We start from the raw sequence: 922746 nt of genomic DNA, 5'->3' as shown, positions 1-922746 counted from the left end.
GTCAGCATTTCGCTTTTTAAGGGCCTGTAGCCCGGGTTGATCTTCATTATGCTCAATAATGCTCGAAACGATCGACGGGAAGTACGAATACGGTAGCTCCGCCCACCTGCACTTCAACAGGAAGCGGCAAATAGGAATCTGTCGTGCCGCTCATCGGCGTGACCGGAGTGACCAGTTGCTCGCGTACTTTGCAGCTGTTACGGATTACACTGAGTACGGCGTCTACCTGAATATCATCTACCCCAATCAAAAAGGTAGTGTTACCCGCACGGAGAAATCCGCCTGTACTGGCCAGCTTGGTGGCACGGAAGTTCGCCTTCACCAGTTCACTGGATAGCCGGTTGCTGTCTTTATCCTGGATAATTGCAATGATCAAATTCATCTTCGTATCCCCTCCTATTAGTTATGTTCACAGGCTATCCGCACAACATTGATTCAATCTGCGGAGAAGCCCTGTTCAATCATTATACCTCTATTGTTTATTTGACAAAACACCTTAGAAATCCTTTAATATCCTGTCCTTCAGTACACGTACAATATCCTGCTCCACCATATGGATGGGACGACCCGCATCAAGCACCACAATCCGCTGCGGATCAGAGCTGGTTACCAGTTCATAGCCCGCCCGCACCTTCTGATGAAACTCCAGGCTCTCCAGATCCAGCCGGTTCACTTCCCGGTTCTGATTGGCCGCTATCCGGGACAGGCCCACCTCAGGATCTACATCCAGGTAAAAGGTAAGATCGGGCATTCTCCCGCCAGTCGCAAACCGGTTAATCCCCCTCACCTCTTCGATGCCAAGCCCTCTGGCGTACCCTTGATAGACCAGACTGCTGTCTACAAAACGGTCGCAGAGCACGGTAATTCCCTCCTGCAAGGCAGGCTCGACCACCTCCGCCAGATGCTGGCTTCTTGCCGCCGCATACAGGAGTGCCTCTGTCCGGGCATCCATAGCCGTATGCGCCGGGTCGAGGATAATAGAGCGGATCTTCTCGGCAATCTCAATCCCTCCCGGTTCGCGGGTGATTAAATAGGGCATGGAGTGGTTCTGCAGATAAGCTGCCACCCTGCCCAGTACGGTTGTTTTGCCGGAGCCGTCGCCTCCCTCCAGTGTAATGAAGAATCCTTCTCGCTTCACTTATGCTTCTCCGCCCTTCTGAATGTTGTATACCATAATATGCTGTAAGGCCGGATCAGCACAGGCCTGAAATTTCGCCCCGCCTATTCTCAGACGGATCAGCCTGTCACAGACAGACGCTGTAATGCTCTCTCCGGGATATAAGAGCGGGATGCCTGGCGGATAGGGAATAACCATCTCTGCCGCAATCCTGCCCGCGCTTGCCTCAAGCTCTATACTCTCTGTCTCCCCGGCAGCCACCGGCCGGATAGAGAACGCGACCGGAGCCGATACTGCCGGAATATCGAAATTGTTCCACGTGGAAATATGACCCGGGAAGGTTGATTCCCCTTCTCTGCTATTATATGACGCTGCCTGGGCTGCGGTCCGTGCGCTGGAGAAGGATTCTCCGCCTTGGGGAGCGGGAGCTGCGGCAGTGTCTGAGTAAGTAGACTGGCCAGGACCGGAATCAGCGGTAAGATCTAGGCCGGAGACAGGTTCAAGATCAGAGATATGATCAGATCCAGCAGTAGGTTCAGGGCCAGTGACATGATCGGCGCCAGTGGTAGGTTCAAGGTCTGAGGGAGATGCGCTCCCGCCTGTCTGCGGCGCTGCCAAGGAGGTCTGCGCTGCAATGTCCTGCAGCGCTGTCAGCAGCGCAGCTGCCTCCTCAGCCTTCGAGCCGAGGCTGAAGGCCAGAACCACGTGCCGGTCGTCGCTCATCTCCGGCACGATTCCCCTCTCTTCGAGCCTGCGCTGCAGCTCGAAGCCCCCCAGGACCCCCGCGGCGTCATATATGACCGCCTTGAAGGGGTCCTGGGTCACGTACGCCGCCCCGCGCAGCGGCGGCGTATTCACTCCTGCGGCGCCCGCCTCGCCGCAGACAGCCTGCTGCGGCTGCGCTGGTTGCAGCAGCCCGAAGCGCGGCAGCGCCGCCAGGCCGCGCCGCAGGACATCCACGGCGGCGAGCCCCGCCGTGAAGGCACCGGCGCCCTGGCTGTGCAGCAGGCGCCGGGCCAGATCGAGCGAAGCCATCACGGGGTAGGATGGGCTGGAGCTCTGCACCATGGCCAGGCGCTGCCGCAGCAGCGCGCGGTCCAGCCATGGCCCTTGCACATGCAGCATGGCGCCCATCGTCAGCGCCGTCAGCATCTTATGCGTGGACTGCACCACGCCGTCCGCGCCCCCGGCAAGCGCCCCGGCCGGAAGCGCCGGGTGCTGCCCGTAATGCGCCCCGTGCGCCTCATCAACCAGCAGCGGAACGCCGCTGGTATGACAAGCCTGCGCGAGGGGCGCTAGGTCACTGCCCATGCCGTAGTAATTCGGCATGGTGACTAGGACCCCGGCAGCCTCCGGGTAAGCGGCCAGCGCCGCCTGCACCGTCTCAGCAGACGGTGCCACCGCAAGGCCGCTGCCCGGGTCGATCTGCGGCTCCAGGAAGACTGCACGTGCTCCCGCCAGCATCAGTCCATGGATCACGGACTTGTGGACGTTGCGCTGCAGAATAAGCAAACTTCCGGGCTCAGAACAGACCGTCAGGATCAGAGCCAGATTACCCGCGGTGCTTCCGCCCACCAGCATATAACTCTCCTCCGCGCCGTAACAATCGGCTGCCAGCTCCTGGGCTTCCCTTATTACCCCTCCCGGATGATGAAGGTCATCCGTTCCGGTAATCTCCGTCACATCGTAACGCATCACTTCCGTGAGATACCCCGCACTCTCTGCACTGACAGTACTCCGGTAAGCCTCCCCGTTCTTGTGACCCGGCACATGATAAGATATATTACCCTTATGTCTATATTGTTCCAGCATTTCGTATACAGGTGCCCTGCCAGGCTGTAGCTTGTCCATAGATTCTTCCTCCCCTGGGGGTTACCTTCTATTTTAACGCAAATGCACCCAAACGCCTATCACTTCCGCAAAGGATTGCACGCAATAAAACGGCTTCCCTCACCCGGTCAGGGCGGAGAAGCCGTTAAGAAGAACCTTGTATTTGCAGCCAACGCGACACAGATTCACCGCCCGCTCTTTATATGTTGCTTGTTACAGGTACTGCAATTCGAACATTAAGCATGCATACGCAGATTGATCTTCTTCATCCGGTTAATGAAAAAGTTGTACTTCACATCCTCAGCCTCCGTACGCACCATCTCACTCTCACAGTCCTCACAGATGAAGTGCGAGACAATCACAATGCCTTCTTCCTTTTGCTGCCCGCAGATAATGCAGGCCTGCCCGGTTTGCTGTTCCATTTTCATCCCACCTTGACTCTTTTAAGAACAGTATGCTACACCTTCTATCATTTTAAACCTTTTCATAGTTTTTTCCTAATCCTTCATAGCCTAAAATATATATATTCGCCCGCTGCCCATTCGGTGAATCTGAGCCCGTTGTTTAATAAAACGCAGGAGCAGGCCGATAATAATAACAAGAGAACTTGCGAGGAGGTCCGAATTCCAGGTATGGAACCAAACACCAAAGGTGCCGCTACATTCTATCAATACAAGCTTATCAAAAAAATTACTATTACAGCATTCCTGCTGCGGGTCTATATCACCCTGCCCTTTATATGCCTTGTGCTCGAAAGTGTCTTTCTCTCCTGGCTTAGTGTTCTGTTCATGATTATAGCCGGACCTGTCATGCTGTGGATTCAGTATGTCATCTCACGCTCTGTGCTGCTGATTAGCGGACACCCTATCGCCAAACGCTGGAGATTATCCCTGCGCCTGCCCTGGCCCGGTTACATGCCCGATCAATATATCAATTACGGCATCTTCCGTACCGTACAGCTGCATAACCTCTGGATCGGTCTTTGTATAGCCGCACTCTTCATCGTCTGGGCTCCGCCAGCCTTCACGGTTTCGCTTGCGGTATGCCACCTGTGGCTGCTGCTACCCCGTCTGTATGCGCTGCTGCGGTTAACAAGTGTAGGCAAAGACGGGATGCTCAAGTTCAATGCGGCAGACGCCTCTTATTACGCCCAGTAATCCCAACCAGATATACATAGCGCTGTATTTAAGCGGCCAAGCATGCTCACACAAAAAATCGCCATCCATAACCGGACGGCGATTTTTTATCTGTTCTTCAAGCCTTTGGTTGTAACCTTCTTTTCCTTCGGAATCATCACGATAAAATAGTCATCATGCACGGTCAGGTGTACAATAAGTCCTTCTTTCTGAAAAACACGGGAGCTCCCGGAATCGTCTGCTTTCTGTTCCTGCTCTTCCCAGCCCCACGCTTTAATGGCTGCAAGATAAGGCTCCGGCACGCCTTTCTTCTCCTTCAACCCCGGCAAGGAATACCGTACATAGTCCATGGCTACATTTGTAGTTGTTCTGTCGGGTGAGCTTGCCTCTTTGGGAACGGGGAAGTCTTCCTCATTAAGTGCACCGTTAAAAGTATCCCAAGCCGGCTCCTTCGTTCCGCAACCCGCCAGCATTACTCCGACTATACAAAGAATAACTAATATCCACAAAGGTTGAGTTCGCTTCATACCTTAAATCCTCCTTACCTCTACCATGCATCTAAAGACGCAAGAAAATTCCAAGATAGAATTTATACGTAGTTCATTCGTATTAAGGCTTTTGCTTATTTATTGCACTTTTCCATTATACTTGGAACCATCGCCTCGTCGGTAACAAAAATGTCACTCGTTTGTAAGCGTTTTTATAATAAAATACCGCACTCCTTCCCGCTTTTTATATATGCGGGTATACAAAAAAGCCATTGTCGACAATTCGACAATGGCTCATGTGTGCTTGGCAACGTCCTACTCTCCCAGGACCCTTCGGTCCAAGTACCATCGGCGCTGGAGGGCTTAACGGTCGTGTTCGGGATGGGTACGTGTGGAACCCCTCCGCTATCGCCACCAAACGGGCATTTACAGCGTAAATGCTTCAGGAAATTGATTCCTGAAAACTGAATCCGAAACGAACCTGCGTGTTAGAAATTTGGATAAGCCCTCGACCGATTAGTATTGGTCAGCTCCATGCATTGCTGCACTTCCACCTCCAACCTATCTACCTCGTCGTCTTCAAGGGGTCTTACATACTGGGAAATCTCATCTTGAGGGGGCTTCACGCTTAGATGCTTTCAGCGCTTATCCCGTCCGTACGTAGCTACTCAGCCATGCTCCTGGCGGAACAACTGATGCACCAGCGGTACGTCCATCCCGGTCCTCTCGTACTAAGGACAGCTCCTCTCAAATTTCCTGCGCCCACGACAGATAGGGACCGAACTGTCTCACGACGTTCTGAACCCAGCTCGCGTACCGCTTTAATGGGCGAACAGCCCAACCCTTGGGACCTACTTCAGCCCCAGGATGCGATGAGCCGACATCGAGGTGCCAAACCTCCCCGTCGATGTGGACTCTTGGGGGAGATAAGCCTGTTATCCCCAGGGTAGCTTTTATCCGTTGAGCGATGGCCCTTCCATGCGGTACCACCGGATCACTAAGTCCGACTTTCGTCCCTGCTCGACTTGTAGGTCTCGCAGTCAAGCTCCCTTATGCCTTTGCACTCTGCGAATGATTTCCAACCATTCTGAGGGAACCTTTGAACGCCTCCGTTACTCTTTAGGAGGCGACCGCCCCAGTCAAACTGCCCGCCTGACACGGTCCCCGTACCCGATAAGGGCACTAGGTTAGAACCTAGATACGATCAGGGTGGTATCCCAACGGCGCCTCCGCAGAAGCTTGCGCTCCTGCCTCCACGGCTCCCACCTATCCTGTACAGATCGTACCCAAATTCAATATCAAGCTGCAGTAAAGCTCCATGGGGTCTTTCCGTCTTGTCGCGGGTAACCTGCATCTTCACAGGTATTAAAATTTCACCGGATCTCTCGTTGAGACAGCGCCCAAGTCGTTACGCCATTCGTGCGGGTCAGAATTTACCTGACAAGGAATTTCGCTACCTTAGGACCGTTATAGTTACGGCCGCCGTTTACTGGGGCTTCGGTTCACAGCTTCGGGTTTAACCCCTAACCGCTCCCCTTAACCTTCCAGCACCGGGCAGGCGTCAGCCCGTATACTTCGCCTTACGGCTTCGCACAGACCTGTGTTTTTGCTAAACAGTCGCTTGGGCCTTTTCACTGCGGCCCCCTCGGGCTATTCACCCTACCGAGGCACCCCTTCTCCCGAAGTTACGGGGTCATTTTGCCGAGTTCCTTAACGAGAGTTCTTCCGCGCGCCTTAGAATTCTCTTCTCGCCTACCTGTGTCGGTTTGCGGTACGGGCACCTTCTCCTGGCTAGAGGCTTTTCTTGGCAGTGTGAGATCATGACCTTCGCTACTATAATTTTCGCTCCCCATCACAGCCCAGCCTTACGATGTGCGGATTTGCCTGCACACCAGCCTCACTGCTTAGACGGACATCCATCAGTCCGCGTCACTACCCTCCTGCGTCACCCCATCGCTCATAGCGGATTACGGTGGTACAGTAATTTCAAACTGTTGTCCTTCGACTACGCCTGTCGGCCTCGCCTTAGGTCCCGACTTACCCTGAGCGGACGAGCCTTCCTCAGGAAACCTTGGGCTTTCGGCGGATCAGATTCTCACTGATCTTTTCGTTACTCATACCGGCATTCTCACTTGTGTAGTGTCCAGCGCTCCTTACGGTACACCTTCAACCCCTACACAACGCTCCCCTACCCCAGATGCAAAGCATCTAGCCATAGCTTCGGTGGTGTGTTTAGCCCCGTTACATTTTCGGCGCAGAGTCACTCGACCAGTGAGCTATTACGCACTCTTTCAATGGTGGCTGCTTCTAAGCCAACATCCTGGTTGTCTGTGCAACTCCACATCCTTTCCCACTTAACACACACTTGGGGACCTTAGCTGATGGTCTGGGCTGTTTCCCTTTTGACAATGGATCTTAGCACTCACTGTCTGACTCCCGGCAAGAAGTAAATGGCATTCGGAGTTTGACTGAGCTTGGTAACCCTTGCGGGCCCCGCACCCAATCAGTGCTCTACCTCCACCACTCCATTCACCGAGGCTAGCCCTAAAGCTATTTCGGGGAGAACCAGCTATCTCCGAGTTCGATTGGAATTTCTCCGCTACCCCCACCTCATCCCCGCATTTTTCAACATGCGTGGGTTCGGGCCTCCAGTGCGTGTTACCGCACCTTCACCCTGGACAGGGGTAGATCACACGGTTTCGGGTCTACGTCCACATACTAAATCGCCCTATTCAGACTCGCTTTCGCTGCGGCTCCGGCTTCTCACCTTAACCTTGCATGTTAAACGTAACTCGCCGGTTCATTCTACAAAAGGCACGCCATCACCCATAAAGAGGGCTCTGACTTTTTGTAAGCACACGGTTTCAGGTTCTATTTCACTCCCCTTCCGGGGTGCTTTTCACCTTTCCCTCACGGTACTGTTTCACTATCGGTCGCCAGGTAGTATTTAGCCTTAGCAGATGGTCCTGCTGGATTCATACGGGGTTTCACGTGCCCCGCACTACTCGGGATCCGTCTCGGAGAGAACACAGTTTAGGCTACAGGGCTTTTACCTCTATCGCGGGCCTTTCCAGACCTCTTCGCCTACTCTATTCCTTTGTAACTCCATGTGAGACGTCCCACAACCCCAAGAGGCAAGCCCCTTGGTTTAGGCTGTTCCGCGTTCGCTCGCCGCTACTGACGGAATCACTATTGTTTTCTCTTCCTCAGGGTACTTAGATGTTTCAGTTCCCCTGGTCTGCCTCTGCGTATCCTATGTATTCAGATACGAGTAACTGCGAATTACCACAGCTGGGTTTCCCCATTCGGACACCCCCGGATCAAAGCTTGCTTACAGCTCCCCGAGGCAGTTTCGTTGTTCGCCACGTCCTTCGTCGGCTCCTGGCGCCTAGGCATCCTCCGTGTGCTCTTAGTAGCTTAACCAATGCGTTTTCCCTAAGGAAAATCGCTAGTATCGCCATTAATATGAAACTTGTTTACACAAGTTCAGCTTAAAGGAATGTTCTAAAACGCAAATTCGTTTCGGTATCCAGTTTTCAAGGATCAAGTTGCTGTTATTACGGGACAATCACGGCTGTGATGTTCGGAATAACAGACAGTGTTACTTGAGAGTTTGAGCTCTCAAAACTGACCAACGAGTGAGTATTCGACCCAAGGGTTCTATTGTGGAAGCAAAGCTTCCGATTTGAATGTTTCCGTTGCAGGAAACGATTCTCCATAGAAAGGAGGTGATCCAGCCGCACCTTCCGATACGGCTACCTTGTTACGACTTCACCCCAATCATCTACCCCACCTTCGGCGGCTGGCTCCCTTGCGGGTTACCCCACCGACTTCGGGTGTTGTAAACTCTCGTGGTGTGACGGGCGGTGTGTACAAGACCCGGGAACGTATTCACCGCGGCATGCTGATCCGCGATTACTAGCAATTCCGACTTCATGCAGGCGAGTTGCAGCCTGCAATCCGAACTGAGACCGGCTTTGCTGGGATTGGCTCCACCTCGCGGCTTCGCTTCCCGTTGTACCGGCCATTGTAGTACGTGTGTAGCCCAGGTCATAAGGGGCATGATGATTTGACGTCATCCCCACCTTCCTCCGGTTTGTCACCGGCAGTCACTCTAGAGTGCCCAGCTTCACCTGCTGGCAACTAAAGTCAAGGGTTGCGCTCGTTGCGGGACTTAACCCAACATCTCACGACACGAGCTGACGACAACCATGCACCACCTGTCTCAACTTTCCCCGAAGGGCACCTGATGCATCTCTGCTTCGTTAGTTGGATGTCAAGACCTGGTAAGGTTCTTCGCGTTGCTTCGAATTAAACCACATACTCCACTGCTTGTGCGGGTCCCCGTCAATTCCTTTGAGTTTCAGTCTTGCGACCGTACTCCCCAGGCGGAGTGCTTACTGTGTTAACTTCGGCACCAAGGGTATCGAAACCCCTAACACCTAGCACTCATCGTTTACGGCGTGGACTACCAGGGTATCTAATCCTGTTTGCTCCCCACGCTTTCGCGCCTCAGCGTCAGTTACAGCCCAGAAAGTCGCCTTCGCCACTGGTGTTCCTCCACATATCTACGCATTTCACCGCTACACGTGGAATTCCACTTTCCTCTTCTGTACTCAAGTCACCCAGTTTCCAGTGCGACCTCAGGTTGAGCCCAAGGTTTAAACACCAGACTTAAATAACCGCCTGCGCGCGCTTTACGCCCAATAATTCCGGACAACGCTTGCCCCCTACGTATTACCGCGGCTGCTGGCACGTAGTTAGCCGGGGCTTTCTTCTCAGGTACCGTCACTCCGGCAGCAGTTACTCTACCGGACGTTCTTCCCTGGCAACAGAGCTTTACGATCCGAAAACCTTCATCACTCACGCGGCATTGCTCCGTCAGGCTTGCGCCCATTGCGGAAGATTCCCTACTGCTGCCTCCCGTAGGAGTCTGGGCCGTGTCTCAGTCCCAGTGTGGCCGTTCACCCTCTCAGGTCGGCTACGCATCGTCGCCTTGGTGGGCCGTTACCCCACCAACTAGCTAATGCGCCGCAGGCCCATCCCCAAGCAGCAGATTGCTCCGCCTTTCATTCTTCTCTCAGGAGAAAAAAGAAATTATCCGGTATTAGCTACCGTTTCCGGTAGTTATCCCAGGCTTGAGGGCAGGTTGCCTACGTGTTACTCACCCGTCCGCCGCTAAGTCTGAAAGGAAGCAAGCTTCCTCTCAAACTCCGCTCGACTTGCATGTATTAGGCATGCCGCCAGCGTTCGTCCTGAGCCAGGATCAAACTCTCCAAATTGGTATTTAGAAAGAGCGATTGCTCATTTTGAAACATCTGACGAGAATTTACATTCTCATTTTTGGATCTCACCGAAGTGATTTCCAGATACTCACTCGTTGTTCAGTTTTCAAAGATCAAGCTCGTTGTTAGTGTCGATGTTGTCGTCACCAGCAACTCTTATAATATATCACATCCAACCGATCAATGCAAGCTCTTTTTTAACTTCTTGTTCGAGCCAGGACTTGATGTTTCGCGGCCAGAAATAGAATATATCACGTATAGAGATTCAATGCAAGCATTATTTCTAAATCATTATCTAAAGCTACGCTTCCCCTAACCGGCCCCTAACCCGGCAAGCAAGTTAGCATAGCTCTACTCCTCTGTCCGCGTGCTTAAGCAATAATTTCTTGAATATGAAGCTCGCGTTCATTGATCAGATTAACGATATTTCCTTCAACCTGAACCATGGGTCTTGTCGGGTTGTTACGATCGGTAAAGATGATTTCCCCATGACGCCCATCGCTGAGCCGTATCCGTGTACCGTTATATAGGTCTGTCGTCTTTTGAATGAAGGTCTGTACGATTACCGGATCGAGCTTCCCGAAGCTCTCCTTCTGCAGCTGCTCCAATACCAGATAAGGCGACTGTGCCTTTCTGTAGGCTTTTCCCAGCGTCATGGCATGGAAGATATCGGCGACTGCCACTATCTTGGCGTAGAAATGAATCTGGCTGCCATCCAGCCTAAGTGGATACCCTGAACCATCTATCTTCTCATGGTGCTGCAAGGCGGCGAGTCTAACCCCTTCGTTAATGGCTGTAACATTGCGCAGCAGCTGATAACCGTATGTAGTGTGCCTGCGTACCTCGTCAATCTCTGCACCGCTTAGAGGGGTTGGCTTCTGCAGCAGCGCTTCGTCTACCTTAATGTTACCTATATCGTGCAGCAAGCCGGCAAAAGCAGCCTGCATCCAGTCCTTCTGCGGATATCCGCACCACTGGGCAATTCGATAGGAGGTCAGGGCAGACAAGACCGCATTATGATAGTTATATTCCTGGTCAATCAGCACACGCGGCGCAAACTTTAAGACATGATAATCCTTCAAATGGGTAATCAGCAGCTCCAGTTGACTCCGCAGTTCGAAGATCGGAAGAGCCGCTGCGGCCGCTGCACGGTAGCTTTGCTTGATAAGCACCAGCATTTTCTCATACTCATCGTGAAGCGGAGAATTACTCTTGGCCAGCACCGACTCATTAATCAGAGCACCCGCCTTAGCCGCTTGCTGCTTCACTGCCGGTTTAGCGCTCTCTGCCGATTTGTCTTCCCCTTGTGCCCCTTCAATCTCAACCTGTCCGATCAAAAAAGCCTGCAAAATCTCAATATCCCGGGGGAGAATGATTTTGCCCTTCCCGAACAATACTCCTCCTAAAGGAGTAATTACATCCTTTATAATCTTTGAACCCGCTTTAATCTCTCCAACGGATATGTTTGGCATTAGCCCAAGCCCCTTTATGTCGGTGACACCTATGATGCTCTAATTATAGTATGGAACCCGGGAAGCGGCTAGATAGAGAATTCCCCGTCCATCAGTTGATAGGATATAAAAAAAAGAGCATGGATTTCTATACATCAGAAACCCATGCTCTTCTGCAATCCTTATTCGAGGCTGTCGTCTTCGTTCACGGCATCCGCTTCAGGCTGGCTAGCTTCAATATCGCCGTCGCCTTCCACAGGAGCTCCTTGAATGTCTTCGCCATCCTCATGCTCAGACAGCTCTTCATCCTCTTTGTCCGCTCTGCACAGTGTAGCTACAGCATCATCCTCACGGATATTAATCAGCTTAACGCCCTGCGCATAACGGCCCATGGTGGATATTCCGTCCATGCTGGTACGGATCAGGGTACCGCTGGTCGTAATAATCATCAGATCCTCGTCCTGCTTGACGACCTTCAGCCCGACAACCGGCCCGTTCTTATCCGTAAGGTTAATGGTCTTGATGCCTTTACCGCCGCGGGTCTGGGACCGGTAGTCAGCAGCAGGTGTCCGCTTACCATAGCCCTTGGTGGTTACGATCAGCACCTCAAGCTCCTGGTCTACGCAGTCCATGCCAATAACATGGTCATTGGAATCAAGCGTGATTCCCTTAACCCCGGTAGCGCTGCGGCCCATGGAACGCACATCATTCTCCGAGAAGGTAATCGACATTCCGCGTGCAGTACCGATAATCAGATTCTGCTCACCGTCTGTCAGCTTCACCTCAATCAGTGAATCCTCCTCACGGAGATTGATTGCAATCAAACCACCCTTACGGATGTTGTTGTAATCTTCCAGAGGCGTCTTCTTCACAATTCCCTCGCGGGTCGCGAAGAACAGGTACTTGTCACTGTCCGCTTCCTCTACCTGGATGACCGCGCTGATCTTCTCGCCCTGCTCAATTTGAATCAGGTTGATAATCGGCGTTCCCCGGGCAGTCCGTCCAAGCTCCGGAATCTCATAAGCCTTAATCCGGTACACCTTACCCTTATCAGTGAAGAACATCAGGTAGTTATGGGAGTTACTCACGAAGAGATGCTCCACAAAGTCCTGGTCCTTGGTGTCCATCCCGATGACACCGCGTCCGCCGCGCTTCTGGCTGCGGTAGGTGTTGACCGGAAGACGTTTGATGTAACCGGTGTGGGTAATCGTGATAACAACCTCTTCACGCGGAATCAGATCCTCGTCAAGGATGCTTTCTTCCCCAACCGTAATTTCTGTACGGCGGTCATCGGAGTACTTATCCCGGATCTCCTGCAGCTCATTGCTGATAATATCCAGCACAAGATGCTCATTGGCCAGAATCTCACGGTATTCGGCAATTTTGGCCAAAAGCTCGTTATATTCGTTCTCGATCTTCTCGCGTTCCAGACCGGTCAGGCGCTGCATCCGCATATCGAGGATCGCCTGGGCCTGCTCTACGCTTAGACTGAAAGTCTCCATCAGACCTTCCCGGGCAATATCGGTAGTGCGTGAGGCGCGGATCAGGGCAATGACCTCATCCAGATGGTCCAGGGCAATACGCAGACCTTCCAGAATATGCGCCCGTGCTTCCGCCTTCTTAAGGTCGAAGATCGTCCGGCGGCGGATGACTTCGATCTGATGCTGCAGATAGTGATACAGCACATCGCGCAGATTCAGAATCTTGGGTTCATTGTTGACAATAGCCAGCATGTTGATCCCGAAGGTGGACTGCATAGAAGTATGCTTGTAGAGATTGTTGAGTACCACACTCGGATTCACATCCCGTCTCATTTCAACCACTACGCGCATTCCGTTACGGTCAGACTCATCACGCAGATCTGTTATGCCCTCGATGCGCTTCTCACGCACCAGCTCCGCAATCTTCTCCACGAGCCGGGCTTTGTTGACCTGGTAAGGAAGCTCATGCACAATAATCCGGGCCTTGCCGTTATTCTCTTCAATGACCGCTTTGGCACGCATGGTAACCGATCCGCGTCCAGTGCGGTAGGCCTGACGGATGCCTTCACGGCCCAGAATATATCCGGCCGTCGGGAAATCCGGGCCTTGAATATATTCCATAAGCTCCATAGGCGTAATATCAGGATTCTTAATCATCGCCTGCACACCGTCAATAACCTCACCGAGGTTATGTGGAGGAATGTTGGTTGCCATCCCCACCGCAATCCCGCCTACACCATTGACCAGCAGATTGGGATAACGCGCCGGCAAGACTACAGGCTCGTTCTCTTCACCGTCATAGTTGGGCGCGAAGTCAACGGTCTCCTTGTTCAGGTCACGGAGCATTTCTCCGGCAATTTTGGACAAACGTGCTTCTGTATAACGCATTGCAGCCGCCATGTCTCCGTCTATGGAACCGAAGTTACCATGACCGTCTACAAGCATATAGCGCATGGAGAAGTCCTGTGCCATACGTACCATTGTTTCATAGACTGCAGAGTCACCGTGCGGGTGATACTTACCGATAACCTCACCGACGATTCTCGCTGACTTCTTATGTGGCTTATCCGAGGACATACCAAGTTCCGACATCGCAAACAAAATGCGTCGGTGAACAGGCTTAAGTCCATCCCGCACATCCGGCAAAGCCCGGCTTACAATGATGCTCATTGCGTAATCCATAAAGGATTCGCGCATTTCCACGCCAATGTCCCGATCTTTGACTTGCGGGTTATTTTGTTCAGCCATGAGTTGGTGGACCTCCTTCAGTTAAAAACCGCTACCCTATATTATATTACTTTCACAAAACCAGCACAATTAAACATGATAGCCTGTTATCGTCTATATTGATTTTCTTTTAGTACGGATAAGGGTATACGCCCTCTCCGCTGCTGTCTTCAGTACATAGACTGTAGAGACAAGAGAATTGGCTTCATGCCCATGTTTTCGTCCCAAAAAGCATAATCTCATATCCTTATATTATAACATTATTTTGCTTTCTTGTCCTGAAAATTCGCTATGCGTAAAGAAACGGAGGCAGAACATGAAGATTCAACGCGTGTCCAGCAAATGGGCAAAAACGAAAGTCATTCTGCAAAACCGTCAGCTCTCGGTCTATATTCCGGAAACGCGCAAATACGGCCTGGAGGATCTGAAAGAAATGCTGCATCTGCATGGCACGGTATATATAAAGCCCGACCGCGGCACCTATGGCAGCGGAGTGATGAGAGCCGAGCAGAGGGTTGTACACTTAAGTCCCAGCGGGCAGCAGCCGGAGAACCGTGAACCGGAGACAGCAGCTGCAGGCATTGAAGCAGAAGTACCGGCAGAGCCGAAGCTGATGTATATTCTAAGGTATGCGAAGGACGCCGAGGTCTTTAATAGCCCTGAAGAGCTTCATGCCGCACTGGTGCCCCGGATTAAAGACCGCAGCTATCTGGTCCAGCAGGGCATTGATCTGCTGCAGCATCAGGAGCGCCCCTTCGACCTGCGGGTGCTTACCCAAAAGAATCCCCAGGGCAGCTGGGAGACTACAGGCATGCTTGGCCGGGTCGCCGCACCGCAGAAGGTGATCACGAATTATCACAGCGGGGGCAGTGTTTTTCCGGTAGGTGCCCTGTTCAAGGAGCATATGACCTCTGACGAAATGTCTGCAACTACCCAGCAGCTCAAATCGCTGGGCGTCCGAATCGGCGCGCAGCTCGAAACGGCTTATCCAGGCCTTAAGGAGCTGGGGCTTGATGTCGCCATAGACCAGCATCACGATCTATGGCTGCTTGAAGTAAACACCTTACCCTCCATCATTGTCTTCAAATTGTTCCCGAACAAAGCAATTTACCGCAAAATCCACCGTTACGCTGTGGCCTATGGACGGTTGAAGCCTAACCGGAAGTCCGTGACCAGCCGCCGCAAGCGAATATCGAACTTATAGCTCTATGTATTCAAACGGCAGACTATATACCCTCTGTATTACTAAAAAACCTCCGGCTTCATCCGCAAGGGATAATCCGGAGGTTCGCTATGTGCGGCTTAAATATCCAGGTTCTTAACCGATTGCGCATGCTCCTGAATGAATTCACGGCGCGGTTCGACATTGTCACCCATCAGGGTATCAAAGATGCTGTCCGCCAGCATGGCATCCTCAATGGTCACCTGCAGCATGGTACGGCTCTCAGGGTCCATCGTCGTGTCCCACAGCTGAGCGGCGTTCATCTCACCCAGACCTTTGTAGCGCTGAACATTAACCTTCACGTTCTCACCGAAGGCAGCAATGATCTCATCGCGCTCCTTCTCGGTCTGTGCATAGCGCACAACCTTGTTGCGCTCGATCTTGAAGAGCGGCGGCTGGGCGATATAGATATACCCTGCGTCAACAATCTTCCGCATGTAGCGGTAGAAGAAGGTCAGCAGTAGTGTTCGGATATGGGCGCCGTCGACGTCCGCATCCGTCATAATGACAACCTTGTGGTAACGCGCCTTCGAGAGGTCGAAATCATCGCTAATCCCGGTTCCGAGTGCGGTGATAATCGCCCGGATTTCCGCATTGGACAAGATCCGGTCCAGCCGGGCCTTCTCGACGTTCAGAATCTTACCGCGCAGCGGCAGGATCGCCTGAAAATGACGGTCCCGGCCTTGCTTGGCTGATCCACCCGCCGAGTCACCTTCGACGATGTACAGCTCACTGATCGACGCATCCTTGGAGGAGCAGTCCGCCAGCTTACCCGGCAGGGCGCTGACTTCAAGCGCACTTTTGCGGCGGGTCAGCTCACGGGCCTTTTTGGCCGCTTCACGGGCACGGGAAGCCTGCAATGACTTCTCCAGCACCTTGCGTGAGACGGCAGGATTCTCTTCCAGGAACTCCTGCAGCTTCTCGCCGAACAGTGATTCTACAATCCCGCGGACTTCACTGTTGCCGAGCTTGGTCTTGGTTTGGCCTTCGAACTGCGGCTCAGGGATTTTGACGGAAATAATCGCCGTCAGACCTTCACGGACATCATCACCGGTCAGATTCTGGCTGCTATCCTTGATCACACCGGCCTTGCGTGCGTAATCATTAATGATCCGCGTCAAAGCGCTCTTGAAGCCGGATTCATGCGTTCCGCCCTCGTGGGTATTGATATTGTTGGCGAATGAATAGATATTCTCTGTATATGAATCGTTATATTGGAGAGCTACTTCAACCGCGATCATATCCCGTGAGCCTTCCACGTAGATCGGATCCTCATGAAGAGCTTCTTTTTTCTCGTTAAGGTATTTCACATACTCCACAATACCGCCTTCATACTTGAACGTATTGTTGACTCCGGTCCGTTCATCCAGCAGTGACAGCTCAATGCCCTTGTTCAGGAAGGCCAGCTCTCGGATACGGGTAAGGAGCGTGGAGTATTCAAAAGTAGTGGTTTCGGTAAAAATATCCGGGTCCGGGTGGAAGGTGGTGGTGGTCCCCGTCTCCTCTGTATCCCCGATCACTCTGATGTCATATTGCGGCACGCCGCGGTTGTACTCCTGCTGATAGACATGCCCGTCACGCTTGACGGTCACTACTACCTTCTCGGACAAAGCGTTAACCACAGAGATCCCCACGCCGTGAAGACCGCCGGACACCTTGTAGCCCCCGCCGCCGAACTTACCGCCTGCATGCAGGACAGTCATGACCACTTCAAGCGTGGACTTCTTCAGCTTGACGTTCTCACCGACAGGAATTCCCCGCCCGTTGTCAATAACAGTCACACTGTTATTCTCAGTAATTATGACTTGAATCCGGTCGCAAAAACCTGCCAGCGCCTCATCGATACTATTATCGACAACTTCCCAGACCAAATGATGCAGACCTTTTGAGCTGGTGGAGCCAATGTACATGCCGGGACGTTTCCGAACTGCTTCCAGCCCTTCCAGTACCTGAATCTGGCTCTCATCATATGTCGGTTGATTCATTGACATGCCTTCACCTACTTCTTTCAGATTATCTCTTGTAACTTACGAAACCTATATTTCTAACAAGATCTTGGCTCTTTTTTTGAGAGTGGAGGAGGAGATCGGGGAGTAGTAGACAGTATTCCTGGTCACGACAATAGACTTCGCTTCCTCTTCACCAATGCGTTCCAGCTTCTTATCCTGCTGGGAATGAGTCATAAACTGCTTCGATACCTTGGAGGACTTCTCAATCGATATATCAAATATAGCAATCAGCTCTGAGGATCGAATAATTTTTTCTCCGCCCAAATGAATATACATGGTCTTCCTCCGCTCTTTATAACCCCACTTTGCCGCCATGAACATGATACAGGATTGCACCCTTTAGTTTATCAGCGTTCAGTCCCTCAACACCGGTGGCAGTGATGAAGGTCTGCACCTTGCTCTGAAAGGTTTCGATAAGCTGGGTCTGACGATAGGGATCAAGTTCGGACAAAACATCATCAAGAAGCAGCACAGGGTATTCTCCGATCTCCTCATGGATCAGTTCAATTTCCGCCAGCTTGAGCGATAAAGCTGCCGTACGTTGCTGCCCTTGGGAACCGTAGACCTGAGCTTCTCTTCCGTTGATAAAAAAGGACAGGTCATCCCGATGGGGACCCGTCAGCGTCATGCCGCGCCTGATTTCCTGATCTCTTGTTTGTGATAACTTTAACATAAATTTGTCCAATAAGACAGCTTCATCTTCCTCTTCACGCTCACCAAAGGAGGGGACATAGAGCAGCTTGAGCTCTTCTCCGCCGTTTGTGATGCCCCGGTGGATGCTTTCTGCCCATATCTGCAGCTTCTTTATGAATTGTTTCCTTTTTTTGACGATTTTAACACCATGTTCTACAAGTTGGGCATCCCAGATATCCAGAAGCTCCCGGCCGCCAGCCTCCTTGCCCCATAACTGCTTCAGCAAATTGCCCCGCTGGAGGAGGATTTTCTGGTACTGCTGCAGATGAAACAGGTAGCTCGGCTGAACCTGGCCAATCTCCATGTCAAGGAACCGGCGCCGGATGCCCGGGGTGCCTTTAACAATCTCCAGATCCTCCGGAGCAAACATTACAACGTTCAGCGAGCCTACGAATTCACTGAGCCGCCGTTGCTCCAGTCCGTTAATTCTGGCCTTCTTGCCCTGCGGGGACAGGGTCAGCTCCAGCTTAAGATCCCCGTATTTGCGCTCTACTTCAGCAACAATCTGTGCGGAGCCCGCCGGGGCATCGAAGGAGATCAGCTCCTTGTCCTTGGAGGTCCGGTGGCTTTTTGTCATCGCAAGGACAAACAAAGCCTCCATGAGATTGGTTTTGCCCTGAGCGTTCTGTCCGAGAATGAGATTCACATCGCCCAGATGCTCAAGACGCAGCAGCCCATAGTTGCGGTAATCCTGCAGTCCGATATTTTTGACAAACAAGAGCCTGTTCCTCCTTAGGGTTACTCCTCCTTGACGCCGCCGCCCTCAACTTCAAAGACGCCGTTATCCTGTACCTCGATTGTATCACCCGGGTAGAGCTTCCGGCCACGCCGTTCTTCCACCTCACCGTTCACCTGCACATGCCCTTCCTGCAGCAGTGCCTTAGCCATCCCCCCTGTGGATACACAATCGGAGAGCTTCAGGAACTGGTCGAGCTTAATATATCCACTGTGGATAACTATTTTTTTCATGTTTTTGATCCTCTCAGCCACTTATCCACATGTTCATGAACAGGGCGTTAATTAGTTGTCCGGTACGGCAGAATCACATACAGGCTGCGGCTCTCATCGAGCGGTCTGAGAATAATCGGGCTCATCATGCCGGTGAAGGCGATCACGAGCTGCTCACTCTCCACCACCTTTAGCACATCGAGCATATATTTGGAGTTGAAGGAGATACGCAGCGGCTCGCCTTTGAAATCGATAACTTCCAGCTCTTCACGGACCTTCCCCAGTTCGGAGGAGCTGGAAGAGATCTCTACATCACCGTTTTCCAGGGTCTGCATCCGGACGATGTTCGTTTTCTCTTCGCGGGACAGCAAATAAGCACGGTCAATCGATTCGCTTAATTTTTTTGTGTCCAAAGTTAGTTCTGTTTTGTAGGTGGTTGGAATAATTCTAGAAGTATCCGGATAAATGCCATCCAGAATCCGCGAATAGAACAGCACTTTGTCGATTTTGAACAGCACCTGGTTATCGGCGACGACAATATCCACCAGCATATTCTGATCAGGGATAATTTTGCTCAGCTCGTTCAGCGTTTTGCCAGCAATGACAATATTCGCGAACTGGATATTCTCTGTGCCTTCCAGGTGTGCAGCTCTGGTTGCGAGCCGGTGGCGGTCGGTAGCCGTGAACTTGAATTCATTGTCGGCCAGATTCCACAGAATGCCTGTCAGGATCGGTGTGGTCTCTTGGGTGGAGATGGAGAAGGCAGTCTGCTTGATCATATTCTTCAGCAAATCACCGGGCATGGAGATGGTTTCATTCTCTTCAATGCTTGGCAGAACAGGGAATTCTTCAGGATCGAGGCCCACAATCTGAATCTCCGTAGAGCCGGAGGAGATGTAGGTCTGGAAGCCTTCCTTGACTTCCATGTGAATTTCTTTGGAGGGAAGCTTCTTGATAATCTCTACGAAAAATTTGGCGGGAAGCACTACGCTGCCCGGCTGCTCTACCTTGACGATCGTCTGGCTGTCATTCTCGGCAGGGATGAAGGACTGAATGGAAATATCCGTATCACTTGCAGTCAGTGTAACGCCCTGATGGCTAACCTCAAACTTAATACCGGTCAGAATAGGGATAGTTGTTCTGCTGGAGATTGCCTTGGAGACATGGCCGATGGATTCGTTAAGCTCGTTTTTGAGAATGCTGATTTTCATGATTTCACTCCTAGCTGAAAAATTGGGAAATGGGTGTACGTAAATGCTCTTTGAAACCTGCTCTTAGAAGATGAATTATTATAGTTATTTAATAGTATTAGTAGTAGGGGCTCCGTTTATGTGGATAAGTGGCTAAACAGCATAAAATTAAGCCTACCCACATGTGTATAGATTGTGTATAGGCTCTTTGTTCCTCTTAGGAAGGATTTTTAATTTTCTCCGAAAGATTATTTACCACTTTATAGAGCTCCTGGTCCACCTTTAATTGCTGCGTAATCTTCTCATGGGCATGGATAACGGTCGTATGATCGCGTCCTCCGAAGGCCTCGCCGATCTTAGGAAGCGAATAATCCGTCAGCTCGCGGGAGAGATACATGGCAATCTGCCTTGGAAAAGCCACAGCCTTCGTGCGTTTCCGCGCTTTGAAGTCCTCCATGCGCAAATTGTAGTATTCACCGACTTTTTGCTGAATATCATTAATGGTGATCATCTTCGGACGGCTCGAAGGGATGATATCCTTCAGCGCTTCGGCTGCCAGATGTGTCGTCACATCCTGGTTCGTCAGGGAAGAATAAGCCACTACACGGATCAGCGCGCCTTCAAGCTCCCGGATATTCGTGTCGATCTGGTTGGCAATGTACATCATGGCTTCGTTCGGGATATCCAGGTTCTCCGCCTTGGCCTTCTTGCGTAGAATGGCAATTCGCGTCTCAAGATCGGGGGGCTGGATATCTGTGATCAGTCCCCATTCGAACCGGGAACGCAGCCGTTCTTCCAGAGTAGGAATTTCCTTGGGAGGCCGGTCGCTAGAGATGATAATTTGCTTGCGTTCTTCGTGAAGAGCATTGAACGTATGGAAAAATTCCTCCTGCGTGGACTCCTTGCCGGCCAGGAATTGGATGTCGTCAATCAGCAAAATGTCAACATTGCGGTACTTGTTGCGGAAGCTTTCGCCGCGGTTATCACGGATGGAGTTGATGAATTCATTCGTGAATTTCTCGGAGGAGATGTAAATCACCTTGTTGTTGGGGTTATGCTCCAGCACATAATGGCCGATCGCATGCATAAGGTGAGTCTTTCCGAGACCTACGCCTCCATACAGAAACAGAGGGTTATAGGCTTTGGCCGGCGCTTCGGCTACAGCAAGGGAGGCTGCATGCGCAAAACGGTTGCCTGAGCCGATCACGAATGTGTCGAAGGTGTATTTGGGATTGAGCAAATGTGTCTGTGCCTCTTCGCGCGAAACAACGGGAGTGGGCGCACTTTGCTGAACCACAGGCTCAGAGGGCTTGTTCTCCTCAATGACAAATTTGACTTCCACTTGCTGTCCGGTAACTTCATATACCGTTGCTCCTACCAGTTTGGTATAGCGACTTTCCAGCCATTCTACGGCAAAGGTTGTAGGCGCCGAGATGATAAGAGCCTGGGAATTGAATGTCATGGCCTTGGTGGCCTTGAACCAGGTATCGAAGCTCGGCTTGCTTAGTTTGGTTTGAATAATCGATAATATTTGCTGCCATAATTCGGAAGTATGGCTGTCCACAGACTGTCACTCCTTTAAATCTTCCAAATGTGGCATCAGCCATGAAGTGGAAATGTCGAAGAAAATGGGTTGGCGATTAATCTTATCCCCAGTATGCAACTTCAAGAGACAAAAAAATATGGATAGATTTGAATTGTTCACAACTTTATCCACAGCTTGTTGATAATTTATTGAACAAACAAATCTATTCACATTCAAAAGTAATACTATCATAGCAAAACGCCCCTTATTTTTCAATGAGCGACGCCATTTTATCCACAAATTCAATCACTTGTGTATAATTTTTAGGCACACCACTACATATTGTTGATAATTTGTTTACCGTTCGACAATTTCCGCGACTGCGGCAATTTTTTTATACACAGGTTGTGCTCACCTGTGAGCAAAATCCGCCCGGAATTAATCACAGGTGGATAACTGGACAAGCCTGTGGATTATTATTTTGGATGTATTCCTTTGTGGATAAGCGGTTAGGGTTAGGATTAGTGAAGAAGCGGGACACGCTGGGGATAAGATTCCGGATTCCGGCTGGTCCCAAAAAACGGGGGCAAAAGTGGAGCAGCCGGAAAAAGAGGGAGAAAGAGACATGGTTGACTTTTGGCGCATTAATGTGTTTAAATATATAAAGGTGTTTTCTGTGAGGATATGTCTCCAAATTAAATTGATAATACTTGTAGATACTGTCCCTACTTTAAGGACGGCTTAGTCCGTTTCTGCTTATATGACAGTAATTATGTTCCTGTAAGGGAGGTGCAATACATGAGACCGACGTTCAGACCAAATGTGAGTAAACGCAAAAAGGTGCATGGTTTCCGCAAAAGAATGAGCACGAAAAACGGCCGCAAAGTGCTGGCAGCCCGCCGCTTGAAAGGCAGAAAAGTTTTGAGTGCGTAAGATAGGCCACTTTGGGACCACTGCTGTGGTCCTTTTTTACGCTTTATTTGCAGAATGCATCAGCTGTTTTTATTTCTCTTCTATATATAGCGCAGAATGGGATGATGCTCAGTGAGCAGAAACCCACGCATTACTTCTGCTGCTGCAACAATAAACGATAGGCTCTGCAGGGGATGTTAACGCTACTGCGGGGCTTTTTTTTAAGATATAAGAATTCAATTTCACTAGATTGTAGCTTCCACAAGCTGTCTATGTTTGTTGGCAGGGGATCTCCAGGGCCGGCGCAGTAACTGTTTATGGTCTCCCTTGAATGACAATACTAATTAGAAGATGAAATTCCGGAGCCTGGAGCAATTCCGGTATTTGAATAGGAGATTTCCGTGCACAAAAGTTTACGATTACGAAACCGTGCCGACTTCAGCCGCGTATACCGCCATGGGAAGTCATTTGCGAATCATCAGTATGTGGTGTATTGGTTCCCCAGAAGAGAAGTGGAACGATTCCGGGTGGGCATATCCGTCAGCAAGAAGGTCGGGAATGCCGTAGTCCGCAACCGGATGAGAAGGCTGGTCAAGGAGATTGTCCGTCACCACGAGGCGGAAATTGCCGGCAATCTGGATATCGTTTTCATTGTCCGAAAAGGAGCGCTCTCCAAGGATTACGCCGAACTGGAGAAAAGCGTGCTGCATGTGCTGCGCAAAGCCAAGCTGCTCAAGGCTTTACGCAAGTAAAAGAGCCTGAAGAGGGCTTGTTTATTTGTATCCATAATTATGTTATGATTTACGGTGCAATGGAATGTTTATGAGAGGGGTTTTGAAGTGTCTCTAATGAAGACTAAGCGAGGAAAAATGTTTCTTCTCCTCGGGTTAATGGTTCTAATGATTGCTGTTCTGTCGGGATGCTCTCCGTCTGCGACAACAGTGACGCACACTACGGAGGATTTGAAAAATGGAGGCTTCTGGCAGAGTAATGTTGTGTATTATTTCGCCATTGCCCTGGATACTTTTGCGAAATGGTTCAATGGCCAGTATGGCCTAGCCGTTCTTGTAATGGTTATCATTGTCCGCACGCTGATTCTTCCGCTTACGATTAAGCAGGTGAAGAGCTCACGTGCCATGCAGGCAATTCAGCCGGAACTTGAGAAGATTAAGAAAAAATATAAAGATGAGCCCGAAAAGGTACAGCAGGAGACAATGCGCCTGTTCCAGGAGAACAAGGTCAATCCGATGGCGGGCTGTCTGCCGCTGATCGTGCAAATGCCAATCTTCATTGCCCTATACAACTCGATCTACTACAATCCGGATCTTAGATTACATGACTTCCTGTGGCTGCAGCTCGGCAAACCCGATCACCTGTTCATCCTGCCGCTCCTTGCCGCTGCTACGACATTTATCCAGACCCGTATGATGACCAAAATGAACCCGGTACAACAGCAGGGTCCAATGCAGTTCATGATGATGGTATATCCCGTTCTGATCTTCATCATGTCCTACAACTTCCCGTCTGCACTTCCGCTGTACTGGTTCTATAGCAATCTGTACACCATCATTCAGAACTACTTCTTGTACCGCAACAATGATAAGCACAAAGCAGCACTTGCCGCTGCCAGCGCTACGGTGAGTGCAGGCAACAGCAAGGCTAAGGATGTTAACCTGACGAAGAGCAAGAACAGCAACTCTAACGCCCGCAAAGATGTAACTCCTGCTGCTAAAGGAAACGGAAGCAATGGGAAGAAGGGGGTCAAAAAGTCAAAATGAGCAAAGTCGTCGCGACAGGGAAAACCATTGAAGAAGCTGTAGAACGGGGACTTAATCAGCTTGGAGTTCACAAGGACCGGGTAACGGTCAACGTACTTGAACAGCCGTCAAAAGGATTCCTTGGATTGATCGGTGCGAAGGGGGCCAAGGTGGAATTGACCTTGATCCCGGAAGCCGCACCGGCATCAGCGGCGAGTGCTCCGCTACTGTCTCAGCAGACAACAAGAGAGAGCAATACAGAGGCGATCAGCGGTGTACCGCGCCAGGATTCCGGACACCCGGTAGAAGAAGCATACGGTCAGGCCGTTCATTTCATTGTAGATGTCGCCAAGAGCATGGGGCTTGAGGTGGAAGTTGAAATCGTTCATGCCAAGGAATCAACTGTTCTGCAAATTTCCGGTCCGGAGCTTGGGCTGCTGATTGGCAGAAGAGGACAAACTCTCGATGCTTTGCAGTATTTGGCTAATATTGTGGCCAACCGGTATTCTGACAGCTTCATCCGGCTCGTGCTGGATGCGGAGAACTTCCGGGAGCGCCGCAAGAAGACACTGGAGGAGCTGGCTGACCGTCTGGCCGGGCGTGTGGTGAGGACCCGCAAAGAGGTGGTCCTTGAGCCCATGTCCCCGCAGGAACGCAAGATCATCCATTCCAGATTACAGGATCACAAGCAGGTGAACACCCTCAGCAAGGGTGAAGAGCCGAACCGCCGCGTCGTTATAACTTTGAAGTAGAACCATATGCCGCAATGACTCCTTGACCTATGCGAGGAGTCATTGTTTTTTTGAAGAGACCAAAACCAGAGGTGAATTACAAACATGCTTAGTGATACTATTGCCGCTGTATCGACAGCCTTGGGCGAGGGCGGTATTGCCATCATCCGGGTTAGCGGACCGCAGGCAATCCCCCAAGTGGCCCCTTTGTTCAAAAGCCGTATCCCCCTTACGGAAGCTGATTCTCATACGGTGCATTATGGACATATCGTAAGTCTGCAGGACGGGGAACAGCTGGAAGAGGTACTGGTAACCGTCATGAAGGGACCACGCTCCTTTACCACGGAGGATGTGGTGGAGATCAGCGCCCATGGCGGTGTAATCTCTGTAAGAAGAGTAATGGATCTGCTGCTGCAGCAGGACATCCGGCTGGCCGAGCCGGGAGAGTTCACAAAGCGTGCCTTTTTGGGCGGACGGATTGATCTCTCGCAGGCCGAGGCCGTAATTGATCTGATTCGTTCCAAGTCGGACCGGGCCTTCTCGGTTGCCCTCAAGCAGGTTAGCGGCTCGTTATCCGCACGTATTCATGAGCTTCGGCACACGCTAATTGAGACACTGGCCCATATAGAAGTGAATATTGATTACCCCGAGCATGATGTGGAGTCCTTAACTGCCGATTTCATCAAGGATAAGAGTCAAGAGGTTATGCAAGGCATAGATAAGCTGCTTCGAACCGCCAATGAAGGAAAGATTCTGCGCGAAGGGATTACGACAGCTATTGTGGGCAGGCCCAATGTCGGGAAGTCCTCGCTGCTGAACGCGCTTGCCCGCGACAACAAGGCGATTGTGACCGACATTCCGGGAACAACGCGTGATGTGATAGAAGAGTATGTAACGATTAATAATATCCCGCTGAAGCTGCTGGATACTGCGGGTATCCGTGAGACGATGGATGTGGTGGAGAGAATCGGTGTGGAGCGCTCGAAGGCGGCTTTCAGCGATGCGGATCTGATTCTGCTGGTGCTGAATGCCAATGAGGAGCTTCATGAGGATGAACTGGCACTGATGGAACAAATCCACGGTAGACAAGCGCTGGTCATCATGAATAAAATGGACTTACCGTCCCGTCTGGACACGGGGAAGCTGCGCTCCTTTTTCGATGAAGCGAGTATTGTACCGATGTCGGTGCTGGAAGAGGAAGGACTCGATAGACTGGAAGAGGCGATCTCCGCACTGTTCTTCGGAGGCAAGCTGGAATCTGGCGATCTGACTTATGTAAGCAATGTAAGGCATATAGCCTTGCTTAAGAAGGCACATAAATCACTACAGGATGCCTATGAAGCAGCGGAGATGCTGATTCCTATAGATATGATACAGATTGATGTCCGTCTGGCCTGGGAGCAGCTCGGGGAGATTATTGGAGATACGGCGGCGGATTCGCTGCTGGACCAGATCTTCTCGCAATTCTGCTTGGGCAAATAAGAAGGAGGAACCGTTATGAATTATGATGGAGGCAGCTATGATGTTATCGTCATCGGCGCCGGTCATGCCGGCTGCGAAGCAGCTCTGGCTGCTGCACGGATGGGCTGCCGCACACTGATGATCACAATTAACCTGGATATGGTGGCCTTCATGCCATGTAATCCATCGATTGGCGGACCCGCTAAGGGCCATGTGGTGCGTGAAATTGATGCACTCGGCGGAGAAATGGGCCGCAATATAGACAAGACCTTCATTCAACTGCGAATGCTTAATACAGGCAAGGGGCCTGCGGTTCATGCTCTGCGTGCACAAGCCGACAAGTTCCTCTATCAGCACGCAATGAAAGAAACGATGGAAAAGACTCCTAACCTGACTCTGCGCCAGGGGATGGTGGAGGAGCTGATCGTCGAAGACGGACGCTGCGCCGGAGTGGTGACGAAGACAGGGACGGTGTATCACAGCAAGACCGTTATTCTGACAACGGGAACCTACCTGCGCGGCAAAGTGATCATGGGTGAGCTGACATATGAGAGCGGACCAAATAATCAGCAGCCGTCCGTACGCCTGTCCGAGAATCTGCGCGAACTGGGGTTCGATTTGGTCCGCTTCAAGACCGGAACGCCGCCGCGTGTCCACAAGGATTCGATTGATTTCTCCAAGACAGAAATCCAGCCGGGCGATGAGAAGCTGAAATTCTTCTCTTTTGAAACCAAATCCTCGGATAATGAGCAGTTGCCTTGCTGGCTGACCTACACCTCCCCGGTTACTCACCAGATCATTAATGACAATCTGCACCGGGCGCCGATGTTCACGGGTATTATTGAAGGAACGGGTCCGCGTTATTGCCCTTCCATTGAAGATAAGGTTGTCCGGTTCAGTGATAAATCACAGCATCAGATCTTCCTGGAGCCGGAAGGTAAAAACACATCGGAATACTATGTACAGGGTCTGTCGACAAGCCTTCCTGAGGATGTGCAATTGGCGGTCCTGCGGTCTATTCCCGGTATGGAGAAGGTAGAGATGATGCGCAACGGCTATGCCATTGAATATGATGCCATGGTTCCGACGCAGCTCTGGCCGTCTCTGGAAACCAAACGTCTGCCGGGACTATTCACTGCGGGACAAATCAACGGTACCTCCGGCTATGAAGAAGCGGCAGGGCAGGGGGTTATTGCCGGTATCAATGCAGCGCGTAAAGTACAGGAGAAAGAGCCGGTCGTGCTGGATCGTTCGCAGGGTTATATTGGCGTTCTGATCGATGATCTTGTCACTAAGGGAACGAATGAGCCTTATCGCCTGCTGACTTCCCGTGCGGAATACCGGCTGCTGCTCCGTCATGATAATGCGGATCTCCGCCTGACACCAATCGGTTATGATATTGGGCTGATTACAGAGCAGCGCTATGAAGCCTTCCTTGATAAGAAGGGCCGGGTCGACCGTGAGATTATCCGTCTGCAGGAGACAAAGGTCAAACCGGTTCAAGTGAATGAAGCGCTAGCCAGTTATGGATCTGCACCGATTGTTGACGGAAGCAATCTGCTGACCTTAATGCGCCGCCCTGAGCTAGCCTACAGTTTCGTGGATCTGATCTCTCCTTCTCCAGAAGAGCTGGATGAAGAGATGAAGGAGCAGGTGGAGATTCAGATTAAGTATGCCGGCTATATTGAGAAACAGCTTCTGCATGTGGAGAAGCTTCAGAAGATGGAGAAGAAGAAGATTCCAGACGACATCAACTATAATGAGATTCATGGACTGGCAATGGAGGCCCGGCAAAAGCTGACCAAAATCGCTCCCATCTCCATTGGGCAGGCTTCGCGTATCGGAGGCGTTACCCCGGCAGATATCTCGATTCTGCTGGTCTATCTGGAGCACTATAACCGTGTAACAGCGGCGAAAGGATAACCTATGGATACAACGGTAGCTGAGTTCACCGACCTGCTCAAGGAGCATGGGCTGGAACTCTCAATGAAGCAGCTTGAACAATTTGAACTCTATTATCAGGAGCTGGTCTCCTGGAATGAGAAGATGAATCTAACCGGGATCACAGAGCGGAGCCAGGTATATACCAAGCACTTCTATGATTCTTTATCTTTAGCCTTCTACGTGAATATGCAGGAGACGAAGAGTCTTGCTGATATTGGTTCAGGGGCAGGGTTCCCTGGTATTCCGCTAAAAATATGCTTCCCGGATCTTAAGCTGACGATTGTGGATTCACTTAGCAAACGGATCACCTTCCTGCAGCATGTCTGTGATACCCTGGGGTTGAAGGGTGTACAGCTCATTCACGGCCGGGCAGAGGATGTGGCCAGACAGTTTGTTCACCGGGATGCTTATGATGTAGTTACTGCCCGTGCGGTGGCCCGTTTATCGCTTCTGAATGAATTCTGTCTGCCATTCACCCGCAAGGACGGCATCTTCGCTGCCATGAAGGGGAGCGATCCGACGGAGGAACTGCAAGAAGCCAAGCGCAGCTTCAAGGAGCTGCGTGCTGAACTGCACAAGGTAGAATCCTTCAGTCTGCCGGTGGAAGAATCTTCCCGGCATATCATTCTTGTACGTAAGACTGGGGCCACACCGTCCAAGTATCCGCGCAAGCCCGGCGTACCTGCGAAGTCGCCGCTCATCTAATTGTTTCACGTGAAACAACATTTGACAGTCTTCTGTTATAGTGGATCAAGCTCATCTTTAATGAGCTTGGTCTTTTTATTTGTGCGGAAAGCTGCTCTAGTTCAGGCTGGTGTGCAGGAAAAATAGGTCATTATGGAGAATAGGATTATTAGCAGAAAAGTGATAGAATAATATAGTAAGACTTTTAATAGATGTGATCAGAATAAATGCCAGGCCGTCTTTTAAGAGAAGTGGCTCAGAATGACTTAGGGATACTTTTCTTACGCTGTACGATAAGCTTTTCGCATGAAAGGTTAAGATGATCGTACTATAACGAAATTAGGTGGTTATGAACGGAATGAAAGAACAATTCACCAAGCTTTTTGGATTTACCGAGCGGAGCAGCGGAGAAGAGATCAAACAAATCCCGGTTCATGAGGTCATCAGCAGTCCGTATCAGCCACGGACGATTTTCGATGATGAGAAGATCGACGAGTTGTGTCAGACTATCAAAACTCATGGCGTGATCCAGCCGATCGTTGTGCGTATGCGTGATTCCCAGTATGAGATTATTGCAGGCGAAAGACGCTGGCGGGCAGTTAAAAAGCTGGGCATGGACACCATTCCGGCACTTGTCCGCGAATTCAATGATTCACAGGCTGCATCGATCGCACTGATAGAGAACTTGCAGCGTGAGGGCTTAACCTCTATTGAAGAGGCGATCGCGTATCAGAAGCTGATTGACTTGCATCAATTGACCCAGGAGAGTCTGGCTCAGCGGCTTGGCAAAAGCCAATCCACCATTGCCAACAAAATCCGTTTGCTGAATTTGCCTGAACAGGTCAAAACTGCTTTAATGGAAAGAAAAATCACCGAGCGTCATGCACGCTCGCTCTTGTCGCTGGACACTGAGGAGATGCAGCTTAAGGTTCTGGCTGAGGTTATTTCCAAAGAATTGAATGTAAAACAAACAGAAGCACGTATCGCCTTCTACAAGGCCGTTACCCAGACCAAAAAATCAAAACGGACCTCCTATACCAAAGATGTCCGTCTCGCTCTTAATACAATTCGTCAATCTATAGACATGGTGACCGGCTCAGGAATGGAGATTAAGACCTCCGAGAATGACCGCGGAGATCATTATGAGATTGTGATCCAAATTCCAAAACGATAATGGCAACAAAAGCTGAAGGCGGCCCTGAGGTGTTGGCCGCCTTTTCTATGACTAGCTCCGAACGTTATCACATATACACTCTAAGGATAAGTTGTTGTCTATTTGCTTATTTACCTACATCTCCGCAAACGTGATGCCGTAGATCCAGATTATTATGCCGTTAACAGCTAAGAACTACAAGATGATTCTTTCTAAACAATTCGAGGTGAAATAAGTGTCCAAGATTATTGCCATAGCAAATCAAAAAGGCGGGGTAGGTAAAACAACAACCTCTGTGAACCTGGGTGCCAGCATGGCTACTCTGGGGAAGAGAGTGCTGCTTGTTGATATTGATCCGCAAGGCAACACTACGAGCGGCGTTGGCGTCAACAAAGCGGATGTAGAAAATTGCATTTACGATATTCTTATTAATGAAGTGGATCCGCAGGATACAATACAGGAGACCCGGATTGAGGGCCTTCATATTATTCCGGCAACCATTCAGCTGGCAGGAGCAGAGATCGAGCTGGTCTCCACGATATCGCGGGAACTGAAGCTGAAGAAGGCACTGAATGCAGTGAAGGCGAATTATGATTACATCATCATAGATTGCCCGCCATCATTAGGGATTCTTACCATTAACTCTCTAACGGCTGCTGACTCAGTGATTATCCCTATACAATGCGAATATTATGCGCTTGAAGGATTAAGCCAGCTGCTCAACACTGTACGACTGGTTCAGAAGAATCTTAATCCGCATCTCAAAATAGAGGGAGTATTGCTCACGATGCTGGATGCCCGGACGAATCTCGGGATTCAGGTTATCGAAGAAGTGAAAAAATATTTCCAGGAAAAGGTATACAGAACGATTATCCCGCGTAATGTACGCCTAAGCGAAGCCCCTTCACATGGACAGTCAATTATTACCTACGATTCCCGTTCCAAGGGAGCGGAAGTATATTTAGAGTTGGCAAAGGAAGTGATCTCTTATGAGTAAGCGTTTGGGGAAAGGCTTGGATGCATTAATACCTTCTCTGTCGATCAATGAAGACGATAAGGTAGTAGAGATTCCGTTGACGCAGCTTAGAGCCAATCCTTATCAGCCGCGCAAGGATTTCAATGAAGAGGCCATTCAGGAGCTTGCAGAATCCATAAGACAGCATGGTGTGATCCAGCCGATCATTGTTCGCAGTGTTTTGAAAGGGTATGAGATTATTGCCGGGGAACGCAGATTCAGGGCCTCGCAATATTGCGGCAAAGCTACGATTCCGGCAGTGGTCCGCAGCCTCAGTGATCAGCAGGTGATGGAGATTGCCCTGATCGAGAACCTGCAGCGTGAGAATCTTAACGCGATGGAAATAGCGGTTGCTTATCAAGGACTGATGGATCAATTCTCACTAACTCAGGAAGAGCTTTCTCTTAAAGTCGGAAAGTCCAGATCGCATATCGCCAACTTTTTGCGGCTGCTTAGCTTGCCGGAAGAAGTGAAGGATTATGTTTCACGTGGAACAATTTCGATGGGGCATGCCCGGGCAATTGTGGCTCTGAAAGATCCGGAGGTCATCAAGCAATTGGCTGCCCAGTGTGTGGAGCTTCAGTGGAGTGTTAGAGAACTGGAAGAGGTAGTGAAGAATCTCGACCGCAAACCGGCTAATGGAATTAAGGCCAAGGTTGTGAAACGTGATCCTTATATTGATAATGTAGAGGAAGTATTACGGGAGCGATTCAAGACAACAGTCAAAATTAAACAAGGCAAGGAAAAAGGGAAAATCGAATTAAACTATTACAGTGCCCAAGACCTGGAAAGATTGCTGGAGCTGCTGGGGAACTGATTTGGATATTTGTACCGAAGACATATCCTGAGATATCCTTAATACGGATATGGAGGGGTATGTTTTTTAAATCGAAAAGAGGGAGGGTGGAAGATGGAGAGGCTGGTATATCTCGATCACGCAGCTACTTCGTGGCCCAAGCCGCCGGAGGTGGCTGCAGCTATGGTGGAGGCCTTGGAACAGTCAGGGGCCAATGCCGGGCGGGGCAACCACTCACTGGCTATCGGGACGGGGCGGGTATTAGTTCGTGCACGAATGCTGCTGGCAGAGTTGTTTGGTGTAGCGAATGCTCAGGATATTGCGTTCACCCATAACACAACTATGGGGCTAAATATGGCTATTAAGGGTACACTTCAACCAGGGGATCATGTCGTTTCAACGATGACAGAGCATAACTCAGTGCGCAGACCCTTGGAGTATTTGCGCCGGAGCATCGGGATTGAAGTGGATTATATACAGGCGGACCGCGAGGGCCAAATCAATCTTCACGAGCTCCAGCGTTCTCTGCGTCCTAACACCCGGATGGTGATCTGCAATCATAGTTCCAATCTGCTGGGAAGTATTCTGCCGATTGGGGATATCGGTGACATAGTGAAATCGCATGGGGCTGTGTTCCTGGTAGATGCCGCTCAAAGTGCAGGGGCGCTTAATATTAATGTGGCGGCTATGAATATTGATCTGCTGGCATTTCCGGGACATAAAGGGCTGCTCGGTCCGCAAGGGACCGGGGGGCTGTATATCTCTCCTGGGATGGATCTGGAACCGCTGATGCATGGAGGGACTGGCAGTCAGTCGGAGAACAGCGAGCAGCCAAGTGTTCGCCCGGACCGTTATGAGGCAGGGACACAGAATGCCGTCGGAATAGCTGGTCTGCTGGCTGGCGTGAAGGCGGTTAAGGCGCTGGGAGTGGAACAGATTCATATGCAGGAATGGAAGTTGACACAACTGTTGATGGAGGGCTTGGCTGCTATTCCGGGCATGCGGATTCTGGGTCCGGCACCGGGCGCTCCACGCAGCGGAATTGTGGCTTTTGTTGTAGAGGGGCAGGAGTCGGCGCATATTGCCCACCGGCTGGACCGCGAATACCAGATTGCTGTGCGGGCAGGAATGCACTGTACACCGCTGGCCCATCAAGCAGCGGATACTCTGGCTAGCGGAGCGGTAAGGGCGAGTGTGGGAGTCAGTTCCACGGAAGCGGATGTTCAGCGGCTGCTGTTAGCCATGGACGAAATGTACGGCGTATCGCGTTCAAGCTAATAAGTGGATAAGGATTCAGGTGGATTATACAGGTCGGTGTCGTTACAGCGTGGGAATTCTTATTTTTGTATAAAGGATGATTCAACATGTCGGAGTTAAATGAAATCATAAGCGAGTATTTATCGGCGTTCATCATGGGCTTTGCCGGAGTAATCATACTGATGGCCATTATGATGATCGTCCAGGGTGCCAGGCTTCGCAGAATGCGGAGCCGGTACGAAGCCATGATGGGTGGGAATGGCATAGAGGATCTGGAGAATCTGCTGGTCAACCTGAAGAATCAGGGGGATATGCTGGAGGAGGTCCAGCTGGAGCAGAAGACACTGCTTGAAGCGGCACATACCAAAATGCGCGGCATGAAGTCGAAGGTGGCCATGAAGCGCTATAATGCTTTTGGAGAACGCGGTAATGACCTGAGTTTCTCGCTTGCCATTCTGGATGACAACCACAGCGGGATTGTGCTGAGCAGTCTGCACAACCGCGAGAACTCATATATCTATGCTAAGCCGATTGAACAGGGAGAGACCCCGTATGCTCTGTCACCGGAGGAGAAGGAAGTTATTGCTCTCGCGTTGCAGCAGATCTAGCATGCAGGTTCCACTGCTTCAAGGCAGAGTATAGGCTGGATGAAATAATATCCGACAAGCGCATCACCAGGCTTAATCTGGTGTTCTGCAATACGAAATATTCCATGAATCCTCCCACATTAACGATGCCGGTCAAATGGATATCGCCAACGGGGGGAAGCTGCTTGTTGACCCCTGCGCCAGGACGCAGCGGACCTTCAACCACCTGAATGCAGCCGACGCTGGTGGACTGGCCGAGGCAGGCGTCAATGGCGATGATGAACGGGTTGGCATGCTTTTGGTACACAAGGCTAACTGTCTCTTCCAGGTTAATGGCATGTACCGGCTCCTCCAGCGTTCCGTAGAGATGGAACAGCGGGCTGTGAAAGCGGGCCAGTGTCGTGCCGACCAGGGGGCCAAGAGAATCGCCGGTCGAGCGGTCCGTGCCCACGCAGATAATGACAATGGGCGTATCCGGACGGGTGCGCGAAAAGTGGAACAGCAGACGGTGGGTAATGGCAGAATAGATATTGGGGTCGGCATGTGATATTTTTAAACAGGATGGTTCTTGCAGCGGTGGAGCTTTGGAAGAGAAATTCATATAATCGTCCTTTCTGAGGCGGCGACTGCAAATCACGGGAAAATCAGCTAAAAAGCAGAGTCAGGCTGCCAGGCTGCTGATTACGCAAGGCTTACGTCCGCGGGAGCGTGTTCTGATGATCCTAGTATATGGATGGAAGTGGTTTTTTATACTATGGCGGCAATAGATAGGACCAATAGCCCAGAGGAGGCGTGGAGTGTGGAGGAGGAACTGCTGCTAGCGTTTGATTCGACCCAGCAGGCGCTGCGCGCCGAGATGCTGCTTGAATATGCGGAGATCGAAATCGATATCTTCCCTACGCCCAAGGAGATCACCGCCGGCTGTGCGATGTCGATCCAATTCTACCGGAGTGCGCTGGATGAGGTAAGGGTCCTGGTCGAAGAGCAGAACGTAGAGATCCGGGGGATCTTCGCCAAGGCCGTTGAGGGTGCAGGGTATGTGGAAATAACGGAGAAGGAGGGGTTTGATGATTAACAGCTTACTGGCGGCCGACGGCGTTGACGGTGTTGTTAATGATGCCGTCCGCTTCAAAGATAAATTATGGGACTGGTTCACCAATACGGATATGTGGGCCGCGGTCCTGTTTTCGGGAATCAGAATTCTCATAATTTTCATTCTGACCCGGGTGATTATCAAGGTGGTCTCCAATGTGATTGACCGGTCGCTTGAGCGGGAGACGAGGGGGAGGGCATTAGTCAATAACCGGCGCTTCTCCACGGTCGGCGGACTGATGAAGAATGTGGTTACCTTCTTCTGTAACTTCACCATGATTCTGCTGGTTCTGTCGGAGTTCAACTTCGATCTGAAGCCGCTGCTCGCCGGAGCAGGGGTAGTCGGGCTGGCTATAGGGTTCGGCGCACAAAGTTTGGTCAAAGATGTGATTACGGGCTTCTTTATTATTTTTGAGGACCAGTTTGCAGTCGGGGATGTTATCCAGAGCGGAACCTATAAGGGAACGGTAGAGATGATTGGCCTGAGGACGACCAGACTGCTAAGTGCTACGGGCGAGGTACACATCATTCCTAACGGCACGATTGTTAATGTGACGAATTATTCGTTGGCGAATGCACTGGCTGTAGTAGATGTTCCGGTTAAAATCGAACGCGGGCTCGAAGCCACCCTGGCACTGATCGGCGAGGCGCTTCAGGGCATCGAGGAACGCAGCTCCAGTGTCATTGCCTACCCTAATATTCTGGGAATCCAGTCGATGAGCACCTCAGAGTATGTCATCCGCATAGCGGCGAATTGCCTGCCTAATGCCAGAGACGCTGCCGAGCGGCAGATTCAGAATGATATCAAGCATGCTCTGGAGAAGCAGAGCGCCCTGGAGGCTGCTAAGGCCGAGCAGGAGGCGCGTGAGCAGGCGGAGAGGGAGGCAAGAGAGGCTGAGACGGCCCGTGAGCAGGAACGCATAGAGGAAGCCCGTAGAGCCCGTGAGGAGCAAGAGACCAGCCCAAGAAGGCAGGTAGCTGCTGCGCAAGAGGCAGAGGAGGGGGAAGAGTAATGGAACGCAAGGTATTCGGGCTGGGTGATATTGTGCAGATGAAGAAGCAGCATCCCTGCGGAAGTAACGAGATGGAGATTATCCGTATGGGGATGGATATCCGGATTAAGTGCACCGGCTGTCAGCACAGTGTCCTCATTCCCCGCGCCAAATTTGAAAAGAATCTGAAGAAGGTCCTGCATTCAGCGGATAGTGGAGCGGAGAATAATTAAGCTGGCGCAGGAAGCGAAACGCAAATGAATAACGCTTGCAATTGTGCGATTAGCATGATATGATAATTCTTGCTGCGGAGAGGTACCCAAGAGGCCCAAGGGGGCTGACTCGAAATCAGTTAGGCGTGTCAAAGCGTGCGTGGGTTCGAATCCCACCCTCTCCGCCACTTCAGCAATTATATTCTTAATTTATGAGACCTCCGTTCTGATACGGGGGCTTTTTTGTTATATAAGAAAGTATAGTTTCTGTGTATTGTGGGGAAATAACGGTTTTATACGGAAGACTATAATTAGGCAAGTGGCATCGATGTATGCGGAAAACCGAATACAATCAGCAGCCAAAAAGGTGCATATGTCGGATGTACGGGGATAAGACAACAGCATCTGTCATCCTTTAGGGTGATTTTGTGTTTGTTGATCTTCAACGCAAAAAGAGAGACCTTCGCAGGTCTCTCTTCCAGAGGCAGTACATCAATGACGTTCGGAAATCTCTGTCTATAGCTACTACTGTGATTGGGTAATGCCAAAGCTGTTACTCCTTTTTACAGAGCCAGCCTCACTCTCCCCGGGTACGATAGCTGCTGAATTCAGAATCCCTGTGATCGTGTTCGTCTGCGACGTTCAACGGAACCACACCTCTCTTTTGTACTGCCTGGGTCTAGTATGCGCAGCCTTCAAGGTTTTATACCTGGCTGCTGAAATTAATGGACACGGGCCTTCTCGACTTTTTTCCACTTGCGGTTCTGGTTGCTGGTCTCCGGGAAGGTGTCGCCTTTCTCCATTGTAATGCGCTTCGGATTCTGAATCTCCGTGTGGAAGCTCCGCGCTTCGCCTACCTCGGTGTAAACGCCCGGGTTGGGGGCTTTGTCGCCCTTTTCATGCTCCGTCTGTTCGCCCATTGGTGAATAACCTCCTGTTATCGAATGATGAAGCTGTTATATTGTGGCCTTGACGATGAGGGATTACTCAGAGGTTCTTTCGGAATCCGCCAACATTTTTTTGGGGTCCAGCATCTGGTACGTATTAATAAAACTTGCAATCCTCTGCTGGGTTTGGTATATTAATTTGGTGCGAGTCTATGTTTGTGCTCGTTCCTTGCTCCTGACCTGATCAGGGGCCGCAGACCATAAGGAGGTGAAAATTATGCGCAAATATGAAGTCATGTACATTATTCGTCCTGACATTGAACAAGAAGCCGTTCAAGCAGCAGTCGAAAAATTCCAAGGCATCATCTCCAACGGCGGAGAAATTACAAAGCACGATGTGCAAGGTAAACGCCGTCTTGCGTATGAGATCAAGAAACATCGTGATGGCGTTTTTGTTTTGGTTAACTTCAATGCAGAACCTGCAGTAGTTACTGAGCTTGAGCGTATCATGAAGATTTCTGACGAAGTAATTCGTTATCTCATTACGAACGACGTTGCCTAAGATATTGACAAGCTTTGTAACGAATCGCGCTATTAAGGAGGGGACCTAATTGTTGAACCGTATCATTCTGATCGGTCGGTTGACCCGTGACCCGGAACTTCGTTATACTCCTGCTGGTGTTGCCGTAACACAGTTTACGCTTGCCGTAGACCGTAACTTTACGGGCCAGAATGGTGAACGCGAGGCGGACTTTATCCCGGTAGTAACCTGGAGACAGCTGGCTGAGACCTGTGCCAATTATTTGCGCAAAGGAAGACTGGCAGCCGTGGAAGGACGCATCCAAGTACGGAATTACGAGAATAACGAAGGCAAACGTGTATACGTTACTGAAGTTATTGCCGATAATGTCCGTTTCCTGGAATCCGCGCAGAGCCGTGAAGGCGGAAATGCATCAAGTGGTGGAAGTATGCCTGAAGAGCCAGCCTTCGGTGGCGGCGGTAACGGCGGGAACAGTGCTCGCGGAAATGGCAACAACAATAATTTCTCGCGTAACAACAATACCCAAGATCCTTTTTCGGGCGATGGAAAACCGATCGATATATCGGACGATGATTTGCCATTTTAATAAGGAAGGACTGAACTGAACATGGCTTTCAAACCAAGAGAAGGTGCGGACAACGACAAAAGACCGGCACGTCGTGGTGGACGCAACAAGCGTAAAAAAGTGTGCTATTTCACTGTGAACAAGATTACTCACATTGATTATAAAGACACTGAGCTTCTTAAGAAGTTCATCAGCGAACGCGGAAAGATCTTGCCGCGTCGTGTAACGGGTACAAGTGCAAAATACCAACGCGCTCTGACTATTGCTGTAAAGCGCTCGCGTCAAATCGCGCTGCTGCCTTACACAACAGAATAGGACGTTTTATGAAGCAGCCGGCTAAGCCGGCTGCTTTTTGTATGGGATAACCCATAATTGACAAACGGATTCTAGGTGTAGTAAATTACAGGTATCCTATAACTAAAGGGGAAATTTTGATGTTGGTGAGCGTTCTTAACTAAGCAATTTCATATCGTTCCGGCTGTTAGCCGCCGCATGCTCTGATTTTGCCGGGGGCATGTCTTGTTGGAGTCTGTCCTGATGACATCTCTGACTGAGTAGACTGCGGGCTGCTGGAATGAATGATTTAGTTAAGAACACACGCGAAGCGTCATGATGGCCTCTTGATCCGGCTATTGTTCTCTTTGTGATTAACCGTGCTCTTGCAGCACGGTTTTTTCTGTTTTCAGTCGTCTTCCCGTAAGGGGCGGGACTCTGAAGCCAAAGAGAAGCAGCAGCAAAAAGAGGGCGAAGACTGCCGTGGTGGCGGTTCTTTGCCCTCTTTTTGCGTTTTGCGCAGTGGATTGGGATAAGAAATATACTTGTATACAAGGAGGAACTCAAGTTGAATCTGCAAAGTCTGCACACATTGGAATATGAGACAATTAAGCAGGAATTGATGCGTCATGCGGTATCTTATGAGGGAAGAAGGGTTGTCAGAGAGCTTCAGCCAATGATCTACCTGCCGGCGATACACCGGGCGCTTGAGGAGGCGCAAGAAGCGAAGGAGCTGCTGGAGCGCGGAGCCAGTGTGCCGATTCCCTCGCTGGAGGGCATTGAATGGGTGCTGTCACTGCTCGGGACCGGCTATATGTACAATGAGCAGGATTTCACCGCAGTCTCGCTGTTTCTGAACAGCTGCGGACAGCTCAGGAAATACATGGCCGCCAAGGAGCAGATAGCGCCGCGCATCGCCGCTTACGGGGCATCCCTTCAGGAGCTGAATAGGGTTCGGGACGAGATAGAACGGTGTATCCGGCTGGGCGTCATTGATGACCACGCCAGCAAAGGACTGGAACGGGTCCGCAAACGGCTGGCAGTCGCCAAGGAGCGCCTGCACCGGAAGCTGGAGAGTATCATGAACCGCCACAAATCCATTTTACAGGAAAGTCTGGTCAGTATGCGCGGCGGGCGGTATGTCATTCCGGTGAAACGGGAGTATCACAAGCAAATTAGGGGCTCGGTGCTGGACCAGTCCACCAGCGGGCAGACGGTATTCGTGGAGCCGGATGAGGTGGCCTCGTTACAGGGAGAGATCGAGCTCCTGACTGCTGACGAGGCCCGCGAGGAAGGAATAATCCTGAGTATGCTGACAGGGCTGATAGAGCAGGAGCAGGCCGCTATCCGGCTTAATATTGAGGTGACGGGCATGTATGACTTTATTTTCGCCAAAGGGAAGGTTGCCCGGGTAATGGATGCGGGGCCGGTTGCACTGAACGAACGCGGTTATGTAAGGATGAATGGAGGCCGTCACCCCCTGCTGAAGGATATGGTGCCGGTCAGTCTGGAGCTCGGTCAAGGGTATAAATCGCTGATCGTGACCGGGCCGAATACAGGCGGCAAGACGGTGGTGCTCAAAACCCTGGGCCTGCTCGTATTAATGGCGCAGTCCGGCCTGCTGGTACCGGTTGATCCCGGCAGTGACTTCGCGGTCTTCACCAATGTAATGAGCGTTATCGGAGACGGACAGAGCCTGACACAGTCCCTAAGCACCTTCTCGGCACAGATGAAGAGTATTGAAGGAATGCTCTATGATGCCGGCAGAGGCGTGCTGCTGCTGATTGATGAGCTGGCTGCCGGCACAGACCCTGGTGAAGGGTTCGCGCTGTCCATCGCGATTCTGGAGGAGTTGAACCGAAAGGGGGCTAATATCGTGGTAACGACCCACTTCAATGAGCTGAAGGCCTTCGCGGCGGCAACGGCAGGCTTCGAGAATGCACGGATGGAGTTCGATAAGAACACGCTGCAGCCGCTGTATAAGCTAACGATTGGCGAAGCTGGCGAGAGCTACGCGCTGCAGATCGCCGAGAAGCTGGGTATTGTCCATTCCGTTATCGAGCGGGCCAAACAGCTTGTGACAGAGCAGCAGGGACACAGAGGCGGCCACAGCCCGTGGAAGGACGCTATCAGAGCTGCTGAGAGAGCTAAAGCAGCGCAGAATGAAATAACTGCAAAAGCGGATAGAACGGCTGAAGGACAGCAGGGAAACGTTGCATTACAGGAGGCGCATACTCCAGTACCTGAATTTGCGATAGGGGATGCTGTCTATGTCAGCTCTTTAGGGCGGACGGGAATTGTCTATGAGAAGAAGGACAGCCGGGGGAGGGTCGGAGTGATGATCCAGAAGCAGAAGCTGAGTATTAACCACAAACGGCTGAAGCCTTATCTGTCCAAGGAGGAGCTGTACCCCGAGGATTATGATTTTGATATTATTTTTGAGAGCAAGGAGACCCGGAAGAAGCGTAAGCTGATGCGGAAAAAGCATGTAGAGGGCCTGAGCATCATCCATCCGGGAGAGGAAAATTAAGGCGCTGCTGTAGCTGAAGTCTGCCCGTCAGGGCAGGCTTTTTTCAACACCGGAAGGGTTCTGGGCTGCCCCTAAATAAATTAAAGACTTCACTTTACAGTGAATATTGTATATCCTCTATAATGTGGAATAATTATTTGTCCATAATCTGCATAATAGGCATTACAGTAAAATCTAGTGTAGAAACCGCTTACATTACTGTGTGATCCAACCCGGGAGGGAAGAAATATATGTCAAACCGACTCATCGGCAGACTGATGCTACCGCTTGTGCTCTTGGTGGCATTGTCGGCATGCAGCGGGCCAAGCCCGGCCGTCAAGAATGTTGTGGCGCGCCTTAGCCAAACAGCCGATGAACCCATTACAGGCGGGACTGTGACCTTCGGCTACCCGTCCGCTTTTCAAGGGATCTTTGAACCGGCATTCTTCGAAGGAGAAGATGATTCCAATGTGCTGGAGTTCACCACTGAGGCGATGTTCACTGTGAAGGATGATTTGTCCACCGCTCCTAATATCGCCAGCTGGCAGGAGTCCGAGGATCATACGGTGTTCACATTCACCATTAAGCCCGGGGTCCGCTGGCATAACGGGGATGAGCTGACCGTGGAGGATTGGAAGTTTGCTCTGGAGACTATCGCCAGCCCGGAGTATACGGGTTCCAGATATTATAGCGTTGAGATGATCAAGGGCGCAGAAGCGTACCACCAGGGCCAGGCGAAGGAAATTACAGGGCTTAAGGTGATGGACCCGTATACGCTGCGCATTACAATGAATTCAGCACGTGTGAACGTGATTGATAATCTGTGGGCCTACCCGATGAACAAGCGGTACTTCGCGGGAGTGGCAGTTAAGGACATGCTGGACAGCGATCAGGTGCGCAAGCGGCCAATTGGCACGGGTCCGTTCATGGTAACCAGCATTGTGCCGGGCCAGACGGTGGAAATGAAACGGTTCGATAATTATTACAAGGGCGGAGCGCTTCTGGACGGGATTACTTATAAGGCGATCGACAGCAAGGATATTACCTCTCTGCTTGAAGCAGGAACTGTCGATATGGCGGCTTTGCCGCGTGATGCCTATGAGGCCGCAGGGCAATTGGATAACGTAGAGATTAGGGTCACACCAGGAATGTCGTTTGAATATATCGGGTTCAAGTTTGGACACTGGGATGAGACAGACGGTCAGGTGGTAATGGATAATCCCAAGTTCAAGGATAAACGACTGCGTAAGGCAATGTATTATGCACTTGACCGGCAAGGGATTCTAGATAAATATTCCTATGGCCTTGGGACGCTTATCGAGACACCTATCCCCAGCTCCAGCTGGGCCAAGATCGCGGATGAGGAGATCGACACCTATCCCTATTCTCCGGAAAAGGCTGGGCAGCTGCTGGATGAGGCCGGGTATCTGGATCTAGACGGGGATGGACTCCGCGAAGATCCCGGCGGCAAGAAGCTCGTTATTCACTATGATGCGATGAGCGGCAGCAAGACAGCTGAGGCCCGGACGGCAGCCATTCTCCAGAATTGGCGTGATGTCGGGCTGGATGTGCGGCTCAGCGGAGGAAGCCTCAAGGAGCTGAATACCTTTTATGAAGCTGTGGAGTCGGATGATCCGGCAGTGGAGCTGTTCAACGGCGTGTGGGGACTGGCCAGCGACCCTGATCCTTCGGGCCTATGGCGCGCTACCGATTCGTGGAATTACCCCCGGTGGACGTCGAAGCGCAGTGAGGACCTGATCCGGGAAGGGGTCAGCCTGAAGGCGTATGATAAGGACTTCCGGAAGGAAATCTATTATGAATGGCAGAAGCTGATCAATGATGAGGTTCCAATGATCTTTTTCGCTGAACGCTCGGATATTACTGCGGTGAATAAGCGCCTGCAGGGGGTAACAATGAACGCTTTAAGCAATATCATCAATCCGCAGAGCTGGTGGATTAAGGATACTGAATAGGCTAAGAGGACGGTCTGATCTGCTGTGTTAAGTGGCTGAACAGACTGTCTTTTTTTATTTTTTTTGGCTGAAAAAGAATCAAAACGCCGTTTGCTGCGTCATATACTTTATGGAATATAAGCGGCCTAAGTGTCAAAGTTGTCGTTATTTGTTGTTTCTTTTTAGTGGTGAAGTGATTACAATAGAAATATTGTTTATGTGTCAAAGCCGTTTTCCAGGTTTATTCTACAATTAGAACGACCCGAATCCCGGAAAGGGGGAATAATACCATCTGAAGCAGGGCGGCGTACAGCAGCTAGAACAGCCCACTCATGACTGCCTTGGAAGCCCAGGCGGCCATTGTAAATAGATTACGTTCATAATATGTACATTCCACCATAAAGAAGGAATCAAAAATGATGAATAAGCTTAAAAAAATAAAAAAAAGATACATTGCGCTCATTCTGGTACTGGTGATTGCAGCCGGAGGGTTTCTGTTCCAGAAGCCGCTGGCTGTGCTGGCATTCGACCTCTTTTTATCCGATCAGGTGGAGCAGAAGCTGACGGATGCATCCTATGTGCCTCTGGAGAATAACACCAGCAAGACACCGACTTCCGTTAAGGCTGAACCCGTGGCACTCAAAAGCGACCCGTTCTCTCTGATGCTTCTTGGTACAGATCAGCGGAAGAATGAAACCGCACGCTCAGATACCATGATGTATGCGGTGATCCGGCCGGAGGATTATAAAATTCTGCTGATCTCCGTTCCCCGGGATACCTACACGGAAATTATCGGATACAAGGATAATAAGAAGGATAAAATTACACATGCGTATGCGTTCGGCGGTCAGCAAATGTCCAAGGACACACTGGAAGCGCTCCTCGGCCATGATATTCAATATTATGCCACCATCAACTTTCAGGGGCTGAAGGATGCTGTCGATGCCATTGGCGGTGTGCCGCTCCCGATCAAGAAGGATATTGTCAACAAAGGCAAAGACCATGAGAAATTCACCATTAAGGCCAATAAGTCGAACTATAGCGGCGAAGAGGCACTTAACTATACCCGCTACCGTGAGGATAGCGACTTCAACCGGACCAAACGTCAACAGGTCTTTATTGATGTCGTAGCGAATAAAATGTTATCGATCAGCCAGATCGGCAATATTCCTGAGCTGCTGGATATCATGGGCGACAACTTCAAAACGGATATTCAGCCCTCGATGATCATCAGTCTCGCCAAGAAGTTCATGGGCGGCAAGGACATGGATATCTCCAGCTTCACGGTGATGGGGGAAGGCAAACGGATGGACGGGGTCTACTACGATATAGTGAACGAAGAGGATCTGAATAAAGCCAAGGCGCTCATCGACAATTGGATGAACCCCAGCACACCGGTTGACCAGCTGATTGAGCCAGGCAAGGCCGGCAATGCGCTTGAGCCTTCGGCCACACCTGCAGTACAATAAGGATCAGAACCGATTTTCTTGACCCGTTATAAAAACAGCAGCCATTCCCTCAAGGTTAATGGCTGCTGTTTACTGTCTTCATGCTATAATGGAATGGAACTTATTGCTGAGGGCAGACGTATAACTACGGTGGGCTTTAGTGCAAGGAAGGTAAAGTAGCATTCCTTCGGAATTCTTTGAGGAGGATTAAGAGATGAACATTGCGTTTTTTTTACTTCCGAAGCAGGAGGTCGCATGTGTTACCATGGATTCGACGCTGCGGCAGACCCTGGAACGGATGGAGTTTCACCGCTATACAGCAGTGCCGATCCTGAACCGCAACGGAGAATATGCGGGAACGGTTACAGAAGGTGATTTGCTCTGGTATATGAAGGAGTCGGGCGGCGCGGTCACCTTTGAGAATGCTTCCAAATTTCTGCTTAAGGATGTCCCGCTGCGGATGAACAATCTGGCGGTCTCGATTGATGCGGATATGGAAGATCTGATTAATTTGGCCAAGGTCCAGAACTTTGTACCGGTGGTCGACGACATGAAGCGGTTCATCGGCATTGTACGCCGGAGCCAGATTATTGAATACTGCGAGAAATTTGTCTCACGGCAATCGCTCGAATCGTTATAAGGTACCAGGGCCTGTATTTCCGGCGAAGCGGAATGCGGGCCTTTTTTGAAAGATGGAAGGCGGTATTCAGGGGCGGCAGGCGTCCGTGTGGCTCGGAAATTTTTATGCTATAATGGAGAATAATGCTTTTTGCCGGAGGTAGAGAGACAGTGCCCAATGTGCCGAAGGATCTGGATGTGGCCAAACGCGCCAAGGTAATTGAGTGGTTAAAGACGGAAGTTATTGATCAAGTCTCAAGGTTATTCAAAGCGCTGTGGGAAGGCAGTACCACGCGTGTCGGCGACAGTCTGGCCAGCCTGATTATGAGCTCGTACATCTTGGGGCGCAGACTCGGTATTCCTTATCGCGAGCTGGATGATTTACTGCTGGAGAAGCTGCGAAAGCACAGGCAGGAGGGCCATCAGCTCGAAGAATGGTACCAGGATATATCTGCATTAGAAGAACATATGCGTAAGAGGTGAATACTGTTGAAATTTCGCTGGACATCTGTGGCTTGGAGCGTAGCTTATCTGTTGCTGCTGTTATCCCTGTCAACCCCGCTGCTAATTATTACAACATTCTTTATGATTATTCCGGCCATAGTGCTCTTTACGACCCTTAACACCAAGCAGTTCATTCTGCATCTGTTACCGGTTCTGCTGATTGTGGGCCTGATTACCCCGATGTATATCCTGATTGCGGCTTATTTCTTAATCCCGGCCCTTGTGATGGGACGATGGTACAAGAAACGTGCTTCAGCGATTTCTACACTGATTGCCGGTATGGTCGCTATACTAGCTGAATTCCTGCTGATCCTGCTGATCAGTACGACGTTCCTTAAGTTCAATTTGTACGACTACGTCTATGATGTTCTGAAGACCTATGCAGACTGGCTGGCAAGTATGGGGGCAAGCAATCCGCTGCTGTCCGAGATCGCCCTCTCCTCCGATCAGATTGGCCAGATGAGCTGGCTGACGATCCAGGCGATTCCGATGACGCTGATCCTCAGTGCGTTCGTGATTGCGGTCATTACCCATTCCATTGTCCGCCCTATTCTGAACAGTATGGAATATGCGGTGCCTAAGCTGAAGCCGGCGCGGGAATGGAGACTGGCCAGATCGTTCATCTGGTATTATCTGCTTGGCGTCGTCATCAGCCTGCTGTTCGGCGGTGCCGACAGCGGCTTCATGCTAATGGTCTCGGCCAATCTGCTGCCGCTGCTGCAGATTGCGTTCAAGATCCAGACCATCGGCTTCCTCTTCTTCCTGGTGCATGAACGGAAGTGGAGCAAGATCATCGCTCTTCTGCTGGCAATCCCTGTTATTGCTCTGCCGGGATTCTGGATTATTGGTGTGGTGGACCTGGCGTTTCCGCTGCGGGAGCTTGTGAAGAAATCGAAACGATAGGGTGAGGGCTCATGCCAAAATTTCTGCAAAGACGCTGGCACGGCTATCATACCGTGTGGGCGTTCTTACTGCTGCTGGTCCTGATTATAGTAGTCAGTATCTATAACTGGGTCCTCGGTGTTGCCAGCCTCTTCCTGGCCGGCACATTGTGTTTCACCATGCTGCAGGCCGAGCTGTCGTTCCGCCGCAACCTTGTAGATTATATCAACGGCCTGTCCTTCCGCATCAAGCGGGTGGAGGGGGAGGCTGTAAGCATGCTTCCGCTCGGGATTATCCTGTACAGTGAGAGCCGGGCGGTGGAATGGCATAACCGGAATGCCGGCCAGATCTTCTCCCGCAAGTCGCTTGTGGGTGAAGATATGCAGGAGCTGATGCCTGAGGTTATGGCTTCTCTGCAGAACCTGCCGTCCAAGCGGGAACCGGTTAAGGAAGGGGTATTGAAGGAGCAGCGCCATGAGCTTACGGTGGATGACCGTTATTATGAGGTTGTAGTGATTCCAAGCGAACGGCTGCTGTATTTATTCGATATTACCGAGCTTGTGGTGCTGCGTGAGCGGTATGAGGAAGAGAAGCTGGCGATTGGAATTGTCATGATGGATAATCTGGATGAGGCCGCCCAGGGGATGGATGATCAGCAGCGTACTTCGCTAATCGCCAAGGTTGCCAGTGAGATTACCGAGTGGAGCAAGCAATTCGAGGTATATCTGCGCAGGTTGTCTTCCGAGCGGTACCTGATGCTGCTGAATCACCGCAGCCTTCAGGCCCTGGAGGAGAGCAGGTTCGTGGTGCTGGATGAGGTCCGTGAGATGACGGCAGACCTCAAGGTGCCGATGACGCTGAGCATAGGCCTTGCCTACGGCTCGGAATCGGCCAGTGAGCTGGGAGCGCTTGCCCAGTCGAGTCTGGACATGGCGCTCGGCAGAGGCGGGGACCAGGCCGCTGTGAAGGCGGGCCAGCGGCTCTCCTTCTACGGCGGCAAGACCAATGCCGCCGAGAAACGCACCCGCGTCCGGGCGCGGGTAATCGCCCACGCCCTGCGGGATCTGATGCAGGAGAGCGACCGGGTGCTGATTATGGGGCACCGGATACCGGATATTGACGCGGTGGGAGCGGCGATTGGCCTGCTTAAGGCGGCACAGATGTACAATGTGGAAGCCAGCATTGTGATGGAGACACCGAATCCTTCGATTACCCGGATGATGGAGGAGATCCGCAAGGATGAGGCGCTCTACAAGACCTTCATCACGCCAGAGCAGGCTCTCCAGATGATGACGGAGCATACGCTGCTCATTGTTGTGGATACACACAAGGCTTCCATGACTATGGAGCCGAGGCTGGTGCAGGTTGCCAGCCGGATTGTGGTGGTTGACCATCACCGCCGGGGTGAGGAGTTCATCAATGACGCTGTGCTCGTGTATCTGGAGCCGTATGCGTCATCGACCTGTGAGCTGGTGACGGAGCTGCTGCAGTACATTCATGACAAGATTAAGCTCAGCCCGCTGGAGGCCACGATGCTGCTGGCCGGGATCACGGTCGATACGAAGCATTTCGCGCTGCATACAGGCTCGCGGACCTTCGAGGCCGCCGGGTTCCTGCGCCGGGTCGGGGCGGATACGATTCTCATTCAGCGCATGCTGAAGGAGGATCTGCAGGAGTACATCTCGAAGGCGGAGATCATCAAGCATGCGCGTATGGTGTATGACCAGATAGCACTGGTGGTCACACAGCCCGGGATGAAGATTCCGCAGCTGCTGATCGCCCAGACGGCGGATACGCTGCTTGGGATGACGAATGTGGTGGCGTCCTTCGTCATCAGTGAACGTCCTGACGGCCTGATCGGCATCAGCGCCCGTTCTCTGGGTCGGATGAATGTGCAGGTAGTCATGGAGAAGCTGGGCGGCGGCGGACATCTGTCCAACGCGGCTGTACAGCTTGAAGGAACAACCAAAGAAGCGGAAGCCAGACTGCTCGCAGTGCTGGCCGAAATTGAAGCGAAAGAGGGGTTATTTGAATGAAGGTCATATTCTTGAAGGATGTTAAGGGTCAAGGCAAGAAGGGGCAGGTTAAAGAGGTGTCGGAGGGCTATGCAGCCAATTTCCTGCTGCCGCGCGGGCTGGTTCGTCCGGCTACAGACGGTAATGTGAAGACACTGGAGAACCAGGCGGCAGCCGAACAGCGCCGCAAGGACCAGGAGAAGGAGGAAGCGGTACAGCTGGGCAAGAAGCTGGATGAGCTGACCCTGACTCTAAAGGCCAAAGCAGGCGAAGGCGGCCGTCTCTTCGGCGCTATTACCAGCAAGCAGATCGGCGAGACACTGGCAGCTACTCAGGGCATCGTCATCGACAAGCGCAAAATTGAGCTGAGCGATTCGATCCGCCATGTAGGCACGTTCCAGGCAACAGTTAAGCTGCATACTGAAGTAAAGGCTAACCTCACGGTTCAGGTAACGGAGGAGTAGGATGGGTGGAGATCTCTTTTTCGATCGGGTTCCCCCGCAGAATCTGGAGGCAGAACAGGCCGTACTGGGTGCAGTTCTACTGTCGGATGAGGCGCTAATTACCGCGATGGAGCGGGTGAATACCGAAGACTTCTACGACAAACCGCATCAGATGATATTTGAGGCGATGGTGCAGCTCGGAGAAGAGAGCCAGCCGATTGACCTGATTACATTGACATCCCGGCTCCAGGATAAGGGGGAGCTTGAGGATATCGGCGGTGTCAGCTATCTGGCGAAGCTGGCGCATGCGGTGCCGACTGCGGCCAACGTCGATTATTACGCCCAGATTATTGAGGAGAAGGCGATGCTGCGGCGGCTGATCCGCACAGCCACGCAGATTGTCAGCGAAGGCTATACCGGCGGCGAAGACGTAGGCATTATGCTGAGTGACGCCGAGCGGCGAATCCTGGAGATCTCGAACCGCCGCAGCGGCAGCGGGTTCATTGCCATCCGCGATGTGCTCATGCAGGTATTCGACCGGGTCGAGCTGCTCCATCAGAATAAAGGCGGAACCTCGGGGATTCCAACCGGGTTCGTTGACCTGGACCATATGACGAACGGCTTTCAGCGCAATGACTTGATTATTGTGGCGGCCCGTCCTTCCGTCGGGAAGACGGCCTTCGCTCTGAATATCGCGCAGAATGTGGCGGTGCGGGCGAAGGAGACGGTAGCCATCTTCAGTCTGGAAATGTCGGCGCCCCAGCTGGTTCAGCGTATGATCTGCGCAGAGGCCAATCTGGACGCCAATATTATGCGTACCGGTGATTTCAAGAGCGATGATGACTGGTCCAAGCTCACGATGGGCATCCAGTCGCTGTCCGAGTCCGAAATCTACATTGACGATACTCCGGGCATCACAGTTACCGATATCCGGGCGAAATGCCGCCGGCTCAAGAAGGAAAAGGGACTCGGAATGATTGTCATCGACTACCTGCAGCTGATCCAGGGCCGGGGCAAGGCCGGCGAGAACCGCCAGCAGGAGGTATCGGAAATCTCCCGTACCCTGAAGCAGATCGCCCGTGAGCTTGACGTTCCGGTTATTGCCTTGTCCCAGCTCAGCCGCGGTGTGGAGCAGCGCCAGGACAAACGGCCGATGATGAGTGACCTTCGTGAATCAGGCTCTATCGAGCAGGATGCCGATATCGTAGCGTTCCTGTACCGTGATGATTATTACAATCAGGATACCGAGAAGAAGAACATTATCGAAATTATTATTGCCAAGCAGCGTAACGGTCCGGTAGGGACGGTGGAGCTTGTGTTCCTTAAGAACTTCAACAAGTTCGTCAACTACGAGCGGGCCCATGCAGAACCGTTTGCAGGTTAGGCAAACTTCGCACAATACACGAACGATCGCACATTTCAGTCTGTGATCGTTCGTTTTTATTTGACTTTAAAAAGTGCCGCTGTTACACTGATTATTGTGCTTTGGCGGCCTGCCCGCCTGGTGTCCGGAGGGCTGCGTACAAGATGAAGCGCGTACAGAGCCCCTATGATAAGCGGAAAAATAATGGTGCTTGCTAGCACCTACGGAGGAATGTACATGTCAACGGTAGTCGTCGTGGGAACACAATGGGGAGACGAAGGCAAAGGCAAGATCACGGATTTTCTGGCGGAAAGTGCAGATGTGGTCGCCCGGTATCAAGGGGGTAACAATGCCGGTCACACGATTCTGATTGACGGAAAGAAGTTCAAGCTGAGCTTGATTCCATCTGGTGTATTTTATAAAGAGAAGACTTGTGTTATCGGCAACGGAATGGTCATTAACCCGGAAGCGCTGATCCAAGAAATTAATTATATTCATGACAATGGCTTCGATACGAAGAACCTGGTAATCAGCGATCGTGCGCATGTCATTATGCCTTATCATATGGTGCTGGATGCGCTTGAGGAAGACCGCAAAGGCCCGAACAAAATCGGTACAACACGCAAGGGGATCGGCCCGTGCTACATGGATAAGGCTGCCCGTAACGGCATCCGGATTGCTGATCTGATGGACGCTGAGGAATTCGAGCTGAGACTTCGTCCATTGATGGAAGAGAAGAATCAGGTGATCACTCAGGTATACGGCGCTGAGCCGCTGAATGTGGAAGAGATTCTGACCAAATATCTGGAGTATGCAGAAGTGCTGCGCGGCTATGTAACCGATACTTCGGTGGTACTGAATGATGCGATTGATGCGGATTCCCGGGTGCTGTTCGAAGGTGCGCAGGGCGTGATGCTCGATATCGACCAGGGAACTTATCCGTTCGTTACTTCATCGAATCCTTCGGCTGGCGGCGTCTGCATCGGTTCGGGCGTGGGTCCGTCCAAGATCAAGCAGGTTATCGGTGTGGCGAAGTCTTATACTACCCGCGTAGGAGACGGCCCGTTCCCTACAGAGCTGAACGATGCGACCGGTGATTATATCCGCGAGACCGGGCATGAGTACGGAACCGTAACCGGACGCGCCCGCCGCGTGGGCTGGTTCGACAGTGTGGTTGTGCGTCACGCCCGCCGCGTCAGCGGAATCACCGGCCTGTCGCTGAACTCGCTGGATGTCCTGAGCGGTCTTGAGACTGTGAAGATCTGCACCGGCTACAAGTACCGTGGAGATATTATCACACATTACCCGGCAAGCCTGAAAATGCTGGCAGAGTGTGAAGCGGTCTACGAGGAGCTTCCAGGCTGGAGCGAAGACATCACTGGGGCGAAGACGCTGGAGGATCTGCCGGCCAACACACGCAAATACGTGGAACGTGTATCGGAGCTGACGGGGATTCCAATCTCGATCTTCTCTGTGGGCCGCAACCGTGAACAGACTAATCAAGTACTGCCAATCTATATCTAGACTGAAGCAGAACTAAATAGATACGTATAGGAGCAGGGGCCTCGGTGAGGCTCCTGTTTTTGTTTTGTCAGGATTATTGTTCAGCAGGTAATCAGCTTTAATGTGCTTCGGGGACGTTTCCCGGACGTTGTTCTAGTCAATACTGTGAGAATGGGAGCATAGCGAACCGATTCTTCTGAGATTGAATAGAGCAGGGTGTAAGGGAGTGATGTTGGTGAAAATAGTGAAGCGTGCGCTGAGCATCTGCCTGATTGTGGTGCTGGCGAGCGGCCTGTCCATGCTGACAACGGCCTATGTGGTGAATACGTATATCCAGTCGGTGCTGGCCAGCTTCGATATCAAGCTGGACGGGCCGGGGCCGGGAATCGGCGGCTTCGTGAAGAGTCTGACCGGTATGGGCGGCAGCGGGGCTGCCCCCAAGGAGAATTCCAAAGCGGCCTCAAACGAGACTAAAAACTCCACTAAGGAGGCTGATTCAAGCAAGACGGAGGTAGAGAAGAAGGACAGCAGTGGCGGAAAAGCCGGGAATCTTCAAGAGAAATCGGTAGACGAGACGGTGCCCGATAATGCACTGCCTGTGATGGGACAAGCCGCTTCGGGAGAAGAACAGAGTGAGCAGGGGCTGGACCAGAATCTGGTGATGACGCCGGAGGCTATGAATGATCTAAAGGAGAACCTGCCTGCTAATGCGAAATCCAATATCTTCAATATTCTGATGAATAAGCTTCCCCAGGAGGAGATGATCAAGATCTCTGCTGCCCTGGAGGGCGGCTTGACAGAGAGCGAAGTAACGGAACTGCAGGGTATCATTGCGAAGTACGTAGATGAGGATGAATATAAGGCGCTGATGAAAATGCTTACACCAGATAGCGGAGGGACGAATCAGAATTAAAAATTGTCATTTTTTGGACACGAATTCGCCGTTTAAAACGCATATTTTGGGAATAAACCCGCGAAATTGGCGGGTTTTGCTATGGGAGCAAAGTTGAAATTTTTCTTCAGGCTATGGTACAGTAAAAAAGGACTAATAAGGGTTAATATTTTGTAACCTTTTTCGTATGCGTCATACAGTCATATTCGTACTCATGCAAATCGGATGCGCGAAGCATATACATTCTTGTTTTTACAGCCGAAAGGGAGAGTTTCATGAAAGGATTTAAGTTTATACGCCGGATGGGGAACCTGCGGAACCGTGCAGAAGCATCCGCAGGATCTGGTGCAGCAGGTGAACAAGGTAAGGATGCAATGACTTCGGGTGAATCCCGTGTCTTTCAGCCGGAGATGAAATCCCGCCGCCGGCGTTCATGGATACTGGCTTCTGCCGGTCTGGTTCTGCTGACCACCTTCCTGGTGGGGGCACAGAAGAAGCAGGTAGCAGCGAATACAGTAACCTATTACAAAGTGCTGGTGAACGGTGAGGAGATTGGAGCGCTGAACCAGCAGGCGGATTTGAACAAGCTGTTCGAGGAGAAGAGACGGGAATATCAGCTCAAGTATCCTGACTCTGTGATGGTCCTACAGACCGGCGGTATTACGACCGAGGCCCAGCAGGCTTACAAGCCGGAGATTAACAGCGAGGCTACACTGGACAAGCTGGATGGTATGCTCAAGGCTTATGCCGTAGGCGTACAACTGGCTGTGGATGGGGAACCACTCGGGATTGTGAAGGATCAGGAGACGGCGGCGGCGGTGCTTCAGGCCGTTAAGTCGCATTACGCTCCGCAGAAGGCGGCAGCTCCGGGTGCGAAGCTGAAGAAGACAGCGGCCAAGGCGGGAGCGGCTGGTTCAGCCGCCAATGATCAGGTGGAGTCAGTCAAGATCCGGGAGGAAGTTAACATTGTTCCGGTGAAGGCCGATCCCAATAAGGTGCTTAGTGTAGAAGAGGCAGTGAAGGTGCTGACCGAAGGCAGGGAGGCGCCGCTGCGCTATGCGGTTCAGGAAGGCGACACAGTCTCTGCTATTGCTTCCCGGTTTAACATTACCCAGGCGGAGATTTTCCGCAATAATCCTGAGGTGAAGGAGCTTAGTCTGCAGATTGGGGATGAATTGCAGCTAACGGTGCCGCAGCCTGATCTTACGGTAGTGACCGTAGAACAGGTAACTGAAGAGGTGGTCACGGAGCCTGAGGTTATTATCCGCAAGAGTGACCAGCTGCCGGCAGGCAAGCGGAAGGTAGTCCGTCCCGGACAAACCGGGCTCAAAACGATGAAGTACAGACTGACCAAAGAGAACGGACAGGTGGTCCAGGAGGAGTGGCTGGGTCAGAGCGTAGTGAAGGCTTCTCTGCCTGAAGTGGTCTATTCCGGCACCAAGGTTGTAGGTGAAGGAACAGGAATGTTCGCCTGGCCGGTTAGCGGAGCGATGATCTCCAGCAGCTACGGCGAGCGTTGGGGACGCACACACAAGGGAGTCGATCTGGTATCGGGCAACCGCACGATCAAGGCTGCGGACGCTGGGACGGTCAGCTTCGCCGGTGTGCAGAACGGGTACGGCAATGTGGTGATCGTTAACCATAATAACGGATACGTTACGTACTATGGGCATTTAAGCAGTATTTCGGTCTCTACCGGACAGAAGCTGGGACAGGGCAGCCCCATCGGAATCATGGGCAGCACCGGGCGCTCGACGGGGACGCATCTGCATTTCGAGATCCGCAAGAACGGGACGGCCATCAATCCAATGAAATACCTGAAGTAATGGATAAGAGCTAGACCACCATTCTATAATTCTTCTCTGCCGTCCGGATCATTTCGGGCGGCTTTTATTTCTCTTTGAACTGGCATCTTATATAGATGTGACGCTAAGGCAGGTATGTTAAAATAAAGGAATCAGGGTTTCGAGTATCGTTAGAAAGGTGAAGCTGAGCATATGCAAATGGGAACGATTCTTGTAGTGGATGATGAACAACCTATTGCTGATATATTGAAATTCAATCTGGAAAAAGAGGGCTACGAGGTCATCTGCGCCTTCGACGGCAACAGTGCGGTGGAGCTGGCTCTGTCCAAACGCCCCGATCTGATGCTGCTGGATCTCATGCTGCCCGGCAAGGACGGAATGGATGTTTGCCGTGAGGTGCGCTCTGCCCATTTGGATATTCCTATCATTATGCTTACCGCCAAGGATGGGGAGATTGATAAAGTGCTGGGTCTGGAGCTTGGTGCGGATGATTATGTGACCAAGCCGTTCAGTACCCGTGAGCTGCTGGCCAGGGTTAAGGCTCAAATGCGGCGCCAGCATAAGCCGTCCCCGTCGGAAGCGCCGAGTGAGACAGTGGAGAGCAAGCAGGGGGTCTATCATTTCGGATTATTTATTGATACGGATATGTACATGGTCTACAAGGATAGTGAGCCGCTGGATCTGACACATCGTGAATATGAGCTGCTCTATTATATGATCCGCCATGCGGGCAAGGTAATGACCCGGGAGCATCTGCTGCAGGCTGTGTGGGGCTTCGAATATTTCGGCGATGTGCGTACGGTGGATGTGACCATCCGCCGGCTCAGAGAAAAAATTGAGGAGAATCCCAGCAAGCCGGAGTATATTCATACCCGGCGCGGACTCGGTTATTTGATGCATAGCCCCAAAAACGGAGGGTTGTAATGAAGGCACTGTCCTTTTTCCGGACGATTCAGGCCAGGCTTATCGTAATCTACGTGCTGCTGATTCTGATTGCGATGCAGCTGATCGGCGTATACTTTGTCAGCTCGATGAAGAACTCGCTGACGGATAACTTCACCAAGGACCTGAAGGCCCGGGCCGAGATGCTCTCGATCCTCACCGCTGACAAATTCGGCAGTGAGACGGGAACAGCCGATGAGGAATCGGCGGTAGAGAGCCTGCGCGGCATGGTGAACAATCTGTATATCAATGGTGCAGAAATTCAGGTGCTGGATGCGAGCGGCAAGATTATTACCACCTCAATCCCTTCGCAGAATGACTATGTCGGCCAGCGGAACACGCAGACCGTGGTCAGCCGCGCCTTGCAGGGGATCAGCGATAATGAGGAATATATCATCGCTGATGATAATGTGCGCAAGAAGGTAGTGGCGAAGCCGGTAATTTCCGGTGATAAGGTGGTAGGCGCCATCTATATAGCTGCCGATATGAAAGACTTATATGCCACTATGAGCCGGATTAACAGTGTGTTCCTCTCGGGGTTGCTGCTGGCGCTGGCGTTGACAGCCGTACTGGGTGTCATTCTGGCCCATACGATCACACATCCGATTAAGGAGATGACCAAGCATGCCACGGCTGTGGCCGAAGGGCGCTTCAACCGGAAGGTACCTGTGTTCGGCAATGATGAGATTGGCCAGCTGAGCCAAGCCTTCAACTATATGACGGACCGGCTGCGCGAGGCGCTGCTACAGAACGAAGAGGAGAAGGAGAAGCTGTCGTCCATTCTCGCCAATATGAGTGACGGTGTCGTAGCCACAGACGAGAGCGGCGCGGTGATTCTAATGAATACACGCGCTGCCCTGATGCTGGGCGCGGAAGGACCGCTTCCGGCAGGAGCCTCGCTTGGCGGGCTGTTGGGTCTGGAGCCTGAGCAGTCTGTCTCGGTGACCCAGGGCGTTCCCCAGTCTGCTATGCTCCATCTGTCTCCTATGGTCGGCGAGGATCCCAATATTGTGCGGGTGACCTTCACCCCGATTCACCGCCGCGAAGGCGGACGGATCGCCGGGACGATTGCGGTGCTGCAGGATGTTACGGAGCAGGAGAATCTGGAGGAGTCCCGCCGGGAGTTCGTGGCGAATGTGTCGCATGAGCTGCGGACGCCGCTTACGACGATCAAGAGCTATGCGGAGGCGCTGGATGACGGCGCACTTGAAGATCCGCAGCTCGCCGTGCGGTTCGTCGGCGTTATCCGCAATGAGACGGAGCGCATGATCCGGCTGGTTACGGATCTGCTGCATCTGTCGCGGCTGGATTCCAAGGAATCCAGCCTGCGTATTCAGCAGACGGATATCACCGAGATGCTGGAGGATGTGGCGGACCGCTTCTCCTTCCAGATCCGCCAGAAGCGGATTCACATCAGCACCAGGGTGCGTAAGGATGTCGCTACAGCCTGGCTGGACCGCGACCAGATTGATCAGGTGCTGGGCAATCTGGTTTCCAATGCCCTCAAGTATACGCCGGAGGGCGGGACGATCCAGCTGGAGGCGCATAAGAGCGAGGACGGCATGCTGGCTGTGTCTGTCCGCGACTCCGGTATAGGGATTCCGAAGAAGGATATTGAGCGCATCTTTGAACGCTTCTACCGGGTGGATAAGGCACGCTCGCGGAACATGGGCGGAACAGGTCTGGGGCTGTCCATTGCCCGGGAAATTGTCAAAGCCCACGGCGGCTCCATCTCCCTGCAATCGGAGCTGAATGAGGGCTCGCTGGTCACGTTCACACTGCCTTTGATGAAGCAAAGGGGGAGTGAGGCGTGAAGGAGAGAATCAAGTCATGGATGCTGGTCCTGCTTATACTCGGAAGTCTCGTGGAGAGCTATTACCTGATCTACAGGCTGCCCGGCAGTGATTCGGCAGTGTTGTCGAAGACCTTATATGTGAAGACGGATAATATGGGGCCGGAGGAGAAGGTGGAGAACCTGCTCTACCCCGATAAAATGATTATTCATATGGGCGGGGACAAGCATACGCTGTTCTACCCCAGCTCCACCTTCTATAATCTGATTATGAACCGCCTGAAGGGCCGCAGCTTCGAGAGCTTCCAGCGGCGGTCCGTACAGGACTTCGACTGGGACAAGATCCGCAGCGAGAATCCGGGCATTGAGCTGTCGTTCGGGGCAGGCATTCCGGTAACGCTGCTACAGCGGGTCATGCAGATCTCACCGGATTCGCTGTTCGAGGGGGAGAGCATTGACCGGATCTGGATCTATAATATCAAAAATGACTCCAAAGCCCATGCCATCTTCTTCAGCACACGCGGGGATATTGTGTACGAGGCGGCCAAGGCGGACCTTACGGTCCAGGATGTGCAGCAGCATGTGGACTTCGGCAAGAATCTGACTTTGTATACATCCGTGAACGGTGAGTATTATGTTCCTGAGGCGGATGTTCCGCTGGTTAAAGTTGTGATGCCTGCGGGTATGTATACCATTGAGCAAATGCAGAGCAATCTGTTCTTCGATGCGGGCAGCACCAGATACATTCCGGAGAAGGATGGCTCCAAGATTTATACGGACAGCAAGCGCAGCCTGCAGGTAGACCAGGAACAGAACTGGATGAGCTATAGCGACCCGGCTGCACTTCCGGATGGCGACAGTACACCGGCAAAAGATGCGCTGGAGGCGGTGGATTTCGTGAACCGGCACGGTGGCTGGAACGGAACCTACAGGCTGGCTGCTACGGAGGAGGGCCGGCAGGACCGCAAGGTTTCTTTTCAGCAATATTATGGCGCTTATCCGTCCGGCTCCTATCCAATTATGAGCAACCCGCAGCTTCAGTATGGGGTAATCCATCTGGAGCTCCAGCAGGGAACGGTCTCTTCCTATGAGCGCTCCCTGATGTATACGAATGAGGACAAGTCTGAGAAGACCATTGTCGAGCTGCCCGGCGGCGAACTGCTGAAGCAGCGGCTGGCGCAGATCGGCAGCTCCTTGCGGATTATTGAGCTTACGCCTGCTTATATGCCTGCGCTGGCCGGGGAGAAGCTGCAGCTTCATCCCGTCTGGCGGGTTACGCTTAGCGATGGCAGTGAGCTTACATTGAATTAGGGCGGAGTTAAGCCAAGCGGACAGAATACCGATTCGAGGAGGGACGTTATGGACTGGGGAAGGGCCAAGAGTGTATTGATATATGCCTTTCTGGTGCTGAATCTGCTGCTGTGCTATCAGCTATGGATCGATGTGCGCGATCAGGTCAGTGCGGGACTTGACTTCACTTCCCTGTCCGCAGAGACTCAGGCGGTGATGGAGGAGAAGAACATCCGGCTGCTATGCCCGATTCCGGCTGCTACTCCGCAGCTGCCTGATATCACGTACCGTTATTCGGCCGAAGAGCAGAATGAACTGCCTGTGAAGCTTAAGGAGCCGATCGACAGCAAGCTGATGTACTCCTCGTTCTCGGAGCTGAGCAATCTGCTGAAGAGCCAGATTCCCGACATTGCCAATTACCGGTTCGATTCACAGGAGAGTGAGGTCGGCAAGTTCGTCCTGCATCCGCTGGTGGATAACAAGTGGTCTCTCTTCAGAGTGCGGCTGGAGCTGATTAACAGTGACCAGAAGATTGTGGCCTACCGCTGGCCGAAGATTGAGATCGGGGCAAGCCGGAGCGAGGATTTGCAGAAGGTGCTCCCGGCATCGCAGGCGCTTAGCAGTCTGATCGAGAAGTATTTTCCTGCGGATGCCGCAGTGAAGGAGATTGAGCTGGGCTATTATGGCGAGCTGTTCAACTCCGAGAGCCAGGTGGCTTCGCCGATGTGGCGGTTCATGCTGGAGGACGGCAGCGCTTATTATATGGATGCGATCAGCGCGGACATTATCAGTCCGAAGACAACAGAGTAGAAGGAGCAGGAGAGATATGGGGATTTCATTTACAGTACTGTCCAGCGGTTCTACCGGGAATGTGACAGTGGTGCGTAACGGCGAGACTACACTTATGATTGACGCGGGTCTGAGCGCGAAGCGGATTGACGAGCTGCTGGCCATGCGCGAACTGACGGGAGCAGAGCTGGACGGAATTCTTGTGACCCACGAGCATTCGGATCATATTAAGGGGCTAGGCGCGATGGCCCGCAAATATAATCTTCCGATCTATGCGAATTCGAACACCTGGGGAGCGATTGAGAAGGGGATTGGCAAGATTGAGGAGCATAACCGGGTCATTATGGAGACCGGGCAGCACCGGGATTTCGGCAGTATGCGGGTGGAATCCTTCGCCATCTCCCACGATGCCGCAGAGCCGGTAGCTTACAATTTCTATGACGGCAAGGAGAAGCTGTGTGTTGCGACAGACCTCGGGTATGTCAGCGACAAGGTGAGAACGGCCATATCGGATGCCGATGTACTGGTGCTGGAGTCGAATCATGATATCGAAATGCTGCGGATGGGGCGTTATCCCTGGAATACGAAGCGGCGGATTCTCGGCGATCTGGGGCATCTGTCCAATGAGGCGGCAGGCGCAGCGCTCAGCGAGATTCTGAGCGGGCGGACCAAGCGCGCCTATCTGGCACATCTGAGCAGAGACCATAATATGATGGATCTGGCGAAGATGTCCGTGCGCGGGGCGATGGAAGACCGGGGCTGCTTTTACAAAGACAGTGAGTTCAGGCTCTGCGACACCTACTATGACCGGCCTACGCCATGGGATAAGGTGAGCCAGTCATAAGACGGTCAACCTCGGTAATCTTGTGCTCCAGCTCCTGGCGGGAGAATAGCCCTTTATCAATTAACAGCTCAATCATTGCATGCTGGACAAGAATCAGCTGATAATGCTCATCCTTCAGGTCCCCCAGCTTGCCAATGAATTGCACCAGATCCTTACTTGTTGAAAAAGACTCCATAGTCCGGCCCTCCTTGTGAAATGGATAGTAATGAAGCTGTGAATAATTTACATTTATTTAACATAGAAAACATGTGGGCAGCGCGGCTGCCTGTGATACAATCATATAGAGCGTTCTAATCCTATTGTAGTCTTTTAAGTTGCAAAATATTCCGGATACAAGCTGTTAAACTTTTTAGTAGCTTATTAGAATAATAGACATCCCTTGCGCTTAGAACCCACTGGAATGTGGTGAATAAATCAAGTGAAACCTTTTAGTACTTCGTGAAGTCTAAGAGATATAGCGGTTAAGCTCGGGCGTGGTTGCTTGGCGTTCAGGTCGTGAATGCGGTGGCAATAGAGGGGAGAGAGTGTAACATGGGATTATTTGATGATGATTTCTATTCAACCAAGGTGTCACGGCGCAAAAGCGGCAAATCGAAATCAACCGGCGGATATGCTGACGGCAAGTGGGCTGTCCGCAAATCGAAGCGGTCGCTGGCAACCTGGCAGATCTCGCTGATCAGCTCTGTCTGCAGTGCTGTAGCGGCTGTGCTGCTGTTCAGTCTGGTAACGGGACAGTTCGCCGCTGAGAGAGCTCAGGCTCCGGTGGTTATTGATAAGGTGGCTGCGAGCAGCGCAGATCCGTATGACCGGATTATTCAGGCTGCTGCACATATCCGCCCTGCGGTAGTGAGCATCATTAATCATAAACAAGATAATAAGGAACTTAATATTCTCGATGAATCCGCGCTAGGCTCGGGAGTTATCTATAAGAAGGATGACAATAAGGCATTTATCATTACGAATAATCATGTCATTGAGGGTGCCGGTAAGCTGGAAGTGGTTACAGTAGACGGCGTGACACACAAGGCGGAGCTGGTAGGTGCCGACAAGGTGAGCGATATTGCTGTGCTCTCCATTGACGGCAAGGGAATCGACCGGATTGCTGAGATCGGGGATTCCTCCAAGCTGCGTCTGGGTGAGACTGTCATTGCCATCGGCAACCCGCTGGGGCTTGGAGATACACTGACTTCCGGTATTGTCAGCTACACAGAGCGGACGATACCGGTGTCACTGAACCAGGACGGCGTGTACGATTGGGAGCAGGAAGTGATCCAGACGGATGCGGCCATTAACGAGGGCAACAGCGGGGGCGCACTAGTGGATCTGGACGGCAAGGTGATTGGTATCAATACGATGAAGATCTCCGATACGGGGGTAGAGGGACTGGGCTTTGCGATTCCCTCCAATCATGTGGTGGATACAGCCAATGAGCTTACCTCCAAAGGCCGGATAGCCCGGTCATACCTGGGCGTCTATTCAGTGGATCTGAATAATCCTTATGTACCGCTGGCCGATGACCAGCGTAAGGAGCTCAATCTTCCGTCTCTAGTGACCGATGGGGTTGTGGTTCTGGATGCTGTGGGACCGGCGAAGGAAGCGGGTCTGCAGCTTAACGATGTGATTACCAAGTTCAACGATAAGCCGATTACCTCCACGCTGTCGCTGCGCAAATATCTGTACGATCATACCAAGATCGGCGATAAGCTGAAGATTACCTTCTACCGCAATGGTGAAGTGAAGCAGACCACAGTCCAGCTTCTTGAGAAGCCAGAGGAATAAAATTGGAAATGACCGTATATAATAATGAGGCAGTCACGATTACGGAAACAGTTCAAGCCGTCCTTTTCAGGAAAAAAAGAAGAGGGCGGGGCTGTTTCAAGAATAAATAAATGGGGTAATTGGTAGCAATGGGTATAAATATTACAATTTATTCTGACTGGTAGCCCTTACATTGGGAAGTAGTCCTTATAAGGGAAAAAACGGAGGAATTAGGATAGAACAGCTTGCCTTTGTTATTAAGGTGTGGTAACATGAAATTGTTCTTACATTGATACCTTATTCTCGCATTGAAAAGGGCTGTCAACCAAAGCTACAACCTTTCTCAATGTGTGAATTTTTTCTTTGTCTGAAGATAAAAAGAACATATTAATTTAAATTTGTGGAGGTAACACACATGCAAACAGGTACAGTTAAATGGTTCAACGCAGAAAAAGGATTCGGTTTCATCGAAGTTGAAGGCGGAAGCGACGTATTCGTTCACTTCAGCGCAATCACTGGCGACGGCTTCAAAACTTTGGACGAAGGCCAACGCGTTGAATTCAACGTTGTTCAAGGCAACCGCGGACCACAAGCCGAAAACGTTGTAAAACTGTAATTAATAGAAGGTACCGTCCCCGCTTGTGAAAGTTGGGACGGTCTTTTTTTATCATCACTTGCTTGCAACATAAAGGAAGGGAGGAACGGCAATGAACTACCGGAAAAAGCCTTTGGAGGAAGTACCGGAAGAAAATACCGCAATTTGGGCCTGTACCAACGAGGATTGCAATGGATGGATGAGGGATAATTTCGCATTTGAACATGCGCCTTCCTGCCGTCTCTGTCATTCCCCAATGGTTCGTAGCATGAAGATGCTGCCGCAATTGCTTAATTCAAATGGCGATCTCAAATCGCTTAAGAAAGGTATTTCCATTACCTAGACCAATACCTTTATGAGTCAAGACAACTATATATGCAGGACACCTTCAAGACGGTGAAACCGTCTTATTTTTTTTGCTTTTAAATGCAAAATTGTGATATTTGTCACAAATTTATTGTTTTTTATGCCTAAACGGGGCGTATAATGTGATAATTATCACACTTTGAGTGATGGGAATTTGACAAAATAGACATAACGAAATGGGGAGAAGGAAGGGGAGAAATATGGATACAGTACTGCTGTCGCGTATACAATTTGCGTCGACGACAATTTTTCATTATTTCTTTGTGCCAGTATCGATCGGACTTGCGCTCATAATTGCCATTATGGAGACCATGTACGTAAGAAAGGGCAATGAAGAGTACAAAAGAATGGCGCAATTCTGGGGGAAGCTATTCCTGATTAACTTCGCAGTAGGTGTAGTAACAGGGATCTTGCAGGAGTTCCAGTTCGGGATGAACTGGTCGGATTATTCGCGCTTCGTCGGTGATGTGTTCGGGGCTCCGCTTGCGATTGAAGCCTTGTTGGCCTTCTTCCTGGAGTCCACGTTCATCGGAATCTGGATCTTCGGCTGGGATAAGGTATCCAAGCGGATTCATCTGTTATCCATCTGGCTGGTCGCCTTCGGAACGATGCTGTCGGCATTCTGGATTCTGCTGGCTAACTCGTTCATGCAGCATCCGGTCGGCTTCCAGATGAACAATGGCCGTGCTGAGATGAATGACATCTTCGCACTGATTACAAACGGCCAGCTGCTGGTGGAATTTCCGCATACAGTCCTTGCCGCTTACGCTACAGGCGCCTTCCTGGTAACAGGGATCAGTGCATACAAATTGCTTAAGAAGCAGGACGTTGCCTTTTTCCGAAAATCATTCGAGATTGCAGCAATTGTAGGGGTTATCTCTTCCTTCGGCGTTGCGGTTGCAGGACATGCACAGGCTCAATATCTGGTAGAGACACAGCCAATGAAGATGGCCGCATCCGAAGCGCTGTGGGGCGAGAGCGGCGACCCGGCACCTTGGACGGTGTTTGCCAATATCGATGTGAAGAACCAGACCAACAGCAATGAAGTTCAGGTTCCGTATCTGCTGAGCTTCCTGTCCTACAGTAAATTCTCCGGTGAAGTGAAGGGGATGCTGGAGCTGCAGCAGGAGTATGAAGTGGCCTATGGGCCAGGAGATTATATTCCGCCGGTCAAAACAACCTTCTGGAGCTTCCGGATCATGGTGGCTGCAGGCTCGCTGATGATACTGTTTGGGGTATACGCGATCTACCTCATGTGGCGTAAAAAGATGGACAGACCCAATACCTGGTTCATGCGCTTCATGTTCTGGGGACTGCTGCTTCCGCCGATTGCCAACACGGCCGGCTGGATTATGACAGAGATCGGGCGTCAGCCATGGACTGTATTCGGACTTATGACTACAGAAGACAGTGTATCACCTAATATTACCAGCGGACAGGTACTGTTCTCGGTGATTTCTTTTACCGCGATCTATGCCATATTGGGTGCAGTGCTAGTCGGCCTGTTCGTCAAAGTGATCAAAAAAGGTCCTTATGCTATGGATAACGAACACGGTGAATCCCACGATCCGTATAACAAGGAGGGCTAACCTATGTCACTTAATGAATTATGGTTTCTGCTGATTGCGGTGCTGTTCGTCGGGTTCTTCTTCCTGGAAGGCTTCGACTTCGGTGTAGGGATGGAGACGCAGATTCTGGCCAAGAATGATACGGAGCGACGGATACTGATCAATTCGATCGGGCCGTTCTGGGATGCGAATGAGGTATGGCTGATTACGGGTGCCGGTGCCATGTTCGCGGCCTTCCCGCATTGGTATGCTACGCTGTTCAGCGGTTTCTATATTCCGTTTGTATTTGCTCTGCTGGCGCTAATCGCCCGTGGTGTCGCCTTCGAATTCAGAGGCAAGCGCGATTCCAAGGCTTGGCAGAAAACATGGGATGTCTGCATCTTCTTCGGCAGCTTCCTGCCGCCGTTCCTGCTCGCCGTGGTCTTCGCCAGCTTCATCAAGGGCTTGCCGATCGACAAGGATATGCAGATGTATGCCGGATTCTTCGATATCGTCAATGCTTATACAGTGGTTGCAGGGATTACGGTTGTCCTGCTGTGTCTGGTGCACGGGCTGATGTTCACTACGCTCCGCACGCTTGGAGATCTGCAGGAACGGGCGCGTAAGCTGGCCCAGAAGCTGCTGATTCCACTGGCGGTGCTCTTGGTAGCCTTCGTTGTGATGACATATACTATGACGGATATCTTCGATAAACGCGGAACGTTGCTATGGATTGTAGTCGTTCTCGCTGTAGCCGCTTATCTGCTGGCCGGATATTTCATGACTAAGAAGAAGGACGGCTATGCCTTCGGGATGACTGGTGCTGTGATGGCGCTGTCTGTTGCATCGATCTTCATCGGACTGTTCCCGCGGGTGATGATCAGCTCGCTGGATCAGGCATTCAACCTGACGATTACGAATGCGGCCTCCGGCCAATATTCGCTGAAGGTGATGACGATTGTAGCGCTGACCCTGCTGCCGTTCGTGCTGGGCTATCAAATCTGGAGTTATTTCATCTTCCACAAACGGGTTCATGAGAAGGAGCATCTTGAATACTAATGGATAAAAATTTGCTTGGGTACAAAGGAGTTAAGCCTGTCTTTCTGCTGGTTGGCTTCCTGACCCTGGTGCAAAGCTTCTCCATTCTTCTGCTGGCGAAGTCGCTGGCAGAAGCTGTCTCTGCGCTGTTTGCGGGAGAACCGCTGAAGGAACAAGGGGCTAGAGCGCTCTTGTTCCTTCTTGCGTTTCTTGTGCGTCATGCCTGCGCTATGCTGATGAGCCGGGCGGCGTACCGCTTCGCGGAAGCGACTGGCAGCAGCATGCGGAGACAGATGATGGACAAGCTGTTCCAGCTGGGACCAAGGCTGGCTGGCGACCGGGGGACCGGAAATATGGTCACATTAGTGCTTGAAGGAGTAACGAAGTTCCGCACATACCTGGAGCTGATTATTCCGCGGATGGTCGGTATGGCGGTAACACCCGCTCTGCTGCTTATCTATGTATTCACCCTGGATACGTCCAGCGGTGTCATTCTTACCTTAACGATGCCGATCATTATTGTATTCATGATCCTGATCGGGATGACGGCCCGCAAGCAGATGGACCGTCAGCTGAAGTCCTACCGTACCTTATCGAATCACTTCGTGGATTCACTGCGCGGTCTGGAGACGCTGAAATATCTTGGACGCAGCCGCAGCCACAGTGAGAGTATTGCTAAGGTCAGTGACCGCTACCGTTCAGCAACCATGCGTACGCTGCGAGTCGCCTTCCTGTCATCGTTCGCACTGGACTTCTTCACCATGCTGTCTGTCGCTTCGGTAGCGGTAAGTCTCGGTCTGCGTCTGGTCAATGAGCAGATGACGCTGGTTACCGGACTGACGATCCTGATTCTCGCGCCGGAATATTTCCTGCCGGTGCGCTTGGTGGGTGCAGACTTCCATGCCACACTGGATGGCAAGGAAGCCGGTGAAGCGATGAAGGACATCATTGACCGTGACACGGTCCAGGCGAAGCTGCTGGAGCCGGGTGGGCAGGGAGCGGTGAAGGGCGATGGAGGAGAGCTGCCGGGAGGCGTTTTCACGTGGAACAATGATAGTGAACTTCGGCTTCATGCGGTGGGCGTACAATATGAAGCTGACGGTGTATCCTCGCTCGAAGGGGTGAATCTCGACTTCAGGGGATATGCCAGAATCGGTATTATCGGGGAGAGCGGGGCAGGCAAGTCTACGCTTGTAGATATTCTGGGCGGCTTCCTTCATCCAACCTCCGGAAGCCTTACGATCAATGGAAGCCTGGTCAGTGCGCTGACCGATGAGGGGTGGCGGAAGCAGACGGCTTATATTCCGCAGCGCCCGTATATCTTCAGCGGCACTCTGGCTGATAATGTCCGGTTCTATTATCCTGAGGCTTCGCAGGAAGCGGTAGCTGCCGCGCTGGAGTCGGCAGGTTTATCGAAGCTGGTGTCCTCGCTGCCGGAGGGATTGAACGAAATGATCGGCGGCGGCGGCCGTTCGCTCAGCGGCGGACAGGAGCAGCGTGTGGCTCTGGCCCGCGCTCTGCTGAGCAGCCGCCCGATCATGCTGCTGGATGAGCCGACGGCCCATCTGGACATTGAGACGGAATATGAGCTGAAGGAGACGATGCTGCCCCTGTTCGAAGGCAAGCTGGTATTCCTGGCTACACACCGCCTGCATTGGATGATCGACATGGATCTGATTGTCGTTATGCAGCAGGGACGGGTGGCTGAAATAGGCACACACGACGAGCTGACTGCACGGAGGGGTGCTTATTATGAGCTTATTCAAAGTCAATTGGAGGGAATCCATTGAAACGTGAAGGATGGTTTGCTCCCTATTATTCTGCCTACTTCTGGCGGTTCGTGTTAATTATCTTGCTGGGCGCGCTGACCATCTTCTCGGCGTCTTCGCTGATGTACACCTCAGGCTTCCTGATCTCGAAGGCCTCGATTCCGCCGGAAAATATACTGATGATCTATGTCCCCATTGTTGGTGTGCGTACCTTCGGGACCAGCCGGGCTGTCATCCACTATGTGGAACGGCTGGTGGGACATGACACGATTCTGCGCATTCTGTCGAAGATGCGGGTCCGGCTGTACCATATGCTGGAGCCGCAGGCACTGTTCTTATCCACGCGCTTCCGTACCGGGGATATTCTCGGTATGCTTGCCGATGATATCGAATATTTACAGAATGTGTATCTGCGTACGGTCTTTCCGAGTATTATCGCGCTATTGATCTATGCAGCGGCAATGATTGCGCTCGGGACGTTCGATGTGGTCTTTGCTCTACTTATGGGACTCTATATGCTGGTGCTGGTAGTCGTATTACCGCTGATTTCCCTCTTGTTGACCCAGAAGCGTCAGCGTCAGGTGAAGCAGGAGCGGAACCGGCTGTATCAAAAGCTGACCGATGCTGTCCTCGGCTTAAGCGACTGGGTTATCAGCGGGCGGCAGAGCCAGTTCGTCGATACGTATGAAGCGGACGAGCAGGCGGTTGCCCGCATAGACGGTTCGCTGCGGCGCTGGGCACGGCTGCGTATGTTCATCGGGCAGGCCGTTGTTGGCCTGGCCGTGTTGTCTTTGTTATACTGGGCCGCTGGACAGTATGCTGAAGGGGCGATTGCCGGAACGCTGATTGCGGCGTTCGTGCTGGTGGTCTTCCCGGTGGCAGATGCCTTCCTGCCCGTATCCGAGGCTGTGGAGAAAATTCCGCAATACCGGAATTCACTGGAGCGGCTGGAGGGCGTGGAAGCCGCAGCGGGAGATCCCCCGCTTAGCGCGGGAACTGCTGCTGGGAGTGCCGGAGCGGAAGCTCAGGCTGCCGCTGCGCTGCAGGCGGCTAAGGCCAGCGGACAGGTTCAGATTGAACTGAAGTCGGCGGGCTACCGCTATGCGGCAGGTGACGACTTCTCTGTTCAGCAATTGGACCTTGCGCTGCCGCAGGGGCGGAAGGTTGCAGTGATCGGCCGCAGCGGAGCGGGTAAATCGACACTGCTCAAGCTGGTGCAGGGCGTGATTGCGCCCACCATCGGCTCCGTGACGATTAACGGTATCGATGCTGCGGCTTACGGTGAGCGGATTCCGCAGCTCATCGCGGTGCTGAACCAGAGCCCGCATCTGTTCGACACCACGGTGGCGAACAATATCCGGCTCGGGGACCCGGGGGCTTCGGAGGCAGCGGTCCAGCAGGCGGCAGCCCTGGCAAAGCTGGATACGCTGATCTCTTCGCTGCCGGAGGGCTATGATACTCCGGTACGCGAGGCGGGGCAGCGCTTCTCCGGCGGAGAGCGCCAGCGAATGGCCTTGGCCCGTATTCTGCTGCAGAATACGCCGGTGGTTGTGCTGGATGAGCCAACCGTTGGCCTCGACCCGCGCACGGAGCGCGAGCTGCTGGCCACGATGTTCGAGGCAATGGCCGGCAAGACGCTGATCTGGGTCACGCATCATCTGGTGGGCGCCGAGCAGATGGACGAGGTCATTTTCATGGAGAACGGCCAAGTGGAGATGCGCGGCACCCATGCCGAGCTGATGGAGCGGCAGCCGCGTTACCGCAAGCTCTATGAGCTGGACCGCCCGGGTCAGGCTATGAATGCGGCGGATAGTAAATAAGGTGAATGGAAGAAGCTCTTTCTGTCTGGTGTGGACAAGGAGGGCTTCTTTTAGCATGTGGGCCGGATGTATGCGGAGAACCGAATACAATGGTCTCGGCGGAGGGGCGTGGTCCGGGTGTATGGGGGAAAAGTGCCTAGCTGTGGATGGGAGACGTTCAGGAATTAAGTTATACTGAAATGGATGATCCTTACAGGATCAATTAGAACGGGGTGGAAGCATGTGATAACGGAGGGCTCCTGCGATTATAAATAAGGAGAGATTAATCAATGGAATCAACAACATGCGAATTAACATGGAATCTGGACCGGATCTATCCCTCGTTCGAGTCGGAGGGATTTCAGCAGGACCGCAGGCAGGTGGAGAGCCTTGCCGGGGATTTGAATACATGGTCGGCCTCGCAGCCCGTTAGCGGGCAGGCTCCTGCAGAACTGATGGAAGAGTTCCTTAAACAATATAATGCGTATCAACAGCTATATTTGCGTCTGTTCAGCTACGCGGAGCTGCGATTCAGTGCGGACAGCCAGTGTGAGGAAGCCGTCAATCTGATGGACGAGCTGGAAGAGGTGACCAGCGGGGCGGGTGAAGCTCTGGTCAGCTTCAGCAAATGGCTGGCAGGGGTAAGCGCGGATGAACTGGAGCGGAATCTCCGTTTCAGCGCTTATCTGGAGCAGCATAGCTTCTATCTGCGCGGATTACAGGGGAAATCGCAGCATATGCTCAGCGCAGAAGGCGAAGCGGTGATTGCCCGGATGCAGAATACAGGCTCCAAAGCGTGGGAGCGGCTGTACATGCAGACGCTGTCTACACTGCGGACCGATCTGGAGCTGGCCGGAGTGACCCGCAGTGTGACACTGGCGGAGCTGCGGAATCTGGTCTACGACCCCGATCCTGCGGTACGGCGGGCGGCGGCTGAAGCAGAGCATGAGGCTTGCCGCAGCGTAGCGGAGCAGAGTGCCGCCTGTATCAATGCTGTCTCCGGTGAGGCGGCAGCCATCTATGAGCTGAGGGGCTATGCTTCCCCGCTGCATAAGGTGCTGGAAGCAGCGCGGATGGATGAGGAGACGCTGGAGGTGATGCTTCAGGCCATCCGGGAGAGCCTGCCGGTCTTCCGGGAGTATTATGCCGAGAAGGCTGGGCGGCTGGGGCATTCGGGGGGACAGCTGCCGTTCTGGGATGTTTTTGCGCCCATTGGCACGGAGTCTTCAATCCGCGTCACCTATGCTGAGGCCCAGGCGATGATTATCGCGGGGTTCAGCAGATTCAGCCCCGAGCTGGGCGGGTTCGCCCGCAAGGTGTTCGGGGAGCGCTGGATTGATGCCGAGCCGCGCAGCGGGAAAGGCAATTTCGGGATGTGTGTCGATATCGTCCCGATTGGAGAGAGCCGGATCATAACAAGCTTCCACGGCCAATATATAGATGTGAGTGTGCTGGCTCACGAGATTGGGCATGCATATCATACCAGCCGCCTCGCAGGACATACGATGGTCAATATGGATTATCCGGTGCCGATTGCGGAGACGGCGTCGATTTTTTGCGAGAGTCTGATTCATGTTGAACTCCTGAACTCGCTGCCTGCGGAGGAAGCGGATGCGATCCTGGAACGTAGTCTCTCGGATGCGGGGTATTATATTGTCGATTTCTATGCCAGGTACTGCTTCGAGAGCGCGCTCTATGCCCGCCGGTTATCCGGTCCCCTCCCATTAGAGGAACTGAACGCACTGATGCTGGAGTCGATGGCTGCCGCTTACGGGGATAGTGTGCTGCCCGGGTCCATTCACCCTTACCAGTGGATTAGCAAGGCCGGGTATTATATGGCAGGCAATGAGTTCCTGAACTTCCCGTATTCCTTCGGGCTGCTGTTCTCCAAGGGGCTGTATGCCCAGTACCAAAAGCAGGGGCAGGCGTTCGTGAGCCGCTATGAACAGTTCCTCTCAGCGACCAGTACCCGGAGCATCGCAGACGCTGCGAAGCTGATGGATATTGATGTGCATTCCCTGGATTTCTGGCAGGAGGCGCTCGGATTCATTGCCGGGGATGTCCGGAAGTTTGCGGGGCGGGAATAAGAGTGTATTTTGCGCTGCGTGAGGTTCCTTTTTGCAGGGAAGTGTGGTAGAACAGTAGTATAAGTCTACGCCGCAGCGGCACAGAAAGGGATGCTTGATTGAATGTATGTAGTCTGTAAGGAACACGTAGAGCTGGCCATCGACAAATTTGTGGACGAGTACGAGGATGCACCAGATGTAGTCGATCTGAAGGAGACGGAGTTCTCGGACTGGGACCCGCCGGCGAAATGTGCGGAATGTGAACGAAATGCGGAATATCTGGTCGTCTGAGGACGGTTGGAATAAGAAACACCCTGTGGCCGTGAAGGCTGCAGGGTGTTTTGGCGTGCGGTGTATGCGTGAATGGTGCAGTTGCGGATTTAGCAGTCTGCGGCTTTCGCCATCTCGGCCAGCGGGCTGCGCTGACTGCTCCGCAGGTAGATGAAGGCGGAGCCGATCGCCACGATTGCTGCAACTGACAATCCCCAGTAGATGTTGGAGTAAGCGGCCTGAAGCGGCAGGCTGCGCTGCCATTCCAGGGCGCTGGCGGCCATCGCGACGCTGAAGGCACCGCTGAAGAACTGCAGCAGCTGGAAGAGCCCCATCCCGGAGCCGATCTGCGAAGCAGGCAGGATACGCGAGATTTCATTCGATACACTGCTCGACAGTACAGTGAATGACAGGCTCATAATCATGTAGACGAGCATGACGGCGATCCAGGATTGTCCGGCGAATAGGGCGAACAATACGGTGGCGGCCAGAACGAGCAGCGGTGCGAAGCGCAGAATTCCGGTGTTGCCGTAGCGGTCGATCATCCGTCCGACCAGGCGGGAGACGAAAATGGCCAGCAGTGAGCCCGGGAAGATGACAAGCCCGGCATGGCTGGCGCTGAAGCCGAAGCGGTGAGTCAGAATCTGCGGCAGCAGGAACAGGGTAGCGAAGCTGCACAGGTAGGAGGCAACCCCGATCAGCGCCAGTACCAGATATGGCCGGTTGCTGAACAGCGCTGGCAGCACGAATGGATCAGGGGTCGTGCGGATACGCCCTACAAATAAGGCAATCGCGGCGATGCCGGCGATCAGCGCGATCCACAGTCCGCTGGTCAGGAACAGGAGCAGACCGGTGGTACCCACGCCGAGGAAGATCCCGCCCAGAACGTCGAATGAGCCGCGAGCCGGAACTTCCTTGGGCAGCAGGATCAGGAACAGCGGCACCAGCAGCAGAATGGCGGCAGTGACTGCGAACAGCCAGGTCCAGCCGAGGTATTCCACAATGGAGCCGCCGGCTACCGGACCCAGACCCAGTCCCAGGGAGACGGCCGACATAATCGTCGCCATGGCTTTGCCGCGCCGGGCCTGCGGAATGTAGCGGGTGAACAGGACAAGGGACAGCGACATCACGGCGCCTGCCCCCGAGGCTTGCAGAATACGCACAATCAGCAGGAAAATGAAGCTGGTGCTGAAGAATCCGGCCACAGCAGCAAGCCCTAAGGTGAGCAGCCCGATAACCAGCAGCCGGCGGATCGGCAGGAAGTCCGAGAGCCGGCTGTATGTGATTGAGGCAATAGAGAACATGATGGAATACCCGGTTACAATCCAGGAGGCGGACGCTGCGGTGATGCCGAAGGTCTCGGTTACATCAGGCAGGGCCAGATTGAACATCGCTGTGTTCATAATAACGAGGACGACAGCAACGCTGAATAGCAGAGTTAACAGTCCTTCCCGTGGAAGAGCCGCTTGCGGAGCAGCCATTGAATGCTCTTGATCGCCCTCAGAAGCAGGTGATGAGGTCATGAGAAAGCCACTCCTTCATTCTTTTATTGTATTGTTCGATTACTTACGAACTATTGAAATATAGCATGCGCTAATGTAAAATGCAATTAGGAAATCATCGTGACAAGAAGTACTATTATATACTCTGAAGGAGTCTTATTCATGAAGCAGCTCCATCATCCGGACCGCAAGGACATTCAGCTCGCCTCGGTGCTCTATGCGCTTAGCGACCCGATCCGTCTATATGTAGTGTCGGAGATCTGTAACCACGGCCCGCAGTCCTGCAACAGCTTCAAGGTGCCGATTGCCAAGTCCACGCTGACCCACCATGCCCGGACGCTGCGCGAAGCGGGTGTCATTCATACCCGGGTGCAGGGTACCCAGCGCATTCTGTCCCTGCGGACGGAAGATCTGGACGAGCGGTTCCCCGGACTGCTGGATTCCGTATTGCAGGCTTACGTCAGACCCGGGCCGGATGAGGGATTCGGGGAGCCGGAAGAGGAAGGGCAAGAGCAGGGATAAACAATCATATACCGTATGACATCATCGCCACTCCAGATTCTGGGGTGGTTTTTTGAAAATATAAGAATGTATATGTTTCACGCTATACATTATCCTTCTATTTCTCGCCGAAACGGTACCGTCCTTTAAAAGGACGGCAAAGCCGTTTCCACTTGTATGTACAGAGCATACAACCGTTACCATTGACAGAATTGTGTCAGGTGAAGTAACATTTTAAATTGTAATGATAATCATTCTCGATTAGAAAAGAGGAAGTCAACGCTATGTTCGCATCTAAAGGTAAGAGGCTGCTGCAAGGCCTGCTCGTATTATTGGTTATATCGATGGTCGCTGCAGGCTGTTCATCGAATACTACGGAGAAATCATCGGCTGCCGGAGACGCGCAAGCTGCGAAGACCCTTACAATGGCGTGGCCCCGGGATATCGGACCGATGAATCCGCATTTATATAATCCGTCCCAGCTGTTAGCCCAGTCTATGATCTATGAGCCGCTGGTCAGTTATCAGGACGGGAAGCTTGTTCCGGCTCTGGCTGAATCCTGGACACTGTCGCAGGATGGCAAGGTATACACGTTCAAGATCCGCAGCAACGTCAAGTTCTCGGACGGAACGGCTTTTACCGCACAGCTGGTGAAGAAGAATATGGATGCGATCTTACATAATAAGAAGCTGCACACATGGCTGGGCATGATCCCGCTGATTGAGAAGACAGAAGCGGTTGATGACACTACGTTCCGGCTCACGCTGACAGAGTCGTATTATCCGGCACTATACGATCTTGCGGTGGTGCGGCCGGTACGCTTCCTTGGCGAGGCGGGCTTCCCCGAGGATGGCGATACGTCCAAGGGCATTCGTAGCCCGATTGGAACCGGACCTTGGGTGCTAAGCGAGTATAAGAAGGATGAATCGGCAACCTTTACACCGAATCCTTACTATTGGGGAGAGAAGCCGAAGGTCGACAAGGTGGTGGTGAAGGTGATCCCGGATGCGGAGACCCGTGTGCTGTCTTTTGAAAAAGGGGATCTGGACCTGATCTACGGCGAAGGTCTCATCAGCTATGACGCTTACAAGGAGCTTGAGAGCACCGGGAAGTACGTCACTAAGCTGTCTGAGCCGATCGCAACCCGCAATCTGGTGCTGAATACCATGAACGCGAAGCTCGCTGATCTTAAGGTCCGTCAGGCACTTAGCATGGGCTTCAATAAGGAAGCGATGGTCGAAGGGGTGACGCTGGGGCTGGAGGAGAAGGCGGACAATATCCTGCCTCCGAATCTGCCTTATGCCGATATCAAGGTGAGCCCGGTGAAATATGATGTGGAGCAGGCGAATGCGCTGCTGGATGAAGCGGGCTGGAAGCTGCCTTCAGGTGTGGGCGTGCGGGAGAAGGATGGACAGAAGCTTGAGCTGGAGCTGATGTATGACAAGGCGGATCTGACGATGAAGTCCATGGCGGAGACTCTGCAAGCTGAATGGGCGGGGATCGGTGTGAATCTGAAAATCACCGGCGTCGAGCTGACCGTCTACATCCAGCGCAGAAAGGCCAATGAGTTCGACATGAATTTCTACTCGACGTTTGGTGCGCCGTATGACCCGCATTCCTTCATGACTGCCGTTGTACAGCCGGGCTACGGGGTCTCGGATACTCTGGCGGCCTTGCCGATGAAGGCTGAGATCGACAAGAAGATTAAGGAAGGTATGGCTACCACAGATGACAAAGCCCGTACCGGGCTGTTCGGCTCTGTGCTCACTACGCTGCAGGAGCAGTCTTCGATCCTTCCGATCTCCTACATCAAGCAGATGGCAGTGTACCGGGACAATGTGGCTGAATTCAAGTTCCCGTCCAACCGGGATGAATACCCGCTTCATGGTATTGAGAAGAAGTAGTAGTCACGCAGGAGGGTTCTAAGTGGGCGTATATATCGGAAAAAGAGTGCTGGCGATCATCCCCATCATTCTGTTCTCCTCATTGCTGATGTTCGTGATGATCCGGGTGGGGCCGGTGGACCCGGCTGAAGCCTATCTGGCTGCGGCGCATATCCAGCCGGATGATGAAGTGCTGGCCGCCAAGCGGCATGAATTCGGGCTGGACCAGCCGTTGCTGACGCAATATGTTCAATCGGTGGGCCGGCTGCTCCGGCTGGATTTCGGCCATTCCTACCTGTCCAATATGCCCGTATGGGGAGAGGTTGCCCAGAAGCTGCCCGCAACGCTTCAGCTTGCGTCCGCCAGTATCGTGCTGGCGCTGGTGGTTAGCATCCCGCTTGGGGTGCTAGCGGCGATTTACAAAAACCGGCTGTTAGATCATGTGATCCGGGTATTCGCCTATATCGGCGCCTGTGTTCCGGTCTTCTGGATCGGCTATCTGCTGATGTTCTTCATCTCGGTTAAGCTGGAATGGCTGCCTGTGGAGGGCAGAGGGTCTGTGCAGCACCTGATTCTTCCGTCTATTACCCTGGCACTCTGGCTGATTGCCATCTACGCGCGCCTGCTGCGGACGACCGTCCTGGAGGAGCTGAAGGAGGCTTATGTCCGGTATGCCCGGGCAAGAGGGATTAAGGAACGTGTAATTCTGTATAAATACGTGCTGAGAATTGCCATAGCGCCGCTTATTACAGGACTGGGCATCAATCTGGGGAAGCTGCTGACAGGGGCGATTATCGTAGAGCAGGTATTCTCTTGGCCGGGCTTCGGCCGGTACTTCATTGAAGCGATCATTAACCGTGACATTCCGGTGATTCAATGCTATGTCATGCTCTCGGTCTGTGTGATTGCCGGGAGCAATCTGATAGCCGATCTGCTGCAGCTCTTCCTGGACCCGCGAATTGCGCGTAAAGGGAGGGCCAGCCAAGGATGAATAACTTAAGCAGCCGTTTCAAAGGCAAGAGAGTGATCATGATCTGCGGCAGCCTGCTGATCCTGTTTGGTCTTGCTGGCCTGTTGGCCCCGTGGATCTCACCGCATGACCCGATACGGGTGAACCTGGCAGCGAAGCTCAGTCCGCCCTCGTGGGAATATCTTCTGGGGACAGATCAGCTGGGCCGGGACAATCTATCCAGGCTGCTGTATGGAACACGGATCTCGCTGGGCTTTGCCTCGCTTATTTTTGCCGCTTCCTTAGGAGTGGGATTGCTCGCAGGAGTGGTTTCGGGGTACATCGGCGGGTGGCTGGATGCTGCGCTGATGCGGTTGTGCGATGGCATTATGTCTTTTCCCAGTATGATTCTGGTCTTCGGTCTGATCGGGATCCTGGGGCCGGGCCTGTCTCAATTGGTTATTGCTCTGATGCTGGTGCAGTGGGTGTACTTCGCCCGGATGTTCCGGAATATGATTGTCAGCCTGAAGGAGCGGAATTTCATTACGGCAGCGCGGATCAGCGGCTCTTCCCCCTGGCAGATCATGAGCAGGCACCTTATTCCCAATATTCTGCCGTCGATTGTGGTGATTGGGACGCTTGAGATGGGCTGGGCGATTATGGATATCTCGGCGATGTCCTTCCTGGGCCTGGGCGTCCAGGCGCCTACACCGGAATGGGGGGCGATGCTGAACGAAGGGAAATCCTTCATCCGCAATCATCCCGAGCTGATGCTCTATCCGGGCCTGATGATTATTATGGTTGTAGCTTCGTTTAATCTGCTGGGCGAGGCGCTGTCTGAACGGTACGGGATCAAACGAGGCTCCTGAAAGAAGGTATGAGCGAATCATGGAACAAGCGGAATATGTGCTGCAGGTGAAGGATCTGAAGGTATCTGTGGAGACAGCGGCAGGATATCTGACCCTCATAGAGGATGTTAACCTGGAGCTGAAGCCGGGGCGTGTGCTGGGTCTTGTGGGAGGCAGCGGCAGCGGAAAAACCGTAACATCGCTGGCGCTCCTCCAGATGCTGGACCGGCAGACGAGTGTGATCGAAGGCAGTATCCGGCTGCATACCCGTGAGCTGAACGGACTTCCGGAGAAGGACATGCGCAGGCTTCGCGGCAGTAGTCTTGCCCTGATTATGCAGAATCCGATGACAGCCTTCTCTCCGGTGTACACCATCGGCGTGCAATTCGTGGAGTCGATCCGTACACATGTGAAGCTGGGAAAAAAAGAAGCCAGAGCCTGCGCGATCCGCTCCCTGGCTGATGTGAATCTGCCCGATCCCGCAGCGCTGCTGGGAAAGTATCCGTATGAGCTGAGCGGCGGGATGCTCCAGCGGGTGATGCTGGCGCTCACCCTGTGCCTGAAGCCCTCCGTGATCATTGCCGATGAGCCTACTACGGCTCTGGATGTGACCAATCAGCTCCAGGTGCTGCGGCAGCTGGATCGGATGCGGCAGGAGCATGGGACCGCTATTCTGCTGATCTCCCATGATCTCGGCGTCATTGCGGAGCTGGCTGATGAAGTTGCGGTTATGCAGCACGGGCGGATTGTTGAGACCGCCGATGTATTCGAATTATTCGATCATCCCCGGCATGAATACACCCGGGAGCTGCTGGCAGCAAGGCCGCTGCTTCAGCTTAGTCCGCAGTTAGGGGGCCAGCTATGACTGGAATAGCGGCAGAATACATGCTTGAGGTCAGGGAAGTTACCCATACCTATGCTGCATCCCGCCGGTGGAGGCGTCCTGCGAAGCAGGATAATGTGTTGTCCGGCGTGTCTCTTCATATAGAGGAGGGAACCTGCCTGGGGCTGCTGGGATCAAGCGGAGCCGGTAAAAGCACACTGGGCCGGGTTATTCTCGGGCTGGAGCCGCCCCGCGCGGGCCAGGTGCTGATTCAGGGCCAGGATCTGTATAAGCTGAGCCCGCAGGCGCGCAGGACCATCCGCCGCGATCTGCAGGTGGTCTTCCAGGATTGTTATTCTGCCGTGAACCCCCGGATGACAGCAGAGCAGATTATTGGTGAGCCGCTGTCCAATTACGAGTCCTTGAGCGTTCAGGAGCAGAAGCGGGCGGTAGGTGAACTGCTGGAGTGTGTTGGACTAAGTGCGGCGGACATGCAGAAGCAGCCCTACCAGTTCAGCGGAGGACAGCTGCAGCGGATCAATATCGCCAGATCGATTGCGCTGAAGCCTAAGCTCATTGTATTGGATGAGGCGGTTAGTAGTTTAGATATGATTAACCAGGCGAATATTTTGCGGCTGCTGGGGGAGCTGCGGGTTGCGTTCGGTCTGTCATATCTGTTCATCACCCATGATATTAAGGCCGCCTGTATGATCTCAGACGCACTGGCTGTCATGGATCAGGGCAAGATAGTGGAATATAACGACAGCAAGGAGCAGTTCCTGCAGTCCTCTCATCCTGCGGTTCGGGGCTTACTCGATTCCATGCTTGCGGAGCATCCGCGGAACCGGCACAGGGAGCTGCCCAGGAACGCTGTACAATAACGGTAAACATCCCGTGAGCAATGGAGCAATAGAGGAGACTACACTCTCGCCGAAACGGTACTGCCCTTTTATAGGACGGTACCGTTTTCGCTTTATATGTTTTGGGGCCCCCGCAAAGTACCTGAGTCATCATCGAAGCTAAAGCCTCACTTTGTGGGGTTATTTTATGGATCAAGCTTCTTATAGGACTCATTTGCTTCCGCTAGTACCTCCGCTCCGCCCGCCGCCAGGAACTCCTCGACGAACTCCCCGAATTCCTCAAGCGGACGCTCCCCGGTGATGAAGGCAATATACGCCTGGTCTCTTAGGTTAATTAGCCCAGCGCTGTTCCTGATCAGAGAGGGCGTAGCCACCTCCAAGGCATTATAGATGCCGTCGTGATCCAGCCCCAGGGTTGCCGCCCATTGCTCGCTCCGTCCGGCAGGAAGGATGGGCAGGGTCATGCCGATCCCCGCGCCGATCGTATTCTGGTAGCTGAACTTATGGTTATACGGCGGCAGCAGGATGATATCCTTCTTGTCCGTTCCGGCCCAGTCCCAGTGTGTCCCCTGAATACCATACTGCAGAGATGCCGCCTCATCGGGGTCAGGATTTGCGCTGACGTAGTCCAGCAGCTGGAGGATCTTCTCCAGCTTGCCCGGCTCCTGGGTAGCATCCGCGCCAATGGCGGTGAAGCTCATCAGCATATCGTAGGCTTTGGAGCCGCGTCTGCCGTCCGGACCGCTAACCGGCCGCCCGAAAGCGATCTTGGCCTGCGGATGCTTCGCGGTTAACTCCTTGACGTTAAACATTGCTTCTACCGGAACCAGTCTGGCTGCCTTCTGGTCATCCAGTCTCCAGTCTGTATAATCCCCTGCCTGTGTCCAGTGATAATAATTGCCCATGGAGGTCATGCCGATCCGTCCGTTAATGAAGGCGTGCGACAGATGCTTGTAGCCTCCGCTATTCTCCCCGGTGATGAACTCGGGATCAATGACCCCGTCCCGGTACCATTTGCGGAGATAACGCAGCGCTTCCTGCATATCCGGCTCAAGAGCGCCAATAACCAGTCCCTGATCCTTCCGGCTGAAGTAGAGCTGATCCGTGAAGACCATCTGCCCGAAGGCGCCGAAGACAACATTCATGCCCTCCTGCGACAAGCCGTAGGTGTCCCGGATACCGTTGCCGTCGGGGTCTTCGTTCGCAGCCGCATAGATGAATTTCTCGAAATCGGCCAAGGTATCCGGCACCTTAAGGCCGAGCTTGTCCAGCCAATCCTGCCGGTAGACCACGGGGACCCGATAGATATTGGTAGGATTAATGACCGGAATGCCGTAATAGGCCCCGTTAATGCGGCCATATTGCTGATAGGCGGGTGCATTCTCGCGGATGGCCTTAAGAATATTGGGAGCGTAGGTGTTCAGCAGTTCCTCAGGAATAGGGGCGAGCACGCCCTGCTGCTGGTACTTCAGCAGATCCTGGGTCTGCCGGACCCGGAACAGGTCGGGAATGCTGCCTTGCACCAGCCTCTGGTCGAGCAGGGATTCATATTTGTTATTCGGCAGATTCCAGAAGTCCAGATCTACCTTGAACTTCTGCTCCAGCTCCCGCACCATTACGGCATCCTCCGCAACCGGCAGATTCTGATGCATGGTCCAGGAGATTTTGAGCTTCGGGGCAGAGGAAGCGGGAACAACAGAATCAGCAGAATCAGAAGCGGAAGCGGATGGATCCAGCAGCTCTTGTCCAGGCGCAGACGAGAGGGAAGCTGGCTGCCCGCTGCAGCCGCAGATCAGCCCCAGGAGGGGCAAGAGCATTATTCTTTTATACATATACATAAGGCACCCTCCTTATCCCAAGCTAATCTCCGCCTGCGGCGGCAGTGTATTCACGGTTCGCAAATAATTCCCCGGCGTACAGCCATAGATCTCCTTGAAGCGCTTGATGAAGTAGGGAGTCGTTCCATAACCGACCGTACCGGCAATCTGTTCGATCGACATGTTGTTGTTCTCAATCAGCCGCCGGGCCTCTTCCATCCGTATGCCGGTAATATAGTCGGTGTAGGTGATCCCCAGCTCTTCCTTGAACAGCTTGCTTAGATACTTGGGACTGATGAAGACCTTGGCGGATACGGCATCCAGCGATAGATCCCCGGACAGATGCGCCCCGATATAGGCTTTGGCCGCTTCAATGGTCGAGAGTGCGCGGTCACTGTTCCGCTTCTGCGTCTCCATAATGAAGATGCCGATGGAAGCGGCGAACCACTCCTGCAAATGCCGGATATCCGGCAGGGCAATATATTCGTTATACAGATCCAGAGGCCCGTGGGCGGAAGGGGTGTAGCGGATGCTTTTCAGATAATCCGAGTACATAAATACGGTGTTCGCCAGCACGAAGTGGCAATAATCCGCCGGGTAGCTGCCTTCCCGCATGACGGCTATCAGCTGCTCCAGCGCGGCCAGAGTCTCATCCAGCTGCCGGTTCTGCAGCTTGTCCTTGAATCTCATCAGCACAGGCTGCGGAATCTCGTCAAGACTCTGTTCCCTCTTCAGCAGCTCCCGGTCCTTCAAGACCCTGCTCTCTGGCAGAAAATAAGCATATTTCATTAAGGTCTGCGCTTCAGCGTAGCTGGTGTGAAGAAGGCTGATGGCATCCACCCAGCAGCCCTGCGAGAGCTGAATATTCAGCTGGAACTGCTGCTCCGCCGCTGCTGTAATCCGGTCCGAGAGCTGTTCGAGCAGCGTCCCGGAGGCTTCGTGCGCGCTGATAATGACAACCGTCTGCTTGTCCGGCAGCTCCTCGGCCAGAATGCGGATTCCGTGAAGCCGGATCGCCTCAAGCGTCCCGGTCATCCCGCTCATGGCTGCCTGCAAGCCACTTAGACTCATGCGGGCGTAAGCTCCACGGGTGTTGAGGAGCAGGCAGCAGTAATGACGGTGCTCCAGAGAGAGTCCCAGAAATTGCGGATCTATGGTTACGCTGCCTTGGGCAGGGCTGTCCTGAAGGAGATTCAGGATCATGTTCTGCCGGATATGCGGACTGCTGGCCTCAAGCGTCCCCTCCAGTGTGGTCACTTTGTCGTTCAGACGGTTGAAGGCGGAATCGATAATTCCGAATTCGTTAAGGGCTGGTCCCCGCACTCCTGGCACCTCAGGCCCCGGGCCGTAGAGGTCCTTAATAGTGCGAAGCAGCCGCTTAAGCGGACTGTAATTCAATTTGGCCAGAATGCCGGACAGACAGATTCCTACCAATAGAGCAAGCAGACACAGGGAGAGGATGACCCTCTGGACAACGAGCCATTTCTCATAGAACAGGTTCGCCGGAGCCGCACTGAAGAGCTTCCACCCGGTGGTCGGCAGGTCCTGATAGGAGATGACGTAGGTGCTGCCCCCGATCTCCTGGCTCATGTTCCCGGATGTCTCAGGAGAGGCTAGTGCATTCGAGATACTGGCAGCATAGGTGTCAGCCTGAGCTGCAGCATCCGGATTCGATCCGGCTACAATCCCGCCAGTGGGTGTAGCAATGAAGCTGCTCTGATAGCGGGCAGGCATCATATTCTGCAGAATGGCGCGCAGCGCACTCTCCTTCAGATCAATGGCAATCAGCAGCTCACTGGCTGCCCCGGGGGACTGGAACGGATAGCTGTGCACATAGGTGATCAGCTGGCTGCCGCTGCCGCCGGGGATGCTGGAGACGATATCGTCCGGCACGAACCGGGCCTCTGTCCAGAGGCTGTTACGGGAATTAAGGTTCATGCCGTTCACCCAATCCATCCAGTAGGCGGCACCCGCCTGCTGATCCGCACGGAATTTCAGCCCATACAGCGAGGACAGCAGGAGATGCTGCCTGGGAGCATATAGATGTACGGCTTGTATCAGGTCCGAATGATTGGATACCTGCATGTTCAGCGACTCCTGGAGACTGCTCACCTTGCTGAGATTCGCTGGAAGTGAAGCATCTGGCAGCATACGGAGCGCAGCCCGCTGGTTCAGTGAGACTTCCAGATAGATCTGCTGCACCCGCTGAAGCACGGAGGCTTCAAGGGTACGGGCGGTATTGTCAAGGATGAGCCGGTTGCGGCCCTGAAGCTCTTCCTTATAATGGTTCGAGAAATACAGATAGAAGGCAGAGCAGAGTAAGAGGACAATGACTAACACAACAGAGATGTATGAAGCGGCTAGGGCGGCAAAGGCAGAGTTCCATTTTCGCAAGATGTATTCTCCTCCCAGGCGGATTATACACTAGCCCCTCACCAATCTGTTCGGGATTCATGTTAAATCCATGTTAAATGGCCGGAAAAAAGCTGAATTGTTCCCAAAATCATAGAATTGCGAAATTGTGTTATTGAGCGGCGGTGGAGGCAGGTGCTATATTGAGTCCGATTCAGGCAATCAAAATAACAAGATAGGGGCTGACACATTGAACTTGAAGTCGAAAAGAAAGCTGTTGTCTGTTACGGCAGGTCTGGTACTCCTCACGAATTCTATCGCGGTACATCCTGCAGAGGCGGCCACGGGTAATTCATTAACTGAGCTGCCAGCTGCTCCGGCTTGGGGACATTTCGTAGATACTTATAAGAATAACACACCTGTGAATATGGCGGTGTATTCCAACCCCTCGATCGGTGTTCTCTCCGGCTTCCTGGATCTCTGGACACCGGGTGTCACTTGGGATACCGGGACGAAGCTGAATAGCAGTGTGTTGGATTACAACATTCAATATGTGGCGGATCTGTCTAAGACCCGTACTCCGGCAGAGGAGGAGGCAGCGTATTACGATGACCGGCGGAACCAGACTTATGGAGCGGCTGACGGCCTTGGACCTTTGTCTGAGTTGTACCGTTCGATGTCAGGAACTTACACGACCATTAACAGCATCCCAGATGATGCGACTTCCGTGAAATACAATGATGGCAATGACAGTAACAAGGCGGGTGATTCCAATTCCCAGCTTGGCAAAATGGTAGACCTGATCGGAATCATCCGCGGCAATTATGCTTCAACCAGCCAGGCCAAGAACTTCTACAGCTACAAGCGTCCGTTCCGCTGGAAGGATACCTCTGTCATCGTACCGACACTGGTGCCGGCGATGAGCAAGACGCCTGCCACAGACGGCGGCTTCCCGAGCGGACATACCAACGCTTCCTATCTGGCAGCCCTGGCTCTGGCATATTCTGTACCTGAGCGCTTCCAGGAGCTGATGACCCGGGCCTCGGAGATGGGCAACAACCGTGTCGTCGCCGGGATGCACTCACCGCTGGATGTTATGGGCGGACGAGTGACAGCCATGGCCTTCGCAGCAGGTGCGCTGACAGACCCGGACAATATGGCATTGAAGCAGGCGGCCTATACTCAGGCTCATGAAGTGCTGCTCACACAGACGGGTACCGCAGAAGACCGGTTCACGGATTATGCGAAGAATAAGGCCCAGTATACCCAGCGGCTGACCTACGGCTTCCCGCAGATTCACTCCACGACTGAGCCTGCTGTTGCTCCTAAGGGAGCAGAGGTCTTGCTGGAGACCCGCCTGCCTTACTTGACTGCGGATCAGCGTAGAGCAGTTCTCGTAACAACGGCACTCCCATCCGGTTATCCACTGTTGGATGATCCCGAAGGCTGGGGACGATTGAACCTGTTCGCCGCTGCCGACGGGTACGGTGCATTTGCTGAGCATGTAACGGTAGCTATGGACGCTGCGAAAGGCGGCTTCCACGCCGCAGACCGCTGGCGCAATGATATCTCCGGGACGGGCGGACTGACCAAGGAGGGTACAGGCACGCTTAAGCTGGCGGGCAGCAACACGTATTCCGGTGGTACTGAAGTGAACGCGGGTGTTCTGGAAGGAGACTCGGCAACAGCCTTCGGCAAAGGGAATGTGACGAATACCGGCGGTTCTGTAGTTGAGAACGTCTACGGTAAAATGGTGATCGGCGGCAGCTTCACCCAGGCCTCCGAAGGTACGCTTGTACTGGGCCTTACTGGAGCAAACGATATCCTTGAGGTTGAGGGCGCGGTGAAGGCTGACGGGAAGCTGAAGGTGAACTTCGCGAACAGCTACGTTCCAGGCAGCGGCCTGATTCCGCTCATTACGCATGGCGTCAGCCAGCGCAGCGGGCAGTTTGCTTCCGTGCAGGTTGAAGGATTGCCAAGCAAATATAACGCCCAGGTCGTCTACCTGAGCGATCAGATTGCGCTTAGTATTACAGATACGACAAGCGGCGGAACTGGCGGCGGCAATCCGGGCGGAACGCCAGGTACTCCGGCTGGAAATACCGGAACGGTACCAGGGACCACCACCGGCACAACACCAGGGAACGGCAGCACTCCTACTGAGCCAGAGAAACAGCCACAGGGTGGAGTTAATCCGTTCCAATCCGGAGTGGTGAGCCGCGAGACAGTATACAAGACCGTGACTGAAGCTATTGCGGCTTCGAAGAATGAGAGCATCAGCTTCAAGGATACCGCAGGCCACTGGGGCAGCAGCACCATCGCTACAGCCGTGAAGCTGCAGATCATCAGCGGCTATGCGGACGGCTCCTTCCGTCCGGATGCACCGGTGACCAGAGCCGAATTCGCAGCGATGATCGCCCGCTCCTTCGGGATAGGCACTACATCGGCGGCCTCTAAATTTGGGGATACAGCCTCCAATTGGGCGGCTGGCTATATCGGTGCCTTGGCGGACAAAGGCATCTTAACCGGCTACGCAGACGGCAGCTTCAAGCCAGGGGCGACCATTACCCGAGCTGAGATGGTCACGATTATCGGCCGTGTGCTGAATCTCGGTGTGCTTCAGACTGGCACCCCGGCGAGCTTCACCGATGTCAGCAGCAGCTACTGGGCAGCTGACGCCATCCGCCAGGCCGCTTCGGCTAATCTGGTGAAGGGCATCTCTGCTTCAGCATTCGCGCCAAAGAGTCAGGCTACCCGCGCCGAAGCGGTGGCCGTGATCATCCGCGCGCTGGAGAGCGACAGCTCGGTTAAGGCTTTGATTACGGGCTTGTAGGCAGCGGGGTTGTTAACTGCAAGTGAGTGAGAGGTAGGCTGTAAGTAAGAATTCTTATGGACAGAAAGCAGGAAGTACAAGCCGCTGGCTTGTGCTTCTTGCTATGGTTACGGCCACTTAGCCACTTTGGGTGCCGTTTCGCGTTCAATCGTTACAATGTGGGCATATTTGACAAATTCAATCTACAAGTGTAATGTATAGAACAGAGCTTGTATTTACACTTGTAGATTGTAAGACGCCGCGATGGAATGGAGCTGTTATGATGAGTACAACGCCGAAGATTTCGGAAGCTGAATGGGAAATTATGAAGATTATCTGGGAGCATCATCCGCTCACCTCGGAACAAATCACCCGGCTCCTGCCTGCATCTGTGGAATGGAGCGAGCAGACGGTGCGCACCTTCGTCACCCGGCTGCTTAAGAAGAACGCGATAGCGTATGAGAAATCCGGCCGGAGCTATCTCTATTATCCGCTGGTGTCAGAGAATGAGTGTGTCCGGGCCGAGAGCCGCTCCTTCCTGAAGCGCGTATTTGGCGGGGCTACGCAGTTAATGGTGACCAGCTTCCTGGAGGATGTCGAGCTGTCCAAGCAGGAGATTGAACAACTCGAACAGCTGCTCAAGGAGAAGAAGTCGCAGGGTACCAGCGGCAACTCAGGTAAGCAGGAATGAATATGGTCTACGGATGGTTTGCCGGTATCGCAGAACAGACACTGGCGGCAAGCATGGTGATTCTGGCTGTGTTGTTCATTCAATATGTTCTGCGAAGATTCATCAACGCCCGGGTGCGTTACCTCCTGTGGCTGCTTGTTATCGCCCGGCTGTTATTGCCTGCTGTACCGGACAGCCCTGTCAGCATGCTGCATATTCTGGGCAATAGTAAACATTTGTTAACAACTATCCTGGACAAGGGGCCGGACACCGGAGCTTCTAAGGGTGAGTATCAGGAGCTTCCGCCGGGAGGGGGAGATCAGGTTACATATCCGGCTAATAACACCGCTCTGAATGTACAGGGGCAGACAGACACAGCCCGGCAGGAGGATGGAGCGGCAACGGTTAACCGCAGCTCTGCGGGGGCCGCAGGCTACCCGCTCTGGATGAAGATAGGCACTGTGATCTGGCTGCTGGGCGTCATGCTTATGTTGCTGAATGGACTCCTGTACATCCGGCGGATGCACCGCGAACGCAGACGGCTTAGACGGGTGAGTGCCCCAGAGATTCTTAAGGTGGTTCTTACCACCAGACGCCAGTTTGGAATAAGGAGAGCGATACCTGTTTATACCGGAGGTTCGGCTAACAACCCCTATCTGTCAGGATTAATGCGTCCATGGATTTTTGTCCCTGAGCAAGCTCTGCGGGAACTGGATGCTTCCCGGCTGCGGCACATCCTCGCGCATGAGCTTGCCCACTACAAGCGGAGGGATATGCTGTGGAACCTGCTAGGGAGCCTAGCCGCAACGATACATTGGTTCAATCCCCTGATGTGGCTGGCGATCCGGCGGATGAAGATCGATCGGGAGGTTGCGTGCGACGCCTATGTGCTGGAGGTATTGGGAGAAGAGGAGGCAATTGATTACGGGCTTACTCTGGTAGAGTTCCTGAAGCGCTTCTCACGAGTCCGGGAGCGGAGGGGGCATCTTTATTTCTCTAACCCGCACCAGCGGCAACAGATCAGGAGAAGAATCAGTATGATTCAATCCTTCAAAAAAGGCTCCTACCGCATCTCCGCAGCAGCTGTAATTCTGGTCGCTCTGCTCAGCGTCGTGACGCTAACAGGTGTCTCTGGGGAGCCCGGTGACTCTGCTGTCACGGAACCTGAGGCCAATTCCGCTGGCACGCATGCAGAAGTCGTTGCTGCTAGGGAACGCGTAGAAACGGCAACGGAGCAAGGGCAGACACTGGTGCCGTTAACGAGCATAGATGAACAACAGACGGAGTATGCCATCAGGCATAATCTTCTGGTGCCGATGAATGCGGAGATTGAGCAAGACGGTTATCAGGTCACAGTGACAGGCTTCATGGCAGACAAGAACCAATTCCTTATCTTCTATACTGCGAAAGTGGACGGCGGTAGGTCACTATTCTCCGGTGATCCTCGTTTTGTAGAATGCATCATTACGGATGGTATTACCGGCAAGGTGATCAACGGCCGGACCCATGCGCTGGTCAGCAGCAGCAGCCCGGAGCCGCATATTGCATATGCGGTTGCCAGACTTAAGTTCGCGACTCCTTTGACGGACCTGCCCTCAAAGATTAAGGTGGAGTTCCATTTGCGCACACTGGCAGCCAACGAGTCCAACATGCAGGAGTCTCCGGCACTCCAGACAACCTTTGATGTGAGGGCAAATTACTGGAAGCAAGAGACGCATACCATCACATCGCCAGAAACGCTTAATGTAGCGGGACACAAGATCAGAGTGAAATTACAATTGACACCGTTAACAACCATCGCCACTTTTTATTCAGATGAACCTTTGTTTAAGAATAAGGAATTTATTAAATCATTCCATGAGAAGTACGGTTCTCCATTCCTGTGGTGGAGCAAGACTGGAACGGGAGACTATAGGCAGAAGCCAGGCACTTCATCAATTACGTTCACAGACTATGAAATGAAGATGGTTACAGAAAGCTATTATTTGTTGGATAAGCTGCAATCTCTGCGGCTGGAATTCATGAAGAGTCCGGCGAAACTTACTGGAATGAAGGATCTTGAGCATACATACCAGATGACCTTTGATGTCCCCGGACAGGATCAGAGCTGATCCGGATGAAACAACCAACTTGTATTGAAGGAGAGTGCAACAATGTTTAGAATGAAGTGGAATGAACTGGGGATCTCACATACGGCGCAGATGCAGCCTATACAGGAACAAAAGCAAGGGTCAGCGCCAAATAAACGGCGGTCCTCCAGGAACCGGCTATCTACCGCCATCGTCGCAGTCATGACAACCGCAGCGCTGGTGCTTAGCCCTTTTGCCGTGACAGGTCAAGCTTTGGCCGCCTCGGCAACCGCCGCGAAACCGTCGGCAGCGCTTGCCCCCTTTGTAAATCCCGAGATTCAGGGTTATCGACAGGTTGAGTATGCCATCAAACACAATCTGGTGCAGCCGCTGAACACAGTCGTCAAAAAAGACGGTTACCAGTTGACGGTGAACGGCTTCATCGCAGACAAATATGAGCTGATCATCCTTTTTACAGCCCAGGCTGACAGCAAGAGAGCATTCGTGTTCATGCCGCCCAAGGGTCATAGTCTCCAATTGTCTGATGCGGTTACGGGCAAGGTCATCAGTGGCAAGAAATTCAATGATGCTCTAGTCATCGGCGCAAGTCCGGCAAAGAAAGATCATATTCTATATGGAATTGCTAAAATCCGGTTAAGCAGTCCATTGACCACGCCTCCCAAAAAAGTAGCTGCTGAGTTTCAGCTAGGCACATTAACCGCCATTGAGCTGAACCAGCTAAAGGCACTGGATGCTGAAATGCTCGCTGCCACCGAAAAGGCCCATGCGGACAACCCGGACCAGACCTCATCGTTCAGCTACAGTCCTGAACTGCTGAAGAAGTATGATGCAATCAAGTCCAACGTGAAGTATAGCCCTGTGCTGAAGGTGGCTTTTGATATCAATCCCAAGGTCTGGAAGCAGGAGACCCGTACACTGACGCCGGAGGAAACGATTGATGTGGCAGGGCACAAGATTAAAGTAAAGCTGGAATTGACACCGTTCACGACGATAACCACACTATCCTCAGACGAAGCATTGTTTAAAAACAGAGAGTTTATGGAGACCTTCTATATGGAATATAATCCATCGCTATTGGTCAAGAACGGAACCGGTGATTATAAATCGCAAGAGGGAGCTTCTGTCTATACCTATGCAGACCATGAGATGAAAATCGTGTCAGAGAGCCACTTCTTCTTGAATAAACCGCAGTCGCTTCGCCTGGATTTCACCAATATGAAAGACCGTAAGATTACACAGCAGCTGATTGTTGATATGTCTAAGCAGTAAATTACAGGCTATCTGAAGTATCTTAGGGCCATCCGTGAAGGGTGGCTCTTCTTTTGTTGGGTACAGGGTGTGCGGGGAATGTCTTCTAAGCAGGGCATGTTATGGGCAGGGATGTGATAAAATACAGGGACATGACAAGATCAGACCGATGGAGGAATTATGTTAATTCAACTGATAAGCGTAGGCAAATTGAAGGAAAAGTATCTGACGCTCGGCATCGCGGAATATGCCAAACGGCTCACGCCCTACCTCAAGTTCCAGATGATTGAGGTGGCGGATGAGAAAGCCCCTGATAACCTCAGCGACGCAGAGATTATTCAGGTGAAGGTGCGTGAGGGCGAGCGTATCCTCGCGCAGATTAAGAGCGAGGCGCATGTCATTGCGCTCGCGATTGACGGCAAGCTCTGGAGCTCCGAGGAGCTTGCCGCCGAGATCGACCGGCTCGGCACCTACGGGACGAGCCATGTCGTCTTCGTCATCGGAGGCAGCCACGGCCTCTCCGATGACGTCATGCGCCGCGCCCAGCAGCGCATGAGCTTCGGCCGCATGACGCTGCCCCACCAGCTCATGCGGCTGGTTCTGGTGGAGCAGGTGTACCGGGCGGTGAAGATTAATCGGGGGGAACCGTATCATAAGTAGGGCGAATTTTCTAATAATAACCTCGAATTTGCAATAATAGATCATAAGCCTTAGTTCTTTTTTTTCAGAATTTCGTGAGGCTGGTAGGAGAAGAATCCAACGATATTGAAATTAGTGTATGGCATCAAAAAATATAGTAATAAGGAGAGGTTGATATGGTTACAATGTGGACGGAACGCGCATATGAAATCGATCAATACATCGATAATGGCGGTGAAGGTGTAATCAACTCACGTGAAATGCTCCTATTTATGGGGCAGCCACAGGTATTGCCGGTATACAAGTTGCCAATCAATTTCCTTAGCTTCAATATCGATAATGGCCGTTTTGCCGCTGAGAAACGCTTGAAGGAGCAGGAGCTGGGCTTTGAATTAGACAACCGTAACCCTGCACATGAAAATTATTTTATCGATTTACTGATTCCGGATAATCCAAAGTCCCAACGTTTGTTGGATGACCTGGAGCGTCACAGCCAATTACGACCAGGCGTTATCACACATGATGGCTTCCTGGTGGATGCAAATCGTCGATTGGCCTGTATGAAGCGTCTCAACTCCAGACATCCTAATTCCCGCTATCAATATTTGCTGGTTCATAGATTACCTGCGAATGTGCCTGCTAAAGAGATCTACAAGCTAGAAGTACAATTTCAGATTAAAGCCGATTTGAAGGAAGAATACAATCCGATCAACGATCTGCTAAAGATTAGAGAAGGATTGGAGTATATGAGCGAACAGGAGCTCTGTGAAACGCTCGACTGGACAGCAAAGAAAATAAAGGATTATCAAAATCGCCTCGACCTAGTTGACGGTTTTTTAGAGTATATCGGCCAACAGGAGAACTATACATTATTGCTGAATCTAAACGAGCATTTTGTAGAAATTCAGAAGGAAATTGCAGCGATGAAGACGCTTGGGCTCAACGCCTTTAAAATTCAGGAAGCGGTTGACGTGATGTACCGTATGCTAGAAGTAAACCTGGACAAAGAATTCGATAAATCGATCACACAACGTGATCATATCCGTTATATCCGCGAAGCTTTTGTCAACGAAAAGATTCATAAGGTACTAACACAGAACATGTTCAACAACGAAAGTGCCACCTCACAGGATATTTTCAACGACGTAACTGCAGCAGCAGAACTGTCGCGAATGCAGCGAAACAATGTACGTCCAGTTGAACAACTAAAGAAGGCCATTTCACTGCTAACTCAGATCCAGGACGATGACAGTGATACATTTACCAAGCAGGATTTTAAAACTGCCTTTGAGGAATTAGACGAGCTGATGGAAGTGATTCGGCAGCAAATGGGGGCCTAAAACCGATGGTACATATTGAGTTCGACCAAAATGTACTTATTATCGACGTAACCGACCGTCCCGAGTTATTTGTCGGTCAATTTTCGCTTATGTTCCGGGAGCAGGGTTTTGTGAAAAGTGAGTTCTCCCAGAAATACATAATGGATGATCCGATTAAAATTCGGAGTACAGTTGATGATCTCATTGCGTTTTTCAGGCGGAAACGAATTCCAGTGCATATGAGTGACAATTTTGATCGGCTTAACGAACAGATCGGAGAAGAGAGAAAGGTATTCGAAGCGGCGTCGGAACTGGGTCTTGTCGTGAAAGAGGAGGCTAGCGAAGCAAATGCTCTAGACCTACCCGGATTTAAGAGAATGTTGAAGCCTTATCAGGAGAAAGCGGTTCGACACATGCTAGCTGTGTGGCATACAGCCAATTTCTCGGTTCCTGGTAGTGGTAAAACAACGATGCTGTACGCAGGTTTTTCGGTTTGGCGTGAAATGGGGGAAGTCGATAAAATCCTCATAATAGGTCCTCCAAGTTCCTTTATGGCTTGGGAAGAAGAGTATGCTGGCTGTTTTGGTCAACCAGCGATAAGCTACCGACTTATCGGACCGGACCGGGAACGTAGATACAAAATGTCCGATCGTGCTGACATTTTTCTGACTAGCTTTCAAACGGCAGCAATCGATGTTGACCGACTGATTGAACTAATGCTACGATACCGCGTCATGTTGGTAGTCGATGAGTCCCATTACATTAAGCGATTTGAAAATGGAATGTGGGCAAATGCACTATTGAAACTGGCGCCTTACGCAAAACGCCGTGCGATTAGCACGGGCACACCGATGCCAAACGGACTGTTTGATCTATATTCGCAAATGACCTTTCTTTGGCCAGGGAAATTTCTGCTTGGTGAGCAGATTCAATATAAAGCCGAAGTAAAACGTTACGAAGGTGATGTCGAGTGGATTCAGAACAAGATCCGTCCTTACTTCTACCGCGTCAATAAGAAAGACTTGTTGTTGCCTCCTTTCGAGATTCAAAGGGTAAAAGTGCCAATGTCTGAATTACAACAACAGATCTACGACGTTTTAGCCGCACGCACCCTTGAGGAATTGGAGCGATTTTCCTCAAGGGAAATTGCTGAGATAGCCCGGTTTCGGCGGGCAAAAATTATCCGTCTCATGCAGACTGCGTCAAACCCCGCACTGTTGGCGGACTTTTCACACGAGTTCCAGATTCCGCCTCTGACATACGATGGAGGCGATATTGTCAAATTGATTGAGCATTATCCGACTTACGAGAAGCCAAGCAAGCTACAAAAAGCGATTGAACTGGCACAAGCTTTAATTGAGCAGGGACACAAAGTACTATTGTGGAGCACGTTTGTCAACAACATTTTTCAGCTACGACAGGATTTCTTTCGCCTTGGGATCCCGACTTACCTCATTTTCGGTGGCGTGCCAAAGAGCGATGAAGACGATGAGGAGTTCAACCGCGAGCAGCAGATTCGGTTGTTCAAACAATCCGATAAACCATGTATTCTTATTGCGAATCCATCAGCATGTGCGGAGTCGATTTCCCTGCACAAGGATTGCCACCATGCGATATACCTAGACCGGAGCTTCAACTGTGGGCATTATCTCCAGTCACTCGACCGCATTCACAGGATCGGCTTACCTGATGACCAATTAACGACGTATTATTTTATCGAGAGTGAAGGGACAGTCGATGAAGTCATCCATCAGCGGCTACAGGAAAAGGCATGGTTAATGCGTAGTGTCATCGATATGGACATGCCGATTGGTTCTCTAGATCTGGAACAGAATGAGTGGAATCAGGAAACAGAGCTTCAAAAAGATTTTGACACTGTGATTCAACACATCAGGAGTAAGCGTCCATGAAGAAGTTCTGCGACCTGCTGTGGACAATTCGCACCGTGGAGGAGTATGAGAGTAAATACCAGTGCCATATCACCCGAAGCCATCTTCTTCGGATATTGGAGGGGGCTTTCCTTGGTGGTAGAAAAACTAAAGCCCAGCCTACATTGGAGCTTTTATTTTGTTTGAACCTACTCGGGATTGATGATCAACATCAAGTTTACGTGCTACCACGTGGCAATCGTTTGTTGGCAACCGGCGAAGTTGGTGGTGGTGGTTATGATCTGAACGACGGACAAAAAAAGCTCCTGGCATCATGGTATTTCCCTGCGGCGGGCGAGAAAAGCCGAAAGTGGATAGGATATTTTTCCACAGTAGATTCAGGCAAACAACAGATCATCCGTTCGCTAATCATTAAACCACTGCAACAGTGGACGGAAGAAATGCTCTATCTTGGTGTCGTAATACAGTCTGGTGATTATTTAGAGCTGAGTGGTGAACACGCTTGGATACGTGCCTATTCAATAGAGCAACCGCCATTAACGCTAGAAGAACTGCAGGTTAAATTGGAGTTACAATTGCAAGCAGGCTTGGAAGCAGAAGAGAATGCGCTACGCATTGAAAAGAGACGGTTACTACAATTGGGACTTGTTGAAGAGTCAAACCGCGCAGAACGTGTATCGGACCGGTTAGTGAACGCGGGGTATGACATATTATCATTTTCATCTTCATCGCCTGATCCGAACCGATATATTGAAGTGAAAAGTGTCGGACCAGATCGCTCTTTTTATTGGTCTCGTCATGAATTGGAAGTAGCCAAAGTGCTAGGGAGCCAATATTTTTTGTATTTAGTCAATCAGACCGATCCGATAGTAGATCCAATTATCGATATAATTCAGGACCCCTTTTCGTACCTTTCCTTATATGCACTTATGGAGCCGACTCAATATAAAGTGTCTTTTTGAGAAATCAGTTATGAATCAGGTGAGAATTATGGAGCTATCAACAGTAATATCAACTTTTAAACAATTGGATGCAGAAAAATTTTATTGTTCGTTCACAAGGCTATTCGAGCTATCTTTTCGCATCGACGACTTGATGTTTTGGTGTGAAGTGACTGGTATTAATGAAAAAAGCGCTTGGAGTACTTTGCAAGCACATGGATGGAAGCTATTAAGTAGGGAAATCTATGTGTACGGAACCATCGAAACTATTGTGGAATTGGAAGAGCTTTGTAGCGTTTATGGCTTACAGAAGAAGGATATAATTAGTGCAGTTATTGAAGTTGTAAATATGTGCAAATGGTATCTTCCCAAAGCACTGAAAGAGATACCCTTGTCCTATAAAGTCGTATATATCTTGCTTGAATTGCAGGATGAACTCATTCCTTTAAATTGTAATAACTGGATGCCGAAATCCGCTTTGCCTGATCAAGTCAAGGTGATATCACGGTATGCTCATTCTCTGCAGAGGCCATGGGATGAGTCAATTATCTCGACATTTGTAAAGTCTGGAAGACCCCTAAAGATAGAGGAATTAATCTATCAAAGTATGGCAATCGTCCCGGCAACAGTTGGATTAAAGCGTATGTTCACATTTATGTTAAATCTACTACCAGTTATCAAGATTGATGATACAGAGTTTTGGATCTTAAAAAAGTGGGAACATCAAGTGGATTTGAAGCTGGTCGACAGGATCACAAACCTACTAAATGAGAGCGGAACTTTACCTGTAAATGAAATTGTAAAGGAACTCAAGGGTTACGAAGTAGCCGAAATAATCAAAATATTAGAATTTTGGCCTGAATTTAAGGGGCATTCAAATGATACATTTGGGATGAACATTAGCCCGTTGGACGATGAACTGTTGGGGATCATCGTACCATCATTATTAAAGTATTTAGCGGAAGCGAGGGAGGGAATACCTATTACTCAGTTATTTAAGCATGCTGAGATGATTGCTAACTCTCACGGCTTAAATATGCACACAAGGGATTTCAAACCGTTCCTGAAAAGTTGGGGTGAAGTTGCAATTGTAGGTGGGTATGTGTACGCGATGCAGCATGCTCCATTTCACCGAATGCGTCTTGGTGACGTAGCATATTTAGTGCTTAAGGAGAATGGTTCTCCCATGCCATACACCGAATTGGAGGCCCAGATTCGGCGACGAAGGAATTACAATAACTCAATCTCCTCCGTTTTTCTGACAGAGCCGAAGCTTTCACGCCCAAGCCGGGGTTATTGGGCATTACGCGAATGGGGCCTGATCGAATATGATCCACAGATTCATAACCGGATAGGAGATATACTAATTTCAATTATCGAAACGGCGGGCAGGCCAGTTCATAAGTCTGAAATGCGTCGACAATTGCGGCGTCGAGGGATGAATATGAATGAGGGGACGCTGCATCTTGATCTCACGGATAATGAGCGCATCCATCAAGTGGCGCGTGGTGTTTATGCACTGACCGAATGGAAGTTGTCTTTCCGTGATCTATTCCGATTCAAATTCCCTTTTCGTTTATCTCTTCCAGATGGCAACCCTACGATATACGAACTTGAAAACGGTGTTATGGTCGAGTACTTTATATCAAAACACTGCCTTGAGTTGGGCCGCATACTAATTAAACGGTATATCATTGAACATTTCCCCGCCTTACAGCAGTATACCAAGTATACCGTGATGGACATCGCAGGTGCCAGATATGAGGGCTGGGTCGACCGCTTGGATGAAGGTCGATATCAGATTCTAGGCTTGCAGCGATGGTATAAGTCACATAAGCCAAAATATGGAGAGAATATATATTTGTACATACCAAGTAAAGGGGAATATACATTCTCACTATTAACTGCAGATCAGGCGGATGTTTGGATGTATGAGAGTAGTGAATCGGGACATAAGGCATGAGTTTATCTAGCTTTGAAGAAAGTGAGAGAACTAGTAGTCTTCAAGGAGATGTCGTGGCGACATCTCCTTTGTCATTTCGCCGTTAGAATGATACGGTGAGCCGTATCATAAGTAGGGCGAAAAGTAATGAAATTGAAACTACTGGTGACTTTTGGATTTTATAAAAGTAGAATCTAAGATAGATACTGTCGTAAACGGGGGGGCGAATAATTTGGAAGCTACTAAGGTAGATTTATTTGAGTTGACCGAGTTGAGAGAAATTGATTTGAGCGAAAATGAAGAGAGAGTTAAAGCTATATTTAAGGCATATGAACCAGAAGTCGAAAAACTAACAAACTTAGATGATGGTCAGATTAGTGAGCAAATTTCCAAGACTCTTAGTAAAGATGACCCGTGTTATAAATTTGTAGAGTCTAATTTGCTTTATTTAAAGCAATCATATTTTATTCTCCAGAAAGAGCAGCAGATAGATGAAATTGATATAAGTATTCTTAAAGAGCTAAAAATAGGTGAAATATTCGATGCAGAAAGCTTGGAGAAATTAAGTCGTAAAACAGATTCATCAGTAGATTTCGAAAAATTGGAGAGGATTGTAAGCCTTAAATTTGAGGAAGAGGAAAAGTACAAAGACTACAATGTTGTTAATACAATTGCTAGTAAATTTGAAATGCCTGAAACTAATGTTAAGTTTATTTCAAGACTGAGCGAATTTATTTCATTTGTTTCTGAGCTAGATAATGCGGTCAATTATGTGTCTAGAGGACAAAAGGATTGTAGTTTTGATTTATTGCCTTCATTGCACAGAAGATTCGAGAGGGATTACGAGATACATTCAGATATTTATGAGGGTGCTTTTAAACAAAAGATCATATATTACGATAAGGAAATTAAAAACAAATCGGGGGAGGAGTTACGAGCCGAAGGGCAACATTTTGGTTTGCCTACTGATTATTTAGATTTTACAGAGGCTCATTTGATCTCATTACTTTTCGCGATTGAAGATTATAACTATAGTCAGCAGCATTCTATTGTTTTTTTTATTGATTCTTTAGCATACAATAAGGACGCTGTAAGCTTAGAGGAAAAATTATTAGATTATTCTGTACCAACTGTCGTGGACTCTGTGAGAAGATACTCAGCAAGATCTTATTTTATTAAATTGGGTAACTCAAACGAACGGATTCATTTCCAAAAAGGTTGTTTTTTAAAGGTATCTCCTCAAGATCGAGAAGACTTCAAAAGAAGACTATCAAATTTTTGTAGGATTGTAATTATAAATAAAGATTGTAAAAAAGAAATACTGAAGGAATTGTTTAATTTGGGTATTACATTTGAAAACATATACCCGGATAAAGATAATGTCGTGAAATCGATAAAATTTAATTATGAAGAAGTGATGGGGGGTTACCGGGGAAGATGAGAGAGAAAATAAAAGAATCAATAATGAGAATTAAATCGAATCGGCCACTCATTTCAGTTCAAGATATAGTTAAGTTTATAGACAAAGGAGAGAAATATTTAAAATTAAATATTGAGGATATCAATGATGAAACAGAGATGGAAGTTCTACAAGGAATTGTTTTGAGCCCAGATTACCAAAGAATTTATAGATCATCTGTAAAAGAGGAAAGTTCAATAATTGAATCATTATTAGTTGGAATACCAATACCAGAGATTTTCCTGGTGATATCGGGTAAAAACGAGATGCAAATACGACATGTAATGGACGGGCAGCACAGACTTAACGCAATCTATAGATACATTAACAATAAGTTTCCCCTTAAAAGTCTTGATATCTTAGGTGGAGACGCTAACTATGAAGGAAAGAAGTTTTCAGAGCTAGACAAGAAGGATAAAATTAAAATATTGGGAAGTCATTTGTCTATCCTAGAGTTCGAAAGCTTTGAGGATTCAGATACTGAAATTGAGTTATTTAAAAGATATAATAGAAACACGAAGCCGCTAGAAATTCAGGAAATAGAGATGGCTACATATTTTTCCGAGACAAGTAAATATATAAGTCACTTTATCAACACTCTTATACAAAGAAATGAAGAAAAGATGGAGCAGGATAATGAAGGTGAGGATACAGTAGAGGACAAATTATTTAAGATATATAACATAACAAAATCCCGCAATGATAAACAAAAAAATCACCAGGAGATCTGTGTAATCCTTAGTATCTTAGAATCAGGATTACAGGAAAATGTTAGAGATGGTGTGACCGCCTCAAAGAGGTTTCTTGAAAGAAAATCAAAGCTATACAAAAGTGTTGGTAACGAAGAACTAGACGAACTTAAAATTAAGTTCAATAAATTTAATAATTTGGCCTTAAAAATATCTGAAGCTATAGAGTATCCTTTCTCTACGAGTATGATAAATGAGGAAAAGGATAGGCAAAGTAAATTTCTTATGGGTGTATCAATTGTATTAGCTACCATAAGCTATTATTTTGATTATGTCATTGAAAATGAAGGACTCATCTCAGATATTAAATTAATCTTATCTTTATCCCCAATTGCTGATATATCATATAAGGCATCCTCTACTAATATGAAAAATGTAATAAATTATTTATTCTTACGACATCAAATTCATAAGATGCAATTTACTTCATTGAATTTTTTAGAGTCTAAGATAAGCGAAGTCGAAGTTTTTGAAGAAAATAACCGCTACACAGTTCCGCTGTTTTAGCAATTTGAAGCCTGCATTGTTGTTAAGGATGCTTTTGAAAAAGCATCCTTTTTTCGCAGTTAGAGTGGTACGGTGTACCTTATCATAAATGACGGCGAAAACTTTTGTGGAATAGTGCTAAGAAAGATGTTGGACAGAGTGATATAAAGGAATAATAGAGACGATGAGAGAGTACTTATAAGGGGGATCCCATGTCGATCTCAGATAAGACTAGAAAGATACTATGGGGTAGATCAGGAAATAGATGTTCCATATGCAAGCTAAAACTAATTATTGATGAGACTGAAAAAGATAATTCGTCAATTGTCGGCGAGGAATGCCATATTATTTCTGGTCAAAAGAATGGGCCTAGACACGATCAAAACCGTCCTAAAGATGTAATAGATACTTATGATAACTTAATTCTGTTATGTCGCATTCATCACAAGATGATTGATGACCAACCTGAGACATTTACCGAAGACATTATTAAACAAATTAAAGTCAACCATGAGCTTTGGGTATCTAAAAGCCTTGACCAGCAAGAAGATAAACCTCCGAGAATTAAAAGGATAAAGGAAAATATTCCTGAAAAATTACCTAGGATTACAGGCGGAAAAGAAATCATTAATATTTTGGATAGAGCAATGGGGTATGAATTTGATCATGATGAACCAAAAAATGAAAATGAAGTTGAATTGATTTCAGGGTTTCTACAATACCTACATGATTTTGGAGATTTACTAAGCGATTTTGAATCGGGTGAAAGAGTTAGATACGGTTTTGAAATAACTAAAATGATAAAGGAATTATTAGATCATGAATACTACGTTTTCGGTGCACGTGAAGTCAGGGTGTTAGAGGGGGGAAAGGGTGCTCCATCAAGCTTTCCTATAGCGATTGTTTATTTGAGACACAAAGATAATCTACTGATGATGAATTAAAAAGCATAACCCATTTTAGTGAAACTATATTTCCGAAATCACTTGAGCTATTCACTGGGCTTGATGTTCTCCCTAGCTGATATACCTTCTAACCAATTGATTTAAGAAGTTGTTATTTATCACCTTTTCTCCAAAAAAGTAAATTGAAAATGAAAAATAAAACGACACAGGGGGTTTAAAATGGCTATGCCAACAAAAGCCCAGATTTTTAAACATTGGATGGAATGGTTGGACAAGAGGGGATTTGACTGGGGGGAGCCTTGTTGTTGGGCATGTAAACGACATTTTGATGCTAAATATGATTTGAACAAGCCCAGTGCTACACGTGAAGATATAATAAATAACTGGGATAGGGTACCTCTTCAACGTTGCCACATAATTGCCCGTCAGTTCGATGGAGAGGATATCCCAGAGAATCTATTTCTGATGTGTAAGAGCTGTCATGACCGCGCTCCGAACACGAAGTCTCGCGAGGCGTTTTTGGATTGGGTAGAAAAGCAAGATTACACATCCTTGGTTCAAGAAGATATCATGAGAGAATTAAGAACTTTTTAACTTGTAGATCGCGTAGATGATGTAAATGAAATGCTGGCAGATAAGGAGCTAATAAAACGTTTTTTTAGTAATTCTGGTTTTCATATGAATCAGGCTAAAGGCGGGTTGGAGATTACCCTTTCAAGTATATTTTCTCAAATTGCTCATGAACTAAAGAGGCAATAATAATTGAATCCTGCTATTAGGCACATCATTGTTATGGCCGATGAGTATAAAAAAATCAAAGAAGGCAATTTCTTACTGAGTGATATTCACGTCATATAATGCAAAAAGCACAAGCTACTGACTTGTGCTTTTTTGAGCAGACATATAGTCTTAATTTAATCTTACGTTGAAGACCCAAGACGAGGTAGGTCACACTATTTTAGGTATTGGACAACATTCTGTAGGATAGAGAGTAACCCTTTAAAGGGGTTGTGTAACAGAGACGGGCACATTAGCGCCAAAAGGTAAATTTATCGCCATGATGCCTTCCATCTACATTCCCATTTCCCCCCCCCCCATCCTCCAACACAACTCATCTAAAACCTCACCCGCCCGTCTCATCACTCTCTTCATATCCTCGTCCGTTATCATCTCTAACTCCTTCCCCTCCCCATTAACGAGATAATTCAATTCACCCACAAACGCCACAATCTCTAGCCCAGGATGATAGTCGGTATGTATCAGGAGTAACAGATCATTTAATGATATCTCCGAGCCGAACTCTGTCTTATTCTCATAGATGTATAACGCACGAATCATGGAGATGAGGGCTGAATGACAAAGAAAGAATGCAGTCTTGTATTGCTTGTGATTTCTCATAATCTGAGCTAATTTCATGTGATAACGGGCTAGACTTATATAGTCAGTGATTTTCTCTTGCAAGCTTTTTCCCATAGTGAAAGCCTCCCATAGCATATTTGGAAAAGTATTACACCTATTATAATACCTATAAATATTATAATAAATAATAATATCTATTAATTGGTGTTTACCTTTAGGAAACTTGTCTACACTTTGGACATGGAGAGGTGAATACTGTGATGGATAAGGAAATATTGAAGCAGGTGGGAGCGCGGATTCGTGCTCTGCGGAAAGAGCGGGGCCTGTCGCAGGAGGCGCTTGGGGAGATAGGCGGGTTTCATTTTTCATACATAGGGCAGATTGAACGTGGGGAAAAGAACGTTTCTTTATTGAATTTACATAAGATTGCAGAATCGCTCGAGGTGAATGTCATTCAGTTGTTTGCATACCAGGGTGAAGAGTTCATGGTTACCGCAGCAGAGCGTGATATTCAGGATATGGTAGGCATGCTCCGTGAGGCCAATGAGGAGAAGGTACGTGTGGCTAAAAATGTACTGAAGGAATTATTATAAAGAATCATTATGAAGCAAACCAATTTATTCATAGTATAAACAACAGTGGCGGCCTTCCAGGCCGCCCTTTGTTTCCGCCGATAGACCCGTTAAGCTAAAAGGATCAAGGCTGCATTAAGTTTCATGCAGCGAATGATAACTGTCGCTCTCACCCTGGTGCCAAAGAATTCCGCAGATTTGACTGGACCGCAAGGCGAAGCGGGCTTCGGACAAAGCATGCTGAAAAAGGATGCCCTCCGGATGCTAATCATTCAAAGAACTGCCACCTTCTGCCACTGTCCATTACGCAGCATTTTTATTTTTTCATTATATATAGGGGCCACTTCATCCAAAAATCCACGGCCTGCCATATTAGATTGACCCAGCATTAAAAATGATTTTATCATTTAATTTTCATTCCTTTACATAACTAATATAGACTAATTGAGTCATTATATAGTCTGATTAGACTAATTAATGATCATTATGCCTGGAATTAGAGCATCAAGGTCCACAGGATTTCTACACTATTTTTTTCATAGGGATGTTGACTTTGACGCCGTGTCGTACTTTATGCTTTTGATGGAAAGGAGGGCTCACGGAATGCAAACCATTAGCGAGGTTACCAAAAACTATCCAGTTTCCACAAGAATGCTTCGATACTATGAGCAGATCGGGCTGCTTAAAAGTGTGAAGAAGGAGGGATATGCTTACCGCACGTATGAGGAGAGTTCATTGGTAAGATTAGAACAGATTTTAGTTCTAAGAAAGCTGAGAATTCCGTTGAAGGAAATTCAAAGGATTCTGCAGAGTGATGAGTCCAGGATCGCACTTGCTGTGTTCCAAGAAAAGATCTATGAACTATCCAGCGAAATGACGGCATTGTCTGTCATTCACAATGTACTGCAAAACTTGGTAGATCAACTCAAGCTCCATGCCGAAGTGAAGCTGAACCCGGGAGTCTGGATGGATAAAACTCTGCTACAGATCGTTGAAGCCCTTCCTTTATCCAAAAGTAATCTCAAGGAGGACCTATCCATGAACGATTTGATCAAGGCAGATCAACATTTATCCACGCTTAAGGATGTACGGATTGTTTACCTTCCGCCTTCACCAGTGGCTTCGATCCAAGTAATTGGAAAATTACCGGAGTATGAAACGGGGATGAGTTGCAAAAGTTTATGATGGACACGAAGCTGGCCCAACTCAAGCCTGATCTACGGCATTATGGATTTAATCATCCGAATGGAGTCCAACCGGATGGATCGGACCATGGGTACGAGAGATGGGTAACGATACCTGATGATCTAGAGGTACGTGAACCGTTCGTGAAGAAGCATTTTACCGGTGGCTTATACGCAGCTCACATGATTCCCATGGGCAACTTCGAGGAATGGGGATGGTTGACCGAGTGGGTCGAGCACCATGAGGAGTATGAACCGAACTGGGGAGATCCCGATTGTATGTATGGTTCAAAGGAAGAGCATTTGAATTACATCAACCAGTATCATTTAAGCAATGAGGAAATCGACAAGGTGGTACAATTGGATTTACTACTTCCGATAAAGTCAAAGTTGAACCGGTAAATGATACAAGGCCATCCCGTAAAGGATGGCCTTAAAACTTTTGAAGAGAGAGGGCGTTCAGCTACCAGAAGCTTGCTTCATTTAGTTTGATCGGGATGCCGAATTCCATTTCGCACTGTCCATCCGGATGGTGAAGGGAGTTGGGGAAGTAAATCTCCAGGGCCGGACGTGAAACGTCCCATATATACGGGCTTAGGGGAAGCCACTCGATGGAGACCAGGTGCAGCAAATCTTTCGCTATATCCTGTCTGTCTGTTAAAATCCGCACCATGGCGTACTTGCCTCCAGGAATCGTCCGGATGCCCAGATCGCCAGTCGGCGTCATCTGTTGCTCCGTTGTAATGCAGGCATCATACCTGTGTCTGCCATCCGGCGTGATGAAAGGGTCGTCGAGGATGAGTCCGACCGTCAAACATCCTTTTTTCAGTGCTTCTCTCGCGTCCAACCACGAGGCTAACCGCTCAAAGAGCCCTTTAATGTCCGAATTGATTTCTCCTTCATTGATGGTTCCCCTATACCGGGCGTAGATAGCATTCATTGGAGTAAGGTTGCGAATCTCAATCGGGAGATCCGCCAGCTTGCGGGACAGTTCAGTGGACTTTTCAAAGGTTAATCGGGCCCTGAACCGTTCCGCAATCGTCTGGAGAGGAAACCTGTCCCGGCATTCGGAAGCGCTCAGCCCGGTATGCTCACGGAACACTCTGCAAAAGTGGGCCGGGGTTTGCAGACCACAATCCAAGGCGATATCAGTTATGCTCCGGTTTGGGTGGAACAACAGTAGCTTGATTGCCTTCTCGATGCGGATCCGCCGGGTAAACCCGTGCACGTTCTCGCCCATCACCACTTTGAACACCCGATGGAAGTGAAAGGGGGAGAAGGCGGCCACGTCCGACACTTCTTTAAGGGTTAAAGGCTCCGTAAGATGCTCCTCCATGTAGTTGACGACATGGTTGACCCGGTATCGGTATTCCAATTCCAACGCTTTGGCTACCACCATCCGTTTCACCGTCCCCCCTTATTTTCATTATTGATTCAATCCTATCTCTATTATAGCAAGAATTGTTAATCGGGTAGCAAGAAATTGGAAGATGATACTCGCCCATTACACTACCATAAGGGAAGCAAGAATAATAACCTTAAAGGGTGTGTTAATGTATGACCGAATTATTCCGTTATGCCAAGCTGGCCATGTTGGCAGGGGCAGCTAGCATGATCCTTACCATGTCCGCTTGCTCTTCCGAAAAGTCCTTAGCCCCTGTGATGTCCCCCGGCAACTCCAAGGTGATCAACTTGCCAAACGGGGAGTGGCCGATCGGCACTCCAGAGCAGGTTGAGATGGATCCCAAGGAAGTCGAAGCAGTGATGCAATATGCCAAGGAATCGCCGGTTCTCTCCATGCTAGTTGTTAAGGACGGCACAATTGTCTCCGAGTATTACAAGGATGGCATGTCGGATTCCAAGCTGGCTATAAACTCGATCACCAAGAGCGTGACATCGCTCTTGATCGGGATAGCTATCGACAAAGGTTATCTGAAAGGAATAAATGAGCCGATAGAGTCATTTTTCCCCGAATATAAGGAGTTGTTCGATTCACCCGATAAGAGATCCATTACATTAGAGCACTTGCTCAGCATGACAAGTGGCTTGCATTTCCCGGAATGGACTGATTGGAATTATATGATCCAGCCTATGACGGAGACCAAGGACTGGAACCAATTTGTACTCAGCCAACCGATGGATTCTAGGCCAGGTGAAATATGGAACTACAATACAGGCGGTTCCCAATTAATGGCGGCGATTCTCAGGAAAACGACTGGGCAATCCGAACTCGATTTTGCCAAGGAGCATCTGTTGGGTCCTCTCGGAATTGATAGCGTGAAGTGGCCCCGTTCACCGGACGATTCGAATTCAGGGGGCTTCGGCCTGAAGATGAAGCCAAGGGATCTGGCCAAGATTGGCCAATTGGTGCTTAACCGTGGCGTATGGGATGGCAAGCGCATCGTCTCGGAAGCATGGATCCGGGAATCGACCTCTCGGCATTCGGAGGGGAATGTGTCTTTCGGCGAATATGGCCACCATTGGTGGATGAATCAGTACGGCGGGCACAAGGCAGTTTTCGGTATGGGTTATGCCGGCCAATATCTGACCATCGTACCCGACCTGAATCTAGTGATCGTCGTGAACTCGGCTGCTACCGGGAATCCCCAGGATACCCTCCTTCCTATCCAGTTTATCGAGAGCTTGGTTAAAGCGGTGAAGAACAAATAGAGGACATAGTCCTAGCCTGCCGCTGTTTTATTGAACTCCAATCAACGTTGAAATTCGAATTTATACGACAATTAAAGGGCACCCACACGAATGCTCTTTAATTTCGCTGTTAGAGTGTTACGGTGAACCATATCATAACTACCCCTCGATCATGGAGATTATGACCCAAGTGTTTGATAATGAAGCATCACGATCTGACCCATTCGCTCGGAATGGGTTAAAGTTAGATTCTCTGGCGCTGTTCCGTCAGGGAATAAGGGAATGCCTTCTCCCAGAAGGGTGGGAATAAGCGCAATTTGGAGCTCATCCAGCAATTGCAGCTTCAGGACGCTCTGGACAAGCAATCCACCGCCTACAATCCAGACCTTGCCTTCTGAGGTTTGCTGTAACCGGGGGATAAGCCGGTCAATGGATTCGCCTGTAAAAACAACATGTGGCGCAGGGGGGTGCCCGGAACGCGTAAGGACAAAAGCCGGTTTATCTGCATAGGGGAATTCATCGGCTAGCTTCAGTACCTCTTCATAAGTATTTCGCCCCATCACTACGCTTCCTACTGTTCCATAGAATTCACTATACCCGTTATCCCCTCCATTTCCTTCGATCTCATACAACCAATCGACAGAGCCATCGGGCCTTGCAATGTAACCATCCAGACTCATAGCGATGTACAGCACAACTTTATGTTTTGACATTGTTAATCGCTCCCTTCTAGATTCAATGATACACTTGAACTATGACAAAATATGACGTAGTTAGGTGAAGCTATTGATTAATCGAAGACTGGAAATTATGCGGACATTGGATTCAAGGACCAAATTTACGGCCCGCCAGCTGGCAGAACGATTCGGAGTATCGCTAAGGACGATCCAACGCGATCTGGATTATCTGCAGCAGATGGGGGTTCCTCTGTATTCAGAGGTAGGCATACACGGGGGGTACCGGGTGCTGCCGAACCGGATTTTGCCACCCCTTCAATTAACACAGCACGAGGCGTTGGGATTGTTCCTGATGATTGAATATTTGGAGCATATTCCGGACTTTCCCTATGGAATCATCCGGGCTCAACTGGCAGATCAGTATTATTCCGGATTGCCGGATGATGTGCGGGATCTGATTAGGCGTTCGAAGCAGCATCTTGCCGTTCTTCAGCACTCTTCGATACGCCCAGCGCCGTTAACGACCCAGGTGTTAGGTGCAGCCATGGAGAAGAGAGAGATTACATTTGCTTATCATTCCCGCAGCGGCAAGAAGAATGTGCAGGTCTATCCGCTCGGGATTTATTATGAACAAGGGTATTGGTATATGCCCGCCAGCAAGCAGGGTGAGATTCGCCTGTATCGGGTTGATCGGATGGAGCAGCTGGAGGAAGGGCCTCACCGAATAGAGGATTCACTTCCGACGCTCGCAGCATGGATGAAGGCCGGGGAGACCAGGGATAGCACCGAAGTCATATTACATTTTACGGATATGGGCGTAAGGCTAGCGGAGTCGGACCGGTTATTCGCATCAGTTCTGGACAGGGAATGGCGCGGCTATATTCCTGTGGAAGAGTTCCCGTTCACGGCGCAGAAGCTGCTTGCATACGGACCGGAAGTAAAGGTGGTCTCTCCAAGGGAATTGCAGGAATCCGTCAGAGAGTTACTAGAGAAGACTATAAGTCAGTATTCATAAAATACTCAATATCCATTTTCTCGGGGTGTTGACAGTGATGCTGATGCGATCATTCCTGTCGGGATCAGTGGTCAAAAAGCGCATGAGCGGATCGCAGACGACATGAATTAAAGATAGCTGGTTGACACGAAAGTAATTAGGTACCATACTATATCTATGAACAACAATAGAAAAATAAATGACATGGAGGCTATTCCCTCCCTTGTACAATCTCAGCGTCAGATTGATCGCTATAACCTAGACATAGACGCACAGGCTATACTCGTCGCATCTAGGCTAATGGCAGCGGGAGCCCAGCTTGGTCAGGCCTCGGAGATTCATTTCTCCAGATTCGGCTTATCAACAGGTCGATATCGTGTATTGGCAGATCTCGAGGATTACGAAGGAGAAGAGCTGCCTTCGCAATTAGCAGAGCATCTAGGCGTTACACGTGCTACAGTGACTGGTCTGATCGACATTCTTGAACGAGATGGCCTAGTATCTAGGCGGTTAAGCTCAAAGGATGGCCGCCAGAGATCGGTTATTTTGACGGAAGAAGGAGCGAAGAAGCTACGTGAAATGGCTCCTGAGCATTTCGCTTGGCTGGAGGCCACGGTGGGCTTACTCAGTATAGACGAGCGCACCGTATTCCTCGACTTGCTAGGCCGGGTTACACAAGGCATCTCTGCACTTACGGACGAACCAGGCTCGAAACCAAAGTGAAACATCAGTATTGAGTAGAATGGGCTAGTCATGCTAGCCTATTTTTACTCCTATATAGTTAGGCTCCTAATTATATCTCGCTGAAAGCACTCAAATGGATTGATCTCGAAGAAAGAAGGGGCAACGAAATGAACCAGATGAAATACCCGAATCCAACAGATGATGCTTACGGTATCAAGACTGTGGGTTCCAGGAAAAAGCCCTTTGCACTATGGCGTGAAGTTGTAATGGCCTATGCTGCTCCTGCCATCATGGCAGGTATTGGGGGATTGGTTACTGCTGATAGGGGGCTTCAAATCGGAGCATTAACCACAATCGGCGGTGCATCGGCCTTGATGGCCTTGATAATTGGCCTTTTGTTGCGCAGCCGAGTGGGCCATATGCGATGGGTCACAGGTGCACCTCGCTTGGTTGTGGTAGGAGGGTTAGCAATAGCCGGGTCCTTGTTTGGCCTATGCGCGGCATGGGTGACATCTGGTGTACTAGAACTTATGATACCGGGCCATCACATGGCCTGGGTCGATCGCGCCTGGATCGATTTCCCGTTGTCTGGATTCATAGCCAGCACGATAGTGACATGGCGGTGGCGTCTTGCCGCCACAACCCATTTGACATCCAAAAGGAGAAGAAAAAAATGATAGTTATTATGGGAGCAACAGGTATGATAGGCAGTGCGCTGGTGGAACGTTTGGCTGATCTTGGCGTGCCCGCCAGGGCTCTGAGCAGAGAGCCAGAGAAGTTGCGTAAGCAGATCGGAGAAAAGGGGTCGTGGGCTATCGAGGTCGTATGGGCAGATGCTGCTGACCCCGAATCGCTGCGCTGCGCCTTTACAGGTGCCAGCCAGCTCTTCCTCGCTATGTCCAACAGTCCAAGACAAATCGAATTGGAAACTTCAATCATTCAGATTGCAGGCGAATCTGGAATCGAGCACATCGTGAAAATATCCAGCCCTGCCTTTGAGCAGAGCTCCCCAGTAGCAGTGGCGGGCTGGCATCAAGAAATTGAGAAAGTGCTAAGGGAATCAGGTCTTACCTCCACCGTGTTGCGCCCATATGCATTCATGCAAAATCTAATGCGCTTTGCACCAACGATTACAACTCAAAATGTTTTCTTCGGCTCCATGGGCAATTCTCCGTGTAACTTCATTGACTGCCGTGATATCGCAGATGTTGCCGCAGAAGCTCTAACTAACCCTGAGGTCTCAGGCCAAATATATACGCTTACGGGTGCAGAGCTTTTCAGCTATCCACAGATCGCGGAACGACTATCCGCCTTGCTCAATCGGCCAATAAGTTACATCAATATGGAACCCGAAGAACTACTCCGTAATCTTATTGAACACGGGAATATGCCTCCATGGCTTGCGAACCATGTTGTGGAGATTCAATCCATGTCCAGGGTGGTTCCAGAAAGTCCAAATGACACTGTGAGTCGCCTGCTCGGCAGAGAGCCGCGTAAGCTGGAAGCCTTTCTGCAGGAGTGTGTAAACAATTTCCGGTAGAGGTACCTTAGTTTAAGGAACATTCCGGTGAACCGTATCATAAGTAGGGGCAAGTTTTTCGGAAAATCCCGCAGCAGGCTTGGAACGGAGCCTTGAAGGACATGGGTTGAGGCGGGGTCACGCGTAGCAGCGAAGATGGAGCAAACGGACTTTTGCGAGCTTTTTGGAATTACAAAATAATGGAGGATTTTAAATAAAGTACTTTTACGGAGTATTATCTTTTTTGGGTTCATATACACTTGGAGAAAAACATTCTAAAATAACATCAAAGGTGGGAACGGAAACATGGTTAAACGAATCCGTTTAAAATGTTCGGTATTTCTTTAACGTCAGGAGGTGAATATAATGGACAGCCAATTAGTTGATCCCTACGAGTTACAGTTACGCAAAGCGCTTGACAAAGTACTCCCGGATGCCTATGAAAGTCTAAAAACCCTCGACCAGATGCCAATTGAAATTGGAATGAAAGTGCTTGGGGTTCTTGTTAATTATGCTTGCGAGAGTCAGAACATAACTGTAATTACTTTAGCAAGAGATGCTATTAAGAAAATACCACTCAAGTGGTTGACACAATACTATCCTGAAGTTGTTAATAGAAGTATTGATTGGGCGGACGAATGGCAATACATTAGATTACTAGAAGTGACACGAGAGGTAGCTCCAGAATTATTAAAAGTATTTATTGATCGAGGATTATTCTCAGAAAATGATGAAATTCATGAAACAGCAGAGTATTTTAGGAGCAAGCAGAACTGAAGCTGAATGCATAATTGCAAAGGCTGCCGATTTACTTCGGTGGCCTTCAGTACATATTATAAGTAGGGGCAAGTTTTTTAACCTGTGTAAAGTCGCTTTAAGCCATTGATTGCCTATTCCCTAAATCTATCCAATGCTATGATTTTACATATCAGATGCGCACCTGATGGCAGTGAGTTGTGAATCAAGTTAAGGAGATGAGAAGATGAGTAAAGATGATTTTTTGCGGTCCATGCTATCCGATAAGGTCAATATGACCCCAAATGGGTTCGTGGCCGATCAATTAAGCCCCGAACAATTCAAGGATTGTCACGAGCTGATATTTGACAGTCTATTTGAAATTCATACGTCTGACATATCGGGAATAGGGGGCTACGGACGGTTCAACGAGGATGGCACACCTGAATATGAGAGTTGCAGAGATTTTCTGATCGACACGTTTGCTGAGCACAAAGAAGGGTATTGGTATAATTGGAGGGACATGTTCGGAACGACGGTTTTGCAACGGGATTTCTTTGAACAGTACTACAAAGAGATGGAGGCGCGAATTCCTTATTGCGAGGGCAGACGTTATTTAGTAAATAACTTTACGTTTTTCATCAACATGATTACGGATGGGAAAACCACGGTGGGGTTTCCCGACTGGAGCTACTCTGGCATTGGAGACTGCCTGATCGATTTTGCAATCATGGACTTAAACAAGCCTTATCTGCGAATACCGGAGCTTCTCATGGAGTACTGCAAGAATCGGAAAATCATCATTCCCGACTTCAAGGAAAGGTTCTTATGTATGGCGTATTATAAAGGGATAGATGGATTGCGCTGGCACGCATCGATCGACGATACAGAATCGTGTACAAGTATGATGAAATCTATCAGCGAACTAAAAGATCGAATTTACGCTTTGTAGACGGTGATAACATGAAATATGAGAATGGCAGTGACATCCTTCCAGAGGAACTATTGAGAGAAGTTCAAAAGTACGCCTCAGGTAAACTTATTTACATCCCCGCTGGAGAGGAAAAGAAAGCTTGGGGTGCAGCCTCCGGTTACCGGGAGCAGTTGCAGAGAAGAAATCGTATGATTCGCAACAAGTACGCCCATGGACGTACCGTGTCGGAGCTTGCTGACGAATACTTCTTATCTTTGGATTCAATTAAAAAAATCCTTTACTCGAAGAAACAGACTGACTACGCAGCATATGCCCCGACTATTGAGTCAGCTGTGGAATATGCGAATGGCGGGATACTTGAAGAGTGGATGTACTGCTATTGGCAGCTTTCTAAAAACGCATCTGTCCATACAGAAAATGCCGTTGTAGACCAAATCTATTTTGGGGTCGTAAAGTTTCCATTGCGTCTTATTCAAAGGGATGAATTCGATATCAGTAACTCCCATGTGAATGTAACCGAAGATCATTCCGCTCTACCGCCTCTTATCATTGAGTATCATCAAGGGAAGTTTTACTGTACCGAACAGAAGGAGATATTGGCTGGACTAATCCAACGCAAGGTTAATTCGTACCCGACCATTATCGTGTTGCGGGAGGTTACCGATTATAAGAGGTTTACGAATCATTTTGGAACTGTATTATTTTTTGTCAAATAAAGCATGAAATGGGTCATCCCGCCAAGGACTGAAGGAATTACTATAAAGAATCATTATGAATCAAGCCTATCTATTCATAGTATAAACAACAGTGGCGGCCTTCCAGGCCGCCCTTTGTTTTCGCCGATAGACCCTTTAAGCGAAAGGGATCAGGGCTGCATAACCTTCACCATCTGCGCCTCGAATTCGGCGTAAGTAATTTTACCCAAAGCCAAATCCATGCTATGAAGGTAGATCTGTTCTGTTTTCGAATAGTCGCGCTCCACTTTCAGCGATTGCTCCTCTCCCCGGAGGGGCTCCAAGACATGACACTTGTTCGAAAAAGCTTCGAAATAGCGGTAGCCGAATTTGCGCTGCGATACCGCGTTTATATGAATTCCATCAGGATTCGCGGTTAACTCTGCCGCTGTTACAAAATAACAATTTGGCTGTTCGTTAGCGAAGCGCTGCAATTGTTCATTGATCTGTCTATACTCTGTTGCTTGCTGTCCAAAACCAGTCTTCCCAAGGAAATCACCAAGTCCGCCAATGATCAACGGCACCTCATCAAGCTTCAATTCGTTTCTTAGGGTCTCGATGATCAGGGTTAATTTCTCGTAATAAGTTTCATGCAGCGAATGATAACTGTCGCTCTCACCCTGGTGCCAAAGAATTCCGGAGATTTGACTGGACCGCAAGGCGAAGCGGGCTTCGGACAAAGCATGCTGAAAAAGGATGCCCTCCGGATGCCAATCATTCAAAGAACTGCCGCCTTCTGCACAAGGAATCAAACCAATTTCTTCATTAGGATTGGCGTTCGACCAGGCATCGGCGAAAGACGCCGCCAGGCTTACACCGGAGACCGGACGGTCATAATTAATCGGCTCTGTCATCATCTGCCACTGTCCATTCCGCAGCATTTTGATTTTTTCATTATATATAGGGTCGACTTCATGCAAGAATCCACGGCCTGCCATATTAGATTGACCTAACATTAAAAATGATTTTATCATTTAATCCTCATTCCTTTACCTAACTATTATAGACTAATTGGATCATTGCTGTGGAATTAAGGAAATCTATTTTGAGAATGTGGTTAGAAGAAATCAGAATGATTATAATGAGCAAGAAGGGCAGCTGCTAATCGGAGGATATGGCGGCATTTATCACTATAAAGAAACGAATCCGTGGAATTCATTAAATGTTCTAAAATCAATCATAAGGATGACCTTCAGATGAAAATATTATTAGTTGAAGATGATAAGACGATCGCGTCGGGACTGGAATATTCACTGCAGCAAGAGGGTTATTGGACTGTTCTCTGCCATAATGCCGCTTCAGCCCGAAAGATGCTCGCCGAAGACATCGATCAGTTCACTTTGTGCCTGTTCGATTTACAGCTTCCAGACGGAACTGGCTATGAATTATGCAAGATGGTGAAGGAACGGCGGGATATTCCGGTCATTTTCTTAACGGTGATTGATGATGAGGTCAATGTCGTGATGGGGCTCGATATGGGAGCCGATGATTACATTACCAAACCATTTCGGGTTCGCGAGCTTCTCTCCAGGATCAAATCCGTCTTGCGGAGATACCAGAAGCTGTCCCACGCCGGAGCGGTCATCGACATTGACAATGTGCGCATCCATACACTGGAAGGCAAAGTATATAAAAACGGTGCCGAAATTTCGCTAACCGCCCTGGAATACCGCTTATTGCTGATCTTTGGCAACCATGTTGGACAGGTCCTCACCAGGAATCAGCTCTTGGAGCAAATCTGGGACGTGGCGGGCGACTTCGTGAATGACAACACGTTAACGGTCTATATCAAAAGGCTAAGGGAAAAGCTGGAGGATAATCCGGAGCAGCCGGCTCTGATCAAAACGGTACGCGGTTTAGGCTATAAGGTTGGTGATTAGATGCTGCGCAATCGGGAAAATCTATTGTTATTGCTCGTCATGGGCTCAATCAGCTTATCGGCGATCGTCATTGCTGCTTTCATTTCGTCTGCCGCCGCAGCCCTGGTTATTATTGTATCCGTGCTGCTTACCGGCACCGCTGTATTATTCACAAAACGGAGATATTACGAGCTAGAGAAGCTGTCCGTCTATTTGCGGGAGATTAGCAGCGGCCAGGCCTCCCTTGACCCTCGCGATAATCAAGAAGGGGAGCTTAGCATCTTAAAGAATGATATTTACAAGGTGACACGCATGCTCTCCGAGCATCGTTCGTTATTGCAGCAGGATAAGCTTCAACTGACCGATGCCATCTCCGATATTTCACATCAACTCAAAACACCGATCACCTCTATGACAGTCATGGCAGATCTGTTAAGTGCCCCTGATCTGCCTCCACTCAAAAGAACGGAGTTCACCCATCATATCCGCATTCAGCTTGAACGGATCGATTGGCTGGTTTCATCCTTATTAAAGCTAGCGAAAATGGATGCGGGAACGATCCCGTTCAAAAAAGATCGAATACACATGAAAACCCTAATCCAAAAGGCACTGGAGCCGGTTATGATTCCGATGGATATTAAGGGCCAGACCGTCTCCATCACAGGGGATGACAACGTCTCTTTTGACGGCGATTTCCATTGGACTGCTGAAGCGGTTATCAATATTTTGAAGAATGGAGTGGAGCATACCCCTGAGGGCGGTGCGATTACCATCACATTTTCCGACAACATGCTATTTACGGAAATCGTTATTGCTGACAACGGAGTGGGCATACCGAAAGAGGATTTGCCTTATATATTCAAACGTTTTTATAAAGGAAAGAATGCTAATGAAGGAAGCATCGGTATAGGGCTTGCGATGGCTCACAGCATCATTGCAAGCCAGAACGGCGTGATTGATGTAACGAGCGACAGCGGGACCGGTACAGAGTTTCGGATCAAATTTTATAAGCATGTCATTTAACAGCACTCCGTAAGTGACTGAATTGTCACCTCCATCGTCACTGTAAAGTCATTTTGGACAGGTAAAATGATATTCATCAGATGAACGATGGAGGTACAACCATGCAAATGAAGCAGCAGCGCAAGATTACTTTTTTTATCACGATAGGTTACACCCTGATTATTCTTTATTTTATGCTTTTTGCTTTCGGCAGAGCGGATACGGTAGATCAAACCAGTCAGTACACCTTTATTTTTTTGCCGGACGGTTTTTTTAGGGTGCCGGGTCTTTCCGATCTTCTACATCCGACACTGATGGACTTGGTAGGTATTGGAAACTTTGCAGCCTTCATACCTTTTGGCATACTGTTTCCGCTGTTATACCGCACCAGCTTTGTTCGCTTCATGGCAGGGTTTATCCTGTCCATTCTTGTGCTGGAGACCATCCAGGCCCTAACATTCCTCGGCAGCTTTGACATGAACGACGTCATAACGAACTCAGTGGGCGCTGCTATTGGATTCGGGGGCTACAAGATTGGCTTCCGTACAAAAAACTACTGGAGAAATATCACTGCTACGGGAATTGCCAGTGCTGTCTTAATGCTCGGCGTGTGGGGGGTCTTCGGAGTAGTTGATCAAGTGTTCACCAAAGAGTTGGCCCCTTTTGTAGCGATAAACGAATGGAAAGATAGTACTGGAAATCGATTAACGGGAACCAAACAGGACCGTCTTAAGATTGGCGGTAAAGACGTGACACCTAAGTATAATGTGTATGGCACCGAAGGTAACAAGAAGGAAACATATACGTATTCGCTAGACAATAAGGGAGAACTGTATCTTAGCTTGAATTATGGAATTCCTGATCATAAGGATGTTCAGGGCAGCCTAAAGGTTACCGTTGACGGGCAGGAGCTCCTGTCTGTATCTGCAGAAGATCAGTCCCATGAGCCGGATAATAGGATCCTTCATCTCACCGGGGCTAATGAGCTTAAGATAACCATTGAGGGGAATGAAACCCTGTGGGATGTTGGATATAGAGAGATGGTGTATACCTGGAATTGAGCATCTGGGGAAGGAGGGATGGGAATGGAGATATTAACCATTGAAAATTTGTCCAAAATATACGGCACAGGCGAATCGGCGGTAAAGGCGCTTGATGATGTTTCCTTTTCGGTCCAAAAAGGTGAATTCGTCGCAATTATCGGACCTTCCGGATCGGGGAAATCGACACTCCTTCATATGCTGGGCGGTGTGGATCGACCGACTGGCGGGAAAGTGTATGTTCAGGATACGGATATGTATACCTTGGACGAAACACAGCTGGCCATCTTCAGACGCAGGCAAATCGGGCTGATCTACCAGTTTTTCAATCTGATTCCCGTCCTGACGGTGGAAGAGAATATTACGCTGCCGCTCTTGCTGGATCAACAAAAGGTAGATCAAAAGCAATTGGCTGATCTTGTGAATACGCTGAATTTGCAGCATCGGTTAAACCATCTGCCGAATCAGCTATCCGGTGGACAGCAGCAGCGTGTCTCGATTGGCAGGGCGATCATCGGCAATCCTGCGATCATGCTGGCCGACGAACCCACCGGGAATCTGGACAGCAGGAATAGCAGCGAGATCATCGTTTTATTGAAAATGCTGAATAAGACGTATCATCAGACACTGATCGTAATCACGCATGACGAACGGATTGCCCTGCAAGCCGACCGAATCATTTCGATTGAAGATGGGAGGATTGCCAAAAACGAGGTGATCAGGCGATGAATATTGTCAACACATTAACCATCCGGCATCTGAAGCAGAACAAGAGACGAACACTTGTGACTATTTTTGGCGTAATTATTTCGGTATCCATGATGACCGCTGTCATTACGCTTATTTTTTCCTTTGCAGATTTAATGATCAGACAAACGATCTCAGATACAGGGGAGTGGCATATTCAGTATCAGGATATAACCAAGAAACAGCTTGCAGCGATACAGGGCGATGATGCAACCAAAACGGTTGCCATCACAAGAGACCTTGGGTATGCCCCATTAGAAGGGGGACAAAATTCCAATAAGCCGTACTTGTTCATTAAGGAATATGATAAGCAAGGGTTCACACAATTTCAGATTGAAATAAGCAAGGGACGTCTTCCGCACACGGACAAGGAGATTGTGATCTCCGAGTCTGTTGCAACAAATGGCAAAGTGAAGTACGAAATCGGTGACCGTCTAACGCTTCGCGTCGGCGACCGATTCGAACAAGGGGGCGATCATCCCCTGGATCAGACGGCACCGCTGCGCAGGAAAGACGGCACATTGACCGAGACATTACAACATAGCGTAATTAAGGATTATACGGTGGTAGGTTTCATTAAACGTCCGGTGTCGGAAACGGCTTGGGCCCCGGCTTATACGATCATTAGCTATGTCGATGATCAAATCATCGGGGGAGAGGATCGGGTCGATGCGTCGGTGGTCTTGAAGCAGGTCAATCCGTTCTTGTTCGCACATGCGGAGAAGCTGGCTGAGACAAACCAAATTCACACTGTCCAATATAATAACGATTTGCTTCATTATTATGGCTTGTCCAGCAGCGGAGCCTCATCCAGCATGATGTTCTCATTATCGGCAATCCTTATGGGGACCATTATCATTGGCTCGGTTGGACTCATCTATAACGCCTTTGCGATATCCGTCTCGGAACGTTCCCGCTATTTAGGGATGCTCGCGAGCGTGGGGGCGACGAAAAGGCAGAAGCGAAATTCCGTATTCTTTGAAGGGATCATCATTGGTTTGATCAGCATTCCTATTGGCATCTTATGCGGTCTTGCCGGCATCGGAATCACCTTCTCGTTCATGAACACAATGATTGAAGGGGCATTATGGACCAGTGAAAAGCTGAGGCTGATCGTCACGCCGTTATTGCTCTTGATGACTTGTCTTGTTTCGATGCTGACGATTTTCGTTTCGGCGTATCTCCCGGCGGTTAAAGCCTCCAGGGTATCTCCCATGGACGCGATTCGCCAAACCACTGACGTAAAGCTTACGGGCAAAGCAGTGAAGACGTCGAAGATCATTCGTAAGCTCTTCGGAATCGAAGCCGAAATCGGGCTGAAAAACTTAAAAAGGAACAAACGAAGACATCATGTTATTCTTTTTTCGCTTGTCATCAGCATCGTTTTGTTTTTGACGATATCGTTTTTCACGGCTGGCCTGACACAATCTCTGGCATTGTCGCTGCAAGGCATCGATTACGATATTGAAGTGTCGCCCAGTAATGGCGAAAGACTAGATGAGCGGTTGATGCAATCGCTTGTATCTCTGGATGGCGTCACGGAATACAACGTGAGTCATGAAATAGTCAGGAACGCTTGGGTCGATGCAGCAAGCATCGCCGACGAATTGCAGGAGAAGGTTAAGCAGGATAGGAGTATGCTGCAAGACGGGAAATACCCTTACGAAATTAAGCTCTATGCACTGAATGATTCGAGCCTGCAAGCCTATGCCAGAGCGGCTCACGCAGATTACGAACAGCTTACGGATCTGGATCATCCCGCCGCAATCGTGATGGATACGATTCATTACAAAGATATAGATACGGGGAAATATATTCAGACGAAGTCCATATATGCGAATATCGGACAACCTATCGAGCTAACGAGTTTTTTTAAAGCGAGCGGGGAAGAAGCGAAGACAAATCAAGTGATAATTGCCGCATTGACGGATAAGGCACCGATGGGGATGAGCCCGTTAGGCGTAGGCGGGTTAAATATGATCGTGTCGGAACGCGTCATGAAGCGGCTGGCAGACGGCGAGGAGCTGGCTAACGCTCCGATGTACCTCCATTTGAAGAGCACGGAACCGGTGAAAACGCAGCAGGAAATTGAAGCGATGAACGAGACCCATCTGAATGTCTACAATGCATATCAATTCAGAATAAGAGAAGAACAACAGATTCTGCTGATGAACGTCTTTTCTTACGGATTTATCGTATTAATCTCTGTGATTTCCGTTGCGAACATCTTTAATACGATCTCAACAGGGCTGGCTCTTCGCAAACGGGAATTTGCGATGCTGAAATCCGTAGGCGCGACGCCAAAGGGGTTTGCCAAAATGCTGAACTATGAGAGTGTTTATTATGGGGTCAAGTCGCTCTTGTATGGGCTTCCTGTCAGTTTCGCCGTGATGGTTCTGATCTATAGAGCCTTTGCGAACAAATTCAGCTATGGGTTCACCCTGCCCTGGATGAGCATTCTGTCTGTCATTGTGTGTGTATTTGTCATTGTCAGCTCTGCGGTTGTTTATTCCGGAGCTAAAATAAAAAAGGAGAATATTATTGATGCATTAAAGCAAGAGAATATATGATTTACTTGGGATACAGCAACCATCTTTAAAATACCCTGCAATGCTTGCCTAAGTTTGCAGGACTATGCGTGAGGACAATGATCGTTATCATCGCGTTGGTGATGTTACTTGTTGTATATCTATACAACCGTTATAGCTACAAGAAAAGGGAGCTCCGGTTCCCCCCGGCGGGGAAGTTTGTCAGGGTCAATGGCCTTCCAGTTCATTATCTGGATGAAGGTGAAGGGAGGCCGATTGTTTTCTTGCATGGGGGTGGAGAAGCCGGTTCTGGTCGGCCATTCCTGGAGCGCACTATTGGTGTTGATGTATGCGTCCTTATATCCCAATCAAGTGGCAGGGGTGGTCACGGTGGCGGGCGGGATGTATAAGGAAGGGTATCCGGCTGAAAAGGGAGATCCCCTCTCCCGGTTGGTGATGATGCCTGTTGTGGGACATGGGATGATGAACATTTTGTTCCCCTTGGTGGGCAAAATCATGGTGCGGAGCATAATGAAGGCTACCTTTGCGCCGGAGCCCGTTCCGGCGGATTACGAGGACGAGGTCTATGCCTTATGTAGCTTTAAGCTTAACCGCGGACTACCTCATGCTGAGCTTAAGGTACTGCCCACAGCGGCGCATATGATTCCGCACCATCAGCCAGAAGAGGTAATGAAGGCCGTAGATACACTCATGGAGAAGTTGAAAAAAGCGAAGCTTACTGAGATTTATCCTACACCGTAACTATTGTAGAGAGCGATCATATGGCCATCCCGATTCCGCTCCATATATCCGTAACAAGCTGCAAACCATTGGCTTGTGCTTTTTGCCGCAGCTTAAGTGCAGTTCTTATTCTATGATCAATGGTGCTAAGTTTAAGCAGTTATTGAAGCAGGAGGTAAGGATCATTTATGACTGAATTATTAGCGCCGGCAGGGAATATGGAAGCTTTGAAGGCTGCGATATCTAATGGTTGTGATGCAGTATACTTAGGCATGCAAAAATTTGGTGCACGCGCCTACTCCTCTAATTTTGATGTAGAATCGTTACAAGAGGCTGTGACGTATGCGCATCTGAGGGACATTAAAATCTATGTTACGATGAATACCATCGTGTACGAAAACGAAGTTGAAGAGATGAAACAGCAGATCCGCAAATTAAATGAAATCGGTGTGGATGGCATTATCGTGCAGGACCTGACGGCTTTCAATTATATCGTTAACAACTTTCATGATATGGAAGCGCATTGTTCCACTCAGATGGGAATCGACGATGTAGACGGAACTTTATTATTTAAAGAGCTTGGTGCGAAAAGAGTGGTTCTGTCCCGTGAGGTTGAGATTGAAAAAGTCAAAGAGATCAAAAGGGTGGCTGACATTCCTTTAGAAATTTTCGTGCACGGTGCTTTATGTGTATCTTATTCGGGAAACTGTCTGATGTCAGGATTAACCGGGTACCGGTGCGCAAATCGCGGAAGATGTGTGGGTTCATGCCGTAAGGCTTACGAGCTCATCGATAAGACAACAGGCACCTCTTTAGGGACAAGCTATATTTTATCGACTAAGGACTTGAACACGATCGATTATACCCATGATTTACAAGAAATTGATTCTCTGAAAATAGAAGGCCGGATGAAAGTGCCTACGTATGTGGCTAATGTGGTATCCAAATACCGCATGGCCTTAGATCATAAAATCACCGCAGAAGATAAAGAACATCTGAAAAAAACCTTCAATAGAACCTTTACCAAAGGCTATTTGTTTCACGAAGACCGGAGAAATATTACAAACATCTCAAGACCTAATAACTTTGGTTATGAGATTGGAACCATCAGCAAGATGATTAAAGATACCTATGAAATAACACTTACCCGCCCTTTGAATCAGAACGATACCATCCGAATCAGTCACAACAATGAAGATGTTAATCTAATGGTTGCCAAGCTGTACGATAAAGCTGGCGAATTAATCAACAAAGCGGATGATGTCTGCTATATCAAAATCAAAGAAAAGATGTCTGTGGGAGATGTAGTCTATAAAACGAAGGATTATTTCTATAACAAAGAATTAGAAGCCTCACTGGAAAAAGAATTTAAGCGGTTCAACCTGGATATTAGAGTATATGCATATCCAGGTTCAAAGCTTGTCATAGAGGCGGAGGGCTTAGGCTGTAATTATTCCTATGAAAGCGAGGAAACACTAGGCGAAGCCATTAATAATCCAACAACCAAAGACCAGGTCATCAAGCAATTCTCCAGATTAAATGATACGATATTCGAGCTTAATCAGGTCGATTATGAGGAATGCAATGCGTTTATTCCAGCTAAACTGTTAAACGCCGCAAGAAGAGATATTGTACTGGGCTTATATGATTTGAAGCTTAACAGCCAGCAGAGAAGAACCAAGACTGCGAACGCAAAAGAGAAAATAAGCTTTGCCCCTGTAACGCCGTACCTTACGGCCACTGTAACGAATCAGGAACAGTATGATGCCTGCGTGAGCTGTGGAATTCAGGAGATCTATTTTGAGAATGTGGTTAGACGAAATCAGAATGATTATGAGGAAAAAGAAGGGCAGCTGCTGATCGGCGGATATGGCGGAATTTATCACTATAGAGATACCAATCCGTTTGTTACGGACTATTCTCTAAATGTTATTAATGCGACTAGCTGCTATGAATTATATAAATTAGGTGCCAAGCGGGTCACTTTATCGTATGAACTGAATAAGAGCCAAATTGAAGATTTAATGAATGCCTATGTTGAAGAAAATGACGGCTATCCCGCGCTGGAAATGATCGTATATGGCAAGACCCCTTTGATGTTCACCAAATATTGTCCGATGAGAAAGATGAATCAATGCAGAGTCTGCAGAACGAAGAGCTATGAGTTAAAAGATGAGCAAGGAACGTTCCCGATCCTGTCCCATGAGGATTGCACAGCGACTCTTCTTAACGGGAAGACGCTTAATCTGTTAGATGAGCTGCCGAACATCCAAGGAATCGAGGCGCTGAGATTAAACTTCACCGTTGAATCTAAAGAGCAGGTTGTGGACGTCATTCATATGGCCGCAGGCAAATTAAACGGCTCCATGAATCATGCTGTCTTTAATCAGGAAACAGACACAAGAGGGCATTATAATAAAGAGATTGTGTAGGTAGGTTGAAAGAAGGTCATTCGAAGAAAAGCTCGCAGTTGCTTACATTTACAGCATATCGACGATAGGAGCAGGGCAGTCCCACTCCGGTCGGAACGATGCGTAAACGGGCTTCTGCGGGTTTATTTGTACTGGCGATTATCTAGTATTTACTATGTCTTCTTTCGTAAGTTTCTGGTATAGGGTGAGTTTCTCTTCGGCTAGAGAAATCATGTAATCAATTTCTTGTCGCTTGGATTCCAGTTCCATCAGATGCTGCTCAAGGATTTCAATCCGCTTTTTTAAAGTAGGACTATAAGTAGAAGGTTTCTCCCCTTGTTGAATTTTATCCATGACACAGCCCTCACGAGTAAATTCCGTAATCTCCTCAAGCGATAAGCCCAATTTTTTTAGTTTATTTAGACATTGAATGTAGGAAACCTCGCTTTCTTGGTAGACACGTGCCCCTCCATTGTTACGCATGGGTTCATGTAGTACGCCGATTTTTTCATAATAACGAATGGTATACGGAGTTAGTCCTGTTTGTTCTGACACTTGACTGATGGTGAGCATCGGATTTCTGTTCCTCCTTTTTGAAAGCTGATATTGAAAGATATTATACAGCCTTTAGTTAGCTCAAAGCCAATGTGTACCTTCGCCCCAACCTTATACTGAATAAACTCTTGACTTCCAGTTGACTCTAACTTGTAAGTTAACGTTACTCATTCGAATGCAGGAACAAACACTAAAGGGGTGTAACAATGAACAACGAATATTTCACGATTCAGCAAGCATCGGAGGGTATCTGGGGGGCTATTTCGGTTCCCGGCAGCGGCTCTCTGGGGAATGCAGCCATTATTGATCTTGGGGATTTAACCGTGGTAGTGGATACAACCAACCTGCCGCACTCTGCTGCTTTGTTACGTCATACTGCCGAACAATTAACGAACAAACCGGTCAAATATGTAGTGAATACACATTTCCATGGAGATCATGTCAACGGCAATCAGGAATTTATGAGCAGCGAATTGATATCTACCGTGTGGACAAGAGATTTGCTTGCTGATATGGGTGAAGTGAATATTGATGTCATGCAACAAAATATTCGCAGGTTAATAACTAGTCTAGATCACATGCGTTCACAGGAAAGAGATCCTCATATGCTCACTGGAATCGGCTATGATCTTTCCGTGCAGCGTGCGCTGTATGATACGGTCCCTTCCCTGCGCAGGGTGATCCCCAAGATAACCTTTGATGATAAACTCGTGATTCGGGGAACAAAGCGAACCATCGAAGTGTTGTCTTATGGAGGCGGTCATTCTTTAAGTGATGCTGTGGTGTACGTTCCAGAGGAGCGGACTTTGATTACAGGTGATTTGGTATCGACTAAGACCATTCCGGTCATCCCCTACGGTAATCCGTACGCCTGGATACGCATCCTTAAACGCATGCAGCAAGATCTCAAGATCGACACTGTCGTTCCGGGACATGGAGATATATCTAATTCAGATCGTATCACAGATGTCATACACTTTTTGGAGAAAATGATCGCTTATGTTGCTGGAGCTGTAACAAGCGGGCAATCAGAGTCTTACTGGCTGGAGCAAGGTGTATTAAAAGGGTATGAGGATTGGCATCTGCCCCAGTATTTCAGATGGAACTTTCGCTGGCTCTTTAACAGTATGCTTGTTCAAAACAACAGATGAGACAGCCGGCAATCTTACAATAAGATTCTACCAAGTTGTAGAACATCAGGTTTGGTCCTGATCAACAAGGTTATTCTCTATTTATATAGTATATAAATGAATGAACACAGGGAGGATACTAGGATGAAGATGCCAAGCGACAGCGAACTGACATTAACATACAAGCGTTCTGGCTGAATCCAATGAAGGAAGCGGGAAATATCAATTTGCTTGGTCAAGGACAAGGAATCAATTTCGTCATTGTAATGCTTGTTGAACTCGCTGATCACCCGAAGTCGATTCCAGAGAATCCTTACCTCTTCTGATGACGTTGTCCATCCAGCTGATATTCTCGGTGAGACGCTCTCTGGAGGCTTCCTTGTGCATAATAATGCAAGCATCTTCAAACACTTTGTTTCCCCAGGCATGATCACTGTTATAGTGCGAGTTCACCACATATGCGGGAGAGCCGCCGTTGCTTACTTCCTTATAAGCCTCCCGCATTTCCCGTGCATGGAACAAATCGAAAAACGTGTCATACACCAGCCCTTCACCCTTGTTGATGAACCCGGCATTAGCCCAACTGATACCGCGATACGGCGAAATACCGGCAAAGACGCCAGCTGCGACTTCAAAAAATTTGACGCTGGGTTTTTGGATGATCCGCCAGTGAAGCTGCACTCCCTGCTGGTTGAATATTTTGAACGCCTGCAGAAGAAAAAAGTGATCGCTAGACAGGATGAGCGCCTTACCGCTATGTCTTTTCTCTCGATGTGTTACGGATTTCAGATGAGCGAGCTGATTCACCGGCAATATCAGTCCCATCTCATCACTGAGGAAGAGTTCTACAAGCACAGTGTCTCATTGTTTGTTAAAGGAATATTGTCTCAGTCATAAGCTTTGTGAGTACCATTTACTAAGGTTTCATGCTGTATATCAGTTACTTCAAAAAAATTTCAGGGTGAGTCAAAAACACTGACCGTAACTGTCAGTGTTTTTTTTGTATGCTTGTCGAGTGTTAGTCAATAATGGAATGGAGGAACAAAAATGTTTACGAAAATTGAAGACTTTACTGCGGAATGGACTAGCGAGGCGGAATTAACCGCTTCCGTACTGGATGCACTTACGGATGATTCTCTTGGACAGGAGGTTATCGAAGGCCGACGAACGCTGGGACAAATCTCCTGGCATCTGGTTCGATCGCTGCACTACATGACATCTTTGGGGCTCGCGTTCGAAGCTCCCTCCAGAGGCGAAGAAGCTCCGGATTCTGCTGCATTTATAGCTTCGGAGTATCGGCGGATCAGCAATAATCTGCTGAACGCGGTTCGAACGCAGTGGAATGACGAATCCTTGCGCGAGTCGGTCATGATTGAGAAGGAAGCCTGGCTGAACGGAAGCTCCCTTCGTTATACAATTATGCACCAAGTGCATCATCGCGGACAGATGACCGTTCTCATGCGCCAGGCCGGACTTCGAACGCCTAATGTTTACGGTCCGACTTACGATACTTGGGTCGAGAAAGGGATAGCGCCTCTGATCTAAGTTCCTTTACAATGAAATAAATGGTCTAGGGAGTGAAGAACGGTTTGTCAAAAGCGGATAATATGCTGTCCATACTATGGTTGCTTCGTTCGGGAAAGCGGGTGACGGCGCAGCAGCTTGCGGACGATTTGGAGATTCATGTTCGCACTGTATACCGGTGCATTGATTCATTGTGCGCGAGCGGAGCCCCTATTATTGCCGATGCCGGTCCGAACGGCGGTTACCGGCTTCTCGGTGAATTCGTTGATTCTCCGCTGCTCTTCGATTCCGAAGAGCAGAAGGCGCTCGTACATGCATCCGTCTTCGCACGGGAAGCGGGCTATCCGTTCACGGATGCGCTTTCCCGAGCGGTCGATAAGCTGAAGCGATACACGAATGAAGAGCAGCTTGAGCGGATTAATAGACATAGCAGCGGGCTTGCCGTCATCCAAACACCCACGGACGCGAGAGAAATTGAATTGCTCAGAGGGTTAGAGGAGGCCATAGCCCGGGGAGAGTCGCTGAACATGGACTATGCCAAAGGACCGGAGCTTACTCCAAGCCATCGAGTCCTCGACCCCTACGGCATCGTGCATTGGAAGGGACTATGGTACGTTGCAGGGTTTTGCCGGTTGCGGCAAGAGATCCGAAGCTTCCGGGTGGATCGCATTATCCGTTTGGAGGCGGCGGATACCCGCTTCGAACGTCCAGCTGCCTTTTCCGCGAGGGATTTCCTCTTGCATTCTTTACTTCCGGATTCGCTCGAAGCTGAGACGCTAGTCACCGTAAGGCTTCAGGGACACGAACATGCGCTTAACGAGCTATGCAAGCATTGGCTGTTCGGTCATGCGCTGATCGAACGCAGGCGGCCCGGCGAAGCTCTTTTTAAGCTGGGGGAACTGTCGCTAAAAACATATGTTCCGTACTTTCTTCTTCCGTATGGGAAGTCACTCAAGATACTTGAGCCGCAAATACTAATTGATCGAATGGCTGAGGTCAGCCTCGAAATGTTTAAACACTACGAAGCGATGCAAATAAAATCAGAGGATCAGAAGGGATGAAGAGTGGGTATGAGCAAATTTGCGATGTACGGAAAATTGACGGCCAGCCCCGGGAAACGGGATGAACTCGTTCTAATATTGCTGGAAGCTTCGCGTAGCTTGAAGGATATGGCGGGCTGTGAGCTCTATATTATCAATGAATCCGTAGATGATCCCGATACGATCTGGGTCACGGAGCTGTGGAGCGATGGAGAGGCTCATGCCGGCTCTCTCAAGAACGAAGAAGTGCTGGCCGTTATTCAACGCGCACGTCCTTTAATCGCAGGCGCAGAACAGGTTAGACTCCGTCCCGTTGGCGGGAAGGGGTTAGACGTATCGATGTTCAGGAATAACCAAACAGGCACAGCCAGTTAGTCCTAGTATTTGATAGGACCCGGGCGGGAGTGTGTTTCCTATTTCAGAAATAGCTCTAAGGCTTATCCTGAATCCACCAAGCGAAGCCATATTTGCGATCAAAGGTTAGGAGGTCCCCTCTTTTTTCTTAACCTACATGCGCCACAGCCCGAACCTCTACCCACTGTTCTGGAAATGCCAGGTAAGTCACCCCGATCATGCTCCCCGCGGGCCGATGCTCTCCGACATACTTTTTGAACAGTTCGATCGCGGTTTCCCCGTGCTCCTGCGCATTCGTCAGATACAGCTCCACGTAAGCCAGATTATCCTTTGTCGCTCCGAACTCTTGTAGCACGGTATCCAAATTCTTCAGCGTCTGCGTCATCTGTGCCTGAATATCGCCTGCTCCGACGAAGTTGCCCTCCGCATCATGGGAGAACTGTCCCGAGATATACAGCGTGTTGTCGACAAGGTACCTTAAGGAATTGGAGGCTGATGGGCTGGTGAAGCGCGTGGAGTATCCGCAGATTCCGCCCAAAGTGGAGTATTCGCTGACACCGAAAGGGCAGACCCTGCTACCTGTGTTGGAGCAGCTGTGCGAGTGGGGAGTACAGAATCGGTGAGGTTCCTACATTCACATTAGCGCCAAAATCATACCCATGGGCACGGGCTACCAGCTAGGGCTGGGGATTTCATAGACAACATAGGAGTTCCAATTTATAAAGTGTATGGAAAGGGTACCAGATTAATTAGTCCTGCCTCATTCACAATTCCTGTAATGCTAGGGCTCTTACAGCAGCTTGTTTTAATGCACCCATCAAGATCAAATACGGATGTGGGCCGTAGCTGATGCGAGCGACGCCTAATAATGCCAGCTTCTGGAGTGGGGGTGAGTCCGAGGAAATCATAACATTAACAGGGATTGAAGACTGCTGGCATAATTTCTCGATCAGCCTCTCGTTACACAAACCCGGCACAAAAATTCCGTGAGCTCCGGCCTCTGTATAGGCATGTACCCTTTGTAGGACAGCATCCAAGTGAGCCTCGTCATGCTCATCTGTTGGTGTCTCTAAGAAGACATCAGTTCGAGCATTAATAAAAAGGGGAATCGAAGTATGCTCAGCGGCTTCCCGCACAGCTGCGATACGCAAGGCTTGCTCATCTATGGCGTATAATCCCGGCTCATGGATCTTTTGATCTTCAAGATTGACTCCTACGGCTCCACACCCGATGATCTTTAGCACATTGTTCTTGATCATTTCGGGAGAAGATCCATAACCGCCTTCTATATCAATTGTAATGGGCAGATCTACGCTATTGCTTATCCGCTGAAGATTGGATAGAACGAGGTCGAAAGGAAGCTTCTCTCCATCCTCGTATCCATGTGCAGCAGCTACAGACCAGCTGCCGGTGGCAATGACTTGGCCCCCTGCTCCTTGAATAATTTGCGCGCTTCCTGCGTCCCAGGCATTGACAAGGACTAGCGGATTGCCGCTTCTGTGCAGATCGTGTAACTTCTGTGCCTGTTCAAGTTGATTTTTCATTTTTTTGACCCCCGATTTTCTCATGATTTAGCAGCCATTCTTTGCGTGCGACTCCGCCGCCATACCCGCCCAGTTCACCACTGACGTTAATTACACGATGACAGGGAATGACGATCGCCAGTTGATTGGCCCCATTCGCTTGTGCTACCGCACGATATGCGGTGGGCTTGCCAAGCGCCAGTGCGATATCAGCGTAAGAGCGGGTTTCGCCCGGTGGAATCTTCATTAACTGTTCCCACACGCTCTTCTGAAATGGAGATCCCATTAGATGGAGAGGCGTCTTAAATTCGGTTAACGTTCCTTCAAAAAACTGACTCAGTTCATTCTCAATTGACTGAATAGGGGTGGTCTCCCCAGGTATAATTGCCGCTTGTAGTCTTGTCCTTAACCGTTCGACCTCGCGTTCTAAACCCCGGCGATCTACGAATTCCAGGAGATATAGCTCATTGTCGTCCGCTATTGCCATCATAGGGCCGAGTTGCGTGTCCAGCCACGATGCTCTAAGAATAAGGCTATCATCTAACCGCGTAGGCGTTGCGCCCATAATGCGGGAGAAGGCGTCCCGGAATCCGCTGCTGGAATCATAGCCAGAAGCTAATTGTGTATCAATTAGCTTTCCCCCCGATCGGATGCTCTTCAAAGCCAATCCCATTCGACGGGACCTGGCATATTCAACGAATGTCATGCCAAAGCGCTTTTTAAATTGACGGCGGGCGGTCGATTCATCAATGGATAGTGCCTTGAAGTCTTGTCCCTTCCACCGCTTCTCCGGGTTTTGCTCAACGGCCTCGACAAGTAGCCGGACGATATCGGAGACTTGATTCGGATGGGACAAGGGCCGACAGCGCTGGCATGGGCGGAAGGAAGCTAGAAGTGCCTGCTGTGCTGTCTCGTAGAACTCGCAGTTATCGTACTTTGGTTTCCTGGCTGGACAAGTAGGCCGGCAAAATACGCCGGTGGAGGTGACCCCCACATAGAAGACGCCTTCATAGTCAGATTTTTTCTCGATAAGGGCTTTATAATACTCTAATTTGCGTTCCTCATTTTGAATCATGATTACACCTGCATGTTTTAGGATGAGTATAGTATACCTCTTGCTAACCACGTCCATAGCCGAAAATCAGGCACTTATTCTCTTTTCAAGAAAAATGCTGGGCGATATTAGTTAAATACTCTTCTTCATCCGTATTTTCTTTCATCTGAATGAGCATCTTTGCATCATCTCCGACGATGTACCGGAATTGACTTGTGCCGTCTGTGGCCGCTTGGTATATGGTTTCGGCAACCATTTCTGGAGGCGAGGCGTAGGCCGGTTGTTTTTCCATATCACCCAATTTAGCCCGAAACGCAGCAGTAAATAGCTTGTAGTCTGTTAACGCATCATCAAAAAAGAATTCCATCGATCTTCCACCAAAGTCCGTATGAATAGCACCGGGTTCAATCAACTTTACTTTGATATTTTGTGATGCTAATTCATAAGATACGGACTCAGAAAAACCCTCCACTGCAAACTTGGACGAATGATACAGAGACATCGTAGGAAAGGTAACTTTCCCACCCATAGAAGAGATGTTGATCAGCATCCCTTTTTGATTAGACCGGAAATGTGGCAGCATGGCTTTAGTCATACGGATCAGACCGAAAACATTCACTTCAAACTGTCTTCTAATCTGCTCCTCCGTAGCGGCTTCTATTAGACCCATTGTTCCATATCCGGCATTATTGAGAAGAACATCAATAGTACCGAACCGCTCAATCGCTTCCGCTAACGCAGTTTGAATAGTAGTTTCTTTTTCAACATCAAGCTTTAGCACTAACACATTATCCAGTGTAATAAACTCAGTTTCTTGTTCAGGTGAACGCATCGTGGCTACTACGTTCCATCCTCTTTCAGCAAAATGCTTTGCTGTAGCTCTCCCAATGCCTGATGAAGCACCCGTGATAAAAATTGTGTTCATATCCATTCCTCCTATAAATTCTGCTCTTGCACTAACTTCTCCAGGCTTACCAATCCCTCAGCAATGGTTGTAAGTTTAGCCTTGTATTCTTCTATCCCAATTTGGATGCAGATGATCTGTGCTGGATGCATTTCATCTTTATATAGCGAATATTGCTCAAGTAATTGATCTAATTTTGTATGAGAGTCCTCTTGAGCTTGCTTCAACCAAGCAATCACTTTGTCATATCCAACGAATTCACCAAAATAAAGCCTCATCATAAAATCGGATTTCCTGATGCTGTCTGCTTCTAGCGGGCCTAGTAAATAGGCGTTAAAACATTCTCTGCCTTTAGGCGTTATAGTTAGAAGATTCTTATTAGGCTTACCGTCCTGGAGCACATTTTCCTTAGTGATTAACCCCTCCTTTTCCATTCGGGCAAGAGTGGGATAGATCGTTCCATAACTGGAACTATAGAAATTAGAGAATACATTTTCTAATGACTGTTTTATTTGGTACCCAGTCGACGCTTCTTTCATAAGTATGCCTAAAATAACATCCTGACTGTTCAAAATTTGGCCTCCTTATAGGTTGGGGAAATTTGTATATCACAACCACAATATATCATCTTGATATATATCAAGTCAATATATATTCATTAGATATATAACGTTTTATTGGGCGAATACAACCTCCGCGCTTAATAAGCATTCAACCGAAAAGATTTTAACCGCCAATTCTCACTTGCGGATGCACTTGTACATGTGTTGGAATCCATCCCCAACTCCCGCATTATATTAATAACGGACAAGATGGGGGCAATGATAGGTTGGGCGCATTATCGCTATCTCAGCGGGAGCGGATAAGCGTTCATCATGGACATACGAGTATAGCGCTGCTATAATAGGCGTATGAACACATATGACAAAATATTGGCGGCTGCTCTTAAGGTACTTGAGGAGGAGGGCGGAGCCCAATTTTCGACGCGGGCCGTAACTGCGATCGCGCAGGTTACGGCTCCTACACTCTACCACCATTTCGGCAGTGCCGATGGACTCCTGAGTGCAGCTATAGTGGAAGCATTCAAACAGTTATTTGAAAGTAAGATTACCGCAGTGGAGTCCACCATTTCAGAGATGGCTCTTCGTCAAGGATGGGATGACTATGTCCGCTTCGCGGCTGCCCGTCCCCGGATTTATGCGGCGATGATGGGGCGGTTGCTCGAGGGCGCCCATATCGAGGCGGCAGATCAATCGCACCAAGCCCTAGTGCAAAATGTTCAGAGAGTTGCCGCCGAGGGCAAACTGGCTGTGTCCGCTCAAGCAGCCGCAGATCTGGTCTGGGCTTCCGCCAATACGGCCGCTTGGCTGTATGTGACGGCCCAGTTTCGTAAGTCACCCCCGCCCCAACCCGACGTTATTGATCTTATTCGGGAAAGCGTAATGCAGATCATTTTGACAGAGCCTGGAGATATATAAGAAAGATCGCCTATCCAACCTGGACCTTCAGGAGGAGGGCGATCTTTTTTATGTTTTGCCAGGGTACTTCGTGTGCGCCGAGTGCATCATGCAATGCCCGCCAAACCAATGTCCAGGCCGAAGGATAACACTTCGAAAAAATATATAGCACCGCTATAGACAACTTTGTATAGCGGCGCTATAATATACGTATAGCGGTGCTATACAGCGAACCATATCTTATCAAACTCAGGAGGGGTACGATGTCACTTAATACTCAAGAACTGGTCGTCGTCACAGGTACGTCCAGCGGCATCGGGAGGGCTACCGCAGAGCAGCTCGCCACTGAAGGATTTCACGTATTGGCGGGTGTTCGCCGTCAGGAAGACGCCGACAAAATCAAACGCAATAATATCGAGCCGGTGATCGTCGATGTTACCAATGTCGGCACACTTAAGACGCTGGCCGAACGGGTGGAGCAAGATCCGTTTGGCCGCCCTTTGCGGGCAGTAGTTAACAATGCCGGTATCGCTGTTAATGCGCCTCTCGAGATGGTCCCGCTTGATGAATTGCGCCGTCAGATTGAAGTCAGCGTGATCGGACAGGTCGCAGTTATTCAGGCGCTCACCCCGGCCTTATTGAACAGCGGCGGACGCGTGGTCAATATCGGCTCCGTTGGCGGCAAGGTCTCCATGCCTGGATTCGGAATATACTCGGCTGCGAAGTATGCGATGGAAGCGATCAATGACAGCCTTCGCAGGGAGATGTCCTCGTTTGGAATCAAGGTTATCATGATCACTCCGGGGGGGGTCAGCACTGGCCTGTCGGAGCAAGGAATTACAACAGCGGAGCGGTTGGCCAGGTTGATGACCCCGGACCAGCACCGGCGCCATGATCGTCTGTTTGACGCCGTGAAGGCTCAGGCTGAAACATGGGCAAAGGACGGTATTCGCCCTGAGAAGGTAGCAGCAGTGATTTCACGCGCAATCCACGCAAGAAAGCCACGCACCCGCTATACGGCTGGCCGTGATTCGGCACTGCTGACCCGGCTGGTCCGTATTCTCCCGGACAAAGTCCTCGACCGGATGCTCCGCAGCCAGATGAAGCTGCAGTAACGGGCGTTTCACGAAGATACTGTTATCATTATGGACTCCATTACACAGTATCCGAATTCGATAACAAAAGCTTTGGGTGAATAAATTAGGAGGAATTAGCATGAACGATACAAAGAACCGTTACGTTACTGTACTCTGGGAGGCGAGAGCTAAGGCAGGAAGAGAAGCCGAGATGAAGGCATTTATGACTGCTGCTGTCACCCCGTCGCGCAACGACCCGGGTAACATTGACTACGAGGCTTATGAGGTAGAAGGCCAGCCGGGCACATTCATCATCTACGAGCGCTGGGAGAACCGGGATGCCCTCGACCGGCACCTGAGCGCCCCCCGGATGCAGGAACTGGTGCCCCAGCTCTTGGACATGATGGAGGGATCCATTGAGGAAGGGATTCGGCTCCTGCAGCCATTCCGTCCAGCGCAGTAAAACAAAAAAATTTAGTAGAGGAGGCAAAACGTTGGCAACGATCGATGATTTTGCAGCACTGGATATTCGTGACGGAACGATTAAGGAAGCGGAGTTTTTTGAAGAAGCAAAGATCCCGGCGATCAAGCTTAAGATTGATTTTGGACCGGAAATCGGGATGAAATCCTCAAGTGCACAAATAACTAAGCGTTACAAGGCTGAGGAGATTGTAGGAAAGCAAATTATAGGAATCGTCAATTTCCCTCCCCGGCGCATTGCGGGATTCAAATCAGAAGTATTAGTGTTGGGAGGAGTCCCGGAAAAAGGAGATGTTATTCTATTAAAGCCGGATATTGAAATACCTAATGGTACTTCTATTGCGTGAAAATAAGACTCTAAGAGCGACTCAGCCTTAAAATGTTGATCCCTAAAAAGTTATAGTATACTTGCTTATATGAATAACTGAAGAAAGGGCAGAGGAGAATCTTATGCTCAAGGAACGCATCGAGCTTCTGTGCAAGAAGAAGCAAATATCGAGGAAAGACCTCGTGGAGGGACTCGTTACGCAGGCCCATTTTGCCAACATTTTGGCAGGCAGGTACCCGTTGGCGGACGATTTGTCGGAGCATATCGCAGGGCGTCTCGGCGTCCACGTCACCTATTTGACTGCCGCAGCAACTGCTGATGAGCAGGCACTGCAGCGGGCGGAGCACATTTTCCAGACGATGTCCGGGGGGGCGGTATCCGATAGCTACGTGGATGCTCTGGACGATCGGGATGATGCGCTCGTCGTAGAGTTGACGACTGCCCTTATGAAAGCCGTATACTATCAGCAAATCAACGATCTGACCGCTTACGACTACTTGCATCAGTCCTACTTGAATCATTATTTGGAGAAGTACGGAAGGCCCGACGAAGTTGATCTGCCGGTACCCTTAAAAAAAGCGCTTCTGCTGTACAAAATCCAGTATTTCCGCTCCAAAAGCCGTTACTACGATGTGCTGAATGATGTGAACCGCTTAAGCGGGCTTGTGGAACCGGGGACGGAAGTATGGTTGATGGCGCAAAATATCAGGATGGAAGCATGCATCCTGCTGAAGCAGTTCGAGCAGGCGAAACAGGTATTCGAGCAGACCATGCGGCAAGTCGTCGATGATCGGCTGTTTCACCGTCTATCCGGCCTGTATGTGGCATACAGCGGCTATTGTTTCGCGATGGGCCTTGTGCAGGAAGCGTTGCATTCGCTTTCGATGGCCGAAGCCAATCTCGTTTATTTGCAGCAACCGGGCGATGTGGTCACGACGATTATGAACAACCGGATTGTTATGCTGACGATGACTGGAGAACTGGATAAAGCGTTGGACGAAATCGCCCGTTTCGAGGCGATGATCGCCAATGAGCCGGAGGAAACCCGGAAGAAGCTTGATCCGGTTACGACCATTTATCGGTGTGAGGCCGCTTTTGCCCAGAAAAATTGGGGATTGCTCCTGCAAGGGATTGAGCGGTTGCGAATATCCGGAACCAATACGGATCAGGAGATGGCGTTGGCTTTCTATGAGAGCCAGCTGGCGCTGTCCCAAGGGGACATGGAGAGATTTCAGAACCGCGCGCTGGAATGCTTGCCTTATTTCGAATCCAACCAGCATTCAATGCGTCTTGAGCAGTTGTACGAAGCGTTGGCGGTCGTGTGTGAGGAAGGCCGCCGCTATAAGGAATCGTCCATGTATTATCGGAAGCTGGTGTATCTATTAAGGAATAACGGCGGGGGAGGGCCTTCCCGTCAGGTTTAAATACAAAAATGTTGAACCAAGTGGAGCCTTCAATAACGTCTGAGGCCCGCAGTTTTGCAAGAAAGCCCTATTTGGGGAAAAACGCAGCGTAAATTGGAAGGAAAACCCGCGCTATCCCTCACTTGTTTGTATGTCGCTGATACTATTGTCAGGTTTACTGGCAATCGTATACATTGGAAATACAACGACAAATCAAACGAGGAGAGGCGTGAAGCGTATGTGGGGATTGTTCGGAAAGAAGAAGGAACCGCAGGATCGTCTGGAGCAGGCAGAAAAGCTAATGAACAAAGGAATGTCGGGGCTGGTTATGAAAACTATGGTCTCCAAAGAACAGAGGGATCTGATCAACCAAAGTCTGGATACGGCAAAACAGGCGCAATTGGCATCGAGCGGCACCGTGCCGCTTAGCGCAACTGCCATCGTCATATCCGTGACGGATACCGGAAAGCTCATCAATTTCGATCCGATCGTCGTCCTTGTGTTGAACGTGACGGAGAACGATGGAAGCACGTATCAGAAGACTTTGGAAACACTCGTATCAAAAATCCAAATTCCGCGGGCGGGAGATCGAGTCGGCTTGGGCCACAACCCAGCTAATCCGTCCGAGCTTATGTATATGGGACTGCTGCTGTAGAAGTTGTGAGGAGCAGTTCTGTGGAGAGGCGGATTGAGCCGCGTTCCATTATTAATGATAAGGAAAGTTTCAAGAATTCTCAAAATACTAAAACGCTACTGACAAACCGCTGTCAGTAGCGTTTTAGTATACTGGATTCAGCTTAAGTAAAAAGGAGTTGCGTTCGGCAATGGATACGAAGGAAACGCTGCGTAAATTCGAGGATACGGAAAATGGAAGTCCTTCATATTGGATAGGGGTCGTCTCAGCGAACCACGCGCAGGGGGGCGTTAGTGGCGGCTTTGCTCAGATGTGTCACGGAAAAGCAGCACCGTTGCGCAGGATGAAGCCGGGGGATTGGCTTGTGTATTATTCTCCCCGCATGGAGATGGGAGGCGGCGAGCCGTTGCAGGCATTTACCGCCATTGGCCGGGTTATAGACGACCGTGTATACGAATATGCGATGTCCGCGACGTTCGTACCTTACCGCAGGAATATTGAATATGTTCCCTGCCAGGAGGCGGGAATCAAGGGCTTACTGGATCGGTTGGCCTTCACACGCGGCCAGCGGAATTGGGGCTACCCCTTCCGTACCGGCCACTTCGGGATAAGCCGTGAAGATTTCTTGATTATCGCGGAAGCAATGCATGTGGCCATCCCGTAAAGGAAGGCCTTTTCTGATTTACAGCAAAAAAATATTACTGATAACTAGACACGCAGCTGTCAGGTTCTGTTGGTTATACTAGTCTTGTATTGACACCGTTTAACAAAATTACAAAGGAGTTGATCATATGGAGCCTAATCTTAATCTGCTTCCGCAAGTAATACTAGATTTTATAGCCGCTACCAATAAACCCGATCCGGATGCTTATGTCGGCTGCTTTTCGGAAGATGCACTTGTTCTCGATGAAGGTAAAGAGTGGGCAGGCAAAGCTGCTATCAAACAATGGAGTGCCGAATATCATTTTGGAGCTAACATAACACTTGAACCCATACAGAATAAACAGCAAGGGGAAGAAAACGTAGTAGTTTTCAAGGTTGATGGGGATTTCGACAAAACCGGCCTCCCGGACCCTCTCTATTTGGATTTTTATTTTCAGATTCGCAACGATAAGATTAAGCAGCTTGCGATCCGGCTGTCTAAAGGATTGGAATAAGTAGACAAAGGCTAATCAGATAGAAGTTAGCTACCAATGTCTCTTCAGTCGCATAACTGCGAAATATTAACAGCGCCATGTTCTTCATTAGTGAAGAGTATGGTGCTGTTTTCATTTAAGTAAGGTCTTAAAAGGGTTTCATGGTTATCGATCACAGTGATTTAGAATGTTCACAGATTGTATTATTACCTGCGGTGATCCCCTCTCTTTTAAGATGGTTATCGCCAGCATCACACATTTCTTTTAATAATGGAAGGAATGTCCGGCCATAGTCTGATATTGAGTATTCTACTCTAATGGGAACCTCGTCTGCATATACCGCACGATGCACTAATCCATCCTGCTGCATTTGCTTTAATTGTTCGTTTAAAACTTTATGTGAGACACCTTCACAAATCTTGAGTAAGTCTTTTGTACGCTTTTGCTCATATCCTAATTGATACAGAATAATGCTTTTCCATTTACCACTAATGATATTTTGTACCACATCAAATCCTGTATTTATTGTATTCATGAGATCCTCCTTACTTTGAAGTAACCTAGTGACTATAAAGTGCAGTATTTTCAATTGTATACGCTCCAGATAATATGATTATAACAAATCTAAGATATGGGAGGCGTTAAAATGAGTCTGCAAGATATTATTTTACAAAGGAAATCAGTCAGACATTATGATCCTAACTATACGATTGAAAGAAAGGAAATACTTGATTCGATTGAACTGGCTGCCAAATCACCCAACGGAAATAACATTCAGAGTACACGTTATTTACTCATTGAAGATAAGGAGTTGCGCGCCAAAGTTAAACCACTTGCATATAACCAGGAGCAGGTTGAAACCTCCAGCTATTTGATTTTGATCTTGGGGGATTACCGTGCTTTTCATAGTGAAAATATCCATGCTATTCAAGACAAGGCTTTGGAGAAAGGTTATTTCACTCAAGAGACTAAAACGTATTTAACAAATGCAGCCATTGGTTATTATCGAAACATGTCTAAGCAAGATTATTTAAAAGAGCTGGTCCGCGATGGCAGTCTGGCTGCAATGACCTTAGTCCTTATTTTGAACGAAAAAGGTTACCAGACCATCACGATGTCAGGTTATGATAAAGCTGCTCTTTTTAAAGTGCTCAATATTCCCCAGCACTATGAAGACATTATGTTATTAAGTGTGGGCAGAGGGATTCAAGAGGGTCATTCCACAGTAAGACATGATATTGAGGATATAACGTTTATAGATAGGGTACCTTCGTTGCTACTTGGCAATGACGGGAACCCATAATTCCTGCTCTATTTTGTCTCCTTGAGCCAAATAGTTCTCTATACAAGGAAGATTTGCAAGCTCGTATCCAGATGTAGGAAGCCATTCTGTATATAAGCGCTGCCAAGCATTAATGTTTGTTGTAGAGCATTTGGTTTGGGCCTGATCAACAAGGTTATTGTCTATCTATATAGTATATTAATTAAGTGAACACAAGGAGGATACTGGGATGAGGATGCCAAGCGACAGCGAGCTGACATTGCTATTCGAAGGAGATGAGCAACAGCTGCAGCAATTTGTTTTTGCGAACAGCGTCATTGTAGATTGGGGAGAGGAGGACGAGGAGATCGTCCGCTTGTTCGGTAAACAGCTTCCCGATGAAACGGTCGAGGTGACGCCTACGGACAAAGGACTGGATGTTACCTACAATGGACAGATGCATTCGATTGCGCTTACCTTTAGCGGAGATGACCGCTACATCACGATTCGCGGCTTTCAGGAGCTGATCCGGGACAAATACGAAATCCGGCTTTTTGAGGCCTCATATTTTTCGGATACGCACGAATTTTTGATTTTACCGAAGCGGAAGTGGGAGGAACTGGATGCCCGTTATCCGGTGCGGAGTAGGGAGATATTCCGTATCCTCGATGAGGAGTTGGATTTTCCGTAACTGGGCAAGTGGTTAACCAAGCTTCAGCAAGAATTCGAATAGTGTACGGGTTACCTGAAAAACATCTAAAACGGCTCAGGAAGGATATGCTTATGAAAATAATTACATTATGCGGTTCTACAAAATTCAAGAAGCAATTTGAACAGGCTAATGCATTTCTTACACTACAAGGAAACATAGTGATTAGTGTAGCCTTCTTTGAACAATCTGAAGGTTTTGAAATCACGGAAGAACAAGCGGAGTTACTGGGAGATCTGCATTTTAGAAAGATTGATCTTTCTGACGAAATCTTCGTGATTGATGTAAATGGCTACATTGGCAACAGCACAAGAAATGAGATTGAGTATGCTGGAAAAACGGGTAAGGCCATCCGCTACTACTCTGATGGAGAGATTCCGCAAATTCTAAAACGCTACTGACATTACTCTGCCAGTAGCGTTGTTTAGTTGAACCCTACCTCTTTTTCTTAACCAACATGCGCCACAGCCCGTACCTCTACCCACTGTTCCGGGAATGCCAGGTAAGTCACCCCGATCATGCTCCCCGCCGGCCGATGCTCTCCGACATACTTTTTGAACAGTCCGATCGCGGTTTCCCCGTGCTCTTGCGCATTCGTCAGATACAGCTCCACGTAAGCCAGATTATCCTTGGTTGCTCCGAACTCTTGTAACACGGTATCCAAATTCTTCAGCGTCTGTGTCATCTGTGCCTGAATATCGCCTGCTCCAACGAAGCTGCCCTCCGCATCATGGGAGAACTGTCCCGAGATATACAGCGTGTTGTCGACAAGGTACCCCTGCGAAATCCCGTGATCCCAGAGGGTATGGTTGTACGTTCGGATGGTTGTCATTGCTTTAGCCCCTTTACTTCAAAGTAAAGCTATTATAGACTGAGCAAAAATAAAGGGATAGTACGCACAAAGAAGTGGGCTACTATCCGAAAGGATAGCGTGAACATGGGCATTTCAGATTTGAAGGGCAAGGAGACGGTGATCCAAGACACACCATTCGGTTATACGATGTCGGTGATCGGCGGGAAGTGGAAGATGGCGATTCTGTATCTGCTGTCCGCCAAACCCTCGATTCGATTCAATGAAATGCATAGACAGCTCGGAGCGGTGACATACAAGGTTCTCAGCGCGCAGCTTAAGGAATTGGAGGCTGACGGGCTGGTGAAGCGCGTGGAGTATCCGCAGATTCCGCCCAAAGTGGAGTATTCGCTGACACCGAAAGGGCAGACACTGCTACCTGTGTTGGAGCAGCTGTGCGAGTGGGGAGCACAGAACCGGTAAGGTTCATACATTCACATTAGCGCCAAAAGGTAATTTCCTCGCTACCCAGGCGCACGGACTCATGGCCCTCATCTTTGGCCTTGCCGATGGATAAGATCATGACCGGAACATACCTGTGCTCGTCCAGATCAAAGGCGCTAACGATCTGATCACGTTCAAAGCCTGCCATCGGATTGGTGTCATACCCATGAGCACGGGCTACCAGCATCAGTTGCATCGCGAATAAACTTGCATCGATTTTGGCAATTTCGATCTTTAATTCTCTAGGTATTTGCGGATACATGCCCAGAATTTGCGCAACCTGCTTGTCGCGTATGTCTTTGGGCATTTTTCCTTGCTCCACAGCAGTATCATAGATTTTCTCTACATATAAATCGCTCTGCGTATCTCCCAAAATGATGAGCATCGCCGCAGATGTATCATTTTGCCGCGTATTGAACTGGACCAGAGGCCGAAGCTTGTCTTTCCCTTCAGGGGAGTGAACCACGATTATACGCCATGGCTGCATATTCGCAGAAGAGGGCGCAAGGCTTGCTTCTTGAATCATAGCGTGCAGCTCTTCCTCCGAAATTTTGACGTCCTCATCGTACTGTCGTATGGAACGGCGGCCGGTTAGAATGTTGACAAAATCATTATTTTGAATAGATTCCAGCATAAATGCACTCCTTCTGATGTAACCCATTATTTTGACAGTAGCGCTGCCCCGGGTTATCATATTTTTATTTTGAACTATGAACCTTGGTTTATAGCAAATATAAATGAATGATTTATTTAGAAGGAGCAGAATATGAGAGCGAATGAAGTTTCCAGGCTGACGGAATTACCCATATCCACCTTGCGCTTCTATGAACGTAAACAGTTGATTCCTGAACAGTTTATTTCGAGGGATGAAAATAATTACCGCGTATACAATGAAGGAGTGGTCACCTATTTGCAGGATGTGAGAATGCTACTTACTTTAGGTTTAACGATCCAAGACTTAGTTTTACTTATCAATGAGAGCTCGTATATTAAGAAGGAAGCATTGGTAAAGGAGAAAATCAAAGAAATCCAGGAGTTAGAAGCCAAGTTGAATGCATCCCAAAAGTTTTTGGGTGATGTGCTGGAGGGCAGAGCGCATTTTCAGACCGGATGTAAATCGCAATAATGGCGCTTATTTTGTATTAGCAGTATGCCCGATAAAAGCATAGTAAAAAGAGCCGCCACTTTTATGTTAGTGAAGGCTCTATGCTACGTAGTGAGATAAAAAATAAGTTTTAATGAGTCCTTTCAAGACGACGGCCATTGATAAACCAACTTGGCACCAAAACAAGAATTGTGAGAATACATTCAATCCCAAAAACCGTTTGCAAACCGGCAACAATACTGTGTGCTCTATCTTGAATCGCAGCGGGATCAGGTGAATGGTGAAGATAACGATTGGCTCTGGATGACATGATGCCGACGAACAAAGCGATGCCAATTCCTCCGGCAATCTGTTGGAGCGTATTGTAGATGGCTGTGCCGTGGGGGACCAGGTGACGCGGAAGCTGATTCATTCCTGCTGTCTGAGCCGGCATGACGACAAACGATATGCCTAAGAATAATAGGACATGATTGAACAGAACGGAGCCTCGGGTTGTATCGCTATCGATACCGGCAAACAGCCACAGTGATAGGGCGATCATGAGCAGTCCGGGCATTATGACGAATCTCGGCCCGAATTTATCGAACAATTTTCCCGTTACAGGCATCAGTATTGCGTTCAAAATACAGCCTGGCATCAGAAGTAACCCTGTCCCGAAGGCCGTTAACTGCATCACATCCTGCATATAGATCGGCAGCAATGTCGTGGTGGCGAATAAAACCATCATGAGCACCACTATCAATACAGCTACCAAAGAAAAAGCGGGATACCGGAATACGGAAAGATCAATCAAAGGCTCTTTAATTTTGAGTTGCCGCCAAATAAGTAAGAGCAAGAAGAGCCCGCCTATAGCAATCAAACTGTAACTCCCAGGACTAGCCCCGACACCGGTCTGGCTAAAACCGTAGGTGATAAAACCAAACCCGATGGTTGACATCACAATGGATAGAAGATCGACCCGTGGTTTTGTTATTTCTGTAACATTCTTTAAATTTATGAATGCATAAATAATTGAAAACAACACGACAGGAATCACCATGTAGAACAGCCACCGCCAGTCCAAGGTATCGATAACTAAACCTGACAAAGCCGGTCCGATGACTGGGGCGACCATGATGACAAGCCCCATGAGACCCATGGCAGCCCCCCTGCGTTCTGGAGGATAGAGGGCAAGAATTGTATTCATCATCAGCGGAATCAATAATCCTGTCCCGCAAGCCTGAACAACCCTGCCTATCAGCAAGACTTCGAATCCAGGGGAGACTGCACACAAGCAGGTACCTGCTAAAAATAACGTCATTGCGGACATAAACATCCGGCGAGTCGTGAACCATTGCTGCAGCAATGCGGTCACCGGCACCAGTATGCCGATCATCAGCATATAACCGGTAGATAACCATTGTATGGTTGAAGCGGTAACGTTGAACTCACGCATTAATCCGGGAAAAGTATTAGTAAGTAAATTTTCGTTAAGGAATGCAATAAACGCACCGATGAGCAGGGCGGCTAGCATCGCCCCACTCTTCATTCTGCTTGTCTCTTGAACCTGTTCGTCCATCTTCCACCTCCAGAGAATATTCATTATCAAATCTTCACCTGTCTGATTGTGCTGATTATCCTACACCATCACCTTCTAACAAGGAGTAGAAATTATCGCGGTCTTCATCATCAAATTTGCCAAGCGCCTGTACCCTGACAAATTGATGTCCGCCATACATATCGATCTCCTCACCATTACTATTGTAGAGGGCGATTCTATGGCCATCCTGATTCCGTTCCATATACCCGTAACAATCTGCCTCGGGCTCTTCGCCGAAAAAGAGTAAAAATCTGATTTTGTCCACGCTATTCATACAGATCTCCCTTCCGTATTTCTCATTAATCTGAAGACTATTTTACGTGACACCGTCTCAAATGGAAAAAGCGATATCACTCTGCATACTCGGAAATCCATTCCTATTTTAATAACATAAGGGGGTCTCCCTCGCTATGCCGCTCATTCTCAAATTATTTCTTGACGGGACGCGATTAGGGGAGTATTATAACGTGCCGGTTAACTCAACGGGGCCCTTTATAGTTTTATATCCCAAGTATTTCCTCCCTGTGTTAATATTATTGAGACAGCACGAGCCATTAAATGGATTGGAGTGGTTGGAGTGAATCAATTTCTGCAAATGGGAGCAAATACAACTTTAAGTGCCGCAAAAGGTAGCATTACGATTAGCCACGAAATCTCTACTCTGGTAGACGTTTCTTTAACAGCCTTCCTCTTAACGGATGCTGATAAGGTGCAAGGAGATAGCGGAATCATCTTTTATAATCAGCCCACAAGTTCCTCAGGTGTAGCCACGCTTTTACCAGCCGAGCAAGCCGGTAATACCAAAGTTTATAAGCTGAATTTCGACATGGATAAGGTCCCTGAAGGTATAACCAAAATAGCTGTAACTCTGACAGAGGATAACAGCACAGGATTCGCGAATGTGAAGAATCTGGAAGCAGAGATATGTACGCAAAATACGATCATTCACTTATCCCCATCCAGTTTCACGAACGAGAATGGAATTGTAGTGCTTGAATTATATCTAAGGAACGGTCAGACCAAGGTAAAATCAATCTGGCGCGGATTTGATTCCGGGCTTGAAGGGTTATGCAAAAACTATGGTGTTGAAGTAGAAGCGGATGAGCCAAGTGAGCATTCTAAACCTCAGATCATTCAAGAGCCTGTATCAAAGGAACCTGGTTCGGCTATGTCCATCAACCTTGAGAAGGTAAAGGGGAAGATCAATCTCGATAAAGGGCAGAAGCCGGTTATCATTGAGAAAACACCAGAAATTACGGCTACGGTATCTTGGGAGACTGGAACGGATTATGACATTTATGCTTTAGTCTATACAAAGGATGGAAAGCAGATTGATGTAGCTATGTTTGGTGCAACGGGAACACCTCCCCTCAAAAATTATGGTAAAGGGACAGTTGAGCATATGGGCGATGTGGGGAGAGGTAAAAAATCAAAGAAGACAGAGGTCATCAAGTTAAGACTAAGAGATGATGTTCTTGCGGTTGTTCCTGTAGTTTATTCAGCGCAATCCAATGGAACCGGTTCATTTTACAGATATAAGGTGTCCATGAGTATAGATAATCATAACGGAACCTCAGTTACGATCTCCGCCAAGAATGCAAATAATAATGATACGATCTATACCTGTGTACCCGGGATACTTCATAATACGCCAGCTGGCGTAATGATAAGTCCATTAGAGCTTTACAGTAGTCCAAATTCAGAGTATAGGCCGATTCTTAAGGTAGGGGACTCCAATATGGTAGAAGTGATAATGGATCAAGGACCTTTAAATGATTATAAATAGGTTATCGCGAAAAGCTATGACCAATCATGCCTTTTTCATATAACCTGCATTCTTTGCCCTCATGCTATACTCAGTACACTAAAAAGTTGTAAGGAGATGTAGCGATGATACCCTTTCGCAATGATCATGTAGGCAGCTTCCTGCGTCCTGCGAATTTAAGCCAGGCGCGTGAACAATATAAAGCAGGCAACATCACATATGAAGCCTTAAAAGCGGTGGAAGATCAAGAGATTATCCGGATTATTGAGAAGCAGAAGGAGAATGGCGTATTCGCAGTGACGGATGGGGAATTCCGCAGAAGCTGGTGGCATTTTGACTTTCTGGGCGGCCTAGACGGCGTAGAGCTGTATGAGGAGATCGACGGGCCCAAGTTCCATAATATGCAGACCCGTAAGGGTGGCATTCGTGTGGTGGGTAAGGTTGATTTCTCGAGCCATCCCTTTGTGGAGCATTTTGAGTTTTTGCTGAAGCATGCAGGTGACGCCGTAGCGAAGCAAACCATTCCAAGTCCCAACATGCTGATCTACCGGCTGGAGCCTGGGGCCAATAGTTATAACGACCGGGAGCAATTCCTTCAAGATACGATTGCGGCGTACCAAAAAGCCATTCAAGCGTTCTATGATGCCGGATGCCGGTACCTGCAACTGGATGATACAGCCTGGGCCGACCTGTTCTCCGAAGCGGGTCACGATAAGCTGCGTGCAAAGGGGCTGGAACCGGCGGAAGAGCTCAAAATCATGCAGCGCATGATTAACGAAACCTTGGCCCATAAACCGGCAGACCTAGTGGTGACGATGCACATTTGCCGGGGGAACTATAAATCCAACTATTTCTCAACCGGTGGTTATGATTATGCTTCTGAGGTCATTTTTGGAGGCTTAGACGTAGATGGCTTATTCCTGGAATTTGATGATGAGCGTTCAGGCAGCTTCGAGCCACTGAAATATGTGAACCGGCCGGATTTGAAAATCGTGCTGGGTCTGCTCACATCCAAAACAGGCGAACTAGAAGATAAAGAGCATATTAAAGCCCGGATTGCCGAAGCAGCAACCTATGTGCCCCTTGAGCAGCTGTGCTTGAGCCCGCAATGCGGGTTCTCCTCTACAGAGGAAGGCAATATTCTTACGGAAGAACAACAGTGGCGCAAGCTTCGTTATGTGAAGGAAATTGCCGAAGAAGTGTGGAAGGCAGACCAAGAGACCGTTGTTGTGGAGGCCTTCATTAATGGTCACCATGTGCCCTCCCTTTCGCAGTCAGCCAAAGAGAATCCGGCGAACCAGGCTGAAATCGTAGGCTATTTCCCTGTCACTACGAAGGAACAAGCGGTGGAAGCGATTGAAGCGGCGGCAGAAGCTTTTAAAATATGGAAGAAGACCTCGATTGATGAACGTATTACCCGGATGCGTAAGGCAATAGAGAAGATCAGAGCAGCTGAGCCAGAAATTGTCCATCTGCTGTCCAGAGAGCATGGCAAGCCCCTGTATGATGCCCATGGTGAGATTTATGTCTCGTTAATGTGGATGGAGTTCGCTTGTAATGAAGCTGCCTCCGTTCTACAGGAAGAGGTCCAGGAGCATGACCATGGTAAAACCATCCTGTCCTATGATCCAATGGGTGTGGTGGCAGCGATCAGTCCATGGAACTATCCAATTGCGTTATCTACGATTAAAATCGCTCCTGCCTTACTTGCGGGCAATACGATTGTGCTCAAACCGAGTCCGTTTGCGCCACTGGCGGCGGCGAAGGTAGCAGAGTTGATCGCAGGTGAGTTCCCGGCGGGTGTCATCAATGTCGTTCATGGGGATGCAGATGTAGGCATTGAGCTGACTAGTAATCCTCTTGTCACCAAAATCGCCTTCACAGGCGGAACCGCAACTGCCAAGCACATCATCAAAGCGGCTTCGGAAACGATTAAGGATATGACGCTGGAGCTGGGCGGCAATGATGCGGCGATCTTCCTGGATAGCTTTGATGTTCAAGATGAGCGGGCCATGCGCCGGATTGTTATTTCTAACTTCCTGACGACAGGCCAGATCTGTATGATTGCCAAGCGTGTATATGTACACCGTTCTATCTATGATGGTTTTGTTGAAAAATATATCGAGGCGGCTAACCGCTGGATTCGCATCGGTGATCCCTTTGATGCCAATACGACAGTAGGTCCGGTGAATAACCTGAAGCAGAAGAATTACGTGCAGGGTCTGATTGAGGATGCGCGCCAGCGCGGAGCTAAGGTCATTCCGCTCGGCCAAATTCTGGATCAGCAGCGGTTTGAACAAGGGTATTACCTGCAGCCTACGCTTGTTCTGGACTGCGATTACCATGATCCGATTGTGGTGGAGGAGCAGTTCGGTCCTACCGTTCCGATTCTGCCCTTTGACGATGTGGAGCAGGTGATTCATCTGCACAATGAGAGCATCTATGGATTGACGAGCTCGGTGTGGGGGCGGGAAGAGGAGGCCATCTTGGTCGCACGTCAGCTCGAAGCAGGAACGACCATGATCAATACGGCTGCTGTGCAGGGGCTCGATGTCCGGTTCCCGTTCGGTGGCTTCAAGCAGTCCGGTATCGGCCGTGAATACGGCGCCGAAGGCATCCGTACGTATACAGAGCTGCATGTGATCAATGTTCCGAAGACACTGGATCTTCCTTATATCCCAGAGTAGAAAAGAAAAAAATGTAAACACCTTCAAGAGAATAAACTCTGTCGTAAGATAGAGAGATCCTTGGAGGTGTTTTTTGCGTTGGCAACTAGAGTGAGTTACCCGGTAGACCAGCATTACGAACGATTTAGGAAAGCTGCTGCAAACTGGGCGTTTGCCGTTACTAGGACAGATCTCCCAACATAGACATAAGCTGATGAGGAATGCTTATGTCATGTGTAGGGATGGTGTAATATAGATGGCACAAAAGTTGAAAAAGAAAAGTACGCGGTTAACCGGAAGGATCGTTATTCCAGGCAATCCGTCGTACAATACGGCTAGAATGGAGTTCAATAGGCGCTTCTCTAAATTTCCAAGGGTCATTGTTTTTTGCCAACGAACTCAGGATGTGATCAACGCAGTCAAATGGGCACGTGAGCGGGGCATACGGCTGCGGGTACGTAGTGGACGGCATAGCTATGAAGCCTTCTCGGCTGTAAGTGGCGGTATTATTATCGATGTGAGCGAGATGAATAAGGTTAAGGTTGATCGGAAAAACAGAGTGGCCATTGTCCAAACGGGTAATCCGCTTGCCCGTGTGTACAAAAAACTGTGGAATAAGCGGGTGGCAATTCCGGCGGGGACTGCTCCGGATGTAGGCGTAGCTGGGCTTACCCTTGGAGGGGGCATTGGACTACTTTCCCGTAAATTTGGACTTACGTGCGATAACTTGAAGCAAGTGAAGATGGTCGTAGCTTCGGGGCGATATGGGGCAAAGACGATTGTGGCAAACAGGAAAAAGCATTCCGATCTGTTGTGGGCATCACGAGGCGGAGGGGGAGGGAACTTTGGTGCTGCTACAGAATATACATTTCGGGTTAGACCGATTTCATCAGTTTCTATATACAGTATTACGTGGAAATGGCGTGATCTTGAGAAGGTGTTCCCGGCATGGCAACGCTGGGCCCCATCTGTCACGAACCGTCTAACCTCAACCATCGAGGTGTCTGCCAAACAAGTGGGCACCATTGTATCTACCGGGCAATTGCTTGGCGGTGCAGAGGAGCTGCGCCGATTGATTAGACCGCTCTTGCGAGCAGGCACTCCGGTGAAGGTGAAGGTGAAGACAGTGCCTTTTATTGAAGCAACCAAATTTTTTGCCGAAGCGGACCTGAATTTGGAACCAAAGTTTAAAATAACCGGGGCCTACGGATTCCAACCATTGCCGCCTGAAGGAGTACGAATTATACGCGACTTTTTATCTAAAGCACCCAACAGGCACTCTAGCGTGTGGAGCCAGAGCTTAGGTGGTGCAGGAAGCGCGGTGAGTCGAGTATCGCCTGCTGAAACGGCCTATCCTCACCGGAAGGCTGAGACAATCTACGAACTGTCAGCCCGGTGGAGAAACAGCAGGGAGCAGGAGCGGAATATTCAGTGGGTGGAAAGGTTCCGCAGAGCGTTGCGTCCCTTTGTTAAAGGGGATTATGTGAATTTTCCCGATTTGGAGATTAAGAACTGGCCCAAGGCGTACTATGGCGAGAACTTTGGCCGATTGAAGCAGGTGAAGCGAAAGTACGATCCTCATAATGTGTTTCGTTTTGCTCAGAGTATTCCAGTCGGTAAACAGATCAGAAAATGACAATATGTTCTCCACGGTGAATTTGGAAAACTAATCAACAAAGATGCGGCTGGAGCGTAGTACACTAAATCCGGTCGTATCTTTGTTAACAATCATTAAGCAAACGGGCAGTTTTTTGGAGAAACCTGATATCATTAAGGAGCGGGACTGCTCAAAGTATGGGTTAAAGGAGATAAAATCATGAAGAAAAAGAAGATTGCTTGTTTACACGCCCACTATTCAAATATCCAGTATATTCAAAACGCTCTTACCTCTGATGAGTTGGAATTGGTTCATTTTGTGGATCCTGGTTTGATGAGTAGAATTACATCAGATAAAAATTTCGATGAAGGACAAGCCAAAAATAAAGTCATCGAACAAATAGAATGGATATCACAAGCAAATGTTGAGGCTATTCTTATCACATGTACTAATTATATTGCTCTTCTTGAAGAAAACCGGCTTCATACATCTATTCCTATAATAAAAATTGATGAGCCTTTCTTTAGTTCGGTCTGCAGTATTACAGAACCACAGGTTCTATTATTCACTAATCCAGCAACCGTCGCAGGGACAATGAGCAGGCTTAATGAATTTGCTTCTATACAGGATAAGCCAATTCATATTGAGGCACGTGTCATAGAGAATACATTTGAGCTAATCATGCAAGGTAAAAATGAGCAATACGTTGAAGAATTATCAAAGTACATAAAGGGGATATTTGCATCAGAAAAAAACAAGAAAATTTCTGTTGCACAATTATCTATGGTGGAATCAGCCGTTAAAGTTGAGCAAGAGTTAAATGTGAAAATCGGGAATCCGTTGGATTCACTGATAATACATTTCGAGAGCTTGTTGCTCAACTAACGGGGAATGTGAACGTTAGGCAGACAACATTAAACCGATCAAAATCCTTAGTGGACTTTGATCGGTTTATTCTGTATTTTTCCGAAGAAAAATCGAACGAAATATTCTTTATTCCCCAATATATAGTGTAAGACCGAAGGGAGGGGTGATGAATGGAGCATCCAAAAGAATATTCTCAGCTCATTATGCTTACGCTAGCCGGCAGTCGTGAAGCATTTAGTGAGCTATATGAAGCTACGATTAGGGATGTATATCAAACCGTTCATTTCCTCGTTCGCGAAACAACTGAGGTGGATGATATCGTTCAGGAGATTTATATTCAAATGCGCAGATCTCTTGACCATTTTGACATCAGCCGTCCCTTTAGACCTTGGCTTATGGGAATAACAGTGCGACAAATTCATGCCTACCGGAGAAAGAGATGGACGCATCTCCGAATTCTTAAGAAGGCAGAGCAGGTCAATTTGGTGGTGGAGCCTGAATTCACAAGTAAGATTGTCGACAAGATCTCTAACCACTCCTTGCTTGCTAGCGTAGATAGTCTTCCGTATAAGCTGAAGCAGGTGATTATTCTGCATTATTTAAATGAATTATCGCAGGAAGAAAGTGCTGCAATCCTTGAGATCCCTCTGGGTACCGTGAAATCCCGTATTCATGCTGCACTGCGCAAGCTTCGTCAGAAGCCAGAGAATCAGACTCTTTTTAAGGGAAAGGTGGAGGATCTGCATGAATTTCAATGAAAAGCTGCGAACAGTTCTGCAGGAAGAGGCCAGAAATTTAAATGCCCCACCGGAACTGAAGGAGAGAATACTAAATCAGACCGTAACCGGACAAGGGGGAAGACGAATGAAAAAGAAGTGGATCGTAGCAGGCGTTTTGGCAGCTACTTTATTAATTCCTACTGGAGCGTTTGCCGGATATCATTATCTGGCGGATAGTATGTATGGTTCGAAAGAAGCAGCTGCTACGATTGGCCTAAGCCAGCAGAAATATGAGGAGTTTGGGGCCAAGCTTCAGAGGTTGAAGCATAATTTTAGCGAGGAAGAAGCTGCCACGGTTATGTCCTTATTGAAGGAATTAGGCGATTACAATCTGCTGGCGGCAGATTCCAAGGGGAGTTTTCACATAGAACGGCTTAATGCAGAAGATCAGAAGGCTTACAAGAAATTACTGGTGGAGCTTGAACCGTATTTCAAGAAAATGAACGAAACGGATAAATCCAAGGCAAAGGCATCTGGCACAGATCGTGGCGCTTTCTGGGATAGCTTGCTTGAGAAGGCTGAACAGAGGCTTACAGAACAGGAGTATAGGGAGCTTGAACCCATAATAAATGAGTTGAAAAGCTATGATGCCAAGGTAACTGATGCAGACGGAAGTGTTCATATGGATCGGTTGTCGACAGAAGAAATACAAAAGCAAGAGAAGTTATTGGAGGCGCTCACTCCTTACGTTGATAAGATAGACAAAATGATGAAACCGAGCTCTTAACCCTTACTCTCTCAGTATGGTTTAAAAATCAGTCATTATGATCCAAAACTCGCAGAAGCTTTATTTACCAGCAAACCGACCATAGAGCAGGGTAGGTCGGGAGGGTGCGTAAATGGGCTTTTGCGAGTTTTTTGTGCTACAAAATTTCTTAGCAAAAAACTACATGAAGCCGATAGATAAAGAAGAAGAAATGAGTAGGAGAGGGATACTCTTGGCTAATTTTTCATGGAATCACCAAATGAAAATGAAGTACATCTTTTTATTCCTGGGGTTACTATTAGTTGTTCTATCAGGCTCACGCTTATTATGGATGGAGTTGTTTGGCGGTTTACAACAGGATTCGATAAAAAACGGGGAACTCCATTTGCGTAATTGGAATGCAGAAGACGGGCAGATTGTTTTGCTTGACGGGGAATGGGAATTGTATTCCTCACATTGGTTCAAGGATAGCAAAAAGCAGCAGGGCTTGGCTTTGAGTGAGCCAAGGATGATTCAAGTTCCAGGGGGATGGAATCAAGCTGTGCATCCCGGGACCTCTACTCCATATGGATTTGGCTCGTACCGCTTACGAATATATGTGAATCCGCAGCAGGATCTCAACTATAGTATTCGTGTGCCAAGTATACGCACTTCGTCGGAAGTATACGTAAACGGCCGGTTACTGGCTAAATCCGGGCGGGTAGCGGATTCGGAAGAAGCCTCTATCGCTAAGAATCTTCCGTATTCTACAACCTTTAGGGCCGATAAAGATGGTGTAATCGAATTGGTAATTCAAGCGTCCAATTATGTGGATAGCCGGAGCGGTGGCATTGTCCGGTCTATTAAATTCGGGACAGAAGAAGCAATTACCCAGGAGATGAAACTTTCGGTATCTATGCAGGTTCTGACAACGGTTATCTTTCTGATCCATTCTGCCTATGCGTTTATATTATTTGTATTGGGTAACAAGCAGACAAAGTTGCTGTATTTCTCTTTACTGACATTCTCTTTCACACTAAGCGGTGCGTTAAGCAGTGATGAGAAGCTGTTCCATCAAATCATTTATATCGGCAACGTATGGGATTTCCGGCTATCCAATGTAGCTTTTTTAGTTGGAGCCTATGCATTATTGGAGTGTACGAATCATCGCGAACTAGCTCTTTGGCACAGAATATATCCTGTATTTAGGGCACTGATCTTGGGGACCGCAGGGATTACGCTATTGTTGGATACATATCAGTTAACCAGCATCTTCCCTGTGTATAATCTGCTAGGCGGTACTGCTGGAGTCGTTGCAACGATTGCGATCTGTAGAACAGTGGTCAAGGATATGAGAGGGAATCTGTTATTGTTGTTCTCCATCCTTGCGTTGATCCATCATGTGATCTGGATGCTCTTCTGGCGGGAGGGCGGTTATAATCTTCTCTATTATCCGTTTGATTTGATTATTTCAATGGGGTGTTTGGCCTCAGTATGGTTTAGGAATTATTTTAAAATGTACGAAAACACGAATGAGCTAGCAACAACCTTGCAAAGAATGAATGATCATAAGGATCAATTCCTGGCGAATGTTTCACATGAGTTCAAAAATCCGCTGCACAGCATGCTCAACCTATCACAATCTGTTATGAAACGGGAACAGCATGTAATGCAGGCAAGAAGCATCAAAGAGCTGGAAACTGTTTTTTCTGTAGGGCACCGGCTAACCTTGATATTAAACGATTTGATTGATGTGATGAGCCTGCGGGAAGGCAATCCCCGTATCAGCAAAAAGGTTATACCGATCCAGCCGATCGTGACGGGAGTCCTTGATATGCTGCAATTGAATGCAGAGGTGAAATCTATACAAATTACAAATCAAATTCCTGAAGATTTTCCTCTGGTCCATGCAGATGAGAACCGGATTATTCAGATCCTCTTCAATTTACTTCATAATGCTGTGAAATACACAAATGATGGAGTTATCTTGATTTCGGCTTATGTAAACGACGGGAGGGCTTATATCGTTGTTGCTGACACCGGAATTGGAATGGATGAGGACATGCTTAAATGCCTATTCCATCCATACGAGCAAGCCAACACAACGGAGACCATGATTGAAGGCGGCTTCGGGTTAGGGCTGAGTATAAGCAAACAACTGGCAGAGCTTCATGGGGGCACATTGGATGTAACCTCCATTAAAGGAGAAGGTTCGCAATTCAGCTTCTCTTTACAACTGGCAGGCTTGGAAGCGGAGGCGGAGAGTGCGCCGGCGAAATCTTTTGAACCGTTACCCATATCTGCTGTGGCAATTCAAGAACCTGTTCCAATGAACATGGACAACGCAAACCCCCTGAGTGATGAGACACCGGCAACGTTCTTCAAGATGGATTCCGACCGTCCGGTTCTATTAATTATTGATGATGATCCTGTTAACCTTCAAGTGCTTGAAGCCATACTGCCACCAGACGAATATGATACAACCATGGTAACCAGTGCCAGACAGGCGTTGGCTATTCTGGGTACGAAGGAATGGGATGTGGTAATCTCTGATATCATGATGCCGATGATGTCCGGATATGAACTGACACGAAGGATTCGTGAGCGATTTACCTTCACAGAGCTTCCTGTTCTGCTTCTTACTGCAAGAAGCCAGCCACAGGATATACATAGCGGTTTCCTGGCGGGAGCAAACGATTATGTGACGAAGCCGGTAGAAGCCATAGAACTTAAATTGCGGATACAGGCGCTAACGACGATTAAGCAATCCATTCGGGAACAGCTGCGACTAGAAACTGTATGGCTGCAAGCCCAAATTAAGCCTCATTTCTTGTTTAATGCTTTGAATGCTATATCAGCATTAACGGATATTAATCTGGAGAAGATGCGTGATTTGCTTGATGAATTCACTAATTATCTGCGAAACAAATTTAAATTCCAGAACATTGAAAGTCTTGTTCCGGTTGCAGAAGAGCTGAGTTTAGTGCGTTCTTATTTATATATTGAACAGGTGCGGTTTGAAGAGAGGCTGCAGGTGATTTGGGAGATTGATGATCACAGGTGCATCAAAGTCCCGTTTCTTACGATTCAGCCTCTCGTTGAGAATGCAATTAAACATGGAATCATGAAGCGCAAGCGTGGAGGCAGCATTGTCATACGTATTTCCTTCGTGGAGACCCGGGCAGAGATCACAGTTAAAGATGATGGGGTCGGAATGGATGAGGTTCAATTGCAGCGATTATTGGAAAGGCGTAAAAGCAGTAGTTCCGGCGTCGGATTAATCAATACGGATCAGCGCTTGAAGCGGCATTTCGGAACAGGCCTTCATATCACAAGCTCGCTGGATGCAGGGACAACGGTAACTTTTCACGTTCCGCTCAGCAGTAATGAATAACAATGATGAGATCGGCCGGAAGGATGAAGTGGTAACGGTACCGTCCTTTAAAAGGACGGCAAAGCCGTTTCCACTTGTACAGTTTAGTTTCGTACGAAGCGTTAATGTTATCCACCTTTCGTTATCCACGCGATTTAGACTTCGGCTTCTCCAACCGGCTACGTTCACGCATAGCGTTGATTTGTCTGGCATGTCTTTCGTCCCGGCGGCCTTGTCTCGTTCGGAGTTGGCTCAGCATAACGAGCAGGCCCAGGGTGCCGAGTACATAAGAGACGATGGGATTCACTTCATTCCACAGGTTAACCCCGGCCAGAAGTAATACTGCGCCAATGATGGTGGCAATTAACCGCTGTGTATTTTTATTCTGCGTCTCGATTAATTTTTGCTCGAGGGAGCTCGCCAGCTTGACCCTTAAGCCTCCGCTATCCATTTTATCGATTGCAGACATGAACTTCTTGGTCGTTGGAAGGATGTCTTTGAGCATATTCTTGCCATCCTCTACAACTTTGGAGATAACACTTCCCCGCAGATCCCTCCGCACCACCTGTTCCACATAAGGCTTAACCGTCCCGACCAGATCAAGGTCCGGGTCCAGTCCGGTACAGAGACCGTACACGGTGCCTATGGCTTTGCCCAGGAATGTGGTATTGGCAGGTAATTGAAAAGGCTGGGAGTAGAGGAAATGACGCAGTTCTTCCACATTGTCGCCTGACGTCACAAAACTCAGATCGAACGTATCGCCGTTGATTTGTTCGAATAATAACGTAAGATTCCTGGAGAAGACCTCCAGATCTACATTGCGTCTTAAAAATCTCAACCGGTTCAGGGCATCGATGGCACCGTGGGCGTCTTTTAAATATACGGCCAGCAGAAGGGCTACCATCTGGGTCTTCATATCACGGGCGATCCGCCCGACCATTCCAAAATCAATCAAGGCGATGGTGCCGTCAGGCTGCACGAGCACATTGCCCGGGTGCGGGTCTGCGTGAAACAAGCCATTCAATAAAATCTGTTCCACGAACATTTCGATCAGCGATGTTGCCAGTTGGGTCCGGTCTACCCCCCAAGCCTCGAGCTTGGCGAAATCATTGATTTTGACACCTTCCATAAACTCCATGGTCAGCACCTGCGATGTAGTACAGGACCAATGGATGTGCGGAATCACGACATCCTTCCGATGGGCTAGCTGCTGCTTGAACTCTTCGGCATTACGCCCTTCTTGCTGATAATCGAGCTCCTCCATAATAGTGTCATGAAACTCATCATACACGGCATCAAGGTCCATGAAGTCTGTAATCAGCTTCTGGCGCTTCAATAACGAAATAGCGACCTGAATGGATTTCCAATCAATCGCGATAATGTCCTCCACCCCGGGCCGCATCACCTTCACGGCGACTTGCTCACCTGTCCGTAAGGTGGCCCGGTGGACCTGTCCGAAGGATGCTGCTGCAATAGGAGTCTCGTTGAACTCAGCATACATCTTGCTGATGGATACCCCGAGTTCACGCTCTACCTTCTGCTGGATCTCGGAGAAATCTACGAATTCTACAGAATCCTGCAGCTTGGACAATTCTTCAATAACTTCCTTCGGCAGCATATCCACCTGCGCACTCACATGCTGCCCAAGCTTGATAATTAGCCCGCCCATATCCATGGCGGTAGTCGTGAAATACGCTGCCTGCTTGCGGTATAAGGCCCGTTGCTTCGCTGCAAAGCGCCGCCTTGACATCACAACCTTCAGCTTGCCCAGCCACCAGAAATCCCAGGCGAACTTGAAAATCATCCGCATGGTTCTTCTGAACCTTGCATCCTTCATTAATTTCAGGAATTCGCTCATACTTGTTCATCTACCACAGAGTTATCATGCTGCATCCCAAATCTCTCCTTCTAATCATCCATGAGCCTAATTGTATGATATTTCATACCAGACAGATATACAATTAAAGGCTTGGGCGGCTGGCTGCTGATGACTCAGGTTCGTCCCTGAATGCCCGGCGGCCGAGCAAGCCGACCACCAAAGCCAGCGATGTCAAAACCGCCGCCAGCAGATACAGGTTGACGATCCCGAACCGTTCGGCCAGTCCCGCCATGACCAGCAGCGAGATGCAGAACACCAGATGCAGCAGCGAGGCTTGCGCCGACAGCACCTTGGGCAGCATCTGCTTACTGGTGCTGCGCTGGATGAGGGTACGCCGGTTAATCACCGACAGCTCCGCGAACGGTCCCATCAGCAGGACAAGGACCAGTGCTATATACGGCTGGGTATTCAGAGCATACACCATGGTGAGCAGGCCATAGCCCGCCATACCGATGAGCATCGCCCCCAGATAACGGTTGCCGATGAGACGCACTGCCGACAGGACCAGCAGCCCGCCGCCGACCGTTCCTGCGAAATAGGCTGCGTTAATGAAGCCCCACCATTCTTCGCCTTGCTTCAGCGCCACCTGGACGAAGGCCAGCGTGAACGCACCGACCCAGACCGAGCCTCCAAGCATGTCGATGATGTCCATGAAGGTCAGCATCCGCAGGCGGGGCATACGCCAGATGACTTGCCAGCCTTCGGTCAAGGTCTTCCACTTCGAGGCGGATGGGGGTACCGGCTCCAAGCCCGCCGGCTGCCCCTGCATCTGAGCCATTGCTTCTGCTGGCTCTCTCACGCCAAGCGTAAATGCGGCCGCCAGCCCATAGATGGCCGCTGTCAGCAGCAGCGCCGGGCTGGGCCCAAGGAATGCGACCAATAGGCCGCTCAGTCCCCAGCCCGCAAACTGCACGACCTGATCGCTAACGCTGATCAGACCGTTAGCCTTAAGCAGCCCCTCCTCCCGCGTTACGAGCCGCGGCACCAGCGCATTACGGGCTGGAACGGTCCAGCCGTCGAGGAAGGACATGACGAAGACCAGAGCAAAGACAAGTGTGAGTGAAGCAGCCGCGCCGTTAAGCTGCAGATACAGAGCCAGCAGCACAAACAGCAGGAACTGGCCTGTCTGTGAGATCAGCAGCAGCGAGGGCAGCTTGATCCGGTTGATGAGCAGCGGCGCAATGAAGCCGCTCACCATCTGGGCCGAGCTGCGCATCAGCGGCATCAGGGCCGCCGAGACAAGGGAATCCGTCCGGTCCAGCACCAGCACTGTCAGGGCCATAATATACAAGACATCGGCAGCATTCGCTGCCGTCTGGGTCGTCCATAGATAATAGAAGGAACGTGTTAATAACCGTGGTCTCAAGAAATTCCGGGCCTCCATTTCTGCATCCATAACGTCAAATGTAAGATAAGGATAACAATAATGGAAATTTAAGATTTTGACAAACCTCACTAAGGGAATATGAAGCCGTTAGATTGTTCATTTAATATGACGGGTTAACGCCCAGAATATCAGAGCCAGAGCACTGGCCATTGCACCGAGCAGACACACTCCGTTCCAGCCCGAGTATGCATACATACTGGTAGATGCAATAGATCCGGTGGCGCTGCCAATCGAATAGAAGACCATATAACCGGCAGTAATTCTGCTGCGGGCTTCCGGGCGCAGATGAAGGATCATGCTCTGGTTGGTGACGTGTACGGCTTGTACGGCCAGGTCAAGAAGGATAATCCCAATGATTAACGCGAGCAGCGAATGCGGAGTATAACTGATTGGCAGCCATGAAAGAAGCAATAAAGTTAGCGCTACGCCGGTGGTCTTTTGCCCCAAACCCCGATCGGCCAGACGGCCTGCCCGCGCTGCTGCTAACGCCCCGGTAACTCCGGCGAGACCAAACGCTCCAATCGCGGTATGGGACAGAGACAGCGGCGGAGCGCTGAGCGGCAGCACCAGAGAAGTCCACAATATACTGAACGCGGCGAAAATCAGCAGGCATAACACAGCACGGACTCGCAGCAGCCGTTCTTGTGCGAATAGCGTGAACAGTGAACGGAGAAGCTGCGGATAGGATAAGGATTCTCTCCGGGGCTCAGATTGCGGCAGCACCCTGAACAATACACCTGCCATGATTAACGTGAGTCCTGCGGAGACAAGGTAGACCGAACGCCAACCGGCCAGATCCGTTAACGCGCCGGCGAATGTCCGCGCCAGTAGAATACCAATGACAATTCCGCTGGTCACCACACCCACCGTTCGTCCGCGTTCAGCCGGGGCAGCCAAGGTGGCTGCGAATGCAACAAGCGTCTGTGTCACTACCGCAAGCAGTCCGACCGTAGCTATGCCTATGAATAACACCATGCTGGTGGGGGCAGTGCCCACAACAACCAAAGCCAGCACGGATACCAGCATCTGTCCGGTAATCAGCCAGCGCCGACCCAGCAGATCGCCCAGCGGCACCAGCAACAGTAGTCCAAGGGCGTAACAAATCTGAGTCACTGTAATCACGATGCCGACGGAAGAATGCGTAATCCCGAATTCGCTGGAGATCGCGTCCAGTAAGGGCTGGGCGTAATAAATGTTGGCTACCGCCAGTCCGCAGGTGATGGCAAATAGGAGTGCAACCTTACGGGACATTGAAGATGCAGGCGTTGGCCCGGATGGTGCGGTAATGGCTTGCGGTTCTTTTACAAAGTTAACCAGAGATAACGCCTCCTTCGATATATGGATATAATAATATACTGAACGGTATGAAATAATTCCTGATAAATATACCGCTAACCAAAATTAATTGTCAAGGGGAAAGCGGGAAGAGTCGGATATAAATTGCTCTAATTGACAGGGGCTACTTAGTCAAATACAATCGTAATATACCATTCGATACGAAATGAGGGAGATCTATGGCCCGGCCGCGTGAATTTGATGAGGACAAGGCGCTGGATGCAGCGCTGCATGTATTTTGGGAAAGAGGGTTCGAGGCTGCCTCCTTAAGCGACTTAACCGCAAGAATGGGCATTCAGCGTCCAAGCCTATACTCTGCCTTTGGAGATAAAAAAGGATTATTTGAAGCTGCCTTGCGAAAATATACAAGTTCCCATGCCGCCTATGTCCGGGGCAGTCTGCACAAGCATTCTTCGGTGAAAGAGGCATTCCGTACTTTTTTTGAAGATGTGGTGTCCAAAGAATATGAGAAAAGCCCGAGCACGGGGTGCTTCTGCATCAATTCAATGGTGGAACTAGCTCCCCATGATGAGAAATTTGAGATCCTGACCAGGGAACATCAGATGTACCTCTCGGTCATCTTCCAGGAAACGATTGAACGGGGCTTGCGGTCAGGGGAGCTAGCTGCCGGGATTAATGCCAAGAATCTGGCGCAGACACTGGTCATTTCGTTAATAGGACTTACGGTGTTCCTGAAGTCCCGTCCTGACAGAGCAGTTGTTGATACTTTTGTAAAAGAGATACTTAACTTATTAACCATATCCTAATCAAAAGAGGAAAGGTGATGACCATCTTCATGGAATCAACTAAAGAGAGGGAGCTCTCCTTCGATATCCGCAGAACCCTTATCTTGGGTGCCTATATGCGGGAGTGGCAGATGCCGGAATACCGGGTCATTCTGAAGAAGCCTGAAACAGGAGCCTATGTTGAGATCTATTATTTTCCTGCAGTGGAGGGGGAAGAGATTGCGAGGTTTGCAACAGTAGGGTTATCCGCGACTCACCGCCTAAATGGGCAAGCTGTGGGTACAGAGTGGGTGATGGCTCTGACCTCTGACTTAGGCGGAGAGTCTATGGACCGGATATTTACCTATCTCAGTGATCTTATCGCCCATCATATAGAGGGCGCAGGTGATTCACGGATACCTAGAGTGATGGAAGAGAGTCCGCTGGCCCCGGCTAACTGGACAACCACTGCTTTTCTGCTGGATGAGCTGAGGGGAGAAAGTGAAGAGCTGGAGGAGATTCAGGTCGGGAGCGAGAAGGCTGAGATCGTATGGGCGCTACCAGTCACGGCGCAGGAGGCCGCATTAATCTTAAGTGAAGGCGTGGAGGCCTTTGATTCCTACATCGAAGAGATCGAGCATTCTATTATTGATCCGCGGCGCTAGTCAGACTCCAGTTCGCCGATACGTTCAGCACCATATAACTGGTTCAGATGCTCGATGTGGGTGACTCCCCAATCATTCATGGCCTGCATGATGCCGGACAAGCTTCGTCCGTATTCCGTGATGGAATACTCCACTTTCGGCGGGATCTGGTGGTAAATCTCACGGTGAACAATATTATGGTATTCCAGCTCACGCAATTGTTGTGTGAGCATTTTTTTGGTGATCTCAGGAATGGCGCGCTGTAATTCGCTGAATCTCATAGCTCCGTTATTGAACAGGCGCAGCAGAATGACGGGCTTCCATTTCCCCACGAAGATTTCTAATGCGGACTCGAATTTGCAGTAGGTCATATCGCTGCCCCCTTGATTCACGTAAGGTATCTTTGAAGTAACTAGGTTTAATTAAAGTGTCTACTTCTCATGGGAAACCCTTCATATTATTATGCAGCTAAGGTTTCTGTAGCGCAAGAAGAACCGCCTGCCCGAGTGGAGGGCCCGGATGCGGCTTGCGTAAACATATGAGAAGGAGTGACATTGTATATGAATTTCGTGTTATGGGTCTTACAGATTGTTCTAGGTGCGGGGTTCTTGTATTCGGGTTGGCTGAAGGCATTTCAGTTGGACTCGGCCCGGGCGGCCTGGAGCTGGGTGAATGATGTGCCGCAGGGGTTGGTTATGGGTATCGGCATCGCTGAGCTGCTGGGGGTCTTGGGGTTAATTTTGCCGATGGCTCTTCGCATCCAGCCGCAGCTTACCCCGCTCGCCGCTATGGGTCTGGCTGCTGCCGCAGGCTCCGGTCTGGTCTTCCATCTATTGCGGGGCGAACCGAATGTGTGGATCAACATCATCTTTATAGTACTGGCGGTCATTATTGCTGCCGGCCGATTCCGGCTGTTGCAGGGAGGCTAAGCCCCGTCCCTTGACCATACTAAATGGATTACTACAGCTATCATTATTAATGATACTCACCTTCTCTTCTAGTCATTTTACCTAACCGCTGGAACAGCCTACACTTTGTATGAAGCCACTATAGCGTAACAGGAGGATATGAAGATGAAGGCAATTACACTTGGACCGCAGGGTCTGCAATATACGGATCATCCGGACAAGCGTCCTGAACAGGGACAGGTCAAGGTAAGGTTAAAGACAGCCGGACTCAATCACCGGGATTTATTCATTATAGCTGCTGCTTCTGCTACAGAAGGTGCACCGGGTCCGATTCATCCTTGTGTGCTGGGTTCAGACGGGGCTGGTGTTATTGAAGAGACGGGTGAAGGGGTAAGCGGCCTGGCTCAGGGGATGGAAGTCATTATTAATCCATGTCTCGGATGGAATCGGGCGGATGAGGTACCTGTGGTTCCTGACATATTGGGTTACCCTGCAGACGGGACTTTTGCGGAATATGTGATTGTGCCTGAGCAGAATGTTGTGCCTAAGCCAGTGTATCTGTCCTGGGAGGAAGCGGGTGTCTTACCCTTAGCGGCACTTACTGCGTATCGGGCGTTATTCACTAGAGGGGGCCTGAAGTGGGGCGACCATGTACTGATTCCGGGCATTGGCGGCGGAGTGGCTACGTTTGCTGCTCTTATGGCGGCAGCGGCAGGGGCGCGGGTTACAGTTACGTCCAGAAGTGAAGCGAAGCGTGCAGAGGCCCTGCAATTACCGGTTACTCAGGTTATAGACAGCAACACCCGTTGGAGGGAAGAACTCGGGAACCATCCTGTAGACCTGATCCTGGATAGTCTAGGTCCAGCCACATTCGGGCAATACTTCGAGGTCATCAAGCCGGGCGGGAGAATCGTCATGTTCGGCGCAAGCTCGGGCGATGATCTCACCATTCCGGCCAGAGCGATCTTCTTCCCGCAGCTTCAGTTGCTTGGAACATCCATGGGCAGCCATGAAGAGTTCACCGCGATGCTTCGGTTCATGGAGCAGCATCAGATACACCCTATCATGGATAGCGTGTATTCCTTAGCGGAGACCCCGCTTGCCCTTCAGCGGATGGAACGTGCGGAGCAGCTCGGGAATATTGCCCTGAGAATAGGCTAAGGGTAGAGATACAGGACATGCAGGCGCTACTGATTCGGCCCGATTGCCTTGCACCCGCTGAATGTGATCGGTTTTTCGATTACATTTGGAGCGGATAACCTTTCGTCAGCCGAATGTGATCGGTTTTTCGTCTACATTAAAAACGCTACTGACATAACGTTGTCAGTAGCGTTTTTTTATCATTAGACATGTACACATTCAAGAGAGGATGAACACTTATGAATTTCGCTTCGATACGCATCATTACTGACGACATCGATCGTCTGGTTGAGTTCTATGAGCAAGTGACAGGGGGGACGGCAGAGCGGCCCGCTCCGGTATTTGCCGAATTCGTTATGCCCACATGTACTCTGGCCATCGGCCACTCCAAGACAGCACAGCTATTCGGCGCAGATGCTGTAGTGGCGGGAAGTAACCGCACGGTTATTATGGAGTTCCGCGTTGACGATGTTGAAGCGGAGTATGCACGCTTGAAGCCAGCTGTTGAGGATTGGGTACAGGAGCCAACCACGATGCCGTGGGGGAACCGCTCGATGCTGTTCCGTGATCCCGACGGCAACCTGGTGAACCTTTTTCAGCCGGTGACGGAGGATGCGGTTAAACGGTTTGAGGGCAGGTAATAACAGAGGTGCAGGCGGGTTAGATCATAACGCTCCTGCATCTCTTGCCGTATAGAACGTCGGATAGATCGGGCGGTAATGCAGTTCGTCTCTGATCCGCGAGGTATCGACAATCATGTCCCATGGATCATATGGCTGCTGCAGAGCTTCAGGCGCGGGTTCGGCCTGATGAAGCTGAAGCATCTCGGCCACGGAGATCGGTGCATCATCAGCCACATTATAGATGCGTCCGTCGATGCCCGGCGTGAAGGCGGCGAGCATCAGTGCCTGGCTGATATCCGCATGATGGGCCATATGGATGCGTCTGGCCGGATTCCATTGGCTGAAATAAGGCAGTACCTCCGCGATATGGGGGTCGCGCTCACCGTAGACGAAGGGAAAACGTACAATACGCAGCCCTAAGCCCTGTTCACGGTGAAGTGCCAGCAGCGCCGCTTCAGCTTCCGCCTTACTCTGGGGATAGGCAAAAGCAGGCCGGAGGTCATCCTCCTCCCGGCTGGGCCGGGAATGACCTCCTGGTCCGTAGACGTGGTTGGTGCTTGCGAATACGAACCTTGGCACATCCGCATCCAGCGCTGCACGGGCCAAAGCCACAGCGCCGTCAATATTGGCTATTCGGGTGGTCTGCTCATCCACGCCGCGGAACTGGGCGGCTAAGTGAACCACAACGCCAATGTCCCGCAGTGCCTCAAGATATCCTTCCGGCTGCAGAAGATCGCCTTCTACGCATTCAGCCCCTTGCTGGCGAAGCTCCTCCACCCTGGCAGTATCCCTGACCAAGAGTTTAACCTGATGGCCGCGCTGGAGCAGACGCGGAACCAGACGGCTTCCTACCTTACCTGTTGCTCCAGTTACAAAAATCTTCATCCTCAGATCCTCCTAAGTTGTTAAGTCATAGGAGGAGTATAATGGGACGCGCGAATAGCATCCTTCCTGCCTTTATCGTATGATTGGGAGTGTCAGGATAAGGAGGCGATTCTATTCTATGGAGAACGTTTCTTCCAAAATATCATTGGGTGAATTTCTGCGTACGCGCCGGGAACGCCTTACGCCGGAGGATGTGGGGTTGAAATCTTATGGGCGACGGCGGATTACAGGGCTGCGCCGGGAAGAAGTAGCCCAGCTTGCCCATATCGGAACCTCGTGGTACACCTCCCTGGAGCAAGGCCGGAACGTCAATCCATCGGAGGAAGTGCTTAATAATATAGCCAGAGCCTTGCGGTTAACAGAGGATGAACGCCAGCATCTGCATCTTCTTGCCAGACCGGTACAACAGGACAGGGAAGCGGATCTGCACATTCCTGCGGGCATTGAACGGATGATCCAGGCGCTAGGTCCGCATCCGGCATTTGTGCTGGGGAGATATTGGGATATGCTGATGTGGAATCAGGCGGCTGAGCTTGTGTTCCGGTTACCTTCGTGTGCGGATGCGGTGCCGGAGAGAATCAACTGGGTCAGATATCTTTTGACAGGGCTGTGGCCATCCGTAGAGGGTTGGGGAACTGGAGCCAAAGTCCTGATTGCCCAGTTCCGTGCGGATTACGCGCGCTTCCCTGATGATGCGAGGTTTAAGCAGCTCATCGAAGAGTTCATGCAGAACAGTCAGCTCTTTCGCGAGATCTGGCCGCTTCATGAGGTTCAGGCCGTAGCAGACCACCACAAACAGAGATATGATCCCCGGATCGGCGAGATGGAGTTTGAGCATGTGACCCTGCAGCCTCCGGGTAATCCGGATCTGAAGGTAATGATCTACACAGCTTCAACAGAGACAAGTGAGCGGCTGCAGCGTATGCTGGAGACTCTTGGGGCACAAGTGAAATAGATAAAAAGCTGGAGGCCTCCAATGGGGCCTCCAGCTTTTTTGTACATAAATCGGACCTAGTAGGGGTAGTCCTAATTGCAATTTGTACAACTAAATCGCCGGATGTGCCGCCAAATCTCTTTTTAGATGTATTTCGTGCAATTAAAATGCCTCTAGTTCTGGATTTTTGCCCATCCAGTCAAATTTAGTTGTACAGACTACAATTAGAAGAAGATGGACTTCCGTTTCACTGTTTTTAGTTGCACAGAATACACTTACCCCTGTTTTTTCGCTACAGATACAGCCTCATCCCTTACCGCATTTATGGACTGAAATCACTTGATTAATTAGGATGGTCTTTTACCCTTGAGAAGGGAAAACGGGGCGGTTAACAGAAATGGTATATGTACAGGAAATCAGCGAAACGGAAGGATAGAGCCATGAGTAACTTAATCCTGAAGCATTGGACGGAGGAGTGTGAGCTGCCCGGGATCAATTGTATTGCTTGGGCAGATGGCAGCATTACGATTCTGAATATTGAGACCTGTTACGACCCGAATACCCGTCAGCGTACAATGCGCTGTTCCCCCTTGTGTGACACAACGATTGAGAGCATTGTGAAGCATAACGATGATCCTTGGACCATTGTTGATGCATGGACGAGTCTGGATTATGAGGGCGGTACAATCTACGGCGGGGACGGGCAGATGGGGAATGAGGGCTTCATTGCCTGCACCGATGCGGGCGGCAATATGGTTTGGGCTTTTTTCTCGGATGTCACCAATCCTATCAAGCAATTAAGTATTGAAGACCGGACATTAATCGCGATGAATGAGCATGATGAGCTGAGGATCGAGATCAATCTGGATCATCTTACAGAGATGAGGCTGATCCCATGCCGCAAGTAGAATCAAGAAATACCTTTTCCAGTATTCTAGAATGAACATAGAGCGGTTGGAACGAGGGGGTGAGCGGACGGTGTACGAGTGGCACAGGCAGATCCAGACCATTGTCGATGATATGGACCAAAGCATTAAGCAGCATAACAGTGAGGCCATAACGCTGCAATCTCTTGCTGACAAGCTGGGTTATTCGGAGTTTCATACGACGAGGAAATTCAAAGAGATATCCGGGATGCAGCTTAGGGATTACCTTCGCCACCGGAAGCTGGCTTTTGCACTGAAGGAGGTGCGGGACAGCGGAAAAAGCATTCTGGATATTGCGCTCGACTATGGATTCTCCTCCCATGAAGCTTTTACGCGCGCGTTCAAGGTGACCTATGGTGTGGCCCCAAGCGAGTACCGGAGACACCCGTACCCTGTCGTCCTGCGGACCAAAATCAACCCGTTTGACCGCTACTTTTTCGGACTAGGAGAGGTTGGCATGGTAAAATCTACAGAAGAGGTTAAGATTTATTTCGTGACCATTCCCGCACACAAGTTCCTGTACATCGAGAACGTGGAGAGCAACGGGTATTGGGATTTCTGGCAGAAGCAGAGCCTGATTCCTGGGCAGGATTGCGAGACCATCACCGGCTTGCTGGACAGTATCAAGGGCAAGCTGGATGATGACGGCGGAAGCGACACGAACAGCGGCAACGGCCAGATTATGGCCTATATGAATGACCCGGACGGCAGACTCTGCGATTGGGGATTTCCGCGTACAGAGTGTTACGGTGTGCGTCTCCCTTACGAGTATGAAGGTGAAGTCCCCGCGCAGATGCTGATGGCGGATGTCCCCGAGGCCGAGTATATCGTATTCGAGCACGGGCCATTCGATTATGAGCAGGAGAACCGCAGTGTCGAGGAACGGATGGAGCAGGCGATGGCTGCTTTTGACTATACAGGCACTGGCTACTGCTTCGACTCTACCCCCGGCCGGATCATCTACTTCTATTTCAACCCGGATCGGTACTTCAAGTATGTCCGGCCTGTTCAGAAGTCATAATTGCTGCCAAGCGCCTGCTGCTCTCATAGGGTGGGTGCTTTACTGATTAGTAATGTAACTCTATGCATGACATACAGCACTGAGGACATCCATAATTTGTGATTAACTTGTAAGAGTTGATGATGAAAGGGTGATATTCCTTATGGATGTAAAAAATTCCAATACATATGGCGGCGTAGCGGCTCAGGCGCGAATAAGGTATACTCGTCCTCTGCTGCTTGCCCTAATGGCGATACTGCTGATCAGCAGCCTGACAGCCTGCAGCGGCAACTCTTCTGCGGGCGAAACAGCAAGTCCGTCTGCACAATCAGCCAGTCCATCGGCACCTCCTGCCCGATTGGCCCAGGCAACCCCTGGAGCAACCCCGCTAACGACCAAAGCGACCGGCCAGATTTATCTGTATGGCGAATCCCATGGCGTTGCCAAGATTATGGACAAGGAATATGAAGCTTGGTCTGATTATTACCACAACAAGGGCATGAGACACCTATTCGTGGAGCAGTCCTATTACGCTGCCGAATACTTGAACCTGTGGATGCAGTCGGACAATGATGACATTTTGGAGGAGCTTTATCAGGATTGGGAAGGGACTCAGGGTCACATTCCCTATACGAAGACTTTTTTTAAGAAAATAAAAAGCGGATGTCCTGAGACAATCTTTCACGGAACAGATATTGGGCATGGACCTGATACTACCGGCGAGCGGTTCTTGTCTTATCTTAAGGCCAACGATTTGACCGGATCGGAGATATACACCTTAACAACCGAAGCGATTCAGCAGGGCCAGAGGTATTACAGGAGTTACGATAATGTATACCGGGAAAATAAGATGACGGAGAATTTCATCCGAGAATTTGAAAAGCTGGGCAACGAGAGCATCATGGGCATTTACGGGGCAGCGCATACCGGAGTCAATGAAATGGAACTTATTACCAAGTCTGTTCCTTGCATGGCCAATCAATTACATAAGCACTATGGAGGCAACCTGCACTCCGAGGATATTAGCTGGATGGTGAAGGATATTGAACCGCTCAGAGTAGAAGAAATCACTATGCAGGGTAAGAAGTATGCAGCATCGTATTACGGGAAGCAGGACATGAGTGGATTCAGGGATTATGTTTACTGGGATTTTTGGCGATTAGAAGATGCTTACGAAGATGCCAGCAAGCTGACACAGACGGGTAATGTTCTTCCGTATGATCAATACCCGATGCAAATCGCAGAAGGTCAGGTATTTGCCATTAGTTTTACCAAAACAGATGGGTCGGTGGAAAGAGAGTACTATGTGGCTAACGGTAAGCAGTGGGAAGGCAGGGAGGCAACGTGGCAGCTTAAGGTAAAGGAATGATCTGCTGTATGTAAGCAGCCCTGCGGAAATGGTATATTAGTGTGGTAGTTTCCATTTCTTAAGCAGATGGGCGGGTGTATCTTTTGGACACGAATAGTGGAAAAGGAAAAGCTCTTATCAGGGAATTTATGACTTGGGCGGAGGCAAACGGCTGGGAGATTAGGAAGAAATCCGGTGCTCAGCTGCATTTGAATAGCGGCATTACTTCCAGATATAAAGGACTGCCCAAAGAGTACTCAGAGTTTCTAAGTGTAGTTGAAACCTGCGTTGCACCGGATGAGCAAACCTGGTTTATTTGTGAGGCTGAGTTCAATCATAGCGCGGAAACCGAATTCCGGTGGAATGAATTTGAAATGCTTAGTGTGGAGGCAGCAGCGGGTGATCCAGCTTGGCAGTCCGAGATCACGGCCTGGTGGGATCATCACTTGCCGATCGTAATGTCTGTGAAGGACGGATATTCCTTCTACGCCATCGACTTAACGACAGACAGCGGGGCTATTGTCCGTGGAGTTGAGCCTGAATTTGAAGAGGTTGAGCAGGTAGCCGATTCGTTTGGAGAATTCCTGGCCTGGCTGATGTCGGATTCGAGTAGATAGATTGTAAGATGCGAAAAGATCAGAGCCTGAGGGAGTAGGTTCTGATCTTTTTTATTGATTAGGAGATTATGACTTTCGTCCGATGTGGATAAGTTGTGCATAAAGTTGGGGGTAAGTGTCTTGGAGCATCGGCAGGATGACTATATTCTGGTTCAGTAATAGGAATGACTTCGCTGATTTCACCGAACAGCCGGATATGGTCGAAAAACCGACCACATTCGGTGCGGCGGAGGCGTGTGGGCCGGATATGGTCGAAAAACCGACCACATTAGGTGCGGCGGAGGCGTGTGGGCCGGATATGATCGAAAAACCGATCACATTAGGTGCGGCAGAGGCGTGTGGGCCGGATATGATCGAAAAACCGATCACAATGGGGATGCCGCAGGCATTTTATGCTTGGATAGAGCTAGAGAGTTGTTTCATTCCTGCTCCCGGTCTCTGTCATACTCAAGTTCAACCAATTTAATGAAGTAGGAGGGAGTAATCTTTAAACCTCTGCAAAGCTCAAATATTTTGGTGATGGATGGCTCGTTGCGGCCGACTTCGATCATAGAGATATAGGAACGATCTACGTTACATTCGTGAGCAAGGTCCTCTTGGCTCAAGCCTTGTTTGATTCGTATCGCTTTAACGGTTTTTCCGATAATTTGTTTAAGTGTGTTGGGTGTATCGTTCAAGGAAAATACTCCTTTTATCATTATCTATCTCTGCCCCACCACCTCTACAAACCTGCACATTGCACTGGAAAGCACCGAGTTGTGGCGGTATATCAACCATACTTCTAGCTTCCGGTAATCTTCGGGCAGGCGGTGGGAGGTGATTCGTCCGGCCTCTTCTGCCTTGCAGATCGAGGACTTCGGCAGCAGGGATACGCCGAGTCCGGCAGATACTCCGTTCAGAATCATTTCAAGCGTGCCGAATTCCCGGATCTGAACCGAGTGCATCCCGCTCTCGCGCAGGAAGCGCTCCGCTTTGACCCGGTGCGTGCAGCCAACGTCGAAGAACAGCATGGGCTTTTGCAGCAACTCATGCAACTCAGTTGTCCCCGGTTCAGCAATGAGCACCAGCTCCTCCTCGTAAGCCGCAACATGCCCGATATCCGGCTGGTCTATGGGTCCATAGACGAAAGCACCATCTAATTTATGATCAAGCACTTTGTGGAGAAGGTCATGCGTTTCACCCGTGATGAGCGACAGATGGACATCGGGGTAGCGGGAATGGTAGTCAGCGATCATGGATGTGAGATGAATGACCGCTGTCGTCTCAATAGAGCCGATCCGCAGCGGGCCGGCCGGGTGCTCTGAGTATTGTGTTGATTGTACAGCCTCGTCCATTAGCATTAGTATGGCATTCGCGTATTCCAGCAGGTTCTCCCCCGCAGGCGTTAATGTCATCCCCCGGTTGGACCGGTGGAACAGCGGGACCTTCAGCTCGGCCTCCAGGAACTGGATCCGGCTGGTCACATTGGACTGAACATAGTTCAGGGCTTGCGCAGCCTTCGTAATCGTACCCTCACGGGCAACAGCCTGAAAAATCCTCAAATCTCCACTTTCCATTGCGGTGTCACCTTCTGTATATCATAATCTATAGTAGTACCTTCCGATGCTGATCATTGTACTGAATTCCATCCTTGATGACAAATTAAAAAGGGAAGCCGGGAGCTAGAGCCTGCTGGCCGAAAGGAGACCCGTATGGCATATGACCGGATCGATTGGCATTCCGGGGGAGATTATCCTGCAGATCTGCCGGAAGAGAATGGCGGGATTCATATCGGCATGTTTCTGGCCTGGGCCTTGGGCCGCGGTATGGCGGGGGAAATTCACCTTGAGGAGTCGGCGGAGGCGCTGAAGGGGCTTAAACGCCGTGAGCTTACAGGGCTGGAATACCTGCTGGAGTACTGTGACGGGAAGTTCTGGGATGAGGATCTGGACGAGCGCGGCAATGCCTTCGCCGCCGATTATTATGACGGTCAATCGGCGTTCGCCGCACAGTATGGAAGCTATCTCAATGATTACGGTGAGGTGTTCAACCGCCTGGCGGCTGAACAAGGCCGTGAATATCCAAGCATCTATCATGTAGAGAACAGCTGGGAGAATTACGACCGCCTGAAGCCCGTGCTGGATGACCGTTTTGCCCAGTGGGAGGTCTGGTCTGAAGGCCCTTCTAACCGTAAGCTTGATCCCAAAGCTCAATTCCTTCAGGCCTGCCAGCAGACCGGGCAGCAGTTTCTCCAGGCAGAGGGCTTCAAATCCAATAAGGCGGGTACGGTATGGAAAAAAACAGCGGCCGACAAAGATACCATATTCGAGCTCTCTTTCCAACCGCAGTCTTACAACACCCGCACCGATGTACGGATGACCGTGAACCTGCGGATTGCCAGCAAGTCCGTCAAAAAATGGCTTGCCGGACAAACCGGCAGAGGGGACGATACCGTTCTGTTCGGCTCGCTGCGCAGGCCGCAGAAATCGTCAAGCGCTATCGTCTGGCAGGTCGCCGGCTCACAACTGGATTCCTCCCGGCAGGAGATCGGTCAGCTGATTGGGGAACGTGTCCTGCCGCTGTTCGAGCTGTTCGCAGACCGTCCCCGCGCACTGGAGCAGCTTGCCGCTTGCGGCGCAGGATTCCCCGGCATCTGCGATGCTGAATCCAGTCCGCTGGCCTATCTGCTGTGCTTCGGCACACAAGAGCAGGCGCAGCGCTTCTTTACGAATTATTTCAACAGCCGGCCGTCGCCTTGGCGCCGGAATATTCATCAGACATACAAGCGGCTGCAGGAGGGAGAATCATGGGACTATTCCGCCTATGTCCGTGAGAATGATGTGAAGCTGGCGTTCAAGAACGGCCTGGTTATCCCTTGATGCTGTAGACAGGCAGCAGGGATGTTACCACACTCCGAAGCCCGGATCATACTCCCGGACGGCTGAATAAATCCCCTCCACTATACGGGGAAGGTCTTCTTCCGGGTAGCCATAGTCCTCGGGCATGGCCTGCGGGGGAACAATAGCAGATACGCTGCCGGGGTACAGCTCAATCTTATGCCTTTCCAGCCCAATCTCGAAAGAATCCTTGAATGTCAACCCGTCATGGACCAGAAAAAAGTACATGTCGTGTATATCATCCTCTTCAACGATGAGCACACCTTGTTCGTTCAGCTTCATGCGGCTAACCCCCTGCTCGAATAGTGTTGTATCTATTATACCGGATCGGGCGGAGGCTGAGAATGAATTCAAGCCAGCTATCCCATTCATCTTCCCCTCAATGTCTGTCCTTAAGTGCAGCACGGTAGGACAGGGGAGTTGCCGACTCGTATTTCTTGAAGATCTTAATGAAATAACCGGCATCGCAAAAATTCAAGTGATTGCTGATCTCGTTGACTGACCAATCCGTTGTTGCCAGCAGCTCCTTCGCCCACCCGATCTTCATGCGTGCGACATATAGGGAGAAATGCTCGCCCATCTCCCTGGTGAACAAGCGGCTGAAGTAGCTAGGGCTGATATGGCATAGCTGCGCCAGCGATTTCAGCGAGAAATTCTCCTCCCGGTGGCTTAGCATATAGTCCAAAGCAGGCTGTAGAGTAGGACTTATGCATTCCGTCTTGTATGCGCTTCCCGAAGAGGCCGGAGTCTTGGGAGCCGAGGGCGGCTCTAGGGGCAGCGCAGACCGTTCGGGCTTCGGCTTGGCCTCATGCTGCGGGTTCAATGCCTCATGCTGCCGGCTTCGCTCCAGCAGCTCATGCTTCAGGATCGATTCCTTGACCACATAGTTGCACAAATGATAGAGCATATCGGCGGTGGCTACGACCTCCTCATACGTCATGACGGGCAGCAGCTCGTACTTGCGGGCCCGATCCTTCGTCATGGCGTCCTGGTGCGGACGGGACACAATCTGCTCCAGATTCGGGCCGCTTCCCTCCGCCAGCCGGATCTGTCCGGCCATCAGCGCACCGATGTACTGATTATCGACAATGATAGGGATAGCAATGTCGAGAATATCGAAGTGGCAGCGGTAGATATAGGGCCGGCTCAGCCGCACAGCCTCCAGACCTCCGCGCGCGTCACATTTTTGACAATAGGCTGAGAATTCCTTGTCGCTGCGCACGGTCTGGCAGAAGGCCTGGCATCGGCTATGTGCGGTAACCGGCACACCTTTATAATCGACCATAATGATGGCCATGCGCGTCACCAGGGACAATGATTCCTGAAGCTTGCCCCATTCATCCATATCAATGATATATTTCAAATCGAATTTGGATTGCATCCGGCTCACTCCTTCCATTTACAGTGACAATGAGAACAAGATAATTATAATTCAGATGCTGACAACATAATAATACTATTTTGCAGCATATTAATTCGTTTGCTTTGTCCCATGCGCCGCGCTATCCACTTGTCTATAATGGGGACATACGACTCGAGGAGGAATGAAAGAATGAGAAGAACCTTTATCAGCCCGGCTAAATACACACAAGGTGAGGATGAGCTGCTTCAATTGGGATACTTCGTCAGTACTTTCGGCACATCGGCTCTGCTGATTGCGCACCCGGATGATGTGAAGCGTGTGCAGGCCAAGCTCGATGCCACCAGCAGTCAATTCGGCATTACCCTCGTGAAGGGGGATTTCCAGGGCGAATGCTCCCGGCAGGAGATTTCCAGACTACAGGAGCTGGCCCGTGAGCACAAGTGTGCTTGTACAATCGGTCTTGGCGGAGGCAAAGCGATCGACACGGCCAAATGTGTGGCAGAAGGCGATGCGCTGATTATCGTTCCTACCATTGCGGCCACCGATGCACCCACCAGCCATTCCGCTGTGATTTACACTTCTGAAGGCGCTTTCGAGGATTATGCTTACTTCAAAGCCAGCCCTTCGGTGGTGCTGATTGATACGACTGTTATTGCGCAGGCTCCTACCCGCTTCCTGGTATCCGGGATGGGCGATGCCCTCTCCACCTACTTCGAGGCCAGAGCTACTGCGGCATCCTATTCCAATGTCAATGCGGGGCTTCCTTGCGGAGTGCATGCAGGCGTGATTACGGAGGCCAAAGGCACCAAAGCCGCGCTGGCCCTTGCCCGCTTATGCTACGATACACTGCTGGAGGATGGCGTCTTAGCCAAGCTGGCTTGTGATCAGAACGTGGTGACACCGGCGCTGGAGAATATAATCGAAACGAACATCCTGCTGTCGGGACTTGGCTTCGAGAGCAGCGGTCTGGCTGCCGCACATGCCATCCATAACGGCCTGACGGCGCTTGAAGGCACCCATCATTATTACCATGGCGAGAAGGTGGCCTTCAGCACGATTGCACAGCTCGTTCTGGAGAACGCGCAGCAGGCAGAGATCGATCAGGTGTTGTCCTTCTGCCACTCTGTTGGCCTTCCCGTATGCCTAGCCGATATTGGTGTCGCTTCTATCTCCCATGAGGAGCTGCTGGAAGTGGCCCGCAAGGCGTGTATCCCGGAAGAGTCGATTCATTCCATGCCGTTCCCGGTTACCGCTGAAGCGGTTGCCGCTGCCATTGCTGTCGCTGACAAGCTGGGCGAAGCCTTCAAGAAGAGTAAGGAGCAGCGCGTATGAAAAAGATAATCAACGATCCGGCCAATCTCGTCCGTGAGATGTGCAGTGGACTGGTGATGGCTCATCCGCAGCTGACATTCGACAGCAAATACAAAATTGTCTCCAGGTCTGCGCCGAATCCTGACAAGGTAACGCTGATCAGCGGCGGGGGCAGCGGCCATGAGCCGGCGCATGCCGGGCTGGTCGGACCGGGAATGCTGGATGCCGCAGTCTGCGGGGATGTCTTCGCCTCCCCGTCACAGATTCAGGTCTACCAGGCGATCCGCAACCATACCGGCCATAAGGGCGCTCTGCTGATCATCAAGAATTACAGCGGCGATATGATGAACTTCCAGAATGCGGCTTATCTGGCGGCTGAGGACGGCCTCGCTGTGGACTATGTCAAGGTTGATGATGATATTGCAGTAGAAGACAGCCTGTATACGGTGGGACGCCGAGGGGTTGCTGGCACGATTCTGGTGCATAAGGTTGCCGGGGCGGCTGCCGAGGCCGGACTGCCGCTGGCCGAGGTGAAGCAGGCCGCGCAGCATGCCGCAGAGCATGTGCGTAGTCTTGGTTTTGCTTTTACCTCCTGTACCGTTCCTGCCAAGGGTACGCCTACCTTCCAGCTTCAGGAGGATGAGATGGAGTATGGGGTCGGCATTCATGGTGAACCGGGCATCCGCAGAGAAAAGCTGTTGACCGCCGATGAGCTGGCGGAACGTATGATCTCTGCCCTGCTGGCCAGTCTGAACCTGGATCAGCCGGACGGCGGAGAGGTAGTGGTGCTGGTCAACGGCTTCGGCGCAACGCCTCTGCAGGAGCTGTACCTGCTCAATCACTCTGTGATCCGTAGTCTGGGAGAACGGGGGATCATCATCCGCCAATCTCTTGTAGGCAACTATATGACCAGCATAGATATGGCCGGCGCTTCCATCAGCCTGATGAAGCTGGATGATGAGCTGCGCAGATGGCTTGCTGAGCCTTGCGATACTCCGGCGCTCCGGTTAACGGGTGAGCTTGCGCCGGTGCAATACGTCAGCCCTCTTCCGCAGCAGGAGGCTCAGGCTGAGGTGAGCCTGACGGCCGAGACAGATCCGGGCTTCGCTGTCCTCCGTGACGAACGGCTGCGGCTTACGAACATCATCTATCTGGTGGATAAGATGAGTGAGATTATTATCGCGAATGAGGCTCCCTTCTGTGAGCTGGATGCTCATGCGGGTGATGGAGACTTCGGGATGAGTGTCGCCAAAGGCTTCAAGCAATTGAAGCGGGAATGGAAGGAGCTTGTGCAGGATCACGCTACGGATATCGGAAGCTTCCTTCAGGCCTGCTCCCTGATCATTATGGAGCATTGCGGCGGAGCTTCCGGTCCAATCTGGGGCTCGGCCTTCCGCTCAGCAGGCAAATATGCTACAGGCCGGACCTCGCTGAATACGCTGGAGATGGCCGGGATGCTGGACGCGGCGGCTCAGGGCATCCAGGCTACTGGTGAACGCTCCTTCGGACGGGGAGCAGTCGTGGGTGATAAGACGCTGATCGATGCGCTGATTCCTTGTGCTGAAGCCTGGAAGAGCAGCGCGCAGCAGCAGCTGTCCTTGAAGGAGGCCTTCGCCAGGGGGGCTGAAGCCGCTGTCACGGGGGCGGAGCGTACGAAATCCATCGTTGCGCGGATGGGCCGGGCCGGGACAGTAGGTGAGCGCAGCATCGGCCACCCGGATGCGGGCGCATTTGCCCTGGGGGTTATTTTCACAGAGCTGTCTAACGCTGTCCAATAAGTGTTGCCTGGGTATAAGCCCGCCTGTCACTTCATCGTGACGGCGGGCTTATTTGTTGTGGAAGTAAACGAGGAGCCTGGGATATATGCTTGGTGTGATATGATGGAAGACAATCGGCCAGGCCATTATGTGACATTCTTTGAATATGCAGGAGGGATCATCATGGAATTAGAGAAGCAGGCTGATCAGCTTGAGCGGATCAGGACGAAGCTGGAGCAGGCCCTGCGCAAGGATGCGGAGTTCGCGGAATTTGGGGCTTCATCGCATCGATATAAGCTGAAAGAGAAGCTTACAGCAGGCGAGCTGGCGGACTGGGAGGCACAATATGGGATCAGGCTTCCTGAACCGTTCGCCCGGTTCTTGACAGAGATCGGGAACGGCGGGGCCGGACCGTATTACGGGATCTATCCGCTTGCACAGGCCACCTCCTATACCGAGCTTCCGGCACTCCAGGGCCGGGCGGCGCTTCATCCCGGAATGACCGCAGAGGAATGGAATCTATTGACGGAGCCTCTGACGGGGGAGCGGGACATCTCGGATGAAGAGTACGAGGAAGCGAGAAACAAGGCGCTTGGCGGAATGCTGTGTATCGGCACCCAGGGCTGCGAATATGAGATGTATCTCGTGCTGGAAGGGGAGCACCGGGGGAGGATTGTGTATACCTCGGAATTTTTCCCTGACCGCCCGTTCTTCTTCGTCTATGAAGATAACTTCCTGGACTGGTACGAGCGCTGGCTGGATGAGATTATTCTGGATTATGACAACGCATGGTTTGGCAGCCGGCTGCCGGGTGACGAGAATACGCTTATTCAGCTGTATCGGAACACTCCTGACGGGAAGCTGCAGGCCAAGGCGCTGGAGGCCATGTTCAAGTTCAAGCGAATCGCCCCGTCGACCTTGGAATTCCTGAAGCATGTGACGGAGCATAGCCCCCGGGATTCCAAAACAGCCATCTCGCTGCTCTGCAAAACGTCCTTTGCGGCGGGCAGGCCCTATCTGCAGAAGCTGCTGCAGTCGGATGACGCTGAGGGAGCGCTCCGCGCCTTAACCATTCTGCATACTTACGGCAAGAATGAGGACCGGACCGAATTCATTCCGCTGATCCGGCAGAGGCTTGAGAGGCTTGAAGGGATTAATGATGCGGAAACTCTGCGTTATGCCGGTTATATTCTAAAAGACTGCGATGCTGTGAACCTCCGCGATTTCGCACCCTTCCTGTGCCATACCAGCCTGGTTATGCAGACGGCTGCGATCTATGCCGTGAGAGACTGCGGGAATAAGCAGGAGAGCTGGCAGATCATTGAGCAGATGTTCCGTACCGGAGGTACAGAGGTACTGCGCAGCTCCATTTCACATTGGGACGTTATTCCACATGAGAAGCTGCTGCCTTACTATAAGGCGATATGGCCCGAATACAAAGGAAATCCTAATTTCAGGGAGAAATTCACCGCTTGCTTGCGGGAGCTGCACCTGCCGGATGATTATTTGGGCTGAGCGGATGGGGCGGATCAGCAAATAGCAGGATAAACATTCTTGGAGGATATACGTATGCTTCTTTCAGAAATTTTGCCTCATGTGGCCCGGTTACAGCCAGATTACTATGCTACAAAGTACAGAAATGAGTATCTGACCTATCAACAATTACTGCATCAGGTGAGCTGTGTGGCGGGAGGTCTGAAGAACTTGGGAATAGGACCCGGTGAACGGGTGGCGCTTGCAGGTGATCCTTGTCCATATCTTGTGATTGCAGAATGTGCCGTAATTGCTATAGGTGCCATTCCAGTTACAATCTTTCCAGGTCTGGCCTCTAGAGAGATGAATCAGATCCTTGATGATGCTGCCCCAACAGCTATCGTGTATGATGCTGATCATCCGAGAATAGCCTCTTCTCTTTCAGCGCCCAGTATAGCTTTTACCATCACGTTCAAGCCGGTCAACGGCGGCCTGTCCTTAGAAGATTTAATCGCGACTTCCTCTCCATTAACAGCATGGTACACAGCACAGCCGGATGACATTGCTCTTCTGATTTATACCGGGGGCACAACGGGACGCTCCAAGGGAGTGATGCACTCCCATCGTGCGATCAGAAAGTGGGCCTTTATGAGCCCGGCAAGAGGCGGAGGGCATAATCCGGCCAAAAAATCGCTTGTTCCCAATCAAGCCCATCTTACCGGACAATTTATCCTTTGGACAACTCTTTTTGAAGGAGGCTGTCTCATTTATCCGGACTCCTATCCGCTGCAGGCTAACGAGGTTATAGATATTATTGAGCATGAGCAAATCAGATTTCTGGGAACCGTCGGACTCCTATTTAGGGATATTACTGCCTTGGCAGGTAACCGTTCCAGAGAAGTCGGGTCCGTGGCAGGCATATCCTGCGGAGGTGCTCCGATCAGTGAGAAGACCTTGCAGCAAGCTCTGGAAGTATTCCCTAACGCGCAGATATCCGAGGTGTATTCACAGACAGAGAGCGGTCAATTTATCAGCTTTTTATCTGTACAAGAGTGCCTTGCAGAGGGGAAGCTTCATCGGCTGCAGTCGGTCGGGAATCCATCCCATATGGAGCGCTGGGGCCAGAAGCCGTTTGAGGTGCGTATAGTCAATGACTCAGGGCAAGATGTAGAGCAAGGAGACATTGGCGAAATCATATGCAGAAGTGAACAAATCATGCTTGGTTACTGGAACAATCCGGAAGAGACAGGCAAGACCATCCGAAATGGGTGGCTTCATACGGGTGATCTCGGCAGATTGGATGAAGACGGTTATCTATATCTTATGGACCGGAAGAAAGACATGATTATAGTGGGAGCTTCTAATGTCTACTGCTCTGAAGTGGAGCAAGCAATCAGCGCACATCCCTCCATCCTTGAGGCTGCTGTGGTAGGAATGCCCCTGCCGGATAAAGGTGAAGAAGTCACTGCGGTAGTTGTACTTAAGGATAAGCAGACACTCGCTCTAGAGGATTTGCAACAATTCTGCGGTCAATCGATAGCCGAATATAAGTTGCCTACCCGCTTAGTGATTACTCAGTCACTTGCCAGAACATCCGTAGGCAAAATAGATAAGAAGGCGATAAAAGAAACTATGTACTAGAGGGGGATCTCAATGAGACTTCGAGATAAAGTCGTTCTCGTAACAGGCGTTACGGGCACGGCAGGAGATAAAATTGCCAGAAGATGTGTTAGCGAGGGAGCAGAGGTCAAAGGACTTATCCGAAATGCGGACCAGATTGCACTATGTGAAGAGCTCGGCATTACACCCGTCATCGGAGACTTGACAGATAGAGCTTTTATTGTGGAAGCGCTTCGGAATGTGGATATTGTCATTCACGCTGCGGCGTATCTGGGGGAGGACCTGGCGATTGCCGAGGCGTCCAATGTTCAGGGGGTCCAGAGTCTGGTTGACGGTGCTGTATCTGCGGGAGTGGAGCGCTTCGTGCATATTTCTACAGTATCGGTCTATGGTCATTTTGATGGAGAGGTGGAGCTGGATGAGGCCAGCAGTCTTGCCTTCGGCCACGGGGAGGTATACATTTCAACCAAATGTGAATCGGAACGGATTGTACAAGCTGCAAGGGCTAACGGTTTGACAAGTGTGATCCTGCGTCCTGGAGTGATCTGCTCCGAATCCAACTCGCACTGGGGCGACCGACTGATCACTAAGCTTGCTGATTCCGGGGAAGTGGACTGGATTCATCCAGAGGACTTAACGCCCTGGGTGCATGCGGACAACCTGGCTGAGATGTGTGTACTGGCAGCGACGCAGCCTGCGGCTGGGAACCAGTGCTATAACGCAATTGACGGAAATTATCCGGAAAAAGATTTTACGATGCGTATCGGTCTTGCCTTGAACAAGAAGTTCATTATACCGGGTGGAGACCCTATAAGAACGGCGTATAGCTGCGACAAAATAAAAAACGAGCTGGGCTACAGCCCGGTCAAAACGTTCGAGGAGACCGTTGTCCGGCTGGAGCAGCAAGCTAGGGGAGAGCAAAATGTATAAAAAACCGACGGCCATGCGTTCCGTTCTAGATCCAAAGTATTTGGAATATTGCCTTAGTCCTCTGTACGACATTGGAGATTGGCGAGATTGCTTGTTCTGGTTACGCGGCTTGAACGATACTTACAGAATCCGTACCGGCAGAGGCACTTATATTCTTCGGATCTACCGCCAATCGATAGCTGAAAGTGATGTTGTCTATGAATTGTCCCTCCTGACTCAGCTGGAACACCAATTAAGCGCAGTAAATACAAAGGTTTCCGTTCCCCTCCCTCAAAAGAACAGCAGCTTATATACGGTCATCGATGCGCCGGAGGGCCCGCGAGTTGCCGTGATTTACAGCTATCTGACAGGCACTGAGAACGTGCTGCATGATGAGGAATCATGTGCTTCCTTCGGAAAATCCGCTGCTGAATTGCATGCTGCCATGGACAGGGTCTCCTTAGATTTGCCTAGACCGGATCTGGATACCCGCGCTCTGATCTCCCTGCCGCTGGACCGTATTGTGGATTATCTCGGTGAGGGACACCGCTCTGCTGCGTACCTGCGCGAGTTCGCCGGTGCATTAACGGAGCGGATCAACGCTGCTAGTCCGGGCCTGGACTGGGGCATCTGCCACGGAGATTTGCACGGGAATAACAATGCCTTCCAGGAGGGCGATACGTTCACGCATTATGATTTTGAATGGGCGGCAAAAGGTTGGCGCGCCTACGACTTGGCCCAGGTCCGGCACAGAAAACGTCTGCCGCAGGAGAAGAAGGAACCGCTGTGGCAGGCGTTAATGTCGGGTTACCGCTCGGTCAGAGACTTCTCCGAACAAGATGAATCTGTAATTGATCTGTTTATGATTGCCCGCCGGTTGTGGGTGATGGGACTTGATGTCGAGTTCATCAGTGATAGCGGGGCGCTGGATTACACGGAAGACTGGCTGGAGGAGTTCATTGATGAGTTCCGCTCTTACGATATAGTCTGATGATCCATGAGGAGGAGGAAGACGGGGATGTACACCATGACCAAATCCATCGACGCTGCGGAAGTACGCAGGACTGTTCTTACAGGGCAGGGGTATATTCCGCTCAAGAAGTTCGAGTTATCGGATTATTATGGCCGCGTACAAAAGGAGCTGTAACACCGATTACCCTCCGCTAGGCGGGATGCTGTTAAAAGCCCATTGCACCTGGGCATCCGCCCAGGCATCTTCTCCGCGAATGCATATGATGATTATGCCTAATGAAACGAAAGAGGAGCGATAGATATGGGATTTATACCAGTGCCGGGAGGCGGCGGAGGATTTCCGGGGATACCGGGATTTCCGGGTGGACCAGGCTTGCCGGGAGGGCCGGGGATTCCAGGCGGAGGGCCCGGAGGATTTCCAGGGACGCCCGGGGGTGCGCCGGGAGGAGTAGCCGCACCGACGGCGCCACCGCCGCAATTCGTACCGCAAGCACCAGCGGTCACGGCTTATGCGGTTGACCCCGGGGGCATCAGAGGATGCCTGTTCCGCAACACTTATATCTGGCTGAATAATGGTGAGCAGTTCTGGTTCTACCCGGTATTCGTGGGCAGAAGTTCGGTCGCAGGCTTCAGATGGAATGGCTTCTTCTGGGGATACTACGGCGTTGATTTGAACCGGGTTAGCTCGTTCACCTGCTTCTAGTTGAATTCTGGAAGGAAGCCACCTTTAGCAAGTAAAGAACCCCATGGAGTAAAGGATGCATTCAGTTCGTAGCGAACCATGAGAGATAAATGTATTCGGTGCAACTAAAAACAGTGAAATGGAAGGCTTTCCTCTTCTAACTGTAGTTTGTACAACTACATTTGCCCGAATGGGCGAAAATCCAGGTATAGAGGCATTTTAATTGCACGAAATACAGCTAAACAGAGATTTGGCGACATATCCGGCGATTTAGTTGTACAGATTGCAATTAAGCCTCTCCCTTTACCTTAATCGCGGCGCGGTAAACCCTCAGCAAGCGATTAGTTAAAGTAATTTTCAAAAGCTGAACTTTGATGGGCTTCTAGCCTGGCGGCATCTCCCTGTTTGGCGTACCGTGACTTGGTTAAGTATAGATCAAGATCACGGACAGGGAGGTGTACTATGGACAACCTGTGGATGGCATTCGTCTACCCTGGCAGCTTCTTGAGTCTGCTGGGGATTGTATTACTCATTATTGGCTATCAACGGCGGCGCACGGGCAGGCGTACCCGTCTGGAAGGCGCGGTAGCCCAGCCCGGCCCGCCGGCACCTGGAGGCCCAGGCACCGCATCGTTTCAGCGGGAGGTACGGTATTCGCTGATGGGAGGCATTCTGCTGGGGCTGGGCTTGCTCCTATTTGCTGCATTGGGCGTTACCTCGCTGTTAGAATAGGACAAGCGTATTGAGCTGGAAACGGCTTAAGCGGGTAGCGGGCAGTACGATACACCTTGCTAAATTCGGGAGCAGGGTGTATTCTTAGTCTAATATGTCAGTTAGTACTGACAGTCAACTTTTTGAAATGAGGAATATGATGATGGAGAGCAAATCGCTAAGTACCAGTGATAAACTCCTGACCGCTGCCATTGATCTGTTCGCAGAGAAGGGCTACAAGAGTGTGACCACCCAGGAGATTGCGGCGGCGGCAGGCTTAAGCGAGAAGACGCTGTTCCGCCAGTTCGGAACCAAGCTGAACCTGCTGGAGCGGGCCTTCGACCGGTTTCATTATACCGAAGATATGGCCAGGCTGTTCAAGGAGAGCATTGTATGGGATCTTCATACCGATCTGCTGCTGGTCAGCCGGACGTATCATGAGATTATGAACCGCAACCGGAAGATGAACATGATATTTATCAAGGAAGGGGATCAACTCCCCGGTCTTAAGGAGTATAGCAGAACCGCCCCGGAGCAGTTGATGCGGAATCTGACGGATTATTTCAAGGCCATGACCGAGCGGGGGAAGCTGATTCCCGGGAATCCCAGAGTGCAGGCTGTGCAATTTATGGTGATGAATTATGGCGCATTCCTGAACAATCTGGACGATGAGGGGAATTTCACTTCGGTGTCGCTGGAGGAATTCATCACGGCAAGTGTCCAGACCTTTACTAGGGCTTTAACACCCTAGTTGTTTTTTTGAATGAAATGACAGTAAGTACTGACTTACCTTATCGAATAGATATATGGAGAGAGGAGCACCACCTATGAAGAACCATGTTGTAGCCCCTGATATCAAAGGGAATGTGTTAATGCGCGCGCTCGTTTTTATCCTGGTGATTTCATCAATGAATGCGAATATGTTCAATATTGTGCTGCCGACGATCAGTAAGCAATTTGAATTATCTCCATCTCAGGTAAGCTGGGTCATTACCAGTTATATGATTGTATATGCTGTTGGTGCCGTTACCTTCGGCAAATTGACGGAGAAGTACCGGCTGAAGAACCTGTTGACCTATGGATTACTGCTCTTTGTCCTGGGGTCTATGGCTGGCGTTGCCGCCACCGAATACTGGATGATTATTGCGGGTCGTGTAATTCAGGCAGCCGGGGCTTCCGTGATCCCTGCTATGGCTATGATCATCCCGATCCGTTACTTTTCTCCCGAGAAAAGAGGCCGTGCGCTGGGTACGTCTGCCATTGGGATAGCCTTGGGTACCGCGCTGGGGCCGATTATTGCCGGTATGGTCATCAGCGCCTGGAGCTGGCGGATTCTGTTCCTCATTCCGTTGCTGTCGCTGCTGACACTGCCGGTCTACCGCAAATATCTGCAGGATGATGAATCAGGAAAGGCGGGTCCGATGGACTGGCTTGGCGGCATATTGCTGGCTGGGGCGGTAACGGCAACCTTATTGGCATTAACGAGCGGGAGCTTCCCGTTTGCGCTGGCAGCGGTTCTGATGCTCCTCCTGTTTATTCTGCGTATCCGCTCCGCTGCGGCTCCGTTTATCCATCCCGATATTTTCCGCAACAGGCAGTATTCGATCATCCTGATGATTACCTTCTGCATTACAGGAATCAGCTTCAGCTCTCCATATCTCATCCCGCAGCTGCTGACACTTGTAAACGGTCTGTCTCCCGCCTATGTCGGGATCATCATGCTGCCGGCAGCTATCGTTACCACGGTTCTGGGCCGTAAGGGCGGCAAGCTGGCAGATGAGCACGGGAATCCTCGGCTCGTGTATACGGCGGCATTGCTTTTAAGTATAGGCTTCCTGTGTTTGTCTTCCGTAGCTGGAGGCTCTGCGGTTCTGGTCTCCATCTCGCTGATCTTCTGTGTGCTGGGCCAGTCGTTCATGCAGATTGCTATGTCAAATACGGTTTCGCGGACGTTGACCCCAGAGCAGACAGGAGTGGGGATGGGGCTGTTCTCCATGCTCACCTTCATCTCAGCCGCTACATCGACGGCGGTCCTGGGCAAGGTGCTCGACTCCGGTGCCCCGGCAGCGGCGTTCAATCCTATACCTGGAAATGAGACTTCCTTTGTGTTTAGTAATATTTTTGCGGTGCTTGCTGTTCTGGTTATTGCGGTGAGCATGGTTTATTATGTGCAGTTTGGGCGCAAGGAGAGCAGATCATCCGGGACCATAAGCAGGGGCTTATAATAACAGCCCGGCCAGCCGGTGAATCCCCTGCTCAATCAAGGTCTCATCCACCTTGGCGAACCCCAGCACCCAACCCTTCCTGCGGCTCTCCAGACAGTAGTGTGCAAGCGGATATACCCGGATTCCCTGCTCCAGGGCTAACCGGGTCACGGCTTCCTCATCGTAGTCTGATTCTGCCTCAAGGAAGACATGCAGTCCCGTCTCTGCTCCGCTCAGGGTGAACCGCTCGGCTAGACCGCTTGCGGTTATCGCCTTGGTGATGGCCTCATGTCTGCGGCGGTACACATTGCGGACTCTGCGCATATGGCGCATGAAGTGCCCTTTTTGAATAAAATGGGTCAAGGTGAGCTGGTCCATCACCGGAAGGTGGCGGTAGGTCAGCTCCTGTACGCGGGCCAGCTGGGCAATGGCCCGCGCCGGGCCGACAATCGCCGAGATACGGATGGCCGGGGCGATCATTTTAGAGAAGCTCATCATATACAGGGTATTATTCGGCGCCTGGCTATAGAGCGTGGGCAGCGGGTCGCCACGGTAGCGGAATTCACTGTCATAGCCGTCTTCTATAATCCATAGCTGCTCCTGCACGGCCTGATGCAGCAACTGCTGCCTGCGCGGCTCTGACATCACGGAGCCTATGGCGCACTGGTGCGATGGAGTTACGAAGACCAGACGCGATTCCGTGTGAAGCTGGTCAACCACAAGGCCATGTCCGTCTACCGGGACAGGGGCTACGTGCATCCGCCGGTAATTCATCGCCATCCAGGCCGCAGGGAAGCCGGGATCTTCCACAGAGACGGTATCTCCTTCCGTGAGCAGGGATTGGGCAATCAGGTCAAGGCTGTGCTGCGCTCCTGAGGTCAACAGAATCTGATTGAGCTCAATCCGTATGCCCCGCTCAAGCAGCAAGTAACGCTGAATCTGTTCCCTGAGCGGCAGGAGACCATAGGGATTGCCGTAGGACCAATCGGATACGTCCATTGCGGCAGAGGCGTGAAGCAGAGATTGCCGCCAGTGGTTCTGGAAGGTCCTATCCACATAAGGCTCGTGGGGGGTGAAATCGATCATCACCTCCTGAGGCTGATGGCCTCCGAACCAGTCTTGCAGCTGATCTACCGCTGAGTTCAGCAGGGGAATTGAAGGTGGAACAGGTCCTTCCGGCACCGACTCCTCCTGTGCCGCTTCAGGAACCGGGTTCCATTGGCTTACCCGTGTTCCGCCCCGCCGGGAGGTTATGGTATACCCTCTGCTCAGCAGTTCCTCATAGACGAGCTGCACCGTGGAGCGGGAGACTCCAAGCTGCTCGGCGAGTTCACGGGAAGGGAGCAGCAGCTCACCCGGGGTCCAGATGCCTTGTGTAATATTGTGAATGGCCTGATTCAGCAGTTGCTGCCAGATCGGACTTGGGTCGTTGCGGTTGACGAACATTGTGAGAAGTCCCCTCCCGTTTGTTGTTTCGGTGCAGTGCCTAAATTATGGATTGGTCGAAACTATGTTCTTTGGATATTTTAGCACAATCCAATAGCTGATATACTACCGAATAACGTATACGCGGAGGACGCGGGAAGGAGAGGGTTCGATATGAATCCGGTTCGTTACAAGGTCAGGGAATGTAAGGATGAGGCGAGGATTGAACAGTTTTTGAAGCAGGCGAGAATTGGGTTTCTGGGATTAGCGGATGGTAATCTCCCGTATGTTGTGCCGCTTAACTATGTGTGGATGGACGGGAAGCTGTATATCCACGGGGCCGGGGATGGAAGACGCAATCAGGTGATGAGTGAGAACTCAGAGGTATGCTTCACAGTCTGTGAGGAGTATGGGACAATCACGAATCCCGTGCCCGCCAAGACGGATACTGCCTATATGAGCGTGATGGTCTTCGGGCAGGCAGAGCCAGTGACGGATCTGGATGAGGCTACGCAGGTCCTGCAGGAGATGATGAACAAGTATGTGCCCGGATACTATAACCGGCCTCTGTCCAAGCAGCATGTCGAGAAATATCGGTCTGCTGTGTACGGCGGGCCCGTACAAGTGTACCGGATCACTCCGCAGCATCTGACAGCCAAAGAGAATCCGGTTGAAGCAGAGAGTATGTACAAGGCAGGGACGAATGAAGGGCAGAGCGTGTAATAGCTGCACTCCAAACTAAATAGAGATGAGCCGCTTGGGCCGGTAACGGCCCGGGCTTGTTTGCGTTATGGCATGGGCGGAGTGTATGCGAAAAACCGAACACCATTGCGCGGGGCGGGGCGAGCGATGTGCTGGGGCGGATGTAATCGAAAAACCGATTACAATGCGCCGCGAGGGGGGGGATGGACGGAAATGTAAGTGGAAAACCGATTACAATGGGCCGGGTGGGCGCGCGTGGGCCAAATGTAATCGAAAAACCGATTACAATGCGCCGCGAGGAGGGCATGGACGGAAATGTAATCGAAAAACCGATCACAATGCACCGCGAGGAGGGCATGGACGGAAATGTAAGTGGAAAACCGAATACAATGGGCCGGGCAGGGGCGCGCGGACGGAAATGTAATCGAAAAACCGATCACAATGCGCCGCGAGGGGGGGATGGACGGAAATGTAAGTGGAAAACCGATTACAATGGGCCGCGAGGGGGGGATGGACGGAAATGTAAGTGGAAAACCGATTACAATGGGCCGGGTGGGGGCGCGTGGGCCAAATGTAATCGAAAAACCGATTACAATGCGCCGCGAGGGGGGCATGGACGGAAATGTAATCGAAAAACCGATTACAATGCGCCGCGAGAGGGGCATGGACGGAAATGTAAGTGGAAAACCGATTACAATGGGCCTGGTGGGGGCGCATGGGCCAAATGTAATCGAAAAATCGATTACATTTGGATGAGACTGCAGGTGGCATAGGATATGTACAGGATAGAGGGCCGTCAAAGTTGCTGTGAGCCCCAGGATATCGTATGGTTGAGTTAGAATAGCAAACAAAGGTAGTATAGAGAATATTAGTAGGATCGAGAATACAGGTAGGATCAAGCAGAAAGGATGAAGCAAATGTCCACAGATAACCAAGCTCTTCCCCCGGCTCCGATTACAGAACCCGGACGGTATGTCCTTGATCTGACGGGGCCCGGCAGCCACACGCTTGACCGCAAGCCCGGTATGGGCAGCTTATCAATCGGCCCCAGGGAATCGAAGCAACCAGCGGAGTTGCTGGTCGCTGCGGATGAGCGCATCAACTGGTCTGTCTTCGAGCCCTTCGCCACCCCGGCCGGCTCCCCTTGGCCGCGTTATCTGAGCTATACCGGCGGTGACACGGGCTTCCTGGAGTGGGCGGAGCGGCGGCCTATTGAGAGTATAAGCTGGACCCCGGTGCTGCCGGAGGCTACACCCTTGGACGGTAGCCGGGCGGATATCTATACCCTGGGTATCAAACTGGGTCCTCTGGCAAATGGACAGCTGAGCCTGGTTCTGCCGGAGAAGCTGTACAACCTGAGCCTGTCCGGCGATCTGACACGCTTCTCGGCTTCCGGCCATCTGCCGACTACGTTGGCCTTAGTACCGGATATGAGCCGGCGCAGCAGTGATGCGCCGTACCGGCTGCCGGATCTGGGTGAGCTGCAGGGTGTGACCAACCTGACGCTGAATAGCCCGCCGCTGGGCCAGCCCATCTCGCTTGCGGGTCTGGAGCAGTTCCCGAACCTGGAATCCCTGAGCTTGTGGGGCAGCTTCTGTGATCTTGACGCACTTGCACGCCTTAGCGGGCTGACCAGCCTGGAGCTCCGCTTCATGCCGGAGCTGGATGGCTTGCCTTCCCTGGATACGTGGCCGCTGCTGAACCGGTTCATTGCCTTCAATGTGGAAGAGGCCGGCGGCAAGCGTCTAAGACAACAGATGAAGGCGCGGGCCAAGGTGCGTCCTTGGGATGAGTATGCCTCGGTGAGCCAGCTGAGAAAGCCCGAGTGGTGGATAATCGAGTACGGCCGCCCGTTCTCCGCCTGGCCGAAGCGTCTGGCCAAGCTGGCGAACGAAGCCTACGATGCTGCACAAGCAGCTATGGCGGAGGCCCGCAATCTTGAAGAGGCGGAAGCAGCCATTACCGCCTTCACCCTGCGCTTCAATTCACTGAAGGGTATCGAGACTACCGAGAGGGAAGACCTTGGCGAAGCCGTATGGCAGCTCAGCCAGTCAGAGCACCAGATCGGGCAGCCTATAACAGAGGAAGCGGCGCAGGGCTGGTTCGATGCGGCCCGTGATTATTAATTAAAAAGTTTATAAAAATTAAGATAAATCTTAAAATTTAGTTTCATTAGTGATAAACTAGGATCAGGATTGATCCAAACGGTGTGTGACTTGGTCCGCGCTGGCTTGCTATGGCGCCTAAGCAGGAGTGCCTGCATCCTTCCTGCAAATCGTAGGGTAGAAGGACGGTATAATATGAGCAACCAACAAACAAAAACAGACGTTATTTTAATTGGTGCTGGAATCATGAGTGCAACACTTGGTTCACTGTTAAAGGAATTAGTACCGGATTGGCAAATAACCGTGTTTGAGCGGCGTGCGGGTGCCGGGGAGGAAAGTTCGGGGGAATGGAACAATGCGGGAACGGGGCATTCCTCACTCTGCGAGCTTAACTATACTACAGAGCAGCCGGACGGATCGATTGACATCAGCAAGGCGATTAAGGTGAACGAGGAATTTCAGTTCTCCAAGCAATTCTGGTCCTATCTGGTGAGCCAGAAACGAATACACAATCCGCAGGATTTCATTGTACCTGTGCCACATATGAGCTTTGTGGAAGGACAGAAGGACGTTGCATTTTTACAAAAACGATATGAAGCGCTTTCAAATAGTCCGCTATTTCAAGGCATGGAATTCTCCGATGACCCAAGGCAGCTGATGGAATGGATTCCGCTGATGATGAAGAACCGGAAGCTGGACCAGCCGATAGCGGCTACCAAAATCGATTCGGGAACGGATGTGAACTTCGGCGCCCTGACCCGTATGCTGTTCAACCACTTGCAGAGCAATAACACCGATATTAGGTATAATCATCAGGTGGATGACCTGAAGCGCGCGAAGGACGGCTCCTGGGAGCTGAAGGTGAAGAATCTCGCCAGCGGCGTAACAGAGCGTCATAACGCCAAGTTCGTCTTCATCGGCGGCGGGGGAGGAAGCCTGCATCTGCTGCAGAAATCCGGCATCCCGGAAGGTAAGAAGATTGGCGGATTCCCGGTAAGCGGACTGTTCATGGTCTGCAAGAAGCCGGAGATTGTAGCCCAGCATCATGCCAAGGTGTACGGTAAGGCTGCTGTAGGTGCGCCTCCGATGTCTGTTCCGCATCTGGATACCCGGGTGATCGATAAGCAGGAATCCCTGTTCTTCGGGCCGTTTGCCGGCTTCTCGCCCAAGTTCCTGAAATACGGCTCCATGTTCGATCTGATTACCTCGGTCAAGCCGGATAATCTGGTTACGATGCTTGCAGCAGGAGCGAAGAACCTGTCATTGACCAAGTATCTGATCGGGCAGGTCATGCTGTCCAAAGAACAGCGCATGGAAGCGCTGCGGGAGTTCATCCCGGATGCCAGCAGCGAGGATTGGGAGCTGGTGGTGGCGGGCCAGCGGGTGCAGATTATTAAGGATACAGCAGCCGGTAAAGGCATGCTTCAATTCGGAACGGAAGTGATCAGCAGCGCGGACGGCTCCATCGCCGCATTGCTGGGAGCCTCTCCAGGGGCGTCAACGGCCGTCTCTGTCATGCTGGAGGTAATCACCAAGTGCTTCCCGCAGCAGATCAAGGCCTGGGAGCCGAAGATCAAGCAGATGATTCCTGCCTACGGCATGTCCCTGTCGGCTAACCCGAAGCTATTGAACGACATTCATGCTTCCGCAGCGCACACGCTGGGCCTGACGAATGGAACAGATGGGCATGAGCCGCCAGCCGCGGTCAACCATCTGTAGGCAATAGAGAGCGTACGGCTGACCACCAGCCTGTCAGCTCTTATATACATGCAAAGAGGCCATCCCTTGGGATAGCCTCTTTGTCTTCCTGTGTCCATCTCTGAGTACTTCAAGGGCGATCAAGCCTTATGAGTCTTGAACAGCCGGATGGCCAGAATCAGAGCTACCGCTACAGCGGCGAGACCCGCCCAGTTCAGGTGGAGCACAGAGGTACGGCTGATCACATAGCCGCCTAGGCCCGATCCCAGCGCGAAGCCGAACTGGATGAAGGAAGTATTGACGCTCAGGGCCATATCCGGGTTCCGGGGAACCAGGGTGACCAGCAGGAGCTGTTGCGCGGGGGAGATGCTCCAGGTCCCCAGCATGAAGATCATCAGGATCAGGAGGAGGACGATCACATGAACGCCTGCCATTGCGAACAGGAGGAGCGTGGCTGCCTGTAACAGAAGTCCCGTAATTATGGTGAACTTCGATCCTTTGGAATCAGCCAATTGCCCGCCTAACTTGGAGCCCATGAAGCTGCAGACTCCCGCCAGGAAGAGCACCCCGCTGATTTCGGTCACAGACAGTGAGGATGCGGCCTGCAGGTAAGGGGTAATATAAGTGAAGAGTGTAGCGTAACCCCCTACATATAGTAAGGTGATCACCAGAGCAGTAACAATTCTGGAATCCTTCAGCACAGACAGCTGCATCCTGAGGGTGACGGCTTCTTTTTCTTTGATGGCAGGGACCTTGGCAGAGATGATGAACAGCGGAACAAGGCTCAGCCCCCCGACGATGATGAACAGAGCCCTCCACCCAAAGTGTTCACTGAAAAAAGTACCAGCCGGAACGCCCAGAACCAGCGAGCTGCTCAGTCCCATCAGAATAATGCCAATCGCATTGCCTCTGCGCTCCTTCTCCACGAGCCGTGTAGCTACAGCCATAGCGACTACGGTAGCTATGCCCCCGCTTGCCCCTTGGATAACCCGTACCCCCAGCATAGCTTCATAAGGCAGGTTCAGAAGCATCAGCCCGTTGCTGGCAATGAACACGCCGAGGGCGGTCATCAGCAGCTTTTTGCGGTCCATATTGAGGGTGAGTGCAATGAGAACCGGTGCAATAATCGCTGCGGACAGCGCGAATACAGTCACCATTAGCCCCACTTCGGAGGTGGATACGCTAAGATCTATCGCCATCATCTCAATGACGCCGGTAATAATATATTCAATCGTCCCGATCAGAAAAACGGCAAGTGCCAGAATATATATCGTCAATCGGTTATTCAAGTTCATTCGCTCCTTGTGGTTTCATATCCTTGTACATTCATAACGGAATCGGCCGCCGTTCTTGTCATCACTCTACGATGCTGCTAAGGTTAAGTCAAAGAAACGTTTCTGAATGGAACGTTCATTTTTTTTGAACAAAGGAGTGACAACAGATGGAATTGCGCCAACTTAAAACCTTCTATACGCTGGCTTCCACGCTCAATTTCGCCCGCGCCGCCGAAGCGCAGAACTACGTTCCCTCAACGGTTACGATGCAAATGAAGGCCCTGGAGGAAGAATTAGGAGTGAAGCTGGTGGACCGGCTCGGCAAAAATGTGACGTTAACCGATACCGGAAAAACGTTCCTGCGTTATGCGGATAACATCCTGTGTATGGTGGAGGAGGCGCAGCACGCGCTCAAGCAGCCCGGCGAGCTGACAGGGACCATCGTGATTAGCGCAGATGAGACATTATGCACCTACCGGCTCCCCGCTGTGTTGCAGAAGTTCCGGCAGCTTCATCCCGGAGTCCGCTTGATCTTCCTGCCGCTCGTGAGTCCAAGCCTCAGACAGAGTCTGCGGGACGGGGATGTTGATGTTATCTTCATGCTGGATGAAGTGAAGGGAGAGAGCGGATTTTGCGGAGAAAAAATAAGGGAGGAACGCTTCTGTCTCCTGGCTGCTCCCGATCATCCGCTGGCGTCGCGTCCGGCGCTGGCTATCGAGGATTTCCACGGTGAAACGTTCTTACTGACGGAGCAAGGGTGCTCCTACCGCAGCTTCTTCGAGCGCAGCCTGTCGCAGAAGGGGATGGCGGGCATTACGGAACTTGAGTTTCACAGCGCAGAAGCCATCAAACAATGTGCGAAGCTGGGCATGGGTATCGCCATCCTACCTGAAATGGCTGTAAGCGAAGAATTGAAGCGGGGGGAGCTGATCTCCCTGCCGTGGGATTTGACCGCAGTATCTTTTGCCACCCAAATGTTCTGGCATGAGGAGAAGTGGCTCTCCCCGGCAATTGAGGCTTTTCTCCGTCTGGCCCGGGATCTCGAATCCTCCCCTTGACCTTAGGTCTGACCCAGGGTGTATCGTAGAGATATTCCAAGCCGCAGTCCGGGGAGTGATTAGGATGAGAAATGAAATAACAATTAGTGAACTGGCCAAGCTGATGAATGTATCGGTTCACCAGATCCGGTATTTTGAAGAGAAGGGTGTTCTGCAGCCTGCTTATACCGGTGAGAATCAGTACAGAATGTACAGTATGGATCAAGTGTATCAGCTCGCGCATATCCTGCTGCTCCGCAAGCTTGAAGTGCCTGTTCAGTCGATTAATGAATGTATGGGCTATAGTCCGGAGCAGCATCGCGGGCTGCTGGAGCATTCTCTGGAGGGGATTGAGCAAGAGCTGCGCCGCCTCCGGGAGCTTCGGCAGTTCATCCGTAAAATGCTGGAGGAACAGCAGAGCTACAGCACCTCACCTGAGACCTTTCAGATCAAGAAGTGTAAGGCTACAAGACTTATGCAGGTGATGAAGCTGGATTCACACAGGAAGCTGAGTGCAGCGCTGCTTGCGGAGCAGGCGGCAGGGATACCGGATCTGTTCGAATCGGATATGTATTATGTGCTGGAGGAGCCGGGCGCTGTGACCTTGTGTCTGGAACAGCCGGAGGCGGGCGGAGTTATTTTACCGGAAGGGGAGTATCTGACTCTGCAATGTGTGGCCCGCGAGGAGGAGCTGGAGCAATGGACCGGCTGGCTGCTGGAGCATGCTGCTGCACAAGCGATTCCTCTCGCGGGACCGCTGGTGGTCATTGAACGTTCTTATCTCTCCCTGTTCGTTCAAGACAAGCTGCATTATGAGCTGAGGGCCTGCATCGACCCGGCTGCACCCGTGGAAGGGAGAGGTTCCGTATGAGAACGATGCCAACAGGTACAACGTCAATAAGCACAGCGCCAGTAACTATCGAACCTATGGAGGCGAGGTATAATCGTGCGGTGGGGGGGCTGCTGGCTCAAGCTTTTCAGGGGAAATTCCAGAACCGGATCAGGCTGAAGGAGGGAGAGCTGGCAGGGTGCTTCGAAATGCTGCTTCAGTATGCTCCGGGTGATCCCTATACACACAGAATGGTAGCTGTGCAGCAGGGCGAGGTGATTGGCAGCATCGCGATTAAGTGTACACCTGAAGCCCGCCTTTTGGGGAAAAGGCAGACGCCTCCGTTACCGCGAACCTCACAGCTATTAGGCAAACGGGGCATGATCAGAATGCTGATCGGCCTCTATGTACTAGACCATACCCCGGCAGCAGGCGAGTGTTATATTACCGACCTCGCGGTTCACCCGGAGCATCAGAACAAGGGGGTGGGAAGGCTGCTTGTAGAGTGGGCGCAGAAGCTTGTAGAAACCGACCCGGGACTGAATAGACTTAGCCTGCATGTATCAGCCGGTAATCCGCATGCCCGTCAGCTATACGGGAAGTGGTCCTTCCATACGGAGGCACGGGAGACTCGTTATACCCTGTATTTATTGTTCAATGAATTGCGCTGGGAATACATGGTTCAGAAGAGAGGCAGATGAAGAAATGAAGACAACGAAGAAACTATGGATTTCTCTGCTAATTATAGTGCCACTCCTTGGCGGTGCGGGGATATACATTGTGCAGCAGAACCGCTTTGAGATGACTGAGCAGGCCATCCGGATTGCGTCGCCCGAAGGCAAGTTGACGGGTACGCTGGTACTGCCTAAGGAGGCTTCGCAATCTTCCGGCAAGCTGGGACTTGTGCTCTTCATCCATGGGGACGGGCCGATTAATGCCTCGCATGATGACGGGTATAAGCCGCTATGGGAGCGGTTAGCCAGTCTGGGGTATGCCTCCTTGTCGCTGGATAAAAGAGGTATCGGTGGTTCCGCAGGCAATTGGCTGGATCAGAGTATAGATGACCGGGTGGAGGAAGCCCGCGAGGCTATCGCATGGGCCCGGAAGCAGCCGAATATCGATCCGGACCGGATCGGGGTGTGGGGTGCCAGTCAGGCAGGCTGGGTGATTCCCAAGCTGGCGGGCAAGGAGCCGCTCGCCTTCAGCATTCTGGTCTCACCGGCCATCAACTGGCTGCGCCAAGGAGCCTATCATACCCGGCAGCAGATGCTGCAGGAAGGGAAATCTGAGGCGGAAATCGCAGCCGAAGAGGCGGCTAACAACGAGGTTAGGCAGATTTTGGCGCGGAAGGCGGGCTATGAAGACTATCTGGCTGCGGTGAAGGAAGATGACCTGATGACGCGGGAACGGTGGACTTTTGTCAGCAAGAATTACCTGTCGGATGCCGGGCAGGATCTTAAGCAATTCCATTCCCCGGTGCTGTTGCTGCTGGGCCAGCAGGATATTCATGTAGACTGGCAGGAGACAGAGCAGGTGTACCGCAAGCTCGTCCAGCCGGAGCTGCTGAGCGTGGCGGTCTTCCCGGAGGCCGAGCATTCGATGCTGAGCAAGAAGACGGCGGATTCCAGCGTCAAGGCGCTCATGATCAGTCTCTTTGCCCCCCGCCATATCACAGTTCCGGGCTATATGGACCGGATTGGGGAATTCCTTAAGGAGCTGGACTAACAGCCTGCTCCCTTAGCACCGTAATTACTACGTATACCGGCTCATCATTTCAAGCAGATACTTACGGAATTCTTCACGGTAGGGCTTCGGCTCCATAATCTCCAGACGGGTGCCGAAGCCGGCCAGGAATTGATATCCGATCGGGTGCTGCGGAATATAGAACGTAGCCAGCAGTTGTTCAGCGTTATAGGCTTCGATGCTCTTGCGGCCGTACCGTTCAATGAATTGATCCTTAATTCCCGGCGAGATCAGCGCCTTCACTTCGGTTAACTGCGGCGGAACTTCAGGATCCTGTGCCTGATTCAGCATGCCCGCTCTGGGGCTGAAGGTCTGTTCCTTCCGCTCAAGCTGCTCCATCCGGGAGAGCTTGAACATCCGCGTCCCCATCCGCTCCAGGCAGAAGCCCTTCAGATACCAGCTCGATTCACTGAAATGAAGCTGATAGGGCTCCACTGTCCGTGTCGTCGGAGTGCCGGATCTGTCGGTGTAGCCGAAGGACAGCAGCCAGCTCCCGGCGATGGCCTCCTGGCAGGTCTTCAAGGCTCCGGCAAGCTCTGCGCGGCCCTCCCAATCATAGAAGGTAAGCTGAACTGACCCCTTAGGAGCGATTGGACTCACCATCGCTTCTATTTTTCGTAGCGTCATGGCAACGTCTTCGCTGATCAGAATTTGCTCCAGCCCGCCGAGCGCAGCCAGTATATTCTCCAGATCGGAACTGCTCAACAGGCGCTTATCCACCTTGTATTCTTCCATAATGCCATAGCCGCCCTGCACGCCGGGTGTGGCGTATATAGGTATGTGCGCCAGGCTGAGCGCTTCCATATCGCGGAGAATCGTCCGTTTGGACACGCCGAATAATTGGGCGAATTCACTGCTGGGCACAATGTCTTTTTTGAGCAGAATCATAATGATGGTAATCAGCCGTTCGACCTTGTCCATCCGCTTCCCTCTTTCTTGAGTTGAGTATGAAACGGTGACATACAGCCGTCACCTATCGTGTATTATACTACATTTATCTTACGAAGGAGGTTATGCTCAATGTCAGCGATTGCTTATCTTAATTTCGATGGTGTTGCCGAACAGGCGATTGAATTCTACACAGAGGCTCTACAGGCCACCCAGGTGAAAAAGGTCAAATTCGGAGATATGCCGCAGGACCCGAACTATCCTCTGTCCGAGCAGGAGTCAGCGATGATTATGGAATCCTCTATAGAATTCGCAGGCGGCAAAATTATGATGTCCGACCTTCTGCCCTCGATGCAAGCGGTAATGGGAAAGCTGGTGAAGGGGAATGCCATGCTGATCAGCCTGGTGATGGAGGACAAGCAGAAGCTGGAAGAGTACTTTAAGGGCCTGTCTGCGGGCGGACATGTCATCATGCCTTTATCCGCTACACCATGGTCTTCGTGCTTCGGCTTGCTGGTGGACCAGTATGGTGTAGGGTGGAAATTCAACAGTGATGCCGAGCAGTTTCTGGATGCGATTATGGAGGGGAATTCAAGTAAATTGCAATAATGGGACGTAAATCACAGTTTGTAAAATTTTCTCCTCTAAAGCCCTAAATCGTTGAAGGAATTGGCCTGAATCTATGGAAAGATAGAGTACCTGAGACCAGTCTGCGTCATATATTCAGGAATTCACTCATGAAAAGAGGAATTTGAGCTGATGTCAACGATTCGTCTGGGCAATACCCGGCTAACAGGAGCGGATGGCGTTCGTGCGATCGCCTGCCTGTCAGTCATCCTGCATCACTTGTCGCAAAAGCTGATCATGCCCGCACAAAAGCCCTGGCTGCAGGAGCTGCAATCCGTGCTGCTTCTGGGGAACAGCGGGGTCAGCTTGTTTTTTCTGCTAAGCGGCTTCCTGCTGTCGTTTCCCTTCTGGAGTGCATATCTCGATAACAGGCCGTATCCGAGTTTGAGGACGTACACCCTGCGCCGTGCCGCAAGAATTATGCCCGGCTTCTATGTATCCCTGCTGGTCTGCCTGCTCCTGACCTGGAGGCTGGATATTCCGATGGAGTACTTAGGGCGGCGTATTGTCACAGCCTTCACCTTCACATCGGGCTTCCACTATACCACGTTCTTCCCCTCCGACTTGAACGGCCCGCTCTGGTCGATCAGCTTCGAGGTCTTCTGCTACCTGCTTATGCCCCTCTTCATGGCTGCACTATTCATGCTAGGCAAACTTCATTCCTTTAGTAAGGCGATCATGTTCTGGGTCGCCATATTTGGGTTGGTGCTGGCCGCCAATGCCCTCATTCATCATTGGTTTACACCAGGCGAGCAGGGCCGGGGCTGGGACTACGGCCAGGTCGGCGGAGCGAAATTCTGGATGCCCAACTACAATCCGGTCGGCTTCTTCGGCCACTTCACCATCGGCATTCTGGCGGCGGGCATCACGAATGCCTTGCTGCAGCGCCGCTCCAGAGTGGAAAGGCTCAGCAGGCTGGGCGTGTTCGATGCGGCTGCTGCGCTCGCACTTGGCCTGGCCGGCCTCCTGATCTGGCGGATGCGCCACGCGGGCGAATTCGATTTCAGTCTCCAGCAGCAGCCGTATCTGTTCCCGGTCTACGCCATACTATTTGGCATTGTGCTATTCACAGCACCGTTCAGCCGGGTGGCCGGGCGTGTGCTGGATAACCGCTTCTTCCGGTTTACGGCGAAGGTCTCGTTCGGCCTGTACATATGGCACTACCTGTTCATTACTCTGATCGAGAAGTACGGGCTTCAGGATTACCACTTTGCCGGGGTCAGGGATGTGTGGCGCTGGCTGGGCATCAGTATGTCTGTTGTGGTCATTTCGTATGCAGCGGCCACTATTTCGTATTACGCCATAGAACAGCCGTTCATTAACTGGTCTAAGGGCAAGCCGCTCTTCCGGCGCAAGCCGAAGGATAAGCCTGCGGAGACGGCAGCCTAATCTTCACCCGACTGTTGACTTTGTGAAATCCCCGTGATACATTGTGTATACACGGAATACACAATTTATTGGGGAGGGTTGTTATGCTGGCCTTGGATGTTAGACACTTGAATAAGAAATACCCGAATTTTCAGCTCAAAGACGTATCTTTTCAACTGGAGCAGGGGTATATTATGGGCTTCATCGGCGTGAACGGCGCCGGCAAAACAACGACGATCAAATCGATTCTAAATATGATTCAGATGGACAGCGGCGAGATTCACATTCTGGGCAAGAATATCGCGGAGCATGAGATGGAGCTGAAGCAGGACATCGGCTGTGCCTTCGGCGATATTAACTTCTACACCCGCAGCCGGATCAAGACGCTCACAGGCATCACGAAGAAGTTCTACAAGAATTGGAATGATGACACGTATTACAAGTATCTGAAGCGGTTCAAGCTGGACGAGAACAAGAAGATCGCTGAGCTGTCCACCGGTATGAAGGTCAAATACAGCCTGACTCTCGCTCTGTCGCATGGCGCCAAGCTGCTCATTCTGGATGAGCCGACCAGCGGACTCGATCCGGTCTCCCGGGATGATCTGCTGGATATTTTCCAGGAGCTTATCATGGGCGGCGAGATCAGCATCCTTTTCTCCACTCATATAACCTCTGACCTCGAACGCTGTGCGGATTATATCACCTTCATTGAGCAAGGAGAGATTGTGGCAAGTAGCGAGAAGAACGAGTTCAAGGAGTCATACCGGTTACTTAGCGGCAGCGAGTCGCAGCTTAACGAATTGAAGGAGAAGCTGATTTCCTACAAGATCAACTCCTTCGGCTTCACCGGATTGATTCATGCCCGGGATATCGATCCCGCCTGGACGCTTAACACGGCCATCCCGACTCTTGACGACATCATGATCTACTTTACCAAAAAGGAGGGTGTATATGTATAATCTGGTGCTGAAGGATTTGAAGTTAGGCGTTAACCCCTGGTTCTTTGTATTACCTTTAATTCTAGGCGGTCTGATGCTCATTCCGGGCTGGGTCTACTTTATAGTCCCGCTGTATTTCTGCTTCATCACCGTACCGAACATGTTCGGCGGATTCAAGAGCCAGAATGATCTCATATTCAGCACGATGATGCCTGTGACCAAACCGGACATCGTGAAGTCCAGAATAGCTGTGATTGTCATTCTTGAGCTTATGCATCTGCTCATTGCCATGATCTTCAGTATCTTTACGTTCCGCCTGTACCCGCATTTGACTTATATTTTCTTTCCGCCTTATATGGGCTTCTGGGGCCTATGCTTCATTATGCTGGCGGTGTTCAACCTTATATTTATCTCGATGTATTACAAGACGGCATATAAGTATGGCGCGGCTACGACTGCATCGACGGCTGCGGCGATCCTGTTCGCGGGCCTGGTCCAATGGGCCGGAATTCAGAATAGCTGGATGCACGGCATTTTCTACGGCTCCGGGACCGGCAATGCGGCGCTTCAGTTCTCGATTCTGATCGGAGGCATCCTCATTTTCGCGGTCTTCACCCTGCTTGCCTACCGGATTGCGGTGAAGAGATTCCTCAGAGTGGAGATCTTATGAACGTAACCATCTCCAGCACCTCCGACAAGCCGATTTACCAGCAGCTGCACGAACAGATCAGCGCACAGATTCTTAGTGGCGAGCTGGAAAGCGGCTATTGCTTACCCCCCATCCGGCAGGCTGCCCTAGAGCTGCATGTCAGTGTCATCACGGTGAAGAAGGCCTGGGAGGAGCTAGAGCGGAGTGGCTTGATTAATACGGTAACGGGCAAAGGCTGCTTTGTGGCCGAATTCTCACCGGATGAGATGCTGCGGATACGTAACGAGATGGTCTTGAAGCAGATGGAGGGCGACATTCAGTATTACAAGTCCTTCGGCCTTACGCTTGATGAAGTGATCGCGCTGCTGGGGAAGATCTACTAAAGCGCGCAGAGATTAAACGCAGGAACAGGCTTTTCACGATCCCTTGGGGAGGTGAAAAGCCTGTTTTGTTGTGTGTGTCACGGATCACGTATCCTATTTCCCCTGGAATTTCTCCGGGAACTGTTTCACAATGCCTTCCGTCAGCAGGTCGGCAAAATGAATCATGTGGACCTCGTTTTTATCGGTGGCAGCAATGGAAGCAGCGTAGTCTCCCTTGAGGATATCAAGCACGATGTCCGTGACGAGCTGAAGATGCTCGTACAGCATGTCCTGCACTCCTTTGAAGGGCCAGTTCGGATTCAGTCCGCTCAGGAAGCGGGCAATCTCATCGGCGTTCCTGTGCCAGTCCGTCTGGAGCTTCTGTACCTCGCCCGCATTGCCTTTCTGGGCGGCCGCGACGATCTGTCCGGCTATCTGAATATGCTCCTTGAGCAGTCCGGCCAGCTTATTGCCGTTCGCCTCCCCGTAATAACGCTTGAAGACATTGCCGATATCTTCCTGGTTCCTTAGCAGCCGCGCCAATACTTCCTTCTGATCCGGGTTATTGTTGAGGGCGCTCACAATATAGCTGTGCGTCCATGTGGTGTGGTCAATCCACACCTGTTGCATCTCACTTCTCAGCTGCACCTTCTGCGGGCTCCAGCAGGCCGCCGCCTTTTTGCTGCCGCCTGCCTGGGCCTGCACCGTTCCTCCGGCTTGCGCAAGATTGAATACGAGCGTGAGGGTGAACACCATTAGCCATAGCTTTTTCAAGATCAACTGCTCCTTTGGGTGGGATGGGATAATCTGTATTATTATGGCTAAGTTGGATGGTTATATGCGGATCTATTGCAGGCTACATCACTCCTCAAATTTCACATGATCCAGTATCGTATTCCCCCACTCAGGCAGCAAGTGTGCCTCTCCCGCAAAGCGGCTTCCAGCTATGGAGCCGTCTTGAAACAGCGCCCCCTCAAAGCTGCATTCCTCGAACCGGCAATACAGGAATAAGGCACCGCGAAAGTTGGCGCCGTCAAAGCGGCAGCGGGTGAAGGATACATCATTAGCGATCGCTTTGCTGAAGTTGCAGCCGGTGAAATCACAATCATGGAACTCCTTGCTGATTCGGGCACGATTCAGCTTCGCTCCCCGGAAGGAACAGTGGCTGAAGGTATGGGTCACGAATCTGTTGTCCAGCTTGACCCCGTCCAGGCAACAATGGGTAAGCGTTGAGGTATTGAGGCTTGCCGCATCCTCGAAGCGTGAATAAGAGAAATCAATGCCCTGTAGAGTGAGGTACTGTATGCTCTCTATCAGAGTAACCCCCCGGTAATCTTCCAGTCCTGCCTCCGTCTGTCCATAAGGGGAGATGGGAAAGGAGCGGTCCTTTTGATGGAGATTATGTTTGCCTGAAATAGCGGCCAGACGCCGGTTCACTTCAGAGAGCTGGTCGTCCTGCCATCTGGCCAAGAGGAATTTCTTATTCAAGGTAGCCCCTCCTTACATTAATTTGGTAAAATGAATGAAATCTAGTTTATATGTTAGTATGCCAAGTAACTATAGACAAGCCATTAAAGGAGGCCATCCACCCGTGGGAAGATCGTTTGCAAATCTGCATATCAAGTCAGGTGACCTGGACAAGACCCTTCAAGCCTTGAAAGAGCTGATCGCCAAGCATGGCAAGGTTCTGGGTTATCCTGATTCTGAGACGCCGGAGCGTAAGGCAGTTATCTATGTAAGCCAAAGCAACGAGGGCTGGATCAGCGTGCTTCACGATTATTTCGTATGGGGTACGGTGAAAAAGGTTGGCAGAACGTTGTCCGGGCTGCTGGAGGAGCCGGTGATGACGGCGGGATACATGAATGAGGAGATCTTCGAGCTGTCTTTCTTTGAACAGGGGGAGATCCAGGCCGAACGAATCTTCTGTGAGCCGTGGACCCGGGAGGAATACGAACACCTGCGGGAAGAGCGTATAGCTGACGAATATATGCAGCGGGTGCTCGGGATGCAAGCTGAGGAGGAGAACTTCGGCGCATTCATCAGCCTTACCAGCCCCGGGCAAGCGGTGGAGCGGCTGTCCGAAATTACTGGAATGTCTCTATGGAGCGATGCGGAATGGCTGCCGTATGAAGAGACGCTCAGAGCACGGTTTGTTACCTATGAGTGGTAGAAGAAGATGCTAAAAAACAGCGGATTCTACAAGCAGCGCTTCTTCATCACGCCCGAGGAGTTCAAGAGAGTCGTAGAGCTTCTGGAGCCTACGCAAGTGCGGTACTATTTAACCAATTATACCCATACAGAGCATGATCAGAATCAGGTGGTGGAGGCGTATCGCGCCTTCTATCAATATTATACAGCTACGGAAAAAGAGAGCGGGGTGCGCCCCTTCTTCATCTATTCGATGTCGGTTCTGCCGGATACGGAGAGCTTTGGTTTTTTTGCGAGAAATGAGGGGGTTTCTATTCCCTATCACGGGCAATGGGCAGAGAATGAGCTGCCCTGTATTCTGATCTCCTGCCCTAAGGGGCACCGGGTCAATGCTCAGGATGAGCAAGGGGAGTATTATCTCTATGAGGATGTCCGGGAGCACAAACCGCTGAGCTATGCCCTGTATAAGGAAATCACCGGCTCTATTCAAAAAATAACCAAGCCTCTCCGCTTCTCGGCGCAAGATACGGAGGCGATGGACGAACAGAAGCCCTCTGTACGCATAAGCCGTGACGCGGCTCAAGACTTAAGCGACTCGTGGATGGTCAGACAATATGGACTCGTGATCCATGGGCAACCAGGGCCTAGCTGATCTATTGGATTACTCATGAAAGGGAGGGGAGCAGATGGCGCTGAAGTTCATCTGTACCTGGGGCGTGCTGGCTCTATCGTGCTGTGCGGTATGGTGGAGCTTCAAGACCGAAAAGCTGATCACCGTCTCCTGGCTGATGTTCCTGCTCCCTGCGATTCTCCAGCTCGTTGCTGCTGTACGGATCGGGCCAGGCAAAGCCAAGTTATTTCTTGTATTCGGCTGTATTAATCTGCTGTTCGCAGCCCTGACCGGTGCGGCCGTCTGGTATCTGGTCCAGCTGGCAGATGCCTATAGAAGGGGGAAATAGTTCAAGCGTGTCTTAAGCTGGGGAGGGGTGCTAATATGCAACTGGGTTTTACGCTGGATACCCATGGAACATGTGTGGGTGTACTCAGAGATGAATTGCTGCCGTTAGAGGAGCTGGCGAATACATTGGAGTTCCCCTACGATATCTTCGTTGTGTTCCGGGTGTTACCTGATAGCTACGAGCGGAGAACGTTCAGACGCTTTGACAGCGGGGATCATACCCTCTATTTGGATATCAGCCTCAGCTATGAGCAGTACCAGCGCATGTCCAAGAATGAGCAGCGCGAGGCTCTGGGCATTCACCTGTACAGCTATCTGGCAGAATCTATTGCCAAGTATACCAAGCATGCCGGTAAAACTGCCCAAGCAGAGCTACTGGAACGGGTGAAGAGCTGGATGCTGGCCAACAACTGGCTGGAAGGGAAAATCCATCAGGCACGCCTCCTCCTCTCCCGGGAGATGGGACTCCATGAGGTTAGCCGGACCTTGAAGCTGCCGCTGGAGGAGATTGAGTATATCCTGCTGCGCATGAATAATGATGCGCCAGCTGCTGTTCATCCTGACAATCTATAATTATCCCTTAGCAGGGAGAGGGGAGCACACCAATGTATGAACGTCTGACAGAGTTATTAAGCAAGCCTTCCCCGGTCCGGTGGTTTCCGGGCCATGGGGCCGAGGAGAGCTGGATTGCCGAAGCCGAGGAGGAATTAGGCTTCAGGCTGCCGCCGTCTTACCGCTGGTGGCTGAACCGTTATGGGGGGGCCAGCCTGGGGGACGGGCAAATTCTGACGCTGGTTGCTCCCGAGGATAGGGAGTATACCGACTGGGATCTGCTGTATATCCACAGGCTGAATCTGGCGGAGGATTGGTGGGTCAGCCGGTTTCCGCACCGGCTGGATCTGTTCGTGCCGGACAGCGATGAGCTGTATTACTTTGACACCTCTGCCCCCGATGTGCAGGGGGAATTCCCGGTCATGCGTTATGACCTCATGAATGATCTGATCGAGGAGTATGCTCCCACGTTCGCCGGATTCCTGGAACAGCTGATCGACGAGAGGAAGTAGCCATGAATACGGCACAGAAGGAAGTGGAGCGGCTGGCCGCTGAGATTGCGGATGCGGCCCGGAGGTCTTTTCGCGAGCTTTTTGCGAATGGGGAGCATTATTATTACTGTACGCTATATACAACGGGCGAGGGACATGCGCCAAGCCTCTCCGCTTGGTCACGGGAGGCCCTGGAGCAGGAGGCGGACAGACAGGCAGAGTGCGGCAGCATACCGGCAGCAGAGATCGCCGAGCTGATCAAGTGGTCATATGCCGATTCGCCTTATTGCTGCTTCGGAGATGAGTATTTCGATGAGGTCAAGCGGTTATTCCAGGCGCGTCCGTCTATTGCGGAGCTTGAGGATGAGGCATGGAACGATGAGTTCACTATGAGGCTGGGGGCCATAGAGCTGGCGATGCGGATGCTGGATGCTGAGGGTCTGTTCGCGCTCAATCAGCCCAGGGAGGACGTATGTGTGCTTGCCGAAGTGATGCCGCCGGATGAGGGGAATACGGAGATTGCCCTGCGGCTGAACCGGGCGGAAGCTCCGGCGATGCGGGCCTGGCTGGCGGAAGCGGCAGAATAAGGTTATTGATGAATAACTCACGCAGGAAACCGGGGGAATGATGAATGTATATCGTATCTGAGCCCAAGGGGCTGTCAGAGCATCACAGGCGCCTGCTTGAAGTGGAGAACGCAGGTCTGTATCCTCCAGCCTATATCCGGTTCTTGCAGCAGTACGGCGAAGGAACGTATCGGGGCTGGATGAATGTGCAGACCCCTGACACAGAGGTGCTGGGGCCGTTTGCCGAATACGGATTATGGGAGCATGATCAGGATAGCCCTATAACGGAGCAGCAGATCGGCGAGTGTACCGCTATCGGGACCACTGTGGACGGTGATTTCCTGGCGGTTCATTCCAAGGTGGACGGGCTGCTATGGCTGCCCCGTCATGCGGAACAGATTCAAGCAATCCCGCTGCCATCCGGGGAACAGGAGAAGGGAGAGAGCTATGCCCTGATCTTGGACGGCATCTACCGCCGGATGTATGGGCGGAGCCAGGAGGAGAGCGTCTATTATGAGCCATGGACGGGAACCCGCGAGCATCTTTTCCTGCGGATGCCGCCGGGAGAGGGCCAGCTGGCGCTCACGGAGCTGGCTGGCCTGTGCCGGGCGGAGTCTGCGCCGGATCTCTTCATTGAGAATCCTTACGTCTGCTACCTGTTCTACCGGAATCTGGGCGGCTATATCCGCCTGAATCTGGCGGGTGGGCAGGAGGTAGCCGTCTTCTATGAGCAGGCTGCCGGGCAGGTATCGGCCAAGATGAAAGAGTGGCTTCTGTCGAAGGGATGCGAGCAGTATTCATGGGAGTGAAGAATAAGGAGGAGTGCGGATGATTGTCCTGAAGGACATAGGGAAATTCGAGGTGCTGCCGGCGCGGGCGATGCAGATCTATCAGGGGGATGTTCCGGCCTTGCAGGCGACTATTGCTGCAGGCTGGGATATTGAAGCGGGGCTAGAGCTTAGCAAGCATACCACAGTCAGCCCGCTCGACCTGGCGATTATCACACAGCAGACCGAGGTGGTGAAGCTGCTGGTGGAGCATGGCGCGAAGCTGAATGTACCTCAGAATCCGGCCTTCCTGAGGGCGGTCCGTTACGGCAAGGAGGAACTGGTCCGATACCTTGCTGCACAGGGCGCGAAGCTGGACCTGCTGAACCGGACGGGATCGGGCGCTTATTCACAGGCCTACTACGGCAACAAGAAGAATATCCCGCTGATCCATGAGCTGGGTCTGGACATCCGGCAACATGCCGGTGCCGTGTTGCGGCAAGCCGCCTCGGACCATGATCTGAAGACGCTTACCTATCTGCTGGATCAGGGAGTGGATATCAACTACAACAAGCCGGATATGGTCTATCCTTACGGGGCGACGCCGCTGACAGTGGCTGCCCGGCTGGGCAATCTGAACATGGTCCGCTTCCTGGTGGAACGCGGTGCGGACCTTATGATGACGGAGAAGGACGGCGAGCGGCCGTATACGATTGCGGTCAGCAGCAAGCATGCCGCTATGGCGGAATACCTGAAAGCGTTGGAACCGCCGGATGTTCATAATGTGGAGAACAAGAAATACGAGCTGGCCAAATATAAACTGCCGGATGAACTGGTCCGCTTCCTTACAGGGGACGAGCTGCGCCTGACGCTGGCCCCGAATGAATATAAGATCGGGTACATCGACTTCTTCAGCTTCACCGACACCCTTCAGATGAAGGCCGGCCGGCGCAAGCTGTTGCGGCTGTCTGCCGATATCGATAATTACTCCGGTCTTGTGCTGGTCTGGAATCCGCAGAAGAAGGGGCAGCTCGGCTGCTATGATCTGGAGCATCAGACGTATGCGGATCTGTGCAGCTTCCCGGAATTTCTTGCCCAGCCTGAACGCTACCTCATACAGTTCATGGAGGGAGAGCTGGACGGGTCATGAAGGAGAGACTGTCTAAAGTGAATCATAACCATGAGACCTGCGAGACCCTGGACGGGCTGGAGGACATGCGCTCCGAGCTAACAGGGTACTGTTACCGGATGATGGGCTCCATCTTCGAGGCGGAGGATGCCGTCCAGGATACCATGATCCGGGCCTGGCAGCACCAGGAGCAGATGAGGCAGCAGGCCTCTCTCCGAGCCTGGATGTACCGGATTGCCACCAATGTCTGTCTCGATCGGCTAAGGAGCGCCAAGCGGCGGGCACTGCCGATGGATCTCTCGGAACCGGCCGCTGTCGTTACGGAGCCTAGGGAGAGCCTGCCTCAGCATTCCTGGATCTGGCCCGCTCCGGGCTATGTGGATGACCCTGGTAATATTCTGGTCAGCAGAGAGACCCTCCGGCTGTCCTTCATTGCACTGCTTCAACTGTTGCCGCCCCGCCAGCGTGCCGTGCTGATTCTGCAGGAGGTGTTCCGGTGGTCGGCAGCCGAGACCGCCGGGGCACTGGAGATGACCGTGGCAGCGGTGAACAGCGCGATGCAGCGGGCACGGGCAGCCATGGCCAAGGCACAGCTCCGGTCCGAGGCCTTGCAGGCTGATGATAATGAAGTGGACGAAGGACTGATTACCCGGTACGTGGAGGCTTTTGAACAATACAATATTGCTGCGTTGTTAGACCTATTCCAGGAGAACGGCAGCCTGTCGATGCCGCCATTTACGATGTGGGTGCAGGGCGGCGCGGATCTCGCGGCCTTCTACCAGATCACACGCAGTCACTGTGTGGGATCACGGATGGTGCCCGTCCAGGTGAACGGGAACCGGCCCGCATTTGCCCAGTATGTTCCCTCTGGAGAAGATGGATTGCTGGTTCCGTGGGCGATTCATGTGCTTGAGCTGAGCGGGGGGAAGATCGCGCATGTTCATCATTTTATAGATGCTGAATTATTTATTCGCTTCGGATTGCCGGAACACCGATGATTCTGCCGCGGCCGGAACGTCTATACTAATGAATCGCACAAGCGAGACCATTCCGAACTTAAGGAGGAACACACAATGACAATCAAACTTACTCCCTACATTACCCTGGAGGGGCGCACGCGGGAGGCTATTCAGTTCTATGCACAGACTATGGGTGCCGAAGTCCTCTCCATCCTGACGTACGGTGATATGCCGGACCTCCCGGACACGTTCCCGGATGAGGTGCGGAGTCTGGTGGCACATGCCAAGGTCCAGGTGGGCGGCACGGAGCTGATGTTCTCGGATACTCCCGGCGGTACGCCAGTTGAGAGCGGGAAGCGGGTAACGGTCTGCGTTACTACGGACAGTGTGGAGGAATCACGGAGAATTTTTGATGCGCTGCAGGAGGGCGGTCAAGTCAATATGCCGTTTCGGGAGGAGCCGTTCAGCCCCGGCTTCGGCGATCTGACGGACAAGTTCGGGGTGACGTTCCAGATCTATACGGAGCTTGGATAGAGTGGAGATATAACGGCGGAGAGGATCAATTATGAATAAGACGAACGTAGAAGTTCCCATACGTTGTACAGGTGTTGCCGTAGTATTGCTGAAGAATACACCCTCTGGTCATCATGTCCTGTTACTGAAGCGGGCCGGTTCGGTACTCAGGGATGCCTGGTGCTATATCGGCGGGGGCATTGAAGAAGGGGAGCAAGCGTGGGAAGCTGCACTAAGAGAGGTTCGGGAAGAGACGGGGATTACCCAAGTCACTCTCTACACTTCCAATACCTTCGACCAGATCTATTCGGCAAAAGAAAACTATATCTACGTCGCACCAGTGTTCGTGGGATATGTGAATGACGACCAGGATGTCATTCTTAATCATGAGCATAGTGATTATGAATGGCTGCCGGTGAATGAAGCCATAGACAGGGTCGCTTTACCGGGGAATGATGTAGTGCTTGCTTCGGTAGAGAAGCATTTCATGAGGAAAACTCCAGCAGCATGGTTACGTGTTGGCACACCATAAGAGGGCTTGAGAAGGGCTGCACGCGATGAGCGTGCAGTTTTCTTGTGCTCTCTGGCGAGTGCATCGATCAAAATGTAATCGAAAAACCGATCACAATTGGCGTTGCGTGGGCGCGTGGGCCGAATGTAATCGAAAAACCGATTACATTGGGCGTTGCGTGGGCGCGCGGGCCAGATGTAATCGAAAAACCGATCACATTCGGCATTGCGTGGGCGCGCGGGCCAAATGGTAGGTCTATTTCTATCATTTTCGCAAAATAGCCAGTCCATGCAAACTATACCCGAGCAGACTCTTGTCCTCACAGGTCCGCAGATGAAGCTGAAGCCAGCGTTCAAAATCTTCTTGCTGTGCCTCATTGATGTGCTTGGCAAACAGATAACCGACGCCGTCTGTTCCAATATGGGCCACAAGCTCTGTGTGATAGGCCGCTGCTATGCGTTCCATTTCCAAGGGGGACATATGTAGGAATAGACCATCTTTCGTCTGGTTAGTATGCCAGGTAAGCACATCATCCATATTCCTAACCTATCGCCTATGCTTAATAACGAAACGGCAGCATTGTTAATATATGAGACTGCCAGCAGCCCTCCCGGCTTCAGCACGCGCAGGCATTCGGCCATGGCCAGCTGCCGGTCTTCATTGCCGATATGATAAAAGGCTCCCATGTTCAAAACAACATCAAAGGTTTCACTGTCAAAACGGGATAAATCCGTGATGCTTCCTGCATACATATCGGCCAATACCGGATGCTTGCTCTGCTTCTCTCTTAGGATATCTACATGATAAGGAACGAGATCTCCAGCTACAACCTTATGCCCCAATTCTGCCAGTGGAAAAGAGTAATTCCCTGTCCCTGCGCAGCCGTCAAGAATGTAGGCTTCCGGCTTAAACAGCTTCTTGAAGTAGGCCATCGTTGTGATCCATTCTATCTGATGACCGTTATCCCTGGACAGCCTTCCTTCTTCATCATAGGAATCATAGTAATCCGTTATCGCATTCGCCATATTGCCCTCCTTAAAGTTGGCCGGGCCTTATCAAGAAAAACTGCCCTCCCCCAACCATAACGGATCGGGAGAGGGCAGCCTATGACCTAAATTACTTGAAGATCCGCTGCGAGAACTGGTACAGTCCGCTGCTCCAGACCTTGCCTTCATGTCCGCCGACATCCAGATACCACAGATGCGGAACATTCATGCTGGTTAGGCTGTTATGGAAGTTCTGGCTGATATACAGCAGGCCGTCGGAAGCACCGCAGGAGAGCCAGAGCAGCTTCAGCTGGCTGGCCGTCTGCGCCGGATTCGTGATCAGCTGTGAGGCCGGCTTCGTATTCGGAGCAGAGGAGAACGCGCCGATCCAGGAGAACTTGTCCAGATGCTTGAGCCCGAAGTTCAGCGTCTGGCCGCCGCCCATCGATAAGCCGGCCAGGGCGCGGTTTTGCTTGTTTTTGTATACCGGGAAGTGGGAATCGACATAAGGAATGAGATCATTGATCAGGTCGAATTCAAACCGCTCGAAGGCGGCTACCTTGTCCGGTGCATAAATATCGCCGATCGGGCGGTCATCCGCCATCGCGCGGCCATTCGGGAACACGACAATCATCGGCTCCAGCTTGTTCTGGGAGTACAGGTTGTCCAGAATGTTCCGTGGATTCATCCCGTTCAGCCATTCGTTCTGATCTCCGCCGATGCCGTGCAGCAGGTAAAGAACATTGTAGGTCTTGGAAGGGGTATAGCCCGGAGGGGTGTATACCATTGCGTTTCTTGACTTACCTACGGTAGTCGAATAATAAGAAATCTGCTGTACGTTGCCGTGGGGAATATTATTGCGGTATCCGTCATAGCCTTGCGGAGCGGGAGTGATGGTACTGGTTATAGCCGCAGCGGCATCCGCAGAGAGGCTCAACTCCTGCTCTTCGGCTACCGGCGAGGCATAGGACATAGCGGGCAGCATCAGCGCTGCCGTCAGAGCCAAAGCGGCAATACGAGTCATCATCTTCTTCATTTCACATATCCTCCTTAGTTTAAATAGATTAGGCCAAACCTGATTCATCCGTCCTCTTATGTCCCTCTATGAAGCAGAGCTCTTCTTTTACGGCATAAAATGTAAGCGCATCCACCATAAGGATACCATATATAACATATTATGTAAATTGTATTTTTGGGATTTTTTGATAGATTTTAGAGTCATCCAGCGGCTAAGCTGTAGTCATACCGGAAGAGGCAGGGTAATAGACAGATATAGAAGCTTTAACTGTAGCCACAGCAATCCCGGCGCGGAAACGTTACAGGCACGATCATCCGGAATGCGGCGGGACCCAAGGACTGGAGGGATGGATCATGATAGGACAGAGTGTATCAGGAATCAGTCCGGTACAGGTCATCATGGCCTACGGCGGCACACAGAGCGATGTCAGCTCACTGGAGAAGCAGCGGGATCGGCTGATGCTGGAGCTGGACCGGGTGAACGCGGGACAGAGCAGCGAGGCCGTGCCCTACCGCCGTGAGCAGCTGCAGCGGCAGATCCGGCTGCTGGAGGTTCAGCTTGCACGCAAAGCCGGCAGCAGTACTTCCACCGACGTAAGCACAGCCTTCCAGAATGTCCAGGGTCCGCTGATGAGGACCGAGTGGAAGGGGTTCCTGAAGGGGATCGGCCAGACGGATCCGCAGACAGCGACAGTAAATGCAGAGGGGCGTTTCGAAGCATTCATCTAATGCATAACATCTAAGGTTAACAGATGGTGCAGAACAGTATAATTGTGTCCCTGGAGAGTGGGTTTGCCACCCTCCTTTCTTTTTGGCCCGGGATTATAGTAAGGAATGACTCTATGTATCCTGCTGGAAATTGAAAGCGGTTGCCTGGAGCCAAATCGATCTGGAGGAGGTATTTATGCTTACTCGCAAAGTATTGAGATTGCTGCTGGTGCTTGCCGTCGCATTCACGGGGTTCATCCCGCAGACCGCCGGTGCGGCTGAACCGGAACCGGGAACGGAACCGGTGCCGCAGGTGGCCGCCGCTGGCCCGGCAACCATCCAGAATTACCCGATGCCGTCTATCTATACTCCGTCTTCTGTTTACTCGTTGAAGGTGAACAATGAGGCGGTCCCCGTCGTCAAGTATTTACCCGACTATGATTATGCCCAGTTCTCCTTTGAAGGAACCATTAGCCTTGAGGTGACGGCAGACAAGCCAATCACCTCGTATTCGATCAGCCCGCTGGCCAAGAACATCACGGGAACGGTCAACGGCAACAAGCTGACCTTCACCCTGTCGGCCTCTACCTATGTGATCGTCGACATTAATGCACCTGCGAACGAAGACCCGAATGAGAAGGACCCGGACAAGCGCCGCAAAAGACTCGTGATCGCCGCCGATCCGCTGGAGACAGACATCCCCGCGTCCTCCGGCCCGGGAATCTACAATGTGACCGCTGCACCGTACAACGCAGACAAGACGGGGGCAACGATCACCTCGGGCGCCATCCAGCAGGCGATTGATGCTGCCAATCAGGCCGGAGGCGGTATCGTCTATATTCCGGCGGGCGTATATAAGAGCAGCAATCTGACCCTCAAAAGCAATGTTACGTTCTATCTGGCCGGGGGTGCAGTCATCGTCGGTACAGGCCGGGGCGAGGACTACCGGAATGACTTCCGCAAGGATTCGATCTCGGATGGAACCTATTTCATCCGCACCGCCACCAATTCCGTGAATATCACCATGCGGGGGCGCGGAACGATCGACGGAAAAGGGATAGAAATGCGCAAACGCAAGATGACCAACCCGCCTGCAACCCATAAGCAGGGAGAGGGATTCATCAATAACCTGGTGGTGCCGATGGCGACCAGCAACTTCAAGTTCGACGGGTTAACCCTGCGGGACGGCGGCTTCTGGGCGTTCCTGGTGGTCCGCTCCGATAACGTGACCATCACCAACTATAAGGGATACCAGGATTTATTTACGCTTGAGGATGATGCCATCGATATTAACGAGAGCCAGAACGTGCTGGTGAAGCATGTCCTTGCCATCTCGGATGACGATACCTTCTCCACCAAGACCTGGCCGCAGAAAGGAATGTCCAAGGACTGGCCGGGAGCCATCGAGCATCTGGAGAATGTGGTCTTTGAGGACTGCTTCGCCTGGACACGCTGCGCCGCCTTCAAGCTGGGGATGGGCATATGCACGCCGCAGATTGGCGTAACCATCCGCAATTCGTATGTCTATCAAAGCGCGCGGGCGCTGCTGGTGGATCATGCCTATACAGAGAATCCGCTCCCGGTCGAAGGCTGGGCCCAGGATGTGACCTTCGAGAATATCGATATTGAACGGGTGGGCATCAACCAGTTCGGCAATTACTGGCTGCGGGTCTCCACCAGTACATCCGGTGATGTAAGCAATGTCATTCTCCGGAACATCAATGTCCGCGAGACGGGAGGAGATTCCCCTATTCAGGGCAATCCCACCAGAGGCGGGATGGTGAACGGGGTAACTTTTGAAAATGTGGTGGTCAAAGGAACGCTGGCGAAGAATCTCAGTGACCTGAAGGTGAGCATCAAGAATGAGAATGTAAGCGGGGTAGTCTTCGCGAATACGGATCAGGCCTGGTTCAGCGATCACTTCACCTCCGGGCTGCTCCCGGATTGGACCGTGGCTTCAGGTGCCAACAGTTGGGCGGTAACCGATCGAACAGGGAACCGGGTGCTGTCCACCAGCCAGACCACGACGGCGCTGATTACCGCCAAGGCCGGTATATCCTGGACAGATTACACGTATGAAGCCAGAGCCAGACTGCCTCTCATTAATGGAAGCGAGAACGCAGGCATTGTCTTCCGGGTGCAGGATCAGAACAACTTCTATATGTACCGGATTGATGCCAGCACAAGCCAGCTGCAGCTCTACAAGGCTGTAGCCGGAACGTTGACGCAGGTCTCGAACACCTCGTTCGTGCCTGTCAAGAACCAATGGTATACCCTTAAGGCGACGGTCCAGGGCAACACTATCAAAGGGTATGTGGACGGAGTGCTGAAGACAACATGGACCAATCCGGTCAATGAATTAACCTCGGGCGGAATCGGCTTCCGCACCACTTCAGCCGGGGTCTGGTATGATGATGCCAAGGTGACCGCCATTCACAATCCGCCCACGGATATCACTCTCAGCGCTACCCAGGTGCCGGAGCTGACTACTCCAGGCGGTGTAGTGGGCACCTTCACTACAGCACATCCGGATGCGGGCCAGACCTTTATTTACGCGCTGGTTCCGGGGCAAGGAGACGCCGATAACAGCAGCTTCTCCATTGCCCCGCAGGGAGACAGGCTGACCCTCCGCACTACGCCGGATTATGAAGCGAAGAGCAGCTACAGCATCCGGGTGAAGAGCATTGACGCCAATGGCCTGTCTCTGGAGAAGAGCTTCACGATTCAGGTTACAGATGTGGACGAGACTCCGATTGATGCCAATCCGAATTCCGTCCGGTTCACGGATAACTTTGAGGATGGGAATACGACGGGCTGGACGGCTGCCAGCGGGACCTGGAGTGTAACCACAGATGGCAGTACGAAAGCCCTGATCCAGACAAAAGGAAATGGGGCGGGGCTCATTACAGCCGGGGATTCATGGCAAGATATTGCTATGGAAGCCAAAGTGAAGGTTCCCATCGCGAATGCCAATGCCGGAATTCTCTTCCGGGTGCAGGACGCCAACAACTATTACATGTACCGGATCAATGTCAACGACAAGAAGCTGGAGCTGTTCAAGGCAGTAAACGGAACGTTGACCCCCGTGTCCAGTTCACTTTTTGCCGATGCGGCTGCGGGCCAGTGGTATACCCTGAAGGCGGTCATCAAAGGGAATAGAATTCTAGGCTTTGTGGACGGCCAGTTAAAGCTCGAATGGACGAACCCGCAAACGGAATTAACTGCAGGGAAGATCGGCTTCCGAACAACCTCCCAGAATGCGGTGTTCGATAATGCCCGTGTTACAGGGATACAAAAGGTGACGGCCAATGCGCTTAAGACGGTAACACAAGATGTGTATGAAACGGTTACGCCTGAAGGCAACCGGCTCAGCGTTAGCCCGGGCAGCCCTTTTGCAGGGGAAACACTTACCCTGACGGCCGAAGGCCATAACCAGAGCCTGGTACCTGCCAACCCCGGAGATGAACGTTATCATCCGGAGGCCTGGAGCTCCACAGAGGAAGGTATGGCAGGCGTCTTCACCGTAACGGATGATGTGTATCAGGCTGCATATGTTCCGTCTGCTGTAGGTGATTACAAGATAACCGTTATCTACCGCAAGCAGATATGGGACGGCTCAGCCTGGGCCGATACGGAGCTGACGGATACCCTGATTGTGGACATTAAGGTAATTACTAAACCGGCAGACGTAGAGGATGACAGCACCACTGAGCTGAAACCGCCGGTCCTCGGTTAACAAGAGATTTATATCCCCATCCTGGTGTGTAAGCAGTGATGCTTATGTGCCAGGATTTTTTTGTGCTAAAAATAATTAGCGTATAAGTGCAACCGTTACCCGGAATTCTCTACTATATAGATAAGAGGATGCTAAAGGAGAAACTAGCAGATGGAAGATCAGGGAATCATTCAGCTATACTTGCAGCGCTCACAGCAGGCCATCACGGAAACCCGGAACAAATATGGTGCTTACTGCCGGGCGATCGCCAGGAACATTGTCGCGAACCCTTCCGATACCGAAGAGTGTGAGAACGATACATACCTGGCTGCGTGGAATGCTATTCCGCCTAACCAGCCGAGGAGGCTGCCGGTGTTCCTGGGGCGGATCACCCGCAATATCGCGCTCGATAAGTATGGGTATAATACGGCCAAGAAGCGGAGCCGCCAGCTTGAGGTGATTCTGGAGGAGCTGGAGGACTGCCTGCCCGCAGCAGAGACGGTGGAGACCGAGTATGCCGCCGGTGAAACCGCGCGGTTGATCAACGAATTTCTGTACGGGCTGGAGGAGGGCACACGAAATTTATTCATCAGGCGGTATTGGTATGCGGATTCCATAGAATCCCTCGCCGGCAGGTTCGATATGAGCAGCAGCAAGGTGAAGTCGAGCCTGTTCAGGACCCGGAACAAGCTTAGAATTCATTTAGACCAGGAGGGCGTTCACCTATGAAGCGGGAGGACTTGTATAAGGAGATCGGACTGATTGACGAGGAATTGATTGCGGCGGCCGAACACAGCGGAGTAAGAGGAAGGGGCAGGAGAGGCCGGTTCTCCAAAAGATGGATCGCACTGGTCGCCTGTCTGGTCGTGTACAGCTCAACTTCTACAGTGCTGCTCGCCACAGAATACACCAGAAATAAAACGGAGGAGCCCTACATCCGTTATTTAACAGTGGAGGATATGGAGTTGGCACCTCCCGCGCAATATCAGGCGGACAAATTCCTCCAAGCCTTAGCCAGCGGCAACGATGAACATGTCTACATTGCGGTAAACCGGCTGGTGGAGAGCTTCAATGATCCGAAGGCGCGGGAGCTGGCGTTGCAGAAGCTTCAGCCTTTGCTGAAGGATGATTCTCCGAAGATCGCGGGTGCGGCTGCTTTTGCCACAGATATCCTGTCGAAAAGCTACCAGAGTCCGTATCTCCACAAAATGGCCGACGGGAGCATCGTATTCGCCTTATTCAACAACTATTCGGATTACGGTACCCAGAATGTACTGTGGCGCATACAAGATGATGTGCTTGAACCCTATTTCAGCTTCGCGGCCCCTTCCATGTACATTAAGGAAATCCTCCCGTCACCGGACCGGAAGCTCCTGGCAGTGGTCACCGGCTCTAACAAAAGTGAATTCGTGCAGATCCTGAATGTGGAGAAGGGGACGATCAGCCCGGAGCTGGTAGAGTCGGCTAGGATCAGACACGGCGCGCAGCGCAAGCTGGATACCTGGGTCCGCCCGGATCATGAGAATTACAGCTATCCGAGTCAACTTGTGTGGAAAGATAATGACACGTTAGCGTTCGAGGGCTCCCTGGCCTACGACGACACAGCGGTTATCGAGAATGTTAGTGTGACGTACCGGTTCAAGGATAAGGTCATGGAGATTGCCGACCTGAAGTAAAGTATGCGGTGCCTTGCAAGAGCTGCGAATGGATAATACATCCGTCCGCGGCTTTTTTGATGTTTTGGGGTCCCCGCAAAGTACCTGAGTCATCACCTACGCTAAAGCCCCACTTTGTGGGGTTATTTTGCTATGTGGTGGAGACAATTTAAGAAAGTTTTAATCTTTACCCGACTTGTTCTTAAACAGTTGAGCCTATTCTTGAGTACAGGGAGGGAGCAACTTGAAGAATTGGGCCCGTAAAGATTCATCGATTGCATGGTTATTTCTGGCACCCAGTGTGGTTGGGTTCGCCCTATTCTATCTGATTCCGTTCGGCATGGGCGTGTTCTACTCCTTCATGGACCGCACGGTGGGGGGCCACTATGTGGGACTGGATAATTACTGGGAGGTCATTGCGGGCGAATCCTTCCGGAAGGCGGCCTCTAATACCTTCTACTTCAGTATGGTGAGTGTTCCCCTGCTGATTGTGCTGTCGCTGGGACTAGCGCTGTTGCTGCACAGGAAATTGTATTTTCAGAAATGGCTGAGAACTGCGTACGTACTCCCGCTGGTCGTGCCTGTAGCCTCGATTATCTTGGTCTGGCAGATCCTGTTCGACTGGAATGGGGTGCTTAATGCCTGGCTGAGCGGCTTCGGCCGGACGCGGGTGGACTGGATGAAGACGGAGGCTGCGCGGAATGTAATCATGCTGATGTATGTCTGGAAAAACATCGGGTATAACGTGATCCTGTTCCTGGCCGGCTTGCAGCAGATTCCGAAGGATTATTACGAGACCGCCCAGATTGAGGGGGCCGGCCGTCTAAGGCAGTTCCGGAGCATTACGCTGGTCTATTTAACCTCTACGATGTTTTTTGTCGTCATTATGTCGGTCATTAATTCCTTCAAGGTCTTCCGGGAGACGTATCTGATTGCCGGAGCTTACCCGCATGACAGTATCTATATGCTTCAGCATTATATGAACAACATGTTCCTGTCGCTCGACCTTCAGAAGATGACGGCTGCATCCACCCTGATGGTCGGCGGCATTCTGATCATCGTGCTGGGATTGTTCGCTATGGAACGCCGCTACCGGCGGTATATGGAATAGAGGTGAAAGAGGTCTTGGCAGTTGGTAAAGTCATACAAAAGCTGACGTTAACCGTCCTGATGGGGGCGGTTGCCCTCCTGATGCTGTTCCCGATCGGGGTGACCCTCATCAATTCGTTCATGAGCAGCCGCGAAATCGGGATCAATTACGGCCCCATCGGACAGATGAATCCTGTCATTCAAGGCAGGAGCGATCCGTTCGCCAATCTGAAATGGCTGCCGGATCAGGTCTCCCTGGAGCAGTATGGCAAGGTGCTGATGGACAGCCCGATGTACCTGTCGATGTTCTGGAATTCAGTATTCCTGGTGGTGCCGATCATTGCCGGACAGACGGTGATCGCCGCGCTCGCGGCCTATGCGTTCTCCAAGCTGAGATTTCGGGGCCGGGAATTCCTGTTCCTGGTCTATGTCCTGACGATGCTGATGCCCTTTCAGGTCACGCTGGTGCCCAATTATATTATGGCTGACCGGCTGGGGTTATTAAATAGCCCGGGGGCCATTATCTTGCCCGGAATTTTTGCCGCCTTCGGAGTATTCATGCTCAGGCAGTTCATGCTGGATATCCCGTATGCCTATATTGAAGCGGCTAAGATGGATGGGGCCGGACACTTGCGGATTTTCTATACGATTATTGTTCCGATGGTCCAGCCGGGCCTGGCCGCTCTGACGATTCTGTTATTCGTCGATTATTGGAATATGGTGGAGCAGCCGCTTATTTTCCTGGACGACCCGCTCAGACAGCCCTTATCTGTCTACTTATCGAATATCAGCAGCGAGAAGGGCCTGGCGTTCGCCGCATCTATGATCTACATGGCACCGATGGTTCTGCTGTTTCTGTATGCGGAGACGTACTTCATCGAAGGGATTCAACTGTCGGGAATCAAGGGCTGATGTTCGTGTGTGAGGGATTTTAATGGCAGGAGGAGATAGAAGGAATATGGAGACTACAGGAGTGCCCGCAGACCGCAGGCGCAAAAAAAATATCAGAACAGCCTTCCTTCTGCTCATGGGCGTGTTACTCTTCTTCACCTTCTTCAGCAATACGCTGCAGTCGTTGACCTTGCCCAAGGTGACCACGGTCAAGCCGCAGACCAAGAGCCTCGAATTCACGCTGGAGGGCAGCGGGAAGCTTACGCCCGTGAGTGAAGCGAAGCTCCTGAATGCCAGCGGCTGGAAGGTCCGGCAGGTTCTTGTGAAGGAGGGGGACCGGGTCACGAAGGGGCAAACACTGATCCGCTATGACAGCCAGGCCGCCGAAGCGGAGCTGAAGGATGAAGTCGCGGCGCTCGATAAGCAAAAGATCGCGCAGCAGACGCTGCAGGATCAGTTCATTCAGACGTATGCGGAAGGCGATGAGCTTCAGATTCGCAAGGCCCGGCGCGAGATTGAAGCGGGTAAGGTCGATCAGGTCACCCAGGCGCGGAAAATTGCCGGATTGAGAGAGCGGTTAACGGCGCAGCAGCAGCTTACGGCACCCTTCGACGGGGTGGTCACCCAGGTGAATGCCATTGCGGGAATGCTGTCCGCGGGGGAAGCGGATCTGGTCCTGTCGAGCAGCAGCAAGGGGTATCAGTTCGGCTTCACGGCGGACGCGGAGCTGTTATCCAGCCTCGGGGTTACCTTAGGGGAGCAGCTTGAGGTGCAGGTTCATCCGGCACAGGGCCAGCAGGCCCGTTCCTTGCAGGGTAAGGTTGCAGAGATCAAGGACGCTCAGGCGCGTACCGACAGCGCATCCGCTGAGGAGAACGTCAGGGTGGAGCAAATTGCGCAGAAGAATGTCTTCATTGTGCTGAATGAAGAGTCGCTTAAGGGGGGGGAGCAGGTTCAGATTAAGCTGAAGAAGCCTTCCTGGGAGGAGGGACTCCTCGTATCCAATAAGGTTATCCACCAATTGGGTGAGCGAAGCTATATCTATAAGATCGAGGAGCAGAGGGGGGCGCTGGGCAATACCTTTATCGCCCGCGAGGTTACGATCCACTCCAGTACAACCAATGGCATAGACAGCATCATCCAGACGGATAATCTGTATGAGGATGAGCTGATTATTCTGGAGAGCAGCGAGCCCCTGCAGGACGGGAACCGTGTACGTCTGCAGTAGCCATAGGAGTAAGGCATTTTCTACGAATAATTATTGGGAGGTATTTGAGAATGAAGATGAAGAAGATGGGCTTTCTAGGAATGATTCTTGCTTTTACAACGGTGATGACCGCATGCAGTTCGGGGAGCAGCGCGGAAGCTCCAAGCACAGACGGCAAGACCGTTCTGACATTATCGGTTAGGCAGGACAGTGAGTTCTACCGTGCGCTGGAGAAGAAGTTTGAACAGGCCTACCCTGATATTGACTTGCAGGTGCAGGCTTACAAGGCGATCGGTGAGAAAGCGCAGGATTATGAGAAATACATCAAAAGCACCGGAACGGCACTGCTCTCGGGCAAAGGCGCCGATATTTACGAGACCAGCACTCTGCCGGTCAGTGATTACGTGAACAAGCAGCTGTTCCTGAATATGGACGATTACCTGAAGCAGTCACAAACGCTGAAGCAGGAGAATCTGGAGCTTAATGTGTTGAACGCCCTGAAGCTGAACGGGGGCACCTATCTCATCCCTTCCGGGTACAATCTGAGAGCTTTCATTGGAGACGGGGATGCGCTTAAGAATGCGAATGTGGACGATAAGAGCTGGACCTGGCAGCAATTCAGCGGGATTGCCAAACCGATGATTGAAGCCGGGCAGAAGGCAGGGTCCGGGCACCGCTTCGCACTCCAGGAGTATCCGCCGGAGATGCTGCTTCAGGAGATGGTCGTGGACGGCTATAACCAGTTCGTAGACGCTGCGGCACGCAAAGCCAAATTCGATTCCCCTGCCTTCATATTTATGATGCGGCAGATTAAAGAGATGTATGACGATGGAGTGATGAGCGCCGGCTCGGGGGAAGCCGATAATCAATTGTTCTATTCCGCCGTTCTGCAAACCCCGGCTGATTTCGTCAATGTTCCGTATACTTACTTCACCAATCCGCAGCTGCTGGATAAGCCGCATAGCGGAAATTCCGGCACCATGCGGATTATTCCGGTCTCCACCTTCTCGATCCAGGCCAAATCGCCGGTGGCAGAACAGGCTTGGAAGTTCATGGAATTCCTGCTGTCAGAGGAAGTGCAGAACCTGCAGCGTGAAGAAGGCTTCTCCCTGCTGAAGTCGGTAAACGACAAGCAGCTTGGCGAGCTTCAGCAGGAAGTGAAGGGCGGGACGTATAAGCTTCCAGACGGCAAGTCTGCAAGTGTGCCTGACGAGCAATTCAAGGTATTCAGAGAGATGATGAATACTGCGGATAACTTCGCCATGCTGGATGTCAAAATTCTTTCGATTGTCGGAGAAGAGGCGGGAGGCTTCTTCAGCGGACAGAAGACCGCGGAGGAAGTGGCGAAGCTGATTCAGAACAAGGCGACTACCTACCTGAACGAATAGATTCAGGCCTAGGAGGGTTCCGGTATGAAGCGAGTTACTATTCTGATCGCAGAGGACGAGAAAGAGATTGCCGGCCTGATTGCCCTGCACCTGGAGAAGGAAGGGTATCACTGCATTCAGGTATTCGACGGCCAAGCGGCCGTGCAGGCTATTCAGTCCCAATCCATTGATCTGGCCATCCTGGATATTATGATGCCGAAGCTGGACGGATACGAGGTCACCCGCCAGGTGCGGGTGAAGCATAATCTGCCGATTATTTTCCTCAGTGCCAAGACCTCTGACTTCGATAAGATTACCGGTCTTGTCATGGGCGCGGACGATTATATGATCAAGCCCTTCAATCCGATGGAGCTGCTGGCCCGGGTCAATTCCCAGCTACGGCGCTCCCTGCAGTTCAGCCAGCCTCAGGGTGCCCATCTGACTTCGGTTCTGGAGCTGGGCGGGCTGATCATCTCCCCTGACCAGCACACCGTTACGCTGTATGGCGAAGAGATTGACCTTACGCCGAAGGAATTCGACATCCTCTATCTGCTGGCGAGCCACTCGAAGCAGGTGTTCAGTGCAGAGAGTATCTTTCAGCAGGTATGGGGCGAGGCGTACTATGAGAGCGGGAATACAGTGATGGTACATATCCGCACCCTGCGCCGGAAGCTGGGAGAGGATCAGAACAAGGAACGGTTCATCAAGACCATCTGGGGTGTCGGGTACACGTTCAATGCCTAAGAGACGCCGGGGATTCAGAACCAGACTGGTTCAGTTACTGGGCGTAAGCATGCTGCTCTCTGCCGGGATCACCTACGGGATCTTCAAGCTGCTTCAGCTCTATTACGCCGGGGTGAAGTGGGAGGACCCGGAGGCGGAAATCCGCCGGTTCATCTACAGGATCGGAGACTTCAATGTGTCTCTGATGCTGTTCATTCCAATCATGCTGATCTTATTCTTCATGTTCACCAAGCCGTACATCCGCTACCTTAACGAGATTTCCAAGGGGATTCATCATCTGGCGGGCGGAGATTTCCAGAATCAGGTGCGGATTGCCTCCAGGGATGAGTTCAGCGCAATCGCAGAGGATCTGAATGTGGCCGGAGCCAAGCTGCAGGAGGCCGTACAAAGAGGTGATTTCGCCGAGAGCAGCAAGGACCAGCTAGTCGTCAATCTGGCGCATGATCTGCGTACACCACTGACGTCCGTTCTCGGATATTTGGATCTGATTCTGAGGGATGAGCAATTACCAGTGGAGACGATCCGGCATTACGCGACGATTGCCTTCACCAAGTCCCAGCGGCTGGAGAAGCTGATTGACGGGCTGTTCGAGATCACCAGGATGAACCATGGCACACTGCCTGTGGTGAAGACATATCTGGATATTACCGAATTGCTGCGGCAATTGAACGAGGAGATGTACCCGGTATTCGAGCGCAATGGCCTGACCTCCCGGCTGAATGTGACTCCTGGCCTAATGATCTACGGGGACGGGGATCTGCTGGTACGCGTATTAGGCAATCTGCTGACCAATGCCGCCCGTTACGGGCAGGAAGGCGGTTATGTGGATATTAACAGCCGCCCAGATTCAGGTTCAGTAGCGGTTGAGGTCATCAATTACGGAAATCCCATTCCGCCGGAGGAGCAGCCGCATATCTTCGAGATGTATTACTCGGGGGACCGGGCACGGACACATCAGGAGGGCGGGACCGGCCTGGGGCTGTTCATTGCACGCAATATTGTAGAGCAGCATGACGGTAGCCTGTCTGTAGAGAGCAATGAGCTGCGGACGAGGTTCGAGGTCCGGCTGCCGCAAGCTTAAGCGAAGTTAAGGGAGGAGAGAATTATGAATCATACCACTAGAAAATATGCTGTAGCCATGCTAAGCCTGGCGGTTCTCAGCCAGTCCATCGCCTTCGGAGCCTATGCGGCAGCCGGGCCTTCAGCGGGAAAGGCGGCTACAGCCTCCGTGTCCACGCTGGAGGGACTGGGGGCGGTCTCATTGAAGAGCGGGGTGAGCGTGAAGCTGCTGGACGCTGCCCTTCAGCCCCAGGAGAGCGGGAATATGATTACGTATACCCTGAATTACGTTAACGGGAGTAACAGCAACGTGAGCCTGATTGATTATTTCTCCAAGGTTACTACCCCAAGCGGCGCAGTTATTCAAGGCAAGCCGGTGACGGGCAGTGCTGCCGTCAAATCTATTCCGGCTAATAGCAGCCAGTCGGTCACGTATTATGTCAATGCGGGGAAGGCTGCCAAAATAACCGGAGTCCGAATCGCCCTGTTCGGCTGGGACTTCAGCCAGGCGAATTACCAGAAGAAGCTGGGGATGTTCACGATTCCGGGTTCCTACTCGGTAGCCACCGCCAGAGGGCAGAGCAAGAAGCTGGTCCTGGCGGGTATGCCGGTGATCAGTAAGGCCGAGAGCCTGCAGATCGTTAAGGCTAACGGAAAAGTGTATGCCAGGGTGGGCATCAGCTTCGCCAATTCGGGCACCAAGGTGCTTAAGGACACGGGCCTGAAGGGATATCTGATATCCTCGGGAGGCTCCAGATTTGAACTGAATGCCGCCCCTGCCGATTACCAGATTCAGCCCAAGGAGAAACGGACCGTGCAATTTCTGGCGGACATTCCCTCCTATACGAAGACGGATAATATGTCCCTGCAGTTCATCCAGGAAGACAGCGAGCTGCAGCTGAACCTGCCTGTGGCTGAGTATAAGCTGCCTGCCGCGGTGTCGCCGAACTTCACCGTACCCGTTAACGCCGTCGCCAAGCTTAAGGTTGCCAACAATACAATTGAGACACAGCTCGCAAGCGCGGCGGTGTATTCGGAGGATCATCTGGCGAAATGGAGCCTGAAATTCCGGGTGCGCAACACAGGCAACCAAGCGGTGACGATTCCGGCCTATTCCTTCAGCCTGACGACTGCCGAAGGGTACAGCTATCCGGTCAGCAATAAGGCACTGGCCGGTCTGAGTCTGAAGCCGCTGGAGGAGCGGGTAGTCGAACTCAGTGCAGAGCTGCCCCTGAAGCTTAATCAGGGAGTGCTCCAGCTACAGATGAACGAGCCGGCAGAAGAGGGCCGGATCGCCTTCCCGGCGGCTTACTATCAGATTCCCTACTCCTTGCAGCCGAATCATCTGCTGGCGACTGAGTACCCCGTGCAGAACAGTCTGGGTACCTTCGTGGTGAAGCTGGAAGCGGTGGAACGCCTGCCGTGGTCGGACCGCGATCAGGTCGTGACCAAGCTCAGCCTCCGCAACTCAGGCATGGCGAATGTTCAGCTTCCGGCCCTTACAGCGCTTCTGAAGGCGGGGGATCTCGATATCAGCGGCAGTTCGCAGATGGTGATCGAAGGCTCCAAGAGCCAATTGGCCCCGCAGGAGACAGCGGTTCTGTATATTACGGGGAACCTTCCCTATTCTTATCATCTGACGAAGCTGAAGGTGATCCTCCAGTATCCTTCGGAAGAGACCCAGGCGAATTTCCTCACGCTATTCACCAGCCAGGTGGAGAATACCTTAAGAACCGTGGCGGCCGGTGAACCCTTCCGTCTGGAGCTGGCCGGGAAGAAGGCAGAGATTCTGGAGCGGCAGAGCCGGATCTATCCGGGCACGGATTCCAAGCTGATCTATACCGAGCTGGTGATGACCAACGAGGAACTACGCAAGACCCAGCCGGCGCAGCTGGTGGGGTATTACCGGACCCCGGATCGACAGTATTTCGAGGCGGTAATCTCGCAGTCCGCCGCGGCCCTGAACCCCAAAGAGAAGAGTCTCGTAACCGTCTGGAGCAAGCTTCCTACGGAGATCAATGCGTCAGATCTAACCCTCTTCCTCGGGGAAGGCATCGCCGAAGGCAAGCTGACCGCACCCGGCGCAGTGCCGACCGCTTACATCCAGACCGTGGGCCTGGGGCTGAGTCCGGCCAATCCTGCTCCGCAGCCGTCCCTTCAGAAGCTGGACCTGTTCCCCTACTCCCTGTCCGTGAACCAGGTGACTGCCACGATGCCTGAAGACCGGGAGTCCATAGAGGTACAGATGAACTACCGGTTAACCCGAAGTGAGCAGTATGTTGCTGAGGCAAATGAGCATAGGCTGGTGGCCGAACTGATTGATCCGTTTGGTCAGCCGTCGGAGCAGCTTCTGCCTCTGGGAGACGGACCGGCTGGTGCGGGAGCCACGGGCAGCTTGTCCTTCCCGCTGAACAACAAAGCGTACAAGTCCCTTAACGGCGCAACGGTGCGGGTGAATATTTACGATGAGTTCCAGGGCAAACGGATACTACTGGGCAGCCAGAATTATGCTGTGGTGTATGAGCGGCCTGCGCCGAAGAAGGGGGAGGGGGAGTGATATTGCAGATTAAAGAACAGGCTGCTTTCCAATGATGGAGAGCAGCCTGTTTTTTCATATCATTTTAACTGGTTGGATTATTATTGTTTTTATCTGCTTGGAATCATGAGTCCTGTTATAGTTCTTACAGAATGCATCAACATTTGTAATGATTCTAGCTTTATCATAGATGAAGAAATAGATGTGCTTTTTGGGATAATGAAATGCATCTGACCCGATCTCTTCGGTGAGCTTCCTCTCAGTCATATTTGGACGCGAGCATTTAACTTCAATTACAGTTTCGTAGGAATCTATAAATATATCAAAGCGATAACCCTTGTATCCTCCGTCAGTGGGCACCTCGACCCTTGCTTCAGGGAAAATGGGACGGAGCAGTGAATATAGCAACCGCTGCACATCATATTCGTTACCCAGTGAAATGTCAGCAAGGCTCTCTAGCTTCAGTGTTCCATTTCCATGGACTGGCTTCTGATACATTTCGTAAATATGCTTATCGAAATTATGAAGAACTCTGCTTATGATAAGATGAAAATGTGCTTCATCTATTTCATTAAGTGGTTTGGCATCATCGAAAAGCCCAGCGTTAATATCTGTAATTAAATTCTCCAGGTATAATTGTGCCTGGAGTATACCTGCTCTGGTGAGCAAGACAAATTTCTGTGCTATGGACTGATCGGAGAAGAGACGCTCTAACATGCGGCTGGTAGTATCTACCCATCTGCTGAAGTCAGCCGATTGTCCCTGTGGGAAAGATTGAATTTGCACTTGAAGCGCACCTATAGCTTGTAGTCTATCCTCATTAATCGTAGTCAAAATAATCCCCCTTCGATTAGTTGAGATTACCCCAGCGCAAAAAGAACAGGAATAACGGTTCTAAAATGTAAACTTCATCGTCCTTATATTCAAAAACCTGATACATCGGTTCGCTGCTCTGCATAATAGCCTGCATCTGATCAATAGCTGCTTTGATTTTCACCCGATCCGGTTTGTCAGCATGATTACCTAGCAACACATCAATTCTTCGCTTGATGCTGTCGATAGAAAGGCTCACAATGGGCGGATCATCAGCAATTGCCTTTAGAAGTAACTCATAGATATCGGTTTGTTCACCTTTTATAGTCAAATAAGTTTTTCTTTTTTGTCCCCGGGGATTTGGACCTGTTTTCAATTTCCTGGCAACCTCTTGGTAAGCAAGAAGGTTCAATGAGGTCATTCTGTAGGCCTGGTTGAGGGTCTCCTGATCAGGCATTGCCGGATAATCTGTATTGTCGATATCGAGTATCATACTAAGGTTATAACAGATAGATTGCATGAGTTGGGGAGAAGATAGACTCTCCTGCGCAATGTTATCGGCGATCCGCAGATCAATCTGCATATTTAGTTTGTTGAATCCTCCTACAGCAATTTCACGCAGTTCATCTGGATTCCAAGGCTCGATATTAATCAGGTTCAGTCTCCCGCTTAAATCGGCATTCTTTCGAATGGCATCATCCGAACGGTGAGGTAAGGATATGATGATGGCTCGAAGCCCTTTGCGGATCGCATCTTTGAGCTGATAGGCAATCTCAAACTGTTTGCTGGGTGAAGCGTAATGGAAGTCATCTAGTAATAGAACTAAGTTGTTTGCTATAAAATATTTAATGACTTTATCTTTGCCGGAACGGAAAGACTCTGTGATGGAGGTGGTGATTCCTTCTGTTGTTCCGGCGAGCCCCTGACCTTCAAGCGTGCGTATTTCTGTATGGTCTCGTTCGAGGGGAATACCAATTTTATTTGCAACCGTCTCCCAGAAATCTACGGTATCCTTAAAGTCGCTTCCTATAAAATCGACGTATCCGTCCAAGCCGATTACCTTGTCACACAGTACGGTTTTTCCTGTTTTCGATGGACCTATAATTGAAGTTAAAAATCCGACCATATCGATCACATTATGAAGACGGAATTCATAGGTCAGCCCAAATTCCGATTTGCGCGAAATATAGGTGTGAATCGGAAGGGCACCAGCAATAAAAACATCTCTAACTCTGAGCTTCAAACAATCACCCCTCAGCAGCATTAAATGGTTGTAGATATCTTAGTTCCGTATTCTGTTCTAGTATATCCCTAAGTGGAATGATTTAACAACGTTATCTAACCTTTTAAGAAAAACGACATTAAAATCCTCTTAAATTATCTGATGCACATCAATAATACACCTTTATCTCTTAATTACCCGCAGCGCAGAAAAAAACACCCAAAACAAGCCTCTAGAATACTTCTAGGGCTTGTTTTGGGTGTATTAATTTACGCTACGCTCTAACCTGCGGCCCACACATCCAGCTCGATTTTGAGTTCAGGCAGACCTAATCCCTGGATGTAGGCCACCGTCATGGAAGGAGGCGTAGGGCCGAACACTTCATTCCAGATGGAATAGAAATGATCCCAATCGATTTCCTCCGTGGCCCAGATGTTGATTTTGATGACATGATCGGGAGTTAGCCCTTGAGAGGACAAGATGTCTACAATATTGCTCATCGTATTGGTTACTTGCTGATTGAAATCGGCAGGGATATTGTTGTTCTGATCGATCCCGATTTGACCGGAAAAGACATACATTTCAGCGTCTCTGCTGATCTTAGTGACATGGCTGTAGCTTCCAACAGGTTTTGCTATATTTTCCGGATTATATCTTTGAATGACATTGTTATTTAGTCTCATTGCTTATAAGTCTCCTTTTAAATGGGCTGTTTTTTATAGTATTACTTCATATTGGACAGACCTATCCCGTCAACATGAATTCTAGAAAAAAACAGCAGTCGAATACCCGATTCCAGCAGACAGATATTGAATAGATCTCTTTTTCATCAGGTATCCCTCCTAAACATTTAAAATTTAACTTACTGTAAGAATGATAACATACCCTCAATGAAAAGCCAAAATACAGGGTGCGATAAGAGGCGGGATGTGCCATAAGTTAAAAATTCCCTTTGTCGTAATACTTCCGCCCTGTTGGCCCGCTGGACCGTGTGCGATGATGGATTCATCAAACGGCGGCAAGATCGCCGGGAGATCTTCAGGCTATTGCGGTTCTTCCTTCTACTCAATTGGATGAATTAGAGCCGCAGCTCTCCTGAAGGATGCTTATCCAGAGAGGAGGCGTCCAGGCTATTGTATTCCTTCCTTCTACCCATGGACTGAAACCGAGTAGGGATACAGCTCTCCTGGACACTTTTACTATGCAAATAAACCGAATCTACCTGCGTAGAGCAGGCAAAATGATGCTGAAACACACACCTGATGCTGCTGACACGAAGAAGCTACCGAAGGGGTACTTGGCCGCAGCCCTCCGCAATCTGCAGGGGCTTGGGTATACCCTGTCGCCTGCCTTGTTCCGGGCGGTCCAGAAGATGCCCCGCGAGGCCTTCGAGCAGCTGTATTATCCGCTGATTGCCGATGTAAGACGGATGGTTGGCGCGCATGTGCATTATGCACCGATGTATCCAGGGTTCCCGGAGCAGGTCATGCAGGAGGATGAAGCGGAGCTGTATTTCAATGCGATGTTCCATTATTACACCTGGGAGCTTCCATATGCTGATTCCGTGCAGCGAACGCCCCTTGAGGAACAGGTGAAGATGAAGGTCATTGACCTGGGGAGCATCACGGAGTTCCGGACCCTAATCCGCCAGCTGATGGAGGCCAGAGGCTCGATCTCGGCAGAGGATCAGAAGGATATCGATGCTGTGATTGCGAATACAGCCAACGAAGAGCTGGATGAACTCCTGCCGAAGGAGATCCCGTTCAAGGAGAATGCCGGATTCGTGGCAGCGTCGCTGCTTAGGCATGATAAGGCGGATGTAGCCAGAATAAGCCCCTATTTCATGACAGCAACCGATGTGCTGCGGCTGGCGGTGGCCTGGTCGGAAGGCGATGTTAGTCTGGCCTTGCCCACCCGCTTCCGCAAGTTCAAGCGTAGTGAACGCCGGCTGTTACTGGGGCTCTTGGAACGGTGTCAGACGATCACCGAGGATATGCTGCGATACAGGGAGCGCTGGATTCGTCTCGGCGAGATCCTGCATCCATCTGAATACAAGCAGCGGTATAAACGCTGTGAGGAAGCTTTTGATATCCTGCGCAACAACAAAGCCTTCACGACCTTTAACGGAAGTGTGGAGCTGGCCCTTCAGTATCACCAGATGTGGACGGCGCTGGATCTGCTGGTGAAGCGTCCGGGCGAATTCGCACGAAGATTGGCGAAGCTGCTGCGGATGACCCGCGAGCCGGAGTACGTGGTGATGGCCTTCGCAGAAGTGGCAGACCAGGTATCGACCCCGGTGCTGCTGCAGGTGAAGAGCTACTTCGCGCGACAGCGGGAGCTGCCGGAGCTTAGGGTGTTTTTCCCCAAGGGAAATGTCGCCAAAGCCTGGGCCACTCCTAATACCCTGCCGGAGATCAGTGAAGAAGCCTGTCGGGACATGGTGGACCTCTGTGAGCAGACTCTGGTCGCCCGCTTCGCAAGCCAGCCTTCCCTGGGAAAAGTATATGTGGATGAGCGTCTGAAGGACTATCTGGTGCCGTTCTCCCAGCGGTCGGCCAGTAAAGCGCTGCATACTCTTGTACGGGGAAGCCGGATTCCGCTGGAAGAAGGGAACACGGTCCGTTTCTTCTGCTGGTGGAAGGAAGGGAAGATGGACGGTACCTCTACAGGCCGAGTTGATATTGATCTGTCAGCAGTGATGTATGATAAGAATTGGAATTATGTGGAGCATATTTCTTATACGAATCTTCGCTCGGCACAATATCGTGCAGTCCATAGCGGCGATATAGTAACGGCGCCTTACGGGGCCAGCGAGTTCATTGATCTGCATATTCCTTCTATTGTTGAGTATGGCGGAAGGTATGTAGTGGCGACTCTCCATTCCTTCACAGGACAGCCGTACTGCAATCTGCCGGAGTGCTTTACGGGCTGGATGATGCGGAAGAAGCCGGGGTCCGGTGAAATCTATGAGCCAGCCACGGTATCGAACAAGATTGATGTCACGGCGGATACCCAACTCGCCATTCCTGTGATACTCGATCTGGTGGAGCGGACCGTGATCTGGACAGACTTGTCCCTGACCAGAGATCCGTTCCATGTGAATAACGTGGAAGGGAACCAGAAGGGGATGGTGATCATCGGCAAGGCGATGACCTCCTTGAAGAAGCCCGATCTGTATGATCTGTTCACGCTGCACGCCAAGGCCCGCGGTCAGCAGGCCGCATCCCCACAGCAGGCCGATACCGTATTCTCGGTGCATCAGGGAGTGACTCCGTACCATATCGAGCAGATTATGGCCGAATATGTGGTGTGAGCAGAGCGGGTAACCGGTTTGTTCAAAAGAAAGGGATGTCTCAGCCATTACACATGGCGTGGGACACCCCTTTTTTAAATTACTCTATCTCAATCCCATACCAGCCGTCTGCAAGTGGAGTCAGCTTATACTTAACCGGCTCTGTCGCATACGCCTGCTCCATCATGCTCTGACTTGCGCAATACACGATATGATAGGTGGGACCATGCTCCCTTTCCCAGTCGAATATGAATCTGAGGAGCGGCTTCCCGTCCTGTTTGCTATAGCGCACGAAGTCCAGGCTGTCCCCGGACCATGCGGCGATCTGCCGGATCTTGTCTTGCAATTCCGTATTCATACTGTCATGGAATGGAGGGACGGCATTATTAGAGTAGATGAAGGTATTCCCGATATTACTCCGTTCATCCAGGCTGTCCATCAGCAGCAGGGTCTTCGTCTTCACAGCATCAAACTGCGCGCGGTGCTCCCGGAATAGTTCATATTTCATCTTGGAGGAATCGTAGCCGATGATGAAGCCTGCCGCTGCAAGCAACAGTATAATGGTAATGCCAAGTAAGATTCGTGTCCTGCGACTCAATAGCTTCACCTGCCTGCTCCATTGAAATTAGTTAACGGAGCCGCTAAAAGGCAGCTCGTAGTCAATCGTTGTAATGAACGGTACATATTTGCCGTTGAACCGTTCGTAGTGCTGCAAAGTGAACCAGTCCACAAATCCCGGATTATTAATCTCATCATCAGCATCCAGGCCGAAATGATCATAGAAATGGAACACCAGCTTGCCGCTGAATTGACCTCCGTTGTTGTTGAAGTCCTTAATGGTAATATTATGACCATGGAAGGCATGGATAGCCAGAGATAACGCCAGATTGGTCTTCTCCGTAAATAACGGATACGGGCTGGTCGAGAATTGATTCACGTAACTATACACCACATTCCGGTTGCTGTTCGGATCAAATTTTAGTCTGGACAGATCACCGTTATTACTGCGCAGCTCCTGCACAACAAAATTCTTGATTAATTGTACATAGTTCTGGGTACTGGCGTCCGTGATGACGGCATTATCCAGCTGGCTGTTATGATACTTGATATATTTGCTGGTATCGAAGGTGTCGCCAAGGGTTACCGAAGATCCCTCATTAATGGTTTTGCTGTATTTGAACGTTGAGATCAGATCGCCAAGAACGAATTTCATATCATCCGTTGCACCTATTGTGCCGACAACGAACAGGAGGGCCATCTCGCCCCAGATCATGGGCTCGGGCGTAATTCTGGCCACCGAGAATACCGGGCCCAGCTTGAGTAATTCAAAATACGTATAGTCATTGAACGTCAGGTCATCGGAGACTGGGGAAGTTCCCTGCGGTGCTTTCTTAAGAATTCCTTCTCTGTTATCAGATTGAAGGATCAGGGCCTCCCTTACATCTGGAACCAGTCTTCTGCTGTCCACCGCATCGTTCAAGCCGTCGCCGTCCGTATCGGCCAGGTTGGGATTGGAGTACAAATAGGCGTAGACCTTGTCGCCGGATTTAACAATACGGATCTCTTGTCCGTCCTTAAGCCCGTCGTTATCGCTGTCTGCATCCAGATAATTCAACCTTATTGCCGCACCGCCAGTACCAACACGCAGTCTTCCGGCCTGCATCTCCTTCTCATGATAATCGCTGATGCCATCCTGGTCTGTATCCTTGTACAGATCGGAAGTCTCGGCAATGGTATCGAAGATCCCATACAATTGGCTGGCATTACTTGCATGATAATAGCTGCCGCCGGTGCCCTGGGCCATGCTGGTCAGGACACTCGTCGAAATGCTGCTGCCCAGGCCTACCGTATAAATCACAATACCCTGATCGGCAGCCCGTTTGGTTAGTGCGGTATCATAAGAGCCTTCCCCGTCAGTAAGCATAATAATGTACTTCAGAACATCCGCTCTGCTGGTGGTGGCGAACAGATTAATTGCACTTGAAATCCCGCTGCTCAGAGTCGTTCCGCCGTTCGCATCAATCCGCCCCGCAGCCTGACTCAGCACGGTCTTGTCTGAAGTGAAGCCGGATAACACCTTGGCAGAGTCGTCAAAATCAACAATAGCCCCGCGGTCACTGTCCGTCAGCAGATTGACGAACTGTCTGGTTACGCTGATTCTCACATTGCTCCGGTCATTATCTGACATACTGCCCGATGAATCGATGACGAAGGCAATATCCATCCCCGCATAATGCTCCTGTCCCTCATCATACAGGAACTTATATAACCAGACCTGGTCGTATACTGTCTTGTTTAACAGAATGTATTTGGAGAAATGAACCGTCTGGACCGAGATCATATTCCCGGCCACCTGCTGATCCGGTAGCTCTTCGAACAGCTGCGACTCCTCATTGTAATAGTAGATTCGCGGCACAAAGCCTGCCTGACTCAGTAAGCTTTTGTCAAACTCAAAGGAGATTGTGGCCTTCTCAAAGCTTCCGTCGATGGAGAAATTATAGCCTTGATCAATATATCCGGGAATAGTTGTATCATTAAGAATGCCATCTTGGACCGGCTGGACAGACAAGCTGTCTACCTGCTCCGCAGTGATCCCTTCTACAGCTACCGTTGGAACAGCCTTGCCCCCGACATCCTCTGCCTTCATTGTTCTTGCGAACTTCGTCTCAGGCACAAGCGGGTCGCTTCCGATCTGGAGTTCCCACGCGTCAGAGAGTCCGTCTCCATCGGTGTCGGCCTTCAGGGGATCGGTCTTGTGCTTATGGATCTCTTCGCCGTCCGTCAGGCCATCGCCGTCACTGTCCTCGCTGCTGAGGCTGGTGCCCAGCATCAGCTCCTCCAGGTTGGTTAATCCGTCCTTGTCGTAGTCTTCATCACCGTCAGCAGTCCCGTTCTTATCACTGTCCGGTTCAAGCGGATTCAGCTTCAGCACGAGCAGCTCATCCCGGTCGCTTAACCCGTCGCCGTCGGTATCCTTGCTGGTAGCGGAGAGGCCATAATGCTCCTCATAGTAATCGCTAATTCCGTCATTATCGCTGTCCTTCTCCCGGTCAATCCCGAGGTTATCCAGATTGCTCTCGTCGAAGTTCACGATAATATACGTCTTGGAGACCTCTGAGCCATCGTTTAACTGCGCGCTTAACTTCAGCAGATTATATCCGATGCCAAGTCCGATTCCTTCCACAGACCATGCTGCACTTACAGGGATCGTCCCTTGCTGGAGGACTGCTTTGTTTTTGTCCGTAATCTCATAATTGAAGGCCTTGACCTGTGATACTCCTCCTAGCGTTCCCGTCAGCTTGTCCATCTTGGAGGTCAGGAAGTAATAGTCTCCGTCCGGACTGTTCTGAAGCTGGAGACTGTACGTTTCAAGCTGCACGGAGACCCTGCCCGGCTCAGGCTCCGGGGATTCTTCCCCGGTTGAGATCTGCGTTAGCTGATAGCCCGAAGGCGCACTTACAACATTCCCCGGGTTCCCGGAGAAGCCCAGGATCAGAGTCTCGCCCGGCTGAATATTGGCATTATAGCCCGCATTATGTATAACGTAATGATTGCCGGTATGCCCGGTAATTTCAGCCGTCCAGAACCGGTCCAGGTTCCCGTCATAATCGAACCCCAGCGTCCAATCCTCTATGGTAGACTGCGATGTATTCTTAATGGCAATCTCGCCGTTAAAAGCGCTCCCCCAATCACTTGTTACCTTGAAGCCTGTTTCGTATTGCCCCGCCGGTACGATCTGTTCCGCGCCCTGCATTTCAAATGCTACAGGCAGCTGAAGCTCTCCTTCAAATGAAGCCGTGAAGCCGAAATTCACACTGCCACCCACCGGAATGTCCTGATTGCTGCCTGCATTCTTGATGGTATAAACTCCGTTCTCGTAGGACTGTACTTGTCCGTTCCAGATATTCGTAATCTCATAAGGGGATGTAAAATCAATACTCCAGTTCTCCAGCGTCCGGTTACCCGTATTCCTGATCGTGACATCTGCGTTAAAGGCGCCTTCCCACTGGGAGGAAATTGTGTAGATTACCTCGTACCCCTCTCCTGTGTAGATTGTTTGCTGCTTGCCGCCCGTGTCTTCCTGAGCTAGAGCGGGCCTGAGCTGAAGAGAAGAGAATACCAATACCAGAATGGCAAATAAGATGAAGCTTCGTTTCATGATCCTTGTCTTGAACATTGCTGCCGTTCCTCCTTATATGATCGCTAATGGGGTGGATAATATGTAAGATCTTGGGGTATATGAATCTATCATATTTGCATAAAGAGGTTTAGGCAACAACAAATGGAAGAAAAGTAGAGGGACGTCAAAAATAGCCAGCTCATAGGCTGACTTGTACGTGTGAAGGAGGTTTTAATAGCTTCCTAATACCGCCGTTATCTAATCCTCCAAATGATTGGTTCTCAACAGGCGGCCGAAGACCGCTATCTCATAAGCTGTGGAAAATCGGGCTTGCATCCCGCCATAAATTCTGTTATTTTGATATTAACAAAATGTAATTATCAATTAGTTAATAAGTATTCAATTTCTTAGGATACAGAGGAAGCGGAGGGATGAGCATGAAGAAGGCACCCGGCAACTGGAGCGGGTTTGAACTCGCCTGGCTGGTGATTTTTACGCTGATCGCGGTTGTTTTTACGGTAATGTCCAAGGATTCGCTCTTCGGGTTCACGGTCTTCATCACCGGGGTACTATGCGTGGTGCTGACGGCGAAGGGGAAGCTGGCGAGCTATGGATTCGGGATGTATAATACGTTCGGATATGCTTATTTGGCCTATATCAACGGATTATTCGGCGAGGTTATGCTGAATCTGCTATTCTTTGTGCCCATGAATATTGCAGGCTTTTATATGTGGAAAAGAAACATGCACGGCGGCAAGCTATCCATGCGCCAAATGGAAACGAGGGGCATCCTGCTCACCGTTGCAGTCTGTGTGGCGGGAGCGCTGCTGCTGGGCTTCGGCTTATCGTTCATTCCCGCGCAGAATTCACCTTACATCGACGCCCTGACTACCGTGTTATCGGTAGTGGCAACGATTCTGATGGTGCGTCGTTTCAAGGAGCAGTGGCTGGTCTATATTGTGCTGAATATGTTCACAGTGCTGCTCTGGGTGATCCGGACGCTGGAAGGCAGCGGGGAGGGTCTGCTGATGATCGTGATGTGGAGCGCCTATCTGATTAATGCGGTCTACGGCTACTACAACTGGAACAAAGGGGCTAGGGAGGCGCTGTCATGAAAACACTTGGATTAACACTCGGGAAGTTCGCCCCGCTGCATAAAGGGCACCAGTTCATGTTCGAGACGGCGCTGCGGGAGGTTGACGAGCTGATTGTGGTGATCTATGAGACCAAGGTCTCTCCGGTACCGCTGCAGATCCGGGCCAACTGGATTCGCAGGCTCTATCCTGCGGTCCGGGTAATCGAGGCCTGGGATGGCCCCGATGGATACTCGGATGACAGGGAGCATGAAATCCGGGAGGAGCAGTATATTCTCGGGCTGCTGAAGGGCGAGCAGGTGACCCATTTTTATTCGAGTGAATTCTATGGAGAGCATATGAGTCTGGCGCTGGGTGCTATTGACCGGCGGGTGGATGAGGCGAGGGTGCAGGTTCCGGTATCGGCCACGATGGTCCGCTCGGACCCTTACCAATACCGGGGTTATGTCAGTGGGCTAGTGTACCGCGATCTAATTACCAAGGTCGTATTTGTAGGGGCGATGTCTACCGGTAAGTCGACGATCACCGAAGCGCTTGCCCGGAAATACGGTACGGCCTTTGCCAGTGAATACGGGCGGGATTACTGGGCAGAGCATCAGGTGGACCGCCGGATTGGGTTGGAGGCTTTTGACGAGATCGGGGTGGGGCATCTGGAGCGGGAAGAGCAGGCATTGCTTGATGCCAACAGGTATTTATTCGTCGATACGAATGCGATTACCACTTATATGTATGCGCTGGATTACCATGGGAAGGCACCCGAGCTGCTAACCCGGCTGGCCTTGGAGAACGCGCAGCGCTACGACCTGTTCTTCCTGTGCGACGATGATATTCCCTATGACGATACGTGGGACCGCAGCGGGGATCAGAAGCGGCATGTGTTCCACCAGCAGATTATCGCAGATCTGAAGGAGAGGCGGATTCCCTATATAACCCTTAGGGGCACGCTTACGGAACGTATAAGCAAGGTGGACAGTGTACTGGCAAAATTCAAGCCGTACGGGAATTATTTCGGAGAGCTGGAGCATTGAGCCAGAGACAGAAGGAGGCGGAGAATGTGGAATTGAGAGATGCTAACGGACTTACAGAGCGTGAATTCCTGGAGCAGTACCGGGCCGGGGACTATGAACGGCCTTCCGTGGCGGCGGATATGGTGATCTTCACCGCCACGGATACAGCGGCAGACTATGAACCCGGGGCTACGGCGAAGGAGCTGCGCCTCCTGCTGATCCGCAGAGGCGGGCATCCCTGCCTCGGGAAGTGGGCACTGCCGGGCGGCTTCGTCCAGCCGGACGAGACCACAGATCAGGCGGCCGCGCGAGAGCTGGAGGAGGAGACCGGCGTGGCCGGTGTCTATCTGGAGCAGCTGCGCACCTTCAGCGACCCCGGGCGCGATCCCCGCACCTGGGTGATCAGCAGCAGTTATATGGCGCTGGTCGACAGCCGCCGTAGCCAATTAGAGGCAGGGGATGATGCCGAGGCTGCGGCCTGGTTCAAGGTAAGCTACCAGCTCCGGCAGGAGCATAAAGAGCTGCTGGAGCAGGGCTGCATCCGCACCCGTACCTATGAGCTTCGGCTGGAAGCGGGCGGGCAGGAGCTGGCAGCAGTGATCGAACAGACGGTGACGGCGACACCGGCTGCAAGATCGGTGCAGTATGCCGTCTTGTCCAATGACGGACTTGCTTTTGATCACGCCAAGATCATTGCCTATGCTATTGAACGGCTGCGTCAGGAGACGGAGAGAACCGGAATCGCGCTGCTCTTAATGCCTGAGCAATTCACCCTGGCCGAGTTGCAGCAGGTCTACGAGGTGATTCTCGGCCAGGAGTTGCCGAAGGCGGTCTTCCTGGACAAGGTGGCTGCGCTTATAACCGCGACCAACCTGTACACAGAGCATACGGAACACACACCCTCCCGCCGCTTGTATCAGCGGAACTGGGGAGAAGTCTGAATTTTTAATTAGGAGGAACCATCCATGAATGCAGGAAGAGCAATATTAAGAACAATGGAATTCAGCCACGAGCTGGATGTGCTGCACAACTACATTACACAATCCAAGATGCCGGTACGCAAAAGCGACTCCTTCGATAAGCAGGTCATGCTGCTCGAAGAAGCCCAGGGTGAGAGCGCGTTTCAATCCACCTACAAAAAGATGAAGAAGGTCAACATGCTGTCCGGTCTGTTCGCCCTGCCGGTGCTGCTGGTGGTTGCCATCGCCGCGATCTACGGCAGGTATATTAACCGGGGTTATGATGTGTTCGGCTACTTCGTGGATCATCCGGTGCTGTATATCGTACCTGCCGCGCTGATCGTGGTGACGCTGGTGCTGGCCTTGTACCATTCGGTACTGCGGCGGAAGCTGTACGGCCAAATCTACCCGGAGCTGAAAGGAAAGCTGGGGATGCATGCCGCCTGAGCATAAACGGCCTAATTCTTGTTTTCATCCGGATAAAGAATCTTGTGTTACCGAACATGAATAGAGAAGCATTTCTTCAACGTACGGAAGAGATGCTTCTCTATTTGTTGTGACTACATCTTTTTAAATATTACGGTTTGCCCGCATACTCATGCGCTGCGGAAGCTTCCTGAATGGCCTGGAAGGCCCAATGTGCAGCAGGCACATCACTCCAGGAAGACTTGCTCCAGCTCTCGCTGTTCCGCTGCAGAATAGTATTGATGATCGTAACGGCTTCCGCACGTGTCAGCGGCTGGTCTGGACGGAAGGTACCGTCAGGGTAACCGGTTATGAGCTTCTTCTGCAGAAGCGCTCCGATCTCCGTACCCGCCCAGTGCGTAGCCGTATCTGCGAAGGTTGAACCATCGCCGGCCGGCAGGTTCAGCCAGCGGCTGGCAATAGCGGCAAATTCGGCTCTGCTGACAGCAGCCTCTGACTTGAAGGTTCCATCCGGGTAACCTTGGATCAGACCGGCTGCTGCTGCGTATTGCACCGCCGCATCAGACCAGCGTTTGCCGGTAATATCGGCCAGTGCCGCAGCAGCCGGGGCCTTCGGAGCCGCCCCTTCCGCCTTCAGCCGCTGAAGGATTGCGGCCAGCTCTCCACGGGTAATTCCCCGTTCAGGCCGGAACGTCCCGTCCGGATAGCCCAGAATATAGGCATCATGCCGGGCAGCGGCCCCGAGGCCTTCCAGCTTGAGAATCGTAAACGTACTGAATTTGTTGATGCCGAAGGACAGGCCGGATAATCCCTGCTTGTACTGGACGAATTCAGGTCTGATCAATTCGCGGTCGCCGTCGCTATGCTCGATGAAGACAGCCAGCTTAGCCAGGAAGGCCGTCCGCTCTCTACCGTCTGCAGGCAGCTGAACCCCCTTAAGCGGCAGCGTGATTTCAACAGCCCGGCTGCTCAGATTAGTCTCGATGGTCATCGGGCGTGCAACAACCTGAACCTCCTCGCCGCTCACGGTTTCCCTGACAACACGTTCCACTCTGGCCCGCTCCTCAACTTCAGCGCGCTGTGCCGCATCCTTGATCGGCACAAGCCGGAAGTACAGGTCCTCCGTGATCCCGGATAACGATGCGTTGGGAATCTTAATTGCCGCATTATCCGAGTAAATCTCCAGCTCCAGACCGCCCTTGAACAGTACATCCAGAGCCGCTGCCGGAATCTGCAGCCTCAGCTCGGACACCTTATCCTCGGCGTCCGGGATGACGATTCTTGCCGCACTCCGTCCGGCAGCCTTGGCGCCCGCCACACTTGCGGCGGCCTGCTGCGCATCAAAGGTCACCTGGTCGGTAATGCGTCCGGCAGCATCTCTGGTCCGCCGCACCGCCGCGCCGGAGATCGTAGTGCCGTCTCCATTGTCGACGATAACCGTCAGCAGCTCACTTCCGCCTGGGCTTACTGCACCTGCGGCCGGTGCGCTTGAAGGTTGAGGTGTAGCCGTAGGCACACTCGTAGGTTGAGGTGTAGCTGTAGGCGTACTGGCAGGTTCAGGTGAAGCAGTTGGCGTGGCAGTAGGTGCAGTTGTAGCTTCTGGTGCAGTTGTAGGTTTAACTTCTGGCTGCGTAACCGTGAATGCCATCTCCAGTTCATTAGAGACGACATTCGCCAGCCCGGATGGAGGGCGGTTGCCCTCAGACGCTAATACCGCAGTCGTGCAGGCAAGCAGGACGAGGAGCAGGGAGACGGTATAGAGTACAATCCTTGCTTTTTTCATGATCACCATTCCAATCCTGTGTCATTCCATTCGTTAGGGAATCATGGTCGTAGTGTAGGTTACCTTCACTTCATCGCTGAACGTATAGACGGTTTCTTCGCCGTCCTGGTCGAACTTCGCTGTCATCTGTGAATTAGGTGTCAGAGAATACGTAGGGTAGTTCAGCCGGAATACCTCTAAGGAATCGCCTGCTGCCAATTCTACCGGAATCGTGAAGGTGTGGGCGGCTGCATCATAATATTCTGCCAGCAGCGGGATGCCTTTTTTATCGGTATACAGGAATCCATCATACTGGCCATCGCTGAAATTCGGAGTCATTTCACCGATATTAATAACGAACGTTCCCGTTGAAGCGGCTGTTGCCGGCGCTGAACTCAGGTACATGATCATATCTCTATGCTGATAAGGATTCGGCTCTTGCAGATTTCCGCTAAAGGTTGTCTTCTGCGCCGGCTTCACCTCTTTAACAGCGAGCAGCTTGGCTGTAAATGGAGCGTTCTGCGGGGATACAGCCTTGAAGGTAATATCGAATTCATTGGAATCCGCAGCATCGCCGACATTGACTTCGAGGCCTTTATCAATGTAGTAATAGGTATAATTGCCTTCCACAAAAGATTCTGGGTGGTTGTCCAGCTCTACGGCACCCGCAGCAGCGGTTGGAATCTCCAGCAGTACGCTGACCTTCAGATTGTCGTCATTCTCCGCGCCAGGACTGATGAAGTATTCAATCTCCTTGGAAGTATCCTTGGTCAGATCATAGGCCTTCTTGTCCAGCTTCAGAGCTGAAGAATCCCAGGATAGAACAACGGTATCCTCGGCATTTACTGCCGTTACGTTGAATTCTGCCTCAAGCTCATTACCGATCCTGTTGTCCAGCAGACTGCCGGGTCCGGCATAAGCGGATGGAACTGCGCCAAGCACCAGACAAGCGGATACAGCCGCGCTGATGTACAGCTTCTTGCGTGTTTTCTTCAGTTCTTGCATTTTCGCAACTCCCCTTTTTGTACATGAATAGAATGAACCGGGTTTCGCAGTGAAATGACATCATTCGACGCGATTCCCTATATTTCGATATGGTTCATTGTATCATTGGGCAAAAAAAGCCCGTAACGCCTATCTTTTATAGGACCTACGGGCAGGGGAATTCGTTATATGGAGGAGCGCTTTATTTTTCGGAGATACAGGTAAAAGCAGGTGCCCTGCCCCGGTTCACTCTCTACACGGATGGAGCCATCAAGCTTCATCATCACATTCTTGCAGTAATACAGGCCCAGACCATAATGAGCGGTCATCTTCTTGGTGGAGTAGAAGGGATCGAAGATATACGGGAGTGCCGTCTGCGGAATCCCTTTGCCGCTATCCTGAATGGAGATGACCGCTTCCCGGGAGGTCTCCGACAACCGGACGGTAATCGCTCCTTGATGCTCTATGGCCTCGGCCGCATTGTTCAGCAGATTGGTCAGCATCTCCTTCAGATGAAGGGGATCGAAGTATACGTCCTGGACGGGATGCAGGGAATGATGGAGGTGAATCTCCGGCGGAGCTACCCTTGCAAAGGCTGCAAGACAAGCTTCTAATACAGGCGCAGGATTCATTGTCTGAGCCTGAATGTCAATGGCTTGTACGGACTCGTTGATCTTGCCCATCATATTTTGCACATGGCCGATGGATTCGGCAGCCGAAGCGACCATTCCGAGAGTTTCCCGGTGGCCGCCGCCAGTCTGCTCACCGCTCTGAAGCTCCCGCCGGATCTGATGGAGCAGGATGTCTATTTTGCCGATCTCATTCTTAATGGTATGGTTCAGCAGATGGGAGCCTCCCTTCAAGGTGTGCAGGGACGCGTCTATCTTCAGCATCTCCACCTTGAACCGGACTCCAAGGATGCCCCTTGTCAGACCGATCAGCAGGAACACGGACAGGAAGCCTATGCTAACGAGGTGGTTGAATTGAAACAGGTCAATCCCCCGCATATAAAAGGCATAGCTCACTATAATATACACCATCACCGGCAGCGCCAGCATGTTCGTCAGCATCCGCTCGCGGCGCTTGAACGGGTGCTTCTCACGGAGATTCGCCAGAATAAGCAGCACGGCGCTGATTCCTAACGCACAGCCGATGAACAGCAGCATAGGCAATTCATTTCTGCCGCTGTAATTGATGAGCCGGCCGGGCGTGAGCGGGGTAGCAGCAAGTCCCGCTAACGCCGCAATGATAAGAATAAAGCCGTACATCCGCCGCTGCCGCCTGTGCAGCAAATCCGAATATACAGCACCAAACATGCCGAACGTATAGGCAATTGTAGCATCGGAAACGGCATATAGTGTATTAATCCATACATCGTACTTGGTCTGCGGATAGGCTGCGCTAAGCAGATAGGTGATAATGCTGCTGCTGGACGCAAACAGAGCAATACTGAACCAGCGGAACGAGGCGTTGCCCGAATTGAGCCAGAGAACCACCGAAGCTACTAACAGAGTTATGAACAAGGCGGGGATCATAGCTCAAGTTCTCTGTCGGTTAATCCTCTGCTCTTGATAGCCCGGACGACCTCCTTCAGGGATTTGGAGTTGAATTTGCGGAGTATACTGGTAATTTGATTCTTCAGCGTCCCTTCCGATTTGCGGAGCGAGCGCATCATGGCCTGTCTGCCGTTGCCTGCTTCGCTAAGCGAGATAATTTCCTTCTCGGCTAACGTCAGGCGGTTATATTGTTCGGCTTCTTTGAGCCGCAGGAATTCCCTGACCAGAACAGACTGGGGAGAACGGGAGCGCATCGCTTCCCGGATCGTGCCCGGGATGAGGCGGAAATCCGATTTACTTACATATTGAATGGCACCGGCCGTAAAAGCATCCAGAATCGTACGCTCATCCGTAAGGGAGGTGAGTACAATCACCCGGGCCTCGTTGCCCGTCAGGCTCAGCTCCAGCGTAGCCTGGAGGCCGTCCAGATGATGCTCCGTCAGGTTGAGATCCATCAGCACCACATCTACTGTATGGCTTGTACAAAAGGTGAGCGCCTCTTCTTTGGTAGCTGTAGTGTGAATAACCTGCAGACCGGGTTCGCTATTCAGGAACCGGGCGAGCATGCTTCTCCATACCGCATCATCTTCGACAATCAGAATTTGGATCTCCATAGACTTCTCCTTTGAGCAGAAGATTAGCGGTACCTCTTCATTCTACTACGGATAGAGAAGGAACGTAACAGTGAATTGAGTGGATTTGTCTATTAAAATAATCACAAAAACCGCTTGAGATGAAGATTTCTATGAAGTCGCAGACGGGGTAATCAGACGCTCCGGATTGGTAATGCGCATCGTGACTTTGGCGCCGCCGGAGACGGAGTCGTTGCTGAGGCTCAGCGTGCCTCCGTGCTGCTCGGCCACAGAGCGTGCAATATAGAGCCCCATTCCGTGATGATTCCCGGAGCTGCGGCTCGGGTCGCCCCGGTAGAACTGGCTGGTGGCCTCCCGGAGGTCGGCCGCCGAGAAGCCGCTGCCGGTGTCGGTAACCGTGAACTGAACCGCATCCGGCCCGCTCTGGACAAGCAGGGCAATGCTGCCCCCGGGCGGGGTATGCTCGGCGGCATTGGTAATCACGTTCATCATGCCCCGCAGCAGCAGCTCCTTGTGAATGAACAGGTATTCCGGCAGCTTCTCCTGCCGGATAGAGGTCTTCAGGTTCCTGCCTGCCTTGAGGGCATTCATCTGCAGCTCCAGCTCAGCTATGATCTCTGCTGCCGGGACCAGCACCTTCTGGCGGGAGGAGCCGGCCTGCTGGTTGGACAGATCAATGACTTCCTGCACGAAGGCTTCAATGTCTTCAGCGCTGCGGCGGATATAGCCGCTGTATTCACGCTGCGGCTCCGTCTCTACAATCTCCTGCAGCAGCTCGGCGTTGCCCCGGATAATGGTCAGTGGCGTCTTGATGTCGTGGGCCAGCGCGGAGATCTGCTCTCTGCGGGAGCGCTCCAGCTCCCACTGCTTCTCCAGTGAAGTCTGCAGGGCATCCTTCATCCGGTCCAGCGAGCCCAGTACCTCATCAATCTCCACAATGCCGCTGGGATGGACGGCGAACTCCAGATTCTCGCGCCGGATGTTCTCGGTCGCTTCCTGCAGTCCGGCCATCCGCTCCGAGAGCTTCCGGCCGAACCGGGCCGCGAGCAGGGCGGCCATCACCAGGAATCCGAGCACGAAGAGCAAGGGGCCCAGGAGCTGGGGATTCGGCAGCGCGCTGCGCAGCACTGGAGAAGCATACTGCGGTGTCAGGACATAGCGGAAGATCCATAGCTCCTGCCCATGCTCGGCGGTGGTATAGTAGTAGGCGCTTCTGTTGTTCCCCTCCCGGATTATTCTCCAGGCTTGCTCCGCCTCCTTAGCTGTCAGGTTGCCGGCCAGCGGCTTCCCGTCCAAGGTGAATACGGTGTAATTCAGCCGGTCTGGGACCCGGGGAACCGTATCTGTTACATCAGCAGCTAACTGCTGCTTGAACTGGGCAATTGCCTTCTCCTCATAGTTGGCAGGCAGCAGCGCCCCCTGGGCGAACGCCAGCGCGAATACACCGAGCAGTCCTCCCAGCAGCAGAATGGTGCCCAGACTAAGCAGCAGCAGGTATTTTAGGAAAAAAGTACGCAGTCGCACGGCTTTACGTTGTTTCACAGCTTCCACTTGTATCCGATCCCCCAGATGGTTTCTATGGCCTCCAGCCCGTGCCGGGCCAGCTTAGCGCGGATATTCTTGATATGCTCGGTAATCGCACTGCTGTCACTGTCCCCGTCCATCCCGAAGACCCCTTCATAGATATGGTCCTTGGAGAAGACCTGTCCGCGGTGGCGGGCCAGGAATTCGCAGATTTCATATTCGCTTTTGGTCAGCGGCACCTTGTCCTCCCGGGCGTACAGCTCTTTACCGGAGAGGTTCAGGCGCACAGGGTCCATGTACAGAATGTTGCGCTTCTCCCGGCTCTCCCGCCGCAGATGAGCGTTGATCCGCGCCCGCAGCGCACCTATGCCGAAGGGCTTCATAATATAGTCATCCGCCCCCAGCCCCAGTCCGTACATCAGGTCACTTTCCAGCGTCTTTGCCGTCAAAAAAAGAATGGGACAATCCACCGCCATGCGGATCTCCCGGCACAGGGTGAAGCCGTCCACGCCGGGCATCATCACATCCAGCAGAATCAGGTCATACGCACCGAGGTCAGTCCGGCGCACCAGCGCGGAATCAGAGAAGGTGGTTACCAGATGGCGGTCGGTACTGAGCGCGTTGGCTATCAGAGACAGGATGGCGGGTTCGTCGTCTACCACAAGTATTTTGGCCATATCATGGATTCCCTCATTTACAGATTAGTAGGCTAGGCCTCATCATGCCCACTGCACTATTTTAATTCCATAATTGCCGTAAGGTATGAAGCTGCGTTCGCAGCGAATAATCAGAGATAAGTGTATTCGGTGCAACTAAAAACAATGAAAAGGAAGTCATACCTCTCCTAACTGTATTCCATACAACTAAATTTGCCGGTATGGGTGAAAAGACGGGTACAGAAGCATTTTAGTTGCACGAAATACAGCTAAACAGAGATTCGGCGGCACATCCGGCGATTTAGTTGTACAGATTGCAATTAAGCCTATCCCTTGCACCTTAATCAGGCACAGCAACCCTCAGCCAGTGATGAGTTAAAAGTGATTTTCACACGTTTAAATCTGATGGTCTACTAGTTATCCGCAGAGCGGCCCTCCCATTTGTTGAACCATAACATACTGAGAAGGCCAGCGGCTATTGTTGCTCCTGTACAGATGGATATGCCGGTGGCCAGTCCCGTTTCAGCCCGGGGCAGCCGGAGTCCCGAATGCTGAATCTCCAGCAGGGAGAGGAAACGTCCACCCCAGGCGAAGGGGATATACGGCCACAGGATATCGCCAAGACCAGTCAGCATCAGGGCGGCGAGCAGGCTCCCCGTGATTCCTATGCCGATGGAGACGCCCCGGCCGAACCGCAGGCTGACAGCGAAGTGAACCAGATAGAGCAGGATATTGCTTGCGAACAGGATCACGGCCCCGGTCAGATAAAAGACTATGCCGTGCCGGTCCTGCCCCAGCATTCCGGCAAAGCCCAGGCTGAACAGGACGAAAATCAGCAGGACAGCCCCCAGGCTGAAGCCCAGCAGGAGCAGCAGCTTGCTTGCATAGGTGGTGCTTCTTGCCGCAGGCAAGGCCAGCATTCCCTGGAATTCTCCGGCGGCAGCCTCCTGCTCCGCTGCCATCGCACATAGCAGCCCGATGAGGGTAGGAAACGCACAGGCGACCGCCTGCATGAACGCCATCACCTTAACCCCTTCGCTGGCAGAGGAAATGGAGTAGTAAGCTATGAATAGGGCAGCCCCGATCAGCGGAGTCAGCAGATGGGTCAGGAGAAACGGGGTGCGCCGTGTTTTGAGCAGATCAGCTCTGAGCAGACCCGGCAATGTACTCATGCTACTTCGCCTCCTGTTTACGGAACCATAAGGTGGTCAGCAGGAACAGAAGGGCGAACCATCCGAGGGAGACCAGCGTACCGGGAAGAATCATATCTGTGCTGCGCAGCGGGCTGTCCGCCGGGACCGGCAGGCCGTTCGGCAGGATGGACAGCACCGGACACATGAGCCTTGCGGTAATTGTATAAGGAATGTAATCCCATAAGCCGCCCTTGTCGAATTGAACTACACCTAGAATAGTACCGAACAGGTTCAGCAGGATGGCTGCGAATAATCCGAGCCGGGCAGCCAGGAACAGGCACAGCGGAATCTGCCACAGGAAGGTGAGGAAGATCAGCGCGCTGCCTGCCAGACTGCTTGGCAGTGTAATCATCTGTCCGAACAGCAAGCCACCGGCTGTAACGCCGGTCAGGAACACGGCTAGAGTAGTGAGCAGCCAACCGGTGCAGGCAAGGATTTTGCTGGTCCAGAGCGTACCCGGTGTAAAGGGCAGGGCCAGCAGGCTGCGGTATTTCAGCTTGGCATCCTTGAGCAGCGCCAGCGAACAGGCCAGGCTCAGCGCACCGGGCAGGAACAGGGTGTACCACCAGTTGTAGGAGCCGCTCTGGAACAGGCTGCCGCCCATGAGCACCGCACACAGCAGAAGCGCAACCGCCGGGGCAAGCCAAGTCAGCTTGGGAATGAAGGTCCGCCGCCATTTCAGGCGTTCGGCCTGTATGACATTAAGCATGAACCGCACCGTCCCTCCGGTGGGCCGCAGCAACCTGCATGAACAACGCCTCCAGGTCCTGGTCCGGGGAGATTGGACCCTGATAGCCCAGCACGCCGCCCGCGATGATACCGATATGATCTGCCGTCTGCTCTACCTCGGAGAGCAGGTGGCTGGACAGGATGACGGTGATTCCCTGCTCCGGGAAGGAGCGGATCAGCTCCCGCAGCTCCTGAATCCCGATCGGGTCCAGCCCGTTCGTCGGCTCGTCCAGAATCAGCAGCTCCGGCTGGTTGAGGAGCGCAATGGCGATGCCGAGCCGCTGCTTCATCCCCATGGAGAATTGTCCGGCCCGCTTCTTCCCGGTTGCGGTCAGATCGACAACGGCAAGCACCTCTTCGATACGCGACTGCGGGAGTCCGAGGGCCAGCGTGCGTACCTTCAGATTCTCCCGGGCGGTCAGATTATCGTACAGCGGAGGTGCTTCAATTAATACGCCGATCCGGCTTAAGTCCTTCCGGGTCCATTCCTGGCCCTGGAAGCGGATTGTCCCGGAATCGGGCCGCAGCATGCCGGTAATCATTTTGAGCAGGGTCGATTTGCCTGCACCGTTCGGACCGAGCAGCCCGTAGACCGAATTGCGTGCAACAGTTAACGATACGTTGTTTACGGCTGTCTGGCGTTTGAAGCTTTTACATAGATCCTGTATTTCCAGAATATGTTCCTGCATAGTATATCATCCTTTCTCTCCCTCTACTCTAAGGGCAGATTCTAAGGATTCTGTAAGGATGACATGGCAGAGCCCCTGCCTGGTTGAACAGGAGGGGCTCTGTGTTGACTTTGCAGCAGCCGGCAGGAAGGATTAACGACGCCGGAAGGCGCCGCCGCGGGCCAGGGCAAAGAAGATCAATAGCGCAACGATGGAGCCGATAATGGCCGGAACAATGTGGAAGCCACCTACTACAGGGCCTCTTGGACCAAGCAGCTCGGAGCCCAGCCAGGAACCGATGAATCCGGCGATTACATTGCCCAGTACGCCTCCCGGAACATCACGCCCGATTAGATTGCCGCTTAGCCAGCCGATGAGTCCCCCTACGATGATTACCCAGAGCAGATACATTGATTTGTCCCCTTTCTAGTTGGTTTATTCAAGGTATGTTGGAAAATGCGATAGGTGAACCGCCTGCCGAAGGTTTATTTTTGGAAAGGATATAGCTAGCGGTCCGGCAACAGCAAAGGCTCCGGGTACACCAGGGTGCGCGGACCGAATGTATGCGAGAAACCGAACACAATTTGCTGGCGACGGGTTCACGGGCAGTGATAACAGGTGATCTGCGCTGCGGGGAGATTAACGTCCTTTGCCGGTGTTAATATTAAGTATAGGAGGAGGGATCGGATGAACAAAATTCTCGTAATCGATGATGAAGCTGCCCTTAGAGATTTGATCGAACTTGTGCTCCGCAGAGAGAATTATGAGGTGCGGACAGCGGAGAACGGGAGTGCGGGACTAGAGGCCCTGGATGCTTTTCAGCCAGACCTGGTAGTACTGGACCTGATGCTGCCCGATTGCTCCGGCTATGACCTGTGTAAGGAGATCACCAAGCGGCAGGCCGTTCCCGTCATTATGCTGTCGGCCAAGAATGAGATTATCGATAAGGTGCTGGGGCTTGAGCTGGGGGCCGAGGATTACATGACCAAGCCGTTCGATAACCGGGAGCTGCTGGCGCGGATCAAGGTGGTGCTCCGGAGAGCCCAGAACAGCGGTCTGCCCGCAGAAGCTGAAGATACCCGGATCACTCATGAGGAGCTGACCTTCGATCTGGAGACCCGGGTGGTGCAGAAAGGCGGCGTTCCGGTGGCTCTGACAGCCAAGGAATTCCGGATTCTGGAGACCCTGCTGAAGCGCCCGGACAAAATCTATACCCGGGATGAGCTGCTGGAGATTGTCTGGGGCTATGACTTCATGGGCGACAGCCGCAGCGTGGATATGACGATCATGCGCTTAAGAAAGAAGCTGGAGGATGATGCCGAGAATCCGAAATATATCCGCACCGTCTACGGCTTCGGTTATCAGCTGGGAGGTGGCTCCGCCTGAAATACGCGACCCGGCTGGTGCTAATGTATTTGCTATTCTCGGTGCTGTCCTTTGCCGTTATCATTATTTCGGTTAATAAGGCGATTGACTATTTCAGCTTCGTAACCATAGAGAAGCAAATGATGGAGAAGGCCGATCTTGGTGAGATGTCCTTCAGGGAGGTGCTCTCCAGGCACGAACAGGAGGTAGATGCGGGGCAGATGGAGGAGGTGGCGAGAAGCGCGCTGGAGACGTTAAAAGCCTCCGTCAAGGAGGTGCGTATCTACGACAGCAGCCAGAAGCTGCTGGGACTCGCCGTTGACGGGATTGTGATCAATAACAAGACCCCCGTCATTTTCCCCGGGAATATCCAGAATGCCCTTAAGGGCAATTATGCGTATACGGTCTCCGAGGATCATCTGCTCTACTTCGCGGTTCCGATCCAAGACAAGTATTATCAGAATAGCTATGTGTACGAGTTCGTGGAGGATGTCTCTTATTTCTATACGATGATGGACCAGATCCGCTATATCCTGTTCGCCGGTGCGGGGGGATTCATTATTCTGATTACGCTCTCCAGTCTGTTCATTGCCCGGAATACGACGAAGCCGATTAAATATCTGCTGGGTGCTACGGAGAGCTTCTCCAAGCAGCAGTTCCGCGAGGTTCACCTGAATCGGAAGGATGAGCTGGGCATGCTGGCTGCGGGCCTGAACCGGATGGGCATCCAGCTCAGCGACTATATCCAGTATCAGAAGCAGTTTGTCTCGAACGTATCCCATGAGCTGAAAACGCCGCTTGCTGCGATCAAGGGGTTCTCTCAATATTTGTACGAAGGTGAGGACGAGGATGAGGAGCTGCAGCGGATCTACTTCCATCTGGTGAATGAATCGGACCGCCTGACCCGGCTGGTCAATGAGCTGCTCATGCTGTCGCGCTTCGACAAGGCAGGGCAGGATGGAATCGATGCCGAGAAGACGGACCTGGCACAGCTGGCTACGGGGGTAGCCGCCGGAATGCGGGCCAAGGCTGACAGTAAGGGGATAGAGCTTACGATCCGGCAGGGGCCGCCGGCCTTCGTCAATGTCAATCAGGTGCTGATGTCCCATGCCATCGCGAATGTGCTGGACAACGCGATCAAATACTCCGGTCCCGGTACCCGGGTAAGCATTGAAACTTTGGTCCGGGAGCAGGAAGCTGTCGTGCGGATCAGCGATCAGGGCATTGGAATCAGCGCGGATGAGCTTACCCGTGTGCAGGAGCGGTTCTACCGGGCAAGCAATGCAGGCGGGGCAGGAGGAACGGGGCTGGGGCTGTCCATATGTAAGGAGATCGCTGAGAAGTTCGGCGGGCACCTGGATATAGAGAGCCAGCTCGGCGCGGGAACCACAGTCTACATCCGTCTGCCGCTCCTGTGAACAGGCGTTACAAGACTGATACAACTCTGTTATTACACTAATAAATGCTTTTCGTATACTAACCTCATACCAAACAAACAACGCGTCCATCGCGTACATTCATGGAGGGATTACTTATGGGAACATTTAAAAAACCGGCAGCGCTGCTGCTGCCCGCAGTATTATTAATGACACTTCTGGCCGGCTGCCAATCCGATTCGGCCGCTCCGGCGGCCACTCCTTCGGCAGAACCTACAACTGAAGCGGTGGCCACGGCGGCGCCGGAGGCTACCCCTGCGGCGACTGAAGCTGCTACGGCCGAGCCAACCCCTGCGGCTTCAGCGGGCAGCTCGGAGGCAATCAAGGAGGGAACCATTGAGAAGGAAGGGAATGTGGTTCTGAAGGAGCTGGCTTTTGTCTATAAGGACCAGACTATTGCCCTCTCTGACATTGTGGATGATGCTAAGCTGGAGAGTATGCTTGGCAAGGCAACGGCGAAGAAATCGCACACTTATTCCTTGGATGACGGTAAAAATATGGATACCCTGATCGGCAGAACAGAGAACACGTATACCTTCCCGGGCCTTGAGATTAAGACCATTGATTCGGGTGACGGCAAGCAGTTCTACATCTTCAACATGAAGATCACTGATCCGAAGTACACTACGGTCCGTAATATCAAGGTCGGAGACAGCCTGGATACGCTCAAAAAAGCCTATCCCGAAGGCAAGCTGACCGGAGACGGTGCACCTGAGGAAGAGGATGACTTCCGGTTCGCCCCAAGCAACTATGTGGATTATATGCTGTTCCACGTCAAGGGCGCTAAGATTGAAAGCATAAGCATCTCTACTCTGCTGGACTAAATCAGTCCCCTGAATCAGCAGAATACTGAACAGCCCTGCCGCTTCACGGCCTGTAACGGTCATGAAGCGGTCAGGGCTGTTTGTCTTTTGTCTGCATATTCCCGGGCGGACTTCCTATTCCACTGGAGCCGGCTCCAGCACCCGCACCGTCTCCCCCTCTACCAGCTCGGGCAGATAGTAGTTGCTGTTCTTCAGATCTTTTTTACCCTGAAGCTTCTTAATGACCCATTCGGCGGCGTCACGGCCCATTCTCTCCTGCGGGTGGGTCAGCGTCGTCAGCTTGATCCCTGCATTCTTGGCGATATAGGAATTGTCCTGCCCGATAATCGACAGCTCTCCAGGAATTGAGATCCCCAGTTCGCGGCACACCTTGACCACTTCCAGGCCCACTTCATCGTTATAGCAGACGATAGCGGTCAGCACCTCTCTGTTATCTGTCAGGAATTGCTCCAGATTGGCCGACAGCGCCTGCTTCGATTCGGTATCGAAGGAGAGGACCTGCTCCGGGTGGAAGCGCAGCTTGGCCTCGCCGAGTGCCTTGATATAGCCCTTCATGCGGTATTTGCCCTGGAGATCGTCCATTTTGGCGATAATCCCGATCTGGGTATGGCCCTTCGCAATCAGCTCCCGGGTCGCCAGATAACTCGACTGTACGTCATCCAGACAGAAGAACGGCACCTCCAGCTCCTCATAATAAGCGTTAATCATGATGAACGGGACGTCCTGCTCCTTGAACGACAAGTAGTAAGCGATGTTCGGATTGTACAGGTTGCTCTTGGTTGGCTCAATGATCAGCCCGTCTACCCCGTAGGACAGCATCATCTCCAGCGCTTTCTTCTCCTGGGCGACATCGTTATTGGTGCTGGCAAGCAGCAGCGAATAATTGTCTTCATTCAGCCTGCCTTCAATGCCCCGGATAATAGATGGGAAAATATAATCGGAGAGGTAGGTTGTTATTACGCCGATGGTCCGCTTGCCCGCGCCATTCCCGGATTTGGACCGGAACTGGTGGCTGACATAGGTGCCCGAGCCCTTTTCGCTGCGCAGAAACCCCTCATTGGATAGCTCCAGAATGGCCTTCCGCACGGTCTGGCGGCTGACGCCGTACATCTCCTGCAGCGCCGACTCCGTAGGAATTTGCTCGCCTACACTGTAGGTGCCGGACAGGATGTTGCTTTTGAGTTCATCGAATATGATCTGGTACTTGGTTCGCACATGGGTCACTTCTTTCATAGTTGTTCTTATTTGGAGTGGATAAATTATTGTAGTTGTACGTACATATTATAGCTTGAATATAAGCTTAATATCCTCCGGTGTCTACCATATATCATGATTTGCGTAAAATACGGGTGATTTTCCGGTAAATTTGTAGGTATATCTTATATCTATTATTGACAAATGTACGAACAAAAAATATACTAAACCTGTTCATAAAGGAAGCGCATTCTTTAAATTCGTAAGTAACACAGTTTGGTTCAGAGAGGAGTAACGTGGGCATGGATCAGAACATCAAGCAAGCGATACTTAAGGGAGAGACATCACTGGGTATCGAATTTGGGTCCACACGTATCAAAGCCGTCCTGATTGATCAGCGATTCGAGGCGGTTGCATCCGGAAGCTACGAGTGGGAGAACCTGCTGGAAGGCGGGTACTGGACGTATCCCCTCACCGATATCATCAAGGGGCTGCAAGCGGCTTACCGCGAGATGAAGCAGGAGGTTGCACAGAAATACGGGGTTACGCTTACTACTGTCGGTTCGATCGGATTCTCAGCAATGATGCACGGATATATGGCCTTTGACAGCGCGGGCGAGCTGCTGGTTCCGTTCCGGACCTGGCGTAATGCTACAACCGGTGCGGCGGCCAAGGAATTAACAGAGCTGTTCCAGTTCAATATTCCGGAGCGCTGGACCATTGCCCACCTGTATCAGGCGATTCTGAACGGGGAAGAGCATGTTCCGCAGGCAACGTTCGTAACGACGCTGGGCGGATACATCCATTGGCTGCTGACCGGCAGCAAGGCGATCGGGATTGGCGATGCCTCCGGGGTCTTCCCTATAGATGAAGCTTCACAGGATTACCACCCGGCCATGGTCAGCCAGTTCGATGAGCTGATTGCCGCTAAGAATTACCCTTGGAGGCTGAGTGATCTCCTGCCCAAGGTCTACGCAGCAGGCGAGCAGGCTGGTGTGTTAACGGAAGCCGGAGCGAGACTGCTGGATGAGTCCGGGGACCTGCTGGCAGGCATTCCGCTCTGTCCTCCAGAGGGCGATGCCGGAACAGGAATGGTCGCTACGAACAGTGTGCGCAAACGGACCGGTAATATCTCTGTAGGCACCTCCGTGTTCGCCATGATCGTGCTGGAGAAGGACCTTACAGCGGTATACCCTGAGATTGACATGGTGACTACCCCCGATGGCAGTCCGGTAGGGATGGTGCATGCCAACAACTGCTCCAGCGATATCAATGCCTGGGTCGGCTTGTTCCGGGAATTCTCGGAGGCGATGGGCTTCAAGGCTGATCCGGCCCAGCTCTTCAGTGTTCTGTTCAATAAAGCGTTGGAGGCGGACGCTGATGGCGGCGGACTGCTAAGCTACGGCTATTTCTCGGGTGAGAACATCACCGGGCTGGAGAAGGGACGGCCGCTGTTTGTCCGCTCGCCTGAGAGCCGATTCACGCTGGGCAACTTTATGCGGACGCATTTGTTCTCCGCTTTTGGCGCGCTGAAGATCGGGATGGATATTCTGACCTTGAAGGAGCAGGTGTCCATCGACAGCATTCTGGCGCACGGCGGCTTGTTCAAGACGCCTGTTGTCGGACAGAGAATCGTGGCTGCTGCGATGAATGTTCCGGTCTCTGTGATGGCAACAGCCGGAGAAGGCGGCGCGTGGGGCATGGCGATTCTGGCTTCTTATATGAAGAACAGAGCGCAGCAGGAGCGTCTGGATGATTTCCTCGACCAGAAGGTCTTCAAGGATATCGAAGGCGAGACCATTCATCCGGTTGCGGCGGATGTGAAGGGCTTTGAATTGTTCATGGAACGCTACACGGCGGGTCTGGCGATTGAGCAGGCCGCTGTAGATCATCTCGTAGAGAACGGGGGGAATTAACACATGCTGGAGCAACTGAAGGAAGAGGTGTACGCGGCCAATCTGGAGCTGCCTAAGCACGGGCTGGTCAAATACACCTGGGGCAATGTGAGCGCGGTGGACCGGGCGAGCAGTCTGTTCGTCATCAAGCCGAGCGGAGTCAGCTATGACAAGATGAAGCCGAGCGATATGGTCGTTGTGGACTTCGATGGCAATGTGGTGGAGGGAGAGATGCGGCCTTCCTCGGATACAGCGACCCACGCTGTACTCTACAAGCACTATGCCGAAATTGGCGGCATCGTGCATACGCATTCCACGTGGGCAACCATCTGGGCTCAGGCCGGACTGGATGTTCCGGTTATGGGCACGACGCATGCAGACACCTTCTATGGTTCTGTACCGTGTACACGGTTCCTGACCCAGGAAGAGATTGACCGCGGTTATGAAGCAGAGACTGGGCATGTGATCATTGAGACTTTTGAACAGCGGGGGCTGGATGTGATGGCGATTCCCGGCGTTCTGCTGAAGGGGCATGCGCCGTTCACATGGGGCAAGGATGCCCACGCTGCTGTCATGAACAGTGTGGTACTGGAGGAAGTGTCCAAGATGAACCACTTCGCCCGCCAGCTGAATACGTTCGCCGAGGAGCTGCCGCAGCGGATTCTGGACAAGCATTATCTGCGCAAGCACGGCAAGGATGCGTATTACGGACAGAAGTAACGACTTTTACCAAACTAATAGAGAAGAGGATGAATGATATGTCAACAGTAAGCGACAAGCAATTCTGGTTCGTCGTAGGATCTCAGCACCTGTATGGAGATGAAGCGCTGGGTGAGGTGAAGGCACATGCCCAGGAAATGACTGATGCGCTCAACAACAGCGGGGTGCTTCCTTATCCGCTGGTATTGCAGGATCTGGCCGTTAGCGCAGACAAAATCACCTCCATCATGAAAGAAGTGAACTATCGTGATGAGGTTGCCGGTGTAATCACCTGGATGCACACCTTCTCCCCGGCCAAAATGTGGATTCGCGGCACGAAGCTGCTGCAGAAGCCGTTGCTTCATCTGGCTACCCAGTACAATGAGAGCATCCCTTGGGCAACGATTGACATGGACTTCATGAACCTGAACCAGGCTGCCCATGGCGACCGTGAGTATGGCTTCATCAATGCCCGCCTGAAGAAGCAGAATAAGGTCGTTGTAGGATACTGGGAACGTCCGGAAGTCCAGAAGCAGATTGCTGAGTGGATGGACGTTGCTGTAGCTTATAACGAAAGCTTCAACATCAAGGTTGCCCGCTTCGGCGACAACATGCGCAACGTCGGCGTTACCGAAGGCGACAAGGTAGAAGCCCAGATCCAGTTCGGCTGGACCGTAGATTACTTCGGCATCGGCGATCTGGTCACTTATGTGAATGAAGTGAAGCAGGAAGAGATCGATGCCCTGTTCGCAGAATATACCAAGCTGTATGCCGTTGATTATGGCACGTACAGCAAGGAAGATTGGGAAGCCAGCGTGAAGGTGCAGGCGAGCTACGAGATTGCCCTTAAGCGCTTCTTGGATGCAGGCGGCTACAATGCCTTCACCTCTAACTTCGAGGACCTGCACGGCATGAAGCAGCTTCCGGGTCTGGCTGTTCAGCGCCTGATGGCCCAAGGCTACGGCTTCGCCGGTGAAGGGGACTGGAAGACTGCGGCCCTGGACCGCCTGATGAAGGTGATGAGCCACAACCTGAACACCGGGTTCATGGAGGATTACACTTACGAAATGGCTGCCGGACAGGAAGCAATTCTCCAGTCCCACATGCTGGAGGTTGATCCGAGCCTGGCCAGCAATCAGCCGAAGATCATCGTATCTCCGCTGGGGATCGGCGACCGTGAAGACCCGGCCCGCCTCGTCTTCGACGGCAAGGCAGGCGAAGGTGTCGTGGTATCGATGGCCGACTTCGGCACCCACTACAAGCTGCTGATCAACGAAGTTACCGCGTTCGAGCCAACCGTTCCGGCTCCGAATCTGCCGGTAGCCCGTGTGCTGTGGCAGGTGAAGCCTAACTTCCAGGACGGAGTCAGAGCCTGGATCGAGAACGGCGGCGGACACCACACCGTTGTATCGCTGAACCTGACTACCGACCAGATCGTTACCTACGCGAAGCTTGTGGGTCTGGAATACGTGATTATTAAGTAATAAGAGTTACTTGTTAAAGTAAACAGCGAGTAGATGTTAAAAAGAGCGAAGGGGCATATAGCCCTCTCGCTCTTTTTGTTTGGCAGGTATGATGAGTACGAAGACCAGTTCCAAAGGACATCTGCCTGCCCCGCCGGAAAGCGTGTGCCAGATGTATGTGAAAAACCGAACACAATGTGCAGCGCGGCGGCTCGTATGCCCAATGTAGGCGAAAAACCGAACACAATGCGGCGGATGGGCGCTCGCGGACCAAATGTAATCGAAAAACCGATTACAATGTGGCGGATGGGCGCGCGCGGACCAAATGTAATCGAAAAACCGATTACAATGTGGCGGATGGGCGCGCGCGGACCAAATGTAATCGAAAAACCGATTACAATGCGGCGGATGGGGGCGCGCGGACCAAATGTAATCGAAAAACCGATTACAATGCGGCGGATGGGCGCGCGCGGACCAAATGTAATCGAAAAACCGATTACAATGCGGCGGATGGGGGGCGCGTGGACCAGTGCCCCTGGTGTCCCTAACGTCCCCGCCCGCCCCGCTCACTTCTTATTCCGCGCACGGTATTGCTGCGGTGTGGCGCCGACGATCCGCTTGAACAGGTTGGAGAAGCTGCCGAGGCTGGTGTATCCGACCTGCTCGGCGATATCGGTGATCTTCAGCTCGGTCTCCTCCAGCAGCTGCTTGGCCTTCTGCAGCCGTTCCTGAATGATCACATCGGAGATCGACAGCCCGGTCTCCTTCTTGAACAGCCGGGAGAGATAGGCCGGGTTCAGGTAGACATAGGCCGCGAGTTCGTCGCGGGTGATCTCCTCGCTTAGACGCGAGCGGATATACTGCCTAATCTTGGACACCGTGGCCGAGGATACGTTATTGCTTGTCTGCAATAAGTGCATTACGGCTCGCAGGCATTCCATCGCCCAGCTCTGGAGCGAAGCGGACTGCTTCGGATAATTTTCCTTATCCATCAAGGGCTTCAGCTCCGCTGAGGCGTGTGCGGATAAGCCTTTTTTGGCGAGAACGGTGTGTACAATGAACAGGATGCCGTGGATAAGCTGGCGGTGCAGCTCACTGGTCCAGCGGCCGGGCCCGATGCCCGAGAACCACAGCGTCACGCGGCGCTCCAGCTCATCCAGCTCGCCAAGCTCCAGGAGGGTCGCCCACTCTCCGAAGATATGCATAGGCGCTGCCTGAGGCACCGGCGCAAGCGGCTGATCTCGGCTATATGCCTGATCCTCCGGTCCGAATACCTGACGCGAACGGTTCAGGTTGCGTTGTTCCCGCTCCGTGACATCCGTGTAAGCGCTCATGATTCCAGACAGAGGGACACCCGCGCTGATGTAAATCGACAGGGAGCAATGCAGCAGCCGTCCGCAGGTATCCAGGAAGGTGCGGCCATTCTGCTCCAGCGTATGCCAGGCGGCGTTCATATCGCCACGCACGTAGATGACCGCCAGATTATGGCCGACCTGATCCTGCAGCACAGTGCCTTCCAGCCCGCTTAGCAGCAGCTCATGGGCCATGTTGCGCAGTGCATATTCCATAATCGTCTCATCCCGTGCGCTAAGGTTCTCCTTCCACTGCTCCAACCCCAGCAGGGCGAGGAAGTAGCGGTCTCCAGGCTGCAGATCCAGATTGTAGGTGTTCGCCGGAAGGGTGAGCGATTCCAGCACGGGCGCTGCCCGCTGGCTGAGAATATCCTGCCAGAACCGTTCCACCAGCAGGGGGAGCTGATGCTCCCACTGTCTCCGGTACTTCTGGATCAGGGCCTCGAACTGCTGCTGCTCTCTCTGCTTGCTGATCTCGAATAGCGCCTCACGGGAGATTTTCATCAATTCCTCATAGTCTACCGGCTTGAGCAGATAATGGAAGGCACCATGATAAATCGCGCGCTGGGCATACTCGAAATCGGCATGGCAGGTCAGCATAATCGTCAGCGTACCGGGAGCGGATTGCTTCACCCAGGCCAGCAGCTCCAGGCCGCTTCTGCCCGGCATTTCGATATCGCAGATCAGCAGGTCTACAGGCTGCTGCTCAAGAACGGCAATCGCCTGGTCTACGTTCTCCGCCAGACAGACATCTGACACGCTAAGCGCGCTCCAATCCACCCCTTGCTGGAGGCCGAGCAAGGCGAAGTATTGGTCGTCAACGATTAGAACTCTGTACATTGAACGTCACAGCTCCTTTTGAACGGGTAGTCTGATTTCCACAACCGCGCCTCCGTCTGGAGCATTGTGGAAGGTAAGCCGTGCCCGGTTGTTATAGAACATCAGCATGCGTCTGTATACGTTCCATATTCCCAGATGGCGGTCTGTCGGCTTGCGCTCATATACGCCATGATTGAGCCTGTCGAGCTGAGCCGCGGAGAAGCCCGGCCCGGAATCGCGGATCTGAATGGCAATGCAGGAATCGCCGCTCTCTCCGGCTTCTTCACTGACTGTGATGCCGACATTGAAGGGCTTCGAATTGTTAATGAAGCCATGCTTGATGGCATTCTCGACGAAGGGCTGGATCAGCAGCGGCGGAATCAGAGTAGACTCAAGCTCCTGCGGAAGCAGCACCTCATAAGACAGCTTGTTCGGATACATGACCATCTGGATCTCAATATAGTTCTGAATATGACCTAGCTCGCTGCGCAGCGGAAGCCAGGCGTCGTTGGTATTCATGATGAACCGGAAGTGGGAGACCAGATGTCCGATCATTTTTTTGATTAGCGCATATTGCTTCAGCTCTACCAGATGAAAGACGATGTTCAAGGAATTCATGAAAAAATGGGGATTGATCTGTGCCTGAAGATGCTTCAGCTCCGCTTGCTGCACCTTCATCTGCTCCTCATACACATCAATCTTGAGATTGCCGATCTGCTCCGCCATCTGGTTGAATTGCATCGTAATGATCTGGAACTCCCTGCTGTTGCCATCCTTCAGCCGGTATTCCAGCTGTCCCTTCCCCAGGATGCGCATCCCGCTGGTCAATTGTTGGATAGGCTTGAACACCAGTCTGCTAAGCAGAGCCAGCAGTATAACCATTACGAGGATAATGACGAAGGGAATCACCTTGATGATCTGCTGGAAGATCGGCAGCTCGTCCAGAATGGATTTCTCGTCGAGCAGGAAAAAAACATTCAGATTGGAATATTGAGAGGGCTTGTCAATCAGCAGATACGAATTGCCGTTACTCAGGCGAATCGAGGCATCCGCACGAGGGTTGGGCTGATTAAGCCGGCTGCGGATGAGCGCAAGATCTTCACTGGCGAACTGGCCCCAGAGTAATTTACCGTCATTGTCGATCATGCCGACCTGTCCGCTGCCCCCGGTAGACTCCAGCTGGGTCAGGGGCTGGGCCAGAGAATCGATGCTGACCAGTACCCCCATGAGAAGCCGGCCGCTCTTGTCCGGCAGCACCTTGAATAACACCGGCTCTCCGCCGAGGGTCACGGTCTCCCACTTCAGGGAGGCCTGGAGATTAGGGGTCTTGAGGTGTGAAGACAGCCCCGAGGCAATCATCTCCTTCTCTTGGTAATACTCTTTCTGGCTGCTCAGGAAGAGTTCATCCCGGTCCTGATGGTAGACGAAGACACTGCGGATAATGGTATAGTAGCTGACATCGCTGTACCACTGGTCCATCAGCTTACGGATGGACAGATAATAATTGACGCTGTCGGGACCGCTGTCGGAATAGAGCTCCAGCAGCATGTTTTCATTGGCCGTACGCAGCAGATAATGGCTGGTCTGCTCCAGCAGCTCATCGAGCGTACCTAAGTGCAGGGTCAACGTGTCCGAAGCGGACTTCGCAACCTTCTCCCGGACAATGTTGGTGGAATAGAGGTTGGTGTAGGAGAGAAAGAGGAACAGCGGCGTGACCAGCAGCAGGACAAGGGCACTCACTTTGAATCGCAATGATAGTTTCACAGTCTTCCCCCTTATCCTTAGGTACATTTACACGCTGAGCGGCAGGAAAGGGGAAGGACGGCAGCCGTCCTTCCCCTTAGCTTAAAATACAAGAATTTGTATGTTCCACACGACAACTTATCCTTATATTTCTCGCTGAAACGGGTGCCGTCCTTAAAAGGACGGCATCGTCGTTTCCACTTGTTTGTTTAGGATTGTTTGGCCTTCCAGGCATCGTATTGCTTCTGAACCTCGGCGCGGATCTCTTCAATGCCGTTAGCCTTAAGCTTCTTATTGTACTCCGTAAGCACCTTATCTACACCCAGGCTGCCCGTTTCCAGCAGCGGGCGGAATTCCTTGATAATGTTGCTGACCACGGAGACCTGTGTTTTGACAGCGTCGGTATTGAAGTTGAAGCCGAAGGACTTCACCTTATGGGCGCTCTCGTTATAAGCCTTGAATTTCTCCCACTTGTCGGCGCTTTCGCCTTCCCACAGATAGGTTATGGTCTGGTTACCAAACATCCATTCAATGCCCGGCGCCCAGCCGGTATCGGCACGGGTAGCAATGCCGTCAGGCAGCTTGATGAAGTTGTCCTTGCCTTCCACCTTAACATACTGCCGTCCTTCTACGCCGAAGTCAATCAGGTTGACCAGAACCGGGTCGGTATGCAGCAGGTTCAGCAGCATCATCGTCCGCTCCGGATCAATGGAGGTACGCCCGATCGCCATCATGGAGTTGCTGACGCTGGCCGTACTGATCTCAGGCTCATTGCCCTTCAGCTTCACCAGCTCAATGCCGGTGGCGATGGAGTCTTCCTTGTCGGAGTCCGGTTTGTCTGAACCGAACTTCATCCAGGTCTTGCCGGCCTTGAAAGCGTCTTCAGTACTGGTTTTGGTCGTTGCAGCATCTTTATTGATGTAGCCTTTGCTGAACCAGTCGCCGTAGAGCTTCATCCGGTAGATTGCGGTGTCGGACTCCATGGAGCTGATCACCATCTTATCAGTCTTGGTATCCAGTACGATTCCGGCAGGTGCGCCGGCCACCAGCTCATAACGGAAGTTCTCCTTCATGCTCTCTCTGGTCTTGTCGAAGTAGCCCAGGGTATCCGAGCCGCTGCCGGAGAGCCAGATCGGCGCAATAGCCGGTTCCTTCTCCTTGATCGTCTGCAGCCATGGTTCCAGATCCTCCAGCGTCTCAATCGAGTTCACATCGAATCCGTATTTATCTACCAGATCCTTGCGGAACATAATGGTATGGCTCTCACCAATTTCCTTATTGGTAGGAATCGCATAGATTTTGCCGTCTACGGTTCCGCCGTCAAGGAAGCGGGGATCAAGGGTCTCCTTGATGCCTTGTCCATATTTGGCTAACAGATCATCCAGCGGAAGGAACGCGCCCTTGGCTACGTTATTGGCGAAGTCTGCCCAGTTGGGGGCGAAGGTCAGATCGACCTGTTCACCGGACTGGTAAGCCAGTGCCATCTTCTCGGCCCAGGAGGACCAAGGGAGTCCCTGGAAGTCAATCTCGGCGTTGATTTTCTCTTTGAGATACTTATTGATCTCATCTACAACCGCCTTGGTATCATTCTGCGGGAAATTCCCGACCGTGTAAACTTTCAGCTTCCGGAACGTTGAGGTATCAGGATTCGTGCTGCCTTCCGTGCCTGCTGTTGCGGCGGCTGCTGTCGATTCTGCCTTGGACGGGGCGGATGCACCTGAATTGCCCCCGCCGCATCCGGTAATGCCCAGTATCACGGCAGTCAGAGCGGCAAGCACCGTGCCTGAGCTTCTTGTTGTTCTCATTTGTATGAACCTCCTCGAATGATAATTAGATCATATATTCTAACCGGCATTTACGCCAGAGCTAGACCGCTTAACCTTTGATTGCCCCTATAGTAAGGCCCTTGGTGAAGTACTTCTGGAAGAACGGATAGATGAACAGAATCGGACCAATCGACAGCACGACCATAGCCATCCGCAGACTTTCGGTCGGAACGGATTCCTGTACCATCAGGGCGACACCGCTGCCGGCAAGCTGGGTTTTGAAGAATTCCGCCTGGCGGATCATCTGAATCATGACGTATTGCAGGGAGAACTTGTCGGTGTCATTAATGAATAGCATGGAGTTGAACCAGTCATTCCAATACATCAGCGTAGTGAACAGACCGATCGTAGCCAGAACAGGCAGGGAGATCGGAAGCACAAGCTGGAAGAATATCCGCCATTCCGAGGCCCCGTCAAGCTTGCCGGATTCAATCATCTCCTCCGGGATCGTCTGCTGGAAGAAGGTACGGGTGATGAAGATATAGAAGGCATTGGACAGGCCGGGCAGGATCAGCGCAACCAGCGAGTCCTTCAGATCGAGATAGTTCACGTACAGCAGATAGAAGGGGACAAGCCCTCCCGAGAACAGCATGGTGATCAGCAGGTAGAAGTTGAAAGTTTTTTTAAAGGGAAAATCCTTCCGGTAAAGCGGGTACGCATATAGCGCAATCAGCAGCACGGCCAGAACAGTCCCGATAATGGTAACGGTCAGGCTGACGCCATACGCCTTAACCAGTGTCTCCGAATGCTTGAACAGATATTGGTACGCAGACGCGTCGATATGATCGGGCCAGAACTTGTAACCCTGCAGCGTCAAGGCCTTCTCGTTGGTTAAGGAGATGGCGACAATGAGCAGGATCGGCAGAATACATGCCAGGCTGAAGGCGATGAAGAACACATTCAGAATAATCTGGGCGGTATTGGAGCCTTTGGTATAAGGGTTGCTTCGGGATGCAGTAGTCATTAGAATCCTCCGTTTCTAGAAAAGCGCCGTATCGCGGTTCAGCTTGCGGGCCAGAGCGTTCGCGCCGATGACCAGGAAGAAGCCGACGACTGATTGATAGAAGTTCGCTGCTGAGGACATCCCCAGGTCGTTGAGCTGGATCAGGCCCCGGTAGACATAGGTGTCGATGACGTCCGTAGTTGAGCGCAGCGCACCGGAGTCCAGGGTCACATGGTAGAACAGCCCGAAGTCAGAGCGGAAGATGCCGCCCATGTTAAGAATCGTGAGAATGACCATGATCGGCGTGAGCAGCGGCAGGGTAATCTTGGTGATCTGCTGCCATTTGCTGGCGCCGTCCATCACCGCAGCTTCGTACAGCTCTTCACTGATGCCGGTGATGGCTGCAAGGTAGATGACGCTGCCGATCCCGATGGAGTGCCACATTTTGGTGATCCACAGAATGTAAGGCCATGCGTTAGGATGCATATAGGCATTCACTGAGGAGTAGCCGAACATTGGCAGAATATGCTTGACCAGGAAGCCGTACTCCGGGTGCAGGAAGGCATAGACGATGAAGCTGACCACGACCATGGACAGGAAGTTCGGCATAATCATGACGGTCTGGAAGAACTTCGAAGCCAGCTTGTTACGCACCTCATTGATCGCAATCGCCAGCGAGACGGAGAGAATGAGGCCTGAGATAATGAAGACCACATTGTAACCCACGGTGTTGATCGTCACCCGCAGGGCGTCAGAGGTAGCGAACAGGAACCGGAAGTTATCGAGCCCGGCCCAGGGACTGCCCATAATGCCGTCAATGTAGTTGATGTTCTTGAAGGCAATGAATAATCCGAACATCGGAATATAGCAGTTGATGAAAAAAATAATCGAGGTGGGCAGCAGCATCAGCAGCAGCACCCGGTATCGCACGATATTGTGCAGCAGACGGCCGAAACGGCCCTGGGGCTGTGTCGCTAACTTGGTGTTCAAAGCTTGTGGTACGGGATTTGCCATAAGTTCTAACCTCACTCTACTTGTTCTGGATGAACTTATTATAGTAGAGCGGATGAACCGAATTCTCTCTTGCAAATGACCCTGTTTATTCAAAAATGACTTTGTGCAAGTAGGATGTTATTCTGCGCTCCTGTCACAAAATAGCAGCAAGGGAACGTTATACCTGTATATTCTTAATAAGCAAAGGAGAGAAACTATGTACACGATCAGCTTAAATACGATGAAGAAAGCAATTATAGCAACAGCAGTAACCGCTGTACTCGGAGGGACAGTTGTCGGCGGGGGATTCACTGTACCCGTAGCGGCGGCAGCCAATGTCAACAAGGATGCTAAGGCTGACAGCGCGTTCGCGGCCAGCGACAACGCCACTCTGAAGGCTATTTTCCAGAAAGGGCTTGCTGCTGCTCCGAATCAGGCCGTGACTCAGGAGGGGGTAACCCTGACACTAACCGATCTGATCTATGACAGTAATCAACTTATCGCAGGCATCCGGCAGGAGGGAGGGACGGTGGACAAGAACGGTTCTTTCATGGACCAGACCAGGAATGTGGACGTGTTAATCAATGGGAAAAAGCTGCTGTTTGATACTTCCATCATTCCCAATTTGGAAGATACGGACACAGCCTTGATCTATTTGAGTAAGGGAGCCATGAAGCAGCAAATCCCGGACAAATTCGACCTGACGCTGAAGGCATACGCCAACGGGGTGAAGGAGCCGTTTATTTTCAAAGTTCAAGTGAACAAGCTGGGGACCCTGTTAAGCCTGAAGCCGGGCGTCTCCAAGAAGAACAACAAATTCAATTATACGGTGAATTCCTTCGAGATGACCGCGTTAACGATGTCTCTGCAGGTGACCTTTAAGGGTGAAGTTCCGGCAGCGGCCAAGTCCAAGGTGAACAACCCGGAAAGAATGTTATATGACCTTGTGGACGAGAAAGGAAATGTGATCTCGCCGTGGGGCAAGCCGTTTGAGAAAGTCCGGACAAGCGGTACCGAGGAACAGAACTATAGTGCATTCCCAGCCGTTCCGAAGTCCATTAGCGTTAAGCCTTTTACGTATTCCAAAGATGCCAGCGGGAAGATGCTCAAAGACAAGCAGGGCCAGTGGGCTAAAACTTATTATAAAGACCTGGAAACCAAAATTACGGTTAAATAACGTGCAATGAAGCAGTGCAGGACACCCGGCGATGACCACGAGAGTAACAAATGATATTGACAGAAGTCTGGACTGTGCATAGAATTGAAAAATATTTACATGAAGTCAGCTTCAAATAATTGAATATTCGCAAGCTATGAAGGCTATGGATCACACTATAGCTGGAGCAGCTTCTGGAGAGACTGCGGGAGACCGCAGCGCCGAAGGGTTCACAATCTCAGGCAAAAGGACAGAAGAGTACCGGATTTGTTTTTTGCCGTGCGGTTTAGCCGCTGCTGCAGAAGCTTATTTGGAACTTCTTATGAACCGGGAGATTGGATGATATCCAGTCTCCTTTTTGTTATGGGGTCCCCGCAAAGTATCTGAGTAATCATCGGAGCGGAATCTCCACTTTGTGGGGTTATTGTGCGTTACCCGGCAGGACAGCGTCATATACACTAAGGGGGAAACAGGTATGGCACAGACAGAATTAAAAAGAGAGCTTGCGAACCGGCATGTTCAGCTTATCGCTATCGGAGGTACGATCGGCACAGGATTATTCCTGGGCTCAGGCAAGGCGATTCAGCAGGCCGGGCCTTCCATTATGCTCACGTATCTGATCGTGGGGATTGCCGTCTTTTTTGTGATGCGGGCGCTGGGGGAGCTGTTGCTCTCGAAGGCGGGGTATCAATCTTTTACAGATATTGCTGAGGATTACTTGGGGCCGCGCGCGGCATTCATTACAGGCTGGACTTACTGGTTCTGCTGGATTATGACGGCGATGGCCGATGTGATTGCGGTGGGCGTCTATGTGCAGTACTGGTTCGATATTCCGCAGTGGGTGCCGGCCGTGATCTGCCTGATCATTCTGCTCGGGCTAAATCTGCTCACGGTCAAAAGCTTCGGCGAACTCGAATTCTGGTTTGCTCTGATCAAGGTGGTTACGATTCTGGCTCTGATCGGCCTGGGGATTGTCCTGCTGGTGACCCAGTTCAAGACGGATGCAGGCGCAGTGTCGGTCCGCAATCTCTGGGAGCACGGGGGCGTGTTCCCGAACGGGGTGAAGGGCTTCCTGTTCTCCTTTCAGATGGTGGTATTCGCCTATGTCGGCGTGGAGCTGGTGGGGGTATCGGCAGCGGAGACGGCTAATCCTGAGAAAAACATCCCGTCCGCGATCAACAAAATTCCGCTGCGGATTCTCTTCTTCTATGTCGGCGCGCTCTTCGTGCTGCTGTGCATTAATCCCTGGACCCAGCTTAGCGCAGCTGAAAGTCCGTTCGTGCGCACCTTCAGTCTGGTCGGGATTCCGGTTGCTGCGGGGATTATCAATTTCGTTGTCTTAACCTCGGCGGCCTCCGCCTGCAACAGCGGGATGTTCTCGACCAGCCGGATTCTCTACAATCTGAGCAGACGGAATCAGGCCTCGCCTCAGCTTGGCAAGCTGAACCGGAATCATGTGCCTGCGAATTCCTTATTCCTCTCCACGCTGGTGATCTCTGCCGGGGCACTGCTCAGCAAGCTTATTCCGGGTCAGGCCTTCGGCATCGTGACTACGATCAGCGCCATTTGCTTCATCTGGGTCTGGGGCGTTGTGCTGGTCTGCCATATCAAGTATAAAAGGAACCGCCCGGACTTACATGCCGCTTCCAAATTTAAAGCACCGTTCACCCCGGTAATTAACTATGCTGTCCTGACGCTGTTTGCCGCCATTCTTGTGATCATGCTCTTTGCTGCCGAGACCCGTCCGGCGCTGCTGTTCACCCCGCTCTGGTTCATCCTGCTGTTCGTTCTGTATTCCATTAGAAGCCGTAAGGAGAAAAGTGAACAGGAAATCAGTATAATCAATACATAAACTGATTTCAGGATGAAGAGGGTGCAGCCGCCGCATGAACAAGACAGACCGCATGTTAGCCATCGTACTGGAGCTGCAGCGCAAAGGGGTCGTACGGGCAGAGGATCTGGCGTCCGTCTTCGAGACTAGCGTAAGAACCATCTACCGCGATATCCAGGCGCTTAGTGAAGCCGGAGTGCCGGTGGTAGGCGCTACGGGTCAGGGATATTCACTGGTAAAAGGGTATTTCCTGCCCCCGGTCAGCTTCACCGCCGAGGAGGCAGTGACCCTGCTGATCGGGACGGATTTCGTGGAGCAGCGGTTCGACACTCAGTATGGTAACCAGGCCTCCGCAGCAGGGAGGAAGATTGAAGCGGTTCTGCCGGAGGATGTCAAGGAGAATGCCGCCCGGCTCCGCCAGAGCATCCTGCTGCTGAATACCAGTAAAGATAAGCTGCACGGACAGGAAAAGGAGTACATGGAGCAGATCCGACGCGCGATTCTGGAGCAGCGGAAGATCGGCTTTGGGTATACAAAGGGCAGACAGGAAGCTGACGGAAGTCACCGCAGTGTCCGAACCGCCTCGCCGTATGGACTTGTCTTGAACAGAGGCGCATGGACCCTGGTGGCCTGGTGCGGGCTGCGGCAGGAGATCCGTCATTTCCGCTTATCCAGAATGAGTGAGCTTACCATTCTGGATGACCGGTTCGAAGCGCCTGCGGATTTCGATCTGCACGAGTACCAGCCGGAGGATGACCGTCATGTACGTGTGTGCATTTTGGTTCAGCCGGAGATTGCGGGCAAGGCGGCTGAATCCGGGAACTATTATCTGGAGGCAGTGGAGGACCAGGCAGATGGCAGGCATATGATCTTCCGTGTGCGCCAGCCCGAGGACCTGCTGCAATGGGTGCTTGGCTGGGGAGCGGGGGCGGTTGTCCTGGAGCCGGAAGCCTTGCGGAGGCTTGTGCGGGAGGAAGCGGCGAGAATGCTGGAACGCTACTGACATAACGTTGTCAGGAGAGGTTGTGTATATTCAGAACAGACCTTAAGAATAAAGGAGCTGCCTGAATATTATGAATATGAATATGAAGACAACAGAAGCCTTACAGCAGTTTGAGAAGACTGCCCATCACTATCTTATGGAATTAGATATCTTCAGTATGGAGCAGCTGCTGCGGCAGCCTGCCGAGGGAGAGTGGTCTCTCGGGCAGATGGTCCAGCATTTGATACAATCGGCGCTGTACATGCAGCTCCGTAATATCGATCAGTGTCTGGCCGGGAACGGGGAAGCGGCGGGGAATGAAGCAGAGATGACGCCGGAGGGTAAAGCGATTTTTGCCGGGGGCAGCTTCCCGCCTGTACGCGTTCATGTTCCGCCGTCACCGCAGTACACGCCGGTACAGCCGGAGAGCAAGGAGCAGTTGATCCAGGGTCTGCACACCGTGATGGACCGTATGCGGGAGACCCTGCCGAAGCTTGCGCAGGCACCTGAGCACAGCACTGTCCCTCATCCCCGCCTCGGCCCTTTGAATGCAACCGAATGGTATCTGCTGATCGAGATGCACTACCGCCACCACTTGCTTCAGCTGGATCGGTTGAAGGATGCAATAGGGGCAGGAGTACAATAGAGTTAAGCCGCAATGAGCGAAGGAAAGCCGAAGCCTGTCAGCAATAGACTGACGGGTTCCGGCTTTTTTAGTTGAAAAACCGCACAATGGTCACGCCGATGGCGCGCGGGCCAGATGTGGTCGAAAAACCGCCCACAATGGTCACGCCGATGGCGCGCGGGCCCAATGTGGTCGAAAAACCGACCACACTGGTCACGTCGAAGGCGCGCGGGCCAGATGTGGTCGAAAAACCGACCACAATCGGCACGCCGAAGGCGCGCGGGCCAAATGTGGTCGAAAAACCGACCACACTGGTCACTTCGAGGGCGCGCAGACCAAATGTGGTCGAAAAACCGACCACAATGGTTACGCCGATGGCGCACGAGCCAAATGTGGTCGAAAAACCGCCCACAATGGTCACGCCGATGGCGCGCGAGCCAGATGTGGTCGAAAAACCGCCCACACTGGTCACGCCGAAGGCGCGCAGACCAAATGTGGTCGAAAAACCGACCACAATGGTTACGCCGATGGCGCACGAGCCAAATGTGGTCGAAAAACCGCCCACAATGGTCACGCCGATGGCGCGCGGGCCAGATGTGGTCGAAAAACCGCCCACAATGGTCACGCCTGCAGGTAGGCGAAGAAAATGTGGGTGCTGCTTGAAGCACCAGCATCCTTCACCCGTCAGGCTGATGCTGTGCTTATAAATCAATTTTTAATTATTCATTTTTGAATAAAGGAGGTTTGTCGCAAAATGTCGAACTTAACTCAAGATTTCACTGTACCGTGAAGCTACCTGAAATAGAAGGAGAACCGCATCTATGAAAAACATCGTCCGCTCCCTTGAAGAACTAATGAATCTGGCACCCATTCTGAAAGCTGCTTTTCCTTACGATATCTCAATTGCCATCTGCGACACAGAGAAGTTCCTTGCCTATTACCCCGGTGATTCCATTGATCTGGGCATCCGGGCAGGGCAGATCATTCAGGCAGATGAGCCTCTGTATCATGCGCTGAAGCAGGATGAATACTCGGTGGCTAATGTCCCCAGGGAATATTACGGGTATGAATTTGTGGGTACGGTTCTGCCGGTACATGGGGAGGATGAGGAGGTCTGTGGGGCGGTATGTATTCAGGTACGCAGGCAGATGGAGCTGCGGGAGATCGCGGACCGGATGGCGCTGTCCCTGAATCAGGCCAATGCGCGGATTAGCCAGGTCGCGGACGGCTCAGGCCTGCTTGCCGATTATTCGCAGAAGCTGCTGATTCAATCGGATGCAACGGCTTATAGTGTCCGTAAAAGCAGTGAGGTTCTGGCGGTGCTGAGGAAGGTGGCCGACCAGACGAACCTGCTTGGCATTAACGCGGCGATTGAAGCCGCCCATGCCGGGGAAGCGGGGCCGGGGCTTCGACGTTGTGGCTAAGGAGATCCGCAGATTCTCGAAGGAAACCGAGCAATCGGCGCAGCGGATCAGGGATACCCTGAGTGAGATTCAGTCGGCCATGCAAGGGATCAGTCAAGCCATAGGCCAGATTGCGTCCGTCGGGCAGGAGCAGGCGGCTTCCACGCATGAGATCTCCAGCTTCATTGAGGAGATCCGGGCAATGTCTGAGCAGTTGAACGAGTTCGCGCAGAAGCTGTAAGGCTTGAGCGGAGAGGAAGCTGCCTGCATCGGTCCGCGAATTTTACAGATGTGCGATCAATGTGGCCGCCAGCGCCAGAAAGGCCGGGAGGCCTTGCATCAGCAGGATGGATCGCTTGGAGGTAAGTCCGCCGTAGATGGCCGCAACCGCCACACAGATCAGGAAGAACAATTGCAGCTGGTAACCGAAGTCCGCGCTTGGATGCAGCAGCCCCCAGATTAGACCGGCTGCGAGGAAGCCGTTATATAAGCCCTGATTGGCTGCCAGCGATTTCGTCTCCTGTGCGAAGGCGGGGGTCAATCCGAACGCCTTCTGTGCTCTCGGGGTGGTCCACAGGAACATCTCCAGTACAAGTATGTACACATGCTCTAGTGCTACTAAGGCAACAAGAATTAAACTTACAGTCATCATAAGAAGTCCCTCTTTTCAAGTGATAGGAATTTAAGTAATGTGAATCTGTGACGTTAGTGTCTCATGGATTTTCATTGTGCAAAATATAATTTTACAAACCTAAATATAACCAAATACTTGCCTTTTGTCAATTTATTGCATCCATATTGTAAGGGAGGAAGGAAATGTACATCAGAACACTGGCCCCCTCGGACGCCGAAAGCTACCGGGCGCTTCGTTTGCAGTCGCTGCAGCAGCACCCGGAAGCTTTCCTTAGCTCTTATGATTCGGAAGCGAAGCTGTCTATCGAGACTACCCGGATTAGGCTGGATTCCTCCGATGAGCATTTCACCCTGGGCGCCTTCTTGGAGGGGGAGCAGAGGCTGGCGGGAATGGCAACCTTGTTCCGGGAGAGCAGGCTCAAGATTCAGCACAAAGCTAATGTCTATGCAGTATATGTAGATCCGGCTGCCCGCAAACATGGCGTGGGCCGCGCGCTGATGCTGGAGCTGATTGCGCGGGCGAAGGGCGCGCCGGGGATGGAGCAGCTTACGCTGACCGTAACCTCCAGTAATCTGTCTGCCAAAAGGCTCTACGAATCCCTTGGATTCGTCTGCTACGGCACAGAGCCAAGGGCGATGAAGCTTGACGGCGAGTATCTGGACGAGGATCTGATGGTGCTGCTGCTGTAAAACACAGCACAAACCCCTCCCGCATGTTTGCAGAAGGGGTAAGATAAATCGCATATGTTGCTTACTTCGCAGACTTTCCGCTCAGGATAGCTTTCACCTGGCTGACCATTGCCGCTGCGTCAGCGCTGGTGACGCCGTCCTGGGGACGGAAGCTTCCGTCTTGATCCAGCTTCACGATCTTGAGGGCAAGCGCGGTCTGAATGGCTCCCGAGCTCTGGATATTGATCTTGTCATTATCCTTGATCTCCACCGGGATCAGCTTGATCATCGGCAGTTGGCCGCTGGTCTGGAGCGTGTTGATGAGCAGATACGTGAACGATTCGCGGGTTACGCTCATATTCGGATTGATTTTGATCTGAAGATTCGCCTCAGGTCCGGCAGCATCCTTGATGAACTGGACGGCCTCGTTTGCGGAGATTGTCTTGCTTACAGCACCGGGTGCCGGATGGGCCTTCAGATAATTCACGGCATTTCCGGCGATGGAAGCAGCCGCAGGACGGGTAATTGCCGCCTTTGGATTGAAGTTCCCGTCGGCATCCAGCTCCACGAAGCCAAGGGCAAGGGCGGTCTGGATAGCTCCCGAGTTCAGGATGTCGATCTGATCGCCGTCCTTCACGTCTTCTGGAATGACATTAATCATCGGCAGTTGCCCGCTGGTCTGTAAGGTATGGATTAACAGATACGTGAAGGCTTCACGTGACATGCTGGCCGCCGGAGCAATCTTGATCTGCAGGCCGGCTTCAGGACCGACTGCTTCTTTAATAACCTGCACAGCTTGTTCTGCGGTCAGGACCTCATCCGTAGCAGCAGGGGCTGGATGGGCCTTCAAATAAGCGAGCGCGTTGCTGATGGCGACTGCCGCTTCCGCACGGGTGATCTCCTGCTTCGGGTTAAGCTTGCCGCTGCCATCCAGCTTCAGGACACCGTAATTCAGCGCACGCTGCAGGGCACCGGAGTATTCCACCTTCACCTGATCCTGGTCGGCGTACTCCACCACCACCGGTTTAATCATCGGCAGGCGGTTCGTGTTCTCCATCGCATCAATAAGCTGGTAGGTGAATTCTTCGCGGGTCAGCTTCTCACCAGGCTTCAGATCGGCAGGCAGGTCCAGACCATGCACACCGGCAATAATCAGCGCCTGTGCGTACCAGGCGGAGTCATGGGCATTCTTAAAATAGTCGGTGGCATGCGGCTCCTTCACGAACCGGATCGCATTCAGATTCAGATCAAGCGCACTCACGATCATCTGCACCCCCTGGGCTGCTGTGATGCTGAGGTTCGGGCCGAACAGATCCGCACTGATGCCTTTAATCAGGCCGCTGTTCTGAAGGGCAATAATCTTGTCTTTGTCCTGCACGTTATGGATATCCTTGAAGGCTGCGGCCGAGGCGAATTGTTGTCCTGTGAAGCTGAGCGCCAGAGCGGCGGCTGCGGATAAGGTTATCATCTTGAATGTATTCTTCATGTCCAGTCACCTCGTAAGAGTAGTTTGTGGTTTATTTGTGATCATAGACGGCGGCTTAGTCAAAAAGGTTCCAGCAAAAATAAAATAATCAAAATCATAAATAAACGCAAAAAAAAGCACTGCCTATGCGGCTAGTGCCGTTTTTTCATACAAATCTCCTGCCATCTCATAAGCCATTCATACTGCTTGTCACAGAATTCTTTCGTTACAGACTGTAGCCCCTGGCAGCGGACAATGCGGGAGAGAATTTGATAATGCCTTACCGCAATGAAGTCAAAAATCGCGTAGATCTCAATGTCACTCAGGGTTCGAACCTTAGAATACCCGTTATAGAAGCGTTCAAATAAACGCTGGGTAGCATCATACATTGAGTCGTGATATCGATTGAAATGAGTAGCGTCAGACATGTATGCCACGTCCATGCCGGGATAGTCGCCGGAGGCATCATCAAAATCCATAAAGATATACTGCCCATGGCGGTTACTAATCATGTTGCCTGTATGAAGGTCGCCGTGACAAAAGCCATGTGGAAGCTTTGACATATGGCCCCACAATTGATTTCCATATTGTTCAAGAGCAGCCATAGAGTTCGAATCACAGTCCAGTTCGCTCATAATAGAGAGATAATCATCAATATATTCATTTTTTGTCCGCTTAATCAGTTGTTCTCCAGGGTAATTCTGCATTAGCTTATGAAGCTCGGCTGTCTGGTAACCGATAAGCTCCGCTTCGGCAAATCCATCAGGATTGTCACCCTCTACATAGTCGTAGAGCACAGCGGTAAGCCAGCCCTCCTGAGCTGCAAGAAGAATGTGATTCTTTTGTCTGGCAGTTCTCAGGACCGTCACAGCCGGAAAGGAATGAGCCTGCAAGTAGTCAAGAATTCGAAGAGACTGCATGGCATCGGCTGTTTTGGAGCTGCGGTATATTTTGAGCACATAACGTTTACCCCCGCCCTCTGCAAAATAAACCGAGCCAATCATCTCCCGGTGAAGCTTGATCTGCTCAATACGTAACGAGTAGGATTGGTTAATCTCACGGATAAGATGATCATGGTTCATCTGGCAGCGTCCCCTTTATTGAATGGCTCCAACTGCTATTCATTATCCTAGGGGAGAAACACAGATGTATAGAGAAAGATTGATTATAATTATACCTCCGCCGCAACAATCTGATTCCGGCCCTGATGCTTGGCGGCGTACAGGGCTTTGTCGGCAGACTTGAACAGGTCGTTCAAGTAGGTGTTCGCCTCGATGGCAGGCGGGATCTTGAATTCAGCGATGCTGAGCAGTCCCATGCTGATGGTGATGGACACAGGCTCATCGATATAATCGATGTGGATGGCATTGTGCTCAACCTCGGATTTCAGCTGCTTGGCCAGACGGCGCGCCTCGGCTCCATTCGTATCCGGCAAATAGATAATGAATTCCTCTCCGCCGTAGCGGGCCAGAATATCGGAGGGCCGCAGGCTGCGCTGCAGCAGCTCCACTGTGTTGCACAGGACCATATCTCCGGCCAGATGGCCGTGCTGGTCGTTGATTTTTTTGAAAAAATCGATGTCGATCAGTATAATAGTCGAAGGTGTCCGGGTGTCGCTGACCCGCAGCGCCTCCTGCTCCAATTGCTGCATCAGATAATGCCTGTTGTAGCAGCCGGTCAGGCTGTCGGTGATCGCCAGCTTCCTCAGCTTGCCGTTCGTCTGGAACAGCTCCTCCTGTACCTTCACCAGCGAGTCGTTGCGTTCCTTCAGGATCGCATTCTGCTGGTTCGTCTCATCGATGAGCCGCCGGATCTCGGTAACATTCTGGAAGGTGACAATCCGTCCGACCCGGCTGCCGCTCACCATAATGGGTGCTGCATGAATACTGACAACCATTTGGATAAGGGGATGCAGAATTTCCAGCTCGGCCGTCTCCAGCGGATGCTCATGGTATTTCTCAAGGAAGGACTCGATCTTCATGGCAGGTTCATCCGGCAGATAGCTGCTCATGTTGAACGCCGCACCCGTCACAAGCGGGATATAGGGATGCAGGGCATGATTGATCTCTACCACTTGCTCCTGGTCATCCAGCACGAGAATTCCGTATTCCATGGTATTGATAATATCCTGATGGGCGATAGTTACGATATCGAATACTTTGTCCTGGTGGATCGTAATCACAAAGAACGTAGCCGACACCACGATACCCAGCGAAGTGAAGCCCGGAATTACCGGCAGATAGTCATCCAGAATGACATTGAGAAGCACATCGATCATAAGGAAGACGCATAGGGCTGTAATGCCTTTGAGCATATACATAACCTGATTCTTGACCCGTGCAGCCTGATTAGAGGTCAGAGCCACGTAGATGACATACATGGACACGAGGGCGTTAATGACAAGAAAGGTCATGCTGATCCAGAAAATAGGTCCGTAGATGCGCTCCACATACCCTCCGTTCACCGGACGGACGAACCATCCATAAGGATTGAGCACCACTCCAAGGGAGGTCAGTACTGCAGGGATCACCAGCGCGGACACTATTTTTCTGTTAAGGAACTGGGATTGTCCCGCGAGCAGAATCGTGAAGAAGATCCAGCCCAGGCCCAGCAGAGAAGCATCCACGAAGGCAAGCTTCACATAAAAGAGCTGATAGAGAGGATCATCCACGGTTCTTATGGCAAACTGGCAGTAGGGCCAGATCAGCATGGAGAAATGGAACCCTAAATAGACCTTGTGCAGCTTGGTAATGGTGACCGTAGCAACGATATAGATGAGCAGCAGGAACAGAAGGAAGCACATAATCAGGTCAATCCAAGAGGCTAAGGCCAATATGTTACACCTTCTTGATTTTAATAGTATTTATTGATTTTTGTGGGTCTTAGGTCTTATATATTGTTTTTAATATATAATTAGCGTGTGCAGATTACAAGATTTTTAGATAAATCTATCGGAAAATATTGGATTGGGAGGGGAACGCATGAAGTCGATCAGCGTGCAGAGTCTTGTAGAGAAATTCCATCTGGAGGTGCTCGCCGGAGCGGGCCGGATGGACCGGATCATCACCCGTCCAAGGACGCACAGACCGGGTCTGGAGTTTGTCGGTTATTTTGATTTTTTTCCGATGGAGCGGGTGCAGGTCCTTGGGCGTAAAGAGATCAACTACCTGTTAACGCTGAGTGTAGAGGAGCGGATGCTGCATATCGGCAACATCGTCAAATACCATCCGCCGTGCTTCATCGTGACCAGCGGCCAGCAGGAGATTCCTTATCTGACACTGTTCTGCGACCAGGAGGGCATTCCGCTGCTGCGGACGCCGGAGGTGACCACCGAGTTCATCGCCAAACTGGACAGCTTCCTGGTTAAGACGCTCGCGCCGGAGCTGTCGATCCATGGGGTATGTGTTAACGTGTCGGGGATCGGTATTCTGCTGCGCGGCAAGTCGGGAATTGGTAAAAGCGAGACGGCGCATACGCTGATCCGCAGGGGCCACCGCTTCGTGGCGGATGATATTGTGGTGCTGAAGAAGCTGGGTCCGGCGACGCTCCTCGGGACCCATAATGAGACCACGCGTGAATTCCTGGCGCTGCGCAGCATCGGCCTGATCAACGTCGTGCGGCAGTACGGGCGGCGGGCGTTCCAGGATGAGACGCGCATCGTACTGGATATTGAGCTTGCCCCCTGGCAGGAGAATTCGCTCAACAATGAGCTGGAGCTGGTGCCCCAGTTCACCGAATATCTCGGGGTGCAAATCCCGCATATTGAGGTCCAGCTTCAGCCGGGCCGCGATGTAGCCGGTCTGATTGAAGCGGCTGCGAACAACTGGTATCTCAAGCAGCTGGGTTACAGCGCGGTGGAAGAATTCATGCAGCGGATTGAGGACGGGATGCAGTCTTAAAGGACGACAGAGAATGAAGGTCCACACTCCTGGGCAACTTAGGGGAAAGACAGCAAGGGAGTGTGTCCTTAAATGGCGAGAAGAAGCAGAAAATATGCTGTACCAGGTTCCGCCCAGGGAATGCAGACGTTCAAAGCGGAGGTTATGAGGCAGGAAGGATATCACGTAGATCCGAATCACCCGGACGATGTGAAATACGAGGTGGCGAAGGAACTGGGCATTCCGCTGCAGGCCGGAAATAACGGCAAGCTGACGACTGAGTCGGCGGGACAGATTGGCGGCCGCATCGGAGGCTCGATGGTTCGTGAGATGGTGCGTCTGGCACAGGAGCAGCTGGCGGGTAAGCAGAAGTCTTAGCATGCGCTCTAAGATTTTTATGCCGCATACCAAGAGATCCCCTTTCTTAATCAGAAAGAGGATCTTTTTTGGCATGTGCTGACTGTAGTTAAAGCTGCAATTACGGTTCAAGGTAGGCTGCCGCTGTAATATTTATACTCTGAATTAATCTTGAATCCGGCACGGAGATAGAGATCCAGCGCCCGGACATTCCCGGTGACAACACTTAGGCGAATAACCGGGTAGGGCTTCTGCGACAGGATACCGACGGTCTGTCTTAGTACCTTTTCGCCAGCCCCCTTCCCCTGATGGGAAGGCAGAATACAGAAATTATGAATAAAAGCCGTATCCTCATTGATATAGTTGACCCGGATCAGGCCGATTCGTTCACTCCCTGTCCAAGCGATATACGTTATCCGCTCAGGCTCATCCGTCTGTGTGAAATACTTGCGCGTATCGTCTTCCGGTTCTCCGAAGGCCTGGGAGGAGCAGGAGACCATGAATTCGAAATCCTCAGGCACAGCGGGAAGCAGGATTAGCTCTGAAGGAAGCGGGCTGGCGGAATTCATACCGGCGTAGGACATGGCGTATTCTGACCGGTCAAAATCCCCGCCCAGGGCCTGCGCCGCCAATAGTCCTGTCTGCGAGCTGGCGGGAATTTTGTAGCTGAGCCGCTGTACGCCAAGAGGCTCAATGTCTGCTCTGGCACGTTTCACAAGGCTGCGGAACACACCTTGCCGGCGGTAATCCGGATGGACCATGGCATTGATCTGCGCATAATCACTGTCCGCAGAGAACCAGCTAAGCAGGCCAATGAGCTGATCCTCGCGGTAGCAGAGCAGGGCATGGTCGCCGTCTTCCTTGACGAGATGCTCCAGGTCTGAGCTTAATTGGATAGAATCGGCCTGGCTGCACTGCTGCTCCAACGCTTTAATGTCCGCTGCCTGCTGCTTGGAATGGTAGGTCATTGGTATAATGCTATTCAATTGGAGAAGCCGCTGGAACTCCGCAACATTCTCCAGAATGCCGTCCGGCGCAAGATCATAGGCCTGACTCTGGAAGGTGGGTAGCCAGCGGACAGCGTAGGTCTGCATTCCGGCAGCCTTGCCTGCGAGAATATCCGCATTGCTGTCCCCTACGAATATGGCCTGGGAGGGTTCAATGCCCAGTGTTCGCAATGCCGAATGTATACCTTCGGGATCAGGTTTTGGCTTCGCCACATCATCGCCGGTAATCGAGAGATCGAAGAAACGCTCCAGATCCAGCGCTCCGGCCGATATCTGATAGGCCCGCCTGCTTTTACCGGTAATGACTCCAAGCTTCATTCCCTGAGCCTTCAAGGCTTGAAGTAATCCAAGGATGTGCTCATTATTCTGGAATTCTTCGAAATGCCCCTGCTTATATATTGAATAATAATCCTCTATTGCTTGTGGAACCGAAGCCGGATCTGTGAAATTTCCGCCGATGATGCCTTCCTCGGTAGGACCGAACATCGCGACAAGCTCATCGCGGGTGACTTCTCTCTGGTCGTATTGCTTAAATACAGCCTGGAAGGCACGAAAGGATAACGGCAGGGTGTCTGCCAGAGTTCCATCGAAATCAAACAGCACAGCTTGAATGGACATAAAGACAGGGCCTCCTTTCGATTGGGTTCATGCGGGTGGGACGGTACCCCAGCATTATTATGAAGTAGGCGTGCCCTGAAGCAGGCTGTTTCTGTAATTCATGAGCGGGGCCAGCCAGACCATGCCGGTTCCCCGGTACACGTTGACCAGGCCTTCGCCTGAGGCGGCGGAGCCCAGACGGGTCTTGCCTGACTTCTCGACCGTGAAGTCCAGAGAGTTGGACCACATGAGAGCGAAGTTCCCGTCCACCTTCAGCACATCATTCTGCAGCTCGACCACGACAGCTTCCTCGGAAGGAATGGGAGCTTCGAGGGCAAGAATCCCTTTGCCGCGCGCGCTCAGGTTGAACAGCCCTTCACCGCCGAGGACGGCAGAGGAGATGTTTTTGCGTGCCGCAACGGAGATGTCGAGCGTAGTCTCACAAGCCAGGAACATGCCGTCATCGATTACGATATGGTCGTTGTCCACATCAATCAGCCAGAGGTATTTGTAGGTGGTCTCCAGCAGGATGGTTCCGGTTCCCTTGTAGAGCGGTTTGACGGCACTGGTTCCGGTTGCCGCCCCCGACAGCATATTACGCATCAGTCCTCCTACGCCTTTAATGCCGGAGGTCATCTCGATATTGCCGATCATATACTGCATGGCTCCGGCGCTCAGCATCACCTCATTGTTATTCAGCTCAATCATCAGCTGCTTGTTGCGCATATTGCTCTTACTCATGAAGAAGTTGGTCTCTGCTTCATACCGGGTAGTGGTGCTGAGATCCTCTTTGTATTCGATGATGCTGAAGCCGCCTAGCTGCTCTTTAATGATTACGTTGGAATTGTCCTTCAGATTATTAATGGTAAAAGCCATCGATACCCGCTCCTTCGGTTGCTGTAGTTATGCAATGCTGTGCATCATGCCTTCAAAGCATACGTATTCGACACTTCTCGCGGGGTTCCTTGAATTCCGGGAGAAAAAACGCATACAATAATTCCTTTACTTCTAATATCAGGTTAGCGTAATGTTCTAAGTATAGTGCTCAGAATACAAACGTATCTCTTGACACCAGCATTAGAACCGAAAGGAAGTTAGCCTTGTTTGAGACGCTGCTGCTCAATTTTTTGTTTATGCTGTTTCCGGTGCTGATATTTCTGATTTTCTTCGAGAACAGGCCCCACGCCTACAATCATAAGATTCTTGTACTGCTCATCGCCGCCACCATGATCCTGTGTATCGCCAAGCCGATCCGGCTGGAGACCGGGTTCATCTTTGACTTGCGGTATGTTCCGTTTGTGATTGCGGCCTTGTATGGAGGGTACAAACATACCCTGCCCTTATATGTGATTCTGAATGTGTACCGTTTCTACATAGGCGGTGAGGGAACCGTCCAATCTTTACTTTTTTCGACAGCAGTCCTCATTCTGGTTCCTTCCCTAAGCGCCAGATTTCTCCGTTCTAAGCCCAAGGGACGGATCTTGTGGGCTACCTCTATCGTGGTCCTGACGATGGGCTGTTATCTGATCATTCTGGGCCAGATCATGAATAAGCTGGATACCCAGTTCTGGACGCTTGCCTTCTATGCCTTAACTACGCATGCGGTGGTCATGGCGATCCTAATGATCCTGCTGGAGCAGATCCTGGCGAATCTCAGGAACCGTGAGCGGATTATGCAGTCGGAGCGGCTGAATGTGGTCAGTGAGCTGGCGGCCAGTGTCTCCCATGAGATGCGCAATCCGTTAACCGTGACCAGCGGCTTCCTGCAGCTGCTGAATCTCTCCAAGAACCTCTCCCCGGAGGAGAAGGGGTATGTTGAGCTGTCACTGCTGGAGCTGAACCGGGCGGAGAAGATTATCAGCGATTATCTGTCTTTTGCCAAGCCGCAGTCGGAGAGCCGGGTCTACTCCAACCTGAAGGCTGAATGTGAGTACACCAAGAATGTGATCCTGCCGTATGCCACGATCCACAAGGTTGCGGTTGAATTCAGCTTCAACAACCCGCTTAGCACCCATTATGACAGTAATGAGATGCAGCAATGCCTGATTAATCTGTACAAGAATGCGATTGAAGCGATGGATGGGGTGGAGGATGCGGTCCTGTCTATTGCTGTCTTCGCGAGCGGACAGAGTATTATCATTACCATCCGCGACACCGGTGTCGGAATGACCAAGGATGAGATCTCGCGCCTGGGCAAGCCGTATTACTCCACCAAGGCAGACGGGACAGGGCTCGGAATGGTCATGGCCTATAACACGATTAACAAGCTCAAGGGCCGTATTGAGGTTACCAGCGAGAAGGGCAAGGGAACCGTCTTCCGGATCATTATCCCGGCCTAGCGCACGGCAACAGTGGGAAACTTGGTGTGAAAATGATAAAGTATCTCTAAGAGAACTTGGAACTATTAACCGGGAGGCTATGGGTAATGAGAGAAGAATTAATCGCGCAATTGAACGCTTGGCATGAGGCGGACGAATATGAAGAAATCGTATCCCGCATCAAAGAGGTGCCGACACCGCTGATCGATGAAGAGCTGGCGGTACATCTGGGCCGGGCGCTCAACAATCTGGGCCGCTACCGGGAAGCGCTTAAATGGTTCAACAAAGCGGCAGATCAGGGTAAAAAAGACCCGCTGTGGCATTTCCGTGTCGGCTACGCCCACTATTATCTGGACGAGTACGATCAGGCGATCAAAGCATTCAAGAAGGCGAACAAGCTGGACCCTGAGGATCAGGATACCCTCGAATTCCTGGAATGGAGCCGCAGTGAGAAGGCGGCGCTGGCCGCTGCGGACGAGGAGAGCGAGGATGCAGAAGAAGCTGCCGAAGCGGATTACGCTTCAGATGCCAGTCCCGATGCGGATTCGGATGCGGCAAAAGAAACGAAGCACTAGGGCTTGACGGCCGGTCTGGCCGAAGCATACAATGAAAGTCAATCTTATCAAAGAGGTGAAATGGATGCCATTCCGTACCGTCGCAAGGAACTAGTTATCGGGCTGGGTAGAACGCGTACCAGCCACCAAGGGGGAGGTCTGTCCTCTTGGTCACAGCTAACTGGATTCTTGTACGGTGCCTGGAAGGTCATTCTTTATGAGCCGGGACACTGAGTTATTCCGCTTGAAGACTATACTGCCGGGGCAGGAGTCTTTGGCGCGGAGTGGCGAGGAGAGTTCCCGGCTTTTTTGCCATACTCTTATGAATAAGATTGGAGATTGTGATCATGTTAAAAAAATGTCTTGTCCACCTCAGAGGGTGGGCCGCTCTGTATATAGGTCTAGGCTTCGCCATTCAGCTCTTAAGCAGCTTGGGCATTGTTGTCTTTCAGCGGATTCTGGATCAGGCGGTGGCGGGAACGGGCTTCCGTGAAATCCTCTACGGGGTTGTCTTCTACGGGATGCTGCTCGGCCTGAATGTCCTGCTGAATTATGCGGATGAATATCCCAGCGCCTATCTATCGAACAGCATCACAGAAAGACTGAAGATTATGGCCTTGTCCAAAATTTCCAGAATGGATTATTCCGCCTATCAGAACATGGGCACAGGCCAGATGATCAAGGTGATTGAGAACGGCGCGGCGGCCGGGAACAGCATTCTGTTCTCTTTTATCCTGAAGACGCTGCATGAGCTGCTGCCCACCATTCTCTTCAGCCTGCTCTTCATCAGCTACTATGACCTCAGAATCATGCTGGTGATTGCGGGCGGGTACGTGGTCATCTTCCTGTTAACGAATGTTCTGCTCAAAGTTCTCTACCGGATCAAGGAATCGGTGCTTATGCAGCAGGAGGCCATGTCCCGGTACGGGGTCCGCGGCTTCATGGAGCTGGTCGTCTTCCGCACCAACAAGAAGTACGCGCAGGAGATCGGCAGACTGAACAAGGCGGCACAGCAGATTATCAGGCAGAGCGCGAAGCTGCAGATGATTCATGAATCCTTCTTCGCCTTATTCGAATTGTTCATTACGGTCATTAAGGTGATTGTGCTGTTGTACGGCGTGAAGAATGTGGTCTCCGGGCAGGCTTCTGTCGGGGTCATGGTCGCGCTGTTCATGTTCATTGAGAAAATCTATACGCCAATCGCCATCTTCAACGTATTATTCGTCGGCTATAAGCTGAACAGGGTGACCTATCAGCGGTTCGAGGCATTCCTGAATGCCCCCGAGGACCGGAATCTGGAGCAGGGCAAGGCGCTTGCGCAGCTACAGGGCAGCATCGAATTCAAGGAGGTATCGTTCAGCTATGGAGAGGTGCAGGTGCTGGACCGGCTGTCCTTCTCAGTCGCGCCCGGAACCTCGGTTGCCCTGGTGGGCTTAAGCGGCAGCGGTAAGTCAACAGTCATTAAGCTGATTACAGGCCTGCTCAAAAAAAGCGGCGGACAGCTGCTGGTAGACGGCACGGATATTGATGAGCTGAGTCTGGACAGCTACTATGATCACATCTCATATCTGTCGCAGGACAGTCCGATCTTCGACACCACTATCCGGGGCAACATGGTGTTTGAGCAGCAGGTCCCGGATGAGGAGCTGTATGCAGTGCTGGACAAGGTTCATCTGAAGGAGAAGGTACTGGAGCTGCCGGAGAAGCTGGAGACGCGGGTTGGGGAGCGCGGGCTGAAGCTGTCGGGCGGGGAGCGGCAGCGTCTGGCTTTTGCCCGGGCGATCCTGCAAAAGCGGAATCTGATCATCCTCGATGAGCCGGTATCGGCCCTGGATAATATTACGGAGCGCAGTCTGATGGAGACGGTGTTCGCGGAGTTCAGGCATAAGACGGTCATTATTATCGCGCATCGGCTGAATTTCATCAGCGGCGTGGACCAGATTCTGGTCATGGAGCAAGGCAGACTGGCGGGGGAAGGGAATTTCGATTCCCTGATCCGGGACTGCCCGTCCTTCCGTACACTGTGGAATAATGGCAGGGGGCAAACGGATTAAACTATCTTTTACCTTGTGGACGATCCTGTGCCTGAACTATGCTGGGGGCAGATAGAACTTGAAGGTGAGGGTATGCGTATTATGAATCCGGTACTGTCCAGGATGAGGCTCGAAACGGAGCGGTTAATCATCCGTCCCTATATGGAAAGTGATCTTATGGCTTCGTTCGGGCTGATGCAGAACCCGGAGGTGCTGGCCTTCATGCATATGGAGGTCATGTCCATGCATGAGTATGAGGGGATGTTCCGCTGGCTGATGTTCAGCTATCATACGCCGTTCGAGCTGCCGTTCAAATATTCGTTCGCCGTCTGCGATAAGGCTACCGGCCGGCTGATCGGCTGGTGCGGGACCGGCGTGCTGGAGTTCATGGCGCCGGATGCGGAGCTGTATTATCTGATCGGGCGCGAACACTGGGGCCGGGGTTATGCTACCGAAGCTGCTGCGGCGATGGCGGACTTTGCCTTCGGTGTGATCGGACTGGAGCAATTATATGCCAAGGCAGATCCGCGCAACACCGCGTCGCTCGGGGTGCTCCGGAAGCTGGGCTTCCGGGTGGAGCAGGAGCTGGCCGGATTGACCGGCGATTATGAGGATTGCAATGGGGAGCTGCTGCATGTGCTGAGGAAGGAGTGGTTTGTGGAGCGGTTTAAAGGTGACTTGGAGGAACTGGAACAAATTTAGCTGGAACAAATAACGGGTGCCGTCCCTGAGGGGGATGGCACCCGTTTATGCGTGATGGATGCAGCTGTATAGAATGCAGTAGTTTTGATTAATCGGCGGAATCTGGCACGTTCGAATTGAACATTCAGAGATAGTTGTATTCCGTGCATTTAAAACCCTGATAAGGATGGTTTTCCTCTTCTAACTGTAGCTTGTACAACTAAATCTGCTCGAATGGGGGAGATTCGGGTAAATTGGGCGATTTAGTTGTAGTAAATACAGCTAACTGCACATTCGGCGGTACATCTGATGATTTAGCTGTACGAAGTACAATTAAAGCATACCGCTTGCACCTAATCAGGGCATGGCATACGCTTAGCAAGCGGTTGGTTAAAGTAGCTATCACAAATGTTACTCTGGTGCTCTACTATGCTTCTAATGGATGCAGCTAATTCGCCCGTGGATTAACTCTAACCTGTGCGCCCTTGCCGCTGGTCTGCAGGCCGGAGGCCTTGGTTCCGGCTTCCTTCAGATCGGCCACGAGCCGCTCCAGCACTGCCTTCGCAGCGGCGGATTCCTTGGCGCCGGAGGACTTCACGACGAGCTGCACCGGCTTGCCGGAGCGCAGATGCTTGTCCGCCTGACGCAGCTTCGTGTCGTAGTCATGCTCTTCAATATGGGCGGTGAAGCGCAGCTCTTTCACCTTCTCATTACTGCCGCCGCCTTGCGGACGGCTGGTATCGCCCTTGCGGACAGCTTGCGCAGCCGCTTTGCCTTTGCCCTTGGCAACCAGGCTGCAGGGCGGCGGGCTGCTCATCAGCGAGGTGCAGACCAGGTCGGCCCCTGCGGCTCTGGCCTTGGATAGCGCCTCGCTTCTGGATACGGTGCCGAGCTTCTCGCCCTTCAGCCCGGTCAACTCTACCTCGGCTGCCTTAATCTGTTCATTAATCAGTACGGCCACGGAAATGATCCTCCCTTTGCGGATATGATATAGCTATCATATATGGAAGCGGGCGGGGCTTCAATAACGGCTGCCGGATGCTTGCAGCAGCCAGGCCGGCAGGTTGAGACAGTTGTGCAAAGCGGTTATACTCAGTGGACGCAGGTTTTTCAGCATTGAACCACTGGCACTACTATATTTTCTGTTGAATGGGGGATGGCAATTGAATGACACAGCTGACGATAAGCAGTTAATTCTGCTTATTGCACAGAAAGACTCGAATGCCCTCGAACTGCTCTATGACCGGTATGAACGGGTCATCTATAGCTTTGCTTACCAGATCGTGAAGGATTCGATGGCTGCCGAGGAGGTTATGCAGGAGCTGTTCCTGCGCCTGTGGAAGAATGCAGGGCAGATTGACTTCGGCAAGGGCAAGCTGCTCACCTGGATGTTCGCAGTGACCCGCAATCTGGCGATCGATTATCTCCGCAAGCGGGACGCCAGGCTGCCGCGTCAATCCGGCGAATCCGGGAATCTGGAGCAGGTTCAGGACCATAGCGCGCTTACTGAGGATCTCGTTGAGCTGCAGATGGCGGGGGAAGAGATCAGAGAGGCGCTGCTGGGATTAAGCCGCGACCAGCAGCAGGTAATGGATATGATCTATTACCAGGGCTACACCCAGCAGGAGGTAGCGCAGCTTGCGGCTATCCCGCTGGGCACGGTCAAGGGAAGAGTCCGGCTGGCGATGAAGCAGCTTCACAAATCGTTACGGCACTGGGGAAGGAGGGATCATGCGCATGAGTGAACACAATGAGGAACTCTGTGAATTGGCCGAATTATATACGCTGGGCGCGCTGACTGCAGAAGAAATGCAGCAATTCGCTGCCCATGTGGCAGAATGCGCGGAATGCAGGGAGCTGGTGGAGGAATACCGTCAGGTACTGGACCATCTTCCGCTTGCCTCTGAGCCGGTAGACCCGCCCTCCGGGATGAAGGAGCGCATCCTGTCACGGGTGCTCGAGTCCGGGAATGCGGGTGCACCGGCAGCCCGGCCGGAGACCCGCTTGAATATCCAGCCTGATGCAGAGCGGGCTGCGGAGCATGAGCCAGCGAGGACTCCTCCAGCAGAGCAGGAGCAGGGCATGCCCCAGTTAAGCATCCCTGAGCCCAAGAGAACCCGCTTCTGGGGGTACCTGAGCCTTGGACTGGCTGTGGCTGTGCTGCTCCTGGTCGTCTACACCGGCCAGCTGCGCGGCGATGTGTCTGAGCTGAAGCAGCAGCTGGCCTCCGGCACCGGACCGCTCCAGGGGCTTAAGGTGAATGAGGCTGTAGCACTTAGTCCGGCGGGAGAAGGGATTACTGCCAAGGGGACAGCAACGATTGTCGCAGACCCTACCGGCACCCACCTTGTGCTTCAGGCAGAGGATCTGCCGGAGCTTACCGGTACCGAGGTCTATCAGGTATGGCTGATCAAAGGGGACAAGCCAGTGAATGCGGGCACCTTCATCTCACAGGGCGGGAACGGGGCACTGTATTATTCCTTCGACCCGAATGCCTATGATACCATAGCCGTTACACTGGAGCCGGATGGTGCGGGCGTTACCCCGCGCGGGAAAATGATTCTCGCAGCGCCGATTAAGCAGGGTTAGCAGGCAGGCGACCGGAATTGAATAGACTTGAAGCTGAACAGCCGGGAGGATGATTCCCGGCTGTTTGTTCGAAGTTAAGAATTTCTATGCTTTGCGCAATGCTGGGCAGCCTCTTTTTTGAGCTGGGGGTCAGCCTCGTAGCCGGAGACCTGTTTAATCTTGTGATTTTCCGGTGAATGGGTAATAGCGTATATACTGACAAGAAGCAGTCCTTCGGAATAGGGGACAGGCTTGTTTTGCAGTGTCCAATTAGGGAGGCTAAAGGCATGGATGAGGCGTTGCTGGAACAGGTGAAGCGTTGGCATGAAGAAGATGAATATCAGCAGATTGTGGACCGTATTCTGGAGATTCCGCCGGATGCAAGAGATTATGAGTGTATCGGCCAATTAGGCAGAGCCTACAATAACCTGGGTGAATATGGGCGGGCGCTGGAGCAGCTACTCAGTATCTCCAAGGAAGGCGGGGAGGATCCGCTGTGGCAATTCCGCATAGGGTATTCTTACTATCACCTGAAGCAGTATGAGCAGGCTATTCATGCCTTTGAACGTGCGGAGGAGCTGGAGCCGGGAGACGGGGATACGGCAAGAATGCTGGAGTGGAGCCGGGAAGGCGCCCAGCGTGAGACAAGAGAGCAGGCAAGACGCACTGAAGCGCTGGAGGCCTTGAAGGTGAATAGAGAGGGGGGCGGTAGAGACCTTGGTGCATTCCTCGACTATTGCGCGGATTTCTGGGAGGACAGTGACTATGCCTTGAAGGAGTATGTGTCCCCGCTGCCCAGTGACGAGCTGATTGCCTCTGTGGAGCAGGAAGTGGGTTATAAGCTGCCGGCCTCTTACATCGCCATGATGAAGCAGCATAACGGCGGGATTCCCCGCAATACGTGTTTTCCGGTGAATGAACCCACTTCCTGGTCAGAAAATCATGTCGCAATTTCGGGAATTGCCGGGATCGGACGCGACAAACTCTATTCCCTCTGCGGGGAGCTGGGCAGCCGCTTCATGATTGAGGAGTGGGGTTACCCCGATATCGGCGTGGTCTTCGGCGACTGTCCTTCCGCTGGACATGATGTGATCATGCTGGATTACCGTCACTGCGGCCCGGAAGGGGAACCTGAGGTGATTCATGTGGACCAGGAGAGCAACTATGAGATTACGTTCCTGGCCCCGGATTTTGAGACTTTCATTCGCGGGCTGGTGAATGAGGAGGTCTACGATACTTCGGAGGAGGATAAGCAGGAGGATCTAGAGAAGGTAGCGTCCGCTCCATTCTCTCCGCTGCTTCAGGAGCTGTGCGACAAGGTTACGGAAGTGGACGATATAGAGGGCGCTATCCGCAAGATATGCACCCGCATTGTAGAGAAGAAGGGCCATTTCTCACTTCATGTGGACGAAGAATCCACCCTGATGTATGATCTCCAGTTCTGGCTCTATACCAGCGCTTACCCGAATACGGGCCGTGACCAGTATCTTGAGATTTATTCCAAAATGATCGCGTTCGGCGGTGAATTCAGCACAGGCGGATATGCCCCGGGCTTCATCTCGGATTGGCTGGATGAGCGGATCCGGCAGGGAAGGATTGTAGAGACTGAAGGGACGCTCCGGTTCACGGATGAGGCGAAGGAACAATTGCTTGAGAAGCTGAAGGAAGCAGAAGTAGGGGGAGCTGTAGATCTGAAGCCTTTTATAATCGTGGAGCAGGATAATGGCGGCAAGTCGGTCATTCTGAGCGTTGGCAATTATAAGACAGAGGTATTCGCTGCACGGGAGGAGGAGGGCTTCGAGGGCAATGGATATGATTGGGCATCTCTGGCAGCGGTATTCCTGGAGGAAAAGATGCCTGCGCTGGCGGGTGTTGTCCAGTTCGACCCGGAGGCCGGTATGTTCTGCGCCTATTCATCTGACGGTGATGCGCTTGTCGCCTTCGCGACTGCCTTCAAGCAGGCTTGCGAGGACGATATGCTCATCCGCGATTTATTCTCGCGGGCTGAGCTGGACTAGACCGGATAAGACATTAACGGGACTGCCTGTATTATAGGGCGGTCCTGTATTGTTATAAGGGTACTTTCGAGGAACTTTTTGGATTTTTTTGCGTCTCTCATATATAGAATGTAAAATTCAGGAGGTTGTATGATGAGGAAGTTGATCCTATGTTCATCTATTGTTCTATGTGCTGCGCTTGTGGCACCGGTAGCACATACGGCGTCTGCAGCAGGCAAGAGTCCCCAAGGAACACAAGTAGTTGTGAATAATAACGATTTAGAGGCCAAAGACATTCTTAACAAGAAGAATCAGGTGTTTTTTAGTCTGACTTCACTCCAAAGCTTAGGCGGTTTAACATTTGCCTGGAATAATGCGACGAAGCAAGTAACCGTGAAGGGGAGCGGCACGAGTCTGCAGTTGACCATAAATAATACAACAGCACTGAAAAATGGAGCCTCCGTTTCCTTAAGCGCTGCTCCATTTATTCATAATGGCAAAACCATGATCCCTTTACGTTTTGTTGCCGAAGCGTTGGACGGTTCAGTAATTTGGAATCCAGACACCCAAACGGCATTTGTGTCAAAACCAAGCGCGAAATTGTTGGCTGATGTGAAGAGCAGCGAGTTAAGCACTGCAAGAAATGCTGCGATTAATCTTCCCAGAGTTTCACAGCTCAAGGAGGACTTTGAGCCCTCGCTGGAAACCGCCAGTCTCCAATATTATTTTCCGGCGACTACAAAGGACCGGTTCATCGAGGTTAATAATAATGTAATCCGTTACTATCAGTTGACGAAGAACACAGCTTACCTTAAGTGGCAAGCTCTCACTGGCGACAAGGCTGGTAAGCAAGAAAACCTTTATTTCATCAACCGCTCTTTTACGCAGCAGGATGGTTCCTTACCGGATTTTACAGCTACGACATTCGCAAGCTTTCGCTGGATGCCTCATATCACTTCCACTGGGTATAGTTTGATTAATAAGGAGAATTGGAATGAGGTTATTTATAAAGAAGCCGAGGTTCCTCAGCCTAAGCTAAAGGAAAATTATATTATTGTGGACATTCCAGAGGAACAATAATGTTTAACCCTATGCTGACCGTTCTGGGATTGCCGTGACTCTAGAGAATGTAAGGCTGGGTGTCCGTAACCGCCCAGCCAACGTTCAACTTGTCCCACATATGTAACTGTAGTGCAGTGACGCTGCCTCAGCTAGTTGCTCTTGTGTCCATCCTTTGGCCTTTCTGAGTTCATGTATCCGATTTCCTACACATTATGGTAAATTCATGGTATCACCTCAGGAATACTTATGTCTCAAAAGCTCCTTTAACCTCGCTAACAATCCTCTGCAAAGTGCTGATTTGCTTTACGCTCAACCCGCTGACAATAACCGCATATTCATCAAGGGCTTTCGGTACCGCTTTTGGACATGCAACGTCCGCTTGTCTATTATTTTGGGTTCAGTCATCTGATGCGGGGCAGCGCTTATCAAAAGCAGCAAAAGTATGACGACGCTAGAGAGAGGGTATACCGCTATGCTGAGCTGGGCTGGATGGAGGATTTAGGGGTAGAAGGGGAGGCAATTGCCGAGTTCAGAGGATTGGCACGTGCTAACCTGTATATGGTTGAGATTCTCTCAGGGCAGACTGGACTTCTGGAGGAATATTTCTGTTTCTTGGAGAATAATCCTGAAGAGCTGCTGCCCAATATGGGCTTGATGTCAAAGATCTACTAGACCGCTATGCAGAACAGAGTGAGGGGTTTGGAGCGTACGAGGATAGAGATAACATCTCGCATTATTACTGCTATTGTTATCACTTGGCGTTATTTGAAGCGCTGCGTGAGAGAGTGACGGCAGAAGAGAGCAGAAGGTATGATGGGGTGCTGGCAGATTGTCTGGCGAGGTTGTTCAAGAGCCTTCCTGAGGCGTGAACGTGCAGAGCTACAATTCGGCGTAGCGTGTTGCTGAAGTTGTTTGGGGAGGTTACCGCATCTCCATTCCCATACAAAGAACTTACGTTCCTTTAATGCCGAGTATATTGCAAAGCAAAATAGAAGCCTCCTATTGGATAGGGCTTCTATTAAGTAACGCTAAGCATAGGTATAGCAACAAAAGTTCAGCGTTGTATGATGTTGAAATTGCTCACTCTTTTGCCGCCACTATCAACTCTTTGGAATCAATCACTAACCCGGCAGATTGGATAAAGTCAAAGCCAAGAATACCATCAATCTCCATGCCGTAGTCCATTTCCCCAATTTCTACTTCAAACCCTCCCAGAGATACCTCTCCCGTACTCACAAAATCAAACTGCTTGGAATAGACGACTTCTACTCCGCCTACACCCCTGATTTTGTTCAGAAAGTCGCCAGGTTCAATTTGAACCCCGATGGCATCTACCACATCAGCGTTGAAAATAGTTCCTGCCGAGCCTGTATCCAGCAAGACATTCTTCAAATGAAGCTCTTCACCGCGGTAACAAATGATCACTTCGATAAAAGGCAGCCCGTATCTCACGTCAATCCTCATCTTGGCCCGCGTACCCCCGCCCATTTTTCCCGAAGCTTCAGCTCCTCGCGGGATGTATGAAAAAAGCCGTACTCCCGGTATGGCTGTTCACGATGCAATTCATAGTAGCGTTTCATGGCAACCGTTGAATCGTCGAAACGATCAATGAGAGCCACTTCGTCAATAAGCCAGTACCCGTCTTCCGAACGAGACTTTAACGCCTCACAGACCACCCACTCATCAGGGAACTGCTCGCGGACATCTTCCCATCGCATCCTCATCACCTCCGGATAACCTAACTTGCATCTACTCCCAGTATAGCACAAAAGCCCAACCAGAGAATGTTAAGGCTAGGCTTAAACCCATGATGAACCCCTGTTCATATTAACCATTGTGGTGTTTTATGGACAAGGGGACAAGACCCGTATGGTTGGAATCACCAGACTCTTGCCCCCCACATCCCAACACAATGGCTTGTAGCTCGTTTGCGTTTATTATGTTCCGTACATTACTAAACTTGCTTAGGCTTTGCCGGACGAAGCATGCTGCCGACCAGCCGCAGGCTTTGTCTGCGGGTCATGAAGCGGGAGATCTGGGCGCCCAGGTAATTGCGGAATCCGGGGACAATGTACTGTTTTCCTCGGGCCATAGCGCGCAGTGTAATTGCCACTACCCGCTCAGGCGAGTCCTTCGCGCCGCCGACGGAAGCATCCTCCGTACCCACTACGTTGAAGAAATCCGTCTCTGTTGAGCCTGGGCACAGGGCGAAGAATTGCACACCGCGATCACGATTCTCCCAGTAGAGGGCATCGGTAAAGGACAAGACAAAAGCTTTGGTCGCCCCATAGACGGCCATATAAGGCAGCGGCTGAAAGCCTGCCGTAGACGAGACATTGATAACGGCGCCTGACCCATTGTGGAGCATTGCGGGAAGGAATAAATGAGTCATATCCACTACAGCGGCGACGTTCAGCATCACCTCATCATGCTGGCGCTCCCCGGAGACCTGCTCGAACAGTCCGTGGGTGGCGAAGCCCGCATTGTTAATCAGGAGATCGATGCTCAGGCCTAGCTGCTGGCAGGTCTGATACAGCTCTCCGGCAGCACCTTGAAGCGATAGATCCTGGGGAATTACCCGACACTGTATTCCATGGCTTCGGGTCAATTCGGCTGCGAGCGCATCCAGTTTTCCTTTGGATCTGGCTACAAGCACCAGATGGCTGCCTTTCTTGGCGAGTTGTCTGGCGAACTGTTCGCCGATTCCCGAAGAGGCTCCGGTGATTAACGACCATTTTCCTTTAATATTCATAGTTTTGCTCCTTCAACAACAGTGTTTTATAATGGAAACAACGTTACCGAATTGCGAAAAAAATATGACCGATCCTAGCGGGCATAAGTTCGTTCTCAGCCGTATACGTCCGTGTTCGGCGGCGTTAATACAATTGGTAACACTGTTTCTTATATGAATCATAGTAACCAAAAGAATACTGCTGTGTCAATCTGTTTTTTTCGCATGAGGGTTCAATTGACAACCTATGTTCAAATGTTTAGAATTCCTGTTAGAACCCGGCAACTCTGTTGCTGGTCAATAACATGATAACCGAATGAAGGTGATTCTTATCCGTAGCGAAGACAAACCTGCACCCTCCACGGGGCGGGTATTAAAAACATATCAGGAAGCCCGTATGCAAAATACGGAGAATCTCCGTAAGCTGGTGGTGGATGCGGCCGCTGCCATTCTCCAGGAAGAGGGGCCGGAGGCCGTTACTGTCCGTAAAGTATCGCAAAGGATGGGCTGTTCCACTAAGATCATCTACAGTTTATTTGTCAATAAAGAGGGTTTGGCCCAGCAATTATATCTGGAGGGCTGCAAAATACTGGCCCAGCGGTTTGAAGAAGTGCCGGCTTCTTCAGATCTGTTACAGCATCTGCTGGATCTGGGCGAAGCCTTCTGGCAGTTCGGACAGGAGCACAGCAGCTACTACAAGCTGATGTTTGGAGGAGCTTTTGCCGAGTTCAAGCCGGATGCGGAGAGTATGCAGGGAACACTGACCGCCATACGCCAATTACATGTTCTAATCATTACCGCCCAGCAGCAGGGACTGATTTCGGACCAGGAAGAGACCGGGGCTCTTGTCGCCGCCATATGGTCATCGCTGCACGGTGTAATTCACCTGTATATGGGCGGATTCCTTGGCGATGCCGATGCCGCCCATACCGTATACAAACAAACCATGGCTATGCTGGCCCGATCCTTGTTTGCAGCACCGGAGCCAGGCAGAGGAGAGAGCAAGGGATGATTGCATTAATCTTGGCTGCGGGGTATGCGACCCGCCTGTATCCATTAACGCTAGACACGCCCAAGCCGCTGCTCCCGGTTCAAGGAAGCCGGACGATTCTGGATCTGCTGGCCGCCCGTCTGGAGGTGCTGGAGGAGATCTCGGAGATTCTCATTGTGACGAATAACCGCTTCTTCCAGGCTTTTGAACAGTGGCAGCAGCAGTATAAGGGCATGAAGCCGGTTCGCGTTCTGAACGATGGCACTTCTTCTCCTGAGGGGCGGCTAGGCGCGATTGGCGATATCCAGTTTGTGCTGGAGCGGGAGCAGCCGCAGGAGGATCTGTTGGTTCTGGCAGGCGATAATGTGCTGGGATTCGGCCTTGAGGGGTACTTGGACTATTTTCATAAGGTGGGTACCGACTGTATTCTTGTCCGTAGGGTGGATGATCCGGCAGAGCTGCGCAGTATCGGTGTGGCGGAGCTGGATGCGCAGAATCGGGTCTTATCTCTGGAGGAAAAGCCGCAGGCGCCCCGCTCGAACATTGGCGTATTCGCGCTGTACATCTACAAGCGGTCTACGCTGCCGCTGTTCTCCCGTTATCTGGCCGAGGGGGGCAACCCGGATGCGCCGAGTTATTTCCCCGAGTGGCTGCATTCCCGTCAGGAGATGCGGGCCTATTATACGGAGGGGACGATTGATGATGTTGGCACCCCGGAGGCCTATGCGGAGATGCGGGCCAGGCTGGGGGAACAGGCAGAGTGACCTGGGTTAATAATCAAAAAAACGCACGGATACAGAGAGAATTTCTCAATCCCGTGCGTTTTATTTGGCAGAGAAAGGGTAGTAGAGCGGTTCTTGGAGATTATCTATGATTCAGTACAATTGGGCCGCCGCCTCTGGAGTAAAGGCTTGAATTTCCTCCAACCTGCCCTCACGGATTTTCTTCGCCCATGCCGGATCACCCAGAAGTGCGCGTCCAACCGCTACCAGATCGAACTCCTGGTGGTCCAGCCGCTTCAGCAGCTCCTCCATCCCTTGATGGTCTGCATCCCCGCCTTCAGCGGGAGCATTGTCCATGCCTACGGAACCAACGGCAATCGTCGGCTTCCCGGTAAGCTTCTTCACCCATCCGGCGAGACCCAGCTCCGAGCCCGCGAATTCCGGGTCCCAGAACCTGCGGGTCGAGATGTGGAAAATATCCACCCCTGCCTGTACCAGCACATCCAGGAATTGCTCCAGCTGCTCCGGTGTATCCACCAGCTTCGCCGTGTAATCCGCCATCTTCCACTGGGACAACCGGATGGAAATCGGATAATCCGGTCCGACTACAGCGCGGACGGCCTGGATAACTTCGGCTGCAAACCGGGTACGCTTCAGGAAATCGCCGCCATAGCGGTCCGTCCGCTGATTGGTTATTTCCCAGAAGAACTGGTCAATCAACAAGCCGTGACCGCCGGAGAGCTCTATTCCGTCGAAGCCAGCTTGCTGTGCATTCACTGCCGCATCGGCATAGGCCTGAATGACCCCGGCAATTTCTTCTTCTGTCATCGGCCCGCTTATCTTGTTCCCCTGCATGTCGAGTCCTGATGGCCCGATTGATGGTGCATCCGGGTGAGGCTGGGAACCCATGGGTCGAATCATTCCCATATGTGCCAACTGCGGAAAAATGATACCGCCGGCCTCATGAACCTGTCTAACGACTTCACGCCAGCCGTTCAGAGCGGCCTCACCAAAGAGACTAGCCAGTCCCGGATCACTGCTTGCTGCCGGATGGTCAATCATACCAACGGTGATGATTAGCCCCACCCCATTCTCAGCACGGCGGCGGTAATACGCTGCCATATCCTCACCCGGTACTCCCTCCGGTGAAAAAGCACGCGCCATCGGTGACATTACAATCCGGTTGGGTATAGTTAATTGTTGAACCGTGTACGGTTCAAATAAGGTCTCCAGTGAATGGATTTGCTCCTGTTGTTTAGCCATGGTTAACGCCTCCTGTAGGTTGAATGATTATTCTCAAAGCGGGGTATGAATGCAATAGTAACAAGCTCCAATCCTCCCTTCAACCAACAAACTGCCCAAGTTGTTGCTTAAGCTAGAAGCTGGATAAACTGTCGTATTGGCAGATCCTATTTGTTGTGTACAGAGCACATGTTTATAATTAAGAGGATTATAATCTCTTCTGAAAGGGGCGCTCCTTGGATGGCTGGCATACTTCCCCCCAATCCGAACGACCCGCGGGTGATTCGGACCCGTCAATTAATTCTGGATGCCTTCGTCCGGCAATTGAATATCATGGACTTCAACTCGATAACCGTCGGCGACATTACCAAAGCAGCTACGATTAACAGGACCACCTTTTATGCACATTTCCAGGATAAATATGCGCTGTTCGAAGCCTTTTTGTTAGATGCCTTTACGAATATGGTCCTCCATAAAGTCGATGCAAAAGGACCGTTGACTGAGAAAACGCTTCAAGAGCTGATAGTAGCATTATGTAATTATCATGAAAACAGCCACCGCTGTTTCAAAAGATATGATTCTGTAGCTCTCTTGCTTGAAGAGAATATTAAGCTGCATCTCGAGAAACTTATCCTGCAGCTGATCTCCGGATCAGCTGCGGCTACAGATTCGAAGCCGCTTGCAACTGCCGCCATCCTGCTAAGCTGGTCCTTATATGGCGTAACCTACCGCTGGAATCTGGAGGGAAGATCAGAGTCTTCCTCCAAACTGGCGGAGCGGGTAATGCCGCTGATCACGGGCGGATTTCCCATGAGCCCCCAATGACCAAAAACGCAGAGCAGCGATCCTCCGAATGGGGGAATCGCTGCTCTGCTCACTTTTTGTGGTTTTAAGAATGAAGAGAACTGTCTTCCGCCGTAGAAAACCTGCTTTTGGGACAGCCTCGTAGCCGTTTCCGCTTGGTTACGGCTCTACGCCATAGATCAGCGTTCCATTATGGTATACAGTGATCCGGTCATTGGCCGTGAAGCTGGTCAGCAGCGGCCGGAAGGAGTAATCGTTGGCCTGGCTATAATTTGCATAGTTATCCTTGTGAATACGGAACTGGATCTCTCCGGTCGAGCCGGAAGCTGCCAGGCTGCCTGCCCCATCCTTGAAGGAGATTTCAGCGTAGGCATCAGCGTTCGGGACCGGAACCGCGAGCGGGACGATGGTGGTCTGGATATTGTTTTTGCCGACGACGGCGTAGTCAATCTCCATGGTGTGTGCGGAGCTGCCGTCCTGGGTGAACCAGTAACGGATCGTGAATTGGCTGAGCGGGACAGGGACGGTGGAAGTACTCTTCAGCTGAAGACTTGCCCGGATGGAGCCCACGTTGTTGCCGGTCTCATCACTGCGGTAGAGCGGAGTGGCGGTTACAGGTCCTGTCCCGGGGCCGCCGGGCTCCTCAATAGGAGGGAAGGTGACTGTCTTCATGATCCGGTTCAGCATGAGCTGCTTCGGCCGGTTCCAGGTTGCCCAGTCATCCTGCAGCAGACCGCCGGTATCCCCGCTGTTGGGGTTCAGTGTCCAGTAAGTCCAGTAGAGATCATTCGTGCCGATGTAATCGACTAGTTTATTCTGCCACTTCCCTTCAACCGAGAGGGTGTCCACGCTGCGGCCTCCGAATTCACCCATGATTAGAGGGGCAATGTTCTCTTTGCTGATATAACCCCAGGTCTGATCCCATATAGCAGGCAGGTTCGCCGGAAAAGCCGGATCGCTGAACCACGGCTGCTCCGCCACCCCGGGACCGTAATCATGCGGAGAATACACCACTTGATTCGGCACGGTAAGCGTTACCGGATAATTCCGCACCCCGGTAAGGTTGCCGCCCCACCAGTACTTGCTGGTGTTACCCTGCACATTCTGCTCGATCCCTTCGACGATGATCAGCCAGTGCGGATTCACCGCAAGGATGGCATTCCCAGCCCGCTGGGCCGCGAGCCGCCAGTCTGTACTGAGATCACCGGTCCCCCAGCTTGCCGGGCCATGAGGCTCATTATGCAGGTCGGCACCGATTACCGTAGAATTATTCGCATACCGTGCAGCCAGCATCACCCAGTCACTGATCCAGCGGGATTCAGGATATGCAGCGGTATACCAGAGCGTCGACTGCCCGCCGGAATCGGGACGGTGCCGGTCCAGGAAGATTTGAATGCCGCGCTGGCCGGCTTTTTCGATTAAGGTATCCATAATTTCGATGGGAGTCAGACCGGCCAGGTCCGGGTTTTTGGCATAATCAATGCTGTTGGCCTGGGAAGCCGGATCGAACATTTGACTGCTGAACGGCAGGCGAATCAAGTTGTACCCTTCTGCGCGGACCTGATCGAGCACATCATCCATGGAACGCGACCATAATCCGTGCGGGGAATAGTTCGGCGTCTCGAAGCCAAACCAGTTCAGTCCGTTGAACACGGCCGGGTTCCCCTGCGAATCTACAATCCGGCTGCCCGAGGTGTGATAAAAAAGCTTCGCTGCCCCCTCAGCCTTCACCGGCTGTCCGGCAATAGCGGTTGTACCTGCAAGCAGTGTTAAAGCCAAAAGCATTGTCCCCAGTGTCCTGAAACCAAAGGTCATTCATCTTCCTCCTCGTAATATGATTCATGATAAAGTCGAACTTTATATCATACGGGTAAAATGAAAACCTATTCATCCCGGACGGGTCTAAATTATGGAAAATTTTTGAATAAAACAGGAGGGGGGCTGTTGGAGTCACTCTATACGGACCAATGCACTTATGGGATAAGCCAGGTGGCTAGGGGGATCGAAGATAGCAGTTGGATTAAGTACACTTGCTGGTGAGCGAATGGTCTGTGTTACAACAGTAAATGGATAAACAGCACTTAAATCTTCCCGATTCACCCAAAGCAGCAAAAAGAGTAAGCGATAGGTGTTGTAAATCCACTTATTACCGTACATCTCTCCCAAACCGCTAATTTAAGATACATTTTTCCAATTGTTTAGCACAAATTACAAGAATCACATCTAGCTTAAAAAGGTAATAATTGTTATAATTACTAATGTAAGCGTTTGACTTCACCGGAGCGTATACATACAGTTACAGCCTTAACGGTTAAAGTCAGGAAACTATTCAAGCCGAGAGGAGATTAAAAGAATGTTTAGAAGCAAAGCAATACAATGGGCAGCTATCGGGTCGCTTGTCGTGTCTTTATTTATGGGGTCTCTTGCAGCGGGCGGGGAGAAGGTGTTCGCCGCCGATTGCACGGCCGGTTATGTAGCTCTAACGTATGATGACGGGCCGAATCCAAGCAACACGACGAACCTGCTGAATGCCTTGCAGCAGAATGGCCTGCGCGCCACGTTCTTCAATGTCGGGCAGAATGCGCAGAACAATCCTTCGCTCGTCCTGGCCCAGAAGAACGCAGGGATGTGGATTGGCAACCATTCCTGGTCGCATGCGAATCTGACCCAGGTGGGTACCTCCCAGATTATATCGGAGATTACGAGCACCCAGCAGACGCTGCAATCCATTACCGGCACAGCTCCGAAGCTGTTCCGTCCGCCGTACGGGGCGACTAACGCGACTCTCAAGTCCATCGAGGCCCAGAACGGCCTTACCGAAGTACTCTGGAACGTGGACTCCCAAGACTGGAACGGAGCGGGAACCGCCCAGATCGTGGCCGCTGTGGGCACGATGAAGAATGGGGATGTCATCCTGATGCATGACCAATACCAGACCACACTCCAGGCAGTACCGCAGATTGCACAGAATCTCAAGAACCGCGGCCTATGCTCAGGCATGATCTCGCCAAGCACGGGCAGGGCGGTTGCGCCTGACGGCGGCAATGGTCCTGGTCCCGCTGTAACGAAGGTAGAGGCGGAGAACATGACCAAGGCCGGTCAATACACCTCGAATATCAGTTCCCCGTTCACCGGAGTCGCTCTGTATGCAAACAATGATTCCGTGAAGTACACCCAGAATTTCACCAGCGGCACCCATAATTTCTCCCTGCGCGGGGCCTCCAATAACGCCAATATGGCCAGGGTGGACCTCAAGATCGGCGGGGTGACGAAGGGGACCTTCTACTATGGCGGAAGCAGTCCTGCGGTCTATACGATCAGCAATGTCAGCCATGGAACCGGCAATCAGGTGATTGAGCTGGTGGTTACCGCCGATGACGGGACTTGGGATGCTTATCTTGATTATCTGGAAATCAATTAAAGCTACAACATTGAAGGGGGTGCCCCAGCCAGCTATCGCATGGCTGACGGGCACCCCCTTATTCAAGTTCAGCTTCGGCCTGCCAGAGCCCGGATCTGCTCCAGATCACTGCTGCACAGCGCCTCCAGATGGGCGGTGATCTTCCGGGGACTCCAGTCCCACCACTTCAGCTCCAGCAGCAGGGCGATGAGCTCGTCATCGAAGCGCTGCCGCAGAATCCGGGCAGGATTGCCCCCGGCAATATGGTATGCGGGAACATCCTTGGTGACGGTAGCATTGGCGGCGATGATCGCGCCGTCGCCAATCGTCACGCCCGGCATAATGGTGGCATTCTGGCCGATCCAGACATCGTTTCCGATGACAGTATCGCCTTTGTAGGGCAGGTCCGCCAGCTCAGGCGTTGCCTGCTCCCAGCCGCCGCCCATAATGTTGAAGGGATAGGTGGTCACCGAGCCCATCCGGTGGTTGGCACCGTTCATAATGAATTCGGTGCCGCGGGCGATGGCGCAGAACTTGCCGATCATCAGCTTGTCCCCGATGAACTCATAGTGATGGGTAACACGGCTCTCGAAGGATACCGACTCGTCAGGATCATCATAGTAGGAGAAGTCTCCGGCGATGATGTTGGAGCGGGTCAGCGTATTTTTGATGAAACGGACTTGCTTGATCTGTGGATTCGGATGGATGTCATTGGGATTTGGTCCTGTAGCATGCAATAGGATCACACCTTTCTCACATGAATGGGGAGCCGAGCCATAATTTGAATCTAGCTATAGTATAGTCCAAGCGGCGCTACAGTTCTTACATATATTATGAGAGACTGGTAGTTTGCAAATCTCTTATCTAGGGAGGCTTGGCTGGAATGGCTATTCTATCAACAGGGCCTATTGAGAATAATGCAGTGAACGGTGTAAGGCCTACGGTACAGGTGACGGTCAAGATTGATAACCGGGATGCGGTGAATCCGTCTGCGATTCTGATCCAAGGGTACGACTTGACCCTCACCAGAACGTTGTACGTAAGCGAGCTTATTACGGTTTCCCCGGACGAGGTGATCACAAGGAATTACTTTGCCAATCTGGATGCCTATGAGTTTGTCTTTACAACGGAGGGTCTTGCTGAATTGCAGACGGAAGTCTCTGTGTGGGGCAAGGATTCAGCCGGGCGGCTGGTTACCGCTCACCGTCTTGTCTCAGCTGAGCTGCTGGGTGCTGAAGAGGGGGGAGTCACAGGCTCCGTCAACCGTATCTATGTTGCCAATTTCAACAGCAATGATGTTTCTGTGATCAACGGTGCTACAGGTGCAGTGATCGCAGTCATCCCTGTAGGGGTGAATCCTGCTGGAATAGCCGTGAACCCGTTAACCAACCGCATTTATGTCGCTAACTTGAACAGTGACAACTTATCCGTTATCGACGGGTTAACCAATACGGTGCTGGCCACCGTTCCTGCCGGGGACGGAGCGGGCGGAGTCGCGGTCAATACCGCTACCAATGCCATCTATGTTGTGAATTTTAATGATAATACGGTCACTGTCATTGACGGATTAACCAACACTGTGGTGACTACCATTATTCCCGCCGGCGGTTCTCCTTTTCCAACGGGGATCGGTGTGAATTCCTTAACCAATACTATTTATGTAGCTGAATTCAACTCGGATATTGTTACCGTCATTGATGGGGCTACGAATACGGTTATTACCCAGATTCCCGTGCAGGTGAACCCGTTCCGTTTGGCTGTTGATCCCTTGACGAACCGGATTTATGTCGCGAACTTCACCAGCAACACCGTATCCGTCATTGATGGTGCGACCAATACGGTGATCACCAACGTGCCTGTCGGCACGACTCCGGCTGAGCCGGGAGTGAACATCTCTACCAATGCCATCTATGTACCAAACCGGGATGACGACAATGTATCGGTGATTGGCGGGTTAACGAATACGGTAATCACTACCATTCCGGTCGGAAATAATCCCAACAGCGCGGGCGCTAATCCATTGACGAACCGCATCTATATTACTAATCAGGACGATAATACGGTATCGGTTATTGATGGGGTCACCCAGGCTGTAATTAGTGTCATACCGGTCGGCGCGCGTCCGTTCTCCGTGGGCGTCAATCCGTAGGAGGCCAGGAACAGGAATCCAGTATCATGCCAATTGAGGCTATTATCTTAACGAGCGAGGTGACTCATAGGATGGAAATAACATCAGCCGAAGATATCATGATACAGCTGTCGGGCATGGACCAGGAGAATTCTGTATCCCGGATCTACGTTCCCGGGATCGGCGAATTCATGATGGTACTGCTGAAGACAGACAACAGTGCCGCTGAAGACCCGGCCCGCACCAGCGGGGCGGAGGCAGAAGAGTGCACAATGCCGGCAGCGGGGTTAACAAGGAACCCCTACCTTTAAGGATAGTCCATAAATCAGCACGCTTCCCGTAAGGAAGTGGCTGGTTTATGGAATTATAGACTTTACGCCATTCTGGGCAGTTGTACATAGAACGTCGTGGACGCTCCAACCACACTTTTTACGTAAATCCTTCCTTGATGCTGGTCCACAATGGACCTAGCGATAGCCAGACCCAGCCCGTATCCGCCCTGCTTGCGTGCTCTGGAGGTATCCGTACGGTAAAAGCGGTCAAAAATCCGCGCCAGATGCTCCGCAGCGATGCCTTCCCCTGTATTCGAGACGGAGAGAAGAACATCGCTGTTCTGCTTGTGGAGGGAGATATGGACAGCGCCCTTAGGATTCGTATATTTCACTGCGTTATCCAGCAGAATCATCACCACCTGCTTGATCTGCTCGGGGTTGCCCGGCACAGTAAGCTCCGGCTGGATGTCATAGTCGAAGGAGATATTCTTCTCGAAGAGAACGGCCTCCATGGTCAGAATAATATTCTCTACCGCTTCGCTCATGTTGAACCTGCTGTGGAGCTTCGCGGTCCGGGCGTCATCCATCTCCGTCAGGTACAGCAAATCGCCTACCAGCCGGGTCATCCGCTCCGTTTCGGACTTGATATACTGCAGCCATTTTGCCTGATTGCGGATCGTATCCTCACTGTTCGCCAGCAGCACATCTGCGTTGGTGTTAATAATCGTCAGCGGCGTCTTCAGCTCATGGGAGGCGTCGGCAATGAACTGCTTCTGCTTGTCAAAAGCCTCCCGCACCGGCGCAATCGAGCGCCCCGCAAAGTAGCGGCTGGTGAAGTAGAGGATGACCAGCGTCAGCAGGCCGACAGCCGCGAAGGTATAGATCAGGTTTGTCAGGATCTGCTGCTGGGCCGTGATGTCCATGAAGACAAACTGCTTCCCGCTGCTTGCCGGCTTGACCATGAAGATCCAGCGGCTGCCGTCCAGCGTGAACCGGCCGGTATCCTTGCCGTTACTGAGAGCCTCCTTCAACGCGGCGCTATAGAGGTCATCGTCCATCGTGAACTTCGATTCTTTGCCGGTCATCGTGCCGCTGGCATCGGTCTGCACCGTGAAGGAGACGGAGCGCTCCGGCTGGTAAGGGTCGATCGGCCCCTGATCCATGGGCATTGTCCCTCTGCCCCCGCCGCCTCCTGACCCAGGCGGACTTTGTCCATCTCCCGGACCCCGCTGCTGCATGTCCGCAATCCGGTGGAGCGCCATATAGATGTCTCCCTGCACATTGCGGTACGTGAAGATGTAGATGGCGGCGAAGGCCACCAGCATGATGATGGAGATGGTGACCAGATTGACAATCAGGAACCGGGTTTGGAGTTTATTGAACATCAGGCACTCCCCTCCAGCACGTACCCTACGCCCCTAATCGTGCTGATGCGCACCTCCGAGTTCAGGAAGGCCAGCTTTTTACGCAAAAAAGAAATATAGACCTCCACGTTGTTATGCTCCGCATCGGAATCGAACCCCCACAGCTTCTCAATGATCTGCTCCTTCGAGGTGACCGCCTGCTTCCTTAGGATCAGCAGCTCCAGCAGCTCCGTCTCCTTGAGATTTAGCTTCATCTCCCGGCCCTTCACCGTCAGCCTCGGGTTGGCCGTATTCAGCTCCAGATCCCCGAACTTCAGGGCATCGTCAGGAATCACCTCGCCCTTACGCCGCAGCGCAGCCCGGATACGGGCCAGCAGCTCCTCCGAAGCGAACGGCTTGGCGATATAATCGTCTGCACCATGATCGAGTCCGGTCACCATGTCGGTGATCTCTCCTTTTGCGGTAAGCATAATGACCGGTGTGGAGACTCCGTCCCTGCGCAGCTCCTTCAGCACGCTGATTCCATCCAGCTCCGGCATCATAATATCCAGCAGCAGCAGGTCATAAATCCCGCTCTGCGCATAATCGAGACCGGCTCTGCCGTCATGCACCGCGTCTACCGAATAATTGTGTTTTTTGAGGATTTGGGTTAGGGCCTCCGCCAGATGGACCTCGTCTTCTACAATTAATATTCTCATGGGATGGCTCATCCTCTTCCTAAGTAATGTACTTGCTGCTGGTGCCATTATATCAAGGGTACCTTTAATCAACCTTAATCCATTTAAGATTCATTAAAGGTTCGGGGGCTAAGATACATTCATAAGCAAGCGCACCCAATACTCACCCGAAAGGATCTGAACCCTATGGCGATCGAGGTCTTCAACCGCTACGAGAACAAGTATCTGTTCGACCACGAATCTTATCTGAAGCTCTATTACGAACTGCTGGAATATATGGAGCCCGATGCTTACAACAAGCAGCATGAATTTTATTCTATCACCAATCTGTACTACGACACCCCTCAGAACTCACTGATCCGCAGCAGCCTGGCGAAGCCGAAATACAAGGAGAAGCTCCGCATCAGAGCCTACGGCATTCCTGAAGGCGACACCAGAGTCTATCTGGAGATCAAGAAGAAGGTGCTGGGTCTGGTCAACAAGAGGAGAACCTCACTGACGCTGAAAGAGGCCTATGCGTTCATCGAGAGCGGCAGAGAGCCTGAATTCGAGAGCTATATGAACAAGCAGGTGATCGGGGAGATCAAGTACTTGCTGACCCGCTATGAGCTGGAGCCGAAGCTGTATTTGTCCTATGACCGCAAAGCCATGTTCTGTAAAAATAACAGGGACCTGCGCATCACCTTCGACACCAACATCCGCTGCCGCCGGTATGATCTGAAGATGGAGCACGGCGTCTATGGCGAGGAGCTGCTGGAGCCGGAGCAATGGCTGATGGAAGTGAAGGCCGAGAAGACCATACCGGTCTGGCTGGCCAGGATGCTGTCGGAGCATCAGATGTACCGCACCAGCTTCTCCAAATACGGCAACGAATATAAAAAGATGCTGCGAAACAGCCAATCAGAAAGAGAGAGTGTTCTATATGCTTGATTCGATTTTTGCCGTAGCGGAGTCTACTTCGGAACTAACGTTCACGAATGCTGCCTTAACCATCGTCATCGCCATTATCCTCGGCGGGCTGATCAGCTTCACCTACATGAAGACGAGCCCCGCCGGATACTCGCAGAGCTTCACACTGACCATGGTTCTGCTGCCGGTGATTGTTGCTATCATTATTCTGCTCATTGGCAGCAATGTGGCCCGGGCCTTCAGCCTGGCGGGCGCCTTCTCGATCATCCGGTTCCGCAGCGCCCCCGGCGATCCGAAGGATATCACTTTTGTCCTGTTCACCATGGCCTCCGGGCTGGCCTGCGGGGTGGGGGCCTTCGGTTACGCGGTCTTCTTTACCCTTATCCTCTGCGCTCTGATGGTCGTGCTTAACCGTACGGGCTTTGGACTTAAGAAGTCGATGCATAAGACACTGAAGGTAACGATCCCTGAGAATCTGGGCTATGAGGAGGCCTTCGCGGAGGTCTTCAATACCTTCAATGTCGCCTACGAGCTGAAGAAGATCAGAACCACGGAGCTGGGCAGCCTGTATGAGCTGGTCTACGCAGTAACGATTGATGAGCAGACGAGCCAGAAGGAGCTGCTGGACGCCATCCGCACACGTAACGGGAACCTCGATCTCTCACTAACCATGGCACCTGTCATGAATGAATACTAATCTGCTACAGGAAGGGAATGATGACTGATGAAGAACAGATTAACAGCTAGCAAAATAGGACTGGTGCTGCTATGCGCCGCAGTCATGTCGGCATGCAGTGCAAAAGCTGCTACGCCATCAGATACAAGTAACAACGCGGGTACATCAGTTGCGGCTGTGCAGAGCAGTTCCTCTGCCGCTGTGCAGCTGGCAAGTGTGAAGGCGGCGGATCTTGTGACTTGGGAGGAAGAGGATGCTGTAACTGCCTGGACGGCAGCAGATTCGACTGCTATAACTCTGGCTGGCACTGCTGCTGTGGTAGACGGTGCAGGCGCCACAGCGCAAGAAGGCACAGTAACCATTACGGAAGCAGGCACTTATGTGCTTAGCGGCACACTGAGTGACGGCCAGATTATCGTAGATGAGCAGGCCAAAGGGACCGTAAGGCTGGTGCTGAATGGCGCTCATCTGACGGACAGCGATAATGCTCCGGTCTACATCAAGGAAGCCGGCAAAGTGGTCATCACCTTGCAGGAAGGGACGGATAACAGTGTGACGGATGGAGCCGCCTATGTATTCGGAGACGGGGCTGAGGATGAGCCAAGCGCGGCGGTCTTCAGCAAAGCAGACCTGACGGTTAACGGCACCGGCAAGCTGACGGTAACCGGCAACTATAACGACGGCATCACCGGCAAGGATGATCTGAAAATCATGTCCGGCACCATCGAAGTGCAGGCAGCAGATGACGGTATTGTCGGTAAGGATCTGGTAGCTATACAGGACGGTAGTATTACAATTCATGCAGAAGGCGACGGCATCAAATCAACGAATGACAAGGATGCCGCCAAGGGCTTCATCGCTATTGCCGCCGGAACCTTCGACATTACGGCCGGTAATGACGGGATTCAAGCGGAGACCGCTGCTGTCATCGACGGCGGGACGTATACACTGGTGACTGGCGGCGGCTATGTGAATGCCGAAGTGAAGACCGGCGACCAGGGAGGGCCGGGAATGGGCGGCGGCTTCGGCCAGCGTCCGGAGGGTGGAGCCTTCCCTGCTCCCGGGGAAGAAGGGGGGACGCCGCCTGCGATGGATGCTGCGCCGGCGGCTGACCAGTCCCAAGCAGCGGAGAGTGGCACCGCAGCAGTGGCACAGACGGACACCGCAGCAGCGGCGGAGACAGAATCCGTCAGCGCCAAAGGGATTAAGGCAGGCGGCGACCTGACGGTGAACGGCGGAAGCTTCACAGTGGATGCCGCAGATGATGCGCTGCACAGCAACAGCAGTATCTCGGTAACGGATGGGGAATTCCAGATCGCTACAGGGGATGACGGGATTCACGCCGATGCTCTGGTCTCGATATCGGGCGGCACCGTCAATATTACGCGGAGCTATGAAGGGATAGAAGGGGCGGACATCACCATATCCGGCGGTGAAATCCATGTGACAGCTACAGACGATGGCGTCAATGTGGCCGGAGGCAACGATACTTATACGGCAGCAGGAACGCAGGCTCAGGATTCGTTCAGCAGCACCGGCAGCAACCTGCTGACCATCAGCGGCGGCACCTTGATTGTAGATGCCACAGGCGATGGTCTGGACTCCAACGGCTCGGTAACTATGACCGGAGGCACCGTCATTGTGAATGGCCCCGAGAACTCCGGCAACGGAGCCTTGGATTATGACGGGGCCTTCAACATCACAGGCGGATTCTTGGTAGCCGCAGGCGCTTCCGGCATGGCACAGGCTCCGGGAGAGGACTCCGGCCAGTATTCAGTAAGCGTGGAGTTCGCAGCTACTCAGCAGGCAGGAACCATGGTTCATCTGGAAGACGCTGATGGTAATGCCATTCTGACCTTTGCTCCGGCGAAGAGCTTCCAGACCGTAGTGGTCAGCGCTCCAGAGCTTACGGACGGCTCTTATACCGTCTATACCGGCGGCAGCTCTACCGGAACAGCAGCAGATGGATTGTATACCGGCGGGACGTACAGCGGGGGCAGCAAATTCGTTGCTTTTGACATCACCAGTACGGTGACTTGGGTGAATGCATCGGGTGTAACCACAGGCGGAAGCGGGATGGGCGGGCCGGGAGGCGGAGGCTTCGGCGGCGGCAGAGGCAACAGAGCCGGAGGCGAACCGGGCGGAACAGGAGGAACGCCGCCTGCGGACGCTGGTACTACGAAGCCAGCCGATGCAGGCACCACGAAGCCGGCCGATGCAGGCACTACAGCTCCAGACGGCGCAGGTACAAGCACGAATTAAGCGGTCCAGCAGAGCAGAGACTATCCATTGGCGGATAGTCTCTGTTTTTGTACTTGTCTAGGATATTATCATTTACTTCTGTTGTGATAAGTGCTCTTTAATTGTGGCCTCAATGTATGTGAAAAACAGCATACATTGGGCTACCACGCAGGCGCACGGGCTCAATGTATGCGAAAAACAGCATACATTGGGCTACCACGCAGGCGCACGGGCTCAATGTATGCGAAAAACAACATGGAACGCCTGTTGCGCGCCGAAATCCAGGGGTTTATGGAGGGTGAAGAAGCCGGTGCCAGCAATAGTCGCAACGGCTACTATACGCGAGATTTACACACGAAATACGGCCATATCGAGGATCTTCAGGTGCCCCGGGACCGCCAAAGCCTTTTCCAGACGCAGTTGTTTGAGCCGTACCAGCGGCGGGACGGATGGTTAGAAGAGGCCGTCATCCAAATGTATAAATCGGGCATGGGTACGCGGGATGTGGCCCGGTTCATTGAAAGTATGTTTGGCAGCCACTACTCCCCAACGACGGTCAGCAATATTACGGCTACAGTGCTGGACGATATCCACCAGTGGCAAAAGCGGCCACTGAGCAAACGGTACTCCGTCATCTATTTAGATGGGCTGTACGTGAAGCTGAAACGGGGCACGGTTCGTGGTGAAGTGGTCTACTTTGCGATGGGAATTGACGAGGAGGGCCAGCGTCAAATTCTCGGGTTCTACGTGGGTGGCCAAGAGAGTTCGAATGGCTGGCGGGAGGTACTCAAAGACCTGTACGACCGCGGAGCGCAGGAAGTCCTGCTGGGTGTGTTTGACGGGCTACCGGGACTGGATGCGGCGTTTAAAGAGACCTATCCTCAGGCGGATGTACAGCATTGCGTAGTGCACAAAGTGCGGGCCACGTTTCATAAAATTCGGGTGGAGCACAAAACCGATGTCATGGAGGCGTTGAAAACCGTATATACGGCACCGGATGAAGTGGTAGCCCGGGCTAACTTTGATACGGTCAAAGCGAAGTGGAACAAGCTGTATCCGAAGGAAATGAGGTCCTGGGAGGAACAGTTATCCACACTCCTGACGTTCTACAACTATCCGCTGTCGATCCGTAAAGCGATCTACACGTCGAACCCCATCGAGCGGATGAACAAGGAAATCCGCAAGCGTCTGAAACCGATGAACAGTCTGACAAACATGGATGCCGCAGAGAAAATCGTGTACCTGGAGATGCTGGAATACAATGAACGTCATGCAGGGCGGGTCGCCCAAGGCTTTGGAGTGGATGCCGTTAAAAAGAAGCTAAAAGAGCTATTCGAAACACGCTACCCCTCTTTGCCCACACCGGAAGAGGCGTAACAGAGAAATCCAGTTTCTGGGAGTCGGGGTTCCCCCTCCCCCCAGAAACACTACATCCCAACCCGTAACCCGGGGGAGGCACTTCTACTCTTTTACACAAACTTCTTGACGCTACCTGCATGGACCAAATGTATGTGAAAAACAGCATACATTGTGCTGGCGCGCAGGTAATCCCATACTACTTGTCTGGAGGCGATAACGATTGCGATCAGCGGCTACATGAAGTCGAAATAGTAGCGGATGACATGGAAGAATACCGGTGCGGTGTAGGCAAGACTGTCTACGCGGCTCAGATAGCTTTGCTTAAGGGCAGCGAATTTGTCATCGTCCCCGATCAGCAGATCCCGCTTCAGGACGGAGACTGTCAGGCTGCCGAAGAAGCCGCTGAGACTGATCAGCATACCGGAGAGATAGCCAAAGGCCGGATTCAGCGGTGTAAGATGAGAATAGATCAGGTAAGAGACGGCTGTTGTCACCGCGAACGCGCAGACGAATCCCTCCCAGGTCAGATGGGGATTTGCGGTCGGGACGATCCGGTGCTTGCCGATGTAGAGCGAGGCCAGATAATGCACGGCATCATTGAGCTGGGTCAGCACCACCAGGAATAGAACCAGCCCTGCGCCGTATTCCGGCGTGGCGAACTGGAAATAGGCCAGATGGCTAAGCCCGAAGACCATCAGCATCAGTCCCCACTGCACCGCGCTGACACCGCGCAGGAAGCCGAGCGTCCCCTTGTTAATCAGCCGGGGAATCGGCAGCAGCAGGAACACATAGACTGGAATGAAGATAATGAACATCCCGTACCATTCGATGTAGATCCAGTAGAATTGCAGCGGAATGGACAGATAAGCCCAGAGGAACAGCCTGCGGTCTGCTTTTCGGGTGCGGATCATGGAGAAGTACTCCTTGAGGGCGAAGAAGCTCAGGACCATCAGGGACAGCAGGGACACGACAGAATTGGACAGGGTAGCCAGGCAGAAGATGAACAGCATGCCCCACCAAGTTTTGATACGGAAGCCTATTCCGGTATAATCTTTGTCCTTCTGTAATTTGCTGACTACAAGATACAGCACATGGATCACCGATAGAGCTGCAAAGATCAGAACTAGAGTGAATAAAGAACGGTTCATTACAATCACCAACTTGTCTCGGGGTATCATTTCAATATAGGAATTTTATGCTAAAATAGACAGAGCGTCCAGCTTATTATGAAGCAAAACAACCGACTTGATAAGGGGAAATATTGTAAATGTCAGCAGATCCATCGGTGTACATCATGCTCACCAATACGGGAACGCTGTTCACGAAGCTCATTCAGGGCTATACCAAAGCGCCGTATAACCATGCGTCGATCTCGTTTAACCGGGAGCTCTCAGAGCTATATAGCTTTGGAAGGAAGCATCCGGCCAATCCGCTGAACGGCGGGTTCGTGAAGGAGGATATCCGCACAGGCACCTACAGCAAATACCCGGAGACGACCTGCGTCATCTACGAGCTTCAGGTCACGGACCGTGAGGTTGAGAAAATGAAGCGGGTGCTCCAGGTCTTCATCCGCAGCCGCCAGAAGTATCTCTACAATATCCTCGGTGTCATCGGCATTGCACTGAAGGAGCCGGTGGAGTTCAGCAACTCGTATTTCTGCTCGCAGTTCGTTGCCGAGATTCTGGAGCGCTCCGGCATTAAGCTGTGGAACAAGCTGCCTGCGCTCGTCACCCCGGATGACTTCCGGCAGAGCGACCGGCTGCATCTGGTCTATTACGGCAAGCTGAGCGAATACAAGCCCTCCAGCCAGTAGAGAAGTCCTCGTTCCCGGTAGGGAAGGGGACTTCACTTCAAATATAACGGAATGCGAAGAAGAGGAGAGTGAAGGAATGGTTCATGCCAAGGATGTGCTTGCCAATCAATTGCTGGCCGGGGCCAACGACCCCAGCTGGCATCTTCCCTATATGCAGGCTGTGGAGAACGTGACCGAGGAGGAAGCGTTCTGGAAGCCCGGTGAAGGAGTCAGCAGCATAGCTGAGCTTACCCAGCATTTGCTGTACTGGAATGAAGCCTGGCAGAGCCGGTACCGCGAGGGGCATATGGACGCTGTGCCTCCGGTTAAGGATAATAACCTCAGCTTCAGGCTTCCGGCAGATATTGCGTTCAGTGAGTTGCGCGGAAGGCTGCTGCAGACGCTCTTGAACTGGCAGAGCCTGTTGTCCGAGGAAGGGCTGGAGAACCAGGTGAACGGGTTCCCGGAGCCGGCGGCATGGTGGGAGCTCATCAGTAATGCGGCAACTCATAATGCCTATCATATAGGTCAAATGGTGTTGATCCATAAGCTGTACGTCCCGGCCAGGCCACAAGCATAAGCCCCTTCCAGGCAGGCATTGGCTGTGCAGGAGACCGCAATGAGGCATGGCTCAAGCAGACTGGCCGGGATTCTCCCGCCGGTCTCTTTGTCATACGTACAGTGAGGGCCGCAGCATAGATCTGCTTGTGCAGAATAGCTTAATCTGTAATGAAATGGAGCATGTGATATTCTTGAAATATAAGGATTTATATGTTGCACACGATAACTTATCCTTCTATTTCTCGCTGAAACGGTGCCGTCCCTAAAAGGATGGCAAAGTCGTTTCCACTTGGCATAGGGTCTACTGAAGGGAAAAGAGAGGGATTCATATCATGATTGAGAACATCATCAGAGGTCTGGAAGCAAGATATGCCTGCCGGCTGGAACGGCTGACAGGGGGATATACGAATCTAACCTATCTGATGGCGGGGGCCGAGCCGCCGCTTGTAGCCAAAATAACAAATCTGTCCAATAAAGATACGCTCAATGAGGTTCATGTAATGCGGCTGGTGCAGGGAAGCTGTGATACCCCGGTGGTGCATGAGGTGACGGAGATGGACGGGAAGCGCATCATCATCATGGACTGCATGCAGGGCGGGAACGCCCAGTCTGTTCTGGATGCCAGGGACTGGACAAGAGCCGAGCGGATCTACAGCAGAATGGGGCAGCTGCTGGCTGCCCAGATTCATTCCCGCCCTTATCAGCCGCAAGAGACAGAGATCCGGCTCAGCAACAGGTCTGCACTGAGTCAGGTGGTTCAGAAGCTGGAATTCGTTCCCGCCGCTCTCGGCAGACAGTCGCTTCACTTTCTGTCTGCGGCGGAGGCCGGGGAGCTTCCGTGGGTCCTGACCCATGGCGATTACGGAGTACATAATCTGCTCTGTGAAGCCGATGATCTGCTGCATGTGCTGGACTGGGAATGGGCGGAATGGGGCAGCCCGCTGAATGATGTAGCCTGGGTCTGCTGGTTCACGAAGCACCATTATCCCGTACAATCCGTGCAGCTCAATACTGCCTTCATGCAGGGCTATCTGTCTGTTAACCCGTTATCCTTCACGCCGCAGCAGATGAAGGCGGCGAGTCTGTACAGGGTATGGAATATCCTGCACCGCCTGCAGATCGCGCCCAAGGAGGTGCAGCGTGAATGGGTCAGACGTCTGGAATGGACACTTGGTGAGGACTTCGCAGAGCTGCACGGAATCAGCTAAGGAAGCGGCTTCTCCCGGACGCCTGTATTCTGTAGCTTGGAACGCCTGAGGCGCCTGAGCGGGTCAGTCCTCCGGCACCACGACCTGAATGTGGCGCGGAATGGTGCTTAAGCGGATCGGCAGCGGCGGACCTTGCTCGCCGTCCACATTCGTCTGTACCGGCTCGGTGGAGCGGACGGAGACCTCCTTGGCTGTAAAGTAGATGACATCCTTATGATTCCGCAGATTGCCGAGCAGCAGGGAGATGCTGACCGTAACGGAATTCAGCAGGTGCAGGTCCTTGACGATGAAGCAATGGAGCAGGCCGTCATCTACGGCGGCAGCAGGGGCAAGCTTCTCGAAGCCGCCCACGGAATTCGTCAGTGCAGCAATGAACAGCGGGGAGGAGCCTTCCCAGATCTCACCGTCGTGAGTAATCGTCAGGGTATGTGCAGTATTGCTGGCCAGCTCCTTAATGCCCTCTTTTAGATAAGCAAGGAACCCGAGCCGGCTCTTGTCTTCAGAGCTAACCGAGGAGAGGGAGCCTGCCAGAGAGCCTGCGGCCACCACATTGACGAACAGCCGGTCATTCAGCCGGCCCATATCGACTCTTCGGGTCCGGGGCGAGACCAGGCTCTGAATGGCCTCTTCAGGAACAAGCGGAATCTGTAGCGCGCGGGCAAAATCATTGACGGTGCCCATTGGCACAATGCCAAGTGTAGGGCGGTGCTGCTGATCTGTGAGGCCGTTCATCGTCTCGTGGAGCGTTCCGTCTCCTCCAATGGCAACCACCAGATCATAGCACTCGGCGCAGGCCTGGAGGCAAAAGGCGGTTGCATCTCCTTCCCCTGCGGTCTCCTGGACGGTAACCTGATACCCTGCGCCTTGCAGCACCTCTTCCGCTGCTCTAATATAATCCCGTGCCTCTGCCTTGCCGGACGACGGGTTCATGATGACCATGGCCTGCTGCATACTGCACTCCTCTCTCTTGTAACCGGATTAATATCCATTAACCAACTAAGTATAGCGTTTGAATCAAAAGCGCCAAAGGGCGCAGTGTCCCTTTGGCGCTGAACGACATATGCCGCAGCAGGCAGCAGCTATCTTCCTTCGATCCGCCGCCCATAAGATTCGGCGTAGGCCGCACTGCGGAACTTAAGAATCGGATCATCCGAGAGGAGCATACCGGTTGTAAGGATCGTAGGGTCCATGAGCAGATATGTCGGATCGGGGTAGATCTCTGAAATATGCAGCCGCCCGAGATCGATTCTGCGGCGGTCCTCCGGCCAGGCACGGGTAGGATCATCCGTAGCATCGCCTTCCTCTCCAAGAACAGCGACCAGTTGGAAGATAGCCGGCTCATCCTTGAAGCGCAGCTCCAGCTCATCCTCCAGATAGCGGTCCGGCTGCTGCGCAGCCTCTTCCAGCGTCAGTGTGCGCACGCCCGTCTCGGGAACCCATTCGAACCGGACAGGCTGCTGCCTGCCTTTTGCATTCACCAGCACATAAGCATGTATGCAGTGGTAATGACATTCGGCGTAGCTGGCAGGCGGCTTGAGCCGCCGCACCGCGAGCAGAGCGTCTTTGCTCTCGCTGAAGTGGCTGACAATTTCCTTCATCAGCTCAATCGGTCCAAGTGTCCCGGTCCGCAGCCGGTGGGCCATCTGTATAATGTCGATGAAGGACTCCGGGGTCCGCGCAAAAAAGACAGGCACGGTCACTCCAACCAGATTCGTAACCCTGCCATCCGGGAGGATGAACTGGACAGCCATCCCCTTGGCAGGGGATAGCAGGTCCGCAAGTGCCGGATCAGTCGAGCTGCCCGAGAAGCGGATGATGGCATTCACCTGCTGCTCCTGAAGGTGCTCCGCCTCCGTGAACTCCTTCCCCAGTCCGCTCGGCCGGAAGAAGCCGCGGCAGCAGACTCCCGCCGCATGGGCGCGGCGGTATCCGGGATGGGTACCGGACAGGTTCTCGATCGCGTCTACTGCCTCGGCGGCAAGCGCTGGATGCTCCCTGGTGTCTGCGGCAGACTGGCTGCTGCTGTGCTCCGATTCATTCATGTCCTCATTCACTCCTCCACGATGATTTATAACTTATACAAGCTATTTTCTAATTATTACCACTTTCACTGCTCATCCAAACCGCTTCTCGTAGACATCCACTTGGTTACCAGGCTGAATTCAGGCTGGAGGCGGAGTGAAATCGATTTATATGTTAAACTTAGACAGACTTATCCCTATAAACATGCTTAAGCAGGAATGGAGAAATGAAATCATGAATGAATTGCCTAATTGCCCGCAGTGCAGCTCTGTGTACACCTATGAGGACGGAGCGCTTCTGGTCTGCCCGGAATGCGGACATGAGTGGTCTTTGGATGCAGGAAGTGCAAGCGGTGAAGAAGAGAAGGTAGTTAAGGATGCTAACGGAAATGTACTGGCTGACGGGGACACTGTAACGGTGATTAAGGATCTCAAGGTCAAAGGCAGCTCGTCCGTTCTGAAGATAGGCACCAAGGTGAAGAACATCCGGCTGGTGGAAGGCGACCATGATATCGATTGCAAAATCGACGGGTTCGGCGCAATGAAGCTGAAATCGGAGTTTGTGCGCAAGGCATAGCATGAAGCAGGACCGGAAGAGATGGAGATAAGGCACTTATTTCTGACGGAATGGGATCACATGAGGGAGTAGTTGGAAAAAGTACACCTAATTCACCGAATCGTACGGAATCAGCTACGTTTGGTAAGATTAAGTGCCTTTTTTCCAACCGTTGCTCTTGAAGGGGGTATCTGCTTATCAGCAAGTGTAGAAAATCCAACTCTTACAGGGGATGGCCGAATTCTCTCTCCCCGCTATAAAATCCGCCGCGCGGTAACAAACCGCTGCTTCCACTTACTGCTGAAATCCTCCATATGTACACCCTGCTCCTTAGAGTAGGTATGCAGGATCCGGTTATTTCCGGCATAGATGGCTACATGTCCGATGTCGAGACCCCTGGCGGTGAAGAACAGCAGATCTCCGGTGCGCAGCTCGCCCACGCCAACCTTCCGGCCTTCCTGTGCCTGATCATAAGAGACGCGGGGAAGCTCAATCCCAAGCGTATCCCCGAATACACGCTTCACAAAAGAAGAACAGTCGAACGTATCTGTCTGGTCAGGAGAAGCGCCGAATTCATAAGGGGTATTCAGGTATTTTTTACCTGAGGCAATCAGGGCTTCCCCTTGCTTCTGCAGCAGGGAGGGGCTTCTGTAATCCGTGAATTTCGGCTTGGAAGATACATATCCTCTCACATGATCTGCGGTCCGCACCTCCAGCCAGAGGGCATCAACCTCACGGATGACATGAACCTTGCTTCCGGCGGGCAGCAGGCCCAGGCTAGTGGTGCTGCTCCCGGCATCCGGGGTGCTGCGCAGGTTGACCCCCCAGGTGACCGAGGTCTCATAGGCGGACGCCGAGGAGATAAGGACGGAGCCCGAAGCCGGCTCCCAGGTTACTTGGCTGCCCAGTGCTTCACTAACGAAGCGCAGAGGAATCATACTGTAGCCTTGCGACAGTTGTCCCGGTACGGCCAGCTGGGCGGTCTTTCCGTTCAGCAGAGCTGTGGACGAGCCTAAGGTATAGGTGAGTTCATTGCTGCCTTTGACGGCAGTTACCGTCTTGCTTGCATTGTTCCAGGAGAGCTCAGCACCTTGGGCTTCAAACAGCCCGCGCATGGGAACCAGTACAGTCCCGCTGATGTTGAGCGGCTGAGTCTCCGGCTGGAGCTGCTGCCCGTCCAGGTAGATGGAGATGGACTTGGGTGAGGGTGCTGCATCTGCATGGGCATAACCGCCCGCCGTAGCGGTCAGGGCCAGTCCAAGCAGAGACAGCAGCATAGTCGTTCTTGTTGTCATGGATTCATCACCTTATGGATAGATTTAACTCTCTCCAGTTAGACGCGATTGGTGTGAATTGGTTTTGTGCCAATTGTTGGTAACGAGGATCAGACAAGGCTGCAGGAGTTGCGCTTGACGTCCGCCAGAATACAGATTATAATCCAACCAGTTAGTTAGAAATAAGGAGGCGGAAACCATAACCACAACAGGGGGCAAACGCAGCACCAAAATATACGACGCCGCCCGCACTCGGGCGATTATTCTGGATGCAGCGGAGGAGATTTTTGCCGAATCCGGTTACTCCGCAGCACGGATCGATGCCATTGCGAAAGCATCAGGGTATAACAAAAGCCTGATCTATCAGTATTATGGCGACAAGCTAGGGCTATATACGGAAGTGGTCAAGCGGGCTGACCAGATTAGCGAGCAGATCACCGGCTCGTTCATCAGCGAGTTGCTGAAGGATGAGCAGCTACTAAAGGACCCGGCCGCATTCAAAAACTTCGTGGAGTACTGGACCCGTCAGACGGTCTCCTTCTTGCTGGAGCACCGGAGTTACCTGAGAATCCTGTTTTGGGAAGCTGCAGAGGGCTGGAAGATCTGGAATCAGATTCCCTATCGTCCGGATGATGACCCCCAGATGCATGAGATTGCTCTAGCCGCCCAGAGGAACGGAATTCTCCGTCAGGATCTGGACCCCGCGCTCTTTCCGATGCTAGTCATGAACGTAATTGCAATGACACTGCAGTCTTCTTCAAGATTTGAGCACTTGTTCGGCAGTCTGGACTCTCCGCAGATTAGAGAGCAGACCACCCGTCAGATCACACAATTTATTATCCATGGCGTCATGGAGCCGTCTTTACTGTAAGGGCGGCTATTTCTTTGGACTAAATATAAACAACTAGTTAGTTTTAAAAGAAGCATAGGAGTGATGATGATGAACGCAATCATTCAGACAGAAGGATTAACCAAGCATTTCGGCAGCCATCATGCTGTGGATCGGCTGTCGATCGAGGTGAACCCGGGCGAAATCTACGGATTCCTTGGGCTGAACGGAGCAGGCAAAACTACAACCATCCGCATGCTCCTGGGCATGATCCGCCCCGATTCCGGGTCGGCCTACCTGTTCGGACGGCGCGTCGATGCGGGCAGCCATAAGCTGTGGGCGGAGGTAGGGTACATGGTCGAAACCCCCTACTCCTATCCTGAGCTTACGGTCCGCGAGAATCTGGAGATTATCCGCAGGCTGCGGGGTATCCCGGGCCGCTCTGCCATTGACAGTATCATCGACAGGCTCCAGCTTACCGCTTACCGGGACCGTAAGGCCGGGACGCTCTCCCTCGGTAACGGGCAGCGGCTGGGCCTCGCCAAGGCCATGCTGCATCATCCGCAGGTGCTGATTCTGGATGAGCCGACGAACGGGCTGGACCCGGCGGGGATTGTGGAGGTACGGGAACTGCTCCGGGAGCTTGCGGCAGATCAGGGAGTGACGATTTTTATCTCCAGCCATATTCTTGACGAAGTCTCCAGGCTGACGAGCAGAATTGGCATCGTGCATCAAGGGAAGCTGCTGCAAGAGACGGATGTGAAGGATCTTCATCCCTTGCTCCGCAGGAGTCTGCGGGTAGAGACCCGCGATCCGGCAAGTGCCCGCAGCAGACTTACTCAGGCAGGCTATGTGGTGCAGCAGAATGCAGAGGGCACACTGCTGCTTCAGGAGGAACGTGCCGTAACGAACCCGGATTACATCTCCAAGCTGCTGGTGTATGCGGATATGCCGCCTACGCTGATTCAGGTGGAGGAAGAGGATTTGGAGCATTATTTTCTAAGAGTCATTGGATCTGAAGGAGGAGTGAGACCATGAATCAATGGCTATCGGCCCTGTGGGTGGAGGTCTTGAAGCTTCGCCGTTCCAGGCTGTTCGTGATATCGCTTGTGGTCAGCATCCTGATGCCGGTAATGATCGGGCTGGTGTTCTCCGGGACCAGTGGCTCCCAGAGCGCCTTTGAGGGTGAGATCAATATGGCAGGATTTCTGAAGGAGCTGGGAATTGTCGTCTCCATGGGAGGCTTGATCGGCTTCGGGTTCGTGTACAGCTGGAGCTTCGGCCGGGAATATTCCGACCGCACGGTGAAGGATCTGCTGGCCCTGCCGCTGTCCCGGTATGGGGTGGCCGCTGCAAAGATCGTTGTTGCTACGTTATTATGTGAATTTCTATCCTTGTTCATGTTCTTATCTGGGTGCATCACGGCATGGCTTACCGGCTTGGACGGATGGAGTCTGGAGGTCATTGTTCAGGGCTTCAGCGGGTACGCACAGATCTGTCTCATGGTGATTGTTCTGAGCATCCCTGTAGCGTGGATGGCTTGTATCGGACGCGGTTTTCTGTATCCCCTGGGCATTGTCCTGCTCACTATTGTGATCGCTCAGTTCGGCGGGGCGCTGGGCATTGTAGAGTATATTCCGTGGGCCATTCCCGGACTGCTCAGCGGTGCCTCAGGAGAGGAGAGCACACATCTGGAGACGGTTAGCCATATGCTTCCGTTTCTCACCGGCGCTGTTGGCCTCATAGGCACGCTTGCCTGGTGGAGGTATGCCGACCAGACCTAAGTCGGGTGGAATTGCAGAGTTTTATTATTGCAGATTTTAATTAGTGGAGGGGAACAGAAATGGAAAAGGCACCGAAGGGCACGATCCTTATCATGGCTATTCTAATTATCGGGACAATGGCAGGGCTATTGAATCAATCCTCGCTGAATACGGCGCTGCCGAACATTATGGGTGAGTTCCGGTTGTCTGCGAGCACTGTGCAGTGGTTAACGACCGCTTTTGCACTGGTGACGGGGATTGTGGTTCCGATTACAGCTTATCTTATTCAGCGGTTCACCACCAAGCAGGTATTCGTCTTTGCGATGGGGATGCTGACTGCGGGAACGCTTCTGTGTGCGGTCTCCCCGGGCTTCGGCCTGCTGCTTACGGGAAGAATTGTGCAGGCGGTTGGAGTGGGCATCATGCTCCCCCTGGTGCAGACACTGACGTTCATCCTGATCCCGGTTGCTCGGCGGGGGTTCACGATGGGAATGATCGGACTTGCGGTTAATTTCGCTCCGGCGATCGGACCTGTGCTGAACGGCTGGCTCGTGGAGGATCATTCCTGGCGGCTACTGTTCTATATTCTCGCTCCTTGCTCGCTGCTGCTTACGCTCCTTGGGGTATTTCTCGTGAAGAACGTTACGCCACAGGTAAAAAGCAAGGCCGACGCTTTATCCATGACGTTGTCCTCGCTCGGCTTCGGCGGCGTGCTGTATGGCTTCAGCGTCTCCGGCAGCAAAGGATGGGGGAGCACCGAGGTGCTGATCTCCCTCGCAGTCGGCTTCATTGCGCTCGGCCTCTTCGTCTGGCGGCAGTTAACGATGGAGAATCCTCTGCTGGAGCTGCGGGTGTTCACCAGTCCTGCTTTTACCATGGCTACTGTAATCAGTATGATCCTGATGATTATCATGCTGAGCGCGCAGCTCCTGCTGCCGCTCTATATGCAGACCATGCTTGGCTACACCGCGCTCAAGTCGGGTCTGATGCTGCTGCCCGGTGCGATACTCATCTGCATCATGTCCCCCATAGCGGGGAAGATTTTTGACAAAATAGGTGCCAGAACGATGGTGATCACCGGAATCAGCCTGACGGTCATCTCTGCACTGTTGTTCTCCAATCTGACGGAGCATACGTCCTATACGTTCCTGATGGTGGGCTACTCCCTGCGGATGGTCGGTGTCAGTCTGACCCTGCTGCCCGTCGTCACCAGTGGAATGAATTCCCTGCCGCCGGCTCTGATCCGCCACGGGATTCCCGTGAATACCACACTGCGTACCGTCGCTGGTTCCATCGGAACCGCCCTGCTTGTAACTATAATGACCTACAGCGGCGGCGGCCTGAAGCAGACGGGCGATGTCCATCGCTTAATTCACGGGATGAATGTCGCTTCCATGGTCACCACAGGAGCCGCAGTGGTTGCACTGATCCTGTCCTTCTTCATCCGGCGGAAGGAAGAGATCCCTGCGGAGATTCCCGCGAAGGGCGTCGCTGTGAAATAATCGCTCATGTATGGAGATAGGATGTATGCTCAGCTCAAATAAAATACCTTCTGCTGCAAGAGATCGAGCGCCCGCTCGGTCTCTTTGCGTTCCTCAGCGCTCAGGGCGGCAATCCGCTGCTCGAACCGGACAGCGATCTGTCCGAAGGCCTCACTCATCAACGCCTCGCCTGCGGCGGAGAGTGTAATGCCCTGCCTGCGGCGGTCAGCGGGGTCGGTGATGCGGGTGCATAACCCTTTTTCGCTGAGCTTCTTCAGCTCCCGGCTCGTATTGGGCATCGACATGTTCATGCAGTCGCTGATCTCGCTGAGCGTAACAGGCTGGCTGACGGCGATGTATTCAACAATCTTATATTGCAGCGGCGTTAAGCCGTCCGAATTGACATCTTTGGAAATATCGTTCGTTATTTGATGGACGGCGGCAGTGAAGGCTATGAATTTCTGGAATAGATGGTTGTTGTCCATAAGATCACCTCAGAGGTCACAATACCAGAATAATTATCAAAAAACAATTATCATTTGACAAGTAATTTGCGGCTGTGGTATGTTTTTGTTATCAAATGACAACTAAAGGGGAATAACACTGATGAATACACTTGTGATCTACACCCATCCGAACCATAAGAGCCTGAGCTACGCCTTCCTGGAGGAAGTGCTGCGCGGCAGCAAGGAGAATGCGAAGATTACGGAAGTGAAGGTGCTTGATCTGTATGAGGCCGGATTCGATCCGGTCCTGGTGTTCAATGAGAATCGGCGCAGACGGGATATGTACCGGGAACCGGAGCTGGCAGAGTACAGGGAGCAGCTGCTGTGGGCCGATCAGATCGTCCTGGTCTATCCGATCTGGTGGGGACGCCCGCCAGCGATGCTGATGGGCTACATCGACCGGATGTTTGCATCGGGCTTCGCCTACCGGGATAAGGGCGGACTTTTGCCGGAGGGGCTGCTCAAGGGGAAGAGCGTGATCTGCATCTCCAGCATGAAGGGGCCGACCCACTACCCGATGCTGTGGCTGGGGAACTCGCATAAGATACTGATGCGCAAAGCCCTGTTCAACTACGTGGGCATCCGTAAGGTGAAGTTCTTCGAATTCGGTAACATGGAGAGCAAGAAGGGGAAACATAGCAAGAAGCTGGAGCAGATCTACCGCTATTTCAAGACAGTGGGGTGAATCTTGAACAATCTATTTGACATCCGGCCAACTTGTAACTACAATGGTTACATGAGTGATGATTACCGATGTCAACGAGAGCTTATAGCTGAGATTGAAATACAAGAACCCAAATGGAGGAATATGAGATGACAATCGCATTAACAGGAGCAACAGGCAAATTTGGTTCCATCGTAGCAGAGACTCTGCTGAAGACCGTACCCGCTGGGAATATTGTAGCCAGTGTCAGAAACCCGGAGAAGGCAGAAGCCCTGAAGGCGCGCGGGGTCGATGTCCGTCATGGTGATTTCGATCAGCCGGAGACGCTGGACACCGCCTTTGCCGGAGTGGAGCGCATGCTGATCGTCTCGGCTGACGGCGACAACGACACCCGTATCCGCCAGCATAAGGCAGCTGTAGACGCAGCTGTCCGTGCAGGTGTAGGCTTCATCGTCTACACCAGTGTAGGCGATGCCGATAACAGTTCCCTGTTCCTGGCACCGGTACACCGTGCCACAGAAGAGTTCATCCGTGAATCCGGCATTCCGTATGCTTTCCTGCGCAACAACTGGTACCTGGAGAACGAAGTCGGCTCCATTCAGGCCGTGAAGGCCGGCGCTCCATGGCTGACCTCTGCCGAAGGCGGCAAGGTAGGCTGGGCTACGCGCAGTGATTATGCTGAAGCGGCGGCTGCTGTTCTGGCTGGAGAGAGCCGTGAGAGTGTCATCTACGAATTGTCCGGTACTCCGCTTACCCAGGCAGAGCTGGCAGCAGTGGTCGGCGAGGTTCTGGGCCAGGAGGTTGCTGTGCAGCAGGTGGATGACACCGCCTATGCGAAGATTATGGCAGGTGCAGGCGTGCCGGAAGCGGCGCTGCCAATCGTCGTTGCCATTCAGGCAGCCATCCGTGATGGCGCGCTGAATATCGAGAGCGGCGACCTCGTGAAGCTGCTGAACCGTCCGCTTACCCCGCTGAGTGAAGGCGTACGCGCGTTGCTGGGTTAATCACTGTTGGTTGAACAAGCCCGCCAGTTATACTCTGGCAGGGCCTGCTATGAGAAGAGGCTGTCCTATACCGGTTGTTTGGCAACCGGCAGGCAGCCTTTTTTTGCGTTTGCATGATCTGAGCGGGAGACGCGCGGGCCGGATGTAGATCAGAGGGAGCAAAATGCGGTGTAAGCCGCGCCGCGGCTAGAGATACAAGCGGGTTGGGGGACGAAGGTTGGGGGTGGTGTTTATTTTTTTTGCCGGGATTGTGATCCAAACCTGAATCCCCTGCGTTTCAGTGTATGTACAGACAAACAGGCAGACAGGCAACGTGAACACCACATATTACCCCAACCTAAGGAGTGAATTGAGATGAAGATGAAGAAATTAGTCGTTCCGATATTAAGCTTGACCCTGATGATACCTGCGCTGGCAGGTGCGGAGGCAGCCCCGGCAGCCACCATGATGAAGGCTTCGGTGAATACACCGGCAGCCGAGCTGAGAGCGGGCCTGGATTATTTGCTCTCCGAGCATTTCACCCTTGCCGTAACCGCAATGACAAAGGCTTATGACGGTACTAAGGATGCGGCAGCGGCCTACCAGGCGCTTGATCAGAACGCGCTCGATATGCAGCCCGCCATTGCTTCACTTTACGGTGATGCAGGTGCAGCTGAATTTGAACGGATTTTCCGCGCTCATAACAAGTACACCGACGATCTGGTGAAGGCGACGAAGAACAAGGACACCGCAGCCGTCCAAGCTGCAGAAGATAAAGTAAGCGGCTTTGTAGACGAGTTCGGAAATTTCCTCGGCACGGCAACAGAGGGCAAGCTTCCGGCAGCTGCCGCGATGCAGGTTATCCGCAGTCATGAGAACCATGTCCAGGAAGTGTTCGAGGATTATGCAGCCGGTGACTACAAGGGCGCGTATGAAGCTTACCGTAAGGGTTATGCAGAAATGTTCAGTATCAGCAAAGCCTTGTCCAGTGCGATTACTACGCAAATGCCTGCTAAATTCGAGAATACCAAGGCAGATACCAAAGCTGCTGATCTGAGATCCGCACTCAACCAGTTAGCGGGTGAACACTTTGCTCTGTCCGTCCTGCAAATGCAGGAGCAATATGACGGAAGAGCCGCTTCCAATGCGCTGCTTGCAGCCGAGGCCATGAATACGGCAGACTTCAAGGCAGCAATTGCTTCTATCTATGGTGCAGAGGGGGCAGCGGCCTTCGAGAAGATCTGGGTCACGAATCATGTGAATGCCCAGGCTGATTTCACAGCGGCAGTGAAGAACAATGATGCAGCGGCTAAAGCAGCAGTAGAAGCGCGTATCACAGGCTTCACCACTGAATTTGCAGCCTTCCTTGATTCGGCTACAGCAGGCAACCTGCCGAAGTCAGCGGGACAATCCGCATTGACCACCCACGAGAATCAAGTGCAGCAGGTGCTTACGCAATACGCAGCGGGCAACTATGACGCATCGTACAAGACGAACCGCGAGGGCTACAAGACGATGTTCGGGGTAGGCCAAGCGTTGGGCAATGCGATTGTTACGCAGTTCAACGATAAGTTCCAGGATACGGCAGCAACGGTACCTGCAACACCAGCAGGTTCTGCTGCAATGACCAAGGTCTGGATGAAGGTGGGCAGCGGCGTCCTGAACATTAACGGAAAAGTAACTCAAATGGATACCAAGCCGTTCATCTGGAGCGGAATGACCTACATCCCGCTTCGTTATCTGAGTGAAGGCATCGGGGCAGATGTGAAATGGGACAAGCAGGCGCAGCAGGTTACCATTACAGCAGGCAGCGACACCCTGGTATTCTGGATGAACAAAGACTTCATGGAAGTCAACGGCATGAGAAAATCCGTCGGCGCCAAGGTCTTTGTGAACGACGACAACAGAACCGTAGTTCCCCTTCGTTTCATCACCGAATTACTGGGCTGGAACGTACAATGGGGCAATGCCGATCAGTCTATTACGTTGACTAAGAGCATGTGATTTTGTGAACGGAAGTTAACCTTCTATATGAGGCCAGGATTAGACCAAGCTCGCAAGCGGCTCACTGTAACTAGTGCCGCTTGCGGGCTTTTGTTGAGCGCGGAATCCAGATTTTACATTGACAACCTGTCCAGACACGTATATATTTATCGATAATGATTCTCATTATCGTATAAAAAACCTATTCAGATAAGGAAGGGTCCACACATGAACCGTACCAAAAAGTTCTCTTTCAAGACATTATTCATTCCATTAGCGCTAACTATAGTGCTGGCAGGCTGTTCCTCCAACCAGTCGAATTCAGCTGCTTCACCTTCCCCGGCACCGACAGCAGCTGCAACTAGCGAAGCAGCAAGCACAGAAGCACCAGCGGCGCAGGATGCTGTGACCTATCCGATTACCATCAAGCATGCGCTTGGTGAAGCTGTAATTAAAAGCAAGCCGGAACGCGTAGTTACTGTGCAGTGGGCTAACCATGATGTGGCTCTGGCTCTGGGCGTTGTCCCTGTAGGCTTCTCGGCTGCGAACTTTGGCGTGCAGGATGGCAGCGGGCTGCTGCCTTGGACCGCTGATAAGCTCAAGGAGCTGAATGTAACTGATCCGAATGTGTTCCAGGATACCGATGGTCTTGATTTCGAGGCGATCTCTGACGCCAACCCGGATGTTATTCTGGCCGCGTACTCGGGCCTAACGAAGGAAGATTATGAGACCCTGAGCCAGATCGCTCCAGTGGTAGCTTACCCGACGGCTGCTTGGGCTACGACATGGCGTGAGCAGGTGCTGCTGAACGCAGAAGGCATGGGTATGAAGCCTGAAGGCGAGCAGCTCATCAAGGACACTGAAGCCCTGGTTAAGGACAAGCTGAGCAAATATCCGCAGATTGCCGGCAAAAAAGTAGTCTGGGTCAATTTCTCCGCTGAGGATTTGTCGAAACTGCATATTTATACACCTGTGGATTCCCGGGTCGCATTTCTGTATGAGCTGGGGATGATATATCCCGAGAGCATTACCAAACAGATTACAGACCCTACCAGCTACTCGCTCAGCTTAAGCTCCGAGAATGTGGAAGCCCTGTATGATGCAGATCTGATCGTAGGTTATGGCAATGACGAATTGCTTAAGACGCTTCAGGCAGATTCACTGATCGGCAAAATCCCGGCCATTGAACGGGGATCGGTAGCTTTTATCGACAGTGATACTCCGCTGGTTGCTGCCGGAACACCGAACCCGCTGTCCATTGCGTATACGATTGATGAATACCTTGCCTTAATTGGGGGAGCTATCGATAAAATAAAATGATGAGTTCACCGGTCTCGGACGATAACAAGCTAAAATTGCATATGCCGAAGAATTTCATCCTGGTGCTGGTGAGCTGCATGGTCCTGCTGGTCCTGTGCATCATTGCCTCACTGGTACTGGGAGCCCGTCATGTAGGCTGGAATGAGCTGATGGACGGGCTTTTCCGTCCAGAAGTGGACAGCTATGGGGCAAACGTGGTGCGCAAGCGGATCTCCCGGACGGTGTTCAGCCTGATGTGCGGCGGGGCGCTCGGCGTATCGGGAGCCTTGATGCAGGCGGTGACCCGTAACCCGATTGCCGATCCCAGCATCCTCGGGGTGAACACGGGAGCCTCTTTGTTCGTGGTCTGCGGAATTGCTTTCCTGAACATAAGCACTGCGGGCCAATATATATGGTTAGCCTTAGCCGGAGCTGCAATTACAGCGGTCTTCGTATTCGGAATCGGCTCAATGGGGCGTGGCGGAGCCACGCCCATTAAGCTCGTTCTGGCGGGTGCTGCCATCAGCGCGGCTCTGTCCTCTCTGGTTACCGCTATCATGATTCCGCGCGCTTACGTCATGGACCAGTTCCGGTTCTGGCAGGTGGGCAGCGTGGGTGCGGGGACCTGGAGCGGCATTACAACCTTCCTTCCGTTCCTGCTGATCGGCATGCTGATTGCCTTCATCACGGCTCCGGCCCTGAATGCGCTGGCCCTGGGCGATGATGTGGCGACCGGACTCGGGGTCCGCACAGGGACACTGCGGCTTATAGCAGCGCTGGCCGGGGTATTATTATGCGGAGCAGTGACGGCACTGGCCGGGCCTATCGGGTTCATTGGCCTCTTGTCCACTCACGTAATCCGGCTGATCCTCGGCTCGGACCTGCGGTTCGTGATCCCGATGTCAGCGGTCACCGGGGCTATTATTCTCACGGTCTCCGATGTAGGCGGCCGGCTGATTGGAAGCCCCGGAGAGCTTGAAGTCGGTGTAGTCACAGCCTTTGTAGGGGCACCGATCCTGATTCTATTAGCGATGAAGTCGAAAGTGCGGTCCTTATGAGAAATGAAACGATTGAATTTATTATGGCGGGCAGACGTCAGAGACAGCGCCGGGGCTTGATTGTTACCAGCCTGCTTGCCGTACTTGCCTGTGTACTGTGCTGCGCGATGCTGCTGCTCGGGAATACCATCTATCCTGCCTCGGAGGTCATTCGCGCAATCTCCGGCGAAGAGCTGAAGGGTGTCTCCTTCGCTGTGAATGTGATCCGGCTGCCGCGGATGCTGGCGGGTCTTTTTGCCGGATTCGCCTTCGGGATTGCCGGGTACACCTTCCAGACGATGCTGCGCAATCCGCTGGCGAATCCGAATGTCATTGGCATTACCTCAGGATCGAGTGCGGCTGCGGTATACTGTATCGTTATCCTTCAATCCAGCGGAGCTGTAGTCTCTGTTGCTTCGGTAATCGCTGGCCTTGCCACCGTGCTGCTGATCTACGTGCTCTCCAGGGGAAGAACCTTCTCCATCGGGCGGTTAATTCTGATTGGAATCGGCCTTCAGGCGATGCTGGATGCCGTGATCTCCTACCTGCTGCTGATCGGCTCCGAGAAGGACATCCCTTCAGCGGTCCGCTGGCTGACCGGCAGTCTCAACGGCTCACAGATGCGCGAGCTTCCTCCACTGGTGATCATCGTGCTGATCTGTTCGCCAATCATCATCCTGCTGGGTAAGCATCTGAGTATTCTGGAGCTGGGGGAGCAGTCGGCTACCTCGCTTGGAGTCCGCACCGACCGGACCCGAATTGCACTGATTGTCAGCTCTGTCTGCATGGTGGCGATGGCTACGGCTACTACCGGACCTATTGCGTTTGTCTCCTTCCTGTCAGGGCCGATTGCCAAAAGACTAGTGGGTACCGGCGCTTCCAGCATCATCCCCGCAGGTCTGGTCGGCGTGAATCTGGTCCTGGCGTCCGATCTGATTGGACAATTTGCTTTTGAGTACAGATTCCCTGTAGGCATCATTACCGGATTACTCGGAGCGCCTTATCTGATCTTCCTGTTAATCCGCATGAATCGAAAGGGAGAGTTATAATGAACAAGGCACATGTATTTGGAGCTGAACAGGTTGTAGCAGGCTATGAGAATAAGACGATTATTCATGGGGTAGACCTGGTGATCCCCGATCGGCAGATCAGCGTGATTATCGGAGCGAACGGCTGCGGGAAATCCACCCTGCTCAAAACCATGGCCCGGCTGATCAAGCACACCGCAGGCCAGGTGACGCTGGACGGCAAGCCGATCTCGCAGATTTCGGCCAAAGCGCTGGCCCGGGTGATCGGGCTGCTGCCGCAATCCCCGATTGTGCCGGAAGGAATATCGGTTGCCGATCTGGTGGGACGCGGCAGATTCCCCCACCAGTCCCTGCTTGGAGGCTGGTCCCGGAAGGATTACGAGGCCGTGGCCGAAGCGATGGAGATTATGAATATTACCGAATTCGCTAACCGTAATATCGATGAGCTCTCCGGCGGCCAGCAGCAGCGGGTCTGGATTGCGATGGCCCTGGCCCAGCAGACCGACATCCTGTTCCTGGACGAGCCGACCACCTTCCTGGATATCACCTACCAGGTGGAGATTCTGGACCTGCTGACCGATCTGAACCGCAAGCACGGAACCACCATTGTCATGGTGCTGCATGATATCAACCTGTCCGCCCGGTATGCCGACCATATCTTTGCGCTGCATTCCGGCAGGCTGGTGGCGGAGGGTTCACCCGCAGAGGTCATCACCAGCGGGCGGGTCAAAGAGATCTTCGGACTGGACAGCACTGTCATTCCTGACCCGGTCTCCGGTTCCCCGCTGGTTGTGCCGCGGGGGCGGTATCATAACAACTAAGCGTACACAAGGCTGCCAGCGAGTAACATTTTTTGAGAAATCCTGCAAGAAGTGCAACAATGCAGCCCAACAGGAGCGGTATATACCGAAATCCTGCACGAAGTGCAACAAAGTCAGCCACTAACTTGCTTTCTGCACCAGAATTTGTGCAAATAATGCAACATTGTACCCGCATTCAGTAACCTTAATAGAGAAATCCTGCAAAATGTGCAACAATGCTTTATGCAAGCGGTCGGTGAGAGAGAAAAAACATAGGGGCTGGATATTTGCCACCAGAATGCGATGAGGCGCCAGCATCCTTCACCTGTTAGGGTGATTTTGTTCTGATAAATACATGCTCCTGAGCATCATTTAAAATTATTTGGCGTTAATGTAATTTCACTCAATTATTTAGTTGATGGAACGATACTTTTATCACAATAATTTTCGGTTTTTTCAATGTTAAATGGGAATTAAACTAATAAAGCATACAAAAAACCGCTCCTAATGGAACGGTTTTTGTATGCTTTATTTCTTTCTCCGTTTACCGAAGAAGATACTGATATTATGAATAAGAATAGCTATGCTGATTAACACCAGTATATATGAATAATCAGTCTTATCTGCCAACAGAAGCGAAACACCGAACAAGGTAAAAGTAATGACAAAGCTCAAAGATGTGTTTTTAGGACTACGGTCTTTTTTGTAGGCCGAGTATACACTATAAAACATAAGCCAGGCAATACCAATTACTATAAATATCTTTAAAAACATAGGTGATCAAACCTTACTCGTGAATTTTAAATTTGGGTGATATAAGTGTACGCCTTCTGCATATCTTTTTTTGCAGTATTGAAATTATTAATAGTTACACCTGCAAGAACTGCCATTCCTCCTCCCGCAAGAATCCATCCTGCAGGACTCCAAAGAAATATAGCTCCTGCAAAACCTGATGAACCAGCTTCAGCCAACATTAAGTATTGCGCCTGTCTAAAACTCGCGTAAGAATGATCGAACAGATCTACGGCATTTTTTGCCATCACAAACCCAGGCTGGGTCCGTGAGATTCCGCTCTTAAAAACATGAGCTCCTTGCGGTTCGCCGTGTGAGTTATTGTCTCCAATCCAATTATAGTTCATAGACTCATAACTTGCTATTGCATAACTTTGAAGATTATTAGTGCTGTAATAATGACAAAGCCAGGGTAAACCGCCCGTATCATTCATTGGCATAATTACTTGATCTGCGGCAGAATAGTCCGCTTCTGTATTTATTACACTATTCGACTTTATACTACAAATAAAGTCATATAAAGCAGCGTGTCTTTTGGGGAGGCTTTATTTTCGTTTGTATATATATTGATAAGGGCCCAAATTTATCAAAGATAAAGATTGTACTCCATTAATTTATATAATGTGTTACTTTAGTACCATGCAAAAATACCCGAATTTCCAGTCCTTGCTTGGTGGCGGTTCCCGTATCATGTACATTAATTAGGCAACAGATCTTCAAATCTGAATTAACGCAGGTGATCCTATCAAAATTTCCATCGAGCATATCAGCAGGGAGCAGCAAGAGGAAATCATCATCAGATGCTATGAAGCAAACGAAGAGATCAGTGAGATTGTACATAAGCTTAAGGCAGAGACCCTTGTGCTCCTGGGAGTCCAGGAAGAGCGGGTCAGCCGCATCAAGCTCAGTGACGTCTATTATTTCGAAGCCGTGGACGGCAAAGTGTTTGTCTACAGCGAGAACCAGGTGCATGAAGTGAAGCAGAAGCTGTATGAGCTGGAGGAGCTGTGCCGGGACAAGAACTGTTTTCGCGCCTCCAAATCCACGATTCTGAATATCGCCAAGATCGAAAGTGTGCGTCCGTCCCTCAGCGGCAGGTTCACAGCACTGCTTGATAATGGGGAACGTGTAGTCATTTCAAGACAGTATGTGCCCGTACTGAAACAAAGACTTGGATTATAAAGGAGGGGATCACAGCATGAAGCGTTCTGAGGTTGTCAAAGATATCATCCGCGATTTTCTGGTTATCTTCGCATCCATCATCATTATCATTACGGTGCTGCGGCAGATTTTTATGCCGGAACTCGCCTTTGATCTGATATCCATCTATACGATTATGGGATTCTCCCTGCTTGGAGCCTTGACAGGCATGATGTTGTACGCTCCTAACGAGGTAAGCGAGCAGGCGATGCGTGTTAGAATTGTGATTCATTTTCTCCTGCTGGAGATTCTGTTGATTGCCCTTGCCAGCCTGATCGGAGTTGTAGCCAGTGTGTCCGCTGCACTTCTGTTTGCCCTGCAAATCGCTGTAGTCTATGCCATTGTCCGTCTGCTGTCCTATGAGAAGGATAAGAAGGAAGCGGAGCAGATTAATGAGAGACTGAAGGCTGTGAAGCAGGACATTCGCGGGTGATTCCGTAGGTAATGTCGCGCTTTTATGCATCTTATTGCCCTGTAGCTACAGCTTACCGTAAATGGGTATACACCCTTTTCGCAGTTTTTTATGATGAATTCATCACCTCACGCGAAAAGGAGAATTATCCCTATGTACAGCCGCATCAAGCTCTTAAGCTGGATTAGAATTACCCTGTTTATCGTATTCGTTATTCTGACATTGTCCCCTGTGATCGAGTGGGGTTTTAGTTGGGGATTGCTGGCGGCATTGCTGTTTATTTTTGCGCTGAAAGGCTCGGTTGATCTGCTCCGCAAGAAGACAGGCGTGAGACCGTCCAGACGTTCAACCCGGGTGTGGAAAAGGCTGCTAACCGCTGTGGCGCTGCTAATCTCACTTATCCCGCCTATTCTATTCCCGCAGTACCGTGCACCTGAAGTGACCGGGGAATATGAGGTCAGAACGGCTGTGTACACCTATACGGACCCTAACCGGATGGAGGGATTTACGGATACCGGAGAGCGCCGGAGGGTGAATGTGGAGTTCTGGTATCCCGGCCACGCGGAGGGAACGTACCCGCTGATCGTCTTTTCCCATGGCGCCTTTGGGGTTAGAGAGAGCAACGCTTCAACCTTCACGGAGCTGGCCAGTCACGGCTATGTTGTGGCATCCGTCGATCATCCTTACCATTCCTTTTATACACAGAGCGTGGACGGGAAGGTCACTATGATTAATGCTGATTATATGCGGGAAGTTAACGATTCCAACAAAGACGGGATTTACACCATGGAGGAGCTGTACGGCCTTACGCAAAAATGGATGAAGCTGCGGACCGGGGATATGAATCTGGTAATCGATAATATCCTGAAGAAGGCGGGAAGGGACTATGACCCCGTGTACCAACGCATCAATATGGAGCACATTGGCGTAATCGGCCACTCCATGGGGGGTGCGGCAAGCGTGGCGCTCGGCCGGGAGCGCAGCGATGTGGATGCCGTTGTCAATCTGGATGCCCCGTTCTTCACCGAGCTGGTGTATGACCGGAAGATGAATGATCTGGCGGCCAAAGATGAGCCTTACCGCGTACCGCTGCTGAACATATACACGGACGATGTGTGGAGACAGCTCGGGAAGAACTCGGCTTATGCGGCGAATAACACTGGCAATCCGAACTTCAAGGATGCGTATACCGTTCATTTTGAGGGAGCCAAGCACTTGAGCCTGACCGATCTGCCGCTGTTCTCCCCCATCCTTGCGAATATGTTGCAGCGCGGGCAGGCGGATATCGATAAGTATTACTGTATTGAGACCATGAACAGGCTAATTCTTGAATTCTATGACTATACGTTAAAAGGCACCGGGCGGTTTGCGCCGCAGGCGGTGTATTAAAGGGGATGCAGAATCATCCTCTACATATCCAAGACAGATGACTGAACCAGTTCCGCTATCCCTTCCTCTAACCCCGTCACACCCTCATCCTCCAGCCACTCTGGCGGGACGAGCAGATAATGGCTGGAGCTGCTCTTCAGGTAGCTGTAGATGATCTGTGCCTCGTCGATCTTGTGGCGGCTCATCTCTTCCGTAGCGGCGGTCTGGCTGCTGCTGCGGAAGACCTCCCGGGCGGATGCAGCGATCATCCCGGTGAGCTGCCCTTCATTCAGGGCTTCCGTTGCCAGCAGGGTGCGGAAGAGGATGACGCTGCCCTTGATCAGGATTAGCTTATGGGAGTGCTCGTCTACTGGCTCCAGCACGATAATATTCTTGTTGGCTCCGGTGAATTCGATCACTTGCTCCTTCTGCAGCAGCGAGTGAACCGCCCCCAGATAATCGCGGAATTTGGCGGCGGTCTCGAAGTCGAACCGCAGCGCAGCTTCCTCCATGCGGGCTTCCAGTCCGGTTATAATTACGCTGTCTCTGCCTTCCAGTAAGCAAATAATCTCGTCTATAACGGCTTCATACTGTGCCACAGCTGCCTCCCCGCCCCCGCACATGCCGATGCATAAGCCCAGCGAATGGTTCAGGCACCGTGAGTTGCGGGAATGGGGGCTGCTGCACAGAATGCGCTGTGATTCTTTGATGCCCAGCACCGCCCTTTCGACCGTACTCCGGCTGGTATAAGGGCCATAGACGAGGCCGCCTGCCTCTGTACTTGGCTCGTAGCCGATCTCAATCTGCCGGTAAGGTGCTTTGTCCACGATGGAAATGTAGCTGTAGGCGAGCGGATTTTTCATTTTGCGGTTATACATCGGCTTGATCTCTTTGATCAGCTGACATTCCAGCATGAAGGCCTCCAGCTCCGTGTCGGTCAGCCGGTAGTCCAGATCACGGATATGCTTAACCAGCTGCTTCACCTTGGGCGAATGTCCCTTATTATTATAAAAATAAGACTGGACCCGCTTCCTCAGCTGCTTCGCCTTGCCGACATAAATCACATGGCCCAGGCCGTCCTTCATCAGGTATACGCCAGGCGTCAAGGGCAGGCTGGCGACCTTGTCTGTTAGATGTGCGGGCATGGCAGCCGCCTCCGTTCGTCAAATTCTTCCGTATCCTTCAAGTATAGACCATGCCACCGCCACCTGCGACAGGAAAAGCTCCGCTCAGTGCTCAGACAGAAGCGGTGTGACATAACCCACAATGTCTCCTGGTCAAACCCTCTATCATTAATGACATGAACGACAGGCATGAGCGTATGCGATCAAGTAAGCTGGGGGGCTGCTGATGAAGTATTCGATCGGTGAATTTGCATCCATTCTTGGAGTGACGGCAGATACACTGCGCTTATATGAGAAACATGATATTGTCCGGCCGATGAAGGATCATCATAATAACTACAGGTATTTCAATGATTTGGATGCGCGGAATCTATTGACGAGCAGATGGTACCGGAGCATGCAGATTCCGCTTCAGGATGTAGCCGGATTGATTAAGGACGCGCCGTGTGAGCAAGTGATGGAATCGATTGCTGCCGCGGGTATGCAGCTGGAGGAGGAGATCCGGCGCAGCAGGCTGCTGCTCGGCAAGATTCAGGATATTCAGGCGGAGCTGGCGCAGGTCAGCGCATCTCTATATACGTGCAAGATGAAACAGGTGCCGGGGATGTACCGGATTCAGCAGACGAACAAGAATCATTTGCTGCAAAAGGAGGATCTCAAAGACACGGTCCAGGCATGGATGGAGCTGCTGCCGTTCACCTTTTATTCCTTCCGGGTGGAGAATAAGGCAGGCGAATGCGTCTGTGGACTAGGGGAGCTGGAGTATAGCTGGGGACTTGGCCTGCTTGCGGAGGATCAGATGAAGCTCGGGGTCTGCCTGAATGACAGTGTGGAGGTTCTGGAGCCGGCGACCTGCATCTCTGCCGTCATTGTCAGCGGCCATGAGGATTACCTGGAGCGGGGAGCCTTCGGGTTCATGCTAGAGTATGTGCAGGCAAGGAATTATAAGATTAGCGGGGATATCAGCGGTAAAATCCTGTTCACTGAGCGCACGGGTAACGGCAGCAAAACGTATTTGGAGATTAATATTCCGGTTGAAGCGGAGTAAGCGTTCACCCTACTTTGAGAAAAGTTTCACATATTGTTCATTGACCTTGGTACAGTACCAAGGTTTACACTTTGTGCGGTAGTCAACAGTCCCATTAGAGAGAAACGGGGCTGCATTAACCACACAGGGGGAGAAATTGATGCGTAAGCAAGCAACAAAACGAGTGTTCCTAATCACCGTATGTCTGGTATTGGTCCTGTCGCTACTAAGCGGCTGCAGCGGTAACAATTCCGCCGCACCGGCAGCTTCAGAGCAGCCGTCCGCTTCGCCGCAGGCGTCACAGCCAGCGGATACAAGTGCTGTACCGGCAGACTTCAAAGCGGGAACCTATAAAGCAGAGGCTGAAGGCAAGGATGGCAAGATTCAGGTTGAGGTGACTCTTGACGATCATTCGGTCATTACCGGAATCAATGTGGTCAGCCAGAACGAAACCGCCGGAATCGGGGTAGAGGCGATCAACAAGGTCAAGGAGGAGATTCTATCCGGCCAGACCCTGAATATTGATGCCGTCAGCGGTGCGTCTGAGTCCAGCAAGGCGATTCTGACCGCTGTGGAGGATGCGCTTAAGCAGGCGGGCGGCAATGTGGAGGCTTTTAAAACAAAGGCTGTAGTGAAATCGGGAGAAGGCAAGACCGAGCAGCTGTCCGCAGATGTGGTCGTGGTTGGTGCAGGTGCGTCCGGTGTGTCGGCAGCGGTATCGGCAGCGGATAAGGGCGCGAAGGTGATCCTGATCGAGAAAACAGCGACGATCGGCGGCGCGAGCAACCTGTCCTGGGCGGGCAAATTCTACAACTCCTCGGCCGCGCTAAGCAGCGGGCTGAAAGTAGAAGTCGAGAAGGAGATTGCCGACTGGATCGTGAACAATCACTGGCGTGTGGATGCGGCGGCGATCCGCCAATACGTTACGAAGTCGGGCGAGACCTATGACTGGCTGACCGGCAAGGGCTACACCACCACCTTCCTGAACTTCGCCGGGGAACAGCTCCATATGCTGCCTCCTTATGAGACCCGCCAGGAGCTGCTGCGCAAGATGCTTGCAGCATCCGTAGAGAAGGGCGGCGGACAGGTGATCACGGAGGCCACCGCGCAGAAGCTGATGACTGGCGCTAATGGAGAGGTGACCGGAGTCGTGGCCAAGAAGTCTGACGGAACAACGCTGGAGATTGCAGGGGCAAGCGTTGTAATGGCTACCGGCGGGTATGCCGGGAATAAAGAGATGGTTAAGGAAGCCTTCGGCTTCGAAGGCGTCAATGGCGGGCTTGGGCAGAACATCGGTGAAGGGCTGAAGATGTCCTGGGAGATCGGCGCGAAGGTGCCGGACAACTTCGGCGGGCAGATGCTGCACCAGACGCTGGCCAGAGCTACAGACAAGCTGAAGACGCAGTATGAGCCGTTTGAAGCCAGCTATCCGATGATGCTGTCTTACCTGCCAACCCTGATGAATGTCGGCCCTTCGGGCGCGAGATTCAGAGATGAAGCGGCGACGCTTACAGCGGTTGCGGCAGCGAATACCAGTGCTTTTAACGGAGCATATCATCTGGTGATTGTCTCGCAGGCGCAGCTGGATGCCCTTAAGGCCAAGGGGATGAAGGGGGTTCAGGCACCTAAGCTTCCGGGCATGCCGCCGGAATTCTATGCCTCCTATACAGACAAGTTCACGCTGGAGCAGCCATGGAAGGATGCCGATAAAGTCTTCGAATCCATGGTAGCGAACGGCGACGGCTTCAAGGGCAATACACTTGAGGAGCTGGCGAAGAATGCAGGGATGGACCCTGAAGTATTTACCGCTGAGTTCAAGCTCTATGAGGAAGCAGCGAAGACGGGCACCGATACGGAGTTCGGCAAGGCGAAGGAATATCTGGTTCCTATGGGCAGCAGCGGGCCGTATTACGCCGTTATTGCCGAGATCAACAACCTCTGTTCAGTAGGCGGTCTGCTGGTCAATACCAAGTTCCAGGTGCTGAATGATAAGCGTCTGCCGGTCAAAGGGCTGTACGCCGTGGGCGTGGAGTCCGAAGGGGTGCTTTTCAATGATACCTATGTAGGCAACGGCGTTGGACTGGGCTACTCCTTCACCTCCGGGCGGCTTGGCGGCGAGGATGCGGCAGCGGGCGCATTGGCTAAGGAATAGCCCTTTATAAGTAATTTTCCTCTTTTTGCCGATAAAGAGTTGTCCTGAACTTTACGCGCGAGAAGAGGAGCGTCCGATGTATATTCCCATATCACGAATCAACGCCGCTTCGCTGACCCGCTCACCGCAACAGGCGGACCATACTTCTGCCGGTTCATCTTCGCTCAGCTTCCCGGAGATGATGGCAGCTGTGGGAGCGGCAATTGAGGATCAGGCACGCAGAATCAAGGCAAGGTACAGGCTGTCCGTCCGCATTATGGCGGTAGCCAAAGAGGGCAGCAAAGGGGAGAAGACCGGCGCAGGAGACCGGAGTGATCAGCGGGAGCTTATAATCGCTCCGAATATTCTGCAGCAGATGAGCAAAGATCCTGTGATGCAGCGTAAGGTGTATGGCTATCTTGACGAGTATGTGCGCGAGCCGCACTCCTCACCCGGCCATAGTCTGATCGTTCACAGGGACGGAACCTCCTCCCTTCTTCCTGCCGCCCCCAGACCAGCAGCCGTACAGGAGATTACCCATCTACATACCGGGCAACCGGAAATCGCGGGCAGCTTATACGATCAGGACAGACTGAAGCAGCTAGCGTTCCTCCGGGCCAGAAGAGCAGGCAGGCACCGGTAACAGAGTGTAGTCCGCAAATAAGATCCCTGAATCCATATGAGGTGGAGGCAGGGGTCTTTTTGCTATGGCGTTGGGAAGCGGGATAAATAAGTAAAATGGAGAGCCGGATGTATTCGAAAAACTGTTTCTACTTGGCGGTCCTCCCGGTCTGCGAGTGCGCGAACAATAGCCTATCCTCCTGCATAGCATATAGCACCTGCTTGCTATTTGTAAGTGGAAAGGGGGCGCATGGCTAATGGGTATCCAGCTTACTGCGATTCATTGGGTGTATCTGGTGTTTATTGTGTTCATTCTGGCGCTGCTGATCAAGCGGCGTGATACGACCATGATCTGTGTGACCGGGATTCTGGCGCTCGGGCTGCTGGCGACGGCGACGCTTAGCGGGTCGGTGTCGGGGATCTTTAATTCTTTTGTCTATGCAACCAAGGAGCTGCTCGGCACCATAATGATTATCTCCATTATCGTGGCGATGAGCCGGATTCTGATTATAACAGGCATCAACGAGACGATGGTATCTCCGCTCACCCGGTTCCTGCGCACACCGGCGATGGCCTACTGGGGAATCGGACTGATTATGATGGTGACCTCGTTCTTCTTCTGGCCGTCCCCTGCGGTAGCGCTGGTCGGGGCGGTTCTGCTGCCGGTGGCGGTCCGGGTCGGTCTGCCTGCGCTGGGCGCAGCGGTAGCCATGAACCTGTTCGGGCACGGGATCGCCCTCTCCGGCGATTATATTATTCAAGGCGCTCCGAAGCTGACGGCGGATGCCGCCGGTCTTCCAGTGTCTAGCGTGATGCAAGCCAGTATCCCCCTGGTTGCTGTGATGGGGATAGTCACGACGGTGAGCGCATTCTGGATGATGAAGCGCGACCAGAAGAATGGCACCTGGAGAGACGGCCTGGTCGCTTCCCCGGGAGCAGCAGAGCCGCCGGCTGATGCGGGGACGGATGATGACCAGCCAGTGCTCATGAGTGACCGTCTGCGCAAAGGGCTGGCGATCGCCATTCCGCTGCTCTTCCTGCTGGATGTGATCGGCATGTTCGTGCTTCACCTGCAAGGCGGAGATGCTACCGCGCTGGTCGGGGGAACCGCCGTGCTGATCCTGATTGTCATTACCCTGCTGGCCCATCGCGGCCAGGGGCAGGGCCTGGAGAAAATAACCGCTTATCTTATTGAAGGCTTCACCTTCGGATTCAAGGTCTTCGGGCCGGTCATCCCGATTGCCGCCTTCTTCTATCTGGGCGACGCAGCCTTCACTGAGCTGTACGGCAAGGTGCTGCCGGACGGCTCGCACGGCATCGTGAACGACTTGGGTGTGGCCCTGGCGAATCACGTGCCGCTGAACGGGGTGGTGGGAGCCGTAACGCTGACGGTAATCGGGGCGATTACCGGCCTCGACGGCTCCGGATTCTCCGGCATCTCGCTGGCCGGCTCGATTGCCGGGCTGTTCGCCGCCGCGATCCACTCCGGGGCGGCAACGCTGACCGCCCTTGGGCAGGTGGCCGCCATCTGGGTCGGCGGCGGCACCCTGATCCCGTGGGCGCTCATTCCCGCCGCTGCGATCTGCGGCGTCAGCCCGTTCGAGCTGGCCCGGCGCAATCTGAAGCCGGTCCTGCTGGGCCTTACGGCAATGACCATAGTCGCCATGTTCCTGGTGTAGGCACCGTTTAATAGGCACCGCTTAAGGTACCATACCCTCCACCGGCCCGGGCGCATACGGACCCCAGCGCCGTAATTCCAGAGCCACCACCACTCCAGTACACACAGACCTGAGCGCTGTAACTTCATAACCTCCGCCACTCAGGTACGTACGGACCCCAGCGCCGTTATTTCCAGAAATCAGCCTGTTTTCGAACCCATGCGGACTCCAGAGCCTTTATTGCTCCCATTTGGCCCAATTCGGCCTTGCTTATGGAGGGATAAGGTCTCTCCAGTCCGCATGGAGCGAAAGGCCACGGTTTTGAGAGTAATAACGTCCGTACGGTCCGCATGGAACAAGAGTGTGCGAAAAGGGGACAATCACCTCCACCCGCCCGTGCGCATACGGACCCCAGCGCCGTTATTTCCAGAAACCAGCCTGTTCCCCCAAATCACACGTAGCACCAGTTGCTGCCCGCCACAACCAGATAAATATTCTCCCCGGGTGAACCCCGCGCCTAGAATCCGCATAAGATTTCCTTCCCTAATCCATCCTACAGAAGAACGGACATTGTGATGGAGGGGGAAGTATAATATGAAGCATTACGAATCTAGTCTGCGCACCAACAGTACGGTGGATCAGGCGCACGATGCGGTGACGAAGCTGCACAATGCTGTAACCCAGGCTTCGAGTCATCCGATCGGGCAGATGATGGATCAGGCAGAGAACAGCCTGGAGCACGCTGAGGAAGCCGTGCGCCATGCCCCGGAAGGTTCGGTCGGGAAACACGGGGTAGAGCTGGTCCAAGAGAGACTGGAGGAAGAGAAGCGCAGATTGTCTTCGCTGGATGGACAGGTAGGCGAGTCACAGGATTAAAGCCTGAACCAGGCTATGGTGAACAGGCATTTCCGGATTTGATCCGAGATGCCTGTTTGCTGTTGATGGTACCCGAGGGGCGAATGGGGGACTTGTGCAATCATTTGCTGTGAAATAGGTTATAAGGTAATGACGAGACCATTCAGGGGAGGTACATACCTATGCCAGAAGCGGACAACACCGGTTCATGGAGTCCTCCGGAGACACCGGAGATGCTGTATGCCGCGCTTAAGGAGATTACCAGGTGGGAGAAAGAGCAGAATAGGCTGATGATCTGGGACCGGATAACCCGGCTGCCGTTCAAGCTGCTAGATGCAATTACGCCAAAGATTATCCACGATAAGGTAGGCCGGCTGCTCGATGAACTGGGCGGCTACATCCAGAACGGCGGCAACTATCTGGTGGCCGGGCGCAAGGTGGGCAAGCTGATGGAAGAGACAAGCCGGGCGGCGGGCGCTCCCTCTACTGGGCCTTACCCGCTGGCTGTCATGGATGCAGCGGCACTGAAGCTCGCGGAGCGGAGCCGGAATACGGCTACGGCTCAGGGGGCGACTACGGGCTTCGGCGGGATTTTCACACTGGCTGCCGATATTCCGGCTGTCCTGGGACTCTCCTTGAAGGCGATCCAGGAGATCGGCTTGTGTTATGGCTACGATCCGACCGATAAGGCCGAGCGGATCTTCACCGTGAAGGTGATGCAGTTCGCCTCCTCCGATGTAGTGGGGAAGCGCACGCTGCTGAAGGAGCTGAATCTGCAGGCAGGCGGGGACGGCAACATTCTCGCCGCGACCCAGGAGACCGTATCAAGGATTCAGGGCTGGAAGGAGGTAGTAACTGTATACCGCGACAATTGGGGCTGGAAAAAGCTGCTCCAAACCGTTCCGGTTGCAGGCATGTTCTTCGGCGCATACCTCAACCGCAAGACGCTGGAAGAGGTCACAGAGGCTGCGCGGATGCTCTACCGCAAAAGACGGATTATCTCCAGGCTGGCAGAGCTGGAACAGAGATGATACGCTGAGGGTACTGTAGCAGGGCACGCATGGATAGGAGAGAGAAGATGAAACACACAGTTCCACAGCATAACACTCAGGAGTTGATCCGGCAGGCGGAGTCTTTCATTGCGGCCTGCTATCAGGAGCTGGGGTTAACAGAGGGTGAACGGGACCTGCGTCTGGCGGACATACGGGAAGAGGTGCAACACACAGGTACATACAAGCATACGGGGGAAGAGCTGGCGCACGGGGCAAGGATGGCCTGGCGCCATAACAGCCGCTGCATCGGAAGACTGTTTTGGCATTCCCTAGATGTGATTGACGCCCGCAGAGCAGAGACAGTAACGGAGGTCGCGGAGGCGCTGCTGCATCATATGAAGCATGCGAATAACGGCGGCCGTATCCGGCCGGTCATTACCGTCTTTCGCAGTGAAGAGGAGCAAGGCCGTGCTATCCGGATCTGGAATCATCAGTTGATCCGCTATGCCGGTTATCCCGGGGACGGTGAGCATCCGCGTGCCGGTGATCCGGCTTCGGATGAATTCACCGCCATCTGCCTTAAGCTGGGCTGGCAGGGCACGGGCGGGGATTTCGACATTCTGCCGCTCGTAATCAGCATCGGCGGGGAGGAACCCCGCTGCTTCCCTATCCCGGCAGGACTTGTACAGGAGGTGCCGCTCAGCCACCCGGAGATCCCGCAATTCACGGAGCTGGGCCTGCGCTGGTATTCCGTTCCGATTGTCTCGGACATGTGCCTGGAGATCGGCGGCATCCGTTATCCGGCAGCGCCATTTAACGGCTGGTACATGGAGACGGAGATCGGCTCGCGGAATTTCGGCGATACGGACCGCTACAACCGCCTGCCTGCGGTGGCTGATCTTCTGGGCCTGGACCGCTCCACGAACACCTCGCTGTGGAAAGACCGGGCACTACTGGAACTGAACCGGGCGGTCCTCCATTCCTTCAAGCAGGCAGGGGTCAGTATTGTGGATCATCATACAGCCGCAGACCAGTTCGTCCGCTTCCAGGAACAGGAGCAGCAGCAGGGTCGGGAAGTGTCAGGCAAGTGGGGCTGGCTGATCCCTCCGATGTCGCCTTCCTCCACGCCGATCTGGAATGACAACAAGCTGCGTGATTTGCAGCTAAGCCCGCGCTTCGTCTACCGGAAGAAGGAGGCTGATTCTCAGCAGCATGGCGCTGAGGGTGCAGAAGTGAAGGGTTGCCCTTTTCACCAGTCCATGAAGAGTGATTGATCAATAGCTGCCGGGTTTGCGCATCCTGAGGTGAAGGTGAGCACCTTCCTGGCTAATTCGATGCTGTGCAATATGGCGCTTACGCTGAACATGCCGGAATTGAAGCCGAAGCGCAAGTAACCTATGGGCCAATTTGCGCAAGATAGAAATAGTCACGTTACCCATTCTGTGATACTATTTATTTCTATATCCAATGAGGAAGTGAAGCATAATGATCAGCATTACCATTCCGTCACCGGAAGTTATTATTTACAAGCAAGCTAACCCTGAGCTGAGCCATATTTACGGATTCACCGATTTCCACCTGATTACCCGCGAAGCCGGCGGCATCTTCATGTTCTACAATGATCAGGACGAGCTGTTGTTTGTGGGCAAGGCCCGCAAGCTAAGACCGCGGATCAAGAAGCATTTCGAGGATAATGTATCCGTGATGAAGCCCCACCGCGATGAGGTTACCCGCATCGAAGTATGCCTCGTCGAAGATCCGGTGGACAGAGAGATTTATGAGACCTACATCGTGAACAAGCTTCGCGCGAAGTACAATGTCGAGAAGGTTCTGTATAAATAAGGTTTGATGGAAAAGGCGTGGTCCCTGCGGACTGCGCTTTTTTTGAAGGTTCCACCCGATTATCCAGGCACTTCCCCCTCCGAAGGCCCGAATCCGCAGCGTTTTCCTCTTGTTTTAATAAACGAAATTTGAGACAATAAGGTATTGTTGCTGCTAATGTCCCTGTCAAGGTAGAATAGATAGATTGAACTTTAATGTTTTGAAAAGAGGATATGAAATGAATAAAGAATCCATTTATGGATTGACTTTGGAGCAATTGACGGCATGGCTGCTGGAGCATGGCCACAAGAAATCCCGGGCCGCTGCTGTCTGGGAATGGCTGTACCGCAAGCGGATCACCAGCTTCGCCGAGATGGACGGAATGAATCAGGAATGCATAGAGCTGCTGGAAGAGCATTATGTGTTTCAGACGATGGAAGAGCATGTCAAGCAGGAATCGGCCGACGGTACGGTGAAGTTCCTCTTCCGCCTCCAGGACGGCAACCTGATTGAGACAGTGATGATGCGGCAGAAGTACGGCTTGTCCGTATGTGTCACCACTCAGGTCGGCTGTAATATCGGGTGCAGCTTCTGTGCAAGCGGGCTGCTGGCGAAGAGCCGGGACCTGACCAGCGGCGAGATCGTGGAGCAGATTATGAAGGTCCAGCATTATCTGGATCAGGCTGGTCTGGGCCAGAAGGTCACCCATGTCGTGGTTATGGGGATCGGCGAGCCGTTCGATAACTTCCGGCATCTGCTGAACTTCCTGATTACCATCAAGGATCACAAGGGCCTGGCGATTGCCGGCAAAGGAATCACCGTATCCACCAGCGGTTTGGCGGACAAAATCAGAGAATTCGCCGACGCCAATATGCAGGTCAATCTGGCGATCTCGCTGCATGCCCCAAATAATGAGCTGCGGACACAGATTATGAAGATTAACCGGGCCATTCCTATAGAGAAGTTAATGCCGGCGATTGATTACTATCTGGAGAAGACGAACCGGAGAATCACGCTGGAGTATATCCTGCTGAAGGATATCAATGACCGCGAGGAGCATGCGCTGGAGCTGGCCGAGTTGATCGGAGACCGCCGCCAGCTGGCGAACGTCAACCTGATTCCGTATAATCCCGTAGATGAGCATAGCCAATATCAGCGGAGCAGTCGGGAGTCGGTGCGTGCCTTCTTCGATACGCTGAAGAAGCAGGGTGTCAGTGTCAGCACCCGGCTGGAGCAGGGCGTCGATATTGATGCGGCCTGCGGACAGCTGCGCAGCAAGCAGATTAAGAAGACCAAAGGCAAAGCCGCAGATACTGTGTTACAATAATCTGGCAGTGAATTGAGAAATGAGGAATGCAACTTGTTGACATTTACAAGCTACACCGTGGAGAACGTAAGAGATCCATTTAATATCCTAAGCGGCAAGCGATATGAGTTCGTCGTGAATATTGATGTGCCGGAGGATGATGAGCTGTACGTGGAGAACGGCGTGTCCGCCCGCGTGATTGTCAAAGTGGAAGAAGAGCAGACAAGCATTGTCAGCTACGATCTGCTGGAGACCTCGTCAGGCCAGCTGCTCGATTTCGATATGGAAGAAGATGAGGAAGCCGCGCTGCTTCAATTCTGTTCGGAGCATGTTCCTGCATAGGACAGGGCGGCAACGGTCTTAAGAAAAAGGAACTGCTGATTTCAGCAGTTCCTTTTTTTTGTGCTTCTATAGGAAATTATAGTTTCCTCATGTTGAATGATTCGCAGAGTACTTAGTTGCTGAATGTGGCTGAAGGGTAGCCGCGAGGAGCAAGAGTGAATTTAGTTTCATCGGTTAAAAGTATGCTGAAAAACGAGTACTATCGGCTGGTACAGCGGCATATGGCCCGAATGTATATGGAAAACAGCATACATTGTACTCACATGTAGGCGCATGGCTCGAATGTAATCGGTTTTCCGATTACAATCGCCCCGGAAGCCCTCGCGCCGCCCAATGTAATCGGTTTTCCGATTACAATCGCCCCGGAAGCCCTCTCGCTGCCCAATGTAATCGGTTTTCCGATTACAATCCCCTTGGAAGCCCTCGTGCTGCGCAATATAATCGGTTTTCCGATTACAATCAGCCCGGAAGCCCTCGCGCTGCGCAATGTATGTAAAAAACAGCATACATTACGGTGGCGCGCAGGTAATCCCATTCATCTGGTAGGATGATTTTATTCAAATAGATTCGCGTTCAAGCCCCAGCTTCACTATCCCAGGCAGCCTTCCACATAATAATGAATCTGCTTGTTCCACCATGGCCAGTCATGGCTGACATCATGGCCCCAGTAGTCGATCCGGGCCGGAATGCCCTTCTGCCCCAGCACCTCCTGAAGCAGCCGGGTCTCATGCAGCATCTCGTCCTCATACGCCCCTTGACCGACACAGAGGATGATATTGCTGTTGCGGTACTGGTTCAGATAATGCTCATCCGTCAGCCCCGGCAGGTAATGCAGCGGTGAATTGAGATAGACGTTCCCGCTCATATAGTCGCCGAAGAAGTAATAGGTGGAATAGACGCCGCTCAGGGCGATCAAGGTATCGAAATAGTGCGGATAACGGAAAAAGAAACTGGCGCTGTAATAAGCGCCCATCGAGCAGCCGGAGATCAGAATGCGCTGGTCGGTCCCGCCGTTGTTGTGCTTGCTCTCATGGAGGATGCCGGGAATCAGCTCATGCGCGATATATTTGTCATACTGCTCATGACGGTGCATCCGGTCCTCGTTGTTCCAGTGAGTGGAGAAGAAGGTCTCCTCGTCCAGACTGTCGCAGGCCCAGATCTGCAGCTTACCCGCTTCAATGAAGGGCGCGAGCGTGCCGATCATGCCCGAATCCTCATATTGATAAAAGCGTCCAAGCGAGGTGGGGAAGACGAGCATCGGTTTGCCGGCGTGGCCGTAAATTTTATACTCCATGTCTCTGCCCAGGTTGTGGCTGTACTCCTTATGGTAGCTTATCCTCATCCGTTAACACATCCTATCCCTCTTCTTGTTGAATATAGCCTCTAATGTCTCTGACCTCCGAAAGCTCGGGTGAACGGAACTGATAAGCGCGGTTGCCCATTGCTCTGCTGAAGACCTCTTCAATCTCGTCATAATTGACGATCTTCCCTCCGAATGCATGGTAGATGTCCTCATGGCTGTGAGCGTAATGCTTATGATTCTTGCGGCTGGCATAGCCGGTATAATATTTGCCTTCGTATGGACCGCCGACCTCATTATGCACAACCATGCTGGCCCATTCCTTATACACATTCACATCATAGGCGAAGTTAATCGCATCAGTCATCCAAGCGCCGGGCGGGCGCATATTTACTTCCAGGGCAATGATCCGGCCATCCTTGTGCGATTTGAACAGCTCGATATGGAAGAACCGTTCCCGGATGTCAAAAGCCTGCAAAATGCTCCGGCCCGCCTCCTCGACCTCTGGACTGATCTCCCGCAGACAGAAGTAGTAGAGGTGATTGTCCGTATTGACGACATCCATCACACTGTTCTCGAACAGGTGGCTGACCGCGAAGCGTACATTCCCGTCCCTGTCTACCAGCCCGTCATAGGTGAGGATGACCCCGTCTATGAATTCCTCAATAATGAAGGCTACATCCTCCGGCTTCGTGTCAAAAAAGTGCTGGAGCTCCTCTTCGTTATTGATCTTATACGTGTTACTGGCCCCGGAGCCGAGATCGGGCTTCACCACCAGCGGGAAGCCGGCGCTCTGGATGAAGCTCTCGACGCTCTCACGCGTTGTGCCGGTGGAGAACTGGACGGTGCTTACCCCGCTTTTGCGGAAAAATTCCTTCATCTTGGACTTCTGCTTCAGATTATGGACGAAATCCGATTTAGTGCCGTAGATGTTGAAGTCCGTACGGATCGCGGCATCCTGCTCCAGCCAGTATTCATTCAGCGACTCGAAGCGGTCAATCTTGCCGTACTTATGGGTGAAATAACCGACAGCCCGCAGAATCTCCTCGTAGCTCTCGAGGTTGCTTACCCTATAGTACTCGGTCAATGCCGATTTCAGCTTGTCCTCCAACTGGTCATAGGCTGCATCGCCAATCCCAAGCACTGTGGCTCCCTGCTCCCGCAGATGCGTACAGAATTCAGCGCTGTTCTTGGGGAAATGCGGGGAAAAGAAAATAAAGTTCATGCAGACCGGCCCCTTTGGCTAAAATATAATTCCGAGTTATTTTGTATGATTAATTCAATCTACCAGCTTCGTTAGTATTCGTCAATCCTCTTAGTGCTATTTTGGCTGCAGGGTGCGGTTGAGCCGGGCGAGCAGTCCGCTGAAGAGTCCGCAGTCCTCCGGGGACCAATCCCCGAAGATCTCCCCGTAGCGCGCAAGCCGGATGTCCCGGGCCTCGGCGAAGGTCTGTGCACCAAGCGCAGTAAGCTGAAAATAGCTGGAGCGCCCATCCTGCGGATCAGGCACCCGTTCCACATAGTTCTTCGCCTCCAGGACACTTGTCTGCCTGCTGATGGTAGAGGTGTCGAGGCCGAATTGTTCGGCAAGCGCCTTAACGCCTACCTTGTCGTGTATCGACAGATGGTGGAGCAGGGTATACGAGGAGCGGTCCAGCCCGCCATGCTTCTTATCCAGCGAGCCGAGGCGGATCAGCGTGATCAGCTCCTGGTTCAGCGCTTCGAGGTGCTTGTCCTTCTGTTCATCAGCCATAGTTCGATTCCGTCCTTTACCGGTTACTTTGTCATATGTCTCCCTAGTATAATTGATAATACCGGCCTTATGCTAAGGCTACCGGATATTCTCGCCTCATATGAAAGAATCATGAAATAAGTTACATTGACTTTCAAACATATAGTTGTATAATACACATATATTAATTTAATTGTATCATACACCTATATTAAGGTGAACCGCAAAATAGAGGAGAGAGCGCCCTTGAGCAGTCCGGCGGCAAAACATTCATCATTCTGGCTGATTATTCTGGCCATTTTTTTCGGCAATTTCATGGCTATTCTCAGTACAACCACCATTAACGTAGCATTCCCGGTCTTCTTGAACGACTTCCACGCCGGGATCAGCACCGTACAATGGATGATTACCGGTTATCTGCTGGCTACCGGCGTCATTGCGCCTGTGGTGGGATATTTCGGGGATAAATGGAGCTATAAGGTTCTGTACGTATTCGCCCTGTCGGGCTTCACCTTGTTCTCGGCACTGTGTACGGTGGCCTGGAATATTCATTCACTGATTACCTTCCGCATTATCCAGGGAATATTCGGCGGCCTGATCATCCCTACCACCATGACGATGATTTATCAGTTTATCGGCAAAGAAAAGCAGGCCTTCGCCATGAGTCTCTGGAGCCTGTCCTCGATGCTGGCGCCTGCCTTCGGCCCGACACTCGGCGGCTGGCTGACCGGATACTTCGGCTGGAAATCGCTGTTCGTGATTAATCTGCCGATTGGCCTGATTGCCATTGCCGTAGCTTTGAAGTGCCTGCCATTCCAGCGGCAGAACACCGGGAGCAGAAGCTTTGATCTGCCGGGCTTCGTCACAGTCATTCTGAGCAGCGCCTTCATTATTCTGGCCTTCAATAAAGGGGGCGCCTGGGGCTGGATGTCATGGAACACCCTGACCCTGCTGCTGGTTGGGGCGGCGGCCTTAACGTATTTCATCCGCAGAGAGCTGTCGATCCAGGAGCCGCTGCTGAATCTGAAGGTATTCCGGCAGAGCCGGTTCACCTACAGCCTGATCATCAACTGTATTATTACCGTTGCGTTATACTCGGGGACCTTTCTGATCCCGGTCTTCCTGCAGGATATCCAGCAGTCTACCCCGCTGAAGACCGCGCTGGTGCTGTTGCCAGGCTCTATCGTGATGGCTGTTTTGTCACCGGTGGTTGGCAAGCTGTACTCCCGGATTGGACCGTTCTGGCTGATCCTGGGCGGTATTCTGCTGCTAAGCGCCTCGACCTGGGAGCTTGCCCACATCACGCTGGCCGTGACCCATACCCGTGTGGCGGTGCTTATGGCGGTGCGCAATGTCGGCATTGCGCTGGCCTTCATGCCGGTGACCAATGCCGGAATGTCGGCGGTGCCAAGAGCCATTACCGGCCATGCCTCATCTGTAACCAACTGGGTCCGCCAGGCTACAGGTGCCTTGTCCATTGCCGTATTCAGCTCGCTGCTCGCCTCCAGATCGCTGGCCCATCAGCAGGAGCTTGCAGATGGGACGGTCCGGGCAGCGGGTTCTCTGCTGAAAGCGCAGGGGATGACGATGGGCGTACAGGATATTTTCCTGATCGCTACGGCAGTGGGGCTGCTGGCTATTCCGCTGACCTTCCTCCTGAGAGGCAGTAGCGGCAAGCCAGCAGCTGCCCCTGCTCCGCAAGCGGAGGCTTGAAGCCGGGACTCTGCCGTAAATACTCCTTAATAATGCGTTATAGCGCTTTCTCTTCGCATGTTGGGCGATTATGAGTTAGAATACTATAAAGTGAGCAAATAATAGGAGTTGTATACATGTCTAATAATGACGAAGTATTTTTGACCAAAGAAGGCTTGGCTAAGCTGGAGGAAGAGCTGAGGGAACTGAAGGGAGCAGGTCGCAAGGAGCTTGCAGCCCGGCTTAAGCTGGCGATCAGCTACGGCGATCTGAAGGAGAACAGCGAATACCACTCCGCCAAGGAGGATCAATCCTTCATGGAGACCCGCATTATGATTCTGGAGAAGATGCTGATCAAGGCGCAGATCGTGGATGCCAGCAATATGGATCTGAGTACAGTCAGTGTAGGCTGCATCGTTATCCTCAACGATGTGGAGTACTCGGAGAAGATTGAATATAGAGTGGTTGGCCCGGCGGAAGCCGATGTGCTGGACAACAAGATTTCCTACGAGAGCCCGCTCGGCAAAGAGCTGATCGGCAAAAAGGTAGGCGATATCATCAGCGTCAATGCCCCGATGGGGATCATCAAATACGAGCTGCTTGAGATCAAAATGCTGTAAAAGGAAGACCTAACCGGAATCCCGTAGCCCTTCATTTAAGGGTGCGGGATTTTTTTTATGTTTTGGGGTCTCCGCAAAGTACCTGAGTCAACACCTACGCTAAAGCTCCACTTTGTGGGGTTATTTTGTCTGCACGCGGCGGGGGTCATAGGCAATTGCTATCAAGGATATTGCTTCCTTGTCTTAGACGCTCCCTGCCAAGGAGGGTTATAGTAGAAAATAACTACTACATAGAGGAGTCCTGGCTTGTGATTCAGAATGTACTCACGACACTTGTTGAGGTCATCGTACCCCTGTCCATTCCGGTGGCCGCCGGAGCGCTGCTTGGCCGGTATAAGCAGCTCGATACGAAGCCCCTGCTGACGCTGTACCTGTATTTTCTCAGTCCGGCCATTATTCTCGACACGCTGGCTACGGCGGATATCTCCTTCGATGATGTCTATAAGACACTGGCCTTTTCGCTCATGAACCTGTTTCTGCTGTGGGGTGTGGCAACCCTAATCGGTAAAATGCTGAAGCTGGCTCCGCCGGAGGCCGCCGGTCTTACGCTCATCTCCACCTTCACGAACAGCGTCAATTATGGCCTGCCGCTGGTGCTGCTGGCCTTCGGCCAGCTGGGCCTGGACAAGGCATCAGTCTATGTCATCGCCCAGATGGTGATCGTGAATACGATCGGCGTGTATTTTGCCGCCCGGTCACAGTTCTCCGTGCGCAGCGCGTTGAAGTCAGTCTTCTCGCTGCCGGCCATCTACGCCGCCATTCTGGCACTGCTGCTGCGGGCGCTTGGCCTGCATATGCCGCATGAGCTGGCTTCGGGAGTGTCAATGGTCGCCGGTGCGTATTCGCCAGTTGTGCTGGCGATTCTCGGCGCACAGATGGTGAAGGTCAGAGCCGCGCACACGGAGCGCAATGTGCAGCTGGCCTTCTGGACGGGGCTGACCGTCCGGCTGGTTCTGGCTCCGCTGCTGGCCGCGCTGGTGCTGCTCGCCCTGAACATCACAGGCACCCTGTTCTCGGTGCTGCTGATCCTGGCTTCCATGCCGGTGGCTGTCAATTCCGTCGTCCTGGCTGAACGCTTCGGCAGCTCGCCTGCGCTGGTCTCACGCTGTATCGTCTGGACGACGCTGGCCTCCTTCCTGGTCCTGCCGGTGCTGATTGCGGTGGTGGGGGGATAGGGTTCGCGGGCCGAATGTATGCGAATAACCGAATAGAGGGGCAATCGTGCCCCCCCTGGAAATTAAGACACAGGCACTTCACTCATTAGTGCATGTACATTCTGATCGGGGTCCTGAAAGAACGTCATCCAGGTTGCGGTTTGACCCATCTCAGCCACTTTATGCGGCTTGTCCAGGAAATGTACATTCCGCCCGACTAACGTTTCGTACGATGCGTGTATATTGTCGACTTGGAAATAGAACACCGAGCTGGGATGATCGAACCTCGGGTCTTCAGCAATACTCAAGACCATCTGAAGTCCGTTACACTCCAGGAAGGTCATGTTTGGGATCTGAAATAACAGATTTAGGCCTAGAGTATCTTGATAGAACCGGGTGGCAGCCTCCATGTCATGTACACGAATGGATATTTGCCCAATGCCTTTGATTTGAAATTCTGAATTCATGTGAATATCGCTCCCTTGTTATATTGTATGTTCCACGCAGTAAATGTAACATGTGCGGATGAAGCGTTACTTTTCCAAAATCACTTTTTTCTAAACATCCGGGGTGAGAGTCCCGTTCTTTGTTTAAAAACCTTATTGAAGGAAGAGACATTGTCGAAGCCAACACTTAGGCTAATCTCGGTTACACTGCTTTCCGTTTGAGCAAGGAGACGCTGTGCTTCAAGTATCCTTTTTTCGAGGATGAACTGGTGTGGCGTTCTTTTGAAAAAGTGGCGGAAGTTGCGGATCAGATGGTTTTTAGAAAGACAAGCGACTCTTGAAACTTCTTCAAGGGACACGTTTTGATTGTAATACGCATGTAAGTACTCGTATGCTACAGTCAACCGCCGGAACAGCTCCTCCCTGGTGGCCTGGCGCGTGCCGGGGACGGTATTAATTTCTTGAGAAATCTTCTGGTGGACGTTAAGCAGTGCATGAATTAGACTTTGATACTGTTCATCGACCCAGAGATTCTCGCTACCGAGTGCAGGTAAGGAATTCTTGAAGTTCTCGAGAAGTGGAGTTATCAGATGACTATTGCGGTATGACTTGGTGTGAAATTGCAACGGGTGCGTTGTTTCTGAAAATGGATCGTCTAAGGACTTCTCTATTCCTAAATGAACGGCTCTATGAACCTCTTCAGCAAAGCCAGTCTTGAAAAATACACAAAAAGAGTCGACTTCGGTTTCTGACTCTATGGCTATAGCGTACTGCTCCCCTTCATTTAACAGGAGGTAGCCCTCTCGCTCAACAGCATAATGGCCGAGTTTTGTTTTGTAATAGGCTCGGCCATTCCGAAATGTCTTTAAGGAAAGGGGGCCAGTGCCTTCCCAATGATGAGTTGTACTTCTCGCTTGCAGAACGAAGTTCCGCTGGAACAAAGGGAATCTGGAGGTTCCCATCTATAGAGTTCATCCCCTTCCACAGTTGGTCCACTCCATTCTACAATAGTCCACAGCAATAACAAAGAAGCTCCCTCTTCATGATCTGAAGGGGGAGCTTCTTGTATACAGTGAGGCTGCTTCATGCTGAACAATAGGGCGAAGCCTCAATCCGGCTGGCCTTCAGCGACCTGGATGGTGAAGATGAAGGTAGCTCCGCCCACTAGACCCGGCTTGGCATAGATCGTTCCGCCCATGAGGTCGACCAGCATTTTGCAGATGGACAGCCCGAGGCCGGTTCCGCCGAACTTGCGGTTGATGGTGGCTCCGATCTGGGTGAATGGCTGGAACAGATAGTTCATCTTATCTGCTGGAATGCCAATACCGGTATCTTCAATAATGAATTCCAGCTCCAGCAGCTTATCCATAGCCTGCCGGAGATGGACATGCACTTTGACGCCGCCGGTGATCGTGAACTTGATGGCATTGCCGATCAGGTTATTCAGTACCTGGCGCAGACGGTTGGGGTCACCGATAAGCAGGGCAGGAATGTCAGAATCAATAGAGGTCTCCAGTGTCAGGTTGCGTTCTTTCGCCAGAGCCCTGAACAGATCGACCGTTTCTTTGATGCAGGAGTGAAGATTGAACAGCTCGTAATCCAGCTCCATTTTACCGGATTCGATCTTGGTGAAGTCCAGGATGTGCGTAATGACAGAGACAAGCGCGTGACCGCTGGTATGAATGATTTCGGCCATCTCCTGGTCGTCAGCAGACAGCTCGGAGGAACGAAGCACATCCGACATGGCAATAATCCCGTTCAGCGGGGTGCGGATCTCATGGCTCATCATGGCAAGGAAGCCGCTCTTGATCCGCAACGCCAACTCGGCCGTCTCCTTCAGCTCGGTCAGGATGCCGTTGGCCTTCTCCAGCTCCTGCGTTTTGAGCTGCAGCTCCTTGCGGGTCTGGTAGAGACGGACGAAGCCGTCAATCTTGCTTTTTAACACGGTCGGATGGAACGGCTTGGTCAGATAGTCAATGGCCCCGGCCGAGTAAGCCAACATATAGTTCTCCAGCTCCGAGGTCAGCGAGGTTAAGAAAATAATAGGGATATCCCGTGACTTCTGACGCATCTTAATCCGTTTCGCCGTTTCAAATCCGTTCATGCCAGGCATGAGCACATCCATAATGATCAGGGCGAATTCCTGCTCCAGCAGACATTTCAGAGCATCCAGGCCCGAGAGGGCTTGAACCAGCCGGTAGGGTGAATCGGCCAGCAATGCCTGAATGGACAGGAACTCGTCTGCCCGGTCATCTACAACCAAAATATTAATCGGATACTCCATGCTGCCTCCTATTGAATCAACCATAATTTCAGCACTCTCACCAGCTGTGTGGTATTAATCGGTTTGGATATATAATCGCTCGCCCCAGCTTCGAGGCATTTGACCCGGTCTTCCTCCAAGGCGCGGGCGGTCAGCGCAATAATGACGATCTGATCATAGTCTGGATTTAGCCGGATATGCTTCATCGTCTCGTAACCATCCATCTCCGGCATCATAATATCCATGAATATCAGCTCTACGCCCGGGTGGGTCTCCAGATGCTCCAGGGCTTCTCTGCCATTCTGGGCAAAGCTGATCTCCATATTATAACCTTCCAGCACACTGGATAACGCAAAAATGTTACGCATATCATCATCCACAAGCAGAATGCTTTTCCCGGCAAAAGCGGACTCCGGATTATGCAGGTTCTCGATCAGGCGCTGCTTATCCAAAGGCAGGTCTGCATGCTTGCGGTGGAGGTAGAGGGCCGTATCGTCATAGAGACGTTCCATTGAACGCACGTTCTTGATCACAATACTCTCGGCGTAGTGCTTAAGGCGCTGCTCATCGGTCTTGCTGAGATCCTTGCCTGTATAAATAATCACCGGCAGGGTCTGCAGCTTGCGGTTGGTCTTGACCTGCTCCAGCAGGTCGAAGCCGGAAATATCCGAGAGACCCAGGTCCAGCACCATACAGTCAAAATGATGGCTGGCCAGATGCTCCATCGCTTCTCTTCCGGTGCCCACTGCAATAATGTTCACATCGGGATGGGCGATGAATTCGACAAGACTGCCGCGCAGAACCTTGTTGTCTTCGACAATCAGCAGACTCTTCACCGGACGGCGGATATAAGTCTCAATCTGGAGAAAGGCTGCTTCCAGCTCTGCATAATCATTCGGCTTCTTCCAAAAGGATAAAGCCCCCATCGACAGGCTCTGCTGGTTCTCCTCGGCTGTCGAGATGACATGCACAGGGATATGTCGCAGCTCCGGCCGGCTCTTCAGGCGGCTGATAATGGACCAGCCGTCCAGAACGGGAAGATGCAGATCCAGCAGGATTGCATCAGGCTTGTAGGCATGGGCCAGGGCAAGCCCCTGATCGCCCTGGAAGGCGACGATAGCCTTGAAGCCCCGGCTGCGCGCCAGCTCCAGCAGCCGGGCGGCGAATTCGGCGTCCTCCTCGATAATCAGCAGGGTAATATCCCCGCTTAGCAAATTGCTGCGGTCATCATCCATTTCCGCATATTGCAGCAGCTTCGGATTAGAGATGGAAATGTCGGGCACGAAGGACTCGCGGAAGGCCGGATTCTCGCGGCGGATAGGCTCGGAAGCCGGAAGCTCCGGAGAGGCTGCTGCTGAATAGGCTGCGGCAGCAAGGGTCTGGGCATCCTCTCCCGGTTCTACAGCGGGAATAATGAGGGAGAAGGTGCTGCCCTTGCCTTCCACGGAATCCACCTCAATTCTTCCGCCCAGCAGGGTAGCCAGCTCCCGGCAGATTGTGAGGCCGAGACCGGTGCCGCCGTATTTGCGGCTGGTGGTGCCGTCTGCCTGCTGGAACGCCTCGAAGATACTCTCCAGCTTGGAGGCGGCAATGCCGATACCGGTATCGCTGACGGCGAAGATGACCTCTTCGCCGCTGGTGCGGATCGACAGGGAGACGGAGCCTTGCTCCGGTGTGAATTTGATGGCGTTGGATAACAGATTATTCAAGACCTGCTGCAATCTGTGACCGTCGGTCATCAGATAATCCGGCAGCCGGTTGTCGGAATGGACATCGAACCGCAGGTTCTTCTTCTTGGCCTGTTGTTCGAAGTGGCGGAAGACATGATTGCTGAGATCCAGCGGGGAGACCGGCTCGATGACAGGAGTCATTTTGCCGACCTCCAGCTTCGCCAGATCAAGAATCTCATCGATCAGCTGCAGGAGATCCTTGCCTGCCGAGAAGATCGTATGAACGTATTCCAGCTGCTTCGCTTCCAGATTGCCGTCCTTATTCTCGGCAAGAATTTGCGAGAGGATCAGCAGGCTGTTCAGCGGGGTGCGCAGCTCATGGGAGACATTGGCCAGGAATTCCGATTTGTACTGCGCGGCCATGAAGATCTCCTGCGCCTGCGCCTGGATCTCCTCCTTCTGCTTCTCAGTAAGCTCGACTTGGAGCAGCAGCTGATCATGGGAGGCAGTCAGCTCCTCCTTCTGGATCAGCAGTTCATCGGCCTGAGTTTGCAATGTATCTGTCTGGGCCTGAAGCTCCTCCGTCTGAGCCTGAAGCTCTTCTGTCTGAGCCTGAAGCTGCTCCTTCTGCTCCAGCAATTCACTCGTCTGGGCCTGGAGCTCCTCGGCCTGATCTGCGATCTCGGACTTTTGCATTTCGGTGATTTGAAGCTGCTTCTGCATATCGCGGTTTGCCGCAGAGATCTCGTCGGCCTGGGCCTTGATTTCCATGGTTTGCCGGCGGGAAATCTCCATCTGATTCTGCAATTCCAGGTTGGAGGCATGCAGCTCTTCCGTCTGCTGCCGCAGTTCCTCTGTCTGGGCTTCAATCTCGTCCTTCTGGGCCTCTGTGAGCTTCATTTGTGTCTGAAGCTGTTCATTGGAGGTCAGCAGGCTCTCGGACTGCGCCTCCAGTTCAGTCTTCTGGTCCTGTAACTGGTCGGTCTGCAGGCGCAGCTCCTCTGTCTGGGCCATCAGCTCTTCGGTCTGGGCTTCCAGCTCCTGGGTCTGGGCGGTCAGTTCTTCCGTCTGGGCTTCCAGTTCATCCTTCTGCAGCTGAGTCTCACTCAGCAGATCTTCGATCCGGGCGACATCCGCCAGTGTATTAATCAGCACGCCCATATTCTGTCCGGTGCGTTCTATCAGCTGCATCTCCTTGGAGCTGAACGGGCGTAGTGCCGCCAGCTCCATGACAGCAACAATTTCCTGCTCATGCTTAATAGGAACTATAATCAATGAGGCAGGCGCAGCCTCCCCCAGACCGGAACGGACCTTGATATAATGCTCTGGAAGATCCTGCAGAACAATCATCTGCCCATCGAGTGCGCATTGTCCGACCAGGCCGCTGCCCAGCGGTATGGACTCCTGCTGTCCGGCGGAATCATCGAAGGCATAGCCGGCCGCGAAGTTCAGCTGGCCGCCCTGCTTCAGATAGACCGCCCCGTAGCTTCCGCCGACAGCGGTAGCCAGCCTGCCGATGAACACACGCGAGGCCGTCCTCAGCTGGACAGAGCCTTGAAGCAGCAGCGCCATCTCAGATACCTGCGTATTAATCCAGGCCTGTTCTTCGGCTCTAAGCCGCAGCTCGCGCTCATCGGCGGTTCTATGGTGAAGGTCAGCCGCCAGCCTGAAAAAGGAAGCGGCCAGCTGCCCGAATTCATCCGTCCGCACAGTAGCCGCCGCCGCAGGGTTGAGACGGTCTGCGGCGATATCCTGCGAGATCTCCTTGATCTGCTTCAGGCCGCGGTCAACATTCCGTCCGATACTGTAAAGAAGTCCAATACTGACCAGAATGCCGCCCGCGCCTAATCCTGCTGCAAGCAAGCGCGACCCGCCCTCCATATAGAGGAAAGATATAGTAATCATACTGCCTAACAGCAGTATAGTAGCTGAAGTTGCTAACCAAACCTGTTGTTTTATTCTCATTGTTCGCCGCCTTTGTTCAGTTAGAATGCTAAGCTATATAATTATAGCTTTTATGGAGCTTCAGTGATATAGAAGACATGAAGAAAACACCTTAAACCTAAAATTTACAAGGCTTCCCGGAGACAGGCCCGCTTTTGCAGGAGGTTTCATGAAAACTTTGAAATCACCGCAATTTACTTAAAATTTTGCTTGTAAGCAGCGGGTAGAGCGTGTAAGATAACAAACATGATTCATTCTGAGTTCAAATAACAGATTTCATATAACTCATATAATCTTGGGAATATGGCCCATAAGTTTCTACCGGATAGCCACTGTAATTATCCGACTATGAGTGAAATAGCGCATCTAGGGTTCCGTTTCTTGTGCTGCGGCACGGGAAAGACTGGTCCAAGCGATGCGGACACGTATATGTGTTACACCACCAAGGGACAAAAACCCAGAAGGACAGATTCACTTGAGAGAAACACTCAGGGAATCTGTCCTTTTTAATTTATCTGTTTTTTTTATTTCTAAGGAGGAAGATCCGCTGTAATGAAAGTATTAGAAGAACGCATTAGACAAGAAGGCTTAATTCTATCGGAGACTGTGCTGAAAGTGGACTCATTTCTTAACCATCAGGTAGACACGGCGCTTGCGCTTGCGATCGGGAAGGAATTCGCAGCAGTCTTCGGAGACCGGCAGATCACCAAGGTGCTGACTGTGGAGGCCAGCGGCATTCAGTTCGCCATGGCGGCGGGAATTGCGCTGGGTGTTCCGTTCATCTACGCCAAGAAGAAGAAGGCAGTCACCTTGTCCGAAGCGGTGTATTCGGCACCGGTTCACTCCTTCACCCGTCAAGAGGACTACCAGATCAGCATCTCACAGAAATATCTCGGGCCGGACGATACCGTATTGATCGTTGATGATTTCCTGGCTACCGGCGCGGCGCTTGTAGGGCTATGCGATATCGTAGCAGAGTCGGGGGCGCAGCTGGCCGGGGTCGGCTGTGTCATCGAGAAGAGCTTCCAGGAGGGACGCGGTCTGCTGGAGCAGCGCGGAGTTCCGGTGTATTCCCTGGCACGGATTGCTTCCATGTCGCCGGGTGAGATTCATTTCATAGATAATGAAGGATTAATCAAGGAGCGTGCAGGATGTTAAGCAAACAGAAGATACTGGCCCTAGGGCTTCAGCATGTACTGGCGATGTATGCCGGAGCGGTCATAGTACCGCTGGTTGTCGGGGGAGCACTCAACTTGAATGGTACGCAGATGGCGTATCTGATTGCAGCGGATCTGTTCACCTGTGGACTGGCGACCCTGCTGCAGATTATGGGCAGCAAATATTTCGGAAGCGGGCTGCCGGTTGTTCTCGGCTGTACCTTCACAGCCGTTAGCCCGATTATCGCCATCGCTTCAGGCTCCAATCTGGCAACGGCTTATGGCGCAATCATTATCTCCGGGTTGTTCGTGGTGCTGGCAGCCCCGGTGTACGGGAAGCTGCTGAAGTTCTTCCCGACCGTGGTCACCGGCTCGGTAGTCACAATCATCGGACTGTCGCTGATTCCCGTAGCGATGAATAATGTGGCCGGCGGCCAGGGCAGCGCCGACTTCGGGCAGCCCCGCAATCTGCTGCTGGCTCTGATCACACTGCTCGTTATTCTGGCCGTTAACCGGCTGACCACAGGGTTCCTGCGCTCCGTATCTGTGCTGGTAGGACTTGTAGTGGGTACAGTAATCGGCTATGCCATGGGCATTGTTCATTTCTCTACCGTGACCACAGCTTCCTGGGTCAGCGTTGCACAGCCGTTCTACTTCGGCTGGCCTCAGTTCAGCATTACCGCCATATTCACAATGATCATCGTCAATATTGTGTCTATGGTCGAATCCACCGGGGTCTACTTTGCCGTAGGTAAGGCGACGGACCAGCAGGTGGAGCAGAAGCAGATCGTGAACGGCCTGCGTTCCGAGGGACTGGCCATCATGCTGGGGGGCCTGTTCAATGCCTTCCCGTACACCGCATTCTCCCAGAATGTCGGCTTGCTGTCGCTGACGCGGGTGAAGACGCGGAATGTTATTTTTGCAGCAGGCGGAATTATGATCGTACTTGGTCTGCTGCCTAAGCTGGCGGCACTGACTACAGTGGTGCCGAATGCGGTGCTGGGCGGGGCGATGATTGTCATGTTCGGCTCGGTCGCCGCTTCCGGTATGTCGATTCTGTCCGATGTGGATCTGCGCAAGGACGGCAATCTGCTGATTGCTGCCTGCAGCATCGCGGTGGGCCTCGGCTCTGCAGTGCTTCCGTCCATGTTCGACCAGCTGCCGGAATTCGCCAGAATGCTGCTGCAGAATGGAATCGTGTCCGGGTCGCTGACAGCGATCATTCTGAATATCTTCTTGTCGAAGACCCAGGAGAGTGCGGTTCCTGCCGCAGCCGCTCCGGAAACGAAGTAAAATATTCCATCCGCGTAGCTCTAATAAGATGAACAGCCGATTCCGAAATAAATGGAACTCGGCTTTTTTTTGCTTCAGATGAACGGAGCCTGTTGTATAATTTATACAATGACAACTAGAAGGGACTGGCAGAGGACATGAGAAAGTATTGGCTGAGCATTCTCGGCAGTCTGGTGCTGGTGTTGATCGTTCCGCTGCTCTCGGTCCTCCAGACACATCAGATTAAGGGAGACAGGCCGCAGGCGGTGCAGGGTGTGATTGACCTTCGCTCCTGGGACGCCCGCCACGACGGGATTATGAAGCTGGATGGAGAGTGGGAGCTGTACCGGGATGTGCTGCTGTCGCCAGAGGATTTCCATCCGGTGAACGCTGGTAAGGAGGTCCCCGCCTCCTCTACGATGATTCAGGTCCCTGGGAAGTGGAACGACGATATCTCTGAACAGGGCGGGCGCAGAGCCAAAGGCTATGCTACATACCGCCTCCAGGCGAAGATTACCCCAGGGGAAGCAATGGTCTACGGCCTGCGCACCAGCAACATCCGCAGTGCCGGCAAGGTCTATCTGAACGGGCAGGAGATTGGAAGCAGCGGAACCCCGGCAGCCTCGGCCTCTGAGGGCAGACAGAATAACATGCCTTTTATGGGATTCGCCTCGGTAACCGGGGATACCATGGAGATTATTGTGCAGGTAGCTAACTACAGCTACTCCTCAGGCGGGATCGTTCAGCCGATTGTGATCGGTAATCAGGCCGCTATTTTGAAGCACAGGGAATTTGCCCTGTTTGTAGACGGGGCTGCCCTGATCGGATTCTTCGTGCTAGCCCTCTTCCTGCTGATGTTCTCCAAGGTAAGGGAGAGCCGGGGGGTCACATTGTATCTGGGCTTGTTCTGCATAGCGGCCTTTGTCTACATTTTTACGCATGGTGAAAAGCTTATCCTGGCGGCGCTGCCCGGCTTCCCTTACGAGATTATACTCAAGCTGCAGCTTGCGTCCTCTACACTGGTCTATTATTATCTCCTGCACTATGTCGCCAATTCAGTGAACTACCCGATGTCCATTGGGATGATTAAGGCCTCCAGGCTGGTTACGGCATTCCTGCTGCTGATTGCTGCCTTCGTCCCGGCCTATCTGTTCAGCTATCTGGAGGTTCTGCTGCTGACTTGGGGCTCCGTAAGCCTGGGCTTCGTGCTCTACTCCATGGTCCAGGGCACCCGGCGAAATCCGAAGAATATGTTCCTGATGATGGTCAGTATCGAGAGCCTGAGCGTGGTCATTATCTATTATCTGGTCAGCTTCATGGGCATGACCTTCAGCTATTTCATCATCTCCTACGAGATACTCCTGTTCGGGTTCGTGCAGGCGATCCTTATGACCCGGCAATACGCAGCTTCCTTCCGCGAAGTGGAACAGCTCTCACGCCGTCTTTTGTCGCTTGACGGCTTGAAGGATGACTTCATCTCCGATACCTCGCAGGAGCTGCGAAGGCCGCTGCAGGGGATTGTCAACATGGCCAAGGTGCTGGCTCAGGGGACGGCCGGCTCCATCAGCGCTGCCCAGCAGGATCAGCTGCTCACGATTGTCTCCACGGGCAAGCGGCTTACAGCCCTGATCCATGATATGTCGGACTTCGCGAAGCTGAATCACGGCTCGCTCTTCCTGCGCCGGCAGGCCGTCGATCTCCGCATGGCAGCTTCCTCCATTATGGCGGTCACCCGTCAGGTCTACGGCAACAGCCAGCTGGAATTCCGGCTGAGTCTGCCGGAGCAGCTTCCGCTGCTGGAGACGGATGAGCAGCGGTTCGCTCAGATTCTGCATAATTTACTCGCAAGTGCAGTGAATTATACGCCCAGAGGCGTGATAACACTGTCTGCTGAGGTTAAAGAAGAGTATGTTGCCATCATCATAACAGACACTGGCCAGGGTATCGCGCCTGAGCGTCTGCGTACGATCTTCGATGCCAATGATCCAAGCGGTCCTGCCGCCAGTAAGGTCTACCGCGAGAACGGGCTTGGCCTCAGCATTACCCAGAGGCTGGTAGAACTGACGGGCGGGGAGATTGAGGTACATTCCGAACTGGGGCACGGCTCCGTCTTCTGCTTCACCCAGCCGATCCTGCAGAGGAGCAATGCACTGCTGGAGGAGGAATTCGGAGAGCTTCACGGCTGGGAGACGGCGCCTTCGTACCCGCTTCCCGGAGAAGAGCCTGTGCAGCTGCCGTCTGAAGACTGCTGCTCCATTCTGGTAGTGGATAATGATCCCGTTAATCTCCGCGTGCTGGTAGGCGTATTGCAGCTGGATAACCATTCTGTGATTACCGCCAGCAGCGGGGCTGAGGCGATCCAGATCATCCAGCAGCATCCTGAGCTTGATCTGGTGATTGCCGACTGGGTAATGCCGGAAATGCCCGGGCTTCTGTTATGCAAGGCCATCCGTGAACGGTTTACTTTGTCCGAGTTACCGATTCTGGTGCTGATGGCGAGCAGCCGTCCTGATGATATCCTCGCAGCCTTCGAGGCCGGAGCGAATGATTATCTGAGCAAGCCGGTGGAGGTGCGCGAATTCAAGGCACGGATGCAGACCCTGCTGGATATGCGCAAGTCGATCCGTGTATCTGTCCAGTCGGAGATTGCCTTCCTGCAGGCACAGATTAAGCCGCATTTCTTATATAATGCGCTGAACGCCATTATCTCGGTCTGTCCGGAGGACCCGGACAAGGCCACGGAGCTGCTGCTGGACCTCAGCCAATACCTGCGGAGCAGCTTCGACTTCCAGAACCGGGGACAGACGGTTTCTATGGAGAAGGAGCTGGGACTGGTCAAATCCTATCTTGCGCTGGAGCAGGCGAGGTTCGATGAACGGCTGAACATCGAGTTCGATGTGCCGGAGGATGTGATGGCGATGGTTCCGCCGCTGAGCATCCAGCCGATTGTGGAGAATGCCGTTAATCATGGCCTGATGCAGAAAGAGGCCGGAGGGACGGTACGGCTGACAGTTGAGCTGCTGCCCGGCTGCCTCAAGGTAGCAGTCATGGATGACGGTGTAGGAATGACTCCGGAGAAGATTGCTGAGGTCCTCTCGGAAGAGCGGACAGAGGGGGGCATAGGGCTGCGCAATATTCAGCACCGTCTGCTCAAGATGTACGGAGCAGGCCTGAATATCGACAGTGTACCGGGAAGGGGAACCGCTATATCATATACCATCCCCACCTAAAGGTATTTGAGAACTACGAACGAAGAGGAGGTGAGTCCGACTGATGAAGGCCATATTGATTGACGATGAGAAGCCGGCGCTGCAGCATCTGGAGCGTATGCTCCTGAAGGATGGGCGTCTTACAATCACCGGGAAATTCACCTCGGCACGCCTGGGACTTGCGCATCTGGAACGGGAGAAGGCGGATATTGTATTCCTGGATATCGGGATGCCGGAGATGAACGGGCTGGAAGCAGGTGAATACATTGCCGGTATGGACCGGAACACACGGATTGTCTATATTACCGCATACAGCGAGTATGCGATCGAAGCCTTTGAACTCAATGCAGCGGATTATTTGCTGAAGCCGGTGACCTCCCAACGGTTAAACAAAACCCTTGAGCGTCTGGAAGTCGGCAAGGAGAGCGCTGAAGTGAAGATGCCGCCTACACCGGCGTCTGCGGCGCCTGTCAAGGAGCTGTCAATCCTCTGCTTCCACCGGCTTGAATTCACAGACAGCACGGAGCCGGGGCGCAAAATGCAGTGGAGAACAAGCAAGGCGCAGGAGGTCTTCGCCCTGCTGCTGCATAACCGCGGCCAGTGGATACTCAAGGACACCATTGTGGATCTCGTCTGGCCCGATTTCAAGCCCGAGAAGGCCGTAACGAACCTGCATACCACGGTATACCATATCCGCAAGCTGCTGAAGGCTTGGGATATGGAGGTGCTCGTCGAATTCTCGCAGGAGCGTTACAGGCTGACCAAGGAGCAGGTGCTGCTGGATGTGGAGGAGTTCGAGCTGGGCTATGCCGGCACGCCTGTGGAGTCAGAAGAGGAATGGCTGCGCCGGGAAAAGATATTGAAGCTGTACCGTGGAGACTACCTGCAGGAGCATCATTACGACTGGGCAGAGATCCGGCGCAAGGAGCTGCAGGTCCGGTATATCCGCATGGCGCTGCATTCCGCCGAATATGAGCTGTCCTCCGGGCGTCCCCGGCTGGCGCTGGAGCGGCTGCTGGATCTGCAGGCAGCCGATCCTTATTCCGACCAGCTCTGCAGGCTGATCCTGCGAAGTTACGCCGACCTGGGGGATTTCATCGGATTCAGGACACACTACGATAAATACAAGGAGCTCCTGGAGAATGAGCTGGGCATCCGCCCTGACCAGGTCATGGACAGCTGGGTCCAGAAGGTATTGTAAGCCCGTAGCCGGCCACTGCAAAACTGCTTGTTGTCATTATTATTTATATGCTGTGGTATACATATTCAAGGCTGCGGGAATTGAAACGAAAGCGTAATGACAGCGTATCAGAAGCATACGAATATTCAAGAGGAGATGGAGTGGGAATGGATAACGGGTTGAAGGTCATCCTGTTCGAGAAGCTGCCTGAAGGCGACCTGCAAATGATTGAAGAGCGCGTCTGGAGCATGAATATGGTTACGGCACTGGAGCATGTCAATTATATTGTCGTTGGCGGACGTGAGTTCGAGGCGGTAGAGGGAAGACTGAATGTGGATGAAGGGAAGCTGGAGCTTCTGCTGGTTCCCATGCGTACAGAAGGTTAAGGATGAATACCAGGAAAGGAGGCCCCAAGTTGGCAAAAGACGAAGATGCTAAAGAACCCGCAATCAGCAGGCTGTTCACGCCGGACGGCAAACCGGTCCGCGTATTATCCACCTCGCTCGGCATTGCGCTGCTGGCTAACGCTTTATTCATTCCGGGAGGCGCAGGCGCAAGCGGCACAGGCGGCGAGGAGCCTAAGCTGGTCTCCTGGTCTACTGAGGAGGTTAAGCAATATTTCGACAAGAATGTAGACTGGAGTATTCCATATCCGGAAGACCAGGAAGAGAAGGTCCAGGAAGGGCAGGGGGCTGTAACCTCCGGCGGCACGACAGTAATTAACAACTACGGCGGGTATAACTCAGGGTTTGGCTGGGATGATGTGCTTCTGTACCACATGCTTTTCAATAGCGGTTCGTTCTACTCTTCCAGAGGCTGGTACAATGACCGGCCTACTTATTATGGAGGTACACGCAATACCTATAAGCCGCCCTCCTATAATAGCGGACGATTCCAGAACAAGCCGGTGGCCGGCTCGGTGGTGAAGCCGAAGACCTCAACTTCATCCACCGGCTCCATTACCAGAAGGAATACCTCTTCCAAATCGGGCGGCATCGGCGGCACCTCCAGCGGGCTGGGTTCGAATAAATCCAAATCCGGCTCCAGTAAAAGCTCGGGCAAAAGCTCGGTGCGCTCCGGCAAGAGCGGGTTCGGCGGATGATCCGGGCGGAGCAGGCATTCGAATATATAGACCAGTCCGGTCTGGAACGAGCTCCCCGGGTTGAGCGGCTGCATGAGCTGGGCTTCACCTGGGCCGATCTGGAGGACGAGGAATACTGGCTGGATGCGGTGGCTGTGATGCGCAGCGAGACCTATCAGGAATTGAAGGAAGCCGCCGCCGCGCTCTGGGCGATTCTGGATAAGGCCGTGCGTTATGTCCATCTCAGACATGACCTGTACGATCTGCTGGGGATTCCTCCGGTGCTATGGCAGATGCTGGATGACTGTCCATTGCCGGAGCCGGGACTGATCAGCCGGTATGCCCGGTTCGATTTTGCCGTAGCAGGGGATGGCACGATTAAGCTGCTGGAGCTGAATGCGGATACTCCAACCGGCTATGTGGAGGCCTCCATTGCAACGCCGTGGATCTGCGCGGAAGCAGGCGTCGGAAACGTGAATGCGGCCATGAAGCAGCAGCTTGCCGCAGCCTGGGGCGTGGAGCGCCCCGACACGGTAGCCTGTGTGGATTATGGCAGCCATGAGGAGGACAGCGGAACGATTGAGGCGCTGGCCGCGCATAGCGGACTGGATGTCCGCTGTGTCGATTGTCTGGATCTGTCGATTGATGAGGGTGTGGTCAAGGACGGAGAGAACCGGATCATAGAGCGGATGTTCGCGCTGTACCCGAAGGAGTGGATGGCCGTAGATGAAGGCGGCGAGGCTCTGGCCTATGCCATTGAGAGCGGGAAGCTCCAGCTGTTCAACGGACCGCATAGCATCATCCTCCAGTCCAAGGGGCTGATGGCCGCTGTCTGGGGAATGTATGAGCTTGGCCTGCTGTTCACGGAGCCGGAACGCGAGGCCATCTCCCGGTACATCCTGCCGACGTACAATAAGGCGGTGTTCTCAGAGAGCTTTGTATCCAAATCCGTATTCGGCCGCGAAGGCGGATCTGTTCGGATCTTTGATGACAGCGGCGCGCTTGAGATCGAGGACGAGGAGGGCTACGACAGCAGCCAGCTCTTCCCCGTGGTCTATCAGAAAAGGGCAGAAATGGCCCGGATCATGACGGCGGAGGGTGAGCTGCACCTGCTGACCGGCATGTTCGTCATTAACGGAACGCCCTGCGGGCTGCTTGGCCGGGCCGGCGGGCCGATTACAGGCAATGCCAGTCATTTTATCGCGCTAGGAGTGAGGGGGCTTGAAGATGTTCAAGGATAGAGAGGGGCATGCTGCCGGGCGCAGAGCCCGGGGCACCCTGCTGACTACAGTGCTGCTACTGGCGGTTATGGTGCTGAGTGCATGCTCAGCGAACAGCGGCAGTGTATTTCATACCGGCACTGATACGTCGGATAGTGTATCGCGTGTACCCTGGGATTACCGGGTGGTGGAGGGCAAGGTTGGCGATCTGGTCGGCAGCGATATGACTATATTGCCGGATAATGAGCTGCTCCCGAACGACGGGAATTATGCTACAGGCGACACCGTCTGGACGCTCCAGTTCATGGATGCCGAGCTGATAACGGACGCTGACCAGAAAAATGAGATCAAGCTGTCCGCCTGGACGACACTTAAGTCTTACGCCGACCAGAAGGCGGCCACAGAGGATCTGGCTAATCTCAAGGTATCCATCACAACGGATGTGGACCTGGTTGGGGTGTACAAGACGGAATACCAGAGCAAGACCAGAAATTTCGCAGTGCTGGAGCTGCCTTCCGGCAACCGGATCAAGCAGCCGATTGACGACAAGCGCTATACCGCGCTGGAGAAGCAGAAGAAAGTCTCAGTGGTGCTGGAGGAAGTACATGATTTCGCCGACTATGATTCGGCCTATGCGAAATTTCGGGGGTGGGCTAAATGACGATCGTAATTAATCTGGTGGTTAGTATTCTGACCATTGTTCTGCTTCAGGTGCTGGGTATGGTGATCTTCGCGCTCATGACTCCATTCAAGGATATGGAGGAGCTCAAAAAGGGAAATGTTGCGGTAGGCCTGGCGTTCGGCGGCAAGTTCCTGGCTACGGCGGTCATTCTAGGCGTGGCCGCTTACACCAATACCTCCATCTGGTTCATGATGCTCTGGTTCGCTGTGGGGTATGTCTGCCTGATCGCTTCTTACTGGATCTTCGAGCTGTTCACGCCCGGCTTCCGGATTTCAGAGCAGCTGGAGAAGGGAAATGTTGCGGTCGGCGTCATGCTCTGCATGGTGTTCATCGGGACGGCCTTTGCGGTCAGCAGTCTGATTATTTAGGTAGACTCGATTGGCAGGCGGGCGGCTGTGCCCCGCAAGGGACTCGGCGCAGGCTGCTGCCCGCCGGCTCAATTCACCCGGGAGGCAGGGATGAGCATTGCATTTTCTAATCCAATTATCCGGCAAGCTGCTTCATCTCAAGAAGAAGTCCATTGCCTTTATTATTCTGGCCTTCATTCTTCTCAGCGCAACCATCGCCTTCCTGCTGGAGCCGGACACGTTTCATAGCTGGTTCAACGCCTTTTATTGGGTGATGACCACCATGGCTACCGTCGGGTATGGCGATTACTTTGCCGCTACCGTCACAGGCAAGGTGTTTACGATTTTCTTATATATCTTTGGCATCGGTCTGCTCAGTCTGGTGATCGGCAAGATTATCGATGCCATGGGCGAGATGCAGCGCAGGAGAGGAGCCGGAACGTTGACCTTTCACGGACAACATCATGTGTTGCTGATTAACTGGAACCGCAAGACACAGGCGGCAGTAGATGAGATTCTGTGTTACGACAAGGAATGCAAAGTGGTCATTATCGATGAGAACGGACGGCATCCGCTGGAAGCCATGGAGCAGGTCCACTTCATCAGCGGCGATGCGGCAAGCGATGACATTCTGCTGAAGGCGAATATCGGGAGCGCCAGAGCAGCGATTGTGTTCAGCGACACCCGTATTGACGAAGCTTCCTTAAGCGACGGCAAGTCGCTGCTGATTGCTTCCAGCATTGAGCGGATTGCCCCGCAGGTACATACTACCGTAGAGATTATGCAGGAGAAGAACATTCAGAACTTCAAGCATGTGCAGGTGAACGAGTTCGTGCTCTCCCATGATGCGATCTCCAGACTGGCGGTGCGCTCTGCGCTGCAGGAGGGCAATTCTGAGGTGATCACCCAGCTGCTCAGCCGCGAGCACGGGGATGATATCTATGAGATTCCCCGCCGCAGCGGCTGGACAACCTATGGGGAGGCCTTTCAGGATCTGCTGCGCCAGGGGGCGACTCTGCTGTCCGACCGGGGCGACCTGGGCATTAACCGCAAGCTTGACCGGCCGATTCCGGCAGACGCCAGACTCTACATCGTCGCCGATGAGGCCACGTACCGGAGAATTAAAGAGAGCTAGAGATAATACCTAAGCATTCATAAGAGCTGTTCCGGTCATTAAGACATGGAGCGGCTCTTTTTTTTTGGCGGAAAAGGAGAAATATGTGAAGGCGACACATAATGTTCGAACAAACAGTAAATAATGTGACAATAATTACCGTTATATTAGTATGGATCAATTGGTAGTTGTCATTTAAGGATGTGATCGATTGGAAAGCAGATATAGCAAGGCTGCTGTTCTGGGGATGTCGCTGCTCCTGCTAACCTCCTGCGGCGGCAATCAGGCCGGACCGGCGCCATCCTCTCCCGTCTATACTCCGGCGGTCTCTCCCGCAGGGACTACACGGCCGGATGAAGCGCCGCAGCTTGAGCCTACACTGGAACAGCAGGAATTATACCATTTCATAAATACGCAGCTTACAGGACCCGACGGGGTATATACGAATCTGAAGGAGACCTCTGAAGCGGCAGAGGTGGCTACCGGTCATGAGATTCTGAGCGAGTCCGCTTCTCTCCTGATGGAGACTGCGGTCCGGACCCGCAATCAGGAGCTGTTCGACCGGCAGTGGAAGACGGCCCGCAGAATCTTCGATATGGAGGGCGGCTTCAGCTACCGCTACAGTCCCAGGCAGCAGAAGCGTTACCCCGTGAATGCAGCGGTGGATGACCTGCGGATGATCGGAGCGCTATATGAGGCGGGGCAGGCATTTAACCAGCCGGAATATACCAGAGAAGCCGATAAATATGGAGAACGTTTCTATAAAAACAACACTAAAAAAGGTTACATTTATGACATCTATGACAATTATTTGAAAATGGTCAACGGATTCGTAACTTTGTGTTATATTGATCTGAGTGTATTGCAGAAATTGTCGATATCTAGCGAATTGAAAGAGAATTTGTTGAAGAATATGAGCGGTATTTTGGAGGAAGGATATTTGTCCGATTCTTTTCCATTCTATGAGACCCGCTTCGTTTACAAGAGCGGACAGTACAGCTCTGAAGGCATTAACTCGGTAGAATCTCTGCTGACAATTCTTCATCTGGCAGAGATCGGCCGCGAGCGGCCGGCAAGCATCAGCTACATCAAAGCTCAGGTCGCAGCGGGAACCTTGTTCGGACAATATACACGTGAGGGCAAGCCGGCTAATGATATTCGTTCAACAGCGGTCTACGCGCTCACAGCCATGATTGGAGTTGTGTTGGAGGATGGTGAGCTATATCAGTCCAGTATGGACCGGATGAATGAATTCAGGGTGACAGATCCTCTGAGTCCGCTATACGGCGGCTTCGGTGATCCTGCCTCCGGGCAGGCCTACTCTTTTGACAACCTGATGGCACTGCTGGCGTACTCCTATAAGGCTCCATAATATAACCAAAAAGGGGAATCGGAATGATAAACAACCTAGAGCTTACATCGACCCGGCCCGGTATCACGTTGGCTGGCTTTCGGATTACTCCGGCCTTTGCCGCCGCGTTCTGCGTGCTGCTGGTGACGGCTATTTCGCTGTTTACCTCCCCTTATATCGGCATGGCGGATAATGGAGACTTTTACCGGATTATCTATAGCAACGGCCTTTATTTCAATGCTCCGGACTATGACAGCCAGTACTTCGGCTATTTCGTGAAGCAGTTCGGAATCTTTCAATATTTCAACGAGAACAGCACGATGGTGGTCTCCTCCCAGTCCCTGTTTATCAAGCTGGCGATATTCGTCAACAAGCTGTTTTTCAGCCGCGAGGTCTTCGATATCCGCTTCCAGGCTGCAATCTACACCTTGCTGTATGTTGCCGCAGTCTACTTGCTGGTTGAAGCGATCACGCTGAAAATGTCACCTAAGCGGGGGATGGCAGTCGCGGCGCTTGCGGTGTTCATTTTCGGGGATACAGGCTACACCAACTACTTCAGCTCCTTCTTCGGCGAGAGCCTGGTGATGGTGACTATGATTCTGGTGTTCGCCTCCTGGCTGCTGCTGTACCGGAAGAGATACAACGATTATGCCATGCTGGCGATCCTGCTGATCAGTACCCTGGTCCTGACCACCTCCAAGCAGCAGAATGCTCCGGTGGGGATGGTGATTTCCCTGCTCTCGATTCCGCTGGTGCTGATCCGCCGGGACAAGCTGTTCCGCTGGGTGACACTGCTGTCGGCCGGTCTAATGATGTTCGCCGGAATTGCAACGTATCTTAATATCTCCAAAGAGTTCGTGAATATTAACCAGTATCATGCGATGACGCGCGGGGTGCTGATGGAATCCAAGAATCCGGAGACCGCGCTCGGTTCCTTCGGGATCAATGAACAGTACGCGATTCTCAAAGAGAATACGTACTATGACCAATACGGGACGGTGGATGTGAAATCTGAGCTGCTGGATAAAAATTTCTACAGCCGTTACGGCTTCGTCTCCATTCTGAAATATTATGCTTCTCACCCGAATGAGCTGGGCTCAATCCTGGATACGGCTGCTGAGAGTGCCTATAAAATTAAGCCGGCGGCTATGGGGAACTATGAGCTGTCCGCAGGCAAGGAGTTCCGGGCGCAGAGTCATTTCTTCAGCTTGTACAGCACACTTAAGGAGAAGCTGGCGCCCCGTCCCTTCGCCTTCATTCTTCTCTGGATGGCCGTAACGATAGGGGTCTATATGCCATCGTTCGTCCGGTCCATCCGTACCCGGGATTTCCGGGGGATGCAGCGTCTGCTGGTGATTCTGGCAACGATGCTGGTCGGACTGTCGGGTATCGTAGTCTCCATTATCGGGGCGGGTGACGCGGATATTGCCAAGCATGAATTCCTGTTCACCCTGGCCTTCGACCTGATCATCTTCCAGACGGCTGCGAGCGTAATCGGCCGCGGAATCTCATCACGCAGATCGGTGCCGTCTGCGCCGTCTGCACGGCCGCTCAAGGAATATCCGGCACTGAATAAAGGGGTGGGCATGTGAGACGCAGAGGAATCGTCATTCTGCTGTTCATTGTATTGGCGGGCGATCTGCTGCCGTCTGCCGGTCCGGCATCCGCTGCCGCTTCTCCGGCTCCGGCGCAGCGGATTCTGCTGCTGTTCGACAGTCTGGCGAAGAATTCAGGCCAGCAGGGGAATGTGGCCGAGCTGCAACGGCTGCTTGCCGCCTACAGCGCACAGGTCACGCTGAAGCCTATTTCCTCTTATGAGCCGGGCGGCATGAAGGGCTATTCCGGCGTGATCACTGTGATTAACAATGATGAGCTTGAGATTACGAACCAAGCCTACCTTCAGGAGGCAGCCGGGTATAAGGGGGCTATGCTGCATGTTGGATATAGACCGCCTGCCCGGATTGAGCAGATGCTGCGGCTGAAGACCGGAGTATGGCATAGAGCGAGCGCAAGCCTCTCCATCGGCGGATTCACCGGCATTCCGCTGGAGGTCGAAGGGATGCCTTATATAACAGCTTCCGATGCTGGGCGTTCTTATGGAACGTGGTCCTCATCGGATGCGGGAGCACAGGTGCCGTTTGCGGTAAGCAGCGGCCGCTCCGCTTACCTGCCTTATCTGAAGCAGGGCGATTTCACAGCCATAGCTGCGGCCTATGTGCTGAAGGATTGGCTGCACTATACCGCACAGCCGCAGATGTATCTGGTCATCAAAGAGATCTATCCCTTCTCGGATCTGAATCTGCTGGAGCAGATGGCAGACCGCCTGTATAGAAGCGGTATTCCCTTCATCGCCAGTGTCTGTCCGGTATTCGCGAATACGGATTTCCCCGCTATGAAGCGGTATCTGGAGGCGCTCAGAGCCGTGCAGTCCCGCAACGGCAGCATCGTGGTCAATGCCCCCGCAGTCAGACCGCCGATTAATTCGAATGACCGGTCCCTGCGCGGGAAGACGAATCAGTTCATTAATGTGCTGGCGGAAGGGGGCGTGGCACCGCTCGGCGTTGCTGCCGAGAGCTACTGGACGTATGACAAGGAGTATTCGGCCGCAGGCATGGGGTTCTTCAATTCGGCGTTGCTCTTCCCGGACGGAGAGACCCATTATATGGAGCAGACAGACACCTCAGCGGCCTTCTCTTCTTCTCTATACAGTCTGCCCCCGGCGCTGCTGCAGGGAATTGGCAGAACTGGAAAGGCGATGCCGGAGCTTCCGCTGAATACGGCGGTGACGCTGGACCTGCCGGAGGATGAGCGCGGGCTGGAGGAACTTCTGCAGAATCTGAATGCGGAATGGTATACCTTCGCAGACTATAAGCAGGAGGCGCATACGGTCCGCACGGATAAGCACACTCTTGAATCTGCTGACGGGGTGATCCGCTTGGATGGCAACACACTGGATGTCGATTATACCCCGCAGAAGGTCGCCGTTGATTTCCAGTACAAGGAGAAGCAGGCGACAAGCTTCAACAGACTGTTCAGCGTGCAGAATCAATTCTTCATCATCGTGATCCTGGCTGCATTGCTCTTGTTCGGCGGCCTACTCACTATCGGCTACAGAATGTACCGCAGGAAATATTTGAACAAGTAATCCGGGAAAAATATAGCGAGTTTAGGAGAATACTATGACGATCTCAGACGTATTGATGGTGATCGCGGTCATCTGTATCTGGTCCCTGCTGCTGGTGAATGTGATGCTGATTATAGCGGGGTATCTGTACTACATTCAAACGGAAAACGAACCGGTGCCTGAGATTAACGGGGAGCATCCCATGGTGACGATTATGGTTCCTGCTCACAATGAGGGGGTCGTCATCAGCAAAACCGTGGAATCCCTGCTGGCACTGGATTACCCACATGACCGGTATGAGATTATCGTCATCAATGATAATTCGTCAGACAACAGCGCTGAGCTGCTGGATGCTATCCAGCAGCGGAATCCGCAGCGCAAGCTGATCATTATCAATACGGACGCCGTCACAGGCGGCAAAGGGAAATCCAATGCGCTCAATATCGGCTTCACCCGCAGTAGCGGGGAGCTGATTGCGATCTATGATGCCGACAATACGCCGGAGCGCACGGCGCTGAAATACCTGGTGGCAGAGATTATGAATGATGCCTCCCTGGGGGCGGTTATCGGCAAGTTCAGAACCCGCAACCGGGATGCCAGCCTGCTGACCCGGTTCATTAATATCGAGACTCTGTCCTTCCAGTGGATGGCGCAAGCAGGGCGCTGGAAGCTGTTCAAGCTCTGTACGATCCCGGGAACGAACTTCATTATGCGCCGGACCATTGTCGAGAGTATCGGCGGCTGGGATGTGAAGGCAATTGCCGAGGATACGGAGATCAGCTTCCGCATTTATATGATGGGCTACCGGATCAAGTTCCAGCCGAAGTCGGTCACCTGGGAGCAGGAGCCGCAGACGGTGAAGGTATGGTTCAAGCAGCGGACACGCTGGGCGAAGGGCAATATCTATGTCATTGTGAAGAACCTTCCGCTCCTCATCGACCGGAAGGCGGCGAAGATCCGCTTCGATATTCTGTATTATGTCTCGATCTACTTCCTCCTGCTGATCTCGCTGGTCACCTCGGATATTCTGCTCGTGCTGCATGCCATGGGGTATGTACATACCACCATCGCCGGGCTCAGCAGCTTCCTGTGGCTGCTCGCTATTGTGCTGTTCGTGGTGGGGATCTTCGTTACCCTGACCACGGAGAAGGGTGAGATGAGCCTGTCGAACCTGTGGATTATTCTGCTGATGTACGTCTCGTATTGCCAGCTCTGGATGGTAGTGGCCGCTTACGGGCTGTACAACTATTTCAAAGACGTTATCTTCAAACGGGAAGCCAAGTGGTACAAAACCGAGCGGTACTAGTGCGCCGGAGGTCCAGAAATAAGATGTCAGGAGATACGGAACATGATGAAAAAACAGATCCTAACAGTGCTGCTCTGCCTCTCCCTCTTCCTGGTTCAAATCCCTGCGGCACAGGCGGCGGTGCTTCCCGGTGAAGCGGGAGCAACGTATGAGACGCTGTTCACCAGCGATGTCTCGCTGAGGGGCTCCAGCTCCCAGCAGCAGTTCTTCACAGTCATGGATTACTGGAATGTGGATCAAGTGATGATCAATCTGCAATTCCAGACCTCACAAATCAGTGAGGATAAGCTGTCAAGCGTAACACTGTCGCTGAACGGCATTCCGTTCTATTCCTTCCGGCCTTCCCTGGACAATAACGGGCAGCAGAGCCTGAGTGTAGAGGCGCCCAAAGGCTTCCTGACGAAGGGCAGCAATACGCTGCGGATACAGGGGAGCTTGAGAACCACAACGGGCGGTTATGAGCTGTGCAATATCGATGATATGCAGGACAGCTGGCTGCATCTGTTCAACACCTCGAACATTGCTGTGAATTATACACCGAAGCCCATTACTGGAGGCATTCAGGATTTCAGTGCCAGATTCTCAGGAATGGATACGGTAAAAAATGAACAAAGCCTGCTCGCCGTGCCGCAGAATGCCAGCGGGGCTGAGCTGGAAAGTGCTACCTACGCCCTCTCGGGATTCGCCAAAGGCAACACGCTGAACGACAGAACCATTCCGCTGCTGCCTTATCGCGAAGATACCGTCAAGGACAAGAGTGCAGTAGTGCTGGTAGCTACGTATGATCATCTACCGGAACGAATAAAGAAGCTGGTGAGTACGGCGGACGACCTCGGCACCCATGCGGTCATTCAGCTGGTGAACAAGGATTCCCTGCCTACACTGGTGGTGACCTCGAGGGACGAGAGCCTGCTGATCAAGGCCGGACGGCTGATGGCAAGCCGGGAGCTGATGAGCCAGCTCCGCAAGGATCTGAAGGTGGTTACGAATGCTACCGATGTAGTGAACCCTGCGCCGGCCATCAGCTCGAACATTACGTTCACGGAGACGGGGGACAAGCTCACCGGGCCCAACCATCAGGAGCAGACGTATTTCGTCTCTCTCCCGTCCAACCGCTCCATTGCGGATGACGGCAGAATCAGCCTGGATTTCCGGTATGCGGCGAATCTGGACTTCAACCGTTCCCTGGTGACGGTGAGCATCAATAATACGCCCATCGGCAGCAAGAAGCTGACGAAGGAGCTGGCCAACGGTGATGTGCTGAATCTGAATGTGCCGCAGAGTCTGAATATCTCCGGCAACTTCACCGTGACGGTGGCTTTCGATCTGGAGCTTGCGAGCATGCTCTGTACTCCGAACAAAGAGGAGATGCCGTGGGCTTATATCAGCAAGGAATCACTGATGCGCCTGAACACGAAGGACCGCACCGACCTCCTGCTGAGCAATTACCCGTATCCGTTCCTGCGGGACGGCATCTTCAACCGTGTGGCGGTGGTGCTGCCGAAGGAGAGGGATGATTACACCTACCGGAGCCTCGGGAATGTCTTCAATATGCTCGGGCAGTTTGCCGGAGGAAATACCGGTGATGTCCACTTTTACAGCGATAACGCAGGAGCGGATAACCTGAAGGACAACAATATTATTGCGATCGGGAGCTATAAGAATAATAAGGTGATCCGTGACAACAACGGCAAGCTCTTTTTCAAGTATAACAAGGACGGGTCAACCCTCCTCTCCAATGAGAAAATCGCCCTCGACGAGCAGTACGGAGCCGCCATCGGCACGCTCCAGCTTCTGGAATCCCCTTACGAGAGCGGACGCGGCCTGCTTGCGGTCACTGCGGTCAGCTCTGAGAGCTACTTCGTAGTCTCCAAGCTGATCGGGAGCGAGAAGGACAGGTGGAGGGTGTACGGTGACGGCGTTGTGGCGGATAAGGACGGCACGGTGAATGCCTACCGCTTCAAGACGGTCTCCGGCGCTAAGCCGGACTCTCTGGTCTCGCGGGTGATGGAGCGCAGCGATGTACTGGGCTTCGTGACCGCAGCGGTGATGATCGTGACGCTGGTGGTCGTGGCGCTGATTCTGATGCTGCGCAAACATAAGAAGAAACGTGGTGATCAAGCGTGAGACGTAACCGCAGCAGTCTAACCTCGGATCTGGGCTTCCTGGCCTTTCTGGTTCTGATCTTCGCCTGCATCGTATATATCGCGGGCTCACCGGATAACTACGTCCAGAACATTATTATTCTGAATGTATCGTTCATCCTGGCGCTGGTCACGTATTTCACCACGGTCACGGCGGGACTGACGCTGAATCTGGCGTTTGTCTTCGGCTACGGCTTCTTCGTGGTCTATCAGACGGTATCGCAGGGCGCATCGATCGGTGTAGAGACGTATTTCTGGCTGATTATGACCCCGCTGCTTACGGTGGTGCTGTGGGTCTTCACCTCAAGCACCCGTGAGCTGCAGGCGGAGAATGAACGGCTGCTGAAGCGCACGAATAATCTGGCTGCGGTGGATGAGAATACGGATCTGCGCAACAGTATTTCTTTTCAGAAGGATGCCAGCCTGTTCACCGGAATCTCGGTCCGTTATAAAATCCCGCTGACGCTGCTTGTGGTGAAGGTGAAGTACTGGAATGAAATCCGCCGCCTGATCCCGGAAGAGCAGCTGTCCGAAGCCATCTATGATGTCTCCCAGCTCAGCCAGTCGAGCATTCGTACCAATGATGCGCTGTATCTGCTGAACAAGGAGGATGCTACCTGGGGCCTTCTGCTCTTCACGGACCGGGAAGGGGCCAAGATTGTCATTGAGCGGATCAAACAGCGGCTGCAGGAGCTGAATGACTCAGAGTTCTCCGGCAAGTACAAGGTCACCCTGGGGCTGAAGATCGGTGCAGTGGAATATGCGGCGGACACCATCGAGAATCCGCTGGATTTCATTGTCCAGGCCAAAAAGGAACTGGAATACGATGTATAATGAGTGGGAGCAGGTAGTACTGCAACCAATCTGACAGGAGGACTGGACTATGGATTTGGGTCTTGAGGGGACAGTCCCTGCTGATCGACGGCGGAATGGTGAAATCGCTCTAGGACAGGCTCTTGACTCAGCGGCTCATTTCACGTATGATAGTATGGCGTGTAAAAATCGGAAGATTTACGCATCTCCCTTTGTCTAACCGGATTTTTAAATAGACCAAGAGATGGCTTCAATAATTCTTCATAAGTTGTATCCGTACGGAAAGGAGGTTACTACAATGAAACAAGGCATACACCCTAAGTTCAACCAGGTTATTTTCTTCGATGCTAGCGTAGGCTACAAATTCCTTAGCTCATCCACCAAATCATCCGGTGAAACTATGGAATGGGAAGACGGCAACTCTTACCCGGTGATCCGTGTAGACTCCAGCTCTGCATCCCACCCGTTCTACACAGGTAAACAAAGAGATACCGAAACTGGCGGCCGCGTTGACAAGTTCAAACAACGTCTCGCTCAGAAGAAATAATGGTATTGCTATAGAGGATATTCCCGCATCCATGCAGATGGTGAAGGAGTATCCTCTTTTGTTTTGTCCGGAACCTTAGGTACCGGTAGTATTTTTTGGCAGAATGATTCATTTGTGCGAAAGAGTAGGATATAATAAGGCAAAGCAATCTCAAAAATAGGAGAAATATGACATGCCGTGGATGCAGGGTTATCCGTTTTACTTGGTAATGGGCAGCGTTCTAAGTCTCTACATGGGCATCGGTTCTTACAAGCACCGTCATACACCAGGAAGATGCTATTTATGGATATTGATGCTGCTGGTCAGCATGATCTTCGCGGCTACGGCCGGAGAGATTCTAACGGATTCCTTCGAGGCGAAGCTATGGTGGAAGAATGTGCAGCAGGGCCCGCTTTTTTTGAGTGCGATCTTCACCTATGCGGTTATTAAAGAGTATGTATCCCGTTCCTCTGAGGGTTTGTCCAAGAGGCTTATTTATTTTTGTATCCCGGTGGCGGTGGATGTGCTGCTGATCTTCACCGACTCTTACCATCATCTGATGCGCAGTGAGGTCGGACTGGCTACGGTGGCCGGTGTTACCGGAATCGTAGTGAAGCCCACGGTGCTCAGCATGATCCTCATCGCGTACGATCAGTTATTCGGACTGTATGCTGTATATCTGCTGGCCATCTCTCTCCTGAATGGGCCTAAGTATTATTTCCGCCATAATGCGCTGCTGTTATTCAGTCTGCTGGTCCCGGTCCTGTCGGTGTTCCTGCTTCCGCTGCTGCAGATTACGATTACAGGCTTCACGGCCTTCACTTACCTGCCGCCCATCGTGGCCGCTTACCTCACCTTGTTCCGCGATCCCAGACTGTCCTTATATCCGCTGGCTAAGAATAAAATCTTCGAGAATATGAAGGACGGCATCGTCCTGACAGACCGCTACGATTACATAATGGATGTCAATGAGGCGGCGGATGCTATGCTCTCCGAGCTGCTGGAGGAGAAGCCGGAGACCTGGATGGGCACAAGCATTCAGCCGCTGCTGAGGCAGCACGGGCAGCTGTCGGCCTGCTATGCGCAGCGGAGGGAGGGACAGTTCGAAATCGAGCCTCCCGGCCGGAGCGGGTCCTGTTATGGGGTTGCGCTCATTGCCACAGAGCAGGTCCGGGCGAAGAGTACGGGAATGCTGCTGGTCTTCAGTGATCTTAGCGAGAAGAAGAGGTATGAGCGGGAGCTGCTGCATCAGGCCACGGTGGATGATTTGACCGGGCTGTACAACCGCAGGCATTTCATGAGGCTGGTGCAGAGTTACTCCGCACAGATCGGCGCGGGCATGGCCTTGCTGCTGTTCGACATCGATGATTTCAAATTAATTAATGATACATACGGACACATGGCCGGTGATCAGGCACTGGTGGATTTGTCGGGCAAGATTATGCAGGTATATCATGACAAAGGAATTGCCGGGCGCGTAGGCGGCGAAGAGTTCGCCGTCTGCTTCTTCGCCGGCAGCGAAGCCGCGGCCTTGAAGGAGGCGGAGAGCTTCCGCACCGCTATGGGCGAGCACATCGTGGAGCTGGACGGGGGGCATCACATCCAGCTTACGGTGAGCATCGGCATCGCTTTTACGGATCAGGCAGATGTGACCTTCGAGGACCTGTACCGCGAGGCGGACGAGGCGCTGTACCTGTCCAAGGCCACGGGGAAGAACCGGGTAACCTTAGGCCGTGAGCCTATGGTGCGTCAGGCGGCTAAGGGGTAGGCGTCAGCTTCAGGACAGCGCTGCTGCGGTCATAATGCATCGCTACGCCTAGCTCGGAGCATAGCGCATCCAGTGGAACCATGACCTTTCCGTTCCGCAGCTCCGGCGGAGTTCCGGTTAGGAGAACCTTCTTCCCGTTCACGGTCAGGATCATCGGCGGCTCGAATTGCTTCAGCTGCTGGATGGACGGCGCCGGGGGAAGTGTCCGGTTCCCTTCATTAATCCGTGGAGCGTTCAGCGTGGTTCTGGAGCTCAGGCCCAGCCCGATATTGAATTTCAGACGGATGCCGAGTGAATCGCAGACTTCCAGCAGCTTGTCGTTATAGGAGCCGTAAGGGAAAGCGATAGCCGAATCCGTATTGCCCAATTCTTCTTTCAGCCTGCGCTCTGCATGAGCCAGGTCCCCGGTTACTCTTCTGTAGTATTCTTCATTCAGTTCATTCCGGTTCTCATCATGAATGTACAGCAGGGAGCTTGCCGCCGGGCGGGTGCCGCCCTCTGCATCGACCACTGCATAATAATGCAAATTATACGTATGATTATAAAAGCCCATTCCGGCGCGCTTCATCTCCCGCATCTGCTCCCAGGTCAGCTTGGGCACCTGACGCTTACTAGTGTTGTCTACATCAGAGACAATGATGAAGTTCACTGCGGTGTAGCCGTACTTTTGCAGAATGGGAAACGCCAGCTTATAAAAGCTCTCATAGCCGTCATCGAACGTCAATAGAACCGCATTATCGGGGACCGGGGCGCGGTCCAGCATGAATTCCCGGTACTGCTTCATCGTAATGACATGGAAGCCCTCCTGCTTCAGGAGCTGCATTTGCTCATCAAACTGTGCGGCGGGTAATACGCTGGGATAGAGCGTTAACGGCGTTTCCGCCAGATGGTGATACATGAGTACCGCCACATGATCCTTATAGTACACACCCTTGGGGAGCGGAGCCTCCTTTTCCCAGCCAATACGCGCATTAAGAATACGTTCAGCGAGGTCTTTATCTACCATTAGCTTATGATCTGCTGTCAGTGCATAGGCATTTGTCTTGAATTCGACTCCACCAAGGCCGGTAATGCTCAGCTTGGGCATCGCTTTATGTCTAAAAGGCACAGGCAGGAAGACTACCAGCAGCAACAGGATGAGGATATAACGTGTTTGCGGTTTGTGCAGGTTCAGTTTCAATGTCCGATTCTCCCCATCTCCCGAATATTAAGATAATAATAAACCTATAACGTCTGCCAAGACAAAAATGTGACAGGATCTTAACTAAGCGGTGTGGTTTTTGTAAGGTCTGTGGTGGTAATTAGAAATATAGTAATATCAATATATTAACAATTTGCCGATTAGCAGATACTGGGGGGCGGCTATGGAGGATTTCAGAGATCGGATGAGGGCTGTGCAGCAGCAGCAGGACGGGCTTTTGAAGGAATACCAGTCTTTGATTGAAGAATACGAGAGCAGTGATCTTGTCCGCGAGAATGAAGTGTTAAGACGGGAAAATGGGGCAAACAGGCAGAGCCTGGCGGAGCTGAAGGCGCAGGCTGCGAGGCTTGAGCGCGACAACTCGGAGCTGCGGACTGCGCTGGCGGAGCAGATTCTGGATGAGAAGCTGGGCATTCTGCGGGTATCGCGTCAGAAGCTGCAGACTTATTTTGCCTCACGGGATCATGCGTATCTCGACCGGCTGACGTCCTTCGAGCAGGATGCCAAGCGGCGGATAGAGGAGATGTACAATATCGGGGCCCGCGAGCTGGGCCAGGAGAAGAATCAGATCACTTATATTCTGGATGAGGTGCAGGCGAAGCTGAATGAGAGTATCCTGCTGCGCAGACAATGGCAGCGGGAGGCAGAGCGTTCGCTCAGGGGGACGATGGGCAGCGGTCTGGATGATTTGGCTGCTGAAGGGGTTGATGAGGAGACCCTGCTGCGCCGCCGCAAGCAGAACCGGATTGAAATGAAGATCGGCCTGAATTGGATCAACCGCCTGGGGATTCTGCTGCTGATCCTGGCAGTGGGCGCCGGGTTCAGATACACCTACTCCACCTGGTTCAATGATTATATGAAGGGCAGTGCCTTCTTCCTGCTGGGGGCAGTCATGCTGGCGGGCGGGGAGTGGCTGTTCCGCAAGGGGCGGGGAGCCTTCGCACTGGGGCTGATTGGCGGCGGGGTGTCGGTGCTGTACGGCTCGATATTTTACAGTTATTTTCTGCTGGAGATTATCGGGTTATGGGCCGGGATCGGCCTGTCGGTGCTGGTCACGCTGTCCGCTGTGCTGCTGTCGCTGCGCTATGAGTCACGGACGATCTGTTCTATGGGGCTTGTAGGGGGTTATCTGCCGCTCTTCTCTTATATGGGAGCCTTCGGGCTGGAGGGCAGTGCAGTATATGCGGCGATGGGGTATCTGTTCGTGCTGAACCTGCTGATTCTGCTGATCTCTCTGCGCAAGCGCTGGGTGGTGGTCAATTACATCAGCTTCCTGTTCAACACGCCGTCTATCCTGGTGCTGATTTATCTGGCAGACAGCTACGCTGCGGGCATTCTCTGCACTGTGCTGACCTTCGCCATGTATCTGGGGATTACACTCTGGTATCCGTTCAAGTTCAAGACGAAGCTTAACTGGCTGGACTTCGGCCTGCTGGGCTGTAACACGCTCGTTAGCTGCATGACACTGTATCTTCTGTTCCTGAATGCCGGGCTGGATGATTTCACAGGCGCGCTGGCGCTGGCCTTCTGCCTGATGTATCTGGGGCTTGGCGTGCTGCTGGAGAAGCAGATGCCGCAGGAACGCGAGAGCCGTCTGCTGTTCTATGTCACCTCACTGACCTTCGCCATTCTGATGATTCCGTTCCAGCTGGGAGCGGCCTGGTGGTCCATCGGCTGGCTGGTGGAAGGTGTGGCGCTTACGGTCTACGGATATCTGTACCGCTTCAAAATGGTAGAACGTGCAGGCTGGGGCATCCTTTCCCTCTGTCTGCTGACCTTCTTCGGATTCGACGTTCTGCTGCAGCTCTCGGATTATAATGCGGTAATCTACTACACGAACTCCTATTTCGATCTGAAGTATACATTCATTACCGCGGGTATGGTGATTGTAGCCTTATTGTATGCCATCCGTTATTCGAATCAGGAGACGCTGCTCCGCAGCACACCTGCGGAGGTGCAGGCTACCGTCTGGTTCAAATATGCGGCTATCGTTAATTTCTACGGGTATGTGGTGTATGAAGCATTGCGCCTGTATGACTGGATGGTGCCGGGGGATATGGCGCACAATGCCTTTTACAAGCTGCTGCTGGCAGGTCTGCTTACCTCTGGACTCGCTTATGCGCTGCCGAAGGTGAACGTTCTGTATGACAAGGTGGTCGGCATCATAGTACTGGTGCTGCACGGGATCGCCTATGCGGTCTGTATCGGCATCACGTTCGGTCTGCCCAGTCTTCCGGAAGGATGGTCCGGCAGCACTGCCGCAGATGTTGTGGCGCTGGGTCTGCTTGTTCTGTTCAATGTGTTCGTGTGGTTCAGCAGTGCAAGGCTGCTGCGGACAACGCTACTGCGCGATTACAAGAATATAGAGCTGTACCCGGTAGCTATGGGCATCTATCTTCTGGTGATGGTTACGGCGTTCCTGGGGGTGCAGATGCAGGTGCGTGACGGCGGGCTGGCCTTCAGTCTGCTCTATCTGCTGCTGGCCGTGATGTTCATTATGTATGGCTTCTGGAAAAGATACCTCTATATCCGCCGCTTCGGACTGGCGCTGTCCCTGCTGGCAACCGGCAAGCTGCTGCTCTATGACTTGACCCTGCTGAACACCGGCAGCAAGATCATCGCGTACTTCAGCTTCGGACTCTGCCTGCTGGGAATATCCTACCTCTACCAGCGGATATCGGTCAGAATGGAGGAAGCTTATGCACTCGAAGAGAAAGACAGGACAGAGAGCTAGAGTGGCGGCTGTGCTGCTCGCTGTATTGGGCGGACTTGTGCTGGGTCCCGCCGCTTTCCCGGCGCACAGTGCAGCAGCGGCATCCGGCGAAGCGGAGAAGACGGGCGGCGGACAATGGAAGTTCTCACGCGAAATCTCCGTCCCGGAGACGGCTCCTTACTATGAATTGTACTTGGATGAAGCAGTGTACCGCTCGGCGGCAGAGGACTTGCGCGATCTGCGTATACAGGACAGCACCGGCGCTCCGGTTCCCTATTATATGGAGAGTGGAGCAGAGAAGGTGGAGGAGCATAGCGCGATCTATGCCTCGGAATTGATCCACAAGGCAGTGAAAGGGACGGATACCCTGCTGGATTATCAGATTAAGCCGCTTGCCGAGCATGCCGATATTCAGGGGAACCGCCTGGTGTTCGAATTGCCCGCAGAATCCTTCCTGAAGCATGTGGAGGTGTGGGGCGGCTATGACGGGCAGGCCTGGGAGCAGCTTGGTACAGGGGATCTGTATGCCACGAACGGGTTGAGTGCGGACAGCATTACGCTGGAGCGCAGCTACAAGTTCGGCTATTACCGGCTTGTAGTGAAGAACAACCCGGAGGGGCTGGAGTTCCCCGGCCTGACGCTGGTGGACAGCAGCCGGGAGTGGAGCACGGCTGCATTCATGCGGCAGAAGACACCGCAGACGGAGATTACGCAGGTGGAGAACCGTACCGAGATCATAATAAGCAACACGGACCGGCTGAAGATTGGGAAGGTGATGCTCGGCAGCACCGGGAATTTCCTGCGGCGCTATGAGTTGTATGACAGCGCCGGGAGTAAGCTCCCGGTCACCGGAAGCGGGGAGCTGTACCAGCTGGATTTCAAGGATACCCGGATCTCCCGGACAGAGATTCAGCCGGTTACGCCAGCCTCTTCTGATTCCCTGCGGGTGGTTATCTACAATCTGGACGATGCCCCCATCTCCATCACGGACCTTAAGGTCGAATATCTGGTAGACCGGCTTGTATTTGCGGGAGGGGAGAAGACGCCGTATTCCTTGCGCTATGGCAACACGCTGGCAACCGCTCCGCAGTATGATATTATTAATTTCAAAGACCGGATCAGCGGGGAGGAGCTTGTGCAGGCTGCGCTTGGCGCAGAGACCCGGGTACCGGTAACGGCAGCAGAGCCGCCCGGCACAAGCTGGTGGCTTCAGGGCCGCTGGGGCTTCAATGCCATTATTATTGTGGTCTCGCTATTGCTTATTCTTATCGTAGCCCGCAAGCTGGGCCAGGCGAAATAGGAGATGCGGCACAAGTCCGCAGAAAGAAGGATTACTGCATGACCCTGATTACCATTTGCGTTATACTGCTCCTGCTTATTGCTGCTGCGTATCTTATCATGACTGTCCATCCGGCGTTCGGGCGCAGGGCCGGGGAGCAGGAGAGGGCCCGTAACCTCGGCTCCGCCCATTACAGCAAGGGCAAATTTGCTTATCCGCAGACTGCGGAACTGGGCGGTGACAAGGCTGGAAGCAGCGGACTCTCCATTCTGAAGGACTTCATTAAGGGTAACCCCCGCTCCAGACCTGCCGAGCCTCTTCAGCCGCAGCCGCTGTTGCCGTCCTCTATAGGAGCGGGACGCGATACCCGGGTTACCTGGTTCGGGCATTCAGCGGTGCTGCTGGAGATGGACGGCTTTACCCTGTTCCTCGACCCTATGCTGGGCCGTGCCCCATCCCCGTTTCCGTTCATCGGCGGCCGCCGCTACAGCAAGCAGCTTCCGCTGGAGGCTGCCCTCCTGCCGCAGTTGGATGCGGTTCTGCTCTCCCATGATCATTATGATCATCTGGACTATGGAACCATCCGCCAGCTGAAGGATAAGGTAGGACTGTTCATTGTACCGCTGGGTGTCGGCGCTCATCTGCGCCGCTGGGGGGTGGCCGCAGAGAAGATCCGCGAGCAGGACTGGGGAGATACGCTTACCTATGAGGGGATAACCTTCACCTGCGCTCCGGCGCGGCATTTCTCGGGGCGGAGTCTGCTGGACCGCAACACCACGCTGTGGTGCTCCTGGATTATTCAAGGGGAGAAGACCAAGGTCTTCTTCAGTGGAGACAGCGGGTATGGTCCGCATTTTGCCGAGATCGGACGTACCCATGGACCCTTCGATCTTACACTGATGGAATGCGGCCAATATGATCCGCGCTGGGCGGATATTCATATGCTGCCGGAACAGACTGTCGAGGCGCACATCGATGTGCAGGGAGGTCTGCTGATTCCCATCCATTGGGGCGCATTCACCCTGTCGATGCATGACTGGACTGATCCGGCAGAACGGATCTCGGCTGCTGCGGCGCTGAGAGGGGTACGGCTGGCCACGCCGAGAATCGGGGAGACTGTAACCGCGGGGGCCGCCGGATATCCGGTTCTTCCCTGGTGGAGATGAGGCTGCCCGCCTGAAGGGGACTTGTGGTACAATCAGGGTTCATATATACCAAGGAGCTGACGAACGAAGATGAGCAATGAAGTGAACGAGCAGGAACTGGTGGAGGTATTGTCTGCACAGACGAAGGTGGCCCCGGCCGTTATCCGGCTGGTGCTGAAGCATGAGCAGACGTTTATTAATAAGGCCAAGGCCAATGCCAAAGGCGAGGTTGATATCGATAATGATGATCTGGTTGACTATGTGACTGCGCAGCGCGATGTGAAGCTGGACGAGCTGACGGTGGAGACCATTCTGGATGCGGAAATGGATTACCTGATGGACAAGGGACTGGCCGGATATATCGACTGAAGCCTTAGCCGGTGGTGCGCGGCTGATCCCCCAAAGCCGTGCCCCTGGCAAAGGTTCTCTAAAATTTAAAATTTATTTTGTGTTATTGGCAGTAACCCTTTGCATTTGGGAAAATAGTGTGCTACAATGAAGTTAATCATAAATTTAACCCTTAATTCACATATTGTAAAAGGTTAGCATTTGTGTATGAAGCCTTTTCCAATGTGTGAATTTTTATTTGTTCGTACAATACGTAGGAATAAAAGGACATGTGTTAAATAAACTTTGGAGGTAATATCATGCAAACAGGTACAGTAAAATGGTTCAACGCAGACAAAGGTTTCGGTTTTATCGAGGTTGAAGGCGGAAGCGACGTATTCGTACACTTCTCCGCAATCACTGGCGAAGGCTTCAAGTCTTTGGACGAAGGCCAACGCGTTGAGTTCAACGTAACTCAAGGCGCTCGTGGACCACAGGCTGAGAACGTTGTAAAACTGTAATTCCACAAATAAGCTGCCCTTAACACCAGTTGAGGGTAGTTTTTTTTATGACCATGTAGTAGAGAACAAGCTTCCGTTCTGCCATAACAGTCCGTTGGACGCACTAACCAAGCTATTAGGAGGGGTACTTATGTATTTTCGTAAAAAAGCAATGGTAGATCTTCCGCAGGAAGAGACGGCTATCTGGTCCTGCACCAAGGAAGAATGCACCGGATGGATACGCGACAACTTTGCCTTTCAACATGTGCCTACCTGCTGGCAATGTAATTCTCCCATGACCCGGAGCATGAAGATGCTGCCTACGCTCGTTAATAAGAATTTGGACGCGAAGGCTATTAAGAAGAGTGTGACTATCCACTAAGGCTGTCGCTCTTTGACCGGTTTATACGAAATTAGAGGAGAGTAACCCTATACCGCTGTCCGTTTCTTGCCCGCAATGGGCTATTTTTTTTGGATTTTTACCTCTATATATAAAAGGCATTTAAAGTTTGAACTCGAAGCTTGGTCGTCACTGCGGTGAACATTTGGACTTCCGGCCGCTGTTGTCACCAGATTTCTTGATTTTAACCGCTAATCGCGGTGGAAATCCGGTGACAAAGGCGGACGCTATCGCTCCTACAGTTCCAATTTCCCCTCCGTTTCTTTTTGCTTTTCGTTAATTTCTTTAGTACCTTTTATAAAACGGTACTATCCATGAAAAAGACGGCAAAGCCATTCTTAAACGCCGGCGAATCAGCGGGTTGACAATAATGGATAATACAGGGATGATGGAGCTATGAGAAAATATTTTCTGCTCCTGACGTTACTTGCGGTTGCCTTGAATGCAGCGGGGATTTTTTATCATAAGCCTATGCTTAACATTATCGCGATTGGTCTGATTCTGATCTTGATTCCGCTGGATATTTATCTGGAGCCAACCCGCCGCAAGGTGATAAGCTACTGCATCGGCGGGGTATTGCTGGCTCTGCTGTGAGCGGCCCTGCATTTCGAATGGATCACTCCGTTAATGTTCATCTAAGTAGTCTTCTGTGTAAGCCCTTAGGGCAGCTCCTCGAACCGGGAGAACTGTGCTAAGGGTTTTTTGTTGCTGGTATCCTTGGGGACTTCGTAGCCGTCTCTCCACTGCGGGCAATGATTTATCTTGACAAAACTCCCGGGGTTTGGAGAATAGAGTTGGAAACGCTACCAACGAAAGAGGGAATTCTGATGCTTCAGAGGTTCAGAGAGCTCAACACACTGCGCAATCAGATATTCATCGGTTTTTTGCTGGTGATGCTCATTATTATTCTGGTGTCCGGGGCATTTGTGTATGACCGTGTCTCGATTCTGCTCAAAAATAATGCCGAGCGGCATATCCAGCAGACGGCGGTTCAGGCCAACGGAAGGCTGGATGCGCTGACCGGCCAGATTGACGGTCTGATGGAGCAGGTGGCCAATCATCCTACCGTTCAACAGCTGCTGCTGGAGGAGCTGGACGGCAATGAGGTGTCCTTCAATCAGCGCCAGTCGCTGCTGCAAATTGTCTCCAGCTATCAGGCGTACATGCCGAGTGTAGGCTCGCTGGAGCTATATACCGCTGATTACAGGCTGCTGTTCCCGATTAAGGAAGGCAGCCTGGAGAGCAGGATTAACGAGCAGCATATCAGTGAGGCTAATGCCCAGAAGGGGCGGCTGGTCTGGATCGGCGTTGATCCGCATGATGATCAGAGCCTGCTGGCGATCCGCCAGGTCAGCCTGATGGACCGCTGGTTCTCGCGGGGCGGCTACCTGATGGCCCGCATCCAACGCAGCTACTTCCAGCTCGACGATCCGTTCTCCGGCAGTGACAGCGGGGAGTCTGTGCTGCTCGTGAATGATGAAGGACAGCTCCTCGGGAGCAGCGGAACGCCGCAGGAGGATCTGCTGCCGCTGCTGGAGAGCGGGGATCAGACGGTGAGCTTCCGGGGCAAGGAGTATGTGCAGGTCAAGCTGCGCTCGGACAAGACCTCCTGGACGCTGCTGGTGCTGACACCTGTCAGCTATGTCACCAAGGGACTGTCCGTGCTGCGGACGGTGCTGCTGGTGTCAGGCGGAATCGGAACCCTGCTGTTCCTGATTATATCCTTTCTGTTGTCGACAATGATTACCCGGCCGATTATTCACCTGATCCGGGCGATGCGCAAATCCCGTATGGGGGTGCTGACCCCCAATTCGCAGAAGGTATCGACCATGGAGCTCCGGGAGCTGAATAATACCTACAACGGTATGGTGGCTAATATTAATGATTTGATCAGGGTGGTCTATGAGAAGGAGGTCCTGCAGAGCCGGACCGAGCTTAAAGCCTTGCAGGCGCAGATCAATCCCCATTTCCTGTTCAATACGCTGGAGGCCTTCAACTGGTCACTGGAGGAGAAGGGAGAGGAGGAGCTGGCCGGATTAGTGGTCATGATGTCCAGGCTATTCCGCTACATTATGGGCAGCCCGCACAACAAGGATGAATGGGTCACGCTGAGTGAAGAGGTGGAGCAGATCAGGCGGTATCTGCGGATTATGGAGATGCGGATGGGAGAGCGGCTGTCCTGGGACATCAGGCTTGACCCGCATGAGGCTGCTGTACCGGTACCTAAGCTGCTGATTCAGCCGATTGTCGAGAACGCCATTCTGCATGGAGTGGAGAGCCGCGTCGGCAAGGGCGTGATTGAAGTAATCATCAGCCCCTCCTCCCGCAAGGGGTGGACCTCAGTGGAGGTGTCGGACAACGGGCCGGGTATGGATGAGGCCACGCTGCTGGCGCTGCGTGATGCGCTGGATGGCGGGCCGCCGGTCTCTGCCAAGGGTAGCGGAGTGGGGCTGGTGAATGTGCAGCGGCGGCTGAAGCTGTACTATGCGGAAGCGGGCATGAAGACGGAGGGGCTGATCGTAGAGAGCCGGCGGTCTGAAGGGACTGTAATAAGGTTTGAGATTCCAAGCAATGGAGGAGATACCTATGAGTCTGGGCAACAAGACGATTCTAATCGTAGATGATGAACCAAGAACGCGTCAGGGGATTAAGCAGACGCTGGAAGTATGGGCGGCAGGCCGGTATATCGTGGAGACCTGCGACAATGGGGTGGAAGCGCGCGAGCGGCTGCGGCAGGAGCGCGTCCATCTGCTGATCACAGATGTGCGCATGCCGGAGGTGAGCGGGCTGGATCTGATCCATTCGCTGCAGGAAGCTCCCCGGAAGCCGGTGATCATTGTCATCTCCGGCTATGCGGAGTTCGATTATGTGCAGCAGGCGATGCGGCTGGGAGCAGTCAATTATCTGCTGAAGCCGCTGGACAAGTCCGAGCTGCTGACAGTGGTCGAGGATGCGCTGAAGCGGGAGGAGGAGCAGCAGCGCCATGTGAAGCTGGAGAAGCTGGTGGATCACAAGCTGCTGGAGATTGACCCGGAGCAGGCCGGGATGGGGCAGCCGGTTAAGGAGGCCATTGCCTATGTGGAGCAGCATTTGCACGAACAGCTGACGATGGCTGAGGTAGCGGGGATGATTCACCTGAATGCCAGCTATTTCAGCGTGCTGTTCAAGGAGCAGGCCGGGGTCTCCTTCACTGAATATCTGTCCCGTCTGCGGATTCAGCGGGCGAAGGAGTTATTGCTCCAGACCGCGCTGCCGGTCGGGGAGATTGGAGAGCGTGTAGGGTATCGGACGGATAAATATTTCATTAAGGTTTTCAAGTCCTTGGAGGCGATAAGCCCGAGCCGGTACCGTCAGCAGATGAAGGGCGGAGCGCAGGAAATCCAATAAATGTGGTATTTTAGCCAATAAATGTGCCCTTATCTGCCTCAGAGTACGATGCTAGAATTTGAATGATAGCGATTACATGGATAATTACGGCCTTTTGCAATGTGAGATGGGGAGGCAATGGCAATGCGAAGGAATCACATGACCAAGGGGCTGCTCCTGGCCTGCATCTGGCTGCTTGTTCTGACAGGCTGCGGCTCTGCGGGAGAGAATAATAGTGAGCTTGCAGCTACCGGTGCCTCTTCCCCCAAAATAACCATTCATATGATGCACATCTGGCCCGCCGGACTCTCCGCGCAGCAGTATAAGCTGGTCAGCCAGATTATCGCAGAATATGAGAAGGAGCATCCGGGTATTATCATCAGGCAGGATGTGCTGGAGAATGAGCAGTATAAAAGTAAGCTCAAGGTGCTCTCCGCTTCCAATGACCTTCCCGATGTAGGCATAACCTGGGCAGCCGGCTTCATGGAGCCTTATGTAAGAGGCGGATTATTTGCTCCGCTGGATGACATCCTGCATGGCGGGCAGCTTAAGGATAAGTTCCTGAAGAGCACTACAGAGTCTTATGTTGTCGATAACAAGACCTATGCGCTGCCTCTGGAGATGAACATCTCACCGATCTTTTATAATAAAGAGATCTTCGCCCAATATAATCTTCAGGTGCCAACAACATATGAGGAGTTCAAGGCAGTTGTGAGAGCGCTCTCCAGTCATGGTGTGCCTCCGGTGGGGCTGGGTAATAAGGACCGGTGGACAGGCTCGCTGTGGTATATGTATCTGGCGGACCGTATTGCCGGAAGTGAGACGCTCAAGCGGGCAACGAAGGGGACGGGCTATTTCGATGATCCCGGACTGGTGCAGGCAGCAGCGGAAGTGCAGAACCTCGTCGATATGAACGCCTTCAACAACGGCTTCAACGGCTTGTCGTATGATGAGGGCAAATCGGAATTCATGGAAGAAAAGGCGGCCATGTACCTGACCGGTACCTGGGAGTTACCCAACTTCACGACCAACCCGGAGATTCCGCAGGCCTTCAAGGACAAGGTCGGCTTCTTCAAATTCCCTACGGTGGAAGGCGGGAAGGGGAATTCGGGCGACTGGGTAGGCGGTCCGGGTGTCGGACTGTTCGTAGCGGAATCGTCCAGGGTGAAGGAGGAGGCCAAGGCTTTTGTCGAATACTTCGTCTTCAAATGGGGCGAGGCTTCAGTGACGAGTGCGGGGGTGATTCCGGCGACCAAGGTCGATACCACGAATGAGGAGCTGCCGCAGCTATACGTGGATCTGCTGAATGAATTGAACAATGCCAGCAGTATTACCCTGTTCGCGGATGTGCAGATGAAGCCGCATGCTGCCCAGGTCCATCTGGATATGATCCAGGCGCTGTTCGGCAAAGCAGTCACGCCGGAGCAGTTCGCAGCCAGACATAAGGTTGCAGTAGCCAAGGGGAACTGAGCATGGGACAAGCTTACGACAAAGGGATGCTAATCAGCCGTATTTCCGGTGGCTGATTAGCATCCCTTATTGGTGTGGCGAGCCGGCCTGAGGAGCTGCCGCAGAATTAGTGCGCCGGAGCGGCCGGAGCGGCTTCCGGCGGTTCGTGCTGGATCAGGCCATGCTTCTCCCAGGCTCTGCTTTTCCAGCGGAAGTACATAATGACTGCCCGCACCCATTCGTCGAACGCTGTGGCCAGCCATACCCCGGCCAGACCCAGATCAAGTGTGAACACCAGGAAGTAGCCCAGCGGCAGACTCATGCACACCATGGAAATCATGCCCATGTAGACCGGGAACTTGGCATCGCCCGACGCGCGCAGCGAGTTGATAATGACCAGATTGCAGGTCCGTCCGGTCTCCAGGAAGAAGCTGAGCAGGATGACCTGGGCGCCCATAGCGATAATCAGCTCATTATCCGTGAACAGACCCAGCAGCGGCTTGCGGAACAGAATGACGATCAGGTCCATGATGACTGTGACCAGCAGCGCCCACTTCACACTGGTGAACACCCGTGAGTAAGCCTCCTGCGTCCGTTTTGCACCTACAAGATGCCCCACAATAATTGAGGTCCCCATTGCCACCGCTACGCTGAACAGGAAGATGTAGTTCGAGATATTAACCGCATACTGGCGGGTAGCCATGGCCTCGGCCCCCAAATAGGTGATGTACAGGGTGAAGACGAGCTGGCAGCACTGGTACATTACGGATTCGAAGGCGGACGGAATACCTATTTTGAGAATCTGCAGCACGTATTTCTTGGAGAGGTGAACGTAATAGCTCCATTTCACGCGTACCTCCATAATCCGGTAGAGCAGCAGGAAGAAGATCAAGAGAGCGATGGAGCGGCTAATTACGGTTGATATGGCAGCACCCTCTACGCCGAGCGCAGGCAGTCCGAAATGGCCGAAGATCAGCAGATAGTTACCGCCGACATGGATAACGTTCATCAGCAGCGATACCGCCATCGTCTGCTTGGTGAAGCCATGGGTGCGGATGGTGGCAGCCAGCGCGTTGATCAGGGCCTGCAGGAAGATCGCGCCTCCGACAATGTTAATATACGAGCGGGCGTAGGCGAGAATGTCACCCTTCACGTTCAGCGCCTGCAGCAGATGGCCTCCGAGCAGCAGCATCACTGTACTAAGTACGATCCCTACCGCAAGATTCAGGGTAACTGCATTGCCGATCACTCTGGCGGCTTCTTTGGGCTGCTTGGAGCCGAGGTATTGCGACACGACGATCGCCGCGCCGTTCCCGATGACACTAAGCGCCAGAATAGCTATGGCAATAATCTGATTGGCTGCTCCGACACCGGAGACCGCATCATCGGACACCGAGCTGATCATGAAGGTATCCATACTGCCCATGAGCATGAACAGGAACAGCTCCAGGAAGATCGGCCAGGTCAGCTTCATTAAGTTGAATGTTGCGGGCTTGCTTGTTTCCATCATACACCTTCTTATTAGGATTCCTTATGGCTGTGAATATTCGAATCAAATGTATGGTAGCACAGCTTTTGTGAAAATGCAGCAGTATTTCAGACATGCTGCCTGAAAATCCCCCGGCTTCGCCCAATAGTATCCTCCAGGTGACTACCTCACTTTAAAGTGCCTACTTCCCTAATCGGCAGTATATCCCTAAACTGAGAGCAGCACTTCCTAAAATTTATTACGGATAAGGAGAACTTACACATATGAAATTACAGTTAGCACTCGATCTGGTGGATATTGCCGGAGCCAAGGCGGTTGTTGCAGAGGTTGCCGAATCTATAGATATCGTTGAGATTGGAACACCGGTCGTTATTAATGAGGGGCTGCATGCGGTAAAAGCGATCAAGGAAGCTTTTCCGGCGCTTACGGTGCTGGCCGATCTCAAAATCATGGATGCTGGCGGATATGAGGTCATGAAGGCAGTGGAAGCAGGCGCGGGCATCGTAACTGTGCTGGGTGTATCTGATGATTCAACGATCCGCGGTGCGGTGGAGGAAGCGAAGAAGACAGGTGCAGAGATCCTGGTCGATCTGATTAATGTGAAGGATCTCAAAGCCAGAGCCGCTGAAGTGGATGCGCTGGGTGTGGATTATGTCTGCGTGCATTCCGGCTATGACCATCAGGCTGAGGGCAAGAATTCCTTCGCGGATCTGAGAGATATTAAGAGCGTGGTTACCCGGGCCAAGACCGCAATTGCCGGCGGCATTAAGCTGAGTACGCTGCCTGAAGTGATTGCTGCGCAGCCTGATCTGGTAATCGTGGGCGGCGGCATTACCGGCGAAGCGGACATGAAGGCGGCTGCGGCGGAAATGAAGCGCCTTGTAAGCCAGGCTTAAGCAGCCATGGACACGCAGCAATACGCACAGGAAATTGTGAAGGAGCTGGAGGGCTCCGTCTCCGGGCTGAATGCCGGAGAAGGTGAGGCGCTGACGGAGGAGCTGCTGCGCGCAGGGCAGATCTTCGTGGCCGGTGCCGGTCGTTCCGGCCTGATGGGCCGGGCCTTCGCCATGCGGCTGATGCAGGCCGGGCGGACAGCTTATGTGGTCGGAGAGACAGTAACGCCGGGCATTGGCCCCGGCGATGTGCTTGTACTGGGTTCCGGCTCAGGCGAGACGAAGGGACTGGTCTCCATGGCTGAGAAAGCCAAGGCAATCGGAGCAGCTGTAGTCCTCGTAACCATTCAGCCGGATTCGACGATCGGACGTCTCGCAGATTATACAGTCAAGCTGCCTGGCGCTCCCAAGGAACGGCCGGACGGCGGCTATACTACGCTGCAGCCGATGGCCTCCTTGTTTGAACAGACGCTGCTTGTATTCTATGATGCAGTTATTCTGCAGATTATGGAGCAGACGGGGCAGACCTCCGGCCGGATGTTCGGCAAGCATGCCAATTTGGAATAGTATACGATTTGGAATAGAATAGAGCTTGGAATACAATGTAGCTATCACACGGATGCTTTCCTTGACGGGAGGGCATCCTTTGCTGCTTATGTGCGGCCCGTGATGGATTTGTAGTAATAGACGGAAGGGGGCTAATTATTGGCGACTGAAATTAAAGACCGTATCAACCTGAAGGAGATCAACTGCGAGAAGGAGCTTACGCTCGCTGTGATCGGCGGCAAGTGGAAGCTGATTATACTGTGGCACCTGGGTCTGGAAGGGACTAAGCGGTTCAGTGAACTCAAGAAGCTGATCCCCCATATCACCCAGAAAATGCTGACCAACCAGCTCCGCGAGCTGGAGGAGGATCAGCTGGTATTCAGGCAGGTATATGCGGAGGTTCCTCCGCGGGTAGAGTACTCCCTGACAGAGTATGGACATACTCTGATGCCGGTGCTGCGCATGATGTATGACTGGGGCAAGAATTACGGGGACAAGGTGATCTGGAAAGATGCACCTCACTGTGATAGGTAGCAACTGTAAACGAAGTCGTTCTATTTGTATTGTGCAAAATTAAGTTGTATACTAACATTTGTGAAGATTTAAATAAATGGAGGCTGATAGGTATGCTGAAGACAGAATATAGCCCGCTGCTGGAGACGTTCAAATTCAAGAACGGGATTGAACTGAAGAACCGTGTGGTCATGGCGCCGATGACTAATTTCTCCTCCAATGAGGATGGAACCGTCTCCCGGCCGGAGCTGGATTATTATATCCGCCGTTCGGGCGGGGCGGGGATGGTCATTACCGCGTGTGTCTATGTCTCACGCGGCGGGAAGGGCTTCCCGGGTGAATTCGGAGCTGACCATGACGGGCTGATTCCAAGTCTGCGTGAGCTGGCGGAGGCCATCAAGGGCGAAGGAGCGAAGGCCGTGCTCCAGATCTTCCATGGCGGACGCCAATGCCCGCCGGAGCAGCTGGTTGACGGACAGCCTGTCAGTGCAAGCGATGTGCCGGCCGAGCTGCCGGGCGGCGGACAGGGTGCGGTTCCGCGCCCGCTGACAGACGAAGAGATTACCGGAATTATCGCTGATTTCGGTGAAGCGACGCGCCGGGCGATCGAAGCCGGCTTCGATGGCGTCGAGATTCACGGTGCGAACGGATATCTGCTGCAGCAGTTCTTCTCGCCGCATTCCAACAGACGCGAAGACCGCTGGGGCGGGGATCTGCAGAAGCGTCTCGCCTTCCCGCTGGCCGTTCTGCGCAGTGTCAAGGCTGCGGTGAAGCAGCATGCAGAGGGTGCATTCCTTGTAGGCTACCGCTTCTCGCCTGAAGAGCCGGAGACGCCGGGGATTACGATGGCTGACACGTTTGCTCTAATCGATGCGCTGACAGCAGAGGGGCTGGATTACCTGCATGCGTCCCTCATGGAGCTGTGGTCGCTGCCGCGCCGGGGAACGGAGGACAGCCGTCCGCGTATTGAGCAGATCGTTGACCGGGCAGGAGACAAGGCGCCGGTAATTGGCGTAGGCTCACTCTACTCTGCCGCCGATGCCCTGAAGAGTCTGGACAGCGGCATCAGCCTGGTGGCGCTGGGCCGTCCGCTTCTGATTGAACCGGACTGGGTGCAGAAGCTGGCCGGGGGCCGGGCCGATGAGATTAAGACAGAGCTTGATCCGGCTGCCCAGGCAGAGCTTGTGATTCCGGACCCGCTCTGGAGAGCATTGATCCATACACCGGGCTGGCTGCCGGTTAAGCAATAAAGCAGGCAGACGGATAACGGTCTGTGACCAAAGCAATATAAGAACCCCGTGCGCCCCTGTTTCCAGGGCGGCACGGGGTTTTTTCTGTTTTTAATATAATCTTATTTACGCTTTATGTTCCGCCAGACGGGCAATCTCAACGATAACCTGTACAGCCTTCAGCATTACGTCTACAGAGGCGTATTCAAATTTGCCGTGGAAATTCTCGCCTCCGGTGAAAATATTCGGTGTAGGCAGCCCCATATAAGAGAGCTGTGAGCCGTCAGTCCCTCCGCGGATGGGACGGATAACCGGCGTGATTCCGAGGCCCTCCATCGCTTCCCGGGCGATATCGACGATATGCCGGACGGGCTCGATTTTCTCGCGCATATTATAGTATTGGTCATTCATTTCCAGCACGATGTTGTCCGCCCCGTATGTAGATTTGAATTCCTCCACAATTGCGGCGATATTCGATTTGCGGTTCTCGAACTGCCCGCGGTCAAAATCGCGGATAATGTAATGCAGCTTGCTGTGCTCGGCACTGCCTTGCATGGAGATCAGGTGGTAGAACCCCTCGTAGCCGTCTGTGAATTCAGGGGCTTCACCGGCGGGCAGACGGAGATGGAAGGCCATGGCGATTTTGGACGAATGGATCATCTTGCCCTTGGCTGTACCGGGATGGACATTGACTCCGTGGAAGGTGATTTTGGCGGCGGCGGCATTGAAGCTCTCATATTCCAGCTCCCCAAGCGGGCCTCCGTCCACGGTGTAGGCATAGGAAGCACCGAAGGCGGCAACGTCGAACTTATGCGGGCCGCGTCCGATTTCTTCATCGGGGGTAAAAGCGACCCGGATCTTGCCATGCTTAATCTCCGGATGCGCCAGCAGATGGGCCATAGCCGTCATGATCTCAGCGATGCCTGCCTTGTTGTCTGCCCCCAGCAGGGTGGTGCCGTCGGTCGTAATCAGCGTATGCCCCTTGTAACCGCTCAGCTCCGGGAAGCTCTTCGTGGACATGATAATATTCTGGGCTTCATTCAGCACCAGATCCTGCCCGTCATAGTTCTCTACAATCTGCGGCTTCACATTCGTGCCGGTGAAATCCGTAGCGGTATCCAGATGGGCCAGGAAGCCAATCACCGGAACCTCTTTATCTGTGTTGGCGGGCAGCGAGGCCATGACATAGGCGTGCTCGTCCACCGTAATCTCCGTCAGTCCCAGCTCCTGCAGCTCCTCTGCCAGCTTATGCGCCAGTACCATTTGGCCTGGAGTGGACGGGCAGCTCTCGCTGTCCTCGCTGGATTGGGTATCCATTTCAGCATACGATACAAAACGTCTAATTAATTCTTCCTTCAATGGGGGTCATCTCCTCTTCAGCTTCGTATGTCTATATTATCACGATCCGGCCCGGGTCTCATACTTTAGGCGGAGGGTGAGGAGTGAAAGGGGATGGAGGCTGGCTGGAGACTAGCTTGGCCGAGAGCAGGTAGCGCTCGGGCGCTGCGCCTACATAAGAGAATGGGTAACAGGTAATCAAGGTGAGTACGGGGTCTCTGCTGGGCTTAATCGCTCCCCGCGTATCTCCGTCAACAATCCGGCTCCCGGTCACTTCATAGGTAAAAGTTCCTTCCGCTGTAGCAAGCTCAAGCCGGTCTCCGGTCTCCAGCTCGCCGAGACTGCGGAAGACGGTATCACGGTGTCCGGCCAGCACGCTGTTGCCTGTGGCGCCCGGGGCGGCACTTGCCTCATCGTGTCCGGCGCCCCGCTTAAGCTCCGCCCGTCCGGTTCCCTCCAGAATGGCGACCCGCTTTTTAAGCTTCGGAAAATAGATCTCCCCGATTACCTCTCCTGCTATATAAGCAGGTTTGTCGCCTGTTGGTGATTCTGCGCTGCTGACCATACCTTCAGGAAGGGGCGTTTCTTCTTCGGAACTTACGGGAAGCTGGGCTTCCTCCCTCTTTTTGTCCCAGATTCTCAGGGCTTCGCGGGCTTCGGCGGGCGCTTTGAGGATCTGGAAGGCGGAATATAGCATAACGCACAAGGAGAGCAGGAAGATCAGCTTGACGGCTAAAGTGAACCCGCTGCGTATCTTCATGCTCTCTCCTCCTTACATATACATAAAGTTACTTCTTCTGGCCCAGTCTGCGGAGCACAAGCACACTAATCATGGCGACAACCAGGCTGGCCGCAATCAGATTGTACCAAGGGCTGGCTGTGTCGGGCAGTCTGCCGTCTTCCTCCGGCCCGCCCAGCGGAAGCGCGTCACCAGTGAGGTTGACCTCCTTCCCTGGTGAAGGGGCTGGTGTGCTGCCAAGTGCAGCGGCTCCGGAATCCGGAGTCGCGGACGGACGGTTGCCGCCGTCTTCCTCTCCTGCCCCTAGCGGAACAGGCTCCTCGCTTACGCTCACTCCATCCGGTGCTGCTGTAGCAGTTGCCGGTGCCTGTGAAGGTGCTGCTGAACTGCCAGGCGATGCACTGCCGGCCGGTGAGGCTGTAGGGACTGTTGTTGCAGCAGGCGGCGTACTGCCAGGGCTGCCGGTGGACCCTGGCGTTGACGTAGGCATAGGCGTTACTGCAGCCGTTGGCGTATCTGTGGGTTGAGGTGTAGAAGTTGGCCCGGCTGTAGGCGCAGGATCTGCTGTGGCAGTGAATTCAAAGGCGACACTTACCGTCTTCTCCTGGAACTCGTTGCCTGCCTCCGGCGGGAACAATACCTTCATTTCGATCGCTTCCTCTTCCCCTCCGGCAAGCGAGCCGATGGTCACTACCCCCGGGGCCTCGCTCATTACCCCTGAGTAGAGGATTACTCCCTCTTTTTGCAGGGTCATTTGCAGGATATTGTACAGATCTGCGTCCCCGGAGCGGAACTGAAAGGCTACTGCATAATCGAACGGATCATTTCCGTCATTGATAATCTTATAATCCGAAGCCATCGTATCTCCCGGCTGCATGTTGTTCATGGTTGCCGTACTGGTCGTATGTGAGTTGACAGTGAGCTTGATCGTATCCTCAGCGCTGACCCCTCCGGCATGCCAGATTACACCTGCCAGAACGGCCAAAATATACGCGCCAATTATAGATGTATGTCTCTTCTTCACTCTCCCCGCCCCTTCCTGTGCAGACCTTCGGCAGCCACCAGCCACAATCCGCCCCGGTTCGCCCTTCTAAATCATAGTTTGTCGAATAAAGTAGTTTCTTGAAGAACTACTACTAAATAAAGCGATGATATAAATCAGAACGAGTACGAACGGATCTGGATGAGCCTGAACGTGCGTGAATGAGGCGGAATGGTAAAAATGCGCTGTTGTTCGTTATAACGAATAATACTTACAGTATAATCAAAATGAAGCATAAAGAAAAACAGAAAAAGATACGTTAAGTAAATGAATTGGGGCGTTTATTATAACTTAACGGCATTTATTTAATATTTACTGCGGTTAACTCATTATTTCTCTGTATATTACTGGATTTTGTATTTTATAAAGAACAATTTGGGCTGTAAAGGCCCGGCTCCATCATTTCTACTCCGAACACATTCGTCTTTTGCTGCAAGACTAAAATAGCCCATTCAGCTACCTCAATGGAGTTCTCCATAGGTAGTTAAATGGGCTGAATGATATAGACTGGCTTGTAATCAGACTAGTACAGTGTCAGGTTTAAAAGGGTGGATAAGCTTGTTAAACTCCACCCCGAAATCTAACGGACCGGAGAGACCTTATCCCCACGAAAACGCCACTTTTTGCAGCGTAACGGACTCAGGCGGCCTTATTGTCTCCCTACGAGACGTTTTGGAGCCGAAGTGTAAAGGTAAGGCCCATGGAGTCCGTTACTCGCCCAGTTGGCGACTTTCTTCCCAAATAAGAGCACCTCAGTCCGTTACGCTAAGCTAAGCCAAACGCCCCTGAAGAACAATCTCCGCTTGGAAAAGATGTAATTTGAAGGGGGATTGTTTCTGCTCCACTATTTTAAATCTGATGAGCTACTACGGCCTTATTACTTCTTCAACAGGTCGGCCACAAGCTCATACGAATGCAGGCGGGCAGAGTGATCATAGATCTGTGAAGCGATAATCCACTCATCGGCACCCGTCTCTTCGAGAATCTGCAGCAACCGTTCTTCGATCAGGGCCTGGTCGCCCGCAATGGAGTATTGCTGTTTGCTCATAAGCAGCGCTTTCTCCTGAGAGGTCCAGATTCCGTCCAGACTGTCTACAGGCGGCTGGAGCTTGCCGGTGCGGCCACGAATAATGTTCAGGAATTGCTGCTGCTGGGAAGTGGCAAGTCTGCGCGCTTCCTCCACCGTATCCGCTGCCGTAATTCCCAGGCCCACCATAACATAAGGCTTGTCGAGTACAGCTGAAGGCTTGAAGCTGGTGCGGTACAGATGCAGGGCCGGCAGCAGATAATCCGGGGCGAAGTGGCTGGCAAAAGCAAAAGGCAGACCCAGCTGGCCCGCAAGCTGAGCGCTGAAGCCGCTGGAGCCAAGCAGCCAGATCGGGATATTCAGTCCTTCACCGGGCACGGCGCGGACACCGGCCGGACGGGAGCCTGATCCTTCGGGGTCGAAATACGCCCGCAGCTCGCTAAGCTGCTCAGGGAATTCACTGCCATCGCTGCCGAGACTGCGGCGCAGTGCTCTGGCGGCTGCCTGGTCGGAGCCGGGGGCTCTGCCCAGACCCAGATCTATCCGTCCCGGATACAGGGACTCCAGCGTGCCGAATTGCTCGGCAATCACCAGCGGGGCATGGTTGGAGAGCATGATGCCGCCTGAACCTACGCGGATGGTGTTAGTTCCGGCTGCGACATGTCCGATAACAACGGAGGTGGCGGAGCTGGCAATGCCGGTCATATTATGATGCTCTGCCAGCCAGTAACGGTTATACCCCCATTTCTCAGCATGACGAGCCAAATCAAGGGTGTTATGAAAAGAATCCGCCGCCGTTCCGCCCTCCCGGATAGGGGCTAAATCCAGTACGGAGAATGGTATGTCGTGCAATTGCTTCACATGAATCCCTCCTATAGTAGATGCATTCCGCATCAGTAGCATTATTTGCAGCCATGAATCAATATACCCGCCAATTATAACATGAAATAATATAATTTACACACTTTAAGTAAGCGTCATGACGGGGAGAGGGAGTGTGAAGGGAGAAAGGTCCAGTTACTGAAGGGATGAATTTGGAGTATTTGGACTGAATTTGGACGGTTACAACCGTACAGCAAGGGCTCCGCAGGCAGAAATGTAAGCGCATAACAATTTGCTTGCCAATTTAAGGGAGCCTTGCTATAATCGCTTTGAAAAGCTTTTCTAACTTAAGCGGCTAGGCCAATCCTGATAAGGAGGGCACACGTTTCGGGCTAAAAGAATCAAGAAGGAAGTCAGACTATGAAGCCAACAATCAGAGATGTTGCCAAGATGGCCGGAGTATCCATCAGCACTGTGTCCCGTGTAATGAATGCCCCGGATACGGTCGTGGAGAGTAAGCGCAGCCGGGTCATTGAAGCGATAGAAGCGCTCAAGTATCAGCCTAATGCATTCGCACGGGGGTTAATTTACAGGAAGTCATTCACTCTTGGGCTACTCATTCCCGATATTGAGAACCTGTATTTCGCAGGGGTGATCCGGGGAATGCAGGATGCCTGCATTAAGCTCGGTTACAGTCTGATGATCTGCAATACAGACCGTGACAAGGAGCGGACATTGTCCTATATGGATACTTTTCATGAGAAACAGGTGGATGGTGTTGTGTTCGCCAGTGATATTCTGCACCCTGAGTATTATGAGAAGCTTATAGGCTGCAGAATTCCATTCGTGCTGGTCTCTTCCCATTCCGATGAGTATGAGGTAGCGTCGGTCGAGGTGGATGATGAGAAGGCGGCGTATGATGCTGTGAAATTCCTGATTGAGCTGGGGCACCAAGAGATTGGGATGATTGGTTTCAATCATGATAATTCGGTGTCCGGGCCACCGCGGATGGCGGGGTTCGTGAGAGCCTTGAGCGAATCGGGGCTGGAGCGTAATATCGGGAAAATCAAGTACGCGAACCACCGCTTTGAACACGCCTATCAGGCAACGCATGAGCTGTTCACAGAATATCCAGAGCTAACCGCAGTATTCTGTGTAGCGGATGAGTTCGCTATGGGGACGATCTCTTACTTAAAGGACCGCAATATTCTGGTTCCCGGTCAGGTATCGGTCATCGGCTTCGATAATCTGCGGATGTCGGGGATGTTCATTCCGAAGCTGACAACAATCGCACAGCCTATCTATCAGCTGGGGTACCGGGCGGCCGAGAAGCTGCATGAATTGCTGACCACGGGCAAGGTGGCTGTCATGAAAGAGAAGATGGAGCATAAGCTAATCGTAAGAGAATCCTCGCGTGAGAAATGAGATGTAGTTCCTGCGGGCTGAAGCACGGCTGCCTGGGGATAGGGCAGCACGGTTTCTTTACACTCTTCTGAAAAGCTTTTCAGAGTGACGCGTTAGAGGAATGTGAGCGAATCGTTTAGGGAACCGTTTCAGGAACCGTATCCACTGAAGAAGGTACTAACTGACTATTGGAAGCGCATACATTATTGTGGGATATGGAGAATGTACGTTTGAATTAGCGGTGTTAATGGGTGTGGGTGCCTGTTGTCCGTGAATTAGGTTAAGGAGGTGGGTTACTGCTCTGCCGGAAGGGGTTCCGGTAATAAAGCTGGTTCAATGCAGTCTCTAAAAACAATTAAAGGGGATGTATGAAACAATGAAGAAAGCTCCAGCACGTAAACTGTCACTTGCGATGGTGTTGTGTCTATCCTTCACCATGATGCTCAGCGGCTGCGGCGGCAATAACACCGTTGCGCCAACGAAGGCCCCGGCGGCTACAGAAGCTCCCACAACAGCACCATCGGCAGATAACAACGCAGCATCAACAGATAGTCCAGATCCCGCTGCGGCAGGAAGCCCGTTGGATTTGGCAATGAAGGGTGAATATAAAGGCACGAAGGTCACGATGTTCGGCCCGTTTGTCGATGCGGACCAGGTGAAGTTCGAGAGCAGCATTAAGGAATTTGAAGAGAAAACCGGCATTGATATTCAATACGAAGGCTCCAAGGAATTCGAAGCTACGATTAATATCCGGGTCGATGGCGGCAATGCGCCGGATATCGCGGACTTCCCGCAGCCGGGCCTGCTGGCCTCTATTGCCAAGACCGGCAAGGTCATTGATCTGACCGGGGTGCTGGATCAGGCGAAGCTGACGGCCAATTACAATAAGAGCTGGCTGGATATGTCCACCATGGACGGCAAGGATGGCAAGATTATGGCCGGGATCTGGAACCGCAGCAATGTGAAGAGCCTGGTCTGGTATCCGAAGAAGCAATTTGACGAAGCGGGATACACGGTTCCGCAGACTTGGGATGAAATGATGGCCCTGACGGAGCAAATCGCCAAAGACGGTGATCCAGCCTGGGCAATCGGTATTGAGAGCGGCGCGGCAACCGGCTGGGCGGCAACCGACTGGGTAGAGAACATCATGCTGCGGACCACGACGCCTGAGAATTATGACAAGTGGGTAAGCGGTGAGCTTCCGTTCACCTCGCCGGAAGTGAAGAACGCGGTGGAAGTGATGTCCAAGATCTGGCTGAATAAGGATTATGTCTACGGCGGTGCTAAATCCATTGTAACTACTGCCTTCGGCGATGCTCCGAAGCCGATGTTCGAGAATCCGCCCAAAGCCTGGTTCAACCTGATGGGGAACTTCATTACCAGCTTCTTCCCGGAAACGGCCAAGGTGGATACAGACTATGACTGGTTCTATCTTCCGCCGATTGATGAGCAGTACGGCAAGCCGGTCCTGGTGGCAGGCGACATCTACGCTATGTTCAATGACCGCCCTGAAGTACGCGCTGTAATGGAGTTCTTCACTACTGGCGAATCGATCAAAAGCTGGGTGCAATCCGGCGGTGTCATTGCTCCGATGAATGATGCTTCCCTGGATTGGTACCAGTCCGAATCTGACCGCCGGATGGCGAAGCTGGTGCAGGACGCTTCGACCCTGCGCTTCGATGGCTCGGACCTGATGCCAGGCAAGGTGGGTGCAGGTACCTTCTGGAAGGGCATGACTGACTATGTGAGCGGAACCGCTACGCTGGATCAGGCCCTGGAGCAGATTCAGTCAGGCTGGAAGAACTAAGAAGCAGGCAGCACGGGACTTAGACGCCAATAGGCTGAAGGGGCGGTCTTGAGCAATCAGGCCTACCCCTCAGCTGGTGGTAACGGGTGCTTATGAAGAGGGCTCTGCTCTAACAGAGCCTATAGGAGGAACCGATATGGATGCACAAATAAGGCCGGAGCCGGGTGCCGCCGGGGCGCAGGCCAGTCAGAGAATCAGCGGCAGGGCAGTCCTGCTATCGCTGGGCGTCTTGCTTGCGAATATTGTGGTCAACGGGCTGATTTTCCTGTTTTTCCGCGATTCAACGCTTCAACCGCTGTTGACAGCGGTGCTCGCAGTGTTGTGGGGCGTGCTGGGCGTATATCTGATCTACTACACCTTGACCTGGGCCGTGGAGCAGTACCCGGACCATGTCCGCAGGAAGGTGCTGCCATATGTTTTTGTCGGACCGGCTGTCCTTATTCTCGGTTGGCTGCTGATTCTGCCTGCCCTGCGGACGCTGTACTTAAGCTTCTTCAACGCTTCCTCCGAGAAGTTCGTCGGACTCAGCAATTACGCCGCGATCTTCAGCGACCGTCTGATGGCTACGGCTCTGCGCAACAACCTGCTCTGGGTGTTCGTGGGCACGCTGGCCTGTGTCTGCTTCGGGCTGCTGATTGCCATTCTTGCCGACCGGAGCAGCTATGAGCGGATCGCCAAATCGATTATTTTCATGCCGATGGCTATTTCCTTTGTTGCCGCCGGGGTCATCTGGAAGTTCGTCTATTATTATCAGCCGGGCGATGAGCAGATTGGACTCTTGAATGCGATTGTGACCTATTTCGGCGGTGAACCGCAGGCCTGGACGAGTATGCTGCAGCCGTGGAACAACTTCTTCCTTATTATCATTCTGATCTGGATGCAGACGGGGTTTGCGATGGTTATTTTCTCTGCGGCCATCAAAGGAGTGCCCGAGGATATTCTGGAGGCTGCACGGGTGGATGGCGCGGGTGAGGTGAAGATCTTTTTTGGCATCATGATTCCTTACATCTCTACGACGATTCTGACGGTGACCACCACGATTATTGTCTTTACACTGAAAATATTTGACGTTGTCATGGTGATGACAGGCGGTCAATACGATACAGAGGTTGTAGCGACGCAGTTCTACCGGCAATTCTTCATGTACCGCAACTTCGGCTACGGCTCTACGCTGGCTATCGTGCTCCTGATCGCGGTATTGCCTGTTATCCTTATTAATCTGCGGCAGTTCCGCAAGCAGGGGGGATTCTAATGGTGGGCACCAAGAAAAAAAAGGGCAGCAAAACGGCCGTCAATCTGATTCTGGGCGTCATCTGCTTCCTCTGGATTCTGCCGACCTTCGGACTCTTCGCCTCCTCCTTCCGTCCCGCAGCGGATATTCTGCAGACGGGCTGGTGGAAGGTGTTCCCCCATCAGGAATGGAAGGCGGGCGAGACGGTGCAGCTTCCCAAGGAGGTTGATCTGCGGGAGCCGATTGAGGTGAACGGCAAGACCTATACGGATGAACAGCTCAAGGCAGGGGTGAAGGCGGATGGCAGCCGCCTGATGTGGGAGAACCGCAGGGCACGTACGGTGAATATGCAGGAGCAGGGCTGGCAGGCGGTGCCTGACCTCACGCTCGACAACTATAAGAATGTGCTGTCCGGCAAGGAGTACACACTCAAGGAAGCGGATGGCAGTGAAACGGTGCAAAAGGGGAGCGGATTGTCGCAGGCGTTCTGGAATACACTGACGATTGCTGTTCCGGCGACGGTGATTCCGGTGCTGATCGCCTCTTTTGCCGCCTATGCCTTCGCCTGGTTACGGTTCCCCGGACGCAAGACGCTGTTCGTCATCATTATTGCGATGCTGGTCATTCCGATTCAGGTGGCGCTAATTCCGGTACTCAAGGATTACACGGCGCTTGGGCTGAACGGCAGTTATCTTGGAATCTGGCTGGCACATACGGCCTTCGGGCTGCCGCTGGTTACGTACTTCATGTACAACTTCATCAGCCAGCTGCCGAAGGATCTGTTTGAATCAGCTTTTATTGACGGCGCCAGCCACTTTACTATTTTCAGCAGACTGATTCTGCCGCTGTCCGTGCCCGCGCTCGCTTCCATCGGGATCTTCCAGTTCCTCTGGGTATGGAATGATTATCTGGTGTCGCTGATCTTCATCGGGAACCAGCCGTCGGTTCAGGTCATGTCGATGAAGATCGCCGATCTGGTCGGCTCGCGCGGCAATGACTGGCATCTGCTGACCTCGGCAGCCTTTATCTCGATGCTGATGCCGCTGGCGATCTTCTTCCTGCTGCAAAAGTATTTCGTCCGGGGTCTGATGGGCGGCTCAGTCAAAGGCTGATCTGCGGCTGGGACAAGAGAAGCCGGCAATCGGGAGGAGAATACGAAGATGAGACCGGAGACAAATACGGAGATAAGTACGGAGATAAGTACGAAGATGAAAATAAAGATGAAGTCCTGTGAGCATCCTTCCGCCTTATACCCTTACAGGGAGTGGAGTATTGAAGAGGAACACTACGAGGATGAATACAATCAGCGGAGCGAGAGTGTCTTTGCACTAGGCAACGGCTATATCGGTATGCGCGGGAATTTCGAGGAAGGCTATCACGGCAAGGCGGGGGCTTCGGTAGCCGGGAATTATCTGAACGGCTTCTTTGATTCTGAGCCGGTTGTCTATCCTGAGGGGGCCTTTGGGTACCCCTCCCGCAACCAGGCCATGCTGAATGTGAGCGATGCCCGTATCATCCGGCTCAGCATCGAAGGCCATGAGTTCCGGCTGGATCAGGGGAAGCTGCACCGGTATAAGCGCCGGCTGGATATGCGCAGCGGTATGCTACACCGGGAGCTGGAGTGGGAATCTCCAGCCGGGCACCGGGTACTGCTGGTGATCCGCCGGATGGTTGCCTTGACGCATAAGCATCTGGCCGCTATCGACTATGCGGTGACGGCGCTGAACTTCTCCGGGACACTGAAGTTCGATTCTGCGGTGGACAGCGAGATCCGGCGGCCGGAGGCGACGGATGATCCAAGGCTGGGAGCGGGCAGTGCGGTGCCCAGCCTGCTGCTGGAGGATACCGGTTATGACGAAGCCTCCGGGAACCTGTGGATGAAGCAGCGCACCCGCCACACGCGGTTTGCGCTGTTGACCGCTGTCAGCCATGCGCTGCAGGCGAAGTCCGGGCGGGAGATGAGCCACCAATTGATCGGTCAGCGCATCTCCGTCTGTTACGCCGCTGCTGTCCGCAGCGGAGAGACGGTGACGCTTACCAAATATATAACGTATCATACCTCCAGAGATTACGGGGAGGAGGAGCTGGCCGGCCGGAGTGCTGAAGTCTTGGCGCTGGCCAAGGAGCTGGGCTTCGCCGGTCTGGCCGGAGAGCAGCAGGCGTATCTGGACAGCTTCTGGGCACATGCGGATGTTGAGATTAGCGGTGATCTTGCACTCCAGCAGGGCATCCGCTTCAATGCTTATCAGCTGCTGCAATCCGTGGGCCGGGACGGAGCAACGAATATCGGAGCCAAGGGCCTGACCGGCGAAGGCTATGAGGGGCATTATTTCTGGGATACGGAGATGTACATGCTGCCGTTCTTCACCTTCACGCAGCCCGAGATCGCCCGTGCGCTGCTGGAATTCCGTTATGCTACGCTCGGCAAGGCCAGAGAGCGGGCAGCGGTCATGTCGCAGAAGGGGGCACTGTACCCGTGGCGGACCATTGACGGCAAGGAGAACTCCGCCTACTTCCCCGCAGGCACTGCACAGGCGCATATCAATGCGGACATTGCCTACGGCCTGAAGCAATATATCCAGGCCACAGGCGATATGGAATTTCTGGTTAGCCGGGGTGCGGAGATGCTGTTCGAGACCTCAAGGTTCTGGGCCGATCTGGGCCACTATAACCCCGCGCGCGGAGGGGCCTTCTGCATCGATGCAGTAACAGGGCCGGATGAATACACGGCGATTGTCAATAACAATGCTTACACCAACCTCATGGTGCAGGATCAGCTCCAGTATGCCTATGAGACAGCTCTGCTGCTACAGCGGGACTATCCCGCGGATTACGAACGGCTGCGGCAAGCGATCGGGTTAACTCCCGAAGAGGCAGAGGGCTGGAGAGAGGCCGCAGCACGGATGTTTATTCCTTTTGACGAGCAGCTCGGGATCTATGCCCAGGATGATACCTTTCTGAGTAAGCAAAAATGGGATTTCGGGCATACGCCTGCGGATAAGTATCCGCTGCTGCTCCACTATCACCCGCTGGTGATCTACCGGCATCAGGTGCTGAAGCAGGCTGATCTGGTAATGGCCCTGTTCCTGCTTGGTGACAAGTTCAGCCTGGCGGATAAGCTCCGCAACTACCATTATTATGAGCCGCTGACAACGCATGACTCCTCGCTGTCTCCTTGCATCCACAGTATTATGTCTGCCGAGATCGGCGATCTGGCCGGGGCATGCCGTTATTTCAGCCGCACAGTACGGATGGATCTGGACGATATCAACCACAATGCCAAGGACGGGCTGCATATGGCGGCGATGGCCGGGTCCTGGATGTCGATTGTGAACGGCTTCGGCGGCATGCGGCTGGCTCAGGGGGAGCTGGGCTTTGCTCCTGTCCTGCCGGAGCAGTGGGAGAGCTACCGCTTCAAGGTTACAGTAGGCGGTCAGCTGCTAGATATCTTCGTTGAACGTGAGGCGGTAGTGTATACGCTGCTGGAGGGGACGGCACTTGAGATCAGGCATAAGAAGCAGGCGCTGCAGCTGCTTCCGCAGGAGCCGGTGAGGATGTCGCTGGCGCACAGGCTGGAGGCAGTGATCTTCGATCTCGACGGCGTGATTACAGATTCCGCCGAGGCTCATTATCTTGCCTGGCAGGCCCTTGCAGATGAGCTGGGTATCCCCTTCAGCCGGGAAAAGAATGAACGGCTGAAGGGCGTCAGCCGGATGGAATCGCTGGAGATTGTGCTGGAGGGCAGCGGCCTTGCGAAGCTGCCTGAAGCCGGGAAGCTCCGGCTGGCGGAGCAGAAGAACGATCATTACCGGCAGATGATCGGCCGTATCACCCCGGCGGACCTCCTGCCGGGTATCCGGGAGCTGCTCGATTCCCTGCGCGAGCGGGGAATCTCCGTGGGGCTGGCCTCGGCCAGCCTGAATGCGCCGCTCATTCTGGAGCGCCTCGGCGCAGCCAGGTGGTTCCAGGCCGTTGCCGACCCGGCTGCGCTCCGGAAGGGCAAGCCCGATCCGGAGATCTTCCTGCAGGCGGCAGAGCGGCTGGGTGTTCCGCCGGGCAACTGCATCGGCGTGGAGGATGCAGCCGCAGGCGTGGCCGCGATCCGGGCGGCGGGCATGAAGGCTGTAGGCATCGGGTCGGCCGAGCAGCTTGGCGCGGCCGACCTGGTGCTGCCCACTACGGCGGAGCTGGACGCCGGGAAGCTGCTTAAGCTGTTCGCGCGTTAGCCGCTGGCGGAGGGGGGTATCGGGCAGCGAGTTTGTTGTCTGTATAGTAAGGGAGCAGGCGCGTGGCTAGATGTATGCGAAAAACCGAACACATTGTGCTGCGAGAAGGCACGCGGCCACAATGTATGCGGAAAACCGAACACATTGTGCTACGAGAAGGTGTGCGGGCCAAATGTAAGCGAAAAACCGAATACAATATGTTGGCGAGAAATAGAACGTTATTTACTCAAAAGTTGCTGTCTTCATAATTAAACACCATTTACTATGAGATTTTTAAAAAGCCTCTGCAGGTATGCAGAGGCTTTTTGGCTAGCAGGGCATGAGCTCTAAAGAAGTGAATACATTCATAAATGCGGCGATGGTTGGAGTTTTGTTCGAAGCGCACTTTCGTTGATAGATGTATTCTGTACAATTAAAAACCGTAAAATGGCAGGGTTACCTCTTCTAAGTGTAGTCTATACAACTAAATTTGCTCGAATGGGCGAGAACCAGGTACAGCTGGAATTTTAGTTGTACGAAATACAGCTAAGTGGATTTTCGGCGGCACATCGGATGATTTAGTTGTACGGAATACAGTTAAGTACCTCACCACTCGCGCCTTTATCGGGTACAGCAAGCAAACCCTCAGCCCCCACCTACTTTAAGTGGCAGCCTTTCCGGGTTGTAGCTCCCTCAGGGAGTAGCCCCCTCAGGTAGTAGCCCTGACAGGTAGTAGACCTCCCAGGTATCAACCCGCTCAAATAGCAGCCTGCTCAAATAGTAGCCCTCTCAAATAGTAGCCCTCTCAGGTAGTAGCCCTTCAAGTAGCAGTCCCCTCAAGTAGTAGCCCCCTCCTCCAGCTCCACAGGCAGAATGTGCGCAGCGGCTACGCTCTGGCCCTGCACCTGCTGCAGGATCAGGTCCACGGCGAGCTTGCCGATCGCTTCCATTGGCTGGCGGATGGTGGTGATCGGCGGGTCGAGCAGGCTGCGGAGCGCGATGCCGTCATAGCCGACGATCTTCACATCCTCCGGGACGCGCCGTCCTCTGGTGCGGCAGGCCTTCAGGGCATAGGCGGCGATGATATCGCTGCCCGCAAAAATCCCGTCCACCTCAGGATGCTCCGCAAAGAGCTGCCCGAGCAGCTGCTCGTAAGCTTCGAAGTCGAAGCTGTTGTTGTCGGTATGGAGGGTGACATACTCCAGATTGTGCTGCTTCGCCATATCCTCGAAGGCCACACACCGCAGATGGGATAAGATATTCAGCTTGGGATGCCCGCCGATATGGGCGAGGTGCCGGCAGCCCTTTTGAATCAGAAGAGTGGTAGCCAGCTTGCCTCCCTCATAATTATCCGAGCAGACATAAGGGATATCCGGTGAGATCTGCCGGTCGAAGGTCACCAGCGGCAGATTCATCTGCCGGTAGGCTTCCACCTCCAGTGTATGGCTGCCCATAATAATCCCGTCTACCCGGCTTGCGCGCAGCATGTGGATGTATTCCTGTTCCTTCTGCTTGTCCTGCCACGAATTGCAGAGCAGCAGCTTATAGCCTTCCCGGTAGGCATGTTCTTCAATATGACTGGTTAATTCGCCGAAAAAAGGCAAAGACACATGCGGAATAATCAGTCCGATGATGTTGGATTTCGAGCGGCTAAGGGAGCGGGCCAGTTCGTTCGGCCGGTAATTCAGCTCCTCCATCGCCTGGTGAACCTTGTGCTTCAATTCCTCGCTTAAGTAACCCCTGTTGTTCAGTACCCGGGATACGGTGGTTGCCGATACGCCAGCCTTCAGCGCAACGTCTTTGATGGTCGGCATGGCCTGGCCTCCTGTCTGAGCAGTCAACTGCAGATTCATTCTAACGTGAGCGGTCTGCTCTGTCCAATATCGACGGCTGCTGTCGCTTTTTGTTGTTTCTAAAAACATCTTTTCCCCCTATAATTGTATCAAAGCAGTCCCCGTAATGAAGCCCCATGAATACATTATCCTTCAACTTGTCAGATTCCGATTATGAGATAGATGAACGGGAGTGTGCGAATGAGTGTAGATCATATTCATCTCAGGTTGTTAAGAAGCTTGCTTGTGCCTCTGTTGATCTTCCTGTGTACAACAGCCCCGGCAGGAGCTGCATTCGCTGCAGCCGAGGAGCTTCCCGCCCGGAACGTGCTGGTGCTGCATTCCTATCAGAAGGGCTTTGCCTGGACCGATGACCAAAGTGCCGGAATAGAGGAACGTCTCAAAGGCACAGCTAATCCCCCCGTCATTTACACTGAATACATGGACTGGAAAAGGTACCCTACGCAGGGTAACCTCGAACATTTCTACGAAACCATCCGCTTCAAGTATCAGAACATCCCTATTCATACGATCATCACAACGGACGATGCGGCGCTGAGCTTCGCGATGAAGTACCGCCATGAGCTTCTGAACGATGCTCCGATTGTTTTCAGCGGGGTCAACGAGCTGGGGGTGGACAGCCTACCGGATAAGCGCAACATGACAGGCGTTATTGAGAAAATCGATGCAGCGCCCACCATCCGCATGGCCATGGACCTTAATCCTTCGCTGAAAAAGGTGTATGTCGTCTTCGATAATTCGGAGAGCGGGCTGTCGACCGGCCGGATGGTGATGGATCAGATTAGCTCCTTGAATCCGGGGCTTGCGCTGTTCCCGATGAACCGCATGTCCATGGAACAGATCAAAGCTACGGCATCGGCGCTGTCCCCGGACAGTATTGTGCTGATGACTACATATTATAGTGACTCTACCGGAAGAATTGTGGAGTTCGACAGGTTCGCAAGCGAGCTGGGCAAGAGCAGCAGTGTTCCGGTGTATCATATCTATGATTTTGCATTGAACCATGGCGCCTTCGGCGGGAGCCTGATCAGCGGCAGAATGCAGGGGCAGACGGCGGCCGATCTGGCGCTGCGTATCCTGAAGGGGGAGCGTGCCGGGGATATCCCGGTGGTGACCGACAGTAATGTACGCAAGGTGTTTGATTACAATGAGCTGCAGCGGTTCAAGATATCACCGGATAAGCTGCCGGAGGGCAGCGAAGTGATTAACGAGCCGTTCTCCTTTTATCAGACCTACAAGGTACTGGTGCTGAGCATCGTGGTTGCCTTTGCAGTGCTGGTAACCTTCATTCTGGTGTTGTTATTCTATGTGCAGCTGGTCAGAAGGATTAGAAGCAACCTGGAAAAAAGCAATGAACGCTTCAGCCTGGCAACCTACGGCTCGGATGCGGTAATCTGGGACGTTGATATGTCTACGATGATCTATTATTTCTCGGACAGCTGGTATGAGGTGCTAGGATATGCCCGGGATGAGCTGAATGAGAGCCGCGGCGGCTGGCGGGATATTCTCCATCCGGAGGATGCCGAGCAGGAGAACCGGCTGCGTATCCAGCATCTGGAGGGTCGTTCTTCTTACTACTACGCTGAATACCGGATGCGGAGCAAGGCAGGCGAATACAAGTGGTTTCAGGCCCGGGGCAAGGTGCTGCGTAATGCGGGCGGCGGATATATCCGGTTTGCCGGGTCAATGGTGGATGTCACGGACCGCAAGGGTTATGAGAGTAAGCTGCAGACGAGCTATCAGGAGCTGGAATCGACCTATGAGGAGCTGACTGCCCTGCAGGATGAGCTGCTGGAGCAGTATAACAAGGTGGTGGAGAATCAGGCGCTGCTGCAGACCAGTGAGGAGAAATACCGGCTGCTGGCTTATAATGACGTGCTTAGCGGTCTGCCGAACCGGCTGTCGTTATCCGAGGAGCTGGAGCGGTTCATTGAAGAGCATTCCGGCGGCCATGCGGCGCTGTTCTTCCTGGATCTCGATAACTTCAAGTACATTAATGACTCCATGGGCCATACCTTCGGGGATGAGCTGCTGGTGCAGGTCGGGGAACGGCTGCTTAGCCGCTCTGACGGGCGCAGTAAGCATTTCCGCTTCGGCGGCGATGAGTTTGTGATTCTGTTCAAGGATGTGACGGAGGCAGGTGAGGTGATCCGCTATGCGGATTCCCTGGTACAGGGCTTCATGGAGCCGTTCCAGCTTCATGCAAGTGTGGTGCATATCACGGCCAGTATCGGGATTGCCCAATACCCGGAGAACGGGAAGAGTGCGGAGGAACTCCTGAAGAATGCCGACATTGCCATGTACAAGGCCAAAGAAGCAGGCAAGGGCAGTTATATGATCTACGGGCAGGAGATGCAGCAGTATTTTGACGAACGGATGATTATTGAGAATCACTTAAGAAGCGCGGTCTCCAATAATGAGCTGTCGCTGCATTACCAGCCGCTGGTGGATACCGGCTCCGGCGAGCTCTGGGGCTTCGAGGCGCTGATCCGCTGGAACAGCCCGGTGCTCGGCTTCGTCTCCCCCTTATCCTTCATCCGCATTGCCGAGGACTGCCGCCTGATCGTCCCCATAGGGGAGTGGGTGCTGCGCGCCGCCTGCCGGTTCACCAAGGATCTGCAGAATCAGGGCTATGAGGGCTATCATATCTCGGTTAATATCTCGGTCATTCAGCTTATGCTGGATGACTTCACGGAGATGGTGCTGAGCGTGCTGGAGGATACCGGGCTTGCGCCGGAGTATCTTGAGCTGGAGATTACAGAATCCATCTTCATGGAATCCTTCGAGGCGATCAGCTCCAAGCTGGAGGCGCTCAAGGAGAGGGGCATTGGGATTGCGCTGGATGACTTCGGAACGGGCTATTCCTCACTCAGCTATCTGAAGCAGCTCCCGATTACTACCCTGAAGATCGACAAGTCCTTCATCGACAGCATCGATACCCCGAACAATAGGTCGCTGGCCAGCTCCATCGTCACCATCGGCCATGATATGGGACTGAACGTTACGGCTGAAGGGGTTGAGACCCCGGAGCAGCTTGCTTTTCTGGAGCGGACCCGCTGTGACAAGATTCAGGGCTACTATATCAGCAAGCCTATTCCGGAGAAAGAGGTCGCGGGCTGGGTGGCTGGGCGGATTGCGGGTTGAGGTGAGGATCAATCCATACTACACCACAAAGGAAACCTTCCTTCTATATAAAAGAGGTTTCCCTGCTGCTCCTGCCCCGGCGCTATTTCAGCAGCTTCCGCGCCAGCTTGACCTTGCTGCCGTAGGGCGGGTAGACAATGCCGAGGTCAAGACGGGTGCCTCGCTTAACAATGCTTTTGTGATGGGAGAAGAGGTCAAAGCTGTATTTGCCGTGGTAGCCGCCGATCCCGGAATTCCCGACACCTCCGAACGGCAGCCGGGTGCTGGCTACATGGGAGATGGTATCGTTGATGCAGCCGCCGCCGAAGGACACCTCGGTCATCACCTGTTGCTCCACCTGCTTATCGCGGGTGAACAGATAGAGAGCGAGTGGCTTCGGACGGGCGTTGATGCTCTGGATGGCCTCCTCCAGCCGGGTATACTCCATAATCGGCAGCACAGGCCCGAAGATCTCATCCTCCATGGAAGCGTCACTCCAAGCCGCCGGATAGATCAGAGACGGCTCGATATATAGCTCCTCGGGAATGACCGTCCCGCCCAGAATCAGCTTATCGCGGTCCCGCTCCAGCATCTCCCCGATCCGCCGCAGCTGGCGTTCATTCACGATCCGTCCGTAGTCTGTGTTCTGCCGGATGTCTGTGCCATAGAAATCAGTGACGCAGCGCTTCATCCGCTCAATCAGCTCGGCTGCTACCTCCCTATGGACCAGCAGATAATCAGGCGCAATACAGGTCTGTCCCACATTGATCAGCTTCCCCCAGACAATCCGCTTCGCTGCAGTCTCCAGGTCGGCGCTCCGGTCTACGATTACTGGGCTTTTGCCGCCCAGCTCAAGGGTGACGGGTACCAGGTTCTTCGCCGCCGCTTCCATGACAATTCTGCCGACAGGCACACTCCCGGTGAAAAAAATATAATTGAACGCCGCATGAATCAGCAGATTCGTCGTTTCCTTCTCACCCTGTACTACCCGGATATAGGCGGGATCAAAGGTCTCCCGGATCATGTCCTCAATGACAGCGGAGGTAGCGGGCGTGCTCTCGGAGGGCTTCAGTACGGCGCAGTTCCCGGCGGCAATGGCACCGATTAACGGCTCGATCAGCAGCTGGAACGGGTAGTTGAACGGCCCGATAATTAGCACCGTCCCGTAAGGCTCGGCTATGATTCTGCTCCGTGCCGGGAACAGGTGCAGCGGTGAGCCTACCTTCACCGGCTTCATCCAGCGCCGTAGATGCTTCATCATATAGCCGATGCTGTCCAGCGTGAATCCGATCTCTGTGGCGTAAGCCTCGAATTCGCTTTTATGCAGATCCTGGTTCAGTGCAGCGATAATCCGGGCTTCATTGCGTGAGATGGCCTCCTTCAGCTTCTGAAGCTGCTCCAGCCGGAAGCCGGGGGTTCTTGTGACTCCGCCGGTGAACCATTGTCTGTGCTCAGCCAGCAGCCGGTCGATCTGTTGTGCAGTGTATAGTGGCATGCTTGTATCCTCCTTGGTGATTTGCGGTTCCTATAGATTGCCTGCCGAAGAGGGCAGAGTCTGGATGTAATCATGCATCCGGCTCCGGTTCAGCAGGGTGATTTCATTGCCCTTGAATTCGATCCAGCCCTGGTCGCGCAGGAATCCCAGCTCCCGTGACAAGGAAGGGCGGGCGGTATTCATATGTTCAGCCCATTCCTTCCGGCTGAAGGGGAGCTTCAGCCGATCGGACTCCTGCTGCTCTCCCTGCTCCAGCAGGAAGTCTACGATACGGCGGCGCAGCGGTCCGGCGGACAGGTTCTCGATCTTCCGGTTCACGAGCACCAGCCGCTCGGACAGATTCTCGATGAAGCGGGTAAGGATATCGGTGTCGGCCGCGAATAATCTCAGCAGCTCCTGCTTGCTGATGAACATCACCTTGCAGGGGCCTGTGGCCGTGACGGTGGCGGGCACGGTGTTATTCCTGCGGAATAATACAGCTTCGCCTATGGTCTGCCCTTCCTTCAGGTGGGCGATGGTTACACTGCTGCCGGTAGGGTGTGTCTTCTGCACCTCAATGCGGCCGGAGAGCAGAATCCCAAGCCGGTCCGCCGGATCACCCTCTGCCAGAATAATCGCATTCTTATGGTAGGAGCTGACAGCGTAAGCCAGTGTATGCAGCAGCTGTTCGATCTCATCTGCGGACTTTCCGCGAAATAGCAGGCAGGATTGCAGCGAAGCGGGCTCCGGTCTCATACTTTTCCTCCCGATGTGTTGTGATTGGTAACATTCGTTACCGATTGATAGACGAAAGTCTACTACAATTATTGGTAACTGTAAAGGCGAGGCACAGAGCGATTCCATTAATGATAAGGAGTGATCAGGTAATGAGCGAAATGTTTTGTTTCCAGTGTCAGGAGGCAGCTAAGGGGACGGGTTGTACGATTCAGGGGGTGTGCGGCAAGACCAGTGAGGTAGCTAAGCTGCAGGATCTTCTGGTGTATACACTCAAGGGCATCGCCATCTTCGCGCGCAGCGGGCGTGAGCTGGGGATTACTGATCCGGTGACGGAGAAATTTATCATAGAGAGCTTGTTCGCTACGATTACCAATGCTAACTTTGTGCCGGAATATTTCAACGCGAAGGTCCGGGAAGGACTGGCCCTGCGGGATCTGTGGCGCAGCAGAGTGGCTGATGCCGGAGTGATGGCCTATTTGTCGGAGCATGACGCAGCGAACTGGAATGCAGTGACTGATGAAGAGCTGATGGACAAGGCGGCAACCGTCGGTGTGCTTGCTACGGAGCATGAGGATATCCGTTCCTTGCGCGAGCTGCTGACCTATGGCCTGAAGGGAATGGCTGCTTACATGGAGCATGCTGCGGTACTGGGCTTCTATGAAGCAGGAGCACATGCTTTTATGGAGAAAGGCTTGGCTGCAGCACTGGATGACAATCTAAGCGGCGGTGAGCTGACGGCTCTGGTGCTGGAATGCGGCAAGTTCGGCGTGGATGTGATGGCGCTGCTTGACCGTGCGAACACCGCAGCCTACGGCAATCCGGAGATTACCACAGTCAATATTGGGGTAGGCACGAACCCTGGTATTCTGATCAGCGGTCATGACCTCAAGGATATGGAGGCGCTGTTGAAGCAGACCGAGGGTACCGGAGTGGATGTGTATACGCACAGTGAGATGCTGCCGGCCCACTACTATCCGGCCTTCAAGAAGTATAGCCACTTCGTAGGCAACTACGGCAATGCATGGTGGAAGCAGAATGAGGAATTTGCCAGCTTCAATGGTCCGATTCTGATGACTACGAACTGTATTGTGCCGCCGAAGGACAGCTACAAAGACCGGCTGTACACGACAGGCAACACCGGGTATCCGGGAATTCAGCATATCGCGGCAGGCGCGGACGGAGAGAAGGATTTCTCGGCGCTGATTGAGCAGGCCAAGAGCTGCAGCGCTCCGGTGGAGATTGAGACAGGCGAGATTATCGGCGGCTTCGCGCATGCGGCTGTAATGAATGTCGCGGATCAGGTGGTTGGAGCGGTAGAGAGCGGCGCCATCAAGCAATTCTTCGTCATGGCCGGCTGCGACGGGCGGATGAAGAGCCGGAATTATTACACCGACTTCGCAGCAGAGCTGCCGAGTGATACGGTGATCCTGACCGCCGGCTGTGCCAAATACAAATATAACAAGCTGGCGCTTGGCGATATCGGCGGAATTCCCCGCGTGCTTGATGCCGGCCAGTGCAATGACTCCTATTCTCTTGTGGTTATAGCGCTTAAGCTGAAGGAAGTGTTCGGTCTTGCAGACATCAACGATCTTCCGATCTCCTATAACATTGCCTGGTATGAGCAAAAAGCGGTGATTGTACTGCTGGCGCTGCTGCATCTGGGCGTGAAGAACATTCACCTGGGTCCTACACTTCCGGCCTTCCTGTCGCCTAATGTAGCTAAGGTTCTGGTAGATACCTTCGGTATCGGCGGTATTACTACCGTACAGGAAGACATGGAGCGGTTTATTGCTGCGGTATAATACAATACAGCTTCAGCATTAGCCAAAATACACAAAAGCGAGTCTCCGTATAAGGGGGCTCGCTTTTGTATATGAATATGAACGTCACCGTCAGCGCTTACGGCAGCCGGTAGACTGCAAACGGCTCGCTGGTGCGGAAGGCGGCGCTGGCCTGGTCAAGCTGCTCAAGTATTCCCGCATCCGTTGAAGCGGAGAGACTCTGCAGATTATGTTGTACCTGCTCTACTGTAGTTGCACCGACAATCACCGTGGAGACGGCGGGCCGGTTCATCAGCCAGGCCAGGGATAGAGCTGCAGGTGAGGTGCCCAGTCCCTCCGCAATGGCCTGAACCTGCTCCCCGAGCGAGATGCGCTCCGGGGTAAGGAAGCGGCGGAAGTTCGGATCGGTCTCTGCTCTGGAGCCGGCAGGGGCTTTGCTGCTGCCAGTATATTTGCCGGTAAGAATGCCGCCCGCCAGAGGGAAGTATGGGATGATGCCCAGACCCTGATCCAGGCAGAGCGGAAGCAGCTCCGCTTCGGGCGTGCGGTCAGCCAGCGAATAGCTGCACTGGATAGAGATGTATTTCGCGAAGTGCCGGGCTTCGCTGATTCCAAGCGCCTTCATCAGCTCCCAGGCGGCATAATTGGAGGCTCCGATATAGCGCACCTTGCCTGCGGAGATCAGATCATCCAGCGTACGCAGCGTTTCCTCCAGCGGTGTGTAGGGATCGAAGGTGTGAATCTGATACAGATCCACATAGTCGGTCTTCAGCCGGCGCAGGCTGCCCTCCAGCTCCTGCATCAGATGATGGCGCGAAGAGCCGCTGCCACCGGGTCCCTCATGCTTCGGCAATCCGGCTTTGGTCGCCAGCACTGCGTTATGGCGTTTGCCTTCAAGCGCAAGGCCGATGATCCGCTCCGATTCAGATCCGGCATAGATATTGGCGGTATCGATGAAATTGATGCCCTGATCCATAGCGGTGTGCAGAATGCGGACCGAGGTCTCCTGATCTGCCCGTTTGCCGAAGGAATTGGTTCCAAGACCCAGGGCGGACACCTGCAGGCCGCTATTGCCCAGACGGTTATATCGCATGTTCTAACTTCTCCTCATCTAGTAGTAGTCTTAGCAGGAATCACGCACAAGCAGCTTGCCGCCGGACTCCAGGCGGCTGTCCTGTGACCGGGCGAGATTAATCACCGCATGCTCCTCCTGGAGCAGCTCAATCTCCTCACCCAGCTTAAGCAGCAGCCTGGAGAAGCGGCTTAGTACACTGTCAGTAATGTACCCGGTGAATTGTCCCGGATGGGCGAATACCTCAAGCATCTGCCAGAGCTGGTCCGTGCCGGAGCCGAACGCCCCGTTCATACGGCTTAGCGCAGCTTGAAGATCACGGATCAGGCTGCCCAAGTGGCTGTATTTATCCTCCAGCAGCAGCATGACTACCAGGCCGTAATTCACGGATTGCTGGCGGGATTCCACATTCTTGGCCAGCTGGCGCGCTGCCTCAAGCAGTCCGTCCGTCTCTGTCCGCAGCAGGCATGCGAGGCTGTGCAGACGATGCTGCATTACCCCGGCGTGTCCGGCGTACAGGCCGCTGCCGGTGACCTGGCCGCTAACGTAAATACTGCCGGTGGCTATAATTGTAGATTGGCGGATATCGCCATAGACGTACACATTCCCGAGGGCTTCAATTCGTACAGGTCCTTCCAGATCTCCCGGTACAATGATGTCACCTGCGAACATAACATCGCCCGCAGGATCTGTCATCTCTCTGGCCAGAAGACTGACCGGAGGGAAGTCACATATCCGGACGCTGCCGTTTCCTCCGCAGATGCGGGGTCTGCCGGTATGCCGGGCCACGATATTACCACAGGGAAGGAGCTTGGCATGATTACCGGCAGCAAAGTAGATATCCTGCGGCGGGGGAGGGGGCAGGACCCTTCCGTCTGTGTCGAGGCCGGGAATGCCTTCTTCCGGCGGCAGCTTGCGGGCGAAGACTTCGCCTGCAAAGGCAAAGGGGGCTCCCGGGAAACGGAGATACTCCAAGGGTTCCGCAGGCTTCTGACCCCGGGCTCCCTGTCCCTGAAGCATCCGGTTCCCCTCCAGTGTATGCTCAGGCAGCAGGAATTCCAGCCGGGCTTCCTTGCCGGGCAGCGGGGATCTGCCTTCAGCGATGCATACGGGAAGATATGTAGGGTTCTCCAGCTCCGCGTACAGGGCGGGAATGTTCAGGTTGCGCAGAATAAAACGGTTGTCCAGTGAGGCGATAATCTGTTCTATGGTGAGCGTGGACAGCAGCATCGCCGGATTGGGCTGGGCACGGACGACCGCTTCGAAGGCGGCGGGGCAGTTGACCAGATTCCAGGCGTACTTCTCTGCACGGTATAAAGTGAAGTGGACCTTGAGCTTGTCAGGCGATACGGTAATTTCATATTGCGGCTTCTCACAGATCTCCCAAGTGATATAATCCGCCCTGGTCACCTCGGTCGGCTCTGTAACGGTCTTCCAGTTGATCTTCAGGACAACAGGGTGGACCGCAGAAATGCGGGCGGGAGCACCTCCGGGGAGCGGGGGAGTAATGAATATCTGGTTGTCCTGCACGAGGATAATTCCATTCTTATCTCCAGTTGTCCCGTCAGAAGCTCGGCCCTCCACAGAGAATGAATCCAGGAGACCTTTACGTTCGAGCATCAGGGACTCTACGAATTCATATCGGCTTGGTTCGATATCCTGCTGCGGCATGGTTGTAACCTCACTTTTTCGTATGATCAATGGCAATTCGTACAGAAAAAGAACATCATCAAGCCTGGGAGGCTTTCCCTCCTGAACAGCTGGCTTAAGTGGTCTCTATTGGCAGCCTGGCAACCGTAAACGCAGATTCCGGCGTTCTTAGGCCCATGGCTTTGCGTCCTGCCCTTTCGGGGAGTTTGCCTTTAGAAATAGATCAATGATATACATCCTGTAGAGGTGGGAGTTATGGTCGACTGTAATCGACAAAAAGAGTCATAAATAGTTCTTACGCGTCATTAACTTCTGCAAACAAGCTTAATTCTAGTACTTAAAGAGCTATTTTTCAACTATATTATGCCTATTTATCAAAAAACTCGAAATATGCAGCTCTATTTCGACAAAAAAACTGGTTTCCCAGCGCTTACAGCTTATGGAAGAGGCAGGGGGAGGAAAGTATGAGCATTCAACTGTTGGGACACCCTGGGCTTGGTAAGAATCGGAGTGTTCTTTTTTGATAAGCGATTTTGCGAGTGTTAATGTTATGTATATGTTAACTGTGTAAATAAACACAAACATTCAGTGTATTATTTCGTAATAAAACCGAAGACATCGCAAATTCATTGTAATATAATCTAACTCATACCAAGGAAACGCGAATTAATGTTAACTAATATAACATTAATAGAGATAGCGACATCAGGAGAGGAGCATAAACCATGCAGATTGCAGCAACACCTTACATCTGGCCTTATGACGGGGCTGTGGACCCGGCGAAGACAGCGCTGATGATTATCGACATGCAGACGGATTTTTGCGGCAAGGGCGGTTACGTCGAGAGAATGGGTTATGACCTCTCATTAACAGCGAGGGCGATCCAGCCCATTCAGCGGCTGCTGGCCCGTATCCGGGACATCGAAGGCTTCACCGTGATCCATACCCGCGAGGGGCATAAGCCGGATCTGTCGGATCTGCCGGCGAACAAGCGGTGGCGCAGCCGCCAGATCGGGGCCGAGATCGGCTCCGAAGGACCGGCGGGACGAATCCTCGTGCGGGGGGAGCGCGGCTGGCAGATCATTGATGAGCTGGCGCCTGCCCACGGAGAGTACATTATAGACAAGCCGGGCAAAGGGAGCTTTTACGCAACAGACCTGGACCTGATCCTGAAGAATAAAGGAATTACCCATCTGATTCTGACCGGTATTACTACCGATGTCTGTGTACACACCACGATGCGGGAAGCCAATGACCGCGGGTACGAGTGTCTGATCCTTGCAGATTGTACAGGAGCGACGGATGAAGCGAATCACCTGGCGGCGCTGAGTATGGTTCAAATGCAGGGCGGAGTGTTCGGCAGTGTAAGTGATTCACAAGCGGTGCTGAAGGCGCTGGAGCAATACTAAATCATTCATAAACGGGGGAATAACCATGTGGAACAAGTCCAGAACAAAAGCGCTGATGCTGTTAACCTCGCTAATGCTGCTCCTGACCGCCTGCGGTAACAATACGGAAGCCGGGAAGGCTGAAGGCCAGGGAGCGGAAGGCTCGGGCGAGCTGAAAAAGGTGGTGCTCCGGCTGAAGTGGATTCACCAGGCGCAGTTTGCCGGCTTTTATACCGCAGTGGAAAAAGGCTTCTATAAAGAAGCGGGGCTGGATGTTGAGATCCGCCCGGGGGGCTCGGATTTCCCGGCTGTGCAGATGGTAGCTTCCGGCAGTGAGGAGTTCGGAGTTACCGGTGCCGACCAGATCGTCATCGCCAGAGAGAAAGGCGTCCCGGTCAAAGCGTTGTCCGCGATCTACCGCAAAACCCCGTTCGTCATGTTCACGCTCAAAGAGTCAGGGATCAAGACGATGGAGGATCTGGTCGGGCAAAAGGTGGGCATTAAGCTGGGCGGCAACGAAGAGCTGACCTTCCGGGCCATGGAGAAAAGCGCGGGTATCGACCCTTCGCAAATCGAAGAGATGCCGGTCAAATATGATCTGAGTCCGCTGTTAACCGGTCAGGTCAAGGCCTGGCCCGGATATGTCATTAATGAAGTGCTGGCTGTAGAGGAGCAGGGCAAGGAAGTGAATATTATCGACCCGAACGACTATGGCATCAATTTCTATGCTGATACCTTGTTCACTACGGAGTCTATCATCAAGAAGGACCCGGAGATGGTCGCAAGCTTCGTGCAGGCGTCTATGCAGGGCTGGGATTATGCAGTAAAGCATCCGGAGGAAGCGGCGGAATTCGGTCTGAAGTATGGCGAGAAGCTGGATCTGAAGCATGAGGTCAATATGATGAAGGCCAGCATTCCGCTGCTGGATCCGGAGAAGCTCCCGCTGGGCTCAATGGACGAGGCATCTTGGGAGACATTGCAGAAGAATCTGGTCGAGCTGGGATTTGTGAAAAAGGAACAGGACATCGGCGGATTGTTCACCAACGAGTTTTTGAAATAAGGAGGGACCCGATAATGACAACAGCGATCAAAGAACAGCTGGATGCTGCCGCCGCGCGGCATCCCGGTACCCGGGAAACCATGCTCTCCCTGCGCAATTGCTCTCTTTCTTTCGGCAACGTGCCTGTGCTGGATCAGGTCAGCCTTGATGTATACCGCAATGAGTTCATTTCGATTCTTGGACCAAGCGGCTGCGGGAAATCCACAACACTCCGGTTGATGCTGCGGCTGTTAAGCCCGGAGGCCGGTGGAGAGGTGGCGTATGCTTCACCTGATCTGTCCCTGGGCATGGTCTTCCAGAAGCCGGTCCTGATGCCGTGGCTCAGCGCGCTGCAGAATGTCATGCTGCCGCTGGAGCTGGGCGAGAAGAAGAAGTTCAGCAAAGCCGAGGCACGTGAAAAAGCAGAAAGTGCCCTGAGCCTGGTCGGCCTCCAGGATTATCTGAACCACTTCCCGCATCAGCTCAGCGGCGGGATGCAGCAGCGGGCAGCGATTGCCCGAGCTCTGGCGGCTGATCCGACGGTGCTGCTGATGGATGAGCCGTTCGGCGCACTGGATGAGCTGACGCGTGAGAAGCTGAATTTCGAGCTGCTGCGGCTATGGGAGAGCCCGGAGACCAGTCTAAGCAGCATTGTGATGGTCACCCATTCGATCCATGAATCCGCGCTGCTGTCGGACCGGGTCGTGATGATGTCTCCCCGGCCTGCCGGTGTGACGGATATCATTCCGGTGACGCTGCCCTCCCCGCGTGAGGCGGGCATGGAGGAGCTGCCGGAATTTCACCGGATTGTCAAGGAACTGAGAAAGCGGGTGAAGCATCTATGACGGTCAAAATCAAAGACACCCTGTACCCGGTCACGTTTGCGCTCGGCTTCCTGCTGCTGTGGGAGTTGGCTGTACGTCTCCTGTCGGTTCCGATGTATCTTCTACCTGCGCCTACGCAGGTAGTCTCGGCTATCAATGGCTCGCTGTGGTCGCATACGCTGGTTACGCTGGGCGAAGCGCTGACCGGGTTCATTCTCGCCAATATCCTCGGCCTGGCTACCGCAGTGATTTTTGTTCATTCCAAGCCGATTGAGAAAGGGATGTTCCCGCTGGCCATCGCCCTTAAGACTACGCCGCTGGTGGCGCTGGCCCCGCTGCTGGTCGTCTGGCTGGGGACCGGGTATACCTCGAAGGTAATCGCTTCGATGCTGATCTGTTTTTTCCCGATTCTGGTGAACAGTGTCAAGGGGCTTAAGGCCATTGAATACGAAGCCTGGGAGCTGTTCTCCACCTACAAAGGGACGAAAAGCGAAATCTTTTGGAAGCTGCGCCTGCCGACGAGTCTGCCTTATATCTTCTCTGCCCTCAAAATCTCCACCTCGCTCGCGATAGTCGGTGCCATAGTCGGCGAATTTGTCGGAGCGAATAAGGGACTCGGTTATGTAGTGCTTGTCTCTTCCTATCATATGGATACGCCGGTGATGTTCTCGGCCATTATTGCTTCGGCGCTGTGCGGCCTGCTGCTGTTCTGGTGTATCGGGCTGCTGGAGAAACGGGTTATTTTCTGGACAAGGAGCGATGATCTATGATGAACTGCTCGGTCATTCGAATCCCGGCAGGCGCGCCGCATGATATGTCGGGATTAAGCGCAGCGGTGGAAGCAGGCCTGTTCCGGCCGGAGGAAGTGGTCGCGGTGCTGGGGAAGACGGAGGGAAACGGCTGTGTGAATGATTTTACACGGGGTTATGCTGTGATGGCCTTGAAAGGATTCTTTGCTGAAGCGGCAAAAGGAGGAGCTGCCGACATCTCTTATGTGATGTCCGGCGGTACGGAAGGGGTACTCAGTCCGCACTTCACGGTTATCAGCCGCAGCGGGCAGAAGGAGCCGGGTATGGTCACTGATGGCCTGAAGTCACTCGCCATTGGAGTCGCCAGAACCCGGAGCTTCCGGCCGGAGGAACTGGGACGGCTCCCTCAGGTGGACGCCGTGGCGGATGCCGTGGCCCGTGCGGTCATGGATGCGGGCATCACCTCACCGGAGGATGTGCATTTTGTACAAATCAAATGTCCGCTGCTTACCGCTGAGCAGATCTATGAGGCACACAACCGTGAGGTATCGCTCGTCACAGAGGATACTTATAAATCGATGGGCTATTCCAGAGGAGCTTCTGCACTGGGTGCCGGGGTAGCGCTGGGTGAGGTGGATCGTGCGGCCTTGCAGGAGGAAGATATCTGCACGGACTGGACTCAATTCAGCGCGGTAGCCTCCACTTCGGCGGGCAGTGAGCTGTCCTGCTGCGAAGTGATTGTGTTCGGGAACTCACTGTCTGCGGACGGCCCGTACCACATCGACCATGCCGTGATGCAGGATGCTGTGGATGGCGCTGCGCTTCAGGGCCTGCTGGACCGTTATCCCGGTGAAGAGCTGGTGCAGGTGCTGGCCAAGGCGGAAGCCGATCCCGATGGCATCATCCGCGGACGCCGCCATATCATGCTGGATGACTCGGATATCAATCATACCCGCCATGCGCGGGCTGTAGTCGGCGGTGTGCTGGCCTATGTCGGCGGCGACCCGATGATCTACGTCTCCGGCGGAGGCGAGCATCAGGGGCCGAAGGGCGGAGGACCGGTGGCGGCTGTGTTCCGCCGCAGGTAGCAGAGCTTTTTGACAGGAGCAATGTATTATCACTATCCATCATGGGGGAATCGAATATGCATACACAGGAAACGAAAGTGCTGGCAGCAGCAGATATGACATGGGAGCTTATGCCGAATCACATAGAGCTGTATCACCGGGAGATTGTCTCGGCAACGGAGGCGGACCGCCTGGGCATCCGCATGAGCTCGATTCTGTGGGAGAAGCTGGGGATCGGCGGCCAAGTCTTGCCGCATTATCATGATGTAGTCGAAATCATTCATATTACCGTAGGAGAGGTCAAGCTGCTATGTGACGGGGAGTGGTACAGCTACCGGGCCGGAGATACGTTCCATGTGCCTGCGGGCGTAGTCCATTCTGTCAGGAATACAGGGGATTCTCCTTCGGAGCAGATCAGTATTTTTGTACCGGCGGAGGCGGAGGTGCCGTCCAACAGCTTCTTCGGCACTACACTAATCGAGGATATCTATTCTTCCAAGCTATAGTAAAGGCGGCGGAGCCATGGGCAGCAATGTAATTACCGGTTTGACCTGCAGCGATATCCTGCTGATTCCCGACCTGAAGGAAGCGGCCCTGCTGGCTGGGGCCGGGGGCCTTGGACGTTATATTAACCGGGTCAATGTAATGGAGGTTCCCGATGTCATTGACTGGGTCCGTCCGGGAGAGTTCCTGATTACAAGCGGCTTCCCCTTTCATAACCGGCCGGAGCTGATCGCCGAGATTATTCCCCAGCTGAACCAGAAGGGAGTGTCCGCGCTCGGGATCAAAACCAAACGTTATATCGATGAGATTCCGCCGAGGGCGTTGGAACTCGCGGATCAGCTGGGCTTCCCGATCTTCGAGCTGCCCGCCTCCACCTCCTTCTCCGATGTGGTCCGCGACATTATGGAGCGGGTGCTGGTGCAGGAGGCGCGGGAGCTCTCGCAGCTGCAGAGCCGGTTCCAGAAGCTGTCGAAGCAGCTTCTCCATGGCGACGGGATTGAGGATTTCCTGCTGACGCTGGACGGGATGCTGCATAATCCGGTCGTCCTGCTGGATGATACCGATCAGGTCTTCTGTTCTCCGCAGGCGGATGCGCTACAGCTGGAGGAGCAGCTTCCGGCCTGGATACAGCTTCGCCAGGAAGGCAGTCTCGGCATTACATTCCTCACAGTTGGAGAACGGCGTATCCGAGCTTATGTCTCGGCTGTCAATGACAAGGGAGCAGAGCAATGTCTGCTGGTGCTGCTGGAGTGGAACAGCGAGCTATCGGTAGTGGATCAGTTAACGATTGATCGGGTCGGTGTACTGGTCGGACTGGAGATGATCAATGCCGGGGCCCGCCGGGAGGTGGAGCTGAAGTATGTGGACCAGTTCCTGCAGGACTGGATCAGCGGCCGGATTGCCGCTGCCGAGGATCTGAAGCTGCGTGGCGCAGCCTGCGGCTGTCCGCTACCGGAGCGTCCGCTGCGTGCTGTAACCATCGGATGGCTGGAGGATAAGCCGGAGCTTAAGCAGCTGCAGCAGGTAGTGAAGCGGGTGCGTGCCCGGGCAGACCTTCAGCATGTGAAGCTCACCATCCTTGAAGGGGAGCTGGTGCTGACCGTGCCGGAGCAGCCGGAGCTTCCGCTGGAGGAGACGCTGGGTCGTCTGCTGGCCGAGATGAACCGGATAGTTGTCAGCGGGAGCTGCGCCTTCTGTATTGGCGATCTTGCGGACGGCCCTGATCAGGTGCGGTTCAGCTATGAATCCTCCCGCAAAATCGCCCGCATCCGCCAAATCAGCGGCTACAGCGGGTCTTATGTCGATTACCGGAAGCTGGGTGTCTTCCGGCTGCTGTACCATCTGCCTGAGCTGGAGGAGATCACCGAGTACAGGGATCAGTATATTGCTCCGCTGCTGGAGTACGACCGCAAGCATAATGCTTCGCTGCTCCAGACGCTCCAGCTGTATTTCAAGTGCAACCGCAACGTGAAGCGGACCTCCGGCGAGCTGTTCACTCATTATAATACGGTCACCTACCGGATCGACCGGGCCTGTGAGCTGCTGGGATTAAGCCAGGATGACGGTGACGATATGCTGGAGCTGCAGCTTGCGCTGAAGCTGCATGAGATGGGCAAGGGCCGCAGGTCCGGCACCGATACGCAGAGAAGGAGATGAAGCCTGATGACAGCAATAACAGAATGGCCCGCGAAGCTGACAGCCGGCTGGCTGCGGGGGCAGTATTTGAGCGGCACGCTGGACCCGGAGGAGGTTATCCGGGAGATCATCCGCCGCGCTGCGCGGGATAAGGACATGAACATCTGGATTGAAGCGCCCGCCGTGGCGCAGATCGCTCCCTACCTGGCAGCGCTCAAAGAGCTGAATCCACAGGAGCATCCCTTGTGGGGCATTCCATTCGCGGTGAAGGATAACATCGATGTGAAGGGGCTGCCCACGACGGCGGCATGTCCTGAATTCGCTTATCAGCCGGAAGCCGACGCAGCGGTCGTGGCGAGATTGGTGGCTGCGGGGGCGATCCCTGTCGGCAAAAGCAATCTGGACCAGTTCGCCACAGGACTCGTCGGTGTGCGCAGCCCTTACGGCGAGACGCATAATGCCCTGCGTCCCGAATACATCAGCGGCGGCTCCAGCGCCGGTTCGGCGGTTGCTGTAGCCCGGGGCCAGGCGGTATTCAGCCTGGGCACTGATACCGCCGGCTCGGGCCGTGTGCCGGCCGCACTGAACGGGCTGGTCGGCTACAAGCCCAGCCTGGGCGCCTGGCCGGTGCGCGGCGTAGTGCCGGCGTGTGCCAGCCTGGATTGTGTCACCGTATTCGCGAACAATCTGGAGGATGCACTTACGGTGGACCGCGCAGCACGCGGCTTCGAGGCAGCCGATCCGTGGTCACGTTCCGTGAAGCGGGAGGCTGCCGCTCTGCCCGGGAAGCTGCTGCTGCCGGAAGCGCCGCTGGACTTCTACGGGCCCCATGCGGACGAATACCGCCGGGCCTGGGAACGGGCCGAAGCGGCGGTGCAGGAGCTGGGGCTGCCGGTTGAACGGGTGGACTGTACGCTGTTCTTCGAAGCGGCAGCCATCCTGTACGATGGCCCCTGGGTAGCCGAACGCTGGGCGGATCTGGCCGGATTCGTGGAGCGTCACCGTGAAGCAGTGCTGCCGGTAACGGAGTCGATTCTCTCCTCCGGGGCCGCGGAGCGCCACACTGCTTCGAGCCTGTTCCAGGCCATGCACCGCTTGCAGCAGTATAAGCGGGAAGCGGAGCTGCTGCTGCGGGATGCGGTGCTGGTCCTGCCGACCTGCGGCGGAACCTGGACCCGGGAGCAGGTGGCTGCGAACCCGGTAGGGGCCAACTCCGATATGGGCCGCTACACCAATCACTGCAACCTGCTGGACCTGTCGGCGGTGGCAATTCCCGCCGGGGAAGCGGCGGGGAACCTGCCGTTCGGCATTACGCTGTTCGCTCTGGCGGACAGTGAGCATCTGCTTGCCGGAGCCGGGGCGCGGCTTCTGGCGGAGGGGAATGATGGTGAGAGTGGGGGGAGTGCTGCCGGGGCCGAGGCTCAACTTCTGGCAGAGCACCAATCGCTGGAGTCGGAAGCTGGCGGAGGTACTAGTGGTGCAGGTGGTACTGCTGGGGCTGACGTTGGTGAGGCCGGAGGGACTGGTGCTGCTACTAGCGCCGAACTACCAGCGTCCGGCATGGTTACACTTGCGGTCTGCGGGCTGCATATGCGCGGCTTCCCGCTGGAGAAGCAGATGCTGGAGCATGGCGCCCGCTTCTGGCAGGAGGCGCGGACTGCTGCCTGTTATGAGCTGGTCAAGCTCCCCACCGTACCGGCGAAGCCGGGCCTGCTGAGACAGGCGGCAGGGGGAAGCGCAATCGAGCTGGAGCTGTGGCAGATGCCGGTGGAAGCGCTGGGCGCGTTCGCTGCGCTTATCCCGGCTCCGCTGGGTCTCGGGCGGGTGGCCCTCGCGGATGGGCGCGAAGTGACGGGCTTCATCTGCGAAGGCTATGCCGCCGCCGGAGCTGAGAACGTTACGGCCTACGGGGGCTGGAGATACTTGCCTGCTGAATAAATACCGCTTTCAGCGTGCAGCTCTGCATGCCGATTAACTGCCGCTTTCGGCGTTCACCTCTGCGTGCGTTATACTAAGGTGGAATTTGTGTATCCCATCTCGTGTCACCGGGATACATGTAGTAATTAGTTGGATTTTCTCCATTTGCTGCTGGTGGAATACCTCCTATGGGAACAGCAGATGGATAAACAGCACTTATTTTGTCCGGTTTTAACGCATTCCATAGATTGCGGCGGATTAGATGTACTTTTTCCAACTGCTTCAGTCAAATCGGCTGATTTGGCTGTATTAAGTGCCTTTTTTCCAACTGCTATAACTTTACGCGCTGCCACCCAAGCCACTTTACCCGCGCGCATCCCATCCCACCAACAAGTTGCAGAAATCCCAAAAAAGGACTCTCCCAAGCTTATAGCTTGTGGAAGAGTCCTTTTTGTATGAATTGGATGGCGCGTGCAGGCTGTGCCTTGACATGCTGTGGTACGGTGGAAAGGGCCGCATAATCGGCGCGTTCAATCTCCTCAAGAATCCGGTTCAGGTGGGAGAACACCGCACCGAGATCACGGAAGGCCGCGAGCGGGCACTGATCCTGCAGCTCCGAGAACCAGGCGAGCTGCACATCGCGGGCTCTTCTCAGACTCTCGGGGAGTGACCGTCCGCTGCATTCGGCATCCGATAGCGTCCGTGTGCCGTACAGGGCGATACAGTCTGCCGTTGCGGTTACAACCTCCAGCATCCAGTCGGCTGCGGCATAATGGGCCGGCAGCAGGGCGATCTCTTCGCTTATGGCTTTGACATAGGAGTGGACCTTGATGAGATGGGTGGTCGTCTGTGTCAGCTTGCCAATGTCCTTACGGCACTGGTAATGAGACAGCGTGTAATGCATCTCCTTCTGCAGCCGGTCGCTCTTCTTCAGCAGCTCGCCGGAGCTCTCAAGAGCAGCCTTGGCCTGTGCGGCATCCCGGCCGCTTGCAGCGAATCCGGTTAAGGCGTCGGATAAGGTCAGGCTGCCCTTCAGTGCCAGGTCCTTGACCTTGACGAAGCTCTTGGGCGGCACGATAATCATATTGATGATGAGGGCAATCAGCACGCCGATCAGCGTCTCGGCGACTCTCCAGACGATATATTGGTCATGATAGAAGGTAAGTGCGAGAACCGAGGTGACGCCGACCTGGGAGACGGCCTGGATATTGATCCGGCAGGCTGTAGCCACCCCAATGCCGATCAGCAGCATCAGCAGGATCGACAGCGCGCCCACATCGAAGAACTTGCCCACGATCAGGCTGACGATTCCGCCGAGGATGACGCCGGTCATGCGGTAGAAGCCTTTTTCGAGGGAGGCCTTGACACTGCTCTGGGTAATCAGAATCGCCGCAAGCGGGGCGAAGTACAGGTACTGGTCTCCGTAAATGGTGTGCACCGTCAGCCACGAGAGCGAAGCGGCGAGTGTAATCCGTATCATATATAAGGATAATCCGAACTTTTCAAGGCGCTCCTGTAAGCCCTCGTTCATGTTTGTCATCTTCTTTCATGTAAATAGGAAAAATTTTATGGTTTTCATCCGTTTTCATTATAGCACCTCAAAACAGGCTGGAGGCGGGCAAGATTTTACGAACTTGTTAAGTTTTTGTGCGCGATTTCACAATGTAAGCTATCGCATATATTGCAGGATTCCTTTATGCTATATATATTGAAGTCTGTCGAACTAAGGCAGGAATTGTCGCTTATCCGTGCTGAGCATGCTGCTGCCGGATTGTCTCCCGCAAGAAGCGGGTAAAATAGGTTGACTACATAAGTAAGGGAGGTTGTTAGCTATAGCTACCCCGGAAGGCACTATTATTTCTTTTGACCAGGTGATTAAGCAATACGACGACGAAGAGGCTGTACTCAAAGGCGTGAGCTTCGAAATTGAACGCGGTAAATTCTACACGCTGCTGGGCCCTTCGGGCTGCGGAAAAACGACCATTCTACGTCTGATCGCCGGCTTCGCGGAGCCGACGGAAGGTTCGATCTATCTGAACGGCAAAATTATCAACCACATTCCCGCCAATGAGCGGCAGGTCAATACGGTATTTCAGGACTATGCGCTGTTTCCGCATCTGAACGTATTCGAGAATGTGGCGTTTGGACTGCGCATCAAGAAGCTGAAGAAGGATGTTATTCAGCAAAAGGTGCAGGAAGCGCTGCGCTTCGTCAACCTGGTCGGCTATGATCAGCGGGCCATTAATGAAATGTCCGGCGGGCAGAGGCAGCGTGTCGCCATTGCACGCGCCATTGTTAACGAGCCTCAGGTGCTGCTGCTGGACGAGCCGCTCTCGGCGCTTGATCTGAAGCTGCGTACGGAGATGCAGTATATTCTGCGGGAGATGCAGCAGCGGCTGGGCATCACCTTCATCTTCGTCACCCATGACCAGGAAGAGGCGCTGGCGATGTCCGACTGGATCTTCGTCATGAACGGCGGCAAGATTGAGCAGAGCGGCACGCCTAATGATATCTACGATGAGCCGATTAACCGGTTCGTGGCTGACTTCATCGGAGAGTCGAACATTGTACCGGGTGTGATGATTGAGGACTATGTGGTTGAATTTAACGGTCACCGGTTCGAGTGTGTCGATGCGGGTCTGCGGCCGAATGAAGCGGTGGAGATTGTCATCCGTCCCGAGGATCTGGAGATTGCTACAGTTGAGGCGGGCAAGCTGAAGGTGCGTGTGGATTCGCAGCTGTTCCGCGGGGTTCACTACGAGATCAGCTGCTATGACGGCTCCGGCCATGAATGGCTCGTCCATTCTACCCGTAAGGCGGAGGTTGGCTCCGAGATCGGGCTGTATTTTGACCCTGAAGCGATCCATGTTATGCGTTTCGGTGAAACGGAGGAAGAGTTCGACAAGCGTCTGGAGGCTTACGCCGAGGTGGAGAGCCATGGTGACTAAGGGCAAGTCGTATTATCTCATCCCGTACTACCTGTGGATCGCGCTGTTTGTCATTGCGCCGGTGCTGCTGGTGGTCTACTATTCCCTGTTCGATCTGGAGGGGAAGCTGACGCTGAATAACTACGTCAATTTCTTCACACCGGTCTATATGAGAATGATGCTGAATTCGTTCTGGTACGCTTTTCTGATCACGGTGTTCTCGCTGCTGGTGGCTTATCCGGCCGCTTATCTGCTGACGCGAACGAAGCACAAGCAGCTGTGGTTGCTGCTGATTATTCTGCCGACCTGGATCAACCTGCTGCTGAAGACTTATGCCTTCATCGGGATTTTCGGCACCTTCGGCCCGGTCAATAATTTCTTTGATCTGATGGGGCTGGGTGAGCAGCAGATTCTGTTCACGGGCTTCAGCTTCGTGTTTGTGTCGGTCTATATTTTCATTCCATTCATGATTCTGCCGATCTTCAGTGCCCTGGATGAGATGAATCTGTCGCTGGTGGATGCCGCGCGCGATCTGGGTGCATCGGGATGGACAACGTTCCGGAGGGTGGTTTTTCCGCTGACGATCTCGGGTGTACGCTCCGGCTGCATGGCGGTATTCATTCCGGCGCTGTCGCTGTTCATGATTACGCGTCTGATTGCCGGGAACCGGGTGATTACGCTCGGCACCGCGATTGAGCAGCACTTCCTGGTCACACAGGATTGGGGTATGGGCTCCACCGTTGCGGTGTTCCTGATCGCCATTATGGCGCTGTTCATGATTCTGACCGGCGGCTCCCGGAAGGGGGTGCGCGGATGAAGAACAGACGCAGGATTAAGAACAAGAATGGCATCGCCAATATCTATCTGGTGCTGGTCTTCCTGGTGCTGTACGCGCCGATCTTCTATCTGATGTACTACTCGTTCAACAGCGGCGGTACGATGCACAAGTTCGAAGGCTTCACGCTGGATTATTACCGTGAGGTAGTTGCCGATACCCGGCTGATGATTATTGTGATTAACACACTGGTCATCGCCCTTCTGTCATCGGCCATTGCGACCATCATAGCGGTAATCGGTGCGCTGGCGATCCATCATGTCCGCAGCCGCCGGGCCAAAAACACGCTGCTCTCGCTGAACAATGTGCTGATTGTCAGCCCGGATGTCATTATCGGTGCCTCCTTCCTGATCCTGTTCACGATTGTCGGGATCAAGCTCGGTTTCACCTCCGTGCTGCTCTCGCATGTGGCGTTCAGCATTCCGATTGCGGTCATTATGATCCTGCCGCATCTGCAGGAGATGAGCCCGACCCTGACGGATGCCGCGCGTGATCTCGGCGCTACGCGCCGGGATGTGCTGACAAAAGTCATTCTGCCGATCATCAAGCCGGGAATCTTCAGCGGATTCTTCATGGCCCTGACCTATTCCCTGGATGATTTCGCAGTCACCTTCTTCGTCACGGGCAATGGCTATTCCACCCTGTCGGTGGAGATCTATTCCCGTGCCCGTCAGGGGGTCTCGCTGTCGATTAACGCGCTGTCGACGCTGATTTTCCTCTTCACAATTCTGCTGGTCATCGGTTATTACTACCTGAACCAGCGTAAAAGCCGCCCGGCGGCACAGATTGCCGAGCCGGTGGCCGAAGCGGGGGTGCCTAGATGAAGCAGCTAGTCAATACGTTCCTGGCGATTCTGATCGTCGCCTTCGGACTGATGTTCCTGGCCTCCCGGCTGAACTCGGCCCAGGGCTATTCTGGCGGCAACACGCTGACTATCTATAACTGGGGCGACTATGTGGACCCCGATCTCCTGAAGCAATTCCAGGAGGAGACCGGGATTACGGTCATCTACCAGACGTTCGATTCCAATGAAGCGATGCTGACCAAGGTAGAGCAGGGGGGTACGATCTTCGATGTTGTGATCCCCTCTGACTACGCGATCGCCAAGATGCGGGAAGAGAATCTGCTGCTGCCGCTGGATCACAGCAAGCTGCCGAATCTCGCCAACATCGATTCCAAGTTCATGAATCTGTCCTTCGATCCCGGTAACAAGTATTCGGTTCCTTATTTCTGGGGGACGGTGGGGATCATCTTCAACCCGGAGATGACGAAGGGCATCGATTTCAGCAGCTGGAATTCCTTATGGGACAAGCGGCTGAAGAATAATATCTTCCTCGTGGACGGAGCCCGTGAGGTCATGGGCATGGCGCTGAACAGCCTGCACTATTCCGTCAATGACACGAAGGAGGAGCATTTGCAGGAGGCGCTCGCGAAGCTGAACAAGCTGTCCCCAAATGTGAAGGCCATTGTGGGTGACGAGGTCAAAATGCTGCTCGCCAACGAAGAAGCGGCGGTCGGTATCGTCTGGTCCGGCGACGCTTCGGAGATCATGGATGACAACGACAAGCTGGACTTTGTCGTGCCGGAGGAAGGCTCGAACAAATGGTTCGACAACATGGTCATTCCGCGCACCGCCGGCAATGTCGAAGGCGCGCATAAATTCATCAACTTCATGCTGCGGCCGGATGTGGCGGCCCAGAATACGGAATACGTCGGCTATTCCACGCCGAACGTTCCCGGCCTGAAGCTGCTGCCGGAGGACATCTCCGGTGACGAGCGCTTCTACCCGCCCGCCGAGCTCACCGACCGGCTGGAGGTCTACGACAACCTCGGCAAGCGGATGCTTGCCCACTATAATGAGCTGTTCCTGATGTTCAAGATGAATAAGAAGTAGCTGGCGTAAGCGCCGGAAGAGTACAGAAGCCCCCTGCATGCGCGTATTGCGTAGGCGGGGGGCTTGTTTCTGAATCATCCAAAGGGTGAGCCTGGAATGTATGTGAAAAACCGAACAAAATGTGTCGACGAGAAGGTGCTGTAGCGAGATGTATGCGAAAAACTGAATACAATGTGGTGATGAGAGGCTACATGGGGCGGTAGTATGCGGAAAACTGAATACATTGCAATGTGCTGACGATATGAGTTATGTATGGGGCATAGGCCTCGCATTTTTTACGAGTAGGGTGATTTTGTACTTTGGGCGAACTATACCAGTCTTACGCAATAAAAAAGGCCCGCCCATTATTGGCGAACCCGAGCAGACGAGCTTTCCTTTTTCAACTTAGCAATAGCGTCACTGACCCTTTTATCACGCTCTGGATTAGGTCCAGGCATTGATTGTTGCACATAATGACCATCAGCATACTGGCGGACAACATCATCGAGATCAACAGCAGGATGCTTCTTCACGATCATCACCTCTTTAAGAGAAGTATAACATAATGAGACGTTTGGCTACAGTCTCGTCAATAATGATTAGGCCGCCGCCAAAATGTGAAGCCCCGACGATACTCGTGTAATAATGTATCAGCCTTGGCTTGATTTTTGATTGCAAGGCGACAGCACCACCAAGTCCAAGTTCGTTGCTTCGCTTGCAAGCAAAAGCGAGTAAATGCAATCCAACTCCGCTAAACTCCTTGCGCTGTGGAGGAATGCTCTCAATAAGATGTACCCAGACATGATCTTCCTTTCCCTCAAGAGATATAGCACCTTGAATAACTGCATTTCCGCATATCACCATCTTATAGACTTCGATTCCGCGTTGGCTGAAATATATGGACCAGTCGAAGCCTTTTTCCCAATCATGCATCTGATGTTGTATGTCATAGGGTTGCAACGCTAAAAAAGAAACAGGGTAAGTCTCGCCGCTGCGATTATGTAATAGCACTATTCTACCTCCTAACTCTCTATACCACGGCAATGATTGAGAAGAGGTCGGATTGATGGCGCAACATTCGGACGGCAGTTCTGTAATCGACAGATAAGTCTAGTATGATGCCCCCACTCTAGCCTTGCCCGACGTTCCACCTCAGCTGATAAACTGATCATGTGCTTCTTCAAAAGTCATGCTCCTCATCCTCTCCGGAAAATAGAAAACGCCCCGGCTTCCCCATAAAGGGGTAACCGGGACGTTCTTCGTCTCGCTGGTATAAGTATAGGGTAAATGCTGGGGGAAAGCTAGAATGCAGCAAGAAGTGCGCCTAATTCATGCCGATTCGCATACGGATGGGTATCACTGCATAGAACTATAAGCTTGATGAAATGATGTTGCTTTTGAATTTCGTGCTGTTCTAATTAAAAGTTTGTATTTTTCCATTTCTTCTTCTCCTGCTGTATACCTGTATTGTTCAAATAGATCAACACAAGTAATGGCTATACTTTCGTTGTTGATTTTAGCGGAGGATTCCAGGTTTCGCAGTACATTCGTAAACTTCTCATAATACTTATTGTGAAGGTAATAGGCTGCTAATTCAGCAAGAAAGCGGGCATGCTTGTCTGCCATAACTTGTTGATTATATTCTCCAAATACCGATTTATAGGTGCGGTAAGGGATGTGCTCAGAGAAGCGTTCCAGAATATCATCCACATTCCAATTATACCGGTTCGCTGACTTAACAATATGGTACATAGCCGTAAATATCTCGTCTGGCTGCTTAGAGATATACTCCACATAATCAGGCAATACCTCTAGCTGTCCATCAAGCAGACGATATAGGAAGATATTTGCCTTCCCCCACTCCCTGAACTGGGCTAATGTCCGAGCTGCTTTATCATCCTTCTCTTGTATCCAGCTACAATCCGTATAGAGGGGGACGCGCTCAATCGCTGATTTGTAATCCCCGTATTCCATACAAATACTTGAGAGGTGGAGCTGAGCATTTAGAATATATAAATACAGCGGACTTGAAGGTGATCTTTCGTTGTCCGGTTTACGTTTTGAGCGGAGCTGGAGATCGTAACGGAGGGTAGCCAGCTCAAGCATTTTCTCGGCAAGCTCGTTCACCTTGGACCACTTTTGCAGAGAGTAGTAGACATCCAGCAGGTCTTTCAATCCGTCCAGCTGATCCGCTTCATTCAGCCGGTCGATGAAGCATTCGAACAGGATGGCTACCCGCAGATTACTGCTCTGGTCATCACCGAGGCCAATCCGGAACAAGCGATATTGGCATATTGCCAGCCGTTCGGAATTCTGATATTTCTCACTCGTGCTCACATTCTCATACAATAATGCTGCTGCGTGCCACAATCCCTGCTCGAACAATCCTTCTGCAACTTCGAATAGCATAGGGGCATAGACCAGATTCTCCAGCAGGTTCCTAACTACCTGTTCAACACAGTCAAGACGGCCGAGCGCCGCTGAACGCACAAGAAACGGCCGCAAGCGCCGCCAGGTGGGAGCCGAATGATGAAAGCATTCGTCCACGTATAAGGTATAGAAGTAGTCCTCCGGCAGGCCCATACCCCGGGTAATACGCTCCAGATGATCCATGGCAATCGGTTGACGGTCTTTAACGACACGGCTGAGTGTGCCGGAATTAATTCCTGAAGAGATGGCAAACTGATTAATGGACAGGCCCTGATTAGACAAATATGCGGTTACCTGATCGCGAATCGTGGTTGTGGACTTCATATAACACCACCTGACCTAATCCCAGTAATTAGATTTTTATTTCATTGGTGTAATAATATGTGATAATATTCCAATGGTCAATAGAGCGGATTAGTAGATACAGTGAACAAAAGGAAGGGCAGACATGGAATGTCCCTGGTTAAGTCTTCCGAGACATTGAAACGCCCCGGTTCCTTTGCGGGGATAACTGGGGCGCGTTCTTGATTCTACTTGTACTATTTAGACAGGAGCTTGGTTGCTAACGGGGATGGTTACTTCACAGCGGTCCGCATCCGGTAGCTAACCGGTACCTGCAAGGTCCGGCCCTGGAAGAACTCCTCTACCTCTGCCGAGAATTCGGCGATATCCTGCTCAAGTGAGGCCGGGCTGAGCTTCAGGAGGGACTGGACGCCGCCCTGGCTGAGGGCCAGCCCGATATAGCGCTGTGCATCGCATGACTCCATATTGTGAAAAACAATCTCTCTCGCGTACGTAAACCGTCCGCTGGCTTTGATCCGGTTCAAATGACCTTCCTTGTCCCATTTGCTGGCCTGGTCGGCACCGGGCTGAAGCTCCGCAAGCATGGCATCCGAAGCCGCAATCAGCCGGTTGTAACGGGCTTCAATAGCGGGCTGCAGCACCAGAGGCCAGTCACAGTCGTAGGCGGCAAAGACTCCGCCGGGCCGCAGACAACGGGCGATTTCCTGAAGAGTGCTGTCCGGGTCCATCCAGTGGAACGACTGGGAGCAGGTGATAATGTCCACACTCTCCGTATCGAAAGGAAGCTGGTTGGAGTAGCCCTGCACAAAAGACAGGTTATCCGCTCCGCTGCCGAGAAGACGGAGCTTGTCCTGAGCCTTGCCCAGCATATCCGGGTTTGGCTCCACTCCGGTCACTGCATTGGCGGCATCCTTCCACAGAAAGGTGGACAGGCCGGTGCCGCAGCCAATATCTGCAACATGGGCAGGACGGTGGCCCAGGTAACTGGTGAGCAGTTCAATCACCATCGGCGGCGCTTCCGGCCGGTAACGGTCGTAGTCATTTTGGTACCCCAAAAAACGGTCGATATCAGCCTTGCTGTTGCCTGAAGGAATCATAGGAAGGGCCTCCTCGCTATAGGTAGCTAAGTGTAGGATAAGTTAGTCATGCCTGCTGTTCAAAAGGAACGGAGGGTCATGAAGCTCCCCCTGCTAACGCAAAAGCGCCGGATCAACCGCAGGTACAAGCCCTTCGGCAGCAGCCCGGTTCAGCAGTGCAGAGATGGCCGCATAGCCGTCCTCGCCAAGGCTCATCGTGAATTCATTGACGTACAGATCAATATGCGATTTGGCCACTTCCGGCGATAGCTCCTGGGCGTGGCTTAGCACGTATTCCTGGCAGTCCAGAGGATGGTCCCAGGCATACTGGAGTGAGCTGCGAATCCAGCCGGTAATGGCTTCAGGGTCCAGATCGCGGCGGGCAATAATCGCACCGAGCGGAATAGGCAAGCCGGTATCGCTCTCCCACCAGCTCCCGAGGTCAGTCAGCAGGTTGAGATTGTAAGACGGGTAAGTGAAGCGGGCTTCGTGGATGACGAGTCCGGCATCGATCTCTCCCTTTTGCACGGCAGGCATGATCTCATCAAAAGGCATAACGACGATCTCGGCCGGACCGCCCTGCACCTGCTGTGCTACCCAAAGACGGAACAGCAGGTATGCCGTAGAGCGTTCGCTCGGGACGGCAATTCTGCGGCCGGACAGCTCGCGCGGATGTTTGATGGCGCCTGCGCCTTTGCGGGTTAGTACAAGCGGGCCGCAGCCCCGTCCCAGCGCACCGCCGCAAGGGAGCAGCTTGTACTTGTCCAGCACCCAGGGAAGGGCGGCGTAGGAAATCTTGAGCACCTCAGGCCCGGCGCCGTCTGCTGCAAGCCCGTTCGTAATATCGATATCGGCAAACATTACATCCAGCTTGGGTGCGCCGGGAATCAGGCCATGCGCCCAGGCATGAAAGACAAAGGTATCGTTAGGACAAGGGGAATAAGCAATATGAAGCTGTTGTGTCATTACAGCACCTCCCGTAAAATAGCCGCTGCCGCTGCCAGAGCGTCGAGCGCTTCATTGATCTTCCACGCGGCCCGGTCGCGTGGACCGACCGGGTTCGAGATCGCGCGCAGCTCCAGCGCCGCGATTCCCAGCGCCTGGGCGGCCACGGCGACCCCGTGGCCTTCCATCGCTTCCGCCGCCGCCTCCGGGGGGCGCGCGGCCAGAGCCGCGGCCGTCCCGGCGGTGCCGGTCGCGGTGGACACGGTAAGCACGGGGCCCGTGCTTACCGTGAGGCCGGCCGCTGCCAGCGCGGCCGCAAGGGCCTGTACCGTGCCGCCCGGCGCAGGCACGGACACGCTGCCGAAGCCGAGCTCGGCAGCGCTGCGGAAGCCCTCCGGCGTCTCTGCGCCGAGGGCCGCGTCCCGCATCTCGCTGGCGATGACCAGCGAGCCTACGGGTGCGCGTCCCGGGAAGCCGCCGCCGATCCCGGCGCTGACGACGCAGCCGTACGAGCCGGCTGCCAGGGCGGCGGCGGTGCCCGCCGCTGCCGCAGCGGGGCCGGCGCCCGCCGCGATGACGTCGAACCTGCGGCTGCCGGCGAGGCCGCGCAGGACCGCCTCGCGCTCAGCCGCGACTGCCGTCACGATCAGCACGCGCGGCGCGGGGGCTTCTTCCGCCGCAGCACTGCGCGCGGCGGCCCCGGAATGATGATGATCCTTCGATTCCATAATCAGCCTCCTTTTGTAGCCTTGGTATAAGTTAGGATAGGATTCATTTGAAGTATTAGGAATAACCAATAAGTTGCTTGCTAAGAGCCGTCTGCTTCGGTGTATACTCACCTTTTGAAAGTCTACGCCGTTTTAGAGAACAAATCAAATATGCGGAGCGGGAGATAGATGGATTTTCTCCACTTGCTGATGAACGAATAAACCCTGCTAAAACAGTAGCTGGATAAAAGGCACTTAATTAAGGATGATCCGCCCAAAGTGGCGAAATTCAGCTCTATTAGATGTAGATTTTCCACTTGCTTCCGTATAAATTACGAAAATAGAATAACTATGATACAGTTTTCCACTTGCTTATTGCGGGAGTTGGAGGGGGTGATTGTTGCGCGGGTTGGGGGGAGTATTTACCCGCAGAGGCTAGCTTTTTTGTAAGAATTAGGCTTCACATGACCGCAGCATAGAGCGATCCTTCCTTGCGCCGGGCGGAATGAAAATTAATTCACCTCCCGCGCTTGACAGACTGCTTCCGATAACGTATATTTATCTTAACTTAAAGATAATTAACTTGAAGATAAATGCAGCCGGTCAGGAGGTGTACCAAATGAGCAGCAAGAATAAGACAGCAGGAACAGAGACAGATACTACGCTGGAGCAGGAGCAGGCAGCATCGCTTAAATTGTTCGTCGTTCTGTCGAAGGCGTACAAGAGCCTGATGGATCAGGCGGTGAAGGATATGAAGAGTCACGGGCTGGCCTCGGCGGAGTTCATGGTGCTGGAGGTGCTGTATCATAGAAACCGGATTCCACTTCAGCAGATTGGCGAGAAGATTCTGGTCACCAGCGGCAGCATCACCTACAATATCGACAAGCTGGAGAAGCGGGGACTGCTGAAGCGCGTTCCTTGCGAGGATGACCGCCGTGTTACGTATGCCGAGATTACGGAGGCGGGACGGGAGCTGTTTGATGATATTTTCCCGCAGCATGTCGATTCTATTCACAGCCTGATGGGCGGACTGGACAGCGAAGAGAAGGCTCAGGCGACGCTGCTGCTGAAGAAGCTGGGCAAGGGAGTATAGAAGTGAGTCCGTAGCAGCCCAGCTGCGGTAAGGTTGTCTGCTTGTTAGCAAGCTGAACGAAAGAAGAGAATAATAGCTCAGCAATTTTTTTAGCAAATATCTTAATGTTAAGATAATTAAAACCAAGAGAATGGAGAGTGTTTAAAATGGTTAGTGTAGGTTTATTGTTGATGAGATTGGTGATTGGTGTAGCGTTCATCGGGCATGGTGCACAGAAGCTGTTCGGCTGGTTCGGCGGATATGGACCTAAGGGAACAGGCGGCTGGATGGAGTCGATTGGTATCAAGCCGGGCGTGCGTATGGCGGTGCTGGCAGGTCTGATGGAGCTGGTCGGAGGCCTGCTGTTCACTCTGGGTCTGCTGACTCCGGTGGCTGCGGTGCTGATTGCGGCAACGATGCTCGGTGCCATTGTGAAGGTTCATGCTCCTAACGGATTCTGGTCCACGGCGAACGGGATTGAGTTTCCTTTAACGGTGCTGGTAGTCGCTGTAGGTATAGCGCTGACAGGCGCGGGTTCGATTTCACTAGACGCAATATTCTTCAATTAAAATAAGCGCATCATCATCACAACTATCAGGAGGGTTCACTCATGACTATGCATACTGCAGGGATTCATCATGTTACCGCTTTTGTTGGAGACGCTCAGCGTAATGCTGATTTCTATGCCGGAATTCTAGGCCTGCGGCTCGTCAAAAAAACCATCAATTTCGACGCCCCCGAGGTCTACCACCTCTACTTCGGCAATGAGCAGGGTGCGCCGGGTACGATCATCACCTTCTTCCCCTGGGCTCATGGCCGCAAAGGCAGAATCGGCGGAGGACAGGTTGGTGTGACTACTTATGCTGTACCGGCCGGCTCTTTCGGATTCTGGGAGCAGCGGCTGGCCGCTTACCAGATTCCTGTGACTAAGGTTACCCGGATTGGCGAGTCGTATCTCTCTTTCGCGGATTATGACGGACTGCGGATTGAACTGGTGGAGCGTGAAGAGGGTGCGCTGAGCACCTGGTCGTTCGGCGGCGTTCCGGTAGAGCATGCGGTTAAAGGCTTCGGAGGTGCTGTCCTCTACAGCACGGCCCCGGACCGGACAGCGGATACACTCTCCCGCACCCTGGGAATGGAGCGTATCGCTGAAGGGGACGGCTACATCCGCTACAGAGCTTCAGGCAATATCGGCAATATTATTGATCTGAAGGCCACTCCGGTTCCGCAGGGCGGCGGCGGTACAGGTACCGTTCACCATATTGCTTGGCGGGCCGCAGATGACAAAGAGCAGCTGGAGTGGGGACGCCGGGTTCAGAGTCACGGCTACCAGCCGACTCCGGTGCAGGACCGCCAGTACTTCAATGCCATCTACTTCCGGGAAGAAGGCGGAATTCTGTTCGAGATTGCAACCGATCCTCCGGGCTTTGCCCGTGATGAAGCACCGGAGGAGCTGGGGCAGAAGCTGATGCTTCCGGCTTGGTTTGAGCCGCAGCGTGCGGCGATTGAAGCGAACCTCAGCCCGTTTGAAATCCGTGAACTGGAGGTGAAGCCGGTATGATTCATGTATTTGAGCAAGGGACAGACGTAACCCAGCCAACACTGGTCTTATTCCACGGCACAGGCGGCAACGAGCGTGATCTGCTGCCGCTGGCGGAGCTGCTGGTACCCGGAGCATCTGTGCTGGGCATCCGCGGCAACGTACTGGAGAATGGCATGCCCCGCTTTTTCCGGCGGCTGGCGGAGGGGATTTTCGATGAGGAGGATCTGATCTTCCGCACCCATGAGGTGAAGCAGTTCATGGATGAAGCGGCTGCAAAATACGGCTTCGATGCTGATAACCTGGTAGCAGTCGGCTATTCTAACGGCGCGAATATTGCGGGCAGCCTGCTGTTCCACTACGGAGGAATCTTCCGTGCGGCAGTGCTGCTGCATCCGATGGTTCCGCTGCGCGGCCTGGCGATTCCTTCGCTGCAAGGGGTTCCGGTCTTTATCGGGGCAGGGACCAATGATCCGATTATCCGCTCCGAGGAGACCCGGGAGCTGGAAGCACTGTTAAGCGGCGCCGGGGCAGAGGTTACCTCGCACTGGGGCAATCAGGGGCACCGCCTGAGCGCCGCCGAGGCGGAGGCGGCAAGAGATTGGCTGGCCGCTCTTACAGATTCTGTGAAGTAATAACAGCACCACCCGAGATAACCGCCTGCGGGCCTGCCGATCACCGAGAGGATTGGCGGATACGGCAGGCGGTTATTTGTTGTTCCTGCCAAGCTGCCGCACTTTCCCCCCCAACCAGAAATTCATTGAACATTCCGGCGGTAATCGGTAGTATGGAGAAATATATAAACGGACCTGAACATAAATGGCTCTGCCGTCTTACTAAAGGTTACGGGCAAGAAAGGATGTATCCTGTTCATGATGAAGCAAAATTCGGTGACAAGCCTGGCCGGGGGCGGGCCGTCCAGAAGCCAGCGGCTGCAGCTTGCCGTGATTCTGGGAGCCATCGCTACCATTGGTCCCCTGTCGATTGATATGTATCTGCCTGCCCTGCCTGCCCTTGGCCTCTATTTCGATACCAGTCCCGCCATGATTCAGCTTACCCTGACCTTCTTCCTGCTGGGACTGGCTTCGGGCCAGCTTGTGGCCGGACCGCTCAGTGATGTGCATGGGCGCCGGATTCCGCTGTTGTTCGGAATGATGATCTATGCGGTATCCTCGCTGCTCTGTGCGTTCAGCCCGTCCATCGGACTGCTGATTGTGCTGCGCTTCATTCAAGGCCTGGCCGGATCGGTAGGGGTGGTGATCTCCCGTGCGGCGGTCCGCGATATGTACAGCGGCTCGGAATTAACCAAGTTCTTCTCGCTACTGATGATTGTCAACGGACTGGGTCCGATTGCAGCGCCGGTCATCGGGGGGCAACTGCTGAGAGTGACGGACTGGAAGGGGGTATTTATCGTCTTGTTCGTATGCGGGCTGCTCTTCGCGGCGGTCATCCTGTTGCGGCTGCCGGAGACTCTGCCTAAGGAACGGCGTATCCGCAGCGGGCTCAGAGGGACCCTGCGTACCTTCCGCATCCTGCTCGGCAATGCCGGATTCATGGGCTACGCGCTCTCCCAGGGCTTTGTTATGGCAGGAATGTTCGCTTATATCTCGGGATCATCCTTTGTTCTGCAGACGATTTATGGGGTATCCCCGCAAATGTACAGCCTGATTTTCGCCGTGAATGGCCTCGGCATTATTCTGACCGGGCAGATTGCCGGGCGGATGTCGGCCAGAGTGGGTGAGCGTAAGCTGCTGATCTGCGGCCTTCTGCTCAGTACCTCTGGAGGTATTCTGCTGCTGATTACCCTCCTCGCCGATGGCGGGCTGCTGCCGATCCTAATCTGTCTGTTCGCTGTGGTTGCAAGTGTAGGTCTTGTGGGTACGACCAGCTTCTCGCTGGCGATGCAGGATCAGGGGGAGACCGCTGGCAGCGCCTCTGCGCTTCTGGGTCTGCTTCCCTTGCTGCTGGGGAGCTGCGCGGCTCCGCTGGTCGGACTTGGCGGCAGCGGCTCGGCCCTGCCGATGGCGCTGGTCATCGCGGGAGCGGGCCTCCTGTCGGTTCTGTCCTATCTGCTGCTGTGCAGAAGAGAGGTCAAGCTGTGAGCCGCAAGGACTTTGCTACCCTGTTGCTGCTTGCTTTTGCCTGGGGGGCTTCCTTCCTGTTCATGCGGATTGCCTCGCCGGAGCTCGGTCCGGTCTTCACGACAGAGCTGCGCGTTACGATTGCCGGAGCTGCTCTGCTGCTCTATGCGCTGCTGACCCGGCGCAGGCTGGGCCTCCTGAAGCACTGGAGATCTTTCCTGCTGCTCGGTGCGGTTAACGCGGCGCTCCCGTTCACGCTGATCTGTATGGCCGAGCTGCACTTAAGCGCCTCGCTGGCGGCGATTCTGAATGCAACAACCCCGATGTTCGCGGCATTGGCGGCGTGGGGGACCCGGAAGGAGAAGCCGGGGGCGGCCAAATCAGCCGGGCTGATCATAGGCCTTGTAGGTGTGGGCGTGCTGGTCGGCTGGAGTCCGCTTCCGCTGACCGGCACGGTTCTTTTATCCGTAGGTTACTCTCTTGGAGCCGCGCTCTGCTATGCGTTCGGAGGATTATACGCATCACGCGTAGGCTCCGGTCTCACTCCGCTGGCGCTTGCTGCGGGACAACAGCTGGGCGCAAGTGTGGTGCTGCTGCCGCTGGCGGTGATTTTTGCCCCGGATCATCTGCCTTCTTCCGCCGCTGTATATTCTGTCCTCGGCCTCTCGCTGATCTGCACCTCAGTGGCATATCTGCTGTATTTCCGGCTGATTGCCAATATCGGCCCGGTCAAGACCGTTAGTGTTACCTTCCTCGTGCCTGTATTTGGCCTGTTGTGGGGCGTAATCTTCCTGCAGGAGCAGGTCTATGCCAATACCATCGCCGGGCTGGTCATCATCCTGCTGAGCGTTATGCTGGTGAACCGGAGGGCCAGGAAGGGTTGAAGGGATATTCAGCAAACTTTCAGCGCATTTTAACGTTCATTGTAGAGAAAAGGGATATATTGAAGAGGTGAAAGGAGGGACACCCATGAATGTCTCATCCGTTGCCGCTTCATCATCTGTATCTTATACATCCTCCAGTGCCAGCGATACCGCTGCACTTGAGAAGCAGAAGGCGAAGCTGGAAGCTGAGCTTGAGAAAGTAAGCGCAAGCAAGGACAGCGAGCAAGCCAAAGAAACCAAAAACAAGCAGCTAGAACAGCAGATCAAGCAAATTGAAGCACAAATTACCCAGAAGTCACAGGCTGCGGGCAGCTCCGCTTCTGCCCAGAGCGCTGCTGCGCCTCCGGACAAGCCTGCCGGTAACCATAAGCTGACAGCAGCATCCGTTCAGGAGATTGCTAACGCAACCACCGACAGCGCAGGGAGATTCGACATCCGAGTATAGCCTGAGCGAGAACAGCATGTCTCTGAAGGGAGCCGCCATTGCCATGGTGACAGGCTCTCCGTTAGGGGATGACAACCCTTGGTACGATGATAAAAGCACCCGGACTAATCGCAGTCCGGGTGCTTTTATGCAAATATAGATGTATACGCTTCCCACCATCACCGGATAAATATAAATCTGATGCAGGGACATATCCTCCGCCCGCCGTCTAACTCTTGTAGACATGTGACCATTATACGGGAGTTCTGTTGCGGATCTTGTTATAATGGGTTCGTATGAAGAGGGCTGAATATGTTCAGGCAACAAGAGCGTTCGGCAGTGAGGCAGGTGAAGTCATGCATACTGTAATCAAAAATAAATTGGAACGCTTCAAGCTCGTACGGCTGCTGATATCCATCTACCGGATTAAGGCGGTGCGTGCGCTTTTTCCGCTGCTGATTATCGGTCTGGTCTATCTGGAGGGGCAGCATGAGCTGAAGCAAATTCATTTAGGCAAAATTATCCGTGATCTGAAATCCGTTCCCGTACCCTCTATTATGCAGATGCTGGGAATTTCGCTGCTGTCGGTGGCGGTCATGAGTACTTATGATTACTTGATCCGGCGGCATTTCCGCCTGCAGATCGGCTGGTTGCGGACCTTCCGTTATGCCTGGATTGCCAATACGTTCAATAATATGATCGGGTTCGCCGGTCTGGCTGGCGCGGGCCTTAGAACGCTGCTCTATAAACGGAGCAGTGTGCCTGCATCCTTGCTCGCGCCGGCCATTGTGTTCCTGTCACCGCTGATGATTACGGGGTTGTCGCTGCTTGGGTGGGGGACGATAACCGGACTTCTGCCGGCGGACCGGCTGCTGGAGGCGCATCGCTGGCTGGGTTTTGCAGTCTGGGGGATAGCACTGTATCTGCCATTCTTTGTACTCCTCCAGCGCTCTGCGCTCTTCGCCAAATGGGTCAACCGGGGTGAGGGGAGAACCGCTTGGCTTACTGTGGTTGCTTCTGTGGGTGCCTCCTTCCTGGAGTGGGTGTTCGCCGGGCTGACCTTCTGGTTCATTGCCGGTGAGATGCTCGGAAGCGCTCCGTTTCTCACCGTCTTCAGTATCTATGTAGTGGCTGCGATAGCGGGAATTCTAAGTATGGCTCCCGGCGGCATCGGCGCGTTCGATCTGATTGCGCTGCTCGGACTGACCCAGCTGGGCATCAAGAGCGACCATGCCATGGCAGTCCTGGTCATCTACAGATTATTCTATTACATTATCCCCTGGCTGATCGGTCTGGTGCTGGCTGCGCTGGAGTTCGGGCTGCCGGGTACGAAGGGCGCTGAACGCAGCGGCGACAGAGTGGAAGCCCCCCTGACGGTCTGGCAGAAAATATGGGGCTGGCCCGGTCAATATACCTTCCTCAGCGATCTGGGCGTATGGGCACTCGGCAAGCTGGTCTTGGCCAGCGGTCTGCTTCTGCTGCTGTCGGCAGCTACGCCTGAGCTGCTCTACAGGCTGAAGGTGACAGAGGAGCTCCTGTCGCTGCCAGTGATGCAGATCTCGCACCATCTGTCCGTGCTAATCGGCTTTATGCTGATTCTGCTGTCGCGGGGAATCTCCCTGCGTGTCCGCAGGGCTTATGTCTGGACGAGCCTGCTCCTATTGGATGGGGCGGTCTTTGCATTTACGAAGGGGTTCGATTACGAGGAGGCCTTGTTCCTGCTGGTGGTGGCGATGATTCTGTGGATCTCACGAAGCCGGTTCTACCGGATCAGCGTTCCGTTTAGCGCCAAAAGTACCTTATGGTGGCTGCTCCTGACTTCGGCTGTAGCCCTCAGCTATTACGGGCTGGCGAGTTATACCCATCACGGCTTCCTGAAGCATCTCCCGCCCGGAATCCAGCCGGAATGGCTGCGGCAGCACAGTAATGTGGCCGCCACGGCGGCCGGCGGACTGATTTTCTCTTGGCTGCTGCTGACGATGGTTGTAGCCCTCAGGCCGCAGCACAAGGCAGATACGCTTCTCGCGAATAAGGATATGGCGCGGCTGGAGCGCTTCCTCTCGGAGGGCTGGGGCAATGCCTTAAGCCATATGCTGTTTCTTGGCGACAAAAGCTTCTATTGGGCCCAGGAAGGCAAGGTGCTGTTCGCCTTCGCCAGAGTCCGGGACAAGCTGGTGGTACTGGGTGATCCGCTTGGGCCGATGAATCTGCTTAATAACGGAATCAGTGAATTCAGGCAGGCTGCTGATTTGTATGGACTATCTGTAGTCTTCTATCAGGCGACCCCGGCGCATCTTCCGCTCTATCATGAGCAGGGCTACCGCTTCTTCAAGCTGGGGGAAGAAGCGCTGGTCCCGCTGGCGGACTTCAGTATTAGCGGTTCGCGGAACGCCAGCCTGCGTAATGTGAAGGGGCGGTTCGAGCGCGAGGGCTACCGTTTCGAGATCACAGAGGCTCAGCATTCGAAGGAGCTGCTGCAGGAGCTTCGCCTGTTGTCAGAGGAATGGCTGGCCGGGCGCAAGGAGAAAGGCTACTCGCTGGGCTGGTTCAGCGAGCCGTACCTCCAGCTCGCACCGTTGGCGCTGCTGCGTGGAGCAGACGGCCATTTGCTGGCTTTTGCCTCCATGGCTCCTGGTTATAACGGGCAGAAGACGGTCTCGGTGGATCTGATGCGCCATCACAAGGATACCCCGAACGGGACTATGGACTACCTGTTCCTGTGTCTGCTGGAATGGGCGAAAGCGCGCGGTTACAGAAGCTTCAATCTGGGGTCTGCCCCGCTGTCCAATGTCGGGGGCCGCTTTGGAGCGCTGCGGGAGGAGAAGCTTGCCCGGCTGGTTTTTGAACGCGGAGGCCACTGGTACGGCTTCTCCGGTCTGCGCCGGTATAAGGAGAAGTTCAACCCGGCGTGGGAGCCGCGTTATCTGGCCTATCCTGCTGCGGTGACTCTTCCTCTCTTGACTCTGGATTTGGTGAGGCTGGTCTCCAGGCATCCGGAGGAGGGGAAGTGAGATGAATAGCCTGCTGGTGATTGGAGAATAAGCCTTGTAGTAGACGGAAAATCGCGTAATAGGAGGATTATTCTATGTTCAAGAAGGTATTGGTTATTTCCGCGTTGACTATGGGCCTGCTGATTTCCGCCGGTCCGGCGAACGCCAGTCCCAAAGAGCAGCCGCTTAATGAGCAGACCGATGTGGTATGGATTAGCGGAAATGCAGTGGCACTTGTGGATCATGTGAATAATAAAGCAGATATCGTTGACATACATACAAACACTGCGATTACGATATCAGAGGACTCCAGCTGTATCCTGGACCTACAGGTGATGAGCAGTCCGCCGAAAATTGTACTTCTTAAACAAGGCAAAGGCACTAAAATTTCGAAATCTGTATTCTCCTCTGATGGACGTCTCCTCAGCAAAACGGATATCCCGCTTAAAACGGCAGGGGACAAAGTAAAATGGGTAGCTCCAACCGGCAAAACCAATGAACGGATCATGGTCCAAGCGGGAAACAACTTCAGCCTGTATCAATATCCCTGGGCAAAGCCGAGTGTGACTTATAATGCCAAGTTTATTGACAAAGGATATGAAAATGTATCCGTAATGGATTGGGATTTTCAGGAATACCCGTATTTGGCCGTTAAGTATCAGGCACAAGGGATTATGAGCACGGACTATCTGGTGAAGCTGGTTAATTTGTATTCAAGAAATGAGACGGTAATAAAGGACTTCAATACAGACTTCTCCATTCATTCCAGCGGGAACTTCTATGCAGCTTACACTTCCTACACTTATCAGCCCGTGCCGGGGAATGTAAGCCGTCCTTCAGCCGATGAGGCTCAGAAGGTCTTCCAGTTAATCGGCAAATCCACTGGCAAAGAAACGGCTTCTGTCAAACAGGTCTTCAAAGAGGATGGCGACATTTCCGGGTGGGTAACGGAAGTCATTAATGGTCAGGTGTTTGTGGGGGATCTGCAGGGGCGCTCATGGTCCCTGTTCTCTCAGGGAGGCGCGGCGCTGCTGAAGAATCAGGAATGGCCGAAGAATGGCAACACGAAATTCCTGTACGCTAATATAAAGTCGAAAACAGCGTATTTCCTGGATTATTCATCTGGTGATATCTCGGTCATTGCGAGTACATTAAAGTAAATAAAGCTGCTGTGGCAGCAAAAAAGGTGCCGCCCTCTCCGATTGCTGGAGGGGGCGGCTTGCTTTTGATTAGGAGTGTGCGCAGAGTTGGGGGAAGTGCCCGTACGCATGCTGAATGAGTAAATGGTGTGCCAGAAGTGTAAGCGAAAAACAGCATACAAAGTGCTGGCACGCGGACAAACGGCCAATGTATGTCAAAAACAGCATACAAGTGCTGGCACGCAGGCAAACGAACCGAATGTATGCCAAAAACAGCATACATTGTGCTGGCACGCAGGCAAACGAACCGAATGTATGCCAAAAACAGCATACATTGTGCTGGCATGCAGGCGCACGGGCCGAATGTATGCCAAAAACAGCATACAATTGGCTGACGCGAAGGAGAGTAGGCCGAATTAAGGCCAATGGAAGCAAAAATCAGGGGCAATAGTGCCCCTGATTTCGCCGGATGCCCCACAAGTGGGCGGATAGGTAAGAAGGGTTTAACTGTATTAGCTGCGCAGCCGTATAAGTTCTTACACTATCCATCCGCTATTGTGATTTTGTTCGCTGAATCGTCCCGTACCCGCTCAGCTGATACGCGCTACCCACCACAGCATAGCTGCAACCGCCAGGATACCTAGCGCTGCCAGCGTATCACGCCTGCTCCAGCGGAGCTGATAGACGGGGGTCCGCTGCTTGGCTGGATCGTACCCCCGCGATTCTACGGCTGTCGCCAGCTCGTCGCCCATACCCAGGACAAGAATCAGCAGAGGCACGATGATTAGGGCGATCTGCCTCGGGGACCAGCGGGCCACTCCGCGGGCGTGTCTTCCGCGTGAGCCCAGCGCAAGCTGCAGCTGGGCCAGCTTGCCGAGAATCCACGGCACGAACTGCAGGGTCACGGATACTGCAAGCGACCAGTTACGGGTGCGGATGCCCAGGGTCCGCAGCGGAGCGATGCCCCATTCCAGACCCTCGCGCAAGGGGGCACCGGTGGTCGTCTCGGTGAACAGGAAGCCGAGGGCAATCAGCAGCAGGAAGCGCAGCACGCTAATTCCCCCGCGCATTAGTCCTTCGTAGCTGAAGCTGAGCGGACCGAGTGCGAAGTCGGGAGAGCTCCAGCTAAGCCCGGCCAGCAGCCAGAGGAACAGGAACATCAGCAGGAACGGGCGGAAGAAGCGGAAGGCCCGGCGCCAGGAGATGCGGGCCGAAGCCGCGAGCCCGGCCAGCAGCCCGGCGGTAAGCAGCAGCGGGAGAAGAGTGTTCATCCCTAACAGGACCAGCGAGCCGAGAATCATCCCCAGCCATTTGGCCCGGGGATCGAGTCCTTGCCAGCCGGGCCTGCGCGGGGTGTTCTGTTCTTGTCTTGGATTGCCAGGCCTGATTATCGTCTGAACCCTCTCTGTTCTGGAGGATCGAGGAGAATTATCTCGCTTCCAGGTGCCTTCTAAGCTGTATTCCGTACTGTGTTGTTCGCTGGTTTTGGTATTCTGGCTGCCGGGTGGCATGGCGCCGCTGCGGACAGAACCGCCAGAGTCTACCGGCCGGCTGTCCGTCTGCGGCATAGGCAGCGGGTGTTTTTCCAGTGCGGTCAGCAGCTCCTCCAGACTATCAGGGACTGCTTCCAGCAGGCCATGTTGCACCGCTCTGCGTCCCATATAAGCATAGACGGGGGGCGTGAGTCCGGCGTCTGCCAGCAGGCTGGGATCGGCAGTCAATGCCGGAGCAGGACCGTCATAATGGATAGAGCCCTGCTTCATCACAACGACCATGTCAGCAATCGGCAAGAAGCCGTCCAGATCATGGGTGCCGATGATTAGGGTCAGACCGCTACTGCGCAGCTCCTGCACCATTTCGAGCAGTGCCTGCGCTGCCTGCGGGTCCAACCCTGCGGTCGGCTCATCCAGAATCAGGAGCCCGGGCTGTACGGCCAGGGCACCCGCGATACATACGCGCCGTTTCTCGCCTCCGCTAAGCAGAAAGGGAGAGCGCCCGGCGAATTCATCGTAAGCTAGCCCGGTCTTCGCCAGGGCGCTGGCGATGATCTCCGTCCGCTTCTCCTTGGACACCCCGCGCTCCATCAGGCCGTATTCGATATCCTTATGTACCGTACCCGCGAACAGTTGAGTCTCCGGCTGCTGGAATACCATGGATACCGCTTCGGCGGTCGTGTTGTCCATCTTCTTCCCGTCATCGTAAAGTATCTGCCCGGAGGAAGGCTGTGCAAGCCCCGCGAGCAGACGGAGCAGCGTAGACTTACCGCTTCCGTTCACTCCGCAGAGGACGGTCAGCGTACCTGTAGGGATATCCAGAGAGATCTCATGAACCGCTGGCCTGCCGCCTTCATAGCAAAAGGAGAGCTGCTCCGTATGAATTCTCATAGCAGCTCCTCCAGATCCTGTCCGGTCAGCGGCAGCAGGTGAAGCGGCCAGCCCTGCTTCAGCAGCAGCTTCCCGACCCGGACAGCCGGAGAAGGAAGCCAGCCGAGGGTCTCCGGCAGCTCCGAGGTATAGAACAGGCTGCGCGGGCTGCCGTCATAGAGCAGTTGCCCATCGCCCAGCACCGCGATGCGCGGGCTTGCGGACAGCTCCTCCATCCGCTGGGTTACCCAGAGGATGGTAGTGCCAGCCTGCCATAGCCCCTGGGCCAGCTCCAGAATATCCGATCTTCCCTCAGGGTCCAGCATCGAGGTAGCCTCATCGAAGATGATCATTTCGGCTTCCAGTGCCAGACAGCAGCCTACCGCCAGGCGCTGGCGCTCTCCGCCGGACAGTGTAGATACCTCTGCCTCCGCTTTATGGCTTAGTCCTACCTGCCGTAGAATCTCATGGATTCGCGCAATCATCTGGCCCCGCTCCAATCCCCGGTTCTCCAGCCCGAAGGCGATATCCTCGAAGGGGGTGGAGCCTACCGTCTGCGCTTCGGGATTCTGGAATACGAGCTGCACCCGCTGCTTCACTATTGTCCGGTTCTCCGGCAGACGCAGGTCCAGTCCGGCCACGGACAGACTGCCGCCGGAGGGGGTGTTCAGTCCGTTGAAGGAGCGGATTAGCGAGGTTTTGCCGCAGCCGTTGGCCCCAGTGAGCGCTACCCATTCCCCAGGCTCTATATGAATGTTAATCCCTTGCAGTACCGTACGGCGATGCTGCCCCTCCCGCACGGACAAGCTTACATTATGCGCCCTGATCATCCTCATGCCTGCTTTCCGTCCAGCTCTAGTCAACAATTGCTACCCATTATAACAAAGATTTCAGGATTGCTGTATCTGGAGGGTGATGTTATAGTGATCCCAAGTGGAAACGGCTTTGCCGTCCTTTTAAAGGACGGTACCGTTTTGGCTAGAAATAGAAGGATAATTTGTAGCGTGAAACATATAAATTCTTATATTTTTAAAAAAGGGGGAACCTCCCGGCCATGAAGAAATGGACCACCCGCGGCCTGATATTCAGTGCCTTATTCGCCGCTGTCATGATAGCTCTGAGTTATTTGAAAATCTCGCTGCCCTTCTCCACGGTACCCATTACCATGCAGACCCTCGCGGTAATGCTGGCTGGTTCGATCCTTGGGGCCCGTTACGGGGCGCTTGCTGTACTGATCGTGATCGGACTCGCCGCTGCCGGATTCCAGGTGATGGGCGGAAGCGGAGGATTGGCGGTCCTGGTTGGCCCTACCGCAGGATATATTTTCTCCTGGCCGTTCGTGGCCTGGCTGATCGGCTTTTTCGCCGAACGCATTAAGCAGGACCAATACACTTTCGTGAAGCTGCTGGCCGCTAACTTTATCTTCGGGGCATTGTTAGTTTATCCGGGCGGTGTGGGGTGGCTGGCCTATTCCACAGGTATGGATTCACTCGGCAAGGCATTGACGGCAGGCATGTGGCCGTTTCTTCCGGGCGACCTGCTCAAAGCAGTCTTGTGTTCGGCTGTAGTAACGGCGGTATGGAAGGTATATCCGATCGAACGTATCCTGAACAGTGACACAGGCGTCTGGGCTGAAGGGGACAACACAACCACAACTCGTTAACCGCAAGCTGCTAACCAATAAGTGCAAATGCTAACTGCAAGCCGTGTCTTGCTCAGCATAAATAGGCGAATTCATAGCCCCTGTGGCGTGGATTCGCCTATTTCGCGTTGTTTACAATAGGAATTCTGGGGGCGTTCATCAAATGTTAAGCGTGCTGTGGATAAAATGTGGATAACATCGTGGATAAATCTTTTTTCAGCAGAATCGCCCGCAGGACAAATTTGCTTTTACACGGTGACTCCAGCTCACCCATATGACTCCTCTGCTAATGTGAATCCCGTGCTGAAAGTGGGCTGGATGAGTAAATGAGAGGGATAAATCCCATTGGTGGGGCTGAAAATGAGCCGTATGAGTAAATTAAAGGGATAAATCCCGTTGGTGGAGCCGAAAGTGGGCCGGATGAGTAAATGAAAGGGATAAATCCCATTAGCGGGGCTGAAAATGAGCCGTATGAGTAAATTAAAGGGATAAATCCCGTTGGTGGAGCCGGAAGTCGGCCGGATGAGTAAATGAAAGGGATAAATTCATAGGTGGTTCTGAAAATGGGCCGGATGAGTACCAGATGAGGAAATGAGTGAATTGTTTAGGTTTATAGAGAGTAATATATTTCTTTTGTGGATAATATGTGGATAAAATGGGAGAGGGTTGCGAAGGCAGTGAAGTCGCAGAGGAATAGATGTGTTGGAGTACTAAAAGTAAAATGAGTGTACTTGAGGTGGCTACTTGATTTAAAGAACAAAAGTGAGCCTGCGAATGAAATGAGGAACACTACTGCACTTGACTTCACTACCCGAGTCACTTCTCACCTATAAAACAAATGCCGTCCCCCTAACAACAGGGACGGCATTATTCATCTTTACAGGCTTACTCCTCCGCGCAGGCATCGGCTGGCTTCGGCTCGGGCAGCGCCCAGACGGAGACGCTGCCGCCGTTCACCGGGAATACAGCCCAGCCGTCTTCGCCGATGGTGACGGACTCCCCGCGGTTATGGGTGAAATCCTCCCATACCTCTCCGCTGCGCGCTTCGCCCACGAACATCCGCTTCTCTCCGTTGTCTCCGTTGGAGATGACTACAGCGCAGCCGGAGCCTTCGATCTCCTGAACGCCGCGCCGGACCCAGCCGATAGTGTTCGGATGGTCGAAGTAATCGTCCTGCTCCCCGTAAGCTTTGGTGTAGCGTGCGCAGAGCAGAGGATCGATCGCGTCCTTCTTGCCTTCCATCGGGGCCGGGCCGCCGATGCCGTAATAATCCCCGTAGAAGACCACGGGATATCCGTCGCGCCGCAGCAGAATCAAGGCGTAAGCACTTTGCTTGAACCAATCGCCTACCCAGGATTCCAGCGCCTCATGAGGCTGAGAATCATGATTGTCGACGAAGGTGACAGCATTCGCGGGATGCGTCTGTACCAGCGTATCATCGAAGATATGCGTCAGGTCGAAATCCCGGCCTGCCAGTGCGGCGGAGTACAGCTTGTAATGAAGAGAGACATCGAATAGATCGATCTGGTAATCTACAGTGTTCAGGAATTCGCGGCAAGCTTCCAGATTGGAGTTCCAGAATTCACCGACGATGTAGAAGTCCTCGCCGCGCTTCTTTTTCATCTCCATGGCGAATTCCTTGATGAACTCGTGGTTGATATGCTTGATCGCATCCAGCCGGTATCCGCTGCATTGCAGCGTATCGACCAGCCACTTGCCCCAGTTCAACATCTCCTGCTTCACATCTGCATTGAGGTAATCAATGTTGGCGAACATCAGATAGTCATAGTTGCCGAATTCGGTATCCACATTCTCATTCCAGCCTTTATTCGTGCCGTCAATCCGGAAGACGCCGTTGCGGCCGTCCTTGGCATCGAAATCCGTTCCGTTGAAGTGGGTATGATTCCACTTGAAGCTGGAGTATTCATCCCCGCGTCCCGGGAAATCGAATTTAGTCCAGCCTTCAATCTCGAACGGCTCGGAGATATCCTTGGTGCGGTCGTTCGGGTCCACCTCAATGACCTCGAACACCTCCGTCTCATCCGCTCCGGCTTTATGGTTCATGACCAGATCCACATAGACCGCAATGCCGTTCTTCAGGCACTCGGCAATGGCATCGATCAGCTCTTGTTTGGTTCCGTATTTCGTGCGCACATCACCCTTTTGATCGAATTCACCGAGGTCATAGAGATCGTAGACTCCATAACCGGTATCTTCGGGCGAGACGGCCTTGGTCACAGGGGGAACCCATACCGAATCAATGCCAGCCGCCTTCAGCTCCGGGGCCATCTGGGCCAGCCGTTTCCAGTGTTCTCCGTCCGCCGCGACATGCCATTCAAAAAATTGCATCATAGTATGATTTCTCTTCATATAGGTAGGCCTCCTTTACATGGGTAAGACGACTCCGACAGTTATCTGATCTGGAGATTCTGGTAATACTGGCACTTCAGCAAGGAGTAGAAGAGATTTATGTAGACCTCTGTACATCAGTTGAATAAGTCCAGTTGGCGCGGGGCCAGCCCGCCGTCGATCCCAAGCATCGATTGCAGCTCCTGAGCATTGGGAGTGGCATCCCCGGCAGAATTATTATTAAATACCACGTAAATATTCTTACAGGTCTGTTCAAGCTCCAGCAGCCGGTCCCGCCACTGCGTTAACTCTTCGGTGCTGTAGCGGTACAGATAGCGAAGCTTGCGCCAGTCCGGGTGGCTGCTCTGATTCCAGCCTGCAGTGTTGCGCCCATGCAGCCGCACGTAGGTGAGGTCCGGCCGGGTGGCGACAGGGACAATCGGGATGGAGCCGGAGCCTGCCTGCGGCTCGTCGGCTATCGTATGAATCCAGCCTTCTTGCTTCAGGAACCCGAGGGTCCGCTCACGCATCTCAGGGCTGTACCAGGAATCATTACGGAATTCGATGGCAGCGGGCACATCCAGCAGCCGCTCCTTCGCGTCACGCAGGAAATCCACGTTGTCTTTGGTGCAGTCGAACCAGGGCGGGAATTGAAACAGTGCCATCGCCAGCTTCCCCGCTGAGCGGACAGGGGCGATAGAGGTATGGAAGGCCCGGTACATCTCCTCCGGCGTATCGTAGTAATTCTTTTTCCCCCGCAGATGTCCGGTCATTCCCTGATAAGCCTTCACAATGAACTGGAACGCCTCCGGCGTCTGGTTGACCCATTTCTCGTAATTTCGGACCGGCTGAACCGCGTAGAAGGAGCTGTCAATTTCCACAATGGGAAAATGGGCGCTGTAGGCGGGCAGGCGGTCGGCAGGTTTGATTTTGCCGTACAGCTCCTCATGGTCTCCGAAGCCGGTCAGCCCGATCTTGATCATAGAACCCCCTCCATGTCGCATGAACCTGAATTCTGCCGAACGGATCGGCTAACTCTTATTAAACTGAAAACCCGCCTATGCAAACAACAGGAGAACAGGAATGACGGAAATCAGTGCAGGGACAGGAAAGAACTGGAGAAAAGGGGCTATGGAAGCTGGTATCACCAAAAGAGTAGGCGGATATACCCGGCGGGTGCCATTTATTCAAATATAAGAATTTTTGTTTCACGCTATAAATTATCCTTCTATTTCTCGCTGAAACGGTACCGTCCTTTGAAAGGACGGCGAAGCCGTTTCTACTTGTTATGCAGAGGGAAAGCGTGAGGTGACGCGCGGGGCAGGAAAAGATGGGCTTCTCCTCCATCACATGGGCTTGAAGCGGGTGATGGAGGAGACGCCATACAGATGAACGCTATTGCGGCCGTTACGCTTGGAGGAGTAGAGGGCATGGTCTGCTTCCGAGAGCAGCTCCTCCAGTGAGATCGAACGGCGGAAGGCTTCAGTCACGCCGAAGCTGGCTGTGATTTTAATTGTTCCTGTGATGGTGGAAAAGGTGCTCTGCTCGATGTCCCTGCGGATACGCTCAGAGATCAGGGCTGCTTCCTTCAAGGGGGCTCCCGGCAGGCTTAAGACGAATTCTTCACCTCCGTACCGTCCGAAGACATCCCCCTCCCGGACATGCTGGCGGCATACGCTTACTACATGCTGTAAGGCCATATCCCCGTGATGGTGCCCGTAGCGGTCGTTAATGCTCTTGAAGAAATCGATATCCAGCAGGATGACCGAGAAGGGGGCGGCTGAGCCGGCAGCTTCCTGCAGCCGTTGCCGGCTCAGCTCCATGAAGTGGGTCCGGTTGTAGATGCCGGTCAGGCTGTCGATGGTGGCGAGCTGCAGCAGCTTGTCCTGGAGCAGGGTGCGTTCGGTAACATCAATCAGCATGATCATCCGCCCGGCAAGATGGCCGTCATGCTTCTGGACCGGAGAGGAACGGACCTGATAATAGCAGACTTCTCCGCCGGAATGCCATACCAGCTCCTGCTCCTCGCTGATCTGCGGATTGGAATTCATTACATAATCGACAGCTTCCTTGCCGGCAGGCAGGAAGAGCTGGGCCAGCGGGCGGCCGATGGCGGAGGCATCCAGATCCTCAAGCATCTCGGCAGCGGCCCGGTTATAATCCACCAGCTTGTCGGAGAGGTCCATAACCAGTACGCCGTCGCGCATGCTCTCGAACAGATTCTCGCGGGCAATCGGTGCGGCGGTCAGCATCCCTCTGGACAGAATGGCCCATATATACAGGGACGAGGTTACGCTCATCACAACGGGTACAGGGTCTGTTCCGTATGGAGTCAGGTCCATCAGATAGAGGAAGGCCCCCAGCGCAGGCAGGAATTGTCCGACAAAAATAATCAGCATCTGCCGCAGATAAGCCCGCCGCATCCGGCCCCAGCGCCAGAGGATCAGGCACATACCGGCCAGCATACAGCCGAAGGTCAGACTGCCCTGCACGATATACCAGGGTCCCATGACGATATCCACCAGCGGTGCAGGCGCGCCTTCCCGGAAGTAGATAGCCTTATAGAACAGGTGATGGGAGTCGTTGGTCCAGACAAGCACCGTGGAGATCACCGGGATGGAGTAGAGGAGGACCAGCAGTTTTCGGGAGACTAGCTTCTCTAAGCCCACGAAGTGCATGATCATCAGCAGACTGGAGGGCGCGATGTACGGCATTCCGAGATACTCCAGCTTGATCCAGAACTTAATCTGTTCCATCGAGTTCCCCGAGAGCTCGAGCGCGAAGGCGAATGTGTATACCGCCGAGGCGGCGGAGCTGACGATGAATGCGCGCAGGCCCGAGAAGTCAGTCTTCCTGTAAAAAGCAAACAGGGCGAGCAAGGCGTTCAGCACACCGGAGATCGAAACGATAATAATGTAGTTGGAAATCAGAGATGCCATGGGGAGCGCCTCCATGAATTGGGATAAGCATTGGACATTGTGAATAGTCTCCTGGACACAAAATGAAATGCAATGGCAACGCCGTTTTCACTTATAGTTATTTACTATTTTTATCGGCAATCAGCTCTATTATTTACACTGTAAGCGGCTCCCTAGACAAAGTGACGGAATTTCACAGTCTCAATGTTACGCTTTGTCTAATGTGGGATTCGCAGGCAACGTGTAACATGTTAATTAATCCTACATGAAATGATGAAGAGGACGAGAGTTAAGATAATTATGTGATGTTAATTAACATTGAATAGATTCAGGGATGGAGGGGGACTGGAGATGTCACTAGTAGCAGCAAAAATTCCTGAAATACAGCTGGAGCATGTCGAAATGCGTTACCAGACGGAGACGGCAGATGTGCTGGCCCTGCATCAGGTAAGTCTCGATATTGCCAAGGGGGAGTTCGTCTCCCTGCTGGGTCCTTCCGGGTGCGGAAAGACTACTCTTCTGAGGCTGATGGCAGATCTTATAACACCAACGGCTGGAAATATCATGGTGGCAGGCAAAAACGCCAAGGAGGCCCGGCTGGCACAGAAATACGGTATTGTGTTCCAGAGTCCGGTGCTGTATGACTGGCGGAAGGTCAAGCATAATATTACACTGCCGCTGGAGCTGCTGGGCGTCAAGAAATCGATCCGTGAGGACAAAGCGCTGGAGCTGCTTGATCTCGTGGGCTTGCAGGGGTTCGCCGATAAGTATCCCTGGCAGCTCAGCGGGGGGATGCAGCAGCGTGTAGCCATTGCCCGGGCGCTCTCCATGGAGCCGGAAATCCTGCTCATGGATGAACCGTTCTCGGCGCTGGATGAATTCACGCGCGAGCGGCTGAATGAAGAGCTGCTCTCCGTCTGGAGTAAGGTACAGAGCACGATTGTGTTCGTAACCCACAGTATTCCCGAATCGATCTTCCTGTCGGACCGGGTGTTCGTCCTGTCTCCGCATCCGGGCAGGCTCTCGGCGGTTGTCGATATTCCGCTGCCCCGTCCGCGTACGGCGGACATGAGGAACAGTCCGGAGTTCTTCGAGCTGATTGCCCGTATCCGCGACAGCTTCGAAGGGGTGTAGTGATGAAGCTGAGCCGTGCGTTAATGCGGAACCGTGCGCTACCGCTGTTTGTCTGGATCTGCGGCCTGCTGGTGCTGTGGGAGGCGGTCTCCTGGTGGCTGCTGCATGTGGCGAAGACGCCGCTGGCCCAGTCCAAGCTGCCTTATGTCCACGAGGTGGCGCTTACTCTGTGGCAGTACAGCGGCACCCTTCTCCGTGAAGGGGGAGCTACCTTCGGCAATGCCGGGGTGGGCTTCCTGATCGGAGCGCTCTCTGGAGTGCTGCTGGCCGTGCTGATGAGTCTCTCCCGGACGATAGAGCAGCTTGCCTTCCCGTATGCGGTTGCTTCGCAGATGATTCCGATTCTGGGGCTGGCGCCGATTATATACGGGATTGTGCGGGATGAGCAGCTGTCGCGGATCATCATCTCCGGCTATATCACCTTCTTTCCGGTGGCGTTGAATATGCTGCGCGGTCTGCGGAGTGTGGACCCCTCTGCCCTGGAGCTGATGCACTCTTATGCCGCTAAGCCGTGGGCTGTATATTGGAAGCTGCGCTTCCCGGCAGCGCTGCCGGGGCTGTTCAGCGGGCTGAAGATTGCAGCGCCGCTGGCTGTAACGGGTGCAATTCTGGTTGAGCTCATGGGTGCGCAGCGCGGGATCGGGGTCATTATGCTCCGCAATCTCTATTACGGACCCTCCCATACGTATATGTTCTGGTCTACGGTACTGGTTGGTGCTCTGCTGGGCATGGCCAGCTATTGGCTGATGAGTCTGGTGGAACGTCTGGTAGCCCCCTGGCAGCCGGAATTCCGTCCCCAAGGAGGCAGCCGCTAATGGAAAGTAATACGGTTCGCGAATTCCCGTCATCTAACAACGTTATTACGCCAGATACGGATCAAGGCGGAGATCCATGGAAATTCCTGAAATGGCTGAACCCCGGGTTTGTGCTGCCGCTGCTTGCCGGAGCTTTGTTCCTGCTGCTGTGGGAGCTCCAGATCTTTCACCGCATCTTCGATCTGAAGAAATATCAGCTCCCCTTGCCCTCCGCCATCGCTGAAGCGATGCGGGACAATCTCAGTCTGCTGCTCTCTTATACAGGGTATACCCTCACTGAAGCCGTTCTTGGTATGCTGATCGGCTCCGGCTGCGGCTTCCTGATTGCCTTGGCTGCTACGGCCTGGCCCCGCTGGGGCGGCGGCAGTCTCACGATGGTAGCTGCACTCAATGCCGTGCCCATTGTGGCGCTTGCCCCTATCATGAACCTGTGGTTCGGGGACGGCATCGGCTCGCGGGCGGCAATTGTGACCGCGACCACTATGGCGGCTATGGCGATCAATGCCTACAAGGGCATGGCGGCTGTGGACCCGCTGGCGCTGGACCTGATGCATTCCTATGCGGCAGGCAAACGGGCGGTATTCCGCCATCTGCGGATTCAGAACAGTCTGCCTTATGTATTCACCGCCTTGAAGATCAACGCTACCGCGAGCATGATCGGGGCGATTGTCGGAGAGTTCTTCTTCTCCTCGCGGGGGCTGGGTTATCTGCTCTCGAATTCCATCAAGGTGGCGAAGATGCCGCTGGGCTGGTCTTGCATCGTGCTTGCCGCGGTTGCCGGAGTAATCTTTTACCTGGTCGTAGAGCGGCTGGAGAAGGTGTTTATCAAGTGGCACCCTTCCCGGCGTACGTAGCGTGTAATTCCTGCATAGGGCAACAAGAACGCAATCATACTGTGTTAGGCCGTCTTACAAAAAAATGATTGGTAGGGGGAGTTGCTATGATGAAGGGCAAACAGAGCAAATATCGTGGAGGATTATGGCTTGCGGCGACTCTAATGCTGATCTCGCTGCTTGCGGGCTGCGGCGGCAACAACAACGCCAGTCCCTCCGGAGCAGAAGCGACTGCGGGGAATGCGGCGGCAGCTTCACCGGAAGCTGCGGCAACCACAGAACCGGCGGCTGAGCCGGTTACCGTGAAGCTGCAGCTCAAATGGGTGCCGCAGGCCCAGTTCGCAGGGTACTTCCTGGCGCAGGACAAAGGGTATTATGCGGCGGAGGGCCTGAAGGTTGAGATTCTGCCGGGCGGGCCGGATATCGTGCCTGAGCAGCAGGTGGCCGGCGGTTCGGCCGATATCGGGGTGGACTGGGTGGCGAGTCTGCTGACCAGCCAGGAGCAGGAGATGCCGCTGGTGCAGATCGCCCAGATTTTCCAGAAGAGCGGGCTGGTGCTGGTATCCAAGAAGGAGGCGGGCATCACTACACCGACTGAGCTGAAGGGCAAGAAGGTGGGCAACTGGATGGGCGGCAATGAGTTTGAGCTTCTGGCGCTTTTTGATAAATACAAGCTGGATTCAGGCAAGGATCTGAACTTCACCAAGCAGGGCTTCACGATGGACCAGTTCCTCGGCGGTGAGCTGGATGCGGCCTCGGCCATGACCTATAACGAATATCAGGTGGTGCTGGAGTCAGGCATTAAGGCAGAGGACCTCAGTGTTATCGACATGAATGACGAAGGTGTGGCGATGCTCGAAGACAATCTGTTCGCCAATAAGGAGTGGCTGGAGGGCAACAAGGAGACGGCGGCCAAGTTCGTCCGCGCTTCTCTGAAGGGCTGGGCGGATGCGATTGCTGATCCCGAAGCAGCTGTGGACAGTGTGATGAAGCTTGCGGAAGCGGGCAGTACAACCCGGGAGCATCAGCTGACGATGATGACAGAGGTTGCCAAGCTGATCCAGCCGGAGGGCTTCGATGCTTCCAAGCTGGGCTATACGGATGCTGCCGCCTTCCAGCAGACTGCCGATATCGCGCTGAAATTCGGGGTCATCAAGACGGCTTCCAAGGTGGAGGAGGCTTACACGAACGAGATTGTGGAGATGGCGGCGAAATAACAGGCAACAGGATTCCTTCATAGCTGAAGCAGATGGCCGCCTGGTAAGGCGGTCATCTCTTCTAGGGTAGCGGACGAACACAGGAAAAGAGGTGCGGACGATGACACTGCTCACGGGGCAGGCCAGTAAGGTGAAGAACTATATAAATGGAGCTTGGGTGGAGTCCTCCTCCGGGCGGCAGGAGGAAGTGTTCAACCCGGCGACCGGCGAAATCATTGCCTATGTGCCGATCTCCAGCCGGGAGGAGCTGGATGCAGCCGTGCGGGCAGCTTCCAGAGCTTATTCCGAGTGGAAAAGAGTCGCCGTCCCGCGCCGGGCCCGCTATTTCTTCCGGTACCAGCAGCTGCTGTTACAGCACAGCAAGGAGCTGGCGGAGCTGATCACGCTGGAGAACGGTAAAAGCCTGGAGGAAGCGCTGGGAGAGGTGCAGCGCGGCATCGAATGCGTGGAATTCGCCGCCGGCGCTCCCACGCTGATGATGGGCAGCCAGCTGCCGGATATCGCGACAGGCGTAGAGTCCGGCATGTACCGCTATCCCCTGGGAGTTGTGGGCGGCATCGCCCCGTTCAACTTCCCGATGATGGTGCCCTGCTGGATGTTCCCGCTGGCGGTAGCCTGCGGCAACGCCTTTGTGCTGAAGCCCTCCGAGCGGACACCGCTGCTGGTGAACCGGCTGGCCGAGCTGTTCGCAGAAGCGGGCTTCCCGCCGGGGGTGCTGAATGTGGTGCACGGGGCGCATGAGGTGGTGGATGGCCTGCTGGCGCATGAGGAGGTGAAGGCGGTCTCCTTCGTCGGCTCGCAGCCGGTGGCGGAATATGTCTATAAGCAGGGGACTGCGCACGGCAAGCGGGTGCAGGCGCTGGCCGGCGCGAAGAATCATTCGATCGTGCTGAAGGATGCCGATCTGGACCATGCGGTGAAAAATATCCTGTCCGCAGCCTTCGGCTCGGCGGGCGAACGGTGCATGGCCTGCGCTGTAGTGGTGGTGCAGGAGGACATTGCCGATGAGCTGGTGAGCCGGATCGCTGCGGCCGCAGATGGATTGAAGATCGGGAACGGCAAGGAGGAGGGTGTGTTCCTGGGCCCGGTCATCCGGCAGGCGAACAAAGACCGGACGATTGATTACATTGAAGCTGGGCTTGACGAGAAAGCGGTGCTGGTGCGGGATGGCCGCAAGGATGCTGCGGCTGCGGGCAACGGCTATTTCCTGGGCCCGACAATCTTCGATCATGTGGTACCGGGTATGAAGATCTGGCGTGACGAGATCTTTGCGCCGCTGCTGTCAGTGGTGCGGGTGAAGAATCTGGCGGAGGCGATAGCGGTCACGAATGAGTCGCCCTTTGCCAACGGGGCCTGCATCTATACTGACAGCGCCAGGGCGGTCCGTGAATTCCGTGAGGAGATCGATGCGGGGATGCTGGGTGTCAATCTGGGCGTACCTGCGCCGATGGCATTTTTCCCTTTCTCAGGGTACAAGAAATCGTTCTATGGAGATCTGCACGCGAACGGCCGTGACGGTGTGGAGTTCTACACCCGCAAGAAAATGATTACCGCGCGTTACTAAAAGAAGGAAAGCCAAGGAGGAGAGTGTGCCGTGCAGAGTCTGGGCAAAGAAAGTGAGCTGGCGGTTAAGAAGGACCAGCGGTATTTGTGGCATAATATGACTCCTTACAGTGAGCAGCATCCGCCGATGATTGCCGCTTCCGCAAGCGGTTCATGGGTTACCGATATCGACGGCAACACATTCCTGGACGGCATGTCTGGCCTGTGGTGCGTGAATGTGGGGTACGGGCGCAAGGAGCTGGCGGAGGCGGCGTACAACCAGCTGCTGAGCCTGCCGTATTTCCCGCTGACGCAGAGCCATATGCCGGCCATCGCGCTGGCCGAGAAGCTGAATGAATGGCTGGAGGATGAGTATGTCATCTTCTTCTCCAACAGCGGCTCGGAAGCGAACGAAGCAGCCTTCAAAATCGCCCGCCAGTACCAGCAGCAGACCGGCCAGCCTGACCGCCATAAATTCATAGCCCGCTACCGGGGCTATCACGGAAGCTCGCTGGGCGCCCTGGCGGCGACCGGGCAGGCGCAGCGCAAGTACAAGTACGAGCCGCTGGGCGGCGGGTTCCTGCATGTAGCGCCGCCGGACAGCTACCGCCGTCCGGCCGGCATGAGCGAAGAGGCGTTCAACCTCCAGTGTGCGCAGGCGATTGAGGATATGATCGTCTGGGAAGGCGCAGAGTCTGTAGCGGCGGTAATTATGGAGCCGGTCATTACCGGCGGGGGCGTAATCGTGCCGCATCAGGTCTATATGGACCGGGTGCAGGAGATCTGCCGGACCTACGGCGTATTGCTGATTATCGACGAGGTGATCTGCGGCTTCGGGCGGTCCGGCCGCAAGTTCGGACACCACAATTTCGGGATCAAGCCCGATATTGTCACAATGGCGAAGGGGCTGACGAGCGGCTATCTGCCGTTATCGGCTACCGCTGTGCGCAAGGAGATCTATGAGGCCTTCAAGGATAACAGCGATGACTACGGGCATTTCCGGCATGTGAACACCTTCGGCGGCAATCCGGCTGCCTGTGCGCTTGCCCTGCGCAACCTGGAGATTCTGGAGCAGGAGCGGCTGGTCGAACGCGCCGGAATTCTGGGCCGCAGGCTGGAAGGCGGGTTCGCTGGGCTTCTGGAGCATAAGCTGGTTGGCGATATCCGCAGCTTCGGGCTGGTCCTGGGGATTGAGCTGGTGGCGGATAAGGCCACCAGAGTGCCTGCTGAGCTAAGTGTGGTTAAGGGAATTATTGCCGACTGCAAAGCCAAGGGGCTGATTATCGGCAAGAACGGCGATACGGTGGCTGGCTTCAATAATGTGCTCACCTTCGCTCCGCCGTTATCCTCGACGGATGAGGATGTGCAGTTCATCATCGATACCTTCACAGCTGTGCTGAACGGGAGCTGGGCAGAGTGAATTTCTCCGGGTACAGGAACTGGTAGGCGCGCAGGGCGACCTGAATGGAGATCCGGTTCTCCGGGAGCATGAAGTCCTCGCCGAGCAGCTCGGTGATTTTGTCCAGCCGGTAGTAGAGGGATTGCCTGACGATGAAGAGGCTGCGGGCGGCGATCTGCTTCGACCCGTCATGATCGAGGTAGACGCGCAGCGTCAGCAGCAGTTCGCTGCCCTTCGCCTCATCGTGGTCAATCAGCGGGCCGATATAGCTGCGGATGAAATTCTCCAGCGTCTTGCCGTCGTTCAGGCTCAGCAGCAGCTGGAAGACGCCTAACTCCTCATACATGAGGACCGGCTTCTGGTAACAGGAATGGAGGGACAGCGCTTGTACAGCTTCCTGGTAACCGGCATGAGCATGCTTCAGGCCCTTGTGGGACTTGCTGACTCCGATGACGAGCTGCAGGTCCTTCAACTTTTCATCCGCACGGATATGCTGCAGGGAATCAAGCGCCTGCTGCAGGCGCAGCTTGCCGGGCAGCTTGGACTGGATATCCAGTGCGATGACGGTCAGCCGGTTGTTCTTCAGGGTGATCAGCGGCCGGAGGGAATACTTCTCGAAGATGGAGCGCAGAATGAGCGAAAGATGGAAGGTGATGGATTCCCAGTCATTCTCCGAGCTGTTCCATTTGACATCCCGGGGATTCTCAATCTCGATCAGACAGACCCGGTAGGGCAGCTCATTGACCAGGTTGAAGTCCGGGCCGACCAGCCCCTTGAGCCGGTTGTCGTCCTGAGTGCGTCCAGAGGCCAGCTCATCCACCCACAGATTCTCCGAGAACAGCTTCCGCTCCTCCATGTACCGCGTGCGCAGCAGCTCCTGTGCGATGGATAAGGAGGCGGAATCGAGCAGCAGACAGTCGAATTCCTGCGGCTTGTGATTACAGACCATCAGGATATAGGCCCAGGTCTGATCCAAGGCTCCAACGGGCTTCACGGCGATGGTCTTGTGGCCGTATTCGCGGATATAGGGGGCCGCCTCGGGCTGTACCCCTTCCATCTCTTCGCTGAAGGTCTCGAAGAAGCCCAGCAGCGGGCGCTGCTCCTCGGGCGCGAGGGCCGGGAAGAAGAGAGGTTTACCTTGCAGGTGCATATAGAGAATCTGTGTGCGGGTGCTTTTACATAACAATTGCAGGACCTTAAGGGTCCCCTGGGAGGTTAGGGTCAGCCGGTGGAATTCGCGGGAGATGCTCTCCAGCTCTTGCAGCATCCGGTGATGGCGGTTGATGATGAGAGAATGCAGATCGAGTGTAATGTCGACGAACCGTACAGTGCGGGTGAATTGGATCAGCGGAAAATCATGCAGGTTCGCCAGATTGATCATCTCCTGCGGAATGGCACTGAAGTAGGCTCCCAGCTCAATGCACAGGCAGGCGGCGTTCTTATCAATCAGATTCTGCATGAAGGACAGGGCGGCGTCGAGATCCGTGCTTGCGCTCATTCCGGTAGTCAGAATCATCTCTTCCCCGTGAATCAGACTCTCCAGGCTCGCGCTCTCCAACACATGCACCCAGCGGACTGCCCGGTTCAGGCCGTTTCTTCCCCCGATCAGCTCAGCTTCAGCGAACAGCGGCCGCTTCAGCGCGTCGCGGATCGTAAATACAAGTTCAAAGTCCATAAGCTTCCCCCTCGTTAACATAGTTCTCAGGCCATTCTCACAGGTAAAAAATAGACTTTTGAAATTAGACAATCTGTCTAATGTAACGAAAAAACGAATTGACTATAGTTTGAATATAATATGTCAGGAAACTTAACTCAAATTGGAGTGTGATTAACGATTTTTATCGGCTTGAAGTTTATTTTACTACAATAATTCTTACAAGTATGCAAAATATTAAGGCGATCATCGTAATAATGTTATATTATATAACATAAATCGAAGCCGAGAGTGGAAGCTACTTTGGCCAGAAGGAGGGGTACCCAATGGAGCAATCTTCACCGTTAACCACATTTACACCTGAGCTGTTCATGCGTAATTTTGCCGAGGCAGAGCCGGGGCTTACCCGCAAGGGAGCTATCGAAGAATCTAACCGCTGTCTGTACTGCTATGATGCGCCGTGTATCCAGGCCTGTCCGACCAGCATCAATATCCCTTCCTTCATCAAAAGAATCGCTACCGACAATCTCAGAGGGGCGGCGCAGACCATCATGGACGCTAATCCGGTCGGCGCAAGCTGCGCACGGGTATGTCCTACGGAGGAGCTGTGCGAGGGGGCCTGTGTGCTGAACGGCGCTTCCGCACCGATTGAGATTGGCCTATTGCAGCGGTATGCCACGGACTGGGCGATCCGCAGCGGGCTCCAGCTTTTCCGGGCAGGTGAGCCTAACGGCAAGAAAGTAGCGGTGATCGGCGGAGGACCGGCAGGTCTGTCGGCGGCCAGAGAGCTGGCGCGCGAAGGCTTCCAGGTGGTGATCTATGAGGCGAAGCCGCTGGCCGGAGGCCTGGATACCCACGGGATTGTCTCCTTCCGGCTGCCGCAGGATATTTCGCTCTGGGAAGTGGAGCAGGTGGAGAGGCTGGGCGTAGAGATCCGCACGGGAATGAAGGTGGGCGTGGATATTTCCATAGAAGAGCTTAAGGCCGGATATGATGCCATTGTGCTGGCGGCCGGGATGGGGTACGTCCCTCCGCTGGGGATTGAAGGCGAGAAGCTGTCCGGTGTCTATGATGCAATTGAGTTGGTGGAGACCACCAAGACCGGGATTCCTGCCCTGGAGCTGATGGGACAGCGTGTGGCTGTCATTGGTGCAGGCAATACGGCCATTGATGCGGCCACCTGCTCGGTGCGGCTCGGCGCGGCGAACGTGAAGATGATCTACCGCCGGACTCGCGGGGAGATGACGGCTTATGATTTTGAATATGAATTCGCCAAGCAGGAGGGTGTGGAGTTCAACTGGCTGACGCTGCCGAAGCGGATTGTCGGGGATGAGCAGGGGAATGTCGCGGCACTGGAATGTGTGCGGATGGAGCTGAGCGGTGAGGCCGGGCCGGATGGACGCCTGTCTCCCGTGCCGGTGGCAGGCTCGGAATTCCTGCTCCCGGTGGATGCTGTAGTGGTGGCTATCGGCCAGAAGCGGCGGATGGACCTCATTGAGGCGCTGGGGCTTAAGCATAAGCGGGGGGTAGTGGAGATTGATCCCGCGACCGGCCGTACCTCTGATCCGCAGATTTATGCTGCCGGCGATATTGTTTTTGGGGCAGGAACGGGGGAGGCCATGGTGGTCTCAGCCGCGCAGCAGGGCAAGGATGTTGCCTATGCGATTGTGAAGCAGTGGTCAGGCCGTCAGGATGGCGTAGTCGGCTCTGCCGTATAAAGCGTATTTCTTAGAAGGGGAGGGAATGGCAATGGCAGATCTCAGTATTGATTTTGCAGGCATCAAGTCACCGAATCCGTTCTGGCTGGCCTCTGCGCCGCCTACCAATACAGGCTATCAGGTGCAGCGTGCGTTCGAGGCAGGCTGGGGAGGCGCGGTGTGGAAGACGCTCGGAGAGCCGGTCATCAATACCTCGGCCCGGTTCGCCGCCGTTCATTTTGGCGGCCAGCGTGTAGCGGGCTTCAACAATATTGAGCTGATTACCGACCGTCCGCTGGAGGTCAACCTGAAGGAAATCTATGAGACGAAGCGGAGATTCCCGGACCATACGATCATTGCTTCCCTGATGGTGGAGCCGAAGCGGGAGAAGTGGCATGAGATTGTGAAGCGCGTGGAGGCCATCGGGGTAGACGGTCTGGAGCTGAACTTCGGCTGTCCGCACGGCATGGCTGAACGCGGCATGGGCGCGGCTTCGGGCCAGCAGCCTGATTTGGTGCAGGCGCAGACCGCCTGGGTCAAGGAGGTGGCAACCACCCCGGTCATTGTGAAGCTGACGCCGAACATCACCGACATTACCGTGGTGGCCCGGCACGCCGTCAAGGGCGGAGCGGATGCGATCAGCCTGATCAATACCATCAACAGTCTGGCCGGGGTGGACATCCACAGCTGGAATACGATTCCGAATGTCGGCGGCCAGGGAGCGCACGGCGGTTATTGCGGCCCGGCTGTCAAACCGATTGCCCTTAGCATGGTGGCAGAATGTGCCCGGGACCGTGAAGTCGGCGTACCGATCTCCGGCATCGGCGGCATCTCCACCTGGCAGGATGTCGTCGAATTCATGCTGATGGGCTCGACAGGGATTCAGGTCTGCACAGCGGTTATGCATCATGGCTTCAGGATTGTGGAGGAGATGATCGACGGTCTGAACCATTACCTGGACGAGAAGGGGCTGGCTTCGGTAACCGAGCTGATTGGCAAGTCGGTGCCTAAGTATTCCAACTGGGGCGATCTTGACCTTAACTATCAAGTCGTTGCGCGGATCAACGAGGAGAACTGTATCAACTGCAATAAATGCCATATTGCCTGTGAAGACGCCTCTCATCAATGCATCGATATGCTGACGAATGCGGAGGGCAAGGCGATTCTGCAAGTGCGTGAGGAGGATTGTGTGGGCTGCAATCTGTGTTCGATTGTCTGCCCGGCAGACGGAGCCATTGATATGATTGTACTGGAGGGCGGAGCGGCCCCGATGAGCTGGAATCAGCGCAGCCGGATCATCAGCGGGGTTAACGGTTCTTATTCGGAAGCGGAGGTGGGATAAGATGAAGAAGATCATCAAGCACGGAATTATCGTTACAGCGGCAGATACGTATACGGGGGATGTCCTGATTGAGGATGGAATCATCAGTGGCATCGGCCTGAATCTGGAAGCGCCGGGAGCGGAGATCATTGATGCTTCCGGCTGTTATGTCTTTCCGGGAGGGATTGATCCCCACACCCATCTGGATATGCCCTTCGGCGGTACAGTTACCGCCGATGACTTCGAGACCGGCACGATTGCCGCTGCTTACGGCGGAACCACCACGGTCATCGATTTCTGCCTGACTACGAAGGGGCAGCCGCTCCAGCAGGCTGTAGATACCTGGCATCACAAATCGCAGGATAAAGCGGTCATCGACTACAGCTTCCACCTGATGGTGTCAGAGCTGAATGACAAGGTGCTCAGCGAGCTGCCGCAGATTATCGAGCAGGAGGGCATCACCTCGCTGAAGGTGTTCATGGCCTACAAGAACACGTTCCAGGCGGACGACGGGGTTCTGTATAAGACGCTTCAGGCGGCGAAGCACGAAGGGGCGCTGGTTATGGTGCATGCCGAGAATGGGGATGTCATCGAGTATCTGGTGGACCAGGCGCTGGCCGCAGGAAATACCGATCCGCTCTATCATGCGCTGACCCGTCCTCCTGAGCTGGAGGGCGAGGCGACGGGCCGGGCGGCGTATTTGACCGGGCTGACGGATTCACAGCTCTATGTGGTGCATGTCACCTGCGCCGAGGCGGCCTGGAAAATTGCGGAGGCCCGCAAGAAAGGGCTGCGCGTCTACGGCGAGACCTGCCCGCAGTATCTGGTGCTGGATCAGTCGGCGCTGGCGAAGCCGGACTTTGAAGGCGCCAAGTATGTCTGGTCCCCTCCGCTGCGCGAACAGTGGAACCAGGAGGTCCTCTGGGATGCCCTCTGGAGCGGGACGCTGCAGACCATCGGCTCTGACCAGTGCTCGTTCAACTTCAAGGGGCAGAAGGAGCTGGGACGGGGAGACTTCTCGAAGATCCCGAACGGTGGGCCCACCATCGAAGACCGGTTCAGTGTCCTCTACTCCGAAGGGGTGCAGAAGGGCCGGATCACGCTCAACAAATTCGTGGATATCATCGCCACCTCAAGCGCCAAGCTGTTCGGCCTGTTCCCGCAAAAGGGTACGATTGCCGTGGGCAGCGATGCTGATATCGTGATCTTCGATCCGGCAGTGGAACGGACACTGTCGGCAGAGACCCATCATATGAATGTGGACTATAATGCGTTCGAGGGGCTGGAAGTCAAGGGAGAGCCGGTCTCTGTGCTGAGCCGGGGAGAGTTCGTGATCCGGGACAAAGTATTCGTCGGTGCCGCAGGCCAAGGCAAATACCTGCACCGCAAGCGCTTCGAGGCCGAAGCTCCCCATCCGGCCCAGGCAGAAATCAGCGGAGGAGTGGTCTGAGATGTCAGCATTTGCAGAGTTCGACCGGGAACGGCAGGAAATCGACAATCTTGTCGGGCTGGGCTATAACGTTGCCGGAATCTATGAGGATCTGGACGGTGCCAGGGTTACCTTCATCCGCAGGGAGCCGGCCGGCGGGCCGGTGGAGCTGCTGCTGCTCACAGCGGACGCGCGCAAGCATGTGACGACGCTGCTTGTTGGCGGAAGCAGACCTGTGGAGTCGATTGAAGCCCAGGCGTAAACCGGAATAACGGAGATCAAGCTCCGAACGTCTCTGACGTTGGCTTGGTCTTTTAGTTACGTTTAGGAGAGTAAGAGTTTATAATGTATGCGGAAAACCGAATACAATCTCATGCCCCTCATGGCTAATGCTGTATCCCTCTAATTTGCAGGTTGGCATTGAGTTCATCCGTACGGAATTCATGGCGCAGGATAGACATGATCTGGAGTGACTCAAATCCACCCTCCGTCCGGATACATTCGCGGAGGGTGCCTTCCTTTTTGAAGCCGGCCGCTTCATAGACATGCTGCGCTCTGACATTGTAATCCTTAACGTCGAGCCACAGCCGGTGCGTATCCGTGAGATTGAATGCCCAATGGATCAGCAGCTTCAGCGTAACTGTTCCGTAGCCGCGTTCCTTGGTCTGTATTACAATCCGCTTGATACAGAGTGTGAGATTAGGATATGTATATACACCATAGTACAAGAAATATAGACGGCAGCTAATGATGTAAGGGATATGTATGTGGATGGAGCTGCCGCAGTTGCAGGGTACACTGCTACGTCAGACGGTTAACGGACTCCAGTGCAGAGAAGACGGAGACGGACGGAGATTGGGTGATTTCGATCCTTGCCGGGGCGTTCGCTGTGACATCGGGCGAGTAGAGATAGATGCTATTCGCGGCTTCAGAGGTGCGGATTCTGGTGAATTCATTGGCCAGGCTGATCGTTGAGGAGGAGGCAAGCGTAAGTTCTTTGACCCTCAGCTTGAACGTGACCAGAGTCTGATCTACTGCCGGAATCGCCTGCTGCCCGCTGCCCGCTTCAACCTGAATATCAATGCCGCGCATACTTGTGTTTTTTCCGAGATAGATACTGCCATCCACAGGACTCTGGAAATTGAACTGGAACAGGTTATCGACCTCATTGCCAGCCGTATAATTTCCTTCCGTATAGACCGAATGCTGTGTATATTCAAGGTTATCAAATACCTGGCTGTCATATTGGATAATGAAGTTAAGATAGCTGTAGCCAAGGTCATTTGGCGCGAAGTCTTTTAAATGCACCAGCACGGTAACTTCATCCCCCGGATTATAGGCCTCTTTGTCAGTGGTCACTTCAACAGACATCGCAGGAGCGGTGGTATCCACTGCAGCCTCACGAATCATGGACATCATAAGCGGCAGTACCTTCATCCCTCTGATTGCCCGCTTGAATCTATTCCTTTTATTCATGTTACATCCCCCATTGCCATCATAATGATGCATCCCTATGCACGAATGATCTTGTATATGAACAATGGTAACAATTGTCACTGATAAAATACTGATAAACGTCGAACCATGGCGTAAAATATCGAAAAAATGCCGGGATTATAAATAAAATTCTAAAGCTCCTCTAGCCCATGCAGGAATTTCATCTCTGCAAAAGCCGATTTGTGAGTTCTGGATTTCCATCACCACCTCAGGTTCACTGGTGTTGTCGATAATGGTGACTTCATCTGAGATCTCTAATGCAGGTTTCAGGTTGCTCAAGGATTCACCGTATCTCCAGCGGATATCTTTTTCGGCAATCCAATGCCCTCCTTGCTCCACTCTTGAAGCTACCCGATCTATATGCATTTGCACATCCTGTAATCCAATATAATACATGACGACTTTATAACCTTGTTGCTTAGCTGTCTTCATGTGACGTAAGACAAAACTTCCCGATAGAGTAGTTTCTATAGCGAAGTTTTCTTTACGACTGATTAGTTCCCTTATTTGCTTTACAGCCTCTCGTCCAGCAGACAGATCTGCACTTCTGGGATTTTCCGGATTAATCCTCTTAGCAATCTGGTCCGGATCAATAATGGTTCCAACATAGTCCCTCAACTGGAAACTAATTGTGCTTTTTTCCAGCTCCATTAGTTCCGGCAAAAACCGTCATTACAGATTTAGATTCACTCATGACTAACAAGCTCAGTCCGGTTACCGGCTACATCATAAGTAATTTCGAATTTTTGACCAGTGGCATCTTCACGAATTCGTTTCCCGTTTTTTATATAATAGATGGAAGCTCCTGCTTTCTTGGCTTCTGCGACTGCATGCTGGTTTGCCTTTTTTAGTAACCGTTGTAATTCTTCTCTTTGGGGCAGCATTAGGATAGCACCTCACTTGAATATTGGGATTTATTTTATGATAGTATAACACAACCCAATTCCCCCCCTGAAAATACCCCGACCCTATTTACCCAGCCGCCGGTATTCGTCGACGAACCAGTCCGGCAAGGCGTCGCCGGTCTCTGCAATGTAGGATTCACTGAACTGGGTGAATTTGCGCTGTGCGCGCAGGGGTTTGGCGGTTTCGTAATAGATCGCAATCAGCCGCAGGGCGTAGCTCTCCTCCAGCGGCTCCAGCTCCGTCAGGCGCATGGCGTAATCTTCGGCCTCGTGTGGCCGTGCAGCCTGCACCAATCCCAGGGTAAGCTGCTCCAGCAGCTTGAGGTACAGCCGGCGGTATTTGTCACGGGCGGAATACACCCAGAGGCTGTCCAGCGACTGAAGCAGATCACCGGTGTACAGAGCGGCGGCCTGCTGCATACCCTCTAGCTGGCTGCTTTGCAGCGCAAGCGCCGCAGCTTCCTGGAATTTCTCAATGTCCCCCTCAATCCCCCTCGATTCCAGCCTGTAGTTTTCCCTGCCGAAGGTCAGCTCAATCTTGTCCTCCAGCGCGGCTTTCTTCAAGGTGGTGCGGATCTGGTAGACCGTAGTGTGCAGATATTGCTTGCCCTTCTCGTAATTCCACTGCGGAAACACATCATTCAGAATGACGCTGACACTGCCCTGCCTGTGAATCCACAGATACGCAAATAATTCCTGTGCCTTATGTGTCCTCCACTTCACCAAGCCCTGAGGGCTGGTTAGCTCATAATCCCCCAGGAGCCGGAACGCAGTTGTCCTCCCGGCTGCTCCAGTTGCTTCGGCTGCTCCGGCAACCCCAGGCGCTAGACGCTTACTGAGCAGCTTGTTCCAGGTCTTGAGCAGCCGCGAAGGATCAACGGGCTTCAGCAGATAATCCATCGCAGACAAGTCGAAGGCTTCGACAGCATAATTCCGGTAGGCGGTTACGAATACGATGTCTGTGTCCGGAGATACCGGCAACAGCTTCTCGGCAAAAGTGAGACCGGACAGCTCCGGCATCTGGATGTCCAGGAATAGAACATCCGGCTTCAGTTCGGAAGCAGCAGCGAGGGCTTCGCGCGGGTTATCGTACGTCAGGACAGAGGATACTCCTTCACACTGGAGCAGCAGCCGCTTCATCTGATCCAGTGCCGGCCATTCGTCATCAATTACCATTACAGAGATGCTCATACTCAGGAGACCTCCTCCTTCCATGGGATTGTTATCAGTACATCTATACCTCCGCTGGCTCCCCGGGTAAGAATCAGCGGACGCCCGAACTGTGTGAGCAGCCGGCGGTTAATGTTCCGAAGGCCGATTCCGGTGCCTTCGCCATGCGAAGACCGGTAGTCGTCCTTCATCCACGAGGATAGCTGTTCATCGCTCATTCCCTTTCCGTTGTCCGAGACGGTGATCAGGATATCACCGCCCTCCTGCCGGGTGGAGATGATCACTGTTCCTCCGTCAATTTTCTCCATCAGTCCGTGACGAACAGCATTCTCTACAATGGGCTGCACAATCAGCGGCGGCAGCGGGAATTCACTAACCTCAATATGATACTCGGCATTCAGCCGCTTCCCGAACCGGGCCTGCTCCAGTGACAGATAGGCTTCGATCAGCTCCAGTTCCTTCTCAAATGGAATGGCGGTCTCCTGGTTGCTGAAGTCGAAGCTGCCACGCAGGAAATGGCTCAGATCGTATAGCAACAGCTGCGTCTTCTCGGTGTCACGCGTACTCATCCAGATGATTGTATTAATAGCGTTGTACAGAAAATGCGGCTTGATCTGCGCACGCAGCATGGCGATCTCCGAGCTGAGCCGCTCGGAGACAGACCGCCTTAGCTGAACCAGCGTGTTAACCCGTCCCTTAAGATCGCTCCAGATATAAGGCTTATGGATAAAATCATTGGCTCCGGCGCGGAAGGCCGCCTCGTTGAAGTGAAGCTGCTGCCCGGCTGTAGCCATCAGGATCGGCAGGTCCAGCGGGGTGTAAGTCTGACGGATGATCCTGCATAGCTCAAGGCCGGACATCTCGGGCATCATAACATCGATCATACAGAGATCGAAATTACGGTCCACAGCCAGCAGCGCAAGCGCCTCCTTGCCGCTGCTGCGGCTTGCGATGCTGTAATTCTCCAGCGACAGCAGGTTGGTCAGAGCCTTCAGGTTGGCATAGTCGTCATCTACGATCAGGATACGCGGCGCATAGGGAACGGCTTGTCCGCTGGACTGCGGCGGATCAGCCGACCGGTATTTCCAGAGGTCATCCAGCATTTCCGGCTGGGTATACGCTTGTCTTAAGAGCGCCTGTTCTCCGGCTTGGGCGGCAGCGGCGGCTTCCGCCTCGTTGCCCGGAAGCGTGAAGGTGAATGTGCTGCCCCGGCCAACCCGGGAAGAGACGGAGATGCTCCCGCCATGCAGCTCTACCAGCTTACGGCTGATCGCAAGGCTCAGTCCGAGGCCTCCGGTCTCAAGGGAATCGGCCTCGCTCAGCTGCTCATAGTCATGGAAGATACACTCCAGCTGATCCTCGGGAATGCCCTTGCCGGTATCGGTGACAGCAATGGAGAGGAACTCCTCCTGCCAGGCGGCCTCGATGACCACGCTGCCGCGGTCCGTGAATTTCAGTGCATTATCCAGCAGGCTATAGAGGATCTGCATCAGCCGCTGTTCATCAGCCTGGACCAGGAAGCGGCCCGGCGGGATGTGATTTTTGATGCGGATGCTGCCCTTCTTGTTCAGGAACTGGAAGACCTCAATGACAATGGCTGCCACCCCCTGGACATCGACAGTCCCCCATTGCAGGGTGATGCGCTGGCGCTTGATCTGCTCATAATCGAGAATATCCCTGACCAGGAAGGCCAGCCTTCTGCCAGTACCGAGAATCAGCCGCATATCCTCCCGCTGGGACGGGCTTAGCGGTCCTCCGGCTCCCTCATGCATGGATAAAGCCACGTTAATGATGGCATTCAGCGGCGTACGCAGCTCGGCGGAGGTCTTCAGCAGGAACTCATCCTTATCCCTGTCCTTGCGCTCCAGCTGCCGGGACAGCTGCTTAATGGTCTCGTAGGCATGGGCGTGGCGCGCAGACAGGAACAGCCCTTCGGCAAGAATGAAGATCGGACCGGCTACCGGCGGAACAGCGTAGAGTTCGGTACCGAAGAACAGATTGCTGGCTAAGGATAAGGTGAACATGACTGCGGCAATCACACCGATCAGTAGATAGTTAGAACCGGTCTCCCTCAGCCAGGCAGCCTTGACCATGACATAGAAGGTATAGCAGACAGAGATGAAGCTGAAGGCCAGCAGCACCCCTGTAATCCGCGAATATACAGGCAGTGTGGTGAACAGTACAATGGTGCAGAAGCACAAGGCATATACGAAGCAGATCCGCTTGAAGAGCCGGGAATACAGTGCGGGAAACAAAGAATGGGTATAGCTGGACACGCAATAGAACCCGACTACACCCGACACCGCCTGCAGCTTGCTGAATCCTTCATAGGAGAGGGATGGAAGGTACTCGAAGAGCAGCTTCTCACTGTGAGTCAGCATGTAGAGGGCGATCACGAAGCAGTAGACAGCCAGCTGGAGCGAAGACTTGTCCTCTTTGCGCTGCAAGCCCTGGCCGATGAAATAGCAGCCGATAAAAGCAAAGCCTGCCACCAGCAAAGTGTCGTAGGTCCGGTTCCGCTGGTCGATGGCAGCTATAGCAGCAGGCGTGCCGATCCGGATAGGCTCCGCAATGCCTCCGTTTGAATAAGTGAAATTGGATGTATGTATCAGAATCTCCGCCAGGTTATCCTTGCTGTGAAAAATCAGGGAATACGGATGATTGCGCGGCTTGGTGGTCTCCCGGGATTCCCCCGGCGTTCCGCTTCCGCCCAGCCGCTCGCCATTTACATATACTTCGCTGGCATTGCGGATATTGCTCACCTTGAGGGCGAAGGCGGGAACCTCCGGCGGCAGCTGAACCAGCAGACGGTAGGTTGCATATCCGTAGCGGGAGAAGCCGGTAGCCTCCGATGCCCGGCCCCAAGCGCCGGGCACGGACATATAGGCCGGTGCCTCTGCTGTTCCGGATAAGGTATCCAGCGGTTCCAGCAGCTCCTGCCAATAGAATTCCCACTTCCCTTCAAGCGGGTAGACGGCAGAATTATCGAAGGTGCAGGAGGATAAATCGGCCCATCCTGACCTTGGGCTGTAGCAGGCAGACGAGGAGCCGAGCAGGGGGATCAGCGCCACTGCGGCGAGCAGGCCGATGCATAACAGGGCGAGCACTCTTTTGGCCAGCAGACTATAATCAAATGTTCTCATAATTTCATCATATCTCCGGCAGCTTGCGCTTGTCCAGCCTGTTGATTACATATCCTTCTATTTCCCGCTGATACGGTATCGTCCATAAATTAGACAGTAAAGCCGCGTCCGATTGGCATCAGAGAAGCAGAAAGTATTGTATAATTGAAGCTCACTAGAGTACTTGAGGAGCGCTGAAGAAATGTTCTATATAGATATCATGTCATGGCTGACCGAGGAGCGCCTGTTGCAGCTGCTGGAGCAATACCGCTCGTTCGGGCCGCTGCCGGGTGTGGGGCTTACCTTCATGAAATCGTTCGTACCTCCGCTGCCGACTATAGCGATTGTAGGGCTTAATGGGGCGGTGTACGGGTTATGGCTGGGGTTCCTGTATTCCTGGATCGGTCTGGTCGCAGGCTGCACGGTCACCTTCCTGATTATCCGCAAGATTGCCGGACATCCCTACCTCACCAAATGGGCCAAGCGGCCCAAGGTAGCCAAAGCGATGACCTGGGTCCGCCAGAGCGGGTTCAGCTATGTGTTCCTGCTTAGCCTGTTCCCGGTGGGTCCGTTCGTGGTGATTAATATGGCGGCGGGTCTGGCCGGAATGCGGCTGCGTTCCTATCTGATTGCACTGTGTGCCGGCAAAGCCATTATGGTATTTGCGGTATCCTACATCGGCAATGATGTGCAGCGGTTCATCCGTCATCCGGCGGAAATCATCTATGTGCTGCTGTTTATCGGAGCTTCTCTGTGGGGGGTTAAAGCGATTGAAGCCAGGTTCGCCCGGCTGGCGCGGGAGCGGGAGCTGCGCGGCCAAGCGCCGCTACAGCACAAATAATTCACGAATCTCCCCGTCCTCTGTAACGCCTCTCTCCCCGGTATGAAGCCAGCTATTGGTGACAGCATTATAGCGGTAATCCTTGCTCCATTCTCCAATATTGCTGACGATAGACTGTACGGCGAAGACCATATGCTCCACCTCCCGGTCCGTCATGATCGGGTGCAGGGACAGGCGGATCCAGCCCGGCTTCAGCGACTGGTCTCCGGCGTGGATCGCCTGGATAAACGCCTGGGATTGCGCCGGGTTCAACCCTAGCAGCTGATGGCCGTACGGACCGGCGCAGGAGCAGCCGCCACGCGCCTGAATGCCGAAGCGGTCATTCAGGAGCCGTACCGCGAGATTGTAATGAATCTCCTTCAGCGTGAAGGAGACAATGCCATGCCGCTTACGGTGTACGCCCTCCAGCACGGAGCAGCCGGGAATCTGCGCCAGCCCTGAGAGCAGCTTCCGGCATAGCTCTTGTTCACGGACGATCATATATTGTCCGGTTCCGTTCATCTGCTCCTTCAGCTTCACGCAGAGGGCGGTGCGGATCGCCTGCAGGAAGCCGGGGGTGCCCCCGTCTTCGCGGACCTCAACATCATCGATGTAGCGGCGTCCGCCCCAGCGGTTCACCCATACCACGGTGCCGCCGCCGGGCTCATCCGGCAGCCGGCCGGTGCAGAGCGCGGTGTCGAACAGCAGCACGCCACCGGTTCCCGGGCCGCCGAGGAATTTATGCGGCGAGAAGAAGATGGCGTCCAGCTTCTCCTGCGGGGCTGCCGGATGCATATTGATCTCCTGATAAGGGGCGCTGGCTGCAAAATCCACGAAGCATACCCCGCCATGCCGGTGCATGAGCGCAGCGAGCTGATGATACGGGGTCTCCATGCCGGTGACATTGGAGCAGGCGGTGAAGGAGCCGATCTTGAAGCGGCGGTTCCGGTAGATCGTCAGTAGCTCCCCGAGCTGCTGCAGATCCACCTCTCCTCCTGGCCCGGATGGAACGGTAACCACATCGCCGAAGCTCTCCTGCCAGGGCAGCAGATTGGAATGATGCTCCATATGACTGATGAAGATAACCGGGCGCTCCTCCGGTGCGCAGAGGGTTTCCTGCTTCAGCCATTCCGGCAGCTTCAGGCCCATAATCCGCAGCAGCTTGTTCACCGCGCCGGTGGTGCCGTTGCCGCAGAAGAGCAGGGCATCTGTGGGGGCGGCGTTCACATGCTGCCGGATGATGCTCCGTGCTTCATGATAAGCCAGGGTCATGGTCAGGCCGGTGGTGTTGGAGTCGGTGTGCGGATTGCTGACATAGGGGCCGAAGGTCTCTTGTATTTTGCGCTCAATCGGCTCATACAGTCGGCCGCTGGCCGTCCAGTCGGCGTACAGCAGCGGCTGCCGTCCGTAGGGGGTGGAGATCAGATGGCGGCTGCCGACAGTGTGCTCACGGAATGCCGCGAAATGCTCTTGCAGTGAAGACGGCGCGTCTGCCGCAGCGGCGCGGTGGATACTCAGCACGGACAATCCCTCCAGACAATGAATGCTCTATCATTTGAGACGGATTCCGGCAGGCGCTGGTGCTGCGCAAGGCAAGTATCGTGTGAGTCGCAGCCTCTGCATGCCTGCCGGGGGTAACCAATCCGTCTTCGTCTGCCTCAGTATATGCCCGGTGGCGTAATTAGGTTAAAGCCCATAGCCATCAGATGAAGAGCTGGATATCGCTCTCCAGCGCATCCTTCAGATACGCGGCGGCATCGATAATCTCCACCTCGGGCAGCAGCTCCTCCGGCTTGAAGCCCATGATCTCCACCGAGAGCTTGCAGGCGTAGAACTTGATGTTCTTTTTGCGCGCGCCCTTCAGGAAATGTATAAGCTTCGGTGCTCCTTGATCCTCCATCATCTCCTCCAGCATCAGCTTGCCGAGCCCGCTGAAGTTCATCCGCGAGAGCGGAAGCTGCTCCGGTCCCTTGGGAGTAATGACATCCATCAGCTTCTCATAGATACTCTTATCCTCTAGCGTCATAGTCTCCGGGTCCCGGACGAGAAACAGCCCCCAGAACGAGAAGAACATCGTAACCTCCACCTCAATATCCCTGGCCGCATTCGCCAAAATCAGCCCGGCCATCGCCTTGTCATACTCCCCGCTGAACATCAGCAGATTCAGTTTTTTGCCCATTCATCAGCCCTCCATCGGTATCCATAGAATGTCATTAGTATGGTTAGGGAGAGGGAAAGTATGCCTGCCGCCCGGCCGGAAGACACAGAAAAGGCTCCCTGGCGGGAGCCTGAAACGTAAATATAAGCTGGTACAGCGGCGTATGGCCGAATGTATGCGAAAAACAGCATACATTGTGCTCACATAATCTACTGGATGCGGATAGAGAGAGGGGCGAATGGTTACCGTGTCCCTCACTGCTCCTCTCCCTGCTCAGCCTCAGCCCGGCGGGCATTGTCATAGCGGCGGGCGGACAGCCAGATGCTGCCGGTGAACAGGACGATCAGGCCGAGGATAATGCCGAAGCGCCAGTCTCCGGCCTTGAAGTTGAGCTGAAGGACGGTAAGCACCAGGGCGACCTGGGTCCAGACGAGGGTCCGTTTGCGGAAGGCGGTAATGTCTCCGGCCATCTTCGGCATGCCGCGGATAATCCGGTACGCCAGGAGGGCGAGGATCAGCGCAAACAGGGCGGTTCCGGCCATTTCGCCGGTAGTCAATCTATTCATGGTCTCAGAATCCTTTCGGGTTAACATCGGATGAAGCTAATTATAACGATCCCCATACCCGCGTGCAAAGCATCCGGACAGCTTCAGGAGAACAGCTTGCGGATCTCATCGGCAGGCAGCGGAGGGAAGAACAGGAATCCCTGAATATGCGGGCAATTATGCTGCACCAGGAAGGCCAGCTGCTCCTGCGTCTCGACCCCTTCGGCAATCAGGTCATAGCCAAGCTGGGAGGCGACGAAGACGATGGATTTGATGATGGTCTCATCTATGGAGCTGACGCCGATGCCGGTGATGAAGGTGCGGTCAATCTTGATTTTGTTCACGGGAAAATGCTTCAGGTAATTCAGCGACGAATATTTCGTACCGAAATCATCGATGGAGACGATGATCCCGTGATCGCGCATCTGCTGCAGCAGTGGATAATGCTCCTCTAGCAGTGCGGTGCTCTCGGTGATCTCGAATTCGAGCACATCGGTATCCAGCCCGTACTCGTCAAGCACGGCGAACAGATTCTCAATCAGGTTACGGTTGTAGAACCAGCTGTTGGAGATATTGATCGAGGTCCGCAGCAGCGGCATCCCCAGGCTGCGCCACTCGCAGAGCTGGCGGCACACCTCGCGCAGCACCCAATCGGTGAGCTGGATCATCAGGCCGGCTTCTTCAACGGCAGTGATGAACGTCCCTGGTCCAATCAGCCCCTTCTCGGGGTGATTCCAGCGGATCAGCGCCTCTATGCCGATCATTTCCCCTGTGATGGCGTTGATCTGGGGTTGATAATAAAGCACGAATTCTTCCCGTTCCAGGGCGGAGTGCAGATATTTGGCGATCATCGTCTTCTGCTCCAGCTTCTCGCGCAGCTCCCAGTCGAAGATGAAGTAATTGGTGTCCTCCTGCGACTTGGCCTGGTACATCGACATATCGGCGAATTTCAGCAGATCGTCCGTATTCTGCGAATGCTCGGGGTACAGGGAGATGCCAATGCTGGTGGACAGGCTCAGATGCGCTCCCGAGATCAGGAGGGTCTGTGAGATCAGCGTGCTGATCCGCCCGGCGATCACAGGAATATCCGTGTGCGGCAGACCCGCGAAGATCATCACGAATTCATCTCCGCCGGTACGGGCGAACAGCTTGAAGGGCAGGCTCCCGGATTTGAGCCGTCCGGCCAGGGTCTTGATCACCTGATCCCCCGTAGAGTGGCCAAGCGTATCGTTGATCTCCTTGAACCGGTTCAGGTCGAAAAAGAATAAGCTATAGGTCTGTGTGGGCTCCGAGCTCTGCAGCAGACGCTCAAATTCGTCCATGAAGAACCGCCGGTTGGGGATCTCCGTCAGACTGTCGTAGTGCGCAAGCTTTTCATAGAGACGCTTGGAAATACGCAGGTCCCGGGTCCGGATGCTGACCACCCGTTCCAGCTCACGGTTGAAGCGGCTCTGATACCAGAAAATATATAGAATGAAGGCAATCACCAGCAGAAAAGCAATATCGATCCACAGTACGCTGAGCAGTACCTGCCATTTCTTATGCGGGGGCATGGAAGTACCCATCAGCCAGTGCTGATTATAGGTGTTCACGGGAACCGTAAGCAGCGGGTCCTTCGAATGGGCTTCATTGCCGAACAGGAAGGTAAGATCCTTGGTGGTGACAGATATTTTGCTGTCCTTATATACAAGCTGGTTAACGATATTATCCATCTTTACGGTGACGGAGACGATGCCCTCCAGAGAGTTATCCTTATAGATGGCCTGCCGGATCACCATGCCATAGCCGCCCTGGGCAAGTGTGCGCGGACCGTCTATTGTAATGCTGCGGGAGCGGAGCGTTTCTTGGATCATGCCGGGAGAGGCCAGGGAGGAATCCAGCAGCAGGCTTCTGCCGAGCAGTGACGAATTACCTTCAAGCGGGTAGAGGTAGCGGATCAGACCATCCGGAGCGATCATGATATTCGTGACATTGCTGGTGTTCTTGGCGTGTGCGGTGACCAGGTAGCTCTGGATTAGTGCAGGATCGGCATCGAAGCCGACGGTTTGGATAAAGGAGCTGACCCCTTTCACAATGGCCACCCGCTCTTCGATGTTCGAGGCCAGCATGACCGCCTGTGAGGCCAGATCCGCCTTCTCGGCTCTATATTCCCGGGCCAGGGATACGGAATAATAATAGAACAGGCAGAGCTGCAGGATGATGATGAAGCCGATGATGATGCTTAAAGGCTTTTTACTAAGGAAAGCCATGGATTGCCCCCGATACCGGAAAAATAAAAGCCGCAGATGTCAAAGTGTATAATAAGCGGTTCCTAGACCGCAGGGAAATGTCGATAAATGTCGTTTGGGTCTCTATAGCATGTCATTATTATCGTGTTTGCGCAAGGGAATTCCTAACAAAACCCGCCTGAATCCAAAAACGGATAAACACCATCTGCATAAAAGGGCAGTAAGCATTTATCCGAGTCTTTGGAGAGAAGGGCATGGCCCTGCCCGGCTGGAAGCCGGTGCTATTTTTTGAAGATGCCCAGCGGGGCACCAATCGGCAGGAAGGTACGTCCGAAGTGGGCGTTGAGCACAGATGCGCCGCAGCCGTAGAGCGATACGATACCGATAGCCATTTCCGATACGGCAGCCAGCTTGTGGAAGAATTCCGCAGCGACGCCGAACGCATCCATTGAGAGTCCGAGGAACAGAAAGTCGATCAGGATGAAGATAATCAGCAGTACACGGTTTGCCTCAACAGCGCCGAGCGTCATGAAGAGGGTGAACACAAGATATCCTGCAAAAACAAATCCCAGCTGCTTGGGGTCCACGCCCTCTGCCAGCACTGCACCGAATACACCGAGCTTGATCAGCCAGCTTGCCCCCATGCCGAACCAGAAGAACGCATAGGCGCCAAAGGCAGTCATGCCGAAGGTATTGTTGTGCTTGGCATCCTGGATGGATGCGAATAGCTGGGCGAAGGCTCCAAGGAAGATGGCCCATGGAATACAATAGCTGAGACCTGTTGTAATTTCGAGCTTTTGTGAAGAAGCGACCAGGGTAACGATGGCTAGTCCGAATAAGCCGATGGCGCTGGGGTCGGCGGTAACGATTTTGACGGACTGTGCGGTGTGCGATTGCGCTGACATAACAATGAAAGCCTCCAATTTTCATAAGTGTTCGCATAGGATAACAGCACCCTAAGTCGGGTGCTGTTATCAGCCTGCCTATCATATCATATCGCCAGTAGCTTGCCTATAAAAGAAGTCTCTTAACGGCCGGTGTAATAATTACCTTGCTCCAGAAAAGAATACAGTGCCTGGGCCTGAAGCGGCCTGCTGATATAGTAGCCCTGAAGCTCGTCGCTGCCCAGCTCCCGCAGCATATCGAATTGCTCTCTATGCTCAATGCCTTCCGAGACTACGCGCAGCCCCAGATTATGGCTCAGCTCGATAATCGCCTTGACGAGCACATCGCCCTGGGCCTCCCGTGACATCTCGGAGATGAAGGAGCGGTCAATCTTGATCACATCCACCGGGAAGCGGCGCAGATAGCTGAGGGAGGAGAAGCCGGTGCCAAAATCATCCAGCGAGATCCGGAACCCGTGGGCCCGAAGCTGCTGCAGCGACAGGAAGATGCCGTCCCCGGAGACGAGCACGCTCTCCGTGATCTCCAGCTCCAGGCTGGAAGCGGGCAGCTCATACTCATCGAGCAGCTCTAAGAGCAGCTCCAGCAGGCCCGGCTGCATGAGCTGCAGCGCGGAGATATTCACTGCGGCGGTGAGCTCAAGGCCCCGGCTGCGGAAATCGCGCATATCAGAGCAGACCTGGCGCAGCACCCAGCTGCCGATGCCAACAATGGAGCCGCTGCTCTCGGCCAGCGGGATGAATTCGGCCGGGGAGACGGGGCCATAGGCTGGGCTGTGCCAGCGCAGCAGGGCCTCCACCTTGGATACCTGCAGTTGTCCCGCGCCAAGAATCGGCTGGTAGTGCAGCTCGAACTCGTTCCCGGCGGCAGCGGAGAGGAGCTGCTGGGCTAGTACCTTTTTGCGCCGGATGCCTGCTTCCAGATCCTCTGAATACTGGAAAATGTTATTACGGCCGGTCTCCTTGACATGGAACATGGCCAGATCTGCCTGCTTGACCAGATAATCGGCGTCTTCCCCGTTCTGCGGATAAATACTGATGCCGATGCTGGCGGTATTATATAGAAGATGCCCCTTGATCCGGTGCGGCATGGAGAGGGCTTCCTGAATCCGGGAGAGCTGCCGGGCAATGCTGCCTTCATCAGGCACATCATAGAGCAGAATGGTGAATTCATCCCCGCCGAGCCGGGAGACGACATCATGCTTGCCGACAACCTGCGTGATGCGGAAGGCGGTCTCCTTCAGGATGGCATCTCCGAAGTCATGGCCGAGGGTATCGTTCACCGTCTTGAAATGATCCAGATCAATGAAGACCAGCACGATCTGCCTGTCACTTCCCTTGACGGCGGCAATCGCTTCATTCAATTTGTCGAAAAACAGCGAGCGGTTGGGCAGACGGGTCAGCGGGTCCAGCATCGATTGCTGCCGCAGCTCATCCTGGGTCTGCTCCAGTGAATCAATCATCCGGTTGAATTCAACCTCCACTTCACTGAATTCATCCTTGCCGGAGCTGGGAATCCGGATGGAGAGATCCTTGCTGCTGCCGATCATTCGGATGTTGCGTACCAGAGTGGACATCCTTCTCAGAATGAACCGGTTCACGAAGAGGAGGCTGGCACCCAGCATTAGCAGAATGGAGATGAAATAGAACATACGGAAGGTGGAGAGCGACTTGAGCCCGCTGTTGTAGAACTGGCGCGGCTCCTTCAGGGTGAGGACCATCCCGGGATCTTCGAACAGGTCGTCCAGTATGGTGTGGATGGACATCTGCCCGCCCCGGGCGGGGCTGGTCCAGACGCGTTCCCCTCCGCTGTCCGCAAGCAGCGGGGTAGTGAGGCGCGACATCTCCATTGTGGACAGGGTATCCTCCCAGATCTGTGCGATTCCATCCTGGTGCAGCATCCGTCCGGCAATGGCCGTTCCGATGACCGGCTTGTTCTTGCTGCTGTTAAGAATAGGCGTAAGGGTAATTAGCATAGTCCCTTTATCCAGATTAACGAAGCCGCTCCGGCTCTTGCCGGGAGATCCCGGCACAGGCAGACGGCTTCGGATCAGCTTGATTAACGTCAGTTGCTCCTCAGTTAGCGGGGTGACTATTCCTGCCGGAAGGTCGTAGGAGCCGCCGTACAGCGGTTGTCCATCCAGATCAAGCAGGGCAATCATATCGAAATGATTCATTGGATAAGCAGCCGGTTCAAGGCTGCTGCGGATGAAGGCGGCAGCCGTACTGTTGGAGTCCGCAGAGCCGGTAGCCGCTACGTTCTCTATGAAGCGGTAGGTTTCATCCCGGACAGCAACATCAAGGAGTCCCGTTCTCAGGTTGTCCAACTCTTGATGATAAGCTGCGGTAGCCTTGCTCAGGTTGCGCTTCAGCTCTGCCTCGTCCAGCTTCTCGAAGCGGTTCAGCAGAATCACATGAAGCATCAGATAGGTGGCGCCAATGCCGAGGATAGCGACAAAACTAATGAAGATGATTATTTTTTTGCGGAGTTTCATCTGATCCCCTTCATTATTTAAGATTTAATAGGAAATAAGTACCATCGGTTATAGTGTACCACGATTAGGGAATATTTTGCAGCGTAAATCTGCCCGAAGTGTCGAATTTTGATGTATAATAATTTAATGATAATAATTATCAAATAATAATAAAAGGAGATTTTTCTTGGCATGCTGGAGAAGTGGACCTTATTTAAGAAAGCCTCACGGTTTGGAGTGATCCCCGTTATGCTCATACCGGTTATCCTGGGAACAGCCGGGGCCTATGTATGGCAGGGAGTGTTCCATCCGTTTTTATTTGTAATAACGTTCATCGGAGCGGCTGCGGCCCATTTATTCTCCAATATGGTGAATGACCTCTGGGATTTCCGCAACGGCACGGATACAGAGGCGCAGCATACACCTGGAGCCATCTCTACGAACTCCGGGTTTCTGTCCGGGGGCGTCATGCGTGAGTCGCTGTTTGCCCTGCTGACCTGGGGGCTGCTGGCCGTTGCGGCTGGCTGCGGCCTGCTGCTCAGCCTGTACAGCGGCTGGGAAATTCTGTGGTTCGTGGCCGGAGGGGCGCTGATCGCCTATTTCTATGTGGCGCCGCCGCTGCGGTTCGGCTACCGGGGCAAGGGCTACAGCGAGCTTGCCATCTTCCTGGCTTTTGGACTCATGCCGGTGCTTGGCGCTTACTTCGTACAGACCGGAGCATTCAGCCTGAAGCCGGTGCTGTTATCGTTGCCGGGCGGCCTGCTCACAACCCTGCTGCTGTTCAATCATCACTTTCTGCACTGGAGAGCCGACCGGCAGGCCGGTAAGCGCACACTGGTCGTGGTATGGGGGGAGCGCAGAGCGCTGATTTTCTCGCAGGTATTGCTCTACATCTCCTATGCTTCGCTGATTGTATGTGTACTGCTTCATATCTTGCCGGTATACGCGCTGCTCGCTCTGCTTACAGCCATTGCCCCGATACGGATCTACCGCAGCCTCCGGCCGGAGAATCCTTCTGAAGCTTATCTGCCGCTTATGGGTGCCTCACAGCGCGCATCGGTACGCTGCGGGGCGGTCATGACGGCAGCGCTGCTGATCCAGGGGCTATTTTAAAATATAAGAAATGGATAGGCTACTACACTACAGAAAGCGGGAGAATTCATGGACAAGCATCTGCCAGCGAACGAAGGCATGCCTGCAACACAGGGCAAACAAACGGTAATTGGGGATTTCCATACCATTCTGGAGGAAGGAAAGGTCTGGCAGACGGGCGGCTTCAAGCTGCCGGACGGCTCGTTCTGGGCGTATCGTGAGCCGGAAGCAGTGGTGATTGTGCGTAATGAGTATCTGTATGTGCGGGCTCAGCTGAGCCGCCGTCATGATCAGGTGCAGATTCTGGATAATGCCAAGCATATGTACTATTCGGCTCAGCCGGTAGAGATTCCGGAGGAAGGCGAAATCCGCTTCGAGCTCCAGATCCGCGCCCGCACACAGGGCACTGCACCAGGGGATCTGTATGACGGCTATGTGTCGCTGAATTTGCTGGACTTCACCACAGGCGCTGCGCTTGATTTCTTCGCCGGCAACGACAAATACGCCAGTGTGTACGGCATCCTTCCGTTCCCCGGGGTAACCGTACCCGAGACGGGAGGGACCAAATACTTCTGTATTTTCAAGGAGGATACGGACTTCAAGCCGCGCGAATTCAACACGTACACCATCACCTACCACCGGGGCAACAATGAGGCTGTCTTCTATGTGAATGGGAATGAGGTGCGGCGCGAGCGGAATGTGCCCGTGAAATTCAACAGCTTCACCATTGCGCTGGGCATTATGACGGAGAAGGACCTGACCCCGGAAGGCAGCGTGTCGGCGCACGGACAGACGGTTATCGCTGAATGGTCGCCGGTTACTATTACAACCACTGCACAATAACGTGCTCATATGACTGATAAGGATGAATGGCTGTGAATATAAGAACTTTCTTCAAGTTTGTCGAGCTGCCGACGAAGGTGGCCAGTATGCTCCCGCTGCTGCTGGGAACGCTGTATGCCCTGTACCGGTTCGAGGACTTCTATATCCTGCGCTTCGTGCTGATGCTGGTATCCCTCTTAAGCTTTGATATGGCGACAACAGCGATCAACAATTACTATGATTTCAAAAAGGCCGCCAAAACCCATGGCTACGGGTATGAGACCCATAATCCGATTGTCCGCTTCAAGCTGAAGGAGTCTACGGTGGTGGCGCTGATCGTCATTCTCCTTGTGCTGGCGGCAGGCGGGGGCATTGCTCTGGTATTCCAGACCGGACTGCTGGTATTCCTGCTCGGGGGACTCTCCTTCCTGATCGGCATCCTGTATTCCTTCGGACCGATCCCCATCTCGCGGATGCCGCTCGGCGAGCTGTTCTCCGGGCTGTTCATGGGGTTCGTCATTATTTTCATCTCGGCCTATATTCATTCGGATCAGGCGGTGGTCACTCTGCTGCTGAAGGGCGAATGGATCAGCCTGCATATCAATTTCCTTGAGGTGCTGTATCTGTTCTGGTTCTCCGTCCCGGCCATTCTGGGCATTGCGGGAATTATGCTGGCGAACAATATCTGCGATATCGAGGATGATATCGAGAACCGCAGATACACGCTGCCGGTGTACATCGGACGGGAGAATGCGCTGCTGCTGTGGAAGCTGCTCTATTATGTGTCTTTTGCCGATCTGATTGTGCTGGTGCTGCTCGGGGTCCATCCGGTCCTGGTCCTGCTGCTCCTGCTGACCCTGATTCCGCTGCGCCGCAATATTGCACGCTTCTATCAGGAGCAGCATAAAGGCACGACCTTCATTCTGGCGGTGAAGAATTTCGTGCTGATGAGTGCGGCAAGAATCCTTGTGCTGGGTATAGCTGTTATATGGGTCACACTAAGATAAGGAAGGTGTTAACTATGGCAGAGAAGCTTCGCTGGGGAATTATGGGCTGCGCGCAGATTGCCACAGGCTCGGTAATGCCGGCGATCCAGGAGTCCGAGACCGGAGTGATCCGGGCGGTGGCCAGCCGCGGACTCACGAAGAGCAGCAGCGTAGCCGCCGAATTCGGCATTGAGCAGGCATACGGCAGCTATGAAGAGCTGCTTGCCGACCCGGAGGTAGACGCTGTCTATATTCCGCTTCCGAACCATCTCCACTGTGAATGGGTGATCCGCGCGGCTGAAGCCGGTAAGCATATCCTATGCGAGAAGCCGATTGCGCTGAACAGCCGTGAAGCAGCCGAGATGGTAGAGGCCTGCCGGAAGGCGGGCGTTCACCTGGCGGAGGCTTATATGTACCGTCATCATCCGCGCATCAATGAGCTGCAGGTGATTATCGCCAGCGGCGAGATCGGCGCGGTACGTACCATCCGCGGCACATTCACCTACAACGATGCTACGGATACCTCCAACATCCGCTTCAACGCTGCCTGGGGAGGCGGATCGCTCTACGATGTCGGCTGCTACCCGCTCACGGCCGCGCGGCTGCTGTTCGGTACAGAGCCGGAGGCGGTAACCGTGCACGCGCTGTTCTCGCCGGAGCATGATAATGTAGATATGATGGCCTCCGGGCTGGTGGAGTTTCCCGGCGGGAAGAGCCTGATCTTCGACTGCGGGATGTGGGCGTACAACCGCCAGCTCCTGGAGGTGCTCGGTACGCAGGGGCGGATCGAGATTCCGATGCCGTTCAATGCGAGATTCGATGATGCGGAGTTCTTCGTATACGGCGGCGGAGAGCCCCGGCGTGTCGAAGCCGTCGGAGCCAATCCTTACGTCCAGCAGGCCGACCATTTCGCTACAGCAGTCTTCAGCGGCAAGCCCTGGATTGCGGAGGAGGACCCGGTGCTGAATATGAGGCTGATCGAGAGCTGTCTTACATCAGCCCGGAGGCGTGAGCGGATCAGCTTGACGTAATCATTTGTTCCATCTGCTTATAACGCCAAGCAGCGATTCTTCCGGCTATGGAGGAATCGCTGCTTTTTTTGGCGTCCTTATGCTTTTATAGAGGGAGCTTGCTTAGATTGGGTTCAGGAGGAGCTCATCATCCTCTTTATCCCCACGGTTGAAGGCTTCGCGGTCGAATTCGCCCTCTGAATTCGCCACCAGCAGGGCTGTTACGGTAGTCCCGGTAGCATTAACTGCGGTGCGGCCCATATCGATAAGGGCTTCCACCCCGGCAACGATGGCTATACCCTCAAGCGGCAAGCCTAGCGCGGTCAATACAACGGTGGTGGAGATTACAGCCGGTCCAGGCACTCCCGCTACCCCAATAGAGGAGATGATGCTGACCAGCACCAGCGTGATATAGTCGGTTCCGGTAAGCTGAATCCCGTAGACCTGAGCGGTGAACACAGCCACAATGGCCGGCCATACGCCGCCGCAGCCATTGAAGTTGACGGATGCGCCGAGCGGAGCCACGAAGCTGGCAATGCGCGGGGAGACATGCAGCCGTTTCGTGATGACCTCCAGATTGATCGGCAAGGTGGCGTAGCTGCTTCTGGTGGTGAAGGCCACGGTCAGCATCGGATAGATTTTGCGGAAGAAGCGGATAGGGTTCACCTTGGCAACGAGCAGCACCAGCCCGCCGAAGATCAGGACAAAGTGCAGAATCAGTGCGGCGTAAGAGGTAAGGATGACACTGCCCAGCTCCTGAAGGGTGTCCCAGCCGTAGCGTGCCGTAATCCCGGCAATCAATGCGAACACGCCGTAAGGCGTCAGGCGGATGACGAATTTTACAACCTGGTGCAGCACTGTCGTCAAGGATTCAATAAGATCGCGGACAGGCTTCACAGCCTCAGGCTTCTTGGAGCCGACCTTAATAATGGCCACGGCCAGGAAGATGGCAAAAATCAGCAGAGGCACAACCTTGCCGGTAGCGGCTTCATTCACTGGGTTGGAAGGGACAAGGTCCAGGATCACCTGTGAGAAGGTGGGAATTTCACGGGCGGTGAAGTCCTCGGGAACGGTCTGCTGGATGCCTTTGCCCGGGTTAAACAGCAGAGCCACGGATAGGCCGATGATGGAGGCGATTCCGGTGGTGCCGAGGAACCAGGCGAAGGTTTTGATTCCGATTTTGCGCAGGTATTCCAGGTTAGTTAAGGAAGAGATGCTGTTCAATACCAGAATGAACACCAGAGGCACAACAAGCATACGGATCAGACTGACATAGATGCTGCCGAAGGTGCTGATGGCCTTAGTCTCCAACGTGAAATATTGAAAAAATATTCCCGCAATCAGTCCGATGCCCAGCCCTGCCAGAACACGGGTGCCGAAGCCGATTCTCTTGCGGGCCAGGAAATAAAGGATACCGAATACGATAATAGAAACCACGAAGCCATGCCAGTTCGTCTCGATGGCGGTTAATAGATTGTTGTCGATATTATTCATGCTGCTCTAAAGCCTCCTAATAATAGTTTTTTGGTCGGAATTATGGGGTTAAATGTATATGGTAATTTTATGAATGTCAATGTATAAATATGTTAATTAAAATCAATTCCGATAAAACACATGTGATAAATAAATTTGTGATTGACAAGGGATGTCAGGATGAATAATATGGAACTTATCTGCAAGCCATTTCGGGATCGACTGGACCGCCAGAGATTCAACAGGAGCGCATAACCATGCGTGCTGTTGAATCTCTTTTTGCGTTCTGTTGTCCTGTAATCGGCAATGCCAACTATCAGCCAAGGGCGAAGTGAAAGGAATGATTCATCTATGAAAAAGCTTACCGTATCCGTTATTACCGCAGCGGTAGTCTTCTCGGCACTGACTTTTGCCGCAGTATCCGCCACTAAAAAAACAGCGGAGGCTGAGCCGGTTCAGGAGAAGGCCGCCGCTGCCGCAGCGGCAAGCCAGCCACCGGTAGCACCCGTGCAGACGGCCCAGCCTGCAGAGAGCTCTTCCGTTGTAGCGGTGCAGACTGAAGCACCTCCGGCTGAGGCGGCTCAGACCGCAGCAGTCCAGCCTGAGGCATCAGCAGTACCGGCTGTGGTTGCTGCCGTGCAGACTAAGGCCAGCGCAGCCCCTGCCGTGGCGGCTCCAGCCGCCGCAGCTTCAGCAGAGCCGAAGGATGCCCCAGCATTGAACAAGACGGCGGCTCAGCCGAAGGCTACCCCCGCCGCTGCCGTTCAAGCCCCTCAAGTGCAGGCTGCCGGCGCCAAACCGCAAGCAGCCGTTCCAACAGCAGCTCCTGTAATTAGCACCCCTGCTCCTAAAGCAGCCGTTGCAGCGGTTCCTACGGCCGCTCCGGCTGCTGTTACCGCCACGCAACAGCCGGTGGTTGCCGCAGCGCCTGCTCCAACACAGGCCCCTGCTGCCACACAGGCTCCTGCCAAGGCGGTTACATTCTCCACAACCGAGGTGATCAAAGCCAAAGCTACTGCTGCCCCTGATCCTTCGGCTAACACAGCTAATTCTGCACCGCAGCAACCGGTGAGTGCTCCTAACCCTGCACCGGCAGAAGCTGCTCCTGCGGAGGCTGCTCCGGCTCCGGCAGCCACAGAAGAGGTTTGCCCTTGACGGGCAAGCCTGCTTCTGAAGTCCGCCTGCCGTTACAGACCCTAACCCAATCCGAGTCGAGGTGCACATAATGACAAAACTGATTAAGCTGAAAAAAATTGTTCCGCTGCTGCTGGCAGCCTCTCTATTTGTTCTCCCGGTTCACCAGGCAACAGCAGACCGGGCCGTGCCGGAAGCGGAGGCCTTAGTTCAAGCAGCTTCCAAGGGCGGCGTAAGCCATTATAATTATTTCAACAATGTCTACAGCCATTTGCAGGACGAGAATCATGTGTTCAAGACAGCAACTTATGAGGATATCGTCCATCTGTTTGAGAGTGAAGGGAATTATGCGGTGCTGGTAGGCGGAGCCTGGAGCGAGCATACCCAGGCGGAGATAGGTTTTATTAATGAGGCTGCCAAGCAGTATGGTGTATCCACTATCTATAATTTTGATACGAAGCTGGATGGCGACAGTCTGGATATTGCGGACAGCAATAATAAATATGCCTATAAATACGTAGACCTGGTCAATAAGTACTTGAAGAATCTTGCCTTGTATGACAAAAGCATTCCCGAGCATAATGTCAGCTACGTCGACAAAGCGGGGGCAGTAATTACTGCGAACAAGCTGGAAGCGCCTTTTCTGTTCGTCTACAACAAGGATCATAAAGACAGCCAGGGCAATAGTGCTCCGATCGTCTCCTATCTGAACGAGAGCAGGTCCTGGAGTGATTTCCAGACGGGCGGAACGTTGGACCCTGTTAAGGTGGCAGAGTACAAAGCCCTGCTGGAGCCTGTATTCCGTTCAGTTCCTTCCTTTAACAACATTGATGAGTCGGCTTATATCAAGGCGGCCTTCAATAAGAACTATCTGGGGGAGAATCCGGGCAAGCCGGCAATCTTCACGGAAGGGGACGGCAGCCTTGTCTATGAGCATGTAACCTATCATCAGCTCAAGCAGATTTTGGCCAGTGACGGGAATTATGCGATTCTGTTCGGCGGGTCCTGGTGCCCGAATACGCAAGCGGTCATCAAATACATTAACGAATATGCCAAAAGATATCAGGTGGACAAAATTTACTTCTTCGATACCAAGCTGGACGCCGGGGTGACTGTTGCCGAACCGGATAATAACAGCGGTGGTACCTATCCGGCCAATCCGCACGGCAATGAAGAGCTTCAGATCCGGCTAACAGGACATCCCTATGCGAACCTGTATGTCGATCTGGTTAACACTTATCTGACCAACATCAAGACAGAGAACAATACGGCGGCGAAGCCTTCCGTCATTAGCTATATCGATGCGAGCGGCGTTAAGGTTAGCGGCGACCGGCTTCAGGTTCCTTATCTGTTCACTTACAGCAAGAATAATAAGGATGCCGCCGGGAACAGCGCTCCGATCCTGGGGCATGTGGAGCTGATGTACTCCTGGACGAACATTCAGCCGGGTTATGTGGATACCAGATATCCTGGCGTGTATCCGGCCGGCGTCAGATTTTCCAATACCGTAACGGCCTTGTCGGCTCTGTATTCGCGATTGGAGAGCGTGCCGGTGGGATTGACAGGAATAGCCCCGGCTACGGCGGGAGGTACTGACGGGCAGATTGCAGGCACAGCAAACAGAGCATTGGAGTACACAAGAGAGGGGGAAACTGCATACACCCCTGTAACAGGCGATGCCATTACCGGACTGGCTCCGGGAACCTACACTGTCCGCTACGCCTCCAAGCCGGGGTATCAGGGGCCGATTACATCCAATGGCGGTGCAGTAGCCATCTCTTACCCGGCAGGAGCTCCAGTGAAGGTAGTGGTGCCGGAATATATTGAGTCCCAGGCGGCACCTTCCGGACTGACGGGGGTAGCTCCTACTACAGAGGAGAATATTGACGGGCAAATCACAGGGACGTTGGCCGGACAGGAATATAAGCTGGCTGAAGGCACTGAATACGTTAAGGTAGAAGGCTCGTTGATCACCGGACTGACCCCGGGGATCTATCTGGTGAGATACCCTGCCAGAGAGGGCTATAGCGCCAGCCCGGCAACGGAGGTTGAGGTTCCTGCCTACGGGGAGCAGGCGGCGCCGACCGGACTGGCAGGCATTGCACCGACCACTCCCGAGAATAAGGATGGACGGATTACAGGCACCACCTCGCTACTAGAGTTCAAGCTCTCCACAGTCACCGATTATGTCTATGCGACGGATGGTGAGATTACCGGACTCGTGCCAGGTGTATACAATGTAAGATTTGCAGCCAAAGAAGGCTATAAGGCGGGGCGCGCTGCGGATGTAACCGTGCCGGCTTATACGGCTGAGCAGGCAGCCCCAACAGGACTGGCCGGGATTGCTCCAACATCGGCAGCGAATAAGGACGGCCGGATTACCGGTACCACGGCAGCGCAGGAATATAAGCTGTCTACGGCTACGAGTTACGTGTATGCAACAGGCCCGGAGATCACCGGTCTGATTCCGGGTACGTATGAGGTCAGATATTCAGCCAAAGAAGGCTATAAGGCGGGGGCGGCAGCCAGCGTCATTGTGCCTGAGTATGTACCAGCTTCCGGCGGCAATCCCCCGGCTTCCCCTGGTACTACAACGCCAGGGTCTGCACCAGGCTCAACACCGGCCACGCCTGTCAGCAGCGAGCCTGTTACGACAACAGTGGGGGCAACGGTGACGGTATTGGCAACGGCTTCGGCCACTACTGATGATACTACCGGAGTAACTACGGCGTCCCTTACAGCGGATACGCTGTCCAGACTTGTGGAGAGTCTCACAAAGGCCGAAGCCACCGGTAAGAAGGCCGTCCTGGAGATTAAGGTGGAGACTAAGAGCGATACGCAGACCGCAGAGCTGATTTTGCCAAGAAGTGCTTTCGATGCCTTGGCCTCGGGGACGAAGGCTGAAATTAAAGTGAGCTATCTGAATGTGGGGACCATTACACTCGATGCCCGGTCCGTAGCCAGCATCAGCGGCGCAGCAGACGGTGGAGATATCCATATCCGGATCGCCAGGGTCTCGCTGAACGAGGAGGGGCAGGCTGTGCTCGGCAACCGGCCGGTCTATGATCTGTCCCTGACTGCAGGCGAGAGTGAGATCAAGTCGTTCGGCGGCGGTAAAGCCAGCATCAGTGTGCCGTATACTCTGAAGGAAGCTGAAGATGCCGATGCCTTGGTTATCTACTATATTACGGAATCCGGCAGCCTGGAAACGATTCGCGGCGGGTATAGCCAGGCGGTAGCCAGTGTGAATTTCGTGACTCCGCATTTCTCCCAGTACATTATCGGGTATAACAAAGTAAGCTTCGCCGATGTGCCGGAGACGGCCTGGTTTAGCCATGCGGTAAGCTTCCTGGCAGCCAGAGGAATAACCTCCGGTACAGATGACAACAACTACAGCCCAAATGCTGCTGTAACCAGAGGCCAATTCATTGTTCTGCTGCTCAAGGCGTATGGAATAGCGCCGGAGAGTGAAGGAGCAGTCAACTTTACCGATGCGGGAGCTGCCTATTACACCCCTTATCTGGCCGCTGCCAAGAAGCTCGGGATTGCCTCGGGCTCCGGGGATAACCAGTTCAAGCCGGATAAGCAGATTACACGGCAGGAGCTGTTCACCTTGCTGTATCGCGCATTGAATACGCTGGGAGAGCTTCCCGGGAAGTCGACAGACGCAGCGCTTTCCGCTTACAGCGATACCCCACAGATTGCCGGATATGCCCAAGAAGCCCTGCAGGCTCTTGCGGAACGCGGAGTGATCCAGGGTGACAACGGCAGATTACAGCCGCTTGCACTGTCCACGAGAGCAGAGGCGGCCCGGGTCATATATAATCTGCTGGCGCAATAGCACCGTCCCTCAGTAGCATAGCAAATTCACCAAGAGTAGCCTTAGGGCTGCTCTTTTTGCTGTTTCCGGGTTGATGCAGAATTCCGGCTGCGATAAATCACAGGAATCAAGTGCTAAAATTTGCTAGAATAGGGTGAATGGTAATTTTTGTTTGCGGGATGAAGAGTATGCTTACTGAAGGGAGAGAGACGTCAATGGGCTTAACGGAAGAGCCGGTGATTTCAATTGAGGGCTTGTGGATGAATTATAGTGACCGGATGGTGCTGCGGGGGATTGATCTGAAGGTATACCGCGGGCAGATTATCGGATATATCGGACCCAATGGGGCCGGTAAAAGCACGACAGTCAAGATTATGCTCGGTCTGGTGGAGGGTTACAACGGGACCATACGGATTTTTGGCAGGGATATCTCGGACGGGGATACGGCTTACAAAAAAAGAATCGGTTACGTGCCTGAGGTAGCAGAGCTGTATGACAGCCTGACAGCGCGGGAGTATCTGACCTTCACCGGTGAGCTCTACGGACTGAAGCAGGCGGATGCCGATGACAAGGCGCGGAAGCTGATGGGGCTGCTGGGCATGGAGAAGGCCTATGATATGCGGATTGCCTCCTACTCCAAGGGGATGAAGCAGAAGGTGCTGCTGATTGCCAGCATGCTGCATGACCCGGATATTCTGTTCCTGGATGAGCCGCTCAGCGGGCTGGATGCCAATAGTGTCATGGTGGTCAAGGAGATCTTCGCCACGCTTGCCGCCAGGGGCAAGACCATCTTTTATTCCTCGCATATTATGGATGTGGTCGAGAGAATCAGCAGCCGGATCATCCTGCTGGACGGAGGCGATATTGTCGCGGACGGAACCTTCACGCAACTGCGGGAGCAGAGCCGGGAGGGGTCGCTGGAGGAGATTTTTAATCAGCTGACCGGTTTCGATCAATACAGGGATATTGCAAGCGAGTTCGTGGCTGTGATAGGCGAGGGTGCGGGGCATGAATGAATTCCTGATTCTGAAGCTGCTTGACCGGATACAGTGGATCTTTAAGGGCCTGGGGGCCGATTATGCGCTCATGCGCCGCATTCTTCAGGTCAAGCTGACGATGGATGGCAGACGGACACCTACCCTGTTCTCCGGGTCGCAGAATTCCAAGCTGGAGATGGAGGGCTCGCCCTTCAGAGTCCAGTGGCTCTATCTGCTGCTGGGGCTGATGCTGATCGCTATGGTCGCGCCCAAAGATCATCATATGCTGATGATGAGTCTGCTGTTCAGTATAGTGATGTTCCTGATCACCACGACGCTGATCTCCGACTTCTCGACGGTGATGCTGGATTTGCGGGATAAGAACATCCTCTTCTCCAAGCCGGTGGACCGCCGTACACTGAACATGGCCAAGAGCTTACATATTCTGATCTATCTGCTGACCTTAACGCTGACTTTCACCGGACCTTCGCTGTTATTCTCTTTATTCCGGCACGGGCCGGGCTTCTTCTTCGTGTACGCAGCTGAGATTCTGCTGATGGACGGCTTCATTCTGGTGTTCACTGCGCTAATCTATCTGCTGATCCTGAGGTTCTTTGACGGGGAAAAGCTCAAGGACATCATCAACTACGTTCAGATTGTCCTGTCTGTGGGGGTAACTGTCGGCGCGCAGCTGGTTAGCCGGATGTTCAATCTATCGGAGCTGGGGCTGGATTTCACTCCCGCCTGGTGGCATTTTCTGCTGGCTCCGGTCTGGTTCGGGGCGCCGTTCGAGCTGCTGGGCGGCGGAACAGGAAGCCGGTCCGTGGTTATTCTGACAGCGCTCTCTGTGGTGGTGCCTGCCGTGATGTTCGCCGCCTACATCCGGCTGATGCCGGTATTTGAACGCAGCCTTCAGAAGCTGGCTGAGCATGGCGCAGAGGGCCGGGATAGCGGGCGGCTTGCCCGTGTGCTGTCGGAGACCGTGTGCCGGAACAAAGCGGAGGCCATGTTCTTCCGCTTCACCTGGTCGATGATGAAGAATGAACGCGAGTTCAAGCTCCGGGTGTATCCGACCATCGGCTTCTCGCTGATCTTTCCCTTTATCTTCATCTTCAATCAGGTGTGGAGCGGCGATCTGGCCGGGATCAGAAGCTCTAAGTCCTTCCTGTTTATCTATTACAGCGCACTGCTGCTGATGACGGTCGTGCAGATGGTCCGTTACTCGGCCAGCTATAAGGGGGCATGGATCTATCAGGTGATTCCTTTGCCGGGCAAGGGGCTGGTCTACCGGGGAATGCTGAAGGCAGCGGTCGTGAAGCTGCTGGTGCCGCTCTTTCTGCTGGAGGCGGCAGTGTTCACCGCTCTCTTGGGCTCCTGGATTATTGCAGATATGGCAGTCGTCCTGCTGGCTCTGCTGCTGTATGCCGTGATTTGCTTCCTTACGTTCCCGAAGGCGCTCCCGTTCTCGGAGAAGTACGAGGCGGCGCAGCGGAAGGAATTCACCGGCAGTGCTTTTGTACAATTGTTCATTCTTGGGGGGCTGGCCGGAGTGCACTATGTCTTCACCCTGATTCCTGCAGGAATATACATCTACATGGTAATTCTGGTAGCTGCAAATGCCTGGATCTGGCGCAGGGCCTTCCTGCCGGACACCTCCCGGGACAACGGATTTCCAACCCTTCGCGCAGGCGGCTGAGGACAAATATGGACAATTTTTGCCGGCGTTCAAAAAAGGGTCCAAGTTCCATTATTTACTTAGACAGCCCGGTGATTACAAGGTAAAATACAGCTAAAGTTAGTTTTCAGAGAATACCTGCAATCATTATATACTCTTCCATTTATCCGCTATCCGTATATTGATTTATAACTTAAGATAGACCCTGAAACGACGCTGATACTATAACCAGTGAAGAGGTCAACTATGGATCAAATGGGAATCCACTATAATATCTGGATCGTTTTACTATCCTATACGCTAGCTGCCGCAGCAGCGTACTCCGCGCTTAATCTGATTTCACAGGTTTCCCATTCCGCGGGCCGGGTCAGACGTCTCTGGCTGCTCTCAGGTGCCTGTGTCCTTGGCGGCGGGATCTGGGCCATGCATTTTGTCGGCATTATGGCCAGCCGCCTGCCGTTCAAGGTCAGCTACCATCCGGTGATGGCTGCCGTGTCCCTGCTTATTATTATGTCCTCCTGCTATGCAACCCTTCAGCTGGTTACGGCTCCCCGCCAGAGAAGCTGGCGGCTTCTTGCGGGCGCCGGTATACTCGGCAGCGGCATCTCGTTCATGCATTATGCCGGAATGTCCTCGATGGAGATGGAGGCCAAGATTCATTACAGGGCAATGGATCAGGCTGTATCGGTACTGATTGCCCTTGCTGCTTCCTACATCGGAGTTCTAATGTTCCGCAGATTCAAGGATCATACAGGCTTCAACCGCTGGAAGCTGTATTCGGCTCTATTCATCGCCCTGGCGGTTACCGGTATGCATTATACGAGTCTGAGAGCAAGCGACCTGCATAGTTACAGCTGGCAGGCGCCCGCCCCGATGCTGATGGAGACCGATGTGGTTCTGCTGACAGGGATTTCACTGGTTACCCTGTTCGTGCTGGCAGTCTCCGGCGGGACTGTTTTTCTGGACAGGGATGTATTGGAGCGCATGGCCTATCATGACCCGCTCACCGAGCTGCCGAACCGGCATGGTCTGGAGCGCTACTTCAAGGATGATTTCTTCGGCGGGATCTCCGGCGCCGTGTTTTTTGTTGACCTGGACCGCTTCAAATCGATTAATGATACGCTGGGCCATGATATTGGAGACTTGCTGCTGTGTGAAGTGTCTGCCAGGCTGACCTGCTGCGTGGGCGGGAAGGGGAAGGTGTTCCGGCTTGGCGGGGATGAATTCCTGATTGCGCTGCCGGATTGCACCGCCGTGGCGGCGGAGGAGGTAGCACAGCATATCCTTCAGGAGCTCAAGAAGTCTTACAGCATTGAAGGTAACGAATTGTACGTAACTGCGAGTGTGGGAATCAGCATGACTCCGGCGCACGGCACCGACCGTTCGGCGCTAATGAAGGCAGCCGATACGGCGCTATATACCTCCAAGGATTCGGGCAAGAATAAATTCAGTGTGTTCGATCTGGAGATGAACCGTCATCAGGTCCGGCGGATGTCACTTGAGAAGGATCTGCGCAAGGCACTGGCCCGCTCGGAATTCATGGTGGTCTACCAGCCCAAATGGGATTCGCTGCTGAATGTCACCGTGGGGCTTGAAGCGCTGCTGCGCTGGAGACATCCGGAGCATGGCGTCATCTCTCCGGGAGAGTTCATTCCGATCGCCGAGGAGACCGGCCTGATTGTCCCTATTACATACTGGATGCTGCATGAGGTGTGCGGACAGAATATGCTCTGGCATCAGGCGAAGGTTGCCAGTGTAGCGGTCTCGATTAATATGTCGGCGCGGATGTTTGAAGGCGGAAGCCTGTATGAGGTAGTGGAAGAGGCGTTGTCGCGTTCGGGCCTTGCGCCGCATTTCCTTGAACTGGAGATTACCGAGTCGATTGCGATGAACAATATGGAAGAGACGGTAGCCCAGCTCTCCAAGCTGCGGGATCTCGGTGTGCGGGTGTCCCTGGATGATTTCGGAACCGGTTTCTCTTCGCTTGGCAATCTGGATGAGATTCCAGTGAATACCCTGAAGATTGATCAGGTCTTCATCCGCAAGAGCAAGATGCATTCCAAGAAAGCGATCATCAGCAACATCATTGCCATTGCCAGCAATCTGAACATGGAGGTTGTGGCTGAGGGCGTGGAGACTACGGAGCAGATTGAACTGCTGCAATCGCTGGGCTGCAGCGTGATGCAGGGCTACTACTACGGCCGTCCGATGCCGGTTAACGAATTAGGCCAATGGTTCATTGAGAATACGGCATAATGCTCCTGGTTGCTGTTGCACGCAAAAGGCTGTCCTGGATGTGGAGGGTTGTTCCACATCAGGGCAGCCTTTTTAGCTACTTAGGAAATGTATGCGAAAAACAGGCATGACAAGACAGAGGCCTTGTCACCCCCAGGAATGAAAATAAGTCGGGTGCATCAGTCGCATCCCGACTTTTATTTTCGTATTAAACCGAATACAATGGGTGCTGATATGCCGAGAGAAGGGCCCCATGCTCTAAAGCCAGTAACATTTATAGAGAAATCTTGCAAGAAGTGCAACAATACTGCCCCACAGAAGCGGTCTATGCCGAAATCCTGCACGAAATGCAACAAAGTCAGCATTAACTTGCCCTCTGCCCCGGAATTTGTGCAAATAATGCAACATTGTACCCGTATCCAGTAACCTTTATAAAGGAATCCTGCAAAATGTGCAACAATACAAGCGGCGGGTGAGAGAAGGCAGCAGCATCCTTCACCCGCGGGGTGATTTTATTCTGAAAAATGTATGAGACTTCGGTCTAGATTTTGAAATTCTCGACCAATACCTGCAGCTTCTCTGCCAGGGAGGAGAGGAATGCGGCGGAGGATTCGACCTCCTGCATGGCGGCAAGCTGCTCTTGAGACGAGGCGGACAAGGTCTCGGCGCCCTCGGCCGTCTGATTGGAGACCGCTACGATCTTCTGGATCGAAGCGACCAGTCCGTCAGAGAGCAGGGCCAGCTCACGCACGGTGGCTGAGATCTGTTGGCTATGTGCAGACATATCGGAGACGGATGACTCAATCTCGGAGAAGGAATGGCCGGCCGCTATAATCATTTCTTTGCCGTGATGCATTTCTTCCGTGGAGTGCCTCATGGTCTCTCCGGCCTTGTCCATCTGCTGGACAATCAGACTGACCAGCTCGCCGATCTGGCGGGCAGATCCGGCTGAACGTTCAGCCAGCTTGCGTACAGAGCCTGCGACAACGGCGAAGCCACGGCCCTCTTCTCCAGCCCGTGCGGCTTCAATCGCCGCATTGAGGGATAACAGATTCGTCTCCTCGGCAATACTGGCTATGGTGCCGACAATATTCTCAATCTCTTTGGAATGGCTGCCCAGCGTCTCGATAATGCCAGAAAGATCCGAGATGCTTGCGCCCACAATAGCCATCTGGGAGGTGGTCGAGTCCATAGATTCCCGGCCTGTCCGGGCTTTCTGGGAGTTGATGGCTGCCTGGTTCATTGCACTGTCGGCATTGCCTGCAATTTCGGTAATGAAATGTGACATATCCTGCACAGCCTTGAAGCTGCCTTCCAAATTCTGCAGCTGGGTGTGTGCCCCGTCGGCCAGATCCAGAGTGACATTAACGCTGTGTTCTCCGGCCCGGTTGGTCTCCTGGGCGCTGGCGGACAGCTCCTGGGAAGAGGAGGCAACCAGCATGGACGTATCGTTAACCTGTGTGATCAGGTCACGCAGATTCAGGGTCATCGCATTGAAGTCGCGTGCAAGTTCGCCGATCTCGTCCTTGGCTGTGAAGAGCAGCGGTTCCCGGGTCAGATCGCCTTGGGCTACCGTGTTCACGGATGCGGACAGCTTGGTGAGAGGGCTGACCATCCGGCGGATCAGCAGATAAGCGGCGAGAATCGCAATAATCAGAATGGAGCTGCCGATCAGGAAGGGCTGGGTGATGATATCCATGGTCCGCGATTGAATCAAGGGGCCGTCGAAGTTAATCGCCATTAATGCAATGATGGGTTTGGTAGGGTCATGGTCCTGATAGATGGGGCCGTAGCCGGTTTTGAGGGAGGTGCCCTGATATGTATACACCTTCGAGTAGGCGGAGTGCTTCATCGTGGTAATCATTTCTTTATCTTCATCTGCGAAGTAGAAGGGGTCTCCAGCTTTGTAGCCGCGTTGTTTGAAGTTCTTGTCAGCGGCCAGCACCTTGCCGTCCAGTGATAGAATGAAGGCTTCTTTGAAAATAGGCTTGTGATCACTGATCCATCCGATGCGGTCTTCGATCGCAGTCAGCTTGCTGGTATCGCCGGCAGCCAGAGCGGTTATGTCGGCAGGATCGATAAGACCGGTTGTTATATTCGCGCAGCCTACCAATTCAATGCCTGCAGCTTCATCGATCTGCTTGTAAGCCGCATGATAACCGAAGAAGCCTATGGATGAACCAACCAGTAGCAATACAATCAGCATCATCCATGTTAATTTTGTTGCCAATTTCATAACAAATATCACCAGCCCTGACTCTAAAAGATTAAGTGAATTATGGGGTTCACTGCTACGATTATAGCGCATACGCTGCGGTTTGAGCAGACGTCAGAAAAAGAATTTTTGTGTCGGAAAATGATGGTTTATGTATAAAAAATCATTGAAAAGTAGGCGCTTAATCCTATTTTAGTTTCAAAAAATACTGTATGTCGGACCCGTATAATGGTACGCTTGAAGCAGAACAAACGGACTGGGAGCTGAAGGGATGTCACAAGAAGTCAATCCTTTGATCGAACGTGTGGGATTATCCATGTGGAAGGTTCAGCGCAGAATCATGTCGCAGATGTCATTTCATAAGGAATTGGGCTTGACTGTGCCGCAATTCGGGCTGCTGCATATGATCTTTCAGGAGCAGCAGGCACGGGTGATTCAGCTGGCGGACAAGATGGAGGTGAAGTCCAGTGCAGTCACCGTCATGCTGGACCGGCTGGAGCTGCTGGAGCTGATCGCCCGCGTGACGGACGAGAATGACCGCAGAGCGGTAATCGTCACGATCACCGGCAAGGGACAAGAGGTGCTGGAAGAAGCACAGCGCCGGTCACTGCTGCTGCTGGAAGAGCATCTGGCCATTCTGGAGCCGGCAGAGCTGGAGAACTTCGCGGATTATTATCTCATGCTGGAGAATCAGGAGCGTTAACATAAGCATTACAAAGAGGCAGCGCTTCTCCCGTTACGGAGAGGCGCTGCCTCTTGTCTAAATATAAGAATTTATAAGTTTTACACTATAAATTATCCTTCTATTTCTCGCTGAAACGGAACCGTCCTTAAAAAGGACGGCAAAGCCGTTTCCACTTGAGTCTGGCTATTCTGCGGCAGGTTCTTTGTCCGGCAGTTGCGTGACGTAACTGTCAGACAACTGGCGCAGCCGCAGAGCGCGGTTGTATTCATCCTCGTTGCCGGCCGGAGCAGTACCTCCGGTCGCCAGCGGATATTGGGTATTATCCTCGAAGCTGTTGCCCGGAATCAGCAGGGCAGAGCTGGAGATGAAGGAGCCGGTAGGCAGGTAATACCGCTGCGGCAGCAGATTGTAGGACTGGCTGAGCAGATCCTGGCCGAAATGAATGTTGTTATCCATGGATACCCCCAGCAGGCTGGCAGCTGTAGGCATAATATCGACTTCTCCGCCTACCTGTGCAAGCTTCTGCGGAGCAATTCCTTCGCCATGGATAAGCAGCGGAATGTTGAGCATATTGGCGTAGCTGTAATCATATCCGTAGATTTCCTTCATTAGCTGCTTGTCGTCATGGTCCAGCGAATAGATCGGCAGTCCCATATGGTCGCCGTAGACCATAACCAGACTGTTCTCCCATAATCCATTCGCCTTCAGTTCATCTACGAACTGTCCGAAGGCATAGTCTGCATAGTTCTGTGACCGGACATAATCGCCGACAAAGGTTCCTTCATACCGCTCAGGAAGCTTCATCTTGTGCTTTTCTTCAGGAATAGTGAACGGGTGATGCGCCGACATGGAGATGACCTGGGCATAGAACGGCTGGCCCGCATCGCTCATTTCCTTCAGCTTCTCCGAGGATTTGCGGTAGAGCACCTCATCGGAAGCGCCGAAGAAGAAGGCATCCTCATCACCGAAGAACTGGTGATCGTAATACTTCTGCCAGCCGAGGGCCTTGTATAGCTCGCCCCGGTTCCAGAATTCCACTACATTGGTGTGGAACGTGGCCGTCTGATAGCCGTTGTCTCCCAGCAGACGGGGGAGACTCGGCAGCTGCTTGTCGATATAAGACATGGTGGCCGCACCCTGCGGAGGAATATAGAAGGACGAATTGACCACGAATTCCGCATCGGAGGTATTGCCCTGGCCGACCATCTGATAGAAGTTCGTGAAGTACAGGCTCTCCTCCATCAGGCGGTTCAGGTTAGGGGTAATCTCCTGGCCGTCTATCTTCAGACCCAGCAGGAAGTTCTGGAAGGACTCCAGCTGGATCACAATCAGATTCTTGCCCTTGGCGGAACCGGCATAAGCCGAGACTGCTGAAGGGTCGATGCCCTTGAGCTGGTTAATCGTGCTCTGTGTGATTTCACTGGCCTGGACCAGCTCGGTTTTATCTTTGGCAAAGATCGTGTATGCTTCATAATTAAGGATGCCCATCTCCTGGGCCTTCTTGATCTCATTCATGCTCGCCTTATTCGGAAGAATATTGAACAGGCAGAGTCCGAGCGAGACCGCGAACAGTACGACATGCAGCGTCCGGCCACTGCGCCGGTTGATCTGGTCTTTTTTATAATTGCGTCCGTTCTTGTTAATGAAGAAGTAGAAGCCCAGCACGATAATATCGGTGAAGATCAACAGATAATAAGGGTCCATCAATGAGAACACGCTGTTCTTGACGGCAGTGACCTGGTTCACCTGCTCGGCGGCATGGTAAGTGACAATGACCCCGTAATATTTGAAGTACATAATGGCGGCAAAAAAGATCGCGGTAACCAGCAGATTGACCGTCATGTAATAGCCGAGCTTCCGTCTGGAAGCAAAGCGCTCAATCAGGAAAAACAGGGCCCAGACAAAGGGCAGCTCCGTCAATACGGATTTCCAGAATTGCAAATCATCAAAGATTACACCCCAGGCCAGCAGGCTTTTGAACAGAAAAAGAATGGAAAAGAACACAAATGGCTTAAGGAGCCAGCGTTTCACAGTTTGGGATGACACAGCTTCGCCTTCTTTCTGAAGAATGAACAGGTTTCCCGGGTGATAGGAAACAGCAGCATGAGGACATAAGAATACCATTATCAATAGAACTTATTATGCAGTGCCAGGGAAGGAATGTCAAAAATCAGAAGCGGCCGTATACTCCCTGGAGCGCGCGTAAACTACGGCTAGAACGAACCCGGCGCAGGCCACTCCCTCAGGCGGGGGGATATCGGCGTTAAACGAAGAATATGAGCCTTACGCAGCGGAAGCTGGCGGAAATTATTGGAGGTGGGGACGGATGGAGCATACAGAAATCATACTGTCCGTGAGGGCGCTTGTGGAATTTGCCTACAGCAGCGGCAGTCTGGAGCCGGGCTTCCGCAGCGGAGCCGCCATGGCGGAGGGGACGCGCAGCCATCAGCTGATCCAGAAGCAATACAAGGAAGGAGACCGCAAGGAGGTCTATTTGAAGACCGGAATTGCTTACGGAGAGCTGCTGTTCCAGATTGACGGGCGCTGCGACGGACTGCTTACGGCAGAGGATGGGAGCCTGACAGTGGAGGAGATCAAGTCCATGGCCGGAATCCCGGACCCTGCGCTTGAAGGGAAGGAGGTACACTGGGCCCAGGCTTATATGTACGCTTACATGCTGGCAACGGATCTTGAGCTTCCCTACATTCAGGTGAAGCTCACCTATGTGCAGCGGGGAAGCGAGGCACAGTACAGTCTCTACCGGGAGATGTCCCGTGAAGCGCTGACGGCCTTTGCGCTAGAGACAGTAAGCAGATATGCACCGTATGCCGAGATGATGGTCCGTTACAAGGCGAAGAGAGGGGAGAGCATCACGAACCTGTCTTTTCCGTTCTCGGCTTACCGGCCCGGCCAGCGCCATTTCGCAGCCGCAGTCTACACCTCCATTGCTGAGGGGGCGAACCTCTTCGCCCAGGCACCGACAGGCATCGGCAAAACCATGTCCACTCTGTTCCCGGCGGTCAAAGCGCTGGGCGAAGGCAAGGCGGCCGGTATCTTCTATCTGACCGCCAAGACCGTTACACGGATCGCGGCGCAGGAGGCAGCCACGATGCTGAACCTCCGGGGGCTGCATCTGCATGTCATTGCGCTGACGGCGAAGGAGAAGGCCTGCTTCCGGGAGGAAGGCATCTGCGGCACGGATTCCTGCGCGTATGCGGAGGGCTATTATGACCGGATCAACGGCGCCCTGATTGATATGCTGGAGCATGAGACGCTGATGACCCGGGAGACGATCGCCGGCTATGCCCATAAGCATAAGGTCTGCCCGTTTGAATTCTCGCTGGATGCCGCCTATGCCTGCGATGTTGTTATCTGCGATTACAATTATATCTACGACCCGCGCATCAGTCTGAAGCGCATGTCTGAGGAGCGTAAGAAGAACACCGTGCTGCTGGTGGATGAAGCGCATAATTTGGTGGACAGGGGCCGGGAGATGTATTCGGCCGAGCTTACCAAGGCACCCTTCCTGGCGCTCAGCCGGACCTACAAAACGGCGAATCCCCGGCTCGGCACTGCCGCCAAAGCGGTGAACGCTTTCTTCATTGCGCTGCGTAAGATCTGCGGTGATAAGGGTGCGGAAGAGTGGGCGGCCTATCCGGAGGAGCTGCCGGAGCTGCTGGAGAACTTCGCAGCCGAAGCGGAGCTGGAGCTGCTGAATTCCTCTTTCCCGGTAAGCTCTGTGCAGGCGGAGGAGGACGGGGCGGATAGCCTGCTGGATACCTATTACGCAGTACAGGGGATGCTTCGCACCTTCAAAACCTACGATGAACGTTACATTACCTATGCCGAGGTGCGCAGCGGAGATGTGTATCTGAAGCTGTTCAATCTCGATCCGTCGCATTTGCTGCAGCAAATGGGCAAGAGCTTCCGCAGCCAGATTCTGTTCTCTGCGACCCTCTCGCCGCTCTCGTATTACAGGGATATGATCGGTGCAGGCGAGGAGGACTACAGTCTGAGCCTGGCCTCACCTTTTCACAAAGAGCAGTGGCAGGTGTCTGTCCTGCCGGTATCCACCCGGTTTCATGACCGGGAGGCTTCCTTACAGCCGCTTAGTAATGCTCTTAAAGGCATGGTCTCGAAGAAGGGCAACTACCTGGTCTTCTTCCCCTCTTATGTGTACTTGAGGAATGTCTATGAGGTGTTCACCGAGAAGTACCCTGAAGTCCCTACGCTGCTGCAGGGCAGCGGGATGAGCGAGCCGGAGCGGGAGAGCTTCCTGGCGGCCTTCCGCCCGGATAACCCGGAGCCGCTGCTTGGCTTTGCCGTGCTGGGCGGTATTTTCTCCGAAGGGGTGGATCTGCCCGGCGACCGGCTGAACGGGGTGATGGTCGTAGGTGTAGGACTCCCGCAGGTGGGTCTGGAGCGCAATCTGCTCCGGAGCTATTTCCAGTCACAGGGCAAGAACGGCTTCGATTATGCTTATATCTACCCTGGCATGTGCAAGGTGCAGCAGGCTGGAGGACGGCTGATCCGCAGTGAGAGCGACAGCGGGGTCATTGTGCTTGCAGACGACCGCTTCATGCAGCCTTCCTACCGGCAGCTGCTTCCAGAGGAGTGGCGGGACTACTCTGTGTTGACCTAAGCGGGTATAATCTACTGAAAAGGCATTCACCAGACAACTCAGGAGGTAATGACATGACGCTTAATATCGGACTTGTTGGAACAGGCTGGTTCTCCAAGGTACATGCGGATTTGCTGGCGGGCATGGAGGATGTGTCGCTGAAGGCGGTCTGCGGCAGCAGCAAGCTTAAGGGAGAAGAGATGGCCCGCCCTTACGGGGCCGAAGGCTACGGGGAGATTACCGAGATGCTGGACAGCCACAAGCTGGATGCCGTCTACATCTGCGTGCCGCCACAGTCGCACGGGGCGATTGAGCGGGCGCTGATCCGCAGGGCTATCCCCTTTTTCATCGAGAAGCCGCTAGGCTCAAGTACGGCCATTCCGGCCAGTCTGCTGGAGGATATCAAGCAGCATCAGCTGCTGACCTCGGTAGGCTATCATTTCCGCTATCAGGAGAATATCCAGCGGCTGAAGCAGACGCTTGCCGGAGACAAGGTAGGGATGATTACCGGAGAATGGATGGGCGGAATGCCCGGCGTGGCGTGGTGGCGCAATCAGGAGCAGTCCGGCGGGCAATTCACGGAGCAGACGACGCATATTGTTGACTTGCTGCGTTATCTGGCCGGTGAGGTGACAGAGGTCTACGGCATGTTCGGCAACCGGATTATGCATGAGAAGCATGAAGGGGTGACCGTAGCCGATGTAGGCACCGTATCGCTGAAGCTTGCAAGCGGCATTATCGCCAGCATCTCCAATACCTGTGTGCTGCCAGGAGAGGTGAACAAGGCTGGAATCAGCTTCTATAATGACAACGGCATGCTTGACTGGAACCCGGAGCGTCTGCTTGAAGTCCGCAGCGGGGACAGCAAGGAATACAAGAATACGGGCAACCCTTACGCTGTAGAGAGCGAGGCCTTCCTGTACGCTGTCCGCACCGGAGACCGCTCCCGTATTCTCAGCGATTACGAGGACGGGTACAAGACGCTGAAGGTAACCTGCGCCGCGTATGAATCCGCCCAGAGCGGATTGCCGGTGAAGCTGTAGGACTCTGTCCTAGGGTCAGGGAGCTGCTTAATGAATGAACACTGCGATCAGTGCGGGTGCCAGCCCAATGGAGAACAGCGCCGCCAGAATCATCGAGATACTGGAGATGGTGCCGGTCAGCGAGCTAAGCTCGAAGGCCTTGGAGGTGCCGGTGCCATGCGCTGCAGTGCCCAGCGAGACCCCGCGTGCCACTTCATTCTCAATGTGGAAGAGGCGCAGCACCGAAGGACCCATCATCGTTCCAAGCACACCCGTGAGAATGACGAAGACTGCGGTGATGCTGGGAACTCCGCCGATGCTCTGTGAGATGCTCATGGCAATCGGCGTAGTTACCGAACGGGGGACCAGGCTGGTGGCGAGATCTCCGCTCAGGTGCATTAATTTGGCCAGCAGCATGGACGACAGTACAGCCGTTACCGTTCCTGACAGCACGCCTGCCGCAATTTCGGCGGCGTGCTTTTTGAGTAGCTTGAAGTTCTTGTGCAGCGGAATTGCAAAGGCGATTGTCGCCGGCTGAAGCAGGTCTGACAGCCATTTGCCGCCTGCATTGTAGGATTCATAGGAGCTGCCTGTGATCAGCAGGAAGCCGATGATTACCAGCGGGGTGATGATCAGCGGAGAGGCGTACATTTTGCCGCTGGCCGCATAAATCCGTTTGGTTACAAGGTATACCGCAATGGTAAGTCCAAGGAATAATAGTCCGGTCATCATGAGCTTCTACGCTCCTTTACTTTATAGATCATCCCTGTCAGCAGACCCGAGCTGGCCATGACAGCAAAGGTGCCCACGAGCACAACAGCCAGTACCTGCAGGCCGAAGGATTCCAGCAGCTTCGAGTAGTTCATGACCCCGATAGCCGATGGAATGAAGAACAGCAGCAGCTCAGCCAGCAGCCAAGAAGCTCCTGCCTCCACCCAGTTCATACGGATCACGCCGGATTCGAGCAGCAGGAATAATAGAATCATCCCGATAATGCTTCCGGGAAGCGGAATATGCAGTAGTGAGGTTAATCCGTTAACGAGCAGGGAGAACACGGTTAGTCCGGCCACCTGCAGTAAGCCTAAGGCAATCTTTTTCATCATGATTACCTCCTTTCATCTCTTACTGAAATTTTACATCTAATTCTTTCATAGGTACAATGAATGGATTGAATATCTCGCATTCTAATTGTCTATGCATGGAGGTTACCTAATGGATATCAGACAGCTGGAGTATTTCGTGCAGGCCGCCAGGCTGAACAGCTTCTCCAGAGCCGCAGAATCGCTGTATATCACCCAGCCGACCATCAGTAAGATGGTCCGCAATCTGGAGATGGAGCTGGGGGCCGACCTGTTCTACCGCGAGGGCCGGAGCATCCGTCTGACCGATGCGGGAGAGCTGCTGCTCGTCAAGGCGCAGAACATTGTAGAGTCCTTTGCCAGCCTCTCCTCCGAGCTGGACAGCCTGCGCAATCTGAAGCAGGGGCATATCCGTATCGGACTTCCGCCCATGGTTGGGGCTAGCTTCTTCCCGGCGGTCATCGGGGAATTCCACCGGAAGTATCCCGAGGTGACGATCCGGCTGCATGAGGACGGGGCGAAGAAAGTGGAGGATGACGTAGAGTCCGGCCTGCTCGATATCGGGGCGATTGTACTGCCGGTGGACCCGGCCAGATTCCACTGCTTCACCTTTGTGGAGGAGAAGCTGGAATTGCTGGTTCCCACAGGCCACCGTCTGGACGGAGCGCAGCAGGTGCCGCTGAGAGAGCTGGCCGGGGAGGAGTTCGTCCTGTTCCGGGAGGACTTCGCCCTCCATGACCGGATTATCTCGGAATGTGTCAAAGCTGGCTTTCAGCCCAAGGTGGTCTATGAAAGCTCCCAGTGGGATCTGATCAGCCGGATGGTCGCCGCCGGAATGGGCATTGCGCTGCTGCCGGAGACCATCTGCCGGGATATTGACCGTTCGCGGATTGCGGTGATTCCCCTGACCGAGCCGGTGATTCCCTGGCAGCTGGGCATGATCTGGCGCAAGGACCGCTATCTGTCCTTTGCCGCAAGGGAGTGGATTGCTTTTGCGATGAATGTACTAGGAGAGCGGTATTCGCGGCCGGAGCCTCCGGAGGATATATAAATAACAGAGCTTATTTATACTTCCGCCGACATTTTTTTCTTTTTTTGCAAATTTTGTTTTTTGGCATCATGATTTATGATAAGGGAGAAGTTGATAGAGAGAAGGTGAGTAACCGTGAACCTTTACCAGAATTCTCCTGATGTTAGCGGCCGGGATTACAGAGAAGATGAGCTGTTCCTTACTATAGAGAATTTAAGAAGCGAGCTGCTGGAGGTGGCCCGGGAACGGAGTCTGAGCGACCATACAGTGCTGGAGCTTAGCCAGCGGCTGGACGGATATATTGTGATGGCTCAGAACCTGATGATGGAGAGCCTGCGCAGCCGCAAGAATGGAGCCGCGCCCTACGGCAAGAATAAGAAGAGCCAGCGGATCAGGAATCAGGCGGCTCTGCAGCAATAATCTATAATACACCCAAGCATCTGACGGTGTTTGTTAATCATGGTCCTACTAATGTGGGGCCATTTTGTTGTGCTTTTCATAGTGTTGTCCTATAATGGCAATTAATAGAAGGATAACCTGAATGATGGATAGGGAGGTGCCGGGTGGAGGCGAAGCTGACTACATTACGTACGGAAATCGAGAAGAATCTGTCCCGCTCGGGCCATAATCTTGCCTCATTTGCCAAAGTCTCCGGCCTGAACCGCGGCAGTCTCAGCGCCATTCTTCACGGCAATCCGCCGAAGCCCATCTCGCTGGGACAGCTCGATGCCGTGATCCGGGCCTTCGGCTTCCCGGAAGGCTGGCTGTATCCGCTGTATGTGGATGAGTGCTTCAGTGAAGAGCGGATCTCCCGCCGCCGTATCGAGCCCTTCCTGGTTAAATGTGCCGAGATGGGCAAGCAGCAATGCATTGAAGAGGTCTTAAGGCGGATTATGGAATATCAGCGGCCGCTGGATATCATCTACAGGGTGGCAGAGAGGCTATTCTGCAGCGGCAAAGTACAGGAGTCCATCGTATTCTACAAGCTGATTGTAGACCATGAACAAGACAGCTATTCCGAGCGTATGGCGATTAGCCAGTACCGTATCTTCATGTCTTTACAGTCTACTCCGGATGTGGATATGGAGCAGAAGCTGCGCGCCGTCATCAGCTTCGAGCCATACCGCGGGCTGCTTCCCGAGGAGATGCAGCTGGACGGGCTGCTGAAGCTGGCGAAGGTATGCTTCGCGCTGCACCGCTGGAAGGATGTGGAGAAATTCGCTGATGAGCTGAGGGCATTAGCAAGCGGAATCTACCGCGAGGAGCTGCGCCGCAGCAAGGGGAAGAGGGCAGAGGCCTTTCAGGCAGAACGTCCGCTGGTGGTCTATTACGGGCACGGTTATCTGCTGAAGGCCTCGGCGCTTACCAAGCAGGGGGAGTATCAGCAGGCCAAGAAATATACCGCCGGCTATGCGGACCTGGGATGGTTCGAGATGCTGGATGACGAGGGGCGCAGCAGTGTGGACAGCTTCAAGCTGTTTGCCACGGCCAACGGGTTCACGCTGGAGATTCTGATGGGCAATATCTCTGTATTGCCGTCCTATATCGCTTTCTTGTCCGAGCATCCCGGTGAGATTCTGTCCGGCATGGTGATCATTATGGAGTCGGCCAACCGCTTCGGGTTCTCCGCTGATGCGGTGATGTCGCGCTTTTCCCGGGAGATGCTGCGCTTCGAACAATTCCAGGATACGATCAATGTAGACCGGGTGTACCGTCTCTATTATCAGATTGCGATCTATCATATCTCCCGCCAGCAGTATGCCAAGGGAATAGACTATATCATTCATTGCCTGCGTCTGACCATCAGACTGAACAGCGGCAAGGACTTCATTAACTGTGTAACCTTATTTGAACTGAACAGAGACTATGCCTCGGATACCCAGCAGAATGCGTACCGGGAGCTCATCAGGGAGGTGAGAGCGCATGAAGAGATCACTGTTGATGACGGCCAGCGTTTTGGTATTGTTTAGCTTCATTCTTGCGGGTATAGGAACAGATCAGAAGTCTAAGACAAGAGGGTTAACTGCTGTTGAACACGGAGTGGAATTCTAAAGCGGATTAGAGCAGTTAATTGTATAGCTAAGAGAGACTCCCCGGCCCTCTGTGTCGCGGGAGCGTTTGCGCGTGGTAATGTGAAATAAATTACATAGTAAGAGCGTAATCAGGAATTGACAAATTGCAGGCACGAAAATATAATTAGGTAGCCTAATTAATACATGGTTTAATTATTTGTAGACCTAACTAAAATGGGGTGGAAGCATTGGGATAAATCGCGAAGGTGAAAACTCAGTCGGACACAAGCTTTTCTCTGCACTTCGGAAGCTGCGCAAAGGGCATTGGCATCACTCAGTGGAGGGGCATAAGCCAAGTGAGATGACTTTATTGATATGTATTGCACGGGCGTCGCATGCTTCAGATCTGGGACTTAAGGTGTCGGAGATCAGCCGCTTCCTGGGACTGACTCCGCCAACAGTAACCCAGCTGATTAACAGTCTTGAAGCCAAGCAGATGGTAGAACGGCAGGCTGATCCGTCTGACCGGAGGGTAGTGCGCATCAAGTTGACCGAACAGGGGAAAATTATTACCCGCAGGGCCAGGGACCATATGGACGCCACACTTAACAGGATGGTGGAGTATTTAGGTGAGGAAGAATCTGATCAACTGGCGGAACTGCTGCTGAAAGTCTATGCCTTTATGGAGGATAATCCTCCGCCTAATCTAGACCGGTTACAAATGAACGGAGATGAGAAGCATGATTAAATTAATGAAACAACTGAAGCCCTTTCGCTGGGCCATTGCGGCTGTACTGATTCTTGTATTTCTGCAGTCCATGGGGGATTTGTATCTTCCGACCCTGATGAGTGACATTATCGACAAGGGGATTGTGGACGGCGACCAGCCTTATATCTGGAGAATCGGCGGCTTCATGCTGCTGGTGGCGGCTGGCGGTGTGCTATGCTCTATTATTGCCAGCTATCTGTCAGCCAGAGTGGCGGCAGGCTTCGGGAAGAATACCCGTTCCCGGGTGTTCAATCATGTGGAGAATTTTACGCTCCATGAATTCGATAAGCTGGGTACGGCCTCATTGATTACACGTACCACTAATGATATCACACAGGTTCAGACAGTATTGACTATGATGCTCCGCATGATGGTCGGTGCCCCGATGATGATGATCGGCGGGATTATTATGGCGGTGTCTGAGGACGCCAAGCTCTCGCTGATTTTTGTAGTGGTGATTCCGCTGCTGGTCGGAGCGATATTTTTCATCGGAATGAAGGGTCTACCGCTGTTCAAGGCGATCCAGATCAAGCTGGACAAATTAAATCTGGTGCTGCGCGAGCATCTGACCGGTATCCGCGTCATCCGCTCCTTCAACCGGATTGAGCATGAGAACAGACGGTTCAGTTCGGCGAACCGCGACCTTACCGACACGGCGATTAAAGTGAACAAGGTGATGGCGGGACTGATGCCGCTGATGATGATCGTCATGAACTTCTCGATGATTGCCATTCTGTATTACGGTGGAATCCGCATTGGCGATGGGGATCTGAAGGTTGGCTCCCTGATGGCATTCATTCAGTATGCAATGCAGATTATGTTCTCGCTGATCATGGTGTCGATGATGTTTGTGCTGATTCCAAGAGCTTCTGCCTCAGCGCTGCGCATTAATGAAGTGCTGGATATGCAGCCAGAGATTAAGGATCCTACCTCTGCAGAACTGAAGACTACGGCTACAGCTACACAGGAGGACGGCCGTGACGGATTGCGCGGGTATGTGGAGTTCGACAATGTATCCTTCGCTTATCCGGGTGCAGAGCAGGCAGCCTTGTCGGGAATTACCTTCAGTGCGCGCCCCGGTGAGATTACCGCCATTATCGGCGGAACCGGGTCAGGCAAGTCCACGCTGCTGAACATGATTCCGAGATTCTATGATGCCATAGAAGGTACGGTAAGTGTGGACGGTGTGGATGTGCGCCAGATGACGCAGGAGGAATTACGGAGCAAGATTGGTTATATTCCGCAAAAAGCCGTGCTGTTCACCGGTACCATCAACGAGAATATCCGTTACGGCAAAGAGGATGCTACCGAGGAGGAGATTCTTCATGCCGCCAAGGTGGCACAGGCCTATGACTTTGTCACAGCGATGAAGGAAGGCTTCGATTCAAGCATCTCCCAGGGGGGCGGTAACGTCTCCGGCGGCCAGAAGCAGCGTCTGTCGATAGCCCGTGCCCTCGTCCGCAAGCCGGAGGTATATCTGTTCGATGACAGCTTCTCCGCGCTGGACTTCAAGACCGATGCCAAGCTGCGTGCCGCGCTCAAGGAGGAGACTACGGAATCTACTGTCCTTATCGTCGCACAGCGGGTAAGCACGGTAATGGATGCAGACCGGATTATCGTACTGGATGAAGGTCAAATTGTCGGTATGGGCACGCACCGCGAGCTGCTGGACAACAATGAGGTGTACCGCGAGATCGTATCCTCGCAGCTGTCAGAGGAGGAAATAGCATGAGTGAGCAGAACAAAGCAATGAAGCCGCCCGCCCGCAGACACGGCGGATTCGGCCCCGGCCCGGGCGGACCCGGCATGGGTATGCCTCCCGAGAAGGCGAAGGATTTCAAGGGCACCCTGCGCCGCCTGATCCGGTATTTGCGCCCGCGCCAGGTACAGCTGATTATCGTATTCGTAATGGCGATTGCCAGTACCGTATTCAGTATTTTCAGCCCTAAGGTGATGGGTAAGGCAACGACCAAGCTGTTCGAAGGCGCTTATGGCAAGATGATGGGCGTGCCTGGGGCGGCGATTGATTTTGGCTATGTGAATGATATTCTGATCCTGCTGGCAGGCCTGTATCTGTTCAGCGCGCTGTTCAGTTATATCCAGCAGTATGTCATGGCCGGTGTGGCGCAGAAGGTCGTATACGACATGCGCGAGCAGATCAACAGCAAGCTGGAGCGGCTGCCGCTGAAATATTTCGATTCCCGGACCCACGGGGAGATTCTTAGCCGGGCGACCAATGATGTGGACAACATCAGTACCACCCTGCAGCAGAGCTTAACCCAGCTGATCACCTCTATTGTGACGATTGTCGGGGTTATTGTGATGATGCTGACGATCAGCCCGTGGCTAACCCTGATTACGATCGTAACGCTGCCGCTGAGCTTCGTGGTGATTATGCTGATCACCAAGCGCTCCCAGACCTATTTCGTCGGACAGCAGAAATCGCTGGGCCAGCTGAATGGTCATGTGGAGGAGATGTATACCGGTCACCGGATCATCAAGGCTTTTGGACGGGAGAAGAATTCCCTGAAGGACTTCAATGCCATCAATGAGGATCTGTATAACTCCGGCTGGCGCTCCCAGTTCATCTCCGGGATTATTATGCCGCTGATGATGTTCATCGGGAACCTGGGGTATGTGCTGGTATGTGTGGTCGGCGGGATCTTCGTGACCAAAAAAGCGATCGACGTCGGTGACATCCAGGCATTCATCCAATATTCGCGCCAGTTCACCATGCCGATTACGCAGACTGCCAATATTGCCAACATCATTCAGTCCACCATCGCTTCGGCAGAACGTGTATTTGAACTGCTGGATGAGGACGAGGAAGTCCCTGAAGTGGCTGCTACACTGGCGAAACGTTCAGCAGCTGCAGAAGAGGGCTCTGTGGAATTCCGGCACGTACAGTTCGGCTACAAGCCGGGTGAACTCCTGATTGAAGACATGAACATCGAGGTCAGTCCGGGACAGACCATTGCAATTGTAGGACCAACCGGAGCCGGTAAAACCACACTGATCAACCTGCTCATGCGCTTCTATGAGATCAGCGGCGGGGAAATTGTGATCGACGGTGTGAACATCACCGATATGAAGCGCAGCGAGCTGCGCAGCAAATTCGGTATGGTGCTTCAGGATACCTGGCTGTTCAACGGGACCATCCGCGATAATATCGCTTACGGCCGGGAAGGGGCTTCGGAGGCTGATGTGGTGCGGGCAGCCAAGGCTGCGCATGCCGATCACTTCATCCGTACGCTGCCGCTCGGGTATGACACGATTCTGAATGAAGAGGCCTCGAACATCTCCCAGGGTCAAAAGCAGCTGCTTACCATCGCCCGGGCGATTCTGGCCGATCCGTCCATCCTCATTCTGGATGAAGCAACCAGCAGCGTAGATACGCGGACAGAGGTGCAGATCCAGAAGGCGATGAACACGCTGATGCACGGCAGAACCAGCTTCGTGATCGCTCACCGCCTGTCCACCATCAAGGACGCCGATCTGATCCTGGTGATGAACCAGGGTAGCGTCATTGAGAAGGGCACCCATGTGGAACTGCTGGAAGCGGGCGGCTTCTATGCCGATCTCTATAACAGCCAGTTCTCCGGGGATGACCTGCCGGACGCAGGCTGATCCGAATAGAACAGTTACCTGAATATAGCCGGCTGTAGACCACAGCCAAGTATAACTTAGCGTTCATGCAGAGCGTCTTCGGACATTCTCTGTATGAACGCTTTTTTTATAAAAACCGAATACAATGCAACCCACACATCAACTCACCACTTAACTATGCCGCTACTCGACTCCACCAACCTAACCTTTCCTGCATAAAATACAACTTTTCCCAGATAATACTAGAGAGAGTGTCTACGATCACCCGTTATTAGCGGCATTGAGTCAGCTGTTTCCGGGCAGCAGCGGCAGTGATCACTCTAGTTTTTCAACATTTCAGAAAAAAGATTTGCTTAAAATTTTCGGGGTATATATGATAAGGATATCAAAATGACCCGCGGCTCATTTTTTGAAATATAAGAATTTATATGTTTCGCGCTATAAATTATCCTTATATTTCTCGCTGAAACGGTGTCGTCCTTTAAAAGGACAGCACAGCCGTTTCTACTTGGGCGGACGGATAGGAGAGAGGATGAAAGGTATGTCGGGCTACGGAAAATGGGTAGCAGGGAGCAAGACCAAATGGATCACTCTGCTGGTATGGGTTGCGCTGGTCGGGGTGCTTACGATGCTATGGCCATCAGTGAATTCACAGGTTGCTAACAATGCCTCCAATCTGCCGGAGGATTCACAATCGGTGCGGGCATCGGTCGTTGCTGAGAGAGAATTTCCGGCCGGAAGCGGAGTGCCGGCACTGCTCGTATGGCATCGTGACGGAGGAATCGCGGAGGAGGATCTCGTACATATAACAGCAGTATACAGCAAGCTTGAGCAGCAGCCTCTTATGCATCAGAACTTCGTTCCTCCGCTGGGCAAGCTGCCGCCGCAGGCGCTGCAGGCGTCCTTGTCGGAGGATCGGAGCACGCTGGTCACCCCGGTGCTGTTCGACAAGACGGCGGACAGCGACCAGCTCGGAGAGTCGCTGAAGAGCCTGAAGGAGCTGGTTCGGACGGAGACGGGGACTGACCCGTCTGCCGCCAAGCCCGACAGCGGAGACTTGAGCCTGCGCGTATCCGGCCCGGTCGGAATCTCGGTAGATGCTACAGGGCTGTTCAAGAATGCCGATGTGTCGCTGCTGATTGCCACTGTCATTCTGGTGCTGGTCTTCCTGCTGCTGATCTACCGTTCACCGATTCTGGCGCTGATTCCGCTGGTTGCTGTAGGCTTCGCTTATGGCGTAACCAGCCCGGTGCTTGGCCTGATGGCCAGGGAAGGCTGGATTACAGTGGATTCGCAGGCGGTCTCGATCATGACGGTGCTGCTCTTCGGGGCAGGGACAGACTATTGCCTGTTCCTGATCTCGCGCTTCCGTCAGATGCTGAAGGTGGAGGAGAATAAGGGGCGCGCACTACTGAGCGCCATTTCCCACTCCTCCGGGGCGATTGCGATGAGCGGCTTCACCGTGGTGCTGGCCCTCTTCGCTCTGCTGCTGGCCAAATACGGCGCGTACCACCGCTTTGCAGTGCCGTTCAGCGTCTCCATTCTGATTATGGGAGTAGCCAGTCTGACCCTGGTTCCGGCCTTGCTGGCGATCTTCGGGCGGACCTCCTTCTTCCCGTTCGTGCCGCGCACGCCGCAGATGGAAGCAGAGCGGGCCAAGGCCAAGGGCAGACCGGTGCCGCAGCCGCAGCCTGCCCGCCGTAAGGGAATCGGGTACCTGGTGGTATCCCGTCCGTGGGCCATTGTCGGAATTACCGTAGTACTTCTGGGAGTGCTGGCCTCATTCTCCAGCGGAATTAAGTTCACCTATGATATTCTGTCGTCATTCCCGAAGACTATGGAGTCGCGGGAAGGCTTCGACCTGATCGGCAAGCAATTCTCCCCTGGTGAGCTGGCACCCGCCAAGCTGATGGTTGATACGGAAGGGTTACCCGGCGGAGAAGACCTGAAATCCGTGCTGAGCAGCCTGTCTTACGTGGATGTGGTCTCAGACCCGCAGCAGGGGGCCGTCAATCCGAAGATTACTGCCTATGATATCGAGTTCAAGGACAATCCGTATTCGATTGAGGCGATGGACCATATCCCGGCACTTCAGGCTACGGTTGAGTCGGCCCTGACGGAATCCGGGATTGAGAACGCGCAGGATAAGGTATGGATCAGCGGCCAGACCGCTACCCAGCACGATACCAAGGAGCTTGGGGAACGTGACACCGATCTGATCATCCCGGTCGTTATCGGCCTGATTACGGTGCTGCTGCTGGTCTATCTCAGATCTGTCGTAGCCACAGTCTATCTGGTGGGGACAGTAATTCTATCGTTCTTCTCGGCACTGGGCCTGGGCTGGATCATCATTCATTACGTGCTCGGAGCAGATGCGATTCAAGGGGCCATTCCGCTATATTCCTTCGTCTTCCTGGTAGCGCTCGGGGAGGATTATAACATCTTCATGGTCTCGAATATCTGGAAAAAGCGTAAGCATATGCCGCTGAAGCAGGCGATTGCAGAAGGTGTGAATGAGACCGGCTCGGTCATTACCTCCGCCGGACTTATCCTGGCCGGTACGTTCGCCGTGCTGGCAAGCCTACCTATTCAGGTGCTGGTCCAGTTCGGGATTATCACTGCGATCGGTGTTCTGCTGGATACCTTCGTGGTCCGTCCCTTCCTGGTACCGGCTATTACTGTTCTCTTCGGACGTCTGGCCTTCTGGCCGGGTAAGCATCAGGAAGTAAGTGAAGCCTCTGCTTCGGATACACAGCGGTAAGAAGTAGTTAGTTCTACAATTTTCTGAAAAAACAACAAAGAAATCGCCCTTTCGGGAAAATGGAAGATCCATCAACCATCCCGAAAGGAGCGATTTTTTTGTTTTTGCCAGCTAATCTCTATTAAAGGGAGAAGCGCTTCTTTTGAGCGAAGCTAGTAGATCATCAGAATTAAACAAGTGAGTTCATTCCATAAAAGCAGTAAGGTACGAAGCTGCCTTCGTAGCGAAAAAACAGGGATAAGTGTATTCTGTGCAACTAAAAACAGGGAAACGGGTGGACTTCCTCTTCTAAGTGTAGTCTGTACAACTAAATTTGCCCGGATGGGCGAAAATCCAGGTATAGGGGCATTTTAATTGCACGAACTACATCTAAACGGAGATTTGGCAGCGTATCGGACGATTTAGTTGTACGAATTGCAATTAAGCCTACCCCTTGCACCCTAATCGGGTGAGGTAACCCCCTCAGCAAGCCATTAGTTAAAGTAATTCTCAACATGTTTAGATCTGATGTGCTACTGGTCAGCCTGGACATCCGGAGTACGGCTGTGCAGCAGCTCGTACTTGTCGAGCGAGGAGCCAACAATGGCTTCGTTCCGGCCGGCACCGCGGTGCGAGTCCCGGAAGGCGGGGCTTGAGGTCCAGCCGTTCAGCGCTTCCTCATTCTCCCAGACTGTGCTGATCTTAAGCTCCTCCACGCCTTCCTTGGGAGCGCCGCGCCATACCTCCATGCGGATGAAGCCGGGGATGCTCTGCACCCCATTATCTGCGCTGAACCGTGAGGCCAGCGCTTCACCATGTCCTTCCTTGATCTTAATCGTATTAGTAACTACCAGCATGCCAAGTCCTCCTTGTAGGGCTGTACGTAATGTCAGTCTTTATTGTGGATTCGTGGTCCAGATACCTGCTGTTTTCAGGAAGACGCGGTCAGGCAGCTTAAGCGCAGCGAGCGTCAGCTCGGCCACATCCTCCGGCTGCATCATCCGGTCCTCGTCCCCGATCTTAAGACCTGCATCGGAAGCAAGGCCTGTATTCACTGTGCTTGGGGTCAACGCTACGACACGGATATTATGCTTGCGTACCTCCATCGCCAGCGACTCGGTCATGCCCATAAGGGCAAACTTAGAGGCACAGTAGGCCGAGCCTGTGGCGAAGCCGCGTTCTCCTGCGGTGGAGGAGATGTTGATGATATTGCCGCTCGAACGCTCAATCATTGCAGGCAGTGCCGCGCGGGTCACATAATAGGCCCCGAACAGGTTGATCTGCATATGCCGTTCCCAGTCCGCCGGGTCCATCTCCAGGAACGTGCCGAACTGGGCGATCCCGGCATTGTTAATAAGCGCGTCGAAGGGGCCGAGGTCCTTCTGCAGAGCCACTACCGCCCGCTCCGCTTCTTCACGTACGGCAATATCGGCTACAGCGATACTGACCTTGATGTCGTACACCTCGGTCAGCGCCGCCTTCAGCGCCTCCAGATCCGCCGAGGTTCTGGAGATCAGCCCCAGGTTGGCGCCTTCCTTAGCCAGCGCCATAGCGAGCGCCTTGCCGATTCCCTTGCCTGCACCTGTAATGACAATACTGGTTCCTCTCAAATCCATAACCTGTCGTCACGCTCCTTATATATAGAATGATGGGTAATTCTAGAAGATACTGTCTATTATACCTGAGCGGCCGGGCACAATCACGCCGGAGCCGCACCTCCGGCATTGCAGACCGCCAGGCCCCCGGTACCACTTGTGCCGCCTGTGCCGCTAATGCCCCGCAGCGCCTGGTCATCCCGCTTTAGTCTTCCGGCGTAATTGTCTTAAGCGGCAGGGTCGCCGGACCTTCGAGCACATCGCCTTCGTAGGAGAAGCGGGAGCCGTGACACGGGCAATCCCAGGAGCGTTCGGCATTATTCCATTCGCATTCACAGCCCATGTGGGTACAGGTTCTGTCCACAAGATGCAATTGGCCCTCAGGGTCGCGGTAGGCACCTACGCGTTTGCCGTCATGGAAGACGACAGCACCCTGATCCGGCTCCAGATCCTTCGTCTTGGTGTGTACAATCTCCACTTTGCCGGCCACCAGCTCCTTGGCGACCGAGAAGTTCTGCACGATGAAGTTCTTGATGGCTGGAACGGCCTTGAAGCGTGAGGGATCATATAACCCGGTGTACGGGTTGCTGCTTCCCAGAATGCCGTCTGCGATCAGGCGGGCAGCCACGGTTCCGTTCGTCATGCCCCATTTTCCGAAGCCGGTGGCGATATAGATCTCCTCGTCCTCGGCGCGCTTGCCGATATAGGGCACCCGGTCCAGCGTGATCAGGTCCTGGGTGGACCAGCGGAACGGAATACTGCGGATGCCCAGCAGCTCCCCGGCGAACCGCTCCAGATTCTCATAATGGCCGAACGTACAAATGCCTTGACCCGTCTTGTGGTTCTCCCCGCCGGCGATGACCAGCTTCCGGTCTCCCCATTCCACTGCCCGCAGCGAACGGGCCGGTTCACCGGCACTCAGATACATGCCGCCCTCATAATCCGTCTCCGGCTCGAACGCCAGACAGTAGGAGCGTTCGGCATGCAGCCGTGAGAAGTAGAGGGAGCCGCCGTCATAGAAGGGGAAGTGGGAAGCCGACACGGCATGGCGGCAGCGGATCTGGAGCTTCTCTCCCTCGGTATGCAGGGTTATCTGTCCGTCCGTATCAACCTTCTCTCCGATCATCGTATGCTCAAATACGGCGCCGCCCCTGTCCAGAACCGCCTGCAGCAGTCCCTTCAGGTACTCCAACGGGTGAAAACGGGCCTGATCCGGCATCCTGATAGCCCCGCCTGCACCCAGCGGCAGGGGGACCTGATCCAGCCACTCTCCGGGCAGTCCCAGCTTGCCGTAAGCCTCGAATTCCTTATTCAGCGCCTTCAGCGTCTTCTCGTCACCTTGATCCGCATACAGGTAGGCCGCCTCCCGCTTCATCCCGCAGGACAGGTCCAGCTCCTCCGCTGTGGCAATCATCCATTCCATGGCCTCGCTGTTCGACTGATAATACATCCGGGCCTGCTCTTCGCCGAAATGCTTCAGCAGATCATGATAGATCATGCCGTGCTGGGCGGAGATTTTGGCGCTGGTATAGCCGGTGGCCCCGCCGAGAATCTGTCCGGCTTCAAGCAGTGTGACCTTATATCCGGCCTTGGACAGCAGATAAGCGGTAGTAATCCCGGTAATTCCTGCCCCTACAATAGCTACGTCTGTGACATGATCTTCCGCAAGCACCGGAAAAGACGGCAGGCCTGTACTGTCTATCCATAATGATTCCGGAAATTGCGGAAGACCTTGCGGACGGGGTTCCTGTGTGCTCATAGTCTAGTCCCTCCTAAGTGATGATCCATTTCATTTATTACCACTCTTCCGTGAAAAGAAACGCCCCGCTCCCCCGGCAGGTGCATGAAAACCGCCAGAAAGTGCCAACCTAAGAAGAAATTCACGGAGCAGCGGGCGGAGAGGGGCAGAGACCTATGTCGGAACAACAGCATACACAGGCGGTTCTGCTCGAATGGATCAGAAGCCAGCTAAGCGGGTTCGGCGACCTTGAAGACAAGGTCTTGACGATTCCGGCGGGACAGGTCAGCCTACTCTATATCAAAAGCGTGACAGACGGACAGGCCATCAGCCGCAATATTATTGCTCCGTTCTACGAGATGGGCCATCCCGCAGCCTACTACAGCTATGTGGCCGATTACCCCGGCAGTGAAGAGGTGACAGACGGGCAGCGTGCTCTGGATCTTCTGCTCAGCGGCTATGCCTGTATTGGGCGGGAGGGCAAGCTCTGCTGCTTCGATGTCCTCCGGGCGGAGGCCAGCAGTATCAAGGAGACGATTACGGAGAGTATCAGCCAAGGTCCATCCGATGCGCTGGGGGAGAGTCTGGCGGTGAACCTCAATCTGGTCCGGCGGCGGTATCTGTCCTCTGCGCTCAAGATGGAATTTACCGTTATCGGCAATGTGTCCAAGACCAAGGTGGCGATCCTCTACGACGAGAGCCGGGTGAATCACCAGGTGCTGGCGGAGTTAAAAGAGAAGCTGGACTCGCTGAAGCTCGACATTCTGCAGGCTGCCGGTGAACTGGAGAAATATATCAGCAGCGACAAGCTGCGCATTTTTCCCAAGACCATAGTAACCGAGCGCCCCGACCGGGTGGTATTCAATCTGGTAGAGGGCAAGGTGGCGGTCCTGCTGGATACGACCGGGTATGCGATTGTGCTTCCGTCCATATTCAATGATTTCTTCACCGCCATGGATGACAAAATCCATCTGCCCTTCGTCGGCCGCTTCCTGAAGCTGCTGCGCATTCTGGGCGTGGCCATGACGTTATGGCTGCCGGCCTTGTACATTGCCTTCACCTCATACAATCCGGAGATTGTGCGGGTGCAGATCGCCCTGCTGATCGGGGGAAGCCGCGCTACGGTACCTTATCCTTCTTTTGTCGAGGTGATTCTGATGATGATTATGATGGAGTTCCTGACGGAGGCCAGCTTGCGTCTGCCCAGAGCCATCGGTCCTACAGCGACCACGGTCGGCGGTCTGATCCTGGGGCAGGCTGCTACAGCGGCGGGGCTAATCGGCAACATTATGATTATTCTCGTCTCCGTGGTGGCGATATCCAATTTCCTGGTTCCGCTGAATATGATGAGCTTCTCCATCCGTGTGCTGAAGTATTTCTTTGTCATTGCCGCAGCTGTGCTCGGGCTTGTCGGTGTCGTTATCTGCCTGGTGGGCTTCACGCTATACTTATGCAGCCAGCGCAGCTTCGGCCAGCCGTATTTCAAGATGTTCGCCCTTGATGCGCTGGGAGCGTCACTGAAGAAGAAAAGCGGGGGCTCCTAATGGCAAACAGCCGCTATTTCTACTGTCTGTTTCTCATGAACTCCCTGATCAATATCATTAACTTCACCCCACGGGAGCTGATGGATGCCCGCTTCGACGGTGCGCAGTCCTCCATCCTGGTTGCGGTGGTTACGGGCACCCTGTTCATCTACCTGTTCACCAGAGTCATCCGTAAATTTCCGGGGAAGGGACTGCCGGAGATCTTCGGTTCAGTGATGCCGAGGCTGCTGGTCTCCCCGCTAATTGTTGTATATGCGGTTCTCTGGTATCTGGCCGGGGCGCTGATTCTTCTGTCCTTTGTGGACATTACCCTCCGGTTCATCAGTCCGGACACCAGCCCGATGGCAGTCTTGCTCGGGTTCCTGGTATTGACCTGCCTCTGTGCCAGAATAGACTCGCTGTCCCTGCTCTATGGACTGGAAATTACGCTGGCTATCACCCTGCCCTTAATTCTGTACACGACAGTCAAAGCAGTGGTGAACCCGGACTTTAGCTGGGACGCTGTGCTGCAGATCATGACACATGCCCTGCATCCTCCAGACTGGAACAGCATTGCGGCGGCGACCTTCACGTTCAGCGGCTACATAAATATGGCGGTCTTCAACCGGGTATTTCATGGCTTGAAGCTGAAGCATATCTGGATTCTGAGTCTGGAGGGGCTGCTCGTGCTGGCCATCACGTTTTATGTGCCCATCGGATATCACGGAACCGTCGGTGTCGAGCGGCATGTGTACACCTGGTTCACCACAGCGGACAGCATCCGGATTGAGTCGTTTTTGATTGAGCGTATGCTCTATCTCTTTTATTTTGCTTACAGCACGCTGGCGCTGGTCAGTGCCATTATCCAGTGGCATGTCGGCAAAGAGCTGCTCCTCAGCCAGCTCCCCTCCGCCCCCGGCAGACCTAAGACCAGACAGTGGCAGGAGATCGTCATTCTGGCGGTTTTTGCAGCGGGCACCCTGCTCCTGATGCGCATAGATCAGTACGACCTTAATATGCTCGGGGTATTCCTGCTGCATATCCGCTGGTACGGGGAGCTGCTGCTGATCCTGCTGTTATTCGGGTGCTACTGGATGGTAAGGAGGCGAAGAGCGTGAGAGCGGGAGTAATCGGGACTCTGCTGGTGATGCTGCTGTCCGCAACCATGACCCTGGCCCTTACAGGCTGTAATTTCAAGGATATTGACCGGAGAATATTTGTGGTTGCTATTGGCATTGATCCCGGCCGGAAGGAAGGAACGTTCAAGGTTAGTCTGAAGCTGGCGATTCCGCAAGGGGATGTCACGAAGATTGACGAGAAGATGCAGATCCTGACCGAAGAATCGGATAGTATCTCTGAAGCACTGCGCAGAATGAAGTCCAAGGTGGAGAAGGAGCTCGACTATGTGCACTGCAAATCGGTAATTCTGGGGGAAGGGCTTGCCGCGGACGATATCCGGCATGTAACGGACTGGGCAGTCCGGCGCAGAGACATCCAGCTGATTCTTAATTTCGCCGTGGGCAGGCCGGGGGCGTTGGAGGTGCTTCAGGTTAAGCCGCCGTCAGAGCGCATTCCGTCCAACTCGCTGATTCTGGCAATGAGTGGGCAAGGCACCGAGTCGCCCTTCATCTCCAGTGTGTATTCCTATCAGCTGATGCGGAGTATTTATGAGAATGGGATAGACCCCATATTGCCGGTTATTGAAGCGCAGAAGAAGGACCAGTTCCTGATTGACAAGATCGCTCTGCTGGATAAAAGAAAAATCAAGCTGGTCCTCTCCCCGGACGAGACCCGGCTGTTCAACCTGCTGTCCCGCTCCAATCTGCGGACGAACTTCCCCGCCCATATAGGCGGCGGTATGTATCAGTACTATACGGAGAGTTCCTCTTCAAGCTACCAGATTGTCACTCCCGCAGATGAAGATCCCTATCTCCGCTATACCATTAAAATCCGGGCGATCCTGGAGGAGAGCAGCACGGCGGAGACCGTCACCCACCATATGCTGAAGGAGATTGGGGAGGCCGGTGCAGCGGAACTGGAACATGCTGTAACCGCACTGCTGGTCAAAATACAAGGCAGCGGCATGGACCCGCTGGGCTGGGGGCTGCATTATGGCGCGCGGCACTGGAATAATGATACGGAGATGGCTGACTGGGAGCGTCTGTATCCCCGGCTGCAATTTCAGGTCACGGCCAAGGTGGACATTAAATACTCGGGAATGATCAAATAGAGCCGCGGCGGATTGACGCTTCCGGCATCAGGACTTATACTTGATCTAAAAACAAATTAGAGGATGATAAAGATGAGAACCCTGAACCTGACCTCTCAGCGTCAAGCCGTGTATGATATCGTCCGCAATTCCCATGATCACCCTACCGCTGCGGAAGTCATGAACCGGCTGGTTGAGCAGGGCCATAACCTCGCTTATGGAACGGTCTACAATTCCCTGCGCTACCTTACAGATAAGCAGATGATCCGCGAGCTGAAGCTGGGCGAGGCGGCCAGCCGGTATGATGCGCGCCTGGACGACCACCAGCATATTGTCTGTGAAATCTGCGGTGCCGTGGATGAAGTGATGAGCCAGGTCCCGCAGGAGTGGAGCGACTCGGTGGCAGCAGATACAGGCTATTCGATCACTCATACGCATGTGGTATTCGGAGGTATCTGCCCGGCCTGCCAGAGCAGGAATTCACGCCAGAACTAGGACGTTTGTATGGGGTATGCTGGCTCGCTTAGTAACGGAATATAACAAAAGACCGTTTTCATGGAAACGGTCTTTTTGCTATGCTCCTATAAAAATTATCAATAAATATAGGGAAATTATCATTAATTGCCGGAAAAAAGAGGGTTTCGGGGGCTGATATTTAATTATATATAAAGCCTGCCGCTATGATCCTTCTTAAGACCCAGGAAGAATGAAAGAGAGAGTGAGTCCATCATATGAATAAAAAGGTGCGTCTGAACATCCGTACGAAGCTGATTACTACCTATCTGCTTGTCCTGCTGGTACCGAGCATCATTATAGGCTGGTTAACCTATCAATCGGCCAGCAGCAACATAGGAGAGCAGCTTACCAATAATGCCCAGGAAAGTGTAGTTGCAGTGAACCAGATCATAAGTTCCAATATTCAGTCGAAAATAGATGATATTCTCTATTTCGCCGGACAGCTTCCGGCAGATTCCATTAATAACGAGGCGGCCGGACTGGCGGCGCCTGCACTGGAGAACAGATTGCGGGAGTATGCCGCGCTGCATCCGGATGTGCTTGATATTTATGCCGGAACCAGCAAAGGCAAGAGCATCCGAGCGGCAGAGCTGGAGCTGCCTGAAGGCTATGATCCGCGCAAGGAGAATACATATATCAATGCGCTTAAGAAGGGCAGCGGCACTGTGATCTCACCGGTATTTCAGACGGTGAACGGGGAGAGCGCCATTGCGGTATCGGCGGTGCTCGCAGGCGGGGACGGCGTAGTCAGTCTTGATCTGAATCTGTCCTCCCTTGCCGGTATGACGGATACCAAGGTCGGTCAGGAGGGCTATATTCTGATTATCGACAGCAGCAAGAAATTCCTGGTTCATCCCACAGAAGCGATTGGTGCGGAATCCTCGCTTGAGTTCGTGAAGCAGATGTTCGGGAGTGAGAGCGGAAGCTTCGATTATGTATATAAGGATGCACCCAAGAAGATGACCTTCATGGTGAATGAGCTGACGGGCTGGCGAATCGGAGGCACCATCAGCTTGAATGAGATCACGCAGGCAACCAGCGACATCCGTGAGACGGTCTGGCTGGTCATCTCTGTATCCGTGCTGCTGGCGCTGGTGCTGATCTATTTCAACATTGCGTCGATTCTGAAGCCGCTGATCCGCCTGCGCAAGGCAACCGAGCGGATTGCCGGCGGCGACCTGTCGCAGGATATCGGGGAATTCCGGGGGGATGAGATCGGTCTGCTGGCCGGGAATTTCCGCCTGATGGTGGAGAGTCTGCGGCAGATGATTATCGGGGTGCAGACCATGACGGATAATGTCTCTTTCTCTGCGGAGCAGCTGAGCGCGGGGGCAGAGCAGACGACCAAGGCTATAGAGCATGTGACAGTGGCCATCCAGGAGGTGGCAGCCGGCACGCAGCAGCAGGTGGGCAGTGTACATAAAGGAATGGCAAGCACGGCTGCCACCACAACCGAGGTAGCCCATATCTCGGAGTTCATGCAGCAGGTATCGGTAATGATGGACAAGACCTCGCTGTCGGCTTCGGAGGGCAATGATTCGGTCATCAGCGTAGTCGACAAAATCAACGGCATTCATGAGACTGTGGAGGAGATGGGCAAGGTCATCGATCAGCTGAGTGAGCGGGTCGGGCAGATCCAGGGGATCACCGGTGTGATCTCGGGAATCTCGCGGCAGACGAACCTGCTGGCGCTGAATGCGTCCATAGAAGCGGCCAGAGCCGGTGAACAGGGCCGCGGGTTCGCTGTGGTAGCCTCGGAGGTCCGCAAGCTTGCGGAAGAATCCGGAAAGTCAGCAAGCCTAATCTCCGAGCAGGTTGCCTCTATCCATTCAGAGATGCTCCGGGCTACGGCAAGCATGGAGGATGCGAAGACTAAGGTGATGGACGGCATTATGGCTGTGGATACAACGGGACGTTCGTTCTCGCGTATCCGCAGGGCGATTAAGGGGGCCGCGGAGACTATAGGCGGAATGAACGAAGGCGTTCAGACCCTGACTGCAGAAGCAGATAGTCTGGATCAAGCTATTAACGAGATCCGCGGCATTACCGAGGCTGCGGCAGGCAGTACCGAGACGATCTCGGCAGCAGCCCAGCAGCAGCTTGCCTCGGTGGAAGAGATCGCCTCTTCCTCAGCCGACCTGAGCCGGCAAGCCGATGAATTGCAGCAGCTGGTCGGACGCTTCAAGCTGTACCCGGGAAACCAGGCTCCTGCCGCGCCGGAAGCGGTCAAGCCGGGGGAGAACCTCCCTGGGGATCAGCAGAATTCATGAGGCCGAATATGCGGTCTGGTCTTTTCTTTTACCTCACTTTGCAAGTATACTGGTAAGCAACAATACGGGGTGATGAAGGGGAGAAGCGTTCATGGCAGAGCAATTAAAGGGCATTACCGTAGCCCTGGCCGGTCCGCGTAAAGCGGAAGACATGGCCAAGCTGGTAGAGAATATGGGAGGAACCGCGCTGCACCGTCCCGCTCAAGGGACAACCTTTCTGGATGATGCCGCCCTGCGTGAGGGGCTGATTGCCTGGACAGAGCAGCCGCCGGATCTGGCTATTCTGACTACCGGTATGGGGCTGGACGCATTGTTCGAGACGGCTGCGAAGCTGGCGCTTGCGGACCGCTTCCTGGAGGTTCTCTCTGGCTCACCTGTTGCTGCCCGTGGTTATAAGACAGTGAATGCCCTGAAGAAACGGGGACTTGAGCCGGTCGTGCGTGACGATGACGGCAGCTCTGCCGGACTGATTCGCGGCCTGCAGGACTATGATCTGCAGGGCAAGCGGGTCATGCTTCAGCTGCATGGGGAGACTGCCCCGCAGCTGATCGGTTGGCTGGAGCAGGCGGGCGCAGCCGTAAGCTGTGTGCAGCCTTACCGGTATACTCAGCCGGAGCCTGGAGCGCTGGAGCAGCTGCTCACAGAGATCACCGAAGGACAGGTGGATGCAGTGGCGTTCACAAGTGCGCCGCAATTCCGCTTCCTGGCACAGCATGCGCGGGAGCAGGGGCAGCTTGCGGCGTTGGTGCAGGCTTTTGAAGAGAGGGTGCTGGCGGTATCTGTCGGCCGTATGACCTCGGAGGCTCTGAAGGAAGAAGGCGTGAAGCGGATTGTCATGCCGGAGCACGAGCGGATGGGCAGCATGTTCGTTACCCTGGGCCGCTATATTGCGGCTAACCGGTAGCAGCGGGCCGTTCAATTACATTTACTACTACAAATACAGAGAGATATGGAGGAGGAGACCTATGGACAAGAGAAAATGCCTGTTGTTAGGCGATTACACACACCCCCGGTTTCACCCGTTGCAAGGTGTGGACAAGCAGGTCAGTGAAATTCTGCATGAGCTTCTGACGGTACAATGCTCGGAGAACAAGAAGCTGATGCTAAGCGAGCATTTGTCCGGATATGATCTGTGCATCGCATATAATGAATTGTGGAATGAAACCGTATCTCCGCAGCAAACGGCAGGTCTGCTGAGCTATGTCAGCGGAGGAGGCGGTCTGATTGTCCTGCACACCGGGGTATCCCTGGCGAAGCGTTATGAGCTGGCTCAGCTGATCGGTGCCAGATTCACCGGCCATCCGGCTTATACTCCGCTTCAGTTCAAGGTGCAGGAGCATGATATTACCGAAGGCATCGAAGACTTCCAGCTCGATGAAGAGCCATACCGGTTCGAGTTCGATCCGTTCACCGAGAAGCAGATTCTGCTCGAATACGAAGCGGACGGGGAGATGCTGCCTGCGGCCTGGTGCCACAGCTATGGCCTGGGACGGGTGGTCTATCTGATGCCCGGCCATCATGAGCCGTCGTTCCGGCATCCGGCTGTTCGTCAGCTGATTCTGCGGGCAGCCACCTGGGCGGCGCGTATCCCCAGATAATCAGCAAATAATCGGCAATATCGAAGCTTAGCCCCACTTTGTGGGGTTATTTTGTGAAATGGCGGGCGAAGGGGTATACTTTATCCATAACTGCAATCTTTGGGAGGGAAGTACCATGAGTGATCTGTTGAAGAAAGCTATCTCATTAGGCGTAGGCCTCACCATTGTCAGCAAGGAGAAGGTTGAGAAGGTCGTTGACGAGCTGGTAAAGCGGGGCGAGCTGGCCCCATCGGAATCCAAGGCGCTGGTGGAACGGCTGGTAGAGCGCGGAGATGAAGAACGGGGTGTGTTCAAGTCTGCCGTGCAGGAGCAGGTTCAGCGGGTGCTGAAGGAGCTTAAGGTACCTGTGCAGGAGGATATCACCAGGCTGGAGTCGCGCATTGCCCAGCTTGAGGGCCGTGTTGCCGAGCTTGAGGGCAAGTCACCCCAGGAGACCACCGTGCCGGAACAGCGTACGGAATAAATGGCTGTCCGCATAAGGCATGCCGGACGTTACCGGGCAATCGCCATGGCGCTTATGCGTCATGGCTTCGGCTATATGGTGGAGGAACTGGGCCTCTACCATCTTCTGTCGCTTCCCCGCCGGATCATCACACAGGAGGTTCATGAAAGTGTGACCCTCGCTGAGCGGGTCCGCAGGGTGCTGGAGGAGCTGGGGCCGACCTTCGTCAAATTGGGCCAGCTTGCCAGTACGCGCTCCGATCTGCTGCCTGATGCGATTATTCAGGAGCTGGTCAAGCTACAGGACAATGTGCCGCCGTTCTCAGCCGAGACGGCCCGCAATATTCTGGAGCAGGAGCTGGACCAGCCTATTGATGCGGTCTTCGAATACTTCGAGAACAATCCGCTCGCTGCCGCCTCCATCGGCCAGGTGCACCGCGCTGTGCTGCATGGCGGACAGAGTGTTGCGGTCAAAATACAACGTCCAGGCGTCATGCGGACGATGGGCAGGGATCTTGAGATTCTATCGGATCTAAGCCTGCTCGCCGAGCGCAAGATGGACTGGGCCAGGCAATACGGATTAGCCCGGATGGTCGAGGAATTCTCCCGGGCGCTGCTGGCGGAGCTGGATTATGCCCAGGAAGGGCGCAATGCCGAGCGTATAGCCGGGCAGCTGTCTGCTCAAGATAACATCTATATTCCGGCCATCTACTGGGATTTCAGCTCCACAAGGGTTCTGACTATGGAGTACATGGAAGGGATTACGCTGAACCGCAAGGACGAGCTACTGGGCTCGGGCATGAAGCTTAAGACGATTGCCCAGCAGCTCGTGGAGATGATGCTGAACCAGATTTTTATTCATGGCTTCTTTCATGCCGACCCGCATCCCGGGAATGTCATGGTGCTGGAGGACGGAAAGCTGGCCCTGATCGACTTCGGAATGGTCGGGCGGCTTAGCGAGGAGATGAAGGATGGCCTGTCCGCGCTGGTGATTGCACTCATGCGCAAGAATACGGACTCAATGGTACGGGCCATTCTGCGCCTGGGAGTGATCCCGGAGGAGGCCGACCGGATGGCACTGCACGAGGATATGGACCGGCTGCGCGAGCAGTATTATGATATCCCGTTCAAGCAGGTCAGCATCGGCAAGGCGCTGAATGATCTGTTCAGCATTGCCCGCAAGCACCGGCTGGTCATTCCGCCGGATCTGGCGCTGCTGGGCAAGACGATGCTGACCCTGGAGGGCATGGTCGCCAGCCTGGACCCGGCCTTCAGCATTATGCAGATGGCCGAGCCGTTCGGCAGGCGGCTGATCAAGCAGCGCTTCAGCGGAAGCCGTCTGCAGCGCAAGCTGCTGGGCGGGGTAGCTGATCTTGCCGAGAGTCTGGTTGAGCTTCCCGCTCAGGCCCGGCAGCTCTCCTCGCTGATCAGCAAGGGGAAGCTGAAGGTGGAGATCGGGGTCCCCGAGCTGCAGGACCTCGAGCATAAGTTCAGCCGGATCGGCAACCGCCTCTCCTTCAGTATCGTGCTGTTGGCCTTCAGCATCATCATGGCCGGACTGATTGTTGCCTCCTCCCTGCGCGGCGAGCCGTCGCTGCTCTGGGACTTCCCGATTGTGGAGATCGGCTCGGTCATCGCGCTGCTGATGATTCTGTGGCTGCTATTCTCTATCTTCAAATCGGGCAGATTCTAGCCGGAAGAGACGGATAAATAATTATTCTTCGCCGAATGCATACAAAGGTTGCAAAATCAAGTACAATATTAAGATAACTTGCCACAATTAAAGTGTAATGGAACGCAAATGGAGTGCCGTCTGAACGTCCGGTGGATCGCTGCTGCGCCGTATAACCGAACGTTCGACCGCTGCCTTGCGGGCCCATGGGACGGAAGGGCTCCGGTGACGGGGTGCTTCCGCTTTTATTTAATATGATAAGAATGTGAAACGGTACCGTCCTTATACAGGGCCTGAGGGTGAGATCCCCTCTGCTTACCTTGCGTACATTACTCCGTTACATGGATGAATATAAGTTATGGACTGACATGATGAACTGAAAATTTAGAAAATTAGTGAGGTGGAGCAATTGCCGGGTTTTAAAGATTTAGGAGTATCTGAAGTGCTGATTGATCTGCTCAAGGGGCAGGGCATCGTGAAGCCGACGCCGGTGCAGGAAGAGGCGATTCCGCCACTGGTGCAGGGTCTGGATGTGATCGCACGTGCGAAGACGGGAACGGGGAAGACGCTGGCTTTTCTGCTCCCGATTATGGACAAGATCCGGGTGGAGGCCGCTTATCCGCAGGCGCTGATTCTGGCACCGACGCGTGAGCTGGCGCTGCAGATTACCGAAGAGGCACGCAAGCTGGCCCGTCATACGGGTGTGAAGATTCTGGCGGTCTACGGCGGTCAGGATGTGGAGAAGCAGCTGCGCAAGCTGGAAGGCGGCAGACATCTGATCATCGGTACACCGGGACGGCTGCTGGATCACCTCCGCCGGGAGACCCTGGACCTTAGCGGCGTGAAGATGCTGGTGCTGGATGAAGCGGACCAGATGCTGCATATGGGCTTCCTGGAGGATGTGGAGACGATCATTACGGCTGTGCCTTACCGCCGCCAGACGATGCTGTTCTCCGCGACGATGCCGGACCCGATCAAACGGCTGGCAGCGAACTATATGAAGGAGCCGCTGGATGTCATTATCAAGAGCGGTTCGCCGATCCCTCTGGATAATATCCGCCAGCAGGTGGTGGAATGCTCGGACCGCAACAAGGAGGAGGCGCTGATCTCCCTGATCGAGCGCGACCGTCCTTACCTGGCGATCATCTTCTGCCGGACGAAGCGCCGGGCCATCAAGCTGAACGAGGCGCTGCAGGCGGCCGGGTATGACTGTGACGAGCTGCACGGCGATCTGTCGCAGGGCAAGCGCGAAGCCGTCATGAAGCGGTTCCGTGACGCCAAGCTCCAGTTGCTGGTGGCTACGGATGTGGCGGCACGGGGTCTGGATGTTGAAGGGGTCACCCATATCTTCAACTATGATCTTCCGCTGGATGCGGACAGCTATATTCACCGGATCGGCCGCACCGGCCGCGCCGGAGGCAAGGGCCTCGCGATCACGTTCGCTTCGCCGCGTGAGCGCGCCGGGCTCGAACTGATCGAGCACTGCATCTCCCAGCGGCTGGACCGCCGCCGGTACGAGAAGGATGAATTCGGCGTAGGCGAATTCACCTCGGTGCAAGGCGGCGGCTCGCCGCGCGGGCGGCAGACGCGGCGCCTGAAGCGGCGCGCGCCGGCCGTGGCGGCCGCGGGCAGGGCCGCAGCGGCGGTGCGCCGCGCGGCGAAGCCGCAGGGCGTCCGGGCGGGCGCGGACGCGGCGGCAAAGACGCAGGCGGCTGGGGCGCGCCTGCGGAAGGCGGCGGCCGCAGCCGGAAGGACGCGGCCGGAGGCGGCAAGCGCAGCGCGTACAGCGCAGCTGCGGCGCCGAAGGGGGACTCCGCCGGGCAAGGCGCGGCGAAGAAGCCGAGACCTGGCGGCGGCTACGGCGCCTTCGCCAGCGGCGTCGACAGCGCACCAGCCAGCGGCTATGCTGCGGGTGCAGGTGCGGGTGCCGCAGCCGGGCGCGGCGGCAAGGGCGGCGCTGCGCGGGGCGGGGCCTCCAGAGGCAACGCCTCCCAGGGCGGGCCGAGCAGCGGCTACAGCACCAACGTATCCCGGGGTGCAGATGCGGGCGGCTTCAGCTACGGCGCTTCGAAGGGTGCCGGCTCGGGTGCCGGGTATAATCCCGGCGGCGCGAAGTCGAGCCCGAAATTCCGGGCGCATGTAGCGCGCAGCAACGATGCGGGCGGCTATAACGCCTCCGCTCCCAAAGGCGGCTCACGCGGCGGCTCCAAGGGCGGTAAGGGCGGCTTCAGCTCGGGCGGACGCAGCAGCGGCGGAAGTTCATCGCGCGGCGGGCGCAGCTCCTCCAGATAAAGGCGCTTTACATGCATAGCTAATCCTTGTTACCATAGGGCCGTTGGCGTAACAGCCAATGACTCTATGGTAATATTTATTTACTGAAACCTTTTGGCTATCAGGCCTGTCTAATAGATACTGCCGTAACATTCGGGTACAAGTATAAATAGAGAGATAAAGAATGTAACCTGCACTTTGGATCAGGCGGGGTTCTGCCGAATACAGCAGTGCAGGGGTACACAACGTTTAGGAGGATTCACAGCATGTCCAAAACCGCTAAAATTATCATTCTACTTATCGCCGTCATTGCGGTCGGCTGGGGAATCGGGAAATATACTGCCCCGTCCGCTTCTCCGGAGAACGGAACCAATATAAGCACAGGCACAGACCTGGGAGCCGAGGGGCCGGATGCAGCTCCTGATGCTTCGGCAGTGCCGGGGTCTACGGATCAGCCAGCTCCTGGCGGTTCAGGCAATGGCACATCCGGGAACAATGCTGCGCAGATGGTGGTAGCCGAGCCGGAGAGCATCACGGTTATGGTTAATAAGCAGTACAGCCTGCCTGATCAGTATAAGCCTGCCGATCTGGTCTACCCGGACGTACCTTTTATCTTCTCGGAGAAGATTGAGAAGCGGATGCTGCGGCGTGAAGCGGCTGCGGCGCTGGAGGAGATGTTCGCGGGGGCGAAGGCGGACGGGGTCTATCTGGCCGGTGTATCCGGCTACCGTTCGGAATCGACCCAGAGACGGCTGTTCGATAACTATGTCGCCAGAGACGGCGAAGAGAAGGCCCGGACTTACAGCGCCATGCCGGGACACAGCGAGCATCAGACGGGGCTGGCCATTGACCTGTCCGGCAGAGACGGCAAGTGTGCGGCGGAGAGCTGCTTTGCAGGAACAAAGGAAGCGGAGTGGCTTGCCGCCCATGCCGCTGAATACGGCTATATTATCCGGTTCCTTGAAGGCAAGGAGGCGATTACCGGGTACAAGTATGAGCCTTGGCATGTCCGGTATGTAGGCAAGGAGATTGCAGCTTCCATAGCCGAAAGAGGGATCACACTCGAAGAATATTACGACGCCGTCCCGGTGTCGAATTAACCTACACAATGATCAGGCGGTCCCGCGATTTGCGGGGCCGTTTGTGTGTCTGGGCGGGCGGGAGGTGGTTTGTTCGCCAGTTGGCTGTATCGCCACAATGAAGCGTGTACGGACATTAACGGGGCGCTATAGTAAGAGGTTGCATCTCTGAAGCTACAAAGAAGCAGGCTAGGGTGAGTAATGTATGCTTTTGATGCTACAAGGCACGCTGATGTCGGGTAATAGATGCTCTGATCATACGTGTGTCAGGAGAATAAGTGGATTTCATCCACCTCCTGTGGCGCGATTGAGCCCTCCTCCGGTAGCAATTGGAAAAAGAGCACTTAATTAATCACTATCCAGCAAAAGTAGCCAAACGCTCCAAATTAGATGCTGTTCATCCACTTGCTTCCGGCCAATCGTCTGAAACCGGGAAAATAAGATACGTTAATCCACTTGCTTGCTTCTGAGGCGGGTAATGGCTCGTTCAGCAGCATGGTTCACCCCCGGAAACGCTGGTTAAGTAGTGGGAAACCGCACACTATGAAATGGGAGGCGTTCTGGATGTCTGAACATAATCATGTGGTGAGTAAGGACGGTAGTGTGACCATGAACCGGGTGACGGAGGCGCTGGACCGGATCGATCCGGGGCAGAAGGAGATGATTCTGGACAATTTCGGGCAGTTCAAGGCGTATTTAGGAAAGCGCATTCAACTGGCGCAAAAAATCGGCCTCAGCGAGGAACAGCTGGCGCTGGCCGCCGAGAAAATCGCCGATTATCTGGCAGCGTACGAGGAGCCCCGCAATAGCGAAGAGAAGCTGCTGCTGGAATTGTGGAAGGCCGGGAACAAGGAGGAGCGCCACCGGCTGGCGCATATGCTGGTAAAGATGGTGCAGCACTAAAAGTAGCGGTACCGGAAAGTAGCAAACGTTTTTGTAGTAATCAACGCTGATGGCATAGAGTGCCTATACTCTCCTGCAAAAAGCATGAACAAGCAGCATGGCTCCCTGAAACAGTAACAACGTTGCTCCATCCCATCCTATAAAAGTAAAGTAAATCAGGCGGTTCCGTGATACTTGCGGTGCTGCCTTTTTGCTGTGCTGCCTTTTTGCTGTGCAGGAAACAATTGACCCGGCAGCGGATGGGAGATATAATTATTTTATTATATGAGCATTTGTTCATATGTATGTTAATCAACCATCCACTATCCATCCATCCAAGCCATCCATCCAACAAAGGAGCTATGTCCAATGACCACCCTCAATCTCCTATCCCTGATCTTATTTTGTTCGTTCCTTGCCTCTTATGTGTTAAAGCTTGTAATTCTCAACAGAAAGAACAACATCCAGGCCAATGTACTGGGCAAAGGTAAGAAGATTACGATCATTAAATCAACCGAATGGTTTGTCAAAATCGCTACGCTTCTGTGGGGCGCTACATGGTTCCTGATGTCCATAGCTGAGCCGTATCTTGTGAACTTGCTTGGGCGGCATTATAATCTTCCGGTTGTGAATTATATCGGTGTGGGTATAGTTAGTATAGGGTGTGCGGTATTCATTCTTGCCATGGCAGCGATGAGCACTTCCTGGAGAGTAGGAATTGATAAGTCCACAACAACCAGGCTGGTGACCCGCGGGGTGTATAAGATTAGCCGGAACGCTGCTTTTGTCGGCTTCGATCTGATGTTCGCAGGTCTTTATCTTATGTATCCGAGCTGGCTGACGCTGGTTATTCTAGTGTTGAATGTTGCTGCTATTCATCTGCTGATTCTGCAGGAGGAGAAGCATCTGCGTCTTGTCTTTGGCGAAGAATACAGATCCTACAGCAGTAGGACGCCAAGGTATCTCTGAAGACTCTACAATCCAACCCATTGGAGCTGCTCTCATATGAAATTAAGCATTCTCGATCAATCTCCGGTATCGGAGGGAAGCACTCCGGCAGAGGCGCTCCGGCAGACGGCCCTGCTGGCCCGTGAAGCGGAACGGCTCGGCTATCACCGCTTCTGGGTTGCGGAGCATCATGCTGCGCCAGGCCTTGCCGGCTCCAGCCCTGAAGTGCTAATGGCGCATCTCGCTGCGGTGACCTCAGCGATCCGCATCGGCTCGGGAGCGGTGCTGCTCCCGCATTACAGTGCGTTCAAGGTCGCGGAGAATTTCCGCGTCCTGGAGGCGCTCTATCCCGGGCGGATCGATCTCGGGATAGGGAGGGCGGCAGGCGGCGGTGCCCTGGCCGCCAAAGCACTACAGGATACCCGTGTGACTATTGACGACGTTGACCGGTACGAGCAGCAGATTCAGGAACTGATTGCCTATCTCTATGAAACAGAGGGAGAAGCATCCCCGCAGCGCTATGCCGGATTGCGGGCAACGCCTGCAGTAGACTCAGCACCGGAAATCTGGCTGCTGGGCTCCAGCCGGGAGAGTGCGGCGCTCTCGGCCCGGCTGGGAACCGGTTATGCCTTCGCCCGGTTCATTGCCGGGAATGGGGGAGCGGGAGCGGTGCATGAGTACCAGGACAGCTTCGCGCCATCCGTGGCCGCTGCATCGCCGAAGCCGCTGCTTGCGGTGTTCGCCGTCTGTGCAGAGACATCGGCCGAAGCAGACCGGCTGGCTGCCAGTATGGATCTCTCACTGGTTAGCCTGGAGAGGGAACACCTCTCTTCCCCGACCCCGTCCGTAGAGACTGCACTGAACTATACATATACCCCTTACGACCGTTTCACCATTAAGGATAACCGGAAGCGGATGGTCATAGGCTCGCCTGCTGAAGTCAGGGAGCAGCTTCAGCTGCTGGCGGAGGAATACCGCTGCGGGGAGCTGATGATTTCTTCGCATATCCATGAGTTCAGGGACAAGCTGCAGTCCATCCGGCTCATCGCCGAAGCCTGCGGGCTGCAGCGCAGGGCGTAGCCTTTGCCGCCGGAATTTGGTTTTGGCTGAGAATAGGGTAAAATGAAGAGGTTACTTATCTAAAGCTTAAAGCGCACTTCAAAACTGGGCCATACAGCCGAAAGGAAGCGAAGCAGAGATGTCAATTTATAGTTTTGCCGGAGTGAAGCCTTCGGGTACAGAAGTGCCGTTTAAGGACTATGAGGGCAAGGTGCTGCTGATCGCCAATACCGCCAGCAAGTGCGGACTGACCCCGCAATATGGAGATTTACAGAAGCTGTACGAGCAGTACGGGGACCAGGGGCTGGTGGTGCTGGGCTTTCCGTGTAACCAGTTCGCCGGTCAGGAGCCGGGCACAAGCGAGGAAGCGGAGTCCTTTTGCCAGATTAACTATGGGGTTGCGTTCCCGGTGTTCGCCAAGGTCGATGTGAATGGTCCGGAGGCGAGCCTGCTGTTTCAATATTTGAAGGGCCAGCAGCCGGGTGACGGCGAGAGCAGTGATATCCAGTGGAATTTCACGAAGTTCCTGGTGGACCGCAGCGGCAATGTAGTGGCCCGTGTCGAGCCGAAGGAATCACCGGAGAGCATGAAGGGGCTTATCGAATCCCTGCTTTAATGAGGCTGAAATCATCCGCTCTGAAGGCTGGAGCCAGGCTATACGTGTTCTCCCGGATAGTGGTGCAGATGCGCCCGGTCCGGGAGTTTTCTATACAATTAAGTTTCACCCTTTATGAAAATTATCCTTGAATCTTTTCAGAGACCCTGTATTCTTTGAAGAGAAATGCTTCGCCTGACTACATGAATCGCATACTGGAAGCAAGAATGCAGGATAATAACGGCAGGAGGGTTACATAACGGCATGAGGTTAATTACAGAGGTAGCATCGGCAGCGGGGATCAAGGAGGAGCATCTGGAACTGTACGGCAAATATAAAAGCAAGCTGGCGCCCTCGCTCTGGACAGAGCTGAAGCACAAACCGGACGGCAAGCTGGTTCTGGTTACCGCAATGAATCCTACACCGGCAGGTGAAGGCAAGACGCTGACGACGATTGGGCTCGCCCAGGCGATGAATGCAGCGGGTGTACGCACGGTAGCAGCGCTGCGTGAACCCTCGCTTGGTCCCTGTCTGGGGATGAAGGGCGGAGCAACCGGAGGCGGCAAGGCGCAGATTGTTCCGGCAGATGAGATTAACCTGCATTTTACGGGGGATATCCATGCGGTGACGTCAGCACATAACCTGCTCTCGGCGATGATCGACAATCATATGTTCCAGGGCAACAGCCTGGGGCTTGATCCGCAGCGGATCGTCTGGAAAAGGGTTATGGATATGAATGACCGCAGCCTGCGGAATATCGTGACCGGCATTGGCGACGGCAATGGAACTGTGCGGGAGAGCGGCTTCCAGATCACAACAGCCTCCGAGATTATGGCCGTGCTCTGCCTGTGCAGCGACCTTGCGGATCTGAAGCAGCGGCTCAGCCGCATTCTGATCGGGTATGACCATGCGGGTCAGCCGGTAACGGCACAGGCGATTGGAGCTGTAGAGGCGATGACTGCGCTGCTGAAGGAGGCGGTGAAGCCGAATCTCGTGCAGACGCTGGAAGGAACCCCGGTCATTGTACATGGCGGCCCGTTCGCTAATATTGCCCACGGGTGCAGCAGTGTAATCGGAACCCGCTACGCACTAAAGCTGGGCGATGTGGTGGTGACGGAGGCAGGCTTCGGCGCAGATCTGGGCGCGGAGAAATTCATGGACATCAAATGCCGTCAGGCCGGGCTGGCACCTTCGGCTGCTGTTCTGGTGGTCACGGTGAAGTCGCTAAAATACAACGGCGGCGTCCGCAAGGAAGAGCTGTATGAGGGCAATCGGCCAGCGTTGCTCTCCGGAATGTCCAATATGGAGCGGCATATTGAGAACCTGCACAAGTTCGGTGTGCCTGTGTTGGTGGCACTGAATCATTTTGAAGGGGATGCCCCTGCTGAAGTGAATGAGGTGCTGGAAGCCTGCGGGCGGCTGGGTGTACCTGCTGCGGTGTCCAAGGTATGGGCTGAGGGAAGCTCGGGCGGACAGGAGCTGGCGAAGGAGCTGATGAAGCTGCTGGACCGGAAAGAGCCTGTGAATTATGCGCCGCTGTATGAAGACCATCTGGATATCCCGTCCAAAATCAACCGCATCGTCACGGAGATCTACCGTGGTGCGGGAGTAGCCTTCTCTCCGGCAGCCAAGCGCAGTCTCGCTGTCATTGACCGGCTGGGCCTGCACCATCTTCAGGTCTGCATGGCCAAAACCCCGTATTCCTTCTCGGATCAGCCCCGGCTGCTCGGAGCCCCGGAAGGCTTCACCATGGGCGTCCGGGACATCACCCTGTCCCTCGGGGCGGGATTCGCTGTTGTGATCACCGGCAACATGGTCACGATGCCGGGTCTCCCCGCCAAGCCCGCAGCAGAAGGCCTGCTGGTGGATGAGGATGGCGTGATTTCGGGTCTGGAATAAGACATCAGCAGCTAATAGTTGTAGTTTGGCCTCACTTTACCGCAGATATGCTGCGGAGGGTGAGGCTATTTGGTATGCTAAAACAAACATGTCTTTCAAGGCACAACCCCAGCATGAAAATGAGCAGCGCGCCTAAAAACAGAACGAACACAATGGGACTGGGCGCGCCGCGTAGGCCAAATGTAATCGAAAAACCGATCACAATGGGACCTGGAACGCCGCGTAAGCCAAATGTAATCAAAAAACCGATCACAATGGGACCGGGAGCGCCGCGTAGGCCAAATGTAATCGAAAAACCGATCACAATTGAACAGGATGCGCCGGGTAAGCCGAATGTAATCGAAAAACCGATCACAATGGGACCGGGTGCGCCGCATAGGCCAAATGTAATCGAAAAACCGATCACAATTGGACCGGGAGTGCCGCGTAAGCCGAATGTAATCGAAAAACCGATCACAATGGGACCGGGCGCGCCGCGTAGGCCGAATGTAATTGAAAAACCGATCACAATTGGACTGGGAGCGCCGCGTAAGCCAAATGTAATCGAAAAACCGATCACAATTGGAGTGGGTCGGGTAGCGTAAGCCAAATGTAATCGAAAAACCGCTCACAATTGGACCGGGTACGTCGCGTAGGCCAGATTCCCTCCTGCTGTTTCCTGCTCCTGGCAGACATAATGCCCTTCCTCCGGGGGAAACTAAGCCAAGGTTGAAGAGTGCAGCGGCGGTACAAGTGGAGTGGATGATGCGGTGAACCTCCAAAGTTATTAAAATTTGAAATTGTGAACAATGTGAGAAAAATCACAATAACTCTTGCAATGTGATAAATATCACAATATAATCAGTATATAAAGTGAAAACAATCACAAATGTAAAGTTGTATAAACGCAGTCAGTACAGCACTTTTTTACAGACGCAATCACAAGCCCTGATAAATAAGCTTTTCAACTTGGAGGAGGAAGAAATTATGAAAGTAGCAGTCATTGGATGTACCCACGCCGGAACGGCCGCCATTGTAAATACCGCACAGTTATACCCGGATGCCCAGATTACGGTGTACGAGCGCAACGATAATATCTCATTCCTGTCTTGCGGCATTGCCTTATACGTTGGCGGTGTGGTCAAGGACCCGCAGGGACTATTCTATTCCTCCCCGGAACAACTTGCCGCCCTGGGTGTGCAGACGAAGATGCGTCATGAGGTAATCAACATTGATACCGCCCGCAAAACCTTGAAAGCCCGCAACCTCGTGACCGGCGAGGAAATGGAAGATACTTATGACAAATTGATTATGACAACAGGCTCATGGCCGATTGTGCCTAAGCTTGAAGGAATAGAGATGGAGGGCATCCTGCTCTCGAAGAACTACAATCACTCCAACACCATTATCGAAGAAGCGCAGAAGGTGAACAGAATTACTGTGGTCGGTGCCGGATATATCGGGGTCGAGCTGGTGGAGGCTTTTCAGATGAACGGCAAGGAAGTTACGCTGATTGATGGGGAAGACCGCATCTTAAGCAAATATCTTGATGAAGAGTTCACCGCACCGATCCAGCAGTCGCTTGAGGATCACGGCATTAAGCTGGCGCTGGGCGAGAAGGTCGCCTCCTTCGCAGGTGAGAACGGCAGAGTGACCAAGGTGATTACGAGCAAGGGTGAACATGAGACGGATCTGGTTATTCTCTGCATCGGCTTCCGTCCGAATACCGAGCTGCTGAAGGGCCAAGTCGATATGCTGCCGAACGGCGCGATTATGGTTAACGATTATATGCAGACCAGCCTGCCGGATGTCTATGCTGCCGGAGACAGCTGCGCGATTCATTACAATCCGACTGGTAAACACGCGTATATCCCGCTGGCCACCAACGCAGTGCGTATGGGAACGCTGGTTGCCCGCAATCTGGTCTCGAATACGATCCCTTACATGGGAACACAAGGAACGTCGGGCATCAAGATCTATGAGGACAATATTGCCGGAACCGGACTGACGGAAGAGGCTGCTGCAGCCGAGGGAATGGATACGGAGAGCGTGATGCTGATCGACAACTACCGTCCGGAGTTCATGCCGACCTTCGAGCAGGTTCAGGTAAAAGTGGTCTTTGACCGTGCTTCCCGCCGCATTCTGGGCGCGCAGATTATGTCCAAGATGGATCTGACGCAGTCGATCAATACCGTATCGGTCTGCATCCAGAATAAGATGACCGTGGACCAGCTGGCCTTCATCGACTTCTTCTTCCAGCCGCATTACAACAAGCCTTGGAACTTCCTGAACACCGCAGGCCTTCAGGCTCTGCCGAAACTGGCTGCCGTCAAAGAACCTGTACACGTATAACTCTAAAAAGTAAAATGTTCTGCCGGAGCCCATTAGGGCTCTTTTTTTGCGGCAATAGCCAAAGAGAGCTGCCTCTCAAGTCAACTTCGACTTGTTGAGGCAGCTCAACTTTAAAAATCCGTGTCCATTACGATTGATTGCGATAACCGGAGATTATATTCTTGACCGCGATAGGATTGCTGTCTGTGGGTCCAATCTCGATAGCAGGCAGGGCCGTTGCGGTTGCGGTTGTCAGATCAATTGGGCGAATCGCTCTGGATTCTCCCACATAAGCTTTGGTGTCGGAGAAGAACGCCAGATCGCCGACAGAAGCAAGCGGAACGAACCGGGTCTGGGCGCGTGTAGTGTTGAAGATTTGCAGACCGCCCGTCGGTAAGGTGGTAGGTTGAATCGTGACACCAATATACACTTGCCTACGCGAAAGCCTGATTTTATCCTGGCCTTTATAACTGGTGACATCTGGAAGAGCATTGCCATATACGGTTCCCATCCAATCAACTTCCAGGTCATTAAATAGTTTCAGAAAGCCTCTATTATTTTCCATAGTGCAAAACAATAATTTGTTGTCCAGGTAGACGCCGGATACTGTATTGTCCAGCAAACTTGAGGTGTTCGGCTCGCCTATTATCTCGCCTGCATAAAAACAGAGCATACCGGTCGTTCCAAGAGCGATTTGTGTTTGTCCATTCGGGTGGACGACCAGGGGATTGTGTGCCGTGTCAAAGGTAAGCTGAAATTGGGACCCGTACGGATGAACGCTGTCATCCTCAATGGATATGGCGGCGACATAATCTCTTCCATCGGCAACCTTACAGGCCACATAGATATAGGAGCTATTCTCATTGCTCGCCAAGGCGAAAGGCCTGCCTGGGCCGACATCCACATTTTTCAAAACCATATTCGTGGGGGAATCAATAATCGTAACGTTCTTATTTCCGTAATTGGCTACATAGGCTTTCTTGCCATTCGAAGCAACCAAGACGGCAACGGGACGTGCAGGAGTGGAGCTCATATTGCCCACGGGGACCGTATTGAGAATGCTATGGCTACCCGTATCAATGATGCTGAGTGAACCGATGCGGGTATTCGCTACGAATAGCTTCTTCTCGTCGGGGTCCATGGCCATAGCGCCAGGGTTGGCACCTACCTGAATCCGCTTGATGATCCGATCCTCTACAGGATCAATAACGGCAACATAGCCATGTTGATAGTCAATTTCATAAGTCACATAGACATAAGGATCGCGTGAGGGTACTTTCCTGCTGCTGCTTGCTTCTGCCTTGTTTGGATTCATGGATTAATCCCCTTTCCAGGTTTTGAACCGGATGGACTTCCCGGACCCTGAGGACCGGCTGGCCAGATGGGCAGGTGCGCCAGATTGAATCCGGATGCCGCATCTCCGAAGTCTGCTAGTAGGGTATGCATGGATTCTCCAGCCCGACTAGCATAACGTCCTGCCAGATTGTAAAAAAGGGCATAAATAACGAAGAAGAATAGACTCCCACGAGGAATGCCCATAGGAAAGAGCTGCCTCTTTAGGGGAGACATCCGTTTTCTCTTCTACCGCTGCACCCGCTTTTATGGTAAATTTGACATGTCAGTGAAAACTTTCACGTGGTTTTTATGATAGTGACTTTTATCACGTAAATGTGATTAGGATCACGTTACAATGGCATAAAGGAACAAATTTTAAGTAATTCGAAGGGGATAGGAATCATGGCTTATAACAAACCGCAGGGAATCGCTGAAGTCACGGTAGAGAACGGAGTGAAGAAGGCGCATAATCCGCTCAGCACTGTACTCATTCTCGGTTTTCTGGGAGGAGCGTTTATCGCGCTCGGATTTTTGCTGGATATTCGTGTCATTGCAGGTGCGCCTGCCGAGTGGGGGTCCATTGCTAACTTCATCGGGGCTGCGGTGTTCCCGGTTGGACTCATTCTGGTGCTGCTTGCCGGAGGGGAACTGCTGACAGGCAATATGATGGCGGTGCCGCTGGCGTTCATTGCGAAGAAGATTTCGTTCTGGGAAGTGGTGAAGAACCTGGTGCTGATCACACTCAGCAATCTGGCAGGTGCCTTGTTCGTCGCTTATTTCTTCGGTCACATCGTTGGCCTTACATCAGATGGCGTGTATCTGGAAAAGCTGGTAAGTATGGCGGAGCATAAGATCGATGCTACGTTCCTGCAGGCTTTTATCTCCGGGATCGGCTGTAACTGGCTCGTAGCGCTGGCGGTATGGCTGTCGTACGGGGCAGACAATTTCAGCGGCAAAATCCTCGGTATCTGGTTCCCGACCATGGCGTTTGTGGCCATCGGCTTCCAGCACGTTGTAGCTAACATGTTCCTTATCCCTGCTGCGATCTTCGAAGGACATTTCACCTGGGGCCAGTATGCGGCCAACTTCGTTCCGGTCTGGCTGGGCAATCTGACGGGCGGCGCGATCTTCGTGGCTGCTGCGTACTGGATGGCCTATCTGCGCAAGGAGCCGGGTGCTGTGAGCCCAGCCGCAGGCGTGCCTGCTGCGGGCTTGAAGAAACACGCTTAATCCTTATGGGCCCGGTGTGAATCACATCGCCGGACTGTAACATAGCTTGGCCTAGCACTTCCTGCTTCTCGGCACCCTGCTTCAAGGGATTCGTAGAGACAGGGAGTGTTTTTGTATAAAGATAAGAATTTATATGCTTCGCGTTATAATTATCCTTATCTTTCTCGCTGAAACGGTACCGTCCTGTAAAAGGACGGCAAAGCCGTTTCTACTTGTTTGGTATAGGTGCAGCAGGATCATCCTCCGGACAAAACAAAATTCACCGTGCAATCCGATTCGGGGGAACGAAATCGGATCTCACGGTGAATAAAATAGGGAGTGTTTCATATGGATCATTACCCCGGCTTCCGGGGAACGAATCAGTGCCGGCAAGGTATTTTTGTTTACGTGTGAAAGAGCGGGTTATAGAATATAAATATCGCTGGCGGCGGGAAGACGGGATTGATTTTCAACTAAATAATTCCCTGGTTTCCCGCGATAAAGCATTAACGCGAATGCTTGCTCTGCCCCCTGTTTTGGGATGATACTGGATGGATTAATGACAGCTATGTTACAGGGGATGACAGACAAGATATGAGATTCATGCAGGCCTATCCGAAGGAAATTAAAGTATTCTTGATTGCCAGTCTGATTAATGCTACCGGCAGTGCGCTGATGTGGCCGCTAGTTACAATGTATGTATTCGATGAACTGGGACGCAGTATGAAAGACGCGGGAATCGTGCTGCTGGTGCAGTCACTTGGCGGGATTGCCGGTCAGCTGCTGGGCGGTTCGTTGTATCATAAGGTAGGAGTGAACCGCCTGATTGTCGGCGCCTTGGCGATGAATGCCTTGACGCTGTTTGCCCTCCCGTGGGCGAGCGGAAGCTGGAGCGTATTCATAATCGTTATGGGTATGATGGGATTGTTCAACTCCCTCTCCCTGCCGGCGATCCAGGCGTTTATCGGTTTCCGGTTCGCGGAGCAGCGCGCAGAGCTGTTCAATATCATCTATGTTGCCAATAATATAGGGGTAGCCCTGGGAACTGCGCTGAGCGGCTTCCTGGGCAATTATATGCTGAGCTTTGTGCTTAACGGGGTGACCTCGGCCGTATTTGCCGGATTCTTCTTTGTCTATCTGCGTAAGGTAGGGACGGCTCCGGCTCACAGCACAGTATCGAAAAAGCAACCGCAGCATGAAGTGTCGGGCTGGAGACTCCTCGGCCATATACGGATCTATCTGTTCATGGCGGTGGGCTCGATGTTCCTGCTGATCGGCAATTCGATCTGGAACAGCGGAGTCTCGCCGTTCATTATCTCGGAAGGCTGGTCGAAGCAGCTATACGGCTTCCTCTGGACGCTGAACGGTGTGCTGATCTTCGCGGCGCAGCCGCTGGTCAGCCTGATCAAGCGCGGGTTCGCGCAGACGTCAACCGCGCAGATGACAGCAAGCGCCGTCTTTTACCTGGGCGGGTATGCTGTAATTCTGTTTATGCCAAGCTATCCGGGGATGCTGCTGGGTATGGTGCTGGCTACCCTTGGGGAGATGCTGATCTCTCCGGCGATGCCTTCCTTCATCTCGGAGCATGCCCAGCGCAGCGCACCGTTCTATCTCGGGCTGAGCGGCGGAATTGGCGCAATCGGCCGTGTCATCGGGCCTTATCTGATGGGTGTTCAGTTCGACAGGGGCGGTCTTGCGCCAACCGGCTGGCTGGCTTGTGGCATGGCCGTACTGTCCGTGGGATTCTTCGCGCTCCACGCCTATATGAACCGTTCAGCTGTACAGCTTGAGCGCAGGACTGCATAATCGTTCATGCTGCAACTAATCTTTTTCTATCTGCTTAGTAAGGCAAGGGGGGTATAATAATGCAACCAATTAACAGTGATGCTGCACTGCTTATCCGGCCTTCCGAAATCAGGGATGCCCGTGAGCTGATCGTGCTCGATAATATGATCTGGACAGAGAATACAACTCCGGGTCCGCTGATGTGGCGCTCGCGGGAGGACTATCTGCTGCATGCGCCGCCCGGCTCCCAGCTTGTAGCATTACAGGACGGGGAGCTATGTGGTTATGTTGGCTTCGGCTGTCCCAGCGGGATGGAGAGCAACCGCCATGTATGCGAGGTGAATATCGCTGTGCACCCGCGCTTTCAGCGGCTGGGTGTAGGCAGCCGATTGATCGCGGAGATCAAGCGCCATGCCGCGGGGCATGGCATCCGCAAGCTGCGGCTGCGTGTGCTCTCCTGCAATACACCGGCACTTCAGTTCTACCGCAAATGCGGATTCGAGGAAGAGGGACGGCTGCGGGAGGAATTCTACTTAAGCGGACGTTATGTGGATGAAGTATTTATGAGCTGCAGGCTGACGGGAGGAGAAGGGGATGGAGAGTGAAGTGAAGATGCAAGTCGTCTCGCTTAATGTAGGCAAGCCGAAGACGGTGGAGTACCGCGGTAAGCCGCTGGACACCGGAATCTACAAGCTGCCGGTAGCCGGGCCGCTTGCGCTTCGGGTGGGTGGGTTCACCGGAGACGGGCAAGCGGATCTGGTCAATCATGGAGGCCCTGACAAGGCAGTGTGCGTCTATCCGGTGGAGCATTATGCCCACTGGGAGGAGTGGCTTGGCCGGAAGCTGGAGGTTTCCGCCTTCGGCGAGAACATCACGGCGAGCGGACTGCTGGAGACCGAGGTGTGCATCGGGGATGTTTTTGAGATCGGTACGGCACTGCTGGAGGTCAGCCAGCCGCGCTTCCCGTGCTTCAAGCTCACGCAGAAGCATGGACCAGCGGATATGCCGGCCCAGGTGCTGTCCACGGGGTATAGCGGATTCTATTTCCGCGTGCTGCGTGAAGGCCGGGTGGCAGCCGGTGACCGGATTGTTAAGCTGGAGAGCGGTGCGGGAAGCTTCCCGGTGAGACAGGTACTGTACTCGATGGAGCATGGGCGTAAGGACCCTACCGGGCTGGCTGAGCTGGCCGGACTGGAGAGCCTTGCGGCTGGTATCCGTGAGCGGTTCCAGAGATGGCTGGATGCGGCTGAGAGCTAAGACACTCGTCCTTCTCCACTCCACACCTGCACATGCTACTCTGTCACTCCGCCACCCTCAACCCGCCCTTCAAGTAAACAAGTGGAGAAACGTATCTTATCTCGCCTACTTCTGGCAAATAACCGAAAACAAGTGGAAAAAGAGCAACTAAAATAGTTAGTTCCAGCCCTGTTAGACGAAAGGTGAGAAATTAAGTGTTATTTATCCAACTCCAGTTCGCGCACGGGCCAATCGTTCATCAGTAAGTGGACAAAATCCAACTATATCGGTGCTCCTGAATCCGCCAAAAGCGAGCTGGTCGCGGAAATGAGGGGCAGAAATGCCCCTGAATCCGCCGAAAGTGGGCTGGTCGAGGAAATGAAGAGCAGAAATGCCCCTGAATCCGCCGAAAGTGGGCTGGTCGAGGAAATGAAGAGCAGAAATGCCCCTGAATCCGGCAAAAGCGGGCCGGGAGCGGAAATGAGGAGCAGAAATGCCCCCGAATCCGCCAAAAGCGGGCCGGGAGCGGAAATGAGGGGCAGAAATGCCCCCGAATCCGCCGAAAGTGGGCTGGTCGAGGAAATGAGGAGCAGAAATGCCCCTGAATCCGCCAAAAGCGGGCCGGGAGCGGAAATGAGGAGCAGAAATGCCCCTGAATCCGCCGACCCGACCGACCCGTTCCCCTGTATGCTCCGCGCACCCGTGCTCTATGACCGGCAGCCCTCCCCGCTCAGCCCAGCAGCTTCCATTCGCTGCGCAGCAGGCCGTACACTGCATGGTTCACATAACCACTAGGCAGCTTCTCGGCCTGGCGGATGACCCCTTCGAAGATAAAGCCCAGCCGTTCGGGGATCGCTCTGCTGGCCAGATTGCCTGTGGCACAGCGGATCTCGATGCGGTTCAGCTCAAGCTCCAGCAGGGCGTAATCGACAAAGACCCGGCAGGCACTGGTCATATAGCCTTGTCCCTCATAGCCTTCTCCCAGCCAGTAGCCGATGCCGACCGAGCGGTTATGCCAGTCAATCTCGTGATAGCCGATAATTCCGGCCAATTCCTCCCGGACCCACAGTCCGGCAGTGAAGCCGCCGTTATCAATCCCCTGCTTCACGGAGTTCTTGATGAACGTGGTAAGATGAGCCTGCTCGGCTACGCCATCCACCCAAGGCAGCCATTGTCTGAGCCGGTGGCGGGAGCGTTCCACCAGGGCGAACATCTGACGGGCATGCTCCGGCATGAGCAGCTTCAGCTTCAGCTCTTCATCTATGACATAATTAAACATGCGGCTGCCCCCTATGCGTTGTGAGTTATAAGCCTCGCTGAACTAACGCTTCTGCCACTCCAAGGCGTAGATATCTTCCTCCAGGGCCTGCATGCGCTGAAGAGCAAGCGTGCGGCAGTCGCTAAGCGCCCCGTTGTAAATCGCCGGCCCCAGCTCCTTCAGGAAGAACTCCAACAGATTGTCTGCGGCCAGGTGGCCGATCGTTTCCCCGCGCTCCGCCTCGAAGTAGGCACGGATGTTCTCCGTAATCATCTCCCGCTGCTCTTTAGGCAGTTTTACCGGTTGCATAAGCATCCCCCTTTAGCTTAATATTCCTATATTTATCATGCTACTCCATCGCCGGGAGAGAAGTCAAAGGATGCGGCGGCTGCTTAACTTTTAAAATATAAAATTTTATATGTTTCACACGATAACTTATCTTTCTATTTCTGGCTGAAACGGTACCGTCCTTTAAAAGGACGGCAATGCCGTTTCCGCTTGTTGAACATTCCCGGCTTAACGGGTATATTAATAGGAAACATGTTCATACAAGGAAGTAGTTATATTACAGAATGAAAGGTTGATCAATGTGGAGAACCAGGGTACACCCTCCAATTTCATTAAGAACGTCATTACCGAAGATCTCCGCTCGGGTAAGGTTAAGGAAGTCGTCACCCGCTTTCCGCCGGAGCCGAACGGTTATTTACATATCGGACATGCCAAGGCGATCTGGATTAACTTCACGCTGGCGGATGAGTTCGGCGGCAAGACCCATCTGAGATTCGATGATACGAATCCGCTCAAGGAAGATACCGAGTATGTCAATTCCATCCAGGAGGATGTGAAATGGCTCGGGTATGAATGGGAGGAGCTGCGGTTCGCCTCGGATTATTTCGGGGAGATGTATGCGCGGGCCGAGCTGCTGATCAAGAAGGGCAAGGCCTATGTCGATGATCTCAGCGCCGAGCAGATCCGTGAATTCCGGGGAACCCTGACGGAGCCGGGGCAGAACAGCCCTTACCGCGAGCGCGGGGTGGAAGAGAACCTTGATCTGTTCCACCGTATGAAGGCGGGAGAATTCAAGGACGGCGAGAAGGTTCTGCGCGCCAAAATTGACATGTCCTCTCCTAACATCAATCTACGGGACCCGGTCATTTACCGGATCTCCCACTCCCATCACCATAATACGGGCGACGCATGGTGCATTTATCCGATGTATACCTTCGCGCATCCGCTGGAGGATGCCATTGAGCATGTCACCCATTCCCTCTGTTCCCTGGAGTTCGAGGACCAGCGCCCGTTCTATGACTGGGTTGTCGCGGAATGTGACATGGAGGCTGCACCGCATCAATATGAATTCGGACGCCTTAATCTGGCCCAGACCGTTACGAGCAAGCGCAAGCTGAAGCTGCTGGTCGATGAAGGCCATGTGGACGGCTGGGATGATCCCCGCATGCCGACGATCTCCGGGCTGCGCCGCCGCGGCTATACACCGGAAGCCATCCGCAGCTTCGTGCATGAGACCGGTATCTCGAAGAGCCAGGGGCTGGTGGACCTGCAGATGCTGGAGCACTTCATCCGTGAAGATCTCAAGCTGACGGTTCCCCGGACGATGTCTGTGCTGCGGCCGCTGAAGGTGGTTATTACGAATTATCCTGAAGGCGAGACCGAATACTTCGAAATTGAGAACAATGTGGAGAACCCGGAGATGGGCAACCGCCAGATTCCGTTCTCCCGTGAGATCTATATTGAACGCGATGACTTCATGGAGATTCCGCCGAATAAGTATTTCCGCTTGTTCCCCGGCAATGAAGTGCGTCTTAAGAATGCTTATTTCATCAAGTGCAACGACTTCATCAAGGACGAGAACGGCGAAGTGGTGGAGCTGCACTGTACCTATGATCCTGAGACGAAGAGCGGCAGCGGCTTCACCGGCCGCAAGGTTAAGGGAACGCTGCACTGGGTAGATGCAGGCCAGGCTGTACCGGCGGAATTCCGCCTGTATGAGCCGCTGATCTCTGCCGAAGAGGCGGAGACGGATGCTGAAGTAGAAGGTCTGGAAGCTTCCGCTGACAAGCCGGAGCCAACCTTCCTGGATCAGCTGAATCCGAAGTCCATCGAGATCCTGCAGGGCTTCGTGGAGCCTGGGCTGAAGAACAGTGTGGCGCAGGACAAGTTCCAGTTCTTCCGTCACGGGTACTTCAACGTAGACAGCAAGTATTCGTCGCCGGAGCATCTGGTGTTCAATCTGATTGTATCCCTCAAAAGCTCCTTCCAGCCCAAGAAAGGCTAGAAGAGCTGCATATAAGCAAACAGGCTTGGTCTCCCGCCGGGAGGCCAAGCCTGTTTGCTGTATCCAAATATAAGAATTTATATGACGCTATAAATTATCCTTCTATTTCTCGCTGAAACGGTACCGTCCCATTAAAGGACGGCAAAGCCGTTTCCACTTGTGCGTATACCTAGTCTTCCGCCAGCTCGTCCTCGGGATCAGCCGGAGGGCGGTAGCTGCCGCGAATGACAGTGAGCCACATCATTCCGAAGCCGATCGCCCCGAACAGGGCAAGAAGCGCACCGGATTGATACATCGTCTGCGCGCCGAGGGTCTGATACATCCAGCCGCCGAGGACGCCGCCAAGAATGCCGGAGATTCCGCTCCAGGTGAGCGTGTAGAGAGCCTGTCCCGAGGAACGGTAGGGCCTTGGCACCAGCAGCATAGTCAGCTGGGTTCCGACATAGAAGAAGCCGCCGAAGGTAATGGAGTGCAGCACCTGAATAAGTGCGACCTGCAGCGGAGTCGTTGCATCGGCCATCAGCCACCACCGCAGGAAGAACAGCGCGCTGACCAGCGTGAGCGAGGCGAGCAGGACAGAGATTTTGCGCCGGAGAACGTAATTGCACAGGAGCAGCACACCCATCTCCAGGATGGAGGACAGGAACACAGCGAGACCGATCATGGTCTTGCTTCCCCCCAGCTCCGTGATGTACAGTGACACAAAGGTGTTATTCATCGTATTCGGAATCGAGACCAGGATGCCGAAGAGGATGAAGCACAGGAAGAACGGGTTATGGAAGATCTGGCTCATGCCTTTGAAGGGCAAGGGGGCAATTCCGATCGAATGGTCCAGCTTCGGCAGCGTGATTAGTGCAATCATCGCCGCACAGAGCAGTGATGCAAACAGATAGGACAGCACAGAGATGCCGGCCCATTCAATTACGGGACCGGCAAGGATGGCGGTGAAAGCCCAGCCTAGTGATCCCCATAACCGGAAAGAGCCAAAGCTGCGGCTGGTTCCGTCAATATAGCTGAGAATCATCGTGTTGCTCTGGGCGAACAGGGGCCCCTGGAAGAAATAGAAGAACAGAATGGATATGTAGATCATTTCATATGTATTCGCCTGAAAGACAAGTTGGGTCAGTACCAGCGTTCCCGTCAGCATGACGAGGACAATCCGCCGGATATTCTGATACCGGTCACTCCAGATGCCCCAGAAGGGGTTGGCAATAATGGAGACCAGTGCGCCTACAGACATCAGGCTCCCGATCTCCAGCTTATTCATCCCTACATCCTGCAGATATAAGGGAAAGAAGCTGGTGAAGAGGACAACCGTTCCATATACGAAGAAGTTGAACCATTTCAGAGAGGTGAAAGACAGCTGCTTATCGGATTGATCCCGCAAACGTTGCACTCCTTTCCCGCTAGGATGCCTTGCATTCTTGCTGTGGCCGTCTTATGATGCCGCTGATATCACTGTAACATTTGTTGAAAAGGGATACAAACCAACTTTTATGGGGAACTACAAATCAATGGCAAAATATCTGTTTAACTTCAGTTTACATAGGCCAGTTATTCTGGGTTCTAAGGCGGAAGCGGGGCGCCACTGCTCCATACATCTATCTGCCGGAAAAGGGGATTCCTTATGACAAACAAGCAGGCACCGCAGAAGCAGGGCGCGGCCATGAGGCCGTTCCTGAAGCTGCTGCACGAAACCAAACCATCTTATCTGCTGCTGGCGCTGGCCCTTGGCCTCAGCATCATTTCGACCCTGGTCGGTCTGGTCATTCCCATGTTCACGAAGAATCTGGTGGACGGCTTCTCGCTGGCTTCTGTCAGCAAGCTGCAGATTGCCGGCATCGCCGGAGCTTTCATTGCGCAGACCGTGGCCGGCGGAGTCTCGATTTACCTTTTGAATGCCGTCGGGCAAAAAGTTGTGGCCGGGCTTCGTGACAGGCTGTGGCGCAAATTCCTGGTGCTGCCCGTCTCCTACTACAATGAGAACCGGACAGGCGAGAGCGTCAGCCGGATGACTAATGATACAGGAATTCTCAAGACACTGATATCGGAGCATCTGGCCAGTCTGTTCACCGGCCTCATCTCCATTGTCGGCTCTGTCCTGGTGCTGTTCTATCTGAACTGGAAAATGACGCTGGTGCTGTTCACGGTGCTCCCGCTGTCGGCGCTCATTCTGGTGCCGCTGGGACGGCAGATGTACAAGATCTCCAAAGGCACGCAGGACGAGACGGCCTCCTTCACCGCTGTGCTCAGCGGTGTGTTGTCCGAGATCCGGCTGGTGAAATCCTCGGGAGCGGAGCAGAAGGAATATGAGGCCGGACGGAAAGGGATTATGAACCTGCTGGGCTTCGGGATTCGTGAGGGCAAGATCAGCGCCCTGATCAGCCCGCTGATCTCCTTCGTTTTCATGATGCTGCTGGTGGTCATTATCGGCTATGGCGGGATGCTGGTATCCTCAGGGGCGCTCACCGCCGGCGAACTGGTCGCCTTTATTCTGTATCTGATCCAGATTATTATGCCGCTGACACAGCTGACGCAATTCTTTACCCAGCTCCAGAAGGCCAAGGGTGCCTCTGAGCGGATCATTGAGACCCTTGCTGCAGAGGAAGAGGTGTATGAAGGTGTGGAAGAGGCTGAGGGCACAGAGGGTCCGATTGCAGTGGAAGATCTCAGCTTCGGATACAAGACGGGCGAGAAGGTCCTCAGCAAGGTAAGCTTCACTATGCAGCCGGGGCAGGTGACTGCCATTGTCGGCCCGAGCGGCGGCGGTAAAACAACCCTGTTCTCGCTGCTGGAACGGTTCTATGAGCCGCAGGGCGGAGTCATCCGGCTGGACGGCAAACCGGCTTCGCTGTTCTCTCTGAAATCCTGGCGGAAGAGAATCGGTTATGTCTCACAGGAAAGTCCGCTGCTGGCCGGTACCATTGCCGAGAATCTCGGATACGGGCTGGACCGCGAAATCAGCAAGGAGGAGCTGAAGCGGGCTGCGGCCATGGCTTACGCTGACGGCTTCATTGAAGAGCTCCCGGACGGGTACAACACGGATGTCGGTGAACGCGGCGTCAAGCTGTCCGGCGGACAGCGGCAGCGGATTGCCATCGCCAGAGCATTGCTGCGCGATCCGAAGATTCTCATGCTCGATGAGGCTACCTCAAGCCTCGACAGCCAGTCGGAGGCCGTAGTGCAGAAGGCGCTGGGCAATCTGATGCAGGGCCGGACTACGATTGTGATTGCTCACAGATTAGCTACGGTGGTGAATGCGGACCAGATTATTTTTATGGAGAAGGGCCGGATCACCGGCAAAGGCACGCATGAGGAGCTGCTGAGGGACCATGAGCTGTACCGTGAATTCGCCGAGCAGCAGCTGCAGCTGAACACACCCGAGCTTCTGGGCCAAGGGATAGAGGAGGGTTCTACAGACTATGGTCAAAATACTGGTAGTGGACGACGATCCGCACATCCGCGAATTGGTGGGAGTGTTCCTGAGAGCTGAAGGGATGGCCGAGGTGCTGAGCGCTTCTGACGGACTGGAGGCGCTGCGGCTGCTCGAAGAGACTGCGGCGGATATGGCGATCATTGATATTATGATGCCGAATATGGACGGCTGGGAGCTGTGCCGGGAGCTGCGCAAGCAGTATGATTTTCCGATACTGATGCTGACGGCCAAAGGGGAGACCTCGCAGATTGTCAAAGGCTTCGAGCTGGGCACAGACGACTATCTGGTCAAGCCGTTTGAGCCGCCTGTGCTGATCGCCAGGGTCAAAGCCCTGCTGAAGCGTTACCAGATTTCGGCCGCCCAGAGTGTTACCGTTGGCAGTCTGCGGATGAACCGCGCCACCTATGAGGTGCTGTCCGAGCATGGCGAGTTCACGCTGCCGCTGAAGGAATTCGAGCTGCTCTTCAAGCTGGCCAGTTACCGGGGGCAGACGCTGACCCGTGACCGGCTGATTGAAGAGATCTGGGGCTACGATTACGAAGGCAATGAGCGGACGCTGGATGTTCATGTGGGCCGTCTGCGCGAGCGGTTTCCGCAGGAGCGATTCGGATTCTCCATTCGCACGATCCGGGGGCTTGGCTACCGGCTGGAGGGATAGGCATGAAGCACAGAGCCAAGAAGATATGGGAGAAAGTCAAAATAGTTGGACCTATAGCCGGACTATTGAGCATGTTCTTTATCACCTGGAACGGGAGCTATTTCGGCTCAAGGCTGCTGGTCCATTATTTTCACTGGTCCTTCTCCGAATATGGGTATCACCTGTTTGTGATGGCGATGCAGATTATCATCTTTTTCGTCTGCGGGGCGATGATTGCCTTCGCTACACGCGGCAAGGATCAGAACTTCTATAGGCCGATCCTTACAGCCATGCGGCAGATCTCTCAAGGCAACTTCAAGATTGAACTGGAGAACAGCGGCCAGTACCGGCAGTTCGGAGGGATTGTGGAAGGGATTAACGAAATGGCGAGTGAGCTGAGCCGGATGGAGCTGATGCGGCAGGACTTCATCGCCAGCGTATCCCATGAGATCCAGTCGCCGCTGACCTCGATCCGCGGGTTCGCTGCCGCGCTGCAAGAGGAGAACCTTAGTCCGGAGATCCGCAAGCATTACCTGGATATTATTGAAGCGGAGAGCCGCCGTCTGTCCGGCCTGAGCGACAATCTGCTGAAGCTGTCCGTGCTGGAGGCAGAGAGCTTCCCGTTCGAGCGGAAGCCTTATAGGCTGGATAAGCAGGTGCAGGCGATGATCCTGGCCGCAGAGCCGCAGTGGCTGGGCAAGGAGATTGAGGTGGAGGCCGAGCTTCATGAGACCACTGTGACTGCGGTGCAGGATCTGCTGAGCCAGGTATGGACCAACCTGCTGCATAACAGCATCAAATTCACCCCCCAGGGCGGACGGATCACCGTCATTGTACGCAGCATGGGGGAATGGGCCGAGGTGGAGGTCAGGGACAGCGGGATAGGCATGAGCGAAGAAGAGCTGGCGCGGATCTTCGAACGGTTCTATAAGGCGGATAAGTCCAGAAGCGTCAGCAGCGGAAGCGGAAGCGGGCTGGGCCTCCCGCTCGTGAAGAAGATCGTGGAGCTCCATGAAGGCAGCGTAGACGTAACGAGCCGTCCCGGAGAGGGGACGGCGTTCATCGTGCGGCTGCCGCAGCAGAGCGGATGAGCCATGAACCCGCCGTTCAGGCGAATAATCAGCGCCGGTACTTCAGCCGGATATTCACTGGCCAGGAGGCCGGTTAAATTAGTACAGTGTCAGGTTTAAAATAGTGGAGTAGAAGCAACTCCCCTTCAAATTACATCTTTTCTAAGCGGGGGTGTTCTTCAGGGGCGTTGGCTTAGCGTAACGGACTGAGGTGCTCTTATTTGGGAAGAAAGTCGCCAACTGGGCGAGTAACGGACTCCACAGGCCTTATCCTTTAGACTTCGGCTCCGAAACGTCTCAGATTGAAACAATAAGGCCACCTGAGTCCGTTACACTGCAAAAAGTGGCATTTTCGTGGGGATAAAGTCTCTCCGGTCCGTTAGACCTTGGGGTGGATAGGGTTTCCCATCCGAACAGCATAGCCCCGTACCCAGGACAGACAGATCATACTGTCATGGGTGCGGGGCTATTTACGCAGCCGTACTCGGTTGAATCCGTCTGTGCTGTCTCAATCACAGTCCCCGCCGGATCAGCTCTGCCAGCAGGGGGATGCTGCGCTCCAGTTCAGCCGCAGAGGCATAAGCGTAGGACAGCCTGAGATGTCTGCCGTCGCTGCGGTCGTACAGATCGCCCGTATTCAGCAGCAGTCCGGCGCGCAGCGCTGCGCTGAACAGCTTGCGTGGAGGGACAGCCTCGTGGAGAGACAGCCAGATATAGAAGCCTCCTGCCGGTACGTTCCAGCTTGCCAGTCCGGTGCAATGGAGCTGCAGTAGCTCAAGCATGTGGTCGCGGCGCGCGCGTAGTCTGCCGCGCAGCACATGCAGGTGCTCTTCATGATAGCCGCCCGTAAGCCAGCTGGCGGCAGCCAGTTGAGACAGGGAGCTTGCACCATAATCACTCTGCATCTTGATGTCGGCCAGCCGCCGGACTACCGGCTCGGGTCCGGCAATCCAGCCGATGCGCAGACCGGGGCTGGCGGCCTTGGACAGAGTGCCCAGATGCAGGACCCGTCCCTCCTGGTCCAGCGCCTTCAGCGGCGGCGGAGGCGGAGCGTCCAGCCATAATTCCTGGTAGGCCCCATCTTCCAGAATGGGCAGCCCAAGTCTGCCTGTGACCTCCATCAGCTCCTGGCGGCGCCCCTTATCCATTAGGATTCCCGTAGGGTTATGAAAGGAAGGGATGCTGTAGAGCATCGCCGCCTTAGTGCGGATCGCCTCAGCCGTGAGGTATTCCGGGATCAGACCACGCCCGTCCATAGGCAGGCCGCTGAATTTCACCCCCGCAGACTGAAAGGCATGGATCGAATACAGATAGGACGGCTTCTCCAGCAGGATAGAAGAGCCGCGCGGCAGCAGCCCTAGGGCAATGAGCTGAAGCCCCTGAAGGGCGCCGGAAGTAATCAGAATGGAGTCCGGGCCAGCGGTAATGCCGCTCCGGGCCAGTAACTGGCTGACCGCCGCCCGCAGCGCCGGACTACCGAGCGGCTCCTCATAGGAGAGTGGAGGAAGAACGCGCTGCGCGAGTCCGGCCAGCACCTGGTTCATTGCTGCCCCGGGCAGCAGCTCAGGCGCTGGCTCACCCGTGCCAAGGCGGATCAGGCCCGGCTCATATTCGAGCCGGTTAATGTCCTGGATGGTGGGCAGGTTGGGATAGTGAATCCCCTCCTCGACATAGTCGTTCCAGTTGCCGGAGCGTTCCGGCTTAGAGGGCTCCTCTTCCCCGTCTTCTACGCATTCTCCTGCGGAACCAAGGGAAGCCGGGAGCGCAGAACGTGTGCCCGTAACTATTGTTCCGCCCCCGCTTCTGCCTTCTATCAGGCCCAAGGCGGTAAGCTGGCCCAGCGCTGTAACCACCGTGCTGCGGTTCACTCCGAGCTTGCGGCACAGCTCCCTCTGCGGGGCCAGACGCATACCGGGCGGCCAGGCCCCGGTGCTGATCTTGGTCAGGAAGTAGGCGTAGATCTGACCATGCAGCGGCAGCGGAGAAGCCGGGTCCGGCTTCCAGTTCTCAGACAGGCCGGAGCCAGCGTCAGCTTGCTGCACTTCAGGAGCTGCGGGCCGGAAAGCCTCCGAATGTACGGATTGGCCGGGCGTGCTTAAGTCTGTATGGTTGGAGCGTTGTGAGTGTGTCAAGGGCAGGCTCCTTCCGGACGAATGATTGTAGACAATTAGCAGTTATCATGCCAAGGGCGAAAAACCGAATACATTGTGCCACTGCCAAGGCAACCGGCTCCATTGTATGCGAAAAACCGAACACATCGGCCATGCGCCTGCGTGCCACCACAATGTATGTTGTTTTCCGCATACATTTGGCCCATGCGCCTGCGTGCCACCACAATGTATGCTGTTTTTAACATACATTGTGTCACTACTAAGGTAACCGGCCGATTGTATGCGAAAAACCGAACACATTGTGCCACTGCGAAGGCTACCGAGCGAGTGTCCCCTTCACAGCCGCTGTTGACTAACATAATCCCTCATTGCTTGCTTTCCTTCTCTCTCTCTTTCGTTCTTTCTCCCAGTCTACCATGATTCCTCCCCTTTCATTCGTCTTGGTTGGTATGTGTCCAAAAACTTGGATGGTTACGGCGGCCGCTATGGCAGGGTACGATCAGTAGGCTATAACCGGTGGAAGCCTGAGAGGCTTGTTTACCCTGGAAGCATCATAAGGAAGATAAGAGGGGGAAAAGAAATGGTACAGGCCATTCTACATGGAATTATCCTGGCCTTCGGGCTGATTCTGCCGCTGGGCGTGCAGAATATATTCGTTTTTAATCAAGGGGCACAGCATACCAGATTCCGTAGTGTACTGCCTGTCGTACTGACGGCAGCGATATGCGATACGCTGCTTATCGCTGCGGCAGTCGGCGGAGTCTCCTTGGTCATTTTATCGCTGCGCGGGGTCACGCCTGTTATATATGGTGCGGGCATTCTGTTCCTCACCTTCATGGGCTGGAGAATCTGGCGCTCCGATCCGGCGAAGGATGAGTCGGGCCGCCTCTCCCCGAAGGGCCAGATCCTTTATGCGCTGTCTGTGTCCCTCCTGAACCCGCACGCCCTGCTGGATACGGTGGGCGTGATCGGGACCAGCTCGCTGCAATACGATGGTGCGGTGCGCTGGATATTCGCGGCGGCGACAGTGGCCGTCTCCTGGCTTTGGTTCCTGGGTCTTGCTGCAGCGGGCCGCCAGCTCGGCAGGCTGGATGCTTCCGGCAAGGTTATGAAGGGGCTGAATACCGTTTCAGCACTGCTGATCTGGGGGATCGCCGTCTACATGGGGGTTCAGCTATGGGGGCTGTTGTATGGCTAAGTGATTTCCCTTAATTAGTCTTTGCTCAATAGATCTGTTAATTCTTTAGAGCTGCGATCTTTTAATTTCAACATTTTTTCGCTATTACTATCTTTAATCAAAAATCCACTTTTGGTTTTAAAATCTAAATAAAGGCTGAATCTCACAACTTCGGTATCCGCGTAAGTAACATTCATTCGATACGTTGGTGGACCCACATCAACAACCCCGCGTACTTTTTTCACAGTTCTTATAGCATGGTTGAATACCCGGATGCTATCGTTATCAGTGTAAGTAGTTTCAGCTGTTTCAGAAGTAAGAGTGACGCTAACAATCTCAGGATTTGGTCTGACTAAAACATATATTAAAACAAGTAATAGTATTAATGAAATTGAAATGATGCCGATTTTTCTCATAAACGCTCCCCCTTGTAGCAATCTTGTAGATCCTTGGATACCTCTATGTATGCTCTGGACCTTTTTGGGAAAAAGAGTGCCGTTTAACATAGTTTCGGCCTGTATCCGTAAGATTCGGCAAGCCGCTTGCCAAACTGTTTCGAATTCTTCACACTTTCGAGCTATAGTTGTTTTATTTGACTTTATTCTATTGACGGTTGAAATCCCATCATCTACCATACAGATATAAACATAATGTTCTAAATTATGGAATGTGGGAGGTGGTGTTGCTTTGAAGCCTGCAGTCATGATTCGAGACCAGCTTGCAGATTATTTAACCCAGCATGGGCTGTCCATTAATCAGTTCGCCATAAGATCTGGCATTAATTCCGGGACACTGAGCCGGATTATTAATGGCCATCAGCCCATTGCCATGAGCCATCTGGAGTTAATCACTGCAGGAATGGGGCTTGGCGAGGATTTTTTTTACAGCTTATATGTGGAGGAATGCTTCTATTATTCGGCACCGACCTGGCGGCGGCTTCGCCCGTTCATTGTGAAATGTGCGGAACTGGGGCGTACGGATTGTATTGAGCTGCTGGTGCAGAACTTGCTGGATAATCTGACGTATGTCCCCATGCTGTACGAGGTTGCGGAAGGCTTGTTCCAGCAGGGCCACTGGCCGGCGGCTGCACTGCTCTATGAGAACGTTAGCGCCAGCGAGAAATACCAGTATTCCGAACGCTTGGCCACCTGCCAATACCGTCTGTTCCAGATTGCCCTGGGTGATGACCAGAGCACGAACCTGCGCGCGGCAACTCTGTTCGAGAGCTACATTCCGCGCCTGAATGAGGCGGATCAGTTGGATGGGTTGAAGGATCTTATGCATGTCTACTATACACTGCAACTGTGGAATAAAGTAAATGAGCTTGCTATTGAGCTGCTTCGGCTTGCGACAATCCGGTACGATCTGTATTGTAACCCGAAATATAAAGAGGCAGTGAAGAGCGGAGAAAGACCTCTTTGCTTTTATATATTGTATGCTCATCTAATGCGTTCCAATGTATACGAGGAATATGGAGACTACAAAAAGGCTCTTGAACTTGTTCCTTTATATTCCGACGTAGATTGGATACATGAAGAAAGTGAAGAAGCGAAGAGGACTGTAACGCAATTTCAGGAATGGGGTAAGGCTAATACTTACTTGTATCGGTTACTGGATGGACAGCTAGAGGTATTAGATGATTATGTTAATTATATTTCCACGCAACAAGGTGAGATCTTCACAGCTTTATTTTATATCGTCAAATCTGCGAATCTGTATAACTGGAGTGTAGACTCTGTCCTGGAGCGCTTCTCTGATTATATGCCATATAGGATACATCTTAATGAGTTCGGAGCGTACAATCAGCAGATTAAAGCTGACCAACATGCTCGATTTCTTGTTGAGCTGGGAGTCTATTATTTACGGAATAGTCGTAGTGAAGGCATTGGATATATCCTACGAAGTTTGGAATCATCATCTAAACTTAATAATGAGAGCATGATCTTCAAATGTGTTGATTTATTCGAGCAGAACAGGCATATTGCCGGGGAAGATGAACAGATGCAATACAAAATCTTAATAAAAGAGGTACGGGATGCAAATGAAAAGAAAACTCATATTAATGCTAGCCTCGTGTAGTATTGTTGTACTGATTACTATGCCTCTAGCAGAACCAGCAAGCAAACCTATACAGCAACAAATGATTGAAACCATGGGTCATGGCACGGGCGCCTGAATAAGCGCAAGAATTATAAATAGTATCATTTTAGGCGTCTTCTGCTAATGCAGGGGCGTCTTTTTTATGGACAACTCCTACCTCGTCAGAGCTTTGTCAATATATTCACTTTAACAGATAATGCAATCAGTCCATTATTTTGTAGTTTTACATAAAAATCTATAATGTTGCATAAGGAGGCGGGATTCCCATGCATAGTCCAGCAATCGTTACAATTCGCATAGAGCAAGCTAGAAGTAAGCTTCATACATTACATATTCAATATGGCGGTTTCAATCATCCTGAGGTCTTGCGGCAATCCGTGGTGCTGGATGAGCTGCTCAATGCGTACGATAATGCCTACCGGATGAATAAAAGGCCGCCTGCTTAAACAGTGCTTCAAGAAACAATCGGAGAGTCAGATATAAGTTCCATTGGACACGTGTATAAAAAAGGTGGTAACTGCTGTGGAGCATACAGTCAAAATTCGAGACGAGATAGCGGCGTATCTCACAAAACATAAACTGTCTATTAATCAGTTTGCGATTGCCAGCGGAATTCATTCCGGCACACTCAGCCGGGTAATGAAAGGCCAGCAGGCCTTAGCGATGAACCATCTGACCCGCGTGACCAGCGGGATGGGGCTGCCGGAGGATTACTTTTACAGTCAGTATGTTGATGAATGTCTATACGATTCGACGCCGACTTGGCGGCGTTTACGGCCATTCCTGCTGCAATGCGCGGCGCTATCGCGTCTGGATTGCATTGAGCGGGTGGCACAGAATTTACTGGATAATCTGCTGTATGCACCGCTGCTGTTCGAGGTTGCGGAGGAGTTATTTGAGCAGAAAAACTGGCAGGCCGCAGCACTAATCTACGAAAATGTGGGAGCCAGCGAGAAATACCAGCATTCCGAACGGCTGGCGCTCTGCCAGTATCGGCTCTTCCTCATTAATCTGGGCGATGATCCCCAGAAAAATCTAATCGCTGCTACTATATTAGAGAATTATGTCGATAAGCTGGACGAAGTCAATCAGTTGGATGCGCTGAAAGAGTTGGCTAATTTATACAGTGGGCTTCAGGCGTGGGACAAAGTATCTCAGTCTGTAGAAGAACTTCTAAGAGTCGCCACTGTTCAATATGAACTCCACGGACAAGTGCATCGTAAGCATAGTAGCAATCAATTTTATAAAAAGCCGCTGTATACATATATTTTATATGCTCAGCTTATGAGATCCTGTGTTTATGAAGAGCTAGGCGACTATAAAACCGCATTGGATATGGTACCTCAGTACATGGATCACAGCTGGATACGGGAAGATGACGAAGAAGCAAGACGTATTAAGGCTCAATATACAGAATGGGGAACGGCTAATACGTACCTTTACCGCTTAATGGATGGGCAGATTGAGGTGCTGGAAGAATATATAGAGTATATCTCAACCCGGGAGAACGAGATTTTTATGGCGCTGTTCAAGATCGTTCAATTGGCTAATCAGTATAAGTGGGACGTGGATCATGTGATACAGAGATTTGCGGACTACATTCCTTACCGGAAGGTTTACAGTATCTTTGGTGAGCACAACAAGTTCATTCATGAAAAAAACTACACCCAATTCTGCAGCGAGCTGGCGACCTACTATCTATCCCGCAAGCGGTACAAAGGCGATGATGTGATTATGCAAAGCGTAGACTTATCCGCCAAATTAGACAGCGAGCAGCAAGTGATCCGGGGGACCATATCCGTGGATTTCGAGATTGCGATTTCGGATATTCCGAAGTCGGGCTGATGTATTCAGGAACGGCTTAAACTATAGATCCTCCATACATAACGGCTGAGAATCCTTCAAGGAATCTCGGCCGTTGTGCGTTGGGTACAGCACAGAATGATATTATAGATTTCCAAAAATGAAATATTATTGAGACCATTATGAGAACTTTCCGCAGGCAGTCTAGCCTATGATGGATAAATAGGTTTCTGAAGTGTGGGGAGGAATTAAGAATGAACAATAAAAGAAGATTATTGGCGAGTGTCGTATTAATAGAAATATTGTTAGTTGGTTGTAGTCAGGTTAGTAACATATCTTCTTCTGATCCAGCCCCGACCGGTAAGCCGTCTGTGACTGAGCCGATCCAAACCGTAAATGCTGATAACGATCCAGGAGAGAAGGACAATCTAGAGGAGCAACAAGGTGAACTGTTAAGTTACACCGATGAGCAAATAAACGAAATCCTTACTGCTGCGAAGAAAGCTGGACTTAGTAAAGTGTACATACCCACAGTTGGCTTGGGTGTTGACGACTACCTGCATAGCGTTAAGGCTGGAGAAAATGAAGTTAATCTCTCGTTCATTCGTGGTTTAATTACGGAGTCTTCCAGGGAGCTTGAACCGTTACACGAAATTGAAACAACAAGAAAAGTTCAGCTTACTCAAACCATAACGGGAAATTGGATTAAGGAAAAAGGGTCCCAGGAGTTCTTATATTTTGAGATTGATGGAATTTACTTTAGCATGAAATCTGCCAAACAAATTGATCCAGAGGCTTATGAAAAGGCTGTTGCTTCAATGAGTGTGTTGGAGTAGCTTAACACTTTAACTATGAATCTATTCTAAACAAGCAGGCCCATGAACAAGTTCATGGGCCTATTACATTTGTCGCCGTGCCCTACCCGCCAATCTGCGACATGCGGCGGGCGGTGGGGGTGTGGCTCTGGGCTTTGTGCTCCAGGGCCAGCGCCATCTCATGATTATGCGGCTTGTTGCCGAGCGCCTCGCGGAACAGGGCCTGCACCGCCGCAGGGGAGCTGATCAGCGGGCGCACATTATATTCGTCCTGCCAGTACAGGCAGGCTTTGATGTTGCCGTCGGCGGTCAGGCGCAGCCGGTTGCAATTGTCGCAGAAATGCTCGCTGACCGGGTGGATCAGCCCGAAGGTTCCCTTCGCGCCGGTGACCCGCCGGTTCTGGGAAGGGCCATTCCCGGAGGGCATGTCGGCCTCCTCGGTGGTCCAGCCAGCTTCCTTGCAGGCCTCTACTACAGTCTCCAACGGCAGATAGGTCTGCCGCCAGGCATCGCTGGCGCTGCCAATCGGCATGTATTCAATGAACCGCACATTCAGCGGGCTGTTCAGGGTCAGGGCGATGAAGTCCTTGATCTCGTCATCGTTAATGCCTTTCATCAGCACGACATTCAGCTTGATCGGGGACAGGCCGGCGGCTTCTGCGGCTTCAATTCCCTTCAGCACCTTGGCAACATCGCCGCCGCGGGTAATCATCGAGAAGCGGTCCGGCCGCAGCGAATCCAGGCTGATGTTCACCCGGGACAGCCCGGCCTGCTTCAGGATAGCCGCTTTGGCTGGCAGCATCAGCCCGTTCGTCGTCAATGATATGTCATCTATGCCGGGTATGACGGCGATCATAGAGACCAGCTTCTCCAGATCCTTGCGGACCAGCGGTTCGCCCCCCGTCAGCCGGACCTTCCGCAGGCCCAGGGGCGCAAGCGCCTCCACCACAGCGGCAATCTCCTCGTAGCTCATAATCTCGTCCTGCGGCTGGAATTGCATTCCTTCGGCGGGCATACAATAGATACAGCGCAGGTTGCAGCGGTCAGTAACCGAGATGCGTAGGTAATCATGTATGCGTCCAAAAGGGTCAGTCAGCGGCTCCATAGCGTTGCTCCTTCACCTGTTGATTTTAGTTTAAATTTTAAAGAAACCATTCCGCCGCGTCAATGCACAGCGGACAATCTAAAGCATAGGGGGACAGAAGGTCAAAGCAGCAGCCTAATTATGACAAAAGTGCGACAATTCCAGGGAATGGTCATAGAATGCTCACCGAAAGCGCTTATCATATTCGATATAATTTAGGTGCGGAAGATTCAAACTTTAGATACTTTTACTTTTGCGAAGCACAGCTATGATACCGGAAGGCTCAGGCGGCGATCCCTAAGGATACCCCGGGTATCCGGCAAACTATGTAGGGAGGATTTGCAAAATGACCATACCAACTGTTCCATCGCTTGTCGTGCCGGAGGCTTGCAGCCGCTGGCTGGAGAGTCGGGGATTAATATATCAGCTGCTGGTGGACTTCTATGGAAGAAAACCATCTCTCTCACTGGTCGCCCAGTGGAGCCGTAACCGTGAGATGAGTGTCGCTGCGGAGATGACCGAAGGCGGCCGTGAGTTGAAGCGTTACCTGTGCAGCCAGGAGCCATCCATGCTCCCGGCCATCTGCGAAAAAGAAAAGCTCGAATACAAACGTCTGATGAATGAGCGGGCCGTCAGCTCCTTCGTGGCCCGTGAAGCGGCTCAACTGGGCCGTGAGGAAGAATTCTGCAACGTGCTCTCGGATGTGTACGCTTCGGCGGGGATTGTCTTCAAGAAGTGCAGCGGCGAAGCCGACGACCATATTGCCATTGAACTGGAATTCATGGCCGTGCTGCATGAACGGATGCTGTACAACAGCTTCTCGATCCGCAGTGCGATGGAGCTTCTGGAGATCCAGGAGAGATTCCTTGAGGAGCATCTGCTGAAGTGGACTCCACAATTCTGTGCGAGAATGAACGCTGCCACCGACAGCCCGCTGTATCTGGGACTCAGCCATATGCTGGAGGAATTCCTGCCACAGGATCTGCACATGCTGCGTGCCTGGAAGGCTTCGCTGGAGAACAGCGCAGCAGCCATGGCGTAATCAGTAACCATATTCAATCAACAAGGCGCCCTTCCATCCATCGGAAGGGCGCCTTTTTCTGCTCGGAGGGTCGTCGGGCCTTAAGTGTAGTCTGAGCAACTAAAGTGATGGGTGATCGCTAGTAAATGGTTATAAATGTAGTTTATACAACTAAATATCCCGATTTTCCATAAAACAAGCGATACCGTTGTTTTTAATTGTACGGAATGCAGTTATTCCGACTATTCAGGCTTTTAACCATCATTTAGGTGTACAAAATACAATTAACGGTTAAATGATCCTTCCGCACAGCCCGCTGTATCTGGGACTCAGCCATATGCTGGAGGAATTCCTGCCGCAGGATCTGCACATGCTGCGTGCCTGGAAGGCTTCGCTGGAGAGCAGCGCAGCAGCGATGGCGTAATAAGCAACCATACACAATCAATAAGGCGCCCTTCCATCAATCGGAAGGGCGCCTTAGTTCTGCTCCGGGGGTCTTGAACTTAAGCTTTCACTTTATTAGGTTGTGATCTGGAGAAAATACAAAAAGCGTGTAGGATCGGAGGGGGATTTTGGAACTGTAGGAGCGGTAGCGTCCGCCTTTGTCTCCAGATTTCTACCGCAAAAAGCGGTATAATCAGGAAATCTGGAGACAACAGCGGCCGGAAGTCCAAATATCCACCGTAGTGACGTCTGAGCTTTACGCTATGTTCTTACGATCACCCCATATAACTGAAACTGAAGTTCATCCCCTATTTATTCGTAGGTTTTCTTACTCCGAAACTTCATCAGGAACTCATACACCACCGGTACAACGACCAGGGTCAGCAGCGTGGAGCTGACGAGACCGCCGATGACGGTTACGCCAAGCCCCTTGGAGATGATTCCGGCGCTGTTCTCAAGGCCTGTAACCAATGGCAGCAGGGCGCCAATGGTCGCGAGCGCAGTCATGAGAATCGGGCGAAGGCGGGTAGCCCCGGCCTCAAGCAGCGCCTTGCGTGTAGACATTCCCTCTTGTTCCTTATGGATTACCCGGTCAATCAAGACAATTGCATTGGTGACCACGATACCGATCAGCATCAGCGCACCCATCAGTGCGGAGACGTTCAAGGTCTCGCCGGCCAGGAGCAGGGCAACAAGAGCGCCGATGACTGTGAACGGCAGCGAGAACAGGATGGCGAACGGTGCCAGACCGCCGCCGAAGGTGACTACGAGCACGAAGTATACAATCGCAATAGCCGCGAGCATGGCGATGCCAAGCTGTCCGAAGGTCTCATTAATCTGCTCGGTGACTCCGCCGAAGGTGATGGTCACGCCGTCCGGGAGATCAAGAGCATCTATTTTGTCCTGCACAGCCTTGGAGGCACTATTAATGTCACTGGAGATAATGTCGGCGGTTACCTCGACTTTCATTTTGCCGTCTTCACGGGTAATGGAATCCGGGGACTGGCCCTGTTCGATGCTTGCTACCTCGCCAATCGGTACAGTAATACCTAGCGGCGAAGTGAGCGTGGCGGCCTTCATTTCTTCAATACTATTGTAGGAATCCTTGTCCGTCTCAATGTAGACCTTGTAATTCTTGCCGTCCAGCTCTACCTCAGTCAGTACAGGCCGGGTTCCGGCAGGGCTCAGCTTCATCGCAAGCTGTCCGGCCGTTAGGCCCAGTGAGCTAAGCTTGGCCTGGTCAGCGACGATGGTGTATTGATCATAGGCTTCAGAGAGGCTGGTCTTCCCGTCTTTGAAGTTCTTGGTGTCTGCCTGAACGATCCCGGCAATGTCATCGGCTACCGGTTTGAGCTGCTCCAGCGTATCGCCGAAGATGTTAACAGTAAGGGTGCTGCCGCCGAGCCCGCCTCCGGCCATGCCGGACAGATCGCCCCACACGCCATCCGGCACCTCTTGGCTCAAGCCTTCAATTAACTTCTCCTTCACGGTATCGAAATCAGGCGTGTTGCTGTCATACGTGACATAGAACAAGCCTGAATTGCCTGAGCCCATTCCGAACGGGCTGCTGCCCCCGATGGAATACTGCATTTTGTCCAGATGCTTCTGGGCCAGAATGAACTTCTCAGCCTTCAGGCCCAGCGCCTTCACATCCTCCAGCGTCTGACCGGCCTTCGGGGAGAAGGTAAGCGTAACATTCTTCTCTTCCTGGGAAGGCAGGAAGCTGACGCCGATCGGCTTGATCAGGAACAGACTGCCTGCCAGTAGCAGGACAGCAACACCCAAGGTGATCAGCTTATGCGAGAGACACCAGTCCAGGATTCGGACATACCCGCCCGCCAATGCGCCGGGCTTGTCTTCGTGACCCTTTTTCCCCTTCTTGAGTCCATTACGGAACAGGGTATGGGCCAGTGCAGGCACCAGGGTAATGGCAACCACCAGTGAAGCCAGCAGCGCGAATACCATAGTGAGGGCAAACGGCAGGAACAGCTCACCGACCATCCCGCTGACAAAGGCGAGCGGCAGGAAGACGGCAATCGTCACAATGGTTGAAGACATAATCGGCACAAACATCTCACGGGTAGCCGCGCTGATCAGCTCTCTGCCGCGAAGCTTCTCGCCAGACAGCGTAAGCCGCCGGTAGATGTTCTCAATGACCACGATGGAGTCATCCACTACCCGCCCGATGGCTACGGTCATGGCGCCGAGCGTCATCATATTCAGCGTAATATCCATTTGCCGCAGGCATAATACTGCAATCAGCAGGGATAATGGAATCGAGATAATAGAAATAATGGTAGAACGGATATTGCGCAGGAACAGCAGGATGATAAGCACGGCGAACAGGGCGCCGAAGGCAGCCTTGGACAGCATCGTGTTCACGGAATCCTCAATCGGCTTGCCTTGATCCAGCAGCACGGTGAGGTCCATCGACTTGTATTGTTTCTTCAGTTCTTCTGTCTTGTCCTTGACCCCGTTCACGACATCGACGGTGTTGGCATCATTTGCCTTCACAATCTGAATCCCGATGGATTCCTTACCGTTGGTGCGGGAGATGGATTCCGATTTGCCGACTACCTCGATAGTGGCAAGCTCGCTCAGCTTCACCGTCGGCAGCCCGGTCATGGCGCCAGCACCAGCCCCGGTACTGCCAGCCGCAGCATTGGTGCCGCCAGCAGCACTAGCACCGCCTGAAGCTGCACCGCCTGCTTCCCCGGCTCCTGTGCCAGGCATGCCAGTTGCACCGGCTCCGGCAGCACCCGCCGCAGGACCAGCAGGAACCAGCGGAATGCTGACATTCTGCAAGTCCTCCACTGTAGTGATGTTGCCGTCAACGACAACAGCCTTCTGTGACTTGTCCATCTCGAACAACCCGAGCGGCACCCGCAGGGAGGAGGCTTGGATGATGCCTTTGATCGTATCCTCGGTCAGCCCGTATTGCTTCAGCTTCTCCTGATTGAACTTCAGGGAGACCTCTTTGACATATTGTCCGGCAATCTGCACAGAGGCGACGCCTTCGATATCCTCCAGCGCCGGGCGGATATCATTCTCGGCAACCCGGGTCAGCTCCTCCAGATCGCCGGAGCTCTCGTCAGAGATACTAAGGGAGATGACCGGCAGCGAGCTGAGGCTGAAGCGCGAGATTTGCGGCTTTTGCACCTCATCCGGCAGCTTCACCTCGTTCAAGGCTTCCCGCACTGCTGCTGTAGCATTGTCCAGGTTCGTGCCGTAGTCGAACTCAATGGTGACGCTGGAGGCGTTCTCCAGAGAGGTGGAGGTCAGCATCTTCACGCCGTCTACGTTGCGGAGCTTCTGCTCCAGCGGCTTGCTGACGTCATTCACGACCCCTTCGGGTGCGGCTCCGGGATAAATAGTAGTAATGCTGAGATAAGGGATACTAATGTTAGGCAGGGTCTCCTGCTTCATGGTCAATCCGCTGTACAGACCGGCGAAGACAATAATGATCGTCAGCAGCCAGACGGCGAATTTGTTGCGGAGCGAGAAATTAATTAGGCTTTTCATCAGTAAAAGGAACCTCCAGTACAATTATTCTTGATCTTACAGGCGTGCCGCCTCTGTCCTTAATGAAGTCCGCAGGAAGTGTGCATATAGGGGGTGAATACTTTCTTCAATTGACTTAGCTCGCCGGATAGTCCGGGGTACCCCTCAAGATTGGCAATCATCCCTTGAATGATCGCTTTCCGGGGCTGGGTGGTGAGGATTTCGCTCTCCAGAATACCCAGGGACTCCAGACCGTCTTCGGCATGCTCCGGGCTGATTCCGTCCGCTTCACTGAGCAGGAGCTTCATCGCCTTGATCAGCTGAAGCGGGCTCTGGCGCGGTCCTTCTCCTTGACCCTCAGCCCATCCGGCGAGGACTGCGGAAGAGATCAGAGGGGCGGGCTTCGCTGCAAGCAGGCCGGAGACCATAATGTCCAGCCAGTCCACCAGCCGGTCAGCCAGTTCAGGGATGGAGACAACAGTCTCCTGGCCGAACAGCAGCTTGATGCTGGAACTGATCATGCCGTGGCTGAGCACGCACAGCTCGCCTGCATAGGGCAGAATCTCTGGCCCGTACATGAGCTCCAGCTTCTGCTGGAACCAGCGCAGCAGGGCGGCGTTGTTCTGCTTCACCCAATCGGGAATCTCGGCCACACCCCGGCCGGCCACCTCCTGGAATTGGCGCTGCAGGAATTCGCGCAGCTCGTATACATGACTAAGCAGAATTTCGAGCTGGTTACGCAGCTTCTCCCGGGGCTCTCTGCCGGCAGCCTGCTCCTCCTGCTGCAGCGGATCATGAATCATCCGGAAGCAGTAGATGTATATACTGCGTTCCAGATCTTCTTTGGATTTGAAGATCAGATACAGACTTCCTTTGGAGATCCCGCATAATTCGGCAATCTCCTGCATGGAGGTGGAGGAGGAGCCTTTTACAGCGAACAGCTGCATGGCGGTCTTGATGATTTGTTCTTTTTTGGTCATGCTTTTAGCGGTCAAGGCGATATAAGCCCCCGTTCTGACTAGACAGTTCTATATTTGACTGATTGGTCAGTGAGATTATATTATATATCCTGCAGCAACACAAATTTGCAGGTTTCAGTAGGAAGAAACGGATTCTTCATGTAAGATATAAATGTGTCATTTTGGTGAGAATCGGCGGAATGAGAAGGTAGGGTACATATGAGAAGAGGACTGCAGGCAATAGTCATTATAGCGGCTTTGCTGGCTTTTTATTATTTTGGATTTGGCGTGTTCGGCAGTACAGCCGGGACGATTATCAGTATATTTTCCACATTGACGGTCATCTCTGTCGCGCTGGGGATCTTCATGGAGAACCGCAATCCTTCCACCACAGTGTCCTGGATTCTGCTGCTCGCGCTGATCCCGGTGCTGGGGCTGGTGTTCTATTTCCTGTTCGGGCAGAATGTATTCAAGCGGCGCAAATATGACAAGAAGGCCCAACGCGACCTCATGGCCTATGAACGGATTGAGAACGATGCGTTGCGGATGCACCAGGACTGGTCGGTGTTCAGCCCCGCGCAGCAGAAGCTGCTCGGCCTGTCCCAACGGCTCGGGCGCACGCCGATCTCCTTCAATTCAGAGTCGCGCATCCTGACCAACGGTGAGGAGACCTTCGGGACACTGCTGCTGGAGCTGCGGCAGGCGCAGCATCATATCCATATGGAGTATTATATTTTCCGGGCAGATCATATCGGCACGCGCATTCAGCAGATTCTGATTGAGAAAGCCCGCGCAGGCGTGGCGGTCCGGTTCATGTATGATGCGGTCGGGAGCATTCAGCTCTCCAGAGCCTTCCTTAAGGAGCTCAGTGATGCGGGGGTGCAGGTGGCTGCTTACGGCAACTCCACCTCCTTTTTCTCCAGCAGGGTGAATTACCGCAATCACCGCAAAATCGTGGTCATCGACGGCGATGTCGGCTTCATGGGCGGGCTGAATGTCGGGGACGAGTACTTGAGCCGCAGCAAGACCTACGGGTTCTGGCGGGATACACATATGCTGCTGAGGGGCGAAGCGGTGCGGACGATGCAGATTATCTTCCTGCAGGACTGGATGCACACGACCGGCGAGAAAATCCTGGAGCAGGACTACCTCTCCCCTCAGCTTCGCTTCACTACCGGAGACGGGGCGGTGCAGATTATTGCCAGCGGCCCGGATAATGAGCGGCGTGCGCTCAAGAATATTTTCTTCTCCATGATTACTACTGCGGAAAAATCCGTCTGGATCGCCAGTCCCTACTTCATCCCCGATGAGGATATACTGACTGCGCTGCGTGTGGCGGCGATGTCGGGGCTGGATGTCCGCCTGCTGTTCCCGGCCAAGCCGGATAAATGGATTCCGTTCCTGGCCTCCCATTCCTACTTCCCGGCGCTGCTGGAGTCCGGCGTGAAGATCTATGAATATGAGAAGGGCTTCATCCACTCCAAGCTGCTGATTGCAGACGGGGAGATTGCTACGATTGGAACAGCGAACATGGATATGCGCAGCTTCCATCTGAATTTCGAGGTGAACGCGCTGCTGCTGCAGACCGAGAGTGTCTCGCGCATTGTTGCAGACTTCGAGCGTGACCTGCAGTCCACGCGGCAAATTGTCCATGAGACCTTCATGGAGAAAAGACTGCTGGAGCGGCTGCTGGAATCCGCAGCCCGGCTGATGTCTCCGCTGCTGTAAGCGGACAAGCGGACTGAAATAAAAAAACGGTACCGTGCCCCAAAAGGACGGTACCGTTTTTTGTTGTTCCATCAGAAGGTAGTGAATCCAAGCCGGGTCTGTATCCGGTAGAGGATGTATTTCAACCAGGTGACGTCACTCTGATATTCCGTGAGCGGCAGGCTGTGTTCAGCGCCCTCGTTGTTCCATAGCCGGTTGAAGTAGCCCTCCACCTCCGCATACAGCGGCTGTTCCCGCGGAACGGATACATAGAGGTCATTCTCCAGGTTATAGTCGTCCAGATTACGGGCTGTGAAGTTCGTTGATCCGCCCAGCAGGGTAGAGTCGCCTGATGCCTTGGCAATGAACATCAGCTTGCTGTGATACTGCTCCTCGCCTGTGTTGTACCAGCGGATCAGGATATTTCCTTCAGAGCGGCGGTCCAGGTCCATGGCAACGGGACGGTTGGGGATGCCGATTTTGTCCCGTCCGAAGGCATTCTGGTTGGGATCAAGCAGCAGTCTCACCTGGGCGCCGCGGGCATCTGCGGCAAGCAGGGCATCGATAATTCCGTCGTCCGCCAGATAGAACATACCCATCCAGATGACATCCCCGGGTCCTGCCGCAGCGATCCCATCCAGGGCATATTTGTATACCTTGCCTTCGGTCAGATAGCGGACTTCAAGCGAAGGTTCCCCGGATGCGGCGGCGGGCGGTTTGAATTCAGGGGGCTTGCTCAGCAAGGGACCGGCTCCCGAGAGATTAGCCGCCGCCTGTTCACTCCGCAGAATATCCTCCTGGATTGGACCCTGCACCTCCAGGGCAATGTTGGAATGATAAGCACTGGCATCATGCACATTGCCGGAGGAGATCAAGGCGGTGTTCTCGCTCAGCACGACCTTGCGGTGGTTCGCTTTGACATTGAGCAGCTTCAGGTAGGAACGTGCGGTAATGTCCGGTCCTCCGCTGGCCATCAGATTCGGAATCCAGCCGGTGCCGGATTGTCCGAACCACTGGATGAAGGTGCGCCAGACCGCAGAATAGGCAGGAGTCGAGTCCCGCAGACCGTCTACATCTGTCATGATGATCTTAATACCGGCAGCTCTCATCTCTTCCAGGAGGGCATTAGGCGCAGAGCCGTAGTTCGTATTCACCTCATCGGTGATGAAGGCGATCTCCATGGCGGGATAGGCGGCTTTCTGGGCAAGCAGCTTATCGGTAAGCTGTCTGCTGACAGCGGGGAACTGCTGGTCTGTATGGGTATAGTTATTGAACAAGAACAGATCGATCACGAGGAACTGTCTGGACTCTTCAATAATCTGCAGGATTCTGGGCAGAATCTGTTCTTCCCTTGCCTGCTTCCCGCTGCTGTCCTGATAGGTCAGATCATGCCAGAAGGCGACCGTACTCACCTTATAAGCAGGGCTCTCCGCAGAAAGTCCGGGCGGCAGCGGCTTATGGGTCTGATAGATCATCACCCCGGCCAGCCAGAGGAGAAGAAGGATCAGGGCCAGCAGGAGTCTGGAGCGGCGGCGCAGGAAGAACTGCGTCTGACGCTTGTGGCGGGATGCCGTAATGGCACCTGAAGCCAGCGTGATCTGTAACTTTTCGGGTGTGACGGGATGGCGGCCTTGATTCATAGTTATCCTCCTGGGTCTGCTGCGGGGCTAGAGCGGCTATAGGGTAGCCCGGCATTGTAAATACCTATAACGCCCGCTAAGGAGAAGTGAAGCAGCTGACGGCAAAATCCCTGAAAAATCTAGTGTTGCACAAAGCGCTCCTGCTCATCCGCGCCGTACCTGCAAGCTGCATCATACAAGTTCTGGTGACATAACACAGATGCAATTGTATAATGAGTGTAAATAATTTGTATAAGGTTTGAATCTTCAAATGTATTCAGTGTAAACAGGAAGGCAGTGAGATCCATCGTGTATTCCATCAAACAGGTTGTCGAAATGCTCGATATTCCCTCTGTCACTCTGCGGGCGTGGGAGAACCGGTATCAGGCTGTCGTCCCGGAACGTACCGAGTCCGGCTATAGACTGTACAACCAAGAGAATATTGAGGACCTTCGCTGGTTGAAGGAACAGACCGATAAACAGGGCATCAGTATCTCACATGCTGTGCGGATGCTGAAGCAGCATAAGCAGAAGGACCTGGATGACCGGCTGTCCGTTGCGGGCGGTGACCCCAAGGATGCCTTGGACAAAATGAGGCAGCAGATCTATGCAGCGCTGCTCGACATCCAGGGTGAGCGGGCCGATGCCCTGATCGATTTCGGGTTCTCCCTGTACGGCTATGAGGCGATGGTCCATCAGGTGTTGGTGCCTGTTCTGGTGAAGGTTGGTGATGCCTGGGAGCAAGGGACGGCAACCGTAGCCCAGGAGCATTATATGACACATATGATCTCGAACCGGCTGTCCCAGTTCTTTCACGTGTTCCCGGTGTATGCCCATCTGCACAAGGTGCTTGCCTTTTGCCCGGCAGGAGAGCATCACCAGGTCGGCTTGCTGCTGTTCTCGCTGTTCCTGCGCAGAAACGGGGTTGAAGTCATCTATCTGGGGGCCAATACCCCCGAGGACGGTGTGATGGAGCTGCTGGAGAAGCAAGAGCGTATCGGAGCTGTCTGCCTATCCGTTACGAATGGTACGCTGGTCCCCTATACGGAGGAGCTGCTTGAACGGCTAGGCAGCTTGTACCCGGAGATGCAGCTCATTGCGGGCGGTAGAGCTTATGAGGCAATCAGCCTCCAGGATACCAACGCCACCTATGTGATGGCGGAGCCGCCGGAGAAATGGCAAGCCTGGTTCGATCAGGAATATGCAACAATCCGGCATAGAGCGTAGCAGTTATATTGAATTTTAATAGTGTAGGAGATTTTATGGAACCGGTCAGGACCCGCTTGCGGGGCTGTCCGGTTCTTTTGCTATGGACAAGTCTAGCAACCAAATTGCTGGAAGTCCGGCGGATGATATTTACATGACCCGGCAAAGTATGTATGATATTTGTATCACTATTGTATAGTTTTTGTATAATGTTTGAACGAAGGAGGACGTCGCTTGATCCGAACCACAGATACCGCAAAAGTCGCAGTAATCGGCGCAGGACCGGGCGGGCTGGCCGCCGCCATGCTGCTTGCCGCCGAAGGATATGAAGTAGATCTTTATGAACAACAGGCAGAAGTTGGCGGAAGATCAGGCGAGCTGAAGCTGGGAGACTACCGTTTTGACCGGGGAGCCACCTTCTTGATGATGCCGCATTTGCTGGAGGAGCTGTTCACCATGGCAGGGCGTTCGGTGCATGACTATGTCTCGCTTACACCGCTTGATCCGCTGTATTCACTGCATTTTGGAGATACCGTATTTACGCCTTCCACGAACCAGGATCAGACGGCCGAGGAGATTGAGCGGCTGTTCCCGGGCAATGGCAACGGCTACCGCCGGTTCATGGCCGAAGAAGCCGACAAGCTGGAGCGGGTGATCCCGCTGCTGCAGCGTCCGTTCCAATCGTTAGGGGATTATGTTAAAAGAGATGTGTTCCACGCGCTGCCTAAGCTGAACGCTACAGACACCGTGTATAACCGGTTGTCCCGTTATTTCGATGATGAGCGGCTGCGGTTCTCGTTCACGTTCCAGGCCAAGTATCTGGGAATGTCGCCTTGGGAGTGTCCGGGCACCTTCACGATTTTGTCGTACATGGAGCACCGTTACGGCCTCTATCATCCGACTGGCGGCATTAACCGTGTGCTTCAGGCTATGGCTGAGGTCATCCAGGAGCATGGCGGGCGGGTTCATACCGCAAGCGGGGTGAAGCGCATTATCGTCAAGGACGGGCAGGCCGCAGGCTTGCTGCTGGAGAACGGAGAGAAGGTGGATGCGGATTATATTGTGATTGGTGCAGATTTTGGATCTGCAATGACCCAACTGTTCGAGCCTGGACTTCTGAAGAAATATACCCCTGCTAAGATTGCCCGCAAAAGATATTCCTGCTCCACCGCCATGCTCTACCTCGGTGTGGATGGAGAGGTGCACCTCAGTCATCATTCGGTTCATTTCGCGGACGATTACCGGCGTAATGTCAAAGAGATCACGGAGCTGGGCGTTCTGTCGGAGGATGCTTCTATCTATATTCATAATCCGTCAGTCATCGATAAGACACTGGCGCCTCCCGGTAAGTCCTCGCTCTACGTGCTGATGCCGGTGCCTAATCTGAGTGCCGATATCAACTGGGAGCAAGAGCGTGCGGAGGTGGAGGACTGGATGATGGAGCGGCTGCAGCAGATCCCGCAGCTGGCCGGAATCGCCGGACGCGTGGAAGAGAGCCTGTTCTTCTCTCCGCTGGACTGGCAGAACCAGCAGAATGTATATAACGGGGCCACCTTCAATCTGGCTCATAATCTCGGGCAGATGATGCATCTGCGGCCGCATAATACCTTCGAGGAGGTACGCGGCATCTGGCTGGTCGGCGGGGGAACCCATCCGGGCAGCGGCCTGCCGACGATCTTCGAGTCGGCCAAGATCAGCGCACGGCTGCTGCGGGAGCATGACCAGGCTGTGCGGGGGCGGTTCACCGTACAGGCGGGTGCGCCCGGCGCAGGTGCGGGGGTTCCGTTATGAGCCGCATTGCCATCGTAGGCAGCGGAATCGGCGGGCTGACGGCGGCGCTGCTGCTTACCCGTCAGGGACATGAGGTGGTGATCTATGAACGGGCACCCCAAGCGGGCGGGCGTGTGGCCTTTGAAGAGCAGGACGGCTACCGGATTGACCGCGGCCCTACCATCGTGCTGCTGCCGGAGATGCTTCTCGGTATTCTGGAGGAAGGCGGACTTCCGCGATCCAGTCTGGAGCTGCTGCACTGTGATCCGCTCTACCGGGTTCACTTTCGAAGCGGGCGTGTGTTAACCAAATTCGCGGATGCATCGGCGCAGGCGGAGGAGATTGACCGGCTCTATCCCGGAGAGGGCAAGGGCTTCACCCGGTTCATGAAGGACATGTCGGTGCTGTATCCGCAGGGGCGGACCTCGTTCCTGGAGCGGGGGTATGCCACCGGGCGGGAATTCTTTAGTCCGGCTAACCTGTCGCTGATGGTCCGCCTGCGCGCTTACCGGAATCTGCGCTCTGCGATCGGCCAGTATTTTCGCAATGAGGAGCTTAAGGATGCGTTCTCCCTGCAGAGCCTCTATATTGGAGGAGCGCCCTTCCGCACACCCGGTATCTACACCATGCTTCCTTACGCCGAGCATGCCTTCGGCATCTGGATGCTGAAGGGCGGATACGGGACGCTGCCGCAGATCATGGCCCGGGAGCTGGAAGACCGCGGGGTACAGATTCATACGGGCGCTGAGGTGGAATCCTTGGTTGTTGAAGGAAGCCGCTGCTGCGGAGTTGTTGTTCAGGGGCAGCCGATTCCTTATGATGCCGTTCTGTACAATGGAGATTTCCCGAATGTAGAGAAGTTGCTGCCGCCTGGTGTGTTCAAGCAGGAACAGGCACCGGTTGTGACGGCGAATAAGGGCAGATCCGTATCGGCCAAGGCCATAAAACGCGGAAGCTGGAAGCCCTCCTCGGGCTGTCTGCTGATCTATGCGGCCACAGACAAGCGCTGGCCGGAGTCGCTGGTGCACCAGTTCTTCCTGCCGGATAGTCTGAATAGCAGCCTGCATGAGCTGTTTGACCGGGGACAAATTCCTCAGGATTCTTCTTATTATGTGTTTAATCCGGTAGCGCTGGACGATAGTGCAGCTCCTCCCGGACAGAGCGTGCTGTATTTCCTTGTTCCCGTCCCGGCGGCGCCGGATAAGAACTGGGAGGAAATAGCCGGGGCACTAGCCGATAAAGTCATGGCAGATGCCGAGAAACGGGGCTTCCCCGGGCTAACCGCGAGTGTAATCTGGCGCAGGCTGAGAACGCCTGCCGATGCGGAGAAGGAAGGAATGTATGGCGGGGGCAGCTTCGGTATTGCACCGCTGCTGAGCCAGTCGGGGGTATTCCGGCCCCAGCCGAAGCCTTATCCGCTTAAGAGATTGTATGCCGCAGGTGCTTCCGTTCATCCGGGCGGCGGTGTGCCGATCGTCATGCAGGGAGCGAAGCTTGCCGTTCAGGAAATGATAAAGGAGATGAGCGTACATGGATGAAAGGATACTGCAGCAATGTGAGGAACTGATGAAGAAAGGGTCCACTTCGTTCCATAAGGCGTTTGATGTTCTGCCAAGTCCCAGGCGTGAAGCGGTGCATGTTATTTATGCCTTCTGCCGGATTATAGACGATAGTGTGGATGAGCCGGAAGGCGCGCCGTACAGCATTCATGAGCTGCGGGAGCATTTCATGAATCTGGAGCAGGCGGACGGGCATTTCATCTGGCCGGCGCTGCGCTGGCTGTTCAGCAGCTTCCCGCAGCTTCAGCGTGAGCCGTTCCTTTTGCAAATGGAGGGACAGCTTAGAGATCTTACCTTCACAGCCTATGACACGATGGAGCAGCTTAAGGATTACTGTTATCTTGTAGCGGGAACGGTAGGGGAGATGCTGCTGCCTGTTCTGCGGGATGATCAGAGTGAAGCGGCACGGACATCGGGAATTGCGCTGGGGATAGGAATGCAGCTGGTCAATATCATCCGCGATGTGGGTGAGGATCTCAGAAGAGGACGCAGATATGTGCCGCTTGAGGTGATGGAGGGACATGGCTACAGCCAGCAGGAGCTGGAGAACGGGGAGGTCAATCACCGTTTCACTGCCGTTATCCAGGAGCTGCGGACAGAAGCGTTGGACTGGTTCCGGCGAGGACTGGAGCATGTGCACACGTATCCTTTGGAAAGCGGTCTGGCCATTGAACTTGCCGCATCCTTCTATGCTGCTATTCTGGATGCTGTGGAGGTAGACGGGTATGATGTTTTCCGCAAAAGATCCTATGTCAGCGATGAAGCCAAGCTTCAGCTGTTCCAGCGTACGGTCGTGCGTTATGCCGGTGTAAGAACTGCGGTGGTCTAACGATGGTCCGAACCCTTTTTTGGATCTGGTATACCATCGGAGCGCTGCTGCTGATCGTGTTCGGAATTCCGGATAGTCTGAAGTTCTCTAACGGATTATTTCTCGTATTCTATGGGGTCTACGGGCTGGACTTATTAATCAAGGGGCAATTCAAACCCTTCATGTCTGACTGGTCAGTCAATTCTTCAGGAGGCCGGATGACCAAGCGATTCTGGTATGCTGCGGCTCTTATCTGGTTAGGCGGAATGGCCGTCGAATGGGTAGGCGTGCATTCCGGCCGGTTGTTTGGGGATTATAATTATTCTACTATTCTCGGGCCTTTATTATTTGGTGTGCCGGTTACCCTGGGCTTCGCCTGGATTGCTGTTGTGTGTAATGCCGTGCTGATCAGCCATGATTTCGGACAGCGCGGCCTCCGGCTTCTGCTGCTGCGGGCCTTGCAGGTAGGCTTCTGGACGGTCCTGATGGATCTGGTGCTCGATCCTGTTGCCCATGCCAGGAACTTCTGGCATTGGGAGGGCGGCGGGGGCTTCTATCAGGTGCCCTGGAGCAATTTCGGCGGCTGGCTGATTGCAGGCGCTGCCTTGTCTATGCTGCTCCCGACTGTGCCGTTCACCCGCCTGGCTGCCCGCCGGGGCACCCGCCTGTATCAGGCGATCCTGATCCTGTTCGGCCTGATCAGCCTGACAGAGGGATTGCCTGCCTGCGCGGTGATCGCCGGAGCAGGCACCGCTTTGGCCGAAGGGAGTCTACGCTATGCTGGAAGCCGTTCCATCGGGAAAATTTGACTGGTTATTCTCCCGTTATAATTCCTTGTACCTGCTGCGCAGACATTTCCACTTCATTGGAATCAGCGGAGAGCTTCAGCCCGCTGCCGCTGCCGGGCGGGGGATTCTCTACCTCATGAATCACAGCTCGTGGTGGGACGGCCTGCTGGCCTATCACGCCGCAGGGAAGCTGCCGGGGAAGCGTCATTATTTCATGATGGAAGAGGAGCAGCTCCGGAAGTATGCCTTCTTCAGAAAGCTTGGCGCGTATTCCATTAACCCTGGAAGTCCAGGGGATGCGCGGGCTTCGCTGCGGTATACAGCCGGGCTGCTGCAGGCGGGAGAGAGCGTCTGGATGTATCCTGAAGGGGAAATCCGGCCGCTGGAGCACCGGCCGTTGAGCCTGAAGGAAGGGGCGGCCCTGGCGCTGCGGCTCAGTCCGCAGACGGCCGTAGTCCCAGTGACGCTATACCATGGCCTGTTCCGGCATACGAAGCCGGAGGCTACGCTGCTGGCCGGTGCGCCGCTGCTGCTCCCTTGGGCGGAGATGGACCGCTCAAGGGTAGCCCTTACGCTGGAGACTGTTCTTGGCGGACAACTGGAGTCCCACCGCAGCAGAGTGCTTAACCATCAAGGCTATATGCCGGATGAATTCAGGCCGCTGCTCCGCCGGGGTAGATCTACCAATGAATGGCTTGACCTGCTGCGGCCGGGCGGTGGGAGAGGATGAACGTATTCTTTCAGGTTGTAACCGGTGTTGTGCTGCTCCAGCTATTGTTCGCAATATGGAATGCAGCGCAGCTCCCCAAGCTGGGGGCAGCGGTCGGTACAAGAGTGGCGAAGGCGCTGCCAGCAAAAGCAACGGCATCCTCACGGGCCTTGAGCTTATCGGTACTGATCCCCGCCCGGAATGAAGCGGATAATATTGGGGACTGCCTCTCCTCCGTACTGGCCTCAAACACTGGCGGAATCGGGGTGGAGATTATTGTACTGGATGATTCATCAACTGACGGAACGGGGGCTATTGCCGCAGCAGCGGGCAGCGGAGTACGCGTTCTGAAGGGAAGAGAGCTGCCGGAGGGCTGGCTGGGCAAGTCCCATGCCTGCGCTCAGCTTGCAGAAGCGGCAAGCGGAGACTGGCTGCTGTTCCTGGACGCAGATGTCCGTCTTCAGCACGGGGCGCTTCAGGCGGCGCTTTCTGCTGCTGAAGCAGCGGGCGGCGGCATGATTACCGGCTTCCCCCGGCAGATGACCGGAACCTGGCTGGAGCGGCTGGTTGTTCCCCTGATGGTCTTCACCATCATCTGCCACCTGCCCATTCCGCTGGTCCGCGGCTCCAGAGATCCGCGGTTTGTTGCGGCGCATGGGGGTTTCATCCTGATTCACCGGGACAGTTACGACAGCTGCGGCGGGCATGATGCCATCCGCAGCGAGCTGGTGGATGACATGGCGCTGGCCCGCGCCGTGAAGCGGTCGGGCGGAACGGTGGCGCTCATGGATGTTACGGAGCAGGTGTTCATGCGGATGTATCACAATGCCCGGCAAGTATGGAATGGCTACCGGAAGAATATCTATGCCGGCATCGGCCGCAGCCCGCTGCTGCTGCTGGGTGTGCTTATTGCATATCTGTCGCTGTACGTGGCACCGGCCGCCGCCGTTCTGTACTATGCCCTAAGCGCACAGCCCAGTGTGGCCCTCTGGCCCGCTGCTGCGCTGTTTGCCGGTCTGGCCGTGAAACGGACCAGCGATGCTGCCGGTCGGCAGCCGTTCTGGTTCTGTCTCCTACTCCCGGCGAGTGTACTCTGCCTGTCGCTGATTGCTGTGGCGTCCTGGCGCGGAAGCCGCACGCGCGCAGGCTATGAATGGAAAGGAAGGCGTTATGGATGAAACCGAAGGCAGTCATCATAGGCGCCGGATTCGGGGGGTTGTCCTGTGCGGTCACCCTTGCCGCGGCGGGCTGGGAAGTCACTGTGCTGGAACGCCAGCAGCAGCCGGGCGGCAAGCTGCAGCGTGTGAAGGCGGGGGGCTACACCTTCGACCGCGGCCCGAGTACAATTACGATGCCCCATGTCTTCCGCTCGCTCTATGAGCTTGCGGGAGCCCGCATGGAGGATTATGTCCAGCTCTATGAGCTGGAGCCGCGCACCCGCAATGTCTTCGCAGACGGCAGGGTTGTCGATTTCTCAAGGGATACCGGGCGAATGCAGGAGCAGATGGCCTCTTACAGCCCGGCGGATGCTGCGCGGCTCCCGGAGTTTCTGGAGGAAGCCTCGCGGCTGTATCAGCTCAGCGAGAAGCAGTTCCTGAACAGGCTGCTGCTATCCTGGAGGGATAAGCTCTCGCCTTCCCTTGTGCGGGATCTGGTGCGCGTAAGGCCTTTTCTCAGCCTGCATAGCTTGCTGCTCCGCTACTTCAGCCACCCGAATACGCTGGCTATGCTGGGCCGCTACGCCACCTATGTCGGATCATCGCCGTATCGCTCCCCCTCCATCTTCGCCATGCTTGGTCATCTGGAGATTCAGGAAGGCGTATACGGGGTGAAGGGCGGCACCTATGAATTAATCAGCGGTCTGTCTTCACTCGCCCGTAATCTGGGCGTACGGCTGATCACAGGCACAGAGGTGACGGGGATTTCCGTAGTCTCCGGTGCGGTGGAAGGTGTGGATACGGCGCAGGGCTTCTACCCGGCCAAGACCGTGATTGCCGGTGGCGATGTCCTGAGCATCAACCGGATGCTGCTGCCGGAAGCGGTTCGTCCTGGAATGACGGACCGCAAGATTGAAGCCTACGAACCCTCCCTGTCGGGGCTGGTAACGCTGGCGGGTGTGCCGCGCACGTATGATGCGCTGCTGCATCATACGGTGTTTTTCCCGGAGAACTACGAGCAGGAATTCAAGGATATCTTCGAGCATAAGCGTCCGCCGCAGCAGCCGACAGTGTATGTATGCCATTCCGGTTATTCCGAGCCTGAGCTGGCGCCTGCGGGCGGCAGCAACCTGTTCATTCTGGCTAATGCGCCTTATCTGAGCCCGGCCTGTGACTGGAGTGAGGAGAGGGATGCGTACGGGGAGCGGGTGATTTCTGTACTGGAGAGTCACGGTGTGAGAGGGCTGTCGTCCGCAGATGTGCTGGAGCGTTACACCCCGCAGGATATCGCCCGCGATACGCTGGCACATCAGGGGGCCATTTACGGGATTTCCTCCAATACGGTGAAGCAGACCTTCTCCCGCCCGGGCAACCGTTCCAGCGATGTTAAGGGACTGTGGTATGTGGGCGGAACCACGCATCCCGGCGGGGGAACCCCTGTGGTGTCCTTGTCCGGCAGGCTGGTGGGCGAATATATTGCAAGCCATGTATGAAGAGTGAGGACCCCGCCAGCGCGTTCAGTTGCCGAGCGGGGTTGTGCAATAGTTGTGCTATAATGGAAGGTAATTGTGGAGCGGGATATATTGCAAGTGGAGACGGTTTCGCCGCCTTTTAGGGGCGGCACCAGTCCTTGAATAACTCGTAGAGTGTCTTTGTTGCTGAATGTATGTGGAAAACAGCATACATAGTGCTCGCACGCAGGCGTATGGCCGAATGTATGTGGAAAACAGTATACATCTTGCTCGCACGCAGGCGCATGGGCCGAATGTATGTGGAAAACAGTATACATTGTGCTCGCAGGCAGGCGTAAGGCCGAATGTATGTGAAAAACAGCATACATTGTGCTCGCACGCAGGCGTATGGCCCAAATGTATGTGGAAAACAGCATACATTGTGCTCACAGGCAGGCGTATGGCCGAATGTATGTGAAAAACAGCATACATTGTACTCGCACGCAGGCGCATGGGCCAACTGTATGTGGAAAACAGCATACATAGTGCTCGCACGCAGGCGCATGGGCCGAATGTATGTTGAAAACAGCATACATCGTGCTCCCAGGCAGGCGCATGGCCGAATGTGTGCGAAAAACAGCATACATTCTCCGTAGGGTGATGTTGTTATAGTTTGAGAATAGTAAAGCAGAAACGGAGGAAGACAGCATGAATGATATGCCGCGAAACGGTGTGCCGCAGAGCGCTGTGAAGCCCTCAGGAACAGGGCCCCAGCCAGGTCAGGAGGCAGCAGGCTCAGGCCATGCCGGACATAAATCTCTGCTGCCCGACTCCAGAACTGGAGAACGGAAGATTGAGCATGTAAGGCTCTGCCTGAATGAAGATGTGGCCGGTAACGGAATTACAACCGGGTTCGAGCAGTACCGGTTCCGCCATAACGCGCTGCCGGAGCTGGATTACGATACCATCTCACTGGGTACTGAGTTCTTAGGCCGTACGCTGCGTACCCCGCTGCTGATCAGCTCTATGACCGGGGGAAGCGCGGCTACAGGGAAGATCAATGAGCGGCTGGCCGAAGCGGCGGAGCGCCGGGGCTGGGCGCTTGGCGTCGGCTCGGTGCGCGCGGCTGTAGAACGTGCGGAGCTGGCTGCTACCTTCCATGTGCGGGCCAATGCACCCACGATTCCGGTCATTGCCAATGTCGGAGCCGTGCAGCTCGCTTACGGCTTCGGGGTAGAAGAATGCCGCCGGGCGGTTGAGATTGCCGGAGCCGATTGGCTGGTTCTCCATCTGAACGGGCTGCAGGAGGTATTCCAGCCCGAGGGTGACACTGGCTTCGGTTCCCTGCTGCAGCGGATAGAGGCATTATGCCGGAGCCTTGAGATTCCAGTGGGGATCAAGGAGGTCGGCTGGGGGATTGACGGCGATACCGCCGCCCGGCTTTATCAGGCTGGCGCTGCCTTCATTGATGTAGCCGGGGCTGGCGGCACTTCATGGAGCCAAGTAGAGAAGTTCCGCAGCATCGACCCGGTACGGCGTGCGGCTGCGGAGGCCTTCGCGGACTGGGGCATTCCCACGGCGGAGTGCATTGCCGAGGTCCGTGCGGTCTCCCCGCGCGGGGCATTGATCGGCAGCGGCGGGCTGAAGCACGGCGTCGATGCCGCCAAGGCGCTGGCCCTTGGCGCCGATCTGGCGGGCTTCGGACGGGGGCTGCTGGGTGCGGCCGTCAGCTCCGAGGAGGCGCTGGATCAGGCGCTGGCCCAGGTAGAGCTGGAGCTGCGGACGGTGATGTTCGGTATCGGCGCACCGGACCTTGCCGCACTGCGTGGAACGCCCCGTCTGGTCCGGCGCTAACGCCAGGCTTGCTTTTATAATCAGAACCGAAGGAAGGTATCCAAATGACGATTACATTGGTCCCGATGGACGAATCTGCGTTTCAGTCGTTCTTGAAGCAATCTACCCGCGACTACGCAGAAGAGAAAGTACAAGCCGGAGCCTGGGATGCAGATACAGCGTTAGCGCAGGCCCAGGAATCGATGAATCGCTACCTGCCGCAAGGCCTCAATACGGCGGGAGCTTATTTCTATTCGGTAGTAGAGGACGCTTCGGGGACTGGGGCCGGTTATCTCTGGTTCAACGTGAGCGAGAACGGCGGGGTGCGGGAGGCGTTCATTTATGACATTTATATCTTTGAGCCGTTCCAGGGCCGGGGCTATGGCAAGCAGACACTACTCTTGTTGGATGAAGAAGCCCGGAAGCTGAAGGCGGTCAAGATCGGCCTGCATGTCTTCGGGCATAACGAACGCGCCTTCGGGCTATACAAGAAAATGGGCTTCCAGGTTACAGACATCACAATGTCCAAAACCCTATAGGTAAGGCAGACCCCTTTGCGGGGTATTTTGCTGTCCGCTTGACTTCTGCTGTTGCTGGAGAATTTGTTCTAATATATAATGGTTTGAGATCAGTTCGGTATTTCATGCGGTGATCAAACCAACCGAAAATAGGAGTTGTCATATAAATGGCTTTGAAAGCAGGTATCGTTGGACTTCCCAACGTAGGCAAATCGACATTATTCAATGCAATTACACAAGCGGGCGCAGAATCCGCCAACTATCCATTCTGCACCATCGACCCGAACGTCGGGGTTGTAGAAGTGCCGGACGAACGTCTGGATAAGCTGGTGGAGCTGGTACAGCCGAACAAGACGGTTCCGACCGCTTTTGAATTCGTCGACATTGCCGGACTGGTGCGCGGTGCGAGCAAGGGCGAAGGCCTGGGCAACAAGTTCCTGGCCCATATCCGCGAGGTGGATGCCATTGTTCATGTGGTGCGCTGCTTCGTCGATGAGAACGTGACCCATGTAGACGGCAAGGTGAATCCGATCAGCGACATCCAGACGATTAACCTGGAGCTGATTCTGGCTGACCTGGAGAGCGTGGAGAAGCGGATCGAGCGTTCCCGCAAAAACATCAAGGGCGGCGACAAGAAATACGCCCAGGAAGTAGAAGTCCTGGAGCGTGTGAAGGAAGCCCTGTATCAGGACCAGCCTGCACGCAGTCTGGAATTGTCTGACGATGAGCGCCAGATCGTGCGTGATCTTCACCTGCTCACCCTGAAGCCCGTGCTGTATGCGGCGAATGTGGGCGAGGATGAAGTGGCGACTGCCGAGGAGAATCCTTATGTGCAGCAGGTCCGTGAATTCGCAGCAGCCGAGAACGCTGAAGTCGTGCCGATTAGTGCCAAGGTGGAAGCGGAGATTGCAGAGCTGGAAGGCGAAGACAAGGCGATGTTCCTGGAGGAGCTGGGTCTGCAGGAATCTGGGCTTAACCGTCTGATCAAAGCGGCTTACAAGCTGCTGGGTCTGTACACTTATTTCACTGCGGGCGTTCAAGAGGTTCGTGCCTGGACTATCCGCAAGGGCACTAAGGCCCCTGGAGCAGCGGGCGTGATTCATACGGACTTCGAGCGCGGTTTTATCCGGGCGGAGGTTGTAGCTTATACCGATCTGGTGGCGGCAGGTTCAATGAACGGTGCCAAGGAACGCGGGCAGCTGCGTCTGGAAGGTAAGGAATATCTGGTGCAGGACGGCGACGTTATGCATTTCCGGTTCAACGTATAGATACTTTTCGCTTGTTATAGAGAGGCCATTCAGGAGTAGAGGTTTGCTTGCTGGATGGTTTCTTTTCGTCATTCGGACTCGGTGCCGGTGTATAAGCTGGCCGGAGGCTCAACATCATAAGATCATATAGAATCAAAATTTAAAAAAATCCCCGGCCCGCCGTATGTGCTGTAGCCAATTGAGGCTTGTGGTGGTATAATATAAAGTCGTATATCTACTTCAGTTGTAGCAACAATTTAAAGTAATAATGAACGAAGAATTTGAATCAGGAGAGGTGAATTCCCTTGTTGGACCGATTGCAATCCCTGGCGGACCGCTATGAGAAACTCAGTGAACTGCTATGTGACCCGGATGTTGCAAGCGACAGTAAGAAACTGAGGGACTATTCCAAAGAACAATCCGACTTGCAGCCCGCCTTCGAGGCGTATAGCGAATATAAGAACGTAATGGAAGAGCTTGAAGCCGCGAAGATGATGCAGGCCGAGAAGCTTGATGATGAAATGAAAGAAATGGTCAAGATGGAGATCGATGACCTGTCCGAGCGTCAGGCCATTCTTGAGGAGAAGATTCGTCTGCTCCTGCTGCCTAAGGACCCTAACGACGATAAGAACGTAATCGTAGAAATCCGCGGCGCAGCCGGCGGGGACGAAGCGGCCTTGTTCGCCTCTGACCTCTACCGGATGTATACCCGTTATGCCGATACTCAAGGCTGGCGCGTAGAGCTGATGGATGTGAACACGAATGATCTCGGCGGCTTCAAGGAAGTGATCTTCCTGATTAACGGGCGCGGCGCTTACAGCAAAATGAAATTCGAAAGCGGCGCACACCGTGTGCAGCGTATACCTACCACAGAATCCGGCGGACGTATCCATACGTCTACCTCTACGGTTGCTGTAATGCCGGAAGCGGAAGATTTCGAAATCGAGATTCATGACAAGGATATCCGTGTCGATACCTTCTGTTCGAGCGGCGCGGGCGGACAGTCCGTTAACACGACCAAATCAGCAGTACGTGTAACCCATGTACCTACGGGGATCGTGGCTACCTGCCAGGACGGCAAGTCCCAGAACTCCAACAAGGATAAGGCGCTGAAGGTGCTGCGTACCCGGATCTCGGATCTGAAGCGTCAGGAAGAGGAAGCGAAGTACTCCGGAGAACGTAAAAGCAAGGTGGGAACCGGTGACCGCAGTGAGCGTATCCGCACCTACAACTTCCCGCAGAGCCGTGTGACGGATCACCGGATCGGCTTAACCCTCCACCGTCTGGATCAGGTGATGAACGGGGATATTACCGAGATTATCTCGGCACTGTCGATTGCGGAACAAGCAGAATTGATGGAAAAAGGAGAATAATGCTTTGAAACACGACTCTTACGTCATGTCGGAATTGCAAAGCATCCGGGAAGCCTTTGCGGAGGCTTCTTCTTTTTTGGCCGGACACGGCCTTACGGAGCCGCAGCGCAGCAGCCAGCTCCTGCTGGAGCATGTGCTGGGCTTGTCCGGGGCGGCTTATTATATGGCGCTGGCTGATCCGTTCCCGCCGGTTCTCAAGGCCGAATGGGAAGCGCTGGTGACCCGCCGGGCGGCGGGAGAACCGGTGCAATACATCACCCGCGAGCAAGAGTTCTACGGACGGGCCTTCGAGGTCACGCCCGATGTACTGATCCCCCGCCCGGAGACGGAGCTGCTCGTCGAGGCGATCCTGAAGTACGGCGCGGAGCTGTGGCCGGACGGTCTGGCGGGGGTGCGGGACGAAGCCGCACGTGAAGTTGAAGGAGACGAGCAGTGGACAACTGCGGGCGGTGAGGCTGGAGTGGTGCGGGGCGAAGCCGCACCGGGAACTATGGCGGCTGCGGATGAAGCAGCCGCCCACAGCGGGGCGGGCCGCAACGCAGCCCGCCGGGTGAGCGGCGCGGGCGCAGCCGGCGCCGCACGGCCGCTGACCGCCGTCGATATCGGCGCCGGCAGCGGAGCCATCTCCGTCACGCTGGCGGCGGAAGCGCCGGCGTGGCGGGTCTGCGCCGGCGATATCTCGCCCAGCGCGCTGGCCGTGGCCCGGCGCAATGCGCAGCGGCACGGCACGGCGGTGGACCTGCGGCTCGGCGATCTGCTCGAGCCGTTCGCGGGGCTGGAGACGGATATTCTCGTCTCCAACCCGCCGTACATCCCCGGCGGCGACATCGCCGGGCTGCAGCGCGAGGTGCGCGACCATGAGCCGCGCACGGCACTGGACGGCGGCGGGGACGGGCTGGACCCGTACCGCCGCATGATGGAGCAGCTGCCGCTGCTCCCGGCTCCGCCGCGCCTGGTCGGCTTTGAGCTCGGCCAGGGGCAGGCCGAGCAGGTGGCCGGACTGCTGCGGGCAGCCGGACATTGGGACGAGATCATCACCATCGATGATCTCGCCGGGATTCCCCGGCATGTGCTCGGGATAGCACGGTGAGGACGGGGAACGGACTGAGAAGACGCTATTTGCTCAAATAACGCGAAATGACCAACTCTTGTGGACTGAGAAGACCTTATTACCTGTAAACAAGCCTGTTTGAGCAACCAACTGAACGAATAGCGTCCTCTCTGTCCGCATAATTTCCGGGAAGGTGCTTTTGCAGCGAATAAGGTCCGCTCAGTCCGCTGGAGGGGAGGCGGCCCGGCTGTTCGTCTGACAGAGTACCCCCAAACGATGGAAATTGTATTTAGGCGGTCCCTTCCTTTACAATAGAGGTGACGGAACTTCTGCCTGGGCGGCTGCCGGGAGACAAGAACGGGAAGAACCAGTACTGAGTAAGGAGACAGAATATGCTTCAGAAGATTAAGAAGATTGACGGCGTCATCCTGGTGATTCTTGTGCTGCTGATGGTGGTCAGCATTTTCTCCATATACAGTGTGACCCACGGGCGTGAGAGGCTGGACGGGTCGCATATTAAGATGATCAAATTCTATATCGTGGGCTTTGTTGCCTTTATCGGGCTGACGTTCGTGGATTATCGCCTGCTTGTAAAATATGCGTTATATGTGTACATCACGGGGATTGGCATTCTGATCCTGGTCAGCTTCGTGGGCACAGAGCAGAACGGCGCACAGGGATGGATCAAGTTCGGCAACAGCTTCAGTCTTCAGCCGGCGGAGCTGTTCAAGCTGATTCTGATTCTGTTCCTGGCAGCTGTGCTTGTCCGCAAAAATAAAAATAAGCTGCTGTTCTGGCGTGATGTGGTTCCGCTGGGATTATTCAGTCTCATGCCGTTTGTCATCGTAATCAGCCAGAATGACCTGGGGAATGCGCTCTCGTACATCGTTATTCTGATCGGTCTCCTGTGGATCGGCAATATTAAGTTCACCCATGCGCTAATCGGACTGCTGGTTATAGGCGGCTCTGCGGCTGCCGGAATTATGAGCTATATTCATTATCACGATGAAATTAAGGATTTCCTGGTAGATATCAAACGATCTCACTGGATCGAGCGCTTCGACCCGTGGCTGGTGCCGGATAAGGCGACAGCCAAGGCGATCTACCATACGAAGAATGCCAAAATGGCCATCGCTTCCGGCGGAATGAGCGGTGAAGGCTATATGACGGGCAGCTCGGTACAGACCGACCGTGTACCGTACACCTATTCGGACTCCATTTTTGTCCAGATTGCGGAGGAATACGGCTTTGTCGGATCGGCGCTGGTGCTGCTGCTGTATTTTATCCTCATTCACCGGATGATACTGATTGCACTGGAGTGCAAGGACAGGGGCGGGCCGTTCCTGATCGTCGGGGTGGTGGCGATGCTGCTGTACCAGATTTTTGAGAATATCGGGGCTTTCCTGGGCCTGATGCCGCTGACCGGGATTACGCTGCCGTTTATCAGCTTCGGGGGAACCTCACTGCTGATCAATATGGCGAGCATAGGGCTTGTAATGAGCGTGCGTCTGCATGGGCAAGAGGTGGAGGAGGATCTGCCGAGTCCTGCGCTGTATTCTTCCCCGGCTTCCGCCAAGAGAAGTTAACTAATTAAGAATAATAAAGCCCGCGCATTTAGGGAAGCGGGATGCTTCATCCATACCGGAATTCTTCGTTTACGAAGGGTTCCGGTATTTTTTTGCAAATGGATGGCAAATCCGTTTCCACCTGGGCTGACATACTTAGGAGGAGGGCGTAGTGGATCAGCTATGCAGAAATAGAAAAATTGAATAAATGCTCCCAATTGAATTACAATGGAAATTAGTGGGTTGAAGCCTGGGCTGGGTGTAGCGGGCGGATTCCTAATCCGGAGAGGTTGAGGGGTATATCCTTATGTTGCAGAGAATCAAAAGAATAGACGGCAGCATTGTGCTTATTTTGATTGTGCTGATGGGGATCTGTATCTTCTCCATTTACAGTGTGACTCACGGAAGAGACGGCTTGGATGGTATGCATATCACCATGCTGAAATATTATACGCTGGGCTTTATCGCCTTTATCCTGATTACCCTGTTCGATTACCGCCTGCTGGTGCGTTATGGACTCTACATTTACATCGCCGGGATCGGGATTCTGCTGTCGGTCAGCTTTTTCGGCAAGGTGAAGAATGGCGCCCAGGGCTGGATCGGTATTGGAGATTTAAGCATTCAGCCGGCGGAGCTGTTTAAGCTGATTCTGATTATTTTTCTGACGACCATGCTTGTCCGTAAAAATAAAACCCGGCTCCAGTTCTGGCGCGATGTCGTGCCGCTGGGTCTGATTGCATTCATGCCATGCGCGCTGGTCATCGTCCAGAATGACCTGGGCAATGCACTTAGTTATATCGTAATCCTGCTTGGCTTGCTATGGATTGGGCGTATCAAATTCTCGCATGCGCTGATCGGTCTAGTTGTCGCGGGCGGAGCGATTCTGGGCTTCATCCTGTGCTATATCAACTATCACGAACAGACAGTGGATTTCATTGAAAAAACGCTGGGACGGGATCACTTCGTCAGCCGGTTTGATCCTTGGCTCGTGCCTGAGATGGCGAGCAGCACGGCGAGCTATCAGACGAAAAATGCCCAGACGGCGATTGGCTCCGGGGGCCTTAAGGGAGAAGGCTATTTGCAGGGCAGCTCCGTACAGAGCAACCGTGTGCCATATCTGTATTCGGAATCGATTTTTGTGCAGATTGGGGAAGAGTTCGGCTTCCTGGGCGCAGCGGCGCTGCTGATGCTCTTTTTTATCCTGATCCACAGATTAATCCTGATTGCCCTAGAATGCAGGGACCGTGGCGGGCCGCTCCTGATTGTCGGGATTGTGGCGATGCTGCTGTATCAGATTCTGGAGAATATCGGTGCGATGACCGGACTGATGCCGCTGACCGGCATTACCCTGCCGTTCATCAGCTACGGCGGAACCTCGCTGCTGATTAATATGGCCTGTATGGGGATTGCGATGAGCGTAAGGCTCTACGGGCAGGATGTGGAGGATGATCTTCCGCTGCCGCAGCCGGAGGCGAAGGGCAAATCTCTTTTGTCCAAAAACTAGGTGTTGGCGTCTCTACTTCATAAATCATAGATTAATAGGTTTGCAGTCTCTCATTCCTGGACATACTGGGAACATAAGAGGTTCAGAGGGAGAGGGGCTGCGGAAGATGGAGGATTATAAGCTGGAGCGAGGGGATTCCCTGCGGATTACCTTTAAGTATACTGCCATTTTAATTTGTTTTTTTATGATTCTGATGATGGCCTGGGAAGGGCAAAAAAGCGATGCCGCCGTAGCAGAGGTATCCATCCCGCAGGAGTCGATCCGCCTGCGTATTCTGGCGAATTCGGACGGCACCGGGGATCAGCTGGTCAAGCGCCAGATTCGTGACCGGATCGTGGAGCAGATTAATCAGTGGGTGGCCGGGCTGGAAGATCCGCAGAGTCTGGAGCAGGCCCGTGCCCTGATCCGTAATCATCTGCCGGAGCTGAATGAGCTGGTGGGCAGAGAACTGGCGCAGCGCGGGATTGAATACGGCTATCAGGTGGAGCTGGGCACGGTTCCTTTTCCGACCAAAATGTATGGCGGACGGGTCTACCCAGCCGGAGAATACGAGGCCGTACGGGTCACGCTTGGAGCAGGCAAAGGGCAGAACTGGTGGTGTGTGCTGTTTCCGCCGCTCTGCTTCATCGATGCAGGAACCGGGGATGCTGCGGCTGCGGAACCGGCTGCTGCGAAGGCGGGGGCCAAGGATGCGGCTAAGGTCTCAGCCAAGGCTTCGGAAGACGGTGCGAAGGTGAAGGCGGCGGATGGAACAGCGCAAGGGGCAGTATCCAGTCTCTCGGATTCTGCTAACAAGGCAGGAAGTTCAGGTGATGCTGCTGAGACACCGAAGGTGAAGTTCTTCGTGTGGGAGCTGCTGAAGAATATCTGGAGCTGGATCTGCGGGCTGTTCGCCTGAATATCCTGAGAAGGATAGTGTCGACGCGGATTGGATTCTACAGTTTTTGCGCCGGATATGGTACGATGATTGCAGAACTTGAGCAGAGGCGGCTCCACCTGAGGGGGCCGTTTTTGAGTGTAGAGGAAACTATAGTTTCCTCCTGTTGTGGACAAGGTGTCTAAAACCGAGCACAATCGGCTGGTACAGGCATATGGGCCAAATGTATGTGGAAAACAGCATACATTGTGCTGACGCGCAGCGCATGGGCCGAATGTATGCCAAAAACAGCATACATTGTGCTCACACGCAGGCGCATGGGCCAAATGTATGTGGAAAACAGCATACATTGTGCTGACGCACAGCGCATGGACGGAATGTATGTGAAAAACAGCATACATTGTGCTGACGCGCAGGTAATCCCATTCATCCGGTCGGATGATTTTGTTCAAAGATAAGAATCTATATGCTTCGCGCTATAATTATCCTTATCTTTCTCGCTGAAACGGTACCGTCCTTAAAAAGGACGGCAAAAGCCGTTTTCACTTGCGTAATAATTCAATTCAGAAAGCTAGTGATGATAGATGACAGAAGATCAGCATTCACCGTTCGCGGCCCAGCGCCGCAGCGGTCATATAGAATCCACCCTGTACTGGAGCCTTGCTTCCGGCAAGGAGGGAACGGATGGCGGAACGGAGAGTTCTGACGGTTTGCCGGTGAGCACGAGGGACCTGGGCATGATCTCGGAAGCGGCAACGCTGCTGCGGAGCGGGGAGACGGTGGCCTTTCCGACGGAGACGGTGTACGGGCTGGGCGCAGATGCGCGGAACACAGCAGCGGTAGAAGCGGTATTCGCAGCCAAAGGCCGTCCCTCCGATAACCCGCTGATCGTGCATATTGCCCGGCGGGAGGATCTCGGTCGCCTGGTGACGGAGGTGCATCCGGTGGCCGAGGCACTGATCGATGCGTTCTGGCCCGGCCCGCTGACGCTGGTGCTGCCGGTGCGTCCCGGCGTCCTCTCGCCGCTGGTGACGGCGGGCCTGGACACGGTTGGGGTACGCATGCCGGATCATCCGGTGGCGCTTGCGCTGCTGCGCGCGGCGGATTGTCCGGTTGCTGCGCCTAGCGCCAACCGCTCCGGGCGGCCGAGTCCGACGCTGGCCGCCCATGTGCTGGAAGACCTCGCCGGATATATCGGCGGGGTTCTGGACGGCGGCGCGGCCGGGGTCGGCCTGGAGTCGACCGTGGTGCAGGTGCAGCCGGACGGGACGGTAGCCGTGCTCCGTCCCGGGGGCATCACCGCCGAGCAGCTCGCGGCGGTGACCGGCACTGAAGCGGCCGCAGCGGAGCCGGCCGCCGGGGCGGACACGCCTGCCGGTGCATCCGGCGGCGGGTCCGTGCCTGTGCCGCCGGCAGCCGTGCCCGGCGGCGGCGAAGCCGGCGCTGCTGCGCAGGCGGCCGCAGTCAACAGCCCGGCGCCGCGCGCGCCGGGCATGAAGTACACGCACTATGCCCCGCGCGGCGCGCTTGGCATCGTACGCGGCTCCTCCGCGCAGCGCGTGGCGGAGACCGCCGCAGGGCTGCTGCAGGCGGCGCAGCGGGCGGGCGAGATCACGGGCCTGCTCCTCTTCGAGGAGCATAGGGCCCTGTATCCCGCCGACCCGGCCGCCTGCACGGTGTCTCTCGGCTCGCTGTCCTCGCCGGAGGAGGCCGCCCGCTTCCTGTATGCCGCCTTGCGGCGCTTCGATGAAGCGGGGGCCACGTACATTCTAGCCGAGGCCTGCCCGGTCAAGGGCCTCGGCGCAGCCATCATGAACCGGCTGATGAAAGCCGCTGGAGAATCAGTGATCGACGCCGGGTAGTCAGTTGCTGTTAGGATGGTATGGACCATATCCTCCTTCTAAGACTGGAACTTATAAGATTAACGTGGAGGTGCTGCTATGAGTGGAAAGGATCAGGAGGCCGATCAGGACAAACTCAGAGAGCTTGAACGGCAACTGAAGGAACGCGATCGGCAGTTGGCCGAGATGGAGGAAGAGTTGGCCATCCTCAAAAAGGCAAAGGAATACTTCGATAAATTTGGAAAATGAATATTCGGATACACCTGATTTTACGCAGGCTATGGCCCTTCGCCCCCGCCCTGCCATCCACCCCACAGTCATGAATACCATCTTGTCCGCATATCGTTGTTGTACAAGAACTTACGGACTCAGGGTGGAGGGTTATTCATGGGCTGGGACGGAATGTATGGGGGCTGGGGCGGAATACATGGAGGCTGGGGCCAGATAGTAACAGTGGCCATTATGGCAGTTGCGCTGGGGATGGATGCGTTCTCGCTTGGCGTGGGCATCGGGATGAGGGGCATCCGTCTGCTGCATGTGCTGCAGCTTAGTCTGCTGATTGCTTTTTTTCATGTGCTGATGCCGCTGCTGGGCTTGTTCACAGGCAGCTATGTCGGGCATTTGCTGGGACAGGTTACCACCTATGCTGCCGGAGGCCTGCTTGTTCTGCTGGGCGGACATATGGTGTTCAACTCCTTCCGTCAGGACGACGGCGGCAGCAGCCGGCAGATGGATCACCGGACAGTGTGGGGCATGCTGCTGATTTCGCTCAGTGTAAGTGTGGATTCTTTCTCGGTCGGGGTTTCGCTTGGGATGTTTGTGAATAGTATTATTCTAACCGTGCTGGCCTTCGGTGCCTGTGGCGGTGTTATGTCCATTACAGGGCTGCTGCTGGGCAGGCGGGTGAGCCGGGGCCTCGGAGAGTACGGGGAAGCGCTGGGCGGAGCCATTCTCCTGGCGTTTGGCTTGATGTTCATCTTTTGATACAATAACGGCAATACCCATAATTTTTATGCTTGCTTAATACCGAAATTATAATGTTTACCGGAGGTGGAAAGGTTGCTGCATATTTTATTTGTCTGCACAGGTAATACCTGCCGTAGTCCCATGGCCGAAGGGCTTCTGCGGAAGCTTGCGAAGGAGCGGGGCATTCATGTGGAGGTGCGGTCTGCCGGAGTTTCTGCTGTCCCGGGTACTTCCATATCCAGACATGCTGCGGGCATTCTGCAGGATGAAGGGATTCAGGACCGCATCGTATCCTCACAGCTGAACGGGGAGGCAGTGGCTTGGGCCGATCTGATCCTTACCCTGACAGGAGCGCATAAGCGGCACTTGCTGCAATATTTTCCTGACGCTGTTAACAAGACCCATACCCTTAAGGAGTATGTCCAGACGCAGGAATCCGTGAACGCCGATATCCGGGAGCTGGACAGCTTGTATGCAGATGCGGAGCTGAATCTGGCCCTGGGCACCGAGCCGGATGCTGCGGCTATGCAGCGGATGATTGAGATCCGCCAGCGTATCCCCAGCTTCGATATCAGTGATCCGTTCGGCGGCTCTCGTGAAGATTACGAGCTGGCGGCTGCCGAGATCCGTACGGCGCTGTACAGTCTGCTCGATAAGCTTGAATCGCTGAGACGGCTTTGAAGTGGTTGATTTTTTGCTGACTATCCCTTAAGATGTAATAAATATGATCCGGTTCCGGTGTAACTGGCGACAAGTGTGGATGAAACCACGATGGAGCACCTGGAATAAACGGCCGGTCGCCTGGGCAAAAGAGCACATCCGCAGTTCAACCTGCGGACTGCTCTTTTTTGTTTAAAAGTTGCATCTCCATGGAAATCAGAAACGGTTGAAGGGGGCGGTAAGATGGAGGAAGTCCTGAAGCAGAAGTCAGGGGATGACCGCTTATCCGGTATGGCAGCTGCAGAGCAGCAGCTAACGGGCGGCGGGGAGCTTTCTTTGGCCGCAGCCACTGCTGCGGTAACGCGTGAACTTGCAGTAGCGGGCCAGCTCGGTCCGGGGAAGATCCTGGTCGTCGGAGCCAGCACAAGCGAAGTGGCGGGGAAGCGGATTGGGACAGGCGGTGCGCTGGAGGTTGCGCGGCAGCTGCTGGAGGGGATTACGCAGATTGCGGATGAATTTGGTTTTTACCCGGTCTATCAATGCTGCGAGCATTTGAACCGTTCGCTGGTGATGGAACGCGCTCTGCTGGAATCCCTTCGCCTTAGAGAGGTGTCGGCTGTGCCCATTCCGGGAGCCGGAGGCTCCATGGCTGCTGCGGCCTACCAGTCCATGACAGATCCGGTACTGGCAGAGACGATTGAAGCTCATGCCGGTATAGATATCGGGGAGACCCTGATTGGCATGCATCTGCGCCGGATTGCCGTACCTTACCGGCCTAGCCTGCGGTATATCGGGGCTGCCCGGGTAAATGCCGCATGGAGCAGACCGCCGCTGATCGGCGGGGAACGGGCCGTGTACCGCACGCCTGAGACTAGCGGTTCCGTGAATTGTGACTGAAGTGAGAGGTTTTAACTAATACCACATAAATCAGAGTTACAGGGAGGAAATTAGAAACATGGAACAATTGCGTAAAAGTGACCCGGCAGTACTGGAAGCGATGGGCCTCGAACTGAGCCGCCAGCGTGCGAACATTGAACTTATTGCCTCAGAGAATATTGTAAGTGAAGCCGTCATGGAGGCCATGGGCTCCGTGCTTACCAACAAATACGCCGAAGGTTATCCCGGCAAGCGTTACTACGGCGGCTGTGAAGATGTGGATATCGTAGAGAACCTGGCCCGTGACCGTGCCAAGGAGCTGTTCGGTGCAGAGCATGCCAACGTGCAGCCGCATTCCGGCGCACAGGCTAACATGGCTGTATATCTTGCTGCCCTTAGCCCTGGCGATACCGTACTGGGTATGAATCTGGCGCATGGCGGCCATTTGACCCACGGCAGCCCGGTGAATGCCTCCGGAATTCTGTATAACTTCGTGGCTTATGGCGTACAAGAGGATTCCTTCCTGATCGATTATGATGAAGTGCGCAAAGCCGCCTTCAAGCATCGTCCCAAAATGATCGTTGCCGGTGCGAGCGCGTATCCGCGTACGATTGATTTTGCCGCACTCGGTTCGATTGCGAATGATGTGGGCGCTCTGTTCATGGTCGATATGGCCCATATTGCCGGTCTGGTAGCTGCCGGTCTTCACCCGAGTCCGGTTCCTCATGCCCACTTCGTGACTACAACTACGCACAAAACCCTGCGCGGTCCGCGCGGCGGAATGATTCTGTGCAGACAGCCATGGGCTGCCGCGATTGATAAAGCAGTCTTCCCTGGTTCCCAGGGCGGACCTTTGATGCATGTGATTGCGTCCAAAGCCGTATCGTTCGGTGAGGCGCTGCAGCCTTCATTCAAGACTTATGCCGAGAACGTAGTTAAGAATGCCAAGGTACTGGCAGAGACCCTTGTTGGCGAAGGTATTAATATTGTATCCGGCGGAACCGATAACCATCTGATCCTGCTGGATACCCGCAACCTGAACATTACCGGCAAGGTCGCTGAGAAGGTACTGGATTCCATCGGAATTACAGTCAACAAGAACGCGATTCCGTTTGACCCGACTAGCCCATTCGTAACCAGCGGTATCCGCATCGGCACACCGGCTGTTACTTCACGCGGTATGGATGAGCAGGCTATGGTTACAATCGGCCGGATTATTGCTGCTGTCCTGAAGAATCCGCAGGATGAAGCTAACTTGACTCAGGCGGCCCGTGAGGTAGCCAAGCTGACTGAACAATATCCGATTTACCCTGGATTGCAGTATTAATCAGAGTCCTCTAATAATCGCCTTTGCGTACCCGGTTCCGCCGGAAGTACGCAAAGGCTTTTTATTTGCTGCGTTGCTGTTACATAATGTTCACAAATGGCTGCCGGGAAAACGTTTGAATTATACTGAAAGTTACATGAAAATTCATGGAACTTTCATTAAAAGTAGTGAAAGAACTGTGAATAGTATTAAAAGCGCTCAATCGTACAGACTAAGCTTTGTTTTATATCCAAAGAGGTGGATATATTGACTTAAGCTTCCATGGGCTGGGAGTCTGCAGGAAGCGGGAGGACTCGCGGATCCGTCTATCTGTAGGTGAAAAGCAGTCTTGGTGATGATATAATAGATAGGATTTAGCCACCTGAGAAGCACAGCGCTTACTTTGGCTATAAATAAGACTTACAATTACCGGAGGGACAACATGGGAAAATTGGTGATTTGCGATCATCCATTGATTCAGCACAAATTGACATTCATTCGCGATGTGCGGACCAACACAAAAGACTTCAGGGAGCATGTCGATGAAGTAGCAACACTTATGGCTTATGAGATTACACGTGATATCCCGCTGGAGACCATTACGGTGCAGACGCCAGTGCAGGAAACGCAGAGCAAGGTGATTTCTGGAAGAATGCTCGGGCTGATTCCGATTCTGCGCGCCGGTCTTGGCATGCTGGAAGGTGTTCTTAAGCTGCTTCCTGCGGCGAAGGTAGGTCATGTAGGCCTGTTCCGTGATCCGGACACCCTGCAGCCGGTGGAGTACTACATTAAGCTTCCTACGGATGTCCAGGAACGTGAGCTGATCGTAATCGATCCTATGCTGGCTACAGGCGGCTCTGCCATTGCGGCGATTACCTCGCTTAAGAACCGCGGCTGCACTCAGATCAAGATGATGAACCTGATTGCTGCCCCGGAAGGTGTTGCGGCTGTACAAGCTGCTCATCCGGATGTGGATATCTATGTTGCAGCGCTTGACGATCATTTGAATGATCACGGATATATCGTTCCGGGCCTCGGAGATGCCGGGGACAGACTGTACGGAACCAAGTAAAAAGCACAGATAATAACAGATAATAATAGTACGAACCCAATAGACCGCGGTTTTCAGAAGAGAGGGAAGGGCTTATGTCCAAAATTAAAGTAATGACGATTTTCGGAGTGCGCCCCGAGGCAATCAAGATGGCGCCTCTGGTTCTGGAGCTGAACAGACATCCTGAGCAGATTGAATCGATTGTTTGTGTAACTGCGCAGCACCGGGAGCTGCTGGATCAGGTGCTTGAGGTGTTCAAAATTACCCCGGATTATGATCTGGACGTAATGAAGGACCGCCAGACGCTTAATGAGATCACGATCCGGGTGCTCGAAGGCCTGGAGCCGGTGCTCCGCGAAGTGAAGCCGGACCTCGTGCTTGTACATGGCGATACCCTGACCACCTTCCTGGCCAGCTATGCGTCTTTCCTGCAGCAGATTCAGGTTGGGCATGTGGAAGCAGGTCTTCGGACATGGAACAAGCTTTCGCCTTATCCGGAAGAAATGAACCGTCAGCTGACAGGCGTGCTTGCTGATCTGCATTTTGCTCCGACCCATTGGTCAGCGGGCAACCTGAGACACGAGAACAAAAAAGAATCAAGTATTTATATCACAGGCAATACCGTAACCGATGTGTTTCAATATACCGTACAGCCGGACTACCGGCATCCGGTCCTTGATTTTGCTTCAGGAAAAAGACTTATTTTGATGACGGCGCACCGCAGAGAATCCCAAGGCGAACCGCACCGTCATATTTTCCGTGCAGTCAAAAGAATCGCTGATGAATTTGAAGATGTAGCCATTGTGTATCCCGTGCACCCGAGTCCCGCAGTCAAGGAACCGGCGCATGAGATCCTCGGCGGACACCCTAGAATCAAGCTGATTGATCCGCTGGATGTCGTTGACCTGCATAACTTTTATCCGCATACCCACCTGATATTGACCGATTCCGGCGGCCTGCAGGAGGAAGCTCCCTCCTTTGGAGTTCCTGTGCTTGTGCTGCGTGATACAACCGAGCGCCCGGAAGGGATCGAGGCCGGAACACTGGAGCTTGTGGGAACGGACGAGGAGAAGGTGTATCAACGGACACATGCTCTTTTGACCGATCAGAACCTGTATCAGTCGATGAGCCGGGCCGCCAACCCGTATGGAGACGGCAAAGCCTCCGAGAGAATTGTCAATGCGATTTTGCACCATTTCGGAGCCGCTGAAGAACGTCCAGAAGAATTTCACACAATGTTCACAAATGATAAAACAGAGCAAGACAACTAATATACTAAGGTTAATAAAAGCAGCATACAGTTAAACTGTACGGTTTATATGGTTTTGGTGTATTTTGCTGTGATTATTTTCATATTTTCATGCGATTTTGGGCAATTTTCTGTGAATTGACAAAGAGTCTGGATATTCAGTAAAATTAGTTGGGATTGTAGCCTATGAAGGAACCAAAGAATGAGCCTGGACTGGGGCGTACGGCTCTAGTACTCGGGGGTGCGGGCAGCTTGCTCACCGCTTACATTGTAATAGGCTTTTTTGTGGCAAAGTGGCTGCGCAATCTGATGGACGGACCTGCCTTTTGGCTGGCTATCGGAACAATTACCGGGTTGATTCTCGGAGTTGTGAATGTTGCTTTGCTAATCAAAAATTTTTTGGGGGAGCAAAATGGATAATATGACTCCCGTAATCAATATCGTCACCAGGGTGACAGTAATCATTATGGCAGGATTGGTAATGGGGTGGGCTCTCCATCATGAGACCCGTGCAGTTACTCTGGGAATGACACTCGGCTTGCTGGCAGGACTGGTTAATTTCCGTTATCTAGCCCTTAAGGTCAGAAGAGTGACAGCAGCGGTGGCGAAGCAAGGGAAAAGCTCCTTCAGCCTTGGTTTTGCTACAAGAATCAGTTTTGGAATTCTGGTGACCATGTTCTCAGTCAAATACGAACATTTCTCGCTGGAGGCAACGATTATCGGCCTGTTCATCCCCCAGCTTCTGGCTATTCCCGTGGGGATATATCTAGGAATCAAGAATAAGCTGTAGCCATATTAAAGAGAAAGGGGGATGATACTATGCACGAAATGCCTTTAATCTATGTTGGCGGAATACCGATTGACCTGTCTGCTGTGCTAATGCTGGTAATCAGCTCGGTGATAGTGTTCGTACTGGTCATGCTCTCCGTCCGCAACCTGTCGGTTGAGAATCCGTCCAAGCTCCAGAATTTCATGGAATGGGTGGTTGAATTTGTACAGGGACTGATCAGCAGCGCCATGGATCTGAAGAAGGGAAAGCCTTACATATCACTGGGATTGACGCTGATACTGTTTATCTTCGTCTCCAATCTCCTTGGTCTGCCGTTTTCCGTTATTACAGAGGCCGATGGTCCGGTTACAGTCTTCGGACATGTTATCGAAGCAACTAAGAACCTGGCCGATGGCGCGCATGCTGAGATTCTGTGGTACAAATCGCCGACTGCAGACATCAACGTAACCGCAGGACTTGCGATCGTTGTGTTTGTACTCATGAACTATTTAGGCATCAAGCTGAACGGCAAGCATTATTTCAAACATTATATTGAGCCGTTTCCAATTTTCTTGCCGCTGAACATCATTGAGAACCTGGCGAAGCCAGTGGCGCTTGCCATTCGTCTATTCGCTAACATTTTTGCCGGCGAGGTTCTGATTACCGTCATTCTGAAGCTGGGACTGTTCAGTATTCCGTTCCTGGCCATCTGGCAGGGCTTCAGTATCTTTGTCGGGGCGCTTCAGGCCTTTATCTTTACGATTCTGACGATGGTCTACATCGCACAGATGACGATCCACGAGGAAGAAGCGCATTAATAAGCTGCCGTGAGGATAGCGGCAGGTGCCGGAAACCTTCGCGGGAGATTTTATATTATTAAGACATTACAAAAAGAACCGAAATTAAAGGAGGATATTTACAAATGGAATTTTTAGCAGCAGCAATCGCGGTTGGTTTGGGCGCACTCGGCGCAGGTCTGGGTAACGGTATGATCGTCAGCAAGACGGTGGAATCTATCGCCCGTCAGCCGGAAGCACGTAACGCACTGCAGACAACAATGTTTATCGGTGTAGGTATCGTGGAAGTTATTCCTTTGGCCGCTACAGTTATCGCGTTCCTGATCATGTTTACTTAATAAACCGTTTTTACGGTTTGGCGGGGAGGGCAAGTGCCATCCGCGCCTTACTTTTGTATATGTCCGCAAGCCGCGGTAACGGAAGGGAGTGACCTCAGTGGATATCATTTGGACAAATATAGTGTTTTCTATTGCTGCTTTCGTAATTCTATACTTCCTGCTCAGCAAATTTGCCTTCAGCAAGTTGTTCGGAATTATGGAGAAGCGCCGCGAAATGGTGATGCAGCAAATGGATGAAGCAGCCAAGACCAGAGAGCAGGCGGTCGCTTATGTAGAAGAGCAGAAGCAAGCCCTGCAGCAGGCACGCCAAGAGGCACAGGCTATCATTCAGCAGTCCCAGGCTACCAGCAACAACCAGGTTGACAAGATTCTTGAGCAGGCTCACGTGGAAGCAAGCCGTCTGAAAGACGAGGCGGTCCGTGACATTGAGAACGAGAAGAACAAGGCGGTAGAAGCGCTGCGCAGCGAGCTGGGTACAGCCTCGGTCCGCATTGCCTCGAAGCTGCTTGAGAAGGAAGTTGCAGCTGACGGCGAACAGGAACAGCTTGTTGATCAATACCTCAAAGAGGTAGGAGGCCGATCATGAGCCGCGACACGGTAGTTGCCGGGCGCTATGCCAAAGCCTTGTACAGTGTAGCGGTGGATGAAGGCATTACGCTTCAAGTGGAGGAACAGCTGAAGTTAGTCGTTGAAGTGCTTGATAACGATGCAGAGGTGAAACGGTTTATCCTGGCACCCCGCATCTCGCAATCCGACAAGCTGAATGTGCTGCGCGGAACACTTCAAGGTAAAGTCTCGGAAGCCGTAATGAACACTGTTGAGTTATTGGTAAAGCGGGGCAGAACCGATATTTTCGCAGAGCTGCTGGCTAAGTATATCAAGATTGAAGGGGATGCCCTTGGCATTGGCTACGCTACTGTCTATTCCGCTTATTCCCTGAACCAGGCAGAACAGGACAGTGTTGCGGCTGAATTCAGCCAGCTTACTGGCCGTAAGATTCGTGTAACCAATGTTGTCGATACAAGCCTGCTCGGCGGACTGAAGGTCGTCATCGGCGATACGCTGTATGACGGAAGTCTGGCCGGTAAGCTTACGCGTCTTGAGAAATCCTTTAATGATAAGCAAAGAAGATAGGGGTGAGGATATTGGGCATCAGACCTGAAGAGATCAGCACTTTGATCAAAAGTCAAATTGAGCAATATAAAGCCGATATCGAAGTGGCCGAAATTGGCACCGTCATTCAAGTCGGCGACGGTATCGCCCGTGTCTACGGTCTGGAAAACGCAATGGCAGGGGAACTGCTGGAGTTCTCCAACGGAGTAGTAGGCATGGCGCTTAACCTGGAAGAAAGCAACGTCGGTGTTGTTATTCTGGGTGAATACAAAGAGATCCGCGAAGGCGATCAGGTTAAACGTACCGGTCAGATCATGCAGGTTCCGGTTGGCGAAGCCATGCTGGGCCGCGTAGTGAATGCACTGGGCCAGCCGCTTGACGGCAAGGGACCGATCGCTACTACAGAATTCCGTCCGGTTGAACATAACGCACCGGGGGTTATCGACCGTAAGTCGGTACACGAACCGATGCAGACGGGTCTAAAAGCAATCGATGCCATGGTGCCAATCGGCCGCGGACAACGCGAGCTGATCATTGGTGACCGTCAGACAGGTAAGACTGCGATTGCAATTGATGCGATTATCAACCAGAAGGGCAACGGGATGAAGTGTATCTATGTTGCTATCGGACAAAAACAATCTACTGTAGCACAGGTAGTAGAAACCCTGCGCCGTCATGGCGCGCTGGATTACACTATCGTTGTAACCGCGTCGGCTTCCGAGCCTTCTCCGCTGCTCTATATTGCTCCGTACGCAGGCTGCGCTATGGGCGAATACTTCATGTACAAGGGTGAGCATGTGCTTGTCATTTATGATGACCTGTCCAAGCAGGCTTCGGCTTACCGCGAATTGTCCCTGCTGCTCCGCCGTCCACCGGGCCGTGAAGCCTTCCCTGGTGACGTATTCTATCTGCACTCCCGTCTGCTGGAACGTGCGGCCAAGCTTAGCGATGCGCTTGGTGGTGGTTCATTAACCGCGCTGCCATTCATCGAAACACAGGCTTCTGACGTATCGGCTTACATTCCAACGAACGTAATTTCGATCACAGACGGCCAAATCTTCCTTGAATCCGACTTGTTCAACTCCGGTCAGCGTCCGGCGATCAACGTAGGTATCTCCGTATCCCGTGTAGGGGGCTCCGCACAGATCAAAGCCATGAAGAAGGTCGCCGGTTCCCTGCGTCTGGATCTGGCTCAATACCGTGAGCTTCAAGCCTTCTCCCAGTTCGGCTCCGATCTGGACAAATCAACGCAAGCCCGTCTGAACCGCGGCGCGCGTATGATGGAGATTCTGAAGCAGGGTGTGAACCAGCCGCTTAGCGTTGAACATCAAGTGCTTAGTCTGTACACCGCTGTCAAAGGACATCTGGATGATATTCCTGTCAAGGACGTTAAGCGTTTCGAGAAGGAATTCCTGGCCTTTATCGACAGCAGTGCAACTGAAATCCTGAAATCCATCGCGGATACCAAGGATCTGACAGCAGACAACGAAGCAGCGCTCAAGGATGCCATCGAGAAATTCAAAAGAGGCTTTGCTACAAGCTAATATATAGAGTTTACCGTTTATGCTTACGAAGTTAGCTTTGGTACGCCAAAGCTCAGCTTATGCTTACGAAGTTAGCTTTGACCTACGTCAAAGCTCTAAGGTGGTGAAATCATGGCAAGAAGCATGCGCGATATTAAACGTCAAATTAAGAGCGTTCAGAACACCAGACAGATCACCAAAGCGATGGAGATGGTCGCTGCATCCAAGCTGCGCAAGGCGCAGGAGAAGGCGGAAGCAGCCCGTCCGTATTCAGAGAAGCTGAAAGAGGTCGTCTCGAGTATTGCTGCCGGTACGCAGGATCTCCAGCACCCGATGCTGGTCAGCCGGCCTGTCAAAAAAACAGGTTATCTGATCATCACCTCGGACAGAGGTCTTGCCGGCGGCTACAATGCGAATATTCTGCGTAAAGTAACGATGCTGATCGCAGAACGCCATAAGTCCAAGGATGAGTATGCGCTGTTTGTGATCGGGCGCAAAGGCCGTGACTTTTTGCGGCGCCGTGAATATCCCATTGTAGAAGAAATCACCGAGCTGTCCGATACCCCGAAATTTGCCGACATCAAGTCGATTGCCTATTCGGCGGTTAACCAGTTCGAGACAGGCGTCTATGATGAGATCTACATTTGCTACAACCGGTTCGTTAATGCGATCAGCCAGGTTCCGACTGTAGACAGACTTCTGCCTATGGAAGGCGTTGGGGAAGGCGGGCATCACGGAGCATCTGCTGCTTATGAATACGAGCCTTCACCTGCAGGCGTGCTGGAGGTTCTGCTTCCGAAATATGCCGAAACTTTAATCTACGGTGCTCTTCTGAACGGCAAGGCCAGCGAGCTGGGAGCCAAGATGACAGCGATGGGCAGTGCAACGAAGAACGCGTCAAAAATGATCGGAGAACTTAGGCTTACGTACAACCGTGCCCGTCAGGCGGCCATTACGCAAGAAATTACCGAGATCGTGGCTGGTGCGAACGCGCAGTCTTAATATGAGTGGGCTTAAGGTCCATATGTAACAGCTTTCGAGGAGGGAAATGAAGATGAACAAAGGACGCGTTGTGAGCATTATGGGTCCGGTTGTCGATATTGAATTTGAACGCGGCCAGCTGCCCGAGATATTCAACGCCATCAAAATAGTTGCGAGCCTCAGCGATGGCCGCAGCATGGATCTGACTCTTGAAGTTTCCAATCATCTTGGAGATAACCTGGTGCGCTGTATCGCCATGTCCTCTACAGATGGACTGGTTCGCGGGATTGACGCTATTGACCAGGGAGCGCCAATCTCGGTTCCTGTGGGTGAAGCAACACTTGGCCGCGTATTTAACGTACTTGGTAATCCAATCGATAACGGTGCTGAAGTGGTGGCGGCTAGAAACCCGATCCACCGTCTGGCTCCTACCTTTGATGAATTGTCAACTCAGGCAGAGGTTCTGGAGACCGGAATTAAAGTTATCGACTTGCTGGCACCCTATGCCAAGGGTGGTAAAATCGGCCTGTTCGGCGGTGCCGGCGTAGGTAAAACAGTAACCATCCAGGAATTGATCAACAACATCGCACAGGAACACGGCGGGATCTCCGTATTCGCCGGCGTTGGCGAGCGGACACGTGAGGGGAATGACCTCTATCACGAAATGACCGATTCCGGCGTAATCAAGAAAACGGCCATGGTCTTCGGACAAATGAATGAGCCTCCTGGCGCGCGTCTGCGTGTAGCACTGACCGGTCTGACTATGGCGGAATATTTCCGTGATGTGGAAGGCCGCGATACGCTGCTCTTTATCGATAACATCTTCCGCTTCACCCAGGCGGGTTCCGAAGTATCGGCCCTGCTCGGCCGGATGCCATCTGCGGTAGGTTACCAGCCTACGCTGGCTACAGAAATGGGTCAGCTGCAGGAACGGATTACGTCCACGAAGAAAGGCTCTGTTACATCCATCCAGGCGATCTACGTGCCTGCGGATGACTATACTGACCCTGCACCGGCTACGGCATTTGCCCACTTGGATGCAACGACCAACCTGGAGCGTAAAATCTCCGAAAAAGGGATTTTCCCTGCGGTTGACCCGCTGGCTTCCAGCTCGCGGATGCTGGCACCGGAAATCGTCGGCGAAGAGCACTATAACGTGGCACAAGGCGTTAAGCAGCTGCTGCAGCGTTATACCGAGCTTCAGGATATCATTGCCATCCTCGGTATGGATGAGCTGAGTGAAGAGGATAAGGTCATTGTGGCCCGCGCCCGTAAGGTTGAGCGCTTCCTGTCCCAGCCTTTCCACGTAGCAGAGCAGTTCACCGGCTTCAAGGGCAAATATGTGCCGATCAAAGAAACCGTACGCAGCTTCAAGGAAATCCTGGAAGGTAAGCATGATGATCTTCCGGAAGTAGCGTTCCTGTTCGTAGGCACGATTGAAGAAGCCGTGGAAAAAGCGAAAACGTTGTAACCCTAAGCATGCTTATGCTGGGGGATCGGGCTTTATTCTGTAAAGCTTTGAGGAGGAATGGAAGTGAATACCTTTTTGCTCGAAATAGTTACTCCGGAGCATCTGGTCTACTCCAAGCAAGTGAACAGTCTGACGGTACGCGGCGTGAATGGTGAACTGGGGATTCTCCCGGGACATATTCCGCTCGTCACCCCGCTTCAGGTTGCTCCGCTTAGCGTTAAGGCGGACGGCGTTACAGTCTCCATCGCTGTGCATGGCGGTTTCGTTGAAGTGCACAAAGATAAGGTAACGGTGCTGGCTGAAAGTGCTGAGCTGCCCCGGGATATTGATGTGGAGCGCGCTGAAGCGGCTAAGGAGCGGGCTGAGCGCCGCCTAAAGCTGCAAAGCAAGCAGGATGAGATCGATCACCGCCGTGCGGAGCTGGCATTGCAGCGTGCTGTAACGCGGATCAAAGTTTCGACCGGCAAAGGACAACAGTAGCAGATAAGCGGTCAAGCCCTGGGCTTGACTGCTTTTTTTAGAATTTATATGTTTTGGGGCCCCCGCAAAGTACCTGAGTCATCATCGAAGCTAAAGCCCACTTTGTGGGGTAATTTAGCTAGCGCAAATCTAGCAGATTATGAACATATCGTCATCAGATCTGCATATAAAGACCCAATTGTTTAAAATTTCGTAAAAGTACTGGATTCTTTTCCCCTGCACAAGTATGATATAAGAGTCGATTTCCGAGTACCTAACACAGGGGGCTAATATGAACACACGCTTATCCGCTGAGTTGTCGGGTGCGATCGGCACCAGCAATATGATTTCGATGATTATCTCTTTGATCTGTGTTGCATTATCCTGGTGGGCACTTCAGAACCTTAAGCTGGATTTGGTCATAAGATATCCCAAGAGCCCTCAGGGCAGACTGCTGCACCTGCTCTTGGCGATTGTTCTGGGTCACTTCGTGGCCGGGTTCCTGCTTGATTACCTGGGCTGGAGCGGACTTATCGCACGGATGTTTTAACGGCAGCGGCTTTGGTTATATCTGTATAGGCCAACATAGTGAAAAAAGTGTCGAATAATAAGGTTTTATTATGTCAACACTGAAGTTAAGCAAGGAATCTGCACCTAAGACGCAATGGCGGAATATTCAATATCTTAACAGACGAATTTTAACCTCAAAATTAATTTCAGAAATAATGGACGCGGAGGGAAACCGAAATGAGCAAATTTATCGTCCGCGGTGGCAACAGATTGACCGGGAGCGTGAAAGTCAGCGGCGCAAAAAATTCCGTACTACCGATCATAGCCGCCTCTCTATTGGCAGAAGAAGGAGTCAGCGTCATTGTGGACGCACCTCCGTTAGACGATGTAATGACGATTAACAAGGTATTGGAATCTCTGGGTGCAGGTATTACATACCAGAACGATGTGATTGAAGTAGATGCCACTAATATTACTTCCTGTGAAGCACCATATGAATGGGTACGCAAAATGAGGGCTTCTTTCCTGGTTATGGGCCCACTCCTGTCCCGTATGGGGCATACTCGTATTTCTCTGCCTGGCGGTTGTGCCATTGGAACTAGGCCGATTGACCAGCATTTGAAGGGTTTTGAAGCGCTTGGGGCCGAGATTAGTCTGGGCCAGGGCTATATTGATGCGAAAAGTAACGGGAGACTGCGCGGCGCCAAGATTTACCTGGATGTGGCCAGCGTAGGTGCGACCGAAAATATAATGATGGCTGCCGCGCTTGCCGAAGGCACCACAGTGATTGAGAACGCCGCAAAAGAGCCGGAGATTGTTGACCTTGCCAATTACCTGAACGGGATGGGCGGCATTGTACGCGGAGCCGGTACCGGAGTGATCCGGATTGAAGGCGTTGAGCGTATGCACGGCGTAAGACATCATGTCATTCCTGACCGGATCGAAGCTGGAACCTACATGGCGGCAGCGGCGATTACGGGCGGTGATGTGTATGTTGAGGGAGCTATTGCCGACCATCTGGGTCCGGTGATTGCCAAGATGGAGGAAATGGGCGTTACGATTATCCCGGATGAGAACGGAGTACGTGTCATCAGCGACAAGCCGCTGAAGGCTGTCGATCTCAAGACATTACCTTACCCGGGATTCCCGACAGATATGCAGTCACAGATGATGGCGCTGCTGCTCCGCTCGGAAGGAACCAGCGTAGTGACAGAGACTGTCTTCGAGAACCGGTTCATGCATGTGGATGAATTCCACAATATGAACGCGGAGATCAAGATTGAGGGCCGTTCTGCAATTGTGACCGGCAATGCCAGTCTGGTCGGCGCTAAGGTATGTGCTACGGACCTGCGTGCAGGAGCTGCGCTTATTTTGGCAGGACTTGTGGCGGAAGGCACTACAGAAGTTAGCGGAACGCATCACATTGACCGCGGGTATGTGCACCTGGCTGAGAAGCTGTCAGGACTTGGTGCGGACATATGGCGGATTTCCATGGAAGAGTCGGCTGCTCCTGCTGCGAAGGAAGAAGCACTTAAGCCTGAACCGGCCAGAAGCGAATCCTCCAAAGCCGAAGAGATCAGACCCCGTTTCCAGATTCAGCCGTCTTGGGTATAATAGTTATTCTTAAAAATATGAGGACCAGCCGCTAAGCGGCTGGTCCTTTTTTTGAAAATATAACCTATATGTTCCGGGGGATTCCGCAACTCTCTTTCTCTCAAAATCCCGTTCTAGCAGGTGCCGCAAATTCATATCTATAAGAATCACCGGTGCTTACGGAAGGAGCCATAGAAATGAAAGAGTTAATCAACCTGCGGCGCATTCTGAAGCGTCCGCGCAGCGTAGCGCGCGTGCGGCGGCGCGGCGCACACCCGCTGCGGCGGCTGGCCCCCGCCGCCTGGCTGGCAGCGCCCCTGCTGGCGGCGCTGCTGCTGCCGCTGGCTGTTGTCCCGCAGCGCGGGGACAACAGCCGCCGGCGCCCCCGGCCGTGCCGCAGGCCACGGCCGCTCCGGCGCCGCCGGCACCGGCTGCCGCAGAGGCGCCGCAGCCGGAGGTCTCCGTCTATTTGTCGCGCAGCGGACAAATAGAGACCCTGCCGCTGGAGGAATACGTCAGCGGCGTACTGGCGGCCGAGATGCCGGCCGAATTTGAGCTCGAAGCGCTCAAGGCGCAGGCCGTAGCGGCCCGCACGTTCATTGCCCGCCGTCTGGTCGCCGGCGACCACAGCGGGGTACCCGTTCCCGAAGCGGATGTGAGCGATACGGTAAGCCATCAGGCTTACGTATCCCAGGCCGTGCTGGAACGGGACTGGGCGTCCGGCAGCAAGCGCGCCGGCCTGGCGAAGATCCGCCGCGCGGTCTTGGAGACGCGCGGAACCATCATGACCTATCAGGGGCAGCCGATCACGGCTTCCTTCTTCGCCTCCAGCGGAGGGTATACGGAGAACTCCGAGGAGTACTGGAATGCTGCGGTTCCCTACCTGCGCAGTGTAGCCAGCCCCTGGGAGCTTCAGATCACTCCGAACCTGGCGGTAAGCTACACCTTCAGCAATTCGGAGCTGCGCAGCAAGCTGGGCCTTGGAACCAAGGACCTTCCGGTAGCAGCCAGTCTGGGAGCTTCGGGCAAGGCAGTGCCGGTCTCCGCTCAATCCTCCACCAGTTTGCCAGCGGAGGTGCTGTCGCTTACAGCCGGCCACCGGATCAAACAGATCTCTATCGGTGGGAAGGTGTTTACCGGGCGGGAAGTGAGAGAGAAGCTGGGGCTGCGCTCAAGCCAGTTCACCTGGAAGCGCCAAGCGGGGAAGGTGCAGATCACCACGTATGGTAACGGCCACGGTGTCGGCATGAGTCAGTGGGGGGCGAACGGAATGGCGAAAGAGGGCAAGACCGCGACCCAGATTCTCAAACACTACTACAGCGGGGTCTCTTTTACCGGAATCTCAACTCTCCTGAAAAAATAATCTGCAAGATACGTATAAAAGCGAAGCGCCCGGTAACACTGGTTACTGAGGTGATAACCATATGAATGAACAAGACAAAATCAAATCAACCCATGATGAATCTCTCAAAAACAAGCAGGGAGATTCAGGCGCCAAGCCTTCTTCATGGAGCAGACTGTTATCCAAACGGTGGGTATTCCCGGCAGTCTACACGGCGGCAGCGGCACTTATACTAACCTTGGTGTGGGTCTATCAGGATGCCGGCCAGAAGCCGCTGAATCCCGACAACGCCGCGGTAGTATCCCAAGGTGAGGCCGGCAGCAAAACCGGAGCCGCAAACGGTGATCCCGAAGCCCTGGAAGTTGTCGCATCAGCCGAAAGCCTGGTCTGGCCTGTAGCAAGCCCGAGTGAAGTGGAAGTGGTCAAACCGTACTACGATGAGAACGGCACGGAAGAGAATCATATTGCGGCGATGGTGCAGTACAACAATACCTTTGTCACCAACACCGGAATTGATATTGCCCGTGAGGACAACAAGACGTTTGATGTGAAGGCGGCGCTCAGCGGTGAAGTCACCAGAGTGGAAGATGTTGCTGTACTGGGTAAGGTAATCGAGATTACCTCCCCCGGCGATTTGAAGACGGTCTATCAGAGTCTGGGTGAAACCAAAGTGAAGCAGGGCGACGAAGTGAAGCAGGGCGATACGCTGGCTACAGCGGGACGCAATGAGATGGAGAAGGGTCTTGGCAACCATGTGCACTTTGAAGTGCATGAGGACGGCAAGATTGTGAATCCTTCGGATCTGCTTCCGCAGCGCTAAGCCGAATGATCAGCAGGGGGCGGAAGCCTCCTGTTTTTTTTCTACCTGAAATGGACAGTCCAGCAGGTTCTATTCTGGAAATGGGGCCGTGAAATGCAGTGAATTGGGTTGTCCGACAAATAAAATGAGCCTTCCTGAGCTTGTCATGTCCTGAAAGCGCGAATATATAGGCCCGCCCCTCATATAATGTACCAAACTATTCACAGTTGGGAGGCGGGAGCGTGCACGATTACATCAAGGAACGTACCATTAAAATCGGACGCTGCATCGTGGAAACCAGGCACACGGTCCGGACCATAGCCAAGGAATTTGGCGTTTCAAAAAGCACGGTGCACAAAGATTTAACCGAACGGCTGCCGGAAATTAATCCGGATCTGGCTGATCAGGTGAAGCACATTCTCGAATATCACAAGTCCATCCGTCATCTTCGGGGGGGAGAAGCCACAAAAATTAAATATAAGAAAACGACAGGTAAGAAGCGTGAGGTTGCCGTAGCCTCAAAGCCATAAGATTTTCGGATTTTCGCGCCATAATTCAGGTTTAGTCCATTGTACTCACCCCCTAAAGTATGGTATTTTTAAATTTGGTACAATCTTCTTTTCTCATTTAAAATAACACTTTGGGGGCTCTTTCATTATGCTTAGCAAGGATATCGGAATCGATCTCGGCACAGCCAACGTGCTCATTCATGTCAAGGGAAGGGGAGTCGTTCTGGATGAACCTTCCGTGGTCACACTTGAAAGTGATACGAAGCGGGTCCTTGCGGTTGGTGAACAGGCACGCCGGATGGTCGGGCGGACACCTGGAAATATAACGACGATTCGTCCGCTCCGTGACGGGGTAATCGCCGACTTTGCCATTACGGAAATGATGCTCAAATACTTTATTGACAGCGTTGGCGGCCGGACCTGGTATTCGCGGCCCCGTATTTTGATTTGTGCTCCCACCAATATTACATCTGTGGAAACGAAGTCCATCCGTGAGGCGGCAGAGCGCAGCGGGGCCAAAGAGGTCTTCATGGAGGAAGAGCCCAAAGCTGCAGCCATTGGCGCAGGAATGGACATTTATCAGCCTAGCGGAAATATGGTCGTCGATATTGGCGGCGGAACGACGGATGTAGCCGTATTGTCCATGGGCGACGTCGTTACCGCCTCTTCCATTAAGATCGCAGGGGACAAGTTCGACGATGCCATTTTAAGATATATTAAACAGAAATATAAGCTACTGATCGGTGAACGCACGGCGGAGGATATCAAAGTGACCATCGGCTCGGTACGTCCGGGCGGCATGAAGGCAGAGATGGACATCCGCGGGCGTGATATGGTGAGCGGATTACCTCAGACTCTTACCATTTCATCCGGCGAGGTGAAGGAAGCGCTGTGGGACCCGGTTTCGTCGATTGTGGCTGCGGCCAAGTCGGTGCTGGAGCGTACGCCTCCTGAGCTGTCGGCAGATATTATTGACCGTGGAGTGGTGTTGACCGGCGGAGGCGCCCTGCTTAACGGACTGGACGAGCTGCTCTCCGAACAGCTGCATGTTCCGGTCTGGGTGGCTGAAGATCCGATGCACTGCGTCGTCAAGGGCACGGGAATTATGCTGGATCATTTGGACAAGGTGGTTAAGAAAAAGTTCTAGCCTGCCGATAATAAGGGAGAACAGCAGATTCCAGGAAGGGACTGACCTCATGCTCAGAGGATTATATACAGCCGCAGCAGGAATGGTGACGCAGCAGCGCAGACATGATACGGCGACGCAGAACTTGGTCAATTTAAATACTACGGGGTACAAGCAGGTCGACAGTGTCAGCCACGCTTTTCCCGAGGTGCTGGTCACCGCGATGAACGGGGGCGCTGCTAAGACTGTCGGACGGATCAATACCGGGGTTTTTGCCGAGCAGTCCGTCTCCCAATACCTGCAGGGCGACCTTATTGAGAGCGGCAAAAGCGTAGACTTTGCGCTGTCTACCGATCTGCAGGTCCCAGACCCGGAGAATCCGGGTACCAATCTTGCTTTTGACGGCTCGGGGAAATATATCAGTCCGGATGGCGAGGTTACTTACCGGCCCCAGGCGTTCTTTACGGTTCAAGATAATGAAGGCAATAATTTATATACACGTAACGGAAGCTTTACAGTTGCTCCTACAGGGGAAGTGCTTAGTTCTGGCGGATTCAAGGTGCTCGACAGTAACGGCAATCCACTGCGATTGACAGGGCCCCAGGATAACCTTAAAGTGGACGGGCAGGGAAATCTGATTAACAATGCTACCGGGCAGCCTTCAGGCACCCGGATCGGAATCAGCGTCGTCACAAGACCGCAGGAGCTGGTGCGTGACGGCAACGGGGTTTTTCATGCTGATGATGCCGAGGCCGCAGACATCCGCTTTTCTAATGGAACGGATATTCTGCAGGTACGCCAGGGCTACCTTGAGAACTCTAATGTGGATGCCACTCAGGTCACTGTGGATATGAACGCCGCTTACCGCGCGTATGAAGCGAATCAGAAAGTGATCCAGTTCTACGACAGCAGCCTGCAGAAGGCCGTGAATGAAGTCGGCCGGGTATAGCCGGGCTGCATGGACCATTACTGATGGTGTAAGCCAGTTTCTTCTTATCAAGCTAGTAGGAGGTTAGACCTGTGAACAACTCGACAATCGGTGCTTCTGTCTCAATGGCCAGTCTGCAGCAGCGGCTGGATATTATAGCGGATAACATTGCCAATATGAATACCAATGGTTATAAGAGCAAGCAAGGCTCGTTTGAGGATGTGCTTACCCGTGTACAGCAGCAATCCAAGGACTATGACCAGCCTGGGCGCAGCATGCCGCTGGGCTTCAATATCGGCTTTGGTGTGCGTGTGCCTACAGTGTCAAGTAATTGGGAGGAAGGCACGCTCCAGGAGACAGGGAAGCCTACGGACTTGGCGCTTCAAGGCAATGGATTGTTCGGCGTTCAGGTGAACGGTGAAACGGCATATACCCGCCAGGGGAATTTCCACTTCACCCCGGATACGGCCAATAAGGATAAGATGATTCTTGTGGACAATACCGGCAATCCTGTGCTGGGTGCTAACGGTACTCCGCTCAGCGTAGGGGCTAATGTAAGTGCTGCTATTGATGAGCGCGGGCAGGTGTGGACCAAGACGGATGAGAAACAGCCGCCTGTCCTGGCAGGCAGCTTAATGATTGTTGAGCCGCTCAGCAAGAATGCTTTGCAAGCTGTGGACGGTAATTTCTATGTATTGGCTGATGGCGTAACAGCGCAGCAGGCATTCAAGGCTGCTACAGAGCCTTCGACAGTGGGCGTTCGCTCAGGCTATCTGGAATCCTCTAACGTGGATCTGAGCCGGGAAATGACGGAGATGATGCAGATTCAGCGTACGTATCAGCTTGCTGCCCGGGCGCTGTCCTCCAGTGACCAGATGCTGGGCCTGGCTAATAACATGCGCGCGTGAGGTGAAGGAATGAGTCGTGAGAAGGTTAAGACTGCACAGAAAGCAGAAGAGGAACAGCAGCAGCCGGTGAAGCGGCGCAGGATTAGGGCCTGGACCATTATTCAGTGGTTCCTGATTCCATTGCTGCTGGTTGCCGCGCTTGGAGGCGGGCTGGTCGTAGGGTATGTGATCCTCGGCAAAAAGGAACTAAGTGATGTGCTCCTGTGGAGCACGTGGAAGCATGTATATGATCTGGTGTTCGCACCTTAAAGCGTTATGGCATACCGATATCGGAGGCTCCCTTGTTGTGCAGGGGAGTTTTCTTTTTTATACTGAAAAATGTATAATGATGGCGTGCCCTAAGAGCGCCAAAAAGGGCCCTCTCCGCCATGCTGCCGCGTGCGGTGGAGAAAGCCCCTTATCTTAACCTCCACTGCTGCAGGTGGTGAAGGATAATTATAGTTTTTGCCGAAGCTGTCCATATTTATGCAGAGACGGCGGAGAATAAAACAAAAGTGCTGCTGTAGGCGGAGGTTCATAGACGCGGTTATAACCGAAGGGAGCTTTATAATCATGATGAATACCAATGAGATTCAAGAAATAATCCCCCACCGGCCCCCATTTCTGCTGGTGGACAGAATTACTGAAATAGAAATGGGCAAACGTGCGGTAGGCATCAAGAATGTTACAGTGAACGAGCCGTTTTTCGCCGGACACTTCCCTGGCTTCCCGGTGATGCCGGGTGTGCTGATTACGGAAGCCTTGGCTCAGGTGGGCGCTGTGGCTATTCTTGGCGTAGAAGCTAACCGGGGCAAAATCGGTTTTCTGGCCGGGCTTGACGGCTTCCGCTTCCGCGGACAGGTTGTTCCCGGCGATACCCTTGTGCTTGAGGTAGAGATTACCCGGCTTAAAGGCAGTATCGGTAAAGGACAAGCCACTGCCAAGGTGGACGGCAAGACGGTAGCGTCCGGCGAGATTATGTTCGCACTCAGCTAGTTCCTGTTATAAACTTATATATTATAGATGGAGAAGGAGAGATTGACATGACTGGATTAAGCCCGAAGGCGCAGGAGACCCTGACACGCTGGCTGCAGGACCCTTCTGTCGACGAGAACACCAAAGAAGAGCTGAAGGCCCTTGCCGGTGAACCTAAGGAACTGGAAGAGCGATTCTATAGAGATCTTGAATTTGGTACAGGCGGTTTGCGCGGAGTCATCGGAGCAGGCAGTAACCGGATGAACCGTTATACAGTCGGCCGGGCTACTCAGGGCTTCGCTGATTACATTCTGGGACAGCATACGGGAGAAGGCAGACCCTCGGTGGTTATCGCCCACGATTCCCGGCGCTTCTCGCCGGAATTCACGCTGGAGGCTGCGCTTGTACTCGCCGGCAACGGAATTGAGACCCACCTGTTCTCTTCCCTGCGTTCTACGCCGCAGTTATCCTTTACCGTCCGTCATTTGAAGGCGTCTGGAGGCATTGTAATCACTGCCAGCCACAATCCCCCTGAATATAACGGATACAAGGTCTACAATGCCCAGGGCGGACAGCTGGTGCCGCATGAAGCGGAGAAGGTTATTGCTAATATTTTGAATGTGGACTCCTTCAACGGAGTGAAGCGCATGTCTCAGGAGGCTGCAGAGAGCGCAGGCCTGCTGCACTGGCTGGGGGCCGAAGCGGACGAGGCATTTACGGATACGGTTGCTGCGGTAAGTGTCAGCCGTGAAGAGATTGCCTCTTCGCTGGGCCGTGACTTCTCCATTGTCTATACGCCGCTGCACGGGACAGGCAATCTTCCGGTCCGCCGTGTACTGGAGAAGATCGGCTTCACTCAGGTACATGTAGTTCCTGAACAGGAACAGCCGGATTCCGAATTCTCTACCGTGAAATCTCCGAATCCGGAGGAACGTGAAGCCTTCACCCTGGCGATGAAGCTGGGCGAAGAGCTGAATGCGGATCTGCTGATCGGTACAGATCCGGATGCTGACCGTATGGGTGCCGTGGTTCGTGACAACGAAGGCAAATTTGTAGTGCTGTCCGGGAATCAGTCCGGCGCGCTCATGATTCATTATTTCCTGAGCCGTTTACAGGAACAAGGGAAGCTGCCGGCTAACGGCGCTGTAGTCAAGACCATTGTAACCAGTGAGATGGGTGCTGCTGTAGCCAGCCATTATGGCGCTACGGTGTTCAACACCCTGACCGGATTCAAATATATCGGGGAGAAGATGAACCAGTTCGAGCAGTCCGGCGAGTATACGTATCTGTTCGGATATGAAGAAAGCTACGGCTATCTGGCCGGTAACTATGCCCGTGACAAGGATGCAGTCCTTGCTGCAATGCTGATCGCTGAAGCGGGTGCCTATTACAAGGCCCAGGGCAAGACCCTGTACGATGTGCTGCAAGAGCTGTATGCACAGTTCGGATACTTCCTGGAGAGCCTGGAATCCCGCACGCTGAAGGGCAAGGACGGAGTGGCCCAGATTCAGGGGATCATGAATGACTGGCGGACCAGCCCGCCGCACAAAATCGCGGGGGCATCCGTAACGCAGGTGCTGGACTATTCCCTGGGGCTTGACGGTCTGCCTAAAGAGAACGTGCTGAAATATCTGCTGTCGGACGGCTCGTGGTTCTGCCTGCGCCCGTCCGGCACGGAACCGAAGATCAAAGTGTATTTTGCCGTGGTGGGTGAATCCTTGGACAACGCCAAGCACAAGGTTGCGGAATTGACCAGTCAGGTTATGGCACGGGTAGACGGGAAATAATAAGCAATAGATAACTTCCCTGCGGAAACGGAGCTGCTCCAGATGGACAGACCTCCGTTTCCGCTTAAATTTGCCGGTGGCAAGAGGGTCGGGTCGGCAGCTGTGATGTAAGGCAATCAGCTTTAAAGTGAAAGAGGAGGTACTTTGGTGCAGCAGAAATGGCAACGCTGGAATATAGCATCACGCAAGTGGTTATGGATCATTATGGTGATAGGGCTGATCGGTGCACTTCCGGTCGTATACGACCGTCTACAGACAGAGAAGTCTTCCAAATCGGTTGAGTTTGTCTTTGATTACCGCGATCTGGTTGAGGTTGCGAGCTACCGGGAGAACCCGCAGGATTATATCAACGAGCAGTTAGACCGGCTGAAGGCAGCCGGTGTTCAGAGTATGGCTATCTATGAAAATACATTGGAGGATTTCCGCAAGGCGCGCCGCCTGATGATCTGGGGAGCGTCTGATATCGCCAATCTTACCGATACTGTGATTCCGGAGAATGAGAACTATACATATGTCCTCTTTACCAGTGCGAAGAACAGTGAAATGCTCTCACCGGTTATCCGCGATGCCTTCAGCAGACTGGACATCCGGACGGAAGAATGGAACTACCGCGGCCAGCAGGGGCTGATCATCCAGACACCGCTGGAGGATGCAACACTCAAGCCGCTGCAGCCGGACCCGATTACACTGGAAATGCTGCACGGGAAGGGCTTCAACATTGTGCCCCGGCTTGTAGACTCTCTGGCATACAATCAGGATGCCGTGAAGAAGCTGCTGGACCGTTACGCCGAGCTTGGCGTCAAGCGGATTCTTTTTGAAGGAGAGTCTGTCAAAGGGTACTCCGATGATGCGGATACGGGCAGTCTGACCGTCTTCGCCAATCTCCTGAAGCAGCACGGGATGGGAATTGCGGCAATCGAGAATATTAAGGTTCAGCAGAAGGGCTTCTCCAAGCTGGCCTATATGCTGGATTACAACGTGACGCGCCTGTATTCACTCAGCGAGGCGGATTCCAGCCTGAAGACTGAAGTGATTGCAGACCGGTTCGCGCTGGGCACCAAAGACCGCAATATCCGCATGATCTATCTGAATACGATTCCCTCCAGAGACACCAAGAAGGCTGCCATTACAGATACGATGGATAACCTGATTGAGAGTCTCAGCGGACCTGAGGGTGCGGTGGCCAAAATTGAAGCGAACGGCTTCAACATTGGACAGGCTACAGCCTTTGATGTGAGCGATTCCTCCTTCCAGCGTTACTTCAAGCTGATTGCGGTAATCGGAGCGGTGGCTATGGTTGCGCTGCTGTTCTCCTACTTCATCCCTTGGCTTACTCTGCCTGTATGGGTGCTTGGACTGGTTGGAAGTGCAGGACTGCTGGTGCTGAAGCCGACATTATTTGAACAGGCGCTTGCGCTTGCCGTTGCTATAAGTGCGCCTACACTGGCTATAGTGCTGGCTATCCGCAAAATTAATGAGATGGGCCCGCCGTTACGCGCTAATCCGTTAACCTTTGCAGTAATGAGCCCGCGCCGCCGTCTGACCCATAGTCTCGTCCTGTATGTCAAAACTGCGTTAATCACCTTCAGTGCGGTGCCTTTCGTCATTGCGCTGCTGAATAATATTACCTATGCCCTGGTACTGGAACAGTTCCGCGGGGTAAGTCTGCTACATTTGGCCCCGATCGGGCTTACCGCAATCTATGTGCTTCTGTACCGTGGAGAGTTTGCCTTTAACAAGACAGGTAAACTGCTGCGGACGCCGATTACACTCGCTATGGTCATTGCGGCTGGTGTAATCGGTATCGTGGGAATGTATTATCTGAGCCGGACCGGGAATGCCGGAAGTGTAAGTGCACCGGAGAAAATCCTTCGTGTCTTCCTGGAGAATACCGTCGGGGTAAGACCGCGTAACAAGGAATTCCTGCTGGCGCATCCGCTCTTTATCCTCGGAGCATTCTTGGCCTATAAATACAGGAGTGCAGCCTTCATCATGATTATTGCAGTCATTGGGCAGTTGTCTATGGTGGATACCTTTGCCCATATTCATTCACCTGTGCTGATCTCGCTGATCCGCGGACTCCTGGGTCTTGGACTCGGCCTGATCATCGGTATTATCGCTGTTGGGGTATGGCAGATTGCGGAAGGATGTTGGAAACGATGGTCACCACTCCTCAAAAAATTGTAATCTCCGGCTTCTACGGCTTCCGCAACAGCGGAGACGAAGCCGTTCTGCAGTCAATTCTGAATGCTCTGCGCAAGCAGTCTCAGGCCGCTGGAATAACGCTGGAGCCTGTGGTCTTATCCATTGATCCGGGTTGGACGGCTGCTACGTATGGGGTGGAATCCGTACACCGCATGAAGCTGGGAGAGGTGCGGAGAGCCATATCGGAGAGTGCAGGTCTGATCAGCGGCGGCGGCAGCCTGCTTCAGGATGTTACAAGCAGCAAGACCATTCCGTATTACCTGGGCATCATCAAGCTGGCCCAGTGGATGGGGAAGCCGATATTTATCTATTCCCAGGGGATCGGCCCGGTGAACCGCAAGCTGTTTCATCCGCTGATCAAATCGGTTTTCCGGAAATGTGCCTATATCTCTGTGCGGGATGAACAGTCCCGCCTGCTGCTTCAGTCTATGGGGCTTAGCACTGACGGGATAGAGGTTGTACCTGACCCGGTTATGGGTCTGGAGTTGCCTGAGGATATGCAGCCGGAACAACATACAGGAGCAGATCCGGTAGCTGGGCATACACATAGCTCCGGGCTGCAAATTGTGCCCGCTACTGTAGGTGTCTCTGTCCGCTTCTGGGAGCAGTCCCGTAAGGAGCTGGACGCGTTGGCTGAAGGCCTGGTGAAGGCTTCTGCGGAGCAGCCGCTCCATATACGCTTTCTGCCTTTCCATCATTCTGCGGACAATGAGGCTTCCCGTTATGTAATGCAGAAGCTGGGCCGGAGTATAGAAGACAATGGGGGATCGGTAACGATCCGTGAGGATGCGCTTCATCCGCTGCAGATGCTGCGGGAGGTAAGCCAGTGCCAGGCGCTTATAGGTATGCGGCTGCACAGCCTTATCTATGCTGCGGGACAGCATGTTCCGCTGATGGGCGTCTCTTATGATCCGAAGATTGATCATTTTCTTGAGCGGGTGGATTGTCAGCCGGTAGGCAAGACAGATACACTGGAGGCAGACAAGGTAGCTGCCGGGCTTCTGGAACTGCTGCGCTCAGGGGAGCGCTGGAAGCAGGAGCGGGAGCCGCTGATTGCCGCGCTCACCCAAGAGGCAGAGGCACCGGCCCGGCGAATTGTCCAATATTTCGGCCGTAAAGGATGAGTGACAAGTGAAAGCAGATAGCGCATTACCGACAGTACCCATTTTTGGCATAAGAGTATCCAAGGCGGATATGAAGACCACCGTTTCTTATCTGACAGAGGCGGTTCATAAGCGTGAGCCTCATCAGGTAATTACTGCCAATCCGATTATGGTCATGGCGGCGCTGGAGAATCCGTCTTATATGGAGATTATGAAATCAGCTGAGCTGGTTGTCCCTGACGGAACTGGAGTGGTCTGGGCCGCGGAGTATTGTCAGGAGCCTGTAGCTGAGCGTGTAGCGGGCTTTGATCTTTTACATGAATTATTGCACCAAGGCGAAAGCTATAACTGGAGAGTATATTTGCTCGGTTCAACCCCTGAGGTGATTCGCGAGACGGCTTCCCGGTTACAAACAAGATATCCCGGTATTGTCATCGCAGGATATCATGACGGGTATTTTGGTCCGGCAGAGGATGAACACATTGTGGGCGGAATCCTTGAAGCGAAGCCTGACTTGCTCTTTGTTGCCAGAGGGGCGGACAGCCAGGAGCCATGGATCGCCAAATACAAAGCCCGGCTGCAGATCCCGGTGATGATGGGTGTCGGCGGGAGCTTTGATGTGATCTCCGGCAAGAGCCGCCGTGCACCTGTGGCCTTCCAGAAATTAAGGGCAGAATGGTTATACCGGCTGCTCAAGGAACCCACACGTTACAAAAGAATGCTTGCGCTGCCGAAATTCGCAGTAAAAGTGGTACGAGAGAAAGATAAAGTGACAAAAGACCAGTAAAATGAGGAAATTTACTGAAAAAATCCGTGGTATCGCCTAAAAACAGTATTGGAATTTGTTTTTGGTTCAGCGTATAATTCAATGCGGTAGAGAAATGGAGGTCGACTTTTCACATGTTAATCATATACATCGCCGGATTCGTTGTGTGCATGGGGCTTGCACTGCTTTTGACGCCGTTCGTGAAGAAATTCGCCATTAAGATCGGTGCGACAGATGTGCCAAATGCCCGGAAAGTGCATACGAAGATCATGCCCCGCCTTGGCGGACTCGGCATATTTCTGGCGTTTGTGTTAGGCCTGCTTGCCGTATTACCGATTATTCCGTATGACTTCACTCCCCGGGAGGCTAATTTCATTAAAGCGCTGCTATGCGGCGGAGGACTGATTGTGTTGATCGGCGGTCTGGATGACCGTTTTGAGCTATCAGCCAAAGTGAAGCTGCTGGGCCAGATTGCTGCTGCCTGTATTGTAGTTTTCGGGTTTGGCATCACGGTAGATTTCGTAAATATTCCTTTTCATAATAGCTATTCTTCCTTAGAGAGCTGGATTGCCATCCCTCTGACGATCTTCTGGATTGTCGGCGTCACGAACGCCGTGAACCTGATCGATGGGCTGGACGGGCTTGCAGCAGGCGTATCCGGTATTGCCATTGCTACGATTGCTGTCATGGCTTTCCTGATGGGGAACACCATGGTTGCCCTGCTCTGTCTGCTGCTTCTGGGCAGCATACTGGGATTCCTGTTCTTCAACTTCCATCCCGCCAAAATCTTCATGGGAGATACGGGCTCGCTGTTCCTGGGCTTCTGCCTGGCACTGCTTGCACTCCTCGGCTTCAAACAGATTGCGGTGGTTTCATTCATCACACCACTCCTGATTATCGGAGTTCCGTTATCTGATACGTTCTTCGCCATCGTCCGGCGCAAGCTGCAGAAGAAGCCGATCTTCGCTCCGGACAAAGGCCATCTCCATCACTGTCTGCGCGAGCTCGGCTTCAGCCACCGCCAGACGGTACTGATCATCTACGGCATTGCCGCATTCTTCGGTATCCTGGCAGTCATCCAGACCTCCGCTTCGCTCTACGAAGCCAACTGGGTTACCTTCGTAGTCATCTGCGTCATGCTCTTCTTCCTGCAGATCGGCGCAGAGATCACCGGCGTCATCAGCAAGACCAAGCGCCCGGTGATTGATTTGTTTTTGAGAATGCGGATGAAGGTTGATCCTGAACGAAGCTCCAAATCCTAGATTCATGATTAGCAATTTATAAAATACAAATCGCAGTGAGCACCTAACCTTACTCCAGTGGAGTAAGGTTTTTTATTTTTTTGCTAATTATTAGTCAATATCTGTCCGATAAAAATATAGAGTTGGTTAAGACGCGGAATGCTGCACAGGCCGACAATAAACCAAAAAGCAGTAGGAGGTTTCTTACGTGAAGAAAAGTTTGAAGGCGATAGGCGGAATGTTCTTAGCGATAGTGATGATGATATCCACACTTTCCTCAGCGGGTGCTGTTTATGCAGCGGACCCTGCAACAGGACAATACTTTCAGTTTACCAAGTTCAGTACAGATAAGGGTGCTCCAACTTCAGTGAATACCAGTACCGTTGACGTAGAAGGTACGTTTAATGGAGTGTCTGCTGACAGCATCTACTATCAAGTAGACGGAATTGTCAACGGGAATGTAGTACCTGGAGCAAGTGGTGCCGATGTTAAGCCGATTATTGAGAACGAGAAATTTTTCCGTTTTCCTAGTGTGAAGCTGAGCCAAGGCCTCAACCGGATCACAGTTTACGGTACCACGGCTACAGGAAGCTTAGCCAGTGGGGAAGCCTATGTTAATTTCTCCAACGTTCCTGCCATTTATAATATTGCTTTACCGGATGGTACATTGCTAAGTGAGAATACACCTACAATGGTTAATACAGCAGGATTAACTTTGACTCTGGAAGCTCCGAATGCCACAGAAGTTATGGTTAATAATTCCAAAATGTTTAACGGTGGTAGCAGTACTTTCGTTATTGCTGACATACCGTTAACTGCGGGTCTTAATAAGCTGACCTTCGTTGCAACCACAGATTCAGGTACGCGTACTTATGCGGTTACGCGTGAAGTGGTATATGCGCCTATTGATAAGGGGACTCCGAACCAGACGAAGATCGGATCTTACAAGATAGATGAGGGGAATATCGTAACAAATGCAGGCTCAGATACCCAAATTAAGGGTAAGCTTTCCGGTTCGATTACCTATCGTGTATCCGATGATACCAGCAAACCGCCGCTGTCGAATATGACCGTCACTGTTCGTAATACGACTACGGGCAGCGATGTACTAGCTAGCGGTGCTACCACAATTGATTCTACGGTTAAAAACGGGGAATATATAACGTTCCATTATACTACTACAGCTGATGTAACACTCTCTGCCAATGGCTTGTACACTATCACCTTTACAACTACCAATGGTACGTATAACGGTATGGGCATAAATCCATTGCAATTCACCTACCGGGATGCCAATGACCCTTCTATTACAGGGGTTGAACAGTTATACAGCGCAAAGGCGAGTGGGAGTTCTGTTAGTTATTCCTCATCCGGCGTGTTTACCGGCAATTCCAATTTGTTTGAGTTGCCTTTGTGGTTAATGATCAAGACAAGCGAAACTACAAGTGCTCCAGGAAATCTGGTCATTAGCTCATATCAGAATGGTAAAAAGGTATCAGATGGTCTGTTTGTCACAGATACAAACTCTATGAAGACGGCAGACGGCTACAGAGTGTTCAAGATTAATGGACTGCCAACTGGCGAGCAGACATTGCAGATTGACTTGAAGAAGGACAACTCTGCCAACAGTCCTGTCATTGATACTAAGGTGCTCCCAGTTAATTATGTGTCTGCTCCATTTATTGAGCTTACGAATATTTATAACAATCAGGTGTTTAAATATGAAGGTGAATTCACATCCATCAAGGGGCGGTTTGTAAATTTCCCGGCAGGTGATCTTAGCTCTGTCAAGGCAACTATTAATGGAACTTCGATTAAACCAACTCTCGACAGTACTTCTCCTCAAGAGTTCAGCGTAGATACTTCTGGTATCTCTCTGGTGGCCGGACCAAACAAAATTACGATTGCGGGTATCGCAAATGGAGTTCCTGTCTCGACGAACCTCACTGTGTATCTATTTCCGAATAATACACCAAATATTGATGGCGTCGTTCCTTATCCAGTAGGTCAGATCTCGGATCCGAATGGGGTGTTTATTAAGAATTCAAATCTTAATTACACGACAAACGAATCTGCGGCGGATATTCACTTTGTAGTGAATAACGCCACTCAGGTTGTCATAATGAAAGACGGTAAGCAATATGCTGTTGCAGATTATAGTGGACCTTCCGGGACTAGTGCAGGTGTATGGAGCACAGCTTCAAGTTATCTCACGACACCTGCTAACAAGGACGGAGAATTCGTGATTAAAGCTCAAGAGCTACCTACGACCGGGCTGCAGACCTTTGTCATTACAGCCAGAGTAGGAACAGTGGCAATCACGCAGACTTTGCAAATTACCCGTGAGGTTCCTCCTTATAGAATTTTGTCACCAAAGCTTCCGAATGAAAGCATCATCAAACAGAACTTTATTGATGTGAGTATTCAGGCTGAAGGGGCTACAAGCATTGTAATTGGTAAAGAACCGATGATTAAAGGGGCGAAGGACATCTTCCGTCTCGAATTGAAAGGTCTGAAAAAAGGAAAAAACACGGTTAAGTTCACCGTCACGACAGGCACGACGAAATCGAACGGAACGTTTGATGTAACCTACTCAGATGAGATCCTGCAAGGAGCACAGCTAAAAACGACTCTTAACTCATCTGGCAAGCTGACAGCCTTCCAGAATGCAGTTAGTCTCGTTTTCCCAAAAGGAACAATGCTGCGGGATGCAACGCCGACACCAGGGTCAAGTAATACCCGGCAGATCAATCTGTTCAATGAACAATATATCCTGCTTGGTATTGCTGATAAGCAAGATGGACGTACCGTGAAGCAGTATAATCCGGTAGGTGAATATGATGGAACGAGTTATCAGGACGGCAAGCTGGTTGAGGTTCCTGCCAGCGGCTTGGCTACTGCTTATATGACCCCAAAACTTCATTACGGATATGCTTCGAACTTGTATTGGATTGACCCGGGATACTTTGTTTCCGCGACGTCCATTAATGATTATTCAACTGTAGTTGCTTCTCATCCATATAAGAAGGGGAACGAATCCTTCCTCGGACATATGGGCAGATGGATGGAGCCTACACAGCAAGGGAAGATTACACTGAAATATGATCCGACAATCGTTAATGCCGCAACCTCTAATATCTCTGTTTGGAAGAATGTTGACGGCACCTGGTATAACATGGGCGGTGTGGTCAACACAGGGAGCAAGACGATTACGGCCACCTTCGACGGCTTTGGTTATTACACTGTAATGAGCTTACGCTACAGTTATGATGATATTGTCTCCCACACCTATGCGCGCAGCGAGCTGGAGACTATTTTATCCAGAGGGATTATGAATGCGAAGGATGCTAATGAGTTTGGCGTGTATGAGAATGTTACGCGTGGGGAATTTGCTACCATGCTCGTTAAGATTATGGGTATTCAGCTTGATTACGAGCCAAACAATCTGACTTTCTCAGATGTGGTTAAATACAGTGATTATCACTGGGATTATCGTTATATAGAAACAGCGGTCCGCAAAGGGATTATCCGCGGAACAGCACCGAGAATTTTCTCTCCTAACCGCACCTTATCCAGAGAGGATGCAGCGGTGATGATCGCTCGTGCAATGAGCTTGAAGCTTGGAAACAATGCCACCGATCTGGCGGCCCTGCAGAAGCTGTTTACGGATACGGGATCAATTGTGTCGGTATACTCAGCTCCTTCTATCCTTGCAGCCTACAAAGCCGGTGTAATTTCTGGAATTGAAAACAAGCTGGTGGCTGGACAAAAGAAGGCAACATTCCGTTTCGATCCGCAAGCCAACTTTACGAGGGCGGATGCAGCAGTAATGGCACAGCGTATTATGGCTAAGATGAAGAGGTTGTAAAAAAAATATATATATGAAGTAAAAATAAGCCTCTGACTCCCTGTTTACGGGAAAGAGGCTTATCTTTTACAATTTCCATATACAAATCTTTGAATTGTGTGTTACTTTGCGTTACAATGACCTAAGAAGCTGTAAGCACAAACATTTAATGCAAGAAGGAGAAAGCTATCGATGAAACCGATTTTATCAAAAGCACAATTGGATTACACGAAAGCAAAGAATATGTTTGAGAATAGAGCAAAGGTTATGGAAAAGGAAATTGCAGCGAAGCGGGCACTGCAGGAGATCACTCAGGAAGTAATGGAAGAGCTTGTTCAAGCAACTGGCTTCCATGATGCTTATAATGAACTTGTTATTGCTGAGAATGCTTTGATCGATTGGTCCCATAGCACCATCAAGCATGAGAAGACCTACCGTGAGAACCGCGCAGCGATTGATGCCATGTATGAGAATGTAAATGCAAGCCCTGAGAAGCGCCAGGAGTTAATACAGCTATCGATGAAGATTCGATAGCCCTGGATATACTGAGTTGAAGGTAAGGCTGCTGAGTTGATCTCAGTAGCCTTTCTTTATGTCAATCATTATCCGGGAACGTGTTAACCCTGCTGCAATGTGGGTATATACTTATTAGCTCGAATGTTGGTCAACAAAAAAATCACATTTAGTATACAATATTTGTTTATGAACTTAGCAAATATTGTTTAATGACGTTTGGAATGCCTCTATGCTATACTGATTCCCGTAGCCACCCAACATTAACAATAGTTAGTAGAACATACATATTGTATCTTCTAGAGTATCGGGGCAGGGATACAGCAGGGCAGAAAAAGTTTTTTTAACCAAAGCGCAACTTTTTTGAAACTATTGCGTTTAAGGTGTAGAGTCACTTGCACAAGGCAATTGCGGAATGCCCTCAAGGCACTGTTCATTGCTAAATGGAAAAATTAGCTTTACGTGACTAGAGGCACATTGTATAATACTTAGGTAGAATTAGGAATCTAGTATTACTATGCCTTGAAGCTGTTTACAAGTTTCTGTGATACCCGTCACAGACATTATTTATACTTAATCTGCTCAACTCGGGAAAGGGGGTGCTCGACAAATGAGTGATATGAGCTACACAACTAAAGAAAAATCCCAGTTTATGAATGTCCAAGGAGGAGAAAAAAAGGTTATGAAGAAAATTTTATCCGTAGCATTATCTACAGCAATGGCATTCTCGATGTTTGCCTCTGTAGCATTTGGTGAAACAGCAAAGGTAACTCCACAACAAGCATTTGATGCTTTAGCAGCAAAGGGTGTTGTTAATGGGTTCCCTGATGGTAAGGCTCATCTTGATAAAGATTTGACTCGCGGAGAATTCGCTAAGATCGTTACTAAATTGTTCGGTCTTACTGAAGTAACTGGCAAGTTGTCTTACAACGATAAAGGTTACAACGCTAAAAACTGGGCTGTTCCTTACATCGAAGCAGTTACTGCAGCAGGATTGATGCAGGGTCAAGATACTGTTAAAGGTATCTTCAACTACAACGGTAAAGTAACAGTTGAAGAAGTAGCTAAAGTATTGGCTATCGCTCTTAAGCTGGAACAACCAACTACAACTGATAACAGTGCATCTGTATGGGCTAAGGGCTATGCGCAAGCAGTTATCAACGCTGGTCTGGTAGAGAAAACTGCCAACTTCAAAGCTAACGCTCTTCGTTCTTTGGTAGTTGAAACAGCTTACTATGCTGACCAAATCGGTAAAGTTCCTACATTGACTGTAACTACTGCTGAAGCATTAAGCCCAACCAAAGTAGTTGTAACTTTCTCTGACAAGACAACTGCAAACGTTGAATTGACAACTGCTCTGGTAGCAGGCGTTGAAACAACAATCAACTTCAAACACCTTGAAAAGGACTACACTGCAAAAGTAACTCTGCAGGCTCCTAAGGTAGTTTCTGCTACAGCACCAAACGCTAAGCAAGTTGTGATTAAATTCAACCGTGCTATCGATATTGATACACTGGCTGAATCCAGCAAAGTTATCGATGGTGTTGTAAAGGTTACTAAGGTTGGAAGCGAAACTGATGAAGTTGCTAATGCATATGTAACTTTGAGCGCTGATAACACAGAAGCTACTATTACTCTTCCTGGTGTTAAAGCACTTAAAGGTAACTACACAGTTGTAGTAAGCGATGCTGTTAAAACTACAGCTGGTGAAGCTATCCCAGCATTCACAAGTTTGCTGCCTGTAGCTGATACAGTTGCACCAACTGTAGCTTCAATTACTTCTTCCGCTAAACAGACTACTAAAGATGTTTATGTAACCTTCAGCGAACCGGTTAAAACTACTGGTATCGTAGCTTACGTAAATGGTTCTGCTGCTTCCACTACTGTTCAGAATGATACTTACACTGAATTCAAACTGAGCGGAGTAACATTGGAAAGTGGTAAATCTTATGACGTATCCCTGCTTAATGTAACTGACTTTGCAGGTAATGTTGCTACTCCAAACCCAATTAAAACAACTGTAACTGTCGTTTCCGATGTTGCTGCTCCTGTGATCAAGAGCGTAACTCCTGTAAGTGATAAGTTCGTTGAAGTTGAGTTTGATAAGAATGTTGACCGTGCGTCTTTGGTTGGTAATGTACGTCTCCTGAATGCCGTTGGTGAAAGCCAAGGTACCTTCAGCGTAATTACCACTGAAAATGGCAAAAAGTTCACTCTGCAGAGCCCATTGACTAGCTTCCCATCCACCGGTACTTTCACTGGTAGCGTAGTGTTTGGAGCGACAGTTAAGGATACATTGGGTAATACTCTGGGAACTGCTTCGAGTCAAGCAATCACATTCACTAAGGATACTGTTGCTCCAACTGTTACTGGTATCACTTATACTACTTCTGGCTCTGTTAAAGGTATTAGATTGACATTCTCAGAAGATGTTGTGAATAGTGGCGTTGGTTCTGTAGTGCTGATCAACAACAAAACTGGTCAATCTACTTCGATTGCTAACACTACAAGCGGTAGCGGCAAAACGTTTATCTTGACTGGTGTTAATGTAGAAGCTGGTGAATACACTGTACGCCTGCCAGAAGGACTCTTCAAGGATAAATCCTTCTCTGCTAATAAACTTGCGGCAACTGTGCTTACAGTGACTATTGGTTCTGCTGCTACTGATAGCGAATCTCCAGTATTGTTTAATAACGGAATTCAATTCAATGACAGTCAAAAAGTATCCGCAACAAGCAATGTTTATGGTGATGCTACTATCACTGTCGACATCAAAGATGCAAGCGGCTTGAATGTTGCTTCTGTGATGGATGTTAACAGCTATACTCTGGATGACAAGGCTCTTCCTTCAGGTAGCTATGTAACTATTCAGACTCTCACAGAAGGTGGGGTTGTGACAAGCAGCTCTTCCAGTCCGAAATTTGCTCGTGCAACAATTCATATCCCAAGTTCTTCTATCACTGAAACAAAAACTGACTACAAGTTCATCGTTAATGGTGTTACTGATACTTCTGGTAACCCGATTGTAGCAGCTAGCAAACCTGGTAAATTGACTAGCAGAACTAGTCCGCTCCTTACTTCGGCAGTAGTGTCCAGCGGCAACTCTTATGAGCTGATCCTTGGATTCTCTAAAGAAGTTACAGTTCTGAACAAACAAGATCTGCAATTCTATATCAATAATGATGTTGCTGCTGCCAACGTTATCAATCAAGATTACTACACAGTAACTAAGATTGTTAACGGATCTGACAAAGGCAAATGGTCTGTTACTTTCTCCAAGAAAATTGTTGATTCAAGTGCAGCTGTAGATACTCAGCTGGATCTGAACTCCAACGAAGTTAACAGAATCATCGTTAAGGTTGCTGGAACAACAACTGCTAGAGATGGTGATGGTAACATCCTCACTGATAGCACTGAAATTTCCGCTAAGTAATCTCCGATTAACGAAGCAAAGAATAGCCTCTTCGGAGGCTATTCTTTTTTTATAGCCATTTATCCCACCATAAGGAGGAATCAACTTTGAAGACCGCTTGGAAAGTTACGATGTCAGCAGTGTTGCTGGCGGGTGGCCTGTGGGCAGGCTCCATGCTTAACTTAACGGCTGAAGGTGCCGGTGTCGGTTCACAGCCAGGCACGGCAGAGGACCCGGTGGTTACTAAGAGCTATGTGGACCAACAGATTCAGAAGGCTTTGCAAGGTGGAACAATTAGTCCACCTACTCAGACTCCGGCTGCTACTGCGACTAATGCACCGGCTGCAACCACATCACCAACGAAAGCTCCGGCAACGGGTCCAGGTGATACAGGCACTGCCAGCGAAATCGTTGATGTGAAACCTGGACAAACCCTGATTGCCGGGGCGGGTGCAGAATTTATTGTTCGCGCCGGCAAAGCGGTTATTTATTCCCAAGATGCTAATGGAGTAGCTGACTTGACGGATGGTGTCGATTTGGCGAATGGTGTAGCTGCGCCTACGAATCATCTGTTATCTTTCCCCCGGGATGGCCGTGGAATTGCTGTACAGGACGGTCAAACGATGAAAATCGTTGTTATGGTCCGTGGAGCATATACTCTGAAATAAGCTGCAACCCATTTAAGTTACACTACAATTTACATTTTCTTTCTATATAAAGATTGCCCTATTTTGGACCTCCATATACACCGGAACTCATTCCCACAGTTGACAAACATTAAGCCGACTCAGGCCTTTGGGATTCGTACACAATACCACCTGTAATCTTAAAAAAAATTCGCAGGAGGTGCTGTAACATGGCACGTACAAATCGCACTGTGGTACCAGAGAGCCGGGCAATGCTGAAACAAATGCAATATGAAATTGCTTCTGAATTCGGATTATATGGAGCTTCGTACGGCGGAGGAATGGATACGGAATTTGCTTCTGAGCTGGGGACGATTGGCGGAGCAAGTGTTTCTGGAGGTACTCCATATCTGGGACATCTAAGCTCCAGAGATAATGGATCTGTTGGTGGGGAAATCACAAAGAGGTTGATCAAACAGGCGGAGCAGTCTCTTTTCGCATAACTGGCTTCAATTGACAGCCACCGGTAAATAAGATAATATGACCTTTGAGGAAGGCCGTAGACCTTTTCCATCCGGAAAAGGTTCATTTTTTGAATAAAACAGGCATTGGCCATTATTATTCTACTACTTATATTTGGCCTGTTATCTACTAGGGAGCCCCCTTGAATACAGTGTCAGATCAACAATATGGGAGGTTGTTGTATATGTCGATCAAAGGGCGTCATCTGTTTACTTCTGAGTCCGTAACGGAGGGACACCCCGATAAAATCTGTGATCAGATATCCGACGCGGTACTAGATGCATTTCTTGCTAACGATCCTAATGCCCGTGTAGCTTGTGAGGTAGCTGTAGCAACAGGTCTTGTGCTTGTCATCGGGGAAATTAGCACTAAATCTGAATATGTGGATATTCCGGCAATCGTACGTAATACTATTAAGGAAATTGGCTATACCCGCGCGAAGTTTGGCTTTGATTATAATACTTGTGCTGTCCTTAGCTCCTTGAACGAGCAATCGGCAGACATTGCCCAGGGTGTAAATGCTGCTCTTGAGCATCGGGACCCTGCGTCATTAGCTGAAGAGACTGCTAACATTGGTGCCGGGGACCAAGGTCTGATGTTCGGGTTCGCTACGAATGAGACACCTGAGCTTATGCCGCTTCCGATTGCCCTGTCTCACCGGATTGCCCGGCGTCTGGCGGAAGTCCGTAAAGATGGAACTTTGAAATATCTGCGCCCGGATGGCAAAACCCAGGTTACGATTGAGTACCAGGGCGACAAGCCGGTGCGTGTGGATACTATCGTTGTATCTACCCAGCATGCAGAAGAAATTACCCTTGAGCAAATTCAGGCAGACATCAAAGAGCATGTCATTCTTCCGGTTGTTCCGGCTGAACTATTGGATGAAGCCACTAAATATTTCATAAATCCTACTGGCCGTTTCGTTATTGGTGGTCCTCAAGGAGATGCCGGTCTGACTGGTCGTAAGATCATTGTGGATACATATGGCGGTTATGCCCGTCACGGCGGCGGAGCCTTCTCCGGTAAAGATCCGACCAAAGTGGACCGTTCTGCAGCCTATGCGGCTCGTTATGTAGCGAAGAATCTGGTCGCTGCCGGCCTTGCTGACAAGTGCGAGATTCAATTGGCGTATGCTATAGGTGTTGCTACCCCTGTATCGATCAATGTGGATACATATGGAACGGGCAAGATCAGTGAGGAGAAGCTGGTTCAACTGATCAGCGATAACTTTGATCTTCGTCCGGCAGGAATCATCTCGATGCTGGATCTGCGTAAGCCTATCTATAGACAGACAGCAGCTTATGGACATTTTGGCCGTACCGATGTGGACCTTCCGTGGGAACGCGTGGATAAGGCGGATTTGTTAAAGGCCCAGTCTGGAATCTAAGAAATTAAGAATAAATATGCCCATACAGAAGCCCTCATGAAGAGGGTGATGTGTGGGCATTTTTTTGTGAAAAGAGCAAGCCGATGTGCCCTCAGCCGTCATCTTCTAAACTTTGGAAGCCCTTTAGCCGAAATATAACAGTATACAAATACAAGAAGTGCTGGAAGGGCTGAAAGGGGTTTTTTAAGAATGAGAAAGAAATTAAGAATAGGAACGGCAATTATCATTGCAGGCAATCTGCTGCTTGGTCTGGGCAGTCCGGCTATCGGTATACATACATCAGCGGTATACGCCGCTTCGGAATTCGGAATCAGCATTTCTCCTGCGAACGGGTCTGCTTTTGTAAATGTCGGGGCTTCGCTGGGGCTTGGCTTTGACCGCCAGGTGATCCCGCAAGCCGGGAAAATCACCATTACAGATGTAAATGCCGAAACGGTATTTACGGAAATTGCAGTCGGGAGTGCAGGACTAATCGGAAACTCGTCAAGCTACGAGATCAAGCTAGGCGCCAGCCTTAAATTTGCTCCCTACAAAACCTATAGCGTAAGTGTGCCTAAGGGGCTGTTTAAGGATAGTGCAGGCAATGAATCTGCCGCAACAAGCTGGAAGTTCACGACAGCCCCGGAGGTAAATCCGGCGATTACAGCAAGCAGCATGTCTCCTGCCATCAATTCCAGAGTAGAGGCAGGTAGCTTAACGGAGCTGAGTATTCGCTTATCTGGAGTCCTTACAGCCGGAGGAGGCAGCGTCAGGCTGCTCTCGTCAGCGGATAACGCGGTTATACAAGAGTTTGCGATCAGAGATGGAGAACCTGGGGTAGCATTCCAGAGTGCAGATTCCTCGACAACGGTGACGTTGACACTGGCTAATAAGCTTCCATCCGGCGGGAATTATTATGTCCTTATCGACGCTTATGCATTCAAGGATGCTAATAATACAACCTATCAGGGGATAGCAAGCGGCAGCGGCTGGAGCTTCTCCACGGTCGGCACGGGTACTATCTCTGCATCTACGGCTCCAGCCAATGCATCTTTTGGCGCATCGGTTAGTGGAGCCCTTAAGCTATACTTCGACCGCCCGATGAGTCCGGCCTCTGGAGTAATCTCGGTCTCTCCAGGTGCAGGGGACCCTAGAACAAGATGGCTGAATGTCAATTCAACGAATGTTACCGGTGGGGGAAGCTCGACAATAACTCTGTTGCCAGCCTCCGCAGCTTCACCGCTATTGAGCGGTACACTATATACAGTGACTATACCGCAGGGAGCTTTTTATGATCAGGATGGTCATATCTTTCCGGCTTCAGGACCGTACTCCTGGACGTTCACGACGGCATCACTGACAAGTCTGTCTGTAGCCGCGTTATCACCAGCAGACCGCAGTGAGTCGGTAGATATCTCCAAAACAATAGCGGTTAATTTCAACCAGGAAGTTGTCTACAATAGCACAGTCGCGAACGGAGTTGTTCTGTACAAAAGCAATGGATCTAAAGTGAATGCGGCAGTTCAGCAAGGCTCCTCTGCTAAAGAATTCATCATTAAGCCGTCCGCAGCGCTGGAATCAGATACGATCTATTATATCGACATCGCCAAAGGAGCTTTCACAGATGCCGCAGACCCCAGTGTGCAGTATGAGGGATTAAGCGGTACCAAGTCTTGGAGCTTCCGCACTGTAGCCATAGATAAGACTCCGCCATCGCTGACGAGCGCAGTGCTAGAGAACAACCGGACGATCCGCCTGAGGTATAATGAGACGCTTAATGCTTCAGTGGCTCTGCTGGCTTCCAGCTTCGGGGTAACCGTCAATGAGGAAAGCCGGAATATTGAAAGTGCCTATATTCAAGGAGACAGTGTATTTGTAGTGATTAGCACAGGTATCGCTGTAGGCCAGAATGTAAAAATCAGCTATACCGGCGGCGTGCGGACGATTCAGGATACGAGCGGGAATGCTGCGCCTACCTTTTCTGGACAGCAGATCACTAATACTATAGAATCGGCGCTCCCTACGCCCAAAGAAGGCAGAATTACTGGCAGAACAGTGACACTGACCTTCAATGATACGCTCAAAACGGTCTCTCCTTATGCGTATGATCAGTTTGTGGTAACAACTGATGGATATTCGCTTGGGGTGAATTCAATCAGCTCCAGCGGCAACACCCTTTATTTAACAGTGGGTTCCGAGGTGGGCAATTCGGAGTCGGTCCGGGTATCCTACTACGCCGGTTCGTATCCGCTGGTTAGCTCTCTGGGGCAGAATATTGCAAACTTCGCTGAGTTTAACATCCGCAATAGTAAGGATAATGTGCCGCCGGTGTTCCAGAATGCGACGGGCGGAGGAAAGAAAATTACAATGAATTACAATGAGGGATTATCTGACAGTAACCTTCCGATGAACAGCCAGTTCTCGGTCCTGGTGGGAGGTAGCCCGAATTACGTCACAAATGTTGCAGTACGTGGAAGCAGTGTGACATTAACACTTCAAAATAACATGGTAGCAGGTCAGACTGTAACAGTCTCCTATGTACCCGGTGTAAAAGGCTTAACTGATCTTAACGGCAACCGGGCTGTTTATGTGGACTTGAAGCCGGTTGATCTGAGCGATATCACCGTATCGGAGATCAGCAGCGCAACAGTGAACGGTAATGAGCTGACGGTAACTTTTGTCCAAAGTATGCTGACTTCTTCTGCACTGAGCACTTCGCAGTTTGCAGTCAGATTGAATAGTACCACTACCCTGGTTCAGAGTTATACCCTAACAGGCAACGTCCTCAAACTAATGCTGGCTGATTATGCGGGTAGCGGGCAGACAGTTGACTTATCCTATACTACGGGGACATCCTTCATTAAGGATCTTAACGGAAATGCACTCGCTTCGTTCTCGCAGCTTCCGGTGAAGAACCTTACTGGAGGTGTGGCGGCTGCTGTACCAACAGATGCGAACCGTCCAGCTTATCTGGGGACCTTGGAGGCAAGCGAGTTTGGAGACGCGCTCCCGCTACTGAAGAGTGATTCCGCCGTAATCGCAGCAGACCGCTCAATTTACAGTCAGGATGTGAAAAGATACAGTCTTAATGCAGATAAGCTGGCAGCCAGTTATATGTATTTAAACGCACAGGGCACGGCTTCACTAGTGTTTGAGGTGCCTTCCACCGAATTGGCAGCCTATGTTACTGTACCTCTACAGCCACTCGTGGATGCGTTCAACCGCAACAAGGCTTCGTCATTTGGTATTCGTTATGGGGATCAGATCTATAGTGTTGATCTCGGTAAAATAGACCTCAACGGAATCGTAGCCAGTCTAAATACAACCGGCAGTAATATTTCTCTTATCTATCGCATAGAGAAAATGCCTTCTGAGGCGTTTGCTCCATTCGTCCAAAGACTTCAGACACAGGGGCTAACCAGTATAACCCCTTTGGCTGATCTTCGGCTGGCTGCATCTGTGACAGGTAATTACGCTAATGAGACTGCGCTTAGCTTACCAGGGAAGTACATGATCCGGACAACAAGTTCAAATAGCAGTGAGCAGACTTCTGTAGCACGACTAGATCAATCCTATTACGATGCAGCTTATCTGCCTACAACTAGTATTACTAAAGGGACTTACAAAGTAATGCGTGCATTGACCAGCGGAAATCAGATCGTTGGAGCATTTTCCTCCACGCGCTCTTTTGCAGACATGGCTACTCACTGGAGTAACACGGCTGTTGCTGAACTGGCAGCCAAGAATATCATCGACAACAGCTATGGCAGCCAATACAAGCCGGATCAAGCCATCACCCGGGGTGAGTTTGCAGTAATGCTAAGCAGAGGGCTAGGTCTGCTAGGGGATAGCGTGACAGCGCAGCGCTTCTCAGATGTGCAGTCATCCAGTCAAACGGGCAATTATATCGGCGCCGCAGCCAAAGCCGGCATCATCAATGGCAATACGGACGGGACCTACCGTGCGGAGGATAAAATTACCCGTGAGCAGATGGCGATTATGATGGTGAGGGCGCTTGAGTATACGGGGCAGCCTGTAACGCTAAGTGCATCTGTAATGGATACGCTTAGCCCGTTCAAGGACCGGGCGAGGATTCTAAGCCAGAGTATCGAATTTGTAGCCAAGGCAGTCAAGGCGGGGATTATTCAGGGAGTCAGCACCACGCAATTCCAGCCGCAGGGTAATGCTACCCGAGGGCAGGCTGCGGTCATGCTGCAGCGGATGCTGAAGACAGCAGGCTATTTGTAAGAGCAAGGGAATTGTATAGTTAAGCAGAGCATCCGGTCTATGGGCCGGGTGCTTTTTTGGCATACCTGGACAGCTCCAGCGTGACTCCGCTCATCCGGTAAAACCTGCTAGTTCTCTCCAATTTTCGCAACTTTTCGAGCTGAATTCAGTCTATTAAAGGTATAGTCTATTACTATGAACTGATATCCAGGTCTTGATAGCGAGGTAGAAGAGTACAAATAGATGGGAGAGTTACACTGAAATGAATGAGCTTTTCATGGGGAAAAAGAGTACTGAGTCAACACGGGGAAATCAATGGTCGCCTGCTAAAAAATGGATTGCTGCATCCCTGGCGGGTGTAATCTGGATCATGCCGGTTGTCGGGAGTGAAGGTGCAGGATGGCTGGGCGCAAGCACTGCGCCGGTAGCACAAGCAGCAGCGTCCTTCTCGGCGACGAAACTGAGTGAAGAGGTTATCACTTCCGGTGCGATGATGATGAAATATAAGTTTACCACGGTGCGTTCAGGTAAGAGTGCCACAGGACTGGCCAGCGTCATTCGTGTCGATCTGAATAATCCTTATGTCTCTCTGGATGTCATGACCGGCAAAGGCGGGAATCTGACGACACGGCAGAGCACAGGGGGCATGGCGGCGGAGACAGGCGCGGTCGCGGCGGTGAACGGGGATTACTTCAATACCGGCGGAGAAGGTGCACCGATTGGCGGCCAGGTGTCGGGCGGTGTGCTCGTGTCCACTCCTTCACAGCTAAACGGAATGTATGCTTTTGCAGTAACCAAGGACCGTAAACCTATCATTGATGAATATACGTTTGAAGGGATGCTGACCGCAGAGGATGGCTCCCAGTTCCCGCTGTCCGGCATCAACAAAGGGGCCTACAATCCCGAAGGCGGCAGCTCGACTTACAGTCATGCTAATGCAGCTTATATCTACACGGATGCGTGGACAGCGCTGGAGCGGCCTAAGGGCAGTTCTACTACACCGACAGAGGTGCTGGTAGAGAATGATACGATTACCCAGATCTCGCTGGATTCGGCTCTGCCGGTGACCGTACCCAAAGGCGCTTATATTCTGCGGACGCACGGGCTGGCTGCCGAGTTCGTCAAGGCACATCTGGTTGTAGGACAAAAGATAAACAGTACCTATCTGCTCCGTTCCAAAACCACCCAGCAGGAGCTCGATCCTTCTACGCTGCAGATGATGATCGGGGGGCATACGATTCTGGTCAATAACGGCAAGGCGTCGTCGTTCTCCCGTTCTACAAGCAGCATTGGCGGGTACCGGGCGCGTACAGCGCTGGGCTATTCCCAGGATGGCAGATATGTATATGTCATTGCAGCCGAGAAGAATAGCAATAGTGCGGGTCTGTCGCTGACAGAGCTGCAATCCTTCATGACGAATATCGGGGTGTGGAAAGGAATTAATCTGGACGGAGGGGGCTCTACAACGATGGTAGACCGCCCGCTGGCTGAAACCTCGACTACGCTTACCTTCAATACCGAATACGGCAAGGAGCAGCGCACAATCGTTAACGGCGTGGGAGTATATACTTCTGCTCCGCAAGGTGAAGTGAAAGGAATCAAGATCAGCGGCAGCTCGGTACTGTTAATCGGGCAAAAGGCCACATACTCCCTGAAGGGCTATGATACGTACTACAATCCGGTGGATGTAGCGGCGGCTAATCCGGCCTGGACCGCAAGCGGCGGGAGTGTGACTGTGAATGCGGGTGAAGCCACGGCCGTCAAGCCGGGAACCGTCAAGCTGAAGGCGACCAGCGGAACAGCGAGTGCGGAGACCGAGGTCACCGTTCTGGGCGGAGAAGACCTGTCCAGCCTGATTGCAGGTACAGCAACTGCACCGCTGCAAGCAGGAGCCACTGTATCGGTTCCGGTTAGCGCGGTGTCGAAGAGCGGAGCAACGATAGCTGTTCCGGCAACCGCACTGAAGTGGGAGTTTATCGGCTTCAAAGGAAGTGTGGGGGACGGCAAGCTTAAAGTGGAGGCAGTCGATCCTGGCGTAACTACCGGATATGCAATTGCCCGTTATGACGGCTTCAGCACGGCGGTTGTCTTATCTACTGCAGCTGCTACGGCGTGGGAGGATTTCGAGAATGCCAATTATCCGTTCGCGTTCACAACCAATGCGGCAGGGGTTACTGGAACAGCAGCAGTAGTTGCGGGCAGCGCAGAGCGTGCAGGCTCGAAGGTCTTATCGCTTAGCTACGATATGAGTGCAGGCACCGGTAAAATGTACGCATACGCCCAGTTCAACGGTACAAAGGGCAAGGAGATTCCGGCGGCGGCAACCTCCATGTCAGTCGATGTGATGGGGGACATGAGCCTGAACTGGATGCGTGCCGAGCTGACAGATGCCAGCGGAAAGACGGCCTATATTGATCTGGCGAAAGTTATCGACTGGAACGGCTGGAAGACGCTTAATATCGATCTGTCCGGCTCAGGGATTAAATTCCCAGCTTCCCTTAAGAGACTTTACGTGGTAAATGTAGAAGAAGGCCAGGATGAACGGGCCAAGACAGGGACAGTGGCTTTTGATAATATTTCCTTCGTGATGCCATCGCTTTCCAGTGAGGCGGGACTGCCCAAAGGGACGGCGGCGATGAGCATTGGAGGCAAGGCGATGACGGTTAACGGCACCAAGCGGCCGATTGATGTTGCGCCGATCGTGAAGGACGGCAGTACGTATGTGCCGATAAAATATGTTCTGGACGCGTTCGGCGGCAATGCGGTCTGGGATGCGAAGACTAAGAAGATTATGGTCCTCCGGGGCTCTAAGGCGCTGGATCTGACCGTGAATAAGAAGGAGTTCGTACTGAACGGGAAGCGGCAGAGTGCTGAAGTAGCACCGATGATTCTGAATGCCAGGACTTTAGTACCGCTTCGACTCGTGACAGAACAGCTCGGACTCACTGTAAAATGGGAACAGAACACTAAGACCGTAACTATCGAATCGTGATATGTTAATATAAAGGAAAGCCTTTAATACGATTCGATAGAAATGGGGCAAGCATCCGTGGAATTTCAAGCCGATGCGATAGATCGGGTGATTAAAAACACCATCGACGTGATGGAGAGCAGCAAGTATCAGATATTCGAAATATTGCAGGTGGCACGCGATGAGCTTGCTGCACTCAACAAAGAACTGCAGCGGGTCATGGAAGAAACGGATGAAACATTGCAAAAGGTAGACAAGCTGGAGCAGCAGTACCACCGCTCCCGGATCCGGCTGACAGAGGTCAGCCGGGATTTTGTCCGCTACACGGAGAAGGATATACGGATTGCCTATGAGAAGGCGACGGAGCTGCAGCTGGAGCTGATGATGACCAGGGAGAGGGAGGCTTATCTGCGGAGCAGACGCGATGAATTGCAAATGCGGGTTCGCAGTGTCGAAAATTCTGTAGAACGTGCCGAATCGATTGGTTCGCAAATGAGCGTTGTCCTGGAATATCTGTCCGGAGAACTAGGTCAAGTGACGCGAATTGTCGAATCTGCGAAGAACCGCCAGATGATTGGACTCAAAATAATCCTGGCTCAGGAAGAGGAACGGAAAAGAATTGCCCGGGAAATTCATGACGGTCCTGCTCAAATGCTGGCGAATCTAGTCCTAAGGACGGAAATTGTAGAAAGAATGCTGGTAAAGCAGGAATTTGGGCTGGTACAAGCCGAAGTAATAGACTTAAAGGGGCAGGTAAGATACAGCCTGGAAGAAATGCGCAAGGTGATTTTCAACCTGCGTCCGATGGCGCTTGATGATTTGGGACTGATTCCGACTCTGCGGAAGTATGTGCATGATTATGAGGAGAAGACGAAGATCCGCACCTCTTTTGAAACCAGGGGGAAGGAGCACCGTTTGTCCTCGGCGATGGAAGCGGCGGTATACCGGCTGGTGCAGGAGGCTCTGTCCAATGCGGCGAAGCATGCTTATCCGAGCTACGTACTGGTAGAGATTACTTATCAGGCTCAATTGATCAAGATTGTTGTGAAAGACAATGGCTTAGGCTTCAATGTGAAAAAAATCAGTGAACAAGCCAACCGGGAAAGCTTCGGTCTGGTGGGTATGCGCGAACGCGTGGAATTGCTGGAGGGAAGAATGGAAATACAATCAGCCGAGAACCAGGGCACAACAATCGTAATTCACATTCCGACGAATGTGGAAAAGGGAAAGGAGTAATGTGATGGAGAACCAAAACTCTGGCAAAGCGCCCATTAAAGTTCTTTTGGCCGATGATCATCAATTGTTTCGTGAAGGGCTTAAACGTATTTTGAATATGGAGGATGACATCGAGGTCATTGGCGAATGCGGGGACGGCATCCAGGTGCTTGAATTCTGCAACGGCAATAAGCCGGATATCGTGCTGATGGATATCAATATGCCGATTGAGAACGGCGTGGAGGCTACGCAAAAGCTCCGTGAAATGTTCCCGGATGTCAAAGTGATTATCCTCTCGATTCATGATGATGAAAGCTATGTGTTTGAGACGCTGCGCAAGGGGGCGAACGGGTATCTGCTGAAGGATATGGAGGCCGAGTCGCTGATTAATGCGATCCGCTCTGTATGCGAGGGACATGCTTTTATCCATCCGAAGGTGACCGGCAAGCTGATTAATCAGCTGCGGCGCATGACGTACCTTAACGAGACTGGCGCTATGGCCGAGACGGCCGTGAAGGAAGCCGGTGTCAAATTCGTTGCAGGCGATAACAATCCGCTGACCCGCCGCGAGGCAGAGGTATTGCGGTTGATGGCGGAGGGCAAGAGTAACAAGATGATTGGGGAGTACCTGTTTATCAGTGAGAAGACGGTCAAAAACCATGTCAGCAGTATTCTGCAAAAGATGGAAGTGGACGACCGTACGCAGGCTGTAATTAATTCTATCAAATACGGCTGGGTAACTTTATAGCTTCCCTCATAAACTTTTAACTGAGCGTTTTGGAGAATCCTAATGATCCTTATAAACGGTACATAACTTGTATGCAGCCGAGAGCTGCAGCCATAGTATTGTTTCAGTCCGCACTCTATTCGAATTTTGCAAAATGCTAACTTAAATATGTACCCTAAGTTGAACTGGCGGGTGGGCTCCCGCGCTAATGGGCTGTCACCGTCCTTTTATCACCGGCATATAGTGTGGGTATAAGAGGGAGGTGCATCTTCATGATCGCCCAGTTAATCTGGATTATCTCTATTTATGCATCCGCAGCAGCCCTTGTTCAACTCCTGCATCATCGGGAAGAGACCCGGGCAGCAGCACGGACTGGTAAGCGGCTTCACTATATTCTGATTACCCGTAATCATGAGGCCGTGGTGGAGTGGTATCTCAGGGTTTTTGCAGTGTATGCTTGCTGGATCGGCAGGCCCCTGCAGGTCACCTTGGTGGATGACGGTTCAGAAGACAGGACCATGGCGGTAGCCTCACGGATGGCTTATCATAACTCTTCTATTGAATTTGCACCTGCGGTGCCGTTCTTCGGCCTCGCGGACAGGGCAGAACTCCGTCAGGGGGTTACGGTAGACCTGCGGGTGCAGGAGCCGCTGCTGCCGCTGCGGATGATGCGGTTGCCGGGAAGCGGGAAATCCCCATCCAAGCCCGGCGAATGACAGCTAAATATGTAAGTTACGGGTGAAGCACACTCTCCAGGAATGGGGCGGTGTGCTTTTTGGCGTGCTCTAAAAGATAAGGAGGCGTTGGGGTTGAAGGTGGCGGTGTATGTGGTGGCGCAGGGCGGACAGTGGCAGGCCCGGATTTCATTGAATCTGGCGGTGGATGAATTATGGTGGGCGGGTGAGGCGGAGGGGCTGGGAGGGTGGGGAGGGCGCTGGGTAGTAGGGGGAGGTCAAGTGGCAAACGGGGAAAGCCAAGCGGCGGAACGAAAAGGTCAGCGGGCAGACCAGAGAAGTCAAACGGCGGACCGGAAAGGTCAGCGGGTAGCTCGGGAAAGCCAAGCGGCGGACCGGAAAGGTCAGCGGGTAGCTCGGGAAAGCCAAGCGGCAGAACGGAAAAGTCAGCGGGCAGACCAGAGAAGCCAACCGGCAGACCGGGTTGTGGTGCTCTCCCGGTCACTGCCGCTGGGCTGGGCGGTGAAGCTGGCAGCAGCCTGCAAGTTCACGGACCAGATGCAGCGCTGGGATGAGTCAGCCTGGAGGAAGTACGCCGCTGCTCTCTTGAAGGCAGAGATCCGGGCGGAGCAGGCTGCCGGAGGTGGACGGGAAGCGGGCTGGCCTTTCGAGGAGATTCAGGTGTATAAGCTGCCGGAGGACAGGGGATGGAGCGAGGATGAGGGGAGAGTGGTTGGAGGATGGAACGGGGGGCGTAAGGCAGGGGTCAGTGAGTGGAGGGATAGAGAGGGATTTGAATGGGGGGATGAGCCGGGGAGCGAGTGGGAGAGTGGGAGGGACAGCGGCGGGGAGAAGGAGTGGGAGAATGAACGGGTTATCGAGCGGGGAAGTAGGAGGGAGAGCTGGCGAGGGAACGAACAGGTGAACTTACGGGGGCATGAGCTGGAGGTGCTTGCAGCGGGAGCAAACCGCCTGGTTACGGCGTTGGATGGGCGTTCGCTGCTTCAGGGTGAAGCAGAGGCGCTGGTGGCCGAGCAGCTCCCGGAGCTGGCGGAGAATTGGCGGGCTACGGCGCAGCTCGCCTATCTCCAGGGACGGCTGCGGCTGGAAGCCGCCGTCCAGGGCACTGGCGCCGCGCGGCTAGGTCTGCGCCGCCGCGAAGTGCCGCGCTGCCTGCGCTGCGGCAGCGTGCCCACGGGCCGCACGGCCTGCGCCGCGTGCGGCCTTGCCGGCTGCGCCTATTGCGAGGCCTGCCTCGCACTGGGGCGCAGCCGGGCTTGCGCGCTGCTGCTGCGCAGCGCACCGCTGCCGGCCGTGCGCTGCACGGCCGGCGTGTCCCCCACCGTAGCAGCACGCCGGTGGGGGCTTAGCGCAGCGCAGGCGGCTGCCGCCGCCGCTGCGCTGGGGTTCCTGGCGGAGCCGCGCAGGCGCTCCGCCGCAAGAGGCCCAGAGCGATTCCTGCTCTGGGCAGTGACGGGCGCGGGGAAGACGGAGATGGTCTTCCCGCTCCTGGAGGCGGCGCTCGCGGCCGGGGGCCGGGCGCTGATCGCCACGCCGCGGCGCGACGTCGTGCTGGAGCTTGCGCCGCGCCTGGCCAGAGCCTTCCCGGCGGATGTCCCTGCCGTGCTGTACGGAGGCAGCGAGGACCGCTTGCGCCGCAGCCGGATCACGCTGGCGACCACGCACCAGCTGCTGCGGTTTCACCAGGCCTTCGATCTGGTCATCATCGATGAGATCGATGCGTTTCCCTATCACAACGATCCCATGCTGGATTATGCCGCAAGGCAGGTGTGCAAGCCCGGCGGACGATTCATCCTACTCTCCGCCACACCGCCTGCGGAGCTTCAGCGTCTTGCCCGCTCCGGCAGATTGCCGCATGCGAGGGTCCCGGTCCGTTTTCACGGCCACCCCTTGCCGGTTCCGCGTCATATCCGGATGCCGCCGCTTTATCGCTGCCTGAAGCAGGGCAGAATCCCGGCAGGACTGCGTTCAGCACTGCAGCGGTCCCTTGACCGTAAGGCGCAGATTTTCCTCTTCGTCTCCCGGATTGTCCATATTGAGGGACTGCTGCAGCTTCTGCGGCGGATGTTTCCCGAAATTTCTATAGAGGGAACCTCCTCTCAAGATCCGGGCAGGGCAGAGAAGGTGCTTAAGTTCCGGGATGGCACCATTTCCCTGCTGGTAACGACCACGATTTTGGAGCGTGGGGTCACGGTACCGCATAGTGATGTATTTATTCTGGATGCGGACAGCGGACTATTCGATGAGGCAGCCTTAGTGCAGATGGCGGGCCGGGCGGGACGCTCCAAGGATGATCCGGCGGGCAACGTCATTTTCGCTTCAACAGAGTGGAGCCGCTCGCAGCGCGCCGCCATATCACAGATCCGCAGTATGAATGCTATCGCCCGCAGACAAGGATATCTCAAGTCTTAATGATTTTGTGAGGATTCCTTGGAAATAGCTGTGAATGCCCGGCTCCCCTCATTTTGAATGCTATACATGCTGAACTTTGATCTCCACACACCCTATTTTACAAGGAGGATTACCATGCGCTCCCTGTCATCATGGATGAAGCAAGCCCGCTCCCTAATCGCGCCTTCGCAGCCGGAATGTCTGTTTTGCGGCCGCAGAGGCCGCCCTTCCCCTGAATGGCCTGAGATCTGCCTGCACTGCCAGAGCAGCATTCCATGGATTCGCGTTCCCCGGTGCCAGACTTGCGGAAGACATGTGGGTTGTCCCGATTGCAGCCGCAGCCATGGACCTATACCGATCCGGTGCAACCGGAGTGCAGTAGCCTACACCAGTGAAATGCGTGAAATATTAGGCCAGTATAAATACAGAGGGAATGAGCGGCTCGCACCCCTGCTCGGTCTGATGCTGGACAGGGCATACGCGCTGCTGCAACAAGAACAGAGTGTACAACAACTGAATGAAGCGCTACAAAGCAACTTTTTTAGTAAACCATTCCCGATATGGCATTCAAAGCTTCGTATGCGTTCTAACCTATGGCAAGCCGATTTGCTGGTCCCTGTGCCTGTGAGCGCTGTCCGTTTGTCGGAACGGGGCTTCAATCAGGCGGAGCGGCTGGCGGAAGTAGTATCCCTGCGCAGAGGAATCCCTCAGCTCCCGCTGCTGGTTCGCACCCATCACACTGCCAAGCAGAGCTTCAAAAGCAGAAGGGAGCGGCTGGCCGATATGAAGCATGCTTTTGCCGGTAATACAGATTCGGCGGTTCTGCAAAGTCTGAATGAATATCATCATTCCCGTGCGACGCATCAGCTTGAGCAGCGCCCCCTGCAAATCATCATTGTCGATGATATCTACACTACCGGAAGTACGATTCGTGCCTGCGCCGAAGCGCTTCAGCAGCTCTGCCGCAGCCTGAATTGCACCGCCGAGATATACTCTCTGACCTGGGCCCGTTCCTAGCAGCTTCCGCCGCTCTGGAATTCAATAAAACCGCTTCCCTGACCGATACTAAACATAGACGGATCTTCGGCGATCATGTAATCTTAGTAGCATAAGCGATTCATGAGTTGTGCAGAATGATAGAAGGGAGCCGCGGTAGATATGAATGTAGACAATTGTCCGAGATGCGGCCGGTTATATGTCAAGAACCTGATGAACCTGTGCCAGCCCTGCATCAAAGAGTTAGAGCATGAGTATGAAATCTGTGTAGAATATTTGCGTAAAAATAGAGGCACCAACATACAGGAACTGTCCGATGCCACCGATATTTCCATCAAGGAAATCACGCGTTTTATCCGGGAGGGCCGGATTTCCATAGCCAATGCACCCAATATGATGTACCCTTGCGAGGTATGCGGAACCCTGATCCGGGACGGGCATATGTGCGACAGCTGCCGCAGCCGTCTGACCAAGGACCTTGCCAATGCAGCCAAGGAAAGTGCAGACTCGAGCGCTTCCAAGAAGGCTCCAGATGGCGCTTACCGCGCGGTAGACAAGTTCCGCAACTAAACAATTCTGCAAAAAAACGCTTGCAGCTATAAAGAATGTTTCAACAGGGGCCGATAAACTTAGTAAAGATTATCGGCTTTTTTATTACAGAAGGAAGGTGAAGTTATGAAAATTAACGATGCCGGACGAATCAATGCGATTAATCCATACCAACGAAGTGCGGAATCGCAAAGGCAGGAACAGATGAAGAAGAGTACACGCAAGGATGAGGTATCGATTTCGGATGAGGCCATTAAGCTGCTCCAGGCACAGAAGAGCGGCAAGATTGACACGGAACGTGCGAATAAGATCGAGAGCCTGAAACAGCAAGTATCCGCAGGTACCTACCAGGTTGACTCAGCCAAGCTCGCTGAGACACTCGCCCCCTACTTTAAGCAATCCTCCGAGAATTAGGTGAACACACCCATGGCACTTACAACATTATTAGAATTGCTTGAGCGGCTGGACGAGGCGCATGTGCAGATGCTGGATCTGGCCGCAGTGAAGAAACAGACCATTATGGACAACAAGGTAGAGGGTCTCATTGATATCCTGAACCGCGAGTCCAAGCTGATGAAGGTGATCGGACAGCTGGAAGAACGGCGTGCAGAAGCGGCCTTCGAGTTTTTGCAGGGGGTTGGAATCCGTTCCAATCTGAATCTGAATCTTACCGAGCTGTCCCGCCTTGTCTTTGATCCCGATGACAAATCACGCCTGCTGCAGATTCAGCAGAAGCTTTCCGGCACATTGCAGCAATTAAAAAAGGCCAATGAGCTGAACCAGAAGCTGATTGAGCAGTCGCTTACCTTTATAGATTATTCCCTGGATTTGCTGGTCGGAAGACCAAATCAGGAAATGACATACCATCATCCGTCCGACAAGGGCAGCAGTGTGACTCGGCCGGGTATTTTTGATGCCCGTGGATAATCAGGTTATCCGCTGAGCTGCGCTCACCGCAGCAATCACAAGGGAGGAACAAGTAGCATGACATCCACATTCCACTCCATCGAGACCGCAAGACGAAGCCTGTTTACCCAGACAGCGGCGCTCAATACCACCGGCCACAACATTGCCAACGCCAACACGGAGGGATACACCCGCCAGCGTGTGAATATGAAGGCGGCCATCCCGATTGAAGCCTATGGTATGAATAACTCGACGATGCCAGGGCAGCTGGGAACCGGGGTTGAATTCAGTTCCATCGAGCGGATTCGGGAGATGTTCCTGGACGATCAGTTCCGCGGGGAGAACTCGGCAAGCGGGAACTGGAGCATTCAGTCGGATACCTTAGATAAGCTGGAAGCGATCGTGAATGAGCCTTCAGATACCGGTGTCCGTATCGTACTGGATAACTTCTGGAAATCCTGGTCGGACCTCAGTAAGAACCCGGAAGATCCCACCGCCCGCAAGATCGTCGTGCAGACAGCCCAGGCCCTTACCGATGCCATGAACTATATGAGTACACAGCTCAGCAATCTGGACCGCGATCTCAGCACCAACATTGACGTCAAAGGCAAAGAGATACAGAGCTACCTCAGCTCCATCGCTGACCTCAATCAATCCATCTCCAAGATAGAAGGCATGGGCGACAAAGCTAATGATCTGCGCGACCAGCGCGACCTGCTGACGGACAAGCTGTCCAAGATTGCCAATATCACTATTCTGGATACAGATGCCGGATATAACATCTCACTGGGCACACAGCCGTTAGTTCAAGGAGCAACCGTGACTGCGGCTGTAGACAGTACGTTTCTTAATACCGCCTTCGCCTCCGGCGATTTGAAGGCCGGTGAAGCTTATGGGATGCTTTTCTCCAAAAACACCTATGTAGCAGATTACAGGAAGCAGCTCGACGCGATGGCCAATACCATTGCCAATGGTGAAGTGCAGGTGACCATACCATCAGGCTCTAACCTGCCCGCAGGAACGACTGTGCTCAAGGATTCAGAGATTATAAATGCAGATGGTACCAAAACGACTCTAACAGCAGGAAGCGCGGTACCTATCCCGTTGCCGGGTGATCTGAGAACAACAGTCAAGGGTTTGAATGGACTTCATCAGCTGGGGTATGCGCTCAACGGGACGTCAGGCCGGCCGTTCTTCACCTCTGCGGTAGCGGGGGAAGCGATCACTGCTGCCAATCTCAAGCTGAATCCGGAAATCGCTGCTGATCCCACGCTGTTTGCTACTTCCTTGCGTACTACTACAGACACCTCAGGCAATGTATCCGTAGTAAAAGGAAATAACACACTGGCGCTGCTGTTCAGCAATATGAAGGATAACAATACTTTCGCTACAGCGGATGGTACTAAGACCGGTACAGTCGGGTCCTATCTCAGCTCCATGGTTGGACAATTGGGTATCCAATCTCAAGAGGCTACACGCCAGGCCAGCAACTCGGATTACTTGGTGGATCAGGTGAGTTCCCGCCGCCAGTCTGTAAGCGGTGTGTCCCTGGATGAAGAGATGTCCAATATGCTCGTGTTCCAGCATGCCTACAGTGCTGCTGCGCGTTTCATGACCACCTATGATGAACTGCTTGATAAATTGATTAATTCTACCGGCACAGTCGGAAGATAAGGAGGCCATACCATGATCAGAGTCACCTCCAATATGATGAGCTCACAGCTGCTGCTTAACTTGAACCGCAATGCACGAACCATGAACGAGACCCAGCTCCAGCTGGCCAGCGGCCGCAAAATCAACAAGCCCTCCGACGACCCGGTAGGCATCACCTATTCCCTCCGCTACCGCGCCGAGCTGTCCTCTAATGAGCAGTACACGAAGAACGTGGATAGCGCGCTGTCCTGGCTGAATTATAACGATACGGTGTTGGGACAGGCGGGGGATGTTGTTCAACGGTTGCGGGAGCTTACTGTTCAGGCTTCTACCGGCAGTAATCCACAGTCAGCTTTGGATAGTATTAATGAAGAAGTGATGCAACTTAAAGAACAACTAGTGGATATAGCGAACAGCAAGCTGAACGGAAAGTATATATTCAATGGTGAACAGTATGCTACCAAACCTTATGATTTTGCCAAGCGGGCTGATGGCACCTACGATACTACTAAGGTAATTACAACAGACCCAGGACAAATTCAATATATTGTAGGTGAGGGTGTGGAATTACCTATTAATATGACAGGAAACGATATTTTTGGATATACAGGAGAAACAGATAATCTGTTTTCTATAATAAACAGTATTTCAGAAGGATTGAAAACTGGTAACATTACAGCGGTTTCCAGACAACTTGATATAATTGACACTCGCGTAGAGACCATCTTGTCAGCCCGCTCTGAAATAGGTGCTAAGACTAATCGCGTAGAGTTGATGCAGGATCGTTTGAGCGATTTGAATTTAAACTTGACAGACCTTCAAGCTAAGACTGAGGATGCGGACTACGAAGAACTTATTATGAAGTCCAAGATTCAAGAGAACATCTACAATGCCTCACTATCTGTTGGAGCTAAGATTATATCTACAACTCTCGTTGATTTCATAAGATAATGGAGGTGCTCTCTGTTGGTACTGTCAGTAGTTCAAATACGTCAGACACCTGGTTTGATAGGTATTGATTCTGACATGGGGGAGTTCTCAATTATTCAACACCAAGCAGAGCTAAACATTACATCCGAAAGAGGACAGTGGGATATCCAGCAGTTTAAACCTGAAATGTCTGTGGATCAATCCAAAGCATTGGCTGCCTATAATGGCGGGAGTCTTATTGAGGTAAATAGGCGCATATATTCCGGTATTGAGCAAATTTACCTCCAAGGCATTGCACGTCGAGTGGAGCAGGGGAATCGAATGGCTGAATTCTTCAAACCTGGAAACTCTATTGCAGAATTGTACGGGGGGGACTGGAATTCTTTTTCATTTCCGGAAATTCGTGGCCCCGCTTCGTATGATAATGTGGATATTCATTTTGAAACGAGAAGCCCCCGGATTGAGTTTTTGAGGGGAGCGATAAAGATAGATGTAGTTGTTCGTCGGCCTGATATTGAATATAAAAGAGGTAAACTGGATATATATATGAGGCAGTATACATCTATTCAGTTCATTCCGCCTGAAGTGAATTTGCAATGGTGAGCTGTAGATGTGCCGGATAGCGCTTCTACGGCTTTTCTTGTTTAATATTGTACGAAGGAGTGGAAACAGATGATTATTGATACACTGTCTTGGGGGGAAATGGAAGTGGATGAGGAACATGTATTTCATTTTTCAAAGGGGATTCCCGGATTTGAAGAGGAAACTGATTTTGCATTAATTTCTACCCTTGATCATTCTTTTTGGTATTTACAGTCGACGAAAGATAAGGCCTTGTCCTTTCTGCTTAGTGACCCTTTTGTCTTCTATCCGTCGTATGAGTTTGATCTTCCTGATGCTGAAGCAAAGGAACTAAAGATTGATAACCAACTAATCGTACGTTGTGTAATAACCCTGAAGAATAAGGTGGAGGAGTCTACGATTAATTTGCTTGCTCCCCTTGTGCTTAACCCAGAAGAACGAGTAGGCAAGCAGATTGTACTGCACAACACACCCTATCATACTAAACACAGCTTATTAGCGTTGTCTCCAAGTATTTATGGAAAGGATGGTGCTTAATATGCTCGTTCTCTCTCGAAAAAAAGGCGAGAGTATCATCATAACGGACCAGGTTGAAGTTACAATTTTAAGTGTAGAGGGGGATACAGTCAAAGTTGGTATAAAGGCTCCCAGTGATATAGATATATTTCGTAAAGAAATATATCTATCCATTAAGGAATCCAATCAGGAATCGGCAGCACCTGCTCCCTCAGAGATTCACACACTTATTGACCGAATACGCGAGGCGAAAAATTAATATGGATATAAGACTTTAACCGGTGGTAGCTCAGGGCTATCTCCGGTATTTCTTTATGACATCAAAATAATCCAAAATAAATATATGGAAATTTGCCGGATTACTCTAAACTCATGAGGGTTTAAAGACGATATATAATTTAGACGAAGATCCCGCGGGGCGGCCGACCTTAACGGATCCTTGTTACCACAAGGATGTGGAACCAGTATATTTCAGGGAGGAAAATTATCATGATTATCAATCACAACGTTACGGCGCTGAACACTCACCGCCAACTGGCAGTTAACACTAGCAATACAAGCAAGAATATCGAGAAGCTGTCATCCGGTCTCCGGATTAACCGTGCAGGGGACGATGCTGCTGGCTTGGCTATTTCCGAAAAAATGCGCGGGCAGATTCGTGGTCTGGACCAAGCATCCCGCAATGCTCAAGACGGTATCTCCATGATTCAAACCGCTGAAGGTGCATTGAATGAGACTCACTCCATCCTGCAACGGATGAGAGAGCTTGCTGTTCAATCATCCAATGATACGAACGTTACGGCTGACCGCGCTGCTATTGATCAAGAGTATCAAGCGTTGTCAACTGAGATTACACGTATTTCTAAAGATACGGAATTTAATACGCAGAAGCTGTGGGACGGTTCTACCACAGCGGTTGATTTCCAAGTTGGTGCTAATACTGGACAAAAAATTTCGTATACATTCGCTTCTATGGATGCAACTACTTTGACCGCTGTTGGTGATTTGACGACAAAAGCCAACGCATCTACAGCTCTGGCAGCTGTTGATGTGGCTATCGGTAAAGTATCCACAGAACGTTCGAAGTTGGGGGCGGTTCAGAATCGTCTGGAACATACGATCAACAACCTGAATACATCTTCTGAGAACCTGACTGCAGCAGAATCTCGCGTTCGTGATGTGGATATGGCTAAAGAAATGATGAGTCAGACGAAGAACAACATTCTTGCTCAAGCAGCTCAAGCAATGCTTGCTCAAGCGAATCAACAGCCGCAAGGCGTTCTTCAACTGCTTCGTTAATCTAAAGTTCGAGTCTAATCTATAAAACTTCCACAAGGATGTGGAAGTTACATTCAAGGAGGAAATCAAAATGATTATTAACCACAATGTTACGGCGCTGAATACTCACCGTCAATTGGCAGTTAACACCAGCAATACAAGCAAGAATATCGAGAAGCTGTCATCCGGTCTTCGGATTAACCGTGCAGGAGATGATGCTGCAGGTCTGGCAATCTCTGAGAAAATGCGCGGACAAATTCGTGGTTTGGATCAAGCATCCCGTAATGCTCAAGATGGCATCTCCATGATCCAAACAGCTGAAGGTGCATTGAATGAAACTCACTCCATCCTGCAACGAATGAGAGAGCTTGCTGTTCAATCGTCTAATGATACGAACGTGACGGCTGACCGGGAAGCTATTGACCAAGAGTATCAGGCATTGGCAACTGAGATTACTCGTATTTCAGATGATACCGAATTCAATACACAGAAGCTTTGGAATGGCGCTACAACTGCTGTGGATTTCCAAGTGGGTGCTAATACAAACCAAAAGATTTCTTATACCTTCGCTGATATGGATGCTGCGGCATTAATGACTACTGTAGGTGATTTGAAGACTAAGGCTAATTCGCAAACAGCTCTGACAGCTGTTGATGCGGGCATTGCAAAAGTATCTACAGAACGTTCGAAGCTCGGGGCTGTTCAGAACCGTTTGGAACACACAATCAACAACCTGAATACTTCCTCTGAGAACCTGACTGCAGCAGAATCCCGTGTTCGTGACGTAGATATGGCGAAAGAAATGATGGCGCAAACGAAGAACAATATTCTTGCTCAAGCAGCTCAAGCGATGCTTGCTCAAGCGAACCAACAGCCACAAGGCGTTCTTCAATTGCTTCGTTAATCTTTACCGTCTGAATAGAGACCTTAGTTTATCTAAGGTCTTTTTTTTTTTGAACCCGCGCATGTAGGGTAGAAACTAAGTGAGGTGACGGCGATGTTATCATTAGCTATGATTGTAAAGAATGAATCGGAAAAAATCGGAAGGTGTTTGCAGAGTGTAAAATCTATCGTTGATGAGATCGTAATCGTCGATACGGGTTCAACAGATCATACTAAGCAGATTGCAAGCACCTTTGGAGCGCGGATCTTTGATTATATTTGGGATAATGATTTCTCGAGTGCAAGAAACTATGCTTTAGAGCATTGCAGTGGTGAGTGGATACTAGTGCTGGATGCAGATGACCAGATTACACATGCTTCACGAAAAGAAATAGACGACTTCATACTTAAGCATGATGCCGTAGGTCGAATCCAAATTACTAACATTTTTAATTATAATGGAGAGCTAAGAGAATCGCAGGCTTATGTGACCCGGTTGTTTCCCAAAGGATCCTTCTACACCGGTAAAATACATGAGCAGATTGTTTCTGATCTTCCAAGAAAAAACGTGCCTATTGAAGTATATCATGACGGATATTTTAAGTCTGAGAAGTATAAACGTAATATTAAGATGCTAGAAGTCGAGTTAGAGCAGAATCCTGATGACTCATATACAATATTTCAACTGGGTAAAGAGTACCGGATAATAAAAGAATATGCTAAAGCTAATGTTTACCTAACAAGATGTTATAAGTCAATCACTAATAATGATGTTTATAAACCTCAAGTAGTAATTGAGTATTTGCATACATTCTTGGAGCTGAAAGATTTTGAACAAGGGCTTACTCTAATTGAAAAGGAGAAACATTACTTAATTGATTACCCGGATTTCCTTTTCGCTAGTGGAGTGTTTTTTATGGAACTGGTGTTTAGTGATACAGATAAGTATTTTAAATATTTCCCCTTAATAGAAGAGTCATATTTGAAATGTCTGTCCGTAGGAGATACTACAAATTACGAAAGTGTTAAAGGAACAGGAAGTTTCCTGGCAGCCTATAACCTTGCTGTATTCTATGAAACTACAGGTGATTTGGTCAAAGCAAAAACATATTATCAAATTTCAGCTGAATACAATTACAAATTGGCCCAAAATCGTCTCGATATTCTAAATAAAAAAAATGATGAAAATTAATAAATTTTTAATCATTGTGCATCTTATTATGTTATGAGAAAAGACCGATAACTAGAGTATAATTATTAATTTCTGAAATGATGAGAGGATACCTCGATGAACAAAAAAGTATCACTATGCATGATTGTAAAGAATGAAGAGAACACACTTGCACGTTGCTTGGAAAGTGTTACCGGCAAGGTGGACGAAATTATTATTGTAGATACTGGGTCAGAAGATGCGTCTATAGAGATTGCAACTAGGTTTACTTCAAACATTCACCACTTTGAATGGACTGGCAGCTTTTCCGAGGCAAGAAACTATAGTATTCAACAAGCTACCTGTGATTATATTATTATCATGGATGCGGATGAATATCTGGATGAGAAATCTGATATTTATAAGGAAATTGTATCAGATGCGGATTATTACTTACTAAAAATTAAAAATTATATATCCTATGCACAAACCTTTACACATAAAGTCGTAAGGTTATTTAAGAATAATGATAAGCTTTATTTTGAGAATCATCTTCATGAACATATTAATGTATTGGATAAACGTTATTCTTTCGTTGGAGGAGATGCGGATCTGCTTCTTCACCATACGGGTTACAACAAAGAGACGATTGCAGATAAGGATAAGCTGCAAAGAAATCTTCCTATCATGATTAAGGCAGTTAATGAGAATCCTAATGGATACAATTTATTTAATATGGGGAGAACTTATGTAGCACTTGGTGAAACAGAGAAAGCTGTTAAACTGTTTCAACAAGCCTACCCTTTGAGTAAAAATAAAGCATTTTTTCCGGATTTGTTGTCCTTTCTTGCTTCGAATCTTGGGAAGTTGAATAAGCATGAAGATGGTTTAAGAATCATAGGGGATGCCCTTCAGCTATTTCCTTCAGACTCTGAAATGCGTTATGTACAAGGACAAATGCTCCTGGAGGCAGATTATAAGGAAGAAGCGATATTATCGTTCAAGAAGTGTCTCCTCCTTGGGGACCAAACAGAGGGAACGATGATAACTGAAGGTTCAGGAGGTTATAAAGCCCGGTTTATGCTGGCTGAAATATATGACAAACAAAGAAAAATAACTCAAAGCTATGAAGAGACCGTTCAGGTCCTACGAGAAAAGAAAACGTACTCTCCGGCTTTAAAAAAGTATTTTGAAATCGTAACGAAAGCAAATCTCCCTGTTGAGGAGGTCTATCACAATATAGAGTTCATATACAATGTTCAGAATATTAATGACCTAAGGCTGTTGCTGGATACCCTATACGTCTTGAGGCACCCGTTGCTTATTAAATATGTGGGGAAATTTAATATCGAACCACCGCCTCATATCATCGCGGTGTCTTTACAATATGATAAAAAATATGAGCAGGCACATGAACAATGGTCTGATATTACCGAATATCCAGTTGAAGTGGGAGAAGATCTGCTTTTGCTTTCTGTTATTCTTAAGGATCCTGCCCTCTTTCGAAAAGCGCGTACACTTTTGAATTTAAGCAACAGAGAGAGTGACGTGCTAATGAGTTTAGTCAACAGACAAGATAGTTCCAATGTTCGATTAACTACAGGTTTAGAAAAATTGATTATTGAAGTTTGCCGTCATCTTATCATACTGCAGGAATTTGAAATCTTTGAAAGTGTGTTAGGGCTCCTTTTGAAGGGAAGCGTAGAAACGAAGTACAACATATGTCTTTTACTCGCGGATTATAGTTTTGCAGAGGTAGCAATTGATCTTTTGATCAAGCTATATGACGAACAACCGAATAATATGAAGGTTATTACTTTACTTGGTGATCTTTGTTTTCAAAATAACTATCTCGAAGATGCTCATTTATTCTATTCCCAACTCATGGACTTAAATCCTGTCTATAGCACTTATGAGCGTTGTTACCAATGTTATAAGAAGCAAAATAATGTTAAAGGTATGAACGATATTAGAGATGATATCAAACGGAAATTTCCAATAGTAACATGGATGGCTGCAACCTAACATTCAACAGAGAATCGAGGAGACTTGCATGATCAAGGAGAAAATTGAAGAACTTATTCAAAGCGGTAACCTTGAAGAGGCAAAATGTATAATATCTGAAATAAAATCTGATGAATCAGTAGTTACAAAAGTTGAAATTTGTACTATGAGAGCAGCGATAGCCGTAGCTGAGGACAATTTAAAAGAGGCGGAAAATGAATTGTGGAAAGGACTGCTTATTGATTCGGAGTTCGTAGATGTTCTTTTTAACCTTGGATACGTTTATAAATTAAGCAATAATCTAATTCAATCCAACTACTTTTTTGCTAAAGCAAAAGAGGTGACACAAGACGTTGAATTAGTAAATGTGATAGAACAACTGGTCGATGATAATAAAAGGCTCTGTTCATTAACTGAACAGCCACTCGTTAGTATAGTAGTATTAGCATATAATAAATTAGAATATACCAAATTGTGTATAAAGAGTATATTGCAATATACACAAAATATTAATTATGAATTAATCGTGGTTAATAATGGTTCATCAGATGGAACTAAAGAATATCTTAATTCTATGCCCCAAGTTAAGCCGCTTCATTTAATTAAAAATGTAGGACCCACTAATGGATTTAATGAAGGATTGAAAGTGGCAGCAGGTAAATATACTGCCGGGGTATGTAATGATTTTATTCTTACACCGCGTTGGTTGGATAACCTATTGGTGTGTATAGAATCTGATGACAAAATAGGTTATGTATCTCCTGGTGCGAGCATGATCAGCAATATGCAGCAGATTAATGGTGATTACAATAATATTGAAGAGATGATTCAATTTGCAGATCAATATAACCACTCGGATCCCCGAAAATGGGAGGAACGTGTAAGACTTCTTCCTTGTGTATTAATGGTAAGAACAGAATTACTTAAACAAATAGGTTACTACGATCCGTTATTTTACTATGGAGAATTTGCTGATGATGATATCAGCTTCCGAATTCGAAGAGCGGGATACAAGTTGGTATATTGCAAGGATACATTCACATATCACTTTGGTTCTGTTACGGTTCGAGAAGATCAGATTAATAATAACTCATTAAATGTTAGTAGAGACATATTTATTCGAAAATATAATTTAGATTCGTGGTCGGATGCGATAATGAATCCTCTGCTTCTCAATGAGTTTTCGGTTAAATTGTCCATGTTGAATCCTGCAATTTTGGGGATAAATCCTAAGTGTGGAGGTAATCCTCTACAATTAAAAAACATGCTAAATTACAAAGGGATCCAAAATATAGAAATTACCAACTATTGCCTAGAAGATAAATATTTAGAGGATATAAAGACGGTTTCCGATTATTACTTTGAAGGAAATTTAGATGAAATAAGTACTCATCTGATTGGAAAGAGCTTTGATTATATTCTATTCGAATACGATGCTACCAAGTTGAAAAGCAATTATCATATATTCAAAACAATTACAGGTATGCTCAATCTAGGCGGTCAATTGGGAATGAGCCTAAGCTTTCCTGAATTTAATGAATTGGATTGTAATAAGATAATTAGCGCATTTACAAATCGGGGGTTATCCCTTACGTATAGCAATGTCTTAAAGAAAAAAGATTCTGCTGTAGATTTTGATATTATCGTTAGAAAGGATATATAGCAGATGAAAGCAGTAATATTGGCTGGTGGATTGGGAACCAGATTAAGCGAAGAGACAGTAGTGAAGCCAAAACCCATGGTTGAAATCGGTGGAGCTCCAATGCTCTGGCATATCATGAAGGTATATTCTAGCTACGGAATTAATGAATTTATAGTATGTTTAGGATACAAAGGTTATTTGATCAAGGAGTTTTTTGCCAATTACTATCTGCATACTTCGGATGTTACGTTTGATTTCAGATCAAATGAGATGGAAATTCATAAAAATAAATCAGAGTCTTGGAAGGTGACCTTAGTAGACACAGGAGAACACACATTAACTGGAGGAAGATTAAAGCGGGTACAACAATATATTGGGAATAGCCCTTTCTGTTTCACATATGGAGATGGGTTATCTGATATTAATATAACTGAGCTTATAGATTTTCATCAGCGGAGAGGGAAATTGGCGACTGTGACTGCAGTTCGTCCACCGGGCAGGTTCGGTGCATTTGAGTTTCATGATAATGAAATCATTGGATTTCAGGAGAAACCTATGGGAGATGGTAACTGGATTAATGGCGGATTTTTTGTTTTGGAGCCACAGATATTTGACTTAATAAGTGGTGACGATACTATTTGGGAAGAAGAACCAATGAAAAAATTAGCGAAATCAGGAGAACTGGCAGCCTTTATGCATGATGGATTCTGGCAACCGATGGATACATTAAGGGATAAGAACAAGTTGGAAGAGTTGTGGGATACAGGCTTTGCTCCCTGGAAGGTGTGGTAAGGAATGAACTTTTGGGAAAACAAGAAGGTGTTAGTCACAGGTCATACAGGGTTTAAGGGAAGTTGGCTAGCATTATGGCTGCAATATCTTGGGGCTGATGTTTATGGATACAGCAATACCCCTTCAGTAAGTGACCCAAATCTGTACAAGCTAGCAAGCGTGGCGGAAAATATGGATTCTGTTTATGGTGATATGTTGGATTATGAACAACTGCAATCCTTTATTCATAAGGTTCAACCGGAGTTTATATTTCATTTGGCAGCCCAACCTCTAGTGCGGGAATCATATCGTAAACCTATTGAAACCTTCTCGATTAATGTCATGGGAACTGCTCATTTGTTAGAGGTAGCCAGGCATACAGAATCTGTACGGGTTGTTATTAATGTTACTACAGATAAATGTTATGAGAATAACAATTCATTACAGGGATTTATTGAGAGTGATCCCGTTGGAGGAACAGATCCTTACAGTGCAAGTAAGGCATGTTCGGAGATCATTACTTCTGCCTACAAACGGTCATTTTACTCGAATGGCAGAAAACTATTGTCTTCTGCCAGAGCAGGCAATGTTATAGGCGGGGGAGATTGGGCTGCAGATCGGATTATTCCCGATATCATCCGCTCTATACTCCATAAACAAAAATTAAATATCAGATATCCTAGTGCCATACGGCCTTGGCAGCATGTGTTGGATTGTCTTAATGGATATTTGCTGCTGGCTCAAAATATGGGAGAATCCGGAGAAAAGTATGTCGGCTCCTGGAATTTTGGTCCTGGCGAAGCTTCAAATATATCTGTTGCCCAGCTTATTGAAGAATGTAATAAGCATCTGGATTATCCTGTAGATGTCCTTTATCCTTCCCTTACTCAGCCCTATGAAGCTTCAACTCTTGTGTTAAATAGTGAGAAGGCTTCACGTATGCTGAACTGGAGAATTGAACTGCCGATAAACCATTCTATTGAATGGACAATGGACTGGTACTTAAATTATATGAGTAAGGGTATTCAAGACTTGACGTTAAAACAAATTCGCGATTACGAAAAGATAAAAAGTGAAAAACATACCTTATGATAAGGAGATACAATGAATGTCTAAGGGAAGCTGTCGTTTTTGCGGTGAGGAACTAAGCACCATATTTGTAGATCTAGGGATTTCGCCTTTAGCTAACTCCTATGTGGAATCTGTAAGCCAGAAGGAGATTATGTATCCCTTAAGAACTTATGTCTGTGAGCATTGTTTCCTGGTTCAAGTAGAAGATTTCGAAACTCCAGAGCATATTTTTAGTGAGTATGCTTATTTTAGCAGTTATTCGGATAGTTGGTTAAACCATTGCCGTAATTATGTTGAACATATGATAGATAAATTCCAATATTCTAGTGACACGAATGTGGTGGAAATCGCCAGTAATGATGGCTACTTATTGCAGTACTTTAAGGAGAAGGGCATTTCTGTATTAGGGATCGAACCAGCAGCCAATGTTGCGAAATCTGCTATAGAAAAAGGGATTGATACTGTAGTTGATTTTTTTGGAACCCAATTAGCAAATGCCTTGAAGGAAAAGGGGAAGACAGCAGATCTCCTGCTAGGCAACAATGTACTTGCCCATGTACCTGACCTCAATGACTTTGTTAAGGGGATGAAGGTGCTACTTAACTCTCATGGGACTATTACTATGGAATTTCCTCATCTTCTCCAGCTTATGGAGCATAATCAATTTGATACGATTTATCATGAACATTTTTCATACTTCTCGTTTACAACAGTGTGTAATTTATTTGCACAGCACAAACTCTCTATTTATGATGTTGAAAAGTTGGAGACACATGGTGGCTCCATTCGGATATATGCAAAGCATTCAGAAAACAGAGAGCTTTCTATAAGCCAAGCTGTTCAAGCATTGCTGGAACAAGAAGCTTCATTAGGTATGAGGGAAATAGACACATACAAAAATTTCTCCGATAAGATAGTTGAAGTAAAGAGGAGAATTATGGGCCTTCTAATAGATCTTAAAAACAATGGAAATACAATTGTAGGGTACGGGGCACCTGCTAAAGGTAACACCTTAATTAACTATTGCGGTATTGATCGGGATTATTTGGATTATACAGTTGACCGCAGCTCCTATAAGCAAGGTACTTTCCTTCCAGGGTCTAGAATCCCGGTATATTCACCTGATGTGTTAAAACGGACAAAACCGGAATATGTGCTAATCCTTCCGTGGAATTTGAAAGAAGAGATCATGGAACAAACGACGTTTATACGTGAATGGGGAGGTAAATGGATAATTCCAGTACCCGAAATGACGGTGATATCGTGAAATTTACTGAGACTCCTCTAATAGGGGCGTATGTAATTAATATGGAGCCTCACTATGACGAAAGAGGTCATTTCGCCAGGGTCTTTTGTAAAGCAGAATTTTCACTTCATGGTTTAGCGAATGATTTTGTACAGTGTAATACCTCCTTTAATATTCACCGTGGTACACTGAGAGGAATGCACTTTCAATTAGAACCATTCGGGGAGACTAAATTAATTAGGTGTACTAGAGGTGCAGTATACGATGTTATTATCGATTTACGTAAGAATTCTTCTACATATCTCAAATGGTTTGCTGTTGAATTAGACGAAGCCAATGGTCGGATGCTTTATGTGCCTGAAGGTTTTGCACATGGATTCCAAACATTAGAGGATAAGTCAGAAGTGTATTATCAAATGTCTGAAACCTATCGTTCTGAATATAGTGCCGGAGTGCGGTGGGACGATGCTGCCTTTACAATTAAATGGCCTATAGATACCCCGATTATCAATGATAGGGATAATAATTATCCTAATTGGACGTTATAGGAGGGATTATATATGCTGATCATATCTGAACATGCCCAGGTTTCAAATTTAGCAGATATTGAGCCATCCTCACGTGGTACACGAATTGTAATCGAAAAAGGAGTAATGATTGACTCTTTTGTTAAAATTAAACCATCTGGTGGTTCTGGCGATATATTAATCGGAGAGAACAGCTACATAAATTCAGGCTGTGTTCTTTATTCAGGCAATGGTATTAGCATTGGAAAAGATGTCCTGATAGCGGCAAACTGTACCCTGGCACCTACAAATCATGAATATCGTTCTCGCCATATGACAATAAAAGAACAACGATTTATGGAAAGCAGAGGAGGAATTATAATAGAAGACGATGTATGGATTGGCGCTAATTGTGTTGTTTTGGACGGGGCTATTTTGCGTAAAGGCTGTGTTATTGGAGCTAACTCCTTGGTAGCGGGGGAAATAGAAGCTTACACCGTCAATTTAGGGAGTCCAACCAGGAAAGTAGGTATTAGGAGTTAATGAAAACAACCGTTATCGGTGCAGAAGGTTTTATTGGCAGACATATTATGAATAAACTTAGCCAGCTTCAAATGGAAGCTTATGGTCCTAGTCGTAAAGAGCAAAACCTATTCAATAATCACCTGGGACATGTTATTTATTGTGCAGGTGTCACTTCTGACTTTCGGGATCGCCCATTTGATACTATAAAGGCACACGTCAGCTTTCTTGCAGACTTACTAGAGAAGGCTAAGTACGAGTCCTTTCTATACGTATCATCTACAAGGCTCTATATAAATCAACCTCCAGGAGAGACGGCTGGGGAAGAAAGCGAAATCTTTGTTAATCCATTCCGTGAAGAAGATTTGTTTAATTTATCTAAGCTCACAGGAGAATCAATTTGTCTCACTATTAACAAACCTAATGTAAGGGTCTCGCGTGTATCAAATGTGTGCGGACCAGATTTTAATTCTAACAACTTTTTATATTCTATTATTAAAGATTCGATAGTTGAAGGTAAAATATTATTAAGAACTTCGTTAGAGTCAGAGAAGGATTATATTTCTATAAACGATGTCGTTGATTTACTTATTCAAATTGCTCATAACGGAGTTCATCGTATGTATAACGTTGCAAGCGGATTTAACCTTACAAATAAACAATGGGTAGATCGTATTTCTTCTTTTACGGGATGCAGGGTTGAGGTTGTTGATAATCCTCAAACTATAAAATTTTTGGAAATTGATAATAAACGTGTACGGACAGAATTTAATTATAAGCCGCAAAATCCTTTGGATTTGCTGGAAGAATTGATAAGAGATTACGCTAATGAAAAGAGGCGAATCCTATAAAACTCTCTCTTTCAATATATGATTTTAAAAAGTATATATCTGCCCAACTTAATCATTTCTTTCCGGACAATCAAACTATTGATTTTCAATCCGGGATTGAGAAAGTGGCAGTTGATATTGCATTGGAGCGGACTGATTACTGTTTCACAAACATAGCTCTTGAGTCATATAACAAGAACGGCTCTGCCTTTTTAAATCATCTTCACTCAGATCAGTACGCAGTTTTTCTGTGGTTCTTGTCAAATAGTGTATGGAATGAGAATGGGGATGCTGCCTTAGCCAATAAAATATTTTATCTTAACAAATCACTTCATGGCTTTAGCTGCATGTATGATACAAAGTTGCCTGATATTTTCCTGCTATTTCATACCGTAGGTACGGTATTAGGCAAAGCTCAATACAGCGATTATTTGATAGCATCGCAGGGCAGTACAGTTGGAGCGCAAAACGGTATTTATCCCAAACTGGGAAAAGGTGTTTCCTTGCTTCCGTACTCCTCCATTGTAGGGGAGTGTACCATTGGCGACCGGGTATCAGTAGGGATTGGCGCCTCGGTTTATAAACGGAATGTTGAGAATGGAATGATTGTCTTTAAAGATGAGGATGGGGCAATAGAGTATAAAGCTAAACAGAAATGCTGGGCCCAACAGTTCTTTATAAATGAAATATAGATGTATCCTTGCTTAGAAGCGTAAAAAGGGATGAAGAGATTAACAGCATCGACACCTTGTACTGTAAAAAATAGAGAGATAGGTTGAAAAAGCTAAATAACCTCAATCTTATACCGATATATAAACTAAATACAAGTTTCCGTGGAGGTTATGGGAATGGACGTTCAATTTTCTCTATCCGCAAAATCGGTAGAGCGGAGCATTAGTAATGTGAGAAATGAATCAACCTCAAACAAAGACGTTAGTAATAGGATAGCGCAAGCTACGAGTGCTTTGGAGCTGACTGCTATGGAAAAGCAGGGAATCAAGGTGCCCGTAGGAGAAGAGCAGCTGATCCGAACTATTGCTCGTGCAGTAAAAGCGCTAGAAGGGCCAACCACCTCTTTAGAGATAAGCATACATGAGAAAACTCATGCTCTGATGGTAAAGGTAATGAATAAAGAAACAGGCGAGTTAATAAGAGAGGTTCCACCAGAAAAAACGCTGGATCTTGTCGCAAAGATGATGGAAATAGCGGGCATTCTTATTGATGAAAAAGTGTAAGGAGGAATTATGAATGGTGATGAGAGTTAGCGGATTCTCTTCAGGATTAGATATCGACAGTGTAGTTAAAAAAATGATGGCAGCTAAGCGCGTACCACTGGATAAGCTGAATCAACAAAAGACATTAATGGAATGGCAGCGGGACAGTTACAGAGAATTTAATGCTAAATTAGTCGATCTAAAAATGAATAAACTTATTAAGTGGAATACTTCAACCCAAATGAACACTCAAAAAGCAGTTCTAGGAGGCAATACGACTGCTGTTCGGGCAGAGGCTAGCTCGGCATCTAATGGGGTGGATATGTCGGTTAAGGTGACACAGCTTGCAACTAAATCCTCATTAGAATCGGCCACAAAACTTACTATTGATACCTCGAAGAGTCCCGATGAAAGTAAAGTTACACTCAACACCAAGTTGATTAATCTGAGTGGAGCGACATCACCACTATCATTTGTTGTAGATGGTGGAGAAAGTATTACTTTTACTGAGGATGATACTATTTCAACAGCTATGGCTAGAATAAATAGTGGCTCAGGAGTTATCAAAGCCACCTTTGATGAAGTGAGTGGTAAGTTATCGATTACATCCAATAAGTTTGGAACAGATAACTTGATTGAAAGTCAAAAGGTCAGTGGTTCACTCCTTACTCTGTTAAAGATGGATTATAGTGATACAAGCGCATCGTTTTTTAAGGCCCAAGAAGCAAAGGTCGAAATTACAAGCAGTAAGTCTGCTACTGCTGAGGTTTATACCAGTACTTCAAATTCTCTAACTGTCAATGGTGTTACGCTTACTTTTCTTGCTAAAAGCGACACTACGGGCGGAGTTACCACGATTAAGACTCAGGCTGATGCTGATAAATCTGTTGAGACAATTAAAGCTTTTGTAGAAACGTATAATGAACTTATCAACACAATGGCTACAACTATAGGGGAAGAAAAGTACAGAAGTTTCACTCCTCTGACGGATGAACAAAAGGAAGCAATGAGCGAGAAGGAAATAGAATTGTGGGAGAAGAAAGCGAAAAGTGGTTTGCTCAAAGGAGATGTTATTCTTCAAACTGCAATTTCAGATATGCGTACAGCAATAACTAGTAAACTTGGTGCTCTTAGTGAGATGGGAATTACTACTGGGCAATATTATGAAAATGGGAAGCTTTATCTGAATGAGGATAAACTTAAACAGGCTATCCTGGATAATCCACAAAAAGTAAGCGATACATTCCGTGGTTCTGCGCTTGAGGTGAACGGAGGAATCTTTGGGGGACTATCTACTGCAGCAGACAAAGCTTTAGATAAAATCGTGTTAAAAGCGGGTACATCAAAATTCTCAACTGACCTTAATTTTGCCTACAAAACGGAAAGTGTTATGGGACGGATGCTAAAGGATTATAACTCACGTATTAATTCATTGCAGGATCGTCTTAGCGATTTAGAAACTAGATATTATAAACAGTTTACAGCTATGGAAACTGCGATGAATAAATATAATTCTCAGTCTTCAAGTTTAAGTAGTTTATTCTCTAATTAATTTGAACTGAAAGGTGACATAAATGATAAATTCTCCTTATGAAAAATACCGTCAATCATCGGTTAACACATCGACCCCAGCGCAGTTGCTTATAATGTTGTTTGATGGAGCAATCCGATTTGTCAGGGCTGGTATCGAGGGGATTGATTCGGTGAATCATCAGAAGGCAAACTTCAATCTAGGCAAAGCTCAACTGATTATCAGTGAATTGATGTCGACTTTGAATCCTTCTTACGAGATATCCAACAGTTTGCTCTCTCTTTATGAATATATTAATTACTTGCTTATCCAAGCGAATGTAAAGAAGGAGAAATCGCATGCAGAAGAGGCCTTGGGGTATTTAACTGAGTTTCGCTTAACTTGGATGGAAGCCTCTAAGATGCCGGTAAATAACAACACGTATGGATAAACAAGTCGCTATATTGGTTGATATTACATTGAATATCACTAATCGATTAAATACTTGCTCTTTCGAGGAATTAGAGGAATTTGTTGAGAAACGTCAGGTTTTGATTGACTCCATTCGAGAAAAATTTAGTGGACAGTCTGCTCTCTCTATTGAGGAAGAGAGTCATCTGAAGGCAGTCCTAAGACGAGATCCTGAAATAATTGAAAGAATGCAGCAACTCAAAGGCGAGGCTGCCAATTGGCTTCAACATAGAGAATTAGCTAAAATCCAACGCAGCGCCTACGAGACCGCCTACACCCCGGACAGCTTCCTGATGGACCGTAAAAAATAAAGATAGAATAATAGATTTTCTCCTGTTTCAATAGGGGAGCAGACGGGTATTTACAAGCGTCTGCTCCTTTTTTTGTAACTTATATTACCGAATTCTATCCATTTCTGATGCCGATTGTACCCTGGTAAATTATTGAAAGTAATCATTTACTATTCCAATTGACAATAGAGAAGCTGCGGTGGTATAGTCGAATTGTGAGCAAGACTCACGTTCATCTGATGACGAAGGGAATGTTTAGTCAATGGAAGGTAAAGTTAAATGGTTTAACGCAGAAAAAGGTTATGGTTTTATCGAAACTTCCGATGGTGGCGACGTATTCGTACACTTTTCCGCGATTCAAACTGACGGTTTCAAGACTTTGGATGAAGGCCAATCCGTAGAGTTCGATATCGTTGAAGGCGCACGCGGACCACAAGCAGCTAACGTCATCAAATTATAATCATCCGGCGAAGCCGACCTACATATATGGTAGATGGTTAGCAATTGAGACAACGCTAGCGTTAGACCCAGGGGATCTCCCTTGGGTCTTTTTTATGCAGTGAATGAAGTTGCTTTTGTCTAATGATGTGACTTTGTCTGTTGTGGATAAACTGTGCATAAAGCTGGGGATAAGAGTTCGAGAGGTGTTCTTTGTAAGGAGGGACCGTATGACTCTGTTCTTACATTCTTCTTATAAATATTCTCAATTTCGAGTAAATGGCCTACATTTCGAGATGAAAAGAGTCCTAAATTGGACACTTTGTAAAAATTAGTTACGGAAAAATGTTAACATCCTCCAAAATATGGGTAATAGAAACCGTTGGGCTTTTTTGTTGCCTAGTCTGCACTCTCATTATTGCTTAGGCGTATGCTTCCGAAAGATCTTTTGGTAAGAAGTCATGCAGTGAAGCCTATGCCCATCAAACTCACAGGAGGATGAACAAAAGAATGAAGAAATTGTGGCGTGGCCTTACGGCCGGAGTACTTGGTATTTCAATGCTGCTTGGATCACTGGGAAGTGTGTCCGCAGCGCCTGCACCTAAGGATATTCAAGGACACTGGGCGCAGAAGCAACTGCAGAGCTGGCTGGATAAAGGATACCTGGGTGGTTATCCTGACGGAACGGTTAAGCCGAATAAGGCAATTACCCGTGGTGAATATGTGGCACTGATTAATCGTCTGTTCGGGTTCACCGAAGCAGCTACTCTTAACTTCACGGATGTGAAGAAATCCAATTGGGTCTACAGTGAAGTGGCTAAAGCTGTGAAGGCCGGTTATATTGGCGGGTATGAGAATAATACCTTCCGGGCCAACAACCCGCTCACCCGGCAGGAAGCAGCAGTTATTGCTGCCAAGCTGCTTAAGCTGAGTACAAGCTCTACTCCGCTTAAGTTCAAGGATAATGCTCAGATCGCAGCTTGGGCCAAGGTGGCCGTAGCCTCAGCGGCTGAGAAGAAGATCATTAACGGTTATCCTGACGGAACCTTCGGTCCGAAGAAATCCCTTACCCGTGCCGAAGCGGTGGGAATTATAAGCAACTCAGTTGTGCATAAGCCGGCTACAGGCGGAGTAACGCCTACACCAGCACCGACAGCAACACCGGCTCCATCTGCAACACCTGTGCCAAGCACCAGCCCAACAGCTACTCCAGCTCCTGGCGGCGGTAGTGGTGGCGGCACTGGCGGAGGCGGCGGTGGAGGCGGTAGCGTTACCTTGCCGTCTGTAAGCAACGTGACTTACGGCCATGTAGGTTCTGTTACCGCTGATGTATATGTTACGCCTTCTGTTACAGGAGCCGTGTATTATGTAGTTGCTCCATACAGCATGAACGTAACCGCACCAACTGCAGCACAAGTGAAAGACGGACTGATTAATGCTACAACAGCAGGCGTTCATTTCGGCCAAGTTGCGGCTACAGGCGGCACATCCGTTGCTTTCTCGGTGTATGGTCTGACTGCAAATACGGATTATACCGTTTACGTTGCCCTGGCTGACGCTTCTGGTAACTGGTCCGGCGTAACGCCGCTTCAAGTGAAAACAGCACCAGGCAGCACATGGTCGGTCGCTCAGGTAGGGATCACCAATGTAACAACAGTGTCTGCGGATGTATATGCTGCTTACGGGCAGACGGGTACACCGGTAACCCCTCTGAAATATGTGGTGGTTAAGGCAACAGATGCTGATCCAACGGCAATGCAGATTGCTAACGCACAGAACAGTGCGGGTGCTACATTAACAGCGCCTTGGGCTGGTACTCTTACAGGTAATCCAGTTGTGAAACACAGCATTAACCTGACTGGACTCACTGCCAATACAGCGTATAAAGTCTTCTTTATCACTGATTCTAATGGCACCTTGTCACCTGTAGAGCTTCTGCGTATTCACACGAAATAAGTAATCTTGATGAATGGAATCATTCATAATCCAGGCTTCAGCGTGAAATAATACAGCAATCAGTATTCGGTCCGGCGAGGGCGGCTTTATGCTCGAGCCGGGCCGTTTGTTGTTACGGCAGGTCTGTTACATCTATTGTTAGGTGAATGTAAAGTCTGTCATGATTTGTTTTTTACTTAGCCCTGACAATTTGCTATAATGGAAAAGTAAACAAAGGAGGAGTGCCTTATGAAATTCAGCATTCGAGGTCAACAAATTGAAGTGACCGACGCTTTGAGAGACTATGTTGATAAGAAGCTCAGCAGACTTGAGAAGTATTTCGAAGCACCCCCTACCTCTGAAGGATATGTGACGCTTGGCGTCGTTCGCGGCCTTCATACGGTGGAAGTGACAATTCCTCTAGCTGGTGTGACGCTTCGTGCGGAAGACCGCAGCGATGATATGTATGCATCCATCGATGCCGTAGTGGACAAGCTGGAACGTCAGATCCGCAAGCACAAGACTAAGCTTAATCGCAAGTTCCGTCAGGAAGGCAGCCTGAAGACCTTGTTCGTTGAAGGTTCGGGCAGCGCCGTTGCTGTTGAAGAGCAGGAACAGGATTATGATGATCTTGAGGTTGTGCGGAACAAACGGTTCACCTTGAAGCCTATGGATGTGGAAGAAGCGATTCTGCAAATGAACATGATTGGACATACGTTCTTCGTGTTCTCCAACATTGACACTTCCGAAGTGAGCGTAGTTTACAAACGCGATGACGGCAAGTACGGTCTGATCGAGCAGAACTAACCTCTGGACCGGGAATTGTTGGAATAAGCAAGGGCTTCGGTTCAGCCTAACGTGGACAATTAGACGAGTCCCTATTCGCCTGAAGCGAATAGGGCTCTTGTGCGTATATATAGAAGTTTCATTAAAATGCCATCTTCTGTCCTCTTGTAAGGGGATTATACAGAATAAGGTTAGGGCGGCTTGTATTGCGGCTTCTCTTACAAACTGTTACAATTTATGAAGCAGCGGAATCGAAATCATATATGGCCCTTTCAATCTATGAGGATGGGCTCGGTTCCACCATCTGTGTTGCATGAAAGGGGTTAACCATGCTAGGACTTGTTAAGAAAATATTTGGCGACACTAATGAACGGGATGTCAAACGTCTCATGAAGACGGTCGAAGTAATTAATGGGCTGGAGCCGGATTTCGTATCGCTTACGGATGAAGAGCTGCAGGCGAAGACAGCGGAATTCCGCGCCCGTATTGAGAAAGGTGAGACCCTGGAAGAGATTCTTCCTGAGGCCTTTGCTACCGTACGCGAAGCTTCCAAACGGACGCTGGGCATGCGGCATTTTGACGTTCAGCTGGTTGGGGGTATGGCGCTGCATGAAGGCCGGATCTCCGAGATGAAGACCGGGGAAGGCAAGACACTGGTTGGAACGCTGCCGGTGTATTTGAATGCGCTGCTGGGTAAAGGCGTGCATGTCGTCACCGTAAATGATTATCTGGCTCAGCGCGACAGTGCGCAAATGGGACAAATCTATAACTTTCTGGGCATGAGCGTTGGGGTGAACCTGAACGGCATGGACCATAATGATAAGCAAGCGGCATATGCCTGCGATATTACGTACGGCACGAATAATGAATTCGGGTTCGACTATCTGCGCGACAACATGGTGCTCTATAAGGAACAGATGGTACAGCGCCCGCTCTACTTCTGTATTATTGACGAAGTCGATTCCATCCTTATTGATGAAGCGCGGACCCCTCTGATCATCTCTGGCCAGGCTGAGAAATCGACGGAGCTGTATTATGCAGCAGACCGTTTCGTGAAGAAGCTCACTGCCGAAGAGGATTACACCGTGGATATCAAGGTGAAGTCTGTAGCGCTCACTGAGAAGGGCGTGGCTACGGCTGAGCGTGCTTTTGGGATAGAGAATCTGTATGACCATAGCCATGTTACCTTGAACCATCATATTGTACAGGCCTTGAAGGCGAACGCTATTATGCGCCGGGATGTCGATTATGTGGTGAATGAAGACGAGGTTATGATCGTCGATGAGTTCACCGGCCGTCTGATGCAGGGACGCCGTTACAGCGACGGGCTGCACCAGGCGATTGAAGCGAAGGAAGAGATTGAAGTCCAGAATGAGAGTATGACGCTGGCTACCATCACCTTCCAGAACTACTTCCGGATGTACCGCAAGCTAGGCGGCATGACGGGTACTGCGAAGACGGAAGAAGAGGAATTCAAGAAGATCTATGGTCTTGAGGTTCTTCAGGTTCCTACGAATAAGCCCAATCAGCGTATTGATATGCCGGATGTGGTCTACAAAAGTGAAAACGGCAAGTTCAACGCTGTTGTCGCTGAAATTGTGGAACGCCACAAGAAGAATCAGCCGGTGCTGGTAGGTACGGTATCGATTGAGAACTCTGAACGCGTATCTGAAATGCTGAAGCGTAAGGGTGTAAGACACCAGGTGCTGAATGCGAAGCATCATGCTGCTGAAGCCGAAATTATCTCTTATGCCGGTCAGCCGGGAACCGTAACGATTGCCACGAACATGGCTGGACGCGGTACGGATATCGTACTGGGCGAAGGGGTAACCGATGTTGGCGGCCTGCATATTATTGGTACAGAACGCCATGAATCACGCCGGATTGATAACCAGCTTCGCGGCCGTGCCGGACGCCAGGGCGACCCGGGTTCGACACAGTTCTATCTGTCCCTAGGTGATGAGCTGATGAAGCGCTTCGGTGCGGACAATGTGCTGAACATGATGGACCGTCTTGGATTCGAGGAAGATCAGCCGATTGAGAGCCGTATGATTACCAAGGCTGTTGAATCTGCCCAGAAGCGGGTAGAAGGCAATAACTTCGACATCCGCAAAGTCGTATTGCAATACGATGACGTCATGAACCAGCAGCGTGAGATTATCTACAAGCAGCGCCGCGAAATTCTGGAGTCGGACAATATCAAAGACATCGTAGTGGAAATGATCAAGCCGGTTATCGACCGTATTGTAAATGCCCACTGCAGTGACGATATCCCGGAGAACTGGGAGCTGCAAGAGGTTGCGGATTATGTGAACAGCAAGCTTTTGGAAGAAAATGAGCTGACCCGTGATGATCTGTGGGGCAAAGAAGTAGATGAAATGATCGAATTCATCTTCGCCCGTGTACTTGAGAAGTATTCTGCACGTGAAGAGCGTCTTGGCTCTGAGCTGGTACGTGAATTTGAGAAGGTTATTGTGCTTCGCTCCGTAGACAGCAAATGGATGGATCATATCGACGCCATGGATCAGCTTCGTCAGGGGATTCACCTCCGTGCTTACGGCGGTACCGATCCGCTGCGCGAATACCAATTCGAGGGATTCGAGATGTTCAACGCCATGACAGCGAACATTCAGGAGGAAGTGGCGACCTACATTATGAAGGCGCACATCGAGACGAATCAGGAGCGCCAATCGGTAGTGGAGGAAGACAAGATCTCCACCAACGCAGAGCCTGCTGAGAAGCGTCCGGTGCATGTGGAATCTACAGTTGGCCGTAACGATCCATGCCCATGCGGCAGCGGCAAGAAGTATAAGAACTGCCACGGTCAGGCGTAAGATAAACAGAATTACGGCCGAATCTGAGAGGTCAATTCACTCTCACTGGAACGGCGTAATCCAGGAGTCAAGGCCGGTTCTGGTAGTGCACGGTGAAATAATGAGCAGGCATGAAGCTGCGAATACCTTTCACCATAACGCACTTCCTGTTTTGTGCACTTGCACTTAGGTTATAATGACAATAAAAAGCGGCTGGGCCCGGGGGACTCCCCGTTTGCGGCCCGGCTGCTTTTTTGGGCTTGGAGTGGTTTGGGACGCACAGCTGTGCGGCAGACGGAAGCGTTCAGATGTTTTATGGCTGAGGTGGAAGTAACGGAGGGGAAGTTTGGAACTGTAGGAGCGTTAGCGTCCGCCTTTGTGCCCGGATTTTATCCGCTATGCGGTATAATCAATGAATCTGGGCACAACAGCGGCCGAAAGTCCAAATATTCCCCGCAGTTACGGCGTACACCGGGCCATGGGGCGGATGAAGCGAAGCATCAGCAGCAAATATGTCGTCCATACCGGCAAGCCCAAACCGGCAGCCCGGCGCAATATTCAATTATGAAAGGTGATGTGATCCAATTGATCGATCCTAATGTGAAGCAGGACCTGCGTGAAATGGGCAAGAAATTAACCAACCTTAGGGGGTCACTTTGACTTAGACCTGAAGCTGGAGATGATAGCGAACTTCGAAGAGAAGATGGCGGCTCCCGGGTTCTGGGATGATCCCGATCAGGCACAGAGCGTGATTGGCGAGATGAATGCCGTGAAGTCGGTGGTTGATCAATTTGAGAAGCTCCAGCAGGATTATGACGATGCTGCCATGATGGCGGAGCTGGCCGATGACGAAGGCGACGACGCACTGGCTGAAGAGATAGCTGGAACGATCCGCAGTATAAGTGCCCGAGTGGATGAGTTCGAGCTGCAGCTGCTGCTCAATCAGCCTTACGATAAGCTGAATGCCATTCTGGAGCTCCATCCGGGGGCAGGCGGTACCGAGTCTCAGGACTGGGGCCAAATGCTGCTGCGCATGTACACACGCTGGGCGGAGAAGCGGGGCTTCAAGGTAGATGTGCTGGATTATCTTCCGGGCGATGAAGCGGGAATCAAGAGTGTAACTTTGTTAATTAAGGGCCACAATGTATATGGGTACCTTAAGGCAGAGAAGGGCGTTCACCGGCTGGTGCGCATTTCGCCTTTTGACTCCTCAGGCAGACGGCATACCTCCTTCGTATCCTGCGATGTGGTACCGGAGATTGCTGACGACGTCGAGGTGGATATCCGTACGGAAGACCTGAAGATTGATACGTACCGGGCCAGCGGAGCGGGCGGTCAGCACATCAATACTACCGACTCAGCGGTGCGGATTACGCATATGCCAACCGGCGTGGTGGTCACCTGTCAGAATGAGCGTTCACAGATCAAGAACCGGGAGCAGGCAATGAAGATGCTGCGTTCCAAGCTCTATGAGCGCAAAATTCAGGAGCAGCAGGCACATCTGGACGAGATCCGCGGGGAACAATCCGAGATTGCCTGGGGCAGCCAGATTCGTTCCTACGTATTCCATCCTTACAGCATGGTGAAGGATCACCGCACCTCTGTAGAGACAGGCAATGTTGGAGCGGTAATGGACGGCGATCTGGACGGGTTCATTGACGGGTATCTGCGGAGCCAGATCAAGACGGAAGCTGAATAAAAGTAATCAAATTCCTACGCGTCTTCGGAGGTGTAGGAATTTTTGTCTGAACATAAAGGAGTCCGGCCAACCATGCAAAAAATCAATTCACGCAACAAACCTCCGCTCATTCCCTTGAACGGACCGCTGCGTCATACGGTGGACATTGCGCTTATTCTGATCGGCTCGCTGATCACCGGGCTGGCGTTCAACCTGTTCTTCCTCCCGAACCGGATTGCATCCGGCGGGGTGTCGGGGCTGTCGGTGCTGGCTGAGGCCTGGTTTGGGGCAGAGCCTGCTTTTACCCAGTGGGCGCTTAATATTCCGCTCTTCATTCTCGGCGTGATCTTTCTCGGCAAACAGTATGGCATCCGCTCTCTGCTGGGCAGCTTTGTGCTGCCGCTGTTTATCTTCCTGACGAAGGACGGGCCTGTGCCGACCACGAATCCGCTCCTGGCCTCTATCTATGGAGGAATTGGTGTGGGTCTCGGTCTGGGCCTCGTCTTCCGGGGGCGCGGCTCTACGGGCGGACTGACCATTGCGGCACAGATTATTCAAAAGCTAACCGGCTTCAGCTTCTCGCTGTCTGTCGTGCTGCTGGATGGTACGGTGATTACCTTGGCGGCTTTTGTGCTGGGAATGGAGCAGGCGATGTATGCACTGATCGGGCTGTTCGTCACCGGCCGGGTGATCAACGCGCTGGAGGTGGGCTTCAGCACCACGAAGGTGGCGTATATCATCTCGGATCACACAGAGGACATCTCGCAGGCGATTCTGAATGATCTGGACCGCGGGCTTACCAAGCTGAATGCGCAAGGCGGCTATACCGGTGACAATCGTACGGTGCTGATGGTCGTGGTAGGCCAGAATGAAATTACCAGGCTCAAGGCGATCGTCCGCTCGGTGGACCCGGCTGCATTTGTGATTATTACCGAGGCTCATGAGGTGCTGGGCGAAGGGTTCAAAAGAGAAGCGTAGACTCCCTTAAGGGGGCTCTGCGCTTCTTTTGATATACTGTAGCGAATAGGATAACCCTGCGTTTCTTCTTGTGCGCCAGCTGAATAAAGTTAACGCAACGTGTTGTATTTATATTAATTCGGTCGTATAATAATACATATTTGCAGGACGGTTATGCATGAGCGATAATGATAGAAATGAGAAACGGGAAGCGGGGATGACAGTGACAGACAAGCTGAGAGCGGCGATTGTCGGATCAACGGGTTATGGGGGCGTGGAGCTGATCAGGCTGCTGCAGGGACACCCTGATATAGAGATTACTTCAGTGATTTCCTCTTCGAGTGCGGGTGCGCCGATTGAGGAGGGTTTTCCGCATCTCACGGGAGTGGTGCAGCGTAAGCTGGATGGTGTAGATGCAGCAGAGATTGCAAGCAGAGCGGATGTTGTATTCACTGCTACCCCTTCCGGAGTGAGTGCGAAGCTGGTGCCCGGGCTGCTTGAAGCAGGACTCAAGGTTGTCGATCTGTCGGGGGACTTCCGGTTGAAGGATGGCGCGGAGTATGAGCAGTGGTATAAGCATCCGGCTCCTCCGGCAGCGTATCTGGAGCAGGCGGTATACGGGTTATGCGAGGTGTACGGCGAACGTGCGGCTGGAGTGGATTTCATCTCGAATCCGGGATGTTACCCGACAGCTACGCTGCTGGGGCTGATTCCGGCGCTGGAGGCAGGCTGGATCAAGCCGGACAGCATCATTATTGATGCGAAATCCGGGGTGTCCGGGGCAGGGCGGGGAACTAGCCTGATGGTGCATTTTGCCGAGATGAATGAGAACTTCAAAGCTTACAAAATCAACAAACATCAGCATATCCCGGAAATTGAACAGGTGCTTACCGATATTGCCGGGGAGAAAGTTACAGTAACCTTCACTACCCATCTGGTGCCGATGACCCGGGGGATTATGACTACGATGTATGCCGGACTGAATGGTGAACATAGTGAACAGGAACTCGTAGATTTATATCGTAAATATTATGCAGGCAGACCGTATGTGCGGGTGCGTGAGCCCGGCGTGGTTCCGGCGACGAAGGAAGTCAGCGGATCGAATTACTGCGATATCGGCTTCGCCACAGATGCGCGTACCGGACGGGTTACCATTGTGTCGGTCATCGACAATATCGTTAAGGGCGCCGCAGGGCAAGCGATTCAGAACCTCAATTTGATGATGGGATGGGAGGAAACCCGCGGGCTTGGTTACACACCAGTGTATCCATAAGCGCAAGCGGTCAAACAATATCATGAGTGAGCAACCACTATATACCGTCGTAGAAGGCGGAAGTATTACTGCACCTAAGGGCTTCACCTCCGGTGGCCTGCACTGCGGTCTCAAAAAAACTGAGCGTAATGACCTCGGCGTAATTCTCTGTGAGGTGCCTGCTACGGCGGCTGCGGTGTATACGACCAATGTGTTTCAGGCGGCTCCGCTGAAGGTTACGCGGGAGAGTCTGGCGGACGGAACGCTGCAGGCGGTGATCGTGAACAGCGGCAATGCCAATGCCTGTACAGGGGACCAGGGCGAGGCGGATGCATATGAGATGCGTGCGGCTGCTGCCCGTTATTTGGGCGTGAATGAGCTGGATGTTGCTGTCGCTTCCACGGGAGTAATCGGGGAACTGCTGAAGATGGACTGTGTGCGCAGCGGGATTGCCGGACTGCCGGAGAAGCTGGACGCGGGCGCTGCCGGTGCGGAGGAATTCAGCCAGGCGATTCTGACCACCGATCTGGTCAAAAAAGAAAGCTGCGTAAAAGTAACGGTAGGCGGTACTGAGGTTACGATTGCCGGAGCGGCGAAGGGTTCCGGGATGATTCACCCGAATATGGCGACGATGCTGGGCTTCATGACCACCGATGTGCTCATTGACGGCGAGGATCTGCTTAGTCTGCTGCGAAGCGCGACGAACACTACTTTTAATATGATTACCGTTGATGGTGACACCAGTACGAACGATATGCTGGTCACTATGGCCAGCGGTCTTGCCGGTAATGAGAAGCTGACGCGTCTGCATGCGGACTGGGAGGCTTTTGCAGCGGCGTTCACCCATGTGTGCCAGAGTCTGGCCATGGCGATTGCCCGTGACGGCGAAGGGGCCACGAAGCTGATTGAGGTGCAGGTGAACGGGGCGGTGCATGATGAGGCTGCGGCGGCAATTGCCAAGACCGTGGTCGGCTCAAGCCTGGTGAAGTCGGCGATCTTCGGCGCGGATGCCAACTGGGGGCGGATTATCGCGGCTGTAGGGCGCGCGGGCGTTCCGGTATCGCCGGAGCGGGTAGATATTAAGCTGGGTGAGATCGAGGTGCTGCGCGGATCACGTCCGGTGGCTTTTGATGAGGAGCAGGCACTGCATTATCTGCAAAAAAGCGATACCGTGCTGATCACGGTAACCTTGTCGGACGGCAGCGGTCAGGCTACAGCCTGGGGCTGTGACCTGACTTATGACTATGTGCGGATTAACGCGGCCTACCGTACGTAGTGCAGATAGTTTCACCGGATTACAACAGCGGCCGAAAGCCGACTAAGCTTTTACGTACAGGGGGCAAGGAGATGACAATAGAACCGATAGAGCCTCAGGCGCAGGCGGGGGCCGCCGGGCTGTTCGTAATGAAATGCGGAGGGAGTACGCTGGCGGCGCTGCCGGATTCATTCTTCGAGGATCTGCGGGAGCTTCAGGTCAGCGGGATTCAGCCTGTAATCGTGCATGGCGGCGGCCCGGCGATCTCCGGCAATCTGGAGAAGCTCGGTATTGAGAGCCGCTTCGTGAACGGCCTGCGGGTAACGACAGAAGAGGTGCTGGATGTGGTTGAGATGACCCTGGCCGGCAGCATCAACAAGGCGATTGTCCGCCGAATTCAGGCCAGCGGGGGGCAGGCACTCGGGTTGTCGGGCGTTGACGGCAACCTGATCATGGCGCACCCGGTGGCCAATCACGATGAAGTGGGTCTGGTGGGTGAAGTGACCGGTGTTCGAGCGGAGATTGTGACGGGTATCCTCGCGATGGGCTATATTCCGGTGATCGCACCTGTCGGTGTAGACGGCGAAGGACAGCGGTATAACATCAATGCGGATACCGCTGCCGGAGCGGTGGCTTCTTATATAGGGTCACCGAGTATGATCGTGGTTACGGATGTGCCGGGCATTATGCGGACGGTGGACGGGGAGAAGGTGGTGCTTCCGTCCGTAACGGTGGCACAGATCGAAGCACTGATTGAGAACGGCGAAATCTACGGCGGAATGATTCCCAAGGTGTGTGCCGCGATGGACTGCATCCAGGGCCAGGTGTCCGAGGTTATTATTGTAGACGGCAAAGAGCCGCGTGTACTCAGCCGGGTGCTGAAGGGCGAAGCGCTGGGCACGCGGATTGTAAGAGCATAGATAGGCTGGAAGAATAATAAGACGCGCTGACGGGGAGCCGGCAGCAGCATGGTGGGAGAGTGACTAAGAATGAGTGAGCTTACGCAAACGGACAAGAATTCTTTGACAGGGGCGCTGCAGGAACGTTCAGCGGGAACGGACGGGCAGGGGGCCGCTCCTGCCAAGCTGAGTGCGGTATTCCCGTCTTACGCCAGATATGACCTCAGTCTGGTCAAAGGCAAGGGCAGCTGGGTATGGGATGAGCAGGGTAACAAGTATCTGGACTTCATGTGCGGACTTGCGGTAACGAGTCTGGGCCATGCGCCGGAGAAGGTCGGTGCGAAGCTCAAGGAGCAGATTGATACGCTGTGGCATGTCTCGAACCTGTTCCACATTCCAGGCCAGGACCGGGTAGCTGCGCTGCTGACAGAGAATAGCTGTGCGGATCAGGTTTTCTTCTGCAACAGCGGAGCGGAAGCGAATGAAGCGGCCATCAAGCTGGCGCGCCGGTATCACCAGAAAGTGAAGGGGACGGACCGCTATGAAGTGATTACCTTCGAGCAATCGTTCCATGGCCGTACACTGGCTACTCTGACAGCCACTGGGCAGGCAAAGGTCAAGGAAGGCTTCCTGCCGCTTCCGGCGGGCTTCAAGACAGTGCCACTGCACGATCTGGAGGCGCTGAAAGCCGCCATTACGGAGCATACGGCAGCGATTATGCTGGAGATGGTGCTTGCCGAGGGCGGTGTGCTTGAGGTACAGCAGGAGTTCTTGGATGCTGTTGTAGCACTGTGCAAGGAGCACGGATTACTGCTGATTGTGGATGAAGTGCAGACCGGCATGGGCCGTACAGGCAAGTTGTTCGCTCATCAGCATTACGGCATTGAGCCGGACATCTTCACCTTGGCCAAAGGTGTGGCGAGCGGCTTCCCGGCCGGTGTGATGCTCGGTAAAGGCTATCTGCGCGAGGCCTTCAGCCCGGGCAGCCACGCCAGTACCTTCGGCGGCACCCCGCTGGCGGCAGCGGTGATGGAAGCAACCATTGAGACCATGCTCGAAGATAAGCTGCCCGAGCGGGCGGCGGAGATGGGCGAATACTTAAGCGGACAGCTTAGAGCGAAGCTGGCGGACACTTCTTTTGTGAAGGAGATTCGCGGCAAAGGCCTGCTGATCGGCATCGAGTGCCAGGAGCCGGTAGCCGAGATCGTTCTCGCCGGACAGAAGCGCGGACTGCTGTTCGTTCAGGCTGGTCCGGATGTGATCCGGCTGCTGCCTAATCTGTATGTCAGCACCGATGAAATTGATCGGGCGGTGGACATCCTATCGGAACTAATTCATACTTATGCTAACAAAGTAAACGGGGAGGCAAATTGATGAGTCACGGTACACCAGGCGTAACAGAGACGATTGCCGCACAGCTCAAAGGCCGTGATTTGCTGGAGCTGAATGATTACAGCCCGGAGGAAATCACGTATTTGATTGACCTCGCGATTGAGCTGAAGCGCAAGCAGAAGAACGGTGAGGTCTACCAGCCGTTGCTGGGGAAGACGATCGGCCTTATATTCGAGAAATCCTCTACCCGCACACGGGTGTCGTTCGAAGTGGGGATGTATCAGCTGGGCGGACATGCACTGTTCCTAAGCAAAAATGATATTCAGCTGGGCCGCGGCGAGACGGTTGGTGATACCGCCCAGGTCATGTCGCGTTATCTGGACGGTATCATGATCCGTACGTTCGGCCATGATAAAGTGGAAGATTTGGCGCGGTATGCCTCAGTGCCTGTAATCAACGGCCTCAGCGATCTTGCGCATCCCTGCCAGGTGCTGGCAGACTACCAGACTGTATACGAGCACAAGGGCAAGCTGAAGGGACTGAAGCTGGCGTATATCGGCGACGGCAATAATATGGCTCATTCACTGCTGATCGGCGGCGCGAAGCTGGGTGTGCATGTCGCGGTTGCCGGACCGGAAGGCTACGAGCCGGATGAGGCTGTCGTGGCCGAGGCGCGTGAGATCGCCAAGGAGACAGGCTCGGTCATCACTGTGACCCGCAGCCCGCAGGAGGCGGTACAGGACGCGGACGTGATCTATACGGATGTCTGGGCAAGCATGGGCTTCGAGGCCGAGCAGCTGGCGCGTGAAGCGGCGTTCAAGGACTATCAGGTCAACGAGGAGCTGGTGAAAGGCGCGAAGAGCGATTATCTGTTCCTGCACTGCCTGCCCGCCCACCGTGAGGAAGAGGTAAGCACCCGCGTCATCGACGGCCCGAACTCCGTGATCTTCGATCAGGCGGAGAACCGCCTGCATGCGCAGAAGGCGCTTATGGCGGCTTTGATGGGCTAGATGCAGATGTAGCCTAGCAGAGCCATCAGGAGGCCAGATATGAGTTCATTCCACAAATGCGCTAATGTATGAAGTTGACGTTCGAAGCGGACTTTCAGAGATAAGTGTATTATGTGCAATTAAAAACAGTGAAAAGTAAGAGTTTTCTCTTCTAACTGTAGTCTGTACAACAAAATCTGCCCGAATGGGCGAGAATTCAGGTATAGAGGCATTTTAATTGCACGAACTACATCTAAACGCACATTCGGTGTTATATCAGCCAATTTAGTTGTACAGATTGCAATTAAGTCCACCCAGGGCACCTTAATCGGGCACAGCCAACCCTCAGCAAGAGTTGGGTTGAAGTAATTTAATTATATATACACAACACATATATAAGATAAACTTAGGTACGGAGCGTTGGATTTCCGGTGCATAGCAGCGAAGTGAAAGTTTGGAACTGTAGGAGCGTCAGCGTCCGCCTGAAAGCTTTCCGCAGGAAAGCTCGCTTCGGAAGCATCAGCAGTCTACGGATTTCAACCGCGTACAGCGGTATAAATCAAGAAATCTGTAGACAACAGCGGCCGGAAGTCCAAACATTTCATGCAGCTGCGTCCAAGCACCGGATGTCTATACGCAAAGCTTGAAGTTGATCTTATAATCACCCTCCACACCGAAAGGAAGCTAAACCCCCATGCCAAAAGAAAAAATTGTACTCGCCTATTCCGGCGGGCTGGATACCTCGGTCATTCTGAAATGGCTGAAAGAAACGTATGATGCGGAGATTATTGCTTTTACAGCCGATATCGGTCAAAAAGAAGAACTGGACGGTCTGGAGGAAAAAGCACTCGCCACCGGCGCGTCCAAAGTCTACATCGATGATCTGCGCGACGAATTCGCGAATGACTTCATCTACCCGATGTTCCAGGCGGGCGCACTCTATGAGGGACAATATCTGCTGGGCACCAGCATTGCCCGTCCGCTGATCGCCAAGCGTATGGTGGATATCGCTATCGCCGAAGGCGCTACAGCCATTGCCCATGGAGCTACAGGTAAAGGGAATGACCAGGTTCGCTTCGAGTTGAACGCTGCTGCATTGTCACCGAGCATTAAGGTAATTGCGCCTTGGCGTCTGGAAGAGTTCCGCAACCAGTTCCCGGGCCGTGCGGAGATGATCGCTTACGCCGAAGCCAACGGTATTCCGGTACAAGCCTCAGCGGCTAAGCCGTACTCGATGGACCGCAATCTGCTGCATATCAGCTATGAGAGCGGCGTGCTGGAAGATCCTTGGTTCGATCCAAGCGCACCGGAGAACAAGGAAATGTTCCTGCTCTCGAATGCGCCGGAGGATGCGCCGGACGAAGCCGAGTACCTGGAACTGGACTTCCTCAAGGGCGACTGCGTAGCGCTGAACGGTGAGGCGTTGTCCCCGCTGCAAGTCATGGAGAAGCTGAATGAGCTGGGCGGCAAGCATGGGATTGGACGCGTGGATATGGTCGAGAACCGTTTTGTCGGCATGAAGAGCCGCGGCGTGTATGAGACTCCGGGCGGAACGATTCTGTTCACCGCTCACCGCAAAATGGAATCGATCACCATGGACCGTGAAGTGATGAACCTGCGTGACAGCCTGATCACCCGTTACAGCACGCTTGTGTATAACGGCTTTTGGTTCGCACCGGAGCGGATTGCGATGCAGGCCCTGGTGAAGGAGAGCCAGAAGAATGTGACCGGTACGGTACGTGTGAAGCTCTACAAGGGCAACATCATCGGCGCCGGAGTGAAGAGTCCGGTCAGCCTGTACAACCCGGATATCGCCACTATGGAGGCAGATCCTACCCAGGCCTACGACCAGGGCGATGCGACCGGCTTCATCCGTCTGAATGCCTTGCGTCTGAAGGTATCGGCAGGCGTAGCAGAATCCAATAAATAAGTAGCAGCATATAAAAGCGGACACAAGAAGGCCGTTCCTCCCAACCGGACAGGGGCGGCCCTTCTAACGTCTATCGAGGAGGAACAACAGGTGAGCAAGCTGTGGGGCGGACGTTTTACCAAAGGAACGAACAAGCTGGTAGAGGAATATACGGCTTCTATCGAGTTCGATAAAGTGCTGGCGGAAGAGGATGTGCAGGGCAGTCTGGCCCATGTCACGATGCTGGGCAAATGCGGAATTCTGCCGCAGGAAGATGTGGAGACGATCAAGGCCGGGCTGAATAAGGTGCTGGACAAGGTACGTGCGGGGGAGATTGTATTCTCGGTTGCCGATGAAGATATCCACATGAATATTGAAAAGAACCTGATCGAAGAGATCGGCCCGGTCGGCGGCAAGCTGCACACCGGCCGCAGCCGCAACGATCAGGTGGCGACAGATATGCACCTCTACCTGCGTAACCGCGTGGTGGAGCTGGTGGCGCTGCTGCATGAGCTGCAGGGTGCGCTGATCGGGCAGGCCAAGGATAACCTGGAGACTATCGTTCCAGGATATACCCATCTGCAGCGGGCACAGCCGATTCTGTTCGCGCATCATCTGCTCGCCTACGTGTCGATGTTCCGCCGCGATGCCGAGCGCCTGACCGACAGCTACAAGCGGATTAACGTGCTGCCGCTGGGTGCCGGGGCGCTGGCGGGAACGACGTTCCCGATTGACCGCCACTTCGTGGCCGAGCAGCTTGGTTTTGACGGGGTCTATGAGAATAGTCTGGATGCGGTCAGCGACCGTGACTTCATCGTGGAGTTCCTGGCGAATGCATCGCTCGTGATGACTCACCTGTCCAGGCTTAGCGAAGAACTGGTGCTGTGGAGCAGCACCGAATTTAGCTTCGTGGAGCTGGATGATGCCTTCTGCACCGGCAGCAGCATCATGCCGCAGAAGAAGAACCCGGATGTGCCGGAGCTGGTACGCGGCAAGACAGGCCGTGTCTACGGCAACCTGATCGGACTGCTGACCGTGCTGAAGTCGCTGCCGCTGGCCTATAACAAGGACATGCAGGAAGATAAAGAAGGCATGTTCGATACAGTAGCTACCCTTACAGGGGCCTTGCAGCTGTTCGCACCGATGATCTCCACCATGAAGGTGAACAAGGCGCGGATGCGTGAAGCGGTGAACACGGACTTCTCCAACGCGACCGATATCGCTGACTTCCTGGTGGGCAAAGGCCTGCCGTTCCGTCAGGCGCATGAGGTGATCGGCAAGACCGTCCTGTATTGCATCAACGAGGGCAAGTTCCTGCTGGATCTGACGCTGGACGAATTCAAGCAGTTCTCGCCGCTGTTCGACGATCAGATCTATGCGGTGCTCCAGCCGGAGGCCGTGGTGAACGCCCGTAATGTCTACGGCGGTACCGCCACGGTTCAGGTGCAGGCCGCCATCGGGCGGGCCGAAGCGGACCTGACAGCTGCGGGTGAATGGGTGAAGCAGCATGGTGGAGCCGTCTAACCTATACGCAGATCGCCTGCACTGCCCGCTAGAGGCAGAGGATTGCTGAAGGCATTAGAGACTGTCATTTGCAGCGGAAGCTGCAGAAGGGCAGTCTTTTTTAAAATATAGAATTTATATGTTTCACGTGATAAATTATTTTTATATTTCTCGCTGAAACGGTACCATCTTTTAAAAGGACGGCGAAGCCGTTTCCACTTGCAATACAGAGACAGGGGGAAAGGTATGGATTGGGAAGCCCATATTGAATGCTGGAGCCGTACTGCGGTCAGGCTGCTGGAGGTTCAATTATTCGCTGCGCAAGCAGGAACGGTGCCTGAGCATGATGTGGCGGCTACGGGTTTTTTCCTGCTGAGCGTGCAGGGCGAGGCGACTGTAAGTCTATCGGGGACGGTCTATTCCACCAGGTCTGCGCCTCTTCTGCATGGCGGCAAGGAAACGGAGCTCGGGCTGATGCCGCTGGACAACGAGTTTGTCTGTTATTTCATTCGCTATCAAGCCGACAGTCTATTTCCAGAGGACCAGGAGAGCTTCAATATGCCGTATGCCTTCACTCCCTACACACTGCTGCCCTTGCAGGAGAAGTGCCAGGCAATGGATCGTCTGTGGCAGCATACCGCCCCGCTGGAGAAGCTGGAGGCACAGACGGTTTTTCATCAATTTGTATATGAGGTTATGCGGCAAATTCACTCCTCGGCTCAGGGGACCAGCAGACCGGGTGTAGTCACTGAAGCCATTCACTATATTCATGAGCATTACAGTGAGCCGATTACCGCAGAGGTATTGGCCGGAATGTGCAGCTGCAGTACGAGCTACTTGTTCCGCATGTTCAAGAGTCAGCTTGGGTTCGGTCCTATCGATTATCTGATCCATGTACGAATCCGCAGATCCAAGCAGCTGCTGCTGCAATCCAATGCCCGAATTCAGGAAATCGCAGGCAGTGTGGGTTATGCCGATGTCTATTATTTCAGCCGTTTGTTCAAAAAGCATACCGGCTGCTCGCCGCAGCGATTCCGGGAGAATAACAAGCATACCGTTCAGAATAATCCATTACATCTGCTGAAATCGTCTATTGTATCTGGTAAGCCTGTTTCTCATAATGATAATGAGAATTATTATCAGTTAAATGAGGAAGGGGACGCATCGATGTTCAGATTTTCAAGACCGGCCTTAGGGGCTGCGCTGCTGTTATGTTCAGCCATATTTCTAAGTGCATGTCAGACAGGTAACAACACTGGAAAGGCAGCCTCTGAGCCTATTCCCACCAGTACGGCTGCAGACAGCGAGGCCGCAGATACACGTATTTACAAGCATTTGAAGGGGGAGACCGAGATTCCCGTGAAGCCTCAGCGGGTCGTCAGTCTTTTTCATCTGGGGGAATTAATGGCGCTTGGAGTGAAGCCGGTGGGAGCAACAACCTTCATTCTGAACAATCCGCTGTTAAGCGATGTGTCGGATATTGAAGATGTAGGTTCTACGCCTGATGCGGAGAAGATCCTGTCGCTTGCGCCTGATCTGATTATTACAACAGCCCCGTTCGCGGAGGTGGTCGAAGGAGGATACGAGGCGCTGAGCCAGATTGCACCAACCCTTGTAGTGGAGCAGTATAATGATCCGGTCAAGGATGTCGAAATGTTCGGGGATATTCTGGGCAAGCAGACGGAAGCCAAGCAGTGGAACAAGGATTTTGCAGCAAAAATAAAAGAGTCCAAAGAAAAAATCGCTCCCTACATCGAACCAGATGAAACCTTCTCCATTCTAAATGTGCGTTCCGGTGCCGTCTTCATTTACGGGGATACCAATCTGGGCGGCAATATCGTGTATAAATATCTGGGCCTGAAGCCGACTGAAAAGGTGGAGAAAGAGGTCATTCACGGAGAGACCTGGGAGATCTCCAGCGAGGTCATTCCTGATTTCATCGGTGACCGGCTAATTCTCGCAGTGAATGAAGGGGCGGAGGCAGAGCTGAAGAAAGTGGATAAGCTCATTCAGAATTCACCGGCAGGGAAAGCGGGCAAAATCTACAATATTGACTTCAATCAATTCCTGTTCAGTGATCCGATTTCGGTAGAACAACAAATGGACATCATCGTTAACCTGCTGGCAGGGAGCAGTACGTAATTACGCGGATAACCATAAAAAAAGGGCGCTGGATGATTGTCCAGACCCCTTTTTTTGACAATATAATGCCTAGGGTTCATTCGATACCGCTTACAATATCACAATCTCTACTTCCCCAGCGGCAGCCACTTCAGCACATCGCGGATCTTGGTATCCCAGTATCCCCACTCATGCTCGCCCGGCCCTTCCTCGTAGGTCAGAGACAGCTTGGTCTTGGAGCAGGCCGTACGGAAGACCTGATTATCCTCATACAGGAAATCCTCGGTTCCACAGCACTGATAGAGCAGCGGCTTAGGCCCTTTGGAGCGGTTCACTTCCTCTAGCAGCCATAGCAGATCTTCCGGAGAACCAGCAATGTCTTTGTCCCCAAAAATCTGCAAATAATCCTTGGTTCTCTGCGATGGATCTTCAAAGTTCAAGAAATTGTGTGCCATATCGAGTGCCCCGGACAGACTCGCTGCTGCGGCCCAGTCCTGCGGCTTGCGCAGTCCCAGCTTCATTGCCCCATAACCGCCCATCGACAATCCCGCCACGAAGTTATCCTCGCGCTTGGCCGACAAAGGGAAGAAGGAACGGGCAAGTGCCGGTAACTCCTCACTAATGAATGTCCAGTACTTACCGCCCGCCTCCATATCCGTGTAGAAGCTGCGGTGGACCTGCGGCATAACAACAGCGATGCCCAGCTCTGCTACATAACGCTCAATCGAGGTCCGGCGCAGCCAGATCGAATCATCGTCAGACAGGCCGTGCAGCAGGTACAGGGTGGGGTGTAAGGTCCCTTTGGAGACATTACTCATTCCGATCTGCGTAGTGGTCTGCTGCGGCAGAATGACAGTCATCGAAGTACTGAGCCCCAGCACCTCCGAATAAAATTTACATTCAATCAAAGCCATTTGCGTATCCCCTTTCTGCCCACATGATAGCACAGCCCCTACCTGATATAAACTGTAGATTTCTCCAGATTTATTGTCCCCAAGCATTGCTGCTGCCGGAGGAGAAAGAATATAATGGAAGTAGGTAGAAAGATTCATATAAACATGCAAGGACACAGGACTGAAGACATGGATGTGCTCCGGGCAGCGGGTGAGAGAAGCCATTATTCTGCTGCGCGGGAACTATCTATAATGGAATCCAATAGAGTATAGGGAGCGAACACAATGTCCTGGAAAGACCCATGGAACCGCAGCCGCGAGCGGAGCAAGGAAGCGGGCTTCACCTTAATCGAGGTGCTGGCCGCCATCGTCATTTTGTCGATAGTGTCCCTGGTGCTGACCTCCTATTTCACCAACGCCATGACCTATTCCAAGTCGAATCAGAACAAGACGATCATGGTCAATCTGGCGCGTAATGCTTTGTTTTATATGGAGAAGCAGGATTTTGATAAAACCGTAGAGTTCTTCAGAGATAAGACAGATAGGCTTTCTGCAGATGTTTGCAAGATTGGGGGCTGTGGTGACGCCATCAGTGATGAAGGAGCTGCCTACCGGAAGGCGTTTAACACGGAAACCCTATCTCATGTACTGCACCCCATAGTTAACGGGATGGAGTACAGTATAGATGTTATTTATCAAAAGGAGTTAGATGACGCTTATCAAAAATATCTGCTCCCGGTCAAAGTCGTGGTTACCAGTGCTTCCGTGGGCAGCCCATCGGCACCAGTAGAGGTGGAGGGATATATCAGCAATGAAGAGATTCGCTAATGCAACTGAGCGCGAGAATGGTTTTACTCTGATTGAACTGATCGCTGCCATCAGTCTATTTGCCATTGTGGCGGGAATCATTGGCTCCGTGACTATGTTTGGTTTCCGAAGCTATCATAAAATCACAATGGAAAATAAATTACGCGATGAAGCCGATCTTGTGATGTCTTCAATTATCACAAAGCTATATACCTATGGACCTGAGGAAATTCAGAGTACGAATTCAGGAATTATGCTATTGAGATCTGATAGTGATCCGCTGCGTATACAGGTTGACGGCGATGATATTCAAATCGGGGACTCAAGGATTGGTCCGGGAAGCACATCGGCACTTCATTTGGATTCAGCATTAGCGGGATCTACCATAGCAGTAACCAAGGTTGATGAGAATAGATCCAATCTTAACGCATTATATGAATCCGGACTGGTGCGAATCCAGCTTAAGTTAAATTACAAAGGTGGAGCATCAGAGGAGGACGAGCTACATGTGGATAGCCAATTCGGCTTCTAAAGGTAAAGATAAGCTTCTTAAGCTGAAGGCTCTCTCACGGTTGGGAGGGAATAGAGCCAAGGGGCAACAGTTTCGTTCCGAGAATGGCTCCGCTCTGGTTCTGGTTATGTTCATCGTTCTGTTGCTTACGATTCTTGGCATGGGGATACTCAGTGCAACTGTCGGTGGAGCGGTGCGGACAGAGACTAGGGAGAATGATGTGCAAAGTCTTCACTTGGCGCAAAAGGGTCTGGATGAGTCCACGGCGTATATCCAAGCCAGTCTATCTCAAATAAGTGATATTAATCCGGATAAGCTAGAGGATGTGCTGAGCCGTTTAGATAAGCAAGGACTCAATGTATCCACAAAACTTGGTGTTGGCAGCAGTGGTATGATTGATTACATCAAATATAAAGACAAAAAATCCGATGACATTATGCAGCTAAGACAATATTATATTGATGTAGAGGCTTCAGCACTGGTAAATGGAGTGCAACGTACACTGCAGCAGAGAATTACGATCGACACCTACCCCGATTTTCTGAAATATGCCTTTGGTTCTGAGCAGAACGTCTATCTGAATGGAGCTCCAGTGCTGAAAGGTAATATTTACGCAGGTAAGAAGCTGGTTATCTCTAACAGGGCAGAATATAAGTATCTGGGAGATTCCGATTTAAAAAAATCAACAATGTTTCCACAGATACAGCCTAATGGAATAGATGCTGCGAATCTGGGAGAGGTATTTGTGCAGTCCCTTAAGGACATTGAATACCATGTGTTTGATCCCTCAGGAAACGGAGGAGAGGCCAAGATATTAGCTGACAGCTCCGATATGAAACAAACCGTTAAGGATATTATGGGAATTAGTTTGGACAAGATTAAAATTAAAGAGCAGAAAAAGTTTGTACAAATCAATGTAGAGGAGTCCTTTATTGATAAGCTGGTTGAAGCCACTTCGCCTTCAAATGACAATGCAGCTGAGGCATTGAGGGGACGGCTTAGCCAAAAAAGTCCAAGCGAGCTAGCTGAGTGGCTCCAGACAGGGAGTCTTATTAATGCCAAGACAGTTACTCCTCCTCCCGAGAAACCTGCACAGAATGAGGAAGAGAGTGATCAAGATTATCTGGCTAGGCTTGAACAGTATGACAATGAGCTTCTAGCGTATCACCATTTCTTCATGGACTTAAATCAATCCTACCGGGTTGGAGGTAATCTCACTATTGAGGGAAATGACTTCTACGGCCTGACTTTTAAAGAGACAGCTAAAAGGGGGGCCGTTCCCAAATGGATTGTGGTAGACGGCAACTTGAATATTATAAATAATAAATCAGGTTCTATCCCCATAAAAGCAAACATTCTAGTCACGGGTGATGTAAAGATTAAAGGCAACGTGTCCTTCGATTCTACGATGTTTGTACTGGGACGTACTACAGTAGAGGATGCTGTAATTAGCGGCTTGGGAACGGGTACTGATAAAAAGGAATTAGTGCTGATCTCCAAGGGGCCGGTGCTGGTAAACCGGATTGATGCCTTTTCCAATGCAGATCCAGATGAAATGAATGCATTCTTTTATACGGATGCTGACGCGAAGCTTTATGGGGTGGGTTCAATATTCTGGCTGAAGGGCGGATTTTTCTCAAAAGGCGATTTGACAGTAAATGCGGTGCTGGGCAATACATCTGAACCGTCTGACGCAGTACTTCCAAGCCAGTTGATCTTCTCGGAACCGCAAGTTACAGAGCCGAGAGCAAGGGAGCGTTTCCGGGTAATTTACAATCACAGGGTTTACACCGATCAGCAATCCAGTCTGCCTCGGATTCGCAAAGTGAATATAGCTGTCAGTCCTATGAGGCTGGTTAGTATACCTCCCAGATCTTCTCATACTGATACAACAGAGTAATTAAGAGAATGAGCATGATGTAGCAGAAATAAGACCTTCTCGTACGTTCCGTAGATAGCGGAGCGGAGGAAGGTCTTTTATTTCAAATAAGAGTTCTATCCCAAGGATTAGTAGAGGTCTCCCTCATTGAGGTTCACTTCGTGTTTTTTAACAATCACTTCGATAGTTGCCGTAACCTTAGTTGCTCCAGGAGGTGCGTAGGTGACTGTCACCGTTACAGTACCTTTCTTGTTCCCTGTAATTGCTCCTGTATTCATGTTGGCAAACGAGGCAATAGCCGGGTCACTGCTGGTCCAGGTTAAGTCATTCAGAATGGATGCCAAGGAAAAGGTGCGTGGTATTGTCCATAGCAGATTCGCAAGGTTAAAGGCAGGATCGCCGACATAAATAGTATGGCTGAACTGGCTGAACTCCAGGCTGGTAAGACCAGTAATATTTACAGCATAAGGAAGACTGGAAATCCCGCTAGTTTTGTCTTGTACTACAACCTGTATCGTATGGTTGGGAACATCTTTTGCTACCAGTTGACATTGGTTCGTTCCGGGAATGGGTTTCAACTCAGCATATTGGCTATCGTTCGGATGGAAGAAGCCCCACTCCAAGGATGTTTCGTCTGCATGTACTGGTGTGAGAATTGCCGTCAGAGTAAGAGAACCCTTCGTTGGGATGGAGTTCCCGTTGCCCGAAATTGTCAGTGTCTCAAGTGGAGTCTTCACAGTTATGATTTTGCTGGCGGAAATATGATCAGCCTTGTCGCTGGAGACATAGACCTGAACCTTATATTTTCCGGATGCAGGTGCATTGAATGTGGCGTTCTCAGCGGTAGCCTGGATATAGCTGCTTACATCTTTGCCGTTTACATCAAAAACCTTCCAGCTATAGGTGATGTTTTTCTCCAGGATTGTATTATAAATGGCCATAATTCCTACATTAGTATTAGGTTTGACCGGACTATCTCCGCCATCAATTCTCAGGCTGCGATCCTTGACGGTGATGACAGCACTACCTATCACTCCGCTTCCGTCTGTCGCTGCAGCTGTTATTTCAACAGAACCGGTTCTATTGCCGATAACATCTCCACTTATGGGGTCAATGGACACGATTGACGGATCGGCTGAGCTCCAGCTTAATATCTTATTGGTCGCATCCACTGGTGAAATTTCTGAAGGAACAATCCTTAAGGGTTTATCACTCAGTAGGATATCTGTTGGTGGAAGCGTGATTTTCTCAACCCGGATTGCTGCATGCAGTTTTAACTCCGGTGAAAATACAGCCGAGCCTGGGACAAGGACCTCATTAACCGGAAAGGTTCCGCTGAAGGGGGAGTAGAATAAAGTTGTCATCTTCGTAACGGAACCGGCGATAACCTGTCCAGTAAGCTCGCCATTATCAAAACTGACAGTTGCATTCGGAGCCAAGAATGTTCCTCTCAGAGTGTAGTGCAGTTCCAATGATTCAGCACTTGGGAAGTTGTACATAACATGGGCGGCATCGACTCCGCTGAGATTAGTGTTGAGTGCCATTTTGACAGTATCACTGTCTGAGCCAGTGTTAACTAATACGGTAGAGCCTGATGGGACCGATATATTTAAGCTGGTTGCAGAAGCAACCATAGCAGCCGGAACGGTAAATACAAATAGTTTGGCATCACCCGTACCCGTTAGTTTAATTGTGCCATACGCGGATTCTACTGATCCATTATTAGTCAGTGTACTAAGTCGGGCTGACAGACTCGTCATCCGGTCCCGAAGTGAAGAAAAGTCAATAGGTGATCCCTTCACAACCTTTCCTCTGATAGACTGCGTGTCTGCAGCACCGCTGTAATAGTAAGTACCACCATATACTGCATTACCGTTGATAGTGATATTGTTGTTGTAGTATAGACTCCCACCTACTACTAGAGCATTTTGGGAATAATCACCGTTAGCGTTATTTCCGTAAATAGTGGCACCCCCGCTAATGTTGCGGAAGTCGACATCGCCACTTACAGCCACCCGCCCTTTAATAGAGAGATTATTGATTGTAGCCGCTGTTTGATTATTGATAACAATTAGGTTGTAATCCAGTCCGGCTCCAAGAAGCGGCCCGTTAGCTGCTGCGTGAATTTCATCATATTGTAGAGAAGCTGAGTTCAATGTGAAGTCCCCGCCTTTTTGCGGTGATACGGTAATGGAGAAAGTAACCTCCTGACCTGGATCGGGAATAAATGTCTTCACACCATTTGCTCCAGTCTGGAGCGTGTAACGAATATCATTTAATTTTTTGGTAATGCTATAGCCCGATTCTACCGTTCCTGTTTGGTTGATGGGTGAGGAGGACTCGACAATTTCCAGACCGGATGGAAGATTGCTTTTAAAGGTGATATTAGAAATAATCTGGCTGTCGCCGACATTTGCCGTAATCTGTGCTTGGGAGAATGGAATCGGTTTTGGAATAATTGTATAGGTTACAGCAACGCTTTCTCCCCGTACAACATGACCATCGACAATGCTAGCGGGCAAGGATTGTGTAGCGGTCAGACTAGAGGTGGCCGGTTTGATCGTTACGTTAACTGTTTTGGTTGCCAGCGCACCATGACTGTCCCAGGCTTTAATTTCAATTTGTAGATTTCCTCCATTCGGAAGCGGATTCGTAAAGGAGCGGCTGATGGTCAGTCCAGACTGAAGGTTCAAGTCAGTTACCCCAATATTATCTATATAATTCCCTTCCGTTTTAAAGCGAATGGAGGTTTTCAGGTTGCGGTCATTCAGATCAAAATCTCTTGCACTGTAATCTACCAGTAATTCATTTGCATAGGATGGGATGACACTGCCTTCAGCAGGAGAATTTACCGTAATCTCAGGAGCGTGGTTGGCGCCGGCAAAAGCCCTGTACATGGTATTGACGAAAAGCCTCTGTTCCCAGTCCGGGAATTTGATATTACTATTGATATCTCCTTTTTTGCTATGCCCTGTGCCGGAGAATGTAATGCTGCCTACTGAGTAAGTGTAGAAGTGGTTATAGCTGTCGTCGACATCACGCTGAATTTTTCCAGACTCACTCTTAATGTTATACCAAGGCACTACATCGGCACGTTCCAGATCCAGCATGAAGAATTGATCATGCGTCTCGGCAACAGGGTAGTAAGTATTGTTCGCAGTATTAAGGTTAAAAGGATATTGCGTCAGTAAGCCGTTATTGACTGGAACAACCTTGGAGGATGTATTTACTGCATTTCCTCCCAGATAAGTTCTTATAGTCTGGCCAACGGGCGCCCGGAAATAATCACCCCAGAAATTTGAATCGTTTGGATCATCAATAAAAATCGTATCATGGGTAAGCATTATGCTTTGTTTTGTCGTATTAGCGAAATCATAGACGGCATGGGCAGCCTCTTTTGAAAGCATTGGATTGGTTACCCGGTCATACATATCCTGAAAACCGAAGACGATCATATCATACACACCGTTAAGACCACGCTGTGGATCTTTGGCATGCTCAGTAATATACGAATTAAACTTGTCGATGTTCATCGTAGAAATAGAAAGCTGATATTTGCTGTTATTCAAGTATTCCTGATTCATGTTCAGACTATTACGGAGCGAGCTATCAGAACGGCCTGAGGGCATAACCTGAAGAACATTGATGATAGGCTTAACACCCGTAAAGCGGATGATGTCTCTGTCAAAGGTTTTAAGGTTAGTAGAGGTATCGGTGACCTCCAGCTTCCAGTAAAGTAGTCCGGTATAAGTATCTGGTAATGTGTAGTGAAGTGTCCCTTCAGTTGAATTCAGCTCAAGGGAGGCGACCACATGCTCTTCGGTCATAGGAATTGAAGAATCCATATTCATATATAATCTTACCCTTACAGGGGTGGTAGCAATATTAGGGACATTATCCAGCTTAATTCCGAATGTCAGGGTATCCCCTGGTCCATAAGTTTCATTAGGATTAGCCAAGTAACTCTTAATCTTTGAATTATTGGAAATGGTAAGCAGCGGACGCCGAATTAGGCCAGTTATTGTTGGTGCAGTGCGGGTCTTAATTCCTGTTATCAGGCTGCTGCGGGTGGCATCCGTGAGAAATATGACATTGCTCTTTGCGCCCATAGAGGAACGGTAGATATTAAAAGAAGCATAGAGGTTCCCTTGAAGATTCTTATCTTTATCCTGAGTTGCAAAGGTATCCTCTTGAAAGTATACATAAAGTCCTTTATTGATATAGTACTCGATAATTTCTTGTGCCTTCAGACCCGTGATATCATTCTGGACAGCAAGCGTATTATGGGCTTTGTCCCGGTCGGTATCTTTGGTATTCACAGTGCTTGTAACCAATTGCTTATTGAAGCTTCCGCGGCCTATGTAGATTGCATCGTACTTTCCATCCCAGTCCTCACGCAGCGACACGAATCTTTTCATGGTCATAGTCTCTACGCTGACATTAGAAATTTTCTTGAGTTCTTCCAGCTCACTGCCGCCTGAACTTAGACTGCTACTGGTTGGATCAGTGACCTCAAGAATGCGTATCGGATAGTTATTATTGGAGGCCTCCACATCCGGACTAAACATCTGAACTAGTAAAACTAGCATTACCATTAATGCAATAGCACCAGAAATAAAGACCAACTTTCTCTGTCTAAACATTTCCTTCATCAACAATTCCTCCGTTTATCGAAAAAATAGAATGAATAGTTTGTTTCATATGGCGAAATTGCATTTTTTCCCTAAAATTATTGTAAGATCACCTATAATATGCTATATATCATTCTAGGATAAATTTCACAGTTAGGCAATGAGGGAATGTGTAAATATACCTCTAAATTTGAGTCTTTAGAATTATATTTTTAAATTTATTTACCGAAATATTGATTATAAAATTTTGAATCAAATATTTTGATGGGCTAATATACCTATGGATCTTACATAATCCACATGGCATGGAGATGAGCTGCGGTTGGCAATCATAAAAAAGAGATTGGGAGATTTGCTGGTAGAGAACGGAATTATATCAGAGGAACAGCTTCAGGAGGCGTTGGTAGACCAGCGTAAGACCAAACGCAAATTAGGTGACCTGCTGATTTCGCAAGGGTACATTACAGAGCAGCAATTAATTGAGGTATTGGAATTCCAGTTGGGAATCCCTCATGTCAGTTTGCATAAATACCATATTGACCCGGCGATTACACAGATTATTCCGGAAAGTATGGCCAAGCGATATCAGGTTCTCCCTTTCTTGAAAGAGGGGGGAAAGCTGATGGTGGCGATGGCGGATCCGCTGGATTATTTCGCAATTGAAGATTTGCGGATGAGTACGGGTTTCCGGATTGAACCGGCTATTTCTACCAGAGACGAATTGCAGCGTGCTATTGCAAGACACTATGGTATGCGCGACTCTATGAACCAGATGCTGATCGAGCTGCCGACACAGGAAGAGATTACAGAGACAGAAATTACTGACGAGGATTCGCCCATTGTCCGGCTTGTTAATCAGATGATTCAACAGGCGGTTCAATTGCGGGCATCCGATATACATGTCGATCCCGGCGAGAATAACCTGCTCATCCGCTACCGGATTGATGGAACGCTTCGTACTGAGCGGCTGATTCCCAAGCAGATGCAGGGATTTATTACAGCCCGACTCAAAATCATGGCGCGGCTGAATATAGCGGAACGTCGCCTTCCCCAAGATGGCCGGATCAAAATGCAATTCGACTACAAGATGATTGACATCCGTGTGTCGTCATTGCCAACGATGCACGGGGAGAAAATTGTACTGCGGCTGCTGGATCTCAGTACCGGTATCAAGGCAGTGGATACGCTGGGATTCAGTGAAGGCAATGCGTCATCGTTTAAGGAAATGATTGGCCGTCCTTATGGCATCATGCTTATTACAGGGCCTACAGGCAGCGGAAAGACTACGACATTGTATTCGGCGCTCAGCCAATTGAATCAGGAGACTGTTAACATTATCACGGTTGAAGATCCTGTGGAGTACCAGCTTGAAGGGATTAACCAGGTGCATGTTAATCCGGCCATTGGCCTTACATTCGCAGCAGGATTACGCTCTATACTTCGTCAAGACCCCAATATTGTCATGGTAGGTGAGATCCGGGATACCGAAACAGCTGAAATTGCGGTCCGGGCTTCACTGACAGGACACTTGGTACTTTCAACACTACATACTAACGATGCTGTAAGCAGCATATCCCGACTTCGCGATATGGGTGTCGAGCCCTATCTGATTGCTTCGTCATTGATCGGTGTCGTTGCCCAGCGGCTGGTGCGCAAAATTTGCACAGACTGTAAGGAGACCTATAAGCCTTCCCAGCAGGAAGCGATTATGCTTGAGCGTTACGGACTTCGGACGGATATCCTTCACCGGGGAAGCGGCTGTGGAAGCTGCAACTCTACCGGCTATCGGGGCAGGCTTGCCATTCATGAAGTTTTGACTATCGATGATCATATGCGGCAATTGGTTACCGACTCCGCTTCCGTAGAAGAGCTGCGCTCTGCTGCCAAAGTAGGCGGCCTTGTCCAACTGATGGAAGATGGTCTGCTTAAAGTATCACAAGGGATGACCACTCTGCAGGAAGTGCTGCGGGAGACAGTATCCCATTAATGATTAGGGGGAGACATATTGCCAGTTTCAACTAGAACGATTATACAGCTTCTGCACTTGGCTCACTCCTCCAGGGCGTCTGATTTGCATATCTCCGTGGGCTCACCTCCCGTGCTGCGGATTGACGGTCGACTTGAGAATGTGGAGGGAGGATTCATTGGTCCTGGTGAGGCTGAACAGATGGCCCTTGACCTGCTTGGTCCCGAGAGAGAATCTGAATTCCGGGTGGCGGGTGAGTATGATTTCTCTTACCCGCTGGAAGGCGGAGTCCGGTTCCGCGTGAACGTATATCGGCAGCGAGGGGGAATCAGTATTGCTGCCCGGAGTATTCCGGCTGACATTCCGACCCTGGAGAAGCTGGCGCTTCCGCCGATACTTTCATCACTGGCGCTGAAGCCGCAGGGGCTGATTCTGGTAACAGGTCCGACAGGGAGCGGCAAGTCATCCACATTAGCGGCAATGATCCATCATATTAACAGCCGTGAACGGAAACATATTGTTACGCTGGAAGATCCGATTGAATTTTTACATAGCCATGGGACTTGCATTATCGATCAGAGAGAGATTGGAAGCGATACGGCCAGCTTTCCAACTGGCCTTAGGGCGGTACTCCGGCAAGATCCCGATGTCATACTTCTTGGAGAAATGCGCGACTTGGAGACGATATCAGCAGCGGTAACCGCAGCTGAAACCGGCCACCTGGTCATGGCAACCCTGCACACCTCAGATGCACCACAGACAATTGACCGGATTATCGATGCCTTTCCCGGACATCAGCAGAACCAAATCCGCTTGCAACTGGCTTCTGTATTGCTGGCAGTAATCTCACAGCGCTTGTTCCCCCGCTCTCAAGGTCAGGGGCGAATCAGTGCAACTGAGATTCTGATTAATACGCCCGCAGTCGGGAATATGATACGGAGCGAGAAGACACATCAGATCAAGAATATCATGCAGACGGGTAAGGCCCAGGGGATGCATACGCTGGAGATGAACATCCGTGAATGTCTGGCTAGAGGGCTAATTGACACATCGGCAGCTAAAACCTATCTTGCGGGGGTGAATTCCGATGCCTCAATTTGAATATCAGGTTAAGACTCCGGCGGGCAAACAGCTCAAAGGTAAGCTTACGGCACAAGATAAGTCCATTGCCATGGAGGAACTCCGCAAGCGGGGACTTACTGTTTTCTCACTGAATGAGCAGAAAAACTCTATCCTGTCGATGGAGATTTATATCGGTAATCCGGTGAAAACCATTCATTTCATTATTTACTGCCGCCAGTTCGCTACGTTAATCCGTGCAGGTGTGTCTATCGTAGATGCGACCCGAATTTTGGCGGAGCAGACAGACAGCAAGCCGCTGGCTAAAGCGCTGCAGGACGTCAGTTCGAGCCTTTTGCGGGGAATAGCGTTCTCACAAGCCATACAGGATCACAAAAAGATATTTCCGCATTTGTTCGTGAGTATGGTAAGGGCGGGTGAGGAAACCGGGGACCTTGAAGGAACGTTGGAACGGCTGGCGATGTATTTTGAGAAACAGCATACCACCACTGAGAAAATTAAATCTGCGCTGATGTATCCGATCACCGTTGGCGTTATGGCGGTGGCTGCTGTTATCTATCTGCTGTGGGCTATCGTTCCGCAGTTCGTAACTATGTTTGAGTCGATGAATGCAGAGCTTCCTGATATTACCAAGATAGTACTTGTGCTTAGCAAGAGTATACAAGGGCAATGGTATTTTTGGCTGATAGGTCTGATTGTGATCATAGTAGCCTTTCAAATAACGAAGCGTACAGAGAAGGGGGCCTACGCATTGGATTATGCCAAGCTGAAGGTGCCTGTGTTCGGGAAACTTAATCAGAAGGGCTCTATTGCGCAGTTCACCAGAACCTTCTCCTCGCTATATGCCAGTTCAGTGCCGATTCTGCAATCGCTGGCGATTGTTGAAGAAATTGCGGGCAACAAGGTGATTGGAAAATACATTCGCAGCGCAGGGGACTCACTCAGACAAGGAAAGCCTCTGTCGGAACCTTTGAAAAAAGCCTGGGTCTTTCCGCCGCTGGTTACACAGATGATCGCCATAGGTGAAGAGACGGGTGCGCTCGACCAGATGTTGTCCAAAATAGCAGATTTCTATGAGATGGATGTGGAAAACACTGTTGACCGGCTGAAGTCTTTGCTTGAGCCGTTATTGATAGCTTTCCTGGCGGGAGTAGTCGGTGTGATCGTAGCAGCCATTATGCTGCCAATGTTCAGTATCTATAGCAATATGTGATGAGACATCTTTGAGAGGGGTGACGCCGGGCGGGGGCAGATAGCCTTCGTACTGACGAATGCAGATACAAAGAATCAAGCACTCATCCAGACCTTTAAAATTATATTTTAGGAGGAAATCAAATGTTAGCAAATGCAATCAAGAAGAGATTGAGTAAAGAGGAAGGCCAGAAGGGCTTTACGCTGATCGAGTTACTGGCAGTTATCGTTATCCTGGGGATTATTGCGGTTATTGCGATTCCTTTGATTGGAAATGTTATCGGCAAGTCTAAAGACAGTGCAGACGTAGCAACTGCTCGTCAAGTCTATGAAGCTGCCAGATTATATATTATCGACACGAAAGATGGGGATTTTAAAACGGCTGGAACCGTTAAAGTATCAGACTTGCAAACTGGAGGATATCTTGATACACCGCTCGCACTTCCGAGTTCAAAAAAGGAAATTAGCGAAGGGGAAATTCATTTTAACGCTAAAGGTCAATTAGAGGATACCGCAACAGACAAGAAAGATGCAGTTTCGTTTACTGTCGATTCCAAAGCAGTTCCTTTTAGTGCCAAACAAGTACTAAGTGCTACAAAATAATTTAACTATGAAAATACTGTTTTATCTAGGAATCGGATCATTCCGATTCCTTTTTTAACAAATCCCATAAATAAAAGGAATGGACTATGACCATCGTTATAGCTGTTTACATCACGCTGCTGGGGCTAATATTAGGCTCCTTCTTTAACGTTGTCGCTCTGCGCGTGCCAGCGGGAGAATCTCTCACTCATCCTCCCTCGCACTGCACCGGTTGTGGAACGCGCCTGAAGCCGCGGGATTTGGTGCCGGTACTCAGCTGGATGGCCAGCGGTGGTAAATGCAGGCATTGCGGTGCCAAAGTATCCATGCTGTACCCGTTAGGCGAGCTTGCGACTGGACTGCTGTTCTTATGGTCCTATCTGGAGTTCGGCGTAACCGTTAGAGGTGTAACGGCGATTGTATTGTCGAGTATGGCTGTTATTGTAACGGTGGCTGATCTCAAATATATGCTGATACCGAATAAAATCCTGCTGTTTTTCACGCCATTCCTGCTAGTGCTAACTCTGTTGAATGTTGAAGGACCTTTATGGTTATCTCTTCTAGGTGCTGCTGTAGGTGGAGCGATCATTCTACCTTTTGCCTGGTTCGGCGGAATGGGGATGGGGGATTTCAAGCTGTTCGCCTTGCTGGGACTGGTCATAAGGTTCCCTAATGTGCTGCTTGCCTTCTTCGCAGCATGTCTATTAGGTACACTGGTTGGCGGTACACTCCAATTGGCAGGTATCGTTAAGCGCGGTCAGCCCGTTCCCTTTGGTCCTTGGCTTGCTCTAGGTGCATTACTTGCTTACGGTTATGGTTCAGAGATTATCGGCGGGTATCTCTCGCTTATTCATTAGGAGGCTTATGGCTTATGCTTGGACTTCAGAATCCGGTGGCTGGTCTTGCGATTGAGCAGACGGGAATCCGCTATATCAGCTTTAAGAACAAAAAGTTATGGGAAGTACGCAAAAAGCGCTATCTTCCGCTCCCGCCAGGATTAATTGTTGAGAATCAGGTAGCCGATAGTGAAGCTCTCTTGGAAACTGTCAAGCACTGGGTAAAGGTTGAGAGACTGCGCGGTAAACGGGTCTCGCTGTCGATTCCGCCATCGCAGATCATCATCCGTAAAATGAGTATTCCCAGCACCAATTCGAAGCAAGTAGAGCAGCTTGTGAAGCTGGAAGTAGAGACGGGGATGCATCTGCCCTTTGAAAGCCCTGTTTATGATTATGTCACGATTGATGTGGATGAGGAGAACAGTCATCTCTTGGTGTTCGCTGCCCCCCGGAAGCCGATCCAAGATTATATTGATGTGCTTGAAGGAGCGGGTCTGCGCGTAGGCACTGTGGAGATTGCAGCAACTGCACTTGCCCGTAGCTTGACTATTGGCCGGAAGGCAGAGTTTGAGGATACGATGCTTATTAACATCGAGCAGAATGTCCTTGACGTATATATGTTCCGTAGTGGTAATCCAGTGTTTATCCGAACCATTAATCAAATGGATTTGAACAGCGGCGTACAGCCCTCTACACAAGCTGGGATAGACTATGTCAGAGAAGCTGCGGCTACGTCGACTAGTCTGGCCGGTGGCTTACTTGCGCCTGGGCGGATGCTGGAGATTACCGCTGAAATATCGCGCATGCTGAACTTTTATCAATACAGTCTTCATGACGGAAGCACAAGAATTCAAAGCGTCCTGATTACAGGCCCCCTTCAGATTCGCAACCAGCTGCTTGAGGAGCTGCATCAATCCTTGACGGAGCTTGAGGTAGCAACGATCGGACTGGAAGATGTCATGGGTGACAGTACTCCTGATCTGGAGTTGAATGATTATCGTGTAGCTGCCGGGGCAGCCCTGCAGGATAGTAATACCCTTGCCGTTAACCTGCTGCCGCGGGAAGACCGTGAGGCCTTGCTTTTCCCATATGTTGCTGTCGCTCTTGTTGGAATATGGCTGATTGGTGCGGTAGGGGTCGGTATATTCTTTGCAACGAATAAAGGGCAGATCGCAGAGAACGAGCAACAAATCCAGGGTGCCCAGGACCGCTCACTGATGCTTCAAAGCGAACTCGCCAAGATCAATGGAAGTTCCGGGATTCTGAATAGAAAAGCTGCAGTGGATGAAATTCTCGCATATAGGACAATTATTGTACCTGTATTGAATGAGCTATCCGCGGGGTTGCCGCAGGATAGCTTGCTGCGAAGTATAAACTATACGTATCATGATTCCATCGATCTCACGTTAAGAGTGCCGAGTATGGAAGCTTCCTCGATTTATTTGGCCAATCTGCGCAAAATGTCTTTCACCAAGGGAGCCGAAATTCAGAAGCTGACCGAAGGAGATACCACCGTACAGTCCGGTTCGGTCTCAGGATATGGTGCGTATACTGCGGTTTATCATGTGAGCTTACTAAAAACGAAGGCTGATAATACAGCAGCTGGAATAGACCAACAGGCAGCGTCAGGGGAGGGGGATGGCAATGGAACAAATTAATAAATACAGGTCACCTATTACATTGGGCGTGCTTATCCTGTTTTTGTTGCTATTCGCCTTCTTCATGCTTGGTCTACAGCCTACCAGCCGAACTGTCAAAGATCAGGAATCTGAGCTGAGCCAGTTGAATGAACAGAATAGCCTGCTTGAGCGCAAAATTGATGAACGCAAGAACGACACCTCACAGCAAGCCGAAGAGGCTGCACTGCTCACCCAGCTTCCGAAAGGTGACAACAGTGAGCAAATGATTCTGGATCTGCGCTCTATCGGATCAGTATCCGGGGCGAAGCTAAAGGATGTCAATTTCAGTATAGGCCCAGAGAATCCGATTCAGGCAATGACAGGTTCAGGTACGGCGGTTTATCCTACGGTCAAGCCGCTTACTATGACGGCTGTAGTCGAGGGGGATTATTCTAGTATCAGTAATTGGCTGAGTGCACTGCAACAGCTGCCCCGCATAGTGAATGTCGATACATTAACCTTTCAGCGGTCCTCGGACGGCGGGGGTGCAGGAGGAACTTCCAGTATTATCACGGCGAATGTCTCGTTTACAGCCTACTTCGCGGATGCCGAGAATGCGGAAGGTGAAGCTCCAACAGCTGCTGATGTGAATCCTGCTCCAATCTCGATGAGCGCAAATAATTAGCCGTTAATCTATAAGCAGCTCCGCTTCCTCTTTATCGGGAACGGAGTTTTTTTACGCTTTTCCCCCATTACCCGTTTATACCCCCGGGTGGTTTGGGTATTACAGCTTACGGGCTATTGTAATGTTATACAGTACTTATCGCAGCAGCTTAGTCTGAAGTACGCTTCAGGCTACCACACAGGAATACGAGGAGGCGTTCAAGATGAAGAACAAAAAATGGATGATCGGTTCACTGGCATTATCACTGGGTCTTGTCTCTGCAGGGGGCGGAGCGCTTGCGGCTTCACCGGTGGCAAGTATTGAGGGCGTAAGAACGGTTGCGGCGTCTGCACCGGGCAAGGAAGGGCCGGCTACCATTAACAATCTCACTGAACGGAGTGTTGTTCCGCTGGTGGTTCATGCCAAAAAGCTATATACGTATGCCAGCCGGGGAGGCAATGTATTCAGCCCGGAGCTGTTCACTTATAAAGCACAGGAGTACCGCTATCTGTCCAGTGATCTGGGCTCGAAGCAGCAACTGTTGAGCTACATCAAGAAGGGATTCACGCATAATGCGGCGGTCTTCTACGCACAGACACAGTTCCTGGAGCATGAGGGCCGAATGGCGCAGGTCAATTCCGATCTGGGCAACTCGCTGGATTTCACTAGAGCGACTGCCCGGATGGTCTCCAAGACTGCGCAGGCGGCAGTGTTCGAGCTGACTGTACCTGCGGAAGGAGCGAACGGGTCTTCCGAAGTAGTTACAGTGAAGCTGAAGAAGGTTAACGGTTACTGGAGAATTGATATGTCGCCAGATACTCTTTTCTAAGCAGCGGCTTCAGACTCTGTCTAGCGCTTCATAAAATAACGGCTGTGCCGACCTTGTCACAAGGAGGGCACAGCCGTTTCTGCTTGCTATACACACTTCAGATGCTTCGGCGAACCGGACGTTACCGCACCTTCACACCATCCTCGACTAGCTGTCTGCGCGGGGATTCGGGCTGATCGGATTTGCTCATTCCGCCGCGGTTGATGGCAATGACACGTTTCTGGGCGTAATAGGTATCGCGGGAGAGCAGATTTCTTTCTACGGCTTTACCATCTACGTGGCGGGTAATGTAAGTTTCAACTACATAGCCGGTTTTGCCGGCAAGCAGTACCCGGGTTCCGCCCTTGGGGAGCGAGGCATCGCTCACATATTTATCCGTGGGGGGCAGCACCTCGACGGTTCTGGATTCAACGGAATAGGTGACGTTCTTCGGGAATGTGCCGAACAGCTTGATGGTCAGCGTGCGCCCCTGGACTTCGGATTTGATGATCAAGTATTTGCCGGTGTTGTTGCGGAAGCGGAAATTAATATACCCCTCGGCAAAAGTGGCGTCCTGCCCCTTGGGCAGATAGCTGACCGGAAGCGAGTGGTTGCGCCGTTCTACGATCTCCAGCCCGGAGCGGAGCGCGGCATTATACAGGGTGCTGGAGACCTGGCAGATCCCCCCGCCCGTGCCGGGCTGGAGCTTGCCGTTCACGATGACCGGGGCTTCGCGGAAGCCGTATTCGGTCTGGGCCTTTTGGATTGCTTTTCCGTAATCAAAAACCGCATTCGGCGGCAGCACCGTGCCGTTTACAGCTTTGGCGGCCGCCTCCACATTGAAGCTGCGCCCGGGGCCGCTGGCCCCGAGGGAGGTGCTGAACTGGACGATTTTGCGATCGATGCCCTGATCCTTGAGCGCCTGTAGCGTGATCTTCGGCTGCTTGACGGCAAGGGGAACCTCCAGCTGAATCTGCTGATCCTGAAGTGTGCCGTCAGCGGCCAACCGGGTGGGTACCGCCGCCTGCATCGCAAGCTCTAGCGTCTGCCAGTCCACCTCGTAGGAGGAGGTGCCCGGCGTATATACGACCCGGTCATCTCCGGTGATCCGCCGGACCGCATCGACCGGAACGCCGAAGGAGGCTTTTTCCCATTCGGGATTCAAAAGACTTCTGAGCTGCGCAGTCTGCAGCTGAATCTCCATATTCCAGCTGCCGGACCAGCTGCGCCGGGCTTGTACCCGCTCCATCAGCGTGCCGTCCGACAGCGTCTTCAGCGCCTGGAGGAAGTCCCCGGCTTCATAGGTCACACCTGCCTGCTTAAGGGTAACCTGGAGTCCGGCATTATTTTTTGCCTTCAGCATGAGTGGAGTAGCTTCCAGCGCCTGAAGTCTTGCATCCATTCCGGCCGTTACGTCAGCGATGTTCATTCCGCCAACCTCCCAGCCAGCGATAACGGTGTTTGCGGGCAGAGTAGGCTGGGTGCCGTATAGATGAAGTCCACCGGCAGCCAGCGAACCGGCCAGCATCAGACCGAAACCCGCGATGAGAGCGGCGTGTATTTTTTTCATAAATAATCTCTCCTTCTATGGGGGCGAAACCTGATGTTTTTATGTATATGTAAGGATTCGGTAAAACTTTCGGGTACTCAAGGGGTTATGGATTTGTTACAATAGATACGCCTGCGATAATCATGCAGTTTATGGAAGCTCCCCCGGCCCGGTGGCCCGGCGGAAGATGTCAGAATCGGGAAGTGAGAAAATGATTGAGATGCAGGATGTATGGAAGACCTATGCTAACGGGACCCATGCATTGCAGGGAATATCGGTCAAAATCGACCGCAATGAGTTCGTCTACATTGTCGGACCGTCCGGCGCAGGGAAATCAACGTTCATGAAATTAATTTATAGAGAAGAAACGCCGACCAAAGGACAGATCTCTGTAGGCGGGTTCAATATCGGCAAGCTGAAGCCCCGTAAGATCCCTTATGTGCGCCGCAATATCGGTGTGGTCTTTCAGGATTTCCGGCTGCTGCCGAAGATGACGGCGTATGAGAATGTGGCTTTTGCGATGGATGTTATTGAGGCGCCGAAGAAGATTATCAAGAAGCGTGTGAATGAAGTGCTCGATCTGGTGGGACTGCGCAGCAAGGCGGGGCGTGAGCCCTCACAGCTCTCAGGGGGGGAGCAGCAGCGTATCGCGATTGCCAGAGCCATCGTCAACAACCCTTCCGTTATTATTGCGGACGAGCCTACCGGCAATCTGGACCCGGAGACCTCGTGGGGCATTATGCAGCTGCTGGATGAGATTAATTTTCGCGGTACCACGATCGTTATGGCGACCCACAACCGGGATATTGTGAACAAAATGCGCAAACGGGTGCTAGCGATTGAGAATGGAACGATCGTCAGAGACCAATTGAGAGGGGAATACGGTTATGAGTTTTAAAACCTTCTTGCGGCATTTGCGGGAAGGCTTCAAAAACGTATTCCGCAACGGCTGGATGTCGGTGGCGTCCATCACTTCCATCGTTGTCTCTCTCTTCGTACTCGGAGTGTTCATCCTGCTGGTGCTTAACGTCAATCAAATTGCGGACAAAGCAGACAGCCAGGTGCAGATCAATGTACATCTGACGCTCAATACGGACCAGAAGATGCGGGAGAAGCTGGAAAACGAAATCGGCAATATGCCGGAAGTCAGCAAGGTGGAGTTCGTCTCCAAAGAACAGGGCTTGAAGGAATTTCGTGAAGATATGGGGCCGGATGCCGCCGAGCTCCTGGAAGGCTTCGATGAAGACAATAATCCGCTGCCGGACAAGCTGCTCGTTGAAGTGATTGAGCCGACCACGGTTCCGTTTGTAGCGGAGAAGATAGAAGCACTGAACAAGACGCATGAAGAGCAGCCGATCTACAAGGTGAACTACGGTAAAGGCTCTGTGGAGACTTTATTCAAGGTGACCAAGGCGGTGCGGAATATCGGGTTTATTTTTGTAGCAGGACTGGCGCTGATGTCGATGTTCCTGATCTCGAATACTATCCGGGTAACGATCCTCGCCCGCCGCAAGGAAATCGGCATTATGAAGCTCGTGGGAGCAACGAATTATTTCATCCGCTGGCCCTTCTTTATCGAAGGTGCTCTGATCGGATTGATTGGTTCAGTGGTAACCTCGGGCGCGCTCTACGCCGGTTACAGCAGTCTGGTGGCTTCCGTGAAGGGAGATCCGATGCTGGGACTGCAGTTGATTCCATTCGAGGATATCTGGTTGCTGCTATGCGGGCTGCTGGTGGGCCTCGGGGTGCTGATTGGCGTATGGGGCAGCACGGTGTCGATCCGCAAGTTCTTGAAGGTATAGCCTGTATTATTCACATTATTGAACAAAGGACGGAGAGTGCAAGTTGAAAAGAATTGCTGCCGGAATGGCCGTAATATTGCTGGCTGTCACAATGTTCGGGCCCTCTGACGGGTATGCGAAGAAAACAAGCGTTGCCGAAATCGATAAGCAGCTGAAGCAGCTGCAGCAGGAGGTCCAGGCGGCCAAGGCGGCGCAGGAGAAGGCGGACTCCCGTAATCAGGAGGCTAAGCACTATAAGAATAAGACCACGCTGAATCTGGACTATGTGCTGGGGCAGATTGCCCAGGTGAAGGGTGAGATGACCACGATATCCGGCAAAATTGCCAGTACGGAGAAGTCGCTTACCGTGACAGCAACGGAGCTGGATGATGCTGAGGCGCGCGTGGCCTCCCGCGAAAAACTGCTGGAATCCCGTGTCCGTCTTATGTACACGGATGGCGCAGTCTCCTATCTGGATGTACTGCTATCCTCGACCAGCTTCTCTGACTTCCTGGACCGGGCCGATTCCCTGAAGATGATCGTGGATCAGGATCAGGATCTGCTGGTGCAGCATAAGCTGGACAAGCAGACGGTGATTGCCAAGAAGCAGGAGCTGGAAGGGCAATATGCAACAGCGAAGCAGCTGTATACCGATCTGGAAGCCCAGCGCAGTATGCTGAAGGAGAAGGAAGCGGAGAAGCAGGAGCTCATCGCTTATTATGATGAGGAGATTGAGAATTCGGAGGTCATCTCTGCTGAGCAGGATGCCAAGCTGGTAGAGCTGGCCAGCAGCCGCTCTGCGCTGGAAGCGCAGAAGGACAAGATTAAGGCGGAGGAAGCAGCGCGCAGAGCGGCAGCCGCGAAGGCTGAGGCGCAGCGCCGGGCGGCATTAGCCGCAGCCAAGGCGGCGGAGAAGGCGAAGGCCCCCAAGTCTTCCGGCGGCGACAGCTCCTCCGTTGCGAGCGCAGAAGATTATTCGGGCGGAGACGGTCCTTACCTGCGGCCGGTGGGTTACGCGCGGATCTCTTCTCCTTTTGGCTACCGGACCCATCCGGTGACGCATGAAGTCGGCAAGCTGCATACCGGTATAGACTTTGCCGTGCCGCAGGGTACGAGTATCCATGCGGCGGATTCCGGTACAGTTGTGTTAGCGCAGTGGTATAGCGGTTACGGATACTGTGTCATTATTGATCATGGCGGCGGGGTATGGACGCTGTACGGACACATCCGCGAGGGCGGTATCAAGGTGAGCCAGGGACAACGGGTGGAGCGCGGACAGACGATCGCCGAATCCGGTTCAACGGGACGTTCCACCGGCCCGCATCTGCATTTTGAAGTGCGGATCAACGGGAAACCGGTGAATCCTATGCCTTATCTGTAAGTGGACTGAGCGGATGAATTATAAGTTTGGTTGAACTGATAAATATATTTTCATGCTGCGGCATATACTGGAAGAGATGCCGTTTCTCATGGAACGGACCCATGCTGGTGTTAAGATGGACAAGAAGGGACGGTGGGAACATCATGTTAAAGAAAAGCACTGCGGCCTTTATGATTGTCGCGGCACTGCTGTGCGGCAGTCTGCTGACCCTGGGCGTGACCGGTTATGTACAGGTATTCGGACAAGCCGCAGGTGAAGGGCTGGCAACGGTCTTGCAGACTGCCGGACTACAGGAGAAGGAATCGAAGAAGCTGGGTACCGCTCTTAGCCTGATCGAGAGCAATTATTATGAGAAGGTCGACCGGGAGAAGCTGATTGACGGTGCGGTCAACGGAATGATGGAAGCACTGGGCGACCCGTATTCGAACTACATGGGCAAGGAGACGGCACAGCGGTTCGAGGAGAGCATTGAAGGCTCCTTCTCGGGGATTGGCGCTGAAGTCTCCTCCGACAACGGTAAGGTCGTTGTAGTCTCCCCTATCAAGGGCTCACCGGCAGAGAAGGCCGGTATTCAAGCCAAGGATGTGATCCTCTCCGTTAATGGTGAATCGCTGGAAGGGCTGGAGCTGAATGCGGCTGTAGCCAAAATACGCGGTCCCAAGGGCAGCAAGGCGACCCTGAAGGTCCAGCGGACCGGAACAGCAGAGCCGCTGCAATTCGTCATCACCCGTGATGATGTCAGACTGGAGACGGTCTATGCGAAGATGGAGAAGGAGCATGTCGGTGTGATCGAGGTTACGCAGTTCTCACAGAACACCTCGGAGCGGTTCAAGGAAGAGCTGACGAAGCTGGAAAAGCAGGGCATGAAGGGACTCGTTATTGATGTCCGCAATGACCCGGGCGGTGTGCTGCCGGTCGTCATTGAGATGGTTGAGCAGTTCGTTCCTTCCGGCAAAGCCATCGTACAGGTGGAGGATAAGAACAAGCGGCGCGAGATCAGCACCTCGAAGGGATCAAGCAAGAAGTATCCGGTAGTCGTGCTGATGAACAAGGGCAGCGCGAGCGCTTCGGAGATCATGGCCGGAGCCCTGCAGCAATCTGCCGGAGCCAAGCTGATCGGGGAGAATTCGTTCGGTAAAGGCACCGTGCAGACCAGCTTCGAGGAGCAGCTCGGTGACGGAAGCCTGCTGAAGATTACGATTGCCAAGTGGCTGACGCCAGACGGCACCTGGATTCACGGCAAGGGCATTAAGCCGGATATAGCCGTAGCCCAGCCGGATTACTTCTCGGTGGCGCCGATTAACAAGAGCGTTACGCTGCAATATAATATGAACAATGCAGATGTCAAAAGTGCACAGACGATGCTGGATGGGCTAGGCTACAAGCCGGGCCGTAAGGACGGCTATTTCGATGCCGGGACCAAAGAAGCGGTCAAGAAATTCCAGAGCGCAGCCAAGCTGAAATCGACAGGCTCGATTGATGCCAAGACCGCGGAAGCGCTGGAGCTGGCGCTGATCAAGGTCATCCAGGATCCGGTGAATGACAATCAGCGGAATAAGGGGATCGAAGAAATTCAGAAGGAAATCAAGGCTGCGGCGTCGAACAAGTAAGAGGGCTGATTTCAGCCTTCTTTTTTTCTTTGAATGGGATATTATCATTTAATTCTGTTTTTAATTGTGGCCCGAATGTATGTGAAAAACAGCATACATTATGCTGGCTTGCAGGCGTATGGGCCAGATGTATGTGAAAAACAGCATATATTGTGCTGACGTGCAGGCGCATGGGCCAAATGTATGTGAAAAACAGCATACATTGTGCTGACGTGCAGGCGTATGGGCCAAATGTATGTGAAAAACAGCATACATTGTGCTGGCGTGCAGATAATCCCTATTTGCTATAGGCTATGAAAAGGAGTGTGCGAACCGTTGAATGTACTCCCGGAGCTGCTGACCAGCTGGGGCACAGCAGTCCTTCATCTGCTGATTCAGCCCTATTACTATATCGCTATTCTATTTATTGCCCTATATTACCGCAGACAGGTAGCCCTGGAGCGGAAGCTTATTCATGTGAAGCTGCATAGCTGGGGACCGGAAACCTGGCGGACCGTGTGGACTGGTGGACTCATGGGACTGGTGGTCTCCCTTGCCGCCGTTGCACTGGGAGTATCAGTGACCTATATGGCTGTTGCCTGTATCTGGGTAGTCAGCCTTATCTTAATGCTCTTTCGGGTGCGTTACTTATGCTTTGCGTATGCCATAGGCGTGCTGGGAATCGTGCAGTTTGTACTGTCGTTCTTCCCGGGGACGCTGCAGAGCGGAGCCGCCGGAACGGTTGCCGGTGCCGTGCGGGAGATGGACATCCCGGCGCTGCTGGTGCTGGCCGCGCTGCTTCACGTGGCCGAGGCGCTGCTGGCGCGCTGGCAGGGGCCACGGCTGGCGACGCCGTTGTTCCTTGCCGGCAAGCGCGGCAAGGTGGTGGGCGGCTACCAGCTGCAGGCCTTCTGGCCGCTGCCGCTGTTCGTGCTGATTCCCGCAGGCACGGGAATCGGTGAGCTGCCGTGGCATCCGCTGCTGGGCGGGGGCCTCGGCCTGGTCTCGCTGCCGGTCATCATCGGCTTCAGCGAGATGACCCAGGGCATGCTGCCCGGACGCAAGGCGGCCCGGACGTTCGGACGGCTGCTGATTTACAGCGCCGTCCTGCTCGGTCTCAGCCTGCTTGCGGACCTATGGAGCCCGCTGACGGTTGTCGCGGCGCTCGCGGCCATTCTGCTGCACGAAGGGTTAAGCTGGTACAGCGCTCTGGAGGAGCGCAGCCTTAGCCCCATCTTCGTGCATCCCCCGGCCGGCCGCAAGGTGCTGGCCGTGCTACAGGGCAGCCCCGCGCAGGAGCTGGGCATCCTGCCCGGCGAGATCTTGCTGAAGGTCAACGGGGTCCTGTTGACCAGCGCGGCGCAGCTGCATGAGGCGCTGCGCATGAACCCCGCGTTCTGCAAGCTGGAGGTGCAGAACCGCGAAGGCGAAAGCAAGTATCTGCAGCGCGCGATCTATGCGGGGGACCATCATCAGCTCGGCATCATTCTGGTGCCGGACCCGGACGGGGGCATCACCGCAGAGACCAAGCCGTCCAGTATCTTCAGCATCATCGGGATGCGGACAGGCATCCGGCAGAGGGGAGTGCAGGGCGACCGGCTGGGCCGGGCGAAGAAGACGCCGCCTGCGGAGGCCAAACAGACGCCGCCGGCAGAGGCCAAACAGGAATCTGCCGGCGTCTGACGGATGATTATCAACGTAATTGGTTCCCCCAGCGGCTGCTGGTACGGAAGCTTAAAGAGGCCCGTTCTTTCTGAACTAAGTTCAGGGGGAATGGGCCTTTTATATTTGATAAGGAAGTGATGTGAGGCACCTGGAATGTATGCGACAAACCGAATACAATCGCAATGCGTAACCATGGGGGCTTGTGGACCTCATGGTTGCGAAAAACAGGCATGACAAGACAGAGGCCTTGTCACCCCCAGGAATGAAAATAAGTCGGGTGCATCAGTCGCATCCCGACTTTTATTTTCGTATTAAACCGAACACAATCGGTGCTGCTGCGAAGAGGGGGCCCCATGCTCCGCAGCCCGTAACATTTTAGAGAAATCCTGCAAGAAATGCAGGAATACTGCCCAATAGAAGCGACCTATGCTGAAATTCTGCATCAAATGCAACAAATCCAGCGATAAGTTGCGCTAAGCACTGGAATTCCTGCAAATGATGCAACAATGTACCGTAGCCCGTAACATTTTTAGAAGAATCCTGCAAAATGTGCAACAATGCGATTCATACAAGCGATCCGTGAGAGGAAACTCTTAGAATTGGCGAGAGATAGGCGGAGCGCCACCATGAAAGGAAGAGGCACTTCAGAACGTATACGAAAACCGGCTACAGGGTGTGGCCAAAAAGGCATATGGGCTGGATGTTTGTTAACAGAAAGCGATAAGGCACAAGCGTCTATCACCTGTTAGGATTCAGTGCCTTATCCTGGATATGCTTGTCTGTGGCTCAATGGTTCCCCTGCGTACTCTTCAGATACAGAATCGCAATCTGTGTCCGGTCACGTACGCCGAGCTTGCTGAGGATGTCGGTGATATAGTTTTTGACGGTGCCTTCGCTCAGGAACAGCTTGGCGGCGATTTCCTTGTTGGTGAGTCCCTCTGCGATGGAGGTGACTACGGCCTGCTCGGACCTCGTCAGGCCATAGGAAGCAAGCGGCTGAGCCTCGGGAGCTTCCTGACGCGCGGATGGCTGGAGGAAGCCCGCCAGCTTGCGGGCAATCTCGGGATGAATGAGCATATTGCCCTCATGTACGGTCTTGATGCCTTGAATGATCCGGTCCGGCGGGATGTTCTTGAGCAGATATCCGCTGGCTCCGGCGCGCAGAGCCTCAATGATATACTCGTCATCATCGAAGGTGGTCAGCATCAGGACGGCTACGGCCGGGTAGGCTTCTTTAATCATCCGTGTGCCTTCCACCCCGTCACATCCCGGCATCCGGATATCCATGAGTACAACATCCGCTCCGCCGGGCAGCTCCCCCAGCAAGGAGAGGGCCTCCCGGCCATCCCCTGCGGTTCCGGCCACCTCGATACCGGCATCCAGCCCGATCAATACCTTCAGGCTCTCGCGGATAAAAGAATCATCGTCAACAATCAATACTCTAATCATGAATCTGCACCTCTTATCTGTGAATATACTCCCGCTGCCCGTCCCCGGCTAAGTTGATGAGTGTGTGGTTGGGGGATGTGGCATATGGGGAAGCTGTGGTGTGGGTTACAGTTGGACAGCTGTTAGTCTGGCCGATGCTGAGGCTCATGGCCCAAGGATAGTTGGAGAACTGACTCGTCTGCCGATGTTATGATGGTGGAATATAGTTGGATTTTGAGCACTTGCTGATCAACGAGTGGCCTCTCTGGGGACAACAGTTGGACAAACAACACTTAATTGTTCCCAATCTGCCCCGCAGCAGAAAAATCATCGACAGTAGATGCTGTTTTTCCAACTAATACCCTGGAAACATCAGAAACAGTGAAATTAAGATACGTTTTTCCACTTGCTTCTGCCAGAGAGGGAGCAGTTCCCCCCAGATCCACAAGTTGTTAGGATATAACACCTGTATCTCGATCCGCCTTCCCATCAGTTCCCCGTCAGTTATATGTACGCTATGGCTATAGCCAGCTTCCCACAGCCTCACTCTCACCCTTGCCCCACACTCTCACTCCTGCCCCCACTCACCCCTGCCGCACCTATTCAGCGCAGCAATCCCTCCGGCTGCCGATACACGGGCAGCCGGGTGATGACCGTGAACTGCGGCTGCAGCCGCAGCTCCAGCGTTCCGCCAATCAGGGCGCTGCGTTCGTGCATACCTTTCAGGCCCATTCCGCCAGTATGGTGCAGCTTGTACAGAGCCTCCTCCTCGGGCAGCTTCCCGTTATTGCCGGTCTCCATCCGCACCTCATGCTCCGTATAGGTGACCTCCACCCATACGGAGCTGGCCTGCCCGTGCCGCAGCGCATTGGTGATGGCCTCCCGGGCATTGGTGTACAGCACAACCTGAAGGCTCGGATAGAGCGGATAAGGAATCCCTTGCACCATATAGGAGGTGGCAATACCTGTATCGCGGCCCACTTCTTCCAGCAGCCGGTCCAGCGCATAGGCTCCTTCAAGCTGCGGAGCAGGGTTAATCCGCTTCAGCGCCGCACGCATATCGTCCATACTGCCCGAGAGCTGATCCCGGATCTGGTTCATCATCTGCAGTCCCGTTTCCGGTGCGGCAGGGAGGGTGTGGATGGCCGCTTCGGTCATCATCTTGACCCGGATCAGCCGGTGGCCGATGTCATCATGCAGCTGGCGGGCGATCCGCACACGTTCTTCTGCCTGCGTAGCCACCTCTATTTGCGAGGTGAACTGGAGGAGCCTTGCGCGGGCCTCTTCCAGCTCGAAATGCTTTTTGCGCAGCTCATCATAGAGGAATAAGGTATCGGCACGCCCGCGCCCTGTGCGGAGCAGCAGCAGATTCAAGCCGGCACAGAGCAGGAAGGTAAGGTTCGTGAACACAAGCACTGCCGGAGCACCATGAAGCAGGGCGGCATTCAGCAGGGCCAGATGAATACAGAAGAAGGTGAGGGCCGTATTCTTGGGCTGCCGCCGGGTATAGGAGATCACCGCAGACAAGGCCGGAAAAACCATCAGAGGCCCGTATTCGTAACAAAGCCAGGCGGTGAGGATCAGCTCCATGCCTCCGGTCAGAGTGTAGAGAGGCCTGGATTGCCTTGCACCCAGTGTGACCAGCAGCATCAGCAGCATGAAATGCAGAGTGAACCAGTCATAGTCCGCGAATTCATAGACTTGAATGGAGAGGATCGCCGGGATTATAAGCAGGCTGTAGCGCAGCAGAATCAGTTCTCTGGTCAAGTAAGCTCATCCTTTTAGATAAAATATCCCTAATCGGTCAACATTCTTCTCAGGTATAACCATCTTAGCATAAGAGTGCTGCCCTTCAGGAGATGACTTTCGTCACCTCTGGATCATGACCTTTAGTAGCTTCGGCTGTGTCCGCCCTACTGTACAATAAGAATACGAGAATGAAGGAACAGGGGGCATCGGCAATGGCACTAGCAGTACTGAGCGATGTTGTGAAGAGATATGACGGTAAGCTGATTGTGGATCACGTGAATTTCAATATACAGGAGGGTGAAATCTTCGGCCTGCTGGGCCCGAACGGTGCCGGGAAAAGCACGACCATCAGCATGATCTGCGGGCTGCTTCAAGCCGACAGCGGCAATATTATTATCGACGGGCTGTCCGTACGGGAGCGGCCGCTTGAGGTGAAGAAGCGCATCGGGCTTGTGCCCCAGGAGCTGGCGTTATACGAGAATATGACGGCAAGCGATAATGTAAGCTTTTTCGGCAGACTCTATGGGCTGCGCGGACAACTGCTGAAGGAGCGGACCCAAGAGGCGCTGGAGTTCACCGGCCTAAGCGACCGGGCGAGGGATAAACCGTCAACCTTCTCGGGAGGGATGAAAAGACGGCTGAATATCGCCTGTGCCATCATGCACCGGCCGCGCCTGATTATTATGGATGAACCCACGGTCGGCATTGATCCGCAGTCACGCAATCATATTCTGGAATCCGTGAAGGCTTTGAATAAGATGGGGTCGTCGGTGATCTACACCAGCCATTATATGGAGGAGGTCGCTGCGATCTGTGACCGGGTGGCCATTATGGACCAGGGGCATATTATTGCCTGCGGTACGGAGAACGAGCTGCGCGAACGGGTGGCCCACGAGGAGAAAATCGTTGTGAAGGCAGCGGGCATCACCCCTGCCTTAGTGAACGAGCTGGGGCAGCATCCCCGGATCAACCGGGTAGAAGCGGTGCAGGATGCGATAGAGCTGTATCTTCCCTCCTCGCAAAGTGCGCTCCAGGATATTCTGTTTATTTTCTCCAAGCACGAAGGGGTCATTGCCTCCCTGAATATTGAAGAGCCGGATCTGGAGACCTTGTTCCTTAGTCTGACCGGCCGCACCTTGCGGGATTAGAGAGGGGGGATAGGTGTGAATATCTGGATCATTATGGGGTTTGAGCTGCGCAGACAGCTCCGTTCACGCACGTTGCTGCTTAATATGTTTCTGCTGCCGCTGGTGCTGATCTTCCTCTTGGGCGCTTCGCTCTCCGGGGTGGTCGGGGTACAGGGGGCAGATGAAATCAAGCCTGTACGTGTAGCTATTGTGAATAGCGGAGGCGGAGGGGCAGAGGCATCTGCGATCCTTACGGCTTTTCTGGAGTCGGCTGAGGTGAAGGGGCTCATTATTCCTGTCAAGACAGAGAGCCGTGAAGCTGCGGAGAGCGGGCTGCGTACCAGTAAATATGCCTATGGAGTTATTGTTCCTCCGGGCTTCGACCAGGAGGTGCAGAGCGGTAAGAAAGCGAGCCTGGAGTTCATTCTGGGCAGGAGCCATGACGATAACCGGGTCGCCGGAACAGCCTTCGACAATCTGCTGATGGAGCTGAATTATAAGCAGGCGGCAGCCGTAACCCTTGGACCACAGGCTCTTACAGCGACTACGGCACCTGCCGGGAAGCCGGGGGTGGTGCTGGGGGATCTGAACAATGGCGGGAAGACCTATTCGGCGGCCCAGTTCTATGCAGCGTCCATGCTGCTGATGTTCCTGATGTATAGCGGACTTACTGTGACAGCCTCACTTTTTAACGATAAAGAGAACCATACGCTGTTCAGAATCCATTCCATGCCGGTAAAAGACAGTCATCTGTTCATCGGCAAAATGCTCGGCGTAGGCCTGGTCAGCATCCTGCAGTGCCTTACGATTATTCTGCTGTCTGACTGGCTGTTCGGCGTCTACTGGGGCAATCGCCCGGGGCTGCTGCTGCTGTTCTGTCTGCTGATGATTGCCGCCTCGATGACGCTGGGCGTACTGATCTGCCTCTTCAGCCGGACCTCGGCGACGGCTACGAACATCATTAGTGTCCTGACTATAGTGATGACCTTCGTCAGCGGAGGAATGGCGCCGCTTCCCGATTCCTGGGTGAACAGTGCAGGTGCATTCACGCTTAACCATTGGGTGCAGCAGGCAGTCATCCGGATGATGCTGCATTCCGGTCTGGAGCAGCTTTTGCCGAATCTGTGGGTGATGTGCTTCATCAGCGCGGCCTTGTTCGCGGCAGTGATTGTCTCATACCGGAAGGTGGGTTACCGTGGATAAAATATTAATTATTGCCTGGAATATGATCAGACGAAGCATTGGCACCTTCAGGGGACTTATGGTATTCATTCTGCTTCCCGGTATAGTGGTGGCAGCGATTATCTCCCTTACCGGAGGGATGGCGGAGGGACCGGCAACCGTTCTATATGCCAACTCGGATACGGGGGCAGCCGGCAGACATTTGATTGCGGAGCTGGAGCAGGCCGGAGAATATAAGTTCGAGCCGCGCAGGGATGAGGCCGCTTTGAAGGAAGCGACAATTAAGCAGGAGGGAACGGTGGGGGTGTTCATTCCTGCCGGGTACACTGCCGCCTTAATGGCGGGGGACCCGCTGCAGATCAGCATCTATGAGCTTCGGGCAAGCGAAAGCTCAATCATGATGAAGATGAAGATCACCGCCACTGCCGCTCAAATTGCCGAAGCAGCACATACCGTTGCTGCCGCCAGTGGAGGAACAGGCGATATGCAGGCGCAGCTCGCTGCTGTGCTGAAGCAGTCGGAGCAGCACAACGTGGGTAGCACCCGTACCGATTATGATCTCTATCCACGGCAGACGCTGGGCGTGGTTACAGGGATGACACTTATGTTCCTGATGGCACTGGTGACCAGCTCCGTCTCCCAGATCACGGATGACCGCAGAGGGCGTACCATGATGCGCATGTTCAGCGCTCCAGTCCGTTCTTATGAAATTGCGCTTGGCAACTTCCTGGGCAGCTTTCTTGTGGGAATGATTCAGATCCTTGTCGTGCTGGTGCTGGGCAAATGGGTGCTCCGCTACGATTATGAGATGCCGCTCTTTCTCTACTTCCTGGTTCTGGCGGCCTTCATGCTGGTCTCCATGGGGATTGCCAGCACCGTTGCTGGGCTGATCCGTAATCCGCGCAATGCCGGGATGCTGAATTCGCTGATTCTTACCCCTACCTGCATGCTGGGCGGCTGCTTCTGGCCCGTCTCCATCATGCCGGAATATATGCAGAAGCTGGCCAACTTTACACCGCAGAAATGGGCGATACAAGCGGTAGACATTGCCGCGACCGGTGGCGGCTGGAACGAGCTGTGGATGCCGTTTGCGATCCTGGGCCTGATGGCTGCCGTTCTGCTGGCGATTGGCTCTGCCATTCTTCGTCCGAATGAAGCCGGAATCAGTACCTGAGGTCGAAGCGTATCTTTGCTGCCCTCCATGTCTAAAACGGACATATTCAAATTATATAATTATGTGATATGATCGAATCAAAGGAAGATATGACAGGGGGATACGAGGATGGGCAGCAATAAGCTGGCTTGGACCTGGAAGGTGAAAGAGGAATACTTAGAGGAATACGTACAGATGCATCTGGAGCCGTGGCCGGAGATTCTGGAGGAGCACAGCAAGGCGGGCATCCGCAACTACTCTATTTTTCAGAACGGCAACCAGTTCTTCTATTGCTTTGAATGTGATAATACAGAAGCCGCATTCGCCTACATCGCCGGGAGTGAAGCCTGCAACCGCTGGAATGCGATCACCTCGAAGATGGTCGAAGGTTCCTTTGATTTCAACGATGCGGTTCCGATGGTGCCACTGCGTGAGGTCTTTTATCTGAAGTAGTCCGGTTTACAGCAATGTTCATTGGAGCTATACTGGAGAGAATCGTTTGAAGCTAACTGAATAGGTCAGTGTAATTAGGAGGAGCCTGTCACCAAGGCTTCTCTTTGTCGTTTTATGGATTTTTTTTAGGAGAAAAGGAGTGGGAATAGCAAGTGGAATTCATATTGTACTTACTGCTGATTCTATTATTCACCAAGCTGGCCGGGGACTTGTCTGTGCGGCTCGGGCAGCCTGCGGTGCTGGGAAAGCTGCTGGTCGGCATCCTTCTCGGACCAGCCGTGCTCGGCTGGGTGCAGCCGGGCGGATTCATTCATTACATGTCCGAGATTGGCGTGCTGCTGCTGATGTTCATCGCGGGACTGGAGACAGACCTGAAGCAGCTGCGAGAGAACTGGAAGGCGGCTCTGGCAGTCGCGGTGGGCGGAATTCTGCTGCCTTTTATCGGCGGATATGGCATCGGGGCATGGTTTGGCTTCGCGGACCACAATGCGCTGTTTCTAGGGGTGATTCTAAGTGCGACCTCAGTCAGTATTTCCGTTCAGGTACTGAAGGAGATGGACCGGTTGAATTCGCCGGAGGGCTCGACCATTCTGGGGGCGGCGGTGATCGATGACATCCTTGTTGTGATTCTGCTGGCGGTGCTGATGAGCTTTTTTGGCACAGGCAGTGACATCTCCATTCCCCTGTTGATCGGCAAAAAACTGCTGTTCTTCGCCGTTGCCATCCTCGCCGGCTGGCTGGCCGTCCCCCGGGTGATGCGCTGGCTTGCCCCGCTGCGGGTGACGGAGCCTGTCATCACGGCTGCGCTGGTGATTCTCTTCGGGTACGCGTATTTCGCCGAGATGATGGGGATGGCCGGGATTATCGGCGCTTTTGCCGCCGGAATTGCTATCGCGCAGACCTCGTTCAAGCATGTGGTGACGTCCAAGGTGGAGCCGATTGCGTATTCGCTGTTCGTGCCGGTCTTTTTTGTCAGCATCGGGCTTAGTGTCAGCTTCGAGGGGCTGGGCAGCCACATTCTATTTGTGGTGGTGTTATCCTTGTTCGCAATATTGGCGAAATGGCTGGGCGGCGGAATCGGCGCACGGCTGACCGGGTTCAGCCTACGTTCCTCGCTGGTGATTGGGGCAGGCATGATCTCTAGAGGCGAAGTCGCCCTGATTATAGCCGCCACGGGCCTGTCGAGCGGGCTGCTGCAGCCGGAGTATTTCACTGGAGTGATTATTGCTGTAATTGTAACCACACTTGTCACGCCGCCGCTGCTCAAGGGCATGTTCCGATGACTATTTTTTAAAGAAAATAAGACAATCTCTAAATTTGTGGACCGTGATAATCTTATATAATGGGTTGTACTCAAAAAAAACGATTAGAGGGGAATGAGTCCTATCCGGTCTACAGCTACAACACTGGCAGCAGGCACGGTCCTGTCGCTTAGCCTGCTGCTGGGGTGCAGCAGCCAAAATACATCCGTCACCGGTACGCCGGGGGCAGAATCGGCTCCGTCTGCCTTAGCATCTGCTTCTGCGTCGCCATCGGCAACTCCTACTGCCCCTGCACAGACTGTTTCATCTGCACCAAGTGCTTCACCAGCAGACGCAGAAACTGCATCCTCAGCGACTCCGATAACTACAGCTGGCCTCACCAGCCAGTTCCCGCCGGATGGTCTGGCCGGATCGGTCATTATCGATTCTGTGAATGCCGAAGGGACAGTTCGGGCAAGAACCTCAGCGGGACAAGGCGAGCTACTGATGATCTCAAGCAGCCCGGAGGAGCGGGGGCATCTCAATGTTTCCAGCAATTACGGTCTTGAAGGGGAGCAGACGTATCAGGCCGATTACTCCATCGTATACCGGGCGGAGAAGCAGGATCAGTTATTGCTTAAGCTGCCCGCCTTCTTATTCGTACGCCCAACAGACCAGGTTCTGGAGTTCGGTCAAGTCAGCTTCAAGAATGCAGAAGTGTATCTGCTTGCTCCCCAATACAAGTCCGGGCATGGACTGGTTGCTTACGCCTTTGCGGTCAATAAGATAAGCGGAGAAGTATTTCCCTTATCCTTCAAGCAGGGGGAAATCGTACACGATACGCTGGTCTACTCCGAGCTGCCGCCGTTCCCGGCCAACCAGAACGAACAGTTAGTGGTGCACTCGCCTGAGGGTGCTGGCGGTGACCCGGAGCTGAAGCCACGGGTATACGATTTAGATCTGGAGAAGCGGCTGTTTATCGCGCGTTAGAGTAAAACCTCCCTTCTATCTGGAATTTTGCTTCCGGGTAGAAGGGAGGTTTTTTAATATAGTAAGATACTGAAAATCAAAGGGGAGTGATTAGGGCGGCTGACGGAAGTACGTTGGATGGGACGGATGAGAGGGATAAATCCCTCAGATGCGGCAGAAGTGGGCGGATGAGTGGAATGTTGCCAAGTTTAGTTGAAGAAGAGTATTGAAGTGCACTAGTACACCTGATTTCAGCGAACATACGCCAAAACAGGCAAGTGAAGTGCATTAGTGCCCCCGAATTCACGGGATACCGGCCAATTGAGTAAATGTGGTGCACTAGTGCCCCTTAAATCCCCAAATGCGTGCCAATCCAGCAAATAAGGTGCACTTCTGCACCTCATTCACCCTATCCCCGCCAACCATCAGCTCCCCCCACTCCCGCCGCAAGTGAGCGGCGGACTGCCATACCGCCACATTGCCACACTCGCCACATCCCTCAGTTCCCCGTACTCTCATACCGGGACAACCCGTACCGGAAGACTCCGTAAGCCGCTGCCGCGCTTCCGATAGCCGCGACAGGGGCGAGGAGCCACCAGCCGGACCAGCCGCTTTTGCCGAAAATATAGGTTGCCGGGTAGAAGCTGATGAACGCATAGGGCAGCACCGTAGAAATGAAGATGCGGATCGCCTGCGGAAACAGGGTAATCGGATATTTGGCCAGATCGGACAGATTATGCACCATTAGCGGGAACGCATTCCCGGCATTGCGAATCCAGAAGGCCGCCGAGTTACCCATGAGGTTAATGGATACCCGGATAATGACCGCTGTGACGAATAACAGGATAAGAATAGCGGCCTTGCCTGCTGTCCAGTGGATAGGGCTGTGCACAAGCGACTGCCAGATGATCACCCCGCCGATGAGCAGATTGCCGAGTCCGTTAATCCCAATCCCCGTGCAGAACACCTGAAGAACCACCGGCACCGGCCGCAGCAGATAACGGTCCAGCTCCCCTGTGTTGACCAGCCTGCCCAGCCGCCAGCTGCCCTCGAAGAACAGCGAACCCGCCCCCTCCGTCAGGAAGATCATAGCGTACATGAAGGTAACCTCCCAGAACTGCCAGCCCTGAATATCCGGAATCCGGTCATAGATCACCCACAGAAAGACGAACCCGAGTACCTGCGTCAAGGCTGCCGAACACATCAGGATATAAAAGTCTTTGTTATACTCCAGAATCGCCTTAAGCTGCTGCACATACAGCCTTCTATAGAGATAGAGCATTTGCGATATTTTCATTCTGCGTCCTCCTTCCGCCTTAGCCCCCATGAATGGTCACCTGGCGGACTGCCCAGTTCCACATGGCTTTGCCCGCTATCCAGAGCCCTGCCCCCCAAAAGAGCTGAATCCCGATCAGCCGCAGGCTTTCCCACGTATCTGCCTGTTGCAGGAAGATCATCGTCGGAGTATGAATGATGGCCTGGAAGGGCAGCAGCAGTGCCAGCTTTTCCAGCCAATTAGGGAAGAAGGCCAATGGCACCAGCGCGCCCGACAGCAGGTTAGTGAGCGCAATCCGCGTCCAGACAATCCCCAGTGAACCCGTCGACCAGAAGCATAACAGAGCCGCCAGATAGACCACGCCGAATTTGACCACAACCGCGCAGAGCAGACTGACCGCAAACAGCAGATAGACGATCGGCGAGTGGGGAAAGGTCACTCCGGTAAGGAAGGTGGCGAACACGATCAGCAGAACCGTACTCATCGCCCCCTCCAGCAGACTCGCACCCAAAGTCTCAGCGAATCGGGCCGTCTGAAAATCAATCGGCTTCAGCAGGTCCATGGCGACGCTGCCGTCCAGGATTTTGCCGGAGATAGCGGTCTCGGAATACCAGGACAAGACGGAATTGGCCAGGAAGGTCACCAGCAGATAGGTCTTCATCTGATCCCAGGAGTAGCCGCCCACCGCCTCGCGCCCGCCATAGATTCCCTGCCAGAGGAAGAAGATCGCTACGAGATTAATTGAGTTTGCGAGTAAATTAATGATATAGGAGTTCCGGTAGGCCATCACATTTTGCAGAGAGCGATTGGCAATGCTTCTGTATTTGTTAAGCCGGGCTGATGTCATCATCATGCGCCTGCCCCCTTGCTCCCCGGTGCTCGTTCAGGTCCAGATGTCCGTCATAGACAGCCTTAATGACCTGCTCAATATGGGTGTCCTCCATGCGGAAATCGAGTACCTCCCCATGCTTCATCACCCGGCTAACCACTTCACTGGCGGTATATTCATACCGGTCAAAAGTGACCGAGAACTCCTGGCTGCTCTGCTGTTCCAGCTTCAGCCCGGGGCTATGCTCCAGCAGCGCGTACAATTCCGGCATGGGGGAGCGTACCTGGAAGAAGATGACGCGGTTTTTGGCAAAACGGGCCTTGACCTCGCTCAGCGTACCGTCATAAATAATCGCGCCGTGATCGATAATGACCAGCCGCTTGCACAGGTCCTCGATGTCGCCCAAATCATGGGTCGTCAGCATCACAGTAGTCTGGTGCTCCTGGTTGATCTGCTTAATGAACCCGCGGATCTTCTCCTTCACGGATACGTCAAGGCCAATCGTCGGCTCATCGAGATACAGAATCGGCGGATTATGCAGCAGGGCTGCGGCCAGATCGGCACGCATACGCTGACCCAGCGAGAGCTTCCGCGCGGACAGGTGGATGAATTCGCTCATCCCGAGCATCTCGGTGAACAAGTCCATGTTCTTCCTGTAGAGGACATTCGGAATCTGATAGATATCCTTCAGCAGCGAAAAGGACTCGGCAATCGGAATATCCCACCACAGCTGGGTGCGCTGCCCGAAGACTGCGCCGATCTGGGCGGCGTTTTCCATTCTTTTGCGGTACGGATTGATCCCGTTCACGGAGATACTCCCGGAGGAAGGCATCAGAATGCCGGTCAGCATCTTGATGGTGGTCGATTTACCGGCACCATTCGGTCCCACGTAGGCCACTGTCTCCCCCGCTTCAATCCTCAGATCCAGCGGCTTGACCGCCACCTTCTCAATATGCCGGGGCAGGAACAGATGCTTGACCGCTCCCTTAAGGCCCGGCTCCTTCACCGCCTGCATAAAGGACTTACTCAGCCCTTTGGCTTCAATCATACTCAAGCTTAACCCTCCTGTTCATTGCTTTGAAAGCGTTACCGCAGATGGCTGCGAGAAAAATTCTGAATCCTCAGCGTTCTGAATGACGTAAGAGTAAATATATCACTGAGCCGATGTCGAAAACTATCAGATTAGGTCGATTTTGCAAAAAAAAGCGGCAGCCCCGTATAGCCTACACCAGCCGGGATTTGCCGCTACGCTTAAGGATAGTCTGGACGGCGAACCCTACCAGCAGGGGAAGCGCCAGCTGAACCTCAAGTCTCCAGTCTACAGCATACAGGTCTACGAGGTTAATCTGCTTCAACAATACATAGGTCACGTTGTATAAGAGGAATGAGCAGCTGAAGGTAAGCAGAGGGATCAGATATAATGTTCTTTTGTTCTGCAGCAGCCGATATCCCGCAAGGGTTAAGAGGGAATAGCTGGCCATGATGAGCAGGGCATAATTACTTCCGAAGCGCAGGAATGACACCATGGCGGTAGCCAGATTAAGGGCAGCCGATAGATAGCCGATGCGAAGCATGTCGAACCTCCTGGAATGATGTAGAAATATAAGAGTGAACAGATTTCTACATTTTACAGCGCTAACGCGGGGATTTACAGATCCAATACTGAATGTTCATTATTCCGTAATTGTATGTTATAATGCTTTCTTTTAAAATTGATTATATAGTAATTGGTAAAAATGGAGGGATCGTTTGTGAGAGTCTTTAATCAATCAAGAGCATGGAGTATGCCTGGGGATTTAGAAGCAAGCGAACTTGAAGCCTTCCGGCCTCTGGGTGCACCCCAAGTTGATGTCCAGAGCGGAATGTCCGTAGCGGGTACTTCCGAAGAATCCAGGGAGCATATCTACCATAGAGCTATGATTTCTTCGATCCGCAGTGAAATGAACAAATTAAGCCAGCTGCTCTCGATTCCATATGTGGTGTTCCTGACGGACAAGGCGGGGACCATTCTGGAGCTGGTCTATTCTTCTTCGGAGACGCAGGCCGAGATGGAGCAGGCGGAGCTGCGTCCGGGGGTCAGCTTAAGCAAGCAGCAGGCGGGGATGAATGCCGTATCGCTGGCGATGGAGATGAACTGCATCGGGGTGGTGCGGGGAACGGAGCATACGGATCAGACCTTCCGCGACTGGAATTGTGTATGCGCTCCGCTGCAGGATGATGATAGCGTTTACGGGTATGTTGATATTTCTTTTAATAGAGGAGAGCCGATTGAATTCGCCATTCCATTCGTGCAGCAGATTGCTGAGAATATTATGGAGAAGTGGATGGAGAAGAACCCGGAGATGCAGCAGTACCGGCTTGAATCCACATTGCTGGAGTATAAGCTGACCGCGCGGGAGCAGGAGGTAGCAAGGCTATGGCTGATGGAGAAGAGTGCGCTGCATATCGGAAGCGACCTCGGGATCAGTGAAGGCACCGTGCGCAATATGCTGAAGAGTATCTATAGTAAAATGCGGGTGAATGACCGCTTCCAGTTCGTGAGGCGACTTACGCCGTAGCCGGAGGAAGCTGCATCAGATACATACATCAAATAGCCGGGCAGCGATACCAACGTATCCCTGACCCGGCTATTTGAAAATATAGAATTTATATGTTTTACGCTATCCATTATCCTTCTATTTCTGGCTGAAAGGCAGAAGGTTAACCGCAGGAGCAGTTGAGCACCGGCTTGCGCGCGGCCTGCGTCTCATCCAGGCGGCTGATTTCAGTCGTATGCGGTGCGTTAATGACAATCTCCGGGGTTTCTTCCGCTTCCTTGACGATTCGGATCATCGTCTCAATGAAACCGTCGAGCGTCTCCTTGCTCTCGGTCTCGGTCGGCTCAATCATCATACATTCCTCTACCGTCAGCGGGAAGTAGACGGTTGGCGGATGATAGCCGAAGTCGAGCAGCCGTTTGGCTACATCGAGGGTACGTACACCGTATTGCTTAAGGTTCTTACCGGACATGACGAATTCATGCTTGCAGACGCCCGGGAAGGGAATCTCGAAGTAAGGGGCCAACCGGTGCATCATATAGTTGGCGTTCAGCACGGCGTTCTCGGACACCTCGCGCAGGCCGTCGGGACCGTAGGTACGGATGTAAGCATAAGCACGGACGAGAATCCCGAAGTTTCCGTAAAAGGCTTTGACGCGGCCGATCGATTCCGGCCCGCCACAGTCCAGCGAGAAGCTGCCGTCTTCGCTGCGGACCACAGTAGGCTGCGGCAGGAACGGGATCAGCTTCGCCTTCACGCCGACCGGTCCGGCTCCCGGTCCGCCGCCGCCATGCGGTGTGCTCATCGTTTTGTGCAGGTTGAGATGCACGACATCGAAGCCCATATCGCCCGGGCGGGTAATGCCCATAATCGCGTTGGAGTTCGCTCCATCATAATAGAGCAGGCCGCCCGCTTCATGGACAATTGCGGCGATCTCGACGATCTGCGTCTCGAAGAGTCCAAGAGTACTCGGGTTCGTGAGCATCAGCGCGGCGGTGTCGCTGCCGACAGCTGCCTTCAGCGCTTCGAGATCGACCATTCCCTTGTCGTTGGAGGGGATGGTCACGGTGTCGAGTCCCGCTGCGGCGGCACTTGCTGGATTGGTGCCGTGCGAGGAATCGGGCACGATGACCTTGGAGCGGACCTCTCCGCGGCTCTCATGGTAGGCGCGGATCATCATCAGGCCGGTCCACTCGCCATGGGCTCCGGCAGCAGGCTGCAGGGATACGGCATCCATGCCGGTCAGGGCGGCGAGATCCTTTTGCAGCGTGTACATCAGTTCAAGCGCACCCTGGATGCTCTCCTCCGGCTGGTACGGATGGATCCTGGAGAGTCCCGGGAAGCGGGCGACATCCTCGTTGATCTTCGGGTTGTATTTCATAGTGCAGGAGCCGAGCGGATAGAAGCCGTTATCGACTCCGAAGTTGCGGCGGGACAGGGCGGTATAGTGGCGGATGACATCCACCTCGGATACCTCCGGCAGTACGACCGGCTCACTGCGCAGCAGCCCTTCGGGAAGGAGGGAGTCAATGCCTTCGTCCTGCGGCACATCACATTGAGGCAGGGAGTAGGCCGAGCGGCCGGGACGGCTTAATTCAAAAATCAGACTTTGTTCCGGTTTCATACACAGCCCTCCAGTGCGCTTGCGAATTCGTCAATTTCGGTCTTGCTTCGTTTCTCCGTTACGGCAACCAGCATATGTCCGGACAGCTCGGGATAATCCCGGCCTAAGTCATAACCGCCCAGATAGCCTTCCTTCAGCAGCTTGGAGTTCACTGCACTCACACTGCTGCCCTCCGGGAGCTTCAAGACAAATTCATTGAAGAACGGGGCCGTGAAGACGCGCTCAGCGCCGGTGATTTCAGCCAGCCGCCCAGCGGCATAGTGACTCTTGCGGATGTTCAGCTCACCCACCTCGCGCATGCCCTCCTTGCCCATCACGGACAGGTAGACGGAAGCGCACAGCGCCAAGAGCGCCTGGTTGGAGCAGATATTTGAGGTCGCCTTCTCCCGGCGGATATGCTGTTCGCGGGCTTGGAGCGTCAGCACGAAGCCGCGCTTGCCATTCCGGTCAACGGTCTGGCCGACGATCCGGCCCGGCATCCGGCGCATGAGCGGTTCGGCCACTGCGAAGAATCCGCAGGTGGGTCCACCCAGTGATGCGGCGATACCCAGCGGCTGCGCGTCGCCGACTACGATGTCTGCGCCAAGCCGTCCGGGGGACTCCAATACGCCAAGTGCAATGGGGTTCGCGCTGACCACGAGCAGTCCCTTGACCGCATGGATCAGCGGCTCGATCTGGCGCAGATCTTCAATACCGCCGAAGAAGTTGGGCGACTGAACCAGAACGGCAGCCGTATCGCTGTCGATGGCTTCAGCCAGCTTGGCGAGATCAGTTACCCCGTCAGCATAATCAATCTCTACAATTTGCAGGCCCCAGGCGTTGGCGGAGGTACGCAGTACCTGACGCGCTTCCGGGTGAACCGTACGGGAGACAATCAGCTTCTTGCGTTTGGTGGCACCTGCGGCCAGCACAGCCGCTTCGGACAGGGCCGTTGCACCGTCATACATACTTGCATTGGCGACCTTCATCCCGGTCAGTTCACAGATATAGGACTGGAATTCGAAGATCGCCTGTAGCTCACCCTGACTGATCTCCGGCTGATAAGGGGTATAGGCGGTATAGAATTCCGAACGGGAAATCACATGGTTGATGACGACCGGAACGTGGTGATCGTATAATCCGGCGCCAAGGAAGCTGGCATGGGTATCGAAATCAGCATTCTTGTTAGCTAGCCCCTTCATGTGGCGAAGCAGTGCGTACTCATCCAGCGCACCGGACATCGGCAGGGTTCCCTGGTAACGGACAGACTGCGGAATATCGGCGAACAGCTCATCGATGGACTGGATGCCTACGGTCTCCATCATTTCTGCGCGGTCTTGCCCGGTCATAGGCAGATAGCGGTGCTTCATTGCGGCTTCACTCCTTGGCTTCTTTTGTAGAATGGGGCTTTGATGACGGCAGCCTTGAGCTGCTTGCCGCGGATCTCTACGTACACCTCTGTACCGATCTCCGTATAGGCAGTATCCAGCAGGGCGAGTCCGAGATTCCGCTTCAGGGTCGGGGACTGGGTGCCGGTCGTTACTTCACCGATCTTTACTCCATCCGCGTATACGGGATAGTGGGAGCGGGGAATGCCACGGTCGATCATCTCCAGGCCCACAAGACGACGGGGCAGACCGGCTTCCTTCTGCTTCAGCAGGGCGTCACGGCCGATGAAGTCGCCTGCATCCAGCTTCACGAAGAACTGGACACCGGCTTCGAGTGGAGTGATATCCGCCGACAGCTCCTGGCCGTACAGCGGCAGTTTGGCCTCGAAGCGCAGCGTGTCGCGTGCGCCGAGTCCGGCAGGAGTCAGGCCATGCGGAGCGCCTGCTTCCAGCAGGCCCTTCCAGAGGGTAGCCGCCGTATCAGCAGGAGCGTACAGCTCGAAGCCATCCTCACCGGTATATCCGGAGCGGGAGAGCAGGACGCTGACGCCGCAGACCTCGGTGTGTTCGATGAAGTGAAAAGGCTTGAGTTCCGTTAGAGGAGCGTCCGTCACTTTGGCAAGGATGGTCTCGGCCAGCGGTCCCTGCAAAGCGAGCAGCAGGGTCTCATCCGAAATATTCTTCAGGGTAACCCCGCTGAACTCGGCGGTGAGATGCTCCTGCAGCCACTGGAAGTCCTTGTCGATATTCGACGCATTCACGACAAGCATGTAACGCTCCTCGCCCAGCCGGTATACGAGCAGATCGTCCACCACACCGCCGCTTGGATAGAGCATCAGGGTATACTGCGCCGCGCCGTCTTCCAGGCGGCTGACATCATTCGTGGTCATTCTCTGGAGGAAGGCTTCTGCGCCCTCTCCGGTAACCATGAATTCTCCCATGTGGGAGACATCGAACAGTCCGGCCTGATTGCGGACGGCTTCATGCTCCTTCACGATCCCTGTGAACTGAACCGGCAGCTCCCAGCCGCCAAAATCAATACACCTGGACTCCGCATACGCGGCATAGAGATCATAAAAAGGCGTTCTTCTCAAAGACTCCATCTCGTCACTCCCTTGGCTTTGATTACATACGAAAAAGGACAGGCGAAAGCCATTATGCACGTATGCATAAATGGACTTTCGCTCTGTCCTTGGTACCTGAGAGTTACCCTGCATTGCAGCGCAGGTTTCCCCGTTGGTGATCCGTGAAGCCTGCGGCGCAGGCATCCGGATGCTCTCCAGAGATGCGTCCGGCAAAGGTCCTTTTGCCTGAGAGATTCACCCATCCCGGGCTTACTCCTTCGGCGCTGTCTTCCTGTGAGACAGTCTCTCCCTATGCCATCATTCGCAAACCATATGTTTTTCTACTGACTCCATTAAACCGGGTAACCCTCCGCCCTGTCAATCAAAAAACGTCAAAAAGTTGACAAATTTAATTTTACTGTCAGTTATATTGACATTAGGCAAGCCGATAACTTAGGCTATAACTAAATTTAGAACTCCAATTACGGAAAAGAGGCGGCTTGGACATGAGTGAAGTGCTTGACAACCTGCTATACAGCGAAGAGCATGAGTGGGCGCAGCAGGGCGAGGGACGCGTAGTACGTGTAGGGATTACGGATCATGCGCAGCATCTGCTCGGCGATATCGTGTTTGTAGAATTCCCGGAAGTCGGCGCGGCAATCTCCGCTGGTGACAGCGTGGGCAGTATTGAGTCCGTGAAGACGGTATCGGAGCTATATTCACCCGTATCCGGTAAGGTGACCAAGATCAACGATGCGCTGGAGGCCAGCCCGGAGCTGATCAACGATCAGCCTTACGGAGACGGTTGGATTTTTGAGCTGGAGCTGGACGCAGAGTTCGCAGAGGCAGTAACCGGCCTGCTGGATGCGGCAGCGTACAAGCAACTGGTTGGGGAATAAAAGTTAGCTTTTTTGCGGAAGCGGATATTAATACGGCAGACCTCTCTTTATTACATTAGATGTTACTAATGTGAGAGGTCTGTCTTTTTGCGTCTGTATATTATTCCGTCTCCTGCAGCTGGCGCAGAACAATGAGTTCGACCCGGCGGTTCTTCTGTCTGCCTTCGGTGGTCGCATTATCATATGCAGGCCGGGTATCGGCATAACCCGCGTACTGGAAGGTATCGGGGCTCAGCCCCTCTTTGTCCAGAAAAAAGCGCAGGACCGACAGCGCCCGGGCGCCCGATAGCTCCCAGTTGTCTTTGTACACTGAGCCTGGCGTCACGGGAACATTGTCGGTGTGGCCTTCGATGCTAATGGTGGCGCCGATGCCGCGGAACAGGCCGGAGAGCTGGCGCAGTGCAGGGAGTGCAGGTGATTTCAGCTCAGCCTTACCCGCATCGAACAGGAAGCGGTCACTGAGCGTGATGGCAATGCCCTGCGGCTTATCGGCAACAAAAATCTGCTCACCCAGGTTATTCTCCTCCACATATTGGGTGATAACGCCCATAAGCGCAGCCAGCTTCGCCTCCTGTTCACGAAAAGCAAGCTCGCGCGCAGACGGCTGGTGTTCAGCCCCATCTCCTTCTTGTCCGGCTGCAGGTGTATCTGCCCCGTGTCCATTGAGTCCGTTCGCATCCCCAGAGTCTGTGGCCGAAGGCGTGTCAGCGGTGCTGCCGTCTTCATTATGACCCTTCGAAACGTCAGTCCCTGTAATGCCCTGATTGCCCTCCAGAACGCCGCTTCCGCCTTCCAGTACTGTACTTCCGCTCTTGAAGGTATCCGATAAGGAGCCGCTGACAATGGCATATTTCTGCGAATCGAGACTGCTCATGGCATACAGAATCACGAAGAAAATAAGCAGAAGCGTGATCAGATCCGCATAGGTAATCATCCAGCGGTCCCGGCTCTCTTTCCCTGCGGCGGCGCGGCGCTGCCGGCGGTTTCTTTGTCTCATAGCGGTTCTCCCGGATTGGTGCTGGTGCTGGCGCTGCGTTTAGGGGCGTCTGCCAGGAAGGGGGCCAGCTTTTGCCGGACCAGATGCGGGTGATCCCCGTTCTGCAGGGACAGAATGCCGACGAGCAGCATCTCCATGGTGCCCAGCTCACTTTGGCTGCGGGATTTAATTTTGGAGGCAATGGGTAAAAAGAGTAGATTAGCGCTGGCTACGCCATAGAGTGTTGCTGTAAAAGCTACGGCAATCGATGCGCCCAGATTGGAAGGGTCCGTTAAGTTGCTCAGAACCCGGATCAGCCCCATAACGGTGCCGATAATCCCCATGGTCGGTGCATAGCCGCCGGCGGCTTCGAATATTTTGGCATAGCCTTCATATTTCAGCTCCTTGGCATCCATTCCAAGCTCCAGGATCTGCCGGACCTGATCCGGGTCATTGCCGTCGACAATCAGAAACAGGCCTTCACGGGTGAAGGGATCGGGATGTTCCTCTGCCCGTTTCTCCAGGGCGAGAACACCGCCGCGCCGCGTTAGTGCAGCCATAGCAATCAGCTCTTCGGCTTGTTCCCGGCTGGTATCCTGTTGTCGGCCAAAAGCCAGGCGGAGCGCCGCCGGAATGCTGCGAAGCTTGGATGCCGGGAAGCTGATGAGTACAGCCGCAAGGGTACCGCCGAATACGATCAGGGCAGCATTGGGCTGCAGCAGGCCGGACAGGCTGCCGCCTTCCCACAGAAAACCGCCGATCATGGCGGCAATTCCGGCCAGCAGGCCGAGTATTGTAATGAAATCCATAAATTCAGGCTCCTTAAATTTCTATATATTATGGTTTGCAACAGTCTGGGCAACGCTGTATAATAAACGGGAACGTGCATTCCTATCTTCCATATTTTTCAGCTTGGTATGGATGAAGGATGATTAGGGTTAAAATTATAATATATTCATATATTCTAGACGATAGAGGGGAGACGGGCAAATGAGTGATATTGTCGTCAGTACGAAGACTTTTGCACTGGAGTCCGAGTATACACCCCAGGGCGATCAGCCTCATGCCATAGAAGAGTTATTGGACGGCATCCGGCAGGGCAAGAAGCACCAGACGCTGCTGGGAGCGACAGGTACAGGCAAGACCTTTACCATCGCACAAGTGATTTCCAAGTTGAACCGCCCCACGCTGGTTATTGCGCACAACAAGACGCTTGCTGCGCAGCTGGCGAGTGAGTTCAAAGAATTTTTTCCGAGCAATTCCGTGGATTACTTCGTCAGTTACTACGATTACTACCAGCCAGAGGCGTACATCCCTTCCTCCGATACCTACATTGAGAAAGACTCCAGCATAAATGAAGAAATCGACAAGCTCCGTCACTCGGCAACAAGCTCGCTGTTCGAACGCCGTGACGTTATTATTGTGGCGAGTGTGTCCTGTATTTATGGTCTCGGTTCGCCGCAGGAATACGGAAGCCTGCTGCTCTCGCTGCGTGTAGGGATGGAGAAGCCGCGCAATCAGATTCTGAGCCGGCTTGTAGATATCCAGTATCAGCGTAATGATATTAATTTCGTGCGCGGTACGTTCCGTGTGCGCGGGGATGTCGTTGAGATCTTCCCGGCATCCCAGGGCGAGCATGCGATCCGGGTAGAGCTGTTCGGAGACGAGATCGAACGGATTACGGAGATTGATGTTCTGACAGGCGAGCTGATCGGCGAACGCGATCATATCGCGATTTTTCCGGCGTCTCACTTCGTTACCCAGGAAGAGACCATGCGTGTAGCGCTGGTTAATATTGAGCGTGAACTGGAGGAGCGGCTGGCTGTGCTCCGTGAAGCAGGCAAGCTGCTGGAGGCCCAGCGGCTGGAGCAGCGGACCCGTTATGATATCGAGATGATGAAGGAAGTTGGCTTCTGTTCGGGGATCGAGAACTATTCCGGTCCGCTTACCTTCCGGGAGCCGGGAGCGACTCCTTATACACTGATGGACTATTTCCCGGATGACATGCTGATTGTGATTGACGAGTCTCATGTGACGCTGCCGCAGATCCGGGCGATGTATAACGGTGACCGTGCGCGTAAGACAGTCCTTGTAGAACACGGGTTCCGCCTGCCGTCTGCGCTGGATAACCGTCCGCTGCAATTCGAGGAATTCGAAGACAAGGTGAGCCAGATTGTATACGTGTCCGCAACACCGGGACCTTATGAGATGGAGCATTGCGATACGATGGTCCAGCAGATCATCCGTCCTACCGGTCTGCTTGATCCAATCATTGAAGTGCGCCCTACCGAAGGGCAGATCGATGATCTGATCAATGAAATCCGTGACCGGGTAGAACGCGATGAGCGTGTTCTCGTTACCACCCTTACGAAGAAGATGTCTGAGGACCTGACGGACTACTTCAAGGAGATTGGCATCAAGGTACGTTATATGCACTCCGATATCAAGACACTGGAGCGTATGGCGATTCTGCGTGATCTCCGTCTGGGCACCTTCCATGTGTTGGTCGGTATTAACCTGCTCAGAGAGGGCCTTGACCTGCCGGAGGTGTCGCTAGTCGCGATTTTGGATGCTGACAAGGAAGGCTTCCTCCGTTCCGAGCGTTCGCTGATCCAGACGATCGGCCGTGCCGCCCGTAACTCGGAGGGCCGGGTCATTATGTACGGGGACCGCATTACGGACTCCATGGAGAAGGCGATGAGCGAGACCCAGCGCCGCCGTGAGATTCAGATCGCCCATAATGAGAAGCACGGGATTACCCCGACGACCATCAACAAGAAGGTGCGCGATATCATCGAGGCGACCAAGGTGGCCGAGTCCAAGGCCGATTATCTCACCGGTGTCGGCGGCAAGCTGAACAAGAAAGACAAGCAGAGCCTGATGCAGCGTCTGGAGGCCGAGATGAAGGACGCCGCCAAGAACCTGCAATTCGAGCGCGCCGCCGAGCTGCGCGATGCCTTGCTTGAGCTGCGGGCAGAGTAACCCGGCCGAGAAGTTAATGATTCAAGGAACGGCGCTATTTAGGCCGTTCCTTTTGAAGATAGTATGGTTAAAGCCCTTTGCGTATCCCGAAAGGGACAGCCCGCTGTTGAAGTCTTTTGCGCATTCCGTAGGAACAGCCCGCAGTTAAGCTCTTAGCGCGAATCCCGAAGGGACAGCGTGCACTCAGGGTCTTAGCGCGTATCCCGCAGGGACAGCGTGCACTCAAGCCCTAAGCACGTATCCCGTAAGGAGAGTGTGCAGTTAAGCCCTTAGCGCGTATCCCGAAGGGACAGCGTCTGCGGCAAGCGGAAGCGAGCCGTACCCTGCTCTGTAAGTATAGCGGCCCCGTAGGGGTTAGCGGGCCTAATGCCCCAGTAGTCGTCCATCCACCCGCCTAATTCCTTCCGCCAAGTTTGCGGGTGTCCAGAGGGTGCAACCCTTGGGGCCCTCCCTTGGAAGGGAGGGTTTGGGAGGGATCGAAAATATTTTCCCAAAATGTTTTTCCATTTTAAATTCCCCTTAAAGGAGAGGTACCGTTGGCACATGAAAGTATAGTAATCAAGGGCGCGAGGGCCCATAACCTCAAGAACATCGACGTAACGATTCCGCGTGACCGCTTCGTCGTGCTGACGGGACTGAGCGGTTCAGGCAAATCATCCCTAGCCTTCGACACCATCTACGCAGAGGGACAACGCCGGTATGTGGAGTCTTTGTCTGCCTATGCCCGCCAGTTCCTGGGCCAGATGGAGAAGCCGGATGTAGATTCCATCGACGGACTCTCCCCGGCCATATCAATTGACCAGAAGACGACTAGCCGTAACCCGCGTTCCACGGTAGGGACGGTTACCGAGATCTATGACTATCTGCGGCTGCTTTTTGCCCGAATCGGCCATCCGCATTGTCCGGATCATGGCATAGAGATCACTTCGCAGACCGTTGAACAGATGGTGGACCGGATCATGCAATACCCGGAGAAGACCCGTCTGCAGATTCTGGCCCCGGTCATTTCCGGCCGTAAGGGTGAGCATAAGGGCCTGTTCACAGATATCTCGAAGCAAGGCTTCGTCCGTGTACGTGTGGATGGTGAGCTGCGCGAAGTGACGGAAGATATTGTACTGGAGAAGAATAAAAAGCATACGATTGAGGTTGTTGTTGACCGGATTGTAATTAAGGATGATATTGAAACCCGGCTTACCGATTCGCTTGAAACTGCCCTGAAGCTGTCGGGTGGTCAGATTCTCGTTGATGTGATGGGCCAGGAAGAGCTGCTGTTCAGTGCAAGCTTTGCTTGTCCGGTCTGCGGATTCAGCATAGAAGAGCTGGCGCCGCGTATGTTCTCCTTCAACAGCCCATTCGGAGCCTGCCCTGAGTGTGACGGGCTGGGGATGAATATGGTAGTCGATCCCGATCTGCTGATCCCGGATATGGAGAAGTCCATTGAAGAAGGAGCTTTCCTGGCCTGGACAGGCAGTACGTCGAACTACTATCCGCAGTTCCTGAAATCGGTGTGCGAGCATTTCAAGATTCCGCAGAATGTACCGGTAAGCAGCCTGTCGCCGGAGCATATGAACAAGCTGCTGCACGGAACAGGCAGCGAGAAGATCCGTTTCCGATATGAGAACGACTTCGGCCAGCGCAAAGACGCCCTGGTTGCTTTTGAGGGCATTATTCCGAATCTGGAGCGCCGGTACCGCGATACAGCCTCCGAAGGAATCCGTGAGTTCATTGAAGGCTTCATGAGCGCCAAGCCCTGCCATTCCTGCAAGGGCAAACGGCTCAAGAAAGAGATTCTGGCGGTGACTATCAATGAGCAGAATGTTGCGGATGTGACGGATCTTTCGATTGGAGATTGCTTGGACTTCTTCGCAGATCTCAAGCTTAGTGAGAAAGAAACAGCGATTGCCAATCTGATCCTCAAGGAAATCAGCAGCCGGCTCGGCTTCCTGGTGAATGTGGGGCTGAACTATCTGACCCTTAGCCGGGCAGCCGGCTCTCTATCCGGCGGGGAAGCCCAGCGCATCAGGCTGGCTACCCAGATCGGCTCCAGTCTGATGGGTGTCCTCTATATTCTGGATGAGCCGAGTATCGGCCTGCATCAGCGGGACAATGACCGCCTGATTGCTACGCTCGCCCATATGCGCGACCTCGGTAATACGCTCATCGTCGTTGAGCATGATGAGGATACCATGATGGCAGCTGACTATATTATCGACATTGGACCGGGTGCCGGGAAACACGGCGGACAGGTCATTGCTCAGGGGACCCCGGAGGAGATTATGAAGGACCCGGGTTCCCTGACCGGTGAATACTTGAGCGGACGTAAGTTCATCCCGGTGACTTCCAAGCGGCGGCCAACCGATAATGAACGCTGGATCGAGATCCGTGGAGCGAAGGAGAATAACCTGAAGAATGTGAATGTAAAGATTCCGCTCGGTGTCTTCACAGCGGTAACCGGCGTATCCGGCTCCGGCAAGTCTTCGCTTATTAACGAGATTCTCTACAAGAGTCTGGCCCGCCAGTTGAACAAGGCGGTCAAGGTCCGTCCCGGCTTGCACAAAGAAATCCGCGGCCTGGAGAATCTGGACAAGGTCATCGAAATTGACCAGTCCCCGATCGGGCGTACACCGCGCTCTAATCCGGCTACGTATACAGGTGTGTTCGATGATATCCGTGATCTATTCTCCAAGACGAACGAGGCCAAGGTGCGCGGCTTCCAGAAGGGGCGCTTCAGCTTCAATGTGAAGGGCGGCCGCTGTGAGGCGTGCCGGGGAGACGGCATTATCAAGATTGAGATGCACTTCCTGCCGGATGTATACGTTCCTTGTGAGGTCTGCAAAGGCAAACGGTATAACCGCGAGACGCTGGAAGTGAAATATAAAGGCAAGAATATCTCGGATGTGCTGGAGATGACGGTGGAGGATGCAACGGAGTTCTTCAAGAATATTCCGAAAATTCACCGCAAAATGCAGACCTTGCTGGATGTAGGTCTGGGCTATATCAACATTGGCCAACCGGGAACCACCCTGTCCGGCGGTGAAGCCCAGCGTGTGAAGCTGGCTTCCGAGCTGTACCGCCGCAGTACCGGTAAGACACTCTATATCCTGGATGAGCCGACAACCGGCCTGCATGTGGACGACATCGGGCGTCTGCTTGAGGTACTGCACCGCCTGGTCGATTCAGGCGAATCGGTTCTGGTCATCGAGCATAATCTCGATGTCATCAAGACAGCCGACTACATCATTGATATGGGACCGGAAGGCGGCAGCGGCGGCGGTACCGTCCTTGCTACCGGAACACCAGAAAAGCTGATCAGCGTGGAGGAATCCTATACGGGCCGCTACCTGAAGCCAGTCCTGATCCGTGATACGGAACGTACGCAGGCTATGGAGCTGCAGACGTCTGAGACGGTTTAAATGTAGGAAGAGCGGTATAAAACCTAATAACCTCATTAATCCGAATAACCCATGCCCCTTCTTACAAAGGGGGCATGGGTTATTTTAATATTGCGGCAGGTTTCACAAGTTCCGATACGTTTTGGGGAGTCAGAATGCCCTCTATTGAGTCTCTAAGCTATAGAGCGGAAGTAGTTGGAAATAAGGCACTTAATACTGCCGAAGCGGCGTGTTGGACTAACGTAGTTGGAAAAAGTACACTTCTCTCCATAGAACTCTGTATATTCACCAAAAATCGGGTTCAACAAGTGTTGTTTTTCCAACTATTTGATATAAATGTAACGGTTACGCCAAACTAAATGTACTAATTCCACTAAATATCCCTCGCACTCACACTACGGCGGTAAGCAAAAACACACGCAACAGCAATACTGCCCGATCAGTAATTTATAGTGTTAGCTCCCCGCTACAACTCACTGCGGATGCCCAGGATAATTTTAAATCGGCGGGTAGTTTTAGCTCCCCGTTTGAACCCTTCCCGTGAGTCCGCAATCCAGACGGTTCTTCCGATCCAGACGCGGATGTAGAAGGAACGGAAGATAACTGGCCGGACGATCCCCTGTACTTCGACCTCTGTCCCATCCGGCTGTTCAATCTCTGTTCGCACCAGCCACGTGTTTCCGATTCCAAATTCGATGTATTTCAAGAAGGGTCGCCGTTCTTTCCAGATATGATTAACAATTGGGCTGCTTTCACTTTTATGATTGTACTGGACAAGAAAGCGCTTAGACATATTCTGCAGGCTTTGTTAATAGGTATCAGTAAGCCTTACTACCTATGAAAATGAGGGGATTTAAATGACAAAGCGTGCATTAATTACAGGGATTACAGGACAAGATGGATCTTATTTGGCAGAGCTTCTGTTGTCAAAAGGATATAAAGTATTTGGTTTGCGCCGCAGAACAAGTATACCAATTATGGATAACATCGGACATCTAAAGAATGAAATCGAATTTATTGAAGGCGATTTGCTGGATCTGGGGTCACTGATGAGAGCGGTGAGCATCTCAGATCCGGATGAAGTCTATAACCTGGCCGCCCAGTCTTTCGTAGCAACCTCCTGGGTTCAACCTGTTGCAACTGCTCAAGCTACTGGAATGGGTGTTACCAATTTGCTCGAGGCGGTGCGTTTGACTAAACCGGCAGCGAGATTTTATCAAGCCTCAAGCAGTGAAATGTTCGGTAAAGTATTAGCAACACCACAGAAAGAAACGACCCCATTTTATCCACGAAGTCCATATGGTGTGGCTAAAGTTTATGGTCACTGGATTACTGTTAATTATAGAGAAAGCTATGACATGTTCGCCTGTTCTGGAATCTTATTCAACCATGAATCGCCACGTCGTGGCATTGAATTTGTAACCCGCAAAGTATCTGATGCTGTGGCGAGAATAAAACTGGGTCTGCAAACGGAACTCCGGATGGGAAATCTGGATGCAAAAAGAGATTGGGGCTTTGCAGGGGATTATGTTAAAGCGATGTGGCTGATGCTTCAGCAGGATAAAGCGGATGATTTCGTAATCTCGACTGCGGAGACGCATACGATTGAAGAACTTGTAGACATCGCATTTACGCATGTAGGACTGGATTGGAAAGATTATGTTGTGGTTGATCAGAGGTTTGTTAGACCTGCTGAAGTGGATCTACTGCTTGGTGATTGCTCCAAGGCTAAAGAAAAGCTAGGCTGGGAACGGGAGGTTACATTTGAGCAATTGGTCAAGATGATGGTGGATAGCGATTTAGCGCTCATTAATGAAGATTTAATTAAAGGTGATAAAGTATTGTAATCGTAGTATTGAGGTCCAGCCAGTCCACTCAGTCCACCAAGTCCAAACAGGCATATCTATAGCATATCCGCCGTAAGATTCAATGAGAAGCTTTTACGTTGAATGGATAGCAGCAGCTGTAGGCTGGATTGAGGTGGATTGGCTCCTTGAAAATTAAAAAAACAACGGTGGTCAATGATAAATATCGCCAATCCGAGGCGCGATTTAGCCACGAGGAATATTTTTTGTGACAAATACACCGTTTTTGAAATATTTCTATTGCGTGACGGAAATGGTAACGATAACATAGAAGGTGATATGGATTAGAGAAACTTGCTTGACAACACTCTCAGGGAGGGATTGCCATGCTGCTTGCAGAAGCTGCCGCGCAAGAACCGTCTAAATTTCATACCTTCGATGCGTTTATGATTGTATTCACGATCCTGATACTTATCGGTGTGGTCCGGCTGCTTAGAGCTCCGCAGAAGAACAAATTTGCCATCGGTTTTGCAGTGGTAAGTCTGCTGGTTTTTGTGGTATCCGATTATGCAATGATTATGAACTGGTTCAGCTAGAGTAAGGCACACATAACCTCAGAGGCAGGCTCATCTTAAAGACACCTTTACCGCCAGCGGCGATCCTAAAGGCGTCTTTTTTTGAAGATAAGAATTTATATGCTTCGCGCAGGAAAGAAGGGGAGAGCCATGGGAATGGGGAGGGGCAGGACGGCCCGGGGCAGGGTGGTCCTGCTGGGCACTATGCTGTTGATGTTGTCGGGATTCATAAGTCCAGCCGGTGTTGTTCATGGGGCGGTCTACAGCGGGATAGGAACATTAGAGGCTGAGAGAGGCACGGCTGTCAACGTGATGAAGGCCGGACAAGCAGGTACGGTGCACAAGGAGAACAAGGAGAACAAGGGGCAATGGAGCCAGCCCGCAACAGCAGACCCGGTTCCGCAAATCATAAGCAGAGTCTCGCCGTCTGTAGTCGGCATTATCGGCAAAGCGGGAGGAGAAACCGGCGGACCGGATGACCGTTACAATCTGACCCACGGCTCCGGGATTATCATCAGAGCAGACGGATGGATCATTACCAATGCCCATGTGATGGCCGGGCTGGAGAAGGCGGTAGTGGTCACCTCAGACGGGACGAGCTATAACATCACAGATACATACTCGGATGAATTCAGCGATCTTGCACTGGTCAAAATCAAAGCCAAAGCCCTAAAGCCCGCAACCTTCGCAGGCAACTCCGCCAATCTTCAGGTTGGGGAGAAGGTTATAGCGATCGGGACGCCGATCTCCTTTTCCTTGAGAAATTCGGCTACTGTAGGCGTAATCAGCGGTCTCAACCGTTCGGTGGATGCGGCGTACCGGCTGATCCAGAGCGATACGGCCATCAATCCCGGCAACAGCGGAGGACCGCTGGTCAATATGAAGGGGGAGGTACTCGGGGTCAACAGTATGAAGTTCGCAGCTGTGGGTGTGGAAAATATGGGCTTCTCGATTCCCGCAGATACGGTGAAGTACATCATGAATCAGCTGCTCCAATATGGAGAGGTCCGGCGTCCAAGCCTCGGAATTGAGCTTGAGGAGAGCTGGCCCGTAATTGTCGGACTGCCGGGGCAGGAGCCATTAACAGTGACGAAGGTGCTTACGGCAGAAGCGCGCAAGGCAGGGATTACGGCGGGAGATGCACTGTACGCCATAGACGGACGCCGGGTGACTTCACTTGTTGACGTTAATGAATTATTCAGACAGTACAAGCCGGGGGCGGTGGTCAAGCTGCTGATGCAGAGTGACGGCGATATCGTAGCCAGAAGCCTTGTTCTTGGACAAGGCGACCCTCTGGTGAGTGCCGCTAAGACGGAGGGGGAGACCGATGATCAGACGACAGAGTGAGGAGGCGGCAGGTACAGCCGGGCCAGGCAGCAGAGCGGGACAACTACGGCGCGGAGTGTCTGTTATTGTAGTGCTATTATTACTGCTCAGTCTCTTTCCTGCGGGAAGGGCGCAGGCGGCGGAGGGGGCTCTGCTACAGCTTAGTCTTCAAGCGGGCAGTGCTTCTGCAACGGTTAACGGGAAGCCGGTCACGATTCCGAAGCCTTTTGCTGAGAATGGAACGCTGCTGGTCCCGCTGGGGATTTTCAAAAAAGCCTTCGGCAGCACCGTCTCCCTCACAGGCGATGATGTGGTGAAGGTAATGTACGGGCCGCATACCGGTGCGATGACGATAGGCAGCACGATTGCCTGGAAGGATGGTGTCAAAATCAACCTCGCCGCGCCCCCGCGTATGGTATCCGGTGTGCTGATGGTGCCGCTAAGGTTCGTGGCTGGAGTACTTGGTGCACGGATAAATCCGGCGGCGGGCGGAGGGGTACTAGTTACGCTAGCTCCTCCGGTAGCAATGGTAGGCGTTGAAGCGCAGACCGGGATTGACAGTGACGCAGGCAAAACCCGTATCGGCAACAGTTATCTGGAGTGGAGCATGAACTATCCGCCAGGGCTGGTCGTGGGCGACAGTGGAGGGAATGAGAGCGTAGCGACTTTTACGAGTGCAGAGAATGGGTACTATCTGGAGGTGCACGCTTCGCCGCTTGCCGTTCCGCTTGATGCCGAAGGGCTGCTGGAGAATCTGGTCCGCTCCTCGGAGGAGGGCGGGGAGATTGTACTGGACCGGGAGGCTGTGTCTAAGGCCAAGGTTCCTTATGCCCGGACTGTGAGCAAGGATTCGAGCGGCGCGCTCTGGGAGGGCAGGCAATATTATGCCGGAGGCAGGCTGTATGAGATCTATCTGACAGATGACAATGCAGCCAATTATAAGGATCTGGGCAAATATGCGGCGTTGCTGAATTCTTTTCAGCCCTCTTTTGACGCATCCGACCGGAGCATCCGCGATCTCTCCACGATCCGCAACGGGCTGCGCGAAGGCTACAACGATGACTACGGGATTGCGCTTAAGGTCCCTGCCGACTGGAGTGCGGATGACCAGCAGCTCTACTATGCGGGCAAACAGGGGAGTTATCTGCGTGTAAAAGTAAGCTCCGCCCCTGCGGGCTCTACGCTGGCAAGCTGGAACCAGGAACTGCAGTCACAGCTCCGTGACACCTATGTGGCTGAGGCCTACACCTTGAAGGACAGCGTAGCGGGCAAGGTCTCCGGTGAACCGGTGCTGATTAACGAGATCGGGCTTAACCCGGGCAGCGGGTGGAGCACCGAATATCAGATTTTGCTGCTGAAGAACGGGTACCGTTATTATTTTGAATATGTTGCGGCTTCCGGGCCCGGACAGAGTGGTGATCAGGCGCGCTTTACAGAGGTACTGAACTCGATCGATATTGATTTTGCCCAGACGAAAAGTAACTTCGGACGCCTGGCGTCCGAGGATTATACCCAGCTCAGTCAGAAGTCGGTCACTAAGATCTCCAAAACCTACGGCTACAGGCTCGAGATTCCGCGGCTGTGGAGCCCGGTTCAGGATCTGTTCGAGAGCCAGAGCGTGGAATACCGCTTCACCGGCGGCCGTTTCCAGCTCTATGCCAGCCCCGAGGTCACGCCGGAATATGCCGTCAGCCAGCTGCAGAGCTATTACCAGAACACCAAGCAAGATCCTAAGGGTCCGCAGGTGAAAAGCGTCACAGAAACCACTTTCGCGGGTATGCCAGCTACTATACTCACAGTAGAGCAGACCAAGAACAGCATCCCGGCGAGCACGAAGATCATTGTGTTCAGCCGCAACGAGGTAGTCTATACGCTCACTATCACGCTGAACACCGCCAACGCCACTGCAAGCCAGCAGGCGGTGCTGGAGCGGGTGCTGGGGTCGTTTGGGTGGGTGGGGGAGTAGGAGGGTATATAAAAAAACAACGTCCCAGGCTGCCGATCAGCCGGGACGTTGTTTTTGTAAGACACGAATAAAATAAATAATTAAGCCTGATAAACAAAATTATGCTTTACGTCCTTTAACAGCGGTGCTTGTTCATCCTTGGCAGACAGAAGAGGGGTAACATCGATCGGCCATTCAATGCCAATGTCGGGGTCATTCCACAGAATACCGCCGTCACATTCGGGCGCGTATAGCTCATCGCACTTGTACTGTACCTCGACATCCTCGGTTAGTGTCATGAAACCATGAGCAAACCCTTTGGGGATGAGAAGCTGCTTCTTGTTCTCAGCAGTTAGCTCAACGCCGAACCATTTGCCGTAAGAAGGACTGCCTTGACGGATATCAACAGCCACATCAAAGATCGAACCGCGTGTACAGCGTACAAGCTTGGTCTGTGCCTTCGGATTTAGCTGGAAGTGAAGTCCGCGCAGAGTACCTTTTACAGCGGAATAAGATTGATTGTCTTGAACGAACTGATATCGGAGCTCTTGTTCATGGAATTTAGCTTCGCTGTAGGTCTCCATGAACCAGCCGCGGTGGTCTCCGAAGACTGCCGGTTCAACGACGAGAACATCCTCCAGATGGGTTTTGATAAACTTCATTATATCCACTCTTTCTATGGTTTAAAATTGGATTTTACCTGTAGCGACCTTAATTAAATATTGGCCATATCCGGTCTTGCTCAGCTTATGTCCGCATTCCAGGAGATGTTCCTTGGTGATCCAGCCATTGACATAAGCGATTTCTTCGGGTGCAGAGATTTTAATCCCTTGATGGTCTTCAATGGTTCTGACGAAGTTGGTGGCATCCACCAGACTCTGGTGGGTTCCGGTATCGAGCCAGGTAAACCCGCGCCCCAGCAGGGCAACATCCAGCTCATCCAATTTTAAATAGGCTTCATTGATTGAAGTGATTTCCAGCTCGCCGCGGTGTGACGGCTTGACTTCCTTAGCAATAGAAATCACCCGGTTATCATAAAAGTAAAGGCCGGTAACCGCATAATTAGATTTTGGATGCTCTGGTTTCTCTTCGATGCTGAGGACCTTGCCGTCTCCGTCAAATTCCACCACGCCAAAACGTTCGGGATCGGGCACATGGTAGCCAAATACGGTCGCCCCGCTTGTTTTGTCGGCAGCTTGCTTCAACATCTTGGTCATGCCGTTTCCGTAATATATATTATCTCCGAGAATCATTGCTACAGAGTCTTCTCCGATAAACGATTCGCCCAGAATAAAAGCCTGTGCCAACCCATCCGGGCTCGGCTGGACGATGTACTGCAGTGAAATTCCAAATTGGGAGCCATCACCGAGCAAATGCTCGAACCGTGGTGTATCCTCAGCAGTAGAGATGATCAGAATTTCTCGGATGCCTGCCAGCATTAATGTGGACAAGGGATAATAAATCATGGGTTTATCATAGACCGGCAGTAATTGTTTGCTGGTTACCATTGTGAGAGGGTATAACCGGGTGCCGCTTCCTCCCGCAAGAATTATGCCTTTCATAACTGTTTCAACTCTCCTTTTGCTGCATATAAATTTTGGGAACCGTGAGATCTTTTGCGTATTTATTCTTTTCTATTCATATTTTACGCTGGTTCTTCTTCATTTGTCTATTAAAGCAGGAGCTCCAGCTTATCTTAAGATAGAACCGTATGGAAAGCAAAATCCAAGTGTTTCTATTTTACTGGCAGACAGCTGTGATATTTGATACAATTAATAAGTTAAAAAGCTGTAAATGACCCGCCGAACAGGCGGTTTGGGAGGATATAAATGAAAGAGCAAGGAATACGCAGAGAAGACGTAGAGCTGCTGGCTCCGGCGGGAGATTGGGACTGCATGCGTGCAGCGGTGGCGAACGGGGCGGATGCTGTCTTTTTTGGCGTAGAGAAATTTAATGCACGGGCCAGAGCGAACAACTTCCGGATGGACGAGCTGCCGGAGATTATGGCGTTTCTGCACAGCTATGGAGTGAAGGGGTTCCTGACCTTTAATATACTGGTGTTCGAGAATGAGCTGCCGGATGCCAAGGGACTGATTGATGCCTGTGTGGACGCTGGTGTAGATGCTGTAATCGTGCAAGACTTGGGGCTGGTGAAGATGATCCGTGAGATCTCTCCGGACTTCCCGATTCACGGTTCTACACAGATGACGATTACCTCGCCGGAAGCGGTGGAATTCACGAAGCCGTGGGGGCTGGAACGCGTCGTACTCGGGCGTGAAAATAATCTCAAGCAGATCCGTACGATTGGCGATCAAGCCCGCCTGCCTATGGAAGTGTTCGTGCATGGTGCGCTATGCGTATCTTATTCGGGCCAGTGTCTGACTTCCGAAATGTGGGGCGGACGTTCAGCGAACCGCGGGGAATGCGCCCAGGCCTGCCGTCTGCCGTATGATCTGATGATTGATGGTGAAGTGAAGCCGATGGGCGATGTGACTTATCTGCTGTCGCCGAAGGATCTTGCTGCCATCGACCTGATGCCGGAGCTGATTGAAGCCGGAGTGACCTCATTCAAAATCGAAGGCCGGCTCAAAACCCCGGAGTATGTTGCCAATGTGGTTAGTAAGTACCGTAAGGCGATCGATAAGTATTTTGAAGGTAATTGGACGCCTACCTCGAAGGAGGATATGCGTGAGCTGCAACAGAGCTTCTCGCGCGGTTTCACGAACGGTTTCCTTGAAGGCACCAATAATAAAAAATTAGTCGATGGCACCTTCCCGAAAAGCCGCGGGGTGTACCTGGGCACCGTGGAACAGATCCTGCGCGATGGGGTGGTCTGCCGGATTCATGCTCCGCTTAAGCGCGGAGACGGCATTGTGTTCGATGCCGGAGATCCGACGAAGAAGGAAGAAGGCGGCCGTGTCTATGATCTGCGCCGCAAGGGCGTCAAGCTGGAAGGCGAAGCCGGCGAGGGCTGGATCATTGATATCGTTCCCGGCCGCAGTGACGTAGACCTGCGCCGTCTGCATGTGGGGGACCGCATCTGGAAGACGAACGACCCGGCGCTCGACAAGGCGCTGCGCCAGTCCTACGAGACCGAGAAGCCGTACCGGGTATTCCCAGTTCATGTAAGAGTACAGGGCTGCGTAGGCGAGAAGCTGACGACCTGGTGGACAGACGTTCAGAAGAACGTCACTGTCCGTGTGGATTCGGAGCTCGCGCTGGAGACAGCGCAGAAGCGTCCGATGGATACCGCGCTGCTGGAAGAACAATTCGGCCGCCTGGGCGGGACCCTGTTCCAGCTTGAAGCGCTGGAGTCGCATCTGCAAGGCGACGTGATCGTGCCCATGCGCGAGCTGAACAGCATCCGCCGCCAGGCGGTGGAGCTGCTTGCAGGCGAGCGCCCTAAGCCTCCCGTATATGTGAAACGGGAGGTTGAGGTCTACGGCGGTGCCTCCCGCAGGGGCGCCACAACGGGCACCATCGCCGCAGGAGATGGTGCGGGGGCGGGCAGCGGTGAAGCGGAGCTCACCGCGCTGTGCCGCAGCCTGCCGCAGGTGCAGGCTGCGCTCGAAGCCGGCGTAACGAATATATACGCCGATTTCGAGTTCATCAAGCAGTTCCCGGCGGCAGTAGACGCTGTGCGGGCTGCTGGGGCCAGCATTGCGCTGGCCACCCCACGCATCCATATGCCGAACGAGAACGGCTACCATGCCAACATCCTGCGGCTGCAGCCTGATGCTGTGCTGGTCCGCAACACCGGTGCGCTGTATTATTACCTGCGCCACCGCATGGAGCATCCAGAGGCTGCGCATCCCCGGCTGATTGGCGATTTCTCGCTGAATATCGCCAATCACCGGGCTGTGGATCTGTTCCTTGACGCCGGTTGTGACATGGTGACACCGTCGTATGACCTGAACATTCAGCAGATGGTCGACCTGCTGGGGCACAGCGACACCTCCCGCATGGAGGTTGTTATCCACCAGCATCTGCCGATGTTCCATACAGAACACTGCGTCTATTGTACCTTCATGAGTGAAGGCACGGACTACACCAACTGTGGCCGTCCTTGTGAGGAGCAGCGTGCGTCCTTACAGGACCGCATCGGCATGTCCCATCCCGTCCGTGTGGATGAAGGCTGCCGCAACACCGTCTATAACGCGATAGAGCAGTCGGGCGCTGAATACCTCAATCACTTCCGTGAGCTAGGCGTAGCTTCTTTCCGTGTTGAGTTCCTGGAGGAGACCCCAGAGCAGGTGGCAGAGGTTATCAGCCTCTACAGCCGCGCACTACGTGGCGAAATCTCCGGCACCCAGGTTTGGAAGAGCCTGAAGGCTACCAACCAGCTTGGGGTTACGCGCGGGCAGTTGGTGAATGCGAAGTAAATGAGTTAGACCCATTCCCCCAAGGGTGGACTTGTTTTCGCACGTTTCATGCACTCAATCAGCTAAGGCCATAATAACAGGCCCGGCAGAAACCGAGGCCATCTAACCAGATGGCTCCCGATTCTTCCGGGCCTGTTTTTGTATCTTCCACACTATCCAGCCAACCAAACCTTTTACCCATCCGCTCTTTCTTACAACGGGAACAGCTCTGGCCAGATTTCCAGAGCTTCACCACAGGCTGGACAGGACACATGACCGCAGAGATAGGGAAGTTGCTCCAGGAGTTGACCGTTCTTGATGGTATGAGCTGCTTGCCATAGGCGTGCTAACGGGCTGTCTTCCGGCCGGACACTGCCAATCTCGGAAGGTGTAACAGCTTGACCATTCTCCTTGCCGCTGAATACCGGGTCGTCAGAATAGGCGGTCATCCCGGGGCTGTTCTCATCCGGCCAGATATACATTTCCTCATAACAGCTCGGGCATCCGACCATGTATTCATCGCCTTCCGAATAGGTCAACAATATACCCGCTACTGCCCGATCTCCCCGGTAAGCAGCATCCGCAGCGAGGATGTATCGCTTCTCCTGGTCATCCTTTTGCGCCGATTCCGCATAGCGGAAGATCTCTTCCGACAGGTTGCCCAGGTATTCAATAGCAGTGAGGTAGGCCGTATAAATCTCTTGGACAAGCTCCTCAGCAAGCGGCGGGTTCTGGTGAGCAAACTCAGAAGGAAGATTTTCGCTGTTCACTGTCAGCTGATTCGTCAGGAAGATCCCGCAGTTCACGTAAATATCCAGTTTTACTTCGGGGTCATCCGACTGCCTGGCAAGCTGCGACAAATAAGGCACTGCGGCAAAAGTGCAGCTGTAGATCGTGTCCTGATGGAACAGGTGCTCCCAGTACAGCTCATCTTTAACCTCGGTGCTATACTCCTTCCGCAACTGCTGCAGTAACCCGGGGACCGCTTCAGCAGGGCCGAAAGGGCCGTGAAGCTGTTGCCATACCGGACTGGATAAGTCTAACATGGATACCCTCCTCTTCGAATGGAAGTGCTGTATAGTGCTGTTATATCAACATCCAAAGGGAACGTCAACGCTGGGCGTTCACCCAGAGATCTTCGTCCCTGTTTGTCCCTGCCTCAGTATACTGCCCAAAATCAGCAGGAACTGTTATAATTGAGATTATGAGTATATCTGTTAAAGGAGCTATGAGATGAAGATCCGTAAAGCGATTATTCCCGCTGCCGGTCTGGGAACACGCTTCCTGCCTGCGACCAAAGCGATGCCCAAAGAAATGCTGCCCATCGTAGACAAACCAACGATTCAATATATTGTGGAAGAAGCAGTTGCTTCTGGGATTGAAGATATCATTATTGTGACGGGTAAAGGCAAGCGCGCAATCGAAGACCATTTCGATAATTCATTCGAATTGGAATTCAATTTGGCAGAGAAACAGAAGTGGGAGCTGCTGGAGTCGGTACGCAAATCCTCTGAGATGGCCGATATTCACTACATCCGTCAAAAAGAACCGCGCGGCCTCGGACATGCCATCTGGTGCGCCCGCAAGTTCATCGGTAACGAGCCGTTTGCGGTTCTGCTGGGAGACGACATTGTGGAGTCGAACAAGCCCTGCCTAAAGCAGATGATCGAAGTGTACGAGCAGTACAGATCCTCCATCGTCGGCGTTCAACCCGTACCTTGGGAGGATGTTTCCCGTTACGGGGTGGTAGACGGATCTGAATTAGCAGAACGTGTCTATAAAGCCAACCGGCTTGTAGAAAAGCCTAAGCGTGAGGACGCTCCATCCAACCTGGCGATCCTGGGACGTTATATACTGACTCCGCGTATCTTCGATATGCTGGGTGAGCAGCAGGTAGGTGTAGGTGGGGAAATTCAGCTTACTGATGCTATCTCACGCTTAAGCGAAGTGGAGCGGATAATAGCTTACGACTTTGAAGGCAGACGGCATGATGTCGGCGAGAAGATGGGTTTTATCCAGACAAGCATTCATTACGCGCTTCAGCATGAGGAGCTTAAGGAAGGGCTGCTAGAGTATCTGAAGGAAGTTATTGAGAACGAGGAGAGACTGATTAGCAGGTAATCAAACTATTACTTATGTTCATACTTATTGCTTTCCCCCCTTTAATCATAAAAAAGCGGCCCACTGTACTCAGACAGTAAGCCGCTTTTTTGTATATCTGTTCTGTTATTCCGATCAGTACTGCGTATTCACAACAGCCTCAATGGCTGCGGCCTCAGCCGGATCTGCGGCAACCAGCTTGTCATAGACTGGCTGATCGACTGCTGCTCCTGCTTTCTTCAGTGCCGCCAAATACCAGCGGGCTACTTCGCGGTTAGCGGTATCACTGTAATCGTCACTTAAACCAAGCTTCAACGTAGCAGCAGCCACATCATTTTGTCCTGAGATGACCTGTAGCTTACCCACATTTAGTGCAATGGCAGGGGTAACTGAGAAAGGACGGCCCTGCAGCTGTTCAGGAGGCAAGGTCTTCAGATGCTCCACACCATCCACCACATGCTTGTACGCATCAAGTCCGGCGGTGAGGTATTCCTGTTTCTTGGCCTCATCCTTCTGCTCAGCCGCCGCAGCAGCAAGTGTCTGGGCACGGTTTATCAATGACTCATACCACGTGATATCCCAGTTGAACTTGTAGGCATTGTCACTGTATACTGCCAACGCCATGTCAGGTTGGCCCTTCAGATCGTAATAGCTGGCCAGTTGAGTCAATAGATTTTTATTGTAAGGCTCATCTTTCAAAGCACGCGTCAGCACATTGGACGCTTCAGCCAGATACTGCTCATCTTGAGTTTGCTTGAATACCTGCATGTCAAGAGAGGACAAGTATAATGCTGCTTCCGGATGGTAAGGACGGGCATCAAGTGCTTTGACCAACGGAGTTTTGATCTCCTCATAGGAAGTACTCACGGAAACTAAGTTTTTGCCCTTGAGAGCAGCATCACTGGACCCGATGTAGTTGATTGACAGGAACAGCAGGAATATCGTCCCGATTGTCAGTACAGCCATGTACCCCATTCGAATTCCGGCTTTATTCAAGCTCTGGCGGAGCGGTTTGTTATCCATTACAGCGCCCATACCAGCTAAACCGATGAACACCATAATACCCATGAAGGCATAACTCATGTTAAAGTCCAGCAGACTGTGGATCAGGATTGACAGCGCAATAATGTAGAAGAAGAACCCGTTATGGAATTCATCCTTGTCACGCTTCAGGTAGGCACGGATGTATTTGTAGAAAATATATCCGATGAAACCCATGAACACAATGAACCCGACAATCCCGACTTCGATCAAATACTGTAGGAAGAAGTTATGAACCTGACGGCTTACATATGGGTTGTTCTGGTACTCTTCATATAAGGCAGACCAGCCGCCCCCGCCCGATCCTAGAATAGGATAATCCTTCACTACCTTCATGGCATCTTTGTAGAAAGTAAATCGTTCGAGTACACTATGCTGCTTGAAGTTAATGTTCTCCAAACGTGTCTCAATGTTATCCGGCAATATACTGCGAACACTAGTCCCAATCAGCAGGAAAGCTACAACAGCTACAGCCACGACTGATCCGAGCGGAATCCATAGTCCGGTGAATTTTCGGGTTTCCGAGCCCCCAAGCTTCCCATGCAGCCATGGCGCCGCAAATCTTTGGATCACCCAGCCCAAAGCAGCAACGACTGCCGAGGCCCCGATCAGATAGGCCCAGGCCTTAAGTGCTGCTGAAGAGGAATAAGTAGTATTTAACTCTGTACCCAGTGTAGTCAGTGGGTTAGTAACCAGCAGAGCCGCAAGGCCAGATAGCGCAAGATGAATAATCCAGAGAATCTGCTGCGCAGGCTTTAGGAACAACAGGAGCAGGATGAACACTACAGGCAGCATGACAAGTCCCCCACGGGACAAGGTCAGCAGAAGAGATACGATAATCGGTACCAGCATGAAGCTGTGCGTCAGCGTACCATACCACTTTTTGGAGCGTGCCAGGGCATACACTGCCACGAACAGGAATGCCATGAGGAAGGCTGCATAAGTATTGGCATACTGGAAAATGGAGGTCAGACGCAGCCCGTTAGAGTCCGTCATGACTGCATCTAAATATTTACCATCACGCACCGTATTGGAGAACCAGCCTATCAGCCCCCCGGCAAATTTCCAGCTGCCAAGCCAGTTCAGCAGACCGAAACCGACGATGAAATAAGCGATCGCCAGAATGGCATTTTGAATGACAACATTTAGTTGCTTTTGCTGGAGCAAATATAACGCTATAATGAATATTGCGACATACATGCTCTGTACAAACAGCAGGTTCATCGCCATATAATGCGAAGCAGCGCCAATAAGCGACAACGCATAGGTAGCAGGCAACAGCAGCGAGGCCACAGCCAGCGCATCACGCTGTCCCTCCAGTCTGAACTTGGTGAAGTATAGGCCTATCCACACCAGCAGCATCAGGCTACTTAGGAGTGAAGACAGATAGATAGGCTTCTCAAAGTCAATCTGCTGCCCATTAAATAATCCTACTTGAAACGGGGCCCAGACCAAAAAAACAATGAACCCTATCGCTAACGCCCATATGTAACTGGATATCTTTTCAACATTTCTCGACTGAACCGCATTTTTACCGTATACTGGTTTCGACACGTTTATAATCTCCTTTATCTGTAGGTACGAGGATATTTTAGCATATGAGACATGTCTCGGCCAACATAGGAGCAGTAGTTAGTTTTTAGGATGATAATTATTGCGATTTAGTTATAAGTATCATTTGCTAATACAAAATTACTAATACCAAATTCATTATAGTTAGGGAGAAAAAAAGTGAGAAATTTTTTAAAATTGATTAGACAGAATAGACATTTGATGAAACAGTTAGTTAAACGGGATGTATTACAAAGATATAAAGGTTCTTACTTGGGAATATTATGGTCCTTTGTTACACCTCTCTTTATGTTGGCGATCTATACATATTTTTTTGGCTTCGTATTTAATAATAGGTGGGGAGCATCTGCCTCTGATAATAAATTTGAATTTGCTTTAGTATTATTTTGTGGCTTAATTGTTTTTAACTTCTTTTCTGAGGTAGTTACGAAGTCACCAACACTAATGATCAGTAATACCAATTTGGTGAAAAAAGTAGTTTTTCCTTTAGAGATTTTGTCAATAGTATTAATGCGGTCTGTTTTAGTGCATACAATTATTAGTATAGGGATTTTGGTAGTAGGTCTGTTGTTTATTGGTTCTCTTCATTGGACTATCATTTTTTTACCTCTCGTGTTTTTGCCTATCGTTTTATTTGCAACAGGATTTTCATGGCTCTTATCCTCTTTAGGAGTATTTATAAGGGATATTACACAACTAATTGGTCTAGTAATGCAAGCACTTATGTTTCTTAGTCCTATATTCTATCCAATAAGTATCATTCCTGAAAAACTTAGATTTTTATATTACTTTAATCCACTGACGTATGTGGTTGAAGATATGAGGAGAATTTTAATGTGGGGACAAGTTCCAAATTGGAAATTTACTATCTTAGGTCTAGTCCTAGGCTCTATAGTATTTGCATTAGGTTTCGTCTGGTTTAGAAAGACAAAGGGAGGGTTTGCAGATGTCCTCTAATGCTATTGAAATTAATGATATTAGCAAATCATTCTTAATGTATGAAAAACCAACTGATCGTCTGAAGCAGTTCTTTGTAAAAGATAAAGATAAACTAAAAAATCAGTTTTGGGCCCTGAAAAATGTTAACTTTCAAATTCCAAAAGGTAAAACTATAGGTATTATTGGGAAAAATGGTTCCGGCAAAAGCACTTTGCTTCAATTAATAGTAGGTACAATGACTCCGACTCAAGGGAATATTGATGTTGACGGTAGAATTTCTGCACTACTAGAATTGGGGAGTGGATTTAACCCGGAATTTACAGGGCGTGAAAATATTTATCTTAATGGAGCGATCATGGGGCTTTCAGAGACTGAAGTGAAAGAGAGAGTTCCTCTTATAGAGAAGTTTGCCGCCATTGGAGACTTTATAGATCAACCTGTTAAAACATATTCCTCTGGGATGTATGTAAGACTTGCGTTTGCTTGTGCAGTTAATGTCGATCCCGACATTTTGATTGTAGATGAAGCCTTGTCTGTAGGGGATATGCAATTTCAGTTGAAATGTATTGAGAAAATGAAAAGTTTTAAAAAAGAAGGGAAGACAATTTTATTTGTTAGTCATGATACCTATTCAATCCGTAATTTTTGTGATGAAGTTATTTGGATGATGGACGGACAAGTTCATATGAGGGGAGATGTGAATGGAGTCTCTCAATTATATGAGGATTATATGAAAAATATGTTGGATATACCCGATGAATCATCTGATACTCAACAAGAAAGTATAGATTTTCAAAGTAATACTTTAACAATTGGAGAAGTGAAATTCTTCAATAAAGATATGCAGTCAACGAAGCAGTTTCAATTTAATGACGATATTATAATTGAAGTGAGTTATGAGTTGCATCAGAGTATTGAAAATTTAGTTGGGGGTATTGCAATATTCGATAGGGAAAACAAATATGTTTGTGGTCTCAACACGAAATTAGACCAGTATCCACTTCCTTCTAAATCAGGAACGTATAAACTAGTGTTGACTTATGAAAAAATTTCTCTTTTACCTGGAACATATTATTTGGATATAGGCTTCTTTGAAAGTTCTGGTTTAATTAGATTGGATTACAAAGCGAGGTATGCTTCTTTTAATCTAGGCTCTTCTTCCTATTTTGCTGAGGGTTTATTATTTCTAGAACATTCTTGGAAGGTCGAGGAGGATGGAAGTTGAAGTATCATTATTCTGTAGATTTAGAAACGGATACTCCACTATCGGTAATACTAAGGAATGTGAAGCCGAATTCAAAGGTGTTTGAGTTTGGACCCGCAGATGGCTACATGACAGAGTACTTGAAGAATGAGTTGAAGTGTGAAGTATACTGTCTGGAAATTGATGAGTTAGCAGCCGCCAAAGCTGAAATGTTCTGTGACAAGATGATTATAGCTGATCTGAATAAAACAGAGTGGTTAGAACAATGTGAAGATCAATTCCAATATTTTGATTATTTGATATTTGCAGACGTCCTAGAGCATCTGGTGAAGCCCGAAGAGATACTGGGGAACTTAACTGAGAAATTATTAAGAGATGATGGGAAGGTTTTAATCTCTGTTCCCCACATTGGGCATACAGCTGTAATACTACAGCTAATGCAAGGGAAATTTGAATACAAAGAAACAGGGCTATTAGACAGAACACATTTAACCTTTTTTACTCGCGATAACTTGGAAAAACTACTCCTTTCAGCAGACTTGTCATTGCTGGAACTTCATAAGATTTGTATGTTGCCGGAGCAGACAGAATTGTCAAGTAGTTATAGTATGGTTCCAAGTGCAATAGAGGAGTACTTGAAAAATAAAACTGATGCTCATGTATATCAATTCGTTACTGTTTCAGAAAAAAACAAGTCTAAGAAATCTGATGATTGTAAGGATTATATTGAAAAAGAGAGTTATAGATTTGCGAATTTTATACAATTGTTTTGGAACACAGGTGAGGGATTCAAAGAACGAAATTCAAAAAGACTTCCACTGCAAGCGGATGGGGAATACCATAATTATGTCTTTGAGTTTAAGTTGGATGAAGGGGATTTGATGTCACTTCGTTTAGATCCAACTAATTTCCCCAGCTTTGCAAATCTACGTTCTTTTAAAGTGTGGGGCATGGATGCCGTTACTAATAAATTAGAGGCTATTGAAAATAACAATTTAGTAGCCATTCATGACTTGGAAATCGAAGTTCATGAAGACGGGTTGGATTTGTTCTCATTTGGTGAAGATCCTCAATTACAAAAAGATTTTATCCATGAAAATATGGAGAACTATAAGCTGTTTCGTGTTCAGGTTGAGATGTTATTTGAAACAAAACTTAAGCCCCAGTTATTATATAATCTCCAAAAAAGATTAGATGATCTGAGAAATACTAATGGATTAGAAGAAATGGCTAAAATGATTGCAATTCTGCAGCTAGAACTAAAGACATCAAACAATCTCATAATTAATTTGTTCGATGCCCAGAATGAGAAATTAGAATTTATGAACCAGATGAGTAATGAGTTAGAGTCTATTAACCGAAAAAATATAGAACTTGAATTAGAGATTAGTAGTCTGAAAAGTTCATTTTCATGGAGAATAACTTCTATATTTAGGTATATAAGGAGCTTATTTAGCTAAATTTTAGGCAGGAGAGGGACTATCATTGAAAACTTTAGATATTATATTAATATCGTATAATTCTGAGAAATGGATCAATCAGCTTTTAAAGAGCTTATACAATCAAAATTATCCTTTAAATAAATTACATTTAACTTTTGTTGATAATTGTTCAAACGATAGAAGTAGAGAATTAATAGAATCATTTGATGGAAAAGAAGATTTTGGTGGCTATGAATACCATTTTTTAGATAAAAATCTCGGGTTTGGTAAAGCTAATAATTATGGAGTTAAAAATACGAATCAAGATTATGTCTTTTTCTTGAATATTGATACTGAGGTTGACAAAAACAGCATTATAGAACTCATGAAGGCTGTCGATAACTCTGATGATAGTATTGGGTTGTGGGAAGCGAGGCAATTTCCTTACGAGCATCCTAAAATCTATAATCCTGTAAGTATGGAGACAAGTTGGTCTAGTGGTGCTTGTTGTTTAGTTAGAAGAGACTATTTCACACAAATAGGTATGTTTGATGAGAAGATTTTTATGTATGGTGAAGATGTTGATTTAAGCTGGAGATTTAGAGCTCATGGCTTTAAGCTGATATATGTGCCTAAATGTATAATTCATCATTATACGTATATGAGTGCAAATGAAGTTAAGCCTAATCAATTTTATAATAGTACATTCATGAACTTGATGCTTCGTTATAAGTTTGGAGATATTAAGGATATTATTAAGGGCCATATTATGTATGGTGGATTACTTGTAGTTAAGGGACCTTCCAAGAATCATAAGGCTAAAGTGTTCAAAAATATAATTCGTGCCCCTTTTGAAGGATATAGGTTTAGAAAGTGGAAATTTAAAAATGCAAAATCAGTTAGATTTCAAGCTGATTTTAAAATGTGGGATTATGAAATTATAAGAGAAGGCGCATTCTACATCAATGAAAAACCTGAAAACACGCCTCTTGTATCTATTCTAATAAGAACATGTGGAAGACCTAGTGTATTGCGAGAAGCTTTGATAAGTGTTCGAAATCAGACATACAGCAACATTGAAGTTATTGTAGTTGAAGACGGTCCAGCCATTTCAGAAAGTTTAATATTAAAGGAATTTGCAGATCTAAATATAGTTTATAAAGCTACGCATGATAGGGTTGGAAGATGTGTAGTCGGTAATATAGCAATGGAAACAGCTACGGGAAAATATTTTAATTTTCTAGATGATGATGATTTACTCTACGCAGATCATGTTGAAGTTTTAATTTCTCAATTGCAGAAAAATCCCGACAAAAAGGCTGCTTACTCTATAAGTTTTGAGGTTCCGACGGAGGTTATTTCTAAAGAACCCTATGTATATAGAGAATTGTTTCATAATGTACAACATAGGCAACCGTTTAATCGCCTTATTCTGATGCATCATAATTATTTCCCTATTCAAACAGTATTATTTGACAGAGAAATATACGATGATTTAGGCGGGATAGATCCAAATATGGAAGTTTTAGAGGATTGGGATCTATGGTTGAAGTATGCACTGAAGTATGACTTTTTATATGTTGAAAAATTAACCTCGCTTTATAGAATCCCATCGAATGTGATTTTTAATACTGAGAGACAGCAATTATTTGATAAGTATTTGTCAATTGTGAGAGAAAAACATTTCAATAAAAAGTTTGAGATAAATATGGCATCCATATTTAAAGATGCTGAGTTTTTACTGAACAGACCACCCACATTAATATATAAAGCAAGAAACATGAATTTTAGTACTTTTGTTTTTAAAGTGAGAAATAAAATTTTTTATTATATGAAAAAAATTTTAAAATAATCGATTAAAAAGGATTGGATGTAAACCATGGAGTTCCTTATCTTTTTATTGACTATACTACTCTTGTTTTTTCAAATTGGATTATTTTTTGGGCAAAAAGTTGCGGGGAAACTTAGAATATTGTGCTTGTTATTTGCTACTTATATATCATATATCTCTGTGATAAGTATTTTATTGGATGTATTAGCGATTAGAGTTACTGGCTATAGTGTTTCTGTTATTAATATAGTATTCGCAGCTTTTTTGTTTATTCTTTACAAAAAGAAACGTATTTCTTATCATTCTCCACAAATCAAGAGTAACCTTTATAATCTTTACGCTGTTTTTCTTACAGTAATAATTAGTGTGTATGTTTTTTTTCATCTCTATTCTTCTTCAATGAATATTAGATTTGTTACAACTGACCCGGCAGTTCATTATTTGCTTGCGAGTTATTTTTCTGAAACTGGAAGGCTTTTATTACGTGTAAATAATTTAATCGCTTATGAAGGATTGAGCAGTTATCCATTTTTAGCTTATTCAAATACTGGATTGTTAATGAGTTTCGTAGAATCAAGTGTCTCGAAAATTGCAATATACCTTATAAGCAATATTTTAATTTACTTCTTTCTCATATTAACATTATTTTCTATTTATAGTAAGTTCGTTAAAAAAGTGGATTTTCTACAGACTACAATTATCATAATAATTGCTGCTGCAGGATATAATTTTAATAGTATAATTTTCGGATTTACTAGTCAAATGGCAGGGGTTTTACTAGTCCTAACAATAATTTTAATTAACGAATCAATCGAAAATAAAAAAGTGAAAATCTTGTTATTAACTCTGAATATGGTAGGTTTGTTTTTTGCATACTACTATTTTATCCCGGCTGCTATGATCGCATTTGTTTTGTCGGATTTAATTGATCAAAGAAATTTTAACTATAAGAGTATCATGAAAAATATTTTATCGATGCAAAATATAATAGTTTGTGGTGTTACTTTTATATGTGGAGTTTCGTACCTTCTTATTTTTAACAATAAAGAGTTATCCAGTGATATAAGCGCAATTGCTTCTGAAGGATATATTTATAGAGATCTATATTCAAATTTTAAACCATATTTAATTTTTGCGGTTCTATCATTTTCCTTATGGATCAGAGAAAAAAGAACGTCGTCAATATTTATATTTACTCTAATATATGTACTACTAACTCTTGGCCTCTTATATATGGGAATGCGTGGAGAAGTATCCTCTTACTATTACTTTAAAAATTATTACTTACTAGAAAATTTGTTTATTCTGCTATTCGTTATAGGGTTGAATTATACTAAAATAAGATTTAGGGCTCTGTACTTCTCTATTGTATCGATTATATGTATTTTAGGATTAACCTCAGTTTTTTTAGATAAACCTATTCAGCAGAAAAACCTATTATTTAATGTAGAGTTGGAACGTAATGTAACTAAAATTCAAAATTTCAATAAAGAAACTGCTATAAACATGACTACTATTTTTAATGAAAAGCAGAGGGGGTTTATGGACAGAATAGTCAAAAATAAGACAGTTTATCTTGAAGGTTCAAATTACATACCTGTTGTTGGGGATTTATTGCAACAGTTGTGGTTTTATTCATACACCGAAATATGGCCTAAATATAATAGTAACGCCTTATCTTCTTTCTATGAAGACCCAATTCTGGATTATAAAAAGTGGAAGAATGATCTTAATAAGAATCCTTATCTAATATTATTTGATAGTATGAGTAGTGAGGAATGGTCAAAGAAAGAAAATATTGACTTGAATGATTTCGATGTCATAGTTAAAGTTGAAGGTGCAGTTCTATTAAGATTAAAAGAAGCTTCAATAAGCAATAATATGGAGTGAGGGTGAAATATGCGTATACTTGGTATAGTACCGTGTTTTAATGAAGAAGAGAATATAAGATGTTTAATTAAAGAATTGTCTGAGTATTCTGATATATTAGATTTTATAATTATAAATGATCACTCAACTGATTCAACTTCTTTAATTTGTAAGGAAAGCAACGTAAACATAATAAATCTTCCATGCAATTTAGGAATAGGGGGAGCAGTTCAAACCGGTTACATTTATGCAAAAGAAAATAATTATGACATTGCAATACAAATCGATGGTGATGGGCAACATGACCCGGCCTATCTGAAAAATTTAATTTGTCCGATAGTGGAAAACGGAGTTGATTTTGTCATAGGTTCGAGATTTATAAAAAAAGAAGGTTATCAGTCATCCTTTACAAGACGAGTTGGTATTGTTTACTTCTCTGGATTGTTGCAAATGTTAACGCGGCAAAAGGTAACTGACCCTACATCGGGATTTAGAGCATGTAATAAACGAGTTATTCATTTTTTTGCTGGTAATTATCCATCTGACTATCCTGAGCCAGAATCTATAATGGCGCTAAGCAGAAGTGGCTTTAAAATAATGGAAATACCTGTTCTGATGAGAGAGCGTAACGGGGGGGTATCATCAATTAAATCCCTAAAAACTATATACTATATGATAAAAGTTACTCTTGCTATTGTTATAGATTACACACGAAAACATCAGGTTACTTAAAGGATGGTACTAAAATGTTTCCTTTGAAATTGCAGTTATCGCTTATTATTCTATGTATTATACTATTGTTCTTTTTAATTAATATGATAAAGAAATATCAATTGCAACTAAGATATGCGCTTTTATGGATTATTGTAGTTATTATTATGATAACAATATCTATACTACCTCAAATTGCCTTCTTTTTTACTAGTCTATTCGGTTTTCAGGCACCCTCAAACTTCGTTTTTTTGGTAGGCATAATATGTGGGCTTGTTATTATCTTTAGTCTGAGTATATCCATCTCTAATTTATCAATTAAAGTACGGCAGATGTCTCAGGAAATTGGTTTGCTGAAACAGTCATTGGAGATTGACGAAGCTAATAGGAGAGAAGTTAAAGAATACATGTTACTTATAGAGAAGAAGGATGAAAGGTGAATAAAAAAAAATATATATATATTGCTTTTGGGATTTTAGTATGTTTTGGGCTGATATTTTTTTTTCGAAAAGAATTACCAGCAGGGTTTAACTATTTCTATTTTATAATGAGTTTTTTTGTTTATACTTTGGTACTCCTATTAAGGTCTTATAAACTCAATCGAATTATTAATGCGTATACTGACATGAGTTATAAGGAAGCTTTGTCCTTGACTGCATCAAGTCAACTTATGGGAGCATTTATTCCAGGACGTGCTGGGGAAATTCTTGTATCTGCTTATTTGAAGTTTAAATACACTGTTGACATTTCCAAGATTTTGCCAATTCTATTTCTTGATAAAATTATTGAATTATTCTGTGTTCTATTATATTCTGTATTCGCTATTTTAATGATTAGTGGAAGTTTGTTCTCTTTTGTTAGCGGGAATTTTAATGGAATTAAAAGTAATAATTATTTGGTTCTATTTTCAGTGGTTATTTTTTTAATAGTGCTTATTCTTACAATAATTAAAATATATCGAGAAAAATTAAAGAATATTTTATTTAACGTTAAGCAGAGTTTACTTATCCCCTTAAAAAAACCAATGCTAGGGGTTATTATTATTTTTTGTTCTTTTTTTACAATAATAACAGAATATTTTTATTTGTATTTGATTTTTCATGCTTTTAATATCGAAATTACACTAATAAAAATAATTGTTACACATTCTCTAGGCATGATTGTTGGTGTGCTGAGTATGATTCCGGGTGGTCAGGGGAGTACGGAAGTTACCATGCTTGCTGTGTTACATTTTTGGGGCTATACAACATTAATGGTGATATCCCCTATTTTGGCTAGCAAAGCGCTAACTTATATAACATTATTTGTGTATGCATTACCTTTACTGCCTTACAGTATTTCTGTATTGAAACAAAGGAGGACATCCAGAAAGAGGTTGAAAAATGGATGATTTAGTATCCGTTATTATAGTCAATTATAATGGTGCAGATTTCATAGAAGAGTGTATAGAATCAGTGATTAGTCAATCTTATACTAATTGGGAAATTATTGTGATGGACAATAATTCTACAGATGGTTCTATAGATTTACTGAAAAAGTATCCTTTTGTTCAATTAATTGAGTCAAAGGAAAATTGCGGATTTGCAAAAGGGAATAATATTGCAATTGAGCATTCTAAGGGTGAATTTATTGCTCTTTTAAATAATGATGCAAAAGCTGATCCTAATTGGTTAGAAAGTCTACTTTACAATCTTAAGCAAAATCCGCAACTTGGAAGTTGTGGGTGCAAAATAATTTCTTACTATGATTCTCAAATTATGGATTCAGCAGGTTTACTTATAAATATTAGTGGAATGTCTAGAGGTAGAGGCAGAAACGAAAGTATCAATGGTTATAATACTTCTGAGCGGATTTTAATACCTAGCGGTTGTGCTGTTATGTATAGAAGAAGTGCGCTAAATGAAGTGGGATTGTTTGATGAAGATTTTTTCTGCTATTGTGAAGATACAGATCTAGGTTTTCGGCTTCAGCTTGCCGGTTGGGAATGCTTCTATGTTAGTGAAGCAGTGGTTTACCATAGATATTCTGCATCTGCTGGCAAGTACTCACTTTTTAAAACCTATCTAGTTGAGAGAAATCATTATTGGTTTGTTATAAAAAACTATCCCATATCTTTATTGTTGATGAATCCTATTTATACAATAAAACTCTATTTATTTCAATTTTTCAATATTCTTAATGAAAAAAGTGCAGCTAATGAATTAATAAATCATTCTAAGAAAAAATTAGTTCTGACTATTTTAAAAGCTCATAGAGATGTATGGAGAAGTCTTTTCATAATGCTAAGAAAGAGAGCAAATATAAATAAACTAAAAAAGGTTGATAATAAGCAAATAAAAGGTTGGATTAGAGAGTATAATATATCATTCTCAGAGCTATTCAAATCCTAATTTTAATATTCTTTAAAATCAGACAATACAATATTGGTTTTATACGGATAATTTTTTAATTGTAAGAGTTGAAAATTGAATTTGCTCAGACTAAGCTCATTTGTGTGCTAAGTGGTGCGATCTATGATTTCATCATGGATATCCGTCGCAACTCTCCCGCATTTGGACAATGGGTCGGGGTCATTCTCAGCGAATACAACAAGCGTCAGTTACTCGTACCTAGGGGTTTCGCCCACGGATTCTGCACGCTCGGTCCCAACACCCAAGTACTATATAAAGTGGACGAATATTATTCCCCTGAGCATGATCGTGGCATACTATGGAATGATCCGGCGCTGGGAATTGACTGGCCGACTACGAATCCGGTGTTGTCTGATAAGGATCAACGTCATCCGCTTTTAAAAGATGCGGAGTTGAACTTTGAGCTGTAAACCTAGATTGGAATTATATGCAATATGTTTCCTGCTCTTTTGTAGAGAGTGGGACTCAATCGTCATAACAACTAGTAAAAGGTGGTCAACAAATGAAACTCCTCATAACCGGCGGAGCCGGCTTTATCGGCAGCAACTTTGTAATCTACATGCTGCAGCAACACCCTGATTACCAGATCGTCAATGTGGATGCGTTGACGTATGCAGGGAATCTGGAGAACCTGAAATCTGTTGAGAATCATCCGAACTATACGTTTGTGAAGGCAGACATTACTGATGTAGCGGCGATGGATAAGCTGATCGGTGACGGTGTGGATGTAGTGGTTAACTTTGCTGCTGAGTCTCATGTAGACCGGAGTATTCTGGAGCCGGAAGTGTTCGTGAAGACGAATGTGCTGGGTACTCAGGTGCTGCTGGATGCGGCTAAGAAATATAGTGTGACTAAGTTCGTTCAAGTGTCTACGGATGAGGTCTATGGATCACTTGGTGCTACAGGTCTGTTCACGGAAGAAACACCGCTGACGCCGAACAGCCCGTATTCTGCAAGTAAAGCAGGCGGAGACTTGCTGGTGCGTGCTTATCATGAAACCTTTGGGTTGCCAGTTAACATTACCCGGTGCTCGAATAACTATGGTCCTTACCAGTTCCCGGAGAAGCTGATTCCGCTGATGATCTCGCGTGCGCTGGCAGATCAGGCTTTGCCTGTATATGGAGACGGAATGAATATCCGTGATTGGTTATATGTTGAAGATCACTGCAGCGCGATTGATCTGGTTATTCATGAAGGCGTGAATGGTGAAGTGTACAACATCGGCGGCAACAATGAGCGGACGAATGTGCATATCGTGAATACTGTGCTTCAAGAGCTCGGCAAGCCGGATTCGCTGATTTCGTATGTTCAGGATCGTCCCGGGCATGATCGCCGTTATGGCATTGATCCAACAAAGATTACGAACGAGCTGGGCTGGAAGCCTAAGCACACGTTCGAAACCGGCATTAAGGAAACTATTCAGTGGTATCTGAATAACAAGGAATGGTGGACTCGCATTCAGTCTGGCGAATACCAGAAATATGCCGCACTCCAGTACGGTACCCGTCTGGGGGATTCTCTGTAATGGCGAAGATGAAGGTGTTTGTCACAGGCTCTGGCGGGCAACTGGGGCAGGATCTTATGCTTTTGCTTCAAGGGCAGGGGTATGAAGTGCTGGGCTGTGACCGTCAGGAGATGGATATTACCGATCTGGACCAGTGCCAACAGACTATTGGTGCGTTCGCTCCCGATGCGGTCATTCATTGTGCGGCTCATACGGCAGTGGATGCAGCTGAGACTGATGTGGATGCGGCGTACCTCATTAATGCTACAGGAAGCCGGAATGTGGCGCTGGCTGCTGAGAAGGCAGGGGCTAAGCTGGTCTATATCAGCACGGATTATGTATTCGATGGCATGGGGGAGCAACCTTACCATGAATATGATAATACCGACCCCAAGAGTATCTACGGGAAGTCCAAGCGTGCCGGAGAGGTATTAGTCCAGTCGTTATCCTCCAAGTATTTCATCGTACGTACCTCTTGGGTCTATGGCAAATACGGCAATAACTTTGTCAAAACCATGCTGAAGCTGGGGCAGGAAAAGCCGTTGCTGCAGGTTGTCGATGACCAGAAGGGCTCACCTACCTATACGGTGGACCTGGCAAGATTCTTGCTTAAGCTTATCCAGACTGAAAAGTATGGAGTGTACCACGCCTCGAACACAGAGTCTTGCACATGGTATGAATTCACCCAGGCCATCTTTGCGGAAGCAGAGGAACTTCTGGGGCTGAAGTTTACAGCGAAGCTTGAACCTTGTGCGACGGAGCAATTCCCCCGTCCGGCGCCTCGTCCACGCAACTCGGTGATGGAGCATCTAGCGATCCGTACCAACGGGTTCCAGGATATCCGTCCATGGCGTGAAGGGCTGAGAGACTTTTTGCTAGAGCTGAAATAGCTGCAGGATATGTTGAAGAACCCCTAATCCATCTTAATGGTTAGGGGTTTCTTATTGTAATTCGATAGTATTGGTGGGGTCAATTCAACAACCTTCCATAGCCCGGCACCTCTGTTTTCGTTATAATGGGAGTAACAGGTTCGTACAATGAATATATGGAATTCGAGGTACCCCATGAAACTTAAAACAGTCAGTGTGCATATTGTTACTTATAACAGCGCAGATGATATAGCGGAATGCTTGTCGGCTGTGCTCGGACAGGATTATCCGGTCAAAAAGATTGTGGTGGTGGATAATGCGTCCACGGATGGTTCGGCGGAGAAGGTAAGGTCGTTCTATCATGAGCTTAGTCAGGGTTCAGCGCATACGCGCTTAGATCCTTTATACTCCGTTGACATAACAGCAACCTTATCTACAACCGAAGCAGCAACCAACTATGGAGATTCTAAAGACAGCCCGCTTCCCCCAACCCTCGTCCTCCTGGAAAATGAACATAACACTGGCTTCGCCCCCGCGCACAATCAGGCGATTGCCGGTACAACGACCGATTATGTGCTGGTGCTGAACCCGGACCTTACGCTGGCCCCGGATTATATATCTAAGCTGATCGCCAGGATGGAAGCCGATTCCCGGATCGGGAGTGCCACAGGCAAGCTGCTGCTGAAGGCGGATCATTCGCTGGTGGATAGTACCGGACTGCGGATGAATAAGGCGCGGAGGGCATTTGACCGTGGAGCGGGAGAGTCTGCTGACCAGTGGAATGAGTCTGGCGAAGTATTGGGTGTCTCCGGTGCAGCGGCGATGTACTCGCGGCGGATGATTGAGGATATCAGCGTGGAGGGGGAGTTTTTCGACGCGGATTTTTTTGCGTATAAGGAAGATGTGGATGTGGCTTGGCGTGCGGAATTGTTCGGCTGGAAGGCCTACTATGATGCGGAAGCGCTAGGCTACCATGAGCGGGGGTGGAAGACGTCCGGACGGAGTGGTAAAGCGATGTTCATCAAGCGGATCTCCTATATTAATCGGTATAAAATGATATACAAGAACGAGCCCTCCCGCACACTGCTGCTCACTCTGCTAAATTCTCTTCCTTACGAGATCGCCGCACATGGCTACTCGCTATTGAAAGAGCCTAAGCTGTTAGGAGCCTGGACCTCCTTCTTCGCACAGAGAGCTGCCCTGAAGCGCAAGCGCCGCTATATCCAGGAGAAGGCTAAACGTCAAGCACAATAGGGCAAGTGGGGAAGAAAATGAAGAACTTAGAGGAGTCCCGCAGATATTTTAAAAGACGCTTATTATCTCGGTATCTATGCCAGTTAACATCATTCGTCCTCATTATACCCACGCTTGTAAAAACCTCCCTGAATAGGCGCTGCCTATCAACGGGGTTTTTGTGTTATAATAATTGTCGATAGATTACTAAATTTGTCAGGAGAGTATAGCAGTGAATGTAGATGTTAGTATATTGATTCTAAATTACAACACATGCCGCCTGACGATGGATTGTCTGAGGTCGGTATATGATTCGGAGACAAGGTATTCCTATGAAATTATTCTAGTAGATAATAACTCCCAGGATGACTCGGTGGAGATGATAAGCAAGGAGTTCCCGGAGGTGCTGTTAATCGCCAATTCGGAGAATGTAGGCTTTGCCAAGGGGAATAACCAGGGGATGGAGGTCGCCTCCGGGCGTTATGTGCTGCTGCTCAATTCAGATACCGTGATCCGTAAGGATACGCTGGAGACGATGCTTGCGTTCATGGACAGCCGCCTTGATCTTGGCGCGTCCGGGTGTAAGGTGATTCTGCCGGACGGGTCGCTCGATAAGGCCTGCCGGAGAGGGTTCCCGACACCGTCTGCGTCCTTTTATTATGCGTTTGGCTTCAGTAAGCTGTTCCCGGACCGTCCGAAGTTCAACGGCTATCAGCTGGGCTATCTGGACCCGGATGACGAATATCCGGTAGATTGTCTGGTTGGAGCATTCATGCTGCTGCGCCGGGAGACGATTGAGCAGGTGGGCGGGCTGGATGAGACCTTTTTCATGTATGGAGAGGATCTGGATTGGTGTTACCGGATCAAGGAAGCGGGCTGGGGGATCTATTATTATCCGCAGACGTCCATCGTACATCTGAAGGGTGGGAGTGCGCGCCGCAGACCGTTCAAGATCGTATATGAGTTTCACCGGGCCATGATTTTATTTCATAAGAAGCATTATAGCAGCCGCTACAACAGTATGATAAATGGAGCGGTCTATGCGGGCGTCAGCGTTAAGTTCACTCTGTCGCTGCTGCGCAACGCATTGATTGCCCCGCGTAAGGTACCTACACCCGCACAGAGTTTGAATGTTCCCGGGGAAGCCGGTATCCGCAATGAATCGAAGGCTGAGGTGAGATTATGATGCGCCGGAATCAAAAGTTTTTGACCCAACTATATATGGTAGCCGACTTTATCGTGATCCAGTTGTCCTTCCTTGCGGCCTGGTGGCTGAAGTTCAAGAGCGGCTTGCTGGAATCCTACCGGACGCTGCCTATAGAATCCTATGGGTACTGGAGTATTATCTATGGGGCCATAGCCGTACTGATCGGTATTGTAGTGTCTCTATACTTGCCTAAGCGGAAGAAGCGGTTCATTGATGAATTCGTCAAAATTTTTCAGGTACATGTTATGGGTATTTTTATTCTGCTTGGTCTAATGTTCTTCTTGAGAGAAATTGATATCTCCCGGCAATACCTGGCGATCTACATGGGCTTCAATATTCTATCCATTATGCTGTACCGTTATGTGCTGAAGAAGATGCTGAAGTCGCTGCGTGAAAAAGGCTTCAACCGCCAGTTCGTCCTGATTCTTGGTGCAGGCACATTGGGTAAAAGATTCTATAACAACCTGGAGCAGTATCCGGAGCTGGGCTATGAGGCTATCGGGTTCCTGGATGACTTCCATCAGTGGGATGGCATTGAGGAGCAGCGGTATAAGCCGATTCTGGGTACCGTGGATCAGCTGGAGGCGATGCTGGAGATGCTTCCTGTCGATGAGGTGATTCTGGCGCTGCCGCTGGATGCCCACTCGAAATACCCGGCTATTATTGCAACTTGTGAGAAAGCCGGGATGCGGACGCTGATTATTCCTGACTTCTTCGATTACCTGCCGGCCCGTCCGTATTTCGATAACTTTGCCGGGATGCCGATGATTAATGTGCGCGATATTCCGCTGGATATGGCTGGGAACAAAATGGCAAAGCGTGCGTTTGATATTGTGTTCGCCTTGTTCGCCATTCTTATGCTGTCTCCGGTGATGCTGATTGTTGCGCTCGGAGTGCGCCTGACTTCACCGGGGCCGGTGATTTTCAAGCAGGAGCGGGTGGGGCTGAACCGCCGTAATTTCATGATGTACAAGTTCCGTTCCATGAAAATGCAGACGGATGGTGAAGTGGACACAGGCTGGAGCACGAAGGAAGATCCGCGCCGGACCCGCTTTGGTACGTTTATCCGCCGAACGAGTCTGGATGAGCTGCCGCAATTCTTCAACGTGCTGTTCGGGCAGATGAGTGTGGTTGGTCCGCGGCCGGAGCGCCCTTATTTTGTAGAGCAGTTCCGCGGCGAGATTCCGAAGTATATGGTCAAGCATCATGTGCGGCCGGGGATTACCGGCTGGGCTCAGAGTAACGGTCTGCGCGGGGATACCTCGATTGAGGACCGGATCAAGCATGATATTTTCTATATCGAGAATTGGTCTCTGCTGTTCGATATCCGGATTATTGCCAAGACTATTCGTAATGGGTTTAAGAACGCTTATTAATACACGGTCTTATCTATATTCTATTCTCCGCTAAAAAACGGTTGCTGCCCCTTGAGGATGACACAGCCGTTTTTGCTTTTTTCAGCCGACTCTCTACTACTTGCAAAGGAGACTGCCATCATGAAGAGAACAAAGCTTATTGCTTCTATTACTATGATCGGGGCTGTTACACTTCTGCTTGTATTGATGCTTGGAGGAAAAGAAAAACAGCCAGCTACAGGCTTCGCGGCCCACAGGGTCATTGCCCATGCCATGGGCGGAATCAATGACAAGGCGTATACCAATACCAAGGACGCTTTTATTGCGAACTATGAGCAGGGGACCCGGATCTTTGAGGCGGACCTGCTGCTGACCAGTGATGAACAGCTCGTGGCCCGTCATGAATGGACTACAGGTATGAGTAAGAAGCTGGGTCAACAGGAGGTTCTTCCTCCTGACAAGCAGGGAGAGGTGCTGACTCACGATGAAGTGATGAACAGCCCGGTGCTGGAGCTCTACTCTCCGCTGGATATTGAGAAAATCGTCAATCTGATGGAGATCTACCCGGATACCTATATTGTTACGGACACGAAGGAGCTGGAACCGGAACAGGTAACGAAGCAATTTCAGCTCATTGTAGAAGCCGCACGGAAGAAGGACCCAGCGCTGCTGGAGCGGATTGTTCCGCAGATTTACAGCCGGGAGATGCTGGAGGTTGTGAAGCAGGTGTACGCTTTTCCGGAAATCATCTATACCCTATACCAGACAGAGGACAGCGACGAGGTGGTCACTGAATTCGTCAAGCAGACCGGCGTGGACATCACGATGCCGACAACCAGGGCTACCAAGAGCTTCGTGCGTAACTTGAAAAAAGCGGGCGCCAGAGTCTATGTGCATACCGTGAACGATGAGCAGGAGATTGTGGAGCTGTCCCGGCTGGGCGTCAACGGATTCTATACTGATTTTGTCCCGGAAAATGATTTGAACCGGATCAAGGGTCTCCGCTGATCGAGGAGAAGGCTAAGGCAAATATGCGAAAAAATGTTCGCATTTTGTTCTCTTTTAAATTGACACCCCCCTTCGTGCTGACTTAGACTAGAGATACGGATTTTTGCGAGCGCAGGAGTGTGTATATTCACTTAGATGAACAATGAGGATGGACAAAGATGAACGAGATGCGGCAAATGATCAGGCCATGGCGGCATGTATTCAAGCTGGACCCGGACCGTGTGCTTGGTGACAAGGAGCTGGCCGCTGTGTGCCAGTCGGGAACCGATGCGATTATCGTAGGCGGCTCTACTGGCGTGACTTATGAGAATACAGTGAGTCTGCTTGCGAGAATCCGGCAGTATGACCTGCCTTGCGCGCTGGAGATCTCGGAGCTGGAGGCCGCTGTGCCCGGTTTTGACCTGTATATGATTCCCATGGTGCTCAACACTGACGATACTTCATGGATTCTCGGCCATCACCGCCGGGCGATTGAACGCTTCGGCAGTCTGATCCCATGGGAATTGCTGCTGACAGAGGGCTATATTGTGCTGAACAGCGATTCCTCGGTAGCGCGCCTGACCGGTGCGGACTGCTCGCTCGATGCGGCTGGTGCGGGAGCCTATGCGCAGATTGCAGACAAGCTGATGAACCTCCCGGTGGTCTACCTTGAATATAGCGGACGTTATGGAGATCTGGAGATTGTGCGCGAGGTCAGGGAAGTGGTTGAGCACAGCCAGCTTTTCTACGGAGGCGGAATTACAGGTCCAGAGGAAGCCATGCATGTAGCCGCGCTATGTGATACAGTAGTGGTCGGCAATATTATTTATAGTAATGTGGAACAAGCGCTGTTGACGGTCCAGGCTGTACGGGATACACCGCAGATGGACTGGTAGAGTTTATAGATCATGTCCAAATGTTCACCGCAGCGACGACCAAGCTTCGAGTTCAAACCTTAAGTGCGTCTTATATAACTTATATTCAGAAAGGAGCATGTAACACATGCAACTTGTTAACATACAGGACGCCGTAAGCCGTCTGAATCCCCCGCAGCGTCAGGCTGTAGAAGCAACTGAAGGACCCCTGCTAATCATGGCTGGCGCGGGCAGCGGCAAGACCCGGGTGCTGACCCACAGGATAGCCTGGCTGATTGCGAACCGCAAGGCACCGCCTTGGGCGATTCTGGCGATTACGTTTACCAATAAGGCCGCCCGGGAGATGCAGGATCGTGTCTCCAAGCTGGTAGGGCCGGAGGGCCGGGATATTTGGGTATCCACTTTTCACTCCATGTGTGTGCGGATTCTGCGGAAGGATATCGATCAGATTGGTTTCACCTCGAATTTCTCCATTCTGGATTCGACAGATCAGCTGTCCGTCATCCGCAATTGTATGAAGGATCTCGACATCGACACCAAGAAGTTCGAACCGAAGGCCATCCAGGCTGTCATCAGCACGAATAAGAATGAGTTGATTACACCGGCGCAGTATGAGCAGAAGGTTGGCGATTATTTTGAAGGCCTGGTGGCTAAGGTGTATTCCAAATACCAGCACCGGCTGAGAAGCAATAACTCTCTCGATTTCGATGACCTGATTATGAAGACGATCGAGCTGTTCAAGGAGAAGCCGGATGTACTGGATTTCTATCAGAAGAAGTTCAAGTATATTCATGTCGATGAGTATCAGGATACGAACCGTGCGCAGTACATGCTCTGCCGGATGCTGGCTGAAGGCCACCACCGGATCTGCGTGGTCGGGGACAGTGACCAGTCGATCTACCGCTGGCGCGGGGCGGATATCTCGAACATTTTGAACTTCGAAGAGGATTACCCCGAAGCCCAGACGATTCTGCTGGAGCAGAATTACCGTTCCACCTCGAACATTCTGAATGCCGCCAACGGCGTGATTGCCCTCAATACGGGACGCAAGCCGAAGAAGCTGTGGACCGACTCCGATGAAGGCGCGAAGATCAAGGTGTTCCGTGGCGACACTGAGCATGACGAAGGATATTTTGTCACCGGGGAGATCAACAAAAATGTCAAGCAGGGGCAGGCCTACCAGAACCATGCGATTCTGTACCGTACGAACGCCCAGTCCCGTGTAATAGAAGAAATTCTGATCAAATCGGATATTCCCTACCAGATCGTTGGGGGGATCAAGTTCTACGACCGTAAGGAAATCAAGGATCTGCTGGCGTATCTCCGCCTGCTGTCCAATCCTGATGATGATATCAGCCTGACGCGGATTATCAATGTTCCGAAGCGCGGGCTGGGGGATACAACCGTTGGGAAGCTTGCGGCAGCGGCTGCGGCCCAGGGCGTCTCGATTTTCCGGGCGCTGCAGACGGTGGATGATCTCGGGTTCGCCGGGCGGACCCGCAACACGCTGGTGGAATTCTACGATATGATCGAAGCCCTGCACCGGATGGTGGAATTCCTCTCGGTGACAGAGCTGACTGAGAAGATTCTCGAGCTGTCGCAGTACCGCCTTGAATTGCAGAATGAGAATACGCTGGAGTCCCGTTCACGCCTGGAGAACATTGACGAGTTCCTGTCCGTTACGATGGAATTCGAGAAGAACAATGAAGACAAGTCGCTGGTCTCCTTCCTGACCGACCTGGCGCTGGTTGCGGACATCGACAGCGTGAACGATGAAGAAGAACGCAGTGATGCGGTGGTGCTGATGACGATGCACAGCGCGAAGGGGCTGGAGTTCCCGACCGTCTTCATCATCGGGATGGAGGAAGGGGTGTTCCCGCACAGCCGTGCCTTCCAGGACAATGATGAACTGGAAGAAGAACGCCGGCTGGCGTATGTGGGCATTACCCGTGCGGAGAAGCAGCTGTTCCTCAGCTGCGCACGGATGCGCACGTTGTTCGGGCGGACGAACGCGAATGCGCCGTCCCGCTTCCTGGAGGAGATTCCGGAGGAGCTGAAGGAAGATACTGTCCGTGAATCGGACCGCTTCCGGCGCGGAGGCGCGGAGGCTGGCGGTGCCTATGGCGGCCGGGGCTTCAGCGGAAGCGGAGGCAGCCGGGGGAACTTCGGCAGCCGCACCGCAGCTGCCGGGAACGCGCCGGGAGGCGGCGGGTCCGCCAGCTTCGGCAGCGGCAGCTCGGCAAGCGCGGTGCCTGGCGCGGGCCGTGTGGTGGTGACGACCGGAGGCGCGCAGCGCACGACGGGCGGGGCCGGGGCGGCTGCGGAGGCCGGAGGCTTCAAGGCGGGCGACAAGGTCGCCCACGGCAAATGGGGCACCGGCACCATTGTGGCCGTGAAGGGCAGCGGCAACGATACGGAGCTGCAGATTGCCTTCCCGGCGCCGGTAGGCGTTAAGCGGCTGCTGGCCGGCTTTGCGCCGATCACCAAAGTTGAATAAATCAAGCTTGCGATTAACGGCAGTGCTTTTGGATCACGCTAACCGTAGGAAACCTATTTGACGGAGGGATATGCCGGATGGATATGATGTTCACGATGGAAGAGCTTGTAGCCGAGCTGAATCAATACAATTATCACTACTATACACTGGATGCTCCGCAGATCAGCGACAAGGAATATGATGTACTCTACGATAAACTGGTAGCGCTGGAAGCGGAGAGCGGAATTGTATTGCCGCATTCCCCGACTCAGCGGGTAGGCGGGGAGCTGCTGAAGGGCTTCACACCGCACCGCCATCTGGCACCGCTGTGGAGTCTGGACAAGGCGCAGAATATTGAACAGCTCCGTACTTGGAACACCCGTGTGCTGAAGCTGGTGAATGATTATAATACCAAGAACCCGGAGAATCCGCTGCCGGAGCCGTGTTATGCCGTAGAGCTGAAGTTCGACGGCCTGACGCTGAACCTGACCTATCGTGATGGGGCGCTTGTACAAGCAGCTACCCGTGGCAACGGGGTGACAGGTGAGGGAATTCTGGCTCAGGTGAAGACGATCAAGTCCGTTCCGCTGAATATTCCGTTCAAGGAAGGCGTTATTGAAGTGCAGGGCGAGGGGATTATGAACCTGTCGGTACTGGCGGATTATAATACCCGCGCAGCAGAGCCGCTGAAGAATGCACGCAACGGTGCGGCGGGCGCGCTGCGCAACCTGAATCCGAAGATGACTGCCGACCGCAGGCTGAATGCTTTCTTTTATAATGTGGGGTATGCAGAAGGCGTACAGTTCGCCGATCATCAGGAGATGATGGATTTCCTGCGCAGCAACCGGTTTAAGGTTAACCCTTACCTCAACTACTTCAGCAATTTCGATGATGTAACCGAGCAACTGGCAGAGATTGAAGAGAGCCGTTCCGGTCTGGATTATCTGATTGACGGAGCGGTCATTAAGGTTACTGATTTCCGTATTCGTGAAGCGCTGGGTTATACGGATAAGTTCCCGCGATGGGCCGTTGCTTATAAATTCGAGGCGGAAGAGACCACAACCATTCTGGAATCTGTCAGCTGGAATGTCGGACGTACCGGCAAAGTTACTCCGCTCGCACGGGTGGAGGCTGTAGAACTAGCCGGGGTTACGGTGCAGAACTGCACCCTTAACAACGTGGGCGATATTGAGCGCAAGAATCTGAAGTTTGCCTTGGGCACACGGGTGTTCATCCGCCGCTCCAATGATGTCATCCCGGAGATTCTGGGTAAGGTGACAGAAGAGAGTGACGGCGGGGAGATTATCTTCCCCGAAGAGTGTCCGGCCTGCGGGTTCCCGCTGGAGATGCGCGGCGCTCATCTGTTCTGCAACAACAAGCTTGACTGCAAGCCGCAGATTGTCAGCCGGATTACCCATTTTGCCTCCAGAGATGCCATGGATATCGAGACGTTCAGTGAGAAGACAGCGGCTCAGCTGCATGAGGAGCTTAGTGTACGGGAGCCTGCGGATCTGTATGAGCTAACCTTCGACCAGTTGGTGAAGCTGGAGCGGTTCGGAGAGAAGAAGGCGGCGAATCTGCTGAAGGCACTCGAAGACAGCAAAGGCAGAGATCTGGCATCCTTCCTCTATGCACTCGGCATTCCTAATACGGGCAAAGCTACGACAAGAATGCTGGCCGACCATTACCGCAGTCTGGAAGCCGTCATGTCTGCTACAGCGGAGGAACTGGCCGGGTTGCCGGATATCGGGGGGATTGTGGCGGAGAGCATCGTGAATTATTTTGCAGACCCGTTCGTAGTGGTTAGCATCGACCGTATGCGGGCGCTGGGGGTAGAGGCCAAGGCTCCTGAAGCTCCGCGTGTAGTTAATACCAATACCTATTTCAGCGGCAAAACAGTCGTCCTCACCGGTTCCCTGCAAAAAATGACCCGCGAGGAAGCGGCCGAACGTCTGGAGGCTCTGGGGGCGAAGGTATCCGGCAGCGTCTCCAAGAAGACGGATCTGGTTATCGCCGGGGAGAAGGCGGGCAGCAAGCTGGCCAAAGCCCAGCAGCTCGGCATTCAAGTCATTGAGGATGAAGACGAGCTGATCCGGCTGCTAGAAATGTAAGAGAATATATAGGTCCTGTGTTTCCTTTGCTTATGGGCGGAGGGGCGCAGGGCTTTTTTTGATGTATAGGAAATCGAAAAACCGATCACATTGCGGCAAGCGAGGGTGAACGGGTCGGATGTAATCGAAAAACCGATCACATTGCGCCAAGCGAGGGTGAACGGGCGGAATGTAATCGAAAAACCGACCACATTGCGCCAAGCGAGGGCGAAGGGGCAGGATGTAATCGAAAAACCGACCACATTGCGCCAGGCGAGGGCGAACGGGCCGGATGTAATCGAAAAACCGACCACATTGCGCCAAGTGAGGGCGAACGGGCCGGATGTACAGGGGAAGTCACCAGCATTTGTTACCCGGTAGGGTGATTTTGTTATGCAGACGGCTACCCTTCCGCTTTCATGTGAACATTTGATAATTTAATACAACTCCATACTTATTTTGACAGTTAGTTAATCTTTCCAAGGTAAGCTTGGGATTAGAACCGTCACAATGAGGAAGGGGTATATGATGAACAAGTTAATGAGGGGCATGATTTTTGGAGGATTGGCGGCAGCCGTAGTCTCAGGAGCAACCCTTGCAGGTGCGGCCAAGAGCCCGGCTAATTCCGGGGGCGCTGCCAAGGCGCAGTCTAAGAATCTTATCGTTCTGATCGGCGACGGCATGGGCCCGGCCCAAGTGTCTGCGGCAAGATATTTTCAGCAATATACCAAGGGAGTCAAGCACCTGAACCTCGATCCATATTACGTGGGACAAGCTACTACATATGCAGACCGGGGAGAGGACAGCGGTAAAATCGTATCCGGGATCGTCACAGACTCTGCCTCTGCCGGTACTGCATTTGCTACAGGCCATAAAACCTATAACGCGGGCATCAGCGTCTCTAATGAGGATGTCTCAAGACCCTTTGCTTCTATAATCGAAGCTGCGGAGAGCGCGGGCAAGGCCACTGGCCTTGTGACCACTGCCCGTATCACCCATGCCACACCAGCCGTATACGCATCCCATGTCCGTAACCGTGACAATGAATCGGCGATTGCCTCACAGTATCTGGAGAGTGGAGTAGATGTGCTCATGGGCGGCGGGAAGCAGTTCTTCCTGACCAAAGATGAGAAGGGCAAACGTACGGATAAGAACCTGCTGCCTGACTTCAAAGCCAAAGGCTATACGGTCGTTGAGAATACCACAGCCTTAAATACACTCACTTCCAAGAATACCAAGGTGTTAGGCTTGTTCGGCAACTCCCATGTGGCTTATACGCCAGACCGCACTCCGGAAATTCCAAGCCTCTCGGCGATGACCTCCAAAGCACTGAATATTCTGTCCGCCGATAAAGACGGCTTCGTCATGATGATTGAAGGCGGGCGTATCGACCATGCCGGTCATGCCAACGATCTGCCGACTATGGTGCAGGAAGCGCTCGACTTCGACGCAGCCTTCAAGACAGCGGTTGATTTTGCGAAGAAAAACGGCAATACCTCCGTGGTGGTTACTGCTGACCATGAGACAGGCGGTCTCTCACTCTCGCGTGACAATATCTATGAGATCAACATCGATCTGTGGAATAAGCAGAAGCACTCCTCCGAGAGTCTGGCAGCCGATCTTGAAGCCGCGCAGACACCGGAAGAGATCCGCAAGATCGTAACGGCAAACACCTGGATTACAGATCTGACGGATGAAGAAGTTACCCAGATTATGAACGGCGACGGTTCTTCGTACAAACGGGAAGGCGCTTATAATGCAGTGATTTCCAAGCGCCTGCTGGTCGGCTGGTCGGGTCACGGCCACTCTGCGGTGGATGTTGGGGTGTGGGCGTATGGCCCGATTGCTGACAAGGTGAAGGGGCAGATTGATAATACGCAGATCGCAACTATGGGAGCGGGAATACTGGGACTGGATCTGAACAAGCGTTCCGCAGAGCTGCAGTCGAAATATGTTTATCCGAAATTCAAAATCAGCCGCGACAATGAAGTGCTCTATCCGGCTCAGGCTCTGGTGAAGGCGCTTGGAGGAACCTATACAGGGAGCACTTCTGCTGCCAAGCTTACTATTGGAAAGAATACCATCGAGGTCGATCTGACCGGGAAAACAGCGAAGCTGAACAGCAAAGCGGCCGCATACACGGTGGATGTGGATAACAACGTACTCTACCTTCCGCTTAGTGCGTTCAACCAGTTGAAGGGCACGACCTTAACCTGGGATGCGCTGTCCGAACGCATTGTGCTCAGATAGGAGTGGCTCCTATTGCTCCAGATTCAGAATTTGACCAAACAATTCAAAGTGGACGGCAGAGCTGTGCCGATCCTCAATATCCCCCGGTGGAATGTTGAAAAAGGAGATCGTGTAGCCATTACCGGACCCAGCGGGTCCGGTAAAAGCACGCTTTTGCACCTGATCAGCGGCATCATGCGTGCAGACAGCGGCAGAATTACCGTAGACGGACAGCCGCTTCACGAACTGACCGAGGCGAAGCGCGATGCCTTCCGTGCTTCTGCTATCGGCTATGTGCTGCAGGACTTCCATCTGATTCCCTCGCTGACCGCACGGCAGAATGTCGAGATTGCCATGACGGCCCGGCTTACGCAAAAGGAGCGACGGCGCATAGTGGACGGCTGGTTGGAGCAGGTGGGCCTGGGGGGCCGCGGAAGGCATCTGCCTTCCCAGCTCTCACGCGGGCAGCAGCAGCGCGTTGCCATTGTAAGAGCCATGGTCAATCACCCGCCGCTTCTGCTGGCAGATGAACCGACAGGCAGCTTGGACTGGGAGACTGCCGATGAGATATCCTCGCTGCTCCTGGAGCTTAGCGCGGCGCATGGACACACTTTAATCGTGGTAACCCATGACCTCAATATGGCTGAACGGTTTCCACGCCGCTTGAACATTCAGGATATCAATGAAGTGCGGCGGGAGGCATTATCCCGGCAGCGCTCTTCGCTCAGTGGGGTGGACAAGGAGGGGATTTCGCTATGAGTCTGTTCCGGCTCACTCTCCGCAATGTGCTGCACCGGCGGTTCCTGTCTCTGCTTACCGTGTGTGCTGTGGCGATTACAGTTGCCTTTATTGTGTTACTTGTCCTGTCCCGGCAGAGTGTAGAGCAGGGAGCCAAGAAAGGCTATGGCCCCTTTGATCTTGTCATAGGCGCAGCGGGCAGTGAGACACAGCTGGTACTCAATACCTTTTATCATATCGGCGCACCAACCGGGAATATCCCGCTCGCTGTACTGGATGAGGCCCGGCGTGACCCGTCTGTGGAAGCTGCCTTTGCGATGACTACGGGCGACAACTATAAGGGCTATCCGATTGTCGGGATAGATTCCGGGTATTTCTTCACCCGTTACGGTGGCAGCAGACTGCAGGAAGGCAAGATGTATGCCGATACTGGTGATACGATTGTAGGCTCATACGTGGCCCGGTCCCTGGGACTGAAGGTAGGTGATACCTTTGCGGGGGCGCATGGACTTGTGCAGGGAGAAGACCACGAATCCGCAGCGGCTGAGCATGAAGGGGATCATGAGGCCGAAGAAGCAGGAGGACATGCGGCAGCAGAAGATGAGGGAACGGGAGAGCGAGCCGGGCATGCCCATGAGGATTTTCGATACAGGGTAGCGGGTATTCTTCCAGAACTCCATACTCCAGATGACCGGGCGGTCTTTACGACAGTAGACTATGCCTGGGCTGTACACGGGCTGTCCCCTGAGGAACGGGAGATTACGGCGGTGCTGGTTAAGCCGGCCAGTCTGCTGGGGGCCCATGATTTGAAGCAGGCGTTCGATGGCAGCAATGGTGTCCAGGCGGCGTATACCAGCAAGGCCGTGTCCGAGGTGGTGAATGCAGTGGATCAGGGCTCCCGGCTGCTGGGGATGCTGACCGCCATTTGTGTACTTCTTGCAGGTATTGCGATTCTATTATCTCTCGTTGCAGCAGCCTCGGAGCGGACCAAGGATGTCGGAATACTGCGTCTTCTCGGAAAATCACGGGCCTACGTATGGCTCTCCCTAACCACAGAAGGCCTGCTGGTAACAGCAACCGGACTCATCGCGGGGCTTGTGATCGGTCATCTCTGTGCTTTTCTGCTCAAGGACATGCTGTTCTCGCAGGCGGGCATTCAAATCGAGCCCTACCACTGGACAACGGAGCATTGGCTTATTGTGCTTGGGGCGCTGGCTATAGGTTTGCTGTCCTCGCTTGGACCTGCCTTCAGGATGTACCGGATGCATCCGCTCGCCTTGTTCAAATCATAGGAGGTACGTTCAATTGATACGACTACAAGGAAGACTGATTCTGCTGTCGGGAGCTGTGACAGGTATGCTGCTGCTTCAGGCATGTGGCCAGAATACTGCTGCTAATGGGAACGGGGAGTCCTTTGCGGCGGTGGTGGAAGCTCCGCAGAGCACTGAGGAAGTCACGGCGGAGGCTGAGTCGTCCGCATCCCCTTCCCCGCAGGCCCCTGCTCCAGTTGCCGAGGGCGGAGTTGCTGCATCCGCTGCTCCATCCAAAGGTACGGATACCAGGACCAAGGTGACGGTTACGTTCAAGCCGTCTCCATCGCTTACTGCTGCACCTGTTGGAACGGCTACCCGGAAGCCCTCCGGGAAGAATGTAACCATTACGCCGAGTCCGGCCGCCTCTTCTTCTGTACAAAGCCCCCGCCCAGCGGCAGCGTCTAAGGGTACCGGGGGGAGCAGCGCTGAAGCAGAACCCGTCAAGGCTGGATCTGCTCCGGCATTGAGCGTGTCCCCTTCACCGTCACCGTCTGCGGCAGCAGAGGCAGCGTCTACCGTGAGTGCCACCTCCACAGGGAATAAGGCCATAGACTGGAACGGTTTTTTTGACGGAGACGATCAGACCCGGCCCTCAGAGCACTTCTGGGATCTCAGCGGACAGCAGGTTACCATTAAGGGATTCATGGGTGAGGTCCTTTCTTTTGAGAAAAACTGGTTCCTGCTTATTCCCGAACCGGGTGCAGAGTGTCCGTTCGATAATGGGGATGAGACCTACTGGAACAAGATTATGATCGTGTTTGTTCCTGAAGGCAGTAAGCTCCGCTACACCTCAGGTCCGCTGGAAATTTCGGGGCGCCTGGATGTGGGAATCAAGATTGACGAGTCCGGCTACAAAACCATGTTCCGCCTGTACGATGCTTCCTTCAAAAGCCTGTGATCCATGAAGCAAGAACCAAAAAACCTCCAAATCCCGGATTGGGAAAGGAGGTTTTTTCTGAAATAGAGGACAGAAGCTACATTACACCCGCTTCGCACCCGGCAGCCAGGCATCTTTATCGTATCCCCGCTGTTCCCAGTACCCGACATAATCTTCATTGATTAACTCAATGCGGTTCAGCCATTTGACTGATTTATAGGCATACATCTGCGGAGTAACGAGGCGAACCGGCCCGCCGAGCTGATTGGGGATAGGTTTGCCATCGTGCATCACAGCCACCATGATATCGTCCATCCTCGCCTGATCTAGAGTGAGTGAGTCCGTATAGACACCGTCTCCCGAGTAGAACTTGACCATGACGGCCCCAGGCTGCACACCGGCCATATCGAGCAGCTTCGAGAGGGGGAGGCCCTCCCATGTATTTTTGTACACAGACCAGCCTGTTACGCAGTGAAAATCACTGACCTGCACCTCGCGCTGCAGCTTGACGAACTCTTCCCAGTTCCAGCTCAGCTTCTTATCCACCAGGCCATCAATGGTAAAAGACCAGTTGGAGTTGTCGAACGCGGGAATGGCCGTGACCGTATATACGCGAAAGCTGCCCTCGGCTCCCCCGCCGATAGGAGGTGCAGATTCCGCCAGCGGAATAGGATCGGGAACCAATGCATTGGCATTGCTTGCCGCATAGTCGGCTGTGCCGGGAAACTGCAGGGATTTACCGATCCAGCGGACAAAAGTTGGGCCGAGCGTGACAGCAAGCCCTGCGCCTACCGCAACCTTAATGAACCCGCGGCGTGAATACATAGGCTGGGCTTCAGAAGGAGCCGCAGGCCGCGCCCGTCCTGCGGGAGAAGAGGCCTCTTCAACAGGGACAGCTTCTGCCACAATCGTGCGCTTCTTGGGCTCCTTCAGCCACTTCACCCGTGTAATGGAGTGATAGATGATGACTGGCAGGCCGACCCAGGTCAGCAGATCATGAATGAATAACGCAGTATTCGCTGCTCTCGGCCCGGCAAGCCTGAACTGCCAGAGCACAACCCCTGAAATCAGCCAGCCGATCAAAAGCGTCAGCACGAAGAGGACGTTGGCTTTTTGCGCAGGTTTACCCTTGAGCCGCTTCCAGTGCTTCGCCGCCAGGAGCAGATAGTAGACCACAGGGATCAACAGTGCCAGACCGAACACGATATGGCCCCATTTCAGCCACACTCTGCCCTCACCCAGCAGCTCTCTCCAGAAGCCGCCAACCAGCATCAGACCGCTAAGGGCAAGAATTAAGACCAGCCAGGCATTCCACAAGTGAATCGAGACGAGCTTCTTGCCGTATCCTTTGCGAAGGGTTGTAAGTAAGTTTTTCAAGCGCTTAGCCTCCTCTGGTGCCTCCACCTTAGAGTGATTAATTCAAGTTTTAATTAATTGTACCGCAAAAAGTGTCCCTTGAATAATTCTCTGCCGTTATCCAGATTAGAGGATTATTCCGCTGCCCATTCCTCCAGCTTCTTGTCGCCGGGCAGCAGCAGGGCCAGCAGACCGAGCAGCGGCAGGAAGCCGCAGGCCACGAACACCGTGGCTATTCCGATCGTGTCGATCAGATGCCCAATTACGACAGAGCCAATTCCGCCAAGCCCGAAGGCAAGGCCGGTAATCAGACCCGAGACCGTACCGATATTGCCTGGATACAGCATCTGAGCGTAAATCACAGTGACGGAGAAGCTGGATAATAGAATGAACCCGGAGATGATCAGCAGCACGGCCGCCCAGAACTGGTTCACAAAAGGCAGGGCCAGCGCAAAAGGCACCGTCCCGATCATCGACACCAGAATAAGATTGCGGCGGCCGAAGCGGTCTGCCAGCGGGCCCCCGAAGAAGGTGCCGACAGCGCCGGCAGCGAGATAGATGAAGATATAGATCTGAGCCTTATCCAGCGTCATCCCGTATTTGTCCATTAGATAGAAGGCATAATACCCGCCGATGGAGGCGCCGTACCAGGATCGCACGAATACGATGAAGACCAGAATAACCGTTGTAATCAGAATACGTTTGCTGCGGGCAGGGTCGATAGAGCGTGACGCTGACTTTTTGCGGAAGGTGTATCCGGCATCCAGCATCTCTCGGTACCAGCGGGCCACATAGGCCTGGATGGCGACTCCGGCAGCGGCGATAACGGTGAAGCCGAGAGCACCCATCTGACCGAAGGGAATGAATACCCACTTCATTAATAGAGGACCCAAGGCCTGGCCGGCGTTGCCGCCCACCTGAAATATGGATTGCGACAGCCCCTTGCGCTGACCGGCAGCCATATGAGCCACACGCATCCCTTCCGGATGGAACGCAGCTGATCCGAAGCCCACAAGCATTACGGATACAATCACTAATACATAATTACCTGCAAAAGCGAGCAGGAACACCCCGGCAAAGGTACAGCACATCCCCAGCGGGAGCAGGATCGGACGCGGCTTCCGGTCAGCGGCGAAGCCGATAATAGGCTGAATCACCGAAGAGGTGAGATTCAGCGCGAACGCTATCCAGCCGATCTGGGCATAGGAGAGTACCAGGTTATCCTTTAGTACAGGGAACATCGCCGGAATCAGTGCCTGAATGGAATCATTGAATAAATGAACAAAGCTGACAGCAAGCAAAATACGGTAGATGGTAGCCTGCTGCAGATTGCGTGATTCCCCCAGAGGGCCGGGTGGAGCTTGAGGCAGGGTCTTGTTGGACATTTGAACTCCTTTCAGGAACAGTTAATAAATAAGTTATCTTATGGATACGAAGATAAATTCTATTGTAGCGACAAATGAAGTATTATGGGAATCAATTTGTGCAAGGCTGCGGCGAACTATTCATTATTAACTCAAAAAAAGCAGTGCTTAATCCTATTATAAAAAAAGACTTGCAAACGCTTGGAGCGCGTGATATATTATCTCTTGTGCTTATGAGACATCGACGCTGAATTGAGCGGCGGAAGAAAAATAAGTTGACAACAAACGTAATAAAATGATATGATCTAATTCCTGTGCAAGAGACATAACGTTGAAATGCCGGGAGCAAGTTCTTTGAAAACTGAACAAATGGAACGCTTTAATTTTTACAAGATTCATTCAATGAATCGTCAGTTTCAAAATGAGCAATCGCTCTTTCTAAATACCAATTTGGAGAGTTTGATCCTGGCTCAGGACGAACGCTGGCGGCATGCCTAATACATGCAAGTCGAGCGGAGTTTGAAAGGAAGCTTGCTTCCTTTCAAACTTAGCGGCGGACGGGTGAGTAACACGTAGGCAACCTGCCCTCAAGCCTGGGATAACTACCGGAAACGGTAGCTAATACCGGATAATTTCTTTTTTCTCCTGAGGAGAGAATGAAAGGCGGAGCAATCTGCTGCTTGGGGATGGGCCTGCGGCGCATTAGCTAGTTGGTGGGGTAACGGCCCACCAAGGCGACGATGCGTAGCCGACCTGAGAGGGTGAACGGCCACACTGGGACTGAGACACGGCCCAGACTCCTACGGGAGGCAGCAGTAGGGAATCTTCCGCAATGGGCGCAAGCCTGACGGAGCAATGCCGCGTGAGTGATGAAGGTTTTCGGATCGTAAAGCTCTGTTGCCAGGGAAGAACGTCCGGTAGAGTAACTGCTACCGGAGTGACGGTACCTGAGAAGAAAGCCCCGGCTAACTACGTGCCAGCAGCCGCGGTAATACGTAGGGGGCAAGCGTTGTCCGGAATTATTGGGCGTAAAGCGCGCGCAGGCGGTTATTTAAGTCTGGTGTTTAAACCTTGGGCTCAACCTGAGGTCGCACTGGAAACTGGGTGACTTGAGTACAGAAGAGGAAAGTGGAATTCCACGTGTAGCGGTGAAATGCGTAGATATGTGGAGGAACACCAGTGGCGAAGGCGACTTTCTGGGCTGTAACTGACGCTGAGGCGCGAAAGCGTGGGGAGCAAACAGGATTAGATACCCTGGTAGTCCACGCCGTAAACGATGAGTGCTAGGTGTTAGGGGTTTCGATACCCTTGGTGCCGAAGTTAACACAGTAAGCACTCCGCCTGGGGAGTACGGTCGCAAGACTGAAACTCAAAGGAATTGACGGGGACCCGCACAAGCAGTGGAGTATGTGGTTTAATTCGAAGCAACGCGAAGAACCTTACCAGGTCTTGACATCCAACTAACGAAGCAGAGATGCATCAGGTGCCCTTCGGGGAAAGTTGAGACAGGTGGTGCATGGTTGTCGTCAGCTCGTGTCGTGAGATGTTGGGTTAAGTCCCGCAACGAGCGCAACCCTTGACTTTAGTTGCCAGCAGGTGAAGCTGGGCACTCTAGAGTGACTGCCGGTGACAAACCGGAGGAAGGTGGGGATGACGTCAAATCATCATGCCCCTTATGACCTGGGCTACACACGTACTACAATGGCCGGTACAACGGGAAGCGAAGCCGCGAGGTGGAGCCAATCCCAGCAAAGCCGGTCTCAGTTCGGATTGCAGGCTGCAACTCGCCTGCATGAAGTCGGAATTGCTAGTAATCGCGGATCAGCATGCCGCGGTGAATACGTTCCCGGGTCTTGTACACACCGCCCGTCACACCACGAGAGTTTACAACACCCGAAGTCGGTGGGGTAACCCGCAAGGGAGCCAGCCGCCGAAGGTGGGGTAGATGATTGGGGTGAAGTCGTAACAAGGTAGCCGTATCGGAAGGTGCGGCTGGATCACCTCCTTTCTATGGAGAATCGTCTTCTGCAATGAAGACATTCAAATAAAAGTCTTCAGGAAGCTTGCTTCCTGAAGCAGGCTTTACTTGGTAAAGCCTTGAGTGTTTCCATTTGTTCGGTTTTGATGGAATTTGCGGGGCCATAGCTCAGCTGGGAGAGCGCCTGCCTTGCAAGCAGGAGGTCAGCGGTTCGATCCCGCTTGGCTCCACCAACAAACTTCATCTATTTGTTATGTCTGAAATACTCGATACATCGTCTGTTATTCCGAACATCACAGTCGTGATTGTTTCATAATAACAGCAACTTGATCCTTGAAAACTGGATACCGAAACGAATTTGCGTTTTAGAACATTCCTTTAAGCTGAACTTGTGTAAACAAGTTTCATATTAATGGCGATACTAGCGATTTTCCTTAGGGAAAACGCATTGGTTAAGCTACTAAGAGCACACGGAGGATGCCTAGGCGCCAGGAGCCGACGAAGGACGTGGCGAACAACGAAACTGCCTCGGGGAGCTGTAAGCAAGCTTTGATCCGGGGGTGTCCGAATGGGGAAACCCAGCTGTGGTAATTCGCAGTTACTCGTATCTGAATACATAGGATACGCAGAGGCAGACCAGGGGAACTGAAACATCTAAGTACCCTGAGGAAGAGAAAACAATAGTGATTCCGTCAGTAGCGGCGAGCGAACGCGGAACAGCCTAAACCAAGGGGCTTGCCTCTTGGGGTTGTGGGACGTCTCACATGGAGTTACAAAGGAATATGGTAGGTGAAGAGGTCTGGAAAGGCCCGCGATAGAGGTAAAAGCCCTGTAGCCTAAACTGTGTTCTCTCCGAGACGGATCCCGAGTAGTGCGGGGCACGTGAAACCCCGTATGAATCCAGCAGGACCATCTGCTAAGGCTAAATACTACCTGGCGACCGATAGTGAAACAGTACCGTGAGGGAAAGGTGAAAAGCACCCCGGAAGGGGAGTGAAATAGAACCTGAAACCGTGTGCTTACAAAAAGTCAGAGCCCTCTTTATGGGTGATGGCGTGCCTTTTGTAGAATGAACCGGCGAGTTACGTTTAACATGCAAGGTTAAGGTGAGAAGCCGGAGCCGCAGCGAAAGCGAGTCTGAATAGGGCGAATGAGTATGTGGACGTAGACCCGAAACCGTGTGATCTACCCCTGTCCAGGGTGAAGGTGCGGTAACACGCACTGGAGGCCCGAACCCACGCATGTTGAAAAATGCGGGGATGAGGTGGGGGTAGCGGAGAAATTCCAATCGAACTCGGAGATAGCTGGTTCTCCCCGAAATAGCTTTAGGGCTAGCCTCGGTGAATGGAGTGGTGGAGGTAGAGCACTGATTGGGTGCGGGGCCCGCAAGGGTTACCAAGCTCAGTCAAACTCCGAATGCCATTTACTTCTTGCCGGGAGTCAGACAGTGAGTGCTAAGATCCATTGTCAAAAGGGAAACAGCCCAGACCATCAGCTAAGGTCCCCAAGTGTGTGTTAAGTGGGAAAGGATGTGGAGTTGCACAGACAACCAGGATGTTGGCTTAGAAGCAGCCACCATTGAAAGAGTGCGTAATAGCTCACTGGTCGAGTGACTCTGCGCCGAAAATGTAACGGGGCTAAACACACCACCGAAGCTATGGCTAGGATCGACTTCACTGCGCCTTTGAGGCGTGTTTATCCAGATTGACATTGATGCCGTGAACCATCCGAAGGGATGAATGGCTAAATGCTTTCAGGGGATAAACATGAACTTCGAAGCTGGAGTGAAGTCGATCCTGGGGTAGGGGAGCGTTGTATGTGGATTGAAGGTGTACCGTAAGGAGCGCTGGACAGCATACAAGTGAGAATGCCGGTATGAGTAACGAAAAGATCAGTGAGAATCTGATCCGCCGAAAGCCCAAGGTTTCCTGAGGAAGGCTCGTCCGCTCAGGGTAAGTCGGGACCTAAGGCGAGGCCGACAGGCGTAGTCGAAGGACAACAGTTTGAAATTACTGTACCACCGTAATCCGCTATGAGCGATGGGGTGACGCAGGAGGGTAGTGACGCGGACTGATGGATGTCCGTCTAAGCAGTGAGGCTGGTGTGCAGGCAAATCCGCACATCGTTAAGGCTGGGCTGTGATGGGGAGCGAAAATTATAGTAGCGAAGGTCATGATCTCACACTGCCAAGAAAAGCCTCTAGCCAGGAGAAGGTGCCCGTACCGCAAACCGACACAGGTAGGCGAGAAGAGAATTCTAAGGCGCGCGGAAGAACTCTCGTTAAGGAACTCGGCAAAATGACCCCGTAACTTCGGGAGAAGGGGTGCCTCGGTAGGGTGAATAGCCCGAGGGGGCCGCAGTGAAAAGGCCCAAGCGACTGTTTAGCAAAAACACAGGTCTGTGCGAAGCCGCAAGGCGAAGTATACGGGCTGACGCCTGCCCGGTGCTGGAAGGTTAAGGGGAGCGGTTAGGAGCAATCCGAAGCTGTGAACCGAAGCCCCAGTAAACGGCGGCCGTAACTATAACGGTCCTAAGGTAGCGAAATTCCTTGTCAGGTAAATTCTGACCCGCACGAATGGCGTAACGACTTGGGCGCTGTCTCAACGAGAGATCCGGTGAAATTTTAATACCTGTGAAGATGCAGGTTACCCGCGACAAGACGGAAAGACCCCATGGAGCTTTACTGCAGCTTGATATTGAATTTGGGTACGATCTGTACAGGATAGGTGGGAGCCGTGGAGGCAGGAGCGCAAGCTTCTGCGGAGGCGCCGTTGGGATACCACCCTGATCGTATCTAGGTTCTAACCTAGTGCCCTCATCGGGTACGGGGACCGTGTCAGGCGGGCAGTTTGACTGGGGCGGTCGCCTCCTAAAGAGTAACGGAGGCGTTCAAAGGTTCCCTCAGAATGGTTGGAAATCATTCGCAGAGTGCAAAGGCATAAGGGAGCTTGACTGCGAGACCTACAAGTCGAGCAGGGACGAAAGTCGGACTTAGTGATCCGGTGGTACCGCATGGAAGGGCCATCGCTCAACGGATAAAAGCTACCCTGGGGATAACAGGCTTATCTCCCCCAAGAGTCCACATCGACGGGGAGGTTTGGCACCTCGATGTCGGCTCATCGCATCCTGGGGCTGAAGTAGGTCCCAAGGGTTGGGCTGTTCGCCCATTAAAGCGGTACGCGAGCTGGGTTCAGAACGTCGTGAGACAGTTCGGTCCCTATCTGTCGTGGGCGCAGGAAATTTGAGAGGAGCTGTCCTTAGTACGAGAGGACCGGGATGGACGTACCGCTGGTGCATCAGTTGTTCCGCCAGGAGCATGGCTGAGTAGCTACGTACGGACGGGATAAGCGCTGAAAGCATCTAAGCGTGAAGCCCCCTCAAGATGAGATTTCCCAATTAGTAAGACCCCTTGAAGACGACGAGGTAGATAGGTTGGAGGTGGAAGTGCAGCAATGCATGGAGCTGACCAATACTAATCGGTCGAGGGCTTATCCAAATTTCTAACACGCAGATTCGTTTCGGATTCAGTTTTCAGGCGATCAAGCCTGGCAGGATGTTAAACCGATGGTTTGATATTTTCTGTAGCGATTATTTTGGAAGGTTGATTATTTTCCTGAAGAAATTCAGGGAGTAAGCCGACCGGAAAAAATCCGTTTGGTGGCGATAGCGGAGGGGTTCCACACGTACCCATCCCGAACACGACCGTTAAGCCCTCCAGCGCCGATGGTACTTGGACCGAAGGGTCCTGGGAGAGTAGGACGTTGCCAAGCACATGAGCCATTGTTGAGCAATCGACAGTGGTTTTTTTGCGTGCGGGCAGGGCTGTGGAAAAGCTGTGGATAGATTTCAGTAAGTACAGAAAAGTTGCGCACATGTGGATACCTTTACAGGAACAGAATGATCCCCGGATCATGGTTGAATCACGCACAATATTGTGGATGAGTCAAGCGAAAACATAAGTAATACACCGATTTTGTGGATAAAAAGTGAATATTGTGGATAGATAAAATGTAATCGGGGATAACTCTTTTGAGCCGGAAAGAAACTCTTTCCGGTTTTTTGCTTTGCTGTGCAAAAGCTGTGGATAACTATTCTTTTTGCAACTGATGGTCTGCCTTTATTAGCATCCGGCGGCTTGGCTTGTTATACTCTCTATTAAGCAAATATCTGGAGCTAATTTATGGAATGTAACGGAGGGAACAGCATGGAAATCAGGCAATTACGTGCCGAAGAATTTGAGGACAGCCTAAGCTTGTCCGAATATGCTTTTAAGTATAAGGTTTCTGCAGAAGACAGAGTACGCGCCAAGGAGAGCTTCAAACCGGAACAAACCTGGGCGATTTTTGAAGGGGACAGTATCGGTGCGAAGCTGACGCTTCTTCCGTTAGAGGTATATATACAAGGCAAGCCCATTTCTATGGGGGGCATCGCCGGTGTAGCCACTTGGCCGGAGAACCGCCGGCAGGGTTATGTAGCCCATCTGCTGACCCATGCGCTCGAGACGATGAATCAAGCCGGTCAGACATTGTCCTTTTTGCATCCGTTCCTGATTCCCTTTTACCGTAAATTCGGCTGGGAGATCTACTGTGAATATAAGAAGTATACTCTTCCGGTAGGGAAGTTCCCGCACAAGACGGAGATTAAGGGCAGCGTGAAGCGCGATATCCCGGATCTTGCAGTATTTCAGCAGCTGTACGACCAATTCGCTATAAGGTATAACGGGACTCTCCAGCGCACTGAGACCTGGTGGAAGGAAAGTGTGCTTGATGACGATACGCATTCCTGTGTGTTTTATTCAGAGCAGGGTGAACCGGAGGGCTATGTGCTGTATAAAATAGTGCAGCAGGAGCTGGTCATAGATGAGTTTATCTATGGGAACGAACTTGCCCGCCAGGGCTTGTGGACCTTCCTGGCCAATCATGACTCCATGATTACGGCTGCACAGCTGAAGCTGGTGCCTGCTGACGATATTCTTCCCTTCCTCCTTCCCGATCCGCGGATTGCGCAGGAGAATTATCCATACTTCATGGCGCGTATCGTCAATGCTAAGGCTTTTGTGGAGAACATGACCTTCAATGTGCCGGAGGGTGACCGGGAGTGGGTGCTTTATATTGAAGATAAGCATGCGTCATGGAACAACGGGTTATGGCGGTGGACTGTGTCGGAGCAAGGGGGAGCGGCGTTCACCCGGATTCAGGGCGAGCGGTCAGAGGCTGACCTGGAATGCAGTATCGGCACGCTTACTGTGCTGCTGATGGGATACAAGCGTCCGCTTCAGGCGGCAAAGTACGGACAATTATCCGGGACTGCCGAGGCGACCGCTTGGCTTGAAGCGCTGATTCCGCAGGCTGAGACGGCATTATTCGATTTTTTCTGACAGAGAACGGCTCTTCCTCTTCCCTTGGGAGGGAGGAGCTGTCCTATACATAACGCCTCCATTCAGTGAACGAAGCAGGCAACCGGAATACAATACAGCCAAAACGTAAAAAATAAGAGTAACCCCTTGGCATTCAGCGAGAATATGTTATAATATGAAAAAGTCAAAGAAAGTCAAAGTCAACGCAGGCCGGATATTATCGTTCTCAGGAATGTAACATTTAGAGAAAAAGCGCAGGGCAGAGGCTATTGCAGCCGATTCTTATTACATTGCCCGGGTTAAGTTCTTAAGAGCATGTCTTCTGACGGCAGGCGTTGGCGCAGCACAGATTTAACCAATGCTTATACACTGGAGGATGAGTGATGCGTAATATCTCCGATATTATTGAACAATATCTGAAGAATATTTTGCATGAAAGTCCCGAAGGTACGGTGGAAATTCAGCGCAATGATCTGGCGGACCAGTTCTCCTGTGTCCCGTCACAGATCAATTATGTCATCAGCACACGGTTCACATTGGAAAAGGGATATGTGGTGGAGAGTAAACGCGGCGGCGGCGGATATATCCGGATTCAGCGCTATGAGCTGCCTCAGAATGTCGCCTTATACGCACATCTGAACTCCACGATAGGGAATGATATTGATCAGAATTCTGCCGAAGGGCTGATTTATCAGCTGGAGGAGGCCCGCTTCCTCTCCAAACGTGAAGCGTGTCTGATGCGGTCTGCGGTTTCCCGGGAATGCCTGACGGTTAATCTGCCGTACCGGGATGAGATTCGTGCCAAGCTTATGAAGGCTATGCTAATCTCTTTATTGGGCAAATAATTTGTCAAATGGTAAGGAGGGACACCGCTCATGCTATGCCAGGAATGCGGCGTCAAACCGGCTACACTCCACTTCACGAAGATTGTGAACGGGGAAAAGACGGAATTTCATATCTGCGAAAGCTGTGCGCGGGAGAAGGGTGAACTGATTCCCGGAACTGCGGGAGGCTTCTCTATCCACAGCTTGCTTTCCGGTCTCCTGGATCTGGAAGGCTCGGGCAAGGGAAAGTCAGCAGCAGCACAAAGTGTGCAGGGGCTGCATTGTGAAAACTGCGGCATGACCTATTCACAGTTCAGCAAGCTGGGACGGTTCGGCTGCAGCTCCTGTTATAAGTATTTCGACAGTACGCTTGACCCGCTCTTTAGGCGGGTGCATGGCAGTACAGCACATGTCGGCAAGCTGCCCAAGCGGGCGGGCGCACAGATTATGTGCAAGCGCCAGATTGATGAGCTGAAGCAGGAATTGCAGCAGAGTATTGTGCAGGAGGAGTTCGAGACCGCAGCTGAGCTGAGGGACAGAATCCGCAAGCTTGAAAAAGAAATGCCACAAGAGTAAAGTCTTTGATATATAGGAGGGATCCGGGCATGTCAAGTCTCCGGTTTACCGAACAAGCACTGAGTGACTGGATGCGCTGCGGCGGCAGCCATTCCGAGATTGTCATCAGCAGCCGTATGCGGATCGCCCGTAATCTGGAGCATCTTCCGTTCCCGCTGCTCGCTTCAAGAGAGCAGTCGGAGGAGGTGCTGGAGCAGCTTGCCCCCGTATTTCAGGGTGAAGCTTCGGCCGACTTCGGCAGCTTCGAGCTGCTGAGACTGGATGAGCTGGGTGAGCTGGACAAAAAGGTACTGGTGGAAAAGCACCTCATCAGTCCTAACCTGGCGGATGATTCCAAAGGCGGGGCAGTCATTCTTAATGAGGACGAGTCGGTCAGCATTATGATTAATGAGGAGGATCATCTCCGCATTCAATGCCTGTTCCCGGGGCTGCAGGTCAGAGAAGCCTGGGTAAGGGCAACCGCCATCGATGATATTTTCGAGGCTGCTGTCAATTACGCCTTCGATGACCGCAGAGGCTACTTAACAAGCTGTCCCACCAATGTGGGAACAGGGCTGAGAGCATCGGTTATGGTGCATCTGCCGGCCTTGGTGATGACGCATCAGATCAACCGCATTTTGTCCGCAGTTAATCAGGTGGGGCTTACCGTTAGAGGAATTTATGGTGAAGGCAGCGAAGCAGTAGGGAATATCTTTCAGATCTCCAACCAGATTACGCTCGGACAGACCGAAAATGAGATTATTGAGAATCTTCACAGCGTAGTCACCCAGATTATAGAGCATGAACGTAACGCACGCGAACGCCTGCTGGTCGATTCCGCTCTGCGGATTACGGACCGTATCAAGCGCTCCTACGGAATTCTGGCGTATGCTGCTGTGATGGAACTGAAAGAATCGGCACAGCGGCTCTCCGATTTGCGGCTTGGTGTAGATCTGGGGATTCTGGAAGGGCCTTCGATTTCAGTGCTCAATGAGCTGAATGTCAAGACTCAGCCGGGCTTTCTGCAAAAGCTGTTCGGTGACGAGCTGTCGCCTACTGAACGCGATATGTACCGGGCGAAGCTGCTCCGGGAGACACTGGGATCACAACATTAAATTATAGATATTTATTATCCGTGGAGGTGCAGGAGATATGATGTTTGGAAGATTTACGGAACGCGCACAAAAGGTGCTGGCGCTGGCGCAGGAAGAAGCCGTACGTTTGGGACACAACAACATTGGGACAGAGCATATTTTACTCGGACTGATTCGTGAAGGAGACGGCATTGCCGCTAAGGCATTGATCGGACTTGGTCTGGGTCTGGAGAAGATACAGGATGAAGTGGAAACACTGATTGGCAGAGGTCAGGAACAACCGACCAACATCGCTTATACTCCTCGTGCCAAGAAGGTGATCGAGCTGTCCATGGACGAGGCCCGCAAGCTGGGTCACACGTATGTGGGAACAGAGCATATCCTGCTCGGTCTGATCCGCGAGGGAGAGGGCGTAGCAGCCCGTGTGCTGAACAATCTCGGCATTAGCCTGAACAAGGCCCGCCAGCAGGTATTGCAGCTCCTGGGCAGCAGTGAAGCCACCTCCAGCCACAGCGGAGCTCCGGCTAACGTCAGCACGCCAACACTGGACGGCCTGGCCCGCGATCTGACGGCCTATGCCAAGGATGGTAACCTCGACCCTGTGATCGGCCGCAGCAAGGAAATTGAGCGTGTCATTCAGGTGCTGAGCCGCCGGACCAAGAATAATCCGGTGCTGATCGGTGAACCTGGGGTTGGTAAAACGGCGATTGCCGAAGGTCTGGCCCAAAAGATCATCAACAATGAAATTCCGGAGACGCTGCGCGACAAACGTGTCATGACCCTCGATATGGGTTCTGTAGTGGCTGGTACGAAATACCGCGGTGAATTCGAAGACCGCCTCAAAAAAATCATGGATGAGATTCGCCAGGCGGGCAACATCGTGCTGTTCATTGATGAGCTTCATACGCTGATCGGAGCGGGTGGTGCGGAAGGCGCGATTGATGCTTCAAACATCCTGAAGCCTGCCCTCGCCCGTGGTGAGCTGCAATGCATCGGTGCCACAACGCTTGATGAATACCGCAAATATATTGAGAAGGACGCCGCGCTGGAGCGCCGCTTCCAACCGATCACAGTGGATCAGCCTTCCCCTGAGGAAGCTGTACAGATTCTGTTCGGTCTTCGTGACCGGTACGAAGCCCATCACCGGGTGAAGATTACAGATGAAGCCATTGTGGAAGCAGTCAAGCTGTCTGACCGCTACATTCCTGACCGGTTCCTGCCAGACAAGGCCATTGACCTGATTGATGAAGCAGGCTCTAAGGTAAGACTGAATTCTTACACCATCCCGCCGAATCTGAAGGAACTGGAAATGCGTCTGGATGATATCCGCAAGGAGAAGGATTCCGCAGTACAAAGCCAGGAGTTCGAGAAGGCTGCTGCACTTCGCGATACCGAGCAGAAGATTCGTGAAGAGCTGGACACTACGAAGAACCAGTGGAAAGAAAAGCAGGGCCGCACCGATTCCCAGGTTACACCTGAGGATATCGCACAGGTGGTGGCCAGCTGGACCGGCATTCCGGTCAGCAAGCTGAAGGAAGAAGAGACAGACCGCCTGCTGAATATGGAAGCCCTGCTGCATGAACGTGTAATTGGCCAGGACGAAGCCGTTAAGGCGGTCAGCCGGGCACTCCGCCGGGCGCGTGCGGGTCTGAAGGACCCGAAACGTCCGATGGGCTCCTTCATCTTCCTCGGACCAACCGGGGTTGGTAAGACCGAGCTGGCGCGGGCGCTTGCCGAAGCGATGTTCGGTGACGAGAATGCGGTAATCCGCATCGACATGTCGGAGTATATGGAGAAGCATTCCACCTCCCGGCTGGTCGGAGCGCCTCCAGGGTATGTAGGGTATGAAGAAGGCGGACAATTGACAGAGAAGGTGCGCCGCAAGCCTTACTCGGTTGTACTGCTGGATGAGATTGAGAAGGCCCACCCTGAAGTGTTCAACATTCTGCTGCAGGTACTGGAAGACGGCCGTCTGACCGATTCCAAGGGCCGCGTGGTCGATTTCCGCAATACCCTGATCATCCTGACCTCGAACGTAGGGGCACAGGCGATCAAGAAGAATTCGACGCTTGGATTCACCGCAGTACAGGATGCGGGCGCGGATTACAGCAACATGAAGGGCAAGGTTATGGAAGAGCTGAAGAAGAGCTTCCGGCCTGAGTTCCTGAACCGGATCGACGAGATCATTGTCTTCCACTCGCTGGATGAGAAGCATATCGCAGAGATCGTGACTCTGATGTCCGAGGAGCTGCGCAAGCGTCTGCGTGAGTACGATGTAGATTTCCTGCTCACTGACGGCGCCAAAGCATTCCTGGCCAAAGAGGGCTATGATCCGGCCTTCGGTGCCCGTCCGCTCCGCCGGGCGATTCAAAAGCATATCGAAGACCGCCTCTCCGAAGAGCTGCTCAAAGGCAACATCAAGAAGGGGGATTCCCTGAACATTGATGAGGTGAACGGCGAACTGGTCGTAACCACCGTTGAAGCACCGTCCGAGGTCTCCCTGGAGAAAACAGTCGAAACTGAATAATTGTTCCGGAAAATGAAACAAAGCTCCCGCTCCTCCGTATAGAGGGGCGGGAGCTTTAATTGTTTCCGCCCCTCAGGCATACCTTAACACGCCTAAAATAAGACGCAAATGAAAACTAGATCTTAAGTGTCCTTCCGTTCAGTGTGCAGAAATGGTAAACTTTGAATAAGAGTAAAATATCCGCAATTTTAGCAAGTTCGGACGGTAAGGAGTGCACATGGCTAAACCTAAAACAAAATTTTTCTGTACCGAGTGCGGCTACGAATCACCGAAGTGGTTCGGGAAGTGCCCGGGCTGCCAGGAATGGAACTCGATGGTAGAGGAAACGGAAAGCGTAGTCAAAACACAAGGCATGAATGCACCTATTTTTCAGAGTAAAGAAAAGGCGCAATCGATCATAAATATAGAAAGTGACAAGGAGCCCCGTATTCTGACGGGCATCGGTGAGCTTAACCGCGTGCTTGGCGGCGGGATCGTTCCCGGCTCGCTGGTGCTGGTCGGAGGCGACCCCGGAATCGGGAAATCGACACTGCTGCTGCAGACTTCGCATGCCTTGACTACACAAGGGCTGCGCGTGCTGTATATTTCGGGGGAAGAATCTGTGCGGCAGACCAAGCTGCGGGCCGACCGCCTCGGAGCGCTGTCTGCGGAACTGTACGTTCTATGTGAGACGAACATGGAGAGCATTGAGGAAGCGATTGAGCAGATTCAGCCTCAATTTCTGGTCATTGACTCGATCCAGACTGTATTTATGCCGGAGGTAACCAGTGCGCCGGGCAGTGTAGCACAGGTGCGGGAATGTACGACAAGATTCATGCGCATCGCCAAGATCCGGGGGATCGCCACAGTGCTTGTTGGTCATGTAACGAAGGAAGGCGCTATTGCCGGCCCTCGTATGCTGGAGCATATGGTGGATTGTGTCCTTTATTTTGAAGGGGAGCGCCATCATACGTACCGTCTGCTGCGGGCGGTGAAGAACCGCTTCGGCTCCACCAATGAGATCGGGATCTTTGAAATGGGGGAAATCGGGCTGACCGAGGTGGAGAACCCGTCGGAGCTGTTCCTGTCTGAGCGCCCGCTCGGAGTGGCCGGGTCAGCGGTGGTAGCCAGCATGGAGGGCACAAGACCCGTTCTTGTTGAATTGCAGGCGCTGGTGGCTTCGACACATTTCCCTTCGCCCCGCAGAATGTGCACAGGTATGGATCATCAACGGATGGCGCTGATCATTGCTGTGCTGGAGAAGCGGATGGGCATGTTCCTGCAGAATCAGGACGCTTACCTCAACGTTGCGGGAGGGGTGAAGCTGGATGAGCCGGCGGTGGATTTGGCTGTCGCTATCAGCATTGCCTCCAGCTTCCGTGATTTTCCGACCAAGCCGTATGATGTGTTTTTCGGGGAGGTAGGGCTTACCGGTGAGGTGAGAGGGGTATCACGCGCAGAGATGCGGGTGAAAGAGGCGGCCAAGCTTGGCTTCCGGCGGGTCATTATGCCCGAGAAGAGTCTGAAGGGCTGGAAGCATCCGCAGGATATCCAGATTATAGGCGTCAGCACAGTAGCACAGGCACTAGCGGTCGCGTTAGATTAGGGGGCACAGGGACATGAAAGAATATAATCCATCAGATAATATGAATGATCTGCTTAGAATGGCTGCACCCGGAACACCCTTCCGGGAAGGGCTGGAGAATGTGCTTCGCGCGAAGACCGGGGCACTGATTGTTGTCGGATATAGTCCGGAGGTCATGGAGGTTGTCGATGGCGGCTTCTCCATTAACTGCGATTTTTCACCAAACTATTTATACGAGCTGGCCAAAATGGACGGAGCGATTATTCTGAGCGAGGATCTGAAGCGGATTCTGTACGCCAATACGCAGCTGATCCCCGATTCCTCCATCTCTTCGATCGAGACAGGAATCCGGCACCGGACGGCAGAACGGGTAGCGAAGCAGACCGGCAAGCTGGTCGTTTCCATTTCCCAGCGCCGTAATATTATTACGCTGTATCAGGGCTCCATCCGTTACGCACTCAAGGAAATCGGTTCGATTCTGGCCAAAGCCAACCAGGCGATCCAGACCCTGGAGAAGTACAGAGCCGTTCTGACACAAGGGCTGACCAACCTGTCCGCTTCTGAATATGAGGGGATTGTGACGGTGGCCGAGGTCGTCGGTGTGATCCAGCGCGTGGAGATGGTGCTGAGAATCAAAATGGAAATTAAGCGTTACATCAACGAGCTTGGCAATGAAGGCCGGCTGATCAGTATGCAGATGGAAGAATTGGTTGGAAATACAGAGGAAGAAGCATGGCTGCTGTACAGAGACTATGCCAGAGAAGAGCAGGAGGAGAAGATCCGTGAGATCATTGCCGGGCTGAAGCGCAGCAGCGATGATGAACTGATGGATGACAACCATATTGCCCGCCTGCTGGGCTATTCCTCAACAGCCATTTCCTCCGAAGAAGCTGTAACTCCGCGTGGTTACCGCCTGCTGAACAAGATTCCACGGCTGCCGAATGTAATCATCCACAATTTGGTAGAACGCTTCGAAATGCTGCCTAACCTGATGAAGGCAAGCATAGCTGAGCTTGATGAAGTGGACGGTATTGGCGAGGTCCGCGCACGCAATATTCAGGACGGGCTGAAGCGGCTCCAGAAACAAGTTCTTATTGACAGACAAATGTAAATACCATACAATCACGTAATGTTGCAGTCCCATGCAGTACAAGTAGGAAAATTGAGGTGAAGAAATGATACAAAAATCAATTCCAAGTCTTTTTACGATTGGTAATCTGATGCTTGGAATGTTTGGTATCATGATGGCGTTTGACGGCAAGCTGAGCATGGCCGCTATCATGGTGATTATCGCGATGCTGCTCGATGGGCTGGATGGCCGGATGGCCCGTGCGCTGAAATGTGAGAGTGAATTCGGCAAGGAGCTGGATTCCCTATCCGATGTAGTTTCGTTTGGAGTCGCCCCGGCGCTGATTATGTATTTAACAAGTCTGCAGGAGCTGAATCCTGCACTGGGATGGACCGTCACGGCGATCTTCCCTGTATTCGGAGCCTTACGTCTGGCCCGGTTCAATGTCCGCCCGGGGATTCCGGGATATTTCGTAGGATTGCCGATTCCTGCTGCGGGCGGGGTTCTGGCCACGCTTGCACTTTTCCATAAGGATGTATCTGCACCATTCATGATTATGGCTACCCTGCTGCTGTCGTATCTGATGGTCAGCACAGTGAAGTATCCCAACTTCAAGAAGATTGGTTTTCCCAAAAAAGCGGTTATAGGCGCACCTGTAGTTATCGTGATCGCTGTAGCTGTTGCGGTGGTCTTCCCTGAACAGATTGCCAAGCTGATCTTTGGACTTCTGGCGCTGTACGCCTTATATGGCTTCAGACAGAGCTTAGGGCTGTTTAAGGTCCGTCGGCAACGCCGCCGCAGAAGACGCTCAGAGGATAAGGTATATCATTCCAAGAACGGTTAGCCCTTCTTCAGAACTTATTTCATTCATAGACCGCTATATACAAAAGGCATTGCCTTTCCTGAATATCAGGAGAGTGCAATGCCTTTTTGCTGCCTGCGGGAAGGGAAGTATACGGAATACGGTTCCCCCGAAGCTGGCGGAATGGATGAAGGAGAGCGCGGACGGTCTGCTCAGGACAAGTTGAACAACCCGAGTGTTGCGCATTTCTGCGATTCCTTGGCGACAACCTCGTCCATATTGATAGCAAGCAAATTGCAGAGTGCAGACATGTAGAACAGCTCGCGGCCCAGCTCGGAGCCAATGACCTCCCGGCAGTTCTCACACAGCTCCCCTGCCAGATGGGTTCCGGCAAGCTCCTTGGCTTGCTCAAGGCCTAGAGTGGGCTCGAAGACCTGCTTGGTGGCATGCAGTTGAATGCAGCCGCATTCGGTAATGGCTTTGACGACAGCCCGGTTGACGGAAGCACTGCTCTGTCCGTTCTTGGACATGACATCCAGAAGACTACGGTGACGGAGCAGCAGTTCGGAGACTTGATCCTGGAAGGCCTGTAAACTTGGTGCGCTCATTTTCCATTCACCCCTGGGTTCGAATTGAATTCATTATATGCCAGGGTCTCCCTCATTTTCAACCAGGAATAGCAGTTTACGGCAACAGAACCGGACGAAATTCGGGGCTTGCAGAAAAAATAACGCGCCCCCGGATTATCGTCCTAAAAATTGGAACATACTGGTGAGGTATAGAGGATTGATGGATGAATAAAAGGAGGTGCGAGGTTATGTGGAAAAAGTCTGTTTTGATACTTGCCGGGTGTTGTGGAGCCTGGTCCGGTTATTCGCTATATCACGCGGCAGAAAGAGGGTTCCCGGTAGGCCTTGGGAAACTGGAGGATAGCTTGCCTATGGAAGGAAGCATTTTGTTTGCGGTGCTGGGTGCCATTATTTTTCTGATTGCGGGGACTTTATGCGCGGAATGGGCAAGTTCAAAGCTGCGGGAGATGGTCGCGTATTGCTCGCGTATCCCGATGAATGAGCTTGCTGCAGGCGCAGCAGGGCTTACGGGAGGTCTGCTGCTGTCTCTGCTGCTGTATCCCGCTATGTCCTGGCTGGGTAAAGCAGGGGAACTGCTGCAGGTAGCTGCCACGCTTGCTCTGGGCTATATGGGCCTGCGGATCGGGCTGGAGAAGAAGGAGGAGCTGGCTTCGCTCTGGAACACCGGACGCTGGGCACGCTCTGCTGAACCGGAGGAGCGTGGAACTCAGGAGCATAAAATCCTCGATACCAGCGTGATTATTGACGGGAGGATTGCTGATATCTGTAAAACGGGCTTCATCGAAGGCACGATTGTTATTCCTGAGTTCGTGCTGGAGGAGCTGCAGCATATTGCGGATTCATCGGATCTGCTGAAGCGTAACCGCGGACGCAGAGGGCTTGATATTCTGAATAAGATTCAGAAGGAGCTGGACGTTAAGGTGCTGATCTATGAAGGGGATTTCGAGGAGATCTCAGAAGTGGACAGCAAGCTGGTCAAGCTGGCGAAAGTACTGCACGGCAAGGTCGTCACCAACGACTTTAACCTTAACAAGGTATGCGAGCTGCAGGGAGTGTCGGTGCTGAATATTAATGACTTGGCGAATGCAGTGAAGCCGGTGGTTCTGCCGGGCGAAGAGATCATTGTTCAGGTGATTAAGGACGGCAAAGAACATGGACAAGGCGTAGCCTATCTGGACGATGGCACGATGATTGTGGTGGAGGGCGGCCGGGATTATATCGGCACTACGATGGAGGTTCTGGTGACGAGCGTGCTGCAGACATCGGCAGGACGGATGATTTTTGCCAAACCGAAGCTTCTGGAAAAAGCACAATAAGTTCAGCTGTGGCCTCCGGCAGCACCCTTTCGGGCTTGGAAATGCCAGCCAAACACGTTATGATGGGAGTATACGTGAAAGAAAGACAGGAGCCGAAAGCATGTCAAACAGTGTTGGCGTCGTTATCGTAGCGGCAGGCAGAGGAACCCGGATGGGAACGGCAGAGAGCAAGCAATATTTGCTGCTGCAGGGCAAGCCGATACTCGTGCATACCCTGGAGGTATTCCAGCGGCATAAGCTGATCTCCGAGATTGTGCTTGTCACCGGGGAAGAGGATGTGCAGCGCTGTAAGCAGTGGGTACAAGCCTTCAAGCTGGATAAAGTGGCTGCGGTCATTCCCGGGGGAACGGAGCGCCAGCACTCGGTACGCCGCGGACTGGATGAACTTAAGACCCATTGGGTCATGGTTCATGACGGGGTAAGGCCGTTCGTACAAGACAGCGAGATAGAAGCTTGCTACGAGCGGGCGCAGTCCGCCGGAGCGTCGGTGCTTGCAGTACCGGTTAAGGATACGATCAAGCAGGTCGACAGTGAAGGCAAGGTGCTGTCAACGCCGGACCGGCGAAGTCTGTGGGCGATTCAGACCCCGCAGACTTTTCGTTTGTCCGATCTGCTGTCCGCCTATGAGGAGGCAGAGCGGGACGGTTTTCTCGGGACAGATGATTCCAGTCTGGCGGAACGCAGCGGCATTACCGTGTCAGTTGTAGAAGGAAGCTACATGAATATTAAGATCACGACGCCGGAGGACTTGGATTTCGCTGAATTCACAGTAAGAAGCAGGGGAGAGGGACACAGATGATTGCTGTAGGACAAGGATTTGACGTACACCAGCTGGTCGAGGGAAGGCCGTGTATTATCGGCGGAGTGACGATTCCTTATGAGAAGGGGCTGCTGGGGCATTCCGATGCGGATGTGCTGCTGCATGCGGTAAGCGACGCTATACTGGGAGCGCTGGGCCTGGGGGATATCGGCAGACATTTTCCCGATACCGATCCGGCCTTCAAGGATGCAGACAGCCTGAAGCTGCTGGAGCAGGTATGGGCACTTGCGCGTGAGCGCGGATACCGGCTGGGGAATATCGATTCAACCATCATTGCGCAACAACCGAAGATGGCACCTTATATTCCGCAGATGACGGAGATTATTGCCCGCACGCTTGGCGCTGACGTATCGAAGGTGAATGTAAAAGCAACAACGACCGAGCAGCTTGGCTTCGCAGGGCGCGGAGAGGGAATTGCCGCCCAATCTATTGTTTGTCTGCTGCAAGATGTGATATCATCGTGAGATGGCTTTAGCGTAAATAAAGGCCTGATTTCAACCAATATGAAGCGGAGGGAAACCCATGGCGGATCAAGTTCGGGTGCGTTACGCACCGAGCCCTACGGGACATTTACATATCGGAAATGCCAGAACAGCCTTGTTTAACTATCTGTTCGCCCGCAATCTGGGCGGCAAATTCATTATCCGGATCGAAGATACGGATCTTAAGCGCAACATTGCAGAAGGTGAAGAGAGCCAGCTGAAGTATTTGAAGTGGCTGGGAATTGATTGGGATGAAAGCGTGGATGTAGGCGGCGAATACGGGCCTTACCGCCAGACTGAACGTCTGGATCTGTACCGTGTCTACTGGCAGGATCTGCTGGACCGCGGCCTGGCTTATCGCTGCTATTGCACAGAGGAAGAGCTGGAGGCTGAACGCGAGGAGCAGACGGCACGCGGCGAAACCCCTCGTTATTCCGGCAAACACCGTAATCTGACCGAGGAGCAGCGCCTGGCCTTTGAGGTAGAGGGACGCGTAGCCAGCATCCGTTTCCTTGTTCCGGAAGACCGCACTTATACCTTCAATGATATCGTAAAAGGCAGCATTTCGTTCAACAGCAAAGAAATGGGTGACTTCGTCATCGTGAAGAAGGACGGTATTCCGACCTATAACTTCGCCGTAGCGGTGGACGACCATCTGATGGCTATCTCCCATGTGCTGCGCGGAGAAGATCATATCTCCAATACCCCGCGCCAGCTCATGATTTATGAGGCACTGGGCTGGGAAGCTCCGCTCTTCGGACATATGACGCTGATTGTCGGCGATGACCATAAGAAGCTGAGCAAACGGAATGAATCAATCATTCAGTTTATTGAACAGTACGATCAGCTCGGCTACCTGCCGGAAGCTCTATTCAACTTCATCACCCTGCTGGGCTGGTCGCCTGAGGGTGAAGAGGAGATCTTCACCAAGGAAGAGCTGATCTCGATCTTTACGGCGGACCGTCTGTCGAAGAGTCCGGCAGTGTTCGATACGAACAAGCTGGCTCATCTGAACAATCACTATATCAAGCATGCCAATCCTAAGCGGATTGCTGCACTTGCCATTCCTCATTTGCAGAAGGCGGGCCGTCTGCCTGAGGTGCTCAGTGAGGAGCAGCAGGGCTGGGCGGAGAGCCTGGTTGCACTGTACCAGGAGCAAATGACAGCTGCGTCGGATATTGTCGCCCTCTCCGAGCTGTTCTTCCGCAGCCACCTGGAGCTGGAGACCGAAGCGGCAGGGGTGCTTGCCGAAGCTCAGGTTCCTGAAGTGCTGTCCGCATTTCTGGCCAAAGTGGAGGCTGCCGAAGATTTCAGCGCCCCGCATATGGCTGTTCTAATCAAGGAAGTGCAGAAGGAGACCGGTCATAAAGGCAAAGCGCTGTTTATGCCGATTCGTGTCGCTCTTACCGGACAGATGCATGGCCGCGACTTGAATGCAACGATTGCGCTGCTTGGCCGCAGCCGGGTGATCGAACGCCTGAAATCACAAATCAAAGGCGCTTAGGGCAGAGACATGCAAGGGGAGAAGACCCTTGTCAGTTCTGCGGCTTTTCGCTAAGATAGAAGGATATAAGAATAGCTGGGATCAGGAAAAGTAGGCGTGTACAGACAATTACCAGAGAGAATAACCGCTTAAGGGCGAATGCCCTAGCAGGCTGGGAGTTATTCATTTGTCTGCCGCTGAAGATGCACCTGTGAGCTGCATGGTTGAATGTCCCTGTGCGGGGCTGTAGACTGTGCCGGGCTGTCGCCGTTACTGACACCAAGAGGAACACCGGATACAGCGGCTGCGAAGTTTAACAGCTCTGGCATATACGAATGTTCAAGCAGAGTGGGACCGCGGTTAAACGTCTCTGCAGCTATCATGCTGCAGGGGCGTTTTTTGTTGAAATATAAGAATGTAACTTGAAATATAGCATCTCAAAGAAGAGGGGAACCGCGATGTTTAAGCATATCAAGTCGGACATTCGGGCAGTATTCGACAATGATCCCGCTGCCCGCAGCAGGTTCGAGGTCGTCTTCACCTACGCCGGGCTTCATGCGATCTGGGCACACCGGATGGCCCACTCTTTTTATAAACGCCGCTGGTTTACCCTGGCACGCATGGTCTCTCAGATCAGCCGGTTCATGACGGGAGTGGAGATTCATCCGGGCGCGGTCATCGGCAGCCGGTTGTTTATTGACCACGGAATGGGTATTGTCATTGGTGAGACCTGTGAGATTGGCGATGATGTTATTATCTATCAGGGAGTTACACTCGGGGGGACCGGCAAAGAGAAAGGCAAGCGGCACCCTACCGTCGGCAACAATGTAGTCATCGGCTCTGGTGCCAAAGTACTGGGTTCCTTCCGGATCGGCGATAATTCTAATATCGGCTCTAACGCAGTCGTGTTGCGTGAAGTGCCTAACAACAGCACGGTAGTCGGCAATCCCGGGCGTGTGGTTAAGCGTAACGGCGAACGAGTATCAGACCGGCTGGATCATACCAAGATGCCTGACCCGCTGATTGATTCCCTCAAATTCCTGCAGAAGGAGATCGAGGAGCTAAGAGAAAAGATGGGTGCTGAAGATAAGCAGAAGCAGGAACAGCGGCGGCTCGAAAGCCAGCAATATATCGGCGATTACGAAATATAAGAGTACCGGCATTTCAGAAATCCGGGGACAATAGAAAGGGTTGGGACAAGAATGGCTTTGCACATTTACAACACAATGACGCGCACGAAGGAAGAATTTGTACCGCAGGAGCCGGATAAGGTGAAGATGTACGTCTGCGGACCCACGGTCTACGGCTATATGCATATCGGGAATGCAAGACCGGTCATTGTTTTTGACATGGTGCGCAACTACCTGGAGACGCTTGGTAATGAGGTCCGCTATCTGACAAATTTCACCGATGTGGATGATAAAATGATCCGCAAGGCGGAGGAGCTGAACATCACCGTAGCCGAGGTTGCCGAAATGTTCATTGCCGCCTACCAGGAGGATCTGGCCGGGCTGGGCGTGAAGCCGGCGACGATGAATCCGCGCGTTACGGAGAGCATGGACACGATTATCGAGTTCATTAAGGAGCTTGAAGACAAAGGCTACGCGTATGAGAACGGCGGAGATGTGTATTACCGTACCGGGAAATTTGCCAATTACGGCAAGCTGTCCCGCCAGAATCTGGAGGAGCTGCGCTTCGGTATCCGTGTCGAGGTGGATTCGCGCAAGGAGAACCAGGAGGATTTCGTACTCTGGAAGGCAGCCAAGCCGGGCGAAGTGCACTGGTCCAGTCCATGGGGAGAGGGCCGTCCAGGCTGGCATATTGAATGCTCGGCGATGGTGCGTGAGTATTTGGGTACAACGATCGACATTCACGGCGGCGGAGAGGATTTGAAATTCCCGCATCATGAATGCGAATGTGCCCAGACCGAAGCGCTGACGGGTGAACCGCTGTCGAATTACTGGATGCATAATGCTTTTCTGAATATCGGTGACGAGAAAATGTCAAAGTCGCTGGGGAATGGCCTCCTCGTGAAGGATATCCGCGCGCGCTTCAAGCAGGGTGCTATCCGTTACTTCATGCTATCCAGCCATTACCGCAATCCGCTGAACTTCACCGAGGAAGCACTGCTGTCTGCTGAGAAAAGCGTAGAGCGGATCGCTCTGGCTGAAGGCAATGTGAAGCATCGCCTTGAGCTGGCGGCGGAGGTGACAAAGGGTGAAGCAAGTCCGCAGGTTACGGAGCGGCTGGCCGCTATCCTTAGCAACTTCCATGCGCGGATGCAGGATGATTTCAATACACCGGACGCTATTACGGCGGTGTTCGACTGGGTGAGCCTGGCGAACCTTACGCTTGCTGATCCTGAGGCGAATCCGGCTGACTTCGCCGCGTTGCTGAAGGCTTTTGCCGAGATGAATGCGGTGCTTCGCCTCACGGTAGAGGCTGAGGAAGAAGTGGCAAGTGAAGAGGTGGAACGCCTGATTGCAGAGCGTGTGGAAGCGCGCAAGAACAAGAACTGGAGCCGGTCGGATGAAATCCGCGATGAGCTGAATGCGCTGGGAATTCTGCTGGAAGATACTCCACAGGGAATGCGGTGGCGGCGCAAATGAACGGGCTGTTTGATCTGAACCGCGCCTGGTTCCCGTATGAACCCTCTAAGCCGGCCCATCTGCTGCCTCCAATCGTCCTTGCTTATGCAGGTGACGCTATCTACGAAGTTGCAGTCCGGCAGTATCTGATCTCGCTGCCTAATTTGCGCCCCCAGCATCTGCACCGGTCGGCGACCGGACTGGTCTCCGCCAGAGCTCAGAGCAACATTCTTGCTTATCTGGACCCGGTGCTCACCGAGGATGAGAAGGATGTGGTCAGACGGGGGCGCAATGCCAAATCCGGCAGCATTCCCAAAAATGCGGATGTGCTGGAATACCGCCACGCCACTGCTTTTGAATGCATGATCGGCTATTTATATTACACAGGACAGCAAGCGAGAATCCAGGAGCTTGTTCACAGCAGTATCGAATATATGATGCACCGCCCCAAGTGAGTATACAGAACAGGAGATAAAACAATGGAAGAATTGAGAACGGAAGAGGAAATACTGGCAGGCAAGCATTCGGTGCTTGAAGCCCTTAGAGCGGGACGTACACTCAACAAAATATGGATCGCCGAAACTGCACAAAAGCACCTGACCGCACCTATCGTTGCGGAAGCGCGCAAGGCGGGCATTGTCATTCAGCATGTAGACAAGCGTAAGCTGGATCAGCTTGCACCGGGTGTTCAGCACCAGGGAGTGGTTGCGCAAGCGGCGCCTTTTGCCTACACGGAGGTTGCTGATATTCTGGCAATTGCTGAAGCCAAGGGAGAACCGCCGTTCCTGCTCCTGCTGGACGAAATTGAAGATCCGCATAACCTCGGGTCTATCCTGCGTACGGCTGACTGCACAGGTGTGCACGGAGTCATTGTGCCGAAGCGCCGCTCTGCGCAGATTACAGCTACCGTATCCAAGACCTCGGCTGGTGCAGTCGAATATGTGCCTGTGGCCCGCGTAACGAATCTTGGACAGACCATTGACCGGCTGAAGGAGCTGGGAGTCTGGGTAGTCGGCACGGATGTGGATACCGATCAGAATCTGTTCGGATCGGATATTGTCACCGGTCCCGTAGCAGTGGTGATTGGCAATGAGAATAAAGGGATGGGCCGCCTGATCCGTGAGAAATGCGATGTGCTGCTTAAGCTGCCGATGGCCGGAAGAATCAACTCTCTGAATGCTTCAGTAGCAGCGGGCGTAATCATGTACGAGGTACTCCGCCGCCGCCAAGAACAGGGATAACTATGGCAGACTGGCGCGATATCCTGCTCGTGGACGGATACAATATGATCGGCGGCTGGCCGGAGCTTGCGGCATTGTCGCAGACCGGTATGCAGGGGGCACGCGACCGGCTGCTCGATATGCTGGCCGATTATCAGGCATTCTCCGGGCTGCGCGTCATTGCCGTATTCGATGCCTACCGTGTGCCGGGACTGGGCAGGTCGTTTGAACAAGGGAAGATCCAGGTCTTCTTCACCAAGGAGAAGGAAACGGCAGATGAATGCATCGAACGGCTGGTTGGGGAATTCACGCACCGCCGCAGACAGATCTCGGTAGCCACCAGCGATTTTGTGGAGCAGCATGTCGTTTTTGCCCAGGGCGCACTCCGGATTTCAGCCAGGGAACTGAGGCTTGAGATTGAGGAGAACCAGAAGCAGGTGAAGAAGGCGATCGAGCCGGGAAGCGTGAGCGGGACCCGTCACTCACTTGAAGACAAGCTGCCGCCGGAGACACGTAAACGGCTGGAGGACTGGCGCAGGCAATAGGACAGGAATAGCAGTTGCCCCTCACGAGAAAATGACATAATATGTTATTGAAGATTGTTTTTGGACAAATCCGGTTGACGGTGTAAGGTAACATAATATATACTGTTCCTATATTTCGAGAAGTAACGATGTGTCTTGCGTTGCAGCCGGGGGGATTCTTGGTGAGTGTCGACCTCAAGGAAATAATGCTGTCCGAGTATGATTTCATAAGTGATGAAGAAATTGTCGAGATCTTCCGTGGTGGCGACAGTGGCGCATTGGAGCATTTAATTAACAAGTACCGTAATTTTGTGCGTGCCAAGGCCCGTTCCTATTTTTTGATCGGGGCAGATCGTGAAGATATTGTGCAGGAAGGCATGATTGGCTTATACAAGGCCATCCGTGACTTCAAGGGTGACAAGCTGTCATCGTTCAAGGCCTTTGCCGAGCTGTGCATCACCCGTCAGATTATAACCGCCATTAAGACCGCTACCCGCCAGAAGCATATTCCGCTTAATTCATATGTCTCGTTAGACAAGCCCATCTATGATGAGGACTCCGACCGGACATTGATGGATGTGATATGCGGAAGTCAGGTACTGGACCCGGAAGAGCTGATTATTAACCAGGAGGAGTTCATCGGACTGGAAGATAAGATGGCTGAGATTCTGAGTGATCTGGAACGCAAGGTTCTGATGCTCTATCTGGACGGACGGTCCTATCAGGAGATTGCCGAGGATTTGAAGCGGCATGTGAAGTCCATTGACAATGCTTTGCAGCGTGTGAAACGTAAATTGGAAAGATATCTGGAAGTGCGTGACAATTAATGATATAATGACTAGGAAGGCTCGGGACTCGAGTCTTTTTTTAGTGTCCGCTAGATTTGGATACGACGAATTTACAATTGCTGAAACGTTGGATGATGGCAGGTTTATACACAAGCGGATTGCAGCATAATGATTATGGAAGACAGCTAGCGGTAAAAGAAGAAACAGGATCAAAGATGACTTATGGCATAAGGCTACAGCACCCGGAATTACCCAGTGCGATGGGGGAAACTTTCGTTGACACAGACATTGATATTATGCTAAAGTGTTTTAGGTAGGCCTAAATTCGCGGCTTTTTTTTGAATCAATATCTACGTCTTCTAATTTGATGATTAGAAGTACGTCTTCGGGAGGTGCACATCATGCGGGTAATTATCACTTTGGCTTGTACAAGTTGCAAACAAAGAAACTATGCAACAACCAAAAACAAGCGAAATCACCCCGACCGCTTGGAGATGAAGAAATTTTGCAAGTTCTGTAACGAGCAAACTCCTCATCGCGAAACCAGATAGTCTTTTGGAGGTGTAGTCGGCGTGAAACGTAGTTTCAAGTCTTTGTTTTCCTTTTTCACTGAGAGCTGGAGTGAACTCAAAAAGGTTCGCTGGCCTAGCCGTAAAGAACTGAAGAACTATACATTGATCGTTCTCGGTACAATTGTAGTTATTTCTCTTTACTTCTGGGTTCTGGACATCGGTATTTCCGCTGTGATTGAAGCGATTATTTAGAGAGGTCCCAGGTGGCTTGATATGGAAAAAAGATGGTACGTTGTTCATACCTATTCCGGGTATGAGAATAAGGTCAAGGCCAATTTGGAAAAACGCGTTGAGTCCATGGGCATGGAAGACAAAATATTCCGCGTTCTTGTTCCTATGGAAGAAGAACTGGTAAACAAGGATGGCAAGAAAAAAACTGTCATGCGCAAAGTTTACCCTGGTTACGTTTTGGTCGAAATGGTTCAGACTGATGATTCCTGGTATGTTGTCCGCAATACGCCGGGGGTTACCGGATTTGTCGGTTCAACTGGTTCGGGCTCTAAGCCTACCGCTCTGCTACCCGAAGAGGTTGAACAGATTCTGAAGCATATGGGCATGGTTGAACCTAAAGCGAAGATTGATTTCGAAATTAAGGAATCCGTACGTATTATGGTCGGTCCATTTGCGAATTTTGTGGGCTCCGTGGAAGAAATTTTGGCAGACAAAAGCAAGATCAAGGTACATGTCAACATGTTTGGACGGGAAACCCCGCTGGAGTTGGATTTCACTCAAGTGGAGAAGATATAACAAGCACAAGGGTTTCTTGTGGGAGAATGCTGTTTAGCATTCGAATACCACTATTTACGCAAGGAGGTGTCACTCATGGCTAAAAAAGTTATTAAAATGGTGAAACTGCAGATTCCTGCAGGGAAAGCGAATCCAGCGCCTCCAGTAGGTCCGGCGTTAGGTCAAGCGGGTGTCAACATCATGGCATTCTGTAAGGAATTCAACGCTCGTACTGCCGACCAGGCTGGTCTGATCATCCCGGTTGAAATTACAGTATTTGAAGACCGTTCGTTTACCTTCATCACCAAAACTCCTCCGGCTGCTGTTCTGCTTCGCATCGCTGCAAAAGTAGAAAAAGGCTCCGGTGAACCAAACAAGAAAAAAGTAGCGAAGCTGGGCCGCGCAGCGGTTCGTGAAATCGCTGAAACCAAAATGCCCGATCTGAACGCTGCATCTGTTGAAGCTGCAATGCGTATGGTTGAAGGTACTGCCCGCAGTATGGGAATCACAATCGAAGACTAATATGTATTCGATGAACCGGTCATTCATGACCGCAATATGTGGGAGGAATTTCCGCTAATACCACAAAGGAGGAACATTTCATGGCTAAACATGGTAAGAAGTACCAAGAATCCGCGAAGCTGATCAACAGCGAAGCGACTTACGAGCCTTCAGAAGCTGTAGAGCTTGTGAAAAAGGCGGCAACTGCCAAATTCGACGAAACCGTTGAAGCAGCAGTGCGTCTGGGTGTAGACCCGCGTAAACAAGACCAGGCAGTTCGTGGTGTTGTTGTCCTGCCTCACGGCACAGGCAAAACACAACGCGTGCTTGTATTTGCAAAAGGTGAAAAAGCGAAGGAAGCGGAAGCTGCTGGCGCTGATTTTGTTGGTGATGCTGATATGATCAACAAGATTCAACAGGGCTGGTTTGAATTCGACGTCTGCGTAGCTACACCTGATATGATGAGTGAAGTCGGTAAACTGGGTCGTCTGCTCGGTGGTAAAGGTCTCATGCCTAACCCTAAAGCAGGTACAGTTACTTTCGACGTTACCAAGGCTGTTCAAGAAATCAAAGCCGGTAAGATCGAATACCGTCTTGACAAAGCGGGCCAAATTCACGCGCCAATCGGCAAAGTGTCTTTCAACGCTGAACAACTGAACGAGAACCTTAAAGCTCTTATGGACGCTCTGAACCGTGCGAAACCGGCTGCTGCCAAAGGTGTATACCTTAAAGGCATCGCTATTTCGTCCACAATGGGACCTAGCGCTCGTGTGAACGCGGCTGCTTTCAGATAATTAAAGGTTGACTCCTCGAGTTATCTTTGATAATCTATAACAGTTGTAAACATTAAGGTGATCAATCTTAAATGTGAATATGCTTACCGTAGACAGTAGGTGCCGTAGGGCTTAATTTCCTACCGAGGTGTTGTGATAGAAACAAAAAGTGCCAGGCTCGCCTGATTAACTTTCCGTTTTATCAAGCCTTCGTGAATCTGCGGAGGCTTTTCTAATGCCTGCGTAGGAACGGCGGAGTTTCTCCGGAATAACCGCCGTGACATAAATTTTCAGGAGGTGTATATAATTGGCAAATGCAAAAGTAATCCAAGCTAAACAGGATGCGGTTGATGTTGTGACTGGCAAACTGCAGAACAGTGTCTCCACTGTTGTTGCAGACTACCGCGGATTGAACGTATCGCAAGTGACTGAACTGCGTAAGCAGCTTCGTGAAGCTGGCGTTGAGTTTCAAGTCCTGAAGAACACATTGCTTCGCCGTGCAACTGCGGCAGCTGAGCTGACTGATCTGGACGCTGTCCTGACGGGTCCTACAGCGATCGCATTCAGCGAGACTGATGCGGTAGTAGCAGCTAAGATTCTAAATGACTTCGCTAAGAAGAACGACGCTTTGAAACTGAAAGGCGGCGTTGTAGAAGGTAAAGTTATCGATGCGGACCAACTGAAAGCACTGGCTGAACTGCCATCCCGCGATGGTTTGCTCTCCATGCTGCTTAGCGTGCTTCAAGCTCCAATGCGCAACTTCGCGCTTGCAGTTAAAGCTGTTGCTGAGAAAGAAGAACAGAGCGCGTAAGCCTTTGCTTCCAGCTTCATAATCAAGACCACAAACCAATTCAAATATAATGGAGGTTCAATCATGAGCAAAGAAACAATCTTAGAAGAAATTAAAGGCATGAGCGTACTGGAACTGAACGACCTGGTAAAAGCAATCGAAGAAGAATTCGGCGTAACTGCAGCAGCTCCAGTAGCAGCTGGCGGCGCTGTAGCAGCTGTTGAAGCTGAACAGTCCGAATTCGACGTAATTTTGACAAGCGCTGGCGCTTCCAAAATCAACGTTATCAAAATCGTTCGCGAAATCACAGGTCTTGGCTTGAAAGAAGCTAAAGAAGTTGTAGATAACGCTCCAAAAGCAATCAAAGAAAAAGTAAGCAAAGAAGAAGCCGAAGCTACCAAAGCAAAATTGGAAGAAGCAGGCGCAGCTGTAGAAGTAAAATAAGTTGATTCAATAGGTACTGCCCCGGAGCAGAAGTCATTCTCTCCGGTTTCCGCAACCCCCTTGAACTTGTTCAAGGGGGTTGCTCTATAAGGGAGCCTTGCAGGTATGTGTAGTTCAACGTGAAAGGGAGGATAGTATGTCGCAGCATTATTACTCGCAGCAGCCGGAAGCGCGTCATGACAGACGCAGCATCGATACGGAGCTGAGAGGCAAACGCCTACGCTTTACCAGCGACGCCGGTGTTTTTTCAAAAGGAGATATTGATCATGGCAGCCGTGTTCTGATTGAGGCGATGGAGATTCCGGAGGATGCGAAGGTGCTGGATGTGGGTTGTGGTTACGGGCCTATAGGGATTAGTGCGGCGCATCTCGCTTCCAAGGGACATGTAACGATGATTGATATCAACAGCCGTGCGGTAGAGCTTGCCCGCGAGAATGCGCAGCATAATGGAATCCGCAATGTTACGGTGATGGAAAGTGATGTGCTATCGGCAGTAGAGGGGCAGTCCTTCGATGTGATTCTAACCAACCCGCCGATTCGCGCCGGCAAGGCCGTAGTTCATGCGATTTTTGAACAGGCGTATGATCATTTGAATGAGGGCGGTTGTCTGTGGGTTGTCATTCAGAAGAAGCAGGGTGCGCCGTCGGCGGTTGCCAAGCTGGAGAGTATGTTTGCAGTGGTAGAAGAAGTAGGGAAAGACAAGGGCTATAGAATCTTAAAAGCTCAAAAATAAATAATAATACTCATTGACATGCGATGTCCGTAGTGGTATTATTATAAAATGTCAGTATTAAGCTAGGCTCCATGTCTTTAGTTTGCTGAAATGTCAAGTGATATATTGTCGCCCGGTAAGCGCATGCCGCACGGCAGGTTTTTGCGAATTCCGTTCTCTATGTTCCTGTCACGGCGAAGGTCGCCGGGGCAATAGATAATAGCGCATGAACTGTAGCCTGGTGACGTATAATACGCACGTTTTGGGCAAATCTACTGGATAAGGAGTATTTTGGCCGTGGATAGATGTGCTCTTTTTTCGAAAGATTTCGATAAGGGGCTTTTCTGTATTTATGGCTGAATCCTTGTGTTATGGTTCCATTATACGGGTCCAAACAAGGGTTCGCAATCAATTTTTAAGTGAGTAGACATGAGGGGTGAGTAAAGTTGGCAGGACATCTTGTTCAGTATGGTCGACGCACTCGGCGGAGCTATGCGAGAATTAACGAGGTACTCGAGGTCCCGAACCTGATCGAGATCCAACAAAAATCTTATGATTGGTTTTTGGAGGAAGGATTGCGGGAAATGTTCCAGGACATCTCGCCGATCCAGGATTTCACAGGGAATTTGGTACTAGAGTTCATTGATTACAGCCTGGGTGAACCGAAGTACACGGTTGACGACGCTAAAGAGCGGGACGTAACATATGCAGCACCTCTGCGTGTGAAGGTGCGTCTCATCAATAAGGAGACCGGTGAGGTTAAAGAGCAGGAAGTGTTCATGGGAGATTTCCCTCTGATGACGGAAACCGGCACTTTTATTATCAATGGTGCGGAACGGGTTATTGTCAGCCAGTTGGTTCGCTCTCCAAGCGTCTATTTCAGCACAAAAGTGGATAAGAACGGCAAAAAAACTTACACCGCCACAGTAATTCCAAATCGCGGAGCCTGGCTGGAGCTTGAGACCGACGCTAAGGACATCATGTATGTCCGTATCGACCGGACTCGTAAGATCCCGGTAACAGTCCTCTTGCGTGCTCTGGGCTTCGGCAGTGATGCTGAAATTCTGGAACTGCTTGGCAATGATGAATATATTCGCAACACGCTGGATAAAGACAACACGGATTCCACGGAGAAGGCGCTTATTGAAATCTACGAGCGTCTGCGTCCGGGCGAACCACCTACACTTGATAATGCCAAGAGCTTGCTCGTCGCACGTTTCTTTGACCCGAAACGTTATGATTTGGCCAATGTAGGCCGTTACAAAATCAACAAAAAGTTGCATATTAAGAATCGTCTGTTCAATCAGCGTCTGGCACAGCCTTTGGTTGATGAATCTACCGGAGAAATCCTGGCAGAATCCGGCCAAATGGTGGACCGCCGCCTGCTTGATGAGCTGATTCCTTATTTCGAGAAGAGTATGGCTGCCAAAAACTACCGTGTAACCGGCGGTGTAATGGACAGCGAAGATATTCCGCTTCAGACCATTGACGTATTCTCGCCAATCGAAGAAGGCCGTATCATCAAACTGATCGCCAATGGCAACATTGATAAATCGGTTAAGCATATTACTCAGGCTGATATTATATCCTCAATCAGCTACTTTATTAATTTGCTGCATGGTATCGGCAACACGGATGATATTGACCATCTGGGTAACCGCCGTCTGCGTTCTGTAGGTGAGCTTCTGCAGAATCAGTTCCGGATCGGTCTATCCCGTATGGAGCGCGTAGTCCGCGAGAGAATGTCGATTCAGGATGCCAATGCGATTACACCGCAGGCGCTGATCAACATCCGTCCGGTTATCGCATCGATCAAAGAGTTCTTCGGCAGTTCGCAGCTGTCCCAGTTCATGGATCAGACGAACCCGCTTGCCGAGCTTACGCATAAGCGCCGTCTGTCTGCACTCGGACCCGGCGGTCTGACTCGTGAACGCGCAGGCTTTGAAGTCCGCGACGTCCATCACAGTCACTATGGCCGTATGTGTCCTATCGAGACTCCAGAAGGTCCGAATATCGGTCTGATCAACTCCTTGTCCACCTTCGCCCGCATCAATGAATACGGCTTTATCGAAGCTCCGTATCGTTGGGTAGATCCGAAGACAGGTAAGGTAACTGAGCAAATCGATTATCTGACTGCCGATGAAGAAGATAACTATGTAGTTGCACAGGCTAATGTACTGATCGATGAGGATGGCTCCTTTAAGGAAGACCAGGTTATCGTTCGTTACAACAAGGATTCAGACAACATCACTACTATGCCTAGCAACCGTGTAGACTACATGGACGTTTCGCCAAAACAGGTCGTATCGGTCGCAACGGCGCTCATCCCGTTCCTTGAGAACGATGACTCCAACCGCGCACTGATGGGATCGAACATGCAGCGTCAGGCTGTTCCGCTTCTTATTCCTAAGGCTCCGCTTGTAGGGACAGGGATGGAGCATAAGTCTGCTAAAGACTCCGGCGTATGTATTGTCTCCAAATATGACGGTATTATCGAACGCTCCTCTGCCAATGAAATCTGGCTGCGCCGTGTTGAGGCAGTTGAAGGCAAGGAAGTCAAAGGCGATATCGTTAAATATAAATTACACAAATTCATGCGTTCGAACCAGGGTACCTGTATTAACCAGCGTCCACTGGCTAAACGTGGGGATATCGTCAAAAAAGGTGACATCCTGGCAGATGGACCTTCCACAGAAATGGGCGAACTTGCGCTTGGCCGCAACGTAGTCGTTGCGTTCATGACTTGGGAAGGCTACAACTACGAGGATGCGATCCTGCTGAGTGAGAAGCTGGTGAAGGAAGATGTATACACTTCGATCCACATCGAGGAATACGAATCCGAAGCCCGTGATACGAAGCTCGGACCTGAAGAGATCACACGTGATATTCCTAACGTCGGTGAAGAGGCGCTCCGCAATCTGGATGAGCGCGGAATTATCCGTATCGGTGCGGAAATCAATGCCGGCGATATTCTGGTAGGTAAGGTTACTCCGAAGGGTGTAACTGAGCTGACTGCTGAGGAACGCCTGCTGCATGCGATCTTCGGTGAGAAGGCCCGTGAAGTTCGTGATACCTCCCTGCGTGTTCCGCATGGTAGTGATGGTATTATCGTTGACGTCAAAGTATTCACACGTGAGAACGGCGATGAGCTGCCTCCTGGCGTGAATCAGCTGGTTCGTGTCTACATCGCCCAGAAGCGTAAAATTTCTGAAGGTGACAAGATGGCCGGACGTCACGGTAACAAGGGTGTCGTTGCCCGTATCCTGCCAGAAGAAGATATGCCGTTCCTTCCTGACGGTACGCCGGTACAGGTTGTCCTGAACCCGCTGGGCGTTCCTTCCCGTATGAACATCGGACAGGTGCTTGAAGTCCATATTGGTATGGCTGCACTGCGTTTGGGTATCCACGTGGCTACTCCGGTATTCGACGGAGCCCGTGAGTATGACGTGTTCGATACGATGGAAGAAGCCGGTATGCAGCGTAATGGTAAGACTGTGCTGTATGACGGACGTACAGGCGAGCGCTTCGAGCGTGAGGTTACTGTCGGCGTCATGCACATGATCAAGCTTGCGCACATGGTTGACGATAAGATTCATGCCCGTTCCACAGGTCCTTACTCACTCGTTACACAACAGCCACTGGGCGGTAAAGCTCAGTTCGGCGGACAGCGTTTCGGGGAGATGGAAGTGTGGGCGCTTGAAGCTTACGGCGCGGCGTATACACTGCAAGAGATTTTGACCGTGAAATCCGATGATGTGGTCGGCCGTGTGAAAACGTACGAATCCATTGTCAAAGGTGAAAATGTTCCAGAACCGGGTGTACCGGAATCGTTCAAGGTATTGATCAAGGAACTGCAGTCGCTCGGGATGGATGTCAAAATCCTCAGCGGTGACGAGCAGGAGATCGAGATGAAGGAACTGGACGATGAGGACGAGACGTCAGGCGATAAGCTGAGCCTCAATTTGGAAGGCGCAGAAGTCGGCATAGAGTAGTTCACCAGCAAGCCAATAATTTCATTACACAAAGGACCATGCCCTCTGTTGACTTCAGCGTCAAGAGAGGGCTGTGGTACTAAATCAGGATATAGGTTAAGGAGGGTTGCTCCTTGTTGGACGTTAACAATTTTGAATTTATGAAAATCGGGCTCGCTTCCCCGGAAAAAATTCGTTCTTGGTCCCGCGGAGAAGTTAAAAAACCGGAAACCATTAACTATCGTACATTGAAACCGGAAAAAGAGGGTCTCTTTTGCGAACGTATTTTTGGACCGCAAAAGGACTGGGAATGTCACTGTGGTAAATACAAACGCGTCCGTTATAAGGGCGTAGTGTGCGACCGCTGCGGCGTGGAAGTTACCCGCGCTAAAGTCCGCCGCGAACGTATGGGCCACATCGAACTGGCAGCTCCTGTATCTCATATCTGGTATTTCAAAGGTATTCCAAGCCGTATGGGTCTGGCACTGGATATGTCTCCTAGATCGCTCGAAGAGATTATCTACTTTGCATCTTATGTTGTAACTGATCCAGGGGAAACTCCGCTGGAGAAGAAGCAGCTGCTGTCCGAGAAAGAATACCGCAGCTACCGTGAGAAATATGGCTACGGATTCCAGGCCGGCATGGGTGCAGAAGCTGTCAAAAAGCTGCTTCAGGATATCGACATCGATAAAGAACTGGAATTCCTCAAAGAAGAGCTGCGTACCGCTCAAGGCCAGCGCCGCAACCGGGCAATCAAACGTCTGGAAGTCATTGAGGCCTTCCGCAACTCCGGCAACAAGCCTGACTGGATGATCATGGATGTACTCCCGGTTATCCCTCCGGAGCTTCGTCCAATGGTTCAGCTTGATGGCGGCCGTTTTGCTACTTCTGACCTTAATGACCTGTACCGCCGTGTAATTAACCGGAACAACCGTCTGAAAAGACTGCTGGACCTCGGCGCGCCTGACATTATCGTTCAGAATGAGAAACGGATGCTTCAGGAAGCTGTAGATGCGCTGATTGACAACGGCCGCCGCGGCCGTCCTGTAACAGGACCAGGTAACCGTCCGCTCAAATCGCTCAGCCATATGCTGAAAGGTAAACAGGGACGTTTCCGCCAGAACTTGCTCGGTAAACGTGTTGACTATTCCGGCCGTTCGGTTATCGTCGTAGGACCTTACCTGAAGATGTACCAATGCGGTCTTCCTAAGAAGATGGCACTGGAACTCTTCAAACCGTTTGTAATGAAAGAACTGGTTAACAAAGGGCTGGCCCACAACATAAAGAGCGCGAAGCGTAAGGTTGAGCGCGTAAGTCCTGAAGTATGGGATGTGCTTGAAGAGGTAATCAGAGAGCATCCGGTTCTGCTGAACCGTGCCCCTACGCTGCATAGACTGGGTATCCAGGCGTTCGAACCGATTCTGGTAGAAGGTCACGCGATCCGTCTTCACCCGCTCGTATGTACGGCTTACAATGCCGACTTTGACGGTGACCAGATGGCGGTACACGTTCCTCTGTCCGCTGAGGCTCAAGCTGAAGCCCGTATTCTCATGCTGGCGTCCGGTAACATCCTGAACCCTAAGGACGGCAAGCCGGTCGTTACCCCTTCCCAGGATATGGTCCTTGGTACGTTCTACCTGACCATGGACAACAAGGAAGAAAAGGGTACCGGGATGATCCTGCGTAACGTGAATGAAGCGGTCTCTGCTTATCAGCGCGGAACTGCGGGTCTGCATGCACGTGTTGCTATTCCTGTTAAGGCTCTGGGTAAAACCAGCTTCACAGAAGCGCAGCAGAATGCTCTGCTGATCACTACTGTGGGTAAGATTATCTTCAACGAAATCTATCCAAGCAGCTTCCCGTATATCAACGAAGCTACCAAAACTAACCTGCTGCAGGGAACTCCTGAGAAGTACTTCATCTATGAAAAGGGTGCGGATGTCCGCGAACTGATCATGGCAGCTCCGGAAGCCAGTGCTGTAGGTAAAGAATATCTGGGCCTCATTATCGCCCGCTGCTTTGAGACTTATCACACCACCAAGACTTCAGTGATTCTGGATAAAATTAAGCAACTCGGCTTTACGTACTCTACACGTTCCGGTGTTACGGTTGCCGTATCGGATGTTATCGTGCCTGAGGAAAAAGCTACCATTCTTAAGGAATCCGAAGCTAAGGTTGATGTGGTTGCGAATCAATACCGCCGTGGTCTGATTACCAATGATGAGCGGTATGACCGCGTTATCGAGATTTGGTCGAAGACCAAGGATGATCTGACTAACGTATTGCTTAAATCAATGGACCGCTTCAACTCCATCATGCTCATGGTCGACTCCAAGGCGCGTGGTAACAAATCGCAGATCACCCAGCTCGGTGGGATGCGTGGTCTGATGGCAACACCTTCGGGCCGAATCTTTGAATTGCCAATCAAAGCGAACTTCCGTGAAGGCCTAACCGTCCTCGAGTACTTTATCTCCACTCACGGAGCGCGTAAAGGTCTGGCCGATACAGCGCTGCGTACAGCGGATTCCGGGTACCTGACGCGCCGTCTGGTTGACGTAGCGCAGGATGTTATTGTCCGTGAAGAAGATTGTGGTACTGATAAAGGCTTCATGGTTAGCCGGATTCAGGATGGCAAGGAAGTCATTGAGGATCTCTACGACCGTATTGAAGGCCGTTATTCCTTCGAGACCGTCCGTCATCCTGAGACGAAGGAAATCATCGTTCACCGTAACGATCTGATTGACTCGGATAAGGCTGAAGAAATCGTGAATGCTGGCGTGACCAAGCTACAGATCCGCTCTGTACTGAGCTGCCGTGCCCGTCACGGTGTCTGCAAGAAGTGCTACGGACGTAACCTGGCAACAGGTAAATTCGTGGAAATCGGGGAGGCTGTCGGTATTATTGCCGCACAATCCATCGGTGAACCGGGAACACAGCTTACCATGCGTACGTTCCATACCGGTGGTGTAGCCGGAGACGATATTACGCAAGGTTTGCCGCGTATCCAGGAGCTGTTTGAAGCCCGTAACCCTAAAGGTCAGGCTACAATCAGTGAGATTGACGGGGTAGTTAAGGAAATCCGCGAAACCAAGGACCGCCGCGAGATCGAAGTCCAGGGTGAAGCAGAGTCCAAAACGTATTCCATCACTTACGGCTCCCGTCTGCGTGTCAGCGAAGGCCAGGAGATTGAGGCCGGCGATGAATTAACAGACGGTTCAATTGACCCTAAAGAAATGCTGCGTATCAAAGGGATCCGCGGGGTACAGAACTACATTCTGCAAGAAGTACAGCGTGTATACCGTAACCAGGGCGTTGAAATCAATGATAAGCACATTGAAGTTATGATCAAGCAGATGCTGCGCAAAATCCGTATTATCGATGCCGGAGATACCAGTCTCCTGCCGGGTGCATTTGCGGATATTCATGAATATGAAGCAGCCAACAAGGAAGCCATTCTTGCCGGCAATGAACCAGCAGTCGCCAAACCGGTTCTGCTCGGGATTACCAAGGCCTCTCTGGAAACTGATTCATTCCTGTCTGCGGCATCCTTCCAGGAAACTACCCGCGTCTTAACAGATGCAGCTATTAAGGGTAAAGTGGATAAGCTGCTCGGTCTGAAAGAGAATGTAATCATCGGTAAGCTGATTCCTGCAGGTACAGGCATGAATCGTTACCGTAATGTGAAGCTGAGCGATCCGAATGCTGAAAGCAGTGAAGAAGCTTTAGAGCCGGTACCCGCTGAATAATTGAATACTCATGGCAAGCAGTATCCGCGTCACGCAGAAATCTGGCGTGACGCGGCTGTCTGCTGTGATTATTAATAAATTTATTGTCGTTTTTCTTGACATCATGTGCTGAGGATGCTAATATGTCTAAGGTGCGTGAGTAGTCTTGTCATTCTTATTCAGTGGAGGTAATGATTTTCATGACTGATGACAGAGGGTTACAGGATGCTCAGGTCAAGATCGGTTCCAAGCAAACCGTTAAGGCGGTGGAGTTGGGCCAAGCCGCAGAAGTCTATGTGGCAGAGGACGGAGATCAACGGCTTACTTCCAGAATTGTAATGCTTTGCAACAAACAAGGTGTGAAGGTCACTTATGTGGACACGATGCTGAATTTGGGCAAGGCCTGCGGTATAGAAGTTGGTGCTGCGATGGCAGCCGTCTTAAAACAATAGCAGCAAGAGAACGTTTTTGTACCGGGGTACACTTCGGCAGCAAGGACTTTTCATTTGTCTTTTTATGAACCACCTGGGTCTGTGGACTTAATGTTTGTAAATTGACTATCATTTCAGGAAGGGGGTGGCACAACATGCCAACTATTAATCAATTGGTTCGTAAAGGCCGTCAAGCCAAAATCGAAAAATCCAAATCTCCCGCTCTTCAAAAAGGGTTCAACGCCCTCAAGCGTGAGGCTACAAATTTGAGCGCTCCGCAGAAACGCGGTGTATGCACTCGTGTAGGCACAATGACTCCACGTAAACCAAACTCAGCACTTCGTAAGTATGCCCGTGTTCGTCTGACGAACCGTCTTGAGGTGACTGCTTACATTCCGGGTATCGGACACAACCTTCAAGAGCACAGTGTAGTATTGCTGCGCGGAGGTAAAGTTAAGGACCTTGCAGGAGTTCGTTACCACATCGTTCGTGGTGCACTGGATACTGCAGGTGTTGCTAACCGGATGCAGGCTCGCTCCAAGTATGGTGCGAAACGTCCTAAAGTCAAGAAATAAGATGAGCTTATCAGAATAATAACCATATAAGAAAGGGGGATATCCATGCCACGCAAAGGTCCAGTTACTAAAAGAGATGTATTGCCAGATCCATTGTATAATAGCAAGTTGGTTACTCGTTTGATCAACCGTATTATGCTGGGTGGTAAAAGAGGTGTCGCTCAAAGCATTTTGTACAATTCGTTCAAGTTGATTCAAGAACGTACAGGTAAAGAGCCGATGGAAGTTTTCGAAGCTGCCATCAAGAATATCATGCCTGTATTGGAAGTTAAAGCTCGTCGTGTCGGCGGTGCTAACTACCAAGTACCTATTGAGGTTAAACCTGAAAGACGTACTGCTTTGGGATTACGTTGGCTTGTAAACTACTCACGCAACCGCGGTGAGAAGACTATGGAAGAACGTTTGGCGGCTGAGATTATTGATGCTTCCAACAACACAGGCGCTTCCGTTAAGAAACGTGAAGACACACACAAGATGGCTGAAGCGAACAAAGCGTTTGCTCACTACCGCTGGTAGGATTGCAGTCGTTCAAATAACTTCTATTTTGAAAGGAGATCCATTTCATGGCAAGAGAGTTCTCCTTAAAAAATACACGTAATATCGGGATCATGGCGCATATTGATGCTGGTAAGACTACTACCACTGAGCGGATTCTATTCTACACAGGCCGTACGCACAAAATCGGTGAAGTTCACGAGGGTGCTGCTACAATGGACTGGATGGAACAAGAACAGGAGCGCGGAATCACGATTACTTCCGCTGCTACAACTGCTGCATGGAAGGGTCACCGCATCAATATCATTGATACCCCAGGACACGTTGACTTCACCGTTGAAGTTGAACGTTCCCTGCGTGTATTGGATGGGGCAGTTGGTGTATTTAGTGCGAAAGAGGGCGTAGAACCTCAGTCCGAAACCGTATGGAGACAGGCTGACCGTTACAACGTTCCACGGATCGCATATGTGAACAAAATGGACATTATCGGTGCGGATTTCCTTAACGTTATCGAAACGATGCGTGATCGTCTTCAAGCCAATGCAGTTGCTATTCAACTGCCAATCGGTGCAGAAAATGATTTCGCAGGTATCATCGACCTCGTTGAGCAAAAAGCACATATGTTCAGAGATGATTTGGGCCAAAATATTGAAGTTACGGATATTCCGGAAGAATATTTGGCAAAGGTTGAGGAACTGCGTCTCGAGCTGATCGAGAAAGTTGCTGAACTTGATGAAGATCTGACTATGAAGTACCTGGAAGGCGAAGAAATTACTATTCCGGAAATCAAAGCTGCTCTGCGCAAAGGCGTAGTTGAAGTTAAAATTTTCCCAGTAATTTGCGGCTCTTCTTACCGTAACAAAGGGATTCAGCTTATGCTGGATGCTGTTGTTGATTACTTGCCATCACCTTTGGATGTACCGGCTATTACGGGTCATCTGGAGGATGGAACAGAAGCGGAACGTCATCCTTCGGATGAAGAGCCATTCGGTGCCTTGGCATTTAAGATCATGACAGACCCTTATGTTGGTAAACTCACGTTCTTCCGTGTATACTCCGGTATCCTGGAATCAGGTTCTTATGTAATTAATGCTACTAAGGGCAAACGTGAGCGTATTGGGCGTATCCTGCAGATGCATGCGAACAGCCGTCAAGAAATCTCCATCGTTTACGCTGGTGATATCGCGGCAGCCGTTGGTCTGAAGGACACTAGCACAGGCGATACACTCTGCGACGAGAAGCATCCGATCATTCTGGAATCCATGAACTTTCCAGATCCGGTTATCGAAATCGCAGTCGAGCCAAAAACCAAAGCTGACCAAGATAAACTGGGTGTTGCTCTCGGAAAGTTGACTGAAGAGGATCCTACTCTTCGTGCTCACACTGATGAAGAAACAGGCCAAACCATCCTGGCAGGTATGGGTGAGCTTCACTTGGACATCATCATCGACCGTATGCGTCGTGAATTCAAAGTAGAAACCAATGTGGGTAAACCACAGGTTGCCTACCGCGAAACGTTCAAGGCATCTGCCCGCGTAGAAGGCAAGTTTGTTCGCCAATCCGGCGGTCGCGGTCAGTACGGTCACGTATGGGTTGAGTTTGAACCCCTCGAGCCAGGTACTGGCAGCCAATTCGAAAGTAAAGTTGTCGGTGGCTCGGTTCCAAGAGAATACATCGCTCCTGCACTTGCCGGTATTGAAGAGCAAATGAAGAACGGCGTTATTGCAGGCTTCCCGCTTGTTGACGTTAAAGCTACCATCGTAGATGGTTCTTACCATGATGTTGACTCCAACGAAATGGCGTTCAAAATTGCCGGTTCGATGGCGCTTAAAGCTGCAAAAGAAAAATGTCAACCTGCATTGCTTGAGCCAATCATGAAAGTGGAAGTAACTGTTCCTGAGGAATACATGGGCGATGTAATGGGTATGCTGAACTCCCGTCGCGGTAGAATCGAAGGTATGGATTCCCGTGGTGGAGCGCAAATTATCCGTGCGAAGGTGCCTTTGTCCGAAATGTTCGGATACTCCACAACACTCCGTTCCGGTACTCAAGGACGCGGCGTATTCTCAATGGAGCTTTCTCACTATGAAGAAGTACCTAAATCCATTGCTGAAGAAATCGTAGCCAAGAACAAAGGCGGAGAATAAGCTTAATTTTTAACTTGCCGTCCGGGTATAACACTTAAGTCACCTTAGAACTGCTAATAGGCGGACGGCTCAAATATATGGACCCCACAATAAGGAGGAACTGTTCAAATGGCAAAGGCAAAGTTTGAACGTAACAAACCGCACGTTAACATCGGTACTATTGGTCACGTCGACCATGGTAAAACAACTCTGACTGCTGCAATCACAACTGTATTGTCCAAAAAATACGGTGGTGCTGCTGTAGCATTCGACCAAATTGATAAGGCTCCTGAAGAACGCGAACGCGGTATCACTATCTCCACCGCTCACGTTGAATATGAAACTCCTAACCGTCACTACGCTCACGTAGACTGCCCTGGACACGCCGACTATGTTAAAAACATGATCACTGGCGCAGCGCAAATGGACGGAGCGATCCTGGTTGTATCCGCAGCTGACGGCCCTATGCCACAGACTCGTGAACACATCCTGCTGTCCCGTCAAGTAGGCGTTCCTTACATCGTTGTATTCCTGAACAAATGCGACATGGTTGAGGACGAAGAGTTGCTTGAATTGGTTGAAATGGAAGTTCGCGATCTGCTTAGCGAATACGACTTCCCAGGCGATGACACTCCAATCGTTCGTGGATCTGCTCGTGAAGCTCTGCAGAACCCTGATGGCGAGTATGCACAGAAGATCGTTGAAATGTTCGAAACGATCGACACATACATCCCGCTTCCAGAACGTCAGACTGACAAGCCTTTCTTGATGCCTGTCGAAGATGTATTCTCCATCACTGGCCGCGGTACTGTGGCAACTGGTCGCGTAGAACGCGGAACAGTTAAAGTCGGAGAAGAAATCGAAATCGTTGGTATTCACGAAGAAACTAAGAAGTCTGTAGTTACTGGCGTGGAAATGTTCCGCAAATTGCTTGATTCCGCTCAAGCTGGCGACAACATCGGCGCACTCTTGCGTGGTGTTGACCGTAACAACATCGAGCGTGGCCAAGTATTGGCTAAGCCGAACTCCGTTAAGCCACACACTGAGTTCACTGCTCAGATCTACGTTCTGACTAAAGAAGAAGGCGGACGTCACAAACCATTCTTCACTGGTTACCGTCCACAGTTCTACTTCCGTACAACTGACGTAACTGGCATCATCAACCTGCCAGAAGGTACTGAAATGGTTATGCCTGGTGACAACATCACTGTAACTGTTCAGCTGATCTCCCCAATCGCTATTGAAGAAGGTACTAAATTCTCCATTCGCGAAGGCGGACGTACAGTTGGTGCCGGTTCCGTAGCTTCCATCCAGAAATAATTCAGGCTCTATCCGTTAGGATAGACTGAATATAAGTCAGGCCCCCTTCATTTGAAGGGGGCCTGTTTTATTTTATAGATAAGATTGAGAATTAGATTTCCTTCGCATAGTCCGCACTTGGCAACTTGGATAAAACCACATGCAGGCTGGACGGCGATGAACTATTATTCGTATAAGCGAATGACTCGTCACCGGCAATGTAGATGGTCTCTCCTTGGATGAAGGAGAACTCTTCCTCATTAACATGAATGGTACCGTCACCGTGTAAGGCGAGGATATAGACATCTGCTCCGGGGTGCTTGTGAACGGGCAGCTTTTGCCCAGGCATGAAATTAAGCACAAATACTACGCTATCGCCTTTTTGGAAAATGATCTTTTTGGTAAAGCGTTCCTCTTGATACTGTACGGCCTCAGCTAGTGTTTTCTTTTCCATTATAAATCCCTGCTTTCATTATATTAGTATTATTTAAAGCTTGACTTCGTACTCGCAGTGCTCATGACCGGTGACATTACATTTGATCTCTTTCACTGAAACCTTGCGGCCGAGAATTCGGCACAGAGCACCTTCAATGATAGCTCCCTCCAGATCACAGACCATTCTTTCATCTTCAAGGGAAGGTAGTCCTTTGCAGAAGCAATCGTCAACAGCGATATTAATTTTGCGCTCATCGGAATGAACAATTCGGGGAATCCCGATTTTGAGCTCCTCAAAGATCTGCAGCAGCTCTTCCACGGACTGGACAGGCAGGCTCTCGCCGATCTTTCTGCCAATGGTCACAGTCGTTCCCTTTCCGCCTAACGGCAATCCCTGGTTCATTCCAATTAGACGGATGGTCCGGAATAGTTCAAGGGGTACCATATTGCCCAGAGTTGTTCTATTCATCTGGCGCATGTCCTCAAAAGTGTATTGCTGCAAGCCCATCAACTCCTTTGCTCTCTATGAACCTATTGTATAGACAGCCGGCGCGTTAATCCTTGATATAGATCAAGTTTTATGAAAATTTGTGCGTCCAGTCACCCGGCAGCGCTTCGATCATTGATATGGTGGGATAAGCGACAGTAGAGGAGGAATGATGTATGGAATGCAATACGTGCAGTTCTCATGCCTGTGTGCGCCAGGTTCCGGTATTCAGGAGTTTGTCCGATAAAGAATTGGTTATCATAGAATCAATCACAGAATCCCATTCATATAAAAAGGGTAGCCAAGTTTGCCGAGAAGGGGAGCCGTCTGAAGCCTTGTTTGTGGTGAAGAGCGGGCTTATCAAATTAACGAAGAACAGTAAAGAAGGGAAGCAGCATATTGTCCGTTTTCTTTTCCCGGGGGATTATTTCGGTCAGTTTGCCTTGCTTCACAATAAAAATAATGATGTAACGGCGGAGATTATTGAGAGTGGAGTGGTCTGCCGGATGCACCGGAAGGATTTCATTCCCCTGCTGGAGCAGAATGCGGGCCTGGCGTTTAGCTTTCTGATGTCTGTTAGTGAGCAGCTGCATCTGGCGGAAGAAACAGCAGGGGCACTGCATATGTTTGAAGTGGAAAAACGGTTAGCCCGGCTTCTAGTCTACTTGTACACGAGGAATCTACCAGAATCAGCTCTGACAATGCAAGCTTTAAGACATTCCGTGGATCTCCCATCGGCGCAAAAAGAAGTGGCAGCGATGATCGGCACTACTGCCGAGACCCTAAGCCGTAAGCTGAACAAGCTGGAAGCGCTGAAGATCATCGCTATGCATAAAAGAACCGTGAATATTTTGGAGATGGATACTCTAATTCAGCTCGCTGAAATCAGTCATTAACAATTTTCAGATAAAACCGTGTATTTTTAAACTTTTTTTCTGGAAAAGGTGATTTGTTTTGCAAAGGCTCTTGCAATATAGCCGCCTATTAGATATAATAATAAATGTTGTTCTGAGACGTTGCGATGATGTGAGAGGTTACTGACACACCCGGCCCCTTTGCCATGAGGTCGACGTCAGAAAATTTTCACGGAGTATGTCCGATAATAAATTGGGCGATAGAAGGAGGGACTAAAATGGCAAAGCAAAAAATTCGTATTCGCTTGAAAGCATACGACCACAGAATTCTTGATCAATCCGCAGAGAAAATCGTTGAAACAGCAAAACGTTCGGGTGCTGGTGTATCCGGGCCGATTCCGCTGCCAACTGAGAAGCAAATCATTACCATTCTCCGTGCGGTACACAAGTACAAGGATTCCCGTGAACAGTTTGAGCAACGGACTCACAAACGTTTGATCGATATTGTGAACCCAACACCACAAACTGTGGATGCCTTGATGCGCTTGGATCTACCGTCCGGTGTAGATATCGAAATCAAATTGTAATTCATTAAGTAATCAGGAAAAGAAAAGAGGTGTCAACATTGAAAGGTATCTTAGGAAAAAAACTCGGTATGACTCAAGTGTTTACTCCAGAAGGTAACGTAATCGCGGTTTCTGTTATCGAAGCTGGACCTTGTGTGGTACTGCAAAAGAAAGACCTGAATATCGACGGATATGAAGCAGTGCAGTTGGGCTTTTCCGATAAAAAGGAAAGTCGCTCCAACAAGCCTGAACAGGGTCACGCCAAAAAGGCAAATGCAACACCTAAGCGCTACGTTCGCGAAATTCGCGGTGTTGACCTCGGGTCACTCGAGGTTGGACAAGAGCTTAAGGCTGACATCTTCGCTGAAGGCGAGTTTGTTGACGTAACAGGTACTTCGAAGGGTAAAGGCTTCCAGGGTAACATCAAACGCTGGGGACAAAGCCGCGGACCAATGGCACACGGATCGCGTTACCACAGAAGACCGGGCTCGATGGGTTCCATCCAGGCTAACCGTGTTCCTAAGGGCAAACGCCTGCCAGGACATATGGGTCACACGACCGTAACGGTTCAAAAGCTTGAAATCATCCGGGTTGACGTAGAACGTAATGTACTGCTGGTTAAAGGCGCTATTCCAGGTCCTAAGAACAGCTTCGTGAAAGTTAAACAAACCGTTAAGAAATAATTACTGAAGAAAGGAGGAACATGAAATGCCAAAAGTAACACTTTTCAATACTAGTGGTAACGAAGTTGGCGAAGTTGAACTGAGTGATTCAGTTTTCGGTATTGAACCGAACGTACATGTGCTGCATGAAGCTGCACTTATGCAAAGAGCTTCCCTTCGTCGCGGTACACATAAAGTAAAAGGACGCTCTGAAGTGCGTGGCGGCGGACGTAAGCCTTGGAAACAAAAAGGTACAGGTCGTGCTCGTCAAGGCTCCATTCGTTCTCCACAATGGAAAGGCGGCGGCGTAGTCTTCGGACCAACACCACGCAGCTATTCCTGGAAATTGCCTAAGAAGGTTCGCCGGTTGGCCATCAAATCCGCGTTGTCCTCAAAAGTGCTTGAGAATGACATCATCGTATTGGATAGCTTGACTCTGAATGCTCCGAAGACGAAAGAATTCGCAGCGATTCTGAACAACCTTAAAGTGGGCAGCAAAGCCCTGATCGTAGCTCCTAGCTATGATGACAACGTAGCACTTTCCGCTCGTAACATCCCTGGGGTGAAATTCGTAGCGGCTGACGGCATCAATGTTCTTGACGTACTGACGTACGACAAACTGATCATCACTAAAGAAGCAGTTCTGAAGGTAGAGGAGGTGTTCGCGTAATGAAAGATCCTCGTGATATAATCAAGCGTCCAGTGATTACGGAACGCACATCCGAATACATGAGCGAACTGAAGTACGCTTTTGAAGTGGATATCCGTGCTAACAAGACCGAAATCAAAAAAGCTGTCGAGGCTATTTTTAAAGTAAAAGTCGTTAGTGTGAACACAATGCGCGTACCTGGTAAACTGAAACGTTACGGCAAATATTCCGGTTATACTCCGGAGTGGAAAAAAGCCATCGTGAAGCTTAGCCCGGACAGCAAGCCGCTTGAGTTCTTTGAAGCGGTAGAATAATACTCTTAAAGTAAGGAGGAAACTATAGTGCCAATCAAAAAGTACAAACCGACCTCTCCGGCAAGACGCAACATGTCTGTGTCTACGTTTGAAGAAATTACAACAAACCAGCCAGAGAAATCGTTGCTGTCCCCGCTGTTCAAGCATGCCGGACGCAACAACCAAGGTAAAATTACGGTTCGTCACCATGGCGGCGGACACAAACGTAAATACCGTATCATCGACTTCAAGCGGACTAAAGACGGCATACCAGGTAGCGTTGCTACAATCGAGTATGACCCGAACCGTACTTCCAATATTGCTTTGATCCACTATGCTGATGGAGAGAAACGTTATATCATCGCTCCTAAAGGCCTTAAAGTTGGGGATAAAGTTGAGTCCGGCCCTGCTGCGGACATCAAAATTGGTAACAGCCTTCCGTTGATCAACATCCCGGTAGGTACAGTTATCCACAACATCGAGTTGAAACCAGGCAAAGGCGGACAATTGGTTCGTGCTGCAGGTACTGAAGCTCAGCTGCTGGGTAAAGAAGATAAATACGTATCTGTTCGTTTGAACTCGGGTGAGGTTCGCAGAATCCTCAGCGTTTGCCGTGCGACTATCGGAGCCGTAGGTAACGGAGATCACGAACTGATCAAGATTGGTAAAGCCGGACGCAGCCGCTGGCTCGGACGTCGTCCTGAAGTACGCGGTGTTGTCATGAACCCTAACGATCACCCACACGGTGGTGGTGAAGGCCGCGCTCCAATCGGACGGAAATCGCCAATGTCACCTTGGGGCAAACCAACCCTCGGCTACAAAACGCGTAAGAAAAACAAAGCATCTGATAAATATATCGTTCGTCGCCGCACAAAATAAGACGCTTCAGGCAAGTTAGTTAAGCGCGAAGCGTCGATTCGCGGTTTTGAAGAACCGGATGAAGGGAGGATTCACACATGGGTCGCAGTTTAAAGAAGGGGCCGTTCATCGATGGCTACCTGCTGAAAAAAGTTGAGGATTTGAACGAGTCAGACAAGAAAGTCGTAGTAAAAACCTGGTCCCGTCGCTCAACCATTTTCCCTCAGTTTATCGGACATACGTTTGGTGTATATGACGGCCGCAAACACGTGCCTGTATACGTAACGGAAGATATGGTAGGTCACAAGTTGGGCGAGTTCGCGCCAACACGTACTTACAAAGGCCACGCGGGTGACGATAAGAAAACCAGAAGATAATTAACGTCTTCGTTTGAGAGGAGGGAAAACAATGGAAGCAAAAGCACATGCAAGATCGGTGCGGATTTCCGCTCGTAAAGCGAAACTGGTTGTTGACTTGATTCGCGGCAAGCAAGTGGGGGAAGCAATTGCAATTCTTCGCCACACTCCGAAGTCCGCTTCTCCGGTTGTTGAGAAGCTACTGAACTCGGCGATTGCGAACGCTGAGCATAACTACTCTATGGACGTTAACAGCTTATTCGTAAGCGAAGTTTTCGTTAACCAGGGTCCTACAATGAAACGTTTCCGTCCGCGCGCCATGGGCCGCGCAAGCCGGATCAATAAACGTACCAGCCACATTACTTTGGTGGTATCTGAGAAATAAGGAGGGATAACACGTGGGTCAAAAGGTAAATCCAGTCGGACTCCGAGTCGGTATTATTCGCGATTGGGAATCAAAATGGTATGCAGGCAAAGATTTCGGTACTCTTTTAATGGAAGACGTCAAAATCCGGGAATACCTTAAAGGCAAGTTGAAAGATTCCTCTGTTTCCCGCATCGAGATCGAAAGAGCGGCAAGCCGAGTGAACGTTACAATTCACACTGCCAAGCCAGGTATGGTAATTGGTAAAGGCGGAGCAGAAGTAGAAGTACTTCGCAGCGCAGTTACAACTATCGCCGGCGGTAAGAAAGTACACATCAACATCAATGAAATCAAACACCCTGAACTGGATGCTATTCTTGTTGCTGAAAGCATTGCACAACAGCTGGAACGTCGCGTATCGTTCCGTCGTGCTCTGAAACAAGCGATTCAAAGAACTATGCGTTCCGGCGCAAAGGGAATTAAAACTCAGGTTGGCGGACGTCTTGGCGGCGCTGAGATTGCCCGTTCAGAAGGTTATAGCGAAGGAACAGTTCCACTTCATACGCTTCGTGCTGATATCGATTACGGAACAGCTGAAGCACATACAACTTACGGCCGTATCGGCGTAAAAGTATGGATTTATCGTGGAGAAGTTCTTCCCCCAGCTAAGAAACAAGCTGCTCAGGAAGGAGGCAACTAATCATGTTGGTACCAAAGCGCGTTAAACACCGCAAGCAACAACGCGGTCACATGAAGGGTATGGCAAAAGGCGGAACCGAACTTAACTTCGGCGAATTCGGTTTGCAGGCACTGGAGCCATCTTGGATCACTAACCGTCAGATCGAAGCTGCTCGTATCGCAATGACACGTTACATCAAACGTGGCGGTCAGGTTTGGATCAAGATTTTCCCGGATAAGCCAATCACTCAGAAGCCTCTCGAGGTTCGTATGGGTAGTGGTAAAGGTAACGTTGAGAAGTGGGTAGCTGTAGTTAAACCGGGTAAGATTATGTTCGAACTCGGAGGCGTGTCGGAAGAAATCGCTCGTGAAGCGATGCGTCTTGCCGCTCACAAGCTGCCTGTAAAGACTAAGTTTGTGAAACGTGAAGAATTGGGTGGTGAAGCAAATGAAAGCTAATGAACTTCGCAACTTAACCACTGCTGAGATTGAACAGAAAATCGCCGGATTTAAGGAAGAACTTTTCAATCTCCGTTTCCAATTGGCAACAGGCCAACTGGATAACCCGACTCGGATTCGTGATGTGCGTAAGGAAATAGCTCGTGCTAAAACCGTTATCCATCAAAGAGTACTTGGGATTAGTTAAGTGACGGCGGATGCATAATCCGTAATCAGGAAGGAGGCTAATTATGAGCGAAGAGCGTAATGCACGTAAAGTGCTGATCGGTAAAGTAGTCAGCGACAAAATGGATAAAACCATCGTAATTGCTGTTGAAACCTATAAAAAGCACAATCTGTATCACAAACGCATCAAGTCCACGAAGAAATTCAAGGCACATGATGAAGAGAATGTAGCTAAAATTGGTGATGTCGTGAAAGTCATGGAAACTCGTCCATTGTCGAAGGACAAACGGTGGAGACTGGTTGAAGTGGTAGAAAAAGCGGTAATCATCTAAGACATGAAGCAGATCCCTTTCCGGAAGGAGGAAAATAATAATGATTCAACCATTTACACGTTTGCATGTGGCTGACAACTCTGGTGCGAAGGAACTGATGTGTATCCGCGTACTGGGTGGTACTGGACGCCGTACAGCAGCAATCGGCGATCTGATCGTTTGTTCCGTTAAACAAGCAACACCAGGCGGCGTTGTCAAAAAAGGTGATGTTGTTAGAGCGGTAGTTGTTCGTACAAAACGTTCGGTACGCCGTAAAGATGGATCTTACATCGCATTCGACGAAAATGCAGCTGTTGTTGTCAAAGACGACAGAAGCCCGCGCGGAACACGTATCTTCGGACCAGTTGCTCGCGAACTTCGCGACAAGGACTACATGAAGATCGTTTCCTTGGCACCGGAAGTAATCTAAAAATCCGAGTGATGCTCGGTTGTACTTGAAAAGGTCAGTTATAGGAGGTGTAATCAATGCCTAGAGTTAAAAAAGTTCTGGAATCCCATAACAATAAACTGCACGTTAAAAAAGATGATGTGGTGCTTGTGATCAGCGGGAAAGACAAAGGTAAAAAAGGCCGTGTCATCGCTGCTTATCCTCGTGAAAACCGCGTCCTGGTAGAAGGCGTGAACATGGTGAAGAAACACCAGAAGCCTAACCAGTTGAATCCGCAAGGCGGAATCATCGAACAGGAAGCTTCGATTCATGTGTCTAACGTAATGCACATTGATCCGAAGAGCGGGAAAGTTACGCGTATCGGCTATAAAGTACTAGATAACGGTAAGAAGGTTCGGGTAGCAAAAAGATCCGGAGAGATTATCGACTAATACAGTCCTAATGAAAGGAGGTAAATCTTCATGGCAGCAAGAATGAAAGAACGTTATCTGAATGAAATCACACCATCTTTGATGCAGAAGTTTAACTACACAACAGTTATGCAAGTGCCTAAGATCGAGAAGATCGTCATCAACATGGGTGTAGGTGACGCTGTTCAAAACTCCAAAGTACTTGACGCTGCAGTTAACGATATGCAACTGATTTCTGGTCAAAAGCCGGTTATCACTAAAGCTAAGAAATCCATCGCCGGTTTCAAACTGCGCGAGAATATGCCGATCGGGGTTAAAGTAACACTGCGCGGCGAGCGTATGTATTACTTCCTGGATAAATTGATCAACGTAACGCTTCCACGCGTTCGTGACTTCCGTGGTGTTTCCAGCAAAGCCTTTGATGGCCGTGGTAACTACACACTGGGTCTTAAAGAACAATTGATCTTCCCGGAAATCGAGTATGACAAAGTGGATAAGGTTCGCGGTATGGACATCGTTATTGTAACGACTGCTAAGACGGACGAGGAATCCCGTGAGCTGCTGAATCAGCTGGGAATGCCTTTCACAAAATAAGAATCATCCATTTCTCCGAAAATGTTTAGGAGGTGTCAGTCTAAGTGGCAAAGACTTCAATGAAAGTTAAACAACAACGCGAGCCTAAGTTCAAAGTACGTGCATACACACGTTGCGAGCGTTGCGGTCGTCCACATTCGGTACTGCAAAAGTTCAAAATTTGCAGAATTTGTTTCCGTGAATTAGCTTATAAAGGCCAGATTCCTGGCGTGAAAAAAGCAAGTTGGTAAGAAGTTTATAAACGGGAAGGAGGTTTACACACATGACTATGTCTGATCCTATTGCAGATATGCTTACTCGTATTCGTAACGCCAACACTGTGCGTCACGAGACAGTAGAAATGCCTGCTTCTACTATGAAAAAACAAATCGCGGACATCTTGAAGCGTGAGGGCTTCATCCGTGATGCTGAATTCGTTGAAGATAGCAAACAAGGGATTATCCGTATTTTCCTGAAATACGGCCCAAGCCAGGAGCGCGTTATCACTGGTCTGAAAAGAATCAGTAAACCAGGTCTTCGCGTATACACGAAGAGCAATGAAGTGCCTCGTGTACTCGGTGGTCTTGGAATCGCGATTATCTCCACATCTAAGGGAGTTATGACCGACAAAGAAGCTCGTCAATCTAAATCCGGCGGAGAAGTTGTCTGCTACATTTGGTAATAAACGTCACAAGATAAGGAGGTGCAACACATGTCTCGTATTGGTCGCAAACCAATCGCAGTACCTAGCGGTGTAGATGTCACTTTGGACAACGCCGTTATTACAGTAAAAGGTCCTAAAGGCACTTTGACTCGTGAGCTTCATAAAGACATGAAGATTACAGTTGAAAATAACGAAATCACTGTTGTTCGCCCGTCGGACAACAAATTGCATCGTTCACTTCACGGCACAACCCGCTCCGTTGTCAACAACATGGTGAGTGGTGTGACTGAAGGTTTCTCGAAATCTCTGGAACTGGTTGGGGTCGGATATCGTGCAAGCAAATCCGGAGATAAGATCGTATTGAACGTTGGTTACTCCCACCCGGTTGAAATTACACCGGAAGCGGGTATCGAGTTCGATGTTCCTGCGAACACGAAGATCATCGTTAGAGGGATTGACAAAGAACGCGTTGGCGCTTATGCTGCCAAAATTCGTTCCGTACGTGAACCTGAACCATACAAAGGTAAAGGTATCAAATATGAAGGCGAGCGTATCATCCGCAAGGAAGGTAAAGCTGGTAAGAAGAAATAACCAGCTCTACCTTAATTGTAAGATACCCCGTGCATCTTAAAGTGAAGCTGTTTACGGCAAACTGAAGGGAGTGAAAGGGAAGTCATGATTACAAAAGAGGATAAAAACAAGGCTCGTCTCAAAAGACACCTGCGTGTTCGTAAGAAGATCCAGGGTACTACTGAGCGTCCACGTTTGAATGTGTTCCGTTCTTCGAAACACATCTACGCTCAACTGATCGATGATGTGACTGGCGTTACTATCGTATCGGCCTCCACACTTGATAAGGAATTGAGTGCTACAATCGGAAATGGCGGCAGCGTTGAAGCTGCAAGCAAAGTGGGTCAATTGATCGCTGAGCGCGCCAAAGAAAAGGGTTATGCAGTGGTTGTATTTGACCGCGGTGGATACTTGTACCATGGACGGATTCAGGCTCTGGCTAGCGCAGCTCGCGAAGCTGGTCTTGAATTCTAGAATATTTCTAAAAGGAGGTTAACGACTTGCGTGTAGATCCGAACAGTTTAGAACTGACAGAAAGAGTTGTACACATCAACCGTGTTGCAAAAGTTGTAAAAGGCGGACGCCGTTTCAGCTTTAGTGCACTTGTTGTTGTGGGCGACGGCAACGGCTACGTTGGTGCTGGTATCGGTAAAGCCGGCGAAGTTCCGGATGCCATCCGTAAAGGCATTGAAGACGCCAAGAAAAACCTGATCCACATTCCAATCGTAGGAACTTCGATTCCTCACCTGGTTACTGGACATTTCGGCGCAGGACGCGTTCTGCTGAAACCAGCATCCGAAGGTACCGGCGTTATCGCTGGTGGACCGGTTCGTGCGGTGCTTGAATTGGCAGGCGTTGGCGATATCTTGACAAAATCTTTGGGTTCTTCGAATTCCATGAACATGGTCAATGCTACTCTAGAGGGACTTTCCCGTCTGAAGCGCATTGAAGAGGTCGCGAAGCTTCGCGGCAAATCTGTCGAAGAATTACGCGGTTAAGGAGGGGAACGTCAATGGCTAAATTGCAAATTACCCTCGTACGCAGTGTAATTGGACGTCCAGAAACACAACGTGTTACTGTTAAGACGCTCGGCCTGCGCAAAACCAACTCGTCCGTGGTTCACAACGACACTCCTGCAATTCGCGGGATGATCAACAAAGTGAGCCACTTGCTGTCCGTTACTGAAATTGAAGGCTAATAAGCCTCGCATAAATTAACAAACATAAGGAGGTGCAAACGATGAAGTTACATGAACTTGCTCCAGCTCCTGGATCACGGAAAGAACGCAACCGCGTTGGTCGTGGACCAAGTAGCGGTAACGGTAAAACTTCGGGCCGTGGACACAAAGGTCAAAACTCCCGTTCCGGCGGTGGTGTACGTCCAGGCTTCGAGGGTGGACAAAACCCACTCTATCGTCGTCTGCCTAAACGTGGTTTCGTCAATCCTACCCGTAAAGAGTACGCGATTGTGAACCTGGAAGATCTGAATAGCTTTGCAGAAGGAACAGAAGTAACTCCTGAGCTTTTGCTTGAAACTGGTGTTGTCAGCAACACTAAGAGCGGCATCAAGATTCTCGGCAATGGTGAACTGGCTGTTAAATTGACTGTCAAAGCAAATAAGTTCTCTCAATCTGCGGTAGAGAAAATCGAAGCTGCCGGCGGTAAAACCGAGGTGATCTAATGTTCAAGACGCTTAAGAATATATGGCATGTTGAAGATTTGCGCAAAAAGATCCTGTTTACCCTGTTCGTTCTGATCATTTACCGCATCGGTTCGTTTGTACCGGTTCCCGGTGTGAACAAAGAAGTACTGGAATCAACAAATCAGGGCGGAGACGCTTTGATGGGTCTTTTGAACACCTTCTCGGGCGGAGCGCTCAAAAACTTCTCGATTTTTGCGATCAGCATTTACCCGTATATCACAGCATCCATCATCGTTCAATTGCTTTCGATGGATGTTGTCCCTAAGTTTGCCGAATGGGCTAAGCAAGGGGAACACGGGAAAAAGCAACTGGCGCAAATTACGCGTTACGGCACAGTAGTGCTAGGTTTGATCCAAGCGTTTGCCACATCTATCGGGTTTAACCGGATTTATGGCACTGAGATGATTCCAAATGCAACCTTTGCGGATTACCTGCTTATTGCGATCATATTGACGGCGGGTACATCGTTCTTGATGTGGTTAGGTGAGCAGATCACTGAAAAGGGTATAGGAAACGGGATTTCGATCCTGATTTTTGCGGGAATCGTCGCCGCCTTTCCGGGATATATCACCACTACGGCGCAATCAAGCTTCATTCAGCCGGGTCAGATGTTCCTGAATATTCTTAAAGTCGTTATTGTACTGATCGTGGTTGTTGCGATTATTGTCGGGGTGATCTTTGTTCAACAAGGTATCCGTAAAATCCCTGTACAATATGCCAAGCGCGTAGTCGGTAACAAAATGTACGGTGGACAGAATACGCACATTCCGCTTAAAATTAATGCGGCTGGTGTAATTCCTGTTATCTTCGCCGTTTCACTGCTTCAATTCCCGGTCGTTTTATCGAGCTTCTGGTCCACCCACGCTTGGGCTAAATGGGTCTCGGCCAATCTGGATCATACCAAGCCGCTCGGCATGCTGCTGTATGTAGTCATGATCATCGGATTCACGTTCTTCTATACGTTTGTCCAGATGAACCCGCAGCAAATGGCTGACAATATGAAAAAGAATGGCGGATACATTCCAGGTATACGTCCAGGTAAGGCTACTGAGAAATATCTGACTAGAGTTATGTCGCGTCTGACCATGTCCGGTGCGCTCTTCCTGTCATTAATCTCTGTACTGCCAGTATTATTTGGATCGTTGTCCGGGTTACCGAAGCAAGTGCAGATTGGTGGTACGGCACTGCTGATTGTAATTGGTGTTGCGCTGGATACCATGAAGCAGATCGAGAGCCAATTGATCAAACGCCATTACAAAGGCTTCATCAATAAATAGGCGATAGGTTCCGGAGAAGTACCTAAGGCTTTAAACTTCCCGGTACCTATTGTGCTGTTTCTTGCTTGGTGGCGAACTTTCGGGGGGAGAAGAGAATCGTGAACATATTATTCATGGGCCCTCCTGGGGCAGGCAAGGGAACACAAGCCGCTGTTGTTGTAAAAGAGTTGGGTATTCCTCATATTTCGACTGGTGATGCATTCCGCTTGGCTATTAAGCAAGGCACACCGGTTGGACTTAAGGCCAAATCTTATATTGATCAAGGGTTGCTTGTACCTGATGATGTGACTATTGGAATCGTCGAAGAACGGCTGCAGCAGTCCGATTGCGAAAAAGGTTTTTTATTGGATGGCTTTCCAAGAACCCTTTCGCAAGCGGAAGCGCTGGGAGAAATCCTCAGCCGGCTTGGAACTTCACTGGATCACGTTGTCAACTTGAATGTGGACCGCGGACTGCTGATGGCGCGTCTTACCGGACGCCGGATCTGCTCAGTATGCGGAACATCCTACCATTTAATTTTTAACCCGCCGAAGCAAGAAGGCGTCTGCGACATTGATGGCGGAGAATTGTATCAGCGTCCGGATGACAACGAAGAAAGTGTAGGCAAGCGTCTGGATGAGTACGATAACAAGACAGCGCCGCTGCTTGCATTTTATGACGATAAAGGTCTTGTGCGTCAGGTCAACGGAGAAAACGAAATCAATGTCGTTTCTTCTGAAATCGTATCTATGCTGCGGGGTTAATGTAATGATCATTTGCAAATCCGAACAGGAACTTGTCTTTATGAGGGAAGCTGGTCGAATTGTTGCCGAGAGTCACCGTCTTATTGCTGAAGCTATCCAGCCAGGCATTACTACCGGTGAGCTCGACAGAATCGCCGATGGGTACATTCGCAGTCAGGGTGCTGTGCCGTCTTTCAAAGGCTACAACGGTTTTCCTGCCAGCATTTGCGCTTCAGTCAACGAACAATTGGTGCACGGATTTCCAGGGAAACGCAAACTGGTAGAAGGCGACATCGTTACGCTGGATATCGGTGCAGAGTACCGTGGTTATCACGGTGATTCCGCCTGGACATACGGGGTGGGCAGCATTTCCGAAGAGGCTCAGCGTCTGCTGGACGTCACGGAAGGCTCCCTGTACGCTGGACTGGCGTTAGTCAAACCGGATGTGCGCTTGTTTACAATCTCCCATGCCATTCAGTCATACATTGAAGACGCCGGATTCTCCGTTGTCCGCGAGTATGTTGGTCATGGCATTGGGGCAGAACTGCATGAAGAACCGCAAATTCCGAACTATGGCATAGCGGACCGCGGACCACGTCTGAAGCCGGGTATGGTACTCGCCATTGAGCCGATGGTTAACGCTGGAGAACGTTATGTCAGAACGCTGGATGATAACTGGACGGTCGTTACGGTAGACGGTTCACTGTGCGCTCACTTCGAGCATACAGTAGCAGTTACACCGGACGGCATGGAAATTTTCACAAAACTGAATGCGTAGGTGATCTTCACGTGAATACTGGGAGCAGCCCGCAGGTTGGTCAAATCGTGAGAATTCTCAAAGGCAAGGATGCCGGAGAGGCTGCCGTTGTTATCGCAGTTGTGGATAGCAGATTTGTATATATTGCTGATGGGGACAAACGTAAGTTTGACAGCCCAAAGAAGAAGAATATTCAGCATTTGGAGCTCATACCCTTCATCAGCAGTGAGATTGTAGACAGTTTGGAAGAAACCGGCCGGGTCACCAACGGAAAGCTGCGGTTTGCAGTGATGAAGTATGGCCAGCCCGCTGGAAAAAGTGCTAATGAGAAAGGAGACTAACTGTGGCTAAGGAAGACGTCATTGAGGTAGAAGGAACGGTTATTGAGCCGTTGCCTAACGCAACTTTTAAGGTTGAGCTTGAGAACGGTCATCAAATACTTGCCCATGTGTCCGGGAAATTGCGGATGCACTTTATCCGTATCCTAACCGGAGACAAAGTGGTCGTGCAGTTATCGCCTTATGATTTATCAAAAGGCCGTATAACTTACCGTAAATAGATGGGAACTACAACAAAAGTTTTGCTTCGCAAAACTTTGAGGAGGTAATTAACATGAAGGTAAGACCTTCTGTAAAGCCCATTTGCGAAAAATGCAAAGTCATCCGCCGCAAAGGGACTGTTATGGTAATTTGCGAAAATCCGAAACACAAACAAAAACAAGGTTAAGAAGGGGGTGTAGCGTAAAATGGCTCGTATAGCTGGAGTGGATTTGCCACGTGATAAGCGCGTTGAGATCGCCTTGACTTATATTTTCGGAATCGGTAAAACGACTTCCCAGAAAATTCTTAATGAAACAGGCATTGACGTTAACACACGTGTCCGTGATTTGACGGAAGATGAAGTCAGCAAACTGCGTGAAACGATCGACAAAGAGGTTAAGGTTGAAGGTGACCTTCGTCGTGAAATTTCCTTGAATATTAAGCGTCTTACTGAGATCGGCTGTTACCGCGGTGTTCGTCACCGTCGTGGATTGCCTGTTCGCGGTCAACGTACCAAAACCAATGCTCGTACCCGTAAAGGCCCGCGTCGTACTGTAGCAAACAAAAAGAAATAAGAAGAGGTGATAAGAGACAATGGCTAAACCGAAAAAAGTCGTACGTACGAAACGTCGCGACCGGAAAAATATCGAGTCTGGCGTGGCACATATCCGTTCCACGTTCAATAACACTATCGTTACGATCACGGATCCCCACGGAAATGCAATTTCCTGGGCAAGCTCCGGCGGTCAAGGATTCAAAGGTTCCCGTAAATCGACTCCATTTGCAGCGCAAATGGCAGCCGAAACAGCTGCTAAGGCAGCTATGGAACACGGCATGAAGTCCGTTGAAGTTATGGTTAAAGGACCGGGCGCGGGCCGCGAAGCAGCCATCCGTTCCCTTCAGGCCGCTGGTCTTGAAGTAAACCTCATTAAAGACGTTACTCCAGTTCCTCACAATGGATGCCGTCCGCCGAAGCGTCGCCGCGTTTAGTACAATCAGAATTGTGATTGTGGTATAATTCTGACGCATCTGCTAATAATAGGTGTTTAGGCATACTACATGATACACCTGATGGGGTGACTGTTTCATATAGGAGCGACGTTTGAAGGAGGGGTACACTCGTGATAGAAATCGAAAAGCCGAAGATTGAGACCGTAGAAGCCAATGATGATGGGACCTATGGGAAATTCGTAGTTGAACCGCTGGAACGTGGATATGGCACGACTCTGGGGAACTCGCTTCGCCGGATCCTGCTTTCCTCCCTTCCGGGAGCCGCAGTGACTTCGGTCCAAATTGACGGCGTTCTGCATGAGTTCTCGACCGTTCCCGGCGTAATGGAAGATGTGACGGAAATCATCCTGAACCTTAAAGCTCTGTCTCTGAAGATTCATTCGGATGAAGAGAAAGTGTTCGAGATTGATGCTGAAGGAGAAGGCATCGTTACCGCGGGTGATATCCGTGCGGACAGCGATGTTGAGATCCTGAACCCGGATCTTCATATTGCAACGCTGGGACCTGGCGCGAGACTGCACATGCGCATTTTTGCAGGCCGTGGTCGCGGCTACGTCCAAGCGGACCGGAACAAACGCGACGATCAGCCAATTGGTGTAATTCCAGTTGACTCTATCTACACTCCTATTTCACGTGTGAATTACGGTATTGATAATACCCGTGTTGGTCAAGTGACTAACTACGACAAGTTGACGCTGGAAATTTGGACAGATGGCAGTATCCGACCGGAAGAAGCCGTTAGCCTTGGAGCCAAAATTTTGAACGAGCACCTCGTTCTGTTCGTAGGTCTTACGGATGAAGCGAAAGACGCCGAAATTATGGTTGAAAAAGAAGAAGACAAAAAAGAAAAAGTACTTGAGATGACGATCGAGGAGCTTGATCTTTCTGTCCGTTCCTACAACTGCCTCAAACGTGCCGGTATTAATACCGTGCAAGAGCTGACTACGAAAACAGAAGAAGATATGATGAAGGTTCGTAACCTGGGCCGCAAATCTTTGGAAGAGGTTCAAGAGAAGCTTGAGGAACTTGGTTTGGGACTTCGTACAGAAGAATAGGACCCCGGAGTTCTTGAGACTTGAGTGAAGGAGGGAAAACAAATGGCATACCAAAAATTGGGCCGTGATTCCAGCGCGCGTAAAGCTTTGTTCCGCGATATGGTAACGGATCTGTTCCTATACGAACGTATTCAGACAACAGAAGCCAAAGCGAAGGAAGTTCGTTCCATCGCTGAGAAACTGATCACTAAAGCGAAAAAGGGCGATCTTCATGCTCGCCGTCAAGTAGCTGCATTTGTTCGTCGTGAGACTGTAGATGGTGAACAAGATGCAATCCAAAAATTGTTCTCTGACATTGCTCCACGTTACACAGAGCGTCCAGGCGGATACACTCGTATCCTGAAGCTGGGACCTCGCCGTGGCGATGCTGCGCCTATGGTTTATCTTGAACTGGTAGACCGCGCGTAGTTTCACAAGCCATGATTTCCGGATGTACGCTTTACGTATTTAACGTTATTGTACTGCAGGGCATAGTACCCTGCCGTGCAAATAACCGCGGGAATCACCTTGTATAGAGTAGAAGGAGCTCCCGCCGGGGCTCTTTTTTTTGAGAATAAATTAAGTATATGGACCAACAGGAGAATGAAATGCGCAATCTATTGATGAAAGTCAATTATGACGGTACCCACTATGATGGCTTTCAGACCCAGCCTCAGGGCAATACGATTCAGGACAAGCTGGAGCATGCTATTCAGCATCTGACCGGTGAGACGCTCAAAATCACGGGCTCAGGACGGACTGATGCAGGGGTGCATGCTTATGGCCAACCTTTTAACTTCATAACCTCCTCACAGATTCCGCTGGAGCGCTGGTGTCTGGCGCTGAATGCCAGGCTGCCGCAGGATATCGTGGTTACTGAGGCTGCTGAGGTTCCGCTTTCGTTTCACTCCCGTAGAGGGGCGAAGCGTAAAACCTACCGCTACACGATTAACGGCAACCGGTTCCCGGATCCGTTCCAGCGGCGCTGGCAGCATCATCATCCGATGAAGCTGAACGTTCCTGCGATGGAGCTGGGGCTAAGCGCGCTGCTGGGTACCCATGATTACACCTCGTTTGCGTCCAGGAAGTCTACCAAGACTTCGCATGTGCGGACCATTTATGAGGCTTATCTTGAAGTAGACCGCAGCATGTGCCGCCCGGGCTCTCCTGACCAGGGAGTGATCCATACCTATATTACAGGCAGTGGCTTTTTGCAGCATATGGTACGCATTATAATGGGCACGCTGATGCAGGTGGGGCAAGGTAAAATCAGCGCAGATAGAATGCCTGTCATTCTTGCGGCTTGTGATCGTGCAGCGGCTGGACCTACGGCTGTGTCTAAGGGGCTAGCACTCTGGAGTGTGGAATATGACGAGATAGACGACTAAACGGCCGATACTATATTTTTTTATGAAAATAAGTACTGATTGTTTAAAAATCGCTTGCGCTTGTCATGTTTATACTGTAATATAAAAGTTGTGTTTTCTTGATGGCTATCCCACAGCCCCGATCAAGGAAATGCCAACAAATAAGTTTTTTTACTCACTAAATTGTAATTCAATCGCGAAACAAGATATACGAAACAGATGATTTTCGTACGAGAACAAGGAGGAAACATTCATGCGTACCACCTACATGGCGAAGCCGAACGAAGTTGAACGCAATTGGCACATCATTGATGCCGAAGGCAAAACACTTGGCCGTTTGGCAAGCGAAGCCGCTGCCCTGATCCGCGGCAAACACAAACCGCAATTCACTCCACACGTTGATACTGGTGATTTCGTAATTGTTATCAACGCTGAGAAGATTCACCTCACAGGTAAGAAAATGCAAAACAAGAAATACTACCGTCACTCGATGCACCCAGGTGGCTTGAAAGTTACCGTTGCGGAAGAACTGCTCAAGACCAAACCTGAGCGTATGATTGAATTCGCAGTTCATGGCATGATTCCTAAGACTCGTCAAGGTAATCACATGAAGCTGAGACTCAAAGTATATGCAGGCGCTGAACATCCACATGCAGCACAAAAACCTGAAGTTTACGAACTTCGCGGATAAGAATAAAGGAGGACAGTTTCATGGCACAAGTACAATACTATGGGACAGGTCGTCGTAAACATTCGGTAGCACGTGTTCGCCTTGTACCGGGTGAAGGACGCATTGTCATTAACAAACGTGAGATGGACGAATATTTCGGTGTTGAAACACTGAAAATGATCGTAAGACAACCTTTGAACCTGACTGAAACTCTGGGCAGCTACGATGTAATCGTACTTGCACATGGTGGCGGCATTTCCGGTCAAGCTGGCGCAATCCGTCACGGGATTTCCCGTGCATTGCTCAAAGTAGACCCTGAATATCGCGGTACGCTGAAGAAAGCCGGCTTCCTGACACGTGACCCACGTATGAAGGAACGTAAGAAATACGGCCTCAAAGCTGCTCGTCGCGCTCCACAGTTCTCGAAACGTTAAGAATCCCTTGTTCTCAAGGAAAAGAAGCTCCTGGCCTATTGGCCGGGAGCTTTGTTTTTGTTACCCCTCACAAAAATCTTCGCACCGTACTCTGATCCGCTTCAAAGATCTGTTCAACATCTCTCATTTGGAGTACAAAGTTTCGTTTGGATGAACCATACCGGTGTACAAGCTGGTGAAGCTGTAAGGTAAGCTGTCCATCGAAGCAGATCAGATCTCCCCTTGCGGCTGGCGCAAGTTCGAAATTCCTCAGGGCATCCAGCTCAATTTCGTGAAACCTCTCCTCTAAAGGAATCCTCCATTCAGTTCGTGTAGATAACGTGTGTTGATCAAGACAGACAATAAGCTGATCGGGGCCATCCAAAGTGCTGTGAGGATCATAATAGGCAAAGACTGCTGGCTGATCCGAAGCTTGGCACCATTCCTCTTCAGCTTGATAAAAGGCATACGGATGCTCTTTTCTCTTCTTAGGCCACATTTCTCCTTCATACTCCCGACGTAAGATTTGATCAAACCGGATTTTGGCCATATCTATGGGTACACCAAAGAGCTCTGAAATCTGCTGAACTGCAATAGAATATTCATCGGATAAACTGTAGGTTTGGAGCATAAAAAAGGGCATAGTGGCATAAAGAACGAATTTCTCGGCATCCTCCTCCTGAGCTTTGATGAAGGGGACAGGCATTACCGTCTGATTGCCAGCGTGTCTCAGGATGTGGCATAGCTCATGCAGAAAATCAAACCGCTGCTTCATAGGAGAATCCCGATTATCCAGAAGTATATAACGTACACCTAATGAGGACTCATAGGCACGGCTTGTCATCGGCGCATAATTAACAAGCACATCTAACTCCTCTGAAAGCTTAGGAATCGTGATGTCCTCTGGTTGCAGAATCGAATGTGTTATGTAGAGGTCCTCCACGAAATGTTCCAAATGTGTTTTTGTATAATGAATAAACATAATAAACCTCCAAAATAGAATGTATGTTCGCATATTTGGATATGCGGAATCAGCCCGTTGGCTGAAACCACGATTTGTTCTACTTTTTAATTGGTGTCTGAAGAATCGGCTTTTTTCTTTTCTTGGTCTTTGATAAATTGCCAGAAGGTTAACATTTCCCGCTTGCGCTCATCCGGTGCATCCAGATAATCCTTGAAAAATAGCCCATGCTCCGGATTGTTTAAAAAAGCTTCAAACTCAGACAGCTCAGATAATGACGAAGTGTCTTCTGCGCCTCCATTGGCCAGACGATCCAGTTCTTCGGTAGTGATACCTAAAGCACGGCAAACCTTAAGAACATTATCAACAGAAGCTCCTCCGACACCCCGCATTAGAATGGACCTCAGCGTAGTATAAGGAATTCCTGCCTTTTCTGAAAAAGCCTTGGTGTTCAGGCCGGTTTCCTCGATTAATCGCTTTAAGACTTCAGCCCGTTGCACACGCAGTCCTCCTCAAAATCATCAGTGTATACGCTACTTCGTATTCTTAAGTTTATTGTAAAAGGTTTGAATTCAAATGTAAATATGCATTTTCGTATTATTTCGGATATAAGGCTTGACACAATGCGGAATTGAGCATAATATGATTTAAAAATACGAAATTGAGTATATTTAAAATTATTTTCGATAAGGGGGAATAAACATGTGGTGTATAGAGCAGGAGGATTTGGAACTTCTGGATTCGAATTGTGTGCAAAAACTGCTTCCGGAATATCAAATTTCTTTAAAGAGTGTAGAGCAATTATACAGAAATGCAGATGCGGATGATAAGAAGGTAATCGCCGGAATGGTCAGTGACTGCAAGTATGTGATTGAGTGGCTGAGCAGCGGCCGGCGGCCGGGGAACAAGCGGGGGATTGAACGGCGTGCGGGATATGAGCGGGAAATTCTGTTAGAGCCGGTTCGCATGCAGAACTTTACCGCCGGGTTCAATGCGGTTCCTTCTGAAGGACTCACTGAGGATCAATGTTTTCAATTGGAATATGTATTGGGGCTGTTAAGCAGAAGGGAGCGGGAGTGCTATATGCTGGCTAACGGTGAAGGATTCTCGCATGTTGCTATTGCTGGAATGCTCATGATTTCGGCAGGCAGTGTAAGTGAGTACATCCAGCGGGCACAAAAAAAGATCAGCTCCGTAATGGAGGAGTATAGGTCCCTTATCTAACAAAGTGAGCTTATTATAAATAATTAAATGGGTTTGTCTAGTGAAAGCCCCTAATAAATAGAAGGGAGGTTAACTAACGTAAATAAGGAGGGCGACAGTGACCATCACATTATTAATTTTGGCCATTCAAAAGTTTCTGCAAAAGGAGTTGGCTGATGATACGCAGCCCGTGCCCCCAGTGCAGCTTGGATATCTTTCACCGAATACAAGCGTAAATCCGGTATATCCGGTAATTATGATTCGGCCTGCTGAGGGTGAAGGAGATTCTGGCCAAGGGCAAATTCAAATGAAGCTTCAATTTGGTACTTATTCTGAAGATGACACAGGCCTGGTTGAGCTGCTTAATCTGATGGAGCGGGTACGTATCCTGCTATTGCGCCAGAGAGTTCTTGAACAGAAATTCAGTTTGGAGGCCAGTTGGACATGGAAGCTTGACGAAGAGCACCCTTCAGCAGTCTGGAGGGGCGAACTTACAACAACCTGGGCATTGCCCCAAATTCGACAGGAGGTAGTATTGTGAATTCTATTGAAAATGAAGACCAGAAACAAACCCAGCGGGAGACGATCCGGATTTATCTGGGGCCTAACCTGCGTGGCGGTCAACTGCTGCAATCCACCGTATTCCGTTCAGGTATTCCATCTTATTTAACGCCGTTAATGGCTGAACAGCCGGATGTGGCAGAACTGATTGTACCTGTTGATGAAATGACGGAAGTGCAGGAGCGCATCCTTCAAGCGGGTACCGCTGAATATACAGTCTATCAAAGGCTTCTAGGGAAGGGGAACTAATCAATGGCATTTAAACATGGTGTAAGCATTATTGAACAATCAACTTCGGTTCTGGCTCCGGCAAAAGCAACAAGCGGTATTCCTTTTGCAGTAGGTACGGCTCCGCTCCATCTGGCGACGAAGGCTGTACCCGTTAATACTCCCGTGCTTGTGAATAACTACGCGGAAGCCGTTGCGGCTCTAGGATATAGTGAAGACTGGTCAAAATACACGCTGAGTGAGTTAGTATATTCTCATTTTGCCTTGTACGAGAGAGCTCCAATGATCCTGGTCAATGTGCTTGACCCGGCTATCCATAAGACAACGGTTGCTCCTGAAACGGTGGCAGTCAGTAACCGGCTGGCAACCGTGCAGACCGAAGGCGTGCTGCTGTCAACGCTGGTTGTTAAATCTTCAGATGGCACTTCCACTTATGTGTCCGGTACGGATTACACAGCTGCTTTTGATGAGAATGGTCATGTATTGATTACAACGAAGTCTTCTGGAGCCATTGCAGCAAGTGCAGATCAGCTATCTGTGGGATATGACAAACTGAATCCCGGTGCTGTAGAAGCTGAGGATATCATTGGAGGTGTAACCGCTTCGGGTGAATACACTGGTTTTGAACTGGTTCATCAGGCTTACCCGCGTTTCGGGATCCTTCCGGATCTGCTGCTGGCCCCGGGCTGGTCGCATTTGCCTGCGGTTGCCGCAGTGATGAAGGCGAAGGCCGGAAATATTAACGGGAATTTCAAAGCGATTGCCCTGACGGATATTGATCCATCCCGATCATATACAGATGCCGGTACTTGGAAAGCTAACAATAGCTACACGGGTGCTCTGCAAATTGCCACCTATCCGATGCTGACGCTTGGGGATAAAAAATATCATTTCTCCACTCAGCTTGCCGGCCTTATTGCTGCGGCGGATGCCGATAATGGCGGTATCCCTTTTGTATCGCCTTCAAATAAGCCTCTGCAAGCGGATGGTACTACACAATCTGATGGGACAAGCCAATTCCTCGGAATTGACCAGGCCAGCTTCCTGAATAGTGCAGGCATTGTAACAGCACTTAATTTGGGAACAAGCGGCTGGAAGAGCTGGGGGAACAACACCGCTGCTTATCCGGGTGTAACCGATCCTAAAGATAGCTTTATTCCGGTCCGCCGGATGTTCAACTGGATCGGAAACAGTCTCATTCTGACCTATATGCAGAAGGTGGATGACCCGATGAACAAACGGCTGGTAGCTGCGGTTACGGATTCAGTCAATATCTGGCTGAACGGCCTGACAGCATCGGGGGCTCTGCTGGGCGGTCGGGTAGAATTCAATGAATCCGAGAATCCGGTGACAGATCTGATGGCCGGTAAAATTACATTCCATCTGCATCTTACGCCGCCTGGACCGGCACAGGAGATTTCCTTCCTGCTTGAATACGACACAACATACTTGGCTGCGCTGGTAGCGTAGAAGGAGGAGCAATAATGCCAAAAAGATCAGAACGGGTTATTGATTATTCGGTGTACTTGAATGCCGTCGATTACTTGGGAACAGCAACCGCGACTCTGCCGGAAATTACTTACCTGGTAGATACCATCAAAGGGGGCGGGATTGCCGGAGAAATGGCGGCGCCTTCTCCAGGGTATACGGGAGCGATGAGTCTGGCGCTTAAATGGCGCACGATTGAGAGTGCAGCAGCCTCTCTACTGGCACCGAAGGTCCACACGTTGGATCTGCGTGCTTCCATTCAGACGTTCGATACCGCAACAAGTGAATACCGCGAGGTACCGTTTAAGGTTACTGTCCGGGCGAGACCGCTCGGCTTGACACTCGGTAATCTGGAGACTGGAGCAGCAATGGATACTACCAACAACTTCTCGGTTAACTATCTGAAGGTCACCCTGGATGGTGTTCAGGTACTGGAAATTGATAAGTATAACTACATTCATAAAGTATACGAAGTGGATTACCTTGCGGCTACTAAACAGAATCTTGGTCTATAAGGAGAGAGCACGATGGGAACAAAAGAATTGGAGGAGACCGGAGCGGAAGTATACACTTTCGCCCGGCCCGTCAACTTTGAGGGCGATACGTTTGAAAGCCTGAGTATTGATTTTGATAAGTTAACCGGCGAGGACATTCTCACCTGTGACCGGCAGTATCAGATGGAATCTGCCCGTCAATCTGGCGGGGAATTGATTAAAGAGACCAATAAAGCTTATCAGGCTTATATTGTGGCCAGGGCTGCTGGTGTTCATGTGGGGCTGATCAAAGCTCTGCCCGCTAAGGATTTCACAAAACTTACCTTACAGGCACAAAGTTTTTTGCTGCTGTAGGCTGCGGAGACGGCGATGGGATCAAAGACATCGCCGTCTCTTTGGCCATGCTTACCCACACTCCAATCCCCTATTTTCTCAGCCTGCCTGTTGAGGAACTGGGGGATTGGGCAGAGCGGGTGGCGAGAATTAAAGGAGGGAGGTAACTTATGGCAGGTTCAGGTTCAGGCAATCCAAGCAGCATCAGTGAGCTTATTGTCCGGTTGAATGTATTGGTGAATCCAAATGTTCCCCGCTCTGTCGAGGAAGTGGAACAGCAAATTAAGGATTTGGAAGACGTGCTTAAGGGGCTGGCCAGGGCGGGCTACTTCGATCAACTGCGCGGAGATGCTGAGGACGCTGGCGACGAAGCCGAACAACTCGGTGACAAACTTAAGGCTGCTTTCGAAAAAGTGGATTTCTCCATGCTGACTAAAGCGGTTGAACCCCTAAAAGCGGTCTGGACGGCTGTAAATGATTCTGCCGGGGCAATGGCGCAGCTTCAGGCATCAACCGGATTAACCGCCGCTGAGATGAGCGAAATGAAAGAAATCTCCGATAGCCTGTACAGTCAGAATTACGGTAAAAACTTCGAAGATATCGGTGAGGCGGTTGGAACGGTACAGCAAGTTCTGGGCCAAACCGGAGATGAGCTGGAGAAGACCACCCAGACGGCTATGACGTATCGCGATGTTTTTAAGGGGGATATATCAGACTCAGTACAAGCCGTTGACGCGATGATGCAAAAGTTCGGCATCTCTTCAGAGCAGGCCTATAATCTGATGGCCCAAGGTGCGCAGAAGGGGATGAATACATCCGGCGGGCTTCTAAGTGCTGTAGAGAAGTATAGCGCTGACTTCAAGAAGATGGGGTATTCTGCTGACGAGATGTTTGAGTTGTTGAGCTCTGGCATGGACAATGGTGGGAATTCCCTTGAGGGCCTTGCCGGGGTTGTGAAGAAATTCAGCTCAACAGTGAAAGAGGGCTCAGATTCCACAAAGGCCGCCGTCTATGAGCTGTTTGCACCTGAGCAGCTGAACCAATTCAGTGCTGCACTTGTAAGCGGCGGAACGAAGTCGAAGGAATTCGGCGAATTGGTGAAAGTGGCCGGGAAGAATGGAGCTGTTGCCCTGGTCAAGGATTTGAAGGCGGGTGGAGACTCGGCGAGCAAGGCCATGCTTCAACTGCGCAAGACAATGGGCAGCGGGGATGAAATCTTCAAAGGGCTGGCAGATGGGTCTATGACCGGTAAGGATGCCATGAATCAGGTGATTGGCAAATTAAAAGCAATTAAAGATCCGGTTCATCAAGCGGCCCTTGCCAGCGCTATATTCGGGGCTCAGTTTGAGGACATCGGAAACAAAGCGGTGTTGTCCCTGGGGCAGACGCGGCATCAGTTTGATATGACCCGGCAGACGATGGATGAAGTGTCTGCGATTAAGGACAATACGCTAACCGAGCAGTTTTCAGCCATAGGGCGGGAGTTGATGTCCGGTCTTGTGGTTCCTTTGGGAGAGAGCGTGATGCCGGCACTTCAGGGGCTGACTAGCTGGGCGTCAGACAACAAAGAAGTGCTGATGGTCATCGGTCTCGCTGTTCCTGCTGCGATGCTGGCCACAAAAACAGTGAAGATTGTTCAGGGGTTCTCCACGATCATTAAGGCGGCCAGCGCGGCCAGCGGAGCGGCTGGAGGATTTGCAGGTGCACTGGGATTGCTGACGAATCCCGTAGGTCTCGCTGTTGCCGGTGTCGGACTGGTCACGGCCGGTGTCATCGCCTTCAAAAAGCATCAGGAGGATGCGCGCCAGGAGCTTTTGAATATGGGGGATGTGCTGGGTGAATCATATGCTAATTATTCAGCGATTGAGGAGGCTAATTCCAAAACCCAGAATCTAATCACTGAGCATGACCGATTGACAGGGAAGATTAAGGATGCAAGAACTCCAGCTGATGAATTGTTAGAAGCCAGACGAAAACTGAAGGATGTAGAGCAAACACTTATCGATATGAATCCTAATATTTTGTCTGCTGAAGGCTCCAAGAATGATAAATTCCGAGAACAGATGGGTCTTGTCGGAGATATTGCCAAAGCCCGAGAAGAAATGGGACGTCGTGAACTAGAACATGAGGCCCTTACTGCACAAGCCAAATTGCCTGAATTGGAGAATAATTATTCAGAGCTGACTCAGAATCTTAAAGATCAAAGTGCCGCCTATGAGGAGATGAAGGTAAAGTATAGGGACTACGTCGTGCTTATGGAGGAGTACAACGAAATAGAATATAGTGATCTCGATCCTAATCAAAAAGGCGAGAAGTTTTTAGCTTTTTCTAAAAAAGCAAGCCAAGTGACTGGGAAAGATTATACAATAATAGATCACTTTGAAGATGACTATTTTAAAATGGAGGAATCCATTAATAAGAAGAACAACCAACTTAAGAAAACAGATAGTGATAGGAAAGAGGCAGAAGATGGTCTGGTCAATTATTATAATACTCAGAAAAAAATAATTGAACTTGATCTTGGTGGTACCTTGCAAGAGCAAGCAGCCAAGTACAAGGATATGTCTGTTGCTGAACAAGATCGATTTAGGCAGGCTCTGGATAAGGTGATGCTTCTTAACGCTGCGCTTGATAAGCTGCCTGCTGAAATGAAAGTGAATTTGCAGCTTATTTGGGAGCAGATAGGGAAAGTTCCGAATGCTACTGGAGTTCCAGGGGGAGAAGGCAAAGAAGGTGTCAAACCGAAAGTGAAACCATACCACCCGCTCTATGGTGGGCCAAGCATTGCAGAATACGCTGAAGGCGGTATCGCATATGTGCCCTCTATTTTTGGTGAGGCTGGCCCTGAAATCGCTATTCCCTTAAACCGCAAGCCCCGGTCGAGGTCTTTGCTTGAGAAGGCAAATGATTTAATGGGGTATAATAATAATTCCGTTAACAATGGGGATATCCATGTAACCTGGGCGCCTAGTGTAACCCTTCAGGGTGGCGATAAATCTGTAGCTGAACAGGTACGGGAGGCTTTAAGGCAGTCTGAGGACGGATTCGAACGCCGGTTCAAGTCGATGCTAGTGCAACAGAGGCGGGTGAGCTTCCAATGATCTATAGAACGGTACAAGGCGATATGTGGGATGGGATTGCTTTTAAAATCTATGGAGATGCCCGTTTCCTGACGCTGCTCCTGAATGCTAATCCGGCACATGCTGCTGTCAGTGTATTCTCAGGCAATATTGTACTGAATGTACCGGAGCTGCCCTCCGACATATCCAATTCACTGCCTCCCTGGCGAAGGGAGTGACGCTGATGGAACTTATGCAGGATGCACGCAGAGCGGTACTCGAGCTGCGCTATAACGGAAAGGACGTTACGCAGGATATCACTAAATCGCTGATAGACTTTCAGTATAATGATGCTGCCTCGGGTTCGTTAGATGATCTTACAGTTACGCTTGAGGACAGGGAGCGCAACTGGCAGGGGCCTTGGTCACCGGTTGAAGGCGATCAATTGGTTGCTGCGATACGGACGGTCAACTGGGACAAGCCGGGTGAAGTCAAGAAGCTGCCGCTGGGCACCTTTGAGGTAGACAGTATTGATTTTAGCGGTCCTCCTGACACGATCTCAATTAAGGCGGTCTCGCTTCCCGTGACCTCCGAGGTTCGGATGCAGCGCAGCTCACGCAGCTGGGAGAAAACCAATCTGAAAACAGTAGCCGCCCAAGTGGCCAAACGCGCGAAGCTCAAATTAATCTACGAGGCACAGGACAACCCCTTTTATGATCGGCTGGAGCAGTCGGAGGTGTCGGACTTGGCCTTTTTGCTGAATACAGCTACGCAAGAAGGTATCGCAATTAAAGTATCATCTGGAAGCCTGGTGCTTTTTGATGAACAAGAATATGAACAAAAAGAAGCAGTGGTCACAATTGTGCGCGGGGAGGCCAATGTGACGGATTACAGCTTCGCTTACAATACGGCCTATGCAACTTTCCGGGCATGTACAGTGACTTATACTCCCTCTCAGGGCAAAGAGCCCTTGAAGGCCACGTATACCCCTCAAGGCGCGCCTAAGAGCGGTCCAATTCTTAAGATTAATGAACAGGTCGACTCGCAAGCAGATGCTATGCGGCTGGCCCGTAAAAGGCTCCGGGAAAAGAATAAAGAGGGCGGCAAAAGTACTCTCTCGCTTATGGGAGATCTAAGGATGGCCGCGGGACTCACGATCAATATCAAAGGCTGGAAGCGGTTTGACGGCAAATACATTATTGAATCGGCAAGGCACTCAATTGGAAGCAGCGGATATACAACCAGTCTGGACATTCGTAAAGTATTGGGGTGGTGAATGGTGATACTTATTGGTAGGGTATCCACATCGAATCCGGCAGCCGGAAGTGTCAGGGTTACTTTTGCAGACCGTGATGATATGGTTTCCGGCGAGCTGCCGGTACTAACACCGGGCGGCTGGGGAAAAGGCAATGCAGTACCGTTGCCGGGAGAGCGGGTCGTGTGTGCTTTTTTGAATCATGCGCGTTCCGCTGGGATCTGTTTGGGAACCTATTTCACGGATGACGGTCAGCCTTCCGGCACCCAGGATCAGCGGGGAGTATGGTTTGAGGATGGCAGCTATGTCTATTATGACCGTATAGCCCAAAAGCTGAATGTTAAGGCAAGCGGCGGGGTGAGGATCGAGGGAGACTTAACGGTTACCGGCAAAGTGTCTGCCAGTGCATTTCATGATGGAGGAGGCAGAACCGGATGAGCGATAAGGGCAGCAAAGACCAGAAGCAAGATTATAAGATGAATAAAATTGGCAGTCTAGGCCCGGTCGTGTTTGTTGTTGCGGAAGGAGCGATTCGTACCATAGATGAATTCAAACGCAGCAGCTCCAGCCGGTGGGCGCAGCATGACATTATCGGCAAGAAGCCCAAGAAGGAATTCCTTGGACCGGGGGCAGATTCAGTTTCTTTCTCCGTTCATTTCTCGGCGGCGCTTGGCCTTAATCCGCGCAAAGAGCTTGACAGGCTTACCGAGCTGGATCGTGCCGGCAAAGCGATGCCGTTAATCATAGGACGCAAAAATGTGGGGGTTGGGCTATGGGTGATCAGCAGTCTGTCGCAGGATTGGAACAGGCTGGATAGCATCGGCAATGTGCTGGACGCACAGGTCACGATCTCGCTTGAGGAGTATGTGAAATGATGTATACCATTGATATGACTCAGCCTAGCCTGATTGATTTTAGCCCGGTAACAGTAGCAGACGAAGTGGCTCAGAATATAAGGATGATCCTGGCTACTCCGCTTGGGAGCGCACCGTTGGCCCGTGGAGTTGGTCTGGACTACTCGATTATTGATGAACCGGCATACATCGCTGAATCCCGCCTGACGGCAGCGATCATCACAGCCATTACAGAGCAGGAGCCGCGCGCAATCGTGGCCGATATTTCTTTTCACAAGGATATAGAAGAACAGCTTACAGGCAGCTTGGCCGTTGTATTGAAATATAGCCTGGCAGAGGAGGAGTAGGAATTGGAATATGCTGAATTACCGGATATCCGCTTTTCGGAGGAGGATGCAGCAGCCATACAGCAGAATGTCATCACTGTATATGAAGGCCTTGCCGGACGCACTCTACAGCCTGCCGATCCGGTGCGGCTTTTTTTGTCTTCGCTCGCAGCGGTGATTATCCAGCAAAAGGTGCTGATCAATCAGACAGCCAAAGGAAATTTACTGCGGTATGCCTCCGGAACATTATTGGATCACATGGGGGCTTTTCAAGGATCGAAGCGGTTAGAGGCATCTGCGGCAATCGTTACGCTTGAGTTTGCTTTGTCCATCCCGCTGGCTTCAGCGACCCCGATACCGGCAGGGACACGCGTCGGAGTACAGGGAGGGAAGGGCACGATTTATTTTATAACCATGGAGTACTTGGAGATTCCTCCGGGAGAGACTGCGGGAATGATCAAGGCAAAATGCTCCGAATCGGGGACAACAGGGAACGGGTTCTTGCCCGGGCAGATTAATGTTCTAATGGACCCGCTGCCTTTTGTCCAGTCGGTAACGAATCTGACCACCAGCTCTGGCGGCGCTGCTGCTGAGACAGATGAAGCATTCAAGGAACGCATACGCCATGCGCCGGAATCATATTCAACGGCCGGGCCTCAGGGAGCATATGAATTCTGGGCCAAGTCCGCTTCCTCGGCAATTAAGGATGTTCATGCCTTCTCTCCGGCGCCCGGGCGTGTAACCGTGGTTCCGTTACTGGCAGAAGGGGAAATTCCAGGGGAAGATGTTCTGAATTCAATTGCCGAGACTTTGGAGGACAGGGGAATCCGGCCGCTGACAGATCAGGTAACCGTGAGTGCGCCGCAGCCTGTCAGTTATAATACTGCGCTGACCTATTATATTAGCCGCAGCCGGGCTGCTGAGGTTCCGGGAATCCAGGCGGCAGTATCGGCAGCTGTTTCTGCTTATCAGCTCTGGCAGCGCTCCAAGCTTGGCCGGGATATCAACCCGTCAGAGCTAATATCCCGTATTATGGCAGCTGGGGCACTACGGGTGACGGTGACAGAGCCCGTGTATAAAACCATGTCCGCAACCCAAGTGGCTTTGGCCGGCGCAACGGCACTGACTTATGGGGGGCTGGCAGATGATTAATATCCAGACTTTAAGCCTGATCGAGCTGCTGCCGCTTCCTATTCGTAAGGACCCTGCCATGGCTGCTGCTGCGGCTGCGTTAGATATACAGTTGCAAGAGACAACCGCTATGATCGCCGATCTGAATATATTCGGCCGGTCCGCTGAATGGACGGATGCGGAAACGGATGAACTGGCCTGGCAATTCAAGCCGCCGTATTATGATCCGGCTCTGCCTGTGGAACAGAAGCGGCTGCTGATTCAAAATGCAATTCCTTTTCACAGACACAAAGGGACTGCCAGTGCAGTAGAAGATTTGATCGCCATCCTGTTTGGCCAAGGGGCAGTCGAAGAATGGTGGCAATATGGAGGAGACCCTTATCATTTCCGGGTGGTCACCAACAATGCGGATGTGACTGCTGCACGGGCTCAGGAATTCATTGCCGCTGTCGATGCGGTTAAGAGGTTGGCTGCTGTACTGGATAGCGTCACTATTTCGCAAGCGGAGCCGCTGCCTCTTTATATGGGCGGCTTTTTACATTTCGGGGAACATATTCAGATTTAGGGAGGGAATCATGTGGCAGTATTTGGAGGCATGACACTGACGAATAAAGGTCTTGTGCTGCAGGGGAAAGCCCAAGCGGGGGGCAAATTGAATTATACCCGCATTGCTGTAGGCGACGGTTCAATTACAGGACAAGCTGTTCCGGCGATGAATGGCCTGATTTCGCAAAAGATCAGTTTGCCGATTACACGAATAACCACACAGTCGCCTAATAAGGCGATTATTGGTTCGGTGCTGCGGAACGCGGATGTCTCTACAGGATTTTACTGGCGGGAAGTGGGGGTCTTTGCACAAGACCCGGATGCTGGGGAAATTCTCTATGCATATGCTAACGCCGGAGTGACAGCCGACTACATCCCCCCAGGCGGCGGGTCAGATATTATCGAGAAGACGTTCGACTGTGTCGTAGTTGTGGGCACAGCCGCCAATATTACCGCAGTCATTGATGAGTCGCTGGTGTTTGCGAAGAAGACCGAACTGGACACCGTTGAAGCTGCTAAAGTGGATAAAGTCTCCGGCAAGGGGCTGTCTGCAAATGATTACACCTCAGCCGAAAAGAATAAGCTGGCCGGGATCACCGCAGGAGCAGGCGGGGCAGGCACTGCCACGGATGCGGTTATTGGAAGCCGGACGATATCAGATACTACAGCACCAACAGGAGACAGTGGCACCGTTACCAATCTTCTGGGTTGGCTGGCGAATACGGTCAAATCCATTACAGGTAAGTCTTCCTGGCGGACAGCACCGGCGACAACACTGGAGGCTGCAAAAGCACATGCAGATGATGCCACACGGCACATTACTGCAGCGGAGCGGACGGCTTGGAATGCTAAGGAGACAACGGCTGGAGCGCAGGCTAAGGCAGACGCGGCTCAGGCTGCTGCAGCAACGGACGCAACCTCGAAAGCGAACGCTGCCCAGGCAGCGGCTGCGACGGATGCTGCGGCTAAGGCAAATACCGTCCAGGCCAACTTAACTAGCCATACCGGAAATACAACAGTTCATATCACCGCAGCAGAGCGGTCAACGTGGAACGCCAAAGCATCTACGACTACGGCCACGACCAGCACAGCGGGACTGATGGCCGCAGCAGATAAGGCGAAGCTGGATGGAGTGGCCGCCGGGGCCAACAACTACACTCATCCGGCTGCACATCCGCCGTCTATCATTGTACAAGATGCGAATAACCGATTTGTTACTGATGCAGAAAAAACAGCTTGGACATCCAAAGAGACACCCGAAGGAGCACAAACGAAAGTGAATGCTCATTCAAATATCACGAGTGCTCACAGCGCTACAGCGGCGGCAATACCTAACCGTATGCTTATACGGGATGGAGCTGGGCGGGCGCAGGTTGCAGTCCCAGCAGCGGCGGGCGATATAGCAACAAAAGGTTATGTTGACGATAACACAGGGGGGAGCGTACGCACAGCAACACTAATTGTAGCTGCTAGCAACAGCACGCATGGGGGGAAAGATGGAGCGGATTTTATTTGTACTGGGGAAAACGATCAAACCACGATCAATGCAGCTATTGCAGCGTTGCCCCCGAAAGGGGGCGGGATTACTCTGCTTGAGGGCTCTTATAATATATCTTCTCCGGTACAGGTAAATAAAAACAATGTCTCTATTCGCGGAAACGGAAATGGAACGGAACTAAAACGGGTGTGGGTAGAGGAATATTTTGACGGAGTACTAATCGTCGCTGCCAGTGGATGCACTATAGAAAATTTACAGATCAACGGTATGGTTAAAGGCCCCTATGCCGGAATCTACTTATCCAACTACAATATGTCGGAATATGTGAATACTAAAAGAACGATAATAAAGGGAAATTTTCTTGTTAATAATGGCCGAGGAATACACACTGTCGACAATGCCAATCAAAACGGCGCAGGTTCAAATATTATCTCAAATAATATTTGTATTGGGAATGATTATGGGATTTCTATAACGGGTTCTTGTATGGTAGTTTCAAATAATATTTGTCAAAACAACAATATAGGCATAGCCATTGAATATTCAAATGGACCAATAAATGAGGGGAATCTTATTATCGGCAACGATTGTCGAGAAAATGCTACGGGAATATTAGTGACCAGAGGCTCTAATCTTATTATCGGGAATAACTGCGGCAAGTTCTGGACTTGGCCAATAAAAGGATATGGGGCCACCGAATATACTATAAGGGTAACGAGTGAAAAGAATCTGATTACATCAAATGTCTGTGAAGGTAAAAATGTAGTGGATGAAGGTACAGATAATATGATTACTAACAATAAATTTTTTGGGGGGTAAATTTATGCTTAGGATGGTCGGTGATACGGTCGAACTTTTTCGGTTTTGTGTGCAATGGGATGAGGTACGCCAAGACCAAACTATAGAGAAACGGGAGTATTGTGTGTCCGAAGAACAAAAAAATATTATTGAGCAGAGTCTTATGGACAAAGGAATTGCGTTTACAACAATCACTATTGACCAAACGGATAATGAATGGCTTAATGGTCTGGAATTTGAAACAAGGGATGCTGCACTTAAAGCCTTACACATAGGACATCTAGCATATCAGCAACAAATTGATATGAAAAAACTTACAGAAAATATTAAGCTGCGGTCTGATATTGATTATCTTGTAATTATGTCAGGAGTTGAGATTGTATGACATGGTTTAAGCGCGTAAAATATTATTATGATAATAATCTTTGGAATATCAAACGTGTCCGTAATGTTGTCGGCAAGATTATTAGTGAACAGGAATTTTTAGAAATCACTGGTCAGAAATATGAAGAAACCCCAAAGTAAGAAGAAATATTCTTTGACAGCCTATGCAATTATAAATAAATCTTAAGCGCCCATTGAGGTGTTTTATGCCCTCGGGTCCCCGGGGGCCCTTTTAATTTTGAGAAAACATAAATCATTGTTCCGGCTAGTATAGGTAGACCATTTTTTGTTCCACAAATGATCAACTTAATCCTCTCCCAAACCTCAATCCAAAACTTTCGCCCAAAATGGATAAAACTGTTGTGCATCCGCCCCACATGCCTTATACTATTCCATATAAGAATAGTTGGAATTATCGGAAGCCAGATGTTTTATGAAATATCCGGATGGAGGAAACTAAGATGAACCTGCTCGAGAAAGAGGATTTAATCAAAGTGAAAGCGGAAGAGCTGGAGAATGCTTCTCCCGAGGAGATTATCCGCTGGGCGGTGGAGACCTTTCCGAATATAACCTTTGCCTGCAGCTTCGGGGCGGAGGATGTAGTGCTGGTGGATATGATCCAGAAGGTGAGTCCTTCGACAGATGTGTTCTATTTAGATACGGATTATCATTTCAAGGAAACCTATGAGACTAGAGATATTATGGCTGATAAGTACGGGATGGAATTCGTCCGGGTGTCTCCGCAGATTACGGTAGAGGAGCAGGCCTTGCAATATGGCGAGGCCCTATGGAATACTGACCCTAACCAGTGCTGCGCGATCCGTAAGGTTGAACCGCTGACTCGTATTCTCTCACAATACGACGCTTGGATTACCGGGATTCGCCGGGACCAGGCCCCTACCCGGGCCAATGCGAAGAAGATAGAATATGATAATAAGTTCGGGCTGGTCAAGTTCAATCCGATTGCGAACTGGACTACAGAGGATGTGTGGAATTATATCCGCGAGAATGATGTAGTCTACAATCCGCTGCATGACCGCAATTTCCCGAGTATCGGCTGTGAGCAATGCACCCGGGCTGTTATGCCTGGTGAAGATCCGCGTGCCGGCAGATGGTCCGGTTCGGACAAGACAGAATGTGGACTACACAAATAAGATACGCCTAAATCAATATCGCTCAGATATGATCACTAATTTATCCGCACTTATTTACCCGCACGCACTAAATTACCAGCACTCTATACAGCACTACACAGGCATTGCACAGGAGGAGAGAACAGGGATGACTTCAATACTTCCTCACGGAGGAACGCTGATCCGGCGCATCGCAGACGGTGAAGAGAGAGAAGAACTGCTGAAGCAAGCTTCAAGCCATCAATCGATTGCCCTCAATACATGGACCTTATCTGACTTGGATTTAATTGGTGTAGGTGCCTTCTCGCCGCTCACCGGATTCCTGAACGAAGAGGATTATCACTCGGTAGTAAGCAATATGCGCCTGGCTAACGGAACCGTATGGAGTATACCGGTTACGCTGGCTATAGGTGACGAGCAGGCAGCGACTCTTGCAATAGGCGACAGAGTGGCACTCAAAGGCGAACACGATGATATCATCTACGGTTTGCTGGATATTGAGAGTATTTATACGGTAGACCAACAGGTTGAGGCGCACAATGTGTTCAAAACAACCGATCCCGCGCATCCCGGAGTCAGTAAGCTGCTGTCCCGGCCGGCAACCTATGTAGGCGGACCTATAACGGTGCTCAACCGCCCGCAGCCTGAGAAGTTCGCTGAATTCTATTTTGACCCCGCCGAGACCCGCCGGATCTTCGCCGATAAGGGCTGGAGAACGGTTGTAGGCTTCCAGACGCGTAACCCGGTACATCGTGCCCATGAGTATATCCAGAAATGCGCTATGGAGGTTGTAGACGCTCTGTTCCTCAATCCCCTGGTTGGTGAGACCAAGTCGGATGATGTTCCGGCCAACGTGCGGATGAAGAGTTATCTGGCCTTACTGGAGAATTATTATCCGGAGAACCGTACCTTCCTTGGCGTCTTCCCGGCAGCGATGCGTTATGCAGGCCCCCGTGAAGCCATCTTCCATGCCATGGTGCGCAAGAATTACGGCTGTACACACTTCATTGTCGGGCGTGATCATGCGGGTGTTGGTGATTATTACGGCACGTATGAAGCGCAGGAGATCTTTGCGAACTTCACCGCCGAGGAACTGGGCATCACGCCTCTGTTCTTCGAGCACAGCTTCTTCTGCGTGAAGTGCGGCAATATGGCCTCCAGCAAAACCTGCCCGCATCCGTCTGACCAGCACTTGACTCTCTCCGGTACGAAGGTACGTGCGCTGCTGCGTGACGGACAGTGTCCGCCTCCTGAATTCACTCGCCCTGAGGTGGCGCAGATTCTGATTGAAGGTATGTCACCGGAAGTCTCTGTAAACTCCTGACAGCCAGTACTATTTGGCCCTCTTGTCCCATATAGATGAGTAGAATCTATCGGGACGAGGGGGTCTTTGTTATGTCTGGAGGGCAGAAGCATAAAGTCTCGGTCTGGATCTCTTGGCGCGGCATCAAAAAAGGTATCCTGGGCGCTGTGCTGCTCACTATAATGATCGGAATCATCGCCTACGACATGCCGACTGCCAAGACGGTCAATTATTGGAGCCTGCCGCTCTCCGGCAAGGTGATTGCCATTGATGCAGGTCATGGGGGACCGGACGGGGGAGCAGTGAGCCGCTCAGGCCTGATTGAGAAGGATATCAATCTCTCTGTGTCGCTGTACTTGCGCGATTATCTGCAGCAGGCTGGGGCGATTGTGGTGATGACCCGTGAAGGCGATTATGATCTGGCCCAGGACAGCACCAAGGGGTACGCAAGACGCAAGACGGAGGATCTGAAGCAGCGGGTGCGGAGCATTGAAGAGAAGGGCGCCGATCTGTTTGTCAGCGTACATATGAACAGTATTCCCTCCAACCGCTGGAGCGGGGCGCAGACCTTCTATTATCCAAGCAGCGAGAGGAACAAGGCCTTGGCCGGGCTGGTTCAGGATGAGCTGAGAGCTACACTTGAGAATACGGACCGCGTGGCGAAGACGGCGAATACCATTTATTTGTTAAAAGTGTTAAAGATGCCGTCCGTGCTCGTTGAGGTAGGCTTCCTGTCACATCCTCAGGAGTCCTTGCTCCTAGGGGATGATCTGTATCAGCGGAAAGTGGCAACCAGCATCTACCAGGGCATCCTGCGGTACAGCTCCGAGCAGCCATAGCGGCATAGGGTGGGACTACTCTTCCCTCCGGGGGTAATGCTATAATAGGTACAAATACCGGGGCTTACCGCCGGATAGGAACAGAGGTGCTTTCCATGCAGACCAGGGAACAAATTCAGGAACTTTTACAGCCGCTTACAGACCCGGAATCCGGAAAAAGCCTGATCGAACTACAGTTAATCCGCGATATCATGATCAAAGAGGACCGTATTTCGTTATCCATCGTATGTCTGGATTCGGATGAGAAGAAGCGGATGGAGCTGGAGCAGCAGGTACGTGACCTGCTTACGGCGGGCGGGGCAGAACAGATTCATATCCGCCTGCGTGATGCCACCGATTATGAACGGGCTATGCTTCGCGGAGAGGGCAGCGGGGACGAGCCGGATTCAGATGAAGGGGAGAAGCTCAAAGGACACGCAGCAGGCCTTGAGGGGCATGAGCTGATTAACGAGAACTCAGGGGTGAACTTCATCGCGATCGCCAGCGGCAAGGGCGGGGTCGGGAAATCAACAGTAACCGTGAATCTGGCCGTGGCACTGGCCCGTAAGGGCAAGAGAGTCGGCCTGATCGATGCAGATATTTACGGCTTCAGTATCCCGGACATGATGGGAATTGAAGAAGGGCCGATCGTGGAAGAAGGAACGATTATTCCGGTAGAACGCTTCGGCGTCAAGGTCATGTCGATGGGCTTCTTCATCCGAGAGAATAGTCCGGTGATCTGGAGAGGACCGATGCTTGGCAAAATGCTGCGCCAGTTCTTCGCCGATGTCGGCTGGGGGGAACTCGATTACCTGCTGCTGGATCTGCCTCCAGGTACGGGCGATGTGGCCCTTGATGTCCACCAGATGCTGCCGCACAGCAAGGAGATCATTGTCACTACCCCTCATGCTACAGCTGCCTTTGTGGCAGCGAGAGCAGGCTCTATGGCTCTGCAGACCGAGCATGAGATTCTTGGCGTCATTGAGAATATGGCGTACTACGAATGCTCCTCCTGCGGCAAAAAGGATTATATCTTCGGCAGAGGCGGCGGAGCCCGTCTGGCGGAAACGCTGCATACAGAGCTGCTGGCCCAGGTGCCGCTGGGTGCCCCGGACAACCATATTTCCGAGCCGGACTTTTCACCGTCAGTATATAAGGCGGATACGGCTACCGGAATATTGTTCGCAGACATTGCAGACAAGCTGATTGCCAAGTACGAGCAATAATCACCCTTTGACCTTGAACGCACATAAACAAATAAGGCCATGTCCCATCCACGGGGCAAGGCCTTATTTTAAAATATAAGAGGTTAAGAACCCGAACCGGAATCGTCTCCGCCTTCCTGCTTCTGGCTGTCACCGCCCTGCTTGTCCTCCCCGCCGCTACCGCCTTTACCCCCATCCTTTTTCTCAACCTTAGGCTGCAGTTCATCCTGGACCACGGATTTGAGAAGCGTAAGTACTTCCATTCGGAATAGCGGGTTCTGCATAGCCTCCTGCATAATCGTCATGGACTGCTTGCGGTAATCCGGAGTCTTCGTAAGATCGAGGAACATTTTCGTCATTTCGGGCGACTTCATAATTTCTCCAACCGACTTCTGATAAGTGGGGTCCTTGATCAATTGAAGATGAAGTTCCTTGCTCTGTTTATTAATCGCTTTGGCGAAATCGCCGGCAAACTGCGGATCAGTCATGATTTTTTCAATTTCCTTCTGATACTCCGGAGCGGTGAGGGTATCTTTAACAGCGAGCCGGATCTGCTCCGTGGTTTGCATAGGCATCATCTTCATGCTTAAGCCGCTGGCGGCGCTGCCCTCTTCTGAGCTTGGAGTAGACAAGGCCTCCTCTACAGCCTTTTTCCCTTCATCACTTTTCAATATATCGACAACCATCGTCTTCATTTCCTTATATCCGCCTTGTCCCGAAGAAGAACTGCTCTGTTCGCCCCCGCAGGCCGTCAAGGTGATTATCAAGCCAAGTGCCAAGCCTCCAGACCAGATAGCTCTCCATTTCATTGGCGCTGCCCTCCTTTATAGAATTACTGATTGTAGTATGCCGCGCCAGGGCACATTTATGTTGAAGCGGAATGGTTTTTTGACGGTAACCTTGGTAAAATAAATCTGACACGGGGAGGTGGAAGCGCTGAGCTTGAGAAAATGGTTTTATTTGTTCTGGACCACGCTTTTGATCGGTGCAGGCGGGGCTGTCATTGCTGGACTTGCTCTGCAGATAGGGAATGGCGGTATACAATTTAAAGGCACTGCCGATCTTCTCCTGTACTCCCTCATTCTTTTGGGCTACGGAGTGCTTGTAAGCGTATACGCCCAGCTCGGATTTTTTGCATATCTGATCCTCAACTATACGGGCATCGGGGTGTTCCCGCGCAAGGCGTGGCGTTACATACAGCTGGTGCTGGCCGTGCTGGCGTTGTTTGAGCTGATGTTCCTGCGCACCTTTGTCAGCGGAGACCAGAGCGCCCGGACGGATTTGACGCTAGGCGTGGCAATTCTGTTCACTGCACTTATTGTATCTTGGCTCAAAATTCGCAGCACGAACGCGTCAGCCTGGGTCCCGACCTTTTTTTTCATGACAGCCATCACTATAGTGGAGATTATCGGTGTGCTGCGGATCGGCGTGGACAGCGCCACCATCTTTATTCTTGTACCGCTTATCGCCTGTAATGCCTTCCAGATTCTGATGCTGCACCGTGTACTGAAGCCGGCCACAATCGGACCATAGCAATCATGCTCAAAACCCCGCCCCTCTGTATACAACCAGGGAGGCGGGGTTTTGGCATTGCCTGTGGGGAGCGGTTAGAATGAAGATGAAGAGGTTAATCTTAAAGAACAGAGTGGAGGAGGGAATATATGAACATCAAGCGCTATATGATAAAAGACACCAGTGAAACACGCCTGAAGGACCTCGATCCTGATGAACGGGGAGACTTCAAATCCAAAGAAGAAGCCGAAGCCAAAATGGAGAAGCTGAAGGAACGGCTGGTCAAGCTGCAGGATATCCTTTTTGCACAGAAAAAGCATTCGCTGCTGGTCATCCTGCAAGGAATGGATTCAAGCGGTAAGGACGGAACCGTCAAACACATCTTCTCCGGCATCAATCCGCAGGGGTTCATCGTAACCAGCTTCAAGAAGCCTTCACTGGAGGAAGAAGCGCACGATTTCCTGTGGAGAGTTCATATGAAGACCCCGCCCAAAGGCTATATTGCCGCATTCAACCGTTCGCATTATGAGGATGTGCTGGTGCCCCGCGTGCATGGCAGTCTTAGCAAGGAGGATGCCAAGCGGCGGTTCCGCTACATCCGCCAGTTCGAGGAGATGCTGGCGGAAGAGGGAACGACGGTCATTAAGCTCTTTCTGCATATCTCCAAAGAGAAGCAGCTGGAGAAGATTAAGGAGCGGCTTGAAGATCCGGCGAAGCACTGGAAATTCGATGCCAGTGATCTGCAGGAACGCGAATACTGGGACGATTATCAAAAGGCGTATGAGGATGTTTTCCAGGAGAGCAGTATAGATAAGGCTCCATGGTACTGGATTCCGGCGAATCACCGCTGGTACCGCAACTATCTGGCCCTGAAGATTGTGGTCAAAACGCTGGAGGGGCTTGACCTGAGTTACCCGAAGCTGAATACACCGACGCCTGATATCTCTCAGCTGATCTCACCGCGTCACTGATGCCATACACAGGTAAGGGAAAGGGAGTTACATTCCTGCAGCGTCTTCCAGGCCATTATTCAGCAAGGCGGAATCGCGGACTTCCTTACCGTTTGCACTGCTTTGGCTGATTAGCTCAGAGACGGTTACGAACTCATACCCCTGGCTGCGGAGCTTATCAATAATTTGAGGCAGGGCTTCATGTGTTTGTTTGCAGGAGTCGCTGGCATGCAGCAGCACAATATCCCCGGGATGGGCTTTGCTCGTTACACGGTTAACGATGTTATCCACACCGATGTTCTTCCAGTCCAGTGAGTCCGTGTCCCATTGAATGACTTTATAGCCGAGATCGGTGGCCACCTGCAGGACTCTTTTGTCAAAATCACCGTTAGGCATTCTGATCAGGTTGGGCTGAGAACCGGTTAGCTCCGTCAATACTGTATGGGCAGTACTGATCTGCGTGCGGATTTCATCATTGCTTAGCGTACTGTAGTTCACATGCTTGTGACCGTGGCTGCCAATCTCGAACCCGGCGTCTTTGATGCTTGTAACGATCTCAGGATGGGTTTTGCTCCAAGGTGAGGACAGGAAGAATGTCGCTTTATCCACCTTTTTGTCTTCCAGCACCTTCAGAATCGGCTCAGGCCGTTTCTCTCCCCAGCTGATATCGAAGGTTAAGGCGATCAGCTTCTTTTCCGTCGGCACACTGTAAATGGCAGAAGGGGCAGCTTCAGAGAATACGGTGATATTGCCCCTCTCCACATAGACAACGCCGGCGGTAAGAAGCGCAGCAGCAAAAATGTACAGGAACCGTTTGATCTTTTTGCCGCTAAATACATAAAAAGAATTCATAATGTCAGCGCTCCTCTCCCATGCGAAATGCTTGTTTGTTCTAAATGTATGCTCGTACAGGGCGCTTATGACCTCAGATATGAATCATTCCATACGAAATGCAATTCGGCAGAATCCAAATCAGGAGGTACGCATGTTATCTTTTAATACATTTATCAAAGATCTAAGGACAATTCGCACCGCGCTCCTAATGGCCACAATCCTGTTCATAGCCGGGGGAATCTTGGGCTGGCTCGGCACAGGTAGTCTTCAGCAGCTGCTGAATGAGCAATTGAAGGGGATCAGTAAGATTAGCGGGAACCTTAGAGAGTCGTCCAATCCGCAGTGGAGCTTTTTTGTATTCATTTTTCTGAACAATAGTATCAAAAGCGTAGTCATCATTTATCTGGGCGCCTTATTCGGCCTCTTGCCGGCATTCTTCCTGCTCATCAACGGTTATCGGCTATCTGATTCATTTGTCCGCGATACAGGGACAGGATCTGTTCACGCTGATTGTAAAAGGACTGCTGCCGCATGGCATCATTGAGATTCCGGCCATCATCATTGCCTGCGCCTTTGGGCTGAAGTTCGGCAGTAAGGTGCTCTCTGCACTCTTTGGAGCGATGAAGCGGAGCGGGGAAGGGGCAATGAATTGGCAGGCCTTTATGCGGCAGACCTTCACCGCTTCGGTCTGGATTGTGATTCTGTTATTTGTGGCAGCAATCATCGAGAGCACAATTACATTTTGGCTTTTATCATAAAATCTTGGGGAATTGTGCATAACAGTAAAGCCGAAACATTTGGATCTGCTGCCAGGTTGAATAAAGAGAGTCCATAAATGGAATTTTCTTATGATAATGGTTATAGGTTCAATACTCCGGTTAATTTAGTGTAAGCACTTCAATAGAGCTTCCCACATCAAATGGCTTTTTTGAGTGAGATGAAACGGCGTTTGATGGTTTTGGATAATTATGAATTTCATGAAGGAGGCCAAGCATATGTTGGGGATGTTATTCAATGAGAAGGAATGCAAGGAGCTGGACTATGTTTTGCGCAAAGAGCTGGATGAGATGCTACTGGATATGAGTGATCAGCGTTTAGATCAGAACATTAGGCATGCGATTGCCAATCGATATAAAACAGTTTTCCGTATGTATGCACGATTTGCTCCACAGAAAGAGCTGTCTAAGTATGCATGGGGTGGACGTTCTTCTCAGTTCAAGCACTAGGCTGAAGCAGGCTGATAACCGGAATAAATAAAATGAATGAAATAGCTTGACGAAAAGGGAGCCGACATGATACATTATATCTCGCGCTCCTTTTGAATGTTTAAAGAGAAGACGCAGGCAAGAAATAATGAAAAATAACTTTTTCAAAAAAAAGCTTGCCAAACAACGAAACACTATGATATATTATGAAGGTCGCCGCTGAGATGCGGTGAAGAGCTAAAATGAGACATTGATCTTTGAAAACTGAACAACGAGTGAGTGGGAAATCGCTTCGGCGAGATCCAAAAATGAGAATGTAAATTCTCGTCAGATGTTTCAAAATGAGCAATCGCTCTTTCTAAATACCAATTTGGAGAGTTTGATCCTGGCTCAGGACGAACGCTGGCGGCATGCCTAATACATGCAAGTCGAGCGGAGTTTGAAAGGAAGCTTGCTTCCTTTCAGACTTAGCGGCGGACGGGTGAGTAACACGTAGGCAACCTGCCCTCAAGCCTGGGATAACTACCGGAAACGGTAGCTAATACCGGATAATTTCTTTTTTCTCCTGAGAGAAGAATGAAAGGCGGAGCAATCTGCTGCTTGGGGATGGGCCTGCGGCGCATTAGCTAGTTGGTGGGGTAACGGCCCACCAAGGCGACGATGCGTAGCCGACCTGAGAGGGTGAACGGCCACACTGGGACTGAGACACGGCCCAGACTCCTAGGGAGGCAGCAGTAGGGAATCTTCCGCAATGGGCGCAAGCCTGACGGAGCAATGCCGCGTGAGTGATGAAGGTTTTCGGATCGTAAAGCTCTGTTGCCAGGGAAGAACGTCCGGTAGAGTAACTGCTATCGGAGTGACGGTACCTGAGAAGAAAGCCCCGGCTAACTACGTGCCAGCAGCCGCGGTAATACGTAGGGGGCAAGCGTTGTCCGGAATTATTGGGCGTAAAGCGCGCGCAGGCGGTTATTTAAGTCTGGTGTTTAAACCTTGGGCTCAACCTGAGGTCGCACTGGAAACTGGGTGACTTGAGTACAGAAGAGGAAAGTGGAATTCCACGTGTAGCGGTGAAATGCGTAGATATGTGGAGGAACACCAGTGGCGAAGGCGACTTTCTGGGCTGTAACTGACGCTGAGGCGCGAAAGCGTGGGGAGCAAACAGGATTAGATACCCTGGTAGTCCACGCCGTAAACGATGAGTGCTAGGTGTTAGGGGTTTCGATACCCTTGGTGCCGAAGTTAACACAGTAAGCACTCCGCCTGGGGAGTACGGTCGCAAGACTGAAACTCAAAGGAATTGACGGGGACCCGCACAAGCAGTGGAGTATGTGGTTTAATTCGAAGCAACGCGAAGAACCTTACCAGGTCTTGACATCCAACTAACGAAGCAGATGCATCAGGTGCCCTTCGGGGAAAGTTGAGACAGGTGGTGCATGGTTGTCGTCAGCTCGTGTCGTGAGATGTTGGGTTAAGTCCCGCAACGAGCGCAACCCTTGACTTTAGTTGCCAGCAGGTTGAGCTGGGCACTCTAGAGTGACTGCCGGTGACAAACCGGAGGAAGGTGGGGATGACGTCAAATCATCATGCCCCTTATGACCTGGGCTACACACGTACTACAATGGCCGGTACAACGGGAAGCGAAGCCGCGAGGTGGAGCCAATCCCAGCAAAGCCGGTCTCAGTTCGGATTGCAGGCTGCAACTCGCCTGCATGAAGTCGGAATTGCTAGTAATCGCGGATCAGCATGCCGCGGTGAATACGTTCCCGGGTCTTGTACACACCGCCCGTCACACCACGAGAGTTTACAACACCCGAAGTCGGTGGGGTAACCCGCAAGGGAGCCAGCCGCCGAAGGTGGGGTAGATGATTGGGGTGAAGTCGTAACAAGGTAGCCGTATCGGAAGGTGCGGCTGGATCACCTCCTTTCTATGGAGAATCGTCTTCTGCAACGAAGACATTCAAATCGGAAGCTTTGCTTCCACAATAGAACCTTCGGGTTCGGACACTCACTCGTGTTCAGTTTTGAAAGAGCAAGTCTCTTTCGTATGCGTTTGGTGGCGATAGCGGAGGGGTTCCACACGTACCCATCCCGAACACGACCGTTAAGCCCTCCAGCGCCGATGGTACTTGGACCGAAGGGTCCTGGGAGAGTAGGACGCCGCCAAGCGAACAATCAATTCATTGATTGCTTCACTACTGCAAGTTTTGTTATATGGGCTTTTAGCTCAGTTGGTTAGAGCGCACCTCTGATAAGGGTGAGGTCGGTGGTTCGAGTCCACCAAGGCCCACCATATAACAATCTGGAATTGAATAGCAAGTACCGGGGTCCCCGAAAAGTAATCGGAATTAACCTCGAAGCTACACCTCACTTTTTGGGGTGATTATATGGGGCCATAGCTCAGCTGGGAGAGCGCCTGCCTTGCAAGCAGGAGGTCAGCGGTTCGATCCCGCTTGGCTCCACCAATCATGTTTTACAACAGTATATGCACATCGTCTGTTATTCCGAACATCACAGTCGTGATTGTTTCATAATAACAGCAACTTGATCCTTGAAAACTGGATACCGAAACGAATTTGCGTTTTAGAACATTCCTTTAAGCTGAACTTGTGTAAACAAGTTTCATATTAATGGCGATACTAGCGATTTTCCTTAGGGAAAACGCATTGGTTAAGCTACTAAGAGCACACGGAGGATGCCTAGGCGCCAGGAGCCGACGAAGGACGTGGCGAACAACGAAACTGCCTCGGGGAGCTGTAAGCAAGCTTTGATCCGGGGGTGTCCGAATGGGGAAACCCAGCTGTGGTAATTCGCAGTTACTCATTTCTGAATACATAGGAAATGTAGAGGCAGACCAGGGGAACTGAAACATCTAAGTACCCTGAGGAAGAGAAAACAATAGTGATTCCGTCAGTAGCGGCGAGCGAACGCGGAACAGCCTAAACCAAGAGGCTTGCCTCTTGGGGTTGTGGGACGTCTCACATGGAGTTACAAAGGAATATGGTAGGCGAAGAGGTCTGGAAAGGCCCGCGATAGAGGTAAAAGCCCTGTAGCCTAAACTGTGTTCTCTCCGAGACGGATCCCGAGTAGTGCGGGGCACGTGAAACCCCGTATGAATCCAGCAGGACCATCTGCTAAGGCTAAATACTACCTGGCGACCGATAGTGAAACAGTACCGTGAGGGAAAGGTGAAAAGCACCCCGGAAGGGGAGTGAAATAGAACCTGAAACCGTGTGCTTACAAAAAGTCAGAGCCCTCTTTATGGGTGATGGCGTGCCTTTTGTAGAATGAACCGGCGAGTTACGTTTAACATGCAAGGTTAAGGTGAGAAGCCGGAGCCGCAGCGAAAGCGAGTCTGAATAGGGCGACTTAAGTATGTGGACGTAGACCCGAAACCGTGTGATCTACCCCTGTCCAGGGTGAAGGTGCGGTAACACGCACTGGAGGCCCGAACCCACGCATGTTGAAAAATGCGGGGATGAGGTGGGGGTAGCGGAGAAATTCCAATCGAACTCGGAGATAGCTGGTTCTCCCCGAAATAGCTTTAGGGCTAGCCTCGGTGAATGGAGTGGTGGAGGTAGAGCACTGATTGGGTGCGGGGCCCGCAAGGGTTACCAAGCTCAGTCAAACTCCGAATGCCATTAACTTCTTGCCGGGAGTCAGACAGTGAGTGCTAAGATCCATTGTCAAAAGGGAAACAGCCCAGACCATCAGCTAAGGTCCCCAAGTGTGTGTTAAGTGGGAAAGGATGTGGAGTTGCACAGACAACCAGGATGTTGGCTTAGAAGCAGCCACCATTGAAAGAGTGCGTAATAGCTCACTGGTCGAGTGACTCTGCGCCGAAAATGTAACGGGGCTAAACACACCACCGAAGCTATGGCTAGATGCTTTGCATCTGGGGTAGGGGAGCGTTGTATGTGGGTTGAAGGTGTACCGTAAGGAGCGCTGGACAGCATACAAGTGAGAATGCCGGTATGAGTAACGAAAAGATCAGTGAGAATCTGATCCGCCGAAAGCCCAAGGTTTCCTGAGGAAGGCTCGTCCGCTCAGGGTAAGTCGGGACCTAAGGCGAGGCCGACAGGCGTAGTCGAAGGACAACAGTTTGAAATTACTGTACCACCGTAATCCGCTATGAGCGATGGGGTGACGCAGGAGGGTAGTGACGCGGACTGATGGATGTCCGTCTAAGCAGTGAGGCTGGTGTGCAGGCAAATCCGCACATCGTAAGGCTGGGCTGTGATGGGGAGCGAAAATTACAGTAGCGAAGGTCATGATCTCACACTGCCAAGAAAAGCCTCTAGTCAGGAGAAGGTGCCCGTACCGCAAACCGACACAGGTAGGCGAGAAGAGAATTCTAAGGCGCGCGGAAGAACTCTCGTTAAGGAACTCGGCAAAATGACCCCGTAACTTCGGGAGAAGGGGTGCCTCGGTAGGGTGAATAGCCCGAGGGGGCCGCAGTGAAAAGGCCCAAGCGACTGTTTAGCAAAAACACAGGTCTGTGCGAAGCCGCAAGGCGAAGTATACGGGCTGACGCCTGCCCGGTGCTGGAAGGTTAAGGGGAGCGGTTAGGGGTTAAACCCGAAGCTGTGAACCGAAGCCCCAGTAAACGGCGGCCGTAACTATAACGGTCCTAAGGTAGCGAAATTCCTTGTCAGGTAAATTCTGACCCGCACGAATGGCGTAACGACTTGGGCGCTGTCTCAACGAGAGATCCGGTGAAATTTTAATACCTGTGAAGATGCAGGTTACCCGCGACAAGACGGAAAGACCCCATGGAGCTTTACTGCAGCTTGATATTGAATTTGGGTACGATCTGTACAGGATAGGTGGGAGCCGTGGAGGCAGGAGCGCAAGCTTCTGCGGAGGCGCCGTTGGGATACCACCCTGATCGTATCTAGGTTCTAACCTAGTGCCCTTATCGGGTACGGGGACCGTGTCAGGCGGGCAGTTTGACTGGGGCGGTCGCCTCCTAAAGAGTAACGGAGGCGTTCAAAGGTTCCCTCAGAATGGTTGGAAATCATTCGCAGAGTGCAAAGGCATAAGGGAGCTTGACTGCGAGACCTACAAGTCGAGCAGGGACGAAAGTCGGACTTAGTGATCCGGTGGTACCGCATGGAAGGGCCATCGCTCAACGGATAAAAGCTACCCTGGGGATAACAGGCTTATCTCCCCCAAGAGTCCACATCGACGGGGAGGTTTGGCACCTCGATGTCGGCTCATCGCATCCTGGGGCTGAAGTAGGTCCCAAGGGTTGGGCTGTTCGCCCATTAAAGCGGTACGCGAGCTGGGTTCAGAACGTCGTGAGACAGTTCGGTCCCTATCTGTCGTGGGCGCAGGAAATTTGAGAGGAGCTGTCCTTAGTACGAGAGGACCGGGATGGACGTACCGCTGGTGCATCAGTTGTTCCGCCAGGAGCATGGCTGAGTAGCTACGTACGGACGGGATAAGCGCTGAAAGCATCTAAGCGTGAAGCCCCCCTCAAGATGAGATTTCCCAGTATGTAAGACCCCTTGAAGACGACGAGGTAGATAGGTTGGAGGTGGAAGTGCAGCAATGCATGGAGCTGACCAATACTAATCGGTCGAGGGCTTATCCAAAAAAAAAATTCGCAGATTTGTTTCGGATTCAGTTTTCAGGAATCAAATTCCTGAAGCATTTACGCTGTAAATGCCCGTTTGGGGGCGATAGCGGAGGGGTTCCACACGTACCCATCCCGAACACGACCGTTAAGCCCTCCAGCGCCGATGGTACTTGGACCGAAGGGTCCTGGGAGAGTAGGACGTTGCCAAGCGGACAATATTCCCTGATAGCTCAGTTGGTAGAGCACTCGACTGTTAATCGAGTTGTCACAGGTTCGAGTCCTGTTCGGGGAGCCATGCTCTCATAGCTCAGCAGGTAGAGTGCTTCCATGGTAAGGAAGAGGTCACCGGTTCGAATCCGGTTGAGAGCTCCACAAATTTTTTAAGGCCCGTTGGTCAAGGGGTTAAGACACCTCCCTTTCACGGAGGTAACATGGGTTCGAATCCCATACGGGTCACCATTTTTTATGGGATGAGAATTCCCTGGGTTCGTTGAAGCATAGGCATCGTAAGGAATACTTCGCAATCTCGTAACGGAGTGAAGAGTATCCCATACGGGTCACCATTTTTAACTAGTACCCTTATTAGTCACCATACATATGGAGGCTTAGCTCAGCTGGGAGAGCATCTGCCTTACAAGCAGAGGGTCGGGGGTTCGAACCCCTCAGCCTCCACCATAATGTTCTTGATATTTGAGGGAGATTGTGGGCATTATATAGGTATCTATTGTAGGGGATTCGCCAAGTGGTAAGGCAACGGACTCTGACTCCGTCATCATAGGTTCGAATCCTATATCCCCTGCCAAATATGAGCCATTAGCTCAGTTGGTAGAGCACCTGACTTTTAATCAGGGTGTCGAAGGTTCGAGTCCTTCATGGCTCACTTTTATTGATTCATGCGCGTGTGGCGGAATGGCAGACGCACCAGACTTAGGATCTGGCGTCGTAAGACGTGGGGGTTCAAGTCCCTTCACGCGCACCACTTATTTGCGGACGTGGCTCAGCGGTAGAGCATCGCCTTGCCAAGGCGAGGGTCGCGGGTTCGATTCCCGTCGTCCGCTCCAAATTTTTTGCGCCCTTAGCTCAGCTGGATAGAGCGTTTGACTACGAATCAAAAGGTCGGGAGTTCGAATCTCTCAGGGCGCGCCATTATTACTTCTTGAATATTCAAAGTGTCCTCTAGATTCGAACGAGTTCGTTGGAGCATAGGCTTCGATAGGATTACTTCGCAATCGGATGCGCAGCATCCGTATCTCTCAGGGCGCGCCATTATTACTTCATTAACGGGATGTAGCTCAGCTTGGTAGAGCACCTGGTTTGGGACCAGGGGGTCGCATGTTCAAATCGTGTCATCCCGATATTTCACCTTTGCGGGTGTAGTTCAATGGTAGAACTTCAGCCTTCCAAGCTGATAGCGTGGGTTCGATTCCCATCACCCGCTCCATAATAATTTCATAGTTTCGGGATGTAGCTCAGCTTGGTAGAGCACCTGGTTTGGGACCAGGGGGTCGCATGTTCAAATCGTGTCATCCCGATCGAACAGCTTATGGCTGGCCAATGAACTCTTACTGCGGTAAGAGTTTTTTGTTGCGTCATTAAAGGAACGTATGTTCCTTTAATCGTCTAAAAAAAAGACAACCTCAGCCGGGATGCCAATCCTTGCATAATAGCTCTGTAGGGACTCATCTTGCTCAATGGCAGTGCCGACCGATAGCAGCTTAACCGCGAACAGGTTAGCCTGCCGCTCCAGCTTGCCTGGCGAGAAATACGAATTCTCCTCCAGAAAAAAACGGTTGACCCCTTTGTGCAGACGGTCATGCGCGAGTTCATGGGCGCATACGAATCGTTGCCACTCCAGCGGCAGCTGGTTATGAATGACGATGAACCTTCTTCTTAACTTCCGATAGTAGAGGCCCTTGGTGCCGTCACCCAGATGCATGAACCGGATGTGAATCCCCAGTGCTTCAGCCAGCTCGAAGGGGCTGCTGGTATTGTATTTTTTGACCAAACGCTTGATTAGCTCATCCATATTCTTCACCCGCAGCATGTTAATAGTAGTTGGATTGCCTGGTACTTACTCCTTGCCTGGATCGTGCTTGGGCGTGGTCCGCTTGTTCATCTGCTTTGCCTCCCAGAACAGGCCGGTTAATACGTCCTTGATCCGCTGCTTATCCTCCTTGTTCAGGGGAATTCCATCAAACATCAGCTCACCATCATCCTCCAGCATTTGGCGGAAGTCACGCTTATCCTTGCTGGTAGCCCAGGCAGGCACAGCGCCCTCTGTACTGCTCTCCGTCTCGGTTAAATAACCGGCATGGCCCATCAGCTCCTCGTACGACACATCGGTCGCTTCAGCAATCTTACGCAGGGTAGCCGGCTTGGGGACACCCCGTAATCCATTCTCGATTCGTGAGATTTGGGCTCCACTGATACCGGCAAGCGCTGCCAGCTGATTAATGGTCAATCCCTTTCCTTCCCGAAGCTGTCTCAGATAGTATCCGAATTCCTCTGCCATCGATAACCACTCCTTATCCCTAATCACCTAAAAAGCTGTTGTACTTACTATAAGCTATTTATGCCAATAGGTAAACAATAAAGAGTCTATTATTGCCAAAAGGTAAGAATGGGCATGCATTTAGCTTGTTTGTGCTGCAAAACGGGCTAAAATGAGGTTTTACTGAATTGGTAGATAAGTGGTATATTATGAAAAAAGGCGAACAATATACGAACAAGTAGAATTTTAACACATTTGGCCGGAAAGGTCCGCAACAAAGTTCTTAAATCTGTATAACATCTAAGGAGTGGTATAAATGATGATTCTATCTTCGCTGCCCGAGCTTGACCGCCGCCGAACTCAGGTCACTATAGAGAATATGCTGGAGAAGTACCGGATTTTCAAATCTGTAACGTTTGAGGCTAAAGAGGCCGGGATTACGTACTCCTATACGGAACGGTTCCATGGCGCAACCCATACGGTTACTGATCAGACAGCAGCGATTGCCACGCATAATGTAGATGTGCCTGCTGCAAGACGGGCGTACTGTGCTGTGATTGATTCGGTTGTAGAGCGGCTTACCCAGAGGGAACAACAACTGGTGCGGGAGAGATACATGCGCAGAGAGGAGAGCTACGACTACACGATATACAATCATGTGTTCGATCCTCCGGTGAGCAAGGATACTTATGTGAAAATAAGGTCGAAGGCGTTCTATAAGATGGCGCTTGCACTTGCTGATCTGCAGCTGTTGTCTCTGGCTACGCTCACGAAGACCCCCGCTGGTGGGAACCTGCCTAAGGAGCAGAAATCCTTTTGACAACATGCAGCTACCATATGTAATCGACATGGCCGTATTGCCCTCTTTGGGTGATGCGGCTTTTTGTTTCAGATGAGGGGACCGCCGTTTACCATCCCATTTACCACCGGAAATTATCGTTAACTCATCTGTAATAGCGCCTGCGCAAGGTCTCAGGGGGTCTATGATTATAACATGGCAAATGAAGCAGAAGGACACCGCAGGAGCATGAATGCTCCACCTCATCGAAGCCTAAGACAGGCCGGCAGACAAGCGCGGTGAAAGCTCCTTCGGTCATTGCCGGATACAAGACGGGTCCTATTCTTCCTGAATCGAATCCGCGGGTGACTTCAAGAAAGGCAGGAGGGATTACCACATCTAATCATGAGAGGAATGAAGTCATGACGGTACAACATCTACGGGGGAATATCACTGCTGCACTGGGGCAGTTTTTCCCGGATATTCCTGTCTATGTGGAAGGGGATAAGCCGCAGTCAGCCTACTTCAGGCTGGAGCTGCTCTCGGCAACCTACGACAGGCAGCGTGAAGGAAGATACATGGCGGTCTACCGCTTCGGTATCCGCTATGAGCAAGGCAGTCTGCTGGATGCAGAGGCTATAGCTGACGGGCTCTGTGAGGCGCTGGACGCAAGAGAAAGTGTTAATCCCGCTTATCGGGTGGTGCGCCAGTCCTGGGTAGCCGGAGCAGAGGAACGGGGAGCACTGTTCACCGTGGACTATATGCTCTATCTCCAGAAGCAGAAGCAGCCGGTGGAAGAGGCAGAGCTGATGGGACACTTCACAGAAGGGGCGCGGCTGAAATGAGTTCTAAGGAAATGACGGCAAGTGAGCAGGGACGCGGGAGCGGGGAACCGGATGTTTTTGGGAAAAAGCAGATCAGGAACTCGGCCCTGTTCGGCCCTAAGGAAAAGGATGTACTGGAGGTAGTTCTGCAAGAGGACGGGAGCTACACCTTGGAAGAGGCTAAGCACTTAATGGAGCGTTATCTAAATAAGGAGGTTATCTAATGGCTGGAGGAACATGGACAACACAAAACAAGGTGCGTCCGGGGGTATACGTAAATGTGGCCTCGAACGGTATTGTGGCAGGGAAAATGGGAGAACGCGGTACGGCTGCCTTGGCACTTGCACTGCCTTGGGGGCCTGCGGGAGTCATTCTAAAGCTTACGGCACAGGATGATTTCCAGCAAAAGCTGGGCTACGATCTGACGGCAGCAGAGCTGCTGCCGGTAAGAGAGGTGCTGAAGCGGGCAGGCACACTGTTGCTCTACCGTCTGAATCAGGGTGTGAAGGCTGCTGTGACCAATAACGGAATTCAGGCGACTGCGCGGTATGGCGGGGAACGCGGGAATGCGCTTAAGGTAGTGATCGAGAAAAATATCGATGACGCTACTAAGTTCGATGTCCGGACGCTGCTGGACGGGGCAGAAGTGGACAAGCAGACGGTAAGCGCTGCTGCCGGTCTGGCTGCGAACGATTATGTAGAATTTAAGCCGAATGAAGCCGGTGCGCTGACGGTGACCGCTGGACTGCCGCTGGCAGGCGGGGCAAATGGTACGGTCACGAATGCGGAGCATAGTGCGTTCTTGTCGGCACTGGAGGTTCAGGATTTCCAGACGGTAGGTCTGGTATCGCAGGATAACACGCTGAAGTCGCTGTATAGCGCCTATGTGAAGCGTCTGCGTAACACGGAAGGCAAGAAGGTGCAGGCCGTGTTGTCCGATTACTCTACGGCTGATCATGAGGGCATTATCAGTGTGGCGAACGGCGTCATTCTGAGCGATGGGACGGTAGTGGATAAAGCCCATGCCGTGGCATGGGTAGCCGGTGCAACTGCCGCCGCTGCTGTGAACGAATCTCTGACTTATCAGGCCTATGACGATGCTGTAGATGCGGATGTGCGTTTCAGCCATTCCGAGACTGTAGAAGCGCTCACAGACGGAGAACTGCTCTTCACCTATAGCGGAGGCCGGGCTGTAGTAGAGCAGGATATCAACACGTTCACCTCCTTCTCCACGGACAAAGGCAAGGCCTTCTCCAAGAACCGCGTGCTGCGGGTGCTGGATGGGATCGCTGGTGATTTGAAGCGGATTTTTGAGAGCTACTTCATTGGCAAATTGCCGAATAATGAGGACGGGCGTGCGCTGTTCTGGTCGCAGTGCGTCACTTATATGAATGATCTGCAGAACCTTGGTGCGATTGAGAACTTCAATGCACAGAGCGATATTGTAGTGACTCCTGGAGCGGACAGTGACAGCGTAGTGCTGGAGGTAGCTGTGAAGCCGGTAGATTCCGTAGAAAAAGTATATATGAAAGTGAAGGTGGTCTAAGATGACATTCTTGAGAGCCAGCGATACGCTGTCCGGCCAGGAGGGCCGGGCGTATGCCACGATTAACGGACAGACGGAAGAAATGTTCTATGTCAAAACCCTGGAAGCCACTGTAGAGAAGCAGAAGGCGGAAGTGAAGACGCTTGGACGCCGCGGGGTGCAGCATAAGGCGACCGGCTGGTCGGGCAGCGGTACGATGACGATTTTCTATATGACGAGCCGTTTCCGCCAGATGATGCTGGAGTACATGAAGACTGGGATAGACCAATATTTCAGCATTATCGTGACCAATGAAGATCCGTCCTCAACCGTGGGCGCTCAGCGCATCATGCTGAAGGATGTCAATCTGGACAGTGTCATTATGGCTTCGCTGGATACGGAGTCGGATGCGCTGGAGGAAGAGGTTGCTTTTACCTTCGAGGATGTGGAATTGGTGCAGCCCTTCGCGGCTCCGGCTAATGCCGGCCAATAAAGCTTAAGCGGGCTATCCGCAGGTTGTAAAAGAGTAAATGACTGAATAAGTTGGGGGGCTCCCGCAAAGTATCTGGACGATCACTAAAGAAGTCATAGCCGCTGTGCGGCGGTATTCTGCGGCGGGCCTCTTCGCTGCCCTAACACAATAAGAATCTGGGAGGAACAACATGAGTGAATTAAGTTTGTTTTTTGCGCAAAATGCGGCTTGTGATACAACAGAGGAATTCGCGGTCTCGCTGCGGTTCAAGGATAAGGAAGGTAACCCAGCCGTCTGGAAGCTGCGCAGTATGAATGAGGAAGAGAACCAGGAATGCCGCAAGGCGGCTACCCGTAAGGTCAAGGGAAAGAACGGCACCTACACGACGGACATTGATCCCAATGAATATATGGCGAAGCTCATGACGGCAAGCATTGTGCATCCGGATCTGAAAAATACCGAGCTTCAACGCTCCTACGGGGTGATGGGCGCCGAATCGCTGCTGCGCAAAATGCTGCTGCCCGGAGAATTCGCTGCGCTTGGGGAGCGGGTACAGGCCCTGAACGGCTTCGCCACAGATATGAACGAGCTGGTGGATGACGTAAAAAACTAATCAACGAGGGCGATGGTGAGGCGAATCTGGCCTACTACGCCCTCCATGAGCTGCATATTCTCCCGCATGAGCTGATGAAGCTCTCCGTCCGCGAACGCGCGGCGATCTATGCCATGATCTCCGTACGCGTGGACAAGGAGAAGCGGGAGCGTGCACGGAGCAAGGGGAAGAAGAGATGAAGGGGGTGAATGAATGGAAATTACAAGTACAGCGCTGGTTCCTGTAACGGCACTAACAGTCTGGCAAAATGTAAACTCACAGTGGGACCGGCTGAACCAGAATTTCAACCGGGCCAGTCACTCGCTCAGTGGTCTGCAGCAGATCCTGGAGCGGGTGTATGAAGAGAAGAACAAGTCTTTTATGGAAGGATTCATGCAGTCGCAGGAAGCAGCCAGACGCCTGTCCGAGGAAGGTGCTTCGTCAAGATCCCGCCGCTCTGCTGACAGTTCGGATGGTGATGGTCCAGGTGATAATGATGTCCGGGATGCAAAAAACGGGTTCATGGGAAAAGTGCAAAAAATAATGAAGGCGCTGGATGTCAGCGGGTTCGAGTTAATCACGTACGTGGGTGAAAAAGCAGTAGGGTATATTTTGGACAAGAAGAAGGAAAAGGCGGAAGAGAAGGAAAAAGAAAAGGCCGAGAAGGAGAAAAAGGCAGCGGAGCCCGGCTTTCTCTCCAAAGCAAAGGATTCCTTAGGAGCACTGGACCTTGGGAGCGTATTTGATAAGGTCAAAGAACTGGGCACCAAGGCAGTAGTAGCCAATGCTTCTGACGAAGATAAGGCGAAATGGGGCAAGCTGCAGGGCAATATGGACAACGCAGTTGAATTGATGGGGCAAAAAGCGATCGTTGCGCTGCGTCCGATTCTGGATACCTTGAACAACGCGTTTCAGTCTGAAGGAATGTCTACGGCGCTAAATCTGATCGCGAACGGCTTCTTGGTCATTGCTACGGTGATTAGCGAAGTGGTGGACGGCATCATGTACATGTTCACAGCTTTTCAGGAGAATTGGGATGTTGTAGGGCCGATCCTTGCGGCCATTGCCATTGTCTTCATAGCTGCGATGATTGTGCAGTTGTATAGTCTTGCTGCCGCGTGGCTTGTAGGCATGTGGCCAATCCTTTTAATAGTTGCTGCTGTAGCACTGCTAATTTATATTTTGCAGCAAGCGGGGGTATCCGTAGACGCAGTAGTGGCTTTTATCGGGGGAGCATTTGGCTGGCTGAGGGCAACCATAGAGAATTTTGTAATCGGTCTGTACAATAACTTTGTCTCCTTTGCAGACTTCTTCCGTAACTTATTTATTGATCCGACGTATGCGGTGCAAAAGCTGTTTTATGACCTGGCCACGAACTTCCTGGGCTTCATGTATCAAATGGCATTAGGTGTTGAAAGCTTTGCAGGCGGGTTCGTCAAGGCCATAGCCGAGGGTATAAACTTCGTGCTTAAAGGAGTTCAAACGCTGGCAGGGTGGTTAAGCAAAGTTCCAGGCTTTGAATTCTTGGCTGATTTCAAGCCTAACTTCCTTGAGACGGAGAACCCGCATGTCTTCAGTGATATGATCAAGAACGTTCAAGGCACTCTGGTAGAACCTAAATCGACTAAGGATGTATACAATACACCGAAGAAGGAATTCGTGGATACCTCCAAGAGTGTGGAGGAATACAAGGGTAAAGTAAACGATCTTGTTACTAAATTCAATACCAAGCTGGAGCCGGCCAAGCAAAAGGAGGATACCTCTCCGAATAATGCCCAGACTGCTGCCAAGAACATGAGTAATATCGGCAAGGTAGGCGAGGTAGGCAAGATCAATGAAAAGGTTGATATCTCCAGCGATGATCTGGATATGCTGCGGGAGCTGGCGGAGATTCAGTCGATCCAGAATTTTGTCGAGCTGACGCCGACGGTGCAGGTAACAACCGGAAATATTAATAATTCCGGCGATATTGACTCCATCATCACGAAGATCGGGCAAAAGCTGAAAGAGGAGTTCGTCTCTACGGCGCAGGGGGTGTACACGTAACATGGAGGAGTATGGATTCTATCTGAGCTTCAATAATTATGAAGAGGTGATCCGGCTTCCGGTGAACCCTGAGACGCTGGAGATCAAGGAGAACAGCGATGGCAAAAGCTATACGATTGTAGATTTTGGCGAAATCAATGCGATTGCTTATCCGAAGCTGACGGAGATTACGATTGAGAGTATGTTCCCGGCACAATATTATCCGTTCGTGGTGTATTCCGGCGAGAATGCCGGAAAGCTGCTGAAGCCCTATGAGTATGTAGAGCTGATCCGCAAATGGATGCTCAGTCGCAGGCCGGTCCGGTTTGTTTTCTCAGGGCTGAAATCGGCGAATGTGCAGAATACGCAGACCCCAGATTGGCTGAGGCAGGCCAGGGCGCAGGCGCAGCAGACTTTTACCGGGGATATTGGCATTAATATGGCGGTCAGTATTGAGAACTTCTCCTGGAAGCTCAGTGCGGGGTCCTCGGGGGATATCGATTATACACTTGGACTCAAAAAGTATGTGTTCTATCAGGCTCTGGCTGTGAAGGTGGGCAGCACCGGTGAAGTGAAGAAGCAGCAGAAGCGGGCAAGCGAGAAGGCAGCACCTGCTACCTATACGCTCAAAGCCGGGGATACGCTCTGGTCGGTGGCCCAAAAGCTGCTCGGTGACGGCAGTAAATCCAAAACGCTGCAAAAGCTGAACAATATCTCGGACAGCGAACTGAAGAAGCTCAAAATTGGCCGAGTGATCAAGCTGTCTTAGGAGGCCGTGGCGATGGAATTAATCATAATTAATAAGGAAGGCGCCATCTGGAATATTGCCGGAATCGTTACGGATATCACGTGGAAAACCACCCGGACCGGCAAGCCTGCGACGCTTGAGCTTACGCTGGTGGACAGCGGTATGTATCAGCATAAAAAGTTCGCGATCAGCAACGGGGATATTGTGCAGTTCCGCAGAGATGGAGTCGATGTATTCTACGGCTTCGTTTTCAGCATCGACACGGGGGCGAATCAGGAGATCAAGCTGACGGCGTACGATCAGATCCGCTATCTGCTGGGCAATGGCAGTTATGTGCTTCAGGACGTTACTGCGGCTGAAGTGATCAGCACCATTGCCAAAGACCGCGGCTTGCGGCTTGGACTACTGGAACCGGCGGAGTACAAGATTCCCTCGCTGATCGAAGACGGCAAAAAGCTGCTCGATATTATTATGGGTGCGGTCGGCAGTGAGCTGCAGTATAAGGGCCATCTGATGGCGTTCTATGATGATTTTGGCAAGCTGACGCTGCGCAGTCCGCAGTCCATGCTGCTGAAGGTGATTCTGGGGGCAGGTCATTACCTGTATGATTATTCGCTGAAAAGAAGCATCGACGATAATACGTACAATACGATTCTGCTCTACCAGGACAACGAAAAGACCGGCAAACGCGAGTTCTATCCGGTCACGGATAAGGAAAATGTAAAGCGCTGGGGCATCCTGCACCTCTACCAGAAGGCGGACGATAATGCGAATGCTGCGCAGATTCAGGAAAAGGCAGGCAATCTGCTTAAGCAGCATAACCGTGAGAAGGTCAGTCTTTCTGTGCAGGCTATTGGCGATATACGGGTGAGGGCTGGGAACTTCATCTATGTGCTGCTGGATGAATTCCAGACGCAGCTGTTCCTGGTGGATCAATGCAGCCATAAAATTTCCGGAGGGGAGCATACGATGTCCCTAGACATTAAGGTGGTGTAGACAACATGCTCGATATTATTAAACAGGCAAGCCTTGGGGCCGTATCGAATACAAATCCGGTGGCTTTGTCTTATGGGACAGTGGTTCTGGCACAGCCGCTGCAGATTCAGGTGGAGCAGCGGCTGCTGCTGACAGGAGCCGCATTGGTGGTGGTTGAATCCGTGATGGAGAGCAAGGCCGTAATCGAAGGCCGGGAGATTCTGCTGCGCCGTGGACTTGAAGCGGGAGACCGCGTACTGCTCGTGCGGATGCAAGGCGGACAGAGCTATATTGTCCTCGATCGGCTGGTGGACCTATGATTCCGGCGATAGGCAGATCCGGTCCTGTGACGGGAGCTCTGGAAGGGAATGTGAGCGCTGTGGTGAATGCTCCGAGCCTGACGTACCGGATGGACTGGGAGCGCGGACGGATCGGCGGGCAGGTAGACGGGCTTGAAGCGGTGAAGCAGGCAGCAATCAAGGTGCTGCAGACCAGCCGTTATGAGCATCTGATCTATAGCACGGACTACGGAACGGAGTGGAAGCTGGTGCTGGGTCAGGACAGGCTGCTGGCCCGGCCGGAGCTGCGCCGCCTGATCAGCGATGCGCTGCTCCAGGATGAGCGGATTCAGGCGCTTGAGGATGTGGAGATTTTTTTTGACGGAGATACGGTTAGCTTCAGCTGTACCGCTGTCACGATATATGGTGATGTGGAGCTGAGAAAGGAGGGGATTGGCAATGTATGAGGATCAGACGTACGAGGCTCTTCTGGAACGCATGCTGGATCGTGTGCCAGAGGGGCTGGATAAGCGCGAGGGAAGTATTATCTATGATGCGCTTGCGCCGGCGGCGGCTGAAATGGCCCAGATGTATCTGGAGCTTGAGGTCAGCAATAATCTGTTCTTCCCGGATACGGCAGACGGCGAATATCTGGAACGAACCATTGCCTGGACGGGATTGAAGCGTCATCCGGCAGGCAAAGCGCAGCTGGGCGCGAGGTTCTATACCAGCGGCGAACAGCCTCTGGACATTCCGCTGGGCAGCCGTTTCTCCCTGGGACTGCTTCATTATAGTGCGGCGGAGAAGCTGGCTCCCGGGACGTACCGCCTGGAGAGCGAAACTGCTGGGGCTGAGGGGAATCAGTATTCAGGCGCGCTGCTGCCGATTGATTATATCCCGGGACTGGCCCGGGGGGAGATTACGGGCCTGCTGGTTCCCGGCACGGATGCGGAGACAGATGAAGCGCTGCGGCAGCGGTACTTCGATTCGGCCCGGCGGCCTGCAACGAGCGGCAATAAATATCATTATATGGAGTGGGCACAGCAGATCCAGGGCGTAGGGGGAGCACGGGTCTTCCCGCTGTGGGCCGGACCGAAGACGGTCAAGGTGGTCATTGTGAACGCGGAGCATCAGCCCGCCTCCCCGCTGCTGGTCTTCCAGGTGCAGCAGTTCATTGATCCTGCGCCGGGTCTTGGCGAGGGCCAGGCTCCGGTGGGAGCGGTGGTGACGGTGGAATCGGCCACAGGCAAGGTGGTTGATGTCTCAGCTAAGGTTACGCTCGCTGCCGGCTATGCACTGCAGCCGGTTATTCAAGCTTTTACGGCACTCCTGGAGAAGTATCGTAAGGAGAAGGCTTTTGCCGCTACCTATATCAGTCAATCGGTTATTGGCGCATTGCTGCTGAATACGGAGGGCGTAGTGGACTATAGCGGGCTGAAGCTGAACGGCGGGACGGCAAATATCCCTCTGCTGGAGACGGAAGTGCCGCTGTTCGGCAATGTCGTACTGGAGGTGTAGCATGGGATATCCGGAGCAGATCGATGTCTTTCAGGATAAGCTGAACAAAAAGGCAAACGGCGGCAGTCATGTTGTAGAGGAGAAGCTTCGGCTTACAGGTGGTGCATTCAGCGGACTGCTGGCCCACGACAATATTAACAATCAGACGCTGGCCGTGTACACAGGCTCACGCTTCAGCGGGACAGAGGTGCGCAATTACTCGGTCTCTTTCCCGGACGAGGCTCCTTGGCGGCGGCTCATTAACATCTATGCGGATGTGCCCGAAGTCTATGTGACTTACGAGACACCGGGAGACACTGTGGAAGCGGATGATGTGAACCAGTTACAGGGCGGGCTTACGGCTACGCAGCGTGAACTGGAGCGGTATAAACAGGCCGGTCTGATTGACGGCGGATCTTTTAGAAGAGAGGTGTAATATGGCACAGACCATTCAGGTCAAACGTGGTACCCGGGCCGAGCTGTCCACTTACGGGATGCTGAAGGCGGGCGAAATGGGCTTTTGTACAGATACGAAGGAGGTCTATATCGGAGACGGTAGCTCCAACTCCATGGTGGGCCGGGCCTTGTCCGGTCCCGAAGCTTCGCGTCCTGCGGCAGCCTCGGCGGGGCGTCTATACTATGTGAGCAGCGGGAGTAACAACGGGTATTTGTATTTCGATGACGGGGCCGCCTGGCGCCGGGTCAATGCGCAGAAATTAACAGATGTGAGCGGAACGGTGGACGATATCGCTGACGGCTCCACATATGCCAAGGTGCTCAAGGCGGATCTTACAGCAGGGCATCCCAATAAAGTGTCGGACGGCACGAATTCGAAGACTGCCGCAGAAATTGCAACGCATCTTAACGATGCCGCGAAGCACAGGGTTATCAACGATGGCGGGTCGACGATTACAGATCTGTGGTCCGCGCAAAAAATCAAAAACGAAATCGAGCTGGCCAAGCATAATATTGAACCGCAGGCTTCGGTGAAGGATCAGAACTTGACGGCTCCGCCAGGAAGTCCCGTGGAAGCAGACCGGTATATTATTCCTTCCGGCGCTACCGGCGTCTGGGCGGGTAAAACCAGTCAGATTGCGGAATATGCCTCAGGTAGCTGGGCTTATTATGTTCCGGCTGTCGGCTGGACGGCCTATGTGGACGATGAGCAGAAAATCTACAGCTGGAACGGGAGCGCCTGGGTGCGTACGGGCGGCGCGCTGCAGACGATCACGGCGGGGAATGGGCTTACCGGCGGCGGGCAGGCGGACAGTGTCACGCTGAGCGTCGGGGCAGGCAACGGGATCGTTGTCGGCTCAACCAGTGTTGCGGCCAAGCCGGGTAAGGGTATTCTGGTAAACTCGACGGGGATCGAGGTCAACATCGACGGTTCAAGTATCGTCTACGATTCGGCCAATGGCAACCAGCTCACGGTAAGCACTATCGACGGCGGAACATTCTAGGAGGCGGTGACCATGGCACGGAAGACTTTGATTCAAATCCGCCGCGGCCTGGAGAGTGCGCTGGGTACGCTGGCCGCAGGCGAGCTGGGCTACTGCACGGATAGCGGCAAGCTGTTCATCGGCAGCGGCAGCAGCAATATGCTGCTGGCGGCAGGCCAAAGCACAGGCGATATGCTGAAAAGCATCTACGACACGAATAACAACGGCAAGGTCGATTATGCCCAGGCTGCGGATACGGTTCCGTGGTCAGGTGTAGACGGAAAGCCTTCGGTCTATCCGGCGGCTGCACATACCCATGATTATATGCCGAAGGGTCCGCTGACCTGGAATCAGCTGAAGGGGGTGTAGTTGTGGCTTATGGAGACAGTATATATGGCGTTGTGGCATATTCGGCAGATGGTGTGACAGGGGAAGGGCCGGAGATTACCGCTCCCGATCTAATGAAATACCTGCCCGATTATTATCAGGGCGTGCCTGAGATGGAGGCTGTGCAGGTCAGCGCCGGTGCAGCTTGCGGTGAAGTGGCTTATGCCATGGCCGACAGTGATGATCAGAAGACGCTGGAGTCGGCTACCTGGGGGCTGTCCCGCTGGGAGCGGATGCTGGGACTGGCCTCAGATCCGAACAAGTCCTACGCCACCAGGCGGGAGATGATCAAGGCCAAGCTGCGGGGCAGCGGCACGACGACACCGGAGATGATCCGGCGGACGGCGTCTGCCTTTTCCGGGGGAGATGTGGAGGTCGTGGAGGTGCCCGGAGCGTACAGCTTCGAGGTGCGCTTCGTCGGCACGCTGGGCATCCCGGCCAATATGGCAGGGCTGATTCAGATCATGGAAGAGATTAAGCCAGCCCATCTGGATTACAGCTTCGTATACAGCTACACCTGGTGGGACTCCTTGAAGTCCCTCACCTGGAACGGTGCGCACGGCAAGACCTGGAATGAACTAAGAGTATATGAATAGGAGTGTGAGCGATGAAAACAACGGGTAATCTGGGGCTGAAAAAGCCCGATGGTACAGACATTGTAGATATCACCGACCTGAACGGCAATATGGATATTCTGGACACAGCCGTCAAGGCCGCGCAGGATCACGCTGCGGATGCGGTCAAGCACATCACAGCCGCGGAGCGCACCGCATGGAACGCCAAGGCGTCTACTGCGGTTGCGACCACGACTGCTGCGGGGCTGATGGCCGGAGCGGACAAGTCGAAGCTGGATAGTGTGGCGCAGGGGGCTAATAATTATGTGCATCCTTCCACGCACTCGCCATCGGTCATCGTACAGGACTCGTCCAACCGCTTCGTAACCGATGCGGAGAAGATGGCCTGGAATGGCAAGGCGAATCTAGTGACTACACCGCAGCAGACTACGGCGGATGTTACCTATTACGTCCGGACGGATGGGAATGATGGGAATACTGGGCTGGGGAATACGGCTGGGGGGGCTTTTAGGACGATTCAAAAGGCGATTAGTATGATCCCGATGGTCGTAAATCATGCGGCAATTGTTAAAATTGGCGCAGGTACGTACACGGGGGAAGTAAATGTATCTGGATTCTCAGGCCGTGGGATTTTACAAATAAGTGGGGATTCAGTTATAAGTACCACAAGAACTGTACAGAATGTTGCGGTACTTAATTGTTCGTGCCGCGTTGAAGTGCTAGGTATTAATGCGAATTCAGTTAACACAACGCCATTTGTTTTGAGAGGTTGTACGGATATTCTTTTGTATCGTTGCTCTGCAGTAAACTCTTCCAGTGCACCATACGGTATATATGTAGAAGGTACTAAAGTCTACCTTAATGAGTGTGAAATAAGCAATCGATCATATGCTGTATATGCTCATGTAAATGGCGATATTTTAGCGCAATATATGACTGGTTCAAATAACACGACTGGTTATAATGCTTCATATGGAGGGCAAATTGCTGTTTCCTTTTCTAATTTAACAGCAGTGGTTATGTATGATACAGCATTTGGCGGTGTTATACACTCCAACAATGGAGCTATTAACCCATGGGGAGATAATACGTACAGTACGCGTTCCCTAGTTTGGGCGTATCGTGCCACTAATGTTGGAGTAGCCGCTGTAACGTTCACAACTGTTGGGTTTGAGGTCGAGAGTACCGACCAACTTTCTGAATATAACACATCAACCGGAGTTTTTAAGGCGAAGGCGGCGGGTTGGTACAAAATTAAGGCGCGTGTTTTGTGCCAAGCGGTAGCAAATGGAGTGCAAGTGTATTTAAGGATTTTACACAATTATTCGGCAGTGCGCGACATTTGCAACGTGAGAGGAACAGGCTCTGATCTAGATGTTTCGGGCGACATTTTGATATATGCGAACGCGGGCGATGAGATTATTTTACAAATTTACTCAGGGTCAGCCACCACAGTTATTGGTGGGGATCAGTGGACACGGTTAGAAATTGTAAGAGTAGCATAGAAGGAGGCTTAAAAAATGAACATATCACTTGCAATCATGCACAAATATCCACAAGCAGAACTATTTAAAAATTTTGAAGTATGGGACAAAGGCCCAGAACCCGTCCTGCGGCCGGGAGCCGAAGCCAAAGGCAGGGTACGCTACGAGATCAAGCCGCCAGAAATCGGCGAACAACCCGTAGAAGGCGTCCACTACCGCCATGGCATTGACTACAATCTGCTGACCGAAGGCGAGGATTATGATCTCGTAGAACGCGGCCCGCATATCGCCGTCTGGAAGCTGGAGGTGCCGCAGCCGACAGAGGCTGAATTACAGGCGGCGTGGGAAGCGTACCAGGAGGCTGAGGCCAACAAGCCGCCGGTACTGACAGAGCTGGAGCAGTTGCAGCAAGAGAATCTGTGGCTAAAGGCGCAGAATAACGCGCTCAGCAAACGGGCGGATTTCATTGAGGATCTCATTGCGGAGATGGCCACGCAAGTCTACACGTAATCGTTCAGCGGTTCTAACCTGCGCATTACCTCTATTATAGAAAGGTGGTGAGAGCAATGGCATTGTTTTTTGCACAACGCGTTACGCTGGGGAAGACCAAGTATAGCGAGGTCCCCTCTACGCTGAAGCCTGCGGTCAAGCAGATTCTGGTGGAGAACGGACTTACGTTCCTTGTAACTGAAGAGTAGATGATTACAGGCGCCGCTGAGGGCGTTTTTATTTTGCCCTCGGACTCGTCCGGGGGCTAAGTCCAAATGTTCAACGCAGTGACGATGAAGCTTCAAGTTTAAATCTTAAGTGCGTCTTATAGAACTACTTTAATAACTATTTTAATAACCACACAGAAGGGAGTGAAGCAATGGACAGCAACGATGTAGCGAATCTGGAGAAGCTGCTGCCGCTTGCGGATAAGTATGGACTGGCTTATATCATCGCTCTGATTCTGCTCATGATTATGCTTGTGCTTTTGCGGTCAATTGTGAAGGGGAATCTGGTGCCGCGTGAACTGCTGGAGCGTGCTGAGGAGGACAGGGACCGGCTGCAGAATATCCTCGACAAGGAGCGGTCAGACTTCATGGCACCCACGCTTGAAGTCTTACAGCGCTTGAAGATAGACCATTCCGCAGGCAGCCATACGGGTAGTACCAGTACTAATGAAGAAGACAGGGGGGGATAACGTGCTGAGTGCGTGGATCAAGCGTCTATCGCCCCTGCACCGGGACAGAGAGCGTAGGCTGGCGCTGGCAGGACATAAAGTATCGCTCTCTATCCGCAGGTACAAGAATGTCTCGAAAGATATTCAGGATGAAATCAGGAACAACGGGTTCGCCGAGTTCCTAATCTATGATCGGGGGGCAGAAGATGAGCAGCATTGATATTGTGTTGTTACTGGCCTATTCTATATCTTTTATCTGTGCGCTGCTGCTGATGGCTGCGCTTTTTTTGTATTTCCGCCGAAGATTCCGGGTGCGCGTGGTCAGTCTGTTTATGCTGGCGGCGTTCTTTTTCCTCGGGGCGTATACGGTTAAAATGGCGGTGGCCTTCTGGATCAGATTCAGCTCCGCTCCCGTCCCGGACGCTATACGAAGCTCGCTGCAATCGAATGCCTGGGCTATTGCCCAGACGGGAACGACCCTAGGGCTAGTCATTCTAACCCTCTTGATGTACACCAGACGCCAGGATCTGTTCGTGGTCCTCTCTGAAATCAGGAAAGGGGAGGGATCGCATGATGACGCTAACTCAACTCCTGAATAAATCTGCTGCCCGGTTAAAAGGACTTCATCCCGCCGTCCTTGCCGCAGCGACTGCACTGATTGAACGTAGTTATGCTGTTGGAGTTCCCATTCTGATCACGCAAGGTCTGCGGACGATTGCCGAACAGGATGCGCTCTATGCCCTGGGGCGAACTCGGCCGGGAGCAATCGTGACGAATGCGCGCGGCGGGTACAGCTATCACAATTATGGATTGGCGGCGGATTTTGCGCTGCTGCTTCCGGATGGTTCAAGTGTCTCTTGGGATATGAACAGGGATGAGAACCAGAATGGGATTCGGGATTGGCTGGAGGTGGTGCAGCACGCTAAGGCCATCGGGTTCGAATGGGGCGGCGACTGGAACAGCTTCAAGGATTACCCGCATCTGCAGATGAGCTTCGGATTAAGTCTGGCAGATCTGCGAACGGGGAAAAAGCCTACGGCTGCGGCCGTGGAGGCGGTGGTTGAACGCATCAAGCCCAAGGAGGAACAAGCGATGAGGACTCAGATGAAAGTTGCAGTACAGGTGAATGGCAGGAAGATTGCCGACGGGTGGCTGGAGAATGGGGTGACCTATGTTCCTGCACGTAAAATTGCGGAGGCACTGGGCGCTCAGATTGCCTACCATCCGGCTGCCAACACCGTTGATATCACCACCATCCCGCAGAAAGGAGCAATCACATGATGAACAGCGAACTGCTGGATAATGTATTGGCTTTTGCCTCCATCCTGTCAGTCTTTATTCTTGCCCTAGTGCAGCTGATCAAAAATAATACCCATTTGCCGCGTAACAGCATCCCCTTTATCGGACTGGGCATCGGGCTGCTGGTTGGAGCGGCGGCGTATCCTTTTACAGAGCTGGAGTTGACCTTGCGTCTATGGGCAGGCGGATTGGCCGGGTTATCGGCTACCGGATTATTCGAATTGGCATTCAACAACCGCTCAGGCCACACAATGAAATAAAAGTTAACCTGCGATGAACGGCCGGCTCTGCGGAGCTGGCTTTTTTTGTCGTTTTACGTCATATAACTTCACATGAACACTGCATAAAGTACATATCAAAGAGAGAATATACCAGGAAGAAATACATAATTTTTTGGGACTGCATAAATGGCCGGTTTGGTGTATAATCGAAATCACTGCACTGCTTTACCGCGCAATAAAGTTGAAGATTTCCGGGCGGTTTTATTGTATGATATGAGGAAGCTTTTCAAATAGACAATGTTAAGAGCATTGATCCGGAAGAGGATGGGGGGAGCAGCATGACCGAACTTACGACTACCGTTAGCAAAAGCAACTCCAACAATCTGCTGCGGCGGGACGTACGGTTCCTGGGGAACATACTGGGCGAAGTCTTGGTACACCAAGGCGGCAACGAACTGCTGGATATTGTGGAGAAAATCCGGGAGACCAGCAAATCGCTGCGCTCATTGTTTTTGCCTGAACTGCACAACGAATTTAAAGAGCTGATTAGCTCACTGGACCCGGAGAATCGCCATCAGGTGATCCGTGCCTTTGCGATTTATTTCCAGCTGGTGAATATCGCCGAGCAGAACCACCGGATTCGCCGTAAACGCGACTACGAACGTTCTGCCGGGGAGACTGTACAGCCGGGGTCGATTGAGAGCGCGGTTCAGGAGCTTCGCGAACGGGATTTCTCCCACGAAGAGGTTCTTGAGATTATGAGCGGCATGTCACTCGAGCTGGTTATGACCGCTCACCCTACTGAAGCTATGCGCCGTGCGATTCTCGATATCCACAAACGGATCTCCGACGACGTCATGGGCTTGGATAATCCGACGCTAACGTTCCGCGAACGGGAACAGCTCCGGGAGAAGCTGCTGAATGAGGTTATTACCTTGTGGCAGACCGATGAACTGCGTGACCGCAAGCCAACGGTGCTGGATGAAGTGCGTAACGGGATGTATTACTTCCATGAGACGATTTTTGAAGTGCTGCCGGATGTATATCAGGAGCTTGAGCGCTGTCTGAGCAAATATTATCCGGGCCAGAACTGGCATGTGCCGACCTATCTGCGTTTCGGTTCATGGATCGGGGGAGACCGCGACGGCAACCCTTCCGTGAAGGCATCCGTTACCTTGCAGACCCTCCGTTTGCAGCGTAAGCTGGCTATTCGTGAATACCAGCGTATTATGCGCGAGCTGATGCAGTACCTGAGCTTTAGTACAAGCATTGTGAATGTGACGCCGGAACTGCTGGAATCCATTGAGGCAGACCGGAATATTATCAATCTTAACCGGGTCGATGCCTGGCGTAATGATAACGAGCCTTACCGGATTAAGCTCAGCTATATGATCTCCAAGACACAGAATGTGCTGGACGATGAGAAAAAAGGAACACCAGAGCGCTACGCATCCCCGGCTCAATTCATCGACGACCTGAACGTGATTGACCGCAGCCTGCGGCATCACTACGCCGATTATGTAGCAGATACCTACATTAAGAAGCTGATTCGTCAGGTGGAGCTGTTCGGCTTCCACACCTCTACGCTGGATGTCCGCCAGCACAGCCAGGAGCATGAGAATGCAATGACAGAGGTTCTGGCCAAGATGAATGTTACACCGGATTACTCCAAGCTGTCGGAGCAAGAGAAGATTGTGCTGCTGGAGAAGCTGCTGAATGATCCGCGTCCGCTGACTTCCCCTTACCAGTCGTATAGTGAAGGGACAGAGGAATGCCTGGCGGTATACCGTGCGATCTATGAGGCGCAGGAGGAATACGGCAAGCAGTGTATCACAAGCTATCTGATCAGTATGGCGGAGGCGGCAAGCGATATTCTGGAGGTTATGGTCTTCTCCAAGGAAGTCGGCTTGTTCCGCAAAGACAACGACGGTACGGTAGTCTGTACTCTGCAGGCTGTGCCGCTGTTCGAGACGATTGACGACCTGCATGATGCGCCGCAGATTATGCGTACACTGCTCAACATGCCGATCTACCGCGATGCGGTCCGTGCGATGAATGATCTGCAGGAGATTATGCTGGGATATTCCGACAGTAATAAAGACGGCGGCGTGGTTACCGCGAACTGGGAACTGCGTGTGGCCCTGAAGCAGATCACAGCGACTGCCGATGAGTTCGGCATTAAGCTGAAATTCTTCCATGGACGGGGCGGCGCCCTCGGACGCGGCGGTATGCCGCTCAACCGGAGCATTCTGGCCCAGCCGGCTTCCACCATCGGCGGCGGGATTAAGATTACCGAGCAGGGCGAGGTTATCTCCTCCCGGTATTCGATGAAAGGCATTGCTTACCGCAGTCTGGAGCAGGCGACATCCGCTCTGATTACGGCCGCTATTCATGCCAGATCGCCGCAAGCGGATCTGTACGAGGCCAAGTGGGATGAGATTATTGCCCGTATCTCTGAAGTCTCGCTGAACAAGTATCAGGATCTGATCTTCCGTGATCCGGATTTCCTGACGTATTTCAAAGAATCAACCCCGCTGCCGGAGGTAGGCGAGCTGAATATCGGCTCACGCCCTTCGAAGCGGAAGAATAGCGAGCGCTTCGAGGACCTGCGTGCGATTCCTTGGGTATTCGCTTGGACGCAGAGCCGTTATCTGCTTCCAGCATGGTATGCCGCCGGAACCGGTCTGCAGAGCTTCTATGAGGGCAAGGAAGAGAATATGAAGATCATGCAGCATATGTATGCGAACTTCTCATTCTTCACGACCCTGATCGATACGCTGCAGATGGCTATTGCGAAGGCGGATCTTGTCATCGCCAAGGAATACGCCGGAATGGGCAAGAACGAGGAAGCACGTGCGCGAATCTTCGGCCAGATCGAGGCTGAGTTCAAGCTGACCTCCGAGCTGATCCTTCAGATCACCGGCCAGCAGGACATTCTGGATAATGTTCCGGTCATTCAGGAATCTATCCGCCTGCGTAACCCGTACGTTGATCCGCTCAGCTACCTGCAGGTTCAGCTCCTCGCTGAGCTTCGCGCCCTGCGTGAGGCTGAGGGGGATGACGCTGAGCTGCTGCGTGAGGTACTGCTCACGATCAATGGTATTGCTGCCGGTCTTCGGAATACCGGCTGATGGTGTATGAGCATTCGCTCTGACGATCTTGATCTAAAAAGTCGGCGAAGCCGCTTTAAGATTTTGAATGCGTTGTTCTTCAACCCTGTTCCCCCCTTACCAAGAGGAGGGACGGGGTTTTTGCCGTTCCAGGGAGGCCGGGAGTCGCAGACCCGGCCGAGCCCATGCCCCACCCCATTGTTGCCTGAGATATACTTTGGGCAACAAGAAAAGCAGTGGGGGGAACCAGGCTGATGGAGGGGGCGGAGCGGAAATTTGGAACTGTAGGAGCGATAGCGTTCGCCTTTATTGGCAGATTTCAACCGCAGCTAGCGGTTCCAATCAAGAAATCTGCCAATAACAGCGACCGGAAGTCCAAATGTTCTGCGCAGTCCCCGACTAATCAGCCGCCAGGGGGGCCAGGGGGTTCCTCCAGCGATCAGCCGCCAGCAACCCGGCAGCAAGCTTTTCCAGCACATTATATAGAAGGTAACAATACAAACCTTGATTTTTGCAAGCACATGATTTACGATTTAAATGCTTGTACCGTGGTCTTCGAAGAGCTGAAAGTCCAAGGGCGGCAAGTCTGGGGGAGTTAACAGGTGGAGAATCTGGAAGGCAGACTGACAAAGCTCGCCCTGAAGGGTGACCAAAGGGCATTTGCCGAGCTTGTGGAACTATATAAAGACAAAATTTATCATTTGGCTTACCGTATGCTGAATAACCGCCATGAGGCGGAGGATGTTGTTCAGGAGACTTTTTTGCGCGTCTACAGAAATTTGGACAGGTATGATGATAAGCAGAAGTTCTCGACATGGATCTACCGGATTGGTACGAACCTCTGCATTGACCGGCTGCGTAAGCGTCGCCCGACCTATTCCCTGGATGCCGAGATGAACGACCAGGAGGGGATAGACGGGTATTCGATGATTCCGAGTGATAATGTGACCCCGGAGACGGAGCTGCTGCTCTCTGAGACACAGAGACTCATCTATGAAGCCATCGACAGCCTGCCCGTGAAGTACAGGTCGGTTATGATTCTGCGCTATCTGCAGGATTTGTCGCTTCAGGAGATCGGCGATGTGCTGGATATGCCTGTAACGACGATCAAGACCCGAGTGCATCGTGGCCGTGAGTTTTTACGTAAGAAGTTAGGACCCAAATTGTAAAAATAGATTATTTTTTATGAAACTCCTGCATTGCAGGGACGTATGTAAGTTAAGCAAGTCTTATGCACTAAATTAGCACGTATGAAAGGATTGGCTCCTATGGAATGCAAACTGGCCGTCTCTATGATGCACGACTACCTGGATGACGACTTGCCCGACCTGCAGCAGAGGGAATTGAAGGAGCATCTTTTATCCTGTACGGAGTGCCGTGCGAGGTTCAAAGAACTGGAACAGACCGATATGCTGATGTTTTCCCTGATGCACCAGACACCTGTGGCCTCGGAGGATTTGGTTGGCCGGATTATGGATTCATTACCGAAACCCAAGAAGGAAAGAGCCTTCATCACCTGGATCAAGCGACATCCGGCCCTGACGGCGGCGTCTATGTTCATTCTTGTGATGCTGATGAGCTCCGTAACCTTTTGGAATCAGGATCGGCAGCTTGTGGTTAGAGGGGCAGACCTCGACCAGGTTGTGATCAAGGGGAATACGGTGATTGTACCCTCCGGCAAAATTATCTCCGGCGATCTGACGGTGGAGAACGGTAAGACTCAAGTCTACGGGGAAGTCAACGGGAACGTAACGGTCATCGACGGCTCGCTGTATCAGGCTTCAACCGCCCATATCTCCGGGCAAGTCAAAAGTATAGACCAAGCCGTAAGCTGGATCTGGTATAAAGTGACGAACATGTTCTCTGAAGTTGCCTACCGATAGCTAAATGTTGGTCGCTTGTAGCAGATAACTCATTTGCGCCTCTTTTTCCGGAAAGATGGCGCTTTTTTGTTGCCTGAAATGACAGGTTCATCAATTTACCAGCCGCCAAACTTGCAACCGGAGGCGTAACGTTATAACCTAGAATAAGATTCAAGCTTAACAGACAATTTACATAAACCCAGTTAATTTGAAATCACGGGGGTTTTCGGCCATGAGCTACTTTACCGACCTTACATGGAAAGAATCCATTAAAGATATAATTGATATTCTAATTGTCAGCTACATTATCTATAAAGTGCTCAATATGGTGCGCGGGACGCGGGCGGTTCAACTGCTGAAGGGGATTATGGTCCTGGTCGTCATCTGGGGCGGCAGTACTCTACTGGATCTGTATACCCTGAGGTGGCTGATGAACCAGGTGTTTACTTTTGGGATACTCGCGATTTTCATTATTTTTCAGCCGGAGCTGCGGCGGGGGCTGGAACAGCTCGGCCGGGGCAAATTCTTCGGGCGGAATGCGGAGAATGATGAGGAGATCAGTAAATTAATCGGTGAAGTGATTAAAGCCGTGAATTATCTGGCTGTCCGCAAAATCGGGGCATTGATCGTATTCGAACGGGCCACGGGGCTTAATGAATATACGGAATCCGGGATCGCCATGCGCTCTGAGGTCAGCTCCGAGCTGCTGATTAATATCTTCATCCCCAATACGCCGCTGCATGACGGAGCGCTGATTATGCAGGGAGGCCAGATCGCTGCAGCAGCCTGTTACCTGCCGCTCTCCGAGAATCCGTTCATCAGCAAGGAGCTGGGAACCCGGCACCGGGCCGCAATCGGTATCAGTGAAGTGGCAGACTCGGTGTCTGTGGTCGTCTCTGAGGAGACCGGCCTGATCTCGCTGGCCATCAATGGACAAATTGTCCGGGATATCAAGGAAGAGTCCCTGATCTCGAAGCTGCACCAAGAGCTGAGCGCAACCAGTTCGCCCCTGATGGAGAAGAGCTCCGCTTTCTGGAAACGGAGGGGGAATAAAGACAATGGATAAATGGATGAAGAACAATAACTTCAACAAGATCCTTGCCCTGGCTCTGGGGATTATTCTGTGGACCATTGTGCATGTGGATACAGCGCCAACGTACCAGACTACGGTTAATAACGAATCGAAGACGATTGAGAATGTCAAAGTGGAGATTGAAGGTTTTGACAGTGAGAATTATGTACTGACCAAGGATGTGGACAGCGTCAGGATGGAGGTAATGGGCAAAAAGTCCGATCTGACCTATAAATTCTCCGATGCTTATCGGGTATGGCTGGATCTGAAGGATGTGAAGCCCGGTGATAACACGCTTCCGCTGATGTATTCGACACCGAGTGGTGTAACCCTGGAAGCTATGGTCCCGAATCAGGTGAATGTGCATATCGAGGCGCGGACGACGAAGTCTTTTCCCGTCTCGCTGAATATTACGGGAGAGCCGGCAGCAGGCTATGAAGTAGGCAGTCCTGTGATTGACCCGGTATCCGTGGAGGTTACTCTTCCGGCAAGTGATCTTGGACGGGTAGCGAAGGTGCAGGGGAAGGTGGAGCTGGAGGGGCAGAATGAGACTTTTAGCGAGAAGAGGCTGAAGCTCTTTGCTCTGGATAGTAAGGGGAATGAGCTGGAGGATGCGGTCATTGAACCCTCTACAGTAGCGGTAGAAGTGCCTGTTACCCTCCCGTCCAAAACCTTGCCGCTAGATATCAGCTTCACCGGCAGTCTGCCCGGTTCACTAGTGCTGTCCAGGGTAACGCCTGAACAGGATATGGTAACGGTGTACGGCAGTGCAGAGACCCTTAAGACCTTATCCTCGTATGAGGCTGTCCTGGATTTGAGCGCTATCAAGAATGCGGGTACTGAGCAGATGAAGCTGGAGCTTAAGCCGCCGGAGGGCACAGGCAAGATTGAACCTGCGGCAATGACCGTAGCGGTCTCTGCGGCGGAGATTACCCAGCGGACCCTCTCTGCTATCCCCATTAAGCTGGAGGGCGTCAGCAGCGGGCTGACAGCCAGTGTCATAGACCCTGGAAGCGCCACTATGGATCTGACCCTATCAGGTGCGCCAACACTGCTGGACCAGCTCGACCAGGATAGCATCAGTGTGGTTGCAGATGTCGTGGGGCTTACGGCCGGTGTTTACGATATTACGCTGCAGGTGTCGCTCCCCCGGTTCATTACCCTGGAGAATGCCGCCTCGCAGCTTGTTGCGAAGGTGGAGCTGGTAGCGCCTGCTGCTCCGGCCGCGACTGCCGTGCCGGACAGTAGCCCTATCCCGACGCCTACGCCGGAGCCCAGTGCTGAGCCTGCATCCGGGGACGAGACGCTCGTAGAGCCAACCCCGGAGCACACCACCGAGATTATAGAGGAGACCCCGACGCCGACACATATTCCGCCGGAGACTGCTGAACCAACGCCGCCCGCAAGCGGCAATAATGCCGACAGTACGGGCGGAACGTAACCTTCCGGGCATGTAAAAGTCTATTTATATGCACCTGACATACACGAATTATCGAATCATTCATACTATAATTTATTAAGCTGAAGCAGCGTATTCTAAAGGAGAAAAAAAGATGGGTAAGTATTTCGGAACAGATGGCGTACGCGGGGTGGCTAACCGTGAATTAACAGCAGAAATGGCCTACAGTATTGGACGCTGCGGGGGATATGTGCTGGCAGGAAATGTGGAAAAGCCTAAAGTGGTCATCGGCATGGATACACGAATCTCGGGTCCAATGCTGGAATCTTCACTCATTGCGGGTTTGTTGTCCATTGGGGCAGATGTGATCCGTCTGGGCGTAGTCTCTACACCTGCTGTTGCTTATATCACAAGATTGCTCCAGGCGGATGCCGGAGTGATGATCTCTGCTTCACATAATCCGGTGGAGGATAACGGAATCAAGTTCTTTGGCGGAGACGGCTTCAAGCTGACAGACGAAACGGAGCTGCGCATCGAGGAGCTGATGGATGCCGAGCACGATGAGCTGCCGCGTCCGGTAGGATCGGGTCTGGGCACGCTGCGGGTCGATGATCAAGCGAAATACCTCTACCTGGAGTATCTGAAGACCACCATCGACCAGAGCTTCAAGGGCACGAAGGTGGTGCTCGACTGCGCACACGGCGCAGCCTATGAGCTGGCACCACGATTATTCAAGGAACTGGGCGCGGAAGTGATTGCCATTGGGGCAGAGCCGGACGGGCTTAATATCAATGACGGCTTCGGCTCCACGCACCCGGAGACTCTGCGTGCAGAGGTGCTGCGCCATGGTGCGGATCTGGGGCTTGCTTTTGACGGGGATGCGGACCGCCTGATCGCTATCGATGAGAACGGCGACGAGGTGGACGGCGACTTCATTCTCTGCATTTGCGGGGATGCGATGAACCGTGCAGGGAAGCTGAAGGATGGCACCATTGTATCTACAGTAATGAGCAACATCGGTTTCTACAAGGCAACAGAGAAGCTGTCGCTGAATACGGCGAAGACTGCGGTCGGTGACCGTTATGTGATGGAAGAGATGCGCCGCGGCGGCTATAATCTGGGCGGGGAACAATCCGGCCATGTGATTTTCCTGGATTATAATACTACAGGTGACGGAATTCTGACTGCGATTCAACTGGTGAATACCATGAAGTCTTCCGGCAAAAAGCTAAGCACACTGAAGTCCATGATGACTAAGTATCCGCAGGTGCTGGTCAATGTGCGTGTTCAGGACAAAACCAATTATCCGAATAATCCGGCCATTGAGGCCGCGATCATAGAAGTGGAAAGCAAGCTGGGCGACAACGGGCGTGTCCTGGTGCGTCCTTCGGGAACCGAGCCGCTGATCCGTGTAATGGCAGAAGGGCCGGATAAGGCGGAGCTGGATCTTTTTGTAGGGCAGATTGTTGAAGTGGTTCAGCGCGAGCTGGTGTAATCACTCACTGAAGTAGCAGGAACGGGTAGCCGGTGAATGGATCAATCCGATTCGTTCACCGGCTGAATTATTAATGGGGTCATGGCTGTTTGGAAAAAGTGTGAAATGGATGAAAAAGGTTTTCTTCGCCACATCGTTGCAAAAACGGGTTGAGGTGCATATAATAGACTAAGTGTCATTCCAGAAGGAAAGCGGGGATCGTAAGGTTATTGCAACACAAGCGCCAGAGCTTGATCTTGCGCGGGAGAGAAGGGAGGACCGGTGGCTGCGTAAGCAGTGCAGGACGGTCTGAACGGATCACGGCAGATGTAAGCTGACGAGGTGGAGGTGTTCGAAATGTTCGGCGGGGACCTCCCGGTGATGCACCAGAGCCGTAAATGAAAGCGGAAAATGCGAGGGCGACCTTGCACACAACGCTTTTGTGGGTGCTAACTTAAAGATGTACAAATCATGGGTATGCGCATTTGCAGGAACGCAGACGGTTCTGCCACGGCAGAGGAGAAGACTGTGCATAATCGTGACTAACGATGTAATTGACAGGTTATCATGTTGGGTGTAATGGACAACATCATATTTGCTTTTCTTCAAAACATGCCGCACGGCACGTTTCTTTCCTCATGCGCGCCTAATTACGATAAATTGGACGGAGGAAATTATAATGTGTGGTATTGTAGGATATATTGGTAATCAGAATTCGCAGGGGATCTTGGTAGAGGGTCTGAAGAAGCTGGAGTATCGCGGGTACGATTCCGCAGGGATTGCCGTATTCACGAAGGATGGTCTGCAGGTGGTAAAAGCACAGGGACGTATGGCGAACCTGGAATCCCGTCTGGACGCGACTCCGCTGACAGGCAGCGCCGGGATCGGTCACACCCGCTGGGCTACACACGGCAAGCCGTCCGATGAGAACTCCCATCCTCACACTGACAACAGTCACAAATTCTCGGTAGTACACAACGGGATTGTCGAGAATTACCTGGATCTCAAGGAAGAACTGATTGCCGGAGGATGCCACTTCACCTCAGAGACAGATACAGAAGTTATCTCCCACCTGATTGCCCGTGAGTACAAGGGAGATATCGTTAAGGCTGTACAGCAGGCGATTTCTTACATGCGCGGAGCGTTTGCCCTGGGTGTACTGACTGAATATGAACCGGATAAGCTGGTCGCTGTGCGTCAAGCCAGCCCGCTGATCATCGGTCTTGGAGAAGGCGAGAACTTTATCGGGTCCGATATTCCTGCACTGCTGGAATACACCCGTAACGTATATATTCTGAACGACGGCGAAATGGCTGTATTGACACGGGATGCTGTCGAACTGATGACGATTGAAGGCAATTTTATTTCTCGGGAAATGATTACTGTCGATTGGGATGCCGTTACCGCAGAAAAGGGCGGTTATGAGCACTTCATGTTGAAAGAAATCCACGAGCAGCCAAAGGCATACCGCGATACCATGCGCGGACGGATGAATGCGGAAGGCAACAAAGTCATTCTGCCTGAGCTTAACCTGACAGAAGAACAAATCAAGAACATCCGCAATATCCAAGTGGTAGCTTGCGGTACTGCATATAATGCCGGTCTGGTTGGACGTAACCTGATTGAGTCTCTGGTACGCATTCCTGTAGAGAATGATATTGCTTCTGAATACCGTTACCGTTCGCCAATCGTAACTCCGGAGACACTGGTTATTGTAGTCAGCCAATCGGGCGAAACTGCTGATACACTGGCTGCTCTTCGTGAAGGTCAAGCGAACGGAGCCCATGTGCTGGCGATCACCAACGTAGTAGGCAGCTCTATTGCCCGGGAAGCAGACAGTGTTCTGGTTACGCTGGCTGGTCCAGAGATCGCTGTAGCCTCTACCAAGGCTTACACTTCTCAGCTGATCGCATTCACTTTGCTGGGTCTGTATCTGGCTGAAGTACGCGGCACACAGTCTGAGGCTGAGGTTACCAAGATTCTGGCCGCTATGCAGTCTCTGCCGGAGCAAGTAGAAGTCATTCTGAGTCAAAAAGACGCAATCAAAGCCTACGCTGAGCAAATCGCTGAGCACAAGCACCTGTTCTTCATCGGCCGCGGCGTAGATTACGCTGTAGCTCAAGAAGGCTCACTAAAGCTCAAGGAAATCTCCTACATTCACTCGGAAGCCTATGCTGCGGGTGAACTGAAGCATGGTACCCTGGCACTGATCGAAGAAGGTGTTCCGGTCATCGCTCTGGCGACTCAGGAATCCGTGCTGGAGAAGACTGTCAGCAACATCAAAGAAGTTAAGGCCCGTGGCGCCCATGTCATGGCCATCACCCACGAAGAGCACAAAACCGACCTGCTCCGCTCTGTTGACCAGGTATTCGTAATCCCTCAGACCCTGCCGCTGCTGACTGCTGCACTGTCTGTAGTTACCCTGCAGTTGCTGGCGTACTATGCATCTCTGGCCCTGGGTCATGATGTGGATAAGCCAAGAAACCTGGCTAAGAGTGTTACTGTGGAGTAAGAGAAAAGATTGGATGTTTTTGATGTCTGGTGATAAAAAGTTGGGAACCAGTAAAGAAAGTCTGTAACCAATGTTAAAAGTGTGGAACTATTAAATACGCAAAAAAGCCGTCCTGCAATTTGAGGACGGCTTTTTTTGCGTATTTAGCTTAATATAGATTAATTTTCCTGTTTGGAGAGAATAGAAACTCTATGGGGGGAATTATTGTGGAGAAAAGTTAGCGTTATTTTTCTACTGAGCAGGGATAGCTGAATAATCTCGCGAATATTCTGCATATAGAGTTGTTTACGAAATTCGAAAATTAGACGTTATGCGAAATTGTCTTAAAACATGGAATGGGGAATCAATGAAGAGGCAATATCGTCTAATATATAATAATTCACGCTGTGGGCCATACAGCCCTAGGTCTGCTGTAGGAAATTCGAGGAAGTGATCCCAGGCAGACAATCCTACGGGTTCATGAATAGGGGGAAGTTATGCAAAAGAATTGATAAACTATATGAGGTGATAATTCCATATGAAAGAGTTAATTGAACAAAGATTTAATGAATTAATTCAACAAGGTTTGTTGCTATCCCGACAAACCGGTGGAGATTCCTATTGGGTTGATGATTCATCAATACCGTTATTTCAGACTTGGTTATCATCTGCAGTCAATTTAATTCAAATGATTTCACCGAAACAAAGTTATCATTTTAATGAATGTAATAACATAATGCAACACGAACATCTCTCACAAGGAATACCGATTATTGTATATCAAAGAATGTATGGATTACTTGCTTCTGCTAATGAGGAGTGGAAGCGGGGAATCTTGAAGGTTATCCAATACATTGTTGCAGCAGAGACTTTTGATGATTTTTTGGATCATGCTTCAGACTATCATAAATCAAATAAAAAGATAGAATCTTCAATACTTGCAAGTTCTGTTCTTGAAGACACGATTAAAAAAATTGCACTTAAAAATAATATTCCTTCTAAGGGGATAACATTGGAACCGTTGATAGAATCTATAATTAACGCTGATATATTCACATCAGTTAAGGGGAAAAGAGTAAAGGCGTATTCTGGAATCAGAAATAAAGCACTCCATGCAGAATGGGATGAATTTGATATAAGAGATATAGGTGAAATGATTAAGGGGATTAGAGAATTGATTGAAAACTACTTGTAAGTGAAACTGAGGGTCAATCCATCGCACAACAATGTATTCATGCTTCGGAGCCTGCTGCTGTTCGATCCACTAGATGGATTTGCCGAGGGTGAAATCATATCTTTCAACGGTTACTGAATCAGTGGAGGATTTTCAGATTAGAAAGCTACACTGAGCATATAACAATTTAGTAAAGCAATCATCCGTAATATCCAGAAATAGATTGATTTCAACTGCTAGTGTGGCCCATATGCCGACTTCAAGAAAAGTAATTAGTGAAATTGAGCGTTTATTGAACTTATAAAATTCATAACGAAGCTCCCAAAAATAATTTTGGGGGCTTTTCTACAGTTTTCGACCAAAATATACAAGGGAATACAAGGGATTTGTGGAATTATATAAAATACAGCCCAAAGCAATTTTTTATTAAATGGGTCGAGTAAGGGGAGTGTATTTTGAAAATTAATAAGCTATACATAAAAAATTATAGAATGTTTGAAAATGTGTTAATTCATCTGAATGAAGATTGTAATATTTTTGTCGGTGATAATGATTCTGGGAAAAGTACTTTACTTGAGATTATTCAAGTTCTTCTAAATGGAAGAATAAATAATTTGTCTTTTGAGCGCCAATTAAAAACCTCTTTTTTTAACACTAGAACTCGTTCTCTTTTTAAAGAAGCCCTTGCCAATCCAGCTAAAACTATCGAAGAATTACCTTCTATAATCGTTGAAGCCTATTTTGAGAACGACGGTAATAACACTGAATATAGAGGGACAAATAACGAATTGAGTGAAGACTGCCCAGGCATTCGTATGACTGTAGAGTTTAATCCCGATTTTTCAAAAGCATATCAAACGATGTTACAAAACGGGGAAGTCTACGATATACCAGTTGAGTTTTATAAAATTAGTTGGAGAGATTTTGGTGATAGCCCAATTGTTTTTAGAACGTTTCCAGTTAAGGTCTCGCTGATTGATACTACACAAAAAGATTATGACTCAGCAGTGAACAAGTTTATCAATTCAAGAATTGCTGTTAATTTATCTGATGATGAAAAAGTACATTTAGCTAGGGCCTATAGGAAAATGAAATACGAATTTAATAACAATCCGAACGTATTAGCCCTTAATGAAAGGTTAGAAGTAGAAGAAAAACTTGATGATAAAACGATTAAGTTTGGTATGCGTGAAGAAGCACTTGAATCTTGGATGAATGAGGTCTCAATTGATGTTGAGAATATTCCCTTTGAGGATATGGGGTTTGGTACTCAGAACTTAATTAAAATGGAATTAGTATTTAAGCAAGATACAGAGAAATCCAATGTAGTACTGTTTGAGGAACCTGAAAATAATTTAGCGTTTGGGAATATGTCACGCCTTATTTCAAAAATAAATCAAGACCAGAGTAAACAGGTCTTTATTTCAACCCATAGTAGTTATGTAGCCAACAAATTAGGACTAAAACATATAATCCTTTTGTATAAAGGGAATATAAGTCAATTGAATGCTATAAATCCTGATACTATGAACTTTTTTAAAAAGTTGCCTGGGTTCGGTACTGTTCGTTTTTTATTAGCAGATAAGGTGATATTGGTGGAGGGGCCAACTGATGAATTAATTGTTCAACGAGCTTACAAGGATGTTCATGGGAAGTTGCCAATTGAAAATGGAGTAGATGTCATTTCAGTCGATTCACTAGCATTTAAAAGATATTGCGACCTGGCAATTTTAGTTAAGAAGCCCTTGCGAATTATTACGGACAATGATGGGGATGTTCAACGGAATATCTCTGATAAATATATAGAGTTCACAGAAAAAAATGGGGATTTAATAGAAATACACTATGAAGTCAATGAATTGTTTCATACTATTGAGCCTAGTGTTTTGGCTGTAAATTCATTAGAAGCAGAAGTCTTCAACAAGTTTAGAAGAGTTATCTCTAAAAAGAATTCTATGGTTAATAAAAATGTGGAAGAGGTAGAATCCTTTATGATTAATAATAAAGCAGAATGGGGATTGCGAGTTTTTGACTCAGAAGAATGTATTGAGTATCCCGCATATATAAAAAATGCAATACGATAACACTCTAGTACTTGCTTGTGCCGGTTCAGGTAAAACTTATGGAATGTGTAATGACTCAAGGTCTTTATCTGAGGAATCTACTAAGAAAGTGTTAATGCTTTCTTACACTCATAAAGGGATCCACTCCATAAAGAAAGAATATGCAAAACAAAATAATGGTGTTCTCGATAAAAATGTTGTGATAAGTACTTGGTTTCAATTCATTCTAAAGGAATTAATCAGGCCATACCAGAGAAGTTTTTTAGAGAAATTTAGTCAGATTAGATCTATTGATTTTTCTAACATGTACGGTGTTGATTATGCGAAGAGAAATTCAAAATCATATTTTTTAAATAGAAATAATGATGTTAAAGCCAATCGTGCTTCCGAATTTGCACTATTATTAAATATTCTATCCGATGGAGCTGTATTAAAAAGGCTTGAGGACACATATGCATGCATTTATATTGATGAGCTGCAGGACTTAGTAGGGAAAGATATAGAACTCATTGAATTATTATTTCTTTCATCAATTAAAATTTATTGTGTGGGTGACTATAAACAATCTACCTTAAAGACTCATAACCCGAGAACTGATAGAAAAAAAGGTGGTATGCATGTTTTCAGTTATCTAGAGACATGTAGAGATTCACATCGGATTAACATCGTTAAAAATAATACCTCTAAGCGATTTGTTTCTGATATAGCTGATTTTGCTAACTTGGTATATCCAAATGAACCGATAATTGGAGCACTGGAAACTGAAGAACAAGCTATCGGAGTTTTTCAGATTCTTCAAACTGATGTAGACGCTTATATAAGGCAACTAAAACCAAATATCTTAAAATATGATGTTAAGACGCCAACCTTAGGGTATCCATCTTTAAACTTTGGGGTGAGCAAAGGGATGACTTTGGAACGTGTTTTGATCTTTCCTAATAAGCCGCTTTCTTCGTTTTTGCTCGATCCTAGCAAAGGATTGAAAGCTCCAGACAAATACTATGTTGGTGTGACGCGGGCAAGATATAGTTTGGCTTTTGTGGTTGAAAAGCTCAAACCCAACCAATATTTTTTTGAAGATAGTATAAATTTAGATGGTAATGAGATAAAAGTATTAAGATTCAAAATATAAATAATTCAGGAGGATTAAATGTCGATTGAGCTTATAGGACCACAAGGATATGAGTATCAATATTTAGCCACTTTATTTATTGCGTTGACGTACTTAAGAGAACGGCAAGATATCCAGCTCATTGTAGAGAAAGCAGGTGGTGAAGATGCTGAATTAAAAATCATCAATGGTACTAAAGAAATTACGGTGGAAATTCAAGTTAAAAGCACAAGGGAAGACTTGAAAATTTTAGAGCTGGCTCAATGGTTAACTCATTTTCCGGACAATGAATCAAATAATAACCTTTTAGATCGTCTAGAATCAGATGATGATCGGTTTGTTTTATTTATTACTCGGGCACGGGCAATGGATTCAGTCCGACCATTTCTAGCAGATTTCATTGGTATAAACACTAACGCATTTAACAATCAATTATTAACTTCTGCTATTGAGCATATTCGTACAACTTATGGTGAAGGTTCTAAGTTAGAACAGAAACGTGCACTTTATTGCGTGGAGCAAGCAAACAATTATAATTCTCATCGCCCTAAATTAAGAAGTGTATTGAAAAAAGTGCTGGTTTGGGAGCAAAGGGAAGAAGAAGTACTTAAAAATAACTGTATAAAGATATTGAATAATTCATTTGTTGTTCCTCATAGTATGACTGGTACGGCTTTGCTGCAACTACTAGATTTAATTAAACTAGCAAGAAACCGTCGTAAAG

Annotated in this window: 835 protein-coding genes, 16 tRNA genes, 10 rRNA genes, 7 pseudogenes, 5 riboswitches and 1 other annotated feature (2 of these 874 cut by a window edge); of the genes and pseudogenes, 671 read left to right on the top strand and 197 right to left on the bottom strand. The window is 51.9% G+C overall.

Going from position 1 to position 922746, the window contains the following annotated elements; translation table 11 throughout:
- From MKY12_RS32090 to MKY12_RS32070, 5 genes are all read right to left on the bottom strand, one after another.
- Positions 1-47, bottom strand: partial view of a YaaR family protein gene (locus MKY12_RS32090; protein WP_036723982.1) — the 5' portion only. It extends 397 nt beyond the left edge of the window; only the first 47 of its 444 coding nucleotides appear in the window; the start codon lies at positions 45-47; its stop codon lies off the left edge, out of view.
- Positions 48-52: 5 nt separating this feature from the next.
- Complete coding sequence (locus MKY12_RS32085; RefSeq protein WP_036723983.1) at positions 53-382, bottom strand: cyclic-di-AMP receptor; 330 nt, start codon at positions 380-382, stop codon at positions 53-55.
- A 114-nt stretch (positions 383-496) separates the two neighbouring features.
- Entirely contained in the window at positions 497-1138 is a 642-nt protein-coding gene (gene tmk / locus MKY12_RS32080; protein WP_036723984.1) for a dTMP kinase, read from the bottom strand.
- The gene (locus MKY12_RS32075) at positions 1139-2968 is read right to left on the bottom strand and encodes an aminotransferase class I/II-fold pyridoxal phosphate-dependent enzyme (RefSeq protein WP_339312199.1); all 1830 of its coding nucleotides are present in this window, start codon (positions 2966-2968) and stop codon (positions 1139-1141) included.
- Positions 2969-3183: 215 nt separating this feature from the next.
- The gene (locus MKY12_RS32070; RefSeq protein WP_076082751.1) at positions 3184-3369 is read right to left on the bottom strand and encodes a sigma factor G inhibitor Gin; all 186 of its coding nucleotides are present in this window, start codon (positions 3367-3369) and stop codon (positions 3184-3186) included.
- Between the two features lie 210 nt (positions 3370-3579).
- Here MKY12_RS32070 and MKY12_RS32065 point away from each other — a divergent pair, with 210 nt between their 5' ends.
- Positions 3580-4104, top strand: a complete 525-nt coding sequence (locus tag MKY12_RS32065) for a hypothetical protein (RefSeq protein WP_036723988.1) — start codon at positions 3580-3582, stop codon at positions 4102-4104.
- An 86-nt stretch (positions 4105-4190) separates the two neighbouring features.
- On the opposite strand, the gene MKY12_RS32060 is transcribed toward MKY12_RS32065, so the two are convergent.
- The 6 genes from MKY12_RS32060 to gyrA all read right to left on the bottom strand — a co-directional run bounded on the left by MKY12_RS32060 (position 4191) and on the right by gyrA (position 14036).
- Positions 4191-4610, bottom strand: a complete 420-nt coding sequence (locus MKY12_RS32060; RefSeq protein ID WP_036723990.1) for a hypothetical protein — start codon at positions 4608-4610, stop codon at positions 4191-4193.
- Positions 4611-4873: 263 nt separating this feature from the next.
- A 5S ribosomal RNA gene (gene rrf, locus MKY12_RS32055) occupies positions 4874-4990 on the bottom strand.
- A gap of 77 nt (positions 4991-5067) precedes the next feature.
- Positions 5068-7994: ribosomal RNA gene (locus tag MKY12_RS32050) — 23S ribosomal RNA — on the bottom strand.
- Between the two features lie 298 nt (positions 7995-8292).
- Positions 8293-9853: ribosomal RNA gene (locus MKY12_RS32045) — 16S ribosomal RNA — on the bottom strand.
- A 374-nt stretch (positions 9854-10227) separates the two neighbouring features.
- A complete protein-coding gene (locus tag MKY12_RS32040; RefSeq protein ID WP_036728078.1) occupies positions 10228-11328 on the bottom strand; it encodes an HD-GYP domain-containing protein in 1101 nt (366 codons plus the stop codon).
- Positions 11329-11489: 161 nt separating this feature from the next.
- Positions 11490-14036 carry a DNA gyrase subunit A gene (gyrA, locus tag MKY12_RS32035; RefSeq protein ID WP_339312196.1) on the bottom strand — a complete coding sequence of 849 codons (2547 nt, stop codon included), beginning with the start codon at positions 14034-14036 and terminating at the stop codon, positions 11490-11492.
- A 295-nt stretch (positions 14037-14331) separates the two neighbouring features.
- On the opposite strand from gyrA, the gene MKY12_RS32030 reads away from it, so the two are divergent.
- Positions 14332-15219, top strand: coding sequence for a YheC/YheD family protein (locus MKY12_RS32030; RefSeq protein WP_339312194.1), 888 nt, complete (start codon positions 14332-14334; stop codon positions 15217-15219).
- A 98-nt stretch (positions 15220-15317) separates the two neighbouring features.
- Here MKY12_RS32030 and gyrB read toward each other — a convergent pair whose 3' ends face one another.
- From gyrB to dnaA, 6 genes are all read right to left on the bottom strand, one after another.
- Positions 15318-17228: a DNA topoisomerase (ATP-hydrolyzing) subunit B gene (gene gyrB / locus MKY12_RS32025; protein ID WP_209879303.1), complete on the bottom strand. Its 1911-nt coding sequence runs from the start codon at positions 17226-17228 to the stop codon at positions 15318-15320.
- 45 nt (positions 17229-17273) lie between these two features.
- Positions 17274-17522 (bottom strand): extracellular matrix/biofilm biosynthesis regulator RemA family protein, encoded by a 249-nt coding sequence (locus MKY12_RS32020; protein ID WP_036728071.1) that lies wholly within the window; start codon positions 17520-17522, stop codon positions 17274-17276.
- Between the two features lie 16 nt (positions 17523-17538).
- Positions 17539-18657: a DNA replication/repair protein RecF gene (gene recF, locus MKY12_RS32015; protein WP_036728069.1), complete on the bottom strand. Its 1119-nt coding sequence runs from the start codon at positions 18655-18657 to the stop codon at positions 17539-17541.
- A gap of 20 nt (positions 18658-18677) precedes the next feature.
- Positions 18678-18908, bottom strand: a complete 231-nt coding sequence (yaaA, locus tag MKY12_RS32010; protein ID WP_036699885.1) for a S4 domain-containing protein YaaA — start codon at positions 18906-18908, stop codon at positions 18678-18680.
- Between the two features lie 47 nt (positions 18909-18955).
- Complete coding sequence (gene dnaN, locus MKY12_RS32005; protein WP_036728067.1) at positions 18956-20098, bottom strand: DNA polymerase III subunit beta; 1143 nt, start codon at positions 20096-20098, stop codon at positions 18956-18958.
- A gap of 196 nt (positions 20099-20294) precedes the next feature.
- Positions 20295-21641 carry a chromosomal replication initiator protein DnaA gene (dnaA, locus tag MKY12_RS32000; protein WP_036699882.1) on the bottom strand — a complete coding sequence of 449 codons (1347 nt, stop codon included), beginning with the start codon at positions 21639-21641 and terminating at the stop codon, positions 20295-20297.
- Between the two features lie 759 nt (positions 21642-22400).
- Here dnaA and rpmH point away from each other — a divergent pair.
- From rpmH to MKY12_RS31940, 12 genes are all read left to right on the top strand, one after another.
- Positions 22401-22535, top strand: coding sequence for a 50S ribosomal protein L34 (gene rpmH / locus MKY12_RS31995; protein ID WP_039295761.1), 135 nt, complete (start codon positions 22401-22403; stop codon positions 22533-22535).
- A 380-nt stretch (positions 22536-22915) separates the two neighbouring features.
- Positions 22916-23266 (top strand): ribonuclease P protein component, encoded by a 351-nt coding sequence (gene rnpA, locus MKY12_RS31990; RefSeq protein ID WP_036699878.1) that lies wholly within the window; start codon positions 22916-22918, stop codon positions 23264-23266.
- Positions 23267-23353: 87 nt separating this feature from the next.
- Entirely contained in the window at positions 23354-24292 is a 939-nt protein-coding gene (locus MKY12_RS31985; protein ID WP_209879294.1) for a YidC/Oxa1 family membrane protein insertase, read from the top strand.
- A complete protein-coding gene (jag, locus tag MKY12_RS31980) occupies positions 24289-25023 on the top strand; it encodes an RNA-binding cell elongation regulator Jag/EloR (protein ID WP_036699874.1) in 735 nt (244 codons plus the stop codon). Before MKY12_RS31985 ends, jag begins: the two co-directional genes overlap by 4 nt.
- 84 nt (positions 25024-25107) lie before the next feature.
- Complete coding sequence (mnmE, locus tag MKY12_RS31975; protein ID WP_339312193.1) at positions 25108-26484, top strand: tRNA uridine-5-carboxymethylaminomethyl(34) synthesis GTPase MnmE; 1377 nt, start codon at positions 25108-25110, stop codon at positions 26482-26484.
- 15 nt (positions 26485-26499) lie between these two features.
- The gene (gene mnmG / locus MKY12_RS31970; protein WP_036728061.1) at positions 26500-28386 is read left to right on the top strand and encodes a tRNA uridine-5-carboxymethylaminomethyl(34) synthesis enzyme MnmG; all 1887 of its coding nucleotides are present in this window, start codon (positions 26500-26502) and stop codon (positions 28384-28386) included.
- A gap of 3 nt (positions 28387-28389) precedes the next feature.
- Positions 28390-29112: a 16S rRNA (guanine(527)-N(7))-methyltransferase RsmG gene (gene rsmG / locus MKY12_RS31965; protein ID WP_076081916.1), complete on the top strand. Its 723-nt coding sequence runs from the start codon at positions 28390-28392 to the stop codon at positions 29110-29112.
- 337 nt (positions 29113-29449) lie between these two features.
- The gene (noc, locus tag MKY12_RS31960) at positions 29450-30265 is read left to right on the top strand and encodes a nucleoid occlusion protein (protein ID WP_036728058.1); all 816 of its coding nucleotides are present in this window, start codon (positions 29450-29452) and stop codon (positions 30263-30265) included.
- A gap of 214 nt (positions 30266-30479) precedes the next feature.
- Positions 30480-31241: an AAA family ATPase gene (locus MKY12_RS31955; RefSeq protein WP_036728056.1), complete on the top strand. Its 762-nt coding sequence runs from the start codon at positions 30480-30482 to the stop codon at positions 31239-31241.
- The gene (locus tag MKY12_RS31950) at positions 31234-32076 is read left to right on the top strand and encodes a ParB/RepB/Spo0J family partition protein (protein ID WP_036728055.1); all 843 of its coding nucleotides are present in this window, start codon (positions 31234-31236) and stop codon (positions 32074-32076) included. The genes MKY12_RS31955 and MKY12_RS31950 overlap by 8 nt, the downstream gene beginning before the upstream one ends.
- A 93-nt stretch (positions 32077-32169) precedes the next feature.
- Complete coding sequence (locus MKY12_RS31945; RefSeq protein ID WP_339312191.1) at positions 32170-33333, top strand: aminotransferase class V-fold PLP-dependent enzyme; 1164 nt, start codon at positions 32170-32172, stop codon at positions 33331-33333.
- An 86-nt stretch (positions 33334-33419) separates the two neighbouring features.
- The gene (locus MKY12_RS31940) at positions 33420-33920 is read left to right on the top strand and encodes a DUF4446 family protein (protein WP_209879288.1); all 501 of its coding nucleotides are present in this window, start codon (positions 33420-33422) and stop codon (positions 33918-33920) included.
- Here the strand turns inward: MKY12_RS31940 and yyaC are convergent.
- Positions 33892-34500, bottom strand: coding sequence for a spore protease YyaC (gene yyaC, locus MKY12_RS31935; protein ID WP_036728050.1), 609 nt, complete (start codon positions 34498-34500; stop codon positions 33892-33894). The two genes, MKY12_RS31940 and yyaC, sit on opposite strands and share 29 nt — an antisense overlap.
- 198 nt (positions 34501-34698) lie before the next feature.
- Here yyaC and MKY12_RS31930 point away from each other — a divergent pair, with 198 nt between their 5' ends.
- The 4 genes from MKY12_RS31930 (at position 34699) to MKY12_RS31915 (ending at position 36383) form a co-directional block, all read left to right on the top strand.
- Positions 34699-34974, top strand: coding sequence for a DUF3343 domain-containing protein (locus MKY12_RS31930; protein ID WP_036728049.1), 276 nt, complete (start codon positions 34699-34701; stop codon positions 34972-34974).
- Positions 34967-36004, top strand: a complete 1038-nt coding sequence (locus MKY12_RS31925; protein ID WP_339312189.1) for a mechanosensitive ion channel family protein — start codon at positions 34967-34969, stop codon at positions 36002-36004. Before MKY12_RS31930 ends, MKY12_RS31925 begins: the two co-directional genes overlap by 8 nt.
- Positions 36004-36216: a DUF951 domain-containing protein gene (locus MKY12_RS31920; RefSeq protein ID WP_036728045.1), complete on the top strand. Its 213-nt coding sequence runs from the start codon at positions 36004-36006 to the stop codon at positions 36214-36216. The genes MKY12_RS31925 and MKY12_RS31920 overlap by 1 nt, the downstream gene beginning before the upstream one ends.
- A gap of 76 nt (positions 36217-36292) precedes the next feature.
- Positions 36293-36383: transfer RNA gene (locus MKY12_RS31915), tRNA-Ser, on the top strand.
- A gap of 534 nt (positions 36384-36917) precedes the next feature.
- Here the strand turns inward: MKY12_RS31915 and MKY12_RS31910 are convergent.
- Positions 36918-37115, bottom strand: a complete 198-nt coding sequence (locus MKY12_RS31910; RefSeq protein WP_339312188.1) for a YjzC family protein — start codon at positions 37113-37115, stop codon at positions 36918-36920.
- 244 nt (positions 37116-37359) lie between these two features.
- Here MKY12_RS31910 and rpsF point away from each other — a divergent pair, with 244 nt between their 5' ends.
- The 20 genes from rpsF (at position 37360) to MKY12_RS31810 (ending at position 60052) form a co-directional block, all read left to right on the top strand.
- Positions 37360-37644 carry a 30S ribosomal protein S6 gene (gene rpsF, locus MKY12_RS31905; RefSeq protein WP_036728042.1) on the top strand — a complete coding sequence of 95 codons (285 nt, stop codon included), beginning with the start codon at positions 37360-37362 and terminating at the stop codon, positions 37642-37644.
- Between the two features lie 49 nt (positions 37645-37693).
- On the top strand, positions 37694-38209 hold the full coding sequence (gene ssb, locus MKY12_RS31900; protein ID WP_036728041.1) for a single-stranded DNA-binding protein: 516 nt from the start codon (positions 37694-37696) through the stop codon (positions 38207-38209).
- Between the two features lie 21 nt (positions 38210-38230).
- Positions 38231-38503, top strand: coding sequence for a 30S ribosomal protein S18 (gene rpsR / locus MKY12_RS31895; RefSeq protein ID WP_036699837.1), 273 nt, complete (start codon positions 38231-38233; stop codon positions 38501-38503).
- A gap of 526 nt (positions 38504-39029) precedes the next feature.
- The gene (locus tag MKY12_RS31890; RefSeq protein WP_339312186.1) at positions 39030-40991 is read left to right on the top strand and encodes a DNA mismatch repair protein MutS; all 1962 of its coding nucleotides are present in this window, start codon (positions 39030-39032) and stop codon (positions 40989-40991) included.
- A 230-nt stretch (positions 40992-41221) separates the two neighbouring features.
- Complete coding sequence (opp4A, locus tag MKY12_RS31885) at positions 41222-42943, top strand: oligopeptide ABC transporter substrate-binding protein (protein ID WP_339312184.1); 1722 nt, start codon at positions 41222-41224, stop codon at positions 42941-42943.
- A 395-nt stretch (positions 42944-43338) separates the two neighbouring features.
- Positions 43339-44391 carry an LCP family protein gene (locus MKY12_RS31880; protein ID WP_036728037.1) on the top strand — a complete coding sequence of 351 codons (1053 nt, stop codon included), beginning with the start codon at positions 43339-43341 and terminating at the stop codon, positions 44389-44391.
- 193 nt (positions 44392-44584) lie between these two features.
- Positions 44585-45010, top strand: a complete 426-nt coding sequence (locus MKY12_RS31875) for a CBS domain-containing protein (protein WP_036728036.1) — start codon at positions 44585-44587, stop codon at positions 45008-45010.
- A 158-nt stretch (positions 45011-45168) separates the two neighbouring features.
- Entirely contained in the window at positions 45169-45471 is a 303-nt protein-coding gene (locus tag MKY12_RS31870) for a MazG-like family protein (protein ID WP_179090524.1), read from the top strand.
- Between the two features lie 6 nt (positions 45472-45477).
- A complete protein-coding gene (locus tag MKY12_RS31865; protein ID WP_036728034.1) occupies positions 45478-46395 on the top strand; it encodes a DUF2232 domain-containing protein in 918 nt (305 codons plus the stop codon).
- A gap of 11 nt (positions 46396-46406) precedes the next feature.
- Positions 46407-48410, top strand: coding sequence for a DHH family phosphoesterase (locus tag MKY12_RS31860; RefSeq protein ID WP_339312183.1), 2004 nt, complete (start codon positions 46407-46409; stop codon positions 48408-48410).
- Positions 48407-48853, top strand: coding sequence for a 50S ribosomal protein L9 (gene rplI, locus MKY12_RS31855; RefSeq protein ID WP_036728030.1), 447 nt, complete (start codon positions 48407-48409; stop codon positions 48851-48853). Before MKY12_RS31860 ends, rplI begins: the two co-directional genes overlap by 4 nt.
- A 1-nt stretch (position 48854) precedes the next feature.
- Positions 48855-50216, top strand: coding sequence for a replicative DNA helicase (dnaB, locus tag MKY12_RS31850; protein ID WP_036699821.1), 1362 nt, complete (start codon positions 48855-48857; stop codon positions 50214-50216).
- Positions 50217-50432: 216 nt separating this feature from the next.
- Entirely contained in the window at positions 50433-51719 is a 1287-nt protein-coding gene (locus MKY12_RS31845) for an adenylosuccinate synthase (RefSeq protein WP_076081902.1), read from the top strand.
- 214 nt (positions 51720-51933) lie between these two features.
- Complete coding sequence (locus MKY12_RS31840; RefSeq protein ID WP_339312182.1) at positions 51934-52611, top strand: hypothetical protein; 678 nt, start codon at positions 51934-51936, stop codon at positions 52609-52611.
- A gap of 254 nt (positions 52612-52865) precedes the next feature.
- Positions 52866-54416 carry a M23 family metallopeptidase gene (locus MKY12_RS31835; RefSeq protein ID WP_339312181.1) on the top strand — a complete coding sequence of 517 codons (1551 nt, stop codon included), beginning with the start codon at positions 52866-52868 and terminating at the stop codon, positions 54414-54416.
- A 171-nt stretch (positions 54417-54587) separates the two neighbouring features.
- Positions 54588-55319: a response regulator YycF gene (yycF, locus tag MKY12_RS31830; RefSeq protein ID WP_036728027.1), complete on the top strand. Its 732-nt coding sequence runs from the start codon at positions 54588-54590 to the stop codon at positions 55317-55319.
- On the top strand, positions 55319-57151 hold the full coding sequence (gene walK, locus MKY12_RS31825) for a cell wall metabolism sensor histidine kinase WalK (protein ID WP_036728025.1): 1833 nt from the start codon (positions 55319-55321) through the stop codon (positions 57149-57151). Before yycF ends, walK begins: the two co-directional genes overlap by 1 nt.
- The gene (yycH, locus tag MKY12_RS31820) at positions 57148-58440 is read left to right on the top strand and encodes a two-component system activity regulator YycH (RefSeq protein ID WP_339312179.1); all 1293 of its coding nucleotides are present in this window, start codon (positions 57148-57150) and stop codon (positions 58438-58440) included. Before walK ends, yycH begins: the two co-directional genes overlap by 4 nt.
- Positions 58441-58488: 48 nt before the next feature.
- Complete coding sequence (yycI, locus tag MKY12_RS31815; RefSeq protein WP_036728022.1) at positions 58489-59229, top strand: two-component system regulatory protein YycI; 741 nt, start codon at positions 58489-58491, stop codon at positions 59227-59229.
- Between the two features lie 16 nt (positions 59230-59245).
- Positions 59246-60052, top strand: a complete 807-nt coding sequence (locus tag MKY12_RS31810) for an MBL fold metallo-hydrolase (protein ID WP_036699804.1) — start codon at positions 59246-59248, stop codon at positions 60050-60052.
- Here the strand turns inward: MKY12_RS31810 and MKY12_RS31805 are convergent.
- Positions 60021-60227, bottom strand: a complete 207-nt coding sequence (locus MKY12_RS31805) for a hypothetical protein (RefSeq protein ID WP_209879260.1) — start codon at positions 60225-60227, stop codon at positions 60021-60023. The two genes, MKY12_RS31810 and MKY12_RS31805, sit on opposite strands and share 32 nt — an antisense overlap.
- Before the next feature lie 356 nt (positions 60228-60583).
- Between MKY12_RS31805 and MKY12_RS31800 the strand changes: the two genes are divergently transcribed.
- From MKY12_RS31800 to MKY12_RS31760, 9 genes are all read left to right on the top strand, one after another.
- Positions 60584-61831, top strand: a complete 1248-nt coding sequence (locus MKY12_RS31800; protein ID WP_036728019.1) for a trypsin-like peptidase domain-containing protein — start codon at positions 60584-60586, stop codon at positions 61829-61831.
- 394 nt (positions 61832-62225) lie between these two features.
- Positions 62226-62426: a cold-shock protein gene (locus MKY12_RS31795; RefSeq protein WP_019914582.1), complete on the top strand. Its 201-nt coding sequence runs from the start codon at positions 62226-62228 to the stop codon at positions 62424-62426.
- Between the two features lie 91 nt (positions 62427-62517).
- Entirely contained in the window at positions 62518-62748 is a 231-nt protein-coding gene (locus MKY12_RS31790; protein ID WP_036699797.1) for a cold-shock protein, read from the top strand.
- Between the two features lie 223 nt (positions 62749-62971).
- Positions 62972-64360, top strand: coding sequence for a cytochrome ubiquinol oxidase subunit I (locus MKY12_RS31785; protein ID WP_036728017.1), 1389 nt, complete (start codon positions 62972-62974; stop codon positions 64358-64360).
- Between the two features lie 3 nt (positions 64361-64363).
- Positions 64364-65377 carry a cytochrome d ubiquinol oxidase subunit II gene (gene cydB, locus MKY12_RS31780; RefSeq protein ID WP_339312177.1) on the top strand — a complete coding sequence of 338 codons (1014 nt, stop codon included), beginning with the start codon at positions 64364-64366 and terminating at the stop codon, positions 65375-65377.
- Positions 65377-67146 (top strand): thiol reductant ABC exporter subunit CydD, encoded by a 1770-nt coding sequence (cydD, locus tag MKY12_RS31775; protein ID WP_339312175.1) that lies wholly within the window; start codon positions 65377-65379, stop codon positions 67144-67146. Before cydB ends, cydD begins: the two co-directional genes overlap by 1 nt.
- On the top strand, positions 67143-68945 hold the full coding sequence (gene cydC, locus MKY12_RS31770; RefSeq protein ID WP_339312173.1) for a thiol reductant ABC exporter subunit CydC: 1803 nt from the start codon (positions 67143-67145) through the stop codon (positions 68943-68945). The genes cydD and cydC overlap by 4 nt, the downstream gene beginning before the upstream one ends.
- A 269-nt stretch (positions 68946-69214) precedes the next feature.
- Positions 69215-71011, top strand: a complete 1797-nt coding sequence (locus MKY12_RS31765) for a M3 family oligoendopeptidase (protein ID WP_339312171.1) — start codon at positions 69215-69217, stop codon at positions 71009-71011.
- A 102-nt stretch (positions 71012-71113) separates the two neighbouring features.
- Positions 71114-71281 (top strand): CxxH/CxxC protein, encoded by a 168-nt coding sequence (locus MKY12_RS31760; RefSeq protein ID WP_063829067.1) that lies wholly within the window; start codon positions 71114-71116, stop codon positions 71279-71281.
- A gap of 89 nt (positions 71282-71370) precedes the next feature.
- On the opposite strand, the gene MKY12_RS31755 is transcribed toward MKY12_RS31760, so the two are convergent.
- Positions 71371-72783 (bottom strand): MFS transporter, encoded by a 1413-nt coding sequence (locus MKY12_RS31755; protein ID WP_245367922.1) that lies wholly within the window; start codon positions 72781-72783, stop codon positions 71371-71373.
- 141 nt (positions 72784-72924) lie between these two features.
- On the opposite strand from MKY12_RS31755, the gene MKY12_RS31750 reads away from it, so the two are divergent.
- The 6 genes from MKY12_RS31750 to nikE all read left to right on the top strand — a co-directional run bounded on the left by MKY12_RS31750 (position 72925) and on the right by nikE (position 78647).
- The gene (locus MKY12_RS31750) at positions 72925-73284 is read left to right on the top strand and encodes a helix-turn-helix transcriptional regulator (protein ID WP_036728009.1); all 360 of its coding nucleotides are present in this window, start codon (positions 72925-72927) and stop codon (positions 73282-73284) included.
- A gap of 263 nt (positions 73285-73547) precedes the next feature.
- The gene (gene nikA, locus MKY12_RS31745) at positions 73548-75167 is read left to right on the top strand and encodes a nickel ABC transporter substrate-binding protein (protein ID WP_339312170.1); all 1620 of its coding nucleotides are present in this window, start codon (positions 73548-73550) and stop codon (positions 75165-75167) included.
- 22 nt (positions 75168-75189) lie between these two features.
- Positions 75190-76137, top strand: a complete 948-nt coding sequence (nikB, locus tag MKY12_RS31740; protein WP_036728006.1) for a nickel ABC transporter permease — start codon at positions 75190-75192, stop codon at positions 76135-76137.
- Positions 76134-76964: a nickel ABC transporter permease subunit NikC gene (gene nikC / locus MKY12_RS31735; RefSeq protein ID WP_339312168.1), complete on the top strand. Its 831-nt coding sequence runs from the start codon at positions 76134-76136 to the stop codon at positions 76962-76964. The genes nikB and nikC overlap by 4 nt, the downstream gene beginning before the upstream one ends.
- A 19-nt stretch (positions 76965-76983) precedes the next feature.
- Complete coding sequence (locus tag MKY12_RS31730; RefSeq protein WP_209869226.1) at positions 76984-77808, top strand: ABC transporter ATP-binding protein; 825 nt, start codon at positions 76984-76986, stop codon at positions 77806-77808.
- Between the two features lie 20 nt (positions 77809-77828).
- Positions 77829-78647, top strand: a complete 819-nt coding sequence (gene nikE / locus MKY12_RS31725; RefSeq protein ID WP_339315018.1) for a nickel import ATP-binding protein NikE — start codon at positions 77829-77831, stop codon at positions 78645-78647.
- Positions 78648-78811: 164 nt separating this feature from the next.
- On the opposite strand, the gene MKY12_RS31720 is transcribed toward nikE, so the two are convergent.
- Entirely contained in the window at positions 78812-80458 is a 1647-nt protein-coding gene (locus MKY12_RS31720) for an ABC transporter substrate-binding protein (RefSeq protein WP_339252603.1), read from the bottom strand.
- 18 nt (positions 80459-80476) lie between these two features.
- On the bottom strand, positions 80477-82837 hold the full coding sequence (locus MKY12_RS31715) for an AraC family transcriptional regulator (RefSeq protein WP_339312166.1): 2361 nt from the start codon (positions 82835-82837) through the stop codon (positions 80477-80479).
- A 274-nt stretch (positions 82838-83111) separates the two neighbouring features.
- Between MKY12_RS31715 and MKY12_RS31710 the strand changes: the two genes are divergently transcribed.
- The 13 genes from MKY12_RS31710 (at position 83112) to MKY12_RS31650 (ending at position 100538) form a co-directional block, all read left to right on the top strand.
- Positions 83112-85628, top strand: a complete 2517-nt coding sequence (locus MKY12_RS31710; protein WP_339257676.1) for an S-layer homology domain-containing protein — start codon at positions 83112-83114, stop codon at positions 85626-85628.
- A gap of 262 nt (positions 85629-85890) precedes the next feature.
- Positions 85891-86298, top strand: coding sequence for a BlaI/MecI/CopY family transcriptional regulator (locus MKY12_RS31705; protein WP_339257674.1), 408 nt, complete (start codon positions 85891-85893; stop codon positions 86296-86298).
- Positions 86295-88388 (top strand): M56 family metallopeptidase, encoded by a 2094-nt coding sequence (locus tag MKY12_RS31700; protein WP_339312165.1) that lies wholly within the window; start codon positions 86295-86297, stop codon positions 88386-88388. Before MKY12_RS31705 ends, MKY12_RS31700 begins: the two co-directional genes overlap by 4 nt.
- Before the next feature lie 42 nt (positions 88389-88430).
- A complete protein-coding gene (locus tag MKY12_RS31695) occupies positions 88431-89636 on the top strand; it encodes a DUF4179 domain-containing protein (protein WP_339252599.1) in 1206 nt (401 codons plus the stop codon).
- A 159-nt stretch (positions 89637-89795) separates the two neighbouring features.
- Positions 89796-90275: a 23S rRNA (pseudouridine(1915)-N(3))-methyltransferase RlmH gene (rlmH, locus tag MKY12_RS31690; RefSeq protein ID WP_339252597.1), complete on the top strand. Its 480-nt coding sequence runs from the start codon at positions 89796-89798 to the stop codon at positions 90273-90275.
- Positions 90276-90430: 155 nt separating this feature from the next.
- The gene (locus MKY12_RS31685; RefSeq protein ID WP_339252595.1) at positions 90431-91594 is read left to right on the top strand and encodes a hypothetical protein; all 1164 of its coding nucleotides are present in this window, start codon (positions 90431-90433) and stop codon (positions 91592-91594) included.
- 5 nt (positions 91595-91599) lie between these two features.
- Positions 91600-93483: a DEAD/DEAH box helicase gene (locus MKY12_RS31680; RefSeq protein ID WP_339252593.1), complete on the top strand. Its 1884-nt coding sequence runs from the start codon at positions 91600-91602 to the stop codon at positions 93481-93483.
- The gene (locus tag MKY12_RS31675; protein WP_339252591.1) at positions 93480-94424 is read left to right on the top strand and encodes a DUF3883 domain-containing protein; all 945 of its coding nucleotides are present in this window, start codon (positions 93480-93482) and stop codon (positions 94422-94424) included. The genes MKY12_RS31680 and MKY12_RS31675 overlap by 4 nt, the downstream gene beginning before the upstream one ends.
- A gap of 28 nt (positions 94425-94452) precedes the next feature.
- Positions 94453-96366 carry a hypothetical protein gene (locus tag MKY12_RS31670; RefSeq protein ID WP_339252589.1) on the top strand — a complete coding sequence of 638 codons (1914 nt, stop codon included), beginning with the start codon at positions 94453-94455 and terminating at the stop codon, positions 96364-96366.
- Positions 96367-96517: 151 nt separating this feature from the next.
- A complete protein-coding gene (locus tag MKY12_RS31665) occupies positions 96518-97786 on the top strand; it encodes an FRG domain-containing protein (protein WP_339312163.1) in 1269 nt (422 codons plus the stop codon).
- A complete protein-coding gene (locus tag MKY12_RS31660) occupies positions 97783-99060 on the top strand; it encodes a DUF262 domain-containing protein (protein WP_339252585.1) in 1278 nt (425 codons plus the stop codon). The genes MKY12_RS31665 and MKY12_RS31660 overlap by 4 nt, the downstream gene beginning before the upstream one ends.
- Positions 99061-99251: 191 nt before the next feature.
- Positions 99252-99983 carry an HNH endonuclease signature motif containing protein gene (locus tag MKY12_RS31655; RefSeq protein WP_339252583.1) on the top strand — a complete coding sequence of 244 codons (732 nt, stop codon included), beginning with the start codon at positions 99252-99254 and terminating at the stop codon, positions 99981-99983.
- A 180-nt stretch (positions 99984-100163) separates the two neighbouring features.
- The gene (locus MKY12_RS31650) at positions 100164-100538 is read left to right on the top strand and encodes an HNH endonuclease (RefSeq protein WP_339252581.1); all 375 of its coding nucleotides are present in this window, start codon (positions 100164-100166) and stop codon (positions 100536-100538) included.
- A 477-nt stretch (positions 100539-101015) separates the two neighbouring features.
- On the opposite strand, the gene MKY12_RS31645 is transcribed toward MKY12_RS31650, so the two are convergent.
- Positions 101016-101417, bottom strand: a complete 402-nt coding sequence (locus MKY12_RS31645) for a HEPN domain-containing protein (RefSeq protein WP_339312161.1) — start codon at positions 101415-101417, stop codon at positions 101016-101018.
- A 143-nt stretch (positions 101418-101560) separates the two neighbouring features.
- Here MKY12_RS31645 and MKY12_RS31640 point away from each other — a divergent pair, with 143 nt between their 5' ends.
- Positions 101561-101896, top strand: a complete 336-nt coding sequence (locus MKY12_RS31640; RefSeq protein ID WP_339312160.1) for a helix-turn-helix transcriptional regulator — start codon at positions 101561-101563, stop codon at positions 101894-101896.
- 117 nt (positions 101897-102013) lie between these two features.
- On the opposite strand, the pseudogene MKY12_RS31635 reads toward MKY12_RS31640, so the two are convergent.
- Positions 102014-102282: pseudogene (locus MKY12_RS31635) on the bottom strand (sialate O-acetylesterase); the annotation flags it as partial.
- Positions 102283-102478: 196 nt separating this feature from the next.
- Between MKY12_RS31635 and MKY12_RS31630 the strand changes: the two are divergent.
- Together MKY12_RS31630 and MKY12_RS31625 are read left to right on the top strand one after the other, a co-directional pair.
- Positions 102479-103060 carry a MerR family transcriptional regulator gene (locus MKY12_RS31630; protein WP_339252574.1) on the top strand — a complete coding sequence of 194 codons (582 nt, stop codon included), beginning with the start codon at positions 102479-102481 and terminating at the stop codon, positions 103058-103060.
- Positions 103060-103461: an effector binding domain-containing protein gene (locus MKY12_RS31625; RefSeq protein ID WP_339312158.1), complete on the top strand. Its 402-nt coding sequence runs from the start codon at positions 103060-103062 to the stop codon at positions 103459-103461. Before MKY12_RS31630 ends, MKY12_RS31625 begins: the two co-directional genes overlap by 1 nt.
- Before the next feature lie 61 nt (positions 103462-103522).
- On the opposite strand, the gene MKY12_RS31620 is transcribed toward MKY12_RS31625, so the two are convergent.
- A complete protein-coding gene (locus tag MKY12_RS31620) occupies positions 103523-104458 on the bottom strand; it encodes an AraC family transcriptional regulator (protein WP_339257672.1) in 936 nt (311 codons plus the stop codon).
- Positions 104459-104616: 158 nt separating this feature from the next.
- On the opposite strand from MKY12_RS31620, the gene MKY12_RS31615 reads away from it, so the two are divergent.
- Entirely contained in the window at positions 104617-105729 is a 1113-nt protein-coding gene (locus tag MKY12_RS31615; protein ID WP_339252572.1) for a serine hydrolase, read from the top strand.
- A 158-nt stretch (positions 105730-105887) separates the two neighbouring features.
- Here the strand turns inward: MKY12_RS31615 and MKY12_RS31610 are convergent, their stop codons facing one another.
- Positions 105888-106421 (bottom strand): dihydrofolate reductase family protein, encoded by a 534-nt coding sequence (locus MKY12_RS31610; protein ID WP_339252570.1) that lies wholly within the window; start codon positions 106419-106421, stop codon positions 105888-105890.
- A gap of 73 nt (positions 106422-106494) precedes the next feature.
- Between MKY12_RS31610 and MKY12_RS31605 the strand changes: the two genes are divergently transcribed.
- From MKY12_RS31605 to MKY12_RS31575, 7 genes and pseudogenes are all read left to right on the top strand, one after another.
- Positions 106495-107400, top strand: a complete 906-nt coding sequence (locus tag MKY12_RS31605) for a YafY family protein (protein ID WP_339252568.1) — start codon at positions 106495-106497, stop codon at positions 107398-107400.
- 156 nt (positions 107401-107556) lie between these two features.
- On the top strand, positions 107557-108102 hold the full coding sequence (locus MKY12_RS31600) for a MarR family transcriptional regulator (protein ID WP_339252566.1): 546 nt from the start codon (positions 107557-107559) through the stop codon (positions 108100-108102).
- A 128-nt stretch (positions 108103-108230) separates the two neighbouring features.
- The gene (locus MKY12_RS31595; protein WP_339252564.1) at positions 108231-108740 is read left to right on the top strand and encodes a hypothetical protein; all 510 of its coding nucleotides are present in this window, start codon (positions 108231-108233) and stop codon (positions 108738-108740) included.
- Entirely contained in the window at positions 108737-109603 is an 867-nt protein-coding gene (locus tag MKY12_RS31590; protein ID WP_339252562.1) for an SDR family oxidoreductase, read from the top strand. Before MKY12_RS31595 ends, MKY12_RS31590 begins: the two co-directional genes overlap by 4 nt.
- A gap of 345 nt (positions 109604-109948) precedes the next feature.
- Complete coding sequence (locus MKY12_RS31585) at positions 109949-110359, top strand: hypothetical protein (protein WP_339252560.1); 411 nt, start codon at positions 109949-109951, stop codon at positions 110357-110359.
- 205 nt (positions 110360-110564) lie between these two features.
- Positions 110565-111269 carry a hypothetical protein gene (locus MKY12_RS31580; protein ID WP_339252558.1) on the top strand — a complete coding sequence of 235 codons (705 nt, stop codon included), beginning with the start codon at positions 110565-110567 and terminating at the stop codon, positions 111267-111269.
- A gap of 11 nt (positions 111270-111280) precedes the next feature.
- A pseudogene (locus MKY12_RS31575) lies at positions 111281-111538 on the top strand (CD3324 family protein); the annotation flags it as partial.
- Between the two features lie 578 nt (positions 111539-112116).
- Here MKY12_RS31575 and MKY12_RS31570 read toward each other — a convergent pair.
- Positions 112117-112959 carry a sialate O-acetylesterase gene (locus tag MKY12_RS31570; RefSeq protein ID WP_339252556.1) on the bottom strand — a complete coding sequence of 281 codons (843 nt, stop codon included), beginning with the start codon at positions 112957-112959 and terminating at the stop codon, positions 112117-112119.
- A 222-nt stretch (positions 112960-113181) separates the two neighbouring features.
- On the opposite strand from MKY12_RS31570, the gene MKY12_RS31565 reads away from it, so the two are divergent.
- From MKY12_RS31565 to MKY12_RS31535, 7 genes are all read left to right on the top strand, one after another.
- On the top strand, positions 113182-113865 hold the full coding sequence (locus MKY12_RS31565; protein ID WP_339252554.1) for a response regulator transcription factor: 684 nt from the start codon (positions 113182-113184) through the stop codon (positions 113863-113865).
- A complete protein-coding gene (locus tag MKY12_RS31560) occupies positions 113866-114867 on the top strand; it encodes a HAMP domain-containing sensor histidine kinase (protein ID WP_339252552.1) in 1002 nt (333 codons plus the stop codon).
- A gap of 101 nt (positions 114868-114968) precedes the next feature.
- A complete protein-coding gene (locus tag MKY12_RS31555) occupies positions 114969-115907 on the top strand; it encodes a VanZ family protein (protein WP_339252550.1) in 939 nt (312 codons plus the stop codon).
- 24 nt (positions 115908-115931) lie between these two features.
- Positions 115932-116615 (top strand): ABC transporter ATP-binding protein, encoded by a 684-nt coding sequence (locus tag MKY12_RS31550; protein WP_036723022.1) that lies wholly within the window; start codon positions 115932-115934, stop codon positions 116613-116615.
- Positions 116612-119203, top strand: coding sequence for an FtsX-like permease family protein (locus tag MKY12_RS31545; RefSeq protein ID WP_339252548.1), 2592 nt, complete (start codon positions 116612-116614; stop codon positions 119201-119203). The genes MKY12_RS31550 and MKY12_RS31545 overlap by 4 nt, the downstream gene beginning before the upstream one ends.
- A 246-nt stretch (positions 119204-119449) precedes the next feature.
- Positions 119450-119923, top strand: coding sequence for an alpha/beta hydrolase (locus MKY12_RS31540; protein ID WP_339312156.1), 474 nt, complete (start codon positions 119450-119452; stop codon positions 119921-119923).
- A gap of 167 nt (positions 119924-120090) precedes the next feature.
- Complete coding sequence (locus MKY12_RS31535) at positions 120091-122334, top strand: U32 family peptidase (protein WP_339252544.1); 2244 nt, start codon at positions 120091-120093, stop codon at positions 122332-122334.
- 138 nt (positions 122335-122472) lie between these two features.
- Here the strand turns inward: MKY12_RS31535 and MKY12_RS31530 are convergent, their stop codons facing one another.
- Positions 122473-122886: a MerR family transcriptional regulator gene (locus MKY12_RS31530; RefSeq protein ID WP_339252542.1), complete on the bottom strand. Its 414-nt coding sequence runs from the start codon at positions 122884-122886 to the stop codon at positions 122473-122475.
- A gap of 188 nt (positions 122887-123074) precedes the next feature.
- Between MKY12_RS31530 and MKY12_RS31525 the strand changes: the two genes are divergently transcribed.
- A complete protein-coding gene (locus MKY12_RS31525) occupies positions 123075-124019 on the top strand; it encodes an MBL fold metallo-hydrolase (RefSeq protein ID WP_339252540.1) in 945 nt (314 codons plus the stop codon).
- Positions 124020-124256: 237 nt separating this feature from the next.
- Here the strand turns inward: MKY12_RS31525 and MKY12_RS31520 are convergent, their stop codons facing one another.
- A complete protein-coding gene (locus tag MKY12_RS31520) occupies positions 124257-124853 on the bottom strand; it encodes an MBL fold metallo-hydrolase (RefSeq protein ID WP_339252538.1) in 597 nt (198 codons plus the stop codon).
- 192 nt (positions 124854-125045) lie between these two features.
- Between MKY12_RS31520 and MKY12_RS31515 the strand changes: the two genes are divergently transcribed.
- The 3 genes from MKY12_RS31515 to MKY12_RS31505 are packed head-to-tail and all read left to right on the top strand — an operon-like array spanning position 125046 to position 126937.
- Positions 125046-125543, top strand: coding sequence for a DinB family protein (locus MKY12_RS31515; protein ID WP_339252536.1), 498 nt, complete (start codon positions 125046-125048; stop codon positions 125541-125543).
- Positions 125544-125587: 44 nt separating this feature from the next.
- Positions 125588-126583 (top strand): YafY family protein, encoded by a 996-nt coding sequence (locus MKY12_RS31510; RefSeq protein ID WP_209869123.1) that lies wholly within the window; start codon positions 125588-125590, stop codon positions 126581-126583.
- A gap of 24 nt (positions 126584-126607) precedes the next feature.
- Entirely contained in the window at positions 126608-126937 is a 330-nt protein-coding gene (locus MKY12_RS31505) for a putative quinol monooxygenase (protein WP_339312155.1), read from the top strand.
- Between the two features lie 127 nt (positions 126938-127064).
- On the opposite strand, the gene MKY12_RS31500 is transcribed toward MKY12_RS31505, so the two are convergent.
- On the bottom strand, positions 127065-127445 hold the full coding sequence (locus MKY12_RS31500; RefSeq protein WP_339257670.1) for a RidA family protein: 381 nt from the start codon (positions 127443-127445) through the stop codon (positions 127065-127067).
- Between MKY12_RS31500 and MKY12_RS31495 the strand changes: the two are divergent.
- Positions 127378-127539 (top strand): annotated as a pseudogene (locus tag MKY12_RS31495) (helix-turn-helix domain-containing protein); the annotation flags it as partial. The gene MKY12_RS31500 and the pseudogene MKY12_RS31495 overlap by 68 nt on opposite strands.
- Positions 127540-127680: 141 nt before the next feature.
- Here the strand turns inward: MKY12_RS31495 and MKY12_RS31490 are convergent.
- From MKY12_RS31490 to MKY12_RS31475, 4 genes are all read right to left on the bottom strand, one after another.
- Complete coding sequence (locus MKY12_RS31490; RefSeq protein WP_339252531.1) at positions 127681-128460, bottom strand: isocitrate lyase/phosphoenolpyruvate mutase family protein; 780 nt, start codon at positions 128458-128460, stop codon at positions 127681-127683.
- Complete coding sequence (locus MKY12_RS31485; protein ID WP_209869115.1) at positions 128444-129514, bottom strand: trifunctional transcriptional activator/DNA repair protein Ada/methylated-DNA--[protein]-cysteine S-methyltransferase; 1071 nt, start codon at positions 129512-129514, stop codon at positions 128444-128446. Before MKY12_RS31485 ends, MKY12_RS31490 begins: the two co-directional genes overlap by 17 nt.
- An 85-nt stretch (positions 129515-129599) precedes the next feature.
- Complete coding sequence (locus MKY12_RS31480) at positions 129600-130418, bottom strand: SDR family oxidoreductase (protein ID WP_339252528.1); 819 nt, start codon at positions 130416-130418, stop codon at positions 129600-129602.
- A gap of 11 nt (positions 130419-130429) precedes the next feature.
- Complete coding sequence (locus MKY12_RS31475) at positions 130430-130969, bottom strand: PadR family transcriptional regulator (RefSeq protein ID WP_339252526.1); 540 nt, start codon at positions 130967-130969, stop codon at positions 130430-130432.
- 339 nt (positions 130970-131308) lie between these two features.
- Between MKY12_RS31475 and MKY12_RS31470 the strand changes: the two genes are divergently transcribed.
- The 8 genes from MKY12_RS31470 to MKY12_RS31435 all read left to right on the top strand — a co-directional run bounded on the left by MKY12_RS31470 (position 131309) and on the right by MKY12_RS31435 (position 136932).
- Positions 131309-131875: a TetR/AcrR family transcriptional regulator gene (locus MKY12_RS31470; protein WP_339252524.1), complete on the top strand. Its 567-nt coding sequence runs from the start codon at positions 131309-131311 to the stop codon at positions 131873-131875.
- Between the two features lie 242 nt (positions 131876-132117).
- Positions 132118-132969, top strand: a complete 852-nt coding sequence (locus MKY12_RS31465) for an SDR family oxidoreductase (RefSeq protein WP_339252522.1) — start codon at positions 132118-132120, stop codon at positions 132967-132969.
- Positions 132970-133069: 100 nt separating this feature from the next.
- A complete protein-coding gene (locus MKY12_RS31460; protein ID WP_209869100.1) occupies positions 133070-133393 on the top strand; it encodes a putative quinol monooxygenase in 324 nt (107 codons plus the stop codon).
- A gap of 31 nt (positions 133394-133424) precedes the next feature.
- Positions 133425-133757, top strand: a complete 333-nt coding sequence (gene csaA, locus MKY12_RS31455) for a chaperone CsaA (protein ID WP_339252519.1) — start codon at positions 133425-133427, stop codon at positions 133755-133757.
- Positions 133758-133860: 103 nt separating this feature from the next.
- Complete coding sequence (locus MKY12_RS31450) at positions 133861-135162, top strand: XRE family transcriptional regulator (protein WP_339252517.1); 1302 nt, start codon at positions 133861-133863, stop codon at positions 135160-135162.
- A gap of 217 nt (positions 135163-135379) precedes the next feature.
- On the top strand, positions 135380-135796 hold the full coding sequence (locus MKY12_RS31445; RefSeq protein ID WP_339257668.1) for a hypothetical protein: 417 nt from the start codon (positions 135380-135382) through the stop codon (positions 135794-135796).
- A 169-nt stretch (positions 135797-135965) separates the two neighbouring features.
- A complete protein-coding gene (locus MKY12_RS31440) occupies positions 135966-136439 on the top strand; it encodes an EVE domain-containing protein (RefSeq protein ID WP_339252516.1) in 474 nt (157 codons plus the stop codon).
- A gap of 127 nt (positions 136440-136566) precedes the next feature.
- Positions 136567-136932, top strand: a complete 366-nt coding sequence (locus MKY12_RS31435; RefSeq protein ID WP_036722990.1) for a nuclear transport factor 2 family protein — start codon at positions 136567-136569, stop codon at positions 136930-136932.
- A gap of 151 nt (positions 136933-137083) precedes the next feature.
- Here MKY12_RS31435 and MKY12_RS31430 read toward each other — a convergent pair whose 3' ends face one another.
- Positions 137084-137446, bottom strand: coding sequence for a winged helix-turn-helix transcriptional regulator (locus tag MKY12_RS31430; protein ID WP_339252514.1), 363 nt, complete (start codon positions 137444-137446; stop codon positions 137084-137086).
- 111 nt (positions 137447-137557) lie between these two features.
- Here MKY12_RS31430 and MKY12_RS31425 point away from each other — a divergent pair, with 111 nt between their 5' ends.
- Positions 137558-138214 carry a nitroreductase family protein gene (locus MKY12_RS31425; protein WP_339252512.1) on the top strand — a complete coding sequence of 219 codons (657 nt, stop codon included), beginning with the start codon at positions 137558-137560 and terminating at the stop codon, positions 138212-138214.
- Here the strand turns inward: MKY12_RS31425 and MKY12_RS31420 are convergent.
- A pseudogene (locus MKY12_RS31420) lies at positions 138188-138322 on the bottom strand (GyrI-like domain-containing protein); the annotation flags it as partial. The gene MKY12_RS31425 and the pseudogene MKY12_RS31420 sit on opposite strands and share 27 nt — an antisense overlap.
- A gap of 100 nt (positions 138323-138422) precedes the next feature.
- Between MKY12_RS31420 and MKY12_RS31415 the strand changes: the two are divergent.
- A complete protein-coding gene (locus MKY12_RS31415; protein WP_339252510.1) occupies positions 138423-138863 on the top strand; it encodes a hypothetical protein in 441 nt (146 codons plus the stop codon).
- Between the two features lie 92 nt (positions 138864-138955).
- Complete coding sequence (locus MKY12_RS31410; protein WP_339252508.1) at positions 138956-139282, top strand: hypothetical protein; 327 nt, start codon at positions 138956-138958, stop codon at positions 139280-139282.
- Positions 139283-139329: 47 nt separating this feature from the next.
- On the opposite strand, the gene MKY12_RS31405 is transcribed toward MKY12_RS31410, so the two are convergent.
- Positions 139330-139713, bottom strand: a complete 384-nt coding sequence (locus tag MKY12_RS31405) for a RidA family protein (protein ID WP_076085715.1) — start codon at positions 139711-139713, stop codon at positions 139330-139332.
- Positions 139714-139818: 105 nt separating this feature from the next.
- Between MKY12_RS31405 and MKY12_RS31400 the strand changes: the two genes are divergently transcribed.
- The gene (locus MKY12_RS31400) at positions 139819-140154 is read left to right on the top strand and encodes a helix-turn-helix domain-containing protein (RefSeq protein WP_036722981.1); all 336 of its coding nucleotides are present in this window, start codon (positions 139819-139821) and stop codon (positions 140152-140154) included.
- A gap of 16 nt (positions 140155-140170) precedes the next feature.
- On the opposite strand, the gene MKY12_RS31395 is transcribed toward MKY12_RS31400, so the two are convergent.
- Positions 140171-140809 (bottom strand): nitroreductase family protein, encoded by a 639-nt coding sequence (locus MKY12_RS31395; protein ID WP_339312153.1) that lies wholly within the window; start codon positions 140807-140809, stop codon positions 140171-140173.
- A 132-nt stretch (positions 140810-140941) separates the two neighbouring features.
- Here MKY12_RS31395 and MKY12_RS31390 point away from each other — a divergent pair, with 132 nt between their 5' ends.
- Positions 140942-141301 (top strand): MerR family transcriptional regulator, encoded by a 360-nt coding sequence (locus tag MKY12_RS31390; RefSeq protein ID WP_339252502.1) that lies wholly within the window; start codon positions 140942-140944, stop codon positions 141299-141301.
- 109 nt (positions 141302-141410) lie between these two features.
- On the opposite strand, the gene MKY12_RS31385 is transcribed toward MKY12_RS31390, so the two are convergent.
- Positions 141411-142838, bottom strand: a complete 1428-nt coding sequence (locus MKY12_RS31385) for an MDR family MFS transporter (RefSeq protein WP_339252500.1) — start codon at positions 142836-142838, stop codon at positions 141411-141413.
- Positions 142839-142893: 55 nt separating this feature from the next.
- Positions 142894-143133, bottom strand: coding sequence for a hypothetical protein (locus tag MKY12_RS31380; protein WP_209869054.1), 240 nt, complete (start codon positions 143131-143133; stop codon positions 142894-142896).
- 303 nt (positions 143134-143436) lie between these two features.
- On the opposite strand from MKY12_RS31380, the gene MKY12_RS31375 reads away from it, so the two are divergent.
- From MKY12_RS31375 to MKY12_RS31340, 8 genes and pseudogenes are all read left to right on the top strand, one after another.
- Complete coding sequence (locus tag MKY12_RS31375; protein ID WP_339252497.1) at positions 143437-144645, top strand: TerD family protein; 1209 nt, start codon at positions 143437-143439, stop codon at positions 144643-144645.
- 104 nt (positions 144646-144749) lie between these two features.
- A pseudogene (locus MKY12_RS31370) lies at positions 144750-145832 on the top strand (5-methyltetrahydropteroyltriglutamate--homocysteine S-methyltransferase); the annotation flags it as partial.
- A complete protein-coding gene (locus MKY12_RS31365; protein WP_339257666.1) occupies positions 145824-147311 on the top strand; it encodes an aldehyde dehydrogenase family protein in 1488 nt (495 codons plus the stop codon). The pseudogene MKY12_RS31370 and the gene MKY12_RS31365, both read left to right, overlap by 9 nt.
- 235 nt (positions 147312-147546) lie before the next feature.
- Positions 147547-148926 (top strand): FAD-binding oxidoreductase, encoded by a 1380-nt coding sequence (locus tag MKY12_RS31360; RefSeq protein ID WP_339252495.1) that lies wholly within the window; start codon positions 147547-147549, stop codon positions 148924-148926.
- Positions 148927-149103: 177 nt separating this feature from the next.
- Positions 149104-149772, top strand: a complete 669-nt coding sequence (locus MKY12_RS31355) for a hypothetical protein (protein ID WP_339257664.1) — start codon at positions 149104-149106, stop codon at positions 149770-149772.
- A gap of 152 nt (positions 149773-149924) precedes the next feature.
- A complete protein-coding gene (locus tag MKY12_RS31350; RefSeq protein WP_339252493.1) occupies positions 149925-150512 on the top strand; it encodes a sigma-70 family RNA polymerase sigma factor in 588 nt (195 codons plus the stop codon).
- Positions 150499-151260, top strand: a complete 762-nt coding sequence (locus MKY12_RS31345; RefSeq protein WP_339252491.1) for a DUF3600 domain-containing protein — start codon at positions 150499-150501, stop codon at positions 151258-151260. Before MKY12_RS31350 ends, MKY12_RS31345 begins: the two co-directional genes overlap by 14 nt.
- A 238-nt stretch (positions 151261-151498) precedes the next feature.
- Positions 151499-154612, top strand: coding sequence for an ATP-binding protein (locus MKY12_RS31340; RefSeq protein ID WP_339257663.1), 3114 nt, complete (start codon positions 151499-151501; stop codon positions 154610-154612).
- Between the two features lie 121 nt (positions 154613-154733).
- Here the strand turns inward: MKY12_RS31340 and MKY12_RS31335 are convergent, their stop codons facing one another.
- The 3 genes from MKY12_RS31335 to MKY12_RS31325 form a co-directional block, all read right to left on the bottom strand.
- Positions 154734-156449 carry an AarF/UbiB family protein gene (locus MKY12_RS31335; protein ID WP_339252489.1) on the bottom strand — a complete coding sequence of 572 codons (1716 nt, stop codon included), beginning with the start codon at positions 156447-156449 and terminating at the stop codon, positions 154734-154736.
- 103 nt (positions 156450-156552) lie between these two features.
- Entirely contained in the window at positions 156553-157836 is a 1284-nt protein-coding gene (locus MKY12_RS31330; RefSeq protein ID WP_339252487.1) for an MFS transporter, read from the bottom strand.
- A 117-nt stretch (positions 157837-157953) separates the two neighbouring features.
- Positions 157954-159108: an MFS transporter gene (locus MKY12_RS31325; protein WP_339252485.1), complete on the bottom strand. Its 1155-nt coding sequence runs from the start codon at positions 159106-159108 to the stop codon at positions 157954-157956.
- Positions 159109-159371: 263 nt separating this feature from the next.
- On the opposite strand from MKY12_RS31325, the gene MKY12_RS31320 reads away from it, so the two are divergent.
- Together MKY12_RS31320 and MKY12_RS31315 are read left to right on the top strand one after the other, a co-directional pair.
- Entirely contained in the window at positions 159372-159959 is a 588-nt protein-coding gene (locus MKY12_RS31320; RefSeq protein ID WP_339252483.1) for a TetR/AcrR family transcriptional regulator, read from the top strand.
- A gap of 29 nt (positions 159960-159988) precedes the next feature.
- Complete coding sequence (locus tag MKY12_RS31315) at positions 159989-160582, top strand: suppressor of fused domain protein (protein WP_339252481.1); 594 nt, start codon at positions 159989-159991, stop codon at positions 160580-160582.
- Here the strand turns inward: MKY12_RS31315 and MKY12_RS31310 are convergent.
- Complete coding sequence (locus MKY12_RS31310) at positions 160579-160932, bottom strand: helix-turn-helix domain-containing protein (protein WP_339252479.1); 354 nt, start codon at positions 160930-160932, stop codon at positions 160579-160581. The two genes, MKY12_RS31315 and MKY12_RS31310, sit on opposite strands and share 4 nt — an antisense overlap.
- A gap of 189 nt (positions 160933-161121) precedes the next feature.
- Between MKY12_RS31310 and MKY12_RS31305 the strand changes: the two genes are divergently transcribed.
- From MKY12_RS31305 to MKY12_RS31295, 3 genes are all read left to right on the top strand, one after another.
- Positions 161122-161490 (top strand): DoxX family protein, encoded by a 369-nt coding sequence (locus MKY12_RS31305; protein WP_339252477.1) that lies wholly within the window; start codon positions 161122-161124, stop codon positions 161488-161490.
- A 144-nt stretch (positions 161491-161634) separates the two neighbouring features.
- Positions 161635-162630 (top strand): zinc-binding dehydrogenase, encoded by a 996-nt coding sequence (locus MKY12_RS31300; RefSeq protein ID WP_339252475.1) that lies wholly within the window; start codon positions 161635-161637, stop codon positions 162628-162630.
- Positions 162631-162848: 218 nt separating this feature from the next.
- A complete protein-coding gene (locus MKY12_RS31295; RefSeq protein WP_339252474.1) occupies positions 162849-163250 on the top strand; it encodes a VOC family protein in 402 nt (133 codons plus the stop codon).
- 24 nt (positions 163251-163274) lie between these two features.
- Here the strand turns inward: MKY12_RS31295 and MKY12_RS31290 are convergent, their stop codons facing one another.
- Positions 163275-164117 carry an NAD(P)-dependent oxidoreductase gene (locus tag MKY12_RS31290; RefSeq protein WP_339252473.1) on the bottom strand — a complete coding sequence of 281 codons (843 nt, stop codon included), beginning with the start codon at positions 164115-164117 and terminating at the stop codon, positions 163275-163277.
- A 118-nt stretch (positions 164118-164235) separates the two neighbouring features.
- Between MKY12_RS31290 and MKY12_RS31285 the strand changes: the two genes are divergently transcribed.
- The 6 genes from MKY12_RS31285 (at position 164236) to MKY12_RS31260 (ending at position 169408) form a co-directional block, all read left to right on the top strand.
- Positions 164236-165072 carry a helix-turn-helix transcriptional regulator gene (locus MKY12_RS31285; protein ID WP_339252472.1) on the top strand — a complete coding sequence of 279 codons (837 nt, stop codon included), beginning with the start codon at positions 164236-164238 and terminating at the stop codon, positions 165070-165072.
- Between the two features lie 419 nt (positions 165073-165491).
- Positions 165492-165959, top strand: a complete 468-nt coding sequence (locus MKY12_RS31280) for a hypothetical protein (RefSeq protein ID WP_339252471.1) — start codon at positions 165492-165494, stop codon at positions 165957-165959.
- A gap of 70 nt (positions 165960-166029) precedes the next feature.
- On the top strand, positions 166030-166998 hold the full coding sequence (locus MKY12_RS31275) for a helix-turn-helix transcriptional regulator (protein WP_339252470.1): 969 nt from the start codon (positions 166030-166032) through the stop codon (positions 166996-166998).
- A 142-nt stretch (positions 166999-167140) separates the two neighbouring features.
- A complete protein-coding gene (locus MKY12_RS31270; protein WP_339312152.1) occupies positions 167141-168346 on the top strand; it encodes a hypothetical protein in 1206 nt (401 codons plus the stop codon).
- A 128-nt stretch (positions 168347-168474) separates the two neighbouring features.
- Positions 168475-168942, top strand: a complete 468-nt coding sequence (locus MKY12_RS31265) for an SMI1/KNR4 family protein (RefSeq protein ID WP_339252467.1) — start codon at positions 168475-168477, stop codon at positions 168940-168942.
- A 136-nt stretch (positions 168943-169078) separates the two neighbouring features.
- On the top strand, positions 169079-169408 hold the full coding sequence (locus tag MKY12_RS31260) for a hypothetical protein (protein ID WP_339252465.1): 330 nt from the start codon (positions 169079-169081) through the stop codon (positions 169406-169408).
- Here MKY12_RS31260 and MKY12_RS31255 read toward each other — a convergent pair.
- Complete coding sequence (locus tag MKY12_RS31255) at positions 169362-169640, bottom strand: helix-turn-helix transcriptional regulator (protein WP_339252463.1); 279 nt, start codon at positions 169638-169640, stop codon at positions 169362-169364. The genes MKY12_RS31260 and MKY12_RS31255 overlap by 47 nt on opposite strands.
- Positions 169641-169643: 3 nt before the next feature.
- Positions 169644-170498, bottom strand: coding sequence for a LysR family transcriptional regulator (locus MKY12_RS31250; RefSeq protein WP_339252461.1), 855 nt, complete (start codon positions 170496-170498; stop codon positions 169644-169646).
- Positions 170499-170633: 135 nt separating this feature from the next.
- Here MKY12_RS31250 and MKY12_RS31245 point away from each other — a divergent pair, with 135 nt between their 5' ends.
- Entirely contained in the window at positions 170634-171800 is a 1167-nt protein-coding gene (locus MKY12_RS31245) for a hypothetical protein (RefSeq protein ID WP_339252459.1), read from the top strand.
- Between the two features lie 24 nt (positions 171801-171824).
- On the opposite strand, the gene MKY12_RS31240 is transcribed toward MKY12_RS31245, so the two are convergent.
- Both MKY12_RS31240 and MKY12_RS31235 read right to left on the bottom strand, forming a co-directional pair.
- Entirely contained in the window at positions 171825-172100 is a 276-nt protein-coding gene (locus MKY12_RS31240; RefSeq protein ID WP_339252457.1) for a hypothetical protein, read from the bottom strand.
- 97 nt (positions 172101-172197) lie between these two features.
- Entirely contained in the window at positions 172198-173199 is a 1002-nt protein-coding gene (locus MKY12_RS31235; protein WP_339252455.1) for a PocR ligand-binding domain-containing protein, read from the bottom strand.
- A 171-nt stretch (positions 173200-173370) separates the two neighbouring features.
- Here MKY12_RS31235 and MKY12_RS31230 point away from each other — a divergent pair, with 171 nt between their 5' ends.
- The 11 genes from MKY12_RS31230 to MKY12_RS31180 all read left to right on the top strand — a co-directional run bounded on the left by MKY12_RS31230 (position 173371) and on the right by MKY12_RS31180 (position 184841).
- Positions 173371-174513 carry a glycerol dehydrogenase gene (locus tag MKY12_RS31230; protein WP_209868978.1) on the top strand — a complete coding sequence of 381 codons (1143 nt, stop codon included), beginning with the start codon at positions 173371-173373 and terminating at the stop codon, positions 174511-174513.
- On the top strand, positions 174510-176270 hold the full coding sequence (gene dhaK, locus MKY12_RS31225; protein WP_339252453.1) for a dihydroxyacetone kinase subunit DhaK: 1761 nt from the start codon (positions 174510-174512) through the stop codon (positions 176268-176270). Before MKY12_RS31230 ends, dhaK begins: the two co-directional genes overlap by 4 nt.
- Before the next feature lie 162 nt (positions 176271-176432).
- Complete coding sequence (locus MKY12_RS31220) at positions 176433-177764, top strand: SMI1/KNR4 family protein (protein ID WP_339312150.1); 1332 nt, start codon at positions 176433-176435, stop codon at positions 177762-177764.
- A gap of 54 nt (positions 177765-177818) precedes the next feature.
- Positions 177819-179363, top strand: coding sequence for a class I adenylate-forming enzyme family protein (locus tag MKY12_RS31215; RefSeq protein WP_339312149.1), 1545 nt, complete (start codon positions 177819-177821; stop codon positions 179361-179363).
- Between the two features lie 12 nt (positions 179364-179375).
- Entirely contained in the window at positions 179376-180272 is an 897-nt protein-coding gene (locus MKY12_RS31210) for an NAD(P)-dependent oxidoreductase (RefSeq protein ID WP_339312147.1), read from the top strand.
- Between the two features lie 109 nt (positions 180273-180381).
- Positions 180382-181242 (top strand): phosphotransferase, encoded by an 861-nt coding sequence (locus tag MKY12_RS31205; protein WP_339312146.1) that lies wholly within the window; start codon positions 180382-180384, stop codon positions 181240-181242.
- Between the two features lie 27 nt (positions 181243-181269).
- The gene (locus tag MKY12_RS31200) at positions 181270-181398 is read left to right on the top strand and encodes a hypothetical protein (RefSeq protein ID WP_339312145.1); all 129 of its coding nucleotides are present in this window, start codon (positions 181270-181272) and stop codon (positions 181396-181398) included.
- Between the two features lie 126 nt (positions 181399-181524).
- The gene (locus MKY12_RS31195) at positions 181525-181926 is read left to right on the top strand and encodes a collagen-like protein (RefSeq protein ID WP_339312143.1); all 402 of its coding nucleotides are present in this window, start codon (positions 181525-181527) and stop codon (positions 181924-181926) included.
- Between the two features lie 441 nt (positions 181927-182367).
- Positions 182368-182637 (top strand): hypothetical protein, encoded by a 270-nt coding sequence (locus tag MKY12_RS31190; protein WP_036722938.1) that lies wholly within the window; start codon positions 182368-182370, stop codon positions 182635-182637.
- A gap of 139 nt (positions 182638-182776) precedes the next feature.
- On the top strand, positions 182777-183367 hold the full coding sequence (locus MKY12_RS31185) for a TetR/AcrR family transcriptional regulator (protein WP_339315016.1): 591 nt from the start codon (positions 182777-182779) through the stop codon (positions 183365-183367).
- Between the two features lie 76 nt (positions 183368-183443).
- Entirely contained in the window at positions 183444-184841 is a 1398-nt protein-coding gene (locus MKY12_RS31180) for an MFS transporter (protein WP_339312142.1), read from the top strand.
- Here the strand turns inward: MKY12_RS31180 and MKY12_RS31175 are convergent.
- The gene (locus MKY12_RS31175; protein WP_339312140.1) at positions 184836-186266 is read right to left on the bottom strand and encodes a PLP-dependent aminotransferase family protein; all 1431 of its coding nucleotides are present in this window, start codon (positions 186264-186266) and stop codon (positions 184836-184838) included. The genes MKY12_RS31180 and MKY12_RS31175 overlap by 6 nt on opposite strands.
- 153 nt (positions 186267-186419) lie before the next feature.
- On the opposite strand from MKY12_RS31175, the gene MKY12_RS31170 reads away from it, so the two are divergent.
- From MKY12_RS31170 to MKY12_RS31155, 4 genes are all read left to right on the top strand, one after another.
- Positions 186420-186968, top strand: a complete 549-nt coding sequence (locus tag MKY12_RS31170; RefSeq protein WP_209868961.1) for a pyridoxamine 5'-phosphate oxidase family protein — start codon at positions 186420-186422, stop codon at positions 186966-186968.
- 351 nt (positions 186969-187319) lie between these two features.
- Positions 187320-187703 carry a hypothetical protein gene (locus tag MKY12_RS31165; protein ID WP_339312139.1) on the top strand — a complete coding sequence of 128 codons (384 nt, stop codon included), beginning with the start codon at positions 187320-187322 and terminating at the stop codon, positions 187701-187703.
- Between the two features lie 161 nt (positions 187704-187864).
- Complete coding sequence (locus MKY12_RS31160; RefSeq protein ID WP_339312137.1) at positions 187865-189073, top strand: hypothetical protein; 1209 nt, start codon at positions 187865-187867, stop codon at positions 189071-189073.
- Positions 189074-189247: 174 nt separating this feature from the next.
- Positions 189248-190771, top strand: a complete 1524-nt coding sequence (locus MKY12_RS31155) for a malate:quinone oxidoreductase (protein ID WP_036722930.1) — start codon at positions 189248-189250, stop codon at positions 190769-190771.
- Positions 190772-190890: 119 nt separating this feature from the next.
- Here the strand turns inward: MKY12_RS31155 and MKY12_RS31150 are convergent, their stop codons facing one another.
- A complete protein-coding gene (locus MKY12_RS31150) occupies positions 190891-192039 on the bottom strand; it encodes an MFS transporter (RefSeq protein WP_339312136.1) in 1149 nt (382 codons plus the stop codon).
- Positions 192040-192191: 152 nt separating this feature from the next.
- Between MKY12_RS31150 and MKY12_RS31145 the strand changes: the two genes are divergently transcribed.
- The 4 genes from MKY12_RS31145 to MKY12_RS31130 all read left to right on the top strand — a co-directional run bounded on the left by MKY12_RS31145 (position 192192) and on the right by MKY12_RS31130 (position 195615).
- Positions 192192-193082 (top strand): LysR family transcriptional regulator, encoded by an 891-nt coding sequence (locus tag MKY12_RS31145; protein ID WP_036722928.1) that lies wholly within the window; start codon positions 192192-192194, stop codon positions 193080-193082.
- Positions 193083-193146: 64 nt separating this feature from the next.
- On the top strand, positions 193147-193932 hold the full coding sequence (locus MKY12_RS31140; RefSeq protein WP_339312135.1) for a MerR family transcriptional regulator: 786 nt from the start codon (positions 193147-193149) through the stop codon (positions 193930-193932).
- Complete coding sequence (locus MKY12_RS31135) at positions 193929-194591, top strand: GNAT family N-acetyltransferase (protein ID WP_339312134.1); 663 nt, start codon at positions 193929-193931, stop codon at positions 194589-194591. Before MKY12_RS31140 ends, MKY12_RS31135 begins: the two co-directional genes overlap by 4 nt.
- Positions 194592-194595: 4 nt before the next feature.
- Positions 194596-195615 (top strand): alpha/beta fold hydrolase, encoded by a 1020-nt coding sequence (locus tag MKY12_RS31130; RefSeq protein ID WP_339312133.1) that lies wholly within the window; start codon positions 194596-194598, stop codon positions 195613-195615.
- A 27-nt stretch (positions 195616-195642) separates the two neighbouring features.
- Here the strand turns inward: MKY12_RS31130 and MKY12_RS31125 are convergent, their stop codons facing one another.
- Positions 195643-196554 carry a YafY family protein gene (locus tag MKY12_RS31125; protein WP_339312132.1) on the bottom strand — a complete coding sequence of 304 codons (912 nt, stop codon included), beginning with the start codon at positions 196552-196554 and terminating at the stop codon, positions 195643-195645.
- A gap of 99 nt (positions 196555-196653) precedes the next feature.
- Here MKY12_RS31125 and MKY12_RS31120 point away from each other — a divergent pair, with 99 nt between their 5' ends.
- From MKY12_RS31120 to MKY12_RS31100, 5 genes are all read left to right on the top strand, one after another.
- Complete coding sequence (locus MKY12_RS31120) at positions 196654-197130, top strand: VOC family protein (RefSeq protein ID WP_339252425.1); 477 nt, start codon at positions 196654-196656, stop codon at positions 197128-197130.
- 150 nt (positions 197131-197280) lie between these two features.
- A complete protein-coding gene (locus MKY12_RS31115) occupies positions 197281-198537 on the top strand; it encodes an acyltransferase (RefSeq protein WP_339252423.1) in 1257 nt (418 codons plus the stop codon).
- Positions 198538-198620: 83 nt separating this feature from the next.
- Positions 198621-199475, top strand: coding sequence for an ABC transporter ATP-binding protein (locus tag MKY12_RS31110; protein ID WP_339252421.1), 855 nt, complete (start codon positions 198621-198623; stop codon positions 199473-199475).
- Positions 199468-200124 carry an ABC-2 transporter permease gene (locus MKY12_RS31105; RefSeq protein ID WP_339252419.1) on the top strand — a complete coding sequence of 219 codons (657 nt, stop codon included), beginning with the start codon at positions 199468-199470 and terminating at the stop codon, positions 200122-200124. Before MKY12_RS31110 ends, MKY12_RS31105 begins: the two co-directional genes overlap by 8 nt.
- Positions 200121-200486, top strand: coding sequence for a GntR family transcriptional regulator (locus MKY12_RS31100; protein WP_339252417.1), 366 nt, complete (start codon positions 200121-200123; stop codon positions 200484-200486). Before MKY12_RS31105 ends, MKY12_RS31100 begins: the two co-directional genes overlap by 4 nt.
- A 93-nt stretch (positions 200487-200579) precedes the next feature.
- Here the strand turns inward: MKY12_RS31100 and MKY12_RS31095 are convergent, their stop codons facing one another.
- Positions 200580-201239, bottom strand: a complete 660-nt coding sequence (locus MKY12_RS31095; RefSeq protein WP_339252415.1) for a glycosyltransferase — start codon at positions 201237-201239, stop codon at positions 200580-200582.
- An 87-nt stretch (positions 201240-201326) separates the two neighbouring features.
- The gene (locus MKY12_RS31090; RefSeq protein ID WP_339252413.1) at positions 201327-201953 is read right to left on the bottom strand and encodes a pentapeptide repeat-containing protein; all 627 of its coding nucleotides are present in this window, start codon (positions 201951-201953) and stop codon (positions 201327-201329) included.
- A 103-nt stretch (positions 201954-202056) separates the two neighbouring features.
- Here MKY12_RS31090 and MKY12_RS31085 point away from each other — a divergent pair, with 103 nt between their 5' ends.
- The 11 genes from MKY12_RS31085 (at position 202057) to MKY12_RS31035 (ending at position 209080) form a co-directional block, all read left to right on the top strand.
- Complete coding sequence (locus MKY12_RS31085; RefSeq protein ID WP_339252411.1) at positions 202057-202635, top strand: hypothetical protein; 579 nt, start codon at positions 202057-202059, stop codon at positions 202633-202635.
- A gap of 6 nt (positions 202636-202641) precedes the next feature.
- Positions 202642-203265 carry a hypothetical protein gene (locus tag MKY12_RS31080; RefSeq protein WP_339252409.1) on the top strand — a complete coding sequence of 208 codons (624 nt, stop codon included), beginning with the start codon at positions 202642-202644 and terminating at the stop codon, positions 203263-203265.
- Between the two features lie 34 nt (positions 203266-203299).
- Positions 203300-203572 carry a hypothetical protein gene (locus MKY12_RS31075; protein WP_339252407.1) on the top strand — a complete coding sequence of 91 codons (273 nt, stop codon included), beginning with the start codon at positions 203300-203302 and terminating at the stop codon, positions 203570-203572.
- Between the two features lie 35 nt (positions 203573-203607).
- Positions 203608-204144 carry a hypothetical protein gene (locus MKY12_RS31070; protein WP_339252405.1) on the top strand — a complete coding sequence of 179 codons (537 nt, stop codon included), beginning with the start codon at positions 203608-203610 and terminating at the stop codon, positions 204142-204144.
- A gap of 32 nt (positions 204145-204176) precedes the next feature.
- Positions 204177-204635: an SMI1/KNR4 family protein gene (locus tag MKY12_RS31065; protein WP_339252403.1), complete on the top strand. Its 459-nt coding sequence runs from the start codon at positions 204177-204179 to the stop codon at positions 204633-204635.
- Positions 204636-204637: 2 nt separating this feature from the next.
- Positions 204638-205201, top strand: coding sequence for a DUF4303 domain-containing protein (locus MKY12_RS31060; protein WP_339252401.1), 564 nt, complete (start codon positions 204638-204640; stop codon positions 205199-205201).
- Between the two features lie 44 nt (positions 205202-205245).
- Positions 205246-205989 carry a hypothetical protein gene (locus tag MKY12_RS31055; RefSeq protein WP_339312130.1) on the top strand — a complete coding sequence of 248 codons (744 nt, stop codon included), beginning with the start codon at positions 205246-205248 and terminating at the stop codon, positions 205987-205989.
- Positions 205990-206008: 19 nt separating this feature from the next.
- The gene (locus MKY12_RS31050) at positions 206009-207097 is read left to right on the top strand and encodes an ankyrin repeat domain-containing protein (RefSeq protein WP_339252397.1); all 1089 of its coding nucleotides are present in this window, start codon (positions 206009-206011) and stop codon (positions 207095-207097) included.
- The gene (locus MKY12_RS31045; protein WP_339252395.1) at positions 207094-208074 is read left to right on the top strand and encodes a sigma-70 family RNA polymerase sigma factor; all 981 of its coding nucleotides are present in this window, start codon (positions 207094-207096) and stop codon (positions 208072-208074) included. Before MKY12_RS31050 ends, MKY12_RS31045 begins: the two co-directional genes overlap by 4 nt.
- Positions 208075-208149: 75 nt before the next feature.
- The gene (locus tag MKY12_RS31040; protein ID WP_339252393.1) at positions 208150-208569 is read left to right on the top strand and encodes a VOC family protein; all 420 of its coding nucleotides are present in this window, start codon (positions 208150-208152) and stop codon (positions 208567-208569) included.
- A gap of 31 nt (positions 208570-208600) precedes the next feature.
- On the top strand, positions 208601-209080 hold the full coding sequence (locus tag MKY12_RS31035) for an NUDIX domain-containing protein (RefSeq protein ID WP_339252391.1): 480 nt from the start codon (positions 208601-208603) through the stop codon (positions 209078-209080).
- Positions 209081-209323: 243 nt separating this feature from the next.
- Here MKY12_RS31035 and MKY12_RS31030 read toward each other — a convergent pair whose 3' ends face one another.
- The 3 genes from MKY12_RS31030 to MKY12_RS31020 form a co-directional block, all read right to left on the bottom strand.
- Positions 209324-209524 carry a hypothetical protein gene (locus MKY12_RS31030; RefSeq protein WP_339252389.1) on the bottom strand — a complete coding sequence of 67 codons (201 nt, stop codon included), beginning with the start codon at positions 209522-209524 and terminating at the stop codon, positions 209324-209326.
- A complete protein-coding gene (locus MKY12_RS31025) occupies positions 209512-210084 on the bottom strand; it encodes a class I SAM-dependent methyltransferase (protein ID WP_339312128.1) in 573 nt (190 codons plus the stop codon). Before MKY12_RS31025 ends, MKY12_RS31030 begins: the two co-directional genes overlap by 13 nt.
- 91 nt (positions 210085-210175) lie before the next feature.
- Positions 210176-211081 carry an alpha/beta hydrolase-fold protein gene (locus MKY12_RS31020; protein WP_339252385.1) on the bottom strand — a complete coding sequence of 302 codons (906 nt, stop codon included), beginning with the start codon at positions 211079-211081 and terminating at the stop codon, positions 210176-210178.
- 335 nt (positions 211082-211416) lie between these two features.
- Between MKY12_RS31020 and MKY12_RS31015 the strand changes: the two genes are divergently transcribed.
- The 11 genes from MKY12_RS31015 to MKY12_RS30965 all read left to right on the top strand — a co-directional run bounded on the left by MKY12_RS31015 (position 211417) and on the right by MKY12_RS30965 (position 226054).
- Positions 211417-211791, top strand: a complete 375-nt coding sequence (locus tag MKY12_RS31015) for a hypothetical protein (RefSeq protein ID WP_339252383.1) — start codon at positions 211417-211419, stop codon at positions 211789-211791.
- 175 nt (positions 211792-211966) lie between these two features.
- Positions 211967-215506, top strand: coding sequence for a family 16 glycoside hydrolase (locus tag MKY12_RS31010; protein WP_339312126.1), 3540 nt, complete (start codon positions 211967-211969; stop codon positions 215504-215506).
- A gap of 150 nt (positions 215507-215656) precedes the next feature.
- Positions 215657-216214 (top strand): sigma-70 family RNA polymerase sigma factor, encoded by a 558-nt coding sequence (locus tag MKY12_RS31005; protein WP_076080690.1) that lies wholly within the window; start codon positions 215657-215659, stop codon positions 216212-216214.
- Positions 216211-217161, top strand: coding sequence for a hypothetical protein (locus tag MKY12_RS31000; protein ID WP_339252378.1), 951 nt, complete (start codon positions 216211-216213; stop codon positions 217159-217161). Before MKY12_RS31005 ends, MKY12_RS31000 begins: the two co-directional genes overlap by 4 nt.
- Before the next feature lie 223 nt (positions 217162-217384).
- Positions 217385-218251: a sugar ABC transporter permease gene (locus MKY12_RS30995; protein ID WP_339252376.1), complete on the top strand. Its 867-nt coding sequence runs from the start codon at positions 217385-217387 to the stop codon at positions 218249-218251.
- A 14-nt stretch (positions 218252-218265) separates the two neighbouring features.
- Entirely contained in the window at positions 218266-219141 is an 876-nt protein-coding gene (locus MKY12_RS30990; RefSeq protein ID WP_339252374.1) for a carbohydrate ABC transporter permease, read from the top strand.
- A 46-nt stretch (positions 219142-219187) separates the two neighbouring features.
- Positions 219188-220348: a biotin/lipoyl-binding protein gene (locus tag MKY12_RS30985; RefSeq protein WP_339252372.1), complete on the top strand. Its 1161-nt coding sequence runs from the start codon at positions 219188-219190 to the stop codon at positions 220346-220348.
- 50 nt (positions 220349-220398) lie between these two features.
- A complete protein-coding gene (locus MKY12_RS30980; RefSeq protein WP_339252370.1) occupies positions 220399-221715 on the top strand; it encodes an ABC transporter substrate-binding protein in 1317 nt (438 codons plus the stop codon).
- 24 nt (positions 221716-221739) lie between these two features.
- Positions 221740-222438: a response regulator transcription factor gene (locus MKY12_RS30975; protein ID WP_339252368.1), complete on the top strand. Its 699-nt coding sequence runs from the start codon at positions 221740-221742 to the stop codon at positions 222436-222438.
- Positions 222431-223519: a HAMP domain-containing sensor histidine kinase gene (locus MKY12_RS30970; RefSeq protein WP_339252366.1), complete on the top strand. Its 1089-nt coding sequence runs from the start codon at positions 222431-222433 to the stop codon at positions 223517-223519. Before MKY12_RS30975 ends, MKY12_RS30970 begins: the two co-directional genes overlap by 8 nt.
- 24 nt (positions 223520-223543) lie before the next feature.
- Complete coding sequence (locus MKY12_RS30965) at positions 223544-226054, top strand: hypothetical protein (RefSeq protein ID WP_339252364.1); 2511 nt, start codon at positions 223544-223546, stop codon at positions 226052-226054.
- Between the two features lie 54 nt (positions 226055-226108).
- Here MKY12_RS30965 and MKY12_RS30960 read toward each other — a convergent pair whose 3' ends face one another.
- The 3 genes from MKY12_RS30960 to MKY12_RS30950 form a co-directional block, all read right to left on the bottom strand.
- Positions 226109-226867: a hypothetical protein gene (locus MKY12_RS30960; protein ID WP_339252362.1), complete on the bottom strand. Its 759-nt coding sequence runs from the start codon at positions 226865-226867 to the stop codon at positions 226109-226111.
- A gap of 16 nt (positions 226868-226883) precedes the next feature.
- On the bottom strand, positions 226884-228089 hold the full coding sequence (locus MKY12_RS30955) for an ATP-binding protein (protein ID WP_339252360.1): 1206 nt from the start codon (positions 228087-228089) through the stop codon (positions 226884-226886).
- Between the two features lie 260 nt (positions 228090-228349).
- Positions 228350-228751, bottom strand: a complete 402-nt coding sequence (locus MKY12_RS30950; protein WP_339252358.1) for a Rid family hydrolase — start codon at positions 228749-228751, stop codon at positions 228350-228352.
- Between the two features lie 518 nt (positions 228752-229269).
- Between MKY12_RS30950 and MKY12_RS30945 the strand changes: the two genes are divergently transcribed.
- Positions 229270-231381, top strand: a complete 2112-nt coding sequence (locus MKY12_RS30945; protein WP_339252356.1) for a TerD family protein — start codon at positions 229270-229272, stop codon at positions 231379-231381.
- 79 nt (positions 231382-231460) lie between these two features.
- On the opposite strand, the gene MKY12_RS30940 is transcribed toward MKY12_RS30945, so the two are convergent.
- Complete coding sequence (locus MKY12_RS30940) at positions 231461-231967, bottom strand: hypothetical protein (protein WP_339252354.1); 507 nt, start codon at positions 231965-231967, stop codon at positions 231461-231463.
- Between the two features lie 18 nt (positions 231968-231985).
- On the bottom strand, positions 231986-235537 hold the full coding sequence (locus tag MKY12_RS30935) for a DUF3289 family protein (protein WP_339252352.1): 3552 nt from the start codon (positions 235535-235537) through the stop codon (positions 231986-231988).
- 374 nt (positions 235538-235911) lie between these two features.
- Between MKY12_RS30935 and pnuC the strand changes: the two genes are divergently transcribed.
- Genes pnuC through MKY12_RS30915 form a run of 4 tightly spaced genes read left to right on the top strand, consistent with a single transcriptional unit; the run spans position 235912 to position 238987 of the window.
- Positions 235912-236595: a nicotinamide riboside transporter PnuC gene (gene pnuC / locus MKY12_RS30930; RefSeq protein WP_339312125.1), complete on the top strand. Its 684-nt coding sequence runs from the start codon at positions 235912-235914 to the stop codon at positions 236593-236595.
- Positions 236592-237602 carry an AAA family ATPase gene (locus tag MKY12_RS30925; RefSeq protein ID WP_339252348.1) on the top strand — a complete coding sequence of 337 codons (1011 nt, stop codon included), beginning with the start codon at positions 236592-236594 and terminating at the stop codon, positions 237600-237602. Before pnuC ends, MKY12_RS30925 begins: the two co-directional genes overlap by 4 nt.
- A gap of 26 nt (positions 237603-237628) precedes the next feature.
- Positions 237629-238522, top strand: a complete 894-nt coding sequence (locus MKY12_RS30920) for an NUDIX hydrolase (RefSeq protein ID WP_339252346.1) — start codon at positions 237629-237631, stop codon at positions 238520-238522.
- 24 nt (positions 238523-238546) lie between these two features.
- Complete coding sequence (locus MKY12_RS30915) at positions 238547-238987, top strand: DUF6097 family protein (RefSeq protein ID WP_339252344.1); 441 nt, start codon at positions 238547-238549, stop codon at positions 238985-238987.
- 130 nt (positions 238988-239117) lie between these two features.
- On the opposite strand, the gene MKY12_RS30910 is transcribed toward MKY12_RS30915, so the two are convergent.
- The 10 genes from MKY12_RS30910 to MKY12_RS30865 form a co-directional block, all read right to left on the bottom strand.
- Positions 239118-240749 carry an S-layer homology domain-containing protein gene (locus tag MKY12_RS30910; protein WP_339252342.1) on the bottom strand — a complete coding sequence of 544 codons (1632 nt, stop codon included), beginning with the start codon at positions 240747-240749 and terminating at the stop codon, positions 239118-239120.
- Between the two features lie 33 nt (positions 240750-240782).
- On the bottom strand, positions 240783-241733 hold the full coding sequence (locus tag MKY12_RS30905) for a hypothetical protein (protein WP_339252340.1): 951 nt from the start codon (positions 241731-241733) through the stop codon (positions 240783-240785).
- A gap of 164 nt (positions 241734-241897) precedes the next feature.
- A complete protein-coding gene (locus MKY12_RS30900) occupies positions 241898-243247 on the bottom strand; it encodes a sensor histidine kinase (protein ID WP_339312123.1) in 1350 nt (449 codons plus the stop codon).
- On the bottom strand, positions 243244-243882 hold the full coding sequence (locus MKY12_RS30895) for a response regulator transcription factor (protein ID WP_339312121.1): 639 nt from the start codon (positions 243880-243882) through the stop codon (positions 243244-243246). The genes MKY12_RS30900 and MKY12_RS30895 overlap by 4 nt, the downstream gene beginning before the upstream one ends.
- A 129-nt stretch (positions 243883-244011) precedes the next feature.
- Complete coding sequence (locus tag MKY12_RS30890; RefSeq protein WP_339312119.1) at positions 244012-245403, bottom strand: HAMP domain-containing sensor histidine kinase; 1392 nt, start codon at positions 245401-245403, stop codon at positions 244012-244014.
- Positions 245400-246062, bottom strand: a complete 663-nt coding sequence (locus tag MKY12_RS30885; RefSeq protein WP_339252332.1) for a response regulator transcription factor — start codon at positions 246060-246062, stop codon at positions 245400-245402. Before MKY12_RS30885 ends, MKY12_RS30890 begins: the two co-directional genes overlap by 4 nt.
- A 392-nt stretch (positions 246063-246454) precedes the next feature.
- The gene (locus MKY12_RS30880; RefSeq protein WP_339312118.1) at positions 246455-247213 is read right to left on the bottom strand and encodes a lantibiotic immunity ABC transporter MutG family permease subunit; all 759 of its coding nucleotides are present in this window, start codon (positions 247211-247213) and stop codon (positions 246455-246457) included.
- Position 247214: 1 nt separating this feature from the next.
- Complete coding sequence (locus tag MKY12_RS30875; RefSeq protein ID WP_339312117.1) at positions 247215-247943, bottom strand: lantibiotic immunity ABC transporter MutE/EpiE family permease subunit; 729 nt, start codon at positions 247941-247943, stop codon at positions 247215-247217.
- Complete coding sequence (locus tag MKY12_RS30870; protein WP_036722872.1) at positions 247936-248652, bottom strand: lantibiotic protection ABC transporter ATP-binding protein; 717 nt, start codon at positions 248650-248652, stop codon at positions 247936-247938. The genes MKY12_RS30875 and MKY12_RS30870 overlap by 8 nt, the downstream gene beginning before the upstream one ends.
- 132 nt (positions 248653-248784) lie before the next feature.
- Complete coding sequence (locus tag MKY12_RS30865; RefSeq protein WP_036722871.1) at positions 248785-249042, bottom strand: GlsB/YeaQ/YmgE family stress response membrane protein; 258 nt, start codon at positions 249040-249042, stop codon at positions 248785-248787.
- Between the two features lie 276 nt (positions 249043-249318).
- Here MKY12_RS30865 and MKY12_RS30860 point away from each other — a divergent pair, with 276 nt between their 5' ends.
- The 3 genes from MKY12_RS30860 (at position 249319) to MKY12_RS30850 (ending at position 252256) form a co-directional block, all read left to right on the top strand.
- Entirely contained in the window at positions 249319-250017 is a 699-nt protein-coding gene (locus MKY12_RS30860) for a response regulator transcription factor (protein ID WP_209868849.1), read from the top strand.
- Between the two features lie 23 nt (positions 250018-250040).
- Positions 250041-251414 (top strand): HAMP domain-containing sensor histidine kinase, encoded by a 1374-nt coding sequence (locus tag MKY12_RS30855; RefSeq protein WP_339252322.1) that lies wholly within the window; start codon positions 250041-250043, stop codon positions 251412-251414.
- A gap of 116 nt (positions 251415-251530) precedes the next feature.
- Positions 251531-252256: a hypothetical protein gene (locus MKY12_RS30850; protein ID WP_339252320.1), complete on the top strand. Its 726-nt coding sequence runs from the start codon at positions 251531-251533 to the stop codon at positions 252254-252256.
- Between the two features lie 114 nt (positions 252257-252370).
- Here MKY12_RS30850 and MKY12_RS30845 read toward each other — a convergent pair whose 3' ends face one another.
- Positions 252371-253471 (bottom strand): GntR family transcriptional regulator, encoded by a 1101-nt coding sequence (locus MKY12_RS30845; protein WP_036723078.1) that lies wholly within the window; start codon positions 253469-253471, stop codon positions 252371-252373.
- A 281-nt stretch (positions 253472-253752) separates the two neighbouring features.
- On the opposite strand from MKY12_RS30845, the gene MKY12_RS30840 reads away from it, so the two are divergent.
- The 3 genes from MKY12_RS30840 to araA are packed head-to-tail and all read left to right on the top strand — an operon-like array spanning position 253753 to position 257528.
- The gene (locus MKY12_RS30840) at positions 253753-255366 is read left to right on the top strand and encodes an FGGY-family carbohydrate kinase (protein ID WP_339252318.1); all 1614 of its coding nucleotides are present in this window, start codon (positions 253753-253755) and stop codon (positions 255364-255366) included.
- Positions 255367-255369: 3 nt separating this feature from the next.
- A complete protein-coding gene (locus MKY12_RS30835; protein ID WP_339252316.1) occupies positions 255370-256065 on the top strand; it encodes an L-ribulose-5-phosphate 4-epimerase in 696 nt (231 codons plus the stop codon).
- A 38-nt stretch (positions 256066-256103) separates the two neighbouring features.
- The gene (gene araA, locus MKY12_RS30830; RefSeq protein WP_339252314.1) at positions 256104-257528 is read left to right on the top strand and encodes an L-arabinose isomerase; all 1425 of its coding nucleotides are present in this window, start codon (positions 256104-256106) and stop codon (positions 257526-257528) included.
- Positions 257529-258073: 545 nt separating this feature from the next.
- Here the strand turns inward: araA and MKY12_RS30825 are convergent.
- The 5 genes from MKY12_RS30825 to MKY12_RS30805 form a co-directional block, all read right to left on the bottom strand.
- The gene (locus MKY12_RS30825) at positions 258074-259699 is read right to left on the bottom strand and encodes a helix-turn-helix domain-containing protein (protein WP_339312116.1); all 1626 of its coding nucleotides are present in this window, start codon (positions 259697-259699) and stop codon (positions 258074-258076) included.
- A 6-nt stretch (positions 259700-259705) separates the two neighbouring features.
- On the bottom strand, positions 259706-261442 hold the full coding sequence (locus MKY12_RS30820) for a histidine kinase (RefSeq protein WP_339312115.1): 1737 nt from the start codon (positions 261440-261442) through the stop codon (positions 259706-259708).
- 188 nt (positions 261443-261630) lie between these two features.
- A complete protein-coding gene (locus MKY12_RS30815) occupies positions 261631-263226 on the bottom strand; it encodes an ABC transporter substrate-binding protein (protein WP_339312114.1) in 1596 nt (531 codons plus the stop codon).
- Positions 263227-263296: 70 nt separating this feature from the next.
- The gene (locus tag MKY12_RS30810) at positions 263297-264211 is read right to left on the bottom strand and encodes a carbohydrate ABC transporter permease (protein ID WP_339312113.1); all 915 of its coding nucleotides are present in this window, start codon (positions 264209-264211) and stop codon (positions 263297-263299) included.
- Positions 264212-264226: 15 nt separating this feature from the next.
- Entirely contained in the window at positions 264227-265180 is a 954-nt protein-coding gene (locus tag MKY12_RS30805; RefSeq protein ID WP_245367905.1) for an ABC transporter permease subunit, read from the bottom strand.
- A 220-nt stretch (positions 265181-265400) separates the two neighbouring features.
- Here MKY12_RS30805 and MKY12_RS30800 point away from each other — a divergent pair, with 220 nt between their 5' ends.
- The 7 genes from MKY12_RS30800 to MKY12_RS30770 all read left to right on the top strand — a co-directional run bounded on the left by MKY12_RS30800 (position 265401) and on the right by MKY12_RS30770 (position 271421).
- Positions 265401-266360 (top strand): DUF5643 domain-containing protein, encoded by a 960-nt coding sequence (locus MKY12_RS30800; RefSeq protein WP_339312111.1) that lies wholly within the window; start codon positions 265401-265403, stop codon positions 266358-266360.
- A gap of 163 nt (positions 266361-266523) precedes the next feature.
- Positions 266524-266603, top strand: a riboswitch (glycine riboswitch).
- Positions 266604-266814: 211 nt separating this feature from the next.
- Positions 266815-268191 (top strand): amino acid permease, encoded by a 1377-nt coding sequence (locus MKY12_RS30795; RefSeq protein ID WP_339312109.1) that lies wholly within the window; start codon positions 266815-266817, stop codon positions 268189-268191.
- Between the two features lie 34 nt (positions 268192-268225).
- Positions 268226-269173, top strand: coding sequence for a YafY family protein (locus tag MKY12_RS30790; protein ID WP_339312107.1), 948 nt, complete (start codon positions 268226-268228; stop codon positions 269171-269173).
- A gap of 82 nt (positions 269174-269255) precedes the next feature.
- The gene (locus MKY12_RS30785; RefSeq protein WP_339312105.1) at positions 269256-269798 is read left to right on the top strand and encodes a DinB family protein; all 543 of its coding nucleotides are present in this window, start codon (positions 269256-269258) and stop codon (positions 269796-269798) included.
- Positions 269799-269896: 98 nt separating this feature from the next.
- On the top strand, positions 269897-270484 hold the full coding sequence (locus tag MKY12_RS30780) for a hypothetical protein (protein ID WP_339312103.1): 588 nt from the start codon (positions 269897-269899) through the stop codon (positions 270482-270484).
- Positions 270485-270598: 114 nt separating this feature from the next.
- Positions 270599-271201 carry a methyl-accepting chemotaxis protein gene (locus MKY12_RS30775; RefSeq protein WP_339312101.1) on the top strand — a complete coding sequence of 201 codons (603 nt, stop codon included), beginning with the start codon at positions 270599-270601 and terminating at the stop codon, positions 271199-271201.
- Positions 271194-271421 carry a hypothetical protein gene (locus tag MKY12_RS30770; RefSeq protein WP_339312099.1) on the top strand — a complete coding sequence of 76 codons (228 nt, stop codon included), beginning with the start codon at positions 271194-271196 and terminating at the stop codon, positions 271419-271421. Before MKY12_RS30775 ends, MKY12_RS30770 begins: the two co-directional genes overlap by 8 nt.
- Positions 271422-271463: 42 nt before the next feature.
- On the opposite strand, the gene MKY12_RS30765 is transcribed toward MKY12_RS30770, so the two are convergent.
- Positions 271464-271832 (bottom strand): DUF1304 domain-containing protein, encoded by a 369-nt coding sequence (locus MKY12_RS30765; RefSeq protein ID WP_036722850.1) that lies wholly within the window; start codon positions 271830-271832, stop codon positions 271464-271466.
- A gap of 164 nt (positions 271833-271996) precedes the next feature.
- Between MKY12_RS30765 and MKY12_RS30760 the strand changes: the two genes are divergently transcribed.
- On the top strand, positions 271997-272503 hold the full coding sequence (locus MKY12_RS30760; protein WP_339312098.1) for a GNAT family N-acetyltransferase: 507 nt from the start codon (positions 271997-271999) through the stop codon (positions 272501-272503).
- Between the two features lie 61 nt (positions 272504-272564).
- On the opposite strand, the gene MKY12_RS30755 is transcribed toward MKY12_RS30760, so the two are convergent.
- From MKY12_RS30755 to MKY12_RS30745, 3 genes are all read right to left on the bottom strand, one after another.
- A complete protein-coding gene (locus MKY12_RS30755; RefSeq protein WP_339312096.1) occupies positions 272565-273968 on the bottom strand; it encodes an S-layer homology domain-containing protein in 1404 nt (467 codons plus the stop codon).
- Positions 273969-274099: 131 nt separating this feature from the next.
- A complete protein-coding gene (locus MKY12_RS30750; protein ID WP_339312094.1) occupies positions 274100-275029 on the bottom strand; it encodes a phosphotransferase in 930 nt (309 codons plus the stop codon).
- A gap of 89 nt (positions 275030-275118) precedes the next feature.
- Positions 275119-276780: a diguanylate cyclase gene (locus tag MKY12_RS30745; protein WP_339312093.1), complete on the bottom strand. Its 1662-nt coding sequence runs from the start codon at positions 276778-276780 to the stop codon at positions 275119-275121.
- 148 nt (positions 276781-276928) lie between these two features.
- Here MKY12_RS30745 and hprK point away from each other — a divergent pair, with 148 nt between their 5' ends.
- Both hprK and MKY12_RS30735 read left to right on the top strand, forming a co-directional pair.
- Positions 276929-277846 carry an HPr(Ser) kinase/phosphatase gene (gene hprK / locus MKY12_RS30740; protein WP_036691698.1) on the top strand — a complete coding sequence of 306 codons (918 nt, stop codon included), beginning with the start codon at positions 276929-276931 and terminating at the stop codon, positions 277844-277846.
- Positions 277847-277918: 72 nt separating this feature from the next.
- Positions 277919-278203 (top strand): alpha/beta-type small acid-soluble spore protein, encoded by a 285-nt coding sequence (locus MKY12_RS30735; RefSeq protein ID WP_036722845.1) that lies wholly within the window; start codon positions 277919-277921, stop codon positions 278201-278203.
- A 107-nt stretch (positions 278204-278310) separates the two neighbouring features.
- Here the strand turns inward: MKY12_RS30735 and MKY12_RS30730 are convergent, their stop codons facing one another.
- Positions 278311-279807 (bottom strand): GNAT family N-acetyltransferase, encoded by a 1497-nt coding sequence (locus MKY12_RS30730; protein ID WP_339312092.1) that lies wholly within the window; start codon positions 279805-279807, stop codon positions 278311-278313.
- Positions 279808-279864: 57 nt separating this feature from the next.
- Positions 279865-280662 carry an AIM24 family protein gene (locus MKY12_RS30725; RefSeq protein WP_036722844.1) on the bottom strand — a complete coding sequence of 266 codons (798 nt, stop codon included), beginning with the start codon at positions 280660-280662 and terminating at the stop codon, positions 279865-279867.
- Positions 280663-280886: 224 nt separating this feature from the next.
- On the opposite strand from MKY12_RS30725, the gene MKY12_RS30720 reads away from it, so the two are divergent.
- The 4 genes from MKY12_RS30720 (at position 280887) to MKY12_RS30705 (ending at position 285393) form a co-directional block, all read left to right on the top strand.
- Positions 280887-282125 carry an ATP-binding protein gene (locus MKY12_RS30720; protein ID WP_339312091.1) on the top strand — a complete coding sequence of 413 codons (1239 nt, stop codon included), beginning with the start codon at positions 280887-280889 and terminating at the stop codon, positions 282123-282125.
- Between the two features lie 86 nt (positions 282126-282211).
- Complete coding sequence (locus MKY12_RS30715) at positions 282212-282679, top strand: tetratricopeptide repeat protein (protein WP_339312090.1); 468 nt, start codon at positions 282212-282214, stop codon at positions 282677-282679.
- A 326-nt stretch (positions 282680-283005) separates the two neighbouring features.
- On the top strand, positions 283006-284712 hold the full coding sequence (locus tag MKY12_RS30710; RefSeq protein WP_339312088.1) for an ABC transporter ATP-binding protein: 1707 nt from the start codon (positions 283006-283008) through the stop codon (positions 284710-284712).
- Positions 284713-284793: 81 nt separating this feature from the next.
- Positions 284794-285393, top strand: coding sequence for a GNAT family N-acetyltransferase (locus tag MKY12_RS30705; RefSeq protein ID WP_339312086.1), 600 nt, complete (start codon positions 284794-284796; stop codon positions 285391-285393).
- 427 nt (positions 285394-285820) lie between these two features.
- On the opposite strand, the gene infC is transcribed toward MKY12_RS30705, so the two are convergent.
- Positions 285821-286333, bottom strand: a complete 513-nt coding sequence (infC, locus tag MKY12_RS30700) for a translation initiation factor IF-3 (RefSeq protein WP_339312084.1) — start codon at positions 286331-286333, stop codon at positions 285821-285823.
- Between the two features lie 202 nt (positions 286334-286535).
- Here infC and MKY12_RS30695 point away from each other — a divergent pair, with 202 nt between their 5' ends.
- The 4 genes from MKY12_RS30695 (at position 286536) to MKY12_RS30680 (ending at position 291017) form a co-directional block, all read left to right on the top strand.
- On the top strand, positions 286536-287117 hold the full coding sequence (locus tag MKY12_RS30695; protein WP_076080781.1) for a sigma-70 family RNA polymerase sigma factor: 582 nt from the start codon (positions 286536-286538) through the stop codon (positions 287115-287117).
- Positions 287110-287961, top strand: a complete 852-nt coding sequence (locus MKY12_RS30690; protein WP_339312082.1) for an anti-sigma factor — start codon at positions 287110-287112, stop codon at positions 287959-287961. Before MKY12_RS30695 ends, MKY12_RS30690 begins: the two co-directional genes overlap by 8 nt.
- Positions 287962-288227: 266 nt before the next feature.
- Positions 288228-289958 carry an Imm51 family immunity protein gene (locus tag MKY12_RS30685; RefSeq protein WP_339312081.1) on the top strand — a complete coding sequence of 577 codons (1731 nt, stop codon included), beginning with the start codon at positions 288228-288230 and terminating at the stop codon, positions 289956-289958.
- 132 nt (positions 289959-290090) lie between these two features.
- Positions 290091-291017, top strand: a complete 927-nt coding sequence (locus MKY12_RS30680; protein WP_339312079.1) for a copper amine oxidase N-terminal domain-containing protein — start codon at positions 290091-290093, stop codon at positions 291015-291017.
- A 93-nt stretch (positions 291018-291110) separates the two neighbouring features.
- Here the strand turns inward: MKY12_RS30680 and MKY12_RS30675 are convergent.
- A pseudogene (locus tag MKY12_RS30675) lies at positions 291111-291194 on the bottom strand (helix-turn-helix transcriptional regulator); the annotation flags it as partial.
- 165 nt (positions 291195-291359) lie between these two features.
- Here MKY12_RS30675 and MKY12_RS30670 point away from each other — a divergent pair.
- Positions 291360-291671: a hypothetical protein gene (locus tag MKY12_RS30670; RefSeq protein WP_339312077.1), complete on the top strand. Its 312-nt coding sequence runs from the start codon at positions 291360-291362 to the stop codon at positions 291669-291671.
- Positions 291672-292079: 408 nt separating this feature from the next.
- On the opposite strand, the gene MKY12_RS30665 is transcribed toward MKY12_RS30670, so the two are convergent.
- The 3 genes from MKY12_RS30665 to MKY12_RS30655 all read right to left on the bottom strand — a co-directional run bounded on the left by MKY12_RS30665 (position 292080) and on the right by MKY12_RS30655 (position 293751).
- Positions 292080-292463 (bottom strand): retropepsin-like aspartic protease, encoded by a 384-nt coding sequence (locus MKY12_RS30665; RefSeq protein ID WP_339312075.1) that lies wholly within the window; start codon positions 292461-292463, stop codon positions 292080-292082.
- Positions 292460-292723 carry a hypothetical protein gene (locus tag MKY12_RS30660; protein ID WP_339312073.1) on the bottom strand — a complete coding sequence of 88 codons (264 nt, stop codon included), beginning with the start codon at positions 292721-292723 and terminating at the stop codon, positions 292460-292462. Before MKY12_RS30660 ends, MKY12_RS30665 begins: the two co-directional genes overlap by 4 nt.
- A 230-nt stretch (positions 292724-292953) precedes the next feature.
- Positions 292954-293751: an SDR family oxidoreductase gene (locus tag MKY12_RS30655; RefSeq protein WP_339312071.1), complete on the bottom strand. Its 798-nt coding sequence runs from the start codon at positions 293749-293751 to the stop codon at positions 292954-292956.
- 376 nt (positions 293752-294127) lie between these two features.
- On the opposite strand from MKY12_RS30655, the gene MKY12_RS30650 reads away from it, so the two are divergent.
- Positions 294128-294742: a TetR/AcrR family transcriptional regulator gene (locus MKY12_RS30650; RefSeq protein WP_339312070.1), complete on the top strand. Its 615-nt coding sequence runs from the start codon at positions 294128-294130 to the stop codon at positions 294740-294742.
- Entirely contained in the window at positions 294739-295485 is a 747-nt protein-coding gene (locus MKY12_RS30645; RefSeq protein ID WP_339312068.1) for a nucleotidyltransferase family protein, read from the top strand. The genes MKY12_RS30650 and MKY12_RS30645 overlap by 4 nt, the downstream gene beginning before the upstream one ends.
- Positions 295486-295596: 111 nt before the next feature.
- Here the strand turns inward: MKY12_RS30645 and MKY12_RS30640 are convergent, their stop codons facing one another.
- Positions 295597-296706 (bottom strand): NADH:flavin oxidoreductase, encoded by a 1110-nt coding sequence (locus MKY12_RS30640; RefSeq protein WP_339312066.1) that lies wholly within the window; start codon positions 296704-296706, stop codon positions 295597-295599.
- Positions 296707-296925: 219 nt separating this feature from the next.
- Here MKY12_RS30640 and MKY12_RS30635 point away from each other — a divergent pair, with 219 nt between their 5' ends.
- A complete protein-coding gene (locus MKY12_RS30635; RefSeq protein ID WP_339252262.1) occupies positions 296926-297510 on the top strand; it encodes a TetR/AcrR family transcriptional regulator in 585 nt (194 codons plus the stop codon).
- Positions 297511-297648: 138 nt separating this feature from the next.
- On the opposite strand, the gene MKY12_RS30630 is transcribed toward MKY12_RS30635, so the two are convergent.
- The gene (locus tag MKY12_RS30630; protein WP_339252260.1) at positions 297649-299304 is read right to left on the bottom strand and encodes a cellulase family glycosylhydrolase; all 1656 of its coding nucleotides are present in this window, start codon (positions 299302-299304) and stop codon (positions 297649-297651) included.
- A gap of 538 nt (positions 299305-299842) precedes the next feature.
- Here MKY12_RS30630 and MKY12_RS30625 point away from each other — a divergent pair.
- Complete coding sequence (locus tag MKY12_RS30625; protein ID WP_339312065.1) at positions 299843-300910, top strand: polysaccharide deacetylase family protein; 1068 nt, start codon at positions 299843-299845, stop codon at positions 300908-300910.
- A 68-nt stretch (positions 300911-300978) separates the two neighbouring features.
- Here MKY12_RS30625 and MKY12_RS30620 read toward each other — a convergent pair whose 3' ends face one another.
- Complete coding sequence (locus tag MKY12_RS30620; protein ID WP_339312064.1) at positions 300979-301626, bottom strand: Vat family streptogramin A O-acetyltransferase; 648 nt, start codon at positions 301624-301626, stop codon at positions 300979-300981.
- 146 nt (positions 301627-301772) lie between these two features.
- On the opposite strand from MKY12_RS30620, the gene MKY12_RS30615 reads away from it, so the two are divergent.
- The gene (locus MKY12_RS30615) at positions 301773-303038 is read left to right on the top strand and encodes a YncE family protein (RefSeq protein WP_339312063.1); all 1266 of its coding nucleotides are present in this window, start codon (positions 301773-301775) and stop codon (positions 303036-303038) included.
- 71 nt (positions 303039-303109) lie between these two features.
- Positions 303110-303328 carry a hypothetical protein gene (locus MKY12_RS30610; RefSeq protein WP_339312062.1) on the top strand — a complete coding sequence of 73 codons (219 nt, stop codon included), beginning with the start codon at positions 303110-303112 and terminating at the stop codon, positions 303326-303328.
- A 62-nt stretch (positions 303329-303390) separates the two neighbouring features.
- Here MKY12_RS30610 and MKY12_RS30605 read toward each other — a convergent pair whose 3' ends face one another.
- Together MKY12_RS30605 and MKY12_RS30600 are read right to left on the bottom strand one after the other, a co-directional pair.
- The gene (locus MKY12_RS30605; RefSeq protein WP_339312060.1) at positions 303391-304674 is read right to left on the bottom strand and encodes a HAMP domain-containing sensor histidine kinase; all 1284 of its coding nucleotides are present in this window, start codon (positions 304672-304674) and stop codon (positions 303391-303393) included.
- Positions 304674-305351: a response regulator transcription factor gene (locus MKY12_RS30600; RefSeq protein ID WP_339312059.1), complete on the bottom strand. Its 678-nt coding sequence runs from the start codon at positions 305349-305351 to the stop codon at positions 304674-304676. Before MKY12_RS30600 ends, MKY12_RS30605 begins: the two co-directional genes overlap by 1 nt.
- Before the next feature lie 165 nt (positions 305352-305516).
- On the opposite strand from MKY12_RS30600, the gene MKY12_RS30595 reads away from it, so the two are divergent.
- The 4 genes from MKY12_RS30595 (at position 305517) to MKY12_RS30580 (ending at position 310533) form a co-directional block, all read left to right on the top strand.
- Positions 305517-306260, top strand: coding sequence for a polyphosphate polymerase domain-containing protein (locus tag MKY12_RS30595; RefSeq protein WP_036722816.1), 744 nt, complete (start codon positions 305517-305519; stop codon positions 306258-306260).
- The gene (locus MKY12_RS30590) at positions 306253-306936 is read left to right on the top strand and encodes a DUF4956 domain-containing protein (protein ID WP_209868785.1); all 684 of its coding nucleotides are present in this window, start codon (positions 306253-306255) and stop codon (positions 306934-306936) included. The genes MKY12_RS30595 and MKY12_RS30590 overlap by 8 nt, the downstream gene beginning before the upstream one ends.
- A 27-nt stretch (positions 306937-306963) precedes the next feature.
- A complete protein-coding gene (locus tag MKY12_RS30585) occupies positions 306964-309177 on the top strand; it encodes a carbohydrate-binding domain-containing protein (RefSeq protein ID WP_339312057.1) in 2214 nt (737 codons plus the stop codon).
- A 234-nt stretch (positions 309178-309411) separates the two neighbouring features.
- Positions 309412-310533, top strand: a complete 1122-nt coding sequence (locus tag MKY12_RS30580; RefSeq protein WP_339312056.1) for an IS256 family transposase — start codon at positions 309412-309414, stop codon at positions 310531-310533.
- 215 nt (positions 310534-310748) lie between these two features.
- Here MKY12_RS30580 and MKY12_RS30575 read toward each other — a convergent pair whose 3' ends face one another.
- A complete protein-coding gene (locus MKY12_RS30575) occupies positions 310749-311663 on the bottom strand; it encodes a phosphatidate cytidylyltransferase (RefSeq protein WP_339312054.1) in 915 nt (304 codons plus the stop codon).
- Between the two features lie 119 nt (positions 311664-311782).
- On the opposite strand from MKY12_RS30575, the gene MKY12_RS30570 reads away from it, so the two are divergent.
- From MKY12_RS30570 to MKY12_RS30560, 3 genes are all read left to right on the top strand, one after another.
- Complete coding sequence (locus tag MKY12_RS30570) at positions 311783-312328, top strand: hypothetical protein (protein ID WP_036691837.1); 546 nt, start codon at positions 311783-311785, stop codon at positions 312326-312328.
- 76 nt (positions 312329-312404) lie between these two features.
- Positions 312405-312887: a DinB family protein gene (locus MKY12_RS30565; RefSeq protein WP_339312052.1), complete on the top strand. Its 483-nt coding sequence runs from the start codon at positions 312405-312407 to the stop codon at positions 312885-312887.
- Positions 312888-313200: 313 nt separating this feature from the next.
- Positions 313201-314076: a phosphotransferase gene (locus MKY12_RS30560; protein ID WP_339312050.1), complete on the top strand. Its 876-nt coding sequence runs from the start codon at positions 313201-313203 to the stop codon at positions 314074-314076.
- Between the two features lie 63 nt (positions 314077-314139).
- On the opposite strand, the gene MKY12_RS30555 is transcribed toward MKY12_RS30560, so the two are convergent.
- Both MKY12_RS30555 and MKY12_RS30550 read right to left on the bottom strand, forming a co-directional pair.
- The gene (locus MKY12_RS30555) at positions 314140-315027 is read right to left on the bottom strand and encodes a diacylglycerol kinase family protein (protein WP_339312048.1); all 888 of its coding nucleotides are present in this window, start codon (positions 315025-315027) and stop codon (positions 314140-314142) included.
- Between the two features lie 128 nt (positions 315028-315155).
- On the bottom strand, positions 315156-316118 hold the full coding sequence (locus MKY12_RS30550) for a catalase family peroxidase (protein WP_339312046.1): 963 nt from the start codon (positions 316116-316118) through the stop codon (positions 315156-315158).
- A 214-nt stretch (positions 316119-316332) separates the two neighbouring features.
- Between MKY12_RS30550 and MKY12_RS30545 the strand changes: the two genes are divergently transcribed.
- Complete coding sequence (locus tag MKY12_RS30545) at positions 316333-316674, top strand: zinc ribbon domain-containing protein YjdM (RefSeq protein ID WP_339312045.1); 342 nt, start codon at positions 316333-316335, stop codon at positions 316672-316674.
- A 233-nt stretch (positions 316675-316907) separates the two neighbouring features.
- Here MKY12_RS30545 and MKY12_RS30540 read toward each other — a convergent pair whose 3' ends face one another.
- On the bottom strand, positions 316908-317948 hold the full coding sequence (locus MKY12_RS30540) for a stalk domain-containing protein (RefSeq protein WP_339312043.1): 1041 nt from the start codon (positions 317946-317948) through the stop codon (positions 316908-316910).
- Between the two features lie 379 nt (positions 317949-318327).
- Here MKY12_RS30540 and MKY12_RS30535 point away from each other — a divergent pair, with 379 nt between their 5' ends.
- The 4 genes from MKY12_RS30535 to MKY12_RS30520 all read left to right on the top strand — a co-directional run bounded on the left by MKY12_RS30535 (position 318328) and on the right by MKY12_RS30520 (position 322021).
- A complete protein-coding gene (locus MKY12_RS30535) occupies positions 318328-318798 on the top strand; it encodes a hypothetical protein (RefSeq protein WP_339252229.1) in 471 nt (156 codons plus the stop codon).
- Positions 318799-318867: 69 nt separating this feature from the next.
- Positions 318868-319794, top strand: a complete 927-nt coding sequence (locus MKY12_RS30530; RefSeq protein WP_339312041.1) for an ABC transporter ATP-binding protein — start codon at positions 318868-318870, stop codon at positions 319792-319794.
- Positions 319791-320540, top strand: a complete 750-nt coding sequence (locus MKY12_RS30525; protein ID WP_339312039.1) for an ABC transporter permease — start codon at positions 319791-319793, stop codon at positions 320538-320540. The genes MKY12_RS30530 and MKY12_RS30525 overlap by 4 nt, the downstream gene beginning before the upstream one ends.
- A gap of 59 nt (positions 320541-320599) precedes the next feature.
- A complete protein-coding gene (locus MKY12_RS30520) occupies positions 320600-322021 on the top strand; it encodes a DHA2 family efflux MFS transporter permease subunit (RefSeq protein WP_339312037.1) in 1422 nt (473 codons plus the stop codon).
- Between the two features lie 29 nt (positions 322022-322050).
- Here the strand turns inward: MKY12_RS30520 and MKY12_RS30515 are convergent, their stop codons facing one another.
- On the bottom strand, positions 322051-322485 hold the full coding sequence (locus MKY12_RS30515; RefSeq protein ID WP_339312036.1) for a MarR family transcriptional regulator: 435 nt from the start codon (positions 322483-322485) through the stop codon (positions 322051-322053).
- Between the two features lie 121 nt (positions 322486-322606).
- Here MKY12_RS30515 and MKY12_RS30510 point away from each other — a divergent pair, with 121 nt between their 5' ends.
- The 7 genes from MKY12_RS30510 to MKY12_RS30480 all read left to right on the top strand — a co-directional run bounded on the left by MKY12_RS30510 (position 322607) and on the right by MKY12_RS30480 (position 330321).
- A complete protein-coding gene (locus MKY12_RS30510; protein WP_339312034.1) occupies positions 322607-323191 on the top strand; it encodes an NAD(P)H-dependent oxidoreductase in 585 nt (194 codons plus the stop codon).
- A 128-nt stretch (positions 323192-323319) separates the two neighbouring features.
- Positions 323320-324174 (top strand): SDR family oxidoreductase, encoded by an 855-nt coding sequence (locus MKY12_RS30505; RefSeq protein WP_339312032.1) that lies wholly within the window; start codon positions 323320-323322, stop codon positions 324172-324174.
- A gap of 354 nt (positions 324175-324528) precedes the next feature.
- Entirely contained in the window at positions 324529-326157 is a 1629-nt protein-coding gene (locus tag MKY12_RS30500; RefSeq protein ID WP_339312030.1) for a copper amine oxidase N-terminal domain-containing protein, read from the top strand.
- A 207-nt stretch (positions 326158-326364) separates the two neighbouring features.
- Entirely contained in the window at positions 326365-327456 is a 1092-nt protein-coding gene (locus tag MKY12_RS30495; RefSeq protein WP_209868755.1) for an iron-siderophore ABC transporter substrate-binding protein, read from the top strand.
- Complete coding sequence (locus MKY12_RS30490) at positions 327453-328493, top strand: iron ABC transporter permease (RefSeq protein WP_036722784.1); 1041 nt, start codon at positions 327453-327455, stop codon at positions 328491-328493. Before MKY12_RS30495 ends, MKY12_RS30490 begins: the two co-directional genes overlap by 4 nt.
- The gene (locus MKY12_RS30485; RefSeq protein ID WP_339312027.1) at positions 328490-329521 is read left to right on the top strand and encodes an iron chelate uptake ABC transporter family permease subunit; all 1032 of its coding nucleotides are present in this window, start codon (positions 328490-328492) and stop codon (positions 329519-329521) included. Before MKY12_RS30490 ends, MKY12_RS30485 begins: the two co-directional genes overlap by 4 nt.
- Positions 329521-330321 (top strand): ABC transporter ATP-binding protein, encoded by an 801-nt coding sequence (locus tag MKY12_RS30480; RefSeq protein WP_339312025.1) that lies wholly within the window; start codon positions 329521-329523, stop codon positions 330319-330321. Before MKY12_RS30485 ends, MKY12_RS30480 begins: the two co-directional genes overlap by 1 nt.
- Before the next feature lie 779 nt (positions 330322-331100).
- On the opposite strand, the gene MKY12_RS30475 is transcribed toward MKY12_RS30480, so the two are convergent.
- On the bottom strand, positions 331101-331532 hold the full coding sequence (locus MKY12_RS30475) for a hypothetical protein (RefSeq protein WP_209868748.1): 432 nt from the start codon (positions 331530-331532) through the stop codon (positions 331101-331103).
- Positions 331533-331953: 421 nt separating this feature from the next.
- Between MKY12_RS30475 and MKY12_RS30470 the strand changes: the two genes are divergently transcribed.
- The 3 genes from MKY12_RS30470 (at position 331954) to MKY12_RS30460 (ending at position 334093) form a co-directional block, all read left to right on the top strand.
- Positions 331954-332274, top strand: a complete 321-nt coding sequence (locus MKY12_RS30470; protein ID WP_235191764.1) for a LytTR family DNA-binding domain-containing protein — start codon at positions 331954-331956, stop codon at positions 332272-332274.
- A 16-nt stretch (positions 332275-332290) separates the two neighbouring features.
- A complete protein-coding gene (locus tag MKY12_RS30465; RefSeq protein WP_036722777.1) occupies positions 332291-332725 on the top strand; it encodes a DUF3021 family protein in 435 nt (144 codons plus the stop codon).
- A 132-nt stretch (positions 332726-332857) separates the two neighbouring features.
- Complete coding sequence (locus tag MKY12_RS30460) at positions 332858-334093, top strand: alpha/beta hydrolase (RefSeq protein ID WP_339312022.1); 1236 nt, start codon at positions 332858-332860, stop codon at positions 334091-334093.
- A 20-nt stretch (positions 334094-334113) separates the two neighbouring features.
- Here MKY12_RS30460 and MKY12_RS30455 read toward each other — a convergent pair whose 3' ends face one another.
- Positions 334114-335217 (bottom strand): UvrB/UvrC motif-containing protein, encoded by a 1104-nt coding sequence (locus MKY12_RS30455; protein WP_339312020.1) that lies wholly within the window; start codon positions 335215-335217, stop codon positions 334114-334116.
- A gap of 205 nt (positions 335218-335422) precedes the next feature.
- Between MKY12_RS30455 and MKY12_RS30450 the strand changes: the two genes are divergently transcribed.
- From MKY12_RS30450 to MKY12_RS30405, 10 genes are all read left to right on the top strand, one after another.
- Positions 335423-336244 carry a MerR family transcriptional regulator gene (locus MKY12_RS30450; RefSeq protein WP_339312018.1) on the top strand — a complete coding sequence of 274 codons (822 nt, stop codon included), beginning with the start codon at positions 335423-335425 and terminating at the stop codon, positions 336242-336244.
- Between the two features lie 139 nt (positions 336245-336383).
- The gene (locus tag MKY12_RS30445; protein WP_209868738.1) at positions 336384-338375 is read left to right on the top strand and encodes an FAD-dependent oxidoreductase; all 1992 of its coding nucleotides are present in this window, start codon (positions 336384-336386) and stop codon (positions 338373-338375) included.
- A gap of 76 nt (positions 338376-338451) precedes the next feature.
- Positions 338452-338997 (top strand): hypothetical protein, encoded by a 546-nt coding sequence (locus MKY12_RS30440; RefSeq protein ID WP_339312016.1) that lies wholly within the window; start codon positions 338452-338454, stop codon positions 338995-338997.
- A 235-nt stretch (positions 338998-339232) separates the two neighbouring features.
- The gene (locus MKY12_RS30435; RefSeq protein WP_339252202.1) at positions 339233-340654 is read left to right on the top strand and encodes a hypothetical protein; all 1422 of its coding nucleotides are present in this window, start codon (positions 339233-339235) and stop codon (positions 340652-340654) included.
- 573 nt (positions 340655-341227) lie between these two features.
- Positions 341228-341509 carry a hypothetical protein gene (locus MKY12_RS30430; protein WP_339312015.1) on the top strand — a complete coding sequence of 94 codons (282 nt, stop codon included), beginning with the start codon at positions 341228-341230 and terminating at the stop codon, positions 341507-341509.
- A gap of 161 nt (positions 341510-341670) precedes the next feature.
- A complete protein-coding gene (locus MKY12_RS30425) occupies positions 341671-342519 on the top strand; it encodes an EcsC family protein (protein ID WP_339312013.1) in 849 nt (282 codons plus the stop codon).
- 47 nt (positions 342520-342566) lie between these two features.
- On the top strand, positions 342567-343754 hold the full coding sequence (locus MKY12_RS30420; RefSeq protein WP_339312012.1) for a nitric oxide synthase oxygenase: 1188 nt from the start codon (positions 342567-342569) through the stop codon (positions 343752-343754).
- Positions 343755-343965: 211 nt separating this feature from the next.
- Entirely contained in the window at positions 343966-344322 is a 357-nt protein-coding gene (locus tag MKY12_RS30415) for a nucleotide excision repair endonuclease (protein WP_036722768.1), read from the top strand.
- A gap of 217 nt (positions 344323-344539) precedes the next feature.
- Complete coding sequence (gene rlmN, locus MKY12_RS30410) at positions 344540-345628, top strand: 23S rRNA (adenine(2503)-C(2))-methyltransferase RlmN (protein ID WP_036722765.1); 1089 nt, start codon at positions 344540-344542, stop codon at positions 345626-345628.
- Between the two features lie 33 nt (positions 345629-345661).
- Positions 345662-345949 (top strand): DUF6509 family protein, encoded by a 288-nt coding sequence (locus tag MKY12_RS30405; RefSeq protein ID WP_076081434.1) that lies wholly within the window; start codon positions 345662-345664, stop codon positions 345947-345949.
- Positions 345950-346208: 259 nt separating this feature from the next.
- Here MKY12_RS30405 and MKY12_RS30400 read toward each other — a convergent pair whose 3' ends face one another.
- From MKY12_RS30400 to MKY12_RS30385, 4 genes are all read right to left on the bottom strand, one after another.
- A complete protein-coding gene (locus tag MKY12_RS30400) occupies positions 346209-346436 on the bottom strand; it encodes a hypothetical protein (RefSeq protein WP_339312010.1) in 228 nt (75 codons plus the stop codon).
- A 102-nt stretch (positions 346437-346538) separates the two neighbouring features.
- Entirely contained in the window at positions 346539-347291 is a 753-nt protein-coding gene (locus MKY12_RS30395; RefSeq protein ID WP_339312008.1) for an alpha/beta hydrolase-fold protein, read from the bottom strand.
- A 13-nt stretch (positions 347292-347304) separates the two neighbouring features.
- A complete protein-coding gene (locus MKY12_RS30390) occupies positions 347305-348474 on the bottom strand; it encodes an ATP-grasp domain-containing protein (RefSeq protein WP_036722758.1) in 1170 nt (389 codons plus the stop codon).
- A gap of 96 nt (positions 348475-348570) precedes the next feature.
- Positions 348571-349002, bottom strand: a complete 432-nt coding sequence (locus MKY12_RS30385) for a MarR family transcriptional regulator (protein ID WP_339312006.1) — start codon at positions 349000-349002, stop codon at positions 348571-348573.
- 225 nt (positions 349003-349227) lie between these two features.
- Between MKY12_RS30385 and MKY12_RS30380 the strand changes: the two genes are divergently transcribed.
- The 3 genes from MKY12_RS30380 (at position 349228) to MKY12_RS30370 (ending at position 352468) form a co-directional block, all read left to right on the top strand.
- Positions 349228-350694, top strand: coding sequence for an MDR family MFS transporter (locus MKY12_RS30380; protein ID WP_339312004.1), 1467 nt, complete (start codon positions 349228-349230; stop codon positions 350692-350694).
- Between the two features lie 116 nt (positions 350695-350810).
- Complete coding sequence (gene greA / locus MKY12_RS30375) at positions 350811-351293, top strand: transcription elongation factor GreA (RefSeq protein ID WP_036691918.1); 483 nt, start codon at positions 350811-350813, stop codon at positions 351291-351293.
- A 248-nt stretch (positions 351294-351541) separates the two neighbouring features.
- Entirely contained in the window at positions 351542-352468 is a 927-nt protein-coding gene (locus tag MKY12_RS30370; RefSeq protein WP_036722754.1) for an AEC family transporter, read from the top strand.
- Positions 352469-352530: 62 nt separating this feature from the next.
- Here MKY12_RS30370 and MKY12_RS30365 read toward each other — a convergent pair whose 3' ends face one another.
- The 4 genes from MKY12_RS30365 to MKY12_RS30350 form a co-directional block, all read right to left on the bottom strand.
- A complete protein-coding gene (locus MKY12_RS30365; RefSeq protein WP_209868718.1) occupies positions 352531-352914 on the bottom strand; it encodes a VOC family protein in 384 nt (127 codons plus the stop codon).
- Between the two features lie 80 nt (positions 352915-352994).
- Complete coding sequence (locus MKY12_RS30360) at positions 352995-353855, bottom strand: AraC family transcriptional regulator (RefSeq protein WP_339312002.1); 861 nt, start codon at positions 353853-353855, stop codon at positions 352995-352997.
- Between the two features lie 146 nt (positions 353856-354001).
- Positions 354002-355177: an ATP-binding protein gene (locus tag MKY12_RS30355; protein WP_339252181.1), complete on the bottom strand. Its 1176-nt coding sequence runs from the start codon at positions 355175-355177 to the stop codon at positions 354002-354004.
- Between the two features lie 8 nt (positions 355178-355185).
- A complete protein-coding gene (locus MKY12_RS30350; RefSeq protein ID WP_339312001.1) occupies positions 355186-358731 on the bottom strand; it encodes a response regulator in 3546 nt (1181 codons plus the stop codon).
- A 304-nt stretch (positions 358732-359035) separates the two neighbouring features.
- Positions 359036-359139: riboswitch (purine riboswitch) on the top strand.
- Positions 359140-359322: 183 nt separating this feature from the next.
- Here MKY12_RS30350 and MKY12_RS30345 point away from each other — a divergent pair.
- The 18 genes from MKY12_RS30345 to MKY12_RS30260 all read left to right on the top strand — a co-directional run bounded on the left by MKY12_RS30345 (position 359323) and on the right by MKY12_RS30260 (position 381064).
- Positions 359323-359928 carry a xanthine phosphoribosyltransferase gene (locus tag MKY12_RS30345; RefSeq protein WP_209868713.1) on the top strand — a complete coding sequence of 202 codons (606 nt, stop codon included), beginning with the start codon at positions 359323-359325 and terminating at the stop codon, positions 359926-359928.
- The gene (locus tag MKY12_RS30340) at positions 359922-361220 is read left to right on the top strand and encodes a nucleobase:cation symporter-2 family protein (RefSeq protein ID WP_076081459.1); all 1299 of its coding nucleotides are present in this window, start codon (positions 359922-359924) and stop codon (positions 361218-361220) included. The genes MKY12_RS30345 and MKY12_RS30340 overlap by 7 nt, the downstream gene beginning before the upstream one ends.
- A gap of 137 nt (positions 361221-361357) precedes the next feature.
- Entirely contained in the window at positions 361358-364429 is a 3072-nt protein-coding gene (locus tag MKY12_RS30335; protein WP_339311999.1) for an ATP-binding protein, read from the top strand.
- Positions 364430-364472: 43 nt separating this feature from the next.
- On the top strand, positions 364473-365609 hold the full coding sequence (locus MKY12_RS30330; protein WP_339252173.1) for a response regulator: 1137 nt from the start codon (positions 364473-364475) through the stop codon (positions 365607-365609).
- A 146-nt stretch (positions 365610-365755) separates the two neighbouring features.
- Positions 365756-365974, top strand: a complete 219-nt coding sequence (locus tag MKY12_RS30325; RefSeq protein WP_036691939.1) for a hypothetical protein — start codon at positions 365756-365758, stop codon at positions 365972-365974.
- A gap of 29 nt (positions 365975-366003) precedes the next feature.
- Positions 366004-366690 (top strand): hypothetical protein, encoded by a 687-nt coding sequence (locus tag MKY12_RS30320; protein WP_339252170.1) that lies wholly within the window; start codon positions 366004-366006, stop codon positions 366688-366690.
- Complete coding sequence (locus tag MKY12_RS30315; protein ID WP_339311997.1) at positions 366687-367910, top strand: glutathionylspermidine synthase family protein; 1224 nt, start codon at positions 366687-366689, stop codon at positions 367908-367910. Before MKY12_RS30320 ends, MKY12_RS30315 begins: the two co-directional genes overlap by 4 nt.
- Positions 367897-368550 carry a hypothetical protein gene (locus MKY12_RS30310; protein WP_209868705.1) on the top strand — a complete coding sequence of 218 codons (654 nt, stop codon included), beginning with the start codon at positions 367897-367899 and terminating at the stop codon, positions 368548-368550. Before MKY12_RS30315 ends, MKY12_RS30310 begins: the two co-directional genes overlap by 14 nt.
- Positions 368547-368939 carry a DUF350 domain-containing protein gene (locus MKY12_RS30305; RefSeq protein ID WP_339311995.1) on the top strand — a complete coding sequence of 131 codons (393 nt, stop codon included), beginning with the start codon at positions 368547-368549 and terminating at the stop codon, positions 368937-368939. The genes MKY12_RS30310 and MKY12_RS30305 overlap by 4 nt, the downstream gene beginning before the upstream one ends.
- A gap of 97 nt (positions 368940-369036) precedes the next feature.
- Positions 369037-370053 carry an ion channel gene (locus MKY12_RS30300; protein WP_339311993.1) on the top strand — a complete coding sequence of 339 codons (1017 nt, stop codon included), beginning with the start codon at positions 369037-369039 and terminating at the stop codon, positions 370051-370053.
- 190 nt (positions 370054-370243) lie between these two features.
- Positions 370244-371404 (top strand): hypothetical protein, encoded by a 1161-nt coding sequence (locus MKY12_RS30295; protein WP_339311991.1) that lies wholly within the window; start codon positions 370244-370246, stop codon positions 371402-371404.
- Between the two features lie 23 nt (positions 371405-371427).
- Positions 371428-372975 (top strand): hypothetical protein, encoded by a 1548-nt coding sequence (locus MKY12_RS30290; protein ID WP_339311990.1) that lies wholly within the window; start codon positions 371428-371430, stop codon positions 372973-372975.
- The gene (locus MKY12_RS30285) at positions 372972-374528 is read left to right on the top strand and encodes a hypothetical protein (protein ID WP_339311988.1); all 1557 of its coding nucleotides are present in this window, start codon (positions 372972-372974) and stop codon (positions 374526-374528) included. Before MKY12_RS30290 ends, MKY12_RS30285 begins: the two co-directional genes overlap by 4 nt.
- A 34-nt stretch (positions 374529-374562) precedes the next feature.
- Positions 374563-375813, top strand: a complete 1251-nt coding sequence (locus MKY12_RS30280) for a glycosyltransferase (RefSeq protein ID WP_339311986.1) — start codon at positions 374563-374565, stop codon at positions 375811-375813.
- Between the two features lie 42 nt (positions 375814-375855).
- Positions 375856-377940 (top strand): cellulose biosynthesis cyclic di-GMP-binding regulatory protein BcsB, encoded by a 2085-nt coding sequence (locus MKY12_RS30275; protein ID WP_051477810.1) that lies wholly within the window; start codon positions 375856-375858, stop codon positions 377938-377940.
- The gene (locus tag MKY12_RS30270; RefSeq protein ID WP_339311983.1) at positions 377937-378791 is read left to right on the top strand and encodes a diguanylate cyclase; all 855 of its coding nucleotides are present in this window, start codon (positions 377937-377939) and stop codon (positions 378789-378791) included. Before MKY12_RS30275 ends, MKY12_RS30270 begins: the two co-directional genes overlap by 4 nt.
- 277 nt (positions 378792-379068) lie before the next feature.
- Positions 379069-379317 carry a type B 50S ribosomal protein L31 gene (locus MKY12_RS30265; RefSeq protein ID WP_036722727.1) on the top strand — a complete coding sequence of 83 codons (249 nt, stop codon included), beginning with the start codon at positions 379069-379071 and terminating at the stop codon, positions 379315-379317.
- A 172-nt stretch (positions 379318-379489) separates the two neighbouring features.
- On the top strand, positions 379490-381064 hold the full coding sequence (locus MKY12_RS30260) for a diguanylate cyclase (RefSeq protein ID WP_036722726.1): 1575 nt from the start codon (positions 379490-379492) through the stop codon (positions 381062-381064).
- Here the strand turns inward: MKY12_RS30260 and MKY12_RS30255 are convergent.
- Positions 381054-382244 carry a polysaccharide deacetylase family protein gene (locus tag MKY12_RS30255; protein ID WP_339311982.1) on the bottom strand — a complete coding sequence of 397 codons (1191 nt, stop codon included), beginning with the start codon at positions 382242-382244 and terminating at the stop codon, positions 381054-381056. The genes MKY12_RS30260 and MKY12_RS30255 overlap by 11 nt on opposite strands.
- A gap of 184 nt (positions 382245-382428) precedes the next feature.
- Between MKY12_RS30255 and MKY12_RS30250 the strand changes: the two genes are divergently transcribed.
- The 10 genes from MKY12_RS30250 (at position 382429) to MKY12_RS30205 (ending at position 393465) form a co-directional block, all read left to right on the top strand.
- Positions 382429-384999 carry a DUF2339 domain-containing protein gene (locus tag MKY12_RS30250; protein WP_339311980.1) on the top strand — a complete coding sequence of 857 codons (2571 nt, stop codon included), beginning with the start codon at positions 382429-382431 and terminating at the stop codon, positions 384997-384999.
- Entirely contained in the window at positions 384965-386278 is a 1314-nt protein-coding gene (locus MKY12_RS30245; RefSeq protein ID WP_339311979.1) for a DUF3999 family protein, read from the top strand. The genes MKY12_RS30250 and MKY12_RS30245 overlap by 35 nt, the downstream gene beginning before the upstream one ends.
- 38 nt (positions 386279-386316) lie before the next feature.
- A complete protein-coding gene (locus MKY12_RS30240; RefSeq protein ID WP_339311978.1) occupies positions 386317-387423 on the top strand; it encodes an MBL fold metallo-hydrolase in 1107 nt (368 codons plus the stop codon).
- Between the two features lie 69 nt (positions 387424-387492).
- Positions 387493-387771 (top strand): hypothetical protein, encoded by a 279-nt coding sequence (locus MKY12_RS30235; RefSeq protein ID WP_076074792.1) that lies wholly within the window; start codon positions 387493-387495, stop codon positions 387769-387771.
- A 278-nt stretch (positions 387772-388049) separates the two neighbouring features.
- A complete protein-coding gene (locus MKY12_RS30230) occupies positions 388050-388250 on the top strand; it encodes a cold-shock protein (protein ID WP_036722718.1) in 201 nt (66 codons plus the stop codon).
- A gap of 130 nt (positions 388251-388380) precedes the next feature.
- Positions 388381-388611, top strand: a complete 231-nt coding sequence (locus MKY12_RS30225; protein WP_036722714.1) for a cold-shock protein — start codon at positions 388381-388383, stop codon at positions 388609-388611.
- 414 nt (positions 388612-389025) lie between these two features.
- Positions 389026-389223, top strand: coding sequence for a hypothetical protein (locus tag MKY12_RS30220; RefSeq protein WP_339311977.1), 198 nt, complete (start codon positions 389026-389028; stop codon positions 389221-389223).
- Between the two features lie 233 nt (positions 389224-389456).
- Entirely contained in the window at positions 389457-391253 is a 1797-nt protein-coding gene (locus MKY12_RS30215) for a sensor histidine kinase (RefSeq protein ID WP_339315014.1), read from the top strand.
- A complete protein-coding gene (locus MKY12_RS30210; RefSeq protein WP_036728093.1) occupies positions 391216-392016 on the top strand; it encodes a response regulator in 801 nt (266 codons plus the stop codon). The genes MKY12_RS30215 and MKY12_RS30210 overlap by 38 nt, the downstream gene beginning before the upstream one ends.
- Positions 392017-392139: 123 nt before the next feature.
- Complete coding sequence (locus tag MKY12_RS30205; protein WP_036728095.1) at positions 392140-393465, top strand: extracellular solute-binding protein; 1326 nt, start codon at positions 392140-392142, stop codon at positions 393463-393465.
- Positions 393466-393571: 106 nt separating this feature from the next.
- Here the strand turns inward: MKY12_RS30205 and MKY12_RS30200 are convergent, their stop codons facing one another.
- Positions 393572-394951, bottom strand: a complete 1380-nt coding sequence (locus MKY12_RS30200) for an MATE family efflux transporter (RefSeq protein WP_339311975.1) — start codon at positions 394949-394951, stop codon at positions 393572-393574.
- A 245-nt stretch (positions 394952-395196) separates the two neighbouring features.
- On the opposite strand from MKY12_RS30200, the gene hxlA reads away from it, so the two are divergent.
- From hxlA to MKY12_RS30180, 4 genes are all read left to right on the top strand, one after another.
- Positions 395197-395829 carry a 3-hexulose-6-phosphate synthase gene (hxlA, locus tag MKY12_RS30195; protein WP_076074780.1) on the top strand — a complete coding sequence of 211 codons (633 nt, stop codon included), beginning with the start codon at positions 395197-395199 and terminating at the stop codon, positions 395827-395829.
- A 6-nt stretch (positions 395830-395835) separates the two neighbouring features.
- Positions 395836-396393: a 6-phospho-3-hexuloisomerase gene (gene hxlB / locus MKY12_RS30190; RefSeq protein ID WP_339311973.1), complete on the top strand. Its 558-nt coding sequence runs from the start codon at positions 395836-395838 to the stop codon at positions 396391-396393.
- A 138-nt stretch (positions 396394-396531) separates the two neighbouring features.
- Positions 396532-396906 (top strand): helix-turn-helix domain-containing protein, encoded by a 375-nt coding sequence (locus MKY12_RS30185; RefSeq protein WP_036728101.1) that lies wholly within the window; start codon positions 396532-396534, stop codon positions 396904-396906.
- A 92-nt stretch (positions 396907-396998) separates the two neighbouring features.
- The gene (locus tag MKY12_RS30180) at positions 396999-398135 is read left to right on the top strand and encodes an NADH-dependent flavin oxidoreductase (protein WP_036728102.1); all 1137 of its coding nucleotides are present in this window, start codon (positions 396999-397001) and stop codon (positions 398133-398135) included.
- A 105-nt stretch (positions 398136-398240) separates the two neighbouring features.
- On the opposite strand, the gene pepT is transcribed toward MKY12_RS30180, so the two are convergent.
- The 4 genes from pepT to MKY12_RS30160 all read right to left on the bottom strand — a co-directional run bounded on the left by pepT (position 398241) and on the right by MKY12_RS30160 (position 403121).
- The gene (gene pepT / locus MKY12_RS30175) at positions 398241-399473 is read right to left on the bottom strand and encodes a peptidase T (protein ID WP_339311972.1); all 1233 of its coding nucleotides are present in this window, start codon (positions 399471-399473) and stop codon (positions 398241-398243) included.
- 58 nt (positions 399474-399531) lie between these two features.
- Positions 399532-400212, bottom strand: a complete 681-nt coding sequence (locus MKY12_RS30170; RefSeq protein WP_339311970.1) for a sortase — start codon at positions 400210-400212, stop codon at positions 399532-399534.
- Between the two features lie 28 nt (positions 400213-400240).
- Positions 400241-401215 (bottom strand): hypothetical protein, encoded by a 975-nt coding sequence (locus MKY12_RS30165; RefSeq protein WP_036728108.1) that lies wholly within the window; start codon positions 401213-401215, stop codon positions 400241-400243.
- 895 nt (positions 401216-402110) lie between these two features.
- Positions 402111-403121 (bottom strand): LLM class flavin-dependent oxidoreductase, encoded by a 1011-nt coding sequence (locus MKY12_RS30160; protein WP_339311967.1) that lies wholly within the window; start codon positions 403119-403121, stop codon positions 402111-402113.
- Positions 403122-403502: 381 nt separating this feature from the next.
- On the opposite strand from MKY12_RS30160, the gene MKY12_RS30155 reads away from it, so the two are divergent.
- The 5 genes from MKY12_RS30155 (at position 403503) to pgmB (ending at position 411750) form a co-directional block, all read left to right on the top strand.
- Positions 403503-404507 (top strand): LacI family DNA-binding transcriptional regulator, encoded by a 1005-nt coding sequence (locus tag MKY12_RS30155; protein ID WP_339252128.1) that lies wholly within the window; start codon positions 403503-403505, stop codon positions 404505-404507.
- Positions 404508-404862: 355 nt separating this feature from the next.
- On the top strand, positions 404863-406293 hold the full coding sequence (locus MKY12_RS30150; RefSeq protein WP_339311966.1) for an ABC transporter substrate-binding protein: 1431 nt from the start codon (positions 404863-404865) through the stop codon (positions 406291-406293).
- 136 nt (positions 406294-406429) lie between these two features.
- Entirely contained in the window at positions 406430-407545 is a 1116-nt protein-coding gene (locus MKY12_RS30145; RefSeq protein ID WP_076074754.1) for a sugar ABC transporter permease, read from the top strand.
- A complete protein-coding gene (locus MKY12_RS30140; protein ID WP_076074751.1) occupies positions 407545-408636 on the top strand; it encodes a carbohydrate ABC transporter permease in 1092 nt (363 codons plus the stop codon). Before MKY12_RS30145 ends, MKY12_RS30140 begins: the two co-directional genes overlap by 1 nt.
- A 48-nt stretch (positions 408637-408684) precedes the next feature.
- The gene (gene pgmB, locus MKY12_RS30135; RefSeq protein ID WP_339311964.1) at positions 408685-411750 is read left to right on the top strand and encodes a beta-phosphoglucomutase; all 3066 of its coding nucleotides are present in this window, start codon (positions 408685-408687) and stop codon (positions 411748-411750) included.
- 815 nt (positions 411751-412565) lie between these two features.
- On the opposite strand, the gene MKY12_RS30130 is transcribed toward pgmB, so the two are convergent.
- Positions 412566-413543, bottom strand: coding sequence for a LacI family DNA-binding transcriptional regulator (locus MKY12_RS30130; RefSeq protein WP_339311962.1), 978 nt, complete (start codon positions 413541-413543; stop codon positions 412566-412568).
- A gap of 219 nt (positions 413544-413762) precedes the next feature.
- Between MKY12_RS30130 and MKY12_RS30125 the strand changes: the two genes are divergently transcribed.
- A complete protein-coding gene (locus MKY12_RS30125; protein ID WP_051478250.1) occupies positions 413763-416726 on the top strand; it encodes an ABC transporter substrate binding protein in 2964 nt (987 codons plus the stop codon).
- A gap of 82 nt (positions 416727-416808) precedes the next feature.
- Here MKY12_RS30125 and MKY12_RS30120 read toward each other — a convergent pair whose 3' ends face one another.
- Together MKY12_RS30120 and MKY12_RS30115 are read right to left on the bottom strand one after the other, a co-directional pair.
- The gene (locus MKY12_RS30120; RefSeq protein WP_036728115.1) at positions 416809-418200 is read right to left on the bottom strand and encodes an aldehyde dehydrogenase; all 1392 of its coding nucleotides are present in this window, start codon (positions 418198-418200) and stop codon (positions 416809-416811) included.
- A gap of 30 nt (positions 418201-418230) precedes the next feature.
- Positions 418231-418935, bottom strand: a complete 705-nt coding sequence (locus MKY12_RS30115) for a Crp/Fnr family transcriptional regulator (RefSeq protein WP_036728116.1) — start codon at positions 418933-418935, stop codon at positions 418231-418233.
- Between the two features lie 131 nt (positions 418936-419066).
- Between MKY12_RS30115 and hcp the strand changes: the two genes are divergently transcribed.
- Positions 419067-420719, top strand: a complete 1653-nt coding sequence (hcp, locus tag MKY12_RS30110; RefSeq protein WP_155991602.1) for a hydroxylamine reductase — start codon at positions 419067-419069, stop codon at positions 420717-420719.
- Positions 420720-420816: 97 nt separating this feature from the next.
- On the opposite strand, the gene MKY12_RS30105 is transcribed toward hcp, so the two are convergent.
- Both MKY12_RS30105 and MKY12_RS30100 read right to left on the bottom strand, forming a co-directional pair.
- A complete protein-coding gene (locus MKY12_RS30105) occupies positions 420817-421791 on the bottom strand; it encodes an aldo/keto reductase (RefSeq protein WP_339311958.1) in 975 nt (324 codons plus the stop codon).
- Positions 421792-421821: 30 nt separating this feature from the next.
- Entirely contained in the window at positions 421822-423471 is a 1650-nt protein-coding gene (locus MKY12_RS30100) for a flagellar assembly protein A (protein WP_339311957.1), read from the bottom strand.
- 77 nt (positions 423472-423548) lie between these two features.
- Positions 423549-423641, bottom strand: a riboswitch (cyclic di-GMP riboswitch).
- 504 nt (positions 423642-424145) lie between these two features.
- Between MKY12_RS30100 and MKY12_RS30095 the strand changes: the two genes are divergently transcribed.
- The 8 genes from MKY12_RS30095 to atzF are packed head-to-tail and all read left to right on the top strand — an operon-like array spanning position 424146 to position 432564.
- The gene (locus tag MKY12_RS30095) at positions 424146-424829 is read left to right on the top strand and encodes an isochorismatase family cysteine hydrolase (RefSeq protein WP_036728124.1); all 684 of its coding nucleotides are present in this window, start codon (positions 424146-424148) and stop codon (positions 424827-424829) included.
- A gap of 25 nt (positions 424830-424854) precedes the next feature.
- On the top strand, positions 424855-425868 hold the full coding sequence (locus MKY12_RS30090) for an ABC transporter substrate-binding protein (RefSeq protein WP_036728127.1): 1014 nt from the start codon (positions 424855-424857) through the stop codon (positions 425866-425868).
- 14 nt (positions 425869-425882) lie between these two features.
- The gene (locus MKY12_RS30085; protein WP_036728130.1) at positions 425883-426692 is read left to right on the top strand and encodes an ABC transporter ATP-binding protein; all 810 of its coding nucleotides are present in this window, start codon (positions 425883-425885) and stop codon (positions 426690-426692) included.
- Positions 426689-427441 (top strand): ABC transporter permease, encoded by a 753-nt coding sequence (locus MKY12_RS30080; RefSeq protein WP_036728133.1) that lies wholly within the window; start codon positions 426689-426691, stop codon positions 427439-427441. The genes MKY12_RS30085 and MKY12_RS30080 overlap by 4 nt, the downstream gene beginning before the upstream one ends.
- Complete coding sequence (locus MKY12_RS30075; RefSeq protein WP_339311954.1) at positions 427438-428508, top strand: ring-opening amidohydrolase; 1071 nt, start codon at positions 427438-427440, stop codon at positions 428506-428508. Before MKY12_RS30080 ends, MKY12_RS30075 begins: the two co-directional genes overlap by 4 nt.
- A gap of 56 nt (positions 428509-428564) precedes the next feature.
- On the top strand, positions 428565-428993 hold the full coding sequence (locus MKY12_RS30070; protein ID WP_036728136.1) for a cupin domain-containing protein: 429 nt from the start codon (positions 428565-428567) through the stop codon (positions 428991-428993).
- A gap of 16 nt (positions 428994-429009) precedes the next feature.
- A complete protein-coding gene (locus tag MKY12_RS30065; RefSeq protein ID WP_076074703.1) occupies positions 429010-430647 on the top strand; it encodes a PucR family transcriptional regulator in 1638 nt (545 codons plus the stop codon).
- A gap of 6 nt (positions 430648-430653) precedes the next feature.
- Complete coding sequence (gene atzF / locus MKY12_RS30060) at positions 430654-432564, top strand: allophanate hydrolase (protein ID WP_339311951.1); 1911 nt, start codon at positions 430654-430656, stop codon at positions 432562-432564.
- A 406-nt stretch (positions 432565-432970) separates the two neighbouring features.
- Here the strand turns inward: atzF and MKY12_RS30055 are convergent, their stop codons facing one another.
- A complete protein-coding gene (locus MKY12_RS30055) occupies positions 432971-434074 on the bottom strand; it encodes an FUSC family protein (protein WP_339311949.1) in 1104 nt (367 codons plus the stop codon).
- A gap of 292 nt (positions 434075-434366) precedes the next feature.
- Between MKY12_RS30055 and MKY12_RS30050 the strand changes: the two genes are divergently transcribed.
- The 4 genes from MKY12_RS30050 to MKY12_RS30035 are packed head-to-tail and all read left to right on the top strand — an operon-like array spanning position 434367 to position 438199.
- Complete coding sequence (locus MKY12_RS30050; protein ID WP_339311947.1) at positions 434367-435491, top strand: ABC transporter ATP-binding protein; 1125 nt, start codon at positions 434367-434369, stop codon at positions 435489-435491.
- Positions 435481-436287 (top strand): ABC transporter permease, encoded by an 807-nt coding sequence (locus MKY12_RS30045; RefSeq protein WP_339311945.1) that lies wholly within the window; start codon positions 435481-435483, stop codon positions 436285-436287. The genes MKY12_RS30050 and MKY12_RS30045 overlap by 11 nt, the downstream gene beginning before the upstream one ends.
- A gap of 14 nt (positions 436288-436301) precedes the next feature.
- On the top strand, positions 436302-437129 hold the full coding sequence (locus MKY12_RS30040) for an ABC transporter permease (RefSeq protein WP_076074941.1): 828 nt from the start codon (positions 436302-436304) through the stop codon (positions 437127-437129).
- The gene (locus MKY12_RS30035; RefSeq protein WP_036728155.1) at positions 437126-438199 is read left to right on the top strand and encodes an ABC transporter substrate-binding protein; all 1074 of its coding nucleotides are present in this window, start codon (positions 437126-437128) and stop codon (positions 438197-438199) included. The genes MKY12_RS30040 and MKY12_RS30035 overlap by 4 nt, the downstream gene beginning before the upstream one ends.
- 344 nt (positions 438200-438543) lie before the next feature.
- Here MKY12_RS30035 and MKY12_RS30030 read toward each other — a convergent pair whose 3' ends face one another.
- From MKY12_RS30030 to MKY12_RS30005, 6 genes are all read right to left on the bottom strand, one after another.
- On the bottom strand, positions 438544-438711 hold the full coding sequence (locus MKY12_RS30030; protein WP_339311944.1) for a hypothetical protein: 168 nt from the start codon (positions 438709-438711) through the stop codon (positions 438544-438546).
- A gap of 13 nt (positions 438712-438724) precedes the next feature.
- Positions 438725-439189: a hypothetical protein gene (locus MKY12_RS30025; protein ID WP_339311942.1), complete on the bottom strand. Its 465-nt coding sequence runs from the start codon at positions 439187-439189 to the stop codon at positions 438725-438727.
- Positions 439190-439534: 345 nt separating this feature from the next.
- On the bottom strand, positions 439535-440932 hold the full coding sequence (locus tag MKY12_RS30020; RefSeq protein WP_339311941.1) for a helix-turn-helix transcriptional regulator: 1398 nt from the start codon (positions 440930-440932) through the stop codon (positions 439535-439537).
- 251 nt (positions 440933-441183) lie between these two features.
- Positions 441184-442008, bottom strand: coding sequence for a class I SAM-dependent methyltransferase (locus tag MKY12_RS30015; RefSeq protein ID WP_339311939.1), 825 nt, complete (start codon positions 442006-442008; stop codon positions 441184-441186).
- A 93-nt stretch (positions 442009-442101) separates the two neighbouring features.
- The gene (locus MKY12_RS30010; RefSeq protein WP_339311938.1) at positions 442102-442953 is read right to left on the bottom strand and encodes a 1,4-dihydroxy-6-naphthoate synthase; all 852 of its coding nucleotides are present in this window, start codon (positions 442951-442953) and stop codon (positions 442102-442104) included.
- The gene (locus tag MKY12_RS30005) at positions 442953-443660 is read right to left on the bottom strand and encodes a futalosine hydrolase (protein ID WP_339311936.1); all 708 of its coding nucleotides are present in this window, start codon (positions 443658-443660) and stop codon (positions 442953-442955) included. The genes MKY12_RS30010 and MKY12_RS30005 overlap by 1 nt, the downstream gene beginning before the upstream one ends.
- A 598-nt stretch (positions 443661-444258) precedes the next feature.
- On the opposite strand from MKY12_RS30005, the gene MKY12_RS30000 reads away from it, so the two are divergent.
- The 9 genes from MKY12_RS30000 (at position 444259) to MKY12_RS29960 (ending at position 453790) form a co-directional block, all read left to right on the top strand.
- A complete protein-coding gene (locus tag MKY12_RS30000) occupies positions 444259-444732 on the top strand; it encodes a MarR family transcriptional regulator (RefSeq protein WP_339311934.1) in 474 nt (157 codons plus the stop codon).
- A gap of 146 nt (positions 444733-444878) precedes the next feature.
- The gene (locus MKY12_RS29995) at positions 444879-445280 is read left to right on the top strand and encodes a DoxX family protein (RefSeq protein ID WP_036728167.1); all 402 of its coding nucleotides are present in this window, start codon (positions 444879-444881) and stop codon (positions 445278-445280) included.
- A gap of 41 nt (positions 445281-445321) precedes the next feature.
- Positions 445322-446272, top strand: coding sequence for a ring-cleaving dioxygenase (locus tag MKY12_RS29990; RefSeq protein WP_339311933.1), 951 nt, complete (start codon positions 445322-445324; stop codon positions 446270-446272).
- Positions 446269-446886: an alpha/beta hydrolase gene (locus tag MKY12_RS29985; RefSeq protein ID WP_339311931.1), complete on the top strand. Its 618-nt coding sequence runs from the start codon at positions 446269-446271 to the stop codon at positions 446884-446886. Before MKY12_RS29990 ends, MKY12_RS29985 begins: the two co-directional genes overlap by 4 nt.
- 240 nt (positions 446887-447126) lie before the next feature.
- On the top strand, positions 447127-448353 hold the full coding sequence (locus MKY12_RS29980) for a multidrug effflux MFS transporter (RefSeq protein ID WP_339315011.1): 1227 nt from the start codon (positions 447127-447129) through the stop codon (positions 448351-448353).
- Positions 448350-449216 (top strand): DMT family transporter, encoded by an 867-nt coding sequence (locus MKY12_RS29975; protein WP_036728171.1) that lies wholly within the window; start codon positions 448350-448352, stop codon positions 449214-449216. The genes MKY12_RS29980 and MKY12_RS29975 overlap by 4 nt, the downstream gene beginning before the upstream one ends.
- An 85-nt stretch (positions 449217-449301) precedes the next feature.
- On the top strand, positions 449302-449661 hold the full coding sequence (locus MKY12_RS29970; RefSeq protein ID WP_339311929.1) for a FlxA-like family protein: 360 nt from the start codon (positions 449302-449304) through the stop codon (positions 449659-449661).
- 335 nt (positions 449662-449996) lie between these two features.
- Entirely contained in the window at positions 449997-452651 is a 2655-nt protein-coding gene (gene mprF / locus MKY12_RS29965) for a bifunctional lysylphosphatidylglycerol flippase/synthetase MprF (protein ID WP_339315009.1), read from the top strand.
- Positions 452652-452725: 74 nt separating this feature from the next.
- Entirely contained in the window at positions 452726-453790 is a 1065-nt protein-coding gene (locus tag MKY12_RS29960; protein ID WP_339311927.1) for a hypothetical protein, read from the top strand.
- A gap of 569 nt (positions 453791-454359) precedes the next feature.
- Here the strand turns inward: MKY12_RS29960 and MKY12_RS29955 are convergent.
- Both MKY12_RS29955 and MKY12_RS29950 read right to left on the bottom strand, forming a co-directional pair.
- Positions 454360-456153, bottom strand: coding sequence for an ATP-binding cassette domain-containing protein (locus tag MKY12_RS29955; RefSeq protein WP_339311926.1), 1794 nt, complete (start codon positions 456151-456153; stop codon positions 454360-454362).
- Positions 456150-456962, bottom strand: coding sequence for an ATP-binding cassette domain-containing protein (locus tag MKY12_RS29950; protein WP_339311924.1), 813 nt, complete (start codon positions 456960-456962; stop codon positions 456150-456152). The genes MKY12_RS29955 and MKY12_RS29950 overlap by 4 nt, the downstream gene beginning before the upstream one ends.
- A 224-nt stretch (positions 456963-457186) precedes the next feature.
- Between MKY12_RS29950 and MKY12_RS29945 the strand changes: the two genes are divergently transcribed.
- A complete protein-coding gene (locus tag MKY12_RS29945; protein WP_076086432.1) occupies positions 457187-457795 on the top strand; it encodes a biotin transporter BioY in 609 nt (202 codons plus the stop codon).
- Between the two features lie 864 nt (positions 457796-458659).
- Here the strand turns inward: MKY12_RS29945 and MKY12_RS29940 are convergent.
- The 3 genes from MKY12_RS29940 to MKY12_RS29930 all read right to left on the bottom strand — a co-directional run bounded on the left by MKY12_RS29940 (position 458660) and on the right by MKY12_RS29930 (position 463062).
- Positions 458660-460144, bottom strand: a complete 1485-nt coding sequence (locus MKY12_RS29940) for an alpha-amylase (protein WP_339311923.1) — start codon at positions 460142-460144, stop codon at positions 458660-458662.
- Positions 460145-460260: 116 nt separating this feature from the next.
- The gene (locus MKY12_RS29935; protein WP_339311922.1) at positions 460261-461106 is read right to left on the bottom strand and encodes a DUF72 domain-containing protein; all 846 of its coding nucleotides are present in this window, start codon (positions 461104-461106) and stop codon (positions 460261-460263) included.
- Between the two features lie 363 nt (positions 461107-461469).
- A complete protein-coding gene (locus tag MKY12_RS29930; protein ID WP_339252051.1) occupies positions 461470-463062 on the bottom strand; it encodes a histidine kinase N-terminal 7TM domain-containing protein in 1593 nt (530 codons plus the stop codon).
- A gap of 330 nt (positions 463063-463392) precedes the next feature.
- Here MKY12_RS29930 and MKY12_RS29925 point away from each other — a divergent pair, with 330 nt between their 5' ends.
- The 6 genes from MKY12_RS29925 to MKY12_RS29900 all read left to right on the top strand — a co-directional run bounded on the left by MKY12_RS29925 (position 463393) and on the right by MKY12_RS29900 (position 470002).
- The gene (locus MKY12_RS29925) at positions 463393-464175 is read left to right on the top strand and encodes an ABC transporter ATP-binding protein (RefSeq protein ID WP_209868620.1); all 783 of its coding nucleotides are present in this window, start codon (positions 463393-463395) and stop codon (positions 464173-464175) included.
- Between the two features lie 2 nt (positions 464176-464177).
- A complete protein-coding gene (locus MKY12_RS29920) occupies positions 464178-464990 on the top strand; it encodes an ABC transporter permease (protein ID WP_036728194.1) in 813 nt (270 codons plus the stop codon).
- Complete coding sequence (locus MKY12_RS29915; protein WP_051478257.1) at positions 464990-465844, top strand: ABC transporter permease; 855 nt, start codon at positions 464990-464992, stop codon at positions 465842-465844. The genes MKY12_RS29920 and MKY12_RS29915 overlap by 1 nt, the downstream gene beginning before the upstream one ends.
- A gap of 86 nt (positions 465845-465930) precedes the next feature.
- On the top strand, positions 465931-467040 hold the full coding sequence (locus MKY12_RS29910) for an ABC transporter substrate-binding protein (RefSeq protein ID WP_339252047.1): 1110 nt from the start codon (positions 465931-465933) through the stop codon (positions 467038-467040).
- 100 nt (positions 467041-467140) lie between these two features.
- Positions 467141-468604 carry a CoA-acylating methylmalonate-semialdehyde dehydrogenase gene (locus tag MKY12_RS29905; RefSeq protein WP_339252045.1) on the top strand — a complete coding sequence of 488 codons (1464 nt, stop codon included), beginning with the start codon at positions 467141-467143 and terminating at the stop codon, positions 468602-468604.
- Positions 468605-468634: 30 nt separating this feature from the next.
- Complete coding sequence (locus tag MKY12_RS29900) at positions 468635-470002, top strand: aspartate aminotransferase family protein (protein ID WP_339252043.1); 1368 nt, start codon at positions 468635-468637, stop codon at positions 470000-470002.
- On the opposite strand, the gene MKY12_RS29895 is transcribed toward MKY12_RS29900, so the two are convergent.
- Positions 469968-471656: a PucR family transcriptional regulator ligand-binding domain-containing protein gene (locus tag MKY12_RS29895; RefSeq protein WP_339252041.1), complete on the bottom strand. Its 1689-nt coding sequence runs from the start codon at positions 471654-471656 to the stop codon at positions 469968-469970. The two genes, MKY12_RS29900 and MKY12_RS29895, sit on opposite strands and share 35 nt — an antisense overlap.
- 305 nt (positions 471657-471961) lie before the next feature.
- Between MKY12_RS29895 and MKY12_RS29890 the strand changes: the two genes are divergently transcribed.
- The 4 genes from MKY12_RS29890 to MKY12_RS29875 are packed head-to-tail and all read left to right on the top strand — an operon-like array spanning position 471962 to position 476344.
- Positions 471962-473353 (top strand): NAD(P)-dependent oxidoreductase, encoded by a 1392-nt coding sequence (locus MKY12_RS29890; protein ID WP_339252039.1) that lies wholly within the window; start codon positions 471962-471964, stop codon positions 473351-473353.
- A 31-nt stretch (positions 473354-473384) separates the two neighbouring features.
- Positions 473385-474674 carry an NAD-dependent dihydropyrimidine dehydrogenase subunit PreA gene (gene preA / locus MKY12_RS29885; RefSeq protein ID WP_339252037.1) on the top strand — a complete coding sequence of 430 codons (1290 nt, stop codon included), beginning with the start codon at positions 473385-473387 and terminating at the stop codon, positions 474672-474674.
- A 1-nt stretch (position 474675) separates the two neighbouring features.
- Positions 474676-476103 carry a dihydropyrimidinase gene (gene hydA, locus MKY12_RS29880; protein WP_339252035.1) on the top strand — a complete coding sequence of 476 codons (1428 nt, stop codon included), beginning with the start codon at positions 474676-474678 and terminating at the stop codon, positions 476101-476103.
- 1 nt (position 476104) lies between these two features.
- Positions 476105-476344 carry a hypothetical protein gene (locus tag MKY12_RS29875; RefSeq protein WP_339252033.1) on the top strand — a complete coding sequence of 80 codons (240 nt, stop codon included), beginning with the start codon at positions 476105-476107 and terminating at the stop codon, positions 476342-476344.
- 124 nt (positions 476345-476468) lie between these two features.
- On the opposite strand, the gene MKY12_RS29870 is transcribed toward MKY12_RS29875, so the two are convergent.
- The 6 genes from MKY12_RS29870 to MKY12_RS29845 form a co-directional block, all read right to left on the bottom strand.
- Positions 476469-476810, bottom strand: a complete 342-nt coding sequence (locus MKY12_RS29870; RefSeq protein WP_339252031.1) for a GNAT family protein — start codon at positions 476808-476810, stop codon at positions 476469-476471.
- Positions 476811-476883: 73 nt separating this feature from the next.
- A complete protein-coding gene (locus MKY12_RS29865; RefSeq protein WP_209868600.1) occupies positions 476884-477558 on the bottom strand; it encodes a cohesin domain-containing protein in 675 nt (224 codons plus the stop codon).
- 138 nt (positions 477559-477696) lie between these two features.
- Positions 477697-478230, bottom strand: coding sequence for a hypothetical protein (locus MKY12_RS29860; RefSeq protein ID WP_339252027.1), 534 nt, complete (start codon positions 478228-478230; stop codon positions 477697-477699).
- A 35-nt stretch (positions 478231-478265) separates the two neighbouring features.
- Positions 478266-478463 (bottom strand): hypothetical protein, encoded by a 198-nt coding sequence (locus MKY12_RS29855; RefSeq protein ID WP_036728216.1) that lies wholly within the window; start codon positions 478461-478463, stop codon positions 478266-478268.
- An 84-nt stretch (positions 478464-478547) separates the two neighbouring features.
- Entirely contained in the window at positions 478548-479675 is a 1128-nt protein-coding gene (locus MKY12_RS29850; protein ID WP_339252025.1) for a response regulator, read from the bottom strand.
- Between the two features lie 2 nt (positions 479676-479677).
- Complete coding sequence (locus MKY12_RS29845; protein WP_339252023.1) at positions 479678-482797, bottom strand: ATP-binding protein; 3120 nt, start codon at positions 482795-482797, stop codon at positions 479678-479680.
- Between the two features lie 181 nt (positions 482798-482978).
- Between MKY12_RS29845 and MKY12_RS29840 the strand changes: the two genes are divergently transcribed.
- Positions 482979-483617, top strand: a complete 639-nt coding sequence (locus MKY12_RS29840; protein WP_036728222.1) for a TVP38/TMEM64 family protein — start codon at positions 482979-482981, stop codon at positions 483615-483617.
- On the opposite strand, the gene MKY12_RS29835 is transcribed toward MKY12_RS29840, so the two are convergent.
- From MKY12_RS29835 to MKY12_RS29810, 6 genes are all read right to left on the bottom strand, one after another.
- Complete coding sequence (locus tag MKY12_RS29835; protein ID WP_339252021.1) at positions 483603-485117, bottom strand: aminotransferase class V-fold PLP-dependent enzyme; 1515 nt, start codon at positions 485115-485117, stop codon at positions 483603-483605. The genes MKY12_RS29840 and MKY12_RS29835 overlap by 15 nt on opposite strands.
- 181 nt (positions 485118-485298) lie before the next feature.
- Positions 485299-485775 (bottom strand): DsrE/DsrF/DrsH-like family protein, encoded by a 477-nt coding sequence (locus tag MKY12_RS29830; protein ID WP_076080972.1) that lies wholly within the window; start codon positions 485773-485775, stop codon positions 485299-485301.
- Between the two features lie 233 nt (positions 485776-486008).
- Positions 486009-486320, bottom strand: a complete 312-nt coding sequence (locus MKY12_RS29825; protein WP_339252019.1) for a hypothetical protein — start codon at positions 486318-486320, stop codon at positions 486009-486011.
- An 83-nt stretch (positions 486321-486403) separates the two neighbouring features.
- On the bottom strand, positions 486404-488548 hold the full coding sequence (locus tag MKY12_RS29820) for an EAL domain-containing protein (RefSeq protein ID WP_339252017.1): 2145 nt from the start codon (positions 488546-488548) through the stop codon (positions 486404-486406).
- Positions 488549-488808: 260 nt separating this feature from the next.
- Positions 488809-489432: an acetate uptake transporter gene (locus tag MKY12_RS29815; protein ID WP_339252015.1), complete on the bottom strand. Its 624-nt coding sequence runs from the start codon at positions 489430-489432 to the stop codon at positions 488809-488811.
- 122 nt (positions 489433-489554) lie between these two features.
- Positions 489555-491924, bottom strand: a complete 2370-nt coding sequence (locus tag MKY12_RS29810) for an EAL domain-containing protein (protein WP_339252013.1) — start codon at positions 491922-491924, stop codon at positions 489555-489557.
- A 171-nt stretch (positions 491925-492095) separates the two neighbouring features.
- Here MKY12_RS29810 and MKY12_RS29805 point away from each other — a divergent pair, with 171 nt between their 5' ends.
- The 4 genes from MKY12_RS29805 to MKY12_RS29790 are packed head-to-tail and all read left to right on the top strand — an operon-like array spanning position 492096 to position 495834.
- Complete coding sequence (locus MKY12_RS29805) at positions 492096-493016, top strand: prenyltransferase (RefSeq protein WP_339252012.1); 921 nt, start codon at positions 492096-492098, stop codon at positions 493014-493016.
- A 48-nt stretch (positions 493017-493064) separates the two neighbouring features.
- Positions 493065-493838, top strand: a complete 774-nt coding sequence (locus MKY12_RS29800; protein ID WP_245367895.1) for a DUF6081 family protein — start codon at positions 493065-493067, stop codon at positions 493836-493838.
- A 32-nt stretch (positions 493839-493870) separates the two neighbouring features.
- Positions 493871-494824 (top strand): 1,4-dihydroxy-2-naphthoate polyprenyltransferase, encoded by a 954-nt coding sequence (locus MKY12_RS29795; protein ID WP_209868585.1) that lies wholly within the window; start codon positions 493871-493873, stop codon positions 494822-494824.
- A gap of 14 nt (positions 494825-494838) precedes the next feature.
- On the top strand, positions 494839-495834 hold the full coding sequence (locus MKY12_RS29790; RefSeq protein WP_339252009.1) for a Gfo/Idh/MocA family oxidoreductase: 996 nt from the start codon (positions 494839-494841) through the stop codon (positions 495832-495834).
- Positions 495835-495936: 102 nt separating this feature from the next.
- Here the strand turns inward: MKY12_RS29790 and MKY12_RS29785 are convergent, their stop codons facing one another.
- Positions 495937-497307: a dicarboxylate/amino acid:cation symporter gene (locus tag MKY12_RS29785; RefSeq protein WP_200869579.1), complete on the bottom strand. Its 1371-nt coding sequence runs from the start codon at positions 497305-497307 to the stop codon at positions 495937-495939.
- A 330-nt stretch (positions 497308-497637) separates the two neighbouring features.
- On the opposite strand from MKY12_RS29785, the gene MKY12_RS29780 reads away from it, so the two are divergent.
- From MKY12_RS29780 to MKY12_RS29760, 5 genes are all read left to right on the top strand, one after another.
- Entirely contained in the window at positions 497638-498441 is an 804-nt protein-coding gene (locus tag MKY12_RS29780; protein WP_339252006.1) for a hypothetical protein, read from the top strand.
- 70 nt (positions 498442-498511) lie between these two features.
- On the top strand, positions 498512-502261 hold the full coding sequence (locus MKY12_RS29775) for an S-layer homology domain-containing protein (protein ID WP_339252005.1): 3750 nt from the start codon (positions 498512-498514) through the stop codon (positions 502259-502261).
- Positions 502262-502455: 194 nt separating this feature from the next.
- Positions 502456-503256 (top strand): ABC transporter ATP-binding protein, encoded by an 801-nt coding sequence (locus MKY12_RS29770; RefSeq protein ID WP_076080960.1) that lies wholly within the window; start codon positions 502456-502458, stop codon positions 503254-503256.
- Positions 503249-504913, top strand: a complete 1665-nt coding sequence (locus tag MKY12_RS29765) for a hypothetical protein (RefSeq protein WP_339252002.1) — start codon at positions 503249-503251, stop codon at positions 504911-504913. Before MKY12_RS29770 ends, MKY12_RS29765 begins: the two co-directional genes overlap by 8 nt.
- Positions 504914-505138: 225 nt before the next feature.
- Positions 505139-507148 carry an EAL domain-containing protein gene (locus MKY12_RS29760; protein WP_036728233.1) on the top strand — a complete coding sequence of 670 codons (2010 nt, stop codon included), beginning with the start codon at positions 505139-505141 and terminating at the stop codon, positions 507146-507148.
- A gap of 520 nt (positions 507149-507668) precedes the next feature.
- Here the strand turns inward: MKY12_RS29760 and MKY12_RS29755 are convergent.
- Positions 507669-509363: a methyl-accepting chemotaxis protein gene (locus MKY12_RS29755; protein WP_036728235.1), complete on the bottom strand. Its 1695-nt coding sequence runs from the start codon at positions 509361-509363 to the stop codon at positions 507669-507671.
- Between the two features lie 250 nt (positions 509364-509613).
- Between MKY12_RS29755 and MKY12_RS29750 the strand changes: the two genes are divergently transcribed.
- Positions 509614-510045, top strand: coding sequence for a MarR family transcriptional regulator (locus tag MKY12_RS29750; RefSeq protein WP_051478265.1), 432 nt, complete (start codon positions 509614-509616; stop codon positions 510043-510045).
- Positions 510046-510210: 165 nt separating this feature from the next.
- Here the strand turns inward: MKY12_RS29750 and MKY12_RS29745 are convergent, their stop codons facing one another.
- Positions 510211-512151: an LTA synthase family protein gene (locus MKY12_RS29745; protein ID WP_339251998.1), complete on the bottom strand. Its 1941-nt coding sequence runs from the start codon at positions 512149-512151 to the stop codon at positions 510211-510213.
- A gap of 202 nt (positions 512152-512353) precedes the next feature.
- Here MKY12_RS29745 and MKY12_RS29740 point away from each other — a divergent pair, with 202 nt between their 5' ends.
- Both MKY12_RS29740 and MKY12_RS29735 read left to right on the top strand, forming a co-directional pair.
- Positions 512354-514669 carry an ATP-dependent DNA helicase gene (locus MKY12_RS29740; RefSeq protein WP_339311921.1) on the top strand — a complete coding sequence of 772 codons (2316 nt, stop codon included), beginning with the start codon at positions 512354-512356 and terminating at the stop codon, positions 514667-514669.
- Between the two features lie 53 nt (positions 514670-514722).
- On the top strand, positions 514723-515691 hold the full coding sequence (locus MKY12_RS29735; protein ID WP_339251994.1) for a Gfo/Idh/MocA family oxidoreductase: 969 nt from the start codon (positions 514723-514725) through the stop codon (positions 515689-515691).
- 27 nt (positions 515692-515718) lie between these two features.
- Here MKY12_RS29735 and MKY12_RS29730 read toward each other — a convergent pair whose 3' ends face one another.
- Together MKY12_RS29730 and MKY12_RS29725 are read right to left on the bottom strand one after the other, a co-directional pair.
- Complete coding sequence (locus tag MKY12_RS29730; protein ID WP_076080997.1) at positions 515719-516399, bottom strand: CidB/LrgB family autolysis modulator; 681 nt, start codon at positions 516397-516399, stop codon at positions 515719-515721.
- Positions 516399-516770 (bottom strand): CidA/LrgA family holin-like protein, encoded by a 372-nt coding sequence (locus MKY12_RS29725; RefSeq protein WP_339257651.1) that lies wholly within the window; start codon positions 516768-516770, stop codon positions 516399-516401. The genes MKY12_RS29730 and MKY12_RS29725 overlap by 1 nt, the downstream gene beginning before the upstream one ends.
- Before the next feature lie 112 nt (positions 516771-516882).
- Here MKY12_RS29725 and MKY12_RS29720 point away from each other — a divergent pair, with 112 nt between their 5' ends.
- From MKY12_RS29720 to MKY12_RS29690, 7 genes are all read left to right on the top strand, one after another.
- Positions 516883-517800, top strand: a complete 918-nt coding sequence (locus tag MKY12_RS29720; protein WP_339311920.1) for a LysR family transcriptional regulator — start codon at positions 516883-516885, stop codon at positions 517798-517800.
- A 114-nt stretch (positions 517801-517914) separates the two neighbouring features.
- Positions 517915-518199, top strand: a complete 285-nt coding sequence (locus tag MKY12_RS29715; RefSeq protein ID WP_076080942.1) for an aspartyl-phosphate phosphatase Spo0E family protein — start codon at positions 517915-517917, stop codon at positions 518197-518199.
- A 143-nt stretch (positions 518200-518342) separates the two neighbouring features.
- Positions 518343-519749, top strand: coding sequence for a DNA-binding protein (locus MKY12_RS29710; protein ID WP_076080940.1), 1407 nt, complete (start codon positions 518343-518345; stop codon positions 519747-519749).
- Positions 519750-520152: 403 nt separating this feature from the next.
- A complete protein-coding gene (locus tag MKY12_RS29705; RefSeq protein ID WP_051478267.1) occupies positions 520153-520539 on the top strand; it encodes a MarR family transcriptional regulator in 387 nt (128 codons plus the stop codon).
- A complete protein-coding gene (locus MKY12_RS29700) occupies positions 520532-522292 on the top strand; it encodes an ABC transporter ATP-binding protein (RefSeq protein ID WP_339311919.1) in 1761 nt (586 codons plus the stop codon). The genes MKY12_RS29705 and MKY12_RS29700 overlap by 8 nt, the downstream gene beginning before the upstream one ends.
- Entirely contained in the window at positions 522289-524187 is a 1899-nt protein-coding gene (locus MKY12_RS29695; RefSeq protein WP_036728258.1) for an ABC transporter ATP-binding protein, read from the top strand. Before MKY12_RS29700 ends, MKY12_RS29695 begins: the two co-directional genes overlap by 4 nt.
- 511 nt (positions 524188-524698) lie before the next feature.
- Positions 524699-526927: an MMPL family transporter gene (locus tag MKY12_RS29690; RefSeq protein WP_339311918.1), complete on the top strand. Its 2229-nt coding sequence runs from the start codon at positions 524699-524701 to the stop codon at positions 526925-526927.
- 512 nt (positions 526928-527439) lie between these two features.
- On the opposite strand, the gene MKY12_RS29685 is transcribed toward MKY12_RS29690, so the two are convergent.
- From MKY12_RS29685 to MKY12_RS29675, 3 genes are all read right to left on the bottom strand, one after another.
- Positions 527440-527763 (bottom strand): antibiotic biosynthesis monooxygenase, encoded by a 324-nt coding sequence (locus tag MKY12_RS29685; protein ID WP_209868553.1) that lies wholly within the window; start codon positions 527761-527763, stop codon positions 527440-527442.
- 39 nt (positions 527764-527802) lie between these two features.
- Positions 527803-528522, bottom strand: a complete 720-nt coding sequence (locus MKY12_RS29680) for a 3-ketoacyl-ACP reductase (RefSeq protein WP_036692186.1) — start codon at positions 528520-528522, stop codon at positions 527803-527805.
- 184 nt (positions 528523-528706) lie between these two features.
- A complete protein-coding gene (locus MKY12_RS29675; protein ID WP_339311916.1) occupies positions 528707-530260 on the bottom strand; it encodes an FAD-dependent oxidoreductase in 1554 nt (517 codons plus the stop codon).
- Between the two features lie 155 nt (positions 530261-530415).
- Here MKY12_RS29675 and MKY12_RS29670 point away from each other — a divergent pair, with 155 nt between their 5' ends.
- The 10 genes from MKY12_RS29670 to MKY12_RS29625 all read left to right on the top strand — a co-directional run bounded on the left by MKY12_RS29670 (position 530416) and on the right by MKY12_RS29625 (position 542611).
- Positions 530416-531783 carry a spore germination protein gene (locus MKY12_RS29670; RefSeq protein ID WP_339311915.1) on the top strand — a complete coding sequence of 456 codons (1368 nt, stop codon included), beginning with the start codon at positions 530416-530418 and terminating at the stop codon, positions 531781-531783.
- Positions 531783-532880: a GerAB/ArcD/ProY family transporter gene (locus MKY12_RS29665; protein WP_339311913.1), complete on the top strand. Its 1098-nt coding sequence runs from the start codon at positions 531783-531785 to the stop codon at positions 532878-532880. The genes MKY12_RS29670 and MKY12_RS29665 overlap by 1 nt, the downstream gene beginning before the upstream one ends.
- Positions 532877-533992, top strand: coding sequence for a Ger(x)C family spore germination protein (locus tag MKY12_RS29660; RefSeq protein WP_339311912.1), 1116 nt, complete (start codon positions 532877-532879; stop codon positions 533990-533992). The genes MKY12_RS29665 and MKY12_RS29660 overlap by 4 nt, the downstream gene beginning before the upstream one ends.
- Positions 533993-534064: 72 nt before the next feature.
- Positions 534065-534466 carry a transcriptional repressor gene (locus MKY12_RS29655; protein WP_036692190.1) on the top strand — a complete coding sequence of 134 codons (402 nt, stop codon included), beginning with the start codon at positions 534065-534067 and terminating at the stop codon, positions 534464-534466.
- 236 nt (positions 534467-534702) lie between these two features.
- Positions 534703-536757 (top strand): methyl-accepting chemotaxis protein, encoded by a 2055-nt coding sequence (locus tag MKY12_RS29650; RefSeq protein WP_339311910.1) that lies wholly within the window; start codon positions 534703-534705, stop codon positions 536755-536757.
- Between the two features lie 91 nt (positions 536758-536848).
- The gene (locus MKY12_RS29645) at positions 536849-537661 is read left to right on the top strand and encodes a uroporphyrinogen-III synthase (protein WP_339311908.1); all 813 of its coding nucleotides are present in this window, start codon (positions 536849-536851) and stop codon (positions 537659-537661) included.
- Between the two features lie 61 nt (positions 537662-537722).
- Positions 537723-538355 carry a ThuA domain-containing protein gene (locus MKY12_RS29640; RefSeq protein ID WP_339251967.1) on the top strand — a complete coding sequence of 211 codons (633 nt, stop codon included), beginning with the start codon at positions 537723-537725 and terminating at the stop codon, positions 538353-538355.
- A gap of 115 nt (positions 538356-538470) precedes the next feature.
- Positions 538471-538818, top strand: a complete 348-nt coding sequence (locus MKY12_RS29635) for an ATP synthase subunit B (RefSeq protein WP_036728281.1) — start codon at positions 538471-538473, stop codon at positions 538816-538818.
- On the top strand, positions 538819-540489 hold the full coding sequence (locus tag MKY12_RS29630) for an AarF/UbiB family protein (protein WP_209868541.1): 1671 nt from the start codon (positions 538819-538821) through the stop codon (positions 540487-540489).
- A gap of 421 nt (positions 540490-540910) precedes the next feature.
- A complete protein-coding gene (locus MKY12_RS29625) occupies positions 540911-542611 on the top strand; it encodes a DEAD/DEAH box helicase (RefSeq protein ID WP_339311907.1) in 1701 nt (566 codons plus the stop codon).
- A 22-nt stretch (positions 542612-542633) separates the two neighbouring features.
- Here the strand turns inward: MKY12_RS29625 and MKY12_RS29620 are convergent, their stop codons facing one another.
- Positions 542634-542777, bottom strand: coding sequence for a hypothetical protein (locus MKY12_RS29620; RefSeq protein ID WP_339311906.1), 144 nt, complete (start codon positions 542775-542777; stop codon positions 542634-542636).
- A 228-nt stretch (positions 542778-543005) separates the two neighbouring features.
- Between MKY12_RS29620 and MKY12_RS29615 the strand changes: the two genes are divergently transcribed.
- From MKY12_RS29615 to MKY12_RS29580, 8 genes are all read left to right on the top strand, one after another.
- Positions 543006-543839, top strand: a complete 834-nt coding sequence (locus tag MKY12_RS29615; protein WP_339251963.1) for a M15 family metallopeptidase — start codon at positions 543006-543008, stop codon at positions 543837-543839.
- A 543-nt stretch (positions 543840-544382) separates the two neighbouring features.
- On the top strand, positions 544383-544721 hold the full coding sequence (locus MKY12_RS29610; RefSeq protein ID WP_076080903.1) for a DUF3243 domain-containing protein: 339 nt from the start codon (positions 544383-544385) through the stop codon (positions 544719-544721).
- 348 nt (positions 544722-545069) lie between these two features.
- Positions 545070-545669 (top strand): isoprenylcysteine carboxylmethyltransferase family protein, encoded by a 600-nt coding sequence (locus tag MKY12_RS29605; protein ID WP_339311904.1) that lies wholly within the window; start codon positions 545070-545072, stop codon positions 545667-545669.
- A 36-nt stretch (positions 545670-545705) separates the two neighbouring features.
- A complete protein-coding gene (locus tag MKY12_RS29600; RefSeq protein ID WP_339311902.1) occupies positions 545706-546728 on the top strand; it encodes an LLM class flavin-dependent oxidoreductase in 1023 nt (340 codons plus the stop codon).
- A 118-nt stretch (positions 546729-546846) separates the two neighbouring features.
- Positions 546847-547323, top strand: coding sequence for a glutathione peroxidase (locus MKY12_RS29595; protein WP_339311901.1), 477 nt, complete (start codon positions 546847-546849; stop codon positions 547321-547323).
- Between the two features lie 243 nt (positions 547324-547566).
- Positions 547567-549201 carry a formate--tetrahydrofolate ligase gene (locus MKY12_RS29590; RefSeq protein WP_339311900.1) on the top strand — a complete coding sequence of 545 codons (1635 nt, stop codon included), beginning with the start codon at positions 547567-547569 and terminating at the stop codon, positions 549199-549201.
- Between the two features lie 113 nt (positions 549202-549314).
- Positions 549315-549785 carry a hypothetical protein gene (locus tag MKY12_RS29585; RefSeq protein ID WP_339311898.1) on the top strand — a complete coding sequence of 157 codons (471 nt, stop codon included), beginning with the start codon at positions 549315-549317 and terminating at the stop codon, positions 549783-549785.
- 382 nt (positions 549786-550167) lie between these two features.
- Positions 550168-551532, top strand: a complete 1365-nt coding sequence (locus MKY12_RS29580; RefSeq protein ID WP_339311896.1) for an FAD-dependent oxidoreductase — start codon at positions 550168-550170, stop codon at positions 551530-551532.
- A 127-nt stretch (positions 551533-551659) separates the two neighbouring features.
- Here the strand turns inward: MKY12_RS29580 and MKY12_RS29575 are convergent, their stop codons facing one another.
- Positions 551660-552826, bottom strand: coding sequence for a YncE family protein (locus tag MKY12_RS29575; RefSeq protein ID WP_339311894.1), 1167 nt, complete (start codon positions 552824-552826; stop codon positions 551660-551662).
- Between the two features lie 422 nt (positions 552827-553248).
- On the opposite strand from MKY12_RS29575, the gene MKY12_RS29570 reads away from it, so the two are divergent.
- The 4 genes from MKY12_RS29570 (at position 553249) to MKY12_RS29555 (ending at position 557097) form a co-directional block, all read left to right on the top strand.
- On the top strand, positions 553249-554076 hold the full coding sequence (locus MKY12_RS29570; RefSeq protein WP_339311893.1) for a formate/nitrite transporter family protein: 828 nt from the start codon (positions 553249-553251) through the stop codon (positions 554074-554076).
- A gap of 573 nt (positions 554077-554649) precedes the next feature.
- Positions 554650-555861 (top strand): MFS transporter, encoded by a 1212-nt coding sequence (locus MKY12_RS29565; RefSeq protein WP_339311891.1) that lies wholly within the window; start codon positions 554650-554652, stop codon positions 555859-555861.
- A 59-nt stretch (positions 555862-555920) separates the two neighbouring features.
- A complete protein-coding gene (locus MKY12_RS29560) occupies positions 555921-556445 on the top strand; it encodes a GNAT family N-acetyltransferase (protein ID WP_036726156.1) in 525 nt (174 codons plus the stop codon).
- Positions 556435-557097 carry an MOSC domain-containing protein gene (locus tag MKY12_RS29555; RefSeq protein ID WP_339311889.1) on the top strand — a complete coding sequence of 221 codons (663 nt, stop codon included), beginning with the start codon at positions 556435-556437 and terminating at the stop codon, positions 557095-557097. The genes MKY12_RS29560 and MKY12_RS29555 overlap by 11 nt, the downstream gene beginning before the upstream one ends.
- 709 nt (positions 557098-557806) lie before the next feature.
- On the opposite strand, the gene MKY12_RS29550 is transcribed toward MKY12_RS29555, so the two are convergent.
- On the bottom strand, positions 557807-558355 hold the full coding sequence (locus MKY12_RS29550; RefSeq protein ID WP_339251943.1) for a GNAT family protein: 549 nt from the start codon (positions 558353-558355) through the stop codon (positions 557807-557809).
- A 42-nt stretch (positions 558356-558397) separates the two neighbouring features.
- Positions 558398-558643 (bottom strand): DUF2164 domain-containing protein, encoded by a 246-nt coding sequence (locus MKY12_RS29545; RefSeq protein ID WP_036690395.1) that lies wholly within the window; start codon positions 558641-558643, stop codon positions 558398-558400.
- A 280-nt stretch (positions 558644-558923) separates the two neighbouring features.
- Here MKY12_RS29545 and MKY12_RS29540 point away from each other — a divergent pair, with 280 nt between their 5' ends.
- Complete coding sequence (locus MKY12_RS29540) at positions 558924-560627, top strand: glutamine--tRNA ligase/YqeY domain fusion protein (RefSeq protein WP_209869292.1); 1704 nt, start codon at positions 558924-558926, stop codon at positions 560625-560627.
- Between the two features lie 169 nt (positions 560628-560796).
- On the opposite strand, the gene MKY12_RS29535 is transcribed toward MKY12_RS29540, so the two are convergent.
- Complete coding sequence (locus MKY12_RS29535; protein WP_339311888.1) at positions 560797-562014, bottom strand: MFS transporter; 1218 nt, start codon at positions 562012-562014, stop codon at positions 560797-560799.
- A 240-nt stretch (positions 562015-562254) separates the two neighbouring features.
- On the opposite strand from MKY12_RS29535, the gene MKY12_RS29530 reads away from it, so the two are divergent.
- The 3 genes from MKY12_RS29530 to MKY12_RS29520 are packed head-to-tail and all read left to right on the top strand — an operon-like array spanning position 562255 to position 565791.
- Positions 562255-564120, top strand: coding sequence for an ABC transporter ATP-binding protein (locus tag MKY12_RS29530; protein ID WP_339311887.1), 1866 nt, complete (start codon positions 562255-562257; stop codon positions 564118-564120).
- Positions 564050-564721 carry a response regulator transcription factor gene (locus MKY12_RS29525; RefSeq protein WP_339251937.1) on the top strand — a complete coding sequence of 224 codons (672 nt, stop codon included), beginning with the start codon at positions 564050-564052 and terminating at the stop codon, positions 564719-564721. Before MKY12_RS29530 ends, MKY12_RS29525 begins: the two co-directional genes overlap by 71 nt.
- A gap of 2 nt (positions 564722-564723) precedes the next feature.
- Positions 564724-565791: a HAMP domain-containing sensor histidine kinase gene (locus MKY12_RS29520; RefSeq protein ID WP_339251935.1), complete on the top strand. Its 1068-nt coding sequence runs from the start codon at positions 564724-564726 to the stop codon at positions 565789-565791.
- 491 nt (positions 565792-566282) lie between these two features.
- Here the strand turns inward: MKY12_RS29520 and MKY12_RS29515 are convergent, their stop codons facing one another.
- On the bottom strand, positions 566283-567902 hold the full coding sequence (locus MKY12_RS29515; RefSeq protein WP_339251933.1) for a PLP-dependent aminotransferase family protein: 1620 nt from the start codon (positions 567900-567902) through the stop codon (positions 566283-566285).
- 559 nt (positions 567903-568461) lie between these two features.
- Between MKY12_RS29515 and MKY12_RS29510 the strand changes: the two genes are divergently transcribed.
- Positions 568462-569079, top strand: a complete 618-nt coding sequence (locus tag MKY12_RS29510) for a LysE/ArgO family amino acid transporter (protein WP_339311886.1) — start codon at positions 568462-568464, stop codon at positions 569077-569079.
- Between the two features lie 14 nt (positions 569080-569093).
- Here MKY12_RS29510 and MKY12_RS29505 read toward each other — a convergent pair whose 3' ends face one another.
- Positions 569094-569474 (bottom strand): hypothetical protein, encoded by a 381-nt coding sequence (locus MKY12_RS29505; protein WP_339311885.1) that lies wholly within the window; start codon positions 569472-569474, stop codon positions 569094-569096.
- Positions 569475-569727: 253 nt separating this feature from the next.
- Here MKY12_RS29505 and MKY12_RS29500 point away from each other — a divergent pair, with 253 nt between their 5' ends.
- The 4 genes from MKY12_RS29500 to MKY12_RS29485 all read left to right on the top strand — a co-directional run bounded on the left by MKY12_RS29500 (position 569728) and on the right by MKY12_RS29485 (position 573797).
- Positions 569728-571137 (top strand): helix-turn-helix transcriptional regulator, encoded by a 1410-nt coding sequence (locus MKY12_RS29500; protein WP_339311884.1) that lies wholly within the window; start codon positions 569728-569730, stop codon positions 571135-571137.
- 287 nt (positions 571138-571424) lie between these two features.
- Positions 571425-571604 (top strand): aspartyl-phosphate phosphatase Spo0E family protein, encoded by a 180-nt coding sequence (locus MKY12_RS29495; RefSeq protein ID WP_339311883.1) that lies wholly within the window; start codon positions 571425-571427, stop codon positions 571602-571604.
- 76 nt (positions 571605-571680) lie between these two features.
- Positions 571681-573003, top strand: a complete 1323-nt coding sequence (locus tag MKY12_RS29490) for a helix-turn-helix transcriptional regulator (RefSeq protein ID WP_339311881.1) — start codon at positions 571681-571683, stop codon at positions 573001-573003.
- Positions 573004-573215: 212 nt separating this feature from the next.
- Positions 573216-573797 carry a hypothetical protein gene (locus MKY12_RS29485; protein ID WP_209868495.1) on the top strand — a complete coding sequence of 194 codons (582 nt, stop codon included), beginning with the start codon at positions 573216-573218 and terminating at the stop codon, positions 573795-573797.
- Between the two features lie 82 nt (positions 573798-573879).
- Here MKY12_RS29485 and moaA read toward each other — a convergent pair whose 3' ends face one another.
- Positions 573880-574881, bottom strand: coding sequence for a GTP 3',8-cyclase MoaA (gene moaA / locus MKY12_RS29480; protein WP_339311879.1), 1002 nt, complete (start codon positions 574879-574881; stop codon positions 573880-573882).
- Between the two features lie 325 nt (positions 574882-575206).
- On the opposite strand from moaA, the gene MKY12_RS29475 reads away from it, so the two are divergent.
- Together MKY12_RS29475 and MKY12_RS29470 are read left to right on the top strand one after the other, a co-directional pair.
- On the top strand, positions 575207-575902 hold the full coding sequence (locus MKY12_RS29475) for a molecular chaperone TorD family protein (RefSeq protein ID WP_339311878.1): 696 nt from the start codon (positions 575207-575209) through the stop codon (positions 575900-575902).
- Positions 575903-576176: 274 nt separating this feature from the next.
- Positions 576177-576305: a hypothetical protein gene (locus MKY12_RS29470; RefSeq protein WP_281068105.1), complete on the top strand. Its 129-nt coding sequence runs from the start codon at positions 576177-576179 to the stop codon at positions 576303-576305.
- Between the two features lie 332 nt (positions 576306-576637).
- On the opposite strand, the gene MKY12_RS29465 is transcribed toward MKY12_RS29470, so the two are convergent.
- Entirely contained in the window at positions 576638-579847 is a 3210-nt protein-coding gene (locus tag MKY12_RS29465; RefSeq protein WP_339311876.1) for an efflux RND transporter permease subunit, read from the bottom strand.
- Positions 579848-579906: 59 nt separating this feature from the next.
- The gene (locus tag MKY12_RS29460) at positions 579907-580806 is read right to left on the bottom strand and encodes a TetR/AcrR family transcriptional regulator (RefSeq protein ID WP_339311874.1); all 900 of its coding nucleotides are present in this window, start codon (positions 580804-580806) and stop codon (positions 579907-579909) included.
- Positions 580807-581004: 198 nt separating this feature from the next.
- On the opposite strand from MKY12_RS29460, the gene cls reads away from it, so the two are divergent.
- A complete protein-coding gene (gene cls, locus MKY12_RS29455; protein ID WP_036726174.1) occupies positions 581005-582513 on the top strand; it encodes a cardiolipin synthase in 1509 nt (502 codons plus the stop codon).
- Positions 582514-582584: 71 nt separating this feature from the next.
- Here cls and MKY12_RS29450 read toward each other — a convergent pair whose 3' ends face one another.
- Entirely contained in the window at positions 582585-584132 is a 1548-nt protein-coding gene (locus MKY12_RS29450; protein WP_339311872.1) for a phospholipase D family protein, read from the bottom strand.
- A 288-nt stretch (positions 584133-584420) separates the two neighbouring features.
- On the opposite strand from MKY12_RS29450, the gene MKY12_RS29445 reads away from it, so the two are divergent.
- From MKY12_RS29445 to murA, 36 genes are all read left to right on the top strand, one after another.
- A complete protein-coding gene (locus tag MKY12_RS29445) occupies positions 584421-585338 on the top strand; it encodes a MerR family transcriptional regulator (RefSeq protein WP_036726175.1) in 918 nt (305 codons plus the stop codon).
- A 213-nt stretch (positions 585339-585551) separates the two neighbouring features.
- Entirely contained in the window at positions 585552-587108 is a 1557-nt protein-coding gene (gene crtI / locus MKY12_RS29440; RefSeq protein ID WP_339251912.1) for a phytoene desaturase family protein, read from the top strand.
- Positions 587105-588625 carry a phytoene desaturase family protein gene (gene crtI, locus MKY12_RS29435; protein ID WP_339311871.1) on the top strand — a complete coding sequence of 507 codons (1521 nt, stop codon included), beginning with the start codon at positions 587105-587107 and terminating at the stop codon, positions 588623-588625. Before crtI (MKY12_RS29440) ends, crtI (MKY12_RS29435) begins: the two co-directional genes overlap by 4 nt.
- Positions 588618-589475: a phytoene/squalene synthase family protein gene (locus MKY12_RS29430; RefSeq protein WP_339311870.1), complete on the top strand. Its 858-nt coding sequence runs from the start codon at positions 588618-588620 to the stop codon at positions 589473-589475. Before crtI (MKY12_RS29435) ends, MKY12_RS29430 begins: the two co-directional genes overlap by 8 nt.
- Positions 589476-589477: 2 nt before the next feature.
- Positions 589478-590263, top strand: a complete 786-nt coding sequence (locus MKY12_RS29425; RefSeq protein ID WP_339311868.1) for a carotenoid biosynthesis protein — start codon at positions 589478-589480, stop codon at positions 590261-590263.
- Positions 590232-590972, top strand: coding sequence for a lysophospholipid acyltransferase family protein (locus MKY12_RS29420; protein ID WP_339311867.1), 741 nt, complete (start codon positions 590232-590234; stop codon positions 590970-590972). The genes MKY12_RS29425 and MKY12_RS29420 overlap by 32 nt, the downstream gene beginning before the upstream one ends.
- Entirely contained in the window at positions 590969-592129 is a 1161-nt protein-coding gene (locus tag MKY12_RS29415) for a glycosyltransferase family A protein (protein WP_339311865.1), read from the top strand. Before MKY12_RS29420 ends, MKY12_RS29415 begins: the two co-directional genes overlap by 4 nt.
- Complete coding sequence (gene crtI, locus MKY12_RS29410) at positions 592126-593601, top strand: phytoene desaturase family protein (protein WP_339251902.1); 1476 nt, start codon at positions 592126-592128, stop codon at positions 593599-593601. Before MKY12_RS29415 ends, crtI (MKY12_RS29410) begins: the two co-directional genes overlap by 4 nt.
- 666 nt (positions 593602-594267) lie before the next feature.
- Positions 594268-595413: a type 2 isopentenyl-diphosphate Delta-isomerase gene (gene fni / locus MKY12_RS29405; protein ID WP_339251900.1), complete on the top strand. Its 1146-nt coding sequence runs from the start codon at positions 594268-594270 to the stop codon at positions 595411-595413.
- Positions 595414-595457: 44 nt separating this feature from the next.
- On the top strand, positions 595458-595931 hold the full coding sequence (locus MKY12_RS29400) for a GNAT family N-acetyltransferase (RefSeq protein ID WP_339251898.1): 474 nt from the start codon (positions 595458-595460) through the stop codon (positions 595929-595931).
- Positions 595932-596077: 146 nt separating this feature from the next.
- Entirely contained in the window at positions 596078-597178 is a 1101-nt protein-coding gene (gene ychF / locus MKY12_RS29395; RefSeq protein WP_036726185.1) for a redox-regulated ATPase YchF, read from the top strand.
- 284 nt (positions 597179-597462) lie between these two features.
- The gene (gene prfA / locus MKY12_RS29390; RefSeq protein ID WP_209868464.1) at positions 597463-598530 is read left to right on the top strand and encodes a peptide chain release factor 1; all 1068 of its coding nucleotides are present in this window, start codon (positions 597463-597465) and stop codon (positions 598528-598530) included.
- A 25-nt stretch (positions 598531-598555) separates the two neighbouring features.
- Positions 598556-599620, top strand: a complete 1065-nt coding sequence (locus MKY12_RS29385) for a HemK/PrmC family methyltransferase (RefSeq protein ID WP_339311864.1) — start codon at positions 598556-598558, stop codon at positions 599618-599620.
- A 353-nt stretch (positions 599621-599973) separates the two neighbouring features.
- On the top strand, positions 599974-601167 hold the full coding sequence (locus MKY12_RS29380) for an FtsW/RodA/SpoVE family cell cycle protein (protein WP_036721747.1): 1194 nt from the start codon (positions 599974-599976) through the stop codon (positions 601165-601167).
- Between the two features lie 286 nt (positions 601168-601453).
- Complete coding sequence (locus MKY12_RS29375) at positions 601454-602650, top strand: FtsW/RodA/SpoVE family cell cycle protein (RefSeq protein WP_339251892.1); 1197 nt, start codon at positions 601454-601456, stop codon at positions 602648-602650.
- 106 nt (positions 602651-602756) lie between these two features.
- Positions 602757-603548 carry a stage II sporulation protein R gene (gene spoIIR, locus MKY12_RS29370; protein ID WP_339251890.1) on the top strand — a complete coding sequence of 264 codons (792 nt, stop codon included), beginning with the start codon at positions 602757-602759 and terminating at the stop codon, positions 603546-603548.
- A gap of 716 nt (positions 603549-604264) precedes the next feature.
- On the top strand, positions 604265-605389 hold the full coding sequence (locus MKY12_RS29365; protein WP_339315007.1) for an L-threonylcarbamoyladenylate synthase: 1125 nt from the start codon (positions 604265-604267) through the stop codon (positions 605387-605389).
- A gap of 78 nt (positions 605390-605467) precedes the next feature.
- The gene (locus MKY12_RS29360; RefSeq protein ID WP_339311862.1) at positions 605468-605617 is read left to right on the top strand and encodes a hypothetical protein; all 150 of its coding nucleotides are present in this window, start codon (positions 605468-605470) and stop codon (positions 605615-605617) included.
- Between the two features lie 138 nt (positions 605618-605755).
- Positions 605756-606352, top strand: a complete 597-nt coding sequence (locus MKY12_RS29355) for a manganese efflux pump (RefSeq protein ID WP_235191729.1) — start codon at positions 605756-605758, stop codon at positions 606350-606352.
- A gap of 75 nt (positions 606353-606427) precedes the next feature.
- On the top strand, positions 606428-607015 hold the full coding sequence (locus tag MKY12_RS29350; protein WP_339311860.1) for a low molecular weight protein arginine phosphatase: 588 nt from the start codon (positions 606428-606430) through the stop codon (positions 607013-607015).
- Positions 607016-607064: 49 nt separating this feature from the next.
- A riboswitch (ZMP/ZTP riboswitch) is annotated at positions 607065-607148 on the top strand.
- 137 nt (positions 607149-607285) lie between these two features.
- The gene (locus MKY12_RS29345; protein WP_339315005.1) at positions 607286-607891 is read left to right on the top strand and encodes a TIGR01440 family protein; all 606 of its coding nucleotides are present in this window, start codon (positions 607286-607288) and stop codon (positions 607889-607891) included.
- Between the two features lie 58 nt (positions 607892-607949).
- The gene (gene glyA, locus MKY12_RS29340) at positions 607950-609197 is read left to right on the top strand and encodes a serine hydroxymethyltransferase (protein WP_036721737.1); all 1248 of its coding nucleotides are present in this window, start codon (positions 607950-607952) and stop codon (positions 609195-609197) included.
- A gap of 421 nt (positions 609198-609618) precedes the next feature.
- Positions 609619-610248 (top strand): uracil phosphoribosyltransferase, encoded by a 630-nt coding sequence (upp, locus tag MKY12_RS29335; protein WP_036721735.1) that lies wholly within the window; start codon positions 609619-609621, stop codon positions 610246-610248.
- 74 nt (positions 610249-610322) lie between these two features.
- On the top strand, positions 610323-611498 hold the full coding sequence (gene wecB, locus MKY12_RS29330; RefSeq protein WP_209868448.1) for a UDP-N-acetylglucosamine 2-epimerase (non-hydrolyzing): 1176 nt from the start codon (positions 610323-610325) through the stop codon (positions 611496-611498).
- 164 nt (positions 611499-611662) lie between these two features.
- Entirely contained in the window at positions 611663-611896 is a 234-nt protein-coding gene (locus MKY12_RS29325) for an ATPase F0F1 (RefSeq protein WP_076084545.1), read from the top strand.
- Positions 611889-612266, top strand: a complete 378-nt coding sequence (locus MKY12_RS29320; RefSeq protein WP_036699219.1) for an ATP synthase subunit I — start codon at positions 611889-611891, stop codon at positions 612264-612266. Before MKY12_RS29325 ends, MKY12_RS29320 begins: the two co-directional genes overlap by 8 nt.
- Positions 612267-612295: 29 nt before the next feature.
- Entirely contained in the window at positions 612296-613063 is a 768-nt protein-coding gene (atpB, locus tag MKY12_RS29315) for a F0F1 ATP synthase subunit A (RefSeq protein ID WP_036699217.1), read from the top strand.
- A 104-nt stretch (positions 613064-613167) separates the two neighbouring features.
- Positions 613168-613380, top strand: coding sequence for a F0F1 ATP synthase subunit C (atpE, locus tag MKY12_RS29310; protein ID WP_036699216.1), 213 nt, complete (start codon positions 613168-613170; stop codon positions 613378-613380).
- 97 nt (positions 613381-613477) lie between these two features.
- The gene (gene atpF / locus MKY12_RS29305) at positions 613478-613966 is read left to right on the top strand and encodes a F0F1 ATP synthase subunit B (RefSeq protein ID WP_339311859.1); all 489 of its coding nucleotides are present in this window, start codon (positions 613478-613480) and stop codon (positions 613964-613966) included.
- Positions 613963-614514 (top strand): F0F1 ATP synthase subunit delta, encoded by a 552-nt coding sequence (locus MKY12_RS29300; protein ID WP_036721725.1) that lies wholly within the window; start codon positions 613963-613965, stop codon positions 614512-614514. The genes atpF and MKY12_RS29300 overlap by 4 nt, the downstream gene beginning before the upstream one ends.
- 11 nt (positions 614515-614525) lie before the next feature.
- Positions 614526-616037, top strand: a complete 1512-nt coding sequence (gene atpA, locus MKY12_RS29295) for a F0F1 ATP synthase subunit alpha (protein ID WP_036721723.1) — start codon at positions 614526-614528, stop codon at positions 616035-616037.
- Positions 616038-616148: 111 nt separating this feature from the next.
- On the top strand, positions 616149-617018 hold the full coding sequence (atpG, locus tag MKY12_RS29290; protein WP_076084536.1) for an ATP synthase F1 subunit gamma: 870 nt from the start codon (positions 616149-616151) through the stop codon (positions 617016-617018).
- A gap of 52 nt (positions 617019-617070) precedes the next feature.
- Positions 617071-618468 (top strand): F0F1 ATP synthase subunit beta, encoded by a 1398-nt coding sequence (atpD, locus tag MKY12_RS29285; protein ID WP_036721719.1) that lies wholly within the window; start codon positions 617071-617073, stop codon positions 618466-618468.
- 63 nt (positions 618469-618531) lie between these two features.
- Positions 618532-618948 carry a F0F1 ATP synthase subunit epsilon gene (locus MKY12_RS29280; RefSeq protein WP_036699230.1) on the top strand — a complete coding sequence of 139 codons (417 nt, stop codon included), beginning with the start codon at positions 618532-618534 and terminating at the stop codon, positions 618946-618948.
- A 271-nt stretch (positions 618949-619219) separates the two neighbouring features.
- A complete protein-coding gene (locus MKY12_RS29275) occupies positions 619220-619477 on the top strand; it encodes a DUF1146 family protein (protein WP_209868443.1) in 258 nt (85 codons plus the stop codon).
- 197 nt (positions 619478-619674) lie between these two features.
- Entirely contained in the window at positions 619675-621051 is a 1377-nt protein-coding gene (gene murA, locus MKY12_RS29270; RefSeq protein WP_339251876.1) for a UDP-N-acetylglucosamine 1-carboxyvinyltransferase, read from the top strand.
- Between the two features lie 100 nt (positions 621052-621151).
- On the opposite strand, the gene MKY12_RS29265 is transcribed toward murA, so the two are convergent.
- Positions 621152-621400, bottom strand: a complete 249-nt coding sequence (locus MKY12_RS29265) for a hypothetical protein (protein ID WP_339311857.1) — start codon at positions 621398-621400, stop codon at positions 621152-621154.
- Positions 621401-621421: 21 nt separating this feature from the next.
- On the opposite strand from MKY12_RS29265, the gene spoIID reads away from it, so the two are divergent.
- The 65 genes from spoIID (at position 621422) to MKY12_RS28940 (ending at position 698617) form a co-directional block, all read left to right on the top strand.
- Positions 621422-622393: a stage II sporulation protein D gene (spoIID, locus tag MKY12_RS29260; RefSeq protein ID WP_339311856.1), complete on the top strand. Its 972-nt coding sequence runs from the start codon at positions 621422-621424 to the stop codon at positions 622391-622393.
- A 61-nt stretch (positions 622394-622454) separates the two neighbouring features.
- Positions 622455-623192 (top strand): M23 family metallopeptidase, encoded by a 738-nt coding sequence (locus MKY12_RS29255; RefSeq protein ID WP_339251872.1) that lies wholly within the window; start codon positions 622455-622457, stop codon positions 623190-623192.
- 221 nt (positions 623193-623413) lie between these two features.
- A complete protein-coding gene (spoIIID, locus tag MKY12_RS29250; RefSeq protein ID WP_019915029.1) occupies positions 623414-623701 on the top strand; it encodes a sporulation transcriptional regulator SpoIIID in 288 nt (95 codons plus the stop codon).
- A gap of 127 nt (positions 623702-623828) precedes the next feature.
- A complete protein-coding gene (mreB, locus tag MKY12_RS29245; protein ID WP_036699265.1) occupies positions 623829-624827 on the top strand; it encodes a rod shape-determining protein MreB in 999 nt (332 codons plus the stop codon).
- 49 nt (positions 624828-624876) lie between these two features.
- The gene (locus tag MKY12_RS29240; protein ID WP_339251870.1) at positions 624877-625755 is read left to right on the top strand and encodes a flagellar hook-basal body protein; all 879 of its coding nucleotides are present in this window, start codon (positions 624877-624879) and stop codon (positions 625753-625755) included.
- 71 nt (positions 625756-625826) lie between these two features.
- Positions 625827-626642 (top strand): flagellar hook-basal body protein, encoded by an 816-nt coding sequence (locus MKY12_RS29235; protein ID WP_339311855.1) that lies wholly within the window; start codon positions 625827-625829, stop codon positions 626640-626642.
- A gap of 9 nt (positions 626643-626651) precedes the next feature.
- Positions 626652-626891: a DNA-directed RNA polymerase subunit beta gene (locus MKY12_RS29230; RefSeq protein ID WP_036699259.1), complete on the top strand. Its 240-nt coding sequence runs from the start codon at positions 626652-626654 to the stop codon at positions 626889-626891.
- Positions 626892-627194: 303 nt separating this feature from the next.
- Complete coding sequence (gene fabZ, locus MKY12_RS29225) at positions 627195-627617, top strand: 3-hydroxyacyl-ACP dehydratase FabZ (RefSeq protein WP_339251866.1); 423 nt, start codon at positions 627195-627197, stop codon at positions 627615-627617.
- 47 nt (positions 627618-627664) lie between these two features.
- Entirely contained in the window at positions 627665-629383 is a 1719-nt protein-coding gene (locus MKY12_RS29220; RefSeq protein ID WP_339251864.1) for a phospho-sugar mutase, read from the top strand.
- Between the two features lie 147 nt (positions 629384-629530).
- Complete coding sequence (locus tag MKY12_RS29215) at positions 629531-631570, top strand: DUF5693 family protein (RefSeq protein ID WP_339251862.1); 2040 nt, start codon at positions 629531-629533, stop codon at positions 631568-631570.
- Positions 631543-632712 carry a polysaccharide pyruvyl transferase CsaB gene (gene csaB, locus MKY12_RS29210; protein WP_339251860.1) on the top strand — a complete coding sequence of 390 codons (1170 nt, stop codon included), beginning with the start codon at positions 631543-631545 and terminating at the stop codon, positions 632710-632712. The genes MKY12_RS29215 and csaB overlap by 28 nt, the downstream gene beginning before the upstream one ends.
- A 7-nt stretch (positions 632713-632719) precedes the next feature.
- On the top strand, positions 632720-633478 hold the full coding sequence (locus MKY12_RS29205) for a WecB/TagA/CpsF family glycosyltransferase (RefSeq protein ID WP_339251858.1): 759 nt from the start codon (positions 632720-632722) through the stop codon (positions 633476-633478).
- Between the two features lie 113 nt (positions 633479-633591).
- The gene (locus tag MKY12_RS29200; protein WP_076084500.1) at positions 633592-634719 is read left to right on the top strand and encodes an MraY family glycosyltransferase; all 1128 of its coding nucleotides are present in this window, start codon (positions 633592-633594) and stop codon (positions 634717-634719) included.
- A gap of 187 nt (positions 634720-634906) precedes the next feature.
- Positions 634907-638566 (top strand): S-layer homology domain-containing protein, encoded by a 3660-nt coding sequence (locus MKY12_RS29195; protein ID WP_339251855.1) that lies wholly within the window; start codon positions 634907-634909, stop codon positions 638564-638566.
- A 171-nt stretch (positions 638567-638737) separates the two neighbouring features.
- A complete protein-coding gene (locus MKY12_RS29190) occupies positions 638738-639079 on the top strand; it encodes a hypothetical protein (RefSeq protein WP_036721689.1) in 342 nt (113 codons plus the stop codon).
- Positions 639080-639668: 589 nt separating this feature from the next.
- The gene (locus MKY12_RS29185; RefSeq protein ID WP_339251853.1) at positions 639669-642491 is read left to right on the top strand and encodes a hypothetical protein; all 2823 of its coding nucleotides are present in this window, start codon (positions 639669-639671) and stop codon (positions 642489-642491) included.
- An 86-nt stretch (positions 642492-642577) separates the two neighbouring features.
- Complete coding sequence (locus tag MKY12_RS29180) at positions 642578-643138, top strand: hypothetical protein (RefSeq protein ID WP_339251851.1); 561 nt, start codon at positions 642578-642580, stop codon at positions 643136-643138.
- Positions 643139-643326: 188 nt separating this feature from the next.
- Positions 643327-643599, top strand: coding sequence for an alpha/beta-type small acid-soluble spore protein (locus MKY12_RS29175; protein WP_209868427.1), 273 nt, complete (start codon positions 643327-643329; stop codon positions 643597-643599).
- 203 nt (positions 643600-643802) lie between these two features.
- A complete protein-coding gene (gene metK / locus MKY12_RS29170) occupies positions 643803-645005 on the top strand; it encodes a methionine adenosyltransferase (protein ID WP_076084485.1) in 1203 nt (400 codons plus the stop codon).
- A 189-nt stretch (positions 645006-645194) separates the two neighbouring features.
- A complete protein-coding gene (locus MKY12_RS29165) occupies positions 645195-649232 on the top strand; it encodes an Ig-like domain-containing protein (protein ID WP_339251847.1) in 4038 nt (1345 codons plus the stop codon).
- Between the two features lie 256 nt (positions 649233-649488).
- Entirely contained in the window at positions 649489-652203 is a 2715-nt protein-coding gene (locus MKY12_RS29160) for a stalk domain-containing protein (RefSeq protein ID WP_339315003.1), read from the top strand.
- Positions 652204-652260: 57 nt separating this feature from the next.
- Entirely contained in the window at positions 652261-653418 is a 1158-nt protein-coding gene (locus MKY12_RS29155; RefSeq protein WP_036721752.1) for a sensor histidine kinase, read from the top strand.
- Between the two features lie 4 nt (positions 653419-653422).
- Complete coding sequence (locus MKY12_RS29150) at positions 653423-654145, top strand: response regulator transcription factor (protein WP_036699238.1); 723 nt, start codon at positions 653423-653425, stop codon at positions 654143-654145.
- Between the two features lie 251 nt (positions 654146-654396).
- Entirely contained in the window at positions 654397-654840 is a 444-nt protein-coding gene (locus MKY12_RS29145) for a hypothetical protein (protein WP_339251845.1), read from the top strand.
- Positions 654841-654933: 93 nt separating this feature from the next.
- A complete protein-coding gene (locus tag MKY12_RS29140) occupies positions 654934-657231 on the top strand; it encodes a helicase-related protein (protein WP_339311853.1) in 2298 nt (765 codons plus the stop codon).
- Positions 657232-657345: 114 nt separating this feature from the next.
- Positions 657346-658227, top strand: coding sequence for a ComF family protein (locus MKY12_RS29135; RefSeq protein ID WP_339251841.1), 882 nt, complete (start codon positions 657346-657348; stop codon positions 658225-658227).
- 141 nt (positions 658228-658368) lie between these two features.
- Positions 658369-658776 carry a TIGR03826 family flagellar region protein gene (locus tag MKY12_RS29130; RefSeq protein WP_036694666.1) on the top strand — a complete coding sequence of 136 codons (408 nt, stop codon included), beginning with the start codon at positions 658369-658371 and terminating at the stop codon, positions 658774-658776.
- A 105-nt stretch (positions 658777-658881) separates the two neighbouring features.
- Positions 658882-659169 carry a flagellar biosynthesis anti-sigma factor FlgM gene (gene flgM, locus MKY12_RS29125; protein ID WP_339251839.1) on the top strand — a complete coding sequence of 96 codons (288 nt, stop codon included), beginning with the start codon at positions 658882-658884 and terminating at the stop codon, positions 659167-659169.
- A 12-nt stretch (positions 659170-659181) separates the two neighbouring features.
- Positions 659182-659682, top strand: coding sequence for a flagellar protein FlgN (locus tag MKY12_RS29120; protein WP_339251837.1), 501 nt, complete (start codon positions 659182-659184; stop codon positions 659680-659682).
- 57 nt (positions 659683-659739) lie between these two features.
- Entirely contained in the window at positions 659740-661335 is a 1596-nt protein-coding gene (flgK, locus tag MKY12_RS29115; RefSeq protein WP_339251835.1) for a flagellar hook-associated protein FlgK, read from the top strand.
- A 12-nt stretch (positions 661336-661347) separates the two neighbouring features.
- On the top strand, positions 661348-662265 hold the full coding sequence (flgL, locus tag MKY12_RS29110) for a flagellar hook-associated protein FlgL (protein WP_339251834.1): 918 nt from the start codon (positions 661348-661350) through the stop codon (positions 662263-662265).
- 15 nt (positions 662266-662280) lie between these two features.
- Positions 662281-662847 (top strand): DUF6470 family protein, encoded by a 567-nt coding sequence (locus MKY12_RS29105; RefSeq protein ID WP_339251832.1) that lies wholly within the window; start codon positions 662281-662283, stop codon positions 662845-662847.
- 69 nt (positions 662848-662916) lie between these two features.
- On the top strand, positions 662917-663363 hold the full coding sequence (fliW, locus tag MKY12_RS29100) for a flagellar assembly protein FliW (protein ID WP_339251830.1): 447 nt from the start codon (positions 662917-662919) through the stop codon (positions 663361-663363).
- Between the two features lies 1 nt (position 663364).
- Entirely contained in the window at positions 663365-663601 is a 237-nt protein-coding gene (csrA, locus tag MKY12_RS29095; RefSeq protein ID WP_339251828.1) for a carbon storage regulator CsrA, read from the top strand.
- Between the two features lie 230 nt (positions 663602-663831).
- Positions 663832-664641, top strand: coding sequence for a flagellin (locus MKY12_RS29090; RefSeq protein WP_339251826.1), 810 nt, complete (start codon positions 663832-663834; stop codon positions 664639-664641).
- A 70-nt stretch (positions 664642-664711) separates the two neighbouring features.
- Positions 664712-665524, top strand: coding sequence for a flagellin (locus MKY12_RS29085; RefSeq protein ID WP_339251824.1), 813 nt, complete (start codon positions 664712-664714; stop codon positions 665522-665524).
- 93 nt (positions 665525-665617) lie between these two features.
- Positions 665618-666694, top strand: a complete 1077-nt coding sequence (locus MKY12_RS29080; protein ID WP_339251822.1) for a glycosyltransferase family 2 protein — start codon at positions 665618-665620, stop codon at positions 666692-666694.
- A 96-nt stretch (positions 666695-666790) separates the two neighbouring features.
- Positions 666791-668677, top strand: coding sequence for a glycosyltransferase (locus tag MKY12_RS29075; RefSeq protein WP_339251820.1), 1887 nt, complete (start codon positions 666791-666793; stop codon positions 668675-668677).
- Positions 668678-668705: 28 nt separating this feature from the next.
- On the top strand, positions 668706-670319 hold the full coding sequence (locus MKY12_RS29070; protein WP_339251818.1) for a glycosyltransferase: 1614 nt from the start codon (positions 668706-668708) through the stop codon (positions 670317-670319).
- 3 nt (positions 670320-670322) lie between these two features.
- Entirely contained in the window at positions 670323-671090 is a 768-nt protein-coding gene (rfbF, locus tag MKY12_RS29065) for a glucose-1-phosphate cytidylyltransferase (RefSeq protein ID WP_339251816.1), read from the top strand.
- Between the two features lie 3 nt (positions 671091-671093).
- Positions 671094-672161 (top strand): CDP-glucose 4,6-dehydratase, encoded by a 1068-nt coding sequence (gene rfbG / locus MKY12_RS29060; protein ID WP_339251814.1) that lies wholly within the window; start codon positions 671094-671096, stop codon positions 672159-672161.
- 16 nt (positions 672162-672177) lie between these two features.
- Positions 672178-673407: a class I SAM-dependent methyltransferase gene (locus MKY12_RS29055; RefSeq protein WP_339251812.1), complete on the top strand. Its 1230-nt coding sequence runs from the start codon at positions 672178-672180 to the stop codon at positions 673405-673407.
- Complete coding sequence (gene rfbC, locus MKY12_RS29050) at positions 673404-673934, top strand: dTDP-4-dehydrorhamnose 3,5-epimerase (protein ID WP_339251810.1); 531 nt, start codon at positions 673404-673406, stop codon at positions 673932-673934. The genes MKY12_RS29055 and rfbC (MKY12_RS29050) overlap by 4 nt, the downstream gene beginning before the upstream one ends.
- A 12-nt stretch (positions 673935-673946) precedes the next feature.
- On the top strand, positions 673947-674435 hold the full coding sequence (locus MKY12_RS29045) for an acyltransferase (RefSeq protein WP_339251808.1): 489 nt from the start codon (positions 673947-673949) through the stop codon (positions 674433-674435).
- Positions 674435-675265, top strand: coding sequence for an NAD(P)-dependent oxidoreductase (locus tag MKY12_RS29040; RefSeq protein ID WP_339251806.1), 831 nt, complete (start codon positions 674435-674437; stop codon positions 675263-675265). Before MKY12_RS29045 ends, MKY12_RS29040 begins: the two co-directional genes overlap by 1 nt.
- 104 nt (positions 675266-675369) lie before the next feature.
- On the top strand, positions 675370-675936 hold the full coding sequence (locus MKY12_RS29035; protein ID WP_339251804.1) for a hypothetical protein: 567 nt from the start codon (positions 675370-675372) through the stop codon (positions 675934-675936).
- 156 nt (positions 675937-676092) lie between these two features.
- Entirely contained in the window at positions 676093-676479 is a 387-nt protein-coding gene (locus tag MKY12_RS29030) for a flagellar protein FlaG (protein WP_339251802.1), read from the top strand.
- Positions 676480-676492: 13 nt separating this feature from the next.
- Positions 676493-678010: a flagellar filament capping protein FliD gene (gene fliD, locus MKY12_RS29025; RefSeq protein ID WP_339251800.1), complete on the top strand. Its 1518-nt coding sequence runs from the start codon at positions 676493-676495 to the stop codon at positions 678008-678010.
- Positions 678011-678032: 22 nt separating this feature from the next.
- Positions 678033-678419 carry a flagellar export chaperone FliS gene (gene fliS, locus MKY12_RS29020; protein WP_339311851.1) on the top strand — a complete coding sequence of 129 codons (387 nt, stop codon included), beginning with the start codon at positions 678033-678035 and terminating at the stop codon, positions 678417-678419.
- Positions 678412-678750 (top strand): hypothetical protein, encoded by a 339-nt coding sequence (locus MKY12_RS29015; protein WP_339251796.1) that lies wholly within the window; start codon positions 678412-678414, stop codon positions 678748-678750. The genes fliS and MKY12_RS29015 overlap by 8 nt, the downstream gene beginning before the upstream one ends.
- 241 nt (positions 678751-678991) lie before the next feature.
- A complete protein-coding gene (locus MKY12_RS29010; protein WP_036721237.1) occupies positions 678992-679189 on the top strand; it encodes a cold shock domain-containing protein in 198 nt (65 codons plus the stop codon).
- 488 nt (positions 679190-679677) lie between these two features.
- Positions 679678-681123, top strand: a complete 1446-nt coding sequence (locus MKY12_RS29005) for an S-layer homology domain-containing protein (protein WP_339251794.1) — start codon at positions 679678-679680, stop codon at positions 681121-681123.
- Positions 681124-681351: 228 nt separating this feature from the next.
- A complete protein-coding gene (raiA, locus tag MKY12_RS29000; protein WP_036721235.1) occupies positions 681352-681909 on the top strand; it encodes a ribosome-associated translation inhibitor RaiA in 558 nt (185 codons plus the stop codon).
- Positions 681910-682217: 308 nt separating this feature from the next.
- Positions 682218-684722, top strand: a complete 2505-nt coding sequence (secA, locus tag MKY12_RS28995) for a preprotein translocase subunit SecA (protein WP_036721232.1) — start codon at positions 682218-682220, stop codon at positions 684720-684722.
- Positions 684723-685113: 391 nt separating this feature from the next.
- On the top strand, positions 685114-685269 hold the full coding sequence (locus MKY12_RS28990; RefSeq protein ID WP_339311849.1) for a hypothetical protein: 156 nt from the start codon (positions 685114-685116) through the stop codon (positions 685267-685269).
- A protein-coding gene (prfB, locus tag MKY12_RS28985; RefSeq protein ID WP_155991162.1) for a peptide chain release factor 2 occupies positions 685266-686400 on the top strand; the annotation gives its coding sequence in 2 pieces (ribosomal slippage) (positions 685266-685358 and positions 685360-686400; 1134 coding nt in all). Before MKY12_RS28990 ends, prfB begins: the two co-directional genes overlap by 4 nt.
- Before the next feature lie 72 nt (positions 686401-686472).
- Positions 686473-687357 carry a YitT family protein gene (locus tag MKY12_RS28980; RefSeq protein ID WP_339251791.1) on the top strand — a complete coding sequence of 295 codons (885 nt, stop codon included), beginning with the start codon at positions 686473-686475 and terminating at the stop codon, positions 687355-687357.
- A gap of 202 nt (positions 687358-687559) precedes the next feature.
- Positions 687560-688609 carry an N-acetyl-gamma-glutamyl-phosphate reductase gene (argC, locus tag MKY12_RS28975; protein ID WP_339257643.1) on the top strand — a complete coding sequence of 350 codons (1050 nt, stop codon included), beginning with the start codon at positions 687560-687562 and terminating at the stop codon, positions 688607-688609.
- A gap of 22 nt (positions 688610-688631) precedes the next feature.
- Entirely contained in the window at positions 688632-689864 is a 1233-nt protein-coding gene (argJ, locus tag MKY12_RS28970; RefSeq protein WP_339251790.1) for a bifunctional ornithine acetyltransferase/N-acetylglutamate synthase, read from the top strand.
- A gap of 71 nt (positions 689865-689935) precedes the next feature.
- Positions 689936-690763, top strand: a complete 828-nt coding sequence (argB, locus tag MKY12_RS28965; RefSeq protein WP_339251788.1) for an acetylglutamate kinase — start codon at positions 689936-689938, stop codon at positions 690761-690763.
- 69 nt (positions 690764-690832) lie between these two features.
- Positions 690833-692116: an aspartate aminotransferase family protein gene (locus tag MKY12_RS28960; RefSeq protein WP_339251786.1), complete on the top strand. Its 1284-nt coding sequence runs from the start codon at positions 690833-690835 to the stop codon at positions 692114-692116.
- Positions 692116-693084 (top strand): ornithine carbamoyltransferase, encoded by a 969-nt coding sequence (gene argF / locus MKY12_RS28955; protein WP_339311848.1) that lies wholly within the window; start codon positions 692116-692118, stop codon positions 693082-693084. Before MKY12_RS28960 ends, argF begins: the two co-directional genes overlap by 1 nt.
- A gap of 673 nt (positions 693085-693757) precedes the next feature.
- Entirely contained in the window at positions 693758-694993 is a 1236-nt protein-coding gene (locus tag MKY12_RS28950) for an argininosuccinate synthase (RefSeq protein ID WP_209868392.1), read from the top strand.
- Between the two features lie 90 nt (positions 694994-695083).
- Complete coding sequence (argH, locus tag MKY12_RS28945; protein ID WP_339311846.1) at positions 695084-696496, top strand: argininosuccinate lyase; 1413 nt, start codon at positions 695084-695086, stop codon at positions 696494-696496.
- Between the two features lie 225 nt (positions 696497-696721).
- Positions 696722-698617 (top strand): AraC family transcriptional regulator, encoded by a 1896-nt coding sequence (locus MKY12_RS28940; RefSeq protein ID WP_339311845.1) that lies wholly within the window; start codon positions 696722-696724, stop codon positions 698615-698617.
- Positions 698618-698724: 107 nt separating this feature from the next.
- Here MKY12_RS28940 and MKY12_RS28935 read toward each other — a convergent pair whose 3' ends face one another.
- Positions 698725-699510, bottom strand: coding sequence for an alpha/beta hydrolase family protein (locus tag MKY12_RS28935; RefSeq protein ID WP_339311844.1), 786 nt, complete (start codon positions 699508-699510; stop codon positions 698725-698727).
- Between the two features lie 264 nt (positions 699511-699774).
- On the opposite strand from MKY12_RS28935, the gene MKY12_RS28930 reads away from it, so the two are divergent.
- The 3 genes from MKY12_RS28930 to MKY12_RS28920 are packed head-to-tail and all read left to right on the top strand — an operon-like array spanning position 699775 to position 702707.
- Entirely contained in the window at positions 699775-700317 is a 543-nt protein-coding gene (locus MKY12_RS28930) for a type II secretion system protein (protein WP_339311843.1), read from the top strand.
- Positions 700301-700828 carry a prepilin-type N-terminal cleavage/methylation domain-containing protein gene (locus MKY12_RS28925; protein WP_339311842.1) on the top strand — a complete coding sequence of 176 codons (528 nt, stop codon included), beginning with the start codon at positions 700301-700303 and terminating at the stop codon, positions 700826-700828. Before MKY12_RS28930 ends, MKY12_RS28925 begins: the two co-directional genes overlap by 17 nt.
- A complete protein-coding gene (locus MKY12_RS28920; protein WP_339311840.1) occupies positions 700803-702707 on the top strand; it encodes a hypothetical protein in 1905 nt (634 codons plus the stop codon). The genes MKY12_RS28925 and MKY12_RS28920 overlap by 26 nt, the downstream gene beginning before the upstream one ends.
- Positions 702708-702814: 107 nt before the next feature.
- Here MKY12_RS28920 and MKY12_RS28915 read toward each other — a convergent pair whose 3' ends face one another.
- Positions 702815-707338, bottom strand: coding sequence for a DUF5057 domain-containing protein (locus MKY12_RS28915; protein ID WP_339311839.1), 4524 nt, complete (start codon positions 707336-707338; stop codon positions 702815-702817).
- A 301-nt stretch (positions 707339-707639) separates the two neighbouring features.
- Between MKY12_RS28915 and MKY12_RS28910 the strand changes: the two genes are divergently transcribed.
- The 8 genes from MKY12_RS28910 to MKY12_RS28875 all read left to right on the top strand — a co-directional run bounded on the left by MKY12_RS28910 (position 707640) and on the right by MKY12_RS28875 (position 716084).
- Entirely contained in the window at positions 707640-709304 is a 1665-nt protein-coding gene (locus MKY12_RS28910) for an ATPase, T2SS/T4P/T4SS family (protein ID WP_209868377.1), read from the top strand.
- Between the two features lie 18 nt (positions 709305-709322).
- On the top strand, positions 709323-710384 hold the full coding sequence (locus tag MKY12_RS28905) for a type IV pilus twitching motility protein PilT (RefSeq protein WP_339311837.1): 1062 nt from the start codon (positions 709323-709325) through the stop codon (positions 710382-710384).
- Positions 710371-711576 carry a type II secretion system F family protein gene (locus MKY12_RS28900; RefSeq protein ID WP_339311835.1) on the top strand — a complete coding sequence of 402 codons (1206 nt, stop codon included), beginning with the start codon at positions 710371-710373 and terminating at the stop codon, positions 711574-711576. The genes MKY12_RS28905 and MKY12_RS28900 overlap by 14 nt, the downstream gene beginning before the upstream one ends.
- Before the next feature lie 122 nt (positions 711577-711698).
- Entirely contained in the window at positions 711699-712157 is a 459-nt protein-coding gene (locus tag MKY12_RS28895; RefSeq protein WP_339311833.1) for a prepilin-type N-terminal cleavage/methylation domain-containing protein, read from the top strand.
- An 86-nt stretch (positions 712158-712243) separates the two neighbouring features.
- The gene (locus tag MKY12_RS28890; protein ID WP_339311831.1) at positions 712244-712993 is read left to right on the top strand and encodes a prepilin peptidase; all 750 of its coding nucleotides are present in this window, start codon (positions 712244-712246) and stop codon (positions 712991-712993) included.
- Positions 712994-713007: 14 nt separating this feature from the next.
- A complete protein-coding gene (gene pilM / locus MKY12_RS28885; RefSeq protein WP_339311829.1) occupies positions 713008-714630 on the top strand; it encodes a pilus assembly protein PilM in 1623 nt (540 codons plus the stop codon).
- Positions 714617-715276, top strand: a complete 660-nt coding sequence (gene pilO, locus MKY12_RS28880) for a type 4a pilus biogenesis protein PilO (RefSeq protein ID WP_339311828.1) — start codon at positions 714617-714619, stop codon at positions 715274-715276. The genes pilM and pilO overlap by 14 nt, the downstream gene beginning before the upstream one ends.
- Before the next feature lie 202 nt (positions 715277-715478).
- On the top strand, positions 715479-716084 hold the full coding sequence (locus tag MKY12_RS28875) for a DL-endopeptidase inhibitor IseA family protein (RefSeq protein WP_339311827.1): 606 nt from the start codon (positions 715479-715481) through the stop codon (positions 716082-716084).
- A 121-nt stretch (positions 716085-716205) separates the two neighbouring features.
- On the opposite strand, the gene MKY12_RS28870 is transcribed toward MKY12_RS28875, so the two are convergent.
- Positions 716206-717633 carry a VanW family protein gene (locus MKY12_RS28870; protein WP_339311826.1) on the bottom strand — a complete coding sequence of 476 codons (1428 nt, stop codon included), beginning with the start codon at positions 717631-717633 and terminating at the stop codon, positions 716206-716208.
- A 190-nt stretch (positions 717634-717823) separates the two neighbouring features.
- Between MKY12_RS28870 and ftsE the strand changes: the two genes are divergently transcribed.
- The 5 genes from ftsE to MKY12_RS28845 all read left to right on the top strand — a co-directional run bounded on the left by ftsE (position 717824) and on the right by MKY12_RS28845 (position 724046).
- Positions 717824-718510 carry a cell division ATP-binding protein FtsE gene (ftsE, locus tag MKY12_RS28865; protein WP_036721184.1) on the top strand — a complete coding sequence of 229 codons (687 nt, stop codon included), beginning with the start codon at positions 717824-717826 and terminating at the stop codon, positions 718508-718510.
- A complete protein-coding gene (gene ftsX, locus MKY12_RS28860) occupies positions 718500-719414 on the top strand; it encodes a permease-like cell division protein FtsX (RefSeq protein ID WP_036721183.1) in 915 nt (304 codons plus the stop codon). The genes ftsE and ftsX overlap by 11 nt, the downstream gene beginning before the upstream one ends.
- Positions 719415-719457: 43 nt before the next feature.
- Positions 719458-720774 (top strand): peptidoglycan DD-metalloendopeptidase family protein, encoded by a 1317-nt coding sequence (locus MKY12_RS28855; RefSeq protein WP_339311824.1) that lies wholly within the window; start codon positions 719458-719460, stop codon positions 720772-720774.
- 143 nt (positions 720775-720917) lie between these two features.
- A complete protein-coding gene (locus tag MKY12_RS28850; RefSeq protein WP_036721180.1) occupies positions 720918-722384 on the top strand; it encodes a S41 family peptidase in 1467 nt (488 codons plus the stop codon).
- A 315-nt stretch (positions 722385-722699) separates the two neighbouring features.
- Positions 722700-724046 (top strand): PDZ domain-containing protein, encoded by a 1347-nt coding sequence (locus MKY12_RS28845; protein ID WP_339251746.1) that lies wholly within the window; start codon positions 722700-722702, stop codon positions 724044-724046.
- Between the two features lie 768 nt (positions 724047-724814).
- Here MKY12_RS28845 and MKY12_RS28840 read toward each other — a convergent pair.
- From MKY12_RS28840 to MKY12_RS28830, 3 genes are all read right to left on the bottom strand, one after another.
- On the bottom strand, positions 724815-725477 hold the full coding sequence (locus MKY12_RS28840; RefSeq protein WP_339311822.1) for a response regulator transcription factor: 663 nt from the start codon (positions 725475-725477) through the stop codon (positions 724815-724817).
- Between the two features lie 272 nt (positions 725478-725749).
- Positions 725750-725902: a hypothetical protein gene (locus MKY12_RS28835; protein WP_339311820.1), complete on the bottom strand. Its 153-nt coding sequence runs from the start codon at positions 725900-725902 to the stop codon at positions 725750-725752.
- A gap of 157 nt (positions 725903-726059) precedes the next feature.
- Entirely contained in the window at positions 726060-727223 is a 1164-nt protein-coding gene (locus MKY12_RS28830) for a histidine kinase (RefSeq protein ID WP_339311818.1), read from the bottom strand.
- A 194-nt stretch (positions 727224-727417) separates the two neighbouring features.
- On the opposite strand from MKY12_RS28830, the gene MKY12_RS28825 reads away from it, so the two are divergent.
- The 6 genes from MKY12_RS28825 (at position 727418) to MKY12_RS28800 (ending at position 733351) form a co-directional block, all read left to right on the top strand.
- Positions 727418-728353 carry an ABC transporter ATP-binding protein gene (locus tag MKY12_RS28825; protein ID WP_339251740.1) on the top strand — a complete coding sequence of 312 codons (936 nt, stop codon included), beginning with the start codon at positions 727418-727420 and terminating at the stop codon, positions 728351-728353.
- Positions 728354-728368: 15 nt separating this feature from the next.
- The gene (locus tag MKY12_RS28820; RefSeq protein WP_339251738.1) at positions 728369-729535 is read left to right on the top strand and encodes an ABC transporter permease; all 1167 of its coding nucleotides are present in this window, start codon (positions 728369-728371) and stop codon (positions 729533-729535) included.
- Positions 729528-730688 (top strand): ABC transporter permease, encoded by a 1161-nt coding sequence (locus tag MKY12_RS28815; protein ID WP_339251736.1) that lies wholly within the window; start codon positions 729528-729530, stop codon positions 730686-730688. The genes MKY12_RS28820 and MKY12_RS28815 overlap by 8 nt, the downstream gene beginning before the upstream one ends.
- A gap of 108 nt (positions 730689-730796) precedes the next feature.
- The gene (locus tag MKY12_RS28810; RefSeq protein WP_339251734.1) at positions 730797-731120 is read left to right on the top strand and encodes an L-rhamnose mutarotase; all 324 of its coding nucleotides are present in this window, start codon (positions 730797-730799) and stop codon (positions 731118-731120) included.
- A 152-nt stretch (positions 731121-731272) separates the two neighbouring features.
- Positions 731273-732403: a cation:proton antiporter gene (locus MKY12_RS28805; RefSeq protein ID WP_339251732.1), complete on the top strand. Its 1131-nt coding sequence runs from the start codon at positions 731273-731275 to the stop codon at positions 732401-732403.
- A gap of 93 nt (positions 732404-732496) precedes the next feature.
- Positions 732497-733351: a hypothetical protein gene (locus MKY12_RS28800; RefSeq protein WP_339251730.1), complete on the top strand. Its 855-nt coding sequence runs from the start codon at positions 732497-732499 to the stop codon at positions 733349-733351.
- 478 nt (positions 733352-733829) lie between these two features.
- Here MKY12_RS28800 and MKY12_RS28795 read toward each other — a convergent pair whose 3' ends face one another.
- The 4 genes from MKY12_RS28795 to MKY12_RS28780 form a co-directional block, all read right to left on the bottom strand.
- Positions 733830-734627 carry an ABC-2 family transporter protein gene (locus MKY12_RS28795; protein ID WP_209868346.1) on the bottom strand — a complete coding sequence of 266 codons (798 nt, stop codon included), beginning with the start codon at positions 734625-734627 and terminating at the stop codon, positions 733830-733832.
- A gap of 19 nt (positions 734628-734646) precedes the next feature.
- Positions 734647-735459: an ABC-2 family transporter protein gene (locus tag MKY12_RS28790; protein WP_339251727.1), complete on the bottom strand. Its 813-nt coding sequence runs from the start codon at positions 735457-735459 to the stop codon at positions 734647-734649.
- Positions 735434-736483, bottom strand: a complete 1050-nt coding sequence (locus tag MKY12_RS28785) for an ATP-binding cassette domain-containing protein (RefSeq protein WP_327196421.1) — start codon at positions 736481-736483, stop codon at positions 735434-735436. The genes MKY12_RS28790 and MKY12_RS28785 overlap by 26 nt, the downstream gene beginning before the upstream one ends.
- 175 nt (positions 736484-736658) lie before the next feature.
- Positions 736659-737009 (bottom strand): hypothetical protein, encoded by a 351-nt coding sequence (locus MKY12_RS28780; protein WP_339251725.1) that lies wholly within the window; start codon positions 737007-737009, stop codon positions 736659-736661.
- 210 nt (positions 737010-737219) lie between these two features.
- Here MKY12_RS28780 and MKY12_RS28775 point away from each other — a divergent pair, with 210 nt between their 5' ends.
- Positions 737220-737993 carry a LuxR C-terminal-related transcriptional regulator gene (locus MKY12_RS28775; protein WP_339311816.1) on the top strand — a complete coding sequence of 258 codons (774 nt, stop codon included), beginning with the start codon at positions 737220-737222 and terminating at the stop codon, positions 737991-737993.
- 142 nt (positions 737994-738135) lie between these two features.
- Here MKY12_RS28775 and gcvPB read toward each other — a convergent pair whose 3' ends face one another.
- From gcvPB to gcvT, 3 genes are read right to left on the bottom strand one after another with little or no spacing between them, the layout of a single operon-like run.
- Positions 738136-739596, bottom strand: coding sequence for an aminomethyl-transferring glycine dehydrogenase subunit GcvPB (gene gcvPB, locus MKY12_RS28770; RefSeq protein ID WP_036721152.1), 1461 nt, complete (start codon positions 739594-739596; stop codon positions 738136-738138).
- The gene (gcvPA, locus tag MKY12_RS28765; protein ID WP_209868336.1) at positions 739593-740945 is read right to left on the bottom strand and encodes an aminomethyl-transferring glycine dehydrogenase subunit GcvPA; all 1353 of its coding nucleotides are present in this window, start codon (positions 740943-740945) and stop codon (positions 739593-739595) included. The genes gcvPB and gcvPA overlap by 4 nt, the downstream gene beginning before the upstream one ends.
- Positions 740942-742066 carry a glycine cleavage system aminomethyltransferase GcvT gene (gene gcvT / locus MKY12_RS28760; protein WP_339251718.1) on the bottom strand — a complete coding sequence of 375 codons (1125 nt, stop codon included), beginning with the start codon at positions 742064-742066 and terminating at the stop codon, positions 740942-740944. Before gcvT ends, gcvPA begins: the two co-directional genes overlap by 4 nt.
- 185 nt (positions 742067-742251) lie before the next feature.
- Positions 742252-742349: riboswitch (glycine riboswitch) on the bottom strand.
- Positions 742350-742533: 184 nt separating this feature from the next.
- On the opposite strand from gcvT, the gene gcvH reads away from it, so the two are divergent.
- Complete coding sequence (gene gcvH, locus MKY12_RS28755; protein WP_339251716.1) at positions 742534-742926, top strand: glycine cleavage system protein GcvH; 393 nt, start codon at positions 742534-742536, stop codon at positions 742924-742926.
- Positions 742927-743026: 100 nt separating this feature from the next.
- On the opposite strand, the gene MKY12_RS28750 is transcribed toward gcvH, so the two are convergent.
- On the bottom strand, positions 743027-743923 hold the full coding sequence (locus tag MKY12_RS28750) for a flagellar motor protein MotB (protein WP_339311813.1): 897 nt from the start codon (positions 743921-743923) through the stop codon (positions 743027-743029).
- On the bottom strand, positions 743920-744711 hold the full coding sequence (locus MKY12_RS28745; RefSeq protein ID WP_339311812.1) for a flagellar motor protein: 792 nt from the start codon (positions 744709-744711) through the stop codon (positions 743920-743922). The genes MKY12_RS28750 and MKY12_RS28745 overlap by 4 nt, the downstream gene beginning before the upstream one ends.
- A gap of 181 nt (positions 744712-744892) precedes the next feature.
- Between MKY12_RS28745 and uvrB the strand changes: the two genes are divergently transcribed.
- Together uvrB and uvrA are read left to right on the top strand one after the other, a co-directional pair.
- Positions 744893-746884 (top strand): excinuclease ABC subunit UvrB, encoded by a 1992-nt coding sequence (gene uvrB / locus MKY12_RS28740; RefSeq protein ID WP_036721141.1) that lies wholly within the window; start codon positions 744893-744895, stop codon positions 746882-746884.
- 536 nt (positions 746885-747420) lie between these two features.
- Positions 747421-750297, top strand: a complete 2877-nt coding sequence (uvrA, locus tag MKY12_RS28735) for an excinuclease ABC subunit UvrA (RefSeq protein ID WP_339311810.1) — start codon at positions 747421-747423, stop codon at positions 750295-750297.
- 445 nt (positions 750298-750742) lie between these two features.
- Here the strand turns inward: uvrA and MKY12_RS28730 are convergent, their stop codons facing one another.
- Positions 750743-750982, bottom strand: coding sequence for a DUF3977 family protein (locus tag MKY12_RS28730; RefSeq protein WP_339311808.1), 240 nt, complete (start codon positions 750980-750982; stop codon positions 750743-750745).
- A 151-nt stretch (positions 750983-751133) separates the two neighbouring features.
- On the opposite strand from MKY12_RS28730, the gene gmd reads away from it, so the two are divergent.
- The 4 genes from gmd (at position 751134) to MKY12_RS28710 (ending at position 755948) form a co-directional block, all read left to right on the top strand.
- Positions 751134-752123, top strand: coding sequence for a GDP-mannose 4,6-dehydratase (gene gmd, locus MKY12_RS28725; RefSeq protein ID WP_339311806.1), 990 nt, complete (start codon positions 751134-751136; stop codon positions 752121-752123).
- Between the two features lie 344 nt (positions 752124-752467).
- Positions 752468-752677, top strand: coding sequence for a hypothetical protein (locus tag MKY12_RS28720; protein ID WP_036721132.1), 210 nt, complete (start codon positions 752468-752470; stop codon positions 752675-752677).
- A 135-nt stretch (positions 752678-752812) separates the two neighbouring features.
- Complete coding sequence (locus MKY12_RS28715; protein WP_339311804.1) at positions 752813-754003, top strand: trypsin-like peptidase domain-containing protein; 1191 nt, start codon at positions 752813-752815, stop codon at positions 754001-754003.
- Positions 753984-755948, top strand: coding sequence for a stalk domain-containing protein (locus MKY12_RS28710; RefSeq protein WP_339311803.1), 1965 nt, complete (start codon positions 753984-753986; stop codon positions 755946-755948). The genes MKY12_RS28715 and MKY12_RS28710 overlap by 20 nt, the downstream gene beginning before the upstream one ends.
- 80 nt (positions 755949-756028) lie before the next feature.
- Here MKY12_RS28710 and rfbC (MKY12_RS28705) read toward each other — a convergent pair whose 3' ends face one another.
- Both rfbC (MKY12_RS28705) and rfbA read right to left on the bottom strand, forming a co-directional pair.
- Positions 756029-756589, bottom strand: a complete 561-nt coding sequence (gene rfbC / locus MKY12_RS28705; protein WP_339311802.1) for a dTDP-4-dehydrorhamnose 3,5-epimerase — start codon at positions 756587-756589, stop codon at positions 756029-756031.
- A 21-nt stretch (positions 756590-756610) separates the two neighbouring features.
- On the bottom strand, positions 756611-757489 hold the full coding sequence (gene rfbA / locus MKY12_RS28700) for a glucose-1-phosphate thymidylyltransferase RfbA (RefSeq protein ID WP_339220632.1): 879 nt from the start codon (positions 757487-757489) through the stop codon (positions 756611-756613).
- A gap of 267 nt (positions 757490-757756) precedes the next feature.
- Between rfbA and MKY12_RS28695 the strand changes: the two genes are divergently transcribed.
- Entirely contained in the window at positions 757757-760309 is a 2553-nt protein-coding gene (locus tag MKY12_RS28695) for a DUF3656 domain-containing protein (protein ID WP_339311801.1), read from the top strand.
- A 191-nt stretch (positions 760310-760500) separates the two neighbouring features.
- Here MKY12_RS28695 and MKY12_RS28690 read toward each other — a convergent pair whose 3' ends face one another.
- Positions 760501-761334 carry a hypothetical protein gene (locus MKY12_RS28690; protein WP_339311799.1) on the bottom strand — a complete coding sequence of 278 codons (834 nt, stop codon included), beginning with the start codon at positions 761332-761334 and terminating at the stop codon, positions 760501-760503.
- A 187-nt stretch (positions 761335-761521) separates the two neighbouring features.
- Here MKY12_RS28690 and galU point away from each other — a divergent pair, with 187 nt between their 5' ends.
- A complete protein-coding gene (gene galU / locus MKY12_RS28685; RefSeq protein ID WP_339311798.1) occupies positions 761522-762409 on the top strand; it encodes a UTP--glucose-1-phosphate uridylyltransferase GalU in 888 nt (295 codons plus the stop codon).
- 114 nt (positions 762410-762523) lie between these two features.
- Here galU and MKY12_RS28680 read toward each other — a convergent pair whose 3' ends face one another.
- A complete protein-coding gene (locus MKY12_RS28680) occupies positions 762524-764983 on the bottom strand; it encodes an O-antigen ligase family protein (RefSeq protein WP_339311796.1) in 2460 nt (819 codons plus the stop codon).
- Positions 764984-765160: 177 nt separating this feature from the next.
- On the opposite strand from MKY12_RS28680, the gene MKY12_RS28675 reads away from it, so the two are divergent.
- The 23 genes and pseudogenes from MKY12_RS28675 to MKY12_RS28565 all read left to right on the top strand — a co-directional run bounded on the left by MKY12_RS28675 (position 765161) and on the right by MKY12_RS28565 (position 793161).
- The gene (locus MKY12_RS28675; protein WP_339251687.1) at positions 765161-765958 is read left to right on the top strand and encodes an ABC transporter permease; all 798 of its coding nucleotides are present in this window, start codon (positions 765161-765163) and stop codon (positions 765956-765958) included.
- A complete protein-coding gene (locus MKY12_RS28670; protein ID WP_339251685.1) occupies positions 765948-767165 on the top strand; it encodes an ABC transporter ATP-binding protein in 1218 nt (405 codons plus the stop codon). Before MKY12_RS28675 ends, MKY12_RS28670 begins: the two co-directional genes overlap by 11 nt.
- Positions 767162-768604 (top strand): methyltransferase domain-containing protein, encoded by a 1443-nt coding sequence (locus MKY12_RS28665; RefSeq protein WP_339251683.1) that lies wholly within the window; start codon positions 767162-767164, stop codon positions 768602-768604. The genes MKY12_RS28670 and MKY12_RS28665 overlap by 4 nt, the downstream gene beginning before the upstream one ends.
- A gap of 25 nt (positions 768605-768629) precedes the next feature.
- Positions 768630-770417, top strand: a complete 1788-nt coding sequence (locus MKY12_RS28660) for a glycosyltransferase family 2 protein (RefSeq protein WP_339311794.1) — start codon at positions 768630-768632, stop codon at positions 770415-770417.
- A 378-nt stretch (positions 770418-770795) separates the two neighbouring features.
- Complete coding sequence (locus tag MKY12_RS28655) at positions 770796-772286, top strand: hypothetical protein (protein WP_339311793.1); 1491 nt, start codon at positions 770796-770798, stop codon at positions 772284-772286.
- Positions 772287-772295: 9 nt separating this feature from the next.
- Positions 772296-772997, top strand: a complete 702-nt coding sequence (locus MKY12_RS28650) for a glycosyltransferase family 2 protein (protein WP_339311792.1) — start codon at positions 772296-772298, stop codon at positions 772995-772997.
- 415 nt (positions 772998-773412) lie between these two features.
- Positions 773413-774366: a lysylphosphatidylglycerol synthase transmembrane domain-containing protein gene (locus MKY12_RS28645; RefSeq protein WP_339311791.1), complete on the top strand. Its 954-nt coding sequence runs from the start codon at positions 773413-773415 to the stop codon at positions 774364-774366.
- Positions 774359-775366 (top strand): glycosyltransferase family 2 protein, encoded by a 1008-nt coding sequence (locus MKY12_RS28640; protein WP_339311789.1) that lies wholly within the window; start codon positions 774359-774361, stop codon positions 775364-775366. The genes MKY12_RS28645 and MKY12_RS28640 overlap by 8 nt, the downstream gene beginning before the upstream one ends.
- A gap of 83 nt (positions 775367-775449) precedes the next feature.
- Positions 775450-775797 (top strand): annotated as a pseudogene (rfbC, locus tag MKY12_RS28635) (dTDP-4-dehydrorhamnose 3,5-epimerase); the annotation flags it as partial.
- 92 nt (positions 775798-775889) lie between these two features.
- A complete protein-coding gene (rfbB, locus tag MKY12_RS28630) occupies positions 775890-776912 on the top strand; it encodes a dTDP-glucose 4,6-dehydratase (protein ID WP_076083572.1) in 1023 nt (340 codons plus the stop codon).
- Positions 776913-776920: 8 nt separating this feature from the next.
- A complete protein-coding gene (rfbD, locus tag MKY12_RS28625) occupies positions 776921-777781 on the top strand; it encodes a dTDP-4-dehydrorhamnose reductase (RefSeq protein WP_339315001.1) in 861 nt (286 codons plus the stop codon).
- Positions 777782-777955: 174 nt separating this feature from the next.
- On the top strand, positions 777956-779014 hold the full coding sequence (locus MKY12_RS28620; RefSeq protein WP_339311786.1) for a glycosyltransferase family 2 protein: 1059 nt from the start codon (positions 777956-777958) through the stop codon (positions 779012-779014).
- Between the two features lie 211 nt (positions 779015-779225).
- On the top strand, positions 779226-780179 hold the full coding sequence (locus MKY12_RS28615) for a glycosyltransferase family 2 protein (RefSeq protein ID WP_339311785.1): 954 nt from the start codon (positions 779226-779228) through the stop codon (positions 780177-780179).
- Complete coding sequence (locus MKY12_RS28610; RefSeq protein ID WP_339311784.1) at positions 780176-781576, top strand: undecaprenyl-phosphate glucose phosphotransferase; 1401 nt, start codon at positions 780176-780178, stop codon at positions 781574-781576. Before MKY12_RS28615 ends, MKY12_RS28610 begins: the two co-directional genes overlap by 4 nt.
- Positions 781577-781696: 120 nt before the next feature.
- On the top strand, positions 781697-782563 hold the full coding sequence (locus MKY12_RS28605; RefSeq protein WP_339311782.1) for a phosphatidylinositol-specific phospholipase C/glycerophosphodiester phosphodiesterase family protein: 867 nt from the start codon (positions 781697-781699) through the stop codon (positions 782561-782563).
- Between the two features lie 167 nt (positions 782564-782730).
- Positions 782731-783438 carry a heptaprenylglyceryl phosphate synthase gene (locus MKY12_RS28600; protein WP_339314999.1) on the top strand — a complete coding sequence of 236 codons (708 nt, stop codon included), beginning with the start codon at positions 782731-782733 and terminating at the stop codon, positions 783436-783438.
- Between the two features lie 106 nt (positions 783439-783544).
- Positions 783545-785914 (top strand): DNA helicase PcrA, encoded by a 2370-nt coding sequence (gene pcrA / locus MKY12_RS28595; RefSeq protein ID WP_339311781.1) that lies wholly within the window; start codon positions 783545-783547, stop codon positions 785912-785914.
- A 77-nt stretch (positions 785915-785991) separates the two neighbouring features.
- Complete coding sequence (gene ligA, locus MKY12_RS28590; protein ID WP_076083548.1) at positions 785992-788004, top strand: NAD-dependent DNA ligase LigA; 2013 nt, start codon at positions 785992-785994, stop codon at positions 788002-788004.
- A gap of 90 nt (positions 788005-788094) precedes the next feature.
- Complete coding sequence (locus MKY12_RS28585; protein WP_339311779.1) at positions 788095-788364, top strand: hypothetical protein; 270 nt, start codon at positions 788095-788097, stop codon at positions 788362-788364.
- 129 nt (positions 788365-788493) lie between these two features.
- Positions 788494-790233 (top strand): alkaline phosphatase, encoded by a 1740-nt coding sequence (locus MKY12_RS28580; protein WP_339311777.1) that lies wholly within the window; start codon positions 788494-788496, stop codon positions 790231-790233.
- Positions 790234-790245: 12 nt separating this feature from the next.
- Positions 790246-790971, top strand: a complete 726-nt coding sequence (locus tag MKY12_RS28575) for an ABC transporter ATP-binding protein (protein ID WP_339311775.1) — start codon at positions 790246-790248, stop codon at positions 790969-790971.
- Positions 790968-792242, top strand: a complete 1275-nt coding sequence (locus tag MKY12_RS28570; RefSeq protein WP_339311773.1) for an ABC transporter permease — start codon at positions 790968-790970, stop codon at positions 792240-792242. The genes MKY12_RS28575 and MKY12_RS28570 overlap by 4 nt, the downstream gene beginning before the upstream one ends.
- 13 nt (positions 792243-792255) lie before the next feature.
- Positions 792256-793161, top strand: a complete 906-nt coding sequence (locus tag MKY12_RS28565; protein ID WP_339311772.1) for a hypothetical protein — start codon at positions 792256-792258, stop codon at positions 793159-793161.
- 81 nt (positions 793162-793242) lie between these two features.
- Here MKY12_RS28565 and MKY12_RS28560 read toward each other — a convergent pair whose 3' ends face one another.
- Complete coding sequence (locus tag MKY12_RS28560; RefSeq protein WP_339311770.1) at positions 793243-794517, bottom strand: molybdopterin-dependent oxidoreductase; 1275 nt, start codon at positions 794515-794517, stop codon at positions 793243-793245.
- Positions 794518-794630: 113 nt separating this feature from the next.
- Entirely contained in the window at positions 794631-795881 is a 1251-nt protein-coding gene (locus MKY12_RS28555) for an MFS transporter (RefSeq protein ID WP_036721068.1), read from the bottom strand.
- Between the two features lie 426 nt (positions 795882-796307).
- Between MKY12_RS28555 and MKY12_RS28550 the strand changes: the two genes are divergently transcribed.
- The 12 genes from MKY12_RS28550 to pssA all read left to right on the top strand — a co-directional run bounded on the left by MKY12_RS28550 (position 796308) and on the right by pssA (position 811671).
- Positions 796308-797868, top strand: a 16S ribosomal RNA gene (locus MKY12_RS28550).
- A gap of 127 nt (positions 797869-797995) precedes the next feature.
- Positions 797996-798071: transfer RNA gene (locus tag MKY12_RS28545), tRNA-Ala, on the top strand.
- Positions 798072-798288: 217 nt separating this feature from the next.
- Positions 798289-801334 (top strand): 23S ribosomal RNA (locus MKY12_RS28540).
- A 157-nt stretch (positions 801335-801491) separates the two neighbouring features.
- Positions 801492-801608 (top strand): 5S ribosomal RNA (gene rrf, locus MKY12_RS28535).
- A 434-nt stretch (positions 801609-802042) separates the two neighbouring features.
- On the top strand, positions 802043-803215 hold the full coding sequence (locus MKY12_RS28530) for a GNAT family N-acetyltransferase (RefSeq protein ID WP_339311769.1): 1173 nt from the start codon (positions 802043-802045) through the stop codon (positions 803213-803215).
- A gap of 362 nt (positions 803216-803577) precedes the next feature.
- Positions 803578-804039: a CtsR family transcriptional regulator gene (locus tag MKY12_RS28525; RefSeq protein WP_036721901.1), complete on the top strand. Its 462-nt coding sequence runs from the start codon at positions 803578-803580 to the stop codon at positions 804037-804039.
- Positions 804040-804069: 30 nt separating this feature from the next.
- Positions 804070-804594, top strand: coding sequence for a UvrB/UvrC motif-containing protein (locus tag MKY12_RS28520; protein WP_036721899.1), 525 nt, complete (start codon positions 804070-804072; stop codon positions 804592-804594).
- A 29-nt stretch (positions 804595-804623) separates the two neighbouring features.
- A complete protein-coding gene (locus MKY12_RS28515; RefSeq protein WP_036721897.1) occupies positions 804624-805688 on the top strand; it encodes a protein arginine kinase in 1065 nt (354 codons plus the stop codon).
- Between the two features lie 37 nt (positions 805689-805725).
- The gene (clpC, locus tag MKY12_RS28510) at positions 805726-808194 is read left to right on the top strand and encodes an ATP-dependent protease ATP-binding subunit ClpC (RefSeq protein WP_339311767.1); all 2469 of its coding nucleotides are present in this window, start codon (positions 805726-805728) and stop codon (positions 808192-808194) included.
- A gap of 217 nt (positions 808195-808411) precedes the next feature.
- Positions 808412-809779, top strand: a complete 1368-nt coding sequence (gene radA, locus MKY12_RS28505; protein WP_036692317.1) for a DNA repair protein RadA — start codon at positions 808412-808414, stop codon at positions 809777-809779.
- A gap of 13 nt (positions 809780-809792) precedes the next feature.
- A complete protein-coding gene (disA, locus tag MKY12_RS28500; RefSeq protein ID WP_036721893.1) occupies positions 809793-810869 on the top strand; it encodes a DNA integrity scanning diadenylate cyclase DisA in 1077 nt (358 codons plus the stop codon).
- Between the two features lie 64 nt (positions 810870-810933).
- Positions 810934-811671 carry a CDP-diacylglycerol--serine O-phosphatidyltransferase gene (gene pssA / locus MKY12_RS28495; RefSeq protein WP_036721891.1) on the top strand — a complete coding sequence of 246 codons (738 nt, stop codon included), beginning with the start codon at positions 810934-810936 and terminating at the stop codon, positions 811669-811671.
- Between the two features lie 170 nt (positions 811672-811841).
- Here the strand turns inward: pssA and MKY12_RS28490 are convergent, their stop codons facing one another.
- The gene (locus MKY12_RS28490) at positions 811842-812237 is read right to left on the bottom strand and encodes a hypothetical protein (RefSeq protein WP_036692322.1); all 396 of its coding nucleotides are present in this window, start codon (positions 812235-812237) and stop codon (positions 811842-811844) included.
- Positions 812238-812446: 209 nt separating this feature from the next.
- Between MKY12_RS28490 and MKY12_RS28485 the strand changes: the two genes are divergently transcribed.
- From MKY12_RS28485 to tuf, 25 genes are all read left to right on the top strand, one after another.
- Positions 812447-813535 carry a PIN/TRAM domain-containing protein gene (locus MKY12_RS28485; RefSeq protein WP_036721886.1) on the top strand — a complete coding sequence of 363 codons (1089 nt, stop codon included), beginning with the start codon at positions 812447-812449 and terminating at the stop codon, positions 813533-813535.
- Positions 813536-813635: 100 nt separating this feature from the next.
- Positions 813636-814334: a 2-C-methyl-D-erythritol 4-phosphate cytidylyltransferase gene (gene ispD, locus MKY12_RS28480; protein WP_036721883.1), complete on the top strand. Its 699-nt coding sequence runs from the start codon at positions 813636-813638 to the stop codon at positions 814332-814334.
- Complete coding sequence (ispF, locus tag MKY12_RS28475; protein ID WP_209878851.1) at positions 814331-814819, top strand: 2-C-methyl-D-erythritol 2,4-cyclodiphosphate synthase; 489 nt, start codon at positions 814331-814333, stop codon at positions 814817-814819. Before ispD ends, ispF begins: the two co-directional genes overlap by 4 nt.
- A 58-nt stretch (positions 814820-814877) precedes the next feature.
- Positions 814878-816341 (top strand): glutamate--tRNA ligase, encoded by a 1464-nt coding sequence (gene gltX, locus MKY12_RS28470; RefSeq protein ID WP_339311764.1) that lies wholly within the window; start codon positions 814878-814880, stop codon positions 816339-816341.
- A 437-nt stretch (positions 816342-816778) separates the two neighbouring features.
- Positions 816779-817471: a serine O-acetyltransferase gene (cysE, locus tag MKY12_RS28465; RefSeq protein WP_036721878.1), complete on the top strand. Its 693-nt coding sequence runs from the start codon at positions 816779-816781 to the stop codon at positions 817469-817471.
- A gap of 51 nt (positions 817472-817522) precedes the next feature.
- A complete protein-coding gene (gene cysS, locus MKY12_RS28460; RefSeq protein WP_339311762.1) occupies positions 817523-818929 on the top strand; it encodes a cysteine--tRNA ligase in 1407 nt (468 codons plus the stop codon).
- Entirely contained in the window at positions 818926-819363 is a 438-nt protein-coding gene (locus MKY12_RS28455) for a ribonuclease III domain-containing protein (protein WP_036721873.1), read from the top strand. Before cysS ends, MKY12_RS28455 begins: the two co-directional genes overlap by 4 nt.
- A gap of 24 nt (positions 819364-819387) precedes the next feature.
- The gene (rlmB, locus tag MKY12_RS28450) at positions 819388-820149 is read left to right on the top strand and encodes a 23S rRNA (guanosine(2251)-2'-O)-methyltransferase RlmB (protein ID WP_076081731.1); all 762 of its coding nucleotides are present in this window, start codon (positions 819388-819390) and stop codon (positions 820147-820149) included.
- Positions 820150-820151: 2 nt separating this feature from the next.
- Positions 820152-820673 carry an NYN domain-containing protein gene (locus tag MKY12_RS28445; RefSeq protein ID WP_036692346.1) on the top strand — a complete coding sequence of 174 codons (522 nt, stop codon included), beginning with the start codon at positions 820152-820154 and terminating at the stop codon, positions 820671-820673.
- 161 nt (positions 820674-820834) lie between these two features.
- Positions 820835-821479, top strand: a complete 645-nt coding sequence (sigH, locus tag MKY12_RS28440) for an RNA polymerase sporulation sigma factor SigH (protein ID WP_036721868.1) — start codon at positions 820835-820837, stop codon at positions 821477-821479.
- Positions 821480-821841: 362 nt separating this feature from the next.
- Positions 821842-821991 (top strand): 50S ribosomal protein L33, encoded by a 150-nt coding sequence (rpmG, locus tag MKY12_RS28435; RefSeq protein ID WP_074086515.1) that lies wholly within the window; start codon positions 821842-821844, stop codon positions 821989-821991.
- A 21-nt stretch (positions 821992-822012) separates the two neighbouring features.
- Positions 822013-822204 (top strand): preprotein translocase subunit SecE, encoded by a 192-nt coding sequence (gene secE / locus MKY12_RS28430; RefSeq protein ID WP_036692354.1) that lies wholly within the window; start codon positions 822013-822015, stop codon positions 822202-822204.
- A gap of 21 nt (positions 822205-822225) precedes the next feature.
- Positions 822226-822759: a transcription termination/antitermination protein NusG gene (gene nusG / locus MKY12_RS28425; RefSeq protein WP_020427084.1), complete on the top strand. Its 534-nt coding sequence runs from the start codon at positions 822226-822228 to the stop codon at positions 822757-822759.
- A 75-nt stretch (positions 822760-822834) separates the two neighbouring features.
- Entirely contained in the window at positions 822835-823260 is a 426-nt protein-coding gene (gene rplK, locus MKY12_RS28420) for a 50S ribosomal protein L11 (protein ID WP_019908208.1), read from the top strand.
- 80 nt (positions 823261-823340) lie between these two features.
- Entirely contained in the window at positions 823341-824033 is a 693-nt protein-coding gene (gene rplA / locus MKY12_RS28415; RefSeq protein WP_036692357.1) for a 50S ribosomal protein L1, read from the top strand.
- 68 nt (positions 824034-824101) lie between these two features.
- Positions 824102-824255, top strand: a sequence feature (ribosomal protein L10 leader region).
- 64 nt (positions 824256-824319) lie between these two features.
- Positions 824320-824823, top strand: coding sequence for a 50S ribosomal protein L10 (gene rplJ, locus MKY12_RS28410; protein ID WP_036721864.1), 504 nt, complete (start codon positions 824320-824322; stop codon positions 824821-824823).
- Between the two features lie 63 nt (positions 824824-824886).
- Positions 824887-825246 carry a 50S ribosomal protein L7/L12 gene (gene rplL / locus MKY12_RS28405; protein WP_036721862.1) on the top strand — a complete coding sequence of 120 codons (360 nt, stop codon included), beginning with the start codon at positions 824887-824889 and terminating at the stop codon, positions 825244-825246.
- Positions 825247-825382: 136 nt separating this feature from the next.
- Positions 825383-825979 carry a class I SAM-dependent methyltransferase gene (locus MKY12_RS28400; protein WP_339311760.1) on the top strand — a complete coding sequence of 199 codons (597 nt, stop codon included), beginning with the start codon at positions 825383-825385 and terminating at the stop codon, positions 825977-825979.
- Positions 825980-826404: 425 nt separating this feature from the next.
- Positions 826405-829950 (top strand): DNA-directed RNA polymerase subunit beta, encoded by a 3546-nt coding sequence (gene rpoB, locus MKY12_RS28395; protein WP_036721858.1) that lies wholly within the window; start codon positions 826405-826407, stop codon positions 829948-829950.
- 113 nt (positions 829951-830063) lie between these two features.
- Positions 830064-833675, top strand: a complete 3612-nt coding sequence (rpoC, locus tag MKY12_RS28390; RefSeq protein ID WP_036721855.1) for a DNA-directed RNA polymerase subunit beta' — start codon at positions 830064-830066, stop codon at positions 833673-833675.
- Between the two features lie 179 nt (positions 833676-833854).
- Positions 833855-834106: a ribosomal L7Ae/L30e/S12e/Gadd45 family protein gene (locus tag MKY12_RS28385; RefSeq protein ID WP_036692367.1), complete on the top strand. Its 252-nt coding sequence runs from the start codon at positions 833855-833857 to the stop codon at positions 834104-834106.
- A gap of 134 nt (positions 834107-834240) precedes the next feature.
- Positions 834241-834660, top strand: a complete 420-nt coding sequence (rpsL, locus tag MKY12_RS28380; RefSeq protein ID WP_036721853.1) for a 30S ribosomal protein S12 — start codon at positions 834241-834243, stop codon at positions 834658-834660.
- A 45-nt stretch (positions 834661-834705) separates the two neighbouring features.
- Positions 834706-835176: a 30S ribosomal protein S7 gene (gene rpsG / locus MKY12_RS28375; protein WP_020427074.1), complete on the top strand. Its 471-nt coding sequence runs from the start codon at positions 834706-834708 to the stop codon at positions 835174-835176.
- 47 nt (positions 835177-835223) lie between these two features.
- The gene (gene fusA / locus MKY12_RS28370; RefSeq protein WP_036721851.1) at positions 835224-837302 is read left to right on the top strand and encodes an elongation factor G; all 2079 of its coding nucleotides are present in this window, start codon (positions 835224-835226) and stop codon (positions 837300-837302) included.
- Between the two features lie 108 nt (positions 837303-837410).
- Positions 837411-838601 (top strand): elongation factor Tu, encoded by a 1191-nt coding sequence (gene tuf, locus MKY12_RS28365; RefSeq protein WP_036721850.1) that lies wholly within the window; start codon positions 837411-837413, stop codon positions 838599-838601.
- Between the two features lie 91 nt (positions 838602-838692).
- Here tuf and MKY12_RS28360 read toward each other — a convergent pair whose 3' ends face one another.
- Together MKY12_RS28360 and MKY12_RS28355 are read right to left on the bottom strand one after the other, a co-directional pair.
- A complete protein-coding gene (locus MKY12_RS28360) occupies positions 838693-839034 on the bottom strand; it encodes a cupin domain-containing protein (protein ID WP_036721849.1) in 342 nt (113 codons plus the stop codon).
- 33 nt (positions 839035-839067) lie between these two features.
- On the bottom strand, positions 839068-839484 hold the full coding sequence (locus MKY12_RS28355; RefSeq protein WP_245368609.1) for a V4R domain-containing protein: 417 nt from the start codon (positions 839482-839484) through the stop codon (positions 839068-839070).
- 194 nt (positions 839485-839678) lie between these two features.
- Between MKY12_RS28355 and MKY12_RS28350 the strand changes: the two genes are divergently transcribed.
- The 35 genes from MKY12_RS28350 to rpsI all read left to right on the top strand — a co-directional run bounded on the left by MKY12_RS28350 (position 839679) and on the right by rpsI (position 857855).
- The gene (locus tag MKY12_RS28350) at positions 839679-840398 is read left to right on the top strand and encodes a Crp/Fnr family transcriptional regulator (protein ID WP_339251608.1); all 720 of its coding nucleotides are present in this window, start codon (positions 839679-839681) and stop codon (positions 840396-840398) included.
- A gap of 236 nt (positions 840399-840634) precedes the next feature.
- Positions 840635-840943: a 30S ribosomal protein S10 gene (rpsJ, locus tag MKY12_RS28345; protein ID WP_017692074.1), complete on the top strand. Its 309-nt coding sequence runs from the start codon at positions 840635-840637 to the stop codon at positions 840941-840943.
- A gap of 38 nt (positions 840944-840981) precedes the next feature.
- Positions 840982-841605, top strand: coding sequence for a 50S ribosomal protein L3 (gene rplC / locus MKY12_RS28340; protein ID WP_036721840.1), 624 nt, complete (start codon positions 840982-840984; stop codon positions 841603-841605).
- Positions 841606-841630: 25 nt separating this feature from the next.
- Positions 841631-842254: a 50S ribosomal protein L4 gene (gene rplD / locus MKY12_RS28335; protein WP_036721837.1), complete on the top strand. Its 624-nt coding sequence runs from the start codon at positions 841631-841633 to the stop codon at positions 842252-842254.
- Positions 842254-842547 carry a 50S ribosomal protein L23 gene (gene rplW, locus MKY12_RS28330; protein WP_019908225.1) on the top strand — a complete coding sequence of 98 codons (294 nt, stop codon included), beginning with the start codon at positions 842254-842256 and terminating at the stop codon, positions 842545-842547. Before rplD ends, rplW begins: the two co-directional genes overlap by 1 nt.
- Positions 842548-842574: 27 nt before the next feature.
- Positions 842575-843405 (top strand): 50S ribosomal protein L2, encoded by an 831-nt coding sequence (gene rplB / locus MKY12_RS28325; RefSeq protein WP_036692392.1) that lies wholly within the window; start codon positions 842575-842577, stop codon positions 843403-843405.
- Between the two features lie 77 nt (positions 843406-843482).
- On the top strand, positions 843483-843761 hold the full coding sequence (gene rpsS, locus MKY12_RS28320; RefSeq protein WP_036721834.1) for a 30S ribosomal protein S19: 279 nt from the start codon (positions 843483-843485) through the stop codon (positions 843759-843761).
- Between the two features lie 31 nt (positions 843762-843792).
- Complete coding sequence (rplV, locus tag MKY12_RS28315; RefSeq protein ID WP_019908228.1) at positions 843793-844125, top strand: 50S ribosomal protein L22; 333 nt, start codon at positions 843793-843795, stop codon at positions 844123-844125.
- Between the two features lie 13 nt (positions 844126-844138).
- Entirely contained in the window at positions 844139-844804 is a 666-nt protein-coding gene (rpsC, locus tag MKY12_RS28310) for a 30S ribosomal protein S3 (RefSeq protein WP_036721832.1), read from the top strand.
- A 2-nt stretch (positions 844805-844806) separates the two neighbouring features.
- Positions 844807-845241: a 50S ribosomal protein L16 gene (gene rplP / locus MKY12_RS28305; protein ID WP_020427064.1), complete on the top strand. Its 435-nt coding sequence runs from the start codon at positions 844807-844809 to the stop codon at positions 845239-845241.
- Positions 845231-845428 (top strand): 50S ribosomal protein L29, encoded by a 198-nt coding sequence (gene rpmC, locus MKY12_RS28300; RefSeq protein ID WP_019908232.1) that lies wholly within the window; start codon positions 845231-845233, stop codon positions 845426-845428. The genes rplP and rpmC overlap by 11 nt, the downstream gene beginning before the upstream one ends.
- A gap of 43 nt (positions 845429-845471) precedes the next feature.
- Positions 845472-845738 carry a 30S ribosomal protein S17 gene (gene rpsQ / locus MKY12_RS28295; RefSeq protein WP_036692400.1) on the top strand — a complete coding sequence of 89 codons (267 nt, stop codon included), beginning with the start codon at positions 845472-845474 and terminating at the stop codon, positions 845736-845738.
- Between the two features lie 40 nt (positions 845739-845778).
- Positions 845779-846147 (top strand): 50S ribosomal protein L14, encoded by a 369-nt coding sequence (gene rplN, locus MKY12_RS28290; protein ID WP_036680556.1) that lies wholly within the window; start codon positions 845779-845781, stop codon positions 846145-846147.
- Between the two features lie 56 nt (positions 846148-846203).
- Positions 846204-846557 (top strand): 50S ribosomal protein L24, encoded by a 354-nt coding sequence (rplX, locus tag MKY12_RS28285; protein WP_019908235.1) that lies wholly within the window; start codon positions 846204-846206, stop codon positions 846555-846557.
- A 30-nt stretch (positions 846558-846587) separates the two neighbouring features.
- Complete coding sequence (gene rplE, locus MKY12_RS28280) at positions 846588-847130, top strand: 50S ribosomal protein L5 (RefSeq protein WP_209878863.1); 543 nt, start codon at positions 846588-846590, stop codon at positions 847128-847130.
- Positions 847131-847174: 44 nt separating this feature from the next.
- On the top strand, positions 847175-847360 hold the full coding sequence (locus MKY12_RS28275; RefSeq protein WP_036589425.1) for a type Z 30S ribosomal protein S14: 186 nt from the start codon (positions 847175-847177) through the stop codon (positions 847358-847360).
- 32 nt (positions 847361-847392) lie between these two features.
- Positions 847393-847791 carry a 30S ribosomal protein S8 gene (gene rpsH / locus MKY12_RS28270; RefSeq protein WP_036692403.1) on the top strand — a complete coding sequence of 133 codons (399 nt, stop codon included), beginning with the start codon at positions 847393-847395 and terminating at the stop codon, positions 847789-847791.
- A gap of 30 nt (positions 847792-847821) precedes the next feature.
- Positions 847822-848364 carry a 50S ribosomal protein L6 gene (gene rplF, locus MKY12_RS28265; protein ID WP_036721827.1) on the top strand — a complete coding sequence of 181 codons (543 nt, stop codon included), beginning with the start codon at positions 847822-847824 and terminating at the stop codon, positions 848362-848364.
- A gap of 84 nt (positions 848365-848448) precedes the next feature.
- Positions 848449-848817, top strand: a complete 369-nt coding sequence (rplR, locus tag MKY12_RS28260) for a 50S ribosomal protein L18 (RefSeq protein WP_036692407.1) — start codon at positions 848449-848451, stop codon at positions 848815-848817.
- Between the two features lie 26 nt (positions 848818-848843).
- On the top strand, positions 848844-849341 hold the full coding sequence (gene rpsE / locus MKY12_RS28255) for a 30S ribosomal protein S5 (RefSeq protein WP_036652980.1): 498 nt from the start codon (positions 848844-848846) through the stop codon (positions 849339-849341).
- Between the two features lie 14 nt (positions 849342-849355).
- On the top strand, positions 849356-849541 hold the full coding sequence (gene rpmD, locus MKY12_RS28250; protein WP_019908243.1) for a 50S ribosomal protein L30: 186 nt from the start codon (positions 849356-849358) through the stop codon (positions 849539-849541).
- Positions 849542-849582: 41 nt separating this feature from the next.
- Positions 849583-850023, top strand: a complete 441-nt coding sequence (gene rplO / locus MKY12_RS28245) for a 50S ribosomal protein L15 (protein ID WP_036692409.1) — start codon at positions 849583-849585, stop codon at positions 850021-850023.
- Positions 850023-851321: a preprotein translocase subunit SecY gene (secY, locus tag MKY12_RS28240; RefSeq protein WP_036721825.1), complete on the top strand. Its 1299-nt coding sequence runs from the start codon at positions 850023-850025 to the stop codon at positions 851319-851321. Before rplO ends, secY begins: the two co-directional genes overlap by 1 nt.
- 98 nt (positions 851322-851419) lie before the next feature.
- Entirely contained in the window at positions 851420-852064 is a 645-nt protein-coding gene (locus MKY12_RS28235) for an adenylate kinase (RefSeq protein WP_036721823.1), read from the top strand.
- Positions 852065-852068: 4 nt separating this feature from the next.
- Positions 852069-852821, top strand: coding sequence for a type I methionyl aminopeptidase (gene map, locus MKY12_RS28230; protein ID WP_036721822.1), 753 nt, complete (start codon positions 852069-852071; stop codon positions 852819-852821).
- An 11-nt stretch (positions 852822-852832) separates the two neighbouring features.
- Positions 852833-853141, top strand: coding sequence for a KOW domain-containing RNA-binding protein (locus MKY12_RS28225; RefSeq protein ID WP_036721819.1), 309 nt, complete (start codon positions 852833-852835; stop codon positions 853139-853141).
- Between the two features lie 2 nt (positions 853142-853143).
- Entirely contained in the window at positions 853144-853359 is a 216-nt protein-coding gene (gene infA, locus MKY12_RS28220; protein WP_018753971.1) for a translation initiation factor IF-1, read from the top strand.
- Positions 853360-853412: 53 nt separating this feature from the next.
- Positions 853413-853526, top strand: coding sequence for a 50S ribosomal protein L36 (gene rpmJ / locus MKY12_RS28215; RefSeq protein ID WP_003322638.1), 114 nt, complete (start codon positions 853413-853415; stop codon positions 853524-853526).
- A gap of 19 nt (positions 853527-853545) precedes the next feature.
- Positions 853546-853914, top strand: a complete 369-nt coding sequence (rpsM, locus tag MKY12_RS28210; RefSeq protein ID WP_036721817.1) for a 30S ribosomal protein S13 — start codon at positions 853546-853548, stop codon at positions 853912-853914.
- A gap of 19 nt (positions 853915-853933) precedes the next feature.
- Positions 853934-854329 carry a 30S ribosomal protein S11 gene (rpsK, locus tag MKY12_RS28205; protein WP_020427052.1) on the top strand — a complete coding sequence of 132 codons (396 nt, stop codon included), beginning with the start codon at positions 853934-853936 and terminating at the stop codon, positions 854327-854329.
- A 131-nt stretch (positions 854330-854460) separates the two neighbouring features.
- Positions 854461-855405 carry a DNA-directed RNA polymerase subunit alpha gene (locus MKY12_RS28200; RefSeq protein ID WP_036692422.1) on the top strand — a complete coding sequence of 315 codons (945 nt, stop codon included), beginning with the start codon at positions 854461-854463 and terminating at the stop codon, positions 855403-855405.
- A gap of 42 nt (positions 855406-855447) precedes the next feature.
- Positions 855448-855813 (top strand): 50S ribosomal protein L17, encoded by a 366-nt coding sequence (rplQ, locus tag MKY12_RS28195; RefSeq protein WP_019908254.1) that lies wholly within the window; start codon positions 855448-855450, stop codon positions 855811-855813.
- Positions 855814-855992: 179 nt separating this feature from the next.
- The gene (truA, locus tag MKY12_RS28190; RefSeq protein ID WP_036721814.1) at positions 855993-856772 is read left to right on the top strand and encodes a tRNA pseudouridine(38-40) synthase TruA; all 780 of its coding nucleotides are present in this window, start codon (positions 855993-855995) and stop codon (positions 856770-856772) included.
- 232 nt (positions 856773-857004) lie between these two features.
- Entirely contained in the window at positions 857005-857442 is a 438-nt protein-coding gene (rplM, locus tag MKY12_RS28185; RefSeq protein ID WP_036721811.1) for a 50S ribosomal protein L13, read from the top strand.
- Between the two features lie 20 nt (positions 857443-857462).
- Positions 857463-857855: a 30S ribosomal protein S9 gene (gene rpsI, locus MKY12_RS28180; protein WP_036692433.1), complete on the top strand. Its 393-nt coding sequence runs from the start codon at positions 857463-857465 to the stop codon at positions 857853-857855.
- Positions 857856-857922: 67 nt separating this feature from the next.
- On the opposite strand, the gene MKY12_RS28175 is transcribed toward rpsI, so the two are convergent.
- Both MKY12_RS28175 and MKY12_RS28170 read right to left on the bottom strand, forming a co-directional pair.
- Complete coding sequence (locus MKY12_RS28175) at positions 857923-858816, bottom strand: ImmA/IrrE family metallo-endopeptidase (RefSeq protein ID WP_339311758.1); 894 nt, start codon at positions 858814-858816, stop codon at positions 857923-857925.
- An 86-nt stretch (positions 858817-858902) separates the two neighbouring features.
- The gene (locus MKY12_RS28170; RefSeq protein ID WP_339311756.1) at positions 858903-859295 is read right to left on the bottom strand and encodes a helix-turn-helix transcriptional regulator; all 393 of its coding nucleotides are present in this window, start codon (positions 859293-859295) and stop codon (positions 858903-858905) included.
- Positions 859296-859545: 250 nt separating this feature from the next.
- Between MKY12_RS28170 and MKY12_RS28165 the strand changes: the two genes are divergently transcribed.
- From MKY12_RS28165 to MKY12_RS28065, 21 genes are all read left to right on the top strand, one after another.
- A complete protein-coding gene (locus MKY12_RS28165) occupies positions 859546-860019 on the top strand; it encodes a sigma factor-like helix-turn-helix DNA-binding protein (RefSeq protein WP_036721921.1) in 474 nt (157 codons plus the stop codon).
- A gap of 97 nt (positions 860020-860116) precedes the next feature.
- The gene (locus MKY12_RS28160) at positions 860117-860539 is read left to right on the top strand and encodes a hypothetical protein (protein ID WP_051477758.1); all 423 of its coding nucleotides are present in this window, start codon (positions 860117-860119) and stop codon (positions 860537-860539) included.
- Complete coding sequence (locus MKY12_RS28155; RefSeq protein ID WP_036721808.1) at positions 860536-860808, top strand: hypothetical protein; 273 nt, start codon at positions 860536-860538, stop codon at positions 860806-860808. Before MKY12_RS28160 ends, MKY12_RS28155 begins: the two co-directional genes overlap by 4 nt.
- A 3-nt stretch (positions 860809-860811) precedes the next feature.
- Positions 860812-862257, top strand: a complete 1446-nt coding sequence (locus tag MKY12_RS28150; RefSeq protein ID WP_339311753.1) for a phage tail sheath family protein — start codon at positions 860812-860814, stop codon at positions 862255-862257.
- Between the two features lie 14 nt (positions 862258-862271).
- Positions 862272-862790 carry a phage major tail tube protein gene (locus MKY12_RS28145; protein WP_209878874.1) on the top strand — a complete coding sequence of 173 codons (519 nt, stop codon included), beginning with the start codon at positions 862272-862274 and terminating at the stop codon, positions 862788-862790.
- 12 nt (positions 862791-862802) lie between these two features.
- Positions 862803-863123: a phage tail assembly protein gene (locus MKY12_RS28140; protein WP_051477757.1), complete on the top strand. Its 321-nt coding sequence runs from the start codon at positions 862803-862805 to the stop codon at positions 863121-863123.
- 149 nt (positions 863124-863272) lie between these two features.
- Positions 863273-866203: a phage tail tape measure protein gene (locus MKY12_RS28135; protein ID WP_339311752.1), complete on the top strand. Its 2931-nt coding sequence runs from the start codon at positions 863273-863275 to the stop codon at positions 866201-866203.
- Positions 866200-866400: a tail protein X gene (locus MKY12_RS28130; RefSeq protein WP_339311750.1), complete on the top strand. Its 201-nt coding sequence runs from the start codon at positions 866200-866202 to the stop codon at positions 866398-866400. The genes MKY12_RS28135 and MKY12_RS28130 overlap by 4 nt, the downstream gene beginning before the upstream one ends.
- 5 nt (positions 866401-866405) lie before the next feature.
- The gene (locus tag MKY12_RS28125; RefSeq protein WP_339311749.1) at positions 866406-867437 is read left to right on the top strand and encodes a contractile injection system protein, VgrG/Pvc8 family; all 1032 of its coding nucleotides are present in this window, start codon (positions 866406-866408) and stop codon (positions 867435-867437) included.
- A gap of 3 nt (positions 867438-867440) precedes the next feature.
- The gene (locus MKY12_RS28120) at positions 867441-867854 is read left to right on the top strand and encodes a phage baseplate assembly protein V (RefSeq protein ID WP_339311747.1); all 414 of its coding nucleotides are present in this window, start codon (positions 867441-867443) and stop codon (positions 867852-867854) included.
- Positions 867851-868291, top strand: coding sequence for a phage tail protein (locus MKY12_RS28115; protein ID WP_245368610.1), 441 nt, complete (start codon positions 867851-867853; stop codon positions 868289-868291). Before MKY12_RS28120 ends, MKY12_RS28115 begins: the two co-directional genes overlap by 4 nt.
- Positions 868288-868617, top strand: coding sequence for a lysozyme (locus MKY12_RS28110; RefSeq protein WP_339311745.1), 330 nt, complete (start codon positions 868288-868290; stop codon positions 868615-868617). The genes MKY12_RS28115 and MKY12_RS28110 overlap by 4 nt, the downstream gene beginning before the upstream one ends.
- A 3-nt stretch (positions 868618-868620) precedes the next feature.
- A complete protein-coding gene (locus MKY12_RS28105) occupies positions 868621-869748 on the top strand; it encodes a baseplate J/gp47 family protein (protein ID WP_339311743.1) in 1128 nt (375 codons plus the stop codon).
- Entirely contained in the window at positions 869741-870292 is a 552-nt protein-coding gene (locus tag MKY12_RS28100) for a phage tail protein I (protein ID WP_339311742.1), read from the top strand. The genes MKY12_RS28105 and MKY12_RS28100 overlap by 8 nt, the downstream gene beginning before the upstream one ends.
- A 12-nt stretch (positions 870293-870304) precedes the next feature.
- A complete protein-coding gene (locus MKY12_RS28095; RefSeq protein ID WP_339311740.1) occupies positions 870305-872590 on the top strand; it encodes a right-handed parallel beta-helix repeat-containing protein in 2286 nt (761 codons plus the stop codon).
- A gap of 4 nt (positions 872591-872594) precedes the next feature.
- On the top strand, positions 872595-872954 hold the full coding sequence (locus MKY12_RS28090) for a hypothetical protein (RefSeq protein WP_339311738.1): 360 nt from the start codon (positions 872595-872597) through the stop codon (positions 872952-872954).
- Entirely contained in the window at positions 872951-873094 is a 144-nt protein-coding gene (locus MKY12_RS28085; RefSeq protein WP_339311736.1) for an XkdX family protein, read from the top strand. The genes MKY12_RS28090 and MKY12_RS28085 overlap by 4 nt, the downstream gene beginning before the upstream one ends.
- Before the next feature lie 320 nt (positions 873095-873414).
- Positions 873415-874107 carry a phosphoadenylyl-sulfate reductase gene (locus MKY12_RS28080; RefSeq protein WP_036721783.1) on the top strand — a complete coding sequence of 231 codons (693 nt, stop codon included), beginning with the start codon at positions 873415-873417 and terminating at the stop codon, positions 874105-874107.
- 127 nt (positions 874108-874234) lie between these two features.
- A complete protein-coding gene (gene sat, locus MKY12_RS28075; RefSeq protein ID WP_339311734.1) occupies positions 874235-875410 on the top strand; it encodes a sulfate adenylyltransferase in 1176 nt (391 codons plus the stop codon).
- 71 nt (positions 875411-875481) lie between these two features.
- A complete protein-coding gene (gene cwlD, locus MKY12_RS28070; protein ID WP_339251570.1) occupies positions 875482-876228 on the top strand; it encodes an N-acetylmuramoyl-L-alanine amidase CwlD in 747 nt (248 codons plus the stop codon).
- 95 nt (positions 876229-876323) lie between these two features.
- Complete coding sequence (locus MKY12_RS28065) at positions 876324-877433, top strand: Mrp/NBP35 family ATP-binding protein (protein ID WP_036721776.1); 1110 nt, start codon at positions 876324-876326, stop codon at positions 877431-877433.
- Between the two features lie 83 nt (positions 877434-877516).
- Here the strand turns inward: MKY12_RS28065 and gerD are convergent, their stop codons facing one another.
- Positions 877517-878221, bottom strand: coding sequence for a spore germination lipoprotein GerD (gene gerD, locus MKY12_RS28060; RefSeq protein ID WP_036721773.1), 705 nt, complete (start codon positions 878219-878221; stop codon positions 877517-877519).
- Between the two features lie 127 nt (positions 878222-878348).
- Between gerD and MKY12_RS28055 the strand changes: the two genes are divergently transcribed.
- Both MKY12_RS28055 and MKY12_RS28050 read left to right on the top strand, forming a co-directional pair.
- Entirely contained in the window at positions 878349-878945 is a 597-nt protein-coding gene (locus MKY12_RS28055; protein WP_339314997.1) for a KinB-signaling pathway activation protein, read from the top strand.
- Positions 878946-879073: 128 nt separating this feature from the next.
- The gene (locus tag MKY12_RS28050; protein ID WP_036721770.1) at positions 879074-879895 is read left to right on the top strand and encodes a PPK2 family polyphosphate kinase; all 822 of its coding nucleotides are present in this window, start codon (positions 879074-879076) and stop codon (positions 879893-879895) included.
- Between the two features lie 27 nt (positions 879896-879922).
- On the opposite strand, the gene pdaB is transcribed toward MKY12_RS28050, so the two are convergent.
- A complete protein-coding gene (pdaB, locus tag MKY12_RS28045; protein ID WP_036721768.1) occupies positions 879923-880726 on the bottom strand; it encodes a polysaccharide deacetylase family sporulation protein PdaB in 804 nt (267 codons plus the stop codon).
- A 1-nt stretch (position 880727) separates the two neighbouring features.
- Between pdaB and MKY12_RS28040 the strand changes: the two genes are divergently transcribed.
- The 21 genes from MKY12_RS28040 (at position 880728) to MKY12_RS27940 (ending at position 889023) form a co-directional block, all read left to right on the top strand.
- Positions 880728-881252: a stage II sporulation protein M gene (locus tag MKY12_RS28040; RefSeq protein ID WP_339311732.1), complete on the top strand. Its 525-nt coding sequence runs from the start codon at positions 880728-880730 to the stop codon at positions 881250-881252.
- The gene (locus MKY12_RS28035) at positions 881182-881466 is read left to right on the top strand and encodes a stage II sporulation protein M (protein WP_339311730.1); all 285 of its coding nucleotides are present in this window, start codon (positions 881182-881184) and stop codon (positions 881464-881466) included. Before MKY12_RS28040 ends, MKY12_RS28035 begins: the two co-directional genes overlap by 71 nt.
- Positions 881467-881703: 237 nt before the next feature.
- The gene (locus tag MKY12_RS28030; RefSeq protein WP_036692450.1) at positions 881704-881934 is read left to right on the top strand and encodes a hypothetical protein; all 231 of its coding nucleotides are present in this window, start codon (positions 881704-881706) and stop codon (positions 881932-881934) included.
- Between the two features lie 346 nt (positions 881935-882280).
- A 16S ribosomal RNA gene (locus MKY12_RS28025) occupies positions 882281-883838 on the top strand.
- Positions 883839-883962: 124 nt separating this feature from the next.
- A 5S ribosomal RNA gene (gene rrf / locus MKY12_RS28020) occupies positions 883963-884079 on the top strand.
- Between the two features lie 47 nt (positions 884080-884126).
- Positions 884127-884203, top strand: a tRNA-Ile gene (locus MKY12_RS28015).
- Between the two features lie 96 nt (positions 884204-884299).
- A tRNA-Ala gene (locus MKY12_RS28010) sits at positions 884300-884375 on the top strand.
- A 203-nt stretch (positions 884376-884578) separates the two neighbouring features.
- Positions 884579-887507, top strand: a 23S ribosomal RNA gene (locus MKY12_RS28005).
- Positions 887508-887584: 77 nt separating this feature from the next.
- Positions 887585-887701: ribosomal RNA gene (gene rrf, locus MKY12_RS28000) — 5S ribosomal RNA — on the top strand.
- A 9-nt stretch (positions 887702-887710) separates the two neighbouring features.
- Positions 887711-887786, top strand: a tRNA-Asn gene (locus MKY12_RS27995).
- 1 nt (position 887787) lies between these two features.
- Positions 887788-887863: transfer RNA gene (locus MKY12_RS27990), tRNA-Thr, on the top strand.
- Between the two features lie 12 nt (positions 887864-887875).
- Positions 887876-887950: transfer RNA gene (locus tag MKY12_RS27985), tRNA-Glu, on the top strand.
- Between the two features lie 140 nt (positions 887951-888090).
- Positions 888091-888166 (top strand) — tRNA-Val (locus MKY12_RS27980).
- Between the two features lie 53 nt (positions 888167-888219).
- A tRNA-Gln gene (locus MKY12_RS27975) sits at positions 888220-888293 on the top strand.
- Positions 888294-888298: 5 nt separating this feature from the next.
- A tRNA-Lys gene (locus tag MKY12_RS27970) sits at positions 888299-888371 on the top strand.
- Positions 888372-888386: 15 nt separating this feature from the next.
- Positions 888387-888470: transfer RNA gene (locus tag MKY12_RS27965), tRNA-Leu, on the top strand.
- A gap of 7 nt (positions 888471-888477) precedes the next feature.
- Positions 888478-888552: transfer RNA gene (locus MKY12_RS27960), tRNA-Gly, on the top strand.
- Positions 888553-888560: 8 nt separating this feature from the next.
- Positions 888561-888637, top strand: a tRNA-Arg gene (locus MKY12_RS27955).
- 135 nt (positions 888638-888772) lie between these two features.
- A tRNA-Pro gene (locus MKY12_RS27950) sits at positions 888773-888846 on the top strand.
- A gap of 12 nt (positions 888847-888858) precedes the next feature.
- Positions 888859-888932: transfer RNA gene (locus MKY12_RS27945), tRNA-Gly, on the top strand.
- 17 nt (positions 888933-888949) lie between these two features.
- Positions 888950-889023: transfer RNA gene (locus MKY12_RS27940), tRNA-Pro, on the top strand.
- A gap of 80 nt (positions 889024-889103) precedes the next feature.
- On the opposite strand, the gene MKY12_RS27935 is transcribed toward MKY12_RS27940, so the two are convergent.
- Positions 889104-889517: an ImmA/IrrE family metallo-endopeptidase gene (locus tag MKY12_RS27935; RefSeq protein ID WP_036696270.1), complete on the bottom strand. Its 414-nt coding sequence runs from the start codon at positions 889515-889517 to the stop codon at positions 889104-889106.
- Positions 889518-889562: 45 nt separating this feature from the next.
- Positions 889563-890003 carry a helix-turn-helix domain-containing protein gene (locus MKY12_RS27930; protein ID WP_339251563.1) on the bottom strand — a complete coding sequence of 147 codons (441 nt, stop codon included), beginning with the start codon at positions 890001-890003 and terminating at the stop codon, positions 889563-889565.
- 298 nt (positions 890004-890301) lie between these two features.
- Between MKY12_RS27930 and MKY12_RS27925 the strand changes: the two genes are divergently transcribed.
- The 35 genes from MKY12_RS27925 to MKY12_RS27755 all read left to right on the top strand — a co-directional run.
- Entirely contained in the window at positions 890302-890802 is a 501-nt protein-coding gene (locus MKY12_RS27925; protein ID WP_051477960.1) for an ArpU family phage packaging/lysis transcriptional regulator, read from the top strand.
- A gap of 380 nt (positions 890803-891182) precedes the next feature.
- Positions 891183-891605 carry a DUF6838 family protein gene (locus MKY12_RS27920; RefSeq protein ID WP_339311728.1) on the top strand — a complete coding sequence of 141 codons (423 nt, stop codon included), beginning with the start codon at positions 891183-891185 and terminating at the stop codon, positions 891603-891605.
- Positions 891602-891808, top strand: a complete 207-nt coding sequence (locus tag MKY12_RS27915; protein ID WP_339311727.1) for a hypothetical protein — start codon at positions 891602-891604, stop codon at positions 891806-891808. Before MKY12_RS27920 ends, MKY12_RS27915 begins: the two co-directional genes overlap by 4 nt.
- Entirely contained in the window at positions 891808-893130 is a 1323-nt protein-coding gene (locus MKY12_RS27910) for a phage tail sheath family protein (RefSeq protein ID WP_036724542.1), read from the top strand. The genes MKY12_RS27915 and MKY12_RS27910 overlap by 1 nt, the downstream gene beginning before the upstream one ends.
- A gap of 1 nt (position 893131) precedes the next feature.
- The gene (locus MKY12_RS27905) at positions 893132-893602 is read left to right on the top strand and encodes a phage tail tube protein (RefSeq protein ID WP_036724540.1); all 471 of its coding nucleotides are present in this window, start codon (positions 893132-893134) and stop codon (positions 893600-893602) included.
- Between the two features lie 169 nt (positions 893603-893771).
- The gene (locus tag MKY12_RS27900) at positions 893772-894194 is read left to right on the top strand and encodes a phage portal protein (protein ID WP_036696211.1); all 423 of its coding nucleotides are present in this window, start codon (positions 893772-893774) and stop codon (positions 894192-894194) included.
- Between the two features lie 192 nt (positions 894195-894386).
- Positions 894387-896219 (top strand): hypothetical protein, encoded by a 1833-nt coding sequence (locus MKY12_RS27895; RefSeq protein ID WP_339311726.1) that lies wholly within the window; start codon positions 894387-894389, stop codon positions 896217-896219.
- A 1-nt stretch (position 896220) separates the two neighbouring features.
- Positions 896221-896967, top strand: coding sequence for a LysM domain-containing protein (locus MKY12_RS27890; protein ID WP_076081822.1), 747 nt, complete (start codon positions 896221-896223; stop codon positions 896965-896967).
- Positions 896968-896979: 12 nt separating this feature from the next.
- Positions 896980-897942, top strand: coding sequence for a hypothetical protein (locus tag MKY12_RS27885; protein ID WP_339311724.1), 963 nt, complete (start codon positions 896980-896982; stop codon positions 897940-897942).
- A 5-nt stretch (positions 897943-897947) separates the two neighbouring features.
- Entirely contained in the window at positions 897948-898241 is a 294-nt protein-coding gene (locus tag MKY12_RS27880; RefSeq protein WP_209879675.1) for a DUF2577 domain-containing protein, read from the top strand.
- Positions 898238-898666, top strand: coding sequence for a DUF2634 domain-containing protein (locus MKY12_RS27875; RefSeq protein ID WP_339311722.1), 429 nt, complete (start codon positions 898238-898240; stop codon positions 898664-898666). The genes MKY12_RS27880 and MKY12_RS27875 overlap by 4 nt, the downstream gene beginning before the upstream one ends.
- Entirely contained in the window at positions 898659-899717 is a 1059-nt protein-coding gene (locus tag MKY12_RS27870; RefSeq protein ID WP_339311720.1) for a baseplate J/gp47 family protein, read from the top strand. Before MKY12_RS27875 ends, MKY12_RS27870 begins: the two co-directional genes overlap by 8 nt.
- A gap of 1 nt (position 899718) precedes the next feature.
- The gene (locus MKY12_RS27865) at positions 899719-900132 is read left to right on the top strand and encodes a phosphoglucomutase (RefSeq protein ID WP_209879667.1); all 414 of its coding nucleotides are present in this window, start codon (positions 899719-899721) and stop codon (positions 900130-900132) included.
- 1 nt (position 900133) lies between these two features.
- Positions 900134-901156 carry a DUF2793 domain-containing protein gene (locus MKY12_RS27860; RefSeq protein ID WP_339311718.1) on the top strand — a complete coding sequence of 341 codons (1023 nt, stop codon included), beginning with the start codon at positions 900134-900136 and terminating at the stop codon, positions 901154-901156.
- A 12-nt stretch (positions 901157-901168) separates the two neighbouring features.
- Entirely contained in the window at positions 901169-901504 is a 336-nt protein-coding gene (locus MKY12_RS27855) for a hypothetical protein (protein WP_081751111.1), read from the top strand.
- A gap of 2 nt (positions 901505-901506) precedes the next feature.
- Positions 901507-902118 (top strand): putative phage tail protein, encoded by a 612-nt coding sequence (locus tag MKY12_RS27850; RefSeq protein ID WP_339311717.1) that lies wholly within the window; start codon positions 901507-901509, stop codon positions 902116-902118.
- 11 nt (positions 902119-902129) lie between these two features.
- Entirely contained in the window at positions 902130-903602 is a 1473-nt protein-coding gene (locus MKY12_RS27845) for a hypothetical protein (protein ID WP_339311715.1), read from the top strand.
- Between the two features lie 15 nt (positions 903603-903617).
- Positions 903618-904091, top strand: a complete 474-nt coding sequence (locus MKY12_RS27840; protein ID WP_339311713.1) for an XkdW family protein — start codon at positions 903618-903620, stop codon at positions 904089-904091.
- A 56-nt stretch (positions 904092-904147) separates the two neighbouring features.
- Complete coding sequence (locus MKY12_RS27835) at positions 904148-904279, top strand: hypothetical protein (RefSeq protein ID WP_339220485.1); 132 nt, start codon at positions 904148-904150, stop codon at positions 904277-904279.
- A gap of 170 nt (positions 904280-904449) precedes the next feature.
- Positions 904450-904767 carry a hypothetical protein gene (locus MKY12_RS27830; RefSeq protein ID WP_036724518.1) on the top strand — a complete coding sequence of 106 codons (318 nt, stop codon included), beginning with the start codon at positions 904450-904452 and terminating at the stop codon, positions 904765-904767.
- 1 nt (position 904768) lies between these two features.
- Positions 904769-904966, top strand: coding sequence for a hypothetical protein (locus MKY12_RS27825; RefSeq protein ID WP_339311711.1), 198 nt, complete (start codon positions 904769-904771; stop codon positions 904964-904966).
- The gene (locus tag MKY12_RS27820; protein ID WP_209879649.1) at positions 904953-905345 is read left to right on the top strand and encodes a hypothetical protein; all 393 of its coding nucleotides are present in this window, start codon (positions 904953-904955) and stop codon (positions 905343-905345) included. The genes MKY12_RS27825 and MKY12_RS27820 overlap by 14 nt, the downstream gene beginning before the upstream one ends.
- Positions 905317-906027, top strand: a complete 711-nt coding sequence (locus tag MKY12_RS27815) for a M15 family metallopeptidase (protein WP_339311709.1) — start codon at positions 905317-905319, stop codon at positions 906025-906027. The genes MKY12_RS27820 and MKY12_RS27815 overlap by 29 nt, the downstream gene beginning before the upstream one ends.
- Complete coding sequence (locus MKY12_RS27810) at positions 906027-906305, top strand: holin (RefSeq protein WP_209879696.1); 279 nt, start codon at positions 906027-906029, stop codon at positions 906303-906305. The genes MKY12_RS27815 and MKY12_RS27810 overlap by 1 nt, the downstream gene beginning before the upstream one ends.
- A 299-nt stretch (positions 906306-906604) precedes the next feature.
- Entirely contained in the window at positions 906605-909397 is a 2793-nt protein-coding gene (gene ppc, locus MKY12_RS27805) for a phosphoenolpyruvate carboxylase (RefSeq protein WP_209879643.1), read from the top strand.
- Positions 909398-909978: 581 nt separating this feature from the next.
- The gene (gene sigW, locus MKY12_RS27800) at positions 909979-910545 is read left to right on the top strand and encodes an RNA polymerase sigma factor SigW (protein WP_036696241.1); all 567 of its coding nucleotides are present in this window, start codon (positions 909979-909981) and stop codon (positions 910543-910545) included.
- Positions 910546-910644: 99 nt separating this feature from the next.
- The gene (locus MKY12_RS27795; RefSeq protein ID WP_036724508.1) at positions 910645-911259 is read left to right on the top strand and encodes a zf-HC2 domain-containing protein; all 615 of its coding nucleotides are present in this window, start codon (positions 910645-910647) and stop codon (positions 911257-911259) included.
- A 211-nt stretch (positions 911260-911470) separates the two neighbouring features.
- Positions 911471-912304, top strand: coding sequence for a diadenylate cyclase CdaA (gene cdaA / locus MKY12_RS27790; protein ID WP_036724507.1), 834 nt, complete (start codon positions 911471-911473; stop codon positions 912302-912304).
- On the top strand, positions 912297-913751 hold the full coding sequence (locus MKY12_RS27785; protein WP_339311708.1) for a CdaR family protein: 1455 nt from the start codon (positions 912297-912299) through the stop codon (positions 913749-913751). The genes cdaA and MKY12_RS27785 overlap by 8 nt, the downstream gene beginning before the upstream one ends.
- A 112-nt stretch (positions 913752-913863) precedes the next feature.
- Positions 913864-915204 carry a phosphoglucosamine mutase gene (gene glmM / locus MKY12_RS27780; protein WP_036724506.1) on the top strand — a complete coding sequence of 447 codons (1341 nt, stop codon included), beginning with the start codon at positions 913864-913866 and terminating at the stop codon, positions 915202-915204.
- A 658-nt stretch (positions 915205-915862) separates the two neighbouring features.
- The gene (gene glmS / locus MKY12_RS27775; protein ID WP_339311707.1) at positions 915863-917695 is read left to right on the top strand and encodes a glutamine--fructose-6-phosphate transaminase (isomerizing); all 1833 of its coding nucleotides are present in this window, start codon (positions 915863-915865) and stop codon (positions 917693-917695) included.
- A gap of 517 nt (positions 917696-918212) precedes the next feature.
- The gene (locus MKY12_RS27770) at positions 918213-918869 is read left to right on the top strand and encodes a hypothetical protein (protein ID WP_339311705.1); all 657 of its coding nucleotides are present in this window, start codon (positions 918213-918215) and stop codon (positions 918867-918869) included.
- Positions 918870-919303: 434 nt separating this feature from the next.
- Positions 919304-920932 carry an AAA family ATPase gene (locus MKY12_RS27765; protein WP_339311704.1) on the top strand — a complete coding sequence of 543 codons (1629 nt, stop codon included), beginning with the start codon at positions 919304-919306 and terminating at the stop codon, positions 920930-920932.
- Positions 920919-922043 (top strand): UvrD-helicase domain-containing protein, encoded by a 1125-nt coding sequence (locus MKY12_RS27760; RefSeq protein WP_339311702.1) that lies wholly within the window; start codon positions 920919-920921, stop codon positions 922041-922043. Before MKY12_RS27765 ends, MKY12_RS27760 begins: the two co-directional genes overlap by 14 nt.
- 18 nt (positions 922044-922061) lie before the next feature.
- Positions 922062-922746, top strand: the beginning of a protein-coding gene (locus MKY12_RS27755; protein WP_339311700.1) for a hypothetical protein. It continues 3236 nt past the right edge of the window; only the first 685 of its 3921 coding nucleotides appear in the window; its start codon is at positions 922062-922064; its stop codon lies off the right edge, out of view.

The organism is Paenibacillus sp. FSL M7-0896 (assembly GCF_037975415.1).
In the GTDB taxonomy this organism is placed as follows: Bacteria; Bacillota; Bacilli; order Paenibacillales; family Paenibacillaceae; genus Paenibacillus_AQ; species Paenibacillus_AQ silagei.
The sequence above is the reverse complement of the archived record's forward strand: the minus strand, read 5'-3'. Positions and strand labels throughout refer to the sequence as shown.

What these genes read in the sequence shown, in the direction of transcription:
- MKY12_RS32085 (WP_036723983.1), bottom strand. Translation starts at nt 382, where the DNA reads ATGAATTTGATCATTGCAATTATCCAGGATAAAGACAGCAACCGGCTA.
- MKY12_RS32075 (WP_339312199.1), bottom strand. Translation starts at nt 2,968, where the DNA reads ATGGACAAGCTACAGCCTGGCAGGGCACCTGTATACGAAATGCTGGAA.
- MKY12_RS32070 (WP_076082751.1), bottom strand. Translation starts at nt 3,369, where the DNA reads ATGGAACAGCAAACCGGGCAGGCCTGCATTATCTGCGGGCAGCAAAAG.
- MKY12_RS32065 (WP_036723988.1), top strand. Translation starts at nt 3,580, where the DNA reads ATGGAACCAAACACCAAAGGTGCCGCTACATTCTATCAATACAAGCTT.
- MKY12_RS32060 (WP_036723990.1), bottom strand. Translation starts at nt 4,610, where the DNA reads ATGAAGCGAACTCAACCTTTGTGGATATTAGTTATTCTTTGTATAGTC.
- MKY12_RS32040 (WP_036728078.1), bottom strand. Translation starts at nt 11,328, where the DNA reads ATGCCAAACATATCCGTTGGAGAGATTAAAGCGGGTTCAAAGATTATA.
- gyrA (WP_339312196.1), bottom strand. Translation starts at nt 14,036, where the DNA reads ATGGCTGAACAAAATAACCCGCAAGTCAAAGATCGGGACATTGGCGTG.
- MKY12_RS32030 (WP_339312194.1), top strand. Translation starts at nt 14,332, where the DNA reads ATGAAGATTCAACGCGTGTCCAGCAAATGGGCAAAAACGAAAGTCATT.
- gyrB (WP_209879303.1), bottom strand. Translation starts at nt 17,228, where the DNA reads ATGTCAATGAATCAACCGACATATGATGAGAGCCAGATTCAGGTACTG.
- MKY12_RS32020 (WP_036728071.1), bottom strand. Translation starts at nt 17,522, where the DNA reads ATGTATATTCATTTGGGCGGAGAAAAAATTATTCGATCCTCAGAGCTG.
- yaaA (WP_036699885.1), bottom strand. Translation starts at nt 18,908, where the DNA reads ATGAAAAAAATAGTTATCCACAGTGGATATATTAAGCTCGACCAGTTC.
- dnaN (WP_036728067.1), bottom strand. Translation starts at nt 20,098, where the DNA reads ATGAAAATCAGCATTCTCAAAAACGAGCTTAACGAATCCATCGGCCAT.
- rpmH (WP_039295761.1), top strand. Translation starts at nt 22,401, where the DNA reads ATGAGACCGACGTTCAGACCAAATGTGAGTAAACGCAAAAAGGTGCAT.
- jag (WP_036699874.1), top strand. Translation starts at nt 24,289, where the DNA reads ATGAGCAAAGTCGTCGCGACAGGGAAAACCATTGAAGAAGCTGTAGAA.
- mnmE (WP_339312193.1), top strand. Translation starts at nt 25,108, where the DNA reads ATGCTTAGTGATACTATTGCCGCTGTATCGACAGCCTTGGGCGAGGGC.
- mnmG (WP_036728061.1), top strand. Translation starts at nt 26,500, where the DNA reads ATGAATTATGATGGAGGCAGCTATGATGTTATCGTCATCGGCGCCGGT.
- rsmG (WP_076081916.1), top strand. Translation starts at nt 28,390, where the DNA reads ATGGATACAACGGTAGCTGAGTTCACCGACCTGCTCAAGGAGCATGGG.
- noc (WP_036728058.1), top strand. Translation starts at nt 29,450, where the DNA reads ATGAAAGAACAATTCACCAAGCTTTTTGGATTTACCGAGCGGAGCAGC.
- MKY12_RS31950 (WP_036728055.1), top strand. Translation starts at nt 31,234, where the DNA reads ATGAGTAAGCGTTTGGGGAAAGGCTTGGATGCATTAATACCTTCTCTG.
- MKY12_RS31945 (WP_339312191.1), top strand. Translation starts at nt 32,170, where the DNA reads ATGGAGAGGCTGGTATATCTCGATCACGCAGCTACTTCGTGGCCCAAG.
- MKY12_RS31940 (WP_209879288.1), top strand. Translation starts at nt 33,420, where the DNA reads ATGTCGGAGTTAAATGAAATCATAAGCGAGTATTTATCGGCGTTCATC.
- yyaC (WP_036728050.1), bottom strand. Translation starts at nt 34,500, where the DNA reads ATGAATTTCTCTTCCAAAGCTCCACCGCTGCAAGAACCATCCTGTTTA.
- MKY12_RS31925 (WP_339312189.1), top strand. Translation starts at nt 34,967, where the DNA reads ATGATTAACAGCTTACTGGCGGCCGACGGCGTTGACGGTGTTGTTAAT.
- MKY12_RS31920 (WP_036728045.1), top strand. Translation starts at nt 36,004, where the DNA reads ATGGAACGCAAGGTATTCGGGCTGGGTGATATTGTGCAGATGAAGAAG.
- MKY12_RS31910 (WP_339312188.1), bottom strand. Translation starts at nt 37,115, where the DNA reads ATGGGCGAACAGACGGAGCATGAAAAGGGCGACAAAGCCCCCAACCCG.
- rpsF (WP_036728042.1), top strand. Translation starts at nt 37,360, where the DNA reads ATGCGCAAATATGAAGTCATGTACATTATTCGTCCTGACATTGAACAA.
- rpsR (WP_036699837.1), top strand. Translation starts at nt 38,231, where the DNA reads ATGGCTTTCAAACCAAGAGAAGGTGCGGACAACGACAAAAGACCGGCA.
- opp4A (WP_339312184.1), top strand. Translation starts at nt 41,222, where the DNA reads ATGTCAAACCGACTCATCGGCAGACTGATGCTACCGCTTGTGCTCTTG.
- MKY12_RS31880 (WP_036728037.1), top strand. Translation starts at nt 43,339, where the DNA reads ATGATGAATAAGCTTAAAAAAATAAAAAAAAGATACATTGCGCTCATT.
- MKY12_RS31875 (WP_036728036.1), top strand. Translation starts at nt 44,585, where the DNA reads ATGAACATTGCGTTTTTTTTACTTCCGAAGCAGGAGGTCGCATGTGTT.
- MKY12_RS31860 (WP_339312183.1), top strand. Translation starts at nt 46,407, where the DNA reads ATGCCAAAATTTCTGCAAAGACGCTGGCACGGCTATCATACCGTGTGG.
- rplI (WP_036728030.1), top strand. Translation starts at nt 48,407, where the DNA reads ATGAAGGTCATATTCTTGAAGGATGTTAAGGGTCAAGGCAAGAAGGGG.
- dnaB (WP_036699821.1), top strand. Translation starts at nt 48,855, where the DNA reads ATGGGTGGAGATCTCTTTTTCGATCGGGTTCCCCCGCAGAATCTGGAG.
- MKY12_RS31845 (WP_076081902.1), top strand. Translation starts at nt 50,433, where the DNA reads ATGTCAACGGTAGTCGTCGTGGGAACACAATGGGGAGACGAAGGCAAA.
- MKY12_RS31835 (WP_339312181.1), top strand. Translation starts at nt 52,866, where the DNA reads ATGAAAGGATTTAAGTTTATACGCCGGATGGGGAACCTGCGGAACCGT.
- yycF (WP_036728027.1), top strand. Translation starts at nt 54,588, where the DNA reads ATGCAAATGGGAACGATTCTTGTAGTGGATGATGAACAACCTATTGCT.
- walK (WP_036728025.1), top strand. Translation starts at nt 55,319, where the DNA reads ATGAAGGCACTGTCCTTTTTCCGGACGATTCAGGCCAGGCTTATCGTA.
- yycI (WP_036728022.1), top strand. Translation starts at nt 58,489, where the DNA reads ATGGACTGGGGAAGGGCCAAGAGTGTATTGATATATGCCTTTCTGGTG.
- MKY12_RS31810 (WP_036699804.1), top strand. Translation starts at nt 59,246, where the DNA reads ATGGGGATTTCATTTACAGTACTGTCCAGCGGTTCTACCGGGAATGTG.
- MKY12_RS31805 (WP_209879260.1), bottom strand. Translation starts at nt 60,227, where the DNA reads ATGGAGTCTTTTTCAACAAGTAAGGATCTGGTGCAATTCATTGGCAAG.
- MKY12_RS31800 (WP_036728019.1), top strand. Translation starts at nt 60,584, where the DNA reads ATGGGATTATTTGATGATGATTTCTATTCAACCAAGGTGTCACGGCGC.
- MKY12_RS31795 (WP_019914582.1), top strand. Translation starts at nt 62,226, where the DNA reads ATGCAAACAGGTACAGTTAAATGGTTCAACGCAGAAAAAGGATTCGGT.
- MKY12_RS31790 (WP_036699797.1), top strand. Translation starts at nt 62,518, where the DNA reads ATGAACTACCGGAAAAAGCCTTTGGAGGAAGTACCGGAAGAAAATACC.
- MKY12_RS31785 (WP_036728017.1), top strand. Translation starts at nt 62,972, where the DNA reads ATGGATACAGTACTGCTGTCGCGTATACAATTTGCGTCGACGACAATT.
- cydB (WP_339312177.1), top strand. Translation starts at nt 64,364, where the DNA reads ATGTCACTTAATGAATTATGGTTTCTGCTGATTGCGGTGCTGTTCGTC.
- cydD (WP_339312175.1), top strand. Translation starts at nt 65,377, where the DNA reads ATGGATAAAAATTTGCTTGGGTACAAAGGAGTTAAGCCTGTCTTTCTG.
- MKY12_RS31765 (WP_339312171.1), top strand. Translation starts at nt 69,215, where the DNA reads ATGGAATCAACAACATGCGAATTAACATGGAATCTGGACCGGATCTAT.
- MKY12_RS31760 (WP_063829067.1), top strand. Translation starts at nt 71,114, where the DNA reads ATGTATGTAGTCTGTAAGGAACACGTAGAGCTGGCCATCGACAAATTT.
- MKY12_RS31755 (WP_245367922.1), bottom strand. Translation starts at nt 72,783, where the DNA reads ATGACCTCATCACCTGCTTCTGAGGGCGATCAAGAGCATTCAATGGCT.
- MKY12_RS31750 (WP_036728009.1), top strand. Translation starts at nt 72,925, where the DNA reads ATGAAGCAGCTCCATCATCCGGACCGCAAGGACATTCAGCTCGCCTCG.
- nikA (WP_339312170.1), top strand. Translation starts at nt 73,548, where the DNA reads ATGTTCGCATCTAAAGGTAAGAGGCTGCTGCAAGGCCTGCTCGTATTA.
- nikC (WP_339312168.1), top strand. Translation starts at nt 76,134, where the DNA reads ATGAATAACTTAAGCAGCCGTTTCAAAGGCAAGAGAGTGATCATGATC.
- MKY12_RS31730 (WP_209869226.1), top strand. Translation starts at nt 76,984, where the DNA reads ATGGAACAAGCGGAATATGTGCTGCAGGTGAAGGATCTGAAGGTATCT.
- nikE (WP_339315018.1), top strand. Translation starts at nt 77,829, where the DNA reads ATGCTTGAGGTCAGGGAAGTTACCCATACCTATGCTGCATCCCGCCGG.
- MKY12_RS31720 (WP_339252603.1), bottom strand. Translation starts at nt 80,458, where the DNA reads ATGTATAAAAGAATAATGCTCTTGCCCCTCCTGGGGCTGATCTGCGGC.
- MKY12_RS31705 (WP_339257674.1), top strand. Translation starts at nt 85,891, where the DNA reads ATGAGTACAACGCCGAAGATTTCGGAAGCTGAATGGGAAATTATGAAG.
- MKY12_RS31700 (WP_339312165.1), top strand. Translation starts at nt 86,295, where the DNA reads ATGAATATGGTCTACGGATGGTTTGCCGGTATCGCAGAACAGACACTG.
- MKY12_RS31695 (WP_339252599.1), top strand. Translation starts at nt 88,431, where the DNA reads ATGTTTAGAATGAAGTGGAATGAACTGGGGATCTCACATACGGCGCAG.
- rlmH (WP_339252597.1), top strand. Translation starts at nt 89,796, where the DNA reads ATGTTAATTCAACTGATAAGCGTAGGCAAATTGAAGGAAAAGTATCTG.
- MKY12_RS31685 (WP_339252595.1), top strand. Translation starts at nt 90,431, where the DNA reads ATGGTTACAATGTGGACGGAACGCGCATATGAAATCGATCAATACATC.
- MKY12_RS31680 (WP_339252593.1), top strand. Translation starts at nt 91,600, where the DNA reads ATGGTACATATTGAGTTCGACCAAAATGTACTTATTATCGACGTAACC.
- MKY12_RS31675 (WP_339252591.1), top strand. Translation starts at nt 93,480, where the DNA reads ATGAAGAAGTTCTGCGACCTGCTGTGGACAATTCGCACCGTGGAGGAG.
- MKY12_RS31670 (WP_339252589.1), top strand. Translation starts at nt 94,453, where the DNA reads ATGGAGCTATCAACAGTAATATCAACTTTTAAACAATTGGATGCAGAA.
- MKY12_RS31660 (WP_339252585.1), top strand. Translation starts at nt 97,783, where the DNA reads ATGAGAGAGAAAATAAAAGAATCAATAATGAGAATTAAATCGAATCGG.
- MKY12_RS31655 (WP_339252583.1), top strand. Translation starts at nt 99,252, where the DNA reads ATGTCGATCTCAGATAAGACTAGAAAGATACTATGGGGTAGATCAGGA.
- MKY12_RS31650 (WP_339252581.1), top strand. Translation starts at nt 100,164, where the DNA reads ATGGCTATGCCAACAAAAGCCCAGATTTTTAAACATTGGATGGAATGG.
- MKY12_RS31645 (WP_339312161.1), bottom strand. Translation starts at nt 101,417, where the DNA reads ATGGGAAAAAGCTTGCAAGAGAAAATCACTGACTATATAAGTCTAGCC.
- MKY12_RS31630 (WP_339252574.1), top strand. Translation starts at nt 102,479, where the DNA reads ATGCAAACCATTAGCGAGGTTACCAAAAACTATCCAGTTTCCACAAGA.
- MKY12_RS31625 (WP_339312158.1), top strand. Translation starts at nt 103,060, where the DNA reads ATGGACACGAAGCTGGCCCAACTCAAGCCTGATCTACGGCATTATGGA.
- MKY12_RS31620 (WP_339257672.1), bottom strand. Translation starts at nt 104,458, where the DNA reads ATGGTGGTAGCCAAAGCGTTGGAATTGGAATACCGATACCGGGTCAAC.
- MKY12_RS31615 (WP_339252572.1), top strand. Translation starts at nt 104,617, where the DNA reads ATGACCGAATTATTCCGTTATGCCAAGCTGGCCATGTTGGCAGGGGCA.
- MKY12_RS31610 (WP_339252570.1), bottom strand. Translation starts at nt 106,421, where the DNA reads ATGTCAAAACATAAAGTTGTGCTGTACATCGCTATGAGTCTGGATGGT.
- MKY12_RS31600 (WP_339252566.1), top strand. Translation starts at nt 107,557, where the DNA reads ATGAACAACAATAGAAAAATAAATGACATGGAGGCTATTCCCTCCCTT.
- MKY12_RS31595 (WP_339252564.1), top strand. Translation starts at nt 108,231, where the DNA reads ATGAACCAGATGAAATACCCGAATCCAACAGATGATGCTTACGGTATC.
- MKY12_RS31590 (WP_339252562.1), top strand. Translation starts at nt 108,737, where the DNA reads ATGATAGTTATTATGGGAGCAACAGGTATGATAGGCAGTGCGCTGGTG.
- MKY12_RS31585 (WP_339252560.1), top strand. Translation starts at nt 109,949, where the DNA reads ATGGACAGCCAATTAGTTGATCCCTACGAGTTACAGTTACGCAAAGCG.
- MKY12_RS31580 (WP_339252558.1), top strand. Translation starts at nt 110,565, where the DNA reads ATGAGTAAAGATGATTTTTTGCGGTCCATGCTATCCGATAAGGTCAAT.
- MKY12_RS31570 (WP_339252556.1), bottom strand. Translation starts at nt 112,959, where the DNA reads ATGATAAAATCATTTTTAATGTTAGGTCAATCTAATATGGCAGGCCGT.
- MKY12_RS31565 (WP_339252554.1), top strand. Translation starts at nt 113,182, where the DNA reads ATGAAAATATTATTAGTTGAAGATGATAAGACGATCGCGTCGGGACTG.
- MKY12_RS31560 (WP_339252552.1), top strand. Translation starts at nt 113,866, where the DNA reads ATGCTGCGCAATCGGGAAAATCTATTGTTATTGCTCGTCATGGGCTCA.
- MKY12_RS31555 (WP_339252550.1), top strand. Translation starts at nt 114,969, where the DNA reads ATGCAAATGAAGCAGCAGCGCAAGATTACTTTTTTTATCACGATAGGT.
- MKY12_RS31550 (WP_036723022.1), top strand. Translation starts at nt 115,932, where the DNA reads ATGGAGATATTAACCATTGAAAATTTGTCCAAAATATACGGCACAGGC.
- MKY12_RS31545 (WP_339252548.1), top strand. Translation starts at nt 116,612, where the DNA reads ATGAATATTGTCAACACATTAACCATCCGGCATCTGAAGCAGAACAAG.
- MKY12_RS31540 (WP_339312156.1), top strand. Translation starts at nt 119,450, where the DNA reads ATGGGGGTGGAGAAGCCGGTTCTGGTCGGCCATTCCTGGAGCGCACTA.
- MKY12_RS31535 (WP_339252544.1), top strand. Translation starts at nt 120,091, where the DNA reads ATGACTGAATTATTAGCGCCGGCAGGGAATATGGAAGCTTTGAAGGCT.
- MKY12_RS31530 (WP_339252542.1), bottom strand. Translation starts at nt 122,886, where the DNA reads ATGCTCACCATCAGTCAAGTGTCAGAACAAACAGGACTAACTCCGTAT.
- MKY12_RS31525 (WP_339252540.1), top strand. Translation starts at nt 123,075, where the DNA reads ATGAACAACGAATATTTCACGATTCAGCAAGCATCGGAGGGTATCTGG.
- MKY12_RS31515 (WP_339252536.1), top strand. Translation starts at nt 125,046, where the DNA reads ATGTTTACGAAAATTGAAGACTTTACTGCGGAATGGACTAGCGAGGCG.
- MKY12_RS31505 (WP_339312155.1), top strand. Translation starts at nt 126,608, where the DNA reads ATGTACGGAAAATTGACGGCCAGCCCCGGGAAACGGGATGAACTCGTT.
- MKY12_RS31490 (WP_339252531.1), bottom strand. Translation starts at nt 128,460, where the DNA reads ATGAAAAATCAACTTGAACAGGCACAGAAGTTACACGATCTGCACAGA.
- MKY12_RS31485 (WP_209869115.1), bottom strand. Translation starts at nt 129,514, where the DNA reads ATGATTCAAAATGAGGAACGCAAATTAGAGTATTATAAAGCCCTTATC.
- MKY12_RS31480 (WP_339252528.1), bottom strand. Translation starts at nt 130,418, where the DNA reads ATGAACACAATTTTTATCACGGGTGCTTCATCAGGCATTGGGAGAGCT.
- MKY12_RS31470 (WP_339252524.1), top strand. Translation starts at nt 131,309, where the DNA reads ATGAACACATATGACAAAATATTGGCGGCTGCTCTTAAGGTACTTGAG.
- MKY12_RS31465 (WP_339252522.1), top strand. Translation starts at nt 132,118, where the DNA reads ATGTCACTTAATACTCAAGAACTGGTCGTCGTCACAGGTACGTCCAGC.
- MKY12_RS31460 (WP_209869100.1), top strand. Translation starts at nt 133,070, where the DNA reads ATGAACGATACAAAGAACCGTTACGTTACTGTACTCTGGGAGGCGAGA.
- MKY12_RS31450 (WP_339252517.1), top strand. Translation starts at nt 133,861, where the DNA reads ATGCTCAAGGAACGCATCGAGCTTCTGTGCAAGAAGAAGCAAATATCG.
- MKY12_RS31445 (WP_339257668.1), top strand. Translation starts at nt 135,380, where the DNA reads ATGTGGGGATTGTTCGGAAAGAAGAAGGAACCGCAGGATCGTCTGGAG.
- MKY12_RS31440 (WP_339252516.1), top strand. Translation starts at nt 135,966, where the DNA reads ATGGATACGAAGGAAACGCTGCGTAAATTCGAGGATACGGAAAATGGA.
- MKY12_RS31435 (WP_036722990.1), top strand. Translation starts at nt 136,567, where the DNA reads ATGGAGCCTAATCTTAATCTGCTTCCGCAAGTAATACTAGATTTTATA.
- MKY12_RS31430 (WP_339252514.1), bottom strand. Translation starts at nt 137,446, where the DNA reads ATGAATACAATAAATACAGGATTTGATGTGGTACAAAATATCATTAGT.
- MKY12_RS31425 (WP_339252512.1), top strand. Translation starts at nt 137,558, where the DNA reads ATGAGTCTGCAAGATATTATTTTACAAAGGAAATCAGTCAGACATTAT.
- MKY12_RS31415 (WP_339252510.1), top strand. Translation starts at nt 138,423, where the DNA reads ATGAGGATGCCAAGCGACAGCGAGCTGACATTGCTATTCGAAGGAGAT.
- MKY12_RS31410 (WP_339252508.1), top strand. Translation starts at nt 138,956, where the DNA reads ATGAAAATAATTACATTATGCGGTTCTACAAAATTCAAGAAGCAATTT.
- MKY12_RS31405 (WP_076085715.1), bottom strand. Translation starts at nt 139,713, where the DNA reads ATGACAACCATCCGAACGTACAACCATACCCTCTGGGATCACGGGATT.
- MKY12_RS31400 (WP_036722981.1), top strand. Translation starts at nt 139,819, where the DNA reads ATGGGCATTTCAGATTTGAAGGGCAAGGAGACGGTGATCCAAGACACA.
- MKY12_RS31395 (WP_339312153.1), bottom strand. Translation starts at nt 140,809, where the DNA reads ATGCTGGAATCTATTCAAAATAATGATTTTGTCAACATTCTAACCGGC.
- MKY12_RS31390 (WP_339252502.1), top strand. Translation starts at nt 140,942, where the DNA reads ATGAGAGCGAATGAAGTTTCCAGGCTGACGGAATTACCCATATCCACC.
- MKY12_RS31385 (WP_339252500.1), bottom strand. Translation starts at nt 142,838, where the DNA reads ATGGACGAACAGGTTCAAGAGACAAGCAGAATGAAGAGTGGGGCGATG.
- MKY12_RS31380 (WP_209869054.1), bottom strand. Translation starts at nt 143,133, where the DNA reads ATGAATAGCGTGGACAAAATCAGATTTTTACTCTTTTTCGGCGAAGAG.
- MKY12_RS31360 (WP_339252495.1), top strand. Translation starts at nt 147,547, where the DNA reads ATGGCACAAAAGTTGAAAAAGAAAAGTACGCGGTTAACCGGAAGGATC.
- MKY12_RS31350 (WP_339252493.1), top strand. Translation starts at nt 149,925, where the DNA reads ATGGAGCATCCAAAAGAATATTCTCAGCTCATTATGCTTACGCTAGCC.
- MKY12_RS31345 (WP_339252491.1), top strand. Translation starts at nt 150,499, where the DNA reads ATGAATTTCAATGAAAAGCTGCGAACAGTTCTGCAGGAAGAGGCCAGA.
- MKY12_RS31340 (WP_339257663.1), top strand. Translation starts at nt 151,499, where the DNA reads ATGAAAATGAAGTACATCTTTTTATTCCTGGGGTTACTATTAGTTGTT.
- MKY12_RS31335 (WP_339252489.1), bottom strand. Translation starts at nt 156,449, where the DNA reads ATGAGCGAATTCCTGAAATTAATGAAGGATGCAAGGTTCAGAAGAACC.
- MKY12_RS31325 (WP_339252485.1), bottom strand. Translation starts at nt 159,108, where the DNA reads ATGTCCCGTAAGGTTGCACTCCTATTTGCCATCACCTGCGGACTGGCG.
- MKY12_RS31320 (WP_339252483.1), top strand. Translation starts at nt 159,372, where the DNA reads ATGGCCCGGCCGCGTGAATTTGATGAGGACAAGGCGCTGGATGCAGCG.
- MKY12_RS31315 (WP_339252481.1), top strand. Translation starts at nt 159,989, where the DNA reads ATGGAATCAACTAAAGAGAGGGAGCTCTCCTTCGATATCCGCAGAACC.
- MKY12_RS31310 (WP_339252479.1), bottom strand. Translation starts at nt 160,932, where the DNA reads ATGACCTACTGCAAATTCGAGTCCGCATTAGAAATCTTCGTGGGGAAA.
- MKY12_RS31305 (WP_339252477.1), top strand. Translation starts at nt 161,122, where the DNA reads ATGAATTTCGTGTTATGGGTCTTACAGATTGTTCTAGGTGCGGGGTTC.
- MKY12_RS31300 (WP_339252475.1), top strand. Translation starts at nt 161,635, where the DNA reads ATGAAGGCAATTACACTTGGACCGCAGGGTCTGCAATATACGGATCAT.
- MKY12_RS31295 (WP_339252474.1), top strand. Translation starts at nt 162,849, where the DNA reads ATGAATTTCGCTTCGATACGCATCATTACTGACGACATCGATCGTCTG.
- MKY12_RS31290 (WP_339252473.1), bottom strand. Translation starts at nt 164,117, where the DNA reads ATGAAGATTTTTGTAACTGGAGCAACAGGTAAGGTAGGAAGCCGTCTG.
- MKY12_RS31285 (WP_339252472.1), top strand. Translation starts at nt 164,236, where the DNA reads ATGGAGAACGTTTCTTCCAAAATATCATTGGGTGAATTTCTGCGTACG.
- MKY12_RS31280 (WP_339252471.1), top strand. Translation starts at nt 165,492, where the DNA reads ATGAGTAACTTAATCCTGAAGCATTGGACGGAGGAGTGTGAGCTGCCC.
- MKY12_RS31270 (WP_339312152.1), top strand. Translation starts at nt 167,141, where the DNA reads ATGGATGTAAAAAATTCCAATACATATGGCGGCGTAGCGGCTCAGGCG.
- MKY12_RS31265 (WP_339252467.1), top strand. Translation starts at nt 168,475, where the DNA reads ATGACTTGGGCGGAGGCAAACGGCTGGGAGATTAGGAAGAAATCCGGT.
- MKY12_RS31260 (WP_339252465.1), top strand. Translation starts at nt 169,079, where the DNA reads ATGACTATATTCTGGTTCAGTAATAGGAATGACTTCGCTGATTTCACC.
- MKY12_RS31255 (WP_339252463.1), bottom strand. Translation starts at nt 169,640, where the DNA reads ATGATAAAAGGAGTATTTTCCTTGAACGATACACCCAACACACTTAAA.
- MKY12_RS31250 (WP_339252461.1), bottom strand. Translation starts at nt 170,498, where the DNA reads ATGGAAAGTGGAGATTTGAGGATTTTTCAGGCTGTTGCCCGTGAGGGT.
- MKY12_RS31245 (WP_339252459.1), top strand. Translation starts at nt 170,634, where the DNA reads ATGGCATATGACCGGATCGATTGGCATTCCGGGGGAGATTATCCTGCA.
- MKY12_RS31240 (WP_339252457.1), bottom strand. Translation starts at nt 172,100, where the DNA reads ATGAAGCTGAACGAACAAGGTGTGCTCATCGTTGAAGAGGATGATATA.
- MKY12_RS31235 (WP_339252455.1), bottom strand. Translation starts at nt 173,199, where the DNA reads ATGCAATCCAAATTCGATTTGAAATATATCATTGATATGGATGAATGG.
- MKY12_RS31230 (WP_209868978.1), top strand. Translation starts at nt 173,371, where the DNA reads ATGAGAAGAACCTTTATCAGCCCGGCTAAATACACACAAGGTGAGGAT.
- dhaK (WP_339252453.1), top strand. Translation starts at nt 174,510, where the DNA reads ATGAAAAAGATAATCAACGATCCGGCCAATCTCGTCCGTGAGATGTGC.
- MKY12_RS31220 (WP_339312150.1), top strand. Translation starts at nt 176,433, where the DNA reads ATGGAATTAGAGAAGCAGGCTGATCAGCTTGAGCGGATCAGGACGAAG.
- MKY12_RS31215 (WP_339312149.1), top strand. Translation starts at nt 177,819, where the DNA reads ATGCTTCTTTCAGAAATTTTGCCTCATGTGGCCCGGTTACAGCCAGAT.
- MKY12_RS31210 (WP_339312147.1), top strand. Translation starts at nt 179,376, where the DNA reads ATGAGACTTCGAGATAAAGTCGTTCTCGTAACAGGCGTTACGGGCACG.
- MKY12_RS31200 (WP_339312145.1), top strand. Translation starts at nt 181,270, where the DNA reads ATGTACACCATGACCAAATCCATCGACGCTGCGGAAGTACGCAGGACT.
- MKY12_RS31195 (WP_339312143.1), top strand. Translation starts at nt 181,525, where the DNA reads ATGGGATTTATACCAGTGCCGGGAGGCGGCGGAGGATTTCCGGGGATA.
- MKY12_RS31190 (WP_036722938.1), top strand. Translation starts at nt 182,368, where the DNA reads ATGGACAACCTGTGGATGGCATTCGTCTACCCTGGCAGCTTCTTGAGT.
- MKY12_RS31185 (WP_339315016.1), top strand. Translation starts at nt 182,777, where the DNA reads ATGATGGAGAGCAAATCGCTAAGTACCAGTGATAAACTCCTGACCGCT.
- MKY12_RS31180 (WP_339312142.1), top strand. Translation starts at nt 183,444, where the DNA reads ATGAAGAACCATGTTGTAGCCCCTGATATCAAAGGGAATGTGTTAATG.
- MKY12_RS31175 (WP_339312140.1), bottom strand. Translation starts at nt 186,266, where the DNA reads ATGTTCGTCAACCGCAACGACCCAAGTCCGATCTGGCAGCAACTGCTG.
- MKY12_RS31170 (WP_209868961.1), top strand. Translation starts at nt 186,420, where the DNA reads ATGAATCCGGTTCGTTACAAGGTCAGGGAATGTAAGGATGAGGCGAGG.
- MKY12_RS31160 (WP_339312137.1), top strand. Translation starts at nt 187,865, where the DNA reads ATGTCCACAGATAACCAAGCTCTTCCCCCGGCTCCGATTACAGAACCC.
- MKY12_RS31155 (WP_036722930.1), top strand. Translation starts at nt 189,248, where the DNA reads ATGAGCAACCAACAAACAAAAACAGACGTTATTTTAATTGGTGCTGGA.
- MKY12_RS31145 (WP_036722928.1), top strand. Translation starts at nt 192,192, where the DNA reads ATGGAATTGCGCCAACTTAAAACCTTCTATACGCTGGCTTCCACGCTC.
- MKY12_RS31140 (WP_339312135.1), top strand. Translation starts at nt 193,147, where the DNA reads ATGAGAAATGAAATAACAATTAGTGAACTGGCCAAGCTGATGAATGTA.
- MKY12_RS31135 (WP_339312134.1), top strand. Translation starts at nt 193,929, where the DNA reads ATGAGAACGATGCCAACAGGTACAACGTCAATAAGCACAGCGCCAGTA.
- MKY12_RS31130 (WP_339312133.1), top strand. Translation starts at nt 194,596, where the DNA reads ATGAAGACAACGAAGAAACTATGGATTTCTCTGCTAATTATAGTGCCA.
- MKY12_RS31125 (WP_339312132.1), bottom strand. Translation starts at nt 196,554, where the DNA reads ATGGACAAGGTCGAACGGCTGATTACCATCATTATGATTCTGCTCAAA.
- MKY12_RS31120 (WP_339252425.1), top strand. Translation starts at nt 196,654, where the DNA reads ATGTCAGCGATTGCTTATCTTAATTTCGATGGTGTTGCCGAACAGGCG.
- MKY12_RS31115 (WP_339252423.1), top strand. Translation starts at nt 197,281, where the DNA reads ATGTCAACGATTCGTCTGGGCAATACCCGGCTAACAGGAGCGGATGGC.
- MKY12_RS31110 (WP_339252421.1), top strand. Translation starts at nt 198,621, where the DNA reads ATGCTGGCCTTGGATGTTAGACACTTGAATAAGAAATACCCGAATTTT.
- MKY12_RS31105 (WP_339252419.1), top strand. Translation starts at nt 199,468, where the DNA reads ATGTATAATCTGGTGCTGAAGGATTTGAAGTTAGGCGTTAACCCCTGG.
- MKY12_RS31100 (WP_339252417.1), top strand. Translation starts at nt 200,121, where the DNA reads ATGAACGTAACCATCTCCAGCACCTCCGACAAGCCGATTTACCAGCAG.
- MKY12_RS31080 (WP_339252409.1), top strand. Translation starts at nt 202,642, where the DNA reads ATGCTAAAAAACAGCGGATTCTACAAGCAGCGCTTCTTCATCACGCCC.
- MKY12_RS31075 (WP_339252407.1), top strand. Translation starts at nt 203,300, where the DNA reads ATGGCGCTGAAGTTCATCTGTACCTGGGGCGTGCTGGCTCTATCGTGC.
- MKY12_RS31070 (WP_339252405.1), top strand. Translation starts at nt 203,608, where the DNA reads ATGCAACTGGGTTTTACGCTGGATACCCATGGAACATGTGTGGGTGTA.
- MKY12_RS31065 (WP_339252403.1), top strand. Translation starts at nt 204,177, where the DNA reads ATGTATGAACGTCTGACAGAGTTATTAAGCAAGCCTTCCCCGGTCCGG.
- MKY12_RS31060 (WP_339252401.1), top strand. Translation starts at nt 204,638, where the DNA reads ATGAATACGGCACAGAAGGAAGTGGAGCGGCTGGCCGCTGAGATTGCG.
- MKY12_RS31055 (WP_339312130.1), top strand. Translation starts at nt 205,246, where the DNA reads ATGTATATCGTATCTGAGCCCAAGGGGCTGTCAGAGCATCACAGGCGC.
- MKY12_RS31050 (WP_339252397.1), top strand. Translation starts at nt 206,009, where the DNA reads ATGATTGTCCTGAAGGACATAGGGAAATTCGAGGTGCTGCCGGCGCGG.
- MKY12_RS31045 (WP_339252395.1), top strand. Translation starts at nt 207,094, where the DNA reads ATGAAGGAGAGACTGTCTAAAGTGAATCATAACCATGAGACCTGCGAG.
- MKY12_RS31040 (WP_339252393.1), top strand. Translation starts at nt 208,150, where the DNA reads ATGACAATCAAACTTACTCCCTACATTACCCTGGAGGGGCGCACGCGG.
- MKY12_RS31035 (WP_339252391.1), top strand. Translation starts at nt 208,601, where the DNA reads ATGAATAAGACGAACGTAGAAGTTCCCATACGTTGTACAGGTGTTGCC.
- MKY12_RS31030 (WP_339252389.1), bottom strand. Translation starts at nt 209,524, where the DNA reads ATGGAACGCATAGCAGCGGCCTATCACACAGAGCTTGTGGCCCATATT.
- MKY12_RS31025 (WP_339312128.1), bottom strand. Translation starts at nt 210,084, where the DNA reads ATGGCGAATGCGATAACGGATTACTATGATTCCTATGATGAAGAAGGA.
- MKY12_RS31020 (WP_339252385.1), bottom strand. Translation starts at nt 211,081, where the DNA reads ATGAAGAAGATGATGACTCGTATTGCCGCTTTGGCTCTGACGGCAGCG.
- MKY12_RS31015 (WP_339252383.1), top strand. Translation starts at nt 211,417, where the DNA reads ATGATAGGACAGAGTGTATCAGGAATCAGTCCGGTACAGGTCATCATG.
- MKY12_RS31010 (WP_339312126.1), top strand. Translation starts at nt 211,967, where the DNA reads ATGCTTACTCGCAAAGTATTGAGATTGCTGCTGGTGCTTGCCGTCGCA.
- MKY12_RS31005 (WP_076080690.1), top strand. Translation starts at nt 215,657, where the DNA reads ATGGAAGATCAGGGAATCATTCAGCTATACTTGCAGCGCTCACAGCAG.
- MKY12_RS31000 (WP_339252378.1), top strand. Translation starts at nt 216,211, where the DNA reads ATGAAGCGGGAGGACTTGTATAAGGAGATCGGACTGATTGACGAGGAA.
- MKY12_RS30985 (WP_339252372.1), top strand. Translation starts at nt 219,188, where the DNA reads ATGGAGACTACAGGAGTGCCCGCAGACCGCAGGCGCAAAAAAAATATC.
- MKY12_RS30980 (WP_339252370.1), top strand. Translation starts at nt 220,399, where the DNA reads ATGAAGATGAAGAAGATGGGCTTTCTAGGAATGATTCTTGCTTTTACA.
- MKY12_RS30975 (WP_339252368.1), top strand. Translation starts at nt 221,740, where the DNA reads ATGAAGCGAGTTACTATTCTGATCGCAGAGGACGAGAAAGAGATTGCC.
- MKY12_RS30970 (WP_339252366.1), top strand. Translation starts at nt 222,431, where the DNA reads ATGCCTAAGAGACGCCGGGGATTCAGAACCAGACTGGTTCAGTTACTG.
- MKY12_RS30965 (WP_339252364.1), top strand. Translation starts at nt 223,544, where the DNA reads ATGAATCATACCACTAGAAAATATGCTGTAGCCATGCTAAGCCTGGCG.
- MKY12_RS30950 (WP_339252358.1), bottom strand. Translation starts at nt 228,751, where the DNA reads ATGAGACTAAATAACAATGTCATTCAAAGATATAATCCGGAAAATATA.
- MKY12_RS30945 (WP_339252356.1), top strand. Translation starts at nt 229,270, where the DNA reads ATGCAAATAAACCGAATCTACCTGCGTAGAGCAGGCAAAATGATGCTG.
- MKY12_RS30935 (WP_339252352.1), bottom strand. Translation starts at nt 235,537, where the DNA reads ATGTTCAAGACAAGGATCATGAAACGAAGCTTCATCTTATTTGCCATT.
- pnuC (WP_339312125.1), top strand. Translation starts at nt 235,912, where the DNA reads ATGAGCATGAAGAAGGCACCCGGCAACTGGAGCGGGTTTGAACTCGCC.
- MKY12_RS30925 (WP_339252348.1), top strand. Translation starts at nt 236,592, where the DNA reads ATGAAAACACTTGGATTAACACTCGGGAAGTTCGCCCCGCTGCATAAA.
- MKY12_RS30915 (WP_339252344.1), top strand. Translation starts at nt 238,547, where the DNA reads ATGAATGCAGGAAGAGCAATATTAAGAACAATGGAATTCAGCCACGAG.
- MKY12_RS30910 (WP_339252342.1), bottom strand. Translation starts at nt 240,749, where the DNA reads ATGAAAAAAGCAAGGATTGTACTCTATACCGTCTCCCTGCTCCTCGTC.
- MKY12_RS30905 (WP_339252340.1), bottom strand. Translation starts at nt 241,733, where the DNA reads ATGCAAGAACTGAAGAAAACACGCAAGAAGCTGTACATCAGCGCGGCT.
- MKY12_RS30900 (WP_339312123.1), bottom strand. Translation starts at nt 243,247, where the DNA reads ATGATCCCCGCCTTGTTCATAACTCTGTTAGTAGCTTCGGTGGTTCTC.
- MKY12_RS30895 (WP_339312121.1), bottom strand. Translation starts at nt 243,882, where the DNA reads ATGGAGATCCAAATTCTGATTGTCGAAGATGATGCGGTATGGAGAAGC.
- MKY12_RS30885 (WP_339252332.1), bottom strand. Translation starts at nt 246,062, where the DNA reads ATGGCCAAAATACTTGTGGTAGACGACGAACCCGCCATCCTGTCTCTG.
- MKY12_RS30880 (WP_339312118.1), bottom strand. Translation starts at nt 247,213, where the DNA reads ATGAGTACATTGCCGGGTCTGCTCAGAGCTGATCTGCTCAAAACACGG.
- MKY12_RS30875 (WP_339312117.1), bottom strand. Translation starts at nt 247,943, where the DNA reads ATGCTTAATGTCATACAGGCCGAACGCCTGAAATGGCGGCGGACCTTC.
- MKY12_RS30870 (WP_036722872.1), bottom strand. Translation starts at nt 248,652, where the DNA reads ATGCAGGAACATATTCTGGAAATACAGGATCTATGTAAAAGCTTCAAA.
- MKY12_RS30865 (WP_036722871.1), bottom strand. Translation starts at nt 249,042, where the DNA reads ATGTATCTGCTCTGGGTAATCATCGTAGGGGGACTCATCGGCTGGCTA.
- MKY12_RS30860 (WP_209868849.1), top strand. Translation starts at nt 249,319, where the DNA reads ATGAACAAAATTCTCGTAATCGATGATGAAGCTGCCCTTAGAGATTTG.
- MKY12_RS30855 (WP_339252322.1), top strand. Translation starts at nt 250,041, where the DNA reads ATGTATTTGCTATTCTCGGTGCTGTCCTTTGCCGTTATCATTATTTCG.
- MKY12_RS30850 (WP_339252320.1), top strand. Translation starts at nt 251,531, where the DNA reads ATGGGAACATTTAAAAAACCGGCAGCGCTGCTGCTGCCCGCAGTATTA.
- MKY12_RS30840 (WP_339252318.1), top strand. Translation starts at nt 253,753, where the DNA reads ATGGATCAGAACATCAAGCAAGCGATACTTAAGGGAGAGACATCACTG.
- MKY12_RS30835 (WP_339252316.1), top strand. Translation starts at nt 255,370, where the DNA reads ATGCTGGAGCAACTGAAGGAAGAGGTGTACGCGGCCAATCTGGAGCTG.
- araA (WP_339252314.1), top strand. Translation starts at nt 256,104, where the DNA reads ATGTCAACAGTAAGCGACAAGCAATTCTGGTTCGTCGTAGGATCTCAG.
- MKY12_RS30825 (WP_339312116.1), bottom strand. Translation starts at nt 259,699, where the DNA reads ATGTACAGAGTTCTAATCGTTGACGACCAATACTTCGCCTTGCTCGGC.
- MKY12_RS30815 (WP_339312114.1), bottom strand. Translation starts at nt 263,226, where the DNA reads ATGAGAACAACAAGAAGCTCAGGCACGGTGCTTGCCGCTCTGACTGCC.
- MKY12_RS30810 (WP_339312113.1), bottom strand. Translation starts at nt 264,211, where the DNA reads ATGACTACTGCATCCCGAAGCAACCCTTATACCAAAGGCTCCAATACC.
- MKY12_RS30800 (WP_339312111.1), top strand. Translation starts at nt 265,401, where the DNA reads ATGTACACGATCAGCTTAAATACGATGAAGAAAGCAATTATAGCAACA.
- MKY12_RS30795 (WP_339312109.1), top strand. Translation starts at nt 266,815, where the DNA reads ATGGCACAGACAGAATTAAAAAGAGAGCTTGCGAACCGGCATGTTCAG.
- MKY12_RS30790 (WP_339312107.1), top strand. Translation starts at nt 268,226, where the DNA reads ATGAACAAGACAGACCGCATGTTAGCCATCGTACTGGAGCTGCAGCGC.
- MKY12_RS30785 (WP_339312105.1), top strand. Translation starts at nt 269,256, where the DNA reads ATGAAGACAACAGAAGCCTTACAGCAGTTTGAGAAGACTGCCCATCAC.
- MKY12_RS30780 (WP_339312103.1), top strand. Translation starts at nt 269,897, where the DNA reads ATGGCGCGCGGGCCAGATGTGGTCGAAAAACCGCCCACAATGGTCACG.
- MKY12_RS30775 (WP_339312101.1), top strand. Translation starts at nt 270,599, where the DNA reads ATGAAAAACATCGTCCGCTCCCTTGAAGAACTAATGAATCTGGCACCC.
- MKY12_RS30765 (WP_036722850.1), bottom strand. Translation starts at nt 271,832, where the DNA reads ATGATGACTGTAAGTTTAATTCTTGTTGCCTTAGTAGCACTAGAGCAT.
- MKY12_RS30760 (WP_339312098.1), top strand. Translation starts at nt 271,997, where the DNA reads ATGTACATCAGAACACTGGCCCCCTCGGACGCCGAAAGCTACCGGGCG.
- MKY12_RS30755 (WP_339312096.1), bottom strand. Translation starts at nt 273,968, where the DNA reads ATGAAGAATACATTCAAGATGATAACCTTATCCGCAGCCGCCGCTCTG.
- MKY12_RS30750 (WP_339312094.1), bottom strand. Translation starts at nt 275,029, where the DNA reads ATGAACCATGATCATCTTATCCGTGAGATTAACCAATCCTACTCGTTA.
- hprK (WP_036691698.1), top strand. Translation starts at nt 276,929, where the DNA reads ATGAAGTCGATCAGCGTGCAGAGTCTTGTAGAGAAATTCCATCTGGAG.
- MKY12_RS30735 (WP_036722845.1), top strand. Translation starts at nt 277,919, where the DNA reads ATGGCGAGAAGAAGCAGAAAATATGCTGTACCAGGTTCCGCCCAGGGA.
- MKY12_RS30730 (WP_339312092.1), bottom strand. Translation starts at nt 279,807, where the DNA reads ATGTCCATTCAAGCTGTGCTGTTTGATTTCGATGGAACTCTGGCAGAC.
- MKY12_RS30725 (WP_036722844.1), bottom strand. Translation starts at nt 280,662, where the DNA reads ATGGCTTTTACCATTAATAATCTGAAGGACAATTCCAACGTAATCATT.
- MKY12_RS30715 (WP_339312090.1), top strand. Translation starts at nt 282,212, where the DNA reads ATGAGAGAAGAATTAATCGCGCAATTGAACGCTTGGCATGAGGCGGAC.
- MKY12_RS30710 (WP_339312088.1), top strand. Translation starts at nt 283,006, where the DNA reads ATGTTAAAAAAATGTCTTGTCCACCTCAGAGGGTGGGCCGCTCTGTAT.
- MKY12_RS30705 (WP_339312086.1), top strand. Translation starts at nt 284,794, where the DNA reads ATGAATCCGGTACTGTCCAGGATGAGGCTCGAAACGGAGCGGTTAATC.
- MKY12_RS30690 (WP_339312082.1), top strand. Translation starts at nt 287,110, where the DNA reads ATGAGTGAACACAATGAGGAACTCTGTGAATTGGCCGAATTATATACG.
- MKY12_RS30685 (WP_339312081.1), top strand. Translation starts at nt 288,228, where the DNA reads ATGGATGAGGCGTTGCTGGAACAGGTGAAGCGTTGGCATGAAGAAGAT.
- MKY12_RS30680 (WP_339312079.1), top strand. Translation starts at nt 290,091, where the DNA reads ATGAGGAAGTTGATCCTATGTTCATCTATTGTTCTATGTGCTGCGCTT.
- MKY12_RS30665 (WP_339312075.1), bottom strand. Translation starts at nt 292,463, where the DNA reads ATGAGGATTGACGTGAGATACGGGCTGCCTTTTATCGAAGTGATCATT.
- MKY12_RS30660 (WP_339312073.1), bottom strand. Translation starts at nt 292,723, where the DNA reads ATGAGGATGCGATGGGAAGATGTCCGCGAGCAGTTCCCTGATGAGTGG.
- MKY12_RS30655 (WP_339312071.1), bottom strand. Translation starts at nt 293,751, where the DNA reads ATGAATATTAAAGGAAAATGGTCGTTAATCACCGGAGCCTCTTCGGGA.
- MKY12_RS30650 (WP_339312070.1), top strand. Translation starts at nt 294,128, where the DNA reads ATGCAAAATACGGAGAATCTCCGTAAGCTGGTGGTGGATGCGGCCGCT.
- MKY12_RS30645 (WP_339312068.1), top strand. Translation starts at nt 294,739, where the DNA reads ATGATTGCATTAATCTTGGCTGCGGGGTATGCGACCCGCCTGTATCCA.
- MKY12_RS30640 (WP_339312066.1), bottom strand. Translation starts at nt 296,706, where the DNA reads ATGGCTAAACAACAGGAGCAAATCCATTCACTGGAGACCTTATTTGAA.
- MKY12_RS30635 (WP_339252262.1), top strand. Translation starts at nt 296,926, where the DNA reads ATGGCTGGCATACTTCCCCCCAATCCGAACGACCCGCGGGTGATTCGG.
- MKY12_RS30630 (WP_339252260.1), bottom strand. Translation starts at nt 299,304, where the DNA reads ATGACCTTTGGTTTCAGGACACTGGGGACAATGCTTTTGGCTTTAACA.
- MKY12_RS30625 (WP_339312065.1), top strand. Translation starts at nt 299,843, where the DNA reads ATGTTTAGAAGCAAAGCAATACAATGGGCAGCTATCGGGTCGCTTGTC.
- MKY12_RS30615 (WP_339312063.1), top strand. Translation starts at nt 301,773, where the DNA reads ATGGCTATTCTATCAACAGGGCCTATTGAGAATAATGCAGTGAACGGT.
- MKY12_RS30610 (WP_339312062.1), top strand. Translation starts at nt 303,110, where the DNA reads ATGGAAATAACATCAGCCGAAGATATCATGATACAGCTGTCGGGCATG.
- MKY12_RS30605 (WP_339312060.1), bottom strand. Translation starts at nt 304,674, where the DNA reads ATGTTCAATAAACTCCAAACCCGGTTCCTGATTGTCAATCTGGTCACC.
- MKY12_RS30600 (WP_339312059.1), bottom strand. Translation starts at nt 305,351, where the DNA reads ATGAGAATATTAATTGTAGAAGACGAGGTCCATCTGGCGGAGGCCCTA.
- MKY12_RS30595 (WP_036722816.1), top strand. Translation starts at nt 305,517, where the DNA reads ATGGCGATCGAGGTCTTCAACCGCTACGAGAACAAGTATCTGTTCGAC.
- MKY12_RS30590 (WP_209868785.1), top strand. Translation starts at nt 306,253, where the DNA reads ATGCTTGATTCGATTTTTGCCGTAGCGGAGTCTACTTCGGAACTAACG.
- MKY12_RS30585 (WP_339312057.1), top strand. Translation starts at nt 306,964, where the DNA reads ATGAAGAACAGATTAACAGCTAGCAAAATAGGACTGGTGCTGCTATGC.
- MKY12_RS30580 (WP_339312056.1), top strand. Translation starts at nt 309,412, where the DNA reads ATGGAACGCCTGTTGCGCGCCGAAATCCAGGGGTTTATGGAGGGTGAA.
- MKY12_RS30575 (WP_339312054.1), bottom strand. Translation starts at nt 311,663, where the DNA reads ATGAACCGTTCTTTATTCACTCTAGTTCTGATCTTTGCAGCTCTATCG.
- MKY12_RS30570 (WP_036691837.1), top strand. Translation starts at nt 311,783, where the DNA reads ATGTCAGCAGATCCATCGGTGTACATCATGCTCACCAATACGGGAACG.
- MKY12_RS30565 (WP_339312052.1), top strand. Translation starts at nt 312,405, where the DNA reads ATGGTTCATGCCAAGGATGTGCTTGCCAATCAATTGCTGGCCGGGGCC.
- MKY12_RS30560 (WP_339312050.1), top strand. Translation starts at nt 313,201, where the DNA reads ATGATTGAGAACATCATCAGAGGTCTGGAAGCAAGATATGCCTGCCGG.
- MKY12_RS30555 (WP_339312048.1), bottom strand. Translation starts at nt 315,027, where the DNA reads ATGCAGCAGGCCATGGTCATCATGAACCCGTCGTCCGGCAAGGCAGAG.
- MKY12_RS30550 (WP_339312046.1), bottom strand. Translation starts at nt 316,118, where the DNA reads ATGAATGAATCGGAGCACAGCAGCAGCCAGTCTGCCGCAGACACCAGG.
- MKY12_RS30545 (WP_339312045.1), top strand. Translation starts at nt 316,333, where the DNA reads ATGAATGAATTGCCTAATTGCCCGCAGTGCAGCTCTGTGTACACCTAT.
- MKY12_RS30540 (WP_339312043.1), bottom strand. Translation starts at nt 317,948, where the DNA reads ATGACAACAAGAACGACTATGCTGCTGTCTCTGCTTGGACTGGCCCTG.
- MKY12_RS30530 (WP_339312041.1), top strand. Translation starts at nt 318,868, where the DNA reads ATGAACGCAATCATTCAGACAGAAGGATTAACCAAGCATTTCGGCAGC.
- MKY12_RS30525 (WP_339312039.1), top strand. Translation starts at nt 319,791, where the DNA reads ATGAATCAATGGCTATCGGCCCTGTGGGTGGAGGTCTTGAAGCTTCGC.
- MKY12_RS30520 (WP_339312037.1), top strand. Translation starts at nt 320,600, where the DNA reads ATGGAAAAGGCACCGAAGGGCACGATCCTTATCATGGCTATTCTAATT.
- MKY12_RS30515 (WP_339312036.1), bottom strand. Translation starts at nt 322,485, where the DNA reads ATGGACAACAACCATCTATTCCAGAAATTCATAGCCTTCACTGCCGCC.
- MKY12_RS30510 (WP_339312034.1), top strand. Translation starts at nt 322,607, where the DNA reads ATGAATACACTTGTGATCTACACCCATCCGAACCATAAGAGCCTGAGC.
- MKY12_RS30505 (WP_339312032.1), top strand. Translation starts at nt 323,320, where the DNA reads ATGACAATCGCATTAACAGGAGCAACAGGCAAATTTGGTTCCATCGTA.
- MKY12_RS30500 (WP_339312030.1), top strand. Translation starts at nt 324,529, where the DNA reads ATGAAGATGAAGAAATTAGTCGTTCCGATATTAAGCTTGACCCTGATG.
- MKY12_RS30495 (WP_209868755.1), top strand. Translation starts at nt 326,365, where the DNA reads ATGAACCGTACCAAAAAGTTCTCTTTCAAGACATTATTCATTCCATTA.
- MKY12_RS30490 (WP_036722784.1), top strand. Translation starts at nt 327,453, where the DNA reads ATGATGAGTTCACCGGTCTCGGACGATAACAAGCTAAAATTGCATATG.
- MKY12_RS30485 (WP_339312027.1), top strand. Translation starts at nt 328,490, where the DNA reads ATGAGAAATGAAACGATTGAATTTATTATGGCGGGCAGACGTCAGAGA.
- MKY12_RS30480 (WP_339312025.1), top strand. Translation starts at nt 329,521, where the DNA reads ATGAACAAGGCACATGTATTTGGAGCTGAACAGGTTGTAGCAGGCTAT.
- MKY12_RS30475 (WP_209868748.1), bottom strand. Translation starts at nt 331,532, where the DNA reads ATGCCAATGAATGATACGGGCGGTTTACCCTGGCTTTGTCATTATTAC.
- MKY12_RS30465 (WP_036722777.1), top strand. Translation starts at nt 332,291, where the DNA reads ATGAAGCGTTCTGAGGTTGTCAAAGATATCATCCGCGATTTTCTGGTT.
- MKY12_RS30460 (WP_339312022.1), top strand. Translation starts at nt 332,858, where the DNA reads ATGTACAGCCGCATCAAGCTCTTAAGCTGGATTAGAATTACCCTGTTT.
- MKY12_RS30455 (WP_339312020.1), bottom strand. Translation starts at nt 335,217, where the DNA reads ATGCCCGCACATCTAACAGACAAGGTCGCCAGCCTGCCCTTGACGCCT.
- MKY12_RS30450 (WP_339312018.1), top strand. Translation starts at nt 335,423, where the DNA reads ATGAAGTATTCGATCGGTGAATTTGCATCCATTCTTGGAGTGACGGCA.
- MKY12_RS30445 (WP_209868738.1), top strand. Translation starts at nt 336,384, where the DNA reads ATGCGTAAGCAAGCAACAAAACGAGTGTTCCTAATCACCGTATGTCTG.
- MKY12_RS30440 (WP_339312016.1), top strand. Translation starts at nt 338,452, where the DNA reads ATGTATATTCCCATATCACGAATCAACGCCGCTTCGCTGACCCGCTCA.
- MKY12_RS30435 (WP_339252202.1), top strand. Translation starts at nt 339,233, where the DNA reads ATGGGTATCCAGCTTACTGCGATTCATTGGGTGTATCTGGTGTTTATT.
- MKY12_RS30430 (WP_339312015.1), top strand. Translation starts at nt 341,228, where the DNA reads ATGAAGCATTACGAATCTAGTCTGCGCACCAACAGTACGGTGGATCAG.
- MKY12_RS30425 (WP_339312013.1), top strand. Translation starts at nt 341,671, where the DNA reads ATGCCAGAAGCGGACAACACCGGTTCATGGAGTCCTCCGGAGACACCG.
- MKY12_RS30420 (WP_339312012.1), top strand. Translation starts at nt 342,567, where the DNA reads ATGAAACACACAGTTCCACAGCATAACACTCAGGAGTTGATCCGGCAG.
- MKY12_RS30415 (WP_036722768.1), top strand. Translation starts at nt 343,966, where the DNA reads ATGATCAGCATTACCATTCCGTCACCGGAAGTTATTATTTACAAGCAA.
- rlmN (WP_036722765.1), top strand. Translation starts at nt 344,540, where the DNA reads ATGAATAAAGAATCCATTTATGGATTGACTTTGGAGCAATTGACGGCA.
- MKY12_RS30395 (WP_339312008.1), bottom strand. Translation starts at nt 347,291, where the DNA reads ATGAGGATAAGCTACCATAAGGAGTACAGCCACAACCTGGGCAGAGAC.
- MKY12_RS30390 (WP_036722758.1), bottom strand. Translation starts at nt 348,474, where the DNA reads ATGAACTTTATTTTCTTTTCCCCGCATTTCCCCAAGAACAGCGCTGAA.
- MKY12_RS30385 (WP_339312006.1), bottom strand. Translation starts at nt 349,002, where the DNA reads ATGGCTGATGAACAGAAGGACAAGCACCTCGAAGCGCTGAACCAGGAG.
- greA (WP_036691918.1), top strand. Translation starts at nt 350,811, where the DNA reads ATGTCTAATAATGACGAAGTATTTTTGACCAAAGAAGGCTTGGCTAAG.
- MKY12_RS30365 (WP_209868718.1), bottom strand. Translation starts at nt 352,914, where the DNA reads ATGAATTCAGAATTTCAAATCAAAGGCATTGGGCAAATATCCATTCGT.
- MKY12_RS30360 (WP_339312002.1), bottom strand. Translation starts at nt 353,855, where the DNA reads ATGGGAACCTCCAGATTCCCTTTGTTCCAGCGGAACTTCGTTCTGCAA.
- MKY12_RS30355 (WP_339252181.1), bottom strand. Translation starts at nt 355,177, where the DNA reads ATGGAGTATCCGATTAATATTTTGGTTGTAGATGACCGGGCAGACGAG.
- MKY12_RS30350 (WP_339312001.1), bottom strand. Translation starts at nt 358,731, where the DNA reads ATGATTACTATATCTTTCCTCTATATGGAGGGCGGGTCGCGCTTGCTT.
- MKY12_RS30345 (WP_209868713.1), top strand. Translation starts at nt 359,323, where the DNA reads ATGAAAGTATTAGAAGAACGCATTAGACAAGAAGGCTTAATTCTATCG.
- MKY12_RS30340 (WP_076081459.1), top strand. Translation starts at nt 359,922, where the DNA reads ATGTTAAGCAAACAGAAGATACTGGCCCTAGGGCTTCAGCATGTACTG.
- MKY12_RS30335 (WP_339311999.1), top strand. Translation starts at nt 361,358, where the DNA reads ATGAGAAAGTATTGGCTGAGCATTCTCGGCAGTCTGGTGCTGGTGTTG.
- MKY12_RS30330 (WP_339252173.1), top strand. Translation starts at nt 364,473, where the DNA reads ATGAAGGCCATATTGATTGACGATGAGAAGCCGGCGCTGCAGCATCTG.
- MKY12_RS30325 (WP_036691939.1), top strand. Translation starts at nt 365,756, where the DNA reads ATGGATAACGGGTTGAAGGTCATCCTGTTCGAGAAGCTGCCTGAAGGC.
- MKY12_RS30315 (WP_339311997.1), top strand. Translation starts at nt 366,687, where the DNA reads ATGATCCGGGCGGAGCAGGCATTCGAATATATAGACCAGTCCGGTCTG.
- MKY12_RS30310 (WP_209868705.1), top strand. Translation starts at nt 367,897, where the DNA reads ATGTTCAAGGATAGAGAGGGGCATGCTGCCGGGCGCAGAGCCCGGGGC.
- MKY12_RS30305 (WP_339311995.1), top strand. Translation starts at nt 368,547, where the DNA reads ATGACGATCGTAATTAATCTGGTGGTTAGTATTCTGACCATTGTTCTG.
- MKY12_RS30290 (WP_339311990.1), top strand. Translation starts at nt 371,428, where the DNA reads ATGATAAACAACCTAGAGCTTACATCGACCCGGCCCGGTATCACGTTG.
- MKY12_RS30280 (WP_339311986.1), top strand. Translation starts at nt 374,563, where the DNA reads ATGACGATCTCAGACGTATTGATGGTGATCGCGGTCATCTGTATCTGG.
- MKY12_RS30275 (WP_051477810.1), top strand. Translation starts at nt 375,856, where the DNA reads ATGATGAAAAAACAGATCCTAACAGTGCTGCTCTGCCTCTCCCTCTTC.
- MKY12_RS30265 (WP_036722727.1), top strand. Translation starts at nt 379,069, where the DNA reads ATGAAACAAGGCATACACCCTAAGTTCAACCAGGTTATTTTCTTCGAT.
- MKY12_RS30260 (WP_036722726.1), top strand. Translation starts at nt 379,490, where the DNA reads ATGCCGTGGATGCAGGGTTATCCGTTTTACTTGGTAATGGGCAGCGTT.
- MKY12_RS30250 (WP_339311980.1), top strand. Translation starts at nt 382,429, where the DNA reads ATGGAGGATTTCAGAGATCGGATGAGGGCTGTGCAGCAGCAGCAGGAC.
- MKY12_RS30245 (WP_339311979.1), top strand. Translation starts at nt 384,965, where the DNA reads ATGCACTCGAAGAGAAAGACAGGACAGAGAGCTAGAGTGGCGGCTGTG.
- MKY12_RS30240 (WP_339311978.1), top strand. Translation starts at nt 386,317, where the DNA reads ATGACCCTGATTACCATTTGCGTTATACTGCTCCTGCTTATTGCTGCT.
- MKY12_RS30235 (WP_076074792.1), top strand. Translation starts at nt 387,493, where the DNA reads ATGAGCAATGAAGTGAACGAGCAGGAACTGGTGGAGGTATTGTCTGCA.
- MKY12_RS30230 (WP_036722718.1), top strand. Translation starts at nt 388,050, where the DNA reads ATGCAAACAGGTACAGTAAAATGGTTCAACGCAGACAAAGGTTTCGGT.
- MKY12_RS30225 (WP_036722714.1), top strand. Translation starts at nt 388,381, where the DNA reads ATGTATTTTCGTAAAAAAGCAATGGTAGATCTTCCGCAGGAAGAGACG.
- MKY12_RS30220 (WP_339311977.1), top strand. Translation starts at nt 389,026, where the DNA reads ATGAGAAAATATTTTCTGCTCCTGACGTTACTTGCGGTTGCCTTGAAT.
- MKY12_RS30215 (WP_339315014.1), top strand. Translation starts at nt 389,457, where the DNA reads ATGCTTCAGAGGTTCAGAGAGCTCAACACACTGCGCAATCAGATATTC.
- MKY12_RS30210 (WP_036728093.1), top strand. Translation starts at nt 391,216, where the DNA reads ATGAGTCTGGGCAACAAGACGATTCTAATCGTAGATGATGAACCAAGA.
- MKY12_RS30205 (WP_036728095.1), top strand. Translation starts at nt 392,140, where the DNA reads ATGCGAAGGAATCACATGACCAAGGGGCTGCTCCTGGCCTGCATCTGG.
- MKY12_RS30200 (WP_339311975.1), bottom strand. Translation starts at nt 394,951, where the DNA reads ATGGAAACAAGCAAGCCCGCAACATTCAACTTAATGAAGCTGACCTGG.
- hxlA (WP_076074780.1), top strand. Translation starts at nt 395,197, where the DNA reads ATGAAATTACAGTTAGCACTCGATCTGGTGGATATTGCCGGAGCCAAG.
- hxlB (WP_339311973.1), top strand. Translation starts at nt 395,836, where the DNA reads ATGGACACGCAGCAATACGCACAGGAAATTGTGAAGGAGCTGGAGGGC.
- MKY12_RS30180 (WP_036728102.1), top strand. Translation starts at nt 396,999, where the DNA reads ATGCTGAAGACAGAATATAGCCCGCTGCTGGAGACGTTCAAATTCAAG.
- MKY12_RS30170 (WP_339311970.1), bottom strand. Translation starts at nt 400,212, where the DNA reads ATGAAGATACGCAGCGGGTTCACTTTAGCCGTCAAGCTGATCTTCCTG.
- MKY12_RS30155 (WP_339252128.1), top strand. Translation starts at nt 403,503, where the DNA reads ATGAAGCCAACAATCAGAGATGTTGCCAAGATGGCCGGAGTATCCATC.
- MKY12_RS30150 (WP_339311966.1), top strand. Translation starts at nt 404,863, where the DNA reads ATGAAGAAAGCTCCAGCACGTAAACTGTCACTTGCGATGGTGTTGTGT.
- MKY12_RS30145 (WP_076074754.1), top strand. Translation starts at nt 406,430, where the DNA reads ATGGATGCACAAATAAGGCCGGAGCCGGGTGCCGCCGGGGCGCAGGCC.
- MKY12_RS30140 (WP_076074751.1), top strand. Translation starts at nt 407,545, where the DNA reads ATGGTGGGCACCAAGAAAAAAAAGGGCAGCAAAACGGCCGTCAATCTG.
- pgmB (WP_339311964.1), top strand. Translation starts at nt 408,685, where the DNA reads ATGAGACCGGAGACAAATACGGAGATAAGTACGGAGATAAGTACGAAG.
- MKY12_RS30130 (WP_339311962.1), bottom strand. Translation starts at nt 413,543, where the DNA reads ATGCCGACCATCAAAGACGTTGCGCTGAAGGCTGGCGTATCGGCAACC.
- MKY12_RS30125 (WP_051478250.1), top strand. Translation starts at nt 413,763, where the DNA reads ATGAGTGTAGATCATATTCATCTCAGGTTGTTAAGAAGCTTGCTTGTG.
- MKY12_RS30120 (WP_036728115.1), bottom strand. Translation starts at nt 418,200, where the DNA reads ATGCCACTATACACTGCACAACAGATCGACCGGCTGCTGGCTGAGCAC.
- MKY12_RS30115 (WP_036728116.1), bottom strand. Translation starts at nt 418,935, where the DNA reads ATGAGACCGGAGCCCGCTTCGCTGCAATCCTGCCTGCTATTTCGCGGA.
- hcp (WP_155991602.1), top strand. Translation starts at nt 419,067, where the DNA reads ATGAGCGAAATGTTTTGTTTCCAGTGTCAGGAGGCAGCTAAGGGGACG.
- MKY12_RS30105 (WP_339311958.1), bottom strand. Translation starts at nt 421,791, where the DNA reads ATGCGATATAACCGTCTGGGCAATAGCGGCCTGCAGGTGTCCGCCCTG.
- MKY12_RS30095 (WP_036728124.1), top strand. Translation starts at nt 424,146, where the DNA reads ATGCAGATTGCAGCAACACCTTACATCTGGCCTTATGACGGGGCTGTG.
- MKY12_RS30090 (WP_036728127.1), top strand. Translation starts at nt 424,855, where the DNA reads ATGTGGAACAAGTCCAGAACAAAAGCGCTGATGCTGTTAACCTCGCTA.
- MKY12_RS30085 (WP_036728130.1), top strand. Translation starts at nt 425,883, where the DNA reads ATGACAACAGCGATCAAAGAACAGCTGGATGCTGCCGCCGCGCGGCAT.
- MKY12_RS30080 (WP_036728133.1), top strand. Translation starts at nt 426,689, where the DNA reads ATGACGGTCAAAATCAAAGACACCCTGTACCCGGTCACGTTTGCGCTC.
- MKY12_RS30075 (WP_339311954.1), top strand. Translation starts at nt 427,438, where the DNA reads ATGATGAACTGCTCGGTCATTCGAATCCCGGCAGGCGCGCCGCATGAT.
- MKY12_RS30070 (WP_036728136.1), top strand. Translation starts at nt 428,565, where the DNA reads ATGCATACACAGGAAACGAAAGTGCTGGCAGCAGCAGATATGACATGG.
- MKY12_RS30065 (WP_076074703.1), top strand. Translation starts at nt 429,010, where the DNA reads ATGGGCAGCAATGTAATTACCGGTTTGACCTGCAGCGATATCCTGCTG.
- atzF (WP_339311951.1), top strand. Translation starts at nt 430,654, where the DNA reads ATGACAGCAATAACAGAATGGCCCGCGAAGCTGACAGCCGGCTGGCTG.
- MKY12_RS30055 (WP_339311949.1), bottom strand. Translation starts at nt 434,074, where the DNA reads ATGAACGAGGGCTTACAGGAGCGCCTTGAAAAGTTCGGATTATCCTTA.
- MKY12_RS30045 (WP_339311945.1), top strand. Translation starts at nt 435,481, where the DNA reads ATGGTGACTAAGGGCAAGTCGTATTATCTCATCCCGTACTACCTGTGG.
- MKY12_RS30035 (WP_036728155.1), top strand. Translation starts at nt 437,126, where the DNA reads ATGAAGCAGCTAGTCAATACGTTCCTGGCGATTCTGATCGTCGCCTTC.
- MKY12_RS30020 (WP_339311941.1), bottom strand. Translation starts at nt 440,932, where the DNA reads ATGAAGTCCACAACCACGATTCGCGATCAGGTAACCGCATATTTGTCT.
- MKY12_RS30015 (WP_339311939.1), bottom strand. Translation starts at nt 442,008, where the DNA reads ATGATTCCTTCAGGCAACAGCAAGGCTGATATCGACCGTTTTTTGGGG.
- MKY12_RS30010 (WP_339311938.1), bottom strand. Translation starts at nt 442,953, where the DNA reads ATGACACAACAGCTTCATATTGCTTATTCCCCTTGTCCTAACGATACC.
- MKY12_RS30005 (WP_339311936.1), bottom strand. Translation starts at nt 443,660, where the DNA reads ATGGAATCGAAGGATCATCATCATTCCGGGGCCGCCGCGCGCAGTGCT.
- MKY12_RS30000 (WP_339311934.1), top strand. Translation starts at nt 444,259, where the DNA reads ATGAGCAGCAAGAATAAGACAGCAGGAACAGAGACAGATACTACGCTG.
- MKY12_RS29995 (WP_036728167.1), top strand. Translation starts at nt 444,879, where the DNA reads ATGGTTAGTGTAGGTTTATTGTTGATGAGATTGGTGATTGGTGTAGCG.
- MKY12_RS29990 (WP_339311933.1), top strand. Translation starts at nt 445,322, where the DNA reads ATGACTATGCATACTGCAGGGATTCATCATGTTACCGCTTTTGTTGGA.
- MKY12_RS29985 (WP_339311931.1), top strand. Translation starts at nt 446,269, where the DNA reads ATGATTCATGTATTTGAGCAAGGGACAGACGTAACCCAGCCAACACTG.
- MKY12_RS29980 (WP_339315011.1), top strand. Translation starts at nt 447,127, where the DNA reads ATGAAGCAAAATTCGGTGACAAGCCTGGCCGGGGGCGGGCCGTCCAGA.
- MKY12_RS29970 (WP_339311929.1), top strand. Translation starts at nt 449,302, where the DNA reads ATGAATGTCTCATCCGTTGCCGCTTCATCATCTGTATCTTATACATCC.
- mprF (WP_339315009.1), top strand. Translation starts at nt 449,997, where the DNA reads ATGCATACTGTAATCAAAAATAAATTGGAACGCTTCAAGCTCGTACGG.
- MKY12_RS29960 (WP_339311927.1), top strand. Translation starts at nt 452,726, where the DNA reads ATGTTCAAGAAGGTATTGGTTATTTCCGCGTTGACTATGGGCCTGCTG.
- MKY12_RS29955 (WP_339311926.1), bottom strand. Translation starts at nt 456,153, where the DNA reads ATGAGAATTCATACGGAGCAGCTCTCCTTTTGCTATGAAGGCGGCAGG.
- MKY12_RS29950 (WP_339311924.1), bottom strand. Translation starts at nt 456,962, where the DNA reads ATGATCAGGGCGCATAATGTAAGCTTGTCCGTGCGGGAGGGGCAGCAT.
- MKY12_RS29945 (WP_076086432.1), top strand. Translation starts at nt 457,187, where the DNA reads ATGAAGAAATGGACCACCCGCGGCCTGATATTCAGTGCCTTATTCGCC.
- MKY12_RS29940 (WP_339311923.1), bottom strand. Translation starts at nt 460,144, where the DNA reads ATGAAGAGAAATCATACTATGATGCAATTTTTTGAATGGCATGTCGCG.
- MKY12_RS29935 (WP_339311922.1), bottom strand. Translation starts at nt 461,106, where the DNA reads ATGATCAAGATCGGGCTGACCGGCTTCGGAGACCATGAGGAGCTGTAC.
- MKY12_RS29930 (WP_339252051.1), bottom strand. Translation starts at nt 463,062, where the DNA reads ATGGCATCTCTGATTTCCAACTACATTATTATCGTTTCGATCTCCGGT.
- MKY12_RS29925 (WP_209868620.1), top strand. Translation starts at nt 463,393, where the DNA reads ATGTCACTAGTAGCAGCAAAAATTCCTGAAATACAGCTGGAGCATGTC.
- MKY12_RS29920 (WP_036728194.1), top strand. Translation starts at nt 464,178, where the DNA reads ATGAAGCTGAGCCGTGCGTTAATGCGGAACCGTGCGCTACCGCTGTTT.
- MKY12_RS29915 (WP_051478257.1), top strand. Translation starts at nt 464,990, where the DNA reads ATGGAAAGTAATACGGTTCGCGAATTCCCGTCATCTAACAACGTTATT.
- MKY12_RS29910 (WP_339252047.1), top strand. Translation starts at nt 465,931, where the DNA reads ATGATGAAGGGCAAACAGAGCAAATATCGTGGAGGATTATGGCTTGCG.
- MKY12_RS29905 (WP_339252045.1), top strand. Translation starts at nt 467,141, where the DNA reads ATGACACTGCTCACGGGGCAGGCCAGTAAGGTGAAGAACTATATAAAT.
- MKY12_RS29895 (WP_339252041.1), bottom strand. Translation starts at nt 471,656, where the DNA reads ATGGACTTTGAACTTGTATTTACGATCCGCGACGCGCTGAAGCGGCCG.
- MKY12_RS29890 (WP_339252039.1), top strand. Translation starts at nt 471,962, where the DNA reads ATGGAGCAATCTTCACCGTTAACCACATTTACACCTGAGCTGTTCATG.
- preA (WP_339252037.1), top strand. Translation starts at nt 473,385, where the DNA reads ATGGCAGATCTCAGTATTGATTTTGCAGGCATCAAGTCACCGAATCCG.
- hydA (WP_339252035.1), top strand. Translation starts at nt 474,676, where the DNA reads ATGAAGAAGATCATCAAGCACGGAATTATCGTTACAGCGGCAGATACG.
- MKY12_RS29875 (WP_339252033.1), top strand. Translation starts at nt 476,105, where the DNA reads ATGTCAGCATTTGCAGAGTTCGACCGGGAACGGCAGGAAATCGACAAT.
- MKY12_RS29865 (WP_209868600.1), bottom strand. Translation starts at nt 477,558, where the DNA reads ATGAATAAAAGGAATAGATTCAAGCGGGCAATCAGAGGGATGAAGGTA.
- MKY12_RS29860 (WP_339252027.1), bottom strand. Translation starts at nt 478,230, where the DNA reads ATGGAGCTGGAAAAAAGCACAATTAGTTTCCAGTTGAGGGACTATGTT.
- MKY12_RS29855 (WP_036728216.1), bottom strand. Translation starts at nt 478,463, where the DNA reads ATGCTGCCCCAAAGAGAAGAATTACAACGGTTACTAAAAAAGGCAAAC.
- MKY12_RS29850 (WP_339252025.1), bottom strand. Translation starts at nt 479,675, where the DNA reads ATGAGCATCTCTGTAATGGTAATTGATGACGAATGGCCGGCACTGGAT.
- MKY12_RS29845 (WP_339252023.1), bottom strand. Translation starts at nt 482,797, where the DNA reads ATGAGAACATTTGATTATAGTCTGCTGGCCAAAAGAGTGCTCGCCCTG.
- MKY12_RS29840 (WP_036728222.1), top strand. Translation starts at nt 482,979, where the DNA reads ATGTTCTATATAGATATCATGTCATGGCTGACCGAGGAGCGCCTGTTG.
- MKY12_RS29830 (WP_076080972.1), bottom strand. Translation starts at nt 485,775, where the DNA reads ATGGGCAAAAAACTGAATCTGCTGATGTTCAGCGGGGAGTATGACAAG.
- MKY12_RS29825 (WP_339252019.1), bottom strand. Translation starts at nt 486,320, where the DNA reads ATGAATAGATTGACTACCGGCGAAATGGCCGGAACCGCCCTGTTTGCG.
- MKY12_RS29820 (WP_339252017.1), bottom strand. Translation starts at nt 488,548, where the DNA reads ATGGCTTTCCTTAGTAAAAAGCCTTTAAGCATCATCATCGGCTTCATC.
- MKY12_RS29815 (WP_339252015.1), bottom strand. Translation starts at nt 489,432, where the DNA reads ATGTCAGCGCAATCGCACACCGCACAGTCCGTCAAAATCGTTACCGCC.
- MKY12_RS29810 (WP_339252013.1), bottom strand. Translation starts at nt 491,924, where the DNA reads ATGAAACTCCGCAAAAAAATAATCATCTTCATTAGTTTTGTCGCTATC.
- MKY12_RS29805 (WP_339252012.1), top strand. Translation starts at nt 492,096, where the DNA reads ATGCTGGAGAAGTGGACCTTATTTAAGAAAGCCTCACGGTTTGGAGTG.
- MKY12_RS29800 (WP_245367895.1), top strand. Translation starts at nt 493,065, where the DNA reads ATGGACAAGCATCTGCCAGCGAACGAAGGCATGCCTGCAACACAGGGC.
- MKY12_RS29790 (WP_339252009.1), top strand. Translation starts at nt 494,839, where the DNA reads ATGGCAGAGAAGCTTCGCTGGGGAATTATGGGCTGCGCGCAGATTGCC.
- MKY12_RS29785 (WP_200869579.1), bottom strand. Translation starts at nt 497,307, where the DNA reads ATGAATAATATCGACAACAATCTATTAACCGCCATCGAGACGAACTGG.
- MKY12_RS29780 (WP_339252006.1), top strand. Translation starts at nt 497,638, where the DNA reads ATGAAAAAGCTTACCGTATCCGTTATTACCGCAGCGGTAGTCTTCTCG.
- MKY12_RS29775 (WP_339252005.1), top strand. Translation starts at nt 498,512, where the DNA reads ATGACAAAACTGATTAAGCTGAAAAAAATTGTTCCGCTGCTGCTGGCA.
- MKY12_RS29770 (WP_076080960.1), top strand. Translation starts at nt 502,456, where the DNA reads ATGGGCTTAACGGAAGAGCCGGTGATTTCAATTGAGGGCTTGTGGATG.
- MKY12_RS29765 (WP_339252002.1), top strand. Translation starts at nt 503,249, where the DNA reads ATGAATGAATTCCTGATTCTGAAGCTGCTTGACCGGATACAGTGGATC.
- MKY12_RS29760 (WP_036728233.1), top strand. Translation starts at nt 505,139, where the DNA reads ATGGATCAAATGGGAATCCACTATAATATCTGGATCGTTTTACTATCC.
- MKY12_RS29755 (WP_036728235.1), bottom strand. Translation starts at nt 509,363, where the DNA reads ATGAAATTGGCAACAAAATTAACATGGATGATGCTGATTGTATTGCTA.
- MKY12_RS29750 (WP_051478265.1), top strand. Translation starts at nt 509,614, where the DNA reads ATGTCACAAGAAGTCAATCCTTTGATCGAACGTGTGGGATTATCCATG.
- MKY12_RS29745 (WP_339251998.1), bottom strand. Translation starts at nt 512,151, where the DNA reads ATGGTATTCTTATGTCCTCATGCTGCTGTTTCCTATCACCCGGGAAAC.
- MKY12_RS29740 (WP_339311921.1), top strand. Translation starts at nt 512,354, where the DNA reads ATGGAGCATACAGAAATCATACTGTCCGTGAGGGCGCTTGTGGAATTT.
- MKY12_RS29735 (WP_339251994.1), top strand. Translation starts at nt 514,723, where the DNA reads ATGACGCTTAATATCGGACTTGTTGGAACAGGCTGGTTCTCCAAGGTA.
- MKY12_RS29730 (WP_076080997.1), bottom strand. Translation starts at nt 516,399, where the DNA reads ATGACCGGACTATTATTCCTTGGACTTACCATTGCGGTATACCTTGTA.
- MKY12_RS29725 (WP_339257651.1), bottom strand. Translation starts at nt 516,770, where the DNA reads ATGAAAAAGATTGCCTTAGGCTTACTGCAGGTGGCCGGACTAACCGTG.
- MKY12_RS29720 (WP_339311920.1), top strand. Translation starts at nt 516,883, where the DNA reads ATGGATATCAGACAGCTGGAGTATTTCGTGCAGGCCGCCAGGCTGAAC.
- MKY12_RS29705 (WP_051478267.1), top strand. Translation starts at nt 520,153, where the DNA reads ATGACTTTATTGATATGTATTGCACGGGCGTCGCATGCTTCAGATCTG.
- MKY12_RS29700 (WP_339311919.1), top strand. Translation starts at nt 520,532, where the DNA reads ATGATTAAATTAATGAAACAACTGAAGCCCTTTCGCTGGGCCATTGCG.
- MKY12_RS29695 (WP_036728258.1), top strand. Translation starts at nt 522,289, where the DNA reads ATGAGTGAGCAGAACAAAGCAATGAAGCCGCCCGCCCGCAGACACGGC.
- MKY12_RS29690 (WP_339311918.1), top strand. Translation starts at nt 524,699, where the DNA reads ATGAAAGGTATGTCGGGCTACGGAAAATGGGTAGCAGGGAGCAAGACC.
- MKY12_RS29685 (WP_209868553.1), bottom strand. Translation starts at nt 527,763, where the DNA reads ATGCTGGTAGTTACTAATACGATTAAGATCAAGGAAGGACATGGTGAA.
- MKY12_RS29680 (WP_036692186.1), bottom strand. Translation starts at nt 528,522, where the DNA reads ATGGATTTGAGAGGAACCAGTATTGTCATTACAGGTGCAGGCAAGGGA.
- MKY12_RS29675 (WP_339311916.1), bottom strand. Translation starts at nt 530,260, where the DNA reads ATGAGCACACAGGAACCCCGTCCGCAAGGTCTTCCGCAATTTCCGGAA.
- MKY12_RS29670 (WP_339311915.1), top strand. Translation starts at nt 530,416, where the DNA reads ATGTCGGAACAACAGCATACACAGGCGGTTCTGCTCGAATGGATCAGA.
- MKY12_RS29665 (WP_339311913.1), top strand. Translation starts at nt 531,783, where the DNA reads ATGGCAAACAGCCGCTATTTCTACTGTCTGTTTCTCATGAACTCCCTG.
- MKY12_RS29655 (WP_036692190.1), top strand. Translation starts at nt 534,065, where the DNA reads ATGAGAACCCTGAACCTGACCTCTCAGCGTCAAGCCGTGTATGATATC.
- MKY12_RS29650 (WP_339311910.1), top strand. Translation starts at nt 534,703, where the DNA reads ATGAATAAAAAGGTGCGTCTGAACATCCGTACGAAGCTGATTACTACC.
- MKY12_RS29645 (WP_339311908.1), top strand. Translation starts at nt 536,849, where the DNA reads ATGGCAGAGCAATTAAAGGGCATTACCGTAGCCCTGGCCGGTCCGCGT.
- MKY12_RS29640 (WP_339251967.1), top strand. Translation starts at nt 537,723, where the DNA reads ATGGACAAGAGAAAATGCCTGTTGTTAGGCGATTACACACACCCCCGG.
- MKY12_RS29635 (WP_036728281.1), top strand. Translation starts at nt 538,471, where the DNA reads ATGAGTGATCTGTTGAAGAAAGCTATCTCATTAGGCGTAGGCCTCACC.
- MKY12_RS29630 (WP_209868541.1), top strand. Translation starts at nt 538,819, where the DNA reads ATGGCTGTCCGCATAAGGCATGCCGGACGTTACCGGGCAATCGCCATG.
- MKY12_RS29620 (WP_339311906.1), bottom strand. Translation starts at nt 542,777, where the DNA reads ATGCATGTAAAGCGCCTTTATCTGGAGGAGCTGCGCCCGCCGCGCGAT.
- MKY12_RS29615 (WP_339251963.1), top strand. Translation starts at nt 543,006, where the DNA reads ATGTCCAAAACCGCTAAAATTATCATTCTACTTATCGCCGTCATTGCG.
- MKY12_RS29610 (WP_076080903.1), top strand. Translation starts at nt 544,383, where the DNA reads ATGTCTGAACATAATCATGTGGTGAGTAAGGACGGTAGTGTGACCATG.
- MKY12_RS29605 (WP_339311904.1), top strand. Translation starts at nt 545,070, where the DNA reads ATGACCACCCTCAATCTCCTATCCCTGATCTTATTTTGTTCGTTCCTT.
- MKY12_RS29600 (WP_339311902.1), top strand. Translation starts at nt 545,706, where the DNA reads ATGAAATTAAGCATTCTCGATCAATCTCCGGTATCGGAGGGAAGCACT.
- MKY12_RS29595 (WP_339311901.1), top strand. Translation starts at nt 546,847, where the DNA reads ATGTCAATTTATAGTTTTGCCGGAGTGAAGCCTTCGGGTACAGAAGTG.
- MKY12_RS29590 (WP_339311900.1), top strand. Translation starts at nt 547,567, where the DNA reads ATGAGGTTAATTACAGAGGTAGCATCGGCAGCGGGGATCAAGGAGGAG.
- MKY12_RS29585 (WP_339311898.1), top strand. Translation starts at nt 549,315, where the DNA reads ATGAAAATGAGCAGCGCGCCTAAAAACAGAACGAACACAATGGGACTG.
- MKY12_RS29580 (WP_339311896.1), top strand. Translation starts at nt 550,168, where the DNA reads ATGAAAGTAGCAGTCATTGGATGTACCCACGCCGGAACGGCCGCCATT.
- MKY12_RS29575 (WP_339311894.1), bottom strand. Translation starts at nt 552,826, where the DNA reads ATGAATCCAAACAAGGCAGAAGCAAGCAGCAGCAGGAAAGTACCCTCA.
- MKY12_RS29570 (WP_339311893.1), top strand. Translation starts at nt 553,249, where the DNA reads ATGGCTTATAACAAACCGCAGGGAATCGCTGAAGTCACGGTAGAGAAC.
- MKY12_RS29565 (WP_339311891.1), top strand. Translation starts at nt 554,650, where the DNA reads ATGAGATTCATGCAGGCCTATCCGAAGGAAATTAAAGTATTCTTGATT.
- MKY12_RS29560 (WP_036726156.1), top strand. Translation starts at nt 555,921, where the DNA reads ATGCAACCAATTAACAGTGATGCTGCACTGCTTATCCGGCCTTCCGAA.
- MKY12_RS29555 (WP_339311889.1), top strand. Translation starts at nt 556,435, where the DNA reads ATGGAGAGTGAAGTGAAGATGCAAGTCGTCTCGCTTAATGTAGGCAAG.
- MKY12_RS29550 (WP_339251943.1), bottom strand. Translation starts at nt 558,355, where the DNA reads ATGTTTAATTATGTCATAGATGAAGAGCTGAAGCTGAAGCTGCTCATG.
- MKY12_RS29545 (WP_036690395.1), bottom strand. Translation starts at nt 558,643, where the DNA reads ATGCAACCGGTAAAACTGCCTAAAGAGCAGCGGGAGATGATTACGGAG.
- MKY12_RS29530 (WP_339311887.1), top strand. Translation starts at nt 562,255, where the DNA reads ATGACAAACAAGCAGGCACCGCAGAAGCAGGGCGCGGCCATGAGGCCG.
- MKY12_RS29525 (WP_339251937.1), top strand. Translation starts at nt 564,050, where the DNA reads ATGGTCAAAATACTGGTAGTGGACGACGATCCGCACATCCGCGAATTG.
- MKY12_RS29520 (WP_339251935.1), top strand. Translation starts at nt 564,724, where the DNA reads ATGAAGCACAGAGCCAAGAAGATATGGGAGAAAGTCAAAATAGTTGGA.
- MKY12_RS29510 (WP_339311886.1), top strand. Translation starts at nt 568,462, where the DNA reads ATGGTACAGGCCATTCTACATGGAATTATCCTGGCCTTCGGGCTGATT.
- MKY12_RS29505 (WP_339311885.1), bottom strand. Translation starts at nt 569,474, where the DNA reads ATGAGAAAAATCGGCATCATTTCAATTTCATTAATACTATTACTTGTT.
- MKY12_RS29495 (WP_339311883.1), top strand. Translation starts at nt 571,425, where the DNA reads ATGCATAGTCCAGCAATCGTTACAATTCGCATAGAGCAAGCTAGAAGT.
- MKY12_RS29485 (WP_209868495.1), top strand. Translation starts at nt 573,216, where the DNA reads ATGAACAATAAAAGAAGATTATTGGCGAGTGTCGTATTAATAGAAATA.
- moaA (WP_339311879.1), bottom strand. Translation starts at nt 574,881, where the DNA reads ATGGAGCCGCTGACTGACCCTTTTGGACGCATACATGATTACCTACGC.
- MKY12_RS29475 (WP_339311878.1), top strand. Translation starts at nt 575,207, where the DNA reads ATGACCATACCAACTGTTCCATCGCTTGTCGTGCCGGAGGCTTGCAGC.
- MKY12_RS29470 (WP_281068105.1), top strand. Translation starts at nt 576,177, where the DNA reads ATGATCCTTCCGCACAGCCCGCTGTATCTGGGACTCAGCCATATGCTG.
- MKY12_RS29465 (WP_339311876.1), bottom strand. Translation starts at nt 579,847, where the DNA reads ATGAAAAGCCTAATTAATTTCTCGCTCCGCAACAAATTCGCCGTCTGG.
- MKY12_RS29460 (WP_339311874.1), bottom strand. Translation starts at nt 580,806, where the DNA reads ATGACCAAAAAAGAACAAATCATCAAGACCGCCATGCAGCTGTTCGCT.
- cls (WP_036726174.1), top strand. Translation starts at nt 581,005, where the DNA reads ATGAGAAGAGGACTGCAGGCAATAGTCATTATAGCGGCTTTGCTGGCT.
- MKY12_RS29450 (WP_339311872.1), bottom strand. Translation starts at nt 584,132, where the DNA reads ATGAATCAAGGCCGCCATCCCGTCACACCCGAAAAGTTACAGATCACG.
- crtI (WP_339311871.1), top strand. Translation starts at nt 587,105, where the DNA reads ATGAGCCGCATTGCCATCGTAGGCAGCGGAATCGGCGGGCTGACGGCG.
- MKY12_RS29430 (WP_339311870.1), top strand. Translation starts at nt 588,618, where the DNA reads ATGGATGAAAGGATACTGCAGCAATGTGAGGAACTGATGAAGAAAGGG.
- MKY12_RS29425 (WP_339311868.1), top strand. Translation starts at nt 589,478, where the DNA reads ATGGTCCGAACCCTTTTTTGGATCTGGTATACCATCGGAGCGCTGCTG.
- MKY12_RS29420 (WP_339311867.1), top strand. Translation starts at nt 590,232, where the DNA reads ATGCTGGAAGCCGTTCCATCGGGAAAATTTGACTGGTTATTCTCCCGT.
- MKY12_RS29415 (WP_339311865.1), top strand. Translation starts at nt 590,969, where the DNA reads ATGAACGTATTCTTTCAGGTTGTAACCGGTGTTGTGCTGCTCCAGCTA.
- crtI (WP_339251902.1), top strand. Translation starts at nt 592,126, where the DNA reads ATGAAACCGAAGGCAGTCATCATAGGCGCCGGATTCGGGGGGTTGTCC.
- fni (WP_339251900.1), top strand. Translation starts at nt 594,268, where the DNA reads ATGAATGATATGCCGCGAAACGGTGTGCCGCAGAGCGCTGTGAAGCCC.
- MKY12_RS29400 (WP_339251898.1), top strand. Translation starts at nt 595,458, where the DNA reads ATGACGATTACATTGGTCCCGATGGACGAATCTGCGTTTCAGTCGTTC.
- ychF (WP_036726185.1), top strand. Translation starts at nt 596,078, where the DNA reads ATGGCTTTGAAAGCAGGTATCGTTGGACTTCCCAACGTAGGCAAATCG.
- MKY12_RS29385 (WP_339311864.1), top strand. Translation starts at nt 598,556, where the DNA reads ATGTCGGAATTGCAAAGCATCCGGGAAGCCTTTGCGGAGGCTTCTTCT.
- MKY12_RS29380 (WP_036721747.1), top strand. Translation starts at nt 599,974, where the DNA reads ATGCTTCAGAAGATTAAGAAGATTGACGGCGTCATCCTGGTGATTCTT.
- MKY12_RS29375 (WP_339251892.1), top strand. Translation starts at nt 601,454, where the DNA reads ATGTTGCAGAGAATCAAAAGAATAGACGGCAGCATTGTGCTTATTTTG.
- spoIIR (WP_339251890.1), top strand. Translation starts at nt 602,757, where the DNA reads ATGGAGGATTATAAGCTGGAGCGAGGGGATTCCCTGCGGATTACCTTT.
- MKY12_RS29365 (WP_339315007.1), top strand. Translation starts at nt 604,265, where the DNA reads ATGATCTCGGAAGCGGCAACGCTGCTGCGGAGCGGGGAGACGGTGGCC.
- MKY12_RS29360 (WP_339311862.1), top strand. Translation starts at nt 605,468, where the DNA reads ATGAGTGGAAAGGATCAGGAGGCCGATCAGGACAAACTCAGAGAGCTT.
- MKY12_RS29355 (WP_235191729.1), top strand. Translation starts at nt 605,756, where the DNA reads ATGGGCTGGGACGGAATGTATGGGGGCTGGGGCGGAATACATGGAGGC.
- MKY12_RS29345 (WP_339315005.1), top strand. Translation starts at nt 607,286, where the DNA reads ATGGCAGCTGCAGAGCAGCAGCTAACGGGCGGCGGGGAGCTTTCTTTG.
- glyA (WP_036721737.1), top strand. Translation starts at nt 607,950, where the DNA reads ATGGAACAATTGCGTAAAAGTGACCCGGCAGTACTGGAAGCGATGGGC.
- upp (WP_036721735.1), top strand. Translation starts at nt 609,619, where the DNA reads ATGGGAAAATTGGTGATTTGCGATCATCCATTGATTCAGCACAAATTG.
- wecB (WP_209868448.1), top strand. Translation starts at nt 610,323, where the DNA reads ATGTCCAAAATTAAAGTAATGACGATTTTCGGAGTGCGCCCCGAGGCA.
- MKY12_RS29325 (WP_076084545.1), top strand. Translation starts at nt 611,663, where the DNA reads ATGAAGGAACCAAAGAATGAGCCTGGACTGGGGCGTACGGCTCTAGTA.
- MKY12_RS29320 (WP_036699219.1), top strand. Translation starts at nt 611,889, where the DNA reads ATGGATAATATGACTCCCGTAATCAATATCGTCACCAGGGTGACAGTA.
- atpB (WP_036699217.1), top strand. Translation starts at nt 612,296, where the DNA reads ATGCACGAAATGCCTTTAATCTATGTTGGCGGAATACCGATTGACCTG.
- atpE (WP_036699216.1), top strand. Translation starts at nt 613,168, where the DNA reads ATGGAATTTTTAGCAGCAGCAATCGCGGTTGGTTTGGGCGCACTCGGC.
- MKY12_RS29300 (WP_036721725.1), top strand. Translation starts at nt 613,963, where the DNA reads ATGAGCCGCGACACGGTAGTTGCCGGGCGCTATGCCAAAGCCTTGTAC.
- atpG (WP_076084536.1), top strand. Translation starts at nt 616,149, where the DNA reads ATGGCAAGAAGCATGCGCGATATTAAACGTCAAATTAAGAGCGTTCAG.
- atpD (WP_036721719.1), top strand. Translation starts at nt 617,071, where the DNA reads ATGAACAAAGGACGCGTTGTGAGCATTATGGGTCCGGTTGTCGATATT.
- MKY12_RS29275 (WP_209868443.1), top strand. Translation starts at nt 619,220, where the DNA reads ATGAACACACGCTTATCCGCTGAGTTGTCGGGTGCGATCGGCACCAGC.
- murA (WP_339251876.1), top strand. Translation starts at nt 619,675, where the DNA reads ATGAGCAAATTTATCGTCCGCGGTGGCAACAGATTGACCGGGAGCGTG.
- MKY12_RS29255 (WP_339251872.1), top strand. Translation starts at nt 622,455, where the DNA reads ATGAATGAACAAGACAAAATCAAATCAACCCATGATGAATCTCTCAAA.
- mreB (WP_036699265.1), top strand. Translation starts at nt 623,829, where the DNA reads ATGCTTAGCAAGGATATCGGAATCGATCTCGGCACAGCCAACGTGCTC.
- MKY12_RS29240 (WP_339251870.1), top strand. Translation starts at nt 624,877, where the DNA reads ATGCTCAGAGGATTATATACAGCCGCAGCAGGAATGGTGACGCAGCAG.
- MKY12_RS29230 (WP_036699259.1), top strand. Translation starts at nt 626,652, where the DNA reads ATGAGTCGTGAGAAGGTTAAGACTGCACAGAAAGCAGAAGAGGAACAG.
- fabZ (WP_339251866.1), top strand. Translation starts at nt 627,195, where the DNA reads ATGATGAATACCAATGAGATTCAAGAAATAATCCCCCACCGGCCCCCA.
- MKY12_RS29220 (WP_339251864.1), top strand. Translation starts at nt 627,665, where the DNA reads ATGACTGGATTAAGCCCGAAGGCGCAGGAGACCCTGACACGCTGGCTG.
- csaB (WP_339251860.1), top strand. Translation starts at nt 631,543, where the DNA reads ATGGTCACCACTCCTCAAAAAATTGTAATCTCCGGCTTCTACGGCTTC.
- MKY12_RS29200 (WP_076084500.1), top strand. Translation starts at nt 633,592, where the DNA reads ATGTTAATCATATACATCGCCGGATTCGTTGTGTGCATGGGGCTTGCA.
- MKY12_RS29190 (WP_036721689.1), top strand. Translation starts at nt 638,738, where the DNA reads ATGAAACCGATTTTATCAAAAGCACAATTGGATTACACGAAAGCAAAG.
- MKY12_RS29185 (WP_339251853.1), top strand. Translation starts at nt 639,669, where the DNA reads ATGAGTGATATGAGCTACACAACTAAAGAAAAATCCCAGTTTATGAAT.
- MKY12_RS29175 (WP_209868427.1), top strand. Translation starts at nt 643,327, where the DNA reads ATGGCACGTACAAATCGCACTGTGGTACCAGAGAGCCGGGCAATGCTG.
- metK (WP_076084485.1), top strand. Translation starts at nt 643,803, where the DNA reads ATGTCGATCAAAGGGCGTCATCTGTTTACTTCTGAGTCCGTAACGGAG.
- MKY12_RS29165 (WP_339251847.1), top strand. Translation starts at nt 645,195, where the DNA reads ATGAGAAAGAAATTAAGAATAGGAACGGCAATTATCATTGCAGGCAAT.
- MKY12_RS29160 (WP_339315003.1), top strand. Translation starts at nt 649,489, where the DNA reads ATGGGGAAAAAGAGTACTGAGTCAACACGGGGAAATCAATGGTCGCCT.
- MKY12_RS29150 (WP_036699238.1), top strand. Translation starts at nt 653,423, where the DNA reads ATGGAGAACCAAAACTCTGGCAAAGCGCCCATTAAAGTTCTTTTGGCC.
- MKY12_RS29145 (WP_339251845.1), top strand. Translation starts at nt 654,397, where the DNA reads ATGATCGCCCAGTTAATCTGGATTATCTCTATTTATGCATCCGCAGCA.
- MKY12_RS29135 (WP_339251841.1), top strand. Translation starts at nt 657,346, where the DNA reads ATGCGCTCCCTGTCATCATGGATGAAGCAAGCCCGCTCCCTAATCGCG.
- MKY12_RS29130 (WP_036694666.1), top strand. Translation starts at nt 658,369, where the DNA reads ATGAATGTAGACAATTGTCCGAGATGCGGCCGGTTATATGTCAAGAAC.
- flgM (WP_339251839.1), top strand. Translation starts at nt 658,882, where the DNA reads ATGAAAATTAACGATGCCGGACGAATCAATGCGATTAATCCATACCAA.
- MKY12_RS29120 (WP_339251837.1), top strand. Translation starts at nt 659,182, where the DNA reads ATGGCACTTACAACATTATTAGAATTGCTTGAGCGGCTGGACGAGGCG.
- flgK (WP_339251835.1), top strand. Translation starts at nt 659,740, where the DNA reads ATGACATCCACATTCCACTCCATCGAGACCGCAAGACGAAGCCTGTTT.
- flgL (WP_339251834.1), top strand. Translation starts at nt 661,348, where the DNA reads ATGATCAGAGTCACCTCCAATATGATGAGCTCACAGCTGCTGCTTAAC.
- fliW (WP_339251830.1), top strand. Translation starts at nt 662,917, where the DNA reads ATGATTATTGATACACTGTCTTGGGGGGAAATGGAAGTGGATGAGGAA.
- csrA (WP_339251828.1), top strand. Translation starts at nt 663,365, where the DNA reads ATGCTCGTTCTCTCTCGAAAAAAAGGCGAGAGTATCATCATAACGGAC.
- MKY12_RS29090 (WP_339251826.1), top strand. Translation starts at nt 663,832, where the DNA reads ATGATTATCAATCACAACGTTACGGCGCTGAACACTCACCGCCAACTG.
- MKY12_RS29085 (WP_339251824.1), top strand. Translation starts at nt 664,712, where the DNA reads ATGATTATTAACCACAATGTTACGGCGCTGAATACTCACCGTCAATTG.
- MKY12_RS29080 (WP_339251822.1), top strand. Translation starts at nt 665,618, where the DNA reads ATGTTATCATTAGCTATGATTGTAAAGAATGAATCGGAAAAAATCGGA.
- MKY12_RS29075 (WP_339251820.1), top strand. Translation starts at nt 666,791, where the DNA reads ATGAACAAAAAAGTATCACTATGCATGATTGTAAAGAATGAAGAGAAC.
- MKY12_RS29070 (WP_339251818.1), top strand. Translation starts at nt 668,706, where the DNA reads ATGATCAAGGAGAAAATTGAAGAACTTATTCAAAGCGGTAACCTTGAA.
- rfbF (WP_339251816.1), top strand. Translation starts at nt 670,323, where the DNA reads ATGAAAGCAGTAATATTGGCTGGTGGATTGGGAACCAGATTAAGCGAA.
- rfbG (WP_339251814.1), top strand. Translation starts at nt 671,094, where the DNA reads ATGAACTTTTGGGAAAACAAGAAGGTGTTAGTCACAGGTCATACAGGG.
- MKY12_RS29055 (WP_339251812.1), top strand. Translation starts at nt 672,178, where the DNA reads ATGTCTAAGGGAAGCTGTCGTTTTTGCGGTGAGGAACTAAGCACCATA.
- MKY12_RS29045 (WP_339251808.1), top strand. Translation starts at nt 673,947, where the DNA reads ATGCTGATCATATCTGAACATGCCCAGGTTTCAAATTTAGCAGATATT.
- MKY12_RS29040 (WP_339251806.1), top strand. Translation starts at nt 674,435, where the DNA reads ATGAAAACAACCGTTATCGGTGCAGAAGGTTTTATTGGCAGACATATT.
- MKY12_RS29030 (WP_339251802.1), top strand. Translation starts at nt 676,093, where the DNA reads ATGGACGTTCAATTTTCTCTATCCGCAAAATCGGTAGAGCGGAGCATT.
- fliD (WP_339251800.1), top strand. Translation starts at nt 676,493, where the DNA reads ATGGTGATGAGAGTTAGCGGATTCTCTTCAGGATTAGATATCGACAGT.
- fliS (WP_339311851.1), top strand. Translation starts at nt 678,033, where the DNA reads ATGATAAATTCTCCTTATGAAAAATACCGTCAATCATCGGTTAACACA.
- MKY12_RS29015 (WP_339251796.1), top strand. Translation starts at nt 678,412, where the DNA reads ATGGATAAACAAGTCGCTATATTGGTTGATATTACATTGAATATCACT.
- MKY12_RS29010 (WP_036721237.1), top strand. Translation starts at nt 678,992, where the DNA reads ATGGAAGGTAAAGTTAAATGGTTTAACGCAGAAAAAGGTTATGGTTTT.
- MKY12_RS29005 (WP_339251794.1), top strand. Translation starts at nt 679,678, where the DNA reads ATGAAGAAATTGTGGCGTGGCCTTACGGCCGGAGTACTTGGTATTTCA.
- raiA (WP_036721235.1), top strand. Translation starts at nt 681,352, where the DNA reads ATGAAATTCAGCATTCGAGGTCAACAAATTGAAGTGACCGACGCTTTG.
- secA (WP_036721232.1), top strand. Translation starts at nt 682,218, where the DNA reads ATGCTAGGACTTGTTAAGAAAATATTTGGCGACACTAATGAACGGGAT.
- MKY12_RS28990 (WP_339311849.1), top strand. Translation starts at nt 685,114, where the DNA reads ATGAATCTGGGCACAACAGCGGCCGAAAGTCCAAATATTCCCCGCAGT.
- MKY12_RS28980 (WP_339251791.1), top strand. Translation starts at nt 686,473, where the DNA reads ATGCAAAAAATCAATTCACGCAACAAACCTCCGCTCATTCCCTTGAAC.
- argJ (WP_339251790.1), top strand. Translation starts at nt 688,632, where the DNA reads ATGAGTGAGCAACCACTATATACCGTCGTAGAAGGCGGAAGTATTACT.
- argB (WP_339251788.1), top strand. Translation starts at nt 689,936, where the DNA reads ATGACAATAGAACCGATAGAGCCTCAGGCGCAGGCGGGGGCCGCCGGG.
- MKY12_RS28960 (WP_339251786.1), top strand. Translation starts at nt 690,833, where the DNA reads ATGAGTGAGCTTACGCAAACGGACAAGAATTCTTTGACAGGGGCGCTG.
- argF (WP_339311848.1), top strand. Translation starts at nt 692,116, where the DNA reads ATGAGTCACGGTACACCAGGCGTAACAGAGACGATTGCCGCACAGCTC.
- MKY12_RS28950 (WP_209868392.1), top strand. Translation starts at nt 693,758, where the DNA reads ATGCCAAAAGAAAAAATTGTACTCGCCTATTCCGGCGGGCTGGATACC.
- MKY12_RS28940 (WP_339311845.1), top strand. Translation starts at nt 696,722, where the DNA reads ATGGATTGGGAAGCCCATATTGAATGCTGGAGCCGTACTGCGGTCAGG.
- MKY12_RS28935 (WP_339311844.1), bottom strand. Translation starts at nt 699,510, where the DNA reads ATGGCTTTGATTGAATGTAAATTTTATTCGGAGGTGCTGGGGCTCAGT.
- MKY12_RS28930 (WP_339311843.1), top strand. Translation starts at nt 699,775, where the DNA reads ATGTCCTGGAAAGACCCATGGAACCGCAGCCGCGAGCGGAGCAAGGAA.
- MKY12_RS28925 (WP_339311842.1), top strand. Translation starts at nt 700,301, where the DNA reads ATGAAGAGATTCGCTAATGCAACTGAGCGCGAGAATGGTTTTACTCTG.
- MKY12_RS28920 (WP_339311840.1), top strand. Translation starts at nt 700,803, where the DNA reads ATGTGGATAGCCAATTCGGCTTCTAAAGGTAAAGATAAGCTTCTTAAG.
- MKY12_RS28915 (WP_339311839.1), bottom strand. Translation starts at nt 707,338, where the DNA reads ATGAAGGAAATGTTTAGACAGAGAAAGTTGGTCTTTATTTCTGGTGCT.
- MKY12_RS28900 (WP_339311835.1), top strand. Translation starts at nt 710,371, where the DNA reads ATGCCTCAATTTGAATATCAGGTTAAGACTCCGGCGGGCAAACAGCTC.
- MKY12_RS28895 (WP_339311833.1), top strand. Translation starts at nt 711,699, where the DNA reads ATGTTAGCAAATGCAATCAAGAAGAGATTGAGTAAAGAGGAAGGCCAG.
- MKY12_RS28890 (WP_339311831.1), top strand. Translation starts at nt 712,244, where the DNA reads ATGACCATCGTTATAGCTGTTTACATCACGCTGCTGGGGCTAATATTA.
- pilM (WP_339311829.1), top strand. Translation starts at nt 713,008, where the DNA reads ATGCTTGGACTTCAGAATCCGGTGGCTGGTCTTGCGATTGAGCAGACG.
- pilO (WP_339311828.1), top strand. Translation starts at nt 714,617, where the DNA reads ATGGAACAAATTAATAAATACAGGTCACCTATTACATTGGGCGTGCTT.
- MKY12_RS28875 (WP_339311827.1), top strand. Translation starts at nt 715,479, where the DNA reads ATGAAGAACAAAAAATGGATGATCGGTTCACTGGCATTATCACTGGGT.
- MKY12_RS28870 (WP_339311826.1), bottom strand. Translation starts at nt 717,633, where the DNA reads ATGAAAAAAATACACGCCGCTCTCATCGCGGGTTTCGGTCTGATGCTG.
- ftsE (WP_036721184.1), top strand. Translation starts at nt 717,824, where the DNA reads ATGATTGAGATGCAGGATGTATGGAAGACCTATGCTAACGGGACCCAT.
- ftsX (WP_036721183.1), top strand. Translation starts at nt 718,500, where the DNA reads ATGAGTTTTAAAACCTTCTTGCGGCATTTGCGGGAAGGCTTCAAAAAC.
- MKY12_RS28850 (WP_036721180.1), top strand. Translation starts at nt 720,918, where the DNA reads ATGTTAAAGAAAAGCACTGCGGCCTTTATGATTGTCGCGGCACTGCTG.
- MKY12_RS28840 (WP_339311822.1), bottom strand. Translation starts at nt 725,477, where the DNA reads ATGATTAGAGTATTGATTGTTGACGATGATTCTTTTATCCGCGAGAGC.
- MKY12_RS28825 (WP_339251740.1), top strand. Translation starts at nt 727,418, where the DNA reads ATGGCACTAGCAGTACTGAGCGATGTTGTGAAGAGATATGACGGTAAG.
- MKY12_RS28810 (WP_339251734.1), top strand. Translation starts at nt 730,797, where the DNA reads ATGGGCAGCAATAAGCTGGCTTGGACCTGGAAGGTGAAAGAGGAATAC.
- MKY12_RS28800 (WP_339251730.1), top strand. Translation starts at nt 732,497, where the DNA reads ATGAGTCCTATCCGGTCTACAGCTACAACACTGGCAGCAGGCACGGTC.
- MKY12_RS28795 (WP_209868346.1), bottom strand. Translation starts at nt 734,627, where the DNA reads ATGAAAATATCGCAAATGCTCTATCTCTATAGAAGGCTGTATGTGCAG.
- MKY12_RS28790 (WP_339251727.1), bottom strand. Translation starts at nt 735,459, where the DNA reads ATGATGATGACATCAGCCCGGCTTAACAAATACAGAAGCATTGCCAAT.
- MKY12_RS28785 (WP_327196421.1), bottom strand. Translation starts at nt 736,483, where the DNA reads ATGATTGAAGCCAAAGGGCTGAGTAAGTCCTTTATGCAGGCGGTGAAG.
- MKY12_RS28780 (WP_339251725.1), bottom strand. Translation starts at nt 737,009, where the DNA reads ATGCTTCGCATCGGCTATCTATCGGCTGCCCTTAATCTGGCTACCGCC.
- MKY12_RS28775 (WP_339311816.1), top strand. Translation starts at nt 737,220, where the DNA reads ATGCCTGGGGATTTAGAAGCAAGCGAACTTGAAGCCTTCCGGCCTCTG.
- gcvPB (WP_036721152.1), bottom strand. Translation starts at nt 739,596, where the DNA reads ATGAAACCGGAACAAAGTCTGATTTTTGAATTAAGCCGTCCCGGCCGC.
- gcvPA (WP_209868336.1), bottom strand. Translation starts at nt 740,945, where the DNA reads ATGAAGCACCGCTATCTGCCTATGACCGGGCAAGACCGCGCAGAAATG.
- gcvT (WP_339251718.1), bottom strand. Translation starts at nt 742,066, where the DNA reads ATGGAGTCTTTGAGAAGAACGCCTTTTTATGATCTCTATGCCGCGTAT.
- gcvH (WP_339251716.1), top strand. Translation starts at nt 742,534, where the DNA reads ATGAGTGAAGTGCTTGACAACCTGCTATACAGCGAAGAGCATGAGTGG.
- MKY12_RS28750 (WP_339311813.1), bottom strand. Translation starts at nt 743,923, where the DNA reads ATGAGACAAAGAAACCGCCGGCAGCGCCGCGCCGCCGCAGGGAAAGAG.
- MKY12_RS28745 (WP_339311812.1), bottom strand. Translation starts at nt 744,711, where the DNA reads ATGGATTTCATTACAATACTCGGCCTGCTGGCCGGAATTGCCGCCATG.
- uvrB (WP_036721141.1), top strand. Translation starts at nt 744,893, where the DNA reads ATGAGTGATATTGTCGTCAGTACGAAGACTTTTGCACTGGAGTCCGAG.
- gmd (WP_339311806.1), top strand. Translation starts at nt 751,134, where the DNA reads ATGACAAAGCGTGCATTAATTACAGGGATTACAGGACAAGATGGATCT.
- MKY12_RS28720 (WP_036721132.1), top strand. Translation starts at nt 752,468, where the DNA reads ATGCTGCTTGCAGAAGCTGCCGCGCAAGAACCGTCTAAATTTCATACC.
- MKY12_RS28715 (WP_339311804.1), top strand. Translation starts at nt 752,813, where the DNA reads ATGGGGAGGGGCAGGACGGCCCGGGGCAGGGTGGTCCTGCTGGGCACT.
- MKY12_RS28710 (WP_339311803.1), top strand. Translation starts at nt 753,984, where the DNA reads ATGATCAGACGACAGAGTGAGGAGGCGGCAGGTACAGCCGGGCCAGGC.
- rfbC (WP_339311802.1), bottom strand. Translation starts at nt 756,589, where the DNA reads ATGAAGTTTATCAAAACCCATCTGGAGGATGTTCTCGTCGTTGAACCG.
- rfbA (WP_339220632.1), bottom strand. Translation starts at nt 757,489, where the DNA reads ATGAAAGGCATAATTCTTGCGGGAGGAAGCGGCACCCGGTTATACCCT.
- MKY12_RS28695 (WP_339311801.1), top strand. Translation starts at nt 757,757, where the DNA reads ATGAAAGAGCAAGGAATACGCAGAGAAGACGTAGAGCTGCTGGCTCCG.
- MKY12_RS28690 (WP_339311799.1), bottom strand. Translation starts at nt 761,334, where the DNA reads ATGTTAGACTTATCCAGTCCGGTATGGCAACAGCTTCACGGCCCTTTC.
- galU (WP_339311798.1), top strand. Translation starts at nt 761,522, where the DNA reads ATGAAGATCCGTAAAGCGATTATTCCCGCTGCCGGTCTGGGAACACGC.
- MKY12_RS28670 (WP_339251685.1), top strand. Translation starts at nt 765,948, where the DNA reads ATGTCCTCTAATGCTATTGAAATTAATGATATTAGCAAATCATTCTTA.
- MKY12_RS28655 (WP_339311793.1), top strand. Translation starts at nt 770,796, where the DNA reads ATGAATATTAGATTTGTTACAACTGACCCGGCAGTTCATTATTTGCTT.
- MKY12_RS28650 (WP_339311792.1), top strand. Translation starts at nt 772,296, where the DNA reads ATGCGTATACTTGGTATAGTACCGTGTTTTAATGAAGAAGAGAATATA.
- MKY12_RS28640 (WP_339311789.1), top strand. Translation starts at nt 774,359, where the DNA reads ATGGATGATTTAGTATCCGTTATTATAGTCAATTATAATGGTGCAGAT.
- rfbB (WP_076083572.1), top strand. Translation starts at nt 775,890, where the DNA reads ATGAAACTCCTCATAACCGGCGGAGCCGGCTTTATCGGCAGCAACTTT.
- rfbD (WP_339315001.1), top strand. Translation starts at nt 776,921, where the DNA reads ATGAAGGTGTTTGTCACAGGCTCTGGCGGGCAACTGGGGCAGGATCTT.
- MKY12_RS28620 (WP_339311786.1), top strand. Translation starts at nt 777,956, where the DNA reads ATGAAACTTAAAACAGTCAGTGTGCATATTGTTACTTATAACAGCGCA.
- MKY12_RS28610 (WP_339311784.1), top strand. Translation starts at nt 780,176, where the DNA reads ATGATGCGCCGGAATCAAAAGTTTTTGACCCAACTATATATGGTAGCC.
- MKY12_RS28605 (WP_339311782.1), top strand. Translation starts at nt 781,697, where the DNA reads ATGAAGAGAACAAAGCTTATTGCTTCTATTACTATGATCGGGGCTGTT.
- MKY12_RS28600 (WP_339314999.1), top strand. Translation starts at nt 782,731, where the DNA reads ATGCGGCAAATGATCAGGCCATGGCGGCATGTATTCAAGCTGGACCCG.
- pcrA (WP_339311781.1), top strand. Translation starts at nt 783,545, where the DNA reads ATGCAACTTGTTAACATACAGGACGCCGTAAGCCGTCTGAATCCCCCG.
- ligA (WP_076083548.1), top strand. Translation starts at nt 785,992, where the DNA reads ATGGATATGATGTTCACGATGGAAGAGCTTGTAGCCGAGCTGAATCAA.
- MKY12_RS28580 (WP_339311777.1), top strand. Translation starts at nt 788,494, where the DNA reads ATGAGGAAGGGGTATATGATGAACAAGTTAATGAGGGGCATGATTTTT.
- MKY12_RS28570 (WP_339311773.1), top strand. Translation starts at nt 790,968, where the DNA reads ATGAGTCTGTTCCGGCTCACTCTCCGCAATGTGCTGCACCGGCGGTTC.
- MKY12_RS28555 (WP_036721068.1), bottom strand. Translation starts at nt 795,881, where the DNA reads ATGTCCAACAAGACCCTGCCTCAAGCTCCACCCGGCCCTCTGGGGGAA.
- MKY12_RS28530 (WP_339311769.1), top strand. Translation starts at nt 802,043, where the DNA reads ATGGAAATCAGGCAATTACGTGCCGAAGAATTTGAGGACAGCCTAAGC.
- MKY12_RS28525 (WP_036721901.1), top strand. Translation starts at nt 803,578, where the DNA reads ATGCGTAATATCTCCGATATTATTGAACAATATCTGAAGAATATTTTG.
- MKY12_RS28520 (WP_036721899.1), top strand. Translation starts at nt 804,070, where the DNA reads ATGCTATGCCAGGAATGCGGCGTCAAACCGGCTACACTCCACTTCACG.
- MKY12_RS28515 (WP_036721897.1), top strand. Translation starts at nt 804,624, where the DNA reads ATGTCAAGTCTCCGGTTTACCGAACAAGCACTGAGTGACTGGATGCGC.
- clpC (WP_339311767.1), top strand. Translation starts at nt 805,726, where the DNA reads ATGATGTTTGGAAGATTTACGGAACGCGCACAAAAGGTGCTGGCGCTG.
- radA (WP_036692317.1), top strand. Translation starts at nt 808,412, where the DNA reads ATGGCTAAACCTAAAACAAAATTTTTCTGTACCGAGTGCGGCTACGAA.
- disA (WP_036721893.1), top strand. Translation starts at nt 809,793, where the DNA reads ATGAAAGAATATAATCCATCAGATAATATGAATGATCTGCTTAGAATG.
- pssA (WP_036721891.1), top strand. Translation starts at nt 810,934, where the DNA reads ATGATACAAAAATCAATTCCAAGTCTTTTTACGATTGGTAATCTGATG.
- MKY12_RS28490 (WP_036692322.1), bottom strand. Translation starts at nt 812,237, where the DNA reads ATGAGCGCACCAAGTTTACAGGCCTTCCAGGATCAAGTCTCCGAACTG.
- MKY12_RS28485 (WP_036721886.1), top strand. Translation starts at nt 812,447, where the DNA reads ATGTGGAAAAAGTCTGTTTTGATACTTGCCGGGTGTTGTGGAGCCTGG.
- ispD (WP_036721883.1), top strand. Translation starts at nt 813,636, where the DNA reads ATGTCAAACAGTGTTGGCGTCGTTATCGTAGCGGCAGGCAGAGGAACC.
- ispF (WP_209878851.1), top strand. Translation starts at nt 814,331, where the DNA reads ATGATTGCTGTAGGACAAGGATTTGACGTACACCAGCTGGTCGAGGGA.
- gltX (WP_339311764.1), top strand. Translation starts at nt 814,878, where the DNA reads ATGGCGGATCAAGTTCGGGTGCGTTACGCACCGAGCCCTACGGGACAT.
- cysE (WP_036721878.1), top strand. Translation starts at nt 816,779, where the DNA reads ATGTTTAAGCATATCAAGTCGGACATTCGGGCAGTATTCGACAATGAT.
- cysS (WP_339311762.1), top strand. Translation starts at nt 817,523, where the DNA reads ATGGCTTTGCACATTTACAACACAATGACGCGCACGAAGGAAGAATTT.
- MKY12_RS28455 (WP_036721873.1), top strand. Translation starts at nt 818,926, where the DNA reads ATGAACGGGCTGTTTGATCTGAACCGCGCCTGGTTCCCGTATGAACCC.
- rlmB (WP_076081731.1), top strand. Translation starts at nt 819,388, where the DNA reads ATGGAAGAATTGAGAACGGAAGAGGAAATACTGGCAGGCAAGCATTCG.
- MKY12_RS28445 (WP_036692346.1), top strand. Translation starts at nt 820,152, where the DNA reads ATGGCAGACTGGCGCGATATCCTGCTCGTGGACGGATACAATATGATC.
- rpmG (WP_074086515.1), top strand. Translation starts at nt 821,842, where the DNA reads ATGCGGGTAATTATCACTTTGGCTTGTACAAGTTGCAAACAAAGAAAC.
- nusG (WP_020427084.1), top strand. Translation starts at nt 822,226, where the DNA reads ATGGAAAAAAGATGGTACGTTGTTCATACCTATTCCGGGTATGAGAAT.
- rplK (WP_019908208.1), top strand. Translation starts at nt 822,835, where the DNA reads ATGGCTAAAAAAGTTATTAAAATGGTGAAACTGCAGATTCCTGCAGGG.
- rplA (WP_036692357.1), top strand. Translation starts at nt 823,341, where the DNA reads ATGGCTAAACATGGTAAGAAGTACCAAGAATCCGCGAAGCTGATCAAC.
- rplL (WP_036721862.1), top strand. Translation starts at nt 824,887, where the DNA reads ATGAGCAAAGAAACAATCTTAGAAGAAATTAAAGGCATGAGCGTACTG.
- MKY12_RS28400 (WP_339311760.1), top strand. Translation starts at nt 825,383, where the DNA reads ATGTCGCAGCATTATTACTCGCAGCAGCCGGAAGCGCGTCATGACAGA.
- MKY12_RS28385 (WP_036692367.1), top strand. Translation starts at nt 833,855, where the DNA reads ATGACTGATGACAGAGGGTTACAGGATGCTCAGGTCAAGATCGGTTCC.
- rpsL (WP_036721853.1), top strand. Translation starts at nt 834,241, where the DNA reads ATGCCAACTATTAATCAATTGGTTCGTAAAGGCCGTCAAGCCAAAATC.
- rpsG (WP_020427074.1), top strand. Translation starts at nt 834,706, where the DNA reads ATGCCACGCAAAGGTCCAGTTACTAAAAGAGATGTATTGCCAGATCCA.
- fusA (WP_036721851.1), top strand. Translation starts at nt 835,224, where the DNA reads ATGGCAAGAGAGTTCTCCTTAAAAAATACACGTAATATCGGGATCATG.
- tuf (WP_036721850.1), top strand. Translation starts at nt 837,411, where the DNA reads ATGGCAAAGGCAAAGTTTGAACGTAACAAACCGCACGTTAACATCGGT.
- MKY12_RS28360 (WP_036721849.1), bottom strand. Translation starts at nt 839,034, where the DNA reads ATGGAAAAGAAAACACTAGCTGAGGCCGTACAGTATCAAGAGGAACGC.
- MKY12_RS28355 (WP_245368609.1), bottom strand. Translation starts at nt 839,484, where the DNA reads ATGAATAGAACAACTCTGGGCAATATGGTACCCCTTGAACTATTCCGG.
- MKY12_RS28350 (WP_339251608.1), top strand. Translation starts at nt 839,679, where the DNA reads ATGGAATGCAATACGTGCAGTTCTCATGCCTGTGTGCGCCAGGTTCCG.
- rpsJ (WP_017692074.1), top strand. Translation starts at nt 840,635, where the DNA reads ATGGCAAAGCAAAAAATTCGTATTCGCTTGAAAGCATACGACCACAGA.
- rplD (WP_036721837.1), top strand. Translation starts at nt 841,631, where the DNA reads ATGCCAAAAGTAACACTTTTCAATACTAGTGGTAACGAAGTTGGCGAA.
- rplW (WP_019908225.1), top strand. Translation starts at nt 842,254, where the DNA reads ATGAAAGATCCTCGTGATATAATCAAGCGTCCAGTGATTACGGAACGC.
- rpsS (WP_036721834.1), top strand. Translation starts at nt 843,483, where the DNA reads ATGGGTCGCAGTTTAAAGAAGGGGCCGTTCATCGATGGCTACCTGCTG.
- rplV (WP_019908228.1), top strand. Translation starts at nt 843,793, where the DNA reads ATGGAAGCAAAAGCACATGCAAGATCGGTGCGGATTTCCGCTCGTAAA.
- rplP (WP_020427064.1), top strand. Translation starts at nt 844,807, where the DNA reads ATGTTGGTACCAAAGCGCGTTAAACACCGCAAGCAACAACGCGGTCAC.
- rpmC (WP_019908232.1), top strand. Translation starts at nt 845,231, where the DNA reads ATGAAAGCTAATGAACTTCGCAACTTAACCACTGCTGAGATTGAACAG.
- rpsQ (WP_036692400.1), top strand. Translation starts at nt 845,472, where the DNA reads ATGAGCGAAGAGCGTAATGCACGTAAAGTGCTGATCGGTAAAGTAGTC.
- rplN (WP_036680556.1), top strand. Translation starts at nt 845,779, where the DNA reads ATGATTCAACCATTTACACGTTTGCATGTGGCTGACAACTCTGGTGCG.
- rplX (WP_019908235.1), top strand. Translation starts at nt 846,204, where the DNA reads ATGCCTAGAGTTAAAAAAGTTCTGGAATCCCATAACAATAAACTGCAC.
- rplE (WP_209878863.1), top strand. Translation starts at nt 846,588, where the DNA reads ATGGCAGCAAGAATGAAAGAACGTTATCTGAATGAAATCACACCATCT.
- rpsH (WP_036692403.1), top strand. Translation starts at nt 847,393, where the DNA reads ATGACTATGTCTGATCCTATTGCAGATATGCTTACTCGTATTCGTAAC.
- rplF (WP_036721827.1), top strand. Translation starts at nt 847,822, where the DNA reads ATGTCTCGTATTGGTCGCAAACCAATCGCAGTACCTAGCGGTGTAGAT.
- rplR (WP_036692407.1), top strand. Translation starts at nt 848,449, where the DNA reads ATGATTACAAAAGAGGATAAAAACAAGGCTCGTCTCAAAAGACACCTG.
- rpmD (WP_019908243.1), top strand. Translation starts at nt 849,356, where the DNA reads ATGGCTAAATTGCAAATTACCCTCGTACGCAGTGTAATTGGACGTCCA.
- rplO (WP_036692409.1), top strand. Translation starts at nt 849,583, where the DNA reads ATGAAGTTACATGAACTTGCTCCAGCTCCTGGATCACGGAAAGAACGC.
- secY (WP_036721825.1), top strand. Translation starts at nt 850,023, where the DNA reads ATGTTCAAGACGCTTAAGAATATATGGCATGTTGAAGATTTGCGCAAA.
- map (WP_036721822.1), top strand. Translation starts at nt 852,069, where the DNA reads ATGATCATTTGCAAATCCGAACAGGAACTTGTCTTTATGAGGGAAGCT.
- rpmJ (WP_003322638.1), top strand. Translation starts at nt 853,413, where the DNA reads ATGAAGGTAAGACCTTCTGTAAAGCCCATTTGCGAAAAATGCAAAGTC.
- rpsM (WP_036721817.1), top strand. Translation starts at nt 853,546, where the DNA reads ATGGCTCGTATAGCTGGAGTGGATTTGCCACGTGATAAGCGCGTTGAG.
- rpsK (WP_020427052.1), top strand. Translation starts at nt 853,934, where the DNA reads ATGGCTAAACCGAAAAAAGTCGTACGTACGAAACGTCGCGACCGGAAA.
- rplQ (WP_019908254.1), top strand. Translation starts at nt 855,448, where the DNA reads ATGGCATACCAAAAATTGGGCCGTGATTCCAGCGCGCGTAAAGCTTTG.
- truA (WP_036721814.1), top strand. Translation starts at nt 855,993, where the DNA reads ATGCGCAATCTATTGATGAAAGTCAATTATGACGGTACCCACTATGAT.
- rplM (WP_036721811.1), top strand. Translation starts at nt 857,005, where the DNA reads ATGCGTACCACCTACATGGCGAAGCCGAACGAAGTTGAACGCAATTGG.
- rpsI (WP_036692433.1), top strand. Translation starts at nt 857,463, where the DNA reads ATGGCACAAGTACAATACTATGGGACAGGTCGTCGTAAACATTCGGTA.
- MKY12_RS28175 (WP_339311758.1), bottom strand. Translation starts at nt 858,816, where the DNA reads ATGTTTATTCATTATACAAAAACACATTTGGAACATTTCGTGGAGGAC.
- MKY12_RS28150 (WP_339311753.1), top strand. Translation starts at nt 860,812, where the DNA reads ATGGCATTTAAACATGGTGTAAGCATTATTGAACAATCAACTTCGGTT.
- MKY12_RS28145 (WP_209878874.1), top strand. Translation starts at nt 862,272, where the DNA reads ATGCCAAAAAGATCAGAACGGGTTATTGATTATTCGGTGTACTTGAAT.
- MKY12_RS28140 (WP_051477757.1), top strand. Translation starts at nt 862,803, where the DNA reads ATGGGAACAAAAGAATTGGAGGAGACCGGAGCGGAAGTATACACTTTC.
- MKY12_RS28135 (WP_339311752.1), top strand. Translation starts at nt 863,273, where the DNA reads ATGGCAGGTTCAGGTTCAGGCAATCCAAGCAGCATCAGTGAGCTTATT.
- MKY12_RS28130 (WP_339311750.1), top strand. Translation starts at nt 866,200, where the DNA reads ATGATCTATAGAACGGTACAAGGCGATATGTGGGATGGGATTGCTTTT.
- MKY12_RS28125 (WP_339311749.1), top strand. Translation starts at nt 866,406, where the DNA reads ATGGAACTTATGCAGGATGCACGCAGAGCGGTACTCGAGCTGCGCTAT.
- MKY12_RS28115 (WP_245368610.1), top strand. Translation starts at nt 867,851, where the DNA reads ATGAGCGATAAGGGCAGCAAAGACCAGAAGCAAGATTATAAGATGAAT.
- MKY12_RS28110 (WP_339311745.1), top strand. Translation starts at nt 868,288, where the DNA reads ATGATGTATACCATTGATATGACTCAGCCTAGCCTGATTGATTTTAGC.
- MKY12_RS28100 (WP_339311742.1), top strand. Translation starts at nt 869,741, where the DNA reads ATGATTAATATCCAGACTTTAAGCCTGATCGAGCTGCTGCCGCTTCCT.
- MKY12_RS28090 (WP_339311738.1), top strand. Translation starts at nt 872,595, where the DNA reads ATGCTTAGGATGGTCGGTGATACGGTCGAACTTTTTCGGTTTTGTGTG.
- MKY12_RS28085 (WP_339311736.1), top strand. Translation starts at nt 872,951, where the DNA reads ATGACATGGTTTAAGCGCGTAAAATATTATTATGATAATAATCTTTGG.
- MKY12_RS28080 (WP_036721783.1), top strand. Translation starts at nt 873,415, where the DNA reads ATGAACCTGCTCGAGAAAGAGGATTTAATCAAAGTGAAAGCGGAAGAG.
- sat (WP_339311734.1), top strand. Translation starts at nt 874,235, where the DNA reads ATGACTTCAATACTTCCTCACGGAGGAACGCTGATCCGGCGCATCGCA.
- cwlD (WP_339251570.1), top strand. Translation starts at nt 875,482, where the DNA reads ATGTCTGGAGGGCAGAAGCATAAAGTCTCGGTCTGGATCTCTTGGCGC.
- MKY12_RS28065 (WP_036721776.1), top strand. Translation starts at nt 876,324, where the DNA reads ATGCAGACCAGGGAACAAATTCAGGAACTTTTACAGCCGCTTACAGAC.
- gerD (WP_036721773.1), bottom strand. Translation starts at nt 878,221, where the DNA reads ATGAAATGGAGAGCTATCTGGTCTGGAGGCTTGGCACTTGGCTTGATA.
- MKY12_RS28050 (WP_036721770.1), top strand. Translation starts at nt 879,074, where the DNA reads ATGAACATCAAGCGCTATATGATAAAAGACACCAGTGAAACACGCCTG.
- pdaB (WP_036721768.1), bottom strand. Translation starts at nt 880,726, where the DNA reads ATGAATTCTTTTTATGTATTTAGCGGCAAAAAGATCAAACGGTTCCTG.
- MKY12_RS28040 (WP_339311732.1), top strand. Translation starts at nt 880,728, where the DNA reads ATGTCAGCGCTCCTCTCCCATGCGAAATGCTTGTTTGTTCTAAATGTA.
- MKY12_RS28030 (WP_036692450.1), top strand. Translation starts at nt 881,704, where the DNA reads ATGTTGGGGATGTTATTCAATGAGAAGGAATGCAAGGAGCTGGACTAT.
- MKY12_RS27935 (WP_036696270.1), bottom strand. Translation starts at nt 889,517, where the DNA reads ATGGATGAGCTAATCAAGCGTTTGGTCAAAAAATACAATACCAGCAGC.
- MKY12_RS27930 (WP_339251563.1), bottom strand. Translation starts at nt 890,003, where the DNA reads ATGGCAGAGGAATTCGGATACTATCTGAGACAGCTTCGGGAAGGAAAG.
- MKY12_RS27925 (WP_051477960.1), top strand. Translation starts at nt 890,302, where the DNA reads ATGATTCTATCTTCGCTGCCCGAGCTTGACCGCCGCCGAACTCAGGTC.
- MKY12_RS27920 (WP_339311728.1), top strand. Translation starts at nt 891,183, where the DNA reads ATGACGGTACAACATCTACGGGGGAATATCACTGCTGCACTGGGGCAG.
- MKY12_RS27915 (WP_339311727.1), top strand. Translation starts at nt 891,602, where the DNA reads ATGAGTTCTAAGGAAATGACGGCAAGTGAGCAGGGACGCGGGAGCGGG.
- MKY12_RS27910 (WP_036724542.1), top strand. Translation starts at nt 891,808, where the DNA reads ATGGCTGGAGGAACATGGACAACACAAAACAAGGTGCGTCCGGGGGTA.
- MKY12_RS27905 (WP_036724540.1), top strand. Translation starts at nt 893,132, where the DNA reads ATGACATTCTTGAGAGCCAGCGATACGCTGTCCGGCCAGGAGGGCCGG.
- MKY12_RS27900 (WP_036696211.1), top strand. Translation starts at nt 893,772, where the DNA reads ATGAGTGAATTAAGTTTGTTTTTTGCGCAAAATGCGGCTTGTGATACA.
- MKY12_RS27895 (WP_339311726.1), top strand. Translation starts at nt 894,387, where the DNA reads ATGGAAATTACAAGTACAGCGCTGGTTCCTGTAACGGCACTAACAGTC.
- MKY12_RS27890 (WP_076081822.1), top strand. Translation starts at nt 896,221, where the DNA reads ATGGAGGAGTATGGATTCTATCTGAGCTTCAATAATTATGAAGAGGTG.
- MKY12_RS27885 (WP_339311724.1), top strand. Translation starts at nt 896,980, where the DNA reads ATGGAATTAATCATAATTAATAAGGAAGGCGCCATCTGGAATATTGCC.
- MKY12_RS27880 (WP_209879675.1), top strand. Translation starts at nt 897,948, where the DNA reads ATGCTCGATATTATTAAACAGGCAAGCCTTGGGGCCGTATCGAATACA.
- MKY12_RS27875 (WP_339311722.1), top strand. Translation starts at nt 898,238, where the DNA reads ATGATTCCGGCGATAGGCAGATCCGGTCCTGTGACGGGAGCTCTGGAA.
- MKY12_RS27870 (WP_339311720.1), top strand. Translation starts at nt 898,659, where the DNA reads ATGTATGAGGATCAGACGTACGAGGCTCTTCTGGAACGCATGCTGGAT.
- MKY12_RS27865 (WP_209879667.1), top strand. Translation starts at nt 899,719, where the DNA reads ATGGGATATCCGGAGCAGATCGATGTCTTTCAGGATAAGCTGAACAAA.
- MKY12_RS27860 (WP_339311718.1), top strand. Translation starts at nt 900,134, where the DNA reads ATGGCACAGACCATTCAGGTCAAACGTGGTACCCGGGCCGAGCTGTCC.
- MKY12_RS27855 (WP_081751111.1), top strand. Translation starts at nt 901,169, where the DNA reads ATGGCACGGAAGACTTTGATTCAAATCCGCCGCGGCCTGGAGAGTGCG.
- MKY12_RS27845 (WP_339311715.1), top strand. Translation starts at nt 902,130, where the DNA reads ATGAAAACAACGGGTAATCTGGGGCTGAAAAAGCCCGATGGTACAGAC.
- MKY12_RS27840 (WP_339311713.1), top strand. Translation starts at nt 903,618, where the DNA reads ATGAACATATCACTTGCAATCATGCACAAATATCCACAAGCAGAACTA.
- MKY12_RS27835 (WP_339220485.1), top strand. Translation starts at nt 904,148, where the DNA reads ATGGCATTGTTTTTTGCACAACGCGTTACGCTGGGGAAGACCAAGTAT.
- MKY12_RS27830 (WP_036724518.1), top strand. Translation starts at nt 904,450, where the DNA reads ATGGACAGCAACGATGTAGCGAATCTGGAGAAGCTGCTGCCGCTTGCG.
- MKY12_RS27820 (WP_209879649.1), top strand. Translation starts at nt 904,953, where the DNA reads ATGAGCAGCATTGATATTGTGTTGTTACTGGCCTATTCTATATCTTTT.
- MKY12_RS27815 (WP_339311709.1), top strand. Translation starts at nt 905,317, where the DNA reads ATGATGACGCTAACTCAACTCCTGAATAAATCTGCTGCCCGGTTAAAA.
- MKY12_RS27810 (WP_209879696.1), top strand. Translation starts at nt 906,027, where the DNA reads ATGAACAGCGAACTGCTGGATAATGTATTGGCTTTTGCCTCCATCCTG.
- ppc (WP_209879643.1), top strand. Translation starts at nt 906,605, where the DNA reads ATGACCGAACTTACGACTACCGTTAGCAAAAGCAACTCCAACAATCTG.
- MKY12_RS27795 (WP_036724508.1), top strand. Translation starts at nt 910,645, where the DNA reads ATGGAATGCAAACTGGCCGTCTCTATGATGCACGACTACCTGGATGAC.
- cdaA (WP_036724507.1), top strand. Translation starts at nt 911,471, where the DNA reads ATGAGCTACTTTACCGACCTTACATGGAAAGAATCCATTAAAGATATA.
- MKY12_RS27785 (WP_339311708.1), top strand. Translation starts at nt 912,297, where the DNA reads ATGGATAAATGGATGAAGAACAATAACTTCAACAAGATCCTTGCCCTG.
- glmM (WP_036724506.1), top strand. Translation starts at nt 913,864, where the DNA reads ATGGGTAAGTATTTCGGAACAGATGGCGTACGCGGGGTGGCTAACCGT.
- glmS (WP_339311707.1), top strand. Translation starts at nt 915,863, where the DNA reads ATGTGTGGTATTGTAGGATATATTGGTAATCAGAATTCGCAGGGGATC.
- MKY12_RS27770 (WP_339311705.1), top strand. Translation starts at nt 918,213, where the DNA reads ATGAAAGAGTTAATTGAACAAAGATTTAATGAATTAATTCAACAAGGT.
- MKY12_RS27760 (WP_339311702.1), top strand. Translation starts at nt 920,919, where the DNA reads ATGCAATACGATAACACTCTAGTACTTGCTTGTGCCGGTTCAGGTAAA.